Origin of the sequence: Halomonas sp. 18071143 (genome assembly GCF_019211725.1) — a bacterium.
GTDB lineage: Bacteria > Pseudomonadota > Gammaproteobacteria > Pseudomonadales > Halomonadaceae > Vreelandella > Vreelandella stevensii.
On the sequence record NZ_CP078120.1, the window covers coordinates 2,787,403 to 3,710,148 of the forward strand.

Annotated in this window: 838 protein-coding genes, 6 tRNA genes, 29 pseudogenes, 3 CRISPR repeat arrays and 3 riboswitches (2 of these 879 cut by a window edge); of the genes and pseudogenes, 378 read left to right on the forward strand and 495 right to left on the reverse strand. The window is 60.4% G+C overall.

Features of this window, described 5'->3' with window-relative positions; genetic code table 11:
- Window positions 1-970 carry the 5' portion of a GTP cyclohydrolase II RibA gene (gene ribA, locus KVY02_RS13075; protein ID WP_100731642.1) on the reverse strand. It extends 143 nt beyond the left edge of the window, so the window shows 970 of its 1,113 coding nt (coding positions 1-970); its start codon is at window positions 968-970; its stop codon lies off the left edge, out of view.
- 97 nt (window positions 971-1,067) lie between these two features.
- Here ribA (KVY02_RS13075) and KVY02_RS18345 point away from each other — a divergent pair, with 97 nt between their 5' ends.
- Window positions 1,068-1,898 carry a RibD family protein gene (locus KVY02_RS18345; protein ID WP_256357490.1) on the forward strand — a complete coding sequence of 277 codons (831 nt, stop codon included), beginning with the start codon at window positions 1,068-1,070 and terminating at the stop codon, window positions 1,896-1,898.
- A 162-nt stretch (window positions 1,899-2,060) separates the two neighbouring features.
- On the opposite strand, the pseudogene KVY02_RS18350 reads toward KVY02_RS18345, so the two are convergent.
- The 4 genes and pseudogenes from KVY02_RS18350 to KVY02_RS13095 all read right to left on the reverse strand — a co-directional run.
- A pseudogene (locus tag KVY02_RS18350) lies at window positions 2,061-2,828 on the reverse strand (lysylphosphatidylglycerol synthase transmembrane domain-containing protein); the annotation flags it as partial.
- A gap of 58 nt (window positions 2,829-2,886) precedes the next feature.
- Window positions 2,887-4,818, reverse strand: coding sequence for a glycosyltransferase family 4 protein (locus KVY02_RS13085; protein WP_218313649.1), 1,932 nt, complete (start codon window positions 4,816-4,818; stop codon window positions 2,887-2,889).
- Complete coding sequence (locus KVY02_RS13090) at window positions 4,815-5,213, reverse strand: 6-pyruvoyl trahydropterin synthase family protein (RefSeq protein WP_016914615.1); 399 nt, start codon at window positions 5,211-5,213, stop codon at window positions 4,815-4,817. Before KVY02_RS13090 ends, KVY02_RS13085 begins: the two co-directional genes overlap by 4 nt.
- 14 nt (window positions 5,214-5,227) lie before the next feature.
- Window positions 5,228-6,226: a zinc-dependent alcohol dehydrogenase gene (locus tag KVY02_RS13095; protein ID WP_218313650.1), complete on the reverse strand. Its 999-nt coding sequence runs from the start codon at window positions 6,224-6,226 to the stop codon at window positions 5,228-5,230.
- Between the two features lie 260 nt (window positions 6,227-6,486).
- Here KVY02_RS13095 and KVY02_RS13100 point away from each other — a divergent pair, with 260 nt between their 5' ends.
- The 6 genes from KVY02_RS13100 (at window position 6,487) to KVY02_RS13125 (ending at window position 12,399) form a co-directional block, all read left to right on the forward strand.
- The gene (locus tag KVY02_RS13100) at window positions 6,487-7,221 is read left to right on the forward strand and encodes a CDP-alcohol phosphatidyltransferase family protein (RefSeq protein ID WP_218313651.1); all 735 of its coding nucleotides are present in this window, start codon (window positions 6,487-6,489) and stop codon (window positions 7,219-7,221) included.
- A 126-nt stretch (window positions 7,222-7,347) separates the two neighbouring features.
- Window positions 7,348-8,280 (forward strand): CysB family HTH-type transcriptional regulator, encoded by a 933-nt coding sequence (locus KVY02_RS13105; protein WP_016914618.1) that lies wholly within the window; start codon window positions 7,348-7,350, stop codon window positions 8,278-8,280.
- A gap of 130 nt (window positions 8,281-8,410) precedes the next feature.
- Complete coding sequence (locus tag KVY02_RS13110) at window positions 8,411-9,487, forward strand: sulfate ABC transporter substrate-binding protein (protein WP_305729923.1); 1,077 nt, start codon at window positions 8,411-8,413, stop codon at window positions 9,485-9,487.
- 68 nt (window positions 9,488-9,555) lie between these two features.
- A complete protein-coding gene (gene cysT, locus KVY02_RS13115) occupies window positions 9,556-10,386 on the forward strand; it encodes a sulfate ABC transporter permease subunit CysT (protein WP_096922510.1) in 831 nt (276 codons plus the stop codon).
- A 34-nt stretch (window positions 10,387-10,420) separates the two neighbouring features.
- Window positions 10,421-11,287: a sulfate ABC transporter permease subunit CysW gene (gene cysW, locus KVY02_RS13120; RefSeq protein ID WP_371317429.1), complete on the forward strand. Its 867-nt coding sequence runs from the start codon at window positions 10,421-10,423 to the stop codon at window positions 11,285-11,287.
- A 32-nt stretch (window positions 11,288-11,319) separates the two neighbouring features.
- On the forward strand, window positions 11,320-12,399 hold the full coding sequence (locus KVY02_RS13125) for a sulfate/molybdate ABC transporter ATP-binding protein (RefSeq protein ID WP_016914622.1): 1,080 nt from the start codon (window positions 11,320-11,322) through the stop codon (window positions 12,397-12,399).
- Window positions 12,400-12,549: 150 nt separating this feature from the next.
- On the opposite strand, the gene KVY02_RS13130 is transcribed toward KVY02_RS13125, so the two are convergent.
- The 14 genes from KVY02_RS13130 to KVY02_RS13195 form a co-directional block, all read right to left on the reverse strand.
- Window positions 12,550-13,713 carry a putative sulfate/molybdate transporter gene (locus KVY02_RS13130; RefSeq protein ID WP_256357491.1) on the reverse strand — a complete coding sequence of 388 codons (1,164 nt, stop codon included), beginning with the start codon at window positions 13,711-13,713 and terminating at the stop codon, window positions 12,550-12,552.
- Window positions 13,714-13,942: 229 nt separating this feature from the next.
- On the reverse strand, window positions 13,943-15,232 hold the full coding sequence (locus KVY02_RS13135) for a TRAP transporter large permease (RefSeq protein WP_026001793.1): 1,290 nt from the start codon (window positions 15,230-15,232) through the stop codon (window positions 13,943-13,945).
- Entirely contained in the window at window positions 15,229-15,732 is a 504-nt protein-coding gene (locus tag KVY02_RS13140; RefSeq protein ID WP_016914626.1) for a TRAP transporter small permease, read from the reverse strand. The genes KVY02_RS13135 and KVY02_RS13140 overlap by 4 nt, the downstream gene beginning before the upstream one ends.
- Window positions 15,733-15,823: 91 nt before the next feature.
- Window positions 15,824-16,810 (reverse strand): TRAP transporter substrate-binding protein, encoded by a 987-nt coding sequence (locus tag KVY02_RS13145; RefSeq protein WP_256357492.1) that lies wholly within the window; start codon window positions 16,808-16,810, stop codon window positions 15,824-15,826.
- A gap of 62 nt (window positions 16,811-16,872) precedes the next feature.
- Complete coding sequence (locus KVY02_RS13150) at window positions 16,873-17,451, reverse strand: peroxidase-related enzyme (RefSeq protein ID WP_016914628.1); 579 nt, start codon at window positions 17,449-17,451, stop codon at window positions 16,873-16,875.
- Window positions 17,448-17,942, reverse strand: coding sequence for a CMD domain-containing protein (locus KVY02_RS13155; RefSeq protein ID WP_016914629.1), 495 nt, complete (start codon window positions 17,940-17,942; stop codon window positions 17,448-17,450). Before KVY02_RS13155 ends, KVY02_RS13150 begins: the two co-directional genes overlap by 4 nt.
- 48 nt (window positions 17,943-17,990) lie before the next feature.
- Window positions 17,991-19,445: an NAD(P)-binding domain-containing protein gene (locus tag KVY02_RS13160; RefSeq protein ID WP_218313655.1), complete on the reverse strand. Its 1,455-nt coding sequence runs from the start codon at window positions 19,443-19,445 to the stop codon at window positions 17,991-17,993.
- Window positions 19,442-21,112, reverse strand: coding sequence for an aminotransferase class V-fold PLP-dependent enzyme (locus KVY02_RS13165; RefSeq protein ID WP_256357493.1), 1,671 nt, complete (start codon window positions 21,110-21,112; stop codon window positions 19,442-19,444). The genes KVY02_RS13160 and KVY02_RS13165 overlap by 4 nt, the downstream gene beginning before the upstream one ends.
- Window positions 21,096-21,563, reverse strand: a complete 468-nt coding sequence (locus KVY02_RS13170) for an Lrp/AsnC family transcriptional regulator (protein ID WP_205738314.1) — start codon at window positions 21,561-21,563, stop codon at window positions 21,096-21,098. Before KVY02_RS13170 ends, KVY02_RS13165 begins: the two co-directional genes overlap by 17 nt.
- Window positions 21,564-21,790: 227 nt before the next feature.
- Window positions 21,791-22,630 carry an EAL domain-containing protein gene (locus KVY02_RS13175; protein ID WP_218313656.1) on the reverse strand — a complete coding sequence of 280 codons (840 nt, stop codon included), beginning with the start codon at window positions 22,628-22,630 and terminating at the stop codon, window positions 21,791-21,793.
- Between the two features lie 21 nt (window positions 22,631-22,651).
- A complete protein-coding gene (locus tag KVY02_RS13180) occupies window positions 22,652-23,533 on the reverse strand; it encodes an ABC transporter permease (protein ID WP_096922501.1) in 882 nt (293 codons plus the stop codon).
- The gene (locus tag KVY02_RS13185; RefSeq protein ID WP_218313657.1) at window positions 23,520-24,827 is read right to left on the reverse strand and encodes a threonine synthase; all 1,308 of its coding nucleotides are present in this window, start codon (window positions 24,825-24,827) and stop codon (window positions 23,520-23,522) included. Before KVY02_RS13185 ends, KVY02_RS13180 begins: the two co-directional genes overlap by 14 nt.
- Window positions 24,824-25,681: an ABC transporter ATP-binding protein gene (locus KVY02_RS13190; RefSeq protein WP_193460797.1), complete on the reverse strand. Its 858-nt coding sequence runs from the start codon at window positions 25,679-25,681 to the stop codon at window positions 24,824-24,826. The genes KVY02_RS13185 and KVY02_RS13190 overlap by 4 nt, the downstream gene beginning before the upstream one ends.
- Window positions 25,681-26,694 carry an ABC transporter substrate-binding protein gene (locus KVY02_RS13195; protein WP_218313658.1) on the reverse strand — a complete coding sequence of 338 codons (1,014 nt, stop codon included), beginning with the start codon at window positions 26,692-26,694 and terminating at the stop codon, window positions 25,681-25,683. Before KVY02_RS13195 ends, KVY02_RS13190 begins: the two co-directional genes overlap by 1 nt.
- A gap of 298 nt (window positions 26,695-26,992) precedes the next feature.
- Between KVY02_RS13195 and KVY02_RS13200 the strand changes: the two genes are divergently transcribed.
- Window positions 26,993-27,928 (forward strand): TauD/TfdA dioxygenase family protein, encoded by a 936-nt coding sequence (locus KVY02_RS13200; RefSeq protein ID WP_218313659.1) that lies wholly within the window; start codon window positions 26,993-26,995, stop codon window positions 27,926-27,928.
- A 287-nt stretch (window positions 27,929-28,215) separates the two neighbouring features.
- A complete protein-coding gene (locus KVY02_RS13205) occupies window positions 28,216-28,800 on the forward strand; it encodes a manganese efflux pump MntP (protein ID WP_218313660.1) in 585 nt (194 codons plus the stop codon).
- Window positions 28,801-28,871: 71 nt separating this feature from the next.
- On the opposite strand, the gene bla is transcribed toward KVY02_RS13205, so the two are convergent.
- The 8 genes from bla to KVY02_RS13245 form a co-directional block, all read right to left on the reverse strand.
- The gene (gene bla, locus KVY02_RS13210) at window positions 28,872-29,753 is read right to left on the reverse strand and encodes a class A beta-lactamase (protein ID WP_218313661.1); all 882 of its coding nucleotides are present in this window, start codon (window positions 29,751-29,753) and stop codon (window positions 28,872-28,874) included.
- Window positions 29,754-29,808: 55 nt separating this feature from the next.
- Window positions 29,809-30,261 carry an N-acetyltransferase gene (locus tag KVY02_RS13215; RefSeq protein ID WP_218313662.1) on the reverse strand — a complete coding sequence of 151 codons (453 nt, stop codon included), beginning with the start codon at window positions 30,259-30,261 and terminating at the stop codon, window positions 29,809-29,811.
- A gap of 31 nt (window positions 30,262-30,292) precedes the next feature.
- A complete protein-coding gene (locus KVY02_RS13220; protein WP_218313663.1) occupies window positions 30,293-30,715 on the reverse strand; it encodes a GFA family protein in 423 nt (140 codons plus the stop codon).
- A gap of 38 nt (window positions 30,716-30,753) precedes the next feature.
- Window positions 30,754-31,224 (reverse strand): GNAT family N-acetyltransferase, encoded by a 471-nt coding sequence (locus KVY02_RS13225; RefSeq protein ID WP_039176635.1) that lies wholly within the window; start codon window positions 31,222-31,224, stop codon window positions 30,754-30,756.
- Between the two features lie 23 nt (window positions 31,225-31,247).
- Window positions 31,248-31,775 carry a GNAT family N-acetyltransferase gene (locus KVY02_RS13230; protein ID WP_218313664.1) on the reverse strand — a complete coding sequence of 176 codons (528 nt, stop codon included), beginning with the start codon at window positions 31,773-31,775 and terminating at the stop codon, window positions 31,248-31,250.
- A gap of 103 nt (window positions 31,776-31,878) precedes the next feature.
- Entirely contained in the window at window positions 31,879-32,337 is a 459-nt protein-coding gene (locus tag KVY02_RS13235; protein ID WP_218313665.1) for an OsmC family protein, read from the reverse strand.
- Window positions 32,338-32,400: 63 nt separating this feature from the next.
- Entirely contained in the window at window positions 32,401-32,922 is a 522-nt protein-coding gene (locus tag KVY02_RS13240; protein WP_016914639.1) for a type II toxin-antitoxin system antitoxin DhiA, read from the reverse strand.
- Complete coding sequence (locus KVY02_RS13245; RefSeq protein ID WP_081139058.1) at window positions 32,916-33,185, reverse strand: type II toxin-antitoxin system toxin DhiT; 270 nt, start codon at window positions 33,183-33,185, stop codon at window positions 32,916-32,918. Before KVY02_RS13245 ends, KVY02_RS13240 begins: the two co-directional genes overlap by 7 nt.
- 166 nt (window positions 33,186-33,351) lie before the next feature.
- On the opposite strand from KVY02_RS13245, the gene KVY02_RS13250 reads away from it, so the two are divergent.
- The 3 genes from KVY02_RS13250 to KVY02_RS13260 all read left to right on the forward strand — a co-directional run bounded on the left by KVY02_RS13250 (window position 33,352) and on the right by KVY02_RS13260 (window position 34,839).
- Window positions 33,352-34,173, forward strand: a complete 822-nt coding sequence (locus KVY02_RS13250; RefSeq protein WP_218313666.1) for an aldo/keto reductase — start codon at window positions 33,352-33,354, stop codon at window positions 34,171-34,173.
- A 163-nt stretch (window positions 34,174-34,336) separates the two neighbouring features.
- A complete protein-coding gene (locus tag KVY02_RS13255; RefSeq protein ID WP_039176654.1) occupies window positions 34,337-34,588 on the forward strand; it encodes a type II toxin-antitoxin system Phd/YefM family antitoxin in 252 nt (83 codons plus the stop codon).
- Window positions 34,585-34,839 (forward strand): Txe/YoeB family addiction module toxin, encoded by a 255-nt coding sequence (locus KVY02_RS13260; RefSeq protein ID WP_218313667.1) that lies wholly within the window; start codon window positions 34,585-34,587, stop codon window positions 34,837-34,839. The genes KVY02_RS13255 and KVY02_RS13260 overlap by 4 nt, the downstream gene beginning before the upstream one ends.
- Window positions 34,840-35,058: 219 nt before the next feature.
- Here KVY02_RS13260 and KVY02_RS13265 read toward each other — a convergent pair whose 3' ends face one another.
- The 10 genes from KVY02_RS13265 to KVY02_RS13310 all read right to left on the reverse strand — a co-directional run bounded on the left by KVY02_RS13265 (window position 35,059) and on the right by KVY02_RS13310 (window position 40,161).
- Window positions 35,059-35,514: an alpha/beta hydrolase gene (locus KVY02_RS13265; RefSeq protein WP_218313668.1), complete on the reverse strand. Its 456-nt coding sequence runs from the start codon at window positions 35,512-35,514 to the stop codon at window positions 35,059-35,061.
- Between the two features lie 106 nt (window positions 35,515-35,620).
- The gene (locus KVY02_RS13270) at window positions 35,621-35,902 is read right to left on the reverse strand and encodes a type II toxin-antitoxin system RelE/ParE family toxin (RefSeq protein ID WP_218313669.1); all 282 of its coding nucleotides are present in this window, start codon (window positions 35,900-35,902) and stop codon (window positions 35,621-35,623) included.
- The gene (locus tag KVY02_RS13275) at window positions 35,899-36,171 is read right to left on the reverse strand and encodes a CopG family ribbon-helix-helix protein (RefSeq protein WP_016914646.1); all 273 of its coding nucleotides are present in this window, start codon (window positions 36,169-36,171) and stop codon (window positions 35,899-35,901) included. The genes KVY02_RS13270 and KVY02_RS13275 overlap by 4 nt, the downstream gene beginning before the upstream one ends.
- 185 nt (window positions 36,172-36,356) lie before the next feature.
- On the reverse strand, window positions 36,357-36,830 hold the full coding sequence (locus tag KVY02_RS13280; RefSeq protein ID WP_218313670.1) for a GNAT family N-acetyltransferase: 474 nt from the start codon (window positions 36,828-36,830) through the stop codon (window positions 36,357-36,359).
- A 106-nt stretch (window positions 36,831-36,936) separates the two neighbouring features.
- Complete coding sequence (locus KVY02_RS13285; RefSeq protein ID WP_218315091.1) at window positions 36,937-37,278, reverse strand: GFA family protein; 342 nt, start codon at window positions 37,276-37,278, stop codon at window positions 36,937-36,939.
- Window positions 37,279-37,418: 140 nt separating this feature from the next.
- Window positions 37,419-37,739 carry a hypothetical protein gene (locus KVY02_RS13290; protein ID WP_218313671.1) on the reverse strand — a complete coding sequence of 107 codons (321 nt, stop codon included), beginning with the start codon at window positions 37,737-37,739 and terminating at the stop codon, window positions 37,419-37,421.
- A 62-nt stretch (window positions 37,740-37,801) separates the two neighbouring features.
- Window positions 37,802-38,491: a helix-turn-helix transcriptional regulator gene (locus KVY02_RS13295; protein WP_218313672.1), complete on the reverse strand. Its 690-nt coding sequence runs from the start codon at window positions 38,489-38,491 to the stop codon at window positions 37,802-37,804.
- A 96-nt stretch (window positions 38,492-38,587) separates the two neighbouring features.
- On the reverse strand, window positions 38,588-38,986 hold the full coding sequence (locus KVY02_RS13300; protein ID WP_218313673.1) for an NUDIX hydrolase: 399 nt from the start codon (window positions 38,984-38,986) through the stop codon (window positions 38,588-38,590).
- 29 nt (window positions 38,987-39,015) lie between these two features.
- The gene (locus KVY02_RS13305; RefSeq protein ID WP_256357494.1) at window positions 39,016-39,585 is read right to left on the reverse strand and encodes a GNAT family N-acetyltransferase; all 570 of its coding nucleotides are present in this window, start codon (window positions 39,583-39,585) and stop codon (window positions 39,016-39,018) included.
- 87 nt (window positions 39,586-39,672) lie between these two features.
- A complete protein-coding gene (locus KVY02_RS13310; protein WP_218313675.1) occupies window positions 39,673-40,161 on the reverse strand; it encodes a hypothetical protein in 489 nt (162 codons plus the stop codon).
- Between the two features lie 230 nt (window positions 40,162-40,391).
- On the opposite strand from KVY02_RS13310, the gene KVY02_RS13315 reads away from it, so the two are divergent.
- The gene (locus KVY02_RS13315; RefSeq protein WP_256357495.1) at window positions 40,392-40,664 is read left to right on the forward strand and encodes a site-specific integrase; all 273 of its coding nucleotides are present in this window, start codon (window positions 40,392-40,394) and stop codon (window positions 40,662-40,664) included.
- 61 nt (window positions 40,665-40,725) lie between these two features.
- On the opposite strand, the gene KVY02_RS13320 is transcribed toward KVY02_RS13315, so the two are convergent.
- From KVY02_RS13320 to KVY02_RS13345, 6 genes are all read right to left on the reverse strand, one after another.
- Window positions 40,726-41,379, reverse strand: a complete 654-nt coding sequence (locus KVY02_RS13320; protein ID WP_218315092.1) for an SDR family oxidoreductase — start codon at window positions 41,377-41,379, stop codon at window positions 40,726-40,728.
- Between the two features lie 15 nt (window positions 41,380-41,394).
- On the reverse strand, window positions 41,395-42,384 hold the full coding sequence (locus tag KVY02_RS13325; RefSeq protein WP_218313676.1) for an IS481 family transposase: 990 nt from the start codon (window positions 42,382-42,384) through the stop codon (window positions 41,395-41,397).
- A 92-nt stretch (window positions 42,385-42,476) separates the two neighbouring features.
- Window positions 42,477-42,656 (reverse strand): SDR family NAD(P)-dependent oxidoreductase, encoded by a 180-nt coding sequence (locus KVY02_RS18475; protein ID WP_305729924.1) that lies wholly within the window; start codon window positions 42,654-42,656, stop codon window positions 42,477-42,479.
- A gap of 147 nt (window positions 42,657-42,803) precedes the next feature.
- Complete coding sequence (locus KVY02_RS13335) at window positions 42,804-43,343, reverse strand: GrpB family protein (RefSeq protein WP_218313678.1); 540 nt, start codon at window positions 43,341-43,343, stop codon at window positions 42,804-42,806.
- A gap of 153 nt (window positions 43,344-43,496) precedes the next feature.
- Window positions 43,497-44,387, reverse strand: a complete 891-nt coding sequence (locus KVY02_RS13340; RefSeq protein ID WP_218313679.1) for an aromatic amino acid exporter YddG — start codon at window positions 44,385-44,387, stop codon at window positions 43,497-43,499.
- Window positions 44,388-44,475: 88 nt separating this feature from the next.
- Window positions 44,476-45,207 carry an AraC family transcriptional regulator gene (locus tag KVY02_RS13345; RefSeq protein WP_218313680.1) on the reverse strand — a complete coding sequence of 244 codons (732 nt, stop codon included), beginning with the start codon at window positions 45,205-45,207 and terminating at the stop codon, window positions 44,476-44,478.
- Between the two features lie 228 nt (window positions 45,208-45,435).
- Between KVY02_RS13345 and KVY02_RS13350 the strand changes: the two genes are divergently transcribed.
- Genes KVY02_RS13350 through KVY02_RS13360 form a run of 3 tightly spaced genes read left to right on the forward strand, consistent with a single transcriptional unit; the run spans window position 45,436 to window position 47,205 of the window.
- On the forward strand, window positions 45,436-45,726 hold the full coding sequence (locus KVY02_RS13350; protein WP_081137652.1) for an IS66 family insertion sequence element accessory protein TnpA: 291 nt from the start codon (window positions 45,436-45,438) through the stop codon (window positions 45,724-45,726).
- A complete protein-coding gene (gene tnpB / locus KVY02_RS13355; protein WP_004578760.1) occupies window positions 45,723-46,067 on the forward strand; it encodes an IS66 family insertion sequence element accessory protein TnpB in 345 nt (114 codons plus the stop codon). The genes KVY02_RS13350 and tnpB (KVY02_RS13355) overlap by 4 nt, the downstream gene beginning before the upstream one ends.
- 28 nt (window positions 46,068-46,095) lie before the next feature.
- Window positions 46,096-47,205 (forward strand): IS66 family transposase, encoded by a 1,110-nt coding sequence (locus KVY02_RS13360; protein ID WP_256357496.1) that lies wholly within the window; start codon window positions 46,096-46,098, stop codon window positions 47,203-47,205.
- Between the two features lie 19 nt (window positions 47,206-47,224).
- Here the strand turns inward: KVY02_RS13360 and KVY02_RS13365 are convergent, their stop codons facing one another.
- Entirely contained in the window at window positions 47,225-48,421 is a 1,197-nt protein-coding gene (locus KVY02_RS13365) for an IS4 family transposase (RefSeq protein ID WP_058092936.1), read from the reverse strand.
- Window positions 48,422-48,530: 109 nt separating this feature from the next.
- On the opposite strand from KVY02_RS13365, the pseudogene KVY02_RS13370 reads away from it, so the two are divergent.
- A pseudogene (locus KVY02_RS13370) lies at window positions 48,531-49,067 on the forward strand (transposase); the annotation flags it as partial.
- Window positions 49,057-49,326: a hypothetical protein gene (locus tag KVY02_RS13375; protein WP_081137650.1), complete on the forward strand. Its 270-nt coding sequence runs from the start codon at window positions 49,057-49,059 to the stop codon at window positions 49,324-49,326. The pseudogene KVY02_RS13370 and the gene KVY02_RS13375, both read left to right, overlap by 11 nt.
- 30 nt (window positions 49,327-49,356) lie before the next feature.
- On the opposite strand, the pseudogene KVY02_RS13380 reads toward KVY02_RS13375, so the two are convergent.
- From KVY02_RS13380 to KVY02_RS13395, 4 genes and pseudogenes are all read right to left on the reverse strand, one after another.
- Window positions 49,357-49,512 (reverse strand): annotated as a pseudogene (locus KVY02_RS13380) (type II toxin-antitoxin system Phd/YefM family antitoxin); the annotation flags it as partial.
- Between the two features lie 159 nt (window positions 49,513-49,671).
- The gene (locus KVY02_RS13385; protein ID WP_218313681.1) at window positions 49,672-50,550 is read right to left on the reverse strand and encodes an HNH endonuclease; all 879 of its coding nucleotides are present in this window, start codon (window positions 50,548-50,550) and stop codon (window positions 49,672-49,674) included.
- The gene (locus tag KVY02_RS13390; RefSeq protein ID WP_256357497.1) at window positions 50,547-52,124 is read right to left on the reverse strand and encodes an AAA family ATPase; all 1,578 of its coding nucleotides are present in this window, start codon (window positions 52,122-52,124) and stop codon (window positions 50,547-50,549) included. Before KVY02_RS13390 ends, KVY02_RS13385 begins: the two co-directional genes overlap by 4 nt.
- 125 nt (window positions 52,125-52,249) lie before the next feature.
- Window positions 52,250-52,861, reverse strand: coding sequence for a hypothetical protein (locus tag KVY02_RS13395; protein ID WP_218313683.1), 612 nt, complete (start codon window positions 52,859-52,861; stop codon window positions 52,250-52,252).
- Between the two features lie 389 nt (window positions 52,862-53,250).
- Window positions 53,251-53,382: riboswitch (TPP riboswitch) on the forward strand.
- 85 nt (window positions 53,383-53,467) lie between these two features.
- On the opposite strand from KVY02_RS13395, the gene tenA reads away from it, so the two are divergent.
- Both tenA and thiC read left to right on the forward strand, forming a co-directional pair.
- Complete coding sequence (gene tenA, locus KVY02_RS13400) at window positions 53,468-54,136, forward strand: thiaminase II (protein WP_218313684.1); 669 nt, start codon at window positions 53,468-53,470, stop codon at window positions 54,134-54,136.
- Between the two features lie 25 nt (window positions 54,137-54,161).
- On the forward strand, window positions 54,162-56,078 hold the full coding sequence (thiC, locus tag KVY02_RS13405) for a phosphomethylpyrimidine synthase ThiC (protein ID WP_256357498.1): 1,917 nt from the start codon (window positions 54,162-54,164) through the stop codon (window positions 56,076-56,078).
- Between the two features lie 267 nt (window positions 56,079-56,345).
- Here the strand turns inward: thiC and KVY02_RS13410 are convergent.
- Both KVY02_RS13410 and KVY02_RS13415 read right to left on the reverse strand, forming a co-directional pair.
- Window positions 56,346-56,879 (reverse strand): annotated as a pseudogene (locus KVY02_RS13410) (integrase core domain-containing protein); the annotation flags it as partial.
- A 45-nt stretch (window positions 56,880-56,924) separates the two neighbouring features.
- Window positions 56,925-58,481, reverse strand: a pseudogene (locus KVY02_RS13415) (IS3 family transposase).
- A 120-nt stretch (window positions 58,482-58,601) separates the two neighbouring features.
- Between KVY02_RS13415 and KVY02_RS13420 the strand changes: the two are divergent.
- Window positions 58,602-59,539: pseudogene (locus KVY02_RS13420) on the forward strand (DDE-type integrase/transposase/recombinase).
- A gap of 161 nt (window positions 59,540-59,700) precedes the next feature.
- On the opposite strand, the gene KVY02_RS13425 reads toward KVY02_RS13420, so the two are convergent.
- The 3 genes and pseudogenes from KVY02_RS13425 to KVY02_RS13435 form a co-directional block, all read right to left on the reverse strand.
- Window positions 59,701-60,165, reverse strand: a complete 465-nt coding sequence (locus KVY02_RS13425) for a bifunctional diaminohydroxyphosphoribosylaminopyrimidine deaminase/5-amino-6-(5-phosphoribosylamino)uracil reductase RibD (RefSeq protein WP_371317381.1) — start codon at window positions 60,163-60,165, stop codon at window positions 59,701-59,703.
- Window positions 60,166-60,247: 82 nt separating this feature from the next.
- Window positions 60,248-60,643: a VOC family protein gene (locus tag KVY02_RS13430; protein WP_218313686.1), complete on the reverse strand. Its 396-nt coding sequence runs from the start codon at window positions 60,641-60,643 to the stop codon at window positions 60,248-60,250.
- 393 nt (window positions 60,644-61,036) lie between these two features.
- A pseudogene (locus KVY02_RS13435) lies at window positions 61,037-62,389 on the reverse strand (IS1380 family transposase).
- A gap of 163 nt (window positions 62,390-62,552) precedes the next feature.
- On the opposite strand from KVY02_RS13435, the pseudogene KVY02_RS13440 reads away from it, so the two are divergent.
- From KVY02_RS13440 to aztD, 3 genes and pseudogenes are all read left to right on the forward strand, one after another.
- Window positions 62,553-63,323: pseudogene (locus KVY02_RS13440) on the forward strand (phosphomethylpyrimidine synthase ThiC); the annotation flags it as partial.
- A 114-nt stretch (window positions 63,324-63,437) separates the two neighbouring features.
- Complete coding sequence (gene aztC, locus KVY02_RS13445; protein WP_218313687.1) at window positions 63,438-64,370, forward strand: zinc ABC transporter substrate-binding protein AztC; 933 nt, start codon at window positions 63,438-63,440, stop codon at window positions 64,368-64,370.
- Between the two features lie 50 nt (window positions 64,371-64,420).
- A complete protein-coding gene (gene aztD / locus KVY02_RS13450; protein ID WP_218313688.1) occupies window positions 64,421-65,665 on the forward strand; it encodes a zinc metallochaperone AztD in 1,245 nt (414 codons plus the stop codon).
- Between the two features lie 154 nt (window positions 65,666-65,819).
- On the opposite strand, the gene KVY02_RS13455 is transcribed toward aztD, so the two are convergent.
- The 6 genes from KVY02_RS13455 to KVY02_RS13480 form a co-directional block, all read right to left on the reverse strand.
- Window positions 65,820-65,996, reverse strand: a complete 177-nt coding sequence (locus tag KVY02_RS13455; protein ID WP_218313689.1) for a CsbD family protein — start codon at window positions 65,994-65,996, stop codon at window positions 65,820-65,822.
- Window positions 65,997-66,141: 145 nt separating this feature from the next.
- Window positions 66,142-67,227, reverse strand: a complete 1,086-nt coding sequence (locus tag KVY02_RS13460) for a DUF2955 domain-containing protein (RefSeq protein WP_218313690.1) — start codon at window positions 67,225-67,227, stop codon at window positions 66,142-66,144.
- A gap of 31 nt (window positions 67,228-67,258) precedes the next feature.
- Window positions 67,259-68,332: an HlyD family secretion protein gene (locus KVY02_RS13465; protein ID WP_218313691.1), complete on the reverse strand. Its 1,074-nt coding sequence runs from the start codon at window positions 68,330-68,332 to the stop codon at window positions 67,259-67,261.
- A gap of 190 nt (window positions 68,333-68,522) precedes the next feature.
- Entirely contained in the window at window positions 68,523-69,062 is a 540-nt protein-coding gene (locus KVY02_RS13470) for an outer membrane beta-barrel protein (RefSeq protein WP_218313692.1), read from the reverse strand.
- Window positions 69,063-69,290: 228 nt separating this feature from the next.
- On the reverse strand, window positions 69,291-69,800 hold the full coding sequence (locus KVY02_RS13475) for a porin family protein (protein WP_026001797.1): 510 nt from the start codon (window positions 69,798-69,800) through the stop codon (window positions 69,291-69,293).
- 128 nt (window positions 69,801-69,928) lie between these two features.
- On the reverse strand, window positions 69,929-70,849 hold the full coding sequence (locus KVY02_RS13480; protein ID WP_016914665.1) for an EamA family transporter: 921 nt from the start codon (window positions 70,847-70,849) through the stop codon (window positions 69,929-69,931).
- Between the two features lie 153 nt (window positions 70,850-71,002).
- Between KVY02_RS13480 and KVY02_RS13485 the strand changes: the two genes are divergently transcribed.
- The gene (locus tag KVY02_RS13485; RefSeq protein WP_016914666.1) at window positions 71,003-72,184 is read left to right on the forward strand and encodes an acetate/propionate family kinase; all 1,182 of its coding nucleotides are present in this window, start codon (window positions 71,003-71,005) and stop codon (window positions 72,182-72,184) included.
- On the forward strand, window positions 72,185-74,368 hold the full coding sequence (gene pta, locus KVY02_RS13490) for a phosphate acetyltransferase (protein WP_016914667.1): 2,184 nt from the start codon (window positions 72,185-72,187) through the stop codon (window positions 74,366-74,368).
- Window positions 74,369-74,484: 116 nt separating this feature from the next.
- Here pta and cyoE read toward each other — a convergent pair whose 3' ends face one another.
- The 6 genes from cyoE to KVY02_RS13520 all read right to left on the reverse strand — a co-directional run bounded on the left by cyoE (window position 74,485) and on the right by KVY02_RS13520 (window position 80,442).
- The gene (gene cyoE, locus KVY02_RS13495) at window positions 74,485-75,408 is read right to left on the reverse strand and encodes a heme o synthase (RefSeq protein WP_026001798.1); all 924 of its coding nucleotides are present in this window, start codon (window positions 75,406-75,408) and stop codon (window positions 74,485-74,487) included.
- On the reverse strand, window positions 75,366-75,707 hold the full coding sequence (cyoD, locus tag KVY02_RS13500; RefSeq protein WP_081137706.1) for a cytochrome o ubiquinol oxidase subunit IV: 342 nt from the start codon (window positions 75,705-75,707) through the stop codon (window positions 75,366-75,368). The genes cyoE and cyoD overlap by 43 nt, the downstream gene beginning before the upstream one ends.
- A 1-nt stretch (window position 75,708) precedes the next feature.
- Window positions 75,709-76,320 (reverse strand): cytochrome o ubiquinol oxidase subunit III, encoded by a 612-nt coding sequence (cyoC, locus tag KVY02_RS13505; RefSeq protein WP_218313693.1) that lies wholly within the window; start codon window positions 76,318-76,320, stop codon window positions 75,709-75,711.
- Window positions 76,320-78,344 carry a cytochrome o ubiquinol oxidase subunit I gene (gene cyoB / locus KVY02_RS13510; RefSeq protein ID WP_218313694.1) on the reverse strand — a complete coding sequence of 675 codons (2,025 nt, stop codon included), beginning with the start codon at window positions 78,342-78,344 and terminating at the stop codon, window positions 76,320-76,322. The genes cyoC and cyoB overlap by 1 nt, the downstream gene beginning before the upstream one ends.
- 2 nt (window positions 78,345-78,346) lie before the next feature.
- Window positions 78,347-79,408: a ubiquinol oxidase subunit II gene (cyoA, locus tag KVY02_RS13515; protein ID WP_096922471.1), complete on the reverse strand. Its 1,062-nt coding sequence runs from the start codon at window positions 79,406-79,408 to the stop codon at window positions 78,347-78,349.
- Between the two features lie 266 nt (window positions 79,409-79,674).
- Entirely contained in the window at window positions 79,675-80,442 is a 768-nt protein-coding gene (locus tag KVY02_RS13520; RefSeq protein WP_218313695.1) for a DeoR/GlpR family DNA-binding transcription regulator, read from the reverse strand.
- A 277-nt stretch (window positions 80,443-80,719) separates the two neighbouring features.
- On the opposite strand from KVY02_RS13520, the gene KVY02_RS13525 reads away from it, so the two are divergent.
- From KVY02_RS13525 to cdd, 7 genes are all read left to right on the forward strand, one after another.
- Complete coding sequence (locus KVY02_RS13525; protein ID WP_218313696.1) at window positions 80,720-81,565, forward strand: outer membrane protein OmpK; 846 nt, start codon at window positions 80,720-80,722, stop codon at window positions 81,563-81,565.
- Window positions 81,566-81,599: 34 nt separating this feature from the next.
- On the forward strand, window positions 81,600-82,883 hold the full coding sequence (locus KVY02_RS13530; RefSeq protein ID WP_218313697.1) for a NupC/NupG family nucleoside CNT transporter: 1,284 nt from the start codon (window positions 81,600-81,602) through the stop codon (window positions 82,881-82,883).
- An 83-nt stretch (window positions 82,884-82,966) separates the two neighbouring features.
- A complete protein-coding gene (gene deoC / locus KVY02_RS13535) occupies window positions 82,967-83,770 on the forward strand; it encodes a deoxyribose-phosphate aldolase (RefSeq protein ID WP_218313698.1) in 804 nt (267 codons plus the stop codon).
- Window positions 83,771-85,123: a thymidine phosphorylase gene (gene deoA / locus KVY02_RS13540; RefSeq protein ID WP_218313699.1), complete on the forward strand. Its 1,353-nt coding sequence runs from the start codon at window positions 83,771-83,773 to the stop codon at window positions 85,121-85,123. It begins immediately after the preceding gene.
- Window positions 85,123-86,367, forward strand: a complete 1,245-nt coding sequence (locus tag KVY02_RS13545; protein WP_218313700.1) for a phosphopentomutase — start codon at window positions 85,123-85,125, stop codon at window positions 86,365-86,367. Before deoA ends, KVY02_RS13545 begins: the two co-directional genes overlap by 1 nt.
- Before the next feature lie 209 nt (window positions 86,368-86,576).
- Complete coding sequence (gene deoD / locus KVY02_RS13550) at window positions 86,577-87,302, forward strand: purine-nucleoside phosphorylase (protein ID WP_016914679.1); 726 nt, start codon at window positions 86,577-86,579, stop codon at window positions 87,300-87,302.
- A gap of 68 nt (window positions 87,303-87,370) precedes the next feature.
- Window positions 87,371-87,778, forward strand: coding sequence for a cytidine deaminase (gene cdd, locus KVY02_RS13555; RefSeq protein ID WP_218313701.1), 408 nt, complete (start codon window positions 87,371-87,373; stop codon window positions 87,776-87,778).
- Here the strand turns inward: cdd and KVY02_RS13560 are convergent.
- The 5 genes from KVY02_RS13560 to KVY02_RS13580 all read right to left on the reverse strand — a co-directional run bounded on the left by KVY02_RS13560 (window position 87,775) and on the right by KVY02_RS13580 (window position 93,585).
- Complete coding sequence (locus KVY02_RS13560; RefSeq protein ID WP_218313702.1) at window positions 87,775-88,764, reverse strand: LacI family DNA-binding transcriptional regulator; 990 nt, start codon at window positions 88,762-88,764, stop codon at window positions 87,775-87,777. The two genes, cdd and KVY02_RS13560, sit on opposite strands and share 4 nt — an antisense overlap.
- A 101-nt stretch (window positions 88,765-88,865) precedes the next feature.
- Window positions 88,866-90,128, reverse strand: a complete 1,263-nt coding sequence (locus KVY02_RS13565; RefSeq protein WP_039176744.1) for an ABC transporter substrate-binding protein — start codon at window positions 90,126-90,128, stop codon at window positions 88,866-88,868.
- A gap of 63 nt (window positions 90,129-90,191) precedes the next feature.
- Window positions 90,192-91,241, reverse strand: coding sequence for a Gfo/Idh/MocA family protein (locus tag KVY02_RS13570; protein ID WP_218313703.1), 1,050 nt, complete (start codon window positions 91,239-91,241; stop codon window positions 90,192-90,194).
- The gene (locus KVY02_RS13575) at window positions 91,238-92,017 is read right to left on the reverse strand and encodes a ThuA domain-containing protein (RefSeq protein WP_016914684.1); all 780 of its coding nucleotides are present in this window, start codon (window positions 92,015-92,017) and stop codon (window positions 91,238-91,240) included. The genes KVY02_RS13570 and KVY02_RS13575 overlap by 4 nt, the downstream gene beginning before the upstream one ends.
- A gap of 146 nt (window positions 92,018-92,163) precedes the next feature.
- Window positions 92,164-93,585: a hypothetical protein gene (locus tag KVY02_RS13580; RefSeq protein ID WP_081195482.1), complete on the reverse strand. Its 1,422-nt coding sequence runs from the start codon at window positions 93,583-93,585 to the stop codon at window positions 92,164-92,166.
- 181 nt (window positions 93,586-93,766) lie between these two features.
- Between KVY02_RS13580 and KVY02_RS13585 the strand changes: the two genes are divergently transcribed.
- Entirely contained in the window at window positions 93,767-94,789 is a 1,023-nt protein-coding gene (locus KVY02_RS13585; protein ID WP_081195480.1) for a J domain-containing protein, read from the forward strand.
- Window positions 94,790-94,869: 80 nt separating this feature from the next.
- A complete protein-coding gene (locus KVY02_RS13590; protein WP_081195478.1) occupies window positions 94,870-95,307 on the forward strand; it encodes a hypothetical protein in 438 nt (145 codons plus the stop codon).
- Here the strand turns inward: KVY02_RS13590 and KVY02_RS13595 are convergent.
- The gene (locus KVY02_RS13595; protein ID WP_218313704.1) at window positions 95,275-97,659 is read right to left on the reverse strand and encodes a mechanosensitive ion channel domain-containing protein; all 2,385 of its coding nucleotides are present in this window, start codon (window positions 97,657-97,659) and stop codon (window positions 95,275-95,277) included. The genes KVY02_RS13590 and KVY02_RS13595 overlap by 33 nt on opposite strands.
- 110 nt (window positions 97,660-97,769) lie before the next feature.
- On the opposite strand from KVY02_RS13595, the gene KVY02_RS13600 reads away from it, so the two are divergent.
- Together KVY02_RS13600 and KVY02_RS13605 are read left to right on the forward strand one after the other, a co-directional pair.
- Entirely contained in the window at window positions 97,770-98,768 is a 999-nt protein-coding gene (locus tag KVY02_RS13600) for an amidoligase family protein (protein WP_100730874.1), read from the forward strand.
- Window positions 98,761-99,429, forward strand: a complete 669-nt coding sequence (locus KVY02_RS13605) for a gamma-glutamyl-gamma-aminobutyrate hydrolase family protein (RefSeq protein ID WP_218313705.1) — start codon at window positions 98,761-98,763, stop codon at window positions 99,427-99,429. The genes KVY02_RS13600 and KVY02_RS13605 overlap by 8 nt, the downstream gene beginning before the upstream one ends.
- On the opposite strand, the gene tpx is transcribed toward KVY02_RS13605, so the two are convergent.
- Window positions 99,426-99,929 (reverse strand): thiol peroxidase, encoded by a 504-nt coding sequence (gene tpx, locus KVY02_RS13610; protein ID WP_081195472.1) that lies wholly within the window; start codon window positions 99,927-99,929, stop codon window positions 99,426-99,428. The two genes, KVY02_RS13605 and tpx, sit on opposite strands and share 4 nt — an antisense overlap.
- Window positions 99,930-100,041: 112 nt before the next feature.
- Here tpx and KVY02_RS13615 point away from each other — a divergent pair, with 112 nt between their 5' ends.
- On the forward strand, window positions 100,042-100,752 hold the full coding sequence (locus tag KVY02_RS13615; protein ID WP_218313706.1) for a glutamine amidotransferase: 711 nt from the start codon (window positions 100,042-100,044) through the stop codon (window positions 100,750-100,752).
- A gap of 135 nt (window positions 100,753-100,887) precedes the next feature.
- On the opposite strand, the gene KVY02_RS13620 is transcribed toward KVY02_RS13615, so the two are convergent.
- Window positions 100,888-102,600: a DEAD/DEAH box helicase gene (locus KVY02_RS13620; RefSeq protein ID WP_218313707.1), complete on the reverse strand. Its 1,713-nt coding sequence runs from the start codon at window positions 102,598-102,600 to the stop codon at window positions 100,888-100,890.
- A 508-nt stretch (window positions 102,601-103,108) separates the two neighbouring features.
- Here KVY02_RS13620 and KVY02_RS13625 point away from each other — a divergent pair.
- Together KVY02_RS13625 and KVY02_RS13630 are read left to right on the forward strand one after the other, a co-directional pair.
- Window positions 103,109-103,306, forward strand: a complete 198-nt coding sequence (locus KVY02_RS13625) for a CsbD family protein (protein ID WP_016914694.1) — start codon at window positions 103,109-103,111, stop codon at window positions 103,304-103,306.
- A gap of 96 nt (window positions 103,307-103,402) precedes the next feature.
- Window positions 103,403-103,882 (forward strand): PRC-barrel domain-containing protein, encoded by a 480-nt coding sequence (locus tag KVY02_RS13630; RefSeq protein WP_016914695.1) that lies wholly within the window; start codon window positions 103,403-103,405, stop codon window positions 103,880-103,882.
- A 79-nt stretch (window positions 103,883-103,961) separates the two neighbouring features.
- On the opposite strand, the gene KVY02_RS13635 is transcribed toward KVY02_RS13630, so the two are convergent.
- The gene (locus KVY02_RS13635) at window positions 103,962-104,972 is read right to left on the reverse strand and encodes a glutathione S-transferase family protein (protein ID WP_218313708.1); all 1,011 of its coding nucleotides are present in this window, start codon (window positions 104,970-104,972) and stop codon (window positions 103,962-103,964) included.
- A 78-nt stretch (window positions 104,973-105,050) separates the two neighbouring features.
- Entirely contained in the window at window positions 105,051-105,971 is a 921-nt protein-coding gene (locus KVY02_RS13640) for a LysR family transcriptional regulator (RefSeq protein WP_218313709.1), read from the reverse strand.
- Window positions 105,972-106,582: 611 nt separating this feature from the next.
- Here KVY02_RS13640 and KVY02_RS13645 point away from each other — a divergent pair.
- Window positions 106,583-108,244, forward strand: a complete 1,662-nt coding sequence (locus tag KVY02_RS13645; RefSeq protein ID WP_081195469.1) for a peptidoglycan DD-metalloendopeptidase family protein — start codon at window positions 106,583-106,585, stop codon at window positions 108,242-108,244.
- A 76-nt stretch (window positions 108,245-108,320) separates the two neighbouring features.
- Here KVY02_RS13645 and KVY02_RS13650 read toward each other — a convergent pair whose 3' ends face one another.
- On the reverse strand, window positions 108,321-109,958 hold the full coding sequence (locus KVY02_RS13650) for a L,D-transpeptidase family protein (RefSeq protein ID WP_218313710.1): 1,638 nt from the start codon (window positions 109,956-109,958) through the stop codon (window positions 108,321-108,323).
- A 170-nt stretch (window positions 109,959-110,128) separates the two neighbouring features.
- Here KVY02_RS13650 and KVY02_RS13655 point away from each other — a divergent pair, with 170 nt between their 5' ends.
- The 5 genes from KVY02_RS13655 (at window position 110,129) to KVY02_RS13675 (ending at window position 116,166) form a co-directional block, all read left to right on the forward strand.
- Window positions 110,129-110,884: a murein L,D-transpeptidase catalytic domain family protein gene (locus KVY02_RS13655; protein WP_371317382.1), complete on the forward strand. Its 756-nt coding sequence runs from the start codon at window positions 110,129-110,131 to the stop codon at window positions 110,882-110,884.
- Between the two features lie 120 nt (window positions 110,885-111,004).
- Window positions 111,005-112,024, forward strand: coding sequence for a patatin-like phospholipase family protein (locus KVY02_RS13660; protein ID WP_218313711.1), 1,020 nt, complete (start codon window positions 111,005-111,007; stop codon window positions 112,022-112,024).
- A gap of 332 nt (window positions 112,025-112,356) precedes the next feature.
- Entirely contained in the window at window positions 112,357-113,709 is a 1,353-nt protein-coding gene (locus KVY02_RS13665; RefSeq protein WP_218313712.1) for a NarK family nitrate/nitrite MFS transporter, read from the forward strand.
- Window positions 113,710-113,782: 73 nt separating this feature from the next.
- Window positions 113,783-115,057, forward strand: coding sequence for a nitrate regulatory protein (locus tag KVY02_RS13670; RefSeq protein ID WP_081195461.1), 1,275 nt, complete (start codon window positions 113,783-113,785; stop codon window positions 115,055-115,057).
- A gap of 110 nt (window positions 115,058-115,167) precedes the next feature.
- The gene (locus tag KVY02_RS13675; protein WP_081195459.1) at window positions 115,168-116,166 is read left to right on the forward strand and encodes an LLM class flavin-dependent oxidoreductase; all 999 of its coding nucleotides are present in this window, start codon (window positions 115,168-115,170) and stop codon (window positions 116,164-116,166) included.
- A gap of 19 nt (window positions 116,167-116,185) precedes the next feature.
- On the opposite strand, the gene KVY02_RS13680 is transcribed toward KVY02_RS13675, so the two are convergent.
- Entirely contained in the window at window positions 116,186-116,818 is a 633-nt protein-coding gene (locus KVY02_RS13680; RefSeq protein ID WP_081195457.1) for a LysE family translocator, read from the reverse strand.
- Between the two features lie 83 nt (window positions 116,819-116,901).
- Between KVY02_RS13680 and KVY02_RS13685 the strand changes: the two genes are divergently transcribed.
- Both KVY02_RS13685 and KVY02_RS13690 read left to right on the forward strand, forming a co-directional pair.
- Window positions 116,902-117,402, forward strand: a complete 501-nt coding sequence (locus KVY02_RS13685; RefSeq protein ID WP_081137752.1) for a GNAT family N-acetyltransferase — start codon at window positions 116,902-116,904, stop codon at window positions 117,400-117,402.
- A 34-nt stretch (window positions 117,403-117,436) separates the two neighbouring features.
- The gene (locus KVY02_RS13690) at window positions 117,437-117,784 is read left to right on the forward strand and encodes a GGDEF domain-containing protein (RefSeq protein ID WP_249273229.1); all 348 of its coding nucleotides are present in this window, start codon (window positions 117,437-117,439) and stop codon (window positions 117,782-117,784) included.
- Here KVY02_RS13690 and KVY02_RS13695 read toward each other — a convergent pair.
- Window positions 117,762-118,349, reverse strand: coding sequence for a DUF1415 domain-containing protein (locus KVY02_RS13695; protein ID WP_081195453.1), 588 nt, complete (start codon window positions 118,347-118,349; stop codon window positions 117,762-117,764). The two genes, KVY02_RS13690 and KVY02_RS13695, sit on opposite strands and share 23 nt — an antisense overlap.
- A 74-nt stretch (window positions 118,350-118,423) precedes the next feature.
- Window positions 118,424-119,092 carry a GntR family transcriptional regulator gene (locus tag KVY02_RS13700; RefSeq protein ID WP_218313713.1) on the reverse strand — a complete coding sequence of 223 codons (669 nt, stop codon included), beginning with the start codon at window positions 119,090-119,092 and terminating at the stop codon, window positions 118,424-118,426.
- A 215-nt stretch (window positions 119,093-119,307) separates the two neighbouring features.
- Between KVY02_RS13700 and KVY02_RS13705 the strand changes: the two genes are divergently transcribed.
- The 6 genes from KVY02_RS13705 to KVY02_RS13730 all read left to right on the forward strand — a co-directional run bounded on the left by KVY02_RS13705 (window position 119,308) and on the right by KVY02_RS13730 (window position 125,251).
- Window positions 119,308-119,865 (forward strand): chromate transporter, encoded by a 558-nt coding sequence (locus KVY02_RS13705; RefSeq protein WP_218313714.1) that lies wholly within the window; start codon window positions 119,308-119,310, stop codon window positions 119,863-119,865.
- Window positions 119,862-120,392 (forward strand): chromate transporter, encoded by a 531-nt coding sequence (locus KVY02_RS13710; RefSeq protein ID WP_218313715.1) that lies wholly within the window; start codon window positions 119,862-119,864, stop codon window positions 120,390-120,392. Before KVY02_RS13705 ends, KVY02_RS13710 begins: the two co-directional genes overlap by 4 nt.
- Window positions 120,393-120,505: 113 nt before the next feature.
- Window positions 120,506-121,486, forward strand: coding sequence for a Bug family tripartite tricarboxylate transporter substrate binding protein (locus KVY02_RS13715; protein ID WP_229800828.1), 981 nt, complete (start codon window positions 120,506-120,508; stop codon window positions 121,484-121,486).
- Between the two features lie 104 nt (window positions 121,487-121,590).
- Window positions 121,591-122,061 (forward strand): tripartite tricarboxylate transporter TctB family protein, encoded by a 471-nt coding sequence (locus tag KVY02_RS13720; protein WP_039176840.1) that lies wholly within the window; start codon window positions 121,591-121,593, stop codon window positions 122,059-122,061.
- A gap of 15 nt (window positions 122,062-122,076) precedes the next feature.
- Entirely contained in the window at window positions 122,077-123,585 is a 1,509-nt protein-coding gene (locus KVY02_RS13725; protein ID WP_218313716.1) for a tripartite tricarboxylate transporter permease, read from the forward strand.
- Window positions 123,586-123,643: 58 nt separating this feature from the next.
- Entirely contained in the window at window positions 123,644-125,251 is a 1,608-nt protein-coding gene (locus tag KVY02_RS13730) for a gamma-glutamyltransferase family protein (RefSeq protein ID WP_218313717.1), read from the forward strand.
- A 210-nt stretch (window positions 125,252-125,461) separates the two neighbouring features.
- Here the strand turns inward: KVY02_RS13730 and KVY02_RS18580 are convergent.
- The 4 genes and pseudogenes from KVY02_RS18580 to KVY02_RS13745 all read right to left on the reverse strand — a co-directional run.
- Window positions 125,462-125,590 (reverse strand): annotated as a pseudogene (locus tag KVY02_RS18580) (RNA-guided endonuclease TnpB family protein); the annotation flags it as partial.
- A 166-nt stretch (window positions 125,591-125,756) separates the two neighbouring features.
- Window positions 125,757-125,924, reverse strand: a complete 168-nt coding sequence (arfA, locus tag KVY02_RS13735; protein ID WP_081195449.1) for an alternative ribosome rescue factor ArfA — start codon at window positions 125,922-125,924, stop codon at window positions 125,757-125,759.
- A gap of 95 nt (window positions 125,925-126,019) precedes the next feature.
- Window positions 126,020-126,910 (reverse strand): uroporphyrinogen-III C-methyltransferase, encoded by an 891-nt coding sequence (gene cobA / locus KVY02_RS13740; protein WP_081195447.1) that lies wholly within the window; start codon window positions 126,908-126,910, stop codon window positions 126,020-126,022.
- On the reverse strand, window positions 126,870-129,584 hold the full coding sequence (locus KVY02_RS13745) for a nitrate reductase (RefSeq protein WP_218313718.1): 2,715 nt from the start codon (window positions 129,582-129,584) through the stop codon (window positions 126,870-126,872). Before KVY02_RS13745 ends, cobA begins: the two co-directional genes overlap by 41 nt.
- Between KVY02_RS13745 and KVY02_RS13750 the strand changes: the two genes are divergently transcribed.
- From KVY02_RS13750 to nirD, 4 genes are all read left to right on the forward strand, one after another.
- Window positions 129,583-130,053 (forward strand): hypothetical protein, encoded by a 471-nt coding sequence (locus tag KVY02_RS13750; protein WP_218313719.1) that lies wholly within the window; start codon window positions 129,583-129,585, stop codon window positions 130,051-130,053. The genes KVY02_RS13745 and KVY02_RS13750 overlap by 2 nt on opposite strands.
- Before the next feature lie 132 nt (window positions 130,054-130,185).
- Window positions 130,186-131,481 carry an NAD(P)/FAD-dependent oxidoreductase gene (locus KVY02_RS13755; RefSeq protein WP_218313720.1) on the forward strand — a complete coding sequence of 432 codons (1,296 nt, stop codon included), beginning with the start codon at window positions 130,186-130,188 and terminating at the stop codon, window positions 131,479-131,481.
- Between the two features lie 2 nt (window positions 131,482-131,483).
- The gene (nirB, locus tag KVY02_RS13760; RefSeq protein WP_218313721.1) at window positions 131,484-134,000 is read left to right on the forward strand and encodes a nitrite reductase large subunit NirB; all 2,517 of its coding nucleotides are present in this window, start codon (window positions 131,484-131,486) and stop codon (window positions 133,998-134,000) included.
- Between the two features lie 69 nt (window positions 134,001-134,069).
- A complete protein-coding gene (gene nirD / locus KVY02_RS13765; protein WP_040460920.1) occupies window positions 134,070-134,456 on the forward strand; it encodes a nitrite reductase small subunit NirD in 387 nt (128 codons plus the stop codon).
- A gap of 15 nt (window positions 134,457-134,471) precedes the next feature.
- On the opposite strand, the gene KVY02_RS13770 is transcribed toward nirD, so the two are convergent.
- On the reverse strand, window positions 134,472-134,987 hold the full coding sequence (locus KVY02_RS13770; protein WP_218313722.1) for a GNAT family N-acetyltransferase: 516 nt from the start codon (window positions 134,985-134,987) through the stop codon (window positions 134,472-134,474).
- Between the two features lie 119 nt (window positions 134,988-135,106).
- Between KVY02_RS13770 and KVY02_RS13775 the strand changes: the two genes are divergently transcribed.
- A complete protein-coding gene (locus KVY02_RS13775) occupies window positions 135,107-136,042 on the forward strand; it encodes a cation diffusion facilitator family transporter (protein WP_081137784.1) in 936 nt (311 codons plus the stop codon).
- A 75-nt stretch (window positions 136,043-136,117) separates the two neighbouring features.
- Here KVY02_RS13775 and KVY02_RS13780 read toward each other — a convergent pair whose 3' ends face one another.
- From KVY02_RS13780 to KVY02_RS13795, 4 genes are all read right to left on the reverse strand, one after another.
- Complete coding sequence (locus tag KVY02_RS13780) at window positions 136,118-137,368, reverse strand: PQQ-dependent sugar dehydrogenase (RefSeq protein WP_218313723.1); 1,251 nt, start codon at window positions 137,366-137,368, stop codon at window positions 136,118-136,120.
- Window positions 137,369-137,471: 103 nt separating this feature from the next.
- Window positions 137,472-138,248: a metallophosphoesterase family protein gene (locus KVY02_RS13785; protein WP_218313724.1), complete on the reverse strand. Its 777-nt coding sequence runs from the start codon at window positions 138,246-138,248 to the stop codon at window positions 137,472-137,474.
- Between the two features lie 27 nt (window positions 138,249-138,275).
- On the reverse strand, window positions 138,276-139,103 hold the full coding sequence (locus KVY02_RS13790; RefSeq protein WP_218313725.1) for an alpha/beta fold hydrolase: 828 nt from the start codon (window positions 139,101-139,103) through the stop codon (window positions 138,276-138,278).
- A gap of 64 nt (window positions 139,104-139,167) precedes the next feature.
- Complete coding sequence (locus KVY02_RS13795) at window positions 139,168-140,880, reverse strand: thiamine pyrophosphate-dependent enzyme (RefSeq protein ID WP_081137788.1); 1,713 nt, start codon at window positions 140,878-140,880, stop codon at window positions 139,168-139,170.
- A 152-nt stretch (window positions 140,881-141,032) separates the two neighbouring features.
- Between KVY02_RS13795 and KVY02_RS18360 the strand changes: the two genes are divergently transcribed.
- Together KVY02_RS18360 and KVY02_RS13800 are read left to right on the forward strand one after the other, a co-directional pair.
- Complete coding sequence (locus KVY02_RS18360; protein ID WP_016914735.1) at window positions 141,033-141,164, forward strand: hypothetical protein; 132 nt, start codon at window positions 141,033-141,035, stop codon at window positions 141,162-141,164.
- 726 nt (window positions 141,165-141,890) lie between these two features.
- Window positions 141,891-142,511, forward strand: a complete 621-nt coding sequence (locus KVY02_RS13800) for a M48 family metalloprotease (RefSeq protein WP_081137790.1) — start codon at window positions 141,891-141,893, stop codon at window positions 142,509-142,511.
- Between the two features lie 99 nt (window positions 142,512-142,610).
- On the opposite strand, the gene speG is transcribed toward KVY02_RS13800, so the two are convergent.
- On the reverse strand, window positions 142,611-143,150 hold the full coding sequence (gene speG, locus KVY02_RS13805) for a spermidine N1-acetyltransferase (RefSeq protein WP_016914738.1): 540 nt from the start codon (window positions 143,148-143,150) through the stop codon (window positions 142,611-142,613).
- Between the two features lie 70 nt (window positions 143,151-143,220).
- Window positions 143,221-144,441, reverse strand: a complete 1,221-nt coding sequence (locus tag KVY02_RS13810; RefSeq protein ID WP_218313726.1) for an NAD(P)/FAD-dependent oxidoreductase — start codon at window positions 144,439-144,441, stop codon at window positions 143,221-143,223.
- 93 nt (window positions 144,442-144,534) lie between these two features.
- Here KVY02_RS13810 and ltaE point away from each other — a divergent pair, with 93 nt between their 5' ends.
- On the forward strand, window positions 144,535-145,551 hold the full coding sequence (gene ltaE, locus KVY02_RS13815) for a low-specificity L-threonine aldolase (protein WP_039176897.1): 1,017 nt from the start codon (window positions 144,535-144,537) through the stop codon (window positions 145,549-145,551).
- On the opposite strand, the gene KVY02_RS13820 is transcribed toward ltaE, so the two are convergent.
- The 3 genes from KVY02_RS13820 to fhuB all read right to left on the reverse strand — a co-directional run bounded on the left by KVY02_RS13820 (window position 145,543) and on the right by fhuB (window position 150,089).
- Window positions 145,543-146,157 (reverse strand): LysE/ArgO family amino acid transporter, encoded by a 615-nt coding sequence (locus KVY02_RS13820; RefSeq protein WP_016914741.1) that lies wholly within the window; start codon window positions 146,155-146,157, stop codon window positions 145,543-145,545. The two genes, ltaE and KVY02_RS13820, sit on opposite strands and share 9 nt — an antisense overlap.
- Before the next feature lie 232 nt (window positions 146,158-146,389).
- Window positions 146,390-148,048, reverse strand: a complete 1,659-nt coding sequence (locus KVY02_RS13825) for a multidrug ABC transporter permease/ATP-binding protein (RefSeq protein WP_100730842.1) — start codon at window positions 148,046-148,048, stop codon at window positions 146,390-146,392.
- A 49-nt stretch (window positions 148,049-148,097) separates the two neighbouring features.
- The gene (gene fhuB / locus KVY02_RS13830; RefSeq protein WP_218313727.1) at window positions 148,098-150,089 is read right to left on the reverse strand and encodes a Fe(3+)-hydroxamate ABC transporter permease FhuB; all 1,992 of its coding nucleotides are present in this window, start codon (window positions 150,087-150,089) and stop codon (window positions 148,098-148,100) included.
- Window positions 150,090-150,275: 186 nt separating this feature from the next.
- Here fhuB and KVY02_RS13835 point away from each other — a divergent pair, with 186 nt between their 5' ends.
- The 5 genes from KVY02_RS13835 to KVY02_RS13855 all read left to right on the forward strand — a co-directional run bounded on the left by KVY02_RS13835 (window position 150,276) and on the right by KVY02_RS13855 (window position 155,760).
- Window positions 150,276-151,208, forward strand: coding sequence for a siderophore-interacting protein (locus KVY02_RS13835; protein ID WP_100730840.1), 933 nt, complete (start codon window positions 150,276-150,278; stop codon window positions 151,206-151,208).
- Window positions 151,209-151,212: 4 nt separating this feature from the next.
- Window positions 151,213-151,824, forward strand: coding sequence for a cytochrome b (locus tag KVY02_RS13840; protein ID WP_249273230.1), 612 nt, complete (start codon window positions 151,213-151,215; stop codon window positions 151,822-151,824).
- Window positions 151,825-151,981: 157 nt separating this feature from the next.
- Window positions 151,982-152,749, forward strand: coding sequence for an ATP-binding cassette domain-containing protein (locus KVY02_RS13845; protein ID WP_081137804.1), 768 nt, complete (start codon window positions 151,982-151,984; stop codon window positions 152,747-152,749).
- 94 nt (window positions 152,750-152,843) lie between these two features.
- On the forward strand, window positions 152,844-153,710 hold the full coding sequence (locus tag KVY02_RS13850) for a LysR family transcriptional regulator ArgP (RefSeq protein ID WP_016914747.1): 867 nt from the start codon (window positions 152,844-152,846) through the stop codon (window positions 153,708-153,710).
- 229 nt (window positions 153,711-153,939) lie between these two features.
- Window positions 153,940-155,760, forward strand: a complete 1,821-nt coding sequence (locus KVY02_RS13855) for a diguanylate cyclase (protein ID WP_218313728.1) — start codon at window positions 153,940-153,942, stop codon at window positions 155,758-155,760.
- A 6-nt stretch (window positions 155,761-155,766) separates the two neighbouring features.
- Here KVY02_RS13855 and KVY02_RS13860 read toward each other — a convergent pair whose 3' ends face one another.
- The 3 genes from KVY02_RS13860 to KVY02_RS13870 all read right to left on the reverse strand — a co-directional run bounded on the left by KVY02_RS13860 (window position 155,767) and on the right by KVY02_RS13870 (window position 158,079).
- On the reverse strand, window positions 155,767-156,489 hold the full coding sequence (locus tag KVY02_RS13860; RefSeq protein WP_218313729.1) for a hypothetical protein: 723 nt from the start codon (window positions 156,487-156,489) through the stop codon (window positions 155,767-155,769).
- 36 nt (window positions 156,490-156,525) lie between these two features.
- Window positions 156,526-157,083, reverse strand: a complete 558-nt coding sequence (locus KVY02_RS13865; RefSeq protein WP_218313730.1) for a cytochrome b — start codon at window positions 157,081-157,083, stop codon at window positions 156,526-156,528.
- A gap of 126 nt (window positions 157,084-157,209) precedes the next feature.
- On the reverse strand, window positions 157,210-158,079 hold the full coding sequence (locus KVY02_RS13870) for a LysR substrate-binding domain-containing protein (RefSeq protein WP_218313731.1): 870 nt from the start codon (window positions 158,077-158,079) through the stop codon (window positions 157,210-157,212).
- A 108-nt stretch (window positions 158,080-158,187) separates the two neighbouring features.
- Here KVY02_RS13870 and KVY02_RS13875 point away from each other — a divergent pair, with 108 nt between their 5' ends.
- Window positions 158,188-159,066 carry a DMT family transporter gene (locus tag KVY02_RS13875; RefSeq protein WP_218313732.1) on the forward strand — a complete coding sequence of 293 codons (879 nt, stop codon included), beginning with the start codon at window positions 158,188-158,190 and terminating at the stop codon, window positions 159,064-159,066.
- A 6-nt stretch (window positions 159,067-159,072) separates the two neighbouring features.
- On the opposite strand, the gene KVY02_RS13880 is transcribed toward KVY02_RS13875, so the two are convergent.
- Window positions 159,073-159,867, reverse strand: a complete 795-nt coding sequence (locus KVY02_RS13880; protein WP_256357500.1) for an RsiV family protein — start codon at window positions 159,865-159,867, stop codon at window positions 159,073-159,075.
- A gap of 95 nt (window positions 159,868-159,962) precedes the next feature.
- Complete coding sequence (locus KVY02_RS13885; RefSeq protein ID WP_218313733.1) at window positions 159,963-161,402, reverse strand: hypothetical protein; 1,440 nt, start codon at window positions 161,400-161,402, stop codon at window positions 159,963-159,965.
- Between the two features lie 313 nt (window positions 161,403-161,715).
- On the opposite strand from KVY02_RS13885, the gene KVY02_RS13890 reads away from it, so the two are divergent.
- Both KVY02_RS13890 and KVY02_RS13895 read left to right on the forward strand, forming a co-directional pair.
- Window positions 161,716-162,108 (forward strand): septal ring lytic transglycosylase RlpA family protein, encoded by a 393-nt coding sequence (locus KVY02_RS13890; RefSeq protein WP_081137818.1) that lies wholly within the window; start codon window positions 161,716-161,718, stop codon window positions 162,106-162,108.
- 161 nt (window positions 162,109-162,269) lie between these two features.
- Window positions 162,270-163,268, forward strand: coding sequence for an NADP-dependent oxidoreductase (locus KVY02_RS13895; RefSeq protein ID WP_081137820.1), 999 nt, complete (start codon window positions 162,270-162,272; stop codon window positions 163,266-163,268).
- 75 nt (window positions 163,269-163,343) lie between these two features.
- Here KVY02_RS13895 and KVY02_RS13900 read toward each other — a convergent pair whose 3' ends face one another.
- Window positions 163,344-165,341, reverse strand: a complete 1,998-nt coding sequence (locus tag KVY02_RS13900) for a TonB-dependent receptor (protein ID WP_218315097.1) — start codon at window positions 165,339-165,341, stop codon at window positions 163,344-163,346.
- Window positions 165,342-165,528: 187 nt separating this feature from the next.
- On the opposite strand from KVY02_RS13900, the gene KVY02_RS13905 reads away from it, so the two are divergent.
- From KVY02_RS13905 to KVY02_RS13915, 3 genes are all read left to right on the forward strand, one after another.
- A complete protein-coding gene (locus KVY02_RS13905; protein ID WP_371317430.1) occupies window positions 165,529-165,672 on the forward strand; it encodes a YqaE/Pmp3 family membrane protein in 144 nt (47 codons plus the stop codon).
- 159 nt (window positions 165,673-165,831) lie between these two features.
- Window positions 165,832-166,047, forward strand: coding sequence for a TIGR02450 family Trp-rich protein (locus KVY02_RS13910; protein WP_016914760.1), 216 nt, complete (start codon window positions 165,832-165,834; stop codon window positions 166,045-166,047).
- 222 nt (window positions 166,048-166,269) lie between these two features.
- A complete protein-coding gene (locus KVY02_RS13915; RefSeq protein WP_009095703.1) occupies window positions 166,270-166,476 on the forward strand; it encodes a cold-shock protein in 207 nt (68 codons plus the stop codon).
- Between the two features lie 105 nt (window positions 166,477-166,581).
- Here the strand turns inward: KVY02_RS13915 and KVY02_RS13920 are convergent, their stop codons facing one another.
- Window positions 166,582-167,427 (reverse strand): putative RNA methyltransferase, encoded by an 846-nt coding sequence (locus tag KVY02_RS13920; RefSeq protein WP_218313734.1) that lies wholly within the window; start codon window positions 167,425-167,427, stop codon window positions 166,582-166,584.
- Window positions 167,428-167,590: 163 nt separating this feature from the next.
- Between KVY02_RS13920 and KVY02_RS13925 the strand changes: the two genes are divergently transcribed.
- Window positions 167,591-170,809 carry an acyl-[ACP]--phospholipid O-acyltransferase gene (locus tag KVY02_RS13925; protein WP_218313735.1) on the forward strand — a complete coding sequence of 1,073 codons (3,219 nt, stop codon included), beginning with the start codon at window positions 167,591-167,593 and terminating at the stop codon, window positions 170,807-170,809.
- A gap of 84 nt (window positions 170,810-170,893) precedes the next feature.
- Here KVY02_RS13925 and KVY02_RS13930 read toward each other — a convergent pair whose 3' ends face one another.
- A complete protein-coding gene (locus KVY02_RS13930; protein ID WP_218313736.1) occupies window positions 170,894-172,714 on the reverse strand; it encodes a mechanosensitive ion channel family protein in 1,821 nt (606 codons plus the stop codon).
- Between the two features lie 131 nt (window positions 172,715-172,845).
- The gene (locus KVY02_RS13935) at window positions 172,846-173,403 is read right to left on the reverse strand and encodes a hypothetical protein (protein WP_218313737.1); all 558 of its coding nucleotides are present in this window, start codon (window positions 173,401-173,403) and stop codon (window positions 172,846-172,848) included.
- 177 nt (window positions 173,404-173,580) lie between these two features.
- Between KVY02_RS13935 and msrP the strand changes: the two genes are divergently transcribed.
- Both msrP and msrQ read left to right on the forward strand, forming a co-directional pair.
- On the forward strand, window positions 173,581-174,597 hold the full coding sequence (msrP, locus tag KVY02_RS13940) for a protein-methionine-sulfoxide reductase catalytic subunit MsrP (RefSeq protein WP_100730832.1): 1,017 nt from the start codon (window positions 173,581-173,583) through the stop codon (window positions 174,595-174,597).
- On the forward strand, window positions 174,597-175,220 hold the full coding sequence (gene msrQ, locus KVY02_RS13945) for a protein-methionine-sulfoxide reductase heme-binding subunit MsrQ (RefSeq protein ID WP_016914766.1): 624 nt from the start codon (window positions 174,597-174,599) through the stop codon (window positions 175,218-175,220). The genes msrP and msrQ overlap by 1 nt, the downstream gene beginning before the upstream one ends.
- Before the next feature lie 2 nt (window positions 175,221-175,222).
- Here the strand turns inward: msrQ and KVY02_RS13950 are convergent, their stop codons facing one another.
- Window positions 175,223-175,801, reverse strand: coding sequence for an NAD(P)H-dependent oxidoreductase (locus KVY02_RS13950; protein ID WP_016914767.1), 579 nt, complete (start codon window positions 175,799-175,801; stop codon window positions 175,223-175,225).
- Between the two features lie 165 nt (window positions 175,802-175,966).
- Between KVY02_RS13950 and KVY02_RS13955 the strand changes: the two genes are divergently transcribed.
- A complete protein-coding gene (locus tag KVY02_RS13955) occupies window positions 175,967-176,869 on the forward strand; it encodes a LysR family transcriptional regulator (protein WP_218313738.1) in 903 nt (300 codons plus the stop codon).
- Between the two features lie 76 nt (window positions 176,870-176,945).
- Here the strand turns inward: KVY02_RS13955 and KVY02_RS13960 are convergent, their stop codons facing one another.
- Window positions 176,946-177,200: a hypothetical protein gene (locus tag KVY02_RS13960; RefSeq protein WP_232710704.1), complete on the reverse strand. Its 255-nt coding sequence runs from the start codon at window positions 177,198-177,200 to the stop codon at window positions 176,946-176,948.
- Between the two features lie 216 nt (window positions 177,201-177,416).
- Here KVY02_RS13960 and KVY02_RS13965 point away from each other — a divergent pair, with 216 nt between their 5' ends.
- Both KVY02_RS13965 and KVY02_RS13970 read left to right on the forward strand, forming a co-directional pair.
- Window positions 177,417-177,950, forward strand: coding sequence for a hypothetical protein (locus KVY02_RS13965; protein WP_218313739.1), 534 nt, complete (start codon window positions 177,417-177,419; stop codon window positions 177,948-177,950).
- A 22-nt stretch (window positions 177,951-177,972) separates the two neighbouring features.
- The gene (locus KVY02_RS13970; RefSeq protein ID WP_193460861.1) at window positions 177,973-178,269 is read left to right on the forward strand and encodes a DUF1330 domain-containing protein; all 297 of its coding nucleotides are present in this window, start codon (window positions 177,973-177,975) and stop codon (window positions 178,267-178,269) included.
- A 275-nt stretch (window positions 178,270-178,544) separates the two neighbouring features.
- Here the strand turns inward: KVY02_RS13970 and KVY02_RS13975 are convergent, their stop codons facing one another.
- The 7 genes from KVY02_RS13975 to KVY02_RS14005 form a co-directional block, all read right to left on the reverse strand.
- Window positions 178,545-179,156, reverse strand: coding sequence for a Fic family protein (locus KVY02_RS13975; RefSeq protein ID WP_218313740.1), 612 nt, complete (start codon window positions 179,154-179,156; stop codon window positions 178,545-178,547).
- Window positions 179,157-179,293: 137 nt separating this feature from the next.
- Window positions 179,294-179,782: a LabA-like NYN domain-containing protein gene (locus tag KVY02_RS13980; protein ID WP_218313741.1), complete on the reverse strand. Its 489-nt coding sequence runs from the start codon at window positions 179,780-179,782 to the stop codon at window positions 179,294-179,296.
- A 32-nt stretch (window positions 179,783-179,814) separates the two neighbouring features.
- Window positions 179,815-180,951 (reverse strand): RNA-guided endonuclease InsQ/TnpB family protein, encoded by a 1,137-nt coding sequence (locus tag KVY02_RS13985; protein ID WP_016914777.1) that lies wholly within the window; start codon window positions 180,949-180,951, stop codon window positions 179,815-179,817.
- A gap of 531 nt (window positions 180,952-181,482) precedes the next feature.
- Window positions 181,483-182,937 (reverse strand): NAD-dependent succinate-semialdehyde dehydrogenase, encoded by a 1,455-nt coding sequence (locus KVY02_RS13990; protein WP_081137385.1) that lies wholly within the window; start codon window positions 182,935-182,937, stop codon window positions 181,483-181,485.
- Between the two features lie 80 nt (window positions 182,938-183,017).
- Window positions 183,018-184,640 carry a sigma 54-interacting transcriptional regulator gene (locus KVY02_RS13995; RefSeq protein ID WP_081137383.1) on the reverse strand — a complete coding sequence of 541 codons (1,623 nt, stop codon included), beginning with the start codon at window positions 184,638-184,640 and terminating at the stop codon, window positions 183,018-183,020.
- Window positions 184,641-184,763: 123 nt separating this feature from the next.
- A complete protein-coding gene (locus KVY02_RS14000; RefSeq protein ID WP_193460871.1) occupies window positions 184,764-186,185 on the reverse strand; it encodes a hypothetical protein in 1,422 nt (473 codons plus the stop codon).
- Between the two features lie 52 nt (window positions 186,186-186,237).
- On the reverse strand, window positions 186,238-187,401 hold the full coding sequence (locus KVY02_RS14005) for an iron-containing alcohol dehydrogenase (RefSeq protein WP_081137379.1): 1,164 nt from the start codon (window positions 187,399-187,401) through the stop codon (window positions 186,238-186,240).
- Between the two features lie 540 nt (window positions 187,402-187,941).
- Between KVY02_RS14005 and cml the strand changes: the two are divergent.
- Window positions 187,942-189,129 (forward strand): annotated as a pseudogene (cml, locus tag KVY02_RS14010) (CmlA/FloR family chloramphenicol efflux MFS transporter).
- Between the two features lie 34 nt (window positions 189,130-189,163).
- Here the strand turns inward: cml and KVY02_RS14015 are convergent.
- From KVY02_RS14015 to KVY02_RS14025, 3 genes are all read right to left on the reverse strand, one after another.
- Window positions 189,164-189,745 (reverse strand): DedA family protein, encoded by a 582-nt coding sequence (locus KVY02_RS14015; protein WP_218313742.1) that lies wholly within the window; start codon window positions 189,743-189,745, stop codon window positions 189,164-189,166.
- Window positions 189,746-190,023: 278 nt separating this feature from the next.
- Window positions 190,024-191,166, reverse strand: a complete 1,143-nt coding sequence (locus KVY02_RS14020) for a Fic family protein (RefSeq protein ID WP_081137375.1) — start codon at window positions 191,164-191,166, stop codon at window positions 190,024-190,026.
- Window positions 191,167-191,352: 186 nt separating this feature from the next.
- Window positions 191,353-192,264: a LysR family transcriptional regulator gene (locus KVY02_RS14025; protein ID WP_218313743.1), complete on the reverse strand. Its 912-nt coding sequence runs from the start codon at window positions 192,262-192,264 to the stop codon at window positions 191,353-191,355.
- A 100-nt stretch (window positions 192,265-192,364) separates the two neighbouring features.
- Between KVY02_RS14025 and KVY02_RS14030 the strand changes: the two genes are divergently transcribed.
- Both KVY02_RS14030 and KVY02_RS14035 read left to right on the forward strand, forming a co-directional pair.
- Entirely contained in the window at window positions 192,365-193,204 is an 840-nt protein-coding gene (locus KVY02_RS14030; protein ID WP_100730821.1) for a DMT family transporter, read from the forward strand.
- A 117-nt stretch (window positions 193,205-193,321) separates the two neighbouring features.
- Window positions 193,322-193,675, forward strand: coding sequence for a DUF952 domain-containing protein (locus tag KVY02_RS14035; RefSeq protein ID WP_100730820.1), 354 nt, complete (start codon window positions 193,322-193,324; stop codon window positions 193,673-193,675).
- A gap of 901 nt (window positions 193,676-194,576) precedes the next feature.
- Here the strand turns inward: KVY02_RS14035 and KVY02_RS14040 are convergent.
- The 10 genes from KVY02_RS14040 to KVY02_RS14085 form a co-directional block, all read right to left on the reverse strand.
- Complete coding sequence (locus KVY02_RS14040; RefSeq protein WP_100730818.1) at window positions 194,577-195,464, reverse strand: GIY-YIG nuclease family protein; 888 nt, start codon at window positions 195,462-195,464, stop codon at window positions 194,577-194,579.
- 53 nt (window positions 195,465-195,517) lie between these two features.
- Window positions 195,518-198,616 carry a type I restriction endonuclease subunit R gene (locus KVY02_RS14045; protein WP_218313744.1) on the reverse strand — a complete coding sequence of 1,033 codons (3,099 nt, stop codon included), beginning with the start codon at window positions 198,614-198,616 and terminating at the stop codon, window positions 195,518-195,520.
- A 9-nt stretch (window positions 198,617-198,625) separates the two neighbouring features.
- Window positions 198,626-199,918, reverse strand: coding sequence for a restriction endonuclease subunit S (locus KVY02_RS14050; RefSeq protein WP_081137369.1), 1,293 nt, complete (start codon window positions 199,916-199,918; stop codon window positions 198,626-198,628).
- Window positions 199,915-202,308, reverse strand: a complete 2,394-nt coding sequence (locus KVY02_RS14055) for an HsdM family class I SAM-dependent methyltransferase (RefSeq protein WP_218313745.1) — start codon at window positions 202,306-202,308, stop codon at window positions 199,915-199,917. The genes KVY02_RS14050 and KVY02_RS14055 overlap by 4 nt, the downstream gene beginning before the upstream one ends.
- A 144-nt stretch (window positions 202,309-202,452) precedes the next feature.
- Window positions 202,453-202,605 carry a hypothetical protein gene (locus tag KVY02_RS14060; RefSeq protein WP_016914799.1) on the reverse strand — a complete coding sequence of 51 codons (153 nt, stop codon included), beginning with the start codon at window positions 202,603-202,605 and terminating at the stop codon, window positions 202,453-202,455.
- Window positions 202,602-202,862 carry a hypothetical protein gene (locus KVY02_RS14065; protein ID WP_081195385.1) on the reverse strand — a complete coding sequence of 87 codons (261 nt, stop codon included), beginning with the start codon at window positions 202,860-202,862 and terminating at the stop codon, window positions 202,602-202,604. Before KVY02_RS14065 ends, KVY02_RS14060 begins: the two co-directional genes overlap by 4 nt.
- Window positions 202,863-202,926: 64 nt before the next feature.
- The gene (guaA, locus tag KVY02_RS14070; protein WP_144982144.1) at window positions 202,927-204,504 is read right to left on the reverse strand and encodes a glutamine-hydrolyzing GMP synthase; all 1,578 of its coding nucleotides are present in this window, start codon (window positions 204,502-204,504) and stop codon (window positions 202,927-202,929) included.
- 88 nt (window positions 204,505-204,592) lie between these two features.
- Window positions 204,593-206,062, reverse strand: coding sequence for an IMP dehydrogenase (guaB, locus tag KVY02_RS14075; protein ID WP_218313746.1), 1,470 nt, complete (start codon window positions 206,060-206,062; stop codon window positions 204,593-204,595).
- A gap of 162 nt (window positions 206,063-206,224) precedes the next feature.
- Entirely contained in the window at window positions 206,225-206,911 is a 687-nt protein-coding gene (locus KVY02_RS14080; protein ID WP_039183500.1) for a phosphate signaling complex PhoU family protein, read from the reverse strand.
- Window positions 206,912-206,936: 25 nt separating this feature from the next.
- Complete coding sequence (locus KVY02_RS14085; protein WP_232710697.1) at window positions 206,937-208,136, reverse strand: Na/Pi cotransporter family protein; 1,200 nt, start codon at window positions 208,134-208,136, stop codon at window positions 206,937-206,939.
- A 228-nt stretch (window positions 208,137-208,364) separates the two neighbouring features.
- On the opposite strand from KVY02_RS14085, the gene xseA reads away from it, so the two are divergent.
- Entirely contained in the window at window positions 208,365-209,708 is a 1,344-nt protein-coding gene (gene xseA, locus KVY02_RS14090) for an exodeoxyribonuclease VII large subunit (RefSeq protein WP_218313747.1), read from the forward strand.
- Between the two features lie 14 nt (window positions 209,709-209,722).
- Here xseA and KVY02_RS18365 read toward each other — a convergent pair whose 3' ends face one another.
- Both KVY02_RS18365 and KVY02_RS14095 read right to left on the reverse strand, forming a co-directional pair.
- A complete protein-coding gene (locus KVY02_RS18365) occupies window positions 209,723-209,857 on the reverse strand; it encodes a hypothetical protein (RefSeq protein WP_254893829.1) in 135 nt (44 codons plus the stop codon).
- A 348-nt stretch (window positions 209,858-210,205) separates the two neighbouring features.
- Window positions 210,206-211,342, reverse strand: a complete 1,137-nt coding sequence (locus KVY02_RS14095; RefSeq protein WP_218313748.1) for an RNA-guided endonuclease TnpB family protein — start codon at window positions 211,340-211,342, stop codon at window positions 210,206-210,208.
- Window positions 211,343-211,567: 225 nt separating this feature from the next.
- Here KVY02_RS14095 and KVY02_RS14100 point away from each other — a divergent pair, with 225 nt between their 5' ends.
- Window positions 211,568-212,422, forward strand: coding sequence for an SDR family oxidoreductase (locus tag KVY02_RS14100; RefSeq protein ID WP_039183505.1), 855 nt, complete (start codon window positions 211,568-211,570; stop codon window positions 212,420-212,422).
- A gap of 37 nt (window positions 212,423-212,459) precedes the next feature.
- On the opposite strand, the gene KVY02_RS14105 is transcribed toward KVY02_RS14100, so the two are convergent.
- From KVY02_RS14105 to KVY02_RS14120, 4 genes are all read right to left on the reverse strand, one after another.
- Complete coding sequence (locus KVY02_RS14105; RefSeq protein ID WP_218313749.1) at window positions 212,460-212,657, reverse strand: hypothetical protein; 198 nt, start codon at window positions 212,655-212,657, stop codon at window positions 212,460-212,462.
- Between the two features lie 89 nt (window positions 212,658-212,746).
- Entirely contained in the window at window positions 212,747-214,063 is a 1,317-nt protein-coding gene (gene argA, locus KVY02_RS14110; protein ID WP_218313750.1) for an amino-acid N-acetyltransferase, read from the reverse strand.
- Window positions 214,064-214,220: 157 nt separating this feature from the next.
- Window positions 214,221-215,486: an inorganic phosphate transporter gene (locus tag KVY02_RS14115; RefSeq protein WP_218313751.1), complete on the reverse strand. Its 1,266-nt coding sequence runs from the start codon at window positions 215,484-215,486 to the stop codon at window positions 214,221-214,223.
- Window positions 215,487-215,495: 9 nt separating this feature from the next.
- The gene (locus tag KVY02_RS14120) at window positions 215,496-216,176 is read right to left on the reverse strand and encodes a TIGR00153 family protein (RefSeq protein ID WP_039183511.1); all 681 of its coding nucleotides are present in this window, start codon (window positions 216,174-216,176) and stop codon (window positions 215,496-215,498) included.
- 131 nt (window positions 216,177-216,307) lie between these two features.
- On the opposite strand from KVY02_RS14120, the gene KVY02_RS14125 reads away from it, so the two are divergent.
- Together KVY02_RS14125 and KVY02_RS14130 are read left to right on the forward strand one after the other, a co-directional pair.
- The gene (locus KVY02_RS14125) at window positions 216,308-217,204 is read left to right on the forward strand and encodes a CYTH domain-containing protein (RefSeq protein WP_218313752.1); all 897 of its coding nucleotides are present in this window, start codon (window positions 216,308-216,310) and stop codon (window positions 217,202-217,204) included.
- Window positions 217,205-217,242: 38 nt separating this feature from the next.
- Window positions 217,243-218,133, forward strand: coding sequence for an ion transporter (locus tag KVY02_RS14130; RefSeq protein WP_016914812.1), 891 nt, complete (start codon window positions 217,243-217,245; stop codon window positions 218,131-218,133).
- Between the two features lie 71 nt (window positions 218,134-218,204).
- On the opposite strand, the gene KVY02_RS14135 is transcribed toward KVY02_RS14130, so the two are convergent.
- On the reverse strand, window positions 218,205-218,825 hold the full coding sequence (locus KVY02_RS14135; RefSeq protein WP_016914813.1) for an L-threonylcarbamoyladenylate synthase: 621 nt from the start codon (window positions 218,823-218,825) through the stop codon (window positions 218,205-218,207).
- A gap of 81 nt (window positions 218,826-218,906) precedes the next feature.
- Window positions 218,907-219,845, reverse strand: coding sequence for a PHP domain-containing protein (locus KVY02_RS14140; protein WP_016914814.1), 939 nt, complete (start codon window positions 219,843-219,845; stop codon window positions 218,907-218,909).
- A gap of 142 nt (window positions 219,846-219,987) precedes the next feature.
- On the opposite strand from KVY02_RS14140, the gene KVY02_RS14145 reads away from it, so the two are divergent.
- Together KVY02_RS14145 and mnmC are read left to right on the forward strand one after the other, a co-directional pair.
- On the forward strand, window positions 219,988-220,287 hold the full coding sequence (locus KVY02_RS14145) for a YciI family protein (RefSeq protein ID WP_016914815.1): 300 nt from the start codon (window positions 219,988-219,990) through the stop codon (window positions 220,285-220,287).
- Between the two features lie 207 nt (window positions 220,288-220,494).
- Window positions 220,495-222,465 (forward strand): bifunctional tRNA (5-methylaminomethyl-2-thiouridine)(34)-methyltransferase MnmD/FAD-dependent 5-carboxymethylaminomethyl-2-thiouridine(34) oxidoreductase MnmC, encoded by a 1,971-nt coding sequence (mnmC, locus tag KVY02_RS14150; protein WP_256357611.1) that lies wholly within the window; start codon window positions 220,495-220,497, stop codon window positions 222,463-222,465.
- On the opposite strand, the gene KVY02_RS14155 is transcribed toward mnmC, so the two are convergent.
- The 4 genes from KVY02_RS14155 to KVY02_RS14170 form a co-directional block, all read right to left on the reverse strand.
- On the reverse strand, window positions 222,459-222,731 hold the full coding sequence (locus KVY02_RS14155) for a YheU family protein (protein WP_016914817.1): 273 nt from the start codon (window positions 222,729-222,731) through the stop codon (window positions 222,459-222,461). The genes mnmC and KVY02_RS14155 overlap by 7 nt on opposite strands.
- Window positions 222,728-224,764 (reverse strand): NAD-dependent DNA ligase LigA, encoded by a 2,037-nt coding sequence (gene ligA, locus KVY02_RS14160; protein WP_218313753.1) that lies wholly within the window; start codon window positions 224,762-224,764, stop codon window positions 222,728-222,730. The genes KVY02_RS14155 and ligA overlap by 4 nt, the downstream gene beginning before the upstream one ends.
- 107 nt (window positions 224,765-224,871) lie before the next feature.
- The gene (gene zipA, locus KVY02_RS14165; protein ID WP_218313754.1) at window positions 224,872-227,034 is read right to left on the reverse strand and encodes a cell division protein ZipA; all 2,163 of its coding nucleotides are present in this window, start codon (window positions 227,032-227,034) and stop codon (window positions 224,872-224,874) included.
- A gap of 212 nt (window positions 227,035-227,246) precedes the next feature.
- Window positions 227,247-228,155 (reverse strand): LysR family transcriptional regulator, encoded by a 909-nt coding sequence (locus tag KVY02_RS14170; RefSeq protein ID WP_081195359.1) that lies wholly within the window; start codon window positions 228,153-228,155, stop codon window positions 227,247-227,249.
- Between the two features lie 102 nt (window positions 228,156-228,257).
- On the opposite strand from KVY02_RS14170, the gene KVY02_RS14175 reads away from it, so the two are divergent.
- On the forward strand, window positions 228,258-229,427 hold the full coding sequence (locus tag KVY02_RS14175) for a mandelate racemase/muconate lactonizing enzyme family protein (RefSeq protein WP_218313755.1): 1,170 nt from the start codon (window positions 228,258-228,260) through the stop codon (window positions 229,425-229,427).
- Here the strand turns inward: KVY02_RS14175 and smc are convergent.
- Genes smc through ccmA form a run of 10 tightly spaced genes read right to left on the reverse strand, consistent with a single transcriptional unit; the run spans window position 229,424 to window position 240,112 of the window.
- Window positions 229,424-232,921 (reverse strand): chromosome segregation protein SMC, encoded by a 3,498-nt coding sequence (gene smc / locus KVY02_RS14180; RefSeq protein ID WP_218313756.1) that lies wholly within the window; start codon window positions 232,919-232,921, stop codon window positions 229,424-229,426. The two genes, KVY02_RS14175 and smc, sit on opposite strands and share 4 nt — an antisense overlap.
- Window positions 232,922-232,954: 33 nt before the next feature.
- On the reverse strand, window positions 232,955-234,202 hold the full coding sequence (gene ccmI, locus KVY02_RS14185) for a c-type cytochrome biogenesis protein CcmI (RefSeq protein WP_218313757.1): 1,248 nt from the start codon (window positions 234,200-234,202) through the stop codon (window positions 232,955-232,957).
- A complete protein-coding gene (locus KVY02_RS14190; protein WP_218313758.1) occupies window positions 234,199-234,669 on the reverse strand; it encodes a cytochrome c-type biogenesis protein in 471 nt (156 codons plus the stop codon). The genes ccmI and KVY02_RS14190 overlap by 4 nt, the downstream gene beginning before the upstream one ends.
- On the reverse strand, window positions 234,660-235,187 hold the full coding sequence (locus tag KVY02_RS14195; protein ID WP_218313759.1) for a DsbE family thiol:disulfide interchange protein: 528 nt from the start codon (window positions 235,185-235,187) through the stop codon (window positions 234,660-234,662). Before KVY02_RS14195 ends, KVY02_RS14190 begins: the two co-directional genes overlap by 10 nt.
- A complete protein-coding gene (locus KVY02_RS14200; RefSeq protein ID WP_305729925.1) occupies window positions 235,184-237,184 on the reverse strand; it encodes a heme lyase CcmF/NrfE family subunit in 2,001 nt (666 codons plus the stop codon). Before KVY02_RS14200 ends, KVY02_RS14195 begins: the two co-directional genes overlap by 4 nt.
- Before the next feature lie 51 nt (window positions 237,185-237,235).
- Window positions 237,236-237,745: a cytochrome c maturation protein CcmE gene (ccmE, locus tag KVY02_RS14205; protein ID WP_096922367.1), complete on the reverse strand. Its 510-nt coding sequence runs from the start codon at window positions 237,743-237,745 to the stop codon at window positions 237,236-237,238.
- Window positions 237,735-237,989, reverse strand: a complete 255-nt coding sequence (ccmD, locus tag KVY02_RS14210; RefSeq protein ID WP_218313760.1) for a heme exporter protein CcmD — start codon at window positions 237,987-237,989, stop codon at window positions 237,735-237,737. The genes ccmE and ccmD overlap by 11 nt, the downstream gene beginning before the upstream one ends.
- Window positions 237,986-238,729, reverse strand: coding sequence for a heme ABC transporter permease (locus KVY02_RS14215; RefSeq protein ID WP_016914828.1), 744 nt, complete (start codon window positions 238,727-238,729; stop codon window positions 237,986-237,988). Before KVY02_RS14215 ends, ccmD begins: the two co-directional genes overlap by 4 nt.
- A gap of 14 nt (window positions 238,730-238,743) precedes the next feature.
- Window positions 238,744-239,478: a heme exporter protein CcmB gene (gene ccmB / locus KVY02_RS14220; RefSeq protein WP_026001814.1), complete on the reverse strand. Its 735-nt coding sequence runs from the start codon at window positions 239,476-239,478 to the stop codon at window positions 238,744-238,746.
- A gap of 13 nt (window positions 239,479-239,491) precedes the next feature.
- Window positions 239,492-240,112, reverse strand: a complete 621-nt coding sequence (ccmA, locus tag KVY02_RS14225; RefSeq protein WP_081137335.1) for a cytochrome c biogenesis heme-transporting ATPase CcmA — start codon at window positions 240,110-240,112, stop codon at window positions 239,492-239,494.
- A 260-nt stretch (window positions 240,113-240,372) separates the two neighbouring features.
- On the opposite strand from ccmA, the gene KVY02_RS14230 reads away from it, so the two are divergent.
- Together KVY02_RS14230 and KVY02_RS14235 are read left to right on the forward strand one after the other, a co-directional pair.
- Window positions 240,373-240,792: a LexA family protein gene (locus KVY02_RS14230; protein WP_256357501.1), complete on the forward strand. Its 420-nt coding sequence runs from the start codon at window positions 240,373-240,375 to the stop codon at window positions 240,790-240,792.
- Between the two features lie 29 nt (window positions 240,793-240,821).
- Entirely contained in the window at window positions 240,822-241,439 is a 618-nt protein-coding gene (locus KVY02_RS14235) for an IMPACT family protein (RefSeq protein ID WP_218313761.1), read from the forward strand.
- 104 nt (window positions 241,440-241,543) lie between these two features.
- Here the strand turns inward: KVY02_RS14235 and KVY02_RS14240 are convergent, their stop codons facing one another.
- The 3 genes from KVY02_RS14240 to KVY02_RS14250 form a co-directional block, all read right to left on the reverse strand.
- Window positions 241,544-242,866, reverse strand: a complete 1,323-nt coding sequence (locus KVY02_RS14240; protein WP_218313762.1) for a sodium ion-translocating decarboxylase subunit beta — start codon at window positions 242,864-242,866, stop codon at window positions 241,544-241,546.
- A gap of 10 nt (window positions 242,867-242,876) precedes the next feature.
- On the reverse strand, window positions 242,877-244,703 hold the full coding sequence (gene oadA / locus KVY02_RS14245; protein WP_081137327.1) for a sodium-extruding oxaloacetate decarboxylase subunit alpha: 1,827 nt from the start codon (window positions 244,701-244,703) through the stop codon (window positions 242,877-242,879).
- A gap of 92 nt (window positions 244,704-244,795) precedes the next feature.
- Window positions 244,796-245,053 carry an OadG family protein gene (locus KVY02_RS14250; RefSeq protein WP_081137325.1) on the reverse strand — a complete coding sequence of 86 codons (258 nt, stop codon included), beginning with the start codon at window positions 245,051-245,053 and terminating at the stop codon, window positions 244,796-244,798.
- A gap of 127 nt (window positions 245,054-245,180) precedes the next feature.
- Between KVY02_RS14250 and KVY02_RS14255 the strand changes: the two genes are divergently transcribed.
- Complete coding sequence (locus tag KVY02_RS14255; RefSeq protein WP_237718599.1) at window positions 245,181-246,152, forward strand: tRNA dihydrouridine synthase; 972 nt, start codon at window positions 245,181-245,183, stop codon at window positions 246,150-246,152.
- Between the two features lie 165 nt (window positions 246,153-246,317).
- On the opposite strand, the gene KVY02_RS14260 is transcribed toward KVY02_RS14255, so the two are convergent.
- The 9 genes from KVY02_RS14260 to KVY02_RS14300 all read right to left on the reverse strand — a co-directional run bounded on the left by KVY02_RS14260 (window position 246,318) and on the right by KVY02_RS14300 (window position 253,614).
- Window positions 246,318-246,394, reverse strand: a tRNA-Arg gene (locus KVY02_RS14260).
- A 67-nt stretch (window positions 246,395-246,461) separates the two neighbouring features.
- Window positions 246,462-246,538: transfer RNA gene (locus tag KVY02_RS14265), tRNA-Arg, on the reverse strand.
- Window positions 246,539-246,582: 44 nt separating this feature from the next.
- Window positions 246,583-246,675 (reverse strand) — tRNA-Ser (locus tag KVY02_RS14270).
- Window positions 246,676-246,800: 125 nt separating this feature from the next.
- Complete coding sequence (gene csrA / locus KVY02_RS14275) at window positions 246,801-246,989, reverse strand: carbon storage regulator CsrA (RefSeq protein WP_016914837.1); 189 nt, start codon at window positions 246,987-246,989, stop codon at window positions 246,801-246,803.
- Between the two features lie 191 nt (window positions 246,990-247,180).
- Complete coding sequence (locus KVY02_RS14280) at window positions 247,181-248,431, reverse strand: aspartate kinase (protein WP_016914838.1); 1,251 nt, start codon at window positions 248,429-248,431, stop codon at window positions 247,181-247,183.
- A gap of 106 nt (window positions 248,432-248,537) precedes the next feature.
- Complete coding sequence (alaS, locus tag KVY02_RS14285; protein ID WP_218313763.1) at window positions 248,538-251,150, reverse strand: alanine--tRNA ligase; 2,613 nt, start codon at window positions 251,148-251,150, stop codon at window positions 248,538-248,540.
- A gap of 288 nt (window positions 251,151-251,438) precedes the next feature.
- Complete coding sequence (locus tag KVY02_RS14290; protein ID WP_100731652.1) at window positions 251,439-251,912, reverse strand: regulatory protein RecX; 474 nt, start codon at window positions 251,910-251,912, stop codon at window positions 251,439-251,441.
- A gap of 26 nt (window positions 251,913-251,938) precedes the next feature.
- Window positions 251,939-253,000 carry a recombinase RecA gene (recA, locus tag KVY02_RS14295; RefSeq protein ID WP_016914841.1) on the reverse strand — a complete coding sequence of 354 codons (1,062 nt, stop codon included), beginning with the start codon at window positions 252,998-253,000 and terminating at the stop codon, window positions 251,939-251,941.
- Window positions 253,001-253,089: 89 nt separating this feature from the next.
- Window positions 253,090-253,614 (reverse strand): CinA family protein, encoded by a 525-nt coding sequence (locus tag KVY02_RS14300; RefSeq protein WP_016914842.1) that lies wholly within the window; start codon window positions 253,612-253,614, stop codon window positions 253,090-253,092.
- 123 nt (window positions 253,615-253,737) lie between these two features.
- Between KVY02_RS14300 and mutS the strand changes: the two genes are divergently transcribed.
- Together mutS and fdxA are read left to right on the forward strand one after the other, a co-directional pair.
- Complete coding sequence (mutS, locus tag KVY02_RS14305; protein ID WP_218313764.1) at window positions 253,738-256,305, forward strand: DNA mismatch repair protein MutS; 2,568 nt, start codon at window positions 253,738-253,740, stop codon at window positions 256,303-256,305.
- Between the two features lie 151 nt (window positions 256,306-256,456).
- Window positions 256,457-256,780: a ferredoxin FdxA gene (gene fdxA / locus KVY02_RS14310; protein ID WP_016914844.1), complete on the forward strand. Its 324-nt coding sequence runs from the start codon at window positions 256,457-256,459 to the stop codon at window positions 256,778-256,780.
- A 473-nt stretch (window positions 256,781-257,253) separates the two neighbouring features.
- On the opposite strand, the gene eno is transcribed toward fdxA, so the two are convergent.
- The 12 genes from eno to pilM form a co-directional block, all read right to left on the reverse strand.
- Window positions 257,254-258,543 (reverse strand): phosphopyruvate hydratase, encoded by a 1,290-nt coding sequence (eno, locus tag KVY02_RS14315; RefSeq protein ID WP_081136470.1) that lies wholly within the window; start codon window positions 258,541-258,543, stop codon window positions 257,254-257,256.
- 68 nt (window positions 258,544-258,611) lie between these two features.
- On the reverse strand, window positions 258,612-259,475 hold the full coding sequence (gene kdsA / locus KVY02_RS14320; RefSeq protein WP_193460900.1) for a 3-deoxy-8-phosphooctulonate synthase: 864 nt from the start codon (window positions 259,473-259,475) through the stop codon (window positions 258,612-258,614).
- 10 nt (window positions 259,476-259,485) lie between these two features.
- Entirely contained in the window at window positions 259,486-261,141 is a 1,656-nt protein-coding gene (locus KVY02_RS14325; protein WP_016914847.1) for a CTP synthase, read from the reverse strand.
- A gap of 234 nt (window positions 261,142-261,375) precedes the next feature.
- Complete coding sequence (locus KVY02_RS14330; protein ID WP_016914848.1) at window positions 261,376-262,794, reverse strand: FAD-dependent oxidoreductase; 1,419 nt, start codon at window positions 262,792-262,794, stop codon at window positions 261,376-261,378.
- Window positions 262,795-262,826: 32 nt separating this feature from the next.
- Window positions 262,827-267,269, reverse strand: a complete 4,443-nt coding sequence (gltB, locus tag KVY02_RS14335; RefSeq protein ID WP_218313765.1) for a glutamate synthase large subunit — start codon at window positions 267,267-267,269, stop codon at window positions 262,827-262,829.
- A 454-nt stretch (window positions 267,270-267,723) separates the two neighbouring features.
- Window positions 267,724-268,830 carry a 3-dehydroquinate synthase gene (gene aroB, locus KVY02_RS14340; protein WP_081195345.1) on the reverse strand — a complete coding sequence of 369 codons (1,107 nt, stop codon included), beginning with the start codon at window positions 268,828-268,830 and terminating at the stop codon, window positions 267,724-267,726.
- Entirely contained in the window at window positions 268,827-269,393 is a 567-nt protein-coding gene (gene aroK, locus KVY02_RS14345; RefSeq protein ID WP_218313766.1) for a shikimate kinase AroK, read from the reverse strand. Before aroK ends, aroB begins: the two co-directional genes overlap by 4 nt.
- Window positions 269,393-271,408 (reverse strand): type IV pilus secretin family protein, encoded by a 2,016-nt coding sequence (gene pilQ, locus KVY02_RS14350; RefSeq protein ID WP_218313767.1) that lies wholly within the window; start codon window positions 271,406-271,408, stop codon window positions 269,393-269,395. Before pilQ ends, aroK begins: the two co-directional genes overlap by 1 nt.
- A 75-nt stretch (window positions 271,409-271,483) precedes the next feature.
- The gene (locus KVY02_RS14355; protein WP_218313768.1) at window positions 271,484-271,984 is read right to left on the reverse strand and encodes a pilus assembly protein PilP; all 501 of its coding nucleotides are present in this window, start codon (window positions 271,982-271,984) and stop codon (window positions 271,484-271,486) included.
- A gap of 14 nt (window positions 271,985-271,998) precedes the next feature.
- Window positions 271,999-272,643: a type 4a pilus biogenesis protein PilO gene (locus tag KVY02_RS14360; RefSeq protein ID WP_218313769.1), complete on the reverse strand. Its 645-nt coding sequence runs from the start codon at window positions 272,641-272,643 to the stop codon at window positions 271,999-272,001.
- The gene (locus KVY02_RS14365; RefSeq protein ID WP_218313770.1) at window positions 272,640-273,200 is read right to left on the reverse strand and encodes a PilN domain-containing protein; all 561 of its coding nucleotides are present in this window, start codon (window positions 273,198-273,200) and stop codon (window positions 272,640-272,642) included. The genes KVY02_RS14360 and KVY02_RS14365 overlap by 4 nt, the downstream gene beginning before the upstream one ends.
- Window positions 273,197-274,258, reverse strand: coding sequence for a type IV pilus assembly protein PilM (gene pilM, locus KVY02_RS14370; protein ID WP_218313771.1), 1,062 nt, complete (start codon window positions 274,256-274,258; stop codon window positions 273,197-273,199). Before pilM ends, KVY02_RS14365 begins: the two co-directional genes overlap by 4 nt.
- A gap of 191 nt (window positions 274,259-274,449) precedes the next feature.
- Here pilM and KVY02_RS14375 point away from each other — a divergent pair, with 191 nt between their 5' ends.
- Window positions 274,450-276,978 carry a penicillin-binding protein 1A gene (locus KVY02_RS14375; protein ID WP_218313772.1) on the forward strand — a complete coding sequence of 843 codons (2,529 nt, stop codon included), beginning with the start codon at window positions 274,450-274,452 and terminating at the stop codon, window positions 276,976-276,978.
- A 103-nt stretch (window positions 276,979-277,081) separates the two neighbouring features.
- Here KVY02_RS14375 and KVY02_RS14380 read toward each other — a convergent pair whose 3' ends face one another.
- From KVY02_RS14380 to lhgO, 4 genes are all read right to left on the reverse strand, one after another.
- The gene (locus KVY02_RS14380) at window positions 277,082-279,094 is read right to left on the reverse strand and encodes a TRAP transporter permease (protein ID WP_218313773.1); all 2,013 of its coding nucleotides are present in this window, start codon (window positions 279,092-279,094) and stop codon (window positions 277,082-277,084) included.
- 93 nt (window positions 279,095-279,187) lie between these two features.
- Window positions 279,188-279,709 carry a DUF1850 domain-containing protein gene (locus KVY02_RS14385; RefSeq protein WP_218313774.1) on the reverse strand — a complete coding sequence of 174 codons (522 nt, stop codon included), beginning with the start codon at window positions 279,707-279,709 and terminating at the stop codon, window positions 279,188-279,190.
- Between the two features lie 13 nt (window positions 279,710-279,722).
- Window positions 279,723-280,682, reverse strand: a complete 960-nt coding sequence (locus tag KVY02_RS14390; protein WP_218313775.1) for a TAXI family TRAP transporter solute-binding subunit — start codon at window positions 280,680-280,682, stop codon at window positions 279,723-279,725.
- 131 nt (window positions 280,683-280,813) lie between these two features.
- Entirely contained in the window at window positions 280,814-282,007 is a 1,194-nt protein-coding gene (lhgO, locus tag KVY02_RS14395; RefSeq protein WP_218313776.1) for an L-2-hydroxyglutarate oxidase, read from the reverse strand.
- 111 nt (window positions 282,008-282,118) lie between these two features.
- Here lhgO and csiR point away from each other — a divergent pair, with 111 nt between their 5' ends.
- The 6 genes from csiR (at window position 282,119) to gabT (KVY02_RS14425) (ending at window position 288,686) form a co-directional block, all read left to right on the forward strand.
- Window positions 282,119-282,808, forward strand: a complete 690-nt coding sequence (csiR, locus tag KVY02_RS14400; protein ID WP_016914862.1) for a DNA-binding transcriptional regulator CsiR — start codon at window positions 282,119-282,121, stop codon at window positions 282,806-282,808.
- Between the two features lie 100 nt (window positions 282,809-282,908).
- Window positions 282,909-284,087 (forward strand): acyl-CoA dehydrogenase, encoded by a 1,179-nt coding sequence (locus KVY02_RS14405; protein WP_016914863.1) that lies wholly within the window; start codon window positions 282,909-282,911, stop codon window positions 284,085-284,087.
- A 27-nt stretch (window positions 284,088-284,114) separates the two neighbouring features.
- A complete protein-coding gene (locus KVY02_RS14410) occupies window positions 284,115-285,329 on the forward strand; it encodes a CaiB/BaiF CoA transferase family protein (RefSeq protein WP_081195327.1) in 1,215 nt (404 codons plus the stop codon).
- A 269-nt stretch (window positions 285,330-285,598) separates the two neighbouring features.
- Window positions 285,599-286,393 (forward strand): EAL domain-containing protein, encoded by a 795-nt coding sequence (locus KVY02_RS14415; RefSeq protein WP_218313777.1) that lies wholly within the window; start codon window positions 285,599-285,601, stop codon window positions 286,391-286,393.
- On the forward strand, window positions 286,394-287,332 hold the full coding sequence (locus tag KVY02_RS14420) for a sensor domain-containing diguanylate cyclase (RefSeq protein ID WP_218313778.1): 939 nt from the start codon (window positions 286,394-286,396) through the stop codon (window positions 287,330-287,332). It begins immediately after the preceding gene.
- A 79-nt stretch (window positions 287,333-287,411) separates the two neighbouring features.
- Window positions 287,412-288,686: a 4-aminobutyrate--2-oxoglutarate transaminase gene (gene gabT / locus KVY02_RS14425; RefSeq protein WP_218313779.1), complete on the forward strand. Its 1,275-nt coding sequence runs from the start codon at window positions 287,412-287,414 to the stop codon at window positions 288,684-288,686.
- A 28-nt stretch (window positions 288,687-288,714) separates the two neighbouring features.
- Here gabT (KVY02_RS14425) and KVY02_RS14430 read toward each other — a convergent pair whose 3' ends face one another.
- The 4 genes from KVY02_RS14430 to KVY02_RS14445 form a co-directional block, all read right to left on the reverse strand.
- Window positions 288,715-288,963 carry a YkoF family thiamine/hydroxymethylpyrimidine-binding protein gene (locus tag KVY02_RS14430; RefSeq protein WP_218313780.1) on the reverse strand — a complete coding sequence of 83 codons (249 nt, stop codon included), beginning with the start codon at window positions 288,961-288,963 and terminating at the stop codon, window positions 288,715-288,717.
- An 18-nt stretch (window positions 288,964-288,981) separates the two neighbouring features.
- Window positions 288,982-289,794: an alpha/beta fold hydrolase gene (locus KVY02_RS14435; protein ID WP_218315100.1), complete on the reverse strand. Its 813-nt coding sequence runs from the start codon at window positions 289,792-289,794 to the stop codon at window positions 288,982-288,984.
- Between the two features lie 127 nt (window positions 289,795-289,921).
- A complete protein-coding gene (dinB, locus tag KVY02_RS14440; RefSeq protein ID WP_016914873.1) occupies window positions 289,922-290,968 on the reverse strand; it encodes a DNA polymerase IV in 1,047 nt (348 codons plus the stop codon).
- Window positions 290,969-291,031: 63 nt separating this feature from the next.
- The gene (locus tag KVY02_RS14445; protein WP_218313781.1) at window positions 291,032-292,525 is read right to left on the reverse strand and encodes a protein adenylyltransferase SelO; all 1,494 of its coding nucleotides are present in this window, start codon (window positions 292,523-292,525) and stop codon (window positions 291,032-291,034) included.
- Window positions 292,526-292,634: 109 nt separating this feature from the next.
- Here KVY02_RS14445 and KVY02_RS14450 point away from each other — a divergent pair, with 109 nt between their 5' ends.
- Window positions 292,635-293,249 carry a DNA-3-methyladenine glycosylase gene (locus KVY02_RS14450; RefSeq protein WP_218313782.1) on the forward strand — a complete coding sequence of 205 codons (615 nt, stop codon included), beginning with the start codon at window positions 292,635-292,637 and terminating at the stop codon, window positions 293,247-293,249.
- Here KVY02_RS14450 and KVY02_RS14455 read toward each other — a convergent pair.
- Window positions 293,246-294,112 (reverse strand): NAD-dependent protein deacetylase, encoded by an 867-nt coding sequence (locus tag KVY02_RS14455; RefSeq protein ID WP_218313783.1) that lies wholly within the window; start codon window positions 294,110-294,112, stop codon window positions 293,246-293,248. The genes KVY02_RS14450 and KVY02_RS14455 overlap by 4 nt on opposite strands.
- A gap of 96 nt (window positions 294,113-294,208) precedes the next feature.
- Here KVY02_RS14455 and KVY02_RS14460 point away from each other — a divergent pair, with 96 nt between their 5' ends.
- From KVY02_RS14460 to KVY02_RS18375, 3 genes are all read left to right on the forward strand, one after another.
- Window positions 294,209-295,381 carry a UbiH/UbiF/VisC/COQ6 family ubiquinone biosynthesis hydroxylase gene (locus KVY02_RS14460; RefSeq protein ID WP_218313784.1) on the forward strand — a complete coding sequence of 391 codons (1,173 nt, stop codon included), beginning with the start codon at window positions 294,209-294,211 and terminating at the stop codon, window positions 295,379-295,381.
- Window positions 295,382-295,458: 77 nt separating this feature from the next.
- Window positions 295,459-295,731 carry a hypothetical protein gene (locus KVY02_RS18370; RefSeq protein ID WP_232710857.1) on the forward strand — a complete coding sequence of 91 codons (273 nt, stop codon included), beginning with the start codon at window positions 295,459-295,461 and terminating at the stop codon, window positions 295,729-295,731.
- A gap of 34 nt (window positions 295,732-295,765) precedes the next feature.
- Window positions 295,766-296,212: a hypothetical protein gene (locus KVY02_RS18375; protein ID WP_256357502.1), complete on the forward strand. Its 447-nt coding sequence runs from the start codon at window positions 295,766-295,768 to the stop codon at window positions 296,210-296,212.
- 32 nt (window positions 296,213-296,244) lie between these two features.
- On the opposite strand, the gene brnA is transcribed toward KVY02_RS18375, so the two are convergent.
- From brnA to KVY02_RS14505, 8 genes and pseudogenes are all read right to left on the reverse strand, one after another.
- Window positions 296,245-296,514, reverse strand: a complete 270-nt coding sequence (gene brnA / locus KVY02_RS14470; RefSeq protein WP_058578262.1) for a type II toxin-antitoxin system BrnA family antitoxin — start codon at window positions 296,512-296,514, stop codon at window positions 296,245-296,247.
- Window positions 296,504-296,767: a BrnT family toxin gene (locus KVY02_RS14475; RefSeq protein ID WP_058578261.1), complete on the reverse strand. Its 264-nt coding sequence runs from the start codon at window positions 296,765-296,767 to the stop codon at window positions 296,504-296,506. The genes brnA and KVY02_RS14475 overlap by 11 nt, the downstream gene beginning before the upstream one ends.
- Window positions 296,768-296,842: 75 nt before the next feature.
- Window positions 296,843-297,378 (reverse strand): annotated as a pseudogene (locus KVY02_RS14480) (aspartate/glutamate racemase family protein).
- An 89-nt stretch (window positions 297,379-297,467) separates the two neighbouring features.
- Window positions 297,468-297,929, reverse strand: a complete 462-nt coding sequence (locus KVY02_RS14485; protein ID WP_256357503.1) for a hypothetical protein — start codon at window positions 297,927-297,929, stop codon at window positions 297,468-297,470.
- Window positions 297,930-298,106: 177 nt separating this feature from the next.
- The gene (locus KVY02_RS14490) at window positions 298,107-298,760 is read right to left on the reverse strand and encodes a DsbA family oxidoreductase (RefSeq protein ID WP_081195307.1); all 654 of its coding nucleotides are present in this window, start codon (window positions 298,758-298,760) and stop codon (window positions 298,107-298,109) included.
- Between the two features lie 63 nt (window positions 298,761-298,823).
- A complete protein-coding gene (locus KVY02_RS14495) occupies window positions 298,824-299,765 on the reverse strand; it encodes a cation diffusion facilitator family transporter (protein WP_218313785.1) in 942 nt (313 codons plus the stop codon).
- 46 nt (window positions 299,766-299,811) lie between these two features.
- On the reverse strand, window positions 299,812-300,444 hold the full coding sequence (locus KVY02_RS14500; RefSeq protein ID WP_218313786.1) for a PAS domain-containing protein: 633 nt from the start codon (window positions 300,442-300,444) through the stop codon (window positions 299,812-299,814).
- 127 nt (window positions 300,445-300,571) lie between these two features.
- Complete coding sequence (locus KVY02_RS14505; protein WP_218313787.1) at window positions 300,572-301,543, reverse strand: ribonuclease Z; 972 nt, start codon at window positions 301,541-301,543, stop codon at window positions 300,572-300,574.
- A 123-nt stretch (window positions 301,544-301,666) separates the two neighbouring features.
- On the opposite strand from KVY02_RS14505, the gene KVY02_RS14510 reads away from it, so the two are divergent.
- Both KVY02_RS14510 and KVY02_RS14515 read left to right on the forward strand, forming a co-directional pair.
- A complete protein-coding gene (locus tag KVY02_RS14510) occupies window positions 301,667-301,912 on the forward strand; it encodes a type II toxin-antitoxin system CcdA family antitoxin (protein WP_100731687.1) in 246 nt (81 codons plus the stop codon).
- On the forward strand, window positions 301,912-302,229 hold the full coding sequence (locus tag KVY02_RS14515) for a CcdB family protein (protein ID WP_100731688.1): 318 nt from the start codon (window positions 301,912-301,914) through the stop codon (window positions 302,227-302,229). Before KVY02_RS14510 ends, KVY02_RS14515 begins: the two co-directional genes overlap by 1 nt.
- Before the next feature lie 54 nt (window positions 302,230-302,283).
- On the opposite strand, the gene KVY02_RS14520 is transcribed toward KVY02_RS14515, so the two are convergent.
- The 13 genes from KVY02_RS14520 to KVY02_RS14580 form a co-directional block, all read right to left on the reverse strand.
- A complete protein-coding gene (locus KVY02_RS14520; protein ID WP_096922277.1) occupies window positions 302,284-302,577 on the reverse strand; it encodes a HigA family addiction module antitoxin in 294 nt (97 codons plus the stop codon).
- Window positions 302,577-302,690, reverse strand: a complete 114-nt coding sequence (locus KVY02_RS14525; RefSeq protein ID WP_232710862.1) for a type II toxin-antitoxin system RelE/ParE family toxin — start codon at window positions 302,688-302,690, stop codon at window positions 302,577-302,579. The genes KVY02_RS14520 and KVY02_RS14525 overlap by 1 nt, the downstream gene beginning before the upstream one ends.
- A gap of 108 nt (window positions 302,691-302,798) precedes the next feature.
- The gene (locus tag KVY02_RS14530) at window positions 302,799-303,098 is read right to left on the reverse strand and encodes a CcdB family protein (protein WP_100731690.1); all 300 of its coding nucleotides are present in this window, start codon (window positions 303,096-303,098) and stop codon (window positions 302,799-302,801) included.
- Window positions 303,098-303,343 carry a type II toxin-antitoxin system CcdA family antitoxin gene (locus tag KVY02_RS14535; protein ID WP_039180207.1) on the reverse strand — a complete coding sequence of 82 codons (246 nt, stop codon included), beginning with the start codon at window positions 303,341-303,343 and terminating at the stop codon, window positions 303,098-303,100. The genes KVY02_RS14530 and KVY02_RS14535 overlap by 1 nt, the downstream gene beginning before the upstream one ends.
- Window positions 303,344-303,526: 183 nt before the next feature.
- Window positions 303,527-304,216, reverse strand: a complete 690-nt coding sequence (locus KVY02_RS14540) for an endonuclease/exonuclease/phosphatase family protein (RefSeq protein WP_256357504.1) — start codon at window positions 304,214-304,216, stop codon at window positions 303,527-303,529.
- 139 nt (window positions 304,217-304,355) lie between these two features.
- Entirely contained in the window at window positions 304,356-304,766 is a 411-nt protein-coding gene (locus KVY02_RS14545; RefSeq protein ID WP_157808983.1) for a hypothetical protein, read from the reverse strand.
- Window positions 304,767-304,852: 86 nt separating this feature from the next.
- Window positions 304,853-305,803 carry a DUF5655 domain-containing protein gene (locus KVY02_RS14550; protein WP_100732027.1) on the reverse strand — a complete coding sequence of 317 codons (951 nt, stop codon included), beginning with the start codon at window positions 305,801-305,803 and terminating at the stop codon, window positions 304,853-304,855.
- Window positions 305,804-306,067: 264 nt separating this feature from the next.
- Window positions 306,068-306,934 (reverse strand): DUF7281 domain-containing protein, encoded by an 867-nt coding sequence (locus tag KVY02_RS14555; protein ID WP_218313789.1) that lies wholly within the window; start codon window positions 306,932-306,934, stop codon window positions 306,068-306,070.
- Window positions 306,931-308,196, reverse strand: coding sequence for a hypothetical protein (locus KVY02_RS14560; protein ID WP_256357505.1), 1,266 nt, complete (start codon window positions 308,194-308,196; stop codon window positions 306,931-306,933). Before KVY02_RS14560 ends, KVY02_RS14555 begins: the two co-directional genes overlap by 4 nt.
- Entirely contained in the window at window positions 308,193-308,822 is a 630-nt protein-coding gene (locus KVY02_RS14565) for a condensin complex protein MksE (protein ID WP_081136542.1), read from the reverse strand. Before KVY02_RS14565 ends, KVY02_RS14560 begins: the two co-directional genes overlap by 4 nt.
- Complete coding sequence (locus KVY02_RS14570; RefSeq protein WP_218313790.1) at window positions 308,819-312,478, reverse strand: ATP-binding protein; 3,660 nt, start codon at window positions 312,476-312,478, stop codon at window positions 308,819-308,821. The genes KVY02_RS14565 and KVY02_RS14570 overlap by 4 nt, the downstream gene beginning before the upstream one ends.
- 103 nt (window positions 312,479-312,581) lie before the next feature.
- Window positions 312,582-313,604, reverse strand: a complete 1,023-nt coding sequence (locus KVY02_RS14575; protein ID WP_218313791.1) for a histone deacetylase family protein — start codon at window positions 313,602-313,604, stop codon at window positions 312,582-312,584.
- Window positions 313,582-314,310 (reverse strand): GntR family transcriptional regulator, encoded by a 729-nt coding sequence (locus KVY02_RS14580; RefSeq protein WP_081136546.1) that lies wholly within the window; start codon window positions 314,308-314,310, stop codon window positions 313,582-313,584. The genes KVY02_RS14575 and KVY02_RS14580 overlap by 23 nt, the downstream gene beginning before the upstream one ends.
- 216 nt (window positions 314,311-314,526) lie before the next feature.
- On the opposite strand from KVY02_RS14580, the gene KVY02_RS14585 reads away from it, so the two are divergent.
- The 6 genes from KVY02_RS14585 (at window position 314,527) to KVY02_RS14610 (ending at window position 322,267) form a co-directional block, all read left to right on the forward strand.
- Window positions 314,527-316,086 (forward strand): ABC transporter substrate-binding protein, encoded by a 1,560-nt coding sequence (locus tag KVY02_RS14585; protein ID WP_218313792.1) that lies wholly within the window; start codon window positions 314,527-314,529, stop codon window positions 316,084-316,086.
- Between the two features lie 61 nt (window positions 316,087-316,147).
- Entirely contained in the window at window positions 316,148-317,125 is a 978-nt protein-coding gene (locus tag KVY02_RS14590) for an ABC transporter permease (protein WP_081136550.1), read from the forward strand.
- Window positions 317,122-317,955, forward strand: a complete 834-nt coding sequence (locus KVY02_RS14595) for an ABC transporter permease (protein WP_016914894.1) — start codon at window positions 317,122-317,124, stop codon at window positions 317,953-317,955. Before KVY02_RS14590 ends, KVY02_RS14595 begins: the two co-directional genes overlap by 4 nt.
- Before the next feature lie 9 nt (window positions 317,956-317,964).
- Window positions 317,965-319,617: an ABC transporter ATP-binding protein gene (locus KVY02_RS14600; protein ID WP_218313793.1), complete on the forward strand. Its 1,653-nt coding sequence runs from the start codon at window positions 317,965-317,967 to the stop codon at window positions 319,615-319,617.
- A 132-nt stretch (window positions 319,618-319,749) separates the two neighbouring features.
- Window positions 319,750-321,132, forward strand: coding sequence for an FAD-binding oxidoreductase (locus tag KVY02_RS14605; protein WP_081195285.1), 1,383 nt, complete (start codon window positions 319,750-319,752; stop codon window positions 321,130-321,132).
- A gap of 25 nt (window positions 321,133-321,157) precedes the next feature.
- A complete protein-coding gene (locus KVY02_RS14610; RefSeq protein WP_081136556.1) occupies window positions 321,158-322,267 on the forward strand; it encodes a pyridoxal phosphate-dependent aminotransferase in 1,110 nt (369 codons plus the stop codon).
- A 28-nt stretch (window positions 322,268-322,295) separates the two neighbouring features.
- Here the strand turns inward: KVY02_RS14610 and KVY02_RS14615 are convergent, their stop codons facing one another.
- The 13 genes from KVY02_RS14615 to KVY02_RS14675 all read right to left on the reverse strand — a co-directional run bounded on the left by KVY02_RS14615 (window position 322,296) and on the right by KVY02_RS14675 (window position 336,130).
- Window positions 322,296-323,252: a branched-chain amino acid transaminase gene (locus KVY02_RS14615; RefSeq protein ID WP_100732016.1), complete on the reverse strand. Its 957-nt coding sequence runs from the start codon at window positions 323,250-323,252 to the stop codon at window positions 322,296-322,298.
- Window positions 323,249-324,355 (reverse strand): class II histone deacetylase, encoded by a 1,107-nt coding sequence (locus tag KVY02_RS14620; protein WP_218313794.1) that lies wholly within the window; start codon window positions 324,353-324,355, stop codon window positions 323,249-323,251. Before KVY02_RS14620 ends, KVY02_RS14615 begins: the two co-directional genes overlap by 4 nt.
- On the reverse strand, window positions 324,352-325,383 hold the full coding sequence (locus KVY02_RS14625) for a histone deacetylase family protein (protein WP_218313795.1): 1,032 nt from the start codon (window positions 325,381-325,383) through the stop codon (window positions 324,352-324,354). Before KVY02_RS14625 ends, KVY02_RS14620 begins: the two co-directional genes overlap by 4 nt.
- A gap of 36 nt (window positions 325,384-325,419) precedes the next feature.
- On the reverse strand, window positions 325,420-326,364 hold the full coding sequence (locus KVY02_RS14630) for an ornithine cyclodeaminase family protein (RefSeq protein WP_218313796.1): 945 nt from the start codon (window positions 326,362-326,364) through the stop codon (window positions 325,420-325,422).
- 225 nt (window positions 326,365-326,589) lie between these two features.
- Complete coding sequence (locus tag KVY02_RS14635) at window positions 326,590-327,357, reverse strand: helix-turn-helix transcriptional regulator (RefSeq protein ID WP_016914905.1); 768 nt, start codon at window positions 327,355-327,357, stop codon at window positions 326,590-326,592.
- Between the two features lie 119 nt (window positions 327,358-327,476).
- Window positions 327,477-327,833 carry a RidA family protein gene (locus KVY02_RS14640; RefSeq protein ID WP_039180261.1) on the reverse strand — a complete coding sequence of 119 codons (357 nt, stop codon included), beginning with the start codon at window positions 327,831-327,833 and terminating at the stop codon, window positions 327,477-327,479.
- A 181-nt stretch (window positions 327,834-328,014) separates the two neighbouring features.
- Window positions 328,015-328,101, reverse strand: a tRNA-Leu gene (locus tag KVY02_RS14645).
- Window positions 328,102-328,176: 75 nt separating this feature from the next.
- The gene (locus tag KVY02_RS14650) at window positions 328,177-329,346 is read right to left on the reverse strand and encodes a M20 aminoacylase family protein (RefSeq protein ID WP_218313797.1); all 1,170 of its coding nucleotides are present in this window, start codon (window positions 329,344-329,346) and stop codon (window positions 328,177-328,179) included.
- Window positions 329,347-329,372: 26 nt separating this feature from the next.
- Window positions 329,373-331,040 (reverse strand): ABC transporter ATP-binding protein, encoded by a 1,668-nt coding sequence (locus KVY02_RS14655; protein ID WP_218313798.1) that lies wholly within the window; start codon window positions 331,038-331,040, stop codon window positions 329,373-329,375.
- Window positions 331,037-331,930, reverse strand: coding sequence for an ABC transporter permease (locus KVY02_RS14660; protein WP_218313799.1), 894 nt, complete (start codon window positions 331,928-331,930; stop codon window positions 331,037-331,039). Before KVY02_RS14660 ends, KVY02_RS14655 begins: the two co-directional genes overlap by 4 nt.
- Window positions 331,930-332,871 carry an ABC transporter permease gene (locus tag KVY02_RS14665; protein ID WP_218313800.1) on the reverse strand — a complete coding sequence of 314 codons (942 nt, stop codon included), beginning with the start codon at window positions 332,869-332,871 and terminating at the stop codon, window positions 331,930-331,932. The genes KVY02_RS14660 and KVY02_RS14665 overlap by 1 nt, the downstream gene beginning before the upstream one ends.
- 96 nt (window positions 332,872-332,967) lie before the next feature.
- A complete protein-coding gene (locus tag KVY02_RS14670; protein ID WP_218313801.1) occupies window positions 332,968-334,578 on the reverse strand; it encodes an ABC transporter substrate-binding protein in 1,611 nt (536 codons plus the stop codon).
- 58 nt (window positions 334,579-334,636) lie between these two features.
- Window positions 334,637-336,130, reverse strand: coding sequence for a M81 family metallopeptidase (locus KVY02_RS14675; protein WP_218313802.1), 1,494 nt, complete (start codon window positions 336,128-336,130; stop codon window positions 334,637-334,639).
- Window positions 336,131-336,277: 147 nt separating this feature from the next.
- Here KVY02_RS14675 and KVY02_RS14680 point away from each other — a divergent pair, with 147 nt between their 5' ends.
- From KVY02_RS14680 to secF, 6 genes are all read left to right on the forward strand, one after another.
- Window positions 336,278-337,219 carry a LysR family transcriptional regulator gene (locus KVY02_RS14680; RefSeq protein WP_218313803.1) on the forward strand — a complete coding sequence of 314 codons (942 nt, stop codon included), beginning with the start codon at window positions 336,278-336,280 and terminating at the stop codon, window positions 337,217-337,219.
- A 115-nt stretch (window positions 337,220-337,334) separates the two neighbouring features.
- Window positions 337,335-338,366, forward strand: a complete 1,032-nt coding sequence (gene queA / locus KVY02_RS14685) for a tRNA preQ1(34) S-adenosylmethionine ribosyltransferase-isomerase QueA (RefSeq protein WP_218313804.1) — start codon at window positions 337,335-337,337, stop codon at window positions 338,364-338,366.
- A 53-nt stretch (window positions 338,367-338,419) separates the two neighbouring features.
- Window positions 338,420-339,547, forward strand: coding sequence for a tRNA guanosine(34) transglycosylase Tgt (gene tgt, locus KVY02_RS14690; RefSeq protein WP_016914909.1), 1,128 nt, complete (start codon window positions 338,420-338,422; stop codon window positions 339,545-339,547).
- Between the two features lie 74 nt (window positions 339,548-339,621).
- Complete coding sequence (gene yajC / locus KVY02_RS14695) at window positions 339,622-339,948, forward strand: preprotein translocase subunit YajC (RefSeq protein ID WP_016914910.1); 327 nt, start codon at window positions 339,622-339,624, stop codon at window positions 339,946-339,948.
- A gap of 135 nt (window positions 339,949-340,083) precedes the next feature.
- Window positions 340,084-341,937: a protein translocase subunit SecD gene (secD, locus tag KVY02_RS14700; RefSeq protein ID WP_218313805.1), complete on the forward strand. Its 1,854-nt coding sequence runs from the start codon at window positions 340,084-340,086 to the stop codon at window positions 341,935-341,937.
- Between the two features lie 48 nt (window positions 341,938-341,985).
- Window positions 341,986-342,912, forward strand: coding sequence for a protein translocase subunit SecF (gene secF / locus KVY02_RS14705; protein ID WP_218313806.1), 927 nt, complete (start codon window positions 341,986-341,988; stop codon window positions 342,910-342,912).
- Window positions 342,913-342,995: 83 nt separating this feature from the next.
- Here secF and KVY02_RS14710 read toward each other — a convergent pair whose 3' ends face one another.
- Window positions 342,996-343,790 carry an inositol monophosphatase family protein gene (locus tag KVY02_RS14710; protein WP_218313807.1) on the reverse strand — a complete coding sequence of 265 codons (795 nt, stop codon included), beginning with the start codon at window positions 343,788-343,790 and terminating at the stop codon, window positions 342,996-342,998.
- A gap of 140 nt (window positions 343,791-343,930) precedes the next feature.
- Between KVY02_RS14710 and trmJ the strand changes: the two genes are divergently transcribed.
- From trmJ to KVY02_RS18380, 17 genes are all read left to right on the forward strand, one after another.
- Window positions 343,931-344,686: a tRNA (cytosine(32)/uridine(32)-2'-O)-methyltransferase TrmJ gene (trmJ, locus tag KVY02_RS14715; protein ID WP_218313808.1), complete on the forward strand. Its 756-nt coding sequence runs from the start codon at window positions 343,931-343,933 to the stop codon at window positions 344,684-344,686.
- Window positions 344,687-344,804: 118 nt separating this feature from the next.
- On the forward strand, window positions 344,805-345,668 hold the full coding sequence (gene cysE, locus KVY02_RS14720) for a serine O-acetyltransferase (protein ID WP_218313809.1): 864 nt from the start codon (window positions 344,805-344,807) through the stop codon (window positions 345,666-345,668).
- 76 nt (window positions 345,669-345,744) lie between these two features.
- Window positions 345,745-346,212: a Fe-S cluster assembly transcriptional regulator IscR gene (gene iscR, locus KVY02_RS14725; RefSeq protein WP_218313810.1), complete on the forward strand. Its 468-nt coding sequence runs from the start codon at window positions 345,745-345,747 to the stop codon at window positions 346,210-346,212.
- A 31-nt stretch (window positions 346,213-346,243) separates the two neighbouring features.
- Window positions 346,244-347,434, forward strand: coding sequence for an aminotransferase class V-fold PLP-dependent enzyme (locus KVY02_RS14730; RefSeq protein ID WP_218313811.1), 1,191 nt, complete (start codon window positions 346,244-346,246; stop codon window positions 347,432-347,434).
- 28 nt (window positions 347,435-347,462) lie between these two features.
- Entirely contained in the window at window positions 347,463-347,789 is a 327-nt protein-coding gene (locus tag KVY02_RS14735) for a HesB/IscA family protein (protein ID WP_016914918.1), read from the forward strand.
- 168 nt (window positions 347,790-347,957) lie between these two features.
- The gene (ndk, locus tag KVY02_RS14740) at window positions 347,958-348,383 is read left to right on the forward strand and encodes a nucleoside-diphosphate kinase (protein ID WP_039180317.1); all 426 of its coding nucleotides are present in this window, start codon (window positions 347,958-347,960) and stop codon (window positions 348,381-348,383) included.
- Window positions 348,384-348,464: 81 nt separating this feature from the next.
- The gene (rlmN, locus tag KVY02_RS14745; RefSeq protein ID WP_218313812.1) at window positions 348,465-349,643 is read left to right on the forward strand and encodes a 23S rRNA (adenine(2503)-C(2))-methyltransferase RlmN; all 1,179 of its coding nucleotides are present in this window, start codon (window positions 348,465-348,467) and stop codon (window positions 349,641-349,643) included.
- A 101-nt stretch (window positions 349,644-349,744) separates the two neighbouring features.
- On the forward strand, window positions 349,745-350,476 hold the full coding sequence (pilW, locus tag KVY02_RS14750; protein WP_218313813.1) for a type IV pilus biogenesis/stability protein PilW: 732 nt from the start codon (window positions 349,745-349,747) through the stop codon (window positions 350,474-350,476).
- Window positions 350,477-350,516: 40 nt separating this feature from the next.
- A complete protein-coding gene (locus tag KVY02_RS14755; RefSeq protein ID WP_218313814.1) occupies window positions 350,517-351,434 on the forward strand; it encodes a RodZ domain-containing protein in 918 nt (305 codons plus the stop codon).
- 8 nt (window positions 351,435-351,442) lie between these two features.
- Entirely contained in the window at window positions 351,443-352,558 is a 1,116-nt protein-coding gene (gene ispG, locus KVY02_RS14760; protein WP_081195246.1) for a flavodoxin-dependent (E)-4-hydroxy-3-methylbut-2-enyl-diphosphate synthase, read from the forward strand.
- A 68-nt stretch (window positions 352,559-352,626) separates the two neighbouring features.
- Window positions 352,627-353,943 (forward strand): histidine--tRNA ligase, encoded by a 1,317-nt coding sequence (gene hisS / locus KVY02_RS14765; RefSeq protein WP_081136584.1) that lies wholly within the window; start codon window positions 352,627-352,629, stop codon window positions 353,941-353,943.
- An 84-nt stretch (window positions 353,944-354,027) separates the two neighbouring features.
- Window positions 354,028-354,687 (forward strand): tetratricopeptide repeat protein, encoded by a 660-nt coding sequence (locus KVY02_RS14770; RefSeq protein ID WP_081136586.1) that lies wholly within the window; start codon window positions 354,028-354,030, stop codon window positions 354,685-354,687.
- Window positions 354,687-355,868, forward strand: a complete 1,182-nt coding sequence (gene bamB / locus KVY02_RS14775; RefSeq protein ID WP_218315102.1) for an outer membrane protein assembly factor BamB — start codon at window positions 354,687-354,689, stop codon at window positions 355,866-355,868. Before KVY02_RS14770 ends, bamB begins: the two co-directional genes overlap by 1 nt.
- Window positions 355,865-357,268: a ribosome biogenesis GTPase Der gene (gene der / locus KVY02_RS14780; RefSeq protein ID WP_218313815.1), complete on the forward strand. Its 1,404-nt coding sequence runs from the start codon at window positions 355,865-355,867 to the stop codon at window positions 357,266-357,268. Before bamB ends, der begins: the two co-directional genes overlap by 4 nt.
- 39 nt (window positions 357,269-357,307) lie before the next feature.
- Complete coding sequence (locus tag KVY02_RS14785; RefSeq protein ID WP_218313816.1) at window positions 357,308-357,922, forward strand: hypothetical protein; 615 nt, start codon at window positions 357,308-357,310, stop codon at window positions 357,920-357,922.
- Between the two features lie 241 nt (window positions 357,923-358,163).
- A complete protein-coding gene (locus KVY02_RS14790; protein WP_218313817.1) occupies window positions 358,164-358,967 on the forward strand; it encodes a M48 family metallopeptidase in 804 nt (267 codons plus the stop codon).
- A 19-nt stretch (window positions 358,968-358,986) separates the two neighbouring features.
- A complete protein-coding gene (locus KVY02_RS18380) occupies window positions 358,987-359,244 on the forward strand; it encodes a hypothetical protein (protein WP_256357506.1) in 258 nt (85 codons plus the stop codon).
- Window positions 359,245-359,333: 89 nt separating this feature from the next.
- Here the strand turns inward: KVY02_RS18380 and KVY02_RS14795 are convergent, their stop codons facing one another.
- The 13 genes and pseudogenes from KVY02_RS14795 to KVY02_RS14860 form a co-directional block, all read right to left on the reverse strand.
- Complete coding sequence (locus tag KVY02_RS14795; protein ID WP_256357507.1) at window positions 359,334-360,605, reverse strand: amidase; 1,272 nt, start codon at window positions 360,603-360,605, stop codon at window positions 359,334-359,336.
- Window positions 360,606-360,644: 39 nt separating this feature from the next.
- Complete coding sequence (locus KVY02_RS14800; RefSeq protein ID WP_218313818.1) at window positions 360,645-361,433, reverse strand: sulfite exporter TauE/SafE family protein; 789 nt, start codon at window positions 361,431-361,433, stop codon at window positions 360,645-360,647.
- A 200-nt stretch (window positions 361,434-361,633) separates the two neighbouring features.
- The gene (locus KVY02_RS14805) at window positions 361,634-363,943 is read right to left on the reverse strand and encodes an ABC transporter ATP-binding protein (protein WP_218313819.1); all 2,310 of its coding nucleotides are present in this window, start codon (window positions 363,941-363,943) and stop codon (window positions 361,634-361,636) included.
- On the reverse strand, window positions 363,940-365,673 hold the full coding sequence (locus KVY02_RS14810) for an ABC transporter permease subunit (RefSeq protein ID WP_218313820.1): 1,734 nt from the start codon (window positions 365,671-365,673) through the stop codon (window positions 363,940-363,942). The genes KVY02_RS14805 and KVY02_RS14810 overlap by 4 nt, the downstream gene beginning before the upstream one ends.
- Window positions 365,670-366,650: an ABC transporter permease gene (locus KVY02_RS14815; protein WP_218313821.1), complete on the reverse strand. Its 981-nt coding sequence runs from the start codon at window positions 366,648-366,650 to the stop codon at window positions 365,670-365,672. The genes KVY02_RS14810 and KVY02_RS14815 overlap by 4 nt, the downstream gene beginning before the upstream one ends.
- A 111-nt stretch (window positions 366,651-366,761) precedes the next feature.
- The gene (locus tag KVY02_RS14820) at window positions 366,762-368,402 is read right to left on the reverse strand and encodes an ABC transporter substrate-binding protein (protein WP_218313822.1); all 1,641 of its coding nucleotides are present in this window, start codon (window positions 368,400-368,402) and stop codon (window positions 366,762-366,764) included.
- 190 nt (window positions 368,403-368,592) lie between these two features.
- Window positions 368,593-369,898, reverse strand: a pseudogene (gene ltrA, locus KVY02_RS18385) (group II intron reverse transcriptase/maturase).
- 608 nt (window positions 369,899-370,506) lie between these two features.
- Window positions 370,507-371,757: an IS256 family transposase gene (locus tag KVY02_RS14835; RefSeq protein WP_256357508.1), complete on the reverse strand. Its 1,251-nt coding sequence runs from the start codon at window positions 371,755-371,757 to the stop codon at window positions 370,507-370,509.
- Between the two features lie 123 nt (window positions 371,758-371,880).
- A complete protein-coding gene (gene aroE / locus KVY02_RS14840) occupies window positions 371,881-372,708 on the reverse strand; it encodes a shikimate dehydrogenase (RefSeq protein WP_218313824.1) in 828 nt (275 codons plus the stop codon).
- The gene (gene hemF, locus KVY02_RS14845; protein ID WP_218313825.1) at window positions 372,705-373,715 is read right to left on the reverse strand and encodes an oxygen-dependent coproporphyrinogen oxidase; all 1,011 of its coding nucleotides are present in this window, start codon (window positions 373,713-373,715) and stop codon (window positions 372,705-372,707) included. The genes aroE and hemF overlap by 4 nt, the downstream gene beginning before the upstream one ends.
- A 91-nt stretch (window positions 373,716-373,806) precedes the next feature.
- Window positions 373,807-374,364 (reverse strand): L-threonylcarbamoyladenylate synthase, encoded by a 558-nt coding sequence (locus KVY02_RS14850; protein ID WP_218313826.1) that lies wholly within the window; start codon window positions 374,362-374,364, stop codon window positions 373,807-373,809.
- 47 nt (window positions 374,365-374,411) lie between these two features.
- On the reverse strand, window positions 374,412-375,578 hold the full coding sequence (dprA, locus tag KVY02_RS14855) for a DNA-processing protein DprA (protein WP_218313827.1): 1,167 nt from the start codon (window positions 375,576-375,578) through the stop codon (window positions 374,412-374,414).
- Between the two features lie 139 nt (window positions 375,579-375,717).
- Window positions 375,718-376,596 carry a peptidoglycan-binding protein gene (locus KVY02_RS14860; RefSeq protein WP_218313828.1) on the reverse strand — a complete coding sequence of 293 codons (879 nt, stop codon included), beginning with the start codon at window positions 376,594-376,596 and terminating at the stop codon, window positions 375,718-375,720.
- A 183-nt stretch (window positions 376,597-376,779) separates the two neighbouring features.
- On the opposite strand from KVY02_RS14860, the gene def reads away from it, so the two are divergent.
- From def to KVY02_RS14900, 8 genes are all read left to right on the forward strand, one after another.
- Window positions 376,780-377,292 (forward strand): peptide deformylase, encoded by a 513-nt coding sequence (gene def, locus KVY02_RS14865; RefSeq protein WP_081136606.1) that lies wholly within the window; start codon window positions 376,780-376,782, stop codon window positions 377,290-377,292.
- Between the two features lie 136 nt (window positions 377,293-377,428).
- Window positions 377,429-378,427, forward strand: coding sequence for a methionyl-tRNA formyltransferase (fmt, locus tag KVY02_RS14870; RefSeq protein ID WP_100732357.1), 999 nt, complete (start codon window positions 377,429-377,431; stop codon window positions 378,425-378,427).
- A complete protein-coding gene (gene rsmB / locus KVY02_RS14875; RefSeq protein WP_218313829.1) occupies window positions 378,424-379,755 on the forward strand; it encodes a 16S rRNA (cytosine(967)-C(5))-methyltransferase RsmB in 1,332 nt (443 codons plus the stop codon). Before fmt ends, rsmB begins: the two co-directional genes overlap by 4 nt.
- Before the next feature lie 59 nt (window positions 379,756-379,814).
- The gene (locus KVY02_RS14880; RefSeq protein ID WP_016914940.1) at window positions 379,815-380,021 is read left to right on the forward strand and encodes a dodecin; all 207 of its coding nucleotides are present in this window, start codon (window positions 379,815-379,817) and stop codon (window positions 380,019-380,021) included.
- Between the two features lie 111 nt (window positions 380,022-380,132).
- On the forward strand, window positions 380,133-381,506 hold the full coding sequence (gene trkA, locus KVY02_RS14885; protein ID WP_016914941.1) for a Trk system potassium transporter TrkA: 1,374 nt from the start codon (window positions 380,133-380,135) through the stop codon (window positions 381,504-381,506).
- Window positions 381,507-381,536: 30 nt separating this feature from the next.
- Complete coding sequence (locus tag KVY02_RS14890; protein ID WP_016914942.1) at window positions 381,537-382,985, forward strand: TrkH family potassium uptake protein; 1,449 nt, start codon at window positions 381,537-381,539, stop codon at window positions 382,983-382,985.
- Window positions 382,986-383,059: 74 nt separating this feature from the next.
- Complete coding sequence (locus KVY02_RS14895) at window positions 383,060-384,304, forward strand: TraB/GumN family protein (RefSeq protein WP_218313830.1); 1,245 nt, start codon at window positions 383,060-383,062, stop codon at window positions 384,302-384,304.
- A complete protein-coding gene (locus KVY02_RS14900; RefSeq protein ID WP_218313831.1) occupies window positions 384,301-385,209 on the forward strand; it encodes a DMT family transporter in 909 nt (302 codons plus the stop codon). The genes KVY02_RS14895 and KVY02_RS14900 overlap by 4 nt, the downstream gene beginning before the upstream one ends.
- On the opposite strand, the gene KVY02_RS14905 is transcribed toward KVY02_RS14900, so the two are convergent.
- Entirely contained in the window at window positions 385,210-385,986 is a 777-nt protein-coding gene (locus KVY02_RS14905; RefSeq protein ID WP_218313832.1) for a tRNA-uridine aminocarboxypropyltransferase, read from the reverse strand.
- 168 nt (window positions 385,987-386,154) lie between these two features.
- On the opposite strand from KVY02_RS14905, the gene bioB reads away from it, so the two are divergent.
- From bioB to bioA, 6 genes are read left to right on the forward strand one after another with little or no spacing between them, the layout of a single operon-like run.
- Window positions 386,155-387,243, forward strand: a complete 1,089-nt coding sequence (bioB, locus tag KVY02_RS14910; protein WP_016914946.1) for a biotin synthase BioB — start codon at window positions 386,155-386,157, stop codon at window positions 387,241-387,243.
- Complete coding sequence (gene bioF / locus KVY02_RS14915; protein ID WP_100731882.1) at window positions 387,230-388,375, forward strand: 8-amino-7-oxononanoate synthase; 1,146 nt, start codon at window positions 387,230-387,232, stop codon at window positions 388,373-388,375. Before bioB ends, bioF begins: the two co-directional genes overlap by 14 nt.
- Window positions 388,372-389,082 (forward strand): alpha/beta fold hydrolase, encoded by a 711-nt coding sequence (locus tag KVY02_RS14920; RefSeq protein ID WP_100731883.1) that lies wholly within the window; start codon window positions 388,372-388,374, stop codon window positions 389,080-389,082. Before bioF ends, KVY02_RS14920 begins: the two co-directional genes overlap by 4 nt.
- Window positions 389,079-389,864, forward strand: a complete 786-nt coding sequence (locus tag KVY02_RS14925) for a methyltransferase domain-containing protein (RefSeq protein WP_218313833.1) — start codon at window positions 389,079-389,081, stop codon at window positions 389,862-389,864. The genes KVY02_RS14920 and KVY02_RS14925 overlap by 4 nt, the downstream gene beginning before the upstream one ends.
- Entirely contained in the window at window positions 389,861-390,583 is a 723-nt protein-coding gene (gene bioD, locus KVY02_RS14930; protein ID WP_218313834.1) for a dethiobiotin synthase, read from the forward strand. The genes KVY02_RS14925 and bioD overlap by 4 nt, the downstream gene beginning before the upstream one ends.
- Window positions 390,580-391,857 carry an adenosylmethionine--8-amino-7-oxononanoate transaminase gene (gene bioA, locus KVY02_RS14935; RefSeq protein WP_218313835.1) on the forward strand — a complete coding sequence of 426 codons (1,278 nt, stop codon included), beginning with the start codon at window positions 390,580-390,582 and terminating at the stop codon, window positions 391,855-391,857. The genes bioD and bioA overlap by 4 nt, the downstream gene beginning before the upstream one ends.
- A 41-nt stretch (window positions 391,858-391,898) precedes the next feature.
- On the opposite strand, the gene KVY02_RS14940 is transcribed toward bioA, so the two are convergent.
- The 5 genes from KVY02_RS14940 to KVY02_RS14960 form a co-directional block, all read right to left on the reverse strand.
- Window positions 391,899-392,612, reverse strand: a complete 714-nt coding sequence (locus KVY02_RS14940; protein ID WP_218313836.1) for an SIR2 family NAD-dependent protein deacylase — start codon at window positions 392,610-392,612, stop codon at window positions 391,899-391,901.
- A gap of 2 nt (window positions 392,613-392,614) precedes the next feature.
- The gene (gene aceK / locus KVY02_RS14945; protein WP_218313837.1) at window positions 392,615-394,381 is read right to left on the reverse strand and encodes a bifunctional isocitrate dehydrogenase kinase/phosphatase; all 1,767 of its coding nucleotides are present in this window, start codon (window positions 394,379-394,381) and stop codon (window positions 392,615-392,617) included.
- A 127-nt stretch (window positions 394,382-394,508) separates the two neighbouring features.
- Window positions 394,509-395,021, reverse strand: a complete 513-nt coding sequence (locus tag KVY02_RS14950) for a CIA30 family protein (protein ID WP_218313838.1) — start codon at window positions 395,019-395,021, stop codon at window positions 394,509-394,511.
- 114 nt (window positions 395,022-395,135) lie between these two features.
- A complete protein-coding gene (gene eutC, locus KVY02_RS14955) occupies window positions 395,136-395,975 on the reverse strand; it encodes an ethanolamine ammonia-lyase subunit EutC (protein ID WP_218313839.1) in 840 nt (279 codons plus the stop codon).
- 1 nt (window position 395,976) lies between these two features.
- The gene (locus tag KVY02_RS14960; protein WP_016914958.1) at window positions 395,977-397,380 is read right to left on the reverse strand and encodes an ethanolamine ammonia-lyase subunit EutB; all 1,404 of its coding nucleotides are present in this window, start codon (window positions 397,378-397,380) and stop codon (window positions 395,977-395,979) included.
- Window positions 397,381-397,592: 212 nt separating this feature from the next.
- Between KVY02_RS14960 and KVY02_RS14965 the strand changes: the two genes are divergently transcribed.
- The gene (locus KVY02_RS14965) at window positions 397,593-398,552 is read left to right on the forward strand and encodes a helix-turn-helix domain-containing protein (RefSeq protein WP_081195196.1); all 960 of its coding nucleotides are present in this window, start codon (window positions 397,593-397,595) and stop codon (window positions 398,550-398,552) included.
- Here KVY02_RS14965 and KVY02_RS14970 read toward each other — a convergent pair.
- The gene (locus KVY02_RS14970; protein ID WP_256357509.1) at window positions 398,545-401,352 is read right to left on the reverse strand and encodes a putative bifunctional diguanylate cyclase/phosphodiesterase; all 2,808 of its coding nucleotides are present in this window, start codon (window positions 401,350-401,352) and stop codon (window positions 398,545-398,547) included. The two genes, KVY02_RS14965 and KVY02_RS14970, sit on opposite strands and share 8 nt — an antisense overlap.
- A gap of 478 nt (window positions 401,353-401,830) precedes the next feature.
- On the opposite strand from KVY02_RS14970, the gene KVY02_RS14975 reads away from it, so the two are divergent.
- The 6 genes and pseudogenes from KVY02_RS14975 (at window position 401,831) to zigA (ending at window position 406,353) form a co-directional block, all read left to right on the forward strand.
- Entirely contained in the window at window positions 401,831-402,130 is a 300-nt protein-coding gene (locus tag KVY02_RS14975) for a helix-turn-helix domain-containing protein (protein WP_256357510.1), read from the forward strand.
- Between the two features lie 29 nt (window positions 402,131-402,159).
- Window positions 402,160-403,520, forward strand: a pseudogene (locus tag KVY02_RS14980) (IS1380 family transposase).
- The gene (locus KVY02_RS18390; RefSeq protein WP_256357511.1) at window positions 403,514-403,882 is read left to right on the forward strand and encodes a hypothetical protein; all 369 of its coding nucleotides are present in this window, start codon (window positions 403,514-403,516) and stop codon (window positions 403,880-403,882) included. Before KVY02_RS14980 ends, KVY02_RS18390 begins: the two are co-directional and overlap by 7 nt.
- Window positions 403,883-404,064: 182 nt before the next feature.
- Window positions 404,065-404,712, forward strand: a complete 648-nt coding sequence (locus KVY02_RS14990) for a class I SAM-dependent methyltransferase (RefSeq protein WP_218313840.1) — start codon at window positions 404,065-404,067, stop codon at window positions 404,710-404,712.
- Window positions 404,713-404,753: 41 nt separating this feature from the next.
- Window positions 404,754-405,029, forward strand: coding sequence for a TIGR03643 family protein (locus tag KVY02_RS14995; protein ID WP_016914964.1), 276 nt, complete (start codon window positions 404,754-404,756; stop codon window positions 405,027-405,029).
- Window positions 405,030-405,126: 97 nt separating this feature from the next.
- Window positions 405,127-406,353: a zinc metallochaperone GTPase ZigA gene (gene zigA / locus KVY02_RS15000; RefSeq protein WP_218313841.1), complete on the forward strand. Its 1,227-nt coding sequence runs from the start codon at window positions 405,127-405,129 to the stop codon at window positions 406,351-406,353.
- 87 nt (window positions 406,354-406,440) lie between these two features.
- Here the strand turns inward: zigA and KVY02_RS15005 are convergent, their stop codons facing one another.
- Window positions 406,441-406,650 carry a TRAP transporter large permease subunit gene (locus KVY02_RS15005; protein WP_256357512.1) on the reverse strand — a complete coding sequence of 70 codons (210 nt, stop codon included), beginning with the start codon at window positions 406,648-406,650 and terminating at the stop codon, window positions 406,441-406,443.
- Between the two features lie 96 nt (window positions 406,651-406,746).
- Between KVY02_RS15005 and KVY02_RS15010 the strand changes: the two genes are divergently transcribed.
- The 5 genes from KVY02_RS15010 to KVY02_RS15030 all read left to right on the forward strand — a co-directional run bounded on the left by KVY02_RS15010 (window position 406,747) and on the right by KVY02_RS15030 (window position 411,740).
- Window positions 406,747-407,664 (forward strand): isocitrate lyase/PEP mutase family protein, encoded by a 918-nt coding sequence (locus KVY02_RS15010; RefSeq protein ID WP_096922121.1) that lies wholly within the window; start codon window positions 406,747-406,749, stop codon window positions 407,662-407,664.
- Window positions 407,665-407,732: 68 nt separating this feature from the next.
- Entirely contained in the window at window positions 407,733-408,398 is a 666-nt protein-coding gene (locus KVY02_RS15015) for an isochorismatase family protein (protein WP_218313842.1), read from the forward strand.
- Window positions 408,399-408,413: 15 nt separating this feature from the next.
- Complete coding sequence (locus KVY02_RS15020) at window positions 408,414-409,367, forward strand: polysaccharide deacetylase family protein (protein WP_218313843.1); 954 nt, start codon at window positions 408,414-408,416, stop codon at window positions 409,365-409,367.
- A gap of 4 nt (window positions 409,368-409,371) precedes the next feature.
- Window positions 409,372-410,319 (forward strand): polysaccharide deacetylase family protein, encoded by a 948-nt coding sequence (locus KVY02_RS15025; protein ID WP_256357513.1) that lies wholly within the window; start codon window positions 409,372-409,374, stop codon window positions 410,317-410,319.
- Window positions 410,319-411,740, forward strand: a complete 1,422-nt coding sequence (locus KVY02_RS15030; protein ID WP_218313844.1) for an FAD-dependent oxidoreductase — start codon at window positions 410,319-410,321, stop codon at window positions 411,738-411,740. Before KVY02_RS15025 ends, KVY02_RS15030 begins: the two co-directional genes overlap by 1 nt.
- Before the next feature lie 107 nt (window positions 411,741-411,847).
- Here KVY02_RS15030 and KVY02_RS15035 read toward each other — a convergent pair whose 3' ends face one another.
- Window positions 411,848-412,810: a chromate resistance protein ChrB domain-containing protein gene (locus KVY02_RS15035; protein WP_218313845.1), complete on the reverse strand. Its 963-nt coding sequence runs from the start codon at window positions 412,808-412,810 to the stop codon at window positions 411,848-411,850.
- 78 nt (window positions 412,811-412,888) lie between these two features.
- On the opposite strand from KVY02_RS15035, the gene chrA reads away from it, so the two are divergent.
- Entirely contained in the window at window positions 412,889-414,265 is a 1,377-nt protein-coding gene (gene chrA, locus KVY02_RS15040) for a chromate efflux transporter (RefSeq protein ID WP_218313846.1), read from the forward strand.
- Between the two features lie 60 nt (window positions 414,266-414,325).
- Here the strand turns inward: chrA and KVY02_RS15045 are convergent, their stop codons facing one another.
- The 3 genes from KVY02_RS15045 to KVY02_RS15055 are packed head-to-tail and all read right to left on the reverse strand — an operon-like array spanning window position 414,326 to window position 416,171.
- Window positions 414,326-414,544 (reverse strand): DUF1653 domain-containing protein, encoded by a 219-nt coding sequence (locus tag KVY02_RS15045; protein ID WP_039180446.1) that lies wholly within the window; start codon window positions 414,542-414,544, stop codon window positions 414,326-414,328.
- Window positions 414,541-415,389, reverse strand: coding sequence for a tRNA cyclic N6-threonylcarbamoyladenosine(37) synthase TcdA (gene tcdA, locus KVY02_RS15050; RefSeq protein WP_218313847.1), 849 nt, complete (start codon window positions 415,387-415,389; stop codon window positions 414,541-414,543). The genes KVY02_RS15045 and tcdA overlap by 4 nt, the downstream gene beginning before the upstream one ends.
- Window positions 415,390-415,397: 8 nt before the next feature.
- On the reverse strand, window positions 415,398-416,171 hold the full coding sequence (locus tag KVY02_RS15055; RefSeq protein ID WP_016914986.1) for a pseudouridine synthase: 774 nt from the start codon (window positions 416,169-416,171) through the stop codon (window positions 415,398-415,400).
- A gap of 180 nt (window positions 416,172-416,351) precedes the next feature.
- On the opposite strand from KVY02_RS15055, the gene KVY02_RS15060 reads away from it, so the two are divergent.
- The 6 genes from KVY02_RS15060 to KVY02_RS15085 all read left to right on the forward strand — a co-directional run bounded on the left by KVY02_RS15060 (window position 416,352) and on the right by KVY02_RS15085 (window position 423,080).
- On the forward strand, window positions 416,352-417,632 hold the full coding sequence (locus tag KVY02_RS15060; RefSeq protein WP_218313848.1) for an ABC transporter substrate-binding protein: 1,281 nt from the start codon (window positions 416,352-416,354) through the stop codon (window positions 417,630-417,632).
- 20 nt (window positions 417,633-417,652) lie between these two features.
- Window positions 417,653-418,588, forward strand: a complete 936-nt coding sequence (locus KVY02_RS15065) for an ABC transporter permease (protein WP_218313849.1) — start codon at window positions 417,653-417,655, stop codon at window positions 418,586-418,588.
- Complete coding sequence (locus KVY02_RS15070) at window positions 418,585-419,427, forward strand: ABC transporter permease (protein WP_218313850.1); 843 nt, start codon at window positions 418,585-418,587, stop codon at window positions 419,425-419,427. Before KVY02_RS15065 ends, KVY02_RS15070 begins: the two co-directional genes overlap by 4 nt.
- Window positions 419,424-420,845 (forward strand): ABC transporter ATP-binding protein, encoded by a 1,422-nt coding sequence (locus KVY02_RS15075; RefSeq protein ID WP_218313851.1) that lies wholly within the window; start codon window positions 419,424-419,426, stop codon window positions 420,843-420,845. Before KVY02_RS15070 ends, KVY02_RS15075 begins: the two co-directional genes overlap by 4 nt.
- Window positions 420,846-420,929: 84 nt before the next feature.
- Window positions 420,930-421,472 (forward strand): superoxide dismutase family protein, encoded by a 543-nt coding sequence (gene sodC / locus KVY02_RS15080; protein ID WP_100731899.1) that lies wholly within the window; start codon window positions 420,930-420,932, stop codon window positions 421,470-421,472.
- A gap of 135 nt (window positions 421,473-421,607) precedes the next feature.
- Window positions 421,608-423,080 (forward strand): carbon starvation CstA family protein, encoded by a 1,473-nt coding sequence (locus KVY02_RS15085; protein ID WP_081136665.1) that lies wholly within the window; start codon window positions 421,608-421,610, stop codon window positions 423,078-423,080.
- Between the two features lie 767 nt (window positions 423,081-423,847).
- Here KVY02_RS15085 and bfr read toward each other — a convergent pair.
- A complete protein-coding gene (gene bfr, locus KVY02_RS15090) occupies window positions 423,848-424,333 on the reverse strand; it encodes a bacterioferritin (RefSeq protein WP_016914994.1) in 486 nt (161 codons plus the stop codon).
- 82 nt (window positions 424,334-424,415) lie between these two features.
- Complete coding sequence (locus KVY02_RS18585; RefSeq protein ID WP_371317385.1) at window positions 424,416-425,012, reverse strand: RNA-guided endonuclease InsQ/TnpB family protein; 597 nt, start codon at window positions 425,010-425,012, stop codon at window positions 424,416-424,418.
- Window positions 425,013-425,496: 484 nt separating this feature from the next.
- On the opposite strand from KVY02_RS18585, the pseudogene tnpA reads away from it, so the two are divergent.
- Window positions 425,497-425,914 (forward strand): annotated as a pseudogene (gene tnpA / locus KVY02_RS15100) (IS200/IS605 family transposase).
- Between the two features lie 170 nt (window positions 425,915-426,084).
- On the opposite strand, the gene KVY02_RS15105 reads toward tnpA, so the two are convergent.
- From KVY02_RS15105 to lptF, 4 genes are all read right to left on the reverse strand, one after another.
- Window positions 426,085-426,291, reverse strand: coding sequence for a (2Fe-2S)-binding protein (locus tag KVY02_RS15105; protein WP_016914996.1), 207 nt, complete (start codon window positions 426,289-426,291; stop codon window positions 426,085-426,087).
- A 177-nt stretch (window positions 426,292-426,468) separates the two neighbouring features.
- Window positions 426,469-426,954, reverse strand: a complete 486-nt coding sequence (locus KVY02_RS15110) for an RDD family protein (RefSeq protein ID WP_218313853.1) — start codon at window positions 426,952-426,954, stop codon at window positions 426,469-426,471.
- Between the two features lie 25 nt (window positions 426,955-426,979).
- Window positions 426,980-428,059: an LPS export ABC transporter permease LptG gene (lptG, locus tag KVY02_RS15115; RefSeq protein ID WP_016914998.1), complete on the reverse strand. Its 1,080-nt coding sequence runs from the start codon at window positions 428,057-428,059 to the stop codon at window positions 426,980-426,982.
- Window positions 428,059-429,138, reverse strand: a complete 1,080-nt coding sequence (gene lptF / locus KVY02_RS15120) for an LPS export ABC transporter permease LptF (RefSeq protein ID WP_026001840.1) — start codon at window positions 429,136-429,138, stop codon at window positions 428,059-428,061. The genes lptG and lptF overlap by 1 nt, the downstream gene beginning before the upstream one ends.
- A 148-nt stretch (window positions 429,139-429,286) precedes the next feature.
- Between lptF and KVY02_RS15125 the strand changes: the two genes are divergently transcribed.
- From KVY02_RS15125 to KVY02_RS15180, 12 genes are all read left to right on the forward strand, one after another.
- Window positions 429,287-430,807, forward strand: coding sequence for a leucyl aminopeptidase (locus tag KVY02_RS15125; RefSeq protein WP_081195166.1), 1,521 nt, complete (start codon window positions 429,287-429,289; stop codon window positions 430,805-430,807).
- A gap of 151 nt (window positions 430,808-430,958) precedes the next feature.
- Window positions 430,959-432,080, forward strand: a complete 1,122-nt coding sequence (locus tag KVY02_RS15130; protein ID WP_081195163.1) for a branched-chain amino acid aminotransferase — start codon at window positions 430,959-430,961, stop codon at window positions 432,078-432,080.
- 71 nt (window positions 432,081-432,151) lie between these two features.
- On the forward strand, window positions 432,152-432,583 hold the full coding sequence (locus tag KVY02_RS15135) for a DNA polymerase III subunit chi (RefSeq protein ID WP_081136683.1): 432 nt from the start codon (window positions 432,152-432,154) through the stop codon (window positions 432,581-432,583).
- A gap of 79 nt (window positions 432,584-432,662) precedes the next feature.
- A complete protein-coding gene (locus tag KVY02_RS15140; protein WP_081136685.1) occupies window positions 432,663-433,841 on the forward strand; it encodes an MFS transporter in 1,179 nt (392 codons plus the stop codon).
- A 119-nt stretch (window positions 433,842-433,960) separates the two neighbouring features.
- Entirely contained in the window at window positions 433,961-436,855 is a 2,895-nt protein-coding gene (locus tag KVY02_RS15145) for a valine--tRNA ligase (RefSeq protein WP_100731454.1), read from the forward strand.
- Window positions 436,856-436,983: 128 nt separating this feature from the next.
- Window positions 436,984-438,036, forward strand: a complete 1,053-nt coding sequence (locus KVY02_RS15150) for a phosphotransferase (RefSeq protein WP_081136689.1) — start codon at window positions 436,984-436,986, stop codon at window positions 438,034-438,036.
- 24 nt (window positions 438,037-438,060) lie between these two features.
- Complete coding sequence (locus KVY02_RS15155) at window positions 438,061-439,278, forward strand: ABC transporter substrate-binding protein (protein ID WP_081136691.1); 1,218 nt, start codon at window positions 438,061-438,063, stop codon at window positions 439,276-439,278.
- A 16-nt stretch (window positions 439,279-439,294) separates the two neighbouring features.
- Complete coding sequence (locus KVY02_RS15160) at window positions 439,295-440,983, forward strand: ABC transporter permease (protein ID WP_198517485.1); 1,689 nt, start codon at window positions 439,295-439,297, stop codon at window positions 440,981-440,983.
- Window positions 440,983-441,618 (forward strand): ATP-binding cassette domain-containing protein, encoded by a 636-nt coding sequence (locus KVY02_RS15165; protein ID WP_016915012.1) that lies wholly within the window; start codon window positions 440,983-440,985, stop codon window positions 441,616-441,618. The genes KVY02_RS15160 and KVY02_RS15165 overlap by 1 nt, the downstream gene beginning before the upstream one ends.
- Before the next feature lie 40 nt (window positions 441,619-441,658).
- A complete protein-coding gene (locus tag KVY02_RS15170) occupies window positions 441,659-442,324 on the forward strand; it encodes a TIGR04283 family arsenosugar biosynthesis glycosyltransferase (RefSeq protein ID WP_016915013.1) in 666 nt (221 codons plus the stop codon).
- A complete protein-coding gene (locus KVY02_RS15175; RefSeq protein WP_016915014.1) occupies window positions 442,314-442,940 on the forward strand; it encodes a TIGR04282 family arsenosugar biosynthesis glycosyltransferase in 627 nt (208 codons plus the stop codon). The genes KVY02_RS15170 and KVY02_RS15175 overlap by 11 nt, the downstream gene beginning before the upstream one ends.
- Window positions 442,941-442,994: 54 nt before the next feature.
- Entirely contained in the window at window positions 442,995-445,133 is a 2,139-nt protein-coding gene (locus KVY02_RS15180) for an FAD-dependent oxidoreductase (protein WP_016915015.1), read from the forward strand.
- Between the two features lie 33 nt (window positions 445,134-445,166).
- On the opposite strand, the gene KVY02_RS15185 is transcribed toward KVY02_RS15180, so the two are convergent.
- On the reverse strand, window positions 445,167-445,547 hold the full coding sequence (locus KVY02_RS15185; RefSeq protein ID WP_016915016.1) for a hypothetical protein: 381 nt from the start codon (window positions 445,545-445,547) through the stop codon (window positions 445,167-445,169).
- A 150-nt stretch (window positions 445,548-445,697) separates the two neighbouring features.
- Here KVY02_RS15185 and KVY02_RS15190 point away from each other — a divergent pair, with 150 nt between their 5' ends.
- Window positions 445,698-447,089, forward strand: coding sequence for a GGDEF domain-containing protein (locus KVY02_RS15190; RefSeq protein ID WP_081136693.1), 1,392 nt, complete (start codon window positions 445,698-445,700; stop codon window positions 447,087-447,089).
- 36 nt (window positions 447,090-447,125) lie between these two features.
- Window positions 447,126-448,286: an FAD-dependent oxidoreductase gene (locus tag KVY02_RS15195; RefSeq protein WP_016915018.1), complete on the forward strand. Its 1,161-nt coding sequence runs from the start codon at window positions 447,126-447,128 to the stop codon at window positions 448,284-448,286.
- Between the two features lie 17 nt (window positions 448,287-448,303).
- On the opposite strand, the gene KVY02_RS15200 is transcribed toward KVY02_RS15195, so the two are convergent.
- From KVY02_RS15200 to rho, 11 genes are all read right to left on the reverse strand, one after another.
- A complete protein-coding gene (locus KVY02_RS15200) occupies window positions 448,304-448,732 on the reverse strand; it encodes an META domain-containing protein (protein WP_371317431.1) in 429 nt (142 codons plus the stop codon).
- A gap of 48 nt (window positions 448,733-448,780) precedes the next feature.
- Window positions 448,781-449,221, reverse strand: coding sequence for a lactoylglutathione lyase (gloA, locus tag KVY02_RS15205; RefSeq protein WP_096922092.1), 441 nt, complete (start codon window positions 449,219-449,221; stop codon window positions 448,781-448,783).
- A gap of 55 nt (window positions 449,222-449,276) precedes the next feature.
- On the reverse strand, window positions 449,277-449,711 hold the full coding sequence (locus KVY02_RS15210) for a DUF411 domain-containing protein (protein WP_256357514.1): 435 nt from the start codon (window positions 449,709-449,711) through the stop codon (window positions 449,277-449,279).
- Between the two features lie 316 nt (window positions 449,712-450,027).
- Window positions 450,028-450,756 carry an MliC family protein gene (locus KVY02_RS15215; protein ID WP_218313855.1) on the reverse strand — a complete coding sequence of 243 codons (729 nt, stop codon included), beginning with the start codon at window positions 450,754-450,756 and terminating at the stop codon, window positions 450,028-450,030.
- A gap of 14 nt (window positions 450,757-450,770) precedes the next feature.
- The gene (locus KVY02_RS15220; RefSeq protein WP_096922089.1) at window positions 450,771-451,283 is read right to left on the reverse strand and encodes a DUF3087 family protein; all 513 of its coding nucleotides are present in this window, start codon (window positions 451,281-451,283) and stop codon (window positions 450,771-450,773) included.
- A gap of 63 nt (window positions 451,284-451,346) precedes the next feature.
- Window positions 451,347-452,411: a 3-deoxy-7-phosphoheptulonate synthase gene (locus tag KVY02_RS15225; protein ID WP_218313856.1), complete on the reverse strand. Its 1,065-nt coding sequence runs from the start codon at window positions 452,409-452,411 to the stop codon at window positions 451,347-451,349.
- A gap of 339 nt (window positions 452,412-452,750) precedes the next feature.
- Window positions 452,751-452,999 carry a hypothetical protein gene (locus KVY02_RS15230; protein ID WP_218313857.1) on the reverse strand — a complete coding sequence of 83 codons (249 nt, stop codon included), beginning with the start codon at window positions 452,997-452,999 and terminating at the stop codon, window positions 452,751-452,753.
- A 47-nt stretch (window positions 453,000-453,046) separates the two neighbouring features.
- Complete coding sequence (locus KVY02_RS18395; protein ID WP_016915027.1) at window positions 453,047-453,175, reverse strand: hypothetical protein; 129 nt, start codon at window positions 453,173-453,175, stop codon at window positions 453,047-453,049.
- 66 nt (window positions 453,176-453,241) lie between these two features.
- On the reverse strand, window positions 453,242-454,021 hold the full coding sequence (locus KVY02_RS15235; RefSeq protein WP_218313858.1) for an FAD-binding oxidoreductase: 780 nt from the start codon (window positions 454,019-454,021) through the stop codon (window positions 453,242-453,244).
- Window positions 454,022-454,062: 41 nt separating this feature from the next.
- Window positions 454,063-455,556: a 4-hydroxy-3-polyprenylbenzoate decarboxylase gene (gene ubiD, locus KVY02_RS15240; RefSeq protein WP_218313859.1), complete on the reverse strand. Its 1,494-nt coding sequence runs from the start codon at window positions 455,554-455,556 to the stop codon at window positions 454,063-454,065.
- A 61-nt stretch (window positions 455,557-455,617) separates the two neighbouring features.
- On the reverse strand, window positions 455,618-456,877 hold the full coding sequence (rho, locus tag KVY02_RS15245; RefSeq protein ID WP_016915030.1) for a transcription termination factor Rho: 1,260 nt from the start codon (window positions 456,875-456,877) through the stop codon (window positions 455,618-455,620).
- Between the two features lie 415 nt (window positions 456,878-457,292).
- On the opposite strand from rho, the gene ppx reads away from it, so the two are divergent.
- A complete protein-coding gene (gene ppx, locus KVY02_RS15250) occupies window positions 457,293-458,837 on the forward strand; it encodes an exopolyphosphatase (protein ID WP_218313860.1) in 1,545 nt (514 codons plus the stop codon).
- On the opposite strand, the gene tilS is transcribed toward ppx, so the two are convergent.
- The 18 genes from tilS to rpsB all read right to left on the reverse strand — a co-directional run bounded on the left by tilS (window position 458,834) and on the right by rpsB (window position 479,508).
- On the reverse strand, window positions 458,834-460,129 hold the full coding sequence (gene tilS / locus KVY02_RS15255) for a tRNA lysidine(34) synthetase TilS (protein WP_218313861.1): 1,296 nt from the start codon (window positions 460,127-460,129) through the stop codon (window positions 458,834-458,836). The two genes, ppx and tilS, sit on opposite strands and share 4 nt — an antisense overlap.
- Window positions 460,110-461,066 carry an acetyl-CoA carboxylase carboxyl transferase subunit alpha gene (gene accA / locus KVY02_RS15260; RefSeq protein WP_016915033.1) on the reverse strand — a complete coding sequence of 319 codons (957 nt, stop codon included), beginning with the start codon at window positions 461,064-461,066 and terminating at the stop codon, window positions 460,110-460,112. Before accA ends, tilS begins: the two co-directional genes overlap by 20 nt.
- Before the next feature lie 95 nt (window positions 461,067-461,161).
- A complete protein-coding gene (dnaE, locus tag KVY02_RS15265) occupies window positions 461,162-464,665 on the reverse strand; it encodes a DNA polymerase III subunit alpha (RefSeq protein ID WP_218313862.1) in 3,504 nt (1,167 codons plus the stop codon).
- A gap of 40 nt (window positions 464,666-464,705) precedes the next feature.
- Window positions 464,706-465,323, reverse strand: a complete 618-nt coding sequence (rnhB, locus tag KVY02_RS15270) for a ribonuclease HII (protein WP_218313863.1) — start codon at window positions 465,321-465,323, stop codon at window positions 464,706-464,708.
- Complete coding sequence (lpxB, locus tag KVY02_RS15275) at window positions 465,313-466,488, reverse strand: lipid-A-disaccharide synthase (protein ID WP_100731447.1); 1,176 nt, start codon at window positions 466,486-466,488, stop codon at window positions 465,313-465,315. The genes rnhB and lpxB overlap by 11 nt, the downstream gene beginning before the upstream one ends.
- A gap of 27 nt (window positions 466,489-466,515) precedes the next feature.
- Entirely contained in the window at window positions 466,516-467,283 is a 768-nt protein-coding gene (gene lpxA / locus KVY02_RS15280; RefSeq protein WP_100731446.1) for an acyl-ACP--UDP-N-acetylglucosamine O-acyltransferase, read from the reverse strand.
- On the reverse strand, window positions 467,280-467,723 hold the full coding sequence (fabZ, locus tag KVY02_RS15285; RefSeq protein WP_026001844.1) for a 3-hydroxyacyl-ACP dehydratase FabZ: 444 nt from the start codon (window positions 467,721-467,723) through the stop codon (window positions 467,280-467,282). The genes lpxA and fabZ overlap by 4 nt, the downstream gene beginning before the upstream one ends.
- Before the next feature lie 142 nt (window positions 467,724-467,865).
- Complete coding sequence (gene lpxD / locus KVY02_RS15290) at window positions 467,866-468,897, reverse strand: UDP-3-O-(3-hydroxymyristoyl)glucosamine N-acyltransferase (protein ID WP_081195718.1); 1,032 nt, start codon at window positions 468,895-468,897, stop codon at window positions 467,866-467,868.
- A gap of 55 nt (window positions 468,898-468,952) precedes the next feature.
- Window positions 468,953-469,453 carry an OmpH family outer membrane protein gene (locus tag KVY02_RS15295; protein WP_039175240.1) on the reverse strand — a complete coding sequence of 167 codons (501 nt, stop codon included), beginning with the start codon at window positions 469,451-469,453 and terminating at the stop codon, window positions 468,953-468,955.
- Between the two features lie 19 nt (window positions 469,454-469,472).
- Entirely contained in the window at window positions 469,473-471,824 is a 2,352-nt protein-coding gene (bamA, locus tag KVY02_RS15300) for an outer membrane protein assembly factor BamA (protein WP_371317386.1), read from the reverse strand.
- Between the two features lie 98 nt (window positions 471,825-471,922).
- On the reverse strand, window positions 471,923-473,281 hold the full coding sequence (gene rseP, locus KVY02_RS15305; RefSeq protein ID WP_016915042.1) for an RIP metalloprotease RseP: 1,359 nt from the start codon (window positions 473,279-473,281) through the stop codon (window positions 471,923-471,925).
- 26 nt (window positions 473,282-473,307) lie between these two features.
- Entirely contained in the window at window positions 473,308-474,519 is a 1,212-nt protein-coding gene (gene ispC, locus KVY02_RS15310; RefSeq protein WP_016915043.1) for a 1-deoxy-D-xylulose-5-phosphate reductoisomerase, read from the reverse strand.
- The gene (locus KVY02_RS15315) at window positions 474,516-475,337 is read right to left on the reverse strand and encodes a phosphatidate cytidylyltransferase (RefSeq protein ID WP_100731444.1); all 822 of its coding nucleotides are present in this window, start codon (window positions 475,335-475,337) and stop codon (window positions 474,516-474,518) included. The genes ispC and KVY02_RS15315 overlap by 4 nt, the downstream gene beginning before the upstream one ends.
- Complete coding sequence (uppS, locus tag KVY02_RS15320; RefSeq protein WP_218313864.1) at window positions 475,330-476,115, reverse strand: polyprenyl diphosphate synthase; 786 nt, start codon at window positions 476,113-476,115, stop codon at window positions 475,330-475,332. Before uppS ends, KVY02_RS15315 begins: the two co-directional genes overlap by 8 nt.
- A 105-nt stretch (window positions 476,116-476,220) precedes the next feature.
- A complete protein-coding gene (frr, locus tag KVY02_RS15325) occupies window positions 476,221-476,778 on the reverse strand; it encodes a ribosome recycling factor (protein ID WP_016915046.1) in 558 nt (185 codons plus the stop codon).
- 4 nt (window positions 476,779-476,782) lie between these two features.
- Window positions 476,783-477,550 carry a UMP kinase gene (gene pyrH / locus KVY02_RS15330; RefSeq protein ID WP_016915047.1) on the reverse strand — a complete coding sequence of 256 codons (768 nt, stop codon included), beginning with the start codon at window positions 477,548-477,550 and terminating at the stop codon, window positions 476,783-476,785.
- Window positions 477,551-477,672: 122 nt separating this feature from the next.
- Window positions 477,673-478,542, reverse strand: a complete 870-nt coding sequence (gene tsf, locus KVY02_RS15335) for a translation elongation factor Ts (protein ID WP_016915048.1) — start codon at window positions 478,540-478,542, stop codon at window positions 477,673-477,675.
- Between the two features lie 216 nt (window positions 478,543-478,758).
- Window positions 478,759-479,508, reverse strand: a complete 750-nt coding sequence (gene rpsB, locus KVY02_RS15340) for a 30S ribosomal protein S2 (RefSeq protein WP_100731443.1) — start codon at window positions 479,506-479,508, stop codon at window positions 478,759-478,761.
- Between the two features lie 323 nt (window positions 479,509-479,831).
- Between rpsB and map the strand changes: the two genes are divergently transcribed.
- From map to KVY02_RS15375, 7 genes are all read left to right on the forward strand, one after another.
- On the forward strand, window positions 479,832-480,623 hold the full coding sequence (gene map / locus KVY02_RS15345; RefSeq protein ID WP_218313865.1) for a type I methionyl aminopeptidase: 792 nt from the start codon (window positions 479,832-479,834) through the stop codon (window positions 480,621-480,623).
- A complete protein-coding gene (locus KVY02_RS15350) occupies window positions 480,623-483,298 on the forward strand; it encodes a [protein-PII] uridylyltransferase (RefSeq protein WP_081136737.1) in 2,676 nt (891 codons plus the stop codon). The genes map and KVY02_RS15350 overlap by 1 nt, the downstream gene beginning before the upstream one ends.
- Before the next feature lie 96 nt (window positions 483,299-483,394).
- The gene (gene dapC, locus KVY02_RS15355; protein WP_016915052.1) at window positions 483,395-484,591 is read left to right on the forward strand and encodes a succinyldiaminopimelate transaminase; all 1,197 of its coding nucleotides are present in this window, start codon (window positions 483,395-483,397) and stop codon (window positions 484,589-484,591) included.
- A 34-nt stretch (window positions 484,592-484,625) separates the two neighbouring features.
- Window positions 484,626-484,973, forward strand: coding sequence for a Spx/MgsR family RNA polymerase-binding regulatory protein (locus tag KVY02_RS15360; protein WP_016915053.1), 348 nt, complete (start codon window positions 484,626-484,628; stop codon window positions 484,971-484,973).
- A gap of 41 nt (window positions 484,974-485,014) precedes the next feature.
- Window positions 485,015-486,040 (forward strand): 2,3,4,5-tetrahydropyridine-2,6-dicarboxylate N-succinyltransferase, encoded by a 1,026-nt coding sequence (dapD, locus tag KVY02_RS15365; RefSeq protein ID WP_016915054.1) that lies wholly within the window; start codon window positions 485,015-485,017, stop codon window positions 486,038-486,040.
- Window positions 486,027-487,199 (forward strand): succinyl-diaminopimelate desuccinylase, encoded by a 1,173-nt coding sequence (gene dapE, locus KVY02_RS15370; protein WP_016915055.1) that lies wholly within the window; start codon window positions 486,027-486,029, stop codon window positions 487,197-487,199. Before dapD ends, dapE begins: the two co-directional genes overlap by 14 nt.
- Window positions 487,196-487,585 carry a hypothetical protein gene (locus tag KVY02_RS15375; protein WP_016915056.1) on the forward strand — a complete coding sequence of 130 codons (390 nt, stop codon included), beginning with the start codon at window positions 487,196-487,198 and terminating at the stop codon, window positions 487,583-487,585. The genes dapE and KVY02_RS15375 overlap by 4 nt, the downstream gene beginning before the upstream one ends.
- 57 nt (window positions 487,586-487,642) lie before the next feature.
- Here the strand turns inward: KVY02_RS15375 and KVY02_RS18485 are convergent, their stop codons facing one another.
- Entirely contained in the window at window positions 487,643-488,170 is a 528-nt protein-coding gene (locus tag KVY02_RS18485) for a cold-shock protein (protein WP_016915057.1), read from the reverse strand.
- A 110-nt stretch (window positions 488,171-488,280) separates the two neighbouring features.
- Here KVY02_RS18485 and KVY02_RS15385 point away from each other — a divergent pair, with 110 nt between their 5' ends.
- Complete coding sequence (locus tag KVY02_RS15385; protein WP_016915058.1) at window positions 488,281-488,529, forward strand: SlyX family protein; 249 nt, start codon at window positions 488,281-488,283, stop codon at window positions 488,527-488,529.
- A gap of 21 nt (window positions 488,530-488,550) precedes the next feature.
- On the opposite strand, the gene ald is transcribed toward KVY02_RS15385, so the two are convergent.
- Window positions 488,551-489,666, reverse strand: coding sequence for an alanine dehydrogenase (ald, locus tag KVY02_RS15390; protein WP_016915059.1), 1,116 nt, complete (start codon window positions 489,664-489,666; stop codon window positions 488,551-488,553).
- A gap of 324 nt (window positions 489,667-489,990) precedes the next feature.
- Between ald and KVY02_RS15395 the strand changes: the two genes are divergently transcribed.
- Both KVY02_RS15395 and KVY02_RS15400 read left to right on the forward strand, forming a co-directional pair.
- On the forward strand, window positions 489,991-491,181 hold the full coding sequence (locus KVY02_RS15395) for an AAA family ATPase (protein ID WP_016915060.1): 1,191 nt from the start codon (window positions 489,991-489,993) through the stop codon (window positions 491,179-491,181).
- On the forward strand, window positions 491,181-491,732 hold the full coding sequence (locus KVY02_RS15400; RefSeq protein ID WP_016915061.1) for a DUF4276 family protein: 552 nt from the start codon (window positions 491,181-491,183) through the stop codon (window positions 491,730-491,732). Before KVY02_RS15395 ends, KVY02_RS15400 begins: the two co-directional genes overlap by 1 nt.
- Window positions 491,733-491,756: 24 nt before the next feature.
- Here KVY02_RS15400 and KVY02_RS15405 read toward each other — a convergent pair whose 3' ends face one another.
- The 6 genes from KVY02_RS15405 to radC all read right to left on the reverse strand — a co-directional run bounded on the left by KVY02_RS15405 (window position 491,757) and on the right by radC (window position 495,829).
- Window positions 491,757-492,191 carry an acyl-CoA thioesterase gene (locus KVY02_RS15405; protein WP_016915062.1) on the reverse strand — a complete coding sequence of 145 codons (435 nt, stop codon included), beginning with the start codon at window positions 492,189-492,191 and terminating at the stop codon, window positions 491,757-491,759.
- Window positions 492,192-492,239: 48 nt separating this feature from the next.
- Window positions 492,240-493,430, reverse strand: a complete 1,191-nt coding sequence (locus KVY02_RS15410) for a class I SAM-dependent rRNA methyltransferase (protein WP_016915063.1) — start codon at window positions 493,428-493,430, stop codon at window positions 492,240-492,242.
- Window positions 493,431-493,475: 45 nt separating this feature from the next.
- Window positions 493,476-494,303: a bifunctional DNA-formamidopyrimidine glycosylase/DNA-(apurinic or apyrimidinic site) lyase gene (mutM, locus tag KVY02_RS15415; protein WP_100731437.1), complete on the reverse strand. Its 828-nt coding sequence runs from the start codon at window positions 494,301-494,303 to the stop codon at window positions 493,476-493,478.
- A 140-nt stretch (window positions 494,304-494,443) separates the two neighbouring features.
- Entirely contained in the window at window positions 494,444-494,599 is a 156-nt protein-coding gene (gene rpmG / locus KVY02_RS15420) for a 50S ribosomal protein L33 (protein WP_009098622.1), read from the reverse strand.
- Window positions 494,600-494,637: 38 nt separating this feature from the next.
- Window positions 494,638-494,874 (reverse strand): 50S ribosomal protein L28, encoded by a 237-nt coding sequence (gene rpmB, locus KVY02_RS15425; RefSeq protein ID WP_016915065.1) that lies wholly within the window; start codon window positions 494,872-494,874, stop codon window positions 494,638-494,640.
- A 280-nt stretch (window positions 494,875-495,154) separates the two neighbouring features.
- Window positions 495,155-495,829, reverse strand: coding sequence for a RadC family protein (radC, locus tag KVY02_RS15430; protein WP_039175218.1), 675 nt, complete (start codon window positions 495,827-495,829; stop codon window positions 495,155-495,157).
- 159 nt (window positions 495,830-495,988) lie between these two features.
- On the opposite strand from radC, the gene coaBC reads away from it, so the two are divergent.
- The 6 genes from coaBC to KVY02_RS18400 all read left to right on the forward strand — a co-directional run bounded on the left by coaBC (window position 495,989) and on the right by KVY02_RS18400 (window position 501,483).
- On the forward strand, window positions 495,989-497,311 hold the full coding sequence (coaBC, locus tag KVY02_RS15435) for a bifunctional phosphopantothenoylcysteine decarboxylase/phosphopantothenate--cysteine ligase CoaBC (RefSeq protein WP_232710803.1): 1,323 nt from the start codon (window positions 495,989-495,991) through the stop codon (window positions 497,309-497,311).
- Complete coding sequence (gene dut, locus KVY02_RS15440; protein ID WP_081136753.1) at window positions 497,308-497,763, forward strand: dUTP diphosphatase; 456 nt, start codon at window positions 497,308-497,310, stop codon at window positions 497,761-497,763. The genes coaBC and dut overlap by 4 nt, the downstream gene beginning before the upstream one ends.
- Before the next feature lie 33 nt (window positions 497,764-497,796).
- The gene (locus KVY02_RS15445) at window positions 497,797-499,185 is read left to right on the forward strand and encodes a phosphomannomutase/phosphoglucomutase (protein ID WP_081136755.1); all 1,389 of its coding nucleotides are present in this window, start codon (window positions 497,797-497,799) and stop codon (window positions 499,183-499,185) included.
- Between the two features lie 82 nt (window positions 499,186-499,267).
- Window positions 499,268-500,167: an acetylglutamate kinase gene (gene argB, locus KVY02_RS15450; protein ID WP_016915070.1), complete on the forward strand. Its 900-nt coding sequence runs from the start codon at window positions 499,268-499,270 to the stop codon at window positions 500,165-500,167.
- A 21-nt stretch (window positions 500,168-500,188) separates the two neighbouring features.
- Complete coding sequence (gene slmA, locus KVY02_RS15455; protein WP_081136757.1) at window positions 500,189-500,797, forward strand: nucleoid occlusion factor SlmA; 609 nt, start codon at window positions 500,189-500,191, stop codon at window positions 500,795-500,797.
- Between the two features lie 158 nt (window positions 500,798-500,955).
- The gene (locus KVY02_RS18400) at window positions 500,956-501,483 is read left to right on the forward strand and encodes a hypothetical protein (protein ID WP_249273187.1); all 528 of its coding nucleotides are present in this window, start codon (window positions 500,956-500,958) and stop codon (window positions 501,481-501,483) included.
- A 128-nt stretch (window positions 501,484-501,611) separates the two neighbouring features.
- Here KVY02_RS18400 and KVY02_RS15465 read toward each other — a convergent pair whose 3' ends face one another.
- The 3 genes from KVY02_RS15465 to KVY02_RS15475 all read right to left on the reverse strand — a co-directional run bounded on the left by KVY02_RS15465 (window position 501,612) and on the right by KVY02_RS15475 (window position 502,914).
- Window positions 501,612-502,205: a hypothetical protein gene (locus KVY02_RS15465; RefSeq protein ID WP_218313866.1), complete on the reverse strand. Its 594-nt coding sequence runs from the start codon at window positions 502,203-502,205 to the stop codon at window positions 501,612-501,614.
- Window positions 502,206-502,332: 127 nt separating this feature from the next.
- Window positions 502,333-502,554 carry a hypothetical protein gene (locus KVY02_RS15470; RefSeq protein ID WP_218315106.1) on the reverse strand — a complete coding sequence of 74 codons (222 nt, stop codon included), beginning with the start codon at window positions 502,552-502,554 and terminating at the stop codon, window positions 502,333-502,335.
- 6 nt (window positions 502,555-502,560) lie between these two features.
- Window positions 502,561-502,914: a hypothetical protein gene (locus tag KVY02_RS15475; protein ID WP_100731431.1), complete on the reverse strand. Its 354-nt coding sequence runs from the start codon at window positions 502,912-502,914 to the stop codon at window positions 502,561-502,563.
- 565 nt (window positions 502,915-503,479) lie between these two features.
- Here KVY02_RS15475 and KVY02_RS15480 point away from each other — a divergent pair.
- Window positions 503,480-503,767 (forward strand): type II toxin-antitoxin system HigB family toxin, encoded by a 288-nt coding sequence (locus tag KVY02_RS15480; protein ID WP_081136765.1) that lies wholly within the window; start codon window positions 503,480-503,482, stop codon window positions 503,765-503,767.
- A 2-nt stretch (window positions 503,768-503,769) separates the two neighbouring features.
- Entirely contained in the window at window positions 503,770-504,183 is a 414-nt protein-coding gene (locus tag KVY02_RS15485; protein ID WP_081136767.1) for a helix-turn-helix domain-containing protein, read from the forward strand.
- A gap of 59 nt (window positions 504,184-504,242) precedes the next feature.
- Here KVY02_RS15485 and KVY02_RS18405 read toward each other — a convergent pair whose 3' ends face one another.
- On the reverse strand, window positions 504,243-505,304 hold the full coding sequence (locus KVY02_RS18405; protein WP_256357515.1) for a transposase: 1,062 nt from the start codon (window positions 505,302-505,304) through the stop codon (window positions 504,243-504,245).
- A gap of 434 nt (window positions 505,305-505,738) precedes the next feature.
- On the opposite strand from KVY02_RS18405, the gene KVY02_RS15495 reads away from it, so the two are divergent.
- The 3 genes from KVY02_RS15495 to KVY02_RS15505 all read left to right on the forward strand — a co-directional run bounded on the left by KVY02_RS15495 (window position 505,739) and on the right by KVY02_RS15505 (window position 506,851).
- Complete coding sequence (locus tag KVY02_RS15495) at window positions 505,739-506,089, forward strand: toxin-antitoxin system TumE family protein (RefSeq protein ID WP_100732324.1); 351 nt, start codon at window positions 505,739-505,741, stop codon at window positions 506,087-506,089.
- On the forward strand, window positions 506,086-506,439 hold the full coding sequence (locus tag KVY02_RS15500; protein ID WP_100732325.1) for an HVO_A0114 family putative DNA-binding protein: 354 nt from the start codon (window positions 506,086-506,088) through the stop codon (window positions 506,437-506,439). Before KVY02_RS15495 ends, KVY02_RS15500 begins: the two co-directional genes overlap by 4 nt.
- A 208-nt stretch (window positions 506,440-506,647) precedes the next feature.
- Window positions 506,648-506,851, forward strand: a complete 204-nt coding sequence (locus tag KVY02_RS15505) for a hypothetical protein (RefSeq protein ID WP_081136771.1) — start codon at window positions 506,648-506,650, stop codon at window positions 506,849-506,851.
- 244 nt (window positions 506,852-507,095) lie between these two features.
- Here KVY02_RS15505 and KVY02_RS15515 read toward each other — a convergent pair whose 3' ends face one another.
- From KVY02_RS15515 to fliD (KVY02_RS15535), 5 genes and pseudogenes are all read right to left on the reverse strand, one after another.
- Window positions 507,096-507,332 carry a hypothetical protein gene (locus tag KVY02_RS15515; protein ID WP_139790050.1) on the reverse strand — a complete coding sequence of 79 codons (237 nt, stop codon included), beginning with the start codon at window positions 507,330-507,332 and terminating at the stop codon, window positions 507,096-507,098.
- Window positions 507,333-507,472: 140 nt separating this feature from the next.
- The gene (locus KVY02_RS15520; protein WP_139790051.1) at window positions 507,473-507,754 is read right to left on the reverse strand and encodes a hypothetical protein; all 282 of its coding nucleotides are present in this window, start codon (window positions 507,752-507,754) and stop codon (window positions 507,473-507,475) included.
- Between the two features lie 229 nt (window positions 507,755-507,983).
- Window positions 507,984-508,632: pseudogene (locus KVY02_RS18490) on the reverse strand (flagellin).
- Between the two features lie 280 nt (window positions 508,633-508,912).
- Window positions 508,913-510,295 carry a flagellar filament capping protein FliD gene (fliD, locus tag KVY02_RS15530; RefSeq protein ID WP_218313867.1) on the reverse strand — a complete coding sequence of 461 codons (1,383 nt, stop codon included), beginning with the start codon at window positions 510,293-510,295 and terminating at the stop codon, window positions 508,913-508,915.
- Between the two features lie 230 nt (window positions 510,296-510,525).
- On the reverse strand, window positions 510,526-511,869 hold the full coding sequence (gene fliD, locus KVY02_RS15535; RefSeq protein WP_100732328.1) for a flagellar filament capping protein FliD: 1,344 nt from the start codon (window positions 511,867-511,869) through the stop codon (window positions 510,526-510,528).
- 331 nt (window positions 511,870-512,200) lie between these two features.
- On the opposite strand from fliD (KVY02_RS15535), the gene KVY02_RS15540 reads away from it, so the two are divergent.
- Window positions 512,201-512,521: a hypothetical protein gene (locus tag KVY02_RS15540; RefSeq protein WP_081138647.1), complete on the forward strand. Its 321-nt coding sequence runs from the start codon at window positions 512,201-512,203 to the stop codon at window positions 512,519-512,521.
- A 966-nt stretch (window positions 512,522-513,487) separates the two neighbouring features.
- Window positions 513,488-514,507 carry a serine hydrolase domain-containing protein gene (locus tag KVY02_RS15545; protein WP_218313868.1) on the forward strand — a complete coding sequence of 340 codons (1,020 nt, stop codon included), beginning with the start codon at window positions 513,488-513,490 and terminating at the stop codon, window positions 514,505-514,507.
- A 4-nt stretch (window positions 514,508-514,511) separates the two neighbouring features.
- On the opposite strand, the gene KVY02_RS15550 is transcribed toward KVY02_RS15545, so the two are convergent.
- The 9 genes from KVY02_RS15550 to KVY02_RS15590 all read right to left on the reverse strand — a co-directional run bounded on the left by KVY02_RS15550 (window position 514,512) and on the right by KVY02_RS15590 (window position 522,455).
- Entirely contained in the window at window positions 514,512-514,961 is a 450-nt protein-coding gene (locus tag KVY02_RS15550; RefSeq protein ID WP_081194795.1) for a tellurite resistance TerB family protein, read from the reverse strand.
- Window positions 514,962-514,966: 5 nt separating this feature from the next.
- A complete protein-coding gene (locus KVY02_RS15555) occupies window positions 514,967-515,989 on the reverse strand; it encodes a nucleoid-associated protein (RefSeq protein WP_081138652.1) in 1,023 nt (340 codons plus the stop codon).
- A gap of 35 nt (window positions 515,990-516,024) precedes the next feature.
- Window positions 516,025-516,786, reverse strand: a complete 762-nt coding sequence (locus KVY02_RS15560) for an ABC transporter permease (protein ID WP_016915096.1) — start codon at window positions 516,784-516,786, stop codon at window positions 516,025-516,027.
- Window positions 516,783-517,727: an ABC transporter ATP-binding protein gene (locus tag KVY02_RS15565; RefSeq protein ID WP_016915097.1), complete on the reverse strand. Its 945-nt coding sequence runs from the start codon at window positions 517,725-517,727 to the stop codon at window positions 516,783-516,785. Before KVY02_RS15565 ends, KVY02_RS15560 begins: the two co-directional genes overlap by 4 nt.
- Before the next feature lie 45 nt (window positions 517,728-517,772).
- On the reverse strand, window positions 517,773-519,146 hold the full coding sequence (locus tag KVY02_RS15570; protein ID WP_050980303.1) for a transposase: 1,374 nt from the start codon (window positions 519,144-519,146) through the stop codon (window positions 517,773-517,775).
- Between the two features lie 132 nt (window positions 519,147-519,278).
- A complete protein-coding gene (locus KVY02_RS15575; protein ID WP_016915098.1) occupies window positions 519,279-519,557 on the reverse strand; it encodes a peptidylprolyl isomerase in 279 nt (92 codons plus the stop codon).
- A 51-nt stretch (window positions 519,558-519,608) separates the two neighbouring features.
- Window positions 519,609-520,682 carry a serine hydrolase gene (locus tag KVY02_RS15580; protein ID WP_156808506.1) on the reverse strand — a complete coding sequence of 358 codons (1,074 nt, stop codon included), beginning with the start codon at window positions 520,680-520,682 and terminating at the stop codon, window positions 519,609-519,611.
- A gap of 106 nt (window positions 520,683-520,788) precedes the next feature.
- Entirely contained in the window at window positions 520,789-521,973 is a 1,185-nt protein-coding gene (locus tag KVY02_RS15585) for a heparan-alpha-glucosaminide N-acetyltransferase domain-containing protein (RefSeq protein WP_256357516.1), read from the reverse strand.
- 185 nt (window positions 521,974-522,158) lie between these two features.
- A complete protein-coding gene (locus KVY02_RS15590) occupies window positions 522,159-522,455 on the reverse strand; it encodes a hypothetical protein (protein ID WP_016915101.1) in 297 nt (98 codons plus the stop codon).
- Between the two features lie 429 nt (window positions 522,456-522,884).
- Between KVY02_RS15590 and KVY02_RS15595 the strand changes: the two genes are divergently transcribed.
- A complete protein-coding gene (locus KVY02_RS15595; protein ID WP_039175188.1) occupies window positions 522,885-523,826 on the forward strand; it encodes an exopolyphosphatase in 942 nt (313 codons plus the stop codon).
- 105 nt (window positions 523,827-523,931) lie between these two features.
- On the opposite strand, the gene KVY02_RS15600 is transcribed toward KVY02_RS15595, so the two are convergent.
- The 3 genes from KVY02_RS15600 to KVY02_RS15610 all read right to left on the reverse strand — a co-directional run bounded on the left by KVY02_RS15600 (window position 523,932) and on the right by KVY02_RS15610 (window position 526,848).
- Complete coding sequence (locus tag KVY02_RS15600) at window positions 523,932-525,227, reverse strand: TRAP transporter large permease (RefSeq protein WP_081138660.1); 1,296 nt, start codon at window positions 525,225-525,227, stop codon at window positions 523,932-523,934.
- Window positions 525,224-525,778, reverse strand: a complete 555-nt coding sequence (locus KVY02_RS15605) for a TRAP transporter small permease (protein ID WP_218313869.1) — start codon at window positions 525,776-525,778, stop codon at window positions 525,224-525,226. The genes KVY02_RS15600 and KVY02_RS15605 overlap by 4 nt, the downstream gene beginning before the upstream one ends.
- A gap of 89 nt (window positions 525,779-525,867) precedes the next feature.
- Window positions 525,868-526,848 carry a TRAP transporter substrate-binding protein gene (locus KVY02_RS15610; RefSeq protein WP_218313870.1) on the reverse strand — a complete coding sequence of 327 codons (981 nt, stop codon included), beginning with the start codon at window positions 526,846-526,848 and terminating at the stop codon, window positions 525,868-525,870.
- A gap of 258 nt (window positions 526,849-527,106) precedes the next feature.
- Between KVY02_RS15610 and KVY02_RS15615 the strand changes: the two genes are divergently transcribed.
- The 7 genes from KVY02_RS15615 (at window position 527,107) to recQ (ending at window position 536,654) form a co-directional block, all read left to right on the forward strand.
- Window positions 527,107-527,880 (forward strand): SDR family NAD(P)-dependent oxidoreductase, encoded by a 774-nt coding sequence (locus tag KVY02_RS15615; RefSeq protein ID WP_218313871.1) that lies wholly within the window; start codon window positions 527,107-527,109, stop codon window positions 527,878-527,880.
- A 201-nt stretch (window positions 527,881-528,081) separates the two neighbouring features.
- Complete coding sequence (locus tag KVY02_RS15620) at window positions 528,082-530,070, forward strand: methyl-accepting chemotaxis protein (protein ID WP_170919510.1); 1,989 nt, start codon at window positions 528,082-528,084, stop codon at window positions 530,068-530,070.
- Between the two features lie 147 nt (window positions 530,071-530,217).
- Entirely contained in the window at window positions 530,218-531,342 is a 1,125-nt protein-coding gene (locus KVY02_RS15625; protein ID WP_218313872.1) for an ABC transporter ATP-binding protein, read from the forward strand.
- Window positions 531,343-531,419: 77 nt separating this feature from the next.
- Window positions 531,420-532,679 (forward strand): ABC transporter substrate-binding protein, encoded by a 1,260-nt coding sequence (locus tag KVY02_RS15630; protein WP_371317432.1) that lies wholly within the window; start codon window positions 531,420-531,422, stop codon window positions 532,677-532,679.
- 68 nt (window positions 532,680-532,747) lie between these two features.
- Window positions 532,748-533,632 carry a carbohydrate ABC transporter permease gene (locus KVY02_RS15635; protein ID WP_096922054.1) on the forward strand — a complete coding sequence of 295 codons (885 nt, stop codon included), beginning with the start codon at window positions 532,748-532,750 and terminating at the stop codon, window positions 533,630-533,632.
- Window positions 533,629-534,471, forward strand: a complete 843-nt coding sequence (locus KVY02_RS15640) for a carbohydrate ABC transporter permease (RefSeq protein ID WP_081194773.1) — start codon at window positions 533,629-533,631, stop codon at window positions 534,469-534,471. The genes KVY02_RS15635 and KVY02_RS15640 overlap by 4 nt, the downstream gene beginning before the upstream one ends.
- A gap of 62 nt (window positions 534,472-534,533) precedes the next feature.
- On the forward strand, window positions 534,534-536,654 hold the full coding sequence (gene recQ / locus KVY02_RS15645; protein ID WP_218313874.1) for a DNA helicase RecQ: 2,121 nt from the start codon (window positions 534,534-534,536) through the stop codon (window positions 536,652-536,654).
- Between the two features lie 45 nt (window positions 536,655-536,699).
- On the opposite strand, the gene mtnA is transcribed toward recQ, so the two are convergent.
- Window positions 536,700-537,719, reverse strand: a complete 1,020-nt coding sequence (gene mtnA / locus KVY02_RS15650; protein ID WP_100731343.1) for an S-methyl-5-thioribose-1-phosphate isomerase — start codon at window positions 537,717-537,719, stop codon at window positions 536,700-536,702.
- Between the two features lie 105 nt (window positions 537,720-537,824).
- On the opposite strand from mtnA, the gene mtnB reads away from it, so the two are divergent.
- From mtnB to KVY02_RS15665, 3 genes are read left to right on the forward strand one after another with little or no spacing between them, the layout of a single operon-like run.
- On the forward strand, window positions 537,825-538,415 hold the full coding sequence (gene mtnB, locus KVY02_RS15655; RefSeq protein ID WP_100731342.1) for a methylthioribulose 1-phosphate dehydratase: 591 nt from the start codon (window positions 537,825-537,827) through the stop codon (window positions 538,413-538,415).
- A complete protein-coding gene (mtnC, locus tag KVY02_RS15660; RefSeq protein WP_218313875.1) occupies window positions 538,412-539,098 on the forward strand; it encodes an acireductone synthase in 687 nt (228 codons plus the stop codon). The genes mtnB and mtnC overlap by 4 nt, the downstream gene beginning before the upstream one ends.
- Window positions 539,099-539,136: 38 nt before the next feature.
- Window positions 539,137-539,685, forward strand: a complete 549-nt coding sequence (locus tag KVY02_RS15665) for a 1,2-dihydroxy-3-keto-5-methylthiopentene dioxygenase (protein WP_039175169.1) — start codon at window positions 539,137-539,139, stop codon at window positions 539,683-539,685.
- A gap of 1,791 nt (window positions 539,686-541,476) precedes the next feature.
- On the opposite strand, the gene KVY02_RS15670 is transcribed toward KVY02_RS15665, so the two are convergent.
- From KVY02_RS15670 to KVY02_RS15680, 3 genes and pseudogenes are all read right to left on the reverse strand, one after another.
- Complete coding sequence (locus KVY02_RS15670; RefSeq protein ID WP_256357517.1) at window positions 541,477-542,244, reverse strand: phosphotransferase; 768 nt, start codon at window positions 542,242-542,244, stop codon at window positions 541,477-541,479.
- Window positions 542,245-542,271: 27 nt separating this feature from the next.
- Window positions 542,272-543,523: pseudogene (locus KVY02_RS15675) on the reverse strand (ISL3 family transposase).
- A gap of 25 nt (window positions 543,524-543,548) precedes the next feature.
- The gene (locus tag KVY02_RS15680) at window positions 543,549-544,154 is read right to left on the reverse strand and encodes a phosphotransferase (RefSeq protein ID WP_256357518.1); all 606 of its coding nucleotides are present in this window, start codon (window positions 544,152-544,154) and stop codon (window positions 543,549-543,551) included.
- A gap of 135 nt (window positions 544,155-544,289) precedes the next feature.
- Here KVY02_RS15680 and KVY02_RS15685 point away from each other — a divergent pair, with 135 nt between their 5' ends.
- Entirely contained in the window at window positions 544,290-545,981 is a 1,692-nt protein-coding gene (locus tag KVY02_RS15685; RefSeq protein ID WP_081138677.1) for a PAS domain-containing methyl-accepting chemotaxis protein, read from the forward strand.
- 4 nt (window positions 545,982-545,985) lie between these two features.
- On the opposite strand, the gene KVY02_RS15690 is transcribed toward KVY02_RS15685, so the two are convergent.
- Entirely contained in the window at window positions 545,986-547,185 is a 1,200-nt protein-coding gene (locus KVY02_RS15690; protein ID WP_218313876.1) for a GGDEF domain-containing protein, read from the reverse strand.
- Window positions 547,186-547,447: 262 nt separating this feature from the next.
- Between KVY02_RS15690 and rimO the strand changes: the two genes are divergently transcribed.
- The gene (rimO, locus tag KVY02_RS15695; protein ID WP_039175167.1) at window positions 547,448-548,815 is read left to right on the forward strand and encodes a 30S ribosomal protein S12 methylthiotransferase RimO; all 1,368 of its coding nucleotides are present in this window, start codon (window positions 547,448-547,450) and stop codon (window positions 548,813-548,815) included.
- Here rimO and KVY02_RS15700 read toward each other — a convergent pair.
- Window positions 548,802-549,743, reverse strand: a complete 942-nt coding sequence (locus KVY02_RS15700) for a LysR family transcriptional regulator (RefSeq protein WP_256357519.1) — start codon at window positions 549,741-549,743, stop codon at window positions 548,802-548,804. The two genes, rimO and KVY02_RS15700, sit on opposite strands and share 14 nt — an antisense overlap.
- A gap of 89 nt (window positions 549,744-549,832) precedes the next feature.
- Between KVY02_RS15700 and KVY02_RS15705 the strand changes: the two genes are divergently transcribed.
- Window positions 549,833-550,261, forward strand: coding sequence for a DMT family transporter (locus KVY02_RS15705; RefSeq protein WP_039175165.1), 429 nt, complete (start codon window positions 549,833-549,835; stop codon window positions 550,259-550,261).
- Window positions 550,262-550,274: 13 nt separating this feature from the next.
- Complete coding sequence (locus KVY02_RS15710) at window positions 550,275-550,733, forward strand: DMT family transporter (RefSeq protein ID WP_039175164.1); 459 nt, start codon at window positions 550,275-550,277, stop codon at window positions 550,731-550,733.
- Between the two features lie 3 nt (window positions 550,734-550,736).
- Here KVY02_RS15710 and KVY02_RS15715 read toward each other — a convergent pair whose 3' ends face one another.
- Window positions 550,737-551,489: a DeoR/GlpR family DNA-binding transcription regulator gene (locus tag KVY02_RS15715; protein ID WP_081138683.1), complete on the reverse strand. Its 753-nt coding sequence runs from the start codon at window positions 551,487-551,489 to the stop codon at window positions 550,737-550,739.
- 158 nt (window positions 551,490-551,647) lie between these two features.
- Here KVY02_RS15715 and KVY02_RS15720 point away from each other — a divergent pair, with 158 nt between their 5' ends.
- From KVY02_RS15720 to KVY02_RS15740, 5 genes are read left to right on the forward strand one after another with little or no spacing between them, the layout of a single operon-like run.
- On the forward strand, window positions 551,648-552,625 hold the full coding sequence (locus tag KVY02_RS15720) for an ABC transporter substrate-binding protein (protein ID WP_096922042.1): 978 nt from the start codon (window positions 551,648-551,650) through the stop codon (window positions 552,623-552,625).
- A 2-nt stretch (window positions 552,626-552,627) separates the two neighbouring features.
- On the forward strand, window positions 552,628-554,328 hold the full coding sequence (locus KVY02_RS15725; RefSeq protein WP_026001853.1) for an ABC transporter permease: 1,701 nt from the start codon (window positions 552,628-552,630) through the stop codon (window positions 554,326-554,328).
- Window positions 554,316-555,362 (forward strand): ABC transporter ATP-binding protein, encoded by a 1,047-nt coding sequence (locus KVY02_RS15730; protein ID WP_218313877.1) that lies wholly within the window; start codon window positions 554,316-554,318, stop codon window positions 555,360-555,362. The genes KVY02_RS15725 and KVY02_RS15730 overlap by 13 nt, the downstream gene beginning before the upstream one ends.
- Window positions 555,359-556,456, forward strand: a complete 1,098-nt coding sequence (locus KVY02_RS15735) for an MBL fold metallo-hydrolase (protein WP_218313878.1) — start codon at window positions 555,359-555,361, stop codon at window positions 556,454-556,456. The genes KVY02_RS15730 and KVY02_RS15735 overlap by 4 nt, the downstream gene beginning before the upstream one ends.
- Complete coding sequence (locus KVY02_RS15740) at window positions 556,453-556,899, forward strand: phosphatase domain-containing protein (protein ID WP_016915127.1); 447 nt, start codon at window positions 556,453-556,455, stop codon at window positions 556,897-556,899. Before KVY02_RS15735 ends, KVY02_RS15740 begins: the two co-directional genes overlap by 4 nt.
- Here KVY02_RS15740 and KVY02_RS15745 read toward each other — a convergent pair.
- From KVY02_RS15745 to KVY02_RS15755, 3 genes are all read right to left on the reverse strand, one after another.
- Window positions 556,896-558,059, reverse strand: coding sequence for an MFS transporter (locus tag KVY02_RS15745; RefSeq protein WP_218313879.1), 1,164 nt, complete (start codon window positions 558,057-558,059; stop codon window positions 556,896-556,898). The genes KVY02_RS15740 and KVY02_RS15745 overlap by 4 nt on opposite strands.
- Window positions 558,059-559,054, reverse strand: coding sequence for a GlxA family transcriptional regulator (locus KVY02_RS15750; RefSeq protein WP_016915129.1), 996 nt, complete (start codon window positions 559,052-559,054; stop codon window positions 558,059-558,061). Before KVY02_RS15750 ends, KVY02_RS15745 begins: the two co-directional genes overlap by 1 nt.
- 200 nt (window positions 559,055-559,254) lie before the next feature.
- Window positions 559,255-560,853 (reverse strand): solute:sodium symporter family transporter, encoded by a 1,599-nt coding sequence (locus tag KVY02_RS15755; RefSeq protein ID WP_218313880.1) that lies wholly within the window; start codon window positions 560,851-560,853, stop codon window positions 559,255-559,257.
- Window positions 560,854-561,155: 302 nt separating this feature from the next.
- Here KVY02_RS15755 and KVY02_RS15760 point away from each other — a divergent pair, with 302 nt between their 5' ends.
- From KVY02_RS15760 to KVY02_RS15770, 3 genes are read left to right on the forward strand one after another with little or no spacing between them, the layout of a single operon-like run.
- Window positions 561,156-561,569 (forward strand): DUF350 domain-containing protein, encoded by a 414-nt coding sequence (locus KVY02_RS15760; RefSeq protein WP_081194751.1) that lies wholly within the window; start codon window positions 561,156-561,158, stop codon window positions 561,567-561,569.
- A gap of 10 nt (window positions 561,570-561,579) precedes the next feature.
- Window positions 561,580-562,170, forward strand: a complete 591-nt coding sequence (locus KVY02_RS15765; protein WP_218313881.1) for a DUF1190 domain-containing protein — start codon at window positions 561,580-561,582, stop codon at window positions 562,168-562,170.
- A gap of 18 nt (window positions 562,171-562,188) precedes the next feature.
- The gene (locus tag KVY02_RS15770; protein WP_218313882.1) at window positions 562,189-563,355 is read left to right on the forward strand and encodes a glutathionylspermidine synthase family protein; all 1,167 of its coding nucleotides are present in this window, start codon (window positions 562,189-562,191) and stop codon (window positions 563,353-563,355) included.
- 31 nt (window positions 563,356-563,386) lie between these two features.
- On the opposite strand, the gene KVY02_RS15775 is transcribed toward KVY02_RS15770, so the two are convergent.
- Window positions 563,387-564,337, reverse strand: coding sequence for a hypothetical protein (locus tag KVY02_RS15775; protein WP_218313883.1), 951 nt, complete (start codon window positions 564,335-564,337; stop codon window positions 563,387-563,389).
- A 305-nt stretch (window positions 564,338-564,642) separates the two neighbouring features.
- Between KVY02_RS15775 and KVY02_RS15780 the strand changes: the two genes are divergently transcribed.
- The 8 genes from KVY02_RS15780 to KVY02_RS15815 are packed head-to-tail and all read left to right on the forward strand — an operon-like array spanning window position 564,643 to window position 574,254.
- The gene (locus KVY02_RS15780) at window positions 564,643-566,673 is read left to right on the forward strand and encodes a methyl-accepting chemotaxis protein (protein ID WP_218313884.1); all 2,031 of its coding nucleotides are present in this window, start codon (window positions 564,643-564,645) and stop codon (window positions 566,671-566,673) included.
- Between the two features lie 22 nt (window positions 566,674-566,695).
- Window positions 566,696-567,760 carry a chemotaxis-specific protein-glutamate methyltransferase CheB gene (gene cheB / locus KVY02_RS15785; protein ID WP_016915136.1) on the forward strand — a complete coding sequence of 355 codons (1,065 nt, stop codon included), beginning with the start codon at window positions 566,696-566,698 and terminating at the stop codon, window positions 567,758-567,760.
- Entirely contained in the window at window positions 567,757-569,133 is a 1,377-nt protein-coding gene (locus KVY02_RS15790; protein ID WP_016915137.1) for a CheR family methyltransferase, read from the forward strand. The genes cheB and KVY02_RS15790 overlap by 4 nt, the downstream gene beginning before the upstream one ends.
- A complete protein-coding gene (locus tag KVY02_RS15795) occupies window positions 569,133-571,277 on the forward strand; it encodes a hybrid sensor histidine kinase/response regulator (protein WP_218313885.1) in 2,145 nt (714 codons plus the stop codon). Before KVY02_RS15790 ends, KVY02_RS15795 begins: the two co-directional genes overlap by 1 nt.
- Before the next feature lie 26 nt (window positions 571,278-571,303).
- Window positions 571,304-571,660 carry a response regulator gene (locus KVY02_RS15800; RefSeq protein ID WP_016915139.1) on the forward strand — a complete coding sequence of 119 codons (357 nt, stop codon included), beginning with the start codon at window positions 571,304-571,306 and terminating at the stop codon, window positions 571,658-571,660.
- A 4-nt stretch (window positions 571,661-571,664) separates the two neighbouring features.
- Window positions 571,665-573,344, forward strand: a complete 1,680-nt coding sequence (locus KVY02_RS15805) for a diguanylate cyclase (RefSeq protein ID WP_218313886.1) — start codon at window positions 571,665-571,667, stop codon at window positions 573,342-573,344.
- The gene (locus tag KVY02_RS15810) at window positions 573,316-573,852 is read left to right on the forward strand and encodes a chemotaxis protein CheW (RefSeq protein ID WP_218313887.1); all 537 of its coding nucleotides are present in this window, start codon (window positions 573,316-573,318) and stop codon (window positions 573,850-573,852) included. Before KVY02_RS15805 ends, KVY02_RS15810 begins: the two co-directional genes overlap by 29 nt.
- 3 nt (window positions 573,853-573,855) lie before the next feature.
- Complete coding sequence (locus tag KVY02_RS15815; protein ID WP_218313888.1) at window positions 573,856-574,254, forward strand: hypothetical protein; 399 nt, start codon at window positions 573,856-573,858, stop codon at window positions 574,252-574,254.
- Here the strand turns inward: KVY02_RS15815 and glp (KVY02_RS15820) are convergent.
- The 11 genes from glp (KVY02_RS15820) to KVY02_RS15870 all read right to left on the reverse strand — a co-directional run bounded on the left by glp (KVY02_RS15820) (window position 574,237) and on the right by KVY02_RS15870 (window position 584,962).
- The gene (gene glp, locus KVY02_RS15820; RefSeq protein ID WP_218313889.1) at window positions 574,237-575,469 is read right to left on the reverse strand and encodes a molybdopterin molybdotransferase MoeA; all 1,233 of its coding nucleotides are present in this window, start codon (window positions 575,467-575,469) and stop codon (window positions 574,237-574,239) included. The genes KVY02_RS15815 and glp (KVY02_RS15820) overlap by 18 nt on opposite strands.
- Complete coding sequence (gene moaB / locus KVY02_RS15825) at window positions 575,462-575,980, reverse strand: molybdenum cofactor biosynthesis protein B (RefSeq protein ID WP_039175148.1); 519 nt, start codon at window positions 575,978-575,980, stop codon at window positions 575,462-575,464. Before moaB ends, glp (KVY02_RS15820) begins: the two co-directional genes overlap by 8 nt.
- A gap of 5 nt (window positions 575,981-575,985) precedes the next feature.
- Window positions 575,986-576,348, reverse strand: coding sequence for a DUF1244 domain-containing protein (locus KVY02_RS15830; protein WP_081194739.1), 363 nt, complete (start codon window positions 576,346-576,348; stop codon window positions 575,986-575,988).
- Between the two features lie 101 nt (window positions 576,349-576,449).
- Entirely contained in the window at window positions 576,450-577,553 is a 1,104-nt protein-coding gene (locus tag KVY02_RS15835; RefSeq protein ID WP_218313890.1) for a formate dehydrogenase subunit gamma, read from the reverse strand.
- An 11-nt stretch (window positions 577,554-577,564) separates the two neighbouring features.
- Window positions 577,565-578,179 (reverse strand): formate dehydrogenase FDH3 subunit beta, encoded by a 615-nt coding sequence (fdh3B, locus tag KVY02_RS15840; RefSeq protein WP_016915147.1) that lies wholly within the window; start codon window positions 578,177-578,179, stop codon window positions 577,565-577,567.
- Window positions 578,180-578,250: 71 nt separating this feature from the next.
- Entirely contained in the window at window positions 578,251-581,103 is a 2,853-nt protein-coding gene (locus KVY02_RS15845; protein WP_218313891.1) for a molybdopterin-dependent oxidoreductase, read from the reverse strand.
- Between the two features lie 23 nt (window positions 581,104-581,126).
- Window positions 581,127-581,330 carry a twin-arginine translocation signal domain-containing protein gene (locus KVY02_RS15850; protein WP_218313892.1) on the reverse strand — a complete coding sequence of 68 codons (204 nt, stop codon included), beginning with the start codon at window positions 581,328-581,330 and terminating at the stop codon, window positions 581,127-581,129.
- Window positions 581,331-581,400: 70 nt separating this feature from the next.
- A complete protein-coding gene (locus KVY02_RS15855; RefSeq protein WP_218313893.1) occupies window positions 581,401-582,012 on the reverse strand; it encodes a TorD/DmsD family molecular chaperone in 612 nt (203 codons plus the stop codon).
- Window positions 582,013-582,016: 4 nt separating this feature from the next.
- On the reverse strand, window positions 582,017-583,732 hold the full coding sequence (locus KVY02_RS15860) for a 4Fe-4S dicluster domain-containing protein (RefSeq protein ID WP_218313894.1): 1,716 nt from the start codon (window positions 583,730-583,732) through the stop codon (window positions 582,017-582,019).
- Window positions 583,733-583,935: 203 nt separating this feature from the next.
- Window positions 583,936-584,526: a DUF3306 domain-containing protein gene (locus KVY02_RS15865; protein ID WP_081138702.1), complete on the reverse strand. Its 591-nt coding sequence runs from the start codon at window positions 584,524-584,526 to the stop codon at window positions 583,936-583,938.
- Between the two features lie 4 nt (window positions 584,527-584,530).
- Complete coding sequence (locus KVY02_RS15870) at window positions 584,531-584,962, reverse strand: DUF3305 domain-containing protein (RefSeq protein ID WP_081138703.1); 432 nt, start codon at window positions 584,960-584,962, stop codon at window positions 584,531-584,533.
- A gap of 144 nt (window positions 584,963-585,106) precedes the next feature.
- Here KVY02_RS15870 and KVY02_RS15875 point away from each other — a divergent pair, with 144 nt between their 5' ends.
- Genes KVY02_RS15875 through KVY02_RS15895 form a run of 5 tightly spaced genes read left to right on the forward strand, consistent with a single transcriptional unit; the run spans window position 585,107 to window position 589,850 of the window.
- Window positions 585,107-585,964: a formate dehydrogenase accessory sulfurtransferase FdhD gene (locus tag KVY02_RS15875; RefSeq protein ID WP_081194729.1), complete on the forward strand. Its 858-nt coding sequence runs from the start codon at window positions 585,107-585,109 to the stop codon at window positions 585,962-585,964.
- Window positions 585,961-586,581 carry a molybdenum cofactor guanylyltransferase MobA gene (gene mobA / locus KVY02_RS15880; RefSeq protein WP_039175139.1) on the forward strand — a complete coding sequence of 207 codons (621 nt, stop codon included), beginning with the start codon at window positions 585,961-585,963 and terminating at the stop codon, window positions 586,579-586,581. Before KVY02_RS15875 ends, mobA begins: the two co-directional genes overlap by 4 nt.
- Window positions 586,578-587,831, forward strand: coding sequence for a molybdopterin molybdotransferase MoeA (gene glp / locus KVY02_RS15885; RefSeq protein WP_218313895.1), 1,254 nt, complete (start codon window positions 586,578-586,580; stop codon window positions 587,829-587,831). The genes mobA and glp (KVY02_RS15885) overlap by 4 nt, the downstream gene beginning before the upstream one ends.
- Window positions 587,828-588,820 (forward strand): GTP 3',8-cyclase MoaA, encoded by a 993-nt coding sequence (moaA, locus tag KVY02_RS15890; RefSeq protein WP_039175137.1) that lies wholly within the window; start codon window positions 587,828-587,830, stop codon window positions 588,818-588,820. The genes glp (KVY02_RS15885) and moaA overlap by 4 nt, the downstream gene beginning before the upstream one ends.
- 4 nt (window positions 588,821-588,824) lie before the next feature.
- Entirely contained in the window at window positions 588,825-589,850 is a 1,026-nt protein-coding gene (locus KVY02_RS15895; RefSeq protein ID WP_218313896.1) for a CobW family GTP-binding protein, read from the forward strand.
- On the opposite strand, the gene KVY02_RS15900 is transcribed toward KVY02_RS15895, so the two are convergent.
- Window positions 589,824-591,740 carry a putative bifunctional diguanylate cyclase/phosphodiesterase gene (locus KVY02_RS15900; protein ID WP_218313897.1) on the reverse strand — a complete coding sequence of 639 codons (1,917 nt, stop codon included), beginning with the start codon at window positions 591,738-591,740 and terminating at the stop codon, window positions 589,824-589,826. The two genes, KVY02_RS15895 and KVY02_RS15900, sit on opposite strands and share 27 nt — an antisense overlap.
- Before the next feature lie 410 nt (window positions 591,741-592,150).
- Between KVY02_RS15900 and KVY02_RS15905 the strand changes: the two genes are divergently transcribed.
- Window positions 592,151-593,056: a LysR family transcriptional regulator gene (locus KVY02_RS15905; RefSeq protein ID WP_218313898.1), complete on the forward strand. Its 906-nt coding sequence runs from the start codon at window positions 592,151-592,153 to the stop codon at window positions 593,054-593,056.
- Between the two features lie 197 nt (window positions 593,057-593,253).
- Here KVY02_RS15905 and KVY02_RS15910 read toward each other — a convergent pair whose 3' ends face one another.
- A complete protein-coding gene (locus tag KVY02_RS15910) occupies window positions 593,254-594,771 on the reverse strand; it encodes an NCS1 family nucleobase:cation symporter-1 (protein WP_100731323.1) in 1,518 nt (505 codons plus the stop codon).
- A 582-nt stretch (window positions 594,772-595,353) separates the two neighbouring features.
- Here KVY02_RS15910 and KVY02_RS15915 point away from each other — a divergent pair.
- From KVY02_RS15915 to KVY02_RS15935, 5 genes are all read left to right on the forward strand, one after another.
- On the forward strand, window positions 595,354-596,220 hold the full coding sequence (locus KVY02_RS15915; RefSeq protein ID WP_144980740.1) for a nitrilase-related carbon-nitrogen hydrolase: 867 nt from the start codon (window positions 595,354-595,356) through the stop codon (window positions 596,218-596,220).
- A 34-nt stretch (window positions 596,221-596,254) separates the two neighbouring features.
- Window positions 596,255-597,694 carry a dihydropyrimidinase gene (gene hydA / locus KVY02_RS15920; RefSeq protein WP_081194713.1) on the forward strand — a complete coding sequence of 480 codons (1,440 nt, stop codon included), beginning with the start codon at window positions 596,255-596,257 and terminating at the stop codon, window positions 597,692-597,694.
- Between the two features lie 52 nt (window positions 597,695-597,746).
- The gene (locus KVY02_RS15925) at window positions 597,747-599,126 is read left to right on the forward strand and encodes an NAD(P)-dependent oxidoreductase (RefSeq protein ID WP_218313899.1); all 1,380 of its coding nucleotides are present in this window, start codon (window positions 597,747-597,749) and stop codon (window positions 599,124-599,126) included.
- Entirely contained in the window at window positions 599,123-600,466 is a 1,344-nt protein-coding gene (gene preA, locus KVY02_RS15930) for an NAD-dependent dihydropyrimidine dehydrogenase subunit PreA (RefSeq protein WP_100731319.1), read from the forward strand. Before KVY02_RS15925 ends, preA begins: the two co-directional genes overlap by 4 nt.
- Window positions 600,467-600,666: 200 nt before the next feature.
- Window positions 600,667-601,509 carry an ABC transporter substrate-binding protein gene (locus KVY02_RS15935; RefSeq protein ID WP_218313900.1) on the forward strand — a complete coding sequence of 281 codons (843 nt, stop codon included), beginning with the start codon at window positions 600,667-600,669 and terminating at the stop codon, window positions 601,507-601,509.
- A gap of 112 nt (window positions 601,510-601,621) precedes the next feature.
- Here the strand turns inward: KVY02_RS15935 and KVY02_RS15940 are convergent, their stop codons facing one another.
- Window positions 601,622-603,310, reverse strand: coding sequence for a methyl-accepting chemotaxis protein (locus KVY02_RS15940; protein WP_218313901.1), 1,689 nt, complete (start codon window positions 603,308-603,310; stop codon window positions 601,622-601,624).
- A 476-nt stretch (window positions 603,311-603,786) separates the two neighbouring features.
- Between KVY02_RS15940 and KVY02_RS15945 the strand changes: the two genes are divergently transcribed.
- Genes KVY02_RS15945 through KVY02_RS15955 form a run of 3 tightly spaced genes read left to right on the forward strand, consistent with a single transcriptional unit; the run spans window position 603,787 to window position 606,834 of the window.
- A complete protein-coding gene (locus tag KVY02_RS15945; protein WP_218313902.1) occupies window positions 603,787-605,091 on the forward strand; it encodes a CmpA/NrtA family ABC transporter substrate-binding protein in 1,305 nt (434 codons plus the stop codon).
- 23 nt (window positions 605,092-605,114) lie between these two features.
- Window positions 605,115-605,966: a nitrate ABC transporter permease gene (ntrB, locus tag KVY02_RS15950; protein ID WP_256357520.1), complete on the forward strand. Its 852-nt coding sequence runs from the start codon at window positions 605,115-605,117 to the stop codon at window positions 605,964-605,966.
- A gap of 16 nt (window positions 605,967-605,982) precedes the next feature.
- Window positions 605,983-606,834, forward strand: coding sequence for an ABC transporter ATP-binding protein (locus tag KVY02_RS15955; RefSeq protein ID WP_218313903.1), 852 nt, complete (start codon window positions 605,983-605,985; stop codon window positions 606,832-606,834).
- Here KVY02_RS15955 and KVY02_RS15960 read toward each other — a convergent pair.
- From KVY02_RS15960 to KVY02_RS15970, 3 genes are read right to left on the reverse strand one after another with little or no spacing between them, the layout of a single operon-like run.
- Window positions 606,831-607,742: an amino acid ABC transporter substrate-binding protein gene (locus tag KVY02_RS15960; protein WP_256357521.1), complete on the reverse strand. Its 912-nt coding sequence runs from the start codon at window positions 607,740-607,742 to the stop codon at window positions 606,831-606,833. The two genes, KVY02_RS15955 and KVY02_RS15960, sit on opposite strands and share 4 nt — an antisense overlap.
- A gap of 10 nt (window positions 607,743-607,752) precedes the next feature.
- Entirely contained in the window at window positions 607,753-608,652 is a 900-nt protein-coding gene (locus tag KVY02_RS15965; RefSeq protein ID WP_256357522.1) for an amino acid ABC transporter substrate-binding protein, read from the reverse strand.
- Entirely contained in the window at window positions 608,642-610,084 is a 1,443-nt protein-coding gene (locus KVY02_RS15970; RefSeq protein ID WP_218313904.1) for a GGDEF domain-containing protein, read from the reverse strand. Before KVY02_RS15970 ends, KVY02_RS15965 begins: the two co-directional genes overlap by 11 nt.
- 281 nt (window positions 610,085-610,365) lie before the next feature.
- Here KVY02_RS15970 and codB point away from each other — a divergent pair, with 281 nt between their 5' ends.
- Complete coding sequence (gene codB, locus KVY02_RS15975; RefSeq protein ID WP_218313905.1) at window positions 610,366-611,631, forward strand: cytosine permease; 1,266 nt, start codon at window positions 610,366-610,368, stop codon at window positions 611,629-611,631.
- Between the two features lie 14 nt (window positions 611,632-611,645).
- Window positions 611,646-612,899, forward strand: coding sequence for a cytosine deaminase (gene codA, locus KVY02_RS15980; RefSeq protein WP_218313906.1), 1,254 nt, complete (start codon window positions 611,646-611,648; stop codon window positions 612,897-612,899).
- Window positions 612,900-612,943: 44 nt separating this feature from the next.
- Here the strand turns inward: codA and KVY02_RS15985 are convergent, their stop codons facing one another.
- Window positions 612,944-613,393 (reverse strand): GNAT family N-acetyltransferase, encoded by a 450-nt coding sequence (locus KVY02_RS15985; RefSeq protein ID WP_081138729.1) that lies wholly within the window; start codon window positions 613,391-613,393, stop codon window positions 612,944-612,946.
- Window positions 613,394-613,539: 146 nt separating this feature from the next.
- Here KVY02_RS15985 and KVY02_RS15990 point away from each other — a divergent pair, with 146 nt between their 5' ends.
- The 3 genes from KVY02_RS15990 to KVY02_RS16000 all read left to right on the forward strand — a co-directional run bounded on the left by KVY02_RS15990 (window position 613,540) and on the right by KVY02_RS16000 (window position 616,456).
- On the forward strand, window positions 613,540-615,036 hold the full coding sequence (locus tag KVY02_RS15990) for a MocR-like pyridoxine biosynthesis transcription factor PdxR (RefSeq protein ID WP_218315113.1): 1,497 nt from the start codon (window positions 613,540-613,542) through the stop codon (window positions 615,034-615,036).
- A 124-nt stretch (window positions 615,037-615,160) separates the two neighbouring features.
- Entirely contained in the window at window positions 615,161-615,826 is a 666-nt protein-coding gene (gene pcsA / locus KVY02_RS15995; protein ID WP_081194835.1) for a phosphatidylcholine synthase, read from the forward strand.
- A gap of 27 nt (window positions 615,827-615,853) precedes the next feature.
- The gene (locus tag KVY02_RS16000; protein WP_081138730.1) at window positions 615,854-616,456 is read left to right on the forward strand and encodes a DNA-3-methyladenine glycosylase I; all 603 of its coding nucleotides are present in this window, start codon (window positions 615,854-615,856) and stop codon (window positions 616,454-616,456) included.
- Between the two features lie 20 nt (window positions 616,457-616,476).
- Here KVY02_RS16000 and KVY02_RS16005 read toward each other — a convergent pair whose 3' ends face one another.
- The 3 genes from KVY02_RS16005 to KVY02_RS16015 all read right to left on the reverse strand — a co-directional run bounded on the left by KVY02_RS16005 (window position 616,477) and on the right by KVY02_RS16015 (window position 619,292).
- Complete coding sequence (locus KVY02_RS16005) at window positions 616,477-617,454, reverse strand: zinc-dependent alcohol dehydrogenase family protein (protein ID WP_249273269.1); 978 nt, start codon at window positions 617,452-617,454, stop codon at window positions 616,477-616,479.
- A gap of 47 nt (window positions 617,455-617,501) precedes the next feature.
- A complete protein-coding gene (locus KVY02_RS16010; protein WP_218313907.1) occupies window positions 617,502-617,999 on the reverse strand; it encodes an Lrp/AsnC family transcriptional regulator in 498 nt (165 codons plus the stop codon).
- A 294-nt stretch (window positions 618,000-618,293) separates the two neighbouring features.
- Window positions 618,294-619,292 carry an IS5 family transposase gene (locus KVY02_RS16015; RefSeq protein ID WP_218313908.1) on the reverse strand — a complete coding sequence of 333 codons (999 nt, stop codon included), beginning with the start codon at window positions 619,290-619,292 and terminating at the stop codon, window positions 618,294-618,296.
- Here KVY02_RS16015 and KVY02_RS16020 point away from each other — a divergent pair.
- Complete coding sequence (locus KVY02_RS16020; protein WP_218313909.1) at window positions 619,277-620,839, forward strand: pyridoxal-phosphate dependent enzyme; 1,563 nt, start codon at window positions 619,277-619,279, stop codon at window positions 620,837-620,839. The two genes, KVY02_RS16015 and KVY02_RS16020, sit on opposite strands and share 16 nt — an antisense overlap.
- A gap of 12 nt (window positions 620,840-620,851) precedes the next feature.
- Here KVY02_RS16020 and KVY02_RS16025 read toward each other — a convergent pair whose 3' ends face one another.
- The 13 genes from KVY02_RS16025 to KVY02_RS16085 all read right to left on the reverse strand — a co-directional run bounded on the left by KVY02_RS16025 (window position 620,852) and on the right by KVY02_RS16085 (window position 643,565).
- Entirely contained in the window at window positions 620,852-621,046 is a 195-nt protein-coding gene (locus tag KVY02_RS16025; protein WP_218313910.1) for a hypothetical protein, read from the reverse strand.
- Between the two features lie 9 nt (window positions 621,047-621,055).
- A CRISPR array of direct repeats spans window positions 621,056-627,313; the repeat unit is 29 nt; unit sequence CGGTTCATCCCCACGCCTGTGGGGAACGG.
- A 110-nt stretch (window positions 627,314-627,423) separates the two neighbouring features.
- Window positions 627,424-627,717 (reverse strand): type I-E CRISPR-associated endoribonuclease Cas2e, encoded by a 294-nt coding sequence (cas2e, locus tag KVY02_RS16030; RefSeq protein WP_081138738.1) that lies wholly within the window; start codon window positions 627,715-627,717, stop codon window positions 627,424-627,426.
- Between the two features lies 1 nt (window position 627,718).
- On the reverse strand, window positions 627,719-628,639 hold the full coding sequence (gene cas1e / locus KVY02_RS16035) for a type I-E CRISPR-associated endonuclease Cas1e (protein ID WP_081138739.1): 921 nt from the start codon (window positions 628,637-628,639) through the stop codon (window positions 627,719-627,721).
- A gap of 3 nt (window positions 628,640-628,642) precedes the next feature.
- The gene (gene cas6e / locus KVY02_RS16040) at window positions 628,643-629,341 is read right to left on the reverse strand and encodes a type I-E CRISPR-associated protein Cas6/Cse3/CasE (RefSeq protein ID WP_081138741.1); all 699 of its coding nucleotides are present in this window, start codon (window positions 629,339-629,341) and stop codon (window positions 628,643-628,645) included.
- Window positions 629,341-630,120: a type I-E CRISPR-associated protein Cas5/CasD gene (cas5e, locus tag KVY02_RS16045; protein WP_081138742.1), complete on the reverse strand. Its 780-nt coding sequence runs from the start codon at window positions 630,118-630,120 to the stop codon at window positions 629,341-629,343. Before cas5e ends, cas6e begins: the two co-directional genes overlap by 1 nt.
- An 11-nt stretch (window positions 630,121-630,131) precedes the next feature.
- Window positions 630,132-631,226, reverse strand: coding sequence for a type I-E CRISPR-associated protein Cas7/Cse4/CasC (cas7e, locus tag KVY02_RS16050; protein WP_081138744.1), 1,095 nt, complete (start codon window positions 631,224-631,226; stop codon window positions 630,132-630,134).
- A gap of 68 nt (window positions 631,227-631,294) precedes the next feature.
- On the reverse strand, window positions 631,295-631,981 hold the full coding sequence (gene casB / locus KVY02_RS16055; protein WP_081138745.1) for a type I-E CRISPR-associated protein Cse2/CasB: 687 nt from the start codon (window positions 631,979-631,981) through the stop codon (window positions 631,295-631,297).
- Window positions 631,978-633,678 (reverse strand): type I-E CRISPR-associated protein Cse1/CasA, encoded by a 1,701-nt coding sequence (gene casA, locus KVY02_RS16060; RefSeq protein WP_081138747.1) that lies wholly within the window; start codon window positions 633,676-633,678, stop codon window positions 631,978-631,980. The genes casB and casA overlap by 4 nt, the downstream gene beginning before the upstream one ends.
- Before the next feature lie 483 nt (window positions 633,679-634,161).
- Window positions 634,162-636,858, reverse strand: coding sequence for a CRISPR-associated helicase/endonuclease Cas3 (locus KVY02_RS16065; RefSeq protein ID WP_081194829.1), 2,697 nt, complete (start codon window positions 636,856-636,858; stop codon window positions 634,162-634,164).
- A 290-nt stretch (window positions 636,859-637,148) separates the two neighbouring features.
- The gene (locus KVY02_RS16070) at window positions 637,149-637,553 is read right to left on the reverse strand and encodes a type II toxin-antitoxin system HicB family antitoxin (RefSeq protein WP_081138748.1); all 405 of its coding nucleotides are present in this window, start codon (window positions 637,551-637,553) and stop codon (window positions 637,149-637,151) included.
- Window positions 637,554-637,576: 23 nt separating this feature from the next.
- Window positions 637,577-637,759 carry a type II toxin-antitoxin system HicA family toxin gene (locus KVY02_RS16075; protein WP_081138750.1) on the reverse strand — a complete coding sequence of 61 codons (183 nt, stop codon included), beginning with the start codon at window positions 637,757-637,759 and terminating at the stop codon, window positions 637,577-637,579.
- A gap of 211 nt (window positions 637,760-637,970) precedes the next feature.
- A CRISPR array of direct repeats spans window positions 637,971-639,464; the repeat unit is 29 nt; unit sequence CGGTTCATCCCCGCGCCTGCGGGGAACGG.
- A 25-nt stretch (window positions 639,465-639,489) separates the two neighbouring features.
- Window positions 639,490-640,746: an ISL3 family transposase gene (locus KVY02_RS16080; RefSeq protein ID WP_081138507.1), complete on the reverse strand. Its 1,257-nt coding sequence runs from the start codon at window positions 640,744-640,746 to the stop codon at window positions 639,490-639,492.
- Window positions 640,747-640,853: 107 nt separating this feature from the next.
- Window positions 640,854-641,858: a CRISPR direct-repeat array (repeat unit 28 nt; unit sequence GGTTCATCCCCGCGCCTGCGGGGAACGG).
- Window positions 641,859-642,131: 273 nt separating this feature from the next.
- A complete protein-coding gene (locus KVY02_RS16085) occupies window positions 642,132-643,565 on the reverse strand; it encodes an aminotransferase-like domain-containing protein (RefSeq protein WP_218313911.1) in 1,434 nt (477 codons plus the stop codon).
- 175 nt (window positions 643,566-643,740) lie between these two features.
- Between KVY02_RS16085 and KVY02_RS16090 the strand changes: the two genes are divergently transcribed.
- Window positions 643,741-643,953, forward strand: a complete 213-nt coding sequence (locus KVY02_RS16090; RefSeq protein WP_081194578.1) for a DUF1127 domain-containing protein — start codon at window positions 643,741-643,743, stop codon at window positions 643,951-643,953.
- Window positions 643,940-644,815: a PhzF family phenazine biosynthesis protein gene (locus KVY02_RS16095; protein WP_016915178.1), complete on the forward strand. Its 876-nt coding sequence runs from the start codon at window positions 643,940-643,942 to the stop codon at window positions 644,813-644,815. The genes KVY02_RS16090 and KVY02_RS16095 overlap by 14 nt, the downstream gene beginning before the upstream one ends.
- 152 nt (window positions 644,816-644,967) lie before the next feature.
- On the opposite strand, the gene KVY02_RS16100 is transcribed toward KVY02_RS16095, so the two are convergent.
- From KVY02_RS16100 to KVY02_RS16110, 3 genes are all read right to left on the reverse strand, one after another.
- Window positions 644,968-645,588 carry a TetR/AcrR family transcriptional regulator gene (locus KVY02_RS16100; RefSeq protein WP_016915179.1) on the reverse strand — a complete coding sequence of 207 codons (621 nt, stop codon included), beginning with the start codon at window positions 645,586-645,588 and terminating at the stop codon, window positions 644,968-644,970.
- 112 nt (window positions 645,589-645,700) lie between these two features.
- Window positions 645,701-647,197 (reverse strand): CoA-acylating methylmalonate-semialdehyde dehydrogenase, encoded by a 1,497-nt coding sequence (locus KVY02_RS16105; RefSeq protein WP_039175116.1) that lies wholly within the window; start codon window positions 647,195-647,197, stop codon window positions 645,701-645,703.
- A 30-nt stretch (window positions 647,198-647,227) separates the two neighbouring features.
- Complete coding sequence (locus KVY02_RS16110) at window positions 647,228-648,601, reverse strand: aspartate aminotransferase family protein (protein ID WP_081194572.1); 1,374 nt, start codon at window positions 648,599-648,601, stop codon at window positions 647,228-647,230.
- 415 nt (window positions 648,602-649,016) lie between these two features.
- Here KVY02_RS16110 and KVY02_RS16115 point away from each other — a divergent pair.
- Window positions 649,017-649,720: pseudogene (locus KVY02_RS16115) on the forward strand (IS5 family transposase).
- Between the two features lie 13 nt (window positions 649,721-649,733).
- Window positions 649,734-650,921, forward strand: a pseudogene (locus KVY02_RS16120) (Zn-dependent hydrolase); the annotation flags it as partial.
- A 29-nt stretch (window positions 650,922-650,950) separates the two neighbouring features.
- Here KVY02_RS16120 and KVY02_RS16125 read toward each other — a convergent pair.
- From KVY02_RS16125 to frdA, 7 genes are all read right to left on the reverse strand, one after another.
- Entirely contained in the window at window positions 650,951-652,345 is a 1,395-nt protein-coding gene (locus KVY02_RS16125) for an AMP-binding protein (RefSeq protein WP_218313912.1), read from the reverse strand.
- Window positions 652,342-653,313, reverse strand: coding sequence for an o-succinylbenzoate synthase (gene menC / locus KVY02_RS16130; RefSeq protein WP_218313913.1), 972 nt, complete (start codon window positions 653,311-653,313; stop codon window positions 652,342-652,344). Before menC ends, KVY02_RS16125 begins: the two co-directional genes overlap by 4 nt.
- Window positions 653,313-654,173 (reverse strand): 1,4-dihydroxy-2-naphthoyl-CoA synthase, encoded by an 861-nt coding sequence (gene menB, locus KVY02_RS16135; RefSeq protein ID WP_081138766.1) that lies wholly within the window; start codon window positions 654,171-654,173, stop codon window positions 653,313-653,315. The genes menC and menB overlap by 1 nt, the downstream gene beginning before the upstream one ends.
- Window positions 654,174-654,237: 64 nt before the next feature.
- Window positions 654,238-654,633 (reverse strand): fumarate reductase subunit FrdD, encoded by a 396-nt coding sequence (gene frdD, locus KVY02_RS16140; RefSeq protein ID WP_016915186.1) that lies wholly within the window; start codon window positions 654,631-654,633, stop codon window positions 654,238-654,240.
- On the reverse strand, window positions 654,630-655,031 hold the full coding sequence (locus KVY02_RS16145; protein ID WP_016915187.1) for a fumarate reductase: 402 nt from the start codon (window positions 655,029-655,031) through the stop codon (window positions 654,630-654,632). Before KVY02_RS16145 ends, frdD begins: the two co-directional genes overlap by 4 nt.
- A 32-nt stretch (window positions 655,032-655,063) precedes the next feature.
- Entirely contained in the window at window positions 655,064-655,798 is a 735-nt protein-coding gene (locus KVY02_RS16150) for a succinate dehydrogenase/fumarate reductase iron-sulfur subunit (protein ID WP_218313914.1), read from the reverse strand.
- Window positions 655,795-657,582, reverse strand: a complete 1,788-nt coding sequence (gene frdA, locus KVY02_RS16155) for a fumarate reductase (quinol) flavoprotein subunit (protein WP_100732146.1) — start codon at window positions 657,580-657,582, stop codon at window positions 655,795-655,797. The genes KVY02_RS16150 and frdA overlap by 4 nt, the downstream gene beginning before the upstream one ends.
- A 306-nt stretch (window positions 657,583-657,888) precedes the next feature.
- Here frdA and KVY02_RS16160 point away from each other — a divergent pair, with 306 nt between their 5' ends.
- Window positions 657,889-659,358, forward strand: a complete 1,470-nt coding sequence (locus KVY02_RS16160) for an anion permease (RefSeq protein WP_218313915.1) — start codon at window positions 657,889-657,891, stop codon at window positions 659,356-659,358.
- A gap of 39 nt (window positions 659,359-659,397) precedes the next feature.
- Here the strand turns inward: KVY02_RS16160 and menH are convergent, their stop codons facing one another.
- Genes menH through KVY02_RS16180 form a run of 4 tightly spaced genes read right to left on the reverse strand, consistent with a single transcriptional unit; the run spans window position 659,398 to window position 663,725 of the window.
- Complete coding sequence (menH, locus tag KVY02_RS16165) at window positions 659,398-660,171, reverse strand: 2-succinyl-6-hydroxy-2,4-cyclohexadiene-1-carboxylate synthase (RefSeq protein WP_218313916.1); 774 nt, start codon at window positions 660,169-660,171, stop codon at window positions 659,398-659,400.
- Window positions 660,161-661,864, reverse strand: a complete 1,704-nt coding sequence (gene menD, locus KVY02_RS16170) for a 2-succinyl-5-enolpyruvyl-6-hydroxy-3-cyclohexene-1-carboxylic-acid synthase (RefSeq protein WP_218313917.1) — start codon at window positions 661,862-661,864, stop codon at window positions 660,161-660,163. The genes menH and menD overlap by 11 nt, the downstream gene beginning before the upstream one ends.
- Before the next feature lie 4 nt (window positions 661,865-661,868).
- Window positions 661,869-663,236: an isochorismate synthase gene (locus tag KVY02_RS16175; RefSeq protein ID WP_218313918.1), complete on the reverse strand. Its 1,368-nt coding sequence runs from the start codon at window positions 663,234-663,236 to the stop codon at window positions 661,869-661,871.
- 6 nt (window positions 663,237-663,242) lie between these two features.
- Window positions 663,243-663,725 carry a DoxX family membrane protein gene (locus KVY02_RS16180; protein ID WP_054641826.1) on the reverse strand — a complete coding sequence of 161 codons (483 nt, stop codon included), beginning with the start codon at window positions 663,723-663,725 and terminating at the stop codon, window positions 663,243-663,245.
- A gap of 186 nt (window positions 663,726-663,911) precedes the next feature.
- Here KVY02_RS16180 and menA point away from each other — a divergent pair, with 186 nt between their 5' ends.
- On the forward strand, window positions 663,912-664,838 hold the full coding sequence (gene menA, locus KVY02_RS16185) for a 1,4-dihydroxy-2-naphthoate octaprenyltransferase (protein ID WP_218313919.1): 927 nt from the start codon (window positions 663,912-663,914) through the stop codon (window positions 664,836-664,838).
- 29 nt (window positions 664,839-664,867) lie between these two features.
- Here menA and KVY02_RS16190 read toward each other — a convergent pair whose 3' ends face one another.
- Entirely contained in the window at window positions 664,868-665,170 is a 303-nt protein-coding gene (locus KVY02_RS16190; RefSeq protein WP_016915196.1) for an antibiotic biosynthesis monooxygenase family protein, read from the reverse strand.
- Window positions 665,171-665,748: 578 nt separating this feature from the next.
- Here KVY02_RS16190 and KVY02_RS16195 point away from each other — a divergent pair.
- The 3 genes from KVY02_RS16195 to KVY02_RS16205 all read left to right on the forward strand — a co-directional run bounded on the left by KVY02_RS16195 (window position 665,749) and on the right by KVY02_RS16205 (window position 668,365).
- Window positions 665,749-666,873, forward strand: a complete 1,125-nt coding sequence (locus KVY02_RS16195) for an alkene reductase (RefSeq protein WP_218313920.1) — start codon at window positions 665,749-665,751, stop codon at window positions 666,871-666,873.
- 66 nt (window positions 666,874-666,939) lie between these two features.
- Window positions 666,940-667,923, forward strand: a complete 984-nt coding sequence (locus tag KVY02_RS16200; RefSeq protein ID WP_218313921.1) for an LLM class oxidoreductase — start codon at window positions 666,940-666,942, stop codon at window positions 667,921-667,923.
- Between the two features lie 136 nt (window positions 667,924-668,059).
- A complete protein-coding gene (locus KVY02_RS16205) occupies window positions 668,060-668,365 on the forward strand; it encodes an ArsR/SmtB family transcription factor (RefSeq protein WP_218313922.1) in 306 nt (101 codons plus the stop codon).
- A gap of 65 nt (window positions 668,366-668,430) precedes the next feature.
- On the opposite strand, the pseudogene KVY02_RS16210 reads toward KVY02_RS16205, so the two are convergent.
- Window positions 668,431-669,081 (reverse strand): annotated as a pseudogene (locus KVY02_RS16210) (aspartate aminotransferase family protein); the annotation flags it as partial.
- Window positions 669,082-669,105: 24 nt separating this feature from the next.
- Here KVY02_RS16210 and KVY02_RS16215 point away from each other — a divergent pair.
- Window positions 669,106-669,363 (forward strand): annotated as a pseudogene (locus tag KVY02_RS16215) (IS5/IS1182 family transposase); the annotation flags it as partial.
- A gap of 269 nt (window positions 669,364-669,632) precedes the next feature.
- Here the strand turns inward: KVY02_RS16215 and KVY02_RS16220 are convergent.
- From KVY02_RS16220 to KVY02_RS16265, 10 genes are all read right to left on the reverse strand, one after another.
- On the reverse strand, window positions 669,633-669,935 hold the full coding sequence (locus KVY02_RS16220) for a cupin domain-containing protein (RefSeq protein ID WP_218313923.1): 303 nt from the start codon (window positions 669,933-669,935) through the stop codon (window positions 669,633-669,635).
- Window positions 669,936-670,037: 102 nt separating this feature from the next.
- Window positions 670,038-671,006 carry a helix-turn-helix domain-containing protein gene (locus KVY02_RS16225; RefSeq protein WP_218313924.1) on the reverse strand — a complete coding sequence of 323 codons (969 nt, stop codon included), beginning with the start codon at window positions 671,004-671,006 and terminating at the stop codon, window positions 670,038-670,040.
- A 110-nt stretch (window positions 671,007-671,116) separates the two neighbouring features.
- Entirely contained in the window at window positions 671,117-673,090 is a 1,974-nt protein-coding gene (locus KVY02_RS16230) for a hydantoinase B/oxoprolinase family protein (RefSeq protein WP_218313925.1), read from the reverse strand.
- On the reverse strand, window positions 673,087-675,132 hold the full coding sequence (locus tag KVY02_RS16235) for a hydantoinase/oxoprolinase family protein (RefSeq protein ID WP_218313926.1): 2,046 nt from the start codon (window positions 675,130-675,132) through the stop codon (window positions 673,087-673,089). The genes KVY02_RS16230 and KVY02_RS16235 overlap by 4 nt, the downstream gene beginning before the upstream one ends.
- Before the next feature lie 359 nt (window positions 675,133-675,491).
- On the reverse strand, window positions 675,492-676,838 hold the full coding sequence (locus KVY02_RS16240) for a purine-cytosine permease family protein (protein WP_218313927.1): 1,347 nt from the start codon (window positions 676,836-676,838) through the stop codon (window positions 675,492-675,494).
- Between the two features lie 231 nt (window positions 676,839-677,069).
- Window positions 677,070-678,041 carry a 5-oxoprolinase subunit C family protein gene (locus KVY02_RS16245; protein WP_218313928.1) on the reverse strand — a complete coding sequence of 324 codons (972 nt, stop codon included), beginning with the start codon at window positions 678,039-678,041 and terminating at the stop codon, window positions 677,070-677,072.
- A complete protein-coding gene (locus KVY02_RS16250; RefSeq protein WP_218313929.1) occupies window positions 678,031-678,927 on the reverse strand; it encodes a 5-oxoprolinase subunit B family protein in 897 nt (298 codons plus the stop codon). Before KVY02_RS16250 ends, KVY02_RS16245 begins: the two co-directional genes overlap by 11 nt.
- Window positions 678,917-680,332 carry an acetyl-CoA carboxylase biotin carboxylase subunit gene (locus KVY02_RS16255; RefSeq protein ID WP_218313930.1) on the reverse strand — a complete coding sequence of 472 codons (1,416 nt, stop codon included), beginning with the start codon at window positions 680,330-680,332 and terminating at the stop codon, window positions 678,917-678,919. The genes KVY02_RS16250 and KVY02_RS16255 overlap by 11 nt, the downstream gene beginning before the upstream one ends.
- Complete coding sequence (locus KVY02_RS16260; RefSeq protein WP_218313931.1) at window positions 680,329-680,577, reverse strand: acetyl-CoA carboxylase; 249 nt, start codon at window positions 680,575-680,577, stop codon at window positions 680,329-680,331. The genes KVY02_RS16255 and KVY02_RS16260 overlap by 4 nt, the downstream gene beginning before the upstream one ends.
- A gap of 47 nt (window positions 680,578-680,624) precedes the next feature.
- Complete coding sequence (locus tag KVY02_RS16265) at window positions 680,625-681,407, reverse strand: 5-oxoprolinase subunit PxpA (protein WP_218313932.1); 783 nt, start codon at window positions 681,405-681,407, stop codon at window positions 680,625-680,627.
- Between the two features lie 111 nt (window positions 681,408-681,518).
- On the opposite strand from KVY02_RS16265, the gene KVY02_RS16270 reads away from it, so the two are divergent.
- Window positions 681,519-682,421 carry a LysR substrate-binding domain-containing protein gene (locus KVY02_RS16270; RefSeq protein WP_218313933.1) on the forward strand — a complete coding sequence of 301 codons (903 nt, stop codon included), beginning with the start codon at window positions 681,519-681,521 and terminating at the stop codon, window positions 682,419-682,421.
- Between the two features lie 337 nt (window positions 682,422-682,758).
- Here KVY02_RS16270 and gabT (KVY02_RS16275) read toward each other — a convergent pair whose 3' ends face one another.
- Complete coding sequence (gene gabT / locus KVY02_RS16275; protein ID WP_218313934.1) at window positions 682,759-684,030, reverse strand: 4-aminobutyrate--2-oxoglutarate transaminase; 1,272 nt, start codon at window positions 684,028-684,030, stop codon at window positions 682,759-682,761.
- Window positions 684,031-684,041: 11 nt separating this feature from the next.
- Entirely contained in the window at window positions 684,042-685,493 is a 1,452-nt protein-coding gene (locus tag KVY02_RS16280; RefSeq protein WP_218313935.1) for an NAD-dependent succinate-semialdehyde dehydrogenase, read from the reverse strand.
- A 141-nt stretch (window positions 685,494-685,634) separates the two neighbouring features.
- On the opposite strand from KVY02_RS16280, the gene KVY02_RS16285 reads away from it, so the two are divergent.
- The 4 genes from KVY02_RS16285 (at window position 685,635) to KVY02_RS16300 (ending at window position 689,060) form a co-directional block, all read left to right on the forward strand.
- A complete protein-coding gene (locus KVY02_RS16285) occupies window positions 685,635-687,062 on the forward strand; it encodes an aminotransferase-like domain-containing protein (protein WP_218313936.1) in 1,428 nt (475 codons plus the stop codon).
- A 34-nt stretch (window positions 687,063-687,096) separates the two neighbouring features.
- Window positions 687,097-687,753, forward strand: coding sequence for a transglycosylase SLT domain-containing protein (locus KVY02_RS16290; protein ID WP_016915206.1), 657 nt, complete (start codon window positions 687,097-687,099; stop codon window positions 687,751-687,753).
- Between the two features lie 11 nt (window positions 687,754-687,764).
- Window positions 687,765-688,505, forward strand: coding sequence for a sulfite exporter TauE/SafE family protein (locus tag KVY02_RS16295; protein ID WP_218313937.1), 741 nt, complete (start codon window positions 687,765-687,767; stop codon window positions 688,503-688,505).
- A gap of 177 nt (window positions 688,506-688,682) precedes the next feature.
- Window positions 688,683-689,060, forward strand: coding sequence for a hypothetical protein (locus KVY02_RS16300; RefSeq protein ID WP_081194538.1), 378 nt, complete (start codon window positions 688,683-688,685; stop codon window positions 689,058-689,060).
- A gap of 10 nt (window positions 689,061-689,070) precedes the next feature.
- On the opposite strand, the gene KVY02_RS16305 is transcribed toward KVY02_RS16300, so the two are convergent.
- Window positions 689,071-690,627 (reverse strand): Fic family protein, encoded by a 1,557-nt coding sequence (locus KVY02_RS16305; protein ID WP_218313938.1) that lies wholly within the window; start codon window positions 690,625-690,627, stop codon window positions 689,071-689,073.
- Window positions 690,628-690,945: 318 nt separating this feature from the next.
- On the opposite strand from KVY02_RS16305, the gene KVY02_RS16310 reads away from it, so the two are divergent.
- The 3 genes from KVY02_RS16310 (at window position 690,946) to KVY02_RS16320 (ending at window position 693,213) form a co-directional block, all read left to right on the forward strand.
- The gene (locus tag KVY02_RS16310; protein WP_039175090.1) at window positions 690,946-692,064 is read left to right on the forward strand and encodes an alkene reductase; all 1,119 of its coding nucleotides are present in this window, start codon (window positions 690,946-690,948) and stop codon (window positions 692,062-692,064) included.
- A gap of 168 nt (window positions 692,065-692,232) precedes the next feature.
- A complete protein-coding gene (locus KVY02_RS16315) occupies window positions 692,233-692,517 on the forward strand; it encodes a TspO/MBR family protein (RefSeq protein ID WP_256357523.1) in 285 nt (94 codons plus the stop codon).
- Between the two features lie 102 nt (window positions 692,518-692,619).
- On the forward strand, window positions 692,620-693,213 hold the full coding sequence (locus KVY02_RS16320; protein ID WP_218313939.1) for a cell division protein ZipA C-terminal FtsZ-binding domain-containing protein: 594 nt from the start codon (window positions 692,620-692,622) through the stop codon (window positions 693,211-693,213).
- 1 nt (window position 693,214) lies between these two features.
- On the opposite strand, the gene KVY02_RS16325 is transcribed toward KVY02_RS16320, so the two are convergent.
- On the reverse strand, window positions 693,215-694,801 hold the full coding sequence (locus KVY02_RS16325; RefSeq protein ID WP_218313940.1) for an ABC-F family ATPase: 1,587 nt from the start codon (window positions 694,799-694,801) through the stop codon (window positions 693,215-693,217).
- Between the two features lie 111 nt (window positions 694,802-694,912).
- Window positions 694,913-695,782: a sirohydrochlorin chelatase gene (locus tag KVY02_RS16330; RefSeq protein ID WP_218313941.1), complete on the reverse strand. Its 870-nt coding sequence runs from the start codon at window positions 695,780-695,782 to the stop codon at window positions 694,913-694,915.
- Window positions 695,783-696,009: 227 nt separating this feature from the next.
- Between KVY02_RS16330 and KVY02_RS16335 the strand changes: the two genes are divergently transcribed.
- Window positions 696,010-696,597, forward strand: a complete 588-nt coding sequence (locus KVY02_RS16335) for a gamma-glutamylcyclotransferase (protein WP_016915213.1) — start codon at window positions 696,010-696,012, stop codon at window positions 696,595-696,597.
- On the opposite strand, the gene KVY02_RS16340 is transcribed toward KVY02_RS16335, so the two are convergent.
- Entirely contained in the window at window positions 696,588-697,115 is a 528-nt protein-coding gene (locus KVY02_RS16340) for an HPP family protein (protein WP_016915214.1), read from the reverse strand. The two genes, KVY02_RS16335 and KVY02_RS16340, sit on opposite strands and share 10 nt — an antisense overlap.
- Before the next feature lie 105 nt (window positions 697,116-697,220).
- Here KVY02_RS16340 and KVY02_RS16345 point away from each other — a divergent pair, with 105 nt between their 5' ends.
- Window positions 697,221-698,132: a DMT family transporter gene (locus tag KVY02_RS16345; protein ID WP_218313942.1), complete on the forward strand. Its 912-nt coding sequence runs from the start codon at window positions 697,221-697,223 to the stop codon at window positions 698,130-698,132.
- Here the strand turns inward: KVY02_RS16345 and KVY02_RS16350 are convergent.
- The gene (locus tag KVY02_RS16350) at window positions 698,107-698,400 is read right to left on the reverse strand and encodes a hypothetical protein (RefSeq protein ID WP_016915216.1); all 294 of its coding nucleotides are present in this window, start codon (window positions 698,398-698,400) and stop codon (window positions 698,107-698,109) included. The genes KVY02_RS16345 and KVY02_RS16350 overlap by 26 nt on opposite strands.
- Window positions 698,401-698,528: 128 nt before the next feature.
- A riboswitch (glycine riboswitch) is annotated at window positions 698,529-698,619 on the forward strand.
- Window positions 698,620-698,727: riboswitch (glycine riboswitch) on the forward strand.
- Between the two features lie 59 nt (window positions 698,728-698,786).
- On the opposite strand from KVY02_RS16350, the gene KVY02_RS16355 reads away from it, so the two are divergent.
- On the forward strand, window positions 698,787-700,028 hold the full coding sequence (locus tag KVY02_RS16355) for a D-amino acid dehydrogenase (protein ID WP_218313943.1): 1,242 nt from the start codon (window positions 698,787-698,789) through the stop codon (window positions 700,026-700,028).
- Between the two features lie 622 nt (window positions 700,029-700,650).
- On the opposite strand, the gene KVY02_RS16360 is transcribed toward KVY02_RS16355, so the two are convergent.
- Both KVY02_RS16360 and KVY02_RS16365 read right to left on the reverse strand, forming a co-directional pair.
- Complete coding sequence (locus tag KVY02_RS16360; protein ID WP_218313944.1) at window positions 700,651-703,626, reverse strand: efflux RND transporter permease subunit; 2,976 nt, start codon at window positions 703,624-703,626, stop codon at window positions 700,651-700,653.
- The gene (locus tag KVY02_RS16365) at window positions 703,613-704,728 is read right to left on the reverse strand and encodes an efflux RND transporter periplasmic adaptor subunit (RefSeq protein WP_256357614.1); all 1,116 of its coding nucleotides are present in this window, start codon (window positions 704,726-704,728) and stop codon (window positions 703,613-703,615) included. The genes KVY02_RS16360 and KVY02_RS16365 overlap by 14 nt, the downstream gene beginning before the upstream one ends.
- A 177-nt stretch (window positions 704,729-704,905) precedes the next feature.
- Here KVY02_RS16365 and KVY02_RS16370 point away from each other — a divergent pair, with 177 nt between their 5' ends.
- Window positions 704,906-705,559, forward strand: a complete 654-nt coding sequence (locus tag KVY02_RS16370; RefSeq protein WP_039175073.1) for a TetR/AcrR family transcriptional regulator — start codon at window positions 704,906-704,908, stop codon at window positions 705,557-705,559.
- Window positions 705,560-705,586: 27 nt separating this feature from the next.
- Here the strand turns inward: KVY02_RS16370 and KVY02_RS16375 are convergent, their stop codons facing one another.
- From KVY02_RS16375 to ltnD, 10 genes are all read right to left on the reverse strand, one after another.
- On the reverse strand, window positions 705,587-706,459 hold the full coding sequence (locus KVY02_RS16375) for an NAD(P)-dependent oxidoreductase (RefSeq protein WP_039175071.1): 873 nt from the start codon (window positions 706,457-706,459) through the stop codon (window positions 705,587-705,589).
- A gap of 23 nt (window positions 706,460-706,482) precedes the next feature.
- Window positions 706,483-707,940, reverse strand: coding sequence for an aldehyde dehydrogenase family protein (locus tag KVY02_RS16380; protein WP_096921972.1), 1,458 nt, complete (start codon window positions 707,938-707,940; stop codon window positions 706,483-706,485).
- A 110-nt stretch (window positions 707,941-708,050) separates the two neighbouring features.
- Window positions 708,051-709,328 carry a TRAP transporter large permease gene (locus KVY02_RS16385; protein WP_039175070.1) on the reverse strand — a complete coding sequence of 426 codons (1,278 nt, stop codon included), beginning with the start codon at window positions 709,326-709,328 and terminating at the stop codon, window positions 708,051-708,053.
- The gene (locus tag KVY02_RS16390; protein WP_039175068.1) at window positions 709,325-709,933 is read right to left on the reverse strand and encodes a TRAP transporter small permease; all 609 of its coding nucleotides are present in this window, start codon (window positions 709,931-709,933) and stop codon (window positions 709,325-709,327) included. Before KVY02_RS16390 ends, KVY02_RS16385 begins: the two co-directional genes overlap by 4 nt.
- 99 nt (window positions 709,934-710,032) lie before the next feature.
- Window positions 710,033-711,031, reverse strand: a complete 999-nt coding sequence (locus KVY02_RS16395) for a TRAP transporter substrate-binding protein (protein WP_205738345.1) — start codon at window positions 711,029-711,031, stop codon at window positions 710,033-710,035.
- 103 nt (window positions 711,032-711,134) lie between these two features.
- A complete protein-coding gene (gene denD / locus KVY02_RS16400; protein ID WP_218313946.1) occupies window positions 711,135-712,109 on the reverse strand; it encodes a D-erythronate dehydrogenase in 975 nt (324 codons plus the stop codon).
- A gap of 58 nt (window positions 712,110-712,167) precedes the next feature.
- Window positions 712,168-712,965 (reverse strand): 2-oxo-tetronate isomerase, encoded by a 798-nt coding sequence (gene otnI / locus KVY02_RS16405; RefSeq protein WP_016915227.1) that lies wholly within the window; start codon window positions 712,963-712,965, stop codon window positions 712,168-712,170.
- A gap of 52 nt (window positions 712,966-713,017) precedes the next feature.
- The gene (gene otnC, locus KVY02_RS16410) at window positions 713,018-713,677 is read right to left on the reverse strand and encodes a 3-oxo-tetronate 4-phosphate decarboxylase (protein ID WP_218313947.1); all 660 of its coding nucleotides are present in this window, start codon (window positions 713,675-713,677) and stop codon (window positions 713,018-713,020) included.
- Window positions 713,674-714,966, reverse strand: a complete 1,293-nt coding sequence (gene otnK, locus KVY02_RS16415; RefSeq protein WP_218313948.1) for a 3-oxo-tetronate kinase — start codon at window positions 714,964-714,966, stop codon at window positions 713,674-713,676. Before otnK ends, otnC begins: the two co-directional genes overlap by 4 nt.
- Window positions 714,963-715,841 (reverse strand): L-threonate dehydrogenase, encoded by an 879-nt coding sequence (ltnD, locus tag KVY02_RS16420; protein ID WP_256357615.1) that lies wholly within the window; start codon window positions 715,839-715,841, stop codon window positions 714,963-714,965. Before ltnD ends, otnK begins: the two co-directional genes overlap by 4 nt.
- Before the next feature lie 246 nt (window positions 715,842-716,087).
- Between ltnD and KVY02_RS16425 the strand changes: the two genes are divergently transcribed.
- Complete coding sequence (locus tag KVY02_RS16425) at window positions 716,088-717,122, forward strand: LacI family DNA-binding transcriptional regulator (RefSeq protein ID WP_039175059.1); 1,035 nt, start codon at window positions 716,088-716,090, stop codon at window positions 717,120-717,122.
- 9 nt (window positions 717,123-717,131) lie between these two features.
- Here the strand turns inward: KVY02_RS16425 and KVY02_RS16430 are convergent, their stop codons facing one another.
- The 6 genes from KVY02_RS16430 to KVY02_RS16455 form a co-directional block, all read right to left on the reverse strand.
- Window positions 717,132-718,532, reverse strand: a complete 1,401-nt coding sequence (locus tag KVY02_RS16430; protein WP_218313950.1) for an amidase — start codon at window positions 718,530-718,532, stop codon at window positions 717,132-717,134.
- Between the two features lie 22 nt (window positions 718,533-718,554).
- Window positions 718,555-719,022, reverse strand: coding sequence for a RidA family protein (locus tag KVY02_RS16435; RefSeq protein WP_039175056.1), 468 nt, complete (start codon window positions 719,020-719,022; stop codon window positions 718,555-718,557).
- A 39-nt stretch (window positions 719,023-719,061) separates the two neighbouring features.
- Window positions 719,062-720,336 (reverse strand): TRAP transporter large permease, encoded by a 1,275-nt coding sequence (locus KVY02_RS16440; RefSeq protein ID WP_039175054.1) that lies wholly within the window; start codon window positions 720,334-720,336, stop codon window positions 719,062-719,064.
- Window positions 720,337-720,352: 16 nt separating this feature from the next.
- Window positions 720,353-720,874, reverse strand: coding sequence for a TRAP transporter small permease (locus KVY02_RS16445; RefSeq protein ID WP_096921965.1), 522 nt, complete (start codon window positions 720,872-720,874; stop codon window positions 720,353-720,355).
- Between the two features lie 58 nt (window positions 720,875-720,932).
- The gene (locus tag KVY02_RS16450) at window positions 720,933-721,934 is read right to left on the reverse strand and encodes a TRAP transporter substrate-binding protein (protein WP_218313951.1); all 1,002 of its coding nucleotides are present in this window, start codon (window positions 721,932-721,934) and stop codon (window positions 720,933-720,935) included.
- 72 nt (window positions 721,935-722,006) lie between these two features.
- The gene (locus tag KVY02_RS16455; protein WP_256357524.1) at window positions 722,007-723,032 is read right to left on the reverse strand and encodes an asparaginase; all 1,026 of its coding nucleotides are present in this window, start codon (window positions 723,030-723,032) and stop codon (window positions 722,007-722,009) included.
- Between the two features lie 187 nt (window positions 723,033-723,219).
- On the opposite strand from KVY02_RS16455, the gene KVY02_RS16460 reads away from it, so the two are divergent.
- The 7 genes from KVY02_RS16460 to KVY02_RS16490 all read left to right on the forward strand — a co-directional run bounded on the left by KVY02_RS16460 (window position 723,220) and on the right by KVY02_RS16490 (window position 730,142).
- Window positions 723,220-723,981, forward strand: a complete 762-nt coding sequence (locus tag KVY02_RS16460; protein WP_256357525.1) for a FadR/GntR family transcriptional regulator — start codon at window positions 723,220-723,222, stop codon at window positions 723,979-723,981.
- A 197-nt stretch (window positions 723,982-724,178) separates the two neighbouring features.
- A complete protein-coding gene (gene hemP, locus KVY02_RS16465) occupies window positions 724,179-724,346 on the forward strand; it encodes a hemin uptake protein HemP (protein ID WP_016915235.1) in 168 nt (55 codons plus the stop codon).
- An 85-nt stretch (window positions 724,347-724,431) separates the two neighbouring features.
- Complete coding sequence (locus KVY02_RS16470) at window positions 724,432-726,405, forward strand: TonB-dependent receptor domain-containing protein (RefSeq protein WP_218313952.1); 1,974 nt, start codon at window positions 724,432-724,434, stop codon at window positions 726,403-726,405.
- Between the two features lie 14 nt (window positions 726,406-726,419).
- Entirely contained in the window at window positions 726,420-727,472 is a 1,053-nt protein-coding gene (locus KVY02_RS16475; RefSeq protein ID WP_218313953.1) for a ChuX/HutX family heme-like substrate-binding protein, read from the forward strand.
- Complete coding sequence (locus tag KVY02_RS16480) at window positions 727,469-728,359, forward strand: heme/hemin ABC transporter substrate-binding protein (protein ID WP_218313954.1); 891 nt, start codon at window positions 727,469-727,471, stop codon at window positions 728,357-728,359. The genes KVY02_RS16475 and KVY02_RS16480 overlap by 4 nt, the downstream gene beginning before the upstream one ends.
- The gene (locus KVY02_RS16485) at window positions 728,356-729,402 is read left to right on the forward strand and encodes a FecCD family ABC transporter permease (RefSeq protein ID WP_256357526.1); all 1,047 of its coding nucleotides are present in this window, start codon (window positions 728,356-728,358) and stop codon (window positions 729,400-729,402) included. Before KVY02_RS16480 ends, KVY02_RS16485 begins: the two co-directional genes overlap by 4 nt.
- The gene (locus tag KVY02_RS16490; RefSeq protein ID WP_218313955.1) at window positions 729,396-730,142 is read left to right on the forward strand and encodes an ATP-binding cassette domain-containing protein; all 747 of its coding nucleotides are present in this window, start codon (window positions 729,396-729,398) and stop codon (window positions 730,140-730,142) included. Before KVY02_RS16485 ends, KVY02_RS16490 begins: the two co-directional genes overlap by 7 nt.
- 69 nt (window positions 730,143-730,211) lie before the next feature.
- Here KVY02_RS16490 and KVY02_RS16495 read toward each other — a convergent pair whose 3' ends face one another.
- Complete coding sequence (locus tag KVY02_RS16495; protein ID WP_039175023.1) at window positions 730,212-730,718, reverse strand: Lrp/AsnC family transcriptional regulator; 507 nt, start codon at window positions 730,716-730,718, stop codon at window positions 730,212-730,214.
- Window positions 730,719-730,925: 207 nt separating this feature from the next.
- Here KVY02_RS16495 and KVY02_RS16500 point away from each other — a divergent pair, with 207 nt between their 5' ends.
- From KVY02_RS16500 to KVY02_RS16515, 5 genes are all read left to right on the forward strand, one after another.
- Window positions 730,926-731,942: a 1-aminocyclopropane-1-carboxylate deaminase gene (locus KVY02_RS16500; protein ID WP_153842957.1), complete on the forward strand. Its 1,017-nt coding sequence runs from the start codon at window positions 730,926-730,928 to the stop codon at window positions 731,940-731,942.
- 150 nt (window positions 731,943-732,092) lie between these two features.
- On the forward strand, window positions 732,093-732,431 hold the full coding sequence (locus tag KVY02_RS16505; RefSeq protein ID WP_218313956.1) for a DUF6482 family protein: 339 nt from the start codon (window positions 732,093-732,095) through the stop codon (window positions 732,429-732,431).
- 149 nt (window positions 732,432-732,580) lie between these two features.
- Window positions 732,581-732,847 (forward strand): hypothetical protein, encoded by a 267-nt coding sequence (locus tag KVY02_RS18425; RefSeq protein WP_256357527.1) that lies wholly within the window; start codon window positions 732,581-732,583, stop codon window positions 732,845-732,847.
- Window positions 732,796-733,953, forward strand: a complete 1,158-nt coding sequence (locus tag KVY02_RS16510; protein ID WP_256357528.1) for a magnesium transporter — start codon at window positions 732,796-732,798, stop codon at window positions 733,951-733,953. Before KVY02_RS18425 ends, KVY02_RS16510 begins: the two co-directional genes overlap by 52 nt.
- A 74-nt stretch (window positions 733,954-734,027) precedes the next feature.
- Window positions 734,028-734,771, forward strand: coding sequence for a sulfite exporter TauE/SafE family protein (locus KVY02_RS16515; protein WP_081136022.1), 744 nt, complete (start codon window positions 734,028-734,030; stop codon window positions 734,769-734,771).
- A 9-nt stretch (window positions 734,772-734,780) separates the two neighbouring features.
- Here the strand turns inward: KVY02_RS16515 and KVY02_RS16520 are convergent, their stop codons facing one another.
- Entirely contained in the window at window positions 734,781-735,674 is an 894-nt protein-coding gene (locus tag KVY02_RS16520) for an EamA family transporter (protein WP_218313957.1), read from the reverse strand.
- Between the two features lie 106 nt (window positions 735,675-735,780).
- Complete coding sequence (locus tag KVY02_RS16525) at window positions 735,781-736,470, reverse strand: HAD family hydrolase (RefSeq protein WP_218313958.1); 690 nt, start codon at window positions 736,468-736,470, stop codon at window positions 735,781-735,783.
- A gap of 441 nt (window positions 736,471-736,911) precedes the next feature.
- Here KVY02_RS16525 and KVY02_RS16530 point away from each other — a divergent pair, with 441 nt between their 5' ends.
- From KVY02_RS16530 to KVY02_RS16540, 3 genes and pseudogenes are all read left to right on the forward strand, one after another.
- Entirely contained in the window at window positions 736,912-737,133 is a 222-nt protein-coding gene (locus tag KVY02_RS16530) for an HDOD domain-containing protein (protein ID WP_218313959.1), read from the forward strand.
- 54 nt (window positions 737,134-737,187) lie between these two features.
- A pseudogene (locus KVY02_RS16535) lies at window positions 737,188-738,740 on the forward strand (IS3 family transposase).
- Window positions 738,741-738,764: 24 nt separating this feature from the next.
- Entirely contained in the window at window positions 738,765-740,123 is a 1,359-nt protein-coding gene (locus KVY02_RS16540) for a GGDEF domain-containing protein (RefSeq protein WP_256357529.1), read from the forward strand.
- Between the two features lie 286 nt (window positions 740,124-740,409).
- Here KVY02_RS16540 and KVY02_RS16545 read toward each other — a convergent pair whose 3' ends face one another.
- Entirely contained in the window at window positions 740,410-740,940 is a 531-nt protein-coding gene (locus KVY02_RS16545; RefSeq protein WP_016915284.1) for a winged helix DNA-binding protein, read from the reverse strand.
- Window positions 740,941-741,123: 183 nt separating this feature from the next.
- Between KVY02_RS16545 and KVY02_RS16550 the strand changes: the two genes are divergently transcribed.
- From KVY02_RS16550 to KVY02_RS16585, 8 genes are read left to right on the forward strand one after another with little or no spacing between them, the layout of a single operon-like run.
- Window positions 741,124-743,001 carry an ABC transporter ATP-binding protein gene (locus tag KVY02_RS16550; protein WP_050980307.1) on the forward strand — a complete coding sequence of 626 codons (1,878 nt, stop codon included), beginning with the start codon at window positions 741,124-741,126 and terminating at the stop codon, window positions 742,999-743,001.
- Between the two features lie 45 nt (window positions 743,002-743,046).
- The gene (locus KVY02_RS16555) at window positions 743,047-744,567 is read left to right on the forward strand and encodes an ABC transporter substrate-binding protein (protein WP_016915286.1); all 1,521 of its coding nucleotides are present in this window, start codon (window positions 743,047-743,049) and stop codon (window positions 744,565-744,567) included.
- Between the two features lie 55 nt (window positions 744,568-744,622).
- Window positions 744,623-745,546, forward strand: coding sequence for an ABC transporter permease (locus KVY02_RS16560; RefSeq protein ID WP_016915287.1), 924 nt, complete (start codon window positions 744,623-744,625; stop codon window positions 745,544-745,546).
- Window positions 745,547-745,554: 8 nt separating this feature from the next.
- Entirely contained in the window at window positions 745,555-746,403 is an 849-nt protein-coding gene (locus KVY02_RS16565) for an ABC transporter permease (protein WP_016915288.1), read from the forward strand.
- The gene (locus KVY02_RS16570; protein WP_016915289.1) at window positions 746,400-748,166 is read left to right on the forward strand and encodes a hypothetical protein; all 1,767 of its coding nucleotides are present in this window, start codon (window positions 746,400-746,402) and stop codon (window positions 748,164-748,166) included. The genes KVY02_RS16565 and KVY02_RS16570 overlap by 4 nt, the downstream gene beginning before the upstream one ends.
- Window positions 748,167-748,191: 25 nt before the next feature.
- Complete coding sequence (locus KVY02_RS16575) at window positions 748,192-748,950, forward strand: 5-oxoprolinase subunit PxpA (RefSeq protein ID WP_198517603.1); 759 nt, start codon at window positions 748,192-748,194, stop codon at window positions 748,948-748,950.
- The gene (gene pxpB, locus KVY02_RS16580; RefSeq protein ID WP_016915291.1) at window positions 748,947-749,651 is read left to right on the forward strand and encodes a 5-oxoprolinase subunit PxpB; all 705 of its coding nucleotides are present in this window, start codon (window positions 748,947-748,949) and stop codon (window positions 749,649-749,651) included. The genes KVY02_RS16575 and pxpB overlap by 4 nt, the downstream gene beginning before the upstream one ends.
- Window positions 749,648-750,592: a 5-oxoprolinase subunit C family protein gene (locus tag KVY02_RS16585; RefSeq protein ID WP_218313960.1), complete on the forward strand. Its 945-nt coding sequence runs from the start codon at window positions 749,648-749,650 to the stop codon at window positions 750,590-750,592. Before pxpB ends, KVY02_RS16585 begins: the two co-directional genes overlap by 4 nt.
- Window positions 750,593-750,610: 18 nt before the next feature.
- On the opposite strand, the gene KVY02_RS16590 is transcribed toward KVY02_RS16585, so the two are convergent.
- The 6 genes from KVY02_RS16590 to KVY02_RS16615 form a co-directional block, all read right to left on the reverse strand.
- Window positions 750,611-752,632, reverse strand: coding sequence for a PhoX family protein (locus KVY02_RS16590; RefSeq protein WP_218313961.1), 2,022 nt, complete (start codon window positions 752,630-752,632; stop codon window positions 750,611-750,613).
- Between the two features lie 169 nt (window positions 752,633-752,801).
- Window positions 752,802-754,109 carry a type II toxin-antitoxin system HipA family toxin gene (locus tag KVY02_RS16595; protein ID WP_218313962.1) on the reverse strand — a complete coding sequence of 436 codons (1,308 nt, stop codon included), beginning with the start codon at window positions 754,107-754,109 and terminating at the stop codon, window positions 752,802-752,804.
- 3 nt (window positions 754,110-754,112) lie between these two features.
- Complete coding sequence (locus KVY02_RS16600; RefSeq protein ID WP_218313963.1) at window positions 754,113-754,361, reverse strand: helix-turn-helix domain-containing protein; 249 nt, start codon at window positions 754,359-754,361, stop codon at window positions 754,113-754,115.
- Between the two features lie 260 nt (window positions 754,362-754,621).
- The gene (gene katG, locus KVY02_RS16605; RefSeq protein WP_218313964.1) at window positions 754,622-756,775 is read right to left on the reverse strand and encodes a catalase/peroxidase HPI; all 2,154 of its coding nucleotides are present in this window, start codon (window positions 756,773-756,775) and stop codon (window positions 754,622-754,624) included.
- A gap of 336 nt (window positions 756,776-757,111) precedes the next feature.
- Window positions 757,112-758,557 carry an NAD(P)(+) transhydrogenase (Re/Si-specific) subunit beta gene (locus tag KVY02_RS16610; protein WP_039174945.1) on the reverse strand — a complete coding sequence of 482 codons (1,446 nt, stop codon included), beginning with the start codon at window positions 758,555-758,557 and terminating at the stop codon, window positions 757,112-757,114.
- A 16-nt stretch (window positions 758,558-758,573) separates the two neighbouring features.
- Window positions 758,574-760,145 (reverse strand): Re/Si-specific NAD(P)(+) transhydrogenase subunit alpha, encoded by a 1,572-nt coding sequence (locus KVY02_RS16615; protein WP_100731488.1) that lies wholly within the window; start codon window positions 760,143-760,145, stop codon window positions 758,574-758,576.
- Between the two features lie 226 nt (window positions 760,146-760,371).
- Between KVY02_RS16615 and pqqA the strand changes: the two genes are divergently transcribed.
- The 7 genes from pqqA to KVY02_RS16650 all read left to right on the forward strand — a co-directional run bounded on the left by pqqA (window position 760,372) and on the right by KVY02_RS16650 (window position 767,658).
- Window positions 760,372-760,443, forward strand: a complete 72-nt coding sequence (gene pqqA / locus KVY02_RS16620) for a pyrroloquinoline quinone precursor peptide PqqA (RefSeq protein WP_100731494.1) — start codon at window positions 760,372-760,374, stop codon at window positions 760,441-760,443.
- A 79-nt stretch (window positions 760,444-760,522) separates the two neighbouring features.
- Window positions 760,523-761,446, forward strand: coding sequence for a pyrroloquinoline quinone biosynthesis protein PqqB (gene pqqB / locus KVY02_RS16625; RefSeq protein WP_100731487.1), 924 nt, complete (start codon window positions 760,523-760,525; stop codon window positions 761,444-761,446).
- A gap of 38 nt (window positions 761,447-761,484) precedes the next feature.
- A complete protein-coding gene (gene pqqC, locus KVY02_RS16630; protein WP_100731486.1) occupies window positions 761,485-762,273 on the forward strand; it encodes a pyrroloquinoline-quinone synthase PqqC in 789 nt (262 codons plus the stop codon).
- Window positions 762,274-762,290: 17 nt separating this feature from the next.
- Window positions 762,291-762,593 carry a pyrroloquinoline quinone biosynthesis peptide chaperone PqqD gene (pqqD, locus tag KVY02_RS16635; RefSeq protein WP_100731485.1) on the forward strand — a complete coding sequence of 101 codons (303 nt, stop codon included), beginning with the start codon at window positions 762,291-762,293 and terminating at the stop codon, window positions 762,591-762,593.
- Window positions 762,586-763,746: a pyrroloquinoline quinone biosynthesis protein PqqE gene (gene pqqE / locus KVY02_RS16640; protein WP_100731484.1), complete on the forward strand. Its 1,161-nt coding sequence runs from the start codon at window positions 762,586-762,588 to the stop codon at window positions 763,744-763,746. Before pqqD ends, pqqE begins: the two co-directional genes overlap by 8 nt.
- Window positions 763,743-765,524 carry an alpha/beta hydrolase family protein gene (locus KVY02_RS16645; protein ID WP_100731483.1) on the forward strand — a complete coding sequence of 594 codons (1,782 nt, stop codon included), beginning with the start codon at window positions 763,743-763,745 and terminating at the stop codon, window positions 765,522-765,524. Before pqqE ends, KVY02_RS16645 begins: the two co-directional genes overlap by 4 nt.
- 52 nt (window positions 765,525-765,576) lie before the next feature.
- Window positions 765,577-767,658 carry an insulinase family protein gene (locus tag KVY02_RS16650; RefSeq protein ID WP_232710812.1) on the forward strand — a complete coding sequence of 694 codons (2,082 nt, stop codon included), beginning with the start codon at window positions 765,577-765,579 and terminating at the stop codon, window positions 767,656-767,658.
- Here KVY02_RS16650 and KVY02_RS16655 read toward each other — a convergent pair.
- Window positions 767,648-768,577, reverse strand: coding sequence for a LysR family transcriptional regulator (locus tag KVY02_RS16655; protein ID WP_218313965.1), 930 nt, complete (start codon window positions 768,575-768,577; stop codon window positions 767,648-767,650). The genes KVY02_RS16650 and KVY02_RS16655 overlap by 11 nt on opposite strands.
- A gap of 168 nt (window positions 768,578-768,745) precedes the next feature.
- Here KVY02_RS16655 and speB point away from each other — a divergent pair, with 168 nt between their 5' ends.
- A complete protein-coding gene (gene speB, locus KVY02_RS16660) occupies window positions 768,746-769,651 on the forward strand; it encodes an agmatinase (protein ID WP_081136031.1) in 906 nt (301 codons plus the stop codon).
- Window positions 769,652-769,675: 24 nt separating this feature from the next.
- On the opposite strand, the gene KVY02_RS16665 is transcribed toward speB, so the two are convergent.
- Window positions 769,676-769,837, reverse strand: a complete 162-nt coding sequence (locus tag KVY02_RS16665; RefSeq protein ID WP_198517497.1) for an alpha/beta fold hydrolase — start codon at window positions 769,835-769,837, stop codon at window positions 769,676-769,678.
- A gap of 161 nt (window positions 769,838-769,998) precedes the next feature.
- On the opposite strand from KVY02_RS16665, the gene KVY02_RS16670 reads away from it, so the two are divergent.
- The 3 genes from KVY02_RS16670 (at window position 769,999) to KVY02_RS16680 (ending at window position 774,676) form a co-directional block, all read left to right on the forward strand.
- Window positions 769,999-771,309 (forward strand): IS1380 family transposase, encoded by a 1,311-nt coding sequence (locus KVY02_RS16670; protein ID WP_100731480.1) that lies wholly within the window; start codon window positions 769,999-770,001, stop codon window positions 771,307-771,309.
- Between the two features lie 650 nt (window positions 771,310-771,959).
- Window positions 771,960-773,699 (forward strand): carbohydrate-binding module family 20 domain-containing protein, encoded by a 1,740-nt coding sequence (locus KVY02_RS16675; protein ID WP_218313966.1) that lies wholly within the window; start codon window positions 771,960-771,962, stop codon window positions 773,697-773,699.
- Window positions 773,700-773,848: 149 nt separating this feature from the next.
- On the forward strand, window positions 773,849-774,676 hold the full coding sequence (locus tag KVY02_RS16680) for a hypothetical protein (RefSeq protein WP_157808963.1): 828 nt from the start codon (window positions 773,849-773,851) through the stop codon (window positions 774,674-774,676).
- On the opposite strand, the pseudogene KVY02_RS16685 reads toward KVY02_RS16680, so the two are convergent.
- The 4 genes and pseudogenes from KVY02_RS16685 to KVY02_RS16700 all read right to left on the reverse strand — a co-directional run bounded on the left by KVY02_RS16685 (window position 774,600) and on the right by KVY02_RS16700 (window position 777,766).
- Window positions 774,600-775,176: pseudogene (locus KVY02_RS16685) on the reverse strand (transposase). The gene KVY02_RS16680 and the pseudogene KVY02_RS16685 overlap by 77 nt on opposite strands.
- A 291-nt stretch (window positions 775,177-775,467) precedes the next feature.
- Window positions 775,468-775,914, reverse strand: a complete 447-nt coding sequence (aroQ, locus tag KVY02_RS16690) for a type II 3-dehydroquinate dehydratase (protein ID WP_016915326.1) — start codon at window positions 775,912-775,914, stop codon at window positions 775,468-775,470.
- Window positions 775,911-776,117 carry a hypothetical protein gene (locus KVY02_RS16695; protein ID WP_198517496.1) on the reverse strand — a complete coding sequence of 69 codons (207 nt, stop codon included), beginning with the start codon at window positions 776,115-776,117 and terminating at the stop codon, window positions 775,911-775,913. Before KVY02_RS16695 ends, aroQ begins: the two co-directional genes overlap by 4 nt.
- Window positions 776,118-776,404: 287 nt before the next feature.
- Complete coding sequence (locus KVY02_RS16700) at window positions 776,405-777,766, reverse strand: 2-oxoadipate dioxygenase/decarboxylase HglS (RefSeq protein ID WP_218313967.1); 1,362 nt, start codon at window positions 777,764-777,766, stop codon at window positions 776,405-776,407.
- A gap of 284 nt (window positions 777,767-778,050) precedes the next feature.
- Between KVY02_RS16700 and KVY02_RS16705 the strand changes: the two genes are divergently transcribed.
- The gene (locus KVY02_RS16705) at window positions 778,051-778,935 is read left to right on the forward strand and encodes a LysR substrate-binding domain-containing protein (RefSeq protein ID WP_218313968.1); all 885 of its coding nucleotides are present in this window, start codon (window positions 778,051-778,053) and stop codon (window positions 778,933-778,935) included.
- Between the two features lie 52 nt (window positions 778,936-778,987).
- On the opposite strand, the gene KVY02_RS16710 is transcribed toward KVY02_RS16705, so the two are convergent.
- The 6 genes from KVY02_RS16710 to KVY02_RS16735 all read right to left on the reverse strand — a co-directional run bounded on the left by KVY02_RS16710 (window position 778,988) and on the right by KVY02_RS16735 (window position 785,120).
- On the reverse strand, window positions 778,988-779,770 hold the full coding sequence (locus KVY02_RS16710) for a hypothetical protein (RefSeq protein ID WP_218313969.1): 783 nt from the start codon (window positions 779,768-779,770) through the stop codon (window positions 778,988-778,990).
- Between the two features lie 18 nt (window positions 779,771-779,788).
- Entirely contained in the window at window positions 779,789-780,529 is a 741-nt protein-coding gene (locus tag KVY02_RS16715; protein ID WP_218313970.1) for an SDR family NAD(P)-dependent oxidoreductase, read from the reverse strand.
- A gap of 63 nt (window positions 780,530-780,592) precedes the next feature.
- Window positions 780,593-781,381: an SDR family NAD(P)-dependent oxidoreductase gene (locus tag KVY02_RS16720; protein ID WP_218313971.1), complete on the reverse strand. Its 789-nt coding sequence runs from the start codon at window positions 781,379-781,381 to the stop codon at window positions 780,593-780,595.
- Window positions 781,378-782,742: an MFS transporter gene (locus KVY02_RS16725; protein ID WP_218313972.1), complete on the reverse strand. Its 1,365-nt coding sequence runs from the start codon at window positions 782,740-782,742 to the stop codon at window positions 781,378-781,380. The genes KVY02_RS16720 and KVY02_RS16725 overlap by 4 nt, the downstream gene beginning before the upstream one ends.
- 46 nt (window positions 782,743-782,788) lie before the next feature.
- Window positions 782,789-783,670, reverse strand: coding sequence for a polysaccharide deacetylase family protein (locus KVY02_RS16730; RefSeq protein WP_218313973.1), 882 nt, complete (start codon window positions 783,668-783,670; stop codon window positions 782,789-782,791).
- Between the two features lie 427 nt (window positions 783,671-784,097).
- Window positions 784,098-785,120, reverse strand: a complete 1,023-nt coding sequence (locus tag KVY02_RS16735) for a GntR family transcriptional regulator (RefSeq protein WP_218313974.1) — start codon at window positions 785,118-785,120, stop codon at window positions 784,098-784,100.
- Window positions 785,121-785,439: 319 nt separating this feature from the next.
- Here KVY02_RS16735 and KVY02_RS16740 point away from each other — a divergent pair, with 319 nt between their 5' ends.
- Window positions 785,440-786,339, forward strand: coding sequence for a cytosine permease (locus KVY02_RS16740; protein ID WP_256357530.1), 900 nt, complete (start codon window positions 785,440-785,442; stop codon window positions 786,337-786,339).
- A 31-nt stretch (window positions 786,340-786,370) separates the two neighbouring features.
- Here KVY02_RS16740 and KVY02_RS16745 read toward each other — a convergent pair.
- Window positions 786,371-787,925 (reverse strand): annotated as a pseudogene (locus tag KVY02_RS16745) (IS3 family transposase).
- Between the two features lie 83 nt (window positions 787,926-788,008).
- On the opposite strand from KVY02_RS16745, the gene KVY02_RS16750 reads away from it, so the two are divergent.
- Genes KVY02_RS16750 through KVY02_RS16770 form a run of 5 tightly spaced genes read left to right on the forward strand, consistent with a single transcriptional unit; the run spans window position 788,009 to window position 792,684 of the window.
- Window positions 788,009-788,620, forward strand: coding sequence for a cytosine permease (locus KVY02_RS16750; protein WP_218313975.1), 612 nt, complete (start codon window positions 788,009-788,011; stop codon window positions 788,618-788,620).
- Between the two features lie 54 nt (window positions 788,621-788,674).
- Window positions 788,675-790,039 (forward strand): amidase family protein, encoded by a 1,365-nt coding sequence (locus tag KVY02_RS16755; RefSeq protein WP_218313976.1) that lies wholly within the window; start codon window positions 788,675-788,677, stop codon window positions 790,037-790,039.
- 39 nt (window positions 790,040-790,078) lie between these two features.
- Window positions 790,079-790,381, forward strand: a complete 303-nt coding sequence (locus KVY02_RS16760; RefSeq protein WP_218313977.1) for a hypothetical protein — start codon at window positions 790,079-790,081, stop codon at window positions 790,379-790,381.
- A gap of 43 nt (window positions 790,382-790,424) precedes the next feature.
- On the forward strand, window positions 790,425-791,468 hold the full coding sequence (locus tag KVY02_RS16765) for a CobW family GTP-binding protein (protein ID WP_218313978.1): 1,044 nt from the start codon (window positions 790,425-790,427) through the stop codon (window positions 791,466-791,468).
- Complete coding sequence (locus KVY02_RS16770) at window positions 791,461-792,684, forward strand: ABC transporter substrate-binding protein (RefSeq protein WP_218313979.1); 1,224 nt, start codon at window positions 791,461-791,463, stop codon at window positions 792,682-792,684. Before KVY02_RS16765 ends, KVY02_RS16770 begins: the two co-directional genes overlap by 8 nt.
- A 58-nt stretch (window positions 792,685-792,742) precedes the next feature.
- Here the strand turns inward: KVY02_RS16770 and KVY02_RS16775 are convergent, their stop codons facing one another.
- Entirely contained in the window at window positions 792,743-793,648 is a 906-nt protein-coding gene (locus KVY02_RS16775; RefSeq protein WP_371317387.1) for an iron-siderophore ABC transporter substrate-binding protein, read from the reverse strand.
- A 156-nt stretch (window positions 793,649-793,804) separates the two neighbouring features.
- On the opposite strand from KVY02_RS16775, the gene KVY02_RS16780 reads away from it, so the two are divergent.
- Window positions 793,805-795,979: a TonB-dependent receptor gene (locus tag KVY02_RS16780; protein ID WP_081194424.1), complete on the forward strand. Its 2,175-nt coding sequence runs from the start codon at window positions 793,805-793,807 to the stop codon at window positions 795,977-795,979.
- Window positions 795,980-796,397: 418 nt separating this feature from the next.
- On the opposite strand, the pseudogene KVY02_RS16785 reads toward KVY02_RS16780, so the two are convergent.
- Window positions 796,398-797,815, reverse strand: a pseudogene (locus KVY02_RS16785) (IS1380 family transposase).
- Window positions 797,816-797,925: 110 nt separating this feature from the next.
- Window positions 797,926-801,432 (reverse strand): DEAD/DEAH box helicase, encoded by a 3,507-nt coding sequence (locus KVY02_RS16790; RefSeq protein WP_218313980.1) that lies wholly within the window; start codon window positions 801,430-801,432, stop codon window positions 797,926-797,928.
- Window positions 801,433-801,625: 193 nt separating this feature from the next.
- Here KVY02_RS16790 and KVY02_RS16795 point away from each other — a divergent pair, with 193 nt between their 5' ends.
- Entirely contained in the window at window positions 801,626-801,910 is a 285-nt protein-coding gene (locus KVY02_RS16795) for an AAA family ATPase (RefSeq protein WP_254893803.1), read from the forward strand.
- Window positions 801,911-802,128: 218 nt separating this feature from the next.
- Here KVY02_RS16795 and KVY02_RS16800 read toward each other — a convergent pair.
- Window positions 802,129-802,199 (reverse strand) — tRNA-Leu (locus tag KVY02_RS16800).
- 335 nt (window positions 802,200-802,534) lie between these two features.
- Between KVY02_RS16800 and KVY02_RS16805 the strand changes: the two genes are divergently transcribed.
- From KVY02_RS16805 to KVY02_RS16830, 6 genes and pseudogenes are all read left to right on the forward strand, one after another.
- The gene (locus tag KVY02_RS16805) at window positions 802,535-803,254 is read left to right on the forward strand and encodes an ATP-binding protein (protein ID WP_256357531.1); all 720 of its coding nucleotides are present in this window, start codon (window positions 802,535-802,537) and stop codon (window positions 803,252-803,254) included.
- A 99-nt stretch (window positions 803,255-803,353) separates the two neighbouring features.
- A pseudogene (locus tag KVY02_RS16810) lies at window positions 803,354-804,390 on the forward strand (IS110 family transposase).
- A 352-nt stretch (window positions 804,391-804,742) separates the two neighbouring features.
- Complete coding sequence (locus KVY02_RS16815; RefSeq protein WP_022519766.1) at window positions 804,743-805,033, forward strand: IS66 family insertion sequence element accessory protein TnpA; 291 nt, start codon at window positions 804,743-804,745, stop codon at window positions 805,031-805,033.
- Window positions 805,030-805,293 (forward strand): IS66 family insertion sequence element accessory protein TnpB, encoded by a 264-nt coding sequence (gene tnpB / locus KVY02_RS16820; protein ID WP_218313981.1) that lies wholly within the window; start codon window positions 805,030-805,032, stop codon window positions 805,291-805,293. Before KVY02_RS16815 ends, tnpB (KVY02_RS16820) begins: the two co-directional genes overlap by 4 nt.
- Before the next feature lie 107 nt (window positions 805,294-805,400).
- Window positions 805,401-807,051, forward strand: a pseudogene (locus KVY02_RS16825) (IS66 family transposase).
- Complete coding sequence (locus KVY02_RS16830) at window positions 807,041-807,310, forward strand: hypothetical protein (RefSeq protein WP_022519664.1); 270 nt, start codon at window positions 807,041-807,043, stop codon at window positions 807,308-807,310. Before KVY02_RS16825 ends, KVY02_RS16830 begins: the two are co-directional and overlap by 11 nt.
- Before the next feature lie 296 nt (window positions 807,311-807,606).
- On the opposite strand, the gene KVY02_RS16835 is transcribed toward KVY02_RS16830, so the two are convergent.
- The gene (locus tag KVY02_RS16835; protein WP_081194420.1) at window positions 807,607-808,644 is read right to left on the reverse strand and encodes an IS110 family transposase; all 1,038 of its coding nucleotides are present in this window, start codon (window positions 808,642-808,644) and stop codon (window positions 807,607-807,609) included.
- Between the two features lie 317 nt (window positions 808,645-808,961).
- Window positions 808,962-810,233, reverse strand: coding sequence for a group II intron reverse transcriptase/maturase (gene ltrA, locus KVY02_RS16840; protein ID WP_218313982.1), 1,272 nt, complete (start codon window positions 810,231-810,233; stop codon window positions 808,962-808,964).
- Between the two features lie 50 nt (window positions 810,234-810,283).
- Here ltrA (KVY02_RS16840) and KVY02_RS16845 point away from each other — a divergent pair.
- Window positions 810,284-810,897, forward strand: a pseudogene (locus KVY02_RS16845) (transposase); the annotation flags it as partial.
- Between the two features lie 305 nt (window positions 810,898-811,202).
- On the opposite strand, the gene KVY02_RS16850 reads toward KVY02_RS16845, so the two are convergent.
- The 12 genes from KVY02_RS16850 to ltrA (KVY02_RS16905) form a co-directional block, all read right to left on the reverse strand.
- Window positions 811,203-812,714 (reverse strand): amidase, encoded by a 1,512-nt coding sequence (locus KVY02_RS16850; protein WP_218313983.1) that lies wholly within the window; start codon window positions 812,712-812,714, stop codon window positions 811,203-811,205.
- Between the two features lie 61 nt (window positions 812,715-812,775).
- Window positions 812,776-814,473 (reverse strand): nitrilase-related carbon-nitrogen hydrolase, encoded by a 1,698-nt coding sequence (locus tag KVY02_RS16855; RefSeq protein WP_218313984.1) that lies wholly within the window; start codon window positions 814,471-814,473, stop codon window positions 812,776-812,778.
- A gap of 17 nt (window positions 814,474-814,490) precedes the next feature.
- Complete coding sequence (locus KVY02_RS16860) at window positions 814,491-815,489, reverse strand: acetamidase/formamidase family protein (protein WP_218313985.1); 999 nt, start codon at window positions 815,487-815,489, stop codon at window positions 814,491-814,493.
- Window positions 815,490-815,587: 98 nt separating this feature from the next.
- A complete protein-coding gene (locus KVY02_RS16865; protein WP_218313986.1) occupies window positions 815,588-816,307 on the reverse strand; it encodes an ABC transporter ATP-binding protein in 720 nt (239 codons plus the stop codon).
- Window positions 816,294-817,016, reverse strand: a complete 723-nt coding sequence (locus KVY02_RS16870) for an ABC transporter ATP-binding protein (RefSeq protein WP_180091736.1) — start codon at window positions 817,014-817,016, stop codon at window positions 816,294-816,296. The genes KVY02_RS16865 and KVY02_RS16870 overlap by 14 nt, the downstream gene beginning before the upstream one ends.
- The gene (locus KVY02_RS16875; RefSeq protein WP_218313987.1) at window positions 817,013-818,116 is read right to left on the reverse strand and encodes an ABC transporter permease subunit; all 1,104 of its coding nucleotides are present in this window, start codon (window positions 818,114-818,116) and stop codon (window positions 817,013-817,015) included. The genes KVY02_RS16870 and KVY02_RS16875 overlap by 4 nt, the downstream gene beginning before the upstream one ends.
- Window positions 818,117-818,989: an ABC transporter permease subunit gene (locus KVY02_RS16880; RefSeq protein WP_218313988.1), complete on the reverse strand. Its 873-nt coding sequence runs from the start codon at window positions 818,987-818,989 to the stop codon at window positions 818,117-818,119. It abuts the gene before it with no gap.
- 105 nt (window positions 818,990-819,094) lie between these two features.
- Window positions 819,095-820,330, reverse strand: coding sequence for an urea ABC transporter substrate-binding protein (locus tag KVY02_RS16885; protein WP_218313989.1), 1,236 nt, complete (start codon window positions 820,328-820,330; stop codon window positions 819,095-819,097).
- 150 nt (window positions 820,331-820,480) lie between these two features.
- Complete coding sequence (locus KVY02_RS16890; protein ID WP_218313990.1) at window positions 820,481-821,131, reverse strand: ANTAR domain-containing response regulator; 651 nt, start codon at window positions 821,129-821,131, stop codon at window positions 820,481-820,483.
- Window positions 821,128-822,306 (reverse strand): transporter substrate-binding domain-containing protein, encoded by a 1,179-nt coding sequence (locus KVY02_RS16895; protein ID WP_218313991.1) that lies wholly within the window; start codon window positions 822,304-822,306, stop codon window positions 821,128-821,130. Before KVY02_RS16895 ends, KVY02_RS16890 begins: the two co-directional genes overlap by 4 nt.
- 591 nt (window positions 822,307-822,897) lie before the next feature.
- Window positions 822,898-824,169, reverse strand: a complete 1,272-nt coding sequence (ltrA, locus tag KVY02_RS16900; RefSeq protein WP_218313982.1) for a group II intron reverse transcriptase/maturase — start codon at window positions 824,167-824,169, stop codon at window positions 822,898-822,900.
- Between the two features lie 303 nt (window positions 824,170-824,472).
- Window positions 824,473-825,744 (reverse strand): group II intron reverse transcriptase/maturase, encoded by a 1,272-nt coding sequence (gene ltrA / locus KVY02_RS16905; protein WP_062376020.1) that lies wholly within the window; start codon window positions 825,742-825,744, stop codon window positions 824,473-824,475.
- A gap of 649 nt (window positions 825,745-826,393) precedes the next feature.
- Between ltrA (KVY02_RS16905) and KVY02_RS16910 the strand changes: the two genes are divergently transcribed.
- A complete protein-coding gene (locus KVY02_RS16910) occupies window positions 826,394-827,812 on the forward strand; it encodes an IS1380 family transposase (protein ID WP_218313992.1) in 1,419 nt (472 codons plus the stop codon).
- A gap of 250 nt (window positions 827,813-828,062) precedes the next feature.
- Here the strand turns inward: KVY02_RS16910 and KVY02_RS16915 are convergent.
- A tRNA-Arg gene (locus KVY02_RS16915) sits at window positions 828,063-828,139 on the reverse strand.
- Window positions 828,140-828,293: 154 nt separating this feature from the next.
- Between KVY02_RS16915 and KVY02_RS16920 the strand changes: the two genes are divergently transcribed.
- The 3 genes from KVY02_RS16920 to KVY02_RS16930 are packed head-to-tail and all read left to right on the forward strand — an operon-like array spanning window position 828,294 to window position 831,072.
- Window positions 828,294-829,292, forward strand: a complete 999-nt coding sequence (locus KVY02_RS16920; protein WP_081193358.1) for a TRAP transporter substrate-binding protein — start codon at window positions 828,294-828,296, stop codon at window positions 829,290-829,292.
- A complete protein-coding gene (locus KVY02_RS16925) occupies window positions 829,292-829,813 on the forward strand; it encodes a TRAP transporter small permease (RefSeq protein ID WP_081193360.1) in 522 nt (173 codons plus the stop codon). Before KVY02_RS16920 ends, KVY02_RS16925 begins: the two co-directional genes overlap by 1 nt.
- Window positions 829,810-831,072: a TRAP transporter large permease gene (locus KVY02_RS16930; RefSeq protein ID WP_096921874.1), complete on the forward strand. Its 1,263-nt coding sequence runs from the start codon at window positions 829,810-829,812 to the stop codon at window positions 831,070-831,072. The genes KVY02_RS16925 and KVY02_RS16930 overlap by 4 nt, the downstream gene beginning before the upstream one ends.
- A 70-nt stretch (window positions 831,073-831,142) precedes the next feature.
- Here the strand turns inward: KVY02_RS16930 and KVY02_RS16935 are convergent, their stop codons facing one another.
- The 3 genes from KVY02_RS16935 to KVY02_RS16945 form a co-directional block, all read right to left on the reverse strand.
- Window positions 831,143-832,096 (reverse strand): D-2-hydroxyacid dehydrogenase family protein, encoded by a 954-nt coding sequence (locus KVY02_RS16935; protein WP_218313993.1) that lies wholly within the window; start codon window positions 832,094-832,096, stop codon window positions 831,143-831,145.
- Between the two features lie 129 nt (window positions 832,097-832,225).
- Window positions 832,226-832,948 carry a haloacid dehalogenase type II gene (locus KVY02_RS16940; protein ID WP_218313994.1) on the reverse strand — a complete coding sequence of 241 codons (723 nt, stop codon included), beginning with the start codon at window positions 832,946-832,948 and terminating at the stop codon, window positions 832,226-832,228.
- Entirely contained in the window at window positions 832,938-833,846 is a 909-nt protein-coding gene (locus tag KVY02_RS16945; protein ID WP_144981229.1) for a LysR substrate-binding domain-containing protein, read from the reverse strand. The genes KVY02_RS16940 and KVY02_RS16945 overlap by 11 nt, the downstream gene beginning before the upstream one ends.
- A 212-nt stretch (window positions 833,847-834,058) precedes the next feature.
- Between KVY02_RS16945 and KVY02_RS16950 the strand changes: the two genes are divergently transcribed.
- Genes KVY02_RS16950 through KVY02_RS16960 form a run of 3 tightly spaced genes read left to right on the forward strand, consistent with a single transcriptional unit; the run spans window position 834,059 to window position 838,200 of the window.
- Window positions 834,059-835,255: a CaiB/BaiF CoA transferase family protein gene (locus KVY02_RS16950; RefSeq protein ID WP_016915351.1), complete on the forward strand. Its 1,197-nt coding sequence runs from the start codon at window positions 834,059-834,061 to the stop codon at window positions 835,253-835,255.
- 12 nt (window positions 835,256-835,267) lie between these two features.
- Window positions 835,268-836,176 (forward strand): hydroxymethylglutaryl-CoA lyase, encoded by a 909-nt coding sequence (locus KVY02_RS16955; RefSeq protein WP_218313995.1) that lies wholly within the window; start codon window positions 835,268-835,270, stop codon window positions 836,174-836,176.
- Between the two features lie 59 nt (window positions 836,177-836,235).
- Complete coding sequence (locus KVY02_RS16960) at window positions 836,236-838,200, forward strand: aconitate hydratase (RefSeq protein WP_256357532.1); 1,965 nt, start codon at window positions 836,236-836,238, stop codon at window positions 838,198-838,200.
- Window positions 838,201-838,456: 256 nt separating this feature from the next.
- Here KVY02_RS16960 and ureG read toward each other — a convergent pair whose 3' ends face one another.
- The 10 genes from ureG to KVY02_RS17010 form a co-directional block, all read right to left on the reverse strand.
- On the reverse strand, window positions 838,457-839,089 hold the full coding sequence (ureG, locus tag KVY02_RS16965) for an urease accessory protein UreG (RefSeq protein WP_016915354.1): 633 nt from the start codon (window positions 839,087-839,089) through the stop codon (window positions 838,457-838,459).
- 23 nt (window positions 839,090-839,112) lie between these two features.
- Complete coding sequence (locus KVY02_RS16970) at window positions 839,113-839,832, reverse strand: urease accessory protein UreF (protein ID WP_218313997.1); 720 nt, start codon at window positions 839,830-839,832, stop codon at window positions 839,113-839,115.
- Window positions 839,822-840,367 carry an urease accessory protein UreE gene (gene ureE, locus KVY02_RS16975; RefSeq protein ID WP_218313998.1) on the reverse strand — a complete coding sequence of 182 codons (546 nt, stop codon included), beginning with the start codon at window positions 840,365-840,367 and terminating at the stop codon, window positions 839,822-839,824. The genes KVY02_RS16970 and ureE overlap by 11 nt, the downstream gene beginning before the upstream one ends.
- A gap of 221 nt (window positions 840,368-840,588) precedes the next feature.
- Window positions 840,589-842,304 (reverse strand): urease subunit alpha, encoded by a 1,716-nt coding sequence (gene ureC / locus KVY02_RS16980; RefSeq protein WP_144981253.1) that lies wholly within the window; start codon window positions 842,302-842,304, stop codon window positions 840,589-840,591.
- Between the two features lie 58 nt (window positions 842,305-842,362).
- A complete protein-coding gene (locus KVY02_RS16985; protein ID WP_218313999.1) occupies window positions 842,363-842,686 on the reverse strand; it encodes an urease subunit beta in 324 nt (107 codons plus the stop codon).
- A gap of 23 nt (window positions 842,687-842,709) precedes the next feature.
- Window positions 842,710-843,012: an urease subunit gamma gene (gene ureA, locus KVY02_RS16990; RefSeq protein WP_016915359.1), complete on the reverse strand. Its 303-nt coding sequence runs from the start codon at window positions 843,010-843,012 to the stop codon at window positions 842,710-842,712.
- A 33-nt stretch (window positions 843,013-843,045) separates the two neighbouring features.
- A complete protein-coding gene (locus KVY02_RS16995; protein ID WP_218314000.1) occupies window positions 843,046-843,930 on the reverse strand; it encodes an urease accessory protein UreD in 885 nt (294 codons plus the stop codon).
- Between the two features lie 327 nt (window positions 843,931-844,257).
- Complete coding sequence (locus tag KVY02_RS17000) at window positions 844,258-844,884, reverse strand: SCO family protein (protein WP_081135930.1); 627 nt, start codon at window positions 844,882-844,884, stop codon at window positions 844,258-844,260.
- Complete coding sequence (locus KVY02_RS17005; protein WP_016915363.1) at window positions 844,884-845,411, reverse strand: copper chaperone PCu(A)C; 528 nt, start codon at window positions 845,409-845,411, stop codon at window positions 844,884-844,886. The genes KVY02_RS17000 and KVY02_RS17005 overlap by 1 nt, the downstream gene beginning before the upstream one ends.
- Window positions 845,412-845,930: 519 nt before the next feature.
- Window positions 845,931-847,292 (reverse strand): diguanylate cyclase, encoded by a 1,362-nt coding sequence (locus KVY02_RS17010; protein WP_218314001.1) that lies wholly within the window; start codon window positions 847,290-847,292, stop codon window positions 845,931-845,933.
- Window positions 847,293-847,504: 212 nt separating this feature from the next.
- Between KVY02_RS17010 and KVY02_RS17015 the strand changes: the two genes are divergently transcribed.
- Together KVY02_RS17015 and KVY02_RS17020 are read left to right on the forward strand one after the other, a co-directional pair.
- Window positions 847,505-847,954 (forward strand): type II RES/Xre toxin-antitoxin system antitoxin, encoded by a 450-nt coding sequence (locus tag KVY02_RS17015; RefSeq protein WP_016915365.1) that lies wholly within the window; start codon window positions 847,505-847,507, stop codon window positions 847,952-847,954.
- Window positions 847,951-848,415, forward strand: a complete 465-nt coding sequence (locus KVY02_RS17020; protein WP_218314002.1) for an RES family NAD+ phosphorylase — start codon at window positions 847,951-847,953, stop codon at window positions 848,413-848,415. Before KVY02_RS17015 ends, KVY02_RS17020 begins: the two co-directional genes overlap by 4 nt.
- Before the next feature lie 16 nt (window positions 848,416-848,431).
- Here KVY02_RS17020 and urtE read toward each other — a convergent pair whose 3' ends face one another.
- From urtE to KVY02_RS17070, 10 genes are all read right to left on the reverse strand, one after another.
- A complete protein-coding gene (gene urtE / locus KVY02_RS17025) occupies window positions 848,432-849,139 on the reverse strand; it encodes an urea ABC transporter ATP-binding subunit UrtE (protein WP_218314003.1) in 708 nt (235 codons plus the stop codon).
- Entirely contained in the window at window positions 849,139-849,975 is an 837-nt protein-coding gene (gene urtD / locus KVY02_RS17030; RefSeq protein ID WP_016915368.1) for an urea ABC transporter ATP-binding protein UrtD, read from the reverse strand. Before urtD ends, urtE begins: the two co-directional genes overlap by 1 nt.
- On the reverse strand, window positions 849,972-851,114 hold the full coding sequence (urtC, locus tag KVY02_RS17035) for an urea ABC transporter permease subunit UrtC (RefSeq protein ID WP_016915369.1): 1,143 nt from the start codon (window positions 851,112-851,114) through the stop codon (window positions 849,972-849,974). The genes urtD and urtC overlap by 4 nt, the downstream gene beginning before the upstream one ends.
- A gap of 6 nt (window positions 851,115-851,120) precedes the next feature.
- On the reverse strand, window positions 851,121-852,728 hold the full coding sequence (urtB, locus tag KVY02_RS17040; RefSeq protein ID WP_081193398.1) for an urea ABC transporter permease subunit UrtB: 1,608 nt from the start codon (window positions 852,726-852,728) through the stop codon (window positions 851,121-851,123).
- An 80-nt stretch (window positions 852,729-852,808) separates the two neighbouring features.
- Window positions 852,809-854,161 carry an urea ABC transporter substrate-binding protein gene (gene urtA / locus KVY02_RS17045; RefSeq protein WP_081135922.1) on the reverse strand — a complete coding sequence of 451 codons (1,353 nt, stop codon included), beginning with the start codon at window positions 854,159-854,161 and terminating at the stop codon, window positions 852,809-852,811.
- Between the two features lie 342 nt (window positions 854,162-854,503).
- On the reverse strand, window positions 854,504-856,003 hold the full coding sequence (locus tag KVY02_RS17050) for a tripartite tricarboxylate transporter permease (RefSeq protein ID WP_218314004.1): 1,500 nt from the start codon (window positions 856,001-856,003) through the stop codon (window positions 854,504-854,506).
- Window positions 856,004-856,052: 49 nt separating this feature from the next.
- Window positions 856,053-856,535, reverse strand: coding sequence for a tripartite tricarboxylate transporter TctB family protein (locus tag KVY02_RS17055; RefSeq protein WP_218314005.1), 483 nt, complete (start codon window positions 856,533-856,535; stop codon window positions 856,053-856,055).
- Between the two features lie 91 nt (window positions 856,536-856,626).
- A complete protein-coding gene (locus KVY02_RS17060; protein ID WP_081135916.1) occupies window positions 856,627-857,622 on the reverse strand; it encodes a Bug family tripartite tricarboxylate transporter substrate binding protein in 996 nt (331 codons plus the stop codon).
- A 154-nt stretch (window positions 857,623-857,776) separates the two neighbouring features.
- The gene (locus KVY02_RS17065) at window positions 857,777-858,505 is read right to left on the reverse strand and encodes a response regulator (RefSeq protein WP_218314006.1); all 729 of its coding nucleotides are present in this window, start codon (window positions 858,503-858,505) and stop codon (window positions 857,777-857,779) included.
- Window positions 858,506-858,548: 43 nt separating this feature from the next.
- Entirely contained in the window at window positions 858,549-860,243 is a 1,695-nt protein-coding gene (locus tag KVY02_RS17070) for a sensor histidine kinase (protein WP_081135914.1), read from the reverse strand.
- A 125-nt stretch (window positions 860,244-860,368) separates the two neighbouring features.
- On the opposite strand from KVY02_RS17070, the gene KVY02_RS17075 reads away from it, so the two are divergent.
- Complete coding sequence (locus tag KVY02_RS17075) at window positions 860,369-861,115, forward strand: DUF481 domain-containing protein (protein ID WP_081135913.1); 747 nt, start codon at window positions 860,369-860,371, stop codon at window positions 861,113-861,115.
- Between the two features lie 9 nt (window positions 861,116-861,124).
- On the opposite strand, the gene KVY02_RS17080 is transcribed toward KVY02_RS17075, so the two are convergent.
- The 3 genes from KVY02_RS17080 to KVY02_RS17090 are packed head-to-tail and all read right to left on the reverse strand — an operon-like array spanning window position 861,125 to window position 863,743.
- Window positions 861,125-861,898, reverse strand: a complete 774-nt coding sequence (locus tag KVY02_RS17080; RefSeq protein ID WP_016915378.1) for an ABC transporter permease — start codon at window positions 861,896-861,898, stop codon at window positions 861,125-861,127.
- A gap of 10 nt (window positions 861,899-861,908) precedes the next feature.
- The gene (locus KVY02_RS17085) at window positions 861,909-862,691 is read right to left on the reverse strand and encodes an ABC transporter ATP-binding protein (RefSeq protein ID WP_218314007.1); all 783 of its coding nucleotides are present in this window, start codon (window positions 862,689-862,691) and stop codon (window positions 861,909-861,911) included.
- Window positions 862,691-863,743: an ABC transporter substrate-binding protein gene (locus KVY02_RS17090; protein WP_256357533.1), complete on the reverse strand. Its 1,053-nt coding sequence runs from the start codon at window positions 863,741-863,743 to the stop codon at window positions 862,691-862,693. Before KVY02_RS17090 ends, KVY02_RS17085 begins: the two co-directional genes overlap by 1 nt.
- A 258-nt stretch (window positions 863,744-864,001) precedes the next feature.
- On the opposite strand from KVY02_RS17090, the pseudogene KVY02_RS17095 reads away from it, so the two are divergent.
- Window positions 864,002-864,232 (forward strand): annotated as a pseudogene (locus KVY02_RS17095) (BCCT family transporter); the annotation flags it as partial.
- A 44-nt stretch (window positions 864,233-864,276) separates the two neighbouring features.
- On the opposite strand, the gene KVY02_RS17100 reads toward KVY02_RS17095, so the two are convergent.
- Window positions 864,277-865,098, reverse strand: coding sequence for a flagellin N-terminal helical domain-containing protein (locus KVY02_RS17100; RefSeq protein ID WP_218314009.1), 822 nt, complete (start codon window positions 865,096-865,098; stop codon window positions 864,277-864,279).
- Between the two features lie 119 nt (window positions 865,099-865,217).
- Window positions 865,218-865,646, reverse strand: coding sequence for a 2-amino-4-hydroxy-6-hydroxymethyldihydropteridine diphosphokinase (gene folK / locus KVY02_RS17105; RefSeq protein WP_039178640.1), 429 nt, complete (start codon window positions 865,644-865,646; stop codon window positions 865,218-865,220).
- Window positions 865,647-865,857: 211 nt separating this feature from the next.
- On the opposite strand from folK, the gene KVY02_RS17110 reads away from it, so the two are divergent.
- Entirely contained in the window at window positions 865,858-866,607 is a 750-nt protein-coding gene (locus KVY02_RS17110; protein WP_218314010.1) for an SDR family oxidoreductase, read from the forward strand.
- Between the two features lie 66 nt (window positions 866,608-866,673).
- Here the strand turns inward: KVY02_RS17110 and ybiO are convergent, their stop codons facing one another.
- The 5 genes and pseudogenes from ybiO to KVY02_RS17135 form a co-directional block, all read right to left on the reverse strand.
- Window positions 866,674-869,067 carry a mechanosensitive channel protein gene (ybiO, locus tag KVY02_RS17115; protein WP_218314011.1) on the reverse strand — a complete coding sequence of 798 codons (2,394 nt, stop codon included), beginning with the start codon at window positions 869,065-869,067 and terminating at the stop codon, window positions 866,674-866,676.
- Between the two features lie 232 nt (window positions 869,068-869,299).
- The gene (locus tag KVY02_RS17120; protein ID WP_016915386.1) at window positions 869,300-869,731 is read right to left on the reverse strand and encodes a YqaA family protein; all 432 of its coding nucleotides are present in this window, start codon (window positions 869,729-869,731) and stop codon (window positions 869,300-869,302) included.
- A 16-nt stretch (window positions 869,732-869,747) separates the two neighbouring features.
- On the reverse strand, window positions 869,748-870,572 hold the full coding sequence (locus KVY02_RS17125) for an IclR family transcriptional regulator domain-containing protein (RefSeq protein ID WP_081193408.1): 825 nt from the start codon (window positions 870,570-870,572) through the stop codon (window positions 869,748-869,750).
- A 101-nt stretch (window positions 870,573-870,673) separates the two neighbouring features.
- Window positions 870,674-870,805: pseudogene (locus tag KVY02_RS17130) on the reverse strand (enoyl-CoA hydratase); the annotation flags it as partial.
- Window positions 870,806-871,027: 222 nt separating this feature from the next.
- Window positions 871,028-871,987, reverse strand: coding sequence for an oxygen-dependent tRNA uridine(34) hydroxylase TrhO (locus tag KVY02_RS17135; RefSeq protein ID WP_081193410.1), 960 nt, complete (start codon window positions 871,985-871,987; stop codon window positions 871,028-871,030).
- Window positions 871,988-872,229: 242 nt separating this feature from the next.
- Between KVY02_RS17135 and KVY02_RS17140 the strand changes: the two genes are divergently transcribed.
- Complete coding sequence (locus KVY02_RS17140; protein WP_218314012.1) at window positions 872,230-872,919, forward strand: pirin family protein; 690 nt, start codon at window positions 872,230-872,232, stop codon at window positions 872,917-872,919.
- A gap of 53 nt (window positions 872,920-872,972) precedes the next feature.
- On the opposite strand, the gene serA is transcribed toward KVY02_RS17140, so the two are convergent.
- Window positions 872,973-874,217, reverse strand: a complete 1,245-nt coding sequence (serA, locus tag KVY02_RS17145; RefSeq protein WP_016915391.1) for a phosphoglycerate dehydrogenase — start codon at window positions 874,215-874,217, stop codon at window positions 872,973-872,975.
- A gap of 274 nt (window positions 874,218-874,491) precedes the next feature.
- On the opposite strand from serA, the gene KVY02_RS17150 reads away from it, so the two are divergent.
- The 5 genes from KVY02_RS17150 (at window position 874,492) to KVY02_RS17170 (ending at window position 879,088) form a co-directional block, all read left to right on the forward strand.
- A complete protein-coding gene (locus tag KVY02_RS17150) occupies window positions 874,492-874,776 on the forward strand; it encodes an exodeoxyribonuclease VII small subunit (RefSeq protein ID WP_218314013.1) in 285 nt (94 codons plus the stop codon).
- The gene (locus tag KVY02_RS17155; protein WP_218314014.1) at window positions 874,770-875,663 is read left to right on the forward strand and encodes a farnesyl diphosphate synthase; all 894 of its coding nucleotides are present in this window, start codon (window positions 874,770-874,772) and stop codon (window positions 875,661-875,663) included. The genes KVY02_RS17150 and KVY02_RS17155 overlap by 7 nt, the downstream gene beginning before the upstream one ends.
- Window positions 875,664-875,702: 39 nt before the next feature.
- Complete coding sequence (gene dxs / locus KVY02_RS17160) at window positions 875,703-877,613, forward strand: 1-deoxy-D-xylulose-5-phosphate synthase (RefSeq protein ID WP_193461351.1); 1,911 nt, start codon at window positions 875,703-875,705, stop codon at window positions 877,611-877,613.
- Between the two features lie 28 nt (window positions 877,614-877,641).
- Window positions 877,642-878,403, forward strand: coding sequence for a co-chaperone DjlA (gene djlA / locus KVY02_RS17165; RefSeq protein WP_081135897.1), 762 nt, complete (start codon window positions 877,642-877,644; stop codon window positions 878,401-878,403).
- 64 nt (window positions 878,404-878,467) lie between these two features.
- On the forward strand, window positions 878,468-879,088 hold the full coding sequence (locus tag KVY02_RS17170) for a glutathione S-transferase family protein (protein ID WP_100732041.1): 621 nt from the start codon (window positions 878,468-878,470) through the stop codon (window positions 879,086-879,088).
- Between the two features lie 3 nt (window positions 879,089-879,091).
- Here KVY02_RS17170 and ribA (KVY02_RS17175) read toward each other — a convergent pair whose 3' ends face one another.
- Entirely contained in the window at window positions 879,092-879,670 is a 579-nt protein-coding gene (gene ribA, locus KVY02_RS17175; RefSeq protein WP_371317433.1) for a GTP cyclohydrolase II, read from the reverse strand.
- A 276-nt stretch (window positions 879,671-879,946) separates the two neighbouring features.
- Between ribA (KVY02_RS17175) and hemE the strand changes: the two genes are divergently transcribed.
- From hemE to KVY02_RS17215, 8 genes are all read left to right on the forward strand, one after another.
- On the forward strand, window positions 879,947-881,062 hold the full coding sequence (gene hemE / locus KVY02_RS17180; RefSeq protein WP_016915400.1) for a uroporphyrinogen decarboxylase: 1,116 nt from the start codon (window positions 879,947-879,949) through the stop codon (window positions 881,060-881,062).
- Window positions 881,059-881,919, forward strand: a complete 861-nt coding sequence (gene speE / locus KVY02_RS17185; protein ID WP_039178680.1) for a polyamine aminopropyltransferase — start codon at window positions 881,059-881,061, stop codon at window positions 881,917-881,919. The genes hemE and speE overlap by 4 nt, the downstream gene beginning before the upstream one ends.
- An 87-nt stretch (window positions 881,920-882,006) precedes the next feature.
- On the forward strand, window positions 882,007-883,017 hold the full coding sequence (locus KVY02_RS17190; protein WP_218314015.1) for an amino acid ABC transporter substrate-binding protein: 1,011 nt from the start codon (window positions 882,007-882,009) through the stop codon (window positions 883,015-883,017).
- 226 nt (window positions 883,018-883,243) lie between these two features.
- Window positions 883,244-884,269, forward strand: a complete 1,026-nt coding sequence (locus KVY02_RS17195; protein ID WP_218314016.1) for an amino acid ABC transporter substrate-binding protein — start codon at window positions 883,244-883,246, stop codon at window positions 884,267-884,269.
- A 98-nt stretch (window positions 884,270-884,367) separates the two neighbouring features.
- Window positions 884,368-885,558, forward strand: coding sequence for an amino acid ABC transporter permease (locus tag KVY02_RS17200; protein ID WP_218314017.1), 1,191 nt, complete (start codon window positions 884,368-884,370; stop codon window positions 885,556-885,558).
- 21 nt (window positions 885,559-885,579) lie between these two features.
- Window positions 885,580-886,680, forward strand: coding sequence for an amino acid ABC transporter permease (locus tag KVY02_RS17205; RefSeq protein WP_096921828.1), 1,101 nt, complete (start codon window positions 885,580-885,582; stop codon window positions 886,678-886,680).
- An 86-nt stretch (window positions 886,681-886,766) separates the two neighbouring features.
- Window positions 886,767-887,495, forward strand: coding sequence for an amino acid ABC transporter ATP-binding protein (locus KVY02_RS17210; protein WP_039179251.1), 729 nt, complete (start codon window positions 886,767-886,769; stop codon window positions 887,493-887,495).
- Between the two features lie 96 nt (window positions 887,496-887,591).
- Window positions 887,592-887,984, forward strand: coding sequence for a RidA family protein (locus KVY02_RS17215; RefSeq protein ID WP_016915407.1), 393 nt, complete (start codon window positions 887,592-887,594; stop codon window positions 887,982-887,984).
- Here KVY02_RS17215 and KVY02_RS17220 read toward each other — a convergent pair.
- Complete coding sequence (locus KVY02_RS17220; RefSeq protein WP_218314018.1) at window positions 887,981-888,574, reverse strand: histidine phosphatase family protein; 594 nt, start codon at window positions 888,572-888,574, stop codon at window positions 887,981-887,983. The two genes, KVY02_RS17215 and KVY02_RS17220, sit on opposite strands and share 4 nt — an antisense overlap.
- 157 nt (window positions 888,575-888,731) lie before the next feature.
- On the opposite strand from KVY02_RS17220, the gene phnD reads away from it, so the two are divergent.
- The 7 genes from phnD to KVY02_RS17255 all read left to right on the forward strand — a co-directional run bounded on the left by phnD (window position 888,732) and on the right by KVY02_RS17255 (window position 896,882).
- Window positions 888,732-889,721 (forward strand): phosphate/phosphite/phosphonate ABC transporter substrate-binding protein, encoded by a 990-nt coding sequence (gene phnD / locus KVY02_RS17225; protein ID WP_081135885.1) that lies wholly within the window; start codon window positions 888,732-888,734, stop codon window positions 889,719-889,721.
- A 54-nt stretch (window positions 889,722-889,775) separates the two neighbouring features.
- Entirely contained in the window at window positions 889,776-890,567 is a 792-nt protein-coding gene (gene phnC / locus KVY02_RS17230; RefSeq protein WP_218314019.1) for a phosphonate ABC transporter ATP-binding protein, read from the forward strand.
- Between the two features lies 1 nt (window position 890,568).
- Window positions 890,569-891,369 carry a phosphonate ABC transporter, permease protein PhnE gene (phnE, locus tag KVY02_RS17235; RefSeq protein ID WP_218314020.1) on the forward strand — a complete coding sequence of 267 codons (801 nt, stop codon included), beginning with the start codon at window positions 890,569-890,571 and terminating at the stop codon, window positions 891,367-891,369.
- Window positions 891,363-892,172 (forward strand): phosphonate ABC transporter, permease protein PhnE, encoded by an 810-nt coding sequence (phnE, locus tag KVY02_RS17240; protein ID WP_081135881.1) that lies wholly within the window; start codon window positions 891,363-891,365, stop codon window positions 892,170-892,172. The genes phnE (KVY02_RS17235) and phnE (KVY02_RS17240) overlap by 7 nt, the downstream gene beginning before the upstream one ends.
- Before the next feature lie 81 nt (window positions 892,173-892,253).
- Window positions 892,254-892,685 carry a host attachment protein gene (locus tag KVY02_RS17245; RefSeq protein ID WP_081136025.1) on the forward strand — a complete coding sequence of 144 codons (432 nt, stop codon included), beginning with the start codon at window positions 892,254-892,256 and terminating at the stop codon, window positions 892,683-892,685.
- 84 nt (window positions 892,686-892,769) lie between these two features.
- A complete protein-coding gene (locus KVY02_RS17250; RefSeq protein ID WP_144981377.1) occupies window positions 892,770-894,635 on the forward strand; it encodes a methyl-accepting chemotaxis protein in 1,866 nt (621 codons plus the stop codon).
- Between the two features lie 141 nt (window positions 894,636-894,776).
- The gene (locus KVY02_RS17255) at window positions 894,777-896,882 is read left to right on the forward strand and encodes a methyl-accepting chemotaxis protein (RefSeq protein WP_016915415.1); all 2,106 of its coding nucleotides are present in this window, start codon (window positions 894,777-894,779) and stop codon (window positions 896,880-896,882) included.
- 9 nt (window positions 896,883-896,891) lie between these two features.
- On the opposite strand, the gene KVY02_RS17260 is transcribed toward KVY02_RS17255, so the two are convergent.
- Entirely contained in the window at window positions 896,892-897,818 is a 927-nt protein-coding gene (locus tag KVY02_RS17260; RefSeq protein WP_016915416.1) for a LysR family transcriptional regulator, read from the reverse strand.
- Between the two features lie 191 nt (window positions 897,819-898,009).
- On the opposite strand from KVY02_RS17260, the gene KVY02_RS17265 reads away from it, so the two are divergent.
- On the forward strand, window positions 898,010-898,786 hold the full coding sequence (locus KVY02_RS17265) for a ferredoxin--NADP reductase (RefSeq protein WP_016915417.1): 777 nt from the start codon (window positions 898,010-898,012) through the stop codon (window positions 898,784-898,786).
- A 189-nt stretch (window positions 898,787-898,975) separates the two neighbouring features.
- Here KVY02_RS17265 and glnK read toward each other — a convergent pair whose 3' ends face one another.
- The 3 genes from glnK to KVY02_RS17280 all read right to left on the reverse strand — a co-directional run bounded on the left by glnK (window position 898,976) and on the right by KVY02_RS17280 (window position 901,172).
- Window positions 898,976-899,314 (reverse strand): P-II family nitrogen regulator, encoded by a 339-nt coding sequence (glnK, locus tag KVY02_RS17270; RefSeq protein ID WP_009098335.1) that lies wholly within the window; start codon window positions 899,312-899,314, stop codon window positions 898,976-898,978.
- Window positions 899,315-899,527: 213 nt separating this feature from the next.
- Window positions 899,528-900,775: an ammonium transporter gene (locus KVY02_RS17275; RefSeq protein WP_016915418.1), complete on the reverse strand. Its 1,248-nt coding sequence runs from the start codon at window positions 900,773-900,775 to the stop codon at window positions 899,528-899,530.
- Window positions 900,776-900,833: 58 nt separating this feature from the next.
- Window positions 900,834-901,172, reverse strand: a complete 339-nt coding sequence (locus KVY02_RS17280) for a P-II family nitrogen regulator (RefSeq protein ID WP_007112359.1) — start codon at window positions 901,170-901,172, stop codon at window positions 900,834-900,836.
- 350 nt (window positions 901,173-901,522) lie between these two features.
- On the opposite strand from KVY02_RS17280, the gene KVY02_RS17285 reads away from it, so the two are divergent.
- Window positions 901,523-901,864 carry an accessory factor UbiK family protein gene (locus KVY02_RS17285; protein ID WP_016915419.1) on the forward strand — a complete coding sequence of 114 codons (342 nt, stop codon included), beginning with the start codon at window positions 901,523-901,525 and terminating at the stop codon, window positions 901,862-901,864.
- A gap of 430 nt (window positions 901,865-902,294) precedes the next feature.
- Window positions 902,295-903,212, forward strand: a complete 918-nt coding sequence (locus KVY02_RS17290; protein ID WP_218314021.1) for an ABC transporter substrate-binding protein — start codon at window positions 902,295-902,297, stop codon at window positions 903,210-903,212.
- Here KVY02_RS17290 and KVY02_RS17295 read toward each other — a convergent pair.
- The 5 genes from KVY02_RS17295 to KVY02_RS17315 all read right to left on the reverse strand — a co-directional run bounded on the left by KVY02_RS17295 (window position 903,168) and on the right by KVY02_RS17315 (window position 907,463).
- The gene (locus KVY02_RS17295) at window positions 903,168-903,629 is read right to left on the reverse strand and encodes a very short patch repair endonuclease (RefSeq protein WP_218314022.1); all 462 of its coding nucleotides are present in this window, start codon (window positions 903,627-903,629) and stop codon (window positions 903,168-903,170) included. The two genes, KVY02_RS17290 and KVY02_RS17295, sit on opposite strands and share 45 nt — an antisense overlap.
- An 84-nt stretch (window positions 903,630-903,713) precedes the next feature.
- Window positions 903,714-905,177: a DNA (cytosine-5-)-methyltransferase gene (gene dcm, locus KVY02_RS17300; protein WP_256357535.1), complete on the reverse strand. Its 1,464-nt coding sequence runs from the start codon at window positions 905,175-905,177 to the stop codon at window positions 903,714-903,716.
- Between the two features lie 70 nt (window positions 905,178-905,247).
- The gene (locus tag KVY02_RS17305) at window positions 905,248-906,360 is read right to left on the reverse strand and encodes a hypothetical protein (RefSeq protein ID WP_016915425.1); all 1,113 of its coding nucleotides are present in this window, start codon (window positions 906,358-906,360) and stop codon (window positions 905,248-905,250) included.
- Window positions 906,361-906,687: 327 nt separating this feature from the next.
- Window positions 906,688-907,131 (reverse strand): type II toxin-antitoxin system YhaV family toxin, encoded by a 444-nt coding sequence (locus KVY02_RS17310; protein WP_218314023.1) that lies wholly within the window; start codon window positions 907,129-907,131, stop codon window positions 906,688-906,690.
- On the reverse strand, window positions 907,128-907,463 hold the full coding sequence (locus KVY02_RS17315) for a type II toxin-antitoxin system PrlF family antitoxin (RefSeq protein WP_016915427.1): 336 nt from the start codon (window positions 907,461-907,463) through the stop codon (window positions 907,128-907,130). Before KVY02_RS17315 ends, KVY02_RS17310 begins: the two co-directional genes overlap by 4 nt.
- Before the next feature lie 199 nt (window positions 907,464-907,662).
- On the opposite strand from KVY02_RS17315, the gene KVY02_RS17320 reads away from it, so the two are divergent.
- Window positions 907,663-909,171, forward strand: a complete 1,509-nt coding sequence (locus KVY02_RS17320; protein ID WP_218314024.1) for a YifB family Mg chelatase-like AAA ATPase — start codon at window positions 907,663-907,665, stop codon at window positions 909,169-909,171.
- Here KVY02_RS17320 and KVY02_RS17325 read toward each other — a convergent pair.
- A complete protein-coding gene (locus KVY02_RS17325; RefSeq protein ID WP_218314025.1) occupies window positions 909,168-910,136 on the reverse strand; it encodes an alpha/beta hydrolase in 969 nt (322 codons plus the stop codon). The genes KVY02_RS17320 and KVY02_RS17325 overlap by 4 nt on opposite strands.
- A 219-nt stretch (window positions 910,137-910,355) precedes the next feature.
- On the opposite strand from KVY02_RS17325, the gene KVY02_RS17330 reads away from it, so the two are divergent.
- The 3 genes from KVY02_RS17330 (at window position 910,356) to KVY02_RS18430 (ending at window position 913,539) form a co-directional block, all read left to right on the forward strand.
- Entirely contained in the window at window positions 910,356-912,530 is a 2,175-nt protein-coding gene (locus KVY02_RS17330) for a malate synthase G (protein ID WP_218314026.1), read from the forward strand.
- Window positions 912,531-912,776: 246 nt separating this feature from the next.
- Window positions 912,777-913,193 (forward strand): PaaI family thioesterase, encoded by a 417-nt coding sequence (locus KVY02_RS17335; protein ID WP_054640757.1) that lies wholly within the window; start codon window positions 912,777-912,779, stop codon window positions 913,191-913,193.
- Window positions 913,194-913,359: 166 nt separating this feature from the next.
- Window positions 913,360-913,539, forward strand: coding sequence for an EAL domain-containing protein (locus tag KVY02_RS18430; RefSeq protein ID WP_371317434.1), 180 nt, complete (start codon window positions 913,360-913,362; stop codon window positions 913,537-913,539).
- Here KVY02_RS18430 and KVY02_RS17345 read toward each other — a convergent pair.
- Window positions 913,526-913,966, reverse strand: coding sequence for a DUF411 domain-containing protein (locus tag KVY02_RS17345; protein WP_054640755.1), 441 nt, complete (start codon window positions 913,964-913,966; stop codon window positions 913,526-913,528). The two genes, KVY02_RS18430 and KVY02_RS17345, sit on opposite strands and share 14 nt — an antisense overlap.
- Window positions 913,967-914,128: 162 nt before the next feature.
- Between KVY02_RS17345 and KVY02_RS17350 the strand changes: the two genes are divergently transcribed.
- Entirely contained in the window at window positions 914,129-914,884 is a 756-nt protein-coding gene (locus tag KVY02_RS17350) for a glutaredoxin (protein ID WP_198517525.1), read from the forward strand.
- 6 nt (window positions 914,885-914,890) lie between these two features.
- On the opposite strand, the gene KVY02_RS17355 is transcribed toward KVY02_RS17350, so the two are convergent.
- Window positions 914,891-915,271, reverse strand: coding sequence for a DUF423 domain-containing protein (locus KVY02_RS17355; RefSeq protein WP_193461324.1), 381 nt, complete (start codon window positions 915,269-915,271; stop codon window positions 914,891-914,893).
- 142 nt (window positions 915,272-915,413) lie between these two features.
- Here KVY02_RS17355 and thiS point away from each other — a divergent pair, with 142 nt between their 5' ends.
- The 3 genes from thiS to trmB are packed head-to-tail and all read left to right on the forward strand — an operon-like array spanning window position 915,414 to window position 917,219.
- Window positions 915,414-915,635 (forward strand): sulfur carrier protein ThiS, encoded by a 222-nt coding sequence (gene thiS, locus KVY02_RS17360; RefSeq protein WP_193461325.1) that lies wholly within the window; start codon window positions 915,414-915,416, stop codon window positions 915,633-915,635.
- 27 nt (window positions 915,636-915,662) lie between these two features.
- Window positions 915,663-916,457, forward strand: a complete 795-nt coding sequence (locus KVY02_RS17365; protein ID WP_218314027.1) for a thiazole synthase — start codon at window positions 915,663-915,665, stop codon at window positions 916,455-916,457.
- Between the two features lie 12 nt (window positions 916,458-916,469).
- Window positions 916,470-917,219, forward strand: coding sequence for a tRNA (guanosine(46)-N7)-methyltransferase TrmB (trmB, locus tag KVY02_RS17370; RefSeq protein ID WP_193461327.1), 750 nt, complete (start codon window positions 916,470-916,472; stop codon window positions 917,217-917,219).
- 254 nt (window positions 917,220-917,473) lie between these two features.
- Here trmB and KVY02_RS17375 read toward each other — a convergent pair whose 3' ends face one another.
- Complete coding sequence (locus KVY02_RS17375; RefSeq protein WP_218314028.1) at window positions 917,474-918,391, reverse strand: AEC family transporter; 918 nt, start codon at window positions 918,389-918,391, stop codon at window positions 917,474-917,476.
- Between the two features lie 60 nt (window positions 918,392-918,451).
- On the opposite strand from KVY02_RS17375, the gene KVY02_RS17380 reads away from it, so the two are divergent.
- Window positions 918,452-919,003, forward strand: a complete 552-nt coding sequence (locus KVY02_RS17380; protein ID WP_249273261.1) for a hypothetical protein — start codon at window positions 918,452-918,454, stop codon at window positions 919,001-919,003.
- 4 nt (window positions 919,004-919,007) lie between these two features.
- Window positions 919,008-919,613 carry an SCO family protein gene (locus KVY02_RS17385; RefSeq protein ID WP_218314029.1) on the forward strand — a complete coding sequence of 202 codons (606 nt, stop codon included), beginning with the start codon at window positions 919,008-919,010 and terminating at the stop codon, window positions 919,611-919,613.
- Here the strand turns inward: KVY02_RS17385 and KVY02_RS17390 are convergent.
- The 4 genes from KVY02_RS17390 to KVY02_RS17405 form a co-directional block, all read right to left on the reverse strand.
- Entirely contained in the window at window positions 919,610-920,692 is a 1,083-nt protein-coding gene (locus KVY02_RS17390; protein WP_218314030.1) for a PHB depolymerase family esterase, read from the reverse strand. The two genes, KVY02_RS17385 and KVY02_RS17390, sit on opposite strands and share 4 nt — an antisense overlap.
- 3 nt (window positions 920,693-920,695) lie before the next feature.
- Window positions 920,696-921,376, reverse strand: coding sequence for an FKBP-type peptidyl-prolyl cis-trans isomerase N-terminal domain-containing protein (locus KVY02_RS17395; RefSeq protein ID WP_016915441.1), 681 nt, complete (start codon window positions 921,374-921,376; stop codon window positions 920,696-920,698).
- 141 nt (window positions 921,377-921,517) lie between these two features.
- Window positions 921,518-921,961 (reverse strand): universal stress protein, encoded by a 444-nt coding sequence (locus tag KVY02_RS17400; protein ID WP_016915442.1) that lies wholly within the window; start codon window positions 921,959-921,961, stop codon window positions 921,518-921,520.
- A gap of 15 nt (window positions 921,962-921,976) precedes the next feature.
- On the reverse strand, window positions 921,977-922,746 hold the 3' portion of the coding sequence (locus tag KVY02_RS17405) for a TRAP transporter large permease (protein ID WP_218314031.1). The gene runs 514 nt beyond the window's last position; the window shows 770 of its 1,284 coding nt (coding positions 515-1,284); its start codon lies beyond the right edge, outside the window; the stop codon is at window positions 921,977-921,979.

Genomic DNA, 922,746 nt, shown 5'->3' on the forward strand with positions numbered 1-922,746 from the left:
CCGACATTTTCAGCGGGTTGTTGGTCAATAGCTGTACCTGATGAATCGACAGCGCATTGAGCATATCCACCGCCACCGCGTACTGCCGCTCATCGTCGCCAAACCCCAGCACCTGGTCGGCGTCCACGGTATCCAGGCCACTGTCTTGCAGGGTATAGGCGCGCAGCTTGTTGGCCAGGCCGATGCCCCGCCCTTCCTGGGCCAAATACAGCAGCACGCCACCGCCCATCCCCTGGATATCGGCCACGGCATTACGCAACTGCTCACCGCAGTCACAGCGCAAGCTACCGAACAGGTCACCGGTCAAACAGGCAGAGTGCATGCGTAGCGGCACGGGGCCTTGCTGGGCTTCGGGCTGGCCGATCACCACTGCCACGTGCTCACGCAGGCCATCGGGCTCGCGAAACAGCACGAAGCGGCTATGCGGCGTGTCTTCCAGCGGTATGTTGGCTTCACTGACCCGCTTGAGCATGCCCGGCGCACCGGCCAGACACTGCAGGGCTTCTTCGGCACTGACTTCCAGCAGCTGCCCCTGGCGCACCTGCTCGGCCACAGCATGGCTGGCCTGCTCGCTCACCTCGGCGGTGAGGGCCGCAGGCACCAGCAGCGCCCGGCGCATCAGGGTGACGGCACCGCGCTCGGCCGCGCCTGCAGGCTTCAAGCCGCTCAGCAGCGCGCTCGAACGCGCCTGGCCAGGCGCCAGGGCCAGCTGGTGCAGCTCATGCTCGCCGATCTGTTCGGCCAGTGGCAGGCAGGCAGCGTCGGCCTTGAGCGACAACCCCATGGCCTCCAGCCGATGGCGGGTCAGCACCATGGCCGGACGTGAGCCCGATAGCGCCGCCAGCGCCGCCAGCGCCGCCACCGAGCGGCTACCCTCCAGCGCCTGCACCAGCAAGCGCTGCTCACCACTGCGAATCACGACAGGTAAACCACGGCGAATATCAAAAATGGCGCGTTCAATGTGATACATGTAGGCCTCCGGATTGCCTGGTCGTCTGAACAAAGGTCACTTGCGTTGCGCTACCTGGCCCCGCATGATCAGTGGGTGTATCCAATAGGGAAGCGTTATGCCCGACTCCAGTTCTTCTGCTCGATACTCCCCGGCCCTCGATGATGAGGCTGCCTGGGAATGGTTGATCGCGTTGAGTGCCACGGCACAGCGCATGACCGAGGCGTCTACTCTTCCCCCTGAGGCCCAGACGCCACAGGCCGCTGGGCCGGACGTTCAGCAGTGGCTCGATTGCCTGACCCCGCTGGCCGCCAGGCCCCAATGGGTGGTCGCGCAGCTGGGCCAGAGTTTGGATGGGCGTATGGCCACGGAAAGCGGCCATTCCCACTACATCAACGGCCCTGAAAGCCTGGTGCACCTGCACCGGCTGCGCGCCCTGGCCGATGCCGTGGTGGTGGGCGCCGGCACCGCTGTGGCCGACAACCCCCAGCTCACCGTGCGCCATGTCGATGGGCCCAACCCGGTTCGCGTGGTGCTGGACCCGCGCGGTCGCGTGCCCACCACATTGGCGCTGTTTCAACCAGGCGACGTGGCGACGCTGCACATCACCGGACCTCAGGTAGCCCCGCTGAACAGCGCTGCCGAGCAGTGCTGCCTGCCGCTGAATGCCCATGGGCAATTTCAACCCCACGATGTCATTGCACTGCTGGCAGAGCGCGGATTACACCGCGTTCTGGTGGAAGGTGGCGGCATCACCATTTCTCAGTTCATCGAAGCCCAGGCCGTGGATCGCCTGCACCTGCTGGTGGCCCCGCTGTTGATTGGTTCGGGGCGGCCCGGGCTGGTGATGACCCCCATCGACACCCTGGAGCAGGCGCTGCGCCCCACGATGCGCTCGTTCCGATGCGGCGCCGACACGCTGTTCGACGTCGAGCTGCGCCGCTCCTGACTCGGCAGCCCCCATGACCCCACCACCCGAAGCCGAAGAGGCCGGAGGGCCTGCCGGGCTCGCTTGACCGCGCCGAGCCAGTGCCACGGGGATCCCCGGCAGGCTGGACAGCAGCACCAGCACGCCATACGCCAGCGAAATGGCCACACCCTGCGCAGGCGGCATGCCCACCAGCATCCATAAACCTGCTGCGGCGCCTTCGCGTACGCCCCACCCGGCTACCGAGAGCGGCACCAGCATGGAAAGCAGCAGTACCGGTGCCAACGCCAGCAGTTCAAAGGCAGGTATCGGACTACCGATGGCCCTGGCCGCGCACAGCATGACCAGGCCATAGCTGATCACGATGGTCAGCGACGAGCCCAGTTGCAGGGGCCATACGCGACGCTGAAACAGCCCCCGGCGCAGATCGCGCCCCAGCGTTTGGCACCAGCGCGGTAGCGCCAGCCGTTGGCGACGCGTCCAATGTATCAGCAGCGCCAGTCCTGCCAGGCCAAATAGGGCGCCAGCCGCCAATGACATCAACACCGTAGGGCCCAGCGCAGCGTGCCACAGCGGCGATGCCAGCAGCGCTGCCAGCGTGAGCAGCGCCACGGCCACCTGACCAGACGCGCGCTCGATCACCACCGCCCGCCAGGCGCTGCCACGAGAAGTGGCCTGGCCCGCATGGCGGTGCGCGCGCCCGGCATCTCCAAGCACCCCGCCTGGCAGCAGCTGATTGACCAACAGCGCCAGGTAGTATTCACGCAGGGCGTAGCCAAAACGCAGCGGCACGCCGATCAGCCCCGCCGTGAGCTGCCAGCGCCACGCACTGAGCATGACTTGCAGCACGCTGATGGCCAGCGCCAGAGCCATCCAGCCCAGCGAGAAGCGCTGCACTTCGGCCATGATATCGGCAGGTTCGACCCACAAGGCGAGCGCCAGCAGCAGCATGCCGCTGACCAGGCAACGTCGTACCCAGGGCGCACGCCAGCCACGCGCGAGCACTCTGCTACCCCGCCACCGCTGGCAGTGCCAGCAGATCGTGATGGCCTACCCACACACCCCATTGGCCACGCTCCACGGCGTCCAGCCTGGCCGTGCGCCATTCGGCAATACGCGTGGCCGCTTCCGGCGCCTGCTCCGTGGCGGCGGCGGCCCAGCCCTCTATGAGCGAGCGAATCAGCGGCTCATGGGTGGTGTCTCCTGCGGCCAGTTGCCAAGGCGTGGCAGCCTCTTCAAGGCTATACCCCCGGCGCTTGAGCGCCTCCGCGAGCGCCGCATGGGCGTGGCCTCCTAGCGCCTCGCCCAGCCCCTTGTCACGCTGCTGGTGGGCATTGAACAGGCCCCGTACGAAGCGATCTTCGGGGTGATCGAGTGGCTGGTGCTCCGCATCGATGAAGCACCACTCCCCCGTCACGCTGAGACTGACCAGCAGCGCCTGCCGCTGCTCGGCGCACTGGGCGGCCAGCGCATCGATCCACGGCTGGGAGACCAGATCGATGAGCGCCGAGGCACTGACCACATCGGCTTCCAGCAAGGCAGAGTGCGCCAGCGTCGCCAGCGAGGTGCAGTGGGTTGCCACCTGGACGGGCTGGCCACGGGCATCGTGGAGCTGCATGGCACGGCCACGGGCTTCCTTGAGCAATTCAGGGTCGTGGTCGAACAACGCCCAGCGCTGAGGAATGCTCAGCCGGGGCACCAAAAACTGTACGTTGCTGCCCCGCCCACAGCCCAAATCTGCCAGGGTGACGCTGTCACGGTTGGCTAGCCAGGCATTCAAACCTGCTACCAGCGCGCTGCTGCGCGACTGGCTATCCACGCGCTCGCGCTGGCTGAGCCAACTGGCCGCAAACTGGCTGCCTGCGGTCATGTTCGGCGCGACCCCCATGTTCAGCGCGCTGGCAAACTGCGCACCCGCCGCCTGCCAGTCATTGAGTTCTCCGCGTGCGACCGCAGCGCCTGCCCGCAGCGCCGTGCGTAGGGCCTGGTCACTGCAGAACTGCTCCAGCGCCGCCTGCAATGCGGGCACATCGCCAGGCGCAACGCTCAAGCCAGCGCCTTCGGGTAGCGTATCGCGCAAGGCGCCACCGGTGGTGGTGATCACGGGCAGGCCATGGGCCAAAGCTTCGGTCACCACCATGCCGTAACCTTCGTACCAGGAGGGCAGTACCAGCGCGTGAGCCCGGTGATAGGCAGCTTCCAGGGTGGCGGCATCACACTCACCGTGCAGCGCGATGCGCTCGCCCAGGTGATGCTCTTCCACGCGCTGGCGAACGCTGGCGCTGAACTCGGCGTCTCGCTCGGCACCATAGCAGTCACACTGCCAGGACAGATGGGTCAGCCCTGCCAGCGCCTTCACCAGCACGTCCTGCCCCTTGCGTGGCGTCAGGGTGGCAACGCACAGCAAGCGCAGGGGTTCACCCTCACGCGGCGCCGGGCTGATAGGGGCATGCGCCACGCCAGGCTCCACCACGCTGATCGGCGCAGTGATCGGCACGGCGTACTGCTCGGCCAGCGCCTTCAAGCGCCGCGCGGTGAAACGGCTGGTCACGATGATACGCGCCACGCCGCCAAGCCCCGTCAGCTCACTGCGGTGCAGATGCTGCTGCTCATCGCTGGACAGCCCCTGCTCATCCCCCAGCGGGTGATGCAGCAGCGCGGTCAGGTCTAGCCTGTTGGCATGTCGTGCGACCACGTCGGGCAGCGCACCTACGGCCAGGCCATCGAGTATCACTCGGGCGCCTGACGCCTGCTGCTCCAGCGCGTGGGCCAGGGCGCTCGCCGCGACCTCATCGGCCAACGGGAAGCACCCTTCCAGGCCCACCACCGTCACCTGGTGGCCCTGCTCGCGCAGCGCCTCCACGATGCGGGCATCATAGAGATAGCCGCCAGTACGCTGGCCAGGGTCGCCGGCCACGATCAGGGTAAATCGTTGGCTCATAGCTCGCCTTCGTAGCTTGCCCAGGCCACATGGGATTCATGCAGCTTGATTTCCATGCGAGTCAGCCCCTTGGCAGTCTCCCCCATCCTGCCGCCACGAATCGCTTCGGCCAGCTGGTCGAAAATCACCTTGGCCATGAATTCGGTGGTGGTGTTCTGGCCGGTAAACTCGCTCACCTCGTCCAGATTGCGGTAGTTGTATCCCGCCAACACTTCCTTGACGGTTTCACTGGCCAGCCCGATATCGATGACCAGGCCATCTTCATCCAGCGCGGGGCGCTGAAAGATGACATCCACCACATACGTTGCCCCATGGGTACGCTGCGCAGGGCCGAATATCTCCCCTTTGAAGCTATGGGCAATCATGAAATGGTCACGAACACATAAACGGTACATGGCAACTCCTTGGGTTATTCAGGTTCATCCTGAACGGGGTAACGAATGCGATGGCACAATGCCTTGCTGCCCGGGCCAAACAACGCCGGCGCCAGGGCAGGCAAGTCCATGAAATTGCTCTCACCGCTGATCAAGACATCCAGCGTCGGGTCGGCCAGCAGGCGCAACGCCAGGGCCAGGCGACGCTGGTAGTTCCAGCGAGGTTGCAGCTTGGCAGGCAGTTGGCCCACCTGGCTGGCGCGCAGGGTCAAGCGTTGGGAATGGAACGCGCCGCCCAGGGGCAGCGCCACGTCACCCTCCCCGAACCAGCTCATTTCGATCACGCGCCCTTCCTGGCCCACCAATGACATGGCCAGGCGCAGGCCCTCAGGATGACCGCTGGCATGAATCACGCAATCCTGATCCGTAGGGGCCTGCTCCGGCAGGGCAAACGGCACCCTCAGGGCATCGGCCAACGCCTCACGCTCGCCATTGATATCGATGAGCTGCACCTGCACCCCAGCAATACGCGCGCACAGGTAAGCCACCAGCGCACCCACGACGCCGCCGCCCACGACACATACCCGTTCACCCAGCATGGGGTTGGCATCCCACACGCCGTTGATGGCGGTTTCCATGTTGGCGGCCAGCACCGCCCGGTAAGCCGGTACGTCAGCGGGCACCGGCACCACCATGGTGCCCGGGACGATATAGCGGTCCTGGTGAGGGTGAAGACAAAATACGGTCTGGTCGACCAGCGCCTGAGGGCCATGGGTCACGCGGCCTACGCTGCAATACCCATATTTGACAGGGCCAGGGAACTCCCCCACCTGAAAGGGCGCGCGCATACGCTGGGTCTCGCTGCTCGGCACACGGCCATGAAACACCAGCGACTCGGTGCCTCGACTGACGCCGCTGTAAAGCGCACGCACACGCACATCGTTCTGGCCCATGGCAGGGAGAGATTCGGACTGGATTGCACCGTGGCCTGGGCGAGTGACCCAAAAGGCCTGAGCGGTATCAGGCACTGACATGACATTTCCTTATCGTTGAAGCGCAAGTTCCCTGCGTTGACCCAAGCCTTTGCAAGAGTTGGCGACTTTTCAAGGGCTAACCTATAGCTTAGCTTAGAAAAGAAAACGGTCTATTAACGTTTATTAACCTTCGTGACGCGGCTCGACAGCTCACCAGCAAAGCACAAGCAGCGCGCCATATCTATACAACAATGATACATTGATAAATTATTGCACCACTAATTTCAACTGCGGATGACGATGCCGCTTCGAGAGCCTTCATGCCCCCAGCCTCACACACTTCGGAATCGCCACGCTTCAATCGGCTTCATAGCGGCCTGGAGCTGCTGCTGGGGGGCCTGTTACTGGGCGGTTTGGGATGGCTCATGGGTCCGCTCATGGCGAGTGCCGCCAACTGGTGGTTAGCCGCCGGCTTATATGCCGTGATGAGCGCGCTAGTGCTGTTGTTTTGGCCCTACGGTGCGCTGGGCTGGGCGAATAGAGTCACCCTCGGGCGTGGCGTACTGGTGTCGCTGGTGGCTGGCGCCCTGGTGGGCGGCGCCTTTCAACAGGCCATTGGGCTATGGCTGGGTGTCGCCGTGATTGCCCTGCTGCTGGACGGCGTGGACGGCTGGATTGCCCGCCGCACCCACAGCCACTCGCCCTTTGGCGCACGCTTTGACATGGAGCTGGATGCCCTGCTGATCCTGCTATTATGCCTGGCCCTGATGCGCGCAGAAGCCCTGGGCCCCTGGGTATTGCTGATTGGCGCAATGCGCTATGGCTTCGTGGCGGCAGGATGGCTGCTGCCCTGGCTAGAGGCGCCGTTGTACGACAGCTTCCGCCGCAAACTGATCTGTGTCTGGCAGGTCACGGCACTCCTGTTGGCACTGACTCCCTTCACCTCCCCCCTTTACGCCAGCCTGCTGGCCCTGGGAGCCCTGCTCAGCCTGGCTTACTCCTTTGGGGTAGACGTATGGTGGCTGTATCAACGGCGCCGCACGACCACGGGCTGATTGCCCTGCGGCGCCATTCCGCTGCGAGCGATAAAGATATCGCAAAATATAATTATGGAATAAGAGCATTGATTTAATATTCTTTTCACGAATATCAAATCACATATGGACTGGGTAACGCTCGCTATGAACTTACAGCAACTGCGCATCGTGCGTGAGACGGTACGCCAGCATTTCAACCTGACCGAGGCTTCCAACGCCCTTTTCACCTCGCAATCTGGTGCCAGTAAACATATTCGGGATCTGGAAGAAGAGCTCGGCGTCGAGCTTTTCGAGCGCCGTGGCAAACGCATTCTTGGGCTTACCATTGCGGGCAGTACGCTGATGGACTTCATCGAGCGTATCCTACTCGATGTCGAAAACCTCAAGCGCTCGGCCCATCAGCTCACCCACGAAGACCAGGGCAGCCTGGCCATTGCCACGACCCACACCCAGGCACGCTATGCGTTGCCACCGATCATTGCCCGTTTCAAACAGGCCTTTCCCAAAGTGCATCTCGAGCTTCATCAGTGCAGTCCGGAAGAGATCGTCTCGCTGCTCAAAGCGGGCAAGGTGGATATCGGTATCGCCACAGAGGCACTGCACGAGGAGGGGCAGCTGTTTGCCTGTTTCCCGTTCTACCATTGGTACCATGGAGTCGTGGTGCCTGAGGAACACCCCCTCAACGATGGCCTGCCGCTCACCCTGGCACGCATTACCGAGCACCCGATCGTGACCTACCACGAAGGCTTCACTGGCCGAGCACGCATTGATACCGCCTTTTCTGCAGCGGATGTGTACCCGGACATCGTGCTTACCGCGCTGGATGCAGACGTCATCAAAACTTACGTAGAGCTGGGAATGGGCGTTGGGCTCATTGCCTCCATGGCGTACCACGAGCAGCGCGATCAAGGATTGAAACTCCTGGATGCAAGCGCCCTCTTCCCTCGCAACACCACCTACCTTGCCCTGCGCCGTGGCCACTTCCTGCGTGGATATGCCTATCAGTTCTTGAAACTCTGCCGCGAAAACCTGGACGAAGAGACGGTTCAGCGCGTGTTGGCAGGGCGGCCCCTTTAATCACAAAAGAATATAAGCAATCCTTTTTTTATTGGTTAATTTGCATAACGACTCTCCCTTACGCTGTGTTCATCAACACCATTGATCGACACAACAAACGATCATCATGATCATCCTGGGAGCCGCAAACATGCCAACCTTGTCATTCCGTCAAACGCTTTCCAACGCACACCCGCTGACCAAACTGGCCGCCGCTGTACTGTTCAGCAGTGCAGTGGTCGCCGACGTGATGGTCAGCAGCCCCAGCCATGCGCAAAGCGACCGCGTCGAGCTGCTCAACGTCTCTTATGACCCTACCCGCGAGTTTTACCGCGAGTACAACACGATTTTCGCTGAGCACTGGCAAGCCGAGCATGGCCAGACGGTCAACGTTCGCCAATCTCATGGCGGCTCAGGTTCGCAAGGTCGTGCGGTGATCGATGGCCTGGATGCCGATGTGGTGACGCTGGCATTGGCCTACGATGTCGATGCTCTCCACCAGCGCGGTGAGCTGATCCCGGAAGACTGGCAATCACGCCTTCCCAACAACAGCTCTCCTTATACGTCTACCATCGTGCTGCTGGTGCGTGACGGTAACCCCAAGAATATTCAAGACTGGGATGACCTGGTACGTGACGACGTAGAAGTGATTACGCCAAACCCCAAAACGTCTGGAGGCGCCCGCTGGAACTACCTGGCACTGTGGGGCTATGGACTGGACAAGTTTGACGGCGATGAAGAGCAAACCTACGAATTCGTTCGTCAAGTATACGAAAACGTACCCGTTCTGGACCCAGCAGCGCGCGGTGCAACGAACACCTTTGTACAGCGTCGCATCGGGGACGTTTTCATTGCCTGGGAAAACGAAGCTTTCCTATCGGTGGAGCAGTTGGGGCAAGGCGAATATGAAATCATCGTGCCTTCCCAGAGTATCCTGGCAGAACCCCCGGTCACCGTCGTGGATGCGAACGTGGATCGTAAAGGCACCCGAGAGGTGGCAGAAGCCTACCTGGAGTTTCTCTACACCGATGACGCTCAGCATCTGGCAGCCAAGCACTACTATCGTCCCAGCAATCCGGACATTTTGGCTGAGTACAGCGATAGCTTCCCTGAACTGACGCTCTTCACCATCGATGAAGCGTTGGGGGGATGGCAGCACGCCCAGGAAACCCACTTCAACGATGGCGGCATTTTTGACCGTATTCTGGAAGACATCAACGCGCGTTGATCTTTCGTTCTGGCCTTTGGCAAGGAGCCCACGGTGGCTCCTTGCTGGCGTTACATCAAGGGGGGATTATGGCGGCTACGCTGGTCAAACGACGGGTAATACCCGGCTTTGGGCTCACCATGGGCTTCACGCTGTTATACATGGGGCTGGTGTTTTTCATTCCCGTGGGCGCGTTTCTTCTTTACACCACGACCATGAGCTGGGACACCTTCTGGAGCGCCATTACCCAGCGCCAGGTCGTGGCCTCCTACAAACTTTCGTTTGGTGGATCACTCATTGCCGCGACCATCAATCTGGTCTTCGGGGCGCTTCTTGCCTGGGTATTGGTACGCTACCGCTTTCCAGGCAAACGGCTCATCGATGCCCTGGTCGACCTGCCTTTCGCTCTGCCGACGGCGGTTGCAGGCATCGCACTCGTCACCCTCTATGCCAGTACCGGCTGGGTGGGCCAATACCTGGACGTGTTCGGTATTCGCGTTGCCTACACGCAGCTGGGGGTCATCATTGCATTGACCTATATCGGCTTGCCCTTCGTGGTGCGTACGGTGCAGCCCGTGCTGGAGGACCTGGAAGCCGAGTTGGAAGAAGCATCAGCGAGCCTGGGGGCCGACCGGCTCACCACGATTCGTCGCGTGATCTTCCCCGCGCTGTTTCCAGCCCTGTTGACCGGCTACGCGCTGGCGTTTGCACGCGCCTTGGGAGAGTACGGTTCCGTTGTGTTCATTTCGGGGAACATCCCCTTTCGCACTGAAATCACACCGCTTCTCATCGTCGCGAAAACCGAACAGTACGACTACCACGGCGCTGCTGCCATCGGCACGGTAATGCTGGTGGCCGCTTTTCTAATGCTGCTGGTGATCAACGGCCTGCAGTGGTGGACAAGCCGACGCCATGGATAAAGGAGCCTACGACGTGGCCACATCAAGCACTGTAATAGATACCAACGACACCATAGCCAAACGCTGGCGCAGGGCCACCGAAGAGCCTGCCTGGATACGTGTCACCTTGATCACGATCTCGCTGATCTTCGTGGCGCTATTTCTGTTGCTGCCTCTCTCGGTCGTGCTTTATGGCGCCTTCGAGCGAGGCATCAGCGTGTGGTACGACGCCATTCGCGATCCCGATGCCATGTCAGCCATCCGCCTGACCCTGTTGATCGTCGCGATCGTGGTGCCCCTCAATACGCTGTTTGGCGTGGCGGCCGCTTGGGCCATTGCCAAATTCGAGTTCAGAGGCAAGCCCATCCTGATCTCGCTGATCGATATGCCTTTTGCCATTTCACCCGTGGTGGTCGGGTTGATCTTCGTCATCCTGTTTGGTTCACAGGGCTGGCTGGGACCGTGGCTGTCAGCCCATGACCTGCGCATCATCTTTGCCGTCCCCGGCATCGTGATCGTGATTGCCTTTGGCACCCTGCCCTTCATCGCACGCGAGCTGATTCCGCTCATGCAACAGCAAGGAAAAGAGGAAGAAGAAGCCTCCCTGACGCTGGGAGCCAACGGTTGGCAAACCTTCTGGCACGTGACACTGCCCAATATCAAATGGGGCCTTATTTATGGCGTGATTCTGTGTAATGCACGCGCCATGGGCGAATTTGGCGCTGTCGCGGTGGTGTCGGGACGCATCCGTGGTGAAACCAACACCATGCCGCTGCATATCGAAGTGCTTTACAACGAATACATGTTCACCGCGGCCTTTGCCGTCTCTTCTCTGCTCACGGGCCTGGCCCTGGTCACCATTGCGATCAAGAGCGTGGTGGAGTGGCAAGAAGAGCGTCGGCAGCGGCTTTCCGCCGCCTGAACCACGAACGCTTACGTTACAAGAGACGACACATGAGCATAGAGATCGATCACGTCAACAAGCACTTTCGCGACTTCGTGGCCGTGGACAACGTCAGCCTGACCTTTCGCGATGGTGAGCTGACCGCCCTGCTGGGCCCTTCGGGTTCGGGCAAGACCACCCTGCTGCGGATCATTGCAGGACTGGAGCAGCCAGACACCGGCAGAATCCGCTTTCACGGCGAAGACACCACAGACCTGCACGTCAGTGAACGAGGCGTAGGCTTTGTTTTCCAGCACTACGCCCTGTTCAAGCACATGACCGTGTTTCAAAACGTTGCCTATGGCTTGACGGTACGCCCTCGGAAAACGCGACCCAACAAAGCCGAGATCAAACAGAAAGTCATGCGGTTGCTTGAGCTGGTACAGCTCGATTGGACGGCACACCGCTATCCTCATCAGCTCTCGGGTGGCCAGCGCCAGCGGATTGCACTGGCGCGTGCTCTGGCGGTAGAGCCTAAAGTACTGCTACTCGATGAACCGTTTGGCGCCCTGGATGCCAAAGTGCGTGCCGAGCTGCGCCGCTGGCTGCGTCGATTACACGACGATATCCACGTGACCAGCGTGTTCGTGACCCATGACCAGGAAGAGGCGCTGGAAGTCTCAGACCGGGTTGTTGTAATGAACAAAGGCCGCGTAGAACAGGATGGTTCACCAGAAGACGTGTACGACCACCCGGCCAATCCGTTCGTCTATCAGTTCCTGGGCAACGTCAACTTGTTCCATGCACGTGTGCATGATGGCATCGCCAAGATCGGGGAGGTACACCTGCCCGCTCCAGAGTTCGAAGGGTACAAAAACGAGCAGGGGCAAGCCTACGTTCGGCCACACGAAATCGAGGTGTTCGCGGGATCGGAACATGCAGACGCCCTGCATGCCAGGATAGAACTGGTATCGGTCGTGGGGCCCACCGTGCGGCTTGAACTACGCACGGATAACAGCGAAACCCTCGTACATGCCGAACTCAGCAAACACCGCTACCGCTCGCTGGGCCTTCAACAGGGGGGCGATGCCTGGATCCGTCCTACTTACAGCCGCGTGTTCCTGCCTGATGAACGTGTTTCAAACGGTTAAGCGCCTAGCACATCAGTGCGTTCGCGGGTGGCTCAAGCCCCCGCGAACGACACTTCGCGTGTCAGCCCACTCGCGGCCTCCCAAGCCACCGCGTGCATCATGGTTCGGTCCACGGGACATCATGGACTGGATCGATGGGCCATAACGGCGTCAGGCAGTGCGTTCGCTCAAGCGACGAAGCACCATTTTGCGCCCCCACTCCGTCACTCCCCCCGCAAGCAGCCCCCAGAAAGGATTGACCCACACCGTCAGTGCAGCCGTCACCACGATGACCGGCACACACGACGCTCTACAGTCAAACAAACGCTTTGTGATGGCCAACTGCCAGGCAGTCACCAGCAGCAATGCCCCCAAACCTGCCATCGGTATGGAAGACAGTAATGTCAGGCCCACATTGCCCGGCAGCACCACCAACCCCAACAGCAGCAAACCAAGCATCAATGGCGCTCCCCCACTGCGCGCCCCAAAACGGTAATGCGCAGTTACGCCGCCAGCACCGTGGCACATGGGAAAAGCACCCAGTGGCGTCAACAGTGTATTGGCCAACCCACTGGTCACCGACAAACGTGCAGGGGTCACATGAGCAGCACGATCACCAAAATGATCGCTAGCCAACAAGGCCGTCAACAGAATGGCATTTGTAAACGTCAGGGATAGCTGCGGCAGTACGAGGCTAAAGAGCGCTTCGTGCAACTCCGACATGGAAGGCAGTGAAGGTACAGCCACCCAGCCCATGCCACCAGGCTCGATCATGACTCCCGATTCCCCCAGCAGGTATGCCAACCCCGTAGCGGCCAAAAGCGCGATGAACACGGCTGGCCAACGGGTGAACGTCATCAGCCCGACGAGTAACACTAGCGTGGCCCCAGCCACCCAGGGTGCTGACGCCATCAAGCCCAGACTCATCATGCCCAACATGATCCCAAGGCCCAGCTGCAAACCCGCCAACACAGATTGAGGCACCAGGCGAGCCACTTTGCTGATCCAGCCCGTCACCCCTAACACCAATAGCGTTATGCCCATGATGACACCGGCAGCCGCCAGGCTGGACGGCGCCAAGCCTGCCGTCAACAGGGCCGCCGCCACTGCTTTCATGGGCTGAACAGGGATAGGAAGCCGATAATAACCGGCAGTGAACAGGTAAAAGAGAGCAAAGCCCAGCAGCACTGGCCCAGGGGCCATGCCCGCAATCGCAATCGCACCCAACATCAGCGGCAGCAGCGTTCCCATGTCCCCCAAGGCGCCACTGAACTCGCGAAGCGTCAATACGACGTTCTCACTGCGCGATGGCATGCTGTTGCTGCTATCTTTCATGAATCACCATCTGTTTTGAAAAGCTGCATCCTCGCAACCCAACCATCTTCGACACCCATCACTATCCAAACGCGACAAAGTATAGTAAATACGCAATACCCCGCAGTCGGCGGGGTAACGAAAGACTTTCATCAGCGCGGAAGATTCTGAGCAGGATATTGCTACTCTTGGCCCGAACATCTACCAGGCCAAGAGTACTCACGGTTGAAGTGAACGTTACAAAAGCCTCTTAAAACGCTTTCGGAAACATCATTTGCGGCAGGAAAAGAAAGACACTGGGCAGGAGAATCATCGCCAGAATGACGGACATGATCAGGGCAATCAGTGGCAATACGGCAATGAACGCCCGTGGCATGGACACTTCACCAATCTGGCTGGCGATGAGTAGGCAGATCCCATACGGAGGCGTAATCAGCCCCAGGGTGAGCGAAAGCACCACGACCAGAGCCATATGGACCTGATTGATACCGGCTGCAATACAAATTCCCTGAATGATCGGCAGGAAGATGATCACTGCCGTTACCGGGCTTAATACCGTGCCGATGACCACCATGAAAAACATCACCAACAGCATGATGCCAACACGGGACTGCGTCACCGAGAGAATGAAATTGGCGACTTCCTGGGCAATACCCAGATAGGAAATGAGCCAACCCATGATACCCGCCGACGCCACAGCAAACATGGGTAGTGAAAAAGCCACGACGGAGTCAGCGAGAATGCCCGGTAATTGACGCAAGCGGATGGCGCGATAAAACACAAACGCCAGCAGCATGCCCACCAACACGGCAACCGACGCAGCTTCTGTGGCTGTAAACACCCCGGCGGTAATCCCCCCCAACACCACGAGCGGCAATACCATCGGCGGCGCTGCCGTCACGGCAGTACGTCCCATCTGGCCAAAAGAGAACTTACCCGTTGCCTTGATACCGTGTTTGCGCGCCACGTAATAGACGTAGCCCATCTGCATCAGGCCCACGAGAATCCCGGGTAATACACCTCCCATGAAGAGGGCACCAACGGACACATTTCCAAACGCACCGTAGATCACCATGAGAATGGAAGGTGGAATGATACCTCCCAGTACAGATGAAGCCGCCGTGAGAGCTACGGCGAAAGGGGCGGGATAGCCGGACTTTTTCATTGCCGGTATCAACACCGCCCCTACGCTGGCGGTATCGGCAGCCGCCGAACCCGACAGGCTGGCGAACATCATCGAGACCATGACGTTGATATGGCCCAAGCCGCCACGGATATGCCCTACGGTACTGTCTGCGAAACGCAATAGACGATCGGTAATGCCGCCGTCATTCATCAAGCGTCCCAGCAAAAGAAAAAAGGGAACGGCCAGCAAGGGAAAGGAGTTGATGCTGGCAAACATCTGGTTGACCACCGAGGTCAGGGGCAGCCCCAACTGCATGATGGTAACAATGGATGCCAAACCAATAGCGAATGCAATGGGTACACTCAAGCCTATCAGAATCAGAAAACTGCCAATCAGGGTAACCAATGGACTCATGATTCAGAGGCCTCTGTGCTCTCTACCCGCTTGCCCGACCGCAGCATGGCAATGTCATCGCGAATAGTCTCAATAGAAAACAGCAGCATGGCAACGCCAGCCACCGGGATAGCGGCAAACACATAAGCCATGGGAGTGCCCAGGGCCACCGAACGACGGTTCCACCCCATATCCACCAGCACATGGCCATGCACGATCAGGACATAGATCACCGGAAGGCATGCCACACTACCGAACAGCCTCAATACGCGCTGGGTCACCACGAACCGAGACGGAAAAGCATCGACGACGTAGTGTTTACGCTTACGCAGCGCAACAGCCGCGCCAATGAACACCGACCAGATAAAGCAGGCCATGGCCACTTCATCGGTCCATGACACAGAAATCTTCAGGTAATTACGCGCAACCACCTGATATAGCACCGTTAGAATAAAGGCCGCGAACAGCGAGCCGGCCATGCATGTCAGCAGCCACTCGAGCACGTCATTGATTTTCCGCATGGTTCTTCCCTTTGGTTAGTGCGTGGCAAGCGCCAGCCAGGCTTTCCTGGCGAGCCGCCTGCCATGCACCAAAACAGCAATGGATCGCGGTTTACAGATTACGAATGGTTTCAAGCAGCTCGGTCAGACCGCGCTCTTCAGCAAAGGAGTTATGCAGTGGCACAACGGCGTCGATGAAGGCCTGCTTGTCGACCTCGGTAACGGTCACGCCCAGGTCTTCGAACTCCTGAATCAACTCTGCATCGTATTCGACCCCTTTATCGGTACCCAATACGCCTGCCTGTTGCGCGGCTTCCAGAATGATCGCCTGATCCTCCTCGGAGAAGCGGTTAAACCGATTCTCGCTGATGGAAATATGGCTCATCATTACCTGGTGTTCGGTTTTAGCGTGATAGGGCGCTACTTCGTAAAGGCGGCTTGAGTAGTAGCCGCTGATGGTGCTTTCAAAAGCGCCCACCACGCCGGTTTGCAGGCCAGTGTAGATCTCCGTCCAGGGCAGGGACGTGGTCAATGCACCCACGGATTGCCATGTCTCCGCATCCAGACGTGAGCCGGTGACACGCATCCTGACACCATTCATATCAGAGGGCTCAGTCACGGGCCCCGTATTGGTGCTGAGGTTACGCGTGCCGCCTCCCGTCAGGCTGAGTAGCTTCAAGCCAACACCAGCGTCACTGACCGCGTTATCGAAATACTCGAAAACCGCAGAGTCAGGCGCAGTGGCCGCCTTGAAGTCATCCATGTCTTCGAACAAATAGTTGAGACTGAAAATCTCGAAGTCGGATACGTACGGAGAAATGTTCATGACGCCGCCGATCAGCATGTCGGTGGTGCCAATGCGGATTTCATCCACCATGGTCTGGTCGTTGCCTAACTGGCCGCCGGGAAAAATCTGTACGTTCACCCGGCCATCGGTCGCTTCTTCCACGCTTGCCTTAAAGGCTTCAGCAGCGTCGATCCAGGGGTGGGGAGCACTCACTACGGTACCCAGGCGCAACGTTTCTGCCAGGGCAGGTGTTACCAACAGGAAAGAGGTCGCTGCAACCAAAGCCAGCCGAGAGAAATGTCGTGTTGTCATGGGGATCATCCTTTTTTTGGAGCCAAAATCGTACGTATCGTTTTTGTCGGAACCCAGCATGGTCAAGAACCTGAGACAGGCTCACCCAAGGTGTGCATCAAGCGATTTGCCCAACCAAACAATGTAGTGGATAAGGTCAGGTCCAGAATTTCCTGATCATCGAGCCCCACAGCGCGCAAGCTGGCAATATCGTCTTCTGTCACCTTGGGTGGGCACTCAGAGAGCTGCATGCCAAACTTCAGAATGGCACGTTGCCGAGCATCGATATCGGCCTGCTCCCCCTTGAAGAATATTTCCTGCATGACCCGTTCATCATGGGTCAGGTTGTTGTAGCGCTGAGCATGCACTGCGGCACAGTAGATACACCGGTTTACTACCGAGGCAGCCACGGCGCCCAGCTCACGCTCCTCGCGTGAAAGTCCGCCCTTGTCGTACATGATGCCATTGAACAGTGACGTGCGAACCCGCAGGGACTCCGGGTCGTGGGCCAACACCAGCACGTAATCGGAAATTTTGGTATTGGAGGGCGTTTCCTTCAGCGCCTCGCGTTGTGCAGGCGTCGCCTGCTCAAAATCGATGGGCGTGACATGGGGGCGCCAAGTGGGAACACGGGTGGTGAATTTATGAATGACACGACTCATGCGCCTTTCCCCATGACATGTAATACCGCCGCAACGCGCAGCTGATAGTTGATGAAGGCAACCAGGCCAGCAAGACGCACGATATCGGCTTCTTCGATGCCTGCCTCACGCAGCGATGCAATGGTGTGCTCACTGGCATCCTTGGGGCGCTGGGTAACCAGGTCCACGTAATTCACGATAGCGGTCAGTCGGACATTATCAGCCGGAGGGGTACGGCCAGGCTCTGCCAGCCCGTAAGGGTCTGCCTCTTCGTCGTAGCTGGTCAGCAAGGAGGCATAGTGCTGGGTCAGGCCTTCCTGCTGGCATAGGCGAGCCATACGACAAGCCAGCACCGCACGGAGGCTGGCAGGCAGGTTGCCTGCATCTTGCGGCAACAGAGCCGCTTCATAAGACCCTTGAGTCAAGTCCATCAGCTTGCCGCGCATTTGCAAGGCATCTGCCAATGGCCCGCTGCTCGGCACACCGGCAGCCAATTCCAGAACATTAGACATTTGAATTCCTTAACGTATTTAGACAGAACCGCGACAACCGAGCGGCCCTTACGGCAGGGGCGATGGCGCCCACTCGTCACCGAGCAGCTCCGGAGAGTCATACTGCTGAAGTGACTGCCAATGATGCTCGATGTCTTCACGGTACAGGCTCGCCGCAATGGCGCCTGCCAACCAGCTAGCGCCTTCGCTGATGCCCGGAATGTCACCACTCACCTTACCCAGGCTGACAGAAGCGCCATAATTGAAGCAGTGGATATTACTCAGCCATGGTGCGGTTCCCGGCTCCCGCTCCTGGAATGCGAAATCACGATCAACGTACGGGAAATTGCCCAGTTCGGTGTGCTGCAGCTCCGCAGGCGGGGCATAACGATCTCGCCATAGCAGAATACGGTCGGCATATCCGGCAAGCTCGGTGCGCGCCAACGGGTCGATTTCGAATCCGGTGCCCAGGATGACGAAGTCACAGCGCACCTTTTTACCGGCTTGGGTGGTTATCACCACCTCATCGCCTTCCATGCGCATGCCCTCAATGCCGCATCCAAAATGGAAGTAGGCATTGTCATGGCGGCTAACCCGTAACGTGGAGCCCCTGGGCGGCGGCGTTTGGGTAATGAATGAGTAGTGCATGATGCGCCAGCGCCAGGCATCTGGCAGAGTGGCATAGCCGTGGGTAAACCCATACGAGCCAATGCCCATCATCTTGTTGATGGTAGGCATCTGCTGGCGACGAATGAGGAAGCGGACCTCGCGTGCACCTTGCTCCAGGGCCTCCGCCGCGTTATCGATGGCGGATGCCCCGACGCCGATCACCACGACTCGCTTGCCCTTGAGCGCAGTAAAATCGATCTCATCCGAGGTATGCGCCCAGGCTTGCGGAGGCAGGCTATTCACAAAGCCGGGAATCTTGGGCGCACCGGTGCCCTCGCGACCAGTGGCCATGATCAGCTTACGCGTCAGAATACGCTGGGCAGGAGCCCCCGAGCCCGACAGCGAGAGGCTTAACAGCTCCCCTTCAGGTTGAACGTGATCGACCTCGACACAGTTCTCTACTGGCAGGTTGAGCACTTCACGATACCAGCATAAGTACGCCATCCAGGTGGGCCGCGGAATCTTGTCCAACGCTTCCCAGGCCGCCTCGCCAAACTGGGCCTCATACCAGGCACGGAAAGTCAGCGAGGCAAACCCATAGCTCGGGCCTGGCAGTGTCTTGGGCGAACGCAGGGTTTCCATGCGCGCATAATTCAACCAGGGCCCTTCGAGACCAGCAGGGTTACGATCAAAGATACGAATATTCGAAATACCACCAGACAGCAGAGCAAACGCAGCCACTAACCCGCACTGCCCTCCCCCCACAATCACGACGTCATGTACATGCTGGGCATCGTTCGCCAACGGGGCAGGCACCCAGTTGGCGGGGGGGAGGTTCAGGCATGCCAGGTCGTATTTGACCCGTTCATTCAGGGCAGCGAGGCCAGCACCGGCCAAAGAGGGAGTGAGGGTCATGGCATCATCTCTACATGGGTTTGCATCGCCTGTTCAGCCTCGTCTGGCCACCAGAACCAACGTATTGGTACATCGTCGCCAGCATGACGGGTAGGCAAGGGAAGCGTCGTGGCAAGTTCAACCAACTCCAGCCCCTTGGCAAAACAGTCCAGCGTGGTCGTAGCACGTGTTTCGCTCACCGATATCTCATGAGCCAGGAGCGCATCCAGCAGGCAAGGTGAAGCAGCGGCATCCGGCGCTTCCCCAACAGCGATACGCTGGGCGACCCAAACGCCGCTGCGCTCATCAACGGAATAAAGCTTCATCAATATCGGGGCATAACGCGCAATAAACTCGACAGCAGATATTACATAGTTAGCCGTCTCATTGCTAAAAAAGAAGTTAAAACCGAGCCTTACCCAACCTGGACGATATATGCTTCTGCCTTTTTGAACTAAACCCTCATGAATTTCAGCTCTGTGCTTATCAATCGACAGCAGCTCATGACCATAAGGCCCGGCACAAGAACAGCCGCCTCTTGCCTGAATGCCAAACAAATCATTCAGCATGGCCACGACCAGGTTGTGATGAATGGCTTTTTCACCCGCCATGATATTGAATGAGAAAATAGCCAGCTTGGGTGCATCCTGAGGGCCCAGCAACTGAATGTTATCGACTTGCCCCCACCGAGCCAGCGCCAGTTCCACCAGCTCCTGCTCTCGCTGCTCGATGGACTCCGCGCCCACCATGTCCTTGATTCGGAATGCCAGGCCGGCCCGAATATCGCCCAGGATATTGGGCGTCCCTGCCTCTTCTCTGCGCTCGATATGGGATACGTAGCGGTGATGCTCCGACGTCACATAAGAGACCGTGCCCCCGCCTGCAATGGAAGGCCGTGGGTTCACGCACAAGGCCTTGCGTATCACCAATACTCCCGAGCTGCCGGGGCCACCGACACACTTGTGAGGGGAAAGAAAAATGGCATCCAGGTAGTCAGACTCTCCTGTTCCAGCCACATTGATCGACACGTAAGGGCCACTGGCGGCGTAATCAAATAGCACGATGCCACCATGCCGATGCGCCACCCTCGCCACCTCAGCCACCGGCACCTTGAGACCGGTGACATTGGAAGCCGCAGAGAACGCGACGATCTTGGTATGGCGGTGAGCATTTTCTTGCAACCGTTGTTCGAGTACCGCCAGATCCGGCAAGCCATCGTTAGCCAAGGGAATGCGTACCACATCAGCATCGCACTCACGCCATACCAAATCGTTCGAATGGTGTTCGAAGGGGCCTACGAAGATGATGGGTCTCGCGGAGGGTTCAGATACGGGCTTTCCTGACAGCTCCAGAATACGGCAACACCGATCAATCGCTGCCGTAGCGCCAGCGCCCGCGAAAATCACGGCATATTGATCATCGGCCCCCACCGATTGAGCAACGGCTTGCCGCGCAGCCTCACGCAGGCGCGTGGTCATTTTGCCGGTAAACGACGTTTCGGTATGGGTATTGGCATAGAGGGGCAGCACCTGTTCCTGTATCGCACTTTCCACCATGCCCAGCGCTCTGCCTGAGGCGGTGTAATCGGCATACAGCAAAGGGCGCTCACCAAATGGCCCTGGTATCCAGCGCCCCTCGCCAATCACATCCTGTTGTAGCGTCGCTCTGGCATCAGGAGAGGTCGCCAAGTGGCAGCTCGGTCGTTTTCTTGACTTGTTCCATTGAAAAGCACGATGTGACATTACTAAGCTCTATTCTGGCAATCAGCCTTTTATAAAAAGCGTCATAAGACTGGTTATTGCGCGTAATCACCTTGAGCAAGTAATCATATTCACCGGCCAAGCGATTTACTTCGATAATTTCAGGAAAGGCTTTGACCGTTTCCTGAAACTCACTCAGCCAGGCCTGATTATGTTTATCCGTTTTAATCATCACAAAAACGGTCAGCCCAAGATCCAACTTCTCAGGGTTGAGTACGGCAATTCTTTTTTCGATGACTCCGTCTTTTTCCAGCCTTTGTATGCGCCGCCAGCATGGCGTTACAGAGAGCCCTACCCCCTCTGCAAGCTGTGCAATAGAAAGACTATCATCGCGCTGAAGCTGTTCAAGAATTTTCAAATCAAACCGATCAATAAGCAATTTATTTCCCCTGTAACGCCTTTATAGGAATTTTATTTCATATCGATTTTCTTCTTCATCGTCAAGAGAAATATTATTTCATGGTCGCCGCCACGCCAGCAGTAACACTCACTTATAGCGTTTCAAATAGCGCTCCACGGCAGTGCAAGCATTTGGCTATTTGCACCAAATAAAATGAAACATAGTCGCCACTAGCCATCATATTCACATGAACACACTCAAAGTGTTTAGATCACACGCGCATTGACAGAAGCTACAAAAGAGGCAAGCTGCTGGCCACTTATCAATGTCGGCTCCAATTGGGTCATAACGCCTAAATCTCCAGGACGATCAATGCCAGGCCACCAAGTCGTCAGACCTGCCCGCCGAGCATCTCGGCTCCATTGCGCCAGGCGGGGAAAATGCTCTCGACTCTGGCGTGCCAAGGTTAGTGCATCGCTGGTAGGTGTCACCCAATCAATACCAGCTCTGACAAGGCGCTGCCATTCTTGGGAGGATGCCCCCAAAGGAATGCCATGGGCCAAAAGCGGATAACCCCGCTGGTGAAAGCTTTGGGCTGCGACCCAAGCATGCTCTTCTTGCAGTACCACTGAGCCATCAAGTCGCAACACCACTTGGCGTGGGTGCAAGCCTAGATGAGCCAACAACCTTTCAAAAACGATTCCATGTGACAGCTCCACAGCCTGGATATGTCGCCAATGCACATCCACAATCAGCGGCGTGTTACTGGCACCATGCAAAGCCAAATGATTGAGTGCATGCAAAACCCGTAAAAATCGATCTAAAAAAATCACATCCTCCTGGTTCCATGAAAGAAAATACAGCCACTCCGCCTGGCGCTCTTGCTTATGCTGATCACGTATCTCAACACTGGCTTCCCAAGCAGCAATGTCCTGCCGCTCCAATGAGAAGATAGGCTGCTGATAGGGGTAGAGACCAAGGTTGGAAAGCTGCCCCCATAGCCGTCCGTTCTCCCAATGAAACGCCGCGTGGTGCCGCAAACTGGCTTTAGGATTAAAGGCATATAAGCGCTCATTAAGATAATGGGTAACCTGTTGCAATGGCATAACTCGACCTCCTGAAAATCTCTAACGCACCATGCCCCAGCGCTTCACCGTCAGGCGCTCGACGTTATCGAAGAAGATGTTTTCCACCAGCAGGCCAATCACAATGACGACGACCAAACCTGCGAAGACGTTATCGGTGTAAAGCTCGTTACGGTTCTGGAAAATGTACCAGCCAAGGCCACCTTTGCCTGACGACGCACCAAACACCAGCTCGGCGGCGATCAGGGTACGCCAGGCAAACGCCCAGCCAATTTTCAACCCCGCCAGCAAGGCAGGCAGCGCCGCGGGAATCAGAATGAACGCCACATAGCGCAATCCCTTGAGACCATAATTGCGCCCGGCCATGCGTAGCGTTTCTGACACACCTTGAAAGCCTGCGTGAATATTGATCGCCATGGCCCACAGCACCGAGTGCACCAACACGAAAATCAAGCTGGCCTCGCCCAGGCCGAACCACAGCAGCGCCAGCGGCAACAGGGCAATGGCGGGCAGCGGGCTAAACATGGACGTCAAGGTGGTCAGCAAGTCGCGACCAATACGGGTGGACACCGCCAATGTCGTCAACGCCAAGGCCAAAAATGCGCCTAGCGCAAAGCCTTTCAGCAGTACGCTCAGCGATGCCCCCACCCTTGCCAGCAACACGCCTGATGCCAATCCATGCCAAAGGGCACTCGCGGTTTCCATGGCACTGGGAAGCATCAGCGGATTGTTCTGCACCCTGGCCACCACCTCCCAAGCGGCCACCAATAACAGCAGAATGACGGTTTTACGCACCACGCTCTGATCCCATAGTCGTTGACCAGCGCTGCGCGTGACTTTCAAATCGCGTTCATCGACAGGCGGCAAGTCAAAGAAGCGATCAGCACGTGGGTCGATGGAACCACGCAGGTCATGTACGCTCATGTGAATCTCCTGAGGCCGTCGTCTCTCCCAGAACGGGAATAGCACTTTCTTTACCCAGTACGTCGACTTGAAACGATTGGCTATCGGGGTATTTGATGCCCGCGCCCGTATTCAGCGCCACCACGCGTTCATGAGTGCCGATTTCGCCGAGCGTGCTCAACTCCCTGGCAGCGGCAAGCACGGCAGCGCCCTCGGGACATACGAAGGTGCCCTCCAATTGGGCTGCTCGGGTTTGCTCCCAGCGAATGGCCGTTTCACTCACCGCAATGGCACGCCCGCCAGTGGCATACAGCGCATCCAACACCAGAAAATCCCCCAACGCCTTCGGTACGTTGATACCAAACGCATGGGTATGGCTGCGCTCCCAAAACTCGGATACCCGAGCGCCTTCTTGCCACGCCTTGACGATGGGCGCACAGCCACTGGCTTGCACGGCAATCAAGCGCGGCAGCTTGCCGGTCACCCAACCCAGTGCTTGAAGCTCCTGCAAGGCTTTATAAATACCGATGAGCCCAACGCCACCGCCCGTGGGGTACAGAATTACATCGGGCAGTTGCCAACCGAGCTGCTCGGCCAACTCCAGGCCCATGGTTTTCTTGCCCTCGATGCGATACGGCTCTTTGAGAGTGGAAGCATCGTAATGACCGGTGGCGTTTACCCACTCCGCAATTTGTTTGCCCGAATCACTGATCACGCCATCGACCAGCGTCAGACGGGCGCCTGCTGCAGCGCACTCCTGGCGCGTAATAAAGGGGGCATCCAGCGGCATGCTGATGGTGGCCTTGATGCCTGCCCGAGCGGCATATAACGACCACGCGGCACCCGCATTGCCATTGGTTGGCATGGCCAGGTGCGTCACCCCCAATTCTTTGGCGCGGGAAATGCCCACCGCCGCCCCTCGCGCCTTGAACGATCCCGTGGGTAACAGGCCTTCGTCTTTCATGACCAGATTATTCAGGCGCATGTCGGCACCCAGTGAAGGCAACTCGATCAGCGGTGTGACCACTTCCCCCAAACTGACGATGGCACTTGGTGTCGTCACGGGCAGCAGCTCGTGATAACGCCACAGGTTCCAGGGGCGCAGGGCAAGCGCCTCCTTCGGCCATGAACGCCCAAGCGCCTCGAGGTCATAGCGCACCAGTAGCGGCGAGCCACACTGGCAAAGCTGTTGAACGTGCTGATGGGCGTACTCGGCCGCGCAGCGCGGGCAGTAAAGCCCTTCCACATAGCTGTAACGCGCGGTCGTAGAAGACGTGACCTGGGTCTCTTCCACAGGATTGGCTAACACACTCATGGCGCCACCTCATGTTCGAATAGCAGCCGATGAATGGTTTGCGTGCGCGCTTTCGTGGCTTCGCTGCCCAGGCTGTGCAAGCTATCGTCAGCGCAGCCCAGCTCGGCGCGCACTCGTCCGGGATGGGGCGACAACAGCAACACTCGGTTGCCAATGACCTGTGCCTCTTCGATGGAGTGGGTCACGAACAGCAGCGTAAAGCCCTCTTGCTCCCACAGGGCCAGCAACTCCTCCTGCATCTTGCGCCGAGTGAGCGCATCGAGCGCTGCAAAGGGTTCATCCATCAGCAATATCCGTGGCCGCATGGCCAGCGCTCGGGCAATGGCCACGCGCTGTTTCATGCCACCGGAAAGCGTGTGCGGGTAGGCATCGGCAAACTGCCTCAGTCCGACTTTATCCAGTGTTTCCAGCGCACGTGACTCCGCCGCCTTGCGGCCCAACGTGCGAGAGGCCAGCAGTGGGAACATGACGTTCTGTTTGACGGTCTTCCAGGGCGGTAGCTGATCAAACTCCTGAAACACCACGATGCGGTCGGGGCCAGGGCCATGCAAGGTATGACCATCCAGGCGAATACTGCCCTCCACAGGGGTAAGAAAGCCCGCGATGGCCTTGAGCAGCGTAGACTTGCCACAGCCCGAAGGCCCCAGCAGTACGAACCGGTCACCTTCCTGCACGTTGAAGCTCACCTGCTGTGTGGCTTTCACGACATGCTGACGCGTGCGGTATTCCAAAGTGACGTTGTCGACTTCCAGCCTGGGGGCTGCAGCGGCAACGGGTGTTTTCGTTGGGGAGTAAGCCTCACGATCCAGCGAGGCCTCACCCAGCACATGGCGTTTACGCAGTGCAATCGACATCAGCTCCCCTCCCAAGCGTGGATATCATCGAAGAAGTAGTCCTGCCATGAGGTGGGCTCATTACGTATCGCGCCGACCTCAAACAGAAACTCTGCCAGAGGGAAGGTGTTGTGGGGCACCAGCGAGAAACTCACTTGCTCATCGGTAATGATCGATTCCAGAAAGTCGATATCCAGCTGCGTGCCGCTCAAGCGCTGATAGATGTGAGCCGCTTCGCGAGGGTCTTCTTCTATGAAGGTTCTGGCCTCTTCCAGGGCCTCCAGAAACGCTGCGTAGACCTCAGGGTTGTCAGCGCGGAATGCCTCTGTGGCATACAGAACGGTAGGTGAAATCGGCCCGCCCATGATCTCGTACGAATCGGTGATCTTGTGCACGCCTTCATGTTCGAGCGCTTGATACTGGAAAGGGATCGCTGAGAAGTGGGTGTTGATTTCAGTGCCACCGCTAATCAAGGCAGCCGTGGCATCGGGATTGGGTAACGCCACGGTGTTGCCTTCCAACCGATCGAACTGATCATTGCCGAAGGCATCCGCCACCGCCTTTTGCAAAAAGCGTGACTGCACCGATACGCCAACGGCAGGCACGGCAATACGGTCTCGCTCGCTGATGTCGGCCAGCGTGCGTATCTCAGGGTTGTTGGTGATCAGGAAATTGGGAAACTCGCCCAGCGACGCCACGCCTTTGACATTCTGATTGCCATGGGTCCGGTCCCACACGGTCAACAGCGGCCCAACGCCCGCCCCGGCAATATCGATACTGCCCGACAACAGCGCATCGTTGACCGCGGCCCCCCCTGACAGCTGCAGCCACTCAACGTCTACGTCTACCCCTCGCTCGGCAGCGTATTTTTCGATCAGCGACTGGTCACGGGCAACATGCAGCAAGAGATAGGTAATGCCGAACTGCTCGGCAATACGCAGCGGTTCGTCGGCAAACACCGGAGACGCCGTTGCCAAGGAGGCGGCCAATAGGGTGCCTGATACGCCAACGGTAGAAAACAGTCGTTGTTTCATGAAAGTGCTCCAAGCCAAGTGATGGATGGCACCACCTTAACGAGCGGCTGGCATCATCAGAAATGACTCTTTTAAGCACGCTTATCACTCCTTGGCTGAAAACGTTATTCAAAAAAACGCCATGTGCATCGTATAAAAACGTTAGCCGATTTTGTTATTTGGAAAACTCTTCAAGGGTCTTCAATAGTGTCACGACAGCAACGCAACTCTTTTCAAAATGACGCTTTTCAAAATGACGCTTTTCAAAACGATGCTTTTCAAAAAAAGGCTCGGCCACCTACGCCAGGAGACTAACCACATGCTGACTACGCGAAATAAAAACACTGTCCTGTCGGTACGCCCACTCAGTGGTCATATTGGCGCAGAAGTCGAAGGGCTCGACGCAGCACACCTCGACCAAGAGGGATTTTCCACACTCAAAGCGCTGTTTCTGGAGTACCAGGTCTTGATACTGCGCAATCAAGTGCTTACCCGAGACCAGCATATTGCCTTGGGCAAGCGCTTTGGCGAGTTGCATATTCACCCCATGGCCAAGGCTCCCGAGGGATACCCAGAGATATTCCCCATCGAAGCCGATGCCAACTCCTCGAATGACCCCAAAGCCATTCGAAGCGGCAAGCGTGCTGTCAACGGCGGGCACTGGCACTCGGATGTTTCCTGCGACGAAGAGCCACCGCTGGGCAGTTTGTTATACCTGCGTGAGGTTCCCGCACGAGGTGGAGACACTCTGTTCAGCAGTGGCTATGCTGCTTACGAAGCGCTTTCTCCCGCCCTGCAGCGTTTTCTGGAGGGCCTCACCGCTGTTCACTCAGGAGAGGCAACCTACCGCCTGCACTATGGCAATCAAGCGGCCAAAGACCGCAGCCAGTTTGGCTTCAACAATGGGGCCACCTACCCGGAGGCCATTCACCCCGTGGTACGCACACACCCGGAAACAGGCCGCAAAAGCCTGTTCGTCAACCGTGGCTTCACCCGGGAAATCGTGGAGCTTGGCCATGCCGAAAGCCAAGCCTTGCTGGCGTTTCTCTACCAGCATCAAGAGGCCCCCGAATGGACCGTGCGTTTGAACTGGACACCCAACAGCCTGGCCATCTGGGATAATCGTTGCACTCAGCACCGCGCTATTTTCGACTACGCTGGGCAAGCACGTCGCGGTGAGCGAGTGACGATAAAAGGTGATCGCCCCTTCTTTTCCTCTGCACTTCCCACCATTGAATGGGGGTTAGCGGGCTAATCTGACACGCTCAGCCCTGAACCAAGCACGATGAGAGCGGCCTGTTCATCGTGCTTGGCCTTTTCTTCGTTTCAACCTGCCTGCAAGATTAATAAACACCAACAAAATAAGCTGACATTCATATTCTTAGCCAAGGCTATATTTATTACTTAACGCAAACTTTATTTTTTTAATAACGCGCTTGTTATCACTCTAAAACCTGATAGGATTCCGTCCATTCAAATACCCGACCCACATACTCGGGTATAGGTATTCACTGGTTCTTCAGATAACGTGAGCCGTTTGCGATGACACCTGTAGCCCTGCTCTTTTTAGCGGTTTCCATGTCGGCGGATGCCTTTGCTGCATCACTCAGCAAAGGGGCCGAACTGACCAAACCACGCTGGCGACATGCCTTGGGCATTGGCCTGATATTCGGCACCATCGAAGCGATCACCCCAGTACTGGGCTGGGTAGCAGGCAAGGCTTCTCAACAGTACGTGGAAGCCTGGGACCACTGGGTCGCGTTTGTACTGCTGACCGCCATTGGCCTGCACATGATCTGCGAAGGGCTCAAAAAAGAAGAGCAGGTAGCCCACCGCAAGCAAACGCTATGGCTGCTGGTACTGACCGCCATTGCCACCAGCCTGGATGCCATGGCCGTCGGCGCCAGCCTAGCGTTTATCGACGTGGATATCATTACCACCAGCCTGGCCATCGGCCTGGCGACCACCGTCATGGCCTCGATGGGCACCTTGCTTGGCCACAAACTGGGGCGCTACGTAGGCCACTGGGCAGAACTGATAGGCGGGGTAGTATTGATCGGGATTGGGGTGATGGTACTGATAGAGCATACCGGCGGTGGCGTTACCGGTATGCTACAGGCACTGTAACCTGCGTAGCCTCATGTACATCACCCGCAGGGTAGCCCATGAGCCACCCTGCGGGTAATCAGGAGCGATGTTTAGCGCTCATCCAGATACGCTTGCACCACCTTCCCCAACGACGCAATGGCTTCGTTGCGTGCCTCGAACGATGCGTCTGTTTCGGTGAGGTAGAACACGACCACGGTGGGCGCCTGTTCAGGAGGCCAGATGATGGCCGTGATGGAACGAGAGCCATAGCCACCTGCGCCGGTTCTATCGGCGATCACCCAATCGAAAGGCATGGCGGCACGAAACAGCCCATCGGCCACGGCGTTGCCCTTCATCCAGTCTTGTAACTGCTGCCGAGATTCCGGGGTGAGCACATCGCCCAGCACCAGCGTTTCCAGCGTGGCCAACATGGCATTAGGCGTGGTGGTGTCGCGCTCATCCCCGGGCGTGGCTTCGTTCAGCTCGGTCTCGAAACGGTCGAGCCGCGTGACGGAATCGTCCAGGCGGCGCGCAAAAGCCGTGATGGCTTCCGGCCCGCCCAGGGCTTCCAGTATCAGGTTGGCCGCCGTGTTGTCGCTGGTGGTCATGGTGGCATCGCACAGCTCGAACAGCGTTATTGGCTGGTGCCCCGCATACTGCTCGGTCACCGGCGAGTAAGTCACCAGCGCCGATTCATCGAAACTGACCTCGGTATCCAGCGCTAGCCGCCCTTCATCCACCTGCTCCAGCAGCGCGCCACACGCCAGCGTTTTGAACGTGCTGGACATGGCAAAGCGCTCATCCGCGTTCACCTCCCAGCGCTGGCCCGTGGCCAGATCATGCGCCGCAAAGCCAATGCGCGCGTCCAGCGCCTGTTCGATACGCGCCAGCTCGGCGGTAATGGGGTCGTCTTGTGCCATTGCAACAGACGAAGCGAACAGCACGCACGCCGATAGCGTGGCACGCATCCAGCGTGGTTGGCGGTGATTCATGGGTAACCTTCCTGGGCAGTAAGGGAAAATAGACAACATGAGTGTAGCGCTATTCTTACGAGGGGCTAAAACGCATCAGCAGCTCCGGCGCTCCCGTGTGTTCATCCTGCTGTTCGCCCATGCGCACAAAGCCGCGCGCTTCGTAAAAACGAATGCTGGGCGTATTCTGGGCATAGACGGTCAGTTCCAGCCATGCTCGACGGCGTTTGGCATCTTCCAGTAGCGCACTACCCAGGCCACGGCCTTGCCCCTCTGGCTGCACGAAAATCGCGGCCAGGGTGTTCTCGTAAAGGCTATAGAAGCCCACCACCTGGCCTGAGGTTTCGGCTACGTAGGTTTCTGAGGCGGGAAGGTATCGCTCCCGCATGGCATCGCGCTGGGCGTGCCAAAAGTCAGGCTCGATAAAATCATGCGCTTGGATAGACGCCGCCAGCCAAATAGCCAGCACGGGGTCCATGTCGTCCGCCTGAAAGGCACGAATACAACGGTGATGTGAGTGAGCGTGCATGACATGCCTACTGAAGCAGAGCGTGAAGTGCCTACTGAAGCAGAGCGTGAAGTGCCTGAAGGCTCTCGGGCGAGCCCTGGATACGCTGGCAGTGGTTGGTTTCTTGCTCCCAGATAGCCGCCGAGGCCACATGCAAATGCACCGCCACCCTGGCATCGGTCTCGCCTTCCAACAGCCCAGCAGGCACCCACATCCAGTCGCTGCCGCGCAGTTGATTCGGCACCGGACTACCGCAGGTGGCGCAAAAGTCGCTGCGATAGCCGCTTTCCCGCTGATACGAGCGGACATTCTCCTGCCCCGAGCGCCACTGAAACTGCTCCCCCGGCACGAAGGTGGCCGCATTGGCCGCCGCGCCGGTGGCCTTGCGACATAACGAACAGTGGCACTGGTACAGGTGAAGCAGCTCACCCTCGATCGTGAACGCCACTTCCCCACACAGGCACTCGCCCTTCATGTTCTGCTCCTTGAAAATTCTCCGCACGCCATCGCTGGCTACGCCATGCTGGGGTTATACAGAATCACCTCATCCCCGGCGCCATAACCGCTGACCACCGCCGCGCGGGAAACCCCCAGGGTCGATTGATACAGTTTTTCCGCGAAGTTGCCTTCCGAGGTGGTCACCATCACCGCCCCGACACCGCAGCCCAGGCCACGCACGTGGGCCTTGAACGGAGCCAATGACTCCACGATGAGCCGCTTACCCAGCCCCTGGCCCGCCGCGTCGGGATGAATGCCGATCTGCTCCAGCTCGATGATGCTTTTTTCCCGAAAGCCATTCTTTACGCACCACAGGATATAGCCACGCACCACGCCCGCTACTTCTACCACGTAGTACACGCCCCGCGGGTAGGCGTTAAACGATGCCTCGATCCACTGGGCATGGTTCTTCTCGCGGGGGAAACAGGCCTGATACACCTCGGCCATGGCGGCAATATCACTTCTTTCTGCTGCTCTTACGGTCACTTTAAAATCCTTTTCTTGCGGGCTTACATCATGACTTTTTCAAAACCAAAAAACTCTAGCCTGTGTGCCTTGCTGCCCCGCGCCTCGTCGCCTGGGGCGGGGTAGTCACGGTGGTAAAAAGAGACGATCTTGAAATCACACTTGTTGACATAAAAGTGGATGTTGCGCTTTTCGAAGTACGGCGTGTGGGTCACCCATACCCGCGTGGCGGGGTACGCCTGCTCGATAGCCTGCCAGGCACGATAGCCCACCCCACGCCCGAGGGAGTTGGGCAAGAGGTAGAACAGATCCAGAGTATTGCGCTGGGTCGATGCCTCCAGGGTGACAATCGCACCGCCCACTTTCTCGCCATCCAAAAGGATGTGATGCACCACGGCATCGGGGGCGGTCAGGGATTGGTCGATATCATCATCCGATGGAATCAGACCCGGCTCTACCGCACCAAAGGCCTCTTCCACGGCCACGCTGAACGAGGCCTTGAGTTCTTGCTTGAATGCATCGAATGTCGAAGCGTCGGCCAGCGCCAACGTGACGTTAGAGGAGTATTCCATGGCAGTGCCTATCCGCTTACCGAGAGTATCCATCAACCACTTAGGCTAACCGCTGCCAGAACGTTTTGCCATCCTGCGCAGCCCCTACAGCCCCGCTTCAACGCTAAATCTCGGTCACGACCTCGGTCTTGACGGAGTTGGCGATAAAGCACTTTTCATGGGCGGCGTGATGAAGCTGTTCGAGCGTCTCGACAGAAGGTGCTTGCGCTGCAAACAGCGCTTTGGGCCGCAGTGTCACCCTGGTCATGGCAATTTTCCCGTCGCTGCCCTTCTCCATCACCCCCACGGCGTGGTCCACGTAGCTTTCCACCACCAAGCCCTGCTGCGCGGCAAGGGCCAGGAAGAACAGCATGTGGCAGCTGGAAAGCGAAGCCACGAACGCCTCTTCCGGGTCGACGTTGGCCTCCACCGAGTAGGGCAACGGCACCACATGGGGCGATGACGACGCCGCCACGCGTACGCCCCCATCGAACACCCACTCGTGCCCACGGCTATAGCGCTGATCTATAAAGGCTTCATCGGCCCCACGGACCCACTGGATGGAAGCGGTGTATTCGGCCACGGGGGTTCCTTTAGCTCAATCGCTGGGTGCGAATACCTTCAATGCATAAACGCAGAATACAGCTTAAATGGAAGACTCGTTGATACTGACAGCACGCTCTTGCGCGAGCTCAATCACTGCGTGCCCCAGTTGAACCAACGTATCAAAATTGGGCCTGGTTTCAGGTTTTAAGGAACGATAAGCACTGGTGCGACTTTTGATACCTGCTTTCGCAATCACTTGACTATGACCAAATTGTTCCACATAAGAGCGAATGGCGGCTTGCAAAATATCGGCGCGTCCCTCTTTCATCGACTCCCAGGAAGCCTGCTTAATGACGGCTTCCATTTCTTGAACGTTAACAAAAACGTCTGCGGATTTTTGCTCACCTTTGGTAATAGCACGCAGTGTTGCCGCAGAAAGCTCGTTGCCGCTCCAATTGAGGGATCCTTCTGGTGTTAAGGAAAAACGCTTGAAATCCTTGATCTCAGAAAAGGGAGGCTTACTGAAGTAAGCTGTCAGATCAGCGCGGCCGAAGTAGCCATCGCTGAACGTTAGCGCCAAGGCATGACCTGAAATGACATCAACATCCACGATTTTTAGCATACGTCACCTAGCTTACCCGGGTTTTCGCCATTCACTGCTTTGTGCCACATCACCATCAACTGTTCACGGTGATCGAAAATATGGCTCTCCGCTCTCTTACGCTGCTTGTTAGGTAGATAGCCCTCCAGGCACTCACCCGTTTCAATCGCAATGATCAGTTCGTAGCTACCATACTTCACATGAAGGTGGGGTAGCTTATGTTGCTTGTTATCAAAAAAATACAAGCAAAAAGAAAGGCCGAGCAACGCATCAATTTCCGGCATGGTATCTCTAACGCCTGTTACTTCAATAGACTATAGCAACGTATCCTTGAAGAGACAAAATAGAAAATTTTCGAGGCACGGATAGTCTACGCTGGGTGCATGAACGGCGATGGCCTCGGGCAGCCAGAACCACATTGCAACAGGAATGCCACCAGGAGAGCAAGATATGCAGACGATTGAGCTAGGCGGCACCAGCGTACCCCGTATTGGTCAGGGCACCTGGCACATGGGCGAGGATGCCAGGCAGCGGCAGGCTGAGGTCAGGGCGCTGCGTGAAGGCCTGGATTTGGGGATGACGCTGATCGATACCGCCGAGATGTATGCCGAGGGCGGTGCTGAAGAAATCGTGGGTGAAGCCATTCGTGGGCGGCGCGAGCAGGCGTATCTGGTCAGCAAGGTTTACCCCCACAATGCCAGCACCGAAGGTGTTCAAGCCGCCTGCGAACGCAGCCTGCGCCGATTGGGCACCGATACGATTGATCTCTACCTGCTGCACTGGCGCGGCCAGTACCCGCTGAGCGACACCGTGGAAGCGTTTGAGCGGCTACGCGAGCAGGGCAAGATCCTGCGTTGGGGCGTATCGAACTTCGACGTTGACGACCTGGAAGAGCTAAACGCGCCCGCGTGCGCCACCAACCAAGTGCTCTACAACCCCGAAGCACGGGGCATCGAGTACGACCTGCTGCCCTGGCAAGCCCAGCAAAACATGCCCCTTATGGCCTACTGCCCCATCGGGCAAGGCGGCGCGCTACTTCGAGACGGCACCCTGCAACGCATCGCTGACAAACACAGCGCCACTCCCGCGCAAATCGCGCTTGCCTGGGCACTGCGCCACCCCGGCGTGATCGCCATTCCGAAAGCCGTGAGCCTGGACCACCTCAAACAGAACGCTGATGCGGATAAGGTCCGGCTCGATGATGAGGACTTGGCACAGATGGATGCCGCCTATCCGCCGCCAACACGCAAGCAGGGCTTGATGATGGTGTGAGCAAACGCCTATCAACGGCTTAGCGTGGGATACGATTCGTGGGCATCACCGGCTCAACCGCTGTTATAAAGCGGAGAAAACCGAACGAGGCGAAGCCAATTGGCAAACCCAACCCTGTACGCTATTCTGTACATTAACAAGATCGCGTACAGGAGTACCCTTTATGGATGCCATCAGCTACACCGCCGCTAGAACCAACCTAGCAAAAACCATGGAGCAGGTCTGTGAAGACCACTCTCCTGTGATCATCACCCGCAATAAGGCGCAATCCGTGGTCATGATCTCTCTCGAAGACTATGAAGCACTGCAAGAGACAGCCTACCTCCTGCGCGCGCCCAAAAACGCCCGCCGTTTACTGGAATCCGTTGCCGAGTTGGAGCAAGGGGGCGGTCAGGAAAAGGAGCTTCTTGAATGAAGCTCATCTTTTCCGAGAACGCCTGGGAAGACTATTTATACTGGCAGAAAACTGACAAAAAGATTCTCAACCGAATCAACAAGCTAGTCAAAGAAATCAAGCGAGAGCCATTTGAAGGAGTCGGCAAGCCAGAACCCCTTAAACACAGCCTCGCGGGTTACTGGTCTCGGCGAATCAACGAAGAACACCGCATCGTTTACAAGGTCACGGACGACGCTTTGCTTGTTGCCCAACTGCGGTATCACTACTGATTTAACGCTGAGCTTTCCCTCAATGTGGATAGGCCCTCGTAAGATCACCAACCAGTTTTTCAAACAGATGCTGTTAGGATAAGCCACTTAAGGCCTAACATATCAGCCCCCAGCGGCCCAGGGCAGGAGCGCCTGAATGGCGATAAGGCTGGTTGGGCTTCTAAGGTAGACGCTGCACACGGTCGGTGAATTCGACGATGCGCTCCACCAACAGTGGGGCTACAGGCAGCGATGCCCGAGCAGGGTGATCGTGCCAAAGCGAGGATCCGTTCGAAGCTGACGAACCCATGCGGCGGCATCCTCTACGTAGGTGTCGAAGCGAAGCTCATTCTCCAAAGGTGCAGCGGCTGCACTGGCCGCCACTCCCCGCTTGTCATAGCGGACCGAGGCGATCCCCCGCACAGCAAGCGCCTCGGCAAGCAGCTTCAGGCTGTCGTTTGCTCCCGGTAAAATAGCACTGTTGCCATTGCGATCCGTGGGACCGGAACCGGCATGCAGCAACACAAGCGGATGTGGCCCGGTAGAGGGCGGCAGGAGCAGAGAACCAAAAAGGGTGCCGGTGGCGGTTTCCAAACGAACATCCGATTCGCTGGGCTGCGCCGGGGCAGGCGGCTCGCTTGCCGAGCCAGATGCCGAGAACAAGATCAAGAAACCAACAGCGATGCGCAATATCACGAGAACCCAACCCTCAATGTGATGGGCCTAACGCCAAAGTGCACCCGTGACCAGGACGCAGCGAAGAGAAGACAAGGGCGTCCAAGTGCCGCGTTTGGTTAAATTGCTATCGTTCGCCCTCAAGGCCATGCCACACCCGGAGAATAATGATGGCACTGGTATGAACTGAATATCGAACAACGTATTTTCCGAAAACCATGTCTCGAACAGAGTCAGGCACCGGTGCCATTTCAACTGGTGTGCCCATTCTGGGGAAGTCGGGAAGTAATTCGATTTTGCCAACCAGTTCGGTAGCAATCCTGGCTGCCGCCGACGGGTTGTGCACTGCAACGCACTCCCTGAGGCGTTTCAAATCATCAATGGCTTCATCCGTGTAAACCAGCTTCACTTACCTGACCTCGGCGCATCCTGCTCGTTTTCGGTTCCCCAGCTATTAAGCCAACTGTGAACCTCGCTGGCATCAACGACCTTGCCTTGGGCAGCAGACTCCATTGCCTCTAGCGTTTGTTTCCAACGCTCTTGCTCAAGCTGCTGCTTTTCTATGTATTCCGACAATGCCTGGTTGATCACCCAGCTTTTGCTACGGTGCAGCCTGCTGGCGATTGCTTCCAAACGCTGTTCAACTTCTGCCTGAAGGCGAACCGTGGTGACGCTCATGATTATGCCCCTCATACTGGGTGACTACAATGTATTACAGCATAGTCTGCGAGGGTAGGCAAAAAATTTAACGCCGGGTCAAGGGGCAACCAACACTACTGCCAAGCTTCCGCACAACACCTTAACCACACAAACCAACGCATAATAAAAATGCCTCACGTTGGCTGTCCCTCTTTAACGCCTTGTTAGCCGGCGGTTCTTTGCATTATGTGTTGAGGACCAACTGGACCGCCTAAATACAGACTCCCTGTATCTTCAAAACCACATTTAAGATAACAATTGTACGCAGCTTTATTGCGACAATTTACTGTCAACTGCAACCGCTCAAAATCTGGATAGTTTGAAGCAACATAGCTTGGTAACAAATTCAATGTTTTACTCGCAATACCTAAACCTTGATGATTCTGATCAATCAGCAAAGCTCGAACACCTAGCGCCTTTGGATCACTAAAGCTGTAAGTATCAGAATAAGACAAATCCAAGACAAAAAAGCCAACTACCTGATCATTTTCCATGATCACATGAGGATGCTCATCTTCTTTTAAAGATAAGATGAACTCACCAAGCCTATCGACTGTAAACTGAGCTTGCTCAGGTTTTACTCGTAATTTTTCAACTTCAGCATCACGACTTTTATTATATTTCTCAATGATTAACATGTTACCTCGATCTCAAATGACGTCTAACGCCCGAGCACAGCAGCACGAGCTAAGTGAGTGTACGGTGCCGCAGACACCAACTGCTGCGACTTGCTAACTGTACTTGTCATCTATCTGGCTGCCACTCTTGATAGAGTGGAACATCCTCGTACTCCAACCAGCAAACGTCATGTGATGACCAAATATGCGCTTCTGGTTTAACTCCCGGATCTTCGTTCAATGTAGCCACACGCAATATTACATGAGGTTGGCTAGGTCTTTCAGCTACCAAATGCGTTCCGCATACTGAACAGAAATGCCTCAACTTTCCTTGACTAGATTCAAAGCTAGAAAGTTTTTCTTCACCACGAATCCAACGGAAATTTTCTCTCAGAACACCCGCTGTGGGTACGAAAGGAGCAGCATGTGCCTTGCGGCAATTTTTGCAGTGACAAAAAATAATCGGCATGTCCAGTGAGGCAATCTCATACTCAATGGATCCACACAAACAACTCCCTTTCACGGATACCTCCTTGGTACAGTTAACGCCAGGCTCACAGGAGACAAAAGCGAAGCTTTTGGCTTCCTGTGCAGCCTTTTGTTAGGCTTTTAGTTAATTCTCGTCCAGAAAGTCATGTTCACAGATTCTTTGTCAAGAAGCTCTAAGTATTCCAGTGCCACTGCGTTACCTAGCCATTGCTGACAATACTCTTCAGCTTTTTCCTGCGAGCTGGCAATGGCCACATCTGCATAGACACCATCAGTTCCACGAACTAGGAAATGGAGGATGAGCTCCTCTTGTCGGCTAAGAAACTCGGACTCTACTTGATTCGACAGCTCTACTAATCTGGCTTCTGTCACGCCTTCTTTAAGTCTGAAGGTCGCAAACTCCATGCCGCCAATGCTATCAATATTGCCATTCTTTATCATGTCAGTGCCTCTGTTGTTGGGTTGAACACCAACTGTAAGGCCTTACTACTGACACCACCGTGTCAGTCAATAGCCGCACTTCTGTATGCAATGTATGCTGACAGAGAAACGTCTTCAGGCAAAACAGCATCCTCTTCACTAAGCTCTATTTTGGTTATGCGGTCAACTCTGAAGTCTCTGTACCCGCCACGTAGTTCGCACCAGCAGCCTAGTGTCCATTTACCACCCCAATAGAATAGCCCCAGCGGAAATACTGTTCTATCCGTCACAGCCTCCGAGAGCGATTTATAGGTGATCCTCAGCCAACATCCAGATGCTATAGCTGTATGGACTTTTCCCCACAACAGATATGCTTCGGATTGACGGTGGCTTGCCAACACTCTAACCACCCTGTCTTCATGGGCAATCATCTGTGACTCATTCGGTAATGCCGCTTCAATTTTGGACAAGAGAGAATGCGCTGCAGCAGCAAATTTCTCTCCAGTCAAAGATGCAGTGAGGCTCACCCCCACAATCAGGGCTTCCAACTCACCCGACGACAATTGTAAAGGAGGCAATTCGAATCCTTCTGACAGGCGGTATCCAACACCAGGCTCACCATAGATGGGAATTCCAGCTAGAGATAAATCGTCAACATAGCGATAAATAGTTCTCTCAGATACCGTCAACCTCTCAGCCAATTGTTTTGCGGTAATTGGTTGGTGCCTACGCAGAATATTGGTTAGCTGAAAAAGTCTATCTGATTTCCGCACAATCTATCCTTGCCAACTTTGGCAGCCTAACGTTGCGCACAGAGGCGCGAGCTTGCGAGCGTCCTGTGCCCGAAGGGCACGAACTGATGCGCCTGGTTAGGCCTGAACACGCAGACTGGCCTTGATGCAATTGTTTCTCAGGTCTGCGATACGTTCGGCGTGCCTAGGCAAGGTAGTGGCAGGAAGGTGATTCTGGTGAAACCACTGGATGTCGTCAGCTTCATCGCTTAAGCGGATGCATCCCCCAGCTTGTACACACAAAAAGGTAAAGGCAATGGTTTCGGTGCTAGGGATGGCGTACACGCCTAGAAGCTTCTCAACCTGAACCTCAAGACCCACTTCTTCAGACACCTCCCTTCTTGCAGCATCCCATGGCGCCTCCATAGGCTCAACCGCTCCACCAGGCAAGTTCCAAGCATCCATGTCGGTTCTGTGGCAGAGCAGGACGCGATCATCAGCGTCTAGGATAATTGCGAAAGCACCGACTTTTTGCATACCTCCCTCTTCTAGCCTAACGCCAGCCATCACGCGCTTGTCGCGTGCATGGCATTGTTATGCAATGTTTCCCATTGCTCCGAGGTCAGTCGGTACAGCCTCACCGTACGACCATGGAATTCCAGGACAGCGAAGCTGGAAAACCCTGCTTTCTCGGCGACCTTCAGCGATGCCACATGCTCAGGCTCTATGATTACTACCACCGAATGAAACGATTTCTTTCCAAAAGCGTAATTCAGAACCGCTCTGGCCGCTTCAGACGCCAGACCTTTATTCCAATAACGCGTGGCAAGTCGATAGCCAAGGTTGATTTCCTCGACATCCGCGACCATTTCTGGCCCAACACCGCAGAAGCCAACAAGTGCAGAATCTTTTTTATCGATCAGTGCCCATGGCCCTACGCCGTGTGACTCGTAACAGGCTAAACACCACTCAATGAATTTGCGAGTAGCTGCCTCATCACAAATGCCACGGACCGAGTGTTTCATCACTTCAGGATCGCTAAGAATTTCGGTCAATGCAGGAGCGTCCCCGAGGGACAAAGACCGTACAATCAACCTCTCCGTCTCACAAATTTGCACCATCGCCTCCCTGTGCATAACGTCTAAGCTAAGCGGCGCGGCGTTAGCCGCGTCCGGTGGAGGCCGAAGGCCGGAACGAACTTGAGCGCCTTGTTATGCGCCGAGCTATTGGCCGAGTAGCATGCTCTTCTGGTCGACATACGCTCTGTCTTCAGCATGTAAAGATTCAATCATATCTCGCATTGCTCTTTCCATTGCGTTAAGAGCAAAATGTAGTTGCTCTGGATTTGTAGCTGCTATAGCTGAGCTAATGCGATCCACGGCACTGATGGCGTCAAAAGTCATTTGAGGGGATGAATATGGAGCCATTTCAAAAGCGGCGCGTCGGACGGCGCCTAAACGTGATAATGCTTGTTCCTTTTCATATCGCGAATTTCTCTCAAAGAATGAGATTAGGTCACTAACTTCTCCTAGCAAGCTCTCGGCCTTTTCTTGATGCCTCCTCCGGTCCTCCGAAAGGGAATATACCTGTAACTTGGTTTGGTCCAAATCAAGATGCATTTTGGTGGTAAGAATGGATGCCAATGCACCAATGAATGCACCAACGAGGCTTGCAACTGCGGCAATGAATGCGATTAGAATTTTTGAGCGCACTTATCTTTCCTCTATAATAGCATAATAGTGATTATACGCCCTGCCATGAAACCTCAATGAACGTGACATCACAATGACTGAGGTTTCATAGCTACCAAATCGAATCTACCTCATTGATTCTACAGCGTGCAAAGAGAATTTTGGCGATGTAGCCAAAATTCGCGGGCTTGCGCGTTTTGCTCACCTCAATAATACTGTTTTTATGAACAGCATTGCTGAGGCATTCTCCCATGAAACTGATGGAACGCGTCAAGGCAACCATGAGGGTCAAGCGCTATAGCTTACGCACCGAAAAAACCTATTGTTACTGGATTCGATTTTACATTTGGTTCAATAATTTACGTCACCCTGCCACCCTAACAGGTCATGAAGTACGTCAATGTTTGGAGTATCTGGCAATCGAAAGGCACATGGCGGCGGCTACACAGAATCAAGCACTCAATGCCATCGTCTTTCTCTCCACTACAGGTGTCGTGTTGCATTTGGTATGGGGTTTGCCATAACACTTTCTGCGTAATCGCACACCGCCGGTGAAAAAACGAGGCCATACAAGTACTAACGACATCATGTCGCAGGCGCTCCAGCGGAACCGGCAAGAATGCCGCCATCAATATTTATCTCAGTTCCTGTTAGGTAGCCAGATTCATCTGAAGCTAACATCACGGCCACACAGGCTACCTCTTCAGGCAAACCGAAGCGCCTAAGCGGTGTATCCTGGACAAAAGCAGCCATATTCGCCTCGCGCTCGGGCCCGTTACCCAGCATCGGCTCCCACATAGGCGTCAAAATGGCAGCGGGGTGGATGGAATTACAGCGCACCTTCAAATTTTGCTGTGCACAGCACAAGGCAACACTTTTAGTATGATTTCGCACAGCTGCTTTACTTGAGGCGTATGCAGCGGCAGTAGGGATACCCACGATGCCAGAACGAGAGGATATATTGATGATGGCTCCCTGTTCCGTGGCGCGCATGGCCTTGATGGCGTATTTGCATCCCAGAAAAACACCATCGAGGTTTGTCTCATGTACCTTGCGCCAAGCGTCTAAGGTTGCGTTCTCAGGATCATGCGTAACGAAGCCATCTTCAAAACCCGTAATACCAGCGTTGTTGACGACGATATCAAGTCGACCGTGTGCGTCGATTATTTTACTGGTAAGCGTTTGCCAGGCAGCTTCATTGCGAACATCCAACAAAGAAAATCGAGCAGACTGACCAATGGATAGCGCTACTTCCTAGCTGTCGGGTCCCGTGTGATTGACCACCCGTTTGGTAAATAACTCAGGCCGCTTGGCCTGCCATTCCTTCATCGCCGTGATCGGCGATTGATGATGCAGCGCTTTCTGCGGTATGTGGTGATTGTACAGCCAGCAGTATCGCTTAAGCGTCTGCTCGAGGTCTTCGCCTGAGGTATAGCGCCGGGTCGCTAGCACGTCGCTGATACGGCCGTTGAAGCGCTCCACCATTCCATTCGTTTGCGGCCTTCCCGGCTTGATCAGGCGGTGCTCAATCCCGTGGGCCAGGCACTCCTGATCGAAGGGATGGCGCCCGCTGGGCTTGCGCTCACCTGCCCGCGTGAAGCGATCCGTAAACGACTTGCCGTTGTCGGTCAGCACCGTCTGAATCTTGAAGGGCACCTTTTTCTCCACCTGATTCATAAACGCCCGAGCATCCTTCGCGGACTGGCTGCCTCGGACCTCCAGGTAGACCCAGCGTGTCGCACGGTCGATGGCAACGTACAAGTAGCGCTTCTGCTCCTCGTCGGGCATTTGAGGCAGGTGCTTAATGTCGATATGCACGTAGCCCGGCTCATAGTCCTTGAAGGGCTTGTGCCGGGGCTTCTCGTCGCCACCGGCATCTTGCCGCGCCAGTTCCGCCAACGTCGGCACCTCACGCCGCTTGAGCATGCGATGCAAGGCAGAGCGCGACAAGCCTTGGCTCAGGAACTCACGCGCCACGACGAGAAGGTCATCCAAGCCGAGGCGCAGGAACTCACGAGCCGTGATCAGCACCTCCTCCTGCTCAGCTGTGAGCGTGGCCAGGAGGTTGTGACGGGTATGCGGTCGGTCATGGACATCGTCGCGGTAACGCCATCGCCGGATGGTCGCAGTAGCGACACCATACTGCCGGGCCAGTTCGCTATCCGTGATGCTGGAAGGCGCTGCCTGGATCTCGGCACGGATCTTCGGTGTCGTCGTCGCTTGTTTATGCAGCTTGATGTTCATGAACCTGTTCCCGGATGAATTGCTGAAGAAGCTCCCTGGCGGCTAGCAGAGGATAACTCTTATAGGCGATTTGATCATCCGGGACCCTACACCTAGCCATTATCCCGATCAATATCCGTGACGTATACGAAAGCACCTTCTGCCGCGAAATGCCGAGCAATCGACTCGCCAATACCCTTGGCTGCTCCCGTGATTAAAGCAATTTTCCCTTCTAGCCTCAAAACCAGATCCTCTTGATATCTAACGTGGCTACTGAAAGCCCGTTTCTGCACCCGTCAGCCATTTACTCATCCCCTATCGACAGATGTCGTCAGAATTGGTGCGGAATATCGTCGAAAAGGCCGCGTCGACCTCTGGCCACTCGATCTTCCAGCGTGGCCAAGAGTCGAACCAGCGCGGGCATTGGGTGAATGGCTCGATCAAGTCGTCCTGCTCAGGACCTCCCGAATGAAATCACCCTTCGCCGCTGTATAGGCCTCCCTATCCGAGCTGAACTCAGCCGCCCATGCCCACTTATTCCGCTCATACTGCTGCGCTATGTCGATATTGCCACGGAGCGCGTCGCGAAACGCCAGTCGCTTTTGCCACTCGTTGCTTTCGTAAACCATCAGGTGCAAGTGGTGGGTACGGCGCCCGTTCGCCCAACGCATAAGCCAGCGCCGCCCCACCAGTGAAGCGTTGTACTCCATGGAGGTGGTGTATTTTGCCTGACACAGCGGCTCCATCAACGCATCAGCGCGCGGCATTGCTTCCACCCCCGCCATGATGTCGATAACAGGCTTGGCAGAAAGGCCAGGCACAGCGGTACTCCCAATATGCTCGATTGCTAAAAAATCGCCAGGGAACAAACGAAGCAGCCGGGAACATTCTTGCTCAAACAGCAACGGCCAAGCATCGTCGTACGGATAAATAGCGACCGGCTCGTTGATGGCACGATTAAGTGACTCTTCTTCGTTCATCGCTCCCCCACCTGTTTATTGGATTTGTAGCGTAATAGAGTATCCACTCAGTTGGTCGACACTGATGATATGCTTGAATGCGCATGAGCAGACCCAAAGAACCATACATGACACATCATCAACGTAGAGGCTACTTTGGACGAGCACAGCGTATTACTTTATCTGTTGCGTTGCTTCTCTCGGTTGAGCCCAACCGGCCACCAACGACCCCAGCACAATGAGCACGCTGGCGCTCACCACGGCGATAGTCGCCTCGCCGTAGCCCGCCAGAATCAGCAGCACCACGGAGATCAGCGGCGCGCTATAGGCCAGGGTGCCCAGTAGCTGGATGTTGCCGTGCTTGACGCCATAGTCCCAGGTGAAGAAGGCAATTCCCACGGGGCCGAGCCCCAACCCCACGACACCCACCCATTGCCGCCAGCCGCTCGGCCATACCGTCTCTTCCCACAGCACATGGCAGCCCAACGCCAGCAGCGCCGTCACGCCGCAGAACCAGCCCACGGCATCGGTCGGCACGCTGCGCACCCACCGGCTGAGCACTGAGTAAGACGACCAGATCAACGCACACGCCAAGGCGACCAGATAGCCAGGCAGGTACCCCCACGCGAATCCACCGGCCTGGCGGCTGATCAACAGCCAGCAGCCCAGCAGAGCCAGCAACGCCCCTACAATAGACTGAACCCGCAACCGCTCGCCCGGCAACAGCGCAGACAGCAGCACGATCAGCAGCGGCCAGAGATAAGCCAACAGGCTGACATCCACCGCTGGCGCCAGTGTCATCGCCTTGAAATAGGCGAAGTGATAACCGAACAAACCACCAACCCCGATACACCAGGCCGCCAACGGCTGTCGGGTATAACGAATGCCCGTATGCCCAGCCAACCCCCAGCGCCCCATCATCAGCAAAAACGCGATGCCGAAGGTCATGGCCATGAGCTGGAACTCAGGAATCTCGCCGCCGGATAGTTTGGTCAACAACGCCAGCGTGCCCCAAAGCAGCACGGAAATGGCCCCGATCCAGGTAGCCGCGTTTACGTTTGGCATGTGGCTATCTCCCCTTACATTCTCTTGATCGCCGTGTCGAAAGAGCGTAATGGAGAGTGCTAACGGGAGCTTTTGCGTTCTAGCGGTATTATGTCGAGAGACGGCGGAAATGGCTGGGCGGTTGACCAAAGTGACGCCGGAAGCGGTCGCTGAACGCCGACAACGATGAGTAGCCCACCGCTTCCGCCACCCGCTGAATACTGAGATCGGACTGCTCCAGCAGCCGCCACGCCTCGTTCATGCGCAGCTCTAGAAGGTACTGATGAGGCGTCGCTCCTACCTGCTGGCTAAAAAGGTCGTTCAACTGGCGAATGCTCAGATGCGCGGCGCTGGCCACCTCGGCCATGGAAACCGGACGATGGAAGTGGTCTTGCAGAAACTGTTGCGCGGCATACACCCTTCGGTCCAACTGCAATCGGCTACCATGGCGCTCCTGCAACAGCTGTATCAGCAATAGCAGCATGTGATGCTGAGTCGCCTGCACGCCCGCCCCGCCCACGGCCTGGGCATGCAGAAAATGAACGTAATGGCGCAGCGCCGCATCCAGCTCCACGAAATTCGGTAGCCTATCCAGGGAAGGAGCCAACCGCTCGGGCACATCGACCACCAAAAACCGATTGCCCGCCGTGGCCGCAAACCCATGGCTGCTACCTGACGGAATGATCGCCGCTCGCTGTTGCGACACCTCTCCTGCCTTGGCATCGATAGTAAGAAACAGCGTACCGGCCAAGGGCAGCACCAGCTGATGATGATCGTGGGCATGCCGCGTCACTTCATCATCGTAAGTGCGTATGTGCAGAGCGGTATCGGGATGTCTCATGGTCTTACTCAAGAGTGGTGGGCACTTCGGACGGTACCTTACCATCGGTTCTTATCGTCTTCCGCTACCAGCGCCAATAATGCCTGGGCGTTTAATTCGAGACCGCTGGGGGCCAAACACCGAGTACGGACAGCAGGTAAAGTGTAAGCGTTCATTCCACGACGTTCTGCCACCCTGCTGAAAATCGCCCTACAGTAACCTCACACTTTCCAACACGAGGTTACCCCCATGAGAAAGCACCGTACACCCGAACAGTGGCAGGCCCTGGTTGATCAGCAGCGTGACAGTGGTCTGTCAGCTTCGAAGTTTTGCAAACAAGAGAGCATCGGTTACGCCAGTTTCTGCAACTGGCGCAAGCGTCTGTCCGATCCGTCGACCAATGATTCGGCAGGATCCAGTGAGGCCAGTTTTCTGGATTTGTCGTCACTGATGGGCTCGTCGCACTCCTCCGTCCCAGGCTGGCACATTGTGCTCAGCCTGGGTAATGGCGTTGAACTCCGGCTGAGCCAGCACGGATGATCGGACTCGATAGCCAGGCCCGGATCTGGCTGTGCACCGAGCCCACCGATATGCGCAAATCGTTCCGGGGCCTGAGTGCCCTGGTTCGGAATCAGTTGAAGCACGACCCGCTCAGCGGCCAGTATTTCGTCTTCGTTAATCGTCGCAAGACTCAGATGAAGATGCTGTATTTTACGACCACCGGTTACTGCCTGTGGGCCAAGCGCTTGGAGCAGGGGCAGTTCCGGGTGCCATTATCTGCCTCGGGGCAGCGAGCCCTGACCCTGACGGATCTGCAACTGCTGATCGATGGCATTGAGGTGCAGAAATACCGCCAGTTCAAGCGTTTTCGAGGGGTATAGAAGACGGACTTCCGGTATAATATCGGCCATGAATTCAACGGCTTCCACTACCTCTTCCAACACGCCTTCTTACTCGGCTCTGGCCGAGGAGAATGCATTGCTGCGTGAACAACTTCAGGTCATGCAGCGGCAGTTGGACTGGTTCAAGAAGCAGCTGTTCGGTCCCAAGTCCGAGAAGCAGGTGTTTGACCTGCCTGGGCAGGATAGCCTGTTCGCGTCGGATGACGCCCCGGTTCCGGCGCAGCCGCCGAAAAATGAGAAGCGCACGGTTAAAGCCTATCAGCGTGGCACTGGCAAGAAACAGCGGGACGACGACTGCCTGAACGACACCGGCCTGCGCTTTACTGCCGATGTGCCAGTGGAAGTCATTGAGCACCTGCCGCCAGAGCTGACCGGGCCGGAGGCCGACCAGTACGAAGTGATCGGTAGCAAGACCACCTACCGGCTGGCCCAGCGGGCCTCCAGTTATGTGGTGCTTAAGTGCGAACGCCCGGTGTTCCGACGAAAGGGGGCGGAGAAGCCGGTGACGACTCTGGCTCCGTTCAACGTGCTGGACAACAGCCTGGCCGACGTCAGCCTGCTGGCCGGGCTGCTGGTGGACAAGTTCCAGTTCCACCTGCCGCTGTATCGTCAACACCAGCGCATCCAGCAGGCCGGTATCACCGTCAGCCGCAGCACCCTGACGAACCTGGTCAAGCGTGCCATCGACCTGCTGCGCCCCATCGTGGATGCCCAGACCGACAACGTGTTGCGCAGCCGGGTGCTGGCGATGGATGAAACGCCCATCAAAGCCGGTCATCAGGGCCGGGCTGGCCCGCAAAAGGGCAAGATGAAAACCGGCTGGTTCTGGCCGTTATACGGCGATGCCGACGAGGTGGTGTTCACCTACTCGAACAGCCGTGGGCGTGCCCATATCGAAGAAGTACTCAGCGAATCGTTCAGCGGCACCCTGATCAGTGACGGCTACGCGGCCTATGCCCGCTACGCTGCCGCTCAGGAGAGCGTCACCCATGCCCAATGTTGGGTGCATGGTCGTCGTTATTTTATCGAAGCACAGAAAGATCACCCGGAGACCGTCACCGACGCGCTGCAACAGATCGCCAAGGTGTACCGGAATGAAGAGATCATCAAAACCTGAGGAATCCCCACGAACTTTGCTATCCATCGCATAAGGCCTGCTCTTTGACTTCCCCTTGGAGGCTCGTCAGAACTGTCTTCCAAGAGGGCCATGGGACAGCACCGACACAATGACGTCGCAGCCACTCCAGTCCCAAACGCCACACGGAGAGAACGTTCCGATGACGGATCGTGTTGCTCTGGTAGCGTCGCTGTTGCCCGCTGTCTCGGACTTGAAGACCGGCAACCATCACCACGACATTGGCCAGCATCGCGATCAGCAGCAGGATTTCGATCCGCTTGCCTTGGCGAGACTGATGCATGCCGAAGCCCAGCCCGAACTGGGGACTCTTGACGTCGCGGAAGCCCTCTTCAATCTGCATGCGCTGCCGGTAAATGGCCACCAACTTGTCCGCCAGCGTTGAGCGCGCCGGTAGGTTACTGACCAGCACCCAGGGCTCCTTCTGGCGCTGGGCAATCGCCCGGCTGCGGCTGTCCTGGGAGACCTGTCCGCGCTTGTTGCGATGCTTGCGCCCCTGCGGCGGCCGATGGTAGAGCACCATGCGGGTGGTCAGTGGATTGCTCTCAGCAATTTGCACGGAACCCAGCGCCCGCGGTACCGATGTCGCTTGCGGAAACAGGTCTGACACAGGTTGCCACGCCTGCCCTGGCAGCTGGCAGCGAACCGGGCTACGCACCCGGCCGACGTAGTACCAACCACGTGCCTCAACCGCCTCGAACCAGGGATTACGAAAGCCCGCATCGGTGACCAAGATCGGCGTGGCGTTGTCAGGCAGTATCTCGGCCAGAGCGGCCAACAAGTATGCCTCACAGTGTTGGCAGCCATCCTTGTGGTGGACTTTCTCGAAGATTGGCAGCGAGCGCCCGGCAAAGGGCACCGCGGCGCGCAGCAAGAACCGTTTGCCACGGTCATCAATCGGCGACCAGTCCACCAGAATCAGCGGGCGGGTCATGTGGCCAATCAGCAGGCTGGCCACGAGCCAATAGAACAGGGGACGCTCCTGATGCAGGTGAGGGTTGCCCAGCAACCGATCGACTCGCTTGATGGTGTGCTTGGTAGCCACTGGCCCTGGCAAGGCACGCCCCAGGGCGGTCAAGCCCAGGCGGCGCTCGCCCAGCAGGGCACCCACCGTGTCGAGCAGCGCCTGCAGGCGCTTGGCATGGACCAGGGGGAGTGATGAGGTCAGCAGAGTATGTAAGAATCGAGGGGCCTGCATGGGTCTCCTTAGGCATATTGTTGGTTTGGCGATTAACAACATGCCGACCCATGCAGGCCTTTTCAATCATATCATCCTGATTTTCTTATCTATTTCGTGGGGATCCGTCAGCATCAAAACCCAGGGGCTAACTGGCGAGAAGAAACGCCAGTACCGGTTGGATCACTCGAAGCCGGTGGTCAGCGACTTCTTCCAGTGGTGCCGGGATCAGTTGGCACAAGGCGGCCTCGTGCCCAGCGACCCGCTGACCAAGGCCCTGAACTACGTGCTCAGCCGGGAAGCCAGCCTGACCGTATTCCTGGAAAACCCGGACGTCCAGCCAGACACCAACCACCTGGAGCGGGCGCTACGCCCCATTCCAATGGGCAAGAAAAACTGGATGTTCTGCTGGACCGAGCTGGGCGCCGAACACCTGGGCATCATCCAAAGCCTGATCAGCACCTGCAAGCTGCACGGTATTACCCCGTACACATATCTGGTGGACGTGCTGCAACGCATCAGCCAGCACCCGGCCCTTGAAGTCAGCGACCTGACGCCCCGACTCTGGAAAACCCGGTTCGCCGAGAACCCGTTACGGGCGCTGATCGACCCACGTCATCCTGATCGCCAGAACCCACAGCCGGAGGCCACCGTTCATGCGCATTGATGACATGAGCATCGACCAGTTGCTGGAACTGAATCAGTATATCTGCCGACGCATTGATGAGCTCCGGGATCAGGCAAATCTCCAGGCGCTGAGTCAGTTGCGGGTTGGCCTGAAGGTGACCTTCGAGGTCCGGGAAGGCCCGGTATTGGGGATCGTCACCAAGATCAACCGCAAGAGTGTGATCGTGCTGGGCGAGGATGGCAGGAAGCAATACAAGGTCTCGCCGGAGTTATTAAGGCCCCTCCGTGACGTGAAGTAGGTCAACTACGTCTTGGAATGAACGCTTACGGTAAAGTGTTTCCTGAAGGGCAGCCCCATCTTCCTCGGAAACCAGGGCAGCCTTGTGGCGCTTACCCATGATAACGATGGATTGGTGGGATTTGGCAGTCTCGTCGATCAACCGATATAGGTTGCTGCGCGCCGCAGTGGCTGTGACTCCAGTTATGACGCACCTCTTGCGTGTTCAACTTTTCACCGAGTGTACGCGAACGCCAAAATGAACGCTCCGCATAACGCCTAGCTCACCGGAAAAATTCAAGAACAGCGAGTATTTTGTCCGGTGCAGCTATTTGTTAGGTGCATTAAATAGATTCTCTTCTATTTTCTAGGGCAACAAAAACTCTTGGGACATTGACAATGCCACATACATCACTTTCTTCCAATGATTGGCAAATGCTCCCCCCTCAATTAGTGGTTTAAACAGAACCTCAACTAGATCTACTGTTAATTCCTCTAGTGGAATTTTTCTTCCCATCACCTTATAAAAAGAATTTCTTTGATCAATTATCTCGCTTAGGTGTTTACCCGCTTCGATACCATATCTACGAGCTAAATCGAAATCCCTAAAGTGCTTGTTAACTCGAGCTTTATCAACCTCCTGCCACTCAGCTGGAGGTTGGACATAATACTCCACTACTCCATCACCATCATTGACATATCGGGCATGCACCCACTGCTGAGTATAAAATATATTTTTGTCTAAATAAGGATGTATTATTTGATCTTCGGCTTGACCAGCAAAGTCATCCCCTTTTTCTCCCATATTGCAATCGCGACAAGCTGGTATTAAGTTTACTGGCATGACGGAGAACTGAGGGTAATGGGCCAAAGGCAAAAAATGGTCTAGATTTTTAGGGCGCCCAATATCTCCACAAAAAGGGCACTTTTCATTTGCAGATGCTAATAGATACTCATATAAACTTCTTGCGGGCTTTTCTTTATTTCGAAGATTATTTGCATACAAATTAACCAATTTGGATTTTGTTAATGGAGGCACAACGACAGTTTTTCTTTTAATGTTTTCAATTCTGGGAAACTTATATAGCTCTCCTTTTTTCACCAACTGCTCGTATTGCAAGCCTAGATAAACAAGATCGGGGACGGCAGTTAGGAATGTATTCCTTACATTCACTTGCTCCATACCTTTAGCACAAGTGTTCAGGACATCCTTAAAATCACATAAAGGGTAGTCTAACTTTTTCACTTACTTAACCCTTTATCGCGATGAATTATCATTGCTTTTAGAATGGACCGAGCCTCTAACCCTAATTTATTTTCGTAATCTATGATGATATCTTCGTATGTTCTTCCTGAATCTACTGCTTTTGACATCAAGCCATGATAACCCGAAGTTACCACTTCTAAACCGAACACCTCTCTCGTTAACACTCCTACATCTTCACCAAACGTTTCTATTTCTGGCCTGTAAGGTTTTAAAGTGTCACCTACTCGATTAATCTTCCAAACGCATGATTTTGGCACTTCTTGCAAAAGCACAGGGGAGTGTGTGGCAATGATAGCGACGCCATTTAGATCGAAAAGCAATTCACTAAGCGTTCTTACAAAAGCTGACAATAATGGTGGGTGCAAATGACTTTCTGGCTCATCGATCAAAACAAGCGTCTTTTCTTCTATAACTGAAACTATCTTAGTAATTGTAAACAAAACAATAGAATGCCCAGAGCTCAAGCTTGTTAAATAACTCTCTATCTCAGAAAGAAATAAGTTACGAAACTCAGTACTATCGACTTGCTCCAGCTTATTTATTTCTCTCAACTGCTTGTAAATTTCCTCCAAATCGATTAATCCTACAGACTCAAAATTTTCATCCGTTCCTAATTTTCTAATCGCTTCACGCCACAGAACCAACTTGTCTTTTTTTCTAAAGCAATCAACTAAATGCCGAACAAAATCAGCCCTAAGCTCAGGTATTGTCCTAAGGCTATCCTTTTTTTCTCTGTTTTTTAACCCTACATAAAAGTAACACGCACCTTTACTTGGGTCAGGTTGCTCTTCTGGAGGATCAAAGGGGTCAAAAGCGCTGAAAGAAACAGAAATCAAGCTGCTAAAATAGTCACTTTCTATCTCTCTTTCTAATCGGTACCCCGTATCGATAAATTTCCCAATGGTATTATCTGGGTTAGTTACTGCTTGAATCATGCCATTTAAAATGGTCGTTTTACCGCATCCATTCCTTCCAATTAAAGCATGAATATTTGTGCTTGGTGTCGAGCTCTCTATCACATCAAAATCTAGCCTAATAGATGCCATAGCTTCACATCTTGGTCGCTCAAATGCAAAATTAAAATTCGTCAATTCAGCCTTTCCATAAAGAACCCTATTAAACTGTCCTTTAATAGATGTTAAGCTATTATCTCTCAGAAGAGAGGTTCTAAAAACATCCTCCTCTTGAATATCATCAATTAGCCCTGGATTAAAAACTATATCATTTAAAGAACAAAGCAGTTCTTCTCTCAAATTTTCAGGCAATTTAGATATTACTTTATAGAAATCTAAACTTTCACCAACCGAAAAAAAATCATCATTGAGCTCAATGAATTCGCTCTCTAATTTTTCGTATGTTGAAATAGAGGTATCTTGCCCCTTAAACCCTATTTTAACGTTTCCAATGTTATGCAAATTCCCTTCATGGTCATACACTGACAAGTAGAACATTGTGACGAATGAAAAATCATTCCAGCGATCTATCTTTAAATACGCTTGATTAACACCTTTATCCGGAATGCGTTTTTCACGTGGAATAATTTTGAACTTCACTAACACTTTCATCCATTAAATTAGTTTTTTAAATAGACAACACCGAGCGGTTTTGAGGCGCACCTAACGCTTGGCTTTGCGGCGTGCTGTAGCGCAGCGTAGGCACGTCCGCCAACAGCCACTTGTTATGAGATGGCTGCCTGTAATCTATGCAGTGCCGGTATTGCTGTAGTTGCAATTTTTGAGAACAGATCAATATGCGAAGATGTCAAGCCGACGAACTCCTGATATCGTTTTAAGAATGAGGGCTTGTCTTTTGCATCAAGAGCCATCTTTAGTTCATCAAGCTTGGTTATGAGGCCAGAACGATCAGCTTCGTTAGAAACAGACTTAGTGATCTCTTTATGCAACTCTCTAAAAAGTACAGTGCTGCTTTTTGTGTTGTGAATAGCCACGTTTGCTGATGAACTGCCGCTTGTTGTTGTGTTGGTGATAACGCCTGAATTATCGCCATGAACTACGGTATTGTTCGTCACTGGGCGCTGAATCTCATTGTGCGGTATGTCGTTTTCGATAACCTTCATTCCTTGCGGGGCGATCTGAACGAATCCGTGCCATGCATTATCTATGGAGGCCCACGTTTCACCCTCAGCCAGACGCTCTGTAATCAGATAGCGCGCGATCAAGGCACTCTGTGTTTTTTCAATGCCCAGGACGGACGCGATTTTTGCGCAGTCCTGCTCTCCGGGATTCTGATAGAGCCAAAGTAGATATTGCTGTCTCAGTGCTGGACTCATTTGCTATCTCCCAGAATCTCATAACAGTGATTATACGCCCTGCCATGAAACCTCAATGAACGTGACATCACAATGACTGAGGTTTCATAGCTACCAAATCGAATCTACCTCATTGATTCTACACCGTGCAAAGAGAATTTTGGCGATGTAGCCAAAATTCGCGGGCTTGCGCGTTTTGCTCACCTCAATAATACTGTTTTTATATACATAATTATTGAGGCATTCTCCCATGAAACTGATGGAACGCGTCAAGGTAACCATGGGGGCCAAGCACTCAACGCCATCGTCTTTTCTTGTCGTTCATTGCTTTCACAGCAGGCCACCTCTGTACGCCCAATAAAATTGCCTACCCTTGCATCTCCCCCACCCGCCTCCTACACTGCGCTGAATACTGCTTGACGGGGTGCCGGTGGAACCGGCTGAGATCGCTATACGGCTGGCTGCTGCAGCAAGTCGTCACGGCGGGGCCCGTTGAACCTGATCCGGCTAGTACCGGCGTAGGAATCAAGCGGTGGTTGGGGTTCGCCGTGTTCACCTGATTCCTTACCCCAACTCACTCTCCCTTCGCCCGTGCGCCGGTTCGCTGTACCACCGGAGGCATCCAATATGGGCTACCGCTTTACCGATCTCACCACCGCTTGCCAGCAAGATTGGCGCGCCTACATCGAGCACGATTTCGTGCGCCAGCTGGGCAACGCCACGCTGCCTGAGGCGTCGTTTCGTCACTACCTGAAGCAGGATTACCTGTTCTTGATCCACTTCGCACGCGCCTACGCGCTGGCCGCTTACAAAAGCCCTACCCTGGCGGATTTGCGCCAAGCGCATGAAGGCTTAAAAGCCATCGTGGATGTGGAGCTGGGCCTGCACGTGGGCTTTTGCCAGGAGTGGGGCATCAGCGAGCAGGAGCTTGCCGAACTCCCCGAAGCCCGCGCCACGCTGGCCTACACCCGCTATGTGCTGGATACCGGCAACCGCGGCGACCTGCTGGATTTGCACGTGGCGCTGGCCCCGTGCCTGGTGGGCTACGGCGAAATCGCCAACTGGCTGAACGCGCAGCCCTCTACGCTGCGCGGCGCGCAAAACCCGTTCGATGCCTGGATCGCCATGTACGAAGGCGAGGAGTTCCAGGCCGCCATGCAGGCAGAGCTTGCGTGGCTCGATGCCCGCCTGGCGGATGTCACCCCTGCCCGTTTTGCTGAGCTGAGCAAGATCTTCCGCGATGCCACCCGCCTGGAAATCGACTTCTGGCAGATGGGTTTAGACCTTTCTGAATAACCTCCTACAACACAGAGCAACCATCATGACCAAGACCGCCAAAAGCAAAACCGCACACTTTTTAGCCGAAACCGCCCAGGTCGATGCCGCCGCCGTGGCGCCGCTGCCCGGCTCACGCAAGGTGTACGTGGAAGGCTCACGGCCAGATATTCGCGTGCCGTTTCGGGAAATCACTCTCTCGCCCACCAGAACCAGCGGCGTGGATGAGCAGAACCCGCCGCTGCTGGTGTACGATACTTCCGGCCCCTACACCGACCCCAACGCCCGCATCGATTTGCGCCAAGGCCTGCCGGAGCTGCGCCGGGCCTGGATCGAAGAGCGCAACGACACCGAGTTTTTGGATGGCCCGACCTCGGAATACGGCAATCGCCGCGCCAACGACCCCACCCTTGCCCAGCTGCGCTTTGATTTGACCCGCACACCCCGCCGGGCGAAAGCGGGCAAGAACGTGACCCAGCTGCACTACGCCCGCCAGGGCATCATCACGCCGGAAATGGAGTTCATCGCCCTGCGGGAAAACCAGCGCCGCCAAGCGTTGGGAACGGCAGAAGTAGAGCGCATTCTGGGTCATCAGCATGCGGGCCAGAGCTTCGGCGCCAGCCTGCCCAAGGAGATCACGCCGGAGTTCGTGCGCGATGAGGTGGCCCGTGGCCGGGCGATCATTCCCAACAACATCAACCACCCGGAAAGCGAGCCGATGATCATTGGCCGCAACTTCCTGGTGAAGATCAACGGCAACCTGGGCAACTCGGCGGTCACCTCTTCCATCGAAGAGGAAGTGGACAAGATGACCTGGGGCATCCGCTGGGGCGCGGATACCATCATGGATCTCTCCACCGGTCAGAACATCCATGAAACCCGCGAGTGGATCATCCGCAACTCGCCGGTGCCGATTGGCACGGTGCCCATCTATCAGGCGCTGGAGAAGGTCAACGGCATTGCCGAAAACCTCACCTGGGAGATCTTCCGCGATACGCTGATCGAGCAGGCGGAGCAGGGAGTGGATTACTTCACCATCCACGCGGGGGTGCTGCTGCGCTACGTGCCGCTCACCGCCAACCGCGTCACCGGTATTGTGAGCCGTGGCGGTTCCATCATGGCGAAGTGGTGCTTGTATCACCATCGGGAGAGCTTCCTGTACACCCACTTCGAGGAGATCTGCGAGATCTGCAAGCAGTACGATGTGGCGTTTTCGCTGGGCGACGGCCTGCGCCCCGGCTCCATTGCGGATGCCAACGACGAAGCGCAAATGGCGGAGCTGAAAACCCTGGGCGAACTCACCCACATTGCCTGGAAGCACGACGTGCAGGTGATGATCGAAGGCCCCGGCCACGTGCCCATGCACCTGGTGAAAGAGAACATGGACAAGCAGCTGGAGTACTGCGACGAAGCGCCCTTCTATACCCTCGGCCCGCTGGTGACGGATATCGCCCCCGGCTACGACCACATTACCTCTGGCATTGGGGCGGCGATGATTGGCTGGTTTGGCTGCGCCATGCTCTGCTACGTAACGCCGAAAGAGCACCTGGGCCTGCCCAACAAGGATGACGTGAAAACCGGCATCATCACCTACAAGATTGCTGCCCACGCGGCGGATTTGGCCAAGGGCCACCCGGCGTCGCAGCGGCGCGACAACGCCCTTTCCAAGGCGCGCTTCGAGTTCCGCTGGGAAGACCAGTTCAACCTGGGCCTGGACCCGGACACCGCCCGAGAATTCCACGATGAAACCCTGCCGAAGGATTCCGCCAAGGTGGCCCACTTCTGCTCCATGTGCGGGCCGAAGTTCTGCTCGATGAAGATCAGCCAGGAAGTGCGCGACACCTACCGCGACCGCACCCCGGAAAACGCCAGCGAAAGCGATGCCGAGGCGGTGAAACGCGGCATGCAGGAGCAAGCGGAGAAATTCCGCCGGGAAGGCAGCGAGCTGTACCAGGAGGTCTGACCCGCTATCGGTGGCGTTTAGCCAGTGCTAAGCGCCACCGATAGCACGACATCGTGCTGTAGGTAACGCCACCCATTTTTATTAGTAACCGAGTTTAGAGTCAGAAGTCACTTTTATCGTGTTTTTACCACCAGTTGTTCGGCATCAGCGGAAGGCATCACCCCGCCAAGACTCTTCTTCGGTCTTTCTTCGCTATACTCCCAGCGCCACGCCTCATGATCATCCTCGCGTGATGTAGGCTGGTGAACCAGCAACGTCACCCCATCTTCAGTAGCAGCCGAGTTTAGAGTCAGACATCACTGTATCGTGTTTTACTGCCAGTTGCTTGGCATAGGCTGAAGGGGTCAACCCACCAAGACTCTTCTTCGGTCTTTCCTCGTTGTACTCACGCCGCCATGCCTCGATGAGCACCTTGGCGTGATGAAGGCTGGTGAACCAATGCTCATTCAGACACTCATCTCGAAAGCGCCCGTTAAACGATTCGATGTAGGCGTTTTGATTGGGCTTTCCAGGTTCGATTAAAAACAGGGCAACACCACGTTGATGAGCCCACGTCAGCATGGCGCGTCCGCAGAACTCCTTTCCATTATCCGTACGAAGGGCGCCTGGTAGGCCGCGCTGTAGCGCTAGATGATCCAGCATGCGTGTTAACGACAGCCCGTCAATGGCACGGGCAGGCACGATAGCCACGGCTTCATGGGTGGCATTGTCGACAATGGTGAGGTTCTTGATCACGCGTCCATCTGCCGTGCGATCAAACACAAAATCCATGGACCAGACCTGATTGGCGGCACCAGGGCGGCCAAGGGCGGTAACTGTCAAGGTATCTGTCGCCCTGTTTGATTTTTATGCAGCTATTTTCTCTACCTCCCTAACTACTCGGCGCTCTGGGTTTAGCGATACTAATGTCACAGGATGCCAGTTGCGGGTGTCCCCACTCCAGCGCTCAGGATGCACAGCTCTGGCTGCAAGGTTGAGGGCATGTCTCTTGGCCAATATGACTTTGTCTTCTCCTGTGTGGCGCTGCATCGGCGTCACGAAGCGGATAGCACTGTGGCGGTGCTCATAGTTGTACCACTGGACGAAGCCGTGCACCCAACGCTGGGCAGCTGATAGGTCAGCGAAGCCACTGACAGGGTAGTTCGGCACATACTTGCAGGTGCGGAACAGAGCCTCGGAGAAGGCGTTATCGTTGCTCACACGCGGTCGACTGAACGAAGGCTGGATCTGCAGATCTCTCAGCTTCTCAAGCAAGGTAATGCCTTTGAAGGGGCTGCCGTTATCTGCGTGCAGCACCAGAGGCTGGCCTACCATGTTTTCGGCCAGCACGGCTCGCTCAATGACACGGCGTGAGTTAGCTGCAGACTCCCCCAGAAAGGCTTCCCAGCCCACGACTTTACGGCTGAAGATGTCGAGGATCATCACCAGATAGTAGTAGGTACCCTTGGCTGGCCAGAAGCGTGTGCAGTCCCGTGACCACACCGGTTGGGGGCGGTTGCTGTATGTGTAGTCGGCGCTGGCTGTGATTTGCGGGCTTTGGCGCGTCCCCGGTGTGCCAGCTGGTACCATGTTTACGCAGCACTCGATAAAAGCTCGATACGGAGGCAATGTAACGCTGCTCTTCATCCATCAGCCGAATAACAATTTGATCCGGCGGTAAAGCAGCAAACTCGTCACGGTGGCATTGCCTCAAGATCTCGGCCTCTTCTTCTGGGGTCAGCGCATTAGCGGGGGCTGGGCGTTCGGCTAAAGGGCGTTTGTCGCCTGTTAGCTTTCCCGCCTGCATCCAGCGTTGGTGAGTCCGGATAGAAATCCCGACAACTTCACAGGCAGCCGCCAAGGTGGCGCCCTCGTTGCAGGCAACAGCAATCAGCTCTACGGCATGTTGGCGATCCTCGATGCTGATCATGACTCCTCGTCCCCCCAGATCGCCCGTGCTTTTTTTGACAGCGTCAGCAGTGCAGCTGTCTCCGCGAGTGCTGTGTTCTTGCGCTGTAGCTCTCGTTCCAGCTCTTTGATCCGCTTGCGCTGCTGCTTGGCTTCATCCGCTTCTCGACGGCGGTCCTCATGGGACAAGCTGGCGGCTTGTTCGCAGTCATGACGCCAGCGTTGCAGCTGCTCGGGATACAGTCCCCGTTGACGACAATAGGCAGCAACGTCTTCGGTGTTCATCGCTGCGGTCTCAACCACCGCTGCAAACTTGTCTCGGGACGACCAGCCGGTCGTACCCTGGTCACTTGCATCGGGCAGGCAGCGTCCCTCCGCACGGGCTTCTTTACGCCACTTGTAAACAGTTGCTGGCGAGATCCCCTCCTGCCGAGCGACCTCTTCTACGCTTTGGTTATAAGGCGGTAACAGCTTGGCCACAGCGGCCTGACGTCGCTCATCGGAATAGCGAGGCATACAGATCTCCAAACGCCCCTGAATATTTAAGAGAGTGTAACAAGGGACACGACATCAATCCTGACAGAGGGGGGGAGCAAGTTCATGGACATCAAGCTACACAAGTAGGCCACCACGACACTGAAGATTTGTGCCGAGATCCAGGCAGCGCCCGCCAGCATCAGTGATAGTGAGTTGGTCAGGCAGTTCGGCGTGCCCGACTCGACCATTCGCCGTTGGCGCTACCGGGACTATGTCCATGATCGACCGCACACGCTCCACAATCTGCTGGCCACACTCACATCCGACCAAGAGGACGTGCTGATTGCTGCCCGAGAGCTCCTGCGGCTCGGCCTGGATGACCTGCTGGTCGTGGCACGCGAGTTCCTGAATCCTCGGCTGTCTCGATCCGGCTCAAGCGGCGCGAAGTGCCAACGCTGGCAGAGCTGGCTCGGCAGGATGCCGGCGGTGACGAGAAGCCACGGCACAAGCCTTTCAAAGACTATGAGCCGGGGTACGCGCACATCGACATAAAGCACCTGCCTCAGATGCCCGACGAGCAACAGAAGCGCTACCTGTACGTCGCCATCGACCGTGCAACCCACTGGGTATATCTGGAAATCAGGAGCAGCCAGTCCGCGAAGGATACTCGAGCGTTCATGAAACGAGCGGAAGAGAAGGCCCCTTCAAAATTCAGACCGTACTGACCGACAACGGCAAGTCCTTTACGGATAGCTTTACACGGACCGGTGAGCGCAAGCCCAGTGGTCGACATCCTTTCGATCAGGAATGCCAGGCCCAGGGCATCGAGCACCGCCTGATCAAGCCGGGACGGCCACAGACGAACGGCATGGTGGAACGCTTCAATGGCCGCATCAGCGATGCACTGGCGACTCGGCTATGAATCAGGCGAAGACCTGGAGCAGACTCTCAAACGCTATTGTTGGCTGTACAATCACCATATCCCGCGGAAGGCGCTGCCCCATCAATCACCGATTGCAGCGATGAAAGAATGGCAGATCAAACGGTCTGAGCTATTTATCAAACGGGTAATTAATCATACGGGACTCGACAAATAGGGAGCCTCCTAGTTCGACTATCCAACACTGGATACACCTAACTGTGAAGCCAATTATTTTCTTTTCCTCTTTTTCGATCTCTCAAAATATTGAAATAAGTGCCTCTAAAATATAGAGCACTGCATTAAAGTTTGAATCTGAAATTAAAAGCTATCAGCTTGTTAACTGTTGCTCAAATACACCCCCAAAATTTCACTAGCTTCTTCTTCACAGACACCCTCAATAACCTCAATCCCTGCTTGCCGGAGCTTTTCCAGTCCTCGACCGTTGTTTCTTGGATCGGGATCAATCAACGCAACCACCACACATTCTATTCCATGAGCAATCAATGCGTCCGCACATGCGGGTGTTCTACCATGGAAAGAACATGGTTCTAGTGTTACATAAGCTGTCAGCTCCGATAATGGGCCTGAGTAATTCGCCAGAGCATCAGCCTCAGCATGACATTTACCAGGGGCTCTTGTGTGCCCTACAGATACAGTTACACCGTCTCTAATCAATACACACCCAACAGGCGGATTAGGTAAACATTCCGGCAGAGCCTTTTTGGATTCGCATAGAGCAAGCTTCATGAAAGTTTCGTGTGTTGACAAATTATCACCTAAAATAAATGCCCGGCTTTCCAAGCATAAAATGAACAGTAGCTTTTATACATATATTTTGTATAAAAATGACTATATAAAATTTTCCTGCGCGACTTTTCTTTTGTTAAACATCGATCTGGCGCACGAAACCAACTTCGTCTCTTATTCCAACTCGATTGCCATCTGGATCACTTATATTGATAGTTCTTCCCCAAGCGTTATAGATTATTACAGTTTGAATCCCCCAAGCCCTAATTTCCGCCAGAGCCTTTTCCAAGTCATCAACATTGAATCGCAATTTAAAACCACACTCTTCTGGTGATTTGGTAACATTTTTAGCCTTACCACCCTGTTCAATCATAAGATACCCATGACCAAACTCTAAACAGGTAAGATTAAAACCGTCATCGACTCTCTCGAAGAGCTGGCGCAAACCAAATAAATCCCGGTAGAAAGCCACACACTCGTTATAATGCTCGGTATTTAAAATAACACCATAGCGGGCTACATTAGTTTTCATAAACCTCCCTGCAATTTAGCATTTCTTACTTTCAAAAAAGCTTCATGCACTAAAGCCTATTCACAAGACTGCTTTTAATAATGATTCATATTAACCATTCATGACCATAGTACTCAGGCCGTGTGTTTTCGCATCTGCTTTGTTACTATCTTTTGAATATAACCTGAATCCGTGAAGCCGGCGCCGACACTTTCCCTATCACCGCCAGCGAGCACTTTTTGATCATTCGCCCCGTGCAAGTTGGCTTTCGCAAGCCCGTTATTGCCAAAACCCACCGTGCTGATCGGTGCTGACGGCCCGTTTTGTCATGCCTTTCCACCCGCCAGGCACGACATATCTGGCGATCACGTGTCGCCTGGAACTGCTTGTGGATAGAGTGTCGCCGATTGACGGTCAGCATGGCGTTCCTCGTGGATAACGCAGTCGGCTCCGCAGCGTCTTGAGCACCGTCATGCGCCCGATATCCTGCCCGAAGTCGAGGATGATCTGCCGTGCCTTGTGAATCACGAGAGCCGCACGGTGCACCAACTCTTGTAGCACGGTGCGCAGCCGGCGCCGCTTGGCCGGGTGGCGAACCGGGCTCAGCTCGCCGGTCATGCCCAGCTGTCCCATCAGGCGCAGGATGTTGTAGGCCAACTGGGCGAGATGCAGGATCAGATCGTTGGTGGCGAACTTGCCGGACGGCAAGCGCTCCAGGTCGAGATCGGTCTTGATCTCGCTGTGAAACTGCTCATGGGTGGCATGCGCCTGGTAGCGCTTGATCACCGCCTCCGGCGCCTCGTCCGAGCTGGTCCACCAGCCTTCCAACTCATAGTCCGGTTCGAGCAGCAACTGGTACCATCGCGATCGGCGGTGCGCTCTACCGTGCGCATCACGCGTTGGACGACGTATTCGGTCTTGTTGTCGTCGTGGATCGAGACGGTCTGCGTCCACAGCGCCGGCGCTTGCCGACGCAGCTCTTCCCAGTAGTCCGCCGCCACCGCCAGCCGTATCTCGATCAGCCGTGGCCGAGCCGCGCGGGTTCCATTTGACGACATAGTCGAGCCGGCGCCCCTCGTCGGCAAAGACCGGCGTTGCTGTTCGAGAAGCGCCGTGCGCCGGCTGTCGAAGCCGCTGTCCTCGCGTAACAGGATCGGTTGCTGGTCAGGCATTGGGCGCGAGGCAGTACCCGCTCGAGAAGGCGTTGCTCTCCTTCATGGTGTGCTGCTTGCCGTGCCGCAGTTCCAGACCCGTGCACCACCCTTCGTTGCCCAGATAGGCGGCGATCGGGGTGTAGCCATCGACCTTCTGGTAGGTCCGCGAGACGCCTTCCTTCTTCGAGTTGCTGTTGTCCATGACGAAGGTGTCGATGTCCGTGCAGACGTGCGTCGTCTCGGCGGTGATCGGTGCTTCGATCAGTGACAGCAGGGTCGTGGACCAGGTGGCGGTGCGCGCCTGCAGGTCGTTGGCGGCAAGTTTCTCCAGCCGCTGTCGCAGCGTCGCCGCGCTCGGCACCTTCTGCAGGGTCAGCAGTTGTTGGAAGGGCTTGTCGCGGCGGAAGTTCTCGACAGCGTCATAGTCGCTCATGCCCAGACACAGCAGGCCCAGGTAGCTCTTGATCACGTCACTGGTGCGCATGCCCAGCGTGGTGGGGAAGCGGCTGTCGATGCTGTCGACGCCAGCGATCTCGAAGCATTGCCCGATGATGGACAGCCCGGCGTGGCTGGTGAGGGTGCGGCGACTGGCGCGGAACTTTATGTTGGGCATGGCACTGTCTGGGTGAATGGCGATAATGGCTATATTGCCATGCAGGTCAGTGGGTTAGAAGTGCTTCTGAGGGCCGGTCTCACGGATTCAGGTATAAAATAACGCTAACTTTCGTTTAATTCAATATAGCGTATTTCATCATTAAAATCTATCTCCTATGAGCCAGCAGTACGATGTGGCGTTCTCGCTGGGCGACGGCCTGCGCCCCGGCTCCATTGCCGATGCCAACGACGAAGCGCAAATGGCGGAGCTGAAAACCCTCGGCGAACTCACCCACATTGCCTGGAAGCACGATGTGCAGGTGATGATCGAAGGCCCCGGCCACGTGCCCATGCACCTGGTGAAAGAGAACATGGACAAGCAGCTGGAGTACTGCGACGAAGCGCCCTTCTATACCCTCGGCCCGCTGGTGACGGATATCGCCCCCGGCTACGACCACATTACTTCGGGCATTGGGGCGGCGATGATTGGCTGGTTTGGCTGCGCCATGCTCTGCTACGTGACGCCGAAAGAGCACCTTGGCCTACCCAACAAGGATGACGTGAAAACCGGCATCATCACCTACAAGATTGCCGCCCACGCGGCGGATTTGGCCAAGGGCCACCCAGCAGCCCAGCGGCGCGATAACGCCCTTTCCAAGGCGCGCTTCGAGTTCCGCTGGGAAGACCAGTTCAACCTGGGCCTGGACCCGGACACCGCCCGGGAATTCCACGATGAAACCCTGCCGAAGGATTCCGCCAAGGTGGCCCACTTCTGCTCCATGTGCGGGCCGAAGTTCTGCTCCATGAAGATCAGCCAGGAAGTGCGCGACACCTACCGCGACCGCACCCCGGAAAACGCCAGCGAAAGCGACGCCGAGGCGGTGAAGCGCGGCATGCAGGAGCAGGCGGAGAAATTCCGCCGGGAAGGCAGCGAGCTGTACCAGGAGGTCTGACCGCTCTCCCCCGCCTGCGGGCGGGGGGAGCAACCCTCTGGATGTTCGGCCCCTTTGATGTTCGGCCCGATTTTGTTATGTTATAACATACACCTTCAATTAAGGAGCCTCACCGTGGGTCTGTTGAAACGCGTACCTTCTCTGCTGGCGGCGGGCATGATGGCGCTGGGCAGCCTGAACGCCATGGCCGATGAGCCCGCCCTGAACGTGGTGGCCTCGTTCTCGATCATCGAAGACCTGGCCCGCCAGGTCGGCGGCGAACGCATCGCGCTGACCAGCATCGTGGGCGCCAACGACGACGCCCACGTTTACGAGCCCACCCCCGCCGACGTTCGCCAGGTGGCGCAGGCAGACGTGGTGCTCATCAATGGCCTGATGTTCGAGGGCTTTCTTACCCGCCTGATCGAGGCCAGCGGTACCGAGGCCAGCGTGGTCACCGTCTCGGAGCACGCGGTGCATCTCGAAGACCCCATGGGCGGGCACTACCACTTTTATGGCGAGCGGGCGGTGTTCCATGAAGCGCCCTACGACCCCCACGCGTGGCAGTCGGTGCCCAATGCCAAGGCGTATGTCGTGCGCATTGCCGACGCCTTCTGCGAGGCGGACCCGGAAGGCTGCGACACCTACCGCACCAACCAGCAGCGCTACGCACAGGACCTGGAAGCGCTGGAGCAGGAAATCCATGAGCGCATCGCCACGATTCCCGAATCCCGGCGTACCGTGGTGGTGGCACACCATGCCTTTCGCTACTTCGAAGAGGCCTACGGCGTGCGCTTTCTGGCCCCACAGGGGGTCTCCACCGAGTCCGAAGCCACGGCCGCCCATGTGGCGCAGCTGATCGATGCCATCGAGCAGCAGAGCGCCGTGGCGGTATTTGCCGAAAACATTTCCAACCCCCGGCTGGTCGAGCAAATCGCTCAGGAGGCCGGTCTGTCGCTCAGCGGCACCCTCTACTCGGACGCGCTATCGCGGGAGGATGGCCCGGCGGCCAGCTACCTCGACATGATGCGCCATAACGTCGACACCCTTGTGACGGCGCTGCAGTAGCCACCCAGGTGATTAACCACGCCCCTTCTGGGCTCAAGGAGAGAGAAACGATGACCCCGATGTTTGTAGGCAAAGCGTTGACCGCGCTCGCTTTCGCAGTAGGCAGTGCCGCCGTGCAGGCCCACGACCACTCCCATAGCCATAGCCATGGCGACGATGAAAACGTCACGGCCTGGCGGCTGGTGGTCGCCGACCAGCAGGATGCCGTGGTCCACGTCATCGACGCCAAGGAGAAGTCGCTGCTGGACACCTTCGAGCTGGAAGGCCCGGCGGCGCTGCATCGCACCCGTAGCGGCGAGGCGGTATTTGCCGTGCAAGGGGCGGCAAACACGGTGTCGGTGATCAATACCGGCATCGCTTTCCATGACCACGGCGACCACGCCGATATCGAGGTGGCCGACCCGGCGCTGCTGAGCACGGTTCTGGAAGGAGAGCGCCCCGCCCACTTCGTCGAGCGCCAGGGCTACATTGCCCAGTGGTTCGATGGTGAAGACGAAGCCCGCCTGTTCACCGAAAGCAGCCTGTTGGCAGACTCCCCCGAGATTCGTACAGTGCCGGTGGAGGCAGCGCACCACGGGGTGGCCGTGCCATTCCACCAGCATGCGGTGGTGACGGTGGTCAACCCGGAAGATGCGTCCCAGCGCCCGGTCGGTGCGAAGGTGCTGGATAGCGATGGCCACCTGGTCGGCGACGAAGTGGCCTGCCCTGGGCTGCACGGCTCGGCGGGCTCTGGCAGCCTCTATGCGTTGGCCTGCCACACCGGCCTGCTTCTGATCGCCACGGAAGACGGCACGCCCCAGATCACCCATCTGCCCTACCCGAGTTCCCTGCCGGAAGGCAGTGCTTCCACGCTATTAGGTGGCACCGGGCTACAGTACTTCCTGGGTAACTACGGGCCAGACCGGGTGCTGCTGGTCGACCCCACCGAGGGTGAAGAAGGCTTCCAGCTGGTGCAACTGCCTACCCGTCGCGTGCATTTTGCGGTGGACCCGATTCGCGCCCGCTACGCCTATGTGTTCACCGAAGATGGCCAGCTGCATCAACTGGATGTGCTGAACGGCGAGCTGACCCAGTCGCTGCGCCTGACCGAGCCCTACTCCATGGATGGCCACTGGAACGACCCGCGCCCACGCATTGCCGTGGCGGGTGAGCATGTCGTGGTCACCGACCCCGCTACCGAAACGCTGCACTTCGTCAGTGCGGAAACCTTCGAAAAGGTCGATGAGATGGCCCTTGAAGGCAAGCCGTTCAATATCGTGGCGGTGGGCGGCACCGGCGTCTCTCACGGGCACTAAGCCTGCTGGCCCCTTTGACGGCTCGCACAAAACAACACCGGAGCCTTCGGGCTCCGGTGTTGTTATTGAGAGGGTATTGGCCGCCGGATCGATAACCTGAACGGTTTGGCCCCATGGGGCGGGCTAGCGATCCGGCAACGAATACGAACGCTGCTTACTTATCGAGCTTGTCCTTCACATCTCCCTTGCCTTTTTGCAGTTCGCCCTTGGCCTGCTGCGCTTTGCCTTTGGCTTCGGTTTCAGTGCTACCCGTTACCTTGCCAGCCGCTTCTTTCACTTTGCCTGCTGCCTTGTTGGCCGTGCCTTTTGCTTTATCTGAAGTACCTGCCATGACGAACACCTCTAATCCGTTAGTAGGGAATCGGCCGCTGTGCTACGGGTCTACCTGACCGTGCGGCCTGTTATCAGCGTAGCGGGTATTGCCAAAGTTGCCCATTTTCTTTTTTGCAAAGGCTTGGCTCCTGTTCAAGCAGCCTTCACGCAATCCGAGTGGCCACAAAGCGGTTCAGCACCCGTTGCACGCACGCCATCACTACCAGCGTTGCCACCAGCGCCACGCTCATGGAAGAGAAGCGGTACAGCGCGCTGTACACCAGGTCCTGCTGTGGCCCCAGCGACTGCCCGAACAGAATGCCTAGCGTGGTCAAGCCGCCAAACCCGATGCCAGAGCCGCCGCCTTCCAGAATGTGCTCGCGGGCGAACAGCATTAGCCCCAGCCAATAGAGCAGTATCACCAGCAGGAAATGGTGGCTTTGGGTATAGAGGACGAGCTGCATGGCCAGCGCCAGGTTGCATCCCAGCAAGGTGCCCACGGCGCGCTTGGCTGCCGATACCCGAGCGCCCTGATACCCCAGCGTGAACAGAATCAGGATAGTGGCCATTTGCGCCGACAATGAACCTTGCAGGTCGAACACCTGGAACACCACGAACGACAGCGTGGCTGTGATCCCGCCCAGCAGGGTTTCATGGCGCACCTGGGCAAGCGGCTTGGTCGCCCTGGGCGGCGGCTGGCGGGGCTCGGTATCGGGGAACAGGGTATGCATCAACATGGCGATGAACACCGCCAGCACGCTGGCCATCAGGTTGCTGGCCAGCAAATCGCCCAGGTCTACGCTGGGGTAGCTGGCAAAGTGCAGCAGTATGCTCAGCGTCAAGACGCCGTTGGCACCGAACAGAAACAGCGGCCCTCTGGCCATCAAGGAGAAGCGCAGCAGAAACAGCCCCAGCACCACCAGCGTCATCACCACCGGCATGTGCTTCAACAGCCCCACCACCACACTGACCTCCAGCGCGTTGAGGCTGCCATTGGCCAGAAACTGACGGATGATGCCCGCATTCAATACAGGTACCATGCCCAGCAGGAACATCGGGAACACGGTGAAAAACACCCCGTAGTTCCAGCCCATCAACTGGCTGACCACGAACCCCAGCAGTCCTCCCCCCGCCACTCGCACGCACTGGCGCAGGCCGTTCTGGTCCAGGCGGCTCGCGGGCCGCGCCTTGGGCGGATGACGGAAACGCTGTTTGAATCGGTGAGTCAGCCGCCTGGCAAACCGACCCATAGACCTATCCGTAGGCATATCAGTGGGCGTATCAATAGACATAGTGCAGCCAGCTCACCAGGTGCGCCTGCAGCCAAGCGAAGGGCGCCGCCAGGGCATGCTGGCCCGGCCATAGCTGCACGGTGGCACGTGCCCCGCTGGGGGGTAGTGAGGCCAGGGCAGTGGTCAAGGGATCGTCCAGCGCGATGTGCAGGCGCATGCGCTGGGCATCTCTTACCCAGCGGTCGGAGGTCGGAATGCTGGTCAACTGACCATCGGCTGCCAGCTGCCCTTCGCGCACGCCCGCCTCCAGGGCGGTAACGTGCCCCTTGGCAATGTGCCCTGGCAAGGCATCGAACACGACCTGGGCCTCGTCGCCCACGTTCACATGTCGCAGGCTCTTTTCACGGAAGTCCGCGACGATCTCTGCTCGGTCGGCCACCAGCGCAATCACCGGCTGCCCCGCTGGCACATAATCTCCCGGCTGAAGCTGCAGGTTGGCCACCACGCCCGCCTCGCGGGCGCGTACCTGGGTTCTTTCCAGATCCAGTTCGGCGCGGGCCAGCGCATTGTTGGCCTGGCGCAGGCGAAGATTGGCCTCGCCCTCCTCCCCCAGCTGCACCTCCAGGCTATCGATTTGCGCGCGGGCGGAAGTCACGGCCGCCTGGGCGGTATGTTCGGCGGCCACCTGCTGGTCGTACTGCTGTCGGGAGATGCCCTGCCGCCCCAGCAGCGCCTCGGCGCGGCGACGCTCACCACTACGCTCCTCCAGGGTGGCCTGGGCAGACACCAGCGATGCCCTGGCCGCCGCCAGCTCTGCCCGCAGCCGCGCATTCTCCTGCTCGGCCTGCTCGCGGTTCAGCAAGGCCTGCTGCCGGGCCAGCTCGAACGGCGCGGGCTCCAGCCGGAACAGCACCTCCCCTGCGGCTACCCGCTGGTGGTCGTTCACCAGTACCGCCTGCACGGGCGCGCCCAGCTCCGGGGCTATCTGGGTCACCGGCCGCATCACCCGCGCCTCTGGGGTCATCGGCATGAAGCTGTCAGCCACCAGAAAATAGACGAACAGCACCGCAAACGCCGCCAGCGCAATACGTACCCAGCGGCTGAAACGTTGATCAGGAGTCATTGGCGTACTCACTCACTGCCCTCGGGTAGCCCCGGGGATAGCATCAGAAGGAATACTTTAGTCTAACAAATTTATTAGCAGGCTAACAATATTATTATGCATGTAATAATGCAAAGCTCAACAAAACGCCCCCAGGTCACCATGATGGCGGCCTGGGGGCGAGTCGTTTTACTGAGAGGTGTCTAAAGACTTAGAAGCGGTAGCGTAAGCCGATACTGTAGGCGTCCAGGTCGTAATCTGAGTTACTGATGTAGCGGGTAATATCCCCGGTCAAGGATACGGCTTCCGATACATCGAACTCAGCGCCTGCGCCGAACGAGATATCATCGTCTCGGCCGCTGCTGCTTTCCCCCAAGGCACTCACGGTCATTTTGACTTCTGAATATCCCAGAAGGCCAAACAAGCGTGCGCGGTCACCCATAGGCACGATGCCTTTTAGAAAGCCACCGACCAGGTAATCCAGCTCCAGCTTGGCGCCGTAATTCGTGTCGGATCCCCCCGCCGCCAAGTGGAACTCGACCGCTAGATACTGATCCAGCTTGACACCGCCGACTAACCGCAGGGCCTCCGAGCGAAACTCATCGTTCAGACCATCGACATTAAGATTCCATACCATGGCATCGGCACCCATATACCCTTGCGGGTAACCGGGATCATAAGTTTGTGCCTGTACACTACCCGCTACCACTAGTGCAGCCACTGCCGCCAAGCCTTTTACTGTTGATTTCATTCTGTTCCCTTCGTTTTCGTTATGATCGAGCATCTGTAAAGGGCAACAAGGTTAACCAGAATTAGGCATACCTGCAATGCACATTGCCGTGGTTTACCTGCCAAACAAAAAGCCCCGCTGTCTGCCTGTATCGGCAGATCAGCGGGGCGGTATTCCCTTGAAACGATCTTGTCAGGTCGTTACCTGAAAGCGATGACCTTAGAAACGATGACCTTAGAAACGATGACCTTAGAAACGGTAGCGTAGGCCAACGCTGGCGGCATCGAAGTTATAGGCAGATTTGTCCAGGTAGCGCATGTAGTCGGCGCCCAGTGACAAGTTATGGGCAATATCTACTTCCGCGCCAGCGCCATAGGAGAAGCCGCTTTCACGGTCACGGTCGAAATCGACCTCAGTGACACCGGCCAAGCCGTAGAGGCGGACATCCGGCGAGACGGGCAGGATACCTTTGGCATAAGCGCCCACCAGGTAATCGAGCTCTACGTTGCCATCAGAGCCGCCTGTGCCCAGGTGGCCTTCCAGGGCGAAAAACTCGTTGAACTGAGCACCACCGCGCAGGCGCAGGCCGACATCGTCGCGGGAGGAGCCGCGGTCGGGGTCCAGGCTCCAGAACATGGCATCGCCACCCACGTATCCTTGTGGGTATTGGAAAGATTGTTGGGCCTGAGCTGATGCCGCAAAAGTACCGGCGCCTACCAGCAGTGCCGCAGAGGCAAGGGAAAGAACGGACGTTTTCATGGGGTTCACCTCAGTTAAAAAACAGTGTTTCCTTACGCTGAGCAAGTGTGGCTCAACCCCCGAGATAACGCAAATGCTGCCCCACGCTTTGCATATAATTTCCTTTTTTCGGCGCCCGGTGGCGTAGCCTAGCGGCCTTTCGACAGGCTGAGCACCACGATGCCCCCCACCACTACCGCGCCGCCCAGCAGCTGGCTGGGGCTGAGCATTTGTCCCAGCACCAGGTAGCCGATCAGCAGCGAAGCCACTGGCTCGAAGTTCATCACGGGGGCGTTGCGCGCCATGTCCAGGCGGGGCACGAAGATGAACAGCACCGAAAACGCACTGCCGTAAAGCAGTGCCAGCATGATGAGCCCTGCCCAGCCGCTACTGTTGTCGGGCAGGCTCATGCCGCCAGGCACTGCCCCCAGTAGCCCGCCAAGAATCATGGCCACGAATACGGTCTGCATGGTGAGCAGGCTACGCAGGGTACTGCCTACGCCTGCCAGGCGGTGCTCAGTGATCCACAGCGCACAGGCAAACGCAAAGGCGGCCAGCAGCCCAAAGCCAATGCCTGCCAACCACTCGGGACCCATGGCATCGGCGTTGGCCAACCAGCTGGGAATATCCAGCACCACCAGCAGGCCAATCAGTATGGTGCCCATGATCAGACAGCTGCGCAGCGAAGGCCTGGGGCCACCCAGCGCCCAGCTAAGCAGCGCCAGTTGAATGGGAAAGGTATTGACCAGCAGCAGGGCAATGACCACCGGCAGGCGAGCCACGGCAGAATACAGGCTGACGCTTTGCAGGGTGATCAACAGCCCCACCACCAGCTGCCAACGCCAGGCACCGGGCGGCAGCCAGAAGCGCTTTTTCTGCAGCACGAACAGGCTCAGAAGGATCACGCAGGCCACCCCTGAACGCATCAATACCGCCAGCAGCAGCCCCGTACCGTTATCGAAGGCCAGCCTCGCCGACACGTGGTTGGCGGCGAACATGGTGGCCACACACATCATCAGCAGAATGGCGAGATGACGGGGCAAAAGCGCGGGGCTGGAAATCGACGACATAGGAACAAAACGGCTCACGTTAGGTTATATAAGGAACAGGATGACGACATTTTACATAGAAGGCTAACTAAATTCTTCGCTGATTTTCTCAGTCTCTGCATGTTAAACTAAAGTCTATCCCCCTTTCCTCCTGACTACTTTACAAAGGTTGTTATGAACGCACCGGTGCTGGTTATCAACTGTGGCTCTTCTTCCATTAAATACGCTTTGATCGATTCAGACCCTCAGGCACCGCGTCTAGCCGGTTTGGCAGAACGCTTGGGCAGCAGCGACGCTCGCCTGAAAGGCAAGAACAGCGCCGGTGAGAGCTTCACCCAGCCGCTGCCCGGCGCCGACCACGGCGAAGCGCTAAGCGCCATTCTGGAGCGCCTGGAAGGCCGCGTTCCCGGTGCCGTGGGCCACCGTATCGTGCATGGAGGAGAGCACTTCACCCAAGCGGCGCTGATCGACGACAGCGTGATTGCCGCCATCGAAACCACCGCAGCCCTGGCCCCGTTGCACAACCCTGCCAATCTGGCGGGTATTGCCGCCACGCGCAAGGTGTTTCCCGAGCTGCCCCAGGTGGCCGTCTTCGACACTGCCTTCCATCAGACACTGCCGCCCCGCGCTTACCGCTACGCGCTGCCGGAAGCGCTGTACACCGAACATGGCATTCGCCGCTACGGCTTTCACGGCACCAGCCATGCGTTCGTCAGCCAGCGCGCCGGGGAACTGAGCAGCCGTGGTGCAGGCGGCTGGCTGACCGCCCACTTGGGCAACGGCTGCTCCACCAGCGCCGTGTGGAACAACCAGAGCCTGGATACCAGCATGGGCCTTACCCCGCTGGAAGGCCTGGTAATGGGCACCCGCAGCGGTGACGTCGACCCCGGCCTGCATGCCCACCTGCATCGCCAACTGGGCTGGTCGGTGGAAGAGATCGATAACGTCCTGAACAAGCAAAGCGGCCTACTGGGCCTTTCCGGCCTGACCAACGACATGCGTGAAGTGGAAGACCAGGCCGTGGCTGGCCACCCCGGTGCCAAGCTGGCGCTGGACGTGTTCTGCTACCGCATCGCCAAGTCGCTGGCGGCGCTGTCCTGTGCATTACCCAGGTTAGACGGCGTGATCTTCACTGGCGGTATTGGCGAAAACTCGTCTATCGTACGTCGTGAAGTGCTGGCGCTGCTGCCCCACTTCGGTTTCAGTATGGACGAAGCCGCCAACGAAGCGACCATTCGCGGCAAAGAAGGCAAATTGGACACCGCGAGCCATAACGGCCCTGAAGTGTGGGTGATCCCCACCGATGAAGAGGGCCGCATTGCCATGGAAACCCGCTACTGTGTGGAGACCCCTTGAATGAACAGCTCTTCCGAGCAACCCCAAGCCATTCTGCTTGTCCCCACCAGCATGGGGGCAGGCTTGACCTCGGCCTGTCTGGGCCTGATTCAAGCGCTGGATACCATTGGCCTGAAAGCTGGCTTTCTGAAGCCGTTCATGCAGAACGAGCTGAACGGCCCGGGCCTTGACCGCTCGACGGCGCTGGTCTCGCGGACGCTGAACCAGCGCCCGCCCTCGCCTATTTCCCAGGCACGCCTGGAGCGGCTGCTGCGCGACGACCAGACCGACGAGCTGATGGAAAACGTCGTCGAGCTTTACGAGCAGGTCACCCAGCAGGCGTACCGCGACGGCAGCGCTCTGGACCTGGTGGTGGTGGAAGGCGTCGTGCCGACCCAGCACACCACCTACGCGACCCAGACCAACGCGCAGTTGGCGCATGCCCTGAACGCCCGCATCATCCTGGTGGGCACCGGCGACTTGAACGAGCCCCAGCACCTGGCGGAAGAGCTGGACATGCACGCCCGCAGCTTTGGCGGCGTCAGCTCCAGCCGCACCCTGGGCGGCATTCTGATGCGCATGAAGAACCTGCCCTATGGGCAGGAGGACGACCTTTCCGCCGCCCCCGGCACCATCAAGCCGCAGCTGGAAGAGCCGGTACTCAACGAGCTGCGCCGCTACTCCCCGGCGCTAGCCACCGACCGCTTCCACCTGATTGGTGTGGTGCCCTACAGCAAGACCCTGAGCGCCCCGCGCACGCTGGACGTCGCGCGGGCACTGAACGCCAAGGTGCTCAACGAAGGCGACGCCGCACAGCGCCGCGTGCTGTCGACCAGCCTGTGTGCCCGCCGCGCCGCCAACGCACTGCATATTTTCACGCCCGGCAGCCTGGTGGTGGCTTCCGGCGACCGTGACGACGTGGTGCTGGCCTCGGCGCTGGCCACCATGAACGGCACCCAGCTGGCGGGCGTGCTGCTCACCAACGGGTTCCTTCCCAACGACGGCATGATCGAGATGTGTCGCCCGGCGCTGAAGACCGGCCTGCCGGTGCTGGCGGTGGAAACCGACAGCCTGACCACGGCCCAGAACCTCAGCCAGCTCAGCAGCGAAATTCCCATGGACGACTTCGAGCGCGCCGAGCAGGTGGCACGCTACGTGGCGGCACACATGGACCTGGAGTGGCTGAAAGCCAAACTGAGCCGTGGCTACCCCCGCCGCCTGTCGCCGTCGGCGTTCCGCCATCAGTTGGTGAAGCTGGCCCAACAGGCCAAAAAGCGCATCGTGCTGCCGGAAGGCGACGAGCCGCGCACCATCGAAGCCGCCATCATCTGCCAGCGCCGTGGTATTGCCGACTGCGTTCTGCTGGGCAAGCGGGAGGACATCGAAAGCGTGGCCCACCACCGTGGCCTGACGCTGCCCGACACGCTGACCATCATCGACCCGGAAAGCACCCGCGCCAACTATATCGGCCCCATGGTCGAACGCCGCCGAGGCAAGCTCAACGAGCTGACCGCCGAAGCGCAACTTCAGGACAACGTGGTGCTGGGCACCATGATGCTGCAGCTGGATGAGGTGGACGGCCTGGTGTCGGGCGCGGTACACACCACCGCCAACACGGTTCGCCCGGCGTTTCAGCTGATCAAGACGGCCCCGGAGTACAACCAGGTCTCGTCGATCTTCTTCATGCTGCTGCCCGAGCAAGTGGTGGTGTACGGCGACTGCGCGGTGAACCCGGACCCGGACGCCGAAACCCTGGCGGAAATCGCCCTGCAGAGCGCGCGCTCTGCCGAGGCCTTCGGTATCGAGCCCCGGGTGGCGATGATCAGCTACTCCACCGGCGACTCCGGCACCGGCGCCGACGTGGATAAAGTCCGCGAAGCGACCCGCATCGCCAAGGAGCGCGCGCCGCACCTGGCCATCGACGGCCCGCTGCAGTACGACGCCGCCGCCATCGAAAGCGTGGGCAAGCAGAAAGCTCCCGACTCCCCCGTGGCGGGCAAGGCCACCGTGTTCGTGTTCCCCGACCTCAATACCGGCAACACGACCTACAAGGCCGTTCAGCGTAGCGCCCGAGTGGTCAGCGTGGGCCCGATGCTGCAAGGTTTGAACAAGCCGGTGAACGACCTGTCCCGCGGGGCACTGGTGGATGACATCGTCTACACCATCGCCCTCACCGCAATCCAAGCCAGCCAGCGGCAAGGCTAGGCACTCGCCGAGCCCTGTATACGTATCCGCTGAAAGCCACGCTAAAAAGAACGCCCCGAACAGTTCACTGTTCGGGGCGTTTCAGGTTTTGCGTCAGGTTCAATCGTTGTTAGGCATTACACCCACATGGGCACCATGGCTTCCAGCACCATCACCAAACTCATCGCGGTGATCGTCAGGATCGAGACGCCAAACACTTTCCTGGCCCAGCGAACATCGTCATCTAACCGATAGCCGCGTAGTGCCAGGTAGAGCCAGTAGCCGCCCATGACCAGCGCCACACACAGATACCCCATCCCCGCCTGACTGGCCAGGACCAGCGCCAGCGAGGCGGGAATAAACGCCACGATATAGCCCAGGATGTGATGCTTGGCCATTTTGATCCCGTGCACCACCGGCAGTACCGGGATTGATGCCCGCTGATAATCCGCATAGCGGAAAATCGCAATGGCATAGGAGTGCGGCATCTGCCACAGGCAGAAAATCACCAGTAGCATCAGCGCACCGCTATCGAACTGCCCCGTGACGGCACAGTAGCCCACCACCGGGGGCATGGCCCCGGAAAGGCTGCCCACCAGCGTACCGTACTCGGAGTGGCGCTTCATGTAGAGGCTGTAGACCCCGACATACACGCCCCAGCCAATCACCGCCAGCGCCACCGTCAAGCCATTGGTGCCCAACGCCAGGCACACGACCCCCGCCACGCCCAGCAGCGCCGAAATACCCAGTGCCTGGGTAATCGAGATACGCCCCTTGGCGAGCGGGCGATGGCGCGTACGCGCCATCAGTGCATCGATATCCCGGTCGATGACGTTGTTGCAGGCACAGCCCGAGGCAATCACCAGCGCAATGCCCAGCATCACCGAGGCAAACGTGACGACATCGAAGGTGCCGTGGGCGGCTAGAAAATAGCCCCCCAGCGTGGCGATCAAGTTACCGCCAATGATGCCCGGCTTGGTGAGCGCCAGCAGGTCTCGCCAGCGGCTCGGTGCCACGTTCAGCCGATCATCATGTTGAGATGCAGATGCTGCATGATCCATAAAGAGCCCCCTACCACCAGGACGAGTATCGTCAGTGTGAAAACGAAGGACATCAGATTCCACCCCTCGTCGGCTTTGGTATTCATATGCATGAACATGACCAGCTGGACCAGAATCTGCAGCACGGCTGTTACAGCGATGACCACCACCGTCGCGGCGGTGCTTAGCACACCGCTCATGACAACCGCAAACGGAATCACGGTTAGCACTAAAGATAGCAGAAGCCCGACAACATACGACTTAACGCTTCCATGGGAAGTCGTTGAATGCGCTGCTGAATGTGAAGACGATTGGCTCATGTCAAAGCACCCCCATCAGGTAGACGAACGAGAACACACAGATCCACACGATATCCAGGAAGTGCCAGAACAGGCTGAGACACAGGATACGCGGGCGCGTCATGGGCGTCAGGCCCTTGGTGGAAAGCTGCACCAGCATCACCAGAATCCATACCAGCCCCACCGTGACGTGCAGGCCATGGGTGCCCACCAGGGTAAAGAAAGACGACAGAAACGCGCTCTGGTCTGGCCCATACCCTTGATGAATCAGGTGATGAAACTCATACACTTCCATGCCGACGAAGGCAGCCCCCAGGGCAAAGGTGACCGCCAGCCACGCCTTGACCTGACCCACCCGCTCGGCATTCATGGCCAAAACGCCCATGCCAAAAGTGAAACTGCTGAACAGCAGCAGAAAGGTTTCGACCAGCACGAACGGCAGCTCGAAAATATCGGCAGCCGTAGGCCCCCCCGCCGTGCCCTTCATGAGCACGGCATAAGTGGCAAACAGTGACCCGAAGATCACCAGATCGCTCATCAGGTAGACCCAGAAGCCGAAGACCTTGGTGCCTGCGGCATCGTGATGTTCGTGGGGCTCTACGATGGCCCCGTGATGTAAGGTATCCGTGGCCATTACGCTCGCGCCTCCACATAGTTGGTTTGTTCACGATCCGCTGCGCTGCTGGGTGCCGAGGCTTTGCGGCGCTGATGTTCACGCTCGATACGCTCCACTTCGGCAGCGGGCACGTAGTAGTCGATGTCATCGTTGAACACACGGGCGAGGAAACTCACCACCACGCCCAACGCACCGACGCCCGCCAGCCACCAGATGTGCCACACCAGCGCAAAACCCAGCACCAGTGCGAACAGGCTGATCACCGGGCCGGCTACGGTATTACGGGGCATATGGATATCGGTGTAGGGCGCGTCTTCGAGCTGTTCGTTACTGCGCTGTTTTTGCGTCCAGAAGCTGTCGATGTCGCCCACTTCCGGCAAACGGGCAAAGTTGTAGAACGGCGCGGGGGAAGACGTGGACCACTCCAGCGTACGGCCATCCCAGGGGTCGCCGGTCAGGTCGGCATTGAGCTTGCGGTCGCGCACGCTGACCCAGAACTGAATCACGGTGCAGGCAATGCCCATCATGATGATCACGGCACCCACCCAGGCCAGAATCATCCAGGGCTGCCATTCAGGGTTGGCGTAGGACTGCATGCGACGCACGGCACCGAAGAAGCTCAGCACGTAAAGCGGCATGAAGGCGACGTAGAAACCGATGAACCAGCACCAGAACGAGCGCTTGCCCCACTTTTCGCTCAGCGTGAAGCCGAACGCTTTGGGGAACCAGTAGGTCAGGCCCGCCATCATGCCGAACACCACGCCGCCGATGATGACGTTGTGGAAGTGGGCAATCACGAACAGGCTGTTGTGCAGGACGAAGTTGGCTGCTGGCAGCGCCAGCATCACGCCGGTCATGCCGCCCAGGGTAAAGGTGATGATGAACCCCAAGGTCCATAGCACCGGCGAGGTCAGCTCCAGGCTGCCACGGAAGATGGTGAACAGCCAGTTGAACACTTTCACCCCGGTGGGGATGGCGATGACCATGGTCATGATGCCGAAGAAGGCGTTGACGTTGGCCCCGGCACCCATGGTGAAGAAGTGGTGCAACCAGACGATGAACGACAGCAGCGTGATGGCCACGGTGGCCCACACCATGGTCTTGTAACCGAACAGGCGCTTACGGGCGAAGGTCGCGATGACTTCCGAGAACACGCCAAAGGCGGGCAGGATCAGAATGTACACTTCCGGGTGGCCCCAGGCCCAGATGAGGTTGACGTACATCATCATGTTGCCGCCAAAGTCATTGGTGAAGAAGTGCATGCCGAAGTAGCGATCCAGCGTCAGCAGGGCAATGGTCGCGGTCAGAATGGGAAACGAGGCAATGATCAGGATATTGGCGCACAGCGATGTCCAGGTGAAGATTGGCATGCGGAACAGCGTCATGCCTTTGGTGCGCATTTTCAGGATCGTGACGAAGAAGTTGATGCCGGTGAGCGTCGTGCCTATCCCGGATATCTGCAAGGCCCATATCCAGTAATCGACCCCCACCCCAGGGCTGAACTCTATCCCCGATAAAGGCGCATACGCGAGCCAGCCGGTCTTGGCGAACTCCCCCACCACCAGTGAAATGTTCACCAGCACGGCAGAGACCGCAAACAGCCAGAAGCTCAAATTGTTGAGAAACGGAAAAGCCACGTCGCGGGCGCCGATCTGGAGTGGCACCACCAGGTTCATCAGGCCGATGACCATGGGCATCGCAACGAAGAAGATCATGATCACGCCGTGGGCGGTAAAGATCTGATCGTAATGTTCAGGAGGGAGATAACCTGCGGCACCCCCGGCCGCCATGGCCAGTTGGGTACGCATCATGATGGCATCGGCAAAGCCACGCAGCAGCATGACCAGGGCCACCACAAAATACATGATACCGAGCTTCTTGTGGTCGACGGAGGTGAACCACTCGTTCCACAGCCAGCCCCACTTGCGGTAATAGGTGAGCGCGCCAAGCAGCGCCGCACCGCCAATCGCCATGAACACCGCCACGACCATGATGATCGGTTCGTGATACGGAATGGCGTCGAGCGTCAATTTTCCAAACATGTTCAACCCCCGGCTTCTACGCTGTCAGGATGGCCGCCCATGGCGTGCTCATCGCTAGCGTGCTGATTGGTAACGTGGCCATAGGCAGCGTGATGGGAGGCCACCTGGGCACTCTCGAGTTCACCGCTTTCGCCATGGCTGTCGTGGGCTTCACCTACGGCGTCGCTATGTGCCGCATGGTCACTGTGGCCACCATGGCCGCCGTGGCCTTCGCCACCCCCGTGGAAGCTGGTCAGAATCGTTTCGTACAGGGCGGGTGCCACTGCCGAGTAGTGTTCGACCGGGTGGTATTCACTGGGTGTCGCCAGGGCGTTGTAGCCCTCGGGGTAGGTCAGGGTCTGGTCTGCTTCACGCACGTTGGCCACCCAGGCATCGAAGTCGGCTGGCGAGGTCACGTGGGCGTCGAAGGTCATGCCGGAGAAACCGGCTCCGCTGTAGTTGGTGGAGCGGCCTGGGTAGACGCCCTCTTCATCGGCGATCAGGTGCACGTCGTTGTCCATGCCCGCCATGGCGTAGATCTGGCTGCCCAAGTGGGGAATGAAGAACGCATTCATCACCGAACCAGAGCTGACCCTGAAGCGCACCGGCGTATCCACCGGGAAAGCCACTTCATTGACACTGGCAATGCCCTGCTCGGGGTAGATGAACAGCCATTTCCAGTCCAGCGCCACCGCCTGTATTTCCATGGGCGCTACGCTGCTTTCGATGGGTTTATGGGGATCAAGGGAGTGCGAGGTTTTCCAGGTAAGAAAGGCGAGAACGGCGATGATCACGCAAGGCACGCTCCACACCGCTGCCTCGATGGCATTGGAGTGGGCCCAGTCAGGCAGGTACTTGGCAACGCTGTTGCTGCGCCGGTAACGCCAGCCAAACAGCAGCGTCATGACGATCACCGGGATCACCACAATCAGCATCAGCCCAAAGGAGGTCAGAATCAGCGAGCGCTGCTCAACGCCAATCTGCCCCTTTGGGTCCAGCAATGCAGAACTGCAGCCCGCCAACAGCAGGCACAGCACAACGAGCACAAGAATGCCTCGTCTGCGCCAAAGGGTAGGTAATTGCATGGGTGTAGTCTCGTGAGAGAGTGGCTGATACAGCCTGCTGCTGGCTGGCTAACTAGCCAGCTAAGTAGCAAGCTAACTATTACCCCATACATTTCCCAAAACCGTCGAGGGTTGACGTGCTCCGGGAAAGGTATGCGCTACCGGGAGGGGTAGGTAGCGAGTCTTAACCACACGTTGCGTGTATAAATTAAGACTAAAGTATTTTCCATTGATCTCCGTCAATCAGAAAGAGGCGCTTTGCCGCACCCCAGGGGCGGCCAAATGTGTTAGGCAACGCTGATGCTGAGGGAGCTGGCGGGATGGTTTTCCAGCAGGCCAGGGGCGCGCTCGTCGTCAGTGATCACCACGTCGAAATCGGCCAGCGAGGCAAAATAGGCGGGCCGTACGACGCCGAACTTGCTGGCATCGACCACCAGCAATCGCTGCATGGCGGTAGCAATCGCTGCTTGTTTGGGGGCCACTTCATGGAAGTGAAAACAGCTCACTCCGCGTTCCCAGTCCACCCCTGCCGCTGAAATCAGCGCCTTGTTGATGCCCAGCCGTTCGATGGCATCCCGCATGCCGTCGCTGCCGAAAGACTGCGACGAGGCGTGAAACAGCCCCCCCAGCAGCACCAGCCGCACGTTGGGCAACGCGGCGACCGTGTTGGCCACGTTCAGCGCGTAGGTCACCACGGTCAGCTCGCGGAAATGGCTGAGTTGGCCCAGCAAGGGAATCAGCGTGGAGCCACAGTCGATGAACAGCGTGTCGCCTTCGTCGATGAAACTGGCGGCACGCTGGCACAGGCGATGTTTGACATGGTAGTGGCTGGCCTGCTGCTCGGTGAGGTCGTAGACCGGCGTCACGCCGGGGTAGCTGGCCATCACCAGCCGCCCCCCCAGCAGGCTCAAGGGAGATGGCTGCGTGGCGAGGTCTCGGCGAATGGTCATTTCCGACACTCCGCACAGCTCGGCGGCATCGCGCAGGTGCAGGGTTCCCCCACTTGCCAGGGCTTCTTGCAGCATGGCCAGGCGCTGGGCACTCCGGTCATTCACAGGCATCTCCTTGTGATTCATCTTGTTATCGGGTTTCAGCGCTCAGGTAACGCTTATGCTGAGCCAGCGCCCCGCGAATTTCCACTCCCCTACCACTCTGTTTACCGCCATGAGGCGCATGGAACACTCGGGTAGCGTTGATGTGACAATACTTGCAAATCAACGTTAAAAAAATAACACTCGATGTTATAATTTTAACATCAACGCCAGCCCGCACGACCCACAACGTCGGTATGCCACCTCTCGTGGCACCGTAATAACCCTTGTTGAGGCTTTCATGACCGCTTTATCCCCCTCTTACGTTTCTTCGCTCGTCACGCTTGGCGCTGGCGTTTTCATGGCTGGTGCGCTGGCCGCTGCTCCGGCCGTTGCCAATGATGCAGCAAGTGGCCCAATGACCCCGCACTGGTCATTTGCCAACGTTTCCCTGAACTACCTGGACTGGTCCAACGGTACCGAAGCGCGCACGGCGAGCAATGCCGCCAAGAGCGACTTCACGTTCGTTGAAATCGAAGGCGGCGTCGGCTTTAGCTGGGGCGAGTTCTACGGCTTCTTCGATTTCGAGAACCCGACCAACGACCAGTTCGACGAAGCCAGTGGCGGTAAGGACAACTTCCGCACCGCAGGCAAAGTGACCTCGCACATTTACCTGGGCGACAGCCCGCTGTCGATTTACGCTCACGTCTATGACTTCCGCGACTACGGTTTCAATGCCCGCGAGCAGGATCAGATTCTCGGCCTGGGCTACCGCACGACGTTCGCCAACGGCCTGTGGTTCAAGCCCTTCATCGGTGCTGCCAGGGTGCAAAGTGATGGTTACACGGGCATGAATGGCTACATGGCAGGCTGGGTCGCGGGCTACGACTTCACCGCGTTGGACCAGAATTTCAGCGTGACCAACTGGCACGAGCAGACCTTTGGTCGCGACAGCGACTACCTTTCCCAAAACTTCGTCAACGGTACCGCAGGGAGCGTGGGTACCAACGGTGCATTGAGCCTTTGGTGGCACCCGTCTGACTTGATCACCACCGGCGTGCAGTATCGCTACTCAGAGAACAAGCTGGGTACACCCGACGCCTATCAGAACGCGATGATTTACTCAGTCAAGCTAAACTTGCTGTAATCGCTCCCACTTCTCACGCTCCGAAGGTACTCCCATGACCCTCATCATGAGCCTGGTTGGCATGGTCACTCTGGTGGCCATTGCGCTTGTTTTCTCCTATGACCGCAAGGCGATTCGCCTGCGTACCGTGCTGGGTGCCTTCGCGATCCAGGCGGGTATCGGTGCGTTCGTGCTCTACGTACCGTTTGGCCAGGCCGTTCTGCAGGCCATTTCGGCAGGCGTCAGCCAGGTGCTGGTCTACGCCAACGACGGCATCGGCTTTTTGTTTGGCGGTCTGGCTGACGTGGACAACGTCGGCTTCGTCTTCGCCATCAAAGTCCTGCCGGTCATCATCTTTTTCTCCTCGCTGATTGCCGTGCTCTACTATGTCGGCATCATGCAGTGGGTCATCCGGATTCTGGGTGGCGCATTGCAGAAAGCACTGGGCACCTCGCGCACCGAGTCGCTTTCGGCCACGGCCAACATCTTCGTGGGCCAGACCGAGGCACCGCTGGTGGTGCGTCCGTTCATTGCCCGCATGACCCCTTCGCAGCTGTTTGCGGTGATGTGTGGTGGCTTGGCTTCCGTGGCGGGTTCAGTGCTGGCGGGCTATGCCGCGCTGGGCATTCCCATGGAGTATCTGGTGGCGGCCTCGTTCATGGCGGCACCTGGCGGCCTGCTGTTCGCCAAGCTGATCATGCCGGAAACCCAGAACGTGGAAGATAGCGACAGCGTTTCCAAAGTCGATGAAGAGCTGAAAGAGCAGGACGACAAGCCCGCTAACGTGCTGGATGCCGCCGCCGCCGGTGCTACGTCGGGCATGAAGCTGGCAGCCAACGTGGGTGCGATGCTGCTGGCCTTCATCGCCCTGATTGCGCTGGTCAACGGTATTCTGGGCGGCGTGGGCGGCTGGTTCGGTTTCGAGGCATTGAGCCTGGAGCTGATTCTGGGTTGGCTGTTCGCTCCGCTGGCCTTCCTGCTGGGCGTGCCCTGGGAAGAAGCCACCCTGGCGGGCTCGTTCATCGGCCAGAAGCTGGTGGTCAACGAGTTCGTGGCCTTTATCAACCTGGCTCCCTACATTGAAGGGGAACAGGTGGTGGCTGCCACGGGTCAATTGATGACGCCCCACACCGTGGCCATCCTGTCATTTGCCTTGTGTGGTTTTGCCAACCTGTCGTCGATTGCCATTCTGCTCGGTGGCCTGGGCAGCATCGCCCCGACCCGCCGCAAGGAGATTGCCCGGTTTGGTGTGAAAGCCGTGCTGGCAGGCACGCTCTCCAACCTGATGTCTGCCTCGATTGCCGGTTTCTTCCTGGCGTTGAGCAGCCTCACCACCTGACGCAGCGAGTACGCGATAACGCAACGGGCGCTGCTGTGTGAACGCAGTGCCCGTTTTGTCTTTTACCGATCGATGAGAACTTCATGACTGCCACCGCTTCCCCCCAGCTTACCCAGGCCGCCCGTCACGCCCTGACGTTAATGGACCTCACCAGCCTGAACGACAGCGACACCGACAGCGTGATCGAAGCGCTGTGCCAGCAGGTCAAGACCCCCTACGGCCACCCGGCAGCGGTGTGCGTTTACCCCTCGTTCATCGTCACGGCAGCCCGTGCGCTGAGCGCCCACAAGCTGGATGACCAGGTCAAGATCGCCACGGTCACCAACTTTCCCCATGGGGGCGATGACATCATGGGCGCGGCCCGTGAAACCCGCGAAGCCGTGGCATCGGGTGCCCATGAAGTCGACGTGGTGTTCCCCTACCGCGCCTTGATGGCAGGCGATGAAGAGACTGGCCGCGAGCTGGTGGAAATGTGCAAGGCCGCCTGTGGTGGCCAGGCATTGCTGAAAGTCATCATCGAATCCGGCGAACTCAAGGACCCTGCGCTGATCCAACGTGCCAGTGAGCTGGCCATCGAAGGCGGCGCGGATTTCATCAAGACCTCGACCGGAAAAGTGCCGGTCAATGCCACGCTGGAAGCCGCCGAGATCATGCTCAAGGCCATCAAGGCCAGCGGCAAAGACGTTGGCTTCAAAGCCGCCGGCGGCGTACGCAGCGCAGAAGAAGCCGCTGAGTACCTGGCGCTGGCAGCCGACATCATGGGGCCGCAGTGGGTCACCCCGGCACACTTCCGGTTTGGTGCCTCCAGCCTGCTAGGCAACTTGTTGAACACACTCGACGGTGGCGCTGACGCGGCGCTGCTCTCCACCACCAACGGAGGCTACTAAATGTCGTCCAACGCTTCTCACCACGCGCTGCTCCCTCAAGAACTGATTCGCCTGAAGCGCGACGGCCAGCCGCTGCCCGCTGAAGAGATCAAGGCGTTCGTGCAGGGCATCGCCGATGACCGCATCAGCGATGCGCAGATCGGCGCCTTCACCATGTCGGTCTTTTTGAATGGCATGAGCCGCGAAGAAGTCGTGGCGCTGACCACCGCCACGCGCGATTCTGGCCACGTGATGCAGTGGGATTCGCTCAACCTGCCCGGCCCCATCGTGGACAAGCACTCCACCGGCGGCGTGGGCGATCTGGTGTCGCTGGTGCTGGGCCCGTGGGTCGCGGCCTGCGGCGCCTTCGTGCCGATGATTTCCGGCCGTGGCCTGGGCCACACCGGCGGCACCCTGGACAAGCTGGAATCGATCCCCGGCTATGACCCCTACCCCGCCCCCGAGCGCTTCAGTGAGGTGGTTAAATCCACCGGCGTGGCGATCATCGGCCAAACCGGCAACCTCGCCCCGGCCGACAAGCGCATCTACGGCGTGCGTGATGTCACCGCCACCGTGGAATCCATCCCGTTGATCACGGCCTCGATTCTGGGCAAAAAGCTGGCCTCTGGCCTGGACGCCCTGGTAATGGACGTCAAAGTGGGCAGCGGCGCGTTCATGCCCACCCCGGAAAAGTCCCGCGAACTGGCCAAAAGCATCGCCAACGTGGCCACCCAGGCAGGCACACCCACCACCGCCCTGCTCACCGACATGAGCCAGCCGCTGGCCCCGTGTGCCGGTAACGCGGTAGAAATCGTCGAAACCCTGGCGCTGCTGCGCGGCGAGCGAGCCAACAGCCGCGTGATGCAGGTCACCCGCGAACTGGCCGTTGAAATGCTGATTGCGGGCAAGCTGGTGGCCAACCGCGAAGAAGCCCTCGCCAAGCTGGACAAAGCGCTGACCTCTGGCGCGGCGGCAGAAGTGTTTGCCCGTATGGTGCGCGAACTGGGCGGCCCCGCCGACTTCATGGAGCGCTCGGACAGCTACCTGGCCACCGCCCCGGTCGTTCAAGCGGTCTACCCCGAGCAGAGCGGTATCGTGCAGCGTTTCGATACCCGCGCCGTGGGCATGAGCGTGGTAGAGCTGGGCGGCGGCCGCCTGCGTAACGACGCCAGCGTCGATCACAGCGTGGGCTTCAGCGACATCGTCGAAATCGGCGACCGTGTCGACAGCCAGCGCCCGCTGGCCATCGTCCACGCCCGCACGGAAGACGCCGCGGCCCGTGCCGCTGCTCAGCTTCGTGCGGCGGTCACCATTGGCGATGCCGACGCCACCGCCGACACCCTGTTGCAAGAGACCTTCCGAGGAGAAGCCTGATGCGCCGCGCCATCGTCCTGGTACTCGACTCTTTCGGGATCGGTAGCGCCCCCGATGCCGCCACCTTTGGCGACCAGGGGTCAGATACTCTGGGCCACATCGCCGCCGCCTGTGCCCGTGGCGAAGCAGACACTGCCGAGCGCTCCGGCCCATTGTCGCTGCCCAACATGGCCGCGCTAGGCCTGTTCCACGCCCACCGCGACGCCACTGGCAGCGTGGCGGAAGGCGTCAGTTTGCCCGACCAACTGACGGGCGCTTACGCCCACGCCAAAGAGATCTCCAGCGGCAAGGACACCCCTTCCGGCCACTGGGAAATTGCCGGTGTGCCGGTGCGTTTCGACTGGGGCTACTTCCTCGATAAAACCGACAGTTTCCCACTCGAACTGCTGGACGCCATCATTCGTGACGCCAAGCTGACCGGAGTGATCGGCAACTGCCACGCCTCAGGCACCGAGATCATCGCTCGCCTGGGCGAAGAGCATATCGCCACCGGCAAACCGATCATGTACACCTCGGCCGACTCCGTGTTCCAGATTGCCGCCCATGAAGAGCATTTCGGCCTGGAGCGCCTCTACGCGCTGTGCGAAACCGTCCGCGAGCTGCTGGAGCCCTACAACATTGGCCGCGTCATCGCCCGACCGTTCATTGGCGAAGACCGCGCAAGCTTTGCGCGCACCGGCAACCGCCGCGACTACAGCGTCGAGCCGCCCAGCCCCACCGTGCTGCAAAAGCTCGCCGATGCCGGGGGCGAAGTGGTGTCGATTGGCAAGATCGCCGACATCTACGCCCACTGCGGCATCACCCACAAGGTCAAGGCCAGCGGCCACGATGCCCTGATGGATGCCACCCTGGCGGAAGTCGCGCGCACCGCCAACGAAACCAGCGACCGCCCGACCATGATCATGACCAACTTCGTGGATTTCGATTCGGTCTACGGCCATCGCCGGGACGTACCGGGCTACGCCGCCGCGCTGGAGCACTTCGATGCCCGCCTGCCGGAGCTGCTGGCAGCCCTCGATGACGACGACCTGCTGCTGCTCACCGCCGACCACGGCTGCGACCCCAGTTGGGAAGGCACCGAGCATACCCGCGAATACGTGCCGATCATGGTACGCGGCGCAGGCTTCGCCCCCGGCCCGCTGGGCGAGCGCGGCACCTTTGCCGACATTGGCCAAACCCTTGCGGCGTTCTTCGCCGTAGGCGCCATGGCCGACGGCGAGAGCTTTTTACCTGACGCTGCTTAAAGGCAAATAACCAACCTCTAGCAAAAAATCGAGCAAGGTCTGAATCAGCCCGTAGCGGGGGTCTTTCGCCAAGGCCGGAAAATGTTCCCAACAATTCCGGCATTTCCGCCATCCATGGCGGTCAGATGGCGAAAGTAGCGCCCAGGGAAGGGTTCACAGCGCCCCCGCGAAGGGCTGATTCAGACCGTTAAATTATATGGGAGCGTGACATGGCTACACCGCATATTAATGCCGAAATGGGCGATTTCGCCGATACCGTCCTGATGCCTGGCGACCCGCTGCGCGCCAAGTACATCGCCGACACCTACCTGGAGAACGTGCGCCAGGTCAACGACGTGCGCAGCATGTTCGGCTACACCGGCACCTACAAAGGCCGCGAGATTTCCGTCATGGGCCACGGTATGGGCATCCCCTCCGTGTCCATTTACGCCAAAGAGCTGATTACCGATTACGGCGTGAAGTCGATCATCCGCGTGGGCTCCTGCGGCGCGGTACGTGACGATGTCAACGTGCGCGACGTGGTGATCGGGCTGGGTGCCAGCACCGACTCCAAAGTGAACCGCATGCGCTTCAATGACCACGACCTGGCCGCCATTGCCGACTTCGAGCTGGCCAGCCACGCAGTGGCAGCCGCCAAAGCGCAGAACGTCGCCGTGAAAGTCGGCAACATCTTCTCGGCGGACCTGTTCTACAACCCGCAGACCGACATGGCCGAGCTGATGAAGCGCTACGGCATCGTCGGCGTCGAGATGGAAGCCGCAGGCCTGTATGGCGTGGCCGCCGAGTTTGGTGCCCGTGCACTGACCATCTGCACCGTCTCCGACCACATTCTGAAAGGTGACTCGCTCTCCAGCGCCGACCGCCAAACCACCTTCAACGACATGATGGTGATTGCCCTCGACACCGTTCTGCGCGATGACGCCGCCAAGGCGTAATGCCCGGCATCTTTAGCCCATAGACATCCTGAACACATAGACATCCTGAACACAGAGAGAATAGCGCCATGAGCCACGCGGATCAGGCATTGGTCGACACGCTGCTGACCACCTTGGGCAACGCCTACGCACCCTACTCCAACCACCCCGTGGCGGCGGTGATGGAGTGCCCCGACGGCCAGCAGTTTGCCGGTAGCAACGTGGAAGTCGCCCACTACAAAGGGCTGTGTGCCGAAGCCTCGGCCATTTCTGCCATGGTTACCGCTGGCCAGCGCGAGCTGGCCAGGGTCTACGTGATGGGCCCCGGCGAGCACCTCTGCACGCCCTGCGGCGACTGCCGCCAGCGCATCCGCGAATTTGCCACCCCTGGCACGCAAATCATGGTGCTCTCCAAACAGGGCGAGGTGTTGAAAACCTACACCATGGACAGCCTGCTGCCCGACGCTTTTGGGCCGGAGCAGCTGCCGGGGCGTTAAGCTGTCTCCCGCAGCACTAGCGCCACCGGCAGCGACACGTGCCGGGGCGCTTTTCCTGCCAACGCATCGCCCAGCAGCTCCACGCTCATTGCCGCAATGGCGGCAATGTCCTGGCGTACCGTGGTCAACCCCGTGGCCAGAGTGGGCAGGTCGTCAAAGCCGGTGACGGCTACCTCGCTGGGCACACGAATACCGCTGTCTTCCAGGGCGGCCACGCAGCCCAGCGCCAGCTCGTCGGTGGCACAGACCAGCGCGTCGAAGAGCAAGGATGCGTCTGCGCGCTCCTTGAGCAGGCGGTTGAGCTGGCGATAACTGGTCAGGGAGTCCGAGGTCAGCCGATGCGGCAGGCTGATCAACTGTTCGCTGAGCCCCGCTTCGGTGACGGCACGCTGATATCCGGAAAGGCGGCTGAGAGGCCGCGGCACGTCCAGCTCTCCCCCCACAAACGCAATCCGCGTTCGCCCCTGCTCGATCAGGTGCTGCGTCATCTGGTAAATGCCCGAGACATCGTCCGGGGCCACCGAAAAGCCGTCTCCTGCGTTGCCAATTCGTACGAAGGGAACGCCCGCTGCCTGCAGAAGGCCTGGTCTGGCATCTTCTGCCGTTTCGCCCAGCAAGATCGCGGCTCCTGCCCGCTCGGGCAGCTCATGGGTCTGATCGTGATGAAAAAACACCGGTACCATGCCTTGCTGGTGCAGCGCCACGGTCAGGTGCTGGTAGAGCAGAATGTAGTAGGGCCGCAGCTCGATATCCTGTCGCCCAAGGGAGATTCCCACCACCGCCGCCTTACCGCTGATCAGTTGGCGGGCGGCGGCGCTGGGTTGATAGGCCAGCTCACGGCTGATGGTCAGAATCCGCTCGCGCAGCGCGTCGCTCAGCCCGGGCTTGCCGTTCAAGGCTCGGCTGACCGACGCGATGGATACCTCGGCACGCCGGGCAATTTCGCGGATGGTCGCCGCCGGTGCGCTCGATGTGTGCTGTTTCATGCCTGGCCTCAGCCGCCGTTGGGGGGCTTGATTGTACAAAAAGCGGGGCGGAAAATCGCCGCCCCCTGAGCAAGCAACCCCGTGCCAGCCAAGCCCTTGCGTTACCAGCCGCGTCTTCCCAGGCGCGAGAGTTCTCCCTCCAGCTGCTGCACGGCCTGCTCCGCCGTCATGTTGCCCGATAGCGCATCGTGCATCCGGTTGAACACGGCATTCGACACCCGTGGGTAAGCGCTGCCGGTCACGCTGGCGGGGCGCGGCACGCCCTTCATGACCGTCTCGTAGAGCTCGCCAATGAACGGCTGCGCGGCCAGCACCTCGTCATCCTCATACAGTGCCGGGCGCGTGGGGTTACGGCCAAACTCGATGGCGTGGGCTTTCTGCTGGGCTTCGGCGGTCAGATAGGCCACCAGCTCAGCGGCCACGTCAGGGTGCGCCGAGTAGCGAGACACCGCCCAGTTCCAACCGCCCAGGGTGGCCACCGACTGGCCTTCAGGCCCACTGGGCAGCGGCGCCACGCTGAATTTGTGCTGGATCGGCGTTCCGTCCGCCTGGCCCAGCGACCACGCGTAGGGCCAGTTGCGCATGAACACCGCGTTGCCCGCCTGGAATACGCCTCGCGCTTCCTCTTCCATGTAGTTGCGTACACCTTCCGGGCTGATATCACCTATCCAGGAAGCCGCCAGCGCCAGCGCTTCCACGGCCTGAGGGTTATTGACGGTGACCTGTCCGTCGGCATCCACAAAGGTGCCACCGCCGTAGCTGGCCACCCACTCCAAGGCGTTGGTGGTGAGCCCTTCGTAGGCCCGCCCCTGGAAGACGAAGCCATGCATGCGCTCATTACCAGCCTCCCGCTCGGCGTTTTGAATACGCCGAGCGGTGTCGGTGAGCGCTTGCCAAGAGTGCGGCACCTCTTCACCGTACTGCTCCAGCAGGTCATGGCGGTAGTAGAGCAGCCCGGCATCGGTAAACCACGGCAGGGCCACCAGCTTGCCTTGCACGGTATTGTTGTCCATCAGCGAGGGAATGAACCCCTCGGTGGCGCCTTCCGGCAGGTACTCGTTCAAATCCACCAGGTGCTCTGCCAGCAGCCCCGGCCAGACGATATCCACCATCAGCACATCGACATCTCGGGACTGGCTGCCCAGCAGCTGTTGATACAGCGAAAGCTTTTCCGTGGGCGAGGCTGGCGTGGTGACGATATTGACCTGATGGCCGTTGGCTTCTGCCCAGCGCTGGGCAAGCGCCGGGCAGAAATCCGCCGCCCCGCCATCGCCACAGGCCACGGTGATCTCGGCGGCCAGAGCAGGCAGTGCCACAGGCAGTAACGTCATCAGCAGCAACGGTGTTTTCAATGTTGAGCGCATCGTGGAATCCTCATCTTGTTATTGGGTGTCTTGCGGTCAGAGATGCTCGATGAAATCTGCTGATCAACTGGCAATTGCCAGGCTGCGGTCCTCCAGGCTGGAAACGAAACAGGCGTCCAGCACGGTTTGAATGGCCGCGCCTCGGGCAAAGTCGGGCTGGTCGTTTTTCCCAGTGCGAATGCTCTCGATAAAGCGCTGGTAGATGCTGGGCGTGGGCGGCGCCTTGACGGTGCTCCAGCGAGCGGGATGCACGTCATCGTTCAGGCACACCTGAACTTCATCCTTGGAGGCGTCGAGATCCACGCGGATCGCACCCTTGTCGCCATGAACGCTCAGCGTCAGTGAGTTGTGGTGCCCGGTTGCCCAGCGGGTTGCCTGAATCGTACCCATGGCGCCGTTGGCAAAGCGCACGCGCATCAGCGCCGTGTCGTTGGCATCCAGCAGGTAGTCGCCGATGCGGTTGTCCGGGGCTTTGTCGAAGCAGGTGAGTTCGCAGTTGACGCGGGTGATATCGCCCACCGGGAAGCTGGCAAAATCGACGATATGCACGCCCACATCGCCCAGTACGCCTTTGCTGCCGTGGGCTTCCGAGAGCCGCCAGAGCCACTGGCTATCCTCATCCCAGCGCCCCCAGGCGTTGCTCACCAGCCAGCTCTGGCGATAGCTGGCATCCACGTGGCGAACGGTGCCGATGGCGCCGCCGGTAATCAGCGCTCGGGCGTGCTGAATGGCGGGGGCGTCACGGTAGCTCAGGTTGACCATGTTGATGACCTTGGCGGCCTGGGCGGCAGCGACCATCTCGTGGGCATCCTCGGCATTGGTGGCCAGGGGCTTTTCACACAGGATGTGTTTACCCGCCGCAATGGCCGCCAGCGACGTGGCCTTGTGCACGCCATCCGGAGTGACATTGCTCACCGCGTGAATATCGTCGCGGGCCAGCATGTCGTCCAGCGACTGGTACACATCGGCAATGCCATGGCGCTCGGCGAAGGCCTGCGCCTTGGTGAAATCACGGTCGCATACGGCAACTACTTCGACGCCTTCGAGTCGACCATAGTGCTTGGCGTGCTCCCCCGCCATGCTGCCCGCGCCAATAATCGCAATACGGATCATTTGAAGCCCTCCTCACCGGGTTTGTGCAGGCTTTCGCCCTTGATCTCGACCGGGTTGGGCGCCTGGTCGGCGGGGACGTTGGGGCAGCTGTCGATCCACCGGGAGCCTTCCGGCTGTGCCCAGACCACGGCGTTCTTGAGCACCCGCTTTACCTGCTCGTCGTAGTAGATCGGGTAGGTTTCGTGGCCGGGACGGAAGTAGAAAATCTTGCCGTTACCGCGCTTGTAGGTCAGGCCGGAGCGGAACACTTCGCCGCCTTCGAAGGCACTGATGAAAATCACCTCGTCCGGGTTGGGCACCGCAAAGGGTTCGCCGTACATTTCGGTATGGGGCAGTTCGATGTAATCTCCGAGCCCTTGCACGATGGGGTGGCCAGGATTCACCACCCAGAGCCGCTCACGCTCGCCGGCTTCTCGCCACTTCAGTGAGCAGGTAGTGCCCATCAAGCGTTTGAAGATTTTCGAGTAGTGGCCGGAGTGCAGCACGATCAAGCCCATGCCCTGCAGCACGCGCGTTTGCACGCGGTCGACGGTCTCTTCCAGCACGTCGCCGTGGGCGGCGTGGCCCCACCACAGCAGCACGTCGGTATTCTCCAGCGTCTCTTCGTCAAGCCCCTGCGCCGGGTCTTGCAGCGTGACCGCCGTGGCCGTTAGCGCTTCCGCTTCATTCAACCCATCGGCGATGCACTGGTGCATGCCGGTGGGGTAAATACGCGCCACTACGTCGTTGGTTTGTTCGTGGACGTTTTCGCCCCATACGGTGACTCGGAGTGTCATGTCGTTCTCCTCAGCGTTGAGAGGTGCTTGCTCACGAATGTGAGCGCTGAGGAGAAAAGTAAACGTTTACTCAAGAAGAGTAAACGTTTACTTATTGGATTTTAGTCGAACACCACCGGCGCACTGGCGTCAGGTTCTATTGCTGTTCAGACTGGAGCTTCGTCGGGGCGGTTCTCGGCGACGCGCTCGACATCCACGATGCCCGAGCGGCTGACCACGACTTTCCAGCGCGCCAGGTAAGGGGCATCTTCGCTGCCCGTTTCGCGCACCACCAGGTTGAACAGGTGGCGGCGCTCGACGCTTTCCCGCACCGCCTGCCCCTCTTTCAGGCGATAGATATGGTGCTTATCCTTGCTCATCAGTCGGGTCAGCATGGAGAGGTCAATGCTCAGGGTTTCGCGGGTATGCTCATAGCCGCTCAAGAAGCGCGTGGGGGACATGCGCGAGCTGGAACGATAGTGCATGACCACCTCTTCGCGCTGGGCCACCGTGCGCCGCCGCATCTGCTGTATGTCCTGGTCGAGGGCGGTATAGCGCTTGTAGTCGAACCATTCGAGCTGCCGACCGACCAGCGCATTGCGGGTAGGGTCGATGTATTGTCGCCGCCACTTGGGTCGGCCTCTTCTCAGCCATCGCCATAGGGTATTGCGCAGGTCGTCCTTGAACACTTCGCGCATGGCGTAGAGCAGCGCCATGGCCAGCACGAACAGTGCGGTGATGTCGCCAATCACGTCGCGCAGGTGCAGTACCCCCAGCGACACGAAGGCCATGACCACCGCGGTGGCCAGGGCCTTGACGGCTTTCTGTTCGCCGCTACCCAGCTCCAGCGCACGCTGCTTGAGCGTGATCGGGTACTCGATCAGCCGTCGCAGCAGGCGCATCTTGTTGGACATGCGGGTGGGGTCATCGCGTACGCGCTCGGCGTTGTACTCCTGCTGCTCGCGGTATTCACCTTCACGGTGGCAGATGGTCACCAGGCGTCGTTTGACCTCGCTGAAAGACCCTCCTTTCGGCATATGCGCCACCAGCGCCAGCAGCTGCTGCTCGGTGAACCAGGAAAGATAGTTGTCGATGTTGGCAAAGTACTTGTATAGCCGCTCATCGGTGGGCGGGTTACGCCGCAGGCGTTTGAGAATGCCGTCGCTCAGGTCGCTCATCTCGACCAGCTGGTCGTAAAGCTCGCTCGCCTTGTCGTGGGTATTGCTCTTCTCCTCACCCTGCAGGCGGCGCAGTTTACGGGCAGTGGAAAGCATGCCCTGGGTGGTGCGCTCCAGCGCCACCACGTACTGGTAGGCGTAGAGACTGAGGCTCAAGCGGTAGGAGTCGCTGCCCAGCTGGTTACGACTGGCCAGGCGGCTATGCACCAGCGGCAGATGGTACTCGTCGCTGTAGTAAGTGCGCGAGACGTTGATGGCGGCGTGATAAAATGCTTCTTCGGAGATGATGTGCGTACTCAGCCCCAGCTCTTGAGGCACGAACAAGTACACATCCAGCGTATGTGAGGTCTCTTCCTTCAGCCGTCGAGACAAGCGCAGTTGGAAGCTGTTTTTACGTTCAACGTTGATCACCCTCACTTATCTCCTGCTTTCATGACAGACTCGATGATATACCATGGTGAGCTCGCGAGTACGGCTGGCTGGCAGAGCGTCGTCTGCCAGCGCACCTCGATTAAAGACCGTACCATGAAGGTCGCGCCATGCAGCGCATATCATGGATCAGCGCTTTACTTCTTCGCCTTGGAGCCCAGGGATGCCCATCGCCCGTTTTTCACCCTTTGAGCTGCTGCTGCTAAAAAGTCGTAGCCAAGTGGATACGGCCACGCTACTGCTGCTTGGCTGGGTGCTCGTGCATCGCCAGCACGTTTCCGAGGGGCAACGCCGACGTCGGCTGGCCCAGGTCAGCGCGCAGTTTCGCCATGGGCACGAACTGGGGCCGATCATGAGCATTGCCCATAGCCAGGACCTTCACGCCATTCAATTGGCCGCCGAAGTCGTGCGCAAGGAGTGCTCCAGGGAGCGTAGCCTCAGCGTAATGCACCAGGCCATCACGGTGGCTACCGACGATGGCGAGCTATCGCTGGCCAACCACTATATTCTGCGCTTTCTGGCCGACCTGCTGAACGTGGTGCCCACGACCCTGAACACCCTGTTTCAGGAACTGACCGGCAAGCCGCTGCGAGCCCCGGAAGACCCTAGCCGCGATGCCTATTGGCAGGTGCACGACCCGGCGTATTACGCCCACAAGGCCGAGCAGGAAGCCCAGGCTGCCGAGCGAGAACAAGCCGCCCAGGCACAGGCCGAACAGCAGCAGCGCGCCAAGGCCGACAAGCAGCACGCACGCGCGCAGCGTCAGCAGCAAAAACAGCAGCGTAAGGAGGAAGCGCGCCAGGCTAGGCAGCGTGCCGAGCAAGCCCAGGAACACGCACGTGCAGAGCAACAGCGCCAGGAGCAGGCTCGCGCCGAACAGGCGCGTCGTGAACACGCCCGCCAACAGCAGGAGCAAGCCCGGGCGGAACAGGCCCGCCGCGAACGTTATCAGCGCGCCCCTCATCCTCCCCCGCCACCCGACCGTACCACCCGGGCACTGGCCGTGCTGGGGCTGACGCCCGGCGCCAGCAAGACAGAGGTGCGCAAGGCCTATCGACGCATGGCGCAGCTGCATCACCCCGACCGCTTCTATTCGGAAAGCGAACATCAGGTGGCGCTGGCCTCGGCACGTTTTCAGCGCATCAAAAACGCGTATGATTATCTGATGCAAACTTACCAGGCATGATGGATCGGCAAGCCTGCCGACCAATAGCCTGTCACCATGCTTTTTCACTGTGCTCACTGCTACGAGACCGACGCCGGATTATGCGCGACCTTTACCAACGCCTGACCCTGCCCCCCAATGCCAATGAGCAGCAGATCGACACCGCCGTGGCGCGCTGCCCCAATAGCGCCCTGCGCCAGGACGCCACCTCGGTGCTGACGGTGGCCCCGCACCGTGAAACCTACGATGCGCTGCACGGCACCTTGAGCGACATCGGCCGCCTCCGCGCGCGCCTTGGATTGACCCACGGAGCACACTGGCAAGGTGACGTGGCCAATGACTTCTCGCTGCCCCCTGACCACGCCATCTCGCGCCATGACGAACTGGTCGACCGAGTCAGCCACGCCGTTTCGCTATATAACCGCTGGCGAGGGCTGCGCGGGCCCTGGCTGCTGGTCACGCTGTTTGCGCTGGGCACAGGCCTGGGGCTAGCCACTGGCATTGCCCTAAGTCTGGGACTTGGGCTGGGGTTGCGCTAGCGGCGGCACGGCTGTTGAGCCCTCGGGGCGCTGCCGCTCGTCACGGCGAGTTTCGGCCTCGGTGGGCCTGGGCGCAGGCCTGGGTGGTTCGGGGGCATGCTGGGGCGAATCGACGTCGCCCTGCTGGCGATGCTGCAGCGTCATGTCGGTGCCATGGGGCTCGTCGCCACGGGCCTCAGAGCGTGCCTCCATACGCACGCTGAGCCGCGGTACACCCAGGTCAATTTCCTGGGCTTCCATGCGCTGCTTCAGCAGCAGATTGAAGGCCCGTGACACGTCCCACTGCATTTCGGGGGCGGTGCGAAAGCGCATCCGTAATATCGGGCAGCCATCTTCGAAGGCCTGCACCCCCTGCATCTCCAGCGGCGACCAGATGTAGTGACGCATCATCGGGTCCTTGCGCAATTCCTGAGCCGTTTCCTGCATCAGCGTGATGGCGTCATCGATTTTCATGTCATAGGGAATGCGAATCCGCATCAAGGCAATGCCGAATTGGCGCGACATGTTGTGGATCGATTCGATACGGCTAAAGGTAATGATGTGTAGCACGCCGTCCAAGTCGCGCAGTCTGACCGTCCGCAGCGTCAGCCCTTCGACGGTGCCCATGTGCGTATTGATGGTGACGAAATCATCCACCGCCAGCGAGTCTTCGATGAGAATGAAGATGCCGGTGATCAAATCCTGCACCAAGGTTTGCGCGCCAAACCCCACCGCCAGACCGATCACACCAGCACCGGCCAGCAGCGGCGTGACGTTGACCCCAAGGTTGGCCAGCCCAGCAATCACCGCAATGATCAGGATGGTGACGAAAATCACGTTACGGATCATCGGCGTGATGGTTTGCGCGCGGGCCTGGTTGACGCGCCGACCCCGTGACCGCGCGGAGGAGGTCAGCGCCCGCTGAATGGCGGTATCGGCAAAAATCCACACCAGCCATGCCAACAGCACGGTGGCCCCCAGGCTGACCAGCGCCTGACCAATACGCGCACTGGCCACTCCCTGTTGCCCCAAACCAAACAAAGAACCGCCCCACACCTGCATCGAAAGCTCGGCAAAAACCATCCAGACGCTCAGGTGCGCCAGTACGAAGCCAAAGCGCTCCAGTCGCTTGCGATATTGGCTAAAGCGGCGGCGATGGCGCCGCTTGCCCAAACGCTCTTCCTGACGACGCAGCAGCCCGGTAATCACCAGGGTCAACACCAGCAGGCTAGCCGACACGATCGAACGAGCCAGCGCGGTCCCCACGTCGCCCACGGTAACGAACATCGCCAGCAGCGAGCCGCCCACCATCAGCAGGGCAGGAATGTGCCATAGCCCGCCCAGCGCACGAACCAACTCCACGGCCGTGCTGGCGTCACGGCGCTGTTTGTAAGGCCGATTACAGATGAGATGACGAATAGGGCGCTGGTACTTGAAGATGAAGCGCGCCGACAGCAGCGCTGCCAGCATGTTGGCCAGCACGGACACCAGCCCCGACAGCTCGGTCCCCAGCAGCTCCATCAGGCGGGTAGAGTTGACGGCGTCTCCCAGGGCAATCAGCGCGCCGATGACGAACAGCCCCCGCAACGCTTTGTGCTGTAATACTTGCACGGCGGTAAAACGGTGCCCGCGGCTAAAGAACGCCACCACCGTTTCGAACACCACCGACAGCGCCCGGCCACACAGGCAGATATAGGCCACCACCAGCACCAGGGCGCGGCCGGGGCTGTAAGGCAGCAGCTGGCCGACTCCTAGTGTAATGACGAAAGCCAGAGCCCAGGGCAACATGCGCCGCAAGAAGTGGACCGCCAACAGCCAGGCCTTGGGGTCCCGGGGCAGGTCCAGCGGCCAATGACGCCGCTTGGCCACGACGCGACCAAAGGCAATCATCGCCACCAGCAGGCCACTCCAGATAACGGCCAGCAGGGCACCTTCTGCCACGGCTCGGACAGCATCCCGCTGGTCGGCCCCGGCATTCAGAGCGCGCAGATCCTCGACCCCCTGCACCAGCTGTCGAGACCACTCGTCGATAGGCGAATCCCCGGCCTGGGCCTGTTCACCGATATCGGAAAGCGTATCGGCCAGAGCGCCCAACAATCCTTGGCGCACCACGCCTTCTTCTTCCACGGCTTCGGCACTCAGCTGCAGCTCGCGCAGCGAATCCAGCAGTGCGCGGCGCTGATCTTCGCTCTCCAGCATGTTAATGACATCATTCAACGAACTCTGGAAGTTCTCGCTGGCGACGTCCGGCTGTTCTTCGCTCTCACTACCCACCAACGCAGGGAGCGAGACGCTCTGGGCGTGTGCGGTGACGCTGATCATCAGGCTGAGTAGCGCCCCTAGAACGATGCTAATTATCCACTGCTGTCGCACGCATGACTCCCGTGGAAAGTGACTGTTGAATCGTGGCTCTTCTCTTACTCAGCCTAAGCGTGTGATTATGATAGGCTAAACGCACTAACGTTCACCTCCAGGATATCGAGATGACGCTGCAGGCTCCTCCCCAACGCTTGAACCCGGACGGCCAGACTCGACGCGTGGGCGTCGAAATCGAGTTTGCCGGGCTCCCCCCTCGCGAGACGGCCGAGGTGGTGCAGGCACTGTTTGGTGGTGAGCTTAACGTGGTCAGCCCCCATCGGCTACAGGTGGCCGACACACGCTGGGGAGCGTTCGAGATCGAACTGGATACTCAATACGCCCATCCAGACCAGACGTTGTTGGACGCACAGCAGGACAATGACAGCGAGTGGGCCCGCCAACAGCATCAGCGGCGGCTGGAATTCCACCAAAAGACCCGTGAACTGATCGGTGACATGGTGACCGGGCTGGTGCCCACCGAAATCGTCTGCCCTCCCATCCCTTGGGAAGAGCTCGAAGCGTTGGACACTCTGTTCGACACCTTGCGGGAAAAAGGCGCCAAGGGCACCGATGCCAGCCTGCTGTACGGTTTCGGCCTGCACCTGAACCCGGAAATCGAGCGTAACGAGGTCGATTATCTGCTCGCCATGCTGCGCGCCTACCTGCTGCTGGCCAGCTGGCTACGTCAGGAAATCAAGGTGGACATTACCCGAGAGGTGCTGCCACACGCCAACCCGTTCCCCAAGGAGTACGCCCGCAAGGTGCTGGACCTGCGTTACCAGCCGGATCTCGACACCTTCATCGACGACTACCTGGCCGATAACCCTACCCGCAACCGCGAGCTGGACCTGCTGCCGCTGTTCGCCCACCTGCGCCCGGAACACCCTCACGAGCTGCTGCACGGCCAGTTGACCAAGCCACGGCCCACTTTTCATTACCGGCTGCCCAATGCGCAGCTGTCGCAGCCGGGCTGGGGCAGCGTGATGGAGTGGAACCGCTGGGTGGAGGTAGAGAAGCTGGCCCACGACCAGGACATCCTTCACGCCCGCTGCCAGGAGTACATGGCCGAACAGAACCAACCCTGGTGGCGGCGCCTCAAGCGCAGACTGTTTGGCCATGCCTAGACCTCTAATCGGCATCACGACCTCGGATTACAAAAGCCAGCTTGCCTGGTGCTTCGACTGGTTTGCCGTCTGGCGACACGGCGGCAGGCCGCTACGCCTTTCTCCTTCTCGCCCGTTGCCGGAGCACCTGGACGGCCTGATCATTGGCGGCGGAGACGACATTCAAGCCCACCTGTACGGCGGTGAAGTGCAGCTGGACGTACGCCTGGACCCAGCCCGTGACGAGCTGGAACTCCACCTGCTGAAGCGTTTCATTCCTCGCCATACGCCAGTGCTGGGCATCTGCCGAGGTGCGCAGCTGATCAACGTGCATCTGGGCGGCAGCCTGGACCCCGATATTTACACCACCCACGAAGGCTTGAAGCGGCGCCGCACGGTACTGCCCCGCAAAACCGTCGACATCGTGGGCGACAGCCAGCTCTATCGTTTGTTGGGGGTGACCTGGTGTCGTGTGAACAGCCTTCATCATCAGGCGGTCAACCGGGCAGGCAAGGGCATTCGGATCGTGGCGCGTGACCGCGATGGGCTGGTGCAGGGCATCGAGTCCACGGACCATGCGTTCCTGATAGGCGTTCAATGGCACCCGGAGTGGCTGATCTTCAACCGCCCCCAGCAGCGTTTGATACGTGCGCTGGTGGAGGCAGCCAAGGCGTCCCGCTAGCCTTTCAGCGCCGCCAGCGCCGTGTCGTAATCAGGCTCGTTCTTCAACTCGCTGACCAGCTCGCTGTGCAGCACCCGATCCTCGGCATCCAGCACCACCACGGCACGGGCGCAGAGCCCTTCCATGTTGCTGTTGCATAGCGCCACGCCCCAGTCCTGCTGAAATTCGCGGTGGCGGAACGTCGAGAGCGTCTCCACGTTGTCCAGCCCTTCGGCACCGCAAAAACGCTTGGCCGCAAACGGCAGGTCGGCAGACACCACCAGTACCACGGTGTTGTCCAGCGACGAGGCCAGCTCATTGAAGCGTCGCGTGGACGTTGCACAGGTGGGCGTATCGACGCTGGGGATGATGTTCAGCACCTTGCGCTTGCCTGCATAGGTCGCCAGGGTGACGTCTTCCAGGCTGCCGTTGGTGAGCGTCATGGCCGGTGCATCCTGCCCCACCGCCGGTAAGGTGCCCGCCACATCCATGGGTTGACCTGCCCGCGTAATCTGTTGCATATCAAGCTCCTAATGTATGGTAAAAGGGGAATGACGATCAGTGGCCCAGCTTACCGTGGAACTCCCTGATTCGGCTATCCCTCATCCATCGCGACACGCTAGCGAGAACACCATGGCCTCTGTAGTCATTATCAAAACCGGCGACGCCTTCCCCGAAGTGGTGGATCAGCACGGGGATTTCGAACAGCTGTTCATCGACCAGGTGCAGGACGCCCTGCCCGACCACCTGACCTTGGACGTATGGGATGCACGCCTCACCAGCCAGCCGCCGGAGGATATCGTGGCAGCCATCATTACCGGCTCCCACAGCATGGTCAGTGAGCAGCTCCCCTGGAGCGAGGCGCTGAAGCCCTGGTTACAGCAGGCACTGGCGGACGACCTGCCGCTGCTGGGCGTATGCTACGGCCACCAGCTGATGGCCGCTGCGTTTGGCGGTGTGAGTGATTACCACCCGGCGGGGCGTGAATCCGGCACACGCAGCGTACGCCTGACCCAGGCAGGCCGCCAGGATCCGCTGTTCGGGCAACTCCCGGAGTGTTTCGTGGCCCACTTGACCCATGCCCAGGCGGTCATGCAGCTTCCCCCCGGCACCAGCATCCTGGCGCACAACTGCCACGATGCCCACCAGGCGCTGCGCTATGGGCCACGCCAGTGGAGCGTCCAGTTCCATCCCGAGTTTTCACCGCCGGTGATGCGCGCTTATATCGAACGCCAGCGCGCTGCCTTGCGCGACCAGGGCGAAGACCCGGATCAACTGCTGCAAGGCGTCGCGGAGACCCCCGACGCCACGCGCCTGCTGACCCGGTTCATCGCGATGCTGTAGTGTGCGTTTGCGATGCTGTAGCGCGCTTTTGGTCGCGCCGCGATATGACGTTCAGGATGGCCAAAAAAAAAATCCCCCCATGCCCTTGGCATGGGGGGATGGTAGCCAGGGCGACATCAGTCGCCCGGCAGGCGTTTACGCACGTTCGCGACGACGAACCGGCGCATCGCCATCGTCACGACGACGGCGCGGTGCACGCTCGGGCGCACGGTCTTCGCTGATTTCCAGCGGGCGACCGGCCACACGGGCACGTGCCATCTTGGCCAGAATGGTAGACGGCAGGCCGCTGGGCAGCTCGACCACCGAGAAGGCGTTGCGAATATCGATGCGGCCGATACGGGCACCTTCGATACCGCCTTCGTTGGCCAACGCGCCAACCAACTGGCCAGGCTTGACGCCATCTTTATGGCCTACCGATACACGGTAGCGGGTCATGCCTTCGCTGGGCGCACTGGAGCGCTCGCGACGAGCACCAGCTGGTTTGCCGGGTGCACCCTCACGCGGAGCACGCTCTTTGCGCGGTGCTTGCAGACGGCCAATCGGCGCTTCGTCAGCACGGGCCATGGCAGCAAAGGCACAGGCCAGATCGACGGCGTCGTGACCTTCTTCCACCAGACGCTCGACCAGCGCGCGCTGCTCTTCGGCACCCTTGGTCAGGGCTGCCACGACGCGATGGTGGAATACTTCATCACGGTGCGCACGGATAGCGGCTTCGTCAGGCAGCGGCATTTCGGTCATTTTCTGACCCGTTGCCTGCTCCATCCAGCCTACCTTGCGGCCTTCACGGAAGCCCGCGAAGGTGATCGCGATACCGCTGCGGCCCGCACGGCCAGTACGACCGATACGGTGCGTATAGGCTTCGGCGTCCTGGGGAAGGTCGTAGTTCACCACGTGGGTGATACGCGGAACGTCCAGACCACGAGCGGCGACGTCGGTCGCGATCAGGACATCGACCTTGCCACGCTTCAGGCGAGTGATGGTGCGCTCACGCAGGCTCTGGTCCAGGTCACCCGACAGGCCAGCGGCGTTGACACCGCGCGCCGTCAGCTGCTCTACCAGCGTGGTACAGGCAGCACGTGTACGTACGAACACGATGGCCGCATCCACCGGCTCCACTTCCAGAATACGCGCCAGCGCTTCCAGCTTGGCACCACCGTCCACACGCACCAGGCGCTGTTCGATGTTTTCTCCCGTCGTGGTGCGCGATTCGATCGCCACCTTGACCGGGTTGACCAGATAGCGATTGACGATGCGCTCGATTTCAGACGGCAGCGTGGCCGAGAAGAACACGCGCTGGGCATCTTTCGGGGTATCGGCAACCACGCGTTTTACGTCGTCGATAAAGCCCATGCGCAGCATTTCGTCGGCTTCGTCCAGCACTAGAGCAGACAAACCGTCCAGCTTCAGGCTGCCGCGATCCAGGTGGTCGATGATACGACCGGGCGTACCGACCACGACCTGAGCGCCGCGCTTCAAGGCGCCCAGCTGCTCACGATACTCTTGACCACCACACAGGGTCGCCACTTCGAGCCCCTGCAGGTTTTGACCATACTTACTAAAGGAAACCGCAACCTGCTGAGCAAGTTCGCGGGTAGGCGCCAGCACCAGTACCTGGGGCTCGCGACGCTGCATGTCGAGACGCGACAACAGCGGCAGTGCAAAGGCAGCCGTTTTACCGGTACCCGTTTGTGCCTGACCCAGCATATCGCGACCTTCCAGCAGGGCTGGAATGGTCTGCGCCTGGATGGGCGAAGGAGTTTCGTAGCCCTGCGCTTCTACAGCAGACAGAACGGCAGGCAAAAGAGCCAGATCACCGAAGCTCGGCGAGGTGACAGAAATCGAGGTCATTAATCACACCTTGGTAGGCCGGTATCACCGGCAAAAAACATCGTAAGCGTCTCTGACTCTGTCATATGCCGCACGTCACGGTGCGCAGCAAAAGAACAAGGCTCCGCATAGCGGATATCGTCATCAGTGGAGTCGGAGACGCCGGTCGCACCTGGCATTCGGCTGGCAGTACCGCACGCTGCGGGCCAACCGCTGTGGCGACCTTACTGCGCCGATTTCACCCGTCTGGTGAAATGCTGGAGGCGCGCCATCTTCACAGCAATGAACATCCAGTCGAGGGGATGTTCCTGCAAACGTTTCGGCTTGGTGCCATGAGGCGACCGAATCAACGCTTGCCGTCGTGATGGAGGGGTCAACACATGCGAGGAGCGCGCATCCTACCACCTCACTGGTAAGCTGACCAGCTTTTTTACTTTAACCGATATCATCCTGAAACTTGCACTTGTTCACTATTGGTCTAACCTGAGAGGTGCCTCACGTTGTTCACGAACTTCAAGGAGTGATGCATATGAACTGGGATCAGATCGAAGGCAAATGGACCGAGGTAAAAGGCAAGGCGCGTTCTAGCTGGGGCGAATTGACCGACGACGAGCTGACGCAAATCGGCGGCAAGAAAGATCAGCTGGTAGGTAAGCTTCAGCAGAAATACGGGCTGGCCCGTGAAGAAGCCGAGCGCCGTGCAGACGAGTGGGCCAACGGCCTCTAATCGTCTCGGCATTGGCGCCGTAAAGGCAGGCCAATGCATATCCATTTTCCAATAGATGACTATTTGGCTGATTCAATAGCAACATGGAGAGAAGCTATGCGTAAATCACTACTGACAACGGCTATCGGCACGGTACTTCTGGGCAGTATGGCAATGGGCGCCCACGCACAGACCGAGCCACAGGGCATGTATTCAGCCGAAGACATTCTGGATGCTGATGTCTACTTCGCGGGCGGTTCCGGCGAAGAGATCGGTGAGGTGGAAAACATTCTCTTCGATGAGGAGATGCGCATTACTGCACTGGTCATAGAGAGCGGCTCTGTACTGGGGCTGGGCGGACGTGAAATCGTTGTCGGCACCGACCACTTCACGCTGGAAACCCACACCGAAGCGGATGGCGATACCGAGCACCGGATCATGCTCCAAGCCACGTCTGAAGAAGTGGAAGCCTTTCCTACTTACAACCACGACTGGTGGGAACAAACCAAGGCAGGCGCACGCGATGCCTGGGAAACCACGCGTGATGGCGCGCAAAGTGCCTGGCAGTCCGCCCGTGACGCCGTCAGCTCCGACTGATACGTTTGCTGTTTAGCGACACACAGGTACGCAATGGCCACCCAACCGGGTGGCCATTTTCATGGATGGCCGCATTGATTCAGCGACGGCGCACTCCTTGCCCCGGTAGACGTTCACGGTCATGCGGGCGCTGAAAGTCCAACGCTGGCCCGGCGGGGACGATACGGGTCGGGTTGATGGTGTCGTGACTGTAATAGTAGTGGCGCTTGATGTGGTCCAGGTTGACGGTGTCGGCAATGCCCGGCCACTGATAGAGCTCACGCACGTAGTTGGACAGGTTGGGATAATCCTCGATGCGTTTGAAATTGCACTTGAAGTGGCCGTAGTAGACCGCGTCGAAACGCACCAGCGTGGTAAACAGACGAATATCGGCTTCGGTCAGCCATTCTCCCGCCAGGTAACGCTGCTCTCCCAGGCGCTTCTCCATGCGCTCCAGCGCGTCGAACAGCGCAGTGACATGCTTCTCGTACACCTTCTGCTCAGTGGCAAAGCCCGACTTGTAAACCCCGTTGTTGATGTGGTCGTACACATCGGCGTTGACCTCATCGATGACATCACGCAGGTCGGAGGGATAGAAATCCAGCGTATTGCCGGTCAGCTCGTCAAAGGCATGGTTGAAGATGCGCAGGAGTTCAGCCGACTCATTGTTGACGATGGCATTACGCTGCTTGTCCCACAGCACCGGCACCGTCACGCGCCCCGTGTACTGCGGGTCGGTCATGGTATAGAGCTGGTGGTGAAACTCGACGTGGTTGATCGGGTCGCCGCTGGAACCCTCGTCCTGGTGATAGGTCCAGCCCTTGTCCAGCATGAGCGGGCTGACATGGGAGACGCCGATCAAGGGCTCCAGGCCTTTCAGTTGACGCATGATCAACACGCGGTGCGCCCAGGGGCATGCCAGGGAGATATAAAGGTGGTAACGATCTGCCTCGGCAGGATAGCGCTGGGCATCGCCCTCCAACACGCTACCGCTGTCGGCAGGATCCCCTACCCAATCACGCAGCTGTGCCGACTCACGAACGAATTCGCCGCCGTGCTTTTTGGTGTCGTACCACTGATCGACCCACTCGCCGTTGACCAATAACCCCATGGTGCCTCTCCCGTTGCGAACGTATGAAATAGCCTGTCTACAGGATACGCTCGACAAGAGAGGGCTCAAGCGGATGTTTTACCGACTTTCATTCGAGGGAATCGAATGTTGGCTGCACGTCTCCTTGACGGACTGCCGCAACGCAGCGGCCATGGCATGAGCCGCAGGGCCAGCCCGGTCACGGTCACGAAATATAAGCTGTACCGGTACTTCCCGCACGCCTCCTGCGCTCAGCGGCAGCGGCTTCAGCGCCCCACTGGCCAGCTCGTCAAGGATACGGGTTTCAGGTATCCAGGCGAACCCCAGACCACGCTTGAGCATGTCCAATGAGGTGCCCACATGGCTGACCGTCCAGCGCTGCTCGGCCTTTAGCCAGCCTGCATTGGTCGATTGGCGCAACGCCGAGTCACGCATCACCAGTTGGCGATGCTGGGCCAGGTCACGCAGATCCAACGCGCGCCCTAATTGATGCAGCGGGTGGCGTGGATGAGCGACCGCCACAAAGCGCACATTGACCAGCGGCTCACCAAGAAACCCCTGGGCTTCGATGGCCGTGACCACCAGGTCGGCACGTCCGTCATAGAGCATTTCGGTGCCGCCATTGAGTACGCTCTCATGCAGCTGTACCCGCACCTGGGGATAGGTTTCCGAAAAGCGCTCTAGCGCCCTGGCCTGAGCCGCCGCAGGAAAGATTTGATCGATGGCGACGACGATTTCAGCCTCCAGGCCCGCTGCCAAGCGCGAGGCCACGTCCTCCAGCGACGCCGCACTCTCGATCAGTTGACGCGCACGGCGCAGCAACAGCTCACCGGCTTCCGTTAGTCGTACCTGACGCCCCACGGGCTCCAGTACCTGGATACCCAACTGTTCTTCCAATTTATGTACCGCATGGTTGAGCGTAGAGGGACTTTTATGGATCGCCTCTGCCGCCCTTGCAAAGCCACCGTGGTCGACCACGGCGGCGAGCATCTGCCACTGTGCAAGTGTTACCCGAGACATTTCGATTTCCTCGACGCTAAACAGCGAAACAAACCGCTTCACCTTCGAAAAAACAACACATAGGATGCCAGTAAAACGTCGAGAGTACGTGGCCTGACAGCAAATTTTGCACCAAGGGCTAATACGCGGGCTCACAGGAACATCGCCGTGTTTCAAAAAACAAACATACAGAAACAAAAAAACACATTCTAAATATTAGCAATTACCCTCAAAAAGCCACGTTTGCGAGGTCGGAGGGCGTTTTGGGCGATGCGCTTTCCTGGCCCGTGAAAAACGTCCGTTTCAAGCGCTCATTTTGGTCGGTAAGTGCTTAAAATGCCGTTTTAATTAGACACAACTTACGCACATCTTTAATAACCCTTCATTTGCGTCTATGGTTAAGAAGATGATCACGCCATGCGGCGGTCATCGAAGGCAGTTTACGCCGTTACTTTTGTTAGCGAACGGCGTTCGAGAGCGGTTCTCATTGTCGAATATTTGCATATTTCGACAGAAGTATGTTTTGTGTATGGATATACAGTCTATTCACCCCTGCCTCCTTGGGGTATGGTTCCCGAGTTTGCTCACTTTCTTGTTACGTTTACTTCACAAATTCGGCGGTCCATTTACCCATGTTGCGAATCCTCCATTCGCTGCCCCGCACGCATAAATTGTTACTATTACCAGTGGCCACCATGGTCACTGTGCTGGGCGCACAAAAGCTGGTGACGACGTATAACGACCTGAATCAACCTCACACACCGCTGGAGAGCGTACTTGTTCCTCTCCCCAGCGACTCTGCTCCTGGTGTCCCCTCGCTGCGGCAAGAGCGAACGCCTGTTGCAGAAGCGATCGATCGCGCCTCCCGCGCCCTCGACGCCACCCGTGACCATATTCCCCTCAGCGAATTGGCAGCAACCGAGATCGTCGACCTCGACGTGATCACCAGCGCCGAAGCCTCCATGGCCAGCGTGCCTCCCCTGGCCGTTGCGCTCGATGACGGCGCGCTGCACATGGCCGTGATCGTGGGCACTCTTGCAAGCGGCATGCTCAATACCGACCCCACCGTCGACATTGCTGATGCTACTTCCTACGAAGATTACGATATCGAGCTGTTCGACGATATTTCCTTTCTCGAGCGCGAGCTGGCCGCTGAAGAGCCCTTCGTGCCCGAGTGGCAGACGCATATCGTCGTGTCTGGTGAAACCTTTGCCGTGGTTGCTCAGAACGAGCTGGGGCTAGGCTACAGCGAAGTACTGGCGCTGCTGGAAGACATGCCCGACCAGCGCCTGCTGACCAACTGGCGCGCCGGCAACAGCTTCGATTACCAGCTGGATGAAGAAGGCCGACTGCTGTCGCTGCGCATGATGCGCAACACCCGCGACGGCATTTTGCTGGAACGAGACAGCGAACACTTTGCTATCACCACCATCGAACGCCAGGGCGAGCCGGTACAGCGGCTTTACGCGGGTAGCGTGAGCGGCAGCTTTGCACGCTCTGCCCAGGCTACCGGCCTGAGCAGCAGCTCGGTCACCGAGCTGACCCGCCTGTTGGAGAAGAAACTCGATTTCCGTCGCGACAGCCGCCGGGGGGATCAGTTTCAGGTATTGGTCGAGTCTGACATGATCGATGGCGAAACGCTGGATTCACGGGTGCTGGCGGTCAAATATGACGGCGAGCGCATGGATCTGACCGTGGTGCGCAACCCTTCCGACGACAACTTCTACACCCCGGAAGGCAACAGCCTGGACCCGGCCTTTGCCCGCCGTCCGTTCGAAGGCAACTATCGCCTGAGCTCTCACTTCAACCCGCGCCGCCTTCACCCGGTGACAGGCCGGGTCAGCCCGCACAACGGCACCGACTTTGCCATGCCGATCGGCACGCCTATCATCGCGCCGGCCAACGGCCGCGTGGAGCGCGTGGGCAATCACCACGCGGCAGGGCGCTATATCGTCATCCGCCATGATAACGGCTACCGCACGCGCTACCTGCACCTTTCGCAGCCGATGGTCAGCCAAGGTCAGCGTGTCGACATGGGTGAACGCATTGCCCTATCCGGTAACACCGGCCGCAGCACTGGCCCTCACTTGCATTATGAAGTCATCGTCAACAATACGCCGGTCAATGCCATGACCGTCGAGCTGCCTGAAAACACCAGCCTGAGTGGCGATACTCTGATCGCCTTCCAACGTCAGGCCGAACCGGTCCTGGCGGTACTGGAGAGTGGCGAGACAGGCATCATCAGCGTGGCCAGCAACCAGAGCAGTGACAACGATAGCGACACCGTTCAGTAGCTCATCGTGATACGTCGTTCGACAGGCCGCCCCAAGGGGCGGCCTGTCGCATAGGTAGCATACGTGGAAGAGGGAATCAGGCGTCGCGTGCGGATAGCGCCGATAGCAGTGCCGGGTCTCGGCGGTAGATATCATCTCGAAACTCTACCTCCCCCTGGGCATTGGGCCACGCGGTGAGGTAGTGCAGTGCTACGGGAATGCGCTGGGGCAGGTTGACGTTCTGATCGCTGCGCCCACTGTTCATCAGCGCATTGAGCTGATGACGACTGCCGCTATCCTGTAGCAGCATCTGAGCGAACTCCGCCACGCCTTCCACCCTGACGCAGCCGGAGCTCAAGGCCCGTTGCTCCCGCTGAAATAATCCGCGCGCCGGGGTGTCGTGCAAGTAAATCATGTCGTTATTGGGAAAGCGTACCACGACCCTCCCGAGAGGGTTACGGCTCCCCGCCACCTGACGCAGCATAACGCCTCCAGGGCGCTGCCAATCGATGCTCTGCGCATCCAGCGCCTCCCCTGTGGGGCTCAACACCTGAATGTTCTGCTGGGCCAGATAACCGATATCCTCACGTACCCGTGGCAGAACGTCTTCCCGCATAATGGTGGGCGGTATGGTCCAGCTGGGGTTGATGGTCAGGTGGCTGATCGTGGAATGAATGACCGGCGTTTCACGCCGCGGCGTGCCAACGACCACTCGCGCATCCCACTGCTGACCGTTAGGCCGCAAGTAATGCAGCCGGTAGCCCGCAATATCGACCCACACCCGAGGTTCACGCTGCAAGGCGGGGCGTATCCAGCGCGCACGCTCCAGGTTGACCCGCAGCTGGTCGACCCGTGAAGCCACCGGCATGTTCAGCGCCAGCCGGGTGCGCTCCCCGACGATGCCATCTTCCTGCAACTGGTGGCGGCGTTGAAAATGCTTCACTGCTTGCACCAGGGTGTCATCGAACAGCTGCTGGTCGCGCTGCGGCCCCTGTACGCCAATCATTGGATAGGCGCTGCTGTCGGCACCCAACAGCCCCGAGGCGCCCCACAGGGTCAGCCGTTGGCGCAGCGTGACCACATCAGCGTCGCGGTCGCCAGGCCGCAGCGAGGCTTCTCTACCGGGCAGGTAAGGAACGCTGCCTTGCTCGGCCAATTGACGGTAGGCACTCAATGCCTGGCGCAACTGGGCATACTCGGGAGAGCTGGGCCGGGCCATGGCCAGCGCCGATTCCACATCGTGACGCTCCACGGCGCTCAGCACACGAGGCAGCGCGTAACTGCGCTCTGGGCGTGAAGCGTCCCAGCCAGGTTCCACCTGACGAGGATCGACCTTGCCTGACGATAGATGCTCCAGCGCCAGCAGCAGAGCCCGAGTGGCATCGACATCGAAGCGTGCCTGGGCGGCAGCATCCCATGCGCGGCTGACCCGGTACTCTTCCAGCAGCGTCGTCGCGCGGTAATCTTCGGGTCTTAGGCCATCATCCAGCAGGCCATTCAACCCCTCCACCAGGGCCTTCACACGGGCTTCATCCTGCCAAACCGGTTGCCCGCCATTGAGCTGATAAAACGCTGCCACCGGCAGTGACTCCCCTGCCCGCTCGACCTGCTGTGACAAGGCTTGTTGCATGCCAGGAGGAGCAGGCTCCGCAGCCACCGCCAACAAGGAGCCGGGCAGGACAAGGCCAAGCAGGGCGCCTATCGCCCATTGTCTTAGTCGCGGATGATCGTTCATCGCCTCTCCTTGCGTTATGATGCAGCGCTGTATGGCGCTGATGCCCAATGATATCGGCAGTTCCCGTTACCGACCGAATAGCCGGACACTTTACTTCAGCATAGCTGCTTGCGCCTGTTCATGGTCATTTCTAGTGGGGACTTATCGCACTTTTGGCAGGATGACTCTCGATGCTCTCACGCTTGTATACCCGTTTTCGCTCTGATACCCCCCGTTTTTTGACCCTGATGACCGCCACGAGCCTGTTACTTGGCGCCTCTCCACTCCAGGCTGCCAGCTTTTATGCCCAGGTATCTTCCCAGCCCCCCATCGGCGTGTCGCCCCTTCATCATCAGTTACAACAACTGGCGCCTGGCGCCTCCGGTGAGGCGCTCCGCCTGGCCGCGCAAGCCATCGCTTGTGCCGACCCCTACGCCGAGCGCCTGGCGGTCATTGACTACTCGCTGCCCTCCACGGAGCCTCGCCTGTGGGTCTTTGACCTGCACCAGCACGCCTTGCTGTTCGAAGAGCTGGTGTCCCATGGCCGAGGGTCGGGTGATGCCGTGGCTGAGGTGTTTTCGAACGTCCCCGAAAGCTTTCAATCCAGCATTGGACTGTTTCGCACCATGAACAGCTATTACGGGCGCAATGGCTACTCACTGCGCCTGGAGGGCCTGGAGCCAGAGGTGAACGACCTCGCTTTCCAACGCGCGATCGTGATTCACGGGGCAGAGTATGTGAGCGAAGAGTTCATCGCCCAGACGGGGCGACTGGGGCGTAGCCATGGCTGCCCTGCCGTTCGCGAAGACATCACCTACCCGCTTATCGACAGCCTCAAGGAAGAGCAGTACGTGTTTGCCTACTACCCCGATGAAGAGTGGCTAGCGACCTCTTCCTTCCTGCGCTGTGGCCAAGATGACCACCTGCAACTCGCGCAGATGAGATAATAGCGTGATAGTGATCACCGCCAGCACCGCCACCATACCCGTGTGCATACCCAGGCTACCGAACGTGCTCATTTATGCCATGCTTAGGGGCAGGTTATTAGCCACTATGGGAAGGATCACATGGCATCAGCAAAAAAGCTCGACCTGGCGCTTCAAGGCGGCGGTGCTCACGGCGCTTATACATGGGGCGTGCTGGACCGCCTGCTGGAAGATGACCGCATCGACATCGAGGGCATCAGCGGCACCAGCGCGGGGGCCATGAATGGCGTCGTCATGGCCGACGCGCTGACTCGGGGCGGCAAGGAGACGGCTCGGCAAGCGTTGCGGGATTTCTGGAAAGCCGTCAGCCGGGCGGGCATGGCGAGCCCCATCCGCCGTTCCCCCATGGACGTACTGACCGGCAACTGGAGCCTGGATAATTCACCGGGCTATGTCGCCATGGACCTGATGACTCGCCTGGTCTCCCCTTATCAGCTCAACCCACTGAACCTGAACCCCTTGCGAGATATCGTGGCGTCGCATATCGACTTCGACCGCGTGCGCCAGTGCGACCAGCTGAAACTCTTCATTGCGGCAACCAACGTCCGCACCGGCAAACAGCGCGTGTTTCGTCGTGAAGAGATGAGCGTCGATGCCGTCATGGCGTCGGCATGCCTGCCGTTCATGTTTCAGGCCGTCGAAATAGACGGCGAAGCCTTTTGGGATGGCGGCTACATGGGTAACCCCGCACTATTTCCCTTGATGGAAGAGTGCAGTGCCCGGGACATCCTGCTGGTACAAATCAACCCCATCCGCCGTGACGAGCTGCCCACCACGGCCTCGGCCATCATGAACCGGCTGAACGAGATCACCTTCAACGCGGCGCTGATTAAGGAAGTCCGCATGATCGCCCTGCTCAAGCATGCGCTGGAGGAGCAAGGCATCGAAAACTGCTACCAGCAGGCTCTGTTTCACCGCATTAGTGGTGACAAGGCGCTGGAGGGTCTGTCGGTATCCAGCAAGATGAACGCCGAGTGGCCGTTCCTGTGTCATCTATTCGACCAGGGAAGAGCGGCTGCAGAGCTGTGGCTCAACGAGCACTTCGAGGCGCTTGGTGAGCGCTCGACGCTGGATATCGATGCCGTATACCTGCATGGCTAACCCCTCAATACCCGGCATCGCCTGATATTGCTTCAATTTGGCGCACTCGACCCATCGGTACCGCCCCAATCGAGTGCGCCCCCGCCCATCAGATCTGCCAACACGTCCCCACCCCACCCACAGTTATTCATTAAAATGATGATTTATATTCAAAAAATGGCTAGTGGCGAATTATTTGCTTGGTGATTTCCAGTGTTGCAGGCGTGGACCAGGCCCAGTGGGTACGAGTGCGTCGAACCTGACCTTCAACGATGAAGGCATGTTCCCGTCTCTGTGCAGCGCCCTTGGCGTTGTGCGTTGACGAACTCGTTCCATGCTCATCGAGGCCACCCATGAATATCCGCCACAAAGCCAATCGTATTCGGCTGCTCAATTTCTCCACGCCGCAGATGCGGGCATTCCACATGTCCTGGTTTGCCTTTCATATCTGTTTTTTTGGCTGGTTCGGCATTGCCCCGCTGATGGCTGTCGTGCGTGAAGACCTGTCGCTGACCCAAACCCAAATTGGCAACACCATCATTGCGTCCGTGGCGATCACTGTGGTGGTCAGGCTGCTGATTGGGGTGCTCTGTGACCGCATCGGGCCGCGCAAGACCTATACGGGTTTGCTGCTGCTGGGCTCCATTCCCGTCATGGGGATCAGCCTGGCCAACAGCTTTGAAACCTTTCTGCTGGCTCGTCTGGCCATTGGTGCCATTGGCGCGTCGTTCGTGATCACCCAGTACCACACCACCATGATGTTCGCCCCCAATGTGGTAGGCACCGCCAACGCCACCAGCGCCGGATGGGGTAACCTGGGGGGCGGTACGACGCAAATCCTGATGCCGCTCATTTTCTCCGGAATACTCATGCTGGGCGTCAACGAAGCGCTGGGCTGGCGGCTTGCCATGCTGGTGCCAGGGGTCGTGCTGTTTTTGACGGGTATCGCTTATTGGTACTTTACCCAGGATGCCCCGGATGGCAATTTCAGCGAGCTGCGCGCCCGCGGCGAGCTACCGGAAGCCAGCGGCGAGTATGGCGCCGCGCAGAGCTTCATGGCTGCCGCCAAGGATATTCGTGTCTGGGCGCTGTTTGTAGTGTACGGGCTCTGCTTCGGGGTAGAGCTGACCATCAACAACATCGCCGCCATCTATTTTTTCGATACCTTTGATCTCACTCTGGCCACGGCAGGGCTCATTGCGGGCCTGTTCGGGCTGATGAATATCTTTGCCCGCACCCTGGGCGGCGTCTTTTCCGATCTGTTCGCCAAACAGGCGGGCCTCAAGGGGCGTGTGCGCTGGCTCTTCATTGCTCTGATCTGCGAAGGCATCGCGCTGATTGCGTTTTCGCAGATGCACGTGCTCAGCATGGCGATTGGCATCATGCTGGTGTTCAGCCTGTTCGTGCAGATGGCGGAAGGTGCCACTTACGGGGTCGTCCCCTTCATCAACAAGAAAGCGCTGGGAGCCGTGGCAGGCATCGTTGGCGCTGGGGGCAACATTGGTGCCGTCTCCGCCGCGTTCTTGTTTCGTAATGAAAGCCTCAGCTACCAGCAAGGGCTCTTTTATCTAGGCATTACCGTACTGCTGCTGGCTTCTTGCGTGTTGGTGGTACGCTTCAGCGATGCCACCGAGGCCGAGGAAGCCAAGGCCTACCGTGAGGCCGCCGGTGATCGTCATGAACAGGGCGCTCTCTCTTTACGCTAGCAGTTAAGCAGGCGCGTCTCTGGTCATCCAGTGAGGCGCCGTCTTTTCAGGCGGCGAGTAACAAGGAACTACTATGTCTTCTGCCCAACAGCTACTCTTGACCGCGCTGCGCTGTGATATCGACAACCTTCATCATTTGGCCACCACCGCCGATATCGTCAGCGATATCAGTCAGTTCATTCACGTTCTGCAGCGCGAACGGGGCGCTTCGACCATTTATCTGGCTTCCCAGGGGAAGCGCTTCAAGGCACGCCGCGCCACCTACCTCGAACATAGCCAAAGTGCCGAGGCGGCCATGCGCCAGCGGCTGGAAGCGCTGGGCCAGGAAGTTCGCTCACAGGCAGCCGCCAGGCTGCTTCGCCGCATAGCGGGTGTGTGGCAAGCCCTGGATGAACTTCCGGCGCTGCGCCGCGCCATCGATCAGTTCACGATTTCGCCTGATGCGGCCACGCAGGCGTTCAACCACTTGATCAGCGGGTTGCTGGCCATCGTTTTCGAAGCCGCCGACACCGCCATAGACCCCGATATTACGCGGGCACTGGTAGCTATCTTCCACCTGATGCAGGGCAAGGAGCTGGCCGGGCAAGAGCGCGCCTGCGGCGCCTTTGGGTTTACGCTGGGGCACTTCGATGACGCGCACCGTGAACTGCTCAACCAGCTGATGGCCGCGCAGCAGCGCTGTTTCGACACCTTTGCCGAATTTGCCGCCGCCGAGGCGCTGGCCGCCTGGCAGCAGGCGCTTTCGCCCAGGACCTTGGCGGGCATCCGCGAGCTTCGCGATATCGCCTGCCAGCGTGCCAACGCGCCCATGGGCGTCAGCGACTCGCTGGGCGAAACCTGGTACGAACTCACCACGCTGCGGCTGGATACCATCAAGGCGGTGGAAGATACGCTCAACACGCAGCTGACCGCCCTGTGCCATCTCAAAATCGCCGAGGCCCGCAGGGCCCTGGAACACGCCACCAGCACCCCGGGCCATCCGCTGCCTGCCCCCTGCGAACAGCTGCTCATGCTGGCACCTTCGCACCCCTTGGGCGACCTGACGGCCAGCGCGCTTCACTCGCCGCTCAGCCGGTCGCTGATCGAGCTGGCGCAAGCTCAGTCCAGCCGACTGCAGGGCTTGAGCGACGAGCTGGAAAATACCCGCAAGGCCCTGCGAGAACGAAAGCTGATCGAGCGTGCCAAGGGGCTGATCATGGCCCACCAGGGCATGAGCGAAGAGGAGGCGTACCGCTTTCTACGCAAGACCTCCATGGACCAGAGCCGTAGCATGGCCGACATGGCCCAGTCGATTCTCGACCTTTCCGCGATGCTGCAGCGTAAAGATGATAAGCGCCAACGCCATTGATGGCCGTCTGGCCCCTTGCAATTTGCCAGGGGCACCCGCATAAACGGTGTATTCGAAAGCGTGCTAATAAATCAAGCTGCTTGACCATGACCGTTTAAACAGGTGTCACCATGAGCCAACTTGCCCACACTGCGCTGTCTGTTCTGGACCTGGCGCCCATTCGTCAAGGCGGCAGTGTCGCCGAGACCTTTCAAGACAGCGTGGCCCTGGCCCAGCACACGGAGCGGCTGGGCTACCAGCGCTACTGGCTGGCCGAGCATCACAATATTGCGGGTATCGCCAGCGCTGCCACGGCCGTGCTGATTGGCCACGTGGCAGGGCAAACGTCCACCATTCGCGTTGGCAGCGGCGGCATCATGCTGCCCAACCACCCTCCACTGGTGGTGGCCGAGCAGTTCGGCACCCTGGAGACGCTCTACCCCGGCCGGATCGACCTGGGGCTGGGCCGTGCCCCTGGCTCGGATGGCGCGACCATGCGTGCCCTGCGGCGGCACGCCCAGTCAGGTGTCGATGACTTTCCAGAACAGCTGGAAGAGCTGCGCCGCTACCTGGGCGAAGCCCAGCCCCAGCAAACCGTCAAGGCCGTGCCGGGCCAGGGCACCCATGTGCCCATCTGGCTGCTCGGGTCCAGTGGCTACAGCGCCCAATTGGCCGCCAGGCTAGGGCTCCCCTTCGCCTTTGCTGCGCAGTTTGCGCCGGGCTATCTCTTCGAAGCGCTGCGCCTGTACCGCGACCAATTCCAGCCCTCCGAGCATCTGGCGGAACCCTATGCCATGGTAGGATTACCCGTGATAGCGGCCGACAGCGACGACCTGGCCCTCTATCTGGCCACGACTGCCCAGCAGAAGTTTCTCAATTTGATTCGCGGCCGTCCGACGCAGTCACAACCCCCGGTCGATCATCTGGACTGGAGCCCCATGGAGCGCGCCCAGGTCGCCCAGTTTCTTGGCGCGGCCATCATCGGTGGCCCTGAAACGGTCAAGGAGCAGCTGGCCGACTTCCAGGCACGTACCGAGGCCAACGAGCTGATGATCAACAGTGACTTCTATCAGCACGCGGACCGCCTGCGCAGTTATGAGATCGTCGCGTCAGTCGTCAAGGACGCCTGACACGTTCACCTGGTGACCTTCAGCCTTTGGCAATCAAGAAAGCACCTGCCGCCAGCATCAAGGAACCTGCTGTGCGGTTGGTGCCCTTCTGGGCGCGTTCGGACTGGAAAAAGCGCCGTGCCGACGAGGCAAACGACGCCACCAGCATCAGCCCCATCATCAAGCCCACTAGGGTAAGCCCAACCACCAGCAGCATGTCGCCATGGTTCAGCGTGGTCAGGTCAATGAAGGTGGGTAGAAACGCGACATAAAACAGGATGACCTTCGGGTTGGAGGCCGAGATCAGGACCCCTTGGGTAAGCCCCTTGAGGGCCTCACGAGCGGATGTGGCCGCCACGGGCGTACCGCCTTCCAGGCGCGGGGGCGTGACGCTGGCCGTCCACATTTTCCAGCCCAGATAAAACAGGTAAGCCGCGCCCACATAGCGCAACACGGTGAAGGCTTCACCCCAGTTTTCTGCCAAGGCAGCCAGCCCATAGAAGGCCAGCATCAGATAGATGACATCACTCACGGTCATGCCCACAGCCAGCGGCCAGCAGGCGCGCACGCCTTGGGACATCCCCTTGGCCAGCAGCGCAAAGATACCGGGGCCAGGAGTAATGGCGAAGACGAAGATCGCCACGAAATAGGTCAGGGCACTCTCGAGGGTCATGTGACGGCTCCCCATCTTTCGGTTGACGCTTTCAGGCATCCGCTTATGCTAGCGTATGCCATGTCTTGTATGCAGGAATACTCATGCAGCGTTTTGCATTTACCCCGATGACCCGCGACGATTTCGCCCTGTTCTGGCCAACGTTCCAGAGTATTGTAGCGGCACAGGAAACGTACGCGATAGACCCCGACATCACCTTTGATGATGCCTACCATCTATGGTGTACGCTGCCGCTGCACAGCCTGGCCGTCAAGGACGAGCAAGGTCAACTGCTGGGGGCTTATTACCTCAAGGCCAATGCCGCAGGCCCCGGCAAGCATGTCTGCAACTGCGGCTATATGGTGACACCCCATGCACGCGGCAAAGGCGTGGCCCGCGCCATGTGCGAACACTCTCAGGTGCTGGCCGGTGACGCTGGCTTCGAGGCGATGCAGTTCAATGCCGTCGTGGCCAGCAATCACGTTGCGGTCACCCTGTGGCAGCGGCTGGGATTTGCCATTGTCGGCACCGTACCCCAGGCGTTTCGCCATCCGTCGCTGGGACTGGTGGACACCTACGTCATGCACAAATCTCTCAACAAGTGACTCGTAGTGAATGCTTACATAGCGCATTGAGGCCATGACCGGCAGACATCACTACTCACGGCTGATTACCGATACGTTTCGTAATGCTCTCGCTGTGGTCGCCAGGCTGGGCGGCGATGAGTTCCTCATGGTTATCAAGAGCACGCCAGAAAATAGTCACTCTCTAGCCGAGGAAGTAAGCCAGCGCTTACTCACTCAAATCGCACTGCCTATCGAATTGCCCGGCAACATGACCGCCCAAGTCGGTTGCAGCCTGGGCGCTGCGGTGTGGCCCGAGCATGGCATGGACATGCAACAGATCCTACGCCATGCCGACAGCGCGCTGTATCAGGCCAAGCATCAGGGCAAACATCGCCTGGTCATTTATCGACCTGACCAGTAAAACAGCGCTGCCACTGCTGCTCCAGCGCATCCTGGCCCATCTCGGTGAGGTAAGTGATATTGCGTTCCGGAATGGCCGCCGTATCGCCGTGGAACTCGATGGCTTTTTCCACACTGGCTTCGCGTAATACGTGGATCATCGGGTGCGGCGAACGGTTGGAGTAGTTGGCGGCCTCGTCGGGGTCGGCATCGGCGAAGCAGTAATCGGGGTGAAACGTCGCCAATTGATACACGCCCTCATAGCCCAGCTGTTCCAATAGCTGTTCCGCCAGTTCCACGAAGTCCAGGTAGTGGTCGAAGCTTTTGAACAACGTGGGAAACACCAGCAGGCTGGTTTCTGCCTCTGGATGGGCATCCAGCCACTCGAACTCGGCGACCAGCTCCTCCAGCGCAATATCCACCTTTTTGGAGCGCACGACTTCCACACGCACCGCCTCGCGCTCCAATTCACGCTTGGCAAAGGGGCAGATATTGTGCCCGACGATGAAGTTGGCCACCCAAGTGAGCGTCTGGGCAACGACCAGGGCATCGTCAGCGTGATGCGAAGCAGAGGAAGCGGTATCCATAAAGCTATTCCTAAAAACGATTACTAAAAACGATTACTAAAAACGATCCTTAACACTCTTTTGGAACCCAGCCATCAGGCATGCTGGTGGTACCGCGCCAGCGCGACTTCGTAGGATTTTTGGATATGGTCGTCCATTAATGCCCGCGCAGCAACCGCATCTCGTTTCAGGGCAAGCTCTACCAGCTGATGGTGCTGATCGTCCAGTTCCTGACGAACGGTGGGCATTTTCGGGCCTAGCCGACGGTAGCGATCGAACTGGTCGTGCAACTGCTCGATGAAGCGCAGCAGCCACACCGAGCCGCAGGGCGCCACCAGCGTACGATGAAACTGGATGTGCAGCCGTTCCCACTCTTCTACCTTGTCCAGTGTAAGGTCGGCCCGCTTGAGGCGGTGTGCCGCCGCCAGTAGATCGGCTTCCCATACCGCATCTCCGTGGGCAATGGCACGCTCCAGCGCCATGCCTTCGAGCTCGGTGCGCATCCGAGCAATGTCGTCCAGCTCTTCTCGGGAGAGCTTGGGCACTCTGAAACCACGCTGATTCTCCTGAATCAGCAGGCCATAGGCTGCCAGCTTGTTCAAGGCTTCACGTAGTGGGCTCAGCCCCACCTGATACTGCTCCTTGAGCGCATTGATGGCCAGCTTCTCCCCTGCCGCAAAACGCCCCGCGACCAAATCACGGCGCAAAACGTCGTAAATGGAGCCAGGCACTTTCTCTGCGGAGAGCTGAATATGTTTGTTCATTACCGAGTCCTCAGGCAGGTTTTTCTCTGCATCGGTTGGCGGAGATGAAGAGACCAAGTGTTGACGCCCCTCGACAGGCTCGCCTATATTCTATTTTAGACAAGATAATCGATTTTTTAACCCACAAACGATCAAAGAGTCATCCGCATGCCATTCACCCCCGCTTCGGCCTTTGCCACGCCGTCCTCGAAGACGTTTACACAGGCGTTCGACACATGAAACAAACCGCGCTCTTCTGGGCTTTTTTCAGGGTGGGCATTTTTGGCTTTGGCGGTGGCCCTGCCATGATACCGCTGGTACGGGCGGAAGTCGTGACACGTCATCAGTGGCTCACCGACGAGGAGTTTGCCGATGTGCTGGCGATTGGCAATACCCTGCCGGGGCCCATCGCCACCAAAATGCCAGGCTACATTGGCTACCGCGTGGCGGGTATCAGTGGGTGCGTGCTCTCCGTGCTGGCGGTGGTGTTGCCCATGCTGATCGCCATGGTCGTGATGCTGGGTGCTTTCAGTCGCTATCGCGACATTGGCTGGATACAGGGCATGGGGCAGGCCGTGATCCCGGTGGTGATGGTCATGATGGGCCAGCTCACCTGGGATTTCTTCGATAAATCACGCGCCGCGCTGGGCTGGCTGGTCAGTATTGTCATGGCCGTTGTCGCGGGTGGCGTCATCTACTGGCTTGGCGTTCACCCAGGCTTTGTCATCGGCGCCATTCTGCTGGCAGCGCTGCTGCGGCCAAACCGCCAAGCGCGCTCGAAGGAGGCCGCATGATCTACTGGGAGCTGTTTCTGGCGTTCTTTATTCCCAACATCGTGGGTTACGGTGGCGGGCCGGCCATCATCCCGCTCATCGAGGCAGAAGTGGTTGGCCGCTACGGCTGGATGAGTTCGCAGGCATTTGCCGAAACCCTGGCCCTGGGGAACGCGCTTCCCAGCCCTATCGCCACCAAGATGGCGGGCTATATCGGCTATGAAGTCGCTGGCCTGGGAGGTGCCGCCGTTGCCGTGGCCGCGACGGTGGTTCCTTCCCTGCTGCTGATGATCGGGGCACTGGGGCTGCTCTACCGCCACCGTGAATCGCCCAGGGTCAAGCGCATGAGCCAGTGGGTACGCCCGGTCATTGCCATCATGATGGCGTGGCTCACGCTCAGTTTCCTGCTGGAAAGTACCGCCAGCAGCGGCATCGTTCACACCCTGATCATCGGCATCGTCGCGGCCATCGCCCTCGTGCGATTCAACACCCACCCCGCGTTCGTTGTCATCGGCGCACTGGTTTATGGAGGGTTCTTTCTGGGCTGATCTTGACGTTTCACTGCATACAACAAGAACCCGAAATGGGACCACGCGCTCACCCTGTCACTGCTGAAAAGCAGTGGCCCACCGCACCAACTCAATCAAAAAAGGTGTATCACATGACGCGTTCGACATTTGCTCTCAGCACTACCCTGGCAGCCATTGGCCTCAGCGCCAGCATGGCATTCACTTCCAATGCCTTCGCCGACTACCCGGAGCAGGACATCCGGTTGGTCATTCCCTATGGCCCTGGCGGCGCCACGGACATCATTTTCCGGTTGATTTCCCAGGAGGCTGAACAGCACCTGGGCACATCCATCGTCCCCATGAACATGGCTGGCGCAGGCGCGACACTGGGTTCGCGTAACGTCAAGGATGCCACGCCTAACGGCTATACCCTGCTGGGTAGCCATGACACCATTGCCCTTTCCAAGCTGGCAGGAATGGTCGACTACTCTTACGATGCCTTCGAACCGATTGCCCTGCTGACGCAAACCATCAATATCCCCACGACCTATGCCGGGCACCCGGTGGAAAGCGCTGCCGACATCGCCGAATACGTGCGTGAGAACCCGGGCCAAGTGCGTTTCAGCATGATCCCCAGTTCGACGGACCACTTCTTCTGGGCGCAATTTTTCCAGGAGGCTGGGATCGATATGGCCGATATCCGCCTGGTGGGCTACCCGGATACCGGCGAGCAGGTCTCTGCACTGATGGCCCAAGAGATCGACTTTGCCATGTTCAATCTTCCGTCCGGGGGCGCCTTCTACCAGGACGGCACCTTTGTGCCGCTAGGCATCGCTCACCCCGAGCGGCTGGACAGCTTGCCTGACGTCGCCACCCTGCGAGAACAGGGCATCGACATGGACCACTCCACCAGCCGCGGCATTTTTGCGCCCAAAGGCACCCCTCAGGAAATCCTCGACACGGTGGCTGCCGCGTACGGCCAAGCGCTGGAAAACGAACAAGTGCAGAGCCGTATCGAGAATGAATTCGGGTCTGTGGTTCGCTTCCTGGCAGGCGACGACTATCAAGCGTTTTTGACGGAAAACGAGGCAGCACTATCTGCGGCAGCTGAAAACATAGATTTTCAGAACTGATCGATTCGCAGAGAGCTGCTTCATCACGTACTGACGCTTTATAGGTCTCACTCTGTCATTGGCCCCTGCGGCAAGCACCCCAGGGGCCTGTGGAGGTATCGCTAATGCTAACGCTTACCAAAGACCGCGCACTGGCGCTGGCGCTGCTCTTGATCGTGGCTGTCATGTGGGTGGAGTCGAGTTCCATCAGGCCCCCCACCAGTTGGCAGCCCTATGGCTCAGCGCTCTTTCCGCGCATATTGCTGGTCACCATTGCCCTGCTGTCACTGGTGCTTCTGGTGCGCACCTTTTTTTCCCCTGCCACGCCGCCCCCTTCGTGGTCGGCAGCGGTCTCTCACTGGTTCAACCGGCGGAAATCGGTACTGGCACTTTTTGGGATCTTCGGGCTGTACGCCGCCCTGCTTCCCGTACTTGGGTACATCGTTGCCACGATGGGGTTCATGGTGGCCTCGCTGGCGCTGCTGCTAGGTATGGACTCGCGACGCAAGTGGCTGATCAATCTGGGGATCAGCGGCACGCTGGTACCGTTGGTCTATATCATTTTCCGCTATGGCCTCAAGGTCTGGCTCCCCTAACGGCGAGGCGTTCACATGAGTCACTTTTTTCTTCAGGCACTCGCCGAGGTCAGCAGCCCTTCCGTATTGGGGCTCATCGTACTTGGCGTTCTGTTTGGTATCGTCGGGGGAAGCATTCCCGGCTTTACAGTTACCATGGCCATCCTGGTGGTCTTTCCCTTCACGTTCGCCATGGACCCGGTCAGCGGGGTGTCATTGATGGTGGGCGTCTTCGTGGGAGGTTACTCAGGCGGCATCGTCTCGGGAGTCATGCTGGGCATTCCCGGTACGCCCTCCTCCATTACCACGGTTTACGATGGCTACCCCATGGCTCAGAAGGGGGAGCCTGGGCGGGCGCTGGGCATCGGGGTCATGGCCTCGTTTCTGGGTACCTTGATCAGTGTTGCCGTGCTGGTGTTCTTTGGCCCCTTGATTGCCAGCTTCAGCATGAATTTCCGCCCCTGGGAGATCACGGCACTGATCGTGTTCGCCCTGACGCTGGTGGCAGGGCTCTCCAACGGCGCGCTATTGAAAGGCTTGCTGGCCGCGGCCATCGGGCTCTTGATCACGACCGTGGGCTATGACCGCAACAGCAATCTGCGTTTTGACTTCGGCATACCCGCCCTGGGGTCTGGCTTTGAAATGCTGCCGGTGATGATTGGCATCTTTGCCTTTTCTCAGTTGCTCGGCAATATCGAAAAAATGCGTGACTCTGGCAGCAGCGGGAAAAGCGTCGATACCAACGTCGCCATCCCCTATGGTCAGATCATGCGTGACATGGCGGGCCAGAAACTGAACACCCTGCGCTCGTCACTGATCGGCAGCCTGATTGGCGCGCTGCCGGGAACCGGTGGCACCGTGGCAAACTTCGTCAGCTATGATCAGGCCAAGAAATTTTCCCGCCAACCCGAAACCTTCGGCACCGGCACGCCTAGCGGAATTGTCGCGTCCGAAGCCTCCAACAGCGCCGTCGCCGGCGGCGCTTTCGTGCCTACCCTGGCGTTAGGCATTCCAGGCGACCTGCCCATGGCCATCATGATGGGCGTGCTCATTTTGCATGGCATAACGCCCGGCCCCATGATGTTCGAACAGAACCCGGTATTGGTCGGCGCCATTTACGCGGGGCTGTTGATCAGCGCCGTCGTCATGGTGCTGTGCAACCTGCTGCTGGTGCGTTGGTTCGCCAAGATTTCACTGATTCCCCAGCAAATTCTGGTGCCCGTCGTACTGATGCTATGCGCCATTGGCGCTTATGCCCTCAATAACAATCTGTTCGATATCTGGGTGCTGTTCATCTTTGGCGTGATTGGCTATCTGCTATGGAAAGCCGAGGTGCCGCTGACGCCCTTGATCCTCGGTGTCGTGCTGGGCAATAACCTGGAACGACAGCTGTTCAGAGCGCTGGAACTCGACCCTAACTGGCTGACGTTTTTGACACGCCCACTGTCGGCGCTGTTTCTTGCGCTGGCCGTTGCGTCAGTGGTGTTTTCGCTCTACCAGGACCGCAAGGCCAAGCGCCTGAAACAGGCACCTGCATCTCATTGACTCTGATATCACTGACCCTGATCTCGATAACCCTTGTTCACTGCACAGGAAACCAACAATGCATAACGATGCTCTTTACTACCCGAGCGCCTCGCGCCGCATGACCACTTATGGCAAACGTGGCATGGTTGCCACGTCTCAACCCCTGGCTGCCCAGGTCGGGGCCACCATCCTGCAGCAGGGTGGCAATGCCATCGATGCTGCCATTGCCACGGCGGCAGCGCTCACCGTGGTGGAGCCGACCTCTAACGGCATCGGTGGTGATGCCTTTGCCATCGTGTGGGTCGATGGCAAGTTGCACGGCCTGAATGCCAGTGGTCCTGCCCCTCAGGCGGCCACCATCGATGCCCTGAAAGCGCTGGGCCACGATGTCATGCCCAACCATGGCTTGCTACCGGTCACGGTGCCCGGTACGCCGGCCGCCTGGGCGGCGCTCTCGGAACGCTTTGGCAAACTGCCTTTTGCCGACCTGATCGCCCCTGCCATCGCCTTGGCAGAAGAGGGCTTTGCGGTCACCCCTATCATTCATCAGATGTGGCAAGATGCCTTCAACACCTACGCCGTTTACCCTGAAGCAGCCTTCAAACCGTGGTTTGACACCTTCGCTCCCAAAGGGCGGGCACCTCGTCCTGGCGAGCTATGGGCGTCTCCAGACCACGCCAGAAGCCTTACCGCCATTGCCAACACCCATGCCAAAGCATTTTACGAAGGCGAATTGGCCGATGCCATCGATGCCTTCTCGCGGGAGCACGGGGGCCTGCTGCGCAAGGAGGATCTGGCGGCTTACCAGCCCGAGTGGGTAGACCCGATCAGCGTCCGCTACCAAGGGCATGATATCTGGGAGATCCCACCCAATGGCAGCGGCTTGATCGTGCTCCAGGCCCTCGGCATGCTGGAGCACCTGGGCGCGGCTGCCCATGATCCTGTGGAAACCCTACACCGTCGCATCGAGGCCACCAAACTGGCCTATGTGGATGGCTTCAAGCACATCACCGAAGGTGAAGCCATGCAGCCATCGGTCGCACAGATGCTCGACGATGGCTACTTGAAGGCTCGTGCAGCTCTCATCAACGAGCAAGCCCTGGACCCTCAGCATGGCAACCCGTTGCAAGGCGGCACCGTCTACCTGGCGACAGCCGATGGCGAAGGCAACATGGTGTCGTTCATCCAGAGCAACTTCAAAGGCTTCGGGTCTGGCATCGTCGTGCCGGGTACGGGGATCAGTCTGCAGAACCGCGGCTGGTCCTTCTCGCTGGACCCCGAGCATGCCAATGCACTGGCGCCGGGCAAGCGCACCTATCACACCATCATTCCCGGGTTCATCACCAAGGGTGATCAGGCGGTAGGACCGTTTGGCGTGATGGGTGGCTACATGCAGCCTCAGGGCCATGTTCAGGTCGTCACGGCCATGCTGGAAGACCACTTGAACCCGCAGGCAGCGCTGGATATGCCGCGCTGGAAATGGACCTCCGGCAAGACCGTCGAAGTCGAAGCCGACTTCCCCAACCACCTGGCCCTGGCGCTGGCACGACGAGGGCACCACATCGTCAAGGTCGCTGATTCACTCAGCTTTGGCCGTGGCCAGATCATCCTGCGCAACCCAGGCACTGGGGTGCTTCAAGGGGGCACAGAGCCTCGTACCGACGGCGCCGTGCTGCCGCTCTAACGCATTTCCGCATTGGCGCTGCTTGCCCACCCGCCCTTCCCAGGGCGGGCTGGCTCTTGCAGGCAATTGACCTCCTCCCCTCCCTCAGCTTGCGCTGCCGTCTGACAACGGAAAGGAAGGGGACTCCCTGGTTGCTGCCTTCCAGGTTCCTGCTTCGCAGCCCGTTGCCTTTGGTGATAGCACCTCAGGTCTTACACAAGCTCCACAGGCTTAACCTCCCGTGAGCCCCACGGTAGTTTTCTCATGCTGGCGAAGCTTGTCAGCCCCGGCCAGAATGGCTTTGCCCGATTGCAGTATGTTGCGGGCAGCGTTTACGTCGCGGTCAATGCCTTGCGTGCCCGCGTGGGCGTCATTTTCCAGGACTTCGTGCGCTATCAGCTCTCGGTAGGCGAAAAAAGCCGACCGACACCCCAAGGTGCCTGGGTCGGCGAAGCTGATGAGAGTCTGCAATCACGCGTCAGCGTGTGCAGTGATGCCTGGGGAAAGCATCGCAAAACTGCCTGCGTCAAGCGGCTTGGCGATGCCCTCTGTCGGCTGATCGAGTCAACCTCCCCCGTCCTTTGCGCGAGTAGCTGCCCTTGCCCTTCCTGGGCGTTTGCTGCTGCAGTTTGAACATGGGTGTTCGCAGCTGTGCTTTCAAGGCATTGTCCTTGATACCGTGCCGCTTTTTCATACGTTTACCTATGTAAATTCCTTCGGACTTTCAAATGAGCATTGGCCCGCTTCTGGACAGAGAATCGGCAGGTTGGTTCCCTGGAGCGGCAATCGCTACTGGAAATGGCTGCTGGAAATGGCCGCTAAAGATGCGCCCCCCACCACCATGCTGACCACGCTGCCGACCATGATCAAGCAAGGCGATGGTAGCGGCTGGTCCCTCAATTGGTCTGGCATGCTCGCCAGGGTGCCGGTCAGCGATTGCTGGTCGGGCTGGCTGGCATTGGCGACCAACATGATGGGCCAGGAGTCTGGCAGTCCTGCCTGGCGCAAGCCGTGGCAAATGGTCTCCACCTTGGATAACCCCATATAGAACACCAGTGTTTCATCCTGTCGGGCCAGCGCTGCCCAGTCCGGGGTGCCACCTTCTCGGCACAGCTGCGCGGTAATGAAGCGCAGTTGCTGGGCATGACTGCGGTCGGTCAAAGGAATTCCCATCCCCGCTGCGGCTGCCGACGCGGCGGTAATGCCCGGTACGATGTGTGCCGGTAACGCGGCTTGCGCCAGCGCTGCCAGCTCTTCGCCCATGCGCCCGAACACGCCCGGGTCACCGCCTTTCAGGCGCACCACCGACTTGCCCGCCAGGGCCAGTGACACCAGCAAATGACCGATGTCGGCCTGTGGCACGCTGTGGTGGCCTCGGGCTTTCCCGACGTAGTAGCGCTCGGTGCCGGGGGGAATCAGCGCCAGCACGTCATCCCCGACCAGACGGTCGTAGACCACGGCATCGGCCTGCATCAATAACCGTGCCGCCTTCAGCGTCAACAGCTCGACGTCCCCGCTGCCAGCGCCCACCAGGTAGACCGTACCTGCCCGGCACTCGCCGCTGAGCGACAAGCGAACGTTCGTCATCGCGTCGTCTTGCAGCGGCGCCAAGGCCCGCAGGCCAAAACGCATGAGGGCCTCAGGCCATTTCTGGGTTAACTGCTTGGCGAGTGTGCGCATTCGGCCGCTCCTGTTCGAGTAACGCGTTTAATTCAGGGATACAGCTCCCGCACTGGGTGCCGCAGGCCAGCCGTGCGCCCAGCGCCTCGAGGCTGGTATCCCCTTGATGAATAGCCTTGACGATGCTGGCCTGCCCCACCTGATGGCAACTGCACACCACTGGGCCAGCATCCGCTGCGCCATCGTCACAGCCGGCCAGCAGGCGTCGCCGCTGAGCGTTGGAGAGGGCCGCATCGGTGAACCGTTCAGCCAACCAGGCAAGCCCTGGCAGCTCGTCAGGCGGCCCGACCATCAGCCACCAGCGCAGCTGCCCATTGATCACGCTGGCTGCTCGCAAGCGCCCCGTGGCGGCGTCTTCACACCATAGCGAGGCCGGGGTTCCACACCAGTGGGCGAGCGTGGCCAGCCAATCCTCCCTCGGCTGGCAGCCCGCCAGTTGCCAGCGCGTACAGCCTGGCAAGGGAATACGCGCCCAGTAATCGCTGTCGCACCACGCGGGCGACTCGTCTGCCTGGGCCACCAGTAAGGTGGCCTGCCAGGCGATGGGTAACCGACGCAGGGCCACGGCGCCCTGCTTGGATTCTGGCTGGCCCGAGACCGGGTCGGTGATGCCTTGCAGCAAGGCGCCACTGCGCCCCTGGCCCGTAAAGCAGTCGGTCCAGTGCATGGGCACGAACACCTCCCCCCGCCGCTGCCCGTGGGCAAGGCGCACACGCCCCCGGTACTCCCCCGTGGCCGCGCTCAACTGAGCCAGCGACTGCGCTTCGAGCCCATGCTCGGCGGCGTCCTCGGGATGCAGCTCGATGAAGGGTTCGGCGCGATGGTTCATCAAGCGAGGCGCACGGGCCGTGCGGGTCATGGTGTGCCACTGGTCGCGCATGCGGCCAGTGTTGAGGCGCAGCGGGTAGCGCTCGCAAAGCGCCTGCTGGGGCAAACGCGGATCGATCGGCAGCAGCCGTGCACGACCGTTGGGCGTGGCAAACTGGCCATCCACGAACAGCCGCGGCGTGCCGTGGGGCGCTTGCCGAGTGACCGGCCACTGAATGGGGGCCAGCGCATCATACGCCGCCTGGCCCAGGCCGCTCAGGCCTGAGATGTCGAACAGCCGCGCAGAGGCACCGCTATTTTCATAGCCGGAAAGCCGCGCATGCTCATCGAAGATTTCCCAGGGGTGGGCATAATCGAACGCTTCTGCGAACCCCAACCGCTTGGCCACCTCGCAGATGATCCACCAGTCGTGCTGCGCCTCGCCCGGCGGAGGCAGCATTCCCCGCTGGCGGGAAATGCGCCGCTCGGAGTTGGTGACCGTGCCATCCTTTTCCGACCAACCCGACGCGGGCAGCACGATATCGGCAAAGGGCAGCAGGTCGGTGTGGGCCACACACTCCGAAACGATGACCAGCGGGCACTTGGCCAGGGCGCGACGCACCTGTTCACCGTTCGGCAGACTCACTGCCGGGTTGGTGGCCATGACCCACAGCGCCGTGACTTCGCCACGCTCGATGGCCTCGAACAGCGCCACCGCCTTGTGGCCCGGCCCGTCAGGCAACGAAGCTGACAGGTGCTCCGTGGACCAGAAGCGGCTGACACGCTGGCGTGCCCCGGGCGTGTGGTAATCCATATGCGCCGCCAGCTGGTTCGCCAACCCGCCCACTTCGCGCCCGCCCATGGCATTGGGCTGGCCGGTGATCGAAAAGGGCCCAGCCCACGGCAGGCCAATCTTGCCGCCCGCCAGGTGGCAATTGATGATCGCATTGCACTTGTCGGTACCACTGGAGGATTGGTTGACGCCCTGAGAGTAGAGAGTGACCACATGCAGCTGGCTGGCAAACCAGTAGTAGAAGGTCTCCAGCCGCTCTTCATCGACGTCGCAGGCCTTCGCGACCGCTTGCAGGCTACCGGCGCTCTGCTGGGCGGCGGCCAGTGCCTGCTCGATACCTTCGGTGTGCCGCTGCAAATAGACGTCGTCCAGCTTCTGCTGGGCTGCCATCCAGGCCAGCAGCCCGTTGAACAGAAAGGCGTCGCTGCCTGGCGCGATGCCCAGGTACAGATCGGCGATATCACAGGTGTCCGTGACTCGCGGGTCCACCACCACCACACGCATCAGTGGATTACGCTCCTTGGCGACTTTCAGACGCTGATACAGCACAGGGTGATTCCAGGCCAGATTGGAGCCTACCAGCACCACCAGCTCGGCCTCTTCCAGGTCTTCATACTGGCAGGGCACGGCATCCGCCCCGAAGGCACGCTTGTAGCCCGCTACGGCCGACGCCATGCATAGCCGTGAGTTGGTATCCAGATGCGGGGTGCCGAGGAAGCCTTTGAACAGCTTGTTGGCGACATAGTAGTCTTCGGTCAGCAGCTGTCCTGACAGGTAGGCCGCCACGCAGCCATTGCCATGGGCACTGCGCTGGGCCTGCAGCCGCTCGGCCGTGGCGGTCAATGCCTGCTCCCAACTCACCTCACGGCCATCTACCCGAGGGCGCAGCAGTCGCCCATGGTGGCCCAGGGTTTCATGCAGCGCCGTGCCCTTGACGCATAACCGACCATGGTTGGCAGGGTGCCCGCGATCCCCTTCTACCGCCACAACGCGGCCGTTTTCCAGAGTAGCCGTCACTCCGCAGCCCACGCCACAGTAGGGGCAGGTGGTGTTGACCTGAGCGGTCGTTGGCATGGCATTTCCTCCCGCGCTAAAAAGCAAAAAGCGCCCAAGCCAGCCTCTCTCAAGAGGCTTGCCTGGACGCCGTTGTCACAGGGGCACGTCACGTGCCGTACTCATCAGTGGTTTGCTGCGTTTAGCGTTATTCGACGCGATTCGTCATTGTGCTGATTATGGGCAAATGTGCTGCAATGAGCCGTTGTTGGTTGTTACCTGGAGTACTGCAAGTATTGGCCCTATATTCCAAAAAACTCATAAATATCAGCAAAAACATAAACCTAAAGAAACCGCCTCTCACATTCTGTGCCTCCACAACACGCCAGCGAGCCTTTCGCTGGTGCAGAACCACTCCACAAGGCACCAAACCAGTGCAGCCATGGCCCATATCACGGTTAATGGGGCCGCTATTGATGACGTCAAGCAGTTGATTTTAAAAAACTATACTGCTCCAGCCATCGGCTGGCCGATTTTTTGCTGCTGCTAGCCATACGAGTTTACATCGCGCAGCCAATGGCGGTTGCGGCATGTAATTGAATCTGCCCATGGGCAACGACGCCCCTGACACCCTTCCTCGTGAAGGTCGTGTCAGGGGCGTTTTTAATTCACAGGAGCCACCATGGAAACGGTCTCTCGATGCACACCCAACGCGCATCTGGTGGTCATTGGCAACGGCATGGCCAGCCATCGACTGGTCGAAACGCTGCTGCGTCACCCGTCGCGCCCAACACGCATCACCGTGATCGGCGAGGAGCCGGTGCCTGCCTACAACCGCATCCTGCTGTCACCTCGGTTAGCCGGTGAACTGGAGCAGCAGGCCCTGACCCTGCAAGACCCAGAGGCCCTTGCCCGGCAAGGCGTGACCCTGCGCCTTGGCCAGCGCGTTGCGCAGATCGACCGTCAACGTCAGCGGGTCATCACTCACTCGGGGGATGCACTCTCCTATGACCGCCTGGTGATAGCCACCGGCTCCCGCTCGGCCATGCCCGACCTGCCGGGGGTCGCCCTGCGCGGCGTACACGGTTTTCGCACCCTCGAGGACGTCGCCACCCTGGAAGCCATTGCCCAGCGCGGTGGCCACGTGGTGGTGGTGGGCGGCGGCCTGCTGGGCCTGGAAGCCGCCGACGGCCTGCGCAAGCGCGGCGGCCCGGCACTGCGTGTCAGCCTGCTGCAGCGCAGTGAACGGCTGATGAACCGCCAACTGGATACCACCGCCGCCAAATTGCTGGAAACCACCTTGCGGGAACGGGGTATGACCTTTCATACCGGCGTGACGCTAACCGGCCTGCAAGATGACGGCCAGGGCCAGGTCTGTGCCGTAACGCTGGCCGACGGGCGCCAGCTGCCCGCCGATCACGTCATCATGGCAGCGGGGGTTTGCCCCAACAGCGCCCTTGGCCAGCAGGCGGGGCTGGCCTGCCAGCGGGCCATCCTCGTCGATGGCCACCTGACCACTTCCGACCCGCACATCTTTGCGCTGGGCGAGTGCTGCCAGTTCGAACAGCACACGTACGGGCTGGTGGAACCGATCTGGCGGCAGGTCGAGGTTCTGGCCGCCGTACTGTGCGGCGAAACGCCAGCCCATTATGCAGAAGCCCCCACGGCCACCAAGCTGAAGATCAGCGGCGTGCAGCTCTACGCGTTCGGGCCCACAGAGGCGGAACCACACCACGACACGCTGCACTACCTGGATCCTGAAAACGGCGACTACTGCCGCCTGCTGATGCATCAGGGACGCCTGGAGGGCGCCATTTTATACGGTGATACCCGGCACGGGCCCTGGTACTTCGAACAGGCGCTGGCCGCCACCGATCTCACTGCATGCCGCCACCTGCTGCTGTTTGGCGCAGCGGATGCCCAGGCCGTGCTGGCATCCCACGCATCTTCTTCATTCTCACACCGCGAGGCGGCTTAGCCATGTCTACTCAACATCCCCCACAGAAACTGATCATCGTCGGTAATGGCATGGTCGGTCACCATGTCGTCGAGCAGCTCGTCGACAGCGGTGCGCTGGCCACCTTCGAGGTGACGATCTTTGGCGAAGAGCGCCACCGTGCCTACGACCGGGTTCACCTTTCCGAGTACTTCAGCGGCCGAGATGCGCAGTCCCTCGCCCTGTGCGATGCCGATTATTACGCCACTCACGGCATTACCTTGCGCAGCGGCGAAGCCGTCACCGCCATCGACCGCGAGCAGCAAACGGTGCGCACCGCCCAGGGCGCCTACCCTTATGACCAGCTGATCCTGGCCACCGGCTCGTTTCCCTTCGTCCCCCCCATTCCCGGCAACGATCAGCCCGGCTGCCTGGTCTACCGTACTCTGGATGATCTGGACGCCATTCGCGCCGCCGCCCAGGACGCCACCAATGGCGTAGTGGTGGGCGGCGGCCTGCTGGGCCTGGAGGCCGCCAACGCGCTGCGCGGCCTGAATCTGGACACCGCCGTGGTGGAGTTTGCGCCCCGCCTGATGCCCATGCAGGTCGATAGCGAAGGCGGCGAGCTGCTGCGTGAAAAAATCGAGGCACTGGGGGTTCAGGTACTCACCGAACGGGCCACGCAGCGCATCGAGCCCGGCGACACCAGCCGCCTGCGCATGGTGTTTCAGGATGACAAGGTGCTGGAAACCGACCTCATCGTCTTCTCGGCCGGTATTCGCCCCCAGGATACGCTGGCCCGTGAGTGCGGCCTGCGTATCGGGGAGCGCGGCGGCGTGGTGATCGATGACCAGTGCCGCACCAGCGATCCCAACATTCTCGCCGTTGGCGAGGTGGCGCTGTGGAACCAGAGTATTTTTGGCCTCGTGGCGCCGGGCTACCAAATGGCCAAAACGGCGGTCTCGACGCTGACAGGCGGGGACGCCTGCTTTGGGGGCGCCGACATGAGCACCAAGCTCAAGCTGTTGGGCGTGGATGTCGGCTCTATCGGCGATGCCCACGGCACCCAGAATCCGGGAGCCCGCATGTTCCGCTACCTGGATCCCCTCACCCAGGTCTACCGCAAGCTGGTGGTCAGCAGCGATGGCAAGAAGCTGCTGGGGGCGATGCTGGTAGGCGATAACAGCGTGTACGACACCTTGCTGCAGTATTACGCCAACGGCATCCCGCTGCCCAAAGAGCCCGCTGCGCTGATTCTTCCTCAGCAAAGCGGCGCTGCCCCGGTACTTGGCCCGGATGCGCTGCCGGAAACGGCGATGATCTGCTCTTGCCATAACGTCACCAAAGGCCGTATTTGCAGCGCCATCGACGAGGGTGCCAGCGACCTGGCCAGCGTGAAAGGGGCCACCAAGGCCAGCACGGGCTGTGGCGGCTGCACTTCCCTGCTGAAAAGTGTCGTGGACCACGAGCTGACCGCCCGCGGTGTCGAGGTAGACACCTCGATCTGCGAACACTTCGCCCACACGCGCCAGGAGCTTTACGACCTCGTGCGCGTGGAAGGCATCAAGACGTTCAGCGAGCTGATGGCAAGGCACGGTAACGCCGATACCCACGGGTTGGGCTGCGACATATGCAAACCCGCCGTGGCGTCGATCCTCGCGTCCTGCTTCAACGAACCGATTACCGACGCTGCCCACGTGCCGCTGCAAGATACCAACGACACTTTCATGGCCAATATGCAGAAAAACGGTACCTATTCGGTGGTGCCGCGCATTGCGGGCGGTGAAATCACGCCTGACAAGCTGGTGGTATTGGGTCAAGTGGCCCAGAAATATCAGCTCTACACCAAAATCACCGGCGGCCAGCGTATCGACCTGTTCGGCGCCCGGCTGGAGGATCTGCCCGCCATCTGGGGTGAACTGATCGAAGCAGGGTTCGAGACCGGCCACGCGTACGGCAAATCCCTGCGAACCGTGAAGTCTTGCGTGGGCAGCACCTGGTGCCGCTACGGCGTTCAGGACAGCGTCGGCATGGCGATTCAGCTGGAGAACCGCTACAAGGGCCTACGCGCGCCGCACAAGATCAAGTTCGGCGTCTCCGGCTGCACCCGGGAGTGTGCGGAAGCCCAGAGCAAGGACATCGGTATCATCGCCACCGAGAACGGCTGGAACCTCTACGTGTGCGGCAATGGCGGCATGCGCCCACGTCACGCGGAACTCTTCGCCACGGACCTGGATGACGAACAGCTCTACCGCACCATCGACCGCTTGCTGATGTTCTACGTCCGCACAGCTGACCGCTTGCAGCGCACTTCGGTATGGCGTGAAAACCTGGAGGGCGGCCTGGACTACCTGAAAGACGTGATTCTGGAAGACAGCCTCGGCATCGGTGCTGAGCTGGAGCGCCAGATGCAGCACGTGGTGGACAGCTACCAGTGCGAGTGGGCCAACGCCATCAGCGACCCGGAAAAGCTCAAGCGCTTCCGCAGTTTCGTCAACGACCAGCGTCCCGACCCGTCGATCATCATGACTTCCGAGCGTGGCCAGCTGCGCCCCGTATAACTTCGCCCATCCGCCATGAGAATCGCCATGACCCCGACTGCACAGCACACAATGTCGAGTCCAGACACCATGTCGAATACAGACACCAGCACTGATATCAGCACCACTGCCAGCGCGAATACCTGGCAGCCATTGTGCACCAGGGCCGACCTGGTCGCTTTTTCAGGCGTGGCCGCCTGGCTGGACACGCCGGAAGGCCCCGCCCAGGTGGCGCTTTTCTACGTACCTGGCCACGAGCACGAACTCTACGCCCTGGACCACCGCGACCCCTTCTCAGGCGCCTATGTCATCGCCCGAGGTATCGTCGGCGACCTGCAGGGCAAGCCCGTCGTGGCCTCCCCGCTGTATAAACAGCACTTCCGCCTGGAGGATGGCCTGTGCGTGGAAGATGACACCATCAGGCTGCGTACCTGGCAGGTACGCTTCCAAGGGGAGGAGGTGTGGATAAAGGGGTAAGGTGAGCCACACGCTTCACCAACGGCGGCAAAACACCTGGCAATCCCGAGGGCTGCCCAATACGGTCGAGTAAGCCGTCAAACGCTGTTCCGCACGGAAACCCGTCTTCTCCAGCGCCCGCCTGGAGGCCGCGTTCTCCTCCGCCACGATGGCCTCCAGGCGGGTGATGCCATACAGGCAGCGGGCATCCTCGATCAGGCGGTGGAGCGCTTTATGGGCCAGCCCCTGACCGCAGGCCGCTTGCGCAATGCGATACCCGACGCGGGCTTGGCCGTTGTCGATATCTCGCAGATTTGCACGGCCCACGATTCTGCCGCGCCAACGGACGATCAAGGGGCTCATCCGCCGCTGAGCATGGAGCGCCAGACACTCGACGATGTGCTGAGCCACGCCTTGCGGCGTGTAAAAGCGCTCTGGACGCGCTTCGATATGCTGCTCGAACCAGACGCGCTCGGCTAGCTCGAAATGCAGCAAGTCGATTGCATCTTCTGGGGTGAGCAGATCAAAGGCCACGTCATGGGCATGTTGCATGAGTATCACCTTCCCTGGGGGCGTACGGGCAATTCCGCAAGAAATCGCTGACATTGCCGGCCAACCTGTTGCTATGCTTGCCAGCCTCTTGATTAGGTAGGCATGGGAGCCATCAGTTCATGAAAACAGAAGCCTCGACCCTGGCTTTTTCCGCCTTCATGGCCCTCTTGATCGGCTGTGCGGGCATCATCGCCACGCTGGCCTCGAATTCTCAAGCCATTCTGTTGGACGGCCTGTTCAACCTTATCTACTTTAGCGTAGCGCTGGTGACCATCAAGGTCAGTAAACTCGCCAGCCGTCCGGATAGCGAGTCGTACCCGTTCGGCTACAGCTACTTCGAGTCATTGGTTAATCTTTGCAAAGGTTTGCTGATTCTGGGCGTTTCCATCTTTGCCTTGGTCGATGCGGTGGCAGCACTGCTGACCGGGGGACGCGCCATTTCAGCAGGGCTGGCAGTTCTGTATGCCCTGTTTGCCACCGCGGCGTGCTCTTTGACGGCCTGGGTCATGCACCGCAGTCAAAAGCGTGTCAGCAGCCCGCTGGTGGCCGCCGACAAGCTCAACTGGGTGGTCAACAGCGTGATTTCAGGCGCCGTATTGGCTGCCTTTTGCCTGGTTCTGGTATTTGACCACCTGGGTTGGCAAACCCTGCTCCCGTATGTGGATTCGGTACTGGTCATTGCCGTTGTGGTGCTTTGCCTAGGCGTGCCGGTACGCATGGCCTCACAAGCGCTGGCCGAGCTACTAAACAAGACACCCGAGGAAAGCGTTGCTGCCCCCGTGCGCCAGGCGGTGGCCCGTGGCCTGGCAGACGTGGATACCGAGGAGGTTCGCGTGCGGATGGTACGCCCAGGTCGATTGCTGTACGTGATCGTGCACGTGGTGCTGCCAGAGCACCTGCCCAACCTGTCCTTGAAAACGCAGGACGCCCTGCGCCAACGCATCGACCAGGAGGTGCGTCGGCACTACTCCCCGGTGGTCTGCGATGTGGTCTTTACTTCCGATCACCGCTGGGCGGCGCCCTCCTGCGGCATGCTGATAGAAAAAGCGCGTTGAAGCACTCGCTCCATACCATGAAAGGCACCCGAGGGTGCCTTTCATGTACTTCTTCACTGTTTTAGCTTATCCGTATCAGGATTCGGGTTCGATGCGATACAGGCCGCCATCTTCCTCGTCGGTCAGCACGTAGAGGTAGCCGTCCGGCCCCTGGCGTACATCGCGAATACGGCCCAGCGTGTCCGCCAGCAATACTTCTTCATGGGTGACTTCGTTGTTGTCGTCCAGCACCAGCCGGTGCAGCTGCTCACGCTTGAGCGACCCTACGAACAGGCTATTCTGCCACTCACTGACGTCATCAGCGGTGTAGAACACCATGCCGGAAGGCGCCATCGACTCTTCCCACACGTGGGTGGGCGCGGTCACACCGGGCGCTTCGGTGCCCAGACCGATATGGGCATCGGTCGTATACTCAGTGCCGAAGGCCACCATGGGCCAACCGTAGTTGGCGCCCGCTTCGACACGGTAGAGCAAGTCGCCGCCGTTCGGGCCATGGTCTACCGCCCATAGCTCGCCCGTCTCAGGGTGCAAGGTGAGCCCCTGATTGTTGCGGTGGCCATAGGAGTAGATTTCAGGACGCAGGTTGCCGGGCTCGACCCCGATGAAGGGGTTATCCGGATGGGCGCCCCCCTCTTCCAGCAGGCGGATCATCTTGCCGCCCGGGTTGGTCAGGTCTTGCGGCAGGTTCTGCACGTTGCGGTCGCCGATGGGGAAAATGATCTCGCCGTTGCCCGGAAACGCGATGCGCGAGCCATAGTGAGCGCCCGGATGGGTGCGCGGCACTTGGGTATAGAGGGTTTCGAGATCGACCAGCTCGGCGCTGTCCGCATCGATACGCGCTCGGGCCACCGCCAAGCCGGTGCCGTAATCCGGCTCGTAGGTACTGAAGGCGCGGGGGTCACCAGGGCTGGAGAAGGTAAAATAGACCCAGCCATTCTCGTCATAATCAGGATGCACGGCCACGTCCAGCAAGCCGCCTTGATTGCCGCCCTCCGTGGCAGACTCCTCATCCTCGTCGATGTCCATCTTGGGCAAGTTACCCAGCTCGGTCACGCTGTCGCCATCGACCAGGTGCAGGCGTCCGGGACGCTCCGTCACCAGCATCCGTCCATCCGGCAGCCATGCCACCGCCCAAGGATGCTCCAGCCCACTCAACACCTGCGTGATGGTGAAGCGGGTCTCTTCACTTTCTACGCCGCTGGCGACTTCTTCATTGACCGCCCGGACATCGGCGTGCAGGGCGCTCGCGCTGCCCAGCAGCGCAAATGCGGCCGTCCAATGGGGTAGTTTGCCAACGGAAAGCGGAAATCGTCTCTGAGTCTTCATGCGGTGCTCCTTGCTTGAACCCAAAAAAGTTAAACATTAGCGTTATCACCGGTTCAGCCTAGAAGACCCTGGTAGAGGCAGCAACAATAGTTAGCAAGCGAATCTAAGAAGCACTATCCGCTATCGTGACCACCCACGCTGGCCGAAAAAGCGCCGGCAAAAACTCGTCGGGGTAACCGCCCGGATTGGCGATCACCCGCGTACCGGCGCACATCGTGTCTACTGGCTCATGCACATGCCCATGAATCCACAGATCCATCTTTCCCATCAAATGGGGAAGGTGGGAGGCAAAGGCAGGAGAGAGCGCATCCCCGAGATAGCGCTCTGGAATGCAGCGATGCAGAGGCGCGTGATGGCTAATGACTACGCGGCGCCCTTCAAAGGGTATGGCAAGCTCTTTCTCCAACCATGCCACAGCAGCAGCGTGCAACCGCTGACTGTCCTGGGGGGTGAACACCTCCTCTTCATCAAGTGTGATCACGCTAAAATCTGGCATATAGCGCTGAGCCTTGGTGTACGTCTCATGGGGGTCACGGGTAGGGTCATCGGCGTAAAGCGCAAAATCTGTCCATAATGTCGTGCCGTAAAAGCGTACGCCGCCCAGGTCGACACTGCGGTTATCCAGCAGCTCGATACCCTGGTTAGCTGCCTCTACCACAAGCGCTTCTGTCAACGTCGGCATGCAGGCACCATAAAATTCATGGTTACCCGGTACGTACAAAATGGGGAGGTCAGGAAACTGACTTCTGGCCCATGCAAGCCCTTCGGTATGACGATGAATATCGCCCGCCAACACCACTATGTCGGCCGCTACCTCCGGCAGTTCGCGCTGCCCTGCAAAGTGCTCCAGGTGTAAATCTGACAAGACTCTCAAGCGCATCCGTCTGCTCCTTTGTTGAATGCTCGCTCACGCATTCGTAACGGTTACTTCAAGCGTCAGGCGGGCGACAAACTCCTCGATCAAGGCCACTACCGTGGATTCTGCCTCACGATGGGGAACGTGGCCGACGCCTGGCAGGATGTCACAGTGGGCTGGGCCGTGGGTGTAGCGCGCAATGCGCTCTGGCTGGCGGTGGGAACCATATTCGTCTCGCTCGCCGTGCAGTACCAGGGTCGGGCACTGCACGCGCTCGAGTGCGGGCACCAGCGTCCACTCTGCAAAGTCGGGGTGCAGCCATGTGTCGATCCAGGCATCGAGCACCCAGCGCGCGTTGTCGCCATGGTACCTGGCTAGCCTGGCAAACTGGTCGGGCTGTTGAAACGCTTCCTTGGCCGCTTCGATACCCTGACGAGTGCGCGGTTCGTTGAACGCCTGCGCGGCGATCGTGATCAAGCCTCGGCAACGCTCCGGCTGTTGGCCTGCACAGTGAACGGCCATGCAGCCTCCTACGCTGTGCCCCAGGGCGATGAAGTGGGTAATTGCCAGCGCCTCCAGCAGTGCTGCAACCGCTTGCCGGTATTCGTCCTCGATGAAGGTATGGGGCGGTTTCGCCAATCGAGCGTCAGAACGCCCGAAACCCGCACGGTCGTAGGCAACGACTGGGTGCTGCGTGGCCTGGCAAAGGGCGGCGGGAAAGCTGCGCCATAGTTCCACACAGCCAAGCGAGTCGTGAAACAGCAGAATCGGCACCGCCGAGCGTGCATGGCGCGGCTGCCAGGTGCGGGTAAACAGACGACCGCTGGGGGTATCTACCCAGCGGTCATGAACGGTCACTGCATCCGAGTGTGAGGTCATGGCATGGCTCTTTGTGTTGTCAGTGTTGTGTGAGCTGCTGACAACATAGCATGCCACTGCCGTGCTAGCGCTTCAGGAAATTGCTTTTGACCAGATGCACCACATCATCCATCCGTCCGCTCAACACCGCCTTGGCCGAGTACAGCGCGGTCGAGGCGACCTGCCCTGCTTCTACCTTGGGCGGCATGACCAGCTCCATGGGGTTGACCACTACGTCCAGCAGCGCGGGGCCAGGTTGAGCCAGCCACTGGCTGATGGCCACGTCCAGCTCCGACTGCTGCTCTACCCGGCGCCCCCACAGCCCCATGGCCTTGGCTACTTCTCCAAAGTCGGGGTTCTGCAGCTCTGTGTAGCTATCCAACAGCCCCTCCACTTTCTGCTCCAGCTCCACGAAGCTCAGGGAGCTGTTGTTGTACACCACGATCTTGAGCGGGATTCGTTGCTGGACCAGGGTGAGTAAATCGCCCATGAGCATCGTCAGGCCACCATCGCCACACATGGCAATCACCTGGCGATGGGGGTAGGCCAACTGAATCCCCAAGGCCTGCGGGTAAGCGTTCGCCATGGTGCCATGCTGAAGGCTGGAGTGGGTGCGGCGGCCCTCCAGGGCACGGATATGGCGCAGCATCCACACGTTGACACTGCCGGTGTCTGCGGTCAGCACGGCGTTGTCGGCCGCGTGCCGGTCGATGGCCAGGGTCAGCTCTTGTGGGTGGATCGTATCGTTATCCCTGGTTTGATGAGCCGACTTTTCCAGCGACTTGGCATAACGCTTGCGGCATTTTTCCAGCCACCGGGTGTGCGTATTGGGTTGCACCACCTGGCACAGCGCTTCACAGGTGTCCCGAGTGCTGCCGACGATGCCCACATCCACCGGGTAACGTTTGCCTATCTGGGCGGGGTCCACATCTACCTGAAGAATACAGGCGCGCTCCGGGTAGAACTGGCTGAAGGCAAAATTGCATCCCAGCAGCAACAGCGTGTCGCACTCCGCGACGGCATGGTAGCCACCTTCCAGACCATATACGCCGGTCATGCCTACCTGATGAGGGTTATCGTACTCCATGAAGTCCTTGGCACGGGAGGTCCAGGCAATCGGCGCCTGGAGCTTTTCTGCCAGCGCCATGACCTGCTCGCGGGCGTCTTCACAGCCTGCGCCTGCAAAGATGGTGATATTGCCCCCCTTGTTGAGCTGCTCGACGGCGGGCACCAGCGCCTCGGCACTGGGGCGCACGGAGTAGCTGAAGCGGTGGGTACGGTAGCCCAGGGTGCTGTCGGGCGTTTGCGTCATGATATCGCCGGGCACGATCAACACCGCCACGCCGCGCTTGGTAAGAGCGGCCTGGGCCGCCAAGGCAGCCATGCGGCGCGCCTGCTCCGGCGATACCACGGTTTCACAAAACACGCTGTACTGCTGAAAAATGGCGCTCTGATCGACTTCCTGAGGAAACTGGCTGCCGGTTTCACCCAGTGATATCTGCGAGGCAATCAATACCACGGGGGAGCCATTACGGTGGGCATCGAACAGGCCATTGACAAAGTGCAGGCTGCCAGGCCCACAGGAACCGGCACATAGCGCCAGCTCCTGAGTGATATAAGCCTCTCCTCCTGCTGCAAAGCCGCCCGTTTCCTCATGGCGAACGCCTATCCATTCGATATCGCTCTGCCGGAGGGCATCGGTAAAGTGATTCAGCGTATCCCCTACCACGCCATAACAACGTTTGGCACCGGCGTCTTGCAGTGTTTCGACAATGATTTCAGCTACATTTGCGCTCATTTGCGACTCCTTTCGCGACGATGACATTTAGGCACTCCTTTCAGCCTAGCTGCTGTGACGTGGCTTTGCCGAATGGATGAACGCAAAGCAAATGCTGCATTGCAGCAAAAGCCGTCTATAATGAATAGGCGGTATCCCAAGAGGAGTACGCAATGACACTATCAACGGATCTAACGAACGAGGATACGGAAGTAGTCAACTTCTGGTGCCAATACGCACAGTGGCAGCAGGCCGCCAATGAAGCCGTCAGTGCTTATGTCGATCAGCGTCAGTCCGATCAGTAGCACGCGGCCTCCCGGCTTTTCTGTATTTCTCTCCCTCCCTTAGACGAAAAGATAACACCCCAAGCCGACATGACCTGTCGGCTTCTTTTTCTATGAAAACCTTTTCCATTCAGTAAAATAGGAGCATTTCAGACTGACATGTAAGCAATCGCTTACGGGCTATGGCAAAACACCTACACCCTTTGGACTAGCCAGCTCGTTCAAAAGCGAATAATATTCATATCACAGCTAACTTGCTGCAACGCACAACGTAGGCTGTGTATAACAAAAACGACTCATTAACCTCTGCTCCAGGAGTAAGTGCCATGCCGACTACCCGTAGCCAAGCCAACCCCGATGTCATGGAAGTATGGGCAACCCGCGCACTGCAACAGCGTGCCGCCTTCGATGCCCTGGCCGACTATATGCGCCAGCAATAACCCTTGCCATACGGCTACCCAAAACGCTCCGCCAGTGCGTATATATAGATACGTCGCACGGGAGCGTTTTCTTTTTATCGAACACTCCTTTTTCTTATCATCAGCACGTTGCTCGTGACACCTCTTTATTCATTGTGAACGTTTGATCGTCAGGTTCATTGACCTGTTATGAATTCGCACAGAGCAAAATAAAGATGGCTTTGGGTAGAGACACATCAAAAATTCATTTAACATTACCTCGCTTTAAACAGCAGTAAGCATTATGCAAACTGGAATAGTCATATAAAAGAAGGAACGACAGGCCACCATGTCGGATCAGCAAATGCAGCAAATCGGCGATCAAACGATTGCGCAATTGGATGCTGAAAACCAGGTGGCTCCTGGCGATAGTGAGTACGCGCAGCGTTTGGCTAATCTCACTCAAGGTTGGGAAACCGTCGATGGCAGCACGCTGGAATATGACGTTTACTTGCGTGATGAAATCAACGCCTTTGCGGTGCCCAACGGCGCTATCCGGCTTTACAGCGGTTTGATGGATGAAATGAGCGACGAAGAAGTACAGTACGTGATTGCTCATGAAATTGGCCATGTGGTGCTCGGCCACTCCAGGCGCGCCTTTCAAGTCGCCTATGCCGCCTCAGCCGCGCGTGAAGCAGCTGCCGCAAGCGGCAGCACCACCGCAGCGGCACTCTCCAGTTCCGAGCTGGGTGCGCTGGGTGAGAAACTCGTCAATGCTCAGTTCTCCCAGCGCCAGGAAAACGAAGCCGATGACTTCGCCCTGGAACTCATGCGCCGCCACGACCTGAATACAGAAGCCTCCGTTTCAGCGCTGCGCAAGCTCGAGGCCAAGTATGGCAATAGCCGTAGCGTCTTCTCCAGCCACCCCGCTGCCGGTGATCGCGCCGACCGCCTGGAAGCCCAGCTCTAATGTAGCTTGGCCACGAGACGCGGCAAATTTGATCGTTACTGGTTTGATCGTTACTGGGCAGCCTATGCCTGGTAACGATCATGGAGGCCGAGTTCTGGCTCAATCCTTCGGTTGTTGCGCTTCGAGTTCGGCCAGATAGCGCTCTTGCAAGATATACATACGCTTTACATCGCGATATTTGCCATTGATGAAAAACTCCTGCACCAAATGCCCCTCTTCTATAAAACCGCTTTCCTCGTATAAGTGAATGGCCTTGACATTCTCTACCGCGACGATCAGATAGACCTTGTGCAAGTTCAATATGGTGAAAGAGTAGTGTAGCGCTTGCCGTATCAGCGAACGTGCGAACCCTTTGCCCTGATGCTCTGGCGTAATGATGATCTGAAACTCGGCGCTACGGTGGATGTAATCGATTTCGATCAACTCCACCAGGCCAATCGCACTACCACTACTGTCTTCGGCAACGAAACGGCGCTCTGCGTTATCGTGAATATGCTTGTTATAGAGCTCTTCCAGCTCATCGAAGGACTCGTAGGGCTCTTCGAACCAGTACGACATGATGCTCTGGTTATTATTCAACTCATGCACGAAACGCAGGTCGTTGCGCTCCAGCGCCCTTAGATACAGTACGGGGCTCATGATAAGTGTCTCATTCAATCGCATTGACTCAGTGGGTTACCGGGCTTTGTCTGGTGGGTGAGCGATAAGTTCAGCGTGCCCGCTGGCGCCGTTCGAAAGAAAACAGGTCGCTCAGCGGATGCCGCTTGCCTTCGAGATGGGCTCTCAAGAGATGTGCACCTATCATGCTGTACGTAATACCATTTCCGCCATAGGCCATGGCAAAGTGCACGTTCGGCCCCAGCGCCTCATGGGTCCCGAAATAAGGCAGCCCGTCCTCGGTTTCAGCAAAGGTACCCCCCCAACTGAAGGCAGGCGTCATACGCAGAGAAGGCCATAACGAGAAGACCCTTTCAGCCAGCGATGCCGCTTTTTCAAGCACCCGCGCGTCCCTGCGCTCAGGAAGATCCTCCTCGTCATCTTCACCGCCCACCAGCAAACGCCCATCATGGGTGGAGCGCAAATAGAGGTAGGGGCGCGCTGATTCCCAGACCATGGTATCGCGAAGCTTGCCGAGCATGCCGACTGGCAAAGGGTCGGTGACGAACGCGTAACTGCTGCGGTTGCTGGCGACCGACTCTGGCAGCCATGTCTGGCTTTCATAACCGGCCGCAATGATCACCTGCTGACAGCCTACCAGGGCGCCGTTGCGCAAACGAACCCCCATGGTCGCCCCGTCTGCCTCCAACGACTCTACCGCGGTTCGATCGTATACGTGCCCACCTCTGGCAACGACCTCATCAAGCAGTTGGTAAGCCATGCGGTAAGGGTCCACGGTAGCCGCCAGATGCGAGAGGATACCGCCGGATGCGCTAAAGCCATACGCTTCCTGCAACTGCTCGGGCGAACACCACTGCACATCGAACCCCCACCGCTTGCGAATGGCAAACTCGTCCCGAAGAGAAGAGAGATGGCCCGCTTCACTGGCAAAATAAAGGCTCTGTTGGCGACGAAAGGCGATATCGCCCAGCTCTGCCGCACGGGCGGCCAATGCATGAACCGCCTCGGCACACCCTTGATAGGCCATGACGGCACTCGCTTCACCGTATTGCTGCGCCAGGTGGTACAAGTGTGTATCGATTTCGTACTGCAACAGCGCCGTACTGGCCGCCGTGCTGCCCCACCCCACGTCACGACGCTCGAGGACGGCCACGTCATGCCCATGGCGTGTCAGCTCGTCGGCGATCAACGCCCCGGTGATACCGCCGCCGATGATGGCTATGTTTACCTGAAGATCATGGGTAAGCTGAGGATAACGGGTCAACAAGCCATTGCTGACCGTCCAGAAGGGGTAGCCACTTTTAAGATCCATTTTTTCGCCTATGCTGGGTGATCCTGTCACCCATTAACCATAGTGGTTTATCGGTGATCTGCCCGACAGCCACGCTGTGAACAAGGAGTCACGATGATCGATTTACGTAGCGATACGGTCACTCGCCCCACCTCCGCGATGCGGGCAGCCATGCTGGCAGCGCCTCTGGGCGACGATGTCTGGGGCGACGACCCGACGGTCAACGCCTTTCAAGCGACGCTTGCCGAGCGCACGGGCAAGGAGGCTGCCCTGCTGTTCCCCAGTGGCACCCAAAGCAATCTGGTGGCGCTCATGGCGCACTGCGAACGCGGCGATGAGTACATCGTGGGCCAGAATGCTCATACTTACCGCTACGAAGGCGGCGGCGCCGCCGTGTTGGGCAGCATCCAGCCACAGCCAATAGAACACGCCGCAGACGGCAGCCTGCCACTCGACAAAATCGCTGCCGCCGTCAAAGCCGACGACGTTCACTTTGCCCGTACGCGGCTCCTGGCGCTGGAAAACACCATCGGTGGAAAAGTGCTGCCCGCCGAGTACGTTCAGCAGGCCACCGAGCTGGCGCGCGCTCACGGGCTGGCAACGCACCTGGACGGTGCTCGGCTCTTCAATGCCGCCGTCGCCACGGATACCTCGCTGAAGCAGCTGTGCCAGCCGTTCGACAGCGTGTCACTCTGCTTTTCGAAAGGGCTGGGCACGCCCATGGGTTCGGCGCTGGTAGGGTCGCACGCGTTGATCGAGCGCGCACGGCGCTGGCGCAAGATGGTAGGGGGCGGCATGCGCCAGGCGGGCATCATCGCCGCGGCCTGCCAGCATGCCCTCGACCATCACGTGGCCGACCTGGCCCATGATCATCGCCGCGCGGCGCGTTTGGCAGAAGGGTTGGCAGCGCTGCCCGGGCTCGAGGTCACCTCTCACGCCACCAACATGGTGTTCTTGCGCGTCGATCAGGCCCACGTGGCCCCGCTAGCTGCCTGGCTGAAAGAGCACGACATTCTGATCCAACTGCTTTACGCCACGCGACTGGTGATCCATCGCGATATCGATGACGCCGCTGTCGAGCGTGTGCTGGAGGTCATGGGGCGCTACTTCGACGCGGCGGCATCACGATAGCAGTGTCGACCCCAAGGCCAGGTGCACAGCAATCACCAGCATCATCACGCCAATGGCGCCATCGATGACGCGCCAGGCGCCGGGGCGAGAGAGCCAGGGGGAAAGCGCCGAGCCACCCCAGGCCAGCAAGCTGAACCAGAGAACCGAGGCCGTCGCGGCGCCCGCTACGAACACCCCGGCGCTCTCCTGCTGGGCCCCGACGGCAGGAATCAACAGCAGCGTATCCAGATACACTTGTGGATTGAGCACCGTGACAGCCAGGGTCGCCAACAGCACGCCGCGTAAACTGCGTGTGCGCGCGTGGTTGGCGGTCAGCCCCTCTCGGCCACTACCTGCACGCCACAAGGCCTGGGCGGCCAGCCAGCCCAGAAACAGCACCCCTACCCAGCGCAGGACTTCCATGGCATTGGGCATGGTCAGCAGAAACGCACTGACGCCAAACATGCCCGCGGTCAACAGCACTATGTCCGCACTCATGCACACACCCGCCGACCACCAGTGGTACTCCCGACGAATGGCCAACCCCAGCACATAGGCGTTCTGTGCACCAATGGCCATGATGATCCCGCCGCATACCACGAGCCCCGTTATATAGCTTTGCCACATGACCTATCCCTATCGCTGCTGCAAGAAGTGAAGCGCTACGATAGGCGGCAACGTCAATAAATAAAAATCATACTGTGAATAGGCCATTAGCTTTTCTTATAGGTGTGATGTCTCGCTTGCCACGCAGGAGCAACACCACACTGCTGATCAAGGCACCTCATGCGTGCCGGGGTCTCAAGAAAAGAGGCGACAAACCGAGTGCCCGACGGCGGGAGAGACCGTCATGGTGCTTTCATCCGCTCACTCGGGCCACCGCGTCGCGGCTGGCCGCTGCGCGCTGCTCACCGGAGAGCTCGACGAGCTGCCCGCCGCGCATTTCCAGCAGTCGGTCGGCCTGGTCGAAATAGTGGTCATCGTGGCTGATCACGACCAGCGTTTTGCCCAGCGCCCTGAGCTGCGGCAGTAGCTCGCGGTAGAAGACGCGCCGGAACTGAGGGTCCTGATCGGCGGCCCACTCATCCAACAACAATAGGTCGCGCTGCTCCGCAACGGCTAACAGCATCGCTAGGCGTTTGCGCTGACCCTGGGAGAGGTTGGCATTAGTGACGCGGTCGCCGTCGAAATCGAGCTTGTTCTGCATGGCCAAGGCGGCCAGCCACTGTTCCACCAAGGCCGGGTCGGGTGCCTCGCCCCTTGGCCCCATCAACCGGCCAAACAAGTGCAGGTCCGTGTAAATGGCCGAAAAGTGCTGTCGATAGCGTGTCCAGTCTTGGTCGCGCAGCGGCTTGCCATCGACGCGGACACAGCCACGCTGAGGGTGGTAAAGCCCGGTCAGTAGCCTCGCCAGGGTCGATTTTCCGCTGCCGTTTCCGCCAATCAGAAAGACCACTTCGCCACGCTTCAAGGTCAAATCGATAGGACCAATGGCAAAGCCCGAGCGCGATTTCTCATCCGGATAGCGATAGCAGACCTGCTCCAGGGTCAGTTCCTGCCAATCGTGGCGCAGGGCCGCGTGGCCGAAGGTCTCACTGTGCTCGGCCAGCTCCAGACTACGAATCTTTTCAAACGCGACTCGGGCGTTGATCAGCGTCGGGAAAGCGCCTATCGCCTGTATCAGCGGCGCGCGCAGAAACAGCAGCGTCAGCGAAAAGGTGGTGGCCACCTGCACCGATGCCCAGCCAAGGCCATTGGCCAAAAAAAAGGTGATGCCAATCGCCCCTAGCATCATGATGTTGAACCAGTTCACGGCGCTGAGATGATAGGTATCGCCCAGAATGTAATGACGGCGACAATCCTTGGCGTTGGGCGTATAGACATCGCGGTACAGCCATTCGGCGCGGTCGCGGTTGAGCGCCAGCTCTTTGCGCCCCTCGATCACGGCCTGGTAATCCGCGTAGAGACGATCCTGTATCTCGCGCAGCTTGGCCATGTGCCCATAGACTCGCGCCACCAGACGCATACCGATGACCACCGTCACGATCACCCACAATGCGGAGATCCCCAGCATGGCAGGCGAAAGCCACCACAGGTAAAGCGTGGCACCCACCGTCAGCACCCCGCCTTGCACCAGCTCCGGCAAACGTATGAAGGCAACGGTGACCGAGTTCACATCGGTGGAGAGGCTCGCCAGCAGGCGCGCACTGCCGATTTGCTCGGCACGCTCGAGATGGGTATCCAGAATACGCTTGATCAACTGCCCCCGCAGCCGATAAACGAACTGGTGGCCCAGTGTGGTCAGCGCCAATTGCGATGCCAGGGTAATCACCAGCAGCAGCGCGATAAGCCCCAGAAACTCGGGCAGAATACGCCAGGGATCAACGAAGGAACCCAGCAGCCGCTGATTGATAAACGCGATGACGCCAATGCCCAGGCCTGCACTGGCCAGACTCAGTAGCAATACGGCGACGAACGGCCAGCGATAATCACGCCATACGATCTTCAACAGCTCCATCACCACGACTCCTGGGCTTTTTTTATATCACCACCAATAGAGAGGGCAATCACAACCGCCGCAGCCCCCACATGAAATAGGCGCCGCCGATCAAGGACGCCACCAGGCCCGCCGGTATCTCATAGGGAAAAATAATCTGGCGCCCTACCCAGTCCGCCAGCACCATCAGCAGCATGCCGATCAATGCCGCGCCCAGCAGATGCTGCCCTGCCCGAGAGAAGCCGACCAGGCGCGCCATATGCGGTGCCAACAAACCAATGAACGACAGCGGCCCAACCACCAGGGTGGCGCAGGCAGTGAGTAGCGCCACCAGCAGTAGCAGCGCCAGGCGGGCACGGTTAAGCGTTACTCCCAGCGCTCTGGCCGTCGCTGCGCCTAATGGCAAGATATCCAACCAGCGGGTAAAGGGTCGCGTGACCAGCGCCAGTGCCGAGGCAATCCCCCCGACCACCACCGCATGGGTGACATCTACGTAGTAGGTAGAGCCCGCCAGCCAGGCGATCACCTGCTGGCCACGCGGGTCGCCGCCTGCCAGCATCACGCTGCGCACGGCGTCAAACAGCGCACTCACCGCCACCCCGGTGAGCAGCAAACGTTCAGGGAGATAGCCGCTATTACGGTTGATGCCCACCAACACCACCAGCGTTGCGAAAGCGCCCAGGGTACCCACGCCAATCAGCATCATATTGGTGGGTGCGGGCAGCAGGAAAATCCCCAGAATCAGCGCAATGGCACAGCCACCGCTAATGCCTAGCACTTCGGGGCTGGCCATGGGGTTGGCGGAAAGGCGTTGGAGAATCGTCCCGGCAATGGCCAGCATCAACCCGCTGGCAGCGGCCGCCATCGCCCGCGGCAAGCGCCACTGCATCACGTTCCAGCTCTCTGGCGAGAGCAGGTACCAGCCATCGACCCCCTGACCTACGAGCAGCCCCAGCAACGTGGCCGCCAAGAGTGCGAAGATCAATCCGGTGACCAAGCGTGACGGCGCAGCATGGCGGCGGGCAACGACACTCGCCCCTCTGGGCGGCTGATCGCCCTGAAGTTTCAGGCGCGGAATCAGCCACATCAGTAGCGGTGCCCCCAGGGCACCGGTAACCGCCCCGGTGGGAATGAAGGCTGCCCCCATACCACCGAACTGCTGCAGCAGCAGGTCCGTGGTCGCCAGCAGCACCGCGCCCAGTAGCGTGGACCATATTAGTCGTGGACCTAACCGACGTGCCCCGGCCATGCGCACGATATTGGGTGCCGCCAGGCCGATAAAGCCAATGATGCCCACCACGCTGACGATACTGCCGGTAATGAATACCGCCAATCCCATCCCCGCAAAGCGTAGATAGGCAAGCGACACCCCTAGGCTCTTGGCGCTGGCATCGTCCAGTTCCAGCACTGCTAGCGGGCGCAGCAAGAACCAGGCAGCAACGCAGCTAATCGCCAACCGAGGCCAGAGCACGGCCACGCCGTCCCAGCCATTTTGCGCCAGCGACCCCGCCCCCCAGATCAGCAGCCCCGACAGCGCCTCGTGGTTAAACAGCAGCAACGCTGTCGAGAGCGCGCCCAGGTACAAATTGACGACCAGGCCCGCCAACACCACCACGATAGGCGCCAAACCGCGTCGCCAGGAGAGCAGAAAAACCAGCCCCACGGCCAGCGCGCCGCCCAGCAGAGCCACCCATTCGCGCCCCACCACTAATAAGCCAGGAGCCATTAACGTGGCGGTCATCAACGCCAAATTAGCACCCGACGCCACGCCCAACGTTGTCGGCGACGCCAGAGGGTTGCGCAGCACCTGCTGCATGAGCACGCCTGCCAACCCCAAACCGGCCCCGGCAAGCAGCGCAATCGATAAACGCGGCCACCAGGCGTAGTGCAGCAGCAGCTCATCGACGGTGTCGAAAGAGGGGGCTACCAACGCTTTCCAGCCCAGCGCCATTCCCCCCTGACTCTCCAGGCCTACCCAAAACAGCACCATCATGGGCAGGCTAAGCAATAGGCAGGCCTTGGCAGGTGACACTCCGCCCAGGCGCCCCGCGGTACTTAACATGGCGAGGCCTCTTTGGCGGGACTCATGCCGCTCGCAACACTGGACGTGATAGCCAACACCCTCATGGTCTTACCCTTACCTGCATGAAAACGCGTGGACGAAAATTGCTGCATAGATCATTAACAGCGATTCTAAATGATAATAATTAGCACTACAATTGACCTTTCATACACAGGAGACCTTCCGATGGCGGCTAAACCAAATTACCGGCTTTTCGATATCACCCTCGCCCGGCGCACCCATGTCAGTGCCTCGTTAGTCCGATTCACTTTTACCGGCCCAGAGGTTGGCCACATGGCAACCTACGCTCCTGACCAACGCGTCAAACTGTTCTTCCCCAAGGGGGGCGGCAGTCTCGACCCACTGTTCGAGATCGCCAAGCTGGAAGAGCACGACTGGTACGGCGCTTATCGCGCGCTGCCAGACGCCCAACGGCCCGCTGCACGCACCCACACCATCCGTGCCCTGCGCCCAGAACAAGCTGAAGTGGATGTTGAGTTCGTGCTGCATGGCGACAACGGCCCTGCCTCACGCTGGGCCATGCATGCCCAGCCAGGCGACCGGCTTGCCATGACCGCCCCCGACGCCAATGCAGAAGGCCCAAAGCAGGGCTACGAGTGGAAGCCGCCTCAAGGCGTACGCCGTATTTTGATCATTGCCGACGAAACCGCTCTCCCCGCTGCCGCCGGTATTCTGGAAACCCTCGATGGCCTGCCGCTCAAACCCAGGGTCGAAGCGCTGCTCGAAGTGCCCCGCAGTGACGACGTTCAGCCGCTGCCTCAGGCCGCCAAACTGCACTGGCTGCCCCGCGATGCCGAACCCGACTACCAACACGGTGAACTACTGATGAGAGCGCTGCGCGATATCGATTTGCATAAGGAAATTCAAGCGCTGGGCGGCACTGGCATGCCCGGCGTTACCAACGACGAATACGACGATGAGGACGGTCCTCTCTGGGAACCCGCCACACTGGACGATAGCGCGCCCTTCTACGCCTGGATCGCTGCTGAAACCAAAGTCGCCATGCGGCTACGCCGCTATCTGGTGAACGAACTCGGGCTACCCAAACAGTATGTCACCAGCATGGGCTACTGGAGGCAGGGAAAGGCCAATGGTTAAAGGAATGGCTCACAACGAAGCACTGAATAACGGCGGCACGAGCGCGCCAGATCGAACACCCATTGGCTGGCGAGACAGCCCCAGCCGCTATGGGAGGGTCAGCCGTACACTTCACTGGCTGACCGCTGTGCTCGTCACGCTGCAATTTACCGTGCTGCTGGCCTGGCGGGGAACAGGCGAAAACGCTATCACGCTGTTGTTGGCGAGCATCGGGCCGCACGGCTCATTAGGCTTTATGCTACTGATCGTGACGCTGATTCGTCTTGGTTGGGCGTGGGTCAACCGTAAGCAGCGCCCTCCGCAGCCGCTCGGATGGAGTGGCCGCATAGCGCGTCTGGTACATATCACCTTTTATGCGCTCCTGCTGTGGCTACCTGCTTTCGCCATGTTGCGCCAATACGGCCGTGGCGGGGCGCTGCGTTTTTATGGCATGGAGCTACTGCCTTCCGCCGAGCGCAACATTTCCTGGATGATTGCCCCTGCCGACCTTCTGCATGGTCCGCTTTCATGGCTATTATGCGGACTCGTCGTCGGCCATATCGCGATGGCACTGATCCACCGCTACTGGCTGAAAGACAACGTATTGGCGCGAATGGTGGAGGCAAGAGACCGGTAGCAGCTGTGTCCACGCGTTCCATGTTGGCAACCATGTACAGATCATGTGTACGAAGTGCATGGGCGTGATCGTAAAATCTTTTCACCCTCCCTATTAAAATGAGAACCATTAGCACTAGAATGGCACCTTCCGGTCTATTCATCGTCAGGAGTCATTCATGTTCGAGGTCAAAGGCGCCACCTTTGAAATCAATGGTAAGCGCATTCTTGCTCCCATTGAGCACACCTTTCATGAGGGCAAGGTATACGGTCTGATAGGCCACAACGGTTCGGGCAAGTCGACACTGATCAAACTGATGGCGCAGCAGCAGCCCATCACCGAAGGCGATATTTACTTCGACCAGCGCCCCTTGAGCGCCTGGGGTAGCCGCGAATTTGCACGCCAGGTGGCCTACCTGCCGCAGCATTTGCCCAGCGCGGAAAACCTCACAGGCCGTGAGCTGGTGGCCTTTGGCCGCTACCCGTGGCACGGGCTGCTGGGGCGTCACAACCAGCAGGACAAGGAAGCCATCGAGCGTGCCATTGCCCTGACGCATACGGAAGCCTTTGCCGACCGCCTGGTAGACACGCTCTCCGGCGGCGAGCGCCAGCGCGTATGGCTCGCCATGCTGATTGCCCAAGGCAGCCGCTTTTTATTGCTGGACGAGCCACTGGCCGCCCTGGACATTGCCCACCAGGTGGAAGTGCTGGCACTGGTGCGCCAGCTGTGCGACGAGCTGAACCTGGGCGTTATCATCGTGCTCCATGATATCAACATGGCCTCGCGTTACTGCGATGACCTCATGGCGCTGCACAGCGGGCGCCTGCTGGCCCATGGCGCCCCCGAAGCACTGATGCAAAATGCCACTCTGGAAGCTATTTACGGGCTCCCCATGCAGGTGATGCCCCACCCCAATGGGGAGCACCGGATTGCCGTCGCCCAGTAGGGGCGGCCAGGCCAGTCAGCCACATTGAGTGCTGGCAAGTCCGCCGTACATTGAGGGAAGATAGGCTGGTTACCTTACCCCCAATAGAGCGGCCATGGTGGACTACAAATCTCTTCAAGCACTGGCAGCGGTCATGGAAGGCGGCGGGTTCGAGCGCGCAGGCGATCTTCTCGGCCTGTCCCAATCTGCCGTGTCACAACGCATAAAATCGTTGGAAACCCGCCTGGGTCAACCGGTACTGATACGCCACCCTGAGCTGGCCCCTACCCCCGCAGGGCAGCGCCTGCTGACCCACTATCAGCAGGTACGGCTGCTCGAACGCGACCTCCGACAAACCCTCCCGACACTGGATCAACAAGCCTCCCGATTGAGAATCGCCGTCAATGCCGATAGCGTCGGTACCTGGTGGGCCGATGCCGTCGCTCCCATCTGCCTTGCCGAAGGTATACTGCTGGATCTGGTGATCGAAGATCAGGAAATCGGCTTGAAACGCCTGAAGGATGGCGATGTGGCGGCCTGCCTGTGTTCAACGCCTACGCCCATGGCAGGTGCGCGCTGCATCAAAGTGGGCGAGATGGTGTACCTACCGCTGGCCTCCCCGGGCTATGTGGCACGTTTCTTCCCGGATGGCCCAACGGCCACGGCCTTTCAACACGCACCGGCCATCGTGTTTGGCCCGCACGACCAGCTGCAGCATCGCTTTCTGGCGCAGTGTGGCTACCATGGGCATTTTCCCTATCACTTGTGCCCTTCTTCCGAAGGTTTCGTGCAGCTGGCCACGGCAGGCATGGGGTATGGCATGGTGCCCCAATTACAGGCCGCTGCTCAGCTGACCAGTGGGCAACTGGTGAGTATTGCACCAGACAGTTCGCTCTCGGTACCGCTTTACTGGCACTTCTGGCGGCACAGTGGCGACCTGCTGCATCGACTAACCGAAAGACTGAACCATTTCACGCTTTAGCACCAATCTGGCTTTACCTTCATGCCTGCATCTTCAAAGCTGGCTACACTCACGTGTGTATCGTTGGATGATCAAACGTAGCCAACGGGGCAAAGCACTGGTCGCGACGTGATTAATTTGCTACTACTGTCATCGACACACCCAGTGACAACGTATAGCGCTCGCCCGGGCCAAGGGAACCCTACAGAGGCCTGTCGAGAAAAGAAGAAAAATCAAAAAAGCGATGCTTATGGGTCCTCTCTGTTGGGTAAAGCGCCTGCTGGCCGTCCTGCTGCTGTGCCTCCTGAGCACAAGCTCGTGGGCGGTCGCGGCACCGGCACTGTCTGTTTCACCGGACCAGCCGTTTTACTCGCTCAATAGCAACACTCGCTACTGGCACACACCGGAGTCGTTGACGCTGCGCGAACTGCTGGCACTCGACCCATCTTTCACGCCCGTGTCACAGACCTCCGACCTGCATTTTGGCTATACCGCCGAAGAGACCTGGCTGACCACTCGTCTGCACAACGCCTCGCCACGACCCGCCCAATGGATGCTCAAGTTCGAGTATCCGTTCATCGACAGGATTGCGCTCTATACGCTGCGCGACCAGTTCAGCGAAGTACAGCTCGGGGGCAGTACTCTGCCCGTGGATGAGCGTGCCCTGGCCCATCGCCAGATCGTCTTTCCCATTCATCTGGAAGGAGGAGAAAGCGTCACGCTGTACCTGCAGGCCAATACCTCCGGCAGCAAGTTCTTGAGCTACAGCCTGATGACCCCTGATGCGTTCCATGCGCAGAACGATCGTTACAACTTCTGGCTGGCCACCTACTTTGGCATGCTGCTCGCCTTGGGGCTTTACAACTTTTTGCTGTTCTTTGGCCTGAAAGAACGGGTCTTTTTGCACTACGCCCTGTTTGCATTCGGCTTCACCCTGGCCATTCTGACCTTCAACGGCCTTGGCACACTGATGTTCTGGAGCTTTCTGGCCGAACAGACACCGCGGCTGGTGGCCATTGGTTTTACCTTTGCCTCCGCCATGGCGACGCTGTTTGCCCAGAGCTTTTTGAACACGGCGCACTATACCCCTCGCTGGCATCGCGTCATTTCACTGTTTCGGGTCTACTGCTGGTTGGCCTTGGCAGCGTCACTGGTGTTACCCATCCCACTGGCTTTGGTATTGACTGATGTCACGGGCCTGAGCGCCTCGCTGTTGCTATTGATATGCGGCATCTACGGCAGTTGGCGGCGTGTGCCCAGTGCCCGTCTCTTCGTGTTGGCGTGGAGCATTTTTCTGCTGGGTGCGGCGGTGTTTGCACTACGCAACATGGGCGTTCTGCCCGCCAACTTCATTACTTTGCACGGCATTCAAATCGGCTCGGCACTGGAAATGCTGCTGCTATCGTTTGCCCTGGCCGCCCGCTTCAACAAGCTCAAACGCCAGAAGGAGCAGGCACAGGCCGATACGGTGGCCATGCTCAAAAAGCAGGAGGCCATCCTGGAAGCCAAAGTAGCCTTACGCACTCAGGCGCTGGAACAGCTTGCCAACCATGACATGCTGACGGGCCTGTTGAACCGCAACGGGCTGACACGCTGCGCAGCGGCTGCCTTGAATCAGAGCTATCGCACCCACGAGCCAGTGGCACTGATCATGTGCGATCTCGACCGGTTCAAGCCCATCAATGACCAGTACGGCCACGATGCCGGGGATTTCGTGCTGCAACAGGTGGCCAAGCGGCTCGCCCATGCAGCGCGACTGGGCGACCACTGCGCTCGGTTCGGGGGCGATGAGTTCATCGTCCTGCTGAAAAGTGTCCAGCAACCGGACATCCTGGACAGCGTATGCCAACGCATCGAGCACTCCATCCGCTCCCCCATCAAACTGCCTTGTGGGGTCAGCGTCTGCGTCGGCATCAGCCTTGGCGTTAGCGGGCTGCATTGCTATCAGCGCAGCGACGAACAGGGCCACGACGCGCTGCTGGAGCGCATGATTCACGAGGCCGACCAGCATATGTACGCTGCCAAGGCACGCACTGACGCTGCCGCTTATCGCTACTCTGCCAGAGGTTAGCCACGCTCAGGCAAACATCAATAACCCCGCGCATACCGCCGCCCCACCGGCGAAGGGTAAAAAACGGCTGTGACGATCTTCCGGCAGCTCCTCTTTCAGCACATTCAACACCAGCCCCCCCGCCACGAAGGCGTACAGCAGGCTGATCAGGGCATCCGTGAGCTGAATGGCATGGCCAATCAGCCAACCCGCGAACACCGCCGCCGCCAATACCCACCGGCCCTTCATCAGGTAGCGCTGACGATGGTGCTGAACCAGCCCGTGGTCGTTGACCAGAAAGTGAAACCCCATGGCCAGGAAGAAGAACAGGGCTTCCGGCAGCTGGTTGTCGCGGTACACCAGCAGATAACCGATCAACAGGTTATAGAGCGCAAAGGAGCCAATATGGATCCAGAACACGCCCCGCAGCTTGCCCAATGACACCCGCTTCTGCGGCGTATCACGATGGGAGTAAACCTTGGCCAACTGTTCCAGCCCATAGAACACGCCCAGCCCCACCAGGGCCGTCAGGTAAGCATTGTGCTCGAGAATGAACAGCGGCCCATGCTCGGTGATGGTGTCGTGAGCGTCACTCAAGGCGGGAAAGATATGGATAAAGACATAGCCTACCGACACACCGCCCGCAAACGAGAGCCAGGCGCTGCGCGGCAGGGCATTGAGCCGCTGCAGCTTGCCAGCGTATAGATGGATGGCCGCCAATCCCAGGGCGAAAGCAAGCTGCTGGGCCATGGTGATCACACTCCTTGTGACGCGGTGAGAACTCGTTTAGTCGAATAGACTCATGCGCTTCATCACGTTGTCGCGCTTGATACGCCAGTGGAACAGCGCCCCAGCCACGTGCAGCGTAATCAGCACGACCAGCGCCCAGCCCACCCGCTCGTGCCACATGAACAGCATTTGCGAGAGCGCTTCGTGGCGCCCCAGAAGGCCCGGCAAGTGCCAGTGGAAAAACTCCACCGGGAAGCCGCCCGTGGCCGTGGCAGCCCAGCCCAGCAGCGGCATGACGACCAGCGCCGCATACAGCAGATGATGTACGCTGGTACTCACTAAACGCTCGAAGGTCGACAGCGGCGGATCATGGTCGGGCACGACGAATGCCAGTCGCGTCACGATACGCAGTGTCATCAGCAGCAGGACGGCCACGCCTAGCGTCTTGTGGCTGGTATACAGCAGGTTGGTCAGCGTATTGCCCAGCAGGCCCAGCGTTCGCTCGTAGCCCAGAAAGCCCAGCGTCAGCCCGGTGGCCAGTCCCAGCAGAACGGCCCCCGCCACCAGCCAATGCAGCACACGGTGGGGGTAGATATAGTGATCAAGCTCGTGCATTCATGACTCCCTGCCCCGTCTCATCGTTATCATCAGCCTGCCGCCTTCGCGGCACGACGTTAAATTACTATAGTCATGGAATAGCGTACTGCATGAAATAGCCTACCGCCTGTTTCTCACGTCAAATCAACCCTCACTGGGCACGGCCAGCTGTTCTCGAATCAGCTCTGCCAACCGCCGGGCAGGCTCGGTGGGCCGGTGCGGCGCTCGGTGCAGCGCCAGTTCGATCATCGGCAAGGCGGGCAGCCCGCTGCTTTCATCCAGCGGGCGCAGCGAGGGCGTCAGCATGCTGCGGGTGACCACCACCACGGCAAGCCCAGCGGTCACGATGGGCGCCAGCCCGGCCATGGACTGGCTGGTATACGCCACACGCCAGTGGCGCCCTGCGGCCTGAAGCGCCTGTTCCGCCACTTCCCTGAACACATCGGCCCCCGGGGTATAAAGTGCCAAAGGTACCGGGTCGCTGAGCAGCGGTTGTTGATTCACCCCCACGGCCCACACCAGCGGTTCTCGACGAATGACCTCCCCACCCGGCGAATGGCGCTGGCGCGTCACCAGCGCCAAGTCCAGCTCCGCCGTTTTCACCTGCTCCACCAGGTGGGCGCTGGTACCACACTGCACGGTCAGCCCCACGGCGGGATAGAGCTGGTGGAAATAGGCGAATACCGACGGCAGCAACGACGCATAATCCTCGGGAATCCCCAGCGTCAAATCGCCCGTCACCTGACGGGCCTGCATGTCGCTCCACGCCTCGTCATTGACGGTCAACAAGTGCCGTGCATGGGCCAGCAGACGCTCTCCTTCCGCCGTAAAGCGCAGCCGCCGCCCATCACGCTCATGCAGGCGCATCTCCAGCTGGGCCTCAAGACGCTGCAACTGCATGCTGACCGTCGACTGAGTGTAGGCGAGCCGCGTCGCCGTCGCGGTGACGCTTCCGGTGTCGGCAATGGCCACCAGCGTTCGCAGTAGCGTCAGGTCAAATGTGGGCGCACGCATACATCACCATCCTTGATGAAAACCATCATAAAAGATCGTTATCTTGATGAGTGAGCCATGAGTATGCTGCGCACAAGAGGTCAATTTCAAGGTTCAAGGAGACGCGTGATGCAGCCCCTTCACTCCCCGGTCGTGGTTTCCCCCAAATACAGTGTTGCCGCCGCGCTGGTGGCCGTCGCGCTATGGAGCATCGCCCCGTTACTGGCGGAACTGGCACGCACGGTCGCTCCGCTGCAGCTCACCGCTCTGACCCTGCTGGCAGGTGCGCTAGCCACCCTGCCCTTGAGCCGTAAGGTGCCGCTGAGCCACTGCCCGCGGCGCTGGCAGGCCGGTATCTGGCTGGGCGTTCCACTGCTGATCGTCGGGGCGGTAAGCAGTTACTTCATCGGCATGCGTTGGGCCCCAGCGGCAGAAGCCGCCTTGATTACCTATACCTGGCCGGTGCTGTTCGTCCTGTTGAGCCAGTGGTACCGCACGGGCCGCTTGACGTTGGCCAGCGTATCGGGAGCGCTGATCGCCTTCATGGGGGCCGCGCTACTGCTGGTGCCACAAGCGCTGGGTAGCGGTGTTGGCGGGGCCGCATCGGGCTACGCCTTGGCCCTACTGGCTGCCTGCTGCTGGGCACTCTACTCCTGGACAGGCCAGGCAGCGCCGGTCTCGCTGACGCCGCTACTGCCCCGCCTGCTGTTGATTGCCTGCGCCATGACCTTCACCGCCAGCATGCTGTTGGAAGGCAGCACGGCGCTGCCCCAGCAAGAAGCGCTGCTTGCGGGTATTGCCCTGGGCCTCGGGCCTTACGGCATCGCCATGGTGGCCTGGGATAGAGCGCTGCGCTTCGGCCATGCCAGCCTGGTGGGCAGCCTGGCCTATGGGGTACCCATTCTGGCGGCCCTGTTACTGGTCATGGCTGGCGTCAGCGTGTTGGACTGGCGGCTGCCCAGCGCCGCCCTACTGGTGGTGGTCGGCTGTTTGAAAGCAGGCCGCTAGCAGCCCTTACTCTGCGCCGATAAAACGCGGCTTGGCCACGCCGTCGAGGGCTTCAACGGGGATCGTCAAGGTGGGCTGACCTACGGCGTAAGGTGCGATGTCGTATACGTTGTACTTGACCTCCCATGCCTCCTCCAGCGGGGCAATGTTGCGACTGGGGGATAGCGGCCAGTTCGCCAGGAACTGTTCATCCTGCCCCATCTCGCTTGCCCAGCGCTGGTGAGCCTCCGTCAGCAACGTATCGAAGGCCGCCTCCTGCCCATCCAGCAGCATATCCTCGGCTTCGACCACTGCTCGGCGGCGCTCATCGATCACCATGAACGCCGTCATGGGCAATCCATGGGCTTGCCCGGCATGGTAGACATAGCTGTTCAGCTCCAACACCAGCAGGTCGTCGTGATGGGCATGAACCGTGGCTTCGAGCATGGCCTCACTGGTCATTTCCGGGGGCGTCAAGCGGTTGCCCTCTTCGGCCAGTTCGAAAAAGTGCTGGGCATACGCCTCCCAGGATGCAGCAGGCTCGGCCTGTTCTTCGGTAATCCCCATGCCCAGCGTCAGCAGACGCTCCTGCAACTGCTGCGTCAGTGCTTCATCCTGGGGGAACTCCAGTGCTGAAATACGCACTGTCGAGCAGCGCTCTCCCTCACAGCCGGGCGCCACGAACTGCTGCTCTACGGCCAGCGTCGCCAGGGCCAGTGGCTCCTCCTGTTCATGGGAGGGCGATGAAGTGTGGCAGCCACTTAGCCAGACACTGCCCGCGATCATCGCGCCCGCGCTCATTACCGTTGTCAGACGTACCATATCAACCTCCTTGTGAATGCGATGCTGTTCATGTCAGCACAAAAATGCCCCTGCACAGAGCAGAGGCATAATCATTGCGTTACCTACTGGCCCACTTATGTATCAGGCTGCATTTCCGTAGGCTCTGCGCTTACCTCCAGCTCGAACATGCCGCTGCCACTGGCGCTGAAACCACGGGCGCTCACGGTGTAAGTCCCCGGTAGCAGTGCCTGCTCCAGCAGGGCGTTGGTTCCCTGACCGCCGTCGTCGTCACTGTAGGAGACGCCTTCGCCGTACAGCTCGAGATAGGTATCGAAGTCAGTGGAGTTCATTGCCAGCGTAACCCGCGAACTCTCCGTCAAGGTTAGCTGATAGGTCAACGGTTCGCCGCCGTACCAACCATTGATGGTTTCATCGGGAGTCAATTCGCCTTCGTTGCGCAGTTCTACGTCTTCAGGCAGCTCACGTGACGCCACGGAGAGGGTAAACAGGCCGCTGTCGGTGCCATACGCCGTACGAGCCGTGATCTGATAGTTGCCGGGCGCAAGGAAGTCAGCAATACGGGCGTCCAGATTACCGGCACTGTCGTCATCTTCGCGGTAATAGCCGCTGTCGCCTTCCAGCACCAGGTACGCATCCACATCGCTGGAATTCATCTCGATCTGGTACATGCCGGCTTCTTCGATCTCCAGCTCGTAGCTCAAGGGCTGCCCGCTGAACCAGCCATTCAACGACTCACCTGGCTGAATGGCACCGTCATTGCGCAGCTCGCCCTCGCCTGGCAGCTCACGCGGTTCTGCGACCAGCGTGAACAGGCCACTGCCATCACCAAAGGCGCTTCTTGCGGTCACGGTGTAATCACCCGGCTCCAGAAAATCGGCAATGCGGGCATTCAGGTTACCGGCGCTGTCATCGTCTTCCCGGTAATAGCCGTTGGGGCCGCGTAGCTCCAGGTAAGCATCGAACTCATCGGCACGCATCTCGATCTGGTACATGCCTGCTTCTTCGATGGTCCAGGTTACTTCGCGGGGGGTGCTTTCCAGCCAGCTATCCATGGGCGTACCCACGGCCAGCGTGTCAGAATCGCTCAGCTCGATGGTGCGGGCCTCGACGCTGTAAGGGCCATAGCTCTGGGCATCGGCACCGCTAACCACCACCATGTAGTCGCCGCTCTCTTTCACCCGATAGCGTACGGTATCGGCACTGGACAGCAGCTCCAACTGATCATCGTACAGCGCCACGATGCCCTGCAAAGCGCCGCGCAGCGACACTTCCACCAGGGCATCTTCATCCAGTTGGATGACGTAGCGGGCAAAGCGGCTACCGTCATTGCCATTCAGCTCATTGGCGGAGGTAATTTCGCCTCGGCCACGCTCGCCAAGCGTCAGGGTCTCCAGCCCATCGAAGACGCTGCCTGAACTACTGGCCGCCTCATCCGACACTTCCACCGTGTCCGGCGTGGCGGGCGCTTGCGAAAAAGATTGAGCTGCGAAGTACCCCACGGCAACGCCGCCGACAGCAACCAGCAGCAGGGTAAAAGAAGAGGACTTGGCCATAGGTGCATCCTTGATCGTAGGCAAAAACGCCGATATAGCGAAACCAGATTATAAGGCGGTTCATCGGTGTAAAGGGCACTTTTCCACAAAAATAACGCGCTTTCCCGGGCGGCGCTCCATGGCACACCGCCCGGGTTAACTTACTGAAACGCAAAGGCATAATGATTCGTTACAAAAAGCGCAATTATGGAGCTATCTGCGCCGATCTTCTTAAAGCTTGCCGACGCTCCATACGCGGGCTACTATCAGCAAGCCAATCTGGCGCCTCATCGATGAAAGCGGAGTCCGCGACACGAACCTCTGAGGTACTCCAATGGGAGCCCTAAAACACCTGGTACGAACGACTTGCCTGGCCACACTGCTGGTATTTTCTACCGCTCACCAAGCAGTTGCCAGTCAATCAGCAGTAAACCCGAAGCTCGAAGAAGGCGTTGCCTCTTTCTATAGTGATCGCTTTCAGGGTGCCATCACCGCTAGCGGTGAAACCTTTGATCAGCAAGCTCTCACGGCGGCTCACCCAAGCCTCCCGTTTGGCACCAAAGTGCTGGTCACTCGCCCCGACACAGGGCAGGAAGTAGAAGTGATGATCAATGATCGTGGTCCCTTCGTTCAAGGGCGTGTCATCGATCTTTCAAAGCGAGCGGCGCGCGCACTAGGCATGGTACGCCGAGGCACCGCCCCAGTGATGATCACTCTGGTAGATTAACGGATAACACACCCGCGAGCGTGTGCTACCCCTTAAGCGATCCTGCTAACTAAAAGCGGCCCTCTCGGGGGCCGCTTTTTTATAGCGTAATGAACCTGAAAGCAGGCTAATGGTCTTTATGAGGCAAGGATTACCGCGTTCCCTGACAGCAGGAGGCTATGATGATTTCTCGTTTCTATACGCTCACGACCTACCCCGAAGGTTTACCCGACCTCTCTACGTTCGCGCTGGAAAGTGCCGAGCTGCCGGAACTGGAAGAGGGCGAGGTTCGCATCCAGAATCGCTGGCTCTCGGTAGACCCTTACATGCGCGGCAGAATGACGGGCATGCGCACTTACATTGCCCCTTTCGAGCTGGGCAAGCCCATGGAAGGCGGCGCCATTGGTGACGTCATCGCGTCAAGGCATCCCGATATCAAGGAAGGCCAGCGCGTCAGCCACATGGGCGGCTGGCGAGACATTGCCCAACTGCCGGGCGAAAGCGTCACCCCGCTGCCGGAAGGCGACGCCCCCGAGCAGGCTTACCTCGGCGTGCTGGGCATGCCGGGCATGACCGCCTGGACAGGCCTGAACCTGATTGCCGAATGCAAACCCAGCGATAACGTGCTGGTCAGTGCCGCCAGCGGTGCCGTGGGGTCACTGGCGGTACAGCTGGCCAAGGCCAAAGGCTGCCATGTGGTGGGCATTGCCGGGGCAGCCCATAAGCTGGCCTGGCTGGAGTCCATCGGCGTCGAGCCAGTCACCTACCAGGACCGCACTGCGCAGGAGCTCAGCGACGCCATCAAGCTTGCCAGCCCGAACGGCATCGACGTCTATTTCGAAAACGTGGGGGGCATCTGCCTGGAAGCCGCGTTGGCTCAGCTCAACGAAGGGGCGCGTATCGCCGTTTGCGGCATGATCGAAGGCTACAATGCCGAGACACCTGCGCCAGGCCCCCGCAACCTGTCACAACTGGTGGTCCGCAAGGCCAGGATGCAAGGTTTCATCGTGGCAGATCACTGGGCCAGCTATCGCTACTTCCTGAATGAAGTGACGCCCCAGGTGGCCGATGGTCGCATCGTCTATCAGGAGACCATCAAGGAAGGCCTGGAAAGTACCCCGGAGGCGTTTCTGGCGCTCTTCTCAGGCGCCAATACGGGCAAGATGCTGGTGAAGCTGTAACTCACCAGGCATTCTCTACCACCCCCTCTTATGCTCAAGGGGCAGCCCAGGCTGCCCTTTGCCGTTTCCAAGGCTTTAAAAGCTCAGCTCGACGCCCCCATAAACACTGCGCCCCGGCGCAGGCTCGTAAAAGCGTCCAAAGGTGCCGTTGATGCGCACGTTGTCGTTGTACTCCTCGTCGAACAGGTTACGCAGCCCCAGATAAGCGCTCAGCCGCGTATCACCACTGAGCTGCCACTCATCGCCTACACGCAGGTTGACCAGCCAATAGCTGTCGACCTGCGTGGCGTTGGCGTTGTCGGCCATCAGGCTGCCGATATATTCGGTTTCCAGCGTGGCAAAACGTTCCTGTTGCTGCCAGGTCAACTGGTTGATCCAGGTCTGCTCGGGCAAGCCGGGGAGCCGATTGCCATCAAGGTTCGCCCCTGAGTCGTCAAAGTTATCGAACTCGTAGCGCGCCAGCGTTAAGGCACTGTTCACCCGCCATGCATCGGCCAGCTGCCAGCCCAGCGCCAACTCTATTCCGTCACGCCGGGTATCACTGGCGTTCTCGTAGAAGGTGCGCCCGCCTTCATCGAAAGGCACCAGCTCATCGCGCACCCGCACGGAAAACAGCGCCAGATCATAATCCATGGCCAGCGGCTCGACATACCCACGCAGCCCGACTTCCCGATTCCAGGCTTTTTGCGGTTCGATGGCCGGATTGAAGCCCCCGCCCGCTGGGTTGGCGAATTCGGCAAAGGTCGGGGTCTCGAACGCGGTGCCGGTATTCAAATAGAGCTGATGCTGAGGCAGGTAACGGTAGCTCAACCCCGCCGAGCCGCTCCATTCGCTGAAAGAGCGACGGCCACTCTGGTCGCCATCTGCCAGAAAGTCATCGTCTACCCTGAGCGCCACGCGGTCGAAGCGCGCGCCCAGCGAAAACGTCACTTGCTCGGAAAGCGCCAGGTCCCCCTGAGCAAAGACGCCGCTGGAGGTGGCGCGCTGGGTTTCGTCAGCCGAGGTCTCCCCCACCGCGCCCAGGGCATTGACCCGATTGCGATAGCGGTCATCCTGCTGGCGTGCAAGGTCGACGCCGACCACGTAATCGAGGGGCAGCTCGCCCAGCATGGCCGCCTGGTGATACTCGGCGCTGGCCCCCATGTAATCACGGCGATAGCCCAAACGGCTGTCACCGACAAACGGCAGCTGCTGTTCGAAATCACGACGAGCCACAAAGCCGCGCAGGTACAAGGCACCGCCCCCCAGCGCCAAATCTTCGTATTGCAGCCCCAGCACCTGCTGTTCGGCCTGCTGCCGGGCATCCAGCGCCAGGGCGTTGGGCGCAGCCTGATCGCGCCCCTGCGCAACCTCAGTGGCCGTCAGGGCACCGGGGTCTTCCGAGCGCGGGTTATCCAGCACGTTGATAATGGCCGTCAGTGCCCGTTCACTGCCCAACTCACGGCGCAGCTTGGCATTCAGCAGGTACTTTTCCGTGGCGCTCTGCTCGCGATAACCATCCACGTTGAGGGCCGTCAAGCTGACATGATGCGACCAATCCCCCTGCGCGCCACCGTGCTGCAGCGCTACTTTCTGATAGCCGTGGCTGCCCGCCCCCAGGCGGATGCGTGTGCCAGGGTTGTCGCGCCCATCGGCCGTGGTCACGTCAATCACGCCCCCTGCAGCATTACCGTAGAGCACCGATGAGGGGCCGCGAATCACCTCGATCCGTTCGGCGCTGTCCAGGTCGATGGCATCCAGCTGCGCTTGACCATCCGGCAAGGTATACGGAATGCCATCCACCATCACCGTAATCCCCCGTACGCCAAACGGCGCCCGGGCACCAAAACCACGAATGGCGATACGCTGGCCCTGGGCAAAATTATCGCGGTTCTGCAGCGATACCCCGGGCACCCTGTTCAGCGACTCATCCAGCCGCACCCGCTGCTGCCCCTGCTGGATCTCCTGAGCGTCGAGGGTCGAAACAGCCGCTGGCGTGGCATAAAGTTCACGGGCCAAACGGGGAGCGCTGACCTCCACGGCAGGCAGTACGGTACTGGCCTCGGGCGCAGTTTGCGCCGCCGCCGGGGTCATCACCACCGACCCTAACAACAGCGCCAGCGGTGTACGTGAAAACGGTAATTGAAAACGATGCATGGATTCCCTTCCCAATGATTGGCGCTCAGCCTAAGCTGAACGATAGTGTAAGTGGTTGGTCTTATAGGGTAGCTAAAAAAGCAAAGGAGGCTTTATGGCGTTGACAGCGACAGACCCGATCAAGATGATTTTTGCGGTGATCTTCCCCCCTCTCGGGGTGTTTCTCGAAGTCGGGCTAAAAGGACATTTCTGGCTCAATATCCTGCTGACCCTGTTTGGTTTCATACCGGGCATCCTTCATGCGTTCTATGTCATCTTGAAACACTAGGGTCATTTTGAAGCACTAGGCCTCTCGTATCCACTCGGTCCAGCAAACGCCGTTTTGCCTCGCGCACAGCGGCGTTTCTCCACCCGCCCTATCCCTGCCGGGCTGTGTATCTATCAGAGTACCCTCATCCTCCTGACATGCGCACTTGCCGGAGCATCAATGAACCGTATCAACCCCAACAAGCTACACCACAGCAAATGGACAGCCGCCACGCCCCGCAACAAGGAAAAACATTTCATCGTGACCCAGCTGCTGCGCGACGAGGAAGAGCAGGTCGTCGATATTGTGCTGGAAGCCGTGCACTCCCACCGTGAAACCACGCTGCCCTGGCAGGCGCTCAAGGATGACCAGACGTGGAAAATGGGCTGGAAATAGGCCATTCCATGGCAATACTCAAAAAATAATCACGAAAGGCTTTGACCCGGCAGCGCAAGCATGACACTGTAGCGTCAGTTGGTTAGTAAGCAAGCAGCATGGTTTCAGTTGCGTACGATCTTTTTCGTTAGCCTGAATATTGTATTCCTTGTTTCACCCGCTACTTCATCTGGGTCATACCAGGAATTTTATTAAGGCGCATCAGCGCAAAGGATCTACACAATGGCAACTGGCACAGTTAAATGGTTTAACGACACCAAAGGCTTCGGTTTCATCGCTCCTTCTGACGGTGGCGACGATCTGTTTGCACACTTCTCCGAAATCCAGTCTGACGGCTTCAAAACCCTGCAAGAAGGCGCTAACGTCTCTTTCGACGTTACCCAGGGTAAAAAAGGCCTGCAGGCTTCTAACATCAAGCAAATCTCCTAAGTCTTCGGACTTGAGCATTTGCTGGAACCCACGCCCTGTGTGATGGGTTCCACCAGAAAGGCCCGCTTCGGCGGGCCTTTTTGCGTTTGAGCGTTATACCCTGGACTACACTCGCTCCCAGACGATGAGCCGTGCATCCACGGTCAACGACAGCGCCTCCAGATTCGCCGCTCGCTCGCGGCCTTCGGCACTGGCGCGGTAAAGGTGAGGCGTCATGGCCATCAAATCGCCTATCGGCTCGGCCCCCTTCAAAGTGACCACATAGCGCAGCTCATGCGCTGAATGCGCCACAAAGCCTGCGGGCACCTCGGGGGACTTATCACGGGCGGGCTTCAGGGTCGGGTAGATGACCTCACGCAGCTCTCGCAAATGCTCAGCCCCCGCTTCCACCTGCAGCAGCTGCCCACCCGGCTTGAGCACCCGCGCAAACTCCGCATGCACCGGAAAGCCGAACAGGCACAACACGCTGTCCAGCGTGGCCGACTGTACCGGCAGCTGCGCATTGCTTCCCACCACCCAACGGCACGTCTCGGCCCCCTGCCTGGCAGCCGCCAACACCGCCCACTTGGAAATATCCAACCCCATCAGCGCCAGCGACTGTTCGGCAGGCCATCGCCCCGCCAGTTCACGCAGGTAGTACCCCTCGCCACACCCCGCATCCAGGCAGTGGTACGCCTCCTGCCCATGCGCATGGCGCTGGAGGATCTCGCTCACCGACTCGGCAATCGGCCGATAATGCCCCGCCGCCAAAAAACGCTGGCGGGCAGCCACCATGGGCTTGCTATCGCCAGGGTCCGTCGAGCGCTTCTGCTGCACCGGCAGCAGGTTCACATACCCCTGTCTGGCCACATCGAAAGCGTGGCGGGCGGCACATCGCCACGTATTGCCTTCCAGATAGAGCGGTTCGCCATCGAGCGGGCAGGCCAACGCCTGAAAGGGGGTGCTATTCATCAATGGGGATTCTCTTGGCAGCCTTGTCGAGCGTATACGCAAGCACGCTATACTGCATCACCCTGCAAGACGATCAGTTTCAAAACCGACCACGATACCGGAAAGCCCGCACAACACAATGCGCGCAGGTGTATCAAGCATCCGGCAAACAAGGCGAGACACCATGCAAGCATTGCTGCGCAGCGCGGGCGCTTGGCCCTACCTGATGGCCATTTTCCTCAATGCGTTTGTGGATCTAGGGCACAAGATCGTTATCCAGAACACGATTTTCAAAAGCTACGACGGTACACAACAGGTGGTGCTGACGGCGCTGGTGAATGGCCTGATTCTGCTGCCGTTCATTCTGCTGTTCAGCCCTGCGGGCCATCTTTCCGACCGGATCCCCCGCGTCAGCGTGCTGCGCGTCTCGGCCTGGGCGGCCGTGGCGGTGTCGCTCGGTATCACGGCGGCTTACTTCCAGGGCTGGTTCTGGCTGGCGTTTGCCATGACGCTGCTGCTGGCCATTCAGTCGGCCTTCTACTCCCCTGCCAAGTACGGGTTGGTGAAAGGGCTGTTTGGCAAGCCACGTTTGGCCGAGGCCAATGGTCTGGTGCAAGCCGTCACCATCGCCGCGATACTGGCAGGCACCGTGGCCTTTACCGCGCTGTTCGAATACTGGGTGCCTGCGGGCGGCGGCTCCCCTGACGAGCTGCTGCGCCACATTGCCCCGTTGGGTTGGCTGCTGGTCCTCAACAGCGTCCTGCAGGTGGTCGCTCTGTACCGCTTGCCGCTGGACCCACCGCGCCCCGCGCCCACCCTCTTGACCTGGGCGCGCTACCGCAGCGGCACCGCCCTCAGGGAAAACCTGCGACTGATTGCCCAGCAGCCCGTACTGCGGTTGTCGATCATCGGCCTGGCCACGTTCTGGTCGGTGGGCCAGGTGCTGCTGGCCGCCTTTCCGTCCTATGCCAAGGATGCACTTTCCATCGATAACACGCTGGTGCTGCAAGCCATCCTGGCCGCCAGCGGGATCGGGATTGCGCTGGGGTCGCTGCTGGCCAGCTCGCTGTCCCGCAACCGCATCGAAACCGGGCTGATTCCGGTGGGAGCCATTGGGGTCGCCATCGGCCTGTGGTGCCTTCCCCTGTTCACGACGCCCACCAGCCAGGCGTTGAACTTCGTGTTCATCGGCATCATGGGTGGGCTGTTCATCGTGCCGCTGAACGCACTGATTCAGTTCCATGCGGCCGACCACCAGTTGGGCACCGTGATGGCCGCCAATAACTGGATCCAGAACCTGGCCATGCTGGGCTTTCTGGCGCTCACCGCGCTGTTCGCTCTGGCAGGGGTCGATAGCCACTATCTGCTGCTGTTGATTGCCAGCGTTGCCATGGCGGGCGGCGCTTACACTATCTTGAAGCTGCCGCAGAGCCTGGTGCGCTTCGTATTGGGGTTTCTACTCACCCGCCGCTACCGAGTAGAAGTGCATGGCCTGGAGAATCTGCCTGCCCAGGGGGGCGTGCTGCTGCTGGGCAACCATATCAGCTGGATCGACTGGGCCATGGTGCAGATCGCCAGCCCACGCCCCGTGCGCTTCGTGATGCTGCGCTCCATTTATCAACGCTGGTACCTGCGCTGGTTTTTCAAGGCCCTGGGCTGCATCCCCATCGAACGCGGCGAGCAGGCCGACATTGCGCTGGCCAAAGTGGCCAACATGCTCAATGCAGGCGAGGTCGTGTGCCTGTTTCCAGAGGGTGCCATCAGCTATAACGGCCAACTGGGCGAGCTGCGCCGAGGCTACCAGCGCGCCTGCCAGCAAGCCGACCCGAGTGTGTGCATCGTGCCCTTCTATCTGCGTGGGCTGTGGGGCAGTCAGTTCTCCCGCTCCTCCAGCAAGCTGAAGGAGCTGCGCAACGCGCCGCTGCACCGCGCCGTGGTGGTCGCCTTTGGCAAGCCGCTGCCGAAAGACACCTCCGCCGATGTGCTCAAGCGGCGCATTTTCGAACAGGCCACCCACTCCTGGCTGCACGCCATGGATACCTTGCCCAGCCTGCCCTGCGCCTGGATCAAAAGCGTCAAACGCCGCCCCGGCGCGCCTGCCGTGGCAGATACGTTGGGTAGCGCATTGAGTGCCGGCCAGGCGCTCACGGGCAGCCTGTTGATCGCCAAGCGTCTGATGCGCCACAGTGCCCAGGAGCCCGTCGTCGGGGTGTTGCTGCCCACCAGCTCGGCGGGAGTATTGGCCAATATGGCGACGCTGTTGGCGGGTAAAACGCTGGTCAACCTGAACTATACGGCCAGCCAGGAGGCCCTGGCCTTTGCACTTCAGCAGGCAGAGGTACGCACGCTGCTCACCTCCCGGCGCTTTGTCACCAGGCTGGAGCAGCGCGGCCTCGACGTCACACCGCTGTTGGCCAGCCTTCGCGTTCTTTACCTGGAAGACCTGCAGGCCAGCATGACGCGCCGGGAGCGGCTGATGACCTGGCTAGCCGTTCGCTGCCTCCCCGGTTGGCTGCTGCAAACACTCTTCTGCCGCGCACAGGATGCCCGCGCCACGGCGGCCATCCTGTTCTCCAGCGGCAGCGAAGGGATGCCCAAGGGGGTCATGCTCAGCCACCGCAACCTGATGGCCAATATCAAGCAAACCTCCGACTTACTGAACACCCAACACGACGATGTGGTAATGGCCTCGCTGCCGACATTTCATGCGTTTGGGTTCACGGTGACTCAGCTGCTGCCACTGGTGGAAGGGCTGCCCCTGGTCTGCCACGCCGACCCGACCGACGTATCCGGGGTTGCCAAGGCCGTCAGCCAGCACCAGGCCACCGTCATGTTCAGCACCTCCAGCCTGCTGCGGCTGTTCAACCGTCACCCCAAAGTGCAAGCCGAGCAGTTGCACAGCCTGCGCATCGTGGTCGCCGGTGCCGAGAAGCTGGATGAGCGCGTGCGAGAAGGCTTCATGGCCAGATTCGGCAAGCCCATTTATGAAGGTTACGGGGCCACTGAAACCGCTCCGGTGGTCTCGGTCAACTTGCCCGACACGCTGGGCTCCCGTTCTCAGCCGCTGCAAAAGGGGCATCAGCCGGGCACGGTGGGCATGCCGCTGCCGGGCACCAGCGTGAAAGTGGTCGACCCGGAAAGCCTGGAGGAACTGCCCACCGGGCAAGCCGGTATGGTGATCGTCAGTGGCCCTCAGGTCATGCAAGGCTACCTCCATGATCCCGAACGCACTGCCTCGGCGCTCAAGACACTGGATGGGCAACGGTGGTACGTCACGGGCGATAAAGGATACATGGACGAAGACGGCTTCTTGACCCTCATCGACCGCTACACGCGCTTTGCCAAGAAAGCCGACTTCGCGGGCGCCAAGCGGTTGGCAGAGCAGCAGCTCAGGGAGCCTTGATACTCAGTAGCGCGGCCGACAGAGGGCAAACGGCAAGGACTTTCACAGGCACGGACACAGACACAAACACAGGCAAATGCGCCCCTAGTCGGGGGCGCTGTTGCCTCCGGTTTCTGAGCTGCTTTCGCTGCTGGCGTCTCCGCGGTTGTCGCTGCTGCCTTCGCCGGGCCCGCGGGGGGTGCGTTCATGCGTTTCCTGGCGGGCGCTCGACGTGGTTCCCGAGCGCTGGCCGTGGCCCTTGGCCACGTCGTGGTGGCTGATGACCATGACCTCGCGGGGCCACCATTCGGGGTGCTCATCGCGGATGTAGGCCATGAGCTGCTCGCGGATGTTCATTTCGGCGGTCCAGCCCGATAGCGGGTCGGAGGTCATCAGGTAGCAGGTGACGGTCTGCGCATGTGCCGTTTGACCTGTGACGTAGCACAGCAGCTTGTGGTGCTCGACTACGGACTCTTCGGCCTCGGCAAATTCGATAAACTTTTCACGAATTTTGGAGATGTCGGCACTCAAGTGCAGCGTCAGCTCCAGAAAGCGATACATCTTGGCACTTTTGACCGACAGGTTCTCGAAGGGCTTCGAGATGAAGTAGGTCACCGGCACGATCAAGCGACGCTCATCCCAGGAGCGCAGGCGGATGAAGGTATAGAAGATACCCTCTACGTAGCACCACTGGCCTTCGAAGATCACCAGGTCACCGATGCGCACCGGCTTGGCCAGCGAAAGCTGAAAAGAGGAAAGAATGTTGCCCAGCACTGCCTGGCCCGCAATGCCCACCAGCACGGCCAGTACGCTGGCAGAGGCCAACAGCGAAAGGCCCAGGGATTCGAACAGCTTGATCTGCCCCAGCACGTACACCGATACCGACACCACCGTGACCAGGATGATGCCACGCCGCAAGGCGTACAGGCTGGTCAGCAGACGGCGCTTGTCGCGGGGTTTGGTATCGTCGATTTCCCCCACCAGGTGACGCGTCATGCGCAGCATGATGGTATCCACCAGGCGTAGCGCGATGGTGCCCCCGCCCCAGGCCATCACGGCAATCAGCAATACCCGGAAGGTGGTAGTGGCTACGGCGGAAAACGACACCACGTAATCCAGCAGTGCCTGAGTGAACAGCGCCATCACGATCAGCGCAACGGGCACCCCGATCTGGTCGGCGAAGATGGTCGACACGCCGGAGGGCAACAGGCGCGCCACGAGCCTCACGGCATAATAGGCCACGACGCCCACTCCGCTCACCGTCAGCAGGAACAGCGGAATGGCCAGCCACTCCCATACCTTCAACATGCCGAAAGAGGTCTTGAACCGCTCGGGGATATACTGGTCGATCACCGAAGGCCCGTACTCTTCGTACAGCTCGGGAATCGCTGACACACTTTCTGGCATCACCAGCCACACGGGGTCTTCGTCGGGGATCCGGTAACGGCCCAGGCGCACATCGTACGCATCGCCATTGATCTGCAACGAGGCCAGCTCGATATTACGTCGGGGTTGGCCGGTCATCGGGTTCTGGCCGGACGGGTCTTCAATGGCCGCATCCTGGCGCCCGGACAAGTTGGAGGCGTTGAGCCACTCGCCGCGCCGCAATACTTCGGCCAGCTGTTCGGCCAGTTCGGCCCCCCGGCCGGGCTGCTCACCCGAATCGATATCCGCCAGGTTGAGCAGATGCGCGGCGGCCGCGTAGTCCCCCTCCTCGGTGAGCGTCAGGAAGCTGCGAATCGCTTCCCTGGGCGATAGCCGCTTGACCTCTTCCGGGACTTCGCCCAGTCCGGCATTCAGCGTGTCTGCGGTGAACCAGCGCTCATCTTCGCTTTCATCGCCCTGGCTCTGCGCCAGGCCCATGTGCGAGAAACATAGCCCTACCAGCAGTACTAGCCAGTATCGCCATCCGTGTGCTTTCGTCATTCTCGCCTCTATCCGTGCTTATGGTTGGACCAAGTACAGACCACGATAGCCCGTGAGGCAAGTCACACCCCGACGGGCTGGTCACGGAGCCAACCCTCCCAGGCGCTGCAACGCCTCATCATAAAGCCCCGTCAGCAGTAGCGTCCCAGTGCCACCAGCCACAGCACCACGCCTGCGCCCAACACCAGCCACTGGCCAAGGGCGTATCCGAGCAACAGCAGCGCCAGCCAGGTGCCATATACGGCCACAGGCAGAAAAGCGTGGGTCAACGCGCCCGACAGCCAGTGCATCATCAGCAGGGTCACCGGCACCCCGCTGCCCAACGCCAGCACGCGCAGCGCCCAGCCCGCTGGCCAGCCCCGCCGCTGCACGCCCCACTCCCAACCGGCCAGCGCCGCGCTATTGACCACCGCCAGCCCCCACAGGCCCGCCACCTGAGGCCATCCCAACGCCCCCCATAACCCCCAAACGCTGGCATAGAGCCAGACGGCCATGTTCACCAGCCCCCACCACAGCAGCCACAGCCCGTTCAGGCGGGCCATGACGACCCAGTGGTAGGCCACGAAAAACAGCAGCGCACCAGCAAGGGCCTGGCAGCCCAGCCAAGGCAGCAGCCGCATGAACAGCTGGTGCCAGTCCGCGCTCGTTGGGTAGCTCAGGGGGTTCTGCTCATCAACTCTTGAAGGCATACGCATGGAGTCCACAGGGGCCAAGGCCTTGGCCAGTAAGACATGACGCCAGTCAGCGTCAAAGCGATATAAAGGTTGTACACTGAAACAGAAGTGGAGAACTTCTCCTGCCATCCATCGTCAAAGGTGACGCTCTTCCTGCACCTTGGACATGCTCTTCTACGCAGAGGCTCCCCCATGCTGATAAAAATTGCCAAGCCCAGTGATTTGAAAGAATCGGATGTCACCCCGGAATCCATCTATCTGTCGCGCCGACAATTCATGGGCGGCATGGCGGGGCTGGGGGCTGGGCTTGCGCTGTCGGGGCACGCCCGCGCCAATGCGGACTATTCGGATGTGCCAGCAGGCAGCGGCCCAGAGTGGCTGCAGCAAAAGATCGGCGATACCCAATGGGGAGCCGTGACTCCCAGCGACCCCGATACAGACACCCTCACCCCCTTCGACGATGCCAGCGGCTATAACAACTTTTATGAGTTCGGCACCGGAAAAACCGACCCCGCCCGCCGGGCTGGCAGTTTAAAAACCGAGCCCTGGAGCGTGGTGGTCGATGGCGAAGTGAACAACGGCGGTCGCTTCGCGCTGGAAGACCTCGTCAGCCCTACCCGGTTCGAAGAGCGCATCTACCGCTTGCGCTGCGTGGAGGCGTGGTCGATGGTCATTCCCTGGCTGGGCATTCCGCTGGCCGATATCATCACCCGCGCCGAGCCCACCAGCAAAGCCAAGTACGTGCGCTTCGAAACCCTGGTGGACCCAGAGCAGATGCCTGGCCAGCGCTCGTCGTTTTCGCTGATCGACTGGCCTTACGTGGAGGGCCTGCGCATGGATGAAGCCATGCACCCGCTGACCCTGATGGCGCAGGGCATGTATGGCCGCGAACTGCCCAACCAGAACGGCGCACCGCTGCGCCTGGTGGTGCCCTGGAAGTACGGGTTCAAGAGCATCAAGTCGATCGTGCGCATTTCGCTGGTCGAAGAGCAGCCGATGAACTCCTGGCAGCTGATTGCCCCCAACGAGTACGGCTTCTATGCCAACGTCAACCCGGAAGTGGATCACCCCCGCTGGAGCCAGGCCACCGAACGCCGCCTGCCCAACAGCTTGTTCAGCCCCAATACCATGGACACCCTGATGTTCAACGGCTACGCCGACGAAGTGGCCGAGCTGTATGCCGGCCTGGACTTGAGAGCCAACTACTGATGGCCACACCACGCACCTGGTGGCTATGGCGCGGCGGCGTGTTCCTGGCCGCGCTGACCCCCCTGCTGTACTGGAGCGGTCAGGTGGCCAGCAACGCCGCAGGCCCCGAACCCGGGCGCTACCTGCTACTGAACCTGGGCATTGGCGCGCTTTGGCTATTGCTGATGACCCTGAGCCTGACCCCGCTGACCAAGCTCACCCGCTGGAAAGGCTTCAACCTGATCCGGCGGCAGTTGGGGCTGTGGACCCTCGCTTACGCGACCCTTCACCTACTGAGCTATGCCCTGTTCATTCTGGGGCTGAACTGGGCCCTGCTGGGCAGTGAGCTGGTCAAGCGGCCCTACATCGTGGTGGGCATGATCGCCCTGCTGGGGCTGGCCGTGCTGGGGGCAACCTCCAACCGCTGGTCGATGCAGCGGCTGGGCAAACGCTGGAAGCCCCTGCACAAGTTTGCCTACGTCATCCTCGCCCTGGTACTGCTGCACTTCTTCTGGGTGGTACGCGCCGACCTGCGAGAATGGGCCGTGTATGCCGCCGTTTCCGCCCTGATCATGGCGACCCGCCTACCGCCGGTGGCACGCACGCTGCCCAAGCTGCGACAGCGTGCCAGTCAGCTCAGGTAGCACTAACCGAACACGCGACGCAAATGGCGACGATACTCCGCCTTGTCGCGCTCGACGTCCGGTGCCTTGATGACATCGTTGGCGATGAACGTGGGCTGGGCGGCCAGCCCGACGAACTGCTGGGATTTGTGGAACGCAAAGTAGACGCCATCGACCCCGCGCCCTTCAAAGAAGTTGCCCGGCTCATCGAAAGCTTCGGCGGGGGCATTCCAGGTCAACGACAGCATGTAGTGGCGGCCCTGCAGCAGCCCGCCGCTGCCGTACTGCTTGGAAGGGTCCTGACGCGAACGGCCATCGCTTGCGTACAGCGCGCCATGCCCCTCGGTAAAGACTTCATCGATATAGCGCTTGACCGTCCAGGGCGCGCCCATCCACCAGCCGGGCATCTGGTACACGATGGTGTCGGCCCACAGGTAGTGCTGTACTTCGGCAGCAGTCTCGTAGCCTTGCTCGATGACCGTCTCGCGCACGTCATGCCCCAGTTCCAGCAGGGTTTCCTTTGCGACGGCATGCAGCGTATTGTTGAGTTCACCACCAGAGTGGGCAAACGCTTTACCGCCATTGATCAACAGTATCTTCATGGCTGACACCTCACTGTGTTGTCGATTGGCTCGCTTGACGTTTCACTGCGAGCCATTGAGTGGGCGATATTGTGCAGTGAACAATGCCTTGGAAACAGCGCTCATCCCGCAAGAGACTCTTGCACAAAAATCAACTATCACTTGCCACGACCAGGCCTGGTAGCCATGAAAAGTACTCTGGAAGAGCAGCAAGCCTTCATTACCGTCGTGGACTGTGGCTCGATCACCGCCGCCGCCGAGCAGTTGGACATGACGGTCTCCGGCGTCAGCCGCGCCCTGCACCGGCTGGAGCAGAAGCTGGGCACCACGCTCCTGCGCCGCACCACCCGGCGGCTGGAGCTGACGGAGGAAGGCGATACCTTTCTGGCCCACTGCCGCAGCATCCTGGCCGCCGTGGAAGCGGCCGAAGAGGCCGTGCAAGATCGCCATCAGCAGCCCAGTGGGCGGCTGCGCATCAATGCCGCGCCCAGCTTCATGCAATTCGTGGTGGTGCCGCTGATCGAGGAGTTTCGCGCCCGCTACCCGCAAATCACCCTGGAGCTGGATACCCATGACCGCTTTGTAGACCTGCTGGAACAGCGGGTCGACCTGGCCATTCGCATTGGCGCGCTGGAAGATTCGTCGCTCCATGCGCGCCCCCTGGGCCACAGCGCCCTGCGCGTGCTGGCCAGCCCCGCCTACCTGGCGCGCCATGGCACCCCCTCTCAGGTAGCGGAACTGGCCCAGCACACCCTGCTCGGCTTCAGCCAGTTGGACCACCTCAACCGCTGGCCGTTGAACGGCGCCAATGGCCAGCCGCTGCACATCGCGCCCACCCTGGCGGCATCCAGCGGCACCACCCTGCTGGAGCTGGCAATCTCAGGCGTTGGTATCGTTTGCCTGGCCGATTTCATGACCCAGGCACCCCGCCAGCGTGGCGCGCTGGTGGAAGTGTTGCCCGACCACACCACGCTGATCACACAGCCCATCCATGCCGTCTACTACCGGCAGGCCACGCTTTCCCATCGCACACGGCTGTTCATGGAGTTTCTGGCCGAGCGGTTGCCACCGCGGCTTGCGGTGCCGTGATGTCAGTACAGCCATCCACCGCCAGCCCTTGCATACGCACGCCTATCGACGTGATGCTGGTGGTAACCCGCCTGTTCTATTTCTCTGCCAGGTGGTCACGTTTCTGCTGAAACGCATCGCTGAATGCGGCCGCCAAGGCTGCCCACGCTTGGCTGAAGCGGCCCAGACGGGCAAGTCGCAGCATTCGCGCCAAGCGTAGAAGGCGCAACAGGAAAGCGTTGTTGTGGACCATGAAGCCCAGACAGATAATACGGTTAGTGACCGACAAGCCCTGCTGAAGGCGAGCTTCAGGAGCTAACTGCCGATGTAGCGCGGCTCTGAATGAGGTCATGTGATAAAAGCGTTCAGCCAGTGAGGGGAAAGAGACGTCACTATAGCGCTAAAATCTGCCAAGCTGCTTACCCGCCAGTGGCTGCATGGCGGCAAAGCGATTAGCATTCTTTTTGGCCGAGCCGACTGGCCACGAGACAACGCCCAGCAGACAACGTGTCGCGAAAGCCAACATCGACTAAGGTGATGACACTCCATCGCCAAAAGGGATTGCGCAATGATCGAAACAAGGGAAGAACTCGACGCCATCAAGAAGTCCTGCCATGCCATGGTGACACGCAGCGCCAGCCTCTCCGCAGGTACGGCGATGATTCCTGTGCCGGGGCTGGACATTGGCTCGGACGTGGCGATCCTGATGCGCATCATCCCCAAGATCAACAGCCAGTTTGGGCTAACGCCGGAGCAGATCGACCGTCTGGATACCGAAAGCAAGCTGTTCGTCATGACCGCCATCTCCAATACCGGCAGCAAGATGGCAGGCAGGTACATCACCAAAAACCTGATCGTGACCCTGCTTGGCAAGATGGGCATCAAAGTTGCCGCCAAAGGCACCAGCAAATTCGTCCCGCTGATTGGCAGCGCCGTGGCGGGCGGCATCAGTTTTACCGCCATGAAATACATGGGCAACAGCCACATCGAAGACTGCTACAAGGTCGCGTTGGCCGCCCTGGAAAACCGTCAAATCGAACCGATGACCAACGCCGACCCCGAAGCGCCAGCCGATGACTCCCACCCGACCGAGACGCCGTAGCGTCGACCAACAAGGAAATCCAATGCCTGCTTATGTCGTTTTGACCCGTGAACACACCCACAACAGCGAAGAAATGCAGCGCTACAGCGAAAAGGCCAAAGCCGCTCGGGAAGGCCACGACCCGCAGCCGCTAGCCTTCTACGGAGACTTCGAAGTGCTGGAAGGCAGCGCGATGGAAGGCGCCGTGATCCTGCGCTTCCCCGACATGGCCGCCGCCCGCGCCTGGTACCAAAGCCCCGCCTACCAGGAAGCCCGTCAGCACCGCTTCCTGGGCGCCGATTACCGCGTCTTTTTGGTAGAGGGTATGGAAGAGGTGTGATAAGCAAACACTCTCCTGCTGTCATCAGCGGGGGAGTATCATCAAGGGACAGCTGCTATAATGAGTTCAACAGAACGACTCAAGGAGCGCGATAATGGTTCGCAGGCCCCCCACAGATAAAGTAATCGTTTCTCGTGAGCGTATTGTGCGAGCCGTCGCCAGCTCGAGTGCAATCGAGACAGGCGAGCGTACAGAGGTGATTGAAAAACGCCTGATGTCTCGCCCAAGGCTTTTCAACAAGTTGACCTTATCTTCCTGAGGCGATGCCTTGGACGTTACTGCGCCGACAAAACATCACGAACTAAACGTTCGACAAATTGGTAGTCGCCCTCCAGACCAGCCTGAATCGCTTTGAAATAGTAATCCTTGTGCTCATTCCATAAGCTATAGTCCAGTGGTTGAGCCCCCGCCTTGACAGCCATCACATCCAACAGCAAACGTGAGATCCGGCCATTTCCCTCACGGAATGGATGAATCAGTATGAACTCGACATGCATTTCAGCAAGAAAGCTGACCAGTTGCTCGTCTCCCATCTCAGGTAACGTAGCAAAACGAGCGAGATACTGGTTCTCGAACGCTTGAGCCAACCTATGAATTTGCAGAGGCGATGCAAACCGAATATCGGGCTTAGACATATCAACGGTTCGGTATTGGCCCGCCCAATCGTAAACATTACCTAGCCAAGCTCTATGCCAATGGCGAATTCTTTTGAAATCAACCGTTTCTGGGAAAGTATCAAACACCTGTATGTAGAGCGCTGCAAGCAGCTCCGTCTCTGCAATATTCATATCTGCCGGATCATCAATACCAGCAAGATTCTTCAGCACCTTACCTTCTGATCCCGGCTGATACTCACTTTCACTACCAGAAACTTCATAACGACTCATAGGAATAGCCTTGCTTCACTGCGCATGCAGCCCCAATTGAGCACACGTTAGCAACCGATACACAACCAAGAGTACACGTTCCGCTGCGAGCGAACACCAAGCCTATGCAAACCAGCCCATCAGCTCAGCATTCTGTATCACCCCAGCAACAAGTCACCCTCGATGGGGATGAACTGGCTGGCGGCGTTGATCAGGGAAGCGGCGGTGAGCTGGGGCACGCCGTAGACTTCCACCCGTTTGCCGTGGGCCTCACGGATCTTCTGCGCCAACAGGTCGAAGTCGCCATCGCCGGAGACCAGCACCACCACATCCGCCTTCTCGGCGTATTCGATGGCATCGAGGGTGATGCCTACGTCCCAATCACCCTTGGCGGAGCCGTCCGCTCGCTGAATGAACGGCTTTAACCTGACCTCGAAGCCAATCGAACGGAGGATATTCTGGAACTCACGCTGCTTGGCATCGCCCTTGTCGATGGCATAGCAGCGGGCGGCCAGCACCTCCCGGTTCGCCGTTGCCTTGGCCCAGAAACGACGGTAATCGAAGTGCCTGCCGTAGGCGTCGCGTACGGTGTACTGACACTCCCCGCCCGCCGCGCTTCGCGCTTTGGGCGAGGGTTCTGAGATCACCCCCAGAACCTTCCTGCTTCCACACGCCTTCACTAGATAGCAGCCAGGCCGCTGCCCTCCGCTCCGGTCGCTCCACAGGCTAACCCCGCCAGCCCGGCGGTTTGTATATTCCTGGCCGCGTTGATGTCGCGGTCAATGGGATAGCCGCAGCTTTCGCAGTGCCAGTGACGTTGCGACAGCGGCAGCTTCTCAACCTTGTAGCCACAGCCATGACACCGCTTGCTGCTGGGGAACCACTGGCTCACTTTCACCAGTTGGCGCCCCGCCCAGGCGGCCTTGTATTCCAGTTGCCGGACGAACTCACCCCACCCGGCATCGCTAATGGATTTAGAAAGCCGTCTATTCTTGATCATACCAATGATATTAAGTGACTCGACGCACAGGACTTGGTTTTCGTTAATGAGTGCGCGGGTCGCTTTGTGGGTAGCGTCACGGCGACAGTCGGCGATCTTGGCATGTAGCCGTGCCACTTTCCGGCGGTGTTTGTTGCGGTTGTTTGAACCTGTCTGTTTTTTCGCCAACCGGCGCTGCAAGCAGGCCAGCTTCGCCTCGTAGCGTTTCAGATGACGCGGATTGCCCGATTTTGCGCCGTCACTGGTAATGAACAAATCGCTCAAGCCGAGGTCAATGCCGACCGTTTTGCGCGTGACCGGAAGCGCTTTTGGCACGAAATCACACAGGCAACTGATGAAGTAGCGTCCAGCACGATCGCGTGAAATCGTGATGGTAGAGGGTGCAGAGGGTAGTGACCGGCTCCATCGGATGGGTAACGGCGTCTTCGCTTTTGCGATAGTGATCTCACCATCCCGATAGCGGAACGCGGCCTTGGTCAGCCGGATCGACTGCCGGCAATCCTTGCGCTTGAAACGTGGGTAGCGCGCCTTGAGCTTTGGGTTGAAGAAGTTGTCGAAGGCGGCTTTCTGGTCGCGGAGCGTTTGCTGCAGGATCACGCTGGAAACATCCCGCAACCACGGAAACTCCGCCTTTAAGCCCACCAGTCGCTTTTCCGCCGATGAGTGCGAGACCGATTCACCGCGCTGCTGATACGCCTCGGTGCGATAGGCCAGGGTATTATTCCAGACAAAACGGGCACACCCGAACGACTGCGCCAGCAGCTCAGCCTGTTCGGAGGTGGGGTAGAACCGTTCTTTGTAGGCACGCTTTTTCATACTGTATAAATATCAGGGCAATGAGGCGAAGTCAATCTGGCACCGCTACGCGGTGCGCGCTTGTATCACCGCCCGACTGGGCGATGCATTACGCGCTGTTTGGTAAACGTTCTGAGTGTCTACGAAGATGGCAACGCGGGGCATGGCATGGGGGCCTCGGCAGTGAGTGTGCCCCCCATGGTACGCGATATATCTTGGCCCAGTGTTTTTGGCCGCTACAAGGATACTCCCCCGCCATTGCCTGGCCATGGGCAAATCACGTAACTGAGCGCCGGATGCTCGCCTGCAAATATCGCCGTCCGTTCGGGAAAGCGCTGCGCATTGACTGCTAGATAATTAGCCACATTCAAAGTGGGTAGTCTCCATGTTGTCATTGTTATCACCTAATCAGGCTAGGCGGAGAAGCTACTGATACCTATACGTAGTAATACGCAGCTCACTAACCTAAACGTCTAGTAAGGGCCAAAAAACCCCGCAGTGAGAGCTCTCACCCGGGGCCTTGGAACTAAAAACAGCTTAGTAAAGTGAAGGCTACTCCGCCTGCTTGATACCCAGGCAGAGGTACTTCATCTCGGTATATTCATCGATCCCGTAACGCGAGCCTTCGCGGCCGATGCCTGAAGACTTGACCCCACCGAACGGAGCCGCCGCCGTTGAAATCAAACCGGTATTGATGCCCACCATGCCGTACTCCAGCGCCTCGGAAACGCGCCAGATGCGCGAGACACTTTCAGCATAGAAATAGGCCGCCAGCCCGAACTCCGTATCGTTTGCCAGGCGAATTACTTCAGCCTCGTCTTCGAAGCGGAATACCGGTGCCAGAGGGCCGAATGTCTCCTCGCGGGCACATGCCATGTCCGCTGTCGCCTCGGCCACCACCGTGGGTGCGTACCAGGTCCCCCCTAGCGCATGGCGCTGCCCTCCAGCCAGCACTCGCCCTCCTTTGGCCAAGGCATCCTGAAGGTGCTCTTCCACCTTGGCCACCGCCTTCTCGGAAATCAGCGGCCCGATATCCACCCCCTCCTCGCTGCCAGCGCCCACCTTCAAGGCCTGAGTTCGCTGCGCCAGCCGCTCCACAAAGGTGTCGTAAACACCACTTTGCACATAGATACGGTTCGCGCATACGCAAGTCTGCCCGGCATTGCGGAACTTGCTATCGATTGCCCCGGCCACCGCCTCGTCGATATCGGCATCATCGAACACAATGAACGGGGCATTGCCTCCCAGCTCCAGCGACACTTTCTTCACCGTCGGCGCACAGGCTGCCATCAGCTTGGCACCCACCGCCGTAGAACCGGTGAAACTCAGCTTGCGCACTACTGGGCTTTCGGTCAGCACCTGGCCAATGGTCTGTGCATCCCCAGTGACGATATTGATCACCCCGGCAGGTACTCCCGCCTGCTCGGCCAGTGCCGCCAAGGCCAGCGCGGTCAGCGGCGTCTCCATGGCAGGTTTCACCACGATGGTACAGCCTGCGGCCAGCGCAGGAGCCACCTTGCGAGTAATCATCGCCGCCGGAAAATTCCACGGCGTAATGGCCGCACAGACCCCCACCGGCTCACGGGTGACAATGATGCGCTTATCTGCCGCGTGGCCCGGAATGGTATCGCCATAAATCCGCTTGGCCTCCTCGGCAAACCACTCGATAAAACTGGCGGCATAGCCGATTTCACCCCGCGCCTCCCTCAGCGGCTTGCCCTGTTCCAGCGTCATCAGCTCGCCCAGCACCGCCTCGTTCTCCATGATCAGCGCATGCCAGCGGCTCAAAACAGCCGCCCGCTGCGCAGCGGTTTTGCTCTTCCAGGCGGGCAGCGCCACGTTGGCCGCCTCGATGGCACTTGCCACTTGCTGGGCGCTCAGGGCAGGCACATGCCCAAGCGTCGCACCGTCTGCCGGGTTGGTCACCGCCACCTGCTCGCCACTCTCCGACGTCACCCACTCGCCGTTGATATAAGCCGCCTCATGAATCCACGACTGAATCTGCATCACCTACTCCTGTATTGTCATTGATAGAATTGAAACCGTGGGATAGGACCTGGCGTAGAACCTGGCGTGTCAGCGCTGCCTTACCCCAACGGTGAATCGCGCCAGCGGCGCTGCTTTTTCACTAACGTGGATTGGTCCACGCCCAATACTGCCGCTGCCGCGCGAGTAGACCCGTGCAAGGCCAGCGCATGCTCGATCACTTGCCGCTCGAATCGGCTCACCTGATGGCGCAAGGAATGTTGCTCGCAAAGTGCACGCGGCCCTTCCGGTGCCGCGGCTTGGCCGGGGCTGGGAAATAGCTCACGGGGCAAATCTGCCGAGGTCACCTCTTCCTGTTCCAGGGTCACGACCAGGCGCTCGGTGAGGTTCATCAGCTCGCGTATATTGCCCGGCCACGCATACCCCGCCAGCAGCTCCAACGCCTCGGGTGACCAGCGGTGCGACATACCGTGCAACTGATTGAAGTGCACTAAATAATGCTGCAGCAAAGGAATCACTTCCTCGCGCCGCTCCCGCAACGGTGGCAACCGCAGCGGCACCACACTCAGCCGATAGAAGAGATCCTCTCGAAAAGCCCCTTGTTGTACACGCTCCAACAACTCCTGATGCGTCGCCGTAATCAACCGCACGTTGGCTTGCCGAAACGCGGTATCACCCACAGGCAAATAGCGGTTTTCTTCCACCACCTTCAATAGCTTTACCTGCAAGGCCATGGGCAAGTCACCGATCTCATCCAGAAACAGCGTTCCCCCATGGGCCACATCCAGCAGCCCCTGCTTACCCTTGGGCGCAGCACCGGTAAATGCCCCGGCGGCATAGCCAAACAGCTCGGCCTCCAGTAGCCCTTCCGGAAACGCCGTACAGTTCAACTCCATGAACGGGCCATCCGAACGGTCACTGTGCTGATGGATATAACGCGCCAACAAGGTCTTTCCGGTACCGGTTTCGCCCTGAATCAGAACCTTGGCCGTCGATTTTGCCACCCGGCGCGCCAGGTCGAAGCAAGGCTCCGTGCTCGGGCTGGTAATCACCCCGGGAGCACTCAGCGCCGATACTTCTCGCACCTGATACGCCTCACGGATACGCTCGATCTGCTCAAGCTGCTCCTGGGCATGCTTGGCCAGCAGCAGCTCCGTGATATCGCGAACGCTGGTCACCACATAGGCTAACCTGCCGTCCTGACCAAACAGCGGGGTCCCCGTGACCACAATCTTGCGGCTACCATGGATCGTCTGCGCCAGCGTGATCGGGCGCAGCTCACGAATCACCTCCAGCGACGCCGATTTGGAAATGAACCCCGCCTTGACCAGATCCGCCATGTGGAAGCCCACCACCTCCTCCCGCTGAATACCGGTGATGCGCTCATAAGCCTGATTGATTGTCACCGTGATACCGTTGGCATCGGTGATATAGACCCCATCGTGCAAGGCATCCAGCAAAGAACGCATGGGCTCCTCATCGAACCCGAACGCCTCCACCTCTGCCGCCTCAAGGGCTGGCTTCGCACCGGTGACCCGGTAGCGCAAATGTGCCTCCACCGGCTGGTCGAGTGCCCCTTCCCGCTGAGCCTGCTCGATATCGGTACGGGTCAACACCCCAATCACCTGGCCCTGGCGATGAAACACCTCCACCGCATCCGTACCGTGCTGCTCAAACAAGGGCAATGCCGCCGCCAATGAAAGGCACGCCTCTATTCGCTGCATGATCTCCCTCCAGGGATAACTGCGAACCATCCCGCCATGGCTGGCCGAACCGCACGATTGGCCAGCACACGGCGCCGAACCCCAGCGTAACCCGGCGGCTCGGCCTGCACAGCGTCATGTCGACTACTTTTGCAGCGGGACCCGAGGTTCAGGGTCAGCAGAAGGCACGGACGCTTCCTCCCAATCCTTCACGAAGGTCTTGTCCACCTCGCCCGAGAAGAAACGGCGACCGTAAATCAGCGCGCACAGCAGAATCCCCACGGCAAAGGCCCAGGTAGCGCCCTTGATGACCAGCATTGCCGCAATAATTCCGGCAATGCCCAGATCACGCTGGCTACGCGCCTCCATGATGCCGATGCGTACGCTGACATAGCCCTGAATCAATAGCGTCAGCGCCAGCGCAATGCCCAGAATAGGCTCTACCAGACTCACGATGGGCAGCAGCAGCAACCCCGTGTTGGTTCCCCAACGGAACGACCCAGAACCCCCGAAGATAGAGTTCATCGCCGCCTTGCCCTGCTTGTAACGCTCAACCGTGACCACATGCATTGCCGCCCACAGCGGGCCACACATCACCACGTCCGGACCAAAAATGCTCATGCCGAAATTACGGCCACCAAAGATCATGTGGGCACGGTTGGGGTTATAGTCGATCTTCTCGTCGCGGCGCTTCTCATCGGCCTCCTCCAGCAGCGCCTTGCTCTGCAACACATCGCCAAACAACACGATATACGCCGCCAACACCGTAGGAATCGCCGTCAGAAACATCATCAGCGGCGGCATGCCCACGCCGAACACCGTGTACTCACTGAACATCAACGCGAAGTCAGGCTGGCTGAACCCCCATTCCACATCGGGCCATGGCGCTTCCCCAAACAGCGGAGCCACCACGATAGCCAGCACGATGATCGGAAAGATCCCCAATTTGCCTACCGCACCCCACACACCACCCTGGGCTTTCAGCTTATTGAAATGGCGGGAAAAAATAAGATAAAAGGCCACACCCACGGCAATCGTGATGGTAAAGGGGTACTGCTCGAAGCGGCCACCCTCATCGAATACCACCACGATGGCCGCCAGACCAGCGCCCATGATCACCCCCGCCTTGATGGCCGAAGGAATCAGCCGCACCACCTTGCTGGCCATGCCCGTGACCCCCAGACCGATGGCCAGCACCCCCAGCATCATCTGGAAAGCAATCAACGCATGCACCCTATCGACCCCCTCGGGGAAGGTCGCCACATACGCCATCAACAGCGGAATGGCCGGCGTAATCCAGCCAGGGATCACCGGGTCCCCCAGCAGATGGTGCAGCAGATACAGCAAACCGTTCAAAATCACGATGGCCAGCGCCGCCTCGAAAGGCATCCCCAGCAACTGCATCATGAGCGGAATCGCCGCCAGATCGACGGCACACATCAATAGCCCCTGCAAATAGTCAGGCAGCTCGAAGCGATAGTGATAGAAAGGCAAGCGAAGCTTGAACGGACCTAACGGCGTGTACGGGCTCTCCTCACCGTCAACGCGATGTTTCCAAGCGCTCATGGCATGAACTCCTGATCAATTTTATTGGTATTGTTAGTAACGCGTCACCGCGTCAGTAGGCAGCGCGATAGATGGCCTCGATATCCTCCAGGCTCAAGACCCTGGGATTATTGCGCAGCAGCCGCTCCACCTTGATAGCTTCGGCAGCCAGCTCGGGAATCGCTGACTCAGGGATATCGAACGAGCGCAAGCCAGACGGAATTTCCACCTCGGCACACAAGCGATGCATACGCGCAATCACGGCATCGGCCACCGCATGGTCGGAAAGCCCCGCCACCGGCTCGCCAAAAGCCTGGGCGATGCCCCGGAAACGCTCCACACACGCCAGCTTGTTCCACTCCATCACGAAGGGCAGCAGCAGCGCATTGGTCACCCCATGGGCCAACTGATAACGCCCGCCCAACGGATACGCCAACGCATGCACTGCCCCGACCCCCGCATTGCCGAACGCCAGCCCCGCTAGCAGGCTACCGGTCGCCATGTCCTCGCGGGCCTGAAGATGCTGAGGATTGGCAAACGCCTTCGGCAACGCCGAAACGATCAACCCCATGGCCTTGACCGCCAAGGCGTCCGTGATAGGCGTCGCAAAATTGGAAAGATACGCCTCCACCGCGTGCACCAGCGCGTCCACACCGCTGGCAGCCGTAACGCTGCGCGGGCAGCTCAGCGTCAGCTCGGGCGCCACGATCGCCACATCCGGCAGCAGGCAATCGCTCACGATGCCCTTTTTCATCTGCTGGACCTTGTCGGACAGAATGGCGATGTTAGTCACCTCCGACCCAGTCCCTGCGGTAGTGGGCATGGCAATCAAGGGCACCTCACGCTGGCGCACCTGCTGCTCGCCAAACAGCGCTTCCAGCGGCCCCTCATGGCGCGCATACACCGCCACGCATTTGGCGATATCCATGGCACTGCCGCCGCCCACGGCAATCACGCTATCGTGCTGGTCCGACACGAACACCTCCGTGCAGGTTTCCACGATAGCCACTTCCGGCTCTGGGGTTACACCATCGAACACACCACAGGAAAGCCCCAAGGCCTGCAACTGCCTGGTAACCCCCTCCAGCGTGCCTGAGGCCACCACCCCGGCATCCGTCACGATCAAGGGATTCTGCATGCCCAGTGCCTGTACATGCAGGCCCAACTGTTCACTGGCCCCCTGTCCGGTAATCAACTTACCCGCACTCTTGAAACTGCTCACCCGATTCAACTGCATAACGTGCTTCCTATTCTCTATTGTTAATTGTTGGAACGCGCCAAAGCGCCTTGGCTATCGTTTACGCATTGGCACGCTATCTTTAGCGCACTACTTGTAGCTAACCACGCTTACGGCAGAACACTTGTAGCAAACCATGTAGCAAACCGCGTGCCAACAACAAAAAACCCCGCAAGCACATGAATTAAAAGGGATATAGAAAAACTAAAGAAGACCAACGTTCGTTTTTAGCAAAGTCGTCAGGAAAAAAATCATCGCCATGCAGCTAGCACGATGAATTTTGTCATCGAGAAAAATCCAACACCAATATCCGATACACAACGGGCATGGCCTGGTCTGCGCTTTTTGTCTCTGATACGCTAACAACGCCAAAGGCACCGCAACGTCACCTCCCGGAAAGCACCCATGGGTTCCAAAAAAGCAGACCGCTAGGCCGCAACAACCCTGCTTCACTCGTTGTTGCGGCAGCCTGACCATCCCATCGATGCCCTGCAGGCCGCCGTCGAATACGCTGATTCGTACGGAGCTTTTCCTGTGCCTATTCAAAACCCAAGCTCTTGGGCTTATCGCCTCCCCCTGGCGCTGGCGTTGCTGGCCCCTTTCAACTTGCTTGCCTCACTCGGCATGGATATCTACCTGCCGGTGGTGCCCGCCATGCCGGGCATTCTCAATACCACGCCCGAGGTCGTTCAGCTCACGCTGACGCTCTACATGATCATGCTGGGCGTGGGCCAGATCCTCTTTGGCCCGCTTTCAGACCGCCTGGGTCGTCGCCCCATCCTGATAGGCGGCACCCTCGTTTTTGCGGCGGCCTCCTTCTTCCTGGCGTTCACCACGGAAGCCTGGCTATTCGTGCTGCTCAGGCTGGTGCAGGCCATGGGGGCCGCCGCCATGCTGGTCGCGATGTTCGCCACGGTGCGCGATGTGTACGCCAACACGCCGGAAAGCGCGGTCATCTACAGCCTGATGAATGCCATGCTGGCGGTGGTGCCTGCGCTGGGGCCTATCGCGGGCGCGCTGATAGCCCATTACCTGGGCTGGAGCGCCCTGTTCATCACCCTGGGCATTCTGGCCCTGCTGACCCTCGGCTACGCCTTCCCGAGATGGCATGAAACACGCAAGGCATACGCCCCCACCCGCCTGGCGGATATGGGGCGCGTGCTCAACAGCGCTCATTTCTGGGTTTATACGGTCGCGTTCGGGACCGCCATGGGGGCGTTTTTCGTGTTCTTCTCGACGGCCCCCCGAGTGCTCATCGAAGGGGCGGGCTTTAGCGAGTTGGGGTTCAGCGTGGCCTTTGCGACGGTAACCTTGGTCATGATCGTGACGGCGCGCTTTGCCAAACGTTTCGTGACGCGCTGGGGCATTCCCGGCTGCGCCCTGCGTGGCGCGCTGATTCTGCTGGCCAGCGCAGGCCTGCTGGGGCTGGGGGAAGTGTTCTTCACGCCAAGCCTGTGGTCGTTTGTCTTACCGATGTGGCTCGCCGCCGTGGGCATCGTGTTGATCACCTCCGTGACCGCCAACGGCGCGCTGCACGCCTTCAACGACATGGCTGGCACCGCCGTGGCGCTGCACTTCTGAGTGCAGAGCCTGATCGTGGGTGGCGTAGGCACTGCGGTGGTGGTCATGCTGGATGGCAGCACGGCGTGGCCGCTGATCGCCTACACCGGCGGCATGGCAGCGCTCACGCTGGGGCTGCTCACCGGCTTAGCCTGGCGGAGGCGGTAACGATAGGGTAATGCGTGTGCAGGGGTGGCTGCGCTCAATCGCGCGTCGTCAAGCGCTGAGCCCTTCTCCGCCGAGTGGCCACCACGGCCGCGACCGCGACGCAAAGCACGGCGGCCACCCCTGCCAACACCACATGGGAAAGGCTGCTCAATCGCTCAAACAGTGGCGCGAGCGCCTGACCAAACAGATAACCGAGCGTGACCCAGGCGGCCGACCAGATCAGCGCCGACAGCGCATTGAGCACGATGAAACGGGGCCAGGGAAAGTTGGTCGTGCCAATGGTCACCGCACCGGCCATGCGCAGCCCATAAAGGAACCGCAAGGAGAACGCGAACGTATTCGGGTGGGCGTTGAACGTCGTCAGTACCCGCTCACCCGCCACGCTACGCTGAACCGAGCGAACGATGGCGCTATTGCGCCACCCATGCCCGAGCAGGAAGAACACCTGGTCTGCCAGGAAAGCGCCCAAGGCAAGCGAGACCACCGCTTCACCAAACCCGATCAGGTGCCGATGCATCATGATGCCGCCCAGCATCGCGACGGCTTCACCCTCCAGGCTCGCCCCCACGAACAAGCCGAGGCTGCCATAGTTCGCCACGAAATAATCAAGCGTCATGTGCATTCATCCATCAAGTAACCCCGCCAGGTGGGTGCCACGTAAACGCAATCTCTATCACGATTCAGGATGATGCTGATATGCCCATCGCCACACGTATACCGGGACGCCACGTCAGCCAGATGAAAGCCGACATCTCGTCTTCAAAGCACGTCAACAAGGGCGATGGCGTGTGCAGCGATTATACGTCTGCCAGCGTCGAGCTGGGTCATTTTTACTATGACACTTCTATGGCTTTCTGGGTTCGGGGTGGCCCACCGGGCAGTGACTCCTGGCCATCAGTATTCACCGGGCAGCCCTTTGCCATGCTCCACCAAGGCATAACGTGTGCTCCGCCCGCCGCCAGGCAGCCTGAAAAGGCAGCCTTTCTCTACCAGTTCAGCCAAATCCCGCGTGGCGGTCGCTTTGCTCACCTTGGCCAACGATTGGTACTTGCGGGCATTAATGCCCTGCGCAAACTCCTCTCCTGCGGTATCCAACAAACGGTTCAGCACCTTGATTTGTCGTTCGTTCAGTACCGTAGTGGCATGGTGCTGCCAAAAGGAAGCCTTGACCAATACACGGTCGATTCTTAACAACGCCTGCTCAAGCGCCTCTTTCAGCGTATCGAGGAACCACAACAACCAAGGCGTAATATCGAGACTGCCCTTCTGGGTACTTTCGAGGTAGTCGTAGTAAGCGCTTCGCCGCGCCATGATTGCCGCACTCAGAGAGTAGAAGCGCACCGACTGCCGTTCTGCCTGCGCAAGCGCCCGGTCGGTAACGGCGCGTGTGACCCGCCCATTGCCATCATCAAAGGGGTGCAAGGTGATCAACCATAGATGTGCAATACCCGCCCGCACCAGCCCATCCAGTCCCTCTAGCGGTTGGTTGAACCACGTTAGAAACGCATCCAATTCGGCTTCCAGCTGTTCACGGGGAGGCGCTTCAAAATGAACGGTAGGTCGATCCAGCCGCCCCGACACCACCTGCATGGGGTGGTCACCGCGTAGCTCGCCCACACGCACTTGTCCCATCAGGCCAGGGCCTTTCACAAACAGCATGGACTGCCACAGGCACAGCCGCCCATGGGTCAACGGCTCATCCAGCTGACGCGTGGATTGCAGCAATAGATCGACCAATGCCTCGGACTCAGGGGTTGTTCTACCAGATATACCAGCCCGCTCGATGCCCAGCTGGCGAGCCACGGAAGACCTCACGGAGCCAACATCCAGACGCTCGCCTTCGATTTCGCTAGTACGAATGGCGTTCTGTATCAGCGCATCCATCTCCACCTCCAGATCCAGATCCGCCTGCCCAGGCGCCGCCTCGGTTTTACCCAACACGCGCCCCTGAAGCAGCCGCACGGCATCCAGGGTAGGCCGCAGTGCGGACTCATCCCACTCAAAATGCGGCCAATGTGGCTGTTCCCAGATATACATGAGCCGATTGCCCCGCCTATTCGGATCAGATGATGAGCCAATTATGGTTGATATTCGGCTCATGGGCTAGTGGATGGGCTTGCCTCGGCGACATCCCCCACTCTTTTCTCTGATGGTCCAAGAGTGCATCGAGATAGTCGCTATTCATCACACGAAGATGGATCTGCTCGCCTATTGCTTGCCTGGTTAAGCACCGCACGCCTGCAGCAACTGCTGCCCGACGGGCCCAAGCGGCTTCTTTTTGGGCCAGAAGGCGATCAGTTGGCGAACGCCACAAGGCGACAACGAGCGTGTCACCAGGTCGGCGTTGAGCTTATTCACCAACGCCAGCGTGGGCACCAGGCTGACGCCCACACCGTTAGCCACCATCTGTAGCAACGTGCGTGTATCGCGCACCCAAAAATCGACCTGCACCACGCCTTCCGATGCTTCCAAGGAGTTTGCAAAAATTTGCTGAATCAACGCCTCACAGCCCCCGGATGACATGACCAACGGGTGCTCGGCCAGCGCTGAGACGCTTACGCTGGCGTGCTGGCTCAACGGATGGCTGCTGGGCAGCACAGCAACGATCTCGTCCTGTCTGATCAACTGCCAATCAAAGTGCTCACGCCAATAGCCTAGGTTGAGCCGCGTGGTATCCGTCGTGATGCCAACATCCACCACGCCGCTTTCTACCCACTCCTTGATTTCCTCCTCTACACCTTCCAGCACCAACCCCATGGCTTCTGGGTATCGGCTCGAAAAGACTGACAGCACCGAGGCTAACCAACCATGCAGCGCACTGGGTATCGCGGCAATCTTGAGCGTCGTATCGGTTTCATGATGGTGGTGCGATACCTGATGACTAAGCACCTGCAGCTCACCCATGATCTTTCTCGCGCTAGCGAGCACTAACTCACCCAGCGCCGTCGGCTCGACTCCCTGCGGCGTTTTCACCATCAAGGCACCACCGACACGCTGCTCCAATGACTGCATGGCATGGCTGACCCCTGATTGGCTAACACCCAAACGTTCAGCTGCACGGGTATACGACTGCGCTTCCTCAACGGCTAACAGTGCCCGTAACTGAGCAATGGTGATATCTGCGCCCCGAATCATGACCTCTCCTCATGGCTGGGATGAGCTAATCGAATTTCTCACCGCGCCCTTTCGCTTTTTAAGCTGGTGCCTCCATCGATCATCCTGACGGGGAGCCACCATGTCTATCGCCCTTGCCCTTTTTGCCATGTTGCTGCTTGGCAGTACGCACTTCATCAACGGCCTGCTTTCACGTCACTATCCAGCGCTGAATATTGGGTTATTCACACACCTGGGCGGCGCATTCGTTGCCCTTCCTGGTGCGATGATGCTCGCCACCTGGGCACCCGGCGTTTGGACATGGGGCGCCCTGGCGGGTATTGGCTCAGCATTAGGCGCGTTGCTGCTCTACCGGAGCCTTTCTCAGGCAGCCTTCGCCCTGGTGGTGCCAGTCAGCTCGGTGGCCATGGTAGTCATCGCACTGGCGCTTTCACTGCTGTTTCTGGATGAGCGCCCCGGCAAATGGGTATGGTTTGGCGTGATGGTGGCTCTACCCGCCATCTGGCTAACAGCCGGAGGGAGAACGCCCAAGGCCATGCACGGCACTTGCAAAAACCACAGCGGTTTATGGCTTGGTTTGGGCGCAGGGGCAGGCTTTGCCCTCCAGCTATTCGCACTCGCGCAAGTACCGGATCCAGCCGCCGAATACGGCATTGCCGTGTGTATGCTGGCAGGGGCTGCCCTTCTGCTTCCCTTCTATCGGCGCACCCAGCCAGCCAGTAGACAACACCCACTGTTCGCTACCGCTGCGGGCGGCATTAGCGCCCTTGGCCTAACGCTATATGCGCTATCTCGGGAAGGGCAACTGGCCATGATCAGCATCCTGATAGTATCGCTCTACCCACTCATTCCCGTGATACTAGGCTCGATGGTGCGCCAGGAGCCAATCGGTGGCTACGCCAAGCTGGGGATCGCTTTATCCATGATGGCGATGATGCTGGTCACGGTGGGCAGTGACTGATTTTAGGGCAGCGCTAACACTGGTGTTATCCAGGTCGTGTCATGGACTAAGATACAAGTGGGTACGTTATGAGTGACATAATTCGTTGCCATGGCGGCATACAGTAAAGGGGCAGGCATGCAGTTATATCGAGTCATTACCGAAAAAAACTGGCAGGAGGCCTTACGATTAGGCTACGTGCCACGATGCGGAAACGATAAAAAGGAGGACGGCATTCATCTAAATTTGGCAGAGGCTGTCGAGTACACCGCTAACCGCTATTTCACCGCAGATGAAAAGCCACTGGTCCTGGTCGTTAATACCGAAAGTTTTTCTAAGCGAATAGAGTGGCGTGACGCAACCACGACCGAACCCTGGCAAAGGCCGCTAGCCAAAATCGACAACCTTCCGTTGAACGTCGTGCTGGATACTAACGCACTAGTGGCCATGGAAGATGGCAGTGGCATGATGTTCAAGTGGGATCAGCCTTAATGAAAACTCTTCACAATGTAGTTACCAAGTATAGTCTTTGACCTCTGAGCCGGTGAGGTCGTGCGCCCGAACAACTTCAACAACCGTAAAATTGCCTTTGAAGGTGCAAATGGATACGGCAGTTTTTCGCTTGGCAGTGCAGCATGTTACGGCAGATTCATTGCTCGTATCGCTCTCCTGACAGCTGCACTATAGCCTGCAGTATAGGCACAGGGATTTTATATCGACTATACTCTAGTCATGAATAATAAGCCCAAGAAGGAAACGGGCAACACAGCCAGGAACACACGATGCCTACAAACTCAGTCATTCTCAATCCAGCATGTATCAAAACGCTTGCGGCAGTTGAAGCCCGACCTGAACGATCGAACCAACACGAATTTAATGGAGTGACCGCACTAAAAAGTCTATTTGGTCACGAAAAGACAGATCTCCAGGCACTTTTTTCTGTACGAGGAGAGAGCGCTCATCATACAGCCAAGGTGACTTGGTACGACTCTCGAGAAAACCACCCTACTCGTTCAGAATACAGACTTTATTTCCAAAACAACCCTGTAATGGAAAGAGCCCAGGCAGGTGACAATATGCTAATTGGGTTCATTCAAGGCCAACTACACTGCATTCTGATTCCTAACGACCCAGCAAGCTACCCTGGCTGGACTCCAATAGCATAAAAGGCCCAATACTCATTACCCCCCCTGTAGGTCGCAACACAGGCTCAAACTAAAGCCAGCGTGATTGCACCCGGAGGAGCAAAAGCCGACTGCCCTGCCTATGCAGACCCTTTTGTGAGCCGATCATGTTGATATTCGGCTCATGGGCCAGTCAGGGAGTTGTTTCAGCTGAAATAAGGAATACAGAAGAGCACACCCGCAACCGGGGCAAGTTGAAAAACGTTTTGCTAAACATCCGATAACCTTTCGTCTTGAATGGCTTTCAGAGTTTTGCCATCAGCATCCTTCCAAGCCAAACGGCCATTGGCGCTACCGCCCACCAATACGCCCGCTGCTGTTGAAGGAGAGGAAAAGCGAAAATCCTGGGTAAATATCAGCTTTCCATTTTGCGGCGCTAGTACGCCACGCGCTTGCAGAAGTTGCCGCTGCTCGCGCATGTAGTCATGGATGGAAAGCGTCTCCTCAACACGTGCCAATGAGCCTTTGAGTACCACAAAGCCATCGGCAACTTCTCTACCCGTGCCTTCGGCCCCACGCTCGTTGAGGTAAAGCGTCAGCGGTGGCTCGACTGGCTCTGAAGATGACGCGGCGGCTTGGCTGCTAGCTGCTTCAAACGCATCGATACCCAATAGCGGAAAAATCACCAGCATCTCGGCTAAAAACCACTCGGCATCGGCACGGTCGGCTTCATTGAGTGGTGGGGCGGAGGGATACGCCGTGTTATCCACCGCCCACTGATTGGCCGTCTTCGCCATGCTCAGCAGCCGCGACTCCAGGTAGCGCACGTTGGCCTTATTCAAACCTTCGTTGGTGCTGGTAAAGGCGATGGCCCGCGTCCAAAACTCCTTACCCGACACATGCTGCTTGATACGATCTCCGAGCGAATCGGCTTCGCCTACGTACAACTTGGCCGCCCCCTCTTCCGTTTGCCCCGTGAGCACATACACACCCGGCTGCGCCATTTCGCTGCGCTTCATCGCCCCTTCGAGCTGAGAGCGGTTGGCCACCACCGCCCGCCCCGTCCAGTTGGATTTTTCCACGATGCGCAGGCCCTCGGGCGTGCCGTCGGCGAGGAAGATGCGGATGGAGGTTGGGCGTGGGTGACTGGATGTCATTAGTCTCTCTCCTGATCGCGATACGGCGCGCGATTTTTTAGGCAAACTCGCTTTTATACATTGCTACCCAGCCCGGGGTTTTGCAGCGCATTCTTGAGGCTTTGATAAAACGCCGCCTTGAACGTCGGGTCCTGAGCGTGGAGCTTGTATAACTCCATCTCCTCCTTGCGCCGCTTCAACATCACTTCTTTCATGATTTTATCGAAGGCGATTTCACGCGAGTAGGGGTCCGGGTTATCGCTGAATTTCTGCTCGAAATCCGGGTGTGCTCTTACGCTATCCAAAATATTCAGGAACTTGACGCGCTGCTCATCCGGCGTAGCGCTCCAGCCTTGAAACCAGCGTTCGTTAAAGGTCTTGATGATTTCCTCGAGCGGGTCCTTCTGGCTCTCTTCTTCACGGTACCCACGCGGATTGGGGTTTTGCGGATCGAGCGTGGCCTCCTCGGCATCCAGTGTAATGGCATGGTTGAGCTTCGTTCTGCCCAATCCGTAGGAGGAAAGATCGACGGCCTCAAGCAGCTCGTCGAGCTCATCCTGGTTCGGGTCCTGAATCTTCAGCTTCGGAATGAGAAACTTCATAAACCAGAACAGCTTTTCCCATGCCACGACTTCGAACGGCATGATCGATGCCATTTGACCGTAGATCTTGACGAACTGCTTGGCCTTGATCTTGAAGTCGATCTTGTCTTTATCCTCGAGCCCCAGCTCCGCGTTGAATCGCTCGGCGGCTGTATCGATGAGTGGGCTCAGCTTCTGGGCATCCTCCTGGTTGAAGAAACGCTGGCAGAACTCGTCAACTTCCTCCCACTCGTAAACACCGGTCTCATCGAGTGCATCTTTCAAGTCATGCAGAACGTTAACATCTGTCGCCTGCGACAGCGTCGTCACGGTGAAGAAGGGATCGAACGCCTTTTTGATATCGTCGACTTCGTTGAAAAAATCGAGCACGAACAGGTCTTCGGTCCGCTTACCCAGTTTGGGCGCCGAGCGATTCAAGCGGGATAGCGCCTGAACGGCCAGCACCGACTGCAGCTTTTTGTCTACATACATGGCGCAAAGCTTGGGTTGATCAAAGCCGGTCAGATACTTATTGGCCACCACCAGTAACCGAAAGGTGTTCTCGACGCTCTGGCCGTTCAGCAGCATCGGCTTGCCCTTATCGTCGTAGCCATCAAAATAGAAGCGCGTCTTCTCCTCGGGGAAACCATTCATCTCGGCTTCCGTGTACTTGATGCCGTCAACCTCCTTATCACCCGAAAAGGCAATCAGCGCCTTGAACGGATTACCGCGCTTCTCCAGCTCCTTCTGTACCGCGCGATAGTAGCGAATGGCCATCTCGATATTCTGGGTGATGATCATTCCCCGCGCCTTGCCGCGCAGCTTCTTCTTGTTGACCACGTTATCGACGAAGTCTTCCACCATGACCTCGGCCTTGATGTCGATGGTTTGCTGGCGGTGTTCGACGAAGGCGCGCAGCTTCTTCTGCGCCTTGGCGGTATCGAACAGCGGGTTGTCCTCAATGGACTTCTGAATCTCGTAATAGCCCTTGTAGGTGGTGTAATTGGCCAGTACATCGAGTATGAAGCCCTCTTCGATCGCCTGTTTCATGCTGTAAAGATGAAATGGCTTGTAGCCGCCCTCAGGCTGCACCACCCCGAACATCTCCAGCGTGCTGTTCTTGGGGGTCGCCGTGAATGCAAAGTAAGAAGCGTTGTCCCGCTGCTTGCGCGCCCGTATGGATGTGAGAATTTTGTCCTGGTTGTCCTCGTCGTCCGTCTCCGCACTTCCCCCCATGGCCTTGTTCATATTGCCTTGAGAGTGGCTGGTTTGGCCGCTGTGGGCTTCGTCGATAATCACGGCAAAACGCTTATCAGAGAGGTCCGCGATGCCATCGATGATGAAGGGAAACTTCTGAATCGTGGTGATGATGATCTTCTTACCGTTCTCCAGCGCCGCTCGGAGATCCGAAGAGCGCATCGCCGGGGCGACGATGTTCTTCACCTCGGAGAAGTCCTTGATGTTCTCGCGCAGCTGCTTGTCCAGCAGGCGGCGGTCGGTCACGACGATCACACTATCGAACAGCGGCGCATCCAGCGCCTTCGCGCCGGGCAGGTCGGCCTGCTCGGGGTAGCTTTCGATCAGTTGGTAGGCGGCCCAGGTAATCGAATTGGATTTTCCCGATCCGGCGGAGTGCTGAATCAGGTAACTCTGGCCCACCCCATGCGCCGCGGTATGGGCCAACAGTTTGCGTACCACGTTGAGCTGGTGATAGCGCGGAAAGATCAGGTTTTTCTTCGCCAGCGGGTCGGTGCTTTTACCTTCCAGCAGCACAAAGTGCTGGATGATACCGGCGAGACTGCCAGGCTTGAACACCTCTTCCCATAGATAAGCGGTACGGTGGCCGTTCGGGTTGGGCGGGTTGCCCGCACCTTCGTTATGCCCTTTGTTGAACGGCAGAAACCAGGTGGCATCCCCGGCGAGCTTGGTGGCCATCCAAACCTCGTCGGTATCGGCGGTCATATGCACCAGCACGCGGCCAAACTGCAGCAGTGGCTGGCTGGCATCCCGGTTGCGGTACTGCTTTTTCCCGTGATAGCTGGCGGTCTCGGTCCGAGCGTTTTTCAACTCTAGCGTGACGATGGGCAGGCCGTTAACGAACAGCACCATATCGATGGACTCGTTCGAGTTCGCCAACGAGTGATGCACCTGGCGCGTCACGCTCCACACGTTAGCGGCGAAGTTGTCGTGCACCGTCTTGGCGGAACTGGCCAGCGGCGCGGGGTACATGAGGGTAAAGTGCGCATCCTCGACCGGCAGGCCTTTTTTCAACAGGTGCAGTACGCCCTTTCGTTTGATCAGTTTGTCGTACTGGCCAAGAATGCGCGCCTGCCAATCGGCGGGGTGGCGGGTCTTGAGCTTTTCCAAGGCCTTGCTTTGCGTGGCTTCCAGAAAGGCCCAGAATCGGGCAGTGTCCAGCGCCAGCGCGGCATCGAAGTCGCTGCCATGGCCAAGGCGGTAAGCACCACTCACGCCGTAAGTCGCAGGCTCGGTAATGCCCTGCGCCTGTGCTTCGCTGGTAGTGCCGGTCAGGCTGCGTTCGATGGCCTGTTCCAGCGCTTTCTCCGTGGTGTCGCTTACCGCGTAACTCATGACTGCCCCTTAACTGACCTTGATTTTGCCCGTCACCGCCGCGTTGATCAGGCTCGTTTTGTATTCCTTGAGCGTAGCAATCTGATCTTGCTTGATTGAAATGGCGTAGCTGACTTTCTCTGAAATCTGCTCAGAATACTGAATGATTTCTTTCTGCTCCGCCAGCGGCGGGAGGGTAGTCATCAAGTCTCGAAAATCATCCCAGTAGAGGCGTTTTCGGAAATCTGCGATACCCTTGGAGGCAGCATCCATTTGCCGGATAAAGTTTGGAGTTCGGTATAGGAGTTCAAAGTAATCGCCTGCTAGGTAATCCACCGGGCGTGCAACCACGTAAGCAGGACTGACCATACCGTGAGTATGCACCGCTCCAATGCCGCCCTGCCATGCACGCATCATGTTGTAGGCGATATCGCCTGGCAGAACTTCCATATAAGAGCTGCGGTTTTCGATCTTCACAATAGATCGGATGTTCTCTTCCTCAGACAGCTCCTCCTTCGAAACGCCGCTGTGGATTGAGACGGAAAGCACCGGAAGATCAGCATTGCCTGGCTGTTTGATTTCCCGAAAGAGCGCAAAGTTACGGTGTACCTTCCAGTGAGCAGGAATCTCCCCAATCCAATCGATGCCGCTGTCTTTCATGGGCACGTCAGGGTTAAGGCCACGAGTGACGGCCTGCTGAATCAGGATCTGCCGACGCTCGCGCAAGAGCTTGATTTGCGCTTCCTTGATTCGTACTGCCTGGTCGATTTTGGCGGATTTGTTATCCAGAAATGCGGCGATGGCGCGTTGCTCGGGGAGTGGCGGCAATATTAACGGAATTTGCCGCATACGGGGTTGGTTTAGATCCCACTGTCCGATGCGAACGCCATCTGAGGCTGAGCCGAAGTAAGAGACGTAGAGCTTGCTACGAATCGCAATGTTAAAGAAATGCGGATCGACTTCGCGAGTAAAGTCAAAAATGAAATAAGCAGGGCTGACAATTCCAGTATGCGCGGACACACCATAGGAGCCCTGCCACGCCTTCATCTTGTTCATGCCGAACTGCCCCTTGCGCAACACCTTGTAGCCGCTCAGGTCATCCGGAATAAAATTGTGGTTGCTGTCCTGATCTTCGATGTCGCGTTTGATGACCCCCTGTTCTCGGGTGATTGAGAGGAGAGGCAACTCGGGCTGGTTTTTCTCCGATACCGCATTCAGCATGGAGCCCAGCTTCTCAACATTCCAGTGGACCGGGATATAGCCGACCCAGTTGAAGCCCGAGTATTTGAAGCTGTCGTATTTAGAGTAAGCCGCTATGTTCATTCTGCTAATTCCAGCTTGGTCGCGATCTCAACGCCGAGAATATCAGCAATCAGCCCATCGGCCTGCTTTTCCAGTGCCAAAATATCCCGCGTTACCTCTTCCAGACTCCGCAGTGGCTTGTGGCGATAGAAATACTTGTTGAAGCTGATCTCATAGCCGATCTTCACGGAGTCGAGGTTGATCCAGGCTTCTTTAACGTGCGGCTTCACCTCGGCTTGAAAATAGCGGTGGATGCTGTCCTTCAGCGGCACGCTTTCCGCATCGCGCAAGTCGGTGGCGCTTTCATAGGTCAGGTAGCTGCCATCGCCCTGACGGTAGTAGCCGAAGTCCGAAAGTGCTTCCTCTGTACAGCCGTAGCGCTCGGTCAGGCCTCTCACACCCTCTTTCGAGAGCGAGTAGCGCTTGTCGATCACCTTGTGCGCCTGTTCGTCGTACCAGCTTACGGCGTTCAGCAGCGCGGTTTTCTCTCCAGCGGTTAGCTTGATCTTCTGCGCCTTGAGCGTTTTGCTGACGGCCTCGCGGAAGGCGTTGAAGTCATCGGCCTCTTGCGTGCCGATCTGCTCCATCAAGGCGGTGGCGGCATCATGCAGATCGCGCAGCTTGAGCCAGTAGCGGGTATCGGTCAGTTTGCCGCGCTGCTTGGCGTTCAGGGTCATGCCCTGCTCCTCGCACCAGGCGGCAATGGCTTTGGCTTCGCCTTTCAAAAAGCCTGGTTCGTAAACCTTGTCGCCGTGGGTTTCCCACAGCCACTCCATCGGCTCGCGCAGTGATTTATCGAAGCGTAGCGGTGCGATGCGCTCGGCGCTGAAACCGGCGCGTCGGCGGTCGGGGCGCTCGATAGTGACCTTGTAGTAACCGAAGTCGTCGTTATCGAACACCTGCACGGCGATGCCCTGCGGGTCGTTGTTGGCGTCGATTTCCCGCTCGATGGGGGCGAAGTCTAGGTAGGCGTTAGTGATCGTTTCTATATGCTCGGGCGCAAATTCGCAGTTCTTGTCGCCCAGGTTCTTGCGCAACTTGCGGTAGAGCAGGTTGGCGTCGATCAGTTGGACACGCCCTTTTCGGGCTTCCGGCTTGGCGTTGGTCAACAGCCAGATATAGGTGGTGATACCGGTGTTGTAAAACAGGTTGTTCGGCAGCTGGATGATGGTATCCAGCATGTCGTTTTCGATGATGTAGCGGCGGATGTTGGATTCGCCGCTACCCGCGTCGCCGGTAAACAGGCTGGAGCCGTTGTGAACGGAGGCGATGCGCGAACCAAGCGGGCTGGTGCCCGCAGGCTTCATCTTGTTGACCATCTCCATCAGGAACAGCAGCTGGCCATCCGAGGAGCGCGGGGTGGCGTCTACGGTCTCTTTATTTCCCCAATAATCCGCCAACTCCACCTGAAAGCGAGGATCGATGACATCCTTGCCGTCCTTGATGTACTTGACCTCGCTGCTCCAACTCTTGCCGTAGGGCGGGTTGGAGAGCATGAAATCAAAGCGTTCGGCGGAAAACTCATCGCTGGAGAGCGTGGAGCCAACGCGGATGTTCTCGGGGTTGTTACCCTTGATCATCATGTCCGATTTACAGATCGCGTAGGTCTCGTCGTTGATCTCCTTGCCGTAGAGATAGACGTCGCCGCTGGCCTTGATCAGGCCTTCCGGGTTCTTGATGTAGTTCTGCGCCTCGGTCAGCATGCCGCCCGAGCCACAGGCCGGATCATAAATCGTCATGAGCGGGGGAAGCCGATCCTTGATCGGGTCGAACATCAGGTGCGTCATGAGGTGGATCACCTCGCGCGGCGTGAAGTGCTCCCCCGCTTCTTCGTTGTTCTCTTCGTTGAACTTGCGAATCAGCTCTTCGAACACGTAGCCCATGCCGAGATTCGAGAGCCCCGGCAGGGTGTTACCTTCGGGGTCTTCCTTGTCGTGGGGCGTCAGATTGATATAGGGCGAGACGAAGTTCTCGATGACCTCCAGCAGCACCTGCTTGTCGGCCATGTGGCGCATCTGATCGAAAAGCTTGAAGCGGCGGATGATCTCCTTGACGTTATCGGAGAAACCATCGAGGTAGTCCTCGATATTCGCCAACAGAATCTGCTGGTTGTTGGTGGCCGTGCCGTGAAGCTTCTTTAGCGTCCAATGGCTGGTGTTGTAAAACACGTAGCCGGAGGCTTCCTTCAAGGGCTCCTCATCCAGCTCTAGCGCGCCTTCGTCTTCTTTCTGGTAGCGAACCTCTTCGAGCACCGCGTCCTTGGTCGGCTCCAGCAGGGTGTCCAGGCGGCGCAACACCACCATGGGCAGGATGACATCACGGTATTTGCCGCGGACATAAATATCGCGCAGGCAGTCATCGGCAATTTTCCAAATAAAAGAGACAAGGCTGTTATGAGAAACCTGATTCATTGATGAAATGTAACCTTATGATATTTAACGCTAGCCCGATTTTTAGGGCGCATGAACTGCTGTTCGCAAGCCACTAAAAAACAGGCAGAAACAGAAAGCCCGCTCATCGGCGGGCCAAGGAAATGCGACTGCTCAACCGCTAAGCTAGCAATTCAGCTCTTTAGCCTGGTCGAGAACACGCTTCTGACGAGCGATGGCGTTATGGATGACCTTGTTACGCACGGCTTGTTTCTGCTCAGCGCTCGCATGACGCGCAAAATGCGTTAGCGGGGTAGATTTCGACACTTTATCTTTCATGACTCATCCTCGCCTGATAATAGGCTTTTCAGCTGTTCATGAGTGTAGCGCTCGGGCAGGAATGGATCAATCGAATCGATATCCGATTCCCAGTGCTGATTTGTGTGGTCGGTGTCCTTGATGACGAGGTCGAGACAGACCCTTGAGCCGAATTCTCGTTTTACTCGATTCACCACCTCTTGAACGCTGAGGAACTGCTCAATGAAGTTTTCGAGCGGAATATTACGGCCCTTAGGTATATGCGAATCATACAACAAGGCCGCTCAATCGTTGAGCGGCCTTGTTGAGTCTAGCTAACCATTACCCTAATTGGACGTAGGATCACTCCCACTCAATCGTAGCAGGCGGCTTACTGCTCACATCATAAGTCACCCGCGAAACGCCTTCCAACTCGTTGATAATCCGGTTGGAAACCTTCTCCAGCAGCTCGTAGGGCAGGTGCGCCCAGCGGGCGGTCATGAAGTCGATGGTTTCGACGGCGCGGAGCGCGATGACCCATTCGTAGCGGCGGCCGTCGCCAACCACGCCTACGGATTTCACCGGCAGGAACACGGCGAAGGCTTGGCTGGTTTTTTCGTACCAACCGGCGGCGCGCAGTTCTTCGATGTAGATGGCATCCGCATCGCGCAGAATGTCGGCGTACTCTTTCTTCACTTCACCCAGAATGCGCACGCCCAGGCCGGGGCCAGGGAATGGGTGGCGGTAGACCATATCGTAGGGCAGGCCGAGTTCGAGGCCGAGTTTGCGCACTTCGTCTTTGAACAGTTCGCGCAGCGGCTCGACGAGCTTGAGCTTCATGGTTTCCGGCAGGCCACCCACGTTGTGGTGGGATTTGATCACGTGCGCTTTGCCGGTTTTGGAGGCGGCGGATTCGATCACGTCCGGGTAGATGGTGCCCTGGGCCAGGAATTCCACGCCTTCGATCTTGCTGGCTTCGTCATCGAACACGTCGATGAAGGTGTTGCCGATGATCTTGCGCTTGGCTTCCGGGTCTTTTTCGCCGTGCAACTTCTCCAGGAACAGCTCTTCGGCGTCCACGCGGATCACTTTCACGCCCATGTGCTTGGCGAAGGTTTCCATGACCTGGTCGCCTTCGTTCTTGCGCAGCAGGCCGTTATCGACGAATACGCAGGTGAGCTGATCGCCAATCGCCTTGTGCAGCAGCGCGGCTACTACGGAGGAGTCTACGCCGCCGGAAAGGCCCAGCAGTACGTGGCGGTCGCCGACTTGCTCGCGTACGCGCTGTACCTGGTCTTCGATGATCTGGGCGGGGGTCCACAGCTTTTCGGCTTTACAGATATCCAGCACGAAGTGCTCGAGAATCCGCTGGCCTTGCAGGGTGTGGGTCACTTCCGGGTGGAACTGTACGCCGTAGAACTGCTTCTCTTCCCAGGCCATGGCCGCAATCGGGCAGCTCGGAGTAGAGGCGGTCACGGTGAAGGTGTCCGGGGCCTTGGCGACCTTGTCACCGTGGCTCATCCACACGTCCAGCAGGGCGTTGCCGGTGGCCGGGTCTACGTGGTCCTTGATGTCTTTGAACAGGGCAGTTTCGGCGTCCAGACGAATCTGGGCGTAGCCGAACTCGCGCTGGTTGGAGCCTTCCACCTTGCCGCCCAGCTGCTCGGCCATGGTTTGCATGCCGTAGCAGATACCAAACACCGGCAGGCCCATTTCGAACACGCACTCGGGGGCGCGGGGGGAGTCCAGCTCGGTGACGGATTCCGGGCCACCGGCCAGGATGATGCCGTTGGGGTTGTATTCGCGGATCTCTTCTTCGGTGATGTCGAAGGCGCGGATTTCAGAGAATACGCCGATCTCGCGCACGCGGCGGGCAATCAGTTGGGTGTACTGGGAGCCGAAGTCGAGAATCAGAATCTTGTGGGCGTGAATGTCACTCATGGCGAAGCCTCTATAACGCGGAATGCCCGCATTGGCTAAAAAGCAGACGGCGGGGCAATGCCCGCCGCCGTGTCACTAACTGCGCTGGTTAGCTCACCCGGTAGTTGGGTGCTTCCTTGGTGATCTGCACGTCGTGAACGTGAGACTCGTTGAAGCCAGCGCCGGTAATCTGTACGAACTCGGGCTTGGTGCGCATTTCCTGAATGTCGCGGCAGCCGGTGTAACCCATGGAGGCGCGCAGGCCGCCCATCAGCTGGTGAACGATGGCGCTCATCATGCCCTTGTAGGGTACGCGACCTTCGATGCCTTCCGGCACCAGCTTCTCGGCACCGGCGTCCTTGTCCTGGAAGTAGCGGTCGGCGCTGCCCTGGCTCTGCGACATGGCACCCATGGAGCCCATGCCACGGTAGGCCTTGTAGGTACGACCCTGGTACAGCTCCACTTCGCCCGGTGCTTCTTCGGTACCGGCCAGCAGGCCGCCTACCATCACGGCGCTTGCGCCAGCAGCAATGGCCTTGGCCAAATCGCCCGAGAAGCGCACGCCGCCGTCGGCAATCAGCGGAATATCGAACTCTTTCAGCGCTTCGGCTACGTTGGAAACGGCGGTGATTTGCGGCACGCCCACGCCTGCCACGATACGCGTGGTGCAGATGGAGCCGGGGCCAATACCCACTTTCACGGCATCGGCACCCGCTTCGGCCAGCGCAGTGGCGGCGGCGGCGGTGGCGATGTTGCCGCCGATCACTTGAATCTGCGGGAAGTGTTCCTTGATCCAGCGAACACGATCGATCACGCCTTGAGAGTGGCCGTGGGCGGTGTCGACGATGACCACATCGACGCCTGCTTCGGCCAGGGCCGCCACGCGGTCAGGGGTTTCCGGGCCGGTGCCCACCGCGGCGCCTACCAGCAGGCGGCCATCGCTGTCTTTGGCGGCCATGGGGTAGGTGCGGGCTTTTTCGATATCCTGGAAGGTCACCAGGCCGCGCAGGTGGAAAGCGTCATCGACGATGAGCATTTTTTCGATGCGGTGTTCGCGCATCTTGGCTTTGCTGACTTCAAGCTCGGTACCTTCCGGTACGGTGACCAGGCGCTCGCGGGGCGTCATGATATCGGCCACGCTGTCGCCCACGTTGGGCTGGAAGCGCATGTCACGCTCGGTGACGATGCCCACCAGGGTTGCGCCTTCCACCACCGGGAAGCCGGAGAAGCCGTATTCGCGGGCCATGGCCAGCAGGTCTTCCAGCTTGGCCTTGGGGCTCACGGTGACCGGGTCTTTGACGATCACGCTTTCGTGCTTCTTCACCTTGCGCACTTCCGCGGCCTGCTGGGCCATGGTCATGTTCTTGTGGATGATGCCGATGCCGCCTTCCTGGGCCATTGCAATTGCCAGTCGTGCTTCGGTCACGGTGTCCATGGCGGCAGACAGCAGGGGAATATTCAGCGAGAGGTTACGAGTCAGGCGGGTTTTGAGGCTGACATCCTTGGGCAGAATGTCGGAGAAGCCAGGAACGAGAAGTACGTCATCGAACGTAAGCGCTTCTTGGGCCATACGTAGCATAGCGGCAACACCCAATGTAAAGTGGGAAGATGGGGCGTGAAAGGTTAATCGCCCATTGTAACGTTTCGAGGGCCACCCCAGCAAACCATCCTGCGATGATCTGCTGAAGGTGGCCCTCTGCGTTGGCCTGGGCGAAGCCCACTGCGGTGTGGCGCGGGCGGTTTAGTCCAGCGCGCGGTCGTCGGCTTCGCTGGGGAAGTCGAGGTCTTCCAGGCGGCCCGTCACCGCCGTGGCGATGTTAGCCAGGTGCGAGGCCACGCGCTTGTAGTGGCGCGCCAGCAGCGAGTAGGCCACAGCTTCGTGGAACTCGATGCTGTCCTCTTCCCGCAGCAGGGATTCGATCAGCTCGTCGCTAATGTGACGAATCTCCCGGGTGGCGGTGATGATGCCGTGGGCCTTTTTCTCGTCGGAGTTGCGCGTGGCCGCAATCAGCTCGCTGAACAGCCCCCGCAAGCGCTCGGAGATGCTGTCCAGGGGCTTCTGGTAACGGTCTACATGGAAGCCTTCGGTGTAGAACGCGCCCACCTCGAAGACGTTCTTGCAGTAGTCGCCGATACGCTCGGCGTCCTTGGCCACGCTCATCAACGCCAGGCAAATGGCCACGTCGTGGCCTGGGTTGACGGTCAGGTGGCGCAGCACCTTGCGGCGAATCGAGCGTTCCAGCTCGTTGACCGCCACGTCGCGCTCATACAGGGGCGTGCGTACGTCCTCGGCGGCCACGGTGCTGTACAGCACCTCGTTGGCCCGTGAGAACATCCAGGCGCCATGCTCCAGCATTTGGGTCAGGTCCGCGTAGGCCTGGTCGATGCTGGTTTCCGAGGTAAGCGCACTAAAAAGCTGTTTGAACATGGGGAAACCTCTCAACTGGCCGCGCTTAGCGCAGGCGGATAAAGAATTCGGTCAGCGTGATGCCCACCAGCGGCACGATCAGGAACACACCGATCAGGAACAGGAACGCATAGCGAATGTGCTGCCCTGCCAGGCGTCCATACCAGGTGGCAATACGCAGCGGAATGACCCGCAGCGGCCACCAGATCGCGGTGCCGGTAAGATTGAAGATAACGTGAAACAGCGCCACCGTCATCGCCGCCGCAATCGGGTTGGCGGTCGCCGCCAGTACGCTGGTCACGGTGGTGCCCAGGTTGGCCCCCATCATGAACGGCAGCACGCGGCGCAGGCGCACCACCCCGGCCCCCGCCAGCGGCACCATCAGGCTGCTGGTGATCGAGCTGGACTGCACGAGTACGGTCGAGACCACACCCACGCCGTAGGCCCGCGCATCGGTACGGAAGAAGTAGGTACGGAACAGGCCATCCATATGGCGCAGCAGCGCGCCGCGCAGGTTCTGCACCATGAACACCAGGGCAGTGAACATCAGCAGCAGGCCGATGCCTGCCACCATCAGCCCAGCGGCGGCGGTGGTGGGCATCAGCGCCGCGCCCAGCCAGTTGGCGGCATCTACCACCGGGGCGGTAATGATCTTGATAGGGCTGTTGGGGCGGGCGACTTCTTCCAGGCCAATCAGGTCCGCCAGCCAGGCGGCCAGGCGGGTGAAAATGCCGTAGCCACGCTCGTGGAACATGCCGGTCAGCCACTCCACCGGGAAGATCAGCAGTACCGTGAGGATGTTGAACAGGTCGTGCATCAGCGCCGCGGTGAACGAGCGGCGGAAGTTACGCTTGATACGCACGTTGGCCAGCGCCACGATGACGCCCGTGACGGCCGTGCCGATATTGGCCCCCATGATGGCGAACACCGCCGTGCCCAGGGTCATTTCGCCACTGGCCACCAGGGTCACGATCAGCGCCGAGGTGAACGAGGAGCTCTGCACGATCATGGTGACCAGCACGCCCGCCATCAAGGCAATGAAGGGGTTCTGGCCATAGGCGAAGGCGCGGGTCAAAAAGTCGCTGTCGCTGCCGAAGGTGCCTAACCCCGCACCCAGAACGTTCAGAGCAGCCAGGAACAGATACAAGCACAAGCCAGCGTAGATACCTCTTAGCCAGGCGGGCACTTCGTGAGGCGCTTGGCGAGCCAGCGCAGGACGATCTTGTGAAGGTCCGAGATTCGACATGAGCAATCTGCCCTGTTGGTGAACATCTAATGTGACGCTTTCGTGACACTTTTGTGTCGGCGGGCACCCTAGCATTGTTTTGTGACACTTTGATGACGTTTATCTTGCAGCGCCGCCTTCCGCGCGCATGGTACGCCAGAGAGCCCGTCAAGGCCATTGCTGTGCGCCCTGCACGTATTGTCTAATGAGCGGCCGCATCCCCGCTTTCACCCGCGACTGGAAACTCCCATGAGCGCTCCCAACGCCCCCCTGCTATCGGTCAGTCAACTCAATCTCAAGGCGCGCAAGGCGCTGGAGAACGACCTGGGCGATGTGTGGGTGGAAGGCGAGCTTTCCAACGTGTCGCGCCCGGCGTCCGGGCATATCTACTTCACGCTGAAAGATGACCGCGCCCAGGTGCGCTGCGCGCTGTTTCGCCAGCGGGCGCGGTTCGTATCGGCCCCCATGCGCGATGGCGACCAGGTCAAGCTGCGCGGCCGGGTCTCGCTGTTCGAACCCCGCGGCGATTACCAGCTGATCGCCGACGCCGTGCAGGCCGCGGGGCTGGGCGAACTGCTGGCAGCCTACGAGCGCCTGAAGGCGCAGCTGGAAGGCGAAGGGGTATTTGCCAACGCCCGCCCACTGCCCTTTCCGCCACGCAAGCTGCTGATTCTGAGCTCCGCCAGCGGCGCCGCCATCCGCGATGTGCTGGCGGTGTTGGCAGCGCGCTGGCCATTGGCCGACGTGACGCTGATTCCCGTGCCGGTACAGGGCGCAGAAGCGGCCCCGGCGATGATCTCTGCCCTGGCGCTGCTCAACCGCCAGACGCGGCTCGACCCCGCCCAGGATGCGGTGCTGATCACCCGAGGCGGCGGCAGCCTGGAAGACCTGTGGGCGTTCAACAACGAGCACTTGGCCCGGGCCATCTTCCACTCCCGGTTGCCGGTGATGTCTGCCGTGGGCCATGAAGTGGATGTCACCCTGGCGGATTTCGCCGCCGACATGCGCGCCCCCACCCCTTCCGCCGCCGCCGAGCGGCTGGTGCCCGACCAGCACGCCCTCAAGCGCCAGCTTCGGCAAGTCGAACAGCGCCTGCAGCGCGCCCTGCAAACCCGCCTGGAGCGCGATAGCCAGCGGCTGGACGCCCTGCACGCTCGGCTCCGCCACCCGGGAGAGCGGCTGGCCCACCAGCGCCAGCACCTGCAAGCCCTTACCCAGCGGCTAGGGCGCGCCATGCAGTTCACGCTAAGCCAACAGCAGCGCCAGCTTGGCCAGCTCGGCCGTCGGCTGGCCAGCCAGGACATGGCCCGGCTGCACCGGGCAGAAAGCGAGCGCATCGAACGCCTGCAACGCCGCTTGGCCAGCGCCATGCAGCGCCAGCTCGAAGCGCGCCAGGCACGCCTACACAGCGCCGCCCGGGCACTCAACGCGGTCAGCCCGCTGGCAGTACTAGGCCGTGGCTATGCCATCGCCCAGGACGAACAAGGCCAGATCGTGCGCCGCGCCCAGGATACTCAGCCAGGCCAGCTGCTCAAATTGAAGCTGGGTGAGGGGCGATTGAACGTGGAAGTAAAACGGCGCTATCAGAAATAGCGCCGCACTGGTGATTACTTTTTGTCCGATGACTCGTCCGGGGAAGGATTGACGTGATGGGTATCCGGCATCGGGTTGGCGTCGTCGTGATGATCGTCGCGCTGGTCTTTTTTCTGCTCTTGCTTCTGGTCGTGTTTATCCGGGGACATGCTACCTCCTGATCCTTGGTGGTGTGTGTTGCCTCCCTCACTATAGCCGCTCCCCACCCGCTTGCCATGAAGGCCGCACCGCAGGGCCGTGCAATGCCCAGCCTGGTTTTCAGGCTTCTCTTTCCAAAGCAGCGAGTTACCCCCTTCCAGGCCCGTTTGGCATCCACTCATGCAGTGTTTAAATAGCATTTATTAATTGTCGCTATCGGAAGTGAATGGACTTCTTCGGCATTTGCCCCGGCCTGCGCCTTTGGTCTACGTTCTGACACTCCCCGCCCGCCGCGCTTCGCGCTTTGGGCGAGGGTTCTGAGATCACCCCCAGAACCTTCCTGCTTCCACACGCCTTCACTAGATAGCAGCTAGGCCGCTGCCCTCCGCTCCGGTCGCTCCACAGGCTAACCCCGCCAGCCCGGCGGTTTGTATATTCCTGGCCGCGTTGATGTCGCGGTCAATGGGATAGCCGCAGCTTTCGCAGTGCCAGTGACGTTGCGACAGCGGCAGCTTCTCAACCTTGTAGCCACAGCCATGACACCGCTTGCTGCTGGGGAACCACTGGCTCACTTTCACCAGTTGGCGCCCCGCCCAGGCGGCCTTGTATTCCAGTTGCCGGACGAACTCACCCCACCCGGCATCGCTAATGGATTTAGAAAGCCGTCTATTCTTGATCATACCAATGATATTAAGTGACTCGACGCACAGGACTTGGTTTTCGTTAATGAGTGCGCGGGTCGCTTTGTGGGTAGCGTCACGGCGACAGTCGGCGATCTTGGCATGTAGCCGTGCCACTTTCCAACGGTGTTTGTTGCGGTTGTTTGAACCTGCCTGTTTTTTCGCCAACCGGCGCTGCAAGCAGGCCAGCTTCGCCTCGTAGCGTTTCAGATGACGCGGATTGCCCGATTTTGCGCCGTCACTGGTAATGAACAAATCGCTCAAGCCGAGGTCAATGCCGACCGTTTTGCGCGTGACCGGAAGCGCTTTTGGCACGAAATCACACAGGCAACTGATGAAGTAGCGTCCAGCACGATCGCGTGAAATCGTGATGGTAGAGGGTGCAGAGGGTAGTGACCGGCTCCATCGGATGGGTAACGGCGTCTTCGCTTTTGCGATAGTGATCTCACCATCCCGATAGCGGAACGCGGCCTTGGTCAGCCGGATCGACTGCCGGCAATCCTTGCGCTTGAAACGTGGGTAGCGCGCCTTGAGCGTTGGGTTGAAGAAGTTGTCGAAGGCGGCTTTCTGGTCGCGGAGCGTTTGCTGCAGGATCACGCTGGAAACATCCCGCAACCACGGAAACTCCGCCTTTAAGCCCACCAGTCGCTTTTCCGCCGATGAGTGCGAGACCGATTCACCGCGCTGCTGATACGCCTCGGTGCGATAGGCCAGGGTATTATTCCAGACAAAACGGGCACACCCGAACGACTGCGCCAGCAGCTCAGCCTGTTCGGAGGTGGGGTAGAACCGTTCTTTGTAGGCACGCTTTGTCATGCTGTATAAATATCAGGGTAATGAGGCGAAGTCAATCTGGCACCGCTACGCGGTGCGCGCTTGTATCACCGCCCGACTGGGCGATGCTTTACGCGCTGTTTGGTAAGCACGGCGCTGGAGCGCTCTGCACCTCAGGATGCGGGTGGTAGCGCTCACCGCAGCGTCGTGTGTACTTGCCTTCATGGAAGGAGTTACGTGTCTGTGCCTAAAAAGGAGTGACCGCACATGAGCGACCAACAGCAACCCCCACAGCATCAGCAAAAACAGCCGGGCGATGAGCATGCCATGCGCCCCGAGCCCGAGTACATTCGCGACAGCTATCGCGGTGCCGAGAAGTTGTTGGACAAAGTGGCGATCATCACCGGTGGCGACAGCGGCATCGGCCGAGCCATTGCGGTGCACTACGCCCGTGAAGGGGCCGACAGTGTGATCGTGCACCTCAAGGAGAGCCGCGACGCCGAAGAGACCAAGCGGCTGGTAGAGGCCGAAGGCCGCCGCTGCCTGGTGCTGAAAGGCGATGTGGCCGCGCCCAGCTTCTGCCGAGAAATCGTCAACCGCACCCGGCAGGAATTCGGCAAGATCAATATCGTGATCCATAACGCAGCCGAGCAGTACGACTGGGACGACATCACCGATATCCCGGACGACCAGTTACAGCGCACCTTCCAGACCAACGTGTTCAGCCACTTCTATCTGACCAAAGCGGCGCTGCCCCATCTGAGCGAAGGCGACACCATCATCGCCACCTCCTCCATCAATGCCTTCAAGGGCAATGACACGCTGATCGACTACACCGCCACCAAGGGCGCTATTCAGGGGCTGATACGCTCGCTGGCGATGTCGCTGATGGACCGAGGCATCCGTGTCAACGCCGTGGCTCCCGGCCCCATCTGGACACCGCTGATTCCGGCCAGCTTCGATGAAGAGAAAGTCGCGGAGTTCGGCAATCAGGTGCCGATGAAACGTGCCGGACAGCCCAGTGAAATCGGCCCGGCCTACGTGTACCTGGCCTGTGAAGAGTCATCCTACATGAGCGGCCAAACGCTGCACCTGAACGGTGGCGTGATTCTGAATACCTAGCAACCATCTGAGGCGGCGATGCCGCCTCTAAGATGAATCACGAGTGTGAGAGCTTGGGGAGTCGGTCATATTGCTCCATCGCCTTTTGCATATCTTTTCCAACCTTCAGAAAATCGCTGCTCAATGCCTCTGCATCGCTCTCGTGCACGACAAACTCGACAGGTTGGATTGCCTGCCGCTTTTGCGGAAAGATCGTAGTGACACTGGCAATGTGTGCGACACGTTTGAGGTTCATTGCGGCATCCCTCGGTTAGTTTCTTTTACCATAGCGCAAAGTGACTCTCGTTAGGTAGTCGATAGCGCGCATGGTGCCGGTTTTCCCCACTAACCCGCCAGATTCTTCACCAGCACCTTGGATTTACGGGCGTGGTTGTAGGCCTCGCGTTTGAGGGGGGGCAGGTCTTCCAGGCTGGCGGCGCGGAAGCCTCGCTCCACGAACCAGTGGGCGGTATGGGTGGTGAGCACGAACATATCGGAAAGCCCCCGCTGGCGGGCGCGTCGCTCCAGTGCTTCGACCAGACGCTCGCCGCGCTCGCCGCCCCGGTAGTTGCCATGCACGGCCACGCAGGCCAGCTCGCCCACGGTGGTCTCGGGGAAGACGTGCAGCGCCGCGCAGCCGATCACCATACCGTCGCGCTCGATGACCATGTAGTCGTCGATTTCATGCTCCAGACGCTCCCGGGAGCGGGCCACCAGCATGCCGCGCCGCTCCAGAGGTTCCAGCAGCTCCAGCAGGCCCGCCACGTCATTGAGCGTGGCCGGGCGAAGCTGCTCGTAGCGGTGCTGGGTGATCATGGTACCCACACCGTCGCGGGTGAACAGCTCCCCCAGCAGCGCATCATGGTTGCGCCAGGAGAGCAGATGCGTGCGGGCCACGCCTTCCCGGGCAGCGGTGCAGGCGGCATTAAGATGGCGCGCCAGCTCGCTGCCGGGCGCGGCCTGCTGCAAGCGCGGTTCGGCTTCGAAAGGTGAAAGCTGGCGCAACAGCGCGCCCTGCTCGTCTTCCAGGCCTTCGGATTCGCCCAGCAGAATCAGCTTGTCTGCCTTGAGCGCCACGGCGGCGTGTTGGGCCACTTCCGAGGCGTCCAGGTCGAATACTTCTCCGGTGCTGGAGAACCCCAGCGGCGGCAGCAGCACCAGCGAGCCCTTCTCCAGCAGCCCTTCGATGGCGCTGGCGCGCACCCGGCGCACCTCTCCACTGTGATCGAAGTCCACGCCTTCGCGCACGCCCAGCGGCTTGGCGGTGACCAGATTGCCGGAAATCACGCTCAGCTCCACGCCGTGCAGCGGCGTGCTGGGCAGCCCCAACGAGAGCCGCGCTTCCAGCCAGAGTCGCTGGTGCGCCGCTACCTGCTCCACATGGGCCATCACGGCGCGGTCGGCGACCCAGCGGCCATCCACCCGAGTGGGCTCCACACCGGCGGCCGTCAACGACTCATGCACCTGGGGGCGAATGCCGAATACCACCACCAGGCGCACGCCCAGGGTGTGCAGCAAGGCCAGGTCCTGAATCAGCTGCTCTCCTCGGCCCGACGCCATGGCTTCGCCTTCAATCAGGATGACAAAGGTTCGCCCCCGGTGGGCATTGATGTACGGGGAGGCATTACGAAACCAGTCGACAAAGGGGAAACGTGTGTCCAAGGGCCGCTCTCCGGCAGCAGGTGAATGAAAGTGATCACGCTTACTTTAACAGAGCATAAAAAACAGCGGCACCTTCTATTGCAGCGATCTCCTGTCGAGACCGGCTGCCGAAGATGCCGCCGTATACCCGCCAAGCGTTAGCCTGGGGAGAGGTGTATCAGCCGAACATGCCCTTGAACATGAAGAAGAACACGATGGCCAACCCCGCCCCGGCGGGCAGGGTAATCAGCCAGGACATGACGATGGTGCCGATCACCCGCAGGTTCAGCGCCGCCATGCCACGGGCCAGGCCCACGCCGAGGATCGCCCCGACCAGCGTGTGGGTGGTCGAGATGGGCAACCCGGTGCCCGAGGCCAGCACCACGGTGGTGGCTGCCGCCAGCGTGGCGGCAAAGCCACGGCTGGGGGTCAGTTCGGTAATGCCGGTGCCCACGGTGGCAATCACCTTATGGCCGTAGGTCACCAGGCCCACCACGATGCCGCCACCGCCCAGCACCAGCACCCACCAGGGCACCAGCGCGGCACTGTCGATCACGCCGTCGCTGCGCACCACGCTGATCACCGCCGCCAGCGGGCCAACGGCATTGGCCACGTCGTTGGAGCCATGGGCAAACGCCATGGCACAGGCAGTGAAGATCATCAACACGCCGAACACCCGCTCCACGTTGGCATAGCCGAAGTGGTCACTGGCGCTCTGCACGTACTTGATACGCCGCTGCATGACCACCCCGACGCCCATGATCACGATGCCGATCAGAATCGACAGCAGGAAGCTCTGGCCAAAGCCCAGGTCGAGCCCCACGTGGGTCAGCCCCTTGGTGAGAGTGACCATGGAGACGATGAAGCCTACCAGAAACACATAGCCCGGCACGTAGCGCTTGGCGGCGGCAAACGGGTCCTTGTTCTCGAAAATCAGGTACTGCACCGATTTGAACAGCACGAAGCCGATGGTGCCCGCCAGCAGCGGCGAAATGACCCAGCTGGAAGCAATGGTGCCCACGCGGCTCCAGGCCACGGCTTCCACGCCCAGGCCCACGGCACCAAAGCCCACGATGGCGCCCACGATCGAGTGAGTGGTCGACACCGGCCAGCCTCGGGCCGAGGCAATCATCAGCCAGATACCCGCCGCCAGCAGGGCCGACAACATGCCGTATACCAGCAGCTGCGGGTTGGCTTCCAGCAGTGCCGGGTCCAGCATGCCGCCACGAATGGTGGCGGTGACTTCGCCCCCGGCCAGCCAGGCCCCCAGGAACTCGAAGATGACCGCAATGATGATGGCTTGCTTGATGGTGATCGCTTTCGATCCCACCGAGGTGCCCATGGCGTTCGCCACGTCGTTGGCACCTACGCCCCAGGCCATGAAGAAGCCAAACAGGCAGGCCAGAATGATAAAGATGTCACCGTGCTGAGCAATAATCTGCATGGGAGCCCCTTAGCGTGCGGTCAGGATCTGCAGGCGGCTGCCCACGCGTTCGGCGCGGTCGGAAACTTCGCCGACCCAGTCGATGATCTTGTAGAGAAAGATCACATCCACGGGGGGAAGCTGGCTTTCCAGCTCGAAAAGACGGCGGCGAATCGCCACCTGCTGATCATCCGCCTGGTGCTCCAGCACGTGCAGCTCGCGGATCATGTTCTGCATCACGTCCGAGACGTTGCGCCCAAAGCCGGACTCCAGCAGGTCCTTCAACTCTTCCAGCGCCTGGCGCGCCTGGGCCACGCAAGCCACACTGGTGGCCATGTACTCGCGCATCAAATCGGCCAGCTCGTCGGGCACGCGCATTTTACGGCCCAGCATGATGCCGGTAATGTCACGCACCTTGTTGGCGATCTTGTCCTGTACGCTGATCAAGTCGAGCAGGTCCGAGCGCGAGACCGGCAGGAACATGCTGTTGGGCAGGTTGAGCCGCAGCTCGGTCTTGAGGGTGTCGGCTTCGTGCTCCAGCGAGGTCACCTGCTCGCGCAGCTCGGCGGCGGCGTCCCAGTCACCGGCAAGGGTCGCTTCGAAGAACGGCAGGAGGAGGTCGGCGCATTCATTGGCCTTGACGATGTGGGCCAGCAGCGGCTGGAATGGCGAGCGGCCAAACATCGCGGAAAAAGGGTTGGAGGTTACCATAGAGCCTTTAGCCTGTTTTCGGGGAGCCTGGAAATGGCGGGCGACAGTATAAAGAGTGCGCTCGGCTTCGTCATAAAAAGTTCATTTAACCGTCATCAATACGCAACATAGACCACTTGGCAGGAAGCGTCATGACCCAACACCCTCATCCGGCGGCCCCTCAGGAAGTCGAACTGAAGCTGGCCCTGGGGCCCGGCGCGCTCGACGCGCTGCTGGCCCATCCGCTCTTGGCAGAGCCGCCCCAGCAGCAGGCCTTGACCAACACCTATTTCGATACTCCACAGGGCCATCTGGCCGCTGGCCGGGTCGCCGTTCGGCTGCGCCGACTGGGCCAGCGCGTGCTGCAAACGGTCAAGACCGCAGGCCAGGGCGGCGGCGGGTTATCGCGTCGTGAAGAGTGGGAGTGGCCACTGGACGAGCACGCTCTCGACCAGGCTGGGCTGGCCAAGCTGCCGCCGTTTCAAGGGCCGTTGGCCGAGCAGATAGCGGCGCTGCAACCCACGCTGAGCACCGATTTCCACCGCCGTACCTGGCCGTTGGCATGGCAAGGCAGCGCCATCGAGCTGGTGGTGGACGAAGGGGAGATCGTGGCGGGCAGCGCCCACGCCCCTATTGGCGAGGTCGAACTGGAGCTGAAAGAGGGCAGCGCCGATGCGCTATGGGGGTTGGCCCTGGCACTGGCAGAGCGGGTGGCACTGCGCCCTTCCGACAGCAGCAAGGCCGCCCGAGGCAATGCCCTGGGCCAGCAGCAGTGGATGCTGCCCGAGGCCAGCACCCCCAGCGCATGGCTGCACCGCGCCACCGTGGCGCTGGACGCCTTCCATGACAGTGGCCACCCCGAGCACCTGGCGGCGGCCCAACAGGCGCTGAGTGAACTGGCCCAGCACCCGGCGCTGGATAACGCCGCACGGCGCGAGGCCATCATACTGACGGCCGAGCTGGATGCCACCGGCCAGCCCACGGCGGCGTACGGCGTTGCAGCGTTGACGCTGGCCCGTCGCCTTGGTCAGCAAACCGCGCTACGCTGAAACGCATCCCCCTTGGCCGCTTATTTCAGGACGAAACCATGAGCTTTGACCTCAGCCCCGGTGCCGAAGGATTGCGCACGCGGTTATTCCACGTGATTTTCGAGTCGGATACCCCGGGGGCCAAAGCGTTCGATATCGCCTTGATCATCGCCATCCTGCTGAGCGTGGCGGTGATTCTGCTGGGCAGCGTAGAGCAGTACGCCCAGCGCTACGACACGCTGTTTTTCTACATGGAGTGGATGTTCACGCTGCTGTTCAGCCTTGAGTTGCTGGTGCGCCTTTACTGCCTGGAGCGGCCCACCGTCTATCTCAAGAGCTTTTACGGGGTGGTCGATGTGATTGCGATCATCCCCACCTGGCTGGTGCTGCTGTTGCCCGGCGCCCATGCGCTGGTGATCGTGCGGATTCTGCGCGTGCTGCGCATTTTCCGCATCCTGCGCCTGATGGAGTTCGTCGGCGAAGCCCGGCTGCTGCTGGATGCCCTGAAGCGCAGCCTGCGCCAGATTTTGCTGTTCTTTTTCAGCATTCTGATGCTGGTGACGCTGTTTGCCGCGCTGATGTACACCATCGAGTCCGACGAGGCAGGTTTCACCAGCATCCCGATCTCCATTTACTGGGCCATCGTCAGCATGACCACGGTGGGCTACGGCGACATTGTGCCCGCCACCCCGCTGGGCAAGGCCATCACCGTTATCCTGATGCTGATTGGTTACTCGATCATTGCCGTGCCCACCGGGGTATTCTCGGCCCAGGTGATCCGCTCCATCCGCGAAGACCGCTACTCGGAAGAAGCCTGCCCCGGCTGCGGCCACGACCGCCACGAAAAGCGCGCCCGCTACTGCCTGCGCTGTGGCACCTGGCTGGACGAAGAGAGCGAAGACCCGCGCAAGCCCAAGGAAGAACCGCCCGAGGAAGCCCCCCAACAATGACGCCAGCGCCGGGAGGCGCTGGCGTCATGGCTAGCAGGAAAGAGGGCTTGTGAAAGAGAGCGAGTGAAACGCTACTGGAAAGGCGTGGTGTCGCCGCGCCCTTCCCGCACGATGGTCGGCGGCAGTTCGCGCAGGTCGATGACGCTGGTTGGGTCCAGGTGGCAAGCGCCGCCGTCGATGATCAGATCCAGATGCGCCCCAAAGCGCTCGCGGATCTCTTCCGGGTCGCTCATGGGCAGCGTTTCCCCCACCGGAATCAGCGTCACGCTCATCAGCGGTTCACCCAGCGCTTCCAGCAAGGCGTGGGTAATCCGGTGGTCCGGCACGCGTACGCCTATCGAGCGGCGCTTGGGGTGCAGCAGCAGACGCGGTACTTCCGTGGTGGCATCCAGAATGTAGGTGTAAGGCCCCGGCGTGTGGGCTTTCAGCAGCCGGAACACGGCGTTGTCTACCTTGGCGTAGGTACCGATCTCGGAAAGGTCCGAACACATCAGGGTAAAGTTGTGCTTGTCGTCCAGCGAGCGCAGCCATTTGATCTTCTCGATGGCCTTCTTTTCGCCCAGGTGGCAGCCCAACGCATAGCCGGAGTCGGTGGGGTACGCCACCACGCCCCCTTTGCGAATGATCTCGGTGGCCTGATCGATCAGCCGTTTCTGCGGGTTCTCGGGGTGAATCTGGAAATATTGGCTCATCGCTTGCTCCTGCCGTTCGGCGGTCCGTTCGTTGCACATTGGTTAGCGCGATACCGACAGCTTAGCCGATACGGCGCGTGATCACCCAGCCGCCAGCATGCCCGGCGCGGCATCGCGCATGTGCGCCAGCCGAGGGTGTTCCCAGATGGGCGGCGCGGCGGTACGTGGCACCACGCTCATGCTGCCCGGGGCGGCGTGGCTGCCGGGAAAGTGAAAATCGCTGCCCAGCGAGGCGTACAGCGAGCGCTCCACCAGCTGACGCGCCAGGTCACGGGTGCTGTCCGGGTTCTGCTGGCCGCTGACCAGCTCGACCGCCTCGCCCCCTGCGGCGGTGAAAGCATCCAGCAACAGGCCACGCTTGCGCCGGGTCAGCCCGTAGCGCAGCGGGTGGGCCAGCACCGCGACGCCGCCGGACGCCACCACCCAGCCCACGGCATCGGCAATTTCAGGCCAGTGGGCTTTCACATCGCCCTTCTTGCCGCTGCCCAGGTAGCGCTTGAAGGCTCCGGCCCAGTCGGCCACCACGCCTTCCGCCACCAAGGCACGGGCAAAATCCGGGCGCCCCAACGGGCGGTCGCTGCCTGCCTGGGCGCGGGCCTTGGCCAACGCATCGGGCAGGCCCATTTTCTCCAGCCGCTCGGCAATCACTTCAGCCCGCTGGATACGCGCCTGGCGCTGCTGCTCCAGGCCCTCCACCAGCGCTCCCTGCAAGCCGCCTGGCATCAACGCCACCACGTGAATACCGATGCCCTGCCAGCGCGTGGATAACTCGCAGCCGGGCACCAGACACAGGCCCGCCTGCTCGGCGGCCAGGCTGGCTTCTGCCGTGCCGTCCATGGTGTCGTGGTCGGTGAGGGCAATGTGCGTCATGCCTCGGGCGGCACATAGCGCCACCAGCTCGTCAGGCGGCAGCGCCCCATCCGAGGCGGTAGAGTGCATGTGCAAATCGACCGGGTAGCGCTGATCGGCATCGAACACACGGGGCAGTGCAGGGGGAAAAGCTTCAGGAAGTCGTGGCATTAGCATGACGCCGTGTGGCGAGTTTGTCAGAATAGGCGTGTGGTACAACAGCTCGCCATGGTGCGCGTTAACCAGCACGCGGTCAATGCCGGGAGCGATTGCAAGGCTTCCCCAACCGCACTGCCTTCAAGGAGTTATCCCCATGCTGTATGCAATTATCAGTGAAGATGTGGCCAATAGCCTAGAGCGCCGACTGGCCGCCCGCCCGGACCACCTGGCACGGCTGGAAGCGCTGCGTGACGAAGGCCGTCTGGTATTGGCTGGCCCCCACCCGGCCATCGACACCGACAACCCCGGCGAAGCGGGCTTTAGCGGCAGCCTGGTGGTGGCCGAATTCGACAGCCTGGAAGCGGCCAAGGCGTGGGCGGATGCCGACCCTTACATCATTGCCGGGGTCTATGCCAAGGTAATTGTTAAGCCGTTCAAGAAAGTTTTGCCTTGACCCACAAGGGCGACTGTGGAGGGTCCGCCTGCTTTTTCACAGAGCCTGTGGAAAACTCTGTGAAAACACGGCGGACGCTTTTCTATAAGCCAGAGATAGCGCCCTGCCGAACAAATTGATCACTTTTTGACCACCTTCGTTCACCCTTCGACCACCACGGATATTCGCGTGACCCAGCGCCCCACTGACCTGCCCCCGCTGGCGGCCATGACCGCCCCGACGCTCTCCTGGAACGACGATGCCCCGCACTCTGATGCCTTCGGTGACGTCTATTTTTCCCGGGAGGACGGTCGCGCGGAAACCGAACACGTCTTTCTGGCGGCCAACCACCTGCCCCAGCGGTTTGCCGAGTGGCAGGCACCCCGGGCATTCGTGATTGGAGAAACCGGCTTTGGCACCGGGCTGAACATGCTGTGTGCCTGGGCCTGCTTCGAACGCCACGCCCCACCAGGGGCACGGCTGCACCTGCTCTCTACCGAAAAATTCCCGTTAGGCCACACAGCCCTGGCGCGTGCCCTGAGCGCCTGGCCATCGTTGGCCAGTTATTCACAGGCGCTCTGCGCCCTGTGGCCCGATCCCGTCAGCGGCGTTCACCGTTTGCACCTGAGCGAACGCGTCACCCTGGACCTGCACTTTGGCGACACCACCGAACGGCTGGAAGCCTTGCAAGGCCAGGTGGATGCCTGGTTCCTGGATGGCTTTGCTCCTTCCAAAAACCCTGAGATGTGGCAGCCCGAGCTGTTTGCTGCCATGGCGGCCCGTTCGCGGCCCGGGGCCACCTTTGCCACCTTCACCTGCGCGGGGATCGTCAAGCGCGGCCTGAAAGCTGCAGGCTTCGCCTGGCAGAAGGTGCCTGGCTTCGGTCGCAAGCGGGAAATGCTGGCCGGCAGTATTGCCACACCGCCTGTGGACAACCGCCGCCAGCGGACGCCGTGGTTTACGCCACCGCCCACCCTTCGCTCACAGCACATCGTGGTGATTGGCGCAGGCATGGCCGGGAGCAGCGTGGCGGCAGCCTTGGCACGGCGCGGCCGCCAGGTAACGGTGCTGGAGCGTGAGCAGCCCGGCGCGGGCGGGTCGGGTAATCGGCAGGGGGCGCTGTACGTGAAGCTTGCGGTGGAAACCAACTTGCAGAGCCGCTTCTACTTGGCGGGGCTGCTCTACAGCCAGCGCTGGCTGGGCCAACTCGCGGCCGCGGGGCCACAGCAGCCGCCGCTCTGGCAGCCCTGCGGCGTGGTGCAGCTGGCCTTGAGCGAGAAAGAGGCCAGCCGCCAGCAGCGCTTCATGGCCCACCACCCGCTGCCGGAAACGCTGGTCGCGGCCAGCGAGGCCCCCGACGCGCTGGCCGGAGTGCCCACGGCAGCGGCACAGGGCCTTTTTTACCCACAGGCGGGATGGGTACAGCCCAAACGGCTGTGCGAGCAACTGCTGCAACACCCCGGCATTACCCTGCGCCACGGGGAAGCCACGGCGCTGCACGCCACGCCAGCGGGCTGGCAGATTACCCTGGCCAACGGCGACACCCTGGCCGCCGACCAAGTGGTAATTGCCACGGCGTCATTGGCCAACGGTTTCGCCCAGACGGCGGAGCTGCCGCTGCAGCAGGTGCGTGGCCAGGTGAGCGAACTGCCGCTGCCGGAGGGCACGGCGGCTCCGCAGCGCGTGGTGTGTGCGGGGGGCTATGTCTCGCCGCCGCTGGAGGGCGTGCTCACCTTCGGCGCCAGCTTCGTGCCCAACGATGCCACCACCCACACCGCCGACGCAGACCATCAGCGCAATCTCGACGAGTTGCGCCAGGCCTTGCCTGACTGGGTCGCGGCGCTGGAGGCCGCCACAGGCCCGCTGACACCCAGCGCCTTGACGGGCCGAGCCGCCGTGCGCGCCGCCAGCCCCGACAAGACACCCTATGCCGGGCCAGTGCCCGACGCGGCGGCGTGGCGCACGGCCTACGCGGCGCTGGCCAAGGATGCCTCGAAGGTGCCGAAGACCCAAGGCCAACACCATGGCGGGCTGTGGATCTCCACTGCCCACGGCTCTCGTGGGCTGGCCAGCGCGCCGCTGTGCGCCGAAGTGCTGGCTTCCAGCCTGTGCGATGAGCCGCTCCCTCTGGAGCAGCCGCTGGTGGACCACCTGCACCCGGGAAGGCGCCTGATCAGTGCGCTGATCCGCGCTCAGTAATCGCCTTCTTCCTCGTCATCGGCCAGCTCTCGCCCAAAGGCACGCCATTGGGCGAGCGTCATCACTTCAGTCATTTCCAGCTCCAGGTCATGGGCGATGATCAGCTCGTGACGCTCCAGCTGCCGCTTGACCTCGGCGACCCAGCCGCGCATGCCTTCGCCGGTATCGGTGGTGTCGTAGCCCTGGCGGGTCACGAACGCTTCCAGCAGCGCATCCAGCGTCTCGGGCGGCAGCATGCGGGCGGGGACTTCTATGAAACGGCTCATTCGCTCTGCTCCCACGCGTTCAAACGCTCGATAAAGGTGGCTTCGTCGATCACTTCGACGCCTAGTTCCTCGGCTTTGGTGAGCTTGCTGCCCGCGGCCTCACCGGCCACCAGGCAGGTGGTCTTTTTGGACACGCTGCCCGCCACTTTGGCCCCCAGCGCCTGCAAACGCGCCTTGCCCTCATCACGGGTCATGCTCTCCATGGCGCCGGTTAGCACCCAGGACTGGCCTTCCAGCGGCCTGGGCCCCTGGGCCACCTCGGTTTCCTGCCAGACGACCCCCGCCGCAATCAGCGCATCCAGGGTGTCGAGGTTGTGCGGCTGCCGGAAAAAGGTATGGATGTGTTTCGCCACGATGGGCCCTACGTCGTTGACCGCTTCCAGCGCGGGCGTGTCGGCCTCCTGAAGGGCTTGCAGCGTGCCAAAGTGGTTGGCCACGTTGGCAGCGGTGGCTTCGCCCACTTCACGAATGCCCAGTGCGTAAATGAACCGTGGCAGCGTGGTCTGCTTGGCTTTTTCCAGCGCATTGACCAGGTTGGTGGCGGACTTTTCCCCCATGCGCGGCAGGCTTTTGAGCTGCTCGACGGTCAGGTGGAACAGCTCGGCGGGGGTCTTGACCCAATCCTGCTCGACCAGTTGCTCGATCAGTTTCTCCCCCAGGCCGTCGATGTCCATGGCCTTGCGGCTGGCAAAGTGCTTGAGCGCTTCCTTGCGCTGGGCTGCGCAGTAGAGGCCGCCGGAACAGCGGGCCACCGCCTCGCCTTCCAGGCGCTCGACTTCTGAGCCGCACACCGGGCACTGGTCAGGGAATACAATGGCGCGGGCTTCGGCTGGGCGCTTCTCGACATCGACACGCACCACTTGAGGAATCACGTCCCCCGCCCGGCGAATGGCCACGGTGTCGCCAATCATGACGCCCAGGCGCTCGATCTCATCGGCATTGTGCAGCGTGGCGTTGGACACCGTCACCCCCGCCACCGTGACCGGCTCCAGCCGTGCCACCGGGGTAATCGCGCCGGTACGGCCTACCTGAAACTCCACGTCGTTGAGCAGCGTGACTTCTTCCTGGGCAGGGAACTTGAAGGCCACCGCCCAGCGTGGCGCGCGGGCCACGAAGCCCAGCTCCCGCTGGTGGCGCAGGTCGTTGACCTTGATCACCACGCCGTCGATGTCGTAGCCCAGCTGGTCACGCTTTTCGCCCAGCCGTTCACAGTAGTCGGCCACGGCGTCTGGCCCTTGCAACACGCTCAGCTCGGTGCTGGTTTTGAACCCCAGCTGGGAGAGCCTGACCATCAAGGCGCTGTGGGTGGTATCGCCCATATCGGGCTCCAACCGCGCGGCCTGATAGGCGTGGAACTCCAGCGGTCGCGTTGCAGTGATGCGCGGGTCGAGTTGGCGCAGGCTGCCTGCTGCCGCGTTACGCGGGTTGGCAAACACCTTGCTGCCCTCGTCTCGGGCACGCTGGTTCAGCGCTTCGAACCCGGCGTGGCGCATGATGACCTCGCCACGCACCTCCACCAGCTCGGGCAACGTGCCGCCCATCAGCTTGAGCGGCACCGAGCGCAAGGTGCGCAGGTTGGAGGTAATACCCTCGCCCGTACGCCCATCGCCACGCGTTGCCCCGCTGACCAGCACACCCTGTTCGTACACCAGCGAGACCGCTGCGCCATCCAGCTTGGGTTCGCAGCTGAACTCGATCTCCTCGGGCTGGCACTCCAGGCGCTCGGCCACCCGCTGGGCGAAGGCCACGATGTCTTCCCGGCTGAAGGCGTTGTCCAGCGACAGCATGGGAATGGCATGGGCCACTTCCGAAAAGCCTTCCGCTGGGGCCGCGCCCACTCGCTGGGTGGGCGAATCTGGTGATATCAGGTCAGGGTGTTCTGCCTCGATCTGCTGCAAACGTTGCAGCTTGCGGTCGTAGTCGGCATCGGTCAGCGTTGGCTCGTCCAGCACATAGTAGCGATAATTGGCGTCATCCAGATCAGCGCGCAGTTGGCCAATCTCTTCCAGCAGGGCGGGGTCTAGCGAACTCATGCGGACATTCCGAAACAAATGAAAAAGGGGTCAGTGAATCATCAATGCGGTCGTAACAAAAACACCCGCCTTCGGGTGGAAGGCGGGTGTGGGTATGACAAAAACGTTTAGCGTGCCTGTAGCTGGCGATGCAGCCGATGGCGCCGCTCGAAATCGCGCACCCGCTGGCGGGCAAACTCGATGGTTTGTGCCGTCATGACGCTGCGGTTCTCGTCTTTCAATTCGCCGCCCATGTGGCGCACCACCACCATGGCGGTTTCCACCATGGCTTCGAAGGCGGCGGCGCTATCCAGCGCACCGGGCAGCGGCATCAGGAAGGTGATGCCCGGGGTGACGAACTCGTCCATCTCTTCGATGGGGAAAGTGCCGGGCTTCAGCACGTTCACCATGGAGAACTGCAGCTCGCTTTCCTCGCTTTCGGTTTCAAACCGGTGGAAGACACCCATGGTACGGCTGTAACGCAGGCCACACGCCATCATCAGTTCCAGCAGCTTGCTGCCATCGAACCCTTCCGGGTCGCGAGACAGCACGCTGATGACGATCATCTCTTCGGCATCTGCCAGAGTTTCTCGTGCGTGCTCGCCGTTGACGTCGTGACGCAGCGCCTTCTCCAGCGTCGGGTGGGCGCGTACCACGCTGTCCCGAGCCTCGTAGGACTCATCGTAGCCCGCGTCGATATCCGCGTAAGCAGCGTCGTAACCTGTCTCGGCGGCGCTATCGGCATAATGAGCATCGTCGGCATAATGAGCATCATAGCGCGGCGAGGCATCATCATGGGCGCTAAGCGGTGCATCGAAGCGCTCGGCAGCCTCGTAGCTGTCCAGAGCCGGAGCCTTGCCACGCGTAGTGCGTTTGGCGGCAGCTTCCGTCGCCGCTAACTCGCGGGCCTGGGCTTTTTCCTGTGCGATGCGCGCTTTCTCTGCTTCTGCCGCTTCCCTGGCCACGCGGCGCTGCTCGGCTTCCAACGCTTTGCGCTCGGCTTTCTGCTTGGCCAGCGCTTCGGCGCGCTTGGCTTTTTCGGCTTTCTTGATCGCTTTCTGTTTGCGACGCTCGATAATACGGCGCTTGAAGGAGCGGCCAATGCCTTCGAAATCGACCAAGCGGTAACGATCTACCTCGTCGTCGTCCAGCTCGTCCACATCACCTACGATATCCGAGCGCAGCTGGCGGCGTCTCGGCGTCTCGGAGGTCTTGGCAAAGACGGCATCTTCCGGCTCGGCGCGCAGCACCGGCTCGGCATCGGGCTCTGGCTCCACGGCGCTCAGCGGCGTGCTTTCTGTCGTGTCACCGGCTGACAGAACGGGCTCGTCGCTTTCAGGGTTCGCCGCGACTGTCTGATCGGCCGTGGCTTTCTGGTTCGTCACGTCGTTCTGATTCGTCACGTCTTTGGCAGCCACGCGCTCACTGGAAGGTGCGGATACGGTGACGTCGTCGCTGGCCGCTGACTGGTCGGGTGCATCCATACTAGCGGCTGCGTCACTGGCAGGTGCTTCACTGGCAGGTGCTTCGCTAACCGCTGCTTTACTTACGGCAGACGCCGCGGGGGCTTCCACGCGAGCGGTTGGCACGGATGCGGCAGCAGGCTCGGAAACCGTGGGAGCCGCCGTTTCCGGTGAAGGCTGCTGCTGAGTGGCTGGTTCAGTGGCTGGCTCAACGGGGGCAGCAGCGGAAACGGTGGTGTCCTGCGGGGCCACAGGCTGAGCCGCAAACAGGCTGGGTTCACGACGGGGCTCACTATGTGGGGTCTCTTGAGAAACAGTGTCGGCGGCCTCGGGCATGGCACTCTGTGCAGCAGATGCAGTAACGGACGATGGAGCCATCGGCGGCTCGGCCCGAGACGGCATTTTCAGGGGCTCACTGTGCCTGGCTGTCTCACCCGTTGTCGGTTCGGATTGGGCCACGGCAGGTTTGGCAGACTTCGAAGTAAACGACCTGGCGTTTGCAGTAACGGATTGGGCAAACGAGCGGCGGAAGTCAGAAAGGACTTTTGAAGGCCCGGGGTGCTCCTGACGCTTTAATTTGGGCTTTTGGCCCAGGCCGCTGTAATCGGCAGGTTTGACCACCCGCGCACCGCCGTTGGGCAGCTCCCAGTTGATTTCAGCTTCTCTGGCCTCGTCACTCAACTCTTCCGGCTTGACGGCGGGCAGATCCTTGCCAGCCTGATCCAGCTGCGGAACACGACGTTGACGTTGAAGCCTTCGCACACCATCAACGACGATGAGCGATACCAGAGCCAGTCCTAGAATGATTAACCACTCTCTTAATTCCATGTCGAGCATTCCATGGGTCAACTAACCGGTTACAAGATGCAGCGCATGCGCAGCACCCAAATATGGGGGACCTTCTGATCAATATACGTTTAATGCCTAGCATAGCGCGATTATTACAAAAAGGGCCACTTTTTGCAGGCATTTGCACTTTTAAACTGGCATATACGTTTTTTAAGCCAATCCACAGACCTTATCAAGCTCATAAAGTGCCGCTATGAGGCTGTCGTGTTCTTGCCTGTCTGAGTAGCCACCAGCGTTTGCCAAAACGAGCTGGCAAAGGTACTGGCCAACTGGCGTGGTCGTGTTAGCTGGATAGCCACCGGCACATCCCATTCCGGGGGCAGCGCACGCACCAAGCGCCCTTCCGCAACTTCTTGTTCGGAAAGACTTTCAGGCAGCCAGGCCAACCCCTTGTTCTCGATGGCCATGGACATCAGCACGGCGGCCAGATGGCTGCTGAAATGGGCCTGGGAAGAGAGTGTGGCTGGCTGCCGCTGACCCAGACGATGGCGCAAAATGCGCCCTAGCCCCGAGGCGTCAGTGTACGCTAAATAAGGAAAAAACGAGGAAGCCGCGCCAAGCCCCAGCTCGCGCCCCACCAGAGGAATCAATCGATCCTGACCGACGGTGAGACTCTCGAAGTGCTTCGCTTCCAGAGGCGAGTCGACGGCGGGGTCTCGATGGCTCAATAAAAACTGTGCCGTTCCGCGCAGTAAGAGCTGCTCGCAGTTGGCCATGCTATCGGAGTGAAGTTGTACGGCATGCAGCGCGGCACTTTGCTCTTGTTGGCGTATCCAACGCGGAAAGAAAGTAAACGAGAGTGAATGAGTGGCCGCAAACTGGAGCGCCGCCGTCGCGCGCTGGGCAACTTCCTGGGCTTCACTGCGTAAACGATAGAGTCGCCCTGCGGCATCGATGACACTAGCCTGAATATGCTGGCCCGCCTCGGTCAACGTGGTGCCTTGGGGCGTGCGCACGAAAAGAGCCACCCCCATCCACTGCTCCAGCGCTCTGATTCGGCGGCTGAACGCGGGTTGCGTCACATGGCGCGCCTGGGCGGCACGGATGAAACTGCCGTGTTCGGCCAGGGCATTGAAGTCTTCCAACCAGTTCAGTTCCATCTCGGGCAATGCCATTTCAGCATGGGGTAGCTGACTAATAGCATTAGTCAGCCGCCACTGTCACCCCCTATGGTGAGGCGACCACTGTTTGAGGAGCCAGCCATGCGTATTCTGGAAATTCGTGAGAAAACCGTCTCTATCGCCTCCCCCATCGCCAATGCATACATCGACTTTTCCAGGATGACCTGTTCGGTGGTGGCGGTCGTCACCGACGTCATCCGTGACGGTAAGCCTGTGATTGGCTACGGATTCAACTCCAACGGACGCTATGGCCAGGGTGCACTGATGCGCGACCGTTTCCTGGATCGCATCAAGGAGGCCGACCCGGACAGCCTGATCGACCATGCGAACGACAACCTGGACCCGTTCGCGATCTGGAAAACCCTGATGACCAACGAGAAGCCAGGCGGCCACGGCGAGCGTTCCGTGGCGGTAGGCACGATCGACATGGCCATCTGGGATGCCGTCGCGAAAATCGAGGGCAAGCCGCTATATCGTCTGCTGGCCGAACGGTATCGCGGCGGGCAGGCCGATGACAATGTGTGGGTCTATGCAGCAGGAGGCTATTACTACCCCGGCAAAGACCATTCCAAACTGCAAGATGAGATGCGTAGCTACCTGGACCGCGGTTACGAGGTAGTGAAGATGAAAATTGGCGCGGCCTCTCTGGATGAAGACCTGCGCCGTATCGAGGCCGTGCTGGAGGTGGTGGGCGATGGCAGCCGCTTGGCGGTCGATGCCAACGGGCGCTTCGACCAGCCAACGGCCATTGCCTACGCCGAGGCAATGAAGCCTTACCGACTGTTCTGGTACGAAGAGGCCGGAGACCCGCTGGATTACGCGCTGCAGGCGGAACTGGCCAACCATTACAGCCTGCCCATGGCCACCGGCGAAAACCTGTTCTCCCATCAAGATGCGCGCAACCTGCTCCGTCATGGCGGCATGCGCCCAGACCGAGATTTCGTGCAGTTCGACTGCGCGCTTTCTTATGGCTTGGTGGAGTACATGCGCACGCTGCAAGTCATGGATGAGCTTGGCTGGTCCTCACGCCGTGTGGTGCCTCACGGTGGCCACCAAATGTCGCTGAATATCGCGGCGGGGCTGCACCTGGGAGGCAACGAGTCCTACCCGGATGTTTTCCAGCCCTTCGGTGGCTTTGCCGACGGCATTCGCGTCGAGAATGGCTACGTGGGGTTACCGGACATTCCCGGCGTGGGTTTCGAAGCAAAATCGGCGCTGTACGCGGTGATGCGGGAGCTGGGCGAAGGCTAATCCACCAGCGCGGCGGCTTCGTCGATGCCCACCGACACCAGCCGCGAGACGCCGGGCTCCTGCATGGTCACCCCCATCAGGCGCTCGGCGGCTTCCATGGCAATCTTGTTGTGGGTGATGTAGATGAACTGGACGTTCTCCGACATCTCCTTGACCAGCTTGGCGTAGCGCCCCACGTTGGCATCGTCCAGCGGCGCGTCTACCTCGTCGAGCATACAGAACGGCGCGGGGTTGAGTTGGAAGATGGCAAACACCAGCGACAGCGCCGTGAGCGCTTTTTCGCCACCGGACAGCAGATGAATGGTGCTGTTCTTCTTGCCCGGTGGGCGTGCCATGATCGCCACACCGGTTTCCAGCAGGTCATCTCCTGTCAGGGTCAGCCAGGCAGCCCCGCCACCGAACACGCGGGGGAACAGGGTTTGCAGCCCGGTATTGACCTGTTCGAAGGTTTCCTTGAAGCGCACCCGGGTTTCCTGGTCGATGCGCTTGATGGCGCGCTCCAGGGTCTCCAGCGCTTCGCTGAGCTCTGCATGCTGGGCTTCCAGGTAGTTACGCCGCTCCGCCTGCTGGTCATACTCTTCGATGGCCGCCAGGTTGATGGCGCCCAGGCGACGAATCTTCTCGGAGGTATTCTCCAGCCGCTCCTGCCAGGTGGGTTCGCTGGCGTCCTGGGGCAGCGTCTCGGCCAGTTCATCGGCATTGTGTCCCAGCTCCGCCAGCTGCTCGTCCTGGGTGGCCGCCTTGAGCGCCAGCGCCTGCACATCCATGCGCCGCTGCTGTAGCTGTTCGCGACTCTGCTCCAGATTGCGCTCGTGCTGTTGGCGGGCCAGCTCGTCATTGCGCAGCTGCTCGGCCAGGGCCTGGGCCTGCTGGCGCGTCTCGTTCAGGCGGCGCTCCTGCTGCTCGCGCTGATGCAGCAGCTCTTCCAACTCTTCGCTGGCGAGTTCATCCGGCTCTACCAGCATTTCCCGGGACTCTTCCAGCTCGGCAATGCGCAGGGTCAGCCGCGCCTCGCTATCGCTGGAGCGGGCCTGCTGGGCTTGAAGGCTGTCACGCTCGGCCTTCAACCTTTCTCGCTCTAGCGCCAGCGCCTGTTGCCGTGCCTTGAGCGGGGCGTGCTGCTGATTGAGCCGCTCGCGCTGCTCACGCTGTTGATGGCGCTGCTCGGCGCTGGTTTCTCGGGCTTCGGAGGCGGCTTCCAGCTGCTCCATGGCGGTGTGCCAGCGGGCACGCTGCTCTTCCAAAGTAAGCGTTAACTCCGCCTCATCCTCTTGCAGCCGGGCCAGCTCATCGTCCAGCTCGGCGGCACGGCCTTGCAGATGCTCCAGCCGCTGGGCCAGGCGCTGCTCCTGGATGGCCAGCTGTTGGCGGGCGCTGGCGTGATCACGCTCCTGCTCGGCCTGCTGCTCGCGCTGCTCCTCCAGCGCGTCCAGCGCCTCGCTGGCCGTGTCGCACTGCGCATCGAGCAGCGCCAGCGCCTCTTCGGCCTGGGCGCGCTGCTCGGCCAGCTCGGTGAAGCGGCGGCGGGTCACCAGCAGAGCATCCACGCCTTCACCGTTGGCCTGCTGATGCAGCCACCCCCGCCCACGCCAGACGCCATCGCGGCTGACCACGCTTTCACCCTTGGCCAGGCTGGGTAGCAGCGCCTCAATGTCATCCGCGCTGTCGACGAAGTGAATGCTCGCCAACCACTCGCTCAAGGCCCCTGCCCCAGTGACCAGTGTGTGCAGCCGCTGGCCCGTATTGGGCAGCCCGGCGGGCAGCGCCTGGTCGATCAGGCACCAGTCGGTGGCCAGTGCTTCGGGTAGCGCCTGCAGCTGTTGGGTAGCCACCAGCCGCGCGTTGAGCCAGGGGGCCAACAGCCAGGAGATCACTCGCTCCCAGCCCGCCGACACGTCGATGGCCTCGCCCAACCGCGGTGCCTCGGCCAAACCGTATGCTGCCAGCGCCTCACCAGATTGAGGGTCGTGGTCCGCCAGGGCGGCATCGATCAATGCTTGCAGCGATGCCAACTCGCCCTGCTGCTGGCTGAGCGCCTGACGCTGCTGGTCTCGCGCTTGCTGGGCCTGCTGGTAAGCCGCCTTGGCATCGCTGAAGCGCTGCTGCCACTGCTCGCGCTGGCTCTGGAACGTGGCGGCGCGCTGGTCGGCCTCGGTCAACCGAGCGTGATGCTCGGCGTGCTCCTGGCGCAGGGCGGCCATGTCGGCCAGCTCGCCGCGCTGCTGGCGGCGGCGCTGGCCTTCGGCCTGAAGGCGGGCAATTCGCTGCTCCAGATCACGCAGCTGATCCTGGCGGCGGTCGGCATCGCGGCTGGCTTCGCGCCAGCGATTTTCGGCATCGCTCCACTGCTGCTCGGCGGCCTCCAGGGCGGGGCTGGCCGACGCCAGGGTCTCTTCCAGCTCCGCCAGCTGCTCTTCGAGGGCTTCGTATTCGGGCAGTACGTCTTCCAGGCGTTCGTCGATGGCGAACAGTCGCTCGCGGTCGCCTTCGCTGACCAGCCGCTGCTCATCCAGGTCGCGGCGGGCCGTGGCGATGTCGCTGGCCAGCTGCGCTTCACGGCTGCGACGGTGGGCCTGGTCCTGTTCCAGCCGGGCGATGCGGGTGGTGGTCTCGAAAAACTGCTGCTGGTGACGCTCCAGCACATCGGCCAGCTCGTCATGCTGTTCGCGGGCCTGCTCCAGCCGGGTCTCGCACTGGCGCACGCCGAACACGTCTTTCTCGACGGCAATTTCCAGCTCGCGCACCCGGCTTTCCTGATGCGACTGCTCGGCACGCAGGGTGCGCCCACGCAGCAGCGCCAGCTCGCCTTTGAGGCGATACTCCTGCTGTTTGAGTTCCTGATAGCGTTTGGCGGCTTCGGCCTGGCGTTTGAGGCGCTCCAGCTGCTTGTCCAGCTCGTCGCGGATGTCGTCCAGTCGCTCCAGGTTCTCCTGGGTCCGGCGCATGCGGTTTTCGGTTTCCCGGCGACGCTCCTTGTACTTGGAGATACCGGCAGCCTCTTCGAGGGTGGCACGCAGGTCGTCGGGGCGCGCTTCGATGAGCCGCGAAATCATGCCCTGGCCGATGATGGCGTACGAACGCGGGCCGAGGCCGGTCCCCATGAACAGGTCGGCGATGTCCCGGCGGCGGCACTTCTGGCCGTTGAAGAAGTAGTTGGACTGCCCGTCTCGGGTGACCAGGCGCTTGACGGCAATTTCAGCGTACTGGGCATAGACACCGCCCATGCCGCCGTCGCGGTTGTCGAACTTGAGTTCGATAGAGGCCTGCCCGACGGGCTTGCGCCCCGTCGAGCCGTTGAAGATCACGTCGGCCATGGATTCGCCGCGCAGGGTCTTGGCAGACGACTCGCCCATGACCCAGCGCACGGCGTCGATGATATTGGACTTGCCGCACCCGTTGGGCCCCACGATGGCGGTCATATTGCCATCGAAGGGGACGGTGACCGGATCGACAAAGGACTTGAACCCGACAAGACGAATGGAGGTTAAGCGCATTGTGATCCTTTCCTGCAGCGAAAGTCGCGGAGGTTACTCAAAAACGCGGTTGATGACCACCTCGGCTGCTTGATCATCGCTGATCGGGCCTACGGTGACGCTCTCCAGGTCACCGAACAGGTCCCCGGGTTGCGGTGTAGCCTGGCCCGAGGGCGATACGCGCACCATCAGGCGCGCTTCACGCACCTGGGAGATCTGGGCGTCCGCCGACATGGCCGCCGTATCATCCAGCACTACCGTCATCGGCAGCTCCGCGACCTGGGCACGAATCACCGCCAGCGGTGGCAGCTCGCCATCCATATCGCGAGCGGTAATGAACACCGTGGCGTCATCACTGACACTGCCTTCCAGCTCGGCGTCCAGCGAGACATTCACCCGTATACCCTGGCTCTGTGCAGCCTCGGCATCGGCGCTTTCCGGCACGACACCCATCCGCTCCTGAGCTACACGGATACCGTCGCGCAGGGAGGCCGCCGTTTCCGGATTTTCGATGTTGGCCACGGCTCGGCGCCAGCGGTCGATGGCCGTTTCGTAATCACCACTATCGAAGGCGTGAATGCCCAGCAGGCCCAGCACCGTGGGCTGGCGTGGGTCGAGCGCCAGCGTTTCATCTACCAGCGCCTGCACTTCCGGCGTCAACTGACGCTCGGCCATGAAGAACTGCAGCTGTGCCATTTGTGCCAACAGCGGCGGGATACGCCCATCGATATCCAGCAAACGTTCCAGCGCATCCACGGCCTTATCGGTCTGGCCGGTGTCGCGATAAATGGGAAACAGCGCGCTCCACACGTTGGGGTTGTTGGGCTGGCGCTCGGCTTCGGCTTCCATCCGCTCGGTGAACATGCTCAGCGAGCCTTCAGGGTGCTGACGCACTTCCTGCTGGATGGCGTACAGCGTCAGGTCGCCTTCGGCACCATACTGCTGGTACCAGAACGTGCTGGCACCGACCACGGCCACCATCACCAGCGGCACCATCAGGCGGCCAGCACTGGCAGACTTCAGCGGCCGACGGGTCTCGACGACGGTGTCTTCCAGCAGGCTACGCTCCAGCTCCAGGCGATCTTCCTGATAGCGAGCGTCGTCGATGTCTCCCCGATCCCGGGCGGCATCCAGCGAGGCCAGACGGCGCTGAAAAATCGCCACGTTCTGCTCGGCCGTGGTGTCGTTGGCCTCGAAGGTTTCCAACTGGTCACGCAGCGTGCGAGCGCCGCGCATGGGTGCCACCAGCAGCCACAGCGCAGGTATCAGCAGTAAAGCAATCGCAATCCAGACCGGTGTCATGACGACCTCTCGCGGTTAATCAGGGCATTCAGGCGGGCGCGTTCTTCTGCGCTCAGGGCCTTGGCAGAGGCGTTGCGGCGGGCACGCACCACCATGATGACGACCACCAGGCCAATCACCACCAGAACGATGGGCAACCCCCACAGCAAATAGGTGCGGTTCTCCAAGCGCGGGTTGTAGAGAATGTAATCGCCGAAACGCTGCACCATGTGGTTAATGATTTCGATATCGGCGCGGCCTTCGTTCAGCAGCACGTAGACGCGCTCGCGCATGTCCGCCGAAATGGGCGCATCGGAGTCGTCGATGGCCTGGTTTTCACACAGCGGGCAGCGCATGGAGGCGGTCAGGTCGCGGTAGCGCTTTTCCAGTACCGGATCATCGAACTCGCGCACTTCGATTCCGCCGGCCATGACGCTACCGGCGGTGGCCAGCAGCATGGCCGTCACTATCCAACGAATTATCGCCATTTTTCTACCTCCGGCAGGATACGGTCACGGACATCTTCCGGGGAGACATAGCCCTTGTGGTGATAGCGGATCACGCCCTCGGCATCCACCAGAAAGGTTTCCGGCGCGCCGTACACGCCCAGGTCGAAACCAAGGCTGCCATCCGGGTCAAAGATGTTGATCTCGAAGGGGTCGCCGAATTCGGTCAAAAACTCCAGGCCTTTCTCGCGGGTATCCCGATAGTTGATGCCCACCATGCGGATACCCTGATCCGCCAGTGACAGCAGCTGCGGCATCTCTTGCTTGCAGGCCGGGCACCACTCACCCCAGACGTTGACCAGCGTCACTTCGCCGATGAACAGCGACTGGTCGACCTGGCGTTCGGCGTCACGCAAGGTAGTGGCCTGAAACTCAGGAAACTCCCGCGCCATGAGGGCCGAATCCCGCTGGGAAGGGTCCTGCCCCAACCCTTGATAGAGAAACAGCGCAATGCCCAGGAAACCGATGGGCAGCAGTAACAGTAGCAAACGTCGCGTCATACCGGCGCCTCCTGAGCGGGCTGGGCTCGGGCAGTCTCAGGTTGGCGTACGCTGACTCGGCGGTAGCGCTTGTCGATGACGGCCAGCAGACCGCCGAAGGCCATCAGCAGGCCACCCAGCCATAGCCAGCGCACGAAGGGCTTGTATTGCACGCGCATGGCGTAGCTGCCATCGCCCAGGTCTTCGCCCATGGCCACGTAGAGGTCACGGAAGAAACCGGGGCGCAGCGCTACCTGGGTCATGGGCATGCCGGTGGCCAGGTAGAGGCGTTTTTCCGGCCGCATGACGAAGCTGCGTCCTTCTTCACCGCGCTGAACCTGAATGATCGAGGTATCGGCCAGGAAGTTGGGGCCACGACGATTGGTCAGTTCGGTCATGGTGAACTGGTACCCGGCAACTTCCACCGTCGTACCCGGCGACATGCGCACGTTACGCTCGATGTTGTAGTTCGACACCACGGCCACGCCCACGATGGTGACCGCCACGCCCAGATGGCCCAGCACCATGCCCCAATAGGAGAGCGACAGCTTGCGCAGGCCCGCCACGAACGAACTGGCGTGGCGTGTCTTGTCGAACAGGTCGCGCACCATGGGCAGCACGATCCACAGCGCCGAAATGATGCCCAGCGCTACCCACAGGTTCCATTCACGGCCATACACCAGCGGCATGGCGATGCCCAGCGCCAGCGAAGCTGCGCCCGCCAGCCACAGTTTGCGCCACAGCTCCTTGCCGCTCATGCTCTTCCAGCGGGCCAGCGGGCCAAGGCCCATGAAGATACACATCACCACGGTCAGCGGAACGAACAGGGCATTGAAGTAGGGAGGCCCGACGCTGATCTTGCCCAGCCCCAGCGAATCCAGAATCAGCGGATACACGGTGCCCAGCAGTACCGTCACGGTCATGATGACCAGCAGGATATTGTTGATCAGCAGCAAGGAGTCCCGAGAAAGCCAGTTGAAGCCCACCTTGTGGCTGACCCGCGGAGCACGCAGGGCAAATACCAGCAGCGACAGGGTGACCGTGATGGCCAGCAACATCAGGATGAAGAAGCCACGGGACGGGTCGTTGGCAAATGCGTGGACCGAGGTGAGCACGCCCGAACGCACCAGGAACGTACCCAGCAAGGAGAGCGAGAAGGTCGAGATGGCCAGCAGCACGGTCCAGCTCTTGAACGAGCCGCGCTTCTCGGTCACCGCCAGCGAGTGCACCAGCGCCGTGCCCGTCAGCCAGGGCAGCAGCGAAGCGTTCTCCACCGGGTCCCAGAACCACCAGCCGCCCCAGCCAAGCTCGTAATAGGCCCACCAGCTACCCAGCGCGATGCCCACGGTCAAAAACGCCCAGGCAATGTTGGTCCAGGGGCGCGCCCAGCGGGTCCAGGCGGCATCCAGACGCCCCCCCAGCAGCGCCGCAATGGCAAACGCAAACACCACCGAAAAGCCCACGTAGCCCATGTAAAGCATCGGCGGGTGGACGATCAGGCCGAAGTCCTGCAGCAGCGGATTCAGGTCAGCGCCGTCGGCGGGCATGTTGGGCAGCAGCCGCTCGAAGGGGTTGGAGGTCATCAGGATGAACAACAGGAAGCCGACACACACCATGCCCATGACGCTCTGCACCCGAGCCACCATGTCCCGAGGCAACTCCTTGGAGAACACCGAAGCCGCATAGCCCCAGCCTGCCAGCATCAGGCTCCAGAGCAGGACCGAACCTTCATGGTTGCCCCAGACGGCGCTGAACTTGTAGTACCAGGGCAGCAGGGAGTTGGAGTTGTTGGCCACGTTGGCCACGCTGAAATCATCCAGCATGTAGCTGGTGGTCAAGCACAGGTAGGCAATGGCCACGAACAGGAACTGGCCGGTTGCCATGGGGTAACCATAGGCCATCCACAGGGGGCGGCGGGTAGCGGCTCCCAGCAGCGGCATCACGGCCTGCACGATCGCCATCAATAGCGCGATAACCAGCGCAAAGTGGCCAATTTCAGGAATCATTTTAATCAGCATGAGCGCTCCGCATTGGCATTAGGCATTACCGAATGTTGCAGGGGTAAGCCGTTAGTAATCGCTTGCTTGTGAAACGCCCTGCTGCTCCAGGCGCTTACCCACTTCGGCAGCCTTGGCCTGGAAATCAGCGGGCGAGTAGCCCGCTTCTTTCAGTGCCTGGGCGACTTCCGGCGGCATGTAGTTTTCGTCGTGACGCGCCAGCACTTTATCGGCGTAGAGTCGTCCATCGGCCTGCAGCTGGCCCACCACTACCACGCCCTGCCCTTCACGGAACAGGTCGGGCAGGATGCCGCTGTAGTAGACCTCGACATCGTCCACGTAGTCGGTCACCGTGAACGCTACGTCGAGGCTGTCGGGGTCACGCAGTACCGAGCCTTCTCGGACCATGCCACCGGCACGAATCTGGCGGTCCAGAGGGGCATCCCCCTGGGCGATTTGTACCGGGCTGAAGAACAGGTTGATGTTGGCGCGCAGCGCATACAGCGTGAGCCCCACGGCGATGGCGGTCAGCGAGACCAGGCCCAGAAAGATAAACAGCTTTTGCTTGCGTTTAGGCGTCATTGCGAACATCCCCTTGAGCAGAGTTAACCGGGTTCTGCGCAGCCGTAGCGCCGTAGGGGGAAGCCGTGCGCTGCGCTTTTTCACGACGCATGCGGCGTTTGACTCCCTTGATCAACTGGCGCCGCTCCAGGCGAGCATGCAGCAGGATCCCTAACATCAGAAGCGCAGTTACGCCCCAGGCGGCCCACACATAGAGACCGTGGCCGCCCATGGCAAAGAATTCGTTCAGCGAGGCAAAGGTCACTGGCTCACCTCCTCGGCGAGTTCACGCACCCAGCGCTTGTTGGCTTCCCTGCGCAGAATTTCACTGCGGGTACGCATCAAGGCAAGCGCGATAAAAAAGCTGTAGAAGCCCAGCACCATGATCAGCAGCGGTGCCCACATTTCCATGGGCATGGCCGCGCGCCCGGTGATGGTGAACGTAGCGGGCTGGTGCAGGGTGTACCACCAATCGACGGAGTATTTGATGATCGGAATATTGATCACACCCACCATGGCCAGCACGGAAGCTGCCCGCGACCCGCTGTCACGGCTGGTGAAGGCGCCACGCAGGGCGATGACCCCAAGATAGAGGAACAGCAGGATCAGCATCGAGGTGAGCCGAGCATCCCACATCCACCAGGTGCCCCAGGTGGGCACGCCCCAGACGGCGCCGGAAAACAGCGCGATGAAGGTCATGGCGGCACCCAGCGGCGCAATCACGGTGGCCAACATGTCGGCGACCTTGATTTTCCAGACCATGAACACCAGCCCGGAGATAGCCATGGAGACAAAGATGGACTGGGCCAGAAACGCAGCAGGCACATGCACATAGATGATGCGAAAACTGTTGCCCTGCTGGTAGTCGGCCGGGGCGAACACCAGTCCCCATACGGTGCCCACGGCCAGCAACAGCGCGGCTGCCACCCAGAACCAGGGCTGTAGCTTGGCACTGATCGCATAAAACCACTTGGGAGATCGCAGTTTATTTATAAAGCCCCACATGGTCTTCCCATCCTTTAACCGTTAATACTGATGCGTAGCGACGCGGCAATCGCCCAAGGTGCCAGCATGAGCGACACCGCCAGCAGCGCCCCCAGTATGGCCAGGTGAGCGGCCATCCCATCACCCAGAATGGCGGCCTGTACCGCGCCCGCCCCAAAAATCAGAACCGGGATATACAGCGGCAGTACCAGCAGGGACAGCAGTACCCCGCCCTTGGCCAGCCCCACGGTCAACGCCGCGCCAATGGCCCCTATCAGGCTCAAGCTCGCGGTGCCCAGCGCCAACGACAGCGCCAGCACCCCGTAGCTGCCTGCTGGTAGCGACAGCATGATGCCCAACACCGGCGCCATGAGCGCTAGCGGCAGCCCGGTCAACAGCCAGTGCACGGCCACCTTGGCAAGCCCCAGCGCCGCCAGCGGCTGGGGGGCCAACAGCAGCTGCTCCAGGCTGCCGTCTTCGAAATCGCTGCGAAACAGACCATCCAGTGACAGCAGGGCCGCCAGCAACGCCGCTACCCACAGCAGTCCCGGCGCAATGCTGGCCAGCAAGACAGGGTCTGGCGAGATGCCAATGGGAAACAGCGTGATGACCAGTGCAAAAAACACCAGCGGGTTGAGCACCTCACCCTTGCGCCGCAACATCAGCGTCAGGTCGCGCTTGAGCGTGGCATGAATGGCCACTCCAAGCCCCCCCTGCGGGGTATGCAGGACCACCTCAGGGGCACTCGATAGAGCGTGTGAACGTTGCAACGCTGACTCCTTTTTACCCCAGCTGAATACGTCTCAGCACCGATGATTCGGTCAGTGCATGGTGGGTCGTCACCAGAACACAGCCGCCAGACTGAGCATGTGCGACCAGCTGCGCTTCCAACGCCATGACACCGTGGCGGTCAATCGCCGTGAAAGGCTCATCCAGGACCCATAGCGCGCGCGGCGTCAGCGTCAGCCTGGCCAGGGCAATACGCCGCTGCTGACCAGCGGAAAGCTGTCCTGCCGGGACATCTTCAAAGCCCGCCAGACCAACCTCGAACAGCGCTTGCTCACGCTGTTGATCGCTGCCCTTTTCGCCATTGAGCGCTTGATACCACGCCAAATTTTCCAATGGCGTGAGGCCCGCTTTAACGCCGGGGGCGTGCCCTAGATAGAGTAGGTTTGCGAGAAAATGTTCACGGGTCTGGTGCATGGGGGCACCGTTCCAGAATAGCTCGCCACGGTAGTCGGTCAGTTGGCCGGAGAGGATCTTCAACAACGTGGTTTTACCACTGCCGTTGGGGCCTTCGATACGGACGATCTCGCCGCCCTTGATGTCGAGGTCAAGTCCTTCAAATAGCCAACGATCATCGCGTTCACAGGCCAGTTGTCGGGCTTGCAGGCACAGGCTCAAGAGACTCTCCAGACGCATTAATTTTGGGTCGAACTCTACACGGAAAGGCGCTTTCTCGCCAGTCACGCTCTGCGGCCTGGGGTCGCAGCATGACACAGCTCAAGCCCTCGCCACAAAACCCACGCTTCAAACAGTACTAGCACTGTATGCAAAAACAGGATTATACTGTAACCACTGTATGGATAGACACCTCTTCAGCCACGCCTATCCATTCGCTCACTCGACCGCCTTGGCACAGGCGCTGCATGGGAGAACACACAATGACGATCTGCCTCGCCCCCCAGATAACGTCTCACGTACCTTCTCAACCGCTGCCACCGTCTAACGTGCGTCAGCGCCTTGCCTCTCCCCACCGCCAGGTAAACCAGGACGGTCAAGTGACCCGGCACAACACCTATGCCCTACGCATTCGCGGCGACCGCTTGCAGGCCAGCCAGCTCTTCGACGGTGATCTGCTCATCATTCATCGCCATCAGCACGACACCCAGCAGGAAACGGCCACCCTGACCATCAACGACCACCAGTTTCCCTTGAAGCATTTATCCATTACTCGCCTGGGGGTTCACTTGTGCCCGGAAGATGCAGCAATGCCCGCGCTATTCCTGCATAATGGTGATATCCAGGTGCTGGGCATGGTCATGGGCGTGGCGCACCACACCCGGCAGACTCGGCATCACTGATTCGTCCTTATGTTGGCGAGGAGCTCTGTTTGCGTTACCACATTCCTGACATCGCCCCCGAGGCGTGGCACTCTACCGAGATTGAAGTAGAGAAAAGTCAGTTTCTGACCTGGCTATGCCATGCCCCCAGCACCAGCGCCTTCGATGCCCTGCTCCAGGCCGCCAAAATCGCCCACCCCAATGCCAGCCACCACTGCACCGCCTTTATCGCTGGCCCACCGGGGGAGCAGACCCGCATTGGCTTTTCGGATGACGGCGAGCCCGGCGGCACGGCGGGTCGCCCCATGTTTCAGGCGCTGCAAGGTAGCCAGCTAGGGGAAGTGGGTTGCGTGGTCATTCGCTACTTTGGCGGTACCAAGCTGGGCACCGGTGGGTTGGCCAGAGCCTACGCCCAGGCCGTCAACGCGGCGCTGGAAACACTGCCTACCCGGGAGGTGATCGAGCGCGACAGCTACCGGTTACGTGTAGGCTTCGCCCATGAAGCGCAGGCCCGAGCCTGGTGTGAAGAGCAGGAACTGCCTGTGGAACAGGCTGAGTACGATGGGCATGGCGTGTGCCTGACCATCGGCTGGCCCAGCGACGTGGCGCTGGATATCAGCGGTCTGGAGAATCGCCTGAAAACGGCCGTGGCATTCGAAGCACTGTAAGTTCACGGCCTGCCTATGAAGGCTCGGCAAGCCGTGACACAGCTCAGACTCGGGTTCAGCCCAGTTCTATCGCCAAGTACCCGTTCTATCTATAAGTACCAGCTCTATCCCAGGTACTTGATCATGACCCCGGCGGCCACCGCCGAGCCAATCACCCCGGCCACGTTCGGCCCCATGGCGTGCATCAGCAGGAAGTTATGCGGATTTGCCTCCAGGCCTACCTTGTTGGCGACCCGTGCGGCCATCGGCACCGCCGACACCCCTGCTGCCCCAATCAACGGGTTGATGGGCATCCTGCTGACCATGTTCATGAGCTTTGCCATCAACACGCCTGCTGCCGTGCCGATAGCGAAGGCAACCATGCCCAGCCCTAGAATGCCCAGCGTTTCGAAGCTCAAGAAGCTCTCGGCCATGAGCTTGGAACCCACGGACAGGCCGAGAATGATGGTCACGATATTGATCAGCGCATTCTGCGCAGTATCCGACAGTCGCTCCACCACGCCACACTCACGCATCAGGTTACCAAAGCAGAACATGCCCAGCAGTGGCGCAGCGTCAGGCAGGAACAGCGCCACGGCAATCAGCAGCATCAGCGGGAAGATCACCTTCTCCAGCTTGGAGACCGGACGCAGTTGCGTCATGGCAATCTTGCGCTCTTTTTCGGTGGTCAACAGCCGCATGATGGGTGGCTGGATGAGCGGCACCAGTGCCATGTAGGCATAGGCCGCCACGGCAATGGCACCCAGCAGTTCTGGCGCCAACATGCTGGACACATAGATCGACGTCGGCCCGTCCGCCCCGCCGATGATGCCGATGGCGGCCGCCTGATTGAGCGAAAAGTCCATGACGCCCAGCGAGGAGAGCAGCACCGCCCCAAACAGCGTAGCAAAAATCCCGAACTGGGCCGCCGCGCCCAAAAACAGCGTACGCGGATTGGCCAGCAGGGGACCAAAATCGGTCATGGCCCCCACGCCCATGAAAATGAGCAGCGGCGCAATACCCGAGGCAATGGCAACGCTATAGAAGCTATACAGCACACCATCGCTGTAGCCTGCCCCCAAGGCAATGTCCTTGGCGGCGCGTAGCTGGTCGTAGGCTGCCGTGTCGTGAGCGACGGCTTTCAGCACTTCGCGCCACCCCTCGACACCTGACAACGGGTCCAGCGTGACGCCCAGTGCAGCCGCCATCTGCTGTAGCACGGCGGGCCTGGCCACTTCGATGGCTTGATCGAGCGCTGAAATGGCCAATCCCGCTTCCGGGATATTGGCCAGAATGCCGCCAAAGCCGATGGGTACCAGCAGCAAAGGCTCGAACTTCTTGTAGATCGCCAGGTAAAGAAGACCCAGCCCTACCAGTACCATGACCGCCTGGCCAGGCTGCAGGTTATAAAGCCCGGAGCCTTCCCATAAGGTGATTAGTTTTTCCATGCCGGTGCCCTTAAAGCTCGATCAGCGCATCGCCAACGGCGACGCTATCGCCCTCGCTGACATTGACTTTGGACACCGTTCCGGAGCTGCTGGCACGCACCTCGGTCTCCATCTTCATGGCTTCGAGAATGATCACCACATCGCCCTCGGCCACCTGATCGCCAGGGCGTACGTTGACCTTGAAGATGTTGCCTGCCAGCGGCGCATCGATACTTTCACCGCTTCCTCCAGCGCTTTCTGCCGCACCCGCTCCAGCACTAGCGCCTCCACTGGCGGCAGCCTGCTCCTTGATCTCGCCAATATCGCCGCCCTGGGCCACCTCGACCACATAGGCCTTGCCGTTGAGCTTGACGGTATAGGTTTCCGGGCCGCTGTTGACCACGGTGGCAGGTACCGCCGGTTCTGCCTTGGCAGGCACGGCCGCGTTTGTTGCTGCTTGTGGCGCGGGCTCGAAGGCTTCCTTGTTGTCACGGTTCTTGAGGAACTTCAGGCCAATCTGCGGGAAGAGCGCGTAGGTCAGCACGTCATCCACCTGCCGCTCGCCTTCTGCCAGGCGCAGCTTGTCGGCACTGGCTTTCTCTTTCAGTTCCGAGGCCAGGCGCTCCATTTCCGGTGACAGGTTGTCCGCAGGGCGGCAAGTGATCGGCTCGCCACCTTCCAGCACGCGCTTTTGCAGCTCCACATTGAAGGGGGCAGGCGCTGAGCCGTATTCACCTTTCAACAGCGCCTGGACCTCCTTGGAAATCGACTTGTAGCGCTCGCCCATCATGACGTTCATCACAGCCTGGGTGCCCACGATCTGCGAGGTCGGCGTTACCAGCGGGATGAATCCCAGGTCTTCACGCACACGCGGAATTTCACTCAGCACGTCATCGAGCTTGTCGCCAGCACCCTGCTCTTTCAGCTGGCTCTCCATGTTGGTCAGCATGCCGCCCGGCACCTGCGCCACCAGAATGCGTGAGTCGATCCCCCGCAGCGAGCCCTCGAACGCCGCATACTTTTTGCGTACCTCACGGAAATAACCGGCGATGTCCTCCAGCAACTCCAGGTCCAGCCCCGTGTCACGGTCTGTATCCTTGAGCATTGCCACCACGGATTCAGTAGGGCTGTGCCCATAGGTCATCGACATCGAGGAGATAGCCGTGTCCACGTTATCGATCCCGGCTTCCACAGCCTTCAAAATGGTGGATGTCGAGAGCCCTGTCGTCGCGTGGCAGTGCAGGTGAACAGGAATGGAAAGCTCTTTCTTCAGACGCGTCACCAGCTCGAACGCCGTGTAGGGCGTCAGCAGCCCCGCCATATCCTTGATAGCCAGAGAGTCCGCGCCCATGTTGGCAATGGTTTTCGCAAGATCTACCCAGCTATCCAGGGTATGTACCGGACTGACGGTATAGGAAATGGTCCCCTGGGCATGACCACCCACAGCGCGCACCGCCTTGATGGCACGCTCCAGATTGCGCGGGTCATTCATGGCGTCGAACACGCGGAATACATCCACGCCGTTGGTTTTGGCACGCTCGACGAACTTGTCGACTACATCGTCGGCATAGTGACGGTAGCCCAGCAGGTTCTGCCCGCGCAGCAACATTGCCTGCGGCGTGTTGGGCATTGCCTCTTTCAGGGCACGAATGCGCTCCCAAGGGTCTTCACCCAGATAACGAATACAGGCATCGAAGGTGGCGCCGCCCCAGGTCTCCAGCGACCAGTACCCGACCTTATCGAGCTTTTCGGCGATAGGCAGCATGTCGTCGAGCCGCAGCCGGGTCGCGAATAGCGACTGGTGGGCATCGCGCAACACAACATCAGTGATTCCTAGCGGACGTTTTACATCGTTCATGGTCGTGACTCACCGTTTAGCTTTATTGACTTGTAGTAAATTTAGCAAAATTCATTCTTGAAGAGGGAGTGTATTCGTTATCCATTCCGCCGTTAACGGCGATGCGCAGCCCGATAACGGTGCACTGCAGCACTGATCACGGCCACCACCTCATCGTCAAGGCCTGCCTGAGCAGCGGTCTGACGGCCTTTCCGCTTGGCAGCCGGTGCCACCGGTGCGGGCTGAAAACGCCCAACCAGCTTCGACATCAGCGTGACACTGATCACCAAAACCGTAAGAAAAACAAAAACAAACCCCATACCAAGCCCCATCAGGGCGAGCCCCTCCTGGAGCAACTCCGACCCTTGCATAGCGCGCTCTCCTTGTTGTGTAAGGTGGTTGGCACACCAAACGCCTCCAGCGGCGCTTGGCGGAGTAAGGGTAATACACTAACCTGCCACATCCAGCATAGAATGCAATCGCGCCATAGTGGAAGTCATGGTTGTTAATTTACTACATAAAGGCAAGATTGGCCTTGCGCCAATGGAAGGGGTCATCGACGCACTCACCCGCGACCTGCTCACCCGCCAGCCCGGTTTCGACTGGACGGTGACAGAGTTCGTGCGGGTGGTGGATACCCGCCTTCCCCCCAGGGTGTTTTACAAGCACTGCCCTGAGCTCCAACAGCGCCCTGTGGCTACTCCCAGCGGCATCCCGGTGCACCTGCAGCTACTCGGCTCCGACCCCAGCGCGCTGGCCGAGAATGCTCGTCAGGCGCTTGCACTGGGCGCCATCAGCGTCGACCTCAACTTTGGCTGCCCGGCCAAGCTGGTCAACCGTCACGACGGCGGCGCCTCCTTGCTGCGCCAGCCCGAGCGTGTCTACCAGGCTGTCAGGGCGGTTGCTGATGCCCTGGCCGGCGAGATTCCGGTCACCGCCAAGATACGTCTGGGCTTCGCCAATCGACGCATGGCGGTAACCTGCGCCCAGGCGACCCAGGCAGGCGGCGCCGCACGGCTGGTGGTGCATGGACGAACCCGAGACGAGGGCTACCGCCCGCCCGCGCACTGGGAGTGGATCGGCAGAGTTCGTCACCACGTGGACATCCCCGTGGTGGCCAACGGCGATATCTGGACGCTGGAAGACTACTGGAAGGCGCGCACGCTGTCGGGCTGCCATGACGTCATGCTGGGCCGCAGCGCCCTGGCTGACCCTTGGCTGGCACCCCGCATTCGCCACTGGCAGGAAACCGGCGAGCGGCTGCCGGATACCACCTGGGCAATGCGTGCCAGCGTGCTACAAGAGTACGCCGAGCATCAACGCCAACAGCTACCCGATCGCGTCGTGGTTTCTCTGGTGAAACAGTGGCTGGCGCAGATGCGTCAGGGCAATGGCGAAGCCGAGCAGCACTTTCAGCGCCTGAAGCGGGTCACGGACCTGGACATACTGCTCGACAACCTGGTGCCGTAACGCTTCGCCCTCTGACTCAGACCCCAACGCTTACGAACCAAAAAAAAGCGCCCTTCCGCAAGATGCGGGGGCGCTTTACACGATCGCAAGAGCAACGTGCGAGCTACGTTGGTCAGGCTAGAAGCAGAAAACCCGCTCTCTAATAAGAGAGCGGGTTTTGAAATCTGGCGCGCCCGGGAGGATTCGAACCTCCGACCACCTGATTCGTAGTCAGGTACTCTATCCAGCTGAGCTACGGGCGCTTGACAGTCATGCTTTTCTCGAAAAGCAATGAATCCACTGTAACATCAAAACCTTACGTTTGCAACTTGGCGCGCCCGGGAGGATTCGAACCTCCGACCACCTGATTCGTAGTCAGGTACTCTATCCAGCTGAGCTACGGGCGCATAGCTAACGATGCTACGTGTCTAACGATGTTACATGGTGCGGTTGGCGGAGAGAGAGGGATTCGAACCCTCGATAGGGCTATAAACCCTATACTCCCTTAGCAGGGGAGCGCCTTCAGCCACTCGGCCACCTCTCCTCAACAGCACGGCGCGAATGTTACCGATTATGGGGACTGGTGTCCACCCCTGTGCCGATTTTTTTTCACGCCGCCCTGATAGTTACCGCTACAGCGCCCTTTTTGAGCACAACACTGGTGGCCATTTATTCCACTTCGCTTTCGCTATTGCGTTCACGCTGAATGCGCTGATAGATCTCTTCACGGTGTACCGCGACATCTTTTGGTGCGTTGACACCAATGCGCACTTGATTACCTTTCACACCTAACACTGTGACGGTGACTTCATCACCGATCATCAGCGTTTCGCCAACGCGGCGGGTTAGGATGAGCATGGCTGATCTCCTTCTCAGACGTTTGATACAACGGGATGTGTCCGCCGGTAGCGCCACCACGCCATTATGCGGCATGGTGACCCCTGCTACCAATGGCTTTAACCCTATGACACCTTAACCTCCCGTTGAATGGAAGCCCACCACCACACGGCAGCGAGTACCCTCAGCGTAGAAGGTTTGAGGGACAAGTGTTATTCAGATTCGCTATCGGCCTTATCCAAGCCAAATGCCTTGTGCAAGGCATTGACCGCAAGTTCCATGTGTTTTTCGTCGATCACCACGGAAATCTTGATTTCAGACGTCGATACCATACGAATATTCACGTTCTCTTCGGCCAGCACGCGAAACATCTTCGATGCTACGCCGGCATGTGAACGCATACCGACACCTACCAGCGACACTTTGGCAATGTTGTCGTCGCCGCGCAGTTCACCGCCGCCCAGATCGGGAATGACGGTCTCTTCCAGCAGCTTCTTGGTGGCCTTGTAGTCACCTTTTGCCACCGTGAAGGTGAAATCGGTGTAATCACCTGCCGGTGCTACATTTTGGACAATCATGTCCACTTCAATGTTGGCGTCGGCAATCGGACCTAAAATACGCGAGGCAACGCCCGGCACATCGGGGGTATTCAGCAGCGTCAGCTTGGCTTCGTTCTTGGTAAACGCGATACCGGAGATTAGCGGTTCTTCCATAGAGTCCTCGTCTTGGTCAGAGTCTGCAACAATCAGGGTGCCAGGGCCATCTTCAAAGCTCGACAGAACCCGCAGCGGTACGTTGTACTTGCCAGCGAATTCCACCGCGCGAATCTGCAGCACTTTGGAGCCCAGGCTGGCCAGTTCCAGCATTTCCTCTACCGTGATGCTCTCCAGGCGCTGAGCCTTGGAGCAGACACGCGGGTCGGTGGTGTAAACACCGTCCACATCAGTATAGATCTGGCACTCATCAGCCCCCAGGGCCGCTGCCAGCGCCACGCCAGTGGTGTCCGAGCCGCCACGCCCCAGCGTGGTGATGTTGCCGTTTTCGTCCACCCCCTGGAAACCGGCGACCACCACGACCTTGCCAGCGTCCAGATCGGCTTTCAGATCGTCGGTTTCGATACGCTGGATACGCGCTTTGGTATACGCGCTATCGGTATGAATGCCTACCTGTGCGCCGGTGTGCGAGGTTGCCGAGACGCCAATGTGCTGCAGCGCCATAGCCAGCAGAGAGATGGTGACCTGCTCGCCTGTCGAGAGCAGCATATCCATTTCACGCGGGGCGGGGTCTTCGTTCAGGGCATGCGCCATATCGGTCAGGCGGTTGGTTTCGCCACTCATCGCAGAGACGACGACGACGACCTGGTGCCCCTGATCACGAAAGCCTTTGACCTTTTCCGCCACGGCTTTGATACGGTCGACAGAGCCCACCGAAGTGCCGCCGAACTTCTGTACGTATAGTGCCATATGCCGTTTTTCCTTTACGTTCGGGAATGGAGGGTGAATGTTGTTATTGCCAATTTTCCTGACGTACAAAAAGGCCGGTAGCAAATAATGCCACCGGCCTTCTCATTTAGCTAAGCGTGTTTTCCAACCAGGCCGGAACGCTATTCAACGCTCCGGGCAGCGCATCGGGCTGGCTACCACCCGCCTGAGCCATGTCGGCGCGACCGCCTCCTTTGCCGCCAACCTGCGATGCCACATGGTTGACCAGCTCGCCAGCCTTCACACGGCCGGTCAGATCAGCCGTGACACCTGCAATAAGACTGACCTTGCCAGCATCGGCATCGGCTACGCCCAGCATGATGACGCCCGAGCCAAGCTTGTTCTTGAGCTGATCCAACACGCCGCGCAGGTCCTTGCCAGAGACGCCTTCGAGCTGGGTGACCAGCAGCTTCACACCCGCCACTTCCTGCACCTGGCTGAGCATGTCGCTACCTGCCGCGCTGGCCAGCTTGGCCTTCAGCTGCTCCAGTTCTTTCTCCAGGCTGCGGTTGCGCTCGACCAGCGATTCCACGCGTGCTTCCACCTGCTCGGGCTTGGTTTTCAGACGCTCGCCCAAGCGCTGTACGCGGGCCTCCTGCTCGCGGAAATAGGCTAGCGCGTTTTCCCCGGTAATCGCTTCGATACGGCGCACGCCAGAAGCGATGCCCACTTCACTGATCACGTGGCAGCAGCCGATGTCGCCACTGCGGCTCACGTGAGTACCGCCACACAGTTCGATGGAGAAGTCATCGGCACCAATGGTCAGTACGCGCACGTTATCGGCGTATTTCGCTTCGAACAGCGCCGCCGCGCCTTTGGCCTTGGCCTCAGCCAGGCTCATCTGTTCGATTTTCGTTGGCGCATTGGCCAGAATCTGGGCGTTGACGATGCGCTCCACTTCGGCAATCTGTTCAGCGGTCATCGGTTCGAAGTGGCTGAAGTCGAAGCGCAGGCGCTCGGCGTTGACCAGCGAGCCCTTCTGCTGAACGTGATCCCCCAGCACCATGCGCAGTGCTTCGTGCAGCAGGTGGGTCGCCGAGTGGTTGCGCAGCGTGGCAGTACGCAGGCTGGCATCCACCTCGCCGCGCACGCTGGCACCCACGCTCAGCGAGCCTTCCACCATCACACCCTGATGCAGGTGATGGCCGCGCTGCTTCTGGGTATCGGTGACCTGGAAGCGGCCACCGTCGACGTGCAGGTAGCCTGTGTCGCCTACCTGGCCGCCGGACTCGCCATAGAACGGCGTGCGATCCAGCACCACGGTGCCCTTCTGGCCCGCTTCCAGGGCCGCCAGTGCATTGCCTTCGCTATCCACGAGTGCCATCACGGTGGCCTTATCGACCAGCTGATCGTAGCCGGTAAACTGCGTCTCGCCTTCCAGGTCGATGGAGGCGGTGTAGTCGGCACCGAACTGGCTGGCGGCGCGGGCACGTTCACGCTGCGCCTCCAGCTCACGCTGGAAGCCCTCTTCATCCAGGGTGACTTCCCGCTCGCGGCACACGTCGGCGGTCAAATCGAAGGGGAAACCGTAGGTATCGTACAGCTTAAACACAGTCTCACCGGGCAGCACGTCGCCTTGCAGCTCTTCCAGCGCAGCATTCAGCAGCCCCATGCCGTGATCCAGCGTACGGGCGAACTGCTCCTCCTCTTTCAGCAGCACGCGGGCAATCTGCTCGCTGGCCTCGCGCAGCTCGGGGTAGGCGTCGCCCATTTCGGCATCCAGTGCACTCACCAGCTTGTGGAAGAACGGCTCGGCCGCGCCCAGCTTGTGGCCATGACGAATGGCGCGACGGATGATACGACGCAGTACGTAGCCGCGCCCTTCGTTGGAAGGCAGGACGCCGTCGGCAATCAGGAAGGCGCAAGAGCGAATATGGTCGGCAATCACACGCAGCGAGGGCGTCGTCGTGTCCGGATGCCCGGTGGCCTTGGCAGCGGCTTGCAGCAGGTTCTGGAACAGGTCGATCTCGTAGTTGGAGTGAACGCCCTGCATCACCGCCGCCACGCGCTCCAGCCCCATGCCGGTATCGATCGACGGTTTGGGCAGCGGGTGCAGCGTGCCATCCGCTGAACGGTCGTACTGCATGAAGACCAGGTTCCAGATTTCGATGAAACGGTCACCGTCTTCCTCAGGCGTTCCGGGCGGGCCACCCCAGACTTCCGGGCCGTGATCGAAGAATATCTCGGAACACGGGCCACAGGGGCCGGTGTCACCCATCTGCCAGAAGTTGTCCTTGGCACCAATGCGCGCAATGCGATCATGCGGCACGCCAATCTCATCGGCCCAGATGGCGTAGGCCTCCTCATCTTCGGTGAACACCGTGACCCACAGCTTTTCGGCAGGCAGCCCCAGACGCTCGGTCAGGAACGTCCAGGCAAAGCGAATGGCATCACGCTTGAAATAGTCGCCAAAGCTGAAATTGCCGAGCATTTCGAAGAAGGTGTGGTGGCGCGCGGTGTAGCCAACGTTATCCAGGTCGTTGTGCTTGCCGCCAGCACGCACGCAGCGCTGCGCAGATGCCGCACGAACGTAGGGACGCGGATCTCGGCCTAGAAAAACGTCCTTGAAGGGCACCATGCCCGCATTGGTGAAGAGCAGCGTCGCGTCGTTGCCCGGCACCAGTGAGCCGGTGGGCACGACGGTGTGCCCCTGCTGTTCGAAATAATCGAGAAAGGCCTGTCTGAGTTCTGCGCTTTTCATAGGGTATCCGTGACAAGAAAGCGTGATGCCCCAGGGCGCTGTCGCCGCTACCCGCTGGGGTCGCAAAACGCCCATTATAACGCAGTTGTCAAACGACTAAAGCCGCAGATAGTGGCAGAGCCCCTAATGACACAATAAATAGAGGGCGGGTGGCACGATAAATAGAGGACGGGAACCGCGTGGTGAACAGCCTTGAGCGGGCTTATAAACAGCCCTGAGCGGGGTTATAGACAGCCCTGAGCGGGCTTATAAACAATCCTGAGCAGGCAGATGCCCTCCCTGAACGGGTTAAGAAGAGGGCGACAAACAGGAGATGGCATAGCGGATTTGCTCAAAATCGAAGCCACGCCCAGCCAGAAAACGTTCTCGCTTGGCGCGCTCCTTGGGCGTCTTGCCCGGCGAGCTGAAGCGTCGCTCCAGCGTTTGGCGGGCCAGCTCGAACCAGTCTACGGCTTCGCGCTCTTCTACCACTGCCAGCGCAGCGGCACAGGTTTGCGCGTCGACACCGCGCTGACGCAGCTCGCCCTTGATGCGAATCACTCCCTGCCCGCGGGCGATGCGTGAACGGATGAAGCTTTCGGCAAAGCGCTCATCCGACTGCAGCGCCTGCTCGGCCAACCCATCGAGGCAGGCGCTGATCTCGTCGGCATCGAAGGCCTTTTGCTCGAGCTTGCGGGCCAGCTCGGCGCGGGAGTACTCACGCCGAGCCAGCCACTGAATGGCCCACTCTCTGGGCGAAGCGTCGGCGTTAGTAGAGAACACTCACGCCTCCTGCTCGACGGCCTGGTTCAAAGCAGATCGTCATCGCCTTCGGCGGCCACATCTGCTGCAGGGGCTTCTTCTTTCTTCGGCTCTACCTTGGCCAGCAGTTGCTCACGGATTTGCGACTCGATCTCTTCCATGATCGCAGGATGCTCTTCCAGGTACTGGGCCGCATTGGCCTTGCCCTGGCCAATCTTGCTGCCCTTGTAGCTGTACCAGGCGCCCGCCTTGTCCACCAGGCTGCACTGCACGCCCAGGTCGACGACCTCGCCTGCGTGATAAATGCCCTTGCCGTAGAGGATCTGGAACTCGGCCTGACGGAACGGCGGTGCCACCTTGTTCTTCACGACCTTGACGCGGGTTTCGTTGCCCGTGACTTCGTCGCCGGACTTCACGGAGCCCGTGCGGCGGATATCCAGACGCACGCTGGAGTAGAACTTCAGGGCATTACCCCCGGTGGTCGTTTCGGGGCTGCCGAACATCACGCCGATCTTCATGCGGATCTGGTTGATGAAAATCACCAGACAGTTGGCGTTCTTGATGTTACCGGTGATTTTACGCAGCGCCTGGGACATCAAGCGGGCCTGCAGGCCTACGTGGGAATCGCCCATTTCGCCTTCGATCTCGGCACGGGGCGTCAGGGCCGCCACGGAGTCGATGATGATCACGTCCACGCCGCCCGAACGGACCAGCATGTCGGTGATTTCCAGCGCCTGCTCACCCGTATCGGGTTGCGAAACCAGCAGGTCGTCCAGATTGACGCCGAGTTTTTCGGCGTAGCTGGGGTCCAGCGCGTGCTCGGCGTCGACGAAGGCACACACTTTGCCCTGCTTTTGCGCCTGGGCAATGACCGACAGGGTCAGCGTGGTTTTACCGGAGGACTCTGGGCCAAAGATTTCGACCACACGACCAAACGGCAGCCCGCCAATGCCGAGCGCAATGTCCAGTCCCAGCGAACCGGTGGAGACAGACGGCATGACGACACGGGGCGCATCGCCCAGACGCATGACGGTGCCTTTGCCGAACTGACGATCGATCTGACTGAGTGCCGCATTCAGCGCTTTGGTGCGGTTGTCTTCCTGAGCCATGCAGAGATTCCTCATAACAAGCTGTATAATTAGCCAGTAGTATGCCAAAGATCGGCGATGAAACAAATCCTCGGCGGCAACTTTAACGATTATTTCCTGGTGGCCTGCGCGGAAAGCCGAGCGACCAACCCTGCCAGGGCTTCACGTACCGCCTGCTCGCGCACCGCCTGCCGGTCACCCGGAAAATGAAAGCATTCGGCCTGCTGGCTCTCGGCATCGCCCCAGGCCAGCCATACGGTGCCCACCGGCTTCTCCTCGCTACCGCCTTCCGGCCCGGCCACACCACTGACGGCCACGGCCAGGTCGGCACCGCTGTCACGACAGGCGCCCGCTACCATGGCACCCACGACCGCTTCACTGACCGCGCCGTGGGCTTCCAGCAGGGCAGGTTCGACCCCCAGCAGGCGGGTCTTGGCGGCATTGGAGTAGGTCACATAGCCTGCGGTGAAGTACGCCGAGCTGCCAGCCACGGAGGTAATGGCGCTGGCAATGCCACCTCCCGTGCATGACTCGGCGGTGGTCACTTCGACATGCAACTGCTGGCACAGCCGTCCAAGTCGTTGAGCCAACAGTGATAAATCGAGGTTCTTGAGACTGGAAACACTGGGGGCCATGGTGACTCCTTCATGTAAGACCTTAGGGTAGCGTAGAATACTGCGTTTAGCTTTCTCAACGAAATTGCCCAACGAACATGCCGCATGCCGTTCAGGTCTGCGCCACGCTCAATCAGGACGCTCATGTCACAGGCCAGCCCCGCCCATACGCCGATGATGGCGCAGTATTTGAAAATCAAACGCGAGCACCCCGAGGTATTGCTGTTCTACCGCATGGGGGACTTCTACGAACTGTTTTTTGACGACGCCAAACGGGCAGCAGCGCTGCTGGATATCACCTTGACCCAGCGCGGCCAGTCGGGCGGCAAGCCGATCCCCATGGCGGGCGTGCCTTATCACAGCGCCGAGGGCTACCTTGCCAGGCTGGTAGCGGGTGGCGAGTCGGTGGCCATTTGCGAGCAAATTGGCGACCCCGCCACCAGCAAAGGCCCTGTCGAGCGCCAGGTGGTGCGCATCGTGACCCCCGGGACGCTGCACGACGAGGCGCTGCTGGATGCCCGCCGCGACAACGTGCTGGTGGCCGTGGCCCCGGGCAAGGAAGGCTGGGGGCTTGCCTGGCTGGAGCTTTCCAGCGGGCGCTTCAACGTGCTGGAGGTAGAGAGCGAGGCCGAAATGCTGGCCGAGCTGACCCGCCTGTCACCTGCCGAACTGCTGGTGCCTGAAAGCCTTTCACTGCCCGATGCCTGGTCGCAAAAGCGCAGCCTGCGCCGCCAGGGTGAATGGCTATTCGACCTGGAAAGCGCCACGCGCAGCCTGTGCGACCAGTTCGAAGTCAGCGACTTGCGCGGGTTTGGTTGCGCGCATCTCTCTACCGCTTTGGTGGCCGCAGGCGTCTTGATCGACTATGCCCGGGACACCCAGCGCTCACGGCTGCCCCATGTCACGTCCATCAGCGTGGAGAATCGCGACGACGCGGTGGTGATCGACGCGGCCAGTCGCCGCAATCTGGAAATCGACATCAACCTCGGCGGCAACGGCGACAACACCCTGGCCAGCGTACTGGATACCTGCGCCACCGCCATGGGCTCACGGTTGCTCAAACGCTGGTTGAACCGCCCCCTGCGCCAACGGGAGATCGTCGAAGGACGCCAAGCGGGCGTTGCCCTGCTCTCCATCGATGCCGCTTACATGAGCCTGCGCGAGACGCTGAGCGATGTAGGCGACGTGGAGCGGATTCTCGCCCGGGTTGCCCTGTACAGCGCTCGCCCACGTGACCTGGCAAGACTGCGTGACGCCCTCGCCACGCTGCCTACCCTGGAAGCGCTGCTGGCCGATATCGATACCGGCAGCGCTCTGGACGGCCTGACACCGAACATCCGCCCCTACCCGACGCTGGCCGATACGCTGAACCGAGCCCTGGTCGACAACCCACCGGTGGTGATTCGTGACGGCGGCGTGATTGCCGATGGCTTCGATGCCGAGCTGGATGAACACCGGGGCATGGCCGAGAACGCGGGCGATTACCTGGTCCAGCTCGAACTGCGCGAACGCGAGCGCACCGGCCTGGCCAACCTCAAAGTGGGTTACAACCGCGTCCATGGCTACTTCATCGAGCTGCCCCGCTCCCAGGCCCAACAGGCGCCCGCAGACTACATTCGTCGCCAGACGCTGAAAAACGCCGAACGCTTCATCATTCCCGAGCTGAAAGAGTTCGAAGACAAGGCACTGTCCGCCAAGTCACGCGCACTGACTCGAGAGAAATGGCTCTACGACCAGCTGTTGGCCACCCTGAATGAGCAGCTGCATGCCCTGCAAGCCACCTCGCGGGCCTTGGCCGAGCTGGACGTGCTGTGCGCCTTTGCCGAACGTGCCGAGGCGCTCAACTGGGTGCGCCCACAGTTGGTCGCGACTACGGGCATTACCATTACCGCGGGCCGACACCCGGTCGTGGAGCAGGTCAGCGACAAACCGTTCGTACCCAACGACGTCATGCTGACGCCTGAACAACACATGCTGATCATCACCGGCCCCAACATGGGGGGTAAATCGACCTACATGCGCCAGACGGCCCTCATTGCCCTCCTGGCGCACAGCGGCAGTTTCGTGCCTGCCGATGCCGCCGAGGTTGGCCCGGTCGATCGTATTTTCACCCGTATCGGCTCCTCCGATGATTTGGCAGGCGGGCGCTCCACCTTCATGGTGGAAATGACCGAAACCGCCAATATCCTGCACAATGCCACCGAGCACAGCCTGGTGCTGATGGACGAGATCGGGCGCGGCACCAGCACCTTCGACGGCTTGTCGCTGGCCTGGGCCAGCGCCGAACATTTGGCCCGGGCCCGTGCACTGACGCTGTTCGCGACGCACTACTTCGAAATGACCGCGCTGCCCGAGCAGGCCGAGGGGGTGGCCAACATTCACCTGACGGCTACCGAGCACGGAGATGGCATCGTCTTCATGCACCGCATCGAAGCCGGCCCCGCCAGCCAGAGCTACGGGCTACAGGTAGCGCAACTGGCAGGCGTACCGGGGCCGGTGATTCGTCGCGCACGGGAGAAACTGATGACGCTGGAACAGCGCGACGTGGACACCCAGCAGCGGCCCTTGTCAGGCTCCCAGGCCCCTCAGCAGAACGACCTGTTTGCCAGCGCGCCACATCCGGTGGTGGACGCACTGACCGGCACCGACATCGACGACTTATCACCCCGCGAGGCGCTGGATCTGCTCTACCAGTGGCGCTCGATGCTGTAAACACGGGTGAGATTGATGCCTGGCGCTTGCCGCCATGGGGCAGCACTACTAAAATGGCGCCACATTTAGCTTATAAAAAACGGCTAATATATAACCATTCGCGATTAAACACGACCGGAGCACGCTCCGGTCCCGCAAGAGGGATAGTGAGATGACGTTTGTCGTTACCGAGAACTGCATCCAATGCAAGTACACCGACTGCGTGGAAGTTTGCCCGGTCGACTGTTTCTATGAAGGCCCCAACTTCCTGGTCATCCACCCGGATGAGTGCATCGATTGCGCCCTCTGCGAGCCGGAATGCCCCGCCGAGGCCATTTTCTCGGAAGACGAGCTACCGGATGGGCAAGAGCAGTTCATCGAGATCAACGCCGAGCTGGCCGATGTGTGGCCCAACATTGCCGAGAAGAAAGACCCGCTGCCCGATGCAGAAGAGTGGGACGGCAAGCCTGGCAAGCTCGAAAAGCTGGAGCGCTGATCGCAGCGACACGGTATTGTCTGAGAACCAGCGTTCGCGCTGGTTTTTTTGGACCTGACTGATGCGCAGGCAAAAAAAAGGCGGCCCGTAGGCCGCCCGCTCCAAGCACTTCCTCTGACCACTCCCTGGGTCAACCTCCTCAGGTGACTTCCTTGCCAAGGCTCACATCACTGTGTCACCCGGCGCACCTGCATACATCCCGTTGCATCCTGCCTGAAGCATCCTTGCCTCCCCTTGTCCTGAATACATTGTGGCAGAACGTCGAAACTTCTCAAGCGGACCCAATACGCAAAAGGCGAGCCCACCGGGCTCGCCTTACTTTCACAAAATCCAATTAATACAATCACTTAAAGTTGGATTAGTGAAAAATTTCGCTTTTTCTTACAAGGTTTCGAGCGAATGTCGTCGGCATTTGTAAGAGATCTCTTACAAATTTTTGAGAGATCTCTTACACGCCATCGCTGGTTTTTCGCTTATTGGCCCTTGATGGCCTTCAAACCGGGGTAGGTCACTTCCCCCAGCTCTGCTTCGATGACCAGCAGACGGTTGTATTTGGCCACACGGTCAGAACGACACAGCGAGCCGGTCTTGATCTGTCCTGCACAAGTGCCCACGGCCAGGTCGGCAATGGTGGTGTCTTCGGTCTCACCACTGCGGTGAGAGATGACCGCCGTGAAGCCAGCGTCCTGGGCCATCTTGATCGCATCGAGGGTTTCGGAGAGCGAGCCAATCTGGTTGAACTTGATCAGGATCGAGTTACCGATCTGCTCGTCGATGCCACGCTTGAGGATCCTGGTGTTGGTCACGAACAGGTCATCGCCCACCAGCTGCACCTTGTCGCCCAGCTTGTCGGTCAAGGCTTTCCAGCCCGCCCAATCGGATTCGTCCATGCCGTCTTCGATAGAGACGATGGGGTAGTCCGCACACAGGCCCGCCAGGTAGTCGGCAAACCCTGCGGAGTCGTAACGCTTGCCTTCTCCGGCCAGGTCGTACTGACCTTCCTTGTAGAATTCGGAGGCAGCACAGTCCAGCGCCAGGGTGACATCGCTGCCCAGGGTATAACCGGCATCGGCCACCGCCTGCTTGATGACGGCCAGTGCCTCGGCGTTGGATGTCAGGTTGGGCGCGAAGCCACCCTCATCCCCTACCGAGGTAGACAGCCCCTTGGCAGACAACACTTTCTTCAGCGCGTGGAAAATTTCCGCGCCCATGCGCAGGCCTTCACGGAAGTTGGCAGCACCGACCGGCTGCACCATGAACTCCTGAATATCCACGTTATTGTCGGCGTGCTCACCGCCGTTGAGGATGTTCATCATCGGTACCGGCATGCTGTACTGGCCAGGCTGACCGTAAAGCTCGGCAATGTGCGCATAAAGCGGTACGCCCTTGGCGTTGGCAGCGGCTTTGGCAGCGGCCAGCGACACGGCCAGAATGGCGTTGGCGCCCAGAGTGGCCTTGTTGTCGGTGCCGTCCAGCGCCAGCATGGCGTCATCCAGACCGCGCTGGTCCCGTGCATCCATCCCCAACAACGCATCACGGATCTTGCCATTCACGGCGTCCACGGCTTTCAACACGCCTTTGCCGAGGTAACGCGCCTTGTCGCCATCACGCAGCTCGAGTGCTTCGCGGGAGCCGGTAGAGGCACCGCTGGGCGCGCAGGCGCTGCCTACGGCGCCGCTTTCCAGACGCACGGTGGCCTGAACGGTCGGGTTGCCGCGCGAATCGAGCACTTCCAGCGCACTGATTTCAACAATTTTGGTCATGACAGTGTCCTTTGGTTGTCGGTCTGATGGAGGTTAGGTCCAATGTATACCACGAATTTCCGCAGCGATTAACGGATGGTCAAAGGGTCAAACCCCTTCACCAGGCCATCCAACTGCGCCAGCTGAGTCAGAAACGGTTCCAACTGGTCCAGCGGCAGCGCACACGGGCCGTCGCATTTGGCGTTGTCCGGGTCCGGGTGGGCTTCCAGGAACAGCCCCGCCAGGCCTACCGCCACGCCTGCACGGGCCAGCTCGGCCACCTGGGCACGGCGGCCGTCGGCGCTGTCGGCGCGGCCACCGGGGCGCTGCAGGGCGTGGGTGACGTCGAAAAACACCGGATAGCCGGTGTGCTTCATATCGCCAAAGCCCAGCATGTCCACCACCAGGTTGTTGTAGCCAAAGCTGGTGCCGCGCTCGCAGAGCATCAGGCGGTCATTGCCCGCTTCCTGAAACTTGCTGAGGATATGGCGCATTTCATGGGGTGCCAGAAACTGCGGCTTCTTGATGTTGATGGCAGCGCCCGTTTTGGCCATGGCCACTACCAGATCGGTCTGGCGTGCCAAAAACGCCGGTAGCTGGATGATATCGGCCACCTCGGCCGCAGGCGCTGCCTGCCAGGGCTCGTGCACATCGGTGATGATGGGCACGTTGTAGCGCGCCTTGATATCGGCCAGGATCTGCAGCCCTTTTTCCAGCCCAGGGCCACGATATGAGTGAATCGAGCTGCGGTTGGCCTTGTCGAAACTGGCCTTGAAAACATACGGCATGCCCAGCTTTTGCGTCACGGCCACGTAAGCCTGCGCGACTTCATCGGCCAGTTCCGCCGACTCCAGCACGTTCATGCCACCCAGCAGCATGAGAGGCAAAGAATTGCCGGCGGTTAAGCCGGCAACGTGGATGTGATGCTCTGGGAACGGGGATTGAGAAGACATGCTTCCCCCTTTATTCCTGAGGTGTGGCGTGGGCACGGGTACGTGCCGTCTTGTACTCGAGCGCGGCGTTGACGAACCCGGAGAACAGTGGGTGGCCATCGCGCGGCGTGGAGGTGAATTCCGGATGGAACTGACACGCCACGTACCAGGGGTGGTCGGCAAGCTCGACCATCTCCACCAGCGACTGGTCCACGCTCTTGCCTGAAATCACCAGACCTGCGCGCTCCAGCTCGTCGATGAACTGATTGTTGACTTCGAAGCGATGGCGATGACGCTCGACGATCTCATCAGAGCCGTACGCCTCGCGCGCCTTGCTGCCTGACGCCAGGTGGCATACCTGGCCACCCAGACGCATGGTACCGCCCAGATCCGAGGCCGCATCGCGCAGCTCGATCTTGCCTTCGGCGTTGATCCACTCGGTAATCAGACCCACCACCGGGTGCTTGGTGTCGTGGGTGAACTCGGTGGAGTTGGCGTCTTTCCAGCCTGCCACGTTACGCGCGAACTCGATCACCGCCACCTGCATGCCCAGGCAGATCCCCAGGTAAGGGATGTTGTTTTCACGGGCGAACTGAGCGGTCAGAATCTTGCCTTCGACGCCACGCTCACCAAAGCCACCCGGTACCAGAATAGCGTCCTTGCCAGCCAGACGCTCGGTACCGTGACGCTCGATATCTTCGGAGTCGATGTAGTCCACGTTGACCTTGATACGCCCCTGGATACCGGCGTGGATCAGCGCTTCGTTCAGTGACTTGTAAGCATCCAGCAGCTCCATGTACTTACCGACCATGGCGATGCTGATGGATTTCAGCGGGTTGAGCTTGGCATCGAGTACCTTGACCCACTCGGACAGATCGGCCGGCGCCGCTTCCAGGCGCAGCTTGTCGCAGACGATATCGTCCAGACCGTGCTCGTGGAGCATCAGCGGAATGCGGTAGATGGTGTCGGCGTCTTGCAGCGGCACCACCGCACGCTCTTCCACGTTGGTGAACAGCGCGATCTTGCGACGCTCGCTCTCTTCCAGCTCGACTTCGCTGCGGCAAATCAGAATGTCCGGCTGGATACCGATGGAGCGCAGCTCCTTGACGCTGTGCTGGGTCGGCTTGGTCTTGGTCTCGCCAGCGGTCTTGATATAGGGCACCAGGGTCAGGTGCATGTAGATGGCGCGGCTGGCGCCCAACTCGCTGCGAATCTGACGAATGGATTCCAGGAAGGGCAGCGACTCGATATCGCCGACCGTGCCACCAATCTCCACCAGCGCCACGTCGAAACCTTCGCCACCAGCGTAGACACGCTGCTTGATCTCATCGGTGATATGGGGAATGACCTGTACCGTGCCGCCCAGGTAGTCACCACGGCGCTCCTTGCGCAGCACGTGCTCGTACACTCGGCCGGTGGTGAAGTTGTTGCGCTGGGTCATCTTGGTACGGATGAAGCGCTCGTAGTGCCCCAGGTCCAGATCCGTCTCGGCGCCATCCTCGGTGACGAACACCTCGCCGTGCTGGAAAGGACTCATGGTGCCCGGGTCCACGTTGATGTACGGGTCGAGCTTGAGCATGGTGACCTTAAGGCCGCGAGCCTCGAGAATCGCCGCCAGCGAGGCCGACGCGATGCCCTTGCCAAGAGAGGACACAACGCCGCCGGTCACGAAGATATATCGTGTCATGGAAAACCTGTCGAAACGTGATCAAAAGGCGTAACAGAAAGCCACACCAGGATGGGACGACAGAATAGCAGATTACACCCTTCGGCTCAATTTGAACTGACATGGCCGCCGTGCCGGGTCGCGAGCTAAAGCTGCCTCCCACACTAACCACTGGCTACCCATAAGCAGTGGGAGGCCGATTTATCGGGCAAAGGGGTGCCTCAGGCACCCCTTATCAGCCACCTCGTTACACGCTTAAACGTTCAGGTAGTCCAGAATGCCTTCGGCGGCCTGGCGGCCTTCATAAATGGCCGTCACCACGAGGTCCGAACCGCGCACCATATCGCCACCGGCAAAGATTTTCTCGTTGCTGGTCTGGAACGCATACTGGCCATGCTCGGGTGCCTTGACCAGATCCCAGTCGTTGACCTCGATATTGGCGCTTTTGAACCATGGGGCCGGGCTTGCCTGGAAGCCAAAGGCCACCACCACCGCATCGGCGGCAATGATCTCTTCGGAGCCGGGCACCACTTCCGGGCGACGGCGACCGTTTTCATCCGGCTCGCCCAGGCGCGTCCGCACGACCTTCACGCCCTCGACCTTGTCGTCCCCCACCACCGCCACCGGCTGGCGGTTGAACAGGAACTCGACGCCCTCTTCCCGGGCGTTGGCCACTTCACGGCGCGAACCCGGCATGTTCTCTTCGTCGCGGCGATAGGCACAGGTCACGCTGGCAGCACGCTGACGAATCGAGGTGCGGTTACAGTCCATGGCGGTATCGCCGCCACCCAGCACCACGACCCGCTTGCCTTCCATGGAGATGAAGTCGCTGGGGTCTTTTTCGAAGCCCAGGCGGCGGTTGACGTTGGCAATCAGAAAATCCAGCGCCTTGTAGACACCGGGCAGGTCTTCGCCGGGGAAGCCACCCTGCATGTACTTGTAGGTGCCCATGCCCAGGAACACGGCATCGTACTCCTGCAGCAGCGTCTCGAACTCGATGTCGGTGCCGATTTCGGTATTCAGGCGGAACTCGACGCCCATCTCCTCGAAGACCGCGCGGCGGCGCTCCATGACATTCTTTTCCAGCTTGAACTCCGGGATACCGAAGGTCAGCAGGCCACCAATTTCCGGGTACTTGTCGAACACCACGGGTTTGACGCCGTTACGCGCCAGAATGTCGGCACAGCCAAGGCCCGCAGGCCCCGCCCCTACAATGGCGACCTTCTTGTCGGTCCAGACCACCTTGGACATGTCCGGGCGCCAGCCCATGGCAAAGGCGGTATCGGTAATGTACTTCTCTACGGAGCCGATGGTGACGGCACCAAAGCCATCGTTCAGGGTGCAGTCGCCCTCGCACAGGCGATCCTGCGGGCACACGCGGCCACACACTTCCGGCAGCGAGTTGGTCTTGTGGGACAGCTCGGCGGCTTCGATGATGTTGCCTTCCACCACCAGCTGCAGCCAGTTGGGAATATAGTTATGTACCGGGCATTTCCATTCGCAGTACGGGTTGCCACAGTGCAAGCAGCGATGCGCCTGACTGGCCGCATCGGTGGGCTTGAAGGGCTCGTAGATTTCCGCGAACTCTTTGGCACGGGTATGTGCCGGTTTTTTCTCGGGGTCTTTACGACCCACGTCGACGAACTGAAAATCGTTATTCAAACGGTTGGCCATGATCTCTCTCCTCGAAGCGTAGGCGCGGACGGTTATTGCGGCTGACGCCGGGATTGATCCAGCAGACTGCCCAGGCTAGCGGCCTTGGGCTTCACCAGCCAGAAGTGGCGTGCGTAGTCGCTGAAGTCTTCCAGAATCGCCGCACCACGCGCAGAGCCGGTCGCCGCCACGTAGGCTTCGATCATTTCGCGCAGGTGACGACGATAGGCTTCCATCGCTTCGGTATTCACCCGGTGGATTTCGACCAGCTCGTGGTTGTACTTGTCCACGAAGGTACGATCTTCATCCAGTACGTAGGCAAAACCACCGGTCATGCCTGCCCCAAAGTTGACGCCCGTCTCACCCAGCACACAGACCAGACCGCCGGTCATGTATTCGCAGCAGTGGTCACCGGCACCTTCGATCACCGCCGTGGCGCCAGAGTTACGCACGCCAAAGCGCTCGCCTGCCGTGCCCGCCGCAAACAGCGTGCCGCCGGTGGCGCCATACAGGCAGGTGTTGCCGATGATGGCGGTCTTGTGGCTTTCGAACTGGCTGACCCTGGGCGGCACGATCACGATGCTGCCACCGTTCATCCCCTTGCCCACGTAGTCGTTGGCGTCGCCTTCCAGGTAGAGATTCAAACCTCGCGCGTTCCAGACACCAAAGCTCTGGCCCGCCACCCCTTTGAAGCGCGCGGTGACCGGCGCCGCTTCCAGGCCATCCTCACCGTAGCGCTTGGCAATCGCCCCCGAAGTGAGCGCGCCCACGCTGCGGTCGCAGTTGGTGATGATGAAGTCGAAGGTGCCGCCGGACTGGGTGTCGATGGCCTCTTTCAGCGCCGCCAGCACTTCCTGGTTCTTGGCACCGGGGTCGTGGGGCACGTTGCGGCTGACCACGCAGAACTGCGGCGCGTCGGCGGGCACGAAATCGTTGGACAGCAGCGGCGTCAGGTCCAGCTTGCGCTGTGACGCGGTGTTGCCTTCCAGCACTTCCAGCAGGTCGGTACGGCCAATCAGGTCGGTGAGCTTGCTCACGCCCAGCATGGCCATCAGCTCGCGCACTTCCTCGGCAATGAAGCGGAAGTAGTTCTTCACCATGTCCACGGTGCCGCGGAAATGTTCACCGCGCAGGAAGTCGTCCTGAGTAGCGACACCGGTGGCACAGTTGTTGAGATGGCAAATGCGCAGGAACTTGCAGCCCAGCGCCACCATGGGCGCCGTGCCAAAGCCGAAGCTTTCGGCCCCTAGAATGGCCGCCTTGACCACGTCCAGCCCGGTTTTCAGGCCGCCGTCGGTCTGGAGACGAATCTTGTCGCGCAGGCCGTTGATCCGCAGCGCCTGATGCACTTCCGGCAGGCCCAGCTCCCAGGGGGAACCGGCGTGCTTGATGGAGGTGAGCGGGCTCGCCGCCGTGCCGCCATCGTAGCCCGAGACGGTGATCAGGTCCGCGTAGGCCTTGGCAACGCCGGTGGCAATGGTACCGATGCCGGGCTCGGAGACCAGCTTCACCGACACCTGGGCATCAGGGTTGACCTGCTTCAGGTCGAAGATCAGCTGCGCCAGGTCTTCGATGGAGTAGATGTCGTGGTGCGGCGGCGGCGAAATGAGCGTCACGCCGGGCACCGAGTAACGCAGGCGGGCAATCAGTTGATTGACCTTGCCGCCCGGTAGCTGGCCGCCTTCGCCAGGCTTGGCCCCTTGGGCAACCTTGATCTGCAGTACGTCTGCATTGACCAGATAGGCCGGCGTCACGCCGAAACGGCCAGAGGCGATCTGCTTGATCTTCGAGCTGCGGATGGTGCCGTAACGGGCAGGATCTTCACCGCCTTCCCCGGAGTTGGAGCGACCTCCGGCCTCGTTCATGGCCTGGGCCAGCGCTTCATGGGCCTCAGGGGAGAGTGCGCCCAGCGACATGCCTGCGCTGTCGAAGCGTGGAATCAGCGCTTCGATGGGCTCGACCTCTTCCAGCGGAATCGGCGTAGCCGCAGGCTTGAGCGTCAGCAGGTCACGAATGGTGGCCACGGGGCGCTCGTTCACCAACTGCGCGAACTTCTTCCACTTGGCGTAGCTGCCCTCTTGTACCGCCGCCTGCAGTGCCTTGACCACATCCGGGTTATAGGCGTGATACTCGTGGCCGTGCACGTACTTGAGCATACCGCCCTGGGAAATGCCCTTGCGCGGAATCCAGGCGTCCTTGGCCAGCAGCTCCTGTTGCAGCTGCAGCTCGGCAAAGCCGGTGCCCTGAATGCGCGACGCCATGCCGACGAAACAGGTATCCATCACTTCATCGGCCAAGCCCACAGCTTCGAACAGCATGGAGCCACGGTAGGACGCCAGCGTCGAGATGCCCATCTTCGAAAGAATCTTGAACAGCCCCTTCTGCAGGCCCTTGCGGTAGTTCTCGCGGGCATCTGCCGGGTTACCGGTGAGTTCGCCAGTGCGGTGCATGTCGGCCATCACCTGATAGGCCAGCCACGGGTAGACCGCCGTGGCGCCCACGCCGAACAGTACGGCCATCTGGTGGGCGTCGCGGGCATAGCCGGTCTCGACCACGATGTTGGCATTCGGGCGCAGCGCCAGACGCCCCAGGTGCGAGTGCACGGCACCCACGGCCAGGGCTGCCTGGATGGGCAGTTGGCCCTTGGGCAGTTCGGCATCGCTCAGTACCAGAATTACCTTGCCCGCCTTGACCTGCGCTTCGGCTTCCTGGCACAGCGCCACAATGGCTTGCTGGAGGCTGGTGCTTTCCGGGTCGTAACCCAGCGGCAGCAGATGGCTGGCAAATGCCGGGTCGTCCTGACTCACCAGCGCAGTGAACTTGCGTGGCGACAGCACCGGCGTGGTCAGGATCAAGCGGTGCGCGTGCTCCGGCGTGGCCTTGAAGACGTTCAGCTCGGCACCGCAGCAGGTTTCCAGCGACATGACGATCGCTTCGCGCAGCGGGTCGATGGGCGGGTTGGTGACCTGAGCAAACTTCTGACGGAAGAAGTCGGTCAGCAGGCGCGGACGGCTCGACAGGACCGCCATGGGCGTATCGTCGCCCATGGACCCGACGGCTTCCTGGCCGCTTTCTGCCAGCGGACGCAGCACCTGGTCGCGCTCTTCGAAGGTCACCTGGAACATCTTCTGCTGCACGTTCAAGGCATCGGTATCCATGGTCTGGAATCGCGCCAGCTCGGTCAGCGCCGACTCCAGGTAGCTGGCTTCCTGCTTCAGCCAACGCTTGTAGGGGTAGGCAGATTTCAGGCGGTCATCGATGTCCTGGGTGTGCAGCACTTCGCCGGTGTGGGTATCCACGGCCAGCATCTGACCAGGGCCGACTCGACCTTTGGCCACCACGTCTTCCGGCTGATAGCCGTAGGTGCCGATTTCCGACGCCAGCGTGATGTAGCCATTCCTGGTGATCACCCAGCGCGCCGGGCGCAGCCCGTTACGGTCGAGCATACACACGGCCTGACGGCCGTCGGTCATGACCACGCCAGCGGGGCCATCCCAAGGCTCCATGTGCATGGAGTTGTACTCGTAGAACGCCCGCAGCTCGGCATCCATGGTTTCCACGTTCTGCCAGGCAGGTGGCACCATCATGCGCACGGCGCGGTGCAGCTCCATCCCCCCGGTCAGCAGTACTTCCAGCATGTTGTCCATGCTGGAGGAGTCGGAGCCGGTGGTGTTGACGATTTCATCCAGCTTGGCAATATCGGGCAGACGCTCGTTGACGAAGTTCGCCTTGCGCGAGTTCGCCCAGCCGCGGTTGGCTTCGATGGTGTTGATTTCACCGTTATGTGCCAGCAGGCGGAACGGCTGCGCCAGCGGCCAGCGCGGCGCCGTGTTGGTCGAGAAGCGCTGGTGGAAAACACAAATGGCGGTTTCCAGGCGCGGGTCGTTCAGGTCCTTGTAGAAGGCTGGCAGGTCTTCCGGCATCACCAGGCCTTTATAGGAGACCACTTCGCTGGAAAGCGACGCCACGTAGAAGTCTTCATCGCCACGCAGGGCCTGCTCGGCATAGCGGCGCGCCATGAACAGGTCGACATCGAAGTTGTCGCTGCTGCCGGGCGCCACGAACAGCTGCTCGATACGCGGCAGGCAGTCCAGTGCCATGGGGCCACAGACGCTTGAGTCGATGGGCACCACTCGCCAGCCCAGCACGTCCAGGCCGCGGGCGCTCAGCTCGCCGACCAGGGTTTCCCTGGCCTTGCTGGCACGCGCATCGTCGTCAGGCAGGAATACCACGCCCACGGCAAAGCGCTCGCCCAGCGCCACACCGAGCGCCTCTTGAGCTGCCGCACGCATGAACTGCGCTGGCATCTTGAGCAGCAGACCACAGCCGTCGCCGGTTTTGCCGTCTGCCGCGATACCACCACGATGCGTCATGCAGGTAAGTGATTCAATGGCCGTTTTCAGCAAGTCGTGACTGGCCTGCCCTTCCATATGGGCAATCAGGCCAAAACCACAGTTATCGCGAAACTCGCCAGGCTGGTGAAGACCTCTATTCATTGGGCGTGCCTCTAGTCAGCGTATTTTACCAGCAGCGTTTTTATGGTATTATTTTGGGTTTTTCTTTTTTTATAGCTCTTATTACCCGCCTACAATAAGGGCTTTCCCGCATCCGCTGCTGCAAGAAAATGGTTGCTCAGCATAGCGATTTGCAGTCGCGTAGCGCAATCACCCAGAACTCGCCAACCGCAAAAAAACCTTGTCAAATCCTGTAGTTGCATGCTCAAACTACAAAAAAATACATACACTTCAAGCACTTGCACAGTCATTGCACGATTTTTAAACGCTGCCTACAAAGCATTAGACTTTGGTCTAAAATAAAGCAAAAAACCCATGCCGATAGCGCATAAGCCATGCTGATTGGATACTGGGAGCCAATAAAAAGCCCGCCGTGGCGTGGGCGGGCTTTGCCAATATCATGACTGACGCATGATCAGCATCCGACGCTACCTCGTTAGGCGCGAGGGTAGCCGGTCAGCAGCTCGGTCAGCAGTTCCGGGGGCGTGGCATCGCTGACGCAGGCATCCCCCAGCGCCTTGAGCAGCACCAAGCGCAGGCGCGCATCGACGTTTTTCTTGTCCAGGCGCATGCGCACCAGAAAATCATCGGCGCTCATATCGCGCGGCGCGGCCAGCGGCAGTCCGGCACTTTCGATCACCGAGCGAGTGCGCGCCAGCGCATCCTCCGTGATCCAGCCTAGCTGGCATGACAGCGTGGCCGCCATGGCCATGCCCGCCCCCACCGCCTCACCGTGCAGCCAGTTGCCATACCCTTGATGTGCTTCGATGGCATGGCCAAAGGTGTGCCCCAGGTTCAATAGCGCGCGAACCCCCTGCTCGGTTTCGTCTTCGGCCACGATGTCGGCCTTGATCTGGCAGCTTTTGGCAATCGCCTCGGCCACGATGCCTGGCTCCACCTGACGCAGGGCATCCATGTGCGCTTCCAGCCAGCCCAAAAAATCTTCGTCACGAATGAAGCCATACTTCACCACTTCGGCCAGGCCCGCCGACAGTTCCCGGGGCGGCAGCGTGGCCAGGGTATCGATATCGACGATGACGGCTTTGGGCTGCCAGAAGGCGCCTATCATGTTCTTGCCCAGCGGATGGTTCACCCCGGTCTTCCCGCCCACCGAGGAGTCCACCTGCGAGAGCAGGGTGGTGGGCACTTGAATGAACGCGACGCCACGCTGATAGGAGGCCGCCGCATAGCCCACCATGTCGCCAATCACGCCACCACCCAACGCAATGAGCGTACAGCGGCGATTGAACCCAGCTTCCAGCAAGGCATCCCAGATGCGGCTGACCTGTTCGATACTCTTGTATTGCTCGCCGTCGGGCAGCACCAGCGTGCGTACGTCAAGGTGGTCAGGCAAGCTTTGGCACAGCGCGTCGAGATAGTGCGGCGCAACGGTCTCGTTGGTGACCACCATGACTTGCTCACCCGCCAGGTAAGGCACGAACCGCTCAGGGCGATTCAACAGCCCCACGCCGATATGAATGGGGTAGCTTCGCTCACCCAGATCCACGTTCAGAGTGCGTTCTATGCCTGAGGGCTGTGTCATGACGATACCTTTGTTTGCGTTGTGCCGGTTGCTTCCAGCGGGTCGACCAGCCGGTGGACTCGGCGCAGAATTTCATTGACCACGGCGCGCGGGCTGCGACGATCCGTGCGCACGGTAATATCGGACGTAGCACGATAGAGCGGGTCACGGGTGGCGAACATGTCGTTGAGCACCTGCTCCCGGTCGGCGCACTGGAGTAGCGGACGATTACGGTCCTTGGCCGTGCGCTTGAGCTGTTGCTCCACGGTGGTCATCAGGTATACCACGGTGCCGCGCTCACGCAACGCACGGCGATTCTCTTCGCGCAGTACCGCCCCCCCCCCGGTAGCCACCACGACGCCGGAAAGCCGCGTCAGCTCGTCGATCATCTGGGTTTCGCGCTGACGAAAGCCGGGCTCGCCTTCGACATCGAAGATCCACGGAATATCAGCACCGCAACGATTCTGGATGGCATGGTCGCTATCATGGAAGGTGCGCGACAGCTCCGCCGCCAGCAGGCGGCCTATCGTGCTCTTGCCAGCCCCCATGGGGCCGATCAAAAAAATATTGGGTAAATCCTGCATCAGCGAACCGCCAAACCATCATCAAGTAAACGAGGAGTAATAAAGACCAGTAACTCTACCTTTTCATTGCTCTCTTCGGTATAGCGAAACAGCCGACCGATAAAGGGCAAATCACCCAGCAGCGGGGTCTTGGCCATCTGGCTCAGCTGCTCGGTGGTCAGAATCCCACCCAGCACTACCGTCTGACCGTTGTCTACCAACACCTGAGTTTCGATCTGATTGGTGTCGATGGGCGGCTCGCCGCCAAACTCGCTTTCCCGGAAACTATCGTTCTTGATCACCAGATCCATGATGATGCGGTTGTCCGGGGTAATTTGCGGCGTGACTTCCAGCGACAGCTCCGCCTCCTTGAACTCGGTATCCGGGTTACCCTGTGCATCGACGCTCTGGAAAGCACGCTCTTCACCTTGGCGAATGGTGGCCGTGCGCTGGTTGGCGGTAATCACCCGTGGCTGCGAGATGGTCTGACTCTTGCCTTCGCTTTCCAGGGCACGCAGCTCCAGGTCGAGCAGAATATCCCCGGAGAGATAACCAAAGCTGAAACCGGTACTGGCCGCGGAGGCAGAGCCCAGGTCCACCGCCAGCCCGCCCTGGGCACGGTTGAGCCCTCCTGGGTTGATGTTACGCGGCACGAACTGCCCAGCCTCGTTTTCCATGAAGCCTCGCGTGCTGGAGACGCCCCAGTTCACGCCCAACTCCCGGGAAGCGGTGTCTCGGGCTATCACGATACGCGCCTCGATCTGCACCTGGCGCACGGCCACATCTAGCCTGTCCAGAGTACGCATGATGTCGCGTACCTGTTCCGCGGTATCCTGAATGAGCAGCGTATTGGTGCGCTGGTCTACGCTGACGCGGCCGCGGTCGGTCAGCAAGCCAAACCCGTCACCGCCACGCAACAGCTGCGCCAGGTTCTCTGCCCGCGCATACTTGACTTCGACGAATTCGGTAATCAACGGGGCCAGGGTCTGCTGCTGGTTGCGCGCCTCAATCTCCTGCCGCTCCAGATCGGCCAGCTCGCTGGCAGGGGCTACCACGATGACATTGCCCTGCTCACGGCTGGAGAGCCCCTGGCTTTGCAGAATCAGCGCCAACGCTTGATCCCAGGGCACGTCATTCAGGTTCAAGGTGACGCGCCCCGTCACGCTGTCGCTGGCCACCAGGTTCAGGCCGGTAAACTCGGCCAGCGTCGCCAGCACGGCACGCACTTCGATATCCTGGAAGTTGAGACTCAAGCGCTCGCCAGTGAACGCTTGCCCTTCGCGCTCGCGCTGCTGCTGGGGCGCCTGACTGACCGGCTGGACCTCGATGGTCAACGTGCGGCCACTCTGCGAGGACAGCATGGCGTATGGGCCATCCATGCTTAGCTCCAGCTGCGTATCGCGCTGGCCAGCGCGGGGCGTGATGCGGCTAACCGGGGTGGCAAAATCGGTGACATCGTAAATCTGGTTCAAGGCATCGGGGATATCCACGTCTCGCAATTCGGCAATCACGCGCCCCCCGCTGCCTTCACGCACCTGCGTGACGACACCGTCACGGTCGAAGGTCACCAGCAAGCGCCCCGAGCCATCCGCCCCCCGGCGGAAGTCGATGTTACTGACCTGAGGGCCTTGAGCGGTTGCCAGGCCTCCTTGGGGCGCGGTATCAGGCGAGAGCGTAATCCTCAACCGATCACCGTCGACCCGCGAGGTGTACTCCAACGGCTGACTCAGGTCGATCACCAGCCGCGTGCGGCCATTGCCCTCTAACGCGGTGATTTGCTCGACGCCCGCATTGCCGACATTGATGCGGCGCTGCGCCAGCCCACTTTGCGTATCGGCAAGATCCAGCGCCAGACGCGGCGGCGCATCCAGGCGATAACCGCTCAGCTCCGCCACCCCGCCGCTGAACTGCAGCAACAGCTCCACATCACCCCGTGAGGTCTCGCGAACATCCAGCGCCGTGAGCACGGAGCCCCAGGCCAGCGCAGGCATCATGGCAAACAGGGAAAGCGTTATTTGGCGGAGCGTGATGGCCATAAAAGTCATCCAGTAACTGAAAAAGGTCGACACTATTGCAAGGGCGAAACTATTGGGCAGCAGACGCGGGGCGGTTTACTCCAACGTCAGCGCCGCCGGGCGCTCCTGCCAGCCTTGCTGCTGATTGAAAACGCGCTCGGTCAGACGCACTTCCTGCGGCGCTATGGCCGTAATGCGGCCATGGTCAGTGCCCAGGTAGTTGCCCACCCTGACACTGGTCACGCTGCCATCCGGAGCAGCGATCATGCCCACCTGCTGACCGCCCATGCGCAGCGTACCCACCAGGCGCAGCGATGACAGAGGAAACTGCTCCAGCGGCTCGGGAGAACGCTGCTGGTCGGGGGCCAACGCACTTTCCAACAGGGCCGTCGCGGCCTGGGTACGAATGCTCTCGGGCGCTAAAAAAGGGCTTCGCGCGTCACTATAACGGTAATCGACGGCTCGGTAATCGGGAATCGTCGGTATTTCTACCGGCGGCTGCCCCGCTGGGCTGCGCCGAATGTCGCTGAGCTGTTCGTCCAGCTCGCCAAGGTTGGCTTCTCCACACCCGGCCAGCAGCAAAAGCCCACCTACCATGCCTGGCCACCGCCTCATGGCGTGCCCCCCTGCTGTGCATCTTCTATATAGCTATACGTACGCGCCAGTAACGACATACGCAGCGTATCGCTGCCCTGTTCGACCGGCACCAGCGTGACATCCTGCTGGGTAATGATCCGCGCCTGCTGGCTGATATCTGCCGCAAAGCGCGCCAATTCGTGATACCCGCCCCTGACCTGAATATCGAACGGATGCTCTACATAGTGGGTATTACGCACCGTAGGCCGTAGGCGAATGGTCTCGATGGTCAGGTTATTGCTCACTGCGGCATCGCTGATGCCGTCCAGCAGCGTCGGGATTTCCGCGCTGGTGGGCAGCATGGCGCGCATCGAGGCAATCTGCTCTTCCAGCAGCATCAACTGGTCGCGTACTTCCGGCAAGAACGCGGCCTCGCCGACCTTGCCACGATACTCCCCCAGCAGGCGCACTTCCTGGCGCTGCGCCGCCTCCAGCGCAGCGCGTTTCTCACCAAGCAGCCACCAGCTCAAACCACCGAGCACGATGGCAAAGACCAGCAGACCGGATAACGCTTTTAGCAAGGCCGGCCATTCGCCAGCCTCTTTGACATCGAGCGCCTGCCACTCGACGTCCCGCAGGCGCTGCCATTCGTTGCGCCAACGCTCTCGGCTCCAGATCATGGCGTCGCCTCCTCACTACCGGGCAACAGCTGCACGACCTCGAACTGGAAGACCCGGCTGGTACCGTCCGACCCACTGGCGACTTCCGACAACAGCGGCACCCCCAGGCCTGGCATGTCCGCTATTTGGCGCAACTGCTCGGATACCTGACGCTCATTGCCGGCCATGGCCGATACACTGACGCGGTCGCCACTGCGCGACAGACGCTGATACACCACGCCATCGACCACGCTGGCCGCGATGTCATTGAATAGTTTGACCGTGCTGGCGCGCTCGCCCTGCAGCGTTTGAAACAGTGCCAGCTGCTCACCCAGCCGGGCCACTGAGGCCTGATAGCGCTGCACATCGGCAATTTCACTGTTCAGGCGCTCGATCTGCTGCGCAATATGAGCGTTGCGCTGTTGCTGCGCCGTCAGCATCTGCTGATAGAGCTGTGACGCGCCCAGCCCCAGGCCCACCGCCAGCAGCACCATCATGATCAACAGTTTGTAAAAGCGCTGTGTGCGGCGCTGGCGGCGCGCCTCACGCCAAGGCAGCAGGTTGATGGTAATACTCATAGCCCGGCCCTCATGGCCAGCCCACCCGCGGTCAGCATGGCAGGCGCATCATTAGTGAGGCCTTCGATGTTGAGCCGTTTGTTGATCCGCATGCGCTGAAAGGGGTTGGCGATGGTCACCGACATGCCGCTATCGTCGGCGATGCGTTCTGCCAGCCCGGGAATCACGCTGGACCCGCCAGCCAGAACGATATGCTGCACTTCGTGCTGGCGGCCAGCGGTGTAGTAAAGCTGCAGGGAGCGCCCTACCTGTTGCACGACCGTATCGAGAAACGGGTTGAGCACTCTCTCCTGATAGTCATCGGGCAAGCCGCCGCGTTTCTTGGCAAACCCGGCCTCTTCGATACTGAGCGAATAGTGATCGCGGATGGCGTCGGTCAACTGCTTTCCGCCAAAGACCGTGTCGCGGCTATAGACGATATGACCACCGCGCACCACATGGAACGCATTCATATTGGCGCCGATATCCACCAGCCCCACGCAGGCGTTGGGGTCACTATCCACCTTCAACTGACGGCGCAGCTCGGCCAGCGAGCGCTCCATGGCAAAGGTTTCCACGTCCACCACGGCGGGTTCGAGCCCCGCACGCTCCAGGGTTTCGGTGAGCTGAGAGACGTCCTGCTGGCGGCAAGCGACCAGGATGACCTGCTGCTGCTCTTCATCGAAAGGCGCAGGGCCCAGGCAGTGAAAATCGAACGCCACTTCATTGAACGGAAAGGGGATATGGCGGTCAGACTCGGCGATGATCCGCTCTTCTATTTCGTCTTCGCTGAGCGAGATGGGAAATTGAAGTGTTTTGGTAATCGCGGCGCTGGCGGGAACGGCAACGGCCGCCTTACGGGTCGAAGGCTTGGCATGCTCTACTGCCCGACTCAACACGCTGGCCACATCGTTGATATCCCGGATACGCCGCTCGACCACTGCACCTTCACGCAGGGGTCGCACGGCGTAGCTTTCTACCTGAAAATTGTCATTGCTCTGCTTGAGTTCGAGCAGCTTGACGGTCGCCGAGGTAATATCGACACCAATCAACCCTTTACTGGGTGTTAGTAAGCGCATGTTGAGTTCGGCTCCGCCTGCCTATCGTGCAAGTTTCGAGGTTACATGATTTTTGCTTAAGGCACACGCCAATGCCTCTACGCCATATCAACACTGGTGGCCGCTGCTTCCCCTTCCTATAATGGCAGCCATTGCGCGCTATGGCGGTTACACCACCATACCTACTCTCTTTTCATGGGTGCCCACTGTTCATGACGTTTTTACGAACTCTAGTGCTGTCGCTATTTTCGCTGGTCGTTGCGCTGATGGGCGCCACGGTACTAGCGGTCATCGGCGCGGCGATCTATTTCTCTCCGGGTCTGCCCGACGTTCGGCAACTGCAGAATTTCGAGCTGCACACGCCGCTACGCATCTACACCAATGACGGCAAGCTGATTGGCGAGTTTGGTGAAGAGCGCCGCATGGCGATCGACTTCGATGAAATCCCGGACGACATGGTCAACGCGCTGATTGCCGCCGAGGATGCCAGCTTCTTCAACCATGCCGGTGTCGACCCTCGTGGCCTGGCCCGGGCAGCGGTCGAGCTGGTACAGAGCGGTGGTGCCATTCAGTCCGGTGGTTCCACCATCACCATGCAGGTGGCACGTAACTACATGCTGACGCTGGATCAGACGTTCACGCGTAAAATACGCGAGATCCTGCTGGCCCTGCAGATGGAAAAAGTGCTCAGCAAAGAGGAGATCTTCGAGCTCTATGTCAACAAGATCTTCCTTGGCAACCGCGCCTACGGTATCGCCGCGGCAGCGGAAACCTACTACAACAAGCCGCTGGCCGAGCTGAGTCTGGCCGAAACCGCCATGATTGCAGGCCTGCCCAAGGCGCCGTCTGCCTTCAACCCGCTGGCCAACTCCGAGCGCTCGCTGATTCGCCGTAACTGGATCCTGTTCCGGATGCGCGAACTGGGCTATATCGATAACGAAGCGTACCAGGCCTCGGTGCAGGCCCCGGTCACCGCCCGTCGTCACTTCACCCAAACCGAGGTGGATGCCGCCTACGTCTCGGAGATGGCGCGCCAGTACGCTATCGAGCGCTTTGGTGATACGGCATACACCGGTGGCTATCGCATTTACACTACTATCGACAGCACCATGCAGCCCTTCGCCCGTCAGGCGCTGGCCAACGGCCTGATTGCCTATGACCTGCGTCATGGCTGGCGTGGTGCCGAGCAGCGTGAAATTGCGTCCAGTCTGGTCGAAGCCCAGGAACAGACCAACACCCAGGGCCTTGAAGAAGAGCTCTCGGAGTCTCCTGAAATTCGCCAGACCGCCCGCCAGGCCGCCCAGCGCAGCCAGACGGAAGTGGACGGTGTCGATGGCGACGTGAGTAACTGGCTGCAGGTACTCGAGCGTACGCCCAACTACGGCCTGCTGCGCCCCGCCATCGTGGTCGAAAGCAGTGGCCGTGAAATGCAGGTACTTACCCGTGGCGGTGAACTGCACACCATCGCCTGGAGCGGCTTGAGCTGGGCGCGCCCCTACCTCAGCCCGCGCAGCCGCGGTGCCGAACCCAGCAGCGCCAGCCAGATTGCCGAGCGTGGCGACCTGATTCGCGTCATCGAGAACGACGACGGCTCCCTGCGCCTTTCCCAGCGCCCGGACGCCGAAGGCTCACTGGTAGCTCAGGATCCGACTACCGGCGCGATTCTGGCCCTGCAAGGTGGCTTCGACTTCAACGCCAGCAAGTTCAACCGAGCCGTGCAGGCGCAGCGCCAGTCGGGTTCCATCTTCAAGCCATTCATCTATCTGGCGGCCCTGGAAGATGGTGAAATGAACGCCGCCAGCGTCGTCAATGACGCGCCGGTCGTGCTGGACGACGGCAGCAATGCCCTGTGGCGCCCGGTGAACTCCAGCCGTGACTTCCAGGGCCCCATGCGCCTACGCCCGGCGCTGGCTCGCTCACGCAACCTGGTCACCATTCGTGTGCTGCAAACCATGGGACTGGATCACACGATCCAGTATCTGGAAGGGTTTGGATTTGCCCCCCAACGCCTGCCGCGCGGCCTGTCGCTGGCGCTGGGAAGTGCCGACCTCACCCCGCTGGAAATGACCAATGCCTACGCCGTGATTGCCAACGGCGGCTTCCAGGTCTCCCCCTGGTTCATCGACCGGATTACCCGCGACGATGACAACGAGGTGATCGACGAAGCCACCCCGCAAGTGGCCTGTGCCAGCTGTGCCGAAGGCCAGGAAACCGTGGAAATCGATGGCAAGACCTACCCGATTGCGCCCCGCGTGGCCGATGCGGCGGCGGTGTATATCCTGCGTGACATGCTGCGCGACGTCATTACCTCGGGCACTGGCCGTGCAGCGCTCAGCCTGAACCGCGATGACATCGTGGGCAAGACGGGCACCACCAACAGCCAACGGGATGCCTGGTTCGCGGGCTTCAACGGCGACCTGGTGACCACCGTTTGGGTGGGCAAGGACAGCAATGAAACCATCGCCGAGTACGGTGCCAATGCCGCCCTGCCCATCTGGATAGAGTTCATGGGGGATGCCCTGGCAGGCTCGCCCTCAGCGATCCCCGAGCGGCCTTCCACAGTCATATCGGCACGCGTGGACGCCTCCACTGGGCGACGCTTGCACGATGACCAGTCAGGCGGTATTTCCGAGCTGTTCCACCGTGACCACTTGCCGGACTATCAGGCCCGAGGCATCAGCCAGGAACTGGAAGAAGCCAGCGGCTCGCAGGGGTCAGGCGCGGCAGAGTCGATCTTCTAACCGCCCGTCAGGACCGCGCTGCGGGATAGCCTGGCCTGAACCGCAGGCATGAAAAAGCCCGGGAACCTCTCAAGGTTTCCGGGCTTTCTTTTGGGGATGGCCGTTAGCTCGGTACGCTCAGATTTTCACGACGGCTGGCCTGCCAGTTGGCTGCGATGACCACGCTCATGACCACCACGCCGACGATTTCTGTCCACAGACTGGGGTAGAACACCGCGAAGATCGCGCCGCCAATGGCCAGACGCGGCAACCACGACATGCGCGTAAACAGGTAGCCCTCCAGCGAAGCGGCAAACGCCCCCAGTGCCAGGATGGCAATGACCCCGTTCCAGATCACCACCGGTACCGGGCCACCCACGATGATTTCCGGGTTGAACACCATGAACAGCGGAATCAGGTAGAGGCCCTTGGCAAACTTCCACGCCTGCACGCCGGTCTCCATGGGTTTACTGCCCGCAATCGCTGCCCCGGCAAAGCCTGCCAGGGCGATGGGAGGCGTCACGTTGGAGTCCTGGGAGTACCAGAACACCACCAGGTGAGCGATCAGCAGCGGCACGCCGAACTCGGCGGTCAAGGCCGGACCAACCAGTACGATCAGCACGATATAGCTGGCCGTTACGGGCAGCCCCATGCCCAGAATCAAGCTCGCCAGCAGGACCATCACCAGCGCCAGCACCAGGTTACCGCCAGAGAAGGCCAGCATCATGGAGGAGAACTTGAGCCCCAGGCCGGTCAGCCCTACGACGCCTACAATGATGCCCGCCACGGCACAGGCCATGGAAACCGCCACGGCATTGCGCGCGCCCAGCTCCAGCCCTTGCACAAGCTTCACCAACCCTGCCCACAGCACGCCCCTGGTACGCTCCAGGGTCACGGGCTGGCCCTGTTTGGGAGCCACGAAGAAGTACCACAGCGCGTAGCGAATCACCGCCACGGCAATCATGGTCACCACCGCGTAGTAGCCCACTCGCATGGGCGACATGCTCATGGCCAACAGCCATACCAGCACCGCCAGCGGCAGCAGAAAATGCCAGCCATCCTTCATCACCTGGCGCATCTGCGGCAGCTCGCTTTTGGCCATGCCCTGCATGCCTTGCTTCAAGGCAATGATATGCACGAACAGATACACCGTGGCAAAGTACATGATGGCCGGCAGAATACTGATCTTGACGATTTCCAGGTACGGCGTATTGGTATACTCGGCAATCAGGAACGCCCCGGCCCCCATCAGCGGCGGCATGATCTGCCCACCGGTAGAGGCCGCCGCCTCGATGCCGCCCGCCTGCTTCGGCTTATAGCCCAGCTTTTTCATCAGCGGAATGGTGAACGCTCCGGTGGTCACCACGTTGGCGATGGCACTGCCAGAAATCGACCCCATGCCCGCAGATGCCAGCACCGCCGCCTTCGCCGGGCCACCACGCTGCCTGCCCGTGGCTGCGTACGCCATATCGATGAAAAACTTGCCCGCCCCCGTGCTTTCCAGGAACGCGCCAAACAGGACGAAAATGAAGATATAGGTTGCCGCCACGCCCAGCGGTAGGCCGAAGATACCTTCCTGCCCCAGATAAAGCTGGCCCGCCACGCGGTCGAGGCTGTAGCCACGGTGGGCCAGAATGCCGGGCATCCACTCGCCCAGCCAAGGCAGCTCGCCCCTTGGCCCGGCAAAGGCATAGATGATCGCCAGAAGGCCAATGATCGTCATGCCCAGGCCCACCGCACGGCGACTGGCTTCCAGTACGGTCACCGTGGCAATACAGGCCACCAGAATGTCCGTCTCGTTCCAGAACCCGGCGCGGCTGAAAATGGCGTCCAGGTTGAGCACCAGATACCCCCCGGTGATCAGCGCCCCGGCAAAAAAGATAAAATCGATCCCCCAGCCCAGCACACCGCGTTTACGGTGAGGGCCAAAGGCAGGAAACATCAGAAACGCCAACAGCATGATCAGCGCAAGGTGGATACTGCGCTGATAGAAGAGACCCAGGGGTTGAATGCCCGCAGAATAGAGTTGGAATAACGAAAGCCCCACGGCAACAATGGTGATACACCACAGCACGATGCGGGGTTGAATCGCATTCCCGCCCGGCATGATGACCGGCGGTGGAGTGGATTCGTTCATGAAGTCCTCGGAAGCGTTAGCAAACTTATACGTTATGTAATAGCGCCAGGCGTGGTACACCCGGCTTTATATGATGTGCTTGGCATCAGGCTGTCATTGACAGATATCGTCATGGGGTAAAACGTCGCGAGCCTCCATCAGTTGAATCGTGACACGCTGCCCGGCCACCCGCTCGCTCAAGCTGCACACGGCATGCTCACCATCGGGCCAGACCACCTGATGGTTTACCGCGAGAGCCCCCACCCGTAGCGCGTAGCGGTTATTGGGCACCGATTCGTTAATCTCATTGATCCAGTAGCCACCCTCCCCATCCGACACTTGCTCGCCACGTCCAAGGACATGCCCGAGCCCAGCGGCAAAATCCGGCTGATGGCTGCGCTCCAGCTGCAGCGTTCCTGCCGCATTACGGTAGCAGTCCAGAACCGTGAAATGCTTTACCGAGTGCTGCCACTGGATGCACCAGCGGCTACCGCTGGGTGCCGCGACATCCAGCAGCGCCTGATGATCTGCGGTCGTAACGATCAGACGCTGCGACGCCGAAGCAGGGGCAGCCCCCGCTTCGGCGCACATGCCGCTCATCGTGAAAAGCGCCACCAGTGGAAAACACCACCGCATAGCGACTACGCGATTAGGGGCGCAGGTTGTCAGGGATATCCGCACCGACTTCTTCGAAGTAACGGATAGCACCCGGATGCAGCGGCACCGGCGTAGAGCCCATGGTGAACTCGACGGTAGTGTCATTGGCGGCCGGGTGAACGGCGATCAATTCATCGATGTTTTCGAACAGCAGGTGGGTCAGTTGGTAGGCCAGCTCTTCGTCCAAATCGGCGTTGACGACCAGTACGTTAGGAATACCAATGGTCTGGACCGCTTCGTCCATGCCGTCGTACATGCCCGCGGCCAGTTCATAAGGGGCGAACACCGCTTCCACTTCCTGGGCGTTGGCAATCTCTTCGTCGGACAGGCCGATCAGGCGAATGTCGCGCGTGGCAGCAAGGTTGAGAATCGAGCTGGTGGGCGGACCAACGCTCCAGAAACCGGCGTCGATATCGCCATCACGGATGGCATCAGCGGTTTCGTTGAAGTTCAGGCGCTGGGGAGTGAAGTCGCTGTAGCTGACGCCGTTGGCTTCCAGCAGGGCACGCGCGTTCAGCTCGGTACCACTGCCCGGCGCACCGACGGAAACACGCTTGCCCGCCAGGTCCGCAATGCTGTGAATGTCGGAATCGGCTAGGGTCACAAGCTGTACCGCGTTCGGGTAGACCGAGGCCAGCGCACGGGTATTCTCGATCTGACGACCTTCAAAATCACCCGTGCCGGTATAGGCCTGGTAGGCGGTATCGGCCAGCACCAAGGCCAGGTCGGCATCACCGCGCATGATCAGCCCCATGTTCTCGACGGAAGCACCTGTCACTTCGGCGGTCGCCTGAGCGCCATCGATATGGTTGTTGATCATTTCGGCAAAGCCACCACCGATCGGGTAGTAAACGCCGCCGGTACCGCCGGTCGCGATGGAGAGCTGCTGAGCGCTGGCGGGCAGAGCAGCCGCCATCATGGTCGCTGCAACGGCATATTTTAGTTTTTTCATTGGAATTGCCTCCGTCCTGCTTGGACTTATTGATTATGGTTGACGTAAAGGAGGTAAGGAGCCAGTTTCTCGCCGCCGTCAGCAGCGCCGAGAACGGTATTTAAACGTTAGCACGGCAGTTGCGTTAGATACTAATCCAACAACGTTTTCACCTGCTCCACGATATGCGCACCAATGGGTAGCGCCGAGGTCGCCGCAGGCGATGGCGCATTGCCCACGTTGACCGTGCGCGGAGTATTTACGAACAGGAAGTCATCCACCAGCCGACCATCGTTGGAGACCGCCTGAGCGCGTACGCCCGCCGGGTAAGGGGTCAAATCCTCCAGGGTCAGGCTCGGGCAGTACTTGCGTACCAGCTCCAGATAGCCGCGCTTGTAGAGCGAGTTTTTCATCTCCACCAGCCCAGGCTTGAGATGCTTGCCCAGCACTTTCAGGATGCCTGGGTGGCTGAACATCTGCCCCATATCGCGTAGCGACATGTCCTGCTTGCGATACCCTTCGCGCTTGAGCGCCAGCACCGCATTGGGCCCAACGGTGACCGTCCCGTCGATCATGCGGGTCAGGTGAACACCCAAAAAAGGCATGGCAGGGTCGGGAATCGGGTAGATCAGGTGGTTGACGATGCGGTTGTGGCGCTCGGGAAGCAGGTAGTATTCGCCACGGAAGGGGCAAATCGTGAAGCCGGGGTCCTTGCCCAGCATGCGGATCACCCTGTCGGCCATCAACCCCGAGCAGGAGACCAGGTAGCGGCTGGTGAAGGTCTCATGCTCGGTGGTCACCACGACCTCATCGGCCCGCTCGTCAAGGCCCGTCACGCAGTGCTCGAAGCGAATCTCGCCGCCCAGCCGGGTGAACTCGGCGGCCATCGCCTGGGTGACTTCGGCATAGTTCACGATGCCGCTGGAAGGCACGAAAATGCCCGCCACACCGGTAATGTTGGGCTCTCGCTCCTTGAGCGCCGCAGCCTCCAGCCACTCCCGCTCCAGACCGTTGGCCGCCGTGCGCTCCCAGAGCGCTTCCATACGCTGCTTTTCCAGCGGGTTGGTGGCCACCAGCAGCTTGCCGCAGATGTCGTAACCCACGCCATGCTGGTCACAGAACTCGCGGGTCGCACGGTTCCCCTCCAGGCAAAACTTCGCTTTCAGGCTTCCCGGCGTGTAATACACCCCGGCATGAATCACGCCGCTGTTATGGCCGGTTTGATGCTGAGCGGGGCCTGCTTCCTTTTCCAACACCAGCAAGCGTTTGTCCGGGTAGGCCTGTTGCAGCTGCATGGCGGTGGAAAACCCCAGTATGCCGCCGCCGACAATGATGAAATCCCACATGAATGTCGTTACCTGTGCCAAATTTTCAAAATTTATTGATAATAGCCGTTATTCTACGTTGACCGCCATGCCCCTACATTGGTCTAAGCCACACTGATCCAAGGAGTCCCCATGGAGCACGATGCACCGCGCCAGAACCTGGCAATTAGCGCTTACCACGCGCTCAAGCAGGACATCATTCGTGGCCGCTATGCCCCCGAAGAGAAGCTCTTGATGAGCCGTTTGAAAGAGTATTACGGCGTGAGCACCGGCCCCCTGCGTGAAGCGCTGTCACAGTTGGTCGCCGACCGACTGGTCGTGGCCATCAGCCAACGGGGCTACCGGGTGGCGGCCATGTCGCTGGCCGAACTGAACGATATCTACGACGCTCGCGCTCAGTTGGAAGGGCTGATTTTGCGCCTCGCCATCGAACGTGGCGACGACGACTGGGAAGCCAACGTGCTGGCCACGGCGCACCGCCTGGCCAAAGTCACCGACGTCAGCTCCCCCGACGAACTGCTGGACGGCTGGGATTTACGCCACAAGGCGTTCCATACCGCCATTGCCAGCGGCTGCAACTCCCCTCACCTGCTGCAGATGCGCAATACCCTGTTCGATCAGGTAGAGCGCTATCGCCACCTGTGGCTGCAAGAGACCGTCATGTCGCCCCAGGCGCTGGACATCAAGCGTCAGGAACACGCGGCGCTGGTCGACGTCATTCTCGCCCGCAACACCGAGCAGGCGGCCGATCTGATGCGCGACCACCTGATGACCCCGGTGCCTATCATTACACGGGTACTGCAAGCCCGCGGCATCGATTGAATGCCGGGCGATTAAATTCTGCGTTTTAAAAAAATGTAGATATTTTTAAATAACGGCGATACATTGAGCTCAACAAGATCATCTTTCGGAGTTCAACGCCATGACACGCTTCAACTGGGACGACCCGCTGCTTCTCGAACACCAGCTCACCGATGAAGAGCGCCAGATTCGTGACGCCGCCCACGACTACTGCCAGGAAAACCTGCAGCCACGTGTGCTGAGCGCTTTCCGCGAAGAGCGTTTCGATCGTGACATCATGTCCGAGATGGGCGAGCTGGGCCTGTTGGGCGCCACGGTTTCCCCGGAATACGGCGGCGCGGGCGTCAACCACGTGGCTTATGGCCTTATCGCCCGTGAAGTGGAGCGTGTCGATTCCGGCTACCGCTCGGCCATGAGCGTGCAGTCATCGCTGGTGATGTACCCCATCGAAGCGTATGGCTCCGAAGAGCAGAAACACAAATACCTGCCCAAGCTGGCCAGTGGCGAGATGGTGGGCTGCTTCGGCCTGACCGAACCCGACCATGGCTCCGACCCGGGCTCCATGATCACCCGTGCGGAAAAAGTCGATGGTGGCTACCGCCTGACCGGCGCGAAAATGTGGATCACCAACAGCCCGATTGCCGATATCGCGGTGGTCTGGGCCAAGTCCGCTGCCCACGATAACCAGATCAAAGGCTTCATCGTCGAGCGTGGCACCGAAGGCTTCTCCACCCCGAAAATCGAAGGCAAGGTCTCTCTGCGTGCATCGATCACCGGCGAAATCGTCCTCGACAACGCCTTCGTGCCTGAAGAGAACCTGCTGCCCAACGTTAGCGGTCTGAAAGGTCCTTTCGGCTGTTTGAACAAGGCACGCTACGGCATCGCCTGGGGCGTGATGGGCACCGCTGAGTTCTGCTGGCACGCTGCCCGTCAGTACACCCTGGACCGCAAGCAGTTTGGCCGCCCGCTGGCCGCCAACCAGCTGATCCAGAAGAAGCTGGCCGACATGCAGACCGAAATCACGCTGGGCCTGCAAGCCGCCCTGCAGGTGGGCCGCCTGATGGACAGCGGCAACTGGGCGCCGGAAATGATCTCGCTAATCAAACGCAACAACTGTGGCAAAGCGCTGGACATCGCCCGGGTGGCCCGCGACATGCACGGTGGCAATGGCGTCTCCGACGAGTACGGCGTGATCCGCCACATGGTGAACCTGGAGTCCGTGAATACCTATGAAGGTACCCACGATGTGCACGCCCTGATTCTGGGCCGCGCACAAACCGGCATTCAGTCGTTCTTTTAACGTCGTCATCACTCAGCGAGGCACCCCATGAGCACAGTCGCAAAGCCCCTGGCAGGCATCAAGGTACTCGATATCTCTCGGGTGCTGGCAGGCCCCTGGTGCGGGCAGATGCTGGCCGACATGGGTGCCGAGGTGATCAAGGTAGAGCGCCCCCAAAGCGGCGATGACACGCGCCACTGGGGGCCACCCTGGCTCTCCGGCAGCAACGAGTCGGCCTACTACCTGTGCGCCAATCGCGGCAAACGCTCGGTGACGGTCGATATGGCCAAGCCCGAAGGCCAGGCACTGATCAAGCAGTTGGCGGCCCAATCGGACGTGGTGCTGGAAAACTTCAAGGTCGGCGGGCTGAAAAAGTACGGCCTGGACTACGCGAGCCTGAAGGCACTCAACCCTGGCCTGGTCTACTGCTCCATTACCGGCTTTGGCCAGCAGAGCCCCTACGCCCACCGGGCGGGCTACGACTTCATGATTCAGGCCATGGGCGGCCTCATGAGCCTGACCGGCCAACCCGACGGTGAACCTGGTGGTGGCCCAGTCAAGGTGGGGGTCGCCATTACCGATATTTTCACGGGCCTGTATGCCGCCAATGCGGTGCTGGCAGCGCTATACCAGCGCCGCGACAGTGGCGAAGGCTGCCATATCGACCTGGCGCTCATGGACGTACAGGTAGGTGTGCTGGCCAACCAGGCACTCAATTACCTGACCTCCGGCCAGGTACCCCAGCGGCTGGGCAATGCGCACCCGAACATCGTGCCCTATCAGGCGTTTGCTACCGCCGATGGTCACATGATCGTGGCCGTCGGCAACGACGAACAGTTCAAGCGCTTCTGCCAGGTCATCGACCAGCCGCAGCTGGCACAGGACGGACGCTTTGCCACCAACGGCAGTCGTGTACAGCATCGCGAAGCGCTGGTGCCGACCCTGGCGCTCGCCCTGGCAGCACAGCCTACCGACACCTGGCTGGCAGCCTGCGAAGCGGTCGGTGTGCCCTGCGGGCCTATCAATACCCTGGATCGCGTGTTTGACGATCCTCATGTCAAGGCACGCGGGCTCAAGCAGACGCTGCCCCATGCACTGGCAGGCGAGGTCAATCTCGTCGCCAACCCGATTCGTATCAACGGGCAGTCACTGAGTGCCCAGAGCGCCCCCCCGACCCTGGGCGAGCACACCGATAGCGTGCTGGATGCCATCGGTATTAGTGATGAGCAGCGCGCGGCGCTTCGCGCGGCAGGCATCATCTAATTGCTCTCTTGCGAATATGACCCACTTCAACTATTACCCACTTTAACCATGAACCCATGTCGATGTAGTACCCCTTGAAACGCCCAGCCGGGCGTTTTTTTTGCCTGCCATCACAACTCTATACAAAACCTATACAGACAGTGTCGTTATCGCTAGACTAAGCTTATCTCTTGGCAGCTCGTGGCCAACCCGAGCACGTGCTTTGCGACGATTTCCAATCCAGGCGACATGACCCGTTGGCCGAATGAAAGACGACATGGGGTAACGGCATGGCCAACTGTGCGCGAGTGAACGGAGTGTGTAAGCGCTGTGAGGGCGAGCTGCCCTTTGAGTTCACCATGGCCTTCCAACCCATCGTCGAGCTTTCAAAGGCCCGCGTGGTAACCCATGAAGCACTGGTGCGCGGCCCGAATGGTGAATCGGCATGGAGCATCCTGTCCCAGGTGACCGATGACCTGTTGTATCGCTTCGATCAGGCGTGCCGGGTTCGTGCCATCGAACTGGCCAGCGAGCTGGGCATGGAGACTGATCTCTCCATCAACTTCCTGCCTAACGCCGTATATGAACCCGAGGCCTGCATTCAAGCCACGCTGGAGGTATCGCAACGGGTGGGCTGGCCCACCAACAAACTGATCTTCGAGATCACCGAAACCGAGCGGGTACGCGACCGCCAACACTTGTGCAACATCATCGATGCTTACCGCAGCATGGGATTCAAGACAGCCCTGGACGACTTTGGCAACGGCTATGCCAATCTGGACCTGTTGACCGTTCTGGCACCGGACAAGCTCAAGATCGACCGTGAGCTGGTCATGCACTGTGATCAGCACCCACGTCGTCAGGCCCTGCTCAACGCGATCATCCTGCTGGCCAGGGAACTGGACATGACGCTGATTGCCGAAGGCGTGGAAACGCGCCAGGAAGCGCTGTGGCTTGCCCGGGCCGGCATCACCCGGCAGCAAGGGTTCTTTTATGCCAAACCCCGAATTGGCGAGCTGGCAACGGAACTAACGCCTATACTGGAAGCGCTAGGTCACGAGATATCGTCAGGCATGGAGCGCTGAATGAACGCAATCGGCACCGATTATCTGTATCAACTGATACACCGCTCGAAGCGCAATACGGAGAACGTTATCAAGACCGCCCCCTTGGGCATCTGTATCACCGACCCCCATGGTCATTTCGAGATGGTCAACCCGGCCTACTGCCAGTTCTACGGCTATCAAGAGGAAGAGTTGATCGGCCAGCACTTCACCATCGTGGTGCCCGAAGCGTATCGACAGCAAATCAGCCAGCTGCACGATGTGTTCATCCAGGGCAACGACACTCACGAGCTGCGCCAGGAGTGGGAAGTGCGCTGCAAGAACGGAGAAGTACGCACCATCATCACCGAAGCCGCCCGTATAGAGGGCGATGATGGGCTGGTCCGCAAGGTCACGTTCATCGTCGATATCACCCAACGCAAGCGGCTGGAAGAGCGCTTGAAGCAAGCCAACGAGCGCCTAAAGTATCTGGCGCACCACGATGAGCTGACCGGCCTGCTCAACCGCCGACAGGGGCTTGCCAAACTGGATGAGGCCATCGAGCGCTGCCAGCGCTACGGCAACCCGCTGAGCATTGCGCTTTTCGACCTGGACGACTTCAAGCAGATCAACGATACCTATGGGCATGGCGCAGGCGACGGCGTGCTCCAGGAGCTGACACGGGTGGTCGACCAACAGCTGCGCACCACGGATGTCCAGATACGTCTGGGAGGCGAAGAGTTCCTGATCATCATGCCGGAGATCGACGCCGAAGGGGCTCAAACCGCCCTGGAGCGCATCCGCCAAGAGGTGGCACAAACGCCCTATACCCAGCACCAGCTCACCGTGACGCTGTCGGCGGGCATCGCATGTTACAGTAAAGGCTCCAGCACCCGCATGCTGGATCAGGCAGACAAGGCCATGTATCAGGCCAAGCAGGCAGGACGCAATCGCATCGTCATCGCATCGTCATCTGTGTGATCTAATGAACACTATGCTGAGATGCACACTATGCTTACAAGATGCTGACAAGCACACCCCAACCCAAAGGAGTTGAGCCATGAGCAATGCCGAGCTAAACGAACTAAAGCAGAAATACGTCGCGGCGGGCGCTGCAAGCCCCGCCACCGCCTTTGCGGACCGCGCCGAAAACGCTGAGATCTGGGACGCCGACGGCAACCGCTTCATCGACTTCGCGGGCGGTATCGGTGTCTTGAACGTGGGGCATCGCCACCCGAAGGTCGTCGCGGCGGTAAAAGCCCAGCTCGACAAGGTCATGCACACCTGCCAAACGGTCATGCCCTATGAAGGCTACGTCAAGGTCGCCGAAAAGCTCAGCCATCTCGTGCCCGTACGCGGCCACGCCAAGGTGATGCTGGCCAACTCCGGTGCCGAAGCGCTGGAAAACGCGGTGAAGATCGCTCGCGCCGCCACTGGCCGCTCCAACGTGATCTGCTTCGATGGCGGCTACCATGGCCGTACCTTCTACACCATGGCCATGAACGGCAAGGTCGCGCCCTACCAGACCGATTTCGGCCCGATGCCCGGCACCGTATTCCGCGCGCCCTACCCGGTGCCCTACCACGGCGTCAGCGAAGACGAAGCAATTCGCGGCCTGAAGATGACGCTGAAAACCGACGCCAACCCCAAAGACACTGCCGCCATCATTCTTGAGCCGGTACTGGGTGAAGGCGGCTTCTACCCCGCCCCGACCAGCTTCCTGAAGAAGATTCGCGAAATTTGCGATGAGCATGGCATGCTGATGATCATCGACGAAGTGCAGTCGGGCTTTGGCCGCACCGGCAAGATGTTCGCCATCGAGCACAGCGGCGTCGAGCCAGACATGATGACCATGGCCAAGAGCATGGCCGACGGCATGCCGATCTCGGCCATCGTCGGTACCGACAAGGTGATGGACGCCTCTGGCCCCAACTCCCTGGGCGGCACCTACACCGGCAGCCCCACTGCCTGTGCCGCAGCGCTGGCCGTCATGGAAGTCTTCGAAGAGGAGAACATCCTCGAGAAGAGCCAGGCGCTGGGCGAGAAGCTGGCGTCTCGCTTCAACGAGTGGCAAGGCAAGTTCGATTGCATCGACCACGTGCGCAACATGGGCGCCATGGCCGCCTTCGAACTGGTGAACAACAAGACCGACCGCACCCCGAACCCGGAGCTGGCAGCAGCGCTGTGCAAAAAAGCCCGTGAAGAGGGTCTGATCCTGCTCTCCTGCGGCATGTACGGCAACACCATCCGCTTCCTGATGCCCGTCACCATCGAAGACGACGTGCTGAACGAAGGCCTGGACATCATCGAGTCCTGCCTGGAATCGCTGATCTAAACTCTCATCCCCACGCAGTTGAGGAGCGTTACCGGGGCCGCCGATCACCTTCCAAAAAGTTGGCGGTAAACACGGCTTTGCCGTGGGTCTCGAACGACCACTTCATCACCTCGCCGAGTGCCGCCATCACCTCATCGAACTCACCGAATACCTGGGTACTCATGCGGTTAGGATGAACCTCCAGCCCGGTGGCCTCCAGGCGTTTGACCACTTCTTTCACCACGGGCTTGAAATCCTCGGCCAGCGGGTAGTAACTCAGCTGTACGGAAAGGTACATATCGACTCCTTGAGCGCCCTATGACGGCGCTGTTTGAAACTGCTGCCACGCGACCAGGATCGCCGAGCGGGTCTCCTCCGGGTGCTCCATGGGGAACATGTGGGTGCCCGGCACCGTACTGACCGGCAACCCCCGGCGGGCGATGCGCTTGACCCGCGATGGCGTCATCAAGTGCGACTCCAGCCCAGCCACTAGCTGTACGGGTACGCCTACCCGTTGGGGCAAGCCGGAGAGGTGATCCGGCAAGTGGCGGAAAATTTCCAGCTCGATGCGCGGGTCGAAGGTCAGCTCGGCGCTGCCATCGTCCAGCAGCCGTGTGCCTGCTTCAATGTAGTCGTTGAGTGCCTCGGGGGTAAAGCGACGAAACAGCCCTCGCCGCCGCAGCGAGGTCGCCATGGCCTCACGGCTGGGCCACACCGTGCGCCGCCCCTTGGTTTTACCCGCGGGGGTGATACGGTCCATGAACCCAAACCGTTTGGCCGCTTTCATGGCCCAGGCGTCTGGCCCCAGCATCAGCGGCGGGTCGAGCATAATCACACCGCGAAAACGCTCCGGCTGTTTGTCGGCAGCCATGGCCATCAGCGTGCCGCCCAGTGAATGCCCCACCCCCAAGAGCGGTGCATCGGTGTCGGGCAGGTAGCTCAACAGCTCCTCTACCAGGTTGCCCCAGTTGTGGTTCACCGGGTAATCCGGGTGGTGGCCCAAGCGGTCCAGCGGGTGAACATCGAACGATTCCGCCAGCGGGTCTAACAGGCTGCGGTAACTCAAGCCGGGAAAGCCGTTGGCATGGGCAAACACTAAGCGGGGGCGTTGGGTGGCATCGGCAGGCATGGCGGGCTCGTGGGTCATCTGGCGGTTCGGGGGCTATCACATAAGGACTATCACGTAAGCCCTATCATACAACTGTTTTAACGCGAGCCCGAGTACCCGTCAATCCACCCAAGGATTAACCTGCTAATTAAAACAGCGAGAGCTGCTGGGCAGCCGTCTCTTCCGCCAACCGATACCCCACCCCCAACAGGCGCACGGGGCGTTCACCTCTGGCCCAGCCCACGTTCAGTAAGGTTTCGAACTGCTCCAGATCGGGCGCCGGGTCGGCGTGTTCGACAGTGGTTTGAGTGAAGTCGTTGAACTTCACTTTCACCATCAGCCCGCGCACGGCGGGGGCCGGGTCGAGGCGTGCGTAGCGGCGCTCCAGATCGCTGATCAGCTCTGGCAGCTCATGGCGGCAGGCGTCGAGGGTCGGCAAGTCCCGAGAGTAGGTTTGTTCGGTGCTGATCGACTTGCGCTCGCGGTGGGTCTTGACCGGTCGCTCATCTCGCCCGTGGCTAAGCTCGTGCAGCCGATGGCCGAAGCGACCAAAGCGCTCCACCAGCTCGGTCAGCGGCCGGGCGCGCAGATCCGCCCCCGTTTGAATCCCCAGTTCGGCCAGCTTTTCAGCGGTGCGCGGCCCCACCCCATGAATTTTTTTCACCGGCAACTGCTGCACGAAGGCGTCGATGTCGTCTGGCGTGATGACAAACAGCCCATCGGGCTTGCGCCAGTCGCTGGCGATCTTGGCGAGAAACTTGTTGGGTGCCACCCCCGCCGACACGGTAATGCCGACTTGCTCTTTCACCCGCTGGCGAATGGCTTCTGCCATGCGGGTGGCGCTGCCGTGATACTGCGTGACGTCCGAGACGTCCAGAAAGGCTTCGTCCAGCGAGAGCGGCTCAATCAGTTCGGTGACATCGCGATAGATGGCAAACACCTGGCGTGCCACGGCCTTGTACTTAGCCATATCGCCACGAATCACCGTGAGGTGGGGGCAGCGTTTGAGCGCCTGAGCCATGGGCATGGCGGAGTGGATGCCAAACGCGCGGGCAGGATAGTTACAGGTGGCCACCACCCCGCGCTGCTCGACACTGCCGCCAATGGCAATGGGGATCTCCGCCAGCGCGGGGTTGTCGCGCATCTCGACCGCCGCATAGAAGCAGTCACAGTCGCAGTGAATGATTTTGCGCACAGGCCGACCTTGCCTCCGCCCTTACCTGTAAAAAAGCACAGTTTATCACAGGGTGTGCCGCCGTCACGTACCACAAAAAGTGCGCAGCACCTGCTCACTGGCCGTGGCAGGGGCTGCCAGTTGGCGCGCGGCTTCAGATTCATCGAAGGGCTGAGTGACCGCCGCGAGCAGCGTGTGGAAAGGCTCGAAATCACCTTCTGTTGCCGCGTCGATCACCGCTTGAATGCGGTGGTTACGGGGGATCACCACCGGGTTGGCGCGGCGCATGGCCTCCAGGCGCTCATTCTTTCGGCTGGCTTGCTGGGCGTTCTCCCAGTCGGCCAGCCAAGCCGCAAGGCCATCTGGCTGAGTGGTCAGCGCCAGCAGCGCCTCTTTTTGGGAGTGGGCTGGCGTGTCCGTGCTCAAGGCTTGGGCACCCAGCGTTTTGGCATAGTGCGTCAGCGCGTCGAACGTCGCGGTCATGTCCATGCGGCCCTGATGCATCTGGGTTTCCAATGCCTCCATCAGCGCCACGGCGTGATCGCTTTCCGGGGCAAGGCCCAGCTTGTCGGCATGCAGGCGGCGCTGTTCGGCGCCAAAACGAGCGGTAAAGCCGCGAAGCACCTCGGTGGCCTGCTCTACAACGGCCTCGCCCTCTTCCCCCATCAGCGGCAGCAGGGTTTCGGCAAAGCGGGCCAGGTTCCACTGGGCGATGCCCGGCTGGTGGTTAAAAGCGTAGCGCCCGCCCTGATCGATGGAGCTGAAGACCTTTTGCGGGTCGAACTGTTCCATAAACGCGCAGGGGCCGTAATCGATGGTGTCGCCAGCAATGCTGCAGTTGTCGGTATTCATCACGCCATGAATAAAGCCCAGGCTCATCCAGCGTGCCACCAGCGCCGCCTGACGGGCGGTAACGGCTTCCAGCAGGGCAAGGTACGGATCGTCAGCATTGGCCGTTTCTGGGTAGTGGCGAGCAATCACATGGTCGGCCAGCGCTTTCAGCGCGGCTTCATCGCGACGCACGGCAGCAAACTGGAACGTGCCCACGCGGATATGGCTGCGAGCCACGCGGGTCAGGATGGCCCCCGGCTCGGCCATCTGGCGTACCACGCGCTCCCCCGTGGTCACGGCCGCCAGCGCCCGAGTGGTGGGCACGCCCACGGCGGCCATGAACTCACTCACCAGATATTCCCGCAGCACCGGGCCAAGCGGCGAGCGTCCATCCCCGCCCCGTGAAAACGGCGTGCGGCCACTGCCCTTGAGCTGCACGTCCTGCCGCTGGCCCTGCTGATCCACCACTTCCCCCAGCAGCAGCGCCCGACCATCTCCCAACTGAGGCACGAAATTACCGAATTGATGCCCGGCATAGCCCAGCGCTCTAGGCTCGGCCCCTGGCGGTAGCCGATTACCGCTGAACCATTGGGCCAGCGTGGCATCGTCGGGCCGCGTTTGCATGCCTAGCGCCACGGCCAAGGGTTCGTTGAATGCGATCAGGGTGGGTTGCGCCACGGGCGTGGGCTGGCAGGCCGCCCAGAGCGGTTCTGGCAAGGTGGCGAACTGGTGTTCGAAAGTCAGCACGGGCAACTCCGCTGTTCAATGAATGGCCTACAGAATACCCTAGCAGCTTACTCAAGTAATGGGCGATAGCATGCCGCATAAAGACGCTTTAACCCGTATTAAATTACCGATGGAACAAGAGGCTTTCACGCCCCTGCCCCAGGCCTTCTACAATCGCGATACGCTGGAGGTCGCCCGCGATTTGCTGGGCTGTTTGCTGGTGCGCCAGCTCGATGGCGAACTCATGGCAGCACGCATCGTGGAAACCGAGGCTTACCGGGGCTCGGAAGATTCCGCCTGCCATGCCCATCGGCGCCGAACCCCGCGCACCGAGGCAATGTTTGGCCCACCCGGCCACGCCTACGTGTATCTGGTGTACGGCATGCACTGGCTGCTGAACGTGGTGACACAGCCGGAAGGCAACCCCTGCGCGGTACTGATTCGAGCGGTAGAGCCGGTGATCGGCGAGCCTGCCATGCGGGCATGGCGCAGCGTGGCGGGGCGCAATCTCAGCAACGGCCCCGGCAAACTCACCCGTGCACTGCGTATCGACAACGCCCTCTACGGCCACGACATGACGCAACGCGACGACCCCACGGACGGGCTATGGATTTCACCGGGCGAACCACCCGGCGCCGTTGCCAGCGGCCCACGCGTGGGCATCGATTACGCCCAGCCCGCCGACCGCGACGCCCCCTGGCGGCTGTGGAGCGAGGGTAACCCTTGGGTATCTAAAGCGCGTTAAGCGTTCTGCAAGCAGGCCACTGCCTGCTCCAATACCGGCGTCAGCGGTGCGCGCCACTGGTGGGTCAGCAATGCATCGGCGCGGGTCACGCCCAACGACAGCGAAGCCACGGGCAAGCCCATGGCGTGGGCATCGCGACAGAACCGGTAGCCGGAATAGACCATCAAGGACGTACCCACTGCCAGCACCGCGTCGGCACGTTGCAGCGCCTCCTGAGCTGCCAGGCGCCGCGCCGGAGGAACCACATCGCCGTAGTAGACCACCTGCGGTTTGAGGATGCCCCGGCAGCGCGGGCAGTCCAATACTTTAAAGTTGGAGAAATCGGTTTCCAGATCCGCATCGCCGTCCGGCGCGTGGCGGGCCTCCAGCGCGGCGAAGGCGGGGTTCATGCGGGCCATTTCACTGTGCATGGCGTGGCGCATCATCTGGTAGCCACAGGCCATACAGGCGACCACGTCTGCCCTGCCGTGCAGATCGATCACCTTTTTCGAGCCCGCCCGCTGGTGCAGCCGGTCAACGTTTTGTGTGACGAGAAACTCCACATGGCCCATGGCCTCGAGCTTCGCCAACGCCCGATGCGCGCCGCTCACCTGGGCTTCACGCATGGCCTTGAAGCCTACCAGCGCTCGCGCCCAGTAGCGCTGACGAACGGCGAAGGAACTCATGAAATCGCCGTGCTGCACCGGCGGCGGGCGCTTCCACTGGCCATCGGCATCGCGGTAATCGGGGATGCCGCTGTCGGTACTGACGCCCGCCCCGGTAATCACCCAGAGTTTGGGGTAGCGCTTGATAAAGGCGGCCAGTGCTTCCCCGGCCACCTGGCTGCTCTCTCGTTTTTCGACACTTTCCACGGCCTGCGTCAATGGATCACCCTAGGCAATACTGCGACAAGTCAACGATACTGTAGGACAATATAAGCACATGCAATGTGCCCTCGATAGCGGATTAAGGAGCCTCTCATGCAGTGGGATCACGAGATTGTCATTGTTGGCGGCGGCATGGTGGGCGCGGCCCTGGCGGCCAGGCTGGGCCAGGCGGGCATGTCGGTTGGCCTGGTCGAGCGCGCCAGCGCTCCCACGCCCCCCAGCGGCGATTACGACCTGCGTATTTCATCACTCAACGCCCGCTCGCTGGCGTTCGTGAAAGCCAGCGGTGCGGTCCTGCCGGGAGAGCGCTGCTGCCCGTTCCGGCACATCGATGTCTCCAACCTGGATGGCAGCGGTCACTCGCTGTTCTCGGCCCACGACAGCGGCATGAACGATTTCGGTATTTTCATCGAAAACCGCGCCCTGCAGTACGCCCTTTGGCAACGCCTGGAGCAGCTTCCCAGCGTCACCTGCTACACCCAGTGTGCCCCGGTGAGTACGCTGGCCGCCAGCACCCATCGGCTGCTGGAGCTGGACAACGGCAAGACCCTCAGCGCCCGGTTGATGGTGGCCGCAGATGGCGCACGCTCAACCCTGCGTGAGCTGGCAGGCATCTCCACCAGCAGCTACGACTACCACCAGCGGGCGATGATCATCAACGTCGAGACCGAGCTGCCCCAGCAGGATGTCAGCTGGCAGTACTTTACCCCCAAAGGCCCGCTGGCCATGCTGCCGCTGCCCGGCCACCGCGCCTCGTTGGTGTGGTACGACAGCGATGAGGCCACCAAGGCCCGCGAACAGCTTTCCAACGACGCCCTGCAACACGCCATTGAAACCACCTTCCCCAAACGGCTGGGCAAATTGACCCGGGTGGTGGCACGGGCCAGTTTCCCCATCAAGCGCCAGCACGCCAAGCGCTACATCGGCAAACGCCTCGCGCTGATCGGCGACGCCGCCCACGTGGTGCACCCGCTGGCCGGGCAAGGCTTGAACATCGGCCTGCACGACGCCGACACCCTGGCCGAGCTGATCATCAAAGGCCGTGACCCCGGCGACCACATCAGCCTGCACCGCTTCGAGTGCCAGCGCCGCCTCGCCAACCAAGCGATGATTGCCGCCACCGACAGCTTCCACCACCTCTTCACCGGCGCAAAACCGCTGCGCCAGCTGGGCGATCTCAGCCTGCACCTCGCCGAGCGAGTGCCGTTTGCCAAACGCATGATGATGCAGCAGGCCAATGGGTTGAATCCGTTCAAGGTGGGCTGAAGCTGACTATGCTGAGGGAGTGGCTGCGGAAAGCAGCCCTACAACAATCACAATAACCCCTCAAAAAAGGAAAGCGCATGCGATGCAAGCAACCCGATACGCTCGTGGCGGCCGCCTCGTTTACCGGCCTTGGCCTACTGTTGGCCATGCCCTTATGGGCATGGGATGGCGTGGTCGAGAAGCAGCGGTTCGAGATCGAGAGCTTTACCACCCAGGGCGGCGAGACGATTCCCAACGTGACGGTAGGCTGGGAAGCCTACGGCGAGCTGAACGAAGCGCGTGATAACGCCATTCTGATTACCCACTTTTTTCTCCGGCACCAGCCATGCGGCAGGCCGCTATGGGGCTGATGGTGAGCCGCCCACCGAGGGGCTAAAAGAGGCGTTGAAACTGGTCACGCTCAACGCCAACCACTGGCAATGGGCCAACGAGGCGTTCAACCGAGATTGGGCCGACGGCGCGCGCGACCCTGCCCAGGACATCACCGCCCGCTATGCCATCGAACAAACCCTGGATGACATCGCCGCCGCCCGTGCGGCGCTTTCCGATGCCAACCACCTGCTCTACCTGGTGCGCGCCAACCAGACCTTCATGGCTGGCTACGGTGACTCGCTGGAAGCGGGGCTGGCCGCCATCGAAGCCCCCACATTGATGCTGTATAGCGAGAACGACTTGGTCTTCGCCCCCGAGGGCGTACGCCGCACCGCCGAGCTGATCGAAGCCGACGGCACTGAGGTGACGCTAGAAACGCTGGAAGGCAACCGAGGTCACCTGGATGGCGTGGTGGCCATCGAGCAAGCCAGCGATACGCTGCGGGCGTTTTTGGAGTAAGCGGTGGAGCGCTGGCCTCCAAGAGGCCAGCGCTAGTGAGGTCCCCCTACTGAGTTATGGCCATGAGGTTTATGAGCCGCTTCAGCTTGCAGACGCTCCACTAACCAAACCTTGATAATCGACTGGCGGGTAACACCCATTCTCGCAGCCTCACGGTCTAGTGACTCCACTACCCATGCAGGAAAATCTACGTTAATCCGCTTTTGCTCCTGATTCACCCGTCGAGCAGTGGAAAAGTCTAGATCATCGAGAACATCATCTTGATTTTCATCGAATTTTTTATCGAACTCTTTAGCTTTCATAGATGTCTACCTCCTTCTTGCGGGAGCGTCTAACAGAAATCAGCCGAATACGCTCTTCTCGGTAGGTGACGACTGCCGACCAATGTTTTTCACTGATCATACCGATTAGTAAAAACCTTGGTTCGCCCTCGGATTTTGCGCGAATTTCTAGCAGATATGGATCCTTCCACAGCGCTTGTGCCGCTTCAAAATCAATACCGTGCTTTGTCAGGTTGGCCTGACTTTTGTTGACGTCAAACTCGAACTCGTTCATGAGTATAAATTATTCCTTTTTTACTCACTCAACAAGATTCTAAAGCCGAAAGCAACGCCGTTACTGCAGCAGGCTTTATACAAAACCATGCCCCAGCGCCCACTGCACCGCCTGCTCTGCATGGATCTCGGTCGTATCGAAGAGCGGCACGGGAGTGTCGGCCTGTTGAACCAGCAGGCCGATTTCGGTGCAGCCTAGAATCACCCCCTGCGCGCCGCGCTCGGCAAGCGCCTCGATGATCTCCAGGTAGTCGGCTTTGGCCTCTGCTTTCACCACACCCAGGCACAGCTCCTGGTAGATCACCGTGTGCACACGCTCGCGCTGTGGTTCGGTGGGCACCACCACCTCGATACCGTGGCGCTGCAGCACCTGGGCCGTGGCATCGGCGATATGCAACAGCGGAATGGAGACCGCCGCTGCCAATATCTCGGCAGTCGCCTCCCAGTTACCCTGATGCTGCAGCGCCTCTATCTCGGCAAAATCCACGCTGTACACACCACCCTGGCAGAGTGCAGCCCGCCCAGCGCCGTGCGCACATGCTGGTTGACGAGGCGGTAGTAGGTTTGAGTGGACTCCCAGCTCATGCCGCCGATCAAGCCGATGGTTTTCATGGATGCACTTCCACCTTTTGGTTACAAGAAAGAGAGTGTATTGCGAAGGCAGCAGACAAGGCTTCGGACTCTATCAGAGGCTCACATGCTTACCGCCATCCAGCACTTCGCAGTTTTAACAGTAGCGCCCATAACCGGCTGCCCCCCGCTGAGCTTAAAAGCAAAACGGCTCCCACGACCACGGAGGTCCCCCCACGCCCTAATAAGTAAGCGCTAGCGTTTGGCCGCTGTTGCGCGAGAAACTCCCCCAACAGCACCGTGCCAGCAGCGATAAAATAAATACCCATGAGCACTGTCCCCACCGCCATGCAGGCTCGGGGGCTTACCAATACACCTGACCCTTGCGGCACCAGCCATCGGCTTAATGCCTCACGCCACAGAATAAGGCTCAGTCCGATCAGAGTATTGCTAAAAAAATGCACAAATTGAGCCATCAATACGCTTGAAGAAATGTCCTCTTGACCAGCCAGAGCGATCGACAGAGAAACGGCGGCATCCGGTAATGGACGTAGCGCCATCCATAGCCCCAAGAGCGCCAACAAGCTGGCCATCAGCGGGCGCATTTGCATCCTTGGCATCATGACTCCCTTACTCGTTGCATTGTTGGTTGTGAAAGCTCAACCTGGCTACTCCAGATCTCCGGTAAACACGACGGTCAGCCAGCGGCGCAGACCTTCGTCGTCCACAAGATTCCGATGCCACATACTTCAGGCAGCGCTTCCCACACATTAGCCGCTGGCGTTTTCCTCGGCCACCTGACGCAGCGCATCGACCAGCACATCGGTGGGCTGGGCGCCGGAAATCAGGTAGCGTCCATCGAGAATGAAGCCCGGCACGGCACTGACGCCCATGTCCATGAAGCGCTGCTCGGCTTCACGCACTTCTTCGGCGTATTGGTCAGAACGGGCGATGGCCTCGGCGGTGTCGCCATCCAGCCCCACCTCCATGGCTTTTTCGCGAAGCACCAAGGGGTCGGCGGGATTTCTCGCCTCGCCGAAGTAGGCCTCGAACAGCGCCAGTTGCAGCGCCGTTTCCTGGTGCTGCGTGCCGGCCCAGGCCAGCACACGGTGCGCGGCGAAGGTGTTGTTCGCTCGGCGCTCCAGCGCACCACGGAAATTCAGGCCAAGCGCTTCGGCGGCGGCCATGATCTCGCGCTGGGACTGTACCATGGTGGCCGCATCCTTGCCGTACTTGCGGCACAGGTGCTCCAGAATCGGCTCGCCCTCGGGCGGCATGTCCCGGTTCAGTTCGAAGGGCTGCCAGACCAGCTCGACCTCGATCTCGCCAGCGAGCACCTCCAACGCCTGCTCCAGGCGCCGATAGCCAATCGCACACCACGGGCAGGCCACATCGGATACCAGATCGATTCTTACCTTTTGCATGGGGTGTCTCCTTTGGGGGCATTCATCAGGGTAGCATCCGGCAGTGGTGGCCATGCCACTGCCTCAGTCCGCCCACTCCAGGTCTCCGGTAAACACGACCGTCAGCCAACGGTGCGGCCCTTCGTCGCCCAGCAAGTCACTGACTTCGTTACGAAGGGCATCCCATTCGCCAATGGTGCGCGGGGGCGCATCGGCGGGGACGATAAAATAGAGCTCGATTTCCCTGGAGCGACCCACTCGCGCAATATAGGCGCGGTAGGTGGTAAACCCGTGCTGTTGCACGAAGGCCTGTGCCACCTGATCCACATGCTGCTTCAATGCGCTCGGGGTGACCAGGAAGATATCCGCCAGCGCGCGGCGCACGGTAGAAACCGGCAGCGGAATGATGATGACGCACACCACCGCCAGCACCGCCGGGTCGATGTAGGGCGACACCCACTCCCACGACGTGCCCTGCACCAGATAGCCCAGCGAGAACGCCACCAGCAGCGCCGCCGTGATGCCTGCCGACATGATCCAGCCCCGCACGTCCAGGCGCACGAAGTCAGAGCCGATACGGCGATTGGCGCGAGCCTCCACGATAGCGGTGGCAACACACGCCACCAGGGTAATCACCGCATAAACGATTGCCCAGCCAAACTCCAGCTCGCGCCCGCCTTCCAGCAGGCTGCTGATGGCGTTGATCAGGGCATACACCGCCACGCCAATCAGCAGCGTGCCGTTGACCCCCAGCACCATGGGCTCCAGGTGCCAGAAGCCCACGGAAAAGCGCTCCCTCAGCTTGCGCGACAGCCCTTTCGACGACACGAACGAGGTAATCAGGTTCACCACCAGCAACGAGAGCAGGCTCATGCTGGCATCCACCAGGGCATAGATGCCGTCGAACATGATCGAAAACGACCCGGACATCAGGCCAAAGCCGATGCCCAGCCCCGCAATCACCAGCGTGACGGCGATAGACGTTCTCAGTACACCGCTCTCGTCGCTCAGATCGAAACTACGCATGACGGTATCCCTTTCAGTGCGAAAATCCGCTCATCCTTCCGTTCTCTCAACCCTGCAGCTCTCTCAATTGCTTCATCAATCCCGTAATCACTTTTGCCGAGCTGCTGGTGTCATCCGCCAGGCGGCGCACGTGTTCGGCAACCACCGCGAAGCCTTTGCCAGCCTCGCCTGCCCGCCCTGCCTCGATCCCCGCGTTGATGCTGAGCAGTTGCAGCATCTTCAGTGAATGGGCAATTTTCTCGGTTTCGGTGGCAATGTCTCGGCTGATGGCACTCAGCTGCTCCTCGCTTTGCCGCCGCTGCTGGATGTCGGTGACCACCCCTTCCAGGCAGATGACGTTGCCCTGGTCATCTTTCACGGCACCGCCGTACTCGCTCACCCAGCGCAGGCGGCCATCTTTACAGCGCACCCGATAATCGGCGTGCCAGTTCTTGTCGGCGGCGATGGCCTGCTCGATGGCCTGATCCAGCCCCGGCGCATCCTCAGCATGAATCAACGCCACGTAAGATTGCTGGCGGTTGCCGATCAAGTCATGGCTGGTATAGCCGGTCAGCTCCTGAACCCTGCCGCTCAGGTTCAGCATGGTGTAGTGCTCATCGTTGCGGCAGCGGTACAGAAACCCGTTCATGCGCGACGCGATGCTTTCATAGATACTGTCTTGCTCAGACATGCTGGTCATGGCCCTTCATGGTGGAATGCATCGGTACGTCAGCCCTTTACCCAGCGACTTAAGTCGTACTCTTCGAGGGGCACTATGCCGAGACCGCACCGCCAAGTCCAACGCCAAACTCACTTGCAAGCAACGATTAACCAGGCGGCTCCTGGGTTTGCTCGCTGACATGGCCCGCTTTATCCAGGTGGTACTCGCTAAAGTCCTGCGCCAGGAAGAGCGCGCCTGAGTAAACGCTTTGTGCCTCGCGTTGGATATCCTCGATGGAGGGCACGGTATGGGAAATGAGCGGGTAGCGGGGGCTGAAGTGGGTCAGCACCAGGTGGGGCAAGCCGACCTGCTCGGCAAACGCCGCCACCTGCCTGCCGTAGCTATGCCCTACCTCACCGGCTTTCTCGGCCATTGCTTCGGTGTAAGTGGCTTCATGCACCAGCACCTGCGCCCCGGCACAGGCTTGCGCCAACAGCTCGGGTTGGTCGTTGTCTCCGGCAATCACCACTTTTCTGGCGGCGTGTTTGAACAGCAGGTAATCCTGGCTGCGCAGTTGCTTGCCCTCAAACGCTACCTCCCTCCCCTGCTTCAACTGCCCCCACAACGGCCCTCTGGGAATGCCGTGCCGATCCAATTTATCCACATCCAGGGCGGCCTCCACGTTGCGCTCGGTGAACGCATAGGCGTAGCACGACACGCGATGGGAAAGCTCGCACGTTTCAACCGCCATGTTCTCGAACTCGATGCTGGGCAGGTCATCGGCGCAGATGAACTCCAGCGCGAAGAGCAGGCAGAGTTGGGTGACCGCACAGGTGGCTTCCAGCCAGGTTTGGATACCCTTGGGTGCCACAAGGGTCAGCGGCGCCGTGCGCCCACCCATGGCCGCACTGGCCAGAATGCCCGGCAGCCCGTAGCAGTGGTCGCCGTGCACATGGGTAATCAAAATGGCCTTCAGCGAATGAAACGACAGCCTGGTGTGCAAAACCTGGTGCTGAGTGCCCTCCCCGCAATCGACCAGATACCAGCCCTTGCCCTTGCTCTCTTGCAAGGCGATGGCGGAGACGTTGCGTTGTTTGGTGGGCACACCGGCGGAAGTGCCGAGGAAGAGTAGATTCATATCTTATTGGCGAGTCAACAATGAGCGTGAAGGGATGACGTTCGAAGCAACGAGGCATGCTTGAATGCGCATTACCATGCGCATAAAATCAGACGATACATCAAGAGCCACCAGGAGACGACGATGGCCGAACTCTACGATGCAGCCGCACCCAAAAAAGCAGCGAATCTCTCCATCAATAGCGACCTGCTGCGCAGGACACGTGAATTGAACATTAACTTGTCTGCCACCCTGGAGCGAGCGCTGAAAGAAGAGCTTGCCAAATGCGAAGCACAACGATGGGTCGAAGAAAATCGAGCTGCGATAAAAAGTTATAACAATTTTGTCGAACAACACGGATGCTTTGGCGACGAATTCAGGGAATTTTAATGGCACAGTTCGATGTATACCCCAATCCAAGCAAAACCAGCAAAGCGCACTACCCCTACCTTGTGGATGTGCAAAGCAGTTTGCTAAGCGAACTGACCACTCGCATCGTCATCCCGCTGGGCAACCGTTCCACCTTCGGCAACGACACCCTGCAAGGACTCACTCCAGAAATCAGCTTTGGCGATCAGGCGCTATTGCTGTTAACGCCACAGATTTCGTCGGTACCTGAAAAACATCTACAGAATCCCATCGGCTCTCTCTCGCATGTTAGAGACCAAATTGTCGGGGCTCTGGACCTGGCGATCACCGGCTTTTAACACTGGTAGGGTGCGGCAACCTCATGGAGGCAAAGCCGCCATGTCAAACGCTTATCAAGCGGCGTTAAATTCCAGTGGATGGAGGCCATCCAGATTGACCGTACTCCGCGCCACCCAAAGATCATGCATATCCTGCATCGCCAACCAGCTCTCAGGGCTACGCCCCAGCACTTTGGAAAGGCGCAGCGACATTTCCGGGCTAATGCCACTTTCTCCTTTGAGCAGCCGGGACAACGTGGACGGTGAAACGCCCAGACTCGAAGCAAGCTGACGCGAGCTAATGCCAAAGGGTTCCAGATACACTTCCCGAATAAATTCACCAGGATGCGGCGGATTATGCATCGTCATTAGTGATAATCCTCATAATCAAGAATGTAGGCGTTGCCGTCCTGAAATTCGAACGTCATACGCCAATTTCCGTTCACCCAAATCGACCATCGCCCTTTGTCTTTCTCTTTCAATGAGTGAAGCCTAAAGCCAGGGATGTCAATGATTCGCCCAGACTCTGACTTGAAGGTCTACCTGTACCGCGAAGCCGTGGACATACTGAAAATGATCACTTTCTTGCATCAAAAGCCCAAAAACAGCATGTCCAACGCTGCGGAGATTTCGTCCTGCTGCTCAGCAAGGGTACCAACACGAGAACGCAATTCGCTCTTGGGTACAGCAGCCATGTATTGAGTGGCCATGACGAAACCCTGACCTTCAATGCTAAAGACGGGATTCAGCCGCTGGGCTGGGGACGGCGCAGAAGATTGGGGCAACAGAGGCACAACAACCCGAGTATTCAAGCCGCTGAGAAGGTCGGATTGAACGTCCAGCAGATAGCCGCCCCCACCCTCATTATCGAAGATGTCGAAGCGGGCCATCAGAATTGACGGTGCCGCGCGAGAGGCAAACCGTTAGCTTCAACGTATGCGTTCGAGCTTGCCAGAGCTTTGGCATTCTCTGTCAGCCACTTCTCCTGTTTATGCCGTTTCACAGCCTCCGCAATCCCCGCCTCTGCGGACCGTGAGACATTGATACCCAAAGCTTTTGCCTCTTTGAGAAGGGCACTATCTAGCGACAGGTTGGTTGGCTTTCGGAGGGATTTCGTCACTTCAGGAGCAGGCATGGCTCAGTCCTCTTGGAGAACAATGCATCTACAATATGCGCATACCACTTGCACATCAAGCCTGAGCGACGGTAAGACTTTTCGCGCTATAGGGCCCATGATACGGCGGCGGCATAACGCTCGGCTCATGCGCCGGTTTGGAGCCGCGAAGCGGCGGAAAATCGGTCGCTGTGCAGCCGATTGTTAACTGTTGATGCTCAACGTCAACGGCACATGGTCACTTATTGAAATCCACTCGTCGTGCTGGCCAACCTGCAAATTACATTCTTCGGCAAAGTCTGACGAGGTAAAAACATAATCAATGTGATAAGCCTTCTCGCGGTTCCGCTGCAAGAAAAATGTCGGGCTGGTCTCATTGCCCTGGTCTTCCTCGAAAACTCGATGATACTGGCTCTTGAAGCCCATCTCACTAAGCTCGGCAACTACGTCTGAATGATTCCACCAGCGGTCCGGCTTATCCCAGCGCACATTGCTATTAAAATCGCCGAGAATAATTGTCTTTGGCCCGCCAAGATCGTCACGGTGAATCTGGAGGTACTTCCAGAACTGCCCTATGTAACCAAAGGATTCTTCGTTGCGCCCCTTAGTCCAGACGGCCAGCACAGTGAAATCCCTGTTGATGATGAAAGGGAGGAAAAGCCTAAGATTTTCCGTGCTCCAATTCAGCGCTTCACTTTTGCTGGACAGCCCAGGGACCGAAAAGCTGCCACTCCAATCTAACTTTTCAACTCGATGACCGTTTCGTGGAAAAATGCCGATGCCACGATTTTTTGTCTCGCCCACCCACAGGTAAGAGCCAGCCCACTCTCTATATGCGGGGGTCGATAGCGCAGGATCTTCACACTCCTGAACCACCAAGACATCAGCTTGCAAACTATCTGCTTCTGCAAGCTTTCGCCTAAGTGCTCCATTACAGTTCCAAGTTACAAGTTTCATAGATACAGGAAGTTAACGCCCGCAGCACGGAAAAATTTGTAGCGCAGCGGAAAATTTGTCTCTGTGCCTGCGCTTGTTAAATGCCGACAATCGCCAGAACCAAGTAAATGCTGGTGGCGCAAATGGCGACCCCGAGAGTGACGTAAGAGGCATGTATGAGCCAGTACCGTTTAGACTTGTACCTTTCATTCTCTTCCCAACGCTGATCCTCTTCGGTCTTCTCAAGCTCCTTTGCTAACGTGAAGAATCGCTTAGCATCTATGCGCAACTCATACAGGCATAGACCGACAGTAGTAACGAAAGCCAACAATGCTAGAACAAGCAACCACTTTTCAGGCGCAGACAAAGCTCGCTCACCGCCAGCAGTCAAGGCAATAAAGAACACACCTGTAGCACCAGATGAAACCGACAAAATATATGAACGAAGCCGATTCCCAGCATCCTTGGCCAGTTCATGGTACTTGAAGATCTCGTCACGCTTACTCATAGGCATTTAACGTCCGCAATAAACGGCGCGAGGAACGAGCGTCCGGCGACCGATGGGAGCGAATTTAATTGCTTTGTTAGAAGCCATTAGCCACCGACCTTGTTATACGCCATTGCGATAAATTCCTTGACTGGCTCAAACTCGGATTCAGATGATACTGTAAACTCAACATCGCCCGTACCATAGTGGCCAATTGAGGTCACATCCCGGTAATTCGGTGTTCCGGCTGGAATATCAGAAGGTTTCAGCTTGAGAAAGAGTTTTATATTCTTGCCCTTGACCTCCATGCAGGCGATGTTTTGAGAGACTTTGTAGGCGACATAGAACTTCTTCGGCACCTCCTCGATTGACTCATCCAAGCCGAGAATGAACTCACGTATCGTTGCCGTTAACTCCCTAATTTCGTCACTCTTGCCTTCAAGCCTTTCATCAAATGTATAGGTCGCAGTGGCGCGAGTCAGGGCTGCCTTCTTACCTGCTTCAACCATGACAGGATTTTTGTATCCATTCTCAGTCGGTATGGCCGTAGCAGATGTAGCCGCTGACTTTGAGGCGTGGAAGACCTCCTCAAGATATATTGAGTCATTGGAGAACAATCGATATTTCCATAATTCGATATTGGCACCCATGACTTGCACAGCGTGCAAGTCATATTTCTTATAATTGGGAGCTATGCAAATTACCCTCACATCCGACCAATCAACTTTTACGCCACTACCGAGTTTCTTTTGTACGGCGATCTCGAAATCACCTTTGTGGTCTTGAATCCAGTGAAGGTAGAAAAGACTTTGGTTGATCAGTTCCGATGATTCAACTTTCTTGTATTCGATGATGACGGGATTATCTTCTTCAGATAGTGCAAGGCTGTCAATCCGACCTGCGTGCTGGGCGCCAGTTGAAAACTCACTGGCAACAAACCGACAATTGAAAACGGTTTCGAGATTATTCTCAATTAATGTCTGCAAGTCCTTTTCCAAGGCAAAGTTCTTCTGCTCTACGGCAGATAGTTTTTCCCCTGAAATATCAAATATCGGCACTTAATGATTACTCCGTAGTTTCTTTTGCTTCTAACCAGTGTGACTAAACGCCCTGCCATGAAACCTCAATGAACGCGACATCACAATGACTGAGGTTTCATAGCCACCCAATCGAATCTACCTCATTGATTCTACAGCGTGCAAAGAGAATTTTGGCGATGTAGCCAAAATCGCATGCTAACGCGTTTCACTCTGCCCTTCATACCGCCAAAAACGCACTGCACGGCGGATGCGTCACACAAAGCCCAGGCAGAAGGCAAGCCACTAACCAACCCCCACCGCCACCAATTCCCCCTCAAACCACTGCTGTTTGAGGCCGCGCTGTTTTTCCAGCAGCGTGAGGTAGGGCCTGAGCGGGTGTTGGGGCGGTAGGCTGACGTGGAGTTGGCGCAGGCGCCGTTGATAGGGGAGCTGCCCGGCGGGCTGGTGCAGGGGGGTGGCGTGTTGGCTGAGCCACGCGATTTCGGGGAGCAGCAGGTGCGTGGCGCCGCTGTCCAGCGCGAGGGTGACGCCCTTGGCGTCGAAGTCGCCTGCGTAGAGGTGCGGCCTGCGGGTTTTGCGCCATACTTGGGCAAGATGGGCGAAGCCGCCGCCGTAGTGGCTGTCGCCTCGGTAGGCGATGAGCGGCTGGGCATAGCCGCTGAGGGCGCTGATGTTCGGGTTGAAAGCGTAGAAGCTGTCGAGGTTTTCCACCTGCACCAGCGCGCCGAAGGCTCCTAGCGTGAGGTGGCGAACGTCCACGTCGCGCATGCAGCGCGGCTCGTGGGAAAGCCCCGGAGTGGGCTGGGGCGGCAGGCTGAGCAGTACTCGCCAGGCGCGGGGGCCTTCGCGAGTGGCTTTGTCCTCCTCTACGCCCTCTTTGGCCTGGGCGGCGCTGCTCAGGCCGCTGAGCGAGCGGCCCAGCGGGGCGAGGTGGGCGCTGGCCAGAACGTTATCGATCTGCGCCAGCAGCTCGGCATCGAAGCGCAGGGCCTGGCTGGAAAGCCGCATGCCGAGATCGATATCCTGCTGGCGGCACCAGGCCACCACGTCTTCCACCCACTGGCGGCGGGGCTTCTCCACCGTGGGCTGGCGGTTGAGTTCCCGGGCCACGCCGTTGAGCCCTGCCCGTGCGCGGCTGGGCAAGTTCATACCGCCACCGCCAGGGCCACATCATGAATCAACCGCAGGTCGTTATAGGCGCTGGCCCTGCTCTCTTCCTGGTGAAGGCGAAAGGCCTGCTGCTCGCGGCGCGGCAGGCCCTGGTATTCGGCGATCACCTGGAACAGCCAGATTTCATCTGCCCACTCCAGGCCGCTCTGTTGCAGGTAGGCCAGGGCGCTGACGGGCTCGGCAGGCGGCTGGTCGAGCACGGCGAGGTAGAAACGCTCGACGTCCAGCTTGAGGGCCTGCTGGCGGGCGGCGGCCAGGCTCTCTTCGGCGAGCTGCACGGGGTTGGCCACGGCCACGTTTTGTGCGGCGTGGCGTGGGGCGGGCAGCTCGTGCAGCAGTTCGGCCAGTACCCGGGTGTCCAGGGGGCGGTCCAGCGCTGGGGCGGCGGCGGGGTTGAGCGGTGCGGCGCGGTTGAACAGCGCGGGCACCTCGCTGCGCTGGGCGTAGTTGCCGGGCACGAAGCCCGGGTGTTCGCGCATGAAGGCGGCCATGCCGGTCATCAGGCGGCTGCGGGCCTGCTGCTTGCGGAAGCGGGCCATGAGTTCGATCAGCCGCCGCTGCACTTCCCGCAGGCTGGTGTAGTGGTGGCTCAGGCGGTTCTGGAGCTGGCTGATGAGCAGCTTGCGCAGGCTGCCGTCGCTGCCCACCAGGGCGATCAGCTCGTCGAAGTCGATCAGTGCGAGGCCGTCGAGCAGGCGCACGATCTGCTTCTGGGCGCGGTCGTTCTCGCGGATCTTGTCGTTGAGCTGGCTGACGAAGCCGAAATCGCTGTTGAGCCGCTGCCACAGGCTGTCGATGGCGTCGGCAAAGCGGCCGTTGAGGTCGTCTACCTCCTGGCGCAGGCGCAGTAGCTGCTGCTCCTGGCGCCAGTGTTCGCCCTTGCTGCGGGCTTCCCGGTAGCTATCTACCTGGGTACGAATCAGCTCCAGGGTTTCGGCCACATCGGCATTGACGTGGCGGCGGGTTTCGTCGGCGAGCATTTCGGCGATCAGGTCGCGCACTTTGGGCGAGAGTTTGACGCCGCTCTGCTCGTCGGGCCGCCACAGCACCCGGGCGGCCAGCAGCTTGCGCAGCGCGCCGTCACTCAGGCCTTCCAGCGGTACGTCGTCGCGGGTGTAGGCCTGCATCAGCCGTTCGGCGTGCTTGCCCAGCAGTGCCAGGCGTTCCGCGCCGGTCTTGAGCAGGCGGCTCTCCAGCTCGCTCAAGCCACTGCCCGCAACGCTGCCCTCACGCCGACTCACAGCAGGGCCTCCTGCGTGCCCGTGTCCTCGTCGGCATCGATGGGCAGGTTCTCTTCGTCGCGGATGAAGCGCACCACGTCCACCAGGTAGTCCATCTTGCCGGTCACCACGAACACCTGGCGTTCACTGTGGGGCTGCATCAGGTAGCCGTGCTCTTTCAGCCGTTTGAAGATCTGCTTCACCTGGGCATCCAGCTGGTCGCTCTGGGAGCCAAAGAAGCTGTCTGTGGCCAGCCGCTCCAGGCGCTCGCGCAGGCTCTGGTTGTCTTCGCACTTGGCGCTGAACTCGGCGGGTTTGAGCACATCGCCAGGGGCGGCCAGGGCGTCGCGGCCCAGCGCTTCCTGCACCAGTTGCAGCCACTCCAGCATGGGCAGCAGGCTGTTGAGGGTGTCGGCGAGCTGGCGGGAGAGCTGCTCCCGTGCGGTGTCGTTGAGCTGCCGCCAGGCCAGGAAGTAGACGCTGGCATCCTCGTTGCTGGCCAGCCGCCGATTGAGCGGGCGCAGGTAGGCGTCGATGGCCTCGCGGGTCTCTTCGTTGGCCAGGTGGCGGTAGGCGTTGTCGTCGCTGACGGCGCAGATGAAGTCGCCTGCCAGCAGGCGTTCGAGCAGGGGGCCGTGTTCGATCATGCGCTCACCTCCTGTTGGCGCTGCTTGATTTTCTGCGCCAGCGCGCTGAGACGCGGCTCGATACGCTTGAGCTGACGCTGTTGCTGGGCGTCCCGCTCGATGAGGTAGCGGTTGGCGAACAGCAGCAGTACGTCGGATTCCGGGTTGGGGAAGGCCCCGACGATATGGATGCGGTTGCTGTCGCAGGCATCGAACAGTTTTTCGACGTTGTGGTAGGCCAGGGTGCCGATCTCATCGATGGGCCAGTGGATGGCGATGTGCGCATCGCCCCGCAGCAGGCGGGTAAACGCCAGCAGGAACTTGCACAGAATCAGATACGCCATGCCGTGGCTGGAGGACTCCAGCAACTGGCGGTCGTTCTTGATCACCAGGTCCGTGCCGCCTTCGTTCAGGTGCAGCTCCAGGCGCAGCAGGCTTTCGAAGCTGTACTGCTGGTCGCTGCGCAGCAAATCGACCACGTCGGCCAGGGCGTTGAGGTAGTCGTCGCTGGGCAGCGTCTGGCCGGACTCCCGCCACGCCTTGTAGCGCTGGGCGAACAGTTTGAGCGGCTCCCAGAAGCCCAGCTCGTCGATGGTGGATTGAATGCGCACTTCCGCCTTGGTGATGCCTTCCAGGCGCAGGTCGTCGGCGACCTCTTCCGAAAGCCGACGGCTCTGGGCGCTGATGCGCCGGTTCAGGTCGCGGAAGACGATGAAGAACTTGTCCAGGTCGTCGCTGAGGTTGCGGCCTTCCTGAATCAGCTGCTGCTGTTGGTCTTCCAGCAGCTTGAGCATGCCGCGCAGCAGCGGCAGCAGTAGCCGGGGGCTGTCGCTGGGCAGCTTGTCGCGCTCGCTTTGCAGGGCATCGGCAAAGCCGCTGCTGGCGTCCTTGATCAGTTGGCTTTCGACGTCCAGGCAGCCTCGGCGCAGTTGCTCCAACTGCTGGTGGCGGCTGGCCAGGGCCTGGCGGGTGCGTTCGATGCGTTCGTCCACATCGCCCAGGCTGGCTTCCGCTGGCGCGCCTTCGGCCACCAGCTCCAGGCTCTCCAGCTGGTTGAGCAGCGGCGTCAGGGCTTCCAGGGTGCCACGGGCGCTGTCGCGCTGGGCCTTCAGGCCGTTCACTGCCTGCTGGTGGGCCTCTCTGGCGGCGTGGAAGGCGTTTTTCAGATGCGCTTTATCGCGCTTGAGCTGCTGGTCGCGCTGGGCCAGCTCGGCCTCTTCCGCTACCAGCTGGGGTTTGTGCTGGCCCCACTCGATACGCATGAAGCGCTGGTACTCGGCCAGCTCCTCCTGGCGGGCAGCGGTTTTGCGAATGCGCTCGTTCTGCGCTTCCAGGCGAGTTCGCGTGGCCTTGAGCTGGGCGGGGTCGACGCCCTGTTCGGCCAGCTCCTGGCTGAAGGCCTCTTCCAGCTCGGCGCGCTGGCGCTGGTGTTCGGCGTTGGCATCGCTGAGCTGCTGTTTGTAGGTGCGTAGCTGGGCGTCGAGGCTGTCGAGCTGGCTCTGGGCGTCGGCCTTGAGCTCCAGCAGTTGGCCTTGGTGGGTTTCGGCCAGCTCGGCCAGGGCGTCGCGCTTCTCGTCGCGCAGCTCGGTTTGGGCCTGCTCCTGGCGGGCCAGGGCGGCTTCGATATGGGCACGGCGGGCTTTCTGGCTTTCCGTGTGGCGGGCCTGCTGTTGGCGGCGCGCTTCCAGGGCGTACTCCACCTCCTGCTCGGCGCGCTGGTGGGCCAGGCGGGCGGTGTCCTGGGCTTCATCGGCCTGCTGTACCCGCTCGTTGTGCTGCTTGAGGGCCTTTTCAGCGGCGGTGCAGGCGGTGTGGGCTCGGGCCTTGGCGCTCTCGGCTTCCTCGATGGCGGCCAGCAGGCTGGCTTCGTCCTGGGCGTAGTCGGGCAGCGCGATGGCGGAAAGGTCCAGCGCCAGCCCGAACAGGTCGTCGCTGGCGTGGTCGGCCAGTTGGGGGGCGAGGTCGCGGCGCTCCAGCAGTTCCGGGGCGATCACCTTGCCGAGCTGCTGTTCCCAGCCGGGGCGGTGGTAGCGCAGGAAGTGGCGCAGGCTGCCCTGTTCGGGGGTCTGCTGCTGATAAAGGGTGTAGCAGTGCTGCTCAGCGCGCTCCCGCTGCTGGCGGCACTGCACGAGATGCTGCTCGGCGGTGTCGCGCTCGCGCTTGTGGGCTTCCAGCTCGCGGCGCAGCGCTTCCAGGGTGGCCCCGGCCGCGCTGCGGGCCTGCTGGGCGTCGTCCAGCCGCGCCTGGGCCAGCTCGGCTTCCTGAGCTTCTTCGCGGGTTTGGCTGGGCATGGCCAGCTGGGCCTTCAGCTCGGCCAACTGCTCGACGCCTAGCTCCAGCTGGGCCTGATACTCGCTCTCCAGCCGCTGGCGGGCCTGCTGGTAGCGCTCGCTGTGCTGCTGTTCGGTTTGCCACTGCTGCTCGCGGCGCTCGGCTTTCTCCTCCACCAGCGCGTCGATCAGTTCCTGGTTCTCCTGGGTCTGGCGGGCGAGGTTTTCAGAGAGTTCGCGCAGTCGGCCATCCAGGCGCGCCTGGCTTTCCTTTACTGCGTCCTGCATCACTTGCAGGTGTTGCTGCAGCTGGTCGCGCTGTTCGCGCCACTGGGGCAGCGCGTTGATGTCCCGCTCCAGGCCGGGCATGTCGGCATCGGCATACTGCTCGAAGCGGGTTTGCAGGTCGTTGAGGCGGTGCTGGGCGTGCTGCAGCTGGCTTGCCACTTCGCTGTGCTGGTCGTTGAGCGCATCCCGCCGTTCGCCGTAGGCCTGCTCTTCGGCCTGAAACTCCCGCTGGTGGCGGTTGAGCTCGCCTTCCAGGTCGGCGACCTGCCGCTGGGCCTGTTCGCGGTCGGCGGCCAGCTGGGGTTTGAGTTGCCACAGGGTGGTATCAAGCTCGGCCAGTTCACGGTCGATGCCGGAGAGCTTGGCCAACGCGGCCTGCAGCGGCTCCAGGCGCATGGATTGGCGCATCTGGTGAATCCACTCGCGGGCCTTGGCACTGCGAATGCGAGTAACCGGCAGCTCGACGCCGTCCTCTTCGAAAATCGCCGCCAGCATGGTCTTGAGGGTGTCCATCTTGCCCTCTTTGGCGTGCACCGCCGAGACCAGCTTTTCGATATGGCGAATGCGCCGCTCGGGATTGACCAGGCTGAACTGGGCGGCGATCTGGCGCAGCTTCAGGCCATCGCGGCTGTTGCCGTGGAGCTGGGTAAAGTCGTTCTGGATCACCGAGCGGAACTCAGAGGTGGCCCCCAGCTTGGGCGACACCGGCGTGCCGCTGCGGCGCAGCCCGCTGGCCCACTGGGTGTAGTCCAGCGCCAGCGGGCCCTGCTCGGTCTCGACCAGGTAGTCTTCCGGGCGGTAAGGCGCACCGACGAAGCGATACTCCACGCCGCCTTCCTGCTTGCGGGTCAGCACCGCCTGGCACACGTTGCCCGCTTCGCGGCGGTATTCGTACACCAGGTAGCTGTTGCGATGGGGCAGATAGAACGCATCGAATTTCATGCGGGTTTTCGGCACCACCTTATTGGGCAGCTCGCCGTAAAACACCGGCACCAGCCGCTGGAGCGTGGTTTTACCCGACGCGTTGGTGCCGCAAATATTGGTGTGACCGTCCACACTGAGTTCGACCACGCCGTTCAGGTGGCCGTGAATCATCACGATGCGTAGCAGATGCGCCATGCCGTGTCCTTGATCGTTTAACGTCCGAAAACGCTATCTTGCCAGACACCTCCAGCGCTTGTCTTACTCTTCTCGGTGAAGCGGGTGGAATGTGGCGGTACGATCAGCGGCGCATCAGCAATCCTTCAAAAAAGCTCACCGCGTTGGCTTCCAGCCCTGCCAGGTAGTAGCCGCCTTCCTGTACCACCAGGGTGGGCACATCGAGGCTTGCGATGGTGCGTCCCAACTCGCCAAAGCCTGGTGTCGATACCGCTACTTTGGCCTGAGGGTCGCGCTCATGAATATCGAACCCCAGCGCCAGCACCAGCGCATCGGGCTCGAACAGGCGAATGGCCTGGCAGGCTTGGGCCAGGCGGTCGAAGAACACCGCTTCTGCCGAGCCGTGGGGCATGGGCAGGTTGAGGTTGTAGCCCAGCCCGGCCCCTTCTCCGCGCTCCTCTTCGAAGCCGGAGACCGCCGGATAGAAGTTGGTGGTATCGCCATGAATGGAGATATAGAGCACATCGTCGCGCTGGTAGAAGATCTCCTGTATGCCCTGACCGTGGTGCATATCCGGGTCGAGCACGACGATGCGCGGAAACCGCGCGGTGAGGTGCTGGGCAGCAATGGCAGCATTGTTAAGAAAGCAGAAACCACCGGCGGAGTCGATGCCCGCATGGTGGCCCGGCGGGCGCGACAGCGCATACGCGAAGCGCTCCCCGGCCAATAACGCCTCCGCCCCAGACACGGCACTTTGCGCCGACCAGTACGCCGAGTGCCAGGTGTGCTGGCCCACGGGCGCGCTGCCATCGGCAAGGTAACGTGCCGCTTCGGCCAGGATACCGCGCAGGGCGTTGGGCGAGCGCACGAAGATATTGGAGATCACTTCGTCCCCCCAGTCTTCGTCCAGCGCATGCCAGCGCCGATAAGCACTTTCCAGAAAACGCAGGTAGGCCAGCGAGTGCACGGCCCGCAACGGCGCGACGCCGTGGTCGATGGGAGCCTGCACCTCAAACCCCAGCCGGTGCACGGCCGCCAGCAGCGCCGTGGCGCGTTCGGGTACTTCCTGCGGGGCGCGCATCTTGCCCCGCGAGAAGTAGGTGCGCGGATGGTGCAGGCGCTGTTCAGCGTGAAAGAAGGTCTTCATTGGCCGGGGCTCCACTCTCACTCTCACTTTCGCTCTCGCCCACCCCCTTCACCACAAAGTCTCTGGCCACCCCGATGTGAAAATCGATGGCCTCGCGGCAGGTTTCCGGGCGGCCCGTGGCCAGGGCGTCGAGCAACTTGAAATGGCTGGTGGCGATGGTTTCGGGGGCTTCATGGGTTTTGGTGATCAGCGCAATACAGAGGCGTAATTCATGGGCCAGGTCATCGAAGGCCCGCAGCAGACGCTCGTTGCCTGCGTAGTGCAGCATCAGGCGGTGGAACGTCAGGTCTTCTTCGATGCGGCGCGTGCCGTCGTTTCCAGCGGCGGCCTCGCACAGCACGGCTACTTGCTGCTGCAAGGCCTGTTCGGCCTCGGGCGTGTAACGCTGGCACAGGCGCTGAATGGCGTGCCGCTCCATGCACAGCCGCAGGTCGAAAACGTCCTCCAGTTCAACGGTATTCAACGCACGGACGAAGAAGCCCTTGCGCGGCTTCGAAATCAGCAAACCGCGGCTTTCCAGCAAGCGCGCCGCCTCCCGGACCGGCGCACGGCTCACCCCCAGCGCGCGGGAAAGCTGCACTTCAGAAAGCCGTTCGCCGGGTAAAAAGTGTTGCTGAATAATTGCTTGGGTCAGGTAGTCCGCCACCTGCTCGACCAGATTGTGCTGCTGGATAACCGCCTGCGGCGCCGTTGGCAAAGGGGCCATAAAGTCTACTCGTGGTCGCCATGACATGGCTTGAGTATGACAAAAAAACCACACTTGTCGACGGACGATTGACGACTGTCGACAGTTTTACCAGCCGCTGCTATGGTCAAAAAGGGCCGCCAACAAACACCACAACCTGGCCTGAACACGTCACGCCTCGCTCGACTAACGACGACGTAAAGCTTTTACGTACCAATAAACCGAGGAGCAGGAAACATGAAAACACCTTTGGCTTTGGCACTCTCTGCCGTCACGCTTGCGCTGGGTTCCACATCCGTGCTGGCCGCAGACCCGCAATCCGGTGGAACGGTCAACACCATCATTCAACCCGAGCCGCCGGGGCTGGTGCTGGGCATGATTCAGAACGCCCCCACGCGCACCGTGGCGGGCAATATCTATGAAGGCCTGCTGCGCTACACCACCGACCTGGAGCCCATGCCCCAGTTGGCCGAGTCCTGGGAGGTCAGCGACGATGGCCGGGTCTATACCTTCCATTTGCGCGATAACGTCACCTGGCACGATGGAGAGCCCTTCACCGCCGACGACGTGGTGTTTTCTGCCGATGTTTTCCACCGTGAGTTGAACCCCAGCGCACGGGCCGTGTTACAGCATGTGGAAAGCATCGAGGCCAGCGACGACCACACGGTGGTATTTACCCTGACCGAGCCCTTCGGCCCCTTCCTGATCTCGTTCGAGGCGGGCACCTTCACCATGGTGCCCAAGCACTTGTACGAAGGCACCGACTTCCGCAATAACGAGCACAATGACCACCCGATTGGCACGGGGCCGTTCAAGTTCGCCAACTGGGAGCGCGGCACGGTCATCGAGCTGGTCAGAAACGACGACTACTACGAAGAGGGCCTGCCTTACCTGGATGGGGTCAACTGGCACGTGATTCCCGATGGCGGCTCCCGGGCCGTGGCCTTCGAGAATGGCACCATCGATGTCCTGCCCAGCGGCACCGTGGAAAACTTCGATATTCCGCGCCTTTCGGCCATGGATAACGTCTGCATGACCGAACAGGGTCATGAGTATTTCAGCCCCTTTGCCATGCTGTGGATGAACAACCGGGAAGGCCCCACCGCCGACAAGCGCTTCCGCCAGGCCGTGATGTACGCCATGGACCGCGAATTTGCCCGCGACGTGCTCTGGAATGGGCTGGGCAATGTACCGCTGTCGGCCTTTGGTTCGAATGCCAGCTTCCAGTATGACGGCCTGGAGCCCTATGACCACAACCCCGAGCGCGCTCGGGAGCTGCTGGCAGAAATGGAGTACGACGGCGAAGAGATCACCATTCTGCCGCTGCCTTACGGCGAGACCTGGACCCGCTGGGCAGAAGCCGTGCAGCAAAACCTGCGTGAAGTGGGCATCAACGCCCGCACCCAGGCCACCGACGTGGGCGGCTGGAACCAGCGCCTGGGTGACTGGGATTACGACCTGGCCTTTACCTATCTTTTCCAGTACGGCGACCCTGCGCTGGGCATTTCACGTACCTATCTATCTGACAACATCGCCAAGGGCTCCCCCTGGAATAACGTTCAGGGTTATGAGAACGAGCGGGTAGATGAGCTGTTCAATGCCGCCGCCACGGCGTTTCCTGATGAGGAGCGCGAAGCCCTCTACCGTGAAGTGCAGGAAATCCTGCATGAGGATGTCCCGGTTGGCTGGCTGATGGAGCTTGGCTTCCCCACCCTTTACCGCTGTGATGTTCAGGACCTGGTGACCTCCGGGGTCGGCGTGAACGATGGCTTCAAGGATGCCTGGCTGGACCGCTAGGTAGGTGCCACCCGGGCCGCCATGGCGACCCGGGTGTTTCAGCTATGTCAGGAATATGCTCATGTTATATGCCCGATTGATCGTCATGCGGCTATTCAAAGCCGTGATCGTCCTGTTTTTGATCGTGATCTTCAACTTCTTCCTGATTCAGATGGCCCCCGGCGACCCAGCGGCCATTCTGGCCGGGGAAGCCGGTGCCGCCGACCAGGAGTTTCTCGACCAGCTGCGCGTGCGCTTCGGCCTCGACCAGCCTATCTACGTGCAGCTATGGCGCTACGTCTCCGGCATTGCCATGCTGGATTTTGGCTACTCCTACCGGCTGGGCACGCCCGTCTTCGACCTGATCATGGCGCGCTTGCCCGCCACGCTGCTGCTCACCGGCACCGCCTTTGTGCTCTCGCTGGTGCTGGGCATCATTGCCGGTTCCATGGCAGCGGCCAGAGCCAAGAAGCCGTCGGGCTCGCTGATCATGGCGCTGGCACTGGTGTTCTACGCAACGCCGCTGTTCTGGGTGGCGCTGATGTCCGTGGTGGTGTTCTCGGTGTACCTGGGCTGGCTGCCTGCCTATGGGTTGTACACCGTGGGCGCTGGCCATACCGGGCTGGCCCTGGCGCTGGACGTGGCGAAACATCTGGTGCTGCCTGCCACGACCCTGGCGCTCTTTTTCATGGCGATTTACACCCGCATGACGCGCACCTCCATGCTGGATGCCGCTCAGCAGGACTATGTCAAAACGGCCCGGGCCAAGGGGCTCAAGCCGGGCGTCATCCAGCGCCGCCATGTGCTGCGCAACGCTCTGCTTCCCATCATCACGCTGGCGGGCCTGCAGGCCGGGCAAATGGTGGGCGGCGCGATCCTAACCGAAACCGTGTTCGCCTGGCCCGGCATCGGCAGGCTGATGTTCGAAGCGCTGCAACAGCGTGACTACAACCTCTTGCTGGGTATTTTCTTCTTCTCTGCGGCGCTGGTGATCGTGTTCAACATTCTCACCGATCTGGTGTATCGCCTGGCAGACCCGCGCATCAAGGGGGCCTCATGAGCTTTTTTGCACGTTTCGCCCAGAACCGCGGGGCGCTGGTGGGGCTGGTCATCCTGCTGGTGATCATCGCCATGGCCCTTCTTGCCCCGCTGCTGTTTCCCGAATCGCCCTGGCGCATGGTGCAGCGCCCCTTCCTGCCGCCGTTCTCGCAGGAGGGGTTTCCCCTGGGCACCGACACCATGGGCCGCAACGTGGCGGCAGGCCTGATGCATGGCGCCTGGGTATCGCTGCTGATTGGCCTGGTGTCCACCAGCGTGGCCCTGCTGATTGGCGTGCCGCTGGGGGCCATTGCCGGGTATTACGGTGGCTGGATCGATGACGTGCTGATGCGCATCACCGAGTTTTTCCAGACCATCCCCAACTTTGCCCTGGCCATCGTGCTGGTGGCCATCATGCAGCCCAGCGTGACCTCCATCGTGCTGGCCATTGCCCTGGTAAGCTGGCCGCCCGTGGCCCGCCTGGTGCGGGCGGAGTTCATGTCGCTGCGCCACCGGGAGTACGTCGAGGCCGCTCGGCTGGTCGGCCAGTCCAATACCACCATCATCCTGCGCCAGATCCTGCCCAATACGCTCTCGCCCATCATCGTGCTGGCCTCGCTCATGGTGGCCACGGCGATTCTGCTGGAGTCGTCGCTCTCGTTTCTGGGGCTGGGCGACCCGAACGTCATGTCCTGGGGCTACATGATCGGTGCCGCGCGAACCGTGATTCGCCAGGCATGGTGGCTGAGCTTCTTCCCTGGCGTGGCCATTCTGCTGACCGTTCTGGCACTCAACCTGGTCGGTGAAGGGCTGGACGATGCGCTGAACCCCAAACTTTCCCGTGAGCGTTAGGAGCCTGCCATGAACGATGTCGTGCAACCCGCTGGCCAGGACGAGGCGCCCGCCGTACTACAGATCGAAGGCTTGAGCGTGGCGTTGCCCAAAGGCGCAGACCGGCCGCTGGCGGTGGAGAATGTCAGCTATAGCGTCAACCGTGGCGAGATCATGTGCGTGGTCGGGGAGTCCGGGTCGGGCAAGTCCATGGCCGCCAACACGGTCATGGGCCTGCTGCCCAAGGGCGTTCGCCCCGTGCAAGGCAGCGTCACGTTCGAAGGCCAGAACCTGCTGGCCCTGAGCGAAAAGCAGCACCGAACGCTGCGCGGCCTGAAGATCGGCATGATCTTCCAGGAACCAATGACAGCACTGAACCCCTTGATGCGCGTGGGCGCACAGATTGCCGAAGTGTTCGAGGCCCATGGCCAGCTCAGCCCCCGGCAGCGCCAGGCGCGGGCGCTGGAACTGCTGGTGGAAGTGGGTATCCCGCAGCCAGAGAAGGCCATCAGCGCCTACCCCTTCGAGCTTTCCGGCGGGCAGCGGCAGCGGGTGATGATTGCCATGGCGCTGGCGCTCGAACCGGTGCTGTTGATTGCCGATGAGCCCACCACGGCGCTGGATGTGACCACCCAGGCGCAGATTCTGGCGCTGATTCGTGACCTGCAACAGCGGCGTGGCATGGCCGTCATGTTCATCACCCACGATTTTGGCGTGGTGGCGGAAATCGCCAACCGTGTCTGCGTCATGCGCCATGGCCGCATCGTCGAAATCGGCAACGCCCGTGATGTGCTGGAGAACCCGCAGGATGCGTATACCCAGGCCTTGATCGCCGCCATTCCCAGCAACGCCCTTCCCCCGCACCGGGCACCTGCCACCTCGGCGCCCCTGCTGGAGATCAAGGGGCTCAACAAGGTGTTTCGTTCACGCGGTGGCTGGTTCAAGGCCACTCGGGAAGTGCGCGCGCTGGATGACGTATCGCTGACGCTGGCCAAAGGCGAGACGGTGGGTATCGTGGGCGAGTCCGGCTCGGGCAAATCGACCCTTGGCCGCTGCGTGGTGCGCCTGGAGCACCCGGATAATGGCGAGCTGCTGCTGGATGGGGTCAATTTTTCGCAGTTGAACGGCAGCGCGCTGCGCCGCGAACGCCACCGGGTGCAGATGATTTTTCAAGACCCTTATGCGTCCTTGAACCCGCGCACCCGGGTCGGCATGGCCATCGCTCAAGGCCCCATGGCCAACGGCACTCCGAAGGCCGACGCGCTCCGCCAGGCCGGTGAGCTGTTGGAACTGGTGGGGCTGGGTGCCAGTGCCGTGACGCGTTTCCCCCATGAGTTTTCAGGCGGCCAACGCCAGCGCATCGGCATTGCCAGAGCGCTAGCGCTCAACCCTGAATTGATCGTGGCCGATGAGGCGGTCTCTGCGCTGGACGTCTCCATTCAGGCGCAGGTGTTGGAGCTGCTGGAATCGCTGAAACAGCGGCTGTCGCTGTCACTGCTGTTCATCACCCACGACTTGCGGGTGGCCGCCCAGATTTGTGATCGCATCGTCGTCATGCAGCATGGGCGCATCGTCGAGCAAGGCAGCGCCGAGCAGATATTTATGGCCCCCCAGGCGGCCTATACCCGTTCGCTGCTCGATGCGATTCCGGGGCGCGAAGCGCCTGCCGCCGCGTCTGCCTGATTAGCCTTTGATGCGTCACACGCTGGTTCATCGGCGTTGATTTATACGTCTTGATTCACACCACTGTCTTCAAACAACTGTCTTCAAACACTTTATTCACACAACGATGGAACGTCACGTAAGGAAACAGGCATGCAGATTACCCTGGAGGCGCTTCGCGCCATCGTCGGCCCTGCGCACGTACTCACCGGAGACGATGTGCGTAGCCGCCGCGTCGACTGGATGACCGGCGCTCCCTGCCTTGCCGGTGCCATCGTGCGCCCGGCCAGCACCCAAGCGTTGGCCGAGGTGATGCGCGCTTGCCACGAGGTCCGGCAGCCGGTGGTGACCCACGGCGGGCTGACCGGGCTGGTGCACGGCGCCGACGCCAGCGAAGAGGAGCTGGTGATTTCACTGGAGCGCATGACCGCCATCGAAGAGATCGACCACGTTGGCGGTACGCTGACCGTCCAGGCCGGTGCCCCTTTGCAGCGGGTACAGGAGGCCGCCAGCGACGCGGGCTTGCAGTTCCCGCTGGATTTGGGTGCCCGGGGCAGTTGCACGATTGGTGGTAATATCGCCACCAACGCTGGGGGCGTGCGGGTGATCCGCTATGGCATGATGCGCCAGCAGGTGCTGGGGCTGGAAGCCGTGATGGCCGATGGCCGTATCATGAGCTCCATGAACCGCATGCTGAAAAACAATGCTGGGTTCGATCTCAAGCAGCTGTTCATTGGCAGTGAAGGCACGCTGGGTATCGTGACCCGCGCGGTGCTGCGCTTGCAGCCGCCCACGCCCAGCGAACAAACCGCGCTGGTGGCCTGCCCTTCGTTCGAGGCCTTGACGGCCCTGCTCCGCCACATGGGCAAGGCGCTGGGCGGTAGCCTGGGGGCTTTCGAGGTCATGTGGCAGAACCATTACCGCCTGCTGACGGAAACCTCGGGACGCCACACGCCCCCCATTGCCACCAGCCATCCGTTTTATGTCATCATCGAATCCCTGGGCAGCGATGCCGAGCGCAATACGACCCAGTTCCGTGAGGCCCTGGAGAGCGCGCTGGAGAACGAGCTGATCGTCGATGCGGTGCTGGCTCAATCAGCGGCGCAGCGAGACGGCCTGTGGGCCATTCGTGAAGACATCGAAGGCCTGGTCAAGGCCATGACCCCGGTATTGACGTTCGATGTCAGCCTGCCGATTGCCGATATGCAGCGCTACACCGATGCCCTGGAGCACCAGTTGACCCAGCGCTGGCCCGATGCCCGGCTCGTGGTCTTTGGCCACCTGGGCGATGGCAACCTGCATATTTCGGTGTGCGTGGGCAGTCATGAATTAGCGGTACGCCGGGAAGTCGAGACCCTGGTGTACCAACCCCTGGCGGCGCTGGGCGGCTCGGTGTCTGCCGAACATGGGATCGGCCTGGAAAAGCGCCCATGGCTGGAGACCTGCCGCTCGGCAGAGGAGGTTGCGCTGATGCATACCCTCAAGCAGGCACTCGACCCTCATAAGCTGCTGAACCGTGACAAAATATTGCGTTGAACATTGAACTGATCAGGACCTGATTATGCCCCGCTATCCCGACCACCTGACGGGCGTTGGCCCCGTGAACCCTTTCCCCGGCATCAAGGTGCTGGAGCGGCGGCTCGGCCGTGAGATCCCTCACCGCCTGGGCTCCAACGAGGGGCTGGACATGCCCCACCGTGCGCTGCGGGAACACTTCGGCGATGCCGTGGCACAACACGTGTATTGCTATGGCGATGCCGAAGCGCTGGGCGTTCGCCAGCGCATCAGCGCCCAGCAAGACATTCCCCTTGACCACCTGCTGGTGGACGCCGGTGCCGACAGCCTGATCGCCCTGGCGCTGCGCACCACCTGCAGCGTGGGCGAGGCCGTGGTGAGTACCGCAGGCACCTACCCCACCTTCGGGTACTTTGCCCAGGGCCAGGGCTGCCGGTTGGTCGAGCCCAGCTACCATGAAGCGCCTGGCGTGCTCGCCCCCGATCTGGAAGCGCTGGCGGCAGCGGCCCATCAGGAGCAAGCGCGGCTGGTGTACCTGGCCAACCCGGACAACCCCAGCGGCCACCTGCACAGCGATAGCGCCATTCTCAAGTTTCGCCAGGCGCTCCCCAACGACTGCTGGCTGCTGCTGGATGAGGCCTACGGGGATTTTCGTGACGATGCGGGAAGTGAGTTCCTGGGCCAGGCGCTGCCGGGGGTGATTCGCCTGCGCACGCTCTCCAAGGCCCATGGCCTGGCGGGCATGCGGATTGGCTACGCAATTGCCGAGCCCGACGTGCTGGCGATGATGATGAAAGTGCGTATTCACTACGCGGTCTCTTCCTTCACCCAGGCCGCCGCCGAGGTCGTGCTCGACCACCCCGAGGAAGTGCAGCAGCATATTGCGGATGTCAAAGCGCGCCGTGAACAGCTGGCGCTGCACTTCACGGCGCTGGGGGCAGACGTGCTGCCCAGCGCCACCAACTTCGTCGGCATCCGCCTATCCAGCGCCGAGCTGGCCGCCGCCGTGCATCAGGAGCTGCTGGACGATGGCGTGCTGGTGGCCCGCCTTGCTCACCCGCAACTGGCCAACGTGATTCGCATCACGGCGGTAGAAGAGGCACTGCAGCCGGGCAGGTTGGCGGCGCTGGAAAAGGCGCTTCGACAGCACGGCTAGCCGCGCAGGCCCCGGCGCCATTCCCCTCTCATGCCGGGGTCAGCCAGTGCTGGTAGGCCTCCAGCTCGCCGCGTACCACCTGGCGATAGAGCTGCTGCAGCTGCGCCGTGACGCTGTGGGCAGGTATCGGCTCGCTGGGCGGCGGTGCTTCGGCACGATGGCCGATGCGTCGTCCATCCAGCTCCCTGAGCGGCAGAATTTCGGCAGCAGTGCCGGTCAGGAAGGCTTCGTCGGCGGTGTACAGCTCATCGCGGGTGATACGCCGCTCTTTCACTTCGATGCCCAGCACGTCGCGGGCCAGCTGTATGACGCTGTCTCGGGTGATGCCCTGCAGGCAAGAGGTGACTTCCGGGGTGTGCAGCACGCCATCGCGCAGCAGGAAGACATTCGCCGCCGAGGCCTCGGCCACGTACCCTTCGGGGTCGAGCATGATGGTCTCATCGAACCCGGCCTTGACCGCCGTGTTGAGCGCCAGCATCGAATTCACGTAGTGGCCGCTGGTCTTGGCGCGGCACAGGCTGATGTTGACATGGTGGCGCGCCCAGGAAGAGGTCAAGGCACGCAATCCATGGGTCGCGGCCTGCGGTGAAAGGTATGGCCCCAAATCCCAGGCGGCGATCATCACATGGGTGGTCAGCCCTTGGGCGCGCAGCCCGAGGCCTTCTGAACCAAGAAACACGGTGGGCTTCAGGTAGGCATCCAGCAAGCCGTTTTTGGTAATGCTTTTGCACTGAGCATCGATCAGCTCGGCTTCACGAAACGGCAGCGGAATATCCAGCGCGTGGGCACTGTCCACGAGCCTGCGGGTGTGCTCCTCCACCCGGAACAGGCACGGGCCTTGCGCACCGGCGTAGGCCCGCACGCCCTCGAAGCAGCCCATCCCGTAATGTAGCGTATGGGTGAACACATGAACCCTGGCATCTCGCCAGGCAAGCCACTGGCCGTCCTGCCAGATCCAGCCGTCTCGATCATGAAGAGGTGTCATCGGGTGGTTTGCTCCCACTGTCGTTGCCAGTTATCGATCAATGCCTGCTGGTGCGGCTGCAGCGCCTGATAACCCCAAGCGGCGATTTCGTCATTTTGCGGGTCGAACACGGTGGTCGTGCTGCCCGCCAGCGTCTGGATCACCGCATGGCCGCAGAGCGGCACGTAGCCTTCGGAGTAGCCGCCTTCGTGCACGATCACCAGCTTGCCAGCGCAGCAGCGCTCCGCCACGGCCTTTACTTGCGCCGTCATGGTGGCGAAGGCCTGACTGTTGAGCAGCATCTTGCCCAGCGGGTCCTTGGCACAGGCGTCGTAGCCACAGGCAACGATGATGAGATCGGGCTGGAAGGCTTCCAGCGCAGGCAGCACCAGCCTTTCCATGGCATACGCATAGGCCCCCAGGCCACACCCGGGGGGCAGCGGCAGGTTGAGATTCGCCCCGGTTCCAGCGCCCTCCCCCTGCTCTTCGAAAGCGCCGCTCTCCAGCGGGTAGTTGGCTGCCTGATGTATTGAGATGGTGAAGGTGTTCGGGTCGCGATAGAACGCAGCCTGCTGGCCGTTACCGTGGTGTACGTCCCAGTCGAGTATCGCCACGCGACTGGCCTGGCCCAGCGCCTGAGCACGCATCACCGCCACGGGAATATTGCCTAACAGGCAGAACCCACGGCCCTGATCGGCTTCGGCATGGTGGCCCGGCGGGCGGCACAGCGCGTAGGCGTTGCGTACTTCGCCCCGGGCGACGGCGTCTACGGCGGCGATGGCCAAGCCCGCCGAGTGGGTCGCGGCGGCCCAGCTGCCCGGCATGTAGGGCGCGCAGTCGCCGCCGTTACCGCCCCTTGCCGCATCGCCTGCCTGAAGTTCTTCCAGGTAGCGCGGCGTGTGAAAGCGCAGCAGGTCTTCCAGCGTGGCGGCGGGCGGCTTGACCACGTAAAGCTCGTCGATCAGCCCGCTGACTTCCAGAATGTTTTTCAGCCGCCGCTTGCTTTCGGGGCTTTCCGAGGCGGCCTGGGGCTGCAAGAACTCACCCGGCGCCGAGAACACGCCGATGGCCCCCTGGTCGTGCCAGAAGCAGCGTTCGTGCCAGTAGAAGCCGGTACCGCTCATGCGTTAAACCCCTCCATGAAGGCCGCCAGGTTGGCGCTGAGCTGTTCGGTGGGGTAGCCGCCTTCCTGCACGATCACCATGGGGAGCGACAGCGCGGCCAGACGCTTGCCTACCTCGATAAACGCTTCGGTTTCCACGTTCAAACCGGCCAGCGGGTCTTCCTTATGGGCATCCAGCCCCAGAGCGACCACCACCGCATCCGGTTCGAAACGCTGCAAGTGATCGATCAAAATCGCCAGCGCGTCCAGATAGACCTCACCGTCGCTGCCCACCGGCAGGGGGAGGTTCACGTTGGCGCCCACGCCGTCATCGCTGCCTTCTTCGTCAGCCCCGCCCCAGAAAAAGGGGTAGAAGTCGTTGGGGTCGGCGTGCAGGGAACCGGTCCATACATCGTTTCTGGCGTAGAAAATGTCCTGGGTGCCGTTGCCGTGGTGCAAATCCACATCGATGATCGCCACTCTGGCAAAGCGTTCGCGCAGCACGGTCGCGGCCAGCGCCGAGTTGTTCAGCAGGCAAAAGCCGCCTGCCCGCTCAGGCCCGGCATGGTGGCCGGGTGGGCGGCACAGTGCATAGGTCACCGTCTCCCGTGCCAACACGGCTTCCGCGGCTGCTTCTGCGGTGGCCGCCGAGGCCAATGCGCCCTGGAAACTGGTGGCGCTGAGCGGGCAAGCCATGTCGTGCAGGTGCCAGCCCGCCTGGCCGATGGGGTGGCGGGGGTAGTGGTGGCCGCCGCCGCAGGGGTGAATGTTGGGCGCCACCAGCGCGGCGGCGTTGGGCAACGCCTGCCAGCGGGCATGGATCGTTTCCAGAAAGGTCAGATAGCGCGGCGTATGAATCTGCGCCAGCCGCTGGCGCAGCTGGGGCGAGTCCGACGCGCCCGGGGCCACCAGCGCCAGGCCCACCTTTGCCAACCCTTGGGTGAGCAGCTCGGCCCGCACCGGCCCTTCCGGGGAAGGCGCCGGCTGGCCACGCAGCAGGAAAGTGGGCGGCGCATGCAGCGCCTGATCAGGATGATAAAAACACTTCATGGTCACCGTCCTTTGGCCATTTGGAGCTAGCAAGCGCTACTTCAGCGTAGCGGGTAACGACTCCCAGAGCTCGATCGCCGCGGCTAAATCTTCCAGAGAGGCGCCCACCGACTTGAACAGCGTGATGGCCTGCGGGCTGGTGCGCCCGGGCTTCTCGCCACGCAAGACGTCGGCCAGCTCCGCCTGGATCTCCTCGAACTGGAAGGCACCTTCTTCGATGGCCTGCAGGATGTCCCCCGCCTCGCCTTGTGCCCCCGCGTAGGTATCCACGAATACCTGGGCACGGCGCAGGCACTCGGCATCGGTTTCGCGCATTTGTGGACGAAAAGCGCCAATCAGGTCCAGGTGCGTGCCTGGGGTCAGCCACTCGCCCCGGATGATGGGCTGGGTGGAGAGCGTCACGCAGCTGACGATGTCGGCCTCTGCCACGGCGGTGGCCAAGGTGTCGACGACCTGGGTATCGAAGCGGTCTGCATACTCTTCGGCAATGGCGGCTGCCTTGTGGGGGTTACGCCCCCAGACCAGCACGCGCTTGATGGGCCTGACGCTTGCGTGGGCTTCGATCACCATGGGGGCCAGCTTGCCGGTACCCACCACCAGCAGCGTTTCGGCGTCTTCCCGGGCCAGCACCTGAGCCGCCAGCGCAGAAGCAGCGGCGGTGCGGCGGCGGGTCAGTTCGCTGCCATCGATGCACGCCAGCGGCTGGCCGTGTTGGCCTTCGCTGAGCAGGTAAAGGCCGGAAATGGCCGGCAGGCCGTGTTCGGCATTTTGCGGAAACACGTTGACCATCTTCACCCCGATATAGCCTGCGGCTTCCCAGGCGGGCATCAGCAGCATGGTGGCTTCGCCATCCGGCCGATGCATGGCGTGATGGTGGCGCGGTGGCGACTCCACCCCGTTCACGAAGGTGTGGCGCAGGCGCTCGATCAGGCCTGGCCAGGCTAAACACTGCTCGACTTCCTTGGCAGAAATGACCTTCATGCCCACTCCCCCTGCAGGTGACAGGCGACGAGGCCTTGCACAATGACCCGATGGGTAGCAAAGGCCAACGCGCGCGTGTGGGTATGGGGATAAAACGAGGGTGGTAGCATCAGCGCTCTCCAGAGTCATCGAACTTCTCTTGAGACTACGACGATGCAGCAACGGTTGCTTGCCCGAGACTCTGGCAAGTTTGCCCGTAAGTCAGGTAGGCCGAGGTTTCAGACGCTAGCGATCCGACGAAGGGGAAATGTCGAAGTAACGACGGTAGGCGCGGGAAAAGCTGCCCTGATCGCGAAAACCCACCAACATGGCGATATGGCCAAGGCTCATGGCGCTATGGCGTACCAGGGTGCGCGCATGCTCCAGCCGCCTGCGCTGCACATAGGCCAGCGGCGTCACCCCGGTCAGCTCACGAAAGCAGCTATGAAAGTGGCCGGGACTCAAGGCGCATAGTGCGGCCATCTGCTCGACACGAATGTCATCGGCCAGGTGCTGATCGAGCCAGGCATCCAGGCGCTCCAAGTCCAGCCGCTCACTGATGCAGCGCGCGCCCATTTGGGCTGCCGTCTGGAGCGGTGCATCCTGCAGGTACATGTAGAGCGCCCGCAGTAACAGTGCGGCAATTTCGTTTTGCAGGGCTGGACACTGATCCAACTGATGGGCCAGCGCATGGGTGAGCTGGTTCAAAGCGGGGGGAACGGTAAAGAAGCGCGGTTTATCGAATAGCCGCTCGATCTCACTGCCCTTTTCCAGCGTGGCCAGGTGCTGCACGGGGATATCCAGCACCAGGGTACGGTTGCTGCCATCGCCCTGATACTCGTGATGGCGTGACGAAGGGATCAAGCAGCCCCGGCGAGCGGTCACCCGCTCCCCCTGGCCTTCCATGGACAGTTCCGTCACGCCACACGTGGCCAGTATCAACTGGTGAAAATCGTGGGTGTGCGCCACCTGCTCTTGCGCCAGATTGCGGCTATGCAGCTCGAACTGGACCATGACCGTACCGTTCGGGAAGTGTGAGAAGGAAGCTTCACTATAAAACGATCACGAAAGAAAAATCGAGGGGGCGTTAACGCTCGGTTAACGCCCCCTCGTGACAGCCTTGAAGCAACCGATCAGGCGTCGGGCAGTGCCGCGATGACCATGATTTCCACTTTCCACTCGGGCTTGGCCAGCTTGGCTTCCAGCGCAGCGCGCACCGGCGGACGACCCGGTACTACCCAGGCTTCCCACGCTTCGTTCATTTCTGCGAACTCGGCCATGTCGGTGACCCATACCTGCGCAGAGATCAGGTGCTCTTTGGAAGTGCCCGCCTGCGCCAGCAGCTCATCGATACGCGCCAGCACCTGCTCGGTTTGGCCACGCATGCCCACCGTGGCATCGGCCGGCACCTGGCCCGCGAGGTAGACGGTTCCGTTATGAACAGCCACTTGGCTCATACGCGCATTGCTTTCGTGATAGGTCACGCCCATGGGGTTGTCTCCCGCGACATTGGGGGCTATTACTCTGCCCTATGATGGTTTCTAACGTTTCAAAACAATATATTTACCATAAAGAGCTGACGAGTTGCCCTATGCATAAAATTAAATTTCAGCTGCAAGCCGCGTACCAAACCAAAAAGGGCCTGACGTTGAACGTCAGGCCCTTCATGTTTGGTGCCGGTAGCCAGACTCGAACTGGCACACCCGTAAAGGCGGCGGATTTTGAATCCGCTGCGTCTACCAATTCCGCCATACCGGCAATGGAGGCGAATTATACAGACACTATTCCTCGCGTCAATAAAAGCATGTGGTTATCAGCTAGATCCGTAAAAATTCATGCACCGGGCGACAGCCGTTTTTCAATCAGTCTTGAAAATAGGCTGGCCCCAATCGGCAGAATATCGTCGCCGAGTACGAAGGCCGGGTTATGCACCGGGATATTGCCGCTGTGGCCCACCCAGCAGTAGGCACCAGGGACAACCTTGAGCATGTCGGCGAAGTCTTCGCTGCCCATCAATGGTTTGTTATCAGTGCTGACATTCTCATGCCCGACCACTTCGCGGGCAGCCTCAGCGAGTAGCTCTGTCTGCAGGGGTGCGTTATCCAGCACGCTGAACACATCGCGAATGTCGATATCGATATCAACTTCATAGCTCGCCGCAATGCCTGCAACCAGCGTACGCATGCGCTCACGGGTTTGCTCGCGCACGCTGTCGGAAAAGGTTCTTACGGTGCCTGCCAAGGTGGCTGTCTGGGGAATAACATTATAAGCCGAGCCAGAGTGCACCTGGGTGATTGAGAGCACCACTGGGTCGTGGGGGTTGATATTACGGCTGACGATGCTTTGCAGCGCTTGAATCAAAGTGCCGCTGACTATCACAGGGTCGCGGGAGTAGTGCGGCATCGCCCCATGGCTGCCGCGTCCGGTCACGGTGATATCAAAGAAATCGGCACCAGCCATGGCGGGGCCAGGGCATAGCGCGATTTCGCCAGGCCCATGCAGAGGAGAATTATGCAGGCCATAGATTTCATCACAGGGGAAGCGCTCAAAAAGCCCTTCGGCAATCATTCGACGAGCGCCGCCCAGTCCCTCTTCCGCGGGCTGAAAAATAAGCACGACGGTGCCCGCAAAGTTGCGGGTTTCGGCAAGATAGCGGGCGGTGCCGAGTAACATGGTGGTGTGCCCATCATGGCCACAGCCATGAAAACGTCCAGGTGTTTGTGAGCTAAACGAGAGCCCACTCTCTTCCTCCATGGGCAGTGCATCCATGTCGGCGCGAAGCCCGATGCGTTTACCTTGCCCATGGCGGCCGTGTATCAAGCCAACCACGCCAGTGACGGCAATCCCGGTGTGAACTTCATCGACACCATACTCTTTCAGCAAACGAGCGACGATGGATGAGGTGCGTTGCTCTTCAAAGCCAATTTCAGGATGTGCGTGCAGATCGTGACGGATGGCGCGCAGCTCATCGCCATACTCTTCAATGCGAGCAATCGTGGTCATCGTATTCTCCATAGTCTATTCAAGCGTTATGAAAAGGCGTTAATGGGCTGCGCCATAGGTACTCCAGCTGCGAAATCCCAACCTCGCCCTGGGGCCGCCTCCATCAGCTGTTTTGTATACTCAGCCTGGGGCTTACCAAGCACCTGTGCCGCCGGGCCGTACTCGACTAGGCGGCCACGCTGCATCACCAGTACATCGTCACAAATCTGCGCGGCAACACGTAAATCGTGGGTTATAAATAGCACAGCTATACCAAGACGAGCCTGTATCTCATTGAGTAGCGCCAGCACTTGGGCTTGCACCGAAACATCCAGCGCCGAGACTGCCTCATCAGCGACGATCACCTCAGGCTCCATGGCCAGTGCCCGAGCAATGGCAATACGTTGGCGCTGACCGCCAGAGAACTGGTGAGGGTAGCGGTCAATGGCATCAACCGGCAGCCCCACCAGCTCGAGCAGTTCGCGCCCGCGAGCCAGGGCCTCGCGGCGCGGCGTACCGTAATTGGTCGGCCCTTCAATTAGGCTCTGCCCCACCGTCATACGCGGGTTTAGCGAGCGGTTAGGGTCCTGGAAGATCATTTGGATGCGCTTGCGGTGCGGCTTGAGCATCGATTTAGGCAGTTCAGTAATCTGCTTACCGCTGACCCTGATATTGCCGCCCGTGGGGGTAATCAGGCGCATCACACAGCGCGCCAGGGTCGACTTGCCGGAGCCCGATTCCCCGACAATACCTAACGTACGCCCACGTTTAAGCACAAAGCTGACATCATCCACGGCACGGGTCGGCGGTGTGGGTTTACGCAGCCAGCGCAACATACCCTGATTAGCGTTGAACACTTTCTCCAGCGACTGTACTTCCAGAACCGTTTTATTGCTGACAGCTTCCCTGGGCTCACGTGGCACCAAGCTGGGCACGGCGGCAAGCAGGCGTTGGGTATAAGCCTCTTGTGGACTACCAAGTACCTGGCCTACGGGCCCACTCTCAACCAACTGGCCGCGATGCATCACGCATACCCGGTCAGCGATATCCACCACCACGCCCATGTCGTGGGTGATAAACAACACCGCGGTACCATGCTCGCGCTGGAGCTCCTTAATCAATGCCAGAATCTGGTGCTGGGTAGTCACATCCAGCGCAGTGGTAGGCTCGTCAGCAATTAACAACTTCGGCTTAAGCAGCAGCGCCATAGCGATCATGATGCGCTGACGCTGACCACCAGAGAGCTGATGCGGATAACTGGTATAGATACGCTCAACGTCAGGAAGGTGAACCTGTTCAAACACTTCGAGAACTCGGGCGCGGCGCTGCTGAGCAGTTTTCGAGGTGTGCTGGCACAGCACTTCGTCAAGCTGGCGCCCGACACTGAGCACCGGATTAAGCGCGGTCATCGGCTCTTGAAAGATCATCGCCATATGCCGCCCGCGCAGGTCTCGTAACTGTGCGGGAGAAGCAGCAAGCACATCCTCCCCGGCAAGCCGAATACGCCCGCTGCGAGTGACCAGCGCGCCGGGGGGCAGCAGTCCCATGGTGGCCAGTGACGTGACCGACTTACCCGAACCGCTCTCCCCCACCAGGCACAGTGTCTCGCCTGCACCGATGGTGAATGAGATAGTATCCAGAATACGCGTGGGTTTGCGCCCGCTGGTCTCCACCACCAGCTCTTCAACCTCAAGTATCGGGGCGTCAGTCATCATGACATCCTCCGCTTCATCTTCGGGTCAAGCGCGTCGCGGGCACTATCACCCAGCAGGTTGACTGACAAGATACAGGCCGAGAGCAGCAATCCAGCCCAGAAGATCAGTGAGGGCTTTAACTGAAAGTAAACCCGCCCTTCGGACATGATATTGCCCCAAGAAGGTGTTTCCGTACCGATACCGGCCCCCAAGAAAGAGAGGATGGCTTCGGTTAGGATGGCTGATGCGCATATATAGGTGCCCTGCACAATCAGCGGGGCAAGGGTGCTAGGCATTAAATGTCGCCATAACAGCTTTGGGGTGGAGGTCCCCATCAGTATGGCGGCTTCGACAAATGCCTCCTCTCGCGTAGCCAGCACCCGCGACCGTACCAAGCGGACTACCTGGGGGATCTCAGGCACCATAATGGCGATCATCACTGTCCATAGTGTGGCGCTGGTCAGTGAGACAATGGCAATCGCTAGTAAGATGCCAGGGATTGCCATCAACCCATCCATAATGCGCATGAGTATTGCGTCCAGGGCACGGAAATAACCCGCCAGCAAACCTAGTGGCAAGCCTATAGCGACACTCGTGACGGCCACCCCGAGCCCAACCACCAGAGACACACGGGCACCGTAAATAATGCGCGAGTAGAGATCACGGCCATAGGCATCAGTGCCAAGCCAGAACTCACTACCCATGGGCTTCAGGCGATTAGCCGGTGATAACGTCAGCGGGTCATGATTAGCAAGCCACGGAGCAAACAGGGCAATAGCGATGATAACTATCAGTACACCGCCAGCGACCAGAGTAACTCCCCGCGGACGAGTCTGGCTTAGCCGCGACAGCAGTCGACTAACGCCGCGACCTTCGGGGACTAAGATAGGATTGGAGTGCGAGGCGTACATCAGTAGCGAATCCTCGGGTCGGTGATCGCGTAGGAGAGATCGATCAGTAGATTGATAATCACGTAGACGCCGGCAGTCAGCAGAATCAGCGCCTGAATCACCGGATAGTCCCGGGCCAGCACAGCATCCACAATCAGCCGCCCCAAGCCGGGAATATTGAACACGCTCTCAGTGACCACTACCCCGGAAATCATTAGCGCAAAGCCAGTACCGATCACGGTGATGATCGGTACCGCAGCATTACGCAACGCATGGCGGAAGAGCACCGCACGCTCGGTAAGCCCTTTGGCGCGGGCGGTTCGGATATAATCCTCGTCGAGCACCTCAAGCATACTGGCACGGGTCATGCGCGCGATCAGCGCAATATAGATTGAAGAGAGTGTTAGCGCTGGCAGCACAATGCGGCTAGCGAAAGGACCGAGGCCATCGCCAAGGCTTCGGAAGCCCTGTACCGGCAGCCAGCGCAGTTCAAGGGCAAACAGCTGAATCAATAAATAGCCAATAACGAATACGGGTACCGAAAATCCCACCACCGAAGCCGACATCACGAAGTTGTCGACAAAGCGCCCATGGCGCCAGGCGGCGATGACCCCGAGCGGAATCGCAATAACCACAGTCAACAACATCGCCACCACCGCCAGACTTAAGGTCGGTTCGAGGCGCTGCCCGATCATGGTTAGCACCGGGGTCTGTGAAATCAACGAGGTACCGAAATTGCCGCGCACCAGCTCGCCAAGCCAAACGAAGAACTGGATATGCAGCGGCTGGTCGAGCCCTAATGCAGCGCGAATATTGGCTAGCTGTGCAGGACTCGCCATATCCCCAGCAATAATGGCTGCCGGGTCGCCCGGCGAGAGGCGTAGCAGCAAGAAGACAAACAGTGCCACCACCAGCATTACTGGGATCGAGGCTAAAATACGACGGATAAAGTAAGCGAACATGCGGCGCCTGCTATGTGTTGTGGATAGACATGGTCGAATAACAAGGCCAGTGCGCAGGCTTAATTACGAACTTAACAACCGCACACTGGCAAAATCTTATTCGCTCTTAGTCAGGTTCCAAAACACGGGCACCGGCCCCTTGAGTACGCCGTCGAGTTGGTTAGACCAGGAAGAGACCGAGCGATAGTCGCCTAACGGCACATAGATGACCTGTTCAAGCGCATGGACTTGGATAGCTTCTGCGATGCGCTCCCGCTCTTCGTCACTTCCCGCCATGGCGAAATCCAGGCGCATGGCATCCAACTCTGCATCTTCAGGCCAACCAAAGAAACCTCCTTCACGCCCTTGACCGTTCAGCATTGGATTGACAATAGGGTTCCACACTTCAGGAATGATCCAGTTAGTAAAGAACATATTCCAGCCCCCATCCGCTGGCTCACTTTGGCTGGCACGCCGCGTTACCAGTGTCTGCCAGTCCATTGGCTGCAACTCAACATTGAAACCGGCCTGACGCAGAGCCTGGGCAGCCACCACCGGCTGGGGCGAAACGGTGGCCACATCGGTAGGCTGTAACATCACCACTGGGGTGCCGTCATAGCCCGCCTCTTCCAGCAGCTCTCGAGCCCGTTCAAGATTGCCAGTGGCCATCCAAGTATCGGTACCCGCGTCGCTACCCAAGGGGGTTTGGCAGCCGAAGAAGGAGCCGCAGGCTTCGTAGTAGTCGGGGTTGCCAATCAGCGCAGCCAGAACATCCTCTTGATTCATTGCCAGCATCGCCGCCTGACGAATGCGTACATCATCGAAAGGAGGGTAAAGGAAGTTCATCCGCCCCATGGTTTGGCTGCCCATCACGCTCAGTGTTTCAAGGGTTAGATCGTCATTGGTTTCAAGCAGCGGCAGCAAATCGAGTGGCACTTGTTCAATGAAGTCGATATCCCCACTTCCTAGCGCGTTGATAGCAGTTTGCTGGTCAGGCATGGTGATCCATTCAACGCGATCCACATTGACCACTTTGCCGCCCGCCGTCCAACTTGGCGGCTCATCACGGGGCACGTACTCCTCGAATTTGGCATAAACTACCCGATTGCCGGGCTGAAACTCGTCAGCGACGAAACGGAACGGCCCGGAACCAATCTGCTCGGGTATCGCCTCTTCGGGGCTCGTACTGGCTAACCTTTCAGGCATCATAAAGGCCGGTACAGAGGAGGGTTTGGCAAGCAGTTCGAGCACGTAGCTGAACGGCGAAGATAAGGTCAGGGTGATGGTACGTTCATCGCTGGCTTCAAGCGATTCGACATGATTCATTAACATCAATCCACCGGAATCGCGCTTTGCCCAACGCTCAAGCGAAGCTACACAATCGGCAGCGGTGACTGCCTCGCCATCGTGCCAAGTGAGCCCGTCGCGCAGCGTGAAGGTGTACACCATGCCATCGTCGGATATTTCCCAATCGGCCATCTGAGGCTGCGGCTGAAACTCTTCATCCATGCCAAGCAGGGTATCGAACACCATATAGCCGTGATTACGGGTGATATGCGCCGTGGTGAGGATTGGATCAATAATTCTTACCCCCGAGTGCATCACCGCGTTGACGGTTTGCGCCTGTGTCTCGGCGGCCAGGGTAATAGCGCCCAATCCAAGCAGCGCCGTGCTAAGCAGAGTACGCGCCATACCAGACGTTGATTTCGTTATTGCCTTGGGTTGCATTGCGACACCTCTTTTTCTTTTTAGTGGAACCACTCTTCGTGGCCAATAAGGACGAAGTTCACTGCACAGGAGAAACAAAAGGCTCCCCCATCGGGCGAGTACGCATACCTGGAGCCAGGTTGCGCCAGGGCAACTCGCTGGGGTCGGCCGCCATTGGGCCAGGGGATTTTGCGATCAAGATGGCCGAAGCAATCGGCTGAAAATCGGCGCGGAAATGGACAGAGCTTTTTAATACCAATATTTTTTTTGTCTCTGGTTCAATGCCCACCATGCGCAGCAGATTGCGATCAAGCAGCTGTGTCTTGCGGCTGGTTACCAGGATCGAAACGCCACCGACTCTTAACTGCACGCTGGGGCCAAGTTCGACCTGATTACCGTGCATCATGGGACCGTCGTAACGGCAGCGACCATCGCTTAGCCGAACCACCTCAAACTCAGCGTCTACGGATGCATCGCCAACGCTCGGCTCACCGCCTAAGGCAAGCAAAATGCGCGCGCCCTCACCTGCTGCATGCGCCTTGGCTGCCGCCTCAGGGTCACAGATCAAGCCCAAGGCAGCCCCTTGTGCATCAGCTTCCACCAGCGCACGAAGCATACCGGTGGTGGTTGCATCGCCCCCGGCACCCGGGTTGTCCTGAGTATCAGCAATAACCACTGGTCGGCTTTCACCACTCGCAAGCTGCATCGCTTCAGCAACGGCCTCTTTAGGCGTCAGGAAAGGGACTTGCCAGCGCGCTTCAAGAGCGACGATTTCATCAGCAAGCTGCGCCACTTGAGTCTCTAATAGCTCACGATCAGGCCCAACCCCCCAAACTACTGGCCCGCATTCAGCAAAGTCCGCTGCGGGAAAGCCAGCAGCAAATGAACACACGCCGTTACTGCGCTGGTCATGTTCGCCAAGCCCGTGATAGACACTCTGAGCGGGTTCAAGAAAGGTACTGCCAGCAGAGATAGGAATAAGGAAAGGAATTCGCCGCGACGCGAGGTGTAATTGCTCGCCATCGAAGATGCGTTTAAGCAGCCCCATTGTAAGGGCGCCCGTTTCAGCCATATCCACATGTGGATAAGTGCGAAAGGCCACCAGGCCGGTCGCGGCTTCAAGCATGCGCTGGGTAACATTGGCGTGCAGGTCAAGGCTAGCCACTATCGGCAATTCGCTGCCCACGATCTCCCGCAGTCTAGCCAACAGTTCGCCCTCGCCATCAGCGAGATGTTCACAAACCATTGCGCCGTGTAGGTCGAGATAAATAGCGTCAAAAGTAGCTGACGACGCGGCGGCGGTTATTTCGCCAGCGATTCGCTCGAAGGCCTCTTGAGTAACATGTGCCGAAGGGCTTGCTGCGGCCCATATCACAGGTAACACCCGATGCCCCTCCGCTAAGGCTGCCGTGATAAATCCACCAATCGGTATATTTACCTTTTCAAGCTCAAGTAAAGCTTCATCTCGACATAGCGCGGGAAAACCTCCCCCTTGAACAAAGCTCGCATAGTCAGCTTTGGTAGGTGCGAAAGTATTGGTTTCATGCTGGAAACCCGCGATCAGAATGTTCATCCCTTCTCCTAGACTTAAGTATATGACGCAGTGCAGCAGTCACATATTTTTCACTCTAGGCGTGGCATAGACAGACAAGCAATGACCGATGCATTATGAAACCGTTGCCCTTTGAGCAACACTGCTTCCCAACCACCGGTATCTGGCATGTCATCTCACGCACCGCTGAATAATGAAGGGTTTAATTCGCGTCGAATGCGCTACGCCTTTGAGGCGATGACGCAAGGCTCAATCCGCCGGGCAGCGGACAAACTGGATATCGAAGCCTCCGTCATCAGCCGTCAAATCGCACGCCTGGAAGCGGAGCTGGGGGTAAGGCTGTTGGAACGGCATGGGCGAGGTGTACGTGCCACCGAAGCGGGGGAGTTACTGCTTGATTTTTATCGAGAGCGCCAAGCAGCAGAATCTGCCTTGTTGAGTGATTTTTCCGAGCTCGACAACCTCAGCCGAGGATCGCTTCGATTAGCGATTAGCGAGGGCTACAGCGCCACGCTGATGAGCGAAGTAGTCAATCATTTTTCCCAGCAACACCCGAAACTGCATTTTGAAGTGACACACGCGAGCGTCAATCAGGTCGTCACACGCGTGCTGGAAGGCGATGCGCATATAGGGTTCGCCTACTCTCCGCGCCTACTACCTGGGGTTAAATCGATCGCCTCGGCTCGCCAACCGGTATGCGCGGTCATGCACCCTGACCACCCCCTGAATCAGCTGCCTTCACCACTCTCACTGGACGATATTCTCCAATACCCACTGGGGTTAATATCCAAGGGATATGGTCTGCGTCAGCTAGTCGATACCGTGGAAATAATCGATAAACGCCACTTTACGCCTAGCCTAGTCAGCAACTCGCTAGCCACCCTTAAGCAGTATGTGAGCGCAGGCCACGCCGTCACCTTTATGCCAGCAGTGGCGCTCATTCATGAACTTGCACGCGGCCAGCTCGTCGCCATCCCCATCGCCCACCCGGTATTTATAGAGGCCGAATCGCATTTGATTGTACGGCAGCACCGCCCGCTATCGCTCGCAGCCTCTCGATTAATCAACGAAATCTGCCGGATTTACCCATTTTCGAGCACCACGCTATGAATCCCTGAGTGATACGCCTGACTTCAAACCAGTAGTCGCGTATCCTATGTTGAATTTTTCACCGGGTATGATGCTCGGTTCTCTTCACTCTCCTGGCGAAACATTTCCACCCCCCATGCAACGCTCTGATTTCTATTATCAACTACCCGATGAGTTAATTGCTCGCTACCCCTCTGAACAGCGTAGTGACTGCCGTCTGCTGTGCGTGGATGGCCAGAGCGGCGCGCTTGAGCATCGTCGTTTCCCTGATTTGCTTGCGCTTTTGGAGCCGGGCGATCTACTGGTGTTTAACGACACCCGTGTGATTCCCGCACGCCTGCACGGCCACAAAGCCAGCGGCGGCAAAGTAGAGATGCTGCTTGAGCGCCCGCTGGATGCCCACCGTGGCTTGGCGCATATCCGTTCCAGCAAATCACCCAAGCCAGGCACCGAGCTAATTTTCGAAGGTGATATTCACACCATTGTAGAAGGCCGTCGTGACGCGCTGTTTGAGCTGCGTTTTTTAGGCGATACGCCGATGATTGCGCTGCTTGAAAAGCACGGTCATATGCCGTTGCCGCCCTATATTACCCGCGAAGATGAGCTGAGCGACCGTGAGCGCTACCAAACCGTGTATGCACGGCGTGACGGCGCAGTAGCGGCGCCTACCGCGGGGCTGCACTTTGATCAACCGCTACTGGATGCGCTGGCGGATAAAGGGATTAATCGCGCCTTTGTGACGCTGCATGTCGGAGCCGGTACCTTTCAGCCGGTGCGCGTCGACAATATCCTTGAACACCATATGCACAGCGAATGGATTGAAGTGACCGAGGAGACCTGCCAGCAAGTGCGCGAGACGCTAGCGGCCGGCAAGCGCGTGGTGGCGGTAGGCACCACCAGCGTGCGCTGCCTGGAGAGTGCCTGCATGAAAAGCAGCGACGGTAAGATCGCCCCGTTCAGCGGCGATACCGATATCTTTATCTACCCTGGCTACCAGTGGCGCTGTGTCGATGCACTGATCACCAACTTTCACCTGCCCGAGTCGACGCTGCTGATGCTGGTGTCGTCCTTTGCAGGCTATGACCACATCATGCACGCCTACCGCACGGCGGTAGAAGAGCGCTACGCCTTCTTCAGCTATGGCGATGCCATGCTGCTCACCCGCTAGCGCTGTGCCACCCGATAGATCAACGAGCGACTGTGATGCGAAACGAATGCTTTATGCGCTTTGAGCGCCTTGCGGAAGACGGCCGTGCGCGCCGGGGCCGCCTTCACTTCCCACGGGGAACGGTAGAGACGCCAGCCTTCATGCCGGTGGGTACCTACGGCACCGTCAAGGGCATGACGCCCGAGTCGGTGAAAGAGATTGGCGCGGAAATCATCCTGGGCAACACCTTCCACCTCTGGCTGCGCCCGGGCACCGATGTCATCGAAGCCCACGGCGACTTGCACGACTTCGCCCAGTGGGACAAGCCGATCCTCACCGACTCAGGCGGCTTTCAGGTCTTCTCGCTGGGCGAGATGCGCAAGATCACCGAGCAGGGCGTGCACTTCCGCTCGCCGGTGGACGGCAGCAAAGTGTTCATGGGACCGGAAGAGTCCATGGCCGTGCAGCGCTCGCTGGGCTCTGACGTGGTGATGATCTTCGATGAGTGCACCCCCTACCCAGCCACTTTCGAAGAGGCCGAGAAGTCGATGGAGCTGTCGCTGCGCTGGGCCAAGCGCTCACGCACGGCACACGGTGATTCGCCTTCGGCGCTGTTCGGCATCATTCAGGGCGGCATGTACCCCGAACTGCGCGAACGCTCACTCAAGGGGCTGCTGGACATTGGCTTCGACGGCCTGGCCATCGGCGGCCTGTCGGTGGGTGAGCCCAAGGAAGAGATGATCAAGGTCCTCGACTACCTGCCCACCTGGATGCCCGACGACACCCCGCGTTATCTGATGGGGGTCGGCAAGCCCGAGGATCTGGTCGAGGGCGTGCGCCGCGGCGTGGACATGTTCGACTGCGTCATGCCGACCCGCAATGCGCGTAACGGGCACCTGTTCACCTCGGACGGCATCGTCAAGATCCGCAATGCCAAGCACCGCTTCGACACGCGTCCGCTGGATGAAGAGTGCGACTGCTACACCTGCCAGAATTTTTCCCGTGGCTACCTGCACCACCTGGACCGCTGCAACGAAATGCTCGGCTCGATGCTCAACACCATCCATAACTTGCGCTACTACCAGCGCGTCATGGCTGATTTGCGCGCGGCAATCGAAGCGGGTACATTGACGACCTTTGTGGAAGGCTTCTATGCACGGCGCGGCTTGCCGGTGCCTCCCCTTGCGGGACCTGAAACCTGATAACTAACCGCCACCGGCCATGCTGAGTGGCGTCAACCGGTTCACCCATTGTTCTAACTCAGGAGTTCTCTGCAATGCTGGATTTCTTCATCTCACCAGCCCATGCCCAGGAAGCCGCCGCTGGCGGTGGTATTGCGCAAATCGTCATGCTCGTCGGCTTTGTGCTGATTTTCTACTTCCTGCTGTGGCGCCCCCAGGCAAAACGTGCCAAGCAGCACCGTCAGCTGGTCTCCAGCCTGGCCAAGGGTGATGAAGTGGTCATCGGTGGTGGCCTGGTAGGCCGCGTGACCAAAGTCAGCGATGAGTTCCTGACCCTGGAAGTATCGGAAGGTACCGAAGTCAACGTGCAGAAGAATGCCGTGGCTGCCGTACTGCCCAAGGGCACCATTAAGTCCATCTAACGCTCGCACCTCCCCCCTGCCGACTCCGTGCCAGCCACCCCGGCAGGGGTGACATGGTAGCGTCGATGGTGAACGTTGCTGTGCACAACTTGTCTGTGCACAGCGATTCCGTTTGTAATTGAAGGCAGGGCTTGCATGCTCAACCGTTACCCCCTGTGGAAGTATCTGCTGATACTGGTCGTCCTGGTGGTTGGCCTTATCTATTCACTTCCCAATCTATTTCCCGCCGATCCCGCCATTCAGGTGAGCGATGCCCAAGGCAACATGCTCGATGAGCGGCAAATCAATCGCGTCGAACAAGCGCTGACCGACAACGACATTGCCATCAAGGCCGTGGAAGAGGTCGACGGGCAGTGGTTGATTCGCTTGCAGAGCAACGATGACCAGCTGAATGCGCGGGATATCGCGACTGACGTGCTGGGTAGCGGCGCCACCGTTGCCTTGAACCTGGCGGAAGCCACGCCTGGTTGGCTGCAGGCCTTCTCCGCCACACCCATGACGCTGGGTCTGGACCTGCGCGGCGGCGTTCACTTCCTGCTGGAAGTCGACATGGAAGCAGCCCTGACCCAGCGCCTGGAAGTCAATGCCAGCGCCATCCGTGAACTGCTGCGTGGCGAGCGCATCCGTTACCGCAATACGGAGATCGCCGAGCGTTCGCTGTCCATCGATTTTGCCAGCAGCGAAGATCGCGACGCTGCTCGCCGATTGATCAGCCGCGACTTCCCCAACTTCGATTACAGCAACCAGGGCGATGGCCGAGCCTCCCGTCTGGTCATGTCGCTGAGCGACGCAACGGTCAGCGAGATTCAGGACTATGCGGTCAACCAGAACCTGACCACCCTGCGTAACCGTGTCGACGAGCTGGGCGTAGCCGAGCCAATGGTACAGCGCCAGGGCCCCAGCCAGATCGTGGTCGAGCTGCCCGGCATTCAGGACACGGTGGCAGCCAAGCGCATCGTCGGCGCCACGGCCAACCTGGAGTTCCGCCTGGAAGCGCGTAACGACACGCCCGACATGGAAACCGAGCGCTTCACCTTCCGTAACGACAGCGGCCGTTCTGCAGACCTGATGCGGGACGTGATCATTACCGGTGACAGCGTTTCCAGCGCTAGCCACAGCTTCGATGAAAATGGCCGCCCACAGGTCAACATCAACCTGGATGGCACCGGCGGTACATTGATGAACCGCGCCACGCGCACCAACATCGGGCGCAACATGGCGGTGCTGTTCATCGAGCACAAGAGCGAAGACCGCGTCGAGACCGACCCGGAGACTGGCGAGCAGACCATCATTCGCGAGCCCTACACGGAGCGCGGCTTGATCAGCCTGGCGACCATCCAAAGCGCTCTGGGCAACAGCTTCCGCATTACCGGGCTCGACTCGCCCACCGAAGCCGCCGAACTGGCCCTGCTGCTGCGCTCAGGCTCTCTGGCAGCGCCCATCTACTTCGTACAGGAACGTACCATCGGCCCAAGCCTGGGTCAGGAGAACATCGAACGCGGCCTGCTCTCGGTTCAGATTGGCCTGCTGCTTGTAGTGATGTTCATGCTGATCCGCTACAAGGTGTTCGGCATATTCGCCAACGTGGCGCTGGCGCTCAACCTGACCCTGCTGATTGCCGTGATGTCGATACTGGGGGCCACTCTCACCCTGCCGGGCATTGCCGGTATCGTGCTGACCCTGGGTATGGCGGTAGATGCCAACGTACTGATCTTCGAACGTATACGCGAAGAGTTGCGCAACGGCCTGTCGATTCAACAAGCCATTCATGCGGGTTACGAGCGTGCCTTCACCTCGATCGTGGATGCCAACATCACCACCCTGCTGGTGGCCATCATCCTGTTCTCGATTGGTACTGGCCCGGTCAAAGGCTTCGCGGTCACGCTCTCCATCGGTATCCTGACCTCGATGTTCACGGCCCTGCTGGTCACGCGCGCCATGGTCAACCTCACCTATGGCAGCAAGCCCGTCAAGAAGCTCTGGATCTGATCTCGTGAAGCAGACATACGCGCTCCGCACAGAATTGAAGAGGTGGTAATGAAACCCCTATCGCAGCTACGCATCGACTTCATGGGACGACGCAACCTTGCGTTCATCGTCTCGGCGGTGATGCTGATCGTCTCTATCGGTGCCATCGTTTTTCAGCAGCTCAACCTGGGGCTGGACTTTACGGGCGGCACCCTGGTCGAAGTACGTTACGGTGCCGCACCGTCACTGGATGCCATCCGCCAACTGCTGGAAAACAGCGGTTTTCAGGATGTGTCCGTGCAAACCTTCGGTGCTTCCACCGAAATCCTGATTCGCCTGCAGCAGGCCTTTGACCCCGACATCGGCAGCGAGATCGTCGGACTGCTGCGCGCCGAAGGCGCTGACGTCAACCTGGTCCGCGCAGAGTTCGTGGGTGCTCAGGTAGGCGAGCAACTGCGCGACCAGAGCGGCATGGGCATGCTGGTAGCCCTCGGCGTCGTGATGGTTTACGTGGCCTTGCGCTTTCAGTACAAGTTCGCCATCGGCGCCCTGCTGGCATTGATGCACGACGTGATCATCGTGGTGGGCATCTTCGCGCTGTTCCAGCTCGACTTCAACCTGACGGTACTGGCGGCCCTGCTCGCGGTTATCGGCTACTCCCTCAACGATACCATCGTGGTATACGACCGTATCCGGGAAGCCATTCGTACGTCGCGTATCGATGACATGCCACAAATCATCAACGAAGCGATCAATGCCACCCTATCCCGTACGCTGGCAACGTCCGGCACCACCATCCTGGTACTGCTGGCCCTGCTGATGTTGGGCGGCGACATGATCAACAATTTCGCCATCGCATTGCTGATAGGCGTGGGTGTGGGTACGTTCTCCTCCATCTACATCTCTGGCGCCCTGCTGATTCCGCTCAAGCTCTCTCGGGAAGACCTGATCCCGACCAGGAAAGAGAGCGATGAAGAGGAAGAAGAGCTGCCGTAAGGCACGAATGCTCTCTTCAGCAAAAGGCCTTGCCGCTTACGCGACAAGGCCTTTTTCATATCACCAGGGAACTGACATCACGCTCAGAAATGCGGCGCCAGCTGTTTGATCAGTGCTTTATAGAGGCGCGGACCAGCGGCCATCAGTTGGCCTTCTGCGGTCACGGTGGGCTGGCCGTCGGGCGTGCCCATCAGCGCGCCGGCTTCTTTCAGCAGCAGCGTACCGACCTGCATGTCCTGCTCTTCCAGGCCTAGAACGAACACGCTGTCGACGCGGCCAGCGGCCAGTTCGCAGATGTCCAGCAGGCCTGAGCCGGTGGCGACCAGGGTTTCCACCTGGGGGGCCAGTTGCTGCGTCACGGTCAGATAGGCAGGCAGATGGCTGGGGCGCAGCCAGGCTTCCGGCAGGCTCATGGCCATGCGGGTGCCGGGAATAGCCGTAGGCTTGCTCACGCGCATACGTTTGTCGTTGTGCTGGGCACCACGGCCGCGGCTGGCGATGTATTCGTCATCGCCAAAGGGAGAGACCACCACCGCGTGTTCGGGGCGACCCTTGATGAGACACACCACTGAGAGTGCAAAGCCCTTGCCTGCCACGGCCAGATTGGAGTAGCCGTGAAGGGGTTCGATCTTCCAAACGATCTCTTCGCCTTCGCCTTTACCCGCCTGATGGGGGGTGTAGCGGCCGGAGAAGCCATGCTGCGGATAGCCGCGCTGCAGTTGCTGAACGATGGTGGCTTCGGCCTTGCGGGCCGTGTCTTCCAGCAGGCGGTCAAGATTGAATTCTTCGTGGGCGTTTTCGATACGCTCACGGACACGCAAAAAATGTTCAACCGCGCTACGCGCAGCGCGCAGCGTAAATTGGACCATTGGATTCATGATCGGGCCTTGTCACAGTGATGTTAAAGAACGGGGCAGGCGCAGGACACCTTAATGGCGGGCAATTCTATCAGAGGCCCCTCGGGCATGCCATCGACTCGTGCTAAACTGCGCCTTTTACGTCGTGAACCGGGCTTATCATGCTTGACCGCATTCGAATTGTTCTTATTGGCACCAGCCATCCTGGCAACATTGGTGGCGTGGCGCGCGCCATGCACAACATGGGCCTGGCGGATCTGGCGCTCGTCGCCCCCCGCTGCGACGTGCTCACCCAGGAGAGCATCTCCCGGGCGTCAGGGGCCGACCATCTGCTCCATCGAGCGGCCATTCATGCCACGCTGGAAGATGCCGTGGCCGACTGCACCCTGGCCGTGGGTGCCAGCGCTCGCTCACGTACGCTGCCCTGGCCAATGATCTCCCCCCGTGAGCTGGCCGAGCGGCTGCCCACGGAGTGCCGCCCTGCCAATGCGCGCATCGCGCTGGTGTTTGGGCGCGAGGACAGCGGCTTGACCAATGCCGAGCTGCAGCGCTGCCATGCCCACGTACACATTCCCACCAATGCGGATTTCAGCTCGCTGAACCTGGCGGCGGCGGTACAGGTACTCGCCTACGAGTGTCGCATGGCCTGGCTGACGCAAGCCGATGCGCCCCCCGCTCAAGAGGATGACGAAGAGGCCGCGCTGGCGTCCCACGAAGAGCTGGAGCGGTACTTCGAGCACCTGGAGCGCACGCTGATCGCCATCGAGTTTCATGATCCCGCACAGCCGCGCCAGTTGATGGCACGCCTGCGCCGCCTGTACCTGCGTGCTCGCCCCGAAAAAATGGAGATGAACATTCTGCGCGGCATCCTGTCGGCCACGGAAAAGGCCTCCCAGCAGAACACAACGCCGCGCTGAGAGGCGTTATCGTCGCCCCATGGCCTAAACTTGAAGTTATCCAGTGGCGCCCCCACATTTGGGGGCCGACTCATACACAGCCTGCCCCGCTGCCGCTTTTACGCCCAAGGACACTCCCATGTTTCAACGCCTGCGCGAAGACATCAACAGCGTATTCGACCGCGACCCAGCGGCACGCAACTTTCTCGAGGTCTTGACCAACTACCCGGGCCTGCATGCCCTGCTGCTGCACCGTTGTGGCCACTGGCTATGGAAGAAGAACTTCAAGTGGCTGGCGCGCACGCTGTCGACGTTCTCCCGCTGGATGACCGGCATCGAGATTCACCCCGGCGCCACCATTGGTCGGCGTTTCTTTATCGATCACGGCATGGGCGTGGTGATCGGCGAAACCGCCCAGGTCGGCGACAACGTGACGCTCTATCAGGGGGTTACCTTAGGCGGCACCAGCTGGAATAAGGGCAAACGCCACCCCACCCTGGAAGATGGCGTGATCGTCGGGGCTGGTGCCAAAATCCTGGGGCCGTTCACGGTTGGGGCCGGTGCCAAGATTGGCTCCAACGCCGTGGTCACCAAAGAGGTGCCTGCCGGTGCAACGGTGGTCGGTATTCCTGGCAAAATCGTCAAGCGCGCCGAGCCCGATATCGAGGAAGCACTGGATATCGACCCGGCCCGACGCGAAGCCATCTGCCAGAAATTCGGCTTCGATGCCTATGGCGTCAGCCAGGACATGCCCGACCCAGTGGCACGCTCCATGCAGGCCATGCTGGACCATATGCACGCGGTGGACGAGCGTATCGAGCGCATGTGCTCTACCCTGCGCAAGCTGGATGCCAGCTACCGTGACGGCCAACTGCCCGAACTGAGGGATGAGGACTTCGCCGACATTCTGGATGAGACCGATACCGGCTGTCCCGGGCTGGGCAAGACGCGCAGTGAAGCAGTGGATACCGCTGACGACGCCAACCGCCGTCCCAATAGTTGACCAAAGCACTCAGGATTTCCATAATGTCGCTACACTTGCCGCCAGTGCGCTGAGGCTCAGCGACGAGGTACCTGTTATGCGCTTGACGACCAAAGGCCGATACGCCGTTACCGCCATGCTGGATCTGGCGATCAATACGCCGCAAGGCCCCACCAGCCTTGGCGATATATCCCAGCGCCAGGAGATTTCGCTCTCGTACCTGGAGCAGCTGTTTGCGCGGCTGCGGCGCAGCGGGCTGGTCACCAGCGTGCGTGGCCCTGGCGGTGGCTATCTACTGGCCAAGCCTGCCGCCGAGATCAGCGTGTCCCAGGTCATCGATGCGGTCAATGAAACCGTCGATGCCACCCGCTGCCAGGGGCTGTCCGACTGCCAGCAGGGCGACACCTGCCTGACCCATCACTTGTGGTGCGAACTTTCGGGTCAGATACGCCATTTTCTGGATGACGTGACGCTGGCGCAGCTGATGCAGCGCCCGGACGTCATTCGTATTGCCGCTCGACAGAAGCAGCGCGCCGACGCCGGGATTCTTGTTTCTTCCCCCTGACGCCATTCACTGCCCGTTGGAACTCAAACTCATGACAGCCACGCCCTCACTGCCCATTTACCTCGACTATGCCGCCACTACGCCGGTAGATGAGCGTGTGGCCGAGGTGATGACGCGCTACCTGACCGTCGACCAGCTGTTTGCCAACCCGGCATCGCGCAGCCACATGCTGGGCTGGCAGGCAGAGCAAGTCGTGGAGCAGGCACGGCGCCAGGTGGCCGACCTGATTCATGCCGACCCTCGCGAGATCGTGTGGACCAGCGGTGCTACCGAAGCCAACAATCTGGCGCTGATCGGCTTCATGCGCGCCAACCGCCAGCGCGGCATGCACCTGGTCACTTCGTCCATCGAACACAAGGCCGTGGTGGATACCGCCAGGGCGCTGGAAAGCGAAGGTTTCGAGGTCACCTGGCTCAAGCCCCAGCGGGACGGGCGCATCACCCCCGAACAGCTGCGCGAGGTCATGCGGGATGACACCGCCCTGGTCTCCCTGATGGCAGTGAACAACGAGCTGGGCAGCATCAACGACATCGCAGCGCTGGCAGCCGTGGCCCACGACTTTGGCGCGGCCTTCCATACCGATGCCGCTCAGGCGGTAGGACGCATCCCGCTGGACGTGGTCGAACAGCACATCGACCTGATGTCGCTCTCTGCCCATAAAGCCTATGGCCCCAAAGGTGTAGGCGCTCTGTACGTGAAACGCCACCCGGACATACGTGTCGAAGCGCTGATTCACGGCGGCGGGCACGAGCGTGGTATGCGTTCCGGCACCCTGCCCACCCATCAGATTGCGGGTATGGGAGAAGCCTTTGCCGTCATGCAACAGCAGCAGGCCCAGGATCAGGCCCATGTTGCCGCCCTTCGCGAGCAGTTGCTGAATGGCCTGAGCACGCTGGACGGCGTCATCCCCAACTCGCCCCAGCAGCACGGGGTGCCCAATATTCTCAATCTCGCTTTCGAGGGCGTCGATGGCGAAGCGCTGTTGATGGCTCTGCGCGACGTCGCCGTGTCCACTGGCTCCGCCTGCAACTCGGCCAGCGTCGATCCCTCTTACGTCCTGCTGGGCATCGGTACGCCTCGTCGGCTGGCGCTCTCCTCGCTGCGCTTGAGCTTTGGGCGGTTTACCCAGCCAGCCGATATCGACCACGCACTGACATTATTGCACCACGCCGTCAGCGGCCTGCGTGCTTCGGCGCGCCAGACCACTACGCCTGGCCGCTGACCGACCGACTTTTCAAGGAGAGTGCTCCATGGCAACGCTTAACATTTCCCCCGCCGCCGCCGAGCAGATCCACCGCGTCCTCGAAGAGCGCGGCAAGGGGCTTGGCCTTCGGGTATCCGTCAAACCCAGCGGCTGTTCGGGCTACAGCTACGTGCTCGACTTTGCCGACGAGGCTCAGCCGGATGACGTGCACTTCGAGTCCCACGGGGCCAGCGTCTATGTAGCCACCGATGCCGTCGAGATGCTGGACGGCAGCGAAGTGGATTACGTCAGCGAAGGACTCAATCGCTTCTTCCGCTTCAACAACCCCAACGTCAAGGATCAGTGCGGCTGCGGTGAAAGCTTTACCGTTTAAGCACCCCATGAGGCAACTCATCGGTATTCATCCCCGGCGTGAAACGCTATAATCGCGGCCACTCGGCCTGCGGCATAGCCTATGGACGCAGCCGGACATACTTCTCTGTGCCGCCCTGGCTTGCCGGGGCGGCAATTTCTGCTTTATCCCTTTCCAGGAGATTTCTGCATGGCGACTGAACGTACTCTTTCCATCATCAAGCCCGATGCCGTAGCCAAGAATGCCATCGGTGACATCATCGCACGCTTCGAAAAGGCAGGCCTGCAAGTGGTCGCGGCCAAGATGCTGCACCTCTCCGAAGAGAAAGCCGGTGGTTTCTACGCCGAGCACAAAGAGCGCCCCTTCTTCAAGGATCTGGTCGGTTTCATGACCTCTGGCCCGGTCGTCGTACAAGTGCTGGAAGGTGAAGGCGCCATCGCCAAGAACCGTGAGCTGATGGGTGCTACCAACCCGAAAGAAGCCGCTCCGGGCACCATCCGCGCCGACTTCGCGGAAACAATCGACGCCAACGCTGTCCATGGTTCCGACTCTGCCGAAAGCGCTGCACGCGAAATTAGCTACTTCTTCGGTAACGACGAAATCTGCCCGCGCTAAACCAGCGCTGCCGTTTCAACATTCGTTGCCGGCCATTTTTGCGGGGGCCTGGCCCCCGCCTCTTTCTGAACGCTGACCGCCATGACTACCACTGCCGCCCCATCATCACCGTCTTCCCTCGCCACGCCTGACCTTGCCTCGCAGGCGGAGCCCGCACGCCAGAACCTGCTGGGGCTTTCCCGTGAGCAAATGGAAGCCTTCTTTGCATCCATTGGTGAAAAGAAATTCCGTGCCACTCAGGTCATGAAGTGGATTCATCAGGAGGGCGTCGATGACTTTGCCGTGATGACCAACCTGTCCAAGCCGCTGCGCGACAAGCTCGCCCGGGTGGCCGAGATTCGCGGCCCAGGCGTCGTGTATGAAGGCACCTCCAGCGACGGCACGCGCAAGTGGGTGCTCGAAGTGGAAGATGGCAGCTATGTCGAGACGGTTCTGATCCCGGCAGAGAACGGTAAACGACGCACCCTGTGCGTATCGTCACAGGTCGGCTGTTCGCTGGATTGCAGCTTCTGCTCCACGGGCAAACAGGGCTTCCAGCGTAACCTGACGGCTGCAGAGATCATTGGCCAGGTGTGGGTAGCGCAACGCAGCGTCGGCCCTCGGCGGGATACCGCCAACCGCCCGGTGACCAACGTGGTCATGATGGGCATGGGCGAACCGCTGTTGAATTTCGACAACGTCGTGCCCGCCATGAAGCTGATGCTCGACGACAACGGCTATGGCCTCTCCAAGCGCCGCGTCACCCTGTCCACCTCGGGCGTCGTGCCGATGATGGATAAACTCGGCGATGAGATCGACGTCAGCCTGGCGATTTCGCTGCACGCCTCCACCGATGAGCTGCGTAACGAACTCGTCCCGATCAACCGCAAGTACAACATTCGTGCCTTGCTGGATGCCTGTCATCGCTATTTGTCCAAATGCCCGGACAATCGTCAGGTGACCATTGAGTACACCTTGATCAAGGACGTGAATGATCAGCAGGAACACGCCGAACAGCTGGCCGCGCTCCTCAAGGAGCTGCCCTGCAAGATCAACCTGATTCCCTTTAACCCGTTTCCCAATTCGGGTTATGAAAAGCCCTCGCGCAACCAGGTCATGCGTTTTCAGCAATGGCTTTATGACCTGGAGTACAACGCCACTGTCCGTACCACCCGTGGGGATGACATCGATGCCGCCTGCGGGCAGCTGGTCGGACGCGTAAAGGACCGCACCAAGCGCAGTGCGCGCTATATTCAATCGGTTCAACTGGATGCAGACTAAGGCCGCTGTCTTGACTTCCACACAACACAGCGCTTTGATGGACACGTTTTTTTACTAACGTCATTAGTGTGAGCAAGGCCGCACTGTTCAAGAGGACATACATGATCGGTCATCGCAGGTGCTTCTCCTTTTTCAGAGTGCCCATGCTGTCCGTCCTTGCTGGCAGCCTGCTGCTGGCAGGCTGTGCAACCTCGACGCCCACGTTCAATGAAAGCAATCCCGACGCCGCCGATGCCTATGCCCAGCTGGGAGTGGCCTACCTGGAGCGTGACAATCTGCCCCGCGCCCTGAACGCGCTGGATCGTGCGCTGGAACTGGATGCCCGCCACCCAGAGGCACTTCAGGCGATTGCGCTGGTCTATCAGCAGCAGGGGGAGCGTGAGCTGGCCAACCGCCATTTCCAGCAGGCCCTGAACGTCTCGCCCTCGTTCACGCGAGGACGTAACAACTACGCCGCATTCCTGTATCAACAGGGGCGTTACCCGGAGGCCTGCGAGCAGTTGGAAATCGCCTCCGAAGATGCACAATACGCCAGTCGTGCCCAGCTATTCACCAACCTGGGACAGTGCTACCTGGCGACTGACGAATTTGACAAGGCGCGCGACCGTTTGCAGCGCGCCCAGAGTATCGACCCGCGCAATACACGCGGGTATTTAATGTTAGCCGAACTGGAAGTTTCGCAGGGCCGCTACGATCAGGCCTGGGAGCCACTGCAAAGCTACCTGCAGCTGGCAGGCCCCGACCCGGCAGCGTTGGAAATGGCGGTGGATATCGCCCTCGCCCGTGGCGACACAGCCACGGCAGACGAATACCAACGCCTGCTGGCCCCTTGATCACTGCCCTGACCACCTAATTTTTGAAGGATGCTCAGCCATGAGCGAGACACCGTTACACGATAGCGTTACCCCCACCAGCACCGCTGGCGAACTGCTCTCACGCCAACGCGAAGCGCTGGGTGTGCCCATCAGTGATGCTGCCCGTGCGCTCAACCTGCGCAGCGCGGTGGTCGAAGGTCTGGAAAAAGACAACTACGAAGAAATTCCCGTCACGGCCTATCGCCGCGGCTACCTACGCTCCTATGCAAAATATCTGGGGCTGGATGAACGGCTGGTACTGGAGGCGTATCAAGCGCGCCACGGGGGCAGTGAGCCCGAACGCAAGGTCACGCCCGTTGCCGTTACCCGGCCCCCGTCGAAGGTCGGTGCCTGGCTATTCAAGCTGGTCACCCTGTTGGTGATCGTGGGCCTGATTGGCGTTACCGTCGCCTGGTGGCAGAGCCGTGGTGGCAGCGAACCCCCGAGCATGGGTACGTCTTCCACGCTGGAAGAGGATGCCGCCGACACTACGACGCCCCCTCCCGCCGAACCGGTGGTCGAACCTACGCCGGTGGTGATTCCGCCCATGATCGACGAACCCCAGGTCAGCATGGATGACGAAGTCGCCGACACCGACGCCACCGATGCCCCAGCCGAGCCCGCGACCGATGTCGCCGAGGTACAAGCGCCGGAAGCAGCGGCAGAAGACACCGCGCCGGAGCCCGTCGCCAACCCCAACCTGCTGGAGTTGACGTTCAACGAGCAGTCCTGGACCGAAATTTTCGATGCCAACAACCAGCGCGTTTTCGTTGGCCTGCAAGCGCCTGGCACCACGGCCAGCGTCGAGGGTACACCGCCTTTTCGTTTGACGATCGGTAATGCCACCGGTGTCGAGCTGCGTTATCAAGGCGATACCGTCAACCTGGCGCAACGTGCGGGTGCCAACAATGTTGCCCGCTTTACCCTGGGAGAGTGACCCGTCCTATGCACGCCCCTTCTCCGATCAAACGTCGCCCCTCGCGCCAGATACAGGTTGGTAGCGTTGCCGTGGGCGGCGACGCCCCGATTGCCGTTCAGAGCATGACCAACACCAACACCCTGGATGTGGATGCCACGGTGGGCCAGATCCAGCAGTTGGAAAAAGCCGGTGCCGACATCGTCCGCGTGTCGGTTCCCGACATGGACGCCGCCGAAGCCTTCGGCAAGATCAAGCAGCGGGTCGACGTACCGCTGGTGGCCGACATCCACTTCGACTACAAGATTGCCCTGCGAGTCGCCGAGCTGGGCGTGGACTGCCTGCGCATCAACCCCGGCAATATTGGCCGCGAAGACCGCGTCCGTGCGGTGGTCAGCGCGGCCCGCGAACACGGCATTCCGCTTCGCATTGGCGTCAATGCCGGCTCGCTGGAAAAGGACCTGCAAAAGAAGTACAGCGAGCCTACGCCCGCCGCGCTGGTCGAATCGGCCATGCGCCATATCGACTACCTGGATCGGCTCGACTTCCAGGAGTTCAAGGTCAGCGTCAAAGCCTCGGACGTGTTCATGGCCGTGGCTGCCTACCGCGACCTGGCCACCCGTATCGAGCAGCCGCTGCACCTGGGCATTACCGAAGCGGGTGGCCTGCGCTCGGGCACGGTCAAGTCATCGATTGGTCTCGGCATGCTGTTGATGGATGGCATCGGCGATACCATTCGCGTCTCGCTGGCCGCCGACCCGGTGGAAGAGATCAAGGTCGGCTTCGACATGCTCAAGAGCCTGAAGCTGCGTGCCAAGGGCATCAACTTCATCGCCTGCCCCAGCTGCTCACGGCAGAATTTCGATGTCATCAGCACCATGAACCAGTTGGAAGAGCGCCTGGAAGACATCATGACTCCGCTGGATGTCTCGGTGATTGGCTGCGTGGTCAACGGTCCCGGCGAAGCCAAGGAGACCGATATCGGGCTGACCGGTGGTTCGCCCGCCAACCTGGTCTACATCGACGGCAAACCTGCCAGCAAGCTGCGTAACGACCATCTGGTGGATGACCTGGAAAAGCTGATCCGCGACAAGGTACGCCAGAAAGAGCAGCAGCAAGAGAACATGATTGCACGCAGCGTTTGACACCTGCGTTGCCTGCAACAGGCGGCACGCCTTGCGCCTCGCGCTGCCGCCCAGACAAGGAGTTTTCATTGAGCAAGTCCGCCGCTAAAAAGATTCAAGCCATCCGTGGAATGAACGACCTATTGCCCAGCGACAGCCCTCGCTGGCAATTTTTTGAGGCCAAGGTACGCCACTTGATGCAGCGCTACGGCTTTGATGAGATCCGTACGCCAATCGTGGAGCAAACCGCCCTGTTTGCCCGTTCCATCGGGGAAGTCACCGATATCGTCGAAAAAGAGATGTACACCTTCGACGACCGCAACGGCGACAGCCTGACCCTGCGCCCGGAAGGCACCGCCAGCTGCGTACGCGCTGCCATGGAGCATGGCCTGCTGCACAACCAGACCCAGCGGATTTGGTATCAGGGTCCGATGTTCCGCCACGAGCGGCCCCAGAAAGGACGCTACCGTCAGTTTCATCAGGTGGGCGTGGAAACCTATGGCTTCGACGGCCCGGACATTGATGCCGAAGTAATTCTGCTCTCTGCCCGCTTATGGCAAGAGCTGGGCCTTCTCGAACATGTCACTCTGGAACTCAACTCTCTGGGCTCCAGCGACGCCCGCGCAGCCTACCGCGACAAGTTGGTGGCGTACTTCGAGCAGCACCATGCGCTACTGGATGAAGACTCCAAGCGTCGCCTGACCAGCAATCCGCTGCGCATTCTGGATTCCAAGAATCCCGACATGGCCGAGATGCTGAACGCCGCGCCACAGCTGATGGATCACCTGGACGACGCCTCCCGGGAGCACTTCGAGCAGCTCAAGGCCATGCTCGACGCGGCCAACATTCCCTACGTGGTCAACCCGCGCCTGGTGCGGGGCCTGGACTACTACTGCCGTACGGTGTTCGAGTGGACCACCACGGCGCTGGGCAGCCAGGGCACCGTCTGTGCCGGTGGCCGCTACGATGGGCTGGTCGAACAGCTGGGCGGCAAGCCCACACCTGCCGTGGGCTTTGCCATGGGGATCGAGCGGCTGATTCTGCTGCTGGAAACCCTCGACCTGGTGCCGGAAGAAGCGCTGGGCGGCTGCGACGTCTACCTGGTGCCGATGGATGACAGCGCCACCGTGGCAGCTCTCACCCTGGCAGAGCAGCTGCGCAGCGCGCTGCCCGACCTGCGCCTGCAGCTGCACTGCGGTGGCGGCAGCTTCAAGAGCCGCATGAAAAAGGCCGACAAAAGCGCCGCGCCCATCGCCATCCTGCTGGGTGAAGACGAGCTGGCGCAGCAAACGGCGACTGTGAAGTTCCTGCGCGACGACCGTGAGCAGCAGCAGGTAGCCCAGGAGGGTTTGGCCAGCACGCTGAGCGACCTGCTGGCCGCTACGCCAGGCAACGCGACCCACTAAATGCTGCCCACCCAGCGTCTCGGGTGGGTAAATGAATACCTGTCAGCCGCTACGGCGGCTGGGTGATTGAATAGGAGGCCGCCCGTGGCGGATCTGAGAAGCGAAGAAGAACAGCTGGACGTCGTCAAGCGCTGGTGGAAAGAGAACGGCACCTCGCTGATTGCTGGAGCGGTGCTGGCTGCCGCCGGTGTGTTCGGCTGGAATGCCTGGCAGAACTACCAGGAAGGCCAGTCGGAAGCGGCCTCTGCCCGCTATCAGCAGCTGGTGACCATCACGGCCGCCAACTCGCTGGAAGAGGAGCAGCGCGCGGCGGCGAGAGAGCTGATCAGCGAGCTGACCGACCAGCATGGCCGCACCCTGTATGCCGAACTTGCCCAGCTGCTGGAGGCCCGCCTGGCCGTGCAGGAAGGCGATCTGACCGCGGCCAAAGCAGCCCTCGAAAGGGTCGCCGACAGCTCATCACGCCGCTACGTCCAGAGCCTGGCCTGGCTGCGTCTGGCACGTATCGAAATCGCTGAAGGCAACCCGGAAGCGGCCCTGGCACTGCTGGACCAACCGATCACCGACACCCTGGCCGCCCAACAGGCCAACGTACGCGGCGATGCCTATCTGGCTCTGAACCAGCCCGAGCAAGCGCGCGAGGCGTGGCAAGCCGCGCTGGAAATTGCCCAAACGCAGAACCAGCCGCTTTATGGCGTGCAGTTCAAGCTCGACGATATCGGCGCCGAGGAGGCGAATCAGTGATGACCCACAGCCTGTTAAAACCGCTTTTTTCCACCTCGCTGATGCGTGCCACGTTGGGCGCCGTTGCACTGGCGCTGTTGGCCGGCTGCGCCAGCAAGGGAGAGCCTGCCTACACGCCCAAGGAGCTGCGTAGCTTCGATGAAACCTCGTCGCTGGATAGCCTGTGGCGGCGCAATGTCGGCGACGGTTTTGGTCGTGCCCGCTACCCGATTGCCCCGGCGCGCGAGGGTAATACCGTGTTTGCCGCCGATGCCAATGGCCTGGTCGCCGCCTTCAATGCCCAGAGCGGTGAGCGTGAGTGGCAAATCGAACTGGATACCCCCATCTCCAGTGCACTCAACGCCATTGCCGACCAGGTTTATCTGGGCACCCGCAACGGTGAAGTGATTGCGCTGAGCCAGCGTGACGGCAGCGTGAGCTGGCGTTCGCGCGTGTCCAGCGAAGTGCTGGCCGCCCCCCAGGCCAACCAGCAACTGCTGCTGGTACAGAGCATCGACGGCCAGATAACGGCCCTCGATCGCGCCAGCGGCGAAGAGCGCTGGGTCTACACCAGCTCTCAGCCTGCGCTGACCCTGCGCGGCACGGGCACGCCCATGGTCATCGACCCGGTTACCTTCGTCGGTCTGGCCAATGGTCGCCTGGCGACACTGGATAACCGCAGCGGCCAGCCGCTCTGGGAAATGCAAATCGCCACGCCCCGTGGTCATAGCGATGTCGAACGTCTGGTGGACCTCTCTGGCCAGCCGGTACTGAGCCCGGATGGTCGCCTGTTCGTCACCAGCTACAATGGCCGGGTGGTGGCGCTGGAAGCTACTCAGGGCGGTACGCTGTGGGAAGCCAACATTTCCAGTCGCCACACGCCCGTTCTGGTCGGCAACCTGCTGCTGGTGGTGAGCGACAATAGCCACGTCATTGCCCTGGATGCCAATAGCGGCCAGGAAGTATGGCGTAATACGGATCTGGAAGATCGCTGGCTGACAGCGCCCGCTTTTGCGGATGGCCGTCTTGTGGTGGGTGACTTCGAAGGTTATCTGCACCTGCTGGATGCCCGTGAAGGCAACCTGGTAGGCCGGACTCGCATCCACAGCTCCGGTATCAGCGTGCGCCCGGTCACTGAAGGCAGCACCATTCATGTCCAGGCCAACAATGGTCGCCTGGAAACCCTGGAAGTTTCTCCATGACACCCGTCATTGCTTTAGTGGGTCGCCCCAATGTGGGTAAATCGACCCTGTTCAACCGCCTTACCCGCTCGCGCGACGCGCTGGTGGCGGATTTTCCCGGCCTGACCCGCGACCGTAAATACGGCAACGGCATGCTGGGCAACAAGGCCTATACCGTGATTGACACGGGCGGCATCAGCGGCGACGAGGAAGGCATCGACGCCGCCATGGCAGAGCAGTCACTGGCCGCCATCGACGAAGCAGACATCGTGCTGTTTCTGGTGGATGCCCGAGCGGGGCTCAACGTGGCCGACGAGGCCATCGCCAATCACCTGCGTGTCAATCAGAAGAAAACCTGGCTGGTAGTCAACAAGACCGATGGGCTCGAAGAGCACTCTGCCATGGCCGACTTCTGGAAGCTGGGCCTGGGCGACCCGTGGCCCATCGCCGCCGCCCACGGGCGCAACGTGTCGCTGCTCATCGATACCGTGCTGGAACCCTTCCCCGAGCGCGACCCGACCATTCCTGCGGACACCGGCAGCAAAGGCGTTCGTATTGGTGTGGTTGGGCGTCCTAACGTGGGCAAATCAACGCTGGTCAATCGCCTGCTGGGTGAAGAGCGTGTGGTGGTATTTGATGAAGCGGGCACTACCCGTGACTCCATTGAGATCCCCTTTGAGCGCCGCGGCAAGCCCTACGTACTGATTGACACCGCCGGTATTCGGCGGCGCAAAAATGTCCGCGAAATTACCGAAAAATTCTCTATTATCAAGACCCTTGATGCGATCAAAGAGTCCCATGTGGTGATCATGGTCCTTGATGGTTCCAGCGGTTTGGTCGAGCAGGATATGCACCTTCTTGATTATATATTAACCTCAGGCCGCGCCCTGGTACTGGCGGTGAATAAATGGGACGGCCTGGAGAGTGAAGCTAAGGACAAAATGCGCACCGAGATCAAGCGCCGCCTGGGCTTTGCTGATTACGCCGAGCTGCATTTTATCTCCGCACTACATGGTACGGCGGTGGGTGACCTTTACCCCTCTATTGACCGTGCCTTTGACGCCGCCAACGCTCACTGGTCGACTAACCGTCTAACTACCCTACTTCAGGATGCGGTCAGCCAAAACCCGCCGCCGATGGTACATGGTCGTCGGATTAAGCTGCGCATGGCTCACCAGGGCGGCAGTAACCCGCCAATTATTGTTGTTCACGGAAACCAAACCGAGTCACTGCCAGAAGCGTACCGTCGTTATTTGACCAATACCTTCCGCAAGGTATTAAAGGTCCGTGGCACGCCGATTCGCTTTGAGTTCCGATCAGGTAGCAATCCGTTCGATACCATGGCCGGGGCCAGTGATAAAGAGAAGGCTAAAAAACGCGAGCTTAACCGTACCAAAGAAGCGCGTAAAAGCCGTCGTTAATTGTTGTCTTGCTCCTTTTGCCCTTCTTAGGGGGATTGTATGCGTTTAATTGCTCGTCGTTGGCGGTGGCTCACCCTATTTGGCTTTGCTAGCTTGCTTACCGGCTGTCTCGCCCTGCCACAAACTGGTCTGTTTGCGTTTCGCTTAGCAGTTACTTCACTGGGCGTTGAGGATGTCCGCATTGGCCCTTACAGCATTAATGCCGGGCTGGACACCAGTGACTTAACCAGCCTGATTGCCTCCAGCCTGGGCGCGGGCAGTTTGCCAGTGCAGGCTACCATTGCGATGGGGCTTGGCCTGCCTGCTGGTATGCCCCCCGTGGAAATGTCAGGCTTTCGCTGGATGCTCGACATGCCGGGCGTTGACCCTGTTCAGGGCGAGTATGAGCAGGACGTCACGCTGACCTCTGGCGACGATGCTAATTTACGCCTACCGGTCGCCTTTGATGTCATGGCGACCGACTCTCAACGTATGGCGCCTATGGTAGAGCTTGCCCGTCAGCTAGCCTCTCAGGGCGAGCTACCTGCCGGTAGCCAGTTGGCGATCACCCCAGGCGACCTACGTGGCTTGGGTATGCGCCTTCCTGCTGGGCTGTTGACACCGACTATCCGTCTAAACGTGGGTGCCGACGGACAGTTAGTACCACAGGGTTAATTACCCCTCTTCCTAAGCGTTTTTCCCCAAGCGTTTGCGGCCTAACCATTGGGCCGCAAACGCTTAAACAAATAAACTACATGATTTAATAAACCACTCGTCTAATAAGTGCATTAAACGGTTGCTCAGTTCAGCATCCATACTCATCCTCTAGGTGGGTTATGATAGAAAGGATTGAATTACTGTTATCAGTGGTTATCTTGTAAGCAAGTAACCCATTCGTCGATAAGGAAACCGTCCCATGCGCTGGCTTCGCCCTTTTGCTATTACCGCTTTGTGTGCGTCTATCGCCGCTTGTACCACCTCTCCCACAGGACGTTCGCAGCTATTGCTACTCTCGGATGGCGAACTCAACGAGATGGGGCGGCAAGCATTTTCTCAATACCAGCAAGACCTGCCTTCTGCCGGGCAAGCCAGCCAACGCTATGTACAGTGTATTGCTGACGCTATCGTTGCGGAGCTTCCTGCACAGCAGCAACAGCTAGACTGGCAAATCCGCGTATTTCAATCGGAACAGCCCAACGCCTTTGCGCTACCCGGCGGCTACATGGGCGTAAATACCGGCATGCTTGATATTGCTACCAGCCAAGACCAACTAGCTTCCGTTATTGGTCACGAAATTGGTCACGTATTGGCCAACCACGCCAATGAACGCGCCTCTACCCAAAGCGCTACATCGCTCGGCTTATCGGTTGTTTCCAGCGCCTCCGGCATGCAGGGTGCGGGTGGTCAGCAACTGATGGGCGTACTGGGTATGGGGGCTCAATACGGTATTGTGTTGCCTTTCTCTCGTGCGCATGAAAGCGAAGCCGACGTCATTGGTCTGGATCTAATGGCACAAGCGGGTTTTGATCCACGTGAGAGCGTCACGCTTTGGGAAAATATGCAGGCGGTATCCGGCGGCGGCGCCCCCCCAGAGTGGATGTCGACTCACCCAGGCCAAGGGCAGCGTATCCAAGGTTTGCAAGCCAATATGGATCAAGCCCTCGCTCGTTATGAGCAAGCCCGAAGCGGTGGTCGTACACCTAACTGCCCACGCCCTTAATGGCTCTTTTGAGGTTTAAATGATTAAGCTAGGCTTACTGATGTTGGTACTTCCCGTATGCATATTAATGGGCATCTATTTCTGGGAGCTAAGCGACATACGTGAATGCCAGCTAGACGGCGGGCATTGGGACTATATTGAGAGTACCTGCTCGGATACCCCCCAGCCATTTGTCTCCTGGCTGGAGCGCTACCCCTTACTGGTGAATGGTGGGATGCTGCTCTCGGTAGTGGGAATGGTGATGTGCATGGTGGGGCTGTACGTAAAACGTAGGTAAGCATTACGGCAGCCTTTCAACAACACCGCCTGCGGGCTTAGGCGCAAACAGGCGGTGTGTTAAGCCATAAAATGGTCTGGTAGCCAGCCTTATGCGGTCACTTCCTGCATCATCAGAGTACGTGCTACCTGAAGCAACTGCTGGTCCTGCCAACGGTTTGCTACTAGCTGCACGCCCACGGGCATACCTGCGGTACCGTCGCTGAGCGGAAGATTGAGACACGGTACGCCGAGCAGGGTCCAGGCACGATTATAAAGCGGGTCGCCGGTGGGCTCGCCCACAGGGGCCACACCGGGGGCACTGGCTGCAAGAATCACATCAACCTCACTCTCAAACACTCGACTCAATGCCTGCTGCTGAGTATCAGCAGCACGTTTTGACTGTAGATAACCCATGTAGCTGATCGCTTTACCCTCTTCGATAAGCTCGACCAGTTTGGGGCCCATCTTATCGGCGAAGCGTGCGTACTCGCTGGCCAGACTCTGAGCAGCCTCATAGGCCAATATCACTTTCTGATGCTCAACCAGCGCCTCATATTGCTCATCCAGGGCCAGCGGTACCAGCTTGGCGCCAGCCTGTTCAAAGCGCGCTTGAGCATGGGCAAGGGCCTGCTCAACATCGGCATCAAGTGGTATATTTCCGGGTAGGCTGTGAACCCCCACCCGCACGCCAGCAAGGCTCTCCAGAGGTGTGATAATCGGCGCCCGCGTCAGCGCAGAGAAGGTGGTGCAAATATCCTCAATATGCCGCGCGAACCAGCCCAGGGTATCCAATGAAGACGCGAAAGACTTCACGCCATCAGCACTCACTGTATTAAAGGTCGGCTTAAAGCCAAAAACCCCGCAATAACTCGCCGGGCGTATTATGCTACCCGCCGTTTGTGTTCCGAAGGCAAGCGGCACCATGCCAGCCGCCACCGCCGCTGCGGAACCGCTGGAAGAGCCGCCAGGTGTACGTGATGTGTCATGAGGGTTACGGGTTTTACCGGGCGTGAAGTAGGCAAACTCGGTAGAAACCGTCTTCCCCATAATCAATGCGCCCTGCTCTTTTAGCAGTGTCACTAGGGCAGCATCGACCACCGACCCTGCGGAGTGAAGGTAACCACGGGTACCCCAGCGGGTTGGCAGGTCAACGGTATCGATAATGTCTTTAATGCCGACCGGCACTCCGTAGAGAGGACGTTTGGCAAGGCGAGCATCCGGTATGGCAGGCTCTGACGCCAGAGCTTCCCAGGCCTGTACTTCAGGCTCACGCTGATCGATACGCGCCGCGCAGGCGTGCCACCAGTCAAGAGGCTCGGCCTGCCCATCCGCTAGGGCGATTTGATAGGCATCAATGGTCATCGTTGAATCATGGTTCACATTACGTCTCCACTTAAGCGCAGCGGCTAAATAAACCGCTCAGACAATCAATTTCAGGCCAACCAGCAGCATCAATAGCGCAAACAGACGTCTGAGCAGCCGCGGTGACAAGTGATGAGCGAGCCTGACGCCGTATCTAGCGCATGGCACGCTGAATAGTGCGATACCTGCAAAGGCGGGCCAATAAAGATACCCCGTACTGTAGGAAGGCAGAGCCGCCTGACCGTAACCGGTCATCATAAAAGTAACGGCACCCACTAGGGCAATCGGCAGTCCACAGGCCGCTGACGTGCCAATGGCCTGAGCCAAATGGGCTCCGCTGCGCGCTAACCAGGGCACACTAAGCACCCCACCACCAACGCCAAACAGCGCCGAAAAGGTACCGATAAACGTTCCTGCCGCGAACATCGCTGGGTGGCCAGCGGGGCTCTGGCCTGGGGTAGGCGGTTTAGCGAGCAACATGCGTAGCGCCAACAACAGCATAAACACGCCAAAGTAGCGCTCCAGCAGGTCGGCGCGCAGTTGGCCTGCAATCACCCCGCCGAGTACCGCGCCGAGCATCAGCCCTGGCAGCATGCGTTTTAATAGCTCAACCACCACCGCCCCTTGCTTCCAGTGGCCTAAAGCGGAAGAGGCACCCGTTACTGTAATAATCGCCAGCGAAGTGCCAATAGCCAAATGAATGACAACCGCAGAATCAATGCCCTGCTGATTGAAAGCCACCATCAGCGCGGGCACGATGACCACGCCTCCACCAATGCCAAACAAACCGGCGATAACGCCAGCCACGCTGCCCACAAAGCAGAAAAAAAGTAGCGCTGACAGCATGCAGGCCTTGCTCCAATAACAGTGCCGGGTAGGGTTGTTACCCCACCCGAGCATTAAGCTGCTGATAAATTTATTCAACAACCTCGCTAGCAAAAGAGGCGTCTACAATATCGTCATAGTACATCTCGCCCATACACACTGCCTCCTGACTTACAGGCAAGCAGTATGAAGGCTGACGTTTAAATTAAAGGAATGAGTAGCTAAGTAATGGCCTCATCATAAAGATAACAAGCAACCGTATGCTCCTTGGCAATCAGCCGCCGCTGAGGAGAGGGCTGTTGAGGAAAACTCACCGTGAGCTGAGTATCCTCATGCCTTACATTTGCCGCTTGTGCAAAGGCGGGGTGTTTGGCAGTTAATATCGCTAGTAATTCACGCTCCGCTTGGTCTACATCCCGTCCTTCCACAGACAATTGTACGTTGGTCTCCTGCACCTTCGGATCACCCAGCCATTGAATAGTTTTGCCAGCAATACGCCACTCACTCATCGCTGTGGCTACATCTCGCCCTTCCCAACCACAGTGTGGCATGGCCTTGGGGCATCGGGTGTGAAAGTGGCAGCCATTAGGCGGCTCAACGGCGCTGGGGATTTCACCCGCACTTTCCAACGGCGGTTTTATCACCGTTGGGTTAGGTTCAGGGCTCGCATCCAACAGTAACTGGGTATAAGGGTGCTTACGCTCGCGTATCACCTGCTCCGTGGGTCCCACTTCAACGATTTCACCCAAGTACATAATTGCAGTACGGTCAGCTACGTAGCGGATTGTAGGCAAGTCGTGGCTCACGTACACAAAGGAGATGCCAAGCTCATTGCGGAATCGATGCATTAGATTTAGCACCCCCGCACGAATCGACACATCGAGCATGGAGACCGGCTCATCGGCAATAATGATGCGCGGTTCCAGCACAATCGCCCGGGCAATCGCGACACGCTGACGCTGCCCGCCCGACAGCTCATGGGGAAAACGATCACGATAGAGCTCGGCGGGTTTTAATCCCGCCCGTTCGAGCGCTTGAACCACTTGCTGCTCCAGCGCCTCGCCCTCTGCCAGGCGATGAATAATCAGCGGCTCACCGACAATATCGAAGATGGTAAAACGTGGGTTTAATGTTTGGTAAGGGTCTTGAAAGATCATCTGCGCGCTGCGTCGAAAGGCCTTTAGCTCAGCGCCTTTCAGTTGCGCGATATTGTTCCCTTCAAAGCGTATTTCCCCTTCAGTGACATCTTGCAGGCGCACCAACATCTCGCCCGTGGTGGTTTTACCCGACCCCGACTCGCCCGCCAAGCCCAGGATTTCCCCTTCACGAAGATCAAAATTGATGCCGTCGACGGCGTGTACCTTACGGTCTTGATGGCGCCCTCGCAGCCCATCCATAAAACCTTGTTCAACCGGGAAGTGCTTTTTCAACCCCGCGACTTCCAACAATGTGGCAGCGTCAGTGGCGACCGGATGAAGATTACCCGCCCCTTGCACCGGCTCGTTCAAACGCTCCCCAACCACTGCCCAGGTATCATTAAGCGCCGCCTGAACGCGAAAGACATCAGCTTTTTCGGGGTAGTGGCAGGCCGCTTGGCGATCATCACCTACGTCTTGCAGCGTAGGCACTTCTTGTTGGCAGCGTGAGGTGGCAAATGGGCAGCGCTCGGCGAACCGGCAGCCCGGGGGAGGATTCAGCAGGTCAGGCGGACTACCGGGAATCGAAATTAGCTCACGCTGGGCGCCTTCCAAGGTAGGAAAAGCATTGGTTAAGCCCATAGTGTAAGGGTGGAATGGAGTACCAAACACCTCGCGTACCGGGCCCGTTTCCATGATTTGGCCGCCATACATCACCGCTACCCGGTCACAGGTTTGCACCACTACGGAAATATCGTGGGTAATAAATAGCAACCCCATGCCCCGCTCACGGCGCAGCTTGGAAAGCCGTGCCAAGATTTGCGCCTGGGTGACCACATCCAGTGCAGTGGTGGGCTCATCGGCAACGATCAGCTTGGGGTCTAACGCCAGCGCCATGGCAATGACTGCACGCTGCTTCATCCCGCCGCTCATCTCATGCGGGTAAGCCGTTAACCGTCCAGGGTCAATGCCCACCGAGCGAAACAGCTCTTCGGCATGAGCCCACGCCGCTTTCTTATCGATACTAATATGAGCATTCATCGCTTCCAGGATCTGGTCGCCCACGGTATAGACCGGGTCTAACGCATTCATGGCGGCTTGGGATATCCAGGCAATCTCTTTCCAGCGCACTTTACGCATCGACTCTGCGTCAAGCTCAATAAGATTACGACCATCAAACTGAATACGACCGCGGGGCACTTCGCCATTGGGTGGCAGCAAACGCAGCATGGCTTTTGCCGCAGTGGTCTTGCCACAGCCCGACTCGCCCACCAGCCCCAACGCTTCACCAGGTCGAAGGTTGAAGCTAATGCCATCCACCGCTTTGACCGGCCCGGCTCCTGTCCGGTAATGAATGGCTAAATCATCGACGGTTAACAAATGTTCATGACTCATCGACGGGCCCTCAAGCGTGGATTGGCAACTAGCTCAAGTGAGCGCGAAATAAAGAACACCGACAGCACGGTAATCATGATGAATAGCCCTGGCGGCAGGTTCCACCACCAAGCTTCACGCCAAGCCCCCGACAAACGCGCATTGTGCAGAATGCCGCCCCAGGAGATTGACTGCGGCGGCCCTAGGCCCAAAAACGACAAGGTAGCCTCGGCAATAATCGAGACACCCACGATGATCGCCAGCTCCAGAAACACCAGTGGCATCACATTGGGAAAGATATGTAGATACATAATGCGCAGGTCAGAAGCACCGGCTACCCGGGCGGCTTTTACAAATGGTCGTTCGCGCAAGCTAAGCACCTGGGAACGAATCAGTCGCGCCACCGTGCGCCATGTGAGCAAGGAAACCGCCAGTATTACGATAAACAGACTAGGCTCGAAGAGCAGTACCAGAATAAGAGCAAACGGCTCAAATGGTATGCCGTACATTACATCCACCGTGCGCATTAACACCGTCTCGGTGCGACCACGGAAGTAACCGGCTACCAGCCCTACGTTGGCGCCAATCAGCACCACCAGCACCGCACCCAAAAAGCCTACTAATAGCGCTATGCGCGAACCATGCACATTCTGGCTAAACAGATCACGCCCTAAGTGATCAGTACCAAACCAGTGTTCCCGTGAGGGCGGTGCCAAGCGATTCACAAAACGGTCGGAGCCAATGGCGTAATAGCCATCATCGGTCACCATCATGGCGCGCAAATGGCGCTCTTCATCAGTATCAGCTAATGTCCAACCATCGTCTTGGCGCTCTAAAATGATTCCGCTACGCCCTACCGCAAAGGCTTCGCCCTCTTCGGTTATCCAACCCGCGCGCATGGCGCGGGAGTCTGGCGAAGTGGCGGCGACCCAGTCACTGTCGATGGCTTCACGGGTGAGCAAGGTACCCCGTTCACCGACGATTAAGCCCGCGCCATTAGTGGCTAAATGAATGTGGTTAAGCCCGCGGTTGGTCGGTAAACGCTCACGTAGTACATCGCCCTCTGGAGTGAGACGCAAAACGAGCCCACGTTCACCTACCACCCAAACACTTTCATCAGCATCTACGGCAGCGGCATTAAGCGTCACGCCACGGTTGACCGGACTTTCCAGCACCTCAATATCGAGAACATCGTCCTGCCAAGTGAGTTGCCAGAGCGTTTCTGACTCGCCGACGACCATCGCCACATCAGGATTGCTCCAGGCAACCCCCAGTAGGTTAACGGCAGTAGGGGTTTCAAGGGCATGCCACTGTTGCTCACGCCACAGCGCCATTGCACCATTTTCGCCAACCGCCAGGGCATCGCCTTGGGCATTAATTGCCACGGCATTCAGCGTTTCGGTGAGGGTGTTTTCCTGGGGTGTCCACTCGCCCTCTTCAAACCGCCAAACCACCCCTTGATTGCCGACCGCCATGCCTACTCCGTTAAAGTAGTAGGCATCATTTAAGGTGTGTTCACCTAGGGCGGGCGCGAGGTTCCAGCGTACTTGCCCCTCTTCCACACTACGCACCATCAATGAGCCCTCTTCACGCTCATTAACTGCAAGGGGTGCATGGGTTGAGAGAAAAGGCGCAAACAGCGCCATGGCGACGATCGAAAGCAATACGGCCAAGCCGATTAGAGCTAAACGATCACCCAGAATGGCGCGCAGAGGCTCCTGTAACCCTTTGATTAGTTTTTTCATCATCATTTGAAGCTCACCCGCGGATCTAACAAGGTGTAGAGAACGTCAACCAGCAAGTTGAGGGTGATCACGAACGCCGCCATGACCAGAAAGCTCGCTTGGGCAAGGGGGAAGTCAGAGGTGCGTACCGAGTTGAGTATCTCGCGCCCTAACCCTGGCCACGAGAACACGACTTCAACCACCACCTGGCCACCTGCGGCCAAACCGATGGTAACCGCCAACTGGGTGACCACCGGTAGCAAGGCATTGCGCGCCGCATGGGCATACAAAATGCGACGCTCGGGTAAGCCCTTGGCACGGGCCATTTCAATAAAATCCTCGCCGTACACTTCCAGCATGGTGTTGCGCATGATCAGCAGCGGCGAGCCAAGGTAATAGAGCGCTACAATCAAGGCGGGGAGGATTAAGTGGTGGAGAAAATCGAGGGTAAATATCTTGTCGAAAAATCCACTGGCGTTATAAGGCAGGGTGCGCATACCGCTGGTGGGTAGCCAACCAAGCCCTATGCTGAATACCAGTATCGCAATCATGCCGGTCCAAAACATCGGTGCCGAACGAAACATTAAACCGACAAAAATACCGCTGGTATCTGCTCGGCTGCCGCGCCGCCAGGAGAGCCAGGCCCCCAGCGGGGCGCCAACGGCATAGGCCAGCACAATGGCAGGCAGCATTAAAATCATCGTGTTGCCAAGCCGTTCCCAGATGATATCGGCCACCGGCGCACGATAATGAAACGAATACCCAAAATCGCCCTGGAGCACATTGCCCAAATAGATAAAGTATTGAACCCAAATAGGACGATCAAGCCCGAAACTGGCGCGAATACGCTCGCGCTCTTCAGGGTTTAGCCCTTCGGTTATCAGCGCTGCTGTGGGGTCGGGAAGACCTAAACGAAACAGAAAAAACAGCAAGGTGGCGATAATAAACAGCGCCATGACGCCGTGGATCACACGGCGAATCAGGTAGCTTCTGCGTGATGACATGAGAGCTTCTCTTGAAAGGTATCAGGCCGTCGCCAAAACAAGTAAAAGTACAGAACAAGTAGGCGGACGGCCTGTTGCTAAGCTAGTAACGACTGCTGTTATTGAACGTGTTTAACGAACAATCCGGCCGTCGCTATCCCAGGAGTAGCCGGCTTCTTCAAGTTCAGCGCGTGCAGCCTCCATGTCAAAATCAAAGCGCTCGACAAAAGACTCATGCCAGAAGGTATTCACGGGGGCAATAATGCTAGAACCCACTTCACCACGGCCATCAAGTAGTACATTCACCATGCGCTCGCGATCCGTTGCCATGGTGAGCGCCCGGCGTACAGCTCGGTCATCAAACGGCTCTCGCAGGGTGTTATAGGTCATGTGGAAGTAACCAAAGTCAGGCACGTTGACGACGGTTAAGTGCTCTTCGCCCTCTGCTAAGCTGATCTGACCCGGCTCCATACGCCAAGCTGTCACATCAATTTGGCCTGTTTGCAAGCCGGTATAGACCCCTTCCATATCGGCATAAATAATAAACTCAACGCCATCTATATCGATTTCATCGGCATGGAAGTGATCTTCAAACTTACTGATCGCCATAAATTCACCGCGATCAAAACGCTCATACTTAAATGGGCCGGAACCAATGGTGGGCGTATCCGAAGGCGATAGCGACGAGGCATCTTCGATTTCAGACCAAATGTGTTCGGGCAGAATGGGAATTTGTGACAGCGAAATACTGGCAAACGAAGCGGAAGGCTCTTTCAGGTGAAAATGAACGGTAAGCTCATCGATCTGCTCAGCGTTATCCAGCACCGACAGGTAGCTACTGAAATAACCGTACTGCTGATCCAAATAGTAATTATAGGTAAAGGCGACATCTTCAGCGGTGACGGCTTCGCCATCATGGAAGGTCATGCCATCACGGAGCGTTATGGCAATGGTGGTATCGTCGACTTGATCAACCGACTCAGCGGCCCAGGGCAGTGGCTCAACATCCGCGGAAAGACGCACTAACCTGTCATAGTAGAGACGCATCCACTTCCAACCCCACACCGAGGTTGAAGAGAGTGGGTTCAGGTTATCCGGTTCTTGAGGGCCACCAATTCGCAGTGTTTTACGTTCTCCCTCGGCGACGGCTTCCATGGGCCCCCACTCACTATAGAGACCTTCACCAGCCATGGGGTTAAAACCGCCAAACGCCTCATGATTAAAGGCCACGACTTCATCTCGGTGAAAGAGCACGACAACCGGAATATCAGATTTATATAGCTCCTGCATTTGCATCACGATCTGCTGGCGCTCGTCTAAATCAAACTCCTGGGATTGCGCATCAAACAGTTCATCGAAATCGCTATTTGCATAACCGCCAGGGTTATTCCCCCCCAGGTAGGCTTCTCGAGAATCGAGCGTACTTAAAAAGAACTGGGGGTCTAACCGGTCTGTGCGCCCACTCCAACCGAGAATGGTGACGTCAAAATCCTGTTGGTCGTAAAAGCGCTCTAATGCCGTACTGAACTCAGTAGGTGCGACGTTCACATCAAAGCCAAGCTCCCGCCAACGTTCCGCCACAATAAAGGCTGCTTCATAGCGGATTGGGTCGTAGGATTCAGTAGTGGTGGTTAAGGTGATTGAGGGAAGCGGCTCTTGGGCCGCAGCAGAGAGGGGAATGGAGGCAAGCCCCACGCTTGCCATCGTTAACCACAGTTTCTTTGCAACAAGACCTTTGGCAGTACGGTTTTTTCTTCGGTAGATCACGGCCATTCCCTCTCTGCTGTATTGAGTTTTATATAAGCGCAGGATGAGTACTTACCTACTTAACTCAGACAACTTAGAGGGAGCGTTTCAACGCTGTCAAGAGTTATTGGTCGGGTAGACCGGACGATTGCTCGTTCCGGCCCCCCACAGATCCGAGCGTGCGCGATTGACGCACTCGGCTCCTCAACCGTCAGGTTCACACGAAGGACGCTCGGTGCACGATTCTCGCTCGCGGTAACGGGAGTGTCAGCAACAGTTGCCTTGCCTTCTCCCACGGGAACCATCCTCTCTGCGATCGCCTCCTGAGCCACTTGATCCAGGTTGTCTGAACCCTGTATTGGAAGCGTTGCAGAGACTCGATGTTGTGGGTTATCCCGTAGTACGCATAGTGCCCCATAACCTTTCGACAGAGTTGGCGGTGCTGATCACGCAGGGGCAGGTGGCGGTTGGCTCGGCACCACAGCGAAATTCGCTTCAGGCCTCGCTTGAACCGGTCCTTGGCCGTTTTCTGCTTGATGATCCAGCGTCCACGCAGGGACTTCCCCCAGTAATAGGTAAAGCCCAGGAAGTCGAAGGTCTCGGCCCGTAGCTCGCGATGTGGCCGAAACCGTACCAGCCGAGTCTTGGTCGGGTGCAGGGTAAGGCCGAAGCGCGCAAAGCGCTTGGCCAGTACCTCCAGCACCTTGCGGGCATCAGCTTCGTTGCTGAAGGCGAGCACGGCATCATCGGCGAAGCGCACCGAGAATGCCCGTCCGCGCAGGCGTGGTTTGACGTCTTGCTCAAACCACTCATCCAGCACGTAGTGGAGGTAGACATTCGCCAGCAAGGGAAATCACACCCCCTTGTGGGCTGCCTATCTCGCCCTTCTGCCATTGCCCGGCGTCCAATACCCCGGCCTTGAGCCACTTGCCGATCAGGCGGAGGATCACGCCGTCCTTCACTCGTTGCTGCAGAAACGCACGCAGGTGCTGGTGGTCGATCGTGTCGAAGAAGGCTTTGATGTCCAGATCAATGACCCAGCCTCCGCCCATCGACATCAGGCCATTCCTCACCGTTCCGATGGCCTGATGCGCCGAGCGCCCCGGCCGGAAACCATACGAGCACTCGTGAAAATCATGCTCATAGAGCGGCTCCAGCAGGGCCACCACGGCACGTTGCAGGACCTTGTCTTCGAAGGTAGGAATGCCAATCGGCCGTGTGGAGCGCCCGTCTCCCTTGGGAATATTGACGCGCCGCACCGGCGGCGCCCGGTAGCGACCGCTCTTGGCCGCTTCCAGCAGACGCTGGACGTTAGCCTCGAAGTCGCGCGCGAAGTCGTCCGCCGTCTGGCCGTCGATCCCGACGGCGCCGTCACGGCGCGTCATCAGGTAGGCCGTCCTCAGCCACTGGGCGTCGATATGATGCGCCAGTGACGTGAAGGCACGCTGCGGGAAGCGCTCTGCCAGCGCTGCTATCCGCACTTGTTTCGTGGACATGACCTCAGGTTCCTGTGCACCTGTCATGTTGCCCTCGTGCAGTTCTGATGATTGGCCGCCCCTTCCCTCCAGCGGGTCCCGTCGAGTAGGTTCCCCGCCTTCTTCGGTACTATGAGCGACTCCGACTCCCGCCCTTCCATCCGGCTGGCTCCTTATGGTCGCCTGGCCGTACCCCCTGAGTGCCTGTTGTTTGCTTCCGGTACCGTCAGGCACGACAGCACCGACCGGGAGCTTTCGCCGCAGGCAGCCCCATGCCTGTACCTTTGTCGTTCAGAGGAGAAGGACGGGCCTCCCAGGTTCCTGGGAAACCCCTGTATGGACATGCCCTGCTCTTCGACCCCGGCGGCCCTTCCCTGCCAAGCCATACGGCAGGGTCGTGTTGCCTTCCAGCATTTGAAAACTGTCGGCGACTGCCACTACCACAATTTCGGGGCTCTATCACACGGCCTATCCACTCGCTGTGTACGCTTCGCAGCGGCGGTTACCCGACACCACGCAACACTCGCTGCCGGCTGGTGGCTAGCCTTGGCCGGGTGGGACTTTCACCCACTGGGTTTCACGACATCCTTTCCACCTTCTCGGTTTCCCGGATGTCCAGGCTTTGCCTGGCGCACTCAAATTCTGTGTATGGCCGGTCAGGCGGCAGTCCTGTCTGACTGATCGGTCAAGGGTTCGCCGTCCTTGAACTGGACGTTGTTCACGACCAGCTCCAGCTTGTTGAACCCCTTGATCCGCTTCCAGCGCTTCTGGGCGCTCTGAAGCAGCTTGAAGACCATCGCCAGGGTCGTCGCTCTGGAGCCGCAGTTCCGGCTGCGCTTGCTCCGCAGGCGGACCGTGGCGAAGGTCGACTCGATCGGGTTGGTGGTGCGGATATGCACCCAGTGTTCTGCCGGGTAGTCATAGAACGCCAGCAGCTCCTCCCGATCCTTGGCCAGGCACTCCATGGCTCTGGGGTACTTGGCCTCGAAGCGTTTCACCGTGCGATCGAAAGCCTTGTGCGCCTCATCGCGGGTCTCGGCCATCCAGATCTCATGGAGGTCGGCCTTGACCTTGGGCTGCACGGATTTCGGCAGTTTATTCAATACGTTGGCAGTCTTGTGGACCCAGCAGCGCTGGTGCTCGGTCTCTGGATAGACCTTGCTCAACGCCGCCCAGAAGCCCATGGCGCCGTCGCCAACCGCTAGCTTGGGGGCCGTCGTCAGCCCGCGCTCGCGTAGCCCCGTGAGCAGCTCTTTCCAGCTGGCCTCTGACTCACGCTGCCCATCCTCGACGACGACCAACTCCTTGCGGCCCTGCTCAGTGACGCCGATGATCACCAGCAGACACAGACGGTCATCCATGCGCACGTTGCTGTACACGCCGTCAGCCCACCAGTAGACGTAACGCTGGTCTGCGGTCGCGCTTCTGCCAGTCGGTATGCTCGTCCTCCCACTGCTTCTTGAGACGCGACACGGTGTTGGCCGAGAGTCCCTTGGCACGGTCACCCAGCAGGGCCGACAGGGCCTCCGGTAGTCGCCGGTAGAGACTCCCTTCAGGTAGAGCCAGGGGATCAGCTCCTCGATGCTGCGGGCCCGCTTCAGGTAGGGCGGCAACAGCGCGCTGCTGAAGGTCACCCCGTCGCCACTGCGGTCACGGACGCGGGGCACCTTGATCTCGACGTCGCCGATACCGGTTTGCACGGTGCGCTCCGGCAGGTAGCCGTTGCGGACGACGACACGGCGGCCGTCTTCCAGCGTCTTGTCGGCATATTGCTCCAGAAACGTGCTCAACTCCGCCTCCACGGCCTTGGCGATCAGGTCTCGGGCCCCTTTGCGCAGCAGCTCATGCAACGGATCAGTAGCGCCGGTGTCTGGCTGCGTCACGGCTTGGAGAGTAGAATTGCTCATGGCGTATCCGTCCTATGTTGGTTGTGATCTGGCGAGATCAATCAACAGGATACGCCACCCTCTCTACTGCCCTCCATACACAAGAACTGAGCTTAACTCCGCTGTCAAACGCTTACTTCAACGCTAAATGCCATCAAATTCCAGCGAATGGCGCAGCATTTCACGTACTGGTGCCGTCTCTGGTCGCACATTACGCCATAAAAAAAACGACTCCGCGGCTTGTTCAACCAACATACCCAAGCCATCGAGAAGCTTCGCACCGCGCGGCCCAGCCCACTGTAAAAACACCGTTGGCTCCGAGCCATACATCATGTCGTAAGCCCAAGCATTCGCGGCAAAGAGTTCATCTGGCAGCGGTGGCAAATCGCCCGAAAGACTAGCACTGGTGCCATTAATGACCACATCAAATAGACCGCTGACGGTTTCAAAACCACCGCCCTGGATATTTCCCAGGTCAGCAAAATCGCTGGCCAGCTGCTCGGCTTTGGCGGCGGTGCGGTTCACCACGACGACCTCGCAGGGCTGCTCGGCAAGCAATGGTTCTAGGATGCCCCGCACGGCGCCACCGGCCCCTACCACTAACACTCGCTTTCCAGTCAACGCAACGCGGTGATAGGCCAAGTCACGCACCAGGCCTACACCATCAGTATTATCGCCATAGGTGCGACCATTGCCGCCGACAATGAGCGTATTTACTGCCCCTGCCCTACGGGCACGATGGCTCAATGTATCGCACAGCGCGAAAGCCTCACCTTTGAACGGCACGGTCACATTCGCCCCACGCCCACCGGCATCTACAAACGCATGCCACGCGCCAGCAAAGCCATCTAGTGGTGCTTCCTGGGCAGTATACTCAATGGTTTGCTGCACTTGATGGGCAAATTCCGCTTGAATGAGCGGTGACTTGGAGTGTTTGATTGGATTGCCAAACACACAGTAGCGATCGGTCATGATGGCTCTCCTTTATTTTCAGAAACCGTTTTAGAAAATGGTTCAGAGGAAGTTTTAGAAAACGGTTCAGCAGACTTTTTAGCAGCCGCTTCAGAAAATTCACCCAGCCAGTCGCGAGCATGTAGAAAATCATTTAAGCGCGCTTCAGCGCTGCCTGGCTCTGGTTCAAAGGCATATTCCCAGCGTGCTAATGGCGGCATCGACATCAAAATCGATTCGGTGCGTCCGCCGCTCTGCAGGCCAAACAGGGTGCCGCGGTCCCATACCAGATTAAACTCCACGTAGCGACCACGGCGGTAAAGCTGAAAATCACGCTCTCGCTCACTCCAGGCATCATGCTTACGGCGCTCAACAATCGGCAGGTAGGCTTCTAAAAAACTATCACCTACCGCCCGCTGAACGGCAAAGCAGTCGGCAAATTCGCCCTCGTTTAAGTCATCGAAAAACAGCCCACCCACGCCGCGGGTTTCATCGCGGTGCTTAAGGTAGAAGTACTCATCGCACCAGCTTTTATAGCGCGCGTAAACCTCCTCTCCAAAGGGGTCGCAGGCGGCTTTTGCCACTTTATGCCAGTGCACTACATCTTCCATGACGGGATAAAACGGCGTTAAGTCAAAGCCGCCGCCAAACCACCATACCGGCGGCTCACCGACTTTTTCAGCAATAAAAAAGCGTACGTTACCGTGGCTGGTGGGGACATGGGGGTTTTCAGGGTGCAGCACCCAGGACACACCCACCGCGTGAAAACTACGCCCGGTCAATTCAGGACGTGCAGCGGTGGCGGAAGGCGGCAGTTGTGTGCCATAAACGTGGGAGAAGTTGACGCCCCCCTTTTCAAATACGTTGCCATTGGTCATTACTCGCGAACGACCGCCGCCGCCCTCTTCACGCTCCCAGCTATCTTCTTTGAACTGAGCTGCTCCGTCAGCTTGCGCCAATCCAGCGCAGAGGCGTTCCTGCAGATCGAGAAGGTAGTGTTTGACGTCGTCGAGGTGTTCGTGGGCCACGGTAGCTCCTGGTGAGATGAATCGTGAGTCGTGAGTCGTGAGTCGTGAGTCGTGAGTCGTGAGTCGCTGACAGTGTGACGAAGCCGAGCGGCTAGTCACGCATCACTTTGCCGGTCACTAAATCGCGGATGGTGCTGGGTTTGGCATTGCCGCCCAATTCGCCCGCCACGATAGCTGCGACGTCATCGCTAAAGATCGTGGCGACTTCTTCCGCGCTCATGGCGGGCGGATCGCCTGCACGGTTAGCGGAAGTGGAGACGAGCGGCCCGCCAAAGGCTTCACAAAGCGCTTTCATCAGCGGGTGGTCGGTCACGCGCAGGGCCACGCTCTGGTGAGCGCCGCGCACGAGGCCATGGCTACGGCCATTATCGGGCACCAGCCACGTATTGGGGCCAGGCCAACTGGCGGCCAGCGGCGCATGCAGCGCCAAGGGTAGCTGGCTCAGCCAGGGCTGGAACTGTTGAATACTGGCCGCCACCAGAATAACGCCCTTGGCCGGGTCACGCTCTTTCATGCGCATCAGGTGCGCCAGCGCCTCGTCATTGTCCGGGTCACAGCTCAACCCCCACACGGCTTCGGTAGGGCAGGCAATCACTCCCCCTTCCCGTAGCGCCTGCACCGCTGCTTTCACGTCAACCGCCGTTTTCATGGACGCTCCTACTGGCTATCGAACCATCAGATCAAGAAAGCGCCATCTTACCATGCTGCCGTCAGCCGAACCCAGCCACCCGCACGCTGGGCCACCTGCCCTTCCAGCTCCAGCATCAACAGCCGCTGCTGACACTCACTGACCGACAGCCCCGTGCTCTGCACCAGCCAGTCGATGGGCGTGGGGGAAGGCCCCAGCGCGTGCAGCAGGCGGTCAGGCGGCTCTGTCTGGGCAGAGTCTGTCTGGGCAGAGGGCGTTGGCAACATCGGCGCGGGGGCCGCAGGCGAGGCCGTCTCGGCAGGCGCTGCCTCCGAGGGCGTGAGCATCGGCCAATAATGCGGTGCCCAGTGCTGCAGCTCGGCCAGAATGTCCTCCACGTGGCGCACCAGCGTCGCGCCATTGCGCAACAGCTGCAGGCAACCACGGGCTTGAACGTTATGCAGCGACCCCGGCAGGGCAAACAGCTCTCGTCCCTGCTCCAGCGCCAGCCGGGCACTCACCAGCGAGCCGCTTTTCTCGGTGGCTTCGACCACCAGGGTCCCCAACGAAAGCCCGGTGACGATGCGGTTGCGGCGTGGAAAAAAGGCCGGACGCGCCACGGTGCCCGGCGGGTGTTCGGAAAGCAGCAGCCCGCCGGGCTGGGTGCTCAGCTGCTCGTGCAGCTCGCGGTGGCGCGCCGGATAAATGACGTCCACCCCACACCCCAGCACGGCGATCGAATGCCCTCCGGCGGCCAGCGCGGCGCGCTGGGCAACGCCATCGACGCCCAGCGCCATACCGCTGACGATGCACCAGCCACGGCTGGCCAGCTCACGGGCAAACGCCTGGGCATGGCCACTGCCTTCGGCGGTCGGTTTGCGGGTACCCACCATGGCCAGGCCCGGGCCCTCCAGCGCCTGCAAATCCCCTTGTGCCCACAGCACCACGGGCGGGTCCGGCAATTGGTTCAGCAGCGCAGGCCAGGCCGGGTGGTCGCGGTGCAGCAGATGACGATGGGGCGCCTTATCAAGCCACGCCTCGGTCTCTTCCACCACCTTTTGAAGCGGGCTGCGCTGAGGCTGCGCCAGCCATAATCTGAGGGCATTGGCCGCCGCACTGGGCAGCGCCGCCAGCCAGCCCTGGGGCCACTGGGGCGAGCGGGCCACCAGCTGTGCAATACGGGTTGCGCCCATGCCGGGCAGTGCATTGATTACCAGCCACTCCCTGGCGTCCATCGCCACCTCCTTTTCATCGTTCGAGTACCCCTGCGGCTTACCGGGCTATGTACAAAAACCAAGCTATGTACAAAAACCAAGCTATGTACAAAAACCAGGTTATGTACGAAAACCAGGCTGAGTACGAAATGCACGAAAACTAGCGCTGAGGAGATCTCACCACGTCACCCACGGCCAACACATTGGAAGCCTGCATGACCAGCGCATAGCTCATGTGACTGTAGGGTTTGAAGATCATCACGAGGCCCGCCTCGGTGGCGGGCAACTGAATCAGCTCCTGGGTGCGCGGGTCGTTGACCACTTCGCCCTGCTGATCGACACGCAGGACATGGCCGGGCTGCAAGCCATCCTGGGTGCCTAGATCCAGCGCCACGACCTGCAGTCGGCCAATGAAGCGAACGCCGCCTGGCACGGCCACGATCCGCCCAGCCACCTGGTTCAGCGGCGCCCTGGGAGTAAAGGCCTCGCTGATCGGAATATCTTCCAGTGGCAGGAGGATGTCGTTGTTGCGCACTTCCTGGTTGGCATTCAGTACTTCGACACGTGAAATATCGCCTTCACTGCTGATGCGCCGCGCTTCGCCGATACTGATCAACTCGTCGCCCAGCAGGGTGCCGTCTGCTGCCAGGTAAGGCTCGCCAGGGCGATAGATGCCCAGCCGCTGGCGGGCGGGCAGCTCGCCACGCACATAGAGCGTATCCCCGGCACCGCTGATCAGCCGCTGGTTGTCGCCACCCACCACATAGGCCAACTCCTGAATGTCCTCACCCGGCTCGACCACCCGGTGGTCGCGCAAGAAAGAACGCACCACGTCCATGGGAATGGGCGTGATCGCTTCCCGCTCGGGAACGCTGCGCATTTGTGGCGATAGCCGCACCACACTCTGACCACGCTCCAGTGTCAGGCACGGCTGGCCATCACTGCGCAGCCGCTCCCAGGCGTGCGCCGCCGGGCTTAGCGCCAGCACCGCCAGCAGCACCCCAAACACGCTGTGATACAACGGCTTTCTAGCCACCATCCCGTTCTCCCCTCGTTATCCCCTGATGATTGTTTGAAGCAGTTGCGGGGGCGCCACGGCGCGGCGCGTGCCCAGGAACGCTTATGGCGTGATATAGTGGTCAATATAAAGCACTTAGGCCCGCCAACCCAGCGCGGCGCCTGCTCATCTTCAAGACTCTGCATAAACGGTGACGGTAACGCCATGGCCAAACTTCCTATTCTCGTATTTCCTGACGAGCGCCTGCGCACCAAGGCGGTCGCGGTGGAAACCGTGGACGACGAGGTCCGCCAGCTCGTGGATGACATGCTGGAGACCATGTACGACGCCCGTGGAATCGGCCTGGCCGCCACGCAAGTCGACGTGCACCGCCGGGTGGTGGTCATGGATGTCAGCGACGACAACTCCCAGCCGCTGGTGATGATCAACCCGCGCTATGAGCCTATCGGCGAAGAGCGCGAGCCGCTGTCGGAAGGCTGCCTGTCGATTCCTGAGTATTACGCCGAAGTACCGCGCTACCTGAAGGTCAAGCTGACGGCGCTGGACCGCCACGGCGAGCCCTACGAGCTGGAAGCCGACGGCTTGCTGGCCCACTGCATTCAGCATGAGTACGATCACCTGGAAGGCGTGCTGTTCGTGGATTATCTGTCCCCGCTCAAGCGCGACCGGGTCATGAAAAAAATGCAGAAACGCTACAAGCAGATGAACGACGCCTGACCCCGGTTGCGTCATCTGGCCCTGGGCCGAGCTGACAACGTTGCCCCACAAGCTTACCTGTGACGACAACGCTGCCTCTCGGCCCTCCTGCGTTTCATCGGCAGCACTTTCTCTTTTCACTCAAGGGCTCTCCACCATGTCACCGTTACGCGTTGTTTTTGCTGGCACGCCAGACTTCGCCGCCTCCAGCCTTGCTGCCCTTCTCGACAGCGAACACGAAGTGGTGGCGGTCTACACCCAGCCCGACCGCCCTGCCGGTCGGGGACGTAAACTCACTCCCAGCCCGGTCAAACAGCTGGCTCAAGCCCAGGCGCTGCCGGTGTATCAACCCGTCAGCCTGAAAGACGCCGAGGCCCAGGCCGAGCTGGCGGCCCTGAACGCCGATGTGATGGTCGTGGTGGCCTATGGGCTGCTGCTCCCCCAGGCAGTGCTGGATACGCCGCGCCTGGGCTGCATCAACGTACACGCCTCGCTGCTTCCCCGCTGGCGCGGCGCGGCGCCCATCCAGCGCGCCATCGAAGCGGGCGACAGCGCCTCGGGCGTCACCATCATGCAGATGGATGCGGGTCTGGATACCGGCGCCATGCTGCACGAAGTGCGCACCCCGATCACGCCGCGCACCACGGGCGGCGACCTGCACGACCGCCTGGCCATTCAAGGGGCCAATGCGCTGATCCACGTGCTGGACAACCTCGACAACGGCAGCCTTCAGGCCACCGCCCAGCCCGACGAAGGCGTCACCTACGCTGCCAAACTCAGCAAGGCCGAGGCCGAACTGGACTTCTCTCAGCCTGCCGAGCAGCTGGCGCGCAAGATTCGCGCCTTCAACCCCTGGCCCGTGGCCTGGTGCGCGCTGGGCAGCGACCGCCTGCGCCTGCTGATGGCCAGCGTCGAGCCCGGCGAGCAGCCCGCCTGCCCACCGGGCACGCTGCTGGCGCACGGTGAAGAGCACCTGCGCATTGCCTGCGGCGCCCAGGGCCAGGAGGTCTTGTGCGTCAGCCGAGCGCAACTGCCCGGCGGCAAGGCCATGGCCGTCCGTGACTTGTTGAACGCTCGCCAAACGCCGCTGACCGTGGGCCGTTGCCTGGGCCAGTCGCTGGAAGGACCCCAGCCACTGAAAGGAGCCGCCCAATGAACCTACCGCGCACACCCACGGGGAGCGGACTGGACGTGCGTGCGGCGGCGGCCAGAAGCCTGGTGCCGATCCTCACCGACAAGGGCTCCCTGGCGGGGCTGGACGAGCACAGCGTAGTAGCTAGGGACCGCGCGCTGCTCAAGGAGCTGTGCTATGGCACCTGCCGCCGCTTGCCGCGCCTTCAGGCGCTGGCCCAACGCCTGCTGAAGCAGCCGTTCAAGAAGCGCGACGCCGACGTTCAGGCCCTGCTCCTGATCGGTATTTATCAACTGCTCTACATGCGTACCCCGGCCCACGCCGCCGTGGGCGAAACCGCCGGCGCCGCCCGCCTGCTGGACAAGGAGTGGGCAACACGAGTGCTCAATGGCTGCCTGCGACGCCTGCAGCGCGAAGCCGACGCGCTGCAGGCCGAGGTGGACCGTGATGAAAGCGTCGCCCTGGAGCACCCCCAATGGCTGCTGGGCAAGCTGCGCAGCGCCTGGCCCGACCAGTGGCGGGCCATCGCCCAGGCCAACAACGAGCCCGGCCCGATGACACTGCGCGTCAACCAGCGGCACAACGACCGTGAAACCTACCTCACGCGGCTCACCGAGCAGGGGTTGGGCGGCGAGCTGTGCCTGCACGCCCCGGACGGTATTACGCTGCACACCCCCTGCGACGTAACCGTACTGCCCGGCTTTGCCCAGGGGCACGTCAGCGTACAGGACGAAGCCGCCCAGCTGTCGGCCGCTCTGCTGGGCCCGGCCCTGGCCCCCAGGCCCGGCGCCCATGTGCTGGATGCCTGCTGCGCCCCAGGCGGCAAGACGGCCCATTTGCTGGAGCAGTTCGATATCGCCCTGACAGCGCTGGACAGCGACAATCAGCGCCTGGCGCGTGTCGATGACACCCTCGCTCGGCTGGGGCTCGCTGCAGAGCTGAAACATGCCGATGCGACCACCCGCGACTGGTGGAGCGGGACGCCGTTCGATGCCATTTTGCTGGATGCCCCCTGCTCCGGCACGGGCGTGATTCGCCGCCATCCGGACATCAAGGCCCTGCGCCGCAAGGAGGACATTCGTCAGCTGGCCAGCCTGCAGCAGCGCCTGCTCGACAACCTGTGGCCGCTGCTCCGCCCCGGCGGTACGCTGCTCTACGCCACCTGCTCGGTGCTGCCGGAAGAGAACAGCGGCCAGATCGAGGCCTTCCTGGCCCGCACCCCCGACGCCCGGGCCACCACGCCGAACGATGTGGCCTGGGGCGAGCCCAGTGGGCCGGGCAGGCAACTGTTTCCCGCACAAAACAGTCACGATGGCTTTTTTTATGCCAGACTGGAGAAGCAGACTGCCTAAGGCAAGCGCCTGGCCTCAGGGGCATTAGGCAGTGAATTCATGACAAGGATGGAGAACACATGAGTCATCACACCTACAAGCACATCGAACTTACCGGCTCTTCCGAAAAAGGTATTGAGGAAGCCGTGCAGAACGCGTTGGCCAAAGCGTCCGAAAGCGTGCACAACATGCGTTGGCTGGAAGTGACCGATACGCGCGGTCACATCGAAGATGGGCGTGTTGCCCACTGGCAGGTCACGATCAAGGTCGGCTTCACGCTGGAGTAATCGTCACCTGCTTTTCGACGGCGGCTGGTTTACACTGGCCGCCGTCTTTGTTGCAGCGCACACCGCGTGCTGATAAAACGCTGGCGCTCATAACGGAACCGATGCTTAGCGATGAAAATCATCATTCTCGGCGCCGGCCAGGTCGGCGGCACCCTGGCGGAGCATCTTGCCCGCGAGGAAAACGACATCACCGTCGTCGACACCGACGGCGCCAGGCTACGCGAGCTGCACACCAAGCTGGATATCCGCACGGTCACCGGTGCGGGCTCCTATCCCATCGTGCTGCGCCAGGCAGGCTGCGAAGACGCCGACATGCTGATCGCGGTGACCAACACCGACGAGATCAACATGATCGCCTGTCAGGTGGCCCACACGCTGTTTCGCACCCCCACCAAGATCGCGCGGGTACGCTCCACGGCTTACCTCACCCGCAAGGGCCTGTTTGCCCACGAAGCCATTCCCATCGACGTCTTGATCAGCCCGGAACAGGTGGTGACCGACCACGTGCGCCGTTTGATCGAGCATCCCGGCGCCCTGCAGGTGCTGGAGTTTGCCGGAGGGCTGGTGCAGCTGGTGGCGGTGAAAGCCTTCTATGGCGGCCCGCTGGTGGGCCAGAATCTCGCTTTCCTGGGCAAGCACATGCCCAACGTGGAAACTCGCGTCGCCGCCATCTACCGGCGCAATCGACCGATCATCCCCCAGGGCGACACGGTCATCGAAGCCGACGACGAAGTGTTCTTCCTGGCGGCACGGCGGGATATCCGCGCGGTGATGAGCGAGCTGCGCAAGGTGGAGCGCGACTTCCGCCGGGTGGTGATTGCCGGGGGTGGCAACATCGGCGAACGCCTGGCGGAGCATCTGGAGCATAGCCATCAGGTCAAGATCATCGAGCACAGCCTGGAGCGCTGTACCACGCTCTCGGAACGGCTGGACCGCACCGTGGTGCTGCACGGCAGCGCCACCAGCAAGCGCCTGCTGGAAGAAGAGAACATCGAGGATTGCGACATCTTCTGCGCCCTGACCAACGACGACGAGGTGAACATCATGTCGTCGCTGCTGGCCAAGCGGCTGGGGGCCAAGAAGGTGCTCACGCTGATCAACAACGCCGCCTACGTGGACCTGGTCCAGGGTGGCGATATCGATATCGCCATTTCACCGCAGCAGGCCACCATCGGCAGCCTGCTGACCCACGTGCGCCGGGGCGATATCGTCAACGTGCACTCCCTGCGCCGGGGCGCGGCGGAAGCCATCGAGGCCATTGCCCACGGCGACAAGCAGTCTTCCAAGGTGGTGGGCCGCACCATCGATGAGATCGAGCTTCCCGAAGGCACCACCATCGGTGCCGTGGTGCGCGGCAAAGAGGTGATGATTGCCCACGGCGACGTGCGTGTGGAGAGCGGTGATCACCTGATTCTGTTCGTGATCGACAAACGGCGTATCCGCGACGTCGAGCGGCTTTTCCAGGTGGGATTGACGTTTTTCTAGGAACCAGCCAGCAATGAGACCCTCCCTGCCATGAGCCTGCGGATTATTCTACGTATCCTGGGGCTGCTGTTGATGCTGTTCAGCCTCACCATGCTGCCTCCCATGCTGATGTCGCTGTGGTTTCGCGACGGCGTTTGGCACGCGTTCATGAGCGGCATCGCGATTTCCGTCATCACCGGCCTGCTGATCTACCTGCCGAATCGCCGGGCGCGCAAGGAGCTGCGCATTCGGGACGGTTTCATCATCGCGGCCATGTTCTGGACCGTGCTGGCACTGTTTGGCTCGCTGCCGCTGATGCTGTTCGGCGAGGGCTCCCTGAGTATTACCGATGCCGTCTTCGAATCCTTTTCGGGCCTGACCACCACCGGGGCCACGGTCATTACCGGCATCGATTTCCTGCCCGAGTCGATCCGCTACTACCGCCAGCAGCTGCAGTGGCTGGGCGGCATGGGCATCGTGGTACTGGCGGTGGCCATCCTGCCGACCCTGGGGGTCGGGGGCATGGCCCTGTACCGCACGGAAATTCCGGGGCCGCTGAAAGACTCCAAGCTGACGCCGCGCATCACCGAAACCGCCAAGGCGCTGTGGTATATCTACGCCACCTTGACCTTTGCCTGCTTCGTGGCTTACATGATCGCGGGCATGGATTGGTTCGATGCGCTGGGCCACAGCTTTTCCACCGTGGCCATCGGCGGATTTTCGACCCATGACCTGAGCATCGGCTATTTCGATAGCGCCGCCATCGAGCTGATCTGCATCAGTTTCATGCTGATTTCGGCGGTGAGCTTCAGCCTCCACTTCGTGGCCTGGCGCGAGAAGCGCCTGACCCACTATTTTCAGGACCCGGAAGCCCGGTTTCTGCTGCTGTTCCTGGCGGGGCTGACCGTGATTACCGTCATTACCCTGTGGCTGACCAACACCTACCACGACATCACCGGCCTGCGGCATGCACTGTTCGAGGTCGTCTCCGTGGCTACCACGGCGGGGTTCGCCGTGGCCGACTTCTCCGGCTGGCCCGGGGCAATTCCGTTTCTGCTGTTCATTGCCGCCTTCGTAGGGGGCTGCTCGGGCTCCACCGCTGGCGGCATGAAAGTGATCCGCATCATCCTGATTCTCAAGCAGGGCATGCGCGAAGTCATGCGCCTGATTCACCCCAACGCGGTCATTGCGGTGAAGGTCGGCAAGGTCAGCGTTCCCGACAGCATCGCGCAGGCGGTATGGGGCTTTTTTTCGGCTTATGTCATGCTGTTCTTCCTGATGCTGGTGGGCGTGATGGCCACCGGCGTGGATCAAGTGACCGCCTGGTCGACGGTGGGCTCGGCGCTCAACAACCTGGGCCCCGCGCTAGGCGAAGCCAGCAGCCACTATGGCGACTTACCCAGCCTGGCCAAATGGATTCTGGTACTGGCCATGTTGATGGGGCGCCTGGAAATTTTCACCGTCCTGGTGCTCTTTACTCCGGCCTTCTGGCGGCGTTGATACACCACTGAGCCCCGGTACTGACGGCTTGTGTACGTTTTCACCTTTTTATACTTATATATCGAGACTGTTGAATGACCCACGATGACACTACGCGGCCACCGACGCCGCCCCTGCCCTCCACTAGCGGCCCGCTGAAAACCGTGACCGTGGGCGACACCTGCTACACCCTGCTGGGCACGGCCCATGTCTCGGCCGAAAGCGCCGATGACGTGCGCCAATTGATTGCTACCGGCCATTTCGATGCGGTGGCCATCGAGCTGTGTGACGCCCGCCATCACAGCATGGACAACCCCGATGCCATGGGCGAGCAGGACCTGTTTCAAGTGTTCAAGCAGGGCAAGGCCGGCATGGTCGCCGCCAGCCTGGCGCTGGGGGCCTTCCAGCAGCGTATCGCCGAGCAGTCAGGCATCCAGCCAGGGGCCGAAATGCGCGCGGCGGTGGATGAGTGCCGTGCTCGCCAACTGCCGCTGCTGCTGGTGGACCGCGATGTGGGCATCACGCTCAAGCGCATCTACAGCAACGTGCCCTGGTGGCAGCGCTTCTCGCTATTTTCCGGGCTGATTGGCAGCGTGCTCTCCCGTCAGGATGTCTCCAGGGAGGAGATCGAAAAGCTCAAGGAGGGCGATATGCTGGAAGCCACCTTCAGCGAATTCGCGGCGGAATCGGAAACGCTCTACACCCCGCTGATCCGCGAACGCGACCGCTACATGGCGCTACGCCTGGCCGAAGAGGCACCTCCCGGGCGCTACTCGAACGTGCTGGTCGTGCTCGGCGCAGGCCACCTGAAAGGCACCGGCGAGCACCTGGAAACACCGCTACCGGAAAACCCGACCCAGGAGCGGGAATCGCTGGAAGCTACTCCGCCGCCCTCCAAGCTATGGAAAGCCATGCCCTGGCTGGTCACCGCACTGGTGCTCACCGGCTTTGTGGTCGGTTTTTCGCGTAATACCGAGTTGGGCTGGCAGCTGGTGATGGAGTGGTTCTTGATCAATGGCCTGCTATCCGGGGGAGCGACCCTGATTGCCCTGGCGCATCCGCTCACCGTGATCGCGACCTTCTTTGCTGCGCCGCTAACGTCGCTCAACCCCACCATTGGCGCCGGTTTCGTGGCCGCCGGGGTCGAGCTGTACATGCGCAAACCCAAGGTGCGCGATTTCTCCACCCTGCGCCATGACGTGACGCAACTGAAAGGCTGGTGGAAAAACCGCGTGTCACGCACGCTGCTGGTGTTCATTCTCGCCACGGTAGGTTCGGCCATTGGCACCTGGGTGGCAGGCTTCAGAATTGCCGGGGCGCTGTTTGGCGGCGCCGCGTGAGCCATAGCACCATTCGGCAAGCTCCCTGGCAGGCCGATGCCCTGCTGCTGGTGACCACCCTGGCAGCAGGCGGGTGGATATTTTCCAAGGAAGCGCTGGCAGGCATGCCTCCGCTGCTGTTCATCGGCACCCGCTTTCTGCTCGCGGGGGTCATTCTGCTGGGCTTCGCCTGGCCGACGCTGCGCCATCTGCCGGCCCGGCGTATTCGCCGCGGCCTGCTGGTAGGCGTACTGTTCAGTGCGGCCATCGCCTTCTGGGTGCTGGGGTTGCATCACTCCCAGCATCTGGGAGAAAGCGCCTTCATCAACAGCCTGGGCATTCTGCTGGTGCCAGTGGTGGCTCGCCTGCTGTTTGGCGACCGTCCCGCCACCAGCACCTGGGTAGCCCTGCCCGTCGCGCTGACAGGCTTTGCGCTGTTATCGCTGAATGCCGGTTTTCGGGTAGAGGCCAGCCAGCTGCTGATGCTTTGCGCGGCCTTGTGCTTCGCGCTGCTGATCAACGTCAATGGGCGGGTGGTGCGCAATGTGCCTGCCCTGTCGTTGACCACGCTGCAGCTGCTTTCCGTGGGCATCGTGTTGACCGCTGTTTCATGGGTCATGGAAGAGCAGACGCTCTCCCTCGATGCCCCGATTCTGGGCTGGTTTCTGGCCAGCGTGCTGCTGGCCAGCTCGCTGCGGTTCTATCTTCAGATCAAGGCGCAGGGCATGACCACGCCGAGCCATGCCGCGGTCATTCTGATGCTGGAGGCCGTCTGGACAGCGCTGCTGGCCGCCTGGTGGTTCAACGAAACCATGTCGGTGCTTCAACTCACCGGCTGCACGCTGATTTTCGCGGCCCTGCTGATCAACCGCTGGTACTGGGTGCGCAAGCTGCTGTTGCGCTGGCTCCCCGCCGCCAGGCCTTGATCAGCACGGCGCATCCCCCGCTTTTCGGGCCAACAGCCGAGTCATGGCCGCCGTTGGCTCCTCGATCTTGCGGTAATAGCGGCTCTCGGCGTAGCTGTCGTTGAACACATCGAAGTAGTCGTCCAGCACGCTGGCGGCGTTTTCATCACCGCTCTGACGCAGCAGTTCGATGGCCACCTCGGCGGTGCACAGGTGGGCTTTCGAGGCGGGCTTGCGCAGCCGGTAGCGGGTTTCGCGCTCGGTACGCAGCGGCAATACCGGCAGCGTGTCCAGGTAAGGGCTCTTGCGGAACATACGCCGGGCCTGCCGCCAGGTGCCGTCCAGAATGATGAAGACTGGAATACGCGACTGCTGCTTGACCGCCTGGACGGCCTCCAGCCCCACCACCCGCTCCGCGTAATCCGGCTGGTCGTCAGGAAAAATCACGAACGGCGCGTAGCGCGGATCTTGCAGCAGCGCGGCCAGCGCCTCGTCCGGCGCCGTGCGATACCAGGTAAATACCCGAGTGTTGGTCAGCACATCGCCAATCAGGCGGCCGGTATTGGTCGGCTTGAAGTGCTCGATGGAGTGGGTCAGCAGCCACACCTGGGCGTCACTCTCTGCCTTGACCTGATAAGGGCACAGGCAGTTCAACTCGGGCAGATTGCACCCTTCGCAGCGCTTGACGAAGCTGCCGCGCGCTTTGAATTCGCGCCGCGGCGGTCGCGGGTGCCCCGTGGCCGGGTCGCGGTCGGTCAAGGCGTCATGCTCAGGGGGCAGCGAGGTCGCGTCAGGCATCTGCGCTCCAGTGGTGATCAAAGGGCGCAGAGTATAAAGCAGGCCGTGCACCGTGACGAATGTTCCCTTCCCCCGCCCTCCAGTAAACCAACCAATCATTAAAAGTTGACACCCTTGACATCTCACCGCTAGAGTCCTGTCAACTTTCAAATTAAAAAAGGTTTACCCGTGACCACTCACACGACGGCTTCTCACTCGGCTGACGCCGCTCCGCGCCATGACTGGACCCTCGAGGAAATCGACGCGCTATTTGCGTTGCCCTTCAACGACCTGCTGTTTCAGGCCCAGCAGGTGCATCGGGCACACTTCGATGCCAACGCGGTGCAGGTGTCTACCCTGCTGTCGATCAAGACCGGGGCCTGCCCGGAAGACTGCAAGTACTGCCCCCAGTCGGGTCACTACAACACTCAGTTGGAAAAAGAGAAGCTGCTGGAAATAGAGAAAGTGGTGGCCCAGGCCAAGGCCGCCAAAGAGGCAGGCGCCAGCCGCTTCTGCATGGGAGCGGCCTGGCGCAGCCCCCGGGACAAGGATCTGCTGGCGGTGGAAGAGATGGTGCGTCAAGTGAAAGCGCTGGGGCTCGAAACCTGCATGACGCTGGGCATGGTCGATGGTGAACAGGCCACCCGGCTGGCCGCTGCGGGGCTGGACTACTACAACCACAACCTCGACACCTCCCCCGACTACTACGGCGAGATCATCACCACGCGCACCTACAGCGACCGCCTGGAAACCCTGGCCACCGTGCGCGATGCCGGTATGAAGGTGTGTTCTGGCGGTATTCTCGGCATGGGCGAAGGCGCCCAGGATCGCAGCGCGCTGCTGCAACAGCTGGCCAGGCTCTCCCCGCATCCTGAGTCGGTGCCGATCAACATGCTGGTAAAGGTGCCGGGCACCCCGCTGGAAAACGCGGAGGACCTGGACCCGCTGACGTTCATCCGCGCCATTGCCGTGGCGCGCATCATGATGCCCCAGAGCCATGTGCGCCTCTCGGCAGGCCGCGAGCAGATGAGCGAATCCACCCAGGCGCTTGCCTTTCTGGCCGGTGCCAACTCGATCTTCTACGGCGACAAGCTGTTGACCACCGGCAACCCCCAGGCAGAGCGCGACCGCGCGCTGTTTGCCAAGCTGGGCCTGCACCCCGAGCGCCGCGATACCTGCGAAGACGACACGCAGCATAGCGAGCGGCTGGCCCAGCAGGCTCAGCGCAATGCCCAGGCCGAACGCGCTGCGGCGCTGGCGGTGGATGCCAGTGTCTGAGGCGTGGCAGCAGCGCTTGGCAACCGCTCGTAACGAGCGGGAGCGCCTGCAGCGCTGGCGCTCCCGCCGAGTCGCGTCTCACGCTGCGCTGGACTTTGCCGGCAACGACTACCTGGGCCTTGCCCAGGACCCACGGGTGCAAGCCGCCCAGGCAGAAGGCGCCAAGCGCTTTGGCGCCGGGGCCGGGGCGTCGCATCTGGTCAGCGGCCACCTGGGCATTCACGACGCCCTGGAAGCTGCGCTAGCCGAGTGGACCGGGCGCGAGTGGGCGCTGCTGTTCTCCACCGGCTATATGGCGAACCTGGGCGTGTTGCAAGCGCTGGCGGATTCCCACACCGCGATTTTTCAGGACCGCCTCAATCACGCCTCGCTACTCGACGGGGCCGCGCTGAGCGGCGCCCGCTCCCGACGCTACCACCACCGCGATGGCCAGGACCTGGCGCGTCTACTGGCGCGCAGCCGGGCCACCCATCAGCTGGTGGTGAGCGACGGCGTGTTCAGCATGGACGGTGATATCGCCGACATCGAACAGCTCGCCCACCTCAGCCAGCAACACGGCGCCTGGCTGATGATCGACGATGCCCACGGGCTTGGCGTGCTCGGCGAAAACGGCGCAGGCTGCGTGGCAGGCTTCAATAGCCAGCAGGTGCCGATTCTGGTCGGCACCCTGGGCAAAGCGCTGGGCACCGCGGGCGCTTTCGTGGCGGGGGATGCGGCACTGATCGAGCACTTGATTCAGTTTGCCCGCAGCTATGTGTACACCACCGCCCAACCGCCCGGCATTGCCGCCGCCACCCTGGAAGCGCTCACCATCGTCCAGCGGGAACCGGAGCACCGACAGCGGCTTGCGCGCCACATCGACTACTTTCGCCAGCAGGCCACGGCCCTGGGGCTTCCCCTGGGCCACTCCCACACGCCGATTCAGCCGCTGCTACTGGGCAGTGAGCAGCGCACCATGGCCTGGGCCACCCGTTTCGATAAACACGATATTCAAGTAGGCGCGATACGCCCGCCCACGGTGCCCAACGGCGAGGCGCGACTGCGTATCACGTTAAGCGCCCGCCATACCCAGAGCGATATCGACCGGCTGTTGGACGTGGCCGCGATCTGCCTGCACGAGGAGCGGCGATGAAGCTTGTCCTGCTCTCTGGCTGGGGCATCGATAGCCGTATCTGGCAGCCCCTGGAAGCGCACTGGCCCAACACCGTCGAGCCGATTACCGTCGAGTGGCCAGGGTACGGTGTTTCACCAGCGCTCCCCGCCCCTGCTCGCCTTGCCGCCCTGGCCGAGCGCATGGCCAGCCAACTCCCCAGCGATGCCGTCTGGGTAGGCTGGTCGCTGGGGGGATTGCTGGCCACGGCACTGCTGGACCATTTGCCACCCCCTCACGCCCTGCTATTGCTGGGTATTGGCCAGCGTTTTTACGACGACGCGGAAGACGGCGGCGTGACCCGTGACGAGCTTGCCAGCTTTCAGCGCGCCTTTCGCCGCGACGCCATGGCCACATGGCGCCACTTTCTACGCTGGCAGTGCCAGGGCGAACCCAACGCTCGCGAGGCTCACCGCCAACTCAGTGGGCTGCTGGGCGACGCGCCCTGCGCGGACTCTGCCACCCTGGCCCAAGGCCTGACATGGCTGGCCACGCTGGACAACCGCGCGCACTTCGTGGCACCGCCCTGTCCTATCCACCTGCTCGCAGGCGCTCAGGACCCGCTGCTGCCAAACCGCACTCGCCAACAGGCCTTGCGGCTGGAAGACACCGGGCACTGCCCGATGCTGTCACGCCCGGCCCAGCTCGCCGCTCAAGTGGCCGAGCAGGCGACACAGGTGCCGCGATGAACTCACCGTTGCTCTCTACCCCCGTACCCCACTGGCAGGCCCGCGTTGCTCGGGCCTTCTCCCGAGCGGCGCCGCGCTATGACGCGCTCGCCAGCGCCCAGCGCGATATCGGTGAAGCGCTCTGGCAAACGCTGCCGAAGAGCGCCCAGCAGGTGCTCGACCTGGGCTGCGGCACCGGCTACTGGACCCAGCGGCTGGCCACCCATTACCCGGAGGCCACCATCACCGGGCTCGACCTGGCCCCGGGCATGCTCGCCCACGCCCAGGCAACCTATGGCGATGCCATCCGCTGGCAGCTGGGGGACGCCGCCGCGCTGCCGCAAAACGATGCCAGCGTTGAGCTGGTGTTCTCCAATCTGGCGATTCAGTGGTGCCCAAGCATCGAGGATGTCATGCAGGAGCTGGCGCGGGTGCTTGCCCCTGGCGGGCAGGCGCGCATCACCACCCTGCTGCCCGGCACGCTTCATGAGGTGGCCACCGCCTGGCAGCGGCCCGAGGCCCTGCTGCAAACGCCGGACGCCAGCACCGTGCGACGGGCAATTGCACGAAGCGGCTTGCGGCTTTCCCACCACGTGTGCGAGCAGCGGCGCTTTTTCTACCCCGACCTGAATGCCGTCATGGCCTCTATCAAGGGCGTGGGCGCTCAGGTGGCAAGACCCCACGCGCAGCTCACCCGCCAGGCACTGAGCGATGCCCGGTTGCGCTATGAAACACTACGCACGCCGCGGGGGCTGCCGGTGAGCTACCACTGCCTGACGCTATGCCTGGAAAGCGCGAAATGAACAACACCTATTTCATCACCGGTACCGACACCGATGCGGGCAAGTCCCTGGCCGCCAGCGCGCTGCTGTGTGCTGCCCGTCAGCGCCAGTACACCACGCTGGGGTTGAAACCGATTGCCTCAGGTAGCGAGGCCACGCCCAACGGCCTGCGCAACCGCGATGCCCTGGCGCTACAGGCGCAAAGCTTCCCGCCAGTGGATTACCCAACGATCAACCCCTGGGCCTTTGCCCCCGCCATTGCGCCCCATTTGGCGGCCCTGGAGGCGGGCACGGTGCTGGGTGTGGCCAGCGTGACCCAAGCGCTGCGCGAAACCCTGAGCCAAACGCCACGCGACCTGACGCTGATCGAAGGCGCCGGCGGCTGGCGAGTGCCGCTCAATGAGGAGGAGGATTTTTCCGACCTGCCCCGCGCGCTGGGCCTGCCGGTGATTCTGGTCGTCGGACTGAAACTCGGCTGCCTCAACCATGCGCGGCTCACCGCCGAGGCCATCGCTGCCGATGGCGTGACGCTGGCGGGCTGGGTGGGCAGCGTGGTAGATCCTGCCTTTGCCAGCGATAGCGCACGCTTTGCGGCCAATGTGGCACTGCTCGAACGCGCCCTGCCTGCGCCCTGTTTAGGGCTCATTCCCTATTCGGTACAGGCAGATGCCGCTACCGCGCAGCGCTTTATCTTCCTGGATACACTGCTCACTCCCACGGCCCAGGAGGCTACGCCATGAACTCTCCCGTGTGGCACCCCTACGCCCACCTCAAGACCCAGACACCGGCCCCCAAGGTGGTGGGCGGTAGCGGCAGCCACTTTACGCTGGAAAGCGGTGAACGCCTGCTGGATGCCACCTGCTCCTGGTGGTGCATGATTCACGGCTACGGCCATCCGCGCCTGGTGGCCGCGATCCGCGAACAGGCCGGCGAGCTGTGCCATGTGATGCTGGGGGGCCTGACCCACGGCCCCGCCGACCAGCTGGCACGGGCGCTGGTGCGCATTACCCCGCCGGGGCTGAACCACGTGTTCTTCTCCGACAGCGGTTCGGTGGGCATGGAGGTGGCCATGAAGATGGCGCTGCAGTATCAGGTGCTCATCGGCCAGCCCGGCAAGCGCAAGATGCTCTCGCTGATGAAGGCGTACCATGGCGACACCACCGGCTGCATGGCGGTATGCGACCCCGAAGAGGGCATGCACGGCCTGTTCGCCAGCCTGCTGCCTCAGCACCACTTCGCCCCGGCCCCCACGGCACCGTTCGATGCCACGCCAGCCCAGGTAGAGCGTGACCTCGCTGCGCTCCGAAAGGTGCTGTCGCGCCACCACCAGGAGATCGCCGCACTGCTCATGGAGCCGCTGCTGCAAGCGGCGGGTGGGCTGAACATGACCTCGCCGCACTACCTGCGCGGCGCTCGGGCGCTGTGCGACGAGTTTGGCGTGCTGCTGATTTTCGACGAAGTGGCCACCGGCTTTGGCCGCACCGGCAGGCTGTTTGCCGCCGACCACGCGGGCGTCACGCCGGATATCATGGTGCTCTCCAAGGGGCTGACCGGCGGGTATCTGGGCCATGCGGCCACGCTGGCCACCGACCGGGTGCACGAGGCGTTCATTGGCGACAGTCAGCACCACGCCTTCATGCACGGCCCCACCTTCATGGGCAATCCACTGGCTTGCCGCGTGGCGCTGGAGAGCCTGCGGGTGTTCGAAGAGGAGCATTACCTGGAGAAAATCGCCGCGCTCAGCCAAGTGCTACAGCGCGAGCTGCTGGAGGACGCGGCGCTGCGCGCGCACCCGGCGGTGGCGGATGTCCGGGTGCTGGGCGCGACAGCGGTGATCGAGACCCATGGCAGCGAGGCGCTGGCGGGCGTGGCCGCGTTTGCCAGAGCACGGGGCGTGTGGCTGCGCCCCATTGGCCGCTGGCTCTACACCATGCCCGCCTATATTGCGACGAACGCCGAGATCACCCAGATTACCGGAGTCATGAAAGCGTGGTTTCTCGAAGCGCACCGGTAACCTGCCATCCATCGGTTCGCTCACTCCGCCCCGTCGTTGACTCAAGGCAAGAGCAAGTTGCCCTGCTTGCGCCACTGGTGAACCAGCGCTGGCACGCCTTCCCCCGCCGTGGTGTTGATCGCCAGCACGCCAGGCGGGCTGAGCGCATCGGCATCGGGGTCTATCAGTGCACAGGGGGTATCGTAGTCGATGTAGGTCAGCAGCGACGCGGCGGGCATCACCGCCAGCGAGGTGCCCACCACCAGCAGGAAATCGGCCTGGCTGACCAGCTCGCAGGCCTCTTCGAAGAGCGGCACGGCTTCACCGAACCACACCACGTCCGGGCGCAGCTGGCTGCCCTTGTCGCACACCTCCCCCAGGCGGATTCCTCCCTTGGGCAGCGGATAGCGCAGCCGGGCATCGACGGATGAGCGCGCCTTGAGAATCTCGCCGTGCAGGTGCATCACGTGGCGCGAACCGGCACGCTCGTGCAGGTCGTCGATATTCTGCGTCACCACGCTGACTCGAAAGCCTTCCTGCTCCAGTGCGGCCAGCGCCTTGTGGGCGGCATTGGGTTTGGCCCGGCGGATCTGCTCACGGCGCTGGTCGTAGAAGGCCAGCACCCGTTCGGGGTTGCGCCGCCAGCCCTCGGGCGTGGCGACGTCCTCCACAGGGTGATCTTCCCAAAGGCCGTCGCTGGCCCGAAACGTCTTGATGCCGCTTTCGGCGCTAATACCCGATCCGGTCAATACCACCAGGTGAGGAGGTTGAGTCATGACTAATGTACCAGTTGGCCGATGGTTCCAGAGAACCGTTGCTTGTTGCGGTAAGGGTAGACATCGATCACCCGCCCATTGCGAATGGCCTGCTGCAACCCTAGCCAATAGTCCGGGTCGAACAGCTCCGGGTGCTGCGCCATGAACAGCGCGCGAAGTTCGGGGTTGGCAAACATGAACGGGCCGAACTCCTCGGGGAAGATATCGTGGGGGCCGATGGAGAGGCTAGCGCCGCCATCCATGTAGCTATCGCCTTGCTGGGCTTTGGGCATGTGGCGAAAGCGACACTCCGTAAGGTAGCTCACTTCGTCGTAGTCGTAAAAAATCACCCGCCCGTGACGGGTAACGCCAAAATTCTTCAGCAACATATCGCCCGGAAAGATATTGGCGGCTGCCATCTGTTTGATGGCATTGCCGTAATCCTTCAGCACCATCACTCGCTCATCGGCGCTGCACTGCTCCAGATAGAGGTTCAACGGCGTCATCATCCGCTCGGTGTAGCAGTGCTTGATGATCACCTTGTCGCCTTTCAGCGATACCGTGGAAGGGGCAACTTCCAGCAAATGGGCCAGACACTCCGGCGCGAAGTGATCCTGGCGCACGATGAAGTTGGAAAACTCCTGGGTATCGGCCATGCGTCCTACCCGGTCGTGACGCTTCACCAGCCGATACTTCTCTCGCACGATGGCTGGCGTGACCTCCTTGGCCGGGTCGAACTTGTCCTTGATGATCTTGAACACGGTGCGAAAGCTGGGCAGCACGAACACCGCCATTACCATGCCCCGCACGCCCGGGGCGATGATGAAGCGCTCTTCGCGCTTTGCCACCTGCTGGTTCAGGGCGCGAAAAAACTCGGTTTTGCCGTGTTTGAAAAAGCCGATGGCGGCGTACAGCTCGCCTTCCGGCTTGTGGGGCATGAGCTGTTTCAGGTAGCCCACGAATTCTCCGGGAACCGGCACATCGACCTGAAAGTAAGCGCGGGTGAACGAGAAGATGATCGACACTTCATCGGTTTCGGTGAGCACGGTATCCAAATGCAGGCAAGGGTCACCGCCCTGCTGCTCGCCGCACCCTTCGCCATGCAGAATCGGCAGCACCAGCGGCACCTGCTCACCATCGCCGAGTATACGGCCCACCAGGTAGGCCCCTTTGTTACGGTAGAAAACGCTGCTGAGCAGCTCCACCCGTGCATCCGCCGCCTGCCAGAGGCGGGCGGGCAGCTGGGCTTCCAGCAAGCCCGCCCCCAACTGGCTATCGCGTTCCAGATGGGCAAAGGGCGTCTCCAGCGGTGCCTCTTGCAGCGCCCAGGCCAGTGCCCCGGCCCAGTCGCCGTCGACCGCATGATGGCGGCACAGCTCGATGCCCGAACGGTGCGCGGCATCTTCACGGGAGCTGTAGACGAACATCCAGTCGTTGCGGATATGGCGATGCTCAAACACCGAACAGAACAGCGAGTTGAAAAAGGTCTCGGCCAGCTCGTAATCCAACCGCTGGCCGATCAAATTGGCGTAGTGCCCGCGGGCTTCTCGCCAGGTCTCGCAATAGGCCAGCACGTCCTGGGGAAACGTACGCTGCAAGCGCCCCAGCGTGTCCTGGACTTTTTCCCCGTACAGATTGATCCGCGCCGCCGAGGCTTGCTGCGCCTCGCGCCACGCCGCATCGCGAAAGCGGCGGCTGGCATCCTGAGTGATCTGCTGGAAGCGTGCACGGTACTCATCGAACCCATGCAGTACCGTCGCCGCCAGGCGGTAGGCCGGAGAGTGTTTCATCAGACTGGCTCACGTCGATAGAAGGCTTCCCAGACTCCTCGAACGGCAAACTACATACGAGACGACCTTAGTCCTGTGAAGAGTCGTCCTGTGAAGATAAGCCCTGTGAAGAGCCGTCCTGTGTACATCAGCCCTGTGAATACGTCGCGATAAAGGCAATTTCCAGCTGAAACGGTCCGGCGGTGCGATCGGCAATCAGAAAGCCCAGCTGGTGAACGGTGCCGGGCTCGAGCGGCGGCGCGTTGGACAGCAGCGTCCCCCGGCGCACGGCGTCGAACTGCGCCCAGCTGAAATGCAGCGTTTCCCACTGCTGGGCGCTGGGCGTGAACGCCACGCGGTAGGCACTCGCATCGTCCAGCGCGTGGCTTTTGAGGCGCAGTTGATAGCGACGGCCATCGCCGCGCACCCGCAGCATGATGCCCTTGGCCTTGGCCAGGCTTGGCTCAAACGTGCCGGGCTCACGGCGCACCGAGGCAAAGCCGCCGCCATTTTCCAGCGAGACCTCTCCATAAAAGCAGCCATGCCCCTCTTCCACACGAAAGCCACTGTGGGACACGCCGCCCATCACACCATCGTCCACGGCGTACCAGCGCACCTGTTCGGCATCGCCCAGGGCTGGGTCGGTAAAATCGAGCATCATCACGGTTTCCCTCTGTCGCTTGGCCAATGAGCCCGCCTTGGCACCAAGGCCAGAGGCGGGCTGCCGAGCTTCAGACTAGGTGATTCGCCGCGCTGATTAAAGCCTGGCGGAGTTTCAATCGGCCACGAGGAAATTCCGGGTCGAGTGGCTGCCCTCCAGCACGTTGTCTTCGCTGCGGTCCTTGAGCTTCACGCCGGAGAGCTTGCGCTCCCGCGCTTCGCTCAATAGCAGCAACAGACGCCTTGCCGCCTCTGCATAGGCCAGCCCAGCGGGGCGCACGTTGGAGATGCAGTTGCGTCGGTCATCCTTCAAGCCCACTTCGGGGGCCCAGGTCATGTAGAGTCCCAGGCTATCCGGCGAGCTGAGGCCGGGGCGCTCACCAATCATCACCAGCACGGCGTCGGCATTGAGCAGCGCGCCCACTTCATCGCCAATGGCCACGCGCCCCTGCTCGACGAGGGTCAGCGGCGCCAGCTGCCAGTCGTGGTGGTCGCGCTGCAGTGCGTCGTAAAGGGCGGCCAGAAACGGCGCGCTGTTCTGCTGCACCGCCAAGGCCGAGAGGCCATCCACCACCACCACCGCCAGGTCATAGCGCTGGCCGCTCGCCGCCGCTTGCTGCAGTGCCTGCCGGGATGGTTCGTCGAGCCGTCGGCCGTAGTCGGGGCGCTGCAGGTACATTGCCCGGTGTTCGGCGCGACTGTGTACCACCAGCGGCGCGTAGCCCAACGCCAGTTGCCGGGTGAGTTCATCGGCCAGTGCCTCGCACGCGAGCGGGCAGTGCACTGCGTCCTGGGCCTGGGCATGGGCCAGTTGAAATGCAAGCAGCTGATGGGTGGGCAGGCTCACCCCGGCACGCCCCAGCCCGATGCGCGCATCGGTAAAAGCGCGCAGGCGCTCCCAGGGGTTCTCGATGACGATGGGCGCCCTGGTGTCCTGCGAGGATGGCTTCGGCATCTTAGTCGCTCCCTTTCGGCAAGTGACGCAGGCTGTTGGCAAAGGCAGCGGGAAGCTGGTCGTTCAGGCGATGGGTGCTCACATCCTGGAAGATCTGCATCCTGGCCAGCCACTGTTCGAACTCCGGCGCGGCTTTCAGCCCCAGCACCCGGCGGGCATAGAGTGCGTCGTGAAACGAGGTGGTTTGATAGTTGAGCATGATGTCGTCGGAGCCGGGGATACCCATCACGAAATTGCAGCCCGCCACGCCCAGCAGCGTCAGCAGGTTATCCATATCGTTCTGATCGGCGTTGGCATGGTTGGTGTAGCACACGTCACACCCCATCGGCACGCCCAACAGCTTGCCGCAGAAGTGATCCTCGAGCCCCGCACGGGTGATCTCCTTGCCGTCGTACAGATACTCAGGGCCGATGAACCCGACCACCGTATTGACCAGCAGCGGGTTGAACTTGCGCGCCACGGCGTAGGCGCGGGCTTCGCAGGTTTGCTGGTCCAGCCCGTGATGGGCGTCGGCCGAGAGCGAGCTGCCCTGGCCGGTTTCGAAATACATCACGTTGCGACCTACGCTGCCTCTGTTCAGCGTTTGTGCGGCGGCTTCGGCTTCGGCCAGGGTGCTCAAATCGAACCCGAAGCTGCGGTTGGTGGCTTCGGTGCCGCCGATGGATTGAAACACCAGATCCACCGGCGCGCCCTGCTCGATGGCTTCCAGGGTATTGGTGACGTGAGTGAGCACGCAGGATTGGGTGGGAATCTCGTATTTCTGAATCACCTCATCCATCAGGCGCATCAGCTTGATGCTTTGGGCGACGTTATCGGTGGCGGGGTTGATGCCGATCACCGCGTCGCCACTGCCATACAGCAGGCCATCGAGAATGCTGGCCGCGATACCGGTCACGTCATCGGTGGGGTGATTGGGCTGCAGGCGAGTGGAAAGCCGCCCCGGCAGGCCGATGGTGTTACGAAACGCCGTGGTAACCTGACACTTCTTCGCCACCAGCATCAGGTCCTGGTTGCGCATCAGCTTACTCACTGCTGCGGCCATTTCCGGTGTGATGCCGGGGCGGGCAGCGGCCAGGGCCTCGCTGGTGGCGTGATCAGAGAGCAGCCAGTTGCGGAAGTCGCCCACGGTGAGATGCTGCAGCGGTGCAAAGGCCTGGGCATCGTGGTCATCGATGATCAGGCGAGTGATTTCATCCTGCTCGTAGGGAATCAGCGCTTCGTTCAAGAAGGTCGTGAGCGGCAGCTCCGCCAGTACCATCTGGGCCACCACCCGCTCTTCGGCAGTGTCTGCCATGACGCCGGCCAGTCGATCTCCCGAACGCGGCGGCGTAGCTTTGGCCATCAGTTCGGCCAGCCCCTTGAATCGATAATGGCGGCTGCCCACCGTCGAGTGATAGTGCGCCATAGGCCTCTCCTGCCCTGCCTCGTATTGGGCGGTGCTGTTTCATGCTTACAAACGGAACAAAACTTGCTTGTTGTCACAATAGCGCTATCACTTAACGGGGAGTATCGAGTTTTGGCAAACCACCTGAAAGGCTCGAAAAACAAACGAAAACAAAGCCTTGCCCGAAGCCCCATCGCAGAACAGCCACATGGCGACACCTTCAGGAGCAGGTCATGGAAATGACGTTGTCGAATAACGCACCACAAAAGTGCACACGAAAAGCCTGCGATGCCGACGAACACGCCCAGAACCTGACGCACTGGCAGCAGCAGTACGACCAGCTCAGCCCAGGCCGCTTTTACGGGCGGCTGGATGAAATCGCGCTGCCCGCCGTCCAGCTCTTCAAGGAGCATACCGAGCAGGCGCTGCGCCAGGATTGCCAGGTGTGGGAGGATTCGCTGTGGCTGGGAATCCCCGTTCGCCCCCAAGGCTCACGCATCAACGGTCAATCCTTGGCAGGCAACCAGATCATGTGCCGCCCGGGTGGCCAGGCCTTCGAGCTGGTGACCCCTGGCCACTTCGATATCTACGGGCTGGTCGTGCGACTGCCTGCACTCTACGCCGCCGCTCAGCAGCAGGGTATTGCTTTGGATGAACGCTGGCGGCGGGAACCAAGACGCATGGTTCACCCATCGACACGGCACGCCTTGATGTTCGTTCTGGAGCGGCTACTGGGAGAACAAGGTGCCCCCGTTGCCGAACGGCTGCACCAGGACATCGTCATGATGGGCCTGTTGGAGCTGTTGGGCACCTGGCAACCCAATGAAGAACTGCCCCCCAGCTACGCGCATCGGAAAGCGGTGGTAGACAGCGTCAAACGCTACGTGGAAGCGCATCTCGAAGGCCCCGTGACCATGGAAGCGCTATGCGATCTGGCCCATGTCAGCCGACGCACGCTGCAATACAGCTTTACCTCCATTCTGGGGATCAGCCCCCTGCAATTCTTGCGCTTATCGCGGTTGAACCATGTGCGCCGTGCCCTGCGCGCCGCCGAGCCGCCCCAGACGGTCACCGAGATCGCCACGTACTGGGGGTTTTGCCATCTGGGGCAGTTTGCCCACGACTATCGGCGTCAATTTGGCGAGTGCCCATCGGATACGCTGCGTACTCCCTTGGCAGGTCGCATCACTTGAGCCAGCGTTCGGCAAACTGCTGCGGGTCGAGCGGCCGATCATAAAAATAGCCTTGCGCCTGATAACAGCCCATTTCCAGCAGCGCATCTACCTGGGCCTGACACTCGATCCCCTCGGCAATGGTTTGCAGCCCCAATGTATCGGCCATGGCAATGATCGTCGCCACGATGGTGCGATCACTGTCACTGACCAGCATGTCCCGGATGAACGAAATATCGATCTTGATGCGGTCGGCGGCAAACCGTTTCAGGTAAGCCAACGACGAATAGCCCGTACCAAAATCGTCGATGGATAAACCCAGGCCATGACCCTTCAAGATCTCGGTGGTTGCAATGGCGTCCTCAGGGTGAGTCATGATGCCACTTTCCGTGATCTCGACGCTCAGCTGGTCGGGGGCGATACTATGCTGTCGGCAACTATTCAGTAAGGTGGCCACCAGTTCGCTATCTTCAAACTGGTCTGCGGCAATATTGATGGAGAGCTGGCCGCTCAATTGGCACCCTTGACGCTGCCAGGCAGCCAACTGCTGGCACGCCTGTTCGATGACACAGTTGCCTAGCGCCACGATCATGCCTCTGTCTTCCGCAATGGGCACGAACTGACTGGGCGACACCTCTCCCAGCTCATCGTCCCACCAGCGACAAAGCGCCTCGGCACCGATCAGTTCGCCGGTACGCATGTCGACCTGAGGCTGAAAGTGCAGGTAAAGAGAGTGGTTGGACAACGCCACTGCCAGACGCTTGGCAATACGTAGCTGATCGGCCACGGCGCGGCCCATCCAGTGTTCGAAGGTGCGCGCGGGGAGCTTGTGACGCTTCGCTTGGTACATGGCGATATCCGCATGCTTTAATAGTGCCTGCGCTGTTTGCCCATGTACCGGATAGAGCGAAATCCCTGCGCTAACCGACAGCTCGCAAGAGTGCTGCTCTATAACAACGGGAGTCTCTAAACTGTTGCATAACCGCTCGGCGGTGATCAAGGCACGACCTTTGTCGTTGGCGTTGTCGCACACCACGACAAACTCATCTCCGCCCAGCCTCGCCAGATACTCGCCGGCAGGCAATGCTTGACGAAAGCGTTGGGCGACTTCCTTCAACACCAGGTCTCCGATGTCATGTCCGGCAGTGTCATTGATCTCCTTGAAGTGGTTGAGATCCAGGAGCAGCAATGCAAATCGAGAGTCCGTCTTGCGAATCACGCGCTCTTCAAGGTGCTGAATGAAGTCTGCCCGATTGGGGAGCTGGGTATCGGCATCGCAGAATGCCAGCTGTCGAATGCGCGCTTCATCTTTTTGACGTCCCAACTCAGAGGCAGCCCGCGCCGCGAAGATTTGCAGCACGGTGCAGACGATATGGGCATCTTCCAAAGGTGCCTTGAACATGACCCCGATGATGCCCACGGGCCGTCCTTCGACATCGTCCAGCCGACGCCCCACATAAGCATTGACCCATTCCAATGCGCCGTTGGCTTCCTTGGGCAAGCGGATACCTGCTCCTTCAAGAACGACGCACTCCTGCTCGATGAGCACATCCTGACACGGCACCCCGTCCAGATGGTAGCTGAAAGGTGCCTGTGGCTGACCGTTCACGAACAGCGACAAGACGTTGGCGAGATTGGGGTCACGCTCATCTAGCGTGGCAATGAAGCCTACTTCGGCCGCCAACGCATTGGCCATGTGATCCGTCAGTTGGGTCAGAAAGGCCTGCCCATGCTGAGCCGAAACGGCTGTCGCCACCTGTGCCACTGCGTGCTGGATACGCGCTTCGGATCGCCGATGCAAGAGGTTGTCGACCCCGAAGGCAACATCGTCAGCCAGCTCACTCAATAGCCGCAGCTCTCTTGTGGTGATCGTCGCATTTTCTGCCTGGTAAAGGCACATGACACCCAGCCGTTGCCCTCGGTAGATCAGCGGCAGTGCAACGAAGGCATTGACACCAAGCTCTCGTAGCATGAAGGCCTGTTCAGGATATTCACCCGCCAGCGACGGGGCCCAGACCACGGCTTCTTGGGTTTCCAGCGCCGTCAGCGCCAGGGCACGGCTGCCCCCTTCGATCAACATCTGCCTGGGGCTCAACCACGCCAGGTCGCCACTTTCTTCATCAACGCTGGCCGTGACCGGCCCCAGCTCACATTGGGCAAACGACGGCGGGCGCTCGTGCACCCAGGCAGCACTGTAGCCACCGACTTCGACCATGGCTCGGCAGGCTGCCTGGAGCAACCCCTGCTCGTCCGTGGCGTGAAAACGTGCTTCGTTGACGCGATTCAACAGCCTCAGGGCACGCTGCTTGCTGGCGATTTGTTCATCGGCTCTCGCGCCAACCTGACGTCGAGACAACTCGAACCCTGCCAGGGAAGCCACGATACGCAGCACTTCAGTGGCATAGTCAGGCAATTCGAGAGGGGCCGAGTGCATCATGGCAATGATGCCCTGACACTGCCCAGATGCGTCCGACATGGGCACGCCAAGATAACCTTCGGCATCATACACCGCCAGCTTGGGGTCATGAGGAAAGCGGGCAGCTACCTGGGATGGCATGTGGAAACAGGTGTCTGACGACACTTGGGCACACGGGGTATGCTTCAAATCGTAACTCGGCGCATCGACAAAGCCGCTGCACGACCATGTGGCCAGTGGCAGCGCTCTTTTCTTGCGAGGCTCGATACGCGCAATCATGACATGGTCGATATCGAGCAGAGCAGCAAGGGACTCAGCAACGTGACAAAAAAAATCACCCTGGCTGACACGCGTCAAGCTGGCGGCGAGTTGCTGAAAAATTTCTGGAGCCGTCGTGGAAGCCATGATATTTAGCGCCTTCGGGTTCTATAGGTCAGCCACGATGGCAAGCCAGATGCTTTTTTAATAAGCCCTATTGACCGCTGTGTGATCATCCCTAAGCCATACAGTGGTGGTATGAACAGCGAACCACTTAACGAGTTCGCTACCTTGTTTCGATTCCTGATGCGGCTCAATCGTTGCCTATGCCTTATTTGGCTTAATACACCCAACAACACTCTTATCAAAAAATCTCAAACACACTTTATAACGGAGCATTAAAACCTAATGAAACTCACTTCACACTCCCTCACTCACATCCACATTTAAATTAAATGAACAATTTAAAAAAAGTTAACCCTCTGAACGCTACCCCTTGGCTGGAACGTAAAAAAAACACTCCAGGCTTTATCTCAACTCAACCTATTAGGATGATATTCAACCCAAACAGTCCTTCATGTCAATAGGCCGTTCCCCAACCATTCAGGGCTATATGGAGGAAAGTGTGAATAAACTTGAACAGGAACGGCTAGCTGGGAATATTGGTCGCGCCATCGCCAAACAGCGAGTACGTTGTCAACTCACTCAGGAGGAGGTTGCCGAGCGGTTGGGTGTAGGCAACGAAGCAGTATCTCGCATCGAGAGAGGCCGGGTCATACCCAACATTGTACGCTTACTTGAATTAGCCGAGATATTCAATTGTGAAGCCGCAGAATTACTCGGAGAAGCCAGTGTACATATTCCTGAATCCGTGAGACCGGCCCTCGGAAGCACTTCTAACCCACTGACCTGCATGGCAATATAGCCATTATCGCCATTCACCCAGACAGTGCCATGCCCAACATAAAGTTCCGCGCCAGTCGCCGCACCCTCACCAGCCACGCCGGGCTGTCCATCATCGGGCAATGCTTCGAGATCGCTGGCGTCGACAGCATCGACGGCCGCTTCCCCACCACGCTGGGCATGCGCACCAGTGACGTGATCAAGAGCTACCTGGGCCTGCTGTGTCTGGGCATGAGCGACTATGAGGCTGTCGAGAACTTCCGCCGCGACAAGCCCTTCCAACAACTGCTGACCCTGCAGAAGGTGCCGAGCGCGGCGACGTTGCGACAGCGGCTGGAGAAACTTGCCGCCAACGACCTGCAGGCACGCACCGCCACCTGGTCCACGACCCTGCTGTCACTGATCGAAGCACCGATCACCGCCGAGACGACGCACGTCTGCCTGGACATCGACACCTTCGTCATGGACAACAGCAACTCGAAGAAGGAAGGCGTCTCGCGGACCTACCAGAAGGTCGATGGCTACACCCCGATCGCCGCCTATCTGGGCAACGAAGGGTGGTGCCTGGGTCTGGAACTGCGGCCTGGCAAGCAGCACACCATGAAGGAGAGCAACGCCTTCCTGGAGCGGGTACTGCCTCGCGCCCAATGCCTGACCAGGCAACCGATCCTGTTACGCGAGGACAGCGGCTTCGACAGCCAGGCGCACCTGGCGCTTCTCGAACAGCAACGCCAGGTCTTTGCCGACGAGGGGCGCCGGCTCGACTATGTCGTCAAATGGAACCCGCGCGGCTCGGCCACGGCTGATCGAGATACCTGGCTGGCGGTGGCGGCGGACTACTGGGAAGAGCTGCGTCCTGGCAAGCGCCAGGCGCTGTGGACGCAGACCGTCTCGATCCACGACGACAACAAGACCGAATACGTCGTCCAACGCGTGATGCGCCTGGTAGAGCGCACCGCCGATCGCGATGGTAGTTGCTGCTCGAACCGGACTATGAGTTGGAAGGCTGGTGGACCAGCCTGGACGAGGCGCCGGAGGCGGTGATCAAGCGCTACCAGGCGCATGCCACCCATGAGCAGTTTCACAGCGAGATCAAGACCGATCTCGACCTGGAGCGCTTGCCGTCCGGCAAGTTCGCCACCAACGATCTGATCCTGCATCTCGCCCAGTTGGCCTACAACATCCTGCGCCTGATGGGACAGCTAGGCATGACCGGCGAGCTGAGCCCGGTTCGCCACCCGGCCAAGCGGCGCCGGCTGCGCACCGTGCTACAAGAGTTGGTGCACCGTGCGGCTCTCGTGATTCACAAGGCACGGCAGATCATCCTCGACGTCGGGCAGGATATCGGGCGCATGACGGTGCTCAAGACGCTGCGGAGCCGACTGCGTTATCCACGAGGAACGCCATGCTGACCGTCAATCGGCGACACTCTATCCACAAGCAGTTCCAGGCGACACGCGATCGCCAGATATGTCGTGCCTGGCGGGTGGAAAGGCATGACAAAACGGGCCGTCAGCACCGATCAGCACGGTGGGTTTTGGCAATAACGGGCTTGCGAAAGCCAACTTGCACGGGGCGAATGATCAAAAAGTGCTCGCTGGCGGTGATAGGGAAAGTGTCGGCGCCGGCTTCACGGATTCAGGATATTGATGACCAGACGCAACGCATCAAACTCTTATTAGCGCCATTAAAGCAACAAGATCGACAGCTGATCCTGGACATTACCGAAAGTCTTGCCCACCGCTTACAGCAACAGGCTTCCCTGGGTGAGTGATCGTCCCCCGCCGCACCACGTAACATCACCGCAAAGTGTATCCATTGGTAACAAAATAAATCCAAACCGTGTCCGGAATTCAATCGTACGGCTTGGTAGCCATGCGATATTCATGCTATAGGTGTCTATGCCTTCCGCGCCAACACGTTCGTCTATTCAATGCGCATCAAAAGGTCACGCTCATGCTGAATACCACTGCCTGGAATCGCCTGCGCTATAGCCTGTATGCACCTGTTTATGACGTTCTGATCTCACGAGCACTGCGCAAACCGCGCCAGGTGGCGCTGAGCCACGTGGATTGGGAGCCAGGCATGCGCGTATTGGTGGTGGGAGCCGGGACGGGGCTCGATCTTCCCTTTCTCCCCCGCGAGCTGGAAGTGCACCTGACCGATGTAACGCCCGCCATGTTGAAGCGCGCCGATGCCAGGGCCAGCCGCCACCAGCGCGACGTGCTGTGCAAGATCATGGATGCTGCGGCGCTGGAGTATGCCGAGGGGCATTTCGATGTGGTGGTCATGCATCTGATCCTGGCGGTCATGCCCCAACCCGAAAAAGGGCTGGCAGAAGCGTTTCGCGTCTTGAAGCCCGGCGGGCAGCTGTGCGTCCTGGACAAGTTTCAGCCTGACACCCACGCAGCGGGAAGGGGGCGACGGGCGTTGAATCTGCTGACCTCTTTTATCGCTACCGACATCACTCGCCAAGCAACCCCACTGCTGACGCAGGCAGGTTTTCGGATTCGTCATGATCGGCCAGTGCTGATGAACGGGCTTTTTCGAGCCCTGCTGGCAGCCAAAGACAAACCAGACAGTACCAATACAAGTTGCTCATAGCGTACAATGAACGTACCACTCTTTGCGCCATTGACCCCGCCATGCCCCATGCTGCTGTAAAACGCTTTCATCGTTTGCCACTCGACGAGCAGTCTCGCATCATCGAGATGGCTTGGGAGGATCGTACTCCTTTCGAAGCCATTGCATCACTGTTCGGGCTAGGCGAGCCTGAGGTGATCGCCATCATGCGTCACCAGCTCAAACCGACCTCTTTTCGCCTATGGCGCCAACGGGTATCAGGTAGAACCACCAAGCATGCTGCACTGCGCTCCCCAGAGGTTCTGCGCGGTTACTGCCCAACCCAATACAAGCGGTAAGCTCACGTCCTGATCAGCCAGTATTCAAGGTATCGTTTTCATCGGCAAATAAATGTTATATTATCACATAACATAAACCCGTTTAGAGGTACTGGCAATGTCTGCGTTCGCTCCTTTACCCGTGACCGTGCTTTCCGGCTTTCTGGGCGCGGGGAAAACCACCGTGCTCAATCATATTCTCGCCAATCGCGAGGGTCGTCGCGTGGCGGTGATCGTCAACGACATGAGCGAGGTCAATATCGATGGTGCACTGGTACGCGGCGGCCCCGGCGAGCCGATGCTGGACAGTGACGTCGCACTGAATCGTTCGGAAGAGCGGCTGGTCGAAATGAGCAACGGCTGCATCTGCTGCACGCTACGCGAAGATCTGCTGGTAGAGGTGAGCCAACTGGCTCGCGAGGGCAAATTCGATTACCTGGTCATCGAGTCCACCGGCATCTCCGAGCCGCTGCCCGTGGCAGAAACCTTTACCTTCGAAGACGAAAGCGGCCAGAGCCTTTCCCAGGTCGCAAGACTGGACACGCTGGTCACCGTGGTCGATGGCGCCAACTTCCTGGCTCAGTACCAGGAAGCGCAGAGCCTGGCCGAGGCAGGAGAAAGCCTGGGCGAGGACGATGAGCGCAACGTCGCCGACCTGCTGGTGGACCAGATCGAGTTTTGCGATGTGCTGCTGATCAGCAAGACGGACTTGATCAGTGAGACCGAACTGGCGTCACTGAAAGCGATCCTGTGCTCGCTCAACCCGGAGGCCGAGCTGGTGCCCATCACCCAGGGCGGCGTCCCGCTGGACAAGGTGCTGGATACCGGCAAGTTCGATTTCGAGCGCGCCCAGCAGGCGCCCGGCTGGCTCAAGGAGATGCGCGGAGAGCACGTGCCGGAAACCGAAGAGTACGGCATTGGCAGCTTCGCCTACCACGCCCGCCGCCCCTTCCACCCGCAAAAATTTCACGACCTGCTGAATGCCGAGTGGTTCGGCAAGGGTCTGCTGCGCTCCAAAGGCTTTTTCTGGCTGGCCACTCGCCCCCGCTACGCGGGCCAGTGGAGCCAGGCAGGCGGCATTGCCCATCACGGCCCCGCTGGGGTGTTCTGGAAGGCCATCCCGGAAGCCAACTGGCCGGAAGACCCGGAATACCGCCAGTTCATCCTGGAGAAATGGCAAGAGCCGTTTGGCGACATGCGCCAGGAGCTGGTGTTCATTGGCCAGAACATGGATCAATCCCGCATGCGTGCTGCGCTGGATGAGTGCCTGCTGAGCGAAGCAGAGTTGCTGGAAGGCATGGAAGCGTGGAAGCAGCTCCCGGACCCCTTCCCTGCCTGGGAATAAGCACACGCCGCCCACCCAACGTCATCCAAAGCAAAAGAGAGGCAGCGGCCTCTCTTTTGCGATGTTCCTACGCCCCCCTAATATCGTTCACTGCAACATGCTGGGTAGCCAGGTCGCCAGCCCCGGAAACACGATCAGCACGGCAACCAGCAGCATCGAACAGAGAATATAAGGGATTGCCGCCGAGTAGATTTCGCGCATGGTCGTCCCCGCTGGCGCCACGCCTTTCATCACGAACAGCAACAGCCCAAGCGGCGGTGTCGAGAAGCTGATCTCCAGCGCCAGCGTGCGCTTCATTGACCGCTTCGAATTAACCGATGGACTGATTACCCGCCAGGATGTCTGGAATGACCTGGCGCTGGCGCAACCCGCCCCCCACATGACGAGACCGCTATGACACGCCAACACAATATTTCCCATCAGGCTTCCTCTTCCCTGGCGCACCAGCCAGCCCAACTGAAGCAGCACTTGAACGACAGCAGGATCGTCGTGGCCCCCGGCGTCTTCGATGCCCTCGGCGCATCGCTTGCCGAGCAAGCAGGCTTCGACACCGTCTACCTGTCGGGTGCCAGCCTGGCCTACACCCAGTTGGGCCGCCCAGACATTGGCCTGCTCAGTATTACCGAAATTTGCACCGCCATGTCGCACATTCGCGAGCGCACGCAGCTTTCGGTGGTGGTGGACTGCGATACCGGCTTCGGCAACGCCATGAACGTCATGCGCAGCGTACGTTTGCTGGAGCGCGCAGGCGCCAATGCCATTCAGCTGGAAGACCAGACCTATCCTAAACGCTGCGGCCACCTGCGTGGCAAAACGCTGGTCTCCAAAGGTGAAATGGTCGGCAAATTGCATGCCGCATTGGACGCTCGGGAAAGCGACAGTACGCTGATCATCGGCCGTACCGACGCACTGGGTGTCGAAGGCACCGACAGCGCCATCGAGCGCGCCCAGGCCTACTATGAAGCGGGCGTCGACATGCTGTTCATCGAAGGCATTCGCAGCGACGAAGATATCGGCAAGATCATGGCACAGTTCAAAGGCAAGGTGCCCATCATGGCCAACATGGTGGAAGGCGGCGACACCCCGCTGAAAAATGCCAAAGCCCTGGAAGCACTGGGCTTTTCGATGGTGATTTTCCCAGGCGCCCTGGTCCGGGCCATCACCCACATGGCCAGCCGCTTTTTTGCCACGCTGAAAGAGGATGGCACCACCGATGCGTTTCGCGGGCAGATGCTCGATTTCAAACAGCTCAACGACTACCTGGGCACCCAGGCGATGCTGGAGCTGGGCGAACAGTACGACAATCGCTAGCGCTCGTTCATCGGTACGTTGCGATTAGTGACCCGTGCCGCCAACCAATAACGATTCAGGAGACGATAATGCAGACCACCGACAAAACGGCAAAAGAGATCTTTCACGAGGTCATGGCCAACCCGCAGCGAGTGCCCTTCGGCTTTGGCAAGAAAGCGGTGCTGGTCAATGTGGACCCGCAAAAGGCCTACACCCGCACCGACCTCTTCAAGACCGCCTACGAAACCGACCCCAAACAGCTGGAGTATACGAACCAGTTGGCGCGTGGCTTTCGGGAGAAGGGCTGGCCGGTGGTCTGGACCCATGTTGCCTTTCTGGACTCCGCCGAAGATGCGGGCGTGTGGGGCATCCGTACCGACACCCCCGACTCGCTGCAAAACATCAAGTACGGCTCCGAGCGCGCCGAGTTCGACGAGCGCTGCGAGATCGACCGCAGCCGCGACGTGATCTACACCAAGCGCATGCCCTCGGCATTTTTTGAAACGCCGCTGCAGTCACTGCTGGTATGGCACCAGGTCGACACGGTGATCATCACCGGTGGCTCCACGTCGGGCTGTATCCGCGCCACCGCCGTGGAGAGCCTCTCCCGAGGCTATCGCACCATCGTGCCCATGGAGTGCGTGGCCGACAAGCACGAGAGCTACCACTACGCCAACCTGACCGACCTGCACCTCAAGTACGCCGATGTCATGCCCGTGGCTGACGTGCTGGCGTGGCTCGAGGGCGATGCATAAGGCGAGGAGCCCACGATGAAAGAGTCACTTGGCGTTTACGACTACTGGGCCTACGACCAGCGCCCGAAAATCACCTGGCCCGGCGGCGCAAAGGTAGCCTTCTGGGTGGCCCCCAATATCGAGTATTACGAGATCGACCCGCCGCAGAACCCGAGCCGCAAGCCGTGGCCGCACCCCCACCCGTCGGTGCCCGGCTACAGCATTCGCGACTACGGCAACCGGGTGGGCCACCAACGCCAAATGGCCCTGCTGGACAAGTACGGCATCCGCGGCTCGGTATCGCTATCCACGGCACTCTGCGAGCATCATCCCGAAATCATCCAGATGTGCCAGGAGCGCGACTGGGAGTTCTTCAGCCACGGCATCTACAACACCCGCTACACCTATGGACTGAGCGAAGCCCAGGAGCGGGCGATGATCCGCGACAGCATGGAGACCATCCATCGCCACACTGGCCAGGCCTGCGCCGGGTATCTGGCGCCTGCGCTCTCCCATTCGGAGCGCACCCTGGACCTGTTTGCCGAAGTGGGCGAGGAGCTATTCGGCGAGCAAGGCGGTGTTTACACCTGCGACCTGTTCCACGATGACCAACCCACGCCGGTCAGCGTGCGTTCCGGCAAGCGGTTCATCTCGATGCCCTACTCGCTGGAGATGAACGACACCATCGTCTACGCGGTGAACAAGGTCGAGCCGCGCCAGTACGCCACCATGCTCAAGCGCCACTTTGACCGCCTGTACCTGGAGGGCGCAGAGTCCGGCACGGTGATGTGCATTCCCACCCACAACTATCAGGTGAGCTGCCCCCACCGCATCAAGGCATTCGAAGAAGCGCTGGAGTACATCACCGGCCACCCGGATGTGTGGGTCGCCACGGGCCGCGAGATTGCCGATTACTACCTGGCCCACTATTACGATGCCGCCCTCGACAGCATCCAGGCCCAGGCCGCCACCGCACGCAGGGAGGGCTAACCCTATGGCATCCAACGACATGGCGCTCAACGACGACTATCTCGTTTACCCCTTGCGCCGCCACGGCTACGACCACGAGCGTTTTGAGTGGTCGATGCTGGGCGAGCGCGCCCCCATTACCTGGCCCGGCGGCAAGACATTGGCGGTGTGGATCAACATATCGCTGCAGTGCTACCCGCTCGACCAGCGCGGCGTACCGTTCAAGGTGCCCAACGGTATGACCATGCCCTACCCGGACCTGCGCCACTTCTCGCTGCGGGATTACGGCAACCGCGTGGGTATCTATCGTGTGCTGAAAGCGCTGGCCGCGCACAACATCACACCGACCTTTGCGATCAACGCCCAGTTGGCGGAGCAGACGCCCTATCTGGTGCAGCGCTTGAAAGAGCACGGCGGCGAGTTCATTGCCCACGGCTGGAACATGGACCACCTGCACTACGGCGGCCAGCCCATTGAAGAAGAGGCCGAGCTGGTCCAGCGCTCCGTAGACACCCTGCGGCGGGTGACCGGCCAACCGGTACGCGGCTGGCTCAGCCCCGCCAAGCACCAGAGCTTCAACACCCTGGACCTGCTGGCAGAAAATGGCATCGAGTACTGCGCCGACTGGGTGAACGACGACCTGCCTTATGCCTGTGCCACCCACACCGGCCACTTGACCATGATGCCGCTGGCCACCGAGATCGAAGATCAGTTCGTGATGAGCCAGAACCTGCACTCGGAAGACTCATGGGCGACGCAGGTAAAGGACGCCTTCGACTTCCTGCTGGAAGAGTCCCGGGAACAGGGTGGGCGGCTGTTTGCGCTGAACCTGCACCCCTGGCTGGTGGGCCAACCTCACCGCATCGCCTGCCTGGAAGACGTGCTGGCACACATCAGCGGGCATGCCGACGTATGGCAGGCCCCGGCGGGCGAGATTCTGGATGCCTTCCACCAAGCTGAGGAGCAAGCGTAATGGCGATACTTCCTTATTCACCCGGTGGTTTTGATGCCCACCTGCCACTGCTGATCATCGGTGCGGGCGCCTGCGGGCTGGTGGCCGCCCTGGCAGCACAGGAAGCGGGTATCGAGCTGGCGGTACTGGAGCGCGATGCCCTGCCCCGTGGTAGTACGACGATGTCGTCGGGCTTTATCCCTGCCGCCAATACGCGCTTTCAGCATGAGCTGGGCGTCACCGACTCCGCCGAGGCCATGGCAGAAGATATTCAAAAGAAGAATGGCTTCGAGGCGGACCCGGCCATTGTCGACCTGCTGGCCAGCCAGTCCGGCTCCACCATCGAGTGGCTGGCAGACCGGCACGGTGTGCCTTTCGAACTGGTGGAAGGCTTTCTCTACCCTGGCCACCGCCACCTGCGCATGCACGCCACGCCTCGGCGCACCGGGGAAGAGCTGATGGGCGCGCTGCTCAACGCCGCCGAAGCCGCAGGGATCGACATCCTGACCCAGGCCCAGGTAGTGGATCTGCACGTGGACAGCTCCCAGCGCGTGCGTGGCGTCACCCTGGAGCGCCCAGACGGCAGCCGCGAAAGCATTGGTTGCGACGCGCTGATTCTGGCCTGCAACGGCTATGGCGGTAACCCTGAGCTGGTCGAGCGCTACCTGCCCACGCTGAAACACGCACTCTATTACGGCCACGAAGGCAACCAGGGCGATGCCTTGCTATGGGGCCAGGCAATGGGCGCGAGCACCAAGGATCTGGGCGCCTGCCAGGGCCATGGCTCCCTCGCCACGCCGCACCAAACGCTGATCAGCTGGGCGCTGATGATGCAAGGGGGTATTCAGGTCAATATCAAGGGCGAGCGCTTTTCCAATGAGCATGGCGGCTACTCCGAACAGGCGGCCAAGGTGCTGGCGCAGCCGGAGCAAGTGGCCTGGAACCTGTATGACGCGCGCATTCATGAGTCTGCGCAGGCGTTCGAAGATTATCGTAATGCCGAGGAGAGCGGCGCGGTACGCAGTTTCTCAAACCTGGAAGAGATGGCCACGGGCCTGAAGCTCCCCCTGGGCGCACTGCAAGCCACCTTCACCCAGATGCAGCAGCATGCCGAGCAGCAAACGGCCGATGCATTTGGCCGCCGCTTCGAACCTGCCAACCTGCTGAAAGCACCCTACTACGCCATTCGCGTCACCGGGGCGCTGTTCCATACCCAGGGCGGCCTGGAAGTGAACCGCAAGGCCCGCGTGCTCGATACCCAGGGCCAAGCGCTGCCCAACCTGTTTGCCGCAGGCGGCGCGGCGCGCGGGGTGTCGGGCTCCAACGACAGCGGCTACCTGTCCGGCAACGGGCTGCTGAGCGCCGTGGTGCTGGGAGCGGTAGCAGGCAAAAGCGCCGCCGAGCTGTTGCACTTGAAGCTCAGTTCTGCCGCGCTTCCTTGATATTCATAGATTGGTAGCACACCACCCCATGGTCAGGTGGTGTGCTTAATCCACTCGCAATATCCAGCAAAAGGCACACCCATTGCCATTGGGCAGCCAACGTTAATTTAACCTGCACTCCCCGCCAAATACCCCTGATAGAGGTCGTCAAACAAGCTATCTGTGTGCTGCAGCAAGACATCATCGTTGTCACAGCGCTCCCTGGCCCCGGCTAGCATAAGCTTTAATCCCACAGCCTCTGCGACAGGTGCGCCACCTACATCCAGATAGTGAACAAGCGCTGCCATCCTTTGCAAACCCATATCTTGCTCAAGGCCAAAGCTTGCGATCAGTACTTCAAAGGTCACCTTTTCACCAACATGAGTGAAATCTGCGCCATCAAAGTCAAACCCAAGCGCACCGACTGGGCATTGGCTTGGATGTGCAAGCCAGACAAAGTGGGCCTCTGGATCGATGAAACGCCGTATCAGCCAGGCAGAAGCGAGCCTATCCACCCAAGGGCGACGACGCGTTGCCCACACTTTGGCGCAAAATTTGGCACGCTCAAGCCGAGGGATGTCGGCCTGAATTGACCGTGGCTCGTCTGGTACAAAACAGCGATTGAAGAGGGTCTCAGCGTTTGCCAATTCCTGGACAGTTTGTTCGCCTTCTGGTCCAGGAAAAAAGTCGATCTCCACAATACTATGTAAACGGCGTTGCAACTGGGTCAGTTGGCGCTGTGCTTCTCGCGCCTCCAATTGAGAACATGCTTGCTGCCAGACGAGTACATCCGCCTGCAACGCTTGAAAATCTGATGTGCGATCAAAAAGTGAAGCCAGCACATCAGCACTATCGATGGCGGATTCGGCCACTTCGATTAGCAGTGCGTTTCCTTTCAATTCCCGAACAGCGACCATTTGCTCCTCCAGCGCTTTCCTGCGCGAGTGGCTGGCAGGCAGCAGATACACGCCATCTCTGAGCACCGCAGCACCCAAACCACGCAGTGCCCGCCAAATCCTCATCCGTGGGGTACCCGCCCGTCCCGCAAGACGCATGATCAGTATTAACCAACGCTGTGCATGATCAGCCATACCAGCTCCTTCGTTGTACGTATGACTAACTTGTTATACATTTTACAAAAACCCCCTCACTTCACCAAAGAGTGTTCCATGCATCCCATCAATGAGTCGCCCCACCACGTCCCATTTCGCGAGGCCGTCAAAGTATGGTTGAGAATAGCGCTATTGAGCTTTGGTGGCCCCGCAGGGCAAATAGCGGTGATGCATCGCATTCTTGTTGAAGAAAAAAAATGGATTGGAGAGCGCCGTTTTCTTCACGCACTGAACTATTGCATGATGCTTCCGGGACCAGAAGCGCAACAGCTGGCTATTTATATCGGGTGGCTGATGCATCGCACCAAAGGCGGCTTGGTCGCGGGCAGTCTTTTTGTGTTGCCTGGCTTCATCGCTATTCTTGCCTTGAGCTACCTTTATGCCACCTTGGGCAACGTGGGTGCCGTTGAAGGGCTCTTCTTTGGGCTCAAGGCCGCCGTGCTGGCCGTCGTACTCAATGCCGTCGTGCGCATCGGTAAGCGAGCCTTGAAAAACCGGGTCATGCTCAGCCTTGCTGCGGCCGCGTTTATTGCCATCTTCTTTTTCGAGGTGGCATTCCCACTGATCATTCTGAGCGCCGCTCTACTCGGTTATTGGGGAGGAAAACATGGCATCGCGGCCTTTCAAGCAGGAGGCGGCCATGGCAATGCCGACGCCTCGGTACTGAGCGACCGGGATTCTCTACTTGGCGAAGGGCTGCCTGCACATGCACGCCCCAGTCGCCAATGGTCTCTGCGCATGTCAGGTACGTTGCTCCTGTTATGGCTGACCCCCGTAGTACTGCTCCTGGCTCTATTCGGTAGCGACAATGTATTCAGCCAGATTGCGCTCTTCTTCAGTAAAATGGCGGTAGTGACGTTTGGCGGCGCTTACGCGGTACTGGGCTACGTCACTCAAGAAGCGGTGCAACATTACGGGTGGTTAGCGCCGGGTGAAATGCTGGATGGCCTGGGCATGGCGGAAACAACCCCAGGCCCACTGATTCAAGTCGTGCAGTTTGTCGGATTTATGGGCGCTTTTCGTGAGGCCACAGGCCTTGATCCCATGGTAGCGGCAATGCTGGCGGCATTGCTGACCACTTGGGTAACGTTCGTTCCCTGTTTTCTCTGGATATTTCTGGGCGCTCCCCATGTAGAGCGCCTACGCGACAATCGCGCCCTGAGCGCTGCGCTGTCCGCCATTACCGCTGCAGTCGTCGGGGTAATTCTCAACCTGGCCATCTGGTTCGGGCTTCACGTCATCTTCGCTGACGTAGGTGAATGGCACATCATGGGCGCTCGTTTGCTGATACCTGACGTAGCCACTCTGAACCTGTTGGCGCTATTGCTGTCGGCAAGCGCCATGATCGCAATTTTTCGTTTCAACGTAGGCATGCTCACAGTGCTGGCTAGCTGCGCTATTTTTGGTGTTTTGACATCTTTAGCAGGCTTTTAAACGATCAGAGATACACCATCACTCACTCATTGTGCGATGGTGTGTTACTTGAGCCAGCTCCTAAAACGCCTTCTCTAACGCAAAGCGCGGCTGGGTGTGGCCCTCTTTGGTAACGCTTTCGGTAAACATCGCCAGCGGACGCACCCAAAGGCCGTAGTCGCCGTAGAGGGCGCGGTAGACCACCAGCGGTTCTTCGCTTTCGCTGTGCTGGGCGGTGCCCATCACTTCGTAAAGGTTGCCTTTGTAGTGGCGGTAAATGCCAGGGGTGGGGGTGGTCATTCGCTTTCCTCTTCGGTTGTGTGTGTGGCGGCGGGCTGCTGCGCTTTTTTGGCCAGCCGCTCCAGCACTTTGGAGGCGGCCACGAAGCCAAAGGTGCCGGTCAGAAACGTCGCCGCGCCAAAGCCGGAAGCGCAGTCCAGCCGTGTAGCCTCGTTGCTGCCGGGCTTTTGCAGGCACACTTCGCCGTCGGCACTGGGGTAGATCAACTGCTCGTCGGAGTAGACGCACTCCACCGAGAAGCGCCGCTTGGGGTTGCGGGAGAAACCGTAATCCCGGCGCAATCTTGAGCGCACTTTGGAAAGCAGCGGGTCGTGCTCGGTGCGGGTCAAATCCGCCACTTGAATGCGCGTGGGGTCGGTCTGCCCGCCTGCCGCACCGGTGACGGTAATCGGGATCTTGCGCCGCTTGCACCAGGCAATCAGCGCGGCCTTGGCGATGACGCTGTCGATGGCATCCACCACGTGGTCGGCGTCGTCGGGAATGCGTTCGGCCAGATTGGTGGGCGTGACGAAGGCGGTATCCGCGATGATTTCGATCTCGGGGGCAATCAGGCGGCAGCGCTGGGCCAGTACGTCTACTTTGGGCTGGCCAATCGTGCCCTCCAGCGCGTGAAGCTGGCGGTTGACATTGGAGACGCACACGTCGTCCAGATCGATCAGCGTGAGCTTGCCGATGCCTGAGCGGGCTAGCGCCTCGACCGTCCAGCTACCCACACCACCGACCCCGACGACCACCACGTGGGCACGGCGGAATGCCTGCGCCGCACGCTGGCCGTAAAGGCGCCGAATACCGCCAAAGCGGAAGTCATAATCGCTGGAAGAGGTCGTGGATTCATTCAATGACATGGGCTGACTCACAGGGCTTGCAGGACAGAAGGCTTGGCAATGGGCGGCGTTCGCACGCTATCCAGGGGTAAATGCCCCTGCCAGCCAAACTGCTCGAACAGGTGCTTCATGGTGTCGTCCACGGCACAGCCAAGCTGAATGCGCTTATCCAGCAGCGGATGATCGAAGGCCAGGTAAGTCGCCGCCAGCAGCAGGCGTGGCGCTGCCAGCTGTTCGGCAAAAAAGCGGTTGTGGACACTCTTGCCGTGCTTGGCGTCGCCGATGATCGGGTAGCCGCGACGGGACAAGTGGCGGCGTATCTGGTGGCGTCGCCCGGTCAGGGGGCGTGCCTCCACCAGCGAGTAACGCGCCACCGGGTAGCGGTCTACCTGCACGGGTAGCTCGACGCTGTCCAGGCGGCGAATGTCGGTCATCGCGGGCATGGCGGGCATTTCCGCCTTGGGTCGGGTGCCGTCCTCCTCCCTGAGCGGGTAGTCCAGCCGCTCCTGCTCAGGTGCCTTGCCACGCACCACGGCCAGGTAACGCTTCTCCACCTGGCGTTCGCTGAACGCTTCGGCCAGCAGCGCCGCCGCTTCCGACGAGAGCCCCAGCACCATGACCCCGGAGGTGGGGCGGTCCAGCCGATGCACGGGATATACCCGCTTGCCCAGCTGGTCGCGCAGGCGCTGGAGCAGAAATTCGGTTTCTCCCCGCGCCAGGGCGGAGCGGTGCACCAGCAGCCCGGAAGGCTTATGCACGGCAACGAGGTGCTCATCCTGATAGAGGATGTTGAGTGGCGGCATGGAACTCCCTACTAACGGCATGAAACGACGACCCGGATGGCGATATGCCCGACGGGCTATTGTCGCGGCTACAGAGGTGAATGTCATCCGTTGCACAGACGAGAATGACTTTCATATCCACTCTGATATGTTATAAAATAACTCTTCCAATCTATCAGGAGTTTCTTATGAAGCGCGCCTTTGCTGCGGGAGGGAGCCACCTTTCATGACGGCAGCGCCGTGACCGCCGAGGCAGCGCTCCACAGCCTGGAAGTCGCCCGCGCCAAACCGGGCATACTCGACAGCGCACCGATTCAGCAGATGCGGGCCGACCAGGGTGCCGTGGTCATCGAGCTGAAAAGCCCCTTCTCGCCCCTGCCAGCCCTGTTGGCACACTCCACCACGCTGATTCTTGCCGATGCGGCGTTTGCCGATAATGGCGACGTCGTGGCGATGATCGGTAGCGGCCCTTATCAGGTGGAAGCGCTCTCGCCCCCGCAGCGCATGACCGTCACGCGGTTCGAGGATTACTGGGGAGAGCCCGCCAACATTGCCAGCGCCAGCTACCTGGCCGTTAGCCGAGGCGAAACCCGCGCCCTGATGGCCGAAAGCGGTGACGCCGATATCGTGTACACCCTGGACCCCGCCAGCCAGGCACGCCTGGCGCGTAACGCACGGCTAGCGCTGCACGCCGAGCCGCTGCCACGCACCATCATGCTGAAACTGAATGCAGGCCATGCGCTGCTGGAAGATGCGCGCGCTCGTCAGGCGCTGAGCATGGCCATCGACCGGCAGGGCATTGCGGCGGGCCTGCTGCGCACCCCGGAAGCCGCGGCCGCCGAACTCTTCCCGGATAGCCTTGGCCCCTGGCACCTGGGGCTTGACCCTGCGGATGCCCAGGATATCGAGGCCGCCAAGGCGCTGCTGGCCGAACTGGGCTGGGAAGCAGGGCGTGATGGCATGCTGGAGCGCGATGGCCAGCCGTTTGCCTTGACCCTGCGCACCTATGCGGATCGCCCCGAGCTTCCGGTCGTGGCCACTGCCCTGCAGGATCAGTGGCGCGATATTGGTGTCGCGCTGGAAGTCGCCGTGGGTAACGCCAGCGAGATCCCTTCCGGCCACCACGACAACAGCCTGGAAGTCGGCCTGGTAGGCCGCAACTACGGTCTGGTGCCCAACCCGCTGGGCTCGCTGATGGACGATATCGGCAGTGACGCCAACTCGATGGGCGGCGACTGGGGCACCATGAACTGGCGTGACGAAGAGGTGGCTCAGTGGCTGGACGCGCTGCGTCAAGCCACCGACGAGCAGACCCTCGATGACCTGGCACCGCTGGTCGCAGAGCGCCTTCACCAGCAGATGCCGCTGATTCCCGTGGCCTGGTATCAGCAAACTGCAGCGGTCAACAGCGCCTTGGAAGGGTTCTCCATCGATCCGCTGGAGCGCAGTTACCGCATCGACCAAATGGGGTGGGCAGAGTGATATCACGCTGGAACCATGGATTGGGCCGACTACTGTGGTCGCGGCTGTTGCAGGCAGGGCTGGTGGCCTGGCTGGTGGGCACGCTGACGTTCATCATTACCCGCACCCTGCCAGGCGATATGGCCTACCGCATTGCCGCCGGTCGCTATGGGCATGACATGGTGGATGGCGCCGCCGCCGAGGCCGTGCGGGCCGAGCTGGCGCTGGACCAGTCGGGCCTGGGCGCCTACCTGGGCTGGCTCTGGGATCTCGTCCAGTTCGATCTGGGCCGCTCGCTGGTGAGCGGGCGGCCCGTGCTGGAAGAGCTTTCCCACCAGTTGGGCCACTCCTTGAGCCTGGCCGTAGTGGCGGTGTTGCTCTCGCTGCTGATTGGCCCCCCGCTGGGGCTGGCGGCCGGGCGCCGCCCCGGCGGCCTGCTGGACCGCACCAGTGAAGTCGCCGCCAGCGTGTTGCGCGCACTGCCCGCCTTTGCCGTCGGGCTGCTGCTGATCATGCTGTTTGCCGTCACCCTGGGCTGGCTGCCGGTGGCAGGCCACGGTGGGCCGCGGCATACCGTGCTACCGGCCCTGACGCTGGCGCTGGGCCTGGCGGCGGTCTCCAGCCGCGTGGCTCGCAACGCCATGGCCGAGGTTTCCCAGTCGGCCTACTACGCCTTTTCTCACACCAAGGGCCTTGGGCCACGGCGCAGCTTCCTGCGCCACGGTCTGCGCAACGCATCGGTGCCCGTGGTGGCCTATCTGGGCGTCCAGTTCGTCTACCTGATCGAAGGTGTCGTGGTGGTCGAAACCCTGTTCGCCTGGCCCGGTATCGGCCACGCCCTGGTGCACGCCATCGTGGCCCGAGACGTGCCGATGATTCAAGGCACGGCGCTGGTCATGGGCCTGCTGTTCGTGCTGCTGAATACGGCGGTGGATATCGCCTGCCACCTACTCGACCCACGGAGACGCCAAGCATGATGGGCACTACCTCGTCACGGCTATCTACCTCCCGCCCCCTGCATGGCCATACGACGCTGCTATCGGCGCGCCAATGGTGGGGCGCGGGCCTGCTGGCCCTGCTGCTCGCGTTTGCCTGGCTGGTGCCCTGGCTGGTCGACGCCGACCCCGCCCGCCAGCAGCTCAGCCGCATCCTGCAGGCACCCTCGCTGGCCGAGCCTTTCGGTACCGACCACCTTGGCCGCAGCATGCTGGCGCGTATGGCGGCCGCCATCCGGCTCTCCTTAGGCATGGCACTGCTCAGCGTAGCCACCGCCGCCATTCCCGGCGTGCTGCTGGGCGTCGTGGCGGGCTGGCGGGGCGGCTGGACCGACCGCCTGCTGGGTAGCGTGTCCGATGCCTGCCTGGCGCTGCCGGGCCTGTTGCTGGTGCTGCTGCTGGCCGCCATCGCCCCCGGCAACTTCTGGACCCTCTACGTGGGGATCTCGCTGGTGCTGTGGATCGAGTATTTCCGGGTAGTACGAGCGCGCACCCAAGCGCTGGTCACCTCACCACAGATCGAAGCCAGCCGACTGCTGGGCTTTGGCCCGGTGATGCTGTTTCGTCGCCACTTATGGCCTGAGCTGGCGCCCCAGGTGTTCACGCTGGCCGCCTTCGGTGCCGCCAGCGCGATTCTCGCCATGGCCGCGCTGGGCTTTGTCAGCGTCGACCTGCGGCCGCCCACGGCGGAACTGGGCTTGATGATGATCGAGCTGTTGCCCTACTACCACGAAGCCCCCTGGGCCATGGCACAGCCGATTCTCGTGCTGTTCGTGGTGGTCTTGAGCTTGAACCTGCTGGCAGGGAAGGACCCACGATGACCTCCATGACGCTCACCACTCAACTGCTGGATGTCAGTGATCTGGAGATCACTGGCGACGGCGTCACCATCGCCCCGATCAGCTTTCGTCTGGCCGCTGGCCAGCGTCTGACCCTGCTGGGGGAAGCCGGTTCGGGCAAGAGCCTGATTGCCCAGGCCATCATGGGCACGCTACCGCCGGGTCTGGCGGCGCAAGGTTCGCTGGAAATTGCCGGTGTGACTTATCCTGCCAACGCCCCGCAAAGCCGGCAGGCGCTGTGGGGCCGCACTCTGGCGCTGCTGCCCCAGGAGCCCTGGAACGCGCTGGACCCCACCATGCGCGCCCTGCCACAAGTGGCAGAAACCCATCGTTTCGTCGCTGGCAAGACAGCAGCAGACGCCCAAGCCGCCGCCAAGGCCGAGTTGAGCCGCCTGGGTCTTGCCCATGCGCTGCATAAACTGCCGGGGGAGCTTTCCGGCGGCATGGCCCAGCGGGTGGCCTTCGCGGCCGCCAGCGCTGCGGGGGCTGCCATGGTGATTGCCGATGAGCCCACCAAAGGGCTGGATGCCCCGCGCCGGGATGACGTGGTCGAATTACTGGCCAGCACCCCCGAGCGTGGCGGCGCCCTGCTGACCATCACACACGATATCGAAGTCGCCCGGCGACTGGGGGGCGAAGTGATCATTCTGCGCAAGGGACAGGTGGTTGAACGCGGTCCTGCCGAAGTGCTGCTGAACCACCCGAATACCGAGTATGCCCAACGCCTGCTGGCCGCCGAACCCAGCCGCTGGCCCGATCCCCCCGCGTTTCGTGGCCACGACGAGGCCCCCGTGGTCAGCGCCCAGGGGCTTGCCATGACGCGCGGCGGTCGAGCGCTCTTCTCCCAGCTGGAGGTCAGCCTGCGCCCCGGCGAAATCGTCGGCGTGGTGGGCTCCTCCGGCTGCGGCAAGAGCACGCTGGGCGATATTCTGCTGGGCGTCACGCGGCCCAACCAGGGGCGCGTCGACTACCATCAAAGTATTCCCGTACTGGGCCGCCAGAAGCTCTACCAGGACCCTCCGGCCGCCTTTTCGCCCCACTGGACACTGGCGCAGCTGCTGGCCGACCTGCAGCGGCGTCACCGCTTCGACCCGGCACGGGTAGCACCGCTGCTGCAGCGCCTGGGGCTCGACGACCACCTGCTGGCCCGTCGGCCGGGGGAGATTTCCGGCGGTGAACTGCAGCGCTTCGCGATGCTGCGCGTGCTGCTGCTCGAGCCACGCTTCCTGTTCGCCGACGAACCCACGTCCAGGCTCGACCCCGTCACTCAGCAGCACACCCTCAGCCTGCTCATCGAGCTGGCCCGGGAGCAGGGCTGCGCGGTGATGCTGGTCAGCCATGACCCGGCCTTGATCGAGAAAGTGTGTGACCGGCAGATGGCCCTGACGTTGGCGGGTTAGCCCTTCGCCAACTACCTTGATAAGGTACCCCTTGGCACGCCACGCTGTGCCAGGGCTTCCATGGACAAGGAAAGGAGCCATCACATGCGCTATTCATTACCGCTGACCGGTATCGCTGCGGCCCTGCTGTTGGCAGGCGCGGCACAGGCCAATGAAGCATTGGACGTCGAGATACACAAGGTGAGCGCTGAAGGTACCGAAGAGTCGATTGGTACCATCGCCATCGAGCATACCGATCACGGCGTGCTCTTCACGCCCTCCTTGAGTGACCTGGAGCCAGGCGTGTACGGCTTTCACATGCATGAAAATGCCAGCTGCGACCCGGCTGAAAACGAAGATGGTGAGATGACCGCAGCGCAAGCGGCTGGTGGCCACTACGACCCCGAAGAGACCGACACCCACCAGGGCCCCTATGGCGATGGCCACTTGGGTGATTTGCCGGTGCTGACCGTCAATGAGGACGGGGAAGCCAACCTGCCGGTGCTGGCACCGCGCCTGAGCATGGAAGACGTGCTGGGCCGCAGCCTGATCATTCATGAAGGCGGCGACACCTACGATGACGAACCTCACTTGGGCGGCGGCGGTGCTCGCATGGCGTGTGGCGTGATCAGCTCGTCACTCCACTAAAATCGTCAGCCACTAAAGTCGTAAACCACTAAAGTTGTAAGGCATGACCTGACAGGTCTCTGTACATTCCTTCCGGCTAAATAAGCGTGGCCCGTCAATGGCCACGCACTCCCCCTGACCTGTTGAGTGCTTTAGATGATTACCTTCATTCTCTCGATACTACTGCTGATCGTGGGTTACTTTACCTACGGCAAGTTCGTCGAGCGCGTGTTTGTCGCTGATCGTAAGCGCCAGACCCCCGCTTTCAGCATGCGCGATAACATCGACTACGTGCCGATGAATACGACGCGCAACTCCTTGATTCAGTTGCTTAACATTGCGGGTGTAGGCCCCATTTTCGGCCCGATCCTGGGGGCGCTGTACGGCCCGGTGGCGTTCGTCTGGATCGTCATTGGCTGTATTTTCGCCGGTGCCGTCCACGACTACCTGACCGGCATGATCTCGATTCGTAACCACGGCGCGCACTTGCCCCAACTGGCAGGCAAGTTCTTGGGTAAAGCCATGAAGCACGTGGTCAACGGCTTTGCCATTTTGCTGCTGTTGCTGGTGGGTACGGTGTTCGTGACGTCGCCAGCCGCCCTGCTGGCCAACATGACCTCTTTCTCGGTCACGCTGATCATCCTGGTCATCTTTGCCTATTACCTGGTGGCCACGCTGCTGCCCATCGACAAGGTGATTGGCCGTATCTACCCCTACTTTGGAGCGCTGCTGCTGTTCAGTGCCGCCGGTATCGGCATCGGCCTGGTGGTCACTGGGGCGCCCATTCCCGAACTCTCTTTCCAGAACATGCACCCGGACAATGCGCCCATTTTCCCGCTGCTGTTTCTGACCATTTCCTGTGGTGCGCTTTCCGGCTTTCATGCCACCCAGACACCGATCATCTCGCGAACCACTGAAAACGAAACCAATGGCCGCAAGATCTTCTACGGCATGATGATTGCCGAAGGCGTGATTGCCATGATCTGGGCCGCCGCCGCCATGAGCCTGTTCTACGGCGACCAGACCCTATCCGACGTGCTGGCGTCCGGTGGCCCGGCCGCCGTGGTCAGCGAAGTCTCTACCACCATGCTGGGCGCCGTCGGTGGCACGCTGGCGGTACTGGGTGTCATTGTGCTGCCCATCACGTCCGGTGACACCGCCTTCCGCAGTGCGCGCATGATCATTGCCGACTATCTGAAAGTGGGCCAGAAACCGCTCGCCAAGCGCATCATGATCGCGCTGCCGCTGTTCGTGGCCTCTTATGCGCTCACCCACATGGACTTCACGCTGCTGTGGCGCTACTTCTCCTGGGCCAACCAGACCACCGCCGTCATCGCCCTGTGGACTGCGACGATGTACCTGGTACTCTCACGCAAGCCCTACCTGATCACCTCCATCCCGGCGGTCTTCATGACCATGGCAACGTTCACCTACCTCGCCTACGCCCCCATTGGCTTCAACCTGCCGCTGCAGGTCAGCTACGTGGTTGCCGCGTGCGGTACGCTGGTGTGCATCGCGCTGTTCATGAAGCGGGTACGTCGCCTGAGCCGGACGACCTTCAGCGTCGATGAACCCGTTCTCGAGGCCCCTGCAAACCCAACTGGCCAACTGGCGCCTCAGGGCCAGTGACCCGCCATCCATTCCGAAGCGATCGAGTAGGAGGGGGAGTCGCCTCCCCCGTCCTCTCACACCACCGGGCAAACGGATCCGTACCACGGCGGTTCCTGTCCCCCATTATCGGGCTGAGCTTCGTTCCGCTGAATTCGCTCGCCTGTGTGCTCTGAGCGCTTCGACAGTCTTTGGGCTTCCGGCCCGCCATACAGTTATCGAGAGCCCTCCGGGGAGGCTTCTGCTCGTACACATCAGAGAGTGGTCAACTATCCACTCGTGACAGGTTCAGCCCTTCAGCTCTTGGTTAGAGAGCCTAATATGGCCTCTGCTGACTCCTGTTCGCCCATCCCGACACCTCACGGTGTCGGTAGCCAGTGGCAGGCGAACAGGCCTCCCAGGGTAAGACGCGCGACCTTCCTCCCATCTACCCGCCGCATCTACTTCCACATCTTCTGGATAGCTATTGGGCTTCGAGTTTCATGGCCCTCTCGCCCAGATGTGGCTGCCTCATATGCGGTTCCTGTTCGTCGGGCCAGGAGTTTGCCTACAGCTTCCTTCAGATTCCGCCTCACGACGAACACCCTTGCTGTTCAGCTAACGGTTCCCGCTATCAGGGTCCGTAGGGGACTTTCACCCCCAAGTCATCCGGCCAACCACCACGGCGGACCGGATAGCGCCTAATTGGCGCTGCGCGCCATGCCTGGCGCACCATAAAAAACGGGCAGCCCCTTGGGGCTGCCCGTTTTGGTTAGCGGGGCAATGCAGTGCATGCCCGGCTTGACGCGTTACTCTTCGTCGGTCGCCAACGCCATGTGCTTTTGCAGGTAGTTCTGAATACCGACCTGCTCGATCAGCTTCAGCTGCGTTTCGATGTGGTCGATATGACCCTCTTCATCGGCCAGCAGGTCGCGCAGCAGGTCACGGGTCACGTAATCCTTGACGCTTTCGCAGTAGGTGATGGCTTCGATGTAGTCGTTGCGGCCGTCGTGCTCGATCTTGAGATCGGCTTCCAGCATTTCCTTGACGTTCTCGCCGATGTGCAGCTTGCCGAGGTCTTGCAGGTTGGGGATGCCTTCCAGGAACAGGATGCGCTCGATCAGCTTGTCAGCGTGCTGCATCTCTTCGATGGACTCGTCGTACTCCCACTTGGCCAGGGTTTTCAACCCCCAATCCTTGTACATCTTGGCGTGCAGGAAGTACTGGTTGATGGCGACCAGTTCGTTGCCGAGTGCGATGTTGAGATGCTGAATGACCTTCGGATCACCTTTCATGCCGTCACCTTCTTTTAGAGTATAGTGCTGTTGATTACAGCTGCGTCAAACAAGGAGTATAGGCCTTGACGCCCTCCCCGCCCTAAAGGACGGGGATTCCAACTTCTTGAGGGCAACGTCCTGCCCCGAGGCTGAGGATATTCCGGGCCGCATTCACGTCCCGGTCGTGGAGTACACCACACTCCACGCACTCCCAGACCCTTACTCGCAACCCGTTGACGCCCTGCGGCCCGCTAAGCGAGCCGCACGACGAACAGGCGCGGGTGGTGTTGGTTTCGCGAACGACCCTGAAGACGATGCCTGCGTGAGCGCATTTATATTCCAGCATCGTTTTCAGTTGTGACCAGCCAGCGTCGTAGACGCTTTTGGCCATCCTGGTCTTCGCGAGCCTGGTTGAGGAAACATCGCCCACGACGATTTCGCCGTACTGGTTGACGAGTTTCCGGGAAAACTTGTGCTGCGCGTCCTGGCGACGGTTCTTGATCTTGGCGTGAATAGCTTTTACCCGCCGCTTGTTGCGGGCACGTTGCTGTCGCCAACTGGTCTTCCATGCGGCGGTAGAAGCGGCTGTTTTCCAGCCTTCCTCCATCGCTACAGGTGGCCACATCCTTGAGCCCAAGGTCGATGCCAACGGCGCCCTGCCCAAGCGTCGGCTGCACGTCCACCTCGACCGCAACATTGAAATACCACCGGCCCCGGCTATCTTCGTTGAAACTGCCGGCACGGAACTTGTATGTCGACAGGCCGTAGCTATCCCACACCTTGAAGTAGGTGCCGTTGTGAAATACCTGCCCGTTCTTCCACTTGGCCGCGCCGGTATTGACCGGAATCCAGCCAAGTGAGCGGCGTACACCGCCGGACTTGCGCCAATTCAAGCGGGGCTTTTTGAACTGCTTGCGGCGGGCAACGTATTCAGCAGCGATGCATTGCAGCGTTTGGCTGTGCAGACCGAGGTCCTTGCCAGCACCCTTGGTATAGGGGTGCATGTCGTAGGCAGACAGAAACAGACCTTTCTCCCGAATGGCTCGGGAAGACAGTTCGTTGAGGTAGTTCCAAACAAAATTCACGCTGCGGGCCATGCGGTTAAGCTCGGCGGCGTGTTTGTCCTTCACTCGAACCTTGAGGGTCTTGGTCTGCTTCATGGCTTCGAATATACTTGGTCCATGGAAACCAAACAAGCTATCAGAACAGGAAGACACTGCGTTTTTAAACTCCATGCCCATTTGGTATTTGTCACCAGGTATCGGGGCAAGGTGTTCACCGGCGCGCATCTCAACTCCCTCGAATTGCTTTTCGACCGAGTGTGTCGGGACTTCGAGGCGGAGCTACAGGAGTTCAACGGTGAAACCGATCACGTCCATTTGCTTGTCAACTTTCCACCCAAAGTGGCGGTATCCAGGCTGGTGAATAGTTTGAAGGGGGTATCCAGCCGGCGGATGAAGTTACTACACCCTGAACTGGTGCAGCCCGCCTACCGGAAGAACTCGCTGTGGAGTCCAAGCTACTTTGCGGGAAGTGTCGGAGGCGCCCCCCCTGAGCATGGTCAAGCAGTATATTGAGCAACAATCGAGGCCGGGCTAGGGGCGCTCTCGCGCCCCTCGCTATCCATCCTCGCACTAGAAGTACGAGGTTTTTCGCGATGTTCGATAAAAAGGCTTACTCCCAACGTTGTCGGGAGTATAGACGGGAAAACAAAAATTTCAAATAAATCAATTATTTGCTAACGATAAGCCTAACAAGAGTGATTCGCGTCATACGGCGTAAGCGAGACTCATGTCGGCTTCGGCCCGCGCCACCTGAACCGCTTCACGGGTCAGCGACTTGGCATAGCAGGCGCATTTGCCGCACTGCGTGCCACAGCCGGTAGCTTCACGCACTTCTCGCCAGCTGCGCGCTCCGTCGCTCACTTGCTGACGAATCTGATGGTCGGTTACTCCTTTGCACACGCATACGTACATAGCGCCACCTCATACAAGACATGAGATGAATGTAAATGATTCGCATACATCTTTTCAAGTAGAAAACACTACTCTTTAGTAGCGATTCTTCTTGAGGCTCTGCTAATGGATAGCTAACCGATTGACGAAAAGCTATTTTTCATCCTTTTCGTCGCTCGAATTTTTTCATTATTTTTATCACTTCTTGGGCAGCACCACGGTTTCCGTGCGCGATACGATGTCGGGCCAGCTTCTGCTCTGCCGGTCGAACAGCACCCACCAGTAGCCCAGCCCCAGGGCGGCCAGCGACACCCAGGCCACCGCACAGCGAATCAGGCTCTGCTGCAAGGAGATGGCGTGCCCGTCCAGCGTTTGCACGCGAAGCCGCCAGGCCTGCATCCCCAGCGTCATGCCGCCACGTCGCCAGGCATAGACGAAAAACAGCGTCACGAAGAACACCAGTATCAGCCGTAAGCTCCAGATGTCCAGCGCCGTCGTGCCGATTTCATCCGCCGTCTGGCCCAGCACGAAACGAAAGAACGCCAGATGGGCAACGGTGGCCGCAATCCAGATGGCCAGCACCAGAAAACCGTCGTAAATCATGGCGCCCAGACGGCGTCCCAGCCCCGCAGGCCACACGCTGTCTAACTGGGTGAAGCGTCTTGTATGGGTCACTCTTTCCATCCTCTTTTCAATGCGTATACCCCGCTCAACCGTTGCGGCGCAGGAAGTAGATGCCCACCGCCGCACAGGCCAGGGTGGGCACTAGAACAGCCCAGACCGGCGAAAACCCGAACAGCGTGGAGGCCGGGGCCAGCAGGTCCTGTACGTACTTGAACAGCAGGCCGGTGACCACGCCATAGAAGACCCGCGTCCCTGCCGCCACGGTACGCAGCGGGCCAAACACGAAGGACGCCGCAATCAGTACCAGCGAGCCCATGGTGAGCGGCAGCAGCACCTTCTGCCAGAAGTAGAGCAGCGGCTGGTCGGCCTGAAGCCCCTGGCTCTTGAGGAATTGGGCATAGGCCCAGAGTTCGCTGGGTGCCTGGCTCTGGATATCGCGCAGCAAGCGTTCCAGCTGCGTCGGCGTCAGGTTCGTGTCCCAGGCAGTCGTTGGCTGGTAATCCGATTCGGTCCGCGCATCGTATATCCGGGTCGTGGTGACCTCTTCCAGCACCCAGGCACCCTCTTCCCAGTGCGCGCGCTGCGCATGGGTCGCCTCCACCAGCCGCCGCTCGTCGAAGCGGTAACGGGTCAAATCCAGCACCACGTTGTCGGCACGGATGGCGCCAAAACGGTAGACGCTGTCACCTTCGAACTGCCAGCCGCTGCGACTGGTCAGCATCGCGCCTTCGCCCTGGCGCTGCTCCAGCCGCCAGGCTTCGGCGTACTGTTCGGTGCGCGGGGTCACGAACTCGGCCACCAGCAGCACGACGACGACGACCAGCAGCACCGGCTTCATGACGCCCCATACGATACGCACCAGCGAGCGGCCCGCCGCCCGCATTACGGTCAGCTCGTTACTGGAGGCCATACTCCCCAGGCCAATCAGCGCGCCAATCAGCACCGCTACCGGCGCATACTGATAGAACCGCCAGGGCAGGCGCATGATCAGGTATAACAGCACATCCAGAGCAGTGTAGTCGCCCTGGGTGTCGCTCAAGTCACCGATGTAGGCAATCGTGATATCCAGCCCCAGCAAGACACACTGCACGACGATAATGGCCGCCAGCACGTTGCGGGCAATATAGCGATCCAGTCGGTCAGCCCCCATCAACCCATTCAGCATTAGCGCATTCCTTTCCGTTGCGAGTGCCATAGCAGCAAACAGCCCAAGGCCAGGAACAGGCCATGCACCGGCCACACGCCGATAGCCGCAGGCAGCGAGCCGCCGCCAATGGCATCCACCGCTGCCAGCAACAGGCTAAGATACGCGACATACAGAAACACTGCAGGCAGCAGCTTGGCAAATCGCCCCTGGCGCGGGTTCACCCGAGAAAGCGGCTGTGCCAGCAGGGCCAGCACGAAGACCATCAGCGGCAGGCCTACCCGCCACTGAAACTGCGCCTGGGCGCGGGGGCTTGCGTCGTTCCACAGCTCAAGGGTACTGGCATACTCAAGAGAATCCAGCTCCTGACGGTCTCGGCTCAAACCCAGCCGCAGGGTATAGCGCTCGAAGGTCAGACGTTCGGCATTCAGAAGGCCTGGGGTGACGCCGTAGCGTTCACCGTTTTCCAGCACCAGGAAGCGACTGCCGGTCTCGACGCTGGTTTCCTGGTAGCCCGACCCGGCCCGGGTCACGTAGCTGTGCGGCTGTTCGGCCCCCTGCCGCGCCTGTTCGTGCACCAGCACTTCCTGCATCTGTCGGCCATCGCTGCTGAAATCGGTGATGTACGCGGTACGCCCGCCGCCAAAATCCTGAAAACGTCCGGGGGCCAGTACCGAGACGTCCAGGCGGCTGCGCTGCTCTTCCAGCGTGGTTGCGGTTTGCAAGGCCCCGGTAGGCGTCAGCCACAGGCTACACAGCCCCACCAGCACGGCCACCACGGAGGCGGGCAGCAGCGTCACCCGCAGCAGCCGGGTCGGGCTCATGCCACAGGCCACCATGACGGTGATTTCACTGTTCATGTAGAGCTGGCCATACGCCAGCAGAATGCCGAGGAAAAACGACAGCGGCAGAATCAGCTCCATAAACCCGGGCAAATGGAACACCATCAGGCTGCCCAGAATCGTCACGGGAAAATCGCCCTCGGCCGCATCCGAGAAATAGCGGATGAACCGGCTACCCATGATCACCAGCAGCAGAATGCCTGCCACCGCAGACATGGTCAGTAATACTTCACGAGTTAAGTACCGAAATAATATCAACGTACTCTCCGGCTAGCGGTACAGGTTGCCATGCAATGCGCCCGTGGCTTGGGTACACTATTCATCGAATTGGATACACTGATCACACTGGTCGTAAATGACGGGGCATTATCCCGAATCACTCGTTGCTTGTCTTGTTGGAGACGTCATGGAATTTTCCGTTCAGACCGCAAACCCAGCCAAAGCCGAAACGGCTTGTCTCGTTCTGCCTGTCTACAAGGATAGCGACTTACTCCCCGCTGTCGCCAAACTCGACGATGCCAGCGAGCGGCTGATCGGCCAACTGCTGAGCCGCGGTGACTTCGACGCCGCCCTGGGCAATGTGCAGATGATTCCCTTTGCACCAGGGCTGGGCGCCGAGCGCCTGCTGCTGGTTGGGCTGGGAGAGCGCGGCAAATGCCAGGAAGCCGCTTTCCTCAAGGCACTGGACGCGGCCATGACAGCGCTGGTCAAGCTCCCCATCGATGAAGCCAGCGCCACCTTCACCGACGTGCCGCTGGAAGGCCGCGATGCCAGCTGGAAAGCGCGCAAGACCCTCGAAGCTGCCGAGCGTGCCCTCTACCGCTTCGATCACTTCAAGTTCGCGCCCGCCAAACCACCTACCCTGGCCAAGCTTCACCTGATCGTGACGGACGCCGCCGAAGGCCTGCTGGCCAAACAAGGCGCCGCGTTGGGCTGCGCGATTGGGCAAGGCATCAACGTCACTCGCACCCTGGGCAACCTGCCCGGCAACGTCTGCACGCCCCGCTACCTGGCCGAACAGGCCGAAGCGCTGGGTCGCGAGTCACAAGGTGCGCTGGCCGTCGACATCCTGGACGAGGAAGCGCTGGAAGCGCTGGGCGCTCACTCGCTACTTTCCGTGGGTCGCGGCAGCCGCGAACCCTCGCGCCTGATCGTGATGAAGTATCAAGGCGCCGAGGATGCCGACGAAGCGCCCCACGTGCTGATCGGTAAAGGCATTACCTTCGATACCGGCGGCATCTCGCTCAAGCCCGGCGAAGGCATGGACGAGATGAAGTTCGACATGGGCGGCGCCGCCAGCGTGTTCGGCACCGTCAAGGCCGTGCTGGCCATCAGGCCCAAACTCAATGTGGTGTTCATCGTCGCTGCGGCCGAGAACATGCCCGACGGCGCTGCCACCAAGCCGGGCGATATCATCAAGACCCTGAAGGGCTTGAGCGTCGAAGTGCTCAACACCGATGCCGAGGGCCGTCTGGTGCTGTGCGATGCACTCACCTACGCCGAGCGCTTCACGCCGGCCAGCGTCGTGGATATCGCCACGCTGACCGGTGCCTGCATCGTTGCCTTGGGCCATCACGCCACCGGCCTGCTGGCCAATGACGACGACCTGGCCCTCGACCTGCTGGACGCCGGGGAAACCGCCTGGGACCGCGCCTGGCACCTGCCGCTGTGGGACGAGTACCAGGAGCAGCTGGACTCCAACTTTGCCGACCTGGCCAACATTGGTGGCCGCCCAGCAGGCACCATCACGGCGGCCTGCTTCCTGTCGCGCTTCGCCGACCACTTCCCCTGGGCGCACCTGGACATCGCGGGCACAGCCTGGCACTCCGGCAAGCAGAAAGGCGCCACGGGTCGCCCAGTGGGTCTGCTGACCCAATACCTGCTGGACCGTGAAGCCGACGCCCAAGTGGAAAACAGCGGCGACTGACGCCAAAACAGGCCAACAATGGTTGCCTTTCCGTAGCGCAACCGTTAAACCTGACAGCATAAGCGTGTGCCGGGGCTACCTCGGCACACGCGATACCCCATACAACGCTTTTACGCCCTTCGGGGCCTGGCTCTAGCGGAGAGAACACGCCGTGCCCACAGCTTCAGATGCTCAGTTCGACTCACGTTTTGAAACGCTGCCCTCCAACCAGCCGGTAGCCGATGCGATTCGTGACAATATTCTGCAAAACCCAGGATTCGGTAAGTACTTCACCGACCACATGGCCCACGTACGCTGGACCATCGATGCCGACTGGCACGGCCATCAAGTGCGCCCCTACGGTCCGCTGACCCTGGACCCTGCCGCCTCGGTGCTGCACTACGGCCAGGAAATCTTCGAAGGCATCAAGGCGTACCGTCACGCGGATGGCTCGGTGTGGACCTTCCGTCCCGAGAAGAACGCCGAGCGTTTCCGCCGCAGTGCTCGCCGCCTGGCCCTGCCGGAACTCTCCGATGAAGACTTCCTCGGCTCGCTGAAAGCGCTGCTGGCCCAGGATCACGTCTGGGTGCCCACCCCCGCCAACGACGCCGACGAGTGCAGCCTCTACCTGCGTCCGTTCATGATCGCTTCGGAAGCGTTTCTGGGCGTGCGTCCGGCCCACGAAGTCGATTACTACGTGATTGCGTCGCCCGCGGCGGCCTACTTCAAAGGCGGCATCGAGCCGGTCTCCATCTGGCTCTCTTCCCACTACAAGCGCGCGGCCCCCGGCGGCACCGGCTTTGCCAAGTGTGGCGGCAACTACGCGGCCTCCCTGGCAGCTCAAAAAGAAGCGGCTGCCAATGGCTGTAGCCAGGTGGCGTTTCTGGATGCGGCCGAGAACAAGTGGATCGAAGAGCTGGGCGGCATGAACCTGTTCTTCGTTTACAAGGATGGCCGCATCGTCACACCGCGCCTGACCGACACCATTCTCGAAGGCGTGACCCGCAACTCGATCCTGACCCTGGCCAAGGATGCGGGCCTGACGCCCGAAGAGCGCGCCATCAGCATCGACGAATGGCGCGAAGGCGCGGCCTCCGGCGAGATCACCGAAGTCTTTGCCTGTGGCACCGCCGCCGTGATCACGCCAGTGGGGGAACTGGTGACCGAAAACGAGCGCATCCGCCTGCAGGGTGACGGCAACAACGAAGTAGCCAAGCGCATCCGCAAGACGCTGCTCGACCTTCAGTATGGCCGCAGCGAAGACAAGTACGGCTGGCTGACCCGCCTGGTCTAATCACACCGGGCTTTGCCCCCCCGGCCGCTGCTTGGCCGGGGGGAGCACCGCCAGACTGCTGGAGCCATCCGATGGCGCGTATCGATTTCTATATTCTTCCCGACACCACCCTCGACGCCCGCCTGCAGTTCGCCTGTAAACTGGCAGAGACCATCCATCGCAAAGGCTACCGCCTGCACCTGCACTGCGAAGACAAGGCGCTGGCCGAGCAGGCCGACGACGCCCTGTGGCACTTTCGCGACGACGCCTACCTGCCCCATGCGCTGGAAGACAGCGAGCTGGCGGCCAGCGTGCCCATCACGCTGGGCTGGCAGCGGTTGCCGGTGCCCACGGAAGCGACCGCGCTACTTAATCTGCACCCTGAGATCCCCGAGGGTTTCGAGCACTACGCCCGAGTCGCGGAAATCATCAACCAGCACCAGCAGGTGTTGCTGGCCAAGCGCGCCTGCTGGCAGCGCTACAAGGCGCTGGGGCACGAGGTGGTGCCGCACAAGTTAGGCTGAGGAGGCGCTCCGAGCAACTCACCCCCTGCCGTCCTCCCATCATCATTCAATAACAACAACTCCAAGGATAGGACACCCCATGCCGTCAACTGTCCTGGCCCGCTGGCCGCTTGCCGTCATTGTCATTGCTCAGCTCTTTGGCACCTCGCTGTGGTTCAGCATCAACGGCGTTGGCCTGGCGCTGCAGGAAGCGGCGGGACTCAGCGAGCGCGACCTGGGGCTGCTGACCATGGCCGTTCAAGCGGGCTTCATTACCGGCACGCTGGCCATCGCCACCACGGGCCTGGCGGACCGCGTACGGGCCAGCCAGCTGTTTGCCGTCTCGGCCGTGCTGGGCGCCGTGCTCAATGCCGCCTTCATTGGCGTGGTGGAGAGCCTCTCGCTGGCAGCCATGGTACGTTTCATGGTGGGGCTTTGCCTGGCAGGCATCTACCCGCTGGGCATGAAGCTGGTGGTCAGCTGGACACCCCGCCATGCAGGCTCGGCACTGGGGTGGCTGGTCGGCATGCTGACCCTCGGCATTGCCTCGCCGCACCTGCTGCGGGGCGTCACGCTGCATTTGCCCTGGCAGTGGCCGCTGCTGCTCTCCTCGGTGCTGGCGCTGCTGGCCGCGCTGCTGATTCTGCGGCTGGGCACAGGGCCCCACCTGCCTGCCAAGGCCTCGGCAGGCCGCCCTTGGGCAGGGCTTGCCGCCTTCAAACAGAAAGCTTTCCGCGCCGCCTCGCTGGGCTATTTTGGCCACTGCTGGGAACTCTACGCCCTGTGGGCGCTGGTCCCCTTGCTGGTGGCCAGAGAGCTGGAACGGCTCAGCGCCGCCGCCAGCCTTCAGCCGTGGCTCAGCTTTGCCGTGATCGCGCTGGGCCTGCCCGGGTGTGTGCTGGCAGGCCGCTGGAGCCGTCGCATAGGCAGCGCAAAGGTGGCCTTCGTAGCGCTGGCGGTATCCGGCACCCTATGCCTTCTATACCCGCTGCTGGCGGGCCTTTCGCCAGGGTTCCTGCTGGCCCTGCTGGCGCTCTGGGGCATCAGCGTGATTGCCGATTCGGCGCAGTTTTCGGCCCTGGCATCGGCCAGCGCGCCCCCCGAGCGGCTGGGTGCCGCCCTGGCCATGATGAATGCCATCGGCTTTGCGCTGACCATCCCATCCATCGCGCTGGTAACGTCGCTATGGGAAAGCCAGGGGCCCTGGGTGACCTGGTGGCTACTGCCCGGCCCCGTGGTTGGCCTGTTGACCATGCGGGGTTTAAGGACGCATTCTTGATCCGTCAATACACCCCTGACGCCCCCAGGCGAGTCGCGCTATACTTGTCGCCATTTTGCATCCTTGACCTATGAATTCGATACCTCGCTAGGCGGGGCGTCTCTGCTGTGAGTGACTCCATGGATAAGACCTACCAACCCGAACAGATCGAAACCCGCTGGTACGAGCGCTGGGAAGCCGACAATCGCTTCGCGCCATCGGGTCATGGCCAACCCTTCTCGATCATGATTCCGCCGCCCAACGTTACCGGCAGCCTGCACATGGGCCATGCGTTCCAGGACACCATCATGGATACCCTGACGCGCTGGAAACGAATGCAGGGCAACAACACCCTGTGGCAGGTAGGCACCGACCACGCGGGTATCGCCACGCAGATGCTGGTGGAGCGCAAGATTGCCGTAGAAGAAGGCAAGACCCGCCATGACCTTGGCCGGGATGCCTTCATCGACAAGGTGTGGGAGTGGAAGGAGGAGTCTGGCGGCCACATTACCCGCCAGCTGCGCCGCATGGGCGCCAGCGTTGACTGGAGCCGTGAGCGCTTCACCATGGACGATGGCTTCTACAAGGCGGTTCAGGAAGTCTTCGTGCGCCTGCATGAAGAGGGCCTGATCTATCGCGGCAAGCGGCTGGTGAACTGGGACCCCACCCTGCACACCGCCATTTCCGACCTGGAAGTCGAAAACAAGGAGCAGCAGGGCAGCTTCTGGCACTTCCGCTACCCGCTGGCCGATGGCGTCAAAACCGACGACGGCAAGGATTACGTGGTGGTCGCCACTACCCGCCCGGAAACCCTGCTGGGCGACACCGGCGTGGCCGTGAACCCGGAAGACCCGCGCTATGCATCGCTGGTCGGCAAGTTCATCGAACTGCCGCTGGTGGGCCGCCGCATTCCCATCGTGGCCGACGAGCACGCCGACATGGAGAAGGGCTCTGGCTGCGTGAAGATCACCCCGGCCCACGACTTCAACGACTACGAAGTCGGCAAGCGCCAGAACCACCTACTGATCAACGTCTTCACCAAGGATGCCGCCATTCTGGAGCAGGCGGAAATCTTCGACCTGAAAGGTCAACCGCAGCCCGATGAAGATGCCAGCCTGCCGGCCAAGTACGCGGGCCTGGACCGTTTCGAGGCACGCAAGCAGATCGTTGCGGACATGGACGCGCTCGGCCTGCTGGAGCAAGTGGAAAGCGTCAATAACACGCTGCCCTACGGCGACCGCTCCGGCGATGTCATCGAGCCGCTGCTCACCGACCAGTGGTTCGTGGCGGTGGAAAGCCTGGCCAAGCCCGCCATCGCGGCGGTAGAGAATGGCGACATCCAATTCGTGCCCAAAAACTACGAAAACATGTATTTCGCCTGGATGCGCGACCTGCAGGACTGGTGTATCTCCCGCCAGCTGTGGTGGGGCCACCGCATTCCTGCCTGGTACGACGCCGACGGCAATGTGTACGTGGCTCGAACTGAAGAGGAAGCCCGCGAGAAGCATGGCCTCGGCGCTGACGTCGTACTGACCCAGGACGAAGACGTGCTGGACACCTGGTTCAGCTCGGGCCTGTGGACTTTCGCCACCCTGGGCTGGCCGGAAAAAACCCCGGAGCTGGACACCTTCCACCCCTCCAGCGTGCTGGTCACCGGTTTCGACATCATCTTCTTCTGGGTCGCCCGGATGATCATGATGACGCTGAAATTCACCGGCGAAGTCCCCTTCAAGACCGTCTACGTCCACGGCCTGGTGCGCGACGGCCAGGGCCAGAAGATGTCCAAGTCCAAGGGCAACGTGCTCGACCCCATCGACCTGATCGACGGCATCACCCTGGAGGCGCTGCTGGAAAAACGCACCGGCAACATGATGCAGCCCCAGAAAGCCAAGGCGATTGCCAAAGCCACCAAAGAGGAATTTAAAGACGGCATCGAGCCCCACGGCACCGATGCGCTGCGCTTTACCTTCCTTTCACAGGCCACTACCGGGCGCGATATCAAGTTCGACATGAACCGCCTGGATGGCTACCGCAACTTCTGCAACAAGCTGTGGAACGCCTCGCGCTACGTGCTGATGAACGCCGAAGGCGAAGACTGCGGCAACCAGGGTGAGGAAGTGGAGCTCTCGCTGGCTGACCGCTGGATCATTTCCCAGCTGCAGAAAACCGAAGCGCAGGTCACCAAGGCGATGGACGAGTACCGCTTCGACCACGCCTCCCAGGCGCTTTACGAGTTCGTCTGGAACGAGTATTGCGATTGGTATCTCGAGCTTTCCAAGCCGGTGCTGTGGGAAGATGACGTACAGGGAAGTACCAATGCCGCGGGAGACAGGACGTCGGAAGCGGCAGCGCTAGTGAAGCGTAAGCGTGGCACGCGCCGCACCCTGGTGCGGGTGCTCGAAACCATCCTGCGCCTGGCCCACCCGATGATGCCTTACATCTCGGAAGAGATCTGGCAGCGGGTCGCCCCTCTGGCGGGCACCTATGTGGGCGAGGGCGCGTCCATCATGCACCAGGCCTGGCCAGAAGCCGACGAGAGCAAGATTGACGAGCAGGCCACTCGGGATATCGAGTGGCTGAAGGGCGTGATCATCGCGGTGCGCAACATCCGCGCCGAAATGAACATTGCCCCCGGCAAGCCGCTGGACGTGCTGCTGACCAAGGGCCAGCCGGAAGACGCCGAACGCCTGGACCAGAACCGTCGTTTCCTGGCCAAGCTGGCCAAACTGGAAAGCGTCACGTGGCTGGCCAACCCGGATGAAGCGCCGCTCTCGGCTACCCAGCTCGTCGGTGATATGGAAGTGCTGGTGCCCATGGCCGACCTGATCGACAAGGACGCCGAGCTTGCCCGCCTTGCCAAGGAGATCGACAAGCAGGACAAGCTGATTGGCGGCATCGAGAAGAAGCTGGGCAACGATGGCTTCATTGCCAAGGCCCCCGTGGCGGTGGTGGAAAAGGAGCGGGCAAAGCTCGCCGAATTCCAGGCCACCCGGCAGCTGCTGGAAGAGCAGCAGGCCAAGATTGCGGCCATGTAAGGCGACAGCGACGCAGCGGCACCCTCCGGGGTGCCGTTTTTGTTACAGTATCTGGCAACCACTTGGCACCCTGGTGAGCCCCTCTCCCATCAGCGCCACCACGGCTTTCATTGCGCGGAACAATCACGATGTCCACTCTTTCAGCGGCACGCCTGCAGGCGCTGGCAGCCACCTTGCAGCGCGAGGGGATCGACTATCGGTCGCTCTCCCCCATGGCTGACACCGGCCTGGCCCACGACCATGTCTGGATTCACCGCCAGCGGGAAGACTGGGTCGCCAGGCTGCCCAAGCAGAGCCAGATGAACCTGCCACCGCAGGCCAACCTGGACTACCAGGCCGCCTGCTATGCGCGTGCTAGCCAGGGCGGACATACGCCGTGCTTACACCATGTGCTCCCCGCCACCCCAGAGCTACCGCGGGGGGCGCTGCTGGTCGATGCGATTCACGGGCGTTTGGCAGAACTGCCCGGAGATTTATCGTCCATCGCCGATGCCCTTGCCAGCCTGCACTGCCAACCCCTGCCATGCACGACCGCTCGGGCACCGCTACTGGCCCCTGCCGACCCCTGGCAGGCCATGGTAGCGGAAGTGCATCAACAGGCGAGCTGGTTGGCGAAAGCACAGCTACCCGCCGGGATTGGCCAGCGCATTCAGCAGGAGCTGGATTTACTGCCCCGCACGCTGCCCAATGCCTCACCGACCCTGATCAGTTTTGATACCCATCCCGGCAACTTCCTGGTCACGGATACCGGGCGCGCGATCCTGGTCGATCTGGAAAAATGCCGCTATGGCCTGCCGGGCATCGACCTGGCGCACACGTCGCTCTACACCTCGACGACCTGGGACCTGAATAGCCAAGCGGTGCTCAGCCTGGACGAGGTGGTCGCTTTCTACCGCCGCTGGCAGACGCAGATGTCAACGCAGGGGCAAACCCTGCCGAATGTCGAGACGCTGATGGCCTGTCGACGCGCCACCTGGCTCTGGTCGCTCACCTGGTGTGCCAAGTGGCGCGCTCAGCATCTGCAACGCCAGGATGAACAGCGCCAGGGCGAAGACTGGTCGGCAGAGCTGACCAACGACGCCGTCATCACCCATGTCCGCGACAGGGTAGAGCACTATTTGTCGCCCGCGATCATTGACCACGTGCATGGTGAGCTTCAATGTTTACAAACCGCGCTATAACCGACTGACGTTACGAGGCATTCGATGAAATCACGCTCTGCTTTAGCCACCGCCGTGGCGCTTGCTTTAGCGACCCTGACAACGCCGGTGGTCGCACAGCCCGACCAACAGGAGTGGGAAAGCGTCCTGGCCGATGCCGAAGGCCAGACCGTGTACTGGAACGCCTGGGGTGGCGATGACCGCACCAATCGCTACATCGACTGGGTCGCCGGGCAGATGCGCACCACTTACGGCGTGCGCGTCGAGCACGTCAAGCTCGATGACACCAGCAGCGCCGTGGCTCGGGTGCTGGGAGAAAAGCAGGCGGGGAATCACGACGATGGCAGTATCGACCTGATCTGGATCAACGGTGAGAACTTTGCCGCCATGCGCGCCCAGGACCTGCTGTTCGGCCCTTTTGCCGACTCGCTGCCCCATTTCGCCCTCACCCACCCCGACGACAACCCCGAGGTAGTGACGGACTTCACGCTGCCCACCGAAGGCTATGAATCCCCCTGGGGCAAGGCGCAAATCACCTTCTTCTACGACAGCGCCCACATCGACACGCCTCCCCAGAGCATCGAAGCTTTGCTGGATTGGGCGCAGCAGAATCCCGGTCAGTTCAGCTACCCGCGCATCCCCGATTTCACCGGCAGTACCTTCCTGAAGCAGGCGCTGATCGAACTGACGGAACAAGACGAGGCGCTCTATCAGCCTGTCGAAGACGCGGATTTCGAGGCCATCACGGCTCCGCTGTGGGCCTACCTGGATGCGCTGCACCCCCACCTGTGGCGCAGCGGCCGCAGCTTCCCTGCATCCGGCCCCAATCTGCGCACGCTGATGAGCGATGGCGAGATCAGCCTGGCCTTCTCCTTCTACCCCACCGATGCCGCCGTGGCCGTGATGGAGTACGAGTTGCCGGACAGCGTGCGCAGTTATGTGCTGAAAGGGGGCACCCTGGGCAACGTCCACTTTGTAGCGATTCCCTATAACTCGCCCCACAAGGCGGGCGCCATGGCGTTGGCCAACTTCCTGCTCTCGCCGGAGGCGCAAGCGCAGAAGCAGTCGCTGAGCATGTGGGGCGACCGCAGCGTGCTGGCCATCGACCAGCTCAGCGATGCGCAACAGGCGCTGTTCGAGGAGGGCGACCACCATCCTTCGGCCCTGCCTGCCGACGCTCTCTCCAATACCCTCGCCGAGCCCCACCCCAGTTGGATGACCGCCCTGCAAGCCGCCTGGCTCGAGCGCTACGGCGTCAACTAAGCATGGCCTTTCGTTCATGATGCTGCGGCTGGCGCCCATTACCCTCGTGGCGCTGCTGGTCCTGCCGGTGACGGCAGGGCTGGCCATGGTGGTGCTGCCCGCCTTTGGCTATCTGCCGGTCATTGGTCGCGAGCAGCTGAGCCTCGCCCCCTGGCAGCAGCTAATGGCCCAGCCGGGGCTGGGCCGCTCGGTGCTGGTCAGCCTGTTCAGCGGCCTGGCCAGCACTGCCCTGGCGCTGCTGGTGGTGGTGCTGTTTCTGGCCGCCAGCCAGGGCACCTGGCTGGACCGCAGCCTGCGACGGTGTGTGTCGCCACTGCTGTCGATTCCCCATGCGGCGGTGGCCTTTGGTTTTGCCTTCCTGATCGCCCCGTCCGGCCTGACGGCGCGGCTCTTTTCGCCCTGGCTGACCGGCTGGGAGAGCCCGCCTGACGCGCTAGTGGTCAATGACCCCTGGGGGGTGGCCTTGACCCTTGGCCTGGTGCTCAAGGAAGCGCCCTTCCTACTACTGATGAGCCTGGCAGCGCTGCCCCAGCTGCAGCCCGAAAAGCGGCTTCGGCTTGCCCGGTCGCTGGGCTATACCCCGGTAATCGGCTGGCTGAAGGTGGTGCTGCCCTCGCTCTACCCGCTGATTCGGCTGCCGGTCTACGCGGTGATCGCCTACGCTACCTCGGTAGTGGATATGGCGCTGATTCTGGGCCCGCGCCTGCCGCCGACCCTCAGCGTGTCGATTCTGGGCTGGCTCAACGACCCGGACATCACCCGCCGCCTGATGGCCTCTGCCGCGGCCGTGCTGCAACTGGGGGTCACGGTGCTGGCCCTGCTGCTTTGGTGGCTCATGGAGCAGGGTGTGCGCTGGTCAAGCCGGGGCTGGCTCGTCAACGGCAGCCGCCAGCGCGGCGCCACGGCAGTGAAGATTGCGGGCCGAGGCGGCCTGACCCTGGTAACCGTCGCCGCCCTGGCGGCCCTGGCGGGGCTGGCGCTGTTTTCGGTGGCCGGTTTCTGGCGCTTTCCTGAGCTGTTTCCGCAAGTGTTGACCCTGGACCACTGGCAGCGCAGCGCCCCTCAGCTCGCAGGTCCCCTGCGGACGACCCTGGCCATTGCGGTGGTCTCCACGGGGGTGGCGGCGCTATTGGTGGTGGCGGCGCTGGAGCATGAGCAGCGCCAGCAGATTCGTCCTTCCCGTGCCCTGTGGCTGCTGTACTTGCCGTTACTGGTGCCGCAGATTGCGTTTCTGTTTGGCTTGATCGTAGCGGCGGAAAGCCTCGGGATTCGCCCGCAGCTGGCATTGGTGATGGCGGGCCATTTGCTGTTCGTGCTGCCCTATCTTTACCTGTCGTTGGCGGAAGCCTATCGCCAGCTCGACCCGCGCTGGATTCACATGGCACAGTCGCTGGGCGTCACGCCCAACCTCGCGTTTTGGCGGGTGCGGTTGCCGCTGCTGCTCGCCCCGCTGCTGACGTCGCTGGCCGTCGGGTTGGCCGTGAGCATCAGCCAGTACCTGCCCACGCAGCTGCTGGGGGCGGGCAGGGTTTCCACCGTGACCACTGAGGCGGTCGCCCTCGCATCCGGCGGCAATCGCCGTTTGATTGGCGTCTGGGCGCTGGTGCAGGCCGTTCTGCCGCTGGCGGGTTTCATGCTGGCGCTGGCGATCCCCCGCTGGCTGGGAGCGCCCCGCAGCGTCTCATCCAACGAAGGAGCCCGGTAATGAACACAGCTCGACATGCCCTGACCCTGGAGCAGGTGCGCATTTTCCTGGCTGAGCGCGAACTGCTCCACATCGAAGCCACCATCGCCCCCGGCGACGTGCTGACCGTCATGGGGCCTTCCGGCTCGGGCAAATCGACCCTGCTGGCCTTGCTGGCCGGTTTTCTCGCCGCCCCCTTTCGTGCCGAAGGCCGTCTATGGCTGGGCGAGCGCGAGCTCTCCCCCCTGCCAGCAGAGCGGCGTGGCATCGGCCTGCTGTTTCAGGACCCGCTGCTGTTCCCCCACCTTAGCGTGGCGGGCAACCTGCGCTTTGGCCTGCCCAAGCGCAGCCCGCAACCCCAGGCACAGGTGGCCCATGCGCTGGCTCAGGTCGGGCTGGCCGGTTACGAAGCGCGTGACCCGACCACCCTTTCCGGCGGGCAGCAAGCCCGGGTCGCGCTGATGCGCTTGCTGCTCTCCCAGCCCCGGGCCGTATTGCTGGACGAGCCGTTTTCCAAACTGGACACGGCGCTGCGCCAGGAAATGCGTGCGCTGGTGTTCGGGCAGCTCCGCGACGCCGGGCTACCAACCCTGCTGGTCACCCACGACGAGGCCGACGCCTCGGCAGCGGGAGGCGACGTGCTTGTCCTCGACTGACCACGGCCCCGGGCTTCCCAGGGTGACGCTCATCATCCCGATGCTTAATGAAGCGGTGAGCATTCACGCCACGCTGATGCGCCTGCAACCGCTACGCTCGCAAGGCGTCGAAGTGCTGGTGGTGGATGGCGGCAGTCGCGACGCCAGCGTGGCACTCGCCACCCCGCTGGCCGACGCGGTGCTCGAAAGCCCGCCGGGCAGAGCGCGGCAGATGAACCTGGGCGCCCGGCAGGCGCGAGCGCCCCTGCTACTGTTCCTGCACGCCGATACCCACCTGCCCTGGGGCCATGAAACCCGGGCCATCGATGCGCTTTGCCAGGCGCTGCTGCACCGCCACTGGGGGCGCTTTGACATTCGTCTGGCAGGGCAAAGCCGCTGGCTGCCGCTCGTCGCCGCGCTGATGAACCGACGCTCTCGGCTCAGCGGCATCGCCACCGGCGACCAGGGGCTGTTCGTGCGTCGTGAGACGTTTTTTGCGCTGGGCGGCTTTCCCGACCAGCCGCTGATGGAAGATATCGAACTCAGCAAGCGCCTGAAGGCGTACTCACCGCCCGCCTGTCTGCCCCATAAAGTGGTAAGCTCGGGCAGGCGCTGGGACCAGCAGGGCGCCTGGACAACCATCTGCCTGATGTGGCGGCTGCGCTACCGCTACTGGCGTGGCGTCAGTGCCACGCAACTGGCCAAGGAGTACCGTGATGCCCGTTGACTCACTGTCTGCCCACTTGCATCTGTTGGCCAAGGCCCCACTGCCCGGCCATGCCAAGACCCGGCTAATCCCTGCTCTGGGCCCTCAGGGGGCCGCCGATGCTCATGCCACCATGGTGCGCCACTGTGTGGCCACGGCCTGCGAGGCCCTGGGGGCGAGCCAGGTCACGCTCTGGACCTCGCTGGAGCATAATCACCCGCTGTTTCTGGAGCTGCAGGCGCAGCATGGCATTGCCCTGGCGGCCCAGCAGCCTGGCGACGTGGGCATGCGCGTTCGCCGGGCACTGAATCACACGTCAGGCTACCCGGCCATGGTCATGGGCACCGACTGTCCCAGCATCAGCGTGGCCATGCTGCGACGCTGCCGAGCAGCCCTGGCCACCTTTGATGTGGTCATTTTGCCCGCCGAAGATGGCGGCTACGGGCTGATTGGCAGCCACCAGGACTACCCCGAGCTGTTCACGGCGATTCCCTGGGGCTCCGAGCAGGTGCTGAGCGTAACCCGCGAACGCCTTGCCGCGTTGGGCCTGGAGGCCGCCTACCCCGACACCATGTGGGACATCGACCGCCCCGAAGACTGGTTTCGCTGGCAACAACTTCATCAAGCGAGTGTGTAAGGCATTCTCGCGTATCGTCACTGACCATCACCTCTTCCTCTCCCGGAGCCTGCCATGAATCGTCAGCGCCTGCTGCTCATCACCCTGCTGCTGTTGGCCATACTGGGCTTTTACGTCAGTGGCGCCCACACCTTCTTTACCCTAGAGACCTTGCAGGCCTACCGCAGCCAGTTTCAGGCCGCGTTCCAGCAGTCTCCCTGGCAAGTGGCGGGTCTGTTCTTCGCGGTGTATGTGGTGATGACGGCGCTCTCCTTGCCCGGTGCGGCCTTGTTGACGCTACTGGGCGGGGCACTGTTTGGCCTGGGCTGGGGGCTGCTGATCATCTCCTTTGCCAGCACCCTGGGGGCCACCCTGGCGTTCCTGCTCTCGCGCTTCTTGTTTCGTGGGCCGATTGAAAAGCGCTTTCCCCGCCAGTTCGAGACGGTCAACCGGGGCGTGGAGAAGGACGGCGCGTTCTATCTGTTCACGCTGCGCCTGGTGCCGATCTTCCCGTTTTTCATGATCAATCTGGTCATGGGACTCACGCGGATCAAGCTCACCACGTTTTACTGGGTGAGCCAGCTGGGCATGCTGCCGGGCACGGCCGTCTACGTCAACGCGGGCGGCCAGCTGGGTGAGCTGGAGAGCCTGGGGGGGATCGTCTCGCCGGGGCTGCTGGCTTCGTTTGCACTGCTGGCGGTGTTTCCTTGGCTGGCCCGGCGTATTGCCGCCGCCGTGCAAACACGCAAGGTTTACCAGGACTTTACCCGGCCTGCACGCTTCGATTACGACATCGTGGTGATCGGCGGTGGCTCGGCGGGGCTGGTCACCAGCTACATCGCCAGCGCCGTCAACGCCAAGGTAGCCCTCGTTGAAAAGCACAAGATGGGCGGCGACTGCCTGAATACCGGCTGCGTGCCTTCCAAAGCGTTGATACGGGCGGCACGGGCGGCCCACGAGATTCGCACCGCCCATCGGTTTGGCGTCAGCGCCAGTGCCCCCGAGGTGGACTTTGCCAAAGTGATGGGCCATGTCCATCAAGCCATTGCCGACATCGAGCCCCACGACAGCGTCGAGCGCTATACCGGGCTGGGGGTCACGGTGTATCAGGACCACGCCCAGCTCGTCACGCCCTGGCAAGTTCGCGTGGGGAATACCACGCTCACCGCGCGCCATATCGTGCTGGCCACGGGGGCTCGCCCACGGGTGCCGCCGCTGCCCGGCATCGAGCACGCGCCACTGCTCACCTCGGAAAACCTGTGGTCGCTCACCGAGCTGCCCAAGCGCCTGGTGGTGCTGGGCGGCGGCGCCATTGGCTGCGAACTCAGCCAAAGCTTTGCTCGGCTGGGCAGTCAGGTCACCCTGGTTGAAGGTGCGCCCCAGCTGTTGGGCCGTGAAGATAGCGAGGTAGGCGAGCATGTGGCAGGCACGCTCTCCGGGGAAGGCGTGACGGTGATGACGGGCGCCACTGCGCTGGAAGTCAGCCAGGCAGACGGTGCACACCAGCTCGTCATCGAGCACCAGGGGGAACGCTTGACGCTGGCGTTCGATTATTTGCTGGTCAGCGCGGGGCGTCAGGCCAACGTGGAAGGCCTGGGGCTGGAAACACTGGGCATCAGTACGACCCAGGTCGGCACCCTGGCCCTCAATGAGCGGCTGCAAACCCGGGTGCCCAACATCTGGGCCTGCGGTGATCTGGCAGGCCCCTATCAGCTGACCCATGCGGCGGCGCATCAGGCCTGGCACGCCGCCGTCAACGCCCTGTTTGGCGAGCTGAAAAGCTTCGCCGTGGATTACCGTTTCATGCCCGCCGTGACCTACGTACAGCCGGAGGTGGCGCGGGTGGGGCTGAATGAAAAAGAGGCCACCGCCAAAGGCATTGCCTACGAAGTGACCCGCTACGCCATGCGCGACAGCGACCGCGCCATTGCCGAAGGTGCCACCGACGGCTTCATCAAGGTGCTGACCGTGCCCGGCAAGGACAAGATTCTGGGCGCCACCATCGTGGCGGAAAACGCTGGCGAGTGGCTGGGCGAATTCACCCTGGCCATGAAACACGGGTTGGGGCTGAACAAGCTGCTCGGCACCATTCACCCCTACCCCACCCTGGGCGAAGCGGCCAAGGCCACCGCAGGCGTATGGAAGAACGCGCACAAACCCGAGCGTGTGCTGGCCTGGTTGAACCGCTACTTTCACTGGCGCCGTGGCGAATGACCACCGCGGGCAGGGGCGCTTGGGTGCGATGGATCAGGGGGGTTGTGGGTCGTTTACGAAGTTTTCCATGATGTCGCGCACCAGTTTCCGCTGTGCCTGGGGTAACTGGCGATACAGGGCCAACAGCCTCAGTTCATCGGCATCGGGGGATACCTGCCAGGCGGCGGCAGGCTCCTTGACACCCACCACCTCAGCCGCGCCGTAACGCAAATAGTGCGGAGAGACGGACAACCACTGGGCCAGAACCAGCAGCTTTTCCTGGCTTGGAAACGAGTCTCCCCGCAACCAGCGCCTGACCGCCTGGAAGGTGATGGGTTTTCCCCAATAGCGCAGATTGAATTCACGCTCCAGAACGGAGGGTCGGGCTTCGTACCCTGCCGCTTGCATGGCGGCTATCAAACGCTCGGCAAACATGCTTTTTTCATTCATGCCGCCAATGTGAAGTGATTCTTCAATAAGAGTTGAATAACGGTTAACCTTCTGATTGAATCATTACTTCAATTCCGAATTAAACTAAACCGTGCACACGCAAGACGGCCGCTAGCGCGCCAGGAGTCTGCCAGGATGAGCCAGACGCCTTATCTTCCCGAACCGAGTTATCTGCACCGGGCGTTATCGACCCTTGGTTCGGCACCCGACCCGGATACGCTGCTGAAGGGGCTGGCCAGCACGCTGTACCATATCAACCGTCAGCAGCCCATCGCCCTGTACCGTCTTCACGACGCCAAAGCCCTGCACCTGACCTACTATCTTTCGCCTGCTGGCCAACAGGCAGCCCCCCATGCGCTGCGGCTCATCACCTCGCTCGCCTCTTTGTCCACGCTCGGGCTGGACTATCGCGACATCCAAGGCGAGTTCGGCATTTGGGGCTATGTGGCTTATCCAACGCCGGATACTCATGAGCAAACCCAGTGGCTGACGCTCTTCATCGACCTTGCCAGCCAGCGCCTGCGTCTTTTGAAGGCCGCCAATGCAACGGAGAGGCGTATACGCCTGAGGCGGCGAAGACGCTCCATTCTCAAAGACATGCAGCACACATGCAGTATCGAGCATCTCGTTCAACGTCACGGACAAAGCTGGTGTCGCATCTTTCAAGCGGTCGGCATAGCGCTCTATTATCAGGAAGAGCTGGCCTGCTTTGGCCAGTGCCCCCCTGAGCGCCAGCTTCTAGCGGCCATCACGTCCCTGGCAGCACCGCTGGACGACACGGAGGCCATCGAGCTTGATGGCGAGTGCGCGGGCGGGATTGCCGTCAGTGTTCATGTTGCTGACGCACAGCCAGCGTGGCTGATGCTGTTTCGTCGTCGTCACGCCGTGCCACTGCTGCCCGAACTGAGCTGCCCGCATACTCCTGTCGGCTACTGGCTCGCATCCGAGATCAACAGCCTTGCCGAGCTGGCCGATGACTTGACCTCGGTCATCACGGCCATCGAAATCGCCAATCTCAACCAGCAGCTCGTCGCCACGAATCAATGGCTGGAAACCCTGGCGCACAAGGACGCCCTTACCCAGTGCTGGAACCGTTACTATACCGAACTGGTGCTCGACAGTATCGACCCGACCCACACCACCATGGCGCTCATTCTGTTCGACATCGACGATTTCAAGCGCATCAATGACACTCATGGGCATGCGGTAGGCGATGATGTGTTGCGCGATCTGGTCGGCGTGGTAGAGAGAGTCTTGCGCCAAGGAGACCACCTTGGCCGCTGGGGCGGCGAAGAGTTCATGATTCTGGCCAGGGAGCTCGACCATGAGGGCACCTTGCAGTTTGCCAACCGCGTACGGCTAGCCGTCGCAAACGTCCGCTTCGCCGTGGCGGCGCCGGTCTCGATCAGTATGGGAGCCACGCTGCTACACGCCCATGAATCGCCTCGGCAATGGCTTGAACGCGCCGACCAGGGCCTCTATCTTGCCAAGCAGGCTGGCAAGAACCGGTGCGTTCTTTGCCCTTGACGCTGCCCTGCAGCCTTCGACACAAGAGTATCCCCGATGCCCCCACCCAAGCGGCTATTGCTGGTCGGCGCAGGCCACGCCCACGCCTTCGTGCTGGAAGCGTTTGCCCAGCGCCCGGACCCGACGATATCGCTCACGGTGGTCAGCGATAGTCCACTGGCCGCCTATTCCGGTGGCGTGCCTGCCTGGCTTGCGGGGGAGTGCACGCTGCGCGACACCCAGCTGGACATCGCCGCGCTCTGCCAGCGGGCGGGGGCTCGTCTCATCACCTCACCGGCCGTGGCCCTGTGCCCCACGAAACGCCAGGTCACTCTGCAGGACGGCCATGTGGTGGCCTTCGACGTGGCCTCGCTCAACGTGGGCGCAACTCTCCAGCCGCCTCAGCACGCCGAAAACGCTGAGCGCACGCAGCCCGCCCTGCTGGCCATGCGGCCACTCGGTTCTCTGCACCATCGCTGGCAGGCGCTGTTGGAGGATATCGACCAGTTGCCTCCCGGCACACGGCAGAACGTGGTGAGCGTGGGGGGCGGTGCGGCGGGCTGTGAAACCCTGATGAGCGTACTGGCACAGCTGCGCCAACGGCGTCCCGACGTGGCATGGAAAGGCGCCATCATCAGCGCGTCCCCCTCGCTGCTGCCTGGCGCTGGCTGGCTACCGCGCAGGCTGGTACTGCGCGCACTTCAACGGGCCGATATTGCCGTACACGCGGGATTACGGGGCAGTGCATTAGTGGCGGGCGGCGTGCATACGCAAGCAGGCCAGCGTATCGACGCCGACATCGTGCTCTGGGCCACCGGCGCCGTGGGCCAGCCTTGGCTCGAGAAAACCGCGCTGCCACGCAACGAACGGGGGTTCATCAGCGTGAACACGACCCTCGAAGTCACAGGCCACTCGGGGATATTTGCGGCGGGAGACTGTGCAGCTTTCGGCCAGCACACGCCGCCACTGCCCAAGGCCGGCGTGTACGCAGTGCGTATGGGGCCCGTGTTGGCCGACAACCTGCGAGCCGCCTGCTACGGCGCCCCGCTGGCCACCTGGGAGCCCCCCAGGCGAGTGCTGGCACTGATTGGCACAGGGGACGGTCGCGCCATTGCCAGTCGAGGCGCCATCGGTTTTTCAGGCCGCTGGGTATGGGAATGGAAAAAGCGGATCGATGCGCGCTTCGTTGCCCGCTTCAATCCGCCTTTCACACATTAAAACCGTTCCTGCCGCTGCTAGCCGTTGGCTTTGCGCCAGCCGCCCAGCACCCGGCTATCCGGGCCGAAGAACACCAGCCGATCATGGTCGATCAGGTAGCGGTAGGCGGTATCCAGCATGTCCGTGACCCGCTTGGCATCTTCCATGTTCGGGCAGGCCATGCGGGTGGATGCCAACTCGCTGAACTCGATGCGCTGACTCTCCCCCAGACTAACGGTGCCGGTAAACTGGTTGCAGCCATCCGAACCACTCACCTTGCCATCGCGCCCAATGCGGAAAAATGGCGTACTGGGCATCGACAAACGCTCATCGGTCCCCACCAGCAGCAGGTTCCAGCGCTGCTCGACGACCGGCCCCGACAGTTCACCACGGGGGGGCGCATCCACTCGCTCCTGCTGCGGTGAGCTACCACAGGCCGCCACCAGTAGCGCCAGACTCAGCCCCATCAACGTATTACGATAGTGTGCTTTCACCTTGCGTGTGCTCCTGCTCATTCACCAGCTGCCGCTGTTTTCCATGGATGCCCAGGGCTCTTGCGGTGCCAGGGCATCGCCTTTTTGCAGCAGTTCGATGGAGATGCCATCCGGCGACTTCACGAACGCCATATAGCCGTCCCGAGGCGGACGATTGATGGTGACGCCATTGTCCTGTAGCTTCTGGCACAGGTCGTAGATGTTCTCGACACGGTAAGCCAGGTGACCGAAATTGCGCCCGCCGGTGTACTCCTCGGGATCCCAGTTGTAGGTCAGTTCCAGCTCGGGTGCCGTCAGGCGCTCCGAGCGAGCTTCATCGTCCGGCGCAACCAGGAATATCAGCGTAAAACGCCCTTTCTCATTCTCTTTACGGCGTACTTCCTTGAGGCCTAGCAGGTCGCAGTAGAAGTGCAGCGAGGCGTCCAGGTCATGGACGCGCACCATGGTATGTAGAAATTGCATTGAGTCGTCTCTCTCTGGTCAAGTGCAGCACCTGTGGGTCAGCGCTAACCCTTTGCTATGGTTGAAGATACTCGCTAAAGATAGCAGGCGGACGCGCATCGTGGGTGAATCCGAGCACCGCGTAGTCGTCTACCCTGCCGGTTTCCATGCCCGGTGAACCATGCGGCATTCCGGGTACGGCCAGGCCAGCAATGGCCGGGCGTTCCTCCAGCAGGCGCTGAATGTCAGCCGCTGGCACGTGGCCCTCGATGACATAGCCCTCTACCAGCGCCGTATGACAGGACGCCAGCTCAGGGGTAACGCCATGCTCTATCTTGATGGCGCGCACCCCATCATGGCGGTGGTGGTCGACCTCGAAGCCAGCCTCTTCCAGGTGGCTTACCCAGTCACTGCAACAGCCGCAGTGGGGGTCACTGTGTACCTCGATCACGGGAGCGGCCTGTGCAGACGACAACGATACCGCTAGTCCTGCTATCATCGACAGCGGCATTATTAGACACTTTTTCGACATTTCATCACCATCACTAAAGATCCATATAATACTAACACCATCACGCGATAGACGGGACGACCCCGGGAGGCATCAGTGGATTCGATTACACAGGCGGCGCTGGGTACCGCTGGAGAGCAGCGAGCAGGTCAGCGCCCCTCGCGGGCTGGAGCTGGAAACCCTGGCGCGCTTGGCGTCACGGGCAGGGGGCGATATTTCGGCACTCTGCGCCACTGACTTCGTCGACCCTCAATGGCGCACCGAGCCGTTTCTTTATCGCTGCTGACCCCGCATAAAGGGAAGTTCAGAGTTGTGGTCAGGGCGCAATGCCCTGGCCACACCCCTTGTACTGTTCGCCGCCGATACTGACCGTGACACGGGCAGGGTACGGCTGGCCTTTCATGTCGTCAAAACAGGCCCCTGATTCGATCCTTACCCGGAAAAACGACTCGGCATCGGCGTTTTCGATCACCACACGACCCGCGGCGTTATCCATGACGCTGACCATATAAGGCAGCGTGGTCGTTTCATTGCCGTACTGCGTGGTCCAGGTCATGACCGGTGCGTCATGGGCCAGCTCGATACTCCAGCCGGGCTCGTTGCCTCGCGCCAGGAACATAACGCCCGGATGTGCCGCACGGGTGGCCGCAGCGCGTGCCAACCCCTGCTGGCACTGCAACTGGCCCCGCGGCGTCTCTACCTGGGCCTGCTCGCCACGGTTCCAGAAGCTGATCTCGCCATCCTGATAACGCGCACCACTGGCCACCACGGCCTGCGGCAAACGCCAGGCACCGTGCAGCGACCACAAACGCAATTCGTCGCCATTCAAGGCGGTGACCAGATCCTGATGAGCCGGCTGGCAATGCCAGGCCTGGAACTGCTCCGCACTGCCAGGAAACAGCGCAGAAGGCAGCAAGGGCGCGGTGCTATGCACCGTGGTGCGGGTGGGGGTTTCCGCCACAGGTGGGGTGCTGGCACAGCCTGCCAGCAGGGTCACCGAGGCCATGGCCAACAGCGGACGAAAGGTAATGGGCTTGGCGATCATGAGTCAGGTTCCCGTTATGACGGTTTGAAGGCGCTGAGATCGTGCGGATCGAAAGACGTTACCTCTGCGGGCAAACCGAGCGCTTCGCGCCGGACCTTGACCTGCATCTTTTCGGCCAGCCGTTCGGCATCGTCATCGGTGGTGCGGCCGTTCAGCTCGGCCAGTTGCGACATGCCCTGGTGATAAAAGGCCAGGATATCCAGCGCCAGGCGATTGTCCTCTTCTACCCCACGACGCAGCGGCTGCAGATAGCTGCTGATGCGCGACAGGTGATGCTTGAGCTGCCAGACATAGCGCATCTCCACCATCCAGGGCCGCTCACGCAGGGCCGCAAACATGGCGCTGGTCGCCAGCAGACCCAGCAGCACCCCGAGGGCATTCAGCCAGAAGCTGCTGCCGAAAGTCGCGGTCAGCAGCATAGAGAACAGCAGGCCGAACACCACCAGCTGCCCTGCCATGATGATGCTGATGATGCGCGCCTTGCGCCGATAGGTATCTGGATCGTGGTGCTCAAGGGTAAAGGCCATGGCCAACCTCGTTATCGAAAGGAACCTCTTATGATACGGGGCTGACCAGGTCAGTCAACGCGCTCAGGCCAGCTGTTCGGCGGCGCTCTTCAGCAGCCGCTCGGTGGTCTCCCAACCCACGCAGGCATCGGTGACCGAGACGCCATAGCGCAGTTGGCCCGGGCTCAGCGGCTGCTTGCCTTCGAACAGATGGCTCTCCAGCATCAGCGCGACCAGGCGGGCCTCGCCTGCCTGGCGCTGCGCCAGCACCTCCCGCATGACCTCGCTTTGCCGACGATGATCCTTGCGAGCGTTGGCATGGCTGCAGTCCACCATCAGGCGCGGGTTCTGCCCCGCACGTTGCAGCGTATCGATGGCCGCCTGCACGTGGTGGGCCTGGTAATTGGGCTCGCCGTGCCCGCCGCGCAACACCACATGGGTGTGCGGGTTACCGGCGGTTTCCTGCATGATGGGGCGGCCCTGGCGGTCCATGGCAAACCGCTGATGGGCGTGCGCCGCAGCCTGCATGGCGTCGATGGCCACCTGCACATCACCACTGGTGGCGTTCTTGAAGCCTACCGCGGCGGTCAGGTCACTGGCCAGCTCCCGGTGCAGCTGGGACTCCGTGGTCCGCGCGCCAATCGCCACCCAGCTCAGCAGGTCATCCAGGTAAGGCGCCAGCATGGGCTGCAACAGCTCGGTCGCCACCGGCAAGCCGCGCGAGGCCACCGCATGCATCAACTCCCGCGACAGGGCAATTCCATGAGGCATGTCGCCGCTGCCATCCAGGTGCGGGTCGTAGGCCAGCCCCTTCCAGCCCACCGTGGTACGCGGCTTCTCCACGTAGACACGCATGACCGGCAGGATATGCTGGCCAATGTCGTCGCTGAGCGCCGCCAGGCGGTCGGCATACTCCAGTGCGGCATCCGGGTCGTGAATGGAGCAAGGCCCGACCACCACCAGTAGGCGGTCATCCTGGCCATTCAAAATACGCTGCACTGCACGCTGCTGCTCGGCAATCTGTGCAACCAAGGGGGCACTGATGGCAATACGCTGGCGCAGCTCAGCGGGCAACGGCAAGGGTGTGGAGGACAAGGAGACGTGGTCGTCTGCCAGGGGCGTGCATTGGGGGGCAATAGGGGCATTCATGGCTCAACTCTCCGAGATCGTGGGACACAGCGCTAAACATCGCAATCCTTCCTTGCCACCCAGGCAAGCACGATCGGAGGTGGCAGCTTGCACCGACCGCGCGTCACTAAATCGCCAGCCATAGCCATAACCGATATGACGGAAGGCCTAGGGGCTAACGATTGCGCGGTTGCGGTAAGACATGGTGCAGCTCCTGTGTTGCATTGAATGAAAACCCGTGGCCCGTTCAGGCCAGCCTGGCTGACCGCAGCGTAAAACGAAAAAAGCCTCGGGGGGTAACCCACCGAGGCTTTTTTGCATGCGGCAGGTCACCTGTGCGGTGTGCCTGCCGGCCCGACATCAGGCGTCGGCCAGCGGCACACCCTGGCTAAACCAATACGCTGCATAATAAACGGGCTGGAAAGACGCGACGCTCAGCGACGTATTCGCCCACGCGCTCGCCACCGTTTCCGGTTGGCGCTGGCGGCGGTCTGAACACGCAGCATGATGCATGGCGGCTTCCTCATGAAAAGTCATAACGACGATACTGCTTAATCCTGCCTGCCAAAACGCCAAATGGCAACCCGCCATTCGAGGTTCTTCATGCAAGATTTTCCGTTCAAGGGGCTGGCCTGCCCGCCAGGCCAGCAACAGCCTCAGTTACTGAAGGCCTGAATCCAGCCGATGGTGGCGGGCAGCGCACTCATGCTGACCAGCACGACGATGCCCAGCACGATAGGCAACAGTCCGGATTCATCTTTGAAGTCTTCATCATGATGGGCCATATAGCCTCCTCGTCAAGGGTCTACAGGCGGCTCTTGCCGCTCTATTGCTTACGTCGGTGAATTATTCTAGTGAGGGCGTGGAGCGTAGGCAAACACATCCGAGAACATACGCTCACTGCTCGCGCCCAGCCGCTCCAGCACATCGACGCAGGCGTACACCATGCCCGGCGAACCAGAGAGGTAAATATCACAGCCTTCCGGCGTGTCCAGCGTTTTTTCCAGCGCCTTCACCAATTGGCTCTCCAGCACCAGGTCTATCCGCCCCTGGTGGTGGTGAATACGCTCGCCAGCAGCGAGAGGTTCGGTCAGCGGAAATTCGGTCACCGCATGGAACGTCAGCTGCTCGGCCTGCTGAGCCCACTGGCATGCCAGATCTTCGGCATACAGGTCGCGGTGCTCGCGGTTTGCCCACCACAGCGATATCGGCCGCTGTGGCTGGTCACGCAGGGTCGCCTCAACGATGGCTTTCATCTGCGCGAACCCGGTTCCTGCGGCGATCAACAGCAGGGGGCGTTCACTCTGCCCATCCAGCACACAGACACCCTTGGGCAGGCGTACGGTCAGCTGGTTGGCCACCTGTAGCAACTGGCGTAAGCGGCGGGAGTTCTCGCGCTCGGGCCAGTGCTGGATCTGCAGTTCCAGGCTGCCGTCGCCGCGGTCGGCGCTGGCGATCGAGAAAGGCACCCAGGTATCGTCGTCCAGCTTGAGTTCCAGGTACTGGCCGGGCGCATGCTGCATTGCCTCTGCGCGTCCGGCAATCACCACCCTGAAGACATCGGGAGTGAGATCTTCAACGGCGGTCACCTGGCAGGTCAGCGTTTTACACGTTGACGTATTAACGCTCATGAAAGCCTCTTTTTGGCAAATCGTTCAGTCCCACGGCAGCACTAGCCGTGTCGCGGTGCGGGCAGGGGAATATCGATACCCAGCTCTTCCCAACGCTGGTCGACGCGGGTCTTGATGGCATCGTCCATCACGATGGGCGTTCCCCACTCTCGGTCGGTTTCCCCGGGCCACTTGTTGGTGGCGTCCAGGCCCATCTTGGAGCCCAGCCCGGAAACCGGCGAGGCAAAGTCCAGGTAGTCGATGGGGGTGTTCTCGACCATCACCGTGTCCCGGGCCGGGTCCATGCGGGTGGTGATTGCCCACATGACGTCTTCCCAGTTACGAGCATCCACATCGTCGTCCAGCACGATCACGAATTTGGTGTACATGAACTGACGCAAAAAGCTCCATACCCCCATCATCACCCGCTTGGCATGGCCCGGATACTGCTTCTTCATGGTGACCACCGCCATGCGGTAGGAGCAGCCTTCCGGCGGCAGGTAGAAATCGACGATTTCGGGGAACTGCTTGCACAGGATCGGCACGAACACCTCGTTGAGCGCCACGCCTAGAATGGCGGGCTCATCGGGCGGTCGCCCCGTGTACGTGGAGTGGTAAATTGCGTCGCGGCGCATGGTCATGCGCGTCACGGTAAACACCGGGAACCGGTCTACTTCGTTGTAGTAGCCGGTGTGGTCGCCGAAGGGGCCTTCCGGGGCCATGTCGTCGGGGTAGATAAACCCTTCCAGCATGATTTCAGCGGAGGCAGGCACGTCCAGCTCGGCATGGCCGCACCTGACCAGCTCGGTGCGCGACCCGCGCAGCAGCCCGGCAAACGCGTACTCCGAGAGCGAATCGGGCACCGGGGTGACCGCCCCGAGGATCGTGGCAGGGTCTGCCCCCAGGGCCACGGCCACGGGGAAGGGCTCGCCAGGATGGGCCTTCTGGAATTCCAGAAAGTCCAGCGCGCCCCCACGATGGGAGAGCCAACGCATGATCAGCCGATTCTTGCCGATCTTTTGCTGGCGGTAGATCCCCAGGTTCTGACGTTTCTTGTGCGGCCCTTTGGTGATCACCAGCGGCCAGGTCACCAGCGGCGCTGCATCACCCGGCCAGCAGTGCTGAATGGGCAGGCGGTCCAGGTCTACGTCGTCACCTTCATAGACCACTTCCTGGACCGGAGCGCGCTTGACGTTCTTCGGCCCCATGCTGAGCACCTGCTTGAAGATCGGCAGCTTCTCCCAGGCGTCCTTCAGCCCTTTGGGCGGGTCAGGCTCCTTCAGAAACGCCAGCAGTTTGCCGACTTCCCGCAGGGCTTCTACCGACTCCTGCCCCATGCCCAGCGCAACACGCTTGGGCGTACCAAACAGGTTGCCCAACAGGGGCATGTCGTGACCTTTGACATTTTCGAACAGCAGTGCCGGGCCACCAGCACGCAGCGTACGGTCACAGATTTCGGTAATTTCAAGGTAGGGGTCAACTTCGGCGGTAATGCGCTTGAGCTCACCTTGAGCTTCCAGCGCTGCTATGAAATCGCGCAAGTCGTTGTACTTCAAGGTCCTCTCCTCAACCCGGATATCGGTCGCCGCGTAGCGGGTGGCGCCACCATGCAGCGCCTTAACGGCGCTTCATTGCCTCGAAGAATTCCAGATTCGTCTTGGTATCTTTCAGACGGTCGATCAGGAACTCGGTCGCGGCCGTATCTTCCATCGGGTTGAGCAGCTTGCGCAGAATCCACATGCGCTGCATTTCGTCTTCCGACGCCAGCAGGTCTTCGCGACGCGTGCCGCTGCGACGAATGTTGATGGCCGGGAAGACGCGCTTTTCGGCCAGCTTGCGGTCCAGGTGGGCTTCCATGTTGCCGGTACCCTTGAACTCTTCGAAGATGACTTCGTCCATCTTGGAGCCGGTGTCGACCAGCGCCGTGGCGATGATCGTCAGGCTGCCGCCCTCTTCGATGTTACGCGCCGCACCAAAGAACCGCTTGGGCTTCTCCAGCGCGTGGGCATCGACACCACCGGTCAGTACCTTGCCAGAGCTGGGCACCACGGTGTTGTAGGCCCGCGCCAGACGGGTGATGGAGTCGAGCAGAATCACCACGTCCTTCTTGTGCTCGACCAGCCGTTTGGCCTTCTCGATGACCATTTCGGCGACCTGAACGTGACGCGCCGGCGGCTCATCGAACGTCGAGGCCACGACTTCGCCACGCACGGTGCGCGACATCTCGGTGACTTCCTCCGGGCGCTCATCGATCAGCAGGACGATCAGATGACACTCGGGGTTGTTACGCGTGATGGACGTGGCGATGTTCTGCAGCATCAGTGTCTTACCCGCCTTGGGGGGCGACACCAGCAAACCACGCTGCCCTTTGCCGATGGGCGCGGTCAGGTCGATGATACGTGCGGTGAGGTCTTCCGTGGAGCCGTTGCCGATCTCCATACGCAGACGCTCGGTGGGAAACAGCGGCGTCAGGTTCTCGAAGAGAATCTTGTGCTTGGCGTTTTCCGGGCGGTCAAAGTTGATCTGACTCACCTTCAACAGGGCAAAGTAACGCTCACCCTCTTTCGGCGGACGGATCTTGCCAGAAATGGAGTCGCCCTTGCGCAGATTGAAACGACGAATCTGTGAAGGCGAGACGTAGATGTCGTCCGGTCCGGCGAGGTACGAGCTATCCGCGCTACGCAGGAAGCCAAAGCCGTCCTGAAGAATTTCCAGCACACCGTCGCCATAGATGTCCTCGCCACTTTTGGCGTGTTTCTTGAGGATGGCGAAAATGATGTCCTGCTTGCGCGAACGGGCGAGGTTGTCGATACCCATCTCGCGGGCAATATCGAGCAGCTCGGGAACGGTTTTTTGCTTGAGTTCAGTGAGATTCATCGGTGTGTTAGAAAATTGCTCATGAAAGCTGGGCGACGAGCGCCGGGAATAAGACAGGAGGCGAGGCCTAAGTCATTAGGGCAAAGCGCCGAGTGATGCGTTCAGACTCCATCCAGGCACACGCTCGATTGATAAGTATGGGCAGTCGCGTCGGCCATGATGTAGCCATTAGCCGCAATTGGTGACCGCTGGGCGTGAGGGTAGGTTATCTGACGACTTGGACATCTGGCTGATGCCATCGGAATACGTATTGCTCGGGGTGCCGAGTCAACACGCTTGTCTGGACGTACAAGCCAACTCGGATCAGGCCAGTTACCCGATGGTAGTCAAGCCCCGCGACAAACGCAAGCCTTTGGCAATTGACAATAGTCAGAGGGCGCCGCAACCTTGGCATAGCCAACTTGAAGGATAGCTCATGCCCATGGACATTTCGCTCCCCACCGATGCGCCCAATAGCGAAGTCGACAGCGCTGCTCCCCAGCGCCTGGCCGCCATTGACCTGGGCTCCAACAGCTTTCATTTACTGGTCGCCAACTACCAGAATGAAAGGCTACAAGTCGTTGCCCGACAGGGCGAGAAGGTGCAGCTTGCCGCTGGCCTGGATGGCAATGGCTACCTTAGCGAAGCCGCCATGCAGCGCGCGCTGGATTGCCTGAGCCGTTTTGCACCCTTCCTGACCGACATAGAGGGTGCCAACCTGCGGGTGGTGGGCACCAACGCGCTTCGTGACGCCCACAACAGCCAGGACTTCATCGAACGCGCCGAAGCCCAGCTGGGCCACGCCATTGAAATCATTGCGGGACGTGAAGAGGCCCGGCTGATCTATCTGGGTGCCGCCCACGCCTTGGCCGAGAACGGTCGCCGTTTGATCGTCGACATTGGCGGGGGCTCCACGGAGTTCATCATTGGTGAAGCCTTCGAGCCCAGGGCGCTGGAGAGCCTGCGCATGGGCTGCGTAACGTTCAGCCAGCGCTTTTTTGCCGATGGCGAGATTACCGAAAAACGCATGCGCCGTGCCGAACTGGCGGCACTCTCGGAACTGGCCAATATCCAGCGGCCTTACCTGCGCCTGGGCTGGGATGATCCGGTGGGCTCCAGCGGCACGATCAAGGCTGCCGCCAGCGTTCTGTTCGCCTACGGCGATGCGCCCCAGGAAGGGGTGATTACCCGCAGCGGCCTGCAAAAGCTCAGAGAGCGGCTGGTAAAGTGCAAGCACCTGGACAAGGTCGAGCTGGATGGCCTGAAAGCAGACCGCGCCCGGGTATTCCCGGCGGGCATCGCCATTCTCAATGCCGTGTTCGAAGCCTTCGACCTGCACCAGATGCGCTTTGCCGATGGCGCGCTGCGGGAAGGCGTGCTGTACGACATGGCCGGGCGCAACAGTGCCGAAGACACCCGCTCACGTACCCTGGAGCTGCTCAAGCGCACCTACGACGTGGATACCCGGCAAGCCGAGAACGTGGCCGACACCGCCAAGCGGCTGTTCGAACGTCTCCAATCGCCCTGGGGATTGAGCAACGAACAGGGGCATTTTCTGAACTGGGCCAGCCATGTCCACGAGATCGGGCTCGCCATTTCCCATAGCCAGTTCCATCGTCACGGCGCTTACTTACTGGAGCATTCGGATCTGGCCGGGTTTTCTCGCCCGGAACAGCGCCTGCTGGCTTTTCTGGTGCGCGCCCATCGACGCAAGTTTCCGCTCAAGGAGTGGCAGGCACTGCCCGCATCCCAACAGCCCGCGGCGGGCAAGCTGGCTCGCCTGCTGCGTCTGGCGGTGCTGCTCAATCACTCTCGGCCCGAAAGCCCTCTGGCGCTGCCACCCATCGTGGTCGATGACGGCGGCGAAGGTTTGGTGATCACGCTCCCCCAGAGCGATGAGCCTACCCTGCTGAGCACCGACCTGGAGCAGGAGCAGGGGCATATTGCGGGGGCGGGTTTCGTGCTGACGCTCGTCAGCTAGTCAGCACACCGCACCGCCACCCCCGCCGCCTGCCAGAGCACTCTGGCAGGCGGCTGCAATATGGCCAGGCAGCGCTCCCCTTCCATCACCAGCAGCAGCCGCTGACGCTCCCAGGGGGGGATCGACTGCTCCTGCAGCCAGCGTTTCAGGTCACGTCGGCCACGCCCTGGCAGCACCAGCGTTTCTCCGCCCTGACGCCCACGCAGCACGAATGAGGCGCTAGCCGCATCTTGTGCTCCCGTTTTCACCTCGAGCGCCAGCGTGCCCAGCGGCGTCGCCAGACCTGCCCGGCCATCCCACTCCGCCTGCCAGCCATCCAGCGGTGCCTGCGGAGCCATCACGTAAAGCCCGCCCCGCCATACCCGCGCTTCTGCCCCGGGCCATATGATGTGCACACGCGCCTGAGCGGCAGCACGCAACTGGTCCAGCAGGCTGACCAACCGCGCCTGTGGCGGCGTCGGTAACCCGTATTGCTGGCACAGCGTCCGCACCAGCAGCCGTTGGCGAGGAAGCGGCAGCGCGGCCAGGGCATGGGCGTCGATACAGCCGGGCGACAGCGCCAAACCGGCCAGCTCCTCGGCGGCGTAGCTGGCCAGTAACCCATCGGCCTCTCCCGCCCAGGCGGCACTGCGGGCCAACGCCTGAGCGGCCCCGGGCCAACGCTGGCCGAGCACGGGCAGCACGGCGTGGCGCAGGTAGTTGCGATTGTAGTAGATATCCTGATTGGTGGGGTCTTCGCACCACGCCAGCCCCTCCTGCCGAGCAGCCTCGCGCAATTGGTCTCGCCGAACGCTCAACCACGGGCGCAGCAGCACACGCCCCTGCCACTCGCGGCGCCCAGGCATGCCAGCCAACCCACGAATACCGCTTCCGCGCAGCGCTGCCAACAGCCAGGTCTCTGCCTGATCATCCTGATGCTGGCCCAGCCACAGCGTGTCGCCGGGGGCGAGGTGCTCGAGAAAAGCCTGATAGCGCGCACGCCGGGCAGCGCCTTCGATACCCTCCCCCTGCGGTTCGACGCTGACCCGCGCCACGCTAAGCGGGACGCCGAGCCGCTGGCAAAGCGCTGCACAGTGGGCTTCGAAGTCGGCGGCGGCAGGCTGCAAACCATGGTGAACGTGCAGCGCACGCAGGCTGCGTCCACGCCGCTGGCAGGCCCTTGCGGCCAGAGTCAGCAGCAGCGAGGAGTCCAGCCCGCCCGAGAGCGCTACCCAAACGCAACGCCCCGGCGGGGTCTCCGCCAGGGCGTCGTCGAGCAGCGCAAGCAGTGCGTCAGGCGGCAGGGGCGCCATAACTCATCAGGCGTGCGTAGCGGCGCTCCAGCAGCGCCTCATGGTCCAGCGCCTGGAGCCTTTCGAGGCTTGCGCTCAGCGCTTCCTTGACCCGCTCTGCGGTGGTCACGGGATGACGGTGGGCGCCGCCCAGCGGCTCCTTGATCAACGAGTCCACGAACCCCAGCTCCTTGAGGCGCTCGGCCGTGATGCCCATGGCCTGAGCCGCGTCGGAGGCTTTCTCGGCACTCTTCCACAAAATGGAGGCGCAGCCTTCCGGAGAGATGACCGAGTAGGTGGAGTACTGCAGCATGTGCAGCTCGTCACACACGCCTATCGCCAGGGCACCACCGGAGCCACCCTCCCCGACCACCGTGGAGATGATCGGCGTTTTCAACCGCGACATGACGGCCAGGTTATAGGCGATGGCTTCGGACTGGCCACGCTCTTCGGCATCGATGCCGGGGTAGGCGCCGGGAGTGTCGATGAAGGTGAGAATGGGCATCTTGAAGCGCTCGGCCATCTCCATCAAACGGCACGCCTTGCGGTAGCCTTCCGGGCGCGGCATGCCGAAGTTGCGGCGCACTTTCTCTTTGACGTCGCGGCCCTTCTGATGGCCAATGACCATGACCGGCGCATCGTTCAGACGAGCAACGCCACCGACCAGCGCCGCGTCGTCGGCGAAGTTGCGATCACCGTGCAGCTCGTCGAAGTCGGTAAAGATGTACTCCAGGTAATCCAGCGTATAGGGGCGCTGCGGGTGCCGCGATAGCTGGGAAACCTGCCAGGGGGTCAAGTCCTTGAAGATCGACTCCGTCAGCTTGCGGCTTTTCTCTTCCAGCCGGGCAATCTCGTCAGAGAGGTTCACTTGGCTGTCGGAGCTGACCAGACGCAGCTCTTCGATCTTTGCCTGGAGCTCGGCGACGGGCTGTTCAAAATCAAGATAATTTGGATTCATCGGCTCTGCCTGTAAGCTGCCTGTCATAAAAAGGCATTATCAAAACGCATCTCGGTTGGGGCCATTATCGCACCCTGACCCCGCCACGCAAGGGCTCAGCGATAGCGCAGCTGGACGCCCACCTGGCCCTGAACGTCACGCAGGGCCAATAGCAGGTCGTCGCTGGGGGCCACTTTCCACTCATCGGCCAGCTCCAGCCACCCTACGGCCTCGGGATGGCGGTACTGCAGCCTCACCGGCAGGCCTTCACTATCCCGGTAAGGCGAGAGGCTGTCACGCAGGCTATCCACCAGGCGGCCATTGATCTGCCCGGCATCCAGCGCCAGCTCCACGGCCTGGCCATAGCGCACCCGGGCGGTGACCATCGGAGTGACGTCCTTGCCGCGCAGGCGCAGCCCGCCCGAGAAGTCATCGCTGGAGACTTCCCCCTCGACGATGATGACCTGATCCGACTCGATCTGACCGCGCAACTGGTCGAACAGCTCACCGAACAGCGACGCTTCGATACGCCCGGTGCGGTCGTCCAGCGTGATGAAGGCCATGGTGTCGCCACGCTTGGACTTCATGGTGCGCATGGCCACCACCAGCCCTGCCACCCGCTGGGGCTCGCGGGACGGCTTGAGGTCGCTGATGCGCGTAGAGACGAAGCGCTTGAGCTCGCGCTCGTACTCATCGATGGGGTGGCCGGTAAGGTAAAGCCCCAGGGTGTCTTTTTCACCCGAGAGACGCTCGCGGTCGGTCCACTCCCGGGCATGGCGGTACTCGGCGTACACATCCCCGGCCTCTTCTTCGGCAGCAAACGCGTCACCGAACATGTCCAGCATGCCCAGGTTCTGGTTGGCATGGTTCTGGGCGGCGGCCTTGAGGGCGTCTTCCATGGCGGCAGCCAGCACAGCACGGTTGGGGCCCAGGGTGTCCAGCGCCCCGGAGCGAATCAGCGCTTCCAGGGTGCGCTTGTTCATGCGCTTGGGGTCGATACGGCGGCAGAAATCGAACAGGTCCTTGAAGGGGCCATCGGCATTGCGTGCCTCGACGATGGCGCCAATCGGGCCTTCGCCCACGCCCCGGATGGCCCCCAGGCCGTACACCACACGGCCTTCGGTATCCACGGTGAACTTGTAGCCACCCACGTTGACATCCGGGGGTGTCACGGTGAGCTTCAGATGGCGGCACTCTTCGATCAGCGGCACCACCTTGTCCAGGTTGTCCATCTCGGTGGACATGACCGCCGCCATGAACGGGCCTGGGTAGTGGGCCTTCAGCCATGCGGTTTGGTAGGAGACCAGCGCGTAGGCCGCCGAGTGCGACTTGTTGAAGCCATAACCGGCGAATTTCTCCACCAGGTCGAAGATGTTGCCCGCGAGGTCCTTGTCGATGCCGTTGGCGGCACAGCCCTCCATGAAACCGGAGCGCTGCTTGGCCATCTCTTCGGGCTTTTTCTTACCCATGGCCCGGCGCAGCATGTCCGCCTGACCCAGGGTGTAGCCCGCCATCACCTGGGCGATCTGCATGACCTGTTCCTGGTACAGGATGATGCCGTAGGTCGGCGTCAGCACCGGTTTCAACAGCTCATGCTGGTAATCCGGGTGTGGATAAGAGACTTCCGCCCGGCCATGCTTACGGTTGATGAAGTCATCCACCATGCCCGACTGCAGCGGGCCCGGACGGAACAGGGCCACCAGGGCGATCATGTCGTCCAGGGAGTCGGGCAGCAGCCGCTTGATCAGCTCCTTCATGCCGCGGGATTCGAGCTGAAACACCGCCGTGGTCTCTGCCCGCTTGAGCATCTCGAAGGTCTTGCCGTCGTCCAGCGGGATGGCATCGATATTGAGCGGGCCCTGGCCTGCGGCATCGCGTACCTTGTCCACCATCTCCAGCGCCCAGTCGATGATGGTGAGGGTCCGCAGCCCCAGGAAGTCGAACTTCACCAGTCCGGCGTCTTCGATGTCGTTCTTGTCGAACTGCACCACCAGCCCGGCGCCATCCTCGTCGCACAGCAGCGGCGAAAAATCGGTCAGCTTGGTGGGTGCGATGACCACGCCCCCCGCGTGCTTGCCGGTGCCCCGGGTGGTGCCCTCCAGCTTCAGGGCCATTTCCCAGATCTCTTCCGCCTCTTCGTCGTTGTCGATGAACTCCTTGAGGGCGGGCTCCTGCTCGATGGCCTTGGCCAGCGTCATGCCCACTTCGAACGGGATCAGCTTGGAGAGCTTGTCCCCCAGCGAGTACGGCTTGCCCTGGGCACGGGCCACGTCACGCACCACGGCCTTGGCGGCCATGGTTCCGAAGGTGACGATCTGGGAGACCGCGTTGCGGCCATAGCGGTCGGCAACATAGTCGATGACCCGGTCGCGCTTCTCCATGCAGAAGTCGACGTCGAAGTCGGGCATCGAGACACGCTCGGGGTTGAGGAAGCGCTCGAACAGCAGGTCGTAGCCAATCGGGTCCAGGTCGGTGATCTTCTGGGCGTAGGCCACCAGCGAGCCCGCGCCGGAACCCCGCCCAGGGCCAACGGGCACGCCGTTGTCCTTGGCCCACTGGATGAAGTCCATGACGATCAGGAAGTAGCCCGGAAAACCCATCTGGATGATGACGTTGAGCTCGAACTCCAGGCGGTCACGGTAGCGCTGCTCGATCTCACGGAAAGCATCGCCGTCGCGGGGGTACTCCTCGGCGGGAAACAGAAAGTCGAGCCGCTCGGTCAGGCCGTCATGGGAGACCTTGCGGAAGAACTCATCCTGGGTCATGCCTTCGGGGATGCCGAATTCCGGCAGGAATATCTCGCCCAGGCGCACATCCACGCTGCAGCGCTCGGCAATCATCACGCTGTTTTCCAGCGCTTCCGGAATGTCGGCAAACAGGGCCGCCATCTCTTCCGGGCTTTTCAGGTACTGCTCTTCGGTATAGCGGCGCTCGCGGCGCGGATCGTCCAGCGCCTTGCCTTCCCCGATGGCGACACGGGTTTCATGGGCCCAGTAATCGTCGCGGGCCAGAAAGCGTACGTCGTTGGTGGCCACCACCGGCGTGTTGGTCTCGATGGCCAGCTTGACGCTGGCGTGCACGCAGGCTTCTTCCAGCGGCCGCCCGGTGCGCACCAGCTCCAGGTAGAAACGGTCAGGAAAGGCCTGCTGCCACTCCTCCAGCAGTTGGCGCGCTTCACGCGCGTGTTCCGACAGCAAATGACGGCCAATATCGCCATCGCGGCCGCCGGACAGCGCAATCAGTCCGTCGCTCTGGGCCAGTACCCACTGCTTGTCGAGAATCGCCCGCCCTTGGCGCTGCCCGTGGGTCCACCCCTTGGAGATCAGCTCGGTGAGGTTGCGATAGCCGTCCTGATTCATGGCCAGCAGCGTAATGCGATACGGGTGCGCTTCATCGTGGGGATTGGCCAGCCACAAGTCGCTACCGATGATGGGCTTGAGCCCCGCGCCTTGGGCTGCCTTGTAGAACTTCACCAGGCCAAACAGGTTGGTCTCGTCCGTCAGCGCCAGCGCGGGCATCCCCCGTTCAGCGGTGGTACTGACCAGCGGCTTGAGCTTGACCAGACCATCGACCAGGGAGTATTCACTGTGCAAACGAAGATGAACGAACGGAACCGTCATGAGACTCTCAGCATAAAGCGCAAATGAAAAAAAGACCGCGCTACAGCAGCGCTAGCTGACGCTGTACCGGCGCAAAGCTTTTGCGGTGTTCGGCCAGCGGGCCATGGGCCACCAGAGCCGCCAGGTGCTCTTTGGTCGGATAGCCCTTGTGGCGCGCAAAACCATACTCAGGATAGCGCAAATCCAGCTCGGCCATCTGGGCGTCCCTGGCCACCTTGGCCAGAATCGAGGCAGCGGCAATGGCAGGGTGGCGCGCATCGCCTTTGACGACGGCCTGACCCGGCAAGGCGTGCCCAGGCAGCCGGTTGCCATCCACCAGCAGATATTCGGCGGCGGGCACCAGGGCATCGATGGCACGGCGCATGGCCAGGTGCGTGGCATGATAGATGTTGAGCGTGTCGATTTCGGCGGCGCTGGCCTCGGCCAACGCAAAGGCCAATGCCCGCTCCCGTATCTGCACGTCCAGCTGCTCCCGCTTGCGGGCCGTCAGCTTTTTCGAATCGGTCAAGCCTTCGATGGGCGCCTGGGGGTCGAGTATCACCGCTGCCGCCACCACGCTGCCGATCAGCGGGCCACGCCCTACTTCATCCACACCGGCCAGGTAGGGGCCGGTATAGGCCACTACCAGCGGAGGGTGATCACGGGAATCATTGGCCATCCGTTGCCGCCTCCAAGGGCTGACCCGCCGCCAGCGCCGCCACGGCCTGGGCAGCACGCTGGCTGGCATTGCGCTGTAGCGCGGCGTGCATCGCCGCAAAGCGCTCTTCCAGCGCCTGACGGGTGGAAGCTTCCTCCAGCAGCTCGCCCACCTGCTGGGCAATGGCCTCCGGCGAGGCGGCGTGCTGAATAAGCTCGGGAACCACACTCTCCTGGGCAATCAAGTTGGGCAGGGAGATCCAGGCCGTCTTGACCAGCCGCTGGGCCAGCCAGTGGGTTGCGGGCGCCATCTTGTAGGCCACCACCATGGCCCGGTGGCACAGCATCGCTTCCAGAGCGGCCGTACCAGAGGTGAGCAGTACGGCGTCGCTGGCCACCATGGCTTCTCTTGCCTGGCCGTTCAGCAGCGTTACCGATGGGTGCAGCGCAGGGTAGCCGGACAGCAGCTCGGTAAGCTCCCGATGCCGCTGGGCAGTCGCCGCAGGGATCACGACCTGCAGATCAGGGTGGCGCTGGCAGAGCAGCGTGACCGCCGCCAGGAAGGTCGCCCCCATGAAGCGGACTTCATTGCCACGGGAGCCCGGCAGCAGCGCCAATACCGGCCCGTCGAGCTTTAACCCCAACGCTTCACGGGCCGCCTGACGGTCGTTGACCAGGGGCAGCTCGTCCGCCAGGGGGTGGCCCACGAACGCCACCGGCACGCGATGCTGACGGTAGAAGTCGGCCTCGAAGGGCAGCAGCGTCAGCATGCCATCCACCGCCTTGGCGATTTTCTTGACCCGCCCCTGGCGCCAGGCCCATACCGAAGGGCTGACGTAATGGGCCGTGGTCACGCCCGCTTCACGCAGCTGTTTCTCCAGCCCCGTGTTGAAATCGGGCGCATCGATGCCAATCATGATGTCCGGCTGCCAGGCCAGCGCGTCTTCCCGCAGGGTACGGCGTACGCGGATCAGCTCGGGAAGGTGCTTGAGCACCTCGACCAGCCCCATTACCGACAGCGTTTCCAGTGGAAAGCGGCTTTGCAGGCCCTGCGCTTCCATGCGGGGCCCGCCCATCCCGCGAAACTCCACGTCAGGATAGCGGGCACGCAGCTCACGCATGAGCCCCGCGCCCAGAATATCGCCAGAGAGTTCGCCTGCCACAAGGTATACGCGTTGCAGTGTCATGGAGACAAGACAGCCAGTTGAGGTGTATTAGCGCACGATACCGCGCGTGGAGCGCTCGATGGAGTCGGCAAACTGCACGACTTCCGGCAGATCGAAGCGGCTGCGCATATCGCTGATGGCCTGCTCGACGGTGAGCCCCTGACGGTAGACCAGTTTGTAGGCAGTGGTCAGGGCGGCTATCGCCTCGCGGCTGAAGCCTCGGCGCTTGAGGCCGACCAGGTTCAGGCCACGCGCTTCGGCAGGGTTGCCGTTGATCATGACGAACGCCGGGGTATCCTTGGTGATGATCGAGCCACCACCCGCCATGGCATGGTCCCCAAAGTGGCAGAACTGATGCACCGCCGAGAGCCCGCCCAGAATGGCATGGTTGCCCAGCGTCACGTGCCCTGCCAGGGTGACCTGGTTGGCCAGGATACAGTCGTTGCCGATGACGCAGTCATGGCCAACGTGCACGTATGCCATGAACAGGTTACGCGACCCGATGGTGGTTTCGCTGCGATCCTGCACCGTACCACGGTGCAGCGTCACCCCTTCACGGATCACGTTATCGTCGCCCATGACCAGCCGCGTCGGCTCGCCGGCGTACTTCTTGTCCTGGCAATCTTCCCCCACCGAGGCAAACTGGAAAATACGCGTGCGCTCACCCAGCACGGTGGGCCCCTTGATCACCACATGGGGGCCAATGACGGAACCGGCACCGATGGTGACATAGGGCCCGATCACACTAAAAGGGCCGACCTCAACGTCATCGGCCAGTCGTGCCGTGGGGTCGACCAGTGCAGTAGGATGTATCAAGCCACCTTCCTCTCGGCACAAATGATTTCTGCTTCACACGCCAGCTCGCCGTCCACCGTGGCACGGCAGGCAAATTTCCAGATGCCGCGCTTGCCACGTATGACGTTGGCTTCCAGCGTCAGCTTGTCACCCGGCATGACCGGGCGCTTGAAACGTACGTTATCGCTGCCGACCAGATAGTAGACATAGCCATCTGCCGGAAGCTTGTTGACCGTCTTGAAGCCCAGAATGCCACACACTTGCGCCAGTGCTTCGACGACCAGCACGCCGGGCATGATGGGGTGATGCGGAAAATGACCATTGAAGAATGGCTCATTGATGCTTACGTTCTTGTACGCCACGATGGCTTCGCCCACGGTCAGTTCCGTGACTCGATCCACCAGCAGGAAGGGATAGCGGTGGGGCAAGTACTCGCGAATTTCGTTGATATCCATAACCATCGTAACGACCTCTAAATAGACATAGCGCCTGAACAGCGTCAGGCAGGCACCAGCACTCCTGCTGGCCAAAAGGCAGAGGATTATAACGCGCTGCTATCGAGCCTCAAGCCACACATCCTCAAAATCCTTGTTTACTTCACGATCAACGCTGGCTTTTTTCCAATCGCGCCAATCGTTTGGCAATATCATCCAGCTGCTTGAAGCGCACCGCGTTCTTGCGCCATTGAGTGTTGCTCATGGCGCCCGTGCCGGAGGAGTAGACACCTGGCTCATGAATCGAATTGGTCACCAGACTCATACCCGTCACCTGGACCCCATCGCACAAGGTCAAGTGGCCCGACAAGCCAACGCCGCCGCCCAGCATACAGTGCTTGCCCACTTTGGTAGAACCCGCAATGCCCACACAGCCCGCCAGGGCGCTGTGGTCGCCAATCGTGACGTTATGGGCAATCTGCACCTGGCTGTCGATCTTGACGTCATTACCAATGACCGTATCGCCCAATGCGCCGCGGTCGATACTCGAACAGCTGCCGACCTCGACATCATCGCCAAGGATGACGCCGCCCAACTGGGCGATCTTGTGCCAGCCTGCGCCATCGTGGGCAAACCCGAAGCCATCGCCACCGATTACACAGCCGCTTTGCAGAATGACCCGCTTACCGATGATGACGCCATGACACACCGTCACGTTGGCGTGCAGCCGAGTATCGTCACCCAGACGGCTGTCGGCCCCCACCACGCTGCCTGCCCCAACGATCACCCGATCCCCCAGCACAGCCCCCGATTCGATCACCGCATTGGCCTGAATCGAGACGCCCTCACCCAGTGTGACGCCTTCCGCCACCACGGCGCGGGGATGAATGCCCGGCACATCGCGGGCCGCCAAAGGGTCAAACAGCTGCGACAGCTTGGCGTAGCCAAGGTAGGGGTTGCTCATTTCCAGCCGTGGCACCGGGCAATTCTTGCCGTGCTCCGGGTGCAGCAGAACGGCGGCGGCACGCGTCGTAGCCAGATCCTTGAGATACGCGCGATTGGCAAGAAATGCTACCTGATCGGGCGCGGCTTCCTTGAGGGTGGCCAGGCCACGGATTGGCTGGTCGGCGTCGCCCTCAAAAGCAACGTCCAGATGACGAGCGATATCGGCCAGGGTGAGGTGTTGAGAAGCGTGCATCATGGGAGCCCAGGAAAGCAGCGGTGCGGCCAACGAGCGCCGCACCCACGGTCATGAATTAGTTCAGCGAATCAAAAATCTGCGTGACCTCATTGGTCACATTGGGAAGGTCCGTCGAGGAGTGCAGCACTCCCTGAGGCTCTACCAACACGTCGATGTTATGACGCTCCAGCACCTGCTCCACGGCCCGCTCGAGCTTGGACTCGGCGCTTTCCAGGAACTGCTGTTCGGAGGTTTGCTGCGCCTGCATCACTTCACGACGAAGCTGTTCGAAACGGCTGCCCTTCTGCTGTAGCTCGGCAATCAGCGCATCGCGCTCGGATTGCGACATGGTCTCGCCCTGCTGCTGCAGGCGAGTTTGCAGCTGTTGCAGCTCGTTACCCAGCGACTGCGCTTCACGCTGCTGGCCACCAATCTGGCTTTCGAGCTGGCTCAGCGATGATTGTGCCGACTGGGTGTTCATCAGCGCTGCGCGCCAATCCAGCACGGCCACTTCAGCCGCGTAGGCAGGTAGCGTCATGGCTCCGAAAAGGCACACAGCGGCGGTCAGTTTACGCATTATCATGACACTCCTTGAGTTAGAACGTTTGGCCAAGCGAGAACTGGAAGAACTGCGTGTCATCGCCACTCTCATCGTTTAACGGCTCTGCAATGCTGAAGGTCAAGGGACCCACGGGCGTCAGCCAGGAGAGACCAATACCCACACTGTAGCGTAAATCGCCCAGATCAACGCCAGAACTGCACTGCTGGCGGCCAGCATCCTCTTCCAGCACGTCGTAGCAGGAGCTCAGGAAGGTATTCCCCGCATCCAGGAACAGCGTAGGCTGTACCGAGCGCTGGTTCTCGACGAACGGCATCGGGAAGAGGACTTCGGCACTGCCTTGCACCAGCACGTTCCCCCCAAGGGTACGATCACGGCCACCCTCGCGGGCGGGCGTAGTGCGCTGCCCCAGGGTGTTGGACGTGAAACCACGCACCGAGCCCAGGCCCCCTGCATAGAAGTTCTCATAGAAGGGGTAAGGATCGTTGCTGGCCAGGGTATCGGCATAGCCCAGGTTACCGCTGAACTTGAATGCCCAGGTCTGATCGTCGTTGATCGGGAAGAGCTGTTGGGCGCGGGCCTGAACCTTGTAGTACTCCGCATCGCTGCCCGGCACCCCGGTTTCCAGCGAGAGACGCTGATAGTTGCCCGCCGTCGGCATGATACCGCGGTTCAGGTTGTTACGGGTCCAGCTGGCGGTCAGCTTCAGGCTCTGGGCATTGTCGCCTTCGTCTTCCACGTAACGGCGAATTTCAGAGGCCGTGTCGAAGTAGGTCTTGACGGTGATATCTTCGATGCTCGCCCCGAAGTTGAGCCGCGACAGCTCACTGACAGGGTAACCGAAGTTGATGCCCGCGCCGTAGGCGTCGGTGGAGAACGTAGAGATATCGGAGTCGGCGTAGTCCGTCTCGCGATAGAAAACGTTATAACCTCGGGAGATGCCGTCCAGGGTCCAGTAGGGGTCGGTAAAGGCAAAGTTCACGCTCGTGAAGGTGTCGCTGCGCTGCGCGCCGACGTTGACTCGGTTACCGGTGCCCAGGAAGTTGTTCTGGGCCAGGCCAACGCCGTAGATCACCCCGGCACTTTGCGAGAAACCGACACTGGCCGAGATGGAGCCGGAAGGCTGCTCTTCCACGTTGTAGGTGACATCCAGCAGGTCGGGCTGCCCCGGTACGGGCTGAGTGTCGACTTCCACCTGGCTGAAGAAGCCAAGCCGCTCCAGGCGCTGACGCGACTGGGTAATGGACTCCGTGGAGGCAGGCGCCCCCTCCAGCTGAATCATTTCACGGCGCAACACCTCGTCCTGAGTCGTGGTGTTGCCAAAGAATTCGATACGACGCACGTATGTCCGCTGGCCCGGATCAACCGCGATCACCAGGTCGACGGTCTCACCGTCGTCGGCCATTTCAGGGATACCGCGCACTTCGGCAAACGCGAAGCCTTCGGCCCCCAGGCGCTGACGCAACGCTTCCGTGGATGCGTTCAGGTCGCCACGAGAGAAAATCTCGCCACTGTTGATCTGCAGCAGGTTGCGCGCTTCGCTTTCGCTGATTTGCAGGTCGCCCGCGAAACGAATGTTACCAACCCGGTACTGGGTGCCCTCGTCGATGTTCAACGTCACGAAGATCTCGGACTTTTCAGGCCCAATCGAAACTTGCGTGGAGGTCACGTCGAAGTTGACATAGCCGCGATCCAGATAAAAAGAGCGCAGACGCTCGATGTCCCCAGAGAGCGCTTCCCGGGAGTACTCGTCCCGCGAGAACCAGCCAAAGAAACGTCCGGGACGGTCGTTCAGTTCGAAGACACCACGCAGCGTGTCGTCATCGAAATCACGGTTGCCCACGATATTGATCTGGCGAATCCTGGCCACTTCACCTTCGTTGATGTCGATGTTGACCTGAACCCGGCCTTCGTCGATTTCATCCACGCCGACATTGATGCTGGCGCTGTAGCGCCCCTGCGACTGATAAACCCCTTCCAGCTCACGCTCGATATCGTCGAGCGTGGAGAGCTGCAGCACTTGCCCTTCAGACAGGCCAGACTGACGCAGACCGTTACGCAGGTCGTCATCGGAAATCTGCCGATTGCCGGTAATGTTCAGACGCGCAATGGTGGGCCTTTCGACGACCTGAATGACCAGAACATCGCCTTCCCGGGCCAGCGAGACGTCTTCGAACAGGCCAGTGGCAAACAGGTCACGTGCGGCAGCGGCCAGCTGCTGCTCACTGACGCGGTCGTTGGCACTGACAGGAAACGCATTAAAGACCGAGGCGGCGGATACCCGCTGTAGTCCTTCCACACGAATGTCCGAAACATCAAAGGATTGTGCCTGGGCGCCGCTGGCGCCTGCCAGCAAGAGTGCCGCCATTCCAAGGGTCTTGATTTTCATGCAGTCAGTTCGCTCGCGTTGGTCTGCCTGTCGTTAAGACAGGCACCATATACATTTGTGCAGGCAGATGACAAGCCATCCGCGCGCTACACGCGTTATTACCACAGGCGCATCAAGTCGAAATAGAGCGCCATCAGCATCAGGGTGCCTACCATGGCCAGCCCAATGCGGAGGCCTATTGCCTGTGTCTGCTCAGATACTGGTCGCCCGCGCAGCACCTCGACGAAATAGTAAAGCAAATGACCACCGTCGAGCACGGGGATAGGCAGCAAATTTAGCACACCCAGGCTGATCGACAGATAGGCCAGAAAGCTAACGAAAGCTTCGGTACCTGCACGCGCTGAATCCCCAGAGATTTGCGCGATGGTAATGGGCCCCGACAGGTTGGAGGGCGAAATCAGCCCCACCAGCATTTTGCGAATGGCATCGACGGTGAGCAGCACCATATCACCGGTGCGTGACAGCGCCTGGCCCAGCGCCTCGATGGGCCCATAGCGAATATCGCGCAGCAGTTCGTCAGGCCAGTTGACCGGCTCGGCACCTGCTCCAATGTACCCAACCTCGACGCCACTCTCCAGCGTATTGCGCCCCGGCGTCATGGTCAGCGTACCGGCTTCGCCGTTGCGCTGGTAACCCACGCTGAGGGTCTGGCCTGCACTGTCACGAATGACTTCAACGAACTGCATCCAGTCGCGAACCGGCTCACCGTTCAGCGTGGTAATCCGGTCGCCTGCCTGAAGGCCAGCCTCGGCCGCTGCCTGGCCTTCCAACACCTGGCCCAGCACGGCAGGAACGTCGGGGCGCCAAGGCACGAAGCCCAGCGTTTCCAGCGGCTGCGGCGGGTCCTGGCGGACCATGTAGCGGCTGATCGGCAGCTGATATACCCGCGAAGCACTGCTGCCTTCCGGGCGCGCTTCGATGGCCAGCTCACCGTTGAAGCCGATCATCGATACCAGCTTCAAATTGATCTCTTCCCAGGAGCGCATGGCGTCGCCCTGGATGGCGGTGATTTCACTGCCCTGGGGCAAGCCCGCTTCGGCCGCCGGGGAGTTGGGCGTGACCGGCCCGACAATCGGCGCCACCGTAGTGGTACCGGCCACGAACAGTGCCCAATAGGCCACGATGGCCAGCAGGAAGTTGGCGATGGGGCCCGCCGCCACGATGGCGATACGCTGCCAGACAGTCTTGCGATTGAACGCCTGGTCCAGCTGCTCTTCGGGGACTGGCGCCTCGCGCTCGTCGAGCATTTTCACGTAGCCACCCAAAGGAATGGCGGCCACCGCAAATTCGGTCCCGTGGCGGTCCACCGTCGACCACAGCGGCTTGCCGAAACCGACCGAGAACCTCAGCACCTTCACACCGCACCGGCGCGCCACCCAAAAGTGGCCAAACTCGTGAAACGTGACCAGCAGGCCCAACACCACGATAACCGCTAGAATATTCTGTATCAGGCCCACGCCGTGCTCCTTTACATGACTCGCCGTTAGAGCGGAGAGGGCTCAGCCCTGCGCTGGCGTACGATGACGTCTGCCTGCTCACGCGCCCAGCGATCCGCATTCAATACTTGCTCAAGGGTCGCGGCAGCGCCTTGATAAGGCTGTGCCATGACCGCCGCCACCACCTCAGCAATCTCGCTAAAGCCGATGGTTTCCGACAGGAAGGCGTCCACCGCGACTTCATTGGCCGCATTGAGAATGGCCGGCGCCGCGCCCCCCTTCTGGATCGCCTCCCGCGCCAATCTCAGGCAGGGAAACAGCGCCTCGTCCGGCGCCTCGAACTCCAGTCGCGCTACCTGAAACAGGTCCAGCGCTTCGACCCCAGCATCGATGCGCTCCGGCCAAGCCAGGCCGTAGGCAATCGGGGTACGCATATCAGGGTTGCCCAGCTGCGCAATGACCGAGCCATCGTCGTAGGCTGCCATCGAATGAATGACGCTTTGGGGGTGCACGACCACCTGCACCTGCTCGGGCGTGGCATCGAACAGCCAGCAGGCCTCGATCAGCTCCAGGCCTTTGTTCATTAGCGTGGCGCTATCCACGGAGATCTTGCGCCCCATGGACCAGTTGGGGTGAGCACAGGCCTGCTCGGGGGTGACCCTGGCGATGTCGGCCGCCGCCCAGCCACGGAACGGACCGCCCGACGCGGTCAACAGCAGTTGACGCACGCCATGTCTGGCCAGCCCCCCACGATGCTCGCTGGGTAGACACTGGTAGATGGCATTATGTTCAGAATCGATCGGCAGCAGGATGGCACCAGAGCGCTCGACTGCCTCCATGAACAGCGCGCCGCTCATGACCAGCGCCTCTTTATTGGCCAACAGCACGCGCTTGCCTGCCTCTGCCGCCGCCAGCGCTGGTAGAAGGCCAGCGGCCCCGACGATGGCGGCCATGACGGTATCGACCTCTGCTGCGCTAGCCACGTCGCATAGCGACTCAGGGCCGGAGAGCACTCGGGTATCGATACCCGATTTTCCAAGCGCCTGCTGTAGCCACTGGGCATCGTTCGCGTCATCCAGCACCGCAAACCGAGGGCGGTGTACCTGACACTGCGCCAGCAAGGCTTCTTTTGAGGTATGAGCCGTCAATGCATAAACACGGTAGCGGTCAGGGTGACGGGCGATCACATCCAGGGTGCTGGTGCCAATCGAGCCCGTGGCCCCGAGCACCGTCACTTGCTGAACGGGTGCGGTGCTCATAGCGCGCTCACCTGAGCCTGCAGCACCAGCAGATAGCACAAGGCAAAAATCGGAATGGCGGCCGTCAGACTATCGATACGGTCCAGCACGCCCCCATGGCCGGGCAGCAGCTGGCTGGAGTCCTTGATATCACGGTAACGCTTGAGCATGCTTTCCAGCAGGTCGCCCAGCACCGAGATCAGCGTGACGACAGCCGTGATCAACAGCAGTGCGATGCCTCCAGCAACCCCCAGGGGCTGCCACAGCGCGAACAGCAGCGCTAGCAGGCACGTGGCCGCAAGACCGCCCAGCACGCCTTCCCAGGACTTGCCGGGGCTGACCCGCGGGGCCAGCTTTCGCTTGCCCCAGCGGCGACCGGCAAAGTACGCCCCGATGTCGGCACTCCACACCAGCAGCAGCACGAACAGCAGCCACACGGCGCCGCTATCACGCAGGACGTTGAACCCCACCCAGCAAGGCAGCAGCACCCAGACGCCCATCAACAGCCGCCGAGTGGTGCTCTGCCACTGCTGGCCCGCCGCCGGGTATTGAGTCACCCAGTACAGGTTCAGCAGCCAACCGGCAGCAGCCAGCCATAGCGGCCACACCGAATAGGCCGCCCCGCTAAACCACAGCAGCGCCATGAGCACCGCCATCCCGACGACGCCACCAAGCCGCTGGCTTGGTTGCGTCACGCCTGCGAGGTTGGTCCACTCCCAGGCACCCAGAAGCACCACAACGGCGGTAAACAGCGCAAACGCGCCGCCCTGTAATCCAAACAACCCGGCCAGCACCAGGGGTGCCAGCCAGGCAGCGGTGATGATTCGCTGTTTAAGCACCTTGCGCCTCTATTTGTTCGTCGGTCATGCCAAAGCGACGGCGTCTCATACAGAAATCGTCCACCGCCTCGTCGAAAGCCGCGCCGTTGAAATCGGGCCACAGCAAGGGAGAGAAATGCAGCTCTGCGTAGGCCAGTTGCCACAGCATGAAATTGGACAAGCGCTGCTCGCCACTGGTACGGATGCACAGATCCACCGGCGGCACCTGCGCCACTCCCATGGCGGCGTCCATCCGCGCCTCGTCAATGGCCTCGGGACTCAGCTCGCCTGCGACCACCTGTTCGGCCAACTGCCGTGCAGCCCGGGCGATGTCCCACTGGCCACCGTAGTTGGCGGCGATCACCAGGTGCATGCCCGTATTGTCGGCGGTCAGCGCCTGAGCACGCTGAATGTGTTTCTGAATGGCGTGGGAAAAACCACGCTGCTCACCAATGATGGAGAGCCGTATATTGCGCTCGTGAAGCTTCTTGACCTCACGCTTCAAGGCCATCAGGAAAAGCTCCATCAGCGCGTTGACCTCGGCCGCAGGGCGCTTCCAGTTCTCACTGGAAAACGCAAACAGGCTGAGGGTGTCGACGCCCCGCTCGGCGGCGCGCTCGATGACCGCACGCACGGCCTCGACGCCTGCTCGGTGGCCTCGCGCACCTGACAGCCCACGCGCCCGAGCCCAGCGATTGTTACCATCCATGATGATCGCAACATGGGACGGCAGCCCCCCCTCGGATCGAGAAGGCTCCGTGCCGCCCGGCTGCAGTGAGGGAAGCTGGGGGGAGGTCATGGGGTCTCGCACCAAAGATCAATCATATTAAAGCCAAGCGATGGCCCACGGGCAGCCAGGCTGCCCGTGGTGAAGTGAACGCAGTCTGCGATGTCGACGACATCGTTATACCTGCATGAGATCCTGCTCTTTTGCTGCCAACGCCTTGTCGATCTCGGCGATGTACTTGTCGGTCAGCTTCTGGATCTCGTCTTCGCCCTGGCGCTGATCATCTTCGGTGATCGCTTTCTCTTTCAGCAGCGACTTGAAGTCACCGTTGGCGTCACGACGCACGTTACGCACCGCCACGCGGGCGGTTTCGGCCTCGCCACGCGCCTGCTTGATGTAGCCTTTGCGCGTTTCTTCGGTGAGCATCGGCATGGGCACGCGAATCACGTTACCGGCACTGGAGGGGTTGAGGCCCAAATCAGAGGTCATGATCGCCTTTTCGATCTTCGGCACCATGCCCTGCTCCCAGGGGGCAACGGCCAGGGTGCGCGCGTCTTCGACGCTGACCGAAGCCACCTGATTCAGCGGCACCTGGCCACCGTAGTACTCGACGGTCACGGCATCCAGAATGCTGGGATGCGCACGCCCGGTGCGAATCTTGTTAAAGTTGACGTGCAGCGCCTCGACGCTCTTCTTCATGCGAGATTCTGCATCTTTCTTGATGTCGTTGATCACGTTGTTACCCTCTGTCTATCAGCGTGCCTTCCTTGCCCCCTACTACCAGATTCAGCAGGGCACCAGGCTTGTTCATATCGAATACCCGCACCGGCATATCATGGTCACGTACCAGGCAGATAGCGGTCAAATCCATGACGCCCAGCTTCTGCTCCAGAGCATCGTCGTAGGAGAGCTGGTCGTATTTTACGGCGTCGGGGTACTTCACCGGGTCCTTATTGTACACGCCGTCCACCTTGGTGGCTTTGATGACGACGTCCACGTCCACTTCGATACCGCGCAAGCAGGCGGCCGAGTCCGTGGTGAAGAAAGGGTTACCGGTGCCTGCAGAGAACAGCACCACGTCGCCGGAGGTCAGATAGCGAATGGCAGTACGGCGGTCATAATGTTCCACCACGCCGCTCATGGGAATCGCCGACATCACCCGTGAACGAATATTGGAACGCTCCAGCGCATCGCGCATGGCTAGCGCATTCATCACGGTGGCCAGCATTCCCATGTGGTCACCCGTCACTCGGTCCATGCCCGCTTCGTTCAACGCAGCGCCACGGAACAAGTTACCCCCTCCAATCACGATACCTACCTGCACACCGATCCCGACCAGCTGGCCGATCTCCAGTGCCATTCGGTCCAGTACTTTGGGGTCGATACCAAAATCATGCTCTCCCATCAGCGCTTCGCCCGACAGCTTCAGCAAAATACGCTTGTATTTCGACTTCGACTTGTCGATTTTCGTGGCAGCGGGGGCAGACTCTTGAATCTCACGTGACATGGCATCTCTCCTGAGGCAGACCTGGACACAGGTGGGCGAGACAGCACCTGTATTTCACAGGGGCCGGATACACGAAGGCGTGCGCTCGCGCGCACGCCATCATCTTACAGAAACCTCTGACCTTAGCGACGGCCAGCCTGTTCCATAACTTCTTTGGCAAAGTCGACTTCTTCTTTCTCGATGCCTTCACCCACTTCAAAGCGAATGAAGCTGACCACTTCGCCACCGGCTGCCTTGACGAACTCGGCAACGGACTGGTTCGGGTCCTTGACGAACGGCTGCTCGGTCAGGCTGTTCTCGGCCAGATACTTCTTCAGGCGGCCTTCGACCATCTTCTCGGCGATCTGCTCGGGCTTGCCCGCCATGTCCGGCTGCGCCAGGATGATGGCTTTTTCCTTGTCCAGCTCTTCCTGGGGCATGTCGGCCGGGTGGGCCACTGCCGGGTTGATGGCAGCCACGTGCATGGCAACGTCCTTGGCAACCTCGGCATTACCGCCTTTCAGCACGGTCAGTACGCCAATGCGGCCACCGTGAACGTACTCGCCAACCAGACCAGCGTCTACAGCGTTGACGACGACGGCACGACGCACGCCGATGTTCTCGCCGATTTTCTGAACCAGCTGCTCACGCGCAGACTCCAGATCACCCGCCATGACGGCCGCCACGTCTTCGCTCTTGGCAGCGAAGAAGGCATCCGCAATCTTGCCGGTGAAGGCAATGAAGTTATCGTCGCGGGCAACGAAATCGGTTTCAGAGTTGATTTCGACCATGACGCCGTAGCTGCCGTCTTCAGCGACACGCGTTACCACGGCGCCTTCTGCAGCGGTACGACCCGCTTTCTTAGCGGCTTTTAGGCCAGAGCTTTTACGCAGGTTTTCGATCGCCACGTCAATGTCGCCGCCGGCTTCGGTGAGTGCTTTTTTGCACTCCATCATGCCAAGACCGGTACGTTCGCGCAGTTCCTTAACCTGAGAGGCGCTGATAGCTGCCATGAGATTTCACCTCGGAAATGGTTCTAACTGAGAGTTAAACGCGCTACAGAGTATACCCACGATAGATGACCGTTGCGTATCACAGTGCAGAGCGCTTGCCGGCACCTGGTGTCCGGCGTGATCGGCCCGTTTGGGAGCACCCAAAGCGGGAAAAAGGGGGCATAAGGCCCCCTCTTGACGATGCGGCTCAACTGCCCGCCGCACCCACTGCCAGCGTTACTCGGCAGCAGCGTCAGCGTCGGCAGAAGCGGCTTCTTCCGTCACTTCGACAAACTCTTCGGGACGACCTTCTTTCGCACGGGTGCACGCGTCGGCAATCGCCTTCACGTAGATCTGGATCGCGCGGATGGAGTCATCGTTACCCGGGATCACGTAATCAACGCCATCCGGGTTAGAGTTGGTATCTACCACGCCAATGACCGGGATACCCAGCTTGTTGGCTTCGTTGATCGCGATGCGCTCGTGGTCAACGTCGATCACGAACAGTGCGTCCGGCAGGCCGCCCATGTTCTTGATACCACCGATAGAACGCTCGAGCTTCTCTTGCTCACGCGTGGCCATCAAGACTTCTTTCTTGGTCAGCTTTTCGAACGTGCCGTCTTCGCGCATGACTTCGAGGTCACGCAGACGCTTGATGGACTGACGAATGGTCTTGAAGTTGGTCAGCATGCCGCCCAACCAGCGATGGTTGACGAACGGCTGGCCAACACGGCTGGCTTCTTCCTTGATGATCTTGCTCGCGCTGCGCTTGGTACCAACAAACAGGATCTTGTTGTTGGAAGACGCCATCTTCTCGATCACGTCGATCGCTTCGTTCAGCGCCGGCAGAGTGTGCTCAAGGTTGATGATGTGAATCTTGTTGCGCGCGCCGAAGATGTATTTGCCCATCTTCGGATTCCAGTACTTGGTCTGGTGACCGAAGTGAGCGCCTGCCTTCAGCAGGTCACGCATATTGACGTGAGACATGGTAAAACTCCTGAAACTCGGGTTAGGCCTCCACGCACCCCATGGATCCGACCAGTAGCACCGCCAGGCGTTGCTAAAGGCACCCGGGACCATGTGCCGGTGCATGTGTGTTTTCAAGGCTTGCTATCTTGCAACCCAGCCATGCCGGGTTGCGCTCTTGTTGCTCTTGCCTGTCGCCTGCGCCAGCAAAAGAAGCTGCGGATGGCGATTGCAGGAAAGCGCGCGGCTTTATACCATAGATCATTGCCAAGATGAAGTCGCCGCTGCGTTATAGCTGCCGAAATGACCGCTCATCCCCTACTCTGAAGCCACATCGAGAATTCATGAACGTTCCCATCAAGACGCCTTCTGAAATCGAGAAAATGCGCGAAGCCGGACGCCAGGCCGCCAGCGTCATCGAAATGATCACGCCGCACATCCAGACAGGCATCAGCACTGGCGAGATCGACCGCCTTTGCCACGAGTACATCGTCAACGAACTGGGCTCGACCCCGGCGCCGCTGAACTATCACGGCTTCCCCAAGGCCACCTGCACCTCGATCAACCACGTGGTGTGTCACGGCATCCCGGATGACGCCAAGAAGCTGAAAAACGGCGACATCATGAATCTGGACATTACCGTGCGCACCCCCGACGGTTACCACGGCGACTCCAGCGTGATGTTCGTGATCGGCGAGACCATCCAGGGCGAGCGGCTATGCCGCATCACCCAGGAGTGCCTGTACAAGAGCATCGCCCTGGTCAAGCCCGGCGTGCGTCTTTCCGAGCTGGCCCGCGTGATCCAGCAGCACGCCGAAGCCAACGGCTACTCGGTGGTGCGTGACTTCTGCGGTCACGGCATCGGCGCCGAGTTCCACGAAGACCCTCAGTTCCTGCACTACGATGGCTACGCCCCGGATGCCGACATTCGTCTCGACACGGGCATGTGCTTCACCATCGAGCCGATGATCAACGTGGGCGGCTACAAGACCAAAGTGTTGCGCGACGGCTGGACCGCGGTGACCAAGGACCGCAGCCTGTCGGCGCAGTGGGAGCACACGCTACTGGTCACCGAGACCGGCGTGGAAGTGCTCACCGCACGCAGCAACGAAGACCTCGGCTTTTTGAACGCCTGATGCTACTACACCACTACCGGTTCGAGCCGGACACGTCGCTTTTCGACCTGGACCTGTTTCGCACCGAACTGTCCGGGGCGCGCTCACCTATCGCCCCGTTCAAGGCGGCGCTCAAGGAGATTCAGGCGCGCCTCGACGAACAGTTTCGCGCGGGTGCGGACATACGTGATCTGGTACGCGGCCGCGCGTGGTATCTCGACCAGCTGCTGGCAATTGCCTGGCAGCGCCACGCCTGGCCCGACGACGGCATTGCGCTGGTGGCGGTGGGCGGCTACGGGCGCGGGGAACTGCACCCCCACTCGGACATCGACCTGCTGCTGCTGCTCGAACACGATGACGACACCCCCTACCGGGAGCCGCTGAGCGCCTTCGTGACGTTCCTGTGGGACATTGGCCTGGAGATCGGCCATAGCGTGCGCTCGCTCAACGACTGCGAGCGGGAATCCGAAGCCGATGTGACGGTCATCACCAATCTTCTGGAGTCGCGATTGATCGCGGGCCCCGAGACCCTGCGCGAACAGATGCGTGAGCGCCTGAGCGCGCCCCACGTATGGCCCGCCAACCGCTTTTTCGAGGCCAAGTGGCAGGAGCAGATCTCCCGCCACTACCGCTACAACAACTCCGAGTACCACCTGGAGCCCAATCTGAAAAGCTCGCCCGGCGGCCTGCGGGACATTCAGATGATCGGCTGGGTCGCCAAGCGGCACTTCGGCACCGAGCAGTATACCGACATCGTCGCCAACGGGTTCATGAACGACGCCGAGCTGCGCATCCTCAGCCAAGGGCAGTCGTTTCTGTGGCAGGTTCGCTACGCCCTGCACATGCTCACCGGGCGCGCCGAAGACCGCCTGCTGTTCGACCACCAGCGCACCATCGCCGAGATGTTCGGCTTCAAGGACACGCCCGAGCGGCTGGCCGTCGAACAGTTCATGAAGCGCTACTACCGCCATGTGACGGCGCTGGCAGGCCTCAACGACATGCTCCTGCAGCACTTCGATGAAGTGATCCTGCGCGGCAAGGAGTCGCTGGAAACCGTCAAGCTCAACGACCGTTTCGAGATCAAGGGGGGCTACATTCAGGCCCGCTCGCGCAGTTTGTTTCGCGAACGCCCGGCCGCCATGCTGGAGCTGTTTCTGCTGATGGCCAAGCACCCGGAAATCGAAGGCGTGCGCGCCGACACCATTCGTTTGATCCGTGACCACCGCCACCAGATCGATGACCACTACCGGGAAGACCCGCGCCACCAGCGGCTCTTCATGGCGCTCATGCGGGCGCCGGGCAACGTGCCTCGTCAGCTCCGGCGCATGAACCGTTACGGCATTCTGGGCAAGTACCTGCCGGAGTTCGGCCGAGCGGTCGGGCTGATGCAGCACGACCTGTTCCATATCTACACCGTGGACGCCCACACCCTGCGCCTGCTGAAATTCCTGCACGGCTTCCGCAAGCCCGAGGCAAAAGACGACTTCCCGGTGGCCGCCAACCTGATCCACCAGCTACCCAAGCTGGACCTGCTGTGGATCGCTGGCCTGTTCCACGACATCGGCAAAGGGCGCGGCGGAGACCACTCGGAAATCGGCGCCCGTGACGTGGCGCAGTTCTGCCGTCGTCATCACGTCTCCCAGCACGATACGAACCTGGTCAGCTGGCTGGTCGAGCATCACCTGCTGATGTCGATGACCGCCCAGAAGCGCGACATCAGCGACCCGGACGTGATCCGCGACTTTGCGCTGGTCGTGCGCGACGAAACCCGCCTGGACTACCTCTACGTGCTCACCGTGGCGGACATCAATGCCACCAACCCCACGCTGTGGAACGGCTGGCGGGCCTCGCTGCTGCGCCAGCTGCATGCAGAGACCAAGCGCGCCCTGCGCCGAGGGCTGAAAAACCCGCCGGACAGAGATGACTGGGTGAGAGAAACACGCACCGAGGCCCGCTCACTGCTGCAGACCGTTGGAGTGGATAGCCAGCAGATCGATCAGCTATGGGAGTCCCTGGGGGAGGACTACTTCCTGCAGTACGCCCCCAGCGAGATCGTGTGGCAGACCCAGGGTATTCTGGCCCATCAGCCCTCCCCCCTGCCGCTGGTGCTGATCAGTGCCCCCACCGCCGACATGGCCGAGGGCGGCACCAAGGTGTTCATCCACACCCGCTCCGTGGATGATCTGTTTGCCGCCACGGCCGCGGCCATGGAGCAGTTGGGGCTGTCCATCCACGATGCGCGGATCGCCACGTCTCATAACGACTGGACGCTGAATACCTTCATCGTGCTGGATAGCCATAGCCAGCCAATCCGTGACCCACAGCGCATCGAAGAGATGCGCAGCCACCTGGTGGAAGAGCTGGACGACCCGGACGACTACCCCGAGATCGTCACCCGGCACACCCCGCGCCAGCTGAAGCACTTCAAGGTGCCCACGGAAGTCGTCATCGAGCAGGACCCGGCCAATGAGCGTACGCTGCTGGAGCTGACCGCCCCTGACCGCCCCGGCCTGCTGGCCCGAGTGGGGCGTATCTTCATGGAGCAGGATATCGCCCTGTCGGCCGCCAAGATCGCCACCCTGGGTGAGCGCGTCGAGGACGTCTTTTTCATCACCACCAAGGCCGGTGAACCGCTCACCGACCCCGCCCGTCAACAGCAGCTTCGTGAGCGGCTGATCGACGTGTTGAGCGTCTAGCCCAAGTGCCTGGCCGAGCAGCCCCTGGTCGTTGGGTTTGAGCCTGCCCCAGGGGTTGCCTATAATCGGCGGTTCGATAAACGGTACGGACTCGCCATGAACTCAGACCTGAACGCCCTGCACCCCTATCCGTTTGAAAAGCTGGCCGCCCTCAAGGCGACGCTCACGCCTCCGGCGGGGCTTGCGCATATTCCGCTGACCATTGGCGAGCCCCAGCATGCCCCTTACCAAGGCGCACTGGACGCACTCATTGCCCACCAGCTGGAGATGGCGCGCTACCCAGCCACCAACGGCCTGCCCGCCCTGCGCGAGACCATTGCCGCCTGGGCCACCCAGCGCTTTGGCCTGGAGGGGCTGGACGCCGAACGCCAGGTGCTGCCGGTGAACGGCACCCGTGAAGCCATCTTCGCCTTCGTGCAGGCGGCGCTGGACCGCACCCGCCCCGCCAAGGTAGCGGTACCCAACCCGTTTTATCAGATCTACGAAGGCGCCACGCTGCTGGCAGGCGGCGAGCCGCTCTACCTGGACTGTACCGCCGACAACGGCTTTCGCCCGGACTTTTCAGCCGTCAGCGCCGACACCTGGCGCGACGTGCAGATCGTCTTTCTCTGCTCACCGGGCAACCCCACCGGCGCGGTGACCCCGCTGGCCGAGTTCAAGCAGCTCATTGCCCTGGCCGACGAGCACGACTTCATCATTGCCTCCGACGAGTGCTACTCCGAGCTCTACCTGGACGAAGCCACTCCGCCGCCCGGGCTGCTGCAGGCCTGCGCCGAGCTGGGCCGCGATGACTACCGCCGCTGCGTGGTGTTTCATTCGCTCTCCAAACGCTCCAACCTGCCGGGGTTGCGCTCGGGTTTCGTGGCGGGCGACGCCGATCTCCTCGCCCCGTTCAAGCGCTACCGTACCTACCACGGCTGCGCGATGTCACTGCCCCTGCAGCACGCCTCCATCGCTGCCTGGCAGGACGAAGCCCACGTGTGCGCCAACCGTGACGCCTACCGCGAGAAATTCAGCGCTGTCACCGAGGTTCTTGCGCCGGTCATGTCGTTCCCGACGCCCGAAGCCAGCTTCTACCTGTGGCCCGCCGTGCCGGGGGGCGACGATATCGCCTTTGCTCAGCGGCTGTTCAGCGAACAGCATGTCAGCGTGCTGCCTGGCAGCCTGATGGGCCGCCCAAGCAAGGAGGGGCATAATCCAGGCGCAGGTCGTCTACGCTTAGCGTTGGTGGCAGAGCTCGAACCGACCCTGGAAGCAGCCAAGCGTCTGCGCCAGCTGATCGAGCGCAGCTAACGCCGCCGATACCCCACGACAAGGAGGCTTTTCCATGCTGACGCTATATATCATCAACACCTGCGACACCTGCCGCAAAGCCCGCAAGGCGCTGGAGGAGAGCGGTATTCCCTTCAAGACCCATGACCTGCGCAAGGATGGCCTGTCGGCCAGTCTGCTGGAGCATATTCTCGAGCGGGTGCCGCTGCTGGAAGCCATCAATAAACGCAGCACCACTTGGCGCAACCTGCCCCAGGAGGAAAAGGATCAGCTGGACGCCACGTCGGCCCGTCGGCTGCTGCTGGAACAACCCACGCTGCTCAAACGTCCGCTACTCGAAGTCGACAACAGCACCATCCTGGTCGGCTACCGCGACGGCGATTACGACAAACTGAGCGGCTGAACGCCCCCTCTTAGACACACAACCTTGAAGGAAGCCCCGTTATGCTGAGCTTTGCGCTTGGAATTGGTACCCAAAACACCCAGGGTGACTGGCTGGAAATCTACTACCCGGCCCCGCTGCTGAACCCCGACGAGCGCCTGGTGGCCGCCGCCAGGGAAGCGCTGGGCGCCGCTGCCGAGAACAGCCCTGTCAGCTTCCTGCCGGAAGACTGCACCCGCCTGGCCAAGGCACTGGAAGCCGCGGGTCATTCCGAGCAGGCAGCGCTGGCCGAGTCTTTCGCCACCAGCCAGCGCCCGCTGGTAGCAATGTTCCTGGACACCGACCAGGCGCCGCAAACCGTGCCGGAGGTCTACCTCAAGCTGCACCTGCTGTCCCACCGTCTGGTGAAGCCCCACGGCCTGGACCTGACCGGCATGTTCGGCCTGCTGCGCAACATCGCCTGGACCAACGAAGGCGCCATCGACATTGAAGAGCTGCCGGCTCGCCGCCTCAAGGCACGCCTGGCAGGCCGCGCGCTGTCCGTTGACTGCGTCGACAAGTTCCCCAAGATGACCGACTACGTCGTGCCCACCGGCATCCGCATTGGCGACACCGCCCGCGTACGCCTGGGCGCCTACCTGGGCGAAGGCACCACGGTCATGCATGAAGGCTTCGTCAACTTCAACGCGGGCACCGAAGGCCCGGGCATGATCGAAGGCCGCATTTCAGCGGGCGTCATGGTCGGCAAAGGCTCCGACCTGGGCGGCGGCTGCTCCACCATGGGCACCCTCTCCGGTGGTGGCAACATCATCATCAAGGTGGGCGAAGGCTGCCTGATCGGTGCCAACGCCGGTATCGGCATTCCGCTGGGCGACCGCTGCACCGTGGAAGCGGGCCTGTACATCACCGCTGGCTCCAAGGTGACCGTCCTCGACGACCAGGGCCAGGAGGCCAACACCGTGGCCGCCCGTGAGCTGGCTGGCCAGGACGACCTGCTGCTGCGCCGCAACTCGCAAAATGGCCGCATCGAGTGCCTCACCAACAAGAGTGCCATTGCGCTGAACGAGGCGCTGCATGCCCACAACTGAGTCTGCTGCCCTGTCACCGACGCTCACCCTGGCCTTTGACCTGCTGGGTCGCGCGTCGGTGACCCCGGACGACGAGGGCTGCCAGGACCTGATGATCGAGCGCCTCACGGCGCTCGGCTTCCATGTCGAGCAGCTGCCGTTCGGCGATGTGAAAAACTTCTGGGCCGTGCGCGGCCATCATGGCCCGGTGCTGGCCTTCGCCGGGCATACCGACGTGGTGCCCAGCGGGCCGCATACCAGCTGGGAGTTTCCGCCCTTCGAGCCATGCATCGACGAGCAGGGCATGCTCTGCGGGCGCGGTGCGGCCGACATGAAAGGCAGCCTGGCCGCCATGCTGACCGCCGTGGAGCGCTTCGTGGCCCGCTACCCCGACCACGACGGCCGTATCGCCTTCCTGATCACCTCCGATGAGGAAGGCCCCGCCGTGGACGGCACCCGAGCCGTGGTGGAGCACCTGCGCGAGCGCAACGAACGGCTGGACTACTGCATCGTCGGCGAGCCCTCTTCCACGGCGCGGCTGGGGGATGTGATCAAGAACGGCCGACGCGGCTCGCTGGGCGGCGTACTGCATGTCAAAGGGGTGCAGGGGCATGTGGCTTACCCCCACCTGGCACGCAACCCCATTCACCAGGCGCTGCCTGCGCTCGATGCCTTGGCACGCGAGCACTGGGATGCTGGCAACGACTTCTTTCCCGCCACCAGTTTCCAGATTTCCAACGTGCGCGCGGGCACCGGGGCGACCAACGTGATCCCTGGCGACATCGAAGTGGTGTTCAACTTCCGCTACTCCACGGAAGTGACCCACGAAGCGCTGAAAGCCCGCACCGAAGCGATTCTGGATCGCCATGGACTCGAGTACCATGTGGACTGGACCCTGAACGGCGAGCCCTTCCTGACCGCCGAAGGCGAACTGGTCGATGCGGCCATTCGCGGCGTGGAAGCCGTCACCGGCGCGCGCCCGCAGCTGTCGACCAGCGGCGGCACCTCCGATGGCCGTTTCATTGCCACCCTGGGGGCACAGGTGGTGGAGCTGGGCCCGCTCAACGACACCATTCACAAGGTGAACGAGCGCGTGCTGGCCAGCGACCTCGATGCGCTCAGCCGCATCTACGAAGCCACCCTGCAGGCGCTGCTCACTACTGACGAGGTATGCGTATGATGGAGCGGTTTCCGGATATCGAAGTGTACCTGGCCCGCGTGTCGCTGGACGATCTCAACGCCTGGCTCAGCGAGGCGCTCGCCGCCCCACCGCTGGGCCCGGCGGGCAAGGGCAAGTGGAAAACCCGTGGCCAGCATCAGGGGGAAAGCGTCCCGGTGCTGCTGGTGGACAACGCCGCCGACGGCTTTGCCAGCCTGTGGTTCGACAGCGCCCACACCCCCTGGCACACCGACCAGGAGTGCGCGCAGCACGCGGCCGAAGCGCTCAACGTGGAAGTCCGCTGTTCGCTGGGCGGCTGGCACCCTGGCGATGACCCGGACCGCTTCTGGCAAGTGCTGCCCGGCGGCCAGGAAAAAGCCATCGAATGGCCAGACTCCGGTCGCTAAACGCAAAAACCCCCGCACAAGGCGGGGGTTTTCCTGTCAGCAACCGCGCCGGAGCGCTTATTCGATAATGCTGACATCATCGGCCTGAAGGCCACGGTCGTTCTTGATCACGTGGTAACGCACGATTTGGCCTTCGGCCAGCATGCGTGGGCCACGACCGCGTATCGCCCGAAAATGCACGAAGACATCTTCGCCATTGTCCCGGGTGATGAAGCCGTAGCCCTTGTTGGTGTTGAACCACTTGACCTCGCCCTCTTCACGGCCATCGTTGGGGTCGATGATATCCTCTTCTTCATCGTCCACCACGGGTGCTGCCTGGGGCTGACGCGTGGCAGGTTTGACCCTGGCCACATCGGCCTTTACCACCATGGGTGGTGCCAGAGCCGCAGCCGCCAGCGTACCGACGAACAACATTGCAAAACAGCCAAGTGCCACAGCGGCATACACACTGAAAGCAGCCTCGGCCAACCACTGTTCAGCCAGCGGTGCATTGGTTAAATGAACAATCCCCGCCAGAAGAAGCGGCGTGGGGGCGGCCAGTAAGATACTGATAAAGAAACAGCGAAAAACAACTTTTGGGTTCATGGATGATAAAAGCTCTCTTGTTGTATGGGTAACAGAAGCAAGACAATACTCGGCCTACCAGGCCCTTTCCTAACAGTACCGAGCATACTACATACGGTGACGATGTTATCATGACAAACGACTCAACGCCTGCCGAGCTCACTCAACGTCTTGAATCGTTGGAAAGTCGGCTGGCTTATCAGGAACATTGGCTGGACACCCTCGACCAGGCCGTCGCCCAGCAGGAGCGCCGCCTCGAAAAGCTGGAACAGCTGAGCGCCCTGATGCGTGAACGGCTCCGCGAACAGCATCAGGCGCTGCAAGCCAGCGACTCACAGGGCGGCTTTCGCCCCGAAGACGACATCCCGCCCCACTACTAATGGACTAACCGCTTCCTCGGGTCACTTCACCACGCTGGCCGGTTCGATGCTTTCCAGGCCAAACGCCTGGGCGACGGCCCGGTAGGTAATCTGGCCATCGTGGACGTTCAGCCCGGGCAGAAAATGGGCATCGTCTGCCAGCGCCTGGCGCCACCCCTTGTCGGCAAGCGCCAGCACGAACGGCAGCGTCGCGTTGGTGAGCCCCAGGGTAGACGTGCGTGCCACGGCGCCGGGCATGTTGGCCACACAGTAGTGCACGATGCCGTCCACGAGATAGGTGGGCTCGGCGTGGGTCGTGGGCTTGCTGGTTTCGAAACAGCCGCCCTGGTCGATGGCCACGTCCACCAGCACACTGCCGGGTTTCATTTCGGCCAGCATGGCACGGGTGATCAATTTGGGAGCTGCCGCGCCGGGAATCAGCACCGCGCCCACGATCATGTCGGCAGTGCGTGCCGCATGGTCCAGCGCATCGGCGGTGGAGTAGACGGTTTTGATACGCCCCTGGTAGCGCGCATCCAACGCTTCCAGCCGGGCCACCGAGGTATCGAGAATCGTCACCTCTGCCCCTAGTCCCAGCGCCATCCGCGCTGCGTTTTCCCCCACCACGCCACCACCAATGACCGTTACCTGCCCCGGTGCCACACCGGGCACACCGGGCAGCAGCACCCCCGAGCCCCCCTGGGCCTTCTCCAACCCGTGGGCACCGGCCTGTATGGCCATGCGCCCCGCCACGGTGCTCATCGGGGCCAGCAGCGGCAACCCACCGCGAGCATCGGTGATGGTTTCATACGCGATGCAGGTGGCTCCGCTTTTCATCAGCCCTTCGGTCAGTGCCCGCTCGGCGGCCAGATGCAGATAGGTAAACAGCGTGTGCGCTGGCGTCAGGCGCGCCACCTCTTCCGGCTGGGGCTCCTTGACCTTCAGAATCAGCTCGGCGCGTTGCCACAGCGCCTCGACGTCGGCCTCCAATGTCGCGCCCGCGCTTTGGTAGGCATCATCCTGAAAGCCAGCGCCTTCGCCCGCGCCTACCTGGACACTGACGGAGTGACCACGTCCAACCAGCTCACGCACCCCCGTGGGCGTAAGCGCAACGCGGTACTCGTGGTTCTTGATCTCTTTGGGAACGGCAATGTGCATGGCGGACTCTCCTTGGGTCATCAACATCACTGGGTGCTCAATGCATTACAGCACAGCAGGCGTGAACCACCAGCCCAAGGGAGCAAAACGAAAAAAACGCCGGTAAAGGCGTTTTTCAACAGAAAATTATAGCGCATAAAGCCATCGAGTGGAAAAATCAACCTTTACACTAGAGGCTGAGCCACAACCAGGCATGCCCCCCCATTAGTGCTACCCAACCGTGCTGCACAGTGTTTTTCCTGATGTTAGGATGATAACCACAGTCTCACTCGATACCGGTCATCCCGGCGAGCCAAATGGACTGGGTGTTGACGGAGACGAACAATGCATATCGAAACGATTCGAATTAAAAATTTCAAGAGTTTTCGCCACGCAAGGATGGAAGGCTTGCCACGCTTCTGTGTTGTCGTCGGTGCTAACGGCTCAGGAAAATCAACCCTATTTGATGTTTTTGGTTTCCTCAAGGATTGCTTAACCTTCAATGTTAAGCAAGCACTGCAGGTCCGTGGCGGGTTTAAAGAAGTACTTAGCCGTGGTGTAGACAGTAATGAATCCATTGAGCTGGAAATAAAGTTTCGTATGGATATTGCTGGCGTCGAACGATTGATCTCATACTTGATCGAAATAGGAATGGAAAATCGACAGGTGACAGTTAGGCGTGAAGTGCTTCGTTACAAACGTGGTCGCTATGGTTCACCTTATCACTTCCTGGATTTTTCAGGCGGCGTGGGCTACGCCATCACGAATGAAGAAGATTTCGACAAGCAAGATGAAGAACTTCAAAGGGAGCAGCAAAATGTTGGCAAAGATGCATTGGCGATTAAAGGCTTAGGACAATTCGAACGATTTAAAGCAGCCAATGCATTTCGTCAACTAATAGAAAACTGGCATGTTTCAGATTTTCATATCAATTTGGCTCGTGGTAGCAAAGAAGCCATTGGAGAATTCGAGCACCTCTCTATATCAGGTGATAACTTGCAGTTAGTAGCAAGAAATATTTATGAAAATCACCCTGGCATTTTTGACCAAATGGTCGAAGCGATGAAACATCGGGTTCCAGGCATTAATAAAATAGAACCCATCCAGACGCAAGATGGACGGCTGATTCTAAACTTTCAAGACGACTCATTCATCGATCCATTTATCGACCGGTATGTATCTGACGGCACCATTAAAATGTTTGCTTATCTAGTACTACTCTACGATCCTGAGCCACACCCCTTGCTTTGTATCGAAGAACCGGAAAACCAGCTTTATCCTACCTTACTGTGGGAATTGGCAGAAGAATTTCGTGCTTACGCTGAGAGAGGAGGACAAGTTTTTGTATCGAGTCACTCTCCTGATTTCCTTAATGCCGTACAGGTGGAGGAAGTCTACTGGCTCGTGAAAGAGAAAGGCTATACAAACATATGTCGAGCCAAGGACAGTCGACAGCTTGTTGCCTTTATCGAGGAAGGGGATCAGATGGGTTATCTTTGGAAAGAAGGTTTTTTTGAAGGGGCAGGACCAGAATAATGGAACTAGTTTTCTTTTTGGAGGAGCCCTCAGCCAAGGCAATGTTGCAAGGGATAATACCTCGCCTCTTACCAGGCATCGAAACTCGCTATATTGTTTTTGAAGGGAAGCAGGATTTAGAAAAACGCCTGCCGATACGTTTACGAGCATGGCAAAACCCAGAGTCATGCTTCCTGGTCATGCGTGATCAGGACTCAGGTGACTGCCTGCAAATCAAGCAGCGTCTAATGACGCTATGCAGCGAGGCAGGCCACCCTGATGCCATCGTTCGCATTGCCTGCCATGAGCTTGAAAGCTTTTATCTTGGAGACCTCAAGGCGGTTGCACAAGCCCTTGGGCCTGCCAGCTTGGCAAAGCAGCAAACGAAAGCCAAATACCGCACCCCTGACCGTCTGAATAACGCAGCCCAAGAGTTGAAGCGCATTGCTCCAAAGTACCAAAAGCTATCCGGCTCTCGTGCGTTAGGCTTAGCGATAGCACTGGAGGGGAATCACTCACAAAGTTACAACCAGCTATTGGCAGGTATTAAAAAGGCATGCGGCATTCGGTAGTCAACACTACCAAAACACGGCTGTTTATTCCGCCACCACCGCAGCGCCATAAATGCGCTGGTACTCCTCCGGCAAGCGCTTGGGGCGACCGCTGGAAAGCGCGACACAGGCAAACCGCGTGCGCGCCTTCAGCAGCGTCTTGCCGTCTGCTGGCCGTATCAGTTGAAAGCGGCGCGTCAGGCTGAAGCGGCCGTCGCAGTCGACGATCCAGGTGGCCAGGCAGAGCGTGTCGTCTTGAAAAGCAGGGGCGAGGTAGTCCAGCTCGTGGCGGTGGACCACCATCGCCCGGTCCAGCGCCCGATAGCGTTCCAGCGACAGCCCCAACGCCTCGGAGTGGGCCCAGCTGATCTGCTCTACCCAGCGCAGGTACTCGCTGTTATTGACGTGCCGGTAAGCGTCGATGGCTTCCGGCGCGACCTGCAGCGTGAGTACGAACGGCTCTGGCAATGCCCACTCCATGTGGCCACCTCCTTTCCTATGACGACGGCGCTCGACAGCGGGCGATGCTCAGTCGCGGAAGACCCGCACGCCCAGCGCTTTCAAGTAAGCAGTTTCGGGAATCGCCGGGTGCACGGGGTGATCCGGCCCTTGATGGCCCTGGAAAATCACCTGGCCATGGCGGTCCTGATGGCGCACGGCACCGCGCACCACATCCACCAGCCGCTCGTGGGCCAGATGCATGGAGCAGGACGCCGACAGCAGCAGGCCATCGCGCCCCAGCAGGCGCATTGCCTCGCGGTTGAGTCGTGCATAGGCGCGCTCACCGTTGGGGATATCCTTGCGCTTCTTGATGAACGCAGGCGGGTCGAGAATCACCACGTCGAACTGCTCGCCATCGGCTTTCAATGCGGCCAGCGCTTCGAAGGCGTCGCCTTCCCCCACGGCCACCTGCTCCTGCACGCCGTTCAGCTCGGCATTGCGCGCCACTTGTTCCAGGGCAACGCCGGAGGCATCCACACACAGCACTTCGGAGGCGCCGCTGGCGGCAGCCTGAACGCCCCAGCCACCCACATAGCTGAAGACGTCCAGCACGCGCTTTCCAGCAACCTGACTGTTCAACCAGGCCCGGTTGACGCGGTGGTCGAAGAACCAGCCGGTCTTCTGGCCGTTGAGTACCGGCACCGCAAAGGTCACGCCGTTTTCCACCAGCAGCACTTCGTCGGGCAGGGTGCCCTTGACCACTTCCACGTGGGCTTCCAAGCCTTCCTGGCGGCGGCCCCCGGTATCGTTACGGAATACGATGACCTCAGGCTTGATGACCTTTTCCAGCGCATCGACGATCTCGTCGGCCAGCGCCTGCATGCCGGCGGTATTGAGCTGCACGACCAGCACATCGCCAAAGCGGTCGATGATCAGTCCTGGCAGCAGGTCGCCCTCGCCATGAATCAGACGATAGAAGGGCTGATCGAACAGGCGCTGGCGCAGCGCCAGCGCCTGATTGAAACGGTGCACGAACAGCGAGCGATCCAGGCGCATTTCCGGGTCGCGGGACATGATCCGCGCACAGATCAACGAGTGCGGGTTCACGTAGGCCACGCCCAGGGTCTTGCCGTTGGAGGCCTCTATCAAGGCAGGCTCGCCCGCCTCGAAGGTCTTCAGCGGCGTTTCCTTGATATCGACTTCGTTGGAGTAGATCCACAGATGGCCAGCCTTCAAGCGGCGATCGGCATTTTTATTCAGGCGCAGGCGTTGAGTCACAACATTCTCCAGATAAACAAAACAGTTAGCCGCCCAGGGCGGCGCTCAGCGCTGGCAACCGGGGCAGAATACGCTGGCCCGCTGCCCCAGGGTAATGCGCTTGAGTTCGCTGCCACAGCGCAGGCAAGGCTGGCCATGGCGACCATAGACATTCAATTGCTGGGCAAAGTAGCCCGGCTCCCCCTGGCCGCTGACGAAATCGCGCAGCGTGGTGCCACCTTGGGTAATGGCCGCCGCCAATACTTCCTTGACCGCCTGGGCCAGCGCTTCGTAGCGCGCCAGTGAAATGCGTCCGGCGGCCCGGCGCGGGTCGATGCCCGCCATGAACAGCGCCTCGGCGGCATAGATGTTGCCCGCTCCCACGACCACGCGGTTATCCATCAGGAAAGGCTTCACGGCGACGCGCTTGCCGCGCGACAGTGCGTGGAGCCATCGGCCCGTGAAGGCATCGTCGAGGGGTTCCGGGCCCAGGTGCGCCAGCCGCGTATCGAACTGTGCATCGGCGTGCTGCCAATCGACGAAGCCAAAGCGGCGCGGGTCGTGATAGCGCAATATATGCCCGCTGGCGGTGACGATATCCACATGGTCATGCTTTTTGGGCAGATCACCCAGCCGGGCAATCCGCAGGCTACCCGACATGCCCAGGTGCCACAGCAGCGTGGCGTGGCCGGTAGGCGTGGCCAGCGGGATCTGCAGGTATTTGGCGCGCCGGGCAAGCTCACCCACGCGAGCCCCGACCAGCCGCTCGGCCAGGTCATCCGGCACGGGAACGCGCAGGCGCGGCTGGCGTACCAGCACTTCGGTAATCTCCTGCCCTTCCAGGTAAGGCGCGATACCACGCCGCGTGGTTTCCACTTCAGGCAATTCGGGCATGATGAAAGCCTATGATGACAGCACAGTGACAGCGATGCTAACACGCGAAACGCAAACGTTAGACATGCAAAAACCCGGCTTGGGGCCGGGTTTTTCAACAGGCGCTCGCCTGCGGTGAAAGCCGATCATCGTAACCGAGGTTACTTGATCTTGGCTTCCTTGTAGATGACGTGCTTACGGACGACCGGGTCGTATTTCTTGAATTCGAACTTATCCGGGGTGTTCCGCTTGTTCTTGTCAGTGGTGTAGAAGTGGCCAGTACCGGCACTAGACACCAGCTTGATCTTATCGCGCATGGTTTAACTCTCCCAAAAATGCTGAGCCAGAAACTGGCTTAGATAGCGTCGCCGCGTTTGCGGATGTCGGCCAGAACCGAGTCGATACCTTTCTTGTCGATGATGCGCATGCCTTTAGAGGAAACGCGCAGCTTGACGAAGCGGTTTTCAGACTCCACCCAGAAGCGATGGGTGTGCAGGTTCGGCAAGAAACGACGACGAGTCTTGCGCTGGGAGTGAGAAACGTTATTACCAGTTACCGGACGCTTGCCGGTAACCTGACATACTTTGGACATGAGAGCCTCCAACCGCTTGGCGAGTTGTTCAAAACTGTCGGGCAAACCGGAGCAGGGAGGGAGTCGACGCAGTTAACCGCCTAGCTGTACCCAAATCCGTTATTCAACCCAAGTTCAAAGGTGGCACTTTATACCAGAGCACCCGGCCACCAGCAAGCGAAACCGCCCAAAAAGGCCAAAAAAGCACGTTTTTGGACAATTTTCGTCACGACAGCCGCAGCATCGAGCGGGCCAGCCTGCCTTTTCGATACTACTGGAGTGCGTGCGCATGACCTGCCCGCTAGAGCCAGCCGCGCTCGGCAAAGGACACCACGTCTCCGTCTCCCACCACAAAATGATCCAGCACTCGCACGTCAAAGAGAGCAAGGGCATCTTTCAAGCGTTCGGTGATACGTCGATCAGCGTCGCTGGGCTCAGCCACACCCGAAGGGTGATTGTGGGCCAGGATGACAGCGCCAGCGTGGAGTTCCAACGCACGCTTGGCAACTTCGCGGGGGTAAACGGATGCGCTGTCTAGGGTACCGCGAAACAGGGATTCATAGCGAATGATTCGGTGCTGAGTATCCAAAAAAAGTACCGCAAACTCTTCATGCCCCAGGTGGCGCAGCTGCGAACTCAGGTAGTGGCGCACCAGGGCAGGCGAGGTCAACGCGTTGCCGCGTGCCAGCTGGCTGGCCAAATGTCGCCGCGATAGCTCCAGCGTGGCCTGCAACTGGGAAAACTTGGCATCGCCCAATCCACGGGCGGCACAAAACTGCTCTCTGTCTGCCTCCAGCAGCTGCCGCAACCCGCCAAAGCTCGCCAGCAGGTCACGCGCCAGGTCCACTGCCGAACGCCCCTGAACCCCCACCCGCAGAAAGATCGCCAGCAGTTCGGCATCCGATAACGACTGCGCCCCCATGGTCAGCAGTTTTTCACGGGGTCGCTCACCCTCTGGCCAATGATTGATACCCATCCATGCCCCCCAACCTATGCCCTAGGCGTGTGGCTCACGCCCTCGCCTTCACCATTCCTCACTATACCTGGCGTTATAACACGTCCACCGAGCATGCCAAAATAAACCGCCAAATGGTATGGTAAGCCTCCTTACGACCGTCATACGGAATCGCCGACCATGGCATCACTCTCGCAAGCGTCCGAGTCCCCACGACCACTCTCAGAACCATCGCCGACCGCCCTGCTCGCAGGTAAACGCGTGCTGCTGGGCGTCAGCGCCGGTATTGCCGCGTATAAAAGCGCGCTGATCGTGAGACTGCTGAAGCAGGCAGGCTGTGAGGTGCGCGTGGTGATGACCGAGGGTGCTCAAGCCTTCATCACCCCCCTGACGCTGCAGGCTCTCTCTGGCGAGCCCGTGCGCACCTCGCTGCTGGACCCCGAGGCAGAAGCCGGGATGGGGCACATTGAACTGGCCCGCTGGGCCGATGCCCTGCTGGTGGCCCCGGCCACGGCCGATGTGATGGCGCGCCTGGCGCACGGCATGGCCGACGACCTGCTGACCACTCTGTGCCTTGCTTCGGAAGCGCCACGGCTGATGGCCCCCGCCATGAACCAGGCCATGTGGCGCCATCCCGCCACGCAGCGTAACCAGGCACAGCTGGCCGCCGACGGCTGGCAGTTGATCGGCCCTGCCGCTGGCGAGCAGGCCTGTGGCGACGTTGGCCCAGGGCGAATGAGCGAACCCGAGGATATCTTCGCAGCCCTTCAACAGCACTTCGCCAAAGCAGCCAAGGTTGCGTCGCCCGCCCAGGGCGCAACGCGCCCTCACGTGGTGATCACCGCGGGCCCCACCCGTGAAGCCCTGGACCCGGTGCGCTACCTGTCCAACCACAGCTCGGGCAAGATGGGCTTCGCTCTGGCCGCCGCCGCCGTGGCGCAAGGGGCTCGCGTGACCCTGATCAGCGGCCCGGTCAATTTGCCCACCCCAGCCGGGGTCGAGCGCCAAAACGTGGAAACCGCCCGGGAGATGCACCAGGCCGCGCTACAGCTGGCCCCCCAGGCCGCGCTGTTCATTGGCTGTGCCGCCGTGGCCGACTACCGCGCCGCCAGCGCCGCCGAGCACAAGCTCAAGAAAACCGACGATCAGGACACGCTGACCCTGACGCTGGTGAAAAACCCGGACATCATTGCCGACGTGGCGGCCTTGCCCAACAGGCAACGCCCCTTCGTGGTCGGCTTTGCCGCCGAAACCCAGGAGGTCGAGCGCTACGCCCGCCACAAGCTCGACCGCAAGGGCCTGGACATGGTCGTGGCCAACGACGTGGCCCAGCAAGGGCTGGGCTTTGGCAGCGACGACAACGCCGCCCTGCTGCTCTGGCGTACGCCTGACGGCACGCAGCAACACAGCGCGCCGCCCCAACCCAAGACCGCGCTGGCCACCCTGATCGTGCAGCAGGCGCTCTCCCTGCTGCCTCACACTTCTCACGGAGCTTCCTCATGAACCGCCCTCGCCTGCAGTGCAAGGTATTGGACGAGCGCTTGCGCGACTATCTGCCCTCTTACGCCACCGCTGGCTCGGCGGGCATGGACCTGCGCGCCCTGCTGGACGAACCGCTGACGCTGGCGCCAGGCGAATGCCAGCTGGTGCGCACCGGCCTGGCCATCTATATCGAAGACCCCAACCTTGCCGGCATGATCCTGCCGCGTTCGGGGCTGGGGCATAAGCACGGCATCGTGCTGGGCAACCTGGTGGGGCTGATCGACTCCGACTACCAGGGCGAATTGATGGTCTCGGTATGGAACCGCGGGCAGGCCAGCTTCACGGTCACGCCGTTCGAGCGCCTGGCACAATACGTGCTGGTGCCGGTGGTGCAGGCCGAACTGACCCTCGTCGACAGCTTCACCGATTCCACCCGTGGCAGTGGCGGCTTTGGCAGCACTGGCCGCCAGTAAGCACTCACTAGCGCGCTCTTTCAGGGATTGACCATGACCGTACCCGCTTCGATTTTTCGCGCCTACGATATTCGCGGCATCGTGGATGACACTCTCAGCGAAGCCACCGCCGAGCTGATTGGCCGGGCAGTGGGCTCGGAAGCCGCCGCCCGCGGTGAACACACCATGATCGTCGCACGGGACGGCAGAGTCTCGGGGCCACGCCTGCAGGCGGCGCTCATCAAAGGGCTCCAGGCCGCCGGGCGCGATGTGATCGACCTTGGCATGGTGCCTACGCCAGTGCTCTACTTTGCCACACACACCCTGCCCGAGAGCTGCTCCGGGGTAATGCTGACCGGCAGCCACAACCCGCCCGACTACAACGGCTTCAAAATCGTGCTGGCCGGAGAAACCCTGGCCAGCGACGCGATTACCGCCCTGTACGAGCGCATTCAGTCAGGCGACTTCACCGAGGGCCATGGCCGTGTGCGCGCCCACGACCTGCGGGCCACGTATCTGGCGCGTATTCTCGAGGATGTGCAGCTCGCAAGGCCGCTCAGTGCGGTGGTGGATTGCGGCAACGGCGTGGCGGGCGAGCTTGGCCCTCAGCTGGTCGAACGGTTGGGGGTGGCCACCACAGCGCTGTTCGCCGAGATCGATGGCCGCTTCCCCAACCACCACCCCGACCCCGGCAAACCGGAGAACCTGCAGGATCTGATGCGCAAGGTGCAGCAGGTAGGCGCAGACATCGGCCTGGCCTTCGACGGCGACGGCGACCGCCTGGGCGTGGTCACGCCGCGCGGGCGAATGATCTTTCCCGACCACCTGATGATGCTGTTCGCCACCGACATGCTCTCCCGCAACCCTGGTGCCAAAGTGGTGTTCGACATCAAGTGTACCGGGCACCTGGCACGGGTGGTGAGCGAGGCTGGCGGCGAGCCGGAGATGTGGCGCACCGGCCACTCGCTCATCAAGGCGCGCATGAAGGAAACCGGCGCCTTGCTGGGGGGCGAGATGAGCGGTCACATCTTCTTCAAGGAACGCTGGTACGGTTTCGATGACGGCCTGTATGCCGCCGCCCGGCTACTGGAAATACTGGCCCGCTACCCAGGCGATGCGGATGCCTTCTTCGACCAATTTCCCCAGGCAGTGAGCACGCCCGAAATCAACATCACCGTGGCGGATGCCGACAAATTTGCCATGGTCGAGACGCTTGCCAGAGAGGGCGACTTCGGCGAAGGTATCAAAACCACGCTGGATGGTATTCGCGTTGACTACCCCGACGGCTGGGGGTTGTGCCGAGCGTCCAACACGACGCCCGCGCTGGTGCTGCGCTTCGAGGGGGAAGACAGCGCGGCCCTGGAACGGATACGCGAGCGCTTCGCACGCGCCCTGCAAGGTGTTTCACCTACGTTGACGATCCCGGATACCCCCATCACATGATCATGCCACGGAGCGCCCACCACCCGCGCGACGATGAAGCAGACATTAAAAGCAGATATTACTAGAGCAAAGGGACAATCTCATGAGTTCAGCTAGCCGCGACCCCCAGGTCGTTGTGGAGGTGCTATCCGAAGCCCTTCCCTACATTCAGCAGTTTTCCGGCAAGACCGTGGTCGTGAAGTACGGCGGCAACGCCATGACCGAAGATACGCTGATCGACTCCTTTGCTCGTAACATCGTGCTGATGAAAGAAGTCGGCATCAACCCCGTGGTGGTGCACGGCGGCGGCCCGCAAATTGGCAGCCTGCTGGAAAAGCTCAATATCGAATCGCGCTTCGTCAACGGCATGCGGGTCACCGACTCGCAAACCATGGACGTGGTGGAAATGGTGCTGGGCGGCCTGGTCAACAAGAGCATCGTCAACCTGATCAACCAGAGCGGCGGCAAAGCAATTGGCCTGACCGGCAAGGATGGCGCCCAGATTCGTGCCCGCCAGTTGAAGGTGGAGCATCAAAGCCCGGAAATGACCGCCCCGGAGATCATCGACATCGGCCACGTGGGGGAAGTGGAAGCGATCTCCACCGACCTGATCGAGATGCTCGCGGCCCGCGACTTCATTCCGGTCATCGCCCCTATCGGCGTGGACGCCCAAGGCAACAGCTACAACATCAACGCCGACCTGGTGGCCGGTAAGCTGGCGGAAGCGCTGAACGCCGAAAAGCTGATGCTGCTGACCAACGTGGCGGGCCTGATGAACAGCGAAGGCCAGGTCATGACCGGCCTGACCACGGCCCAGGTAGATGCCCTGATTGCCGATGGCACCATCTACGGCGGCATGCTGCCGAAGATTCGCTGCGCCCTGGACGCCGTCAAGGGGGGCGTTAACAGCGCCCACATCATCGATGGCCGGGTGCCGCATGCCGTGCTGCTGGAAATCTTCACCAACGCTGGGGTAGGCACCCTGATCACCAACGCAGGCTAACTGCGACGGAGGGCAAGAGTCATGAGTAACGACCGCAAGCCTCGCCGTCGCGAGCAAATCCTGCAGGCCCTGGCCATCATGCTGGAAGAGGACAGCGGCAAGCGGATCACCACCGCCGCCCTGGCCCGCCAGGTGGGGGTTTCCGAAGCGGCGCTGTACCGCCACTTCCCCAGTAAGGCGCGCATGTTCGAAGGCTTGATCGACTTCATCGAAGAGAGCATTTTCGCGCGCATCACCCGGATACTGGAAGACATCCCCGACGCCACCACCCGCTGCAGCACGATACTCTCACTGCTGCTGGGCTTTGCCGAAAAAAACCCCGGCCTGGCCCGAGTACTGGGCGGCGACGCACTCACCGGCGAAACGGCACGCCTGCGCCTGCGCGTTCACCAGCTGTTCGAACGCCTGGAAACCCAGCTGAAACAAATCCTCCGCGAAGCCGAGCTGCGTGAAGGGCTGCGCCCCAGCATTCCCGCCTCCGCCGCTGCCAACCTGCTGATCGCGCAAGCCGAAGGGCGCATCGCCCAGTACGTGCGCAGCGACTTCAAACGGCTGCCCACCGAGTACTGGGAAGACCAGTGGGCGCTACTTTCCAGCCAACTGCTACAACCCAGCCCACAGCTCGCCTGACTACGGGCGCACTGCATACACGTACAGCCTACGCATACAACGCACACGCCCCCGGTGGCAGCCATGGCGGGGCGTTTGTTGATGATGGCTGCCAGGCCATACCCCTAGTGCTTTACAATGGGGCCGAACGTTGGACAGCACGCCAGGACATCTACGACATGGTGTACCCGGAACCACCCTCGTTTCTGCAGGTCTATCAGCCACACCTTCGCTACTACCTCATCGATGAAGGGCGCTACACTGATGAAGAGCTTGCCCTGCGCCCAACACCGCTAAGTGGGGTATTCGGCATCGAAAAAGCCTCAACCGACATGAAAGGTTTACAGCAAGCGGTGGACCGAATTGTCACGATCATACAAGCCGCCCCGGACAAAGAGCGGATCGACAAGATCGTTACCCGCTGGCTAAAGCGCTATTTGCAAAGGTTAGGCGCCAATGCAAACCTGGACCAGCTCAATAGTTTAGTGGAGGACAAAACCATGCTAGCAGAAAATCTTGCAAACTGGGCCCAGGAAGAACGCCAGGCCGGGCGTTTAGAGGGACGCCAGGAAGGACGCCAGGAAGGCATCGTCACCACAGCCCGCAATTTGTTAACGCTTGGTGCGCTGAGTGACGACCAAATTGCTGTCGCTACTGGGCTAACGGTGGAGGAGATCGCCAAGCTGCGTAACGAAAGCACGCACTGAGCTTACAACTCCCCACACGCCCGAGCAGGACAGCCACATCGGCCCCTAATCTATGTGGCATTTAAAGTATGCCCAGCATTAGCTGATGGCTGCCAAGCCCAATCCAGAGCGCCACACGATGCGGTGTATTACACCCTCGCTTGCCCTTGAATCACCGCCTCGAACCCAGCGGGGGTAATCGGTTGCTTCTCGGCATCCAACGCCGTGCCCCCCAACTTGGCCAGCTTTTTGGAAAGCGACACCAGTTTGGCCAACTGCAGCTTGCTGGGAGCCAGCATGCGCTGGGTCTTGGCAATCTTGATGCTGACGCCCTTCACCGGCGGATGACTGGCCTGGGATTCGGTCAAGGGTGGCAACTGGCCCGACCCCAGCGCATTTTCGATCAGAATCGGCGTGCGAGAAGAATCCCCCTCCACGGCAAAGGTCTTGGTGCGCTGTTCATACACCGCACCTGCCGAACTCAATACCGCACTCAAGCGGTCGTTCAGCGCAGGCGACGGCTCGTCGAACAGCACCTTTACCTCCCAGGCCGCACTTTCTGCACTCAGCAAGGCCGGGCCTTCTGGCACCACGACGGGCGGTGCCCCACCCAGCGCCCCTACTGCCACCGGCACCGCGCTTGCCCGCCGTACCAGCATCATGTACCCCGCCACACACCCGCAAGTCACGCTCAACCAAAGCGCACTAATCGCCACTACCAACACCAACGTTTGGGTATCCATCGCCCTGTTCTCGTTTTGTTAGCCAAGCACCAAACTGCTTACCAGAAAAGACCATAGTTCATGGCAGGCGGTTTGCAAGCTAACATTTGGTCTAGGGAGAGGAGTTTATTTCAGGGAAAGAGCAGCGTTAACGAGGCCACTCATCGCGCCTTTCTTCTGCTTTCAACATGGCCAGCGTATGGGCACGCTGCTGCTTGACGGCGGTATCCAGAATATCCAGCAGCGCCTGGTAATCTTTCGGCTGTGCTTCCTCCAGGCCGTGCTTTTCGACGTTTGCCAGCGTTTGGCGAGTATCATGTATCAGTGCTTCCAGGGCCAGAATCACTCGCTCGCGCTCGTCCGCCGTCATCACGTATTAATCCCCTTTCTGCAGCTGCTGCACCCGCTCATATAACTGCTTGGCGCTGGCAATGGCCGTGGCTTCGTAAGCATCCAGGGTCAATAGCTGGTCGTTGGCTGGGTCCTGCATTGCAGCCTCCAGCACTGCCTGATAGCGTTTCAGCAAATGTGCCAGATTCAAGCGAATCATGGTGAGCTCAAGCTGAAACTCCGCTTGTAGACGAGTCATTCGCTCAATGCCCATAGGCACGCTCTCGCGAGCGGTAGCGGACCCGATGGTCAGCTCGACGCGTTTTTCAACGGCGTTCAATTTGGGGATCAGTTCATTGACCACGTACAGCGCAGAAATGGTAGTGGAATTTGATTTCACAAGGCTCCCAAAGCGGTGCTCGAATAAAAATAGAGCACCATTTTATCACGCACTTAGCTTGGTCTAAGGCTGAATTAACCCCCGGTAGAGCGGGTATATTCCCAGCGTACTTTTGGTGTTAGCGCGCTACTTGCAAGGAAGCGCCCCCAGCTTGCCCCACTCCGGCGCGCACATGGTCACAGATGATGATCGACGCTATCGCTCGCCTCGGTCGAGAAGTGAAGATTGTGATTGGCCCCTCACGCTACCGCTCATCTCCCGGCCATGTCGAGCTTGAAATGGCCTGAGGGCATAACGCAGGAGCTGCTTGGGGCGACTCAGTGCCCAGGCTGCGCCGTGCAGCTCCTTCGTCTCATCGAGGCTTAATGCTTTGGCTCGTGGCGCAAGGCAGCGACTTCGGCCACGTCCAAATTAGTTGCTTCAGCAATTTGCGCATCGCTAAGCACGCTAAGCTTGATCAGGTTACGTGCTGTTGCGCGCCTACCCAAGTAAGTGCCGATATAGCAACTTGCTATTGATAGCAGATTGCTATATAGTGAGCGAAGCGAAGGCAGGGAAGGTCAGCATGCACATCATCACGCAGAAGCGCATATGGGAAGCCATGGAGAAGTGGCCACAAGCTGCCACAGCGCTTGAAGCGTGGTACCGCATCATGAAGGCCAGCGAGCCGAAGGATTTCGCTGCCATGAAAGGGATCTTCCCAGCAACGGACAAGGTGGGCAGCCACCACGTATTCGATATCGGTGGCAACAAGATCCGACTGATCGCTGTCGTCCACTATCGCGCCAGGCGCGTTTTCATCCGCGACATCCTTGATCACAATGAGTACGACAAGGGCAAGTGGAAGGAGTGAACATGAACGCTATCCTCGACCAAGCTGCCACTCACTGGCGCTACATCTCTCCACTGCTCGCTACACCCGAGACAGAGAATGAGTATGATGCCAAGGTAGAAGCCCTGGATGAACTGCTCGACCTCATCGGTGACGACGAGGACCACCCGCTGGCCAGCCTTGCCTCTCTCCTCGGCGATCTCATCGAAGCGTATGACGAAGAGCATCGACCCCTGCCACAGGCGTCAGGCGCTGAGGTACTGCGATACCTCATGCAGGAGCATGGCGTGACGCAGCGTGATCTGCCAGAAGTGGGAGCGCAGCCCGTAGTGTCAGCAATCTTGTCTGGTAAGCGCACCCTGAACTGGCGGCAGGTATGCGAACTGTCCGACCGCTTCAGCGTGCCTGCCGATGCTTTCAAGGGATCTCGCGCCTGATCGCTGTATGCCTCTCTCGGCATGCTGCCTCATCACTGCGCTTTGACGTCCTCCCCGCCCTAAAGGACGGGGATTCCAACTTCTTGAGGGCAACGTCCTGCCCCGAGGCTGAGGATATTCCGGGCCGCATTCACGTCCCGGTCGTGGAGTACACCACACTCCACGCACTCCCAGACCCTTACTCGCAACCCGTTGACGCCCTGCGGCCCGCTAAGCGAGCCGCACGACGAACAGGCGCGGGTGGTGTTGGTTTCGCGAACGACCTTGAAGACGATGCCTGCGTGAGCGCATTTATATTCCAGCATCGTTTTCAGTTGTGACCAGCCAGCGTCGTAGACGCTTTTGGCCATCCTGGTCTTCGCGAGCCTGGTTGAGGAAACATCGCCCACGACGATTTCGCCGTACTGGTTGACGAGTTTCCGGGAAAACTTGTGCTGCGCGTCCTGGCGACGGTTCTTGATCTTGGCGTGAATAGCTTTTATCCGCCGCTTGTTGCGGGCACGTTGGGCTGTCGCCAACTGGTCTTCCATGCGGCGGTAGAAGCGGCTGTTTTCCAGCCTTCCTCCATCGCTACAGGTGGCCACATCCTTGAGCCCAAGGTCGATGCCAACGGCGCCCTGCCCAAGCGTCGGCTGCACGTCCACCTCGACCGCAACATTGAAATACCACCGGCCCCGGCTATCTTCGTTGAAACTGCCGGCACGGAACTTGTATGTCGACAGACCGTAGCTATCCCACACCTTGAAGTAGGTGCCGTTGTGAAATACCTGCGCGTTCTTCCACTTGGCCGCGCCGGTATTGACCGGAATCCAGCCAAGTGAGCGGCGTACACCGCCGGACTTGCGCCAATTCAAGCGGGGCTTTTTGAACTGCTTGCGGCGGGCAACGTATTCAGCAGCGATGCATTGCAGCGTTTGGCTGTGCAGGCCGAGGTCCTTGCCAGCACCCTTGGTATAGGGGTGCATGTCGTAGGCAGACAGAAACAGACCTTTCTCCCGAATGGCTCGGGAAGACAGTTCGTTGAGGTAGTTCCAAACAAAATTCACGCTGCGGGCCATGCGGTTAAGCTCGGCGGCGTGTTTGTCCTTCACTCGAACCTTGAGGGTCTTGGTCTGCTTCATGGCTTCGAATATACTTGGTCTATGGAAACCAAACAAGCTATCAGAACAGGAAGACACTGCGTTTTTAAACTCCATGCCCATTTGGTCTTTGTCACCAGGTATCGGGGCGAGGTGTTCACCGGCGCGCATCTCAACTCCCTCGAATTGCTTTTCGACCGAGTGTGTCGGGACTTCGAGGCTGGGAGGGATCAAATACGCAACGTGGCGGCAGCAATCTTTGGGGGCTGGAACACAACCACGGCGAGCAAGACATGCTGGCGGTGCTTGGAACGTTAGTTAAGTGACTCAACGCGAGTAAACGGGTCTAAGACGAGCGTTTGTGGTGGAATGCAACCACGAAGCCATCTCATGCCCTGCACAGTAGCTTACGGCCCAGCGGTTGACACCTGAAAACAACCCCACTATATTAATAGTGGTGACAAAGGAGCGTGTTTATGGAGGATCCAGGGTTAGATGCTTTATTAGCCCTAAACGATATTCAGTACGGTATTCACGGTGATTTTTGGGTCAAATTTGAAGTACGGCGAGTCATCCCAACACCCAATATTCCCCATGGAATCAAATACAGCTTGACGCTGCATCATAAAAGTGGAACACGGCTACTTGGATACGACAACGCCCATGCACCAAACATTAAACGCAGAAAATTTGCGGGGCGACGTGACGAGTGGGATCACCGCCACTATCGCAGCGTGGTGAATGATTACTTCTTTGACTCTGCAGCGCAGTTAATTGAAGACTTTTGGAAACAGGTCGATGAAATACTTCGAGAGGAAGGCATATGACCACTGTCAAAATTGGTATCATGAACCGTGATGAATTCCGCCAGCGCACAATCTCGATTGCCAAAGGCCTCTATCAGCCTACTGCTGAAGAACCCAAGGTATGGTTCGATAGCGTGGAGTCCATGTCTCGCCTGTTGAATACAAAAAACCTTGAGCTACTTAAAACGATTCGCCAATGCAAGCCACAATCCTTGGGAGAGCTTGCTGAAATCACAGGGCGTCGTAAAGAGAGCCTGAGCCGCACCATTAAAAAGATGGGTGACTATGGCTTGGTAGAAATCAAAGAAGGTCCTCGGCATGCTAAAACGCCTGTTGTGACGGCTGACAGGTTTGAAGTCACGCTAATGTAAGGTGTTCCTGCATGGCAGCCTGCATATGCCGTTGCGAGGAGTGCAACGACGAAACCATCTTGTGCCAGAAGCAATTTCATACCAGCAGCATCACCATTACATGCTCACGCTGCTGCTTCACGGCATCGTCCAGAATATCCAGCAGCTTGTCGTAATCCTCCGGCATTTCATCATCCATGCCGGTTGTTTCAAAGCAGGTGAGCGTGGCTTGGGTGTCGTCGATAAGAGCTTGATGCTCCAGTCAGTCAAGAAACCTTGCGAGAAGCAGAAGAGCGTGTACAGGAAGCCGAGCAACGCGCTCAAGCGTAATACCGCCCGCAAGTTAATTGCCCGTATCGAAATGGACGATCAGCTGATCGCTGAGATCACAGAATTACCGGTTGAAGAAGTGCGTGCTGAAACGCAGCATTGATCCTCTTGTCGTTGTGAGGAATACAGCAACGCAGCAATCTCAAACCAACAGCAGTGCCTTGGTATGCTCACGCTGTTGTTTAATCGCCTCATCCAAAATCGTCAGCAGCTTGTAGTAATCCGCTGGCATCTGCTCATCCATACCAGTTGCTTCAAAGCGGATTAACGTTTGTTGCGTTTAGTCGATAAGTGCTTGAAGCTCGTTAATACCACGTTGTTGGTCGTCATCGTTCATACTGCTCCGCTTATTTTTTAAAAACAACAAGGGTGTTATAGTCACGGCTAAGAGTTAATGAAAATACACGCCCATCACCTACTCCCCAGCACTCATTAGTTATTTCGACAGGTCTCATCCCTTTACGAGTTTCCTCAACCATCCAGCCAGGAATATAGTATCTGGTATCGCAGACCCTATCAAAAACTTGAATCTTAATCTTCCCTCTCACACGAGTACCAAGAACCTTGAAGGCCATCATATACATTTAAAACACCTCAAAAAACTCTATCAGCACTATTGTCTACCTAAAAACTGCCAAACATAAACACCAGTCGAAAAGAATTTCCCATCTACCTCTTTAATATGAATAATTGGGAATTTTTAGCTTGCAAAAATTCCCAATTATTACACACCATAATACTTTAGCAACTCATCAAGCTCACTAAAATCTTTAACTTCTGACATTTTCTGTATCGGAAGAGAATAAACATCACTCATAACCAAACGGCGAACAATTTCTTTAGACACAAGATAACCAGGAATGAAACCAAGAGCCTCACCAGCATTTTCTACATTTTCACCCGAGAAAAGAATGTCATTAACACCATACCCAGCAACATCAAAAGATACTTTTAAATAAACGCCATCAATCCAGTGTGTTAAATAACTATAACTTACATTACTCATCTTCCTCTACTGGCGCAGCACTGCAGTCAGGAAGCTGATTGTAATCCGGCAAAATTTCTTTTTGGATGTAATCGTCGACGTCTATATCCATAATCAACCCTTACATTATTGACATCTCCATTTTCCAAATGATTAGCACAGATACCTTTTGCCATTTTATCTCTCCATTACAAAAACGGGGCCTTTCAGCCCCGTTATATATCGATCAATCAGCTTAAAAGCTAACCCATTAACCCAGCAGAGAAAGAACGTTCTGCAGAATCTGCGCGCGGGTCATGTTGGCCACTTCCACCGCGTAGTCGGCATCTTCGATGCGCGAACGAGCGGCAGCGAGGTTGGTCTCGTTGGTGATGGCGTCTTCGAAACGGTTCTGCACGGCACCCAATGCGCTACGCTGCTTGTCGACAGCCATCAGTGCAGCATCAAGTGTGGCCAGCGGATTATCTTCGTCAGTACGGGCGCTGAAAGCAGGGTCTTCTATTTTAATAGAAATAGTTTGACCATCATTCGCACCAACTTGGATATTATAGGTTTTATCCGAATCCAGCACGCTGATCCCGTTGAAGCTGATTAACCTCTTCTTGAATCGAGTCAATATCAGAAGCTGAGTTGGTACCGTTCTGCGCCTGAACGGTCAGCTCACGAATACGCTGAAGGTTGTCGTTGATCTGATTCAGCGCACCTTCTGCAGTCTGGGCCAAAGAAATACCGTCGTTGGCGTTACGCTGCGCCTGAGACAGACCGGCCGCATCATCCTTGGCACTGTTGATACGCAGGCCGGAGGAGAGACGCTCCATGGAGGTCTGCAGCGCGTTCTGGGACTTGGACAGATTGGACTGGCCAATCATGGAGGTAATGTTGGTATTGATCACGGACATGGTGATTCTCCTTGCGTGTGAACTGGCCGGAAGGCCCGCTGTTCGGCGACATGAAGCGCCGTTGTATTAATTAACGGCATGAGGAAAAAATTCTTTAGGGAGAAGTGCAGAGATTTGTGTAATTTTTGGTAACTGAAGGGGTGGGGCTATTTGAGGATGGGGGTAAATTGGTCGCGGGCTGAAGCCGCCTCCCACGGTGGCTCTCAGGCTGGTTCGTGCCCAGGTTGACTGTGTTATAGATGCGCCCCCACAAAGGGGGCTGGGCGTGTATTGGGATGGATCAGCGCTTGCGACCTAGCTGGAAATCCAAAGCGTCGAACTGCTGGGTCAGGTAGCTGCTCATGCTGTTCATCTGGGCAATCATGGCGTCCAGCTGGCTGAACTGGGTGCGGTAGCGGGCAATGGTGCCCTCAATGGATTTTTCCATGCGCTCGAAGCGCTCGCCCAGGCTTTTAATACGGTTTTCTGCGCCGCTAATGGCCAGCTTGACCACGCCATTGTTGCTTAGCATTTGGTCGATTGTCGTGGAAAGCTTGCCAGCCAGGCCGTTCTCTTTTTTATCACCCGCGAAGAAGTCGCTCAGCGCCTGGGGGTTATTGGCTACCAGGTCGGATAGCTTACCGTCGCGCTGCAGGGTAATGCCTAGCTGGTTCAGGGTGCCTAGCTCGCCACCTTCCACGCCACCGGTCAACACGCTGCGTAAGCGACTTTCAATGGTGCGCACGGTGCTGTCGCCTAGCAGCTCGCCTGCGGTTTCGCTGTCGCCGGTAAAGCTGGTGAGTTTGGCAATGGTGCCTTTCAGGTCGTTGAACGCTTTCACGAAGTCGTTGATGGCTTCGCGCTGCTTGAGGGTGTCGCGCTCGACGGTAATGGTACTGGTGGCCGTTTCGCCTTCGGCAATACTCAACTCGGCCAGGTTGAGCGTAACCCCTTGAATGGCCCCTTCAATCTGGTTTTTGGCACTGCTGATGGCAATGCCATTGACGGTTAGCGCGGCATTTTCGCCAGAACGCTTGGTGTCGGCATCTTCGCTAAAGGGCCCTGCTACCGTTGCCGCGGGGTCCTGGCTGGTATCTACAAAGCTGAAGCCTTCAATCGAAGCCTCTGCTCCCGTGGCCTTGGAGCTGAGCGCCAGACGGTAGCCTTCCCCATCGTTGATGATGGTGGCGTTAACACCGGCATCCTTGTGGGCGTTAATGGCGTTACGAATGGCTTCCAGGCTGCTGTTGGGGGCAATGGCAATATCGACCGAATTCGCGCCGCCAAAATTGAGCCGTATGGCCGTGGCCCCTTGCAGGTCTAGCGCGGCGTTTTTTTCACCCGTGATGCGGTTAGATGCCAAGGTGCCAGAGGTGGCCAGCTGAGATACCTCTACCCGGTAGCTGCCGGGCAGCGCGCTGGCGGTGGTGGTGGCTTTAATGGCATCGCCCCGCACGTTGGCGGAAAGGCTTTGGTAGAGCTTGGGGTCGTTGATTTTAGCCAGCGCATCCTGAAAACCGTTCAGCGACGTTTGCAGCTGGCCGAAAGCCGAAATTTTGGCCTGCTGCTGCTCTTTTTGGCGGGTAATGGGCACGAGCTTGCCGCGTTCCGCAGCCTGTAGCTGATCCAGCAAGCCGGTGAGATCCAGACCAGAGCCAACGCCTAGAGAGGTTATTGTCGCCATACCGTCATTCCTCGGTGCAAAAGGCTAAACCCATGCGCAATGAACGCGCTTGTGTCGTCGCTCCTGAAGGGAAATAAACAGAGCGATCAAATGTAACGTCATTATCGGCGCATCAGCGGAAAACTTGAATAGGGTAAGTGTTTTTTAAGCTTTACTTGCCCGTCATAGAATATGTCAGTCACAAAAACGCCTGCTGTTTCCAGCAGGCGTGGGGTAAGGCGGGTGAGCGCTTAGCGGCGGCCCAGTTGGGCGTCCAGCGCATCGAACTGCTGGGTCAGGTAGTCGCTGGTCTGGTTCATTTGGGCAATCATGCCATCCAATTGGCCAAATTGAGTGCGGTAACGGGCAATGGTTTGCTCGATTGACTGTTCCATGCGCACATAGCGTTCGCCCAGGGATTCTACGCGGTTTTCAGCCCCGCTGATGGCCCCCGAGACCGCGCCATTGGTGCCCAACAGCTGCGTTAGCGTCTGGTTGATTTGACCGGCCATGCCCGCGTCGCTGGCGTCGCCTGCAAAGAAGGTGGAAAGCGCCTCCTGGTTGTTGGCAATGGCATCATCTAACTTGTCGCTATCGACGGCCAAAGTGCCATCGCGCTGAAGGGTAATGCCAATATCGCTCAGCATGGAGAACTCGCCTTCCATGCCACCGCTTAACACGCTGCGTAAGCGCGATTCGACTGTGCGCACGGCACTGTCGCCGTTCAACTCGCCAGCCACGCCGCTTTCAGGGTTGAAACTGGTAAGTTCGCCAATGGTGCCTTTCAGGTCGTTGTAGGCGTCTACGAAGCTGGTGATCGCCTCTCGAACGGCGCGGGTGTCCTGTTCTACGGCCACGGTGCTGGTGCCTTCTTCTTGCAGGTTGAGCGTAACCCCTTGAATAGCGCCTTCTACCTGATTGGTGGGGCTGGTGATGTCAACGCCGTTGACATTGAGTACGGCATTTTGCCCAGCTTGCACCACATCGGTCGCCAATTCACTGCCAAAGGCGGTGCCAAAGGTCACGCCTTCAATGGAAGCTGCCTCCCCTGTTTGGGTAGAACTCAATGCCAGGCGGTACGCTTCACCGTCGAAAATAATCGACGCGGAGACGCCGCTGTCTTGCTGGGCATTGATGGCATCGCGCACGTCTTCCAGCGTGCTATTGGCGCTGATAGCCACGTTAACATCATCCTGGCCGGCGAAGGTCAGAGTCAGAGAGGTGTCTTCTTCGGTCAGGGCTACCGTGGCATCCGGCACGGAGGTGGTGGCCAGCGTGCCTGCGGTCGCGAGCCGGTCAACGGTAACGTTATAAGCACCGGGCTGGGCTTCGCCGTCAGCGGCGGCCGTAATGGCGCTGCCACCAACGTTGGTTGACAGGCTTTCGAACAGGGCGCTGTCGTTGAGCGCCGCCGCCGCCGTTTGAAACTGAGACATGGCGCTTTGCAGCTGGCCGTAGGCGGAAATTTTGGTCTGCTGGGTTTCCAGTTGCCGCTCGATGGGCTCCAGCTTGCCCCGCTCGGCTTCTTGCAGTTGGTCTAGCAAGCCGTTGAGATCAAGCCCTGAACCGATACCCAATGATGAAATGGAAGCCATACGCTAATGTCCTTTAGTTTATACGCCTCGCTATGTGCTCCGACGCCAATGAATCGTTTAACAGTGTGCTGTATTACTAATAACCTTCGGCCATTTAACCCCAGTCTTTAGGGTTCATCCAATTTTTCATTATTTTCTTGCTGAGCGCATTGTGTTGGCAAAGGCGAATTTCAGCGGCTCACAAGTGAAATCTACGGGCTTTACGTTGCAGACATGTGGCAACCACCCTGCGCGCCGCTCATGGCTCAACATAGACCTTGGTCTAACATCCCGGCTCATTTATAATGCACCGCAGCACATCCCCTTTTCCGTGCGATTGCAGGAGTCATCCATGCCCGCAGAAGCGTTACCTCAGGCCTCCAGCGCTGCCTTTCATCTGCAACGCAGCCTGCGCCATTGCCTTTCCCGTGCTGCCGAGCTGCTTTATGAAAGCGGCCATGTCCTTGAAACCATCACCTTGCCCCAACGGGGCTTGTCCCGTCATGAGCTGAACACGCTGCGCCAGCAGCAAACCGGCTGGGCCATGTGCCAACAGGTATTGGAAGAGAGCGGTGCCGCGACGTACAACAGCTATGGCCGTTGGGTGCTGACGGGCATGGGCCGCGAGCTGATGTTCGATATGTTTGGTCAAGGCGCCGCCGACTGCGCTTGAAGCCAAGCGAATGACGCGCTTGGACAAACAAGCGGCTTGAGCCAACTTGAAGGTGGGAGGGGGCTTTAGCCCGCGATGATGGTAGCACCGGTGCTTGCCCAGGCAGTCGCCCAATGAATTGGCCTCCCACAGGCAAGCTGGAGTGGCTACTCAAGCTATCCTGAATCCACTAGCCTTACTCCCGCCACTTTGCTGTTGTGGGAGGTGGGTTTAGCCCGCGATGATGGCGGCACCAGTGCTTGCCTAGGCAGTCGCCCAATGAATTGGCCTCCCACAGGCAGGCTAGAGTGGCTACTCAAGCTATCCTGAATCCACTGGCCTCACTCCCGCCACTTTGCTGTTGTGGGAGGGGGGCTTTAGCCCGCGATGATGGCGGCACCGGTGCTTGCCCAAGCAGTCGCCCAATGAATTGGCCTCCCACAGGCAGGCTAAAGTGGCTACTCAAGCTATCCTGAATCCACTGGCCTCACTCCCGCCACTTTGCTGTTGTGGGAGGAGGGCTTTAGCCCGCGATGATGGTGGCACCGGTGCTTGCCCAGGCAGTCGCCCAATGAATCCATGACGTGCTGATGTTCATGGCACTTTACTGGGAGTTGCTTCGCTGTCACGCCAGAATGCGAAGAGCTTAAAAAAACGCCCGCTGGGGGAAGCGGGCGCTTGGCGTGCTAACGGGGATGGTGGCCCCAGGCTGCTTAACGTAAGCCCAGCAGCGAAAGGATGAACAACACCACGACAACCAGACCCACGATATAGATAATGCTACGCATAACGGCACTCCTTGCTTTAGCGTTTCATGAAAATCAAAGGGTTGCTTCTCCCTTAACAGGCCCTTCTAGCGTAGCAGGCTTTTTTGATGTTTGCGTAATTTCCTGAAATTTGGCTGATCAGGGGCCGCTGGGGAACCTTTGGCCAGGCACTGCCTCGAAGTTTGGCCTCCCCTTTTCAAGGCGCTGCCAAGGTTCTGCGATGCGTTTTCCTCTGCTGGTCTCCTGCTGCTGTGTGCTCTCCTTCGTCTCGTTTTCTCTGCCGATGGCCTCTGCCAACGCGCCTGATGCCGCACGGCTTCAAGCGCTCGACGAGCGCACCGCCGAGCTGCCCCGGGTGCATGCGGTGGTGGTCGCTCATGACGGGGAGATCGTGCACGAAATTCATCAGGGCGGGCCTGGGGTGGCGGCACCTGCCAACGTGAAGTCGTTATCCAAAACCGTGCTGGCGGCCATTACGGGGGCGGCTATCGAAGCGGGCGTGATCGACTCGGTGGATCAGCCGTTGGCGAGCCTGCTGAACAGCCTGCCCAGCGATGCCGACCCACGGGTCAACGACATCACCGTGGCCCACTTGCTTGCCCAGCAGGCAGGATTGGAGCGCACCTCGGGAAGCCACTACGGCGCCTGGGTGGCCAGCGCCAACTGGGTCAACGATGCGCTTAGCCGTCCGTTCGTCGATGCCCCCGGCGGGCGCATGCTCTATTCCACGGGTACGAGCCATCTGCTCTCGGCGGCCCTCACCCATGCCAGCGGTGAAAGCACCCTAGCGCTCGCCCAACGACTGCTGGGCGAGCCTTTGAACATCACCATTCCTGCATGGCCACGGGACCCGCAGGGCATTTACTTTGGTGGCAACGATATGTTGCTATCGCCCCGAGCCCTGGTCGAGATTGGTGAACTGTACCGCAACGATGGCGTAGTGAACGGCCAGCGGGTCTTGCCCGAAGGCTGGGTGGAGGCTTCCTGGACTGCTCGGGGCAGCTCGCCCTGGACAGGCGATGGTTACGGCTATGGCTGGTTCATCACGACCCTGGCCGACACACCAGTGATGTATGGCCGAGGCTACGGTGGCCAAGCGCTGTTCGTGGTGCCTGAGCGGGCGATGACGGTCGTGATAACGTCCGACCCCAACCCGCCCTCCCCCGGTGGCCAGTTTCAGCAGCAGTTGAATGCGCTGGTGGCGGGACTGCTGGAGGAAGGCGAGGCCGCCGAACCGTAATCGGCTACGTTGGAGAGTTGCCCAATTTGCTGCGGATAAAATCACTGTGGCTGACGTGCAGGAGGTCGGCCAGGCGGCGAATGCGGTGCTCTTCCAGCGGGTCCAGCGCGCCATCGGCCCAGGCCACCTGCCACATCATGGCCACTACTTCCAGGCGCTGCTCATAGCCGTAGTGCTGTTTGATCAGGCTGACGAACTGGTAGTGGTCCACGGCGTCGTCCACTTCTGCCTCGGCCAGGCGCATCAGTTCGGCCACTGCCTGCTCATCGAGACGATAGCGCGTCATCAGCATGCGCTGCATGGCGGCGCGCTCGGCCTCGCTCTGTTCATAGTCGGCCCGCATCACTTCGCACAATAGCGCAGCACAGGCGAGTTCCAGGGTCAGGGCCTGGTCGTCGCGCTGCTCCGGGGCCGACAGCGTCCGCTGAAAGAAGCTTTGAATCGCGTCCAGCACGGCAATTACTCCTTGCGTTTGGCCAACTGCTCTTTGAGCTGTTTGGGCACCTGCTTGATGATAAGACGGTCCTGCGCGGCATCGTACTCGATGCTGGAACCCAGCAGGTGCGAGTCGAAGCTGATCGACACCCCACCCGCTCGGCCGGTAAACCGGCGGAACTGGTTGATGGTGCGCTTGTCCGGCGGAATCTCCGGAGAGAGGCCGTAATCGGCGTTGCGGATATGGTCGTAAAACGCCTGTGGCTGCTTCTCGTCCACCAGCTCGGAAAGCGCTTCCAGCGTCATGGGTTCGCCACGGCGCAGCTGCTCGTTGGCGTAATCCACCAGGGTGTCGGTTTTTTCACGGCTGGCGTCGTCGTCCAGGTCCTCTTGTTCGACGTAGTCGCTGAAGGCCTTGAGCAGGGTGCGGGTTTCTGCCGGGGCATCGATGCCCTCTTCCATGCCCAGCAGCGCCACCAGCCCATCGGATAGCTTTTTGGCACCACGGTCCTTGAGGAACGAGACGTACTGCGTCGTGGCATCCGCCCGTTGCCACTGGGTGAGGTTCACCCTGGCCGCCAGCGTCAGCTGGCTGGCGTTCAACTGGGCGGCTGGCACGGCCTGATGGGCCTCATTGAAGCCGATCCCTTCCCGCTGATGAATCAGTCCGAAGAACAGGGTATCCGTATCTCCCTGACGAAGGTGCGCCGTCACCAGATAACCACTGACCGACAGCTGCTCCTGCAGCGTTTGCGCAAGGCGCTCGGCCAAGGCGTTGGCCAGTTCGGCAAAACCTTGTTCGGTGCCCGAAGGGTCAGCGGCAAGATAGGCACTCAGCCAGGCTACCAGCGGCCCGGCCTGCTCCCCCTGCTCGGCAAACCGCCCCCACCCCTTGGCCTTGGTGTTGTAGGTATCGTTGAGGGTGTTGACCAGGCTGGCCATGACGGGGTTGTCGGCCTCGGCGGGTGCCGGGGGCGGCGTCACGGTCAGGCGCTCGCCATCCAACGAGGGCTCCAGGCGGTGCACGGCACTTTGCAGTAGCGGCATAAGCAGGCGTTACCTTTGCAGAAAAACGTGAAACGTCAGGGCTTCAGCCGGTATCCGGTGCGGAAAATCCAGGCAATGGTGGCCAGGCTGACGGCTAAAAAGAACAGGATCATCGCAATACTGGCGCCCACACTGACATCACTGATGCCATAAAAGCTCCAGCGAAATCCGCTCACCAGGTACACCACGGGGTTGGCCAGGGTCACGGTTTGCCAGAACGGAGGCAGCATATCGATGGAGTAGAAACTGCCGCCCAGAAACGTCAGCGGCGTAATCACCAGCAGCGGCACCAGCTGCAGTTTATCGAACCCGTCGGCCCAGATACCGATGATGAACCCCAGCAGGCTGAACGTGACGGCGGTGAGCACCAGGAAGGTGAGCATCCAGAAGGGATGGGCAATCTCCAGCGGCACGAACAAGCCCGAGGTGGCCAGGATGATCAAGCCCAGCAGAATCGATTTGGACGCCGCCGCCCCCACGTAGCCGATGACGATTTCCAGATACGACACCGGGGCCGACAATATCTCGTAGATACTGCCGGAGAATTTGGGAAAGAAGATGCCGAAGGAGGCGTTGGAGACGCTCTGGGTGAGCAGCATCAGCATGATCAGGCCCGGTACGATGAAGGCACCATAGCTCACCCCGCCGATCTCGCTGATGCGCGAACCAATCGCAGCCCCGAAGACCACGAAGTAGAGCGACGTGGAGATGACCGGCGAGACGATGCTCTGGAGCAGGGTTCGCCGAGTACGCGCCATTTCTGCCATGTAGATGGCCCGAATGGGATAGAGGTTCATGCGCGCTCCTTGACCAGATCCACGAAGATGTCCTCCAGAGAGCTCTGCCGAGTGTGCAGGTCCTTGTAGGTAATGCCCTCTTTTTCCAGCTGCGCCAGCAGTGACGAAATGCTGCGCCCCTCGGCCTGATGCTCTTCCTGGCGACCATCGTAGGTGTACACCAGCTCGTGCCCGTCGGCCGCCAGGCTCAGTGCTTCATTGGCCAGTGCTTCCGGCAGCGCTTGCAAGGGAGTGTGCAAGTGCAGGGTCAGCTGCTTGCTGCCGAGCTTTTTCATCAGCGCGGCTTTCTCTTCCACCAGCACGATCTGGCCACGATTGATGACCCCGATGCGGTCGGCCATCTCTTCGGCTTCTTCGATGTAGTGGGTAGTAAGGATGATCGTGACGCCGTCATCGCGCAGCCCGCGTACCACTTGCCACATGTCGCGCCGCAGCTCGACATCGACGCCTGCGGTGGGCTCATCCAGAAAGAGAATACGCGGCTCGTGAGACAGCGCCTTGGCAATCAGCACGCGGCGCTTCATGCCCCCCGAGAGGGTCATCAGCCGATTATGGCGCTTGTCCCAGAGGGCGAGTGACTTGAGCACCTTTTCGATATGCGCCGGGTTCGGTGCCTTGCCGAACAGGCCTCGGCTAAAGCTGACGGTGTTCCAGACGGTTTCGAAGGCTTCGTTGGTGAGTTCCTGGGGCACCAGGCCGATACGCTCGCGGGCTTGCCGATAGTGGCGAACGCTATCGAAGCCATCCACCAACACACGGCCTTCACTGGGATTCACCAGCCCGCATACCACGCTGATCAAGGTGGTCTTGCCGGCGCCGTTGGGGCCTAACAGGGCAAAGATTTCACCGCGTGCAATGGTCAGGTCGACACGGCTAAGCGCTTGAAAGCCCCCTGCGTAGGTTTTGTTCAGGCCTTCGATGGCAATGATTGGGTCGTTCAAGGCGTGCTGCTCCTTAAAGCTTGGCCATCATTGGCCAAAAAGGATTTATCCGCACCCGGTTGACATGCCGTGCTGGCAAACAACTCGGGCCTCTTGACGCTCAGTTGCGCCGGAGAAACGTCCCAACAATATTCGCTTGACCTCGCCGTGCGGCATGTACCGCGTAATGTCGGGGTCATCAAGCCTTGCCAGGACATTCCGCGCAGCATTGACATCCGCCTGGATCACGTCCCCGTTTGCACGGTAAAACTTGTCGCCACGGCGCTCACCTTCCAGGCGTCCCGTGATCGAGTCCATTTGCGACGTATAGGCGGCGTTCACGATGTCGTGACGGGTGCCACGCTGCTGCGATACTTCGTCGAGCGCCTGGGCCAGCACCCCCTTGGCCCAGTGGCTCATGCGGCGGTTGTAATCCCGCCACTGTACCTTGCCCGCGATGGGCTGAGTCAGGTCTTCCGAAGCGAGAAGCGCCGCCTCGTCCATGATGGTATGAGCCGCCTGATAGGCGATGGTGCGAAGGTGCTGCTGGGTGCGCTGGCGGCGAGCCACTTGCTTCTTCTTACCCAGATTATTGGCGCGGATGCGTTCGGCCTTGGCGATCCGTCCTGCCGCCCGATGCTTCTTTTCCAGGGCGTGCAGGCAATTGCGCGCCTTGCCAGTGGCGGATACCTGATGGCTGTACGCAGTGAGCACTTGACCGAACGACTCGCCATGATGCTGGCCTTGCGAGTCAGTGAAGGCCTCCGTGTAGCCCTTATCGACACCCATTACCTTGTCCCCATGAGGCCGCCCTGGCGGTTTCTCGTAGGCATAATGGATCTCGACCTTTCCCTCCCGAACGATGACGCGCAGATTCTTCTTTTCCAGGCTGACGTTCTTGCCTGACGTCGTGGTGTATAGCGTGATGCTGCCGCCCACCTTTTTGGACAGATGCAATGTAATAACCAGTTGGCCGTCGATGATTCGCTCACTGTGCTTGTCGGAACGGACGACGAACTGGTTACTACACTGGCTTTTGCCATGCCTGAAATGTTTGCGCATCATGCGATGCAGATAGGTATCTTCTAGCCATTTGTCCTGTTTCAGCAGCGTGTAGAGGCGTTTGCGTTCGGTTTCGTCCGTGGTGCGTGCGGCCACGGCCCGGCGCACCTTGTGCTTGGCAGCCGCCTTGTAGGTCAGGATGTCGTTGATCACATCCTTAGTGGATTCGGCGCGAACCGTGCCATCCAGTGGCAAGTCTGTATGCCAGCCACCCTGGGTTATTTCCTTGCGAACGGCGCTGGCGCTCTTGCCAACGGTACCAAGGGCACCGTACCGGCGCCAAAGGTCGGCCCGAATGAACCCCATCGTCCGGCACATCGCCAGCAAACGCGAAAGATCCGGACTCGTTGCATGAAGAATGCGTGTGACGGTGGTCATAACACTTCCTCTCTCGGCTCCCTGGCCGCGGGATAGTCTCCTTACATCGCGGGACAGCTCAGAACCAGCGCAGCGCGATGCCAATGGCACCGCGACATGGCTGCCGCGATGCATGACGGCCTTTAAAAGGTATTAAGTGCGGCTGGTGATTTCGAGCAAGTGATAGCCAAACTGAGTTTGAACCGGCCCGTGAACCTTGTTGAGTTCACCGCTGAAAACAACTTTGTCGAATTCCGGCACCATTTGGCCGGGGCCAAAGCTGCCCAGGTCGCCGCCCTGACGGCCAGAGGGGCAGCTGGAGTGCTGCTTGGCCACGTCGGCAAAGTCACGGCCGTTTTCAATCTCTTGTTTCAGTGCGTTGCACTGCTCTTCACTGCTTACCAGAATATGACGTGCGCTAGCGCGGGCCATGGTCAACTCCTTAATATTCAACCTGATAACGGTTCAACCCAAAACGGCGGGTCAGTTTATCACGCCGCTGTCGTGTAATGCTTCACCTACGCGGGTCAACGCCTGCTCGTGGGCACTCAGCGCCAGCGGGCCACGGCTACAGGCCACGATGACCCAGTGCTGCGCAGGTGCACCATCGCGGGTAGCAATGCCCGCATCGCAGCTGCGACGGTGCTGGGTGCCGGTCTTGTGAGCAAACGTCACCTCGCGGCCCATGCCACGCTTGAGCCGCTGTTCGCCAGAGCGGGTGCGCTGCATGACCTCCAGCAGGGTTTGCCGCTGCTCGCGGTCGAGGTCGTCCATGCCTCCGTGATGCAGGCTGGCCAGCAGGTCGCCATAGGCACGCAGCGTACCGACGTTTTCACCACTGGCTTCGTAGGCATCGAAGGCGCTGTCGTAGTCTGGCTGCGCGAAACTGCTGGACGATACCCCGAGCGTCCGGGCCAGCGCCGCAGGCCGCTGGCCAAGCCCATGCTGGCGAAGCGACATGAAATCGAGCCCGCCCAGCTGGCGGGCCTGCGGGTGCAGCTGGCCGTACACGCCCTGGCGCACACCCACCAGCAGGCTGATGGGCCCCAACTGCTCGGGGTGCCCGCCGCTGGCCGCAACCATGGCCCGAGCACGGGCGTTGACGTCGGCAAGCCCCACGCGGTTGATCAGCATGTCCGTGGCCGTGTTATCGCTGACCGTCACCATCTGTTCCAGCAGGTAGCGGATGGAAATGGGCGTGCCAGGGTCGTGCCAGTTGACCGGCCCGGCGCCATCCACGAAGTCGCTGCGCGAGAGCGTGATCCGTTCATCCAGCGACAGCGTGCCCGCCTGGCGCTGCGCCAATACTTCAGCGGCCACCGGGACTTTCACCAACGACGCAAGATACCAGGGGCCATCGGCACGCCATGAGTACGCTTCGCCGCTCGTCAGCTGTTGCACGTAGACGCCCAGCTCGCCACCGAATGCCTCTTCGATGGCCGCGATCCGGGCATCCAGGCGGCCCTGCCAAGGGCTCTGCTTGTCGACTTCGTAGTACCAGTTCGTCTCATAACCATGCGCCTGCCCGTGAGTCTCTGCCAGAACGATCGGCCCCATCGGCAGCAGCACGCCCAGCACCATACTCAACCACCAGCGTTTGAAACGTCTCAAACCTTGCCTCCCCATCTACGGCTTACCGTTGCTCTGCCTATTCTCGTACAGGCTATTTATGTCGAGCCACCCAGCGGGTCAGCCCTATCCACAAGGCGGCCCCCAGAATCAACAGCCCGCCCACGCCGAGCACCTGTGGATAAGAGAGGACATTTTCGGCCCCCAGCAAAAAGCGCAGCACCAGAAAAATCATCACGATGTGAAATATGAAGGCCTTGAGGGCATCGCTGCCCACCACGGTCAGCGGCAGCAGCACCTTGGCTGCCATGGCGCCACCGGCCAATGCCAGGCCCAGTAGCACCAGCGCTCCTCCCACACTGAACAGCATGAACTGCAGCCCTGGCGGGTGCTTGCCCGCATTGTTGGCAATCGCCAGCATGGCGGCATCGACATCTCCAGCGCTGATGGCCAGGCCATAAAAACCGGCCACCATCAGCACCCCTACCACGACCAATACGCCGACCAAACGGCGGCGCAGCGCCACATCGAAGTAGCAGCGCAGCAGGGCCTCACCCATCAGCAACCCCGCCAGCACCAGCGGTGCCCGGCTCAGTTGGCCCCAGGTGTAGTGGTCTTCATGATCCACCAACAGCGCCTTGAGAATATCGTTTCCACCGAAGCTCAGCCCTTGAAGCCAGGCCGAGAGCGCGGTCAGCCCCACAATGGCACCGAGTCGCGCCCACAGAGGCGTTCGTGCCCACAGAGGAAGCACCAGCGGCACCCATAACAGGGCAATGGCATAAAACCCGAGGATTTCGACCCAGATGGCAAAGCGGCCATACAGCAGAGTATCGACGATGTCGGCGGGAGAGTAGTAAGGCAGCATCTCGACGATGGTCAGGGCCTTGTACCAGAACCACACTTCCAGGGCGCGCACCCAGAGCTTGAGGCGCCTTTTGGGCCAATCCTCGCTTTGGGTGTGGGCCAAAAAGGCCACCGCTAGGGCAATACCGAACACCAGAATGAACAGCGACGATGAAAACTTGGTGATGAAGTGAACGGGGACCATGCCCCAGTCCGGTACGTTGCGTATGCCGACCAAACCACTCACCGCATGGCTGACGATCATCAGCCCGATGGCGATACCTCGTGCCAGGTCGATGGCTTCGATACGCCCTTCGGCGCGAGGCAGCTGGGGAAGCTCTTTCCAGTTCAACACGTTGGGCACGTCCTTGTGATTGTGGTCAGGGTCATAGCGAAGGGATTTTGTGAAAATGCGTCTTTTACCATAGCGCATTCACGCGCATTTCCCTTCCACGCTTCGCCCCTATGACACGATAGCCCCTATGACACGTTCGCCCCTATGACACGTTCGCCCCATGACACGATAGCCCAAACGCAACAGCGCCCCGCAATTGGCGGGGCGCTGCGTGGCTCATCCTTGAGCCGAAGTAGAAGTTACTCCCTTAAGCGGCCGTGGGATTACCAGCCAGAATCATCTTCCTCTTCAGTCTCCCACTGATCCTGCTCTTCTTCTTCCTCTTCATAAGTGAATTCTTGCTCTTCCTCTTCGTACTCGGTGGTCACACCGTCGTTGGTGGCACCGTGCTCTTGATCAGCATCGAAAGAGTTGAATGAGCCTTGATCGTCCTGCATGGTTTCTTCCTGCGGCGCAGTGGGGTGCTCTTCATGCTCCTCCATTGCGAATGCCAGCGGGCTGGCTACCAGGCCAAATGATACACCCAGAATACCGAGTTTCTTCAGAGCTTCCTTTTTCATGGTCGTGCCTCCTAATGGCGTTTCTTTCGTTCAGTTCGGCGTGTTACACATCTAACAACGTTTCATCTTCACGATCGATAAGAGCGGCGTGTCGTCCTGACATTCATGCTTGCCGTTCTTGCCTAGAACATTGCACCCCCCATGCCAGCCTGCGCCATAAATTTTTAAATCATTAAATTTCAGTGGCTTATAAAAATTTTCCGCATGCCAACGCGTATCTTCTATAACATTTAATTAGTTTTTTATTGTTTACCTCTGGCACATGGGCCCCTGATGCTCACGCCCCGCTGTAACACTGCTCACTTTACCTTGCCGATGAGCAGCCCGCCAAAGCGTTGGTAGCCGGGGTTGCAAGAGCGGAAAGGTTTATTTTAACCCACCATCACTGCTGGTATCGTTCAGATACCGATCACCGTGAAGAGACTACAAATGCCTACGCAACAAACATCCACGTTTCGTTTGGTTACCCGCAGCGATTTTGATGGGTTGGTATGCGGCGCACTGCTCAAGCATCTGGGGCTGATCGATGAGATCACCTTCGTGCACCCCAAGGACATGCAGGATGGCAAAATCGAGATCGATGCCAACGACATCACCACCAACCTGCCTTATGTGCCCGGCTGCCATCTGGCCTTCGATCATCACCTGAGCGAAACCGTGCGTAACGTCGAGCGGGCCGACAACCACATCATCAATGCCGACGCCCCTTCTGCAGCGCGCGTCGTGTGGGAGTACTACGGTGGCCACGAGGCCTTCCCTGCCCGCTGGGACGACATGATGGAGGCGGTCGATAAAGGTGATTCGGCACAGTTCGATCGCGACGAGATTCTCGACCCGCAAGGCTGGGTGCTGCTGAACTTCATCATGGACGCGCGCACGGGGCTGGGACGCTTCCGCGACTTCCGTATTTCCAACTACCAGTTGATGATGAAGCTGATCGATTACTGCCGTGAGCACACCATCGACGAAATCCTGGCCCTGGAAGACGTCCACGAGCGCACCGCGCTGTACCGTGAACACGCGCAACTAGCCAAACAGCAGATCGAACGCTGCGCCAGCGTACACGGCAATCTGGTGGTCCTGGACCTGCGCAACGAAGAGACCATCTACGCCACCAACCGCTTCGTGATCTACGCCATGTATCCCGAGTGCAACATCTCGATCCATGTGATGTGGGGCCTCAAGCAGCAGAACACCGTGCTGGCCATTGGCAAGTCGATCCTCAACCGCTCCAGCAACACCAATGTGGGCGAACTGTGCTTGAGCTACGGCGGCGGCGGCCACCTGAATGCGGGCACCTGCCAGGTCGATAATGACCAGGCGGAAAGTGCCCTGGCGGAGATTGTTGAGAAGATCAATGCCGATGGGTAATGGGCATCTGGCCTGATACCCATCCTGTTGCCCCCTCGGCATCTACCGCTTTACTTCGCCCCTTAACGCCCTATCCGCAAGGGGCGAAGCATTGGCGGACCAGGCTCAATACCCCATCACGCTCGGCAGCCAGGTCGCCAGCCCAGGCACAGCGATCAATAGTAGGATCGTGGCCAGGATGGGCAGCAGGAATGGCAGCACGGCTTTGACCACTTGGCCGTACCTCAACCGGGTAATCCCCACCATCAGGAACAGTACCGTGCCGAAGGGCGGCGTGATGACGCCCACCGAGAGCGTGATGACCATCACGATACCGAAGTGAACGGGGTCCAACCCCGCGCTGAGGGCGGCCGGTACGACGATGGGCGTGAAAATCAGGATGCTCTCGATCACCGACATGAAGCAGCCGATCAGCAGGAAAAACAGCGCAAAACAGAGCAGCAGCACGATGGTGGGCATATCGATGCTGGCAACCTGGCCTGCCAGCGCCTGGGGGATACCCATGCGGACCAGAATCCAGCCGTAGAAGCTCGATACCGCGATGATCAGCAGAATGACCGCGCTGAACATCAGGGTTCTACGAAACGCATGGAATAAATCCCGCCCGTTCAGGTCACGGTAGATCACCCCGCCCAGGATCACCGCGTACAGCGAGGCAATCGCACCCGCTTCCGTGGGGGTGAAAAAGCCTCCCCAAATACCGCCCACGATAATGGCGGGCATCATCAGGGGCAGGATGGCCCGTTTGCCCGTGCGCACGACTTCGCAGGCATCGAACGCGGTCGGTGTGGGCATCACCACCCGGCCAGTCATGCCCAGCACCACCGTCATGCCCATCAGTAACAGCGCCATCAGGATGCCCGGCAGCAACCCCGCCATGAACAGCCCACCGATACTGACATTGGCCAACCAGCCATACACCACCAGCGCAATGCTGGGCGGCAGGATGGGGCCAATGACGCTGGACGCCGCCGTAATGCCAGTGGAATAACCCAGCTCGTAGCCGCGCTCCTTCATGGCCTTGATTTCGATGCTGCCAAGCCCGGCGGCATCGGCGACTGCGGTGCCCGACATGGTGGCAAAAATCGAGCTGGCCACGACGTTGGCATGCCCCAGCCCGCCTTTGGTGAATCCCACCAGCGCCGTGGCGAAGTCGAAGATACGGGTGGTCGTGGAGCCCACGTTCATGATGTTGGCCGCCAGAATGAACAGCGGGATGGCCAACAGCGTGAAGTTGTTGAGGGTTTGCACCATGCGCAGCGGCAGCAGCTCCACCGGCAGCCCCCCCGCCCCGGTTACCGCCAGGGCAATGAACGAGGTCACGCCAATGGCCACCACCACGGGCAATCCAATGGCCATCAGGGCCAGCAAGCCCCCTACGAATACGAGCAATTCCATCATGGCTGCGCGTGCTCCTCTTCACGGGGCGCTTCCAACCAGGCCACGGGGCCACGCAGGGTCTGCCACGCGGCGATCAGCGCCATGCCCGAGAAACTGAACAATACGCCGTAATAGAGAAAACTGAAGCTGATACTCAGCGATACGGTCTTGTTGTTGGCACTCATGTCGGACATGATCCAGGCTCCCCAGGCCGCCAGCACGAAAAATCCGCAGGAGATCATGGCCGTCAAGCGATACTGAAGATGCCTGCCCACGTTAGATAGCCGATGACTGAACAGGTCCACGACCAGATGCTCACTACGCACCCACGCCGAAATGGAGCCAAAACCAATCGCATAAATGGCCAGCAGCGACGCGACTTCTTCTGTCCAGGGCATTCCCAGCCCCAGCAGGTCACGAGCCACCACGGCGGCCACCAGCAGCACCAGAATGGCCACCATCAAGGTCACGCCCACCACATCGCACAGGCTCGTAATGACACGCAGCACACTTTGGGCAGCTCTATCCAGCCCCTGCACGGGTGCCGCTTTCTCTTCCGAGGGAGCATTCATCAATAATTTCCTGAGGTGATCTCGCAATCCACGGCCACGGTGGTGTCGGGCACCCCCGTGGCTGAACCCAACGCGTTGGCGCTAGCGCGTCATTCGCCCTGATGCCCGAGGGCGTCTTCGCTCACGCCATCGGCCATATCGGCCATGACCCGCTCAATGGCAGGCAACGCAGCGGTTCTGAACGCTTCGATATCCGGTTCGATGATGGTCATGCCCTGCTCTTCCAGCGCGCCGAGGTAGTACTCGTCCAGCTCGCGCTCACGCTCGGAGCCATGGGCACGCGCCACGTGAATGGCCTCTTCGATCAGCGCTTGATCGTCTTCTTCCAGGCCGTTCCACCACCGCGAACTGGCCACCCAGTTCCACGGGAACTGCACGTGGCTGGTCAAAATGATGTGGTCCTGCACTTCCCATAAGCGCCGGGTATATGGCGAAGAGAGCGAGTTTTCATGGCCGTCTACCTGGCGCGTCTGCATGGCCAGATAGACCTCCGGAGCAGGCACGTTGACCACCTGAGCACCGATCTCTTCCCACACCGTTAGCCACACCGGCAACGAGGGCAGACGCATGCGGAAACCGCGCAAGTCTTCAGGGGTTTCGATGGCCTTGTTGGCGGTCATGTGGCGCGGCCCACGATGCTGGGTGCCAAAGTACTTGAGCCCGCCCTGGTTTTCGGCCTGCTCGATTAACGCCTGCCCAGAGGGGCTCTCCATGTACGCATCCACCTCTTCCCAAGTGGCAAACACGAATGGCACGGTAATGGCGTCGTACTCAGGCGCATACTGCTGGCGCCAATTCCCGCCGGTAATGGAAAGCTGGGTTTGTCCCAGGTTGAGCAATTCCAGAATGGCATCCTCGCCTCCCAGCGAGCCCGCCAGGAAAGGGCGAACGTTGAAGCGGCCCGGCGCCTGCTCTTCCAGGTACTCCGCAAAGCGCTCCACGGCGGCGCTTTCGGAACCGCCTTCGCTCATGGTGTTGTTGACTTGGATTTCAATCGGGTTAGCCAGAACGAACGGGGCTGTCGTCAGCATGCCCAGGGTCGCCAGCGTGGCAAGCAGTTGTTTCCGCATGGGAAGGCTCTCTACGGTTGTCGTTATTGGGTGTGGTGCTGATTCGATCTTGAAACAAGCCGCCAAACGGCTCAAATCGGCGTTCGAGAAGGCAGGCTTCGTCAATGACGATGGCTGTAATCGCCCTGAGAATGGCACCTTTTTCAGGGATACTGCGAAAGTCTGCGACTAAAGATGGATACTCAAGGGCTCGGGTTCGTTACCCAATGGCGCTTCCCCCGAGAGGTTCCATCACAATGCAGTATGGGAGTATTCTCCATGCACGAAACCGAGCAGGTCGTGTTCATCACCGGTGCGACGTCCGGCATCGGGCTGGCATGCGCGCATCTTTTTGCCGACGCGGGTTGGGCACTGGTATTGACCGGGCGGCGCCAGGACCGCCTGGCGCAGCTGCAGGCCACCTTCGAACAGCGCGTGCCTACCCATACGGCGGCTTTGGACGTCAGTGACGCCGAGGCGGTGGCCGAAGTCGTGGCGGCCTTGCCCGAGCGTTTTCAGCGCGTGCATACGCTGATCAACAATGCCGGGCTGGCGCTGGGCAAGGACCCGGCGCCGCAAGCATCGCTGGAAGACTGGCATCGCATGATCGACACCAATATCAAGGGGCTAGTCAACGTCACCAAGCACCTGCTGCCGCTGCTGAGCGCTTCCACACCAGGGGCCACGATCATCAACCTGGGCTCCATTGCCGCCAATACGCCCTACCCGGGCGGCCATGTTTACGGCGCCACCAAGGCCTTCGTGGAGCAGTTCAGCTATAACCTGCGCTGTGACGTGGGCCCGCTGGGCATTCGCGTCACGGACCTGGCCCCCGGCATGACGGCCAGCGAGTTCACCCTGGTGCGCATGAAGGGCGACCAGGGCGTCGCAGAGCGCTACTACGAAGGCGCTCAGCCGCTCCAGCCAGAAGACGTGGCCGCGCAGGCGCTGCATGTGGCCTCCCTGCCTGCCCACGTCAACATCACCCGCCTGGAAGTCATGCCCGTGTGTCAGCAGTGGTCAGCGCCGACCATTTTGCGCCACCAGACGTAAGCGTTGGCCCGGCGACTTACGCCGGGCTCCCTTCAGGCACGGCACTCAACAGCATTTACTCGACTAAAAAGCGACGTCCATCGTTGCAATGGCGACGTCTCGCTCAAGTTTCGCAGACTCTAGCCGATGCATCGTTTATCCATGGTTTTTGTTCAGCAGCGCTTCCCTCTTCCTGATACCTATATCAACGAGGACCCCCCTGTGTCGATTACTCACAAGATGGTGCTGACGTTCGGCTTGATCCTGGCGACAGCAGTCGCGGGGATTTCGGGGTTGGCGATCCTGCAGAGTCGGCAGGCGGCGGTCGACGCCTTCGCTGAGTCCAGCGGTCAATATCTTCGCCAAGTGGACTACTCGCTTACCACTTTCCTCGATCAAGTGGCACAGGATGCGGCCTTCCTGGCCACAGAGCCGCTGGTCCGTGAGGCTCACGGTAGTCTGACCCGGTATCTCGACAACCGCGACACCCAGCCCATGACTCCCTCCCGCAATGCCGGAACGGAAGCTGAGCTCTATGCGCTCTACGCGCGTTTCGCCGAGGCCAACCCCGGCCTGGCCTACGTCTATCTGGGCAGCGCCGATGGCGGCTATGTGCAGTGGCCCGAAGGCAATATCGGTGCTGGCTACGATCCGCGAGAACGCCCCTTCTACCAAGCAGCCCTGCGCCAGCCTGGGGAGGTGGTGCGCACCGAGGCTTACTATTTCGCTTCCGACGATGCCACCATCATCAGCTCTGTACGTACCGTGGAAGACGATAGTGGCCAAGTACTCGGGGTCCAGGGCGTTGACGTCTCGCTGGCCGGTCTGATGAGCATGATCAATGAGATCGCGTTCGGTGAGCAGGGGTACTTGGTCCTGCTGGAGGAGAACGGCACGGTGCTGGCCCATCCGGGGGATCCCTCCGCCGTCTTCCAGAACGTGGAATCACTCGATGACCCTTCGCTAGCCCAGCTCCAGGCATTCGCTCATGGTGGTGAAGCGATTAGCCAGACGATCCAGCACGACGGTGACGTCTTCCAGGCCACTGTCTATCGCTCTTCGGTGCTTGGCTGGTCTCTAATTGGCTTGATACCCAGGCACGAGATGTTGGCCGGTGCCAACCGCCTATCCTGGCAGTTGGGCCTACTCGGCCTGCTGTTCCTGCTGCTGGCGATCCTTGCCGCTGGGGCAGTGGCGCGTTACCTGACAGCGCCGATACGCGCGGTGTCGCAGCAGATGCAGGAGATCGCCTCCGGCGAAGCGGACCTGACCCAGCGCCTGGAAGTGAAATCCCGCGACGAGATCGGTGAGCTGGCGATCCAGTTCAACCGCTTCACCGACAATATCCACGATGTGCTGCTCGATGTACGTCGTGTTAGTCACACCGTGCGCGAAGCGGCGGTGGCGATCAGTAGCGGCAACGAGGATCTGGCACGCCGCAGCGAGGGAGCGTCCGCCAACCTGCAAGAGACCTCCGCTTCCATGGAGCAGATCTCAAGCACGGTGCAACACACCGCCGACGCCTCGCGTAAGGCTGACGAACTGGCTCAAGGCGCCGCCACGGCGGCACGCGAGTCAGGCTCAGCGGTGGTCAGAGCGGTCGACCTCATGCAAGATATCCAGACGACGTCCGAGCAGATCGCCAACATTATCACGGTGATCGATGGCATCGCCTTCCAAACCAATCTGCTGGCGCTCAATGCTTCGGTAGAAGCGGCCAGGGCGGGCCAGCATGGTCGGGGCTTCGCGGTCGTCGCCGAAGAGGTCCGCCTGCTAGCGAAGCGCAGCAGCGAGGCTTCGCAGGGAATACGCAGCCTGATTGCCGACTCCCGCGACAAAGTCTCTCGCGGTAGCAGTGAAGTGCGCGCCGTCGGTGAAGCGGTACAAGGATTGGTCGCCAACGTCGAGCGGGTAGCTGGAATGCTGGGTGAGATCAGCCTGGCCGCTGGCGAGCAGAGCGACGGCGTGGGTCAAGTCAATCAGGCAGTCAGCGAACTGGACCGGATGACCCAGCAGAACACCCAGCTTGTCGAAGCGTCCCGCACGGCGGCCTATCGGCTGACCGAACAGGCAGAGATGCTGGCCCAGCGGGTAGGCGGCTTCGTGTTAAGGGAAACGGCAGTGACGTCAGCTCATGATGAGCGCACCGGCTCCCGGTTACCCGCCCCAGCAGATGCTCAACACCGCTCGGGTGGCGCTGCCACCGTCTAATCGAGCAGGCAGAGCGCCTCTTCATCCCACTGACACGCAAGGGGCAGCCTCACGCCCCTCACGACATCAACCTGACATCCAGGCGTCATACAAACGCAACACCTTGCTCTCACTCTAGATTGTCGCCACGCATGACGGATGAGGGCCATGAACCAATCGCGCATTCGCCTGGCAGGCGTCTCCAAGCACTGGGGCGCGACCACGGCAGTCAACGACATTTCCTTCGATATTCAGCCCGGGCAGTTCGTCATTCTGCTGGGGCCGTCAGGCTGTGGAAAATCCACCACCCTGCGCATGCTGGCAGGGCTGGACGACGCCAGTAGTGGCCGCATCCATATCGGCGAACGGGACGTGACCCACCTGCCGCCCGGCGACCGTGGGCTGAGCATGGTGTTTCAGTCCTATGCGCTATTTCCGCACTTGAGCGTGGCCGACAACATCGTCTTTGGCCTGCGCAGCCGCAAGGTAGCGAAGGCAGAACGGCAGCAGCGCCTGGCCCAGGTGGCCGAGCTGGTGGACCTGACGGATTACCTGCACCGCAAACCGGCACAGCTTTCCGGCGGCCAGCGCCAGCGGGTGGCGTTGGCGCGCGCCATCATTTCCGAACACCCCATCTGTTTGATGGACGAGCCGCTGTCCAACCTGGATGCGCGGCTGCGCAGCGATATGCGCAGGGAGATCAAAGCCCTGCAATCACGACTCGATATGACGGTGGTTTACGTCACTCACGACCAGGTAGAGGCCATGAGCATGGGAGACCGTGTGATCTTGATGCAACAAGGACATATCGTGCAGGACGGCACACCCGACGAGCTTTATAACCAGCCCGCCAGCGCTTTTGCCGCCAGCTTCATCGGCAGCCCGGCCATGAACCTGCTGCCGCTGGTAGCCGGGGAACAGGGGGCGGTGATCGAAGGCGAACCCACCACCCCCGTTGCCCCGTTGCCCGCCGCAGGCGGCCAATTGGGCATTCGCCCCGAGGATATCGAACTGCGCGGGGCCTCGGCGGCTGGCCTGCCCGGCCAAGTGGAAAGCGAAGAGTATCTGGGCGCCGACACCATTGCCCATGTGAGCGTCGGGCAGCACACCCTGCGTGTGCGGCTAGGCGGCAAACACAGCCTGACGGGCCAGCCCTGCCGACTGTTCTGGTCGGCAGACAAGGCCCACCTGTTCGACCCCTCCGGCGCACGCCGGGACGACCTGTCGGCGCTGGAACTCACGCCGTATCGCACCATTCCGCGCCCGCCGACGGTGGGCTCTTTTCAGCACTGAGTTTGCTCACCACCCCACAACCCTTGCGACATCACCCACTCTTCGAGGAGTCAGCCATGCGAGTTTCTCATCCCTTGATGTCCGGCGCCCTGCTTGCCAGCGCACTGGGCGCCGCTCAGGTTCAGGCGGATACCATCGATTTGACGATGTACTACCCGGTGTCGGTGGGGGGCGCACTGACCGACGTGATCGATGGCCTGGTGGCTGAATTCGAAAGCGAATATCCGGACATCAACGTGGAAGCCATCTACGCAGGCAACTACGACGACACCCGCGTGCGCGCCATGTCCGCCATGGAAGCCGGGGATGCGCCTCAGCTCTCGGTGCTGTTCTCCATCGACCTGTACGAGCTGATCGAGCAGAACGCCATCGTGGCCTTTGATGACCTCATCGACACCGAGGAAGAGCAAGCGTGGCTGGATGGCTTCTACCCCGGCCTGATGGAAAACGGTCAGTTGGATGGCAAGACCTACGGCATTCCCTTCCAGCGCTCTACCATCGTGCTGTTCTGGAACAAGGACGCCTTTGCAGCCGCTGGCCTGGACCCGGAAACGCCGCCGGAAAACTGGGAAGAGATGGCCGAGATGGCCGCCACCGTGCGCGAAGCCTCGAACGGTGAGCAGTGGGGCGTGATGGTGCCGTCCACCGGCTACCCCTACTGGATGTTCCAGGCCTTTGCCTTCCAGAACGGCCATCGTCTGATGAACGACGATGGCACCGAGGTCTATTTTGACGACCCGGCCGCCATCGAAGCCCTCGAATACTGGGTGTCGCTGGCCACCGAGCACGACGCCATGCCCAGTGGCACCATCGAGTGGGGCACCCTGCGCCAGAACTTCCTCGAGCAGTCCACCGCCATGATGTGGCACACCACGGGTAACCTGACCGCGGTACGCAACGAGGCCAATTTCGATTTTGGCGTCGCCATGCTGCCCATGAAGACCCAGCGCGGCAGCCCCACCGGTGGCGGCAACTTCTACATCTTCGAAGATGCCAGTGAAGAGGAGCAGCGCGCAGCGATGACCTTCATCCGCTGGATGACCGCCCCCGAGCGTGCCGCCGCATGGTCCATCGAAACCGGCTACATGGGCGTCAGCCCCGCCGCCTATGACACCGAGGCATTGCAGCATTACGTGGAAGAATTCGCCCCTGCCGCCGTGGCTCGGGACCAGCTCGAACACGGCACTGCCGAACTCTCTACCTACCAGGGTGGCCGCGTGCGCCGTGCCCTGGATAACGCCGTGCAAGCCGCACTGACAGGGCAAATGAGCCCTGCCGACGCGCTGAGCCAGGCCCAGCGTGAGGCCGATGCGGCGCTGCGCCGCTATGCCCGGTAAGTGCCGATAGGCGGACGTTTCCATGCTCGCCGGGGTTCGCCCCGGCTTTTTCTCATCACGGCGGCCCCATGAACCTGAACGCCCATCGAACGATGCAGCTTTACGGCGCCCTGCTGCTTCTGCCCGCGGCGCTGCTGCTCACTGCGTTTGCCTACTTGCCCACGGTCACCACCGTGATCAACAGCCTTTTTTTGCCCGGCTTTCGCGGCGAGCCCGCCGCCTTCGTCGGGCTCGACAACTATCGCGTGCTGATGGACGACCCGACGTTCTGGAAAGTCGCCCGCAACAACCTGCTGTACGCGCTGGGCACGGTTCCCACTTCCATGGCGCTGGCACTGGGCATGGCGCTGCTGGTCAATGCCCGCCTGCCCGGGCGCGGGCTGGTTCGCATGGCCTATTTCACGCCCACCATTCTGCCCATGATCGCCGCCGCCAATATCTGGATGTTTTTCTACGCCCCGCAGATAGGGCTATTCAACAAGCTGCTCGGCGCCCTGGGGTTTGCCGGGGTGAACTGGCTGGGCGACCCCGGCGTGGCGCTGGGGTCGGTCATCGTCATGTCGGTGTGGAAAGAAGCGGGCTTTTTCATGATCTTCTACCTGGCCGCGCTACAGGCCATCCCCCCGGAGCTCAAGGAAGCCGCTGACCTGGAAGGCACGAGCCGCTGGAGCTTCTTTTGGCGAGTGACGTTTCCCCTGCTGATGCCCACCACGCTGTTCGTACTGATCAACGCGCTGATCAATGCGGTGCGGGTGGTCGACCACCTGTTCATCCTCACCAAGGGCGGGCCCAATAACGCCACCAACCTGCTGCTGTATTACGTCTACGAGAACGCCTTTTCGTTCTTCGACCGCACCATGGCGGCCACCATCACCGTGGTCATTCTGCTGGTGTTGGCGGTGGTGGCCACACTGAAGTTCACGATTCTGGACCGCAGGACGCACTACCAATGAGCACCTCCTCTCTTCCGGTGTCGCCACGGCGCACCTTGGCGCTGCCCCGCCTGGAAACCCTGGCGGCCTGGCTGCTGGCCGTGATCTGGATCTTTCCGCTGCTTTACGCGGTGTGGGCCGCGATTCATCCGCCCGCCTACATGGTACGTTTCGACCTGCTGGCGCCTTTGACGCTGGACAACTTCACGAACGCCTGGGTCCAGGCCCCCTTTGCGCGTTACTACCTGAACACCTTCGCGCTGGTGACCGGCGTGGTACTGGCCCAGTTCGTGGTCTGCACGCTGGCCGCCTTTGCCTTTGCCCGCTTTCCGATCCCCGGCAAGAACCTGCTGTTCATGCTGGTGCTGATTCAGCTGTTCGTGTTTCCCGAAGTGCTGATCGTCGAGAACTATCGTATCGCCAGCGAGCTGGGGCTGATCAATACCATCACCGGCATTGGCCTGCCCTACGTGGCCAGCGCCTTCGGCATTTTCCTGCTGCGTCAGACCTTCAAGACCATCCCCCGAGAGCTGGAGGACGCCGCCCGTATCGAGGGCTGTGGCTGGCTGGAAATCCTGTGGAAGGTCTACGTGCCGCTGGCCAAGCCCACCTATCTGGCCTACGGGCTGGTGTCGATCAGCCACCACTGGAACAACTTCCTGTGGCCACTGGTGGTGACCAACTCCGTGGAGAGCCGCCCGCTGACGGTAGGATTGGGCGTGTTCTCCGCGCCAGAAACCGGCGTCAATTGGGCCACCGTCAGCGCTGCCACGCTGCTGAGTATTGCGCCGCTGCTGGTGGCTTTTCTGCTGTTCCAGCGCCAGTTCGTGCAGTCGTTTTTACGCGCGGGGATTCGCTAGCCCAACTCACTCGGGTTTTCGTGCGACAATTCTCCTTCACGCACACGACAAGGAGAGCAGCGATGCACGGCGACCCGGCAGCCCTCAAGGTACTGCAAGAAGTCTTTGGCTTTGAGCGCTTTCGTGGCCCCCAGCAGGCCATCATCGAGCACGTGACGGGCGGCGGAGACGCGCTGGTGCTGATGCCCACCGGCGGCGGCAAATCGCTGTGCTATCAGATCCCGGCGCTGCTGCGCGCCGGCACCGCCATCGTGGTCTCGCCGCTCATCGCGCTGATGCAGGACCAGGTGGCCGCGCTGATCCAGAACGGGGTGCGCGCCGCCTACCTCAACTCCAGCCTCGAGATGCATGAGGCGATGGAGGTGGAGAACCACCTGCGCGCAGGCGAGCTGGACCTGCTCTACATCGCACCCGAGCGGCTGGCCACGGCGCGCATGCAGATGCTGCTGGAACAGACGCGCATTGCGCTGTTCGCCATCGACGAGGCCCACTGCGTTTCCCAGTGGGGGCACGATTTCCGCCCCGAGTATCGCCAGCTCTCCCACCTGCATCAGCGCTTTCCCGACGTGCCGCGCATCGCGCTCACCGCCACCGCCGACGTGCCCACCCGGCACGACATCATGGAGCACCTGCAGCTTCAGGACGCCGCGCTCTACAACAACGGCTTTGACCGACCCAATATTCGCTACCATATCGCTGAAAATCAGGGCAATGCCAAAGAGCAGTTGCTGAGTTTCATCCGTGAGCATCACGACGGCGAGTCGGGCATCGTCTACTGCCTCTCACGGCGCAAGGTGGAAGAAACCGCCGCCTGGTTGGCGCGCCAGGGGCTCACCGCGCTGCCCTACCATGCCGGGCTACCCGCCGAGCAGCGCCAGCAGCATCAAACCCGTTTTCTGCGCGAAGATGGCGTGGTGATCGTCGCCACCATCGCTTTTGGCATGGGCATCGACAAACCCGACGTGCGCTTTGTGGCGCACCTCAACCTGCCCAAAAGCATCGAAGCCTACTACCAGGAAACCGGCCGCGCCGGGCGCGATGGACTGCCCGCCGATGCCTGGATGGCCTATGGCCTGCAGGACGTGATCACCCTGCGCCAGATGCAGCAGGACTCCAGTGCCGCCGACCAGCAAAAGCGCATCGAACAACAGAAGCTCGATGCCATGTTGGGGCTCTGCGAGATCATCAGCTGCCGTCGCCAGGCGCTGCTCCACTACTTTGGCGATTCGCTAGATGAGCCCTGCGGCAACTGCGATAACTGCCTCACCCCGCCTGACACCTGGGAGGCCACCGTGGCCGCGCAGAAGGCGCTGTCGTGTGTCTATCGCACCGAACAGCGCTTTGGCGTCACTTATCTGGTGGATGTGCTGCTCGGCAAGCGCAACGAGCGTATCAGCCGCTTTGGTCACGACAGCCTGAGCACCTTCGGCATCGGCCAGGAGCTCACCGCCAGCGAGTGGAAAGCGCTGTTTCGTCAGCTGATCGCCAGCGGCTATCTGAGCGTGGACATGGAGGGCCATGGCGCGATCAAGCTCACCGCCAACGCCAGGCCCATACTGCGCGGCGAGCAACGTCTCACCCTGCGCAAACCCAGCAAGCCTGCGCGACGCGGAGCCAAAGGGGCATCTGCCGCCAAGGGCCACGGCGTACTGTGGGAAGCGCTGCGCCAGCATCGCAAAGCGCTGGCCGATGCCCAGGGCGTACCCGCCTACGTGATCTTCAACGACGCTACCCTGGCCGAGCTGGTAGCGCAAAAACCGCAAACGCTGCAGGCGCTGGGCACTATCTCGGGCATCGGCGCGCGCAAACTGGCCGATTACGGCGAAGGATTTCTGGCGGTGGTACTGGCGCACCCCAATGAGCCCGAAACGCCCACCGACATCGGCAATAGCGCCATGGAATCCGCCACGCTGCTGCGCCAGGGGCTAACCCCCGAACAAGTCGCCGAGCAGCGCGGGCTGGCCGCCAACACGGTCTACCGCCATTTGAGCGATGCCATTCAAGGCGGCGAACTGAGCCTGGAAGAGGTGGTCAACCTGGACCCAGCAACCCTGGCGCAGATTCACGCCGCCTTCGAGCAGTTTCCAGGCCAGGGGCTGAAAGTGGTGTTCGAGGCGCTGGAGGGGCGTGTGGATTATTCGATACTGCACTGCGTGCGGGCTTCCATGGCTGCCAAAGGTTAGGCTTTTTACGCAAAGTCGGCCAGCGTCGGCAGTTTTCGTAAAAGCCTAGCGCCATCCTCGCAGATGCTCGCCCTGGGCAATGGCGGCGGCGTCGAACACGCCGGTATCCAGAATCCAGGCGGTGACCAGTGAGGCCGGGGTCACATCAAACGCCGGGTTCCACACCGGTGCATCGCTGGGCGCCCACACCACCTCGCCAAACGCGCCGGCAGCACCGCGCACCTCCGCGCCATCGCGCTGCTCGATGGGAATCGCCGCGCCGGTGGCGCAGGCGGGGTCGACCGTGGTGTAAGGGGCCACCACGTAGAACGGTACCTGATGGTAATGCGCCGCCACCGCCAGCATGTAAGTGCCCACTTTGTTGGCAAAGTCGCCGTTGGCGCAGATGCGATCCGCCCCCACCATTACTTTATCCACCTTGCCCGCCGCCATCAGGCTGGCCGCCATGCTGTCGGTGATCAGCTGGTAGGGAATGCCTAAATCGGCCATTTCCCAGGCGGTCAAACGGCCACCCTGGAGCAGCGGGCGGGTCTCATCCACGTAGACATGCAGCGCCACGCCGCGCTGTTTGGCGATGGCCAGCGCGCCAATCGCGGTGCCTACGCCCGCCGTGGCCAGCGCGCCGGTGTTGCAGTGGGTCAGCACCCGGTCGCCGGAGGCCAACAGGTCAGCGCCCCGTTCGGCCATGCGCTGACACAGCGCACGGTCCTCTTCGAACAGCGCTTGGGCACGCTCGGCCAGGGCGTCCGCGCCCTGGGCAAAGCAGGCTTCCATGGCGTCCAGGCAGTACATCAGGTTCACCGCCGTGGGGCGCGTCGCCCGTAAGCGGTCACTCACCCACTGCCACTCACTTTGCGGATGGCGAGCCGCATACTGGGCCAGTACGAACGCCGCGCTCAAGCCAATCAACGGCGCCCCGCGAATGGCAAGATGCTTGACGGCGTGCTGCCACGCCTCGGGAGAGTCGCAGCGCACCCACTCTTCGGCCTGGGGGAGCCGGGTCTGGTCCAGGTATTCGAGGGCGTCGGCATGCACTCGTAAACTGCGTGACTGTAACGTAACCATGAAGGGCTCCTTGAGGTCTTGAACCGGTGAACTCAGCGCGCGGCTTATCAGGCGCGAAGCTTATCATATAGAATGATGCCCATTGGATGAGACGATACAGGCCTTATGACTACCTTACACACCGAACTGCTGGACGCCATTGCCTGGGCAGCGCAGCAAGGCTGGACCCCCGCCACCGGCGGCAATTTTTCCGCGCGTACCGAGGCTGGTTACTGGGTCACGGCATCCGGGCGGGATAAAACCCGCATCCAGGCCGATGACCTGCTGCTCTGCGACCTGGAAGGCCGCGTGCTGGAAGGTAGCGGCAAACCCAGCGCCGAAAGCGACCTGCACGCCGCGCTGTACCGGCTAGACCCGACCATTCACTGCGTGCTGCACACCCACACCGTGGCCAGCACCGTGCTGTCGCGACGCTTTCCCGACGGCATCGAACTGAGCGGTTTCGAGATGCAAAAGGCGTTGGCGGGTAACGTGACGCATGATGCAACGATTCGCCTGCCGGTGGTGCCCAACTCCCAGGACATGGAGGAGCTGGCCAGGCACGTTCGCCAGGGCTGGCCGATGCCCTGGGGCTTTCTCGTGGCGGGACACGGCATCTACGCCGTGGGCGACAGCATTGCCAGCTGCCGCCGCCACCTGGAAGCCATCGAATTCTTACTTGCCTGTGTACTGGAAGAGAGCCGGTGGTCCCAATGAATCAATCAACCGTTCGCGCTATCGTGACCGATATCGAAGGCACCACCACCGATATCAATTTCGTTCATAAAGTGCTGTTTCCCTACGCCTACGCCAAGCTGCCTGACTTTTTGCGCGAGAACGCCGCCACGCCTGCCGTAGCCGAGCAAATCGACGCCGTGCGCAGCGACATGCAGGACCCCGAGGCTACGCTGGAAGCGGTGATTGCGACGCTGCTGCACTGGATCGATACCGACCAGAAAGTGACGCCGCTGAAAGCCCTGCAGGGCATGGTATGGGCCGACGGCTACCAGCGTGGCGACTTCACCGGCCACTTATACGCCGATGTGGCTCCGGCGCTGCGCCAGTGGCAGGCTGAGGGCAAGGCGCTGTACGTGTACTCGTCTGGCTCGGTGCAGGCGCAGAAGCTGCTGTTTGGCTACAGTGACGAGGGAGATTTGACCCCGCTGTTCAGCGGCTACTTCGACACCCATATTGGCCATAAGCGCGAGGCTGCCTCTTATCAGCGTATCCTCGACACCCTTGACCTGCCGCCCGCATCGGTGCTGTTCTTGTCAGATGTCGTCGAAGAGCTGGATGCCGCTGAACAGACGGGCATGCAAACCCGGCAGTTGGTACGTGAAGGCACCCAGCCGGGAACACATCACGCCTGCGTCGCACGCTTCGACGAGATTGCCGTCTAGCGGCAACGGTTGACCATTGCTTATTTCAGGAGTCATTGATGTCACAACTGAAAGTCTTTGCCGATCAAAACCCTAACGATGCGCTTCTGGATACCACGGACGGCGCGCAAATCGCCGCCGAACTGAACCGCGTGGGCGTTCTGTTCGAGCGCTGGGCAGCGCCGGGTGAGATTGCCGACGATGCCACCCAGGAAGAGATCCTGGCGCTCTATCAGGAAGATATCGACCGGGTCAAAGCCAAGGGTGGCTACCAGACCGTCGACGTGCTGCACATGGTGCCCACCCACCCGGACAAGGAAGCGATGCGCCAGAAGTTCCTGAACGAGCACCGCCACCATGAAGACGAAGTTCGCTTCTTCGTCAAAGGCCAGGGGCTGTTCTGCCTGCACATCGACGACAAGGTTTACCAAGTGCTCTGCACCCGCAACGACCTGATCAGCGTGCCCGCCAACACCCCGCACTGGTTCGACATGGGCCCCGAGCCGGAATTCACCGCGCTGCGCTTCTTCGACAACGTGGAAGGCTGGGTACCCCACTGGACCGAAAGCGACATCGCCGGGAAGTTTGATCGTTTAGATCAGCTTTGAGCGATGAAGGGTGAAGGGTGAAGGGTGAAGGGTGAAGGGTGAAGGGTGAAGGGTGAAGGGTGAAGGGTGAAGGGTGAAGGGTGAAGGGTGAAGGGTGAAGGGTGAAGGGTGAAGGGTGAAGGGTGAAGGGTGAAGGGTGAAGGGTGAAGGGTGAAGGGTGAAGAATAAACCGTAGCGCGGCGTAAGCGATAGCGCACCCGCGAAGCACCGCACAGCGGTGCCGAAGATGCCACCGAGAGTTGATCGATCACTCTGGCCCCACCTAGGCGGCTACCGCCGCCCCCGCGGGTGCCTCATTTGCTCGTGCCGAGCAAGATTCGTTACGCCGCGCTACGGCGTTTCTCCAAGCTCAAAATGGGCACCCGTAGCGCGGCGTAAGCGATAGCGCACCCGCGAAGCACCGCACAGCGGTGCCAAAGATGCCACCGAGCGTTGATCGATCACTCTGGCCCCACCCAAGCGGCTACCGCCGCCCCCGCGGGTGCCTCATTTGCTCGTGCCGAGCAAGATTCATTACACCGCGCTACGGGGCTTCGCCAAACTCAAGCAGGGCACCCGTAGCGCGGCGTAAGCGATAGCGCACCCGCGAAGCACCGCACAGCGGTGCCAAAGATGCCACCGAGCGTTGATCGATCACTCTGGCCCCACCCAAGCGGCTACCGCCGCCCCCGCGGGTGCCTCATTTGCTCGTGCCGAGCAAGATTCGTTACGCCGCGCTACAAGGCTTCTCAAAACTCAAGCAGGGCACCCGTAGCGCGGCGTAAGCGATAGCGCACCCGCGAAGCACCGCACAGCGGTGCCAAAGATGCCACCGAGAGTTGATCATTCACTCTGGCCCCACAGGCGGCTGCCGCCGCCCCCGCGGGTGCCTCATTTGCTCGTGCCGAGCAAGATTCGTTACGCCGCGCTACGGCGTTTCTCCAAGCTCAAAATGGGCACCCGTAGCGCGGCGTAAGCGATAGCGCACCCGCGAAGCACCGCACAGCGGTGCCGAAGGTGCCACCGGGAGTTGATCCTCCACAGCGGCCCCACCCAAGCGGCGGCTGCCGCCCCCGCGGGTGCCTCATTTGCTCGTGCCGAGCAAGATTCGTTACGCCGCGCTACGGCGTTTCTCCAAGCTCAAAATGGGCACCCGTAGCGCGGCGTAAGCGATAGCGCACCCGCGAAGCACCGCACAGCGGTGCCAAAGGTGCCACCGAGCGTTGATCCTTCACTCTGGCCTATCCAGGCGGCTGCCGCCGCCCCCGCGGGTGCCTCATTTGCTCGTGCCGAGCAAGATTCGTTACGCCGCGCTACGGCGTTTCTCCAAGCTCAAAATGGGCACCCGTAGCGCGGCGTAAGCGATAGCGCACCCGCGAAGCACCGCACAGCGGTGCCGAAGGTGCCACCGAGCGTTGATCCTTCACTCTGGCCTATCCAGGCGGCTACCGCCGCCCCCGCGGGTGCCTCATTTGCTCGTGCCGAGCAAGATTCGTTACGCCGCGCTACGGGGCTTCTCAAAACTCAAGCAGGGCATCCGTAGCGCGGCGTAAGCGATAGCGCACCCGCGAAGCACCGCACAGCGGTGCCGAAGATGCCACCGAGCGTTGATCCTCCACAGCGGCCCCACCCAGGCGGCTACCGCCGCCCCCGCGGGTGCCTCATTTGCTCGTGCCGAGCAAGATTCGTTACGCCGCGCTACGGGGCTTCGCCAAACTCAAGAGGGGCACCCGTAGCGCGGCGTAAGCGGAGCGCACCCGCGAAGCACCGCACAGCGGTGCCGAAGATGCCACTGAATCAATGGAAAGACGCTTACAACACCGTTTTCTGATTGAACGTTTTGGCGAGATCCGTCAGCGCGTCGAGGTCTCGGTAGGCTTGCGGTTCCATGATCAGCGTTTGGCCCATCAGCACGTTGCGTGCTTCCAACTCGGCGCGCAGGGCAGTGTCTTCGATCTCTTCGAAATCGGCATTGTGGGCCAGCGACAGTACGCGGCGATGCATTTCGATGCCGCAGTAGGCCAGCGCATCTTCACGAATCTCATCCAGCAGGGCATCGCAGGCGTCGTCGGCGCTGTTGCCCTGCTCTTCGAATAGCGACCTGGGGAACAGAATACCGGTCCGCTCGGTTTGCCAGAGGTGACGAAACTCCTCATCGAAGCGGGTAAAACAGTCGCTGATCACCGAGAGAATCCAGGCTTGATACGCTTCCAGCTCGTCTGCCTGGCGGTGGGCTGGCTGGCTGAAGTAGGCCATGAAGAAATTGGCCACGGCCATGCCCAGGTCGAACGCCAAGGGGCCATACTGGGAAAACTCGGGGTCGATGACCCGCACGCTGGTGTCGGTGGCCATGATGGAGCCGGAGTGCAAATCACCGTGCAGCATGGTTTCGGTGTTGGCAGTGAACTTCATCAACAGCCGCTGCACTTTGGCTTTCAAAGGCGCATTGCGGCGCAGTGCGTCCACCACGGGCGAGAGCTCGGGCGTATGGCGGTTCATCTCGGCGCCGTAGTAGGGGTCGGTGAACACCAGTGATTCGGTAATCGCGGGGATCGCGACGTTGCCCGAGAACAGGCCCACATCGGCTTTTTTCGGTTCTTCGTCACTTCACGTGGATTTGGCCTGATCGAACAGGCGGCCCACCGGGCTGCCAATCAGGTAGATCATGGCAATGAAGTTGGCTTCGTTCCGGTAGCCGCGTGCGCGTGACCGAGCCGCCTGGAACAGGCCGTTCATGCCTTCCAGTCGTGCGTTCGTCAGCCCCGAGATCCAACGCCTGACCACTGCCTCTGCATGTCGCTCCAGCGTCGCCAGGGCCTTGCCCATTGGCTTCAGAAGTGGCTTCTCCGAGACCGCCGCTTTCATGACCTTGAGGTAGTTCGTGATGCGCCACCGAGCCGATCGCGGCGTCGGAGCCTTCTGGATCCAGCGCAGCTTCTCCTTGATCACCCAGGCATCAGACGTCGCGCTCTGATCGGCCACCAGTTCCTGGAGTGCCGCCAGCTGCTTGGGCGTCAGGTTCTCGTTGTCCAGGCTCTTCAGCAGGGCCCAGCGCAGCGGCAGGGTGGCCCTGCTCGCGGCGCTCTTTTTTGCGCACTTCGTCCAGTCGCTTGGTGAAGGTCTGCACGATATGGAACCAGTCGACCGTGACCTCGGCCTTGGGGAGGTTCTCGGCCACGCCGCTGAGGAAGGCTGGTGACATGTCGCAGACCACCTCGACCACGTTGTTGGGGTCGCCGCCATGAGCCGCCGGGGCGCTGAATGCCTCGATGGCCCCCTTGCCATGGCCTGGGACGGCGAAGATCACGGGCTCCTGCTTGCGCTGCATATCAAGGAACACCGTCACGTACCGCTGGCCACGCCGGGAGGCGGTTTCATCAACGCCGACAGTGGCCACACTGGACAGGTCCAGCTCCCCCAGCATGCGGCCTACGTAGTGGTGCACGATGCGCCACAGTCGCTTGTCGGTGATCTCCAACTGCCGAGAGACCGCCAGCACGGGCATCTCTTTGGCCAGCGACATGGCCGCTTGCTCGAACAGCAGGGTGAAGTCGCTGCCCGGGCGCGCCCAAGGCACTTCGATGCGCTTGACGCCATGCTCGGGGCACTTGGTGCGGGGCACTCGGGCGTGCAGGTAGCAGTGATGCTGGAAGAAGTTCAGGTGCCGCCAGGTCTTGTCGGCGAAGTCGTGAGCCGGACAGGCCTCGCTGCATTCAGGGCAGGGGTAGAGGCTGCCACGCTCGGCCTCGACGTAGAGGTCCAACCGGTGGGGCGATACGGAGGTATCCAGGTGCTGGTCCTTGAGAATCCAGGGCGCTTGCAGGCCCAGGCCGAGGGCCAGAATCTGGGTGCCATCCATGCCATACCTCCTATCGTCGTAGAGGTCATATCCTGGCCCAGCTCAGGGGGCGAATTCCACACCCAACGACGAAGAGCCCTTTTTTCTCTGGGCTGGCCATGGAAAGCTCCGAACCGCGAAACGCCGTGCGGGCGCAGAATTCACCGATGGCCTCCCCTAGCTGGGCCACCCGCTCGCCGCTGATCAGCTTGCGCCGCAAAATCACGTGCGGGTGAAGGTACTCCATCACGATCAGCGCCTGGGGCTTGTCGAAATGGTACACCTCTGGGGCCACGCCAGGCGCACGCTTGGCCTGGCGCACCAAGGCGTAGTATTCGAAATGGGCGCGATAGAGCGGCAGCGGCCAGCTCTCGCCGACCATGCGCACGTAGGGCAGCGCCTGCTTGACCACCACGCTACCGGTGCTGCCGGTGACGATGAATACCAGATTGAGGTTGCCATCGCCCACTTCACGGATCTGCCACTGTGTCGGGTCGCCACCCACGCGGCGGGCGACCGCTTCCACTCCCCCCAGCCGCTGGCCAAGGGTGTCCACTGCCAACGCCTGATAGCTTTGCTCGTCTGCCACGTTCAATCCCCCACCTGAAATGGTTGTGTGTTTGTCATACCGCGCGGTGGTTGTCAAATTCATGGCGGCTTCTTGGCATGACCGACTGTCCGGCCAGGAAAATGTTAAACAATGCAACACCTCTGGATAACTCTTGTAGCAGATTTATAGTAATACCTGACCAACCCAATCAGGTATTCCTCCCACAGGTACTCCATCATGAAAAACAACGGCCCTGTTACCCAAGTGGAACACCCTCTACGCGATGATGATGTGCTGATCTCCAAAACCGACCGAAGCAGCCACATCGCCTATGCCAACCATCGCTTCGTCGAGATTAGTGGCTTCGACTATGAGGAGCTGGTGGGTTCACCACACAACATGGTGCGCCACCCTGACATGCCTGCCCCGGTGTTTGCCGATATGTGGAGTGACCTCAAGGCGGGCCAGTACTGGACCGGGCTGGTCAAGAACCGGCGCAAGAACGGAGACCACTACTGGGTGCGTGCCAACGTGGTGCCCATCCGTGAAAACAATCAAATCACCGGGTTCGTGTCCATTCGGGTAAAACCGGAAAAAGCGGAAGTGGCCGAGGCGGAGCGTATTTATCAAGACATTCGTGAGCAGCAGGGTCGCTACACGGTCAAGCACGGTGAGATCATGGCGCGTAACCCGCTGAAGCGCTTGGCAAGTGCCGCCTGGTGGGCGCCGCGACTGGCCAGCATTTCCGGCGTTCTGATGACGCTGTTCACCACTGGGCTACTGATGGCGGGATGCGCCTGGTGGCTAAAGGGCCACGTGGCCACCTCGGTGACCCTGCCACTGGTGATGATGGTGCTGGCCAGCGGGCTGCTGCTGAGCGCGCTACAGTGGCGCCAGGCGCGTCGGTTGCGTCGCTTCCTGCACAAAGCCAACGACTTTGCACTGCAAATCGCGGCAGGCGACCTGAACGCTCAGGTCCCTACCGTGGGCAACAAAGCCATGGACAACACCCTGGCCACCATGAACTTCATGCGCCGTTCGCTGGATGCACTGATTGGCGACCTGGACCAGCGGATTGCCCGGGTCATGCCCTCGGTGGAGGAGCTGTCGCGGCATAACCAGGCCATGGGCCATCGAGTGGATCAGCAGGCCTCTGCGGTGCAGCAAACCGCTGCCAGCGCCGAGCAGATCGCGTCTACCGTTCGGCAAAGTTCGGAGAATGCCCAACTGGCCAGCCAGGCGTCGGTGGGTAACGTGGGCGAAGTGGACAAGGCCGTGGCCATCATGCAGGAACTGGATGATGCCATGGAGGGCATTACCAGCACGTCCCAGGACATGGCAGGCATCGTCAAGACCATCGACCATATTGCCTTCCAGACCAATATTCTGGCCCTGAACGCCTCCGTCGAAGCTGCCCGGGCCGGTGAACATGGCCGAGGCTTTGCGGTGGTGGCCGAAGAAGTACGCCGCCTGGCCCGTCAGTCAGCCGAGGCAGCCCATCAGGTGCAGACACTGATCGAAACGGCCCGCCAGCGCATCGAGGCAGGCCAGCACAAGGCAGGCTCTGCCGGGGATGCCATGGGCCGAATCCGTCAGGCGAGCCACAACGTCAACGACTTGATGGAAGAGATTCGCGCCGCCGCCCGCGAACAGAGCGAGGGCATCGCTCAGATCAGCCAGGCCATCGCTCAGATCGACCAGGGCACCCAGGAGAGCGCGACCAGCATGGATGCCTACATCAATGCCGTCGACCTCCTCTCCAGAGAAGTGTCTCACCTGGCCCACAGCGCCCACGCGTTCATGCCTATCGGCGAACGCCAACCCCCACTAACGACCCTTCAGGGCACGCAGCCACGCCAAAATAACGTGCTGGCTCTGCCGCCGCGCAAGCCTGCACCCAGCCCACTCGCCAGCGCGGCGTCGTTCTAGACGGTCAGCTTTCTGCCAGGGGAGTCATGCAGACGCGGTTACGCCCCTGGCGCTTGGCATCGTAAAGCGCCTGATCGGCTGCCATGAAGAGTGCCGTTTCCTCTTGCCCTGCGGTGGGCTGCATGGCGGCCACCCCGATGCTCACCGTCACGTTGGCATCAGGGCCACACCCAGCATGCGCAATGGCCAGCGCTTCGATACTCTCACGGATACGCTCTGCGGCCTGACGTGCCGTATGCGGCTCGGTGCGAGGCATCAGAATCACGAACTCTTCACCGCCATAGCGCACCACCAGATCGTCGGATCGGCTGTTGGCTTGTAACGCGGCGGCCACCTGACGAAGGCAAAGGTCTCCTTGCAGGTGGCCGTAATAGTCGTTGTAGGCTTTGAAGTGGTCGATATCGATCACCATGATGGCCAAATAACGCTGTTCCAATTGGGCCACCTGCCAGTGCGCGGGAAAAATGGCATCGAATTGGCGGCGGTTGGCGATGTCCGTCAGTGGGTCGGTCACCGAGAGTCGCGTCAACTGATGATTGGCACTCTGCATATTGCCGGCCTTGATTTTTTCACGCATCAGCAGCAGAAAAGAGATCCGCATGCTGTACTCCAGGCGGTAGTTGGCCATCAACGTAAACACCGCCTTGACCACGATAGCAAACATGGCCAAACGCTTGGCCTCGACCGGCATCAACTCATAGTGAAATACAAAGGCGCCCATGATGGCGATACTGATCACCGAGGAGACCAGGGCGTAAGGAAAGCGCAATGAAAAGACGATGTTTCCAGCCAACAGGATCAGACCAAACGAGAAGACGTCCAGGTAGGAGTACGGCGAGCTGGAAATGTAGAAAATGGTGCTGGAGCCGATCATGGCGATCACGACCAGCCCTGCCATCAGCGTTTCACGCAACCACGGCGGCACCCCACGGTAGACCCACCAGAAAATCGCCAGTGCCATGGGCAGTAAAATGACACCGCGAATCACCACGGAGGCCAGAAACGCTTCGGGTCGCAAGCTGTAGTCGTTAATCAGAAACAGGGTATAGATCAGTGCAGAAACCAGCCCCATGATCACCAGGTGCCGTTGGCGTGCCTGGTGTGTTTCCTGTTCGAAGAGTGCCTCCACCTCCTGCCTGAATCGTAAGCGGCAGCGTGGTCTAAGTTCATGCTCGATGGCGTCCAGCAACCTGTCGCTATTCATTATCATTGCTCCCGCGCTGCCCAAGGGTAATCGCTACCATTTTGGTGAGGCGTTCGTTTCATACGCTTGCTTGGCATTCGATTGAGTTTGCCATCTCTCGGTGGCTGCGTCGCCTGCAGGGCACGTTGGCGAATCCAACGCGTAGAGGTTTTCAGCACTGGTCAAGGGCGCTAAAATGCCGCCCTTTCTCAACTCGCCATGTTCTTTTCTGGGGCCTCTGCTCAAGGTGATCGCCCCTCAGCTCTCTTCCTCGAGGCCCATTATGTCCACACCCAAGGTCGGTTTTGTTTCGCTAGGCTGCCCTAAGGCACTGGTCGATTCCGAGCGCATCCTGACGCAGCTTCGTACCGATGGTTACGAGATCGTACCCACCTACGACGATGCCGATGTGGTGGTCGTCAATACCTGCGGTTTCATCGACAGCGCCAAGGCCGAGTCCCTGGACGCCATTGGCGAAGCCATTGCCGAAAACGGCAAGGTGATCGTGACTGGCTGCATGGGGGTGGATGAGTCCGTGATTCGCGACGTGCATCCCAACGTTCTGGCGGTGACGGGCCCACAGCAGTACGAGCAGGTGGTGAACGCCGTGCATAGCGCGGTGCCCTTCGTCAGCGAGTACGACCACCGCATCGACCTGGTGCCCGCCCAGGGCATCAAGCTGACGCCGCGCCACTATGCCTACCTGAAGATTTCCGAAGGCTGCAACCATACCTGCAGCTTCTGCATCATTCCCTCCATGCGGGGCAAGCTGGTCAGCCGCCCCGTGGGTGAGGTGCTGCGCGAAGCCGAAGCCCTGGCGCGGGCCGGAGTGAAAGAGCTGCTGGTGATCTCCCAGGACACCAGCGCCTATGGCGTCGATGTGCGCTACGTGGAGAACGAGTGGCACGGGCGCCAGGTCAAAACGCGCCTGACCGAACTGTGCGATGCGCTGTCCGAGCTGGGCATTCGCGTGCGCCTGCACTACGTCTACCCTTACCCTCATGTGGATGAGCTGATTCCGCTGATGGCCGAGGGCAAGATCCTGCCGTACCTGGATATTCCTTTCCAGCACGCCAGCCCCAAGGTGCTCAAGGCGATGAAACGCCCCGCCTTCGAAGACCGTACACTGGAGCGCATCAAACGCTGGCGCGAGCAGTGCCCCGAGCTGACCATCCGCTCGACCTTCATCGTCGGCTTCCCCGGTGAAACCGAAGAAGATTTCCAGTACCTGCTGGACTGGCTGAGCGAAGCGCAGCTGGATCGGGTGGGCTGCTTCCAGTACTCCCCGGTAGAAGGTGCCCCCGCCAATGAGCTGGGCCTGGCGCAGGTACCCGATGACGTGAAGCAGGACCGTTGGGAGCGCTTCATGGCCCACCAGCAGGAGATCTCGGCAGCTCGCCTGCAGGCCAAGATCGGCCGTGAGATCGAAGTGCTGGTCGACGAAGTGGACGACGAAGGCGCCATTGGCCGCAGCGAAGCCGACGCCCCGGAAATCGATGGCATGGTCTATCTGGAAAGCCGCCATGCGCTGCGCGCCGGCGACCTGGTCAGAGCACGCGTCACCCATGCCGACGAGTACGACCTGTGGGCCGAGGTGATCGATACCCCCCAGCCGCTGAACTTTGTCAATAACATCGTCAACGCGGGCTGATGCTATCCCAGTAGGGCGGGCTCCCAATGACCTGCTCCAGATGGGTCATGAACACCGAGACCTTTGACGAGCGAAGACGGTTGTCTGGATAAATCGCATAGATATTGTCCAGATGACCGTCGTCGGAGGCTTCCCACTGCGTCAGCAAAGGCACCAGCGTTTGCTGACGCAGTGGCTCAAACAGCAGCCACGAGGGAAACATCACCACGCCCTGCCCGGCGATGGCCGCTTCCACCAGGCTTTCGGCATTGTTGGCCACCAGATTTCCCGCCAAAACATGGCGCACCGCACGCGCCTCTTCAAACGCCCGAAAATGCCATGACTGCGTCCCTTTGCTGCCTTTGTAAAGCAGGCAGTTATGCTGCCCGAGCGCATGGGGTGTCGCTGGCACGCCCTTCTCCGCCAGATAACTCGGCGCAGCACACACGATGAAACGCTGGCGAGCAATGCCACGAGCCACCAGGCTGGAGTCTGCCAAGGCTCCCACGCGAATGACCACATCGGCCCCCTCCTGCACGGGATCGATGAAACGATCTTCCAGCGTCAAATCGACTTCGATTTCAGGGTAGCGCTGCTGAAACCGGGCCAAATGGGGGGCGATATGGCGCCGACCGAACGCCACGGGCGCATTGATTCGAAGCACCCCGCGAGGGTGCCGAGCCACTCCCATGACTTCCTCGGTGGCAAGCTCCAGTCGCGCCAGCGCCTCGTGCACTTCATGAAAGTAACGTTCCCCTGCCTCCGTCAGCTTGACGGCTCGCGTATGGCGATAAAGCAAACGCTGGCCCAGCGCTTGCTCCAGACTGGCGATGTGCCGCGACGCCGAGGACGTCGGCAACCCATAGTAGCGTGCGGCCTCTGAAAAACTGCCGCTGGTAGCCACGCGAACAAACAGCCGCAGTGCCAGCAGGCGAATCGAGTTGTCCAAAATGCAATAGTCCTTTGCCCGTTTAACGCATTGTAGCAACAAGCGTGTCTCTTTAGAGTGCGGCCTCTTTCTGAATCGGGGAACGACACATGCAACACGCGTTGATACTGCTCGGCGTATTGATCGCCGGGATGGGGTTATCGGTGGAGGCAGGGCTGCTAGGGCCTCTGGGGGAGCAGGTGGGATACTTTTCTGCCACGCTCTCCATCTTCCTGGTAGGTGCCCTGTTACTGTCGCTTGCGCTGCTATTCGCGCCCAAACGCCAGCTGGGTGCGCTGTTTCAGCAGCCTCGCTGGCTATTGACGGGCGGCTTGCTGGGGCCGATCTACGTCATTGTGTTGACCCTCGCTACGCCGCTGGTGGGTGTCGGCATGACCATGGTGGGTATCTTGTGCGGCCAGGTCGCGGCCAGCCTGGCCATTGACCACTTTGGCTGGCTCGGTAGCGAACGGCGGCGCGTCGATGGCTATCGCCTGGCGGCACTGGCCATGATTCTTGCTGCCCTTTGGTTGATGTAACAGGAGACCCACCATGCTATTACCCATTGTCTTTGCCCTGCTTCTGGCGGGCGGTGCAGTCCTGGCCGCCCAATCCTCCATCAATGGCCGTCTGGGCGCTCATACTGGCGTCATGGAGAGCGCTTGGCTGACGTTCGCCGTGGGTGCCGTGCTGACCTTTTTGCTGGTGCTCTTTTTCGAGCCCCCTCAGGAAGCAACGCTCATGAGCGTGCCCAAGTGGCAACTGACCGGGGCACTCTTCGGGGTGGTCTACATGCTGGCCATCGTCTTTGCGGTACCGCGTGTCGGGACGGCTGCTGCCACGGTCTCGGTGATTTCGGGCCAGCTGCTGATGAGCCTGCTGATTGACCACTTTGGCTGGCTCGATAACGCTCAGCGTGAACTGGATGGCTCACGCTACCTGGCCATGGCACTGTTGCTCGTGGCGATCGTACTGATCTACCTGAGCCATCGGCAGCAGCAACGCGACTGACGCTCAACATAGAAATCTCACCCCCTGGGCCGCCAGGGGGCTTCTGAGCCGGTCGGGCAAGGGGCTGTCAGTGATCACCGCATGATAGTCGGCCAGCGATCCTGCGGCGCAGCGCAGCGGCAGGTCGAACTTGGTCTTGTCCAGTACCAGAATACGGTACGCCGCGTGGGCCAGCAGCGCCTCTCGGGCCATGACTTCGTCATCGTTGTAGTCGTACAGCAGGCCCTGGCTATCCATCCCGCCCACCGAGACGATGCCCACATCGACCCGATAACGCTGAAAGAAGCGCCAGGCATCACCGCCTATCACGTCCTGGTCGCGGCGGCGCACGCGACCACCCGCCACGACCAGCTCGCACTCCAGGGCACACAGTTTGATCAGCGCGTGCAGGTTGTTGGTCATGATCTGCAGGCCCTGCTTGCCGTGCAGCGCATCGGCCAGCTGCTCCACCGTAGTGCCGGTGCCTAAAAACAGCGACTGGTGATCGGTAATCAGCGAGGCTGCCTGACGGGCAATGTGTCGTTTGCCGGCCTGATTGACGATCTGGCGCTGGTCATAGCCGACATTCTCCTGGTCAGGAAACGCCATCACCTCACCGTGTCGGCGTAGCAGCAGCCCTTGCTCGGCCAACGAGCGTATGTCGCTGCGCACGGTTTGCACCGAGACGCCAAACCGTCGCGCCAATGCCTCCAGGGTCTGCCGCCCCTCGTCCCGCACGCAGGCCAGTACCGCCCGCCGACGTTGATTGACGTCCATGCTTCCTCCCGGTTTTCCCTTCAAGGTTGCCGCCAGCAAAACGAAAACCGTTTTCTGCTCGACGAAAGCCATTCACTTTCAAACGAAAGCGTAGTGTCACGATGTTGTAAGGCGATGACAGTAGTGTGATCACTGTTCACCTACTGGAGGTTTCCCCGATGTTGAAGCGTTCGTTGTGTCGTGCCGTGACCCTTGCAAGCCTTGCCCTATCCACGCCTCTGTTGGCCAACCAAACGCTGGTGCTCTATACCAGCCAGCCCAACAGCGACGCCCAGCAAACCGTGGATGCCTTCCAGGCGGCCTATCCGGAGATCGAGGTGGAGTGGGTGCGCGACGGCACGACGCGCCTGATGACTCGCCTGCGTTCGGAGCTGGCCGCAGGAGTGAGCAACCCCGACGTGCTGCTGATCGCAGACAGCATGACCATGGAGTCGCTGAAGCAGGAGGGCCATCTGCAACCCTATCTGAGCCCCGAGCGCGACGCCTACGATGAGGCGCTCTACGACGCCGACGGCTACTTCTACGGCACCAAGCTCATTACCACCGGGATCGTTTACAACACGGGTGCCGAGCACCAGCCGCAACGCTGGGCCGACCTGATTGGCCCGGAGTATGAAGGCCTGGTCACCATGCCCAGCCCCCTCTACTCCGGCGCAGCGCTGATCCACATGGCCGCCATCGGTGAAACGTCGCTGGGCCTGGAGTACTACGACGCCCTGCACGCCAACCGTACGGAAGCCCAAAGCGGTAACGGTGGCGTCTTCAACGCCGTGGCAGCAGGCACCAAGCCCTACGGCATCGTGGTGGATTTCCTGCCTATCCGTGAAGCGGCCAAGGGCTCCCCCGTGGCGTTCGTCTTCCCCGAGGAAGGTGTCAGCGCCGTGACCGAACCCGTCGCCATCATGGCGGAAGCCCAGCACCCGGACGCTGCCCAGAAGTTCGTCGATTTCGTGCTCTCCCAAGCCGGGCAGGAATTGGTGAGCCAGCAGGGCTACCTGCCCGCGCACCCGGACGTTGCCCCACCGGAAGGCTTCCCCGAACGCGACTCGATTCAGCTGATGCCGGTCGATATCGAGCAAGCGCTGTCCGAGGAAGAGGCGCTCAAGCAGCGCTTCAATGAGCTGTTTGGCGGTTGATGATGAGCCCTTCGCTGAACGTTGGCAGCCAGCATCGCTGGCTGCTTACCCTGCTCACGCTGTTGGTGGTGTTGCTCAGCCTGGCGCCCAGCCTGCGGCTTTTGATGGAAGCCCTCAGCGACCTGGGCCAGGGCAGCAGTGCCCCGCTGTGGAAAGTGCTCAACGCGGCCAGCACCTGGCGCGCTTTGTGGCACAGCCTGTACACCTCGGGCCTGGGCATGCTGATTGCCCTGGTGCTGGGCAGCCTGTTCGCCTTCGTGATCACTCTGACGGACATTCGCGGCAAGGCCTGGCTGGTGTTCTGCTTCATGCTGCCCATGATGATCCCGCCCCAGGTCACCGCGCTGAGCTGGCTACAGCTGTTCGGCCCGGCCAGCCCTTTACTGAAAAGCATCGGCATGGCACCGCCGCTGGGCAGCCCCCAGCCGCTCTATTCCGCCGAAGGCATTGCGCTGTTGCTCGGCATTCAAAGTGCACCGCTGGTATTTCTGGCGCTGCGCACTTCACTCATGTCGCTCCCCCGTGAGCTGGTCGAAGCCGCCCGGATCAGCGGCGCCCGCCAGGGTCAGGTCTGGGGGCATATCATTCTGCCCGTGACCCGGCACGGCCTGATCGCCGGAGCGGCCATGGCCTTCATCTCCAGCCTGGGCAATTTTGGCATTCCCGCCATGCTGGGCATTCCCGCAGGCTATTACGTGCTGCCCACCTTGATCTACCAGCGCATGGCCAATTTTGGCACCGGCGTGCTGGCAGAAATGGCGGCGCTTTCCCTGTTGATCGGTGTGCTGGCCCTGGCCGGGGTAGCCCTGCAGCAGTACTGGATGAATCGCAGCCGCTTTGGCCTGGGTGGGCACAGCGGCCGCGCCCACGATTTTTCACTGGGGCGCTGGCGTACCGGCGTGACGACCCTGCTGATCATGGTGCTGCTCTTGATCCTGGTGGCGCCGCTGCTCGCGCTGGTGGTGAGCTCGCTGGTCCCGGCCATGGGCGTTCCCCTGAGCCTGGATACCATCACCCTCAACGCCTACCACGAGGTCATCGGCCGACAGGGCGCCACCTGGCGGGCCGTGCGCAACAGTTTCTGGCTGGCAGGCGGCGCCGCGCTGGTGCTGATGCTGTGCAGCCTGCCCCTGGCGTACCGTCTTCAGCGCCTGCCGCCTCGTCTACAGCAGCTCACCCTCAGCGTCATCGAGCTGCCCTATGCCCTGCCTGGCGTGGTGCTGGCGATTGCCTGCATTCTGCTGTTCGTGCGCCCGCTGCCACTGATCAATCTGGCGCTGTACGGCACCCTTGGGCTGATTTTCGTGGCCTACCTGGCGCGCTTTCTGGTGGTCTGCCTGAAGCCGGTCAGCGCCAGCCTTGCGCAGCTCGACCCCTCGCTGGAAGAAGCCGCCCAGCTGGCCGGTGCTGGCCCCTGGCGGCGGCTGGCCACCATCGTGATGCCGCTGATCGCGCCCTCCCTGTTTGCCGGTGGGCTGCTGGTATTCCTGCTGGCCGTCAACGAGCTCACCGTGTCGGCGCTGCTCTGGAGCGCCGGCAACGAAACCCTGGGCGTATTGATCTTCAACCTGGACGAAGGGGGCGAAAGCGTGCTGGCGTCGGCGGTGGCCGTGCTGGTCGTGGCCATGGTGGCCACCTTGATGCTGCTGCTGAGCCTGATGGCCCCTCGCTTACCCAAAGGAGTCGTGCCATGGCAAGGCTAATGCTCGACCGCGTCACCAAACAGTTTGGCCAACACACCGCGGTCAATGGCGTCACCCTCGATATCTCTCCCGGCGAATTCGTGGCGCTGCTGGGCCCCAGCGGCTGCGGCAAAACCACCATGCTCCGCATGCTGGCAGGGTTCGAGCAGGTGAGTAGCGGCACCATGACGCTCGGTGAGACGCTGCTGGCCAGCGCCCACCACCATGTGCCCCCCGAGCAGCGCAACATGGCCATGGTGTTTCAGTCCTACGCGCTATGGCCCCATATGAGCGTGGCCGACAACGTGGGCTACCCGCTGAAGCTGCGCCGCATTCAAGGCAGCGACTACCAGCGCCGAGTCGCCCAGGCGCTGGAGCAGGTGGCGTTGACCCCCTATGCCCAGCGCTCGCCCCAGGCCCTCAGCGGCGGCCAGCGCCAGCGGGTGGCACTGGCCCGCTGCCTGGTCACCGACCCCGACGTGGTGCTGCTGGACGAACCGCTCGCCAACCTGGACCGCAACCTGCGGGCCGCCATGGAGCACAGCTTCGTGGATTTCCACCGGCGGACCCAGGCCACCATGGTCTACGTCACCCATGACCAAAGCGAAGCCATGGCCATGGCAGACCGCATTGCCGTCATGCGGGAGGGCGAGCTGGTACAGTGGGCCACGCCCGAAACGCTCTACCGAGCGCCGCGCAGCGAATGGGTCGCGAGGTTTATCGGCCAGGGCAGCCTGCTTCACATTGCCAGCGGCGCGCCTGGCCAGCGTCTCACCGAAAGCGCTTTGATGAGCGGGCTGGCCGCGCCGCTCACCGCGCGTTCGCAGCCCGTGCTGGTGCGCCCGGAGCACGTGCATCTGGATGCCACGGCCCCCAATCCCCACGACCTGACCGCCCGCGTTGAACGGCTGACCTTTCGCGGTGAGCGCTACGAGCTACACCTGCGTCTGAGCACCGGCGATGCCCTGCTGGCGTATCATCCCCACGCCCTTGGCGAAGGCCAGCAGGTCGCGGTACGCCTGCGGGAAGGCTGGTGTCTGGAGCCCGACCAATGAGCGCCCGAGTGGAGATACTCAGCGGGCTGGGCGACAAGGGCCCGGCCGCCATCGTGGTCGAGGCCCAGGGCAAACGCCTGCTGCTGGATGCGGGCGGCGCGCTGCACCCCGGTGAGGCGATCACCTGGGCGGCGGGGCTCGCGGTAGACGCCGTGCTGATCAGCCACGATCATATCGATCATATTGGCGGGGTGGCCGAGCTGCCCGAGCAGCTGCCGCTCTACTGCACGCCGCTGGTCGCCAAGGCGCTGCCGCCCCACAGAGCGTGGCAGCCACTGCCCTATCGCGGCCGTCTCGAAGTGGAAGGCATTACCGTCACCACCGGCCAGGCGGGCCACTCGCTGGGGGGTGTCTGGCTGCACCTCGACGTGGCGGGCGGGCTTTTCTACAGCGGCGATGCCTGTTTCGAGTCGCGGCTGTTTCCCTTCGATACGCCGCCACCTGCCCGTACGGCGCTGCTGGACGCCTCCTACGGCAGCTACGACCAGCCCCAGGCACACTGCATCAATACCCTGGGCAGCGCCCTGGAAACACCACTGGTGCTGCCGGTACCGGAAACGGGACGGGCGCTGGAAATGGCGCTATGGCTGGCAGAGGAAGCAGACCGCCGACAGCTCCCCCTGGCCATCGACCCCATCATCCGCGACAACCTCGCCGCCCTATTGGCGCTGCCATGCGGTTTGCGGCGTGACGGGCTGGACGACGCCATCGGCACCCTGCTCCAGCGGCCCAACGCCAGCCATCCGACACTCTGGCTGGTCAGCGACCGTGACGACCAGCCCGCCGACTGGCCCGACCACCGCCTGCTGCACACCGGCTACCTGACGCCACAGCGCTGTGCGCAGCTGGCCGCCAACGAGGTGCTTTGGCAACGCTGGAACGTCCATCTGCGCGCCTCGCATCTGGTGGCACTGGCCCATCAGCTCCAGGCTGCTCAGGTCGTGCCTCTGTTTACGCGACTGGACGATGAAGCCATTGACCACTGGCGCGAACGTCTAGGCACGCGGCTGACGACCCAGGCACGGCTTGCCCTCAGCAGCCGCCCTCAAGGCTCGGCCGTTTCACTCTTTTCATCTCAGGAATCCATCTCATGACCGCAGTCATCGTTGACGTCGACGGCACGCTTGCCGAATTTCACCCCCAGCAAGTCCATGAGTGGGTGCTGGGCCCCGCCAAACAGTGGGACCCCTTCTTCGCCCATATGGCCCAAGCGCCGGTCATCGAACCCGTGGCCAAACTGGTCAAGCTGCTGAAGGCACAGGGCCAGCAAATCGTCATTTGCAGCGGCCGCCCGGACAGCCACCGCGAGCATACCCAGGCCTGGCTCGACCGCCATGCCATTCCCTTCGATGCCATGTACCTGCGCCCCGAGGGCGATGACCATGTAGACGATGAAGAGGTAAAAGCCGCACTACTCGATCAAATGCGCAGCGACGGTTTTGCGCCCTGGCTGGTGCTGGACGACCGCGACGCCGTGGTCGCCCAGTGGCGCGCCCTAGGGCTTACCTGCCTGCAGTGCGCGCCGGGGGATTTTTAAGCACTGGCGGGGGGCACATGCCGCTGCCAAAGCAGCAGTGCTACAGGCAGCAGCGCCACAGGCACCAACACCAGGTTAAGGGTTGCCCAACCCAGGCCATTGACCAGGGGACCTGCCAGCAGCGCGGTCAGGGCGGCGGTGCCAAACACCATGAACTCGTTGGCGGCCTGGGTGCGGGCCTTGTCCTCTGGTCGGTAGCTCTGGGTCAGCAGGCCGGTGGCGGGCAAGAACGTAAAATTCCACCCAAGCCCCAGCAGAATGAGGGCCACATTGAACCCCAGCAGGCCGCCCTCCCACTGAGCCACCAGCGCACTCATCACCAGCAGCAGGCATCCGGACACGATCATTTGCCTGGCGCCAAAACGCGTGACCAGATGCCCCGTCAAGAAAGAGGGTAAAAACATCGCCACCACGTGCCACTGAATGGTCATCGACACGTGATCGAAATGATGCCCCGCCCCCGCCATGGCAAGCGGTGTGGCGGTCATGGCCAGGTTCATGACCCCGTACCCCACCATCGCCGCACTCACCGCCACGATGAACCCGGGCTGGCGGAGTATGTGGCGCAACGGCATGGCATTGGCGGCACCATGCGTCTGGGAGACAGGCGGTAGCCGCGTCGCCATCAGCACCACCAGTGCGAGCAGGTAGAGCAAGGCCAGTCCTATGAAACTCCCCAGAAACGGCACCATGCTCAGCTCACGGCTCACCCTTGCCAACCAGGGCCCGGCAAACGCTGCCAGAACCCCGCCCCCCATGACCAGGCCAATCGCCCGGTCACGCAACGGTGCGGGAGTCGCTTCCACCGCAGCAAAGCGGTACAGCTGCCCAAAACCAATGCCAATGCCGATCAGCCAGGTCGCCACCAGGAAGAGCCCGAAGTGGGCGCTCACCAAGGCCTGCGCCGCGACGAGCGCGCCCAGCAGACCCACCCCATTGCCCAGCATGAAGCCTCGCTTACGGCCCACTTTGGCCATGATCAACGATGCAGGGATAGTGGCACACATCAGCCCCAACCACTGGGTAGCCACCGGGGCCGTTGACCAGCTCGCACTCGGGGCGAGCGCCGCGCCAATCAAGGGCGAGACGGCGATCAACAGGACGTTGCCCGTGACCAGCAGCGCTTGGCAAAGCGATAACAGCGTCACCGTGAATGGCATCAGAACTCCTCCTGAACAGGGACGGCATGGGATGAGGCAAAACGCTGGCGATACACCGAGGGGGATACCCCGTAGTAGCGCAGAAACTGGCGGCGCAGTTGTTCGGCACCGCCCAGCCGCCAGCGCTGCGCCAGACGCTCTAGAGAGAGCTGTTCGCATTCGCTGATCAGTGCCAGGCGTGCCTGTTCAAGGCGCAGTTGGGTCAGGTACGCGCAAGGCGTGGTGTTCAAATGCTGCTTGAACAGTCTCGTCAGATGGCGCGGGGAGACGGCCATCTGCTCGGCCATGCTCGCAAGCCCGAGCTCTTCACTGGGGTCGGCATGGAGCCGATCCAGCAACCGACGCAGCGGCCCCGCCGATTGCTGGCGGCGCAGCACTTCGCTGAATTGGGACTGCCCCCCTGGACGCTGTAAAAACACCACCAGCTCACGGGCCACACGACCGGCCAGTTCAGACCCGTGATCGTCCTCCAGCAGCGACAGCGCCAAATCGATCCCCGCCGTTACGCCCGCGCTGGTGTAGCGGCCATGGCTTTCGATATAGAGTGCATCGGGCTCGACGCTCAGGGCAGGGTACTCCGCCGCCAGCTGTGCGGCATGGCGCCAATGCGTGGTCACACGGCAGCCATCCAGCAAGCCCGCTGCGGCCAGCAAAAAGGCACCGGAACAAATCGAACCCAGCCGTCTCACGGAAGGCGCTACCTCCCGCAACCACTGTTTGACCTCGTGGATATCGCGCTGCTGCATCACGCCACTGCCGCCCGCCACCAACAGCGTATCCAAGGGAAATCGGGGAAGAGGCCGTTGGTAGGAGTGGGTCGCCTGCAGCGCCAACCCTCCGTTCGTCATGAGTGGGCCAACGCTGTCGGCCACCAGCGTCAGGTGATACAACGGCTGAGCACTCAACGCGTTGGCACTGGCAAACACTTGCCAAGGGCCACACACATCCAGCAGTTGGCAATCAGGATAGGCAAGCAGGGCAAGATGGCGGGTCACGGTTTCTCTCCTCGAGACCAAAGCAGTAAACAGAGTGTCTGCGCTACCCCGCTTGTCGGCAAGGACCATTACCCCACCGAAAACGACATCGAGCCAATGCCCTCACGCGCCGCTCAGGCTTTTTGAACGCTGACAAACGCCAACGCCCCGCAAGGCGGGGCGTTGGCGTTGGGGTTGGCGTTACTACACGTGGCCGATGATCAACCGCCTGCAAACGAGGCGTACATGATCACCACCAGCACCACCAGCACGATGCCGGTGGGCACGGCACCTTTCCACGGGGTGAGGTCGACATCGCCCGAGGCTTCCTGGACCCAGTCCGTGGCGCGGGGGCGCAGCTTGCCGATCACCAGCATCACCGCGACCAGCAGCACGAACACCGCGGCGACGAAGTGGAACTCGTGCATGACCAGCGGCAGTTTGTTGAACGGCGGCACGAAGTAGCCTGCCGCGATCAACAAGCAACCGCCCACCAGGGCCACTTTTGCAGCCATGGGCGGCACGCGCTTGGTCAACAGCCCCACCAGCACCACGGCCAGAATCGGAATGAAATAGATGGCGTTCATGCGCTGCAGGTAGCCGAACAGGCTATCCTGCCCCGCCAGCAGCGGCGCGATGATCATGGTGCTGATGGCCATGATCCAGCCAAACACCTTGCCGGATTTCACCACCTGCTCTTCCGTGGCGTCCTTTTTCAGCACGCCTTTATAGATCCCCAGGCTGAAGATCGTGGTGGTGCTGTTCAGCGCCGAATTGAACGAGGAGAGAATCGCCCCCACCATCACCGCCGCAAAAAAGCCCGTCAGATACGGCGGCAGCACGTTGAATACCAGGTGCCCATAGGCTTCATCGGCGCGCACGCCCTGGTCGGCATACAAGTGGTAGGCAATGATCCCCGGAAGCACCAGATAGAGCGGCCCCAGCAGCTTGAAGAAGCCGGTCAACAGCACCCCTTTTTGGCCTTCCGCCAGATTTTTCGCGGCGAAGGTGCGCTGGATGATTTGCTGGTTGGTGGTCCAGTAGAAGAGGTGCAGCAGCAGTACGCCGGTAAAGATGGTCGAGAACGGCACCTGCTGGTCGGGGCCACCCATGGAGTTGAACTTGCCAGGGTCGCTCTCCTTCAGGATGCTCCAGCCTTCTATGACGCCTGTGCCGCCACTCACCGCCTGAAGGCCGAAGTAAACGATCACGAAACCGCCAATCAGCAGCCCCACGCCGTTGAGGGTGTCGGACACCGCCACCGTGCGCAGACCACCGAACAGCGCATACACGGCGCCAATCAGGCCCACGACCCAGACGGTTGCCCACAGCAGGGCCGTGCTGGATTCGATGCCGGTCAAGCCCTGTAAATCCAGCATGCCCTGCAAGCCAATGGCGCCGGAATAGAGAATGATGGGCAGCAGCACCACCGCGTAGGCAATCAGGAAGATGACGTTGGCAATGAGCTGGGTACCGGCATCAAAACGTATCGCCAGCAGCTGCGGCAGCGTGGCAATCCCGCTTTTCAAGAAGCGCGGCAGGAAAAACAGCGCCAAAGCAACCAGCGCAATCACGGCGATGACCTCCCAGGCCATGACGCTCAGGCCGTCGGTAAACGCCGAGCCATTCAACCCCACCATCTGCTCGGTGGAGAGGTTGGTCATCAGCATCGATGCGGCAATCAACGGAAACGTCAGCGTGCGCCCCGCCAGAAAATAGCCGTTGGTGCTGCGATGGTCATCGCGGCGTGTAATACGCCAGGTGACGAAGGCCACCAGGCCCGTAAAAAATAGAAACGATGCCAGGGTAAGGGCATGCATGAGGGAGGTCCTTCGAAGCGGTCGCGTCCTGGGCAGTACCCGGTACGGGCACGTGGCACCGTCTTTACACGATACGACACGGTGAATGTTGGTAAAAATACCAGGCTTCGCGGGATTCTAAGGAGGTGACACGATTCATCTATTAGTCTTTAGTCTTACCTTAATGACACAAAAGCTGTTTCTTTACGTCATTCCACGCACTGTTGGCACCTCGCTGGGGAAAACGCGTCGCGGGTAACGCAGCCACGCCCAGCTATGTCACAATACCGACCCTCCATGGATCATAAGGGAAGCACATCACCATGTTGCACTACCTGCAGGGATTACCGCACTTCTTTGCCTATCTGCTCAGCGCGCTGGGGCTACTGGTCGCGTTCATGTATTGCTACAGCCGACTCACGCCGCATCACGAATGGACACTGATCCGTGAAGGCAATGCCGCTGCCGCCCGGGCCTACGGCGGTTCTATCCTTGGCTTCACGCTGCCGCTCTACAGCGCCATGGCCAACTCCATCAGCTACCTCGATTTCATTCTCTGGGGCATCGTCGCCTTTGGGGTGCAGATCGCTACGTTCTTCGGCTTGAAGCTGGTACTGCGCCGCCAGGGCGAGAGCCTTTCCCAGCACATCACCGAGGGGCACCAGGCTTATGGCACGCTGGTGGGCAGCGTTTCCATCGCGGTCGGCCTCATCAACGCCGCTTCCATGACCTGGTAAGGAGTTCGACATGGCAGATCAACATCTTCCTCGCCGCAAGCGTAGCGCACGGCTGTCGTTGGCCATGATGGGCACCGGCGCCTTTGGCCTGACCGCCTGTACCGAACCCGCCCAGGACGAACACATTACCGACGTGAATTTTGACGAACCGCGCAGCTTCCAGAGCGTCGACGACTGTGTGGCCGCCAATATCTATACCCGCAGCGCCTGTGAGGAGGCCCATACGGCAGCGCTGGAGTCGGTGCCGCGCTTCAATACGCTGGAAGCCTGCGAGGCCGAGCACGGCGAAGGCGCCTGTGCTGCCCCCAATGAAGAGCAGGCCCAGGCCAGTGGCGGCGGTAGCTGGTTCATGCCCGCCATGATGGGCTACATGATGGGGAGCATGATGTCGAACACCAACCGTGGGCGTTCCTTCGAGCGGGTTTACCAGGAGCCGGTCTATCGCAACCGCGCCAACCAGGGCAACTGGAATGCCGCCGCCAGCCAGGCGACCCAGCGGGTCAATCAACGCAACGACGCCATGCGCAACTCGGTGGTCCAAAGCCGTCAAACCACCACGCGCCGCGGCCTCGGCACGCGCTCTGCCTCCTGGGGCTCCTGACCTACACCCGGAGCCCTCATGCTAAGGATCACCGTTCCTGAACGACCACAGTGGCAAGCCCTGGCACAGCAGCTGGGCTTCCACTTTCACACCATCGACGGCGAGCCCTACTGGAAAGAGAGCGCTTACTACCAGTTCACGCTGGAGCAAGTTGAGCGCGACATAGAAACTCCCACCGAAACGCTGCACGAGATGTGCATGGCGCTGGTCGACCGCGTATGCCGCTCGGAGGCCCTACTGCAGCGGCTGGCGATCCCCGCACATATGTGGGAGACCATCCATCGCTCCTGGACCTCCGGCCAACCGCCGCTGTATGGGCGCATGGATTTTGCCTACTCAGGGGACGGCCCGGCCAAACTGCTGGAGCTGAACTACGATACGCCCACCTCGCTTTACGAGGCGGGGTTCTTCCAATGGGTATGGCTGGAACAGGCCATTGCCCAGGGCATCCTGCCTCGCCATGCCGACCAGTACAACTCCATCCAGGAGCGCCTGCTGAACGCCCTGGCACATCTGGGCGACCGGCTCCCCGACCGCACGCTGCATTTCTCTTGTGTGAAGGGCAGCGACGAAGAGCGAGCCACCGTCCGCTACCTGCAGGACATCGCGCTGCAAGCGGGGCTGCACGCGCCGTTCGTCTACATCGAGGATATTGGCGTGACGCCGGGGCAGTCCCACTTCGTGGACCTGGAAGACCAGCCGATGGCGGCGGTTTTCAAGCTGTACCCTTGGGAAGAAATGGCGGTGGAAGCGTTCAGCCAGCAGATCACCCAGCTGGACACCCACTGGTTCGAGCCGCCCTGGAAGGCGATTCTGTCCAACAAGGGTATCCTGCCGCTGCTGTGGGAACAGTTCGAAGGCCACCCCAATCTGCTGCCCGCCTATTTCGAGCCAACCGAGAACATCTCGCCCGCGCCGGGCTGGGTTCGCAAACCGTTTTTCTCCCGGGAGGGCAGCAACGTCAGCCTGACCACCCCCGATGGGCTGTCGGAAAGCGTCGCTGGGCCGTATATGGATAGCCCATGGATTCGTCAGGCGTACCACCCGCTCCCCAGATTTGGAGAGCGCCATGCCCTGGTCGGCAGTTGGGTGGTGGGCGACCGCGCCTGTGGTATCGGCATTCGCGAAGACGTGGGCAGAATCACCAAGGACACGTCCTGTTTCGTGCCCCACGCGATCGTGTAAAAGAGATGCCTCGTAGGAGAAGGCACCGCGCTTAAGCGGCGCTGCTACCTTGCTGGTGGCGCTCTGCCACCGGTTGCCACGCGGGGGACGCCCGAAGAGCAGCGCGGTCCACCTGCACGGTGTCGGTCCAGACATTCTCCTGGGGGCGAAAGTGGCGCGCCCCAACCCAACGCAGCGGCTGCGCCAGCTTCACTTCTTCGGGCGCGCCGCCCTTGATCAGCTTGAGCAGAAAATTGTCGCTTTCGGTGGGGTGCCAGTGTGGCAGCAGTTCGAACGGCGCATTCTGGGAACGGCGTGCTGCCAATACCCCCAGCCCCGGCTGGCAATGCAGCTCGATGATATGAGCCACGCCTTTGGCCAGCAGCGCGCGATAGGTTTTCTTGTCCAGTGGCGCGGTCGATACGGCAGTAATGCTCATGGGCAACGAAGGAAGGCGCTGGGCCAGCTGGCGCCATCGGTCTTCGCTGGTCACCATGATATCACCCGCATTGAGTTCCCAAAGCGCGTTGGCGTGATCGAACAGCGAACGAGGCTGCCACCCTGCCTGCTGGGGGAGTAGCGCCCCCAATACGAAGCCTGGCGCCGTTTGCTTGGAAAGCCAGCTGACCAGCGAGCGCTGAGGTTGGGTATCGACGGTCAGCAGCGTTTGCAGCGCGATGGCTTCCTGCTGCAAGAACGCAGCTTCGTAACGATGCTGACGCTGCAGCTGATGGCTGAACGCACCACCAATAGCGGTATCGAAAAGCTGGAGATGAGAAAAATCACCCTGTTCACTCAGCGCCGTGGCCCACTCTTCAAGCGTGATGCAAGTAGGTGACAGCAGCTCTCCATCAGAGAGACCAAAAAAGCGCGTAACAGCCTGTACCAAACTGTCACGCTCAGCAGTACCTGCCGAGGGCAGCATCTCTGAGTGCGTGATGCCGTGGCGAGACATAATGCCACGCAGTACGGCAAGCACGGTTGAAGAGGTGAGTGACAACATGATGCTTCCTTAGCAATTTGTCGTATCCATTTTGTTAACAGGCTACCTGCATGTATCATTTTTGTCAAAAAAACAGCCCGGTATTTATACAAAAAACAATGTTTGTATAGCAAAACCGCCGTATTTGGAAAAACACCTCATTAAACATGGCGGTCAGTCCTGTCAGCGCTGCGCAAATATCACAAAAAGCACTATTAATCGTTGCTATCATGCTGATGAGTGACGTACGCGTCGTGCGATATTCGTCCCATCAACGATTTGTCCTCATGATGAGGCCTTTGGGTTCACCTGGAGCAAGCCTGCCCATGACTGCGCGCTGGAAATCCTTGCCGTTACGGCTTCGACTGTTTGTCTCGTTCGGAACGGTGCTGGCACTGTCCATGCTGCTGGCCCTGTACCTGCAGGCCCGCACGAACAGCGAAGCGCGACTAGCACACTTGCTCAACAACGAGCTGCCGACCCAGGTCGAGAGCCTGGCAACGCGCATCACCCTGGGCTTGAGCCCTGCCCTGGCCATTTCGGAAAGCCTGGCCAACAGCTACTTTATCGAACAGTGGGTGGCCGAGGATCTGCCAGTTGAGCAGCAAGCCGATGTAGAGCGCTACCTGTCACGCTTGATGGGACAACTGGACACCGAACTGCTCTTTATCGCCGCGCAGACCCCCAGCCGTCAGGTTTATCTTCAATATCGTGATGGCACCTTCCAGCAGCGCCCGCTGCAAGGCCCGGACAGCAGCGACGCCTGGTACCACGAGTTCACCCAAAGCGGTGTCGATTACAACCTCAATCTCGATAGCGATACGTTCAACCCGGACGATGCGTTCGTCTTCCTGAACTTCCGTAGCCAGGCCTTGGCTGCCAACGGCCAGCCGAGGGTGGTCGCTGGCGCGGGGCTCAACCTTGCCCGCATGGCCCAGTTCATTGACGAGTACCGCCTGGGTGAAACCGGCCGCGCGGCCATTCTGAGTGCGGACGGCGATTTTCTGATGAGCAGTGAAGAAGCCACCCTTTCTGCACTGCGTGGCCAGGAGTCGTCAGGCCTGCTGCACGCCGATAGCCAACTCAGGGTGGATGAAGTCGAGCGCGATGGACGCGCCCTGTTTGTGGTGACCCGTTGGCTCCCGGAAGTACAGCGCTACCTGATGGTCGAAGTCGCCAAAGACGAGTACATCACTACCGTGAGGGAGCGTTTTTTCACCTCCATCAAGCTGGGGCTATTGATTCTGCTGGCGGGCCTGGTGCTTCTCTATCCGCTGACCGGCAGTCTGATTCGCCCGTTGACCCGCTTTCAGCGCCAGCTCAAGGAGATCACCCACAGCCTGGATCTTTCCAAGCGGGTAGACACCGATGACCGCGCCGAGCTTGGCGACCTGGCCGCTCAGACCAACGAACTGCTGGCCAGGCTTTCTCGCGCCATTCAGGCCGTGTCGAACAATGCCCTCGCCTTGACCCAAGTGGCGGATCGCTTGGCGCAAACTGCCGGGCTATCTGGCGTACAGGGGGGCGATGTTCGCCATGAGGCCAACCAGACCATGGCAGCAGCCGTGGAGGAGATGGCGTCGTCCGTGGCAGAGATCACGTCGACCATGGAGGAGCTATCGACTTCCTCGACTCAGATTGCTGACCACTCCCAGTCGGTAGTGGACGTGGCCAACCAGACCCTGGAGCGCAGCCGTAAAGGCAGCACGGCCATGCAGCTGCTGCAGGCCAGGATGCATGACATCCGCAGCGACAGCGAGCAGAGCCTAGCGGAAATCATGGCGCTGGGGGCCAAGTCAAAACAGATCAGCAAGGTCATGGAGCTGATCAACACCCTGGCCGCGCAGACCAAGCTGATTGCCTTCAACGCGGCGCTGGAGGCTTCCAGCGCGGGAGAGTCTGGCCGTCGGTTTTCGGTGGTTGCCAACGAGATACGTCGCCTGGCCGATAGCGTCACCGATTCGACCCATGAAATAGAGGGCCACACAGATGATATTCAGCAGGCCATCAACCGTCTGGTGGTCGCCTCGGAGAAAGGGGCCTCTTCTATCGAACAGGGTGTCGAGGCCAGCCAAAGCACTGCTCAGGACCTCGAAGCCCTGCTCAAGGCCGCTAGCCAAACCAGCAATGCGGCTCAGCAGATTTCGCTGTCGACCCAGCAGCAGAAGACCGCCAGCAACCAGGTGGTGATCGCCCTGCGCGATATCGATACCGCCAGCACGCGCAATGCGCAGTCCGTGCGCAGCATCACCGAGATCAGCCAGGACATGATCCAGATGTCCGCCGAGCTGAACGAGCTGGTTCAGGAATTTACGCTGGCCACGCAATCCGACGACCGCCAACAGAGTCGACCATAATCACCGGCATGGGAGGCGCCTGATGAGTGTAATCCGGGTGGTCATGGCTGACGATAGCCCGCTCGCCAGAGAGATATTGCGTGACCTTCTCACCTGCGAAGGCGATATCGATATTGTGGGCGAAGCCAGCAATGGCCAGCAAGCCGTCGAGCTGGCCAAGCGGCTGGCACCCCAGTTGATCACCATGGACCTCAACATGCCGGTCATGGATGGCTTGAGCGCCATCGAAGAGATCATGCACACCAAGGGCGTGCCGATTCTCGTCATCAGTGACCGTGCGGATGCCCAGAGTGCCTACAAGGCACTGGAAGTGGGGGCGCTGGAAGTGATGCCCAAGCCTACCCTGGATGACGCCACCGGGGAGTGGCTGCGCGCTCGAGTTCGCCTGCTGGCGGGGGTCGCGGTCATTACGCGGCTACGCCGTCGAGTGCCTGCAACACCCCCTCAAGCGCTCTTGATACAGAGCTCCCCGCCCCCTCAGGCCTGTGCCACACGCGACTTTCAGCGGGTCGTGGTCATTGCCTGCTCTACGGGCGGCCCCCAGGCACTGGCACGCCTGCTCAGCAAGCTGCCCAGCGACTTTCCCGTGCCGATTCTGATAGCTCAGCACATCAGCCATGGGTTCATCGAAGGCATGGCCACCTGGCTTGGCTCGCTGTGCCCCCTGCCGGTGAGCGTGGCCAAAGAGGGGGAACGTCTCGAATCGGGCCATGTTTACCTGTCACCGTCAGAGCGTAACCTGAGCGTGACGCCTGAACACTGTGTGCGACTGGTGCAGAGCCCACCCGATGCCTTGTATCACCCCAGCTGCGATGTGCTGATGCGCAGCGCCGCGGATGTCTATGGTGCGGATACCATCGGAGTGATTTTGACGGGCATGGGCAGAGACGGCGTCAGCGGTATGCGTGCCATCCAGCAAGCAGGCGGCATCACCCTGGCACAGGACGAAGCCAGCTCCGTGATTTATGGCATGAACCAGGAAGCCATCAATGCTGGCGCCATACAGCACATCATCGGCCTTGACGACCTCCCCGCACGCTTGCTGCGTTTGGTGAGCACGGCCACACCTCGGCAGATCTCCCCATGACCACCCTCGCCGCTTTCAAGCAGCTGGTGCACCAGCGCTGCGGGCTCTCTCTGGAAGGCCTGGCAGAGTCGCGTCTGGAGCGTGCCATCGAGCAGCTTTGCCGCGCTCAGGCAACCCAGGACCCCGCGACCCTGCTGGGCAGGCTCACCCGAGACTCAGCGCTGTTTGATCATTTCATCAGCCAGCTCACCGTCAACGAAACCTACTTCTTTCGTGAGGTAGAAGCCCTGCAGTGGCTCGTCGATGAACACCTGCCTCGTCAATTGGCCACTCAGGGTGGGCCACTGCGGCTACTGAGTGCAGGATGCTCTTCAGGAGAGGAGCCTTACAGCCTGGCCATGCTGTTGATGGAAGCGTACGGCGAACGTGCCAAGGCGCTGTTCCGCATCACCGGCGGCGACGTGGATCAACAGGTGCTGCACAAGGCCAGAGCCGGGAGCTACAGCGGCATGGCGTTTCGTGCTCTGCACCCCGCCCTCAAGGCCCGTTACTTCACCCCGGCGGGGCGCGCCCATCAACTGGTGCCCGCATTGACCGAATGGGTCACGTTCTGCCCCTTCAACTTGCTCGACGCAGACCACCAGGCACTGGGCGGCCCCTTCGATGTGATTCTGTTCCGTAACGTATCGATCTATTTCGATGAAGCCACCCGCCGCGACATCCAGCAGCGCTTGAAGCAGCTGCTGGCGCCACAGGGCATCTTGCTGTGCGGGGTCACGGAAACGCTGGGGAACGACTTGGGCATCCTGTCGTTACAAGAGGAGCAAGGGGTCTTTTATTTTCAGCCCCCTGGCGTCGAACGCGCAAACCATCCACTGCGTTTCACGAGTGCTCCAGAGCCCACTCCCATCACGAGGGAAGCCGCCCCCAGTGAGGCCATCGACATACCGCCTTCGCCACCTGTAGCGGCCGATACTCATGATAGCCCCCGCGAGCCTGCCAGGCGTGAAGAGACGCTGCAGCAGGCCCATGAGCTGCTCGATAACAACCAGTTCGAAGCGGCCTTGCAACTCATCCGCCCGCTGCTGGAGCAGGACCCGTGGTGTGTAGATGCCCTGCTGCTTTCCGGGCTAGCAGTGCGCTGGCTGCAGCGGCCTCAGCAGGCCTACGATTTCTTCAAGCGAGCGCTGTACGTCGCCCCGGAGTGCTGGCCGGCGCACTTCTATCAGGCGGAACTGCTGCGTCAGGGCGAGCTGCCGGACAACCCCGTTCAGCGCCAGCGAGGCTATGCCGCCGTGGTACGCCTGCTGGAAACCACGCCCCAGGCCAGCGGTGCGCTGCAGGTCATCCAGCCGCCGCTGGCCCCCGGCGATGCCTGTTTTCTGGCCAAACGCTATTTGGGTGAGCACACCGCCATACAGGGAGTTGGCTAATGGCACTGGATATGCGTCGTTTCATACAGCGGTTCGTGGAAGAAGCCGCCGACCACTTGCCGCGCCTGCGAGAGGGGGTCCATACCCTGGCGCAGGACGCCATCGGCAACGCGTCTGGTGCGGCGGGCAAGGAGCACGTCAATGAGCTGTTTCGGTCGGCGCACACGCTCAAGGGCTCTTCCAGAATGCTCAAGCTGGCGCCGATCACGGCCCTCGCCCATAGCATGGAAGAGCTGCTGAGTGCCTTTCGCGAGGGCAGCGTTGCGCCTACGGCTGCTTCCCTGGACCTGCTGAATCAGGCCATCGATGCGTTGGACGATCAGGTCGGCCAGCTGGCGCAGGGAGCAGCCCCCGACGCACTGGCCGACGCAGACCCCGCGCTCTGCCAGGCGCTGGAGTCGGCGGCAGGCGCCCCATCGGCAGACGCGCCCTCAGCAACGCCCGCGGTGCAGAAGGCGCTGCCTTCTACCACCGCTTCCGAACAGGCTCCAGCGGCCACGAAGCCCTCATCGGCGTCGTTGGCCTTGAGCGATACGGTGCGAGTTCGTCTCGACCGGCTGGACGACGTGATTCGCCTGATGGGCGAAGTACTGTCGGGCCATCACCACCTGCATGGTCTGGTCGAACAGGCACGCCAGCTCGGCCTGTCTCTGCCCGCCCAGCATCAAGCCGAGTTTCACGATTTTCAGCGCGAGTTCAAAGACAGCGTGCTGAGCCACGACGCCCTGATGAGCGACCTTCATGACCGTGCCTTGCAGATGCGCATGCTGCCCCTGAGCGTCGTCTTCGACCCACTGGCACAAATGACCCGTGAGCTGGCGCAATCACTGGGCAAGCAGGTGGAGTGCCGCGTTCGGGGGAGCGCCATCGAGCTGGACCGCCAGATGATCGACCGCCTCTCCGACCCTCTGATTCACCTGCTGCGCAACGCTCTGGATCATGGCCTCGAGCGCCCGGAGCAGCGCCAGGCTGCAGGTAAGCCACCGCGTGGCCAGCTCAGCCTGGAAGCCAGGCAGGATGGTGGCTGGGTCGTGGTGGAGATGCGTGACGACGGAGCCGGGATCGATCTGGCGGCCGTGCGCCAGAAAGCGCTTGCCAGGCAGTTGCTCGATGAAGGTCAGCTGGCCTTGCTGAGCGAGCAGGAAACGCTGGAACTGATCCTGCTGCCCGGCTTTTCCACCAAGAGCCTGATCACCGATTTTTCGGGTCGCGGTGTCGGTATGGACGTGGTCAAGCGGACGGTGGTCGATGAGCTCAATGGCGATCTGAACGTCACCAGCGCGCTAGGCAAAGGCACCCACTTTTCGCTTCGCCTTCCCCTTTCATTGGCGCTGATGCGGGTGTTACTGGTGGAGGTCAGTGGCGTAACACTGGGCGTCACCGCCCCCCATGTGGCTGAGTTGCTGGAGCGCTCCCCCGAGGAATTCATCGACGCAGCAGGCCAGACCACGCTGATTCTGCGCAACGAGTTCGTACCGGTGGTTGCCCTCGCCACCTTGCTCGACCTGCCCGCTGCGCCGCCCGCAGGGGACAAGGTGCTATTGCTGGTCGTGCATCAGCGTCAGCAAAAGCTGGCGCTGATCATCGATGCGCTGGTGGACGAGCGCGATATGGTCATCAAGCCGCTGCCCAACCACCTTCGCTATTTGCCGCTGGTGTCGGGCATGGTGTCGCTGGGGCGCAATACGCTGGCCAGCCTGCTGCATGTGCCCGCGCTACTGGAGCGCTCCCGCCACACGTCACTTCGCCAAGCCGCCCAGCTCCCCTCCGATGCAACACGCCATCACATTCTGGTGGTCGATGACTCGCTGAACACTCGCGAGATCGAAAAGGATGTGCTGGAGGCATGGGGCTATCAGGTCACCCTGGCCGAGAATGGCCGCGATGGCTTGAACAAGGCGTTGGCCGACACCTTTGACGCGGTCCTGACGGACGTTGAAATGCCCGTCATGGACGGCTTTGCGCTAACGGCCCGTCTGCGCGAAAATGACGCCTATCGTCACAAGCCGATCATCATCATCACGTCTCGCGAGAAAGAGGCCGACCGGCGGCGCGGCATCGAAGTAGGTGCTGATGCCTATATCGTCAAGGGCAGCTTTGACCAAAACAATTTAGTGGAAACCCTGAAGGCCCTGCTAGGCTAGGTTTCCCCACAAGATAGAGAATGATCATGCGAATACTGGTCGTAGACGACGACCCACTAGCTGGGGAAATGACCGCTGCGCTGCTGGAGTTTCAAGGCCATGAGACGGTACTGGCCGAGGACGCCATGGAGGCCATGCGCCAGCTGGAAGCGCACAAGGATGTCGCGCTGATCGTTAGCGACATGCACATGCCGCTGGTGAGCGGCGTCGAGTTACTGGAAATGCTCCGCGAGCAGCAGGTGCACCTGCCGTTCATCCTGCTCACCGGCGACACGCCAACAGCGGCCTTGATGCAGACACCCGGCCTGAGCGCCTGTCTGCAAAAAGATGCCGAGCTAGACACGACGCTGGGGCAGGCCGTTGCCCAGGCCTTCAACAGGTAGCCCGATGCCCTCATCGCTGCACGACAAGCTGAGCCAGCTGCGCCAACGGTTCATTAGCCAATTACCCGGCCGCCTCCAGCAAACTACGGAGCAGTGGCAACAGAGCCGAGCCTCCGCCGAGGCAGAAGCAAAGCTGGCCCCGGAGCTGCACCGCTTTTTCCATAGCCTGAAAGGGACGGGGCGCTCGTTGGGGTTCGAGCGCCTTGCGCTGCTGGCCGACCAGGGCGAGGCCGCGCTCAGCGAGGCACCATTGCAGGAAGCGCTGATCGTTCAGATACTCGCACAGCTGGCCGAAGAGCAGCAGCGTTTGCAATCACTGGCGGGTCAGCAGAAAGCCCTGGCAGCGCATCAAAGCGTGGAGTTCTCGCCGACGCCTGAGCAAACGCGTAGCAAGCGCCAGCGGCTGATTTACCTCTGCGATGACGAACCCGACCAGGTCAGCCAACTGCTGCACCATTTACGCTGTTTCGGGCACGAAGTAGTGCACTTCGACACCACCGATGCCTTTTTCAACGCCGTCATCACGCGCCGTCCGGATGCCATCATCATGGACGTGCAGTTCCCTCAGGGGCAAACCGCAGGTACCGAAACGCTCACCAGCTTGAACAAGCTCACCGGCGAACGCTTACCCTCCATCGTACTGTCGGCCCATGGCGATTTTCTATCGCGTCTGAGCGCCGTGCGCGCAGGCTGCAATGGCTATTTCACCAAGCCCGTGAAGCCCCTTGACCTGATGCTGGCCGTGGATGAGCTGACCACCCCTGTCGAAGACGAGCCGCTACGTGTCATGGTGGTCGATGACGAGCCGGAAGTGGCCGCTTACCATGCGCTACTGCTGGAAGAGGCGGGCATGGTGGTGCAACAGGTGAACCACCCCGCCGACGCACTGAGCGCGCTCGAACGCTTCAGCCCTGATCTGCTGCTGGTGGATGTCTACATGCCGGTGTGCTCCGGTGAAGAGCTGGCCAACATCATCCGCCAGCAGCCCGAGTACGTCGGCCTGCCGATCATCTATCTCTCCAGCGAGACTGACAGCCAGAAACAGCTGTCTGCCATGACCGCAGGCGTCGAGGCGTTCATCACCAAACCCGTGATACCCGATGAGCTGGTCTCGGCGGTAAAACTGCGCGCCGAGCGGCTGCGGCTGCTGCGCTCGCTGATGACCCGGGACAGCATGACCGGCCTCTACAACCACAGCACCACCACTGAAATGATCAGCAAGACACTGGCCCAGGCTTACCGGGACAAGACCCGGCATGCCATGGCCATGATCGACATCGACCACTTCAAGGCGGTCAACGATACCCACGGTCACCTGGCAGGGGATCAGGTCATCATCACCCTGGCACGGCTGCTGAAAACACGCTTACGCATGTCGGATATCATTGGCCGCTATGGCGGTGAGGAGTTCGTGGTGCTGCTCAAGGGAATCGACGACCAGCGGGCAGGCGAGCTGATCGACGAGCTGCGGCGTGACTTCGAACGCGTCGATTTTCACGCGGGCGGAGAACGCTTCCGCTGCACTTTCAGCGTCGGGATCAGCAGTTTCCCTGAACATCCCTCTACCGAATCGCTACGCCTCAGCGCCGATCAGGCGCTCTATCGTGCCAAGCACCAGGGGCGTAACCAGGTGGTCATCAGCACGGAGCAGAATCATGGCGGATTCGCGCCCCGCGGGGCATGAGGCAGCAAACCTATCCCTTGAAGATGCCATCCGCGAGGACGATGGCCGCATCGTCGATGTGGAAGAGCCCTGCCAGCAGGTGGTGCTGTTCACGCTGTCCGGCCAACCCTATGCGCTACCGGGCACGGCCGTGACGGAAATCCTCAAAGGCGATACGCCGGTCTATTTCGTGCCTGGCCTGCCCTCCTCGACCGAAGGCGTCATCCATCTGCGCGGCACCATCGAGTCGCTGATTCGGCTACAGCCGCTGTTGGGGCTGACCGAGAGCCACGCCGACGGCATGCTGCTGATGGTGCGCAGCGCCGGGATACGCACGGCCGTGCGTATCGACCAGTTGAGCGACGTGTGCGACTTACCCCTTAGCGCCTTCAAAGCGCCCCCCGAAACGCTGCCTGACGCACTGCGCCCTTTCGTCAGCGCGCTTTGGCAGCCCGAAGAGGCCCCTGTGGCCACGGCCCTGCTTGACCCCGATGCCCTGCTGAAAGCCTACCAGCAGGGGCTGGGCTGAGCCGTGAACAGCAAGCAAACAGGCCACGATGGCACTCGAACCGTGACCTGCGTGGTCTTTCAGGCAGGCGGTTATCAGGTGGCCATCGACGCGCGCTACGTTCAGCGCATCGATAGCCACTGTTGCCAGCCGCGCCACGCCAATGCCGACATGTTGTTATTCCAGCTTGCCAGCTCCCCAAGCCGCTGGCTGACCCTGCGCGACGCCGAAGGCTCGTGGCAGCTGGGCATTGGTTCGGAGAGTCGGCTGGCACGCCTGCCGGTCGCCCAGCTGCATTCGCTGCCTCCCCTGATCGCCGCCCGCTCGGGCATGCCCGCGCTGTGCGGGCTGATGCTGGAACAGCAGCGGCTGACCTTGCTGCTGGATGGCCAACGGCTGTCGCCGTTAGTGCTCCAGCCATAGGCAGCGCACGGCGTCCCCTGGGGCTATCTGCTGGTGAGCATCGATGACGGCCAGCGCATCGGCCTCGATACACGAAGAGAGCACCGCCGAGTTCTGGTCTTCAAACGCCACCGCGTAGATTCCCTGAGCGCTAAAGCGCAGCGCCACGCGCATGTAGTGTTGCCGTGGCCCCGTCTCGGTGGTGAACTGCGCCTTCGCGGTGATCTCTGGCAGTGACGCAAGCGCAGGGCGGCCCAACAACGCTCCCATCAGCGGGCGTAAAAAGAGCCAGGCGCCAACGAATCCGGACACCGGATTGCCTGGCAGGCCGACAAAGCGCGCCTCGCCCCCTGCCTCGGTCGGCAGACGTCCCAGCGCCAGCGGCTTACCGGGACGAATGGCCAGCTTCCACATATCCAGCTGCCCCAGCGACTCCAGCGCAGCCTTGACGTGGTCCTCTTCCCCCACGCTGACACCACCGGTGCTGACCACCACGTCGGCCACGGCCGCCGCCTGTTCGAGAATCTCGACGGTGCGGGCATAGTCGTCGGGAACGCTGACCCGCTGTACGACCTCGGCACCAAAGCGCTCCAGCAAACGCGTCAGCATCGGGCGATTGGAGTTATAGAGCTGGCCAGGCTGCAAGGGCATGCCCGGGTCGACGATCTCGTCGCCAGTGGAGAGCAGCGCCACCCGGGGACGACGGCGCACGCTGACCTCGGTCACCCCTTGCCCCGCCAAGTGCCCCAGCGCAGCCGCTTCCAGGCGCTGTCCCGCCTTGAGCAGCACGTCTCCACGCTGCACATCACGCCCCTTGAGCCTGACGTTGTCACCCGCGGGTACGTCATGGGGAATCACCGCGTGGCCGTCGTCCAGGGTGACGCGCTCCTGCATGACCACGCAATCCGCGCCTGCCGGGATCTGGCCCCCGGTAAAGATCCGCGCGCAGCTGCCTTCTGCCAGCGGTTGGGCCAGGCTTCCGGCAGCAATCCGCTGACTGACCGGCAGCCGCTTGCCCGCGTCGCTGGCGCGCAGCGCGTAACCATCCATGGCGCTGTTATCGAAGGGCGGCACGTCCAGCGTTGCCATCACCGGCTCGGCCAGCACCCGACCCGCCGCCTCTTCAAGCGGCACCTGCTCGGCGGTCAGCGGTACCAGCCCCGCCAGCAGCGCATCGAGAGCGGCGCTGATGGGTTGCAGTGGCGGTGGCTGATGCTCTGCGCGTTGCTCAGCCATGCTGCCCCCGGCCGGGAATGACCAGGTTGGCAAAGTTGCAGGGCTTGTGGCGGCTATCCAACTGCTCGGCCAGAATGCCGTCCCACCCGGTGCGGCAGGCACCGGTGGAGCCCGGCAGACAAAACACCACCGTGGCGTTGGCCAAACCGCCCAAGGCGCGGCTTTGAATGGTGGAGCTGCCGATTTCGTCGCCACTCAGCTGGCGAAAGCGCTCGCCGAACCCCTCGATGCGCTTGTCCAACAGCACCGAGACCGCTTCTGGAGTGGAGTCACGGCCGGTGAAGCCGGTACCGCCGGTGGTCAGCACCACCTGCACGCCGGGGTCGGCGATCCACTGGGCCACTACGGCACGAATCTGGTACACGTCGTCCGGCACGATACGCTTGTCGGCCAGCGTATGCCCGGCCTCGGTCAGCCGCTGAACCAGCGACTGACCCGAGCGGTCGGTCTCTTCGGTGCGGGTGTCCGAGACGGTGAGCACCGCAATATTCAGGGCTTCCATGGCCTCCATTGGCGCTACTCCTTTGGCTCGTTCTGTGAAGGGGACTCGTTCTGTGAAGGGGCTTTCTTGCGCGCCTGGCGAGCGTCGAGTGCCGCCAACTGCTCCGGGGTGGCCTCACCCTGGTGGTTGGCTTTCCATTCACTGTAGGGCATGCCATAGACATACTCGCGGGCAGCGTCCATTTCCAGAGGCGTGCCGCGCTCATCGGCTGCGCTGACCAGCCACTTGGAGAGACAGTTACGGCAGAAGTCCGCCAGAATCATCAGGTCGATGTTCTGCACGTCCTTGTTGTCATCCAGGTGCTTGAGCAAGCGACGAAATGCAGCGGCTTCCAGCTCCGTGCGGGTTGCGGTATCCAGTTCATCGAACGTAGCCATGCGGATTCCTTTTTCAAAACAGGGTTGATATGCAGCATAACAAAAGACACCGCCCGAGGGCGGTGTCATGGGGCGTTCTCTTGCAATGACAGGCAGAGGTGTCAGCTCGGCCTTGTCGATGGCTCGCTGCTGTCGCCCGCCTTCTGAGCAGCCACCTCTTCCTCGCTCAGCGACTGTCCCTTGACCTCTTCGTACCACAAGTTGTGGTGCTCCTTGGCCCAGGTTTCGTCCACGTAGCCGGTGGTCATGCCCTCCAGCGACCCTTCGGTCCCTACCGTACCGATGTAGATGTGCCCCAGCGCCACGGCGGTCAAGCCCAGCGCGCCCACGGCATGGATGATGTTGGCCCACTGCATGGTATCGCGGCTCTGCCCGTAGTTCGGGAAGTCGAGCACGAAGCCACTGGCCACGACCAACAGCCCTGCGGTAGCCAGCAGCCAGTACCAGGCTTTTTCACCGCCGTTGGCAAAGCCTGCATCCGGGTGGCCTTTACCGACCAGGCCGCCGCCCTGCTTGAACCACTGCAGGTCATGCTTCTTGGGGATATTGTCCTTCAGCAGCTTGACCAGCAGCACGATCAGCAGGATACCGAACAGTGGCCCCAGGTAGTTGTGGAGCACCTTGGAGGCCGCAATCATCCAGGCCCATACCGCGTCGCCAAACAGCGAGCGGAAGACGAACTTGCCATACAGCAGGTTGAGACCGGTCAGCGCCAGGGTGATGAACAGCGTCGCCACCGTCCAGTGCAGCGCGCGCATGAACAGCGGCCAGCGCAGCAGCTTGCGGCCGGTACGCGGCTCGTCCAGATGCTTGCGGCCAATCACCAGGTAGAACAGCGTGATCACGCTGGCCATGCCCAGAATGGCAATCAGGCCAAATGGCGAGACCCAGCGATTGCGCAGAATCCGCCACGTGTCACCGCTGGCGTTGATCAGGTTGTAGTTGCTGTCGTGACGCGAATCACGATAGTTCGGGCCGGTTTCACCGCTGCGTACCTGGCGCCACTGCTCGGCCGTAATGCCAGGAGCGGCGGTGGACATTTCCCGTTGCGGATCCGCCTGGGCCACGGCCAGCTGGCTCACGCCGAGGCTGGCCACCAGCAGTAGCAGCATCAGGCACAGGTGCCAGACACGCTTCAGCCCGCGGGCTACATGCCCGTTGGCCGATGCAGGCATTTCAACGGTGGTCATGGTCATTGGGGTCATGACACGCCTCCTTAGCCTTTACGGGCAGCATCGTAGGCAAGGTTGTCGGTGCTGGCCTGGGGATTGTTCGACCACGCTCCATCCGGGTGGCCACGATGGACGACACGCTGACGGAAGATGTCGGCGACGTCCTGCGCATCACCTGCCAGCAGCGCTTTGGTCGAGCACATCTCGGCGCACAGCGGCAGCTTGCCTTCGGCAATACGGTTGGAACCGTACTTCTGGTACTCCTCTTCCTTGCTTTCTGCCGGGCCGCCTGCGCAGAAGGTGCACTTGTCCATCTTGCCGCGCTCGCCAAAGGCGTTCTGCTTGGGGAACTGGGGTGCGCCGAAGGGGCAGGCATACAGGCAGTAGCCGCAGCCGATGCACAGGTCCTTGTCGTGCAGCACGATACCGTCGTCGGTCTTGTAGAAGCAGTCGGTGGGACAGACAGCCATGCAAGGGGCGTCGTCACAGTGCATGCAGGCCACCGAAATCGACATTTCGCTGGCTTCACCGTCGTTCAGTGTCACCACGCGGCGGCGCTGAATGCCCCACTCGACGTCGTTGGCATTTTTACAGGCGGTGACGCAGCCGTTGCATTCGATGCAGCGCTCGGCATCACACATGAATTTCATTTGAGCCATGGTGTTCTCCTCTTGCCGATGCGGACATTGCCGCATCGGCCTGCTGTCTGGTCGGGTCGCGCGTTATCGGTTCAAGCGCGCTCAATACGACAAATGGTGCACTTGGTCTCTTGCATCAGTGTCACCGGGTCGTAGCCGTAAGTGGTCGCCGTGTTGGCCGCCTCGCCCTGAACATAGGGCGCCGTGCCTTCCGGGTAGCGGTCATGCAGGTTCTCGCCCTGGAAGATGCCGCCAAAGTGGAACGGCATGAAGGCCACCTTGCGATCCACCCTGGGGGTGACCAGGGCTTTCACCTTGACCCGGCCACCCTCAGCGCCTTCGACCCAGACATCGTCACCGTCACGCACGCCGATATCGTTGGCGTCGGCGGGGTTCATCTCGACGAACATTTCCTGCTGCAGCTCCGCCAGCCAGGACATCGAGCGGGTTTCTTCACCCCCTCCCTCGTACTCGACCAAACGGCCCGACGTCAGAATGATCGGGTAATCCGCGCTGTTGTCACGATCCTGGATGGTCTTGTAGAGCGTGGGCAGACGCATGATGGAGTCGAAGTCGTCCCAAGTGGGATAACGTTCGACCAGATCACGCCGCGTGGTGTAGAGCGGTTCGCGGTGCTTGGGCACTTCATCGGGGAAGGTCCACACCACGGCGCGGGCCTTGGCGTTACCGTAGGGCGCACAGCCGTGTTCGATGGCCACCCGCTGGATACCGCCGGAGAAGTCGGTTTTCCAGTTCTGGCCGTCGGCGGCGGCTTTCTCTTCGTCGGTGAGGTCATCCCACCACCCCAGGTCCTTGAGCAGCTGATCGGTGAACTCGGGATAGCCGTCATCGATATCGCCGCCCACCGGGGCCGAGCCTTCGGCCAGCAGATTGACACCGTCGCGCTCGATACCAAAGCGGGCGCGGAAGCCCATGCCGCCTTCCATCACGGGCACGCTGGTATCGTAGAGGTTCGGGGAGCCCGGGTGACGGAACTCCGGGGTGCCCCAGCAGGGCCACGGCAGGCCATAGTAATCGCCATCGGCAGGGCCACCCTGGGCACGCAGATTTTCAAAGCTGAAGGTGTGCCAGTTTTTCTGGTGCTCTTTCAAACGCTCGGGGCTTTGACCGGTATAGCCAACGGTCCACATGCCGCGGTTGATTTCGCGCAGCACGTCTTCGATGAGCGGCTCGTTGCCGTTCATCTCGAAGTTCTTGACGAACTCGTTGCCAAACCCCAGCTTATTGGCAAACAGGGTCATGATCTCGTGGTCGGGCTTGGACTCGAACAGCGGCTCGATGACCTGATCGCGCCACTGAATCGAGCGGTTGGTGGCGGTGACACTGCCGGTGGTTTCGAACTGAGTGGCGGCAGGCAGCAGATAGACGCCATCGGTGCGGTCATGCATGACCGCCGCCACCGTGGGATACGGGTCGACGATGACCATCATCTCGAGCTTCTGCATGGCCTTCTGCATTTCCACGCCGCGGGTTTGCGAGTTGACCGCGTGCCCCCAGTAGAACATGGCTTTCAGCGCCGTACGCTGGGAGATGTTGTCGTCCTCTTCCAGCACGCCATCGACCCAGCGCGATACGGTGATACCGTTGGTGTACATGGGCTTGCCGTCGGCATACTCGGTGTCGTCGAAGCGACCTTTCAGCCAGTCGTACTCCACGTCCCACACCTTGGCCCAGTGCTGCCAGGCGCCTTCGGCCAGGCCGTAATAGCCAGGCAGCGAGTCGCAGCCCAGGCCCAGGTCAGTGGCGCCTTGTACGTTGTCGTGGCCGCGCAGGATGTTGGCTCCGCCGCCCGCTTTGCCGATGTTACCCAGTGCCAGCTCCAGAATGCAGTAGGCGCGGGTATTGTTATTGCCGGTGGTGTGCTGGGTGCCGCCCATGCACCAGACCACACAGCCCGGGCGGTTGTCGGAAAGCCGCTTGGCCACATCGAACATCTCGGCTTCCGGTACCCCGGTGATGTCTTCCACGACGCTGGGAGTGAATTGCGCCACTTCGGCACGCACGGCGTCCATCCCGTAGACGCGCTGGTTGATGTACTCGCGGTCTTCCCAGCCGTTTTCGAAAATGTGCCACAACAGGCCCCAGATGTAGGCCACATCGGAGCCGGGGCGGATGCGCACGTACTTGTTGGCTTTCGCCGCAGTACGCGTGAAGCGCGGGTCGGCGACGATGATGTCGCAGCTGTTGCGCTCCTTGGCAATCAGGATGTGCTGCATCGCCACCGGGTGGGCTTCACTGGGGTTGGAGCCGATGAACAGCATGGAGCGGCTGTTGTGCATATCGTTGAGCGAGTTGGTCATCGCCCCGTAGCCCCAGGTATTGGCCACCCCCGCTACCGTGGTGGAGTGGCAGATACGCGCCTGGTGGTCGGTGTTGTTGGTGCCCCACATGGAGGCGAGCTTGCGCATCAGATACGCCTGCTCGTTGTTGAACTTGGCCGACCCCAGCCAGTAGACGCTATCGGGGCCATAGGCGTCCCGCAGTTCCAGCAGCTTGTCGCCGATCTCATTGACGGCGTCGTCCCAGCTCAGGCGCTGCCATTCACCCGCGACCAGCTTCATCGGGTACTTCAGGCGACGCGTGGAGTGGCCGTGCTGGCGCAGAGAGGCGCCTTTCGCACAGTGGGCGCCACGGTTGATCGGGTGGTCGAAGGCTGGCTCCTGCTTGGTCCAGATGCCCTCCTGCACTTCTGCATACACGCCACAACCCACTGAACAGTGGGAGCAGATGGTGCGTTTGGTTTCGACGGGGGAATCGAGCACCGGGGTCTTGTTCGCCGCTTCGGTGCGCTGCATCATCGGCGCGCCCATGAAGCCGACCGCCGCAACACCGGCCGTACCCGCGCCGGTACGCTTGAGGAACTGACGACGAGAGATACCCAGCCCAGACGCGGCCGGAGCTTGAGTTTTACGAGTTAAGCGCATGGCAAATCTCCTGATGGTCGCCGTCAGTCACGCAGCGAGGCGTAGTAGGCACGAACGTGATCCGTCTCGCGGTAATTCACCGACTGGGCTTCACGTTGTCTGGGCGTCTTGTCGCTCGCCTGTACGAGGGTAACGTGACCGACCGCCGCTGCCGCACCTGCTGCTGCGGTGCCCAGGCCAACGGTCTTCATGAACCGACGCCGTTCAGGGTTATGTGACGTGTGCATAGGGTTCTCCACTGTCATGCTTGTTATGCGTGGGCCGCTGGCCCGGCTATTCACTGACCGCGAACCAGGGTCAGGTCACGAGTCGTACTGGCTGATGGGCGGCTCGGTCGCTGATACGCGCCTGCTCGCTCTCCATGAAGGCACTGCCCAGCGCGCCCAGCGCGGCATAGAAGGCAGTCTCCACGTCAGCCACATCGTCGAAGCAGCGCTTTGCCCAAGGGGCAAGATGCTGCTGAAAAAAAGCTACCTGCTCATCTGCCTGGGCTTCTACCAGCATGCCCATGACTTCACACACGGCGGCAAGGTGATCCTCGGGCTCATGGGTGCGTTCGCTGCGCTCGAAGCCCAACACCCTCAGGTCACGGCGCAGCGCCACCAGCGCGGCTTCCATGAGTTCACCCTGCTGATACCAGGAGGCATAGGGCACGATATCGCCCTGAATGACGCCCACCAGATGGCGAAAGTGGGCGCGCTGCAGTCGCTCGGGGTCAGCTTGGGCGGCGGCCTGAGCAAGGCCAACCCAGCACTCGGCCAGCCGCGTGCCGTCCTGTTCTACCTCCAGCTCGGCCAGCCAGGCCAGGAGCTCGACGTCGGGCGACTGGCGCAACAGCCGTGCCAGCAGTTGGTAGATATCCCCGCGCAGCGCGTCGACCTCGCTGAGCATCGCCTCGGTTTCACTCATGGCGTTACACCTTCAACTGCGCGTCAGGGTCGCGCATCATGGTTTTCCAGACGTCTTTCACGCGGCAGTCTTCACACATTTCCAGACGCGCCAGCGCATCGCCAGCAAAATAGGGGTGATTGGCCAGCTTGGTTTTCATCGCCGCCACCGTGCTGACCGTCGCGAACGGTTTGCCACAGCCGATGCACTCAAAGGCAGGCTCTTCATGGCACACGTGGCGCGTTTCACGGGCAGGCGCGGCCAGAAAGCCAGGCACCAGGGTGATGGCATTTTCCGGGCATGCTTTTTCGCACAGGCCACACTGCACGCAGTCGGCTTCCAGGAAGCTGAGCACCGGTGTATCGCCGCCTGCCTGCAACGCGGGTGTCGGGCAGTTGCTGACGCAGGCATAGCACAACGTACAGGCGCTACTGTCCACGTCGATGCCGCCGAAGGCCGCGCCTTCCGGCAACGCTTGACGCTCACCGCTGGGGGTTCCCAGCGCGGCCAGGCGTGCCAGTACCTGATTCAATCGCGTGCGCTTGTTGGGCTCGCGGAAGCTGACGGCAGTGTCACTCAACGGCAGCAGGCTGGGCAGAGCATCGCGCGCGTCAGTGGCGTTGGCCGCCACCAGTTGGATACGTTCGACGGCGTGGCCAAGCGCTGCCAGCAACCCCTGGGCCAGCGCCACCTGATGATTCAGAAAGGCGCTCAAACGGGGCGGCATGCCCTCGTGAAGCTGAATACGTACTTCAGAGGCGCCGCTGGCCAAGGCCGTCAGCCACTGGTCGTGGCCAGCCGCGCCCAGCTCTTCCAGCGGCACATCGATGAGATGGCCTGGCGTGACCACGCCCGCCTGGCGCTCTTGCTCCAGAGTATCGTGAGTAACGAAGCGCAGCACGGGCACCTCGCCTCCCGCCTCACGGTAGGCCTCGAGCCACGCTGCCAGCGTATCCTGCTGACGGCGCGTTTCGGGCAGCCTGAACTCGATGGCACCGGTGGGGCAGGCGCTGGTGCAACTACCGACGCCCTGGCACAGAAAGGGATCTATCTCGATGCGGGACTCGATACGCCCCTTGATGCTGGTGATGGCATCCGCCGGGCAGACGTCCAGGCAGCGGGTACACCCGACATTGCCACTGGCCGAATGCGCGCACAGGTCGGTATTGACCTGGAAGTAACGGGGCTTGTCGAACTCGCCTACCAGCTCGACGGCACTCTCCAGCACTTGCTGGCGCTGCTCATCGGCAGCCTCGGGAGCGAGTCGCAAATAGCCAGGCGGCGGCAGTTCCCATGGCATCGCGGGCAGCATGCCGGGGGCCGTCAGGTCCAGCACGACATCGAAGGCGTCACGCTCGACCAGCACTTGTGCCAGATCCAGCGTTTCACCCTGTGAAAACGGCACCTGAAGATGAAACGCGCCCAGGTGCCCGGTGATAGTGAGCTGCGCCAGCTGCTCGGCACTCAAGGGCTGCTCGATGACGGGCTCACTGCCCATCGGCAGCTCGGCGGCGTCGTTCAGGGTCAGTAGCGTCAGCGATGCCAACCCCTGATGCTGCAGCGCACGCGCGGCGGCTATCACAGGTTGAACGGCACCGATCAGCACCACGTGTCCACGACTATGGTAGGTAACGTTGGCGGGGGTCAGATTGACTGGCCAGGAGATACGCCGACGCACCGCTTCACGAGCGGCCGCGTTGCGCTGGTCGTCAATCGACGCCAGTTGGATTCGTTGATTCATGCACGCTCACGGTCAATGGGTCGTTCTTATTATTTTATTTGAATGGTCGTTTTAATGGTCATTTTGACACAAGTGCGGTGTAACGCCACCTCCCTTATGCCTTCAGCGTATGGTGCTATGCCGCCTTTTGCCACTTTCATTGGTCTTATCACTGTCAACGGCGGCCCGCTAGGCCAGCGCTAACTCTATGATAAACAAGACAACTATCGCTCAGGACGCTCGCTGTGAGCGTGATGAGGCAAATCAGACTGGTCGTCCAGATCGGGGCTTTGTACAAAACTGTCATCCCTTGTGCAAGTCGCCTCCTCCTGGGCAACGGACGTCGCTTGCGTTTCTTGCGCTCCTGCTGCACGCGCCTCGTCTTCCCGGGGCGCCTCGATGGCCTCTTCCGCCTGGTGAGCCCACCGCCTGAGCTTGTCCGCCAGCTCGCTGGCCATGGGCTTCAACTGCTGCGTGTAGTCGGCATCGTAATCATCCAACCCGTCACGCACGTTGTAGTTGCCGGTGGCCCACAGTCGGCGCAGGGCACGGCGGCGCAGCGCCGAGCTGACCCCCGCCGCCATGAAGACACTGAAGTCGCTGCCAGCGGGCAGGGTATCAGGGTCGGGGAGCGTATCGTCCAGGCTGCCGGGCGCAGGTGCCGGGGGCTCAGCGGGGTCGGCCGGGGCTTCCTGCTGCTGGTGCGCTTCAGGCAGCACAGACGCATCCTCGCTTGCCTGGGCAGGCTCGGGTGCCATGACGGCATCGCTCTCGAGGCCACGCTTTTTGCGCGACCAACGCTCTAATCGGCTCATCGGATCACTCCTTGTCGGGCAGCGTCTGGGCGCGGCCTGCCCCTTTGCGTTTTTTCTTGCGCTGCTCCACGGGGGCTTCTCCATGACGGGCCAGATAGCGTTCGATCCATACCTGAATGGCCAGCGGCATGGGAGCCTCCAGCACCTGCTGTTCGCCATCCAGCCAGCCCGCCGCGACATCCTGGCTCGCGGTAATGGCATCCGGCCTGGCTGGCTGCCCGGTAAACCCGGCGCGCACGAAGAGCCGCGGCGTCGCGGAGGTCAGATTGAAGCGGTAAGCCGCGCGTTCGGTCATGGAGAGCTGCAGACGCAGCACGTGGTCGCCCTGATCACCGGGCACCAGCTCGATGATACGCCACTGGGTCACGGTAAACGCCCCCATGGTCTTTCGTTCGGCCACCAGAGTGGCACTAATGGCACGCAAATTATCACTCATGAGTTGCCCCTTTAGACCTTGAACGGGTAGACAAGTAAGCCTTTTGAGCGCCATCATCGTCAACTCAGACTATTTTACTCAACTATTACGTTAAACGCCGCGCCCATCGGGCGAGGCAGTGACGCGGAGCAGTGAGGATTGCGCATGCCCGCCCTTCAGTTAAGCCGTGCCCGGCTGCCAGCCACCACCACCATCAGCGTGATGGATGCCTACGGGGCGACCTGCCAGCAGGCCATTGCCGCCGAACGCGCCCTGACGGTCTACCTCAACAAGCGTGAAATCGTGACGCTAATGACCCTGGGCGATGACCCCGAAGCGCTGGTGGTTGGCTACCTGCGTAACCAGGGGCTGCTGTACCGTTCAGAAGACCTTATGGCGGTACAGGTAGACTGGGAGGTAGAGGCCGCCGCCGTGGTCACGCGCCATTTGCCCGACGACCTGGAAGCACGCCTGGGGACCCGCACGGTGACCACGGGATGCGGGCAGGGCACGGTGTTTGGCAAGCTGCTGGAGCAGACATCGCTCACGGCGCTGCCCGCCACGCCGCTGGCCCAGTCGACCCTCTACCAGCTGCTGACCAACCTGAACCACTATAACGAAACATATCGTAGCGCAGGCGCCGTGCATGGCTGCGCGCTGTGCCAGCAGGCCCAGGTGCTCGATTTCGTCGAGGACGTAGGGCGGCACAACGCCGTGGATACCCTGGCAGGTCGCCAGTGGCTGAATCAGGCCAACAGCCAGCAGGCCGACATCTTCTACACCACCGGCAGGCTGACCTCCGAGATGGTGCTGAAAGTGGCACAAATGGGCATCAGCGTGCTGGTCTCACGCTCGGGGGTGACCCAGAAGGGTGTCGAGCTGGCCGAACGCTTCGGTGTGATGCTGATTGCCCGCGCCAAGGGCAAAAGCTTCCAGGCCATCAACGCCGAGGGGCGCTTGACGCTGGATGACATTCCCCCCAAACCGCCGAGCGCTCGCTCGTCCAGGGAGGCAGGCATATGATCGCGACACACGACCTTACCGGCATGATTCTCGCGGGGGGTGAGGGCCGCCGCATGGGCGGCCGTGACAAGGGCCTCGAGCCCTTCGCAGGCCTGCCGCTGGTGGCGCATACCGTCAAGCGCTTCGACGGCCACGTCCATGAGCTGATGATCAACGCCAACCGCAATGGCGATGCATACGCACTGTTTGCCGATCGAGTGATCGCCGATGCCGAAGGCGGCTTCAAGGGCCCGTTGATGGGCATTTACAGCGGCCTGCGCGCCGCCCGCACGCCGTGGCTGCTGGTTGCCCCCTGCGACTCCCCCGCGCTGCCCCATGACCTGGTGGCGCGCATGGTGGCAGGCATCGTCACGCAGGATGGCGCGCACGATATCGCCGTGGCCTTCGACGGCGAGCGCCTGCACCCCGTGGTGGCGCTGCTGCGCACCTCGCTGGCCGACGACCTGGCCGCCACTCTAGCCGAGGGCGAACGCAAGATCGACCGCTGGTACGCTCGCCACACCTGGTGCCGCGTGGACATGTCCGACTGCCCTGAGGCGTTCGCCAACCTCAATACCGAAGAGGAAAAAGCCCGCCTGGAACAGGCGCTGGCAACGTCCTCACGGGAGACCCCATGAGCCTGTCGTGTTTCGAGCTGGGCGAGCAGATGCTCAGCGTCGATGCTGCCCGCGAGGCGCTGATGACGCTGGTGGCGTCGCCGGTGGCCACCGAGCAGGTCGCCTTGAGCAGCGCTCATGGCCGTCGGCTGGCAGAGGACATCATTGCGCCCATCGATGTACCGCAAAACACCAACGCCGCCATGGATGGCGTGGCCCTGGCATGGCCCAAAGCGCCTCCCTACACCACCCATTTCCCCATCGTGGGGGATACCTTCGCCGGGCAGGCGTTTGCCGGCGAGGTGCCTGCGGGCCAGTGCGTGCGCATCACCACCGGTGCGCCGATCCCCCGCGGTACCGATACGGTGATCATGCGTGAACAGCTGATCGACGATGGCGTCAGCGCCACCGTCGATGCGCCCGAACGGGTGACGGCCGGGCAGCACGTGCGCCAGGCCGGGGAAGACATTGCCCAGGGCAGCGTGGCCCTTGCCGCAGGCGCGCGACTGGACGCCGCTCGCATGGGGCTGGTGGCCTCGCTGGGCCATGCCGTCGTCACGGTGTATCGGCGCCCCCGGGTGGCGATTTTCTCTACCGGCAACGAGGTGACGCCACCGGGCGGCCCACTCCCCAGCGCAGGCGTCTACGACACCAACCGATTTACCCTGATGGGCCTGCTCGCCGAGCAGGGGGCCGAGGTGCTGGATCTGGGCATTCTCCCTGACGACCTCGACGCCATCGAAACCGCACTGGCCAGCGCCGCCACCCAGAGCGATCTGGTGATCACCAGCGGTGGGGTTTCCGTGGGCAATGCCGACTACACTCGGGCGGCGCTGGAAAAGCTTGGCCGCCTGGCCTTCTGGCGGGTAGCGCTACGCCCCGGACGGCCCATGGCCTGTGGGCAACTGGGCGCTACACAAACGCCCCTGATCGGCCTGCCAGGCAACCCGGTAGCCGTCATGGTGACGTTCCTGCAATTCGTGGTACCGCTGCTGCGGCAGTTGCAGGGCCTGCCCCCGGCGCCGCCGCCCCGGCTCAAGGCAATTGCCCAAACCACGTTGAAGAGCCGCTTGCAGCGCACTGACTTCATCCGCGGTGTTTACCACTGCGATGCGCAGGGTACGCTGCATGCGCGCAGTACCGGAGCCCAGGGCTCGGGGATTCTGACCTCCATGGTGGCCGCCAACTGCCTGATCGAACTTGGCGATGACCAGGCAGGCGCCCAGCCAGGCGAGGTGGTCTGCATACAACCGATAACGAGCTGGCAATGACCGAACAACTGATCGACGATTTTGGCCGCCGAGTTCGCTATGTGCGGCTATCGGTGACCGACCGCTGCGATTTTCGCTGTGTCTACTGCATGAGCGAAGAGATGACCTTTCTGCCACGCGCCCAGGTGCTCACTCTGGAGGAGCTGGCCCTGGTGGCCCGTGCGTTTACCGAACTGGGCGTGGAGAAAATCCGCCTGACGGGCGGCGAGCCGCTGGTGCGCAAGGGCATCGAACAGCTGGTGGACGACATCGGCGCGCTGCCGGGGCTGGATGACTTCACCATGACCACCAACGGCGCGAGCCTGCGCAAGCATGCCAAGCGGCTTTACGCGGGCGGCTTGCGTCGGCTCAACATCAGCCTCGACTCACTGCACCCCGAACGCTTCAAGCAGCTGACCCGCACGGGCGAGCTGGCCCGCGTGCTGGACGGCATTCAGGCAGCCAAGGAGGCTGGTTTCACCCGTATCAAGCTCAACGCGGTGATTCTGAAAGGGCGCAACGAAGACGAGGTGCTCGACCTGGTGAGCTTTGCCCGCCGCGAGCAGCTGGACATCAGCTTCATCGAGGAGATGCCGCTGGGGGATGTATCGGACCACTCTCGAGCAGAGACCTTCTACTCCAGCGATGACGTGCAGGCGCTGATCGAAACCCGCTACCCGTTGACCCCCACCACCGAAAGCACGCCGGGGCCCTCGCGCTACTTCAGGATGGCCGACAGCGACAGCCGCGTGGGCTTCATCTCCCCCCACAGCCATAACTTCTGTGACAGCTGCAACCGGGTACGCGTCACCGTGGAGGGCCGCCTGCTGCTGTGCCTGGGCAATGAACACTCGGTGGACCTGCGCGCGGTGCTGCGCCGTCATCCCGGCGAGATCGCGCCGCTCAAGCAGGCCATCATCGACGCCCTGCCATTGAAGCCCGAGCGCCACCACTTCACCACCGATGGTGATATTCAGGTGGTGCGCTTCATGAACATGACCGGAGGTTGAGCCGTTGGCGCTTGAGGCACTCGTACCCGTGCATATCGTGACCGGCTTTTTGGGTAGCGGAAAAACCACGCTGATTCATCAGCTGATAGAGCAGAAACCCACCCATGAAAAATGGGCCATTCTGGTCAACGAGTTCGGTCAGATCGGCATCGACCAGACCATGTTCGCGGCCCGTGATGACGTGGTGGTCAAGGGCCTGCCTGGCGGCTGCCTGTGCTGCCAGCTGGCGTTCGTGCTGCAGGCGGCGCTGGTCAATCTGCTGGCACGCCAGAAACCCGACCGGGTGATCATCGAGCCCTCGGGGCTTGGGCACCCCGCCGGGCTGATGGATTTGCTGCAGGGTGAGGCTTTTCAGGACGTGGTGGCGGTGCAGGACATCATCGCCACCCTCGACCCGCGTCGGCTGGACGAAGCCCGCGTGCGAGCGCATGAGACTTTTCAAGACCAGTTGACCATGGCCGATGCCGTGGTCATCACTCTGGCCGACATGGCCAGCGACGAACAGCATGCACGGGCCGAGCAGTTCATCGACACGCTCTGGCCGCCGCGCAAATGGGTGCATAGCACTCAGCAAGGCCCCTTGCCCATCGCCCGCCTGCTGAGCCCCTCGGCCCCCCGCCCTGCGGCGCCAACCGCCATGCCCGCCGCGCACCGGGCTCTGGCCACCAGCGGCCCCAGCCTCGAAGGGGCATTCTTCGATCTCCCTCCGCCCCTCGGCAAGGCGCAGCAGCAGTCCGCCAGCGCTCTGGGCTACACCAGCACTGGGGTGCGCTGGCACCCCGCCGAACGTTTCGACCTGGACCGTTTGGCGCTATGGATGAGCGAACTACCCGCCACCGCCAGGGTGAAGGGCGTCTTTCATACGGACGATGGCTGGAAGCAGCTCAACCGCGCCGAAGGCACCCAGCGCGTGGCCGCCAGTGCCTGGCGACAAGACTCCCGGCTGGAAGTGATTACCCCTGACGGCACGCTGCCCCTGGCTGATGCTACGCTTCCTGATCAGCTACGCGCCCTGGGGGCCTGGCGGTGAGGGACGTTGCGCGCGCACGGCCTGCTCCATTTCCTCCACCGGCATGGGCCGCCCGAACAAGTACCCCTGAAACGCATGGCACCCATGGGCCATGAGCCATGCCTGATGCGCCGGGGTTTCGACCCCCTCGGCGATGACATCCAGGTTCAGGCTCTTGGCCAGGGCAATGGTACTTTCGACGATGGCGGCATTGGCACTGCTCTCGAGCACCTGCTGGACGAAGGACTGGTCGATCTTCAACTGATCCAACGGGAGCTGTGCCAGATACGCCAGCGACGAGTAGCCGGTGCCGAAGTCGTCCAGCGAGAAGCGAACACCGCGCGCCTTCAGGCTTAGCATCTTGTCACGGGCATCGTCTCGGGCGTCGACGAACAGCGTTTCGGTGACTTCCAGCTTCAACCGCTCGAGCGGGGCTCGGGTGCGCTGGAACACCTGCTCCACTCGATGTAGAAAATCGCTCTCGCGGAACTGCAGAGGGCTGATGTTGACTGAAATGGTCAGCTGCTCGAACCCCGGCTGGCGCTGCCACGAAGCCAACTGATGGCAGGCTGCCTCCAGCACCCACTCGCCTACGTCGTTGATCAAGCCAGTGCTTTCCAGTAGCGGAATGAACTCACCGGGCGACACCAGCCCGCGCTCAGGATGGTGCCAGCGCAACAGCGCTTCGACGCCCACGATGCGCCCCTGTTCATCCACCTGGGGCTGATAGTGCAGCAGCCACTGCTGGTGATCCAGCGCCAGACGCAGGTCAGACTCCAGCTTGACCCGTGCCAGCAGCGCGGCCTGCATGGAGGGGTCGAAAAAACGTAGGCCGCGCCGGCCACTGGCCTTGGCCTGGGAAAGCGCCATGTCCGCCTGCTGCAGATAATCATCGGCACTGCGTTGGCTGTCGGCCATGACGGTGATGCCCACGCTGGCCGTGACCGACGCCTGCTCATCCCCCACCTGGATCGGGGTATCCAGCGCTGCCATCAGCTTGCTGGCGATATGCTCGGCCAGCGCCTGCGTTTTACGCGAGCTGCCATCCACTCCCTCGACCAACACGGCAAATTCGTCGCCGCCCAGTCGCGCCAGAGTGTCCGTATCGCGCAGCATCTGGCCAAAACGGCGTGCCACGTTCTGCAACAGCCGATCACCGATATGATGCCCCAGCGTATCGTTGACATGATTGAAGCTATCCAGGTCCAGCAGAATCAGCGCTCCGCAGCGCTGGTGGCGGTTCAGCTCCTTGAGGGCCACGCCGATTCGGTCGATGAACAGGCGACGGTTGGCAAAGCCGGTCAGCGGATCGTAGAACGCCAGCTGATGAATTTCCTGCTCGGCCGCCTTGCGCTCGCTGATGTCACTCATGGTAGCCACATAGTGGGTCAAGCTGCCGTTGCGGTCGTGCACGGCACTGATGGTCAGCCACTCGGGAAACAGCTCGCCGTTCTTGCGCTGGTTCCAGATTTCTCCCTCCCAGCTTCCCGTGGAGAGTACGCTGCGCCACAAACACCGGTAGAAGGCGGCATTGTGGTGCCCAGAGCTGAACATGCGTGGGTTCCTGCCCACGACCTCTGCATCACTGTAGCCGGTGATGCGCTTGAAAGTGTCGTTCACTTTCAGGATCGTGCCCCGTGCATCGGTCACCATGATGCCCAAATGTGCCTGAAATGCAGCGGCAGCAATTTGCAGCTCCACCTCGGCGCGTTTTGCGTCAGTTACCTCACGGGTCACGGAAAGCACTCCTTCCAATTCGTCCGGTTGTTGGGTGCTGCTCACCAGAGGACTCAACGCCCCCTCGGCAGGGCCTGGCCGCCGCACATGGTGCAGATAGAAGCGCTGATCCAGGGCCGACCAATAAAGCGGCGTGACCACTTCGTCATACGCTGACTGGCTGAAACCTCGCAACGTGCCGTCTGGCTCAGATCCCTGCCCGCATGACGGTTGTCGCCGCTGCTTACCCAAGCGCGCCCGTCTGCATTCAACACGCCAAGCTCATCGATCAACGGCAGCTGGCACGGGCAGTAGCGCGGGCTTCAGCCGCCTGTAACTCCTGCTCATACTGCTCCTTCAACAGCCAGCCAAACAGTGCCAGGAGAGCCCATCACTCGGCGTGAGCGACATCATGCATACCTTAGTCAGGCATCCCGTGGGCGCACCTGATAGAGTGAAAAAAGACAGAGGAAGATACACCAGCCCGAGACATGGGGGGGATTGTTAAAGTGTGACGCGATGTTTTTTTGATGTATATCAATTTTTAGCACAATAGAGCATCAAAAACGGCATATCGGTATAGCAGGCAAGGCAACGAGGCAAGCATGGCATCTCTGGGTCAAATGAGTGATTACGACATACGCCTGGTGCGTATTTTCAAGACCGTGGTGGAGTGCGGTGGCTTCACCGCTGCAGAAACGACGCTGGGCATCAGCCGCTCGGCCATCAGCCAACACATGAGCGACCTGGAGAGCCGCCTGGGGTTTTCGCTTTGCCAGCGAGGTCGCGGTGGGTTCAGCCTGACCGAAGAAGGCAAGGAAATTTACCAGGCCGGCCTGACCCTGCTGACCGCCCTCGAAACCTTCAAAAGCGATGTCAATGCACTGCATCACACCATCAAGGGCGAGCTGAATATCGGCATCACCGATAACCTGGTGACGCTACCCGCCATGAACGTTACCCACGCCCTGGCGGCGCTGACGGCGCCCAACCATGCGGTGACCGTGAATATTCATATGGAACCCTCTGACGCGGTGATCCGGGGCGTCATGGATGGGCACCTGCACGTCGGGGTGGTGCCTGCCGTGAACCTGCCCACCAGCCTGGAGACGCGCTGGCTTTACGACGAGCCGTCCTACCTGTACTGCTCGGCCGAGCACCCCTTGTTTCCACAGACCGATGAGAGGCTCGAAGCAGGCGACATTGCCCAGTACCCCGCCATACAGCCCCGCTACCCGCTACCGGAAAAAGCCCGCCAGGCCCACGAAGCACTCAACCGGCGAGCCTCTGCGTCAGACCGGGAAGGCGCTGCCTTCCTGATCCTGACCGGGCGCTTCATTGGCTTTCTACCCGAACACGTGGCCGCCCAGTGGGTCAGCGCAGGCAAGATGCGTGCCCTGCTGCCCCAGCACTACGCCTATCGCATCCCGTTCGTGCTGATTACCCGCCACGACCGCCGCCCCAACCGCGTGGTGGATGCCTTCCTGGGGCTGGTGAAGGAAGCCAACTAGGCTTTGTACGAAAAGTCGGCGAGCGATGGCCAGACAAGGCAAAAATCGGCGAAAAGACGGAGTTTACAAGGTGTAAATGAGTACTTTGAGCCGATTTTTAACGCCGTATGGGCGAGCATAGGCAATTTTCGTACAAAGCCCAGCGGCGCAGCCCGCCAGGCTCTGCCCGACAGCTAGCTGCGCCATGCGCTACCGCATCAAGGCTGGCGAGCCGCCTCGCTGGCCATCAGCGGCACAGGGCCTGCCTGGGGAGACGACGCCAGCGTACGGCTGGCGACGTAGTACACCAGCGCCCCCAACGCCGAGCCCGTGAACCAGCCGTAGTCATAGAACCAGTTCATGGTACCGGTCAGCAGCGACAGCAGGGTCAGGCTCACCGGAATGCCGAAGGCAATGAATCCGGCGATATTGACCGCGGGGTAAGCCTGGTGGTCCATGTACAGGCTAGGCACATCCAGGCGCTGGCGTTTGATCAGGAAATAATCCACCGCCATGATGCCTGCAATCGGGCCCAGCAGGCTGGAGTAGCCCAGCAGCCAGTTGGAGTACATCTGCTCCAGTGAAACGCCCTGGCTCACCACCCCCGCCTTTTGCAGCAGGTCGTAGCCCATCAGCAGCACCCCCACGGCGCCGGTCATCAGCACGCCACGGGTTTGATTGATCAGCTTGGGGGCAATGTTCTGAAAGTCATTGGTGGGTGAGACGATATTGGAAGCGGTGTTGGTCGAGATGGTCGCCACGATGATCAGCAGCATGGCCATGATGACCCAGAAAGGGCTGTCGATATAGCCGATCAGGCGCACCGGGTCGGCCACGGTTTGGCCTACCAGAGTTTCCGAGGCGGCGGTCAATACCACGCCCAAGGCAGCAAAGAAGAACATGGTCAACGGCAAGCCCAGGATCTGCCCGACGATCTGGTCCTTCTGGCTCTTGGCGAAGCGGCTGAAATCAGGAATGTTCAGTGACAGCGTCGCCCAGAAGCCCACCATGGCCGTCAGGCCAGCAAAAAAATAGCCATATACCGAAGCCCCTTCCGGGCGCGACGGCGGCTGGGCCAGCAGTTCGGTCATCGACATGTGCGGCCACGCCCACATCATCAGTCCGATCCCCACGGCTAACAGCAGCGGTGCCGCCAGGGTTTCCAGCCACTTGATCGACTCGGCCCCGCGAATTACCACGTACAGGTTCATGGCGCCAAACACGAAGAAGCCAATTACTTCGCCGACGCCACCCAGCGCCGCCCAGGCGGGAAACAGCGCCGACAGCAGCAGGTGAATGGCCAGCCCGCCAAACATGGTTTGAATGCCAAACCAGCCGCAGCCTACCAGCGCCCTGACCAGGCAGGGCACGTTGGAACCCAAGATGCCAAACGAAGAGCGCAGCACCACCGGAAAGGGAATGCCGAATTTAGTGCCGGGAAAAGCGTTCAGCGTTAGCGGAATCAGCACGATCACATTGGCCAGCAGAATGGCCAGTAGCGCCTCGCCAACGCTCAGCCCAAAGTAGGCCGTGAGCACGCCGCCCAGGGTGTAGGTAGGCACGCAGATCGACATACCGACCCACAGCGCCGCAATGTTCCATTTACTCCAGGTACGCTCTTTTGCTTCGGTAGGCGCAATATCTTCATTGAAGCGAGCGCTTTCACGCACATCATCTTCCACTGCCAGTTCGACCAACCCCTGCTGATCGATCATTCGAGATTTAGCTGCCGTCATTGTTGTCTCCTCAGCCTCGCCATTGCCTTTTTATCTTCAAAGGTTCAGCAAGTTGTGCAGCAATAAACGTGCCTAAACGCACGCCCACGGCACTAACCCATTGAACACAAAGCTGACTTGATAGACATATATAATAGCGACGCCTTTCGTATCGTTGTTGTTATACGCGCGGGGATTAAAACCTCATAAAAAGGGTAGCGGCATCCCTATAAAACGCACCATCAAGATGCAAAAGAAATCAAAATCAACCAATAAAAAAACAACAAGATACTGATAAATATGAATAAAATATAAAAACCATAATAGTGCAACGCTTCACCATATTGACAAAAAAGCCAGGTTAAAAAATTAAAAAACTGCAAAAACAAACACTTAAAACCTCACATACTTTTCTATAAAAACTGCTTGCAAACAGCCTTCATCCAGCGCTATGTTCAAAAAGCTGTCCAATATGACAGCTTTGTAAACAATAATAATTCCCGACCGTGAGTCGCGTTCATGACACGCCCAGCACCGAGCGATACACGACTGACTTCCCATCCATTCGGAGGTCGGCGCGTTATGACAAAAAAGGGGTAGTCCATGCAGAAAATGAAGATTGGCCTGATCCAGATGGCCCTGAATACCAGCACCGATCAGGAACCCGGCGTCATTCGTGACGCGATGAACGAAGCGCACCTGCCCATGATTCAGCAAGCCGCCGAGCAAGGCGTGCAGGTGCTGTGCTTTCAGGAAGTGTTCAATCAGCCCTATTTTTGCCCCAGCCAGGACAGCAAGTGGTACGCCGCCGCCGAGCGAGTGCCGGAAGGTCCCACCTGCCAGATGATGCAAAAGCTCGCGGCCGAGCACCGCATGGTGATCATCGTCCCTATCTATGAAGAGACCGAGACCGGCGTTTACTACAACACCGCCGCCGTGTTCGATGCCGACGGCAGCTACCTGGGCAAATACCACAAGACACACATTCCCCAAGTGGCTGGCTTTTGGGAGAAATTCTTCTTCAAACCAGGCAAATCCAACTGGCCGGTTTTCGATACCGCCTACGGCAAGATCGGCGTGTATATCTGCTACGACCGCCACTTCCCGGAAGGCTGGCGGGCATTGGCGCTCAACGGCGCCGACGTGATTTTCAACCCTTCGGCCACGGTGGCCGGTCTTTCCCAATACCTCTGGGAGCTTGAACAACCCGCCTCTGCGGCTGCCAACGGCTGCTTTATCGCCGCCATCAACCGGGTTGGCACCGAGGCGCCCTGGAATATCGGCGACTTCTACGGCTCCAGCTACATCGTCAACCCACGCGGCAAGATCGAAGCCCAGGCCAGCGCCACGGAAGACGAGCTGCTGGTGCATGAGATCGACCTGGATATGGTGCGCGAGGTGCGCAACAACTGGCAGTTCTTCCGCGACCGACGCCCCGAGACCTACACCCGCCTCACCGACGGTGAATGATTCTGCTGGCTAAACACAACGACAGGAGCGAACCATGAGCTTATTGATCAAGGGCGGCACGGTGGTCACCCACGCCGACACTTACCGCGCCGATGTGCTGTGTGTCGACGGCAAAATCCACGCCATTGGCACCGACCTGGAGGTGCCGGAAGGCTGCGAGATCGTCGATGCCAGCAACCAATTGGTGATGCCTGGCGGCATCGACCCCCATACCCACATGCAGATGCCCTTCATGGGCGCGGTGGCCAGCGAAGACTTCTACACCGGCACCGCCGCCGCCATGGCGGGCGGCACCACCACGATCATCGACTTCGTGATTCCCAGCCCCGGTCAGTCGCTGCTGGAAGCCTTCGAAACCTGGCAGGGCTGGGCGGAAAAAGCCGCCACCGACTTCGCCTTCCACGTGGCGATCACCTGGTGGGATGAGAGCGTTAAAGAGGAAATGGGCACCCTGGTACGCGACCACGGGGTCAACAGCTTCAAGCACTTCATGGCCTACAAGGGCGCCATCATGGCCACCGATGACATTCTGGTGGAGAGCTTTTCCCGCTGCCTGGAGCTGGGCGCGGTGCCCACCGTGCATGCCGAAAACGGCGAGCTGGTCTACCACATGCAGCAAAAACTGCTGGCCCAGGGCATCACCGGGCCGGAAGCCCACCCGCTTTCCCGCCCACCGCAGGTGGAAGGCGAAGCCGCCAGCCGCGCGATTCGCATTGCCTCCACCTTGGGCGCGCCGGTCTACCTGGTGCACGTCTCCACCAAAGACGCGGTGGATGAAATCGCCTACGCCCGCCAGCAGGGCCACCCGGTGTTCGGCGAGTGCCTGGCGGGCCACCTGGTGATCGATGACAGTGTTTACCAGCACCCGGACTGGGCCACCGCCGCCGCCCATGTGATGAGCCCGCCTTTCCGGCCCAAAGGCCACCAGGAAGCGCTCTGGCACGGCCTGCAATCTGGCAATCTGCAAACCACCGCCACCGACCACTGCTGTTTCTGCGAAGAGCAGAAGGCCGCCGGGAAAGATGACTTCACCAAAATCCCCAACGGCACCGCAGGCGTGGAAGACCGCCTGGCCGTGCTGTGGGACGAAGGGGTCAATACCGGCAAGCTCTCGCCCCAGGAGTTCGTGGCGGTCACCTCCACCAACACCGCCAAGATCTTCAACCTCTACCCGCGCAAAGGGGCGATTCAGGTGGGTGCCGATGCCGACCTCGTGGTCTGGGACCCCAACGGCACCCGCACGATTTCCGCCAAGACCCATCATCAGAACGTCGATTTCAATATTTTCGAGGGCAAGACGGTGCGCGGCATTGCCCGCCATACCATCAGCCAGGGCAAATGGACCTGGCGGGATGGCGAGCTGCACGCCGAGCGCGGCGCAGGGCGCTACTTGGAACGCCCCGCCTACCCCGGTGTGTTCGAGCTGCTGGCCAAGCGTGCCGAGCTGAATGCCCCCGTGGCGGTTACTCGCTGAGCCTCGCCCCACGCAGAACAGAACGATCCAGAAGGACCAGGGAGAAACGACCGTGACCCATTCACTTGATCATCTGCCCAGCGCAAAAGAGGTCGGCACCTACGACCCAGCGACGCTGGCAAGCAACTTCAGCGACCTGCATCCGCCGCTGACGCCGCGCCAGGCCATCATCGAAAGCCAACGCTGCCTGTACTGCTATGACGCGCCCTGCGTCGAGGCCTGCCCGTCGGACATCGACATTCCCAGCTTCATCCGCCAAATCAGTGACAACAACATTAATGGCGCAGCAGAAACCATTCTGGAAGCCAATATCCTCGGCGGCAGCTGCGCCCGGGTGTGCCCCACGGAAATCCTTTGCGAACGCAGCTGCGTGCGTAACCACGACGCCGAGTGCCAGCCGGTACTGATTGGATTGCTCCAGCGTCACGCTACCGATCACATGCAGTTCGATAGCCACCCCTTCAAGCGGGCCGCCAGCACTGGCCGCCATGTTGCCGTGGTGGGCGCGGGGCCTGCGGGCCTCTCCTGCGCTCATCGCTTGGCCATGCTGGGCCACCAGGTCACCATCTTCGAGGCCGAGCAAAAGCCTGGCGGGCTCAACGAGTACGGCATTGCCCGCTACAAGATGACCGACGATTTTGCCCGCAAGGAAGTCGAGTTCCTGCTGGACATTGGCGGCATCGACCTCCAGTACGGCCAGCGTCTGGGCGACAACCTCACTCTCGATACCCTGCGCCAGCAGTACGACAGCGTGTTTCTGGGTTTAGGGCTGGGGGCCAGCCGCACGCTAGGGCTGACCGGCGAAGATGCACCGGGCCTGATGCCCGCCGTGGACTACATCAAGACCCTGCGCCAAACCGATGACCTGGGCAGCCTGGCCGTGGCCAAGCGCTGCATCGTGATTGGCGCTGGCAATACCGCCATCGACATGGCCACGCAAATGGCGCGTTTGGGGGCCAAGGAGGTCACTCTGGTGTATCGCCGTGGCACTGAGGCGATGTCCGCCACCGACCACGAACAGGAGATTGCCAAGGCCAACGGCGTGCGTATGGTGACCTGGGCCCAGCCGGACGAAATTCTGCTGGACGCCCAAGGGCGAGTGGCAGGCATGCGTTTTGCCCACACCGCAGAGCAGCAAGGCAGCCTCTCCACCACGGGTGAGACCTTCGAGATCGCGGCGGATGCCATTTTCACCGCCATCGGCCAGGGCTTCGAGGGCGACAGCCTACGCGATGCCACCGCCTCCGAACTGGCCCGAGATGGCGAGCGCATCCACGTCAATGAGCTGTTCCAGACCTCATTGCCCAACGTTTATGCCGGCGGCGACTGCGTCAAACCCGGCCAGGACCTCACCGTGCAGGCCGTGCAGCACGGCAAGCTGGCCGCCCACGCCATCCATCAAGCGCTCGCCGCCCAGCAGGAGGCCGCATGAACACCACACCTTTCAACACCCTCTCTTTTCCAGGCAAGAAACATAGCGGCGACAGCGTGGTGAACGGCGTCGATCTGTCGGTGAACTTTGCCGGTATCAAAGCCCCCAACCCCTTCTGGCTGGCCTCGGCCCCGCCTACCGACAAAGCCTACAACGTGGTGCGCGCCTATGAAGCGGGCTGGGGCGGCGTGGTATGGAAAACCCTTGGCGAAGAGCCCGCGGCGGTGAACGTCTCCTCCCGCTACTCGGCCCACTACGGCAAAAACCGCGAGGTGATCGGTTTCAACAATATCGAGCTGATTACCGACCGTTCGCTGGAGATCAACCTTCAAGAGATCACCCAGGTGAAGAAGGATTGGCCGGACCGGGCGCTGATCGTCTCCATCATGGTGCCCTGCAACGAGGAGGCCTGGGCGTATATCCTGCCGCGGGTGGAAGCCACCGGCGCAGACGGCATCGAGCTCAATCTGGGCTGCCCCCACGGCATGCCGGAACGCGGCATGGGCGCAGCGGTGGGCCAAAACCCGGATTTGATCGAAAAAGTCACCTACTGGTGTAAAAAGCACTACTCCAAACCGGTCATCGTCAAGCTCACCCCTAACATCACCGATATACGCGTGGGTGCCCAGGCGGCATTGCGGGGCGGCGCCGATGCAGTCTCGTTGATCAACACCATCAACTCCATTACCAGCATCGATCTGGACAACATGGTCGCCAAACCCACCGTAGGCCATCAGAGCACCCACGGCGGCTACTGCGGCAGTGCGGTGAAACCCATCGCCCTGAACATGGTGGCAGAAATTGCCCGAGACCCAGCCACGCCCACGCTGCCCATTTCCGGTATTGGCGGGATCTCCACTTGGCGGGATGCTGCGGAATTCATCGCCCTGGGCGCGGGCAGCGTGCAGGTGTGCACCGCGGCCATGCTCAATGGCTTCCGAATCGTGGAGGAAATGAAAGACGGCCTCTCCCGCTGGATGGCAGAGAAGGGCTACGACTCCATCGAAGCGTTTTCCCGCAAGGCGGTACCGCAAACCACCGACTGGAAGCACCTGGACATCAACTTCAAGACCATCGCCCATATCGACCAGGATCTGTGCATCGAGTGTGGCCGCTGCTATATCGCCTGCGAGGACACCTCTCACCAGTCGATTGCCAAGCTCACCGAGCAGGACGGCGCGCGCCGCTACGAGGTCATCGAAGACGAGTGCGTGGGCTGCAACCTGTGCCAGATCACCTGCCCGGTGGAAAACTGCATCACCATGGTGCCTCAGGAAACCGGCAAGCCCTTCCTCGCCTGGGACGACGACCCACGCAACCCCTTCCGCGTCGCCTCTTAAGTCGTCTGATTGCTTGATCACCATGCGCCACCACGGCCGCCTCTACGGAGGCGGTCGCATTTTCTGCAACGTGCCGTTCCCTTTTCAACACGCGACAACGCCGCTGCTTGCTGCGATGATGAGAAATTATTGCATATAGCTATATTTCTCAAAGAACAGCTGTGTTTCTCAAAGCTGTGTTCCTCAAAAAAGGGCCTCTCATGAAAGTCACCGCCATCGCCACTGCACTACTGCTGGCCAGCGCCGCCGCAAGCGCCGACCAGCGCATTGCCACGTTTGATCTAGGCAGCCTGGATACGCTGGACGCCCTGGGGGTGAGTGAGCAGGTGGTGGGCGTGCCCAAAGCCAGCTTGCCGAACTACCTCGAGCAGTATGCCGCCGACAGCTACACCGACATTGGCGGCCTGCGCTCCCCTGACATGGACGCACTGACAGAGGCCAACCCAACGCTGATCGTACACACCGGCCGCCAGGCAGAGTGGGCCGACGCGCTGGACGAGATCGCCCCGCTGTTCGATGCCAGCGTGACCGGTGAGGCGTATCTTGACTCCGTCGAGCGCAACGTGCGTGAACTGGCCAGCCAGCTGGACGTGGAAAACGCGGCCGAAGAGGCCCTGCAGACGCTGAATAGCGAAATCGAGCGCCAGCGGGAAGCCCTGCAGGACGCCCCGACGACGCTGGTGGTCACCCATAATGGCGGCAACCTGATGCTCAATCAGCACCCGGTGGTTCATGAAGTATTGGGCATTGTTGCTCTGGAGATGCCCGAGAGCGTCACCCCCGAAGTACGCGGCGAACGCACCTTTACACCGCTTTCCGCTGACGCCATTGCCGAGATCGACCCTGATATCGTGCTGGTGATCGACCGCAGCGCGGCCATTGGCAACGAGCCCGCAGACGCCGAGCAGCTTCGCCAGCAGTGGGCGGAAGCGGGCACAGACGCCCAACTGGTGATGCTCACCCCTGCGCTTTGGTACCTCTCTGGCGGCGGCCTGCAGAGCCTGGCCCTGCAAATCGAGGAAGTGGCCAGCGCGCTCAACTAGGCGCTGCCTGAAAAGTCGGCTTGCTGCTTAATCATACAGATGCAAAACACAGAGCCCCGCCACCGGTTTACGGTGGCGGGGCTCTGTGGCTCATAGAGATAACCTCAGCCTATCAAAACGCTTCCCACTCCTGCTCGGCACTGGCGGTCGCTTTGGACTTTGGCTTACTCGTAAGCTGGGGGCGCAGCAGCTCGCCGCGGGGCGGCGGGGTAGCCAGCGCGGGCTGACGACTTTCAGCCCCCTGTTCCAGGCGGAATGCCGCCACCACGCCCTCCAACCGCTCGGCCTGCTCCTCCAGAGAGCTGGCCGCCGCAGACGCCTCTTGCACCAGCGCCGCGTTCTGTTGGGTGACCTCATCCATCTGAGCGACGGCCTGATTGACCTGCTCGATGCCCGCGCTCTGCTCTTGGGAGGCTGCCGATATTTCGTCCATGATGTCGGTGACTCGGCGTACCGATCCGACGACTTCCCGCATGGTGGCACCGGCTTTTTCTACCAGTTGAGAGCCTTCATTGACCTGCGCCGTGGAAGCATCGATCAATCGCTTGATCTCCTTGGCCGCCTCGGCGCTGCGGCTAGCCAGGTTGCGTACTTCGCTGGCGACAACTGCGAAACCGCGCCCCTGCTCGCCTGCCCGGGCAGCCTCGACCGAGGCATTGAGTGCCAGGATATTGGTCTGGAACGCAATCGAGTCGATCACGTTGATGATATCGGCCACCTGCTGGGAGCTCGAGGAAATCCCGTGCATGGTCGAGATGACCTGCTCGACCACATCACCGCCTTCTACCGCTTTACCCGAAGCATCGTTGGCCAACGTGCTGGCCTGGCGTGCGTTATCAGCGTTCTGCCGCACGGTTTGGGTCAACTGCTCCATGCTGGCGGCAGTTTCCTGCAGGGAGGCCGCCTGCTGCTCGGTGCGCGACGACAAATCGGCGTTGCCCCCGGCAATTTCTCGTGCGCCGATGTAGATCGAGCCGCTGCTGTCACGCACGGTCGATATCGTGGCCAACAGGCCATTCTGCATGCGCTGCATGGCACTGAACAGCTTGCCGATTTCATTGCTTCCGCGCAGGTCCACGCGGGATGACAGGTCGTTTTCGGCAATGCGCTCGAAGTGCACCACGGCTTCATCCAGCGGCTTGACGATGGACCTCACCATGGCCATACGCACCAGCACGATGGTCAAAAGCGCAACGATGATCACGGCGATATCGATGTAACCGAACATTTGCATGTCGCGTTCATAGTTGGCCACCAATTGATCACCGTAATCCTCGAGGAAGTCATTGAACGCCATGCTCGATGAGATAAATTCCTGGTTAAGAGGGCTGATAGCTTGCCGTGCCCCCGCCAGTTGAACATCATTACCAGAGGTGACCGCCGCAGCGAGCGGCACAAGCCCTTGCTGCATGACCGCATGAAAGTCGGTAATGACGGCATCGGCCAATTCGCCATTGATGTCACGGGGGGACGAAGCCTCGAACTCGGCAAAGTAGCGCTGGGCTGATTGCAAGAAGCCGTCAGCTTCTGCCAGATAAGCCTGGGTTCGCTGTTGCTGTCCATTCTCAGCAGATACAACAGCGTTCATGTAAGCCAGTTGAGCAAACCCCACCGAGCGCTGAGCACGCACAAGCGGTAACATCTGATGCATCGCGATATCATCCAACGCCTCAAGAGACTCACCTCCTCTTTTTCCCGATTGGTGGCCAATAAAAGCGACCACCATGATCAATAAACCGAAGATGGCCAGTACAACGGTCAGGCCTGTTTTTACCGAGATATTTGCCAGTAGCTTGTTCATGCTCCCCCTCGCTGGCCAACCAAAATTAGTCAGCCCAGTCGAGAAATCCCTTTCCTTGAATGTGATGCCCGTTACCGAGCCTTAATGTGTTAACCACATTCTGTTGGGCGGTCACTATTCCGACAATAGGGTTTACATTGTTTGACGTTATAGATAACTTGCTAACAACCATGCTTCTTTTTCGTGCAGCTTCGCCAAAACTGCACCATTCCCACGCTGCAGCGCACCATGCCCACTCCCTTTAACCACAAGCTGGCCTTACCCTACTTCTGACTAACCTTTTGAAAAGCTGATGTTTCGCCAAAACGGCTCAGCCATTTGGCATGTTAGCTGCACAAGGCAAGAGGATAGCGAACTGGGTCAACGTGGACCCGGCGATAAAAAAGACGATCAACAGACAACGGCGTCTGCAACAGCTCCTCAACGGGGGCTGATTGCAGGCGCCGTTTTTGTCTCCAAAGGGCAGGAACCGTGTCATGCGCAAAAAAATCTCTTCGTCCCACTCACCGGAACGTCGCCACTTTCTCAAAAGCTCCGCCGCCGTGGTGGGAGGCTCTGCCGTGCTCAGCAGCCTGCCCATGAGCTGGGCTTTTGCCAACGGCGCTTTGGAAACCACGTCGGCCAAACTCGGCTTCATTGCGCTGACGGATGCAGCGCCGCTGTTCGTGGCCGATGAAAAAGGATTTTTTGCCAAGCACGGCATGACCGATGTGGAGGTCCTCAAGCAGTCTTCCTGGGGTACCACCCGAGACAATCTGGTGCTGGGTTCCCAGCGTAACGGGATCGATGGCGCGCACATCCTGACGCCCATGCCTTACCTGATCGCCAGCGGTGCCATGACCCCCAACAATATTCCCGTGCCGATGAGCATTCTGGCGCGCCTCAATCTCAACGGGCAGTGCATCTCGGTGGGCGATGAGTACGCCGACCTCAAGGTCGCGCTGGATACCCGTGAGTTTGCCCAGGCCCTGGCGGAAAAGCGCAGTGGAGGCAATGAAGTCAGCGCCGCCATGACCTTCCCCGGCGGCACCCACGACATGTGGATTCGCTACTGGATGGCCGCCGGGGGCATCGACCCCAACCGCGATATTTCCACCATAACCATTCCCCCCGCCCAGATGGTGGCCAATATGCGGGTGGGCAGTATGGACACCTTCTGCGTGTGCGAGCCCTGGAACCAGCAGTTGATCAACCAGGGCATCGGCTACACCGCCAATACCACTGGCGAGCTGTGGAACGATCACCCGGAAAAAGCCTTCGCCATGCGCAGCGACTACGTCGAAGCCCACCCCAACGCCACCAAAGCTCTGCTGATGGCCATCATGGAAGCGCAAATGTGGTGCGAAGACCCGGCCAACCACGAGGAGATGGCCCAGATCTGCTCACGCCGCCGCTGGATCCATGCGCCTTATGCCGACCTCATCGACCGTATTCAGGGCAACTTCGATTACGGCACCGGGCGCGTCGTGGAAAACCATCCACACATGATGCGCTACTGGGACAAGCACGCCTCCTACCCCTTCAAGAGCCACGACCTGTGGTTCCTGACCGAGAACAAGCGCTGGGGCTACTTGCCGCAGGACTTCGACAGCGCGGCCTTGATCGAGCAGGTCAACCGCGAAGACCTGTGGCGGGAAGCCGCTCACGCCCTTGGCGTGGCCTCGGCAGACATTCCGGACTCCACCTCTCGCGGCGTCGAAACGCTGTTCGACGGCAAGGTCTTCGACCCGGAAAACCCGCAAGCCTACCTCGATAGCCTGGAGATCAAGGCGCTGGCCTGAGCCAGGCAGCCTGGGAGAACCTCATGACGACTTCATCAAGAGCCAATACGCTGTCTACCTCCATGCCAGGCGTGCACCCTGTGCTGCTACGCCTGCGCGACACCCTGGTCAAGAACGTGCTGCCGCCGATGGTCGTGATGGCCATTCTGATCGGCCTGTGGGAAGCGCTGTGCTCCCATCCTGGCGCGGCGCTGCCGCCGCCCTCGCAGGTGCTCAACGATACCTGGGAGCTGATCATTCATCCCTTCTACGACTACGGCGGCAACGACAAGGGCATGGGCTGGCAGATTCTGGCCAGCCTGGAACGCGTGGCCTATGGCTACCTGCTGGCAGTGGTGGTAGGCATCAGCCTGGGCGTGCTGGTGGGCCAATCGACCTGGGCCCTGCGTGGCCTCGACCCCGTGTTTCAGGTGCTGCGCACCGTGCCTCCGCTGGCCTGGCTGCCGATTTCACTGGCCGGGTTTCAGGACAGCACCCCTTCGGCCATTTTCGTGATCTTCATCACCGCCATCTGGCCCATCATCATCAACACCTCAGTGGGGGTGCGTAATATCCCCGAGGATTACCGCAACGTGGCCCGAGTGATTCGCCTCAACGGCATGGAGTATTTCACCCGCATCATGCTGCCCGCCGCCGCACCCTATATCTTTTCGGGCCTGCGCATTGGGGTAGGGCTTTCCTGGCTGGCCATCGTGGCCGCCGAGATGCTGATTGGCGGCGTGGGCATCGGCTTTTTCATCTGGGACGCCTGGAATGCCTCCATGCTCAGCGACATCGTGCTGGCACTCATCTACGTGGGCATCGTGGGCTTCATTCTTGATCGCATCGTGGCCTTCATCGGCCAGTGCGTGACCCGTGGCACCACCCAAAGCTAACCCAGGAGATTGGATCATGGCTTCACACTATTTAAGCGTCGAGCAGGTGGACATGACCTTTGCCACCAAAGGTGCCACTACCAACGTGCTCAAGGAGATCGACCTGGGCGTCGCCAAGGGTGAGTACATCTCGATCATTGGCCATTCGGGCTGCGGCAAGTCGACCCTGCTCAACATCATCGCCGGACTCACCTCCTCGACCTCTGGCGCGGTCATTCTGGATGGCAAGGAGGTCAATGCGCCAGGCCCCGACCGTAGCGTGGTCTTCCAAAACCACTCGTTACTGCCCTGGCTCACGGTGTACGAGAACGTGGCGCTGGCAGTGAACAAGACCTTTGCCCGCCGCAAGACCAAGGCCGAACGCCACGCCTGGATCCTCAAGAATCTGGACATGGTCGGTATGTCCCATGCCCTCAACAAACGCCCTTCAGAGATTTCCGGCGGCATGAAGCAGCGGGTAGGGATCGCCCGCGCTCTGGCCATGGAGCCCAAGGTACTGCTGCTGGATGAGCCGTTTGGCGCCCTGGATGCGCTGACACGCGCCCACCTGCAAGAAGAGGTGATGCGCATTCAGGACGAGCTGGGGAACACCGTCATCATGATCACCCACGATGTGGATGAGGCCGTGCTGCTGTCTGATCGTATCGTCATGCTGACCAACGGCCCCTCGGCGCGCATTGGTGAAATTCTCGATATCGACCTGCCGCGCCCCCGCAACCGTATCACGCTGGCCGACGACCCTCGTTACAACCGCTACCGCCAGGAAGTGCTGCGCTTCCTGTACGAAAAGCAGCGCAAGGTAGAGCACCTGGCCCAGCGACGCGAGAAAGCCCCCAGTACTGCCACGGCTAAAAAAGCCCGCGCCTAGTTTCTTAAAATAGCCTGAGGGGTGGCCTGGGGATTGGAAAAGTGGTTTTTCAGCGTTTCGCTCAGCGGCACGTTCAGGGTAATCCCCTTGCCGGGCAACGGCTGCAGGAACCACCGCTCGTAAAGCGCCAGTATCTCATCACTTTGATAGATCTGGCGCAGCGCCTGGTTGACCTGCTCGACAAAGGCGTCATCGCCTCGGCGCATCAGTAGCCCCAACGGCTCCTCCGCCGTCACCGCCTCTTCCGACAGGCGATAGGCGTCGGGGTTGCCGGTTTCTGCCATCATCGTGCTCAGCAGAATGTCATCCATGGCAAACGCCGCCACCCGCTCATGGGTGACCAGGTCAAAAGCCTCCTGAAGCGTTTCCACCGGCACTACCGACAGGTTCAAACGCTGCTCGCGGTTGGCCAGATTGATCTGCCCCACGTTCACCGTTCCCCGCGCCACACTGACGCTGCGCCCCGCCAGATCCTGCAGCGTGGCAAACCCATGTTTGGCCAGCGCAACATAGCGCACGGAGACGAAAAAGTGGCTCAGCGAAAAATCCGCACTACGGCGGCGCTCTGCCGTATTCGTACTGGCATTGCATTCGATATCGATCACACCGCTATTCAATAATTGAACTCGGTTACCCGGGGTACGGAAGACGTACTCTATCTCCAGGTGGGGAAGTGCCAGTTGCTGCTGTAAATGCTCGGCCACCCGCTGACACAGCTCGATGGAATACCCCACCACGCGGCCCTGATCATCCGCATAGGAAAAAGGCGCCGTATCGCCATAGCCAACTCGCAGCGTGCCGGTTTCCCTAAGGCGTTCCAAGGTGTCGATCTCGGCAGCGAACGCCAACGCACTGGCGCCCAAGGAGGCCATCAACCCCACCCACCAGCGCCTGTATCTTCGTGACATGACTCACTCCTTACTCAGCGAATGCTTCCGGGTGTGCCAGAACGGCCTCCAGCTGAGGGCTCATGGGCAGCCCCACCACCTGCTGGTCGGGCGGAATGGGAGACAAGAACCACTTCTCATAAAGCGCCAGCATGTCGCCACTCTGATAGAGCGCGCGTAACGCTTCATTGACCCAGGCTAAAAATTCGGGGTCGTCACGGCGCAACATCAGGCCATACGGTTCGGGGTCACTCAGCGCTTCCGACGAGATATGAAAGCGCTCGGGAGAGGCATCGGACGCCACCAGGCCCGCCAGCAAGATATCGTCCATCACGAACGCAGACGCCTGCTCGGCAGCTACCATGGTGAACGCTTCGTCGTGGGAGCGACTCAGCATGACCGAGATATTGAGGCTTTGCTCCCGGTTCATGGCATTGAGCTGCTCGATATTGAGCGTCCCTGTGGTCGATACGACGCTGCGCCCTGTCAGGTCTTCGATGCGATCCAGCGCATTCTTCGCCAGCGACACATAGCGGGTAGTACTGAAGTAATGGGGGTAGGAAAATGCTGCCTGCCGACGCCGCTCTGCGGTATTGGTCGTCACACCACACTCAAGGTCGATATCGCCCTTGCTCAGCAGGATGAAGCGGTTGGCGGGCGTCACCGGCACGAAGGTGACTGCCAGCGCAGGCCCACCCAGCCGAGCGCTGATGCTGTCGACCACTGCTTGGCAAATATCGATGGAGTAGCCGATGGGCCGCCCTTCCACCACGTAGGAGAACGGCTCCTCGTGTTCTCGGTGCCCAATCAGAATGGTGTGATCCTGCTGAATGCGCGCAAGCGTCGGACCTGTCTGGGCGCTGGCCGTGCCCATGGCCAGCAGCAGCAAGCCCATCAACGCGATATACCGCCCAATCACGCTACACGTCATGGCTGGCTCCCATGGTCATGCCGCTACTGAACACCTGATAACGCCCTCGACCCATGGCCTTGGCGGCGTAAAGCGCCACATCGGCACTGCGCAACAGCGTATGGCTGCTTTCGCCATCCCGTGGGGCCAGGGCAATCCCGATGCTGACACCGATCTGGACGCGCTCTCCCTGCAGGTCAAAGGGTTCGCGCAGCGCAGCGACCAGCCGCCCTGCCCGCACACTGGCTTCGTCCAGCGCATGGTGATGAACAGGCTGGAGAATCGCGAACTCATCGCCCCCCAGGCGCGCCACCAGCTCACGCTCGGCCAACAGCCGCTGTACCCGTCGGCTGGCCTGGACCAGCAGTTCATCCCCGGCGGCATGCCCTAACGTATCGTTGACGGCCTTGAAGCGATCCAGGTCAAAAATCATCACATTGAAGCGCTCGCCTCCCGACAGCTGCGCGACGGCGACCTGCAAGGCCTCGTTGAACTGAACACGGTTAGGCAGCTTGGTCAGCGCATCGTGGTGCGCCAGGTGCTGGAACTTGAGCGCCTCCTCCTTGACCTCCAGCAGCAGCTCGCGCTCGACGACTTTTTTGCGTAACGCTTCAATGGCCTGGGCCATACAGCCAATCTCATCCTGGCGCTGTGTGTAGGGCGTTGTCTGCTCGGTTCGATTATGAGAAATATGCGTCAACGCCTTGATCAGACGCGGCACGGGCTTGAACAGCTGATGCATCAGCAGGCTCAACAGCAAGGCCGTGGCCAACAGCACGACGCCCAGTGAGGCGACGACTTTCAGCAGTAGCTCGCGGTGCATCTGGTACAGCGTCGCCTTGGTGCCAATGGTGGCAACCGACACCCCCCATAACTCCCCCTGAGGAGACACAATGGGCAATGCGCTGATGAAGTGCTCCTGCTTGCCAAGCCGGGCAAAGCCCACGTACAGCTCACTGCCAGAAGCAGCCAGCGGCAGCTCTGGGACGTGGGGGAGTTCGAGCGTGGTCTCTTCACCGTGGTGGGCATCGGCGACCATGGCGAAGCCGCCATCTGGCAAACGTGAAAACAGCCAGACGTTGTGGCGCGTTTGCGCACTCGCCAGCGCCAACACATCCACGGGGCTGAACCCCGTGCTGAGCACCGAGTCTTCATCCCCAATGGGCTGTTCGGACACCAGGTGCGTCACTTGGCCTGAGAGGTCCGTGCGTACCGCGACATTCGTGTAGATCCGCCGAATCGTGGCGCTCACGATCTGGGCATTGACCAGCGCTTCCCGGGCCCACTGTTCGCGTGCACTGCGCTCCACGATGGCAAAGCCCAGCAAGGCCCCCATAGAGTAGGCAAAGACTACCCCCAGCACCATGAATACCGCCACTTTACCGACCAGCGTCCGGTACCAGGGCAACCGGACGGCTGGCGACGGTGGCTCTTCCGAGCTTGATGGTTTCATATTGGCCGACTCCCCCTCAGCCACGTCTTGCCACATCGCCCATTGCTGATCATCGATCCTGTCAATGGCACGTTAGCGCCACGCCATGCAGAGCGCTCGTTACCTTGTGGTGCGCGTGCGCGCTCGTTATTCCTGTCTTCTTTTCGCAAACTACCATTAAAGACGCGCACGAGTAGCTAAAAATTTAAACGTTTCTTGTTACCTGACCACGCCTGATTGGCATGCGGCTTGCTGCATCTTTCTTGACCATGACACGCGACAACGTATCGAAGGGGAAAAAGATGCACCATTCAGACTACCCACTTAGCGAAGTACCCCTCCAGGCTCGGAAAGGGCTACTCTCTACCTCAGCGGTACTGCTTGGCTTTACCTTTTTCACCGCCACCATGTGGGCGGGTGGCTCCCTGGGCCAAGCCTTCCCGATTGGCCAGTTACTGTGGATTATCGTGGCAGGCAACCTGCTACTGGGTATCTACGCAGCAACGCTGGCTTATATCGCCTGCCAGAGCGGCCTGAATGCCGTCCTGATGGGACGGTTCTGCTTCGGCGAAAAAGGCAGCAAACTCTCTGACATCTTCCTCGGCTTCACGCAGATTGGCTGGTACGCCTGGGGAACCGCCACGATAGCTCTGGTACTGGTACGCACCACGGGGATGCCTGAATGGCTGGAAATCCCCTTGATGGTGCTGTTTGGCTTTGGATTCTGCGTGACCGCCATGATCGGCTATCGAGGCATGGACTGGCTATCGCGCTTCGCCGTACCCGCCATGATGCTCTTCATCCTGGTCAGCCTGTTCACCGGGCTGGTCGATGTGCGCGGCTTTGCAGGATTAAGCCAGCAAACGCCAACGGAAAGTATGAGTGTCGCAGCGGCGATCACCGTGATTATCGGTACCTTCATCAGCGGTGGCACCCAGGCGACCAACTGGAGTCGCTTTGCCAGGACGCCGAAAGTTGCGGTGATCGCAACGCTGGCCGCTTTTTTCATTGGCAATGGATTGATGGTGCTGACCGGTGCCTTGGGCACGATGATTTACCAGCAGGCAGATATCGTCGATGTTCTCATTGCCCAAGGCTTTCTCTCCCTCGCGGTATTGATGCTGTTCCTGAACATATGGACGACCCAGGACAACACGATTTACAACTTCGCCGTGGCGGGATGCAACTTGCTGCGCACCGAAAAGCGCCGCATGGTCACCGTCAGCGGCGCCGCCATTGGTACCATGCTGGCGGTAGGTGGCATGTACAACCTGCTCATTCCATTTCTGGTGCTGCTCGGCACGTTTATCCCTCCCATGGGCGGGGTGATCATGGCTGATTTTTGGCTCAGGCACCGAGGCCGCTACCCTGCTTTGGCCTCTGCGCAGCTACCCGATTTCAATCGGCGCGGCCTCGCCGCCTATGCCATTGGTGCCGGGGCTGCCTATTTTTCTCCGTTACTACCGCCGCTGGTGGGTGTCGCAGTCGCGGCAGGCAGCTACGCCGTACTGCTACGTCTGAAGCACGCTACGCTGGGTGATAGCTTCCCATCGACGGCCAAACAATAAGTGAGCACCTGTTTATGAACATGCAGATCATCAATGCCCGCCTTCGCCAGCACCCTGGGCTTTATCGGCTGGATATCGAGAACGGCGTCTTCACCGCAATCACCGCTCAGGATGCGCCGCAAACGGCAGGCGAAGGCCAGAGGGATGCCGGCGGCAAACTGCTGTGTGCGCCGTTTATCGAGCCGCATATCCACCTGGATGCGGCCCTGACCGCTGGCGAGCCTCACTGGAACCAGAGCGGCACGCTGTTCGAGGGCATCGAACGCTGGGGAGAGCGTAAGCCGTTGCTCGACGAGGCGGACATTCGGGAGCGCGTACTGAAGACCCTCAACCTGTTGATCGGCAACGGCGTGCAGTTCGTGCGCACCCATGCCGACACCAGCGACCCCAGCCTGGTAGGCCTGAAAACCCTTTGCACACTGCGAGACGAGCTGAAGGACAAAATCGACATTCAGGTGGTGGCCTTTCCACAGGATGGCCTGCTTTCATTCCCCGGCGGCGACAAGCTCATGGAAGAGGCGCTGGAGTTTGGCGCCGATGTGGTAGGCGGCATTCCTCACTTCGAGTACACGCGAGAGTTGGGCGTGGCGTCCATGAAGCGCGTCATCGAGCTGGCCATCAAGTACGACCGCCTGGTGGACGTGCACTGCGACGAAATCGATGATCCCAACTCGCGGTTTCTCGAAGTGCTCGCCTGTGAGGCACTGTTTCATGAGCTGGGCAGCCGCGTGACCGCCAGCCACACCACCGCCATGCACTCCTACGACAACGCCTACTGTTCGAAACTGTTTCTGCTGCTCAAGCGTTCGGGCATCAACTTCATTTCCTGCCCCACCGAAAGCATCCACCTGCAAGGGCGCTTCGACACCTATCCCAAACGGCGCGGCGTGACACGCGTCAAGGAACTCAACGAAGCCGGTATCAACGTCTGTTTTGCCGAAGACTCCATCTTCGACCCCTGGTACTCGCTGGGCAACGGCAAGCTGCTGCGAACGCTGGATTTTGGCCTGCATATCTGCCAGATGATGGGCTATCAGGACTTCAGCCAGGCGCTGTCGCTGATCACCGACAACAGCGCCCGCACGCTCAACATCGAGGCGCGTTACGGTATCGAGGTGGGCAAACCCGCCAGCTTCAACCTGCTGGATGGAGAAGACGACTACAGCGTGCTACGCAACCAGGGTGACGTACTGCTCTCCGTCCGCCACGGTGACATCATCATGCAGCGGGAGCCCGCACGCATCGTGACGCCACCGTGGCTTGGTTAGGGCTTGCGGCAAAAACCATCCACTAAATGGCCGTGTAAAAACGTTTATTTTATGTCGAGCAAATAGCCATAAAACGCCGTATTGCGCTGCCAGCCCAGTGACTCGTAAAGCGCCTGGGCGCGCTGATTCTCTACCTGAGTCATGAGGATCAAACGTGCGACTCCATGCTCCTGGGCCAGCCTGGCGGCGGCTTCCATCAACGCTCTGCCGGTGCCTTGCGTGCGCGACGCTGGCTGCACGAAGAGGTCATTGAGCGTCCACCGAGCATTCAGCCCCACGGTGGAAACACCCGGATAGAGCTGCACGAACCCCGTCAGTGAGCCATCGCTCGCCTCACTGACGAGAATGTAGGAGTCGCCCAACCCCATCCGCAATTCGAGAAACCTCCGTGCAGCCGGCAAGTCGCTGGGCTGTTGGTAAAATTGGCGATAGCCATCGAGCAGCTCACTCAAGGGAGCCAGGTCATCAAACACCGCTGGACGAATCTGGGTCATGTCATTGCCTCGATAGTCATGGAGTAATGCCCCAGTCTGCCGCTATAGTGGTTCCTTAAAAAGAGCCACTTTGCACCCTTTCAGGAGAACCAGTGAAACAGAGCGCCAGCGACAGTGACTGGATCATCGACGCATTGGCCTTGCGCATGCATCAACACGCAACGCGATCGCTCAGTCAGCGGCTATACCATCCGCTCAAGGAGTGGGTACGCCAGGGTAAACTTACGGCTGGCCAGCGGCTGCCTTCGTCACGTCACATGTCGGATGCGCTGGGCGTCAGCCGCAATACCGTCCTCGCGGCAACGGACAGGCTGCTGGCCGAGGGGCTGCTGGTGGCACGCCAAGGGGCGGGGCTTTACGTAGCGCAGTTGCCTCGCGTGCTGGATACCGAGACCGCACCGCCTCCAAAGGCCGTTCACTACTCTTCCCGAGGGCGCACCCTATTGGCGCTGAGCAAGACGCTCAGCAACGGCTACCGAGCGTTCTCACCCGGCGTACCCGCCCTGGACCTGTTTCCTGAAGCGCAGTGGCAACGGCTTGTGCGCCAGCATCAGCGCAACGCCGATGTGGCGTGGATGGATTATCAGACCGGCGGCGGGCTGGCAGCATTGAAAGTGGCGATCAGCGACTACCTGAGGCTCTCTCGGGCGGTACGCTGCCAGCCTGAACAGGTCATCATCACTCAAGGGGCACAGCAAGCCTTCGAGCTGATCACCCAGCTACTGACCGACCCTGACGACGCGGTCTGGATGGAAGAGCCTGGCTACGGCGGTGCCAAAGCCTGCTTTCTGGCAGCTGGGCTCGATGTCACACCCGTTCCTGTTGATGCCGACGGGCTCGACCCGGCTCTGGGCGAAAAAAGTGCTCCCGCCCCTCGACTGATCTATACCACCCCCTCCCATCAATACCCCACCGGCGTGACCATGCCCGTCACTCGTCGGTTGGCACTGCTGGACGTCGCCGAACGCTGCGGCGGATGGATCATCGAAGACGATTACGACAGTGAGTTTCGCTATGACACCCCACCGCTCCCATCACTCCAGGGGCTGACCGAACAGGCGCCGGTCATTTATGTGGGCACGTTCAGCAAAGTCCTGTATCCCGGTTTGCGTCTGGGCTATCTGGTCGCCCCGCCTGAACTCGCTCCCGATGTGTGCCGGGCCCAGGCCCGTTTACATCGAGAGGGTCACTACCCACTCCAGTCGGCACTGACCGCCTTCATGGCCAGTGGCCACTTCACCCGCCACATCACCCGCATGCGGACGGCCTACCGTCACCGCCAACGCTGTTTACGCGCCGCCCTGGCCCCCGCCGTTGCGGCAGGTTTACGGTTATCGGAGGGGCATGCTGGCATGCACTTGCTGGCCGAGCTGAGCAGTATCGAGGAGGAAACGGCGCTGGTCAGTCATGCTGCCCAGGCGGGCATTACACTGTCGCCACTGTCACATTACTACCTTTCCGCCAACAAGCGGTTCGGTTTGGTGCTTGGCTATGCCAGTGCCAACGAACAGACCCTGGCCTGGGCAGGAGAGTGGCTGAGCAACGCGTATCTGGCCCATCAAACCCGCACTCCCGACACGCCACTTTCCCGCGATGGTCACAAGACCAACGTATTCCAGGGGGGCACTCTTGTAGTAGTGTAGCGTTCTTTATACGCTCATTTATAAACCTGATAGAAAGGGAACGGCCGTTCCCCATGGGGTCAAGGTGGCTCAATTGCTCTCTTCACACACAGAATCGCGCGCCTCGGTCTACAAGGCCTGGAGCGTGCATGTCTTCACTGCCAGCGGTGTCTTGCTGGGCACCATGGCGCTGTTGGCGCTGATCGATAACAACCCCGTGGCCTGCCTGCTGTGGCTAGGCGCCGCCATGATGGTAGACGGCCTGGACGGCACCCTGGCGCGCAAGTATGAAGTGAAGACCATTCTGCCCCACTTCGATGGCTCCACGCTGGATATGGTGATCGACTATCTCACCTGGGCATTCATCCCGGCGCTGTTCATCTATTTTTTCGTCGAGCTGCCCACCCACTTCGAACTGCTCTCGGTCTTCATCATCCTGCTCTCCTCCATGTTCTGCTTTTGCAACGTGAACATGAAAAGCCAGGACAACTACTTTGTCGGTTTTCCTGCTGCCTGGAACATCATCGCCGCCTACTTCTACATTCTTGATTTTCCGCCATTTGTCACCTTCGCGATCATTCTGCTCATGGCGGCCCTCACCGTCACCCGCATGAAGTTTCTGCACCCTTTCCGGGTACGGCAATTCATGCCGCTGAACATCACGGTCACGCTGGTGTGGTGTGTGTGCACGACTTCGCTGATTCTCTCGCACCCCACCCATGCCTCCTGGGCCTTGTGGGGCTGGATGCTGACATCGGTCTACTTCACCGGCATGTGCCTGTGGCGCACCGCTCGGGAATGGTTTGCCTGATCCTCTGACCACCACGGTACACGACGGATGACGAACGGCTTTATCGCCCCGGATGGGCAACCCCGCTGCCAGTGGTGCGCAGGAGCGCCAGAATTCCTGCCGTACCACGACCAGGAGTGGGGGTTTCCGGTCGATAACGACCAGCGCCTGTTCGAAAAACTTTGTTTGGAAAGCTTTCAGTCGGGGCTCAGCTGGCGCACGATCCTCAATAAGCGCGACAACTTTCGCGCCGCTTTTCACCGCTTCGATTTTCATCAGGTAGCCCACTTTGGCGAACAGGACGTGGAGCGCTTACTGCAAGACGCGGGCATCATTCGTCATCGTGGCAAAATCGAAGCCACCATCAATAACGCCCAGCGCGCCCAGGAGATGGTCGAGCAGGAAGGGTCGCTGGCGGCGTTCTTCTGGCGCTATGAGCCCAGCGACACCGTGGCCCCCCAATCGCAGACCACCTCGCCAGAATCCATCGCCATGGCGAAGGAGCTGAAAAAACGCGGCTGGAAATTCTTCGGCCCCACCACGGCGTTCGCCTTTATGCAGGCCATGGGGCTGCTCAACGACCACTCGCTCCACTGCATCACACGCGAACAGGTGGAACAGGCGCGCAGGCAGTTTCAGCGCCCGGGCTGATTTTCTACGGTCATCATCGCCTACGCCAGGCGAGTAAAGTCCAATAGGCTTTTCTGGCTCTGTGGCTGCAGCACCGCCTCGACCGCTCGCTGCCAATCCTGCCATGCAAACACGCGATAATTCGGCATCTCTAGCTGGCTCAGCAGCTTCCAGATGGCCAGGAACTGATGCTGCCAGGTGTCTGCAGGCATCCTGGCCAAGCTATCGCGCAGATGAAACCTTCCGTAATGAGCGCGAGGTTTGCCATCCAATTGAGCAGCCTGCCCCGTCAATAACCCATAGGCGATAAACATCGCACCAGGCGCCATTGACTGCAGAATGTTCGAGGCTACTGGACCGCCCAAGGCGTCAAAGACCACATCGGACACGCGCGCCACATGGGTGATCTGCGACGTATCCTGAAGGGATAGGGGCCGAATACCCAGCTGTTCGAGGCGGGCGGCTCGGCTCTCGGAGCGGTATACCCCAATGACTTCACGAGCCCCATGCTGGTAGGCCCATGTTCCTAGGTATTCCGCGCAATTCGAACCCGCGCCAGTGAGCAGCACACGCTTGCCCCTGACAGGCCACATTTCCAGCATCGTCAAGGCTGCCAGGGGATTGATGTAGGCCCGTGCAGCCACAGCATCAGGAATGTCATCCGGGACAGGCACGGCAAGCGCAGAGTCACAATCCACAAGCGTCTGCCAAGTGCCTTCACCGCGTAGTGGAAGCACACGTTTTCCGATCAGCGAAGCATACGCTTGAGGTGCCTCCATCACGCGCCCTACGCCTTCGTAGCCCGCAACGGCGGGCAGTGCTATGCGATGCGAGTACGCTCCGTGGATGGGAATCAGGTCAGAGGGATTCACGGGAGCACACAGCATACTGACCCTGAGCTTATTCGCGCTCAGTTCAGGCATCTCAGCCGTTTCCATGTTCAATGTTTCAAGTGGATTACCGAAGGTCCGGTAGGTGAGAGCATGGCGATGCATAAGTACCTCGTGGATGAGGGGCACAGATGAAGTACTCTTCATCCGGCTGAAAGAGCATAATACTCAGAGGCTCAGTCACTTAAAGGCAATGCGTATCCCGACTTGACCGCGTCCATGGCAACCATCGTTGTGAACGAACGCACATTGGGGTGTTCCATCAGTGCTTCGCGGGTAAAATCTTCGTACTCCTGCAGCGTACGGGTCACTACGATCAGCACGAAGTCCATGCTCCCTGTGACGTAATAACACTGCTGCACATTGGGGTGCTCTCGCATCCGCTGCTTAAACTCATCGACATGTTGGTTGCGTTCATACTCGAGATCGACACCGACAATGCAGGTAGTTGGCCAGCCGAGTGCTTTGGCATCTAAACGCGCCGCCTCCTGGACAATAACACCCCGCGCTCTTAGCCGCTTGAGCCGCCGCTGAACAGCCGCCGCCGACAAGCCAACCGCTTGCCCGATACTCTCCCCCGTCACGCGCGTATCGTGCTGGTAAATAGCCAAAATCCGACGATCAAGATCACCCAGTTGCTCTGTGGGCCGCTCGCCCGCAGTTTGGTCACTCATTATGCAGTCTCCCCGCAATGGCCCGCCAGTATATGCGGCCAGTAAAAAGGTCTTGCCCGTTAAGCTAACGCAGCGCAAGCAAAGACTTAACCATACAGGCAGAGACAACACCATGAACCAAATACGCACGATCCTGACCGAAGGCGACCCACGCTTAAGGAACCGCTGATCAATTCGTCTCTGAGCGGCTAAAGCACTCTGGGCGGCATATTCACCGCGTCAACGGTCACTTTCTGGCCACGGAAGGTGGCCTTTTTACCCTGGCAGCCTGGTTATCCAGCTGCCAGGCCAGATTCAAGACACACTGGCCCCGTCAGCATGCCCCTGGCATCGTCCAGCCAGCACCAAATTGCCGAGGGCGAACAGGGTGAACAGCTGCGCCTGGTTCCTGGCCAGCCCCTTGTAGCGCACCTTCCGGTAGCCGAAGAGGTTCTTGATGACATGAAACGGGTGCTCGACCTTGGCGCGGATGCTGGCCTTGGCCTTCTCGATCGCCAGCAGCAGCGCTTTCATGGGACTGTCTTCCATCTTCTTGATGGGGCCGCGTTTGGCGGCGACACAGCAGCGGGAGTCCGGGGCATCCTTCTCTTCGTCCAGGTACTTCCACATGCCGGTGTAGCCCGCGTCGCCGTATACCCGCTTGTCATCCTCCCGGACCAGAGCGCCGGCCATGGTGACATCGGCGACGTTGGCCGACGTGGCGGCGACACTGTGGGTCAGTCCGGTGACCGCATCGACACCGATATGGGCCTTCATACCGAAGTAATACTGCTTGCCCTTCCGGGTCTGCTTCATCTCCGGATCGCGCTGCCTGGCCTTGTTCCTGGTGGAGGGGGCCGCCGCCACAATGGTGGCGTCGACGATGGTGCCCTCGCGCATGAACAGGCCCTGCTCGGCCAGGTGGGCGTTGATTTCCTCGAAGATCCGCTGGGTCAGGGCATGCTGCTCCAGCAGGTGACGGAAGCGCAGCAGCGTGGTCGCGTCCGGCACACTCTCAATGGCCAGATCGATACCGATGAAGTCACGCATCGCCTGGCTGTCGTAGATGGCATCCTCCAGCGCTTCATCGGCCAGGGCATACCACTGCTGCAGAAAGTAGATGCGCAGCATGCGCTCCAGGCCAATGGGTGGCCGGCCTCGCTTGCCCGCTGAATTCGGGAAGTAGGACGGCGACAGTGCTGCGATCAGCCGTTGCCACGGCACCAGCTTCTCCATCCTGGCAAGAAACCGCTCGCGGCGGGTGACCTTCTTCTTGTTCTGGTGCTCAGCCTGGGCGAATGAGATCTGTTTCATCGGAGTGGCTCTGTCAGCGGGTGTTGGACGACAGGTCAGATTTTACCTCGTCGGTGGCTATGAGGCAGCTCCGACGGGATTTATGCAGCGTTTCCTTAAGAGCCGTTTCACAGCCAGTAGAAGAAATCACCTCCGATATAGCAAAGGTAATTTCCGAACTACATGCCACACTTGCCGATTTCAAAGCGCGAAACGGTTTCGGCCGTGCCCTCTCTGCCCCGCAAATAGGCGAGCCGTTACATATCGTGGCAGTTCAATTGGGCGGCCGCCCCTTTACCTTGATCAATCCACTCATTGTCTGGCGAAGTGAAGAGACTCGGCCAGTTTGGGACGACTGCATGAGCGTGCCCGGCCATATTGCCAATGTCAGGCGCCACGCCAGTATCAGCCTGACGTACCAAAACGAAAACGGCAAAACCTGCCACTGGCATCACCTTTCAGCGTCATTGGCTGAACTGATCCAGCACGAGGTAGACCACCTTGATGGCCTGCTCATGGTGGATCGTATAGAGCATCCGGAAGATTTACAGCCGATCACTCGCCACGCCGAGCTAATTGCCCCTCAACGCAGCGAACACCGCATCAAGCTGGAGCATATTGCCGCTGCTGCCAGATGCATCACCCCTACCTTCCTGGCAACCCCGCAGTATCGTTCGCCCTCACTCGATGCTGCGTTAGGCGTCGCCATGACAGTGAAGGTCGAAACGCTCAACCCCCTGCGCAACTTCAAAGGGCGCGGTGCCGACCATTTTGTCTCCCACCATGTTCAGCAAGAACAACCTGCCCCGCTGGTTTGCGCCAGTGCAGGGAACTGGGGGCTAGCCATGGCGCATGCTTGCAAGCAACATGGGCTGCCCCTTAGCGTCTTTGTCGCTGACAATGCTAACCCACTTAAAGTTGCAGGTATCTGCGCACTAGGCGCGAAGGTTATTTGCATGGGAGCTGATTTTGATCAAGCCAAGCAGGCAGCGGCTCGCTTTGCTAAACAGAATGGTAGCCTGTTTGTAGAAGATGGCCGACAAGCCGCTATTACCGAAGGCGCAGGTACGATTGCGGTCGAAATGCTCGCAAACGGTGACACCTTCGATACGCTGCTGGTGCCCCTTGGTAATGGCGCGCTTATCAATGGCGTAGGCCGCTGGTTCAAAGCCTCTTCCCCCGCTACCCGAGTCATCGGCATCTGCCCTCAAGGCGCGGATGCCACCTGGCAAAGCTGGCGGCGCGGTACGCTCGTCACTAATGATCGCGTGGACACCATAGCCGATGGCGTGGCGGTTCGCGCTCCTATTACCGAGGCACTGGAGGATATGCGTGATGTAGTCGATGACATTTGGCTCGTGGACGAAGCCCGTATCGAAGAGGGCATGCGCCTTGGCCTGGAACATCTGGGGCTGCTGTTGGAACCCGCAGGGGCACTCGGCTTGGCAGCCGCCTATGCCATGCGTGACCAGTGGCCTCAGGGGGCTCATATCGCCACGATTCTGACCGGAGCTAATCCATCGCCAATACTGACCGCTTCATTACTGGCGGCCTTTTCGGATACTTGAAAGGAGCATCACTTACTCCGCCACTACCACATGCGCCTCTTTCACCATCTCTGTCGCCATATTCCCGACGGTGCGCATCACTTCTTCGATGGCAGGCACGAGCGTAAACGCATCGTTTAGGCGCTGGCGGAATTTTCCAGAAATAGAAAATAGTGTCAGCGCCAGCGGAAAGTAGAGCTGCATCAAGCCCACAATAGTAGCGCTCAACCGAGTACCAGGTTCATCCCCGCGCCTGCGGGGAACGGTGGACAGCCAGAAAGGCAAGGATAGGATCATCCGGTTCATCCCCACGCCTGTGGGGAACGGGCGAAGGCCCGGTCGTCTTGTTCACTTCACCAACGGTTCATCCCCACGCCTGTGGGGAACGGACTCCCAGATCCGCCCACGTTGTACGGGCCAGCGGTTCATCCCCACGCCTGTGGGGAACGGTTGCCCACCATGACCTCGAAGTCAGTGGCCGCCGGTTCATCCCCACGCCTGTGGGGAACGGGGGCAAGGGCGCGGCAGCGGCAGTTAAACCCGCGGTTCATCCCCACGCCTGTGGGGAACGGCAAGTTTTCAAAGTGCTGGCTGAATATGTCCCCGGTTCATCCCCACGCCTGTGGGGAACGGTGGCCGAAGATATCAAGGCCATGGCGACCGACCGGTTCATCCCCACGCCTGTGGGGAACGGGAGAAGACGCGGCGGCCTTCCTCCTCCTCGATCGGTTCATCCCCACGCCTGTGGGGAACGGTCTGGTCCTGAGTACCCGACCCGTGTTGTCGACGGTTCATCCCCACGCCTGTGGGGAACGGAGCGCTTGCGCGGCGAGGTCATCGCACTGACGCGGTTCATCCCCACGCCTGTGGGGAACGGCTGGCCAGCACGCGGCGCTCTTTGGGGCTGAGCGGTTCATCCCCACGCCTGTGGGGAACGGCTCAAACCCCGCGAGCTCTACCGCGCCCAAGGCGGTTCATCCCCACGCCTGTGGGGAACGGGTCATGATTGAGGCGGGCCCGAAAGATGACATGCGGTTCATCCCCACGCCTGTGGGGAACGGGGGCGGGATCTCTAACCCGGTTGCAGTGGTGGCGGTTCATCCCCACGCCTGTGGGGAACGGGTGCTAGCCACCGTGGTTTGGCTGCGTGTGGGCGGTTCATCCCCACGCCTGTGGGGAACGGGCTTTTAGTGCTTTTTTCTCTTCTTTTTTCTGCGGTTCATCCCCACGCCTGTGGGGAACGGATGCCATAAACGCCGATATCATCGCGGGCCAGCGGTTCATCCCCACGCCTGTGGGGAACGGGGAGGCCACCGGCATTCTGAGCGCCGGTGGCGGCGGTTCATCCCCACGCCTGTGGGGAACGGCTCGCCGCGCTGGATGGTGGCCCACAGCTCGCCGGTTCATCCCCACGCCTGTGGGGAACGGGATGTTGGCCGTTGTTGCATCTTCGTCGGCGCCGGTTCATCCCCACGCCTGTGGGGAACGGCGCGCGGTTGGCTAAGCGTAGATCCCGCGCGACGGTTCATCCCCACGCCTGTGGGGAACGGAGGTAAAGCACGTGCATAGCGATTAACTCACGCGGTTCATCCCCACGCCTGTGGGGAACGGCACAAGGCCACAATTCAGTGCGCCCGCTACGCCGGTTCATCCCCACGCCTGTGGGGAACGGTGGCAGGCGACCATCAACCCAGAGCGCGGCAGCGGTTCATCCCCACGCCTGTGGGGAACGGCCGCAGCAAAGCCACCGGCCACGGTGATTTGGCGGTTCATCCCCACGCCTGTGGGGAACGGAAGGTGGCGCTCGGGTCGTCGTTGGTCCACATCGGTTCATCCCCACGCCTGTGGGGAACGGCCCTCACTGCGGTAGCTACATGAAAGTGCGAACGGTTCATCCCCACGCCTGTGGGGAACGGTCAATATGCGAGAACTGGCTTTTACAGCCATGCGGTTCATCCCCACGCCTGTGGGGAACGGGCTCCTATTAGATAGACGGCATCACCGAGCTACGGTTCATCCCCACGCCTGTGGGGAACGGGTTATGCCTTCGGAGATTTCGACGCTGCCAGACTGGTTCATCCCCACGCCTGTGGGGAACGGTGATGGGTGATGCAAGCCTCTACCGGAACCGGCGGTTCATCCCCACGCCTGTGGGGAACGGTGGCTGCTGATTGCCATATCGTAATTATACGACGGTTCATCCCCACGCCTGTGGGGAACGGTCCTCAAGCTGCCACTGGCTCTTGGCCAGCATCGGTTCATCCCCACGCCTGTGGGGAACGGGGCGTGCCCCGTGGGTTAGCTCACCCAGAGCGCGGTTCATCCCCACGCCTGTGGGGAACGGCGAACAATAAGGTGGAAAACCTTGAATGGACTAGGTTCATCCCCACGCCTGTGGGGAACGGATGACGCGGGCCAGATTGAGATAGAGGCGCTGCGGTTCATCCCCACGCCTGTGGGGAACGGCGCTGCATGATCGTCGACCTGCCAAGCAAGGACGGTTCATCCCCACGCCTGTGGGGAACGGCTCCCTCGCCATGTGGGCAGAGCAAGAGATGCCGGTTCATCCCCACGCCTGTGGGGAACGGGTTTACGTGTTAAAGGCTGACATAAGCAAATACGGTTCATCCCCACGCCTGTGGGGAACGGTTCGAGGCCGAGCTGCTCCATGGCGTCGCGGCCGGTTCATCCCCACGCCTGTGGGGAACGGACAGTTAGTGACACGAGTCCAAGGGGACGCGGCGGTTCATCCCCACGCCTGTGGGGAACGGTTGGCCTCAGGCAGGCTGAGCGCGACCGTCATCGGTTCATCCCCACGCCTGTGGGGAACGGATATGGCCGCTGCCGTCCTCGGTCTGCCGACCCGGTTCATCCCCACGCCTGTGGGGAACGGGCGCCGGATACGCTCGACGGCCATGCCGATCTCGGTTCATCCCCACGCCTGTGGGGAACGGATAGCTAGTAAACGTGCGGCTATCTAGCAACACGGTTCATCCCCACGCCTGTGGGGAACGGCTGGCCAGCACGCGGCGCTCTTTGGGGCTGAGCGGTTCATCCCCACGCCTGTGGGGAACGGTTCTGCAATTTTGGCGTTAGTCAACGCGGCGGCGGTTCATCCCCACGCCTGTGGGGAACGGGGCGCATACGAAAAAGCCGCCTCAGTGGGCGGCGGTTCATCCCCACGCCTGTGGGGAACGGAGTGGTACGAGCCGCCGATCCCGTTGAGCATTCGGTTCATCCCCACGCCTGTGGGGAACGGTAATGGCGGTTCAGTCGAGTCGCCAACAAGCGCGGTTCATCCCCACGCCTGTGGGGAACGGCCGCAGCAAAGCCACCGGCCACGGTGATTTGGCGGTTCATCCCCACGCCTGTGGGGAACGGGGTAAATTCGATGGTCATTTTTTCACTCCATGCGGTTCATCCCCACGCCTGTGGGGAACGGATTGCCGATGTTCGTGTTCTGAATGATGACGGCGGTTCATCCCCACGCCTGTGGGGAACGGGCCCGAGATCATCGTGTCGTACAGGCTGGAGTCGGTTCATCCCCACGCCTGTGGGGAACGGGGTCTAACTGGCTCAGCGGCTGGGCGTTGACGCGGTTCATCCCCACGCCTGTGGGGAACGGGGGCGCACCACGTCGTCATTGCCGGGCAGGTACGGTTCATCCCCACGCCTGTGGGGAACGGGCCCGACTCTTTCGCCGGGGCCTCTTCGTGGGCGGTTCATCCCCACGCCTGTGGGGAACGGTAACATTCTCAAGAGCCGCCAGATTGGCGCTACGGTTCATCCCCACGCCTGTGGGGAACGGCTGGCATGGCCCAGGGCTACGCCGCGAGTCGTCGGTTCATCCCCACGCCTGTGGGGAACGGAACCTAAGAAAAGAGCTGCTGGGAAGCGTCATCGGTTCATCCCCACGCCTGTGGGGAACGGTTGCGCGTGCGCTTCATAGAGCCCAAGCATGACGGTTCATCCCCACGCCTGTGGGGAACGGACCCGAACTGCCTCAGCTCACCAGCGAAGTGGCGGTTCATCCCCACGCCTGTGGGGAGCGGGCTTGGGCTGATCTACAACGCATTCACCAGCACCGGTTCATCCCCACGCCTGTGGGGAACGGCATCGTCTTCCAATAACAAAACCACGCAGGTGCGGTTCATCCCCACGCCTGTGGGGAACGGGATCTCCACTTTCTCACGCGCCTGGCAGAGCGCGGTTCATCCCCACGCCTGTGGGGAACGGCACGGGGCCATGCACACCCGCCTCTGGACACACGGTTCATCCCCACGCCTGTGGGGAACGGCGGGTAATGTTCTTGATGGATGCAAACTCATCCGGTTCATCCCCACGCCTGTGGGGAACGGATGCAGGGTACGGCCATACTATTTCCAATGGCCGGTTCATCCCCACGCCTGTGGGGAACGGGTCATCACCAATGTAGCAGGTCAGCTGCTCGCCGGTTCATCCCCACGCCTGTGGGGAACGGCACAAAGCCGAAACCGACCCTCACGACCAGTACGGTTCATCCCCACGCCTGTGGGGAACGGGTTGTGGGCGCCCGCGATTCCCTCGGGCTTATCGGTTCATCCCCACGCCTGTGGGGAACGGGAGCTGCAGATGACCTTTACACAGCTAGACACCGGTTCATCCCCACGCCTGTGGGGAACGGTCCTTGCCCATCTCGGCCAGCTCGGCGTAGAGCGGTTCATCCCCACGCCTGTGGGGAACGGACCACGTACTACTCCCTGGGGCGCATCGACGACGGTTCATCCCCACGCCTGTGGGGAACGGCCTTCGCACGCTCATCAGCCTTGCGGTCCTCGCGGTTCATCCCCACGCCTGTGGGGAACGGATGGCGGCAGCCCGGGTCAGGCACTCCTCGTACGGTTCATCCCCACGCCTGTGGGGAACGGCCGGACAGGTCTTCGCGAATCTCCTCGACGATCGGTTCATCCCCACGCCTGTGGGGAACGGACAAAAGAAGAAGCCAGCATGTACCGGGAAAACGGTTCATCCCCACGCCTGTGGGGAACGGGCTCGGTCGAGGCATCGCCGTAGGGTTGGTCGCCGGTTCATCCCCACGCCTGTGGGGAACGGCAGGTCTAGCGTGTCTTCAATCTCTTCGCCATCGGTTCATCCCCACGCCTGTGGGGAACGGTCTCGCCACATATCTGAATTTGGCACAATGGGCGGTTCATCCCCACGCCTGTGGGGAACGGCCCTACAGCCAACACCGCGCAATAGCCGCGCGCGGTTCATCCCCACGCCTGTGGGGAACGGTCGCGGCGTCGCTGGAGATTCCGACCAAGGTGCGGTTCATCCCCACGCCTGTGGGGAACGGCCGACGGTTACGCGGGTGACCGGGCCGCCGAACGGTTCATCCCCACGCCTGTGGGGAACGGATCATCACCCCGGATGCCTTCACGCCTGCCGAACGGTTCATCCCCACGCCTGTGGGGAACGGATAGATAAGCAAAAGCACTAAAGCCGTGCTCGCGGTTCATCCCCACGCCTGTGGGGAACGGACCAGGTCCTCGCTGTCGGGTATCTTCAACAGCGGTTCATCCCCACGCCTGTGGGGAACGGGGTGGTCGGCTGTGCGTCGGTGGCTTCTACTGCGGTTCATCCCCACGCCTGTGGGGAACGGGCGTAGCTTTTTGCGCATGCGCAGCACCGAGTCGGTTCATCCCCACGCCTGTGGGGAACGGGCCGCTTTGGCGAATGTCGATGACGCTTTGCCCGGTTCATCCCCACGCCTGTGGGGAACGGACCGTCACCAAGGTGCGCCTGGGCCGTGACGCCGGTTCATCCCCACGCCTGTGGGGAACGGCCGGGCGTGTTCTCTATCAATGCTGGCAGGTTCGGTTCATCCCCACGCCTGTGGGGAACGGGAGGGCAGCCGCCGTCAGCGAGCCATCCAGGACGGTTCATCCCCACGCCTGTGGGGAACGGTGAACGTTCTGCGTTTGTAGAATATTATCCGTCGGTTCATCCCCACGCCTGTGGGGAACGGTGAAAGGACACGGCATCACGTTGCAGCAGTACCGGTTCATCCCCACGCCTGTGGGGAACGGATCGGCTGGGATGCGGAGCTGGACAGCCTGCGCGGTTCATCCCCACGCCTGTGGGGAACGGTGGCTGCCGATACCCGCCTGGTGGGCGCGGCGCGGTTCATCCCCACGCCTGTGGGGAACGGCTGGGTCGACAGCTCAAGCGCGACCGGGCAGTCGGTTCATCCCCACGCCTGTGGGGAACGGCCGCCGACCAGTGCGAGCGCTGGGCCATGGCGCGGTTCATCCCCACGCCTGTGGGGAACGGCGCTGGAGCCCGCTGGGCATGGTGATGGATGGCGGTTCATCCCCACGCCTGTGGGGAACGGCCGGGGATGTGATGCATGCCCGCCTGAGTGGCCGGTTCATCCCCACGCCTGTGGGGAACGGGGCATGAGCCAGGCGGAGTACGGCGGCATGGCCGGTTCATCCCCACGCCTGTGGGGAACGGTCTAACTGTAGATAATTGATCTAAAAAAGAAAAATCGACAGCAGAAATTCCACCAACGATTTTGCTTATTTTTTGTACAAACTGCATTTTTAAAGATCTAGGATTATCAGCTACTTAGCTTCGGCGGGCAGAAAGCGTACCAGACGCAACCCATCGTGATCCCAGGGCTCACGCCGATTAGCACCATAGGTCTGGAACTCGAAGCCGGACTCATGGTTGCTGGCCCAGGCCATGACGACATTGCCATCCTCGGCCAGGACGTTGACATGTTCCCAGATCATTTCTCGAATCCGCTTACTGACATCGCCCACATACACGCCAGCGCGAATCTCCAGTAGCCAGACGGCCAGCCGCCCGCGTAATCGAGGTGGCACGGCTTCGGTGACAACGACGAGCATGGCCATCTCATTGACTCCTATGGCCGCTATCGCCCACCGACGGCGGTTCGGGGATGGCGGGCGGTACGGCGTCGGCTGGCGGTGGTGGCGGTTCGATCTCGCCCGCCGCCAGCACCTCTTCGATCATGGGGATGATGCGTTGCAGTAGCCGGGTCTGCTTGAAGGCATCGCGGCAGGCAATGCGCACCTCGCGCTCCGGCATTGGCGGGTTCTTCGCGGCGATGCGAAACGCTGCCGGAACGACGGTCTCGAATTTGACGATATCGGCAATGTCGTAGACGAAGCTCAACGGCTTGCCGGTATGCAAAAAGCCGATGGCTGGGGCATAGCCAGCTGCCAGAATGGCCGCTTCGGTAATGCCGTAAAGACAGGCGGTCGCCGCCGAAAGGCATTGATTGGCCACATCCGAGGCGTCCCACTGCTTTGGATCGTAGCGCCGCCCTTGCCATTTCAGGCCATACTGTTTGGCCAGTACCTGGTAGGTCTTGCGCACTCGTGCGCCCTCGATGCCGCGAAGCTGTTCGACGCTGCGTCGGGAGGGTGGCTCCTCGCCAAAGCGCAGCTCGAACATCTTGCGCACGACCTTGAGCCGCAGACCTTCGTCCAGCGCCAGCTGGGCTTGGTAGAGCAGTTTGTCGGAGCGGGCTCCGCCGGGCTGCCCGGCGCTATAAAGCCTCACGCCCGCATCGCCCACCCAGATCAGCAGCGTACCCACGACCGAAGCCAGCTTGACCGCCGCATGGGAAACCCGGGTGCCGGGTTCGAGCAGCAAGCACGCCACCGAACCCACCGGGATATGCATACGCTCGCCGTTGACCTCATCAATGACGACAAAGGCCCCGTCGCGCACGTCGATCTGCCCCATGCCGACGAATATCATCGACATGCGATCCTTGATGGGGATGGGTTTGAGGGGAATGAAGCTCATGGGTCACTCCGGTACGCGGCGTAGTAACAGCAGGCCACAACCAAAGGCCTTGGCACGGCCAATGCCGTGTCGTAGCACCTCATTGAGCGCCACCGGGTCGGCCACCTCCAACAGACCTTCGTAATCCACGCTGGAGTAGCGGATGGGCTCCCCGCCCTCCTTCTTGCTCAGCGCGTGCTGACGGTATGCACCCACCTCCGGTGCGACCGGCAGGGTGAAGCCAAAGGCGTCCGCCCGATCAGTGAGCCACTGGCGTGCAGCGGCATCCATCGCATCGGTACATGCCTGGCTCGTCCGCTCTCCTTTCGGGAAGGGGTAACGCGCATCCATCAGCACGTCGGCTCGCATAGAACGACGCCCTTGGCCCATCGGTTTGGCAATGGTGGGGTTAGCACGCAGGCGAAAGGCCAGCCGTTCGCCCTTGGCAAGCTGAGGGGCAAACGGCTTGCACTGTACCTCGAAGCCCTCTACCGGCTCTGGAGCGCACACCGAACCAACGTAGAACCGGGGTAGTCCGGCGCCCTTGCCGTTGGCGTCTTCTTCCATCTCCTGGCGAAAGATAAACGGCCGCTCGCCTTCGGGCACACCGGGAAACAGCCGCCATAGCAACTGATGGGCGGTATAGGCGCCGCCCTCCAGCACATCGAACAGCTCGGCACGGGTCAAACGATTGAGGTCCAGCCTGACACTTGAAAGATACATTAGCGCTCTCCTTTCAGCGTTTCGGTGCGCCGGTTTTCCAAGCGAGGGCCGAACTGCCAGCGGCGTCGATGGAGTGGTTCATCCCAGACGTCGCTGGACTCACTGGCCGCAACGCCATCGAGCGCATCGGCTGACCCTTCCCAGGCATAAAGCACTTCATCGGGTAGGCGTAGCAGGCGCTTATCCTTCGCCTCATTCCCCACCAGCGCCAGCCAGGTGCGTTCCGGATCCAGCGCGCTTTCAAAACGGTGATCCAGTGCCTGGCGCCAGTGGCTGGCCTCGATCACGGTCGGCACCAGTGGCGCGGCCAAGGGGCACGCCTTGCGGCCGAGGTAGAGCGGGAAACGGGGCTTTTCCAGCCCCGCTTTCAGTTCTTCCAGGGTCCAGGCAGCGTTTGGGGCCAGCCGAACCGCTACACTCCACAGACCGTCGCAGCGATAATCTCTCGACGAGAGAATGGTGTTGAGCGCCTCCTTGGGCACCGCAAGCTCCTCGCGGCGGGTACGGTGGATCACTTTCGATTGCGACGACGGTACCTGGACGGTGTGGTAGTCGCGCATCAAAAGCCCCGGTGAGCGCTGTTTGATCGCCACCTGCAGGCCCTTGCGCAGTTGATGCTGGCCATCATCGTCATCGCGGCGGATGCCGAGAGCTGCGCCGATAAACCCGAGTATCGCGCTGCGGCTCGGGTAGGTCGCCGTCGGCCGCGTTTCGCCAACGGCGGCCTCGCCCCAGCTCGCCATGGGCGCGTAGAGGCGAAAAACCAGATGGTGTGGCATATCGCCTCCGCTTAATTATCGCTTTTGAGAAAGGCCAGCAGCGCTTGCAAGTTGCCGCGCTGAATCTCTCCCTTCAGGAAAGGCGTGTCGTACTCCGGCGTGGCCGAGAGGATAAAGCGCCGATCCGCCCCTGCGCCGTAAGCGTCATCGAAGGCCTGGGCCTGTCTTTCCAGTTTGTCGATGGCGCTGACCGCCTGGGCTTCGCCGTTGACCGGCTGCAGGAAAGACGCGGCCAATGAACGCGGCTGCTGGTCGCCTTTCTCTGCCAGCACATAGCTTGCCTGGGCGCGGGAACCGTAACTGTTCTGCTTACCCTTGGGCGAGATCTTGACGGCGGACTCCACCAACGCTTCGATGGCACGGTCGGCCAGCTCGGTATTGCCCTGCAGGTTCTCGACCAGCAGATCCCGGTCGATGCAGAGGTAGAGGTAGAACAGCCCGGCGGCGAACCCGGCTTCACCGATATGCGCGGCGCCGCGGTCGTCGTCGCCGGTATTGAGGTCATCGACGGCGGTAAAGTAATCGTCCTCGACCTCGGCGGCGTGCACGGTAATGGCATGGGCGACCTGACAGGCCGCTTCGACATTGTAGCTCGGCGCGGCCGCCAGCATGCGTCCGAACAGCGCCACATCGACGGCAGTGGGCCGCCGAGCGAGCAGCCCCTTGAGTTCGTCGTCGGTCGGCTCGCGGTTCTCGACGCCTAGCACATCGGCGAGTTCTTCAAGCGCGGCAATTTCTTCCGGCCCGACGTGAACCAGCTGCTCGATTTCGTACTCGTGCTTTTCGCCCTTGTCGACCTTGCGCAGCTTGCCGAAGACCCCGGCGATCTTCTCAGCGCTGCTACTCGCCACCTTCTCGTTGGCGCCCGCGTTGGTCATCCACTTGTAAACCTCTCCTCCCAGACACTTGGTGCGCGTGCCCTTGTGGCCATCGATCGCTGCTTCGAACAGATCGGAGGTGCGCCAGTTGCGCTTGAGACTCTGCGAGGAGACACGCAGCCGCCGGGCGCCGCCCATAAAGGCCGTCTTGGGGCGACCCAGATCGTCGCGGTTGAGGTTGGACGGTGGGTAGGAGGTGAGCAGGTGCAGCTGAATGAAGTGGCTCATGATGGGTTCCCTGAATAAAAAATGTGACGAATGCCGAAAAGTGGTTGTTGAAAAGCGACGACCGATATTCAGTCGCCCGCTGCCGTTTTCAACGCTCGCGCCTGGAAGTAGGCGTCGCTCATGACGAAGGCAAAGCGCTGGGGCGCCTTGGCGCGGTATTGTCCGCGCTGCTCGCGCTCCCATAGAGCGACCATATCGGCCAGGCGAACAACGCTGACACCGGTGCCATCCGCGAGCTTGAGCGCCCGGCGAAAGCGCCGGATCAGTTCCTCTGGCGTATGACAGTCGAGCAGTTGTTGAAAGCGTAAATCGCTCATGCGCGGGGTATCGACGGTATTGGGCCGCTTCTCGCCCAGCCGTTTGCCTAGGGGAGCGTCGAACGTCTCGGCGCGCAGCTCGCATACCACCGCGGCAATGACCGACCAAACTTCGAGACGTTGAGTGCGCTTACTCGATCCCTCATTAGCCGCCTCCGACCAAGCCCGTGATTCGAGCGCCTGCCAGAGATGGCGGAACGCTTCCGTCAGCATGACCGACTCGATAGCGTCGCAACGGCGCAGCGCGGCGCGCACACCACGGGGGTATGGCCACTGCTTTGTGTATCGCTTGAGTTCCGACTGATCCATGACCAGCCGCCGCCACCACTGGCGCAGCGCGATCGCCTCCTGCTTGTCGAGAGCATACAGATAGCCCTCTGCCGCAGCCGTCTTCTCACCAGACTCTGGCTGTTCTGACTGTTGTTCTACTTCACTCATACGGTCGTCCCCTCCGGATTGTTTTCAGGTGCCGGGGTGCTCAACTCGAAACCGCCCACTTGGGCAAAGGTCTGCACCGTTTTGCCGACTTTCTTGCCGCGGCCATTCAGATAGGCGTGCAAGTAGCGCCGCGCGCTGGTGATGCGCTCGAGCTGCTGCATCTTCATACCCTCCAAGGGGCCGCTGATCGCCTGGTCGTCGAACAGCGCCAGCGCCTCGCGCTTGAGCGCCAAATACCACTGGCGGTGGATTTCGGGCGAAAGCTCCGGCGTCTCCATTTCCTTGCGCAGCACCTCGCCCATCTCCCGCAGCGCAGAGAAAAACGCCAGTTGGGTCGCCTCGAAAAATTGGGCGTCGATCTGACTCATATCGCCCTTGGCGTCTTCCGGGCGCTTGAACCAGGCGCGCTTGAGCTGGTTGCGCAGGGTCCAGGTAATCTCCGAGGCCAGATCGACGAAGCGCTTGGCCCAGCTGCGCAGCGTCTCTTGATAAGCATCGGGCACGCCCACCAGCGGCATTTCCACGCTGTACCAACCGCGCGGCTTCATGTTGTCCATGTCGTAGCCGAACACCCAGAGCCGAGTGCGCTTGAAAAGCGCCTCGAACGCTTCTCCATCGTCTCGCGCAGCCGCCACCATACGGTACTTGTGCAGATGGTGCGTCACCACGCGAGCGGGCAGCGCACCGCTTACGGCTTCATCTTCCAGCACCAGCCCAGGCCAGTGACGATAGCCCAGCCCGCCGGGCTGGCCCTTGCTGGAAAGCGGCAATTCGTCGTTTTTCTTGGGGTTGAGCTTGCGATAGGGCGTCAGCGGGTGCCGCCAGGGTCCGTCGTAGTTGGCACCCTGCTTCTTGGCGCGCAAACGGCGTACCGGGCGCGCGGCCTCACAACCGCAGAGGTCGCAAGTTCCCGGCGTGTCGTCAAACAAAAGCCGGTAGCGCCTGGGCATCGACCAGAAGGCGTGCAGCGGGTGAACCTGCTCGGGCAGCACCTCTTTGCCCTTCTTGTCGCTGATGCGCGTCTCGGCCATCCAGAAGAACAGATCGCTATCATCAACCCTGGGGGCGCGCCAGGTCTGCCCCCGCTGGCCCACCGCGTCGGCGGGCATCACATTGGGCCAGAGCCGCGCCCACAGCGATTTGCTCTCGTCTTCCGGCAGAATTAGCGTGGTCAGTGGTCCGCCACCGCGCAGGCCAACGCGAATCCCGGCCCCACCGGCGGGCGCGTTGATCTGCATGGTAAAAAGTGCCAGCGCCGCGCACTCCGGACAGACGGTTTCCACCCGGCCGCGCTTGACGAAGAAATCGGTATTGTTCTTGATGCCGTTGGCGCCGGGCGAGTCGATCAGAAGACCGGCAACAGGCGCTTCCTTCACGTCCTCCAGCGGATCCAGGTCCTGCATAAAGCGCGGGCCGTCGCCATCCAGCTCGAAGGCGGAGGCAAAGGGCACCAACAGCTCATCAAGTTCGGTCACGCTGGGCGGCGTCTGGTAATGATCCAGCCAGGCATCGGTATCATCCGGCGTCATCGCTGTCTGCAACAGCGCAATCAGAAATTGCCAGGCCGCGCCCTGAAAATCGGCGCGAGAGAGTGCAAGATCAAGCACTTTCGGATCGGCCAAGGCCGAAGGTGGGCGGTAGCAAACGCTTCCGTCTACAAAACGGAAAGGTAGCCACGGATCAGTCAGGAGATTCATGGGCGTTCCTCAAATTAAAAAAGGGCTGACTCCTTACAGAGTCAGCCCCACGCCTAGCCCAGTTCTTTCAACTGGCTGCTGCTTGTAGAAACTGTCGACTCGACAACGCGAAAGCTCTTGATATCGATGACTCGGCCATTACCGAGGTGCAGATAGATGCGGAAAAACATAATGCCTCCTATGGCATTTGCTGCATTAGGAGACGACAGGTACTTGTGTACTAACACCAAAAACTTTAGCCTGCTGGTGCGAGCAACATGCATAGTTCGGTGATCTGTCGCCGTTCTATGCTTCTCTAAAAATATTAAGGTGCTCAGTGCAAAATAATGCAAGCCCAATAAATCTCGAAAAGCTAAAACTGTTCTACAGATCCATGGCATCCTTGTCAAGCTTCGTGCATCCTATATGCGACGTTCGCTGCACCAGCAGTGATAAACCTGTGCTTAGCGCCAAATAGGCAAGGCCAAGGCGTCGTTCCCCGCGTCAGCGGGGATTTTCTTTTTCAAAACTCACGCCCCACTGCTCGTCGTAACCACAGGTATCGTCCTCTTCCGGCAGCCAGGGCTGGACGAAGCGCAGCCCGCGGTGGCGCTGCTGCAGCGCTTCCCACTGTTCGGTATGGTGCTCCGGTAGCGCGGCGAGCTTCTTGACCTGGCTCTCCCTTAAGCGGCATCGGCTCAGCCGGTCGGCGTGGCGGTGATCTTCTACCCAGAGCACCAGTTCATCTCCACGGAGCTTGAGCAGTACGACCTCGACGCTTGGCTCGTCGCTGAGCCGGGTGCCAAACTCGCGCTCCTCCTGCCACGGATCGAAATCGCCATCGAGGTGGTAGCCGTCCTCCAGACTCAGTGCATTATGGGTAGCCATTGAGGTTGCAAACTTATCCATTCCGGTACGCTCGAAACGTGCCTGGTCCAACGCCTCGGGAATGTCGTCTACCGGGAAGGCGTAGACGCTTTCGATCAGCCTACGTGCTCCATTGTGTTTCTCTCCCGGCATGGTAATAGCACCCAACTCACACAGAATGCGCTGAGTGAGCCAGATCAGCGAGGTGTCCTTATAGACCGCCTGTGTGCCGCGGTGTGCTTGACTTAGCCAATCCGCTTTGGGCGCTTCATCCCATTTTGGAGCAAGCACCTGTAGCACCGGGTCAGGACGCTTCCCCCGCTGGTGACGCTGAAGACGACCGGCCCGCTGGATCAAGAGGTCTATGGGCGCGACATCACTAACCATTTGGTCAGCATCGCAATCGAGGCTTTCCTGAAAAACCTGGGTGGTGACTAGCACCTGACCCCACCTCAGCGAGGCATTGGAGGTCTTGCCGAAGCGGCGAATCACCTCGGACTCAATCCGTTGGCGGTCTACCATGGCAAAACGGGCGTGAAAGAGCAGACAGCGCGCCGGGTCGGGGTGGCGCTCGCGCAGTTGCTGGAAGGCAGAGACGGCATCGTCGACGGTGTTGCGAACCCAAACGATGCACTCGCCCGCGTCTACGGCTATCAACACGTTTTCAATGGCCTGTTCTTCGCTCTGCAGCCACTCGATGGCTACGCTGCGTGCTACCTCCGGGCGCGTCTCTATATGTATTTCTTCACAAGAATCTTGGCCACAGTGTGTTAGTAGCGGATACGCCGTATTTTCCAAAGAACGAGGCAAGTAACCCAATCCATGCTGCCAGGCCGCTACCAGTGACTCGCGCATAGCGTGTGGCAATGTAGCGGTCAATAGAATCGCGCTGCCGCCTTGGCGGGCGTGGTGCGCCAGCAATTGGTGTAGCAGAGTCTGCATGTAGTGATCGAAAGCGTGAACTTCATCGATGATCAGCACCTTGCGCGCCAGCCCTAATAGGCGCAGCGACTGATGATGAAACGGCAGCACGCCTATTAGTGCCTGGTCGATGGTGCCAACGCCCACGTCCGCCAATAGCGCCTTTTTGTTCGAGTCGGACAGCCAGCGGTTGCATTGGGTCGAGGCGCTGGCGTCTTCTGCATCGTAGTCGTCGTTCTCCGGCTGGGCGATAGCGCGTTCGAACTCCTCGTTGAGTGCGCGAGCCCCGTGGGCAAGCACCAGCGAAGGCCGAGAAGCGCTGCTATAAAAATGGTAGTGCAGGTTGCCTAAACGGCTATACATGGCATTGGATGTCGCCATGGTGGGGAGCGCAAAGTAGAGCCCTTCGCCGTGCCCTGCGGACAACAGGCGCTGAGCCAGAATACAGGCGGCTTCGGTTTTGCCCGCTCCGGTCACGTCTTCCAGAATGAACAGCTGCGGCCCAGCCTGAAGCGGCAGATCTTCTGCCTTCTTCTGCAGCGGGGTCGGTGTCACCTTTCCTGCAAACCACTGGTCAAGCCCAGCGTAAGGCACTGGCTCCGGCGGGCGGGTAAAGCCGGTGGCGCCCAGTACCGCTTCGGCTTGCTCGAGCGCTCGCGGCCAGTAATCGGCCAGCGCCATGGGCTGCTGGCAGTAAGGAAAATAGTCCCGATTCGAGCCCAACCAGTCGCTGAGCGTCGCCCAGCCCGCTATCGTCCAACTCAGCGTCTTGAAACTCTCGAGCCATGCTTCGTCCAGCAGTTGTTCGACGGGCCAGTATGGCTCGACCAGCGCGGCCCAGTCGGCGACGAAATCGCCAGCGGCGGCGGCATCATCAAGCTCGCCATCGTCGATGAAGAAGTCCGCAAGAGTGAGCTGACCGGTCGCCACGGGTTGGCCATGGTGGCCGAAGAATGGCGCCAACAGATGGCCCATGGGCATCAACAGCTTGCGTTTGGTCGCCGTACTGTCTCCAGGCCAGCGCAATGCGCCGTCCTTGCGCCAGCTGTTCCAGCATGCGTCCCAGAGCAATACGCCCAAACGGTCGTGTCGCTGCTTGTAGGGTTTGCCTTGCGGCGTTGCCATGCCGTCGAGCGAGAGTTTAAGTACCTCCTGAAAGGCTCGGGAGAACTTGCCTAGGTCGTGAAGCCCCAATAAAAAAACCATCAGCCGTCGTAATGACTCGGGCTCGATACTCAGACGCGCAGCCAGCTGTTGGGTCAAAGGGCGCTCAGGGGCCAGCAGGTGCCAGCCAACGGCCGCTACATCCAGACTATGCCAAGCAAGCAAATGACAGGCATCCTCTGACTGTCGCGGTAGGGCCTTGCCAGCATAACGATGATAGGCCGGTAGGCGTGGGGGTCTGCTCGGCATGATCAAAATGTTCTCCCTTCATCTGGATGGCTACCACATCCACCTGGTTACCAACGCAGAGCATTGGCGACTCCACCGACAGCCATATCAACTCATTAAAATTAGCCATCTCACCAAAACTGACGATAGCGTGTCTGGAGGTCGAAAGGAAGGTCCAAAACGACCGATGATGGAACGCATTGCGTCATCATAAAAAAACCCCGCGCTCGGTAGAGTGCGGGGTTTCCATTCGGACTGTGGCTTCAGCCTCGCTATATAAATACGTCTTTCGCTTCGAGCCAGCCTGTTCGTTACGCGTGGTTCAGCTTTTCCAATGCCGCCGAGGCAATGAACGCAGAACGACTTTTAATACCGTGGGTGGTCACGTATTGGTCGATCTGACGAATGACGTGACCTGGCAGCGTCACATTCACCTTTTCGGTTTTGCCGAGGTAGGGCGTGATATCAATATCAATAATCCCCCAGCCGCACCCTTCAAATTCTGGATTTTGGCGATGCTCCGCAATGCTGCGCGGCATGGGAATATCTTTATTCTCGTTGGCTAATTCTTCCAACTGGATATGAGCCACTTCCACTGCCATTTCATAAGCATGTTCGGTCGTGTCACCCGCTGTCACAGCACCGGGAATGTCCGGAATGACGATACCGGTGGCGGTGTGTTCATCGCCCCATTCGATAGCAACCGGATATTGCATGAGTTACCTCCTGAACGGCCGAGCTACCTGAGCCCCGCAAGTTTTCTGATATTGTGGATGGTGCCCTTAGGCAAATCCTTTTTCGGATGAGGCACGGGCACACTGCCGAGCTTGGTAGGGTGCTTGAATACGTGATGGCTCCCACTAACACGATCTAGATACCATCCATCAGCTTCCATCTCCTTGATGACATCCTTGCTTTTCACCCTTCCTCCTTGTTCTTTTGGTCAATTAAAAAATAACCCCAGAGTTATAAATTTGCAAGAATTCATACCTCCAGACGCACTTCTAGCTCCACACCAGCCTTAGATATGAATATTCAGTCGATGATCCTGGAGGCACTAGCCTGATCGCCGTCCACAGTGTATTCCTATGTTTACAATGGACCACTTCAGCCAGAAAACGCTCCCTTCAACTTGGTTCATCCCCGCGCCTGCGGGGAACGGTCAGCACCGTATAACGGCCCCCTCTGGTCTCTCGGTTCATCCCCGCGCCTGCGGGGAACGGATGTAATTAGCGACGCCAGCAGCAATCACCGACGGTTCATCCCCGCGCCTGCGGGGAACGGACTGCCCAGGAGACACATCGCTAAAATCGTGACGGTTCATCCCCGCGCCTGCGGGGAACGGCTCTCTCGTGAACCTGAGTCTGGCTCTGTGCGCGGTTCATCCCCGCGCCTGCGGGGAATGGCAAAAAGCCCACCCCCTCAGAGAGTACAGTGCCGATTCATCCCCGCGCCTGCGGGGAACGGGAGATCGGCAGGGCGCTCACCGTTTTCCAGCACGGTTCATCCCCGCGCCTGCGGGGAACGGGTTGGATAAGGTCGAGGATACGCTGGTAACCGCCGGTTCATCCCCGCGCCTGCGGGGAACGGAGAGGCCGAAGACCTGGACAGCGGCGGCGCGCCGGTTCATCCCCGCGCCTGCGGGGAACGGCGGGACTGGCCGTCTGCTCAGTGAGGTTAATACGGTTCATCCCCGCGCCTGCGGGGAACGGAATGGCGTCGCTATTTCAATAATCGGAATATCCGGTTCATCCCCGCGCCTGCGGGGAACGGATGGATGGCATCCTCTATAGCCCGCACCACGCCGGTTCATCCCCGCGCCTGCGGGGAACGGCACCGAATCGATACGCTGGCCCAACGCCTCATCGGTTCATCCCCGCGCCTGCGGGGAACGGCGCATCATCCATTGCACAGACAACGACCACGGCGGTTCATCCCCGCGCCTGCGGGGAACGGCGAGTTGGCGCTGGTGTCGATGGCCATGGCCACGGTTCATCCCCGCGCCTGCGGGGAACGGCGCGACAAGCTGGTCGAGTACCAGTCAGAGTGCGGTTCATCCCCGCGCCTGCGGGGAACGGCCACGGCTACACGATCCGCATTAGCCCGCCGCCGGTTCATCCCCGCGCCTGCGGGGAACGGCATCCCAGAGCGCCTCAAGGCTGCCGTGCGTGCGGTTCATCCCCGCGCCTGCGGGGAACGGCAGCTCAGACGTCAGGTCGGCAACGCCATACGCGGTTCATCCCCGCGCCTGCGGGGAACGGGCCGTTGGCCGCTTCGGTGCCGACGATGAACGCGGTTCATCCCCGCGCCTGCGGGGAACGGGACGGCACGCTGACTGCGGGCGGGCTCAAGGCCGGTTCATCCCCGCGCCTGCGGGGAACGGCCGGGTGTCGCGCAGCCGCTCGATGATATTGGCGGTTCATCCCCGCGCCTGCGGGGAACGGGCCCCTCTGTGTATGCTCGCTTGGTATCCTGACGGTTCATCCCCGCGCCTGCGGGGAACGGGTGGTGGCTTTCCCCTACATGGGTTCGCAGGGCGGTTCATCCCCGCGCCTGCGGGGAACGGGACGACTGCTCAGTCGATCACTGTCATTTCGTCGGTTCATCCCCGCGCCTGCGGGGAACGGTTGCGGATAAGGGTTCTTCGTCACTTCACGTGGATTTGGCCTGATCGAACAGGCGGCCCACCGGGCTGCCAATCAGGTAGATCATGGCAATGAAGTTGGCTTCGTTCCGGTAGCCGCGTGCGCGTGACCGAGCCGCCTGGAACAGGCCGTTCATGCCTTCCAGTCGTGCGTTCGTCAGCCCCGAGATCCAACGCCTGACCACTGCCTCTGCATGTCGCTCCAGCGTCGCCAGGGCCTTGCCCATTGGCTTCAGAAGTGGCTTCTCCGAGACCGCCGCTTTCATGACCTTGAGGTAGTTCGTGATGCGCCACCGAGCCGATCGCGGCGTCGGAGCCTTCTGGATCCAGCGCAGCTTCTCCTTGATCACCCAGGCATCAGACGTCGCGCTCTGATCGGCCACCAGTTCCTGGAGTGCCGCCAGCTGCTTGGGCGTCAGGTTCTCGTTGTCCAGGCTCTTCAGCAGGGCCCAGCGCAGCGACTTGGGGTGGCCCTGCTCGCGGCGCTCTTTTTTGCGCACTTCGTCCAGTCGCTTGGTGAAGGTCTGCACGATATGGAACCAGTCGACCGTGACCTCGGCCTTGGGGAGGTTCTCGGCCACGCCGCTGAGGAAGGCTGGTGACATGTCGCAGACCACCTCGACCACGTTGTTGGGGTCGCCGCCATGAGCCGCCAGGAAGGCGCTGAATGCCTCGATGGCCCCCTTGCCATGGCCTGGGACGGCGAAGATCACGGGCTCCTGCTTGCGCTGCATATCAAGGAACACCGTCACGTACCGCTGGCCACGCCGGGAGGCGGTTTCATCAACGCCGACAGTGGCCACACTGGACAGGTCCAGCTCCCCCAGCATGCGGCCTACGTAGTGGTGCACGATGCGCCACAGTCGCTTGTCGGTGATCTCCAACTGCCGAGAGACCGCCAGCACGGGCATCTCTTTGGCCAGCGACATGGCCGCTTGCTCGAACAGCAGGGTGAAGTCGCTGCCCGGGCGCGCCCAAGGCACTTCGATGCGCTTGACGCCATGCTCGGGGCACTTGGTGCGGGGCACTCGGGCGTGCAGGTAGCAGTGATGCTGGAAGAAGTTCAGGTGCCGCCAGGTCTTGTCGGCGAAGTCGTGAGCCGGACAGGCCTCGCTGCATTCAGGGCAGGGGTAGAGGCTGCCACGCTCGGCCTCGACGTAGAGGTCCAACCGGTGGGGCGATACGGAGGTATCCAGGTGCTGGTCCTTGAGAATCCAGGGCGCTTGCAGGCCCAGGCCGAGGGCCAGAATCTGGGTGCCATCCATGCCATACCTCCTATCGTCGTAGAGGTCATATCCTGGCCCAGCTCAGGGGGCGAATTCCACACCCAACGACGAAGAGCCCGGATAAGGCTATTAAGGGTTTCGGAACACGGTTCATCCCCGCGCCTGCGGGGAACGGCAACGTAAACGGCCATTAGAGAACGGGCCTCCCGGTTCATCCCCGCGCCTGCGGGGAACGGCGAAAGGCACGTTGGTGACCACGGCGTCATAGCGGTTCATCCCCGCGCCTGCGGGGAACGGGGTGTCGTCATTGCTTTCTAGGCGGCGCTCGCTGGTTCATCCCCGCGCCTGCGGGGAACGGATCGCCATGACCAAGCAAGACCTGGCTGATCACGGTTCATCCCCGCGCCTGCGGGGAACGGGTTCTTTCATGGGGTCTGACATGTGGGTGTAGCGGTTCATCCCCGCGCCTGCGGGGAACGGAACATCACCATCGAAGCCCCGGCGCTGGTCGACGGTTCATCCCCGCGCCTGCGGGGAACGGAACGGCGTGTCGCTGGACAGCGCGCGCCAGAACGGTTCATCCCCGCGCCTGCGGGGAACGGAGGCCATCGCGCCGGGTGGGTGCGGGCGGCAACGGTTCATCCCCGCGCCTGCGGGGAACGGACTGCTCGAGGACTCGGGCGAGTTCTCGGAGACGGTTCATCCCCGCGCCTGCGGGGAACGGAGGATGTTGGGTAGCATTCGTGGCTCCTATGGCGGTTCATCCCCGCGCCTGCGGGGAACGGTTCGCCATGCAGGTCCGATCGCAGAAGACCCTCGGTTCATCCCCGCGCCTGCGGGGAACGGGCGCCTTATGCCCTTGGCAGGCTACTCGCTGTCGGTTCATCCCCGCGCCTGCGGGGAACGGCGAAAGGCACGTTGGTGACCACGGCGTCATAGCGGTTCATCCCCGCGCCTGCGGGGAACGGGGTGTCGTCATTGCTTTCTAGGCGGCGCTCGCTGGTTCATCCCCGCGCCTGCGGGGAACGGATCGCCATGACCAAGCAAGACCTGGCTGATCACGGTTCATCCCCGCGCCTGCGGGGAACGGTTTTGAAGATGACGCTACCCAGCAGCTCTCTTCGGTTCATCCCCGCGCCTGCGGGGAACGGACTAATTGTAGATGGCTGTTCTGCAAGATAAAAATGTTCAGTAGAAAGTTCACCAGCGGTTTAGATCGATTTTTGACCAGAACAATATTATTAAAGAACAGTAAAATCAGTATGTTGCAGAAACCTATAAAAATCGCACCAAGCCTCGCGCAATCGTATACGTATGCAGCGTTTTCAAGAAGTGAGGTCTCTCTTATGGCATTCGCATTCACTCATGGGAGACGACTCGTGCAGGGCGCTATTGGATGTGCTTACTGACTGATTCTGTCGTTTTTATACGAGCGACGCCTGCGCCTCCTCCACCATCTCAGTGGCAAACTCACCTACCGTTCGCACCGCGTCTTCGATGGCGGGGGTGAGCGTAAACGCATAGTTCAGCCGCAGGCACTGGCGGAACTTGCCGGAGGCGGAGAACAGCGAGCCCGGCGCCACGTGGATGGCATGCTGCGCCAGACGCTGATTGAGCTTCACGCAATCCACCGCGGCGGGTAACTCTACCCATAGCAGGAAGCTGCCCTGGGGGTAGCTGATGCCCGAACCAGGCGGGAAATAGCGCTGCACCCAACCGATCATGACGTCTCGCTGGCGCTGGTATTGCCGGGTCACGTGACGCAGGTGCCGCTCGTAATGCCCTTTGGCAACGAACTCCGCCACGGCCAGTTGGGGCAGCGTGGCTGAAGCACCGGTGGAGACGTACTTCATATGCAGCGCCTGATCGCGATAACGCCCCGGCGCCAGCCAGCCCACCCGTAGCCCCGGCCCCACCGTTTTGGAAAAGCCGCTGCACAGCATCACGCGGCCATCGTCATCGAAGGATTTCACGGTGCGCGGCCTTGGCAGGCTAAAGGACAAGTCACCGTAAATATCGTCTTCGATAATCGCCACATCGAAACGCTGGGCAAGCTGAAACAGCGCCCGCTTGCGCGCCTCCGGCATGGTGTACCCCAACGGGTTATTGTAGGTGGGCGTGACCTGTATGGCGCGGATCGGCCACTGCTCCAACGCCAGCTCCAGCGCCTCAAGGCTGATGCCCGTTTGCGGATCAGTGGGGATTTCCAATGCCTTCAGACCATTGGCTTTCAAGATCTGCATGGTGCCGTAAAAACTGGGCGAGTCGACGGCCACCACATCGCCGGGCTGTGTCAGCGTGCGCAAGGCAATAGCCAGCGCTTCCTGACAGCCCGTGGTGATCAGAAGATCATCTGGATGCAGCAGGCAGCCAGACGCGACCGCGAGCCTGGCGACTTGCTGGCGCAGCTCGGGACTGCCGCTCAGCTTGTCATAGTTGAAACCATGCAGATCATTGCGACGGTGAAGACCCGCCAATATTCTGGAGAGCGGACGCAGCGTCTCGTACTCCAGGTTAGGCACTCCCCGCCCCAACAGCAGCCGCTGATCATCGCGCTGGGTAGCCACGAGCTCCAGCACCTGATCCCATTGAGAGATGTCCAGCGGCCGTTGGGCAGGCCGCGACATGGACGGCAGCACCGAGGGTGCTCGGCTCGGCAGCACGAAGTAACCCGACTTGGGCCGCGACTCGATCAACGCCACATCCATCAGTTGCCGGTAGGCTTCCTGGGCCGTCGAGATACTCACGTCCAGCTCCTGGCACACCGCTCGAATGGAGGGCAGGCGGTCGCCCACACGGTAGATACCGTGCTCGATACGCTCGCGCAGGATAGCGGCGACTTCTTCATAGCGCGTCATGACAATCCCCTCCTTATAGCCCACCCCACCATACAGATGGCGTGCCCAACTGCCATACAGAGGTATAACACGCCCATCTGTATCTTAAAAATAAAAAAACCTATGTCTGTATCAAAAAAACGGCGCCGAATAATCTAGTCCTGCAGCCCACCGTCATACCCCTGGAGGATTCGCCATGCCACGCTTCAGTCTTGCCCAGCTCCGCTGTCAGCTACGTCTCCAACTGCATCAGTACCGCCACTACCGCCGTAGCCGCCGCCAGCTACTGACCCTGGATGACCGGCTACTCGAGGATATTGGTATCACCCGCGCCCAGGCAGCCCAAGAGGGCCATAAAGCGTTCTGGAAACATACGCCCCTTGAGGAGACTCCCCATGAAAAGTGCTGACTACTACCTGCTGGACGTCTTTACCGAGCAGCCATTTACCGGCAACCCGCTCGCGGTTTTTCTGGCGTCCGATGAATTGGACACCTCCACCATGCAGGCCTTGGCCAATGAATTGAATCTGGCAGAAACGGTTTTTTTGAGTGCCGCCACGCAACCGAACCACTATCCAATGCGGATTTTCACGCCGACGAGAGAACTCCCGTTTGCAGGCCACCCGACGGTAGGTACCGCACACTTGCTGGCAGCATTGGAACTCGCCAACCCCGCGCACCCCCTGGTGCTTCACCCGCCCATTGGTGCGCTGACGGTTCGCTACGAAAACGGCCAGGCCATGTTCACGACGTCGCAACCAGCCCTACTGGCCGCCAGTACGATCGACCGGCTGACGGCCGTTGAGCTGCTGGGGCTCGATATCCATCAGGTAATAGGCGACCCCGTCATGGCCTCCCTGGGGCTGCCCTTTCATTTGATCGAGCTGGCCGATGTGAAGGCGCTGGAGAGCGTCCACATTTCATCGGCGCTTTGGGCCAGTGCGGTGATGACCAGTGAGGCCCCCCAGGTTTATCTTTACGTCATCGAACAACACGAGGCCACCCGCACGGTGGTTCGTAGCCGCATGTTCTGCATGCATGCCAGCCTTTGCGAAGACCCCGCAACCGGCAGTGCCGCCGCCGCCCTGACCCACTATCTGGCATCGCTCACCAGCGACGCACTGCATTGCACGATTCATCAGGGCATTGAAATGGGTCGTCCCAGCGTCATCGAAACGGCTGCTAATGGCCATCTCGAAGCTGGGCATGTGCAAGTGGGAGGGCACGCCGTTCTGGTGGGCAAGGGAACCATGACGCTCAATGCCCATTAGGGGGAGGTTTGTCGGCAGGTTGAGCCAGCAGCTCATTGCCCTATACGCTTCAACGACGCTGTCGCAGGCAACCGAGCAAACCATCACTACGTGAGCACTACAAACAATGTTGGGATCACGGAACATCACACCCGAACATCGTGACGCACTCCTCAAGCCGTCAACCCAATCCCTCTCAAAATCACCGAGGTCACCGACTGCACGGCTTTTTCGAACTGCAGGTCGTCCAGCGGTTTGTCGTCGTTGAGCAGGTAAATCTGGTAGTCGAAATCGGCGTAGTGCTGGGTAGAGGCCCAGATCATGTAGAGCAGGTACGAAGGCTCGACAGGGTTGATTTGGCCGGAGTCGATCCACTCGCGGATTTTCGACTCTTTCAACTTGGCCCATTCATAGAGGTTGTCGCGCAGCCGCTCCTTGAGAATCGGGGCGCCCTGCATCACTTCGGCCGCCCATATCTTGGAACCGTGGGCGCGGTAGCGAGAATGATTCATTTTGGCGCGAATGTAGGTGGAGAGAACCACCCGTGGGTCGTCGTACAGCTCGAAGCAGAGCGCGTCCTGCTTCCACACCTCCAGCAGCGCCAGCAGCACCTCCTGGTAGAGCGCCTTCTTGGTCGAGAAATAGTAGTGCACGTTGGACTTTGGCAGGTCGGCCAACTGGGCAATGTCGCCCATGGAGGCACCGGCGTAGCCTTTTTCGGCAAACAGCTGCTCCGCCGCTTGAAGGATTTTCTTGACGTTGGTTTGCCGTATTTCGTCCTGTGTTCTTGCCACGCTGATGTCCCTTTGCAACCGTCCGCTCACAATACGCACCAAAAACTGCACCACCGCCCCACGAGGATGCAAGGCGGTGGTGCAGAGAAGATGGCGTAGTTAGCGCATCGCGTCAACGCTGGTTGGTGGGAAACGAGAACTCCGCCCGGGTGGCTTCGCTGACGGAGGGCCAGCGTTGGGAAACCGCTTTGCGGCGGGTGTAGAAGCGCACCGAGTCTGGGCCGTAGGCGTGGAGGTCGCCAAACAGCGAGCGCTTCCAGCCGCCAAAGCTGTGGTAGGCCACCGGCACGGGCAGCGGTACGTTCACCCCCACCATGCCCACTTCGATACCGTCGGTGAAGCGGCGGGCGGCTTCGCCATCGCGAGTGAACAGGCAGGTGCCGTTGCCGTATTCGTGGTCGTTGATCAGCTGCATGGCGTCGTCCAGGCTGCCGACCCGCACCACACAGAGTACCGGCCCGAAGATCTCTTCCTGATAAATGCGCATCTCCGCAGTGACGTGATCGAACAGGCAGCCACCAACGAAATAGCCCTCTTCATGGCCAGCCACGCTCAGGCCGCGCCCATCCGCCACGAGCGAAGCGCCAGCGTTAACGCCGTCTTCGATAAACCCAAGCACTTTATCGCGATGTTCGGCGGTGACCAGCGGGCCCATGTCCAGGCCTTTATCGGTACCGGGGCCCACCTTCAACTGGGCGATCTTGGGCAGCATGGTGTCGACCAGACGGTCGGCGGTTTCATCACCGACGCACACCGCCACCGAGATCGCCATGCAGCGCTCGCCGCAGCTGCCGTAGGCGGCGCCCATCAGCGTGTTGGCGGCGTTTTCCAGGTCGGCGTCCGGCAGAATCACCGCGTGGTTTTTCGCGCCACCAAGCGCCTGAACGCGCTTGCCTGCGGCCGAGCCACGGGAGTAGATCGCCTCTGCCACGGGGGTAGAGCCCACGAACGAAATGGCTTTCACGGCCTTGGCATCCAGCAGGGTTTCTACCGCTTCGCGACCGCCATGCACCACGTTCATCACGCCTTTGGGCAGCCCGGCCTCTTGCAACAGCTCGGCCACGGCCATGGCGGCCGACGGGTCTTTTTCGGAGGGCTTGAGGATAAAGGTATTACCGCAGGCAATCGCCATGGGGTACATCCACAGCGGCACCATGGCGGGGAAGTTGAACGGCGTAATGCCCGCCACCACGCCCAGCGGCTGGAAGTTGGACCAGGCATCGATACCCGGCCCCACGTTGTGGGAGTACTCGCCTTTCAGCAGCTCCGGCACGCCACAGGCGTATTCGACGTTTTCAATGCCACGCTTGAGCTCGCCCATGGCATCTTCCACCGTCTTGCCATGCTCTTCGCTGACCAGCTGTACCAAGCGGTCGGCGTGCTCTTCCAGCAGCTGCTTGAAGCGGTACATGACCTGAGCACGCTTGGCGGGCGGCGTATCGCGCCAGGCAGGAAACGCCGCCTGAGCCGCAGCAATGGCTCGCTCCACATCCGCTGCGCTGGCATCCGCCACTTGGCGAACCACCTTGCCCGTGGAAGGGTTGGTCACGTCCAGCGTACGCTGGCTTTCCACCAGCTCACCATTAATCAGGTGGGAAACAACACTCATCATGAAACTCCGAAACAGGGTGGGCCAGGGTTATGCCAGGGAATCCAGGGTACTGGCGACGGCATCGAACAAACGCTCAAGCTCGGCTTCCGTGGTGCCAAAGGGAGGGCCGAACTGCAGGGTGTCACCGCCGTAGCGCACGTAAAAACCGGCTTCCCACAACGCCATATGGGCATCGCGGGGGCGAATCGTCGGGTCGCCGTTACGCGGCGCAAGCTGCAGGGCACCGGCCAGGCCGTAGTTGCGAATATCGACGATATGTTGACGGCCTTTCAGGGCGTGCAGCTTCTGCTCGAACACCGGGGCAATCGCACTGACCTGCGCGGGGAAGTCCTCACGCTCGAACAGTTCCAGCGCCGCCAGGCCAGCGGCACAGGCCACGGGGTGAGCGCTGTAGGTGTAACCATGGGGAAACTCGATGGCATGCTGCGGGCCACCAGCGTGCATGAAGGTGTCGAAAATCTCCCGGGAGGCGATCACGGCCCCCATGGGCACCGCTCCATTGGTGATCTGCTTGGCCACGTTCATGATGTCCGGCGTGACGCCAAACGCTTCGGCACCAGTGGTGGCGCCGCTGCGGCCAAAGGCGGTAATGACTTCATCGAAAATCAGCAGAATATCGTGGGCGGTGCAGATTTCCCGCAGCCGATTCAAGTAGCCCTTGGGCGGCACGATCACCCCCGCCGAGCCCGACATGGGCTCCACGATCACGGCGGCAATGGTCGACGCATCGTGCAAGGCAATTTGATCCAGCAGCGCATCGGCCAGCTCAGCACCGGTTTCCGCCTGGCCACGGGTATAGGCATGGCCCGCTTGCAGCGTATGGGGCAGGTGCGTCACGTCCATCAACTGGCCGTAGTGCTTACGGTTACCGCCAATGCCCCCCAGGCTGGTGCCGCCGATATTCACCCCGTGGTAGCCCTTGGCGCGGCCAATCATGCGGGTTTTTTCCGGCTTGCCCTTCAACCGCCAATACGCCTTGGCCATCTTGACCGAGGTATCGGCGGCTTCTGAGCCGGAGTTGGTGAAAAACACGTGATCCAGCCCGGCAGGCGTTAAGCTGGCGACCTTTTCCGCTAATTTGAACGCCAACGGGTGGGCCATCTGAAAGCCGGGGGCAAAATCCAGCGTGCTCAACTGCGCCGCTACCGCTTTTTGAATCTCTTCACGGTTATGGCCCGCCCCACAGGTCCACAGGCCAGAGAGCGAATCGAACAGCTTGCGCCCTTGGTCATCGATGTAATAACGCCCTTCGGCGCCCGCAATCATGCGCGGGTTGGCACGGAAGTCCCGGTTGGCACTAAAGGGCATCCAATAGTGCTGATTCAGCGGCGCAGACGCCCCCCCATCACGGGATGCGTGCTCGGCGGTCTGCGTGGCGGATGGTCGTTGTACGTCCAACATGGTGTTCGTCTCCTCATGTCCGGCTGCTTGGCAATATGGCATGCAGCCAGCATGCGCCACTCGACACGTATGTAAAATTACGCTTTTCTTTTGTTCACGTTAGGGAATAGATACGTAACATCGCCGCATTTAACTCTACGCTGGCAGTTAATGAATAAACGACAGGGCGCACGCCAGCCTTATCTGTGCTCATTCAACAAGGATTTCCCATGAACTCATTGACTGACCCCAGCACTACACAGCGCCATTTACAGACCGACAGCGACCGCCTTTGGGCGTCGCTCATGGAGATGGCCAAACTAGGGTGCGTTAACAATTGCTGATGGAGATCGGGCTGATTTAGAATATCAGCATTTTTCGGTGATCTATGCCTCGGCTAATGCTACGTGATGACCAATGGGAGCGCATCGAGCACATGCTCCCCGGCAAAGCTTCAGATCGCGGGGTGACGGCCAAGGACAATCGCTTGTTCGTGGAAGCCGTCCTGTGGATCGCCCGGACAGGCGCTCCCTGGCGTGATCTGCCCGACGCCTTCGGTCGCTGGCACACTGTCTACATGCGCTATAACCGGTGGTCTAAGAAGGGGGTCTGGCAGCAGGTTATCGACACATTAGCCGATGATCCCGACATGGAGCAGCTGATGATAGATGGCAGTATCGTCAAAGTTCATCAGCATGGGGCGGCAAAAAAACGGCTCAGAGCACCGAAGCCATGGGGAAATCGCGTGGGGGATTGAGCACCAAGATCCACGCGGCGGTCGATGCCCTCGGCAACCCGGTACGGCTAATCCTCACACCGGGCCAAGCGTCTGAGTACGGAGCCGCCCCAGCGTTACTGGCGGGCTTTTCTCCAGCGGCGGTGCTTGGCGACAAGGGGTATGATTCCACCGCTTTGAGGGACATCATTCGAGCGGTGGGCGCCGAGCCGGTGATTCCGCCGAGAAAGAATCGCTTGGAATGCCCCGAGATAGATTGGCACTGTTACAAGGATCGCAACCTGGTAGAAAGGTTCTTCCAGAAAATCAAGCAGTTCAGGCGGCTGGCAACACGCTATGAGCGACTGGCGAGAAACTACCAGTCGCTACTCAACCTTGTATCCGCCGTCATATGGCTGGCCTAATTGTTAACGCTCCCTAGGGGCCACGCCCAAGGGCGGCGTGAACCGTCAGGCGTTGACCGACCTGGAGCGCCAGGGCCGCGACCTGTTCATTCAGTGGTGCCGTGCCGAGGGCTGCACGATCCGCATTGATAATATCGGCAATATCTTTGCCCGCCGGGAAGGCAGCGACCCCAGTGCCAAGACAGTCATGGCGGGCAGCCACCTGGATACCCAGCCCACCGGCGGCAAATACGACGGCTGCTTCGGTGTCATGTCGGGTCTTGAAGTGATTCGCACCCTCAACCAGCACAACATCACCACGCGCTCGCCCATCGAGGTGGTCGCCTGGACGAATGAAGAGGGCTGCCGCTTTCCTCCCTGCATGATGGGCTCTGGCGTCTTTACCGGCGAGCTGGCGTTCGATGCCATGATGGCGCGCACCGACGCCGAAGGCATCACGGTGAGCGACGCTCTGGATGCCATTCACTATCGTGGCCAGGATGAGGTGTCGCCGGACGAGATCAAGGCGTATTTCGAGCCTCACATCGAGCAAGGCCCCATTCTCGAAGATACCGATACCACCATTGGCGTGGTCATCGGCGGGCTTGGGCAGAAGTGGTTCGACTTGACCCTGACGGGGCTCGAAGCCCATGCAGGTCCCACGCCCATGAACCTGCGCCGGGATGCCATGATGGGCGCGGCAGAAGTCACCCAGGCACTCAACCGGATTGCCCATGAGCACCAACCCCACGGGCGCGGCACGGTGGGCTGCATGACGCTGCATCCGGGCTCGCGCAACGTAATTCCCGGCCAGGTCAAGATGACTCTGGACATGCGCCACTGGGAACCCGAGGCCCTCATTACCATGGGGCAAGCCGTGGCCAGCGCCGTGGAAGAGATCTGCCAACGTCACGGGCTGGAGTACGAACTGACCCCGACGGCCGATTTTGCCCCTGAGCATTTCGATCAGGCATGCGTGAATAGCGTGCGCCAGGCCGCTGAAAAGCTGCAGCTATCGCACATGGATATCATCAGCGGCGCAGGCCACGACGCGATGTTCATTGGCCGTGTTGCCCCCGCCGCGATGATCTTCATTCCCTGCAAGGATGGCATCAGCCATAACGAGATCGAAAGCGCCACGCCCGAGCACGTCCACGCAGGCTGTAACGTGCTGCTGCACGCCATGCTGGAAGCGGCAGAGGTGCATGACAGAGCTGCATGATATTGAGTCGTGAAGCGTGAGCAGTGTGGCTAAACGTCAGCCAACTGCCTGCGTGCCAACTCGGCGAACTGTTTGCGCGAGGGTTTGAGCGCCACCTGCGGTGGCCAGGGTAGCCAGGCATCGGGGACCATGAAGCCCGGCAGCGCCTCGCGTACCCAGGCGGCCAGGGCCTTGGGGCAGAGCGCATCGGTTTGCGGTTCGATGAAGGCCACCGGGCGCTCGCCCCACTCCGGGTGGGGCACGGCCACCACCAGCGCCTGGGCCACGCCCGGGTAGTCGACCAGCCGCTGCTCGATGCTCTCTGGCTGTATGTTTTCACCGCCGGAAATGAACACGTTGTCGAGCCGACCTTCGACGACGAGTGCCTGCTGGTCGTCGAAGTAGCCCCGGTCGCGGGTGGCGAACCAGCCCTCGTCGTTGACGGCGGGGTCCAGCGCGCCATCGGCCAGATAGCCGCTGAACAGCGTGTCGCCCTTGACCTGAATTTCGCCATCCACCACCCGCACCTGACGCCCCGGCAAGGGCTGCCCTACCACGCCAGGGGCGGAGGGCAAGCCGGTGCACACCTGGCTGGCCATTTCCGACAGCCCATAGCTGACCTTGGGCGTCAGCCCCAGGCGCTGCAAGCGTTCGACCAGCGGCGCGGGAATGGCCGCGCCCCCCAACAACAGCTCGCGGAGCTGGGTGTGTCGAGGGTCGAAGCCTTCCCTCAATAGCCGCCAAAGCTGCGTCGGCACCAATGAGAGGTGGGTGACAGGCTGCTGCATCAGGCGCTCGGCCAGCGGGCGAGTCGCATCGTCCAGCACCAGCCGCCCCCCGGCCAGAAAGACCCGAAACGCAATGGCATAGCCCCCCACATGAAACAGCGGCAGCGAAAGCAGCCAGCCGCTATCCGGGTCCACAGGAATCAGCGATGCCGAACCCCGCGCCGAAGCCAGATGATTGCCCACCCGATGCAGCACCGCCTTGGGCGGGCCGCTGGAGCCGGAGGTGAGGATGGTGTTGCTGCGCTGGCTCGCGTACAAGACCGGTGGCTCGCCGGAGTCGGCCTCCGCGCGGTAGTCGAGGGAGATCGGCGGCAGCTCGGAAGAGTAGGCAAAGTCGCTTTCCGGCTGGCACACCCGGGTGACCTGCATCCGCCGCGCCAGCGCCTGCTGCTGAGCCACGGGGAACGCCGGATTCAGCGGGCAGAACACCACCCCTGCCCGCAGGCAGGCCCAGGCCAGCAGCACGCCCTGCAACGACCCTCGGGTGGGTACCAAAAGGGGCATGCCCCGTACCAGGCCCTGCCTGGCCAACTGCTGGGCCAGGGATGCCACGCGCCGGTTCAACGTGCGGTAGCTCAGGCGCACGGTGCCCGCCTCCACCGCGATATGCTCCGGCGTCTGCTGGGCCCAGTAGTGAATGGGGCATGTCTCGGTCACGGGGAAAGCTCCTTGCGGTCGTCGCCAGCGGCGGCGTGGTAGAGGCAGTGCAGCCACGCGTGCCGCAACTCACCGGCTGGCGAGAGAAGTGATTCGCTGAACGCCTGGGCGGTATCCAGCCCCGCAGGCTCCTCGGGAGCCCACTGCCGGGCCAGGCAACTCAACTGCCCCAACCCCCACTGAGATTCGAAACTGGATGAGATCACCACCCTCAAGCGGTGGGCCCTGGCGCGCTGAACCAACGCCTGGCAAGCTGCGAACCCGCCCATCAGCGTCGGCTTGATGACCAGCGCCGCCAGCCGGGGGTGCGGCGCCCAGGCAGTGCCGCGCTGCAGGGTTTCATCCAGGGCGATGTCGATGCCCGTGGCGTCCGCCACGGCGATGCTGTCGGCCAGCGTAGCACAGGGCTCCTCCAGGTAATCGATTTGGGCGGGCGACAGCTGCTGGCAAAAGCGTAGTGCCTGCTCGCGCTGCCAGCCACCGTTGGCATCAAGGATCAGCCGCGTGTTGGGTAGCCATCTGGCGAGGCTTGCGATCAAGGCCAGCTCCGCATCGCTCGGGTAGCGGGCCACCTTCAGCTTGATGCGTTCTGGTGGAGCAGCCTGCCATTGGGCCGCGCGCTCTGGCAGTGCACTCATCAGCGCTTGCGGGGTGCCCTGCAGCAATGGGTAGGGCGGCCGAGGGGCAGGCAGGGAAGCGGGCCAGCGGTGCCGGGCACAGTCAAAACCAAACTGTACTGAAGGTAACGTTGGTTTGGCTGTCTCACCGCGCTCTATAGCCGCCAGGCAGGCCAGGCTCTCGGCGGTGGCGTCAGCGAGGCTCTCACGGGAAAAGCCAGGCAGCGGGGCTATCTCGCCCCACTGGCCGTTGATCGTGACTAACAGGCCTTCTCTGCTCGCCAACCGCTGACCTTTGAACATCAGCGGCTGGCGAAACGGTAGCGAGTAGCGGTAAAGCGCCAGCGCCATCAGGGGTTGCGCGGGTAGCGCGAGAAGTCCGGGCGGCGCTTTTCATTGAAGGCGTTGCGCCCTTCCTGCCCCTCGTCGGTCATGTAGAAGAGCATGGTGGCATTGCCCGCCAGCTCCTGCAGCCCGGCTTGGCCGTCGCAGTCGGCGTTCAGCGCCGCTTTCAGGCAGCGCAGCGCCATGGGGCTATGCTGCAGCATTTCACGGCACCAGCGCACGCTCTCTCGCTCCAGCTCGGCCACCGGCACCACGTGGTTCACCAGCCCCATCTCCAACGCTTGGGCGGCGCTGTACTGTCGGCACAGGAACCATATTTCACGGGCTTTTTTCTGGCCGACGATTCTCGCCATGTAAGAAGCCCCGTAGCCCCCGTCAAACGAGCCCACTTTCGGGCCCGTTTGCCCAAAAACGGCGTTGTCGGCGGCGATGGTCAGGTCACACATCATGTGCAGCACGTGGCCACCGCCAATGGCGTAGCCCGCCACCATGGCGATGATCGGCTTGGGGCAGGTGCGAATGTCACGCTGGAAATCCAGCACGTTGAGGTGATGGGTGCCCGCCTCGTCGCGGTAGCCGCCGTAGTCGCCGCGAATGCGCTGGTCGCCCCCAGAGCAGAAGGCCTGTTCGCCCGCCCCGGTCAGCAGAATCGCGCCAATGGCGCTGTCATGGCGCGCGCGGCCCAGGGCATGGATCATCTCGCTCACCGTTTGCGGGCGAAACGCATTGCGCACCTCAGGGCGATTGATGGTGATCCGGGCAATGCCCTCCTCAGCGGTGTGATAGAGGATGTCCTGGTACTCCTGCGAGGCGTCCTGCCACTTGATGGGGGCATACAGCGCCTGTTCCGTGAGTCCTTCGATCATGCTGACCTCGTGCTTTATCAGGGGTGTGCGTTCTTTTTGATGCGGACGTGTTCGCGGGCGGGCCTCAGCGCAGCCAGCCCACGACCACCAGAGCCAGCGCCAACAGGCTCAGCAGGGCCGCCAGGCCGTACATCAGCCATTTGTTGCGGGTGTCCTGGCCCAGGCTCAGGTCGAATAGGCCATGGCGCAGCCGGTGGGCGGCATGAAACAGCGGCAAACACACGGCGGCGCCGATGAACAGCACACCGGGCAGGCTGAACAGCAGGCGTGAGGCCCGCTCGTGACCAAGCGCCTCGGCGGGCAGCAGGCCCAGCGGCAGCAATAGCCCGATGAACAGAATCACCGCAGGCAAGACCACGGCAAAACAGACGCCCCCCGCACTGAACAGCCCCCACCACAAGGGTTCGTCATAGGCTTGCCGAGGCTGGCTCAGGTGTGCTTTTTGATGTGAGGTTTTCATGCGCCGCCCCTCCCCAAGAGCCAGAACAACACGACCGCCACTGCCACGACCCCCGCCCACTGGCCAGCAACGATGGCGCCAGCGGGCACGCTGCGCCCCGCCACGCGTAGCGGCATGACCCGAGGAAACAGCACGAAGAAGGTGGCCGCGTGATAGAGACTGGCCACCAGCGCCAGCGCATTCAGCAGTAGCACCAGCGGCGAGCCCATGAAGGCCACCCAGCCCTGCCAGCTCGCCGGGCCCTGCAACAGCGCGAACACCCCTGCCAACAGGCAGAGAATGAAAAACACCAGCGGCACCACCGTGGCTTCGCGCAGCATATAGCGCTTGAAGAAACCGTGCTTCAGCCACCAGTTGCGCTTCAAGGGCGGCAGCCGTTGTGATGATGATTTTTCCATGCGGCACTCTCCCGACGGTTCGTTCTGGCCAATCAGCCCTTGAACAGCGCGATCAGCGTATGTTTGGCGGCCTCGACCTTGCCCTGGTTGACCGCAGCGGCTGGGTCGACGTGCTTGGGGCATACCTGCGAGCAGAAGCCCACGAAGGTACAGCTCCAGACACCATCATGGCGGTTGAGCTGCGCCATGCGCTGGCGTTTGCCCTGGTCCCGGCTATCCAGGTTGTAGCGGTGCGCCAGGGTCAGCGCCGCAGGCCCCAGAAACTCCGGGTTCAAGCCAAACTGCGGGCACGCCGAATAGCACAGGCCACAGTTGATGCAGTTGGCAAACTGCCGATAGCGCGCCAGCTGTTCGGGCGTTTGTGTGTGGGGCTGCGCCTGGCCGGGATCGAAGGTCTGCACCGGGTCCTGTTCGATCAGGTAGGGCTTCACCGCCGCCAGGTGCTCCAGGAACAGCGCCATGTCCACGACCAGGTCCCGCTGAACAGGGAAGTGCGCCAGTGGTTCGATACGAATCTCGCCAGAGTAGTCGCGCAGGAAGGTTTTACAGCCCAGCTTGGGAATGCCGTTGACCATGACGCCGCAGGAGCCACAAATCGCCATTCGGCAAGACCAGCGGTAGCTCAGCGTGCTGTCCTGCTGCTCCTTGATATGGTTCAGCGCGTCGAGAAGCGAGGTGCTCTCCTCCACCGCAACGTCGTAGGTTTGCCAGTAGGGATCCGCTGCGCTGTCGGGCAGGTAACGCTTGATGCTGATGTGCTTGTTCATGCCTTGCCTCCCTTGGCCGCATCCCCGTAAACCCGCGCGGCCGGGGCCGAAAAGCGGGTATCCACCGCCTGCCAGCGTAGCTCGGCGGGCGCGTCACCCTGGTAAAACACCTGGCTATGCTTGAGATAGCCCACATCGTCACGGGCCTGCAGGCCCTCGTCCAGACGCTGGTGGGCACCCCGGGATTCGCGACGCTCCAACGCGGCCAAACACGACGCCTCGGCGATCTCCAGCCCGTAGCCAAACTCCAGGCACTCCAGCAGCTCGGTATTGAAGATCTTGCTGGTGTCACTGACCCGCACCTGGGCATAGCGCTGGCGCAGCTGGCGGAGGGTGTCCAACGCCTGCTGCATGCCTGCTTCGGTGCGGTAAATGCCGCAGCCGCTCTCCATGGCCTGCACCATGGCGTGCTTGAGCGTCACCCAGGATTCACCGCTGCCCTGGCCATCGCATAGCGTGGCCAGCCGCGCCTGCTGCCGCTGGGCCTGCGCCTGCAAGACCGGCAGCGCCACCCAGTCGGTGCGGGCGGCCCGCTGGCTGGCCTGCTCCCCGGCCAAGCGGCCAAAGACCAGCAGCTCGGTCAGCGAGTTGGAGCCCAGCCGGTTGGCCCCATGCAGGCCCACCGACGCACACTCCCCGGCGGCGTACAGGCCTGCAATGGTCGTTTCGCACTGGGGATCGGTTTCGATGCCGCCCATGGTGTAGTGCACCGCAGGCCGAATCGGGATCGGCTCCTTGACGGGGTCGACGTTGATATAGGATTTGGCCAGCTCGCAGATGAACGGCAGGCGCTCATGCAGATAGTCGGCGCCCAAGTGACGAAGGTCGAGATAGACCACGTCGCTGTCGCCAAACTTGCCGGTGCGCCCGGCTTGCTGCTCCTGCCAGAACGCCTGGGAAAGCTTGTCTCGAGGGCCCAGCTCCATGTACTTGTTTTCCGGCTTGCCCAAGGGGGTTTCCGGCCCCAGGCCGTAATCCTGCAGGTAGCGGTAACCCTCATTGTTGAGCAGGATACCGCCTTCCCCCCGGCACGCTTCGGTGATCAGGATGCCCGAGCCGGGCAGGCCGGTGGGGTGGTACTGCACGAACTCCATGTCGCGCAGCGCCACGCCGTGGCGGTAGGCCATGGCCATGCCGTCACCGGTGACGATGCCCGCATTGGTGTTGAAGCGAAACAGCCGCCCCGCCCCGCCGGTGGCCAACACCACCGCCTTGGCACGCAACAGCAGCAGCTCACCCGTGGCGACCTGCAGGGCAATGACGCCCACCACGGCCCCTTCGTGCACCGCCAGGTCCAGCACGAAGTACTCGTCGAAGCGTTCGATCTCGGGGTATTTCAGCGAGGTCTGAAACAGCGTGTGCAGCATATGGAAGCCGGTCTTGTCGGCAGCAAACCAGGTGCGCGCTGTTTTCATGCCACCAAAGCGGCGCACCTGTATGCGGCCATCGGGCTGGCGGCTCCAGGGGCACCCCCAGCGCTCCATCTGCACCAGTTCCTGATAGGCGTGGCGCACGAAGTAGTCCACCACGCCCTGCTCCACCAGCCAGTCGCCCCCAGAAACCGTGTCGTCGAAGTGCGCCTGAAACGAGTCCTCGTCACTGGTCACCGCCGCCGCGCCCCCTTCGGCCGCCACCGTGTGGGAACGCATGGGATACACCTTGGAGACCAGCGCAATGCGCTGCGCGTGACCGCCCTGCTTGGCCTGCTCGGCGGCCGCTATGGCGGCCCGCAGGCCAGCGCCCCCACCGCCGACGATGACGATATCCACATCCTGCTGCTGCATGGCACCCCCTTGTGCGGCTGCACTACTCATGACGCAATTCTCATTACGGACTTCTAATGACGCAATTCTCATGACGCGACGCCGGTCAGCGCACGGCCTGCCGCCCTGCTGATGAAGCGACGTTATCACAGCCCGACAGGCCCTCGGCCTTGATCTAAAGCATGATTGATATAGATCAAATAAACCGCGACTTGCCTTGCCTATGCTTTCCCTGACACCCGTGAAACACCACGCTGGATCTCATCTCTGCTGTGCTCACTCAGGCAAGGCGCTACGGCTTGCCGATAACCTTATCGAGAGGTCGCCATGAACCTCAGCACTTCGCTCCGCTCTCGCTGGCCGCTGCTCGCGCCACTGGCCACCACGCTGGTGATCGCCCTGCTGCCCACCCCGGCCGGGCTACCGCCCCATGCCTGGTACTTCTTCGCCATCTTTTTGGGCTGTGTGGTCGGCCTGATTCTGGAACCCCTGCCCGGCGCGGTCATCGGGCTGGTTGGCGTTACCCTGGTGGCGCTGCTTTCCCGCTGGGTGCTGTTCTCCCCGGAGCAGCTGGCCAACGACGGCTTCAACGCCACCAACCAGGCCTTCGCCTGGGCGGTTTCGGGGTTCACCAACGCTACCGTCTGGCTGATTTTCGGTGCCTTCATGTTTGCCCTGGGGTATGAAAAGACCGGGCTGGGGCGGCGGATCTCGCTGTGGCTGGTGCACGCCATGGGCAAGCGCACGCTGACCCTGGGCTACGCGGTGATGATCGCCGATGGCATTCTGGCCCCTTTCACACCCTCCAATACGGCGCGCAGCGCAGGCACCATCTATCCGGTCATTCGTAACCTGCCGCCGCTGTACGACTCGCACCCCAATGACCCCAGCATGAAGCGTATGGGCAGCTTCCTGATGTGGACCGCCATTGCGGCCACCTGCGTGACCAGCTCGATGTTTCTCACTGCCCTGGCGCCGAACCTGCTGGCCATCGCGCTCACCGAAAGCGCCACGGGCATCCATATCAGTTGGGGGCAGTGGTTCGTGGCGGTGGTGCCGGTGGGGGTCCTTCTGCTGCTGTTGGTGCCGCTGCTGTGCTACTGGCTGTGCGCCCCGGAGGTAAAGGCCGGGGATGAGATCTCCGACTGGGCGAAAGGGGAGCTGCAGAACCTGGGCCCGCTGACCCGCCACGAAATCGTGCTGGTCATCATGGTGGTCACCGCGCTGCTGCTGTGGATCTTCGCTGGCGACCGGGTATCGGCGTCGCTGGTGGGGCTGGTGGTCATCTGCGGCATGCTGCTGACCGGCATGGTGAGCTGGAACGACATTCTCGATAACCGTGCCGCCTGGAATACCTTCGTGTGGTTTGCCACCCTGGTGGCTCTGGCGGGCGGCTTGAGCCAGGTAGGCTTCGTGGGCTGGTTCGGCAACCTGGTAGGCGGGCAGATCAGCCACTTCGACCCGCTAGTGGCCATGGTCGCCCTGGTGGTCATCTTCTATGTCCTGCACTACTTCTTCGCCAGCATCACCGCCCACGTAACTGCTCTGCTGCCGGTCATGCTGGCGGCAGCTTCAGGCATTGCGGGGCTGGACATGCAGCTATTCATTCTGCTGTTGCTGCCCACCCTGGGCTTCATGGGCATCCTGACCCCTTATGGCACCGGCCCCAGCCCGGTGTATTACGGCAGCGGCTACTTGCCCAGCGCGCTGTACTGGCGCCTGGGGGCCATCTTCGGGCTGCTGTTCCTGGTGGCCTGGCTGGCCATTGGTCTGCCCTGGCTACTGCTGATTCAGTGAGCCACGTACTGACTCAGTGCACCATGCGCTTGCCGCGCCTCAGCGCGGCAGCGTTTGTGCCAGTTGCTGTGACAAGTGCCCTGCCATGGCCTTGGGGTGTTCCACATGCAGGTTATGGCCGCCCGGCAGCGCCCAGTGGCGCAGGCGCGGCGCGTGCTGCGCTAGGCGGTTGGCCAGGGTGTTGAACTTGTGGTCCCGCAGGCCGGAGAAATAGCCCACTGGCAGGTCGGTCTCGGCCAGCCACTGCCAGAGAGAGGGCTGCCGACCCAGCGAGGTGACCCGCAGCATGTGCGCCACGGCGGGGCCATGGTTGGCCAACCGGCGCTGAATCTGACGCTGGCGCTGTGAGGCCGTCAAATCGGCAAACACCGGCTGCTGGTACCATGCTGTCAGCACGTCGGCCAGTGGCGACTGCTCAAAGCGCTGCGCCCAGTGCTCATCGTGGGCACGGCGTGCTTCCCGCTCTGGCGCGGCCAGCCCGGGGTGCGCGCTCTCCAACCACAGCGCCTCCAAACCGGCGGGCCGCTGGCTGGCATGATAGAGCGCCAGCCGGCCACCCAGGGAGTAGCCCAGCAGGCCATAACGCACTACGCCCGCCTCGGCCAGCGTATCGCCAAGCCAGTCATGAAAATCCGCAAAGGAGCCCACCGCAGGCACTGTGGGCTGCCCATGCCCCGGCAGGTTCAGCGCCAGGCAGCGCACGCCCGGCAGCGCTTGTTCCAGCGCCTCGCCAAGCGCTTGCCAATCTTGCTGATCGCCCAGCAGGCCGTGCAGCATCACCAGCGTAAAGGGCGGCGAAGGGTCATGATGCATCGGGTGCCTCCCTGAGCCACGCGCCCAGAGCCTGCAACGCATCGGTGGCCTGCTGATGGGGCACCGTGACCTCGATCAGCGTCACCCCGGCCTCCAGCGCCTGAGTGTAGACCTCGCAAAACGCCGCCAGCGTGGTCGGTGCGGCATAGTTCAGGTGAAACATGCGCGCCGCATGCTCGAACGCGAGCCCGTGGGGTTGGCGATAGTAGCGCTCCAGCAGGTCGCCTTCGTCCGGCACCGGCAGCATGTGGAAAATGCTGCCGCCATCGTTATTCAGCACCACCACGACCAGCGGCGCCTGGGCCCTGGCCAGCAGCGCCAGGCTGTTGAGGTCGTGAAGCGCGCTGGTGTCGCCCAGAATCACCGTGGTGGGTTCATCAGTCGTGCAGGCCAAGCCATACGCGGTGGCCAGCAGCCCATCGATGCCCGAAGCTCCGCGATTGGCCATCACCCGCAGCGGCGTCGAACGGGTCGAGCCCAGCATGTTCATCAACCGGGCGGGCAGGCTATTGCCCACGAACAGCGCCCCTCTGGCCAGTTGGGCCAGCTGATGACACACCCCCAGCTCGGAAAACTCCGCCGTATAGCGTTCGATGCCCTGGCGGGTGCGCTGCTGAAGGCGCGCCAGGGTATGCCAGGGGGGCTGGGCGGGCCCGGCGGGCAGCGTGGCGATGGCCTCGGCGGGCGTGCACACCAGCCGCTGGGTAAGGGTGAAGTCCGGGTCCAGGCGCTGGGGTAACGGGTCGACCAGCCACGCCTGCTGCCAGGGGTGGCGGGCAATCATCTGGGTCAGGCGCTTGGAAATCAGCCGGCCGCCAAACTGCAGCAGCACGTTGGCGCGGCCCAGCTCGGCGCTGACCTGCGGGTCCTGAAGGGCCAGGTCCATGTGCACCAGATGGCGCGGGTCGCCGTGCAGCTGGCTTTGCAGGTCGGCCAGCAGCGGCCAGCCCAGCTGCTCGGCCAGGGCCGCAATGGGGGCCGCCTGCTGGGGGTCATCGATGCGCCCCACCACGATCACCCCGCGCTGCCGGGTGAAGGCGGCGGGCCATGCCACCGGCAAGGCGGCGGGAGCGGTTTGCCAAGCGCTCCAGGGGGCATCGCTGTGCTGCCAGCGTGCCAGCGGCGCCAGGTAGTCGCTGGCCTCCACGGGCGGGCCGGAGGGGTAGAGCGGCTCGCGGTAGCGGCAGTTGAAGTGCACCGGCCCCGGTAGGCGGTGCTGTCGCGCCATGGTCTGGTTGATCGTGCTGAGCAAATAGGCGGCGGGAATCTCGCGGCTGGGGGTCGGCAAGTCGTGGTGCGCCACCGTGTGGCGGGCGAAGATATCCCGCTGGTCGATGGCCTGGTTACTGCCGTTATCCAGCAGCTCGATGGGCCGGTCGGCAGACAGAATCACCAGCGGCACGCCCAGCAGCGCGGCTTCCACCACGGCCGGATAAAGGTTGGCCACCGCCGTGCCAGACGTGGTGATCACCGCCACCGGCTGCTGGGCGCCTCGGGCCAGGCCCAGCGCCATGAACCCCAGCCCGCGCTCGTCGAAGTGAGTATGGCAGCGCAGCCCGGCGTGCTCGCTGGCCGCCATGGTCAGCGGGGTGGAGCGCGAGCCCGGCGCCACGACTACCTCGCGCAGCCCCCAGCGGTATAGCTCTTCCAACAGCAGCGATGCCCAAACGTGGTTAAAGGTGGCGTAATGCATCGGCTTATCCCATCCCCAGCAGCGAGAGAATATCGGCAATCTTGGCATCCAGCTCGTGCCACTCGTCGTCGGCCTGCGACCCCGCCACGATACCCGCCCCTGCGTACAGGCGGATCGCCGTATCGCTGACCTGGGCACAGCGAATCGACACCGCCAGCTCGCTGGAGTCATGCCCCACGCGGCCAAAGGCACCGGCGTACCAGCCCCTGGCGTGGCGCTCCAGCTCACGGATTCTGGCCAGCGCCGCCGACCGCGGGGTACCGCCCACGGCAGGCGTAGGGGGCAGCACGCTGAGCAGCTGCTGGTCGGTGATGAAGGGGTGCAGCTCGGCATGGATTTCGCGACGAATATGCTGCACGGACCGCAGCGGCACCACGTGGGCCTCGCCCATTTCCAGGCGCTGGGCCAGCGGCTCCAGCTGGGTCAACAGCTGCTGGTACACGCACTGGTTTTCCAGGCCGTTCTTTTTATCGGCCAGCAGCGCTCCGGCGAGCGCTTCATCCTGCGCCGTGTCACGCCCCCGCCGGGTCGTACCGGCCAGTGCCTCCGTGACCAGCTGCTGGCCCTGGCGACGGTAGAGCCGTTCGGGGGAGCAGCCAATCAGCGCCGTACCGGGCGCCCACTGCACCCCGAAATGAAAGCAGTGCCGCGCCTCGGCCTGCCAGCGCCCCAGCAAGGCCCAGGGGCTGGGCACGCGCTCGGCGGTCAGGCAGGTTTCTCGGGAAAGCACCACTTTGGGAAGCTGCTGCAGCCGTTCGGGCTGGGTCACCTGCGACACCCAGCGGGCCCACTCCGGCCGAGTGGGCGTATCACACCGCTGGTAGCTGCCATGGGCCACCGGGGGCAGCGGCTGTTCCGGGGCGATGGCCGCCAGACACGCCTGGGCGGCGGCCAGCTCTTCGGCAGGAGGGCGGTCATCGAAGCGCAGGTTCACGGAAAGCGTGCACCGCCCCTGCTGACGCTTGAGCAGCACACGGGGCAGTATGAAGCGGCAGTCACCAAACCCGGGCCAACCCGCCGCCTGAGCATCGAAGGCCACCCCGCCGAAATAGTCGGGCGAGCCGCTGGCGGGCTGGGCTTGGGGCTGGGCTTGGGCCCGGGATTGTGCCTGCCCCTGCCCCTGACGCTGCATATCAACCTGCAGCGCCACCAGAGAGTCAAACGCCCGCGCTTCGCCCAGCACGGCATAGCCCGCCGCCGAGGCCTCGCGCGGCTGCCAATAAAGGCGGGGCGTCACGCGCTGTGCGTTCAACCACCCCACCAAATCCTCCACCTCGCAGGGCACGCTCAGGCTCTGCGTACCCCGGCATGCCAAAAGGTCCAGCGCCGACAGCTGTGCTGCCAGCGCCTTCGCGGCCTGGATCACCTGCATAGCAAACTACTTCCCTGACAACCGATGCCTGATATAGGGTAGCACCCAGCGGTCGCCGCCATAGCGCCCGGCGTTGGCACCGGCCACCAGCAGGAAAAAGCTCAGGGCGATCATCCAGGGGTTGGTAGACACCGTGCCCGCCATCAAGAACGACATGTTCATGACGATGGCAAAGAAAGCGGCATAGCAGGTCAACACGCCCACGATCAGCCCCAGCCCCACCAGCACTTCCCCCAGCGGGATTATCACGTTGATCACATCCGCATACGGCAGCGCGACATGCTCCAGAAACGCCACGTAGTTGGGGTAGACCACGCTGCCTTCGCGCATGACCGGGTTGGCCACGGCATTGCTCAAAAACCCTTCGGCATTGAAGCCGCCGGTCATCTTGCCGATGCCCAGGGTCAGCCAGGTAATGCCCAGGTACAGCCTCAGCAGTAGCCAAACCAGGGCAGCATATTTGTTTTGTCTGAAAAACTCGCCGATCATCGCGTAGACTCCTGCCACGTTCACTTTCAGGGGGAATCCCCAGTGTGCGTCAGGACAGATACCTCTTTTTTGACCCAGGTCGTGGTTTTTGCCATTAATGATACAGAGTCGAATGTTCACTCTGCCCGATGGCTACACCGACCGGCCACGCTGACCAGTTCAGCGACTGCAACAGGAATGCTCACCATGGAACACACCGCCCCACACCGCCCACTCCATGCCTGGTTGCTCGCCGCACGGCTGCGCACCCTGCCGCTGGCCTGCGCCTCGATCCTGCTGGGTTCGGGCATGGCGGCGCAGGCGGGTGGCTTTCAGGGTGGGGTGCTGCTGCTGTCGCTGCTCACGGCCATTCTGCTGCAGGTGCTTTCCAACCTGGCCAACGATTATGGCGATGCCCAATCGGGGGTGGACGATGCTAGCCGCACCGGCCCCGTGCGGGCGGTGGCCAGTGGGCTATTGACCCCAGACGCCATGCGCCGGGGCATGCTGCTCACCGGGCTGGCGGCGGCCATAGCGGGGTTATCGCTGCTGTTCGTCGCTTTTGGCAGCGACCTGCGCAGCTGGCTGGTGTTCGTACTGCTGGGAGCCGCGTCCTTGCTGGCGGCCATCACTTACACCGTGGGGCTGGGCGGCAAGCCGTATGGCTATCGTGGGCTGGGGGACGTGGCGGTGTTCGTGTTTTTTGGGCTGCTGGGCGTGCTGGGTACCCTCTACTTGCATACCCAGAGCCTGAGCGGGCTGGCCATACTGCCCGCCGCCGTGTGCGGCTTGCTGGCTACCGCCGTGCTCAACGTCAACAACGTGCGCGACATCCACAGCGATGCCCGCCACGGCAAGATGACGCTGGCCGTGAGGCTGGGCAAACGGCGGGCCATTTACTACCACTGGGCGCTACTGGGCACCGCTCTGCTGCTGACGCTGGGGTATCTGCTGTGGCTACCCGTGCCCTGGGTGGGCTGGAGCTGCCTGGTGGTGGCCAAGCCGCTCTACGACGCCGGGCGCACGCTCAGCCGCACCGAGGATGGCGAGCAGCTAACGGGCATGCTCAAGAAAACCGCGCTTTCCACGCTGGTTTACAGCCTGCTGCTCGCGGTGGGGCTGGCGCTGGCCTGACGGCGCCCTGGGGCTTGGGGTCAAAGGCCTTACAGCACGACCTCATAGCCTTCGAATTTGGGCGGGCCAAGATAAATGCCTTCCGGCGATTTGGCATTGGCGTGGGCCTTGCGGAAAGCCTCTGACTTGGTCCAGGCGCGGAAGGCCTCTTCGGATTCCCACACGCTGTGGGAGATGAACACGGTGTGCTCTTCCTGGCTTTCGCCCTGCAGCATGTGAAACTCCTTGAAGCCCGGCACTTCCTCCAGGTGGGAATCGCGGTTGCGCCACACCTCCAGAAAATCCTCTTCGCGACCTGGGGCAATCCGAAAACGGTTCATGGCTATGTACATCGAGACTCTCCTGTTGAGCGGGAGTAGATAGAGTGATTACGCCAACGCTGGCTTGATGGTAACGTCTTCCGCTCATCACGAATAGATTGCGACGAACAGGCGTTACGGCTCATGGCTCAGCCCCCCCTTCAGGTCGCTTGGTTCAAACGTGATTTGCGCATTCACGATCACGCACAGCTCGCCCCCACCCTGCAAACCGGTTGTGCACAGAGTTATCCACAGATTTTCACTTTCCACAGTTATCCCCGAGCGCTGTGCATAACAGTGTTGGTGAGCGCTTGGTAACCTTCCGCGAGCCGCGTGTGGCGTGGTCTTTAGCGAGAAGTGCAAAAAATGATCGCTGTGAATGAGCGTGAAGAAACAACGGCTTACACAACTAAGTCAAGTAGTGCTGGAGAAGTGATTCACAAGTGAACTGGGCTCGCGAAACCGGCCGTGACATACATATATTGACATATATGAATATCGCGAATAGTCTACCCACGATCCGTGACCTGCTCCGCTCGGGTTCTTCTGACCTCATCGGCCATGGTTTTTGACCTCCAACATCGACTATTTTAGATATGCAGGTAAACGAAATGACACAATCAGAACTTTTCAAAACCACTCAGCTGGGCCCATACACCCTCAAGAACCGTATCGTTCTGCCGCCACTGACGCGTTCGCGTAGCTCCCAACCCGGCAATATTGCGAACGACCTGATGGCCACCTATTACCGTCAGCGCAGCGGTGCTGGCTTCATGGTGACCGAGGGCACACAGATTGAGCCCCGAGGACAGGGTTATGCCTGGACACCCGGCATTCATAGCCCGGAACAGATACAAGGCTGGCGTAAGGTCACCGACGCTGTTCACGCCGAAGGAGGGGTGATCTTTGCTCAACTTTGGCATGTGGGCCGCGTGTCGCACACATCGCTGCAACCCGGTGGTGAAGCACCCGTCGCGCCATCAGCCATCCGCGCGGACAACGTCAAGGTGTTCATCGAAACTGGCCCCGGCACGGGTACACTGGCCGACCCATCGACCCCACGAGCCCTGTCCACCGAGGAGGTAAAGGAACTGGTTGAGCTCTACGCCCAAGCAGCCCGAAATGCTCTGGAAGCAGGTTTTGACGGGGTGGAGCTTCACTGCGCGAACGGGTACCTGGTAAACCAGTTCATTTCGGCCCATACCAACCAGCGTGATGATGAATATGGCGGTTCGCTGCAGAATCGTCTTCGCTTCCTGCGCGAAATCACTCTCGCCGTTGCTGGTGTGGTCGGCAAGGAGCGCGTTGGCGTTCGCTTCGCCCCGCTGTTCGCGACCACAGACGAAGACCGCGTCTACCTCGGCTTGGTCGAAGAAGACCCTCACCAAACCTACATCGAGGCAGTGAAGATCCTCGAGGAAGTGGGCATTGCCTACCTGTCGCTCGCCGAAGCCGATTGGGACAACGCACCCGAGCTGCCTGAGACGTTCCGGGAAGCTGTTCGTAAGACCTTCAGCGGCAAGATTATCTATGCCGGCAAGTACACCGCTGAACGAGCAAATCGCGTGATAAACGCTGGCTGGGCCGACCTGATCGCTTTTGGTCGCCCCTTCATTGCGAACCCCGACCTGCCTGCGCGTATCGCCAACAACTGGCCGCTTAACCCACTTGATCCAGACAGCATGTACGGCGGTACCGATAAGGGCTACATCGACTATCCTACTTACACACCCTAAGCGCTCAGTGCCACGCCCCATAACTCAGGGGCGTGGCACTGCGTTTGCTGACCGAGGAAGTTAAGCATGTACCAACCGAGCACGATTCCTTACCAAGAGCATAGGGGATTCAAACGGACCTTCAGGCAGGGTCATCTAAGCCTTGGGCTGTTCTTTCCCCTGGAGGCTTTCCAGGGTGATACACCGAGCATGCTGGATCAGGTCGCGCTGGCCAAACGTGTAGAGGCACTTGGTTTTTCGGCGCTCTGGTTTCGCGACGTCCCGCTCAGGGACCCAAGCTTCGGCGATGTCGGCCAGGTTTTCGACCCTTGGGTGTATCTGGGCTACATCGCAGCCCATACAACAGAAATCGCACTAGGCACCGCCTCCATCGCCCTTACGTTGCGTAATCCCTTGCACACGGCAAAGGCCGCAGCGAGCATTGATCAGTTGAGCGGAGGTCGTTTGCTCCTGGGAGTAGCCTCTGGCGATCGTCCCGTGGAGTTTCCCGCATTCAGCGTTGATCCAGAAAAGCGTGGCGAGACCTTTCAAGAAAACCTCAATGTGATACGCCAAGCCCATCGAACACACTTCGAGCCCATTCGCTGGAGTCACGGCGAGTTACTGGGGGCCGATCTCGTTCCCAAACCTACGACTCGGGAAATACCGCTATTCGTAACCGGACATAGCCGCCAGTCGCTCGATTGGATCGCCCGTGAAAGCCATGGATGGATCAACTATCCACGTCCGCCAAAAATGCAGCGACTCATCGTGGAAGATTGGCGACAGGAAACGGCTAAACAATGTGGCACTATCTACAAGCCGTTCTTGCAATCGCTGTATATCGACCTGGACGAACACCCATCCACACCACCCTCGCCTATCCATCTAGGATTCCGGCTGGGACGTAACTACCTTCTGGCCTTGCTGGATACACTTCAGGAAATCGGTGTAGATCACGTCATCCTGAACCTCAAGTATGGTAAGCGCCCCGCAGCAGAGGTTATCGAGGAACTTGGCAAACATATCGTCCCTAAATTCGGCGCGCAGGTGCCCGATAGCCCTACCTGACAGGGCAATAGGATTCCACTCCAAGCCTGCCCATCACTGCGAAGGGCAGGCGCGGAGATCATGGTGAAGCCTTCCAATTTGCTGCGTGAATCAGGAAGATATCCAGATAGCGGAAAAGAGTAGGTATAAAAAATTCATGACTATTGACGTCAACGAAGCCCTGAAAGCATTGGCGAACCCGACGCGCCTTGCCATCCTCAATTGGCTCAAGGATCCCAGGACGAACTTTCCCGAGCAGGAGGTCGATCCGGAAACGGTAGGCGTGTGCGTCAGTATCATCCAAGAGCGCACGGGCCTCTCTCAGTCAACGACATCGCTTTATCTCGCAGCTCTACAGCGAGCGCAATTGGTGACATCGCAGCGGATCGGCCCTTGGACCTACTACAAGCGCCACGATGAGAATATCGATGCCTTCCTCAAGGCGCTGAAAGAAAGAATATAGGGATGGTCTGAAATGGTCATGTGTTTTGACTGACGATGGGCAGGCTCAGTCCTACCTCAACGCTATTAGCTCAGCGCATCCAACGACTGCTCAATAATACTCAACCCTTCCTCCAGCACTGCAGACGACACCGTCAGCGGCACCAGGATGCGGATACTGTTGCCGTAGAAGCCGCAGGAAAGGAGGATCAGGCCTTTCTCGCGGGCTTTGGCGCAGAGTGCGGCGGTGAGCTGTGGGTCGGGCTTGCCATCGCGGTTAAGCAGTTCGAACGCGGCCATGGCGCCGAGCTGGCGGCCGTGGGCGACGGCGGGGAAGCGTTCTTCCCAGGCGGCGAAGCGTTCGGCCAGCATGTTGCCCATCTGTTCGCTGCGGGCCAGGATGTTCTCTTCTTCGATGGCTTCGATCACCGCCAGGGCCGCCGCGCAGGAGAGCGGGTTGCCGCTGTAGGTGCCGCCCAGGGAGTTGGGGCCGGAGGCATCCATGACATTGGCGGTGCCGACCACGGCAGAGAGCGGCATGCCGTTGGCTAGGCTCTTGGCGGTGGTGAGAATATCCGCTTCGATGCCGCTATGCTCCAGCGCAAACAACTTGCCGGTACGGGCAAAACCGGACTGCACTTCGTCGGCGATCAGCAGAATGCCGTGCTCGTCACATAGCGCTCGCAGGGCTTTCAGGTAGTCCGGTGAGGCGATGTAGAAACCGCCTTCGCCCTGAACCCCGGCATGTGGAAGCATCTGGGGGAAGAAAAGGATGCCCCGGATTCCCGGTGCTGTGTTGCCGCCAAGCGTGGCGCCATCAAGAAGATGGACGACAGTCCGATGAAAGCGCTGCTGCTCAAGATCGAGAAGGCGAAGGCCAGCATCGGTGCCAAGGTCGAGCATCCGTTTCATGTGATCAAAAACCTCTTCGGCTACCGGAAGGTGCGCTACAAGGGGCTGGCCAATCTGGTGCTGGCGGCACGATGCGAAGGACGCGTTGACAGGGCCAGTGCGTCTTGAATCTGCCCTGCCAGCCGGATAATCCGGCTGGCAGGGGAAACAGACCACCTTCGCTGGTCAGAAAGCGACCGCTGATGCAGTGAAAGCGCCATTATGAGCGTTTCAGCCGCTTAGAGACGAATTGATCAGCGGTTCCTTAGTGTGATGTATTGTTGCATATTAGTACCTCCAATTAGGTGGCCAAATTCACTATGCCACTACGGATGAATGCTGCTGAATAAGGGGAGTGAAATAACGGGGCTGAATAAAGGCAACATAAGGAATCACCCCTATCGCTTCGCGCATCGCTGTTTTAGCTCAACCTCAATGAACGAAAAGGCGGTATCACCATTGTTGATCACATTGTGTTCGGTGCCTTCCACCCGGTTGTAGCAGACACCGGCTTGTAGAGCGACTTCACGGTTACCTTCCGGGGTTTCCAGCAACATCTGACCATCATGCAGGGGAATAATCACATAGTCATGGGCATGGGTATGCCAGCCGGTTTCCGCGCCAGGCGGAAAATCCCAACGGGTCACAATCACCTGATCGTTATCAATTTGCTGGTAGCTGCTGGCTTGTGATCTTGCCATTTTTCACTTCTATGTATTGAAAGAAACGCATTCAGAGAAACGTTCTGAGAGAAACATATCGATATCAGCGAGCCAAAAGAAATCCATTGAAAATCCGGGAAATCATGCGCTGTCATTTCGCAGTTCACTGGCGGAGATACCAAAGTGCTGCTTGAAGGCACGGCAGAACTGGGCCTGTTCGGAAAACCCCCAGCGATAGGCAATCTCACCGATGTTGACCCCTTGGGGGGAAGCAGCCAAGTCGCGATGCGCCGCTTCAAGGCGTTGCACTTTGACCCACTCTCGCACGGTATAGCCCGATCCGGAAAACAGTTTATGCAAATACCTTAGCGAAATACCGCAGAAGGCGGCAATACGGGCGGGCGTTAACTCCGGATCACCGAGATGGGCGGATATATAGCGTTCAATCCGCATCAGATGGGCTGTTTTCAGATGCGACTGGTCGCTATTGAGGACGCGCTCATCCTGCTCCAACACCAGCGACAGCATGCTTAATGCCTGTTCGAACAGGCGGTTCTGATCATCTGAACTGCATTCATTCACGCGCTGAGAGCAGATCATCAGAAACTCGACAAAGGCGCAGCCAATACCTTTCTGGGCGGAAAAACAGTGCTGCGAATAACGTTCCGGGCGGCGGATACGGTGATTCATCGCCTGACTTGGAATCTTGAATACCCACATATCGTTGGGGTCTTCATAGCCAAAGCGGTAGGGGGCATCCCCCTGTTCGACGATGAAGTGCCCCGGCGGGCAATCCAGGCTGCGCCCATGCTGGGAAAAGAACACCTGGGTGCGCAGCGGAATGGTGACCAGAAAAGAGGCATGGTCATCCTGGGCGATCTGCGACTGGCTGCGGGAGTATTCGGCCTTGTAGGAACACAGCCGCGACAGCGAGAAATCACTGCCCTCGGCCTTCCAGACCTTTAGGGAGCCCTGAAACGGAGCCTGGGCGTGGCCGTAGTTGAGGGTTAACGGAAAATAGGTCTGAGACACCAGTTGTGTCCAGCGCTGCTGGGAATCATACGATAACATGGCACTGGACTGACTGTTATCGAGGATGGCATTGTTCATTATCATTGCCTCTTCACCACATCAGAAGCAGCCCTGCCGCCACAGGTGGCAGAGCGCTTTATGCTCACTGTATGTTCACCTATGTGTTTTTGGCTGCGGCCAAGGCCCCCTTACCCCCAATGATCAGATGAGCGCTGACGCAGAGACTCACGGTATTGGCCGGTGGATTTTTCCAACAGCTCGCCGGTACCCCAGTCGAGCACCACACCGTAACGGCGAATCACATCCAACACGTCGAGCCCGCCATCACGATACTGCTGGGCGACCTGCTCAGGCGGTGTCTTGAGCCATTGGCGACGCTCGCGGCGAATACTGTCGCGCGTTTGGCGAGTGGCGTCATCATCAATACGGTAGTCATCGATATCCGGGTCGTGGACCTGAATCACCACCCCGTAATCAAGCGCGGCACGCGCCACCGAGACATAGCCGTCAATCACGTCTTCCAACACCTCCTCCGGCAGGCGCTCAAGCGGGTCACCGAAGCCGCCACCACCGGCTGAAGGCCGGGTGAAAGTATCGCCGGAATAAATGGGCACGTTAGAGAAGGTTGCACCCAGGTATTTTTCCTGGGGCGTGCCTTTGTTGACCCAGACCCCATGAGGGACGGACGGCAAGCCACCATTGATGCCCCAGGTCACTGAGCGGCCCCGGTCACAGCAATAGCTCATGACCGTCTTATCGACCTGCGTCAGCACGCCGCCCTTTTGCACGCCGCAGCCACCGCGGAAGCGCCCCGGCCCGCCGGAATCCATGCTGATTTCATGGCACATGGTCAGCACTGGGTTAAGGCGCTCCTGGCCTTCCACCGGCTGCACGGCAAGGCCGGTGCCGAACACCGGAGATGTCGCGGAGGAGCCGTCCTTGCTGTGACGCCCGCCCCAGCCACCGGCCATCCAGTCGTACCACATAAAGTAGCTGGTGGTGTCGGTGCGCCCGTCGTTACCGCCAATCAACAGGTACTCCAGATTGAAGGCACAGGCCATGGCCCGCTCCGGCATGATACCACTCCAGAGCTCGAAGATGCCGTTCATGATCTTTTCATAGGGGCCGGAACAGAAACCGGTTACCGCATGGGGCCAGCCGGCATTGACCACACTGCCCTCTTCGCCAATATTCGCGGTGACCGCCCGGTAGAAGCCGGAGTTGAGCGGCACATCCGGGAAGAAGGTCTTGGTGCCCGCGTAGATCGCCGAGTGGGTGGTGCCGTAACCGGAGTTCAGGAAGGTCGAGACTGCGGCTGCCGAGCCGGTCAGGTCATAGTGGATGCCATTGCCATCCAGCTTGAGCTTGATGCGAATGGGTACCATCCCTTCCCCAAGGGCCGGGTCAGCATCAATATAATCGACGGTTTCCCATTCGCCTTTGGGCATGTCCGCCAGGCTTTTCAGGACAATGCGTTCCACATAACCCTGGGTCTCCTGCATGGCGGCCACCACGGTGGCTTTGGAGTACTTTTCCACCAGACGCAGGATTTCCCGCTCACACACGGCGGTGGCCTCGGCCTGGGCCTGCAGGTCGCCCATGGCCTGGGCGGGGGCACGCGTGTTGGAGACAAGCAGCTGGGCCACATCATGCAGGAAGCAGCCCTGCTGCCATACACGAACCGGTGTGATCCGCAGCCCTTCGCTGAAGTGGGTGCTGGCATTGACATCAAACGACCCCGGCACGTTGCCGCCGATATCCGCCCAATGCCCCTTGTTCTGGGCAAAGCCGATAATCTCGTCATCAATGAAAATGGGCCGGATAAAGCTGACATCGTTCAGGTGGGTACCGCCCCGGTAGGGGTCGTTGATGGCAAACACATCCCCCGGCTGAATGTCACCGGCAAACTCTTCCAGCACCGCCTTACACTGGAAATGCAGGGTACCCACGTGCACGGCAATGTCGCCGCTGCCCTGCATGACCGTATTGCCCTTGGCATCGCACAGTGCCGAGGAAAAATCCCGCGAATAGATAACAAAAGAGTAGCAGGTCCGCAGAATCTGCTCGCTCATCAGGTCAACGCTGGTGGCAAAGGCGTTTTTCAATACTTCAAAGGTGACCGGATCAAGGGTGCCTGAATTATAGGTATTGGGCGAGTTCATGCGTACGCTCCTTTATCGAGAATCTGGATCCGAATATTTTTCCACTCATCAATGGATGCCCGGGTGTTGGGCGGCACGACGGTGGTGGAGTCGAGCTGGTCGATGATCGCCGGCCCGGACAGCTCCACGCCAGGCACCAGGGTATCGCGCACATAGACAGGGGTGTCGTGCCATTGGCCATCAAAGAACACCTCCCGACGGGCACCTGGCTCGGCGCTGGCATTGGCCACCTTTTCAAACGGCGCAAAGGAAGGCTTAGGCGTCTTGCCTACGGCACGCAGGTGCAGCTGATAGATCTCGACCGGCTGTTTGTCCTGACGGAAAGAGAACTGACGCTCGTGTTCCTGATGGAAGGTTTCCACGGCATCTTTGAGAAAATCGGCGTGGGTGTTCATCGACACCTGCAAAGAACGCCACTGGCCCTGGTAACGCATTGAAATACCGCGCTGTAGTACCACATCCTCATCGGCAACACCTTCATGGCGCAGGCGCTCTGCAGCCTCGGCTTCCAGGCCACGGAACTGCTTTTCAAGATCGGCGTTGTCGGCATCTGCGGCGGATGCGGTATACATCATCGACAGATCATGCTGAATATCCACCAGCAGACACCCCATGGCGGAAGTAACACCAGGGTTGGGCGGCACAATCACGGTAGGAATGCCAAGCTCCCTGGCCACATCCGCCCCGTGCAGGGCACCGGCACCGCCAAAGGCGATCAGGGCAAAGTCGCGCGGGTCCAGCCCACGGCGAATGGATACCAGACGCACGGCGTCGGCCATGTTGGCATTGGCCACTTTGAGGATGGCCTGGGCGGCATCGGCGGTTTCAAGCGCCAGCGGCTCGCCGATTTTCGAGCGGATCACCGAGGAAGCCTGCTCTCGGTTGAGTTCCAGTGCACCACCGGCAAGGCTTGTACCCAAACGGTTGAGCGCCAGGTTAGCATCGGTATTGGTCGGCTCTTCCCCACCGCGTTCATAACAGGCTGGCCCAGGGTCCGCCCCTGCCGATTGCGGCCCGTTGCGCAAGGCACCGGCAATATCAATATGCGCCAGCGAGCCACCTCCAGCGCCAATGGTCAGTACTTCAATACTCGGGAAGACAATCGGGTGACCATATTCCACCCCCCACTGTTTGGTCACGCGTAATTCGCCGTCATGGATCAGCGAGATATCCGTGGAGGTACCGCCCATATCCAGCCCAACGGCATTCTGATAGCCACACTGCTCGGCGATATGTTTGGCTGCAATGGCCCCGGCGGCAATCCCTGACGCTGCCAAACGAACCGGAAAATGCTTGGCCATGGCCGGGGTCATGGAGCCGCCCCCGGAGTGCAGCAGCAAGAGATCATTGGCGTAGCCACCGGCACTGAGCTCATCATCAAGCTGCTTGACGTAATCAGACACCAGCGGCCCCAACACCGTATTGGCCACGGCGGTATTGAAGCGGTCGTGCTCAAAGATCTCCGGCAGGATCTCGGAAGAGGTCGAGACGTTGGCCTCCGGCAGTTCCTCTTCGAGGATCTCGCGCATACGCTGCTCGTTCTTGGCGTTAGCGTAAGAGTTCATAAAGCAGACGGCGATGGTGGTGGTGCCGCGACGTTTTAACTTGCGCGCCAGAGCGCGGGCTTCGTCTTCATCCAGCGGGGTCACTATCTCGCCGGCGTAATCGACCCGCTCGGTGACTTCAAAGCGGTCACGGCGGCGAATGTAAGGCCCGCTGACATCAGCGTAGGCGTCCCACAGGTTGTCCTTGGTGCCATCGCGGATTTCGATCACATCGCGAAACCCCTTGGTGGTGACCAGAGATGCCTTGGGGAAGCGTCGGGTAATCAGGGCATTGGTGGCCACCGTGGTGCCATGAAAGAACAGATCGACATTCGATAACTCGATCTCGCCTCTTTTTACACCATTAATAACCGCTTGCATGGGGTTATTTGGCGTCGAAGGAACCTTGGTAACCCGAAACGCCTGGGTCGATGCGTTATAGATACACACATCGGTAAAGGTTCCACCAGCATCCACCGCCACTCTCAGATCGGGCATATGACACCTCGTTTATGTTTTTTAGTTAGATGATTTCCGTTTAACGCTTTTAGCTATCCTGCGGGCAAAACGGATAATCGACCTACCGGCTTTAAAACACTCTGATCAAGTCGCCAACTTCATCAGATGAATATTCAAATGTGCTATCAATATTGACAGGCAAGAATGAAACCGCTTTTTTATTATCGACATCAAGAATTTATTACTGGAAGAATACCGCTTATTTTTCACTCGCCTAAAAACATGGATAAATCGATTGAAAAAGCGTGGGTAGCCAGACACTAAAGGAACGCCGTTTGCTCTCACCTACCCACGCTATAAGACGAAGACCTCGGGTTAAGACATTAACGGTTTAACGCTTATTTCAGGCTGGCGACGTACCAGTCTTCCCGGGCAAAACGCAGCCCAAGTTCGTAGGCGATATAGGCAACGACAAAGGTCGCCGGTGCCGAGAACCCGGCGATGGCAGGCATGTTCATGATGACGATGCCTACCAGGGTGGCGCCACACCAGGCCACCAGGCCGCAGGGGTTGAAGGCCGGTATATAGGCGTTATCCAGCTCCACATGCCCATTGAAGCGGTCCTGATAAGTACGCGACAGAATATGCGCCAGCGCCACGCCGACCCAGGCCACCACAAAGACGCCCTGATAGGCCAGTGCCTGAAGAATGTAGGAGAAGACGTCCGCCATCATCAGTACATAGGCAATGACACCAATGGCGCAGCCCGCCACTATCTTGGACATCTGGATACCGGTGACCTTGCGGATAAAAGATTCAAAGTTGACGGTTGCCAGGTAAAAGTTGGCGGTGTTGATACGGCTCTGGGTCACCCATACCAGCAACAGACCACCAACGCCCATCAACTCAAGCAGGCCCAGCACGATAGAGGCTTCCGAGAGCCCATCGGTGGGGATCATGGAGTCCAGCAGAATGCCGACGATGCCACTGAACAGGAAGGTCATGGCATAGAAAGGAATACCAAAGGTTATCCGGGTGTGGAATTTGCTGTCTTCCTGGCGGCCGAAACGGGCGTAATCAAAGGTGAACATCATCAGCACCCAGACCCCCATATAGTAGGCAAAGGTCTGCAACCATCCCCATGGGGAGGCACCACCTTCCGGCACACGGGTCAACCAGCCGGAGGGATACCCGAACTCAGCCACCGCCATGCCCACGGCAATCAGCATCCCCACCACATACACCGGCAGGAGCACGCCATTGAACTTGTCCAGCCAGTGCTGAACACTGCCGAAAATCAAGGCCACCCCGAGCGCGACAACAATCGCCGTTGACACCGCCATGGGCAGCACACCGCTCCATTCCGAGAGCACCAGCGCCATCACATAGCCTTCAAAGACGGCATAATAAAGGGCAGTCGCAAAGAAGATCAGCGTCGCCACCACGGCCCCGAAATGGCCAAATAATACCTTAGAAAACAGGGCTACGGTTAAACCGGTTTTCATCGAGTACCGGCTGATGACACCATTGATAACTCCATAGGCAATCATAGTTAAAACAATACCGATCAACGCATTGGTGGTACCATAACTTCGTGCCATGGCCGCTGCCACTACCATATAAAAGATAGCGCTGCACACAGCCCACCAGGCCATCATTAGATTGATCTTGGGCATTCGTCCTTCTGGAGGAACGGGGCGTTCTGAAAAATCCAGATCGCTTGTTTCATTCTGTTGATTGCTCATTTCACTTCTCTCTTAGTGTTTGACTTTTTTTAAAAACAGCAGCCATCAATACCTTTTAAACACCCTACACGGTGTTTAATCAGCCAGCTGCCATCAAGTTTGTTGTTATCCTGCGAGAAGGCGTTAGAACACTCACACCATAGCGCTAATCCATTCAGGATGTTTGGCCTGCAGCGCACTGTCCGTTAGCCTGACGTGCACTGCAGGCAACGCCGTAAGGAATTCTTCGGCTTAGGGGATGTTTCTTAGCTGCTCCAGCACCTGCTGATAGCGGGCTCGCGCAGCCAACGCCTGCTCCAGCGTTACCTGAACAAAGCGAACTTTCTGATGGGGCTGGATTTGGCCTACGGTGTCCATATCGGCACTGATCACGGTGCCGATCATGGCGTAGCCACCCCCGGAAACCGCATCCCGGTGCAGAATGATCGGCTCGCTGCCACTGGGCACCTGAATCGAGCCAATCGGGTAACAGGCATCGACGATATTCGACGGGTCGTCACCGGCACCAAAGGGCGGCTCACGCTGGATGAAATCCAGTTTGCTACCGCCTTTCATGCGATAGCCGATGCGATCTGCCTCCGAGGCCACCGACCAGTCCTCCTGATAGAAGCGCTTGGCACTGTCAGGTTCTAGGCGGTGAGCATAAAGTCCCGGCATGACGCGCAATTCATAGCGCCTGGAAAACACAGGCACGAGATTATCCGGCAGGCTGCGCCCATTGATCGCCTTACCATGAACGGGCAACAGTGCCAGGGAGTCCCCCGCCTGCAGGGTGCGCCCGTGCAGCCCGCCCAGAGAGCCCAGCGCATAGGTGCTGCGGCTATCCAGCCGTTCGGGCACGTCTATGCCGCCCTCAACTGCCAGATAGAGCCGCGCCCCTGCCCTGACGAAATCAAAACTCAGGGTGGCACCGGCGGGTACTTCGAACACTTCATTGAGCGGCTGAGAGTCACCATCGACACGCGGCAGCATTTCGGCACCACAGGCGGCCACTTTACGTGTTTCGGTAAAGCGCAATTCCGGGCCCATCAGCGCGCATTCAATGACCGCTGCGCCTTCTGGATTGCCCAGCAGAAGGTTAGCTGCGATCAAGGAGCGCTGATCCATACCGCCAGACGGTGGAATGCCAAGATGGTAGTACCCCTGACGCCCTTTATCCTGGATAGATGACGCCAGGCCCGGCTTGATGACTTCAATGCTCATACAGTGCCTCCTTAACGCGACGTGCATAGCCATCCGGATCCTGGTTAAAGGCATCCAGATCAAAGGTGAAAGGTGTCACGGTTGGCGAGAACTGGCCTTTTTCAGCGCCGGCCAGCAGGGTGTCATACTCGTCACGCTCGACAGCTCGGTACTTGACGATATCCCCCGGGCGGAAATAGATCATGGAGGCATCGATATGCGGCTGTTCGTCGACGGGGTCATAGATGGGCATCGGGGTTACCCCGAACATCTGGTAACCACCAGCCCCGCGCACCGAATAGATCACGCTGAAACAGCCACCGATTCCGACCGTCTGTTTGGGGGTATCGGTGCGTGGGCGCAGGTATTTGGGCACTTGAATCTGCCGTTCTCGCGGCACCATCTGGTACATGAAGGGCAGCCCCGCCACAAACCCCACCATGGAGACAAACCAGGGAGTATCACTATGCGCCTTGATAAAGGCATCCACGCTGTCGTAGCCGTTGATGCGAGCGGCATACTCTAAGTCTGTCGCGTTGGGGTCCTGGTGATGGTCGCGAAAACGCATCAGGGTTTCATGGGTCCAGGGGTCGTTGTACAGCACCGGCACTTCAATGATACGGGTTTCCAGGGTACGTACCTGCTGGCTTGCTACCTCCTGCTCCAAGGCTTCAAGCTTTTCCTGAAGCGCCTGGGCCGTCAGCACATCCGGGTTGTAACGCACCTGATAGGACGCATTGGCCGGGCATATTTCCACCACCCCTGGCAGGGCAATCTCACGCAGGCGCTGGGTGATGGAAATGGAGCGGAAAAAGGCCTCCAGGGTCATTTCCTCGTTGAGTTCAACGAACAGAAATTCATCACCGGCCTGGCTGTAGCGGGTGGTGGCTGTCATCTCATTGCTCATTGATGGCCTCCTTTACAGTGGCATCGTGGGGGGTGGCCTTGTGCTGATCTGCCGCTGACGCAGAGGACTCAAGCCAACGCTCCAGAAAGTTGGTGTCAAAGGCACCCGCCTTGACATTGGCATCCTCGATCAGTCGCCGATGCAGGCTGGCCGTAGTGGTAAAGCCCTCCAGCCGGAACTCGTCCAGCGCCCGGCCGGCGCGCACCAGTGCCTGCTCTCGACTGGCATCCCAAACGATCAGCTTGGCCACCAGCGAATCGTAGAAAGGCGGCATCTTGTAGCCGTCGTACAGGCCGCTATCAACGCGAACGCCCGGGCCTGTCGGCCAGGTCAGGCCGTTGACGGTACCGAGTGAGGGGAAGAAATTCCGATCCGGGTCTTCGGCGTTGATGCGCATTTCAACCGCCCAGCCCCTCAGAGTGATGTCTTTCTGAGCAATGCTCAGCGGCTCTCCACCAGCCAGAATGATCATCGCCCTGACCAGGTCAAATCCGGTGACCATCTCGGTGACCGGATGCTCCACCTGAATACGGGTATTCATCTCGATGAAGAAAAACTCGCCCGTCTGGTCATCAAACAGGTATTCCAGGGTACCGGCCCCCCTATAGCCGACGTGCTCCGCCAGCGCTACCGCGGATTCACACAGACGCTGACGCGTGGGCTCATCCAGCGCGGGGGATGGCGCTTCCTCGAAGATCTTCTGGCGGCGACGCTGCAGGGAACATTCGCGTTCAAAGAAATGTACGGCGCGCTGGCCATCGCCCAGCACTTGCACTTCGATATGCCGCGCCTGGGTAATAAAGCGCTCCAGGTAAACCCGCCCATCGCCAAAAGCAGCCTGGGCTTCCGCCTGGGCCTGAGGCAATTGCTGGGCGAGCATTCCGCTGTCTTCGGCCACCCGGATACCGCGCCCACCGCCACCGGCAGCGGCCTTGATCAACAGCGGGTAGCCCACGTCTTCGGCCACCGTCTTGGCCTGATCAAGGCTTTCCACCGCCGTTGGTGAACCAGGCACCACGGGGACGCCGGCGGCCATGGCCGTCTGCCGGGCGCTAGCCTTGTCTCCCATGCGGGCGATAATATCCGCATCCGGGCCCACGAAGATCAGCCCGGCCTCCTGGACGGCGCGCGCAAAGTCAGCGCTTTCCGACAGGAACCCGTAGCCGGGATGCACCGCATCCGCCTGGCAGTTTCTAGCAGCGTCCAGGACAGCAGGAATATTGAGATAGCTTTTGGCGGCCTGGGCAGGGCCAATGCAGACGGCTTCATCCGCTTGGCGAACGGCCAGGGTGTCGGCATCCGCTTCGCTATGGGCCACGATACTGACAACCCCCAGCTCACGGGCCGCCCGCACGATCCGCAACGCTATCTCGCCTCGATTGACGATCAGCAGTCGGCGTATCATTCGCTGACCTCCAGGGTGGCAATCACGTCACCCGCTTCCAGCACGCTTTCATTCTCGGCAGAAAACCCCGTGACGGTACCTGTCATTTCGGCCTTGAGCTCTACAAACTGCTTCATCACCTCGATCAGGCCAATCACATCACCGGCATTGACCTGCTGGCCCTCATCCACATAAACGGGGTCATCCGGGGAAGGTTGACGATAAAAAACGCCAGGAAAGGGAGCGTGAATCTGTTGTGTTGTCATTGCGTTTCTCCTGTTGATTGGTCATTCGTCAGCGCCAGTCGCCTGGTTCAGGCGTTAGCCGTCGCTGAGGGTGTGGGGCGTGTTACCCGAATCCCGGCATCATCCAGGGCCTTACGCACGGCCTTAACCAGCGCCAGCGCCCCTGGAGTATCGCTATGAATACAGATAGACTGGAAATCCACCGCCACGGACTTGCCCGATACAGCTTCCACCGTGCCTTGCTGGCAGGCACGCAACACTTTCTGCGCCACTGTATCGGGGTCCAGGCGCTGCACCTTGCGCACGAAGACAATACTGCCTTCGTCGTTATAATCCCGGTCGGCATAGAACTCTTGCACTCTGGGCAGTCCTTGCATGCGTGCTGCCTCATCCAGCGCCGACCCCGCCAGACAATAGACAGGCAGCTGCGGTGCAACCCTGGCTAGGCCTTCACACAGCAATCCGGCAAAGTCGGCATCCTTGGCGGCGTGCATGAACAAGGCCCCATGCAGCTTGAAATGCTGCATGTTAAGACCTTCCAGATGCGCCAGCTCGCGCAGGGCCCCCAGTTGATAAAGGGCATCGTTGACGAGCTCTTCCGGTGCTGCGGCAATCGCCCGCCGCCCGAATCCCACCAGATCACGAAACCCCGGATGCACACCGACCCCGACGCCGTGGCGGGCAGCCAGCTGCAGGGTCGCTCGCATGGTACTGGGGTCGCCGGCATGAAAGCCGGCGGCGATATTGGCCGAACTGATCAATGGCATGATATCGGCATCAACACCATCCCCTATTGACCAGGCACCGAAGCTTTCTCCCATATCCGCATTCAGATCAATTGTTGTGGTCATTACGTCTCTCCTTGGTCGTCGCATTTATTAATGACAGTTAAGAAGAGACATTGGTAATATTAATTCTTGTAGAATGATATCAAAAAATCCGAAGGCAGGAGTCAGACGCCCATGATGCGCGATTTATCCCTGCGTAAGCTGCGTTATGTGATGGCGGTGGCCAAAAGCGGGCGCGTCATACAGGCCGCGGTTGACCTGAATGTCTCGCAGTCCTCAATCACCACCGGGGTCAAGGAGGTGGAGGAACAATTGGGGGTGGCGCTGTTTCGCCGAACCAGCCGAGGGATGATCCTGACCCGCGAAGGCAACCGCTTTCTACAACGGGTCAACTACGCCTTTCAGGCGTTAAATGATGCTTTTGATAGCCTGGAAGACACCCACTCCACGCTCAAGGGAACCTTGAGGCTGGCGATGACCTATACGGTCGCAGGGTATTTCATGCCGCCTTTGCTGGCGCAGTTTCAGCGACGCTACCCCTGGGTCAGGGTGGAATTACACGAGGTGCCGCGCCCGGATATCGAGCAGGGTCTAAAGGCGGGTGATTTCGATTTGGCCACCATACTGACGTCCAATATTGAACATTACCAGTGGCTGGAAACACTGACGCTGACGCAGTCTAAACGGCGGCTTTGGGTAAACGGGCAACACGAACTCCTCAAGCAGGAGCACATCACGCTCAGAGATATTGCCCATTATCCCTATATCATGCTGACCGTGGATGAAGCGGACCAGTCCGCCATGAAATACTGGAAACCAGAAGGGCTAACGCCTAACATCCTGTTTCGCACCTCCTCGGTGGAGGCGGTGCGCAGCATGGTGGCCAATGGCACCGGCATCACACTGCTTTCCGATATGGTATACCGGCCCTGGTCGCTGGATGGCAAGCGCATCGAGCATATTGAATTGAGCAACCCCATCCCGCCCATGGAACTGGGGTTATCCTGGCCGCGACACCGCCCGTTAAGCCCCGCAGCCAAGGCGTTTCGTGAGCTGGCTCAAAGTTATTCGGCGTAACGCGCTCATGCGCCTGTTCATGGGTTAGGCGACGAGTTTGCCAATTCAAGGGCATCCACGTTGCGATCAAAGGCCACCATTTGCGCAATGTCTCCGCTTTGTACCGCTTTCACCGGACAAGCGGGGTTTCGATCACATCCTCACTGCCGGGATGATCCATGGCGGCCACCAGGGCAATATCCCACTCCACGCCGGTTACTCGGGGCATGGTAGAGAAACCCTGTAGGGATACCACAAACACTTAGCGCAAATGCAGGTTCAAAAATAGAATTGCCCGCCAATTACCCACCACTTTCGCAGTATGGCGACGGCGAGCTGTGTAAAGCTTCGTCGTGTGTTAACAAAGCGCTTCCAACGACTGCTCAATAATACTCAACCCCTCCTCCAGCACCGCAGACGACACCGTCAGCGGCACCAGAATGCGGATGCTGTTGCCGTAGAAACCACAGGAAAGGAGGATCAGGCCTTTCTCCCGGGCTTTGGCGCAGAGCGCGGCGGTGAGCTGTGGGTCGGGCTCGCCGTCACCGTTGAGCAGTTCAAACGCGGCCATGGCGCCGAGTTGACGGCCGTGGGCGACGGCGGGGAAGCGTTCTTCCCAGGCGGCGAAGCGTTCGGCCAGCATGTTGCCCATCTGTTCGCTGCGGGCCAGGATGTTCTCTTCTTCGATGGCGTCGATTACCGCCAGGGCCGCCGCGCAAGAGAGCGGGTTGCCGCTGTAGGTGCCGCCCAGGGAGTTGGGGCCGGAGGCGTCCATCACCTTGGCGGTGCCGACCACCGCAGAGAGCGGCATGCCGTTGGCGAGGCTCTTGGCGGTGGTGAGAATATCCGCTTCGATGCCGCTATGCTCCAGCGCAAACAACTTGCCGGTACGGGCAAAACCGGACTGCACTTCGTCAGCGATCAGCAGAATGCCGTGCTCGTCACATAGCGCTCGCAGGGCTTTTAGGTAGTCCGGTGAGGCGATGTAGAAACCGCCTTCGCCCTGAACCGGCTCGATCACGATGGCCGCCGTGCGGTGCGGGGCGATATCGGTCTTGAACAGCGTGCGAATGGCGTTCAGCGAGGCTTCTTCGCTAATGCCGTGCAGCGGGTTGGGGAACGGTGCGCGGAACACGTCGCCCGGCATGGGGCCGAAGTCGTTCTTGTAGGGCAGCACCTTGCCGGTCATCGCCAGGGTCATCATGGTGCGGCCGTGGAAGGCACCGTCAAACGTGATGATGCCGGTGCGGCCAGTGGCGGCGCGGGCGATCTTCACGGCGTTTTCCAGCGCTTCGGCGCCGGTGTTCACCAGCATGGCTTTGCGCTCGGGGCCGCGCACCGGGGTGAGTTCGCAGAGCTTCTGGCACAGCTGCACGTAGGGCGCGTAGGAAATGACCGCCGCGCTGGTGTGCATGACTTTCTTGAGCTGCGCTTCCACGGCGGCCACGATTTTCGGGTGGCGGTGGCCCAGGTTGAGCACGCCGATGCCGCCCGCGAAGTCGATCCAGCGGTTGCCGTCGGCGTCCCACAGCTCGGCGTTTTCGGCGCGCTCGGCAAACTGGGTGGTGGGCGTGGCGGCACCGTTAGCCACGAAGCGGTTTTTCAGTTCATTCAATTCTTGGTTAGTCATCATCGTTCTCTTTACAGGCCGCCTACGCAGACGTATTTCAGTTCGGTAAATTCATCCAATCCGTGGTGGGAGCCTTCACGGCCCAACCCGGACTCCTTCACGCCGCCAAAGGGCGCCAGCTCGGTGGAGATCAAGCCTTCGTTCACGCCCACCATGCCGTATTCAAGCGCTTCCATGGTGCGCCAGATGCGGCGGTAATCCGTGGCGTAGAAGTAGGCAGCCAGGCCAAACGGCGTGTCGTTGGCCATGGCGATGGCTTCTTCGTCCTGCTTGAAGCGGAACACCGGCGCGACTGGGCCGAAAGTCTCTTCATCGGCCACGGCCATTTGGGTGGTCACATCCGCCAGCACCGTGGGGGTGAAGAAGCGCTCGCCCGCCGCGTGGGGCTGGCCGCCGCACAGCAGCCGCGCGCCTTTATTTACCGCGTCATCGACGTGGCGCTGCACTTTATCCACCGCTGCCTGGTTGATCAGCGGGCCGATGATGCTGCCGTCGGCTAGGCCGTCTCCTACCTTGAGTGCGTTCACGCGTTCGGTGAGCTTGGCGACGAAGGCATCGTAAATGCCGTCCTGCACCAGGAAGCGGTTAGTGCATACGCAGGTTTGCCCGGCGTTGCGGAACTTGGAGGCGATGGCACCGTTCACGGCGGCGTCCACATCGGCGTCGTCAAACACGATGAACGGCGCGTTGCCGCCCAGCTCCATGGCGGTTTTCTTCACCGTGCTGGCGCACTGTGCAAGTAAGTGCTTACCCACCGGGGTAGAGCCGGTAAACGACACTTTGCGCACCCGTGCATCGGTGGTGAGCACTTCGCCCACGGCGGCAGGCTTGGAGGCCGTTACCACGTTGATGGTGCCGGCGGGAAGGCCCGCTTCCAGCGCCAGGTAGGCGGCGGCCAGCGCGGTGAGCGGGGTGGCTTCGGCGGGTTTGATGACCACGGTGCAGCCCGCAGCCAGGGCCGGGGCGCACTTGCGGGTAATCATCGCCAGCGGGAAGTTCCACGGGGTGATCGCGGCCACCACGCCTACCGGCTCGCGCAGTACCAGCAGGCGCTTGTCAGCGCCGTGGCTGGGCAGGGTTTCCCCGGCCATGCGCTTGGCTTCTTCGGCGAAGAACTCGATGAACGAGGCGCCGTAGGTCACTTCGCCTTTAGCTTCCGCCAGCGGCTTGCCCTGCTCCAGGGTCATCAGGCGGGCCAGGTCGTCGGCGTGCTCATTGACCAGCTCAAACCAGCGGCGCAGCAGGGCCGAGCGCTGTTTCACCGGGGTGGTGCGCCAGGCGGCACCGGCTTCGTAAGCGGCAGCCACGGCGTCGCGTGTGTCGTCGGCGCTTAAATCCGCCACGTGGGCGATGGTTTCGCCGGTGGCGGGGTTGTCCACCGCGAAGGTCTGCTGGCCCTTACGCCACTGCCCGCCCACCAGGGCCGGTACGGCATCGTGCAACCACTGTTCTATAAAGCTCATAACATTCTCCTGGTCTAAAACCTAACAAGCACGCTAGCAGCAAATCTTAGGCAGGAGAATGCACCACTTTTGCGTTCAAGCAGACCACTTTTCTGTTTTACTACGATATTGAAAGAGCATTATCGACAAGGGAGAACTTGGATGGATTGCCAAGTCGCTTTACAACAACTCATAAAAAGCTATGCGCAGCAGCCTGAACGGTTGAGTAAGCAAGTAAGGTTAGAGCAGGCATTAAGGCAATCGATCAATCAAGAGTGGCCTCACCAAACTCGACTACCTTCACATCGCAAGCTTGCGGCAGCCTTAGGAGTCGCTCGGAACACCTTTTCTTTAGCGGTTGCCACGCTTATCGAAGAAGGACTGCTTACAACCTCACACGGCAGTGGAACGTGGAGCTGTAAAGTGGCGGCTCCCACCATCTCAACGCCCACCAAGGTACAACTATCCAATCGTGCCCAGCGAGTACTGCGATGGCCGGGGGCAAGTACTGTTCAAAGCGGCGCCTTCGTGCCGGGCATTCCCGATATCGCTCAGTTCCCGATGCGCAAGTGGCGCCAGCTCTATGCCAGCGTCACGGTGCCGCAAAACGCCCTGCTGCTCTCCTACTCCACCGGCGGCTACGGGCCGCTGAAGCGGGCCATCCGCGAATTTCTGGCCCGCTGGCGCAATATTCACTGCGATACTGAGCAGATCATCATTACCGACGGCACCCACAACGGCATCGAGCTGTGCGCCGTGGCCCTGGCGGATGTGGGCGACACGGTGGCCATGGAGTCGCCCTGTTACTGGGGGGCGCGCAACGTCTTCACGGCGGCGGGCTTGAACATCGACATGCTGCCTTGGCAGCCGGACACGGGCCATACACTGCCCACCGCTTCCGGCCCGGTCACGCTGGCTTACCTTACCGGCTCGCACCACTACCCGCTCAGCGTGCCGACCCGTGCCGCCCACAAGCAGCGCTTGTGCGAGGCGCTTGCGCCCCGCTATGTGGTCGAGGATGACTACGAGTTCAACCGGGACGATCATGCCAATCTACTTTTTGATACCACCTCTGAGCGCCATTTGCTGGTAGGCTCGTTCTCCAAGATGATGTTTCCCGGCCTGCGGCTGGGCTATCTGGTGGTGCCGCGCCACTTGGCGGGGCCAATGAACCGCCTGCGCAGCGAGCTGTTTCGCGAGGGCCGCATGCTGGACCAGGCGGTGCTGGCCCAGTTCATCTTCGACGGCGACCTGGATGCCTGGTGTCGGCGTATTCAACGGGATTATCTAGGCCGCCAGCAGGTGCTGCACGACCAGCTGTGCTCGCTGCCTCAGGTGCGCTCGGTCTCGCCGCCCAGCAGTGCCATCAGCCTGTGCGTGGAGTTCGCGCCGGGCGTTAACGACGTGGCCATCGCCCAGGCGCTGCTGAAAGAGCACTTGATCGTGCGGCCTTTGAGCCCGGTGTGCGCCGCCTCTGACCCTCGCGTGGGCCTGGTGATGGGGGTGGGTATGCTGTCGGGGGAAACCCTGGCACGCGAAGCGCAGCGCCTGCGCCGCTGCCTGGAACCACTGCTGCGCCAGGGGCACTGACCCCGTATAACCACTTATTCACAAGGAACGTCCTATGCATCGCCCTGTTGATAACTCTCTGGCCTGGCGCCTATGGTTGAGCATCGCGGCGCTGTTGCTGCTGTCGGGGTGTGCCTCATTGGCGCCCAGCCCGCCACAGGACCAGAGCAACATCTGCGAAATCTTCCGCGAGCAGCCCAGCTGGTACGACTATGCGCGGGAGTCTCAGGAGCAGTGGGGCACGCCGATTGCCACCCAGATGTCGTTCATTCAGCAGGAGTCCTCGTTCCGTAGCCATGTGCGCCCCGACCGCAAGCGCTACCTGGGCTTCATTCCCGGCCCGCGCCCTTCATCGGCCAGGGGCTATGCCCAGGCACAGGACCCGGTGTGGGGCGAATACCGCGACCAGGCGGGCAGCATGTTTGCGCGGCGCACTCACATGAAGCACGCCACCGACTTCATCGGCTGGTACAACGCCCGCACCCGCGCGCAAACCGGCATTTCCCTGAGCAACCCCGAACACCTTTATTACGCTTACCATGAAGGCGCGGGCGGCTATCAGCGTGGCACCTACCGCAATAAGCCCCACGTGCTCAGCGCGGGCCGCCAGGTCGCCCAGCGAGCCGGGCGTTATCAAGCCCAGCTGAACAGCTGTGAAGCCGAGTTTCAGTGTCGACGCTTCTATCAGGTCGGGCCCTTTTGCCGTAGCTGAGGGCACGCATCATGACCCTGTGGGTAGGTAGCCTATTCGTTGGCGTGGTGTTTTTTACTTCCCTACTGTCTGGCGTGTTTGGCATGGCGGGCGGGCTGGTGTTGCTGTGGTTTCTGCTGGTGATCTTCCCGGCAGGCACCGCCATGGCCGTGCATGGGGTCATTCAGCTGACCGCCAATGGGTCGCGGGCGTGGCTATCGCGACACTTCATCGTCTGGCGGATCGTGGCGCTCATGACGCTGGGGGTTACGAGCGCCGCCGGGTTGCTGCTGCTCTTCAACTACGCGCCCAACGCGGCGACGGTGTCGCTGCTGATCGGCCTGATGCCGCTACTGGTCTGGATGCCCAAACACTGGTTTCAACTGGACGCCAAACGTCCCAGCCATGCCGTATGCTGCGGCCTGGCCTCCGGCGGCCTGACCATCGCCGCCGGGGTGTCTGGCCCGCTGATCGACATCTTCTTCGTGCGCTCCCACATGGACCGCCGCCAGGTGGTGGCCACCAAGGCGATGATTCAGGTCGTCGCCCACTCCATCAAGATCATCTTTTACCTGGGGGCAGCGCTGGCACTCAGCGCTGGCGAGTGGGCCATGGTGTTGCTGGCCGCGCCCTTTGCCATGCTGGGCACCCAAACCGGCACGCGGATCCTGCACCGCCTGACCGATGCCAACTTCCGCACCTGGACCCGCTGGATCGTCACCGGCATTGGGGTGTTCTACTTCCTGCAGGGGGTTTACCTGCTGACACGCTAAGCGTTGATGGCACTTACAGCACCCATGGGTTGGCGAATGTCAGCCTGCCCGCTCATAGCCTGTGATTGACACTGCGATTGAAGGAGGCTATCTTCACCAAAAGATGCAAATGAGAAACACTCTCTTTTTAGCCATCCCCCTGGCAGAGAAAGAGCCGTTGAGGTGAAGGAACGTCCCATGACCAGTGAACAGCGCCAGCTTCGTCAAACCCTGCTGTTTTTACGCACGTCGTTTGAAGCCGTTCAGCACTCGATTGCAGGAAGGCTGGAAGATCCGCTGCCCTGCTGGCTGGATAGCAGCATGCTCTCCCTGCTCTCCCGCGAGCTGACCCGCTGCTGCCAGCAAGCCAAGCCACTATTCGCCCCGGCGGTGGTCGAGCAGCTGTTCATCGCCTCGCAGCAGTGCGACCTGCTGCTCAAGCAGTGCCCCGGCGTGCTCAGCAGCGCCGTCTGCCACCGCCAGCTCAGCGCCATCATGCTGCCGCTCACCAGCGCCATCGGACAGATCGACACGCCCGCCAAGCGCCGCTGGCCTTGGTCAAAGAGCCGTCTCTAACCGTTTGCTTTCATTTTTTGCCCCCATGGGCAATTATTTGTTTGCCCTCAGCACTTAACCGATATTTTTGCGTTGGGCTACGCGGCGACTCAGGTTGAGTCATTTCAATCAACCCTGCATCGAGCAGTGGATTCAGCAGCCCAGTGCGAAATTTTGTTCGGTTAGCGCGACCCATGATGCTCATTAGAAAGGTGATCGGTACTTCTTCCACGCAGGCCTGGAGAAGTTCTACTTGCTCCTTACTTAGTCCCTGCTTAGGCCCTGCTGGATCCATGATATCCAAGGCAGGCTCTTCAGCAGCAGCTTCAATGAGGAAGCCTGTATGCACAGGCAGCCGAATGAGAAAGTAGCTGCGTTCATCGTCAGTTTCGAATATCGGTTCTGGGGAGCCATTTGCCTTCATCACGCGGAGGATTTTGGGCACTCCCGTTGAACGACCTTCCGTCAAATCCAGCTCTTTTAAAAACTCACCGATGCGTCGATTCCGGTAGCGACGGCTGACAGCTTTACCGGCTTGTAAGTCCTGTAAACGGATAGAGCGGTCAGGACCCGGGAAGCTCAGCACCACCAGTTCTTGACCATCGAGACGTATTTCAATGGGTTCACGAATTTCATAGGAACGATGGTACACCGCGTTCACGACCGCTTCTTCAATGGCAGCCAATGGGTAGTTCCAGAAACGTTCAGCCTGAGGGCGATCAGCGTGTTTTGTCACGCCCTCTTTGAGGTAGTTTCGATTGATGTAGTCCAGAGCATCGCGAGTGATGCGACCAAGCGGCCCCTTGAACACTTTTTCTTCAAAATGGTCACCGCCTGCACCGTCAGGGAAGTACACCACATCGATCTGAGTCGCGGGGAAGAATTGCTCGGGTTGCTCATTAAAAAACAGGAGGCCAACATTCTTGGGAAAGGCGATTTCACTTGGCCCACCCACTACGTTCATACGGCGCCCCAAGGTTTCAATATCCAGCGCACGAGCTTCAGCCAACAATTCACTGCCAATCTCGTGCAAGAAATCACGTAGCAAATAAGGTGACAGATCATTCAAGGTGGCCATTTGGCGGTAGCGATCATCAAAAGGCACGGTAGCCGCCAAACTGAGCAGCTCACGTTCATTCTGTCCCGAGGCCTTCACGGTGCTGGTGTGTTTACGCAGGTAATAAGCCCAATCGCTCTTGTTGCTCAAGCTGGCCTTGGCTTTGTAAGGGCGAGTCTCTCCGCCAGGCGCCCATAGTACAAGGATCGTTTTGCCCTGGATCTCATAGGTAGCCGTTAACGGATGATAATGTGGCGCAATGGCTGAATGCCCCAGATTCAACAGCTCTTTCTGGATGGCATCGATTTGTTCGGGTAACAAACCAGCCGGTGGTAGCTGTGGCTGACCATTTTCCTCTGCAACACCAACAAGCACATAACCACCACCCAGATTGTGAAAGTCGTTGGCGAAGGCGCACAAGGTGTGCAGGATGGCTTCAGGATTCCACCCCGCCTTATATTCAATGCGCTCACTTTCTATCGTGCGGTGATGGAGCAGGTCATTGATATTGATGGGGAGTTTAGGTGTCATGCCGTTTTCCCAGACACTTGATTGGCATCATATGACACACGCTAAACCCTCCTCACTGTTCAGTTGACCTCATGATGTAGAACGGTACCCCTGAAAGCAACCCGTGCCGAGCTTCAGCCAAGGTCGCCTGGTGCAGGATTCGTCATGATCCCCCTTCCCCGCTTAATTTCCTCCGGAGGGGTTTTGTTTTGCTGAAGCGTCCCCACTAATACGTTCATAGGTTAATCGTTGGCACTGGCTCAATCATTGGCACCAAGTAGTAAACTGGTCTATTCTTTTGCCACTGTCACTCTCACCGCGTTACAAGGAGTTTGCCTCATGGCGTACGAAACGCTGCTGTCCCCCACCACGCTGGGTAGCCTGAATCTTCCTAACCGCGTCATCATGGCGCCGCTGACTCGTTCGCGCACGCCGGATAGCGTGCCGGGCAAGATGCAGGAAGCTTATTACGGCCAGCGTGCAGGCGCGGGCTTGATCATCAGCGAAGCCACCAATATCTCCCCTACGGCTCGTGGCTATGTCTACACGCCCGGCATCTGGACCGATGAGCAGGAAGCGGGCTGGAAAGGGGTGGTGAATGCCGTGCATGCCAAGGGTGGCCGGATTGCCCTGCAGCTATGGCACGTGGGTCGCGTTTCCCATGAGATGGTGCAGCCCGATGGCCAGCAGCCGGTTGCCCCCAGCGCCCTGAAAGGGGAAGGCGCCCAGTGTTTCGTCGAGTTCGAAGACGGCACCGCGGGTCAGCACCCCACCAGCACGCCCCGCGCGCTGGAGACCGACGAGATTCCCGGTATCGTGGAGGATTACCGTCAGGCGGCCATTCGCGCCAAGCGGGCAGGGTTCGACATGGTCGAAGTACACGCTGCCAATGCTTACCTGCTGAACCAGTTCCTGGCCACCGGCACCAACCAGCGTACCGACCAGTACGGCGGCTCGCTGGAAAACCGTGCCCGCTTCCCGCTGGAAGTGGTCGATGCCGTGGTGGACGTGTTTGGTGCTGAGCGTGTCGGTATCCGCATGACGCCGTTCATCGAGCTGTTTGGCTTGACCGACGACGAGCCGGAAGCCATGGCGTTCTACATGGCCGAAGAGCTTTCCAAGCGCGGCCTGGCCTACCTGCACCTGAACGAGCCCAACTGGGCAGGTGGCGATATCACCTTCCCCGATGGTTTCCGCGAGCAGATGCGCGAGCGCTTCAGCGGCAGTCTGATCTATTGCGGCAACTACGACGCCGAACGTGCCGAAGCGCGCATCAAGGAAAACACCACCGATGCCGTGGCCTTTGGCCGCCCTTACATCGCCAACCCGGACCTGCCGGAGCGTTTCCGCATCAACGCTCCGCTGACCGAGCCGAACCACGAAACCTTCTACGGCGGCGACGAAAAGGGCTACACCGATTATCCTTTCCTGGATAACGGTTACGACCGTATCGGCTAAGCATTTCAGGCCAACGCGTGTTCGGGGTTTCCCCACCGGGGGGAACCCTTAAGCATGAAAAGCATCACTCAGGTGGTGCTTTTTTTATGCCTTGAACGCGTGAAACGCTGTTAATCTGTTGATTCTATCGTTTTAACGCGATACCCCCTGCTGCTGGAGAGGTCGCTCATGTTCGGTTCTTTGATGGCGCTGCTCGTCTCGTTACTGCTGGTGGGAGCCGCCGCCATGACGGGGGCACGCTTTCGCCCCGATGGCTGGTACCGGGCACTGCGCAAGCCCCGCTGGACACCGCCCGACCTCGCTTTTCCCATTGCCTGGGGTATCCTGTACCTGCTGATGGCCATCGCGGCATGGCGGGTCTACATGACCGAAGATGCACCTCTGCGCAACGCCAGCCTGGCCGTCTATGGCGCGCAACTGCTGGCCAGGCCACTCTCCTCGCTGCGTGGCTGATGGTGCCTTACTGGCTATGGGTCGCGCTGGCCCTGGCGCTCAATGCTTCCATCTGGCGGTTGAATAACGCCCAGGCGTTAACGGACAACAGGGATTCACTCCATGGATATGACTTCTCTTCCCGTACTGCTGGCTTTCGCCTCCTTGTTACTGGGCGTGGTGGCCGCGTTGATCTTCATCTACGTCGTCATGCCCAAGCGGCGGCGTGCCAGGGAAAAGGCCGTGGAGCCTTCCCCCTCCGTGGCCAAGGACACCACACCCCCGCCCGCTGAAGAGCCTCCGCCGCCGCCCACCAAACGAACCGGCAAGGTAAAACAGCATTCGCTGTTCGTCATCTTCAATCAGCCGGATGCCTCGACCGATGCCCGACTGACCGAGTGGCTGAGGGAAAAAGGCGCCCATTACGATGCCATCAAGAAAGTCTTTCTGATCGACGGTCAGCAGCCCTCCAACCCTGTCACCGTGGCCAATGCTTTTCCGCCGGGGGAAATGCCCGACCTGCTGAGGGGCGAAACCCACGAGCCGATCCGTGGGGTTAGCCTGCTGGTAAAACCGCCGCTGCATAAACGTCGCAATCAGCAGATGCACGTGTATGTAGAGCTCGCCAAGGAGATGAACGAGACCTTCAGCGGTAAAATGCTGGATGCTGACAGGGAACCTGCCAGCGAATCCACCTATGCTCAGATTATCGGCTAACTCATACCACGCCCTGGCTACGCAGGTAGTCGTCGTAGCTGCCGCTGAAGTCGACGATGCCCTCTGGCTGCATGTCGATAATGCGGGTGGCGAGGCTGGAGACAAACTCGCGGTCGTGGCTGACGAACAGCAGCGTGCCAGGATAGTTCTCCAGCGCCAGGTTGAGCGCCTCGATGGACTCCATGTCCAGGTGGTTGGTGGGTTCGTCCATCAGCAGCACGTTGGGGTTGGTGAGCGTTAGCTTACCGAACAGCATCCGCCCTTGCTCGCCCCCAGAGATCACCTTTACCGACTTGTTGATGTCGTCGCTGGAGAACAGCATGCGGCCTAGCGCGCCACGTACCACCTGTTCGCCGCCTTTGGTCCACTGGCTCATCCACTCGAACAGGGTGGCGTCATTAGCAAAGTCATCGGCGTGGTCCTGGGCGAAGATGCCAAGCTCGGCGGCGTCGGTCCACTTCACTTCGCCAGCATCGGGGCGCAGGTCACCGGCCAGGGTTTTCAGCAGGGTGGTTTTACCAATGCCGTTGGGGCCGATAATGGCAATCCGCTCGCCCGCTTCCACGGTCATGGAAAAACGCTTGAACAGCGGTTCGCCGTCGTAGCCTTTGGTAATGGCATCGACGTTTACCGCGTTGCGGTGAATCTTCTTGTTCTGGTCGAAACGAATGAACGGACTGACGCGACTGGAGGGCTTGATGTCTTCCAGCTTGATCTTGTCGATCTGGCGCGCCCGGGAGGTGGCCTGCTTGGCCTTGGAAGCGTTCGCCGAGAAGCGGCTGACGAACTGCTGAAGCTCGGCAATTTGCGCTTTTTTCTTGGCGTTGTCGGCATACTGACGCTCACGCGCAGCGGTGGCCGCCGTCATGTAGTCGTCGTAGTTACCGGGGAACAGGGTGATCTCGCCGTAATCCAGGTCGGCCATGTGGGTGCAGACGCTGTTCAGAAAGTGGCGGTCGTGGGAAATGATCACCATGGTGCTGCTGCGCGCTTTCAGAATCTCTTCCAGCCAGCGGATGGTGTTGATGTCCAGGTGGTTGGTGGGCTCGTCGAGCAGCAGTACGTCCGGGTCGGAGAACAGTGCCTGGGCCAGCAGCACGCGCAGTTTCCAGCCGGGAGCGACTTCGCTCATGGGGCCAGTGTGCTGCTCCAGCGGAATGCCCAGGCCCAGCAGCAGCTCGCCCGCGCGGGACTCGGCGGTGTAGCCATCCAGCTCGGCATACTGCACTTCCAGGTCGGCCACGGCCATGCCGTCTTCTTCGCTCATCTCGGCCAGCGAGTAGATGCGCTCGCGCTCGGCGGTCACTTTCCACAGCTCCGCGTTGCCCATGATAACGGTGTCGATCACCCTCTCGTTCTCATAGGCAAACTGGTCCTGACGCAGCTTGCCCAGCCGGGTGCTGCTGTCCAGCATCACCTGGCCAGACGAGGGTTCCAGCTCGCCGCCGAGGATTTTCATGAAGGTAGACTTACCGCAGCCGTTGGCGCCAATCAAACCGTAGCGATGGCCGTTATTGAACTTGACGGAAACATTTTCGAACAGGGGCTTGGCCCCAAACTGCATGGTGATGTTGGCGGTGGCGATCAAGATAGAGACCCTGGTTGGCGACATAGCCCCGATGGAGGAGCGACATGCGTGCAAAAGCACGCGATTCTACGCGCCTTTGGGCGACGTTACATCTCCCCGGCGCGTTTCCGGTCATCGGGCGTTTGGCGGCTGGACGGGCATTTCCAGTAGAAAGCGTTCGCCATCAAGTGCTTGGCGAAGTCGCGTGGCCAGGATATCGACAATCGCAGGATGCTCGCCCACCAGCGCCGTCGGCCGCACCCGCAGGCCTGGGTGGCGCTGTTCGGCGGCGGCACAAATCTCGGCGATGTCGCCACCTTCCCCGGCGTGGCGGCCAGGCGAGAGAAACAGCATGGCCAGCACCACGTCGCCGCTGGCGCTGAACTCGGGCGTATCCAGCAGATGCTCCAGCAGCGGCTCGTTGAAGCGGTATGCGTCGCCTTCTCGGCGCTCCATGGAGGCTGCCGCCACGCAGTGCACGTCATCGGCCAGCAGCGCGCTGAGCTGCCCCGCCAAGCGGTTGCGTACGGCAGTGACTTCCGGCAGCGGGCTGCCGTGGTCTACCAGCGCCACCCTGGCCGCCTGCCGATCGGGCAACTGCGCGCGCACGTGATCGGCAAGCAGCACGGCCAGGCGCAGGTCGTTACCGCCCCGCTCGTCCACCAGCGGCTGGGCAACGCGTACTTTCACCTGGGGGAAACGGGCCTGCAGGGCCGCCATCCGCTCGGGCAAGTAGCCGGTCAGCGCCTGGCTGGGGCCAAAGAAGTACGGCAGTACGATGATCTCGGTGGCCCCCGCTTCGGCGCTGCGCTCGGCGGCGGGGCCCAGGGTAATGGCCGGAATACCATCGACCTCTTCAGCGGGGATCTTGTTGGAGTGCAGCAGCGAAGCCGCTTGAACGGTGTCGCCCACCTGCTCGCTCAGCGCTGCCGCCACGCGGCGCAGGCTGTGGGTTGCCTGAGGCCGCAGAGAGCCGTTATCGACCAGAAAAATAGCGCGCATCGGGTTCATCCTTTTCAATCGCAGTCTTCACGGGAGTGCACGCGCGGTAAGCTTTCGAGCATGACGGGCGGCGGGGATGCCATTCGAGGCTCTGCGGTTGCCGAAGCACCCGAAACTTTTCCATGGGGAAGGGGTGATTGGCTGGTAAATCAATCGTATAACCCGGATGATGAACCACCGTTAACGCCATGCGCGTGCAGCCACTTTGATCAACATGTAGATCGCTTATGTTGCTTGATACCACGACGTTAAACCAGCAAAGAAACTTCTTCGACGGCCATGCGGACATCTGGCTTTTTGGCTACGGCTCGCTGATCTGGAAGGCCGATTTCGACTATCTGGAGCGCCGCCCTGCGGCCATTACCGGCTGGGCGCGGCGCTTTTGGCAGGGCTCCCACGACCATCGCGGCACCCCCGAAGCACCGGGGCGTGTGGCGACGTTGACTCGGGCCGAAGGCGCGGTGTGCCACGGCATGGCCTACCGCATCACGCCGGAGGTCCTGGCACCGCTGGATGTGCGGGAGAAAAACGGCTACCTGCGGGAAAAAGTCACGCTGACGTTTTTGGATGAGGCGGGCAACCCTGACGCCGACCAAGCGCCTAGCGAGGGGCTGATTTATCTGGCCAGCGAGGACAACCCGGCGTTTTTAGGCGATGCCCCGCTGGCCGACATCGCCCAGCAAATTGCCCAAGCCCACGGCCCTAGCGGCCCCAACAGTGCTTACTTGCTGAACCTAGCCCAAGCGCTGCGCGAGTTGGGCACCGAAGATGCGCATATTTTTGCCCTGGAAGCGCAGCTACAGCGTTACCAGTAGCGCGGATAGCGGCGGTGGCGCGCCAGGTTATTGACCAGAATCGCCACCACCAGCATGACGATGCAGCCTGCGCCAATGGGGATCAGCGGATACCACCAGCCCAACTGATGCACGCTGGCACCGCCTGCCACGGCAATCAGCGCAGCGGCAGCCCCTGGCGGGTGAACGGTATGGGTAAGCTGCATGACCAAAATGGAGAGCGACACCGCCAACGCCATCGAAAGCGGCGTGGCCCCCAACAGTTGATAGCAGCCCACGCCCACACAGGCAGAGAGCACGCTGCCAAACAGCACATGGCTGGGCTGGGCAAAAGGGCTTTCCGGGGCGGCGTAAATCAGCACCGAGGTTGCTCCGAACGAGCCCACGATCAACAGCTGCTGGGAGAGCCACTCGGCGCTTAGCCAGCAAATCAGCGCCATGCCAGTAAAGGCACCCAGCCACGACCAGCAGGCATCCTGCCAGCCTACCCGGGGGCGCGGCGTTCGTTCTCCGCGCATCTTGCCAAGATACGTTTTCATCGCACTCGCCTTTGCACAAAAAGAGTGCAGATGATGACAAAATGCACCAAAAAAGCAAATGACGATGCGTCATATGCTCATGAAACTCGCTCAAGGACGACCAGCATGCCACTACCGACTCCCTCGCTCACCGTTGCTCCTTCCAGCCTATTGCTTGCGGTGGTGGCGGCGGTGGGCATGGCCACCATCGGCGTGATCTCACGCATCACCGGGCTGAATGCAGAGAGCATTACCTTCTACCGGTTGGGGTTAGGGGCGCTGTTTTTGCTCGGCTATTTACTGCTGACAAAACGCCATGCAGGACTCACCACACTGCCAGGGCGGCAGGTGGTGATTAGCGGTAGTTTGCTGGCGGCGTTCATCCTGTTTTACGTGCAGGCGATGAACTACACCCAAATGGCCAACGCCATTTTGATGGTGTATCTCGCGCCGATTGTGGCGGCTATCGCGGCCCATGCGCTGTTTAACGAACGGCTTGCAGCGGCGCAGGTTTCGCTCATTGGCTTGGCGCTGTTTGGGTTCGCGATGATGCAGGAGTTTCGACTCAACCTGGACGATCAGCAGGACGTGATTGGCATGGGTTTTGGCTTAGCGGCCATGCTAGCCTACAGCGGTTTTATCTTGGCGAACCGCCGCTTGCCGCGCCACCTGGATGACCGCACCTGCGCCTTCTGGCAGTTGGCGGTCGGGGCGCTGATGATCTTGCCGTTTGCGCTATGGCAGCCAGCAGGGCTTGCGGCCAGCACGTGGCAAATGCCGTGGTTGTTGGCTGCAGGCCTGGTGCCCGGTTTTTTGGCGCTGCTGTGCGCGGTGATGGCGATTAACCGCCTGCCCACCGCGCTATACGGTACGCTGGCTTACTGTGAGCCGGTGGCGGTAGTGATTTTTGGCTGGAGCCTGTTTGGCGAAGCGCTTTCGCCTTTGCAGTTAAGCGGCTGTGGGCTAGTGATCGCCTGCGGCGTCGCGCAGGCGTGGGTCGGAGGCCGGGGCGCTACATCATTAGCCACGACAGGATAAACAGCCCAATCAGCGTGCGGAAAATGCCGCCAATAATGGAGCCACGCAAAAACGCACGCAGCCCACCCCACAGTACCAGCAGGCCAATCAGCAGAATCGCCAGGCTCAAGAACGAGTCGTTGATGCCCAGCGAGCGCGTCAGCCCGCCGATAAAATCGTCGAAGGCACCGAAAAAGTTGGTGAAGATACCCAGCAAGAACTCGACCACGATACGGATCGCATCGCCAATCGCCTCGCCAATGCCCTCAAAAAATCCGTTTGCCTGCATGCGCTTTTTCCATTGCTCGAAGGGATTCGCTATTGTCAGCGAAAACGCGGTGGCTGGCAAAGCAGCTGCTGCTCATGTTTCCACCTTTCGCCTATTCCCTTTTTAGCACCGTCGCGTTACAACGTCAGTATGCCATCGCGGGAGAGACTGGTGCCTGCCACCAGCGCCGAAGGAGCAACGACCCCGGAAACTCTCAGGCCAACGGACCGCGACGGCCATCCATGACGTTCCGAAGAGCGGTTGATGACTGCGTCACTCAGCCCACCGAAGGAGCAAGCGCCATTCCAGCGGCGTGAATCTCTCAGGTTCCATGACGGAAGGGGTACGCCCGGCCAATAGGCTGCCGGGGGTATCGCCCGACGCTCATACAATCTGTGGAGAGACTCATGCAACGCATTGCCATCATTGGCGGTGGGATCATTGGCATCACCAGTGCCTACGCCCTCGTAAAGCGCGGTTTCGACGTCACCGTCTTCGAAAAGCATCGCTACGCCGCCATGGAAACCTCGTTTGCCAACGGTGGGCAGCTGTCTGCCTCCAACGCAGAGGTGTGGAACCACTGGCCCACGGTCATCAAGGGCCTGCGCTGGATGCTCAAGAACGATGCCCCGCTGCTGGTGAACCCGCGCCCGAGCTGGCACAAGTTGAGCTGGTTTGCGGAATTCATCGCCGCCATTCCTCGCTATGCCGACAACACCACCGAAACGACCCGCCTGGCCATCGCCGCCCGAGAACACCTGTTCCAGTGGGCCCGTGACGAGCAGATCGATTTCGACGTGAAGCAGAAAGGCATCCTGCATATCTACCGCGACAAGGCAGGCTATGAGCATGCCGCCAGGGTATCGCAGCTACTGCACCAGGGCGGGCTCGAACGCCGCGCGGTGACCCCGGATGAAATGCGCGCCATCGAACCCACACTGGCCGGCAGCTACTACGGCGGCTTTTTTACCGAGAGTGACGCCACGGGGGATATTCACAAGTACACCAATGGGCTGGCGAAAGCCGCCGCGAAACGCGGCGTGCGCCTGAACTACGGCCATCAGGTGACCGACCTGGGCGCCGATGAGAACAGCGCCTGGGTCAAGGCAGTCGTTGATGGCGAGGCGGTGCAGCAAAGCTTCGACAGCGTGGTGGTGTGCGCCGGGGTCGGCAGCCGGGCGGTGGCCGCCAAGCTGGGTGACCGCGTCAATATCTACCCGGTGAAGGGCTACTCGATCACCGTGCAGCTGGACGACGAAGCCTCGCAACAGGCCGCCCCCACCGTGAGCCTGCTGGATGACGAAACCAAGCTGGTGACCAGCCGCCTGGGCAACGACCGCTTCCGCGTGGCGGGCACCGCAGAGTTCAACGGTGCCAATCGCGACATTCGCAACGACCGCATTCAGCCGCTGGTGCGCTGGGTGGAGCAGTGCTTTCCCGGTGTCAGCACCCAGCGGGTCGTCCCCTGGGCTGGCCTGCGCCCGATGATGCCGAACATGCTGCCCAAAGTGGGCCCGGGCCGCATGCCGACGGTGTTCTACAACACGGGCCACGGCCACCTGGGCTGGACACTCTCGGCCATCACCGCCGAGATGCTGGCGGATGCGGTGGACAACGCCACCGCCACTTCCTTGGCCGTCACACGCTAGACGAACCCCTTACCCCGCATGACGAAAGGGGCCACATGGCCCCTTTGGGTTAATATGCAACCTGGTCTCGTCCGCTCTCTTTTGCCTGATACAGCGCGTTATCGACTCGTTTCTTGACATCCTCCCCTCCCTCAGCTTGCGCTGCTGCCTACGGCGGAAAGGAAGGGGATTCCCAGGTTGTTACCTTCCTGGTTTCTGCTTCAAGGACAGCTGCCCGAGGGAATGGCTTGGTTATCGCCGTAACGTCCCGGTGGGGATTTTTACGGTGACGAACCAACGCCTATCCCCCAGGTCTCACGCCGTCTCCACAGACGTAACTTTCCGAGTGCCCCTCGGTAGGTCGTGTCGACATGGGTAGTATAGCACTGTACAAAACGTCAGCAAAGGCATCCTGGGGATGCCGCGCTATCCTTCCCCGGCCTAAAAGGCCGAGGTTTGACGCGCAATTTGATCATGCTCTTGGGCGTGTCATTCAACGTGGCTTCAGCACCCCCAAGACTGACAGTGACGCGTCCGGCTTTCTGGAAAGCAGTACTGGCGATACCTCGACGAATCTTTTCGGCGAGCCTGGTGGCCTGCTGCAGCGAGGTTTCAGGGGCCAGGAAGCGGAAAGTAACGCTATTCAGGCCGCCCTCGCCACCCACAAGCGATACAGCGCGGGCGTGAAGAAGAACGACACCAGGGTGGCGAGCAACAGCCCAAACCCGACGGTTTGCGCGAAGGGGGGCCATAGCCCCCCAGCCGCCAACATGAGCGGGATCAACCCGGCAAAGGTGGTGATGGTGGTCGATGCGATGTGCCGACTGGTTGGGCCACTGATCACCGCCAGCATGGCCGACAGATCACCCTGGCGAGCGGCCGGGTCGTCATCCAGGGCAGCCATCAGGATGATGGCCGCGTTGATGGCCACCCCCACCAACCCCATGATGCCCACGATGATCACGAAGCCAAACGCGTGGCCGCTCAGCAACAGGGCCACGATTCCCATGCCGGTGGCCTGGGCCCCGGCAATGAACACGATGGCCGCGCGACGGAAGGAGTTGAAGGCCAGCACCACGGTGGCCACCATGGCGATCACCAGCAAGACCACCGAGGCCAGCAGCTGGCCCACCGCCTCGTCACGCTCGGCAGCTTCACCGCCGGTCTCGATACGGTACCCGGGGGGCAGCACCAACGTACCATCCGCCTGGGCGGCCTGAAGTTTGGCATCCAGCTGTGCCATGGACACCGCTGGCAGCGCATCGGACACGAGGAAGCCCTGCACCAGCTGGACACGTTCTGCATTTCGCCGGGTAATCACGCTCCAGGCAGGCGTCAGGGCGGTATCGGCAACGGCTGCCAGGGGCAGCCCCTCACTGGCCTGGTCGCTGACCAGACGCAGCGCCGCCAGCTGCTGGGCATCGCTGCGCCACTCCGCCGCGTAGCGTACTCGCACGGGAAGCTGCTGCGTATCTTCCAGCACCTGGCCTGCGGGCTGGCCGGAGAGCGCTGCGCTGACCTGATCGGCCAGGTTTTGATACGTCAGCCCCACATCCCCCAGGGCCGCCTGATCTACTTGCAGCGTCAGCCTGGGCAAGTCGCGCTGCATCCCGGCACGGACGTGAGTCACCTGAGGCAACTGGTGCATCAACCCGGCCAGCTCCTGTCCCAGCTGCGACAGCACCTCCAGGTCATCTCCATACACCCGCAGCTCGATGGGCGCCTTGAACGGCGGGCCTTGTTCATATTTTCGTACCACGATCTGGGCCTGGGGAAAGTGCTGGTCGAGCGCCTGCTGCAGGCCCGGCACTTCGCGGTTGGTCACGTCCAGCGACGTGGTATCCACGATCAGGTGAACGAACGCCGGGTTATTGTCCTCCTGGGTCAGCACGTTGTAGTACATCATCGGCGCGCTTTCGCCGATGAAGGCAGATACTCGTACGACGCCGGGAACCTCGCGAACCTGGCGCTCCACCTCCTGGGCCAGCGCCTGGGCATTGGCCATGCTGCTGGCCGCCGGTAGCCTCACCTCGATATGGAACTGGTCGCGGTCGGCGGGCGGGAAAAACGCCACGTCGAGGGTCGGCATCAGCGCCATCCCGCCAAGCGGCACACACAGGGTCATCACCATGGCGGCGACCGGGTGGCGCAGCGCGCTGGCGACCGTCCCGCGAAAGGCGCGTTTGATGGCATTGTCACGGGGCACACGGGCGCTATCGGCCACTTTGGCCAGCAGCAGCGGCGAGAGCGCAGGCACCAGCAGCAGCGACACCAGATACGAACTGACCAGCGCGACCATGACGGCCATGGCCAGCGGCCCCACGAACTCCCCGGCAGGGCCGGGCATGAGCACGATGGGCATGAAGGCCAGAATGGTGGTCAGCGTACTGGCCAGCAGCGGCACGGCAAGATGACGCAGCGTATCGCGGGTGGCCGCCAGCACCGAGTCGCCCTTCAGGAAGCGCTCGCGCAGGGCGTTGGTCATGACAATGGCGTTATCCACCATCAGCCCCAGCGCCACGATAATACCGGTGATGCTCATCTGATGGATTTCCATGCCCAGCGGACGGAAAAACGCCAGGGTCAGCAACGCCGTGGCCGGGATGGCCAGCCCGACGGTCAGCGCCGAGCGCCAGCCCATGCTGAGAAACAGGATGGCCACCACCAGAACCAGCCCCATCAGCAGGCTCAGCGCCACATCACCGAGTCGTTGCTGGGCGCGCTCGACCCAGGCGTCGATACGCTGGCCGGGCGCCATGCGTGCGCCAACGAAGACGGCTCGCTCACCGTTCAACAGTGCCACGGCAGCGGGCGGGTCCTGGACACCACGGCGCAGCTCGGCGATTTCGCCCAGCCGGACACTCTGCCCCTGGCGGGTCGTGATGCTGACGTCACGCAGGCGGTCCAGCGCATCGAACTCGCCGCTCATGCCCACGGTGAGGCGGTTTTGCTGGGTGATGACCTGGCCCGCCGTGCGGCGCCCGTCGCTGGCGTCGATGGCCGATGCCAGTTGGCCCACCGAAAGCCCCAGCGCATTCAGCTCCAGCGGGTCGACCAGCACGTCGACCTGTTCGCCCGCCACGCCAAACCGATGGGTATATTCGGTGCCTGCCACGCGACGAAACTGGTCTTCCAGCCGCTCGGCGTAACGCTCCATCAGTTGGGCGTTGGGGGGCGTGTCCTGTGTCCAGCGCAGCGCGGCCACGAGGCTGAAGGCGTAGCCACGATCATCCAGCAGCTCAGGGGTTTGCACACCGCTGGGCAGGGAGGGGGCGATATCGCTGAGCTTGTCGCGCACCCGGCTCCATATCGGCACCACCTGGGTGACGCTATCCTCCAGCTCCAGGCTGATCACCGCGATGCCCGGCCGCGAGGTCGACTCCAGTACCTTGATCTCGGCAATGGTGCGCAGCTCGTCTTCGATGGGGCGCGCCACCAGCGCTTCGATCTGCTCGGGCGTGGCGCCCGGAAACGGCGCCAGTACGGTCGCCATGCGCGCCACCAGGTGGGGGTCTTCTGCGCGGGGCAGGGTATTGATCGCCGAGAGGCCCGCCACCACCAGCAGGCCCAGCGTCAGCGCCAGCAAGCGCCGGTTGAACAGCCACTCAATGCGCGGCATGGGCAATGCCTCTGGCTAACGTCACCTGCTGACCGGGCACGATACGGTGAGCCCCCTGGGTGATCAGCTGCATGCCCGGCAGCAGCGTGCCACGCACGAAAGCGCGGTCGCCTTCGGTATGCAGCAGCTCGACGCTGGCGGTGGCGACACGGTAACGCTCGTCTTCCAGCGGTTCGGCAATCAGTACGTTCCACAGGCCTCGGTCGCTGGCACGCAGGGCCGACAGCGGCACCCAGTATCCTTCGGCAGGCTCGGCCAGCGTGTAGGTCAGCGTCGCCAAATCGCCGGGCACCACGTTCTCGGGGTTTGCCAGTGCCACGACCAGCGTTTGTGTCCGACTGTCGTTGTCCACCTGGGCCAGCCGGGCGCGCACGTCACCTGCGAAGGCTTGCCCGTGCACCGTTATCGTCACCGTATCCCCCGCCGCCAGGGTGCCCGCCAGCCGGGCGGGCAGGCCAATGTGCGCCTCTAGCTGGCGGGTATCGACGAGATCGAAGGCCGCCGTGCCGCTACTGACCAGGCTGCCCACGTCCACCTGCCGAGCCACGATTTGCCCCGCAAACGGCGCCGTCAGCGTGCTGTCCGCCAGATCCGCCGAAAGGCTTTCCTGTTCGGCGGCCAGAGCCGCCAGCCGCGCCTGCTGGCTGAGACGCTCCGTTCTCGCCTGGTCCAGGGCCGTGCGGCTGGCGAAGTTGCTCTGATTCAACTGCGACTCGCGCTCTTCCTGGCGCTGGGCCAGCGCCAGCGCGGCACGCGCCTCTTCGCTGCGCGCCGCCACTTCGGCCAGGCGGCTTTCCAGGCGGCGGGTGTCCAGGCGAGCCAGCACCTCGCCCTGTTCCACCCGATCACCGCGATCGACGCGGATGTCGATGACCCGCCCGGCAGGTTCGAAGGCCAGTGACACCGACTGGCGCGCCACTACTCGCCCGGTCAGCTTCACCTCGCGGCGCATTTCAGTGGCCAGCTGCAGGGGCTGGGTAGCCACCTGGAGCAAGGCGTTGTCGGCCCCTTGCTGGCGCAGCTGCTGGGCGCTGGTGTGTTGACTGGTGAGCACGACGACCACGGCGGCAGTGGCGCCCACGGTCAGCAGAGCCGCCAGCACGCTGCCCAACCAATATCGCCTTGTTTTAGTGTGCCTGCCCAGGTGGTGCGTACCCAAGTTGTGCGTGCCCATGCTGGCCTCGACGGGTATATTATTGAACGTTGGCGTTCACTATAATATGTGTACGTTAACGTTCAATAATTATTTTTTACTTTTCTCAACCCATGGATGAATGGCATGACCAGTGCTTCTCCCCCCTCTCCGGCTGGCCAGAAACGCAGCGCGGGCCGCCCCAAGGACCTGGCCAAACGCGATGCCATGCTGGATGCCGCCGCCTGCCTGTTTCTGCGCAACGGCCCGGATGCCGTCACCATGGAAGCCGTGGCCAAGGAAGCCGGGGTCTCCAAAGTGACGGTATACGGGCACTTCGATACGAAAGAAGCACTGTTCGGCAGCGTCATTCGTCGGGAAACCGCGTCGATTCGCCAAGGGCTGGAGCAATTGCCGGACACCCATGATGGCGTGCGCCAGTCGTTGATTCAGGTGGGCATCAGCATGGTGCGGTTTCTGATGGAGCCCCACGTGTTGGCCGTGGAGCGGGTCATGAGCAACCAGGGCGAGCAGCACCCCAGGCTGCTGCAGGCCTTTTTCGAAGCAGGCCCCTGGGCCATGAGCCAATGGCTGCAGGAAAAGCTGGAGGGCCTGGCCAGCGCAGGACACCTTTCGCTGCCAGCCCCCGCCCAGGCCGCCGACCAGCTATGCAGCATGTGGCAGGGTATGCTGATCAAGGAGGTCCGCATGGGGGTTCGCCTGCCGCCCTCGGAGGACGAGCTGAAGCGGCAGATCACCGGGGCAGTGGACGTGTTTCTGGCCGCCTATGGCAAGCGGTGAGACTGGCCATAGGCGGCATTAGGTAGGTCAGCGCTGCTCCAGCACGCCGATGACTTCAGGAATCGACAGCTGCTGGTCCGGCACCGAGCGGTACAGCGCGTGCACGGCGCCAGCCATGTCGCCAGTCACGCCCAGCTCGTGGGTCATGGTGTGGTAGTAGCCCAGGTCCTTGCTGGCGTTGGCGACCGAAAACCGAAAGCCGGAGGGGTCGTCGTGGGCGATGTAGGGGCGCAGGCGCTCCAGCACCACGCCGCCACCGCCGCCCGCGCCCAGCACCTCCAGCAGGGCATCGGCACTGATGCCTGCCTTGCGCGATGCCGCCGTGGCTTCCGCCAGCACCGCCGAGAACCCCAGCGAGACGAAGTTGTGCAGCAGCTTCAGCGTGTGGCCCGCCCCGACGTCACCGGCATGGGCGATGTTTTCGGCGAAGGCTGCCAGCAACGGCCGCAGCTCCTCGAACAGCGGCGTGGGCGCGCCGACGATCAGGTTGAGACGCCCTTCGGCCGCCTCCTTGGGCGTGCGCGTCATGGCGGCGTCCATGAAACGCCCGCCTGCCGCCGCGACACGGGCCGCCACCTGGGCCGTCGAGCTGGGCAGGGCGGTGGAGCAGTCCACCACCACGCTGCCGGGGCGCAGCCCTTCCAGCACTCCGTCGGGTTCGAACAGGACGGCCTCCACCTGCGGTGAGCCGGTCACGCACAGAATGACGATATCGGCCTGCTGGGCAACCTCCCGCCCACTGGCCAGCGGCATGGCCCCTGCCGCCAGCAGATCCTCCACGGGCTGGTTGCCCGCGTGCTCCAGAAAACACAGCGAATGCCCCGCGCGCAGCAAGCTGCTGGCAATGCCGTGGCCCATCAAGCCAACGCCGACAAGCCCTACCCGATAAACGGTCGTCATGGTGCTCTCCTGGTTGATAGCGCTCAATGTTTGATGGCCACGGTCTTGATGCGGGTATAGCTGCGCAGCCCTTCGAAGCCTTTTTCACGCCCGTGGCCCGAGCGCCCGACCCCGCCAAACGGCAGCTCGACACCGCCTGCCGCGCCGTAGTTGTTGATGAAGACCTGGCCGCTGCGAATGCCCTTGGCCAGGCGCAGCTGGCGCCCCCCGTCACGGGTCCAGACCCCGGCGCACAGGCCAAAGTCGGTGGCGTTGGCCAGCGCCAGGGCCTGCGCCTCGTCATCGAACACCTGCACTACCAGTACCGGCCCAAACAGCTCCTCACGCAGTACGTCGTGGCCCTCTGGAATATTCGTCAGCACCCGTGGCAGCACAAAGTGCCCGCCGGCAGGCGCGCCCGGCGCCAACTGCCCCTGCCCCGCCACCTGGATGCCATCGGCTTCGGCGGCGGCCAGGCGGGCTTCCAGCTTGAGTTTTTGACGCTCGTTGATCAGCGGGCCGCAGTCGGCATCGGCTTCCCCCGCATCGCAGCGCAGCTCGGCAAAACGCTGGGCAAGGGCCGTAACGACCGTATCGGCGATCTCCCGCTGCACCAGCAGCCGGCTACCCGCCGAGCACGTCTGTCCGGCATTCTGCACGATGCCCCGCACCACGGCGGGCAGCGCGGCGTCCAGGTCGGCATCGGCAAACACCAGCTGCGGCGACTTGCCACCCAGTTCCAGGGTAATCGGGACATGGTGCTGGGCGGCGAACTGCGCCACGCGGGTACCGGTTTCAGGCGATCCGGTAAACGAGAGGTGGTCGATCCAGGGGTGCGAAGCCAGCGCAGCACCCGCTTCCACGCCCAACCCCGGCACCACGTTCAGAGCGCCTTCGGGCAGCCCATGATTCACCGCGAGCGCCGCCAGGCGCATGACGCTCAGGCAGGCATCTTCGGCAGGTTTGAGCACCACCGTGTTGCCCGCCGCCAGCGCCGCTGCGACACAGCGCCCAAAGATCTGGGCGGGGTAGTTCCAGGGGATGATCTGGGCGCAGACACCGTAGGGCTCGCGCAGCGTCATCACGGCAAAGTCCGTCTCGAAGGGGATCGTCTCACCGTGCAGCTTGTCGGCGGCACCGCCATAAAAGCGGAAATAGCGGGCACAGGCGGCAATGTCTCCCTTGGCCTGCGTCATGGGCTTGCCGGTATCCGCACACTCCAGCGCCGCCAGCTGCTCATGCTGTGATTCGATCACGTCGGCAAAGCGCAGCAGCCACTCACCGCGCTGGCGCGCCGACCAGCGCGCCCACTCTCCAAGCTCCCCGGCGAAGGCCTTGCGGGCCGCCTGCACGGCGGCATCTACCTCTTCGGCCTGGCACCGGGCGATGCGGGTCAACGGCTCCCCCGTGGCCGGGGCATCTACTTGCAGGGTCTGCGCGGTATCGACCCACTCTCCTCCAATCAGCGCCTGCTGCGACAGCAGGCCGATGGTATGCGACATCAGGGGCTCCTTTTATTGTCATTGTGGTCATTACGGTTAATACAGACGGCTCTTTGATCCCGAACGTTTTCTATCCCCGCACGTTTTGGTCTTTTAACCTCACAGGTCTTTTAACCATAGAAGAGATTGACCAGTCCCATGGAAATCCATGGCATGTAGGTAATCGCCATCAGACATGCCAGCACCACCAGCACGAAACGCACCAGCCACGGCAGCATCTGATCGATGGAGATCCTGGCCACGGCACAGGCGGCAAACAGGTTGACGCCCAACGGCGGGGTGATCATGCCCAGCGCCAGGTTGACCACCATGACCAGGCCAAAGTGCACGGGGTGGATACCAAACTGCATGGCGATGGGGGTCAGGATGGGCGCCAGCACCAGGATGGCCGCCGAGGTTTCGATGAACATGCCGACGATCAGCAGCAGCGCGTTGACCACCAGCAAGAACATCATCGGGCTTTCAATGGTGTTGGTTACCAGCGTGGCAATTTGCGCAGGCAACCCGGTACGGCTCAGTAAAAAGCTGAAGAGCGCGGCAGCGGCAATAATCAACATGACGGCCGCCGTGGAGATCACGCTTTGGCGCAGGATAGGCCCCAGGTCAGCCAACTTTAATTCACGGTAGTAGAACGCACCCACGATAAGGGCGAAAAACACCGCCACCGCCGAGGCTTCCGTGGGTGTAAACACCCCGCCGTAGATACCACCAATCACGACCACCGGCATCAGCAGCGCCACCCAGGCACGCTTCAATGACGTCATGAAACCCGTGCTGTCCTTGTAATCGTCCTTGCCGTAGCCACGCACCTTACAGAACAGGTAGAGGAAGATGATCAACGCCACGCCGATCAGGATGCCTGGCCCAATCCCCGCCAGGAACAGCTGCCCGATAGAGGTATCGGTACTCACGCCGTACAGAATCAGCGGAATGGAGGGAGGAATCAGTACTCCCAGCTCCGCCGATGACGCTTGAATGGAAGCGGCCAGCGGTTTGGGATAGCCATGTTTGACCATCGCCGGAATCAGAATGGCCCCAATGGCAAAGGTGGTGGCCACGCTGGAGCCCGACACCGCCGCAAACATCATGCAGGTCAGTACGCAGGACATGGCCAGCCCGCCCTGCACCCGCCCGACGATGGATTTGGCCAGGTCCACCAGCCGCTGGGAAATGCCCCCGGCGGCCATCAAGTTACCCGCCAGGATAAAAAACGGAATGGCCATCAGCGGGAATTTGTCGATCCCGATGAACATCTGCTGCGGCACCAGCAACAGCGGCAGCCGGGTGAAGAACTCGATGCCGATGATCGAGGCCAGCACGATGGAGATCGCAATGGGCACGCCGAAGGTGAAGAGAATAATCAGCGACAGGCCAATCACCATGTTCATAGGGGCGTCCCTTTGTTGGTCTGTTCAGCGTTGGTCTGTTCAGCGTTGGTCTGTTCAGCGTTCGGCTGTTCGGCGGGTTGCAGCATGGCAACTTCCGGCAGCACCTCACTGTTTTCCGGCCCTACGGGCTCACGCCCACTGAGCTGCGCGGCCAGCCTGGCCATCACCGAGATCATGGCAAAGGTCGCGCCGGTCGGGATCGCAGCGTAGGCCCAGGACATGGAGATGTTCATGCCCGACATCACCTGGTTGCTGACCCGCAGGGTCATGAGGATGCCGTAATAGCACATCACCCCCAGCACCAGCAGACAGCAGGCGACGATGGCCACTTCGAGCAACAGCAGCCCTCGGCGCGGCAGCCATTTATAGATCACTTCTACCGCCATCATGTAACCACCTCTGAAGGTGGCCGCTGCGGCCATGAACACGCACCAGATCATGGAGGCGCGGGATGCCACTTCCGTCCAGGTGGAAGGCGCATTGAACACGAACCGGGTCAACACCTGATAGAAGCTCAGCGTGACCGAGACCACCAGCATCAGCACCGCCACCATCAGGGCCAGCCGGGTTAACTGATGCTCGATACGGAGCAAGACCGATAGCATAAAGGATCACCCTGCTTGAATGGCCTCTGGCACTGCCAGAGGCCGACGTTGAGAAAGCTCTAGGAGAATTTTCCAGGAGAAAGCGCGTCGATAAACTGCTCAGCAACTGCCCGCTTTCTCACGGATTCGATCGAGCATCTCGCTACCGTACTGCGACGTGAAGATCTCGTAGGCGGGCTCTACGGCTGCCTGGAAAGGTGCCGGGTCGATATCGGTTTTCACCTGCATGCCATTGGCTTCCAGCAGCGCTACCCCTTCACGCTCCAGGCGCGAGACCTCTTCACGGGTGGCGTCCACCGATGCCGCTGCCGCCTGCATGAACCAGTCACGCTCTTCATCGCTCAAGCCATCCAGCAGGATCGGCGATCCCAGCACGATGGCCGGGGAGTAGACGTGTCCGGTCAGGGAGAGGTAGTCCTGCACTTCCCAGAAATTGGTGGCCACGATGACGGTGATCGGGTTTTCCTGGCCGTCGACGGTACCCTGCTGCAGCGCCGTGAAGAGTTCAGGGAAGGCCATGGGAGTGGGCCGTGCGCCCAACTGCCGGAAGGCTTCCTGGTGCACCGCGTTTTCCATGGTGCGTACCCGCAAGCCGTTGGCATCCTCGGGGCTGGCGACTTCACGCTGGCTATTGGTGAGATGGCGGAAACCGTTCTCCGACCAGGCCATGCCCACCAGGTCATGGTCGCTCATCTTCTCGAGCAGCTCGTCACCGATCTCGCTATCCAGCACGCAGCGGGCCTGGTCGTAGTTTTCGAACAGGAACGGCAGGTCCAGCACGTAGGTTTCGGGTACGAAGTTACCCAGTGGGCCGCTGGAGGTGATCACCACATCCACGGTGCCGATCTGCAGGCCTTCGATCATTTCACGCTCACCGCCGAGGGAGCCGGAGGCGTGTTCGGTGACGGTAAAGGCACCGTCGGATAAACGTTCGAGTGTCTCCTTGAACGCCTTGGCGCCCACCGAGTAGTGGGAGGTAGAAGAGAGCGTATGCCCCAGGCTGATATCGGTGGCGGCCTGGGCGTGCAGGGCAATGCTGGCGGTGGCCACGGCACTCATGGCGGTCACGAGAGCATGTCGGGTGAAGCGCTTGGTCATGATGTATCCCTCTTGGTGTTGTTGTGAGGGTGGGTGTTTCAAGAAGGCGCAGGGCCTTCCTATGGGTTACCTGCCTTGCCAGGCAGATGGAAAAGCAGCCACATCAGGCGCGTTCATGGTGCTGCTCGGCCATGAAGCGTTCGATGATCTGGGTGAAGTCGTCGTCACCGACAAAGCCGAGCTGGCGCGCCTTGGCGGTTTCGAAGCGTGCGGGCCAACTGGCCACAATCGCTTCGATGCGCGGGTCGGGCGCATGCTGAACGAGCGAGAGCGCGTCTTCGCCTGCGGCGCTGCGCAGGGCATCGAGCATCTCGGCCACGCTCACCGTGATGCCGGGCAGCATGAAGGCACGGAACGGTGCCAGCGCTGTGATGGGCACCTGGGCGCCATGCACCAGCGCGTCGACCACCTTGCCCGGCGACATCACGAACATCTCAAGGGTGGTGGGCACCGGGCAAATGGCCGTTTCGCCATTGAGCGGCTCCCGCAAGATGCTGGAGGCAAAGCTGGAGGCTGCCGCATTGGGGCGGCCAGGGCGGATCACGATGGTGGGCAGGCGCAGCACCAGACCATCGATCTCGCCACGACGGCTGTAATCATTGATGAGCAGCTCGCACATGGCCTTTTGGGCACCATAGGAGTTCTGCGGGTGCAAGGCCGTCATGTCATCTAGCACGTCCGGCAGCGCCCCGCCGTAGGCCGCCACGGAGCTGGCCATGATCAAGCGCGTTGCGTGCAGGCCGCGCAGGCGGCAGCCTTCCAGCAAGGCACGGGTGGCATCGAAGTTGACCCGCATGCCTAGCTCCAGATCAGCTTCGGCGGCGGAGCTCACCACGGCCGCCAGGTGGTAGATCACGTCAGGGCGCTGATCCAGCACGTCGTCGAGGGCCTGGGGCTGGGTAATGTCCACGGCGCGCGAGGACACGGTGATGCTACCTGCGTCGGGCGCGGGGGCTTCCACTTGATCGATCAGCGTGAGCTGGGTGATCGGCTGCTGGCGAAGCTCGCCCCGCTGGATCAGTTGATGGGCAAGACGCTGACCTAGAAAACCCGCTGCGCCGGTGATGGCAATATGCATGATGTGATTCCTGATATGGCGTTGTTATTGTTGGTGGCCGGGGGGCTTAGCGTGGTGCTCAGCGTGGGGTCAACCCCCAGGGTGCTCCCCACCACAGCCCCGCTCGGGTGGCGGCTTGTGGGCGGTATTCACAGCCAACCCAGCCGCGATACCCCAGCGCGCTCAAGCGTTCGAAAATGGCGGGGTAGTGCACCTCGCCCACATTGGGCTCGTGACGATCAGGCACCCCGGCAATCTGGACATGGCCAATGGCGCTGAACTGGCGTTCGAGATGGCGAATCAGGTCGCCTTCCATGATTTGGCAGTGGTAAAGGTCGAACTGCAGCTTGAGATTCGGGGCACCGACCTCTTCCAGTACCGCCATGGCCTGGGCCTGGCGAGAGAGAAAAAAGCCCGGCATGTCACGCGTATTGATCGGCTCGATGAGAATGTCGCGGCCCACTTTGGCCGCCTCGTTCGCCGCAAAACGCAGATTGCGGATATACGTGGCGTGGTGCTCTGCCTGGGTCGCGGCATCGGCATTGTCCGGTAACAGCCCCGCCATGGCATGAACCCGCGGGCAGCCGAGCGCCTCGGCGTAGCTCAGCGCCGCCGTGACCGAATCGCGAAACTCGGCTTCCCGGCCCGGCAGGCTGGCCAGGCCGCGCTCACCGGCGTCCCAATCGCCTGGCGGCATATTGAACAGCACCTGCTCCAACTGGGCATCCTTGAGCGCGTGCTGCACATCACGCGCGGCAAACGCATAGGGGAATAGATACTCGACCCCTTTGAAACCCGACTCGGCGGCAGCAGCAAAGCGGTCGAGAAAGGCGTGTTCGTTGAACAGCATGCTGAGGTTGGCGGCTAATCGAATCATGGCGTGCTCTTGTTGTTATCCAGTACCTGGTGAAAGGGGTCCACGTGCGTCATTAATCCCTGGGAAAACGCGCTTCCAGCTCGGCGACCTGCTCCGGCGTCAGACCGCGCGGGTTCTCGCCTCGCAGCAGCAGGTACAGCTTGGCGGTCTCTTCCAGCTCTTCGGTGGCATACACCGCCGCTTCGAGGGTCTTGCCCGCCACCACCGGGCCGTGGTTGGCCAGCAGCACCGCGCTATGCTTGCCCGCCAGGCCCCGCACCGCTTCGCCCAACTGGGGGTCGCCCGGGATGTGATAAGGCACCAGCGGCAGCTTGCCCACCCGCATCACGTAGTAGGCGGTGAGCGGTGGAAGACAGTCGCAGGGGTCTACCCCCGGCAGGCACGACACCGCCACCGAGTGGGTGGAGTGCAGGTGCACGATGGCGCCAGACTGCGGGCGCTCGTCGTACATGGCCATGTGCAGGAACTGCTCCTTGGTGGGCGCATCACCGCTGAGCAATTGGCCCTGCGGGTCCAGGTGCGAGATACGGGCCGGGTCCAGCCGCCCCAGACAGGCGTTGGTGGGGGTCATCAGCCAGCCGCCATCGCCCAGCCGCACGCTGATGTTGCCGCTGGAGCCCATGGTCAGGCCGCGGTCGAACAAGGATTTACCGAGCGTGCTGATCTGCTCGCGCAGGGCGTTCTGCTGCCGGTGGCGAAGGGGCGTGCTCATGCCAGCACCTCGAAGGCCCGGGTGAAGAAGTCCACGCCACCAAAGTTGCCGGACTTCAGCGCCAGCGACAGCGGCGCCTCGCGGCCTGGCCACGGGGTCTGGGTCCAGGGCACGCCGGGGTCGATCTGCTCGCCGATGCGCAGGGTCGTCACGCCTAACGCGGAGACCACTGCACCAGAGGTTTCGCCGCCCGCTACCAATAACCGGCCCACGCCTTCCTGCACCAGCGTTACCGCCAACTGGCCTAATGCCTCTTCAACAAGTTGCCCTGCTCGCTCCACGCCGAGCGAGGCTTGCGCGTTTTTCACTTTTTCTGGATCGGCGGAGGCGTAAATCAAGACCGGCGCGTTGTCGGATAGTCGCTGCCGCGCAAACGCAAGCGCCTGCTGGCGTTGCTGCTCGCCCTCTGCCAGCGCCAGCGGGTCAAGCGCGAAACCGCCGTCCGGGTGCTTGGCAACGAAATCCGCCACTTGCGCCAGCGTGGCCCGTGAACAGCTACCCGACAGTACCAGCGCCCCGCCCGCCGCAGGCGCTAAACGCCCCGGCTCTGCAATGTCTTCCAGCCAACCCAATGCGCGGTACTGAGCGGGCAGCGCTTGCCCAAGGCCTGAACCGCCAGTGACCAGCGCCATTGAGACGGTGGCTTCGGCCAGCACGTCCAAATCCTGCTCATCCAGGGTGTCGCAGATCACATGGCGTACGCCTTGCTCGGCGAGCGCCGACAAATGAGAGCGGGTTGCCTCTGCCCCTTTGGCGAGTACGGTACGGTTGGCCAAGCCCACTGGGTGTGGCGTTTGGCGGGAGAGCACGCGGACCAGATCGGCATCCTGCATGGGGGTGAGCGGGTGGTGCTGCATGCCGCTGTCGTTGAGCAAACGGTCGCCGACGAACAGGTGCCCCTGGTACACCGTGCGGCCATTGACCGGAAAGGCAGGCACCATCACGGTGTGAGCGGCGCCCAAGGCCTCCAGCAGGGCATCGGCCACGGGGCCGATGTTGCCCTCGTCGGTGGAGTCGAAAGTAGAGCAGTACTTGAAGAACAGCTGTCGGGCGCCCTGGGCGCGCAGCCAATCGAGGGCGGCCAGGGAGTCGGCCACGGCCTCTTCCACCGGGCAGGAGCGCGACTTGAGCGCCACCACCACGGCATCGATGTCGCGAAGGTCTACCGTTTCTTGCGGCACGCCGATCACCTGCAGGCAGCGCATGCCGCCGCGCACCAGGTTATTGGCCAGATCGGTGGCGCCGGTGAAGTCGTCGGCGATAGCGCCCAGTACGATCCCCCGGCTCATGGCGCGCCACCTTCAGCGTCGTTGGCCGCGTCTGGCAAGGCGATGCCTGACAGGCGTTGATAGACCTTGATCACCGCCGAGTCATCTTCGCGCCCGAAGCCTGCGCCGCTGGCCGCGGTAAATTGCTGCAATGCACTGGCGGCCACCGGCGTGGCCAGTGACAGCTCACGGCCCGTCTGGTGGACGATATTGAGGTCCTTGACGAAGATATCGACGGCAGATAGCGGCGTGTAGTCGCCGCTCAAGATGTGCGGTACGCGGTTCTCGAACATCCAGGAGTTGCCCGCCGAGTGGGTGATCACCTCATAGATCACCTCGGGGTCGAGGCCCATGCGGATGCCCAGCGCCATGGCTTCGGCGGCAGTGGCAATATGCACCCCGGCCAGCAGCTGATTGACCAGCTTCATGCTGGACCCCACCCCTGGCGCGTCGCCCAGGCGATACACTTTGGCGGCCATGGCATCCAGTATCAGCTGGGCCTTCTTGAACACATCCGGCTGGCCGGAGGCCATCACTGATAAATCACCGCTTCTGGCCTTGGCGGCACCGCCACTGATAGGGGCATCCAGCATCGCCATGCCCGCTGCGGCCAAGCGCTCACCCAGTTGCCTGGCCTGGCTGGGCGCTACCGTGGCGCACTGCACGATCACACTCCCGGGCGCAAGGTGGGGCACCACGCCCTGCTCGCCAAACAGTACGTCTTCCACCTGCTGGCCATTGACCACGATGACCAGCACCACCTCGCACCCCGACAGTGCTTGCGGCGTGGCCACGCTGTGGCCACCGGCCGTGATGAAGGCTTCGCGGGCAGCCGCTGAAATATCGCACCCGATGACCTTGAAGCCGCGCTCCAGCAGCGCCGTAGCGGTGCCCATTCCCATGGCACCTAACCCGATCACACCGACTGACGGGGATTGCTGTGTATCGTGACTCACCGGCGGCTACCTCACTGCTGATATTTTAAATATTGTTTTGACTGCAGCATCGTTCTGAATACCGCGCGACGTGGTCGCAAGGGCATGCTCACGGCGGCATATGTTAGCGCTGTCATGATAGCGCTAACATTCGTTTTAGATTATTCTTTCTCTCATCACAAGCTGAACAATAGGGACGTGCGACCAATGTCTAAAGATGCTTCCAGCCCAGCGAGAGCACGCCGCCGCACGGACCAGATCACCCTCAGCCAGGTGGCTGAATTGGCCAGTGTTTCGCCGATCACCGCGTCACGGGCGCTGAACACGCCCGAGAAAGTCAGCGACCAGACCCGAGAGCGCGTGCTCGATGCCGTGGAGCAGTTGGGCTATGTACCCAACCTGGTGGCGGGCAGTCTCGCTTCCTCACGCTCCAGGCTGATCGCCGTCATCGTGCCTTCCCTGATCAACACCGTGTTCGTGGAAGTGATCAAGGGACTGCAAGAGACTCTGGAGGCCGAGGGGTATCAGATACTGCTGGGCAACACCGACTACGACCTGGACCGCGAATATCAGTTAGTGCGCACTTTTCTGGGCTGGTCATGCTCGGCCCTGATCACCGCAGGGCTGCGCCATAACCACGCCTGCCAGACCCTGCTGAACAACTGGGATCATCCCATCATGGAGGTGATGGAGCTGGGCAAGGGCATGGACTTGAACGTCGGGCTGGACCACGTGGCGGCGGGGCGCTGCATGGCTACCCACCTGATCGACAGAGGCTATCGCCATATTGTCTATGTCGGCGCACGCTTGTCTCAGGATTACCGAGCGGGCATGCGCTACGAAGGGCACAAGGCGGTGTTGACGGCCCACGGCCTGGACGCCTCGCTGGTGGAGCTGGACACGCTGGGCAGCCTGCAAGCGGGCGCAGACAGCCTGGCCCAGGTACTGGCGCATTACCCGCGCACCCAGGCCATCCATTTCGCCAACGACGACCTGGCCGCCGGTGCGCTGCTGGCTGCGCAGCGCCAGGGGCTCGATGTGCCGGGCGACATCGCCATTGCTGGCTTCAACGGCCTGCCCCTTGGCCAACACGTTACCCCACCGCTCACCACCATTCTGTCGCCCAGAGAAGAGATGGGGCGGCTGGCCGCCAAAGAGCTGATCCGCAGGCTAAGCGGTAAAAACGTCTACCGCCGCCAACACGATGTAGGGTTCACGCTGCAGGTGGGCGGGAGCACTTAGCCCCGGCCGTCACACTGCGGGCGGCTGGCCAAGAATGTCCAGACCTGTGCCCAGCTCGTTTTCAATGGCCTGCCCGATGGCCAGCAGTTTCGCGTCCTGCCATGGCCCGGCCAGCACTTGCAGGCCCACCGGCATGCCTTCGGCGTCTTTTCCTACCGGCAGCGTCAAGGCACAGAGCCCCAGAAAGTTGGCAATGACCGTATTGCGCAAGGCGTGCATATTGGCCTTGGGGTATGCGCCTTCGGGCTGAAGACTCTCCAGGGTAGGCGGGGTAATCGCCACGGTGGGGGTCAGCACCGCATCCACATCCGCCATACGCGCAGCGGCAGATTGATAGAGCGAATCCAGGATCGTGCGACGACGCACATACTCCCAGGCAGGCATCGTATCGGCTGCCGCCACCCGAGCCGCGACATTGGGGTCGAGGGAGTCGATCATCTCGGGCAACTCACTCTTCAGGAACGCTGCCAGCTCCGCAGCTGCCACCCCGCCCAGCTTGAACAATTCATACGCCTCATCGATACCGGGCAGCTCCAGCGTCACGATCCGAGCACCGGCAGCTTCCAATCGCTTGATTGCAGCGCGCACCGTTTCCGCAATACCGGGGCTGCAGTCGTCCCAGAAAAACGTTTCCGGCACGCCAAAGGTCAGGCCCGCCAGACAGGGGGTCGCTGGAACACCGCTATCGCTGCCGCTCAGGAGCGGGTCGAGGGCATCGAACGCAAAAGCGATATCATCCACTCGGCGCGCCAGCAGCCCTGGGGTATCCAGCGTGCTGGAGAGCGGTACGATCTGCTCCGTGGACCAGCGCCCGGCAGTGGTCTTCAGCCCAACGACGCCGGTCATGGCAGCAGGGATACGTACAGAGCCTGCGGTATCCGTACCGAACGCCAGGCTGGCGGTGCCTCCCACCAGCGACACCCCCGACCCGGAACTGGAGCCGCCGGGCGTGCGGTGAGCCATCGCGTCCCAGGGGTTGCGCGGGGCTCCCCAATGGGCGTTGGTGCCCAGCCCGCCAAAAGCAAACTCGACGGTATGGGTTTTACCCATGACGGAAGGCAGCTGCTTCAGCAACGCACTCACCACCGGGCCTGAATGCTCCCAGCGCTTGGGAAGTTGCTGGGCCGAGCCTGCATACGTCGGCAGCCCTTTCACGGCGTAGATATCCTTGATCGATACCGCCATCCCCATGAGCGCTCCCGCATCGCCCCCCTGTGCCAGCACGGCATCGGCCGCCTTTGCCATCGCCAGCGCCTGCTCTCCGTTCCAGGTAAGATAGGCATGGTCGTGCTGGCCGCGCTGGTGGTAAGCCGCTATCGCAGCCTCGGCCAGCTCGGTGGCGGTGAGAGTGCCAGCCCGCAGGCGCGCGCGCTGCTCACGTAACGGTAAAAAAATCACTGAATCCTGCATGCGTTCTCCTCCGAGGGGGTACTTAGCGCACTTCAAAGATCGCTTCGACTTCCACCGCAGCATTGCCGGGCAGCGTCGCCACCCCGATGGCGGTGCGGGCATGGCGGCCTGCCTCGCCGAACAGCGCGACAAACAGCTCTGATGCGCCATTGATGACCAGCGGCACGTCGTGGAAACCCGGCGCCACGTTGACGAAGCCATTCATGCGCACGCAGCGCACCACGCGGGAAAAATCGCCATCAACGGCATCGCTCAATTCCGCCAGGAGGTTTAAAGCACACGCCTGAGCGGCCAGCTTGCCGGTTTCGAGGTCGAACTCGCCCCCCACCTTGCCAGGATAGAGCACCTCGCCATCGCGCTCACAAATCTGGCCTGCCAGAAACACCTGATTATTCAGCCGAGACCAGGGCAAGAAGAGACCACGTGGCGTTGGAATCGCCGGTAACGTCAGGCCCTGCTCTGCAACGGCTTGCTCAATCGTTTTGCTCATGATTCGTTGTCCTTGTCGATGAACGCATTCAGCGGTTACTTAATAGATGAGTGAGGGTAGCCACGTACTTAGCCACGGCACGTAGGTGATGATGATCAGCGCGATCAGCATCAGGCCGATCAGTGGCAAGCAGGCCCTGAACACCTCTTGAAGCGACATTTTGGATATTGCCATCGCGACGAACAGGTTCAGCCCGACGGGCGGGGTAATCATGCCTACCGAAAAGTTGATCAGCGTGATGATGCCGAAGTGAACAGGGTCAACCCCCACCTGGGCGGCGATGGGCTGCAGCAACGGCGAAAGCACGATGATGGCCGAGGCGCTATCGAGGAAAAAGCCGGCGATGATCATCACGACGTTGAACAGCGCCATGACCTGGAAAGGATCATCTGTCCACGACAATACCTGTCCTGCCAATTGGCTGGGCGTACCGGTAATGGCCAGCAGCCAAGAGAAGGCCGAAGCACCTGCCGTGATCAGCAACAGCGTGGCAGAAATCAATCCTGAACTTCTCAACGTCCCTAACAGCTCTTTGAGATTGATGGTGCGATACACCACCATACCCACCAGCAGGCCGTATACGCAGGCGACGGCAGCCGATTCCGTGGGCGTAAAGATGCCACTGTAAATACCGCCCAGCAGAATGATCGGCAAACCAAGGCCCCAAGCCGCCGATTTAAAAGCCAGCGCTATTTCTTTCAATGTAGGAAAGGGGGAACGCTCATAGCCCTTGAAGCTGCTGTAAACGATGCAGTAGGCAATCAAGATGGAAGCAATGACAATGGCAGGTAACAGGCCAGCCGCAAACAGGCGTCCTACGGAGGTTCCCGTGACAGAACCATAAATGATCAGCGCAATACTCGGCGGCACGATGGGCCCTAGCGTGCCAGCAGTGGCAATCAAGCCAATCGCAAAGCGTTTATCGTAGCCAGCAGCGACCAGTGCGGGGAACATGATCGAGCCGATGGCTACCACCGTGGCGGGGCTCGAACCCGAAATGGCTCCAAAGAAGAGGCATGACAGCACCGTGGCGGCCGCCAACCCACCGGGCACCCACCCCACCAGCGCTTTGGCCAGATTGATCAGGCGATCTGAAAGCCCTCCTATCCGCATCAACTCCGCCGCCAGAATAAAAAACGGAATCGCCATCAGCGAGAAGTTGTTCATGCCAGTGAACATGCGCATTGGCACGATGACCGGGTTCGTGGTACCAAAAAACTCAATCGCGAGGAAAACCGCTAATGCGAGGGAGGCAAATATCGGCAGCCCCAACAATAAAACGGCAAAGAAGATTGGCAATAGCGCAGTAATCATGGTGACTCTCCCATATTTAAACGAGCTTATCCGACTCAGCCACAAGCTCTTCGGAGAGGCTTACCGGAGGCTTATTCCACACTTCATTAATGACCCATGAATAGCGCAGGATCAGCAGCACACCGGAAATCGCGATTGGCAGATAGAACCATGCCATTGGCAGGCGCAGCGCGGCCGTCAACTGGCCACGACCAAGCGTATTGAAGTAGAGAACAAAGCCGTAATAGGTCATGAACCCCGCGAACACGATGCCGATCAGCGCGGCGATCAAGTGCAGCCAACGGTTGATGGCAGGCGTAGCGATCGCATTCAGTACATCCACCGAAATATGGGTGCCATGTCGCACCCCCATACTGGCACCCACAAAGCTCATACAAATGATGGAATAAATAACGACTTCTTCAGCCCAAAACAGCGAGCCGCTAAAGCCATAGCGATAAACCACCTGGACGGTGGTGAGGACGGTCGCAATCGACATGAAAACGACCATCGCCACACTTTCCAAGCGATCAAGACATTTATTGAGCGCTTCGAACATGAGATATCCACACCCTCGATGGGTAAGAGGAGAACGGTTTTCTTGATGAAACCCCGCCTTAGTAGTCGATCCCTACCGCGTCATAAACCTTGTGCAGCAGCTCGGTAGTCACGACATTCTCGTACTCTTCATGCACTGGCATGCTGGCAGCGATAAAGGCTTGACGCTGTTCGGAGGTGAGTTCGTTGATGGCGATCTCGTCTTTGATCGCTTCCAGAATGGTTTCCTCATCTTGAAGGGTCAATTCACGAGAAGTGTCGCGACCATTATCGAAGGCTTCCAACATCACCGCCTGCAGGTCCTCTGGCAGCGAGTTCCAGGAGTCCTGATTGATGACCGCGGCGTAAGCGTGGTAAGCGTGATTGGTGAGCGAGAGATAATCCTGCACTTCATGGAAACGCATGGTGTAGATATTGGCCAATGGGTTTTCCTGACCGGACACCACCCCCTGCTGCAAGCCGTTATAGACTTCCGTGAATGCCATGGCCGTCGCATTGGCACCCAGGTTCTGATAGGTGGAAATGATGATCGGTGCTTGCATGGTGCGCATGCGGATGTTGGCCATATCCTCAGGCGTTTCAATCGGGCGGTCATTATTCGAAATATGGCGGAAACCAGCGCCCCAGAAGTTGATGCCGACCATGTTATGGCCATTCAGGGTATCGAGGATTTCGCGACCGACTTCACCGTCCAGTACCTCGACCATCGTGTCGTAATCGGCAATCAGAAACGGCAAATCGAGAATCTGCATACGCGGCTCGAAATTGCCCAGCGTCGCGGTCGGGGGAATACCGATATCGACCAGCCCCATTTGTACCTGCTCGATGATTTCAACATCGCCACCCACCTGAGCTGCGGGTAGCACGTTGATTTTAATCCGGCCGTCCGATTTCTCTTCTACCTCTTCCTTGAAACGCAGCGCGGCTTGCCCGTTGGGCGTATCTTCGATCAGCACATGGGCAAAGCTGAACGTGTAATCTGCAGCATGGAGTTGGGCCGCCCCCATAGAGGCAACGGCGATGGCAGCAGAGAGAGTGGCTTTTGTCAGCATTCGTTTCATGTCCAGCACCTTATTGAGTTATGGTGATTTATGTTTTTATCTTCCAACCCCTGAGCACGATAAGCAGTGTGCTCAGGACATGATGCGTTCCATCGCATCCCCCAGTGCGTCATGCGGGGAATTACTCAGCAGCAAGGCGAGAGCCAATCGCGCCTTGCGTGCACTGATATCGTTGAGCGTCAGCACCCCTGCCGATGCCAAGTCAGCCAGGCTGCCGCTGAATTCATAGCTGGTGTTTACCGGGCCTTGCGCACAGCCGCTCACGATCGCGACGGGCACTCCTGCGCAGACCAGCTCTTTGATGGGCACCATCCAGCTCGGAGGTACATGCCCTCTGCCAAGCCCATCGATCACGATGGCCTTGGCGCCGCTTGCTACACAGGCTTGTAGTAAGGCAGGGGAAGCGTCCAGGTAGGCAGGCAGCAGATCCACTCTGGGCAACGGGCAGTCCCATCCCGTCACCGGCAATGTCTCTTCCAGAGCTGCGCCATAAAGCTTCACTCGTGGCCCATCGATATAACCTATCGGGCCTGCTCCAGGCGACTCAAAGCCATTGAGCTGAAAGCTATTGACCTTGCGCGCATAGCGCGCGGAAAAGAGTGATTCGTTGAACACCACGACACAGCCCCACTGGCTGAGGGGCGCATGGGTTGCCGACACGATGGCGTCACAAATGTTCTTGAAGGCATCCGTCCCTAGCTGATGCGGCGCGCGTTGGGAGCCCGTCATCACACAGGGTTTGTTCTTGGGCAGCGTGAGCGAGAGAAAATAAGCCGTCTCTTCTAGCGTATCGGTCCCGTGCGTGATCACCAAGCCATCGACATCGTCCCTTTCCAGCACCTCTCTTCCGTGACGGTAGAGTTCGGCCACGTCCATCAACGTGATGGCATTGCTCGGTTTTTGCAGCAGCGAGATCACCTCTAGGGTGACATCGACCCCTTGGGGCAGCGTTACTTGCTCAAGCAACTTCTCGCCACTCAATGCACCTGATTGGCTGCGGCCCGACTCGCTGGGCTTGCTGGCTATCGTGCCGCCAGTAGTCATTACCACGATGTGCTTTTTCGTCATGCAAACTCTCGCCTCGAAGCGTCCGGCCATCCAAAACACCAGACATCAGATGTCTGATATCATGCTAGACCCAGCAGGAAAGAATAAGCAAGATCACAAAAAGATCAAAACAATATATCTATATTTCTTTTAAGAATATGAAATAAAGTGTCCCAAGCCGCTAGGCTTGAGTCATTGATAGAATGCAACGAATACAGATGAGCCACGCGAGGCCCACATGAGTTTGAAACGCCAGCCTGAGACCCACCCTGCGAACCCGATGTCCTTCGGTGATTCGATGGAGCGCAGTTCCGTCGCGCTGCAGCTGCTCGAGCGCATCAAAAGCGCTTTGATACGTGGCGACCTCAAACCGGGAGATTATCTCCCTTCAGAAACGGAACTCACGCAAAGTCTGGGTATCGGAAAATCGAGCGTTCGCGAAGCGATCAAGATGCTGCAAGCCATCGGCATTGTCGAAGTCAAGCGAGGTCAAGGTACCGTGATTCGACGAGAGCCAGGTGCCCCCTTGGTGGACCCCATGGCGTTTGGCATGATCCTGGCACGCGGTATGACCCGAGATGTGCTGGAGTTTCGTCTGATGTTTGAACCCGCGTACACCCTGCAAGCCATGGAACGCGCCACGCCAGAGGATCATCAGCGCATTCAAGCCAGTATCGATGCCATGGAAGCAGCCATCCGAGCAGGCGAGCAAACGTCACGACACGACATTGCCTTCCATCGCGCCATCTTGCACAGCACCCATAATCCCATGACGATTCGAGTGGGAGAAACGCTGCTGCAACTGATCGAAGCAGCACTGGAAACATCCATGCGCTCTCTCCCTGAAACTGCCTTGAAAGACCACAAAGCGATTTACAAGGCCTTCAAGGCAGGTGATAGCGCAGGCATTCACGCCGCCATTGCCGTCAGCAGTGAAAGCTGGGAGACCAACTTGACCTATGAAAGCGACAGCGAGCTAAGTGCGGCACCGCGCTCATAGTGATCAAGCATTGCTGCCCCATCGCCGAGCAGGCGAGACTGCTCGGCGATGCTTTTACCCTTCCCCCCTTACTCTTCCCCTTCCCATCAGCATGAACCGGGTGTTGCCAGCCTTTCGATCTTCTCCCTCTTGAGCACATTGCCAAACCCTGTTAACTTAATAAAAATAGTTATCATTAACACAGGGAATATCCTCTCATGCAGCCCGATAAAAAAGATGCCCCGACAGAAGGCTCATCTGGCTCGCCCCGTGAGGTTACCAGTCAGGCACTGCTCGATCAGGATGGCCAACTGGTAATTCATCACGAACAGCGGCGCTATGTGCTTCGTCGTACGAAAAGCGGCAAATTGATCCTGACCGCTTGATTTTCCTTTTGCTTCAGCCAGCCAGGTAACCTGCGTACCCAGCCAGCGAATTACTCCATCACGCTACGTTGGATATTGCTGGCTCATGAAACCATCCTACTCTCTGGGCATTTGCCTCACCCTGCTGCCACTGCTCAACGCACAGGCTGACGACTCGGCGCTTCATCCGGTGACGGTCACCGGTACACGGGCACCGACAGACCTCTCCTCCGCCCCGCTGATCATCGACATCATTGACCGAACGGATACGGAACTCGCCACCGCCAGCCGCGTGGAGGACATTCTCAGCCGTCAGCCTGGCCTGCATGTGGCAGGCCAAGGGCGTCGCAACGGCCAGACCCTGAGCATGCGCGGCTTTGGGCGCAATGGCGTGTTGGTGCGGCTGGATGGCGTGCGCCAGGACATTACCACAGGCCACATTGGCAACTTCTTCCTTGACCCGGCCCTTGTTCAGGAGGTGCAGGTGGCGTGGGGGGCGCTCTCCAGCCTGTACGGCAGCAATGCCATGGGAGGCGTGGTGAGCTTCACCACGGTGGAAGCCAGCGACTTACTGGCCGCTGGGGAAAACAGCGGGGCTCGGCTGTCAGTGGGCGGGGCGACCGCCAGCGGTGAACTGCGCGGCAACCTGAGCGCCTTTGGCCGACAGGACATATCGAGAGGACAGGTAGATGGACTGTTCTCCGTGGGGCGCAGCGAGTCGGGAGATATACGTCGGGCGGGGGGCGATAAGGCCGAGGAGGATGCCAGCCTCAACAGCCTGCTCGTCAAAGGTGGCTGGGAACCCAACGACGAGCACCGGCTGTTCATCGGCTGGCAGTATTACGATGAGGACACTACCCAGCCCGCCAACCCTCAGCAGCGCGATGTCACCACCAGCAATCCGCTGCGTGATCGCGAGGTGGAGAGCCATAACCTGCAGCTGGGTCATCGCTGGCAGCCCAGCCCGGTAACCGACATCACCTCACGCCTCAGTTTCAGCCAGCAGGAGATTAGCGAGCCTCAGGCAAGCCGCACGCTGGAGCGCATAGGCCTGCAAAGCGACGGCTATCACCGCCTGGAGCATGGCTGGTTATCACAAACGCTGGTTTTCGGGGCCGAACTGGAACAGGCACGCCAGCGTCCGGAAGGCGGTGCCAACGGCTTCCCGCATGCCGACATCGACACGCAAGCGGCCTATCTGGATACCACCCTCACGGCGGGGCGTTATCTGGCGGAGGGCGGCGCCGGGCAGTGGGACCTGGGCGTGGGCGCGCGCTATGACCGCTACGACGCCTCAGGCCAAGCCAGCGATGCCAGCGTCCACGACCGAGTATCGCCACGTTTCCGAGTGGCCTGGCGACCGCAGCAAGGCGTGATGCTGTTCTCGGGTTATGCAGAGGCCTTCCGCGCGCCAAGCCTGTCCGAGCTGTACGCCAGTGAGCGGCACTTTGCGGGCTTTTGTGCAGGCCCGTTCTTCTGTACTCCGGACAACTTCTGGATCCCCAACCCGGAGCTGGCCCCGGAAACCAGCCATACCTGGGAGAGCGGCGTGGTATGGCACCAGGGCGACTGGCAAGCGCGCGCCAGCTATTTCGATACGCGGGCAGACGACTTCATCGATACCCAAGTCGATATCATGGCGGGCACCACCCAGGCGGTCAACGTGCAGCGTGCCCAGCTATGGGGATACGACGCTCGCCTTGCCTGGCAGCCCAGCGCCTTCCCGCTACTCACCAGCTTTGCAGGCCTTTCCGAGGTCTCGGGCAAGGACCGCGACAGCGGCGAAGCGCTGGGCAGCCAGACGCCTCTGGAAATGACCCTGGGCAGCGAACTGGCTCTTTACGACCGCGCGTTGCGCATGGGCTGGCAGGGCCGGTTCGCCCGCGACTTCGACAAACAGAGTAGCGACGAACGGCTGCCAGGATATGGCCTGCACGACCTGCATCTGGCCTGGCAAGTCACCCCTGCCCTCGACACATCGCTGCGCCTGGCCAACGTGGGCGACAAGGAGTGGTACCGCCCGGATGGCAGTCTGGGCGATGGCCGCAGCCTGTTCGCCACGCTGAACTGGCAGTGGTAATCAGGAGACCGACCATGACACACCCCCAACAAACCGCGATTCTGGAAGCCTTCAGCAGCGCACGGGCTGCCCAACCCCGCCTACCGGCCATCGAGATCGCCGAACGGCTTGGCATCAGTGAGGGCGAGCTTCAGGCCGCCCGGCTGGGCAGGGAAGTATGGACACTGCCACTCGCCCCCAAGGCGCTGGCGGCCTGGTGGCATCAGTTGGGCCACGTGAAGGCACTGACCCGCTCGCGGCTGGCCGTACTGGAGCAGCACGGCACCTACCCAAGCCTGGCGGGAGGCTCCCACACCGGCTTGATGCTCGACCCCGGCGGGCTGGATTTGCGCCTGCTGTACAGCCACTGGCATTGGGCCTGCCTGATACACGACCCCATGCCTACCGACACAGGCACCATCACGCACCGCTGGAGCCTGCAGGTATTCGATCAGCACGGCTGCGCCATTCACAAGTGCTTCGCACTGGACGAACCGAGCACCGAGGCCTGGGAGGCGCTGGCCGCTCTGGGCACACTGGATACACCGGCCTTTACTCACAGCATGCCGCGCCCCCAGCGACCGCTTCCCAGCGCCCCCACCCTGGCCCAGGAGTGGGCGGCCATGAGCGACGTACACCAGTTCTTTGCCCTGTTACAGCGCCATCGCCTGGAGCGGCTGGAAGCCAATCAGCTCATGGAAGGCCAATACACCTACACGCTCCCTGTCCATGCGCTGGAGACTCTGTTCCAGGAGGCGCACCGGCAAGCGCTACCGCTGATGCTGTTTGTGGCCAGCCCAGGCTGCGTGCAGATCCGAACGGGCACGCTGCCCGCAGCCGTGCGCGCCAGAGGCTGGCTGAACCTGTTTGGCGAACAGTTCACGCTTCACCTCAATGACACGGCCATCGAGCAGCTATGGGTGGTCAACAAACCCAACCGCGATGGCGGTGTGACCAGTGTCGAGGCCTTCGATGCGCAGGGCTCGCTGGTATTGCAGCTCTACGCAGAGCGCCAGGAAGGGCGCAGCGAACGGCGGGAGTGGCGGCAACTCTTGAACACCTTGAGCCAGCGTGAGGCCGTGGCATGAGACTCGTAGGCCATGCCTTTGCACTCAGGCCGTTTCGAGCCCTGGGAGTCGCTCTGCTGGGTTTGGCGCTGAGCGCCTCCGCACTGGCCAGCGAGCGCTGGCTGGTGCTGGGAGGCGATATCGCCGAAACCCTGAGCGCCCTGGGCGCCGAGCAGCACGTCGTCGCCCGGGACGATACGGTGGTCTACCCCCCCGAGATGGCGGCATTGCCCTCTGTGGGCTATTTGCGTCAGCTCTCGGCCGAGAGCGTGCTCTCCGTCTCGCCTACACGCATTCTGGCCGCCGAGCAGGCGGGCCCCCGCGAAGTCCTGGAGCAGTTGGCTGCGGTGGGCGTGGCGGTAGAGGTCGTCAGTGCCCCGGCCTCACTGGAGGCCATTGCCCACAAGGTGCGCCATATCAGTGAATACATCGGCGAACCGCAGGCTGGCTCAGCACTGGCGGAGTCGCTGACCAGAGACCTTGAGCGATTGGCCGCCTTGCCCCCACTGCCCGACATTCAAGCCATGTTCATCCTGCAACACAGCGGCCTGACCCCGAGGGCTGCCGGACGTGAGACAGCCGTCCATACCGCTTTGCAAGCCGTGGGATTGCACAATGCTTTTGCGGAAATGACGGGCTACCACAATGTGTCGGCAGAAGCCCTGGTGCAGCACTCCCCCGAGGTCGTCGTCATGTCCACACGAGGCCTGGAGGCACTCGGCGGAGAGGCGGCACTCTGGAGCCTGCCCGGCATGGCCATGACCCCGGCGGGAAGCGACCAGCGCCTGATCGTGGTGGATGATCAGGCACTGCTGGGATTTGGGCCTCGCACGCCCGAGGCCCTGTTGACGCTGCGCCAGCAGGTGGAAGCCCTGCTCAGTCACCACGCCGCACAGGCCCGCCGATGAACCCACGACAACCCGCTTATATCTCCGTGCGCCTGGGCCGACCGACCATGAGCCGCTCCACCCGGGTTCTGAGCGGCCTGGCGTTGGCATTGGTAGCCACGCTGGCCATCAGCGCCAGCACCGGCGTGCTCGGCATCTCCCCGTGGGCAGCGCTGAGCGGCACGGCAGACTCCTTGAGCCTGCAAGTATGGTGGCAACTTCGCCTGCCCAGGCTCCTGCTGGGCATGGCCGTGGGGGCCATGTTGGCAGGCAGCGGGGCCGCCATGCAGGGGCTATTTCGCAACCCGCTGGCCGACCCCACGCTGCTGGGCTTGGCCAGCGGAGCCGGTCTGTTCGTGGCGCTCTGGATTGTGCTGGTACAGGGCAGCGCTGCCAGCAGCCTGTATGGTCAGTTTGCCGCAGGGTTTCTGGGAGCATTGTGCGTTTGCCTGCTGATTTTTGGTATCGCCAGCCGTCAAGGCGGCGGCAGTGCGGCGGTGATGTCGCTGCTGCTGGCGGGGCTGGCCATCAATACCCTGGCAGGCGCTGGCGGCGGAGTGTTGGCCTTTCTGGCCAGCGACGAGCAGCTGCGCCAGCTTAGCCTGTGGGGTATGGGCACACTGACCAATGCGCTATGGCGTACTACCGCCGTTGCCCTAGGAGTGGTGGCCTTCGCACTCTGGCTACTGCTGCGCAGCGCGACGCAGCTCGATCTACTCCAGCTGGGCGAAGCCACCGCCCACGCCGCCGGGCTGGAAATCGCGCACCTGAAGCGCCGGGTCGTGATCGCCACCTCGCTTGGGGTCGGCCTATGCGTGGCCTTGACCGGGGTCATCGGTTTTCTTGGCTTGCTGGTGCCCCACTGCCTGCGCCTATGGCTTGGCCCAGGGCATCGCCTGCTGTTACCGGCTTCCATGCTGGGCGGTGCGGTTCTGCTGGTCGCGGCCGACGCCCTGGCACGCACGCTGGGGGCACCGGCCGAAATGCCCGTGGGGCTGCTCACCAGCCTGTTGGGCGGCCCCTACTTTCTCTATTTGCTGATGCGCCGGAACCGACCATGCTGACGCTTTGCGACGCAGGCCTGCTGCGTGCCCCCGCCCTTACACCGCTCAGCGGCACGCTGCTGCCGGGAGAACTGCTGGCCATCGTCGGCCCCAACGGCGCAGGCAAAAGTACGCTCCTCAGCCTGCTCTCGGGCTTTCGTCCCTGCGAAACCGGGCAGCTGTTGCTCGATGGCCACCCCCTGCCTACTTGGCCCATCACGGCGCTAGCCAACCGTCGCGCGCTGGTCGCCCAGCAGGAGCCCCCAGGCTTTGACTGGCACACCGAAGAGCTGGTGAGCCTGGGCAGCCAGCCGTCGAAGGCACTGGTGGCACAGTTGCTGGACGAGCTGGACCTGACTCACCTGGCTCGCCGCAGCGTCCTCTCGCTATCCGGCGGCGAACGCCAGCGCGTGATGATTGCCCGAGGTGCCTGCCAACTGCTGTCACGCCGCTTGCCCGACGCCACCGACGGCGGCCTGCTGCTGTTGGACGAACCCACCAGCGCACTGGACATTGGCCAACAGCAACGCCTCATGCGCCAGCTACGCCGCTGGGCCAGCCAACACCAGATGGCCATCGCCTGCGTCCTGCACGACCTGAACCTGGCCAGCACCTTCGCGGACCACGTATGGCTGATGCATCGTGGGCAGCGGGTGGCGAGTGGGCCTCCGGCAAAGGTGCTTACTACCGCGCACATCAGTCGTGTCTATGAGGTGACGCTGGCTCCTCCTTCTACAACGCTATTTAGCCCGGCGGCTTGATGCCCAGGCCAAACACTTTGAGGCAAACCTACCGCCTGATGCGCCTTTCCAGAGCTTTCTGCACAGAGACTAAACAGGTACCTTGTGGGTCGATACCACTTCCCGCAGCCCCATGAACGAACGAATCTGGCGCACGCCGGGCAGGTAGAGCAACTGCTCGGCGTGTAGCCGGTTGAAGCTTTGGCTGTCTCTGGTGCGCACCAGCATGAAGTAGTCGAACTCCCCCGTGACCACGTGGCACTCCATGCAGCCCGACACTTTTTGAGCCGCCGCCTCGAACGCTGCGAAAGATTCTGGCGTCGAGCGGTCCAGCACTACGCCAATCAACACCACCATGCCTGCCTGCAGGGGCTCCGGGTTCAGGTGGGCCACGATTCGGCTGATCACCCCGTCCCGCTTCAGCTTTTCGACACGCCGCAAACAGGCCGCAGGGCTGAGGTTCACCTGCTCGGCCAGCGCCACATTGGAAAGCGTCGCATCCTCCTGAAGCAGCTTGAGAATACGCTTGTCGATACGATCCAGCTCACTGCCCATGGCATGGGGCTCCGAGGCCCCTCCCGCCCGCTTGGCACACATTATTATTTACTCAAATAACGAATTTACGAATTAATCAAACCCATAAACGCAACTAGACAATCCATTGTTGTTTATAAAGCCCTAATTTCGCAACCCGCTAGGATAGGCAAACGCCTACTATAAACCTCAGGGAGCACGCCAACGTTCCAACCACCGTTACCCAGCGATCCTTGTATATCGCGTTGACTGCCAATGCAGGAGCTTGCCATGAACCTTGAACGCTACCCCCGTTATCCACTGACGTTCGGCCCCTCCCCGATCACACCTCTCAAACGGCTGAGTGCCCATCTGGGCGGCGAGGTCGAGCTGTATGCCAAGCGCGAGGACTGCAACAGCGGCCTGGCCTTCGGCGGCAACAAGACCCGCAAACTGGAGTACCTCATTCCCGAAGCGCTGGAGCAGGGCTGCGATACGCTGGTGTCGATTGGCGGAATCCAGTCCAACCAGACGCGTCAGGTGGCTGCCGTGGCGGCGCACCTGGGCATGAAGTGCGTCCTCGTGCAGGAGAACTGGGTGAACTACTCCGATGCGGTGTATGACCGGGTCGGCAATATCGAGATGTCGCGCATCATGGGGGCCGACGTTCGCCTGGACGCCGCCGGTTTCGATATCGGCATTCGCCCTAGCTGGGAGCAGGCCATGGAGGATGTGCGCCAGCAGGGCGGCAAGCCGTTCCCCATTCCCGCGGGCTGTTCCGAACACCCCTACGGCGGTTTGGGCTTCGTCGGCTTTGCCGAAGAGGTGCGCCAGCAGGAGAAAGAGCTGGGCTTTACCTTCGACTATATCGTGGTGTGCTCGGTGACCGGCAGCACCCAGGCCGGGATGGTGGTCGGCTTTGCCGCCGATGGCCGCGCCCAGCGGGTGATCGGCATCGATGCCTCGGCCAAGCCTGAGCAAACCCGGGCGCAGATTCTGCGGATTGCCCGCCACACCGCCGAGCTGGTCGAACTGGAAGGCGGCATTGCCGATGACGATGTGATCCTGGACACCCGCTACGGCGGCCCCGAATATGGCCTGCCCAATGACGGCACGCTAGAGGCCATTCGCCTTTGCGCCCGCCTGGAAGGCGTGCTCACCGACCCCGTCTATGAAGGAAAATCCATGCACGGCATGATTGATAGGGTGCGCAACGGCGAATTCCCGGCGGGCTCCAAGGTGCTGTATGCCCACCTGGGCGGCGTGCCCGCGCTCAATGCCTACAGCTTCCTGTTCCGCAACGGCTGACCAGACCGAGTGTGGTTGGGCCATGCCCAAGCCCGAGCGGGCAACTGCTCGGGCTTTTTGGCGAGGGGTGGCCAACCCAACAAAAGCTATACAAATATGTCACATCTATTAGACTCATCTGGCATGCCTGCAAGCCAATGAGGTGACACCATGCCATCGCCACTCCCCCTTCGCCTGACCCTGGACGAACTGGCCCATCTTGCCGAACCGCGGCCCGAGGTCGAACTGCACGGGCTCGACATGGGCTGGTACATCGTCCGGCTCCATCGTGACGACTCCGTCAGCCTGCTCAGCACGGTCCAAGGCGACACTCAGCGCTTCAGCGGCACCCAGTGGGTCAGCCGCGCCCTGGCGCCCCTGGGCTTTACCCATGGCACGCTGACTTGGGCAGAGGCTGCCGATGAAATGATTGGCCACCCCACGCCCCCCGTCTCTGACCAACAGCGCCTTCAGCAGGGCGTCCGCGTGGCCTTTGCCACGCGGCATTGAGGCGACGCCCGTCGCGGCCATCGCGGTCAACCCTGCCCAAGGGGCAATCCCCCCGTGGCTTTCAACCTGACCTGCCGATAAGATGGTCAATGAGCCATCATGGGCTTCCAAGCAGTTGTTTCAAAAAGTTTTCCCAGAGGATGGGCTCTATGCGTGACGAAGAGAAGTACACCAATACCGAAGAGCAACTGCTGTACCTGCAAAAGTTGTTGAATGACGAAGACACCCTAGCCCTGCACGAACTGTTCAATGAACTCGATTTTCTGGCCATCGCGCGCACCCTCGAGTCGTTCCCTGCCAAGACCCGAGACCCGAGACCCGAGACCAGCTATGGGACTACATTCCCGAAACCATCATTGGTGAGGTGCTGGCGGAAGTCGACGAAGACATCCGCGCCGACTACATCGAAGACCTGACCGCCAGCGATGTCGAGCAGATCGTCAAAGGCCTGGACGCTCAGGAAGTCGCCGAGGTTCTCGATGTTGCGGACGAAGAGATCAAAACGTCCGTTTATGCCAGCCTGGACCAGGAGATTCGCGCCCAGGTCGAAAACCTCTACACCTATGAAGAGGACATGGTGGGCCGTTACATGGACCCGGAAACGGTCAATGTAAAACAAGGCGTCTCCCTGGAAGCCGTTCAGCGCTACATTCGTATACACCGGCTGCTGGATGTCGACTCTCAGCAGGTCATGGTGACCGACAAGGATAAACGCCTGCTCGGTACGCTGACGCTGATCGACCTGGTCAAGCAGTCGCAGGAGTGCTCCGTCGACGAATTCATGGATAGCGCGCCTTACACCTTGCATGACCAGATGAAGGTCAGCGACGCTGCCAGCCTGCTGCGCTCGAAAGAGCTTCATTTCGTGCCCGTGTGCAACAGCGAAGGGCAGTTGGTGGGCCAATTGAATGCCGCCGACATACTCGAAATCACGCAGGATGACGCAGACCTGACGCTGAAACACATGTCCGGCGTCAGCGATGAAGAAGAAGTGTTCACCCCCATTGTACGCAGCGCGAAAAGCCGGGGTATCTGGCTGGGCATCAATTTGCTGACGGCTTTTCTGGCAGCCTTCGTCATTGGCCAGTTCGAGGCGGTGCTGGATCAGATCGTGGCACTCGCCATTCTCATGCCGGTCGTGGCCAGCATGGGAGGGATTGCCGGAAGCCAGACCCTGACCGTGGTCATACGCGGTTTGGCCCTGGGGCAAATTGCCGGTAACAACAAGCGATGGCTCTATAACAAGGAGCTTTGGGTCGGCATGAGCAACGGCCTGGTATGGGCCCTGGTGGTGGGCGGCATTTCCTACCTGTGGTTTGGCCAGACCCTGATCACGCTGGTCATTACCCTCGCCATCTTCATCAACATGAGCCTCGCCAACCTCTCGGGCGTACTGATCCCGCTGGTGCTGAAGCGCCTGCAGATCGACCCGGCGCTGTCTGGCGCGGTCATTCTGACCACCGTGACGGATGTAGTGGGATTCCTCTCGTTTCTGGGACTCGCGACGCTGATCATTTTGTGATCAGCCAAGCGGTCTATCGGGTAAGATGTCCTTCGCCCGCTAACCTTTAACCGACCCAAGCATTCGAGGCGCCCATGCTTCCTGACTACTCCGTCATCGCCTGGCTGTTGATCATCTTTTCTGTCTATTTGACCGGGGTGTCCAAGGGCGGATTCGCAGGCGGGTTCGGCACGCTCTCGGTGCCCTTGATGGCCCTGGCGATCAGCCCTACCCAAGCGGCGGGGCTGCTGCTGCCGCTGCTGCTGGTCATGGATGCCTTTGCCGTCAAGGCATGGTGGGGCAAGCACTCCCGCGCGGAGGTATGGCGTTTCGTGCCGGGCCTGTTCATCGGGGTGACCGTCGGCACGCTGCTGTTTGGCAGCCTCAGCGAAGAGGGCGTGCGTTTGGTGCTGGGCATTCTCTCCGTGGCCTTTGCGGCTTACATGCTGCTCAAGCCCGTGGCGAAGAAGCCCATTTCCACCCGCTGGGCACTGCCCGCCTCCAGCGTTTGCGGGTTTACCAGTTTCATCGCCCACGCGGGCGCACCGCCCATGAACATGTACCTCATGCCTCGCCAGCTCTCCAAGGAGACGTTCATTGCCACCTGTACGGTGACCTATGCCGTGGTCAACAGCATCAAGCTGGGCCCTTACGTATGGCTTGGCGAGGTCAACATGACCAGCGCCTGGGCGTCACTGCTGCTGGTACCGGTTGCCTGGATAGGGGTGCGCAACGGCCTCTGGCTGCAAAGCCGCGTCAATGAAAAGCTGTTTTATCGTCTGGTGATCATGGCCATGTTCGTGGTGGGCCTCAACCTGGTCTGGCAGGCGTTGCGCTAGCAGCAAGCATTACAGCGCCACGATCAACAGGCCCAGCAGCATCACCAGCGTGCTCAGCGTCTTGGCGCTGGAGGCAGGCTCCTTGAGCCACAGCACCCCCATCAGCACGCCAACCGGAATCGAGAGCTGGCGCAGCGCCACCACGTAGCTGACCTCGTCGGTCAGTGCCATGGCCATGAGCACCAGCCCATAGGTGCAGGTCATCATCAAGCCCGTGGCCACCAGCATCGTCAGCCCCTGCTGTCGCAGCGCAGGCAATCGGCGGCGCTCTGCCGGCAACACGGCCAACAGCGGGAGCGCCCACAGCAGCGTCATCAATGCCTGCAGAACCATGAAGACCGCCCCTGCCGTCAGGCTGCTATGGCCAGCGCCTTGCATGACGCCCAGGGCTTGCTTGTCGATCAGCGAGTACCCCACGGTGCCCACCGCCGCCAGCAGCGCAAAGCCCATGGCGGGGGAAAGATACGAAGCAAGACGGCGAGCCTCGGGTCGGCTGAGCGGCAAGCCCAGCGCCCCTAGCATGATCAGCAGCATGCCGACGCCATCCCAGAGGCCAAGGCCACGATTGCCCAGCCAGGCAATCGATACCAGTGGCACCATCACCACCGGCAAGGCACGGGCAATGGGATAGAGGACGCTCACCTCTCCCCGGGCGTAGGCCCAGGCGAGCCCTCCCATATAGAGCATCTGGCAAAACCCGGACAGCACCAGCCAGCCCCAGAAGGCACCCGGCAGCGCCGTCAAGGAGGGGCCCAGCACCAGCAGCGGCAACAGCGCCACCCCCCCAGCGCCATAAGCCAGCGCAAACGACCCAAGCGAGGGCGCGTTGCGCTTGCCCAGCACGTTCCACCCTGCGTGCATGCACACAGAGACCAGCACCAGCGCGAGCGCGGTGGAACTCATACGGAAGCCACCAGGGCAGGATCAGCGGGGTGTTCGATGAAACGGTAATCAGGCAGGTCGTGCGTCATGGGCTGGCAAATGCGTGGTGGGTTGACGGTTCACAAAGCTAAATGCTCTGCTCGGTATCGGCTCGCCAGTCTAAGCGTCGCCAGCCTTCGACGCCAGCCACCTCCGCCAACACCGGGTCCGGGTTGACGGCAATCGCACAATCGACATATTGCAGTAGCGGCAAGTCGTTGCGGGAATCGGAATAGAACGTGGTATGGCACGCCTCGACGCCCTGCTCCGCCAGCCACTGCTGTAGCCGCGTGACCTTGCCGCCACGGTAGGAAAGCACCCCCACGCTGCGCCCGGTGTACATGGCGCCGCCTGGCAAGCGGTCCTGCTCCAGCTCCACCGCCAGCACGTGGTCGATCCCCAGCATGGCTGCTATGGGCGCGACCAGATGGCAGGCCGACGCCGAGATCAAGACCAGCGTATCGCCCGCCTGTCGGTGCACATCGAGACAGCGCCATGCCTGCTCGAAGATGCGTGGCTGCAGGTGGGTGGCCACGAAACGCTCGACTTCTTTTTGAACGTCGTCGACCCGACGGCCACGCAACGGCGCCAGGGTCATCGCCAGGTACTCTTCCAGCTTCAACTTGCCCGCATGATAAGCCTGCTGCATCGCTTCTGCGCGGGCCAGGAACCCTTCGGCATCGCTGACCCAGCCTTGCTCTATCATCCATAAATTCCAGCGGTCGCTGCAGTCTCCATCCAGGAGGGTGTCATCAAGGTCGAACAGGGCCAGGCGCATGGCAAACTCCTCTCGTCGCGGTATGGCGCGCGTAGGGTATGCCATGGATGATGACAGCAAGATGACGTGCCGCATGTTCTAGCGGCTTAGCCAGGTCGCCGCAAACTCCGCAGCGGGTAATGGCCTGCCAAACCAGAACCCTTGAGCAAGGAGGGCCGGTGGCTATGCCCAAGCCCCTCTGCCAGTTGGCGAAACATCTCTGCTGCTTCTTGTCTGGTGTGCATCACGGCACTCGCTTGTGTCATTTTTAAGCAGCTCGGCTTTGACTCTTTTTAACCTGAATTCAGGTAAAAAAACACAGTGACATTTGCAGCATAAACCAGGGTCTTAGGGATAGAGACTGTACCACCGTCATATCGGTGCGGCGTACACTATGGTAAACAATAGCTTTCCCTATACGATAAGTCGCCCACTCCGCTGTTCGGCGTACGAGGAGATCACATGACGGGCTCAGCCGCCATCAGCGACGCGTTCTACCATGAGCTTGCCAGTCAGCTCCCCCCTACCCTGGGGAGCACACTGCAGAAGTGTCAGGGGCTTCCGTCACTGCCTGCCGTTGCCATGCGTGTCCTGGAAGTTGCCAGCACGGCTGAGGCGACCCTGACGGACTATGCCACGACCATCGAACATGACCCTGCCCTGACCCCCCTCTGTCAGGATTGATGTCGTGTCCCTTGTTACACTCTCTTAAATATTCAGGGGCGTTTGGAGATCTGTATGCCTCGCTATTCCGATGAGCGACGTCAGGCCGCTGTGGCCAAGCTGTTACCGCCTTATAACCAAAGCGTAGAAGAGGTCGCTCGGCAGGAGGGGATCTCGCCAGCAACTGTTTACAAGTGGCGTAAAGAAGCCCGTGCGGAGGGACGCTGCCTGCCCGATGCAAGTGACCAGGGTACGACCGGCTGGTCGTCCCGAGACAAGTTTGCAGCGGTGGTTGAGACCGCAGCGATGAACACCGAAGACGTTGCTGCCTATTGTCGTCAACGGGGACTGTATCCCGAGCAGCTGCAACGCTGGCGTCATGACTGCGAACAAGCCGCCAGCTTGTCCCATGAGGACCGCCGTCGAGAAGCGGATGAAGCCAAGCAGCAGCGCAAGCGGATCAAAGAGCTGGAACGAGAGCTACAGCGCAAGAACACAGCACTCGCGGAGACAGCTGCACTGCTGACGCTGTCAAAAAAAGCACGGGCGATCTGGGGGGACGAGGAGTCATGATCAGCATCGAGGATCGCCAACATGCCGTAGAGCTGATTGCTGTTGCCTGCAACGAGGGCGCCACCTTGGCGGCTGCCTGTGAAGTTGTCGGGATTTCTATCCGGACTCACCAACGCTGGATGCAGGCGGGAAAGCTAACAGGCGACAAACGCCCTTTAGCCGAACGCCCAGCCCCCGCTAATGCGCTGACCCCAGAAGAAGAGGCCGAGATCTTGAGGCAATGCCACCGTGACGAGTTTGCTGCTTTACCGCCGGATCAAATTGTTATTCGGCTGATGGATGAAGAGCAGCGTTACATTGCCTCCGTATCGAGCTTTTATCGAGTGCTGCGTAAACATGGTAAGCTGGCACACCGGGGACGCGCCAAAGCCCGCAAATCACAGCCAGCGCCGACTACACATACAGCAACCGCCCCCAACGGTGTGGTCACGGGACTGCACACGGCTTCTGGCCAGCCAAGGGTACCTACTACTATCTGGTGATGATCCTCGACATCTTCAGCCGTAAAGTCGTGGGCTGGGAAGCCTTTCTGGGAGTCTGCAGCTAACTCACGCCGTGTCATTGAGCGAGCCGTGCTGGCCGAAAACATGGTAGGCCAGCCTCTGGTGCTGCACGCAGATAACGGCAGCCCCTTCAAAGGCATTACCTTGCTTGAGAAGCTGAGAGATCTGCAGATCCAGCCTTCGTTCAGTCGACCGCGTGTGAGCAACGATAACGCCTTCTCCGAGGCTCTGTTCCGCACCTGCAAGTATGTGCCGAACTACCCTGTCAGTGGCTTCGCTGACCTATCAGCTGCCCAGCGTTGGGTGCACGGCTTCGTCCAGTGGTACAACTATGAGCACCGCCACAGTGCTATCCGCTTCGTGACGCCGATGCAGCGCCACACAGGAGAAGACAAAGTCATATTGGCCAAGAGACATGCCCTCAACCTTGCAGCCAGAGCTGTGCATCCTGAGCGCTGGAGTGGGGACACCCGCAACTGGCATCCTGTGACATTAGTATCGCTAAACCCAGAGCGCCGAGTAGTTAGGGAGGTAGAGAAAATAGCTGCATAAAAATCAAACAGGGCGACAGATACCTTGACAGTTACCGTGACGGCCAGAGTGCTGAGCGTGGCCAACAGCGTGCACTACCTGCGCGCCAGCCAACCGCCCTTGACCTGTTTCGAAGCGACACAACGGCTGGGCACCGATGCCACTCTGGCAACGGTGCTCAGCTTCAAGCTATTTGAACAGCACAACGGTACGCCTAGCCAGCGCCTTTATTGGCAGCGCGCCTTTACGGCGGCCGTTACGGCCAGCTACTTCGCCCAACAGCACTGCCCTGAACAGGCCGGGTGCGTGTTCACGGCCGCGCTGTTGCAGGATATTGGCATGCTTGCCCTGCAGAAAGCCTTCCCGGTCGATGCGGAACACCTTTATGGCAATGAAGGCGTGTCGCACCAGCAGGTCACGCAAGCCGAGCAGCGCCTGTTTGGCTGTGATCACGCGCTGGTGGGTGCATGGCTACTGTTGAAGTGGGGCGTACACGAGACACTGGCGCGTAGCGTGTATGAAAGCCATGGTCCGCTGGATACCGACAACCTGGCGGATCTGTGCATCCGTTTGTCGGGTCTGGTCGCCGATGCCTGGCTATCCCCCGACCCCTCTCAGGCGTTGGCGCTGCTGATGCGCCAGTCAAACCTGATGAAGCTACCTGAGCCGTTGGCCCTTGATACACTGCTCACCTACCTACAACAAACGTTACCACCGCTGTCTCAATCGCTAGGCATTCCGCTGGCCCTAGCCGTGGATAGTTTCTCGTTGATCGAGCAAGCTCAGCAGCGCTTGTTCGAGCACACGCTGATGCTCAGTACCCGTTTGGAAGCACAGCAAAAAAGCAGTGAAGCGCTACTCAACGATTACACTCAGCTCGAACAGCGCAGCCGCATCGATCCGCTGACTCAACTTGCCAACCGCGCCTGGCTGGAAGAACAACTGCGTGAGCGCTTCGCGCTATGCCGTGCCCAACAACGCACGCTCTCGGTCGTATTCATCGATCTGGATCACTTCAAGGTGCTGAATGACCGCTACGGTCACCAGGCAGGAGATCAGGTGCTTGCCCAGTTCGGCAGTACGCTGTCGGCCTTGACTCGGGCGGGTGACCTGGCGGGCCGCTATGGCGGTGAAGAGTTCCTGGTCCTCCTCCCCGACGAAACGGCCAGGACAGCCGAACACTTTGCCGAACGGATAGCGCAACGTTTGCAGGCGTCCCCCATGGTTCAGGTGGGCCATGAGTCTCTGTACATTTCTGTCTCGATCGGCATCGCGTGCCTCGACGATGGCGAGTTCGATAACGAACGAGAGATCATCGACGCCGCCGACCAGAGCATGTATACCATCAAACGCGCTGGTCGGGGCGGTATTGCCGTATACGGGCGTGATCTTCCCTCTCGTTAACGATTCATCGCCTGCGGCAGGTACAGCGCAATCTCAGGGAAGATATGCATCAAGGCGATTGCCAACAGCAGAATCAGTGAAAGGCACAGTATTTGTTCGACAGCACCAAGGAAGTGCCAGATTATGCTACTCGCTGGCTCTGGCACTGCAATCACAAACAACCCAACATGGGACTCGAAGGAGCCACACCTCAACAAAAGCTGCTCATGATGGCCTAAGTGCTACTTTTGAAGCTCTCTCAAAATGAGGGGATAATCGTGGCATTACATAACGACAGCAATAGCTTTTACAGCGAAGCAGCTGCCCTAGCGGCTTGGTCATACAAACCTGACATAGCTCGCAAAATGCTGGCTAAACGGCTGATTTCGCTGCGCTCAATACCCATTGAGTCAAGTGACTCAATGAGGCACGACTCCCGAATTTCGGCATAGCGATTACACGCATCATGCCCCTGCTCTGTAGTACTAAACAGCGTTTCTTTACCGTGTTTTTCACCTACTACCAATCCTAACTTTGAGAGCTTACGCAATGCATAGGCCACTGTATGCGTATCTTCAACGTTGAGAACCAGGCAGATATCTCCCTGCCGTTTTGCCCGTGCCCGATGATTGACACTATGAAGCACTAAAACATCAAGCGCCCCAAGCTCAGGATACCCCGTAGCCGTCATGCAGCGCACCATCCAGCGGTTGAACGCATTGCTGGAGATAATTAGTCCAAACTCGAACTCCGAAAGCTCTTGCGCTTTGTGGGACAGGTGTTCTGACGACACGATGGGATTTCTCTTGAGGGGCACAGTCTGTCTCTCTTCACTCATAGGCATGCTCTTTAGCATTTGATTTTGAAAATTTTTTCGTCCACAACGGAATTAAGGAGCCCTGTAATCGATTTATGGCATGGGGCTTGGCTAACGGCTAGCTCATGATACCTCAACCTGCCTGCCCACATTGAAATGGCGAATACCCAATTGACATGCAAACATCATACATATAATTTCCATATGAATTACACAAAAAATACAGGCAAAATTGTGCTATCAATACCACCTCTGCTGTCCGTGCAATCCCTTGATGTCACGTTCGGATCCCACAGGGTCGTCCAGGATCTCACGTTTGACCTTCACGCTGGTCAAACCTTGGCGATCGTCGGCGAGTCCGGGTCGGGCAAATCCATGGCCTCACTCGCCATAATGGGTCTAGTACAGTATCTCAACGCAACCATCGCCAAGGGACATATTTTTTATCGCAATACGAGCGATAAAGCGCCGCTGGATTTAACAACGCTTGCTGACAAGGAGATGCGCAAGATCCGTGGAAAAGAGATCTCAATGATCTTCCAGGAACCGATGACATCACTCAATCCGGTTTATACCATCGGCGACCAGATCACTGAAGTGCTCCTGCTTCACGGCGATTACAGCAAAGCGACAGCACGCGAAGAAGCTTTAAAGCTACTGCGCTTAGTCCGCTTGGCAGATGCCGAATCGCTTTTGAAACGCTACCCACACCAGCTTTCAGGCGGTATGCGCCAACGAGTAATGATCGCCATGGCGTTAGCTTGCAAACCCAAGGTTCTCGTGGCCGATGAGCCTACCACAGCGCTAGACGTTACCATTCAGGCGCAGATTCTCACCATCATTCGCGATCTCCAGAAAGAGCTCGGGATGGCCGTAATTTTCATCACCCATGACATGGGCGTTGTGGCGGAAGTAGCCGACCACGTAGTAGTGATGCGTAACGGCAAGAAGGTAGAAGAGGCGAATGTCTCCACATTGTTCACCTCGCCTCAGGCCCCCTACACCCAAGCACTACTAGCGGCAGTGCCCAAACTTGGCAGCATGCAGGGTGAAGCCCTTCCTCGGGCTGAGCCGCTTATGACCTTTGATGGCGAAAAGGTCGTTACCCAAGGTGTATCTACGCTCCAAGATACCGTGCGTGCGCAAGAAATACCGGTGGTCAGCGTGCGTAATCTGGTCACACGCTTTGATATCAACAAAGGTTTTTTTGGCGGGGTGAGCCATCGCGTCCACGCTGTTGAGCACGTCAGCTTCGACATCTTTCCTGGAGAGACACTGGCGCTAGTGGGCGAATCAGGCTCGGGCAAGTCCACCATAGGACGAACTATCCAGCAACTGCAGAAAAGTACCAGCGGCGATATCACCTTCTCCGGCAGGCCGGTCGTACAAATGTCACGCAGCGAAAAAATGAAGCTTCGCCAAGAAGTGCAGTACATTTTCCAGGATCCCTTCGCATCTCTCGACCCACGAAAGACCGCTGGTTTTTCCATTGCAGAACCCATCCACACTCACCACTTGATAGCTAACCAGCAACATATCAAGCAACGAGTCAGCGAGCTGCTTGAACGTGTAGGTTTGAAACCAGAACACGCCAACCGCTATCCACACGAATTTTCTGGCGGCCAGCGTCAGCGCATCTGTATCGCTCGAGCGTTAGCCTCCAAGCCCAAACTTATTATTGCCGACGAGGCACTGTCTGCACTAGACGTTTCCATCCAAGCGCAGATCATTCATTTGATGATGCAGCTTCAACGCGAGGAAGGCTTGGCATACCTGTTTATTAGCCACGACATGGCGATAGTGGAGAAGATGAGTCACCGTGTAGCGGTACTGCATCTTGGCCAAATTGTCGAAATAGGGCCACGTCAAAGAGTTTTCGACGCGCCTCAACACTCCTATACAAAGAAACTCCTCTCCGCAGTGCCCGTGGCCGATCCGCAACATCGGCGCGAGCACATGCTGTTAGACGGTGATATTCCGAGCCCAATCCGCAGAGTGGGCGATGAACCCACCATTTATCCTCTTGATGAAATAGCCACCGGTCATTTCGTTTCCCGCGACAGCACCTTGCCCCACTTGTAGCGCTTTGTTTCCAACCTGAACAAGAAACCATAGAGAAGACGATCAATGAAAAAGACAACTCTATTTCAAGCTTGCACCCTAGCTGCTGCTCTAGCCGCCTCTGGAGCGAGTCAAGCAGGTTCACTGACCATTGCCTCTCCTCAGGATCCAGGCAGCTGGGACCCAATCGATACCTTTCTGGTCAACTGGGCATCGGTGGCCACTAATATCTTCGACGGCCTAACCTATCGTGGCCCAGATCTTGAATTGGTACCTGGCCTTGCTACCAGCTGGGAAGAGTTGGATGAGGGCAAACGCATCCGCTTTTCGCTGCGTGAAGGCGTAATATTCCATAACGGCGAGCCCTTCAATGCCGACGCGGTAAAATTCACCTTTGACCGTCTACTGGGGGAAGAAGGCGCCCGTGGTCCTCAACGCTCCAACTACACGGCGATTTCTCATGTGGAAGTTATCGACGACTACACCGTTGATTTTTTCCTTTATAACCCAGACCCGGTCTTGATGACCAAATTGGCTGGATACGGCGCAATGATCGTGCCGCCAAGCTATATCGAAGAGCATGGTGACGATTACTTCAACATCCACCCTGTAGGCACAGGCCCTTTCAAAATGGTCGATTACACGCCACGCTCCAATGTGAGGCTAGAAGCCTTCGCCGATCACTGGGGTGGCGCACCGAAGCTCGATAGCGTCACTTACCGCTTCATTTCCGAACCTTCCACGGCCGTTGCCGAACTGCAATCCGGTCGAGTGGATATCGTCTTGCCACCAACCATTCCTATCGGCATGATCGACTCGATCAACGCTCACCCCAATACACAAGTGGTAAGTGTCGCCTCACCCACCGTTGAGGCACTACGCTTCAATACCCAGTCAGGCATCACCGCCGATGAGCGAGTCCGTCAGGCGATCATCATGGCAGTCGACCGTCACGCCATTGTGGACTCCATTTTGGCTGGAGAAGGCAGTGTGATTGCCAGTTTCCAAGGCGAACAATCCTTCGGCTTCGACCCGGAACTTGAGCCCTACCCCTTTGATCCGCAGCGCGCCCAAGAACTGCTCACAGAGGCCGGTATCGAGCCAGGCACGACCCTACAAATCGACGTGCGCGGCAACGACGCTACTTTTACCGAAGTGGCCCAGGTGGTTGCTGCCTATCTGCAGGGAGTGGGCCTCAACGCCTCTATTCAACCCTACGAAACCAACGTGTTGCTCAACGACATTATTCCAGCGGGGCGCACAGGTGAGATGTTCCAGCAAAAATGGGGAGGCTGGACTTTCGATTTCGACAACACCGCGTATCTGATGTACCACTCCGGCGAGCGCTGGAACCCCTACGATAGCGATACCACGCTCGACGAAATGCTCAACTCACAGCGCAGCATCACTGACCGCACCGAGCGAGAAACCTTATTGCAGTTCGTTGCTCGCTATACCAAGGAGCGAGCGCTTGAAATGCCACTTTATAGCTTGAACGCGCTTTATGGGGTAGGCAATCGAGTTGAGAACTTCGAACCCGCCCCAGACAACCGGGTTCGACTTACCGACGTCGACGTCGCCGAATAAGCCCAATCCGCCGCCGCCTTAAAGGCGGCGGCCTTCTGTTTCGAGGGTAAACCACGTGGCCAAGTTTCTTTTCTACCGATTGCTGCAAGCGCTATTCGTGCTTGTGGCGGTAACGCTGATCGTGTCGTTTGCGATTCGCCTGACCGGCGACCCCGCCATCATGCTTGCCCAAGGGGCGGGTAGTATCACCGAGGCGGATCTGGCGCGCATTCGCGAAGCACTCGGGCTCAACCAGCCGTTTTTGTTGCAATACATGGAGTTTCTGAAAGGTCTGTTCACCGGCGACTTAGGCCGCAGCTTCATGGGCGGCACGCAGGTGAGCGAACTAATCGGTCGAGCACTCCCAGCAACCCTAGCGCTGGCGTTTGCTTCGCTATTTGTCTCTATCGCGCTATCGATTCCGCTAGGTGTTAAGGCCGCCGTCTCCCGCGGCAAATGGCCCGACCAAGTCATCCGGGTTATTTCACTAGTTGGCCTCTCCTTTCCTAACTTCTGGCTGGCCATCATGCTGGTGCTGCTGTTATCAATCACTTTCAATCTACTGCCGCCCAGCGGCATGGAGGGATGGCAGAGCTTCATTATGCCTGCCGCCACCATGGGTATCATTCTGACTGCCACCAACGTACGTCTGGTCAGAACTACCATGCTGGAAACACTGCGCTCCCAGTACATCATGGTGGCACGCGCCAAAGGGCTTTCCAATTCGGTAGTACTCTACAAGCATGCGCTGCGTAACTGCTCAATCCCGCTAATCACCTACTTCGGCTTGCAGTTTGGAGGGCTCTTGGGCGGTATCGTCGTTGTCGAGAGAGTATTCAACTGGCCAGGGCTAGGTACACTGGCCTTCGACGCCGTTGCCGCCCGTGACTATCCAGTATTGCAGGGTGTAATCACAGTTCTGTCACTTCTGATCATCTCAATCAACCTGCTGGTCGATGTCGCTTATGGCTTCGTCGACCCTCGCGTGCGCAAGAGTTAGGTGGCCTTATGTCGTTAAATTCTCTGAGACTTCAGCGTTTCAAAAACTTCGAGTTTATTACGGGCGCCCTGCTAGTAGGAAGCATCGGTTTAGCGGTCCTGCTTTCAGGCTGGCTGTTTCCAGACGGTGGCAGCGGCATCAACCTCGCCATGCGCCTCACTCCACCTCTAACTGACGGCAGCTTTCCTCTAGGTACTGACCCGTTGGGTCGCGACGTACTGGCCCGAGTCATCATCGGTGGGGAAATCTCGCTCAAGGTAGGTTTCTATTCCGCACTAGGTGCGGTAGCACTGGGTATCGTCATGGGGCTTTTGTCAGGCTACTACGGCGGATTCATCGACATGATCGTCATGCGCTTTGCCGATGTGCAGCTCGCCCTGCCGTTCATTCTGCTGGCTATTACCTTTATTGCAGTCATCGGTGGCGGGCTGACCAACATGATCATTCTGCTGATCGTTTCGCAGTGGGTACAGTACGCTCGTTTGGTGAGAGGTTCGGTGCTGTCGCTCAAGGATCGCGAGTTCATTCTATCGGCCCAAGCCATAGGCGTACGCGACTGGCGCATCCTGTTCCAGCACCTACTGCCTAATCTACTGGGCCCGGTCATCGTACTAATGACATTGAACGTAGCCAACAACATCCTATTAGAGAGCAGTCTAACCTTCCTGGGTCTTGGCGTGGATCCAGTCATACCGAGTTGGGGTGGCATGCTGGCCGAAGGCCGCACCTATTTACAGACCGCTTGGTGGGTCAGTGTCTTTCCTGGCATTGCCATTCTGCTCACCGTGCTAGGACTCAACCTTTTGGGTGACTGGCTGCGCGACACTCTAGATCCCACAGGGCGGACCTCACAATGACTGTACTTCTGGACACTACCTTCGAGCGCAGCGTCGAAGCAATCGCATCTCAGTACCGAAAGACTCTATCACCGGGCGACAAGCTCTCCGCTTGGGTATTCGACGATCGTACCGCCCGCCATCGCGCCGAGCAGATGCTCAAGGATCAAGGGATTGAGGCACGCTTCTACAGCGCTTACAAACCCTTGGTGCATTATGTGATAGAGGAGCTAGACATACTGCCTCTTCGTGCGTTGCACATCCGTTACCCGGCACCCATCGAGGCTCCTAAGCGTTTCCTGTTGGAGGCTTACCCGTTAGCAGGCCTCCTCGGCGAAAGCGTCGCACTGAGCTGGGAGGCGGTCACTTGTCAAACTCAAACTATGCTATACCACTACGAGCTGGCGCTGACATATGCAAACGGCACCCAAGAGATGGTGCGTGTGGAAGCACCCAACCGTCATCATTTAGACCACGTAGGGGCTTGGCAACTCTCGCCCTGCGGTTGGGTCTACTGGCAAAGCACTAGCGGCTATAGCGGCAGCTCTCTCTACACCTGTGACTATGTCCAGCTCTTTGAAACGGCGATAGACGCGATTACCCAAGCCGAGTGGCCCGCCGAGCAGCCATTTTTCGAAGAGCTCAATATCAGCGTTACTCTACCATGCCAGGATACGCCGCTGGCCTTCGGACTCGAGCATATGAGCCTGGCCGAGGGACTGCACGAGGAGCTCTATTTCTCGCTATTGGAGGTCTACCAAAAACTTTCTGGCCTGCCACTGGGCGACCGCTCAATCCAGCCAGGTCAGATTGTGCCGGAAATCAAGACCCGCACCGAGGCACCGCCGTCGCTTACGATCACACTTCGTCCACTAAACACTGACGATGCTGCTGCTGAAGAAATCACTATGCTCGACAGCGCCGAGCACCCATTGAGTGCTGCCAAGATACACGCCGAACTCGACACCATTGAGGGAGAGGCACTTCATGCCAAAAGCCGGAGTGGGCGTAAATTATCTGCTCGCTATCACATAGGGCAAGAGCGGGCAGTGATTATCAGCGCCGCGCAGCACGCCAACGAACCTTCTGGTATCGTAGGCGCCTTGCGCGCAGGGCAAGATCTATCGAGGCAGGCAGGTTCGCATTTCGTGCTTTCACCGCTCGAAAACCCAGATGGCTACCATCTACAGCAGCGCCTGGTTGCCGAACAGCCAAATCACATGCACCATGCTGCGCGCTACACGGCTTTCGGCAACGACCTTCAGGCCCAGCCACTGGGGGGAGAATTCGAGCTGGCCATTCGCGAGCGCGCCAAGGCGGCAAGCGGAGCGCAGTTACACATCAACCTGCATGGTTACCCCGCCCATGAGTGGACCCGCCCGCTGACCGGTTACGTACCTCGCAACTTCGAGCTGTGGTCGATACCCAAGGGGTTTTTTCTCGTCCTCCGCTATCACCAACACTGGAAGGCACAGGCTGAAGCACTGCTCGAACATGTCACGGAACATCTAGCGAACGTGCCGGGGCTGGTGGCCTACAATCGACGTCAGATCAAAGCTTTCGAAGCTCACGCTGGCCGCTTGGAATTTACCATAAGAAACGATATTCCTTATCTACTCACTCGTGACGATACCCAGCTCACTCCACTCCAATTGATTACTGAATACCCAGACGAAACGATCTACGGCGATGATTTTGTCATGGCCCACCAAGTGCAGTATGAAACCATTATGAGCGCCTACCAGAAGTATCAGTTGATAAAGTTGCCCGCAACTTCGCAATAATCAGCGCTTTTCAGGAGAGTCAACTATGAGCACAATGCTCCCCCTTCTCAACTGCGACATGGGCGAAAGTTTCGGCAACTGGTCGATTGGCCTGGATGCGGAGGTCATGCCCTACGTCGACTGCGCCAACATTGCCTGCGGCTACCACGCCTCCGACCCCCATGTGATGCGCAAGACGGTGGCGCTGGCGGTCCAGCACGGCGTGAAGATCGGTGCGCACCCGGGCTATCCGGATCTCATGGGCTTTGGCCGCCGCTCCATGGCCTGCACAGCGGATGAAGTGGAAGACATGATGCTCTACCAGATTGGCGCGCTGGCGGGTATTTGCCAGGCAGAAGGCACCGCGCTGAGCTACGTCAAACCCCACGGGGCCATGTACAACGACATGGCCGCCAACCTGGCGCTGCTGGAAGGCGCCATGCGCGCCGTGAAAGCCTTCGATGCCCGCCTGCCGCTGATGGTGATGGCCACTGCCGACCCAGCGCCGCACCGTCAGCTAGCGGAAAAAATGGGCGTCACGCTGTGGTTCGAGTCCTTCGCTGACCGCGCGTATGAGGCCAACGGCCATCTGGCCTCTCGTCGCCTGGCGGGGGCCGTGCACCACGACCAGACCACCATCGTCGCCCAGGCGGTTGCCTTGGCCAAAGGGGAGGCCCTCACCGCCCGAGATGGCAGCGCCTTGCAGTTGCCCTGCGACACGCTCTGCGTGCATGGCGACAACCCCGAATCCGTGGCTGCCGTGCGCGCCATTCGCGAGGCCTTTACGGCGCTGGAGTCCGCGTGAAACTCCGCCTGGAAACCGCCGCCATGGACGCCTTGACGGTGCGCCTGTTCGACGCCATCGATGAACGCAATATGGCCTGGATCATGGCCGCCGACGAGGCGCTACGCCGCGCCTTTGATGATGCGCTGATCGACCTGATTCCCTCGTACACCACCCTGCTGGTGCACTACGATTGCCAGAAGCTCACCTTTAGCCAGGCCACGACGCTGGTGCGCAGCGCGCTGCACGATCTCACCCCTGCCGACACCCAGCAGGGGCAGCTGCACGAGATTCCCGTGTGGTACGACGAGAGCGTTGGCCCCGAATTGCCATCGGTAGCAACGCGCGCCGGGCTCAGCGTCGATGACTTGATCGAGCGCCACTGCAGCCACGATTACTGCGTGTTTGCGCTGGGCTTTGCCCCTGGCTACGGCTTCATGGGCCTGGTAGATGAGGCCATTGCCACGCCACGATTGAAAACGCCCCGCCGCCGCGTCGCGGCGGGCAGCGTCGGCATTGCCGACCGACAAACGGCCATCTACCCGCTGCTTTCCCCGGGCGGCTGGAACATTCTGGGTAGAACCGCCGTGCCGCTGTTCGAGCGCGCCAAGCGCGGCGAACCGCTGCTGCGCCCCGGCGATAAAGTGCGCTTCAAGGCGATCTCTAAAGCCGAGTTCGAAGCAGCCGGCGGCGACACCACCCCGCTGGAGGAGCGCCCATGAGCCAGCCCATGTTGACCGTCAAGCAAGCCGGGCCGCTGGCGCTGATTCAGGATGCAGGCCGCTTCGGCGTTGGCCACCTGGGCGTTACCCAGGGCGGTGCCGCCGACTGGATTGCCTTCCGCTGGGCCAACTGGCTGCTGGGCAACCCCCTGCATAGCGCCGCCCTGGAAATCGTCATGGGCGGCAACCTGACCCTGGTGGCCAACCAGGACGTACGCCTCGCTATGACCGGGGCCGACCTGGCCACCACACTGGACGGCCAGCCCCTTGCCCCCAACGCCAGCTTCCTGATGCAGGCGGGCCAGACGCTGGTTTTTCGTCAGCCAAAGCAAGGCCTGCGCGCATATCTCGCCTTTCCCGGCGGGCTGGATGCACCCGCCGTGCTGGGCAGCCGAGCATGCACCGCCCGAGAGCAGATCGGCGGGCTGCATGAAGATGGCCAGCCGCTCAAAGCGGGCGATACGCTGACCTGGAAAGGCATTTCGGCGTCGGTGCGCACGCTGCCCGCCCACGCGGAGCTGCCAACGGCTGCGATTTCCAGCACGCCGCAAACGGTACGACTCGATATGGTCCTGGGCTCCCAGGCCGCCCACTTTGCCGGGCGCAGCCTGTTCGATGCCTTCAACCAGCCCTGGACGGTCGACCAGCGCGCCGACCGCATGGGCATTCGGCTCACCGGCAAAGCGCTGAACAGCCGCCTGGGCGGCATTGTCTCGGAAGGGATTCCTTTAGGTGCCGTGCAGATTCCTCCCGATGGTCAGCCGATCATCCTGATGAACGACCGCCAAACCATTGGGGGCTACCCGCGTTTGGGCGCCCTCACGCCTATGGCCTGCGCCCGGCTGGCACAGTGCCTGCCGGGTACAGAAGTGCGTTTGCAGCCCATCAGCGCAACCCAGGCGCAGGCGGCGTATCGCCGCCTGCTGGATGCCTGGTTGTGAGGGCGTTGAGAGCACTACTCACGCGCCGATAATGCCGCCATCTTCACGGGTAATGACCAGCGTGGCGGAACGCGGGATGGCGCTGCCGCCCTCCGGCCAGTGGCTGGTGAAGCGGCCTTCGGCAAAGGCTTCTTCGGTGGTGGTGGCGCCGGGGTGCTGGACGTTGACGAACATGGTGCGCTGGTCTGGAGTGGTCACCACGCCGGTGATTTCCTGGCCCACAGGCCCGGTCAGGAAGCGCTTGATCTCGCCGGTTTCCGGGTTGGCGACCAGCATCTGGTTATTGCCGAAGACTTCGTAGATACCGGTGTTCATTTCGGATTCGCTGATGTCGGTCTGTATCCATACCCGACGGTCGGCATCGATCCACAGGCCGTCGGGGCTGGCAAAGATGTTGTCTTCTACCAGCGCATTGCCCGCCAGGTCGCGGCTATCGTCCTGGTCGCCTGCCAGCACGAACAGGTCCCAGGCAAAGCGCTCGCCCGCGTGAGTGCCCTCTTCCTGCCAGCGGATGATATGGCCAAAGCTGTTGTTGGCGCGCGGGTTGGCGGGGTGCTCGTCGCCCTCTGCGCGGCGCGTATTGTTGGTCAGCGTGAAATAGACGTCGCCGGTTTGCGGGTCGACGGCGCCCCACTCCGGGCGATCCATCCTGGTGGCGCCCACATGGTCGGCGGCACTGCGCGTATTGACCAGGATATCCGCCAGGTCCGCAAAGCCATTCTCGGGCGTCAGGCCGCTCTGGCCAGGGGCCAGCGCCAACCACTCGCCACTGCCATCATCGTTGAACCTGGCCACATAAAGCGTGCCTTCATCCAACAGGCTGCCGTCCGCCGTCGCGGCGTCGAAGGGGCGCCGTGAAACGAACTTGTAGATGTACTCGAAACGGGAGTCGTCCCCGGAGTACGCCACCACGGGCTGCCCTTCCACCGCAGGGGCAAAGATGACGCCTTCATGGGCAAAGCGCCCCAGGTGGGTACGCTTGACCGGCACGGAATCGGGGTTCATCGGGTCGATTTCGACCATCCAGCCAAACGCATGGGGTTCGTTACGGAAGTCCTCTGCCGGGCTGGCTCCTCGGCTACTGGCATCGAAGCGGCTGAACTGATCGCTCTGCTGATCGGCACGGTGCCACTGATAACGACCGGTGTCGCGGGTTTCGATCCCGTAGCGCGCTTGGCGCCGATCGATGTCGGTATCCGTGTTGGCAAAATAGCCCGCCCAGTTCTCTTCGGCTGCCAGGTAGGTGTTCCAGGGCGTGACCCCGTGGGCACAGTTGTTCAAGGTGCCACGCGTCATCAGGCCTTCCGGGCTGTACTGGGTAATCAGGTGCTCCGTGCCCGCCACCGGGCCCGAGAGCTGCATGGGCGTTTGGGCAGTAATGCGGCGGTTCAGGGCATCCTGCACCACTTCCCACTCGCCTTGCTCATTGGCACGAACGCGCACGACACTCACGCCGTGGGCATTCATCTCCTTGATCACCTGATCGGCATCGCGGCTGCCATCGTCATGCTGAGGAAAGCCATTGCGGTCCAGCGCCAGGCCACTGGCCGCTGCGTGCAAGAAGCGTGGTTCCACGTATTCATGGTTGAGCACCAACAGGCCGTCGGTGGAGCTGCCGTTCAGCGCAAAGAAGTGCATGCCGTCGTGATGGCTGCCCACCTGATGCGCCTGCTGCTCCCCGGAAGCTTCCAGGCTGAACGCGGGCATATCGCCCGTGATGGGCGTTCCCCAGGGGATGAAGCTTTGCACGCGATAGCCCTCAGGCACCACGACGTTATCAGCAGCGCTGATACCTACCGGGTTGAATCCCATGGTGGGTGAACCCGCGCCCGCATTGGCGGCCAGCGCTTGCGTCAACGGCAGCCTGGTCGCCATCAGGCCCGCGATCACCGTTGCCAGCCCCCCTTTGAGGACGCCTCGGCGGCTCAAGCGCCGCTCCAGAATATCGCCAAAATAGGCATTGCTGGAACGGTTGCTGAGCGGCTCATCCCCCTGAGCCATTACGCTATCGACACTGCCTGCCACGGTTTTCTTCGTCATGATACATCTCCCTGATGAGCGGCCCACTGCTGGCTTAACCATTTGCTGGCTTATATGAGAAACAGCCAATATGGCTTGCTCAGCAGCATCGGCGCGCAACATGTCATGCTCGTGACAGTTGAGTGAAGGTTTGACGAAGCCTGAATAGCACCTGAACAGGGAGCAGGTGTCATTGGTCTATATCCTTTTCCAGTCTCTTGAGCTGTCGACCCAGTCCTTCCATGATGGAGGCACTCACGGTGTCAGGAAAATCATCCGGCAGCAGCGCCGCTACCCGGCTCATGGCTGCGTCAGCCTGTGCGAGTATGCTCTGTATGATTTCCAGCGTCCGCCGCCGAGAAAACCCCACCTGCTGGGCCGTACTGAGAAAGTGGCGTGGCAAGAAACGCGACCAGTGATAGTGGCGGTTCTTTCCTTTCAGCGACATCGCCATCCTGGCCTTTGCTTCGGGCAGGCTTCCTTTTGCCATGAGGGGATAGGCGGAAATAACGTCATAGAGCGGCGTCATTCGGTAAGCAGTTTGTGGCTCGATGAACACACTGAAATTCTTGGCATGCCCATCGATGGCGGCCAACAGCCAGAACATGATCTGAGCCTTGAAGAAGTTCTCCCGGTCGCTCGTGGCTTGCTGGGAGCCCATCAGCAATTCCATGCCTGCCCGGATACCTGGCCCACCGTCGTTCTCATACTTCAGTGCCGGTGCAATGCCCAGTGCCTGGCAAAAGTCTTCCTGCGGGAGACGCATCAACCAGCTGCCGTCGCTCGACCAGCGTCGGTCGAATCGCGCTACCACCAGCACGGTATGCTGTTCGAAGCGCGCCAGCTCGGCGTTAGCAACCGGCACTCCAAAGGCCTCGAGAATCTTCAGGCATAGCCATTCGTTCTCGTTGCTATCGCGAAGGTCGATATTGCTATGACTGAGAAACCCAATGGGCAGCTTGAAGATGTGGCTGGTGGGCGTGGCAAATGATGGCCGATGCCAGCATTCCCTGTGCCAAAGCAGAGCCATTTTTTCCTGCGCCCCGGCGAGCGAGATTCTGAAGTCTCCATCACGATGCATGCCAAGCGGCAACTCTTGGTAGCCGCTGAGCAATGTCGCGATATCCGTCTCATCCAGCGGCTCTGCTGTGATCTGTCGAACATTGGGTATGGTGTCTGTCTCGGGATACAGCTGAATAGCGCCGATACAATCACGACCTACGGCGGCGAGAAGGTCAAAGGGGTGTCCGGTCGCCAGCTGAAATTTTGCCTGCATTCTGGCGCGAATCGCCTCGGAGTCGGGCAGCAGGTTATCGAAGAAGTTGTAAACCACCGCGCCACGATAGCTTGCCGAAGATAACGGCATGGATAATGAAATAGCGCGTGCGCCGGGGCGGTTTAGCCATTCAGGCAGATAGCGGAAAGCCATGGCGCCGGAACGGCCGAGGCTGAGTCGGCCTACCTCGATACCGTTGAGTGCTACCGTCAGGTTAGCCACTGGTTACCACTCCTCATCCCACACCTGTTCACTTTGCTTACTCTCTCTCTTTGCCACATGTAACTCTAGTCCGAGGGCAGCCATCAGTTTGAAGAGCGTTTCAACGCGGCTTTTTTCCGGACGATTCTCGAAAGCGGAGACGGTGGCTTGTTTGATACCGACCTGTTCGGCGGCATCTTTCTGGCTCATGCCATTATGGGAGCGGGCTTCTTTCAAGGCCTTGGCCAGCATATCGGGTGAGGTAATTTTCATGGCTATGTCTCAGAACGATGTCTCAGAACGATTCCTCAGGACGGCCCCTTGGATCTATCCCTTTTAGCGGATAAGACGCATTTTATCCTCTGCAAAGGATTTTTCGCAATTATCCGTTGTAGAGGATTTCTTGATATGTCTGTTGGCCGTAGCATGTTCAGAGCACCTCAGAAAGGACTTTGGCACGTAAAGACTCGAGGGCTGCAGATACAAAAACCCCGCATCTTGAGATGCGGGGTTTTTGCTGGCACTAACAGTGATTACGCGACGTCAAAGCGATCCGCATTCATCACCTTCGTCCAGGCGGCCACGAAATCCTTGACGAATTTCTCGGCGTTATCGTCCTGGGCATACACTTCGGCGTAGGAGCGCAGCAGCGAGTTGGAGCCAAACACCAGGTCCACCCGAGAAGCGGTCCATTTCACGGCACCGGTCTTGCGGTCGCGAATTTCGTAGGTGTTGCTGCCCACCGGCTTCCAGGTGTTGGCCATGTCGGTCAGGTTGACGAAGAAGTCGTTGGTCAACTGGCCTTCACGGTCCGTGAAGACGCCATGCTTGGTGCCACCGTAGTTGGTGCCCAGCACACGCATGCCACCCAGCAGCACGGTCATTTCCGGGCCTGTCAGGCCCATCAGCTGCGCACGGTCGAGCAACATCTCTTCCGGCTTCACGATGTACTCTTTCTTCTGCCAGTTGCGGAAGCCATCGGCCAGCGGCTCCAGCGGTGCGAAAGAGTCCGCATCGGTCAACTCATCCGTTGCGTCGCCACGGCCTTTCAGGAAGGGCACACGGATATCGTAGCCCGCTGCTTTGGCAGCTTGCTCGATACCGACGCTACCCGCCAGCACGATGATATCCGCCACGCTGGCACCGGTGTCGGCTGAAATCTGCTCGTAAACGCTGAGCACTTTGGCCAAACGCTCGGGCTCGTTACCCTGCCAATCCTTTTGCGGTGCCAGACGAATACGCGCGCCGTTGGCGCCACCGCGCATGTCGGAACCACGGTAAGTACGGGCACTGTCCCAAGCCGTCGCAACCATATCGCTGATGGACAAACCGCTGGCCGCAATCTTCTGCTTGACGACTTCTTCACAGTAGTCGGTGCTGCCTGCGGGCACCGGGTCTTGCCAGATCAGGTCTTCCGCCGGTACTTCCGGGCCGATGTAGCGCGCTTTCGGACCCAGGTCGCGGTGGGTCAGCTTGAACCAGGCCTTCGCGAAGGTCTGCTTGAAGTACTCCGGGTCCGCCATGAATTTTTCACAGATGGCACGATACGTCGGATCCACCTTCATCGCCATGTCCGCATCGGTCATGATCGGGTTATGGCGAATGGAAGGGTCGGTGGCATCGACCGGCTTGTCTTCTTCTTTGATATCGATCGGCTCCCACTGGTGGGCACCGGCGGGGCTCTTTCTCAGCTCCCACTCGTAGCCGAACAGCAGGTCGAAGTAACCCATGTCGAATTTAGTCGGGTTGGTCGTCCACGCCCCTTCGATGCCCGACGTGACCGCCTTGCTGGCTTTACCGTCCATATGCGGGTTGTTCCAGCCAAAGCCCTGGTTTTCGACATCGGACGCTTCGGGCTCGGCACTCAGCACACCGGCATCGCCATTACCGTGGGCCTTGCCCACCGTATGGCCACCCGCCGTCAGCGCGGCCGTTTCTTCGTCGTTCATCGCCATGCGAGCAAAGGTTTCACGCACTTGCTGGGCGGTTTTCAGCGGGTCGGGCTGGCCATTCACACCTTCCGGGTTCACATAGATAAGCCCCATCTGAACGGCCGCCAGCGGGTTTTCCATGGTCTCGGGCTTTTCGACATCGCCGTAGCGCTCGTCGGAGGGCGCCAGCCACTCTTTCTCGTTGCCCCAATAGATATCTTTTTCCGGCTCCCAGATGTCCGCACGGCCAAACGAGAAGCCGTAGGAGGGCAGACCCATGGACTCATAGGCCACGGTACCTGCCAGGATCATCAGGTCGGCCCAGCTGATCTTGTTGCCGTACTTTTTCTTGATCGGCCACAGCAGACGACGCGCCTTGTCCAGGCTGACGTTGTCCGGCCAGGAGTTGAGCGGCGCAAAGCGCTGGCTGCCAGTGCCACCGCCCCCACGGCCATCGGCGATGCGGTAGGTGCCTGCGGAGTGCCACGCCATACGAATCATCAAGCCACCGTAGTGTCCCCAATCAGCGGGCCACCACTCCTGGCTATCGGTCATCAGCGCATGAACGTCTTTTTTCAGTGCGTCGAAGTCGAGCTTGCGCACTTCTTCACGGTAGTTGAAGTCTGCGCCCATCGGGTCCGATTTACGGTCTTGCTGATGCAAGATATCCAGATTCAGACCTTCCGGCCACCAATCCTTATTGGCAGTACCAGTCGATGTGTTGCCGCCATGCATGACAGGACATTTACCGCTCATAGCTCTCTCCCTTATTGCTCTATGCCTTGGAATGACCAAGGGAACAAGTGCCGTGCATCCACGCTAAAGACGATGATTGCTGGCGCCTCGGATGCATTATTGATGTGTCACAGTTTTATAGCACCTTGCCGATAGCCACAATTTGCATTTTCTGACCAATTCAATAGCTCTCGACTATTGGAAATCATTTCAAGCGTGCCAATGCCTAGGGCATCGGACGCGCTCCATCATCTCTTTCCAAGATAGCCACTATCAAGTGCATGTCACGATCTTCATCAACACCCGCCAACAAATCGGGGAGCCCATGGGCTCCCCGAGTTCATCTTTTGGCGTCACTCATCCTTCGACCAGCGGTAGCAAGGCATTCACGCTATCCCGCGCATCGCCGTAGAACATTCGCGTGTTCTCCTTGAAGAACAGCGGGTTCTCGATGCCCGAGTAGCCGGTGCCCTGGCCACGCTTGCTGACGAACACCTGCTTGGCTTCCCACACCTTGAGTACCGGCATGCCCGCGATGGGGCTATTGGGGTCCTCTTCGGCGGCAGGGTTCACGATGTCATTGGAGCCGATGACGATAACCACGTCGGTGGTGGCGAAGTCGTCGTTGATTTCGTCCATTTCCAGCACGATATCGTAGGGCACCTTGGCTTCCGCCAGCAGCACGTTCATGTGCCCCGGCAAACGCCCAGCCACCGGATGAATCGCAAAGCGCACGGTTTTACCCGCAGCGCGCAGCTTGCGTACCAGGTCGCTGACCGCCGCCTGCGCCTGCGCCACGGCCATACCGTACCCGGGCACGATGATGACACTGTCGGCGTCGTTCAAGGCCGAGGCAACGCCGCTGGCATCGATGGCCACCTGCTCGCCTTCGATCTCGGCGGCAGGCCCCTGAGTGCCCCCAAAGCCCCCCAGAATCACGCTGATGAAGTTGCGGTTCATCGCCTTGCACATGATGTAGGAGAGAATGGCACCGGAGGAGCCCACTAGGGCCCCGGTCACGATCAACAGGTCATTGGAGAGGGTGAAGCCCACCGCCGCCGCCGCCCAGCCGGAGTAGCTGTTGAGCATCGATACCACCACGGGCATGTCCGCCCCGCCGATGCCCATGATCAGGTGGTAGCCAATGAAGAACGCCAGTGCCGCCAGCAGGAGCAGTGTCCAGAAGCCCGCGCCATTGAGGTACAGGATCGCCAGCAAAAGCGACAGCGCCGCCGCCCCGGCATTGAGTCTATGCCCACCGGGCAGTTGGCGAGGTTTGCCATCCACCTTGCCAGCCAGTTTGCCAAAGGCCACCACGGAGCCGGTAAAGGTCACCGCGCCGATGAAGATGGCGAACACGACCTCGATCTGCAGAAAGGTCAGCTCATCCGGTGCCTTGGTGGCCACCAGCGCAGCAAACGCAGAAAACTCCTGCATCACGCCATCGGCAGCCCGCGCGGCCATCACCCGGCGACGCTCCAGGTCGGCACTCCAGGCCACGAACACCGCTGCCAACCCGACAAAGCTGTGCAGCGCCGCGACCAGCTGAGGCATTTCGGTCATCTCGACCTTGCCCGCCACGTAAATCCCTATCCCGGCGCCGATCACCATCATCGGGATCAGCCACCCGTAGCCGCCAATACCGGGGCCGAAGGCGGTGAACAGTACCGCCACCGCCATCCCGACGATGCCGTACCACACCGCACGTTTGGCCTTTTCCTGGTTGCTCAGCCCACCCAGCGAAAGAATGAACAGCACGCTGGCCGCAATGGCCGCGGCAGATACGAACCCTTGTCCTAGCATATCGTTTCTCCGCCGCTCAGGATTTCTGGAACATGGCCAGCATCCGGCGTGTCACCTGGAAGCCACCCACGATATTGATAGACGCGATCAGTACCGAAATCGCCGCCAGCACGCTCACCACTCCGCTCCCCGACCCCATCTGCAGGATGGCCCCCAGGATGATGATCCCGGAAATGGCATTGGTCACCGCCATGAGAGGCGTATGCAGCGAGTGGCTCACGTTCCAGATCACCTGGAAGCCAATGAAGCAGGCCAGCACGAAGACGATGAAATGCTGCATGAACGACGCTGGCGCGACTTGCCCCAGCAGCAGCATCACGGCACCGCCTGCCGCCAACAGGCCGACCTGGCGTTTGGTCTGTGCCTTGAAGGCCGCCTGCTCGGTGGCCTTCTTCTCTTCCGGCGAGGGCTGCTTCTCTTTCTTCTTTGGCTTGGCCGCGCCAATGGCCTTGACCTTGGGCGGGGGTGGCGGAAAGGTGATTTCCCCCTGGTGGGTCACCGTGGCCCCACGAATCACGTCATCATCCATATTGTGGTGGAGCACGCCATCCTTCTCCGGCGTCAAGTCACTGAGCATATGGCGAATGTTGGTGGCATACAGCAGCGATGCCTGGGTGGCCATGCGTGAGGGAAAGTCGGTATAGCCAATCACCACCACGCCGTTATCGCTCACCACGCGCGCATCGGGCTGGGTGAGGTCGCAGTTGCCGCCCTTTTCGGCGGCCAGATCGACGATCACCGAGCCGGGTTTCATGGCCGCCACCATGTCGTCCAACCACAGTTTGGGCGCGGGTTTGCCGGGAATCAGCGCCGTAGTGATGACGATGTCTACCTCGGGCGCCTGCGCGCGGAAACATGCCAGCTGCTTTTCCCGAAACTCAGGGCTGGAGGGCGAGGCATAGCCACCGCTTTCCGCGCCGTCCTGGGCGTCTTCGAAATCGAGGAACAGAAACTCGGCGCCCATGGACTCGATCTGCTCGGAAACTTCCGGGCGCACATCGAAGGCACGCACCACAGCGCCCAGGCTGGTAGCGGTACCGATTGCCGCCAACCCCGCCACGCCCGCCCCGATCACCAGCACCTTGGCAGGGGGCACCTTGCCCGCGGCGGTCACCTGGCCAGTAAAGAAGCGGCCAAAATTGTTGCCCGCCTCGATCACCGCCCGATAACCCGCAATGTTGGCCATGGAAGAGAGCGCATCCATCTTCTGGGCCCGAGAAATACGCGGCACCATGTCCATGGCGATCACGGTGGCGCCCTGGGCTTTGCAGGTTTCCAGCAGCGCTGCGTGTTGGGCTGGCCAGAAGAACGCGATCAGCGTTTGGCCTTCGCGCAGCCACTGCGCCTCTTGCTCGGAGGGCTCACGTACCTTGACGACCACGTCGGCTTCTTGCCATAGCGCCTCGGCATGTTCGACCACGGTGACGCCAGCCGCCCGGTACGCCTCATCACTGAACCCGGCTCCGGCCCCCGCACCCGCTTCTACCAGGCACTCATGGCCCAGCTTGTGGAGCTGCTGTGCGCTGTCCGGCGTCAGCGCGACCCGCGCCTCGCCTTTAGCACTCTCTTTTGGTGCGCCTATTTTCACACGCGTTCTCCCTGGTTAGCCCGCCCTGCGCACGCCTCTCCCCGTGTATTGCCAACCTCAGAAGCGGGTACGCCGTCGTGTCATGGCAACGCCATGGCGTTGCTCGTTAGCAGTTTAGGATCTAACGCCAGGCCCGCCAGTGGCCATTCAACCTTTGATGCAACCCGGTTGTTTAACTACAGTGACTAGGGTCGATACGCTATTACCCAGCACAGGAGAGTTACCCATGTGGCAAAAACCTTCTTATCAGGATGTCCGCTTAGGCTTTGAAGTCACGCTCTACATTTCCACTCGCTAGCAGGCTCCCCTACCCCACCAGCCTCTACCCGACCCCGGGTAGAGGTTTGAATCCTCACGATGACTCTTAAGGACAACCGATGCATGTGTTAGTACTCGGTGCGGCCGCAGGCGGTGGATTCCCACAATGGAACTGCAACTGTCCGAATTGCTACCACGCGCGCCAAGGCAGTAAGGATCATGTGCCATGCACTCAGTCATCCATCGCGCTGAGTGTGGACGGCAAGCAGTGGCTGCTATGCAATGCTTCGCCAGACATTCGCGCCCAGCTCAACGCCAACCCAGCACTATGGCCAAGCAAGCTGCGGGGCAGTGGCATCAGCGGCGTGCTGCTGGCCGATGCGCAGATAGATCACGTCACAGGGCTGCTATCGCTCAGAGAAGGCTGCCCTCTGGATGTGTGGTGTACCCCCAATGTGCACCGCGACCTTTCCTCCGGATTTCCCCTATTTCCCATGCTGGAGCACTGGGGTGGGCTACGCTGGCAGCCGATAGACCTGGAGGATGATCGCGACGTCGCCGAGTTCACGATCCCCTTTCTGCCAGATATTACCCTCACCGCGTTTGCACTGCACAGCAACGCCCCGCCCTACTCACCGCGGCGCGGCTCGCCTTCCTGTGGCGATAACCTTGGGTTGTATATCGTCGATCGGCGCAGCGGCAAATCGCTCTGCTACGCCCCTGGGCTGGGTAACCCCACCCCGCTGGCCATGCGCTTTTTAAACGCGGCAGATGTGGTGATGGTGGATGGCACCCTATGGGATGACGATGAGATGCAAGCATTGGGCGTGGGCACCTCTACCGGTCAGCAGATGGGCCATCTGGCACTCAACGGCCGCGGTGGAATGCTCGAGCTGCTGGGTGAACTCCCCTCCCAGACTCGGCGTATGCTGATCCACATCAACAACACCAACCCGATTCTGGATCGCGCCAGCGAACAGGCCAAAACACTCAAGGCCGCTGGCATTGAAACCGCTTATGACGGTATGCAGTTTACGCTTTAGACGTACCGCTCATGATGATGACAACCAGGAGGTCGATCATGACGCTATCGGCAATAACGCCCGGCACACCTGCCGTCACGCTAAGTCCAGAGGCGTTTCGGCAAGCGTTGCTGAGTAAAGGGCAGTATTACCATCTCCACCACCCTTTCCAACAAGCAATGGCCGAGGGCGAGTTGACTCGGGAACAGTTGCAAGGCTGGGTAGCCAATCGTTTTTACTATCAGCTCATGATTCCCCAAAAAGACGCCGCGTTACTCGCCAACTGCCCCGACGCGGCCACCCGCAGGCGCTGGGTACAGCGCCTGCTGGACCACGATGGTCATGAGGAGAATGAAGGCGGTATAGAGGCCTGGCTGGCCCTGGGCGAAGCGGTAGGGTTATCACGTGAGGCGCTACTGTCCCAGGAGCATGTGCTGCCGGGCGTGCGTTTTGCGGTGGACGCCTACCGCCACTTCGTGGCCAGCGCACCGTGGCAGGAGGCGGCTATCTCTTCGCTGACGGAACTGTTTGCCCCCCAGGCCCACCAGAACCGCCTGGATACCTGGCCCAAGCACTACCCTTGGATAGACGAGCAGGGTTACCGCTACTTCCGCAAGCGCTTGAGCGAAGCTCGCCGAGATGTGGATCACGGGCTGGAAATTGCCCTGAGCGTGTGCACCACCGCGGCGCTTCAGCAGCGGGCGCTGGAGATCCTGCAGTTCAAGCTCGATGTGCTGTGGAGCATGCTGGACGCCATGACCATGGCCTATCAGCTTGGCCGCCCACCCTACCACACAGTCACCCAGGAAGCGGTCTACCATCGAGGGCTGGAGCGCTCCACTTATTAGGTTTTGGGAGATTCATCATGTTGCAGCAAGCCACCTCCTCACACCTGGACGTTTTCCAATTGCGACGCGGCTGGCGGCTTCAATGGGAAGCCGCCCAAGAGTGTCACGTGATTTTGTACCCGGAAGGCATGGTAAAACTCAGCGCAACAGCAGGAGAGATTCTTCAACTGGTCGATGGACAGCAGAGCGTCGAAGCCATTATCGCCACACTACAGCAGCGCTATCCGGAAGCGGAAACCTTGGCCGACGATGTCGTGCAGTTTCTCGATGAGGCTCGCAGCAATGGCTGGCTAGCCGTCAGGGAAGTACAGCATGGTTAATCACGCCCCACAGGCCACCTCCCCCCCTTTATGGCTGCTGGCGGAACTCACCTACCGCTGCCCTCTGCAGTGTGCCTACTGTTCGAACCCGCTGGCGTTCACCCGCTATCAGAACGAGCTGGATACCGAGGCATGGGTCGACGTGCTGCGTCAGGCACGCGCCATGGGAGCCGTTCAGCTTGGTTTTTCCGGTGGCGAACCTCTGATTCGTCAGGACCTCGAAGCCCTGGTGAGTGAAGCACACCAGCTCGGCTTTTATACCAACCTGATCACCTCAGGCGTTGGACTCACCAACCAGCGTGTAGATGCCCTGGCAGAGGCAGGTTTGGATCATATTCAAATCAGCCTGCAAGCCGCTGACCCGGAACTCGCCCAAGTGCTGGCCGGCTCCGCCAAAGCGCATGCCAACAAGCTAGCCATGGCCAAAGCGGTCAAGGCGGCAGGCTACCCCATGGTGTTGAATGTCGTGCTACATCGGCACAATATCGACCAACTTGGCGACCTGATCGCGCTCTGCGACGAGCTGGGTGCCGATGCAGTGGAATTGGCCAACTGCCAATATTACGGCTGGGCATTTTTGAACCGCCAAGTGCTGATGCCCACTCGGGAGCAGCTGGCACGCGCCGAGGCGGAAACCAACCGCTGGCGGGAATCCCTGGCAGCAAGGGGGCGCGATATGTCGCTACTGTTTGTGGTGCCAGACTATTTTGAACAGACGCCGAAACCCTGCATGGGCGGCTGGGGCAGCATATTTATGACCGTTGCTCCGGACGGCGCCGTGCTGCCCTGCCATAGCGCTCGGGACCTACCCATGGCATTTCCCAATGCCCAGGAAACACCGCTAAAAGACATCTGGTACCAAAGCGATGCCTTCAACCGCTTTCGCGGCACCCAGTGGATGCCAACGCTCTGCCAGCAGTGTGACAAGCGCGATAAAGACGTCGGCGGCTGCCGCTGTCAGGCCTATCTGCTGACGGGCGACATGAACGCCACTGACCCGGTGTGCCAATACTCGCCTGACCATGGGTTGATCCAGAACCTGCTGGCCGACAATGCCCCGTCCACCGACGATCAGGCGACGCTCATCCCCCGCAACGCCCGCCAGTCAAAGCGTTTACAGGCGGCCACAGCAGAGTTGATCCACCGGCAATGAAGCTAACCCTGGCCGAAGCAGCGGCGCCCACCGATACCCTCGCCGAGCTGCAATGCGACGCTCAAGCCGTTTACTGGCTGGCCCGCTGCCCCAACACAGGGGAGATGCAGCTGTGGCAGTGGCTTGCCGATGACAGCGCCCCGCCTCACTGCCTTGTAGAAGAAGCCGTTGGCAGCCGCGTCAACCAGTACGGCGGCGGCAGCCATGTACCGCTACTGGGCGGCATTGCCTGGGTGCGCCAGCGCGACCAGGCACTCATGTATCGATCCCCGAACGGCACTGCTCAGTGCTGGCAGCAGCACGCCCAGCGGGCCTACGGTGGGCTGTGTGCCGACCCTGAGCGTGAACGCGTCATCGCCATTGAAGAGGATGCGCACGGCCAACGACTGGTGGCGGTCTCGTCACAGGGGCGTCAGGTCATTCATGAAGGTGGCGATTTTTATGGCGCCCCCGTGATCAGCGATGACGGTAGCTATCTGGCCTGGGTCAGCTGGTCGCTGCCACATATGCCCTGGCAACGCAGCCAGCTCAACACCGCCACCTTGACGTCACACGGCCAGCTTGAAAATGATCAGCAGCGGGACCTTGGCGCAGCGGTTAGTCAGCCGCAGTTTGCCCCCCATAACGCGCTGATCTGCATGAGCGACCACGCAGGCTGGTGGCAACCCTGGCAGGTGAACTTGACGACCCCACGCTGCCTTGGCAGCACGCCGGTCGACCATATCACCACCCCCTGGCAGTTGGGCGAGCACCAGCACGCTTGGCGAGACGACAGGCAGCTCTATTGCCAGCTGCGCCAGGGCGCGGCGCAGCTTTACCGGCGCCGCAGCGGGCGAGAAGAGGCCCTACTGGACGAACCCGGCCGCGTGGCGAGCATCGTCGTGGCAGAGCATGGTGACTACGCCATCGTGCAAAGCGCTGGTGCCGGTGCCCAGTTGATGCGTTTTGACGAGCACCGCTCACGCCGCTGCCTCGCAGGGCAGCCGCCGTTGGCACTGACGACGGCCACCGCCCAGTGGTTGGAAGCACCGGTGGGCCACGCCGGTGAAACCGTGCACGGTTTTTTCTACCCAACCCGTAGCGATGACGATGCCCCCCTCATCGTGCGCGTTCACGGTGGGCCAACCGCCGCCACTTACCCGGTTTACGACCCACTGGTTGCCTATTGGCAGCAGCAGGGCTTTCACGTGCTGGATATCAACCCCAGAGGCAGTGGCAACTTCGGCCGCCGTTACCGGGAGTGTTTGGCGGGCCGGTGGGGCATCAGCGATACCGAGGACGTGGTTGCCCTAGTGCGAGCGGCCTGCCAGCGCTACCCCATCGCCCCCCAGGGCTGCTTCATTCGCGGCCAAAGCGCCGGGGGGTTTACCGCCCTCAATGCCTTGGCGGCCTCGCGGCTGTTTGCAGCGGCCACTAGCCTTTACGGCGTCACCGACGCGCTAACCTTAGCAGCTCAGACCCACCGCTTCGAGTCCGGCTACCTGGGCTGGCTGATCGGCGATGCGACGCAACTCGCTCAGCGGAGCCCTGCCTTTCAGGTGGCACACTGTACCCGGCCACTCAAGGCACTGTTTATCCAGGGAGGCAAAGATGCCGTCGTGGTGCCGGAGCAGACCCATGCCATGGCGCGGCATATCGAGCAGCATGGGGGCGAGGCGCAAACCCTGCTGTTCGATAATGAACGCCACGGCATCCGTCACCCTCACGCCCGCCAGACCATGCTGGCCCGGGAAGCGGCGTTCTATCGACAGTGCCTGGGCAGTCAGGGCTGTGATTGAGCTGAGCCTTCGTCAAACTCACCAAGCGTTTGCCAACGGCGTGAACGCTACGGTGGCACATGCCCCCCATTTGGCCCGTGCGCATGCCAGTATCGCCATATCAGCCGGCTATTTGGATGAGCCCTCTCCTTGGGCGGGGCTAGCGCACCTGCTGGAGCACGTGCTCACCACGGCACCGCTGGCAGCCTGTGGCAACAAAAGCCTGCTGATGTGGTTTGCCCAGCATCAAGGCACCTTGAACGCTCGAACCGACGATCACGTGACCGACATTCACTTTACGATTCCCCTCGACCTGCTTGAACAGGCGGGGCTGATGGTGGCGACCCAAGTCGCCATACCGCATATGCCACTATCGGTCATACACCGTGAAGTCGCGGCCATTGATGCCGAATGGCAGGCACGCCAATCCAGCGCCAGTATGCGCAAGCTGGCAGCCTTTTCCGCACTAGCCGACCCGCAGCATATCGGCGCGGGGTGCCGACACGGCAACGCTCAAACCCTGGGGCAAGCGTTGTCCAGGCTGCATGACGCGCTGTCAGCGTTTCACCACCACCATTACCACGCGGGTCGTGTCAGTATTACCCTGGTTAGCCCTTGGGGCATCGGCCCCATGCTGGCACTGGTTCAGCGTATGGCACTGCTGTTCAAGCCATCCACCGAAGGGGGTGAGGCGTTGGCAATGACATCTCGCTGGGGCAGCAGGCGAGAGGTGGACATACCCGCCGCTGATGGAGCACCGCAAGGGATGGCGCTACTCTGGCCACTGCCGTCACACCTCTCGTACCGCCAGTTTTTCGCCCTGACGCACCTGGCCGATACGGTCAACCAGGGACTGTTGATCGATCAATTTCCCTCTACGATCAGCGATTACTGCGCCACTGCTGCGCCCAGTGGCGCCACGGATACCTTTCATCTGCAACTCGACGGTTACCTCGACACGACTCAGCGGGAAGCGCTGGCCATGGTGCTGAGCAAGCGCCTGAACAGCCTGCTGGCTGCCCAACCACATCAGGATTCGTCACTATGGCAACCGCCCACCCACAGCGAAGCACTGGCACCCGCCTGGTTTAGCCACGCTCGTCATCAGGCACTGGCGCGCAGGTTCTCCGCAACATCGTCGGCATACACGTTCGCCTCCTGCAGGGCCCGCTTTCTGGTGCCTCGCGTCTCGTCGCCGAGCAAGAGCTTGTCGGCAGAGACACACCCGGTCAGGGTCACCAGCGTCCAGCGCTGGTGCGGCCACTACGGCGTCTACGATGACTTTCCCTCGCTTGCCGATACCGCCTGGGCTGCCTGCTTTATACCCAAGGCCATGATTACCCTTGGACCACTGGTCAAAAAACGGCTTGCTCAGCAGGGGGTTACCGTTCACCAGAAAAGTCTGGCGCAAGGCAGCTGGGTGATGACCGTAGGCAGCAGCGCGGTAGCCAGGATGGGCGTGCTACTGGCATCAGCACGCCTGACCACCAGTGCCCCCGCTCACGGCCTGCTTGCCCAGCAGTTGTTACAACGCTTGGTGTCGTTGCCCGACACCCCGGCTCTGTGGCTTTCCCAGGCAGACGGAAGTGATGAGCTGGAGCGGGCTCTCGAATCGTTGACCCGCCAGTCATGGGGTGAAGACGCAGCACTTTCCAAAGAGGCTACCAGCGACACCATCCCAGCCAGTACGGCGATCATGCGCACGCTGAGCCTGCTTGGCACACCTGCCCAACGCTGGCTACTCGCCCAGGCTGAACAGTGCCACAGCGCCGCCTTTTTTCAGCAAGCCAGACATGAACACTCGCTGGGATACGTGGCCGCAGTACGCCGCGGCGATGGAGCGCCCTGCTCCCTTGGTTACGTCATCCAAACCACTGGCAACCCCACCGCCGCCAACACCAAGCTGGCAGACATCACGGATCGTTTGTGGCAAAGGTTCGATGACGCTCTGTCCCCCGTGGCTCTGCCCCCCGAAACGCCTCTTGCCGCGTTGATGACGCAGTGGCAAAGCCTGCTGGCAGGGGCAACACAGCCTCTACATCGGCTGCCATTGGATAGGTCGGCACTCAATGAACAGATCACGTCATCAGGTAGCCAAGGCGGCTGGCAAACGCACTGGCTGGACAGCCACGGGCGATACCGGGTCAGCTCTTGAGGCCGTGCTTGACCGCAAAGGCGACAAGTTCATTGTAAAGCCAGACGCTGGTAGGCGCGTTCACATACAGACCATGCTGTATCAGGGTCATTTTCAAGAGGGGAAGCTCTTTCGGCGGTTCCACCAGTCGAACCGGCAACATGGTGACAAAGCGCTCGGCCATCTGGCGTGGTAGCGTCATGATGGCCTCCGTCAAGGCCACGACTCTTGCAGCGGCAATATAGTTGAGGTTTTTGGAGATCACCCGTCGGGTCAAGCCGTGCTGTACCAAGCAGCTATCGATACTGCTGGGACGCAGGCCGCTGATATCGGCCAGCTCCACATGGGGCTGGGAAACAAACTGCTCCAGGTCCACTCCCTCGCCCACGCCGGCATGGTCCGAGGCCACCAGGCAGACGAGTTCCTCATCCATCCACGGCGTTTGTATCACCCCCGTCGGCAGCGTGTCCTGGTAATCCAGCCCCACCACCATATCCACCTGGCGCTGCTCCAGCGCCTCGTTCAGCACGTCGGGGGTAATCAGCTCTATCGAAAAACTGAGACCGGGCGCACTGCGCAGCAGCTGGCTCAAAAACGCCGGGTACATGACCTCCTCGAAATAATCCGTGGTGGCCAGGGTGAAGTGCCGCGTACTGGTGGCGGCCGCAAAGGTCGCGGGGGGCGCCAGACCCGCCTGCAGGGCGGCCAGGGATTGATGCACGACCGGCAACAGTGCCAAGGCACGAGGGGTCGGCTGTAGCCCTTGCCCGGAACGCACCAGCAGCGGGTCGTCCAGCGCTTCACGCAGGCGCTTGAGCGCATGACTCAGGGCGGGCTGGCTCAAATGGAGCTTTTCCGCCGCACGGGTGACATGGCGCTCGCGCATCAGCATCTCGAAGACGAGCAGCAAATTCAGGTCAAAATGGCGTAACGAGCGCATGAGAGCAAACTATCCATGAGATGAATGATTTCATTCTAAATATTCATTTCATTCATTTCCAAAAATTCCTTATCGTCGCGCTTCTTCGGGCCACCCCGCCCGTGCTTGCCAGCCCCCCTTCTTGCTGCACACCACAGGAGTACACGTCAGGTGACCCCATCGAACATCATGCCCAGCCTGTTTGGTGATGTTATTTCCACCTTCATGGGGGTACCCAAAGCCACCGACCCAAGCGCTACCGACGCCGAGGTCGTGGTCAGCGGTGTGCCGTTTGATCTGGCCTGCTCCGGACGCTCGGGCACGCGCATGGGGCCTAATGCGATTCGCCAAAGCACGGCGAACCTGATTTGGGAAGGCAAGCGCTGGCCGTGGGATTTTGCGTTGGAAGAGCGCTTGCGGGTCTGCGATGCAGGCAACCTGGACTACGCCTACGGCGAACCGGATAGCCTGATCGACAACCTGGAAAGCCACGCCATGCGCTGGCTGAAAGCGGGTAAAAAGATGCTGACGCTGGGCGGCGACCACTACATCAGCCTGCCGCTGCTGCGCGCCCATGCCCGTGAACACGGCCCGCTGGCGCTGATTCATTTCGATGCCCACACCGACACCTACGAGCAAGGCACACGCTATGATCACGGCACCATCTTCCATCATGCACTGAAGGAAGGCCTGGTCGTCCCGGAGCATTCACTGCAGATTGGTATTCGTACCAGCTATGACCGCCACAACCACCCTTACGAGGTGCTGGACGCCGACTGGGTGAACGACCACGGCCCGGCGGCGGTACTGGAGCGCATTCGCGCGCGGGTAGGTCATCATCCCGCCTACGTGACGCTGGACATCGACGGCCTCGACCCGGCCTTTGCGCCCGGCACCGGCACCCCCGTGTGCGGTGGTCTCTCCACGGACCTGATGCTCAAGGTGGTGCGCGGCATGGTCGGCATGGAGCTGGTGGGCATGGATTTGGTGGAAGTCAATCCGGCCTATGATCACGGCGACATCACCTCGCTGGCTGCCGCCACGTTAGGGCTGGAATTCCTCTATACGCTGGCGGCGTCCAAGCCCGTCAAGTGATGGCAAAGCCGCCTGGGCCATCGCTCAGGCAGCTTTGTTCAGCCAGCGAATGACCTGCTCGGCGACGGCGTCCGGGTGGGTCATGTGAATGCAATGCCCTTTGGTCGGCATGACGCAAAGCTGGCTGTTGGGCATCAGCTGATGCAACAACCCCAACGTTTTCTGGTACTCGTTCCTACCAGTCAAGTCGCTTAGCGTTATAGATGCCCACAGCGACTGCTTTCCAACAGGTAGAAGACCCGTTTATCGAGAAGGGTCATAGGCGTCACCAGAATCGTCTCCAGGCGTGGAAAGGGCGCTCTTTCGTTGCAATTAAAACAACACTTTCAGGCTCTTGAAAAATCAGTGTGTTCCGCCAAGAACCTGATCCAAGGGAGCCATCCGCCATGGGTGAAAGCCTACCCACCTGGACGCCCTCGTGCAACGGCTCTGTCCGTATCGAGCTGAGCGGCCAGCGCACCACCAGCGACAGCGGCGCCCTGCTGCTGCGTGAAGCCCTCGACAACAGCGGCGTGATCGAGGCGCTGGAAGACAATCTGGTCGATCGACGCCACCCGCTGCGCATCCGTCATTCGCTGGCCAGCCAGTTGCGTACCCTGGTGCTGCAGCGTGCGATGGGCTGGATCGATCTCAGCGATACCGACACGCTGCGCCGTGACCCGCTTTGGCAGTTGGCCTGCAGCGATGCGCGGGGGCTGACGCCCCTAGCCCAGGACCGGCCGTCTCAAGCCACGCTGTCCAGGCAGCTGACGCCGGACATCGACGGCCTGCCGATCGAGGTTCACGGCCACCAGGGCGGTTCGGCCTATCATGGCCTGTACGGCACCCGGATCTATTCGCCGCTGGTGGCCTCGCTGGCCGAGACCGGTGACATGGTGGGCGGCCTGCTACGAGAGGGCAACGCCGGCCCGGCCGAGAACGCCGACACCTGGATCCCCCATCTGGTGAGGCGGCTCAACGAGAGCACCGGCGCTCAGGTTCGGGTGCGCATTGATGCCGGATTCACCGACAACGACACGCTGGAGGCCCTGGAAACGCGCGACATCGAGTATCTGGGCCGGTTGCGCAGCCACAAGGGCCTGCAGACACTGGCGGCGCCCTACCTGAAGCGGCCCCGCGGCCGACCGCCCGAACAGCCTCGGGAATGGTGCCATGACCTTGAGTACCAGGCCGGTTCCTGGCCAGCGCCACGACGCGTGGTGCTGGTCGTGCAGGAGCGCCCCGATGACTTGCTGCTGCATGCCTTCTTCCTGGTCACCAACCTCGGCAAGTTCGACTGGCCGCCGGAGAAGATTTTGGCGCTCTATCGCAAGCGCGGCAGCGCCGAGGCCCACATGGGCGAGGTGAAATCGGCGCTGGATGTGCACCTGTCGTCGACGGATCGCGGGGCCTCCACGGTCCAGGATGTCATGGCCCGCAACGAGGTGAGCCTGCTGCTGAGCCTCTACGCCTATCAGGTTCTGCATGGCCTGCGCTGCTTGCTGGTGCATCAGACCCGGCAGGGCTGGAGTCTGAGCCGGATGCGCGAGCAGGTACTCAAGGTCGCTGGCACGCTGACGCTGCACGCCCGGCGCATCACCGTTCACCTCGGCGATGCAGCTGACAAATGGTGGCCTGCCTTGCTGAAGGGGCTACCGAAGCTGACCGCGCTGAGCTGACTCGTCGGCGATACCACCACCGATCCATGCGTACAGCAGCCCCACCTCGGCTGATGATGACGGCTGCACGAATGAGGGCAGTCCATTCCTGTAGGTTGTAAACATAACGGAAAAATGCGCTGTTTTTGCATATGGCAGCGGATTCTCATGCTGCCAACGCGGTGCCGGTGGGCCGGTGTTGGCAGCGAGGGCTGACAATCCTCTCAGCCAGCGCCCTCATGAATAAGGCGGGATAAACAGTGTGAGGAGGTGTAACGAGCCTTCAAACAGTAGCGAGATGCCAGCCAACACGCCGATCCCCCAAGCCATAAATGCCGGGCGATTGTTAGCGAACCCCAGGTGCTCACACCAGAATGGACGGATGTTTATGCGAGGCAGCAAGAAGTGCTCTGCTTCAATGATGTCACCAACAGGGGGCGATCAGCATGATGAAATAGGAGAGTACATTGAGCCACTGGGCTGCATGCCATACGCCCCCTATCCTCCTTGAGACTACGCCCCTTTTTTACTCCCCAGGGGTGTTATAGGCGAGGGGGTCACGATGCATATTGCCAATTCCTCGGCCAAGAAAAATAGCAATAAACTGCCTTTATCCGAGGAAGAGGGACGCACTAAAACACAAACAATAAAGCGCAAACAAGGAGTAAATAATGACCTCTTTGCATCGGTCTCTTGCCGGCGCCGCCCTTGGCGTAGTCGCCCTCGGCGCGGCCACGATGTTACCCACCCAGCAGGCCCATGCGGGCGCTTTCGTGCATCTATTCGAATGGAAATGGAGCGATGTGGCCCAGGAGTGTGAGAACTTCCTCGGCCCGAAGGGCTTCAGTGCCGTGCAGGTATCGCCGCCCCAGGAGCATATTCAGGGCGACGAATGGTGGACCCGCTATCAGCCGGTCAGCTATCAATTGCAGAGTCGCAGTGGCGATGCCAATGAGTTTGCCAACATGGTGCAGCGCTGTAATGCCGTCGGCGTGGATATCTATGTCGATGCGGTGATCAACCACACGGCTGCCGCCGGGAGCGGCACGGGTACCGCCGGCTCGCCCTATAACTCCACTTCCCTAGATTACCCCGACTACAGCAGCAACGACTTTCACCCCCATTGCGATATTCAACCGGAAGACTACGGTAACGATGCATGGCGGGTGCGGAATTGCCGGCTGGTGGGGCTACCGGATCTGGCTACCGGGGATGAATATGTTCGGAACACCCTCGCCGGCTACCTCAACCACTTGACCTCCCTCGGCGTGAGAGGCCTGCGCATCGATGCCGCCAAGCATATGGAGCCATCTGATATCGAGGCCATCCTATTGCGGGTCAACGATCCGCTCTATGTGTTTCAGGAAGTGATCGACGTGGGGAACGAGGCGGTAAACGTAGGGGAATACACCCATATTTCCGACGTCACGGAGTTTCGCTACAGCGCCGCGATCGGCGATGTCTTCCGCAACCAGCGGCTGGCCAACCTGAGTCAGTTTGGCGAGGCCTGGGGATTCATGGCTAGTGATAAGGCCGTGGTATTCACCGATAACCACGATAACCAGCGAGGCCATGGGGCAGGCGGCAGCAATATCCTGACCTACAACGACGGTAGCGTGTACAACCTCGCCAACGTCTTTATGCTGGCGTGGCCCTATGGGTACCCGAAGGTGATGTCCAGCTTCAGCTTCTCCGACTCGGATCAGGGCCCCCCCGCCCAGACCGTGTACCAGAACGGCGAGGCGAACTGCGGCGACGCCTGGGTCTGCGAACACCGCTGGGACTCCATTGCCAACATGGTGGAATTCCGCAACGTGACCGATGGCAGCGGGGTCTCCGACTGGTGGGACAACGGCAACAACCAGATCGCCTTCAACCGCAGCGACAGAGGCTTTGTCGCCATCAACCGGGAAGGCTCGCCCCTCTCGCGCACCTTCACCACCACGCTTCCTGATGGAGAGTATCGCAACATCGCCGGAGACGGCAGCTGTGTCAGCGTCCAGGGCGGCCAAGTCTCGCTGACCGTCCCCCCCATGGAGGCCGCGGCACTGCATATCGGCGCCGCCTGTGGCACGCCGCCTCCGCCCCCGCCCGAAGAGTCCGAAGATGTCGTCGAGGTCTCGTTCAGCTGTGCCAACGGTACCACCGACTGGGGCCAGAGCGTCTATGTGACCGGCGACAGCGACGAACTGGGCAACTGGTCGCCCGCCGACGCACTCAAGCTCGAGCCGGACAACTACCCGACCTGGGAAGCCACCCTCGATATGCCGGCCGATGCCAGCATCGAGTGGAAGTGCATCAAGCGCAGCGAGACCTCCCCGAATAGCCAGCTGGTCTGGCAACCCCGAGATAACAACCTCCTGGAAACCGGGGCCCCCGGCTCTACGGCGAGCACCTCGGGTAGCTTCTGATCCCGCCCGTGTCTCCCGTTCGATGCCTCCTGTACTGCCGGAGCCCCCGTCCGGCATGCCCCTGCCATTCCGCTCCCTGAATCTTGCGCGTCACGGGCGTCGCCACCGCCCCCCCCAGGGCAGGGCGAACACTCGAGGTCACAGAACAAATGACAGACTCTCCCCGGGACCAACCCACGCCGCCCCCCGCCACTCCGGCTCCGCAGGGCGCCGGCCTCTATCGGCGCTTCGCGCGACCGGTGGTCGGCTGCCTGGACGAGGCCCGGAACCCCGAGGGGCTGGTCGCGCCCTTCACGCGGTTCGAACGCGGCGGCGCGCGCCTGGCTGTGATCGGTGCCAGCGATCCCCACGCCGCGGACGAATCCCGAAACTTGGGCGACTGGTACCGCGCCATCGAGCGCGCCAGCCGGGAAGCCCGCGACCAGGCCGACCTGGTGATAGTACTGGCCGACAACGGCAGCGGTCCGGCCCTGTGGCTGGCCGAGCGGCTCGATGCCTCCGACCTGATCATCGCCGCCCGGGGCCAGGACTTCTGGCCGACCCTGGTCGAGGTGGAGCGACGCCGCGGCGACAGCGTGCCGGTCTGCTTCCCCGGCAGTCGGGCGATCGGCGTCTTCCGGATCGCCTGCCACGCCTGGCACAGAGGCTGGCGTTGCCGCTACGGCCGCTATCCCGGGCAGCGCGTCGACCTCAAGGGCAGCGTCGCGGGGGAACTGGTGACCTGGAATCCGGCCGCCTCCCACGAGGCTGGCCCGCCGCCCTGGGGAACCGCTGATCAATTCGTCTCTGAGCGTCTAAAACACTCAGGGCGGCACACTCACCGCGTCAACGGTCACTTTCTGGCCACTGAAGGTGGCCTTTTTACCCTGGCAGCCGGGTTATCCGGCTGCCAGGCCAGATTCAAGACACACTGGCCCCGTCAGCATGGCCCTGGCATCGTCCAGCCAGCACCAAATTGCCGAGGGCGAACAGGGTGAACAGCTGTGCCTGGTTCCTGGCCAGCCCCTTGTAGCGAACCTTCCGGTAGCCGAAGAGGTTCTTGATGACATGAAATGGGTGCTCGACCTTGGCGCGGATGCTGGCCTTAGCCTTCTCGAATTCCAGCAGCAGCGCTTTCATGGGACTGTCTTCCATCTTCTTGATAGTGCTGCGCCTGGCGGCGACACTGTGGGCCAGTCCGGTGACCGCATCGACACCGATATGGGCCTTCATGCCGAAGTAATACTGCTTACCCTTCCGGGTCTGCTTCATCGGCTAGGGCATACCACTGCTGCAGGAAGTAAATGCGCAGCATGCGCTCCAGGCCAATGGGTGGTCGGCCTCGCTTGCCCGCTGACTTCGGGAAGTAGGACGGCGACAGTGCTGCAATCAGCCGTTGCCACGGCACCAGCTCCTCCACCCTGGCAAGAAACCGCTCGCGGCGGGTGACCTTCTTCTTGTTCTGGTGCTCAACCTGGGCGAATGAGATCTGTTTCATCGGAGTGGCTCTGTCAGCGGGTGTTGGACGACAGGTCAGATTTTACCTCGTCGGTGGCCATGAGGCAGCTCCGGCGGGATTTATGCAGCGTTTCCCTAAGGGGGGCAGTACTGTGGCCATGCTGGTAGCCACGGTGGCTTCCTTTTTTACCCTTAGCCTCATTCTCTGGCTGGTCAGCCTTACCCCCTAGCTGGCTTTTTGAGAGTGCCAATGAATTGCTCTTCGTGAAGGTCAGAGCCGCCCTTGCAGGAAGCGGCTCGTCATCAAAGCACGATATGACTCCTGCGAGTGTTACTGATCGGCAGCTTTCATCACCGCGTCCAGGGCCGCTTGGTAGCCCTGTGTGCCCAGCCCGGCAATCACCCCATCGGCCCGCAGTGAGACATAGGAGTGGTGGCGAAAGCGCTCACGTTTGTGCACATTGGAAATGTGCACTTCAATCACCGTACCCTCGAAAGCATTCAGAGCATCCAGGATAGCCACAGAGGTATGGGTGTAAGCGGCGGGGTTGATAATGATCGCCTGGGTGCCATCGAGGCGTGCAGCGTGAATGGCATCGATCAGGGCGCCCTCATGGTTGCTTTGCAGGCAGTTCAGCGTCCATCCCGCCATGACCGCTTTTTCACGCAGCGCGTTATTGACGTCTTCCAGCGTCTCGTAGCCGTAGATTTCCGGCTGCCGGGTGCCCAGCAAATTCAGGTTGGGCCCATGCAGGACAAGCACTTTAGCCTGGCTCATGTATCATTCTCCTTCAGCAGTTGGCGGCGATAGTGGGCAAATAGCGTGGCCGATTGTTGCGCTGCTGCCTCGCGTTTGACGTCATCTTCACAAAAAAACTTGAAGGCGTCGACGCCTTGAAAGACGAACAGGCTGACACCGCTCACCACCGCAGCTCCGACCTGCTTCGCCGCCGCAACAAACTCGGCGGGCAGCTTGCGCAATTCTTTATTGAGACGGTGGGGGCACCGCCTGATAAAGCCACTGGTTTGGTAAGCGGTCCAATAACCTTGCAGTTACCCATAAATGTTTGATGCTGAATATTTGGCAATCCGGGCGCCTTCAACGAGATCGGAGAGTCGGGAAAAACCTCGCCAGATGACCGCAGTTCCAGGCGGTGCGTCGGAGGCACGGTCGAGGTAGCCGCCGACCGTGTGCTTTTGATGGCGCCCTTCCTTCATCTTGCGGCCAGTCGATAAATGGGTGAATCCAATCTTCTCTACACCCCCTGTCAGCCCTCCCCACCCAGCCACGCCATCACGGCCTCTTTCGAGCGCTGTTCGCGTTCGGCATACAGCGCCAGCTCATCCTGCACCGGGGCGCCCAGGGCAGCTTCGAAGGCGTCGCGGTTTGCGTTACCGGCGTAAGCGCCGTTTTCGCTGCCGCCCAGGTTGGATTGGAAAATACCGGCGGCACTGACGGGCAGAAAATCTTCATAGGTGATCGGCTGGGCCTCGACCCACCCCTGGGCCAGCAGCGTTGCCAGGTCGGCGTGCTCGGCGCGGCCCTTGGCTGCCTGCCCGGCGTCGGTCAGGTGGTAGTGGAAGTAGGCCAGCTGCTCGGTGCGAATCGCCTCGTGGTGGTCCGGAAACGCGGCGAACACGCGCTCCATAATGGCCTGATGGGCGTCATTGTCCAGGCCAGCGGTCTGGGCACGCCCTTGGTTCAACAGCTCATCATAAAGCGCCCGCCCTTTAGGGGTCAGCGCCATGCCGCGCTGCTCGATTTCGCCAAAGCGCGCCGTATGCGTGCCCTGGGCCTCCCCGGCGAAACGAATCGACTCCTCCAGCGCCCGAAAGCTGGTTTGGCGCAGCAACATGGGGCACTCCCGACGGGGCGGCCCTTCGATCACCGCCTTGGGGTTCATGCCCATGCTCGGCATACGACGCTGTGCTTCGTCGATGTCCAGGGTTCTGGGCGTCAGGTGGTTGATGTGCGGCCCCTTGAAACACACCACATCGGCAATCAGGCGATGCTCGTCGTGCAGCGCCTGGTAGGTTTCCAGGTCGACGGTCGCTTCCTGGTGCCAGCGGAAGGTTTCCAGCGCCTCGCTGACGAACTGGTCGGCTTCTTCACTGGACAACCCGCCCTGGGTTTCGTGGCGCTGGATGAGCGCCCGCACCGCTGGGGTAAAGATATCCCGCTGGGCCAGAATCTCCTCGGCGCGCTGGCGCAGCGTCTCGCTCTCGATCAGCTCCAGGCGCAGTAAAGAGGTAAAGACTCGGAAAGGGTTCAGCGCGAGGGCTTCGTCTTCGATGGGCCGAAACGCTGTAGAGTGCACCGGCACGCCCGCTTCCGAGAGGTCGTAATACCCCACCGGGAACATGCCCATGACCGCAAACAACCGGCGCAACATGGCAAGCTCGCCCTCGGTGCCCACCCGGATCGCCCCGTGGCGCTCAACGCTCAGCCGGGCCAGCTCGCCCTGAGCTTCCAGGCGCCGGTGCAGCGCTGGCTGCTGCTGAAGGGTTTCCTGGTTCACCCGCTCGACCAGTTCCAGCAGCGCACCGTACTGCGGCACTTCCGCTTGATACATGGCCGACATCGCCTTGGAAAAACGGTCGCGTATTGCATCAGTAGTGATAAAGGACATGTTGTGGCTCTCTGGGGTCGATAAAGAACGGCACGCGTCGCCAGCCTCATGGCCTCTTCATGACACGTGCTTGCGCTGCGTTCTATCAAACCGACTCGGGGAGCGAACCACAAACGAAAAAAAGCACTCAATGCATGCCAAAAAGGAATGCGTAAAGGCTTTTATAAAGAGCGGCGAGCACTGGATGCGCAATAGCATGGCGCCCAAGGGAGCCCTTTGGTAGGGTGGGATTCCTTACCGTCATTCCGCCGAGTGACGCTTGCCCAGGAGCGCCCGCGTTCACCATGCGCAACCTTCCTTCCATCACCGCCATGCAGTGCTTCGAAGCGGCCGCCCGCCACATGAGCTTCACCCGGGCCGCCGATGAGCTGAACCTGACCCAGAGTGCGGTCAGTAAACAGGTGGCACAGCTGGAAACCACCCTGGAGCACAAGCTGTTTCGCCGGGTACGCCGCAGCCTGCTGCTGACCCCCGAAGGGGCGATTTTCCTGAGCGATGTGCGCAAGGTGCTGACCCAGATCGAGATGTCCACCCAGGCCATCATGACGTACAGCGGCCACAGCGAAGTGCTCAACATCGCCACCCTGCCCAGCTTCGGCAGCCGCTGGCTGGCCAACAAGCTGCCCTCGTTCATGGCGGCGCATCCAAACATCAGCCTGGCGTTTCACGACCGCGTCGAGGATTTCGACCTGGAGCAGGAGAACATCGACATTGCCCTCTTGTATGGGCACGGCAGCTGGCCCAATCTGGCCTGCCACAAGCTGGCCGACGACCTCATGGTCGCCGTCGCCTCCCCGACCTGGCTGGCCCAGCACCCCATTCATTCACTCGACGATTTGACCCAGCGGCCGCTGCTGCACCTTTCGACCCGCCCGGATGCCTGGCACCACTGGTTTGCCAGCCAGCACGTCATGACCGAGCGCAGCTACCACGGCACCCGTTTCGAAACCTTCCCCATGCTGGTCAGAACCGCCATGGCAGGCGGCGGCGTGGCACTGGTGCCCCACTTCACCGTGGATGAAGAGCTGGAGAGCCAACGGCTCGCCCTGGCATGGCCCTACCAACTGCTCAGCCGCAACGCTTACTACCTCGTCTACCCCGAACACCTGGGAGAACTCGCCAAGGTGCGCCGCTTTGTGGAGCATGTGGTGCCTTTTGGGGAGGGATAAGGCTTTACCGATACTTAGTTTTTAAGCATGCTCATTGAGCAACGATTATGAACTACTCTATCTTTCTCGATTTCGACATATAAGCGCACAAGCAGGCGCTCACCAACACTGACAACATCAGCGAGACAGAGAAAGCCGCCAAAGGATGCAAAACTTGCACACCAACACTCAAAGCTGCGCTGAAAGCCACCAGGCTAATCATTCCAACCTGTGTATTTGCCAACGTAGCGCGTGCCATTTCAACGCCATATCGCTTATGAAGTGTTAGTGCTATCGTCAACATACCTATAGGAAAACTTAATACAACACCAGAAACAACAGGGTCGAAGTCAACTAATAGTGCCGTTACTACACAGACAATCCCTCCTGCCAGCACACCACGCACCAATAGATCCCGAAAGAACACTGGAGCTGAAACAATTTGGGTAGAAAGGTCGATAGACTTTATGTACCACTGTGAGAAAAACAGCATCAGTCCAAACAGTGTCAATGCCAGAAAGATGCCGCCTGGCAGGTGATTAGCCATCAATGCCGTTAACAGCCAAACAAAACCAGACAAAATGACACTCAATAAAGCCCCCAAGCGAGGAGCAAGAAGAACGTAGCCAAGGCAGAACATCAATGTCGCCAGCATCGCTTGTAAAGAGCCAAGCGACGCATTAGCCACAAATTGTTCAGATTGCTCCTGAATCATCAAAAAGTAGCCAGGCCCCAGTACTATGGGCATACCCGCCAGCACGCCTCCGATCTTGGGGCCCAGACGAACGGCGGCTAGCGATACACAGACCACTACCAGAGTGGTGGAAAACCACTTTATAAACATCATGGTGAGCATGAGTATATTCTCAGCCCGCTACATGACGTCGCCGCTGTTGGGTCCCAGCGTCTGCCCGAGGTAGAGGTCCCCATCGGGGGAGGCGGCAAGCATGAGTGCCGTGGGAGCGACTTCTTCGGCTTTTCCAAACCGACCTAGAGGAAGTTCGGCCTCTTTATTGGCAATCCACTCTTTACTAAGCCCCTCTAACATCGGCGTCAAAATAGGCCCTGGGGCGATGGCGTTGGTCAGAATCCCATAAGGTGCCAACTCTCTCGCCATCGATTTCGTTAGCCCTAGTAACCCAGCTTTCGCGGAGCAGTAGTGAGATAAACCCACACCTCCTTTGAGCGCTAACTGGGAAGCGATATTGATGATCCGACCGCTTTTCCGTTTCACCATCTCCGCGGCAACATAACGCCCCACCAGAAAAGAACCGCGCAGGTTAATTCTGATCATGTGATCGAACGTCTCGGCAGACATCTCCAGGAACGGCGTTTCATCCAGGATACCAGCACAATTGACCAGCACATCAATAGCTTGATGATGGCGTACTACCTCATCCACCATCTGCTGCACAGAAGTTTCATCAGCGACATCGACACGATGATGCGTTGCACTGCCTCCAAACAGTAAAGCCATTTGTTCACATGCGTCACGATTGCGGTCAGCCAAGGCAATGGTGGCGCCTTGTGCATGAAAACACTCTGCGATGGCTCGGCCGATACCGCTAGCACTACCCACGACGAGGGCAACTTTTCCCTGAAGTTTTTTAGACATAAGGATTACTCAGCTTAATAGATAAAAGAAGCGAGGAGCTCTCCTCGCTTCATAGGCAGCCAATTAGCTTGGCCAACGCACGGTCAAGCCACCATCGACCACCAGTTGCTGACCTGTTATGTAGGCTGCATCGTCACTACTTAAAAAGCGTACGGTACGGGCAGCTTCATCGGCATATCCCACACGCCCTAAGGGAATCGATTTACCAGCTGCCGCCAAGCCATCAGGCCCTAGCGAGTTGACGGGATCCAACGACTGAGGAGTCTCTATTAACCCTGGAATCAGGGTATTCACACGAATACCACGTGGAGCAAGCTCAACCGCGAGCGATTTTACCAAGCCGGCCAAGCCGCTTTTGGCTGCCGCATAATGGGCGTGGTTATCCCATCCATATACGCCACCTGCGATAGAAGAAATGGCCACCATAGCGCCCCCTTCCTGCATCAACGCTGAAGCGCTACGGAACACTCGCATCACGCCCGTCAAGTCGACTGATAGCATGTCGTCCCATGCCTGATCAGTCAGCTCCTCCAAGGGTGCTTGGCGAAGAATGCCCGCACCGGCCACAACGATGTGCAGAGCCCCAAAGGTGTCGATGGCCGTCTGCGCGAAGTGGTTGCATTGATTGGCATCTCGCACATCCAAGGCAACCGCCACACACTCACCGCCAATGGCTTTTACTGCGGACACCGTTTCCTCTACATCATGGGGATCGTTCGGATAGTAGCCTGCCACTACCTTGACACCAGCCTTGGCATAGCAGACGGCAAGAGCTTGGCCAATGCCACTAGCGGCACCTGAGATGATCGCCACTTTGCCTGCCAAACCATCGTCGCGCGTTAATAGACTCATGCCACCGCCTCCTTTATTAGATCATTTTCGAGGTGATCCACATGGCGTGTACCAAACATCAACAAGCCACTAAGAACCAATGGTAAAGAGCCTGCTAAAATCCCTGCCCAGGTCATACTGACACCCGCAGCCAATAGTATGGACACTAAGCCAGAGCCAATAATTGCGCCTACCGGAGCCATTACGTGGGCTACGTTAGTCCCCGTGCCACGAACGTGAGCAGGGAAAGATTCGCCCATATAGAACAAGATGGCAGCAAAAGGACCAAGCAAGAAAAACAGCGTGATGGCATACATCATGTAGATAAAGCTGTCATTTGCCGGGCCAACCAACATAACGATGCTGGCCAAACCACCTAGCAGGAACCCCACCAGAACGGTACTGCGACGACCCACTCGATCCCCCATCCAGCCATGGCTGAGGTACCCCACAAAACCTACTGCGTTAGCCAGAATCAACACATAAAGAGAGTTTTCAAAACTAACTCCTTTCGCCTCTACCAATACCGTGGTGCCCAGTACTGCGAAGACCTGAATGGCCATCCAACTGAACAGCCAGACCAATGAGAGCGAGATGGTATGGCGGCGCAACTCTGGTGCAAAAACACCCTTTAGTCCCAGATTATTGCCAGTATTTACCTCGATATCTTGCTCAGCAGCCAATTTTGCTGCGCCAGCTGTATCTCCAGCCTTGCGACGGCGCTCTACTTCTTTAATAGCTGCAAACACAGGCGATTCAGGCAACTTTAGCGCCATTACAATAACGATAATCGAGGCACAAGCAGCAACAAAGAAGCTCCCGCGCCAGCCCACGATGGGTAATAACAGAGAGGTCATACCTGCCGCCAGCAGCGCCCCTACGGGCCAACCACTCTGTACCAGGCTGTACATGAAGCCACGACCTTTGGCCTTCTTGTAGATCTCATTGAGATAAACAGCATTTACGACCTCTTCCGAAACCGCAAAGCCCGAGAAGGCGCGGATAATCACCATCGAAGCCGCTCCCATGGCGACGCCCGATAGCCCAGAGCTCACTGCCCCACCGATGACCAGTAAAATCAGCGTTTTCTTACGACCATAACGATCGAGCATAAAGCCGACGACCAGAGACACCAGGAATACACCTATCGTCGCAAAGGTATTAATAGCCGTGGCTTTAGCCGCACTCCAACCAAAATCCTCGGCAATGACAGGAAGTAATGTTCCAAACAGGGTGTAGTCGTAAACCGACGCCACCCAGGCAATAAAACAGACCAGCGACGCATAACCAATCTGCTTTTTGGTGATGACTGCATTCCAGGGTTCGTCAGCGTGCTGACTTGCCTCGGCAGTCGTACTTGAGTTTGGCTCGGCCATCGACATCACCCTCTTTTCAATTATCGTTTTTTATTGAAGATGCTTATCAGCATCAGCTACGCGGGTTGCGCTTGGCGAAGTCATCAGCGATCTCATCGAAGGTGCAAAAGCGCACACCCTCATGGCTCTGCATGTACTCAATCAGTCGCTCGAGCATCATCAACACTTGAGGACGGCCCGATACATCCGGGTGGATGGTCATGGTGAACACCGCGTAATCGTTCTCGCGGTAAACCCAATCAAACTGGTCTTGCCACATTTCACCTAAATGACGCGGGCTAACAAAACCATGGCTGTTGGGCGACTTTTTGATGAACATCATTGGCGGGAGGTCATCGAGATACCAGTTGGCAGGAATCTCGATAAGGTCGGTTTCCTCACCGCGGACCAACGGTTTCATCCATTCCTTAGCGGGCTTGGAGTAATCGATCTTGGTCCAGGAGTCACCGACACGGACGTAGTAAGGATGGAAGTCATTATGCATCAAGCTGTGGTCATACTTGATACCACGCTCGAGAAGCAGTTCATTGGTCACCGGGCTAAACTCCCACCACGGAGCCACATAGCCTGTTGGCCGCTTACCCGATAGCTTGGTCACGAGGTCGATGTTGTAATCAAGCACGTCCCGCTCTTGCTCTCGTGTCATCGCGATAGGATTTTCATGGCTATAGCCATGTACCCCCACCTCGTGGCCTGCATCAACGACGGCCTTCATCTGCTCCGGGAAGGTCTCGATACTGTGGCCGGGAATGAACCAGGTCGTTTTCAGGTTATAACGCTCAAAGAGCTTGAGCAGGCGTGGCGCGCCCACTTCACCAGCAAATAAGCCACGGGAAATGTCGTCGGGCGAATCCTCGCCACCGTAAGACCCCAGCCAACCAGCAACGGCATCGACGTCAACTCCGAAGGCGCAGAGAATCTCTTTTTTAGCCATTTTGAACACCTCATTATTGGTATTTGGATATGGTGTGCTTGCAGCAGGCGGATGGTCACTGCCATCAAACGCACAAATTGCAGATTGGACACAAAGGTCATTTATGTCAACAAGGCATTATTGACTACCCAAAATGCTCACTCCACCATTGACAGATGCACCAAAAAAGCCAAAAATCGCCACAAAACCATAAAAAATAAGAAAAATGCTTATAAATTCACAAATAATGCTTGTAGAAAAAAGGACTGCCTGGTGCAACATATTCAGAAGGGAAGGATAGAAAATAGTTGAATGCCCCAAAAAAGAGCATTTTTTTGACTAAAGAATCCATGTGACGTTTATGCAGATGATGCCAGCCTACTCAGCAATGCTCTGAACACAAGTATCTTGCGTATGACCAGGGCAGCACGGGCTGGCGGAGAAAGGGTCAAGTAATTTTAAGCAGGTACGGCGGGAGGTCTGGCTCGGGAAAAACGGACAAGACCTTCAAACGGCGCCGAGTACGTTCGGCAGCCGCCTGGAGATGCGCCTGCAAGCTTGAGGCAGCAGCATCGAAAGCACCAAACAAAAGATGGTCAAGCACCAGCTGATGCTCCCTCAAAAGCGGCTCGTTCGGAGGGACGCCAACCGTCTGAAAAAACATCCGATTCACGATGACCGGTAGTTGGCTCTGAGCAATCATCTCGCAAGCTTTACGGTTTCTGTAATAGCGCAGACATCTCTGATGCAGATCTTGCTCAAGAGAGGTGATCGACTCCGCATTCTGCAGCTCAGGATGCTCGATCAAACGCTGAATATTTGCCTTCATAACCTCTAGTTCAGCTTTATCCAGCATAGGTCCTGACGCTCTAAGCGCAGCAGGTTCAAGCAGCGCACGAATTTCGAAATCTTCAGCCACAGCCTGGGCAGTCAGCGGACCCGCCAACCAATGGGAGTAATTATCCTTTTCGACCAGCCTCTGATTACGAAGGCGCCCCAGCACTTGCCGGGCAACGGTGCGGCTGACGCCATAATATTCGCTGAGCGCCGACTCGATGATACGGAAATGGCCAAAGGCCAGGCAGGAAGCAACTGCCTCCTCTACCTCGGCATAAATACGATCAGAGATCGGCCGGGCATCGATTTGAGACTTGTAATCTGCGGTCAAACCTAGCATGTCGGGCGTCAGCGTCTGACGCTCTGGCGTGACCGCTTCGGGCTCGGACGTCGCCAAAAAACCACGCCCCTCGAAACGGCTGATCACACCTTCTTGATGCAACAGTTCAAGCGCCTTGCGCACAGGCCCGCGACTGGTTCCATAAATCTTCGCTAGCGGGCCCTCAAGCAACACCAGGCTCGGCGGCAAACGCTGAGACAGAATGGCATCACGTAACGACTCTTGAATCTGGGCATAGCGAGGCACTTGCCCTTCTTGAACGCTGTCAGAACTATCATCAATGGTCAGAACCACACCCTCCACAAACCCATCCTTCCCTGGTGATTGTCAATCCCTGCTTACTCAGCTCCAACCAAGCAAAGGCACATGTAGATTGTTACATCTTAACACTTCCTGCTTTGACTTTTGAGCGGGCCAACCGCAACACATAAACAATCAAATTATTCATTTAAAAACAACAATTTAAGCTCAAAAATAGGCATTTCCGCCAAAGATCTTCAGTTACTCGCTTGCCTAATAATGCCTTTTGTATCCATACTTCATTTTAAAATAATGAAAAATAAGCACGCCATTGTCTCCAAAACTGACTGCCAACAATTCAGAGGAACACTCAATGGGATCTTCACGAAGCACCAACGCATCCGCCGTACCAGACAGCGGCCAGCAGAGTTTGCTGGAAGCCTCGATCTTGCCGGTCTGGCTCAATCAACGAACGATCGGTTTCTTTGGTTTCATCTGGCTATGGATAGGGATGGCCGTCATCATTGCCACCTTCCAACTCGGCGCAGGGGGTGTTGCTGGCCTACCACTGATTCAGGTCGTGACCATCATCTTCTTTGCCAACCTTGTACTTGGCATCGTCATGAGCCTCACCGCTGACATAGGAACAGAACACGGACTCTCTTTTGCCGTTTATCTACGTGCCCCCTTTGGGCTCAAAGGTACGCATCTTCCTGCCGTCTCCCGAGGGGTAGTGGCCGCTATCTGGTTCGGTGTCCAAACGTATCTTGGCGCTCTGGCCCTCAACGGGATTGTCGAGTACCTATGGGGATTTGATAACTGGATAGTGTGGTATGTACTTTTCGCGGTCGTGCAGATCGTGAACACTGCTCTCGGTATCCGTGCCGTCGAGTTACTAGCCTCAATTGCAGCCCCATGCATCGTCGCCATCTCCGTATGGATGTATTTCACGCTCAACGTGTTAGCCGAAACCAACGGCGTCAACATCTGGACGTTCGTTGGCGATCAACCAGTAGTGCCTTTAGCGCTATTCTTCGCCAACATGGCTTTCTGGTCAGCTCTAGCGGTCGATATCCCCAACCTGACTCGCTTCCTACGCACCCCTGGAGGTGAGCGCAGCTTTTTCGCCCGTAATCGCAACGTCTTCGTCGCGCAGTTCCTGGCGTTACCTGCCACTCAGGCCTGGGTCGCGTTGATTGGTGGCGTATCCTTTATCGCAGCAGGCGACTGGAACCCCATCACCGTCATTCAAGGCCAGGGGGGTGGCCGGTAACTGTCAAGGTATCTGTCGCCCTGTTTGATTTTTATGCAGCTATTTTCTCTACCTCCCTAACTACTCGGCGCTCTGGGTTTAGCGATACTAATGTCACAGGATGCCAGTTGCGGGTGTCCCCACTCCAGCGCTCAGGATGCACAGCTCTGGCTGCAAGGTTGAGGGCATGTCTCTTGGCCAATATGACTTTGTCTTCTCCTGTGTGGCGCTGCATCGGCGTCACGAAGCGGATAGCACTGTGGCGGTGCTCATAGTTGTACCACTGGACGAAGCCGTGCACCCAACGCTGGGCAGCTGATAGGTCAGCGAAGCCACTGACAGGGTAGTTCGGCACATACTTGCAGGTGCGGAACAGAGCCTCGGAGAAGGCGTTATCGTTGCTCACACGCGGTCGACTGAACGAAGGCTGGATCTGCAGATCTCTCAGCTTCTCAAGCAAGGTAATGCCTTTGAAGGGGCTGCCGTTATCTGCGTGCAGCACCAGAGGCTGGCCTACCATGTTTTCGGCCAGCACGGCTCGCTCAATGACACGGCGTGAGTTAGCTGCAGACTCCCAGAAAGGCTTCCCAGCCCACGACTTTACGGCTGAAGATGTCGAGGATCATCACCAGATAGTAGTAGGTACCCTTGGCTGGCCCAGGAAGCCAGGTGCAGTCCCAGGACCACACCTGGTTGGGGGCGGTTGCTGTATGTGTAGTCGGCGCTGGCTGTGATTTGCGGGCTTTGGCGCGTCCCCGGTGTGCCAGCTGGTACCATGTTTACGCAGCACTCGATAAAAGCTCGATACGGAGGCAATGTAACGCTGCTCTTCATCCATCAGCCGAATAACAATTTGATCCGGCGGTAAAGCAGCAAACTCGTCACGGTGGCATTGCCTCAAGATCTCGGCCTCTTCTTCTGGGGTCAGCGCATTAGCGGGGGCTGGGCGTTCGGCTAAAGGGCGTTTGTCGCCTGTTAGCTTTCCCGCCTGCATCCAGCGTTGGTGAGTCCGGATAGAAATCCCGACAACTTCACAGGCAGCCGCCAAGGTGGCGCCCTCGTTGCAGGCAACAGCAATCAGCTCTACGGCATGTTGGCGATCCTCGATGCTGATCATGACTCCTCGTCCCCAGATCGCCCGTGCTTTTTGACAGCGTCAGCAGTGCAGCTGTCTCCGCGAGTGCTGTGTTCTTGCGCTGTAGCTCTCGTTCCAGCTCTTTGATCCGCTTGCGCTGCTGCTTGGCTTCATCCGCTTCTCGACGGCGGTCCTCATGGGACAAGCTGGCGGCTTGTTCGCAGTCATGACGCCAGCGTTGCAGCTGCTCGGGATACAGTCCCCGTTGACGACAATAGGCAGCAACGTCTTCGGTGTTCATCGCTGCGGTCTCAACCACCGCTGCAAACTTGTCTCGGGACGACCAGCCGGTCGTACCCTGGTCACTTGCATCGGGCAGGCAGCGTCCCTCCGCACGGGCTTCTTTACGCCACTTGTAAACAGTTGCTGGCGAGATCCCCTCCTGCCGAGCGACCTCTTCTACGCTTTGGTTATAAGGCGGTAACAGCTTGGCCACAGCGGCCTGACGTCGCTCATCGGAATAGCGAGGCATACAGATCTCCAAACGCCCCTGAATATTTAAGAGAGTGTAACAAGGGACACGACATCAATCCTGACAGAGGGGGTGGCTTCACCATGGTGGCTCTACTAGCCATGGTGATATTGGCGCAATGGTCTACCAACAATGCCGCCAACTTGATTCCAGCCGCCCTCACCTTCGTCAATGCCGGAGCACCTCGCATCAGCTATCCTGTTGCGCTGGTCATCGCAGGCATCATCGGCACCGCTTCCATGCCTTGGCTGATTCTGAACAATCTGTTTACCTTCCTCAGCTACTATGGCGCGGTACTCTCCGCCGTTGGCGGGATTATGGTCGCGGATTACTACATTTTGCGACGCCGCCGCCTTAATGTACCCGCACTGTACGACCCAGCAGGCCAGTTTCGGTTTTTCAATGGCTTCAATCCCGCAGGCATGATCGCCTGGCTGGCCGGCGGAGTCATGGCACTGATATTCCTGCAGTACGCCTATGCCGTTGGCTTCATCACCGCGCTGGTGGTGTACGTGTTGCTGATGAAAACCTGGATTCTGCGTCGCTACCCCCAAGAAGAACTGGATAGCAATTTTGATGATCGTTTTCTGGCCACATCGGTAGGGCTTAATTGGGTCTACACCGAACAGAAACGCTTCGAGCGACTGACTGTAGACGATATCCCGGCCTCAGCACTCAAGCGTGAAGATCGCTAAGCGGGCTGTCGCCATCACTAGAGCGCCAGTCGGCCAATTCGGGGACTGTTTATCATGACCGATTACCCAAGCACTGCCTTTGCCATCGGCGAAGCCATCCGGCGTGGCCAGTTAGACCCTATCGAGCTGACACGTCAACGTTTGGCAGCGGCAAAAGAGAGTGACGCCGTTTTTATAACGATCACTCCGGAACGCGCCATGTTCGAGGCTGAGGCTGCTGCGCGTCGCCAAGCGCTAGGGGCTTCGCTAGGGCCGCTTGACGGGGTTCCTATCGCCTGGAAGGATCTGTTCGATATTGCAGGGACGGTAACGACTGCTGGCAGCCGAGTGCTCACTGAAAAGCCCGCTCGGTACGATGCCAAAGCCGTGCGCCATGCGTCAGCGGCGGGTATGATCTGTCTGGGCAAGACCAACCTGACGGAGTTGGCCTACTCAGGCCTGGGGCTGAACCCCCACTATGGCACACCCCACCATACGCCGGGCACGGGAGAACCAAGGGCGCCTGGCGGCTCCAGTTCTGGCTCTGCTGTAGCCGTCGCCAAAGGCATCGTTCCTGCGGCAATAGGCACCGATACGGCGGGCTCGCTGCGCGTGCCTGCCGCCTTTAATGGCTTGACCTCCTATCGCCCATCTCAGGCTCGCCATCATCGGCAAGGCGTTACTCCTCTTGCCCACAGTCTGGACACCATAGGCGTCATCGCAACGTGCCTCGAAGACTGCCTTGCTATCGACGATGCTATGCGAGGAGAAGCCACCACCACGCGAGCGAGTGCTGACCCCGAACGCACGGTCATCTTACTGGATACCGCCTATCTGGACGACGAACGTATCGAAGAAGCTGTGCGGCAAAACCTCGAGCGCAGCGCCGAAACACTTTCCAATGCGGGCTTTCACGTGGTCAGACGAGCACTAGGAAGTGTTAGCGACACCCTCGACCTCATTCAACACCACGGCTGGCTCGGCGCGGCAGAAGCGTACACCGAGTACCGAGCACTACTGGAAAGTGACGCGGCTGACGCGATGGACCCAAGAGTTCGGCAGCGATTATTGAGTGCGCAGAAGATGACACCCAACAACATAGTGACGCTTTATCGCCAGCGCCGAGCCCTTCAAGCGCAACTGCGCCATGAACTCGCCGGGGCAATGCTACTCTCCCCCACGGTGGCTCACACGGCTCCACTTCTTGCCCCGCTGACAGATGACTCGGCGCGTTTCGCTGAAGTGAATCTCGCCACGCTGCGATTAAGCATGGTAGCAAGCCTACTTGACTCGCCTGCAATGGCGCTGCCCAGCGGTATTAACGAGAGCCAGCAACACACCAGCATTCAGCTATCGGCTCCTTGCGGAGAGGATGAAGCACTGATGAGTGTAGCGCTCGCCGCCAGCACTCACTTGAGATGCGCCATCCACTCCCAATAGGCCCATGGGAAAGCTGGAACCACTGTTAAAGGAACTGTTATGTGCGGACTATGCGGCGTATTCGGCGGTGAAAACCACTGGAGCACCCACATCGAAGATCCTGAGCAGGCGCACTACGAGCGCCGCCGTGCCAGGGCCTACCGAGCAGAACTCATCAACCGCGTGCTTAAGCCGCATCGTTTAGTGCTTGAGGATTTTCAGGCATCCAGCTTCGTGATTGCCAGCGCAACCGGCAAGCGCGAGATGGTTCAGGATCTAGGAGGTATCTGGCGCCAGGCCGAACTGATGACCGGGAACGATATCGATCCGTTGGATGCCAATTTCCTAGCATCGTTAAGCTAACGCAACGCAATTTCCAAGCCCTGCATCAGTAAGGAGCCGATCAATGAACGACAAGACGCCGCTGCTTCCGGTTCACGTGATATCCGGTTTTCTGGGCAGTGGCAAAACCACCTTGCTCAAATCGGTGCTGGCCAGCGAAGACTTTGGCGATAGCGCCGTGCTGATCAACGAGTTCGGCGACGTAGGCCTGGACAACCGCCTACTGGGCGACATCGCCGAGGATGCTGTACTACTCTCCAGTGGCTGTGTGTGCTGCACCATCCGGGGCGAGCTCTCTGATGCGTTAAGGCGTTTGATGTCACAACGGCAAGACGGTGAAATACCGCCCTTCAAACGCATCATCCTGGAAACCACAGGCCTGGCCGACCCAGGCCCCATTGCTTCCACGATCACTGCCGACCCTGTGCTGCGTCACCACCTGCGTCCAGGTACAAATCTCACGCTGGTCGACGCACTCAATGCCACCGCCAGCCGAAAGCTCCATCCAGTATGGGAATCCCAGGTGGCCGCTGCCGACAAACTCGTCATCAGCAAGATCGACCTGGTCGATCAAACCCAGCTTGATGCGGTTCAGAGCCTGATTGACACGATCAACCCGGCAGCACAGCAATTGGGGCAGGAAGCCTTGAGCCAGGCCAGTGATGCGCTTTTCAGCAGCGGCCCTCATATTGACCACTACAGCTACGCGGAGGTAAAAACATGGCTTGGCCCCTGGCGTAAACCGCCAACCCCTGACACCTCTGCTCATCTTGGCGGTGCTCAATCATTCCGACTCTGTTTCGATGGCGAAGTGGACTGGACGTGCTTTGGCCTTTGGCTCTCGATGCTGCTCAACCGTCATGGTAGCCACATCATGCGGGTCAAAGGCGTGCTGCATGTAAAAGGAGATACCCGGCCAGTGGTCATACACGGTGTTCAGCACACCATTCATCCCCCCGAACACGTGGATGCCTGGCCTCAAAATGACCGTATTTCAGAGCTAATTTTCATCACTCATGGCATCTCCGCCAAACGCGTGACAGACTCGCTGAATACCTTCATGAATGCCGTTAGCCACCACCCAAGCCCCAGGATATTCCATGCATGACGCTGCATCACCCAAACCTCTGGCCATGCCCTATGTGCAGCGAGGCCCCGTTACCCTGAGAGTCCTCGGCACCTCGGTCACACTGCTTGAAAGCATTCGTAAGCGGGCTCGGGAAGACTTGGGCTTGCGGCTCACTTTCGAGGTGCTCGATGGTGTAGCCGCTCAGCAAGCGGGGGTGCTCACGCCTGACAGCTTCGATATCTATGATCAATGGTTTCACAACGTAGACTTCGTATGGCCCGCTAACGCGATTCAACCCATTCAAGTAGAGCGCATTAAATACTGGGACATGATCAACGATCTTCCCAAGACAGGCAGATTGACGCCCCATGCGCCCCTAGGGGCAGGCAGTAATCCGGTCAACCTTCTCTATGTTCAACCCGATGGCAGCTACGGCTCACGCCCCAGCGGACATATCACCATGCTCCCTGTTAGCCACAACGTAGACAGCTTCGGTTATCGCACCGACATGTTGCCCAAAGGACTGGACATCCACCAAGAGAGCTGGAGCTGGTTGCTGGATAAACGCTGGAAAGGCATGGTCAGCCTGCAAAATGACAGCGCCATCGGCGCCATTGACGCCGCGCTGGCAGCCAAAGCTGCCGGCTTGGTCGAGTTCGAAGACCTGGGCAATCTCAATCTGGCAGAGATCGACAGCCTGATTGACTGCCTTATCCACCTCAAACGCCAGCATCACTTTCGCGCCTTCTGGAGCAATCAGGACCAAGCCTCTTCCGATATGGTGCGTGGCCGGGTCGGCATCGAAAGCCTATGGTCGCCCGCCATGACGGATCTTAAAAAGCGCAATATCAAGGTGCGCATGGCAGCACCTTCAGAAGGCTATCGCGCCTGGTACGGCGGTATGTCCATCTCACGACATGTGAACGGGCGCACGCTAGATGCCGCCTATGATTACCTCAACTGGTGGATTTCGGGGTGGCCCGGCTCCGTCATGGCCCGCCAGGGCTATTACATCTCCACCCCCGAGCTGACCCGCCCTCACCTTTCCGCAGCAGAATGGGACTTCTGGTATGGTGGCCAACCTGCTGCCAAGGACCTCCCCGGCCCCGATGGCACATCAGACCTGATCCACCGAGGCGAAATTCGCGACGGCGGAGACTACCAGACAAGAATGAGCCGCATCGCTGTATGGAATACTGTCATGGACGAGCATAACTATTTAGTCAGGCGCTGGAACGACTTTATGTCAGCTTGAGCCGTGTGTTTGATCTACCATCCAGCCCGCCCCAAAATAGCCTTAACCGCACAACCCCTTACTCCAAGGAACTGCGTAACATCAGGGCAGCCACCAGCTCCCGGGCGAAGCGTTGCGCAGCAGGCAGCGCGCCAAAACTCCATACCGGCGGTAAGCGCAATAGCGTGGCGTTTTTAACGCTGGGTAAGTGCTGCCATAAACCACTTTTTGCCAGTGATGCTTCGACCCCGGCGGGCAGCGGCTCGACCACGACCAGCGTGGCCTCTGGGTAATCGTAGAGCGCTTCGATCCCTACCAGTGAAAATCCCCAAGCGTTTGTGGGCCGGTCCCAGGCATTGGCCAAGTCGATCTGCTCCAGCACGGCGTGATAGAGGCTGTTGTCGCCAAACACCCTGACATGACGGGCATCCATGAACTGCACCATCAGCAGCGGCGGCGTATCGGGGCGCTGTTGGCGAAGCGTTTCCAGCAGCGCCTGCATTTCGCTGATGAGCTGCGCGGCCTGCTCTCGGCGGTCGGTCAACTCCCCCAGCTGGCGGGTGAGGGTGTGTATCTCTTGCCAGGTATGGGTGCCGGGGGAATAGGGGTAAAACGACGTGACCGGGGCCACTCGCTCCAGCCGCTCCGTCAAACCGGCGAACATCGGTGAAATGAACGTATGCGCCGGGGGCGACTGGGCCATGAGTTCGAGGTTGGGCTGCGACCGCAGGCCCAGGTCTGCAACGCCATCGGGAACCCCTGGCTCCCCTACCCACTCATGGTAGCCCTTGTGTTGAGCGGTACCGCTCAGCGGCGCGTCGATGGCCAGCAGCGTTTCGGCAATGGTCCAGTTGAGGGTGGCCCACTGCGCGTGGGCACTCGACAAGGGCAGCCAGCAAGTGGCCATCAAACAGCAGCGAGCCAGGAAAGAGAGCATCGACCGGTGGCACATGGCAGCGAAAGCATCAGAAAAGAGAGACCACATTTAGACGTCAATAGGCACTTTTTGCAAGGCATCACGAAAAAATCACACCTGCATATGCCAATGCCTCTCATTTTGTTTATCATATAGATTCCACATCGGGTAGGTGGCCGTGGCGCCCACGCCAGGCGCTGCCGTACACAAAACTGGATCGATACCATGCCTCTCGGGAACACCTCCAACACAGCGGCCCAGCGCCGCAAAGCACGGCTTCTGCGCGCGATGACCCTGCTCGCGATGGGCATGACGCCCGTGGCCACCTGGGCACAAACGAGTACCGACACCCAATCCCTGGATACCGTCACCGTCACGGGCACCATCCCCACCTATGGCGATACGCCGCCGCCAGCCTTCGCCGGTGGCCAAATCGCGGCGGGGGGCCGCGTGGGCCTGATCGGTGAAAGGGACGCGATGGACGTGCCTTTCAACGTCATCAGCTATACCCGCGAGCTGATGGAGAACCAGCAATCCCAGACGCTGGGCGATACGCTGCAAAACGATGCCTCGGTATCGGTAGGGCTGGGCTTTGGCATCTACGGCGAAGCATACAAGGTGCGCGGCTTCAACCTGACCGGTGACGACGTGGCCTATGGCGGCCTCTACGGAGTCCTGCCACGGCAGATCATCAACAGCGACCTGGCCGAGCGCGTCGAAGTCTTCAAAGGCGCCAGTGCCTTTACCTCGGGCATTCCCATCGGCGGGAACGGAGGCATTGGCGGCACCGTCAACATCGAGCCCAAGCGGGCAGGGAATGACCCGATGCTCAACCTCTCCAGTGGCTATCGCTCCGATGGCTACGGCGAAGTGGGCGTCGATGCCAGCCAGCGTTATGGTGATCAACAGCAATGGGGCGCGCGGGTAAGCGCCACGCGCGGCCGGGGTGACACCGCCATCGATGACGAAAACCAGCGCGATACCTCCGCCGTCGTGGGGCTCGACTACCGTGGCGAACAAGGCCGGATACTGCTCGATGTCGGCCATCAAAAGCTCACCCTGGATAATGGCCGTTCCAGCGTCAACACCGGCGCGGCCACCCAGGTGCCCGCGGCGCCGGACTCATCAATGAACTACACCCCCTCGTTCGGTGGAACCGCACTGGAAACCAATTTCGGCATGGTCCGCGGCGAATATGACCTCACCGACTCCTGGACCGCGTTCGCGGCCCTGGGCGGTAACCGCACGCTCGAAGGCATCGTATCGGCAACTCCAACCCTGACCGATGACGCGGGCAACGCCAGCGTCAACGACTTCGAAACCAGCAACCACATCGACAACATCGCCAGCCAGGCGGGGCTGCGTGGCTATGCGCTGACCGGCCCGGTCAGCCATGACATCACCGTTGGCTACTCCAGCGCCTATCGCAAGTTCGACACCGACTGGAGCTTCCTAGCGGCAGGCACCACCAACATCTACAACCCGGTCGAGTTATCCCGCCCGGAGGGCACGCCGTTCATGGGGGGTAGCGTAACGCGCACCCGCTCCCAAGGGGTCACGCTGAGCGATACACTGGGCTTCATCGATGACCGGCTGCTGCTGACACTGGGCGCACGCTATCAGGAGCTCGAAATCGACGAACGCCTCAATGCCGATAGCAACAACCGCTATGCCGACCGTCGGGTCACCCCCGCCGTGGGCGCGGTGTTCAAGACCACGGAGAATGTCTCGCTCTACGCCAACTACGTCGAAGCCTTGCAGGATGGCGGCACGGTCACCGATACCACCGCGATGAACTTTGGCCAGCACCTGGGCATTGCCCGTGCCGAGCAGCACGAAGTGGGCGCCAAGTTCGACTACGGCAACCTGGGCGGTGGCATCAGCCTGTTCCAGATCGAGCTGCCCTCGGCTGCGGTCGTCGATGGCGTCGGCAACCTGGATAACGAGCAGCGCAATCGCGGCCTGGAACTAAGCCTTTACGGCGAGCCTACCCCCGGAGTGCGCCTGTTCAGCAGCGCGACCTGGATAGACGCCAAACTCACCAAAACCCAGGATGGCAACGAAGGAAACGACGCCACGGGCGTGCCTGAGTACCGGTTTGTGTTCGGTGGCGAATGGGACACGCCCTTCATCGAACGCCTCACGGCCACGGGTCGTGTCCTGCACACGGGCTCCCAGTACGCCGATGTCGCCAACGACCTGCAGCTGGACTCCTGGACACGCCTTGATCTGGGCCTGCGCCACACCACCCCGCTGGGTGGCGCTGACTGGGTATGGCGCGCAGGCATCGACAACGTGACCGACGAAAACTACTGGTCCGGCGCCTCGACCTCCTTTGCGAACTACCTGGTTCAAGGCGAACCGCGCACCTTCAAGCTGTCGGCGACCGTCGAGTTTTAATTCACGCATCTTCGCTAACGTGACTATGAGGGCGCTTCTTGTGAAGCGCCCTTGCTGTTTGCGGTATGGGTATAACGGCTAATAGCATGATGGCCACAAGTTCCTACCTAGCCATGGCTACATCGGCTGCACACCTACCAACGCTGGGTAACAGGGCGTGCCCTCAGCAGCAGGCCACTGATGACCCCGCCTCATTCACGAGGGCGCTGATCGGGTGGTCTGAAAGTGCTGGCTGGCGGCATCGCTCATCAAGATTGGCTTCTTCAGCGCGAATGGTCGTTGAGTAATGCCAGAATGCAGACCCTTTCCCGCTTTCTTATAGCTCTTGGTAATCAATTGCGGCCGTCCAAGCAGCCGTGATCGCCGACCGGCGCTCCGGTCGCTCGATTCCAGGTGCTGAAGTCGTCTCGCCAGTGCGTCAACTCAGCGCCGTCAGTCTCGGCAGCCCCTTCAGCAGCGTCGGCCACCACTTGTCGGCGGCGGCACCCAGATGAACGGTGATGCGCCGAGCGTGCAGCCTCAGCGTGGCGGCCACCTTGTGCACCTGCTCGCGCATCCGGCTCAGGCTCCAGCCTTGTCGGGTCTGCCGCTCCAGCAGGCAGCGCAGACCATGCAAGAGCTGGTAGGCGTAGAGGCTGAGCAGCAGGCTCACCTCGTTGCGTGCCATCACGCTCTGAACGGTGGAGGCGCCGCGATCGGTCGATGAGAGGTGTACGTTGAGCGCTGACTTCACCTCGCCCATGTGGGCCTCGGCACTGCCGCGCTTGCGGTAGAGCGCCAGGATCTTCTCCGGCGGCCAATCGAACTTGCCGAGGTTGGTGACGAGGAAAAAGCATGCAGCAGCAGATCATCGGGGCGCTCCTGCACCACCAGCACGACGCGACGCGGTACCGGCCAGGAACCGGCCTGGTACTCCATGTCGTGGCACCACTCGCGAGGCTGCTCCGGTGGGCGGCCTGGCGGCCTCTTCAGGAGCGGTGCCGCCAGTTTCTGCAGGCCCTTGTGGCTGCGCAGCCGGCCCAGGTACTCGATGTCGCGATCTTCCAGGGCCTCCAGCGTCGCGTTGTCGGTGAAACCGGCGTCGATGCGTACCCGTACCTGAGCGCCGGTGCTCTCGTTGAGTCGCCGCACCAGATGCGGAATCCAGGTGTCGGCGTTCTCGGCCGGGCCTGCGTTGCCCTCGCGCAGCAGGCCGCCCACCATGTCGCCCGTTTCGGCCAGCGAGGCGACCAGCGGCGAGTAGATGCGGGTCCCGTACAGCCCATGATAGGCCGACCCGCCCTGGTGGCCATGCACCTCGATCGGCAGGCCGTCGATGTCCAGCGTCAGCTGCTTGGGACGCTCACCGTTCTTCAGCGAGGTCAGGCGCCAGACCACCAGCCGCAGCAGGCCTTCATGCACGGCATCGATGTTGTCGTTGCGGCCAAGGCAGCTCAGCAGCCGCGACAGCGTGGCTTGAGACGGCCGCTCCTGGGCCAGGGGCGTCATCCCCCGTGCATCGCTGCAGGCCAGCTGCCAGAGCGGATCACGGCGCAACGTGTCAGTGTCGCTCAGGTCGATCCAGCCCATCGCCCGTTGCAGCACCAGGGTGCGCAGCTGACTGGCCAGCGAGTGGCGGATGCGTAGCGGGTGGCGGAGGTCGACCAGATTGTCTTCCAGCGCCTCGATCACGCCGCTGTTGTCGAGGGCTTCACGCAGCAGCAGAGCGCCACTGTCGCTGGTGGTGCGGTGGCTGCTCAGCTCGACACGGACAGAGCCGTTGCACGAGGGCGTCCAGGTGGATAGGCTTTCACCCATAGCGGATGGCTCCCTTGGATCAGGTTCTTGGCGGAACACACTGATTTTTCAAGAGGATACCATCCGCTATCTTCGTTTTCAGGCCGCCCTCATGAATAAGGCGGGCTTAGGGCAGTGGCATGGAGGTTGTTTTTGCTTTGATGCCTGAACTACGCCACCGGCGCAAACAGCAGCGCCAGGTCTTCCTCGTCGAATAGCGGGCCGTCACTCTGGCGTTCGGCACCGCCTTCCAAGATGGACGCGGCCAGGTCTGCCTTGCGCGACTGCAAGTCGTGAATGCGCTCTTCCACGGTACCGGCACACATCAGTTTGTAGACAAACACCGGGTTCTGCTGGCCCATGCGATGGGCACGGCCTGTCGCCTGTGCTTCCACCGCCGGATTCCACCAAGGGTCGTAATGAATCACTGTATCCGCCGCGGTGAGGTTGAGCCCGGTGCCGCCGGCCTTGAGGCTAATCAAAAAAACCGGCACCTCCCCCTGCTGAAAGCGCGCTACGCGCTGTGTTCGCGTCTTACCGGGGGTATCGCCCGTTAGGGTGGTATAGGCGATACCATCTTTCTCCAGTGCCTGGCCGATCAGCCCCAACATCTCGGTAAACTGCGAAAACACCAGGATGCGCCGCCCCTCTTCAATCAGGGGCGGCAACAGTTCCCGCAGTTGATCAAGTTTCGCTGAGCGACGCACCTTTTGGGCGCTGTCGAGTTTGACCAGCCGCGGGTCGCAGCATACCTGGCGCAGCTTGAGCAGCGCATCCAGCATCACGATGCCGGAACCGGCTAGGCCACGTTCGGCAACGGCTTGTTGCACGCGCTGGTGCTGGGCGAGACGTAGGCTCTCGTAGAGTTCTCGCTGAGCACCGCTCAGGGTGATTTCGCGACGCGTCTCGGTCTTATCGGGCAGTTCGCCGAGCACCTGCTGCTTGGTCCGGCGCAGCATCAGCGGCGCTAGGCGTCGAGAGAGCTGCTCGCGAAGCGCAACATCTCCCTCCTTCTCGATAGGCGTGCGAAAGCGCTGACCAAACCATTGCTGGCTACCCAGCGCGCCTGGCGCCACAGCATCCAATTGAGCCCACAGCTCGCCCAGGTGATTCTCCAGTGGCGTGCCGGTCATCGCCACGGCACGCTTGGCCTTTAGCGCGCGCACCGCTCGCGCGGTCTGGCTGGCCGCGTTCTTGATGGCTTGGGCTTCATCAAGCACTAACAGGCCGAATGCCGTTTCGCCCAAGCGCTCAAGGTCGCGGATCAGGAGCGCATAGGTGGTAATGACCAGGTCGGCATCGGGTAGCGCCTCCGCGAACTGACGCTCACGCTGGGCTTTGCCGCCTTGCAACGCCACCACCTGGAGATCCGGCGCGAAGCGCGCGGCTTCGGTGCACCAGTTACCCACCAAACTTGTGGGGGCAATCACCAGGGTCGGCCCCTTGAGCGAACCACGAGCCCGCTCATCAAGCACATGCGCCAGGACTTGCACCGTCTTGCCCAGTCCCATGTCATCGGCCAGGATGCCGCCGGTGCCGAGCTCGGAAAGAAAACGCAGCCAGGCCAGGCCGCGGGACTGATAGTCGCGCAACTCACCGACAAAACCGGGTGGTTGGGGTAAGCTCGCCGGCAGCTCGCGTAATCGCTGGGCCAAAGCGCTCACTTCTTCACGCCCTGCCCAGCGCTCGTGCTCGGCGACAGGCGCCACTTTCTCGGCGGCCGTTAGCGGCAATGTCACGGACGCGTCGGGGTCGCGCTCATCGCCCAGCCAATCCAAGATCGGCGTCATTAGCCCACGCAGCCGAGACAAGGGCAGCGTCAAACGGCGATGCTCGTCCAGTTCCAAGGTCCAGCTCGCGTCATCGGCCTCCTCTTCGCGGGGCTCCAGGGGAAAATCCTCGCGCTTGAGCAGTTGGCGCAAAATGGGCAGCAGGTTAACCCGCTCGCCTTCCACCTCAATATCCAACGCCAAATCAAACCAGCCGTTACCGGCCGGCTCCAGTTCGCCGTACCACGCCTCGGGCTCAAGATAGATAGGCTCTTTAGGGAAGTCTTCACTGAATTCGATGAGGCAGCCCGCTTGGCGCAACGTGTCTATCATCTCCCACCACTCATCAGGACCGGCGAGGTGCGTTGGCCACTCTGTCGCCCGTGTGGGCGGCGTACCGTGGTGAGGCAATAGCAACGTCCAGGGCGGCAGTTCCAGATATGCGGGTACCGTGCTCTTCTTCTCCAAGTGCTCAAGGGTCACCATGCCCGAGGGCAGGCCATGCACCAGGGTCCGCTCGGCCTGGGTATCGCGCTGTATCGTCAGCCGCTGCCCATCCCGGTATCCATTGGCGGTGTCACCCTCTTCGGGCGGTACCTCAATGCCTGCATAATCAAAGCTCACCACGCCGGCGCCCACCTGAATCCAGCGGGGTAGTGGCGCCCCATGGCTAAACCCAAGCTGCCCTTCCGCGACACACATCGTCACTTTGAGTTGGGGTGTAACATCCTTGAGTGTTTGCTCTTCTATCCGTGTCGGTGTGGGCAGGCGTTCAGCCAGTGTGGGTGCCTGCTGAAGCCGTTCGCCCAGCCATTCGCTGATGTCCGGTGGCAGCGGCGGCGACCGATACAGCTTGTCGAGGAGCTCAGGCGCACCCTCCATCCGCCCGAACTGGCCGCGTTCGGGGTCGAGATAGCAAAGGCCACGACCGACTCTGGCGATGATCGCCTCGGAGGAGAGGGTGTCTTCTGGCACGGTGGTCGGATGTAATCGTTGTACGCCTTCACTATCCGCTTGCCAACTCGGTGACAATTGGCAGGTAGGCCCCCGCTCAAGCCGGGTGCCCGTCTGCCTGCGATGAAACAGCAATGGGGGTGTTTCACTCTCCAATAACGCCCATAAGGCCCGGGCCTGAAAAGAATGTGACACCAGTGCCCACATGCGCTGCGTGCTTGACCACGTCACTTCGTGCTCACCGTGCATCAGCTGATCAATGGCCTCCTCCTGCTCGGGGAGCCAACCTCCCTCGGGGGCCGGCACTAGCGCTCCTGACCGACTGACTTCAATACTACGAGGTGCCACCCAGCCGTTACCGCGGCTCTTCTGCTTGCCAGGACGCAACCAGGCGGGCAGCACGGATAAGACAGGCGTTGGGCCCACCTGGTCACGGCTGTCCAGAAACAGCGCAAGTCGATATGTCGCCTCGACACGTTGCCCCTCGCCCACGGATGCCGGCGACTGGTCGAGTTCCTTGATCCACTTTTCCCAGCGCTGTTTAAGCGATTGCTGCGTGTCCGTCTTGCCCGAAGCGCCGTTGTGCGGCTGACGCTCTGCAAACACCTCAGCCCCATTGCCCATCTGGTTGAGAAAGGTCTGGATAAGCGCCACGGCGTGTTTACACCTGACACCCACTGGGCAGCTACAGTCGGTGATGAGTGTCTCATCACGCCCGAGAATGCCAATGGTGACATCCGTGTGGTAAGGCTCGCGCTCGCTCCCCTCCACGTCGCCTGATAACGTCAGCCACTCCGCATCAAGCTCCAGACTCAGCTCACCCAGCACGCGACGCTGATTGGCATAACGCTTGCCGCGCTGCAACGAATTGGCGTCGAAGAAACCCTGCCAATCATTCTGATGAAGCGCGATAAAGAGGGCCATGGCATCATTGGCGCGGGAGTGGTCAGACACAGAAACCTCTAAAAGAAGAAAAATTGGGTGATAAAAAAGCAGTAGTGCGGCGGGACATACGCCCGTTTGAACGGTTCATCATCGCAATCGTTGTCGTGAGGGCGTAATTCTACTCGACACTTCACGTGGTGGGTAACTACCGCTACAAGTCTACCTCTACGCGACCGTGCTAAACTTCCCACCCACACCAAGCGTGAACGGTATCGTCATTGGAGGCCCGCATGTCATCCGCCCATCGTCGCAAGCTTCCCATTGGCATTCAGACCTTTTCGATATCCGCGAAGGCGATTACTACTACGTCGATAAAACCCCGTTCATTGAGCGCCTAGCCAACCAGAACAAATACTATTTTCTGTCCCGTCCTCGCCGGTTCGGCAAGAGCTTGCTGCTGGACACCCTCCGTTGCCTGTTCGAGGGACGCCAGGCGCTTATAAGCACTAGCTTACGATACTCAGCCGACTTAAGCATCTTGTGCTAAGCGGACGTGAGAATATCGATAGTTATACCCACAAGCGACACACTGGGTAGCAGAACGCTAATATGCGTGTGACACACCGGTGTCAGATAAAAGCCATAGGTCAGCGGCTGAGTAGTAAGTCTTGAAGGCAATATTGGCAGGCGTGGCACATGGATGACACAGATTTGACACAGCCAAAACAAAAGGGCCTACGCGTTAACGTAAGCCCTTGATATGTTTGGCGCGCCCGGCAGGAATTGAACCTGCGACCTTCGGCTTCGGAGGCCGGTTTAAGCCGCACAAGCATCGCCCTTCCCCACCGTCAAAAAACCAATAAACAATATTTAAAACAACAAGTTAATTAACATTCCAATGCATTTCAAATCTTCTCCGTCACACCCATTAACGCCATTCTGTGCCCTTCATTGTCAAAACGATGGCACACACCGTGACTTTTCTGTGTCCTGTTTTCTACCAAATTTGACCTCTGGTCACCGCGCACTACGGACTCCTTTAATTGATTCAGCTACGCGTAGAACGCCAGCAGTACCTCTGCCAAAAACACAGCTCCATACGCGCCACCTGCCCTTATCGCCACCGTGCTAAACTGTCCTGTGTTTCATCGGTTCAGCATTGGAGGCCAGCATGCCAGCTGCTCATCGTCGTAAGCTGCCTATAGGCATTCAAACTTTTTCGGATATCCGAGAAGGCGGCTATTACTACGTCGACAAAACGCCGTTCATTGAAAAGCTGGCGAACCAAAACAAATACTATTTTCTCTCCCGCCCGCGTCGCTTTGGCAAAAGCCTGCTGCTAGATACCCTGGGCTGCCTATTTGAAGGCCGCGAAGCGCTATTTTACGGGTTATATATTCACGACAAGTGGGACTGGCAGCAGCGATACCCGGTGGTGCGTTTAAGCTTTGGCAATGGAGTGGCGGCTGACAGAGAGGACCTGGATGCGAACATTCGATATCAGTTGCAGCAGCAGCGTGCACGTCTGCAGATTACGTCGACGGCTCCTAAGCGCATTGCGGACGACTTTGCTAGCTTGATTGAGCAAGCGCATCGTGTTCACGGTCAACGCGTAGTAGTGCTGATCGACGAGTTCGATAAACCCATCCTTGATAATATTCCCGATAGCGATAGGGCGCGCGAACTGCGCGAAGGTCTGAAAAACCTCTATAGCGTGCTGAAAGATGCCGACCCCCACCTGCACTTTGTACTGCTGACCGGCGTTTCCAAGTTCAGCAAAGTCAGCCTGTTTTCAGGGCTGAACAATCTGCGCGACATCACACTCTCATCTGACTATGCCGCTATCTGTGGCTATACCGACCACGATGTGGACACGGTGTTTGCGCCGTAAGCAATGGGATGGAGTCCTCCCCACCCTACTCCGGCGTCGTTGCGCCACACTGGTGGGTGAGAGCATCACTGACCAGCTTGAGGATGAGGAGAACTCCCCATGAACATTACCCGGGTCGGCGTGGATATCGCAAAGTCTGTCTTTCATGTGCACGGCGTGGATCGCCATGATCAGGTCCAGTGGCGCGGCAAGTACTCCCGCGGTAAGTGGCTGGACGCCATCGCCAAACGGGTTCCCGAGGGGGCCGAGATCGGCATGGAAGCCTGCGCTTCGTCCCACCACTGGGCCCGTGAGCTGCAAGCACGCGGCTATCGCGTCAAGTTGATTGCTGCCCAGTTCGTCAAGCCCTACGTCAAGAGCAACAAGAACGACCGTGTCGATGCCGAGGCCATCTGCGAAGCCATGGGCCGGCCCAACATGCGTTTCGTCGCGGTCAAGACCGTTGAACAGCAGGATGTCCAGGCAGTGCATCGCATCCGTAGCGAACTGGTTCAGCAGCGAACCGCCAAGGCCAACCAGATTCGTGGCCTGATTGGCGAGTACGGGCTGGTGGCGCCCACCGGCATCGGCCAGCTGCGTGCTGCCCTGCCACGCTGGCTGGAGGACGCCGAGAACGGCCTGACCGATGACTTCCGTGTCCTGCTGGCGGGCCTCGCCGAGGACCTGCGCCACCTGGATGAACGCATCGTCACGGTGACAGAACGCATCGAACGTCACGCCCAGACCGACCCCATCGCCAAGCGGCTAATGACCCTGCGCGGTGTCGGCATACTGACCGCCAGCGCCCTGGCTGGGGCCCTGGGAGATGCCCAGGCTTTCAAGCGCGGGCGTGACTTCGCCGCCTCCTCGGCCTGACCCCGCGACAGCACAGTACCGGCGGACGTGACCGCCTGCTGGGCATCAGCAAACGCGGCGACAGCTACCTGCGCACCCTGCTGGTGCATGGGGCTCGCGCGGCATTGCGATGGAACGAAGGCCATGAGGACAACCTCAGCCACTGGTTCAGGCAGCTGGCCGAGCGCAAGCACGTCAATGTCGCAGTCATCGCGCTGGCCAACAAGACGGCACGTATCGCTTGGGCGATCACTCGCCACGACAGCGTCTATGACCCCGACCTGGCGGCGCATGCGGCATAACATGCACTTACCGAATTACCGAGTTTTCAACAAGATACCCCACCACCACGATTGCTGAGCATGCTGCAGATGGCGCACAGGTCGAACCGACGTCAGACAACCCCTTAATGAGCGTAGAGCCGCTGAGCTCGTGTAAGCGACTGGGAGCTGACGTGCGGATAGCCCATCAGGGTCCGATGCCTTGGGCATCATTAGTGAGACCGGATATACGTGTGCAGTCGTACCTACCGCCCATCGCGCCTCATGCTGGCAAACGGGGAGGACTCCATATACGTTCATTCTAAGACGTCCTGCCGCCCGGCTGACATTCGCCCTACAGTAACCTCACATTTGCCCACACGAGGTTACCCCCATGAGAAAGCACCGCACCCCGGAACAGTGGCAGGCCCTGGTTGACCAGCATCGTGACAGTGGTCTGTCAGCTTCGCAGTTTTGTAAACAAGAGAACATTGGCTATTCCAGCTTCTGCAACTGGCGAAAGCGCCTGTCCGATCAGCCGACCGATAATTCGACAGACTCTGGAGAAGCCAGCTTTCTCGATTTGTCGTCACTGATGGGCACGTCGCCATCATCCGGCTTAGGCTGGAATATTGTGCTCAGCCTGGGTAACGGCGTCGAGCTACGGCTGAGCCAGAACGGATGATCGGGCTCGATAGCCAGGCGCGCATCTGGCTATGTACCGAACCCACAGACATGCGCAAATCCTTCCGGGGCCTGAGCGCCCTGGTTCGGAATCAGTTGAAGCACGACCCGCTCAGTGGCCAGTATTTCGTCTTCGTCAATCGTCGCAAGACCCAGATGAAGATGCTGTACTTCACCGCCACCGGTTATTGCCTGTGGGCCAAGCGCCGGAGCAGGGCCAGTTCCGGGTGCCGTTATCCGCCTCCGGGCAGCGAGCCCTGACCCTGACGGATCTGCAACTGCTGATCGATGGCATCGAGGTGCAGAAATATCGCCAGTTCAAGCGTTTTCGAGGGTATAGAAGGCCGACTTTCGATATAATATCGGCCATGAATTCAACCGCTTCCGCTCCTTCTTCCAATGCACCTTCCTACTCGGCTCTGGCCGAGGAGAATGCCGTGTTGCGGGAGCAGTTGGGAGCCCAGGCAGAAGCGATTCGTCAGCTGACGCATCAACTGGACTGGTTCAAAAGCAGCTGTTCGGTCCGAAATCCGAGAAGCAGGTGTTCGATCTTCCCGGGCAGGACAGCTTGTTCCAGCCAGAGGAAGCGCCGCTACCGGCGCCGCCTGCTGACGAAGAAGAACGCCCCATCAAGGCCTATCAGCGTGGCACCGGCAAGAAGCAGCGCGACGATGGCTGCCTGAACGACACCGGTCTGCGCTTTACCTCTGATGTGCCGGTGGAAGTCATAGAGTATCTGCCGCCAGAGCTGACAGGGCCGGAGGCCGATCAGTACGAAGTAATCGGCAGTAAGACCACCTACCGGCTGGCCCAGCGGGCCTCCAGTTACGTGGTGCTGAAGGTGGAGCGCCCGGTGTTCCGGCGCAAGGGGAGTGACAAGCCCATCACCACGCCGGCCCCGTTCAACGTGCTGGACAACAGCCTGGCCGATGTCAGTCTGCTGGCCGGGTTGCTGGTGGACAAGTTCCAGTTCCACCTGCCGCTGTACCGTCAGCACCAGCGCATCCAGCAAGCCGGTATCACAATCAGCCGCAGCACCCTGACCAATCTGGTCAAGCGCGTGATCGACCTGCTTCGGCCCATTGTGGATGCCCAGACCGACAACGTGCTGCGCAGTCGGGTGCTGGCCATGGATGAAACGCCGATCAAGGCCGGTCACGTGGTCGGGCGGGCCCGCAAAAAGGCAAGTTGAAATCCGGCTGGTTCTGGCCGTTATACGGCGATGCCGACGAGGTGGTGTTCACCTACTCGAACAGCCGTGGGCGTGCCCACATCGAAGCCATCCTCAGCGAATCGTTCAACGGCACGCTGATCAGTGACGGCTACGCGGCCTATGCCCGCTACGCTGCTGCCCAAGAGAACGTCACCCACGCCCAGTGCTGGGTGCATAGCCGCCGTTATTTTATCGAGGCGCAGAAGGATCACCCGGAAACCGTCACCGAGGCCCTGCAACGAATCGCAGCGCTGTACCGGAATGAAGAAACCATCAGAACCCACGGGCTGACTGGCGAGAAGAAACGTCAGTACCGGTTGGAACACTCGAAACCGGTCGTTAGCGGCTTCTTCCAGTGGTGCCGGGATCAGTTGGCGTCAGGCGGCCTGGTGCCGAGCGATCCACTGACCAAAGCTCTGAACTACGTGCTCAGCCGGGAAGCCAGCCTGAGCGTATTCCTCGAAAACCCAGACGTGCAGCCAGACACCAACCACCTCGAGCGGGCACTACGCCCCATTCCCATGGGCAAGAAAAACTGGATGTTCTGCTGGACTGAATTGGGGGCGGAACACCTGGGCATCATCCAGAGTCTGATCAGCACCTGCAAGCTGCACAATATTACCCCCTACACTTACCTGGTGGACGTGCTGCAACGCATCAGCCAGCATCCGGCCAGTGACGTCAGCGACCTGACGCCTCGTCTCTGGAAAACCCGGTTCGCCGAGAATCCGCTACGGGCGCTGATCGATCCACGCCATCCTGACCGACAGAACAAACAGCCGGAGGCCACCGTTCATGCGCATTGACGACATGAGCATCGACCAGTTGCTGGAACTGAATCAATACATCTGCCGGCGAATTGATGAACTGCGTGACCGGGAGAACCTCCAGGCGCTGAGCCAGTTGCGGGTGGGCCTGAAAGTGACCTTCGAGAGCCGGGAAGGCCCCGTGCTGGGGATTGTCACCAAGATCAACCGCAAGAGCGTGATCGTGCTGGATGAGGATGGCAGGAAGCAGTACAAGGTCTCGCCGGAGTTATTGAGACCTCTCCGGGACGTGAAGTAGGTCAACTACGTCTTGGAATGAACGTATATGGAGTCCTCCCCGTTTGCCAGCATGAGGCGCGATGGGCGGTAGGTACGACTGCACACGTATATCCGGTCTCACTAATGATGCCCAAGGCATCGGACCCTGATGGGCTATCCGCACGTCAGCTCCCAGTCGCTTACACGAGCTCAGCGGCTCTACGCTCATTAAGGGGTTGTCTGACGTCGGTTCGACCTGTGCGCCATCTGCAGCATGCTCAGCAATCGTGGTGGTGGGGTATCTTGTTGAAAACTCGGTAATTCGGTAAGTGCATGTTATGCCGCATGCGCCGCCAGGTCGGGGTCATAGACGCTGTCGTGGCGAGTGATCGCCCAAGCGATACGTGCCGTCTTGTTGGCCAGCGCGATGACTGCGACATTGACGTGCTTGCGCTCGGCCAGCTGCCTGAACCAGTGGCTGAGGTTGTCCTCATGGCCTTCGTTCCATCGCAATGCCGCGCGAGCCCCATGCACCAGCAGGGTGCGCAGGTAGCTGTCGCCGCGTTTGCTGATGCCCAGCAGGCGGTCACGTCCGCCGGTACTGTGCTGTCGCGGGGTCAGGCCGAGGGAGGCGGCGAAGTCACGCCCGCGCTTGAAAGCCTGGGCATCTCCCAGGGCCCCAGCCAGGGCGCTGGCGGTCAGTATGCCGACACCGCGCAGGGTCATTAGCCGCTTGGCGATGGGGTCGGTCTGGGCGTGACGTTCGATGCGTTCTGTCACCGTGACGATGCGTTCATCCAGGTGGCGCAGGTCCTCGGCGAGGCCCGCCAGCAGGACACGGAAGTCATCGGTCAGGCCGTTCTCGGCGTCCTCCAGCCAGCGTGGCAGGGCAGCACGCAGCTGGCCGATGCCGGTGGGCGCCACCAGCCCGTACTCGCCAATCAGGCCACGAATCTGGTTGGCCTTGGCGGTTCGCTGCTGAACCAGTTCGCTACGGATGCGATGCACTGCCTGGACATCCTGCTGTTCAACGGTCTTGACCGCGACGAAACGCATGTTGGGCCGGCCCATGGCTTCGCAGATGGCCTCGGCATCGACACGGTCGTTCTTGTTGCTCTTGACGTAGGGCTTGACGAACTGGGCAGCAATCAACTTGACGCGATAGCCGCGTGCTTGCAGCTCACGGGCCCAGTGGTGGGACGAAGCGCAGGCTTCCATGCCGATCTCGGCCCCCTCGGGAACCCGTTTGGCGATGGCGTCCAGCCACTTACCGCGGGAGTACTTGCCGCGCCACTGGACCTGATCATGGCGATCCACGCCGTGCACATGAAAGACAGACTTTGCGATATCCACGCCGACCCGGGTAATGTTCATGGGGAGTTCTCCTCATCCTCAAGCTGGTCAGTGATGCTCTCACCCACCAGTGTGGCGCAACGACGCCGGAGTAGGGTGGGGAGGACTCCATCCCATTGCTTACTAGCGGCAAGCCTATTCACTTAGTAGGCGTAGAGTTTTCCAGCGCTCAACGGCAAATCGTAGCGTTTGACGTGGAGACGCTGTAGTACGCTGCTGCTTACCATCGTCCACTACTTAGTCGGGTAGACCGGGCGATTGCTCGACCCGGCTCCCCACAGATCCGAGCATGCACGATTAGCGCACTCGGCTCCTCAATCACCAGTTTCACTGAAGGCTCAGCACTGCTGCATGATCCGCGCAGCAGGTAAAGGCAGCAGCTGGAACAGCTGGTCCGCCTTTGCCCACGAGAAGTACGCTCGCTGTGATCGGCGTCTCAGCCACTTCACCCACACCAACCGTACTCGGTAGAGGAACAGCTGGAGGGCTCGGATATTGCCCCGGATGCCGTAGTAGGCGTAATGGCCCTGCACCTTCCGCCTCAACAGCCTATGCTGCTCTCGGATCGGCAAGTGTCGGCTCCAGCGGCACCAGAGCGCAATTCGCTTGAGACCGCGCCGAAACCTGTCCTTCGCCGTCTTGCGCTTGATGATCAGGCGCCCGTGGCGTGACTTCCCCCAGTAGTGGGTGAAGCCCAGGAAATCAAAGGTCTCAGCGCGTTGCCCTGGGCGCGGCCGGAACCGCACCAACCGGGTCTTGGTCGGGTGCAGGGTGAGCCCATAGCGTGCGAAACGCTTGGGCAGCACCTCCAACACCTTGCGGGCGTCGGCTTCTGTGTTGAACGCCAGGACGGCATCGTCGGCAAACCGCACCTGGAATGCACGTCCGTGAAGTCGCGGCTTGACGTCTTTCTCAAACCACTCGTCCAGCACATAGTGCAGGTAGATATTTGCCAACAACGGGGATATCACACCCCCTTGCGGGCTTCCCACCTCCCCTTTCTGCCATTGCCCGGCTTCCAATACCCCGGCCTTTAGCCATTTGCCGATCAAGCGGAGGACCACACCGTCCTTCACTCGTTGCTGCAGAAAGTCTCGCAGGTGCTGATGGTCGATCGTGTCGAAGAAGGCTTTGATGTCCAAGTCAATGACCCAGCCACCGCTCATCGACGACAGCCCTTCCCACACCGCCTTGACGGCCTGATGCGCTGAGCGGCCCGGCCGGAAACCATATGAGCAATCCAGAAAGTCATGCTCGTAGAGCGGCTCCAGCAGGGCCACCACGGCACGCTGCAGGACCTTGTCTTCGAAGGTGGGGATACCGATCGGCCGTGTGTTGCGCCCATCTCCCTTGGGAATGTGGATGCGTCGCACCGGCGGCGCCTTGTAACGACCGCTCTTGGCGTCCTCCAGCAGCCGCTGGATGTTGGCCTCGAAGTCGCGCACGAAGTCGTCCGCCGTCTGGCCATCAATCCCGACGGCACCATCACGGCGCGTCATCAGGGTGGCCGTCTTTAGCCACTGGGCATCGATATAGTGCGCCAGAGACGTGAAGGCACGCTGCGGGAAGCGCTCTGCCAGCGCTGCTATCCGCAATTGTTTCGTGGACATGACCTCAGGTTCCTGTGCACCTGCCATGTTTCCCTCTTGCGGTTCTGATGATCGAATACCTGGGCCGGTTGCGCAGTCACACCGGTCTACAGAAGCTGGCAGCACCGCTCCTGAAGCGGCCACCCGGTCGGCCACCCGAGCAGCCTCGGGAGTGGTGCCACGATCTGGAGTACCAAGCCGGCTCCTGGCCGGCACCGCGGCGCGTAGTGCTGGTGGTGCAGGAACGCCCCGATGACCTGCTGCTGCATGCCTTCTTCCTGGTCACCAACCTCGGCAAGTTCGACTGGCCGCCGGAGAAGATCCTGGCGCTCTATCGCAAGCGGGCAGCGCCGAGGCGCACATGGGCGAAGTGAAGTCGGCGCTCGACGTGCACCTCTCGTCGACGGATCGCGGCGCCTCCACCGTCCAGGACGTGATGGCGCGCAACGAGGTGAGCCTGCTGCTCAGCCTCTACGCCTACCAGGTCCTGCATGGCCTGAGCTGCCTGCTGGAGCGGCAGACTCGGCAAGGCTGGAGCCTGAGCCGGATACGCGAGCAGGTGCTGAAGGTGGCCGCCACGCTGAGGCTGCACGCTCGGCGAATCACCGTTCATCTCGGAGCCGCTGCCGACAAGTGGTGGCCGACGCTGCTGAAGGGGTTGCCAAAGCTGACCGCGTTGAGTTGACGCTCCAACGAGACCACCACAGCACCAGAAGTCGAGCGGCCGCGGGGGCGGTCGGCGATCACGGCTGCTTTGAAGGTCGAGATTCATTCCTGGAGGTTATAAATCGGCGAAAGAAACGCAGTGTTCGGGCATTACGAAGCAGGCGCTCACGCCGGAAATACGGATCCTTACGAGCAATGCCGATGGCACGTAGCTTCAGACTGCCCGATCAGAGCCCTCGTGAATGAGACGGGATCATAGTAACCCGCTCGTCTTAAGATATATCGAAGATAACCGGGTTACTACTGCGTCAACTTTTTATACCGCTAGCCGATAGCGACTTGGTAAGCATGGGCGACTTTAAGCACGGTCGCTTCATCCCAGCGTCTACCCACTAATTGCATGCCTACGGGCAAGCCCTCCGAAAAACCGACCGGGACGCTCATGGCCGGGTGGCCACTGACATCAAACGGGGCCGTGTTGTGCAGGTTGCTAAGCGCACCAGCAAGTGTGCTATTGAGACTTTTATCAGCCGGTCTCTTTACCGCTTTCATAGCGGTGGTAGGCATGATTAACAAGTCATATTCCTGCAGAGCGTTGTCATAATCGCGCGCGAGACGCCTACCGATATTCTGGGCTTTACCATAGTAGTGGCGATTGTACTGTTCGGACATGTAGTGCCCGGCGAGGACCGTCATTTTTACTGTGTCACTAAAGTCATGACCACGAGCGCGGCGAGCCCTGCCGTAAAAGTCCATAAGCTGTGTGCTGTAATGCCCCCGCCAGTTTGTGCCGTAACCATCGCCCCTGACCATGAGTTCGGTGGCGCCCTCAAAGGCAATCGCACTCCACAGTGCAAGCCCGTCGTTATGCATGGGTACCGATACCTCCGTGGCACGAGCGCCCACTTTTTCCAGCACGCTGATGGCTTCTTTAACGGCTGCGTCCACGTCAGATTCACTGACACCGGCAATGCCAAACCCTTCACGTAGGATGCCAATGCGAATGCCAGTGAGATCTTCACTTAGCGATTCTGTGTATTTCGCGGTACGCACGTCATATTGGCGTGGATCTAACCCATCCGAGCCAGCAAGTACCTCCAACATACGGGCGCAATCTTCGGCGGTGCGCGCCATAGGGCCTACGTGGTCAAGAGTAAGCTCAATGGGGAAAATACCTGTATAAGGCACTAGGCCATGTGTTCCTTTAATCCCGTAGCAACCGCTCCATGAGGCGGGTAGTCGAATAGAGCCGCCCTGATCACCTCCCAGCGCCATATCGACTTCACCGTTGGTCACCACCACGGCGCTGCCGTTGGAAGAAGCGCCAGCTAGACGCTCACGGTCATGGGGATTAACCGGCTGGGGTTCGGGATAGCCGGTACAGCCTCCACCGTCAAAACAGAACGCAGGAACGGCTGTCTTGCCGATGATGTGCGCGCCAGCGTCGAGAAGCCGGGTAACCACTGTGGCATCCTCCCGGGGCACAAAACCTTCCATGATCGGCGAACCATTCATCATCGGGATGCCTGCCAGAGCGATGTTATCCTTTAGCGCTACCGTTCGCCCCGCAAGTGGACCCTCTTCTGCCCCAGGCACCGAACACTTCCACGCCCAGCCATTGAGCGGGTTGTCGTCACCGACTGGGCGATAACCCATATCTGCTCGCGGATAATTTACGGGCAATGATTCATCCGCCAGTTCATCCAGGCGATCATAAATGGCCATTGAGCCAGCAACGGCGGACTGGAATTCTCCCAGTTCTTCAAAGGAAAGGTCAAAGCCGTAATAATCGGAAATGGCTGCCAACGTATCAATGCCGGGTCGCTTCACACTCATAGTCAACTACTCCTATACACGAACGATTGCCTGAAAAGGCATTTAGCGAGGGAAATACAAGCTATCGCTCCAACAATTTCGGATAGTGGTGTGGCAGGCGCATCACCACTAGGTCCTTTCGGCGCACAGCGCTGTTTGGGTAAGCCGAATCCAGGTTGCTCGTGTCGATAGCAAGCTGAACGCAGCCATTCGCGCTGGTTAACAATGATTCTCGGCGAGGAAAATGAAACGTATCCGGGCCGAATATACCGCTTAGCCCCGGTAATCCAGCGTCGGGCATATGCACGTTGGCGAAAGCGAAATAGCAGTTGTTCTCGCCACCGCGCACCCGATAATGGTGCCAATGGTGCTCGTCCGGGCCGGTGGGAATAGGTGCTGGCTGACGAATGTCAGTACCGGGATGGGCACAGTGAAATGGCCCTGGCAAGGCAGCAGGACAAGCGATGACATCGCACCCCCGCAGCGCCAAGATGCGGCCCGCTTCGGGGAAATCAGCATCATGGCCAATCAATAAGCCTAGCCGTCCTAGCGGCAGATCGAAGCTTACCCAGCAATCGCCAGGGTTCGCCCATTTACGGTCTGCCTTATTTAAGTGAATCTTACGATAAACCGCCATAACGCCCTGCGCTCCTACCAGAGCGGCAGCATTATAGAGTTGTTCTCCCGACTGTTCCGCGAAACCTACTACATAGTACTGTTGACGCTCCTCAGCGAGTCGACGCAGTGTGTCGAAAACACCATGACGCTGTGAGATGGGATTGATACCGCCAGTGTCTAACCCGGTAAGCGCCAGCTCAGGAAAAACAATAAGCTCGGCACCCTCTGCTTGGGCAATCAAATCAGTGCATTTGGAAAGGTTATCGTCGAGATTATTCGATGGGGAAAATTGAGCAACGGCGATGGTGCTTGTTTTTCCATTGGGCAGTGGCTGATGGCCATAAAGCCTGAAAAAGTCTAGCGGGTTCCAAGCGTGTGTTTGATGAAGTAGCTCATGATAAAGATCTGGGCGACGCTCACTGGTCAACGGCCCCGTTACTCGTTCAGTATCAATCTCACCAAACACGATGCCATCACCGTCATCGCGGCTAGCCTGGATATATCCATCTGGATCAATCACGCAGCTACCGCCACTGAATTGAACGCCGCGCTCCATCCCCCAGCGATTGCTCTCAATAAGATAGCAGCCGTTTTCTTTGGCACGACTGATCCAATAGGGTGCTGGCGCTCGCTCAGCCAGCCAATTACTCAGATGGCAAATGACCTCGGCACCCTGCAGCGCGACCAACCGTGCAGTTTCAAGAAAATGAATGTCCATGCAGATGAGCAGCGCGATACGGCCCAGTGACGTCTCGAACACTTGATGGCCAGTGTCGCCTGAAGCCGCCCACTTTGGCTCGGCGATATAAGGATGGCTTTTACGATGTTTTCCTAAATAGCCCTCAGGGCCAACTAAAACAGCCGTGTTGTAGTAAAGCCCATTGCCAGCATCAATTTCTGGCAGCCCGATAACGATATAGCAGTCAAGCTTCGCCGCCAGAGCGGCGAAGCTTTGGGTTGAGGGCCCTGGCACTTGTTCGACGTAGGGTGCAACCTCCCCTCTGTCATACCAGCAATAGCCGGTAAGACCCATCTCCGGCGTTATGATTAGCCGCGCACCAGACGCAGCCGCCTCTTCCACTAACCGCTTTAGAACATCAATATTTCGCTCTTTAGCAAACATTTCAGGCTCAAACTGCACGGTGGCGGCAAGGTATTTCATATTGTCCTCCCCGCTCGCTAGCGTGCTTGCCCAACGATGGACTTGAGGATAGAAGCGCCCAATGTATATTTTGGATCCACCATATTGCCTAACCGCACTCGCCCTGCCTGGGTAAGAAGCATGTAGGCCTCTATTTCATCGAAATCAAACTCAGCAGCCAGCCAGCGTACCAGCTCTCTGTAGGCAATCCGGGTGGCATCTTCCATGGGACGCGCTGAACCGATGGTCATATAGAACTGTTCATTTTCCAGACGCGGCCATTTGAACGTCCAATCTTTAATCAAGTCGACCTGAACGGTGGTCACGGTAGGATGCTCGATCGCCACGCCGCACAACTCACCATCACCCTGCGCCGCATGGCAGTCACCTAAATAAAGATAAGCACCTTTGGTATGCACCGGCAGATAGATCACCGCACCCGGTGCTACATCAGGTAAGTCCATATTGCCGCCGTAATAATCGGGAACCAGCGAGCTAATCGACTCAATCTCTGGTGATACCCCAATGGTGCCAATAAAAGGCTGGTAAGGAAGGGTTATTTTATCGCTCCACTTCACGCCGGTTTCCGCGTCTATCTCGACCTTCTTTACCCGCTCCGGTAGCGGTGCGTTGAGTAGCGCAGTATCACCGGTCGCCACTAGTCCACCAAATTCGGTAATCAGTGCTGTCGTCCCGCAGGGCTGGGGGCCACGAGGTTTCATGTCTCGGATATAAACCGCCAGGCAATCGCCCTTCTCCGCCCCCTCTACGTAGATCGGTCCGTTCTGCGGATTAAGATAAGGTAAATTAAGCAACTCGCTGGGCTTGTCGCTTTCCGAGCGCAGTTTTCCTTCGAAAGCATCACGGGTTTCAGCACTAACGATATCGCCCGGTTGGATGTGCAGAACGGGCTTGGGGTTAGGACCAAGCGTATAGTGATACTGACCTTGAGCCGCTTCAGTTAGTTGGTGTGTAGTACCAGGCTTACCTTTGGCGACGGCGCGACGCGCCATGATGGAATGTTCAAACCAGTTCATTGTTCTACTCCTTTTTAGGTGCTTTCAGTCATCGCTCCAGCTACTGCAGACCGGAGTTGAGTCATGGTTAAATAGTATTGATGGCTATCTCATCCTGCTTATACAGCCAGAATTCGACGCATTGCGTCACGATCACGGAGTTGCTCCTTCGCAAGCTCATGGGTAATTTTTCCCTTATCCATGACGTAGCAGCGTTGCGCCATGGTCATGATCATGTCCAGGTTCTGCTCTACGAGGAGAATGGTTACGCCCAGCTCGCGATTGAGCTTGAGAATGTTTCGTGAAATGTCCTTTACGATGTTGGGCTGAATACCTTCCGAGGGTTCGTCGAGTAGCATAAGTTTCGGCTTGCCCACCATGGCACGGCCGATAGCAAGCTGTTGCTGTTGCCCGCCGCTGAAGGTGCCCGCTCGTTGATTAGCCCGCTCTTTCAAGATGGGGAAGAATTCGTAAACCCGCTCATAGTCAACACCCTCGCCAGGCTGTTGGAGCATTTCGCCGACCTTGAGATTTTCCCTGACGGTCATGCGCGAGAAGACCTCACGCCCTTGCGGGATATAACCAATGCCCAAACGCGCACGTTCGTGAGATTCGAGCGCGCTAATATCCTTACCATCGAAACGGATAATGCCTTGCCGATTCTTGATAAGACCAATCAGCGTTTTCATTAACGTCGTCTTGCCGACGCCATTTCGACCGATGACGGCTACCACCTCGCCGCGACCAACACTCAGGCTGACCTCTTGCAGCACTGAGGTGGTACCGTAGCCAGAAATGACGCCCTCCACGCTCAACAGATTTGTACTATTCGTCGTCATCGGCTGTCCCCAGGTAAATACGTGCAACCTCTTCGTTAGCCTCTATTTCGTTGATCGTGCCTTCCGCAAAGATTTCACCGAAGTTCAGTACAGTGACCTTGTGGGCAATTTGGCGCACAAATTCCATGTCGTGTTCAACCGCCAAAATCGACATACCTTTGCGATTGAGCTCCTGGATCATCTCGCCCGTGCGCGCCGTTTCTTCTGGTGTCATGCCAGCTGTCGGTTCGTCAAGAAGTAGTAAACGCGGCTCTGTGCTCACTGCCATACCGATCTCAAGCCACTGCTGTTCCCCGTGTGAGAGTTCTCCAGCAAGTTCTCCGGCTTTATCGGTAAGCCTTACAAAAGCGAGTGCTTTATCGATAGCCGATGTCATGGAATCACCATGCAGGTGGTTTTGAACCGCGATTTGCATGTTTTGCCAAACGGAGAGTTCGGAGAAAATACCCGGCACCTGGAACTTGACGGCAATTCCCTGTTTCACGCGCTCGAAGGAACGAAGCTTGGTAATTTTTTGATCTGAAAAGTAGATCTCACCTGAGCTTGGTTGATGCTCACCGAGTACAAGCTTGAAAAACGTGCTCTTCCCAGCGCCATTCGGACCAATCAGGCATCGAATCTCACCATGCTCCATTGAGAAGTTCACATCCTGAGCAACTTTGACGCCGTCGAAATGCTTATATAATTTCTCAGTTCGCAATATGGTCACGACATGCCCTCCTTACGCTTACGATGGCGACCAAATAACTTGACCAACCCCGGGATCAACCCTTCCGGTAAAAAGACCACGACGACGACCAGCAGCAACCCCATAATGACAAAGGCGTAGTAGCTACCGTAAATAGTTAGGTTCTGGAAGATGCCAAGCACTACCAAGGTGCCCACCAGCGTTGCGGTGAGGTCTTTACGCCCACCCACTGCCACCCAAATAATGGGTAATGCGGCGGCCGCCAAATTCATGTTGGACGGGCTGATGTACTGCCCCCAAGCGGTATAGAGCACTCCGGAAAGTCCCGCTAAGCCACTGCCAATCACAAAAGCAATTAACTGATAGCGGCGTATGTCGTAACCGAGCATTTCAGCGCGGTGCGGATTTTCACGAATGGCAACCAGGACATTGCCGAATCTAGAATTGACCAGAACCCTTAAGCCCAGATAGCAAAGAACCAGCATGGCCAGAAGAAGGTAATAAAGTGGTACTCCCGAATACAGCGCTATATCTCCCCCAGCCCAAGGAATTGTCAGTGGCGGCATACCGGTCATACCATTGTCGCCACCAAGTCGAGCATCGCCTATCGCCCACTGAGAGCCCGCTGTCTGTGCCATAAAGGTGGCGAAGACCAACGTGGTAGAAAGAGTTACAATACCCAGAAATACGCCGCTAATACGTCCATAAAAAAGCATGTAGCCAAGCAACGCCGCCCCCAGACACGACATACCAACGCCAAGTAGCAAGCCGACAAGGGTCATTCCGTATGCCGCGCCAAAGTTAATCGTGATGACGCCATACGTATACCCGGCAAGCCCGAAGAAAGCAGTTTGGCCAAAGCTGAGCGCCCCCGTATATCCCCAGATCAACGACAGCCCAAGCGCCATAAACACCCAGCAAATGAAATAGGCGGTATTACCAACGCTCCAGGCATCTGCGAAACCGGGATAAACAACGGCTGTGCCAATGGCCAAGGCAAAGCCGACCCAAAACAGCGGACCGCGGCCTAATGTTTGCGGGCCATTAACGAGTCGTATCCAATGTGGCATTCGAGACGCTGACCGAGCTGTATTCGAACCTTGTCTTTGCAATATACCCATTTATGTACGCCCCTTGAGTAACCAGCCAGACAGGCCTTGTGGGAGAATACGGATAACCACCATGACCGTGATCAACAGCCCCACCTGCCCCATTAACTGCCCTTGCCAGCCAGTCAGAAAAGCCTTGATAACCGCGAGCGTAGCCGCTGCTGGTGCTGTACCCAGGAACACATCAGCACCGCCGACGACAACTGTCACAAAACTTTCTACTAAGAAATTGGCGCCAAGTGTCGGGACGATAGAGATCGTGGGTGCATAAAGAGCGCCTGCCAATCCCGCCAGCGCTGCCCCAAGGCCGAAGGTAAGGGAGTACATACGCCCGGTGTCGATACCCGCAGCTTTCGCCATGTGGGGTGCTTGGATCGTTGCCCGTGAGTGGATACCGAACGTCGTATGGTGAAACAGCAGATACAAGCCAATAAGCACGAGCACGGCCACACCAAGCAGTACCATTCGATAGGTTGAATAGCTGTAGTTACCCACCGAAAAACTACCCAGCGGCGTACTGACACCTGCCATGCTGGAGCCAAGCACAATCAGCGTACCTTGAGTAAGAATCAGGCTGATCCCCCAGGTGGCCACAATAGAGTCCAACGGCCGATGGTAGAGCCGATGAATAATCGTGCGCTCAAGCACAATGCCCAGAATCCCAGCAGCAAGGCTGCCGCATACCATAGCGATGGGCAGTGGAACCCCCATGCGCGCCGTTGCCACCGTTACGTAGGCGCCGCACATAATAAACTCGCCGTGAGCCAAGTTGATGATGCCCATCATCCCAAAAATTACAGCAAGTCCCATGGCGGATAGCACCAAGAAGGCAAACGCATCCCCAAACTGATAAAACGCTGTAAATGCGAAATGTAAATATTCCATATCCAGGCTCCTGAGCAGGAAAAGCCAGCGAGGTTTCCCGCTTAATGCAACTTCACAAGTCAGGCAGGGCGAAGCTCATCACCCTGCCGGGACGGTGCGTGATATTTACTCGTTTGGAGGGCTAGAAGGAGTGTACTGAGCACTTGGGTCGTTCTGGGTCAGGTCACAGCCGTTTTCACCCAGCCAGTAAGGCTCAATATTTTCCCAAGTTTCGGGAAAAGAAATCTCGTGGTTCTCATCCACTTTCGCCAGAAAGATATTGTGAGACATATGCTGGCTCCTAGGGTCTAGACACACGGTGCCGGAAGGGCCATCAAAGCAGACATCTCCCTCGGCGATAACTGCACGAAGGTCATCCTTATCGGTCGATCCGTCAGCACGTTCAACCATCTGCTTATAAAGGTGCATAGCGATATAAGAGTTCGCTGCTTCCTGATTCACATAGGGCGTATCAGGGAAGCGTTCATAGAACTTCTCAACGAAAGCATTCGCCTCAGGGGTGTCAACTTCTTCAATGAAGTTCGTCGTAACGTACATGTTTGCAAGGCTTGGTGGCGCAAAACGCTTATGCTCGTAGCCCTGCCCAACATTTACCGACGAGGCCATCGGAAGTCCAAGGTTGGCAGATGCTGCCTGCTCGTAATAAGACGCCTGATTGGAGCCAACCAATAACGTCACGACAAAGTCTGGAGCTTCACCCTGAATGTTCTGAATGGTCTGCGAGAACTGGGAAACACCCAGGGGGATGAAATCCTCGCCCACTATTTCTCCGCCCTCTTCTTCTACAATCCGACGTACCCACTCCGCCGAAATCTGACCAAAGTTATAATCCGCGGCAATCGTATAGACGTTAGGGCCATACTCTTCCATCATCCAGGGAATTAGCGTCGAAAACTGCTGCTCAGGAACTGCGCCAGTGACGATCATGTTGGCGTCACACACGCCGCCTTCGTACTGATTGTTATAAAACGCCAACCCATCAAATTGGTTAACAATCGGTCGGTACGCTTCCCGTGATGACGAAGCAAAACCCGCAAAAACGGTATCTACCTGATCACGCTGGAGAACCCGCCGCATCAACTCTTGGTATCGACGATCATCAGACTGAGTATCGTAAATAACAAGTTCCACCTCGCGACCAGCGATGCCGCCCGCCTCATTTATTTCCTCAGCCGCTAACTCTATGGCATTAACCTTAGCCTGCGTCACAGCTGCAAAGTTGCCGGACTGATCTTCAAGCACACCGATCTGGATAGGATCATTCGCTGAAGCGGTAGTGACTAATGAGCCCGCTAACAACGTTGATAAGGTTGCCGTTCTCTGAATTGTTGAGTATTTCATTTGTATACCCCTGAGTAAGTTTTACTTTTTTCTTCCTCGCCGTCCTGCAGCAACACAACTCCCTTGTCGCCTCTTCATAAAATGAGAGACGACCTTTTGCTCTTGAAGCCTGTCCGACATATTCCGCTTCGATTAACCTCAGTGAATCAGCTATGAATAACGGTTCAACCGGGATTCCCTAAGACGATGGATGGTGTCGGCACCCTCCTTTAATGCCGCCACAGCGATCTCACCCGAGACGATCATTGCCGCGAAATCCTCAAGAGACAGGCGTCGGCTCATGCTCGCCGAACGCAACAGGGCAAAGGCGTCATTGACCGAAATCCCCATATCTTCAATGAGCTTGATCGCCGCCGTGCATACGACTTGGCGGGCACGAACCTGCTGTTCCAAACGATGGAGTTTTTGCTCCGTCTCATAGCACTGATTAAACGCTTGGTAAGCAATCATAAGGCTCGCGAGAATGCCGCCCTTACGTAGCGGTTTGGTGAGATAGCCAGACACTTGGCGCTCGATGAACCAATTAACCGAGCTCGGTGCATCTGAACCGATAAGTGCAATCGCCGGCCCCTGCACGCGATCAATCATTTGCGTGATGTCGCCAAACTGGCGTCCCAACTCATCGTCGAAAAACACCAGATCAAACGGCCTATCAGACACAGCCTCATCCTGGTTTTCATGAACAACTGGAGTGACGCCAAGCTCCACCAGGAACTGAGTCAGCACCTCTCGATCTATTTCAGCGGCACACACAATCAATGCACGATGACCCCTGAAATTGCGTCGTGTGGTAACCGTCATCGCACGATCCTCAAGCCAATATTGTTTTGAGCAATGGGCGTTTCCGAGTGAGCAGAGCTTTCACCACATGCTTCAGCCCAAACGAGATAAGGATCCGGGCGAACGGGGGCGCTTGCTTCGGAGATCACTTTAAACGTCGCATCTTCTCGGGAGATTCCTAACCGGACGGTCAAATAACTGTGATTGCTCTCAGGATCGACATAGATCTTTCCCTGAGGCGCTTGGAAGGACGTTCCGTGCAGCGCTTTTTTCACCCGTTCGATATCAACGGAATCGGCGCCAGCCAAGGCAAGGGCAAGTAAGTGAACGGTGTTGTAGGAAGCCTCTGCATCTGCACTAGGTAGGGCATCATGGCCGTAGCGTTTGCGGTAGCTAGCGACAAACTTCTTGTTAACTTCTGTCTCAATAGTGGAGAAGTAAACGCTGGATGCGAGATGCCCAGCACACGCCTGCGGACCAATTTGAGCAAGTTCCGGTTCGCAAAGCGTGCAGCTGCCTACTACCGTTTTTTGAAGGGCTGCGTTCTCATCGCGCGCCTTGGCCAACGCTCGGTAAAACGCATAGCTAGACTCCCCGATCAGCATGTTCATAATGAAGGCAGGCCGCTTTTCGTGAATCTCTTCGATGATACGCGCCACATCCAGGTCACCGACCTGCAGGTAACGCTCAGCGATCATCTTCCCGCCATGCGCCTTGGTCAGCTCTCTGATAATGCGGCCATTTTCCCAGGCCCAGACATAGTTAGAGCCCACGAAGTAAACATCGCGAGTGATATGGGCAAGCACATGGTTCATCAGCGGTAAAACATGCTGGTTCTGAACAGCGCCTGTATAGATAACGTTATTATTGGTCTCAAAACCTTCGTAGTGAGACGGGTACCACAGCAAGCCATCGTATTTTTCAAAAATCGGGATAACTTCTTTGCGGCTGGAAGATGTATAGCAACCAATCACGTGCTTTACGCCTTCATGGCGTAGCAAGCTCCTCACGTGTGTGCTGTAGGCAGCGGTTTCACCGGCTGGCTCGCACTCGATGGGCACAAGATCAAAGGGATATCGTTTGTCCTGATTGACCTCTTCCAGCGCCAGCATCGCCCCATCACGCATTGAGCGACCAACGGTGGCGTAGGGGCCTTGGGTGGAGAAGAGTATGCCAACCGGGATATGACTGTTCATTGACTGACCGCCCTATTTCCAGACATAAAAAAGGGCTCACAACGCTACCTGACGGTAACGATGGGAGCCCTATTGCTCTGTGCACTTTCGGTGTATGCCGACGCACAACATGTCAATTGCTAAACTTAGACTGTGCCCCCTAAACGACATTGTCAATACGTTGACGCTATTCTTAAGTCGAGGGCCGTTATCACTAAACAACTATAAATAAGATAAAGCAACAAGCGTGCCAATTAAGCAAAGCACCACAATAGCGGCTTTTAAACACGATTAATGTAGGTATTGCGCCTCTTTTTGATGCATACAGAAGAATTTATGCTGCATGAAGGTGCATTCATGTTTTCCATGCTTGCACCACTGTGACGACCAGACAGTGAGAAAAATCAGTTGTACGCGGGATCGCAAGAACACAATCACTCTTTAATCCTAGGCTTTGTGCGAAAAGTTGGCTCGCAAGCAACGGTCGATGCACGCCATGCATACCATCGCCTTAGTCGGGTAGACCGGGCGATTGCTCGACCCGGCCCCCCACAGATCCGAGCATGCACGATTAGCGCACTCGGCTCCTCAATCACCAGTTTCACTGAAGGCTCAGCACTGCTGCATGATCCGCGCAGCAGGTAAAGGCAGCAGCTGGAACAGCTGGTCCGCCTTTGCCCACGAGAAGTACGCTCGCTGTGATCGGCGTCTCAGCCACTTCACCCACACCAACCGTACTCGGTAGAGGAACAGCTGGAGGGCTCGGATATTGCCCCGGATGCCGTAGTAGGCGTAATGGCCCTGCACCTTCCGCCTCAACAGCCTATGCTGCTCTCGGATCGGCAAGTGTCGGCTCCAGCGGCACCAGAGCGCAATTCGCTTGAGACCGCGCCGAAACCTGTCCTTCGCCGTCTTGCGCTTGATGATCAGGCGCCCGTGGCGTGACTTCCCCCAGTAGTGGGTGAAGCCCAGGAAATCAAAGGTCTCAGCGCGTTGCCCTGGGCGCGGCCGGAACCGCACCAACCGGGTCTTGGTCGGGTGCAGGGTGAGCCCATAGCGTGCGAAACGCTTGGGCAGCACCTCCAACACCTTGCGGGCGTCGGCTTCTGTGTTGAACGCCAGGACGGCATCGTCGGCAAACCGCACCTGGAATGCACGTCCGTGAAGTCGCGGCTTGACGTCTTTCTCAAACCACTCGTCCAGCACATAGTGCAGGTAGATATTTGCCAACAACGGGGATATCACACCCCCTTGCGGGCTTCCCACCTCCCCTTTCTGCCATTGCCCGGCTTCCAATACCCCGGCCTTTAGCCATTTGCCGATCAAGCGGAGGACCACACCGTCCTTCACTCGTTGCTGCAGAAAGTCTCGCAGGTGCTGATGGTCGATCGTGTCGAAGAAGGCTTTGATGTCCAAGTCAATGACCCAGCCACCGCTCATCGACGACAGCCCTTCCCACACCGCCTTGACGGCCTGATGCGCTGAGCGGCCCGGCCGGAAACCATATGAGCAATCCAGAAAGTCATGCTCGTAGAGCGGCTCCAGCAGGGCCACCACGGCACGCTGCAGGACCTTGTCTTCGAAGGTGGGGATACCGATCGGCCGTGTGTTGCGCCCATCTCCCTTGGGAATGTGGATGCGTCGCACCGGCGGCGCCTTGTAACGACCGCTCTTGGCGTCCTCCAGCAGCCGCTGGATGTTGGCCTCGAAGTCGCGCACGAAGTCGTCCGCCGTCTGGCCATCAATCCCGACGGCACCATCACGGCGCGTCATCAGGGTGGCCGTCTTTAGCCACTGGGCATCGATATAGTGCGCCAGAGACGTGAAGGCACGCTGCGGGAAGCGCTCTGCCAGCGCTGCTATCCGCAATTGTTTCGTGGACATGACCTCAGGTTCCTGTGCACCTGCCATGTTTCCCTCTTGCGGTTCTGATGATTGGTCGCCCCTTCCCTCCAACGGGTCCCATCGAGCCGGTTCCCCGCCTTCGTCGGTACTATGAGCGACTCCGACTCCCGCCTTTCCTTCCGGTCGGCTCCTGATGGTCACCTGACCTCAGCTTATTCATGAGACCGGCCTGAAAACGAAGATAGTCGGGTAGACCGAGCGATTGCTCGACCCGGCCCCCCACAGATCCGGACGTGCGCAATTAACGCATCCGGCTCTTCAACCATCAGTTTCGCTGAAGGATCAGCATGGGTGAACGATCCTCGCCTTGGGAAACGGCAGTAACTTAAAGAGTTGAAGCGCATTCCGCCACACAATCCTTGCCTTCTGGGATCGCCGGCTCAGCCATTTGATCCAGCACCACTTCACCCGATGGCGAAACGTCTGTATGGATCGCATATTGCCGCGAATACCGTAGTAGGCAACGTGACCTTGGATCTTACGACTCAACTTCTCATGCTGTTCCCGGATCGGCAGGTGACGATTCCACCGGCACCACTGTGAGATGTGCTTGAGCCCACGCCGAAACCTATCCTTCGCCGTCTTGCGCTTGATAACCAAGAGCCCGCGGCGTGACTTCCCCCAGTAGTGGGTGAAGCCCAGAAAGTCGAAGGTTTCGGCACGCTGCTCACGATACGGGCGGAACCTCACCAGGCGGGTCTTGGTCGGGTGCAGGGTGAGGCCGAAGCGCGCGAAGCGCTTGGGCAGTACTTCCAGCACCTTGCGGGCGTCAGCTTCACTGCTGAATGCGAGCACGGCATCGTCGGCGAAACGTACCTCAAATGCGCGTCCTCGCAGGCGTGGCTTGACGTCTTTCTCAAACCACTCGTCCAGTACATAGTGGAGATAGAGGTTCGCCAGCAATGGGGAAATGACCCCGCCCTGTGGGCTGCCGACTACTCCCTTCTGCCACTGCCCAGCCTCCAGTACTCCGGCCTTGAGCCACTTGCCGATCAGGCGAAGGATCACACCGTCCTTCACTCGTTGCTGCAGAAACGCTCGCAGGTGCCGGTGGTCGATCGTGTCGAAGAAGGCCTTGATGTCCAGGTCGATGACCCAGCCACCTCCCATCGACGACAGGCCATCCCACACCGTCTTGATGGCCTGGTGTGCCGAGCGCCCCGGCCGAAAGCCGTACGAACAATCCAGGAAGTCATGCTCGTAGAGAGGCTCCAGTAGGGACACCACGGCACGTTGCAGGACCTTGTCTTCAAAGGTGGGAATGCCGATCGGCCGTGTGGTACGCCCATCCCCTTTGGGGATATGGACACGCCGCACCGGCGGCGCCCGGTAACACCCGCTCTTGGCCTCTTCCAGCAAGCGCTGGATATTGATCTCGAAGCCGCGCGCGAAGTCGTCCGCCGTCTGGCCATCAATCCCGACCGCACCGTCATGGCGCGTCATGAGGTAGGCCGTTTTCAGCCACTGGGCGTCGATATGATGCGACAGTGACGTGAAGGCACGCTGCGGAAAACGCTCTGCCAGCGATGCTATCCGCACTTGTTTCGTGGACATGACTTCAGGTTCCTGAGCACCTATCATGTTTCCCTCGTACGGTTCTGATGGTTGACCACTCCTTCCCTCCACCGGGTCCCATCGAGCTGGTTCCCCGATTTCATCAGTACTATGAGTGGCTCCGACTCCCATTACCCCATCTGGCCGGCTCGCTACACTCGCCGTACCGTACCTCCTGAGTGGCTGTTGTTTCGCTCCCATCACCGCCAGTCACTGCAGTGCTGGGCCAGGGAGCTTGGGGGCAGGTGGCTCCCGTACCTGATAGCGTTAGATCGGAGGAGGGAAATGGGCCTCCCAGGTTCCTGGGAACCCCCTGTGTGAACATGCCCTGCTCTAATGACCCCGGCGACCTTCGTTCACCAAGCCTTTTCAGTGAACTCGTGTTGCCTTCCGCTATCCGCAGGGCGTCGGCGATCGCGTGGTGAAAATTTCGGGGCTCAATGACACGGCCTACTCACTTGCTGTCTACGCTTCACAGCGGCGGTTGCCCGACGCTGCGCAAGACTCGCTACCGGCTGGCGGCTACCCTTGGCCGGGTGGGAATTTCACCCACTGGGGTTCAACTCACCCTTTCTGCAGGCCCTGGCCTGCTCCCAGATGACCAAGCTTTGCCTGGCGCACGCGGATGGTATCCTCTTGAAAAATCAGTGTGTTCCGCCAAGAACCTGATCCAAGGGAGCCATCCGCTATGGGTGAAAGCCTATCCACCTGGACGCCCTCGTGCAACGGCTCTGTCCGTGTCGAGCTGAGCGGCCACCGCACCACCAGCGACAGCGGCGCTTTGTTGCTGCGCGAAGCCCTCGACAGCAGCGGCGTGATCGAGGCGCTGGAAGACAATCTGGTCGACTTCCGCAACCCGCTACGCATCCGCCACTCGCTGGCCAGCCAGCTGCGTACCCTGGTGCTGCAACGGGCGATGGGCTGGATCGATCTCAGCGATACCGACACGCTGTGCCATGACCCGGTCTGGCAGTTGGCCTGCAGTGATGCACGGGGGATGACGCCCCTCGCCCAGGAGCGGCCGTCCCAAGCCACGCTGTCGCGGTTGCTGACCTGTCTCGGCAGCGACGACAACATCGATGCCGTGCACGAAGGCCTGCTGCGGCTGGTGGTCTGGCGGCTGACCTCGCTGAAGAACGGCGAACGTCCCAAGCAGCTGACGCTGGACATCGACGGCCTGCCGATCGAGGTTCACGGCCACCAGGGCGGCTCGGCCTATCATGGCCTGTACGGCGCACGGATCTATTCGCCGCTGGTCGCTTCGCTGGCCGAAACCGGTGACATGGTGGGCGGCCTGCTGCGCGAGGGCAACGCCGGCCCGGCCGAGAATGCTGACACCTGGATCCCCCACCTGGTGAAGCGGCTCAACGAGAGCACCGGTGCCCAGGTTCGGGTGCGTATCGATGCCGGATTCACCGACAATGACACGCTGGAGGCGCTGGAAGCGCGCGACATCGAGTACCTGGGCCGGTTACGTAGCCACAAGGGCCTTCAAAAACTGGCAGCGCCCTTCCTGAAGCGGCCCCGCGGCCGACCGCCTGAACAGCCTCGAGAATGGTGCCATGACCTTGAGTACCAAGCGGGTTCCTGGTCGGCACCGCGTCGCGTGGTGTTGGTGGTGCAGGAGCGCCCCGATGACCTGCTGCTGCATGCCTTCTTCCTGGTCACCAACCTCGGCAAGTTCGACTGGCCGCCAGAGAAGGTCCTGGCGCTCTACCGCAAGCGCGGGAGCGCCGAGGCCCACATGGGCGAGGTGAAGTCGGCGCTGGACGTGCACCTGTCGTCGACGGATCGCGGTGCCTCCACGGTTCAGGAGGTCATGGCCCGCAACGAGGTGAGCTTGTTGCTGAGCCTCTACGCCTACCAGGTCCTGCATGGCCTGCGCTGCTTGCTGGTGCGTCAGACCCGGCAGGGCTGGAGCCTGAGCCGGCTGCGCGAGCAGGTACTCAAGGTCGCCGCCACGCTGAAGCTGCACGCCCGGCGCATCACCGTTCACCTCGGCGATGCGGCTGACAAATGGTGGCCTGCCTTGCTGAAGGGGCTGCCGAAGCTGACCGCGCTGGGCTGACTCGTCGGCGATATCACCCCCGATCCCTGCGCCAAGCAGCTCTACTTCGGCTGACGGTGACGGCTGCACGAATGACGGCAATTCATTCCTTTAGGCTATAAATAGAGCGAGAATTTGCGCTTTTTTGCATATGACAGCGGGTTCTCATGCTGCCAACGGCGGTGCCGGTGGGCCGGTGTTGGCAGCGAGGGCTGAAAATCCACTCAGCCAGCGCCCTCATGAATAAGGCGGGGTAAGCTCTTGATATGTTTGGCGCGCCCGGCAGGAATTGAACCTGCGACCTTCGGCTTCGGAGGCCGACACTCTATCCAACTGAGCTACGGGCGCTTTGGGTGCGTATCGTACCCGTGTGGGCGCGTGGTGTCCAGCCGCTTGGCGGTTTTCGGTGCGTAGATGATTGACCGTTTTCCCTGCGGTGGTGCATGCTCTGGGGGCACTTTTGCGCCTCGCACCTACCCTGATCCGTTTGGGAACATAATAAATGAAAACATTTGCACGTAGTACGCTGGCACTGGGCATCTCACTGGCGCTGGTTGGCGCCGCGAACGCCAACGAATTTGCCGACATGAACCCCGTCACCCTTCGCCTGGCCCACGTGGTGAACGAGCAGGATGGCTTCCATATTGCCGCCACCAAGTTCGAAGAGCTGGTGGAAGAGCGCACCGAAGGCAAGGTGAACATCGAGATCTTCCCCAACGCCTCGCTGGGCGATGAGCGCACGCTGCTGGAAGGCATGCAGATCGGCACCGTGGACATGGGCGTGATCACCAACGGGCCGGTGGCCAACTTCGTGGAAGAGATGGCGGTCTTCGAACTGCCCTTCCTGTTCCCCACTCCCGAAGCCGCCTATGGCGTGCTGGATGGCCCCATCGGCCAGGAGCTGCTGGACAAGCTGGCCGACGTGAACCTGAAAGGCCTGGCCTACGCCGAGCGCGGCTTCCGCAACCTGACCAACAGCGAGCGCGCCGTGAACTCGCCGGAAGACCTGGATGGCCTGCGCATTCGCGTGATGGAAAACCCGGTTTACACCGATACCTTCCGCGAGCTGGGGGCCAACGCCATCCCGATGGCCTGGACCGAAGCGCTGACCGCCATGCAGCAGGGCACCATCGACGGCCAGGAAAACCCGGTGAACGTGATTCACTCGTTCAAGCTGGATGAAACCCAGAACTACATGACCCTCTCACGCCACACCTACGCCCCGGCAATTTTCGTGATGGGCATGCCCGCCTGGAACCAGCTGCCGGAAGCCGCCCAGGACGTCATCCGCCAGGCCGCCCAGGAAGCCGCCGAGCATGAGCGTCAGGTGAACGCCGATATGGAAGCCGAACAGCTGGCTGCCCTGCGCGAGGCGGGCATGGAAATCAACGACTCCCCCGATATGGAAGCCTTCCAGGCCGCCGTTGCGCCGGTTTATGAGAAGTACGGCCAGCAGTTCGGTGATTACCTGCCGCGCATTCAGGAGGCGCTGAATCAGTGATGCCCTTTGCACAGCCTCTTTTGACGCTGCTGCAACGCATTGAACGTGGGCTGGATGCCATCATCCAGCCCGTCGTGTTTGCGGGCATGGCAGCTTTGATCGGTGTGATCACGCTACAAATCGTGTCCCGGGTGTTTTTCAGTGCCGTGGGCTGGACCGAAGAGGTCGCGCGGTTTCTGCTGGTATGGATCACCTTTCTCGCGGGCACGCTGGCCTTCCAGCGTGGGCGGCACATTGCGGTCACCTTTGCGGTGGATGCCCTGCCCCTGCCGCTGCGCAAGCTGGCCAGGTTGGCCGCGCTGGCCATCGTGCTGGCCTTCATGGTCACGCTAGTGGTCATCGGCCATCGCTACATGCAGGTACAAAGCTTTCAGAAGTCGGCCGCGCTGCGTCTCTCGATGACCTACGTCTACGCCGTCATTCCGCTCTCGGCGGGCATCATGGCGTGGTATGCGCTGGTAGACATGGTCGAGGTGCTGGTTCACGGGCAGCCCATCACCGCCCAGGAGGAAGTGCTATGACGCTGGTGCTGTTCGGGCTGTTCTTCCTGTTCATGCTGCTGGGCGTGCCGATTGCCTTTGCCATTGGCGCCAGCACGCTCTACGCCCTGCATCAGTCGGGGGTGCCACTGATGGTGGTCACCCAGCAGATGTTCCAGGGCATCAACTCGTTCGCCCTGGTGGCCATTCCCATGTTTATCCTGGCCGGTGATTTGATGGCCCAGGGCAAGGTCAGCGAGCGGCTAGTGAGCTTTGCCGATTCGCTGGTGGGCTTCATGCGCGGCGGGCTCTCGGTGGTCTCGGTGATGGCGGGCATGTTTTTCGCGGCCATTTCCGGCTCGGGGGCGGCCACCACGGCGGCGGTGGGGTCTAGCCTGGTGCCGGAGCTGAAGCGCAAGGGCTACGACCCCGCCTCGGCGGCCAGCCTGATCGCCGCCAGCGGCACCATCGGCGTGGTGATCCCGCCTTCGGTGCCGATGATCATCTACGCGGTGATCGCCCAACAGTCGGTCTCCAAGCTGTTCCTGAACGGCTTCTTGCCGGGGCTGGCCATGGGCCTGGCGCTGATGGCCATTGCCATCACCCAGGCGTACAAGCGCCAGTACCCGAAAGGCACACCGCTCTCGCTGGCCACCATTTGGCGCACGTTGAAAGCGGCCAGCTGGGGGCTGATGACGCCGGTGATCATTCTGGGGGGTATCTTCTCGGGGATTTTTACGCCGTCGGAAGCGGCGGTGGTGGCGGTGAACTACGCGCTGCTGGTGTCGCTGTTCGTGTACCGGGACTTGACCCTGCCCCAGGTGTACAAGCTGTTGATCCGCTCGGCGATGACCACCGCCGTGATCATGCTGGTGATTGCCATGTCGGCGGTGCTGAGCTGGACGCTCTCCAGCTGGCAGGTGCCCGGTGCGATTGCCCAGTCGGTGCTGTCGCTCTCCACCAACCCCTACGTGATCATGCTGCTGGTGGTGGCGGTGATTCTGCTGACCGGGGTGTTCATCGAGACGGCCAGCGCCTTGATCATCCTAACCCCGGTGCTGCTGCCGCTGGTGCTGCAGCTGGGCATCGACCCGATCCACTTCGGGCTGATCATCGTGGTGGGGCTCTCGATTGGCATGATTACTCCCCCCGTGGCCATCAACCTGTACGTGGCCTCGTCGGTGACTCAGCTGCCGCTGGAGCGCATCACCCGCGCCATTATCCCTTACCTGCTAGGGCTGATCGGCGTTCTGCTGCTGGTGGTTTACGTGCCTATCCTGCTGGGCTGGTCGGGCCACTGAACCGACGCCTCGGCCTCTATCACCTCGCGGGCGGTGACTTTTCACCGCTCGCGGGGTGTGCGTCAGAGGCTTAGCCCTCTTCTGCCAGATTACGCCCTGGCGTGCCTGCCTCGAACGCCAGCACGTTCTCGAACGCGTCGCCAAAGTAGAGCTCGTAGCTGTCTTTCTCCACGTAGCCCAGGTGGGGCGTGGCCAGGAAGTTGGGCAGCGCCAGCAGCGGATGCTCGGTCACCGGCTCTTCGTCGAACACGTCCACGGCGGCCATGCCGGGGCGGCCAGCCTTCAGCGCCGCTTCCAGTGCGCCCGCTTCGATCAGCGGGGCGCGGCTGGTATTCACCAGCACGGCGGTCGGCTTCATGCTGGCCAGGTTGGCGGCGGTGACGATCCCGCGGGTTTCCGGGTTCAGGCGCAGGTGCAGGCTCAGCACATCGCTGCGTTCGAAGAATGCTTCCTGCGAGGTAGCGACTTCCAGCCCCGCCTCGGCGGCCCGCTGGCGGGTGCCCTCGCGGCCCCATACCAGCACGTTCATCTCGAACGCCTGGCCGTAGCGGGCCACCAGTTGGCCAATCTTGCCGTAGCCAAACACGCCCAGGGTGCGCCCTTTCAGGCCCATGCCCAGGGTGCGCTGCCAGCGGCCTGCCTTGAGGTTGGCCACCTCGTCGGGAATGCGCCGCATGGCCGAGAGCACCAGCCCCCAGGTGAGCTCCGCGGCGGCGTAGGGCGAGCCAGTGCCTGCCAGCACCACCACCCCGTGCGCTCGGCAGGCGGCCATATCCACGTGAGCCGCGCCGCCGCCGGTTTGGCTGATCAGCTTGAGCCTGGGCAGCCGCGCCAGCAGGGACGCGGTGATCGGCGTGCGCTCACGAATCAGCACCAGCGCGTCAGCGTCCTTGAAGCGCTCGACCAGCGCATCCTCATCGGTAACGGTGTCGCTGTAAATCGTCACCTGGTGGCCCGCCAGTTTGGCGAAGGCATCCAGGTCGCGTACACAATCCTGGTAATCATCGGGAATGACAATGTTCATCAAAGCGGCTCCTTGCGTATGGCCCGCGCCTCTCCACCTGGCCAAGGATTCGGCGTCAGCGAGTAAAGCATCAACATAAACGGAAACGTCCCACCACCCAAGCCCCCCTTCAGGCAGGTGATGAATACCTCATGTCAGCTGCCGTGCCAGGTCGAGGAAGTCCTCGGCCACCAGGTCGAAGCAGGGGTCGATGCTCAGGTCCGGCGTGGCCGTGGGGCCAAACTCCAGCGGGCGCTTCACGAACGCCGTGCGCATGCCTTCCCGGTGGGCGGCCTGCAGGTCGTCCTGGTGGGCGGCCACCATCAGAATCTGCGAGGGTTTCAGGTCGAGGAGATTGGCCGCCATGTGGTACACCTCGGGGTCGCGCTTGTAGTGCCCGGCAAGCTCGGAGGAGAGCACGCAGTCCCAGGGAAGCCCCGCGTGGCGGGCCATGTTCACCAGCAGCGACACGTTACCGTTGGAGAGCGTGGCCAGAATGAAGCGCTGCTTTAGCGTCTGCAGCCCTTCGACGCTATCCGGCCAGGGCGTGAGGCGATGCCATACGCGGTTCAGGTACTGCTTGTCGGCCTCGCTCAGCTGGTCGGCCACGCCGAACTCTTCCAGCAGGGTATCCAGCGTCATGCGGTGCAGCGCATCCAGCTTGGTCCAAGGCAGCTCCCCCTGACGTACGCGGTTCATGGCCGGGGCGTAGCCTGCCCGCCAGCGGTCGGCAAACGCCGGCCAGTCGATGGCCAGGCCCTTGGCGGCGTTGAGCTGTTCGCCTTCGCGAATGACGCTGCCGCGCCAGTCCACCACGGTGCCAAACACATCGAAGGTGAGCGCCTTGATGTCATCAACGAAATCAGTGGTCATGGGGTGTCTCCTGAGGGGATAGCAGATGGTCGACCAGATGACGCGCCACCACCGGAAGGCTCGCGTGATGGCGCATGCCAATCACCAGCTCCCGGGTAGCCCATTCGTCGGCCAGCGGAATCATGCGTAGCTTGAGGTCTTTCAGGTCTCGATAGAGCGTGCGCTGGGGCAGCACCCCCACGCCCAGGCCGTAGTGAATCATGCGGCAGATGGCATCGAAGCTGCGTACCTGTATGCGCATGCGCAGGTTTCTACCGGCCTGGCTGGCCTGTTCATGCAGCAGCGACTGTAGCGAGGCGTCCTGTTGTAGCCCCACGAAATCGTACTCCGCCGCCTGGTGCAAATAGAGCTTGTCATGCTCCGCCAGCGGGTGGTCCTGCGGGGTGACCAGCACCAGTTGGTCCCGCCGATAGGGGCGCACCTCCAGCTCATCGGCGGCCACGTGGCTGGCAAAGATGCCGATATCGGCCACGCCGTCGCGCACCGCCGCAATCGCTTCGCTGCTGGTGCGCTCCTGCAGGTCGATCTTGATCTGCGGGTACTCCCGGGCAAAGGCGCTGAGATCCTGGGGCAGAAAAGCAATGATCGCCGAGGTATTGGAATGAATCCGCACGTGGCCCCGCACGCCTTCGCCGTACTCGCTCAGCTCGGCCTGCAACCGGGCCACATCTTCCAGAATACGCCGGGCGTGGTGCAGGAAGGCCCTGCCAGCGGGGGTCAGCTCCACGCCACGTGGCCGCCGATACAGAAGCTCGGTGCCCACCAGTGTTTCCAAGTCGCTGACCCGCTTGCTGACCGCCGCCAGCGCCAGGTGCTCACGCTCCGCCGCAGCGGTCAGGCGCCCTTCGTCGGCAATCGCGACGAACAGTCTGAGCGTGACAAAATCGAATCGCAGCATGGCATCTACCCGGTCAGTGGTTGGAAACGTGGTCGAAAACATCGTTGGAAAAAATACCGCGCGTCGCCTCAGGGTTCGCCAGTGACGAACACCCGTTTCCTGATTGCCTAATTGTGATGCTCGGCAGGCTCGCAGATGCTTGATGAACAACAACACGCCGCGTCTGCATCCAGACCCGCCTGTCAGATCAAGCGTTATCAGGAGCCATCATTATGACAACGCGACAGCTTCCTCTCGATGGACTTAAAGTCGTAGAGCTTGGCCAGCTCATCGCCGGTCCGTTTGCCACCAAGCTGCTGGGGGAGTTCGGGGCGGACGTGATCAAGATCGAGCCTCCCGGCACCGGCGACCCCCTTCGCAAATGGCGTATTCTCGAAGAGGGCACCTCGCTGTGGTGGCACGTCCAGAGCCGTACCAAGCGTTCAGTGACGCTGGACCTGCGCAGCGAACAGGGCCAGGAGGTGGTGCGCCGCCTGGCCGCCGAAGCCGATGTGATCGTCGAGAATTTTCGCCCCGGCACGCTGGAAAGCTGGGGGCTGGGCTACGACACGCTGGCCGCCCAGAACCCGGGCTTGATCATGGTGCGAGTTTCCGGCTTTGGCCAGACCGGCCCCTACCGCAACAAGCCAGGCTTTGGGGTGATTGGCGAAGCCATGGGCGGGCTGCGCTACTTGACCGGCCACCCCGGCGAGCCTTCGGTGCGGGTGGGGGTCAGCATCGGCGACTCGCTTTCGGCGCTCTACGCGGTGATCGGCACTCTGTTGGCCCTGCAGGAGCGTCAGCGCAGCGGCCTGGGGCAAGAGATCGATGTGGCCCTGTACGAATCCGTGTTTGCCATGATGGAGAGCCTGCTGCCGGAGTTCGATGCCACCGGCCAGGTGCGGGAGCCCAGCGGCAGCGCGCTGCCCGGCATTACGCCATCCAACGCCTACCGCACCTGCGAAGGCGAATACGTGCTGATTGCCGGTAATGGCGACAGCATCTTCAAGCGCTTGATGGGTGTGATTGGCCGTGAGGATCTCGCCAACCACCCCGCCATGGCCCACAACGATGGCCGCAGCCAGCACGCCAGCGAGATCGATGCGGCCATTGAAGCCTGGACCCAGACCCGCCGCCGCGACGACATTCTCAGCGCCCTGGACGACGCCCGCGTACCGGCAGGCTTCCCCTATACCGCCGCCGATATCGCCAACGACCCCCACTACCTTGCCCGAGAGATGATCCAGAGCGTCACCCGCGCCGATGGCCGCCCACTCAAGGTGCCGGGCGTGCTGCCCAAGCTGAGCGCCACCCCCGGCAGGCTGGGGCAAGGCGGGCCGACGCTGGGCGCCCACACCGATGACGTACTGGAAGAGCTGGGCATCGATGCCGCCACCCGCGACAAGCTGCGCCAAGCGGGCATTATCTAACCGGAGACCGCCATGACCACCCTACAAATCAACGAAGTGGCCCCCCGCGATGGCTTTCAGAGCGAAGAGCGCTTTATCCCCACCGAACAGAAAGTCGCGCTGATCGACGCTCTCACCGCCACCGGCATTGCGCGCATCGAGGCCACCTCCTTCGTCTCGCCCAAGGCCATTCCCAACCTGCGCGATGCCGCCGACGTGGTGAATGCCATTCAGCGCCGCGACGACGTGGAGGTCACCGTGCTGGTGCCCAACGTCAAGGGAGCCGAGCGGGCGCTGGCCTGCGGCGTGGATGAAATCAACCTGGTGATGTCGGCCAGTGACGCCCATGGCCGCGCCAACCTGCGCATGACGCCAGAGGCGTCACTCGAACAGTTCGCCTCGATCATCCAGCTGGCACAGGGGAGCGGCGTGTTCATCAACGCCTCGCTCTCCACCACCTTTGGCTGCCCCTTCGAAGGCAAGGTGCCCGAAGCCCGCGTGCTCAGCCTGATCGAGCAGCAGCTGGCGCTAGGCGTGGAAGGCATCACGCTGTGCGATACCACCGGCGTGGCCAACCCCGCCCAGGTCGGCGCGCTATGCCGCCAGGTGCTGGAGCGTTTTCCCGGCGTGCCGTTCACGCTGCATTTCCACAACACCCGGGGCATGGGGCTGGCCAACGCCCTGGCGGCGTGGCAAGCGGGCATCCTGCGATTCGATGCCTCGCTGGGTGGTCTGGGCGGCTGCCCGTTTGCCCCCGGGGCCACGGGCAATGTCTGCACCGAAGACCTGGTGCACATGTTCGAGCAGATGGGCGTCGCCACCGGCGTCAACCTGCCCGCGTTACTGGATATTTCCGCCACCTTGCCAGCGCTGATCGGCCACGACACGCCCGGTCAGGTGGTGAAAGCCGGCAGCGCGGACCGCTGCTACGCCCTGCCCTGAACACGTTTTCTCCCGAATCCTCTGTGCCACCGATAACAACGACAACCTGGTGAATGACCATGACCGCATCCTCCCCTGTTCCGCCGTCAAACCTTGCCCAACAGCTGCTTCAGCGTCACTTGGTCAGCGGCGAGCTGCCCCCTGGCAGTGAAATCGCCCTGCGCATCAACCAGGCCCTGCTGCAGGACGTGCTGGGCACGCTGGTCATGCTGGAGCTGGAAGCCATGGGGCTCGACCGTGTACACACCGAGCCCAGCGTGCAGTACATCGACCACGGCCTCGTCCAGGCCGACAACCTGAACGCCGAAACCTACCTGTTTCTGAAAAGTGCCTGCGAACGCTTTGGCGTGTGGTACTCAGGCCCCGGCAACGGCATCAGCCATCCGGTGCACATGGAAAACTTCGGTGTGCCCGGCGAGTCCATCGTCGGTTGCGACAGCCACACCACGGCGGCGGGTGCCCTCGGCATGCTGGCCATTGGCGCAGGCGGCATCGAAGTGGCCATGGCCATGGCAGGCGAGCCGCTGTACATCACCATGCCGAAGATTTGGGGCATCAAGCTGGAAGGCCAGCTGCCCGACTGGGTCTCGGCGAAGGACATCGTACTGGAACTGCTGCGCCGCCACGGCGTGGCGGGCGGCAAGAACACCATCATCGAGTATTACGGGCCGGGGCTTGCCCACCTTTCCGCCATGGACCGCCATGTGCTGGCCAACATGGGCACCGAGATGGGAGCCACGGCCACGGTGTTCCCCAGCGATGACGAGACCCGGCGCTTTTTGGCCTCCCGAGGCCGGGAAGCCGACTGGAGCCCGCTGGCTGCCGAGCCCGGCTGCCACTACGACCTGCACGAGACCCTCGACCTCAGCCAGCTGGAACCCATGATTGCGCTGCCCTCCAGCCCGGATAACGTCGTCACCGTGCGTGAGGCGGCGGGCCAGCCGCTGCATCAGGCGTACATCGGCTCGTCGGGCAACCCCGGCTTTCGCGATTTTGCCGTGGTGGCCGAGATCGTGCGCGGCCAGCAGGTGGCCGACGGCGTTTCGCTGGATATCAACCCCTCTTCCCGCCAGGTGCTGACCTCGCTCATCGAGCAGGGCTACCTGGCCGACCTGGTCGCCAGCGGCGCACGGCTGCACCAGGCGGGCTGTAATGGCTGTATCGGGATGGGGCAAGCGCCCGCCGTGGGGCTCAACAGCCTGCGTACCGTGCCGCGCAATTTTCCCGGGCGCTCCGGCACGCGGGAAGACAGCGTATTTTTGTGCAGCCCGGAAACCGCCGCCGCCTCGGCGGTGGCCGGGGTGATCACCGACCCACGCACCCTCGACATGCCCTACCCCCGCCCGCAGGAGCCCGCCCGAATCGAGGTAAACCGTGCCCTGTTCAACGCGCCGCTGCCTCTCCATGAAGCAACGCTGAAAGCGCTGCAGAAGACCGACAACACCCCGGCCCTGCCAGAGCTCGTCCCATTGCCGGACCGCCTGGAAGTGCCGGTGCTCCTGGTCACCGGCGACAATATCTCCACCGATGACATCATGCCTGCCGGGCAGCGGGTGCTGCCCTACTGGAGCAGCGTGTATGCCTCGGCCCCCTTCACCTTCGAGGCAGTCGACCCGCACTATGCCGAGCGCGCAGAAAGCACTCGCACCCAGGGTGGACACGCGATTATCGGCGGAACGAATTACGGCCAGGGTTCCAGCCGCGAGAATGCCGCACTGGTGCCGCGCTATTTGGGGCTACAGGTGGTGGTCGCGAAGAGTTTTGCGCGGATTCACTGGCAAAACCTGATCTGCTTTGGTGCGCTGCCCCTCACCTTTACCCGCGAGGAAGACAGCGCCCGGCTAACCCAGGGCGACTGCCTGGTGATCGAGGGGCTCTACGCGCAGCTGGAACGCGGGGACACGCTGACCGCGCATATCCCCGGCAAGGGCGAGCTGACGCTGCATCATGGGCTCAGCCCCCGCCAACGGGAGCTGATTGCGCAAGGTGGCGTGATCAACCACCTGCGCCAGCGTCACCGTTAGTGGCATCGCCATTTACAGCAACTGAGGCCAACCACAGAGGTTCAATGTGTCATCTTTAGCCATTTTGCGACATTTATTACTTTGCTAACAAATAATTAATAGCCGACAGGCGTTTTCATAACCTAGGTTAAGGTTATCAGGGAGTTATCAGTTCAATGTAGCTGAGTGGTGGCCAGGGATGGCCCGTTTTGACACGACGCCAACCACGTTTTTCCGCTGCCCTGACCGCTTACCGCCTGGTCAGGGCAGCTTTTTATCAGGCGCTTGCTGCCGCTGGGCGCCGCTCTTCCAGCATGCCTTTGTCGAGTATGAAGCGAATGATCTCTTCGAGGCCAACGCCATCGTAGAGGTTGGTGAACACGAACGGGCGTTCGCCGCGCATTTTCTTCGAATCTCGCTCCATCACTTCCAGCGACGCGTGTACCTGCTCGGCGATATCGATCTTGTTGATGATCAGCAGGTCCGACTTGGTAATGCCCGGGCCACCCTTGCGTGGAATCTTGTCGCCTGCGGAGACGTCGATCACGTACAGGGTGAGATCGGAAAGCTCGGGGCTGAAGGTGGCGGAGAGGTTGTCGCCACCGGACTCTACCAGCACCAGCTCCAGGCTGGGGTGGCGGGCGTGCAGCTCGTCAATGGCCGCCAGGTTCATCGAAGCATCTTCCCGAATCGCCGTGTGCGGGCAGCCGCCGGTTTCCACCCCCAGGATGCGGTCGGCTGGCAGCGCATCGTGGCGCAGCAGGAAGTCGGCGTCTTCGCGGGTGTAGATATCGTTGGTGACCACGGCAATATCGTAGTGGTCGCGCAGCGCCGAACAGAGCTGCTTGAGCAGCGCGGTTTTGCCGGAACCTACCGGGCCACCCACGCCAACGCGTAAACAGTGAGTCATTGTCTTCTCCTGAATGATGCCAGTTAACTTCTAAATAAGCGGGAGTATTGGGTTTCATGCAGGGCGCTGGCCAGGGCCACACCGGGCAGCACGGGGCCCAGCGCGTCGTCGTCCAGGTACTTCGCCCGGTCGACGGCCACGACCAGTTCGCTGCGTAGCCGCTCGATGATACGTTGTGCCGCAGTATGCCCCAACGGCAGCGCTTTACAGGCCACGGCCAGCTGGTTTTCCAGCCAGGCCCAGGCAAACCCCAGCTGCGCCTGATGAACGGGAATGCCCCGTTGATAAGCCGCCCAGCTGAACATCGTGACGTAACCCGCCTGCGGTGGCAAAAGCGGCGTCAGTGAGTCTTCACCTGGCAGCCGTTCATCGTTTGGCAATAGCGCCAGGCTGCCCAGCAGCCGTGTGAGTGACGCGCCCAGGCGGCTATCTTCTGCGGCCAGTTCGGCGGTTTCACGGGTAGCGGCCAGCCAGTGGTCCCACTCGGCAACCGTGCCGCCTTGCTGGGCGGCAAAGGCACCGTATAGCCGATCGATCACCGGCAGCTCACAGCGGGTCAGGCCATCTTCCAGCACCCCAGACAGCCACTCGCTCAGGCTCTCTTCATCGCGGACCCAGCCCAGTTCGAAGGCGCTTTCCAGCCCCTGGGAAAAGGCGAAGGCGCCGATGGGCAGCGCCGGGCTCACCAGCTGCAGCAAGCCCAGCAGCGCCAGGTCCGGCGAGGTGTCTGGCTTAGTGGGCATGGCTGTGTCCATGGTCGTGGTCGTGGTCGTGGTCGTGAGCATGGGAATGCCCGTGGCCATGGCTATGACCATGGCCGTGCGAATGCCCACCCCCCACCTGGTTATAGGCGCCCGGCTCGGGGTCGAAGGTGGCGTTGTGGTGCTCGAGCGTCGCGCCCAGCAGCTCGGCCAGCTCTTCGAGAACGTGGTCGGGTGGGAAACGCACCCAGCCGCCCTGCTGGTCTTCTCCCAGCGCCAGCTGCACATGGCGATTGCCGAGGTGGTACGCCAGCCGGGCTAGGGGTAAGCCAGTACTCACTCGCGCGGTCACCACGGGCTCGATGGCGGCACAAACGCGCACGATCTCGCCATTTTCGGCCTTCAAGCCGTCACCATCGCGCAATACCGGGCCGCGATCCAGAAACAGGCCCAGCGGCTGGCCGCTGTCGCTTTCGGCTTTCAAGCGGCCACGAATACGCAGCTCGAAGGGCAGAGTCAGCGTGTCGCTGGCGGTGCTTGCGTCTATCGGCCCTAAGCGTTCTATCAGTTTCAACATTACTACCGTCCCGTTGAAAGAGTTGTTCGTCATATTCTGTGTCTCACTCTCCAGCTTGAAGCCATGGAGCCAGCGACCTCTGTGGGAGGCCGCCTGAATGGTCGCGAGCTAAAGCTACCTCCCACTGTGCCACTCTCAGGCTGGCAGAAGTGGACTCATATCGATGAACGAACTTTCGAAAAAGCTCCCTAGCGCCTATCGCTATGGGCGGTGCATTCCAATCAAAACAAGTGATACCGCTGCGCCAGCGGCAGTTCAGTCGCGGGTTCGCAGGTGAGCAGTTCGCCGTCGCAGCGCACTTCGTAGGTTTGCGGGTCGACGGTGAGCTCTGGGCAGGCGTCGTTGAGCTTCATGTCCTTTTTGCGCACGCCGCGCACGTTCTTGCAGGCCGACAGCGTACTTTGCAGGCCCAGCCGCTCCTTGATGCCCGCATCGATGGCGGCCTGGCTGACGAAGTTGAGCCTTACCTGGCTGGCCGCCCGGCCAAAGGTGCCGAACATGGGGCGGTAGTGCACCGGCTGCGGCGTGGGAATCGAGGCGTTGGGGTCGCCCATGGGCGCTCCGGCAATCATGCCGCCTTTCAAAATCAGCGCCGGTTTGACACCGAAGAAGGCGGGCTTCCACAGCACCAAATCGGCCAGCTTGCCCACTTCAATGGAGCCAACTTCATGGGCGATGCCGTGAGTAATGGCGGGGTTGATGGTGTATTTGGCGATATAGCGCTTGGCGCGCAGGTTGTCGGCCCCCAGCGCTTCATCTTCCGGCAACAGGCCGCGCTGCACCTTCATTTTATGGGCCGTTTGCCAGGTGCGGCAGACCACTTCACCCACGCGGCCCATGGCCTGGGAGTCGGAGGCGATCATCGAGATCACGCCCAGGTCGTGGAGGATATCCTCGGCAGCGATGGTTTCGCGACGAATACGTGAATCGGCAAAGGCCACGTCTTCGGGAATATTGGGGTCCAAGTGGTGGCAGACCATGAGCATGTCGAGATGCTCGTCGATGGTGTTCACCGTGTAGGGCCGCGTGGGGTTGGTGGAGGACGGCAGCACGTACTCCTTGGAGCAGGCGGTGAGAATGTCCGGGGCGTGGCCGCCGCCTGCACCTTCGGTGTGGTAGGTATGGATGCCGCGCTCCTTAAAGGCCGCCAGGGTGTCTTCCACGAAGCCGGATTCGTTGAGCGTATCGGTGTGGATGGCGATCTGCACATCGTACTTTTCCGCCACGCTCAGGCAGGTATCGATGGAGGCGGGGGTGGTGCCCCAGTCTTCATGCAGCTTGAGTCCCATCGCACCCGCTTCCAGCTGCGCTTCGAGCCCTTCCGGCAGGCTGGCGTTGCCTTTGCCCAGCAGGCCGATGTTCATGGGCAGGTCGTCCACGGCCTGGAGCATCTTGCCAATGTGCCACTCGCCGGGGGTGCAGGTGGTGGCGTTAGAGCCCGTGGCGGGGCCAGTGCCACCGCCCAGCATGGTGGTGACACCGCTCATCAGCGCTTCTTCCACCTGCTGGGGACAGATGAAGTGGATATGGGCGTCGATGCCACCGGCGGTGAGGATCTTGCCTTCACCGGCAATCACTTCGGTGCCGGGGCCAATGACGATCTCGACATCGGGCTGAGTGTCGGGGTTGCCTGCCTTGCCAATGGCGGCGATGCGGCCATTTTGCAGCCCCACATCGGCTTTGACGATACCCCACCAGTCGAGAATCAGCGCGTTGGTGATCACGGTGTCCATTACCGAGGCATCCTGGCGCTGGCTTTGGCCCATGCCATCGCGGATCACCTTGCCGCCGCCGAACTTCACTTCTTCACCGTAGTGGGTGGCGTCTTTTTCGACTTGAATCCATAGCTCGGTGTCGCCCAGGCGCACGCGGTCGCCTACCGTGGGGCCGTACATATCGGCGTAGGCGCGCCGACTGATCTTGTTTACCGGTTTCATGTATTGCCTCTCCTAAAAGATGAAGCTTGGCAAGGGGGAGCCTAATCGCCTGACGCCATTAGCTATTCAGAGGACGATCCAGCGGCCCCATCACATCGCCACGGAAGCCGTAGATTTCCCGCTTGCCGACGAACGGTATCAGCGTGACTTCGCGGGTTTGGCCGGGTTCGAAGCGGATGGCGGTGCCTGCGGCGACGTCCAGCCGGTAGCCACGGGTTTTATCGCGGTCAAACACCAGCGCCGGATTGGCTTCGGCAAAATGGTAGTGGGAGCCGAGCTGAATAGGGCGGTCGCCGGTATTGGCCACCTCTACGCTGATGCGTTCGCGGCCCGCACACAGCTCGATATCCGCTTCGTGCAACTGATACTCACCGGGAATCATGGCGCTCTCCTAGCGGTGGACGGTTAGTTGATAGGGGTGTGGACGGTGACCAGCTTGGTGCCATCGGGGAAGGTGGCTTCTACCTGCACTTCATCGACCATCTCGGCCACGCCTTCCATGACATCGTCACGGGTGAGGATCTCGCGCCCGTAACTCATCAGGTCAGCGACGCTGCGGCCGTCTCGTGCGCCTTCCATAATTTCAAAACTAATCAGCGCCACCGCCTCGGGGTAGTTGAGTTTCAGGCCGCGCGCCTTGCGCCGCTCGGCAAGCTGGGCGGCCGTGAACAGCATCAGCTTGTCTTTATCTCTTGGGGTCAGTTCCATGGAGTGTCTCCAGCATCATCGAGGTGTTGCCAATCAGGTTAGCCAAATACGCGGGGTATGCGCATCGCGTTCGATCCAGCGCGGGCGTAGTAGCTGCCAGGCGTGTTCACACAGGGCCCAGGCTTCGTTTCGGGATGCACCTAAATAGCGCATCAGCAGTACGCCATGGCGCTCCGTCACTGCCCAGCGGGGGTTATCCGGCAGCGCCTCGCGCAGTGCTTCGATGGCCGCCGGGGCATCATCGAGCCCCACGGCCCACAGCGTGGCCTGCACCGTCGCGCCGCCCTGCCCCCAGCGGCCCACGAAGCGCGGGTGTGCGGGGTCCAGCGGCTGGCGCTCCAGCCATAGCGGCTTGCCGTCCAGAGTCAGGCGGAAGTGCTGCTCGATCTGCCCGGAAACGTAGGGTAAATCGCTGGCCGGGCGGCCAAGCGCCATCACTTCCCAGCCCAGGCAGCGGGCATCACCGTGCAGCGCGATATGGGTGCGCTGGTGGCCCTTTGAACCGTCAAAGGCGATGGTCTCCTGAGGCAGCCACTCCAGGGTAGCGCCCGCCTCCACCGTGAGTTCGGTGAGCTGGGTCCAGGCGACCCCTTGGCTGTCGGCTTTGTAAAGCTTGTTGGCAGCGGGCGTGGTGAGCAGCGCGTGGGCGCCGCGCTCCACATGGGCACGGATGGTCAGCGCATCACCGCTCACCAGCCCGCCAGGCGGGTGCAACACGTAAACGTGGCACGCTTCCTGGCTGCCTTCCGGGTAGAAGGGGCGCTGCACCCGTAGCGGCCCTTGGTGGCGCGCCTGCATTAATCGGGTCACGCCATCGCGGTTGGCAAAGCGCAGGGCCAGCGAGGCGGCCCAGCGGCGCTCGGCGTCAAAGCGGTGGCCGGAACCAGCAGCGGGTAGGGCGAGTTCGCTCAATATCATGGGCGCTGTCGCTTCCTTGTGGATAAATCATTGGCTTACAAATGCAAGGAGTGCGCCAAAATGGTGAAGGCGCCGCCATAGCCCTTGCCATAGCCCCTGTCATAGCCCTTGTCTCGGCATAGGCTCTTTGCTGGCAGCCCCTCCCACCAGGGAAACCAGTCGCCTTTTGCACCAAAAAAGCACATAAAAAAGCGCAGCGCTTTAAGTACGCACCAAAAAAAGGCATGCCAAGGCTTGCGCGACACCGTGACGCAATGAGCTAACCGTATTGGTTTGTAGACACCCTCTTAGTGCCTTGCCCACCTGTTACCCAGTGGCCACGCCTCCTTAGGGGTGTCGCTGCTCGCCGCGATGCAGCGGCGCGGAAGATGACAGTAAGGATATCAGGGATGCCTTGGCAAACTCCGGCTCGACATCGTAGGCCAGAGTGCCCACGACGTTGCCTTCGCGATCCAATAGGTAGGTGGCAGCCGTATGGCTGAGGGTGTAATCGCCTTGTCCGAGTGACACACGCTCGTACTGAACCTGATAGGCGTCAGCCATTGCGTCAATTTGTGCCTCGTTTCCAGACAGACCTCGTATGCGCTCGTCGAACACCGAAAGGTAGCGCGCCAGCTGTTCAGGGCCATCACGCTGCCAGTCCAGAGAAACAAAGAGATAGTTGAACTGATCTGCCTGCGGCCCCAACTGCTGAATCAAACGCGAGAGTTTGAACAGCGTGTTAGGGCAAACATCCGGGCAGTAGGTAAAGCCAAAAAACAACAGTGTCGGCTTTCCGATCAGCTCATCTTGCGTAACGACCCCACCTTCAGTATCCACCAACTGAAATTGCCCACCCAGCTCGGCCAGCGTCGGGCCCTCGGATTGACGGCCGAAGACCACAAAAAACACGGCCAACGTCAGTAGCAATACCAACGAGCCAATGGAAAGCAGCGCAACGTCGCGGCGCTGCATCAGTGCACTGGGTGGCTGTGCGACATCCCTTCCGAAGCAGCACCTTCAGGCGAGGCACCCGGCGGCAAGACGTGCAGCTCTACATCGATACTTGGGGCATGCTGAAACTCCAGCGTGACGGGCACAGGTTCTCCCTCCACGATCGGCGCTGGTAGCTCCATGAACATGAGATGCAGCCCACCCGGTGCCAGCGTTACCGTACTGCCTGCGGGCAATTCGATACCGCCAGGCAGGGGCGCCATACGCATCACATCGCCATCCATTTCCATGGTGTGAATTTCACTGTGCTCGGTAATAGGTGTGGTAACACCCATCAGGCGGTCATCCTGATCGCCATGATTGGTAATCGTGACAAAACCACCTCCTGCGCCTGCGCCAGGTGGCGTAGCACGAGTCCAGGGCTGAGAAATTTCAATGCGTGAGTCGTGATCCCCCGAATCCCCATCATGAGAACCGCCGTGATGGGCAAGCAGAGTGGTGCTGACCAATAGCAGCGAGGAAAACAGTGCTGTACGAAGCATGAACATGGAAAACTCCATTATAAGGAGGCAAGGCCTCCATGCCGGCCAACGTGATAATGCCTTGCGGTACGCTCGTGAGTCCCGCACCCAGTGCGCAGGCCGACTTGCACAGGAGGTTATTGAGTTCGCTGGAGCCCGAGGTCTCTGACCTGCCGTCCTGATTGGCCGCCACACCATGGGGGTCACATAGCACGAACAATGGAGAGTGAGCGCCATCGCCAAGCAGCGCTGCCTGTGCATAGGCACCGAACAGGACGTGCAAAAGGATAACATACGACACTACGATAGCAGTGACGCTACCCTTGCGCTGATCTCTCTGTCGATGCCACCGATTCGTCATGGGATAAGCTGATCCTGATTGTTATTGTGCTCTTGCTCGTGACACGCTTGACCAGTTGCAAGGGTGCTCATTATCAGAGCAAAGCGTGGTGTGCTCCAGTCCATGTGTCAATTTGACCACTCAACGCACTATCTCAACGTACTATCTCAACGTACTATCTCAACGCACTACCTCAACCCACTACCTCACTGCACGACCACACGGTTACGTCCACTGCGTTTTGCCTGATAGAGCGCCTGGTCGGCGCGCTGCATGGAATACTGGTAATCCGGATGGCCGTCGTGCAACGTGAGCCCTACGCTCACGGTAACGCTCAGCAGTGTATCCGCCGTCGCCAGCATCGGCTCTTTGGCCACGGCCTGGCGTAGCCGCTCGGCGAACAGGCGGCTTCCGTCCGGGTCCGTATCCACCAGAACAATCAAGAACTCTTCACCGCCCATCCGAAACACGTAATCGCCGCCTCGGGTAGAGCGATCCAGAATGCTGGCGACCTGTTGCAGCACGTTATCGCCCGCATCATGGCCATGGGTATCGTTGATCGACTTGAAGTGATCGATGTCCACCATGAGCAAGGCAAAACACTTCTCCGAGCGCCGAGCCAGCTCGATTTCACGGTTCAGCACCACCGACAGAAATTTACGGTTCAGCAAGCGAGTGAGGCTATCGCGACCCGCGTCCAGCCCCGAGGCACGGTCCAGAATATCGTCCAGCAGCATCAGAATCGTGCGCGCTGCATCCCGAATATGGCTCAGCGCGGCCAGGCGCAATGCGCTGTCGGCATCCGTCAACTGCGCCATCCATTGGTCGTCCACCAGATGGATATGTCGCGAAATGACGGCAACCTCCGGCGCGCCTTCGAAGGCATGGCACGCCTTGTGCAAATACCACAGGCCAAATTCGGAGCTGGCCAGGCGGGGCAAGGCGCTGGTCTCCTGCTGCGCCGCCACGGCAAACATCAGCGCATTTTCCCAGTTGAGCAGCGCCGCCCGCTGCCGTTCGCGCTCATCGCCGATACTCTGGGTGAGCGAAAAAAGCTTGTAGGCTTCTTCGGTGCGCGCATGGCGATTATTGGCCACCGAATAGGCATGGCTCATGATCTCCATGGCCATGTCGATATGGTCAGAAACGTACACAGCCGCCTCGCCCGCCGACAGCGGCGCCTGGATCGAGCGATTGATCTGTTCGTAAAACACCTGCTTCAGCTGCCGGGCACCGCTCAGCACCAGGTTTACCGGAATGTCGATGCGCGCATGTATCTGGCCTATTTTCTCCTGGTGTTCTACCAGCGCCTCGAGATCCGCGTGCTCGACGGCAAACATGGCACTGAGCCAACGCTGCATGGAAGGATGCAGGCGTTTTTCGACCTGCTCGTTGGAGAGAAACAGCGAGGCATGGGGGTCATCCAGCATGACCCGGTAAAAGTGCTCGGCAAACGGCGCCTGGTGGGCATGGGCCAGCTGCTCGACGGCCTGGCGCAGCGCCACCGGCGTACGCTCCAGCAGCGTCAGCCACTCGGCAGCCAGCTGATGTTTATCCTTGTAGCGCATACCCCACCCGATGTCCTTTGCGGAAAACATCCATGTTACACATAAAAAAGGGGCGCCAATACGCATCCAAAGCAGGGTTTTGGGCCTTTTGGTGCGGTTTGTGGCGCTAACTTCACCGTTCACTCCCCCAGAGGCAAGCGCTGCCTTGACGCAGCGACCAACCTCGAATATACCATTTGATATAGAGGCAATATATCAAAAGGAGGTCCCCAATGACCGCTACCTTCTCCCAATATCAACCCACCAAAGCCGTGGCCTCCGGCTATTGGCAGCAAATTGGCCTGCCTGCCCGAGGGCGTAAGCTGCATGAGCTGCTGCATGAGGGGGTGGAGTACCGGGTATACCCAAGGCTTGCCAAGGTATCCGGTATCGAGCAGAAGGCGCTGGCGCGCTATGTGGATATCCCTTCCGCCACACTGAGCCGCCGCGCCAAGTCAGGCCGCTTCAAGATGGCGGAAAGCGACCGGCTGTATCGCTTTGCCGAGCTTTTCAAAGCGGCGCTGGATCTGTTCGAGGGGGACGCGGAGGGTGCCCGCGCCTGGCTGCTCAAACCCAATGCCGGGCTAGGCGGACGTCGCCCCGTTGAAATGAGCGCCACCTCGGCGGAGTACCAAACGGTGCTGAATCTGATCGGGCGGTTGGAGCACGGGGTCTCGGTATGAGCGAGGTCACCGCTTACCGGCTGGTGAAGCGCAAGTTTCAGGAGAGCGCGTTTGATGGCGAGGGCGCACGGCTTTACGGCGGGCGCTGGAACAGCCCAGGCAATGCCTGTGTGTATGTAGCCAGCTCAGAGTCGTTGGCACTGCTGGAAATCATGGTGCATCTGGAGAGCTATCGGCTGCTCAACGCCTATGCGCTGCTGCGACTGACGCTGCCCAATCAGAGCATTTTGAGCATTGGAGAGGAAGATTTACCCGAAAACTGGCGGGAAGCGCCAGCACCTGCGGAAACCGCCGACCTGGGCGATGGCTGGCTAGCCTCCGGCCAGAGCCTGGCGCTGGCCCTGCCCAGCGTGGTGGTGCCGAGAGAGCTTAATTACATGCTCAACCCGGCCCACCCCTTGTTCGAGCACGCCGTTGCCAGCGCCGAGGAACTGCCGTTTCAACCCGATCCACGGCTGTAAACCGGGTGTGGATAACTCAAACCGTCAAATGCTGTTTGATCAGCTCGTTGGAGAGTTCGCTGATATCGCCTTTGGCCACCGGGCGGCCGCGGTCCATGATCACGAAGCGGTCGGCGTATTTGCGGGCGAAGGGTAGCTTCTGCTCGACCAGCAGCACCGTCAGGCCGTCCTCTTTGATCAGTTGGCGAATCACCTGACCAATCTGGGCGACGATATTGGGCTGAATGCCCTCGCCGGGCTCGTCCAGAATCAGCAGTTTCGGTTCGATGACCAGCGCGCGGCCAATGGCGAGCTGCTGCTGTTGTCCGCCGGACAAATCGCCGCCACGGCGGTGCTTCATCTCCTTGAGTACCGGAAACAGCTCGTAGATGCGCTCGGGAATCTTCTTCAGCCCGTCGCCTCGGGCGGCAAGCCCAGTGCGCAGGTTCTCCTCCACCGTCAGCAGCGGGAAAATCTGCCGCCCCTGGGGCACGAAACCGATGCCCAAGCGCGAGCGCGCCTCCACGGCTTTTTTGGTGAGCTCAATCTCGCCACCATCGCCCTGGTAGCGCAGCTGGCCGCTCTTCACCGCCACTTCCCCCATGATGGCTTTCATCAGGGTGGTTTTACCCACCCCGTTGCGGCCCATCACGCAGGTGCACTGCCCGGTGGGCACCTCCAGGTCCAGATCCCACAGGGTGTGGCTTTCGCCGTAAAACTGGTTCAACTTGTCGACGGTCAGCATCAGGCCATCTCCTCCTCGTCCGCGCCCAGGTACACTTCGACCACTTTCGGGTCATTGGAGACCTGATCCATGCTGCCTTCGGCCAGCACGCTGCCCTGGTGCAGCACGGTCACCTTGCGCGCAATCGAGCGTACAAAGCCCATGTCGTGCTCCACCACCACCACCGACTGTTTGCCAGCCAGCCCCGTAAGCAGCTCGGCAGTGCGCTCCATCTCCTGTTCGGTCATCCCGGCCACCGGCTCGTCCACCAGCAGCAGGCGCGGGCGCTGCATCAGCAGCATTCCGATCTCCAGCCACTGCTTCTGGCCGTGGGAGAGAATCCCGGCGGGCTGGAAGCGCAGCGCGGTCAGGCCGATGGTGTCCAGCACGTCGTCGATGCGGTCGCTGATCTCGCTGGTCATGCGGGCGGTCAGCGTGGGAAAGATGCGCTTGTCGGCGGCCATGGCCAGCTCCAGATTGTCGAACACGCTGAGCGCTTCGAACACCGTGGGCTTCTGGAACTTGCGGCCAATGCCGAGGCTGGCGATTTCCGGCTCGTTCATTTGCAGCAGGTTATGGCGGCTGCCGAACCAGACGCTGCCCTGGTTGGGGCGGGTCTTGCCGGTGATGATGTCCATCATGGTGGTTTTACCGGCCCCGTTGGGGCCGATGATGCAGCGCAACTCGCCGTCGTCGATGGTCAGGTTGAGGTTATTGATGGCCTTGAAGCCATCGAAGCTCACCGTCACGTCTTCCATGTACAGAATCGGGCCGTGGCGAACGTCCACCGGCGAGGCTTCCCCCGCCATGAAGTCGAACACTCGGTCGCGTGCTTTCAGCGATTGTATCAGGCTCATGCTGCAGCCTCCGTAGGCGGTTGTTCGGCTTTGCGACGGCGCTTCACGTGGCTCAAAAGGCCCGCGACGCCCTTGGGCAGGAAGACCGTGACCAGTACGAACAGCGCGCCCAGGGCAAACAGCCAGGCATCCGGCATGACCCCGGTAAACACGGTTTTGGCGTAGTTGACCAGAATCGCCCCAATGACGGCACCGTACAGCGTGGCCCGCCCACCCAGTGCTACCCAAAGCACGATTTCGATGGAGAACAGCGGCGAGAATTCGCTGGGGTTGATGATGCCTACCTGAGGCACATAAAGCGCCCCCGCCAGGCCCGCCAGCATGGCCGAGACCACGAACACGAACAGCTGGAAGCGTTCGACCCGGTAGCCGATGAAACGCGTACGCGCTTCGGCATCGCGGGTGGCCACGCACACACGGCCCAGCTTGCTGGTGACAATGGCGCGGCACAGGATGTAGCCCAGCGCCAGCGCCACCCCAGTGGCAATGAACAGCCCCAGCCGCGTGTCGTTGCTGCGCAGGTTGAAGCCCAGCAGCTCACGGAAATCGGTGAGGCCATTGTTGCCGCCGAAGCCCATCTCGTTGCGGAAGAAAGCCAGCATCAGGGCAAACGTCAGCGCCTGGGTGATGATCGACAGATACACCCCGGTCACCCGCGAGCGGAACGCCAGGAAGCCGAACACCAGCGCCAGCAGGCCAGGGGCCAGCAGCACCATGGCAAAGGCGAACCAGGCCATATCGAAGCCCAGCCAGTACCAGGGCAGGCTGTCCCAGTTCAGAAACACCATGAAGTCGGGCAGAACCGGGTGGCCGTAGGTGCCACGGTCGCCAATCTGGCGCATCAGGTACATGCCCATGGCGTAGCCGCCAATGGCGAAGAACGCCCCGTGGCCCAGGCTCAGAATGCCCAGATAGCCCCACACCAGGTCCACCGCCACGGCCAGCAGCGCATAGCTCAGGTACTTGCCGAACAGGTTCACGGTGTAGGCGTTGACATGCAGCGGATGCCCTTGCGGCACTGCCACGTGCAGTACGGTGACCAGCACCAGGGCGGCCAGCAGCACGCCGAGAAAGAGCTGGGTGGCCCGTTCGCCGAACGGGCGTAGCAGCCAGAACCGTTGAGAAGATGATGTCATCATGATGGGTTAGCCCTCCGCAGCCCGGCCCTTCTGCGGGAAGAGTCCACGCGGGCGTTTTTGAATGAACAGGATGATGAACACCAGCACGATGATCTTGGCCAGCACGGCACCCGCCCAAGGCTCCAGCACCTGGTTGATGATACCCAGTGAAAGCCCCGCCACCAGCGTGCCCCACAGGTTACCCACGCCACCGAACACCACCACCATGAACGAGTCGATGATGTAGTTCTGGCCAAGGTTGGGGCCGACGTTGGTGAGCTGCGACAGCGCCACACCGGCCAGCCCCGCTACGCCGGAACCCAGCGCGAAGGTCATGATGTCCACCCGAGTGGCCCGGATGCCCATGGAGCGTGCCATGGCGCGGTTCTGGGTCACGGCGCGCACTTCGAGCCCCAGCCGCGTGCGGCGCATGATCAGCATCAGTCCGGCGAACACCACCAGCGCAAAGCCGAGCACGAACATGCGGTTGAGGGTCAGCGAGAGCGCATCGTTGATCACCAGCGAGCCGCTCATCCACTCGGGCGTCACCACGGTGCGGTTGAGCGGAGAGATCACCGTGCGCACCAGCTGCTGCAGAATCAGGCTGATACCGAACGTGGCCAGCAGCGTTTCCAGCGGGCGGCCCTTGAGGAACTGGATCACGCCCCGTTCGATGGCAATGCCCACCAGGGCGGCCACCATGAAGCCCGCCGGAATGGAAAGAATCAGCGCCAGCCCCGGCTGGCCCGGCAGCAGTTGCTGCATCATCCAGGTGGTATAGGCGCCCAGCATCATCAGCTCGCCGTGGGCCATGTTGATCACGCCCATGACGCCAAAGGTGATGGCCAGGCCGATGGCCGCCAGCACCAGTACCGACCCCAGGCTCAGGCCAAAGTAGAGCGTTTCGAGGCCACGATTGAGCTTGAGGTTTTGCTCGATGCTGAGGAGCGCTTCTCTGGCCGCGTCGGCGACCACCGGGTCATCGCCATTGGCCGCGCGATTGAGCGCCACACGGGCACGCGGATGCAGGCTGCCACGCAGCGCTTCCACGCCTTCCATCTGGCCCGCTTCGGTTTGATAAATGGCCAGTGCCTGCGCTAACCGGCGCTGCACCTGGCTATCCTCTTCTTCGGCAATCAGCGCTTCCAGAGGCTCGGCCAGCGTCTCGTCCACTTCGCCCAGCAGGCGCTCGGCGGAGGTACGGCGGCGTTCCACGTTGGGGGAGTAGAGGTCGACCACGGCGATGGCGCTGCGCAGCTGGTTGCGCAGGGCGTTGTTGATGCCGATACGGTTGAGGTCGCGGCGGGACATCTCGCCCAGCGGCTCGTCGGTCAAGGCATCGGCCACGGGCCAGTCACGCCCGGTGTTGTTCAACACCACGACGAAGCGACCCTCGCTGGTGCGCTGCAGGCGGCCATCGAGCAAGGCTTGCAGCCAATCCCGGGCGCGTTCGTCGTCGCTTTGCACAATGGCGTTGATGGCCTCGCCTTTGGCGCGGAAGTTCTCCACGTCCAGCGCTTCCAGCAGCGCCAGTGCCGCGTCGTCATCAGAAGGTGTGGTGGGGGTTTGTGCCTGCGACAACGTCGCCATGCTGAGCAACAGCAGACACAACACCCCAGAAAGGAAACGCCTCATGGGGTTCTTCCTTTGGTGATCATCAATGGGGAGAGATAGCGTGCTCCCTTGCCGCGAAGGCTCGCGGCAAGGGAGGGGGGTTACTCGGCGAGTGCCGCTTCGGCTTCTTCTGCTGCGGTGCTGCCACCGCACGAGCCGTTGGCGACGTTGAAGTTGCCGCAGCGCATCGGTGCACGCCAGTCAGCAATCAGGTCGCGAGAACCCGGCAGGTAATCCGACCAGGCATCGCCTGCCACGGTGGACGGCGTTTGCCAGACGATGTCGAACTGGCCGTTGTCCTGCACTTCACCGATCAATACCGGCTTGGTGATGTGGTGGTTGGGCATCATGGCGGCATAGCCACCGGAAAGGTTAGGCACGGTCACGCCGATGATGGCATCTTTCACCGCGTCCACATCGGTGGTACCCGCCTTACGCACCGCTTCGGCCCACATGTTGAAGCCGATGTAGTGGGCTTCCATGGGGTCGTTGGTGACCGCTTCTTCATCGCCCGTCCAGTCGATCCAGGCGTCGATGAAGTCGTAGTTGGCGTCGGTGTCCACGCTCATGAAGTAGTTCCAGGCGGCCAGGTGGCCCACCAGCGGCCCGGTATCGATACCGGACAGCTCCTGCTCACCCACCGAGAAAGCGATGACGGGAATATCCGCGGCATCGATCCCCTGGTTGGCCAGCTCACGGTAGAACGGCACGTTGGCATCGCCGTTGATGGTGGAGACCACCGCCGTGGGCTTGCCCTCTTCACCGAAACGACGGATTTCAGAGACGATGTTCTGCCAGTCCGAATGGCCGAACGGGGTGTAGTTGACCATGATGTCTTCTTCGGCCACCCCGTGCTCATCCTTCAGGAAGGCTTCCAGAATCCGGTTGGTGGTGCGCGGATAGACGTAGTCGGTGCCGATCAGCGCGAAACGCTCGATCCCGACTTCGTTGATCAGATACTCCACCGCAGGAATGGCCTGCTGGTTGGGTGCCGCGCCGGTGTAGAAGACGTTCTCGGAAGACTCTTCCCCTTCGTACTGTACCGGGTAGAACAGCAGGCCGTTCAGCTCTTCGAACACCGGCAGTACCGCCTTGCGGGATACCGAGGTCCAGTTACCGAACACCACGTCTACCTCATGCTGGGCCAGCAGCTCGCGGGCACGCTCGGCGAATAGCGGCCAGTTGGAAGCGGGGTCGACCACCACGGCTTCCAACTGACGCCCCAACAGGCCACCGGCTTCGTTCTGCTGGTCGATGAGCATTTCGACGGTGTCTTTCAGAGTCGATTCGCTGATGGCCATGGTGCCAGAGAGGGAGTGCAGAATACCCACCTTGATCGGGTCGTTGTCCTGGGCAACGGCCTGGGCGCTGGCGCCCATGATGGCGGCGGCCAGGGCGGCCGTGGCGAAACGGCCAAGGGTACGAGGGTGTGTCTTGCGTTGCGATGTGGTCACTTGAACCTCCTTGCACCCCTTGGAAGGGGCTTGTTATAGGCGCGTAGAGCGGGCATTCGCCCGCCGTGGGCTAATCCACCTTTCACACTGCAAGGGGTGCGCCAGATTGAATCAAAGCCTATTAAGACAATGACAATCAGACAGTTAGCGATACTCAAAAAAACCCGCATTGCGCCAGACGCACTAATTCAGGGCAAGCCGAGAGGCACCATGCACAGTTGTCATGCACCAGCAAAGCGCCTTGCACCAAAGAGGGGTGCATGCACACAAAAAAGCGCCCGGGGTTCCCCCCGGGCGCTGACAACGCCAAAACTCACTCCATCACCACCACCCAACAATCGCTTATTTGGCGGCCATGGCCTTCTGCTTGCGGCGCTTTTTCAGCAGCGGCATGCCCAGCGACAGAGCCGCAATGATCAGCAGTGACAGTGAAATAGGCTTGTCGATGAAGATGGACCAGTCACCTCCGGAAATCTGCAGTGCGCGGCGCATGGACTCTTCCATCAGGCTGCCCAGGATCAGCGCCAGAATCAGCGGCGCCGTGGGGAAGCCGAACAGCCGCAAGCCCAGGCCGATCAGGCCGAAGCCCAGCAGCAGCAGCAGGTCGAAGACGCTGAAGCTCATGCCGTAAACACCGATCATGCAGAAGATCAGGATCATCGAGAGCAGCAGCGGACGCGGCATATCGAGAATTTTGGCGATCAGCGGAATCAGCGGCAGGTTGAGTACCAGCAGGAAAATATTACCAATGTACATACTGGCAATGACCCCCCAGAACACGTCCGGGCGCTGCTCCAGCATCATGGGGCCAGGCGTCACGCCCATGACCAGCAGCGCACCCAGCAGCACCGCCGTGGTGCCCGAGCCAGGCACCCCCAGGGTCAGCAGCGGTACGAACGAGCCGGTACAGGCAGCGTTGTTGGCCGCTTCGGGAGCTGCCACGCCCTTGATGTTGCCCTTGCCGAAGGTGTCACCATCCTTGGCCAGGCGTTTTTCCATGCTGTAGCCCAGGAAAGAACCAATGGTGGCACCGGCCCCCGGCAGTACGCCGGTGAAGAAGCCCAGCACCGAGCTGCGGCTGACAGGACCTGCGATTTGCTTCATTTCACTGCCGCTCAGCTTGAGCGAGCCAATGGCATTGCGCGGCGCTTCCTTGCCACCGCCCCCACGCAGCAGCATGTAGAACACTTCCGCCAGGGCGAAGATACCCAGCGCCACGACCAGGAAGTCGATGCCGTCGAGCAGTTGAATCGAGCCAAAGGTGTAGCGCTCGATGCCGGTTTGCATGTCGATGCCGACGATCGAGATCATGACGCCGATCACCGCCGCAATCAGACCCTTCACCAGCGACTTGTCCGACAGCGAGACGACCGCCGTCAGGCCCAGCACCATGAGCGCGAAATATTCGGGAGGCCCAAAGCTGACCGCCACTTTGGAAAGCAGCGGCGCCACCAGCATCAAGAAGACGATGGAGACGGTGCCGCCAATGAACGACGCGTAGGCGGCAATGGCCAGCGCCTTGCCCGCCAAACCCTGCTTGGCCATGGGGTAGCCATCGAAAGAGGTGGCGACCGTGCCCGCCACCCCCGGCGCATTGAGCAGAATAGAAGAAGTCGAGCCACCGAAAATGGCCCCGTAATACACACCCGCCATCAGAATCAGGCCTGATGCAGGCTCCATTGAGAAGGTGATCGGAATCATCAGCGCCAGGGCGCTGATCGGGCCTAGGCCCGGCAACATACCGATGATGGTACCGGCAAACACACCGGCAAAGACGTAAGCGATGTTGATGGGCTCGAGCGCGATGCCAAAGCCGTACATCAAGTTGTTCAAGGCATCCATGGGCGTATCTCTCTTAAAAAACTACGGCAGGTGCGTGGGCACGGCGTATTCAGAACGGCAGGAGGCCAGTGGGCAGATACACATCCATGATGCGCGTCATGGTGATATACAGCGCCAGCACTACCCCCAGCGAAGCCGCCAGGTTGATGCCATGACGACGATACCCGTAATAGGCCGTCAGCCCGGTGCACAGCAGCGTCGACGCCAGTACGAACCCCAGCGGCACCAGCAGGAAGGCATAGGCGGCGATGGCCACGGCGGTGACCACCACACGCGCCCAGGGCGTCAACAGCAGCGGACCGTTGGTGGCCTCTTCGTCGATCTCGTCAGCGCCTGCCAGCGGCACCGGTTTTTCAAAGAAAAGCAGCCCTGCTAGCAATAACAAGGTCACTCCCAGCACTTTTGGAAAAAGATCTGAATCTACCGGACGCGGCAGAGGAAAGGTTGGAATTTGCCAGGCCATTGCTAGATAGGCGGCTGCAAAAAGCGCCAGCACGAGGGCCAGCCACTGATTAGTGTTCAATCGAGTCATGGGGTGTCTCTCCGAAGGCGCAGGTTGCGCTTACGGTCACAGGCAGTGACCCCGGGCCTGGCTGGCCCGGGGCAGCACGGTGAAGCGGGGGTTATTGAGCCAGCAAGCCCAGGTCGCTCAGGACGCTGCTGAACTGTTCTTTCTGCTCATCCAGGAACGCGCCAAACGCTTCGCTATCCTGGTAGGCATCGATCCAGCCCAACTGGTCGCGAGCCTGCTGCCAGCCATCGGTTTCGAGCATTTCGGCAAACAGGTCTTCGTAGTAGGCCACGGCTTCGGCAGGCATGTCAGGGGTGCCCATCACGCCACGCCAGATATCGAAGGTGTAGTCCACACCCTGTTCCTGGTACGTGGGCACGTCGGCCAGAGCACCGCCCAGGCGCTCAGGGGCAGATACGCCCAGCGCACGTAGTTGGCTGCCTTCGCCCAGCTGGCCCACGGACTCACCCGCGCCAGTAATGACCGCCTCGATATGGCCACCCATCAGGTTGGTCATGGCATCGCCACCCCCCGAGAAGGGGATGTAGTTCACCGAGGAAGCATCGAGACCCGCCGCAGAGGCCAGGCCAGCCACCGAGATGTGGTCCATCGAGCCTGGCGCACTGCCGCCACCCACGCTCAGACGCGGGTTCTCTTTCATCGCATCGAACAGATCGGTGATGGTCTGATATTCGGAATCCGCCGCTACCAGAATGATGGAGTAGTCGGTGATCAGGCGCGCCACGGGGGTGAAATCCGTGTGGTCGTAGCGCGAAGCACCTGCCAGCGGCACCAGGATGATGGGCGGACTGGTGGCGAACAGCTTGTGCGGGTTACCGCTGTCACGGGCGATCTGCGCCCATGCCACGGCACCGCCGCCGCCAGGCACGTTGATGGCCGCAAAGTTACGGTCTGCCAGCTGCTCTTCCTGCAACACGCGGGAAACGGTACGCACCAGCGTATCCCAGCCACCGCCCGGGTTGGCAGGCGCGACGAATTCGATGGAACGGCTTGGGGTCCACTCCTGGGCCTGTACGCCAGTGGTCATGGCGAGGGCTGCCAGAGGCAGAGCAAATACAGCGGCGCGCTTGAAGGAAAGCGAGGTCATGGGCGTTCTCCACAGTCAATTATGTTGTTATGCGCGGTGATCGACACGCGGCAATTGTGGTTACACTGCGAACGTTAGAAGAAAGCCACCTTTCAGGACAAGCTTGTGACCATAAACGACAAATTGTTCTTTATGGTCGTTTTGTTCATTTTGTTCACGCATCCAGCCAGCCGTGATCGCCCTTCAATAAGCGGTAGCGCCGCTCGGGTCGCCCAACATCCCCGTAACCCAGCTCGGCGCCTACGGCCTGCTCGGCCACGAGAAACTCCAGATAGCGGCGTGCCGTCGAACGGCTGGCGCCCATGGTACGCGCCACCTGCATGGCGGTCAGGGCGCCGCTGTCTGCTGCCAAGGCTTCTACCACACGGCGCAGGGTCAAGCGGTCGATGCCCTTGGGCAAGCTGCGCTGAGGGGCGCGTGCAGGCTCGCTGGGCGTCACCCGGGCCAGCACATGGTCCAGCTCGTCCTGGTTCAGCTCGGCTCGGTTGGCCAGCGCCTCCCGTTCGCGCCGAAAACGCGCCAGCATCTGGCTCATTCTTGCCGCTTCGATGGGTTTGATCAGGTAATCGAACACCCCGCCACGCAGCGCCTCGCTGATGGTCTCCACCTCACGGGCCGCCGTCACCATGACGATATCCACGTGCACATGGTCGCGACGAATCGACCACAAAAGCTCCAGCCCTTCCACGTCGGGCAGGTAGGCATCCAGCAGAATCAGCTGTATTTGCGAGGCGTGTTCGGCCATCAGCGCTTTGGCTTCGCTGCCGTTGCGCGCCATACCCACCACATAAAAACCGTCGCTTTGCTCGATGAAGGCGCGGTGAATATCGGCGATGCGGAAATCGTCTTCGACGACCAGAATGCCGTATTGCGTCGCAGACATGCGTCATCCTCTTGTTAACGTCGTTATTATGAGTGTGAACCGTTTAGCCTGGTGGGCCGGGTTCATCGCTGCGGGCACATAGCGAGCGGTCCAGCACGGCAATGAAACAGGCGCCCCCCAGCTCGCTCTCTTCCAGGGTGATCGCGCCACCGTGCTGGCGACACAGCCGCTCCACCAGCGCCAGGCCAATGCCGCGGTGCTTGCCGGTCTTGGTCGAAAAGCCCTCCTTGAAGATCGACCCGGCGTGCTCCGCAGGGACCCCTGCCCCATTGTCTTCGACCTCGACCAACAGCTGTTCGCCCAAATCCGTGAAGAACAGCCGTACCTTGGGTTCGCTGGAGTAGGGGCCATTCAGTGCCGCATGACAGGCATTATCCAGCAAATTGCCCACCACGCTCATCATGACCTCTTGCCCCGTTGCGGTCAGCGGGCAGGAGAGCGAGCTTTGTTCGTCGATTTCCAGTGCCACGCCCAGTTCACGGGCGCGGGTCAGTTTGCCCAGCAGCGTGCCGCTCAGCACCGCATCGGCCACATGGCGCATCAGGAAGTTCATCTGTGCCTGGGCACGCTCGGTTTCCTGATGAATCAGGGCCAGCGCCTCCTCGATGCGCTGCAACTGCAGCAGCCCGGAAATGGTGTAGAGCTTGTTGGAGAACTCGTGGGCCTGGGCGCGCAGCATGTCCACATCGCGGCTGGCCTGGGTCAGCGCCTGGGAGAGGTCGATGATTTCCCGGCGGCTACGGAAGGTCGCCACGGCGCCTTCGATCTCGCCCTCGTGAATGATGGGCACACGGTTGACCACTACCGGGTGATCCCCCAGCCACATTTCCTGGTCGAACTCCTGTTCACCGCGTCTGAGCACCTCCAGCAGGCGGGAGTTAGGCACCACCTCGCGGATGGGCTGCCCCAACAGCACGTGCTCGTCGGGCAGCTCTAAAAAGCGGCGCGCCTGCTGGTTCACCAGGGTAATGTGGCCGTCTCGATTGACCGCCAGAATACCTTCGTGAATCGATTGCAGGATGGCTTCCTTTTCCATGGCGAGACGGGCAATTTCGTAGGGTTCGAGGCCGAGAATGATCTTCTTGAGGTGCTGCGACAACCAATAAGCACCGGCAAACCCGAGCACGATCATCATGACCACCAGTATCCAGCCCAGCTTGGTGTAGCGCGCCACGTCCATGTCCACGCGGTCGAGCATGAAGCCGACGGAAACCACGCCGATGATGTTGCCCTCTTCATCCCAAATCGGCGTTTTGCCGCGCATGGCGGTGCCCAGGGTGCCGGTGGCTTCGGACACGTAGGATTGACCATAGATCAGCGCTTGATCGTTATCATCCCCCACCATGCGCTCGCCGATGCGCTCGGGCACCGGGTGGGAGTAGCGTATCGACTGGGCGTTGCCCACCACCACATAGCGCGCGCCCGTCTCCTGGCGCACCCGCTCGGCCAGCGGCTGAATGAAGTGGGAGGGCTCGGGCGTGGAGAAGGCATCGACGATTTGCGGCATGGCCGCCACGGTCTTGGCGACCGCCAGCGCCCGCTCGCCCATTTGATAGGTGATAATGTCGGCTTTACGGTAGTTCAGGTAGGTCCCTTGGGCCAGCAGCATACCCGCCAGCAGCAGGCCCACCAGGATCATGACCTGTAAGCGAAAGCTGCGTTTGTACCAACGTCGCTTGGCGCGCGTGCGACGCCAGCGCTGCAGTTCGGCCAGGGTGCGTGGGCGGGGCTCGGTCATAAGGGAACTCGTGATGCGCAAGAGCGTCATTATGGCACGCACCGCCAGGCGGCGTTAGGCTTTGCGCTTTTTCACCCAGCGGCTTATATACTCCCTGCCCACCGCAACACTCAAGGAGGAGAAAAGTGCGACACCTTTCACGCTACCTGTTACTGGCCAGCTGCCCGCTGTGGGCGGGGGCTGCCGCAGCCAACCCCTTTTATGCGCCACCGCCGCCCCAGGAAGATGCGCCCATCTTCAGCGGCGACGCCGAGCTTGGTTTCAACCAGCTCTCCGGCAATACCGACAGCCGCACGCTGATCGGCAAAACACTGCTCACTTGGCTGACCGGCGACTTCACCCACTCGTTTCGGGCAGAAGTGCGCAATGTCAGCAAGGATGGCAACACCAGCGCGGAGCAGTACCTCGTGGCGGGGCGGGAGCGCTATGACTTCAACGGCCCGCATTATCTGTTTGGGTTTGCCCGCTGGGAAAAGGACCGCTTTGCGGGCTACGATCAGCAGCTCACCGCCATTGGCGGCTATGGTCGACAGATTGTGGATGGCGAGCGCCACTATCTTTCTCTGGAAGCAGGGCCCGGCTATCGCCATGACCGGCTGCGTGACGATGAGAACGAGCGGCTGGGCGTGGCCTACTCGGCGCTGGACTACCGCTGGGAGTTCTCCCAGTTCGCGGATCTACGCCAGGAGATGTCGGTGGAGTATACCCATGAGAACACCACCTCGCGCTCGCTGTCGGCCCTCACGGCACGCCTGAATTCGCGGCTGTCGCTGCGCCTGTCTCATGAGATCAAGCGCAACTCCCAGCCCCCCGAAGAGGCCAGCGAGCGTACCGACCATACCACCAGCGCGTCGCTCCTCTACCGCTGGTAGCCTGACCGGCTACTGGCGCTGCTGCCCTCGGTGTGCCCAGGCGGTCATGCGCTTTTCCAGCAGCGAGAACAGCTCGTACATCACCATGGCCATGGCACTGATCACCAGCAGCCCGGCAAATACCAGCCCCATGCGCATCTGCGAGCCCGCGCTCATCATGAGGTAGCCAATGCCCTGGTTGGAGGCCACGGTCTCGGACACCACCGTGCCCACGAAGGCCAGCGTGATGGCGATTTTCAGCGAGGCGAAGAAGTACGGCAGCGAACGCGGCAAGCCCACCTTGAGCAGCACATCGATGCGCCGTGCGCCCAGCACCCTCAACACATCTTCCATCTCAGGCTCCAGGGTCGCCAGGCCAGTGGCCACGTTCACCACGATGGGGAAGAAGCAGATCAGGAAGGCGGTGAGTATTGCGGGCACCGAGCCGATACCGAACCAGACCACCAGAATGGGCACGAAGGCCACCTTGGGAATGGCGTTGAACCCCACCAGCAGCGGGTAGCAGGCGTTGTACAAAAAGCGCGACGAGCCGATGATGAAGCCCAGCAACAGCCCCACGGCAACGCCCAGGCCAAAGCCAATCAACGTGGTCCAGAAGGTTTGCCAGGAGTGCTTGCCGATGGGCCCGGCGTAGGTCACCAGCGCCTGAACCGTGTCCAGCGCGCTGGGAAAAATAAAGCTGGGCACGTTGAACAGGCGTACCGTCACTTCCCAGATCACCACCAGCCCCGCCATGGCGATCCAGGGAGCCAGCCGCTCGGCCAGCTTGCGATTGTGGTTCATGGGCACTCCTTCAGGCGCTGCGCACTTCACCGATCTGGGCGCGCAGCGACTGCACCAGGTCAATGAACGGTTTCTGGTAAGTGGTTTCCAGCGCCCGAGGGCGAGGCAGTTCGATGATGCGCCGCTCGATCACGCGCCCCGGACGACGGCTCATGACATAGACGGTGTCGGCCAGGAAAGCGGCCTCGCGCAGGTCATGGGTCACCAACACCACGGTAAAGCGCTGGGCCTCCCACAGGTCACGCAAGACGCACCAGAGCTCTTCACGGGTGAACGCATCCAGCGCGCCAAAAGGCTCGTCCAGCATCAGCAAGCGCGGCCGATGAATCAGCGCGCGACAGATGGACGCCCGCTGCTGCATGCCCCCGGACAGCTCCCAGGGGTACTTGTTTTCATGCTCGGCCAGGCCCACCGTCTCGAGCAGCGCCCGGGCCCAGCCTTTGAACTCTTCCCGGCGCTTGCGAAACTGCCGCCGATAGGGCTCGACGATTTCCAGCGGCAGCAGCACGTTGTCCAGGGTGGTACGCCAGGGCAGCAGGTTGGCATTCTGGAACGCCATGCCGGTGATTTTCAAAGGCCCGGTCACGGGCAGCCCATCCACCTGGATGCTTCCCTGCGTAGGGGCATGCAGGCCGGTACACAGCTTCATGAAAGTGGATTTGCCACACCCCGACGGCCCCACGAAGGCGACGAACTCGCCTTCGTGTATCGACAGGTCGATATCTTCGATGGCATTGCCCGAGCCGTCGTACGCCAGGCTGACGTCATCGAAGCGGACGAACGCTGCCGACATCACTCCGCCTCCGGCAGCAGCATGCGCTCTTCTACCGGCGGCAGGTAGCGGGAGTCAAAGACCTGATCGGGGGATGGCAAAGTGGGCAGATCGTAAGCATCCGCCACCAGTTGAATCGCCTGGCTCAGCCGCTCGTCATCCACACCGCCCACGCCATATTCGCGGGCATCGGGGGTATCCACCACGCTCTCCAGCGCCAGTTTCAAACGACGCGTTTCCATCTCGACATCAATCAGGCCGTCGCGGTTACGCACGTACTCGATGGCTGCTTCGGGGTCTGCCAGGGTCTCTCCAAGCGCACGGTTGAAGGCGCGCAGAAAGCCCTGCACGGCCTCGGGGTTGGCATCGGCAAAGGCATCACTGACCAGAATCGCGTTGCCGTACAGCGGAACGCCGTAGTCGGGGAACGGCATGATGGTCAGCTCGTCTTCGCTCATGCCGCGCTCTTCCAGGTTGAGCAGGCTGGTGAAGTAGAAGCCGGTGATGGCATCGACATCGCCCCGGGTCAGCAGGGTTTCGCGTAGCGCAGGGTCGACGTTTTGCCACGCCACCGCGTCGGCCTCCAGCCCATTGGCAGCGGCAAAGATGCCCCAGGCGCGATAGCCGGTGTCGAAGGCCGGGGCGGCGATGGTCTTGCCTGCCAGGTCAGCGGGGCTCTCGATACCGCTCTCCTTGTGCGCAAACACCGCCGCGGGCGTGCCGTCATAAACGATATAGACGCCCTTGATGCCAGGGCCTTCCGGGTTTTCTGCAAGGAATTCGACCAGCGCGTTGAGATCGCCAAAGCCCATTTCATAGGCACCCGAGGCCACCCGGTTCACCGCCCCTGCTGAGCCGCTTCCCGAATCGATCTGAACCTGCAGACCTTCTTCGGCGAAGTAGCCTTTTTCGGCTGCCATCAGAAACGGCGCTGCCGGGCCTTCGAAGCGCCAGTCCAGCTGGAAGCGAATCGAGGTCGTCTCGGCAGCAGCGCCGAGCGGCATCATCAGCACCGCGCCAAATAGCGCTAGCGGAAACAAAGGGGAACGGGCAGTACGGGAACGGATCAGCATGGCAGTGAGCACCTTGTATACAAAGCTGAAGAGGCTTTGCAGCAACACTGCCATCTTTTGCTTTTTACTTTTCATTCATGAGCTTAGTCCTGAAAATGGATCAGTCAGCGCCCTCGAAAGCGCCAAAATGGTGCGCCGCGCATTGGCCGCGCACCATTAGAAAACATTTCTGGCCAAAACGTTAGACTTTGGTCTAACCCGACGGTATACTGTGCTCAGTTTCCTGTCCTCGCGCCATTCATTGAATGGCGCTTTTTTTTGGTTCTGGCGGTGGCGGTGCTCGCCCCTTTGGCGACGACCGTCTGGTTCACGCTGCTGGGCGGTACCGGCATTTACTACCAATTGACCGACGTGATCGATATCACCGAGGCACTCAACAACTTCCAGTTCGACGTGGCTACCCTCACCGTGGCCCAGGCACTGCCTGGCGGCACCTGGATGGCCATGGCCATCTTGCTGCTGACCACCATCTTCGTGGCCGCAAGCGGCTTACGCCATGGCGCGGGAGCAAGGGATCATCGACTGATCTCGGCTTACAAGCCTTGCAGCAGCCGCAGAATCACCTGCGGCTGCTGGTTGACCTGAGCCAGCATGGAGATGCCGACCTGCTGCAACAGCTGGGCACGAATCAGGTTGGAGACTTCCTGCGCGTAATCGGCGTCCTGGATGCGTGACTGGGCAGCAGAGGTGTTGATGATGTTGGTATTGAGCCCGTCGATCACGCTTTCGAAGCGGTTCTGCACGGCGCCCAGGTAGCTGCGCTGGCGGTCGACCAGCTTCATGGCTTCATCCACCACGTCCATGGGCTTGCCGGTGGCCGAGCCGTCGTCCAGCACGCTAAAACCTTCCAGCCCAAGCGCCTGAAGCCCCATGGCGGAAAAACGAACGCCAATCACATCCCCCGCATTGGCACCCACCTGAATGTTCAGGGTTCGATCTGCGTTGATTAGAGGGATGCCGTTGAAGTTACTCTGCTCGGTAACACGGGTGATCTCTTCCAGGCGCTGATCGATTTCCAGCTGGATAGAGGCCAAATCTTCGGAAGAGTTGGTGCCGTTGAGGGCTTGGACGCTCAGCTCACGGATACGTTGCAGGTTGTCGTTGATCTGGTTCAGCGAGCCTTCCGCCGTTTGCACCATGGAGATGCCATCGTTGGTGTTACGAATGGCCTGGTTCATGCCTCGAATCTGCGCGCCCATGCGATTGGCAATGGCCTGACCAGCGGGGTCGTCCTTCGCGCTATTGATACGCAAGCCAGACGACAGGCGCTGCATGGAGGTCTGCATGGCCTGCTGGCTAGTACGTAAATTGTTCATCACCAACAGCGACGTGATGTTGGTCGCAAGGCTAAGCAAGGGCGTGACCTCAGGCGTCAACGAAACAGGAACGGGGTAACGTTATTATCGGCCGACCTGGCCAATACATGAGCGCGTCCAGCAACAAAACGACCACAAGGCTTGCAACACTGCTCCCCTCACGGCTGCTGGGGCGCTTGCCCTCCCAAAGCGCGATGGCAGGAAGCCAATACGGCATCCACGGGACCACGCACATAGTCATATTGGAAATAGCCTTCGTCGACCACTTCACCATCCCACGCCACGATATCCAGATCCATGGTACGCGGGCCTGACTTGATCGGTCCTCGCACACGTCCCAGACGCTGCTCGACATCCCTCAGATAAGCCTTGAAGGCATCACGGGTCTGCGAGGTGCGAACGACCAACGCAGCGTTGAGGAAGTCAGGCTGCTGCTGAAACCCCACGGGCGCTGTTCGTACAGCTTCGGAGCGGGCCACCAGCTCACACTCGCGGCTCAAGATTTCCAGCGCTTGCGCAAAATGGTGTTCTGGCTCGATGTTGGTTCCTAACGAAATGATGCACTCATGAGACGCTATGGCTGTCATGGCAAGCCCTCGGGACTTGAGCAGAAAGACGGTTTCTGTTGAAACGTACCCGCCGCCTTTTTCCACTTGCCCACGGGAAACGAGCGGCACCCTCCAAGCGTAGCGTTTTCAGCATTATGTTCAATATCTGTATAAGTTATTGACAAACGCTGCTTACACGCAGAAAGTCAGCTGACCACCCAATAATAATCTTCCGTATAGGGAGCAACCCATGGGAAACCCTGCTGCACTCGTCACCGGTGGCGCCACCCGCCTTGGCCGCCACTTTTCCGAAGCGCTGGCCGACAAGGGCTTCGATATCGCGCTGCATGTCAACAGCTCGCGAACCGAGGCCGAAGAGGTCGCGGAACGCATCCGGAGCAAGGGGCGTGATTGCGAGATCTTGCCCTGCAACTTTCTGGAAGACCCGCTGGACGCGTTGATTGCCCACGCCAAGGCTCGTTTCCCAGGGCTTTGCGTACTGCTCAACAGCGCCAGTGCCTACGCGCCTGCACCTATCGCCCAGACAGACCTGGCCATGCTGGAGACTCAGTTTCGGGTCAATATGTTTACCCCGCTGCTATTGACGCGCCACTTTGCCGAGGTGGTCGAACACGGCCAGGTCATCAATATCATCGACAACAAGGTGGCTTACCATCAGTACCCTTATGCGGCCTACCTGCTGTCCAAGAAAAGTCTGGCAGACATGACGCGCATGGCGGCGCTGGAGTTTGCACCTCGCCTACGCATCAATGGCATCGCCCCTGGCGTCGTGCTGCCCGCATCACAGCGCACCAGCGACTATGTTCAGTGGCGCATCGAGGGTATTCCTGCCGATCATCAGGGAAGCCCAGCGCATCTCGTACAAGCTTTGTACTACTTGTTGGACAACGACTTCGTGGTGGGCCAGGTGCTGTTCGTAGATGGCGGGGAATCCATCAACCTGGTGGGACGCCACTCGGAGAACTACCCGGGCAGTTGAGTCATCAGCCTGCCATGAATACGACAAGGCCGCCCGGAGGCGGCCTTGTCGTTGATGCATCGAGGATCACACGTCCTCATCGTCAGGCTTGTGGTGCTCAGCCTCTTGCTCACTCGGTGATTTTCCACGCCGTGGGCGATGGCGGTCATCCACTTCGAGCTCTGCTCGTTTGGGCTGCCCTGCCGGGCTACCATCGATGGTGAAGTCCTGCTGCATGACACGCAGGTTGGCAGGCGGCGCAGAGCCGGACTTGTCCTGCCCGAAGTACAGGGTGGTATGCGGGAACGGAATTTCGATACCCGCCGAGTCGAAGCGCATCTTGACGAGGCGGTTGTATGCCCGGCCAACGCCCCACTGGTCACCCGGCGTGGTCTTGATGACCACACGGATATTGACCGAGCTGTCGGCCAGCGCAGTAACGCCCGCCACGGTCATGTCTGCCAGCAGTTTGTGACCGTGCTCTTCGCTGGCTTTGAGGTCTTCGAAGGCCAACTGGAGCTGGGCAATGGCATCGTCGATGTTCTCGCGGTAGGCAATACCGTATTCGCCCACATGGTTGCCGTACTCACGCATGTAGTTGGAGACGGTATCGACACTGGAGAACGGCACAATGTGATAAGTACCGGAGAGGTCGCGGATACCCACCGAGCGAATACTCAAGCGCTCTGCGGTACCGGTAATCCCCCCTACGGTCACCACATCGCCGGTATTCATCGCGTTTTCCACCTGGATGAAGACGCCGGTGATGACGTCCTGCACCAGCCTCTGGGCACCGAAACCGATCGCCAGACCCAGCACACCGGCACCGGCAATCAGCGGCCCGATGTTGATGCCGATCTCCGACAGCACGATCATGCCGGTAATGGTCACCATGGCAATGGCCAGTGCATTACGGAACAGGCTAAGCAACGTCTTGGCACGCGCCGAGGGCTCCCCGTCGCCCGTCTCGGGGTTCAGCTTGTGCTCGATCAGGCTGGCCAGCCCCAGCCATACGCCCAGCGATACGATCAGAATGACCGCCACACTGATCAGGTTGCCCACCAGGTTGGCACCGCGCTCGGAGGCGTACCAGGCAGCGAGATTGAACGCTCCCCAGGCATCCAGCACCACCATGATCACAGCCACGACAATGATGGTGCGCAGCACGCGCAGGGCATTGGGCACATAGCTGTTCAAGCGCGCTTCCAGCAGCGGCAGCTTGCGACGCAGGTGATCCGACAGCTGAATACGGCGGCCGATGGTTTGGGTGAGGAAGGTGGACAGCAGCAGCCCCACCACCACCGCCACCAGCGTTTTCAGCGTGGCCATGAGCACGAAGGGCAGCGCATCGCCCGGGCGGGTCAGGGTCAGTACGAACACCATCAGGAAGTAGAGCAGAGCAAACAGGTGCCACGTACGAGCGAACAGGTGCAGCGAGACACGACTGGCCATCAGCGTCGAACGGTCGCCCATCAGGTTCAGGTTATTCCGCAGTCGAACACGGTTCTTCAGCACCACCGCCACGGCATAGACGAAGGCCAGCAGCATGATGAAGGTGCCCACGGCCTGCCCCAAGGTCGGGGCCAGGTAATAGTTGACCAGCGGTACGACCACCATCAGGCCATAGCCCACCATACCGATCAGGCGGGCGATCCAGCGATTCCAATAGGAGGCTTCCTGGGCAGAAATATGCAGCAGCCGCAGTCCCTCATAGCGGGAGGAGAACAGCATGCGCACTGCCGCCTTGAGCAGCTCGATGATCAGGAACGCGTTCAGGAACAGCGAGGCCCGGGTAGACAGCTCGCCCGTTTCGCCCACCGCAAACGTGGCGATCAGATTGCCGCCCACGTAGGCCAGCGCCACCAGCAGCACATCTACTACCGCGGCAAGCGCCACGCATAGCACGAGACGCAGCACCGGGGTCAGGTTGCCACCGGCCAACGACCAGGCACTGAGCTTGGTAAACAGCGTCTTGGCGAGACGACGGAAGGTAAAGAACAGGGCAAACGTGGCAATGATGACAATGCCGAGATTGATCGCGGCATTGGTGAAGTCGGCCATATTGAAGGTGCCGCCCCCCTGCCCCGTGAACAGGTTGCCGACGATCGAGACGGCCTGCTCTAGCTGCCCACCCACATCGCTCACCGTGCGGCTGGTCAACTCTGCCAGCTGGCGCGGCAGCGAGACGTCTTCAGGAGAGACATTGCCACCGGCAGCCGCGGCTTCCGGGGAGAGCTCGTTGGCCAGTGCGGGAGGTAGCGCCGATGCCTGATGGCGCAGCAGCTCAATCAGCTCCTGGCGAGCCTGCTCATCTTCCAGCAAGTCCGCCAGCGCAGAATACGAGGGCGGCTGCTCGGCACTCGTATTCGACGCTTCATTGTCAGCGCCTAGCGTGGTTTGCGCCATGGCTGGCCCGGCCAGCAAGGCGAATAGCGTCAGCATCCAGACGCCTAGCCAAGGTAGTAAACGTAGTGACGTCACACCATAACCTCCCTTTGGGTGAGTTTTTGCGATCCTGCGACTTGCCAAGAACCTGTCTATGCGTGCCCACACAGACACGTCCACACAGAATAGTGCATCCATCAGGAATGCAAACCTGACATAACATACGCTAGGGTAACATGCCTGACTGCCAGAGAGGTTATCGTGACTGCTTTTGGTGCACCAACGAAAACACCCTCGCGCAGTTTTCAGGCAATCGCATAGCAGTGCCTTATTGGCAGTAAGGGGCCAGCCACTGCTGGGCCATGACGATCAACAGCGCATAGCGCGCGCCCTTGGCCAGCACGATCCAGAGCAGCGCCCGCCACCAGGCCAAGCGCATGACGCCTGCCAGAACGGTGAGCGGGTCGCCTATGACCGGCAGCCATGACAACAGCAGGCTGAACTCACCAAAGCGGTGATACCAGCGCTCTGCGCGGGCCAACCCTTGGGGCGATGCGGGGAACCAGCGGCGATCCTGGAACTGGCGGGCATAGCGCCCCATGGCCACGTTGATCATGCTACCCAGCGTATTGCCCACCGTGGCAACCAGCCACAACCCCAGCGCGGGCTCACCCAGGCACCAGAGCCTGGCCAGCCACACTTCAGAGCCGCCGGGCAGCAGGGTGGCACTGGCCAGCGCCACCCAAAACAGACTAAACATGCGCAATCATCGGCAATTAACGAGGCCGCTGGCCACCCATTTGCAGGGTGATGTCGTCGGCCGTGCGACGCACCAGCGCCCCCAACGCCAGCAGGCGATCTTCTGGAATGCGCGCCATGGGCCCGGAAACGGAAATGGCCGCCAAGGGGGTGGCGTGCTCATCGAAAATACACGCGGCCACGCAGTGCAGGCCAATGGCGTGCTCTTCACGGTCACAGGCAAAGCCCTGGGCACGAATGGCGGCCATTTCCGCCAACAGCGAATCGACCTGATAACGCGTGTTTTCCGTGACGCGCGCCAGCTCATACCCACCCGCCAACAGCGCGTCGCGCTCCTCCTCGCTCATCCAGGCCAGCAGCGCCTTGCCTACCCCAGAGGCGTGCAGCGGTGCCCGCGACCCCAGCCGCGTGATCATGCGCATCATTTGCGGCGATTCGTTCTGGGCCAAAAACACCGCCGTGGCGCCATCGCGAATGCCCAGGTTGGCCGTTTCGCCGGTCTCTGCCGTCAGGCGGCGCAAAAACGGACGGCTTTTCGCCACCACGTCGCGGGCTTCCAGAAAGCTGTTGCCGATGCGGAAGGTTTTCACGTCGATGCGCCACAGGCCTTGCTCGCTCTCCTGGGTGACGAACCCCTGGCTTTGCAGTGCCTGGAGTAGCCGGTGGGTCGTGGAAGGTGCCAGGTCCGCTTGCTCGGAAAGCTCCGAGAGCGCCATCCCCAGCGGGCTGGCCGCCAGGTATTCGAGCAGCGTGAGGCCGCGTACCAACGATTGGCTATGCCCGCCGCTGGCTTTGGTGGCTCCCGCCGGACGTCCGACTGACCTGCGCTTTACTTCACTCACCTGGCACTCTCCTGAGGGCGCGTTAACATTCATAAATCAGCAGGATAACTCGCCCCGGCAGCCATGTCGCGTTTACGGAAACAAATTCCACCAATGGATCGCTAGCGGTGCCGCCAGACCGGCGGGCGTTTCTCGATAAACGCATCGATGCCCTCGGCCACGTCCTCAGCCAGCATGTTGCAGGCCATGGTGTCTCCGGCAAAGGCGTAGGCTTCTCCCAAAGGCATCGCCACGGCGAGCGAACAGCACCTGGTAATAGGCCTGCTCGGAGTGGGCGCGCATCTGCTTCAAATCATGCCCCGCGCAGCAGGCAGTCGTCGAGGGAAGCAACGTGTGAAGAGGGCATGGCAGGCTCCTGAGCAAAACGTGCTGCTCAGTTTAGCGGCTGCCCGGCGCGCTGATCGCTCACGACGACCAAAGTGGCCTCTTGCAAGGCAAGCGGCCACGGGGTTGGGTTACGCTTTGTCGTGGGCCGCCTGGCGAGGGTTGTAGCCCAGCGGATGGGGTTCACCGCGGGCCTTGGCCAGCTCGATCTGGCGCTGGCGTTCGCGGGCGGCGGCGCGGGTCTTCTCGGGCAGCGAGTCGATGCAGTGCGGGCAGCTGATGCCGGGCTCGTAGGCCGACGACTGCATCTCTTCCTGAGAGATCGGCATGCGACATGCGTGGCACTGCTCGTGCTCGCCCTCGGTGAGATCATGGCGCACGGTGACGCGGTTATCGAACACGAAGCACTCGCCGCGCCACAGCGACTGCTCTTCCGGCACCTTTTCCAGGTAATTGAGCACGCCGCCCTTCAGGTGGTACACCTCTTCGAAGCCCTCTTTCAGCATGAAGCTGGAGGCTTTCTCGCAGCGAATACCGCCGGTGCAGAACATCGCCACTTTCTTGTGCTGCTCCGGGTTGTAGTGTTGGCGCACGTACTCGGGAAACTCGCGGAAGGTGGTGGTCTTGGGGTCGACCGCGCCTTCGAAGCTGCCAATCGCCACTTCGTAGTCGTTACGAGTATCGATCACCAGCACTTCCGGGTCGGAGATCACGTCGTTCCAGTTTTCCGGCTCGACGTAAGTGCCCACGGTGTCGTTGGGGTCGATGCCCGGCACGCCCAGCGTCACAATCTCCTTTTTCAGCTTCACCTTGGTGCGGTAGAACGGCGGCTCGTCGCAGAACGACTCTTTATGGTCGATATCGGCCAGGCGCGGGTCGGCGGTCAGCCAGGCCAGCAGCGCATCGATGCCTTCACGGCTGCCTGCCACGGTGCCGTTGATGCCCTCTTCGGCCAACAGCAGCGTGCCTTTGACGCCGTTGGCCAGCATAGTCTGGTGCAGCGGCTCGCGCAGCGCTTCGAAGTCGTTCAGAGTGACAAATTTGTACAGCGCCGCCACCACGATGGGCGGTGTGGAAGTAGGGGTCGTCATGCAGTGCTCCTGGTAGTCGCCCTCGTAAAGGGCGGACCGGGTGAATAAACCCGCGCATGATAGCAAAAAGCGCGCCGCGCGTGCATCTGCACGCGCCTGCCAGCCACCCTCCTGACGGCCCTCAATCGTCGATTATTTCAACGCCATCATTGAGAAAGCTTCACCCCACGCAGGGCGCTCTCGAACGTATAGTAGGCAACATAGAGTAGGCAACAACCTGACTGATCAACGAGGTACCGTTCATGAAGATTCGTCGTTCCAACGAGCGCGGCTATGCAGATCACGGCTGGCTGCGCTCGTACCACACCTTTTCGTTTGCCAATTACATGGACCCGGAGCACATGGGCTTTCGCGCCCTGCGGGTGATCAACGAAGACCAGGTCGCCCCGGGCCACGGCTTTGGCGCCCACCCCCACCGGGACATGGAGATCATCTCCTACGTGCTCGAAGGTGAAATGGAGCACAAGGACAACATGGGCAACGGCGAGGTCATGCGCCCCGGCGACGTACAGCGCATGTCAGCGGGCACAGGGGTAGTGCATAGCGAGTTCAACCACTCCCAGCAAAACGGCCTGCACTTTTTACAGATATGGATCCAGCCAGCCCAGCGGGGCATCGCGCCCAGCTACGAGCAGAAGGCATTCCCCACGGCCGAACGCCAAGGCCAATGGCGCCTGGTCGCTTCTCAGGATGGCCGCGACGGCTCGGTAGGCGTCAATCAGGACGTCAACCTGTATGCCAGCCTGCTGAGCGCGGGTGATCAGTTGGCAGCGCCACCTTCCCGCCACGCCTGGCTGCATGTGGTGAAAGGGGCCATCGAGGTGAACGGAGAAACCCTGCGCACCGGCGACGCGGTGGCTTTCAACCCAGGCGAGGACTTTGCAGTGGCAGGCAGCGAGGCCAGTGAGGTCCTGCTGTTCGACCTGGCCTGATACGCAAAACGGCCCTTTCGGGCCGTTTTGTGACGCTGCGCGGGTCGGTAATATCAGCTGTTCTGCGCCGAGTAGAGAACGCGAATCTTCAGCGTATGCTCTACCTTTTTCAGGGCTTCCAGCGCCTGCGGGCCATAGGCCTTGTCGACGTCGATGACCACGTAGCCCACCTTGTCGTTGGTCTGCAGGTACTGACCGGAGATATTGATGCCGTTCTCCGACAGCACGCGGTTGATCTGCGACAGCACGCCGGGCACGTTGTCGTGGATGTGCAGCAGGCGGTGCTTGTCCGGGTGGGCAGGCAGCGCCACTTCGGGGAAGTTGACCGACGTCACCGTGGTGCCGTTATCCGAGTAGGTGATCAGCTTCTCGGATACTTCGATACCGATGTTCTCCTGCGCTTCCAGCGTCGAGCCGCCGATATGCGGCGTCAGGATCACGTTGTGCAGGCCACGCAGCGGGCTCTGGAACTCTTCATCGTTGCCCTTCGGCTCGACCGGGAAGACGTCGATGGCGGCACCGTTCAGCTTGCCAGCCTTCACGGCGTCGGCCAGCGCTTCGATCTCGACCACGCTGCCACGGGCGGCGTTGATCAGGATCGCGCCATCCTTCATGGCGGCGATTTCCTTCGCACCCATCATCCAGCGGGTAGAGGGCAGGTCCGGCACGTGCAGGCTGACCACGTCCGAACGCCCCAGCAACTCCTCCAGGCTGGCGACCTGGCTGGCGTTGCCCATACCCAGCTTGGTGATCACATCGTAGTAGATCACGTTGAAGCCCAGTGACTCCGCCAGCACCGACAGCTGAGCACCAATGCTGCCATAGCCCACGATACCCAGCGTCTTGCCACGCGCCTCATGGGAGTTCTTGGCCGATTTCAACCAGCCCCCCTGGTGCGCCAGCGCGTTTTTCTCGGGAATGCCGCGTAGCAGCATGATGGCTTCCGCCAGCACCAGCTCGGCCACCGAGCGGGTGTTGGAATACGGCGCGTTGAAGACCGTGATACCGCGCTTGAGCGCTGCATCCAGGTCGACCTGATTGGTCCCGATACAGAAACAGCCCACACTGACCAGTTTCTCGGCGGCATCGAACACACGCTCCGTCAGCTGCGTACGGGAGCGAATGCCGAGGAAATGAACATCACGGATCTTCTCGATCAGCGCTTCTTCATCCAGCGATGTGGAGATAAGCTCGATGTTTTCGTAACCCGCGTTGTGAAAATTGTCCACCGCGCTTTGGTGGACGCCCTCGAGTAGCAGGATCTTGATCTTGCTCTTTTCCAGGGACGTTTTGGCCATGGCTGAATCAACCTCTATGGTCGGCGGCAGGCGCCGTGTATCGGTTCACGGAAGGCCCGTATGGTAGCACAGCCCCCGCCTTTCTTAGCGCTCCCGGATGATGAAAAGTCTGCGTTTTGAAGATGAACCCGGCACACGTCGGGGAATCCCGCCAGCGGGAGGCAGACGCCACCCCCTTGCCTCGGTGTATACTGTGCGTTTATTTGACTGGCATCCGGCCACTTTCGCCGCCCGCACCGAGCACAGGGCCCACGACAAACGGTAGGCATTGACCATGAGCACCCCTCCCCAAGATTTTGCTGCCACGGTGGCCGAGCTTGAAACCATCGTGGAACGCCTGGAGTCAGGCGAACTCTCATTGGAAGATGCCCTGACCGCCTTCGAGCAGGGCGTGCGGCTCACTCGCGATGCCCAGCAGCGCCTCGACAGTGCCGAGCTGAAAGTGCGCGCGCTCAGCGAAGCCCCCGAAGGCAAGCTGGACGTGGCTCCCTTCCATGCCGCACCAGAGCCGTCAGCCGCTCAGGGACACGACGACAGCGAGGAAACGCCCCCATGGTAACGGCCCAAGACACACCGCTGGCCACGCTGCGCCGCGCCAGCAACGCCCGCGTCGATGCCACCCTGGCGGCGCTGTTCGAGTCTCGGCCCGCCGTCGAGGCGCGCCTGGAGGCAGCCATGCGCCACGGCCTGCTGGTGGGCGGCAAGCGCCTGCGCCCGCTGCTGGTCTACCTGGCGGGGCGTGCCCTGGGAGCAGAAGACGACGCCCTGGACGCCCCCGCAGCAGCCATCGAGCTGATCCACGCCTACTCGTTGATCCACGACGACCTGCCCGCCATGGATGACGACGACCTGCGTCGTGGCCAGCCCACGGTGCACAAGGCCTACGACGAAGCCACGGCCATTCTGGCAGGCGACGCCCTGCAGGCGCTGGCCTTTGAAGTCATGGCCAGCCGCCCGCACCCGCGCCTGGCTGCGCTGGTGTCTACCCTGGCGGTGGCCGCTGGCCGCGATGGCATGGTGGCAGGCCAGGCGCTGGACCTGGCAGCCGTGGGTGGCCATCCCGATGTCGAGGCACTGGCTCACATGCACGCCCACAAGACCGGCGCGCTGATCGTGGCGGCGGTCCAGATGGGTGGATTGATCGCCGTCGAGGCCGACGACCCACGCCTTGCGGCACTGATTCGCTATGCGCGGGCCATTGGTCTAGCCTTCCAGATTCACGACGACATTCTCGACGTCACCGGAGACACCGCCACGCTGGGCAAAACCTCCGGTGCCGATGCTGCCCGCGCCAAGCCCACGTATCCCAGCCTGCTCGGGCTGGCGGGCGCCCAGCAAAAAGCGAACGCATTGATCGACGACGCCATTGCCGCGCTCGCCCCGCTTGGCGAGCGCGCCGCGCCCCTGGCCGATCTTGCCCATTACATGATCGAGCGCGACCACTAACGATGCCTTTCACAACATACCCATGAAAACATGCCGCCTATGAAGCTGTTCGACGAGATACCCCGCGAGCGCCCGGCGACGCCGCTGCTCGACTCCTTTGACCACCCCGCGGCCCTGCGGGCCATGAGTCCCGGCCAGCTGGCGCAGCTGGCCGACGAGCTGCGCGCCTACCTGCTGTATAGCGTCGGTGTCACCGGCGGCCACTTTGGCGCAGGGCTCGGCGTGGTGGAACTCAGCGTGGCCCTGCACCACGCCTTCCACACCCCCAGGGACCGCCTGGTATGGGACGTAGGCCACCAGGCCTACCCCCACAAGATTCTCACCGGCCGCCGTGAAGCCATGCTCGGCATCCGCCAGCACGGCGGCCTGGCCGCGTTCCCCCGCCGCGCCGAATCCGAGTACGACACCTTCGGCGTTGGTCACTCCAGCACCTCGATCTCGGCGGCGCTCGGCATGGCCCTGGCCGCCCAGGCACAAAACGACCCGCGCCGCGTATGTGCCATCATCGGCGATGGCGCGCTCACCGCGGGCATGGCCTTCGAAGCGCTGGCCCACGCCGGGCACGTCAACGCCAACATGCTAGTGGTGCTGAACGACAACGAGATGTCGATCTCCGAGAACGTCGGCGGTATCGCCACCTATCTGGCGCGGATGCTCTCCAGCAAGCCTTACCTGAAAATGCGCGAAGAGGGCAAGAAAGTGCTCTCGCACCTGCCCGGCGCGCTGGAGTTTGCCAAGCGCACTGAAGAGCACATGAAGGGCATGGTGAGCTCCGCAACGCTCTTCGAAGAGATGGGCTTTCACTACGTGGGCCCCATCGACGGCCACGACCTGGACGCGCTGACCCAGACCCTACGCAACCTGCGTGATCAGAAAGGCCCCCAGTTTCTGCATATCAAGACGGTCAAGGGCAAAGGGTTCCTGCCGGCAGAGGCCGACCAGATTGGCTATCACGCCATTACCAAGCTGGAAAAAGTGCCCGCGTCCAGCGCGCCCCCGGTGAAGCCCCCCGCTGCGCCCAAGAAGAAGTACTGCAATGTGTTTGGTGACTGGCTGTGCGACATGGCCGCCGCCGACCCGCGCCTGATGGGCATCACTCCCGCCATGGGCGAAGGCTCGGATCTGATTCGCTTTGCGCAGACCTACCCCGAACGCTATTTCGACGTGGCGATTGCCGAACAGCACGCGGTCACCCTGGCCGCGGGCATGGCCTGCGAGGGCATGAAGCCCGTCGTCGCCATCTACTCGACCTTTCTGCAGCGTGGCTACGACCAGTTGATCCACGACGTGGCCGTGCAGGACCTGGATGTCACCTTCGCCATCGACCGAGCAGGCCTGGTGGGAGAAGACGGCCCGACGCACCACGGCAGCATGGACCTGTCGTTCCTGCGCTGCGTGCCCGGCATGGTGATTCTGGCCCCCGCCGATGAAGCAGAGTGCCGCGCCATGCTCAGCGCCGCCTACCACCACCCGGGCCCGGCCGCCGTTCGCTACCCCCGTGGCACCGGCCCCGGCGTGGCCATTCCAGACCATCTGGAGCCCATGGCGATTGGCCAGGCCGAGGTTCGTCGCACCAGCACCAGCGACGGCATGCGCATCGCTCTGCTGGCCTTTGGCAGCATCAATGGTGCCGCCGCCGAGGTGGCCGAGAAGCTCAATGCAACGCATATCAACATGCGCTCCATCAAGCCGCTGGATCGCGACGCCGTGCTGCACGCCGCCGACGAGCACGAGCTGCTGGTCACGCTGGAGGAGAACGTGATTGCAGGCGGCGCGGGCAGCGCGGTGAATGAGCTGCTCCACGCCGAAGGCGTTCAGGTCGAAGTCCTGAACCTGGGCTTGCCGGACAGCTTCGTCGAACACGGCACCCCCGCCGAGCTGCTGCGCGACTGCGGCCTGGATGCCGCCGGCATCGAAGCGGCCATTCGTTCGCGCCTGCCGTCGCCTTGAGCCTTCTGACTAACTTGTTGAGACCGTTATGCTTTTTTTGATGATTCTGTTTGGTTTGATCGGCCTTGCCAGCGGCGGCCCCGTGGGTCTGCTGGTGGGGGCGGGTCTGGGCTGGTGGTTGGCACGCCAGCTGGGGCGCCGTTTGAATGCCGCCCGCACGCGCTTGCAGGAAGGCTTCCTGGAGTCGATCTTTTCGGTGATGGGCTGCCTTTGCCAGGCCGATGGCAAGGTCACGCCAGGTGAGCTGAGCGTGGCCGAAAAGCTGTTCGACCAGATGCGCTTGCAGGGCGAGCACCGCGCCAAGGCGCGGGCCGCCTTCGAACGGGGCCGTGCCGACGACTTCGACCTGGAGGCCGAGCTGGCCAAGGTCAATCGCCTGACCCAGCGTCAGCCCATTTTGCGCCAAGTATTTTTGCAGGTTCAGCTCAGCGCGATTGCCGCCGACGGGGTCCTGCACCCCGCCGAGCATGAGATGATTCTGCGCGTGGCGCGGGGCGTTGGCTGCAGCGAGGCCGAAGTACAGCAGATCGAAGCCATGCTGCATGGCGCGACGGCCAACTCTCAAGGCGCCAGCGAGGAAGCTCTGAAGGATGCCTATCGCGTACTGGGCGTGGCCGAAGACGCCAGCGATGCCGAGATCAAGAAAGCGTATCGTCGCCTGATGAGCCAGAATCACCCGGACAAGCTGGCGGGCAAGGGGCTTCCGGAGAGCATGCGCGAGGTGGCGCAGGCCCGCACCAGCGAGATTGGCAATGCCTACGAGCGCATCCGCGCGGCGCGGGGCCAGTAGCTCGTGACAGGGTTCCAGGGAGTCGCTACAGTGAAAACTTTACGGTACTGCCTGGAGCCGCCAAATGATCACGCTATACAGCTTTCCCAACTCCCGCTCGCTACGCGCTGCTTGGACGCTGGAAGAGCTGGGCCTGGCGTACCAGTGCCACCACGTAGCCCTGGACCAGGGCGCGGGGCAAAGCGCCGAGCATCTCGCCCGCCACCCGGATGGCAAGGTACCCGTGCTGGAAGACGGCGAACTGACGCTGTTTGAATCCGCGCCCATCTGCCGCTATCTCGCCGAACGGTATGGCGAAGGCCAACTGCTGCCACACAGCGTAGAGGAACGCGCCCAGGTAGATCAGTGGCTAAGCTTCATCGTCACCGAGATCGAGCAGCCGCTGTGGCTGCAGGCCAAGCACAAGTTCGCCCTGCCTCAGGACAAGCGCGTGCCCTCCGTACTGCCCACCGCCGCCTGGGAATTTCAGCGCGCCCTGACCGCCCTGGAGCGCCGCTACCACGGCCAGGAGACGCTGGTGGGCGATACCTTCACACTGGCCGACCTCTTCCTGACCCACACCTTGAGCTGGGCAGCGAGCATGAAACACCGCCTGCCGGAACCGCTGGTGGCCTACCGCGCCCGCCATGCCGACCGCCCGGCGCTGGCCCGCGCCGCGGAGAAAGAGCAGGCCGCCAAAGGGTAAGCGCTACCCCTTGCGCTCGATATCCACATCGCTGGCCTGGGTGAAGTCATCCAGCGCCATCATGTGGCCCAGCTTGCCCGCCTTGGTGGCCAGATACTGCTCGTTATGCGGGTTGAGGCCGGTGGTGATGGGCTGACGCTCCACCACGTTGACCCCATCGCGGGTGAGCGCATCGACCTTGCGGGGGTTGTTGGTCATCAGCTTGAGGGCCGTAACGCCCAGATGCTCGAGCATCGGCACGCAGAGATCGTAACGGCGCATATCGGCACCGAAGCCGAGCTGCTCGTTGGCCTCCACGGTATCCGCCCCCTGGTCCTGCAAGTGGTAGGCGCGAATCTTGTTGAGCAGGCCAATACCGCGCCCCTCCTGACGCAGGTAGAGCAGCACCCCGCGACCTTCGCTGGCAATGCGCTTGAGGGCTTCCTGCAGCTGGTAGCCACAGTCGCAGCGCATGGAAAACAGCGCATCGCCCGTCAGGCACTCGGAGTGCACCCGCCCCAGCACCGGCGCGCCATCGCTCACATCGCCCAGGGTGAGCGCAATATGGTCTTTCCCCGTGGCATCGTCTTCGAAGCCATGCATGGTGAACGTGGCCCAGGGGGTGGGCAGCCGGGAAGCGGCGATGAAGCGAATGGTCACGGATTACCTCACAGATGAACCAGGCCAGTTATCCACATCAGTGTTGGCAAGTGGGCGCATAGTCTAACAGGAAGTGGCGCAAGCCTCACGGATTGGCCGGGGTGCGACGATGTTGGCCAGCCAACAGGCGCCACCGCTGCCCAACTTCACGTACAATTCCTATCGTCGGATGGGCTGACTCCCTTACAATGCGGGCAAATTTTCCAAGAGCAAGTGTTTATGACCACCACACCTTTGCAGAACGACCGTTTTCTTCGCGCGCTGGCGCGCCAGCCTGTCGACCGCACTCCGGTGTGGATGATGCGTCAAGCGGGCCGTTACCTGCCCGAGTACCGCGCCAGCCGCGCCGATGCGGGCAGCTTCATGGACCTGTGCCGCAATCATGACCTGGCCTGTGAAGTCACCCTGCAGCCGCTGGAGCGCTACCCGCTCGACGCCGCCATCCTGTTCTCGGACATTTTGACCATCCCCGATGCCATGGGGCTGGGCCTGTACTTCGAAACCGGCGAAGGTCCCAAATTCAAGAAGACCGTACGCACCGCCGAAGAAGTCGCCGCGCTCACCGTGCCCAATGCCGAGCGCGACCTGGACTACGTGATGCGGGCGGTCTCCACGATTCGCCGTGAGCTCAACGGCCGTATGCCGCTGATCGGCTTTTCCGGCAGCCCCTGGACGCTGGCCACCTACATGGTAGAAGGCGGCTCCAGCAAGGACTTCCGTCACCTGAAGACCATGCTGTACGACACGCCCGACACCATGCACCAGTTGCTGGACACCCTGGCGCAAGCGGTCACCGACTACCTGAACGCTCAGATTCGCGCAGGCGCTCAAGCCGTACAGATTTTCGATACCTGGGGCGGCGCGCTGTCCACACCGGCCTACCTGGAGTTCTCGCTGCGCTACATGGAGCAGATCGTCTCCGGGCTAATCCGCGAGCACGATGGTCGTCGCGTACCGGTGATTCTGTTCACCAAGAACGGTGGCCAGTGGCTGGAGCACATTGCCTGCGCCGGTGCCGACGCATTGGGCATCGACTGGTCCACCGAGCTGTCCGACGCCCGCGCTCGCGTGGGCCATAAGGTGGCCCTGCAGGGTAACCTGGACCCCAACGTGCTGTTTGCGCGCCCTTCGGCCATTCGTGCGGAAGTGGCTCGCGTACTGGAGAGCTACGGCCACGGCCCTGGCCACGTTTTCAACCTGGGCCATGGCATCAGCCAGTTCACCAACCCTGATCATGTCACCGCCTTCATGGAGGCGCTGCACGACTTGAGCCCGCAGTACCATCAGGGCATTCCGACTCAATCGAACGACTCATGCCCAGGAGCCAAGCAATGAGCGACCTACGCGACGACCAGTGGTTTACCGAAGTCTTTGATAGCCATGGCAGCGCTTTCTCGCTGAAAGTTTCTGAAAAACTGCTGGACGTGCAAAGCCCCTACCAGCACCTGGAAGTGTACGCCACCGAGACCTACGGCAACCTGATGGTGCTGGACGGCTGCGTGATGCTGACCGACCGCGACAACTTCCTGTATCACGAAATGATCGCCCACCCGGCGCTGTTCACCCATCAGGACCCCAAGCGCGTGGTCATCATTGGTGGCGGCGACTGCGGCACCTTGAAAGAAGTGCTGCGCCATCCGGGCGTCGAGAAGGTCACCCAGATCGATATCGACGAGGAAGTCACCAAGGCCGCCGAGCGCTTTTTCCCCGAACTCGTGGAAGCCAACGGCGACCCCCGCGCCGAGCTGCTGTTTGCCGACGGCGTGAAGTGGGTGGATGACGCGGCCGACGAGAGTATCGACCTGCTGATCATCGACTCCACCGACCCGGTCGGCCCGGCCGAAGGCCTGTTCAAGACCGACTTCCTGAAACGCTGCCACCGTATTCTGAAAAGTGGCGGAGTGATGGTGCAGCAGAGCGAGTCGCCGCTTTACCATAGCGGTTCGATCATTCGCGAACTGCGCAACGACATGCGCGAAGCGGGCTTCGACAGCGTGGCCACCTTGCCCTTCCCCCAACCGGTCTACCCCTCTGGCTGGTGGAGCGTGACGTTGGCAGGTAAAGGCACCAGCGTTGAAAGCTTCCGCGAAGAAGCTGCCGCCAGCCACGAAATGCCGCTACAGTACTACACAGCAGAGGCCCATCGTGGAGCCCTGGCGCTGCCCCCCTTCATGCGCAAAGCCTTTGCGTGAGAGCGGGCATCGTTAGTGGAAGAGCCGGGCGCTGCTCGGCTTTTTTATGCGCGCAGATCGGCGCGCTTCGACGTCAAGGAATCACACATGAAGAGTGTTCGTTGGTTGGGAGTAGGGGCCAGCCTGTTGGCACCGGCCATCGCCATGGCCAGCACGCTGGACACCGTCCAGAATCGCGATAGCCTGCGTTGCGGCGTGAATGCCGCCCAGCCCGGTTTCTCGTCACTGGATGACGACGACCAGTACCGGGGCCTGGATACCGACATCTGCCGCGCCATTGCCGCCGCCGCGCTAGGCGATGCCAACAAGGTGGAGTTCGTGCCGCTGGACTCCGTGGAGCGATTCACGGCCCTTCAGTCCGGTGAAGTGGACGTGCTGTCGCGCACCACCACCTGGACCTCCAGCCGCGATACCACGCTGGGCATGCACTTTACCGGCGTCAGCTATTACGATGGCCAGGCCTTCATGGTGGCCAGCGACCTGAACGTACAGAGTGCCAAGGAGCTGGACGGCGCCGCGGTATGCACCCAATCGGGCACCACCAGCGAACTGAACCTGTCCGATTACTTCAGGGTTCACGGCATGACCTATGATGCCGTGGTCTTCGACTCTCCCGAGCAGTCGATTGCCGGGTTCGAAGCAGGCCGCTGCGACGTGCTGAGCTCCGATGCCTCGCAGCTCTATGCTCAGCGGATGCAGCTGGCCGACCCCGACATGGCCGTGGTGCTGCCCGAGATCATCTCCAAGGAGCCGCTGGGCCCGGCCGTGCGCCAGGGCGACGACCAGTGGTTCAATATCGTCAAGTGGACGCTGTTTGCCATGCTCAATGCCGAAGAGCTGGAAGTCACCCAGGCGAACGTGGACGAGCAGCTCGACAGCGACAACCCTGACGTACAGCGCCTGCTGGGCCAGGATGGCGATTTCGGCAGCCCCATGGGCATCAGCGCCGACTGGGCCTACCAGATCGTCAAGCAGGTAGGTAATTATGCCGACGTCTATGACCGCAATGTCGGCTCAGGGTCGGACTTCAACATTGCCAGAGGCCTCAACGGGCTATGGAAAGACGGTGGCATTCAGTACGCGCCGCCTATTCGCTGATCGGCGAACATCAGTAGTTTTCTCCCCGCGCCAGCGGCTACGCACCAAAAAAGAGCATCGCGTAGCCGCTGGCACTCTTTTTTGCACCAATACTTTCGATAAATTCGCTGATTTTACGTTGAAAACCGCTGAATTTGCCGACATATCTTTTTTGGCACCTTCCTTGCTAGCTTTTAGGCATGCATCGACATGCATAACATCATTAAATCGAGGAAGGGGAACACACATGGTTAACAAGAAACACCTGGTACTGCTTGCCTCTGCGGGTGCAATTACGCTGGCCGGTATCGCTACCGCGCAGGCGAACACATTAGAAGAAACTCGCTCTCGCGGTGCCGTACAGTGTGGCGTTAGTGATGGCTTGCCAGGTTTTTCCGCGCCGGACGATAGCGGCGAATGGCAAGGTCTTGATGTTGACGTATGTCGTGCCGTCGCTGCCGCCGTACTGGGCGATGCCGACGCCGTTAACTATATCTCCCTGAACGCCGTCGAGCGCTTTACCGCACTGCAGTCTGGCGAAGTCGATGTTCTGTCACGTAACACCACCTGGACCACCACCCGTGATACCACGCTGGGTCTCAACTTCACCGGCGTCAACTTCTACGACGGCCAGGGCTTCATGGTCTCCACCGACCTGGGCATCTCCAACGCCTCCGAGCTGGATGGCGCCGCCATCTGTATCCAGTCCGGTACCACCACCGAGCTGAACCTGGCGGACTACTTCCGCGCTAACGGCATGGAATTCGACCCCATCGTTTTCGATACGTCCGAGCAAACCGTCGGTGGTTTCCAGGCAGGCCGTTGTGACGTTCTGACCTCTGACACCTCTCAGCTGGCCGCACTGCGTATTCAGCTGGACGACCCGTCTGCTGCCATGATCCTGCCCGACGTCATCTCCAAGGAGCCGCTGGGCCCCGTGGTACGTCAGGGTGACGACCTGTGGTTCAACATCGTCAAGTGGTCGCTGTTCGCCATGCTCAACGGTGAAGAGTACGGTGTGACCAGCGAAAACGCCGAAGAAATGCGCGATTCCGATAACCCGGACGTGGCTCGCCTGCTGGGTCAGGACGGCAACTACGGTGAAGGCATGGGGCTGGATGCCGAGTGGGCCTACAACATCCTGAGCCAGGTAGGTAACTACGCAGAAAGCTTCGAACGTAACGTCGGCATGGATTCACCGCTGGAAATCGAACGGGGCGTCAACGCTCTGTGGAACCAGGGTGGCTTCCAGTACGCACCGCCGATTCGCTAAGCGTCTCGCTTGACCCCGGCCCGCCGTCCCTTGCCAGCATCACTCAAGGGGATCGGCGGGCCATTTGATTGACCTTCCGTGTAGCGGAGACGCCATCCATGTCCGTAAGACCTAACGCTCGCCCCGTTGGCCACAAGCCTCCGTTCTGGCGAGACCGCGCAAAGCGTGCGCTGATCTTTCAGTTTCTACTCATTACAGCCGTTATTACGTTTCTGTTCTATATCGTCGGTAATGTTCAAGACAACCTGTCCTCTCGCGGGATCACTACCGGGTTCGGTTTTCTTAACAACACCGCAGGCTTCGGGATCGTTCAAAGTCTGATCGACTACTCCTCCCAAAGCACCTATGGCCGCACCTTCTTCGTGGGCCTGCTGAATACTCTGCTGGTGGGCGCATTGGGGGTCATTGCCGCCACCATCATCGGTTTCATCGTCGGGATTGCCCGCTTGTCGCCCAACTGGCTGATCGCACGACTGGCCACGGCGTATATCGAAACCTTCCGTAACATCCCGCTGCTGCTGCAGATTTTCTTCTGGTACTTTGCCGTATTGCGTACGTTGCCCAGCGCCCGTGATAGCCTGGCGTTCGGTGAGGTCATCTTTCTCAACGTGCGCGGCCTGTATCTTCCCGAACCGTTATTCGAGTCCGGGTTCGGGCTGATTCCGGTCACCTTCATTGCAGCGATCATCGCCAGCATTGCACTGGTGATCTGGAACAAGCGCCGTCAGGAGGCCACGGGGCAGCGCCTGCCAGCCTACTGGATCTCCTTCGCGATGATATTCGGCCTGCCCCTGCTGGTGATGTTTGCCACCGGCGTGCCGATCACCTGGGATGTCCCCGAGCTGCGCGGTTTCAACTTCCGCGGTGGTATCACTGTCATTCCCGAGTTCCTGGCACTGTGGTTCGCGCTCTCGATTTATACGGCGGCGTTCATTGCTGAAATCGTGCGCTCCGGTATTCAGGCCATTCCCCATGGCCAAACCGAGGCCGCACAAGCGCTGAGCCTGCCGCGTAACCTGGTGCTGCGTCTGGTGGTCATTCCGCAGGCACTGCGAGTCATCATTCCCCCGCTCACCAGCCAGTACCTCAACCTGATCAAGAACTCGTCGCTGGCCACCGCCATTGGCTATCCGGACCTCGTTTCGGTCTTTGCGGGCACCACGCTGAACCAGACAGGCCAAGCCATCGAGGTCATTGCCATGACCATGGCGGTTTATCTGACCATCAGTATGCTGGTCTCCATGTTCATGAACTGGTTCAACTCCCGTGTGGCGCTGGTTGAACGCTAGGCCGTTGGCGAGGACATTCCCATGATTCACAACCGAACGATGATCGAGCCAAGGCCGGCGCCCAGCAGTTCCGTGGGCCCTGTGGCATGGCTACGCAGCAACCTGTTCAACGGCCCGATCAACACGATCTTTACGCTGATCGGCCTGTATATTCTCTACCTGCTCGTGGTTCCCACGGTGCAATGGGCGTTCATCAACGCCGACTGGGTAGGCACCTCCCGCGAAGACTGCTCCCGGGAAGGCGCCTGTTGGGTGTTCATCAACGCACGCTTCACCCAGTTCATCTACGGCTTGTACCCGCGCTCGGAAATCTGGCGTGCCAATATCGTCTTTGCCGGGTTCTTCACCCTGATTGCCTGGCTGGCGATTCCACGCCTGCCCTTCAAGCGCTGGGTGGCCGTGTTTGCGCTGGTCGGCTTCCCCGTGATCGCCTACGTGCTGCTGCACGGCGGCTATTTCGACCTGCCGCGTGTGCCGACCCATCGCTGGGGCGGCCTGATGCTGACCCTGCTGCTGGCTACCGTGGGCATGGTAGGTGCGCTGCCGATCGGTATCGTGCTGGCCCTGGGGCGGCGTTCGAACATGCCCATCGTCAAGAGCTTCTGCGTCATCTTTATCGAGTTCTGGCGTGGCGTGCCGCTGATCACGGTGCTGTTCATGGCCTCGGTGATGCTGCCGCTGTTCATGCCTACCGGGGTCAGCGTGGACCGTCTGGTACGCGCCCTGATCGGCCTGACGCTGTTCCAGAGCGCCTACATGGCCGAAGTCATTCGCGGTGGTTTGCAAGCCATTCCCAAAGGCCAGGAAGAAGCCGCCGCCGCCCTCGGCATGACCTACTGGAAGCGCATGGGGCTGATCGTACTGCCCCAGGCTCTGAAAATGATGATTCCTGGTATCGTGAACACGTTCATTTCGTTGTTCAAAGACACGACCCTGGTCATGATCATCGGGCTATTCGATCTGCTGGGGATCGTGCAAGCGGCACTGGCCGACTCGCGCTGGCTGGGCTTCTCGCTGGAAGGCTATGTCTTTGCGGCCTTCATGTTCTGGATCTTCTGTTTCAGCATGTCGCGCTACAGCCAGTATCTGGAACGCAGGCTACACACCGGTCACAGGCGTTAACGCCGCTTTTATCAACGATTTTTTAGCAGGATAGTGACATGACACAAGCAGCTTCCCATAACCCTGGCACCGGTACTTCGGATCTGATGGTCGAAATGCGCGGCGTCAACAAGTGGTACGGCGATTTTCACGTGCTGCGCGACATCTATCTGGAAGTGAAGCGCGGCGAAAGGATCGTCATTTGCGGGCCGTCCGGCTCGGGCAAGTCCACCATGATTCGCTGCATCAACCACTTGGAAGAGCATCAAAAGGGCGAGATCGTGGTCGGCGGCGTGCCGCTGACCCAGGACGTGAAGCGTATCGAGCAGATTCGTCGCAGCGTTGGCATGGTGTTCCAGCACTTCAACCTGTTCCCTCACCTCACCGTGCTGGAGAACTGCTGTATCGCCCCTATGTGGGTACAGAAAAAGCCGCGCAAAGAGGCTGAAGAGCAGGCCATGCGCTACCTGCAGCGGGTACGCATCGCCGAACAGGCCAAGAAATATCCCGGCCAGCTGTCCGGTGGTCAGCAGCAGCGGGTCGCCATTGCCCGCTCGCTGTGCATGCACCCGGACGTCATGCTGTTCGATGAGCCGACCTCGGCCCTAGACCCGGAAATGATCAAGGAAGTACTGGACGTCATGATCGAACTGGCCGAAGAGGGCATGACCATGCTCTGCGTGACCCATGAAATGGGCTTCGCCAAGACCGTGGCCGACCGCGTGATCTTCATGGACCAGGGGCAGATCATCGAAGAAAACGCTCCAGAGCCGTTCTTCAACAACCCGCAGTCCGAGCGCACCCAGCTCTTCCTGAGCCAGATTCTGGGGCATTGATTCGACTGCCAGCGCGTCATAATGCGTAACGTGGGCCTCAGCTGAGGCCCATTTTCATGGCCCTTCTGAATACCCCCATCACACCAGAGAGTCATCATGGAAAAACTGTTCATCGACCGCGCCCCACAGCCCATTGCGCCGTTCTCTCACGCCTGCCGCGTGGGCGACCTGGTGTTCATCACCGGCCAGATGCCGACCGTGCCGGAAACCAACGAAATGCTGCTGGGCACCTTTACCGAACAAACCCACCGGGTCATGCAGAACCTGGCCATCGTGCTGGAAGAGGTGGGCAGCAGCTTCGAGTACGTGGTGCAGTCACGGGTTTTCATTACCAACATGGGCCACTTCGATGAAGTGAACCAGGTCTACGCCAGCTACTTCGAGAAACCGCTCCCCACCCGTACCTGCATCGGCGTCACCGGCCTGGCAGGCGGTGCCGACGTGGAAGTCGACATGATTGCCTGGATTCCCCCCAGGGAAGGCGCCTAACCGCCTACCAACGTGATGCTGGCCGGGGCCAGCGCGAGCTGCTCACGATGCTGGGTCAACGGCTTGCCTGCCAGCGCCGTGAGCAGGATCTGCAGCGGGTCGCCATGGCTCACCACCAGCACCGTTTCCCCTTGCCAGCGCTGCTCCAGCGCTTCCAGCGCAGCGCACATGCGCGCTGCCACGCTGGTGAGCGGCTCTACCTGCCACTGCCGATGCGCGGCACTCTGGGCATCCTGCGCCCATACCTCGGGGTAATGACTATCTGCCTGGCCTTCCAGCTCGCCAAAATGGCGTTCTCGCAAGCGCTCGTCGATGGCCATGCCCAGTCGAAAAGCGCTGGCTACCCGAGTAGCGGTTTGGGTCGTGCGTAAAAAGTCCGAATGCACCACCTGGGTGGGCGCCGGCCAACGCCAGTCCGCCAACGCTTCGACCAACTGTCGTTCGCCTTCGGGCGACAATCCATAGGCGCCTATTCCGCGCTCGGGGGTGCTGATGATTCGCCCCTGCGCGTTGGCCTGGCTGTGGCCATGGCGCATCAGCAGATAACGGTTGCGCCAATGGTAGGAGGGGGTCAGGAAAGTGTTTGACATATCTTTGTAACAAACCCTAGATTGAGAATGTTCGTTTTCGAAAAATAAACATCTGCATCTTCAAATGTCCATTAGCGAAACGCAGGCTGATCACAACATCACCTTGCAGCGACGGTGGGCATCACGCAACAACAATAACGCACATAAGAGGCTTCTCATGAAAACGCCATCCTGGCCCAAGCGTCCGCTGGCTCTGCTCACTGCGGTTTCGCTTCTCCCGCTGGCACTGCTTGCCAGCCATGCCCAGGCCGACTGTGAACGCGGCGCCCTGGACACACTTTACTGCGATGAAAATGGCGACATGGTCGCCGACCGCCCGGCCGATGAGTCGAGCTGGGCCAACCCCAGTACGCTGATCTTCGCTTATACCCCCGTTGAAGACCCTGCCATTTACTCCGATATCTGGCAGCCGTTCATCGACCACCTTTCTGACGTCACAGGCCGCGATGTCCGCTTCTTTGCGGTGCAGTCCAACGCTGCCCAAGTGGAAGCCATGCGCAGCGGCCGACTGCACATTGCCGGGTTCTCGACCGGCCCGACGCCCTTTGCCGTGAACCTGGCCGGGGCCGTGCCTTTCGCTCTGATGGGCTCTGACGATGGTCAGTTCGGCTACACGCTGCAAATGTTCACCCATGTCGACTCGGACATCGAGTCCCTGGAAGACCTGAAGGGTAAGCGCGTCGCGCATACCTCCCCCACCTCCAACTCCGGCAACCTGGCACCGCGGGCACTGCTGCCCGAGCTGGGCATCACCCCGGATGAAGATTATGAGGTGGTCTACTCCGGCAGCCATGACCAGTCCATGTTGGGCGTGGTGGCCCGCGACTATGACGCCGCGCCGGTTGCCTCCGAAGTGGTCGAGCGCATGGCCGCGCGTGGCCTGTACGACGAAGAGGACGTAAGGCTGATCTATGAGTCCGACCGTTTCCCGACCACCTCTTACAACTACGCCCACAACCTGCACCCGGACCTGGTCGAGAAGATCGAAGAGGCGTTCTTTACCTTTGACTTCGTCGGCACCGAGCTGGGCGAGGAGTTCGAAGGGGTCGAGAAATTCATTCCCATCAATTACCAGGAACACTGGCAGGTGATTCGCACCATCCAGGCCGCCAATGACGTGCGCTACACGCGGGAAAACCTGGAGTAGCCTGGTCGCGCCGCCCTGGCGGCGCGCTTTTATCGAGCGAATGGATGTGCACCCATGCTGGAAATTACCAATCTGGTCAAACGTTATGGCCAAAGTGAGCCCGTTCTCAAGGGCCTGGACCTCAAGGTAGAAGGCGCCAGCGTCGTGTCGATCGTGGGCGCATCGGGGGCGGGTAAAAGCACCATGCTGCGCTGTATCAACCGGCTGGTGGAGCCCTCGTCCGGCTCCATCAAGCTCAATGGCACGGAGCTGGTGAATATCAGAGGCGCCGAGCTACGCCGTGCCCGGCGCAAGATCGGCATGGTCTTTCAAGGGTTCAACCTGCTCGATCGGCTGACGGTCATGGAGAACGTGCTGGCGGGCCGACTCGGCTATGTGAGCCTTTATCAGGCCATTTCGAGGCGCTACCCCCAAGCGGACATCGAACGTGCATTCATGCTGATGGAGCGCGTGGGGATTGCCCATTACGCCAACAAACGCGCTGACGAGCTGTCTGGCGGCGAGCGCCAGCGGGTAGGCGTGGTGCGTGCGCTGATGCAGGAGCCCGACCTGCTGCTGGCGGATGAGCCCACCGCTTCGCTGGACCCAAGAACGTCCGAGCAGATCATGATGCTGCTACAGAGCCTGGCCAGCGAGCTGTCGCTGCCGGTGCTCATCAACATCCACAACGTCGCCCAGGCCAAGACCTACACCGAACGCATCGTGGGGCTGCGGCATGGCAAGATGATTTTCGATGGCTTGCCGAGCGACTTCAACAAGGAGGCACTGGACGCCATTTATGGGGGCATCGAGGCGCCGGACGAATCCGTCAGTGAACAGCCCGACCCTGCGGCGCAAGGGGCCTGACATGACGACTCCCCCTACTCCACGCACCTGGAAAAAGCCGCCTTTCATCGCCAACCCCGTTCTCCGCTACGGGCTCATGCTGATCGCCCTGGCGTATCTGGTCTGGGCGTTTGGCTCGCTGCCCTTCAACTGGGCCCGTATCTCCGAAGGCCTGCCCCGGGCGGCGCGTATTTTCAGCGGTGGCTTTCCGCCCAGCTTCGAACGTTTCGGGCTACTGCTGACCGGCTTTAAAGAGAGCTTCCAGATCGCCATTCTGGCCACTTTGCTGGGCGTGCTGCTCTCCATCCCTTTTGCGGTCATGGCCGCTCGCAATATCGCGCCTCTGCCGATCTACCTGATCGGTCGCAGCGTCATCATCGTGTCACGCAGCTTTCATCCGGTCATCGTGGCCATCCTATTCGTTGCTGCGGTGGGCTTTGGCCCGCTGGCGGGTATCCTGACCCTGACCCTTTACTCCATCGGCTTTGTCGGCAAGCTGCTTGCCGAAGAGATCGAGGAGATCGACTGGGGGCAGGTGGAAGCCATGCGTGCCGCTGGCGCCGGGTATCTGGCCACGCTGTTCTATGCGGTGTTTCCGCAAATATTGCCTCGCCAGGTGGGGCTCTCCATGTATCAGCTGGACAGCAATCTGCGCGCGTCGGCCGTGGTGGGCATCGTCGGTGCTGGCGGGATTGGCGGCACGTTGATGAATGCCTTCGGGCGCTATGACTACGACTTTGCGTTCGCCATTCTGCTGATCATCATTGCGGTGATTCTGCTTAGCGAAGGCGTCAGCGGCTGGGTGAGGAAAAAAATATGGTAGATCACGCACAGCAACTCGCCGACCGAGTCTGGCAACGTTACGACCGGAAAGAGCGGCTGATCCGCTATGCCGTCCTGCTAGCCACCTTGATGCTGGTGTTCTGGGCCGTTCGCGATATCGATATTTTCTGGCCCTGGGTGTGGGACGCGCCGAATCAAATCTCGGGGCTGGGCGCACGCATGTGGCCACCCAGCAGCGCCGGGTTGGGCAACATCCTGAATGCCCTGCTGGAAACCGTGCATATCGCTACCCTGGCTACGTTCATCACCATCTTTCTGGCGCTGCCGGTGGCCTACATCGCTGCCCAGAACACCACCCCGAACCGTGCCTGCCTGTGGCTGGGGCGCTTTATTCTGGTCTCCAGCCGCTCGGTGAACACCATTATCTGGGCGCTGCTGTTCGTGGCGATTTTCGGCCCCGGCGTACTGGCCGGTATTCTGGCCATCGTGTTTCGCTCCATCGGCTTCATCGGCAAGCTGATGGGCGAAGCCATCGAAGAGATTGACCGCCGTCCCGTCGAAGCCATGGAGGCCACCGGCGCCTCGAAGGCCAAGGTGGTCGCTTACGCCATCGTCCCGCAGGTCATGCCCGCCTTTTTCGCCATCGTGATTCTGCGCTGGGATATCAATATCCGCGAATCCACCGTGCTGGGCCTGGTAGGCGCCGGAGGGATTGGCGTAATCCTGCAAGGTGCCATCGATACGTTCGCCTGGCCGACCGTGGCCACCATCCTGATCGCCATTATCGTGCTGGTACTGATCGGTGAAGCCATTACCAGCGTGCTGCGCCGCAAAGTGCTGTAAAGCCGCCAGGCAAGCGTTTGACCTAACCCCAAACGCTTGCCATGGTTAAAGGGTAATCAACGACATGGAGGACGTATGACGATGACCACCTATATCGTGGTAGCCGACGCAGCACGCGCCAGGATCTTTACCCGTGACGCTCTGGAACTCGCCGAGCAGGAGAGCATGGTGCATGCGGCAGGCAGGCTGCATGAAGGCGACCTGATCACCGACCGCCGTGGTGCAGACGTGCATGAATCCACGTCCACCACGTCACGCTCGTCAGGTGAAGAGGGCGCCGCTTCCCGGCATGAAAACGAGCTGTTTGCCAAGGAGGTCGCCCAACGGCTCTATACTGCCCGCGTCGATAACCGCATGGAGAAGCTGATCATGGTGGCCCCGCCCAAGTTTCTCGGGCTGCTGCGGGAAAAGCTCGACAACCCCACCCAGAAGCTGGTGATCCATACCCTCTCCAAGGACCTCAGCAAAGCCTCGCTGTCGGATATTCAGGAAGCCGTCAGCGATTTGCGCTGATCCATGAATAAACGGCTATACGCCTAAAGAAGTGGTCACTCTCGCCGATAATCGTCATTTACCCTGACGATCAAGAGAGTGACCATGTTCGCTACACTACGCTTTCGAATACTCTTAGCGGCGTTGACTGCCATCGTTGTTGCCCTGGTGATCAATGGCATCGCCAGCTATTCCACCGTTAAACACCATAATAGCGAACAGATCAGCCGCAACCTCAGCGCTGTTGTGAATGGAAACACACAGGCTATCGATGAGTGGTTCAATGCACGCTACACCATGATGGCAAGCATGGAGCACACTGCAGGCGGCGAAGAGCCGCTGTCGGCGTTGCGCCAGTTGGCCGATTCTGGCGACTTCATGACGGCATACCTCGCTTATCCACACACATCAAACGCCATTTTTTCAGACGGCTGGCAGCCACCCAGTGATTACGATCCTAGAGGACGGCCTTGGTATCAGGCAGCCGTTAGCGCAGCGGACACGGTCGTTACCGCGCCCTATGTCGATGCGCAAACCGGCGGATTGATCATCACGTTCGCCCGCCCCTTTTACCGTAATGGCGAGCTGATGGCCGTCATTGGGGCAGACATTACCATAGCGGACGTCATCGATATCGTGGGTAATATTTCCCCCACGCCTTCAAGCTTCGCTTTTTTGACCACTCAGGATGGCACCCTGGTTGCCCACCCGGACGCCGCCCTGACCCTGGAGCCTTCGACCGCCCTGAGTGCGAACTTGAACCCTCAGGAGCTCACGCGCATTATCCAGTCCGACACGCCCCAGCCCATGGCCCTGCAGGAAAGCAGCAAGCTGCTCATGGGCAGCCAGGTGGGCGGCAATAGCGGCTGGCAGTTGGTGGTCGCGCTGGACGAAGCAGAAGCCACCGCCGGACTGCGCGCCATTGCTGCCACGTCCATCATCACCCTGCTGATCGTCGCCGCCATCACTGCCGTGGTGTTCGGCCTGCTGCTCTCGCTGCTGCTGCGTCGCCTGCTGGGTGTGCGTAACGCCATGGATAACATTGCCTCCGGCGAAGGCGACCTGACGCAGCGCTTACCGGAAGAGGGTAACGACGAGGTCACTCAGATCGCCCGCGCTTTCAACCGCTTCGTGGGCAAAATGGAAGAAGTGCTGATCGAAGTGCGTACCAGCAGCGAAGCCGTGCACCACGCCGCCAACGAGATTGCCATGGGCGGGCAGGACCTGTCGCGCCGCACCGACAATGCGGCTTCCAGCCTGCAGCAGACGTCTGCGTCGGTGGAGCAGATCACCAGCACTGTCGCCCACACCGCCGCGTCGGCCCAGGAGGCCAACCAGCTCTCTCATGCCGCTTCTGAAGTAGCGAAAAACGGCGGTCAGGTAGTCTCGAACGTGGTGACGACCATGGAAGACATCTCCCAAGCCTCCAACAAGATTGGTGAGATCGTCACCTTAATGAACAGCATTGCCTTCCAGACCAATCTGCTGGCGCTCAACGCTTCAGTAGAAGCCGCCAGGGCTGGCGAGCATGGCCGTGGCTTTGCCGTGGTAGCCGACGAAGTGCGTAAACTGGCTGGCCGCAGCAGCGACGCTGCCAGCGACATCCAGAAGCTGATCGAAGACTCCCAGTCCCGGGTCAATAACGGCACCTCGCTGGTGCGCGAGGCGGGCAGCACCATGCACGATATCGTCGAGCACATTACCCGTGTCACCGACGTACTCGAAGAGATCAACGCCGCCACCAGCGAACAGAGTGATGGCATCAAGCAGGTCAACATCGCCGTGGCCGAGCTGGACCGGATGACCCAGGAAAACGCTGCCATGGTGGAAGAGTCCACCACCGCCGCCGAGCACCTCAAGGAGCAGGCAAACCACCTGACCGGCACCATCAGCAGCTTCAAGCTTGGCGTCGCACAGCATGCCCCTGCTCTACGGTCCCCTAATGCACCAACCGCTATCGAAAAGTTTTAACGCGCCCATGGCGGCCCCCTTGCTATATTGGCAGGGGGCTATGCCCTTTTGTCATCAGCACGCCACTAACGGCTGGTCTACTTGCCCTTGGGAAGCCCCCACCCAGCTGCCTGATTCCCATGACAACAGGTCAACCACACTATGCACTTTCGCTCCTTACGCACTCTGGTGCTGGCCCTGGCAGGCCCTTGCCTACTGGCCGTCGTCGCCGCGCTGGTCATCTACAACCTGTTGGCTGCCGCCCGCACACAGCAAACCGTTGAAGATCACACGCAAGCCTTGGTAGAAAGTGCACTGAATGCCCGGCTTGATGCCCTGACCGAAGCAGAAGGGGGCCGTATACAGCGGGAGCTGGACATGGCCATGACGCTGGCCAGCCAGCTGGCATCCACCAACGCGTTGATGGGCATGCAGGATGCGGAGGGCCATCGAGCGCTCTACCTCACGCGTCGTCAGCTTTCCAACCTGGTTCGCCAGACCGTGGCGGATAACCCGGCCCTGCTGGACGCTTTCATCGGCTGGGAGCCCAATGCCTTTGATGATGATGCCCGCTTCGTTGGTGACGAGCGTTACGGCCATGATGGTAGTGGTCGCTTCATGCCATGGTGGTACCGTACCGGGGATGGCACGCTGGAGGTATTGCCCTTGGGCGATACCATGGAGAGCGAAGCACGACTGGCCAGCGGTGTGCGCGAAGGTGAGTATTACCTATGTCCACGTGAAACGCTGGCCCCCTGCGTGATCGATCCCGCTGCCTACGATTACGATGGCGAGACACAGCTGGTCACATCGTTCAATGCGCCCATCCTGGTCGATGGCGCATTCCGCGGCGTGGCGGGCGTCGACCTCTCGCTGAATTTCATCCAGGCTTTGCTGCGTGACGCCAACGCAACGCTTTACGACGGTGCCGGCCGGATGGCGCTGGTCGCCGGACGCGGGGGTCTGGTTGCCGATACCCACGGAGATGACGCCCTGGGCTTGCCCGCCAGCCAATCGCTGAACGACGCTGTCCTGGAAGGTATTGCCACGGCTGCTCGGCAGGGCAGCCTTTACAGCCGAGTCTCCAACGGCATGTTTCAGCGCTATCAGCCACTCACGATCGGCGATACGGAACAGCCGTGGGTGCTGGTACTCCAGCTACCTGAATCCGTGGTCATGGCAGAGCTCAATGCACTGCAGGCCATACTCAGCGAACAGCGCCAACAAAACACCCTGGGCATGACGCTGGTGGGGCTACTGCTGTCTGCAGTGGGCATGGTTGCACTTTGGTGGATTGGCGGCCGCATTGCTCGCCCCTTGAAGCGGTTGGCAAGCCGCATGCAAGAGATCGCGTCGGGTAGTGGTGATCTTACTCAGCGGCTACCGGTGCATGGACGCGATGAGAGTGCGGCAGTAGCAGAGCAGTTCAACGCCTTTGCAGCCAAGATTCAAACCATCCTGCTGGACGTACGTCGCAGCAGCGAGGCCGTGAATCATGCCGCCAACGAGATTACCCAAGGAGGGCACGACCTGTCTCGTCGCACCGAGCAAGCCGCTGCCAGCCTTCAACAGACCTCTGCCGCCATGGAAGAGATCAGCAGTACCGTTCGACACACGACCCACGCCTCCCAGGAGGCCAGCGGACTATCACAGACGGCCTCGCAATTAGCGGCGCGAACGGACCAGGCATTCGAACAAGTGGTCACGACCATGGAAGCCATTCGCGACACGTCGGCTGAAATCCAGACCATCGTGGGGGTCATCGATGGCATTGCCTTTCAAACCAACCTGCTGGCCCTGAACGCGTCCGTGGAAGCCGCACGCGCCGGCGAGCATGGGCGCGGCTTTGCCGTGGTCGCCGATGAAGTCCGCAAGCTGGCCTCGCGCAGTAGCGAAGCTGCCAAGGATATTCGTCAGCGAATCGATATGTCCGCCGAGAAAGTCGATGACGGCACCCAACTGGTGCACGATGCGGAAGCGGCCATGCACCAGTTGACGCAAAGCGTGTCCCGCGTTACCCAGATGCTCGGCGATATCAGCACGGCCGCCAGTGAACAGAATCAAGGCATCGACCAGGTGAGCATTGCGGTGACCGATCTCGACCAGATGACGCAGCAAAACGCCGCGCTGGTCGAGGAGTCAACGACCGCCGCCGAACAGTTGAAAGATCAGGCGGAACGCCTCGATGCCCTGGTGGGCGGGTTTACCTTGGGAGACAACGCGACTCAACCGGCGCTGCCGGGGCACAGTCAATCGAATGCCGTTTGAGCATGTGCGTCAAGGAATGGGCGGCAGCGGGATGTCGTCGCTGCGCTGGGCACCGGCGGTCATTTCGCGGCAGAGGCGCAAAAACTCGCGCACGCCGGTGGTCAGATACTTGTGGCGATGCCAGATGAAGGTGAACTGACGCTTCAGGTCCAGCTCCGGCGTGGGTAGCGGCACCAGGCTACCCCGCCGGAAAGCGTCTCGTAGCGCCAGCCGAGAGACGCAGCCGATCCCCAGACCTGACTCCACCGCCCGCTTGATCCCTTCGGTGTGCTCCAGTTCCAGCAGCGTATTGAAGCGGCTGCGCCGGTGGCGCGCCGCATGCTCCAGCGTCATGCGGGTGCCGGAGCCCTCCTCGCGCATGATCCAGTCTTCTCGCAGCAGCTGATCCAGTTCCAAGTGAGCACGCCCGGCCAGCGGGTGCCTAGGCGAGCAGAACACGCACAGCTCATCTTCTACCCAGGGCTGGCTGATGATCATGTCGTCATCGCACTGCCCTTCGATCAGCCCCAGGTCCAGCGAATGCTGGCGCACCCCCTCGATGATATGCCGCGTATTGCGCACCGCCAGCCGCACGCGGCTACCGGGGTAACGCTGCATGAAATCACTGATCAACAGGGTGGCCAGATAGTTGCCGATGGTCAGGGTGGCACCCACGTCCAGAGCGCCCACCCCCTGCTGGCCGCGCAGCAGCTCCTCCACCTCTTCGGCTCGGTCCAGCAGCGCCACCGCCTTGGGGAGCAGCTGGAACCCCAACGCGTTGAGTTTCAGACGTTTACCCATGCGGTCCAATAGCTGGCAGTCGAACTGGCGTTCCAGCTCGGCCAGCGCCGTACTGGTCGCCGACTGGGACATGGCCAGCGCCCGCGCCGCCTGGGAAACGCTTTCGTGCTGGGCAACGGCGACGAAGACTTCCAGCTGGCGCAACGTGTAGTGCATGACCAGGCCCTCCAGAAAAAGTGCTGCTCAACGAATGCTATATCGATTTTAAAGATATACGTTATCAAGATAATTTGCTTAACAGATATACCACCCTTTATCTAGAATGAGCGCATCCTATGAATCTATTTTTTATTCTTTTTTAGAATATGCGCGCAAGGCTTAGACCGCGCAGCCCCAAAGGAGTCGACATGAGCAAGTTTGCCCTGGAAGAAGTGCTAAGCGTTCACCACTGGAACGACACGCTGTTCAGCTTCCGCACGACACGTGAGCGCAGCCTGCGCTTCAAGAACGGCCAATTCGTGATGATCGGCCTGGAAGTGGCGGGCAAACCTCTGATGCGCGCCTACTCCATCGCCAGCCCGAACTACGAAGATCATCTCGAGTTTTTCAGTATCAAAGTGCCCGATGGCCCGCTGACCTCACGCTTGCAGCACCTGAAGGTGGGCGACCAGATCATGGTCAGCCGCAAGCCGACCGGCACGCTGGTATGCGACGACCTGCTGCCCGGGCGCAACCTGTATATGCTCTCCACCGGCACGGGCCTGGCGCCGTTCATGAGCCTGATCCAGGACCCGGAAGTCTACGAGCGTTTCGAGAAGGTCGTACTCATTCACGGCGTGCGTGAAGTCTCCGAGCTGGCCTATGCCGACTTCATCACCAAGGAATTGCCCGCCCACGAGTACCTGGGTGAAGAAGTCGCCGAAAAGCTGGTGTACTACCCCACGGTCACCCGTGAAGAGTTCCACACCATGGGCCGCCTGACCGACCACATTCGCAGCGGCAAGCTGTTTGCCGACACCGGCCTGCCGCCCATCGACCCGCGTCAGGACCGCGCCATGATCTGCGGTAGTCCTGCCATGCTGGACGACACCAGCGCGCTGCTGGATGAGCTGGGCCTGAACATCTCCCCGCGCATGGGCGAACCAGGCGACTACGTCATCGAACGTGCTTTCGTGGAGAAGTAAGTCTAGCGGTGAAGGGTGAAGGGTGAAGGGTGAAGGGTGAAGGGTGAAGAATAGATCGTAGCCTTTGACACCCCTCATCTTATGCGCAAAGCCCTGCAAAAAGCCCCTGTGGATTTTATCCACAGGGGCTTTGTCTACTCGGCGCGACTGGCTCTTCACGCCTTGCCCTTCACGACTTACCCTTCACCGTTAGACAGCGTCTTTGCCGGTTTCGCCGGTACGGATACGAATCACCTGCTCCAACGGCATCACGAAGATCTTGCCATCGCCGATCTTGCCCGTATTGGCCACTTGGGTGATCGCATCGATGACCTGTTCGGCCATATCATCGTCCACGGCCACTTCCAGCTTCACCTTGGGCAGGAAATCCACCACGTATTCCGCCCCACGATACAGCTCTGTGTGGCCTTTCTGGCGACCAAAGCCTTTCACTTCCGTCACCGTAATACCCTGCACGCCGATATCGGAAAGCGACTCGCGTACGTCATCAAGCTTGAACGGCTTGATAATGGCTGAGATTAATTTCATGACCACATCCTCTGGTTATGCAACGGTTGTCTTGACCGGATACAAGGCGGCGCGACGTTGACCCTCCTCACGCCCGTTGCACTTAGCATACACCCGCCAGCCCCGAGAATAAAAAGCCCTTGTGCCTGGCACGTATATGCGCCGCTACATACGGCAAAAGGCCTCCCATCGGGGAGGCCTTGAGTAGCAGTGCCGCTTGCTATGGCACAGTGCTTATTTCTTGACGCCAAACTCAGGGTAGGCTTCCAGGCCACACTCTGCGATATCGACGCCTTCGTACTCTTCTTCTTCGCTGACACGGATACCCATGACCGCTTTCAGCACCAGCCACACCACCAGGCTCGCCAGGAATACCCAGCCGAAGATGCCCACGATACCGATCAGCTGCGCGCCGAAGGACGCATCGCCATTGTTCAGCGGCACGGCCAGCACACCCCAGATACCCACAACACCGTGAACCGAGATAGCACCCACAGGGTCATCCAGCTTCAGCTTGTCCAGCGTGACGATGGCAGCGACCACGATCAGACCACCGATAGCACCAATCACGGCGGCACCCAGCGCGGAAGGCGACAGCGGGTCGGCGGTAATGGCGACCAGGCCTGCCAGCGCACCGTTCAGTGCCATGGTCAGGTCCGCCTTGCGGAACCACAATTTGGCCAGCACCAGAGCTGCAATCACGCCACCCGCGGCCGCTGCATTGGTGTTCACGAACACTTGAGCAACGTTGTTGGCCGACACGGCATCCGACATTTTCAGCTCGGAACCACCGTTGAAGCCGAACCAGCCCATCCACAGGATGAAGGTACCCAGCGTGGCCAGCGGCATGTTGGCGCCCGGAATCGCGTGGATAGAACCATCCTTGCCGTACTTGCCCTTACGGGGGCCCAGTACCAGCACACCTGCCAACGCTGCAGCGGCACCGGCCATGTGGACGATACCCGAGCCCGCATAGTCAGAGTAGCCAACGCCATCCAGCCAGCCACCGCCCCAGGTCCAGTAGCCAGACACCGGGTAGATGAAGGCGGTCATGACCACGGCAAACGCCAGGAAGGCCCACAGCTTCATACGCTCGGCCACGGCACCAGAGACGATCGACATCGCCGTTGCGACGAATACGACTTGGAAGAAGAAGTCCGAACGCATGGAGTAGTAAGGGGCATCCTCACCACCGGCCAGCACCGCATCGACGCTGTTCTCGGCACCGATCAGGAACCCAAGGCTGGGCAGGAAACCGCCTTCGCCGCTGGAGTACATGATGTAGTAGCCCACCAGCAGGTACATGGTGCAGGCAATGGCAAACAGCGCAATGTTCTTGGTCAGAATTTCAGCGGTGTTCTTGGAACGCACCATACCGGCCTCGAGCATCGAGAAGCCGGCGGCCATCCACATGACCAGTACGCCGCAAATCAGGAAGTAAAACGTATCGAGCGCGTAGCTCAATTCTGTAAGCTCGTTCATCAGGTGTTCCCCGTGATCCAAGAGAAGTTATTGATGGGTCGTCGTTGTGTAGGCTGGCCTATACCGCGTCGGCGCCGCGCTCTCCGGTACGAATACGAATGACATCTTCCAGCGGCGTCACGAATACCTTGCCGTCACCGATCTTGCCGCTGTTGGCAGCGCTGCAGATGGCATCCAGCACGCTCTCCAGACGCGCATCGTCCACGGCCACTTCCACTTTCACCTTGGGCAGAAAGTCCACTACATACTCGGCACCGCGATACAGCTCGGTGTGGCCTTTCTGGCGACCAAATCCCTTGACCTCAGTAACCGTAATCCCCTGCACGCCGTTGTCGGCGAGTGCTTCACGAACGTCGTCAAGCTTGAAAGGCTTGATGATAGCGGTGATGAGTTTCATCCCGGATCTCCCCTGCTGGTTCAGTCCCACTCGGTGGAGAGCGGCGTGGCCGCCCGAATTTAGTGCTTGCCCTACTAATGCTCATACCGTGCCACTGGTTTTTTTCTTATTTAAATTCATGCCCTTAAACATTAAAAAATACGTTTCAAGAGCATCAGCAGGGCGACTATCCACCTCCTCCTACCCGCCACTGCACTAAAAAAGCACATCACCAAAAGCTCAATGCTTCTTTTTGATGCACGAGCGCATTGCAGGAGAAAACGCACGCGGGGCATGCGGATTGCCAAAGGGTTGCGTATCCTTACAGGTAAGCTATCCACATTTATGCGCCACCGTTTAAGGAGAGAGCCATGACGCCCCAGGATCGCATCAGCCGTTTAGCCCAGCAGATAGGCGACCGTTTACAGAACGCTTCCCAGGCCCCGGAAGACATTCAGAAAGGCGTGCAGCAAGTGGTGCGGGGAGCCTTCGACCGCCTGGAGCTGGTATCACGGGAAGACTTTGATATCTTGATGGATGTACTGCAGCGCACGCGCGCGCGCGTCGAGGCGCTGGAGCGTCAGGTAGCCAGCCTGGAAGCCACGGTGGAAGCAGCCAGCGCCGCACAGGCCACGCCCATGGAAGCCGAAGTACCACCAGCCCCCGCAGAGCCTGCCGAGCAAGACAAACCCACCCCAGGCAAGCCAGGCTGAAACAACGCTGGGTGCCTTTCCACAGGCCCCAGCATCTCCCTCCCCAAAAAATGAACAATAATCAATATCATTGACAGCATGAGCGAGCATGCTATCGTGCAGACTCGGCGTTAAATCTATCGGCGCTTTTTAGCACCATCACAGCGCATTTTTCAGGTCATTTAGCCCATTAGCTCATTGCCTCATGCGCCAGCCCTCCTGCGGTGCACCATCTGATATCACGCCACACGCAGGTATATGGCTTTGGCTGGACATCAGCGATTACCCCGGCGGTAACGAGTCTCTGAAACCTTGACAGCCGACCACCAGATCAAAACCCACTTGAGTCGCTAGGCCCGGGCATGGGCCGCGCGCCCTGCTCGGGCGTTTCCAGTTGCAATTGATAAACAGAATCGTTTAAATGAGGCGCTTATTGTCAGGTGCCCACTCCATGCGCTGCTTCTCCCGACTCCCAACCATAGCCCGTAGCTGCTGGCTTGCGGCAGCCTTGCTGTTTAGCGCCGCCAGCCACGCCCAGTGGGCCACCATCGACTGGACCATCGCCGAAACGCTATTGGCGATTGACGCGCCGGTCAGCGGTATCGCCCAACAGCCGGCATATCACGATTGGGTGGGCGAACCACACATTCCAGAACACGTTAGCGACATTGGCCTGCGCACTCAGCCCAACCTCGAGCTGCTGGCCCAATCACCACCCGAGCAAACCCTGCTCTCGCCCATGTTTACCGGACTGGTTCCTCGGTTGGAGCGCATCGCACCGGTGGGCACGTTCGCCCTTTACTCCCCAGGTGCCGACACCTGGCAGGAGATGCAAACCCTCACTCGCCAACTGGGCGAACTGACCGAGCGCGAAGCCGAGGCCGACGCGCTGATCGAAAGTACCCAACGGCTGATGGCCGAGCTGCGCTACTCGGGCAGTGACGCCCCGGCCCTGCTGATGGTGCAGTTCATGGATGCCCGCCATGTGCGGGTCTTTGGCGAGAACAGCCTCTATAACGCAGTATTGGAACAGCTGGCGCTGCCCAACGCCTGGCATGAGCCCACCAATGCCTGGGGCTTTGCACTGGTGGGTATCGAAGCGCTGGCCCGCTACCCCGATGCCACCCTGGTCGTCGTTGACCCACTGCCTACCGGAGTGAAAGCGCAGCTGGAAAAGAGCGGCCTGTGGCAGCATCTGCCCAGTGTCCAACATGACAGGCTGCTGCGCCTGCCGCCCGTTTGGAGCTTTGGCGCACTGCCCTCCGCCCAGCGCTTTGCCCGCGAGCTGACCAATGCACTGTACGAACTGCGTGGCGTGCCAGGGTCATTGGCGGCTTACCCTAGGCGGCTTTTCCGGCCACTCCGGTAAAAAAATTTCGCCCTCAATCGTATCAATGACCTCATCAAACTGCTCAGGCGCGTGTTTCACCCCACACTCCCAAACCACCACGACCCGCCACCCTATGGCCTCCAGCTCAGCCCGTTTACGCGCATCTCTACGCACATTCTCTGCGAGTTTGGTTTGCCAAAACTGCTTGCGGCTCGATGGGGTGGTGGCATAGAAACATCCTTCATGCCGATGCCAGAAGCACCCGTTGACGAAGATGGCGACCTGATAAAGCGGGATGGTGATGTCGGGCTTGCCGGGAAGCTCAGTCGAATGAACGTCAAAGCCGATATGACGCTGCTCCAGAGCGGCCTGGACAAACCGCTCTGGAGCCGTGTTCTTACCCTGAATGGAAGCCATCATGCGTGATCGAGTAAAGCGATCGACAATATCAGCCAAGGTACTCGCCCTTTATCAGGAGGATAGAACCGCTGCAAAAGACGATGGCCCGCTCCCCCGGTACCGATCGTTTAGGCAAGGCAATCACAGCGCAAGGGGCATCTCGTACTGTTGCGGGTCGTCATCCGCTTGCAGGGCTACCGACTTGGCGGCGGCAGCCAGTATCCGCGGCTCCATCAACCTTGCCACGGCTTCGAACACAGGCACCACTACCGAATTGCCAAACTGACGGTATGCCTGTGTATCGGACACCGGGATGACGAAACGGCTTTCTCCCGGCTGGTCAAAGCCCATCAACCTGGCGCACTCCTGGGGGGTCAGTCGTCTGGGCCGATGCTTCTGATTATGGTCACTATAGAAGTCCATGGCGTCATCGAAGCCTCGATCCACCAGAATCTCCGAACCGTCCTTGTGATAACGGGCAGAGAGCGTGCGGGCGACATCGTTGGGCCGCGTCAAGCCAAAACCGAAACCGTTGCCTTTTGCACGATGTTTCTGGGCGTACTTGTACAAGTACTCCCATAACTTCGGCGTCAGGATGTACTTGTCGTCGACCTCCGGGTCCAGCAGGTCACCAAAGGCTGGGCGCTCCTTTGGGTACATCTTATGGATATCCCTCAGGGTAAACCCTTCATGAACACCCAGATCTCGACGGAACCCCACCAGAACGATGCGTTCGCGATGCTGCGGCAGAAAGTGCCGCGCGTCGATGACCTTGGGATCCTGCCCTTTGGGCGAGTTCACATCCGCCACGTCATAGCCTAGCTCATCCAGGGTCTCACAGATGATCCTGAACGTTTTGCCTTTGTCATGGCTCTTGAGGTTCTTGACGTTCTCCAGCAGGAAAGCGGCGGGCTTCTTGGCGGCCAGAATACGCGCCACATCGAAGAACAGCGTTCCCTGCGCATCACACTCGAAACCGTGCTTTCGACCAAGGGAGTTTTTCTTCGACACACCGGCCAACGAAAACGGCTGACATGGAAAGCCCGCCAGCAGTACGTCGTGATTGGGAATCTGCCGATCGATGTGCCTGTACGCCGTCTCTTCGTCGATGCTCAGGTCGCCGCTCAGCGTGACTTCACGAATGTCCTCATTGAACCGGTGCTTGCGCGGGTCACAAAAGTGATTGGCCTTGTAGGTACGAACGGCATATTTATTCCACTCCGAGGTAAAGACGCACTCGCCTCCAATCGCCTCGAACCCCTTGCGTATGCCACCGATCCCGGCGAACAGGTCGATAAACCGAAAGGACGGCTGAAGGTCACTGGGCCGGGGAGCAGGCAACATGGACACCATTTGCTGATAAGCCGCACGCGTTACTTTCGGCTCCGCCTTACCCTTGGCCCAGCGGTTGATGGTCTCGCGACACCAGCTCCCCTTGTCAGCCATGGCGAGCGCCTCGGCGATGGCGCCCTGATCATAAATCTCCAGAAGCTTATCCAGCAGTGCTCGCTCGCTGAGCGCCTCGTAAGGCGACGGAGAGGCGCCCGGCAGGCTGGCAACCACGCCAGAACTTGCACCTGTTTGGACATCGATAAGGTGAGACATGCAAACCTCTGGGTCAAATCTGTGACAATGGCGCACGATTGTATCCCAAAAAACGAGATCCGCGAAGCGTTTACGGATGAATTCGGCTGTCGTACAACATCTGTTCCGTCACTGGCTGGTCAAGCTCCCCCATCGCCGCAAGGCGAATGTTTTTGGCGACGTCATCGACCGCATCATCCAGGGTTCCCAGCAGCTGGAACTCGGCGGCATTCACATAGCGAGCCTTCTGGCGGTCCGTGCCGGTAAACGACTGCTCAGCCCCCGTCTGCCATGACGGACGCTCACGTATCTGGCGCAAGGTGGGCGTGTCCAGCAGTTTCGCCAACAGCAACACGCGCTTACGCTCACCGATGCGGTTAAGCAGGTAGCCCGTTCCGCGCTGTTTGTCCCAGATCGGTTTGACCATGATCATGTGCAGCGTCTTGATCCCTTTACGCGCCAAGTCCTGCATGACCTGTAACTGGCCATTATTAATCCCAAAGAAGAGGCCGCCACGACCTCGCTCGACGTAGGGAAACTTGTGTTTTACCTCCAACTGCATGAGCGTCCCATTGGGCAGTCGCGCCACACTATCGATATCCCAAACGCCATCGAAAAAAGGCTGTATCGCGCAATTTTTAAACAGTCGATGCAGGACGACATGTTTAAAAATATCGCGGCTGTAATGACTAAAAATGCCTGACCAAAAAGCTTGTTGCGAGCGGTGTTCGTCAATGACCGCGCTGGTTGGCATCCTGAAACGGGGGGAGTCATATCCACGACTTTTCAACATGAACGATTGAATCGGAATATGCGTCCTGCCCTGCCACTCCTTGATGAAGAAGTCTCTGGCGCTCTCGTCGTAATAGCAATCGAATAGAAACTCATCCTTGCCCGACGCAGGGAGCAGGTGGCGACTCAGGTCAGTGGCGGCCTCGCCAGCCCCCGAGTGATCCCATAGCCACCACGCGTTGACGTAGCGGGTGCGGGGCCGTCGCTTGATGGTCAGTGTTCTGACCAGAGACACGGGCAACACGTGCACCTGCTGGGTCATCAACCTGTCCAGATAGTCATTGAAGACCGCTTCAATGACCAACCCTTCCAACATCCGGCTCTTGTCGGACCGAATCAGTATTTCCTTTAATTGTTCAAGATTGTCCAGCGGGATATCCCGCAACGGACCAAAAGGAGTCAGCAAGCTCATGTTGTATCACCTCTGCACTGCCTATCAGAGTTTGATCCTGGCCAGGCAAGGAAAAATTAGCAACGTTGGGCTGCGTTGATCTTGCCGTTGCCCCGTCATGGTAGTCCTCGGCACCCCGAATAAAGTAGGCTTAGCCAACGAGCAGGCTCATTAAACTGAATGAGCCGATTGAGAGACGTTGCGAGGGAGCGCCATGAAATTAGCGATTGTGGCCACGCGGGCGGGCGTGGGGTTGGAAGCCCCAGCGGATCTGCCCAAAAAGATCTAGTATGATTTAGTTATCGTTGTTATCTGCCGCTAAAAGTAAATGGATTCGTTCAACTTCGCTCACGAGGCTTTCTGTAAGGCTGTCCAACTATCCGGTGGGTTGCCACTGCTGAGCATTTTCTGAAAGACAGAGTAAGCATCATGCTTACTGCCATAAGCACGTTTTGTAGCGTCATCATTGACCCATGCATAAATAATGATTTTGCTCGCAGCATCGTAGCGAAAGAACAGCCGGTACTGCTGGTAGAACTTTGCTCGTTGCCAATGAGTGTGCTCTGTGCCAAGCGTGCTCCCTTGGCGGTATTGAGTGCCTGATGGATCCTGCGGAATATCATTCAAGGCTAGCTTCATGATCGCTGCTAGGCGCTTGGTGGCCGCCTTGTTGCGATAACCGGCAGGATCTTTCGATTGAAGATGTCTCACCTTCAAGGTGAGTGCTTCGACTTGTTCCAAGAACAACGGATGGGCATAAATCGTCCATCCATTAACCTCCAGAGGCTTCATTCGTCGTCATCATCCTCTTCCAGCGCCTCTTCGAGGTCTACCTCAATACCTGCGGTAAGCCGTTCGGCCTCGGCAAAGCTACTGGCAGTCACCGGGCGAATATTTTCTGGATGCGCCAGAAGATCGCGCTCTAAAAAATTGAGGAAGTTGACCATCACAGGGTCGTGCTTGGCCTCATCACTCGCCTTGGAAAGCACCACTTCACCATCAGGACGAACGGTATAATGAATACGGTCTCGGCGCTTCAGCTTTAGTGCCCGGCGAACCGATGCAGGAACAGTCGTTTGATAGCGATCCGTCAGAGTTGAGTCGTCTTCGATAAGCGTGCTCACTGTCGCTCTCCGCTTGATAGCAATGCAAAGGTAATGCATACAAAGGTAATGCAAGCGCATTACTTCGTCAAGCTGTCTCCGCTACTTGAACCGGTTGCTTAATCGCTACCAAAGCCTTCTTAATTACGTTAGGTTAAATACTTAAGCTAATGTAGCTTTATCCTACATTGGAGTAAGTGACAACTGCAGAGGAAAGGCGATGACGCTAGCCATTGTGGCCACGCGGGCGGGCGTGGGGTTGGAAGCACCGGCGGTACATGTCGAAGTACATCTGGCGAATGGCTTGCCGGGCCTGACACTGGTGGGCCTGCCGGAAACCGCCGTAAAGGAGAGCCGCGAGCGGGTGCGCAGCGCCTTGATCAACGCGGGCTTCGATTTCCCCAACACCAAGCGCATTACCCTCAACCTCGCCCCGGCGGACCTGCCCAAAGAGGGTGGCCGTTTCGATTTGCCGATTGCGCTGGGCATTCTCGCGGCGTCGGGCCAAATCCCGGTGGATGCGCTGGAAGGCATGGAGTGCGCAGGCGAGCTGGCCCTGGATGGCAAGCTGCGGGCGGTACCCGGCGTGCTGCCCTTTGCCCTGGCCACTCGCCGTACCAACAAGGCGTTGATCGTGCCCCGCGCCTGCGCCGATGAAGCTGCCCTGGCGGGCGATCTACCGGTGCTGCCCGCCGACTCTCTCTGGCAAGTCGTCGCCCACCTGCTAGGCCAGGAAAAGATCCCACCCCACCAGCTCTCGGCATCGGCCAAATCGACCACGCCCATGGCCGACCTGGCCGATGTGCGCGGCCAGCACCAGGCCCGCCGGGCGCTGGAAGTGGCCGCCGCTGGGGGCCACAACCTGCTGTTTGCAGGCCCCCCCGGCACCGGCAAGACCATGCTGGCCAGCCGCTTGCCCGGTATTCTGCCGCCGCTTTCCGAGGACGACGCCCTGGAGGTGGCGGCGGTGCGCTCGGTATGCGGCTTGGCGCTGGAAGCCGACTGGGGCCAGCGGCCTTTCCGCCAGCCCCACCACAGCGCCAGCGCCGCCGCGCTGGTTGGCGGCGGTTCGAAGCCCAGGCCGGGGGAAATCTCGCTGGCACACCACGGCGTGCTGTTTCTGGATGAGCTGCCGGAGTTCTCGCGCCACGTGCTGGAAGTGTTGCGTCAGCCACTGGAGACCGGCGAAATTCACCTCTCCCGCGCCAGCCATGAGCGCCGATACCCTGCTCAATTTCAGCTCGTTGCCGCTATGAATCCCTGCCCCTGCGGGCACCTGGGCGACCCGCGAAGCCGCTGCCAGTGCAGCGCCAGCCAGATTCAGCGCTACCAGGCGCGGCTTTCTGGCCCGCTGCTGGACCGCATCGACCTGCAGGTGGAAGTACCCGCGCTGCCACCGGAGCAGCTCACCGCACAAACCCAGGGCGAGCCCTCCAGCGCGGTGCGCGAACGGGTGATGGCCGCCCGGGAGCGGCAGATGGCAAGAGGTGCGCTCAACAGCCAGCTCAGCGGTAAAGCGCTGGAAGCCGCCTGCGCCCTCAACGATGAAGAGCGCGCCTGGCTCGCTGGCGTGCTGGAAAAGCTCAAGCTCTCCGCCCGTGCCTACCACCGGGTACTGCGCGTGGCGCTGACGCTGGCCGACCTGCAGGGCGAACCCAAGCCCTCTCAGCCGCACTTTATCGAAGCCATCGGCTACCGGCAGCTGGATCGGCTATTGAAGGGAGCTTAATGCACGTTCTCGATAAAGCGATCGAGCGCTTCAAACAGCACTTCACGGATAGGATCTGCTTCGTTCACCAAGTGGTGGCGCGCCTCCGGGTGGCGGTGAATCTCCGCGTTGGGGAATTTTTCCGCCAGGATGGCCAGATTCCACTCCCAATCGACGGTAAGGTCCTGCTCGCCTTGAAGAATCAAGGTGGGTAGCGGGCTGGGCTCCAGCGCCAATAGCCGGGGCATCCAGCGGCGCATGGCGGTAATCCACGCCACGCTCAACCGTTCAGGCTGCAGCGGGTCCTGGTCGCGCAGGAATTCGGTGAACTGCTCATCGGTAGAGTTGGGCCGATACTTGCGCGGCAGCTCCTTGACGAACGGGCTGGCAATCAAGTGAAGCCAGCTGGATTGGCTCCAGCGCCAGGGCCGCACCAAAGGTGCCAACAGCACGATGCCTGCCCAGCCTGCCTCGTCCTGGCGCGTCAACGCATCCGTGGCCAGAATGGCTGCGCCGGTACTCTGCCCGATGCCTAGCCACGGCGTAGGTGCCATGTCATACACCTGCAGCGCTTCTTGCAGGTAAGTCAGGCAGTGCTGGTAGTCGTCGAAGTCTTCGATCTCGGCGCGGGGGCCGCTGGAGAGCCCATGGCCCGGCAAGTCCCACAGCACCACGCGCCAGCCCTTGGCCAGCAAGCGGCCCAGCAAATGGCGATACAGCCCCAGGTGGTCGAAATAGCCGTGAATCACAAACGCCGTGCCTACCGGTGCAGGCGGGCTCCATACCTGGCACCAGAGCGTAAACCGGCCGGTATCGATGAAACCAGCGTGCACCTCATGGGTGTCGCTCAGTAAGGCCGCCAAACCGTAATGGCAGAAGTAGTCGTGCATGGCGCCCATGAGTGCCTCGCCCGGCCTCAAGAGAGAGAACGGCGAATCGCCGGATGCCTGGCGAAACAGGCCTTCCAAATGCTGGAAATTATGCATCAACGTCTCTCCGTGAACATGACACATCCATGGGCTGCCGAAACAGCGCTTGATCGCAGCGGCAGCGGGGCCACTCTCATCATTTGGTCGAGCATTTTACCGCTTTCGGGTCTACCCTGTTTACATGCCACCGCAGGTGTGGAAGTATTTTCCATAAACCACCTTTCACCCGAGCCGTGGCACTAGAACAATCCACGGGCACCTTCACAGGAGATCCCCATGAGCGAGCGTATCACGCGCCACCGTTTACAGGTGGCAGCCGACCTGGACCGTTTCATCAACGAGCAGGCTCTGCCGGGCACCGGCGTCGACGAAAGCGCCTTCTGGGCCGGTGTCGATGCCCTGTTCCACGAGTTGACCCCCAAAAACCGCCAGCTGCTCGAAGAGCGCGACACCCTGCAAGAGAAGCTGGACGCCTGGCATCGGGAAAACCCCGGCCCGGTCAGCGACATGCCCGCCTACCGTCGCTTCCTGAAAGAAGTGGGCTACCTGGTAGAGCCACCGAACAGCGTGAAGGCCACCACCGCTAACGTCGACCGTGAAGTGGCCATTCAAGCGGGCCCACAGCTGGTCGTACCGGTGAGCAACGCTCGCTACGCCCTGAACGCGGCCAATGCGCGCTGGGGCAGCCTGTACGATGCGCTGTACGGCACCGATGCCATCTCAGAAGAAGACGGCGCGGAAAAAGGCACCAGCTTCAACCCGAAGCGCGGCGAAAAAGTCATCGCTTACGCCCGTGGCGTGCTGGACCGTGCCGCCCCGCTGGCCACGGGATCCCACCGGGATGCGGTGAAGTACGTCATTCGTGATGGTCACCTGGTGGTCAGCCTGGAGGGCGGTCGTGAAACCGGCCTGCAAGATGCCAGCAAGCTGATCGGCTTCAACGGCGACGCTTCGGCCCCCGAGTCGATTCTGTTGGCCAACAACGGCCTGCACCTGGAAATCCAGATCGATGCCAGCCACCCCATCGGCAAGACCGACCCGGCACACGTCAAGGACGTGGTCGTCGAAGCCGCGCTGACCGCCATCATGGACTGCGAAGATTCCGTGGCAGCGGTAGACTCCGAAGACAAGGTCGGCGTGTACAGCAACTGGCTCGGCCTGATGAAGGGCGACCTGGAAGAGAGCATCGAGAAAGGCGGCAAAACCTTCACCCGCAAGCTGCACGCCGACCGCACCTGGCAAACCACCGACGGCAACAGCGTCACGCTGCCGGGCCGTTCGCTGATGTTCGTGCGCAACGTGGGCCACCTGATGACCACGCCTGCGGTGCTGGACGAAAACGGCAACGAACTGCCGGAAGGCATCCTGGATGCGGTCGTGACCTCGCTGCTGGCGCTGCACGATCTGAAGAAAGACGCCGACCAGCCGCGCAACTCCCGCGCGGGTTCGGTGTACATCGTCAAGCCGAAGATGCACGGACCCAAAGAAGTCGCGTTTGCCAACGAGCTGTTTGGCCGCGTGGAAGACATTCTGGGCATGAGCCGTGACACCCTGAAAATGGGCATCATGGACGAGGAGCGCCGCACCACGGTCAACCTCAAGGCATGTATCGCCGAAGCCACCTCGCGCGTGGTATTCATCAACACCGGCTTCCTGGACCGCACCGGCGATGAAATGCACACCGCCATGGAAGCCGGCCCGATGGTTCGCAAGGGCGACATGAAGAGCGCCGCCTGGATCACCGCCTACGAGAAGAACAACGTGCAGGTCGGTTTGGCCTGTGGCCTGCGTGGCCGCGCCCAGATCGGTAAAGGCATGTGGGCCATGCCCGACCTGATGCACAGCATGCTGGAGCAGAAGATCGGCCATCCGAAAGCCGGTGCCAACACGGCGTGGGTACCGTCACCCACGGCGGCTGCCCTGCACGCCCTGCACTACCATCAGGTCAATGTCGCCGATATTCAGCGCGACCTGGAAGCCCAGGGCGAACCGGATCTGCTCGACGACCTGCTCACCGTGCCGGTAGCAGAAAACGCCAACTGGTCGGATGACGAGATTCAGCAGGAGCTGGATAACAACTGCCAGGGCATTCTGGGTTACGTGGTGCGCTGGGTAGAGCACGGTGTCGGCTGCTCGAAGGTGCCGGACATTCACAACGTCGGCCTGATGGAAGACCGCGCCACACTGCGTATCTCCAGCCAGCACATTGCCAACTGGCTGCACCATGGCATCGTCGATGCGCCGCGTGTGGAGGAGACCCTCAAGCGCATGGCAAAAGTGGTCGATGAGCAGAACGCGGGCGACCCGACGTACACCGCCATGAGTGCGGATTTCGCAGGCTCCACAGCGTTCAAGGCAGCCTCCGACCTGATCTTCAAGGGCCGCGTACAGCCGTCTGGCTACACCGAGCCGCTCCTGCACGCATGGCGTCAGGTACATAAGGCTAAGTAAGCCCAATCGCTTAATAGCCACCCAGCCCTAAGGCTCGCGCCTTGGGGCTTTTTTATTTATGCTAGCCTTACGTTGACGTAAAAGAAACACACAGCAAGCTACGCGACAATTTAATGCGCTGGCAGTAGGTTGCCGAGAGGGTCTTATGCCAAGGATGGCATAAGTAGCGCCCAGGGATGGGTTCACAGCGCCCTCTTGGCGACCTACTGGCAGCAGATCCCCAGCCTGTCAGAGTGAATAACAACAATGACCGTGATGACCGCCGAGCAGATTGAGCACTTTTTAGATGAAGTCTTTCCCCAGCGGATGGGCAAGATAGTGAGCGTTGGAGAGATGTGCGCCACCATGCGCCTACACATTGGCCATGAGCACCTGCGCCCTGGCCCCCGCGTGTCAGGCCCTACCATGATGGGCTTTGCGGATGTGGCGCTGTACGTGGCGATACTCGCCCAAATAGGCCCCGAAGCGATGGCCGTGACCAGCGATTTAAACTGCCACTTTCTACGCGCAGCCTCCGGCGATCACGATATTATCGCCCACGCCAAGCTGATTAAGCTGGGCCGCCGCCTGGCGGTGGGCGAAGTACAGATTTTCTCCGCCAGCGATGACACGCGCCCCGTGGTGCATGTCACCGCCAGCTATGCGCTGCCGGATAAACTCTAGGCAGCCGAACAGCGCGGTCGTTCACGCTTTAACGCGCTCAACTCACTTTGGGGAGCTGGTCGATCAGCCGATCCAGCGTCATCGGGTAGTCCCGTACGCGAATACCGGTGGCGTTAAGGAAACGCTGCACAAACCCCGCCACAGCCACCTGGCAGCCGCCACCATTATCGCCCTAGCAGAGAGCCTAGGGCTTGATGTGATTGCCGAGGGTGTGGAAACCGCCGATCAAAGTACAGTACTGGCTCGCTTGGGGTGCCATGTCTATCAGGGCTACTTCTTTAGCAAGCCAGCACCCGCAGCAGAGTTTGCGCGACGCAACGGCGCTTCTTCGCCTACAGCGTCATAAACGGCTGGGCGTCTTGATCGCTGAATAGGTAAACGTTGTAAGGCTCGCTTTGGGGCCCTGGCATGCCCGGTGTGCCAATTGGCATACCGGCTAAGCCGATGCCATCGACATCCGGTTGCTGTTCAAACAGTGCCTCAACCGCTTCCATCGGCACGTGCCCTTCGATCCAGTAGTTGCCTATCTCGATGGTGTGGCACGAGCCCATGCCGTAAGGCACGCCCGCCTGCTGCTTAATATCACCCAGCTCGACGTCATCGATGATGGTGACGTCTACGCCAAGTTCTTCAAGATGACGCGCATACTCATCGCAGCAGCCACATTGAGGGTTCTTATACAGCGTCGCCTCATCCGGCAGCGCGGCGTGGGCGGTCGCAGCGCCGAACATCAAAGCACCGGATACCAGCAGCGCAGTGGCATGTCGTTTCATATCGCTCTCCTATGACACCGTTTTTTGCAAAGCTTACCACCTTGGGGCTACCCACAGGTCAAGGACCAGACAACGGTCTTTCCCTCTCATTTGACCTATGGGTGGCACCGGGTTCTACGCTAAAAGGTGGACGTTGATCGTAAGACGACAAGGAGGCTGATGATGGCAGCAACGACCCACCACACCGCACAGGTGTATCGGATGAAAACCGCCGAGCACATGTGCCCGTTCGGCTTGAAGACCGTCGACCTGCTCAGGCGCAAAGGCTACGCGGTGGATGACCACACCCTCACCTCTCGTGAGGAGATCGACGCGTTCAAGGAGCAGGAGAACGTCGATACCACGCCACAGGTGTACATAGATAACCAACGTATCGGCGGCTACGAAGAGCTGCGTGAGCATCTAGGGATGAGCGTTCCCAATGCCAAAGAGACTACCTACCGCCCGGTGCTGGCCATTTTTGCCATCGCGCTATTGATAGGCCTGGCGATGAGCTGGACGACCCAGGGCACGCTGCTCACGGCGCGCATGCCAGAGTTTGCCGTAGCGACCGCGATGGTGCTGCTGGGCCTGCAGAAGCTGCAGGATATCGAAAGCTTCAGCACCATGTTTCTCAACTACGACCTGCTCGCCCAGCGCTACGTGCCCTATAGCTACGTTTACCCCTACGCCGAAACCGCCGCCGGGCTGTTGATGCTGGCTGGTACACTGATTTGGGTAGCCGCGCCGCTGGCGCTATTCGTCGGCACCGTGGGCGCAGTGTCGGTGTTTAAAGCGGTTTACATCGATAAGCGCGAACTCAAGTGCGCCTGCGTGGGTGGCAACAGCAACGTACCGCTCGGCTTTGTGTCGCTCACCGAAAACCTGGTGATGATCGGCATGGGCCTGTGGATGCCGCTGCGTATGCTACTGGGCTAGCGTCGATTAAGAGCGGCTTAGCAGCGCCGTGACGCCCAGGGCCAGCCAACCGGCCATCAGCAGCAGTCCGCCGATCGGCGTCACGATACCTACGCTCAACCCGGCCAGCGCCATCAGGTAGAGCGAACCGGCAAAGGCCAGTACACCTAACGCCCATAAGGCGAGTACGACCTGCTGACCGGGGAGCGGACGTTGGCTGCGCCAAGCAAGCACCGCCAGCATGGCCAGCGTGTGCCACGCTTGGTAGCGCACGCCGGTTTCTACGATATCCACCATGGCAGCGCTGGTGCGTGCCGCCAACCCGTGGGCGGCGTAAGCCCCCAGCATCACCATGGTTGCCCCTAAAAGCGCCACCACACACCACCACAGCTTGTCGATTCGCTGCACGCCCTACTCCTTTTCACCTATGTTGGCGGCGCATCGCCACCCCGTTAATCATTGAGATATTCACCCCGCTGCATACCTTGCACGGGTCGAAACCGCTACAATAGAGGCCGTTTTGCCTCATCCACCAGGGTGCTTACTGTTTATGTCTACCCCCAATGAGTCGATACAGCTTACGCTCAATGGCGAAGCCTACGCCATTGCCCCAGGCCTGAGCGCCGCTGACCTGGTCGCCCAACTGGGCTTGAGCGGGCGGCGGATCGCTGTCGAAATCAACGAACAGATTGTGCCCAAGAGCCAACTGGCCGCGACCCCGCTGGCCGCAGGCGACCAGATCGAAGTGGTCCACGCCATTGGCGGCGGCTAGCTGCCGGTGCTTTTTCAAGGAATCGCTATGACGCAACTGACCGACACACCGTTCACCATTGCCGGACGTGATTTTAGCTCCCGCCTGTTAGTGGGTACCGGCAAGTACAAAGACTTTACCGAAACCGGTGCTGCGATTGCCCAGAGCGGTGCCGAAATCGTCACCTTTGCCGTGCGCCGTACCAACCTTGGCCAGGATGCCGATGCGCCGAACCTGCTCGACGTCATCTCGCCCAAGCACTACACCCTGCTGCCCAATACCGCGGGCTGCTACAACGCCAAGGATGCGATTCGCACCTGCCGCCTGGCCCGTGAGCTGCTGGATGGCCACAACCTCGTGAAGCTGGAAGTGCTGGGCGATGATCACACCCTCTACCCTAACGTGGTCGAGACGCTAAAAGCCGCAGAAACTCTGCTGGCCGATGGCTTCGACGTCATGGTGTACACCAGTGATGACCCCATCGTGGCACGTGAGCTGGAAGCCATGGGCTGCTGCGCCATCATGCCGCTGGGCTCGCTGATTGGTTCGGGCCACGGCATTCAGAACCCGCACAACGTGCGCCTGATCGTCGAGCAGAGCAAAGTTCCCGTACTGGTGGATGCCGGTATCGGGACGGCCTCGGATGCCGCCATGGCCATGGAGCTAGGGTGCGACGGGGTACTGCTGAATACCGCGATTGCCCACGCACGCGACCCGCTGCGCATGGCCAACGCCATGAAGCTGGCCGTGGAAGCTGGCCGCGACGCCTTTTTGGCAGGGCGCATGCCGCGCCGCCAGAGCGCCGACCCCTCTTCGCCATTTGCAGGCCGAATCAACGGCTGATACAGAGACATCATGACCGACACCAACGACACTGTGCCGAACGGCAACACCACTGGCCCGGAGAGCGCAGATGCGCCGCTGCACCGTCGCGGCATCAAAAGCTACGTGATCCGTGCCGGGCGCATGACCCAAGCCCAGCAGCGCGGCCTGGAAGAAGTATGGCCACGCCTGGGCTTGACTATTGCCGATGGCCGCCAGGATCTGGATGCCCTGTTTGGCCGTCAAGCCCCCCGCGTGGTTGAAATTGGCTTTGGCATGGGTAATTCGCTGATCGAACAGGCAGAAACCCACCCGGATACCGACTTCATCGGCATCGAAGTACACGCCCCTGGCGTGGGCAAGCTGCTGGACGAGGTCGACAAGCGCGGTTTGACCAACCTGCGGGTGTACCGTGAAGATGCGCTGGCCGTCCTCGAGCAGTGCTTGCCGGAAGCCTCGCTGACGACCCTGCAACTGTTCTTCCCCGACCCATGGCCGAAGAAAAAGCACCACAAGCGGCGCATCGTCCAGCCGGCCTTCGTGGAGCTCATTCGCACGCGCCTCATGCCCGGCGGCACCTTCCATATGGCCACCGACTGGGAAGCCTATGCCGAATGGATGGCCGACGTGATGGAGGACGCCCCTGGCTACGCCAACACCGCCACGCCCGAGACCGCACCTTACGTGCCCCGCCCGGCCTTCCGCCCGCTCACCAAGTTCGAAGCGCGCGGCGAAAAGCTCGGCCACGGCGTATGGGACTTGATCTACCGTCGGGAAGCCTGACGTTCGATTGGCAGCGGGCCACCCGCGGCCCTGCATCTGTCGCGACGAACTTGCCCAAAAGACCTACCCACCAAAAAAAGAAAGCCGCTCCAAGGGAGCGGCAAAAGACCGTGACTAGCAATGAGAGGGAGAAACCATGACAGGAAACTGGCGGTTTCTGTCTTGGCCTGTGGCGTCTCATCAAACGCCACACCTACAATGTAATAGTTCTCATTTACTACGTCAACACAAATGCGAATACTTTTTATTTATTTTTATCCCCCTACCCACTGCAGCCATATCGGCAACGTCAGCATCGCCAATAGCGTCTGTCCAGTGATGATCGCCGCCATGAGCTCGGCATCGCCGCCCAGCTGTCGCGCCAGGATATAGGCCGATGTGGCCGTGGGCAGCGCCGCAAAGAGTAGCGCCACGTCTCGGCTGACGGGGTCCAGCCTCAACGCCCAGGCCAACACCAGCACCAATACAGGCATCAGCACCAGCTTGATGGTATTGGTGGCCAGCACACCGCGGTCGAAGCGCAGCAACGCACGCGGGCGCAGCGCCACCCCGACAGCCACCAGTCCCAGCGGCAAGGCAGCGCCTCCCAGCAGCGAGACGGTGTCTTCGCTCCAGCCGGGCAGGCCGATACCGCTCAGATTCAAGGCAATCCCCACCAGGCAGCCCAGAATCAGCGGATTCTTGATCAGCGCCAGGGCGCTTTTGCCCACGCTGGCACTGCCCAGGGTGCCCGCTGCCACAAAGCTGGCGACACACATCACGTTGACGATAGGCACCATCAGTGCCACGGCCACGGCGGCCGTCGTGGCTCCCAGGCTGCCATGCAGTGCGGCGGCACCCGCGACACCCACGTAGGTATTGAAACGGACGGCCCCCTGGAAGACAGACGTGAACGCCGCCGGCTCCAGTGCCAACCAGCCCCGAAAATGCCAGAGCGCCATGCCAAACAGCGCCATCGCCCCCAGCAGCACCAGCGCCAGCCGCCCCACAGGCACCTGACTGACGTCCGCCGTGGCCAGCGTGCCCACCAGCATGGCGGGGAACAGCACGAAATAAATCACGCGCTCCATCTGTACCCAGAACTCACTGCTGGGCCAGCGGCGGTTGCCTAGTAGAACGCCCAGCAGAATCAGTAGAAACAAGGGACCAAGCGCGCCCGTAATACTCTCCATTTGTTTTCCTTATCAAGTGCGACATCCCAGCACAGCGACATCCGCTGGATAGCTGTTACCATGAATCCAACTTCCCCGCCTCACGGCTTGCGTAGCGACTATTCTGCCATGAAGAAATTGCCTGAACCCGTCGAGCCGACGGGTTTTCCAGCGCTAAAAGTGTTGATATTGGTCACGGGCCTCGCGCTGGCGGCCTGCACCTGGTATGTCTTTGCCAACTGGCTGAAGGGCGACAGCGATGTGGTCTGGTTCTCGCCCAGCGGTGAGTGCAACTTGCATACTAGCCAATGTTCGGCAACGCTGGGAGACAAGGGGCACCTATCCCTCTCCATCGATGCCCATGGGCGTATCCAGGCGCTGGAAGTGCTGCCTCTGGACGTCGAAGTGGACGGCGTTAGCGCCAACCAGGTGACCGTCGACTTCGTGGGCCGAGACATGGACATGGGTTTGCACCGTTTCACGCTGAACGAAACGGCGCCCGGCCATTTCCACGGTCAGGGGCAGGTAGGCATTTGCACCCAGGACGTCATGCCTTGGCGGGCTCGGGTCATTCTCGATACGCCCGAGGGCAAGTTGGGTAGCTGGTTCGATTTCGATGTCACAAGGAGCTGAAGGCATGGCGGCAGCAAATAAACGTAAACCGCTGGTGTGGGGGTTGGCAGTGCTGGGTGTACTGCTGACGGTCAGCGCCGTCGGGATGTATCAATTGGCCACCCCTTCGAACGACGGCGAGCCGCAAGGCGGCCCCATTGCCATGCCCTCCACCCACGGCGACTTTACGCTGACCCAACTGGATGACGACGAAATCGCCGTGGTCTCTTTCGGTTACACCTACTGCCCGGACGTCTGCCCCATGAACCAGGCCGTGAAGCGCCAAGTGCTGTCACAGCTGGACGAACAGCAGCGTGAGCGTGTAGTACCGGTGATGATCACCGTGGACCCGGAACGCGATACGCTGGAGCGCATGAATGAATACATGCAGTTTTTCGGCGAGGAATTCGTGGGGCTGGTGGGCAGTCAGGAGCAGTTGAGCGATGTTGCCGAGCGCTATGGCGTCATCTGGCGCCGTGTCGAAGCGCCGGATTCCGCCATGGCCTATACCATCGACCATAGTGCATCACTGTTTCTGGTGAACCGTGAGGGAACCATTCTGCAGCGGGTGCTCTACTCGCCCACCCCCCATGGGTTGAAATCTGCCCTGGAGAGCGAGCTGGGTGGCTAGTCCGCCTCCTGCGTGCTTTCCTCTGCGGGAGCATCGGGCGCCTCTTGGAGTCGCTCGACCATGGCCATCAGGGCTTTAGCCTGCGTGCCTTCTCGGGTGTCATGCAAAGGGTTGATTTGCCATGTACTTTCGGCAAACCCCCACCAGTCCCAACAGGCTTGCGGGTTGGCCATGCTGCTTTCGGTCTGGGGGTAGAGGATGATCTGCCCGTGCTCCTCGGCCCAGCGGTTCAGGCCGCTATAGCGAGCAAAGGTGTCGCCAATCGCTTGGTCATTCATCTGGCAACCATGCAACGCCACGGTGACGGGGCAGCCTCCCGCGTCACACGCCTCGGGCACGAAGACATAGCCCGAATCGGCCAAGCCCTTGACGGCAAACTCGGACTGATCGAAGCGCCGTAACTCGCCTTCACTCTCCTGCACGGGCCGTTCGGGGTAGAGCCAGTCCAGCATATCGGCGGCCACATTGTCGCCACAGGCCAGTACGTGACTACCGCCGCCCAGATGGCAGTCGCCCAGGGATTGGGGGTCGATGGGGGCATCCTTGGGCATCGCCACCGGCCAGCCGTGTCCGGTGTTCTCACGCTGCACATAGCGCAGCTGCTCGTCGGGCTCTGCCAGCCAACCTTGCCACTGTTTGGCTAACAGATCACCCAACGCGGGTGAAACCGTTGCATCGGCATCGCCATGCCACACGTAGGTTCTGAGCTGGCGCAACGCGTCACGACTGCCTACTTGCTCCAGCGCCGCATAACGCTCATGGCGCTGTTCCAGCGTATCCAGCGCGGGCAAGCCTCGGCGGGTCATCATGCACTGGTTGAGCGCCAGGCTCAGCGCCCCTTGGGCACAGCCCCAAGGGCCTGCGCCCAGCACCCCAACGCCGCTGAAACGCTCCGGCCAGGCAACGGCCAGCTGCGTGGCCATGTAGCCCCCCGACGAAACGCCCACCACTGAAGCAGCTTCGGGCATCGCACCCAACGCAGGCAGGTCAGCTGGGGGCGTGTCCGCCTGCACATGGGCAGCACTGCCACCCATGAGCATCAATACGCCGAGCAGGCGATAAGCAGTGGCGGCAGGCATGGGTTACTCGACGCCCAGCAGTTCAACGCGGAAGGTAAGCATCTCATTCGGACCGATCGGCCCTTGGCCACCCTCACCGTAAGCCAGCTCGGCAGGGATGTAGAGCATCCAGCTGTCGCCCACGCTCATCAGTTGCAGCGCTTCCTGCCAGCCTTCGATGACCTGATTCACCTGGAAGCTGACCGACTGGCCACGCTCGAAAGAGCTATCGAACACGGTGCCATCCAGCAGCATGCCTTCGTAGTTCACTTCTACGGTGTCTTCTGCGCCAGGCGTGGCCCCATCGCCAGACTCCAGCACTTCATATTGAAGGCCCGACTCGGTGACTTCGACACCCTCACGCTCGGCGTTCTCTGCCAGGAAGGCCTGGCCTTCTTCCAGGTTCAGCTGGGCAATTTCAGCGGCCTGCTGTTCGCGGGCCTCCATGGAGCTCTCCTGGAAGGTCATCAGCGCTTCCATCATCTCTTCTTCGCTCATCGCCAGCTCATTGCCGTCGAACACGTCGCGCATACCATCGGTGAAGGCATCGAGATCCAGGTCTTCGATATCGGCCTGCATGCTCTCGCCCAACGTTACCCCCAGGCTGTAAGCCAGGCGTTGCTCGTCGGTCTCGGGGGCCGCGGCGGCGAACGGTGCTACCAGCAATAAACCCGTCAGGGCAGTAGAAGTCACAAGTGCTTTCATGGAAAAACCTTATCCAGCGGCGCAGCGCGCCAACGTGTTGTCGAATCCCTAAAGACTAACACCCGCCGCGTCAGGCTGCATTACCTGACGCGGCGGGTGTTGTTCAGGCGTCCCCTTCAGACAGCAGGATGCCGCAGAGGTTTACACCACTAGTGTAGGGCAGTGTGCCGCCCCAGCCACGCGCTGGGACACACTGCCCAACAGCAGGTTCTTCTCGCCATTGGTGCCCTGGGCGCCGATCACGATCAAATCGCACTCACGCTTGCGCGCAAAGCGCACGATGGTACGCGAGGGGCGCCCGCCCTTGACGAAAGCGCGCACGCGCAGGCTATCGGCACCCAGTTCGATGGCATGCGACTTGGCGTGCACCGCAATTTCGGTGGCGTACTCCTTCAAGGCATCGTCCGGCAGGTCGAGCTTGTTGGGTCTCACCATGGAGAGCGACGCTTCCAGCAGGCTGTGATGCTTGAACACGCACAGCAGGTAGAGCTCTGCCCCAGTGAGCATGTGCAGGCCAACGGCCTTCTCCAGCGCCTTGATGGCCCCCTTGGAGCCATCGACAGGAATCAAGATGCGGTTGAACATAAGCGCTCCTGGCGGCTAGCGGAAAGCAAGGTCGCGCAGGAACAGCGCAATCTGCGGAAACATGATGATCAGGGCCGCCGCGAGAATCAGCATGAAAATGAACGGCGGCGTGCCGCGGATCACTTCCAGGTAAGGCCGCTTGAAAATCGCAATGGCGGTAAAGATGTCACACCCAAAGGGCGGCGTCGCCGAGCCAATGGCCACCTGCAGGGTGATCAGTACCCCCACCAGTACCGGGTCCAGCCCCGAAGCCGCAATCGCTGGCGCGAAAATAGGGGTCAGCACCAGAATCACCACGATGGGATCGACGAACATGCAGGCCACGAAGAAGGCGATCGAAATAGCCACCAGTACGCCCACGGGCCCCGCTTCGTTGATCCCGAAGGTACCCAGGATCGTCTGCGGGATCTGGGCAAACGAGATGATCCACGAGAAGCCGTTGCCTGCCGCCACCAGGATGAACACCACGGCGGTGATCAACCCCGTGGACTTGGCAATGGTGAACATGTCCGGCAGCTTCAGCGAGCGGAAAATCACGAATTCCAGCAGGAAGGCGTACAGTACGCAGGCCGCCGCCGCCTCGGTCGGGCTAAACACCCCGCCGTAAATACCACCGACGATCAGCACTGGAAAACCTAGTGGCCAAAGCGCCTTTTGCACGGCCACGGCTCGCTCTTTCCAGCTGGCCTTGGGCTCGGTGGGCACCTTGTTGACGATGGCGTAAATAATGCAATACGTGGAGAACATGGCCAAAATCAGCAGGCCCGGACCGATACCAGCAATGA

Coding starts and splice junctions, on each gene's coding strand:
- KVY02_RS18345 (WP_256357490.1), top strand. CDS start 1,068: ATGCCCGACTCCAGTTCTTCTGCTCGATACTCCCCGGCCCTCGATGAT.
- KVY02_RS13085 (WP_218313649.1), bottom strand. CDS start 4,818: ATGAGCCAACGATTTACCCTGATCGTGGCCGGCGACCCTGGCCAGCGT.
- KVY02_RS13090 (WP_016914615.1), bottom strand. CDS start 5,213: ATGTACCGTTTATGTGTTCGTGACCATTTCATGATTGCCCATAGCTTC.
- KVY02_RS13095 (WP_218313650.1), bottom strand. CDS start 6,226: ATGTCAGTGCCTGATACCGCTCAGGCCTTTTGGGTCACTCGCCCAGGC.
- KVY02_RS13100 (WP_218313651.1), top strand. CDS start 6,487: ATGCCCCCAGCCTCACACACTTCGGAATCGCCACGCTTCAATCGGCTT.
- KVY02_RS13105 (WP_016914618.1), top strand. CDS start 7,348: ATGAACTTACAGCAACTGCGCATCGTGCGTGAGACGGTACGCCAGCAT.
- KVY02_RS13110 (WP_305729923.1), top strand. CDS start 8,411: ATGCCAACCTTGTCATTCCGTCAAACGCTTTCCAACGCACACCCGCTG.
- cysT (WP_096922510.1), top strand. CDS start 9,556: ATGGCGGCTACGCTGGTCAAACGACGGGTAATACCCGGCTTTGGGCTC.
- KVY02_RS13125 (WP_016914622.1), top strand. CDS start 11,320: ATGAGCATAGAGATCGATCACGTCAACAAGCACTTTCGCGACTTCGTG.
- KVY02_RS13130 (WP_256357491.1), bottom strand. CDS start 13,713: ATGAAAGATAGCAGCAACAGCATGCCATCGCGCAGTGAGAACGTCGTA.
- KVY02_RS13135 (WP_026001793.1), bottom strand. CDS start 15,232: ATGAGTCCATTGGTTACCCTGATTGGCAGTTTTCTGATTCTGATAGGC.
- KVY02_RS13140 (WP_016914626.1), bottom strand. CDS start 15,732: ATGCGGAAAATCAATGACGTGCTCGAGTGGCTGCTGACATGCATGGCC.
- KVY02_RS13145 (WP_256357492.1), bottom strand. CDS start 16,810: ATGACAACACGACATTTCTCTCGGCTGGCTTTGGTTGCAGCGACCTCT.
- KVY02_RS13150 (WP_016914628.1), bottom strand. CDS start 17,451: ATGAGTCGTGTCATTCATAAATTCACCACCCGTGTTCCCACTTGGCGC.
- KVY02_RS13155 (WP_016914629.1), bottom strand. CDS start 17,942: ATGTCTAATGTTCTGGAATTGGCTGCCGGTGTGCCGAGCAGCGGGCCA.
- KVY02_RS13160 (WP_218313655.1), bottom strand. CDS start 19,445: ATGACCCTCACTCCCTCTTTGGCCGGTGCTGGCCTCGCTGCCCTGAAT.
- KVY02_RS13175 (WP_218313656.1), bottom strand. CDS start 22,630: ATGCCATTGCAACAGGTTACCCATTATCTTAATGAGCGCTTATATGCC.
- KVY02_RS13180 (WP_096922501.1), bottom strand. CDS start 23,533: ATGAGCGTACATGACCTGCGTGGTTCCATCGACCCACGTGCTGATCGC.
- KVY02_RS13185 (WP_218313657.1), bottom strand. CDS start 24,827: ATGAGTGTGTTAGCCAATCCTGTGGAAGAGACCCAGGTCACGTCTTCT.
- KVY02_RS13190 (WP_193460797.1), bottom strand. CDS start 25,681: ATGTCGATTGCACTGCGTAAACGCCATGTGCTGGGTGAGGCCTCGCTG.
- KVY02_RS13195 (WP_218313658.1), bottom strand. CDS start 26,694: ATGAAACAACGACTGTTTTCTACCGTTGGCGTATCAGGCACCCTATTG.
- KVY02_RS13200 (WP_218313659.1), top strand. CDS start 26,993: ATGCTGACTACGCGAAATAAAAACACTGTCCTGTCGGTACGCCCACTC.
- KVY02_RS13205 (WP_218313660.1), top strand. CDS start 28,216: ATGACACCTGTAGCCCTGCTCTTTTTAGCGGTTTCCATGTCGGCGGAT.
- bla (WP_218313661.1), bottom strand. CDS start 29,753: ATGAATCACCGCCAACCACGCTGGATGCGTGCCACGCTATCGGCGTGC.
- KVY02_RS13215 (WP_218313662.1), bottom strand. CDS start 30,261: ATGCACGCTCACTCACATCACCGTTGTATTCGTGCCTTTCAGGCGGAC.
- KVY02_RS13220 (WP_218313663.1), bottom strand. CDS start 30,715: ATGAAGGGCGAGTGCCTGTGTGGGGAAGTGGCGTTCACGATCGAGGGT.
- KVY02_RS13230 (WP_218313664.1), bottom strand. CDS start 31,775: ATGGAATACTCCTCTAACGTCACGTTGGCGCTGGCCGACGCTTCGACA.
- KVY02_RS13240 (WP_016914639.1), bottom strand. CDS start 32,922: ATGCTAAAAATCGTGGATGTTGATGTCATTTCAGGTCATGCCTTGGCG.
- KVY02_RS13245 (WP_081139058.1), bottom strand. CDS start 33,185: ATGCCGGAAATTGATGCGTTGCTCGGCCTTTCTTTTTGCTTGTATTTT.
- KVY02_RS13250 (WP_218313666.1), top strand. CDS start 33,352: ATGCAGACGATTGAGCTAGGCGGCACCAGCGTACCCCGTATTGGTCAG.
- KVY02_RS13255 (WP_039176654.1), top strand. CDS start 34,337: ATGGATGCCATCAGCTACACCGCCGCTAGAACCAACCTAGCAAAAACC.
- KVY02_RS13260 (WP_218313667.1), top strand. CDS start 34,585: ATGAAGCTCATCTTTTCCGAGAACGCCTGGGAAGACTATTTATACTGG.
- KVY02_RS13275 (WP_016914646.1), bottom strand. CDS start 36,171: ATGAGCGTCACCACGGTTCGCCTTCAGGCAGAAGTTGAACAGCGTTTG.
- KVY02_RS13280 (WP_218313670.1), bottom strand. CDS start 36,830: ATGTTAATCATTGAGAAATATAATAAAAGTCGTGATGCTGAAGTTGAA.
- KVY02_RS13285 (WP_218315091.1), bottom strand. CDS start 37,278: ATGCCGATTATTTTTTGTCACTGCAAAAATTGCCGCAAGGCACATGCT.
- KVY02_RS13290 (WP_218313671.1), bottom strand. CDS start 37,739: ATGATAAAGAATGGCAATATTGATAGCATTGGCGGCATGGAGTTTGCG.
- KVY02_RS13300 (WP_218313673.1), bottom strand. CDS start 38,986: ATGCAAAAAGTCGGTGCTTTCGCAATTATCCTAGACGCTGATGATCGC.
- KVY02_RS13305 (WP_256357494.1), bottom strand. CDS start 39,585: ATGCACAGGGAGGCGATGGTGCAAATTTGTGAGACGGAGAGGTTGATT.
- KVY02_RS13315 (WP_256357495.1), top strand. CDS start 40,392: ATGAAACTGATGGAACGCGTCAAGGCAACCATGAGGGTCAAGCGCTAT.
- KVY02_RS13325 (WP_218313676.1), bottom strand. CDS start 42,384: ATGAACATCAAGCTGCATAAACAAGCGACGACGACACCGAAGATCCGT.
- KVY02_RS13335 (WP_218313678.1), bottom strand. CDS start 43,343: ATGAACGAAGAAGAGTCACTTAATCGTGCCATCAACGAGCCGGTCGCT.
- KVY02_RS13340 (WP_218313679.1), bottom strand. CDS start 44,387: ATGCCAAACGTAAACGCGGCTACCTGGATCGGGGCCATTTCCGTGCTG.
- KVY02_RS13345 (WP_218313680.1), bottom strand. CDS start 45,207: ATGAGACATCCCGATACCGCTCTGCACATACGCACTTACGATGATGAA.
- KVY02_RS13350 (WP_081137652.1), top strand. CDS start 45,436: ATGAGAAAGCACCGTACACCCGAACAGTGGCAGGCCCTGGTTGATCAG.
- tnpB (WP_004578760.1), top strand. CDS start 45,723: ATGATCGGACTCGATAGCCAGGCCCGGATCTGGCTGTGCACCGAGCCC.
- KVY02_RS13360 (WP_256357496.1), top strand. CDS start 46,096: ATGAATTCAACGGCTTCCACTACCTCTTCCAACACGCCTTCTTACTCG.
- KVY02_RS13365 (WP_058092936.1), bottom strand. CDS start 48,421: ATGCAGGCCCCTCGATTCTTACATACTCTGCTGACCTCATCACTCCCC.
- KVY02_RS13375 (WP_081137650.1), top strand. CDS start 49,057: ATGCGCATTGATGACATGAGCATCGACCAGTTGCTGGAACTGAATCAG.
- KVY02_RS13395 (WP_218313683.1), bottom strand. CDS start 52,861: ATGAGTCCAGCACTGAGACAGCAATATCTACTTTGGCTCTATCAGAAT.
- tenA (WP_218313684.1), top strand. CDS start 53,468: ATGGGCTACCGCTTTACCGATCTCACCACCGCTTGCCAGCAAGATTGG.
- thiC (WP_256357498.1), top strand. CDS start 54,162: ATGACCAAGACCGCCAAAAGCAAAACCGCACACTTTTTAGCCGAAACC.
- KVY02_RS13430 (WP_218313686.1), bottom strand. CDS start 60,643: ATGAAAACTAATGTAGCCCGCTATGGTGTTATTTTAAATACCGAGCAT.
- aztD (WP_218313688.1), top strand. CDS start 64,421: ATGACCCCGATGTTTGTAGGCAAAGCGTTGACCGCGCTCGCTTTCGCA.
- KVY02_RS13455 (WP_218313689.1), bottom strand. CDS start 65,996: ATGGCAGGTACTTCAGATAAAGCAAAAGGCACGGCCAACAAGGCAGCA.
- KVY02_RS13460 (WP_218313690.1), bottom strand. CDS start 67,227: ATGGGTCGGTTTGCCAGGCGGCTGACTCACCGATTCAAACAGCGTTTC.
- KVY02_RS13465 (WP_218313691.1), bottom strand. CDS start 68,332: ATGACTCCTGATCAACGTTTCAGCCGCTGGGTACGTATTGCGCTGGCG.
- KVY02_RS13470 (WP_218313692.1), bottom strand. CDS start 69,062: ATGAAATCAACAGTAAAAGGCTTGGCGGCAGTGGCTGCACTAGTGGTA.
- KVY02_RS13475 (WP_026001797.1), bottom strand. CDS start 69,800: ATGAAAACGTCCGTTCTTTCCCTTGCCTCTGCGGCACTGCTGGTAGGC.
- KVY02_RS13480 (WP_016914665.1), bottom strand. CDS start 70,849: ATGTCGTCGATTTCCAGCCCCGCGCTTTTGCCCCGTCATCTCGCCATT.
- KVY02_RS13485 (WP_016914666.1), top strand. CDS start 71,003: ATGAACGCACCGGTGCTGGTTATCAACTGTGGCTCTTCTTCCATTAAA.
- pta (WP_016914667.1), top strand. CDS start 72,185: ATGAACAGCTCTTCCGAGCAACCCCAAGCCATTCTGCTTGTCCCCACC.
- cyoE (WP_026001798.1), bottom strand. CDS start 75,408: ATGGATCATGCAGCATCTGCATCTCAACATGATGATCGGCTGAACGTG.
- cyoD (WP_081137706.1), bottom strand. CDS start 75,707: ATGAGCCAATCGTCTTCACATTCAGCAGCGCATTCAACGACTTCCCAT.
- cyoC (WP_218313693.1), bottom strand. CDS start 76,320: ATGGCCACGGATACCTTACATCACGGGGCCATCGTAGAGCCCCACGAA.
- cyoB (WP_218313694.1), bottom strand. CDS start 78,344: ATGTTTGGAAAATTGACGCTCGACGCCATTCCGTATCACGAACCGATC.
- cyoA (WP_096922471.1), bottom strand. CDS start 79,408: ATGCAATTACCTACCCTTTGGCGCAGACGAGGCATTCTTGTGCTCGTT.
- KVY02_RS13525 (WP_218313696.1), top strand. CDS start 80,720: ATGACCGCTTTATCCCCCTCTTACGTTTCTTCGCTCGTCACGCTTGGC.
- KVY02_RS13530 (WP_218313697.1), top strand. CDS start 81,600: ATGACCCTCATCATGAGCCTGGTTGGCATGGTCACTCTGGTGGCCATT.
- deoC (WP_218313698.1), top strand. CDS start 82,967: ATGACTGCCACCGCTTCCCCCCAGCTTACCCAGGCCGCCCGTCACGCC.
- deoA (WP_218313699.1), top strand. CDS start 83,771: ATGTCGTCCAACGCTTCTCACCACGCGCTGCTCCCTCAAGAACTGATT.
- KVY02_RS13545 (WP_218313700.1), top strand. CDS start 85,123: ATGCGCCGCGCCATCGTCCTGGTACTCGACTCTTTCGGGATCGGTAGC.
- deoD (WP_016914679.1), top strand. CDS start 86,577: ATGGCTACACCGCATATTAATGCCGAAATGGGCGATTTCGCCGATACC.
- cdd (WP_218313701.1), top strand. CDS start 87,371: ATGAGCCACGCGGATCAGGCATTGGTCGACACGCTGCTGACCACCTTG.
- KVY02_RS13560 (WP_218313702.1), bottom strand. CDS start 88,764: ATGAAACAGCACACATCGAGCGCACCGGCGGCGACCATCCGCGAAATT.
- KVY02_RS13565 (WP_039176744.1), bottom strand. CDS start 90,128: ATGCGCTCAACATTGAAAACACCGTTGCTGCTGATGACGTTACTGCCT.
- KVY02_RS13570 (WP_218313703.1), bottom strand. CDS start 91,241: ATGATCCGTATTGCGATTATTGGCGCGGGCAGCATGGCGGGGGAGCAC.
- KVY02_RS13575 (WP_016914684.1), bottom strand. CDS start 92,017: ATGACACTCCGAGTCACCGTATGGGGCGAAAACGTCCACGAACAAACC.
- KVY02_RS13585 (WP_081195480.1), top strand. CDS start 93,767: ATGCCCATCGCCCGTTTTTCACCCTTTGAGCTGCTGCTGCTAAAAAGT.
- KVY02_RS13590 (WP_081195478.1), top strand. CDS start 94,870: ATGCGCGACCTTTACCAACGCCTGACCCTGCCCCCCAATGCCAATGAG.
- KVY02_RS13600 (WP_100730874.1), top strand. CDS start 97,770: ATGACGCTGCAGGCTCCTCCCCAACGCTTGAACCCGGACGGCCAGACT.
- KVY02_RS13605 (WP_218313705.1), top strand. CDS start 98,761: ATGCCTAGACCTCTAATCGGCATCACGACCTCGGATTACAAAAGCCAG.
- tpx (WP_081195472.1), bottom strand. CDS start 99,929: ATGCAACAGATTACGCGGGCAGGTCAACCCATGGATGTGGCGGGCACC.
- KVY02_RS13615 (WP_218313706.1), top strand. CDS start 100,042: ATGGCCTCTGTAGTCATTATCAAAACCGGCGACGCCTTCCCCGAAGTG.
- KVY02_RS13620 (WP_218313707.1), bottom strand. CDS start 102,600: ATGACCTCGATTTCTGTCACCTCGCCGAGCTTCGGTGATCTGGCTCTT.
- KVY02_RS13625 (WP_016914694.1), top strand. CDS start 103,109: ATGAACTGGGATCAGATCGAAGGCAAATGGACCGAGGTAAAAGGCAAG.
- KVY02_RS13630 (WP_016914695.1), top strand. CDS start 103,403: ATGCGTAAATCACTACTGACAACGGCTATCGGCACGGTACTTCTGGGC.
- KVY02_RS13635 (WP_218313708.1), bottom strand. CDS start 104,972: ATGGGGTTATTGGTCAACGGCGAGTGGGTCGATCAGTGGTACGACACC.
- KVY02_RS13640 (WP_218313709.1), bottom strand. CDS start 105,971: ATGTCTCGGGTAACACTTGCACAGTGGCAGATGCTCGCCGCCGTGGTC.
- KVY02_RS13645 (WP_081195469.1), top strand. CDS start 106,583: ATGTTGCGAATCCTCCATTCGCTGCCCCGCACGCATAAATTGTTACTA.
- KVY02_RS13650 (WP_218313710.1), bottom strand. CDS start 109,958: ATGAACGATCATCCGCGACTAAGACAATGGGCGATAGGCGCCCTGCTT.
- KVY02_RS13655 (WP_371317382.1), top strand. CDS start 110,129: ATGCTCTCACGCTTGTATACCCGTTTTCGCTCTGATACCCCCCGTTTT.
- KVY02_RS13660 (WP_218313711.1), top strand. CDS start 111,005: ATGGCATCAGCAAAAAAGCTCGACCTGGCGCTTCAAGGCGGCGGTGCT.
- KVY02_RS13665 (WP_218313712.1), top strand. CDS start 112,357: ATGAATATCCGCCACAAAGCCAATCGTATTCGGCTGCTCAATTTCTCC.
- KVY02_RS13670 (WP_081195461.1), top strand. CDS start 113,783: ATGTCTTCTGCCCAACAGCTACTCTTGACCGCGCTGCGCTGTGATATC.
- KVY02_RS13675 (WP_081195459.1), top strand. CDS start 115,168: ATGAGCCAACTTGCCCACACTGCGCTGTCTGTTCTGGACCTGGCGCCC.
- KVY02_RS13680 (WP_081195457.1), bottom strand. CDS start 116,818: ATGACCCTCGAGAGTGCCCTGACCTATTTCGTGGCGATCTTCGTCTTC.
- KVY02_RS13685 (WP_081137752.1), top strand. CDS start 116,902: ATGCAGCGTTTTGCATTTACCCCGATGACCCGCGACGATTTCGCCCTG.
- KVY02_RS13690 (WP_249273229.1), top strand. CDS start 117,437: ATGACCGGCAGACATCACTACTCACGGCTGATTACCGATACGTTTCGT.
- KVY02_RS13695 (WP_081195453.1), bottom strand. CDS start 118,349: ATGGATACCGCTTCCTCTGCTTCGCATCACGCTGACGATGCCCTGGTC.
- KVY02_RS13700 (WP_218313713.1), bottom strand. CDS start 119,092: ATGAACAAACATATTCAGCTCTCCGCAGAGAAAGTGCCTGGCTCCATT.
- KVY02_RS13705 (WP_218313714.1), top strand. CDS start 119,308: ATGAAACAAACCGCGCTCTTCTGGGCTTTTTTCAGGGTGGGCATTTTT.
- KVY02_RS13710 (WP_218313715.1), top strand. CDS start 119,862: ATGATCTACTGGGAGCTGTTTCTGGCGTTCTTTATTCCCAACATCGTG.
- KVY02_RS13715 (WP_229800828.1), top strand. CDS start 120,506: ATGACGCGTTCGACATTTGCTCTCAGCACTACCCTGGCAGCCATTGGC.
- KVY02_RS13720 (WP_039176840.1), top strand. CDS start 121,591: ATGCTAACGCTTACCAAAGACCGCGCACTGGCGCTGGCGCTGCTCTTG.
- KVY02_RS13725 (WP_218313716.1), top strand. CDS start 122,077: ATGAGTCACTTTTTTCTTCAGGCACTCGCCGAGGTCAGCAGCCCTTCC.
- KVY02_RS13730 (WP_218313717.1), top strand. CDS start 123,644: ATGCATAACGATGCTCTTTACTACCCGAGCGCCTCGCGCCGCATGACC.
- arfA (WP_081195449.1), bottom strand. CDS start 125,924: ATGAAAAAGCGGCACGGTATCAAGGACAATGCCTTGAAAGCACAGCTG.
- cobA (WP_081195447.1), bottom strand. CDS start 126,910: ATGCGCACACTCGCCAAGCAGTTAACCCAGAAATGGCCTGAGGCCCTC.
- KVY02_RS13750 (WP_218313719.1), top strand. CDS start 129,583: ATGGCATTTCCTCCCGCGCTAAAAAGCAAAAAGCGCCCAAGCCAGCCT.
- KVY02_RS13745 (WP_218313718.1), bottom strand. CDS start 129,584: ATGCCAACGACCGCTCAGGTCAACACCACCTGCCCCTACTGTGGCGTG.
- KVY02_RS13755 (WP_218313720.1), top strand. CDS start 130,186: ATGGAAACGGTCTCTCGATGCACACCCAACGCGCATCTGGTGGTCATT.
- nirB (WP_218313721.1), top strand. CDS start 131,484: ATGTCTACTCAACATCCCCCACAGAAACTGATCATCGTCGGTAATGGC.
- nirD (WP_040460920.1), top strand. CDS start 134,070: ATGTCGAATACAGACACCAGCACTGATATCAGCACCACTGCCAGCGCG.
- KVY02_RS13770 (WP_218313722.1), bottom strand. CDS start 134,987: ATGCAACATGCCCATGACGTGGCCTTTGATCTGCTCACCCCAGAAGAT.
- KVY02_RS13775 (WP_081137784.1), top strand. CDS start 135,107: ATGAAAACAGAAGCCTCGACCCTGGCTTTTTCCGCCTTCATGGCCCTC.
- KVY02_RS13780 (WP_218313723.1), bottom strand. CDS start 137,368: ATGAAGACTCAGAGACGATTTCCGCTTTCCGTTGGCAAACTACCCCAT.
- KVY02_RS13785 (WP_218313724.1), bottom strand. CDS start 138,248: ATGCGCTTGAGAGTCTTGTCAGATTTACACCTGGAGCACTTTGCAGGG.
- KVY02_RS13790 (WP_218313725.1), bottom strand. CDS start 139,103: ATGACCTCACACTCGGATGCAGTGACCGTTCATGACCGCTGGGTAGAT.
- KVY02_RS13795 (WP_081137788.1), bottom strand. CDS start 140,880: ATGAGCGCAAATGTAGCTGAAATCATTGTCGAAACACTGCAAGACGCC.
- KVY02_RS18360 (WP_016914735.1), top strand. CDS start 141,033: ATGACACTATCAACGGATCTAACGAACGAGGATACGGAAGTAGTCAAC.
- KVY02_RS13800 (WP_081137790.1), top strand. CDS start 141,891: ATGTCGGATCAGCAAATGCAGCAAATCGGCGATCAAACGATTGCGCAA.
- speG (WP_016914738.1), bottom strand. CDS start 143,150: ATGAGCCCCGTACTGTATCTAAGGGCGCTGGAGCGCAACGACCTGCGT.
- KVY02_RS13810 (WP_218313726.1), bottom strand. CDS start 144,441: ATGGATCTTAAAAGTGGCTACCCCTTCTGGACGGTCAGCAATGGCTTG.
- ltaE (WP_039176897.1), top strand. CDS start 144,535: ATGATCGATTTACGTAGCGATACGGTCACTCGCCCCACCTCCGCGATG.
- KVY02_RS13820 (WP_016914741.1), bottom strand. CDS start 146,157: ATGTGGCAAAGCTATATAACGGGGCTCGTGGTATGCGGCGGGATCATC.
- KVY02_RS13825 (WP_100730842.1), bottom strand. CDS start 148,048: ATGGAGCTGTTGAAGATCGTATGGCGTGATTATCGCTGGCCGTTCGTC.
- fhuB (WP_218313727.1), bottom strand. CDS start 150,089: ATGTTAAGTACCGCGGGGCGCCTGGGCGGAGTGTCACCTGCCAAGGCC.
- KVY02_RS13835 (WP_100730840.1), top strand. CDS start 150,276: ATGGCGGCTAAACCAAATTACCGGCTTTTCGATATCACCCTCGCCCGG.
- KVY02_RS13840 (WP_249273230.1), top strand. CDS start 151,213: ATGGCTCACAACGAAGCACTGAATAACGGCGGCACGAGCGCGCCAGAT.
- KVY02_RS13845 (WP_081137804.1), top strand. CDS start 151,982: ATGTTCGAGGTCAAAGGCGCCACCTTTGAAATCAATGGTAAGCGCATT.
- KVY02_RS13850 (WP_016914747.1), top strand. CDS start 152,844: ATGGTGGACTACAAATCTCTTCAAGCACTGGCAGCGGTCATGGAAGGC.
- KVY02_RS13855 (WP_218313728.1), top strand. CDS start 153,940: ATGGGTCCTCTCTGTTGGGTAAAGCGCCTGCTGGCCGTCCTGCTGCTG.
- KVY02_RS13860 (WP_218313729.1), bottom strand. CDS start 156,489: ATGGCCCAGCAGCTTGCTTTCGCCCTGGGATTGGCGGCCATCCATCTA.
- KVY02_RS13865 (WP_218313730.1), bottom strand. CDS start 157,083: ATGCACGAGCTTGATCACTATATCTACCCCCACCGTGTGCTGCATTGG.
- KVY02_RS13870 (WP_218313731.1), bottom strand. CDS start 158,079: ATGCGTGCGCCCACATTTGACCTGACGCTACTGCGAACGCTGGTGGCC.
- KVY02_RS13875 (WP_218313732.1), top strand. CDS start 158,188: ATGCAGCCCCTTCACTCCCCGGTCGTGGTTTCCCCCAAATACAGTGTT.
- KVY02_RS13880 (WP_256357500.1), bottom strand. CDS start 159,867: ATGGTACGTCTGACAACGGTAATGAGCGCGGGCGCGATGATCGCGGGC.
- KVY02_RS13885 (WP_218313733.1), bottom strand. CDS start 161,402: ATGGCCAAGTCCTCTTCTTTTACCCTGCTGCTGGTTGCTGTCGGCGGC.
- KVY02_RS13890 (WP_081137818.1), top strand. CDS start 161,716: ATGGGAGCCCTAAAACACCTGGTACGAACGACTTGCCTGGCCACACTG.
- KVY02_RS13895 (WP_081137820.1), top strand. CDS start 162,270: ATGATTTCTCGTTTCTATACGCTCACGACCTACCCCGAAGGTTTACCC.
- KVY02_RS13900 (WP_218315097.1), bottom strand. CDS start 165,341: ATGACCCCGGCGGCGGCGCAAACTGCGCCCGAGGCCAGTACCGTACTG.
- KVY02_RS13905 (WP_371317430.1), top strand. CDS start 165,529: ATGATTTTTGCGGTGATCTTCCCCCCTCTCGGGGTGTTTCTCGAAGTC.
- KVY02_RS13910 (WP_016914760.1), top strand. CDS start 165,832: ATGAACCGTATCAACCCCAACAAGCTACACCACAGCAAATGGACAGCC.
- KVY02_RS13915 (WP_009095703.1), top strand. CDS start 166,270: ATGGCAACTGGCACAGTTAAATGGTTTAACGACACCAAAGGCTTCGGT.
- KVY02_RS13920 (WP_218313734.1), bottom strand. CDS start 167,427: ATGAATAGCACCCCCTTTCAGGCGTTGGCCTGCCCGCTCGATGGCGAA.
- KVY02_RS13925 (WP_218313735.1), top strand. CDS start 167,591: ATGCAAGCATTGCTGCGCAGCGCGGGCGCTTGGCCCTACCTGATGGCC.
- KVY02_RS13930 (WP_218313736.1), bottom strand. CDS start 172,714: ATGACGAAAGCACACGGATGGCGATACTGGCTAGTACTGCTGGTAGGG.
- KVY02_RS13935 (WP_218313737.1), bottom strand. CDS start 173,403: ATGCCTTCAAGAGTTGATGAGCAGAACCCCCTGAGCTACCCAACGAGC.
- msrP (WP_100730832.1), top strand. CDS start 173,581: ATGCTGATAAAAATTGCCAAGCCCAGTGATTTGAAAGAATCGGATGTC.
- msrQ (WP_016914766.1), top strand. CDS start 174,597: ATGGCCACACCACGCACCTGGTGGCTATGGCGCGGCGGCGTGTTCCTG.
- KVY02_RS13950 (WP_016914767.1), bottom strand. CDS start 175,801: ATGAAGATACTGTTGATCAATGGCGGTAAAGCGTTTGCCCACTCTGGT.
- KVY02_RS13955 (WP_218313738.1), top strand. CDS start 175,967: ATGAAAAGTACTCTGGAAGAGCAGCAAGCCTTCATTACCGTCGTGGAC.
- KVY02_RS13960 (WP_232710704.1), bottom strand. CDS start 177,200: ATGACCTCATTCAGAGCCGCGCTACATCGGCAGTTAGCTCCTGAAGCT.
- KVY02_RS13965 (WP_218313739.1), top strand. CDS start 177,417: ATGATCGAAACAAGGGAAGAACTCGACGCCATCAAGAAGTCCTGCCAT.
- KVY02_RS13970 (WP_193460861.1), top strand. CDS start 177,973: ATGCCTGCTTATGTCGTTTTGACCCGTGAACACACCCACAACAGCGAA.
- KVY02_RS13975 (WP_218313740.1), bottom strand. CDS start 179,156: ATGAGTCGTTATGAAGTTTCTGGTAGTGAAAGTGAGTATCAGCCGGGA.
- KVY02_RS13985 (WP_016914777.1), bottom strand. CDS start 180,951: ATGAAAAAGCGTGCCTACAAAGAACGGTTCTACCCCACCTCCGAACAG.
- KVY02_RS13990 (WP_081137385.1), bottom strand. CDS start 182,937: ATGCAGATTCAGTCGTGGATTCATGAGGCGGCTTATATCAACGGCGAG.
- KVY02_RS13995 (WP_081137383.1), bottom strand. CDS start 184,640: ATGCAGCGAATAGAGGCGTGCCTTTCATTGGCGGCGGCATTGCCCTTG.
- KVY02_RS14000 (WP_193460871.1), bottom strand. CDS start 186,185: ATGAGCGCTTGGAAACATCGCGTTGACGGTGAGGAGAGCCCGTACACG.
- KVY02_RS14005 (WP_081137379.1), bottom strand. CDS start 187,401: ATGCAGTTGAATCGGGTGAGCAGTTTCAAGAGTGCGGGTAAGTTGATT.
- KVY02_RS14015 (WP_218313742.1), bottom strand. CDS start 189,745: ATGACGCTTGATTATTTCGTGGCGAACTATGGCAGCCTCGGCTTGTTC.
- KVY02_RS14020 (WP_081137375.1), bottom strand. CDS start 191,166: ATGTATATCTGGGAACAGCCACATTGGCCGCATTTTGAGTGGGATGAG.
- KVY02_RS14025 (WP_218313743.1), bottom strand. CDS start 192,264: ATGATTCGGGGCGCAGATATCACCATTGCTCAGTTACGGGCACTGTTA.
- KVY02_RS14030 (WP_100730821.1), top strand. CDS start 192,365: ATGTCTATCGCCCTTGCCCTTTTTGCCATGTTGCTGCTTGGCAGTACG.
- KVY02_RS14035 (WP_100730820.1), top strand. CDS start 193,322: ATGCAGTTATATCGAGTCATTACCGAAAAAAACTGGCAGGAGGCCTTA.
- KVY02_RS14040 (WP_100730818.1), bottom strand. CDS start 195,464: ATGACATCCAGTCACCCACGCCCAACCTCCATCCGCATCTTCCTCGCC.
- KVY02_RS14045 (WP_218313744.1), bottom strand. CDS start 198,616: ATGAGTTACGCGGTAAGCGACACCACGGAGAAAGCGCTGGAACAGGCC.
- KVY02_RS14050 (WP_081137369.1), bottom strand. CDS start 199,918: ATGAACATAGCGGCTTACTCTAAATACGACAGCTTCAAATACTCGGGC.
- KVY02_RS14055 (WP_218313745.1), bottom strand. CDS start 202,308: ATGAATCAGGTTTCTCATAACAGCCTTGTCTCTTTTATTTGGAAAATT.
- KVY02_RS14060 (WP_016914799.1), bottom strand. CDS start 202,605: ATGAAAGATAAAGTGTCGAAATCTACCCCGCTAACGCATTTTGCGCGT.
- guaA (WP_144982144.1), bottom strand. CDS start 204,504: ATGAGTGACATTCACGCCCACAAGATTCTGATTCTCGACTTCGGCTCC.
- guaB (WP_218313746.1), bottom strand. CDS start 206,062: ATGCTACGTATGGCCCAAGAAGCGCTTACGTTCGATGACGTACTTCTC.
- KVY02_RS14080 (WP_039183500.1), bottom strand. CDS start 206,911: ATGTTCAAACAGCTTTTTAGTGCGCTTACCTCGGAAACCAGCATCGAC.
- KVY02_RS14085 (WP_232710697.1), bottom strand. CDS start 208,136: ATGTCGAATCTCGGACCTTCACAAGATCGTCCTGCGCTGGCTCGCCAA.
- xseA (WP_218313747.1), top strand. CDS start 208,365: ATGAGCGCTCCCAACGCCCCCCTGCTATCGGTCAGTCAACTCAATCTC.
- KVY02_RS18365 (WP_254893829.1), bottom strand. CDS start 209,857: ATGTCCCCGGATAAACACGACCAGAAGCAAGAGCAGAAAAAAGACCAG.
- KVY02_RS14095 (WP_218313748.1), bottom strand. CDS start 211,342: ATGACAAAGCGTGCCTACAAAGAACGGTTCTACCCCACCTCCGAACAG.
- KVY02_RS14100 (WP_039183505.1), top strand. CDS start 211,568: ATGAGCGACCAACAGCAACCCCCACAGCATCAGCAAAAACAGCCGGGC.
- KVY02_RS14105 (WP_218313749.1), bottom strand. CDS start 212,657: ATGAACCTCAAACGTGTCGCACACATTGCCAGTGTCACTACGATCTTT.
- KVY02_RS14115 (WP_218313751.1), bottom strand. CDS start 215,486: ATGCAGATTATTGCTCAGCACGGTGACATCTTTATCATTCTGGCCTGC.
- KVY02_RS14120 (WP_039183511.1), bottom strand. CDS start 216,176: ATGGTAACCTCCAACCCTTTTTCCGCGATGTTTGGCCGCTCGCCATTC.
- KVY02_RS14125 (WP_218313752.1), top strand. CDS start 216,308: ATGACCCAACACCCTCATCCGGCGGCCCCTCAGGAAGTCGAACTGAAG.
- KVY02_RS14130 (WP_016914812.1), top strand. CDS start 217,243: ATGAGCTTTGACCTCAGCCCCGGTGCCGAAGGATTGCGCACGCGGTTA.
- KVY02_RS14135 (WP_016914813.1), bottom strand. CDS start 218,825: ATGAGCCAATATTTCCAGATTCACCCCGAGAACCCGCAGAAACGGCTG.
- KVY02_RS14140 (WP_016914814.1), bottom strand. CDS start 219,845: ATGCCACGACTTCCTGAAGCTTTTCCCCCTGCACTGCCCCGTGTGTTC.
- KVY02_RS14145 (WP_016914815.1), top strand. CDS start 219,988: ATGCTGTATGCAATTATCAGTGAAGATGTGGCCAATAGCCTAGAGCGC.
- mnmC (WP_256357611.1), top strand. CDS start 220,495: ATGACCGCCCCGACGCTCTCCTGGAACGACGATGCCCCGCACTCTGAT.
- KVY02_RS14155 (WP_016914817.1), bottom strand. CDS start 222,731: ATGAGCCGTTTCATAGAAGTCCCCGCCCGCATGCTGCCGCCCGAGACG.
- ligA (WP_218313753.1), bottom strand. CDS start 224,764: ATGAGTTCGCTAGACCCCGCCCTGCTGGAAGAGATTGGCCAACTGCGC.
- zipA (WP_218313754.1), bottom strand. CDS start 227,034: ATGGAATTAAGAGAGTGGTTAATCATTCTAGGACTGGCTCTGGTATCG.
- KVY02_RS14170 (WP_081195359.1), bottom strand. CDS start 228,155: ATGGAACTGAACTGGTTGGAAGACTTCAATGCCCTGGCCGAACACGGC.
- KVY02_RS14175 (WP_218313755.1), top strand. CDS start 228,258: ATGCGTATTCTGGAAATTCGTGAGAAAACCGTCTCTATCGCCTCCCCC.
- smc (WP_218313756.1), bottom strand. CDS start 232,921: ATGCGCTTAACCTCCATTCGTCTTGTCGGGTTCAAGTCCTTTGTCGAT.
- ccmI (WP_218313757.1), bottom strand. CDS start 234,202: ATGACACCGGTCTGGATTGCGATTGCTTTACTGCTGATACCTGCGCTG.
- KVY02_RS14190 (WP_218313758.1), bottom strand. CDS start 234,669: ATGGCGATAATTCGTTGGATAGTGACGGCCATGCTGCTGGCCACCGCC.
- KVY02_RS14195 (WP_218313759.1), bottom strand. CDS start 235,187: ATGACGCGACGTTTGCTACTGTTACTGCTGCCCATCGGTTTCCTGGGC.
- KVY02_RS14200 (WP_305729925.1), bottom strand. CDS start 237,184: ATGCTGATTAAAATGATTCCTGAAATTGGCCACTTTGCGCTGGTTATC.
- ccmE (WP_096922367.1), bottom strand. CDS start 237,745: ATGACGCCTAAACGCAAGCAAAAGCTGTTTATCTTTCTGGGCCTGGTC.
- KVY02_RS14215 (WP_016914828.1), bottom strand. CDS start 238,729: ATGTGGGGCTTTATAAATAAACTGCGATCTCCCAAGTGGTTTTATGCG.
- KVY02_RS14230 (WP_256357501.1), top strand. CDS start 240,373: ATGACGATCTGCCTCGCCCCCCAGATAACGTCTCACGTACCTTCTCAA.
- KVY02_RS14240 (WP_218313762.1), bottom strand. CDS start 242,866: ATGGAAAAACTAATCACCTTATGGGAAGGCTCCGGGCTTTATAACCTG.
- oadA (WP_081137327.1), bottom strand. CDS start 244,703: ATGAACGATGTAAAACGTCCGCTAGGAATCACTGATGTTGTGTTGCGC.
- KVY02_RS14250 (WP_081137325.1), bottom strand. CDS start 245,053: ATGCAAGGGTCGGAGTTGCTCCAGGAGGGGCTCGCCCTGATGGGGCTT.
- KVY02_RS14255 (WP_237718599.1), top strand. CDS start 245,181: ATGGTTGTTAATTTACTACATAAAGGCAAGATTGGCCTTGCGCCAATG.
- csrA (WP_016914837.1), bottom strand. CDS start 246,989: ATGCTCATCCTAACCCGCCGCGTTGGCGAAACGCTGATGATCGGTGAT.
- KVY02_RS14280 (WP_016914838.1), bottom strand. CDS start 248,431: ATGGCACTATACGTACAGAAGTTCGGCGGCACTTCGGTGGGCTCTGTC.
- alaS (WP_218313763.1), bottom strand. CDS start 251,150: ATGAAAAGCGCAGAACTCAGACAGGCCTTTCTCGATTATTTCGAACAG.
- recA (WP_016914841.1), bottom strand. CDS start 253,000: ATGGCTCAGGAAGACAACCGCACCAAAGCGCTGAATGCGGCACTCAGT.
- KVY02_RS14300 (WP_016914842.1), bottom strand. CDS start 253,614: ATGGCCCCCAGTGTTTCCAGTCTCAAGAACCTCGATTTATCACTGTTG.
- mutS (WP_218313764.1), top strand. CDS start 253,738: ATGTCACAGGCCAGCCCCGCCCATACGCCGATGATGGCGCAGTATTTG.
- fdxA (WP_016914844.1), top strand. CDS start 256,457: ATGACGTTTGTCGTTACCGAGAACTGCATCCAATGCAAGTACACCGAC.
- eno (WP_081136470.1), bottom strand. CDS start 258,543: ATGACCAAAATTGTTGAAATCAGTGCGCTGGAAGTGCTCGATTCGCGC.
- kdsA (WP_193460900.1), bottom strand. CDS start 259,475: ATGTCTTCTCAATCCCCGTTCCCAGAGCATCACATCCACGTTGCCGGC.
- KVY02_RS14325 (WP_016914847.1), bottom strand. CDS start 261,141: ATGACACGATATATCTTCGTGACCGGCGGCGTTGTGTCCTCTCTTGGC.
- KVY02_RS14330 (WP_016914848.1), bottom strand. CDS start 262,794: ATGGCCAACCGTTTGAATAACGATTTTCAGTTCGTCGACGTGGGTCGT.
- gltB (WP_218313765.1), bottom strand. CDS start 267,269: ATGAATAGAGGTCTTCACCAGCCTGGCGAGTTTCGCGATAACTGTGGT.
- aroB (WP_081195345.1), bottom strand. CDS start 268,830: ATGACACAGCCCTCAGGCATAGAACGCACTCTGAACGTGGATCTGGGT.
- aroK (WP_218313766.1), bottom strand. CDS start 269,393: ATGCAGGATTTACCCAATATTTTTTTGATCGGCCCCATGGGGGCTGGC.
- pilQ (WP_218313767.1), bottom strand. CDS start 271,408: ATGGCCATCACGCTCCGCCAAATAACGCTTTCCCTGTTTGCCATGATG.
- KVY02_RS14355 (WP_218313768.1), bottom strand. CDS start 271,984: ATGGTAGGTGGGCTTTTGCTGCTGGCCGGGTGTGGAGAAGCCAACCTT.
- KVY02_RS14360 (WP_218313769.1), bottom strand. CDS start 272,643: ATGATCTGGAGCCGAGAGCGTTGGCGCAACGAATGGCAGCGCCTGCGG.
- KVY02_RS14365 (WP_218313770.1), bottom strand. CDS start 273,200: ATGAGTATTACCATCAACCTGCTGCCTTGGCGTGAGGCGCGCCGCCAG.
- pilM (WP_218313771.1), bottom strand. CDS start 274,258: ATGCGCTTACTAACACCCAGTAAAGGGTTGATTGGTGTCGATATTACC.
- KVY02_RS14375 (WP_218313772.1), top strand. CDS start 274,450: ATGACGTTTTTACGAACTCTAGTGCTGTCGCTATTTTCGCTGGTCGTT.
- KVY02_RS14380 (WP_218313773.1), bottom strand. CDS start 279,094: ATGAACGAATCCACTCCACCGCCGGTCATCATGCCGGGCGGGAATGCG.
- KVY02_RS14385 (WP_218313774.1), bottom strand. CDS start 279,709: ATGCGGTGGTGTTTTCCACTGGTGGCGCTTTTCACGATGAGCGGCATG.
- KVY02_RS14390 (WP_218313775.1), bottom strand. CDS start 280,682: ATGAAAAAACTAAAATATGCCGTTGCAGCGACCATGATGGCGGCTGCT.
- lhgO (WP_218313776.1), bottom strand. CDS start 282,007: ATGTGGGATTTCATCATTGTCGGCGGCGGCATACTGGGGTTTTCCACC.
- csiR (WP_016914862.1), top strand. CDS start 282,119: ATGGAGCACGATGCACCGCGCCAGAACCTGGCAATTAGCGCTTACCAC.
- KVY02_RS14405 (WP_016914863.1), top strand. CDS start 282,909: ATGACACGCTTCAACTGGGACGACCCGCTGCTTCTCGAACACCAGCTC.
- KVY02_RS14410 (WP_081195327.1), top strand. CDS start 284,115: ATGAGCACAGTCGCAAAGCCCCTGGCAGGCATCAAGGTACTCGATATC.
- KVY02_RS14415 (WP_218313777.1), top strand. CDS start 285,599: ATGGCCAACTGTGCGCGAGTGAACGGAGTGTGTAAGCGCTGTGAGGGC.
- KVY02_RS14420 (WP_218313778.1), top strand. CDS start 286,394: ATGAACGCAATCGGCACCGATTATCTGTATCAACTGATACACCGCTCG.
- gabT (WP_218313779.1), top strand. CDS start 287,412: ATGAGCAATGCCGAGCTAAACGAACTAAAGCAGAAATACGTCGCGGCG.
- KVY02_RS14430 (WP_218313780.1), bottom strand. CDS start 288,963: ATGTACCTTTCCGTACAGCTGAGTTACTACCCGCTGGCCGAGGATTTC.
- KVY02_RS14435 (WP_218315100.1), bottom strand. CDS start 289,794: ATGCCTGCCGATGCCACCCAACGCCCCCGCTTAGTGTTTGCCCATGCC.
- KVY02_RS14450 (WP_218313782.1), top strand. CDS start 292,635: ATGGAACAAGAGGCTTTCACGCCCCTGCCCCAGGCCTTCTACAATCGC.
- KVY02_RS14460 (WP_218313784.1), top strand. CDS start 294,209: ATGCAGTGGGATCACGAGATTGTCATTGTTGGCGGCGGCATGGTGGGC.
- KVY02_RS18370 (WP_232710857.1), top strand. CDS start 295,459: ATGCGATGCAAGCAACCCGATACGCTCGTGGCGGCCGCCTCGTTTACC.
- brnA (WP_058578262.1), bottom strand. CDS start 296,514: ATGAAAGCTAAAGAGTTCGATAAAAAATTCGATGAAAATCAAGATGAT.
- KVY02_RS14475 (WP_058578261.1), bottom strand. CDS start 296,767: ATGAACGAGTTCGAGTTTGACGTCAACAAAAGTCAGGCCAACCTGACA.
- KVY02_RS14485 (WP_256357503.1), bottom strand. CDS start 297,929: ATGGCCAGCTTGTTGGCGCTCTTGGGGCTATGGATGGCGCTACGTCCA.
- KVY02_RS14490 (WP_081195307.1), bottom strand. CDS start 298,760: ATGCAAAAGGTAAGAATCGATCTGGTATCCGATGTGGCCTGCCCGTGG.
- KVY02_RS14495 (WP_218313785.1), bottom strand. CDS start 299,765: ATGCGTAGTTTCGATCTGAGCGACGAGAGCGGTGTACTGAGAACGTCT.
- KVY02_RS14500 (WP_218313786.1), bottom strand. CDS start 300,444: ATGACCAGCATGTCTGAGCAAGACAGTATCTATGAAAGCATCGCGTCG.
- KVY02_RS14505 (WP_218313787.1), bottom strand. CDS start 301,543: ATGAATCTACTCTTCCTCGGCACTTCCGCCGGTGTGCCCACCAAACAA.
- KVY02_RS14510 (WP_100731687.1), top strand. CDS start 301,667: ATGGCCGAACTCTACGATGCAGCCGCACCCAAAAAAGCAGCGAATCTC.
- KVY02_RS14515 (WP_100731688.1), top strand. CDS start 301,912: ATGGCACAGTTCGATGTATACCCCAATCCAAGCAAAACCAGCAAAGCG.
- KVY02_RS14520 (WP_096922277.1), bottom strand. CDS start 302,577: ATGACGATGCATAATCCGCCGCATCCTGGTGAATTTATTCGGGAAGTG.
- KVY02_RS14530 (WP_100731690.1), bottom strand. CDS start 303,098: ATGGCCCGCTTCGACATCTTCGATAATGAGGGTGGGGGCGGCTATCTG.
- KVY02_RS14535 (WP_039180207.1), bottom strand. CDS start 303,343: ATGCCTGCTCCTGAAGTGACGAAATCCCTCCGAAAGCCAACCAACCTG.
- KVY02_RS14545 (WP_157808983.1), bottom strand. CDS start 304,766: ATGAGTAAGCGTGACGAGATCTTCAAGTACCATGAACTGGCCAAGGAT.
- KVY02_RS14555 (WP_218313789.1), bottom strand. CDS start 306,934: ATGAACTTGCCCAGCCGCGCACGGGCAGGGCTCAACGGCGTGGCCCGG.
- KVY02_RS14565 (WP_081136542.1), bottom strand. CDS start 308,822: ATGATCGAACACGGCCCCCTGCTCGAACGCCTGCTGGCAGGCGACTTC.
- KVY02_RS14570 (WP_218313790.1), bottom strand. CDS start 312,478: ATGGCGCATCTGCTACGCATCGTGATGATTCACGGCCACCTGAACGGC.
- KVY02_RS14575 (WP_218313791.1), bottom strand. CDS start 313,604: ATGAAGACCTTCTTTCACGCTGAACAGCGCCTGCACCATCCGCGCACC.
- KVY02_RS14580 (WP_081136546.1), bottom strand. CDS start 314,310: ATGGCCCCTTTGCCAACGGCGCCGCAGGCGGTTATCCAGCAGCACAAT.
- KVY02_RS14585 (WP_218313792.1), top strand. CDS start 314,527: ATGAAAACACCTTTGGCTTTGGCACTCTCTGCCGTCACGCTTGCGCTG.
- KVY02_RS14590 (WP_081136550.1), top strand. CDS start 316,148: ATGTTATATGCCCGATTGATCGTCATGCGGCTATTCAAAGCCGTGATC.
- KVY02_RS14595 (WP_016914894.1), top strand. CDS start 317,122: ATGAGCTTTTTTGCACGTTTCGCCCAGAACCGCGGGGCGCTGGTGGGG.
- KVY02_RS14600 (WP_218313793.1), top strand. CDS start 317,965: ATGAACGATGTCGTGCAACCCGCTGGCCAGGACGAGGCGCCCGCCGTA.
- KVY02_RS14605 (WP_081195285.1), top strand. CDS start 319,750: ATGCAGATTACCCTGGAGGCGCTTCGCGCCATCGTCGGCCCTGCGCAC.
- KVY02_RS14610 (WP_081136556.1), top strand. CDS start 321,158: ATGCCCCGCTATCCCGACCACCTGACGGGCGTTGGCCCCGTGAACCCT.
- KVY02_RS14615 (WP_100732016.1), bottom strand. CDS start 323,252: ATGACACCTCTTCATGATCGAGACGGCTGGATCTGGCAGGACGGCCAG.
- KVY02_RS14620 (WP_218313794.1), bottom strand. CDS start 324,355: ATGAGCGGTACCGGCTTCTACTGGCACGAACGCTGCTTCTGGCACGAC.
- KVY02_RS14625 (WP_218313795.1), bottom strand. CDS start 325,383: ATGAAGTGTTTTTATCATCCTGATCAGGCGCTGCATGCGCCGCCCACT.
- KVY02_RS14630 (WP_218313796.1), bottom strand. CDS start 326,364: ATGAAGGTCATTTCTGCCAAGGAAGTCGAGCAGTGTTTAGCCTGGCCA.
- KVY02_RS14635 (WP_016914905.1), bottom strand. CDS start 327,357: ATGGTCCAGTTCGAGCTGCATAGCCGCAATCTGGCGCAAGAGCAGGTG.
- KVY02_RS14640 (WP_039180261.1), bottom strand. CDS start 327,833: ATGGGCGTGACCTATCACGAAAGCAATGCGCGTATGAGCCAAGTGGCT.
- KVY02_RS14650 (WP_218313797.1), bottom strand. CDS start 329,346: ATGACCACGATTGCTCGCATTGAAGAGTATGGCGATGAGCTGCGCGCC.
- KVY02_RS14655 (WP_218313798.1), bottom strand. CDS start 331,040: ATGATGACTGACGCCCCGATACTTGAGGTTGAAGAGCTGGTGGTGGAG.
- KVY02_RS14660 (WP_218313799.1), bottom strand. CDS start 331,930: ATGTACGCCTCGCACTCCAATCCTATCTTAGTCCCCGAAGGTCGCGGC.
- KVY02_RS14665 (WP_218313800.1), bottom strand. CDS start 332,871: ATGTTCGCTTACTTTATCCGTCGTATTTTAGCCTCGATCCCAGTAATG.
- KVY02_RS14670 (WP_218313801.1), bottom strand. CDS start 334,578: ATGCAACCCAAGGCAATAACGAAATCAACGTCTGGTATGGCGCGTACT.
- KVY02_RS14675 (WP_218313802.1), bottom strand. CDS start 336,130: ATGAACATTCTGATCGCGGGTTTCCAGCATGAAACCAATACTTTCGCA.
- KVY02_RS14680 (WP_218313803.1), top strand. CDS start 336,278: ATGTCATCTCACGCACCGCTGAATAATGAAGGGTTTAATTCGCGTCGA.
- queA (WP_218313804.1), top strand. CDS start 337,335: ATGCAACGCTCTGATTTCTATTATCAACTACCCGATGAGTTAATTGCT.
- tgt (WP_016914909.1), top strand. CDS start 338,420: ATGCGCTTTGAGCGCCTTGCGGAAGACGGCCGTGCGCGCCGGGGCCGC.
- yajC (WP_016914910.1), top strand. CDS start 339,622: ATGCTGGATTTCTTCATCTCACCAGCCCATGCCCAGGAAGCCGCCGCT.
- secD (WP_218313805.1), top strand. CDS start 340,084: ATGCTCAACCGTTACCCCCTGTGGAAGTATCTGCTGATACTGGTCGTC.
- secF (WP_218313806.1), top strand. CDS start 341,986: ATGAAACCCCTATCGCAGCTACGCATCGACTTCATGGGACGACGCAAC.
- KVY02_RS14710 (WP_218313807.1), bottom strand. CDS start 343,790: ATGAATCCAATGGTCCAATTTACGCTGCGCGCTGCGCGTAGCGCGGTT.
- trmJ (WP_218313808.1), top strand. CDS start 343,931: ATGCTTGACCGCATTCGAATTGTTCTTATTGGCACCAGCCATCCTGGC.
- cysE (WP_218313809.1), top strand. CDS start 344,805: ATGTTTCAACGCCTGCGCGAAGACATCAACAGCGTATTCGACCGCGAC.
- iscR (WP_218313810.1), top strand. CDS start 345,745: ATGCGCTTGACGACCAAAGGCCGATACGCCGTTACCGCCATGCTGGAT.
- KVY02_RS14730 (WP_218313811.1), top strand. CDS start 346,244: ATGACAGCCACGCCCTCACTGCCCATTTACCTCGACTATGCCGCCACT.
- KVY02_RS14735 (WP_016914918.1), top strand. CDS start 347,463: ATGGCAACGCTTAACATTTCCCCCGCCGCCGCCGAGCAGATCCACCGC.
- ndk (WP_039180317.1), top strand. CDS start 347,958: ATGGCGACTGAACGTACTCTTTCCATCATCAAGCCCGATGCCGTAGCC.
- rlmN (WP_218313812.1), top strand. CDS start 348,465: ATGACTACCACTGCCGCCCCATCATCACCGTCTTCCCTCGCCACGCCT.
- pilW (WP_218313813.1), top strand. CDS start 349,745: ATGATCGGTCATCGCAGGTGCTTCTCCTTTTTCAGAGTGCCCATGCTG.
- KVY02_RS14755 (WP_218313814.1), top strand. CDS start 350,517: ATGAGCGAGACACCGTTACACGATAGCGTTACCCCCACCAGCACCGCT.
- ispG (WP_081195246.1), top strand. CDS start 351,443: ATGCACGCCCCTTCTCCGATCAAACGTCGCCCCTCGCGCCAGATACAG.
- bamB (WP_218315102.1), top strand. CDS start 354,687: ATGACCCACAGCCTGTTAAAACCGCTTTTTTCCACCTCGCTGATGCGT.
- der (WP_218313815.1), top strand. CDS start 355,865: ATGACACCCGTCATTGCTTTAGTGGGTCGCCCCAATGTGGGTAAATCG.
- KVY02_RS14785 (WP_218313816.1), top strand. CDS start 357,308: ATGCGTTTAATTGCTCGTCGTTGGCGGTGGCTCACCCTATTTGGCTTT.
- KVY02_RS14790 (WP_218313817.1), top strand. CDS start 358,164: ATGCGCTGGCTTCGCCCTTTTGCTATTACCGCTTTGTGTGCGTCTATC.
- KVY02_RS18380 (WP_256357506.1), top strand. CDS start 358,987: ATGATTAAGCTAGGCTTACTGATGTTGGTACTTCCCGTATGCATATTA.
- KVY02_RS14800 (WP_218313818.1), bottom strand. CDS start 361,433: ATGCTGTCAGCGCTACTTTTTTTCTGCTTTGTGGGCAGCGTGGCTGGC.
- KVY02_RS14805 (WP_218313819.1), bottom strand. CDS start 363,943: ATGAGTCATGAACATTTGTTAACCGTCGATGATTTAGCCATTCATTAC.
- KVY02_RS14810 (WP_218313820.1), bottom strand. CDS start 365,673: ATGATGATGAAAAAACTAATCAAAGGGTTACAGGAGCCTCTGCGCGCC.
- KVY02_RS14815 (WP_218313821.1), bottom strand. CDS start 366,650: ATGTCATCACGCAGAAGCTACCTGATTCGCCGTGTGATCCACGGCGTC.
- KVY02_RS14820 (WP_218313822.1), bottom strand. CDS start 368,402: ATGGCCGTGATCTACCGAAGAAAAAACCGTACTGCCAAAGGTCTTGTT.
- KVY02_RS14835 (WP_256357508.1), bottom strand. CDS start 371,757: ATGAGCAATTCTACTCTCCAAGCCGTGACGCAGCCAGACACCGGCGCT.
- aroE (WP_218313824.1), bottom strand. CDS start 372,708: ATGACCGATCGCTACTGTGTGTTTGGCAATCCAATCAAACACTCCAAG.
- KVY02_RS14850 (WP_218313826.1), bottom strand. CDS start 374,364: ATGAAAACGGCGGTTGACGTGAAAGCAGCGGTGCAGGCGCTACGGGAA.
- dprA (WP_218313827.1), bottom strand. CDS start 375,578: ATGGACGCCAGGGAGTGGCTGGTAATCAATGCACTGCCCGGCATGGGC.
- KVY02_RS14860 (WP_218313828.1), bottom strand. CDS start 376,596: ATGGTGGCTAGAAAGCCGTTGTATCACAGCGTGTTTGGGGTGCTGCTG.
- def (WP_081136606.1), top strand. CDS start 376,780: ATGGCCAAACTTCCTATTCTCGTATTTCCTGACGAGCGCCTGCGCACC.
- fmt (WP_100732357.1), top strand. CDS start 377,429: ATGTCACCGTTACGCGTTGTTTTTGCTGGCACGCCAGACTTCGCCGCC.
- rsmB (WP_218313829.1), top strand. CDS start 378,424: ATGAACCTACCGCGCACACCCACGGGGAGCGGACTGGACGTGCGTGCG.
- KVY02_RS14880 (WP_016914940.1), top strand. CDS start 379,815: ATGAGTCATCACACCTACAAGCACATCGAACTTACCGGCTCTTCCGAA.
- trkA (WP_016914941.1), top strand. CDS start 380,133: ATGAAAATCATCATTCTCGGCGCCGGCCAGGTCGGCGGCACCCTGGCG.
- KVY02_RS14890 (WP_016914942.1), top strand. CDS start 381,537: ATGAGCCTGCGGATTATTCTACGTATCCTGGGGCTGCTGTTGATGCTG.
- KVY02_RS14895 (WP_218313830.1), top strand. CDS start 383,060: ATGACCCACGATGACACTACGCGGCCACCGACGCCGCCCCTGCCCTCC.
- KVY02_RS14905 (WP_218313832.1), bottom strand. CDS start 385,986: ATGCCTGACGCGACCTCGCTGCCCCCTGAGCATGACGCCTTGACCGAC.
- bioF (WP_100731882.1), top strand. CDS start 387,230: ATGCCAGTGTCTGAGGCGTGGCAGCAGCGCTTGGCAACCGCTCGTAAC.
- KVY02_RS14920 (WP_100731883.1), top strand. CDS start 388,372: ATGAAGCTTGTCCTGCTCTCTGGCTGGGGCATCGATAGCCGTATCTGG.
- KVY02_RS14925 (WP_218313833.1), top strand. CDS start 389,079: ATGAACTCACCGTTGCTCTCTACCCCCGTACCCCACTGGCAGGCCCGC.
- bioD (WP_218313834.1), top strand. CDS start 389,861: ATGAACAACACCTATTTCATCACCGGTACCGACACCGATGCGGGCAAG.
- bioA (WP_218313835.1), top strand. CDS start 390,580: ATGAACTCTCCCGTGTGGCACCCCTACGCCCACCTCAAGACCCAGACA.
- KVY02_RS14940 (WP_218313836.1), bottom strand. CDS start 392,612: ATGACTCAACCTCCTCACCTGGTGGTATTGACCGGATCGGGTATTAGC.
- aceK (WP_218313837.1), bottom strand. CDS start 394,381: ATGAAACACTCTCCGGCCTACCGCCTGGCGGCGACGGTACTGCATGGG.
- KVY02_RS14950 (WP_218313838.1), bottom strand. CDS start 395,021: ATGATGCTCGATTTTACCGACCCAGCCCTGGGCGATGCCGAACAGGTG.
- eutC (WP_218313839.1), bottom strand. CDS start 395,975: ATGCCGAAGCCATCCTCGCAGGACACCAGGGCGCCCATCGTCATCGAG.
- KVY02_RS14960 (WP_016914958.1), bottom strand. CDS start 397,380: ATGGCGCACTATCACTCGACGGTGGGCAGCCGCCATTATCGATTCAAG.
- KVY02_RS14965 (WP_081195196.1), top strand. CDS start 397,593: ATGGAAATGACGTTGTCGAATAACGCACCACAAAAGTGCACACGAAAA.
- KVY02_RS14970 (WP_256357509.1), bottom strand. CDS start 401,352: ATGGCTTCCACGACGGCTCCAGAAATTTTTCAGCAACTCGCCGCCAGC.
- KVY02_RS18390 (WP_256357511.1), top strand. CDS start 403,514: ATGCTGACCGTCAATCGGCGACACTCTATCCACAAGCAGTTCCAGGCG.
- KVY02_RS14990 (WP_218313840.1), top strand. CDS start 404,065: ATGCTGAATACCACTGCCTGGAATCGCCTGCGCTATAGCCTGTATGCA.
- KVY02_RS14995 (WP_016914964.1), top strand. CDS start 404,754: ATGCCCCATGCTGCTGTAAAACGCTTTCATCGTTTGCCACTCGACGAG.
- zigA (WP_218313841.1), top strand. CDS start 405,127: ATGTCTGCGTTCGCTCCTTTACCCGTGACCGTGCTTTCCGGCTTTCTG.
- KVY02_RS15005 (WP_256357512.1), bottom strand. CDS start 406,650: ATGAAGCGCACGCTGGCGCTGGAGATCAGCTTCTCGACACCGCCGCTT.
- KVY02_RS15010 (WP_096922121.1), top strand. CDS start 406,747: ATGACACGCCAACACAATATTTCCCATCAGGCTTCCTCTTCCCTGGCG.
- KVY02_RS15015 (WP_218313842.1), top strand. CDS start 407,733: ATGCAGACCACCGACAAAACGGCAAAAGAGATCTTTCACGAGGTCATG.
- KVY02_RS15020 (WP_218313843.1), top strand. CDS start 408,414: ATGAAAGAGTCACTTGGCGTTTACGACTACTGGGCCTACGACCAGCGC.
- KVY02_RS15025 (WP_256357513.1), top strand. CDS start 409,372: ATGGCATCCAACGACATGGCGCTCAACGACGACTATCTCGTTTACCCC.
- KVY02_RS15030 (WP_218313844.1), top strand. CDS start 410,319: ATGGCGATACTTCCTTATTCACCCGGTGGTTTTGATGCCCACCTGCCA.
- KVY02_RS15035 (WP_218313845.1), bottom strand. CDS start 412,810: ATGGCTGATCATGCACAGCGTTGGTTAATACTGATCATGCGTCTTGCG.
- chrA (WP_218313846.1), top strand. CDS start 412,889: ATGCATCCCATCAATGAGTCGCCCCACCACGTCCCATTTCGCGAGGCC.
- KVY02_RS15045 (WP_039180446.1), bottom strand. CDS start 414,544: ATGACCACCCCCACCCCTGGCATTTACCGCCACTACAAAGGCAACCTT.
- tcdA (WP_218313847.1), bottom strand. CDS start 415,389: ATGTCATTGAATGAATCCACGACCTCTTCCAGCGATTATGACTTCCGC.
- KVY02_RS15055 (WP_016914986.1), bottom strand. CDS start 416,171: ATGCCGCCACTCAACATCCTCTATCAGGATGAGCACCTCGTTGCCGTG.
- KVY02_RS15070 (WP_218313850.1), top strand. CDS start 418,585: ATGATGGGCACTACCTCGTCACGGCTATCTACCTCCCGCCCCCTGCAT.
- KVY02_RS15075 (WP_218313851.1), top strand. CDS start 419,424: ATGACCTCCATGACGCTCACCACTCAACTGCTGGATGTCAGTGATCTG.
- sodC (WP_100731899.1), top strand. CDS start 420,930: ATGCGCTATTCATTACCGCTGACCGGTATCGCTGCGGCCCTGCTGTTG.
- KVY02_RS15085 (WP_081136665.1), top strand. CDS start 421,608: ATGATTACCTTCATTCTCTCGATACTACTGCTGATCGTGGGTTACTTT.
- bfr (WP_016914994.1), bottom strand. CDS start 424,333: ATGAAAGGTGATCCGAAGGTCATTCAGCATCTCAACATCGCACTCGGC.
- KVY02_RS18585 (WP_371317385.1), bottom strand. CDS start 425,012: ATGTTGCGGTCGAGGTGGACGTGCAGCCGACGCTTGGGCAGGGCGCCG.
- KVY02_RS15105 (WP_016914996.1), bottom strand. CDS start 426,291: ATGTACGTATGCGTGTGCAAAGGAGTAACCGACCATCAGATTCGTCAG.
- KVY02_RS15110 (WP_218313853.1), bottom strand. CDS start 426,954: ATGGAAAGAGTGACCCATACAAGACGCTTCACCCAGTTAGACAGCGTG.
- lptG (WP_016914998.1), bottom strand. CDS start 428,059: ATGCTGAATGGGTTGATGGGGGCTGACCGACTGGATCGCTATATTGCC.
- KVY02_RS15125 (WP_081195166.1), top strand. CDS start 429,287: ATGGAATTTTCCGTTCAGACCGCAAACCCAGCCAAAGCCGAAACGGCT.
- KVY02_RS15135 (WP_081136683.1), top strand. CDS start 432,152: ATGGCGCGTATCGATTTCTATATTCTTCCCGACACCACCCTCGACGCC.
- KVY02_RS15140 (WP_081136685.1), top strand. CDS start 432,663: ATGCCGTCAACTGTCCTGGCCCGCTGGCCGCTTGCCGTCATTGTCATT.
- KVY02_RS15145 (WP_100731454.1), top strand. CDS start 433,961: ATGGATAAGACCTACCAACCCGAACAGATCGAAACCCGCTGGTACGAG.
- KVY02_RS15150 (WP_081136689.1), top strand. CDS start 436,984: ATGTCCACTCTTTCAGCGGCACGCCTGCAGGCGCTGGCAGCCACCTTG.
- KVY02_RS15155 (WP_081136691.1), top strand. CDS start 438,061: ATGAAATCACGCTCTGCTTTAGCCACCGCCGTGGCGCTTGCTTTAGCG.
- KVY02_RS15160 (WP_198517485.1), top strand. CDS start 439,295: ATGATGCTGCGGCTGGCGCCCATTACCCTCGTGGCGCTGCTGGTCCTG.
- KVY02_RS15165 (WP_016915012.1), top strand. CDS start 440,983: ATGAACACAGCTCGACATGCCCTGACCCTGGAGCAGGTGCGCATTTTC.
- KVY02_RS15170 (WP_016915013.1), top strand. CDS start 441,659: ATGCTTAATGAAGCGGTGAGCATTCACGCCACGCTGATGCGCCTGCAA.
- KVY02_RS15175 (WP_016915014.1), top strand. CDS start 442,314: ATGCCCGTTGACTCACTGTCTGCCCACTTGCATCTGTTGGCCAAGGCC.
- KVY02_RS15180 (WP_016915015.1), top strand. CDS start 442,995: ATGAATCGTCAGCGCCTGCTGCTCATCACCCTGCTGCTGTTGGCCATA.
- KVY02_RS15185 (WP_016915016.1), bottom strand. CDS start 445,547: ATGTTTGCCGAGCGTTTGATAGCCGCCATGCAAGCGGCAGGGTACGAA.
- KVY02_RS15190 (WP_081136693.1), top strand. CDS start 445,698: ATGAGCCAGACGCCTTATCTTCCCGAACCGAGTTATCTGCACCGGGCG.
- KVY02_RS15195 (WP_016915018.1), top strand. CDS start 447,126: ATGCCCCCACCCAAGCGGCTATTGCTGGTCGGCGCAGGCCACGCCCAC.
- KVY02_RS15200 (WP_371317431.1), bottom strand. CDS start 448,732: ATGGGGCTGAGTCTGGCGCTACTGGTGGCGGCCTGTGGTAGCTCACCG.
- gloA (WP_096922092.1), bottom strand. CDS start 449,221: ATGCAATTTCTACATACCATGGTGCGCGTCCATGACCTGGACGCCTCG.
- KVY02_RS15210 (WP_256357514.1), bottom strand. CDS start 449,711: ATGCCGCTGTCGATGATAGCAGGACTAGCGGTATCGTTGTCGTCTGCA.
- KVY02_RS15215 (WP_218313855.1), bottom strand. CDS start 450,756: ATGATCGCCAAGCCCATTACCTTTCGTCCGCTGTTGGCCATGGCCTCG.
- KVY02_RS15220 (WP_096922089.1), bottom strand. CDS start 451,283: ATGGCCTTTACCCTTGAGCACCACGATCCAGATACCTATCGGCGCAAG.
- KVY02_RS15225 (WP_218313856.1), bottom strand. CDS start 452,411: ATGAATGCCCCTATTGCCCCCCAATGCACGCCCCTGGCAGACGACCAC.
- KVY02_RS18395 (WP_016915027.1), bottom strand. CDS start 453,175: ATGGCCCATCATGATGAAGACTTCAAAGATGAATCCGGACTGTTGCCT.
- KVY02_RS15235 (WP_218313858.1), bottom strand. CDS start 454,021: ATGAGCGTTAATACGTCAACGTGTAAAACGCTGACCTGCCAGGTGACC.
- rho (WP_016915030.1), bottom strand. CDS start 456,877: ATGAATCTCACTGAACTCAAGCAAAAAACCGTTCCCGAGCTGCTCGAT.
- ppx (WP_218313860.1), top strand. CDS start 457,293: ATGCCCATGGACATTTCGCTCCCCACCGATGCGCCCAATAGCGAAGTC.
- tilS (WP_218313861.1), bottom strand. CDS start 460,129: ATGGCGCCCCTGCCGCCTGACGCACTGCTTGCGCTGCTCGACGACGCC.
- accA (WP_016915033.1), bottom strand. CDS start 461,066: ATGAATCCAAATTATCTTGATTTTGAACAGCCCGTCGCCGAGCTCCAG.
- dnaE (WP_218313862.1), bottom strand. CDS start 464,665: ATGACGGTTCCGTTCGTTCATCTTCGTTTGCACAGTGAATACTCCCTG.
- rnhB (WP_218313863.1), bottom strand. CDS start 465,323: ATGGCCAATGATTCCCGTGATCACCCTCCGCTGGTAGTGGCCTATACC.
- lpxB (WP_100731447.1), bottom strand. CDS start 466,488: ATGACACTGCAACGCGTATACCTTGTGGCAGGCGAACTCTCTGGCGAT.
- fabZ (WP_026001844.1), bottom strand. CDS start 467,723: ATGGTTATGGATATCAACGAAATTCGCGAGTACTTGCCCCACCGCTAT.
- lpxD (WP_081195718.1), bottom strand. CDS start 468,897: ATGATGCACGCTTCTCAACACCTCACCCTGGCCGATATCGCTCGTCAT.
- KVY02_RS15295 (WP_039175240.1), bottom strand. CDS start 469,453: ATGCGTAAACTGACCGCCGCTGTGTGCCTTTTCGGAGCCATGACGCTA.
- bamA (WP_371317386.1), bottom strand. CDS start 471,824: ATGAAAATCAAGACCCTTGGAATGGCGGCACTCTTGCTGGCAGGCGCC.
- ispC (WP_016915043.1), bottom strand. CDS start 474,519: ATGAGCACCGCACCCGTTCAGCAAGTGACGGTGCTCGGGGCCACGGGC.
- uppS (WP_218313864.1), bottom strand. CDS start 476,115: ATGACCTCCCCCCAGCTTCCCTCACTGCAGCCGGGCGGCACGGAGCCT.
- pyrH (WP_016915047.1), bottom strand. CDS start 477,550: ATGTCACGTGAGATTCAAGAGTCTGCCCCCGCTGCCACGAAAATCGAC.
- tsf (WP_016915048.1), bottom strand. CDS start 478,542: ATGGCAGCTATCAGCGCCTCTCAGGTTAAGGAACTGCGCGAACGTACC.
- rpsB (WP_100731443.1), bottom strand. CDS start 479,508: ATGTCTCACGTCAATATGCGTGACCTGCTGAAGGCAGGCGCTCACTTC.
- map (WP_218313865.1), top strand. CDS start 479,832: ATGAACGTTCCCATCAAGACGCCTTCTGAAATCGAGAAAATGCGCGAA.
- KVY02_RS15350 (WP_081136737.1), top strand. CDS start 480,623: ATGCTACTACACCACTACCGGTTCGAGCCGGACACGTCGCTTTTCGAC.
- dapC (WP_016915052.1), top strand. CDS start 483,395: ATGAACTCAGACCTGAACGCCCTGCACCCCTATCCGTTTGAAAAGCTG.
- KVY02_RS15360 (WP_016915053.1), top strand. CDS start 484,626: ATGCTGACGCTATATATCATCAACACCTGCGACACCTGCCGCAAAGCC.
- dapD (WP_016915054.1), top strand. CDS start 485,015: ATGCTGAGCTTTGCGCTTGGAATTGGTACCCAAAACACCCAGGGTGAC.
- dapE (WP_016915055.1), top strand. CDS start 486,027: ATGCCCACAACTGAGTCTGCTGCCCTGTCACCGACGCTCACCCTGGCC.
- KVY02_RS15375 (WP_016915056.1), top strand. CDS start 487,196: ATGATGGAGCGGTTTCCGGATATCGAAGTGTACCTGGCCCGCGTGTCG.
- KVY02_RS18485 (WP_016915057.1), bottom strand. CDS start 488,170: ATGAACCCAAAAGTTGTTTTTCGCTGTTTCTTTATCAGTATCTTACTG.
- KVY02_RS15385 (WP_016915058.1), top strand. CDS start 488,281: ATGACAAACGACTCAACGCCTGCCGAGCTCACTCAACGTCTTGAATCG.
- ald (WP_016915059.1), bottom strand. CDS start 489,666: ATGCACATTGCCGTTCCCAAAGAGATCAAGAACCACGAGTACCGCGTT.
- KVY02_RS15395 (WP_016915060.1), top strand. CDS start 489,991: ATGCATATCGAAACGATTCGAATTAAAAATTTCAAGAGTTTTCGCCAC.
- KVY02_RS15400 (WP_016915061.1), top strand. CDS start 491,181: ATGGAACTAGTTTTCTTTTTGGAGGAGCCCTCAGCCAAGGCAATGTTG.
- KVY02_RS15405 (WP_016915062.1), bottom strand. CDS start 492,191: ATGGAGTGGGCATTGCCAGAGCCGTTCGTACTCACGCTGCAGGTCGCG.
- mutM (WP_100731437.1), bottom strand. CDS start 494,303: ATGCCCGAATTGCCTGAAGTGGAAACCACGCGGCGTGGTATCGCGCCT.
- rpmG (WP_009098622.1), bottom strand. CDS start 494,599: ATGCGCGATAAGATCAAGCTGGTGTCTAGTGCCGGTACTGGCCACTTC.
- rpmB (WP_016915065.1), bottom strand. CDS start 494,874: ATGTCCAAAGTATGTCAGGTTACCGGCAAGCGTCCGGTAACTGGTAAT.
- radC (WP_039175218.1), bottom strand. CDS start 495,829: ATGGGTATCAATCATTGGCCAGAGGGTGAGCGACCCCGTGAAAAACTG.
- coaBC (WP_232710803.1), top strand. CDS start 495,989: ATGGCATCACTCTCGCAAGCGTCCGAGTCCCCACGACCACTCTCAGAA.
- dut (WP_081136753.1), top strand. CDS start 497,308: ATGAACCGCCCTCGCCTGCAGTGCAAGGTATTGGACGAGCGCTTGCGC.
- KVY02_RS15445 (WP_081136755.1), top strand. CDS start 497,797: ATGACCGTACCCGCTTCGATTTTTCGCGCCTACGATATTCGCGGCATC.
- argB (WP_016915070.1), top strand. CDS start 499,268: ATGAGTTCAGCTAGCCGCGACCCCCAGGTCGTTGTGGAGGTGCTATCC.
- slmA (WP_081136757.1), top strand. CDS start 500,189: ATGAGTAACGACCGCAAGCCTCGCCGTCGCGAGCAAATCCTGCAGGCC.
- KVY02_RS18400 (WP_249273187.1), top strand. CDS start 500,956: ATGGTGTACCCGGAACCACCCTCGTTTCTGCAGGTCTATCAGCCACAC.
- KVY02_RS15465 (WP_218313866.1), bottom strand. CDS start 502,205: ATGGATACCCAAACGTTGGTGTTGGTAGTGGCGATTAGTGCGCTTTGG.
- KVY02_RS15470 (WP_218315106.1), bottom strand. CDS start 502,554: ATGACGGCGGACGAGCGCGAGCGAGTGATTCTGGCCCTGGAAGCACTG.
- KVY02_RS15480 (WP_081136765.1), top strand. CDS start 503,480: ATGCACATCATCACGCAGAAGCGCATATGGGAAGCCATGGAGAAGTGG.
- KVY02_RS15485 (WP_081136767.1), top strand. CDS start 503,770: ATGAACGCTATCCTCGACCAAGCTGCCACTCACTGGCGCTACATCTCT.
- KVY02_RS18405 (WP_256357515.1), bottom strand. CDS start 505,304: ATGAAGCAGACCAAGACCCTCAAGGTTCGAGTGAAGGACAAACACGCC.
- KVY02_RS15495 (WP_100732324.1), top strand. CDS start 505,739: ATGGAGGATCCAGGGTTAGATGCTTTATTAGCCCTAAACGATATTCAG.
- KVY02_RS15500 (WP_100732325.1), top strand. CDS start 506,086: ATGACCACTGTCAAAATTGGTATCATGAACCGTGATGAATTCCGCCAG.
- KVY02_RS15515 (WP_139790050.1), bottom strand. CDS start 507,332: ATGTATATGATGGCCTTCAAGGTTCTTGGTACTCGTGTGAGAGGGAAG.
- KVY02_RS15520 (WP_139790051.1), bottom strand. CDS start 507,754: ATGAGTAATGTAAGTTATAGTTATTTAACACACTGGATTGATGGCGTT.
- fliD (WP_218313867.1), bottom strand. CDS start 510,295: ATGGCGACAATAACCTCTCTAGGCGTTGGCTCTGGTCTGGATCTCACC.
- fliD (WP_100732328.1), bottom strand. CDS start 511,869: ATGGCTTCCATTTCATCATTGGGTATCGGTTCAGGGCTTGATCTCAAC.
- KVY02_RS15540 (WP_081138647.1), top strand. CDS start 512,201: ATGCCCGCAGAAGCGTTACCTCAGGCCTCCAGCGCTGCCTTTCATCTG.
- KVY02_RS15545 (WP_218313868.1), top strand. CDS start 513,488: ATGCGTTTTCCTCTGCTGGTCTCCTGCTGCTGTGTGCTCTCCTTCGTC.
- KVY02_RS15555 (WP_081138652.1), bottom strand. CDS start 515,989: ATGCCGCTACTGCAAAGTGCCGTGCACCGCCTGGAGCCCTCGTTGGAT.
- KVY02_RS15560 (WP_016915096.1), bottom strand. CDS start 516,786: ATGAACCTCTATCCCATTCGGGCCATCTACATGGCAGAAATGGCGCGT.
- KVY02_RS15570 (WP_050980303.1), bottom strand. CDS start 519,146: ATGACCACCGTCACACGCATTCTTCATGCAACGAGTCCGGATCTTTCG.
- KVY02_RS15575 (WP_016915098.1), bottom strand. CDS start 519,557: ATGGCCCGCGCTAGCGCACGTCATATTCTGGTAAGCAGTGAAGAGCAG.
- KVY02_RS15580 (WP_156808506.1), bottom strand. CDS start 520,682: ATGGGGCCGATCGTTCTGGCAGAGACTCACGGGCAGGCGCATGGTTAT.
- KVY02_RS15585 (WP_256357516.1), bottom strand. CDS start 521,973: ATGCGCTATGGTAAAAGACGCATTTTCACAAAATCCCTTCGCTATGAC.
- KVY02_RS15590 (WP_016915101.1), bottom strand. CDS start 522,455: ATGAAAAAGGAAGCTCTGAAGAAACTCGGTATTCTGGGTGTATCATTT.
- KVY02_RS15595 (WP_039175188.1), top strand. CDS start 522,885: ATGCCTACGCAACAAACATCCACGTTTCGTTTGGTTACCCGCAGCGAT.
- KVY02_RS15600 (WP_081138660.1), bottom strand. CDS start 525,227: ATGATGGAATTGCTCGTATTCGTAGGGGGCTTGCTGGCCCTGATGGCC.
- KVY02_RS15605 (WP_218313869.1), bottom strand. CDS start 525,778: ATGAATGCTCCCTCGGAAGAGAAAGCGGCACCCGTGCAGGGGCTGGAT.
- KVY02_RS15610 (WP_218313870.1), bottom strand. CDS start 526,848: ATGCGGAAACAACTGCTTGCCACGCTGGCGACCCTGGGCATGCTGACG.
- KVY02_RS15615 (WP_218313871.1), top strand. CDS start 527,107: ATGCACGAAACCGAGCAGGTCGTGTTCATCACCGGTGCGACGTCCGGC.
- KVY02_RS15625 (WP_218313872.1), top strand. CDS start 530,218: ATGAACCAATCGCGCATTCGCCTGGCAGGCGTCTCCAAGCACTGGGGC.
- KVY02_RS15630 (WP_371317432.1), top strand. CDS start 531,420: ATGTCCGGCGCCCTGCTTGCCAGCGCACTGGGCGCCGCTCAGGTTCAG.
- KVY02_RS15635 (WP_096922054.1), top strand. CDS start 532,748: ATGAACCTGAACGCCCATCGAACGATGCAGCTTTACGGCGCCCTGCTG.
- KVY02_RS15640 (WP_081194773.1), top strand. CDS start 533,629: ATGAGCACCTCCTCTCTTCCGGTGTCGCCACGGCGCACCTTGGCGCTG.
- recQ (WP_218313874.1), top strand. CDS start 534,534: ATGCACGGCGACCCGGCAGCCCTCAAGGTACTGCAAGAAGTCTTTGGC.
- mtnA (WP_100731343.1), bottom strand. CDS start 537,719: ATGGTTACGTTACAGTCACGCAGTTTACGAGTGCATGCCGACGCCCTC.
- mtnB (WP_100731342.1), top strand. CDS start 537,825: ATGACTACCTTACACACCGAACTGCTGGACGCCATTGCCTGGGCAGCG.
- mtnC (WP_218313875.1), top strand. CDS start 538,412: ATGAATCAATCAACCGTTCGCGCTATCGTGACCGATATCGAAGGCACC.
- KVY02_RS15665 (WP_039175169.1), top strand. CDS start 539,137: ATGTCACAACTGAAAGTCTTTGCCGATCAAAACCCTAACGATGCGCTT.
- KVY02_RS15680 (WP_256357518.1), bottom strand. CDS start 544,154: ATGAATTTGACAACCACCGCGCGGTATGACAAACACACAACCATTTCA.
- KVY02_RS15685 (WP_081138677.1), top strand. CDS start 544,290: ATGAAAAACAACGGCCCTGTTACCCAAGTGGAACACCCTCTACGCGAT.
- KVY02_RS15690 (WP_218313876.1), bottom strand. CDS start 547,185: ATGAATAGCGACAGGTTGCTGGACGCCATCGAGCATGAACTTAGACCA.
- rimO (WP_039175167.1), top strand. CDS start 547,448: ATGTCCACACCCAAGGTCGGTTTTGTTTCGCTAGGCTGCCCTAAGGCA.
- KVY02_RS15705 (WP_039175165.1), top strand. CDS start 549,833: ATGCAACACGCGTTGATACTGCTCGGCGTATTGATCGCCGGGATGGGG.
- KVY02_RS15710 (WP_039175164.1), top strand. CDS start 550,275: ATGCTATTACCCATTGTCTTTGCCCTGCTTCTGGCGGGCGGTGCAGTC.
- KVY02_RS15715 (WP_081138683.1), bottom strand. CDS start 551,489: ATGGACGTCAATCAACGTCGGCGGGCGGTACTGGCCTGCGTGCGGGAC.
- KVY02_RS15720 (WP_096922042.1), top strand. CDS start 551,648: ATGTTGAAGCGTTCGTTGTGTCGTGCCGTGACCCTTGCAAGCCTTGCC.
- KVY02_RS15725 (WP_026001853.1), top strand. CDS start 552,628: ATGAGCCCTTCGCTGAACGTTGGCAGCCAGCATCGCTGGCTGCTTACC.
- KVY02_RS15730 (WP_218313877.1), top strand. CDS start 554,316: ATGGCAAGGCTAATGCTCGACCGCGTCACCAAACAGTTTGGCCAACAC.
- KVY02_RS15735 (WP_218313878.1), top strand. CDS start 555,359: ATGAGCGCCCGAGTGGAGATACTCAGCGGGCTGGGCGACAAGGGCCCG.
- KVY02_RS15740 (WP_016915127.1), top strand. CDS start 556,453: ATGACCGCAGTCATCGTTGACGTCGACGGCACGCTTGCCGAATTTCAC.
- KVY02_RS15745 (WP_218313879.1), bottom strand. CDS start 558,059: ATGCCATTCACGGTGACGCTGTTATCGCTTTGCCAAGCGCTGCTGGTC.
- KVY02_RS15755 (WP_218313880.1), bottom strand. CDS start 560,853: ATGCATGCCCTTACCCTGGCATCGTTTCTATTTTTTACGGGCCTGGTG.
- KVY02_RS15760 (WP_081194751.1), top strand. CDS start 561,156: ATGTTGCACTACCTGCAGGGATTACCGCACTTCTTTGCCTATCTGCTC.
- KVY02_RS15765 (WP_218313881.1), top strand. CDS start 561,580: ATGGCAGATCAACATCTTCCTCGCCGCAAGCGTAGCGCACGGCTGTCG.
- KVY02_RS15770 (WP_218313882.1), top strand. CDS start 562,189: ATGCTAAGGATCACCGTTCCTGAACGACCACAGTGGCAAGCCCTGGCA.
- KVY02_RS15775 (WP_218313883.1), bottom strand. CDS start 564,337: ATGTTGTCACTCACCTCTTCAACCGTGCTTGCCGTACTGCGTGGCATT.
- KVY02_RS15780 (WP_218313884.1), top strand. CDS start 564,643: ATGACTGCGCGCTGGAAATCCTTGCCGTTACGGCTTCGACTGTTTGTC.
- cheB (WP_016915136.1), top strand. CDS start 566,696: ATGAGTGTAATCCGGGTGGTCATGGCTGACGATAGCCCGCTCGCCAGA.
- KVY02_RS15790 (WP_016915137.1), top strand. CDS start 567,757: ATGACCACCCTCGCCGCTTTCAAGCAGCTGGTGCACCAGCGCTGCGGG.
- KVY02_RS15795 (WP_218313885.1), top strand. CDS start 569,133: ATGGCACTGGATATGCGTCGTTTCATACAGCGGTTCGTGGAAGAAGCC.
- KVY02_RS15800 (WP_016915139.1), top strand. CDS start 571,304: ATGCGAATACTGGTCGTAGACGACGACCCACTAGCTGGGGAAATGACC.
- KVY02_RS15805 (WP_218313886.1), top strand. CDS start 571,665: ATGCCCTCATCGCTGCACGACAAGCTGAGCCAGCTGCGCCAACGGTTC.
- KVY02_RS15810 (WP_218313887.1), top strand. CDS start 573,316: ATGGCGGATTCGCGCCCCGCGGGGCATGAGGCAGCAAACCTATCCCTT.
- glp (WP_218313889.1), bottom strand. CDS start 575,469: ATGGCTGAGCAACGCGCAGAGCATCAGCCACCGCCACTGCAACCCATC.
- moaB (WP_039175148.1), bottom strand. CDS start 575,980: ATGGAGGCCATGGAAGCCCTGAATATTGCGGTGCTCACCGTCTCGGAC.
- KVY02_RS15830 (WP_081194739.1), bottom strand. CDS start 576,348: ATGGCTACGTTCGATGAACTGGATACCGCAACCCGCACGGAGCTGGAA.
- KVY02_RS15835 (WP_218313890.1), bottom strand. CDS start 577,553: ATGACCCCAATGACCATGACCACCGTTGAAATGCCTGCATCGGCCAAC.
- fdh3B (WP_016915147.1), bottom strand. CDS start 578,179: ATGGCTCAAATGAAATTCATGTGTGATGCCGAGCGCTGCATCGAATGC.
- KVY02_RS15845 (WP_218313891.1), bottom strand. CDS start 581,103: ATGCGCTTAACTCGTAAAACTCAAGCTCCGGCCGCGTCTGGGCTGGGT.
- KVY02_RS15850 (WP_218313892.1), bottom strand. CDS start 581,330: ATGCACACGTCACATAACCCTGAACGGCGTCGGTTCATGAAGACCGTT.
- KVY02_RS15855 (WP_218313893.1), bottom strand. CDS start 582,012: ATGAGTGAAACCGAGGCGATGCTCAGCGAGGTCGACGCGCTGCGCGGG.
- KVY02_RS15860 (WP_218313894.1), bottom strand. CDS start 583,732: ATGAATCAACGAATCCAACTGGCGTCGATTGACGACCAGCGCAACGCG.
- KVY02_RS15865 (WP_081138702.1), bottom strand. CDS start 584,526: ATGAGCCGATTAGAGCGTTGGTCGCGCAAAAAGCGTGGCCTCGAGAGC.
- KVY02_RS15870 (WP_081138703.1), bottom strand. CDS start 584,962: ATGAGTGATAATTTGCGTGCCATTAGTGCCACTCTGGTGGCCGAACGA.
- KVY02_RS15875 (WP_081194729.1), top strand. CDS start 585,107: ATGCCCGCCCTTCAGTTAAGCCGTGCCCGGCTGCCAGCCACCACCACC.
- mobA (WP_039175139.1), top strand. CDS start 585,961: ATGATCGCGACACACGACCTTACCGGCATGATTCTCGCGGGGGGTGAG.
- glp (WP_218313895.1), top strand. CDS start 586,578: ATGAGCCTGTCGTGTTTCGAGCTGGGCGAGCAGATGCTCAGCGTCGAT.
- moaA (WP_039175137.1), top strand. CDS start 587,828: ATGACCGAACAACTGATCGACGATTTTGGCCGCCGAGTTCGCTATGTG.
- KVY02_RS15905 (WP_218313898.1), top strand. CDS start 592,151: ATGGCATCTCTGGGTCAAATGAGTGATTACGACATACGCCTGGTGCGT.
- KVY02_RS15910 (WP_100731323.1), bottom strand. CDS start 594,771: ATGACGGCAGCTAAATCTCGAATGATCGATCAGCAGGGGTTGGTCGAA.
- KVY02_RS15915 (WP_144980740.1), top strand. CDS start 595,354: ATGCAGAAAATGAAGATTGGCCTGATCCAGATGGCCCTGAATACCAGC.
- hydA (WP_081194713.1), top strand. CDS start 596,255: ATGAGCTTATTGATCAAGGGCGGCACGGTGGTCACCCACGCCGACACT.
- preA (WP_100731319.1), top strand. CDS start 599,123: ATGAACACCACACCTTTCAACACCCTCTCTTTTCCAGGCAAGAAACAT.
- KVY02_RS15935 (WP_218313900.1), top strand. CDS start 600,667: ATGAAAGTCACCGCCATCGCCACTGCACTACTGCTGGCCAGCGCCGCC.
- KVY02_RS15940 (WP_218313901.1), bottom strand. CDS start 603,310: ATGAACAAGCTACTGGCAAATATCTCGGTAAAAACAGGCCTGACCGTT.
- KVY02_RS15945 (WP_218313902.1), top strand. CDS start 603,787: ATGCGCAAAAAAATCTCTTCGTCCCACTCACCGGAACGTCGCCACTTT.
- ntrB (WP_256357520.1), top strand. CDS start 605,115: ATGACGACTTCATCAAGAGCCAATACGCTGTCTACCTCCATGCCAGGC.
- KVY02_RS15955 (WP_218313903.1), top strand. CDS start 605,983: ATGGCTTCACACTATTTAAGCGTCGAGCAGGTGGACATGACCTTTGCC.
- KVY02_RS15960 (WP_256357521.1), bottom strand. CDS start 607,742: ATGTCACGAAGATACAGGCGCTGGTGGGTGGGGTTGATGGCCTCCTTG.
- KVY02_RS15965 (WP_256357522.1), bottom strand. CDS start 608,652: ATGACGTGTAGCGTGATTGGGCGGTATATCGCGTTGATGGGCTTGCTG.
- KVY02_RS15970 (WP_218313904.1), bottom strand. CDS start 610,084: ATGAAACCATCAAGCTCGGAAGAGCCACCGTCGCCAGCCGTCCGGTTG.
- codB (WP_218313905.1), top strand. CDS start 610,366: ATGCACCATTCAGACTACCCACTTAGCGAAGTACCCCTCCAGGCTCGG.
- codA (WP_218313906.1), top strand. CDS start 611,646: ATGAACATGCAGATCATCAATGCCCGCCTTCGCCAGCACCCTGGGCTT.
- KVY02_RS15985 (WP_081138729.1), bottom strand. CDS start 613,393: ATGACCCAGATTCGTCCAGCGGTGTTTGATGACCTGGCTCCCTTGAGT.
- KVY02_RS15990 (WP_218315113.1), top strand. CDS start 613,540: ATGCATCAACACGCAACGCGATCGCTCAGTCAGCGGCTATACCATCCG.
- KVY02_RS16000 (WP_081138730.1), top strand. CDS start 615,854: ATGACGAACGGCTTTATCGCCCCGGATGGGCAACCCCGCTGCCAGTGG.
- KVY02_RS16010 (WP_218313907.1), bottom strand. CDS start 617,999: ATGAGTGACCAAACTGCGGGCGAGCGGCCCACAGAGCAACTGGGTGAT.
- KVY02_RS16020 (WP_218313909.1), top strand. CDS start 619,277: ATGAGATCTGTTTCATCGGAGTGGCTCTGTCAGCGGGTGTTGGACGAC.
- KVY02_RS16015 (WP_218313908.1), bottom strand. CDS start 619,292: ATGAAACAGATCTCATTCGCCCAGGCTGAGCACCAGAACAAGAAGAAG.
- cas2e (WP_081138738.1), bottom strand. CDS start 627,717: ATGGCCATGCTCGTCGTTGTCACCGAAGCCGTGCCACCTCGATTACGC.
- cas1e (WP_081138739.1), bottom strand. CDS start 628,639: ATGAGCTTCATTCCCCTCAAACCCATCCCCATCAAGGATCGCATGTCG.
- cas6e (WP_081138741.1), bottom strand. CDS start 629,341: ATGTATCTTTCAAGTGTCAGGCTGGACCTCAATCGTTTGACCCGTGCC.
- cas5e (WP_081138742.1), bottom strand. CDS start 630,120: ATGCCACACCATCTGGTTTTTCGCCTCTACGCGCCCATGGCGAGCTGG.
- cas7e (WP_081138744.1), bottom strand. CDS start 631,226: ATGAGCCACTTCATTCAGCTGCACCTGCTCACCTCCTACCCACCGTCC.
- casB (WP_081138745.1), bottom strand. CDS start 631,981: ATGAGTGAAGTAGAACAACAGTCAGAACAGCCAGAGTCTGGTGAGAAG.
- casA (WP_081138747.1), bottom strand. CDS start 633,678: ATGAATCTCCTGACTGATCCGTGGCTACCTTTCCGTTTTGTAGACGGA.
- KVY02_RS16065 (WP_081194829.1), bottom strand. CDS start 636,858: ATGCCGAGCAGACCCCCACGCCTACCGGCCTATCATCGTTATGCTGGC.
- KVY02_RS16070 (WP_081138748.1), bottom strand. CDS start 637,553: ATGCAATATCCGGTTGCTATCGAATGGGGCGATGAACACACCGCCACC.
- KVY02_RS16080 (WP_081138507.1), bottom strand. CDS start 640,746: ATGGATGGCACCCAGATTCTGGCCCTCGGCCTGGGCCTGCAAGCGCCC.
- KVY02_RS16085 (WP_218313911.1), bottom strand. CDS start 643,565: ATGACGCGCTATGAAGAAGTCGCCGCTATCCTGCGCGAGCGTATCGAG.
- KVY02_RS16090 (WP_081194578.1), top strand. CDS start 643,741: ATGCCACGCTTCAGTCTTGCCCAGCTCCGCTGTCAGCTACGTCTCCAA.
- KVY02_RS16095 (WP_016915178.1), top strand. CDS start 643,940: ATGAAAAGTGCTGACTACTACCTGCTGGACGTCTTTACCGAGCAGCCA.
- KVY02_RS16105 (WP_039175116.1), bottom strand. CDS start 647,197: ATGAGTGTTGTTTCCCACCTGATTAATGGTGAGCTGGTGGAAAGCCAG.
- KVY02_RS16110 (WP_081194572.1), bottom strand. CDS start 648,601: ATGTTGGACGTACAACGACCATCCGCCACGCAGACCGCCGAGCACGCA.
- menC (WP_218313913.1), bottom strand. CDS start 653,313: ATGGCGCTGGCGCTTTACCGCTACTCGCTACCGTTTCGCCAGCCGCTG.
- menB (WP_081138766.1), bottom strand. CDS start 654,173: ATGATCGAAGGACTCACGGAACAGGCGCTGTATGCCCCCATCAAGTGG.
- frdD (WP_016915186.1), bottom strand. CDS start 654,633: ATGAAAACCTCACATCAAAAAGCACACCTGAGCCAGCCTCGGCAAGCC.
- KVY02_RS16145 (WP_016915187.1), bottom strand. CDS start 655,031: ATGGAAAAATCATCATCACAACGGCTGCCGCCCTTGAAGCGCAACTGG.
- KVY02_RS16150 (WP_218313914.1), bottom strand. CDS start 655,798: ATGAACAAGCACATCAGCATCAAGCGTTACCTGCCCGACAGCGCAGCG.
- frdA (WP_100732146.1), bottom strand. CDS start 657,582: ATGCAGCAGCAGGATGTGGATATCGTCATCGTCGGCGGTGGGGGCGCT.
- KVY02_RS16160 (WP_218313915.1), top strand. CDS start 657,889: ATGAACCTCAGCACTTCGCTCCGCTCTCGCTGGCCGCTGCTCGCGCCA.
- menH (WP_218313916.1), bottom strand. CDS start 660,171: ATGCATCATGACCCTTCGCCGCCCTTTACGCTGGTGATGCTGCACGGC.
- menD (WP_218313917.1), bottom strand. CDS start 661,864: ATGCATTACGCCACCTTTAACCACGTTTGGGCATCGCTGCTGTTGGAA.
- KVY02_RS16175 (WP_218313918.1), bottom strand. CDS start 663,236: ATGCAGGTGATCCAGGCCGCGAAGGCGCTGGCAGCACAGCTGTCGGCG.
- KVY02_RS16180 (WP_054641826.1), bottom strand. CDS start 663,725: ATGATCGGCGAGTTTTTCAGACAAAACAAATATGCTGCCCTGGTTTGG.
- menA (WP_218313919.1), top strand. CDS start 663,912: ATGGAACACACCGCCCCACACCGCCCACTCCATGCCTGGTTGCTCGCC.
- KVY02_RS16190 (WP_016915196.1), bottom strand. CDS start 665,170: ATGTACATAGCCATGAACCGTTTTCGGATTGCCCCAGGTCGCGAAGAG.
- KVY02_RS16195 (WP_218313920.1), top strand. CDS start 665,749: ATGACACAATCAGAACTTTTCAAAACCACTCAGCTGGGCCCATACACC.
- KVY02_RS16200 (WP_218313921.1), top strand. CDS start 666,940: ATGTACCAACCGAGCACGATTCCTTACCAAGAGCATAGGGGATTCAAA.
- KVY02_RS16205 (WP_218313922.1), top strand. CDS start 668,060: ATGACTATTGACGTCAACGAAGCCCTGAAAGCATTGGCGAACCCGACG.
- KVY02_RS16220 (WP_218313923.1), bottom strand. CDS start 669,935: ATGGCAAGATCACAAGCCAGCAGCTACCAGCAAATTGATAACGATCAG.
- KVY02_RS16225 (WP_218313924.1), bottom strand. CDS start 671,006: ATGAACAATGCCATCCTCGATAACAGTCAGTCCAGTGCCATGTTATCG.
- KVY02_RS16230 (WP_218313925.1), bottom strand. CDS start 673,090: ATGAACTCGCCCAATACCTATAATTCAGGCACCCTTGATCCGGTCACC.
- KVY02_RS16235 (WP_218313926.1), bottom strand. CDS start 675,132: ATGCCCGATCTGAGAGTGGCGGTGGATGCTGGTGGAACCTTTACCGAT.
- KVY02_RS16240 (WP_218313927.1), bottom strand. CDS start 676,838: ATGAGCAATCAACAGAATGAAACAAGCGATCTGGATTTTTCAGAACGC.
- KVY02_RS16245 (WP_218313928.1), bottom strand. CDS start 678,041: ATGAGCATTGAAGTCATCAAGCCGGGCCTGGCGTCATCTATCCAGGAT.
- KVY02_RS16250 (WP_218313929.1), bottom strand. CDS start 678,927: ATGAGCAATGAGATGACAGCCACCACCCGCTACAGCCAGGCCGGTGAT.
- KVY02_RS16255 (WP_218313930.1), bottom strand. CDS start 680,332: ATGATACGCCGACTGCTGATCGTCAATCGAGGCGAGATAGCGTTGCGG.
- KVY02_RS16260 (WP_218313931.1), bottom strand. CDS start 680,577: ATGACAACACAACAGATTCACGCTCCCTTTCCTGGCGTTTTTTATCGT.
- KVY02_RS16265 (WP_218313932.1), bottom strand. CDS start 681,407: ATGACCACAACAATTGATCTGAATGCGGATATGGGAGAAAGCTTCGGT.
- KVY02_RS16270 (WP_218313933.1), top strand. CDS start 681,519: ATGATGCGCGATTTATCCCTGCGTAAGCTGCGTTATGTGATGGCGGTG.
- gabT (WP_218313934.1), bottom strand. CDS start 684,030: ATGACTAACCAAGAATTGAATGAACTGAAAAACCGCTTCGTGGCTAAC.
- KVY02_RS16280 (WP_218313935.1), bottom strand. CDS start 685,493: ATGAGCTTTATAGAACAGTGGTTGCACGATGCCGTACCGGCCCTGGTG.
- KVY02_RS16285 (WP_218313936.1), top strand. CDS start 685,635: ATGGATTGCCAAGTCGCTTTACAACAACTCATAAAAAGCTATGCGCAG.
- KVY02_RS16290 (WP_016915206.1), top strand. CDS start 687,097: ATGCATCGCCCTGTTGATAACTCTCTGGCCTGGCGCCTATGGTTGAGC.
- KVY02_RS16295 (WP_218313937.1), top strand. CDS start 687,765: ATGACCCTGTGGGTAGGTAGCCTATTCGTTGGCGTGGTGTTTTTTACT.
- KVY02_RS16300 (WP_081194538.1), top strand. CDS start 688,683: ATGACCAGTGAACAGCGCCAGCTTCGTCAAACCCTGCTGTTTTTACGC.
- KVY02_RS16305 (WP_218313938.1), bottom strand. CDS start 690,627: ATGACACCTAAACTCCCCATCAATATCAATGACCTGCTCCATCACCGC.
- KVY02_RS16310 (WP_039175090.1), top strand. CDS start 690,946: ATGGCGTACGAAACGCTGCTGTCCCCCACCACGCTGGGTAGCCTGAAT.
- KVY02_RS16315 (WP_256357523.1), top strand. CDS start 692,233: ATGTTCGGTTCTTTGATGGCGCTGCTCGTCTCGTTACTGCTGGTGGGA.
- KVY02_RS16320 (WP_218313939.1), top strand. CDS start 692,620: ATGGATATGACTTCTCTTCCCGTACTGCTGGCTTTCGCCTCCTTGTTA.
- KVY02_RS16330 (WP_218313941.1), bottom strand. CDS start 695,782: ATGCGCGCTATTTTTCTGGTCGATAACGGCTCTCTGCGGCCTCAGGCA.
- KVY02_RS16335 (WP_016915213.1), top strand. CDS start 696,010: ATGTTGCTTGATACCACGACGTTAAACCAGCAAAGAAACTTCTTCGAC.
- KVY02_RS16340 (WP_016915214.1), bottom strand. CDS start 697,115: ATGAAAACGTATCTTGGCAAGATGCGCGGAGAACGAACGCCGCGCCCC.
- KVY02_RS16345 (WP_218313942.1), top strand. CDS start 697,221: ATGCCACTACCGACTCCCTCGCTCACCGTTGCTCCTTCCAGCCTATTG.
- KVY02_RS16350 (WP_016915216.1), bottom strand. CDS start 698,400: ATGCAGGCAAACGGATTTTTTGAGGGCATTGGCGAGGCGATTGGCGAT.
- KVY02_RS16355 (WP_218313943.1), top strand. CDS start 698,787: ATGCAACGCATTGCCATCATTGGCGGTGGGATCATTGGCATCACCAGT.
- KVY02_RS16360 (WP_218313944.1), bottom strand. CDS start 703,626: ATGCCGCGCATTGAGTGGCTGTTCAACCGGCGCTTGCTGGCGCTGACG.
- KVY02_RS16370 (WP_039175073.1), top strand. CDS start 704,906: ATGACCAGTGCTTCTCCCCCCTCTCCGGCTGGCCAGAAACGCAGCGCG.
- KVY02_RS16375 (WP_039175071.1), bottom strand. CDS start 706,459: ATGACGACCGTTTATCGGGTAGGGCTTGTCGGCGTTGGCTTGATGGGC.
- KVY02_RS16380 (WP_096921972.1), bottom strand. CDS start 707,940: ATGTCGCATACCATCGGCCTGCTGTCGCAGCAGGCGCTGATTGGAGGA.
- KVY02_RS16385 (WP_039175070.1), bottom strand. CDS start 709,328: ATGAACATGGTGATTGGCCTGTCGCTGATTATTCTCTTCACCTTCGGC.
- KVY02_RS16390 (WP_039175068.1), bottom strand. CDS start 709,933: ATGCTATCGGTCTTGCTCCGTATCGAGCATCAGTTAACCCGGCTGGCC.
- KVY02_RS16395 (WP_205738345.1), bottom strand. CDS start 711,031: ATGACCAAGCGCTTCACCCGACATGCTCTCGTGACCGCCATGAGTGCC.
- denD (WP_218313946.1), bottom strand. CDS start 712,109: ATGCATATTGCCATCACCGGCGCAGCGGGTTTTCTAGGTCAGCGTCTT.
- otnI (WP_016915227.1), bottom strand. CDS start 712,965: ATGATTCGATTAGCCGCCAACCTCAGCATGCTGTTCAACGAACACGCC.
- otnC (WP_218313947.1), bottom strand. CDS start 713,677: ATGAGCACGCCCCTTCGCCACCGGCAGCAGAACGCCCTGCGCGAGCAG.
- otnK (WP_218313948.1), bottom strand. CDS start 714,966: ATGAGCCGGGGGATCGTACTGGGCGCTATCGCCGACGACTTCACCGGC.
- ltnD (WP_256357615.1), bottom strand. CDS start 715,841: ATGGGCACCGCTACGGCGCTGCTGGAGCGCGGCTTCAAGGTCATCGGG.
- KVY02_RS16425 (WP_039175059.1), top strand. CDS start 716,088: ATGTCTAAAGATGCTTCCAGCCCAGCGAGAGCACGCCGCCGCACGGAC.
- KVY02_RS16430 (WP_218313950.1), bottom strand. CDS start 718,532: ATGCAGGATTCAGTGATTTTTTTACCGTTACGTGAGCAGCGCGCGCGC.
- KVY02_RS16435 (WP_039175056.1), bottom strand. CDS start 719,022: ATGAGCAAAACGATTGAGCAAGCCGTTGCAGAGCAGGGCCTGACGTTA.
- KVY02_RS16440 (WP_039175054.1), bottom strand. CDS start 720,336: ATGATTACTGCGCTATTGCCAATCTTCTTTGCCGTTTTATTGTTGGGG.
- KVY02_RS16445 (WP_096921965.1), bottom strand. CDS start 720,874: ATGTTCGAAGCGCTCAATAAATGTCTTGATCGCTTGGAAAGTGTGGCG.
- KVY02_RS16450 (WP_218313951.1), bottom strand. CDS start 721,934: ATGAAACGAATGCTGACAAAAGCCACTCTCTCTGCTGCCATCGCCGTT.
- KVY02_RS16455 (WP_256357524.1), bottom strand. CDS start 723,032: ATGGCCGGACGCTTCGAGGCGAGAGTTTGCATGACGAAAAAGCACATC.
- KVY02_RS16460 (WP_256357525.1), top strand. CDS start 723,220: ATGAGTTTGAAACGCCAGCCTGAGACCCACCCTGCGAACCCGATGTCC.
- hemP (WP_016915235.1), top strand. CDS start 724,179: ATGCAGCCCGATAAAAAAGATGCCCCGACAGAAGGCTCATCTGGCTCG.
- KVY02_RS16470 (WP_218313952.1), top strand. CDS start 724,432: ATGAAACCATCCTACTCTCTGGGCATTTGCCTCACCCTGCTGCCACTG.
- KVY02_RS16475 (WP_218313953.1), top strand. CDS start 726,420: ATGACACACCCCCAACAAACCGCGATTCTGGAAGCCTTCAGCAGCGCA.
- KVY02_RS16480 (WP_218313954.1), top strand. CDS start 727,469: ATGAGACTCGTAGGCCATGCCTTTGCACTCAGGCCGTTTCGAGCCCTG.
- KVY02_RS16485 (WP_256357526.1), top strand. CDS start 728,356: ATGAACCCACGACAACCCGCTTATATCTCCGTGCGCCTGGGCCGACCG.
- KVY02_RS16490 (WP_218313955.1), top strand. CDS start 729,396: ATGCTGACGCTTTGCGACGCAGGCCTGCTGCGTGCCCCCGCCCTTACA.
- KVY02_RS16495 (WP_039175023.1), bottom strand. CDS start 730,718: ATGTGTGCCAAGCGGGCGGGAGGGGCCTCGGAGCCCCATGCCATGGGC.
- KVY02_RS16500 (WP_153842957.1), top strand. CDS start 730,926: ATGAACCTTGAACGCTACCCCCGTTATCCACTGACGTTCGGCCCCTCC.
- KVY02_RS16505 (WP_218313956.1), top strand. CDS start 732,093: ATGCCATCGCCACTCCCCCTTCGCCTGACCCTGGACGAACTGGCCCAT.
- KVY02_RS18425 (WP_256357527.1), top strand. CDS start 732,581: ATGCGTGACGAAGAGAAGTACACCAATACCGAAGAGCAACTGCTGTAC.
- KVY02_RS16515 (WP_081136022.1), top strand. CDS start 734,028: ATGCTTCCTGACTACTCCGTCATCGCCTGGCTGTTGATCATCTTTTCT.
- KVY02_RS16520 (WP_218313957.1), bottom strand. CDS start 735,674: ATGAGTTCCACCGCGCTCGCGCTGGTGCTGGTCTCTGTGTGCATGCAC.
- KVY02_RS16525 (WP_218313958.1), bottom strand. CDS start 736,470: ATGCGCCTGGCCCTGTTCGACCTTGATGACACCCTCCTGGATGGAGAC.
- KVY02_RS16530 (WP_218313959.1), top strand. CDS start 736,912: ATGACGGGCTCAGCCGCCATCAGCGACGCGTTCTACCATGAGCTTGCC.
- KVY02_RS16545 (WP_016915284.1), bottom strand. CDS start 740,940: ATGAGTGAAGAGAGACAGACTGTGCCCCTCAAGAGAAATCCCATCGTG.
- KVY02_RS16550 (WP_050980307.1), top strand. CDS start 741,124: ATGAATTACACAAAAAATACAGGCAAAATTGTGCTATCAATACCACCT.
- KVY02_RS16555 (WP_016915286.1), top strand. CDS start 743,047: ATGAAAAAGACAACTCTATTTCAAGCTTGCACCCTAGCTGCTGCTCTA.
- KVY02_RS16565 (WP_016915288.1), top strand. CDS start 745,555: ATGTCGTTAAATTCTCTGAGACTTCAGCGTTTCAAAAACTTCGAGTTT.
- KVY02_RS16570 (WP_016915289.1), top strand. CDS start 746,400: ATGACTGTACTTCTGGACACTACCTTCGAGCGCAGCGTCGAAGCAATC.
- KVY02_RS16575 (WP_198517603.1), top strand. CDS start 748,192: ATGAGCACAATGCTCCCCCTTCTCAACTGCGACATGGGCGAAAGTTTC.
- KVY02_RS16585 (WP_218313960.1), top strand. CDS start 749,648: ATGAGCCAGCCCATGTTGACCGTCAAGCAAGCCGGGCCGCTGGCGCTG.
- KVY02_RS16590 (WP_218313961.1), bottom strand. CDS start 752,632: ATGACGAAGAAAACCGTGGCAGGCAGTGTCGATAGCGTAATGGCTCAG.
- KVY02_RS16600 (WP_218313963.1), bottom strand. CDS start 754,361: ATGAAAATTACCTCACCCGATATGCTGGCCAAGGCCTTGAAAGAAGCC.
- katG (WP_218313964.1), bottom strand. CDS start 756,775: ATGAGCGGTAAATGTCCTGTCATGCATGGCGGCAACACATCGACTGGT.
- KVY02_RS16610 (WP_039174945.1), bottom strand. CDS start 758,557: ATGCTAGGACAAGGGTTCGTATCTGCCGCGGCCATTGCGGCCAGCGTG.
- pqqB (WP_100731487.1), top strand. CDS start 760,523: ATGCATGTGTTAGTACTCGGTGCGGCCGCAGGCGGTGGATTCCCACAA.
- pqqC (WP_100731486.1), top strand. CDS start 761,485: ATGACGCTATCGGCAATAACGCCCGGCACACCTGCCGTCACGCTAAGT.
- pqqD (WP_100731485.1), top strand. CDS start 762,291: ATGTTGCAGCAAGCCACCTCCTCACACCTGGACGTTTTCCAATTGCGA.
- pqqE (WP_100731484.1), top strand. CDS start 762,586: ATGGTTAATCACGCCCCACAGGCCACCTCCCCCCCTTTATGGCTGCTG.
- KVY02_RS16645 (WP_100731483.1), top strand. CDS start 763,743: ATGAAGCTAACCCTGGCCGAAGCAGCGGCGCCCACCGATACCCTCGCC.
- KVY02_RS16655 (WP_218313965.1), bottom strand. CDS start 768,577: ATGCGCTCGTTACGCCATTTTGACCTGAATTTGCTGCTCGTCTTCGAG.
- speB (WP_081136031.1), top strand. CDS start 768,746: ATGCCCAGCCTGTTTGGTGATGTTATTTCCACCTTCATGGGGGTACCC.
- KVY02_RS16675 (WP_218313966.1), top strand. CDS start 771,960: ATGACCTCTTTGCATCGGTCTCTTGCCGGCGCCGCCCTTGGCGTAGTC.
- KVY02_RS16680 (WP_157808963.1), top strand. CDS start 773,849: ATGACAGACTCTCCCCGGGACCAACCCACGCCGCCCCCCGCCACTCCG.
- aroQ (WP_016915326.1), bottom strand. CDS start 775,914: ATGAGCCAGGCTAAAGTGCTTGTCCTGCATGGGCCCAACCTGAATTTG.
- KVY02_RS16700 (WP_218313967.1), bottom strand. CDS start 777,766: ATGTCCTTTATCACTACTGATGCAATACGCGACCGTTTTTCCAAGGCG.
- KVY02_RS16705 (WP_218313968.1), top strand. CDS start 778,051: ATGCGCAACCTTCCTTCCATCACCGCCATGCAGTGCTTCGAAGCGGCC.
- KVY02_RS16710 (WP_218313969.1), bottom strand. CDS start 779,770: ATGCTCACCATGATGTTTATAAAGTGGTTTTCCACCACTCTGGTAGTG.
- KVY02_RS16715 (WP_218313970.1), bottom strand. CDS start 780,529: ATGTCTAAAAAACTTCAGGGAAAAGTTGCCCTCGTCGTGGGTAGTGCT.
- KVY02_RS16720 (WP_218313971.1), bottom strand. CDS start 781,381: ATGAGTCTATTAACGCGCGACGATGGTTTGGCAGGCAAAGTGGCGATC.
- KVY02_RS16725 (WP_218313972.1), bottom strand. CDS start 782,742: ATGTCGATGGCCGAGCCAAACTCAAGTACGACTGCCGAGGCAAGTCAG.
- KVY02_RS16730 (WP_218313973.1), bottom strand. CDS start 783,670: ATGGCTAAAAAAGAGATTCTCTGCGCCTTCGGAGTTGACGTCGATGCC.
- KVY02_RS16740 (WP_256357530.1), top strand. CDS start 785,440: ATGGGATCTTCACGAAGCACCAACGCATCCGCCGTACCAGACAGCGGC.
- KVY02_RS16750 (WP_218313975.1), top strand. CDS start 788,009: ATGGTGGCTCTACTAGCCATGGTGATATTGGCGCAATGGTCTACCAAC.
- KVY02_RS16755 (WP_218313976.1), top strand. CDS start 788,675: ATGACCGATTACCCAAGCACTGCCTTTGCCATCGGCGAAGCCATCCGG.
- KVY02_RS16760 (WP_218313977.1), top strand. CDS start 790,079: ATGTGCGGACTATGCGGCGTATTCGGCGGTGAAAACCACTGGAGCACC.
- KVY02_RS16765 (WP_218313978.1), top strand. CDS start 790,425: ATGAACGACAAGACGCCGCTGCTTCCGGTTCACGTGATATCCGGTTTT.
- KVY02_RS16770 (WP_218313979.1), top strand. CDS start 791,461: ATGCATGACGCTGCATCACCCAAACCTCTGGCCATGCCCTATGTGCAG.
- KVY02_RS16775 (WP_371317387.1), bottom strand. CDS start 793,648: ATGTGGTCTCTCTTTTCTGATGCTTTCGCTGCCATGTGCCACCGGTCG.
- KVY02_RS16780 (WP_081194424.1), top strand. CDS start 793,805: ATGCCTCTCGGGAACACCTCCAACACAGCGGCCCAGCGCCGCAAAGCA.
- KVY02_RS16805 (WP_256357531.1), top strand. CDS start 802,535: ATGCCAGCTGCTCATCGTCGTAAGCTGCCTATAGGCATTCAAACTTTT.
- KVY02_RS16815 (WP_022519766.1), top strand. CDS start 804,743: ATGAGAAAGCACCGCACCCCGGAACAGTGGCAGGCCCTGGTTGACCAG.
- tnpB (WP_218313981.1), top strand. CDS start 805,030: ATGATCGGGCTCGATAGCCAGGCGCGCATCTGGCTATGTACCGAACCC.
- KVY02_RS16830 (WP_022519664.1), top strand. CDS start 807,041: ATGCGCATTGACGACATGAGCATCGACCAGTTGCTGGAACTGAATCAA.
- KVY02_RS16835 (WP_081194420.1), bottom strand. CDS start 808,644: ATGAACATTACCCGGGTCGGCGTGGATATCGCAAAGTCTGTCTTTCAT.
- ltrA (WP_218313982.1), bottom strand. CDS start 810,233: ATGTCCACGAAACAATTGCGGATAGCAGCGCTGGCAGAGCGCTTCCCG.
- KVY02_RS16850 (WP_218313983.1), bottom strand. CDS start 812,714: ATGAGTGTGAAGCGACCCGGCATTGATACGTTGGCAGCCATTTCCGAT.
- KVY02_RS16855 (WP_218313984.1), bottom strand. CDS start 814,473: ATGAAATACCTTGCCGCCACCGTGCAGTTTGAGCCTGAAATGTTTGCT.
- KVY02_RS16860 (WP_218313985.1), bottom strand. CDS start 815,489: ATGAACTGGTTTGAACATTCCATCATGGCGCGTCGCGCCGTCGCCAAA.
- KVY02_RS16865 (WP_218313986.1), bottom strand. CDS start 816,307: ATGACGACGAATAGTACAAATCTGTTGAGCGTGGAGGGCGTCATTTCT.
- KVY02_RS16875 (WP_218313987.1), bottom strand. CDS start 818,116: ATGGGTATATTGCAAAGACAAGGTTCGAATACAGCTCGGTCAGCGTCT.
- KVY02_RS16880 (WP_218313988.1), bottom strand. CDS start 818,989: ATGGAATATTTACATTTCGCATTTACAGCGTTTTATCAGTTTGGGGAT.
- KVY02_RS16885 (WP_218313989.1), bottom strand. CDS start 820,330: ATGAAATACTCAACAATTCAGAGAACGGCAACCTTATCAACGTTGTTA.
- KVY02_RS16890 (WP_218313990.1), bottom strand. CDS start 821,131: ATGACGGTTACCACACGACGCAATTTCAGGGGTCATCGTGCATTGATT.
- KVY02_RS16895 (WP_218313991.1), bottom strand. CDS start 822,306: ATGAACAGTCATATCCCGGTTGGCATACTCTTCTCCACCCAAGGCCCC.
- ltrA (WP_218313982.1), bottom strand. CDS start 824,169: ATGTCCACGAAACAATTGCGGATAGCAGCGCTGGCAGAGCGCTTCCCG.
- ltrA (WP_062376020.1), bottom strand. CDS start 825,744: ATGTCCACGAAACAAGTGCGGATAGCATCGCTGGCAGAGCGTTTTCCG.
- KVY02_RS16920 (WP_081193358.1), top strand. CDS start 828,294: ATGAAAACATTTGCACGTAGTACGCTGGCACTGGGCATCTCACTGGCG.
- KVY02_RS16925 (WP_081193360.1), top strand. CDS start 829,292: ATGCCCTTTGCACAGCCTCTTTTGACGCTGCTGCAACGCATTGAACGT.
- KVY02_RS16930 (WP_096921874.1), top strand. CDS start 829,810: ATGACGCTGGTGCTGTTCGGGCTGTTCTTCCTGTTCATGCTGCTGGGC.
- KVY02_RS16935 (WP_218313993.1), bottom strand. CDS start 832,096: ATGAACATTGTCATTCCCGATGATTACCAGGATTGTGTACGCGACCTG.
- KVY02_RS16940 (WP_218313994.1), bottom strand. CDS start 832,948: ATGACCACTGATTTCGTTGATGACATCAAGGCGCTCACCTTCGATGTG.
- KVY02_RS16945 (WP_144981229.1), bottom strand. CDS start 833,846: ATGCTGCGATTCGATTTTGTCACGCTCAGACTGTTCGTCGCGATTGCC.
- KVY02_RS16950 (WP_016915351.1), top strand. CDS start 834,059: ATGACAACGCGACAGCTTCCTCTCGATGGACTTAAAGTCGTAGAGCTT.
- KVY02_RS16955 (WP_218313995.1), top strand. CDS start 835,268: ATGACCACCCTACAAATCAACGAAGTGGCCCCCCGCGATGGCTTTCAG.
- KVY02_RS16960 (WP_256357532.1), top strand. CDS start 836,236: ATGACCGCATCCTCCCCTGTTCCGCCGTCAAACCTTGCCCAACAGCTG.
- ureG (WP_016915354.1), bottom strand. CDS start 839,089: ATGACTCACTGTTTACGCGTTGGCGTGGGTGGCCCGGTAGGTTCCGGC.
- KVY02_RS16970 (WP_218313997.1), bottom strand. CDS start 839,832: ATGCCCACTAAGCCAGACACCTCGCCGGACCTGGCGCTGCTGGGCTTG.
- ureE (WP_218313998.1), bottom strand. CDS start 840,367: ATGTTGAAACTGATAGAACGCTTAGGGCCGATAGACGCAAGCACCGCC.
- ureC (WP_144981253.1), bottom strand. CDS start 842,304: ATGAAACCGGTAAACAAGATCAGTCGGCGCGCCTACGCCGATATGTAC.
- KVY02_RS16985 (WP_218313999.1), bottom strand. CDS start 842,686: ATGATTCCCGGTGAGTATCAGTTGCACGAAGCGGATATCGAGCTGTGT.
- ureA (WP_016915359.1), bottom strand. CDS start 843,012: ATGGAACTGACCCCAAGAGATAAAGACAAGCTGATGCTGTTCACGGCC.
- KVY02_RS16995 (WP_218314000.1), bottom strand. CDS start 843,930: ATGATATTGAGCGAACTCGCCCTACCCGCTGCTGGTTCCGGCCACCGC.
- KVY02_RS17000 (WP_081135930.1), bottom strand. CDS start 844,884: ATGCAGCGCCGCGACGTTGCGCTGCTTTCCATTGGCTCGTTGGTATTG.
- KVY02_RS17005 (WP_016915363.1), bottom strand. CDS start 845,411: ATGTTCATGCTTCGTACAGCACTGTTTTCCTCGCTGCTATTGGTCAGC.
- KVY02_RS17010 (WP_218314001.1), bottom strand. CDS start 847,292: ATGCGCTACAAGGATAAACATCAGCTGGCTGCCGAGTGGCTGACGCTG.
- KVY02_RS17015 (WP_016915365.1), top strand. CDS start 847,505: ATGACCGCTACCTTCTCCCAATATCAACCCACCAAAGCCGTGGCCTCC.
- KVY02_RS17020 (WP_218314002.1), top strand. CDS start 847,951: ATGAGCGAGGTCACCGCTTACCGGCTGGTGAAGCGCAAGTTTCAGGAG.
- urtE (WP_218314003.1), bottom strand. CDS start 849,139: ATGCTGACCGTCGACAAGTTGAACCAGTTTTACGGCGAAAGCCACACC.
- urtD (WP_016915368.1), bottom strand. CDS start 849,975: ATGAGCCTGATACAATCGCTGAAAGCACGCGACCGAGTGTTCGACTTC.
- urtC (WP_016915369.1), bottom strand. CDS start 851,114: ATGATGACATCATCTTCTCAACGGTTCTGGCTGCTACGCCCGTTCGGC.
- urtB (WP_081193398.1), bottom strand. CDS start 852,728: ATGAGGCGTTTCCTTTCTGGGGTGTTGTGTCTGCTGTTGCTCAGCATG.
- KVY02_RS17050 (WP_218314004.1), bottom strand. CDS start 856,003: ATGGATGCCTTGAACAACTTGATGTACGGCTTTGGCATCGCGCTCGAG.
- KVY02_RS17055 (WP_218314005.1), bottom strand. CDS start 856,535: ATGACTCGATTGAACACTAATCAGTGGCTGGCCCTCGTGCTGGCGCTT.
- KVY02_RS17060 (WP_081135916.1), bottom strand. CDS start 857,622: ATGACCTCGCTTTCCTTCAAGCGCGCCGCTGTATTTGCTCTGCCTCTG.
- KVY02_RS17065 (WP_218314006.1), bottom strand. CDS start 858,505: ATGTCTGCGACGCAATACGGCATTCTGGTCGTCGAAGACGATTTCCGC.
- KVY02_RS17070 (WP_081135914.1), bottom strand. CDS start 860,243: ATGACCGAGCCCCGCCCACGCACCCTGGCCGAACTGCAGCGCTGGCGT.
- KVY02_RS17080 (WP_016915378.1), bottom strand. CDS start 861,898: ATGAACCACAATCGCAAGCTGGCCGAGCGGCTGGCTCCCTGGATCGCC.
- KVY02_RS17085 (WP_218314007.1), bottom strand. CDS start 862,691: ATGTCGGCAGCGTTCGTCCGCTTCGATGACGTCAGCCTGGCGTACGAC.
- KVY02_RS17090 (WP_256357533.1), bottom strand. CDS start 863,743: ATGCTGATCCGTTCCCGTACTGCCCGTTCCCCTTTGTTTCCGCTAGCG.
- folK (WP_039178640.1), bottom strand. CDS start 865,646: ATGACAGCCATAGCGTCTCATGAGTGCATCATTTCGTTAGGAACCAAC.
- KVY02_RS17110 (WP_218314010.1), top strand. CDS start 865,858: ATGGGAAACCCTGCTGCACTCGTCACCGGTGGCGCCACCCGCCTTGGC.
- KVY02_RS17120 (WP_016915386.1), bottom strand. CDS start 869,731: ATGTTTAGTCTGTTTTGGGTGGCGCTGGCCAGTGCCACCCTGCTGCCC.
- KVY02_RS17135 (WP_081193410.1), bottom strand. CDS start 871,987: ATGACGACCCCTACTTCCACACCGCCCATCGTGGTGGCGGCGCTGTAC.
- KVY02_RS17140 (WP_218314012.1), top strand. CDS start 872,230: ATGAAGATTCGTCGTTCCAACGAGCGCGGCTATGCAGATCACGGCTGG.
- serA (WP_016915391.1), bottom strand. CDS start 874,217: ATGGCCAAAACGTCCCTGGAAAAGAGCAAGATCAAGATCCTGCTACTC.
- KVY02_RS17150 (WP_218314013.1), top strand. CDS start 874,492: ATGAGCACCCCTCCCCAAGATTTTGCTGCCACGGTGGCCGAGCTTGAA.
- KVY02_RS17155 (WP_218314014.1), top strand. CDS start 874,770: ATGGTAACGGCCCAAGACACACCGCTGGCCACGCTGCGCCGCGCCAGC.
- dxs (WP_193461351.1), top strand. CDS start 875,703: ATGAAGCTGTTCGACGAGATACCCCGCGAGCGCCCGGCGACGCCGCTG.
- djlA (WP_081135897.1), top strand. CDS start 877,642: ATGCTTTTTTTGATGATTCTGTTTGGTTTGATCGGCCTTGCCAGCGGC.
- KVY02_RS17170 (WP_100732041.1), top strand. CDS start 878,468: ATGATCACGCTATACAGCTTTCCCAACTCCCGCTCGCTACGCGCTGCT.
- ribA (WP_371317433.1), bottom strand. CDS start 879,670: ATGCATGGCTTCGAAGACGATGCCACGGGGAAAGACCATATTGCGCTC.
- hemE (WP_016915400.1), top strand. CDS start 879,947: ATGACCACCACACCTTTGCAGAACGACCGTTTTCTTCGCGCGCTGGCG.
- speE (WP_039178680.1), top strand. CDS start 881,059: ATGAGCGACCTACGCGACGACCAGTGGTTTACCGAAGTCTTTGATAGC.
- KVY02_RS17190 (WP_218314015.1), top strand. CDS start 882,007: ATGAAGAGTGTTCGTTGGTTGGGAGTAGGGGCCAGCCTGTTGGCACCG.
- KVY02_RS17195 (WP_218314016.1), top strand. CDS start 883,244: ATGGTTAACAAGAAACACCTGGTACTGCTTGCCTCTGCGGGTGCAATT.
- KVY02_RS17200 (WP_218314017.1), top strand. CDS start 884,368: ATGTCCGTAAGACCTAACGCTCGCCCCGTTGGCCACAAGCCTCCGTTC.
- KVY02_RS17205 (WP_096921828.1), top strand. CDS start 885,580: ATGATTCACAACCGAACGATGATCGAGCCAAGGCCGGCGCCCAGCAGT.
- KVY02_RS17210 (WP_039179251.1), top strand. CDS start 886,767: ATGGTCGAAATGCGCGGCGTCAACAAGTGGTACGGCGATTTTCACGTG.
- KVY02_RS17215 (WP_016915407.1), top strand. CDS start 887,592: ATGGAAAAACTGTTCATCGACCGCGCCCCACAGCCCATTGCGCCGTTC.
- KVY02_RS17220 (WP_218314018.1), bottom strand. CDS start 888,574: ATGTCAAACACTTTCCTGACCCCCTCCTACCATTGGCGCAACCGTTAT.
- phnD (WP_081135885.1), top strand. CDS start 888,732: ATGAAAACGCCATCCTGGCCCAAGCGTCCGCTGGCTCTGCTCACTGCG.
- phnC (WP_218314019.1), top strand. CDS start 889,776: ATGCTGGAAATTACCAATCTGGTCAAACGTTATGGCCAAAGTGAGCCC.
- phnE (WP_218314020.1), top strand. CDS start 890,569: ATGACGACTCCCCCTACTCCACGCACCTGGAAAAAGCCGCCTTTCATC.
- phnE (WP_081135881.1), top strand. CDS start 891,363: ATGGTAGATCACGCACAGCAACTCGCCGACCGAGTCTGGCAACGTTAC.
- KVY02_RS17245 (WP_081136025.1), top strand. CDS start 892,254: ATGACCACCTATATCGTGGTAGCCGACGCAGCACGCGCCAGGATCTTT.
- KVY02_RS17250 (WP_144981377.1), top strand. CDS start 892,770: ATGTTCGCTACACTACGCTTTCGAATACTCTTAGCGGCGTTGACTGCC.
- KVY02_RS17255 (WP_016915415.1), top strand. CDS start 894,777: ATGCACTTTCGCTCCTTACGCACTCTGGTGCTGGCCCTGGCAGGCCCT.
- KVY02_RS17260 (WP_016915416.1), bottom strand. CDS start 897,818: ATGCACTACACGTTGCGCCAGCTGGAAGTCTTCGTCGCCGTTGCCCAG.
- KVY02_RS17265 (WP_016915417.1), top strand. CDS start 898,010: ATGAGCAAGTTTGCCCTGGAAGAAGTGCTAAGCGTTCACCACTGGAAC.
- glnK (WP_009098335.1), bottom strand. CDS start 899,314: ATGAAATTAATCTCAGCCATTATCAAGCCGTTCAAGCTTGATGACGTA.
- KVY02_RS17275 (WP_016915418.1), bottom strand. CDS start 900,775: ATGAACGAGCTTACAGAATTGAGCTACGCGCTCGATACGTTTTACTTC.
- KVY02_RS17280 (WP_007112359.1), bottom strand. CDS start 901,172: ATGAAACTCATCACCGCTATCATCAAGCCTTTCAAGCTTGACGACGTT.
- KVY02_RS17285 (WP_016915419.1), top strand. CDS start 901,523: ATGACGCCCCAGGATCGCATCAGCCGTTTAGCCCAGCAGATAGGCGAC.
- KVY02_RS17290 (WP_218314021.1), top strand. CDS start 902,295: ATGCGCTGCTTCTCCCGACTCCCAACCATAGCCCGTAGCTGCTGGCTT.
- dcm (WP_256357535.1), bottom strand. CDS start 905,177: ATGTCTCACCTTATCGATGTCCAAACAGGTGCAAGTTCTGGCGTGGTT.
- KVY02_RS17305 (WP_016915425.1), bottom strand. CDS start 906,360: ATGAGCTTGCTGACTCCTTTTGGTCCGTTGCGGGATATCCCGCTGGAC.
- KVY02_RS17310 (WP_218314023.1), bottom strand. CDS start 907,131: ATGAAGCCTCTGGAGGTTAATGGATGGACGATTTATGCCCATCCGTTG.
- KVY02_RS17320 (WP_218314024.1), top strand. CDS start 907,663: ATGACGCTAGCCATTGTGGCCACGCGGGCGGGCGTGGGGTTGGAAGCA.
- KVY02_RS17325 (WP_218314025.1), bottom strand. CDS start 910,136: ATGCATAATTTCCAGCATTTGGAAGGCCTGTTTCGCCAGGCATCCGGC.
- KVY02_RS17330 (WP_218314026.1), top strand. CDS start 910,356: ATGAGCGAGCGTATCACGCGCCACCGTTTACAGGTGGCAGCCGACCTG.
- KVY02_RS17335 (WP_054640757.1), top strand. CDS start 912,777: ATGACCGTGATGACCGCCGAGCAGATTGAGCACTTTTTAGATGAAGTC.
- KVY02_RS17345 (WP_054640755.1), bottom strand. CDS start 913,966: ATGAAACGACATGCCACTGCGCTGCTGGTATCCGGTGCTTTGATGTTC.
- KVY02_RS17350 (WP_198517525.1), top strand. CDS start 914,129: ATGGCAGCAACGACCCACCACACCGCACAGGTGTATCGGATGAAAACC.
- thiS (WP_193461325.1), top strand. CDS start 915,414: ATGTCTACCCCCAATGAGTCGATACAGCTTACGCTCAATGGCGAAGCC.
- KVY02_RS17365 (WP_218314027.1), top strand. CDS start 915,663: ATGACGCAACTGACCGACACACCGTTCACCATTGCCGGACGTGATTTT.
- trmB (WP_193461327.1), top strand. CDS start 916,470: ATGACCGACACCAACGACACTGTGCCGAACGGCAACACCACTGGCCCG.
- KVY02_RS17375 (WP_218314028.1), bottom strand. CDS start 918,391: ATGGAGAGTATTACGGGCGCGCTTGGTCCCTTGTTTCTACTGATTCTG.
- KVY02_RS17380 (WP_249273261.1), top strand. CDS start 918,452: ATGAATCCAACTTCCCCGCCTCACGGCTTGCGTAGCGACTATTCTGCC.
- KVY02_RS17385 (WP_218314029.1), top strand. CDS start 919,008: ATGGCGGCAGCAAATAAACGTAAACCGCTGGTGTGGGGGTTGGCAGTG.
- KVY02_RS17390 (WP_218314030.1), bottom strand. CDS start 920,692: ATGCCTGCCGCCACTGCTTATCGCCTGCTCGGCGTATTGATGCTCATG.
- KVY02_RS17395 (WP_016915441.1), bottom strand. CDS start 921,376: ATGAAAGCACTTGTGACTTCTACTGCCCTGACGGGTTTATTGCTGGTA.
- KVY02_RS17400 (WP_016915442.1), bottom strand. CDS start 921,961: ATGTTCAACCGCATCTTGATTCCTGTCGATGGCTCCAAGGGGGCCATC.